This window comes from Microbacterium sp. 8M (assembly GCF_902506375.1).
Classification (GTDB): Bacteria; Actinomycetota; Actinomycetes; order Actinomycetales; family Microbacteriaceae; genus Microbacterium.
In genome coordinates this window covers 1418058-2173584 of the sequence record NZ_LR733284.1, presented here as the reverse complement: position 1 = coordinate 2173584, position 755527 = coordinate 1418058, and the positions used below count along the sequence as shown (strand labels likewise).

The 755527-nt window shown below is 70.6% G+C and carries 708 protein-coding genes, 13 tRNA genes, 3 rRNA genes, 4 pseudogenes and 3 riboswitches (1 of these 731 running past the window's edge); of the genes and pseudogenes, 288 read left to right on the top strand and 440 right to left on the bottom strand.

The window, feature by feature from the left end; all coding sequences use genetic code 11:
* Positions 1 to 650 (top strand): annotated as a pseudogene (locus AERO9AM_RS10330) (hypothetical protein); the annotation flags it as partial.
* Positions 650 to 1036 carry a ribosome silencing factor gene (gene rsfS, locus AERO9AM_RS10325; RefSeq protein WP_159576056.1) on the top strand — a complete coding sequence of 129 codons (387 nt, stop codon included), beginning with the start codon at positions 650 to 652 and terminating at the stop codon, positions 1034 to 1036. The pseudogene AERO9AM_RS10330 and the gene rsfS, both read left to right, overlap by 1 nt.
* Positions 1037 to 1072: 36 nt before the next feature.
* Here rsfS and AERO9AM_RS10320 read toward each other — a convergent pair whose 3' ends face one another.
* The 3 genes from AERO9AM_RS10320 to AERO9AM_RS10310 are packed head-to-tail and all read right to left on the bottom strand — an operon-like array spanning position 1073 to position 3891.
* Positions 1073 to 2725: an alpha-amylase family protein gene (locus tag AERO9AM_RS10320; protein WP_159576055.1), complete on the bottom strand. Its 1653-nt coding sequence runs from the start codon at positions 2723 to 2725 to the stop codon at positions 1073 to 1075.
* Positions 2722 to 3678 (bottom strand): TIGR03557 family F420-dependent LLM class oxidoreductase, encoded by a 957-nt coding sequence (locus AERO9AM_RS10315; RefSeq protein ID WP_159576054.1) that lies wholly within the window; start codon positions 3676 to 3678, stop codon positions 2722 to 2724. Before AERO9AM_RS10315 ends, AERO9AM_RS10320 begins: the two co-directional genes overlap by 4 nt.
* A 9-nt stretch (positions 3679 to 3687) precedes the next feature.
* Entirely contained in the window at positions 3688 to 3891 is a 204-nt protein-coding gene (locus tag AERO9AM_RS10310; protein WP_159576053.1) for a hypothetical protein, read from the bottom strand.
* 126 nt (positions 3892 to 4017) lie between these two features.
* On the opposite strand from AERO9AM_RS10310, the gene fdhD reads away from it, so the two are divergent.
* Positions 4018 to 4911: a formate dehydrogenase accessory sulfurtransferase FdhD gene (gene fdhD, locus AERO9AM_RS10305; protein ID WP_159576052.1), complete on the top strand. Its 894-nt coding sequence runs from the start codon at positions 4018 to 4020 to the stop codon at positions 4909 to 4911.
* Positions 4908 to 7286, top strand: a complete 2379-nt coding sequence (locus AERO9AM_RS10300; RefSeq protein ID WP_201298618.1) for an FdhF/YdeP family oxidoreductase — start codon at positions 4908 to 4910, stop codon at positions 7284 to 7286. Before fdhD ends, AERO9AM_RS10300 begins: the two co-directional genes overlap by 4 nt.
* A 63-nt stretch (positions 7287 to 7349) precedes the next feature.
* Here the strand turns inward: AERO9AM_RS10300 and lysA are convergent, their stop codons facing one another.
* From lysA to AERO9AM_RS10280, 4 genes are all read right to left on the bottom strand, one after another.
* On the bottom strand, positions 7350 to 8609 hold the full coding sequence (lysA, locus tag AERO9AM_RS10295; RefSeq protein WP_159576051.1) for a diaminopimelate decarboxylase: 1260 nt from the start codon (positions 8607 to 8609) through the stop codon (positions 7350 to 7352).
* Positions 8610 to 8671: 62 nt separating this feature from the next.
* Positions 8672 to 9571 (bottom strand): universal stress protein, encoded by a 900-nt coding sequence (locus AERO9AM_RS10290; protein WP_159576050.1) that lies wholly within the window; start codon positions 9569 to 9571, stop codon positions 8672 to 8674.
* The gene (locus tag AERO9AM_RS10285) at positions 9568 to 11070 is read right to left on the bottom strand and encodes an amino acid permease (protein ID WP_159576049.1); all 1503 of its coding nucleotides are present in this window, start codon (positions 11068 to 11070) and stop codon (positions 9568 to 9570) included. Before AERO9AM_RS10285 ends, AERO9AM_RS10290 begins: the two co-directional genes overlap by 4 nt.
* Positions 11071 to 11132: 62 nt before the next feature.
* A complete protein-coding gene (locus AERO9AM_RS10280) occupies positions 11133 to 12701 on the bottom strand; it encodes an aminotransferase class I/II-fold pyridoxal phosphate-dependent enzyme (protein ID WP_159576048.1) in 1569 nt (522 codons plus the stop codon).
* 120 nt (positions 12702 to 12821) lie between these two features.
* Between AERO9AM_RS10280 and AERO9AM_RS10275 the strand changes: the two genes are divergently transcribed.
* Positions 12822 to 13757, top strand: coding sequence for a LysR family transcriptional regulator (locus AERO9AM_RS10275; protein ID WP_159576047.1), 936 nt, complete (start codon positions 12822 to 12824; stop codon positions 13755 to 13757).
* 122 nt (positions 13758 to 13879) lie between these two features.
* Positions 13880 to 13955: transfer RNA gene (locus AERO9AM_RS10270), tRNA-Ala, on the top strand.
* Positions 13956 to 14050: 95 nt separating this feature from the next.
* Here AERO9AM_RS10270 and AERO9AM_RS10265 read toward each other — a convergent pair.
* The 6 genes from AERO9AM_RS10265 to AERO9AM_RS10240 all read right to left on the bottom strand — a co-directional run bounded on the left by AERO9AM_RS10265 (position 14051) and on the right by AERO9AM_RS10240 (position 19822).
* Complete coding sequence (locus tag AERO9AM_RS10265) at positions 14051 to 15220, bottom strand: Gfo/Idh/MocA family protein (protein ID WP_159576046.1); 1170 nt, start codon at positions 15218 to 15220, stop codon at positions 14051 to 14053.
* 53 nt (positions 15221 to 15273) lie between these two features.
* Positions 15274 to 16329 carry a LacI family DNA-binding transcriptional regulator gene (locus AERO9AM_RS10260; protein ID WP_159576045.1) on the bottom strand — a complete coding sequence of 352 codons (1056 nt, stop codon included), beginning with the start codon at positions 16327 to 16329 and terminating at the stop codon, positions 15274 to 15276.
* 3 nt (positions 16330 to 16332) lie between these two features.
* Positions 16333 to 17220 carry a carbohydrate ABC transporter permease gene (locus AERO9AM_RS10255; RefSeq protein WP_159576044.1) on the bottom strand — a complete coding sequence of 296 codons (888 nt, stop codon included), beginning with the start codon at positions 17218 to 17220 and terminating at the stop codon, positions 16333 to 16335.
* On the bottom strand, positions 17213 to 18181 hold the full coding sequence (locus AERO9AM_RS10250) for a carbohydrate ABC transporter permease (protein WP_159576043.1): 969 nt from the start codon (positions 18179 to 18181) through the stop codon (positions 17213 to 17215). Before AERO9AM_RS10250 ends, AERO9AM_RS10255 begins: the two co-directional genes overlap by 8 nt.
* A 1-nt stretch (position 18182) precedes the next feature.
* Positions 18183 to 19466 carry an ABC transporter substrate-binding protein gene (locus AERO9AM_RS10245; protein ID WP_159576042.1) on the bottom strand — a complete coding sequence of 428 codons (1284 nt, stop codon included), beginning with the start codon at positions 19464 to 19466 and terminating at the stop codon, positions 18183 to 18185.
* A 137-nt stretch (positions 19467 to 19603) separates the two neighbouring features.
* Positions 19604 to 19822, bottom strand: coding sequence for a hypothetical protein (locus AERO9AM_RS10240; protein WP_159576041.1), 219 nt, complete (start codon positions 19820 to 19822; stop codon positions 19604 to 19606).
* 85 nt (positions 19823 to 19907) lie between these two features.
* Here AERO9AM_RS10240 and AERO9AM_RS10235 point away from each other — a divergent pair, with 85 nt between their 5' ends.
* Complete coding sequence (locus AERO9AM_RS10235; protein ID WP_159576040.1) at positions 19908 to 20924, top strand: helix-turn-helix domain-containing protein; 1017 nt, start codon at positions 19908 to 19910, stop codon at positions 20922 to 20924.
* 66 nt (positions 20925 to 20990) lie between these two features.
* Positions 20991 to 22061, top strand: a complete 1071-nt coding sequence (locus AERO9AM_RS10230; protein ID WP_159576039.1) for a flavin-containing monooxygenase — start codon at positions 20991 to 20993, stop codon at positions 22059 to 22061.
* A gap of 16 nt (positions 22062 to 22077) precedes the next feature.
* Here the strand turns inward: AERO9AM_RS10230 and AERO9AM_RS10225 are convergent, their stop codons facing one another.
* Entirely contained in the window at positions 22078 to 23367 is a 1290-nt protein-coding gene (locus AERO9AM_RS10225) for a threonine/serine exporter family protein (RefSeq protein WP_159576038.1), read from the bottom strand.
* Between the two features lie 41 nt (positions 23368 to 23408).
* Here AERO9AM_RS10225 and AERO9AM_RS10220 point away from each other — a divergent pair, with 41 nt between their 5' ends.
* Positions 23409 to 24623 (top strand): glycoside hydrolase family 3 N-terminal domain-containing protein, encoded by a 1215-nt coding sequence (locus AERO9AM_RS10220; protein ID WP_236602572.1) that lies wholly within the window; start codon positions 23409 to 23411, stop codon positions 24621 to 24623.
* Positions 24624 to 24719: 96 nt separating this feature from the next.
* On the opposite strand, the gene AERO9AM_RS10215 is transcribed toward AERO9AM_RS10220, so the two are convergent.
* Complete coding sequence (locus AERO9AM_RS10215; RefSeq protein WP_159576037.1) at positions 24720 to 25658, bottom strand: 3-methyladenine DNA glycosylase; 939 nt, start codon at positions 25656 to 25658, stop codon at positions 24720 to 24722.
* A complete protein-coding gene (locus tag AERO9AM_RS10210; protein WP_159576036.1) occupies positions 25655 to 26701 on the bottom strand; it encodes an App1 family protein in 1047 nt (348 codons plus the stop codon). Before AERO9AM_RS10210 ends, AERO9AM_RS10215 begins: the two co-directional genes overlap by 4 nt.
* A 124-nt stretch (positions 26702 to 26825) precedes the next feature.
* On the opposite strand from AERO9AM_RS10210, the gene leuS reads away from it, so the two are divergent.
* Entirely contained in the window at positions 26826 to 29417 is a 2592-nt protein-coding gene (gene leuS, locus AERO9AM_RS10205; RefSeq protein ID WP_159576035.1) for a leucine--tRNA ligase, read from the top strand.
* A gap of 43 nt (positions 29418 to 29460) precedes the next feature.
* A complete protein-coding gene (locus AERO9AM_RS10200; RefSeq protein ID WP_236602700.1) occupies positions 29461 to 31200 on the top strand; it encodes a GDSL-type esterase/lipase family protein in 1740 nt (579 codons plus the stop codon).
* A gap of 30 nt (positions 31201 to 31230) precedes the next feature.
* Here the strand turns inward: AERO9AM_RS10200 and AERO9AM_RS10195 are convergent, their stop codons facing one another.
* The gene (locus AERO9AM_RS10195) at positions 31231 to 31833 is read right to left on the bottom strand and encodes an HD domain-containing protein (RefSeq protein WP_159576033.1); all 603 of its coding nucleotides are present in this window, start codon (positions 31831 to 31833) and stop codon (positions 31231 to 31233) included.
* 194 nt (positions 31834 to 32027) lie between these two features.
* Between AERO9AM_RS10195 and AERO9AM_RS10190 the strand changes: the two genes are divergently transcribed.
* Genes AERO9AM_RS10190 through holA form a run of 3 tightly spaced genes read left to right on the top strand, consistent with a single transcriptional unit; the run spans position 32028 to position 36303 of the window.
* Positions 32028 to 32675, top strand: a complete 648-nt coding sequence (locus AERO9AM_RS10190) for a ComEA family DNA-binding protein (RefSeq protein WP_236602571.1) — start codon at positions 32028 to 32030, stop codon at positions 32673 to 32675.
* On the top strand, positions 32672 to 35212 hold the full coding sequence (locus AERO9AM_RS10185; protein WP_236602570.1) for a ComEC/Rec2 family competence protein: 2541 nt from the start codon (positions 32672 to 32674) through the stop codon (positions 35210 to 35212). The genes AERO9AM_RS10190 and AERO9AM_RS10185 overlap by 4 nt, the downstream gene beginning before the upstream one ends.
* Before the next feature lie 29 nt (positions 35213 to 35241).
* Positions 35242 to 36303 carry a DNA polymerase III subunit delta gene (gene holA / locus AERO9AM_RS10180; RefSeq protein ID WP_159576032.1) on the top strand — a complete coding sequence of 354 codons (1062 nt, stop codon included), beginning with the start codon at positions 35242 to 35244 and terminating at the stop codon, positions 36301 to 36303.
* Positions 36304 to 36503: 200 nt separating this feature from the next.
* Here the strand turns inward: holA and rpsT are convergent, their stop codons facing one another.
* A complete protein-coding gene (gene rpsT, locus AERO9AM_RS10175) occupies positions 36504 to 36764 on the bottom strand; it encodes a 30S ribosomal protein S20 (RefSeq protein ID WP_159576031.1) in 261 nt (86 codons plus the stop codon).
* Between the two features lie 236 nt (positions 36765 to 37000).
* Here rpsT and AERO9AM_RS10170 point away from each other — a divergent pair, with 236 nt between their 5' ends.
* Both AERO9AM_RS10170 and AERO9AM_RS10165 read left to right on the top strand, forming a co-directional pair.
* Positions 37001 to 38344 carry a GH1 family beta-glucosidase gene (locus AERO9AM_RS10170; RefSeq protein WP_159576030.1) on the top strand — a complete coding sequence of 448 codons (1344 nt, stop codon included), beginning with the start codon at positions 37001 to 37003 and terminating at the stop codon, positions 38342 to 38344.
* Complete coding sequence (locus AERO9AM_RS10165; protein WP_236602569.1) at positions 38341 to 39630, top strand: MFS transporter; 1290 nt, start codon at positions 38341 to 38343, stop codon at positions 39628 to 39630. Before AERO9AM_RS10170 ends, AERO9AM_RS10165 begins: the two co-directional genes overlap by 4 nt.
* Here AERO9AM_RS10165 and AERO9AM_RS10160 read toward each other — a convergent pair.
* The 9 genes from AERO9AM_RS10160 to AERO9AM_RS10120 all read right to left on the bottom strand — a co-directional run bounded on the left by AERO9AM_RS10160 (position 39581) and on the right by AERO9AM_RS10120 (position 50543).
* Entirely contained in the window at positions 39581 to 40297 is a 717-nt protein-coding gene (locus AERO9AM_RS10160) for an alpha/beta fold hydrolase (protein WP_159576029.1), read from the bottom strand. The two genes, AERO9AM_RS10165 and AERO9AM_RS10160, sit on opposite strands and share 50 nt — an antisense overlap.
* A gap of 83 nt (positions 40298 to 40380) precedes the next feature.
* A complete protein-coding gene (locus AERO9AM_RS10155) occupies positions 40381 to 42087 on the bottom strand; it encodes an ABC transporter family substrate-binding protein (RefSeq protein WP_159576028.1) in 1707 nt (568 codons plus the stop codon).
* A gap of 122 nt (positions 42088 to 42209) precedes the next feature.
* Positions 42210 to 44264, bottom strand: a complete 2055-nt coding sequence (locus AERO9AM_RS10150) for an ABC transporter ATP-binding protein (protein WP_159576027.1) — start codon at positions 44262 to 44264, stop codon at positions 42210 to 42212.
* Positions 44261 to 45181: an ABC transporter permease gene (locus AERO9AM_RS10145; RefSeq protein ID WP_159576026.1), complete on the bottom strand. Its 921-nt coding sequence runs from the start codon at positions 45179 to 45181 to the stop codon at positions 44261 to 44263. The genes AERO9AM_RS10150 and AERO9AM_RS10145 overlap by 4 nt, the downstream gene beginning before the upstream one ends.
* A 1-nt stretch (position 45182) precedes the next feature.
* Complete coding sequence (locus AERO9AM_RS10140; RefSeq protein WP_159576025.1) at positions 45183 to 46166, bottom strand: ABC transporter permease; 984 nt, start codon at positions 46164 to 46166, stop codon at positions 45183 to 45185.
* Between the two features lie 273 nt (positions 46167 to 46439).
* Entirely contained in the window at positions 46440 to 47780 is a 1341-nt protein-coding gene (locus tag AERO9AM_RS10135) for a sensor histidine kinase (RefSeq protein ID WP_159576024.1), read from the bottom strand.
* Positions 47781 to 47787: 7 nt separating this feature from the next.
* Complete coding sequence (locus AERO9AM_RS10130; RefSeq protein ID WP_236602568.1) at positions 47788 to 48441, bottom strand: response regulator transcription factor; 654 nt, start codon at positions 48439 to 48441, stop codon at positions 47788 to 47790.
* 96 nt (positions 48442 to 48537) lie between these two features.
* Positions 48538 to 49353, bottom strand: a complete 816-nt coding sequence (locus AERO9AM_RS10125; protein WP_159576023.1) for a hypothetical protein — start codon at positions 49351 to 49353, stop codon at positions 48538 to 48540.
* A gap of 32 nt (positions 49354 to 49385) precedes the next feature.
* Positions 49386 to 50543 (bottom strand): hypothetical protein, encoded by a 1158-nt coding sequence (locus tag AERO9AM_RS10120; protein WP_159576022.1) that lies wholly within the window; start codon positions 50541 to 50543, stop codon positions 49386 to 49388.
* A 256-nt stretch (positions 50544 to 50799) separates the two neighbouring features.
* On the opposite strand from AERO9AM_RS10120, the gene lepA reads away from it, so the two are divergent.
* The 3 genes from lepA (at position 50800) to hemW (ending at position 54625) form a co-directional block, all read left to right on the top strand.
* Positions 50800 to 52653 (top strand): translation elongation factor 4, encoded by a 1854-nt coding sequence (lepA, locus tag AERO9AM_RS10115; protein WP_159576021.1) that lies wholly within the window; start codon positions 50800 to 50802, stop codon positions 52651 to 52653.
* A gap of 75 nt (positions 52654 to 52728) precedes the next feature.
* Positions 52729 to 53379 (top strand): DUF1990 family protein, encoded by a 651-nt coding sequence (locus AERO9AM_RS10110; protein WP_159576020.1) that lies wholly within the window; start codon positions 52729 to 52731, stop codon positions 53377 to 53379.
* Positions 53380 to 53392: 13 nt separating this feature from the next.
* Complete coding sequence (gene hemW, locus AERO9AM_RS10105; protein WP_159576019.1) at positions 53393 to 54625, top strand: radical SAM family heme chaperone HemW; 1233 nt, start codon at positions 53393 to 53395, stop codon at positions 54623 to 54625.
* A gap of 25 nt (positions 54626 to 54650) precedes the next feature.
* Here the strand turns inward: hemW and AERO9AM_RS10100 are convergent, their stop codons facing one another.
* Positions 54651 to 56090: a carboxylesterase/lipase family protein gene (locus AERO9AM_RS10100; RefSeq protein WP_159576018.1), complete on the bottom strand. Its 1440-nt coding sequence runs from the start codon at positions 56088 to 56090 to the stop codon at positions 54651 to 54653.
* 98 nt (positions 56091 to 56188) lie between these two features.
* Between AERO9AM_RS10100 and hrcA the strand changes: the two genes are divergently transcribed.
* The 9 genes from hrcA to AERO9AM_RS10055 are packed head-to-tail and all read left to right on the top strand — an operon-like array spanning position 56189 to position 64198.
* On the top strand, positions 56189 to 57223 hold the full coding sequence (gene hrcA, locus AERO9AM_RS10095; RefSeq protein ID WP_159576017.1) for a heat-inducible transcriptional repressor HrcA: 1035 nt from the start codon (positions 56189 to 56191) through the stop codon (positions 57221 to 57223).
* Positions 57224 to 57271: 48 nt separating this feature from the next.
* Complete coding sequence (gene dnaJ / locus AERO9AM_RS10090) at positions 57272 to 58378, top strand: molecular chaperone DnaJ (RefSeq protein WP_159577482.1); 1107 nt, start codon at positions 57272 to 57274, stop codon at positions 58376 to 58378.
* 5 nt (positions 58379 to 58383) lie between these two features.
* Positions 58384 to 59112: a 16S rRNA (uracil(1498)-N(3))-methyltransferase gene (locus AERO9AM_RS10085; protein ID WP_159576016.1), complete on the top strand. Its 729-nt coding sequence runs from the start codon at positions 58384 to 58386 to the stop codon at positions 59110 to 59112.
* A gap of 39 nt (positions 59113 to 59151) precedes the next feature.
* A complete protein-coding gene (locus AERO9AM_RS10080) occupies positions 59152 to 59499 on the top strand; it encodes an HIT domain-containing protein (protein ID WP_159576015.1) in 348 nt (115 codons plus the stop codon).
* Positions 59500 to 59548: 49 nt separating this feature from the next.
* On the top strand, positions 59549 to 60571 hold the full coding sequence (locus AERO9AM_RS10075; protein ID WP_236602699.1) for a PhoH family protein: 1023 nt from the start codon (positions 59549 to 59551) through the stop codon (positions 60569 to 60571).
* On the top strand, positions 60568 to 61032 hold the full coding sequence (gene ybeY / locus AERO9AM_RS10070; protein WP_159576013.1) for an rRNA maturation RNase YbeY: 465 nt from the start codon (positions 60568 to 60570) through the stop codon (positions 61030 to 61032). The genes AERO9AM_RS10075 and ybeY overlap by 4 nt, the downstream gene beginning before the upstream one ends.
* Complete coding sequence (locus tag AERO9AM_RS10065) at positions 61029 to 62345, top strand: hemolysin family protein (protein ID WP_159576012.1); 1317 nt, start codon at positions 61029 to 61031, stop codon at positions 62343 to 62345. The genes ybeY and AERO9AM_RS10065 overlap by 4 nt, the downstream gene beginning before the upstream one ends.
* A complete protein-coding gene (era, locus tag AERO9AM_RS10060) occupies positions 62335 to 63255 on the top strand; it encodes a GTPase Era (protein WP_159576011.1) in 921 nt (306 codons plus the stop codon). The genes AERO9AM_RS10065 and era overlap by 11 nt, the downstream gene beginning before the upstream one ends.
* Position 63256: 1 nt before the next feature.
* Positions 63257 to 64198, top strand: a complete 942-nt coding sequence (locus AERO9AM_RS10055; protein WP_159576010.1) for an NADP-dependent oxidoreductase — start codon at positions 63257 to 63259, stop codon at positions 64196 to 64198.
* 10 nt (positions 64199 to 64208) lie between these two features.
* On the opposite strand, the gene AERO9AM_RS10050 is transcribed toward AERO9AM_RS10055, so the two are convergent.
* Positions 64209 to 66002 (bottom strand): DUF2207 domain-containing protein, encoded by a 1794-nt coding sequence (locus AERO9AM_RS10050; protein ID WP_159576009.1) that lies wholly within the window; start codon positions 66000 to 66002, stop codon positions 64209 to 64211.
* Positions 66003 to 66054: 52 nt separating this feature from the next.
* Positions 66055 to 67476 carry a threonine synthase gene (thrC, locus tag AERO9AM_RS10045; RefSeq protein WP_159577481.1) on the bottom strand — a complete coding sequence of 474 codons (1422 nt, stop codon included), beginning with the start codon at positions 67474 to 67476 and terminating at the stop codon, positions 66055 to 66057.
* 268 nt (positions 67477 to 67744) lie between these two features.
* Between thrC and leuA the strand changes: the two genes are divergently transcribed.
* Positions 67745 to 69499 carry a 2-isopropylmalate synthase gene (gene leuA / locus AERO9AM_RS10040; protein ID WP_159576008.1) on the top strand — a complete coding sequence of 585 codons (1755 nt, stop codon included), beginning with the start codon at positions 67745 to 67747 and terminating at the stop codon, positions 69497 to 69499.
* 182 nt (positions 69500 to 69681) lie between these two features.
* Here leuA and AERO9AM_RS10035 read toward each other — a convergent pair whose 3' ends face one another.
* On the bottom strand, positions 69682 to 70380 hold the full coding sequence (locus AERO9AM_RS10035; RefSeq protein ID WP_159576007.1) for a trimeric intracellular cation channel family protein: 699 nt from the start codon (positions 70378 to 70380) through the stop codon (positions 69682 to 69684).
* Between the two features lie 35 nt (positions 70381 to 70415).
* Here AERO9AM_RS10035 and recO point away from each other — a divergent pair, with 35 nt between their 5' ends.
* Together recO and AERO9AM_RS10025 are read left to right on the top strand one after the other, a co-directional pair.
* A complete protein-coding gene (gene recO, locus AERO9AM_RS10030; RefSeq protein WP_159576006.1) occupies positions 70416 to 71144 on the top strand; it encodes a DNA repair protein RecO in 729 nt (242 codons plus the stop codon).
* Positions 71141 to 71950 carry an isoprenyl transferase gene (locus tag AERO9AM_RS10025; RefSeq protein ID WP_159576005.1) on the top strand — a complete coding sequence of 270 codons (810 nt, stop codon included), beginning with the start codon at positions 71141 to 71143 and terminating at the stop codon, positions 71948 to 71950. Before recO ends, AERO9AM_RS10025 begins: the two co-directional genes overlap by 4 nt.
* 35 nt (positions 71951 to 71985) lie before the next feature.
* On the opposite strand, the gene AERO9AM_RS10020 is transcribed toward AERO9AM_RS10025, so the two are convergent.
* Positions 71986 to 72231, bottom strand: coding sequence for a hypothetical protein (locus AERO9AM_RS10020; protein ID WP_159576004.1), 246 nt, complete (start codon positions 72229 to 72231; stop codon positions 71986 to 71988).
* Positions 72232 to 72518: 287 nt separating this feature from the next.
* Between AERO9AM_RS10020 and AERO9AM_RS10015 the strand changes: the two genes are divergently transcribed.
* Complete coding sequence (locus AERO9AM_RS10015) at positions 72519 to 73526, top strand: TerC/Alx family metal homeostasis membrane protein (protein ID WP_159576003.1); 1008 nt, start codon at positions 72519 to 72521, stop codon at positions 73524 to 73526.
* A gap of 44 nt (positions 73527 to 73570) precedes the next feature.
* Here the strand turns inward: AERO9AM_RS10015 and AERO9AM_RS10010 are convergent, their stop codons facing one another.
* Entirely contained in the window at positions 73571 to 74884 is a 1314-nt protein-coding gene (locus AERO9AM_RS10010; protein WP_159576002.1) for an LLM class flavin-dependent oxidoreductase, read from the bottom strand.
* Positions 74881 to 76176 (bottom strand): O-acetylhomoserine aminocarboxypropyltransferase/cysteine synthase family protein, encoded by a 1296-nt coding sequence (locus AERO9AM_RS10005; RefSeq protein ID WP_159576001.1) that lies wholly within the window; start codon positions 76174 to 76176, stop codon positions 74881 to 74883. Before AERO9AM_RS10005 ends, AERO9AM_RS10010 begins: the two co-directional genes overlap by 4 nt.
* A 267-nt stretch (positions 76177 to 76443) precedes the next feature.
* Here AERO9AM_RS10005 and leuC point away from each other — a divergent pair, with 267 nt between their 5' ends.
* The 10 genes from leuC to AERO9AM_RS09955 all read left to right on the top strand — a co-directional run bounded on the left by leuC (position 76444) and on the right by AERO9AM_RS09955 (position 86490).
* Positions 76444 to 77907 carry a 3-isopropylmalate dehydratase large subunit gene (gene leuC, locus AERO9AM_RS10000; RefSeq protein WP_159576000.1) on the top strand — a complete coding sequence of 488 codons (1464 nt, stop codon included), beginning with the start codon at positions 76444 to 76446 and terminating at the stop codon, positions 77905 to 77907.
* 2 nt (positions 77908 to 77909) lie between these two features.
* Positions 77910 to 78506: a 3-isopropylmalate dehydratase small subunit gene (gene leuD, locus AERO9AM_RS09995; RefSeq protein ID WP_159575999.1), complete on the top strand. Its 597-nt coding sequence runs from the start codon at positions 77910 to 77912 to the stop codon at positions 78504 to 78506.
* Between the two features lie 75 nt (positions 78507 to 78581).
* Positions 78582 to 79940: a UDP-N-acetylglucosamine 1-carboxyvinyltransferase gene (gene murA / locus AERO9AM_RS09990; protein WP_159575998.1), complete on the top strand. Its 1359-nt coding sequence runs from the start codon at positions 78582 to 78584 to the stop codon at positions 79938 to 79940.
* Positions 79937 to 80698, top strand: a complete 762-nt coding sequence (locus AERO9AM_RS09985) for a lysophospholipid acyltransferase family protein (protein WP_159577480.1) — start codon at positions 79937 to 79939, stop codon at positions 80696 to 80698. Before murA ends, AERO9AM_RS09985 begins: the two co-directional genes overlap by 4 nt.
* A gap of 4 nt (positions 80699 to 80702) precedes the next feature.
* Positions 80703 to 81839 carry an NAD(P)H-dependent glycerol-3-phosphate dehydrogenase gene (locus AERO9AM_RS09980; RefSeq protein ID WP_159575997.1) on the top strand — a complete coding sequence of 379 codons (1137 nt, stop codon included), beginning with the start codon at positions 80703 to 80705 and terminating at the stop codon, positions 81837 to 81839.
* Positions 81745 to 82830, top strand: a complete 1086-nt coding sequence (locus AERO9AM_RS09975; protein WP_159575996.1) for a D-alanine--D-alanine ligase family protein — start codon at positions 81745 to 81747, stop codon at positions 82828 to 82830. The genes AERO9AM_RS09980 and AERO9AM_RS09975 overlap by 95 nt, the downstream gene beginning before the upstream one ends.
* A 63-nt stretch (positions 82831 to 82893) precedes the next feature.
* The gene (locus AERO9AM_RS09970; protein WP_159575995.1) at positions 82894 to 83832 is read left to right on the top strand and encodes a LysR family transcriptional regulator; all 939 of its coding nucleotides are present in this window, start codon (positions 82894 to 82896) and stop codon (positions 83830 to 83832) included.
* Between the two features lie 104 nt (positions 83833 to 83936).
* A complete protein-coding gene (locus tag AERO9AM_RS09965) occupies positions 83937 to 84455 on the top strand; it encodes a hypothetical protein (protein WP_159575994.1) in 519 nt (172 codons plus the stop codon).
* A gap of 154 nt (positions 84456 to 84609) precedes the next feature.
* Complete coding sequence (locus AERO9AM_RS09960) at positions 84610 to 85893, top strand: multicopper oxidase family protein (protein ID WP_236602567.1); 1284 nt, start codon at positions 84610 to 84612, stop codon at positions 85891 to 85893.
* 33 nt (positions 85894 to 85926) lie between these two features.
* The gene (locus AERO9AM_RS09955) at positions 85927 to 86490 is read left to right on the top strand and encodes a hypothetical protein (protein ID WP_159575992.1); all 564 of its coding nucleotides are present in this window, start codon (positions 85927 to 85929) and stop codon (positions 86488 to 86490) included.
* Here AERO9AM_RS09955 and AERO9AM_RS09950 read toward each other — a convergent pair whose 3' ends face one another.
* Positions 86491 to 87015: a DUF3515 domain-containing protein gene (locus AERO9AM_RS09950; protein WP_159575991.1), complete on the bottom strand. Its 525-nt coding sequence runs from the start codon at positions 87013 to 87015 to the stop codon at positions 86491 to 86493. It lies immediately after the preceding gene.
* Positions 87016 to 87038: 23 nt separating this feature from the next.
* Here AERO9AM_RS09950 and thiL point away from each other — a divergent pair, with 23 nt between their 5' ends.
* Entirely contained in the window at positions 87039 to 88073 is a 1035-nt protein-coding gene (thiL, locus tag AERO9AM_RS09945; RefSeq protein ID WP_159575990.1) for a thiamine-phosphate kinase, read from the top strand.
* Between the two features lie 38 nt (positions 88074 to 88111).
* Here thiL and rsmD read toward each other — a convergent pair whose 3' ends face one another.
* Complete coding sequence (gene rsmD / locus AERO9AM_RS09940; RefSeq protein WP_159575989.1) at positions 88112 to 88702, bottom strand: 16S rRNA (guanine(966)-N(2))-methyltransferase RsmD; 591 nt, start codon at positions 88700 to 88702, stop codon at positions 88112 to 88114.
* 94 nt (positions 88703 to 88796) lie between these two features.
* Here rsmD and AERO9AM_RS09935 point away from each other — a divergent pair, with 94 nt between their 5' ends.
* The 8 genes from AERO9AM_RS09935 to AERO9AM_RS09900 all read left to right on the top strand — a co-directional run bounded on the left by AERO9AM_RS09935 (position 88797) and on the right by AERO9AM_RS09900 (position 95726).
* Entirely contained in the window at positions 88797 to 89567 is a 771-nt protein-coding gene (locus AERO9AM_RS09935; RefSeq protein ID WP_159577479.1) for an alpha/beta fold hydrolase, read from the top strand.
* Positions 89568 to 89631: 64 nt separating this feature from the next.
* A complete protein-coding gene (locus AERO9AM_RS09930; RefSeq protein WP_159575988.1) occupies positions 89632 to 91809 on the top strand; it encodes an ATP-dependent DNA helicase RecG in 2178 nt (725 codons plus the stop codon).
* Positions 91810 to 91932: 123 nt separating this feature from the next.
* Positions 91933 to 92430: a pantetheine-phosphate adenylyltransferase gene (gene coaD / locus AERO9AM_RS09925; RefSeq protein WP_159575987.1), complete on the top strand. Its 498-nt coding sequence runs from the start codon at positions 91933 to 91935 to the stop codon at positions 92428 to 92430.
* A gap of 197 nt (positions 92431 to 92627) precedes the next feature.
* Positions 92628 to 93095 carry a YceD family protein gene (locus AERO9AM_RS09920; protein ID WP_159577478.1) on the top strand — a complete coding sequence of 156 codons (468 nt, stop codon included), beginning with the start codon at positions 92628 to 92630 and terminating at the stop codon, positions 93093 to 93095.
* 32 nt (positions 93096 to 93127) lie between these two features.
* Positions 93128 to 93337 carry a 50S ribosomal protein L32 gene (rpmF, locus tag AERO9AM_RS09915; RefSeq protein ID WP_013586329.1) on the top strand — a complete coding sequence of 70 codons (210 nt, stop codon included), beginning with the start codon at positions 93128 to 93130 and terminating at the stop codon, positions 93335 to 93337.
* A gap of 14 nt (positions 93338 to 93351) precedes the next feature.
* The gene (gene rnc / locus AERO9AM_RS09910) at positions 93352 to 94068 is read left to right on the top strand and encodes a ribonuclease III (RefSeq protein WP_159575986.1); all 717 of its coding nucleotides are present in this window, start codon (positions 93352 to 93354) and stop codon (positions 94066 to 94068) included.
* Complete coding sequence (gene mutM / locus AERO9AM_RS09905; RefSeq protein ID WP_159575985.1) at positions 94061 to 94966, top strand: bifunctional DNA-formamidopyrimidine glycosylase/DNA-(apurinic or apyrimidinic site) lyase; 906 nt, start codon at positions 94061 to 94063, stop codon at positions 94964 to 94966. Before rnc ends, mutM begins: the two co-directional genes overlap by 8 nt.
* Before the next feature lie 91 nt (positions 94967 to 95057).
* Positions 95058 to 95726 (top strand): ScbR family autoregulator-binding transcription factor, encoded by a 669-nt coding sequence (locus tag AERO9AM_RS09900; protein ID WP_159575984.1) that lies wholly within the window; start codon positions 95058 to 95060, stop codon positions 95724 to 95726.
* A gap of 93 nt (positions 95727 to 95819) precedes the next feature.
* On the opposite strand, the gene AERO9AM_RS09895 is transcribed toward AERO9AM_RS09900, so the two are convergent.
* The 5 genes from AERO9AM_RS09895 to AERO9AM_RS09875 form a co-directional block, all read right to left on the bottom strand.
* Positions 95820 to 97136, bottom strand: a complete 1317-nt coding sequence (locus tag AERO9AM_RS09895; RefSeq protein ID WP_159575983.1) for a permease — start codon at positions 97134 to 97136, stop codon at positions 95820 to 95822.
* Entirely contained in the window at positions 97133 to 97828 is a 696-nt protein-coding gene (locus tag AERO9AM_RS09890) for an ABC transporter ATP-binding protein (RefSeq protein ID WP_159575982.1), read from the bottom strand. Before AERO9AM_RS09890 ends, AERO9AM_RS09895 begins: the two co-directional genes overlap by 4 nt.
* A gap of 107 nt (positions 97829 to 97935) precedes the next feature.
* On the bottom strand, positions 97936 to 99045 hold the full coding sequence (locus AERO9AM_RS09885; protein ID WP_159575981.1) for a GNAT family N-acetyltransferase: 1110 nt from the start codon (positions 99043 to 99045) through the stop codon (positions 97936 to 97938).
* Positions 99045 to 99323 carry a hypothetical protein gene (locus tag AERO9AM_RS09880; protein WP_159575980.1) on the bottom strand — a complete coding sequence of 93 codons (279 nt, stop codon included), beginning with the start codon at positions 99321 to 99323 and terminating at the stop codon, positions 99045 to 99047. The genes AERO9AM_RS09885 and AERO9AM_RS09880 overlap by 1 nt, the downstream gene beginning before the upstream one ends.
* A gap of 442 nt (positions 99324 to 99765) precedes the next feature.
* Positions 99766 to 100227, bottom strand: coding sequence for a phage tail protein (locus tag AERO9AM_RS09875; RefSeq protein ID WP_159575979.1), 462 nt, complete (start codon positions 100225 to 100227; stop codon positions 99766 to 99768).
* A gap of 306 nt (positions 100228 to 100533) precedes the next feature.
* Here AERO9AM_RS09875 and smc point away from each other — a divergent pair, with 306 nt between their 5' ends.
* From smc to AERO9AM_RS09860, 3 genes are all read left to right on the top strand, one after another.
* On the top strand, positions 100534 to 104118 hold the full coding sequence (smc, locus tag AERO9AM_RS09870; RefSeq protein WP_159577477.1) for a chromosome segregation protein SMC: 3585 nt from the start codon (positions 100534 to 100536) through the stop codon (positions 104116 to 104118).
* Between the two features lie 59 nt (positions 104119 to 104177).
* Positions 104178 to 105053 carry a signal recognition particle-docking protein FtsY gene (ftsY, locus tag AERO9AM_RS09865; protein WP_159575978.1) on the top strand — a complete coding sequence of 292 codons (876 nt, stop codon included), beginning with the start codon at positions 104178 to 104180 and terminating at the stop codon, positions 105051 to 105053.
* A gap of 68 nt (positions 105054 to 105121) precedes the next feature.
* Positions 105122 to 105622, top strand: a complete 501-nt coding sequence (locus AERO9AM_RS09860; protein ID WP_159575977.1) for a DUF2004 domain-containing protein — start codon at positions 105122 to 105124, stop codon at positions 105620 to 105622.
* Positions 105623 to 105697: 75 nt separating this feature from the next.
* Here AERO9AM_RS09860 and lipA read toward each other — a convergent pair whose 3' ends face one another.
* Complete coding sequence (gene lipA, locus AERO9AM_RS09855; RefSeq protein WP_159575976.1) at positions 105698 to 106687, bottom strand: lipoyl synthase; 990 nt, start codon at positions 106685 to 106687, stop codon at positions 105698 to 105700.
* The gene (gene lipB / locus AERO9AM_RS09850) at positions 106684 to 107325 is read right to left on the bottom strand and encodes a lipoyl(octanoyl) transferase LipB (protein ID WP_159575975.1); all 642 of its coding nucleotides are present in this window, start codon (positions 107323 to 107325) and stop codon (positions 106684 to 106686) included. Before lipB ends, lipA begins: the two co-directional genes overlap by 4 nt.
* An 84-nt stretch (positions 107326 to 107409) precedes the next feature.
* Here lipB and AERO9AM_RS09845 point away from each other — a divergent pair, with 84 nt between their 5' ends.
* Both AERO9AM_RS09845 and ffh read left to right on the top strand, forming a co-directional pair.
* Positions 107410 to 107997: a TetR/AcrR family transcriptional regulator gene (locus AERO9AM_RS09845; protein WP_159575974.1), complete on the top strand. Its 588-nt coding sequence runs from the start codon at positions 107410 to 107412 to the stop codon at positions 107995 to 107997.
* Between the two features lie 49 nt (positions 107998 to 108046).
* Positions 108047 to 109597: a signal recognition particle protein gene (gene ffh / locus AERO9AM_RS09840; protein WP_159575973.1), complete on the top strand. Its 1551-nt coding sequence runs from the start codon at positions 108047 to 108049 to the stop codon at positions 109595 to 109597.
* A 61-nt stretch (positions 109598 to 109658) separates the two neighbouring features.
* On the opposite strand, the gene AERO9AM_RS09835 is transcribed toward ffh, so the two are convergent.
* From AERO9AM_RS09835 to AERO9AM_RS09820, 4 genes are all read right to left on the bottom strand, one after another.
* The gene (locus tag AERO9AM_RS09835; protein ID WP_159575972.1) at positions 109659 to 110060 is read right to left on the bottom strand and encodes a hypothetical protein; all 402 of its coding nucleotides are present in this window, start codon (positions 110058 to 110060) and stop codon (positions 109659 to 109661) included.
* 172 nt (positions 110061 to 110232) lie between these two features.
* On the bottom strand, positions 110233 to 111747 hold the full coding sequence (gene glpK / locus AERO9AM_RS09830) for a glycerol kinase GlpK (RefSeq protein WP_159575971.1): 1515 nt from the start codon (positions 111745 to 111747) through the stop codon (positions 110233 to 110235).
* A 30-nt stretch (positions 111748 to 111777) separates the two neighbouring features.
* Entirely contained in the window at positions 111778 to 112533 is a 756-nt protein-coding gene (locus AERO9AM_RS09825; RefSeq protein ID WP_159575970.1) for an MIP/aquaporin family protein, read from the bottom strand.
* Positions 112534 to 112654: 121 nt separating this feature from the next.
* Positions 112655 to 114364 carry a glycerol-3-phosphate dehydrogenase/oxidase gene (locus AERO9AM_RS09820; RefSeq protein ID WP_159575969.1) on the bottom strand — a complete coding sequence of 570 codons (1710 nt, stop codon included), beginning with the start codon at positions 114362 to 114364 and terminating at the stop codon, positions 112655 to 112657.
* Positions 114365 to 114472: 108 nt separating this feature from the next.
* Here AERO9AM_RS09820 and AERO9AM_RS09815 point away from each other — a divergent pair, with 108 nt between their 5' ends.
* Positions 114473 to 115435: a sugar-binding transcriptional regulator gene (locus AERO9AM_RS09815; RefSeq protein WP_159575968.1), complete on the top strand. Its 963-nt coding sequence runs from the start codon at positions 114473 to 114475 to the stop codon at positions 115433 to 115435.
* Positions 115436 to 115479: 44 nt separating this feature from the next.
* Here the strand turns inward: AERO9AM_RS09815 and AERO9AM_RS09810 are convergent, their stop codons facing one another.
* The gene (locus AERO9AM_RS09810; RefSeq protein ID WP_159575967.1) at positions 115480 to 116619 is read right to left on the bottom strand and encodes a glutamate--cysteine ligase; all 1140 of its coding nucleotides are present in this window, start codon (positions 116617 to 116619) and stop codon (positions 115480 to 115482) included.
* A 263-nt stretch (positions 116620 to 116882) separates the two neighbouring features.
* On the opposite strand from AERO9AM_RS09810, the gene rpsP reads away from it, so the two are divergent.
* Genes rpsP through trmD form a run of 4 tightly spaced genes read left to right on the top strand, consistent with a single transcriptional unit; the run spans position 116883 to position 118850 of the window.
* Entirely contained in the window at positions 116883 to 117317 is a 435-nt protein-coding gene (gene rpsP / locus AERO9AM_RS09805) for a 30S ribosomal protein S16 (protein WP_159575966.1), read from the top strand.
* Positions 117318 to 117323: 6 nt separating this feature from the next.
* Complete coding sequence (locus tag AERO9AM_RS09800) at positions 117324 to 117554, top strand: RNA-binding protein (RefSeq protein ID WP_159575965.1); 231 nt, start codon at positions 117324 to 117326, stop codon at positions 117552 to 117554.
* A gap of 2 nt (positions 117555 to 117556) precedes the next feature.
* A complete protein-coding gene (rimM, locus tag AERO9AM_RS09795; protein ID WP_159575964.1) occupies positions 117557 to 118162 on the top strand; it encodes a ribosome maturation factor RimM in 606 nt (201 codons plus the stop codon).
* Positions 118152 to 118850 carry a tRNA (guanosine(37)-N1)-methyltransferase TrmD gene (gene trmD / locus AERO9AM_RS09790; protein ID WP_159575963.1) on the top strand — a complete coding sequence of 233 codons (699 nt, stop codon included), beginning with the start codon at positions 118152 to 118154 and terminating at the stop codon, positions 118848 to 118850. The genes rimM and trmD overlap by 11 nt, the downstream gene beginning before the upstream one ends.
* 43 nt (positions 118851 to 118893) lie before the next feature.
* Here the strand turns inward: trmD and AERO9AM_RS09785 are convergent, their stop codons facing one another.
* Positions 118894 to 119457: a DUF4190 domain-containing protein gene (locus AERO9AM_RS09785; RefSeq protein ID WP_159575962.1), complete on the bottom strand. Its 564-nt coding sequence runs from the start codon at positions 119455 to 119457 to the stop codon at positions 118894 to 118896.
* A gap of 80 nt (positions 119458 to 119537) precedes the next feature.
* Complete coding sequence (map, locus tag AERO9AM_RS09780) at positions 119538 to 120320, bottom strand: type I methionyl aminopeptidase (protein WP_159575961.1); 783 nt, start codon at positions 120318 to 120320, stop codon at positions 119538 to 119540.
* A gap of 103 nt (positions 120321 to 120423) precedes the next feature.
* Here map and AERO9AM_RS09775 point away from each other — a divergent pair, with 103 nt between their 5' ends.
* The 9 genes from AERO9AM_RS09775 to AERO9AM_RS09735 all read left to right on the top strand — a co-directional run bounded on the left by AERO9AM_RS09775 (position 120424) and on the right by AERO9AM_RS09735 (position 127790).
* Complete coding sequence (locus AERO9AM_RS09775; protein WP_159575960.1) at positions 120424 to 120951, top strand: MFS transporter permease; 528 nt, start codon at positions 120424 to 120426, stop codon at positions 120949 to 120951.
* Positions 120952 to 121137: 186 nt separating this feature from the next.
* Entirely contained in the window at positions 121138 to 121488 is a 351-nt protein-coding gene (gene rplS / locus AERO9AM_RS09770) for a 50S ribosomal protein L19 (protein ID WP_159575959.1), read from the top strand.
* Between the two features lie 119 nt (positions 121489 to 121607).
* Positions 121608 to 122390, top strand: a complete 783-nt coding sequence (gene lepB, locus AERO9AM_RS09765) for a signal peptidase I (RefSeq protein WP_159575958.1) — start codon at positions 121608 to 121610, stop codon at positions 122388 to 122390.
* Complete coding sequence (locus tag AERO9AM_RS09760; protein WP_159575957.1) at positions 122371 to 123030, top strand: ribonuclease HII; 660 nt, start codon at positions 122371 to 122373, stop codon at positions 123028 to 123030. Before lepB ends, AERO9AM_RS09760 begins: the two co-directional genes overlap by 20 nt.
* Before the next feature lie 83 nt (positions 123031 to 123113).
* On the top strand, positions 123114 to 123440 hold the full coding sequence (locus tag AERO9AM_RS09755) for a DUF2469 family protein (RefSeq protein ID WP_045252131.1): 327 nt from the start codon (positions 123114 to 123116) through the stop codon (positions 123438 to 123440).
* Between the two features lie 137 nt (positions 123441 to 123577).
* Positions 123578 to 123940, top strand: coding sequence for a YraN family protein (locus AERO9AM_RS09750; protein ID WP_159575956.1), 363 nt, complete (start codon positions 123578 to 123580; stop codon positions 123938 to 123940).
* Positions 123937 to 125466: a YifB family Mg chelatase-like AAA ATPase gene (locus AERO9AM_RS09745; protein WP_159575955.1), complete on the top strand. Its 1530-nt coding sequence runs from the start codon at positions 123937 to 123939 to the stop codon at positions 125464 to 125466. Before AERO9AM_RS09750 ends, AERO9AM_RS09745 begins: the two co-directional genes overlap by 4 nt.
* Positions 125463 to 126788 carry a DNA-processing protein DprA gene (dprA, locus tag AERO9AM_RS09740; RefSeq protein ID WP_236602566.1) on the top strand — a complete coding sequence of 442 codons (1326 nt, stop codon included), beginning with the start codon at positions 125463 to 125465 and terminating at the stop codon, positions 126786 to 126788. The genes AERO9AM_RS09745 and dprA overlap by 4 nt, the downstream gene beginning before the upstream one ends.
* 99 nt (positions 126789 to 126887) lie before the next feature.
* Complete coding sequence (locus AERO9AM_RS09735; RefSeq protein ID WP_159575954.1) at positions 126888 to 127790, top strand: tyrosine recombinase; 903 nt, start codon at positions 126888 to 126890, stop codon at positions 127788 to 127790.
* A gap of 106 nt (positions 127791 to 127896) precedes the next feature.
* Here AERO9AM_RS09735 and AERO9AM_RS09730 read toward each other — a convergent pair whose 3' ends face one another.
* On the bottom strand, positions 127897 to 128451 hold the full coding sequence (locus tag AERO9AM_RS09730; protein WP_236602565.1) for a murein hydrolase activator EnvC family protein: 555 nt from the start codon (positions 128449 to 128451) through the stop codon (positions 127897 to 127899).
* Positions 128452 to 128919: 468 nt separating this feature from the next.
* Between AERO9AM_RS09730 and rpsB the strand changes: the two genes are divergently transcribed.
* The 9 genes from rpsB to AERO9AM_RS09685 all read left to right on the top strand — a co-directional run bounded on the left by rpsB (position 128920) and on the right by AERO9AM_RS09685 (position 135581).
* Positions 128920 to 129801, top strand: coding sequence for a 30S ribosomal protein S2 (gene rpsB, locus AERO9AM_RS09725; protein WP_159575952.1), 882 nt, complete (start codon positions 128920 to 128922; stop codon positions 129799 to 129801).
* Between the two features lie 79 nt (positions 129802 to 129880).
* Entirely contained in the window at positions 129881 to 130708 is an 828-nt protein-coding gene (gene tsf / locus AERO9AM_RS09720; protein ID WP_159575951.1) for a translation elongation factor Ts, read from the top strand.
* A gap of 108 nt (positions 130709 to 130816) precedes the next feature.
* Positions 130817 to 131533 (top strand): UMP kinase, encoded by a 717-nt coding sequence (gene pyrH, locus AERO9AM_RS09715; protein WP_159575950.1) that lies wholly within the window; start codon positions 130817 to 130819, stop codon positions 131531 to 131533.
* Between the two features lie 99 nt (positions 131534 to 131632).
* A complete protein-coding gene (frr, locus tag AERO9AM_RS09710; RefSeq protein ID WP_091476199.1) occupies positions 131633 to 132187 on the top strand; it encodes a ribosome recycling factor in 555 nt (184 codons plus the stop codon).
* A gap of 8 nt (positions 132188 to 132195) precedes the next feature.
* Entirely contained in the window at positions 132196 to 133239 is a 1044-nt protein-coding gene (locus AERO9AM_RS09705) for a phosphatidate cytidylyltransferase (RefSeq protein WP_159575949.1), read from the top strand.
* Positions 133236 to 133817 carry a DivIVA domain-containing protein gene (locus tag AERO9AM_RS09700; RefSeq protein ID WP_159575948.1) on the top strand — a complete coding sequence of 194 codons (582 nt, stop codon included), beginning with the start codon at positions 133236 to 133238 and terminating at the stop codon, positions 133815 to 133817. The genes AERO9AM_RS09705 and AERO9AM_RS09700 overlap by 4 nt, the downstream gene beginning before the upstream one ends.
* 94 nt (positions 133818 to 133911) lie before the next feature.
* A complete protein-coding gene (locus AERO9AM_RS09695) occupies positions 133912 to 134568 on the top strand; it encodes a transglycosylase SLT domain-containing protein (RefSeq protein ID WP_236602564.1) in 657 nt (218 codons plus the stop codon).
* Between the two features lie 13 nt (positions 134569 to 134581).
* Complete coding sequence (locus tag AERO9AM_RS09690; RefSeq protein ID WP_159575947.1) at positions 134582 to 134866, top strand: hypothetical protein; 285 nt, start codon at positions 134582 to 134584, stop codon at positions 134864 to 134866.
* A gap of 1 nt (position 134867) precedes the next feature.
* Positions 134868 to 135581 carry an alpha/beta hydrolase gene (locus AERO9AM_RS09685; protein ID WP_159575946.1) on the top strand — a complete coding sequence of 238 codons (714 nt, stop codon included), beginning with the start codon at positions 134868 to 134870 and terminating at the stop codon, positions 135579 to 135581.
* 37 nt (positions 135582 to 135618) lie between these two features.
* Here AERO9AM_RS09685 and AERO9AM_RS09680 read toward each other — a convergent pair whose 3' ends face one another.
* Complete coding sequence (locus AERO9AM_RS09680; RefSeq protein WP_159575945.1) at positions 135619 to 136677, bottom strand: AI-2E family transporter; 1059 nt, start codon at positions 136675 to 136677, stop codon at positions 135619 to 135621.
* A gap of 186 nt (positions 136678 to 136863) precedes the next feature.
* Here AERO9AM_RS09680 and AERO9AM_RS09675 point away from each other — a divergent pair, with 186 nt between their 5' ends.
* Both AERO9AM_RS09675 and AERO9AM_RS09670 read left to right on the top strand, forming a co-directional pair.
* Positions 136864 to 138723: a glycosyl transferase gene (locus AERO9AM_RS09675; RefSeq protein ID WP_159575944.1), complete on the top strand. Its 1860-nt coding sequence runs from the start codon at positions 136864 to 136866 to the stop codon at positions 138721 to 138723.
* A complete protein-coding gene (locus AERO9AM_RS09670; protein WP_159575943.1) occupies positions 138720 to 139664 on the top strand; it encodes a tetratricopeptide repeat protein in 945 nt (314 codons plus the stop codon). The genes AERO9AM_RS09675 and AERO9AM_RS09670 overlap by 4 nt, the downstream gene beginning before the upstream one ends.
* 22 nt (positions 139665 to 139686) lie before the next feature.
* Here the strand turns inward: AERO9AM_RS09670 and AERO9AM_RS09665 are convergent, their stop codons facing one another.
* On the bottom strand, positions 139687 to 140256 hold the full coding sequence (locus tag AERO9AM_RS09665) for an AAA family ATPase (protein ID WP_159575942.1): 570 nt from the start codon (positions 140254 to 140256) through the stop codon (positions 139687 to 139689).
* A gap of 55 nt (positions 140257 to 140311) precedes the next feature.
* On the opposite strand from AERO9AM_RS09665, the gene AERO9AM_RS09660 reads away from it, so the two are divergent.
* Positions 140312 to 140995, top strand: a complete 684-nt coding sequence (locus AERO9AM_RS09660) for a DsbA family oxidoreductase (protein ID WP_159575941.1) — start codon at positions 140312 to 140314, stop codon at positions 140993 to 140995.
* A 13-nt stretch (positions 140996 to 141008) separates the two neighbouring features.
* Here the strand turns inward: AERO9AM_RS09660 and AERO9AM_RS09655 are convergent, their stop codons facing one another.
* Positions 141009 to 141500 (bottom strand): glutathione peroxidase, encoded by a 492-nt coding sequence (locus AERO9AM_RS09655; protein WP_159575940.1) that lies wholly within the window; start codon positions 141498 to 141500, stop codon positions 141009 to 141011.
* A gap of 59 nt (positions 141501 to 141559) precedes the next feature.
* On the opposite strand from AERO9AM_RS09655, the gene dusB reads away from it, so the two are divergent.
* The 5 genes from dusB (at position 141560) to AERO9AM_RS09630 (ending at position 147263) form a co-directional block, all read left to right on the top strand.
* Positions 141560 to 142714, top strand: a complete 1155-nt coding sequence (dusB, locus tag AERO9AM_RS09650; protein WP_159575939.1) for a tRNA dihydrouridine synthase DusB — start codon at positions 141560 to 141562, stop codon at positions 142712 to 142714.
* Entirely contained in the window at positions 142704 to 144104 is a 1401-nt protein-coding gene (locus tag AERO9AM_RS09645; protein WP_159575938.1) for a deoxyguanosinetriphosphate triphosphohydrolase, read from the top strand. The genes dusB and AERO9AM_RS09645 overlap by 11 nt, the downstream gene beginning before the upstream one ends.
* Positions 144104 to 145981, top strand: coding sequence for a DNA primase (gene dnaG / locus AERO9AM_RS09640; protein ID WP_159575937.1), 1878 nt, complete (start codon positions 144104 to 144106; stop codon positions 145979 to 145981). The genes AERO9AM_RS09645 and dnaG overlap by 1 nt, the downstream gene beginning before the upstream one ends.
* A 53-nt stretch (positions 145982 to 146034) precedes the next feature.
* Positions 146035 to 146805, top strand: coding sequence for an ATP-binding cassette domain-containing protein (locus AERO9AM_RS09635; RefSeq protein ID WP_159575936.1), 771 nt, complete (start codon positions 146035 to 146037; stop codon positions 146803 to 146805).
* An 80-nt stretch (positions 146806 to 146885) separates the two neighbouring features.
* Positions 146886 to 147263, top strand: a complete 378-nt coding sequence (locus tag AERO9AM_RS09630; RefSeq protein WP_159575935.1) for a VOC family protein — start codon at positions 146886 to 146888, stop codon at positions 147261 to 147263.
* Between the two features lie 140 nt (positions 147264 to 147403).
* Here the strand turns inward: AERO9AM_RS09630 and AERO9AM_RS09625 are convergent.
* Both AERO9AM_RS09625 and def read right to left on the bottom strand, forming a co-directional pair.
* Positions 147404 to 147476: transfer RNA gene (locus AERO9AM_RS09625), tRNA-Asn, on the bottom strand.
* 103 nt (positions 147477 to 147579) lie between these two features.
* Positions 147580 to 148146 carry a peptide deformylase gene (gene def / locus AERO9AM_RS09620; RefSeq protein WP_159575934.1) on the bottom strand — a complete coding sequence of 189 codons (567 nt, stop codon included), beginning with the start codon at positions 148144 to 148146 and terminating at the stop codon, positions 147580 to 147582.
* A 127-nt stretch (positions 148147 to 148273) separates the two neighbouring features.
* Between def and AERO9AM_RS09615 the strand changes: the two genes are divergently transcribed.
* Entirely contained in the window at positions 148274 to 149392 is a 1119-nt protein-coding gene (locus AERO9AM_RS09615; RefSeq protein ID WP_159577474.1) for a DMT family transporter, read from the top strand.
* Between the two features lie 31 nt (positions 149393 to 149423).
* On the opposite strand, the gene pgl is transcribed toward AERO9AM_RS09615, so the two are convergent.
* The 6 genes from pgl to tkt are packed head-to-tail and all read right to left on the bottom strand — an operon-like array spanning position 149424 to position 157571.
* A complete protein-coding gene (pgl, locus tag AERO9AM_RS09610) occupies positions 149424 to 150203 on the bottom strand; it encodes a 6-phosphogluconolactonase (protein WP_159575933.1) in 780 nt (259 codons plus the stop codon).
* Position 150204: 1 nt separating this feature from the next.
* Positions 150205 to 151140 carry a glucose-6-phosphate dehydrogenase assembly protein OpcA gene (locus tag AERO9AM_RS09605; RefSeq protein WP_159575932.1) on the bottom strand — a complete coding sequence of 312 codons (936 nt, stop codon included), beginning with the start codon at positions 151138 to 151140 and terminating at the stop codon, positions 150205 to 150207.
* Positions 151137 to 152684: a glucose-6-phosphate dehydrogenase gene (gene zwf / locus AERO9AM_RS09600; RefSeq protein ID WP_159575931.1), complete on the bottom strand. Its 1548-nt coding sequence runs from the start codon at positions 152682 to 152684 to the stop codon at positions 151137 to 151139. The genes AERO9AM_RS09605 and zwf overlap by 4 nt, the downstream gene beginning before the upstream one ends.
* A 33-nt stretch (positions 152685 to 152717) precedes the next feature.
* The gene (locus tag AERO9AM_RS09595; RefSeq protein ID WP_159575930.1) at positions 152718 to 154337 is read right to left on the bottom strand and encodes a glucose-6-phosphate isomerase; all 1620 of its coding nucleotides are present in this window, start codon (positions 154335 to 154337) and stop codon (positions 152718 to 152720) included.
* The gene (gene tal / locus AERO9AM_RS09590; RefSeq protein ID WP_159575929.1) at positions 154334 to 155446 is read right to left on the bottom strand and encodes a transaldolase; all 1113 of its coding nucleotides are present in this window, start codon (positions 155444 to 155446) and stop codon (positions 154334 to 154336) included. Before tal ends, AERO9AM_RS09595 begins: the two co-directional genes overlap by 4 nt.
* Before the next feature lie 22 nt (positions 155447 to 155468).
* The gene (gene tkt / locus AERO9AM_RS09585) at positions 155469 to 157571 is read right to left on the bottom strand and encodes a transketolase (RefSeq protein WP_159575928.1); all 2103 of its coding nucleotides are present in this window, start codon (positions 157569 to 157571) and stop codon (positions 155469 to 155471) included.
* Between the two features lie 261 nt (positions 157572 to 157832).
* Between tkt and AERO9AM_RS09580 the strand changes: the two genes are divergently transcribed.
* Positions 157833 to 158747, top strand: a complete 915-nt coding sequence (locus AERO9AM_RS09580; RefSeq protein WP_442923281.1) for a heme o synthase — start codon at positions 157833 to 157835, stop codon at positions 158745 to 158747.
* Between the two features lie 187 nt (positions 158748 to 158934).
* Here AERO9AM_RS09580 and AERO9AM_RS09575 read toward each other — a convergent pair whose 3' ends face one another.
* Complete coding sequence (locus tag AERO9AM_RS09575; RefSeq protein ID WP_236602563.1) at positions 158935 to 159795, bottom strand: COX15/CtaA family protein; 861 nt, start codon at positions 159793 to 159795, stop codon at positions 158935 to 158937.
* 330 nt (positions 159796 to 160125) lie between these two features.
* On the opposite strand from AERO9AM_RS09575, the gene sufB reads away from it, so the two are divergent.
* From sufB to AERO9AM_RS09540, 7 genes are all read left to right on the top strand, one after another.
* Complete coding sequence (gene sufB, locus AERO9AM_RS09570) at positions 160126 to 161544, top strand: Fe-S cluster assembly protein SufB (protein ID WP_159575925.1); 1419 nt, start codon at positions 160126 to 160128, stop codon at positions 161542 to 161544.
* A gap of 1 nt (position 161545) precedes the next feature.
* On the top strand, positions 161546 to 162751 hold the full coding sequence (gene sufD / locus AERO9AM_RS09565) for a Fe-S cluster assembly protein SufD (RefSeq protein ID WP_159575924.1): 1206 nt from the start codon (positions 161546 to 161548) through the stop codon (positions 162749 to 162751).
* Complete coding sequence (locus AERO9AM_RS09560; RefSeq protein WP_159575923.1) at positions 162748 to 163083, top strand: non-heme iron oxygenase ferredoxin subunit; 336 nt, start codon at positions 162748 to 162750, stop codon at positions 163081 to 163083. The genes sufD and AERO9AM_RS09560 overlap by 4 nt, the downstream gene beginning before the upstream one ends.
* Positions 163084 to 163154: 71 nt before the next feature.
* A complete protein-coding gene (sufC, locus tag AERO9AM_RS09555) occupies positions 163155 to 163925 on the top strand; it encodes a Fe-S cluster assembly ATPase SufC (RefSeq protein WP_159575922.1) in 771 nt (256 codons plus the stop codon).
* Between the two features lie 9 nt (positions 163926 to 163934).
* Positions 163935 to 164264, top strand: coding sequence for a metal-sulfur cluster assembly factor (locus AERO9AM_RS09550; RefSeq protein ID WP_159575921.1), 330 nt, complete (start codon positions 163935 to 163937; stop codon positions 164262 to 164264).
* Between the two features lie 164 nt (positions 164265 to 164428).
* On the top strand, positions 164429 to 165598 hold the full coding sequence (locus AERO9AM_RS09545; RefSeq protein ID WP_236602562.1) for a MalY/PatB family protein: 1170 nt from the start codon (positions 164429 to 164431) through the stop codon (positions 165596 to 165598).
* Positions 165595 to 167034 carry an MFS transporter gene (locus tag AERO9AM_RS09540; RefSeq protein ID WP_159575920.1) on the top strand — a complete coding sequence of 480 codons (1440 nt, stop codon included), beginning with the start codon at positions 165595 to 165597 and terminating at the stop codon, positions 167032 to 167034. Before AERO9AM_RS09545 ends, AERO9AM_RS09540 begins: the two co-directional genes overlap by 4 nt.
* On the opposite strand, the gene AERO9AM_RS09535 is transcribed toward AERO9AM_RS09540, so the two are convergent.
* On the bottom strand, positions 166997 to 167569 hold the full coding sequence (locus AERO9AM_RS09535) for a TetR family transcriptional regulator (protein ID WP_159575919.1): 573 nt from the start codon (positions 167567 to 167569) through the stop codon (positions 166997 to 166999). The genes AERO9AM_RS09540 and AERO9AM_RS09535 overlap by 38 nt on opposite strands.
* Positions 167570 to 167674: 105 nt before the next feature.
* Here AERO9AM_RS09535 and AERO9AM_RS09530 point away from each other — a divergent pair, with 105 nt between their 5' ends.
* The 4 genes from AERO9AM_RS09530 (at position 167675) to abc-f (ending at position 171257) form a co-directional block, all read left to right on the top strand.
* On the top strand, positions 167675 to 168244 hold the full coding sequence (locus tag AERO9AM_RS09530; RefSeq protein ID WP_159575918.1) for a biotin transporter BioY: 570 nt from the start codon (positions 167675 to 167677) through the stop codon (positions 168242 to 168244).
* Positions 168234 to 168914, top strand: coding sequence for an energy-coupling factor ABC transporter ATP-binding protein (locus AERO9AM_RS09525; protein WP_201298617.1), 681 nt, complete (start codon positions 168234 to 168236; stop codon positions 168912 to 168914). The genes AERO9AM_RS09530 and AERO9AM_RS09525 overlap by 11 nt, the downstream gene beginning before the upstream one ends.
* A 10-nt stretch (positions 168915 to 168924) precedes the next feature.
* Positions 168925 to 169530: a CbiQ family ECF transporter T component gene (locus tag AERO9AM_RS09520; protein WP_159575917.1), complete on the top strand. Its 606-nt coding sequence runs from the start codon at positions 168925 to 168927 to the stop codon at positions 169528 to 169530.
* A 128-nt stretch (positions 169531 to 169658) separates the two neighbouring features.
* The gene (abc-f, locus tag AERO9AM_RS09515; protein WP_159575916.1) at positions 169659 to 171257 is read left to right on the top strand and encodes a ribosomal protection-like ABC-F family protein; all 1599 of its coding nucleotides are present in this window, start codon (positions 169659 to 169661) and stop codon (positions 171255 to 171257) included.
* A gap of 27 nt (positions 171258 to 171284) precedes the next feature.
* On the opposite strand, the gene AERO9AM_RS09510 is transcribed toward abc-f, so the two are convergent.
* From AERO9AM_RS09510 to AERO9AM_RS09495, 4 genes are read right to left on the bottom strand one after another with little or no spacing between them, the layout of a single operon-like run.
* Positions 171285 to 172115 (bottom strand): SURF1 family cytochrome oxidase biogenesis protein, encoded by an 831-nt coding sequence (locus AERO9AM_RS09510; RefSeq protein WP_159575915.1) that lies wholly within the window; start codon positions 172113 to 172115, stop codon positions 171285 to 171287.
* Complete coding sequence (locus AERO9AM_RS09505) at positions 172112 to 172330, bottom strand: hypothetical protein (protein WP_159575914.1); 219 nt, start codon at positions 172328 to 172330, stop codon at positions 172112 to 172114. The genes AERO9AM_RS09510 and AERO9AM_RS09505 overlap by 4 nt, the downstream gene beginning before the upstream one ends.
* Positions 172327 to 172683 (bottom strand): DUF3099 domain-containing protein, encoded by a 357-nt coding sequence (locus AERO9AM_RS09500; RefSeq protein ID WP_236602561.1) that lies wholly within the window; start codon positions 172681 to 172683, stop codon positions 172327 to 172329. The genes AERO9AM_RS09505 and AERO9AM_RS09500 overlap by 4 nt, the downstream gene beginning before the upstream one ends.
* A 51-nt stretch (positions 172684 to 172734) precedes the next feature.
* Positions 172735 to 173313 (bottom strand): DUF4190 domain-containing protein, encoded by a 579-nt coding sequence (locus tag AERO9AM_RS09495; RefSeq protein ID WP_159575913.1) that lies wholly within the window; start codon positions 173311 to 173313, stop codon positions 172735 to 172737.
* A 135-nt stretch (positions 173314 to 173448) separates the two neighbouring features.
* Between AERO9AM_RS09495 and fabG the strand changes: the two genes are divergently transcribed.
* Positions 173449 to 174159 carry a 3-oxoacyl-ACP reductase FabG gene (gene fabG / locus AERO9AM_RS09490; RefSeq protein WP_159575912.1) on the top strand — a complete coding sequence of 237 codons (711 nt, stop codon included), beginning with the start codon at positions 173449 to 173451 and terminating at the stop codon, positions 174157 to 174159.
* An 84-nt stretch (positions 174160 to 174243) separates the two neighbouring features.
* Here fabG and AERO9AM_RS09485 read toward each other — a convergent pair whose 3' ends face one another.
* The 3 genes from AERO9AM_RS09485 to AERO9AM_RS09475 all read right to left on the bottom strand — a co-directional run bounded on the left by AERO9AM_RS09485 (position 174244) and on the right by AERO9AM_RS09475 (position 176959).
* Positions 174244 to 174936 carry an alpha/beta fold hydrolase gene (locus AERO9AM_RS09485; protein WP_159575911.1) on the bottom strand — a complete coding sequence of 231 codons (693 nt, stop codon included), beginning with the start codon at positions 174934 to 174936 and terminating at the stop codon, positions 174244 to 174246.
* Positions 174937 to 175015: 79 nt separating this feature from the next.
* Positions 175016 to 175651, bottom strand: a complete 636-nt coding sequence (gene serB, locus AERO9AM_RS09480) for a phosphoserine phosphatase SerB (RefSeq protein ID WP_159575910.1) — start codon at positions 175649 to 175651, stop codon at positions 175016 to 175018.
* Between the two features lie 63 nt (positions 175652 to 175714).
* On the bottom strand, positions 175715 to 176959 hold the full coding sequence (locus AERO9AM_RS09475; RefSeq protein WP_159575909.1) for a glucose-1-phosphate adenylyltransferase: 1245 nt from the start codon (positions 176957 to 176959) through the stop codon (positions 175715 to 175717).
* A 46-nt stretch (positions 176960 to 177005) separates the two neighbouring features.
* Here AERO9AM_RS09475 and glgA point away from each other — a divergent pair, with 46 nt between their 5' ends.
* The 3 genes from glgA to AERO9AM_RS09460 all read left to right on the top strand — a co-directional run bounded on the left by glgA (position 177006) and on the right by AERO9AM_RS09460 (position 179382).
* Positions 177006 to 178190 (top strand): glycogen synthase, encoded by a 1185-nt coding sequence (gene glgA / locus AERO9AM_RS09470; protein WP_159575908.1) that lies wholly within the window; start codon positions 177006 to 177008, stop codon positions 178188 to 178190.
* A gap of 16 nt (positions 178191 to 178206) precedes the next feature.
* On the top strand, positions 178207 to 178992 hold the full coding sequence (locus AERO9AM_RS09465) for an ABC transporter ATP-binding protein (RefSeq protein WP_159575907.1): 786 nt from the start codon (positions 178207 to 178209) through the stop codon (positions 178990 to 178992).
* Between the two features lie 132 nt (positions 178993 to 179124).
* Complete coding sequence (locus AERO9AM_RS09460; RefSeq protein WP_159575906.1) at positions 179125 to 179382, top strand: type B 50S ribosomal protein L31; 258 nt, start codon at positions 179125 to 179127, stop codon at positions 179380 to 179382.
* A gap of 198 nt (positions 179383 to 179580) precedes the next feature.
* Here the strand turns inward: AERO9AM_RS09460 and AERO9AM_RS09455 are convergent, their stop codons facing one another.
* On the bottom strand, positions 179581 to 180327 hold the full coding sequence (locus AERO9AM_RS09455) for an exonuclease domain-containing protein (protein WP_159575905.1): 747 nt from the start codon (positions 180325 to 180327) through the stop codon (positions 179581 to 179583).
* 157 nt (positions 180328 to 180484) lie between these two features.
* Between AERO9AM_RS09455 and AERO9AM_RS09450 the strand changes: the two genes are divergently transcribed.
* Positions 180485 to 181384 carry an alpha/beta fold hydrolase gene (locus tag AERO9AM_RS09450; protein ID WP_159575904.1) on the top strand — a complete coding sequence of 300 codons (900 nt, stop codon included), beginning with the start codon at positions 180485 to 180487 and terminating at the stop codon, positions 181382 to 181384.
* On the opposite strand, the gene AERO9AM_RS09445 is transcribed toward AERO9AM_RS09450, so the two are convergent.
* Positions 181344 to 181829, bottom strand: a complete 486-nt coding sequence (locus tag AERO9AM_RS09445; RefSeq protein WP_159575903.1) for an Lrp/AsnC family transcriptional regulator — start codon at positions 181827 to 181829, stop codon at positions 181344 to 181346. The genes AERO9AM_RS09450 and AERO9AM_RS09445 overlap by 41 nt on opposite strands.
* 159 nt (positions 181830 to 181988) lie before the next feature.
* Here AERO9AM_RS09445 and AERO9AM_RS09440 point away from each other — a divergent pair, with 159 nt between their 5' ends.
* The 3 genes from AERO9AM_RS09440 to AERO9AM_RS09430 are packed head-to-tail and all read left to right on the top strand — an operon-like array spanning position 181989 to position 185510.
* Positions 181989 to 183098, top strand: coding sequence for a thiamine pyrophosphate-dependent enzyme (locus tag AERO9AM_RS09440; protein ID WP_159575902.1), 1110 nt, complete (start codon positions 181989 to 181991; stop codon positions 183096 to 183098).
* 1 nt (position 183099) lies between these two features.
* Entirely contained in the window at positions 183100 to 184110 is a 1011-nt protein-coding gene (locus tag AERO9AM_RS09435; protein ID WP_159575901.1) for an alpha-ketoacid dehydrogenase subunit beta, read from the top strand.
* Entirely contained in the window at positions 184107 to 185510 is a 1404-nt protein-coding gene (locus AERO9AM_RS09430; RefSeq protein WP_159575900.1) for a dihydrolipoamide acetyltransferase family protein, read from the top strand. The genes AERO9AM_RS09435 and AERO9AM_RS09430 overlap by 4 nt, the downstream gene beginning before the upstream one ends.
* A 9-nt stretch (positions 185511 to 185519) precedes the next feature.
* On the opposite strand, the gene AERO9AM_RS09425 is transcribed toward AERO9AM_RS09430, so the two are convergent.
* The 3 genes from AERO9AM_RS09425 to AERO9AM_RS09415 form a co-directional block, all read right to left on the bottom strand.
* A complete protein-coding gene (locus AERO9AM_RS09425) occupies positions 185520 to 186803 on the bottom strand; it encodes an MFS transporter (protein WP_159577470.1) in 1284 nt (427 codons plus the stop codon).
* Positions 186804 to 186924: 121 nt separating this feature from the next.
* Positions 186925 to 187509, bottom strand: coding sequence for a histidine phosphatase family protein (locus tag AERO9AM_RS09420; protein WP_159575899.1), 585 nt, complete (start codon positions 187507 to 187509; stop codon positions 186925 to 186927).
* A complete protein-coding gene (locus AERO9AM_RS09415; RefSeq protein WP_159577469.1) occupies positions 187506 to 188330 on the bottom strand; it encodes a Sir2 family NAD-dependent protein deacetylase in 825 nt (274 codons plus the stop codon). The genes AERO9AM_RS09420 and AERO9AM_RS09415 overlap by 4 nt, the downstream gene beginning before the upstream one ends.
* A 113-nt stretch (positions 188331 to 188443) precedes the next feature.
* Here AERO9AM_RS09415 and AERO9AM_RS09410 point away from each other — a divergent pair, with 113 nt between their 5' ends.
* Complete coding sequence (locus tag AERO9AM_RS09410) at positions 188444 to 189262, top strand: TrmH family RNA methyltransferase (RefSeq protein ID WP_159575898.1); 819 nt, start codon at positions 188444 to 188446, stop codon at positions 189260 to 189262.
* A 56-nt stretch (positions 189263 to 189318) separates the two neighbouring features.
* Here AERO9AM_RS09410 and AERO9AM_RS09405 read toward each other — a convergent pair whose 3' ends face one another.
* On the bottom strand, positions 189319 to 190143 hold the full coding sequence (locus AERO9AM_RS09405; RefSeq protein WP_159575897.1) for an SGNH/GDSL hydrolase family protein: 825 nt from the start codon (positions 190141 to 190143) through the stop codon (positions 189319 to 189321).
* 135 nt (positions 190144 to 190278) lie between these two features.
* Here AERO9AM_RS09405 and AERO9AM_RS09400 point away from each other — a divergent pair, with 135 nt between their 5' ends.
* From AERO9AM_RS09400 to AERO9AM_RS09385, 4 genes are all read left to right on the top strand, one after another.
* Entirely contained in the window at positions 190279 to 192021 is a 1743-nt protein-coding gene (locus AERO9AM_RS09400; protein ID WP_159575896.1) for a DEAD/DEAH box helicase, read from the top strand.
* 160 nt (positions 192022 to 192181) lie between these two features.
* On the top strand, positions 192182 to 193291 hold the full coding sequence (locus tag AERO9AM_RS09395) for a VIT1/CCC1 transporter family protein (RefSeq protein ID WP_159575895.1): 1110 nt from the start codon (positions 192182 to 192184) through the stop codon (positions 193289 to 193291).
* Between the two features lie 138 nt (positions 193292 to 193429).
* Positions 193430 to 194644, top strand: a complete 1215-nt coding sequence (locus AERO9AM_RS09390; protein ID WP_159575894.1) for a S53 family peptidase — start codon at positions 193430 to 193432, stop codon at positions 194642 to 194644.
* A gap of 116 nt (positions 194645 to 194760) precedes the next feature.
* Positions 194761 to 194970, top strand: a complete 210-nt coding sequence (locus AERO9AM_RS09385; protein ID WP_159575893.1) for a hypothetical protein — start codon at positions 194761 to 194763, stop codon at positions 194968 to 194970.
* A gap of 87 nt (positions 194971 to 195057) precedes the next feature.
* On the opposite strand, the gene AERO9AM_RS09380 is transcribed toward AERO9AM_RS09385, so the two are convergent.
* A tRNA-Leu gene (locus AERO9AM_RS09380) sits at positions 195058 to 195142 on the bottom strand.
* Between the two features lie 109 nt (positions 195143 to 195251).
* On the opposite strand from AERO9AM_RS09380, the gene AERO9AM_RS09375 reads away from it, so the two are divergent.
* Positions 195252 to 196553, top strand: a complete 1302-nt coding sequence (locus AERO9AM_RS09375) for a M20/M25/M40 family metallo-hydrolase (protein ID WP_159575892.1) — start codon at positions 195252 to 195254, stop codon at positions 196551 to 196553.
* A gap of 59 nt (positions 196554 to 196612) precedes the next feature.
* Positions 196613 to 197437, top strand: a complete 825-nt coding sequence (locus tag AERO9AM_RS09370; RefSeq protein WP_159575891.1) for an undecaprenyl-diphosphate phosphatase — start codon at positions 196613 to 196615, stop codon at positions 197435 to 197437.
* Positions 197438 to 197495: 58 nt separating this feature from the next.
* On the opposite strand, the gene AERO9AM_RS09365 is transcribed toward AERO9AM_RS09370, so the two are convergent.
* Positions 197496 to 198347 (bottom strand): PAC2 family protein, encoded by an 852-nt coding sequence (locus AERO9AM_RS09365; protein WP_159575890.1) that lies wholly within the window; start codon positions 198345 to 198347, stop codon positions 197496 to 197498.
* 91 nt (positions 198348 to 198438) lie between these two features.
* Here AERO9AM_RS09365 and AERO9AM_RS09360 point away from each other — a divergent pair, with 91 nt between their 5' ends.
* From AERO9AM_RS09360 to lnt, 9 genes are read left to right on the top strand one after another with little or no spacing between them, the layout of a single operon-like run.
* Positions 198439 to 199125, top strand: a complete 687-nt coding sequence (locus AERO9AM_RS09360) for an HAD family hydrolase (RefSeq protein WP_268892359.1) — start codon at positions 198439 to 198441, stop codon at positions 199123 to 199125.
* Complete coding sequence (locus AERO9AM_RS09355; RefSeq protein ID WP_159575889.1) at positions 199122 to 200153, top strand: tRNA (adenine-N1)-methyltransferase; 1032 nt, start codon at positions 199122 to 199124, stop codon at positions 200151 to 200153. Before AERO9AM_RS09360 ends, AERO9AM_RS09355 begins: the two co-directional genes overlap by 4 nt.
* A 10-nt stretch (positions 200154 to 200163) precedes the next feature.
* Positions 200164 to 201075, top strand: a complete 912-nt coding sequence (locus AERO9AM_RS09350; protein ID WP_159575888.1) for a hypothetical protein — start codon at positions 200164 to 200166, stop codon at positions 201073 to 201075.
* A complete protein-coding gene (locus AERO9AM_RS09345; protein ID WP_159575887.1) occupies positions 201076 to 202062 on the top strand; it encodes a helix-turn-helix transcriptional regulator in 987 nt (328 codons plus the stop codon). It abuts the gene before it with no gap.
* Positions 202059 to 203051: a helix-turn-helix transcriptional regulator gene (locus tag AERO9AM_RS09340; protein WP_328821159.1), complete on the top strand. Its 993-nt coding sequence runs from the start codon at positions 202059 to 202061 to the stop codon at positions 203049 to 203051. The genes AERO9AM_RS09345 and AERO9AM_RS09340 overlap by 4 nt, the downstream gene beginning before the upstream one ends.
* Positions 203052 to 203088: 37 nt before the next feature.
* Entirely contained in the window at positions 203089 to 203376 is a 288-nt protein-coding gene (gene tatA, locus AERO9AM_RS09335; protein WP_159575886.1) for a Sec-independent protein translocase subunit TatA, read from the top strand.
* Between the two features lie 59 nt (positions 203377 to 203435).
* On the top strand, positions 203436 to 204191 hold the full coding sequence (gene tatC, locus AERO9AM_RS09330) for a twin-arginine translocase subunit TatC (protein WP_159577466.1): 756 nt from the start codon (positions 203436 to 203438) through the stop codon (positions 204189 to 204191).
* Entirely contained in the window at positions 204188 to 206662 is a 2475-nt protein-coding gene (locus tag AERO9AM_RS09325) for a DEAD/DEAH box helicase (RefSeq protein WP_159575885.1), read from the top strand. The genes tatC and AERO9AM_RS09325 overlap by 4 nt, the downstream gene beginning before the upstream one ends.
* Positions 206663 to 206664: 2 nt before the next feature.
* Positions 206665 to 208251: an apolipoprotein N-acyltransferase gene (gene lnt / locus AERO9AM_RS09320; RefSeq protein WP_236602560.1), complete on the top strand. Its 1587-nt coding sequence runs from the start codon at positions 206665 to 206667 to the stop codon at positions 208249 to 208251.
* Here the strand turns inward: lnt and AERO9AM_RS09315 are convergent.
* From AERO9AM_RS09315 to AERO9AM_RS09300, 4 genes are all read right to left on the bottom strand, one after another.
* A complete protein-coding gene (locus AERO9AM_RS09315; RefSeq protein ID WP_201298616.1) occupies positions 208248 to 208631 on the bottom strand; it encodes an RNA polymerase-binding protein RbpA in 384 nt (127 codons plus the stop codon). The two genes, lnt and AERO9AM_RS09315, sit on opposite strands and share 4 nt — an antisense overlap.
* Positions 208632 to 208785: 154 nt before the next feature.
* Positions 208786 to 209559 carry a glycerophosphodiester phosphodiesterase family protein gene (locus tag AERO9AM_RS09310; protein ID WP_159575884.1) on the bottom strand — a complete coding sequence of 258 codons (774 nt, stop codon included), beginning with the start codon at positions 209557 to 209559 and terminating at the stop codon, positions 208786 to 208788.
* Positions 209556 to 210560 carry an SPFH domain-containing protein gene (locus AERO9AM_RS09305; protein ID WP_159575883.1) on the bottom strand — a complete coding sequence of 335 codons (1005 nt, stop codon included), beginning with the start codon at positions 210558 to 210560 and terminating at the stop codon, positions 209556 to 209558. The genes AERO9AM_RS09310 and AERO9AM_RS09305 overlap by 4 nt, the downstream gene beginning before the upstream one ends.
* Positions 210561 to 210581: 21 nt before the next feature.
* Positions 210582 to 211058, bottom strand: coding sequence for an NfeD family protein (locus AERO9AM_RS09300; RefSeq protein WP_236602559.1), 477 nt, complete (start codon positions 211056 to 211058; stop codon positions 210582 to 210584).
* A gap of 134 nt (positions 211059 to 211192) precedes the next feature.
* Here AERO9AM_RS09300 and AERO9AM_RS09295 point away from each other — a divergent pair, with 134 nt between their 5' ends.
* Entirely contained in the window at positions 211193 to 211957 is a 765-nt protein-coding gene (locus AERO9AM_RS09295; RefSeq protein WP_159575882.1) for an SDR family oxidoreductase, read from the top strand.
* 58 nt (positions 211958 to 212015) lie between these two features.
* Here the strand turns inward: AERO9AM_RS09295 and AERO9AM_RS09290 are convergent, their stop codons facing one another.
* On the bottom strand, positions 212016 to 212600 hold the full coding sequence (locus tag AERO9AM_RS09290) for an HdeD family acid-resistance protein (RefSeq protein WP_159575881.1): 585 nt from the start codon (positions 212598 to 212600) through the stop codon (positions 212016 to 212018).
* Between the two features lie 116 nt (positions 212601 to 212716).
* On the opposite strand from AERO9AM_RS09290, the gene AERO9AM_RS09285 reads away from it, so the two are divergent.
* From AERO9AM_RS09285 to AERO9AM_RS09270, 4 genes are all read left to right on the top strand, one after another.
* Positions 212717 to 213151: a helix-turn-helix transcriptional regulator gene (locus AERO9AM_RS09285; protein WP_159575880.1), complete on the top strand. Its 435-nt coding sequence runs from the start codon at positions 212717 to 212719 to the stop codon at positions 213149 to 213151.
* Positions 213152 to 213161: 10 nt separating this feature from the next.
* On the top strand, positions 213162 to 213572 hold the full coding sequence (locus tag AERO9AM_RS09280) for a VOC family protein (RefSeq protein ID WP_159575879.1): 411 nt from the start codon (positions 213162 to 213164) through the stop codon (positions 213570 to 213572).
* A gap of 89 nt (positions 213573 to 213661) precedes the next feature.
* A complete protein-coding gene (locus tag AERO9AM_RS09275; protein ID WP_159575878.1) occupies positions 213662 to 216016 on the top strand; it encodes an ATP-binding cassette domain-containing protein in 2355 nt (784 codons plus the stop codon).
* A gap of 9 nt (positions 216017 to 216025) precedes the next feature.
* Complete coding sequence (locus tag AERO9AM_RS09270; protein WP_159575877.1) at positions 216026 to 216847, top strand: TrmH family RNA methyltransferase; 822 nt, start codon at positions 216026 to 216028, stop codon at positions 216845 to 216847.
* A 13-nt stretch (positions 216848 to 216860) separates the two neighbouring features.
* Here AERO9AM_RS09270 and AERO9AM_RS09265 read toward each other — a convergent pair whose 3' ends face one another.
* Positions 216861 to 217175, bottom strand: coding sequence for a hypothetical protein (locus AERO9AM_RS09265; RefSeq protein WP_159575876.1), 315 nt, complete (start codon positions 217173 to 217175; stop codon positions 216861 to 216863).
* 187 nt (positions 217176 to 217362) lie between these two features.
* Here AERO9AM_RS09265 and AERO9AM_RS09260 point away from each other — a divergent pair, with 187 nt between their 5' ends.
* The 4 genes from AERO9AM_RS09260 (at position 217363) to AERO9AM_RS09245 (ending at position 219845) form a co-directional block, all read left to right on the top strand.
* Positions 217363 to 217803 carry a MarR family winged helix-turn-helix transcriptional regulator gene (locus AERO9AM_RS09260; protein WP_328821158.1) on the top strand — a complete coding sequence of 147 codons (441 nt, stop codon included), beginning with the start codon at positions 217363 to 217365 and terminating at the stop codon, positions 217801 to 217803.
* Between the two features lie 163 nt (positions 217804 to 217966).
* The gene (locus tag AERO9AM_RS09255; protein WP_236602557.1) at positions 217967 to 218653 is read left to right on the top strand and encodes a GAF and ANTAR domain-containing protein; all 687 of its coding nucleotides are present in this window, start codon (positions 217967 to 217969) and stop codon (positions 218651 to 218653) included.
* Positions 218650 to 219378 (top strand): GAF and ANTAR domain-containing protein, encoded by a 729-nt coding sequence (locus tag AERO9AM_RS09250; RefSeq protein ID WP_159575873.1) that lies wholly within the window; start codon positions 218650 to 218652, stop codon positions 219376 to 219378. Before AERO9AM_RS09255 ends, AERO9AM_RS09250 begins: the two co-directional genes overlap by 4 nt.
* A 113-nt stretch (positions 219379 to 219491) precedes the next feature.
* The gene (locus tag AERO9AM_RS09245; RefSeq protein WP_159575872.1) at positions 219492 to 219845 is read left to right on the top strand and encodes a hypothetical protein; all 354 of its coding nucleotides are present in this window, start codon (positions 219492 to 219494) and stop codon (positions 219843 to 219845) included.
* 5 nt (positions 219846 to 219850) lie between these two features.
* On the opposite strand, the gene AERO9AM_RS09240 is transcribed toward AERO9AM_RS09245, so the two are convergent.
* The 5 genes from AERO9AM_RS09240 to AERO9AM_RS09220 form a co-directional block, all read right to left on the bottom strand.
* Positions 219851 to 220258 (bottom strand): DUF7882 family protein, encoded by a 408-nt coding sequence (locus AERO9AM_RS09240; RefSeq protein ID WP_236602556.1) that lies wholly within the window; start codon positions 220256 to 220258, stop codon positions 219851 to 219853.
* A 68-nt stretch (positions 220259 to 220326) separates the two neighbouring features.
* Positions 220327 to 221010: a response regulator transcription factor gene (locus AERO9AM_RS09235; protein WP_159575871.1), complete on the bottom strand. Its 684-nt coding sequence runs from the start codon at positions 221008 to 221010 to the stop codon at positions 220327 to 220329.
* Between the two features lie 112 nt (positions 221011 to 221122).
* Positions 221123 to 222541, bottom strand: coding sequence for a proline--tRNA ligase (proS, locus tag AERO9AM_RS09230; RefSeq protein WP_236602555.1), 1419 nt, complete (start codon positions 222539 to 222541; stop codon positions 221123 to 221125).
* An 88-nt stretch (positions 222542 to 222629) separates the two neighbouring features.
* Positions 222630 to 223319 (bottom strand): aspartate/glutamate racemase family protein, encoded by a 690-nt coding sequence (locus AERO9AM_RS09225; protein ID WP_159575870.1) that lies wholly within the window; start codon positions 223317 to 223319, stop codon positions 222630 to 222632.
* Positions 223320 to 223371: 52 nt separating this feature from the next.
* On the bottom strand, positions 223372 to 223641 hold the full coding sequence (locus AERO9AM_RS09220; protein ID WP_159575869.1) for a hypothetical protein: 270 nt from the start codon (positions 223639 to 223641) through the stop codon (positions 223372 to 223374).
* Between the two features lie 58 nt (positions 223642 to 223699).
* Here AERO9AM_RS09220 and AERO9AM_RS09215 point away from each other — a divergent pair, with 58 nt between their 5' ends.
* Positions 223700 to 224239: an SRPBCC domain-containing protein gene (locus AERO9AM_RS09215; RefSeq protein WP_159575868.1), complete on the top strand. Its 540-nt coding sequence runs from the start codon at positions 223700 to 223702 to the stop codon at positions 224237 to 224239.
* Here the strand turns inward: AERO9AM_RS09215 and AERO9AM_RS09210 are convergent, their stop codons facing one another.
* The 3 genes from AERO9AM_RS09210 to AERO9AM_RS09200 form a co-directional block, all read right to left on the bottom strand.
* On the bottom strand, positions 224240 to 224599 hold the full coding sequence (locus AERO9AM_RS09210; RefSeq protein WP_159575867.1) for a hypothetical protein: 360 nt from the start codon (positions 224597 to 224599) through the stop codon (positions 224240 to 224242).
* A 2-nt stretch (positions 224600 to 224601) separates the two neighbouring features.
* The gene (locus AERO9AM_RS09205; RefSeq protein ID WP_159575866.1) at positions 224602 to 225138 is read right to left on the bottom strand and encodes a GNAT family N-acetyltransferase; all 537 of its coding nucleotides are present in this window, start codon (positions 225136 to 225138) and stop codon (positions 224602 to 224604) included.
* 122 nt (positions 225139 to 225260) lie between these two features.
* Entirely contained in the window at positions 225261 to 226004 is a 744-nt protein-coding gene (locus AERO9AM_RS09200) for a formylglycine-generating enzyme family protein (protein ID WP_159575865.1), read from the bottom strand.
* A gap of 40 nt (positions 226005 to 226044) precedes the next feature.
* On the opposite strand from AERO9AM_RS09200, the gene AERO9AM_RS09195 reads away from it, so the two are divergent.
* The 8 genes from AERO9AM_RS09195 to AERO9AM_RS09160 all read left to right on the top strand — a co-directional run bounded on the left by AERO9AM_RS09195 (position 226045) and on the right by AERO9AM_RS09160 (position 232886).
* Complete coding sequence (locus AERO9AM_RS09195) at positions 226045 to 226551, top strand: DUF2127 domain-containing protein (RefSeq protein WP_159575864.1); 507 nt, start codon at positions 226045 to 226047, stop codon at positions 226549 to 226551.
* A 10-nt stretch (positions 226552 to 226561) separates the two neighbouring features.
* Complete coding sequence (locus AERO9AM_RS09190; RefSeq protein WP_159575863.1) at positions 226562 to 227134, top strand: dihydrofolate reductase family protein; 573 nt, start codon at positions 226562 to 226564, stop codon at positions 227132 to 227134.
* 54 nt (positions 227135 to 227188) lie between these two features.
* Entirely contained in the window at positions 227189 to 228631 is a 1443-nt protein-coding gene (locus tag AERO9AM_RS09185) for an adenosylhomocysteinase (protein ID WP_159575862.1), read from the top strand.
* Positions 228628 to 229935: an amidohydrolase family protein gene (locus AERO9AM_RS09180; protein WP_159575861.1), complete on the top strand. Its 1308-nt coding sequence runs from the start codon at positions 228628 to 228630 to the stop codon at positions 229933 to 229935. Before AERO9AM_RS09185 ends, AERO9AM_RS09180 begins: the two co-directional genes overlap by 4 nt.
* Positions 229932 to 230363, top strand: a complete 432-nt coding sequence (locus AERO9AM_RS09175; RefSeq protein WP_159575860.1) for a cupin domain-containing protein — start codon at positions 229932 to 229934, stop codon at positions 230361 to 230363. Before AERO9AM_RS09180 ends, AERO9AM_RS09175 begins: the two co-directional genes overlap by 4 nt.
* A 62-nt stretch (positions 230364 to 230425) precedes the next feature.
* A complete protein-coding gene (locus tag AERO9AM_RS09170) occupies positions 230426 to 231289 on the top strand; it encodes an ABC transporter substrate-binding protein (RefSeq protein WP_236602554.1) in 864 nt (287 codons plus the stop codon).
* Positions 231286 to 232152, top strand: coding sequence for an amino acid ABC transporter permease (locus AERO9AM_RS09165; RefSeq protein ID WP_159575858.1), 867 nt, complete (start codon positions 231286 to 231288; stop codon positions 232150 to 232152). Before AERO9AM_RS09170 ends, AERO9AM_RS09165 begins: the two co-directional genes overlap by 4 nt.
* Positions 232149 to 232886, top strand: coding sequence for an amino acid ABC transporter ATP-binding protein (locus tag AERO9AM_RS09160; protein WP_159575857.1), 738 nt, complete (start codon positions 232149 to 232151; stop codon positions 232884 to 232886). Before AERO9AM_RS09165 ends, AERO9AM_RS09160 begins: the two co-directional genes overlap by 4 nt.
* Positions 232887 to 232926: 40 nt before the next feature.
* On the opposite strand, the gene AERO9AM_RS09155 is transcribed toward AERO9AM_RS09160, so the two are convergent.
* The 4 genes from AERO9AM_RS09155 to polA form a co-directional block, all read right to left on the bottom strand.
* A complete protein-coding gene (locus AERO9AM_RS09155) occupies positions 232927 to 233694 on the bottom strand; it encodes an SGNH/GDSL hydrolase family protein (protein ID WP_159575856.1) in 768 nt (255 codons plus the stop codon).
* Positions 233695 to 233777: 83 nt separating this feature from the next.
* Positions 233778 to 234812: an LLM class flavin-dependent oxidoreductase gene (locus tag AERO9AM_RS09150; protein WP_159575855.1), complete on the bottom strand. Its 1035-nt coding sequence runs from the start codon at positions 234810 to 234812 to the stop codon at positions 233778 to 233780.
* Positions 234813 to 234894: 82 nt separating this feature from the next.
* Complete coding sequence (locus AERO9AM_RS09145) at positions 234895 to 236580, bottom strand: DUF885 domain-containing protein (RefSeq protein ID WP_159575854.1); 1686 nt, start codon at positions 236578 to 236580, stop codon at positions 234895 to 234897.
* Positions 236581 to 236691: 111 nt separating this feature from the next.
* Entirely contained in the window at positions 236692 to 239325 is a 2634-nt protein-coding gene (gene polA, locus AERO9AM_RS09140; RefSeq protein ID WP_201298615.1) for a DNA polymerase I, read from the bottom strand.
* 117 nt (positions 239326 to 239442) lie between these two features.
* Here polA and AERO9AM_RS09135 point away from each other — a divergent pair, with 117 nt between their 5' ends.
* Positions 239443 to 239820: a hotdog fold thioesterase gene (locus AERO9AM_RS09135; RefSeq protein WP_159577462.1), complete on the top strand. Its 378-nt coding sequence runs from the start codon at positions 239443 to 239445 to the stop codon at positions 239818 to 239820.
* Between the two features lie 9 nt (positions 239821 to 239829).
* Here the strand turns inward: AERO9AM_RS09135 and AERO9AM_RS09130 are convergent, their stop codons facing one another.
* The 46 genes from AERO9AM_RS09130 to AERO9AM_RS08905 form a co-directional block, all read right to left on the bottom strand.
* On the bottom strand, positions 239830 to 240381 hold the full coding sequence (locus tag AERO9AM_RS09130; protein WP_236602553.1) for a GNAT family N-acetyltransferase: 552 nt from the start codon (positions 240379 to 240381) through the stop codon (positions 239830 to 239832).
* Positions 240382 to 240385: 4 nt separating this feature from the next.
* Positions 240386 to 241003: an ANTAR domain-containing response regulator gene (locus AERO9AM_RS09125; protein ID WP_045252013.1), complete on the bottom strand. Its 618-nt coding sequence runs from the start codon at positions 241001 to 241003 to the stop codon at positions 240386 to 240388.
* 202 nt (positions 241004 to 241205) lie between these two features.
* Positions 241206 to 241291 (bottom strand) — tRNA-Leu (locus tag AERO9AM_RS09120).
* Positions 241292 to 241363: 72 nt separating this feature from the next.
* Complete coding sequence (gene pyk / locus AERO9AM_RS09115; protein WP_159575852.1) at positions 241364 to 242815, bottom strand: pyruvate kinase; 1452 nt, start codon at positions 242813 to 242815, stop codon at positions 241364 to 241366.
* 58 nt (positions 242816 to 242873) lie between these two features.
* Positions 242874 to 244337 (bottom strand): glutamate synthase subunit beta, encoded by a 1464-nt coding sequence (locus AERO9AM_RS09110; RefSeq protein ID WP_159575851.1) that lies wholly within the window; start codon positions 244335 to 244337, stop codon positions 242874 to 242876.
* Positions 244330 to 248847 carry a glutamate synthase large subunit gene (gene gltB, locus AERO9AM_RS09105; RefSeq protein ID WP_159577461.1) on the bottom strand — a complete coding sequence of 1506 codons (4518 nt, stop codon included), beginning with the start codon at positions 248845 to 248847 and terminating at the stop codon, positions 244330 to 244332. Before gltB ends, AERO9AM_RS09110 begins: the two co-directional genes overlap by 8 nt.
* 169 nt (positions 248848 to 249016) lie before the next feature.
* Positions 249017 to 250033 (bottom strand): prolipoprotein diacylglyceryl transferase, encoded by a 1017-nt coding sequence (gene lgt, locus AERO9AM_RS09100; RefSeq protein WP_159575850.1) that lies wholly within the window; start codon positions 250031 to 250033, stop codon positions 249017 to 249019.
* Between the two features lie 29 nt (positions 250034 to 250062).
* A complete protein-coding gene (gene trpA / locus AERO9AM_RS09095) occupies positions 250063 to 250851 on the bottom strand; it encodes a tryptophan synthase subunit alpha (RefSeq protein ID WP_159575849.1) in 789 nt (262 codons plus the stop codon).
* Positions 250848 to 252092 carry a tryptophan synthase subunit beta gene (gene trpB / locus AERO9AM_RS09090; RefSeq protein ID WP_159575848.1) on the bottom strand — a complete coding sequence of 415 codons (1245 nt, stop codon included), beginning with the start codon at positions 252090 to 252092 and terminating at the stop codon, positions 250848 to 250850. Before trpB ends, trpA begins: the two co-directional genes overlap by 4 nt.
* Positions 252089 to 252865 carry an indole-3-glycerol phosphate synthase TrpC gene (gene trpC, locus AERO9AM_RS09085; protein WP_201298706.1) on the bottom strand — a complete coding sequence of 259 codons (777 nt, stop codon included), beginning with the start codon at positions 252863 to 252865 and terminating at the stop codon, positions 252089 to 252091. Before trpC ends, trpB begins: the two co-directional genes overlap by 4 nt.
* A gap of 2 nt (positions 252866 to 252867) precedes the next feature.
* Entirely contained in the window at positions 252868 to 253098 is a 231-nt protein-coding gene (locus AERO9AM_RS09080; protein WP_159575846.1) for a DUF6704 family protein, read from the bottom strand.
* Positions 253099 to 253192: 94 nt separating this feature from the next.
* On the bottom strand, positions 253193 to 253771 hold the full coding sequence (locus AERO9AM_RS09075; protein ID WP_159575845.1) for a Trp biosynthesis-associated membrane protein: 579 nt from the start codon (positions 253769 to 253771) through the stop codon (positions 253193 to 253195).
* Positions 253771 to 254139, bottom strand: a complete 369-nt coding sequence (gene hisI, locus AERO9AM_RS09070; protein ID WP_159575844.1) for a phosphoribosyl-AMP cyclohydrolase — start codon at positions 254137 to 254139, stop codon at positions 253771 to 253773. Before hisI ends, AERO9AM_RS09075 begins: the two co-directional genes overlap by 1 nt.
* Positions 254136 to 254897 (bottom strand): imidazole glycerol phosphate synthase subunit HisF, encoded by a 762-nt coding sequence (gene hisF / locus AERO9AM_RS09065; protein ID WP_159575843.1) that lies wholly within the window; start codon positions 254895 to 254897, stop codon positions 254136 to 254138. Before hisF ends, hisI begins: the two co-directional genes overlap by 4 nt.
* Positions 254897 to 255739, bottom strand: coding sequence for an ATP phosphoribosyltransferase (gene hisG, locus AERO9AM_RS09060; RefSeq protein ID WP_159575842.1), 843 nt, complete (start codon positions 255737 to 255739; stop codon positions 254897 to 254899). The genes hisF and hisG overlap by 1 nt, the downstream gene beginning before the upstream one ends.
* Before the next feature lie 36 nt (positions 255740 to 255775).
* Complete coding sequence (locus AERO9AM_RS09055; RefSeq protein ID WP_045252002.1) at positions 255776 to 256039, bottom strand: phosphoribosyl-ATP diphosphatase; 264 nt, start codon at positions 256037 to 256039, stop codon at positions 255776 to 255778.
* Positions 256036 to 256731 carry a ribulose-phosphate 3-epimerase gene (rpe, locus tag AERO9AM_RS09050; RefSeq protein WP_159575841.1) on the bottom strand — a complete coding sequence of 232 codons (696 nt, stop codon included), beginning with the start codon at positions 256729 to 256731 and terminating at the stop codon, positions 256036 to 256038. Before rpe ends, AERO9AM_RS09055 begins: the two co-directional genes overlap by 4 nt.
* 73 nt (positions 256732 to 256804) lie before the next feature.
* Positions 256805 to 258283 carry an RsmB/NOP family class I SAM-dependent RNA methyltransferase gene (locus tag AERO9AM_RS09045; protein WP_159575840.1) on the bottom strand — a complete coding sequence of 493 codons (1479 nt, stop codon included), beginning with the start codon at positions 258281 to 258283 and terminating at the stop codon, positions 256805 to 256807.
* Positions 258280 to 259230: a methionyl-tRNA formyltransferase gene (gene fmt / locus AERO9AM_RS09040; protein WP_159575839.1), complete on the bottom strand. Its 951-nt coding sequence runs from the start codon at positions 259228 to 259230 to the stop codon at positions 258280 to 258282. The genes AERO9AM_RS09045 and fmt overlap by 4 nt, the downstream gene beginning before the upstream one ends.
* A 48-nt stretch (positions 259231 to 259278) precedes the next feature.
* Positions 259279 to 261291, bottom strand: coding sequence for a primosomal protein N' (locus AERO9AM_RS09035; protein WP_236602552.1), 2013 nt, complete (start codon positions 261289 to 261291; stop codon positions 259279 to 259281).
* 29 nt (positions 261292 to 261320) lie between these two features.
* On the bottom strand, positions 261321 to 262517 hold the full coding sequence (gene metK / locus AERO9AM_RS09030; RefSeq protein ID WP_159575838.1) for a methionine adenosyltransferase: 1197 nt from the start codon (positions 262515 to 262517) through the stop codon (positions 261321 to 261323).
* A gap of 133 nt (positions 262518 to 262650) precedes the next feature.
* The gene (gene rpoZ / locus AERO9AM_RS09025; RefSeq protein ID WP_159575837.1) at positions 262651 to 262905 is read right to left on the bottom strand and encodes a DNA-directed RNA polymerase subunit omega; all 255 of its coding nucleotides are present in this window, start codon (positions 262903 to 262905) and stop codon (positions 262651 to 262653) included.
* 79 nt (positions 262906 to 262984) lie between these two features.
* A complete protein-coding gene (gene gmk / locus AERO9AM_RS09020; protein WP_236602551.1) occupies positions 262985 to 263899 on the bottom strand; it encodes a guanylate kinase in 915 nt (304 codons plus the stop codon).
* Positions 263892 to 264779, bottom strand: a complete 888-nt coding sequence (gene pyrF / locus AERO9AM_RS09015; RefSeq protein WP_159575836.1) for an orotidine-5'-phosphate decarboxylase — start codon at positions 264777 to 264779, stop codon at positions 263892 to 263894. Before pyrF ends, gmk begins: the two co-directional genes overlap by 8 nt.
* A complete protein-coding gene (carB, locus tag AERO9AM_RS09010) occupies positions 264776 to 268063 on the bottom strand; it encodes a carbamoyl-phosphate synthase large subunit (protein WP_159575835.1) in 3288 nt (1095 codons plus the stop codon). The genes pyrF and carB overlap by 4 nt, the downstream gene beginning before the upstream one ends.
* Entirely contained in the window at positions 268063 to 269217 is a 1155-nt protein-coding gene (carA, locus tag AERO9AM_RS09005) for a glutamine-hydrolyzing carbamoyl-phosphate synthase small subunit (RefSeq protein ID WP_159575834.1), read from the bottom strand. The genes carB and carA overlap by 1 nt, the downstream gene beginning before the upstream one ends.
* A complete protein-coding gene (locus AERO9AM_RS09000; protein WP_159575833.1) occupies positions 269214 to 269735 on the bottom strand; it encodes a PH-like domain-containing protein in 522 nt (173 codons plus the stop codon). The genes carA and AERO9AM_RS09000 overlap by 4 nt, the downstream gene beginning before the upstream one ends.
* Complete coding sequence (locus AERO9AM_RS08995; protein ID WP_159577458.1) at positions 269732 to 271039, bottom strand: dihydroorotase; 1308 nt, start codon at positions 271037 to 271039, stop codon at positions 269732 to 269734. Before AERO9AM_RS08995 ends, AERO9AM_RS09000 begins: the two co-directional genes overlap by 4 nt.
* Complete coding sequence (locus AERO9AM_RS08990; protein ID WP_159575832.1) at positions 271039 to 272052, bottom strand: aspartate carbamoyltransferase catalytic subunit; 1014 nt, start codon at positions 272050 to 272052, stop codon at positions 271039 to 271041. Before AERO9AM_RS08990 ends, AERO9AM_RS08995 begins: the two co-directional genes overlap by 1 nt.
* Positions 272049 to 272588, bottom strand: a complete 540-nt coding sequence (gene pyrR, locus AERO9AM_RS08985; protein WP_159575831.1) for a bifunctional pyr operon transcriptional regulator/uracil phosphoribosyltransferase PyrR — start codon at positions 272586 to 272588, stop codon at positions 272049 to 272051. The genes AERO9AM_RS08990 and pyrR overlap by 4 nt, the downstream gene beginning before the upstream one ends.
* 108 nt (positions 272589 to 272696) lie before the next feature.
* Positions 272697 to 274286 carry a Rieske 2Fe-2S domain-containing protein gene (locus AERO9AM_RS08980; RefSeq protein WP_159575830.1) on the bottom strand — a complete coding sequence of 530 codons (1590 nt, stop codon included), beginning with the start codon at positions 274284 to 274286 and terminating at the stop codon, positions 272697 to 272699.
* 97 nt (positions 274287 to 274383) lie between these two features.
* Positions 274384 to 277350 carry a DEAD/DEAH box helicase gene (locus AERO9AM_RS08975; RefSeq protein WP_236602550.1) on the bottom strand — a complete coding sequence of 989 codons (2967 nt, stop codon included), beginning with the start codon at positions 277348 to 277350 and terminating at the stop codon, positions 274384 to 274386.
* 113 nt (positions 277351 to 277463) lie between these two features.
* A complete protein-coding gene (gene nusB, locus AERO9AM_RS08970; protein WP_159575828.1) occupies positions 277464 to 277874 on the bottom strand; it encodes a transcription antitermination factor NusB in 411 nt (136 codons plus the stop codon).
* 3 nt (positions 277875 to 277877) lie between these two features.
* Positions 277878 to 278441: an elongation factor P gene (gene efp, locus AERO9AM_RS08965; RefSeq protein WP_045251985.1), complete on the bottom strand. Its 564-nt coding sequence runs from the start codon at positions 278439 to 278441 to the stop codon at positions 277878 to 277880.
* A 106-nt stretch (positions 278442 to 278547) separates the two neighbouring features.
* Positions 278548 to 279006, bottom strand: coding sequence for a type II 3-dehydroquinate dehydratase (gene aroQ / locus AERO9AM_RS08960; RefSeq protein ID WP_159575827.1), 459 nt, complete (start codon positions 279004 to 279006; stop codon positions 278548 to 278550).
* Between the two features lie 12 nt (positions 279007 to 279018).
* Complete coding sequence (locus AERO9AM_RS08955; protein ID WP_159575826.1) at positions 279019 to 279540, bottom strand: GNAT family N-acetyltransferase; 522 nt, start codon at positions 279538 to 279540, stop codon at positions 279019 to 279021.
* On the bottom strand, positions 279537 to 280661 hold the full coding sequence (gene aroB, locus AERO9AM_RS08950; RefSeq protein ID WP_159575825.1) for a 3-dehydroquinate synthase: 1125 nt from the start codon (positions 280659 to 280661) through the stop codon (positions 279537 to 279539). Before aroB ends, AERO9AM_RS08955 begins: the two co-directional genes overlap by 4 nt.
* Positions 280658 to 281185 carry a shikimate kinase gene (locus AERO9AM_RS08945; protein ID WP_159575824.1) on the bottom strand — a complete coding sequence of 176 codons (528 nt, stop codon included), beginning with the start codon at positions 281183 to 281185 and terminating at the stop codon, positions 280658 to 280660. The genes aroB and AERO9AM_RS08945 overlap by 4 nt, the downstream gene beginning before the upstream one ends.
* Positions 281172 to 282401 (bottom strand): chorismate synthase, encoded by a 1230-nt coding sequence (aroC, locus tag AERO9AM_RS08940; protein ID WP_159575823.1) that lies wholly within the window; start codon positions 282399 to 282401, stop codon positions 281172 to 281174. Before aroC ends, AERO9AM_RS08945 begins: the two co-directional genes overlap by 14 nt.
* Positions 282402 to 282513: 112 nt before the next feature.
* Positions 282514 to 283341 carry a shikimate dehydrogenase gene (locus tag AERO9AM_RS08935; RefSeq protein ID WP_159575822.1) on the bottom strand — a complete coding sequence of 276 codons (828 nt, stop codon included), beginning with the start codon at positions 283339 to 283341 and terminating at the stop codon, positions 282514 to 282516.
* Position 283342: 1 nt separating this feature from the next.
* Positions 283343 to 284698, bottom strand: coding sequence for an endolytic transglycosylase MltG (mltG, locus tag AERO9AM_RS08930; RefSeq protein ID WP_159575821.1), 1356 nt, complete (start codon positions 284696 to 284698; stop codon positions 283343 to 283345).
* A gap of 1 nt (position 284699) precedes the next feature.
* Positions 284700 to 285173 (bottom strand): Holliday junction resolvase RuvX, encoded by a 474-nt coding sequence (gene ruvX / locus AERO9AM_RS08925; RefSeq protein ID WP_159575820.1) that lies wholly within the window; start codon positions 285171 to 285173, stop codon positions 284700 to 284702.
* The gene (gene alaS / locus AERO9AM_RS08920) at positions 285170 to 287830 is read right to left on the bottom strand and encodes an alanine--tRNA ligase (RefSeq protein WP_159575819.1); all 2661 of its coding nucleotides are present in this window, start codon (positions 287828 to 287830) and stop codon (positions 285170 to 285172) included. The genes ruvX and alaS overlap by 4 nt, the downstream gene beginning before the upstream one ends.
* Before the next feature lie 69 nt (positions 287831 to 287899).
* Positions 287900 to 288091 (bottom strand): hypothetical protein, encoded by a 192-nt coding sequence (locus AERO9AM_RS08915; protein WP_159575818.1) that lies wholly within the window; start codon positions 288089 to 288091, stop codon positions 287900 to 287902.
* 137 nt (positions 288092 to 288228) lie between these two features.
* A complete protein-coding gene (gene rpsD / locus AERO9AM_RS08910; protein ID WP_159575817.1) occupies positions 288229 to 288858 on the bottom strand; it encodes a 30S ribosomal protein S4 in 630 nt (209 codons plus the stop codon).
* Between the two features lie 182 nt (positions 288859 to 289040).
* On the bottom strand, positions 289041 to 290378 hold the full coding sequence (locus AERO9AM_RS08905; RefSeq protein WP_159575816.1) for a replication-associated recombination protein A: 1338 nt from the start codon (positions 290376 to 290378) through the stop codon (positions 289041 to 289043).
* A gap of 100 nt (positions 290379 to 290478) precedes the next feature.
* On the opposite strand from AERO9AM_RS08905, the gene AERO9AM_RS08900 reads away from it, so the two are divergent.
* The 3 genes from AERO9AM_RS08900 to AERO9AM_RS08890 all read left to right on the top strand — a co-directional run bounded on the left by AERO9AM_RS08900 (position 290479) and on the right by AERO9AM_RS08890 (position 293070).
* Entirely contained in the window at positions 290479 to 290778 is a 300-nt protein-coding gene (locus tag AERO9AM_RS08900) for a hypothetical protein (RefSeq protein ID WP_159575815.1), read from the top strand.
* An 87-nt stretch (positions 290779 to 290865) separates the two neighbouring features.
* Positions 290866 to 292422, top strand: a complete 1557-nt coding sequence (locus tag AERO9AM_RS08895) for a DUF349 domain-containing protein (RefSeq protein WP_328821156.1) — start codon at positions 290866 to 290868, stop codon at positions 292420 to 292422.
* Positions 292423 to 292512: 90 nt separating this feature from the next.
* Positions 292513 to 293070 carry a type IV toxin-antitoxin system AbiEi family antitoxin gene (locus tag AERO9AM_RS08890; RefSeq protein ID WP_159575814.1) on the top strand — a complete coding sequence of 186 codons (558 nt, stop codon included), beginning with the start codon at positions 292513 to 292515 and terminating at the stop codon, positions 293068 to 293070.
* Positions 293071 to 293109: 39 nt separating this feature from the next.
* Here AERO9AM_RS08890 and AERO9AM_RS08885 read toward each other — a convergent pair whose 3' ends face one another.
* From AERO9AM_RS08885 to ruvC, 7 genes are all read right to left on the bottom strand, one after another.
* Positions 293110 to 295371 carry a RelA/SpoT family protein gene (locus tag AERO9AM_RS08885; protein WP_159575813.1) on the bottom strand — a complete coding sequence of 754 codons (2262 nt, stop codon included), beginning with the start codon at positions 295369 to 295371 and terminating at the stop codon, positions 293110 to 293112.
* A gap of 89 nt (positions 295372 to 295460) precedes the next feature.
* The gene (gene secF / locus AERO9AM_RS08880; RefSeq protein WP_159575812.1) at positions 295461 to 296462 is read right to left on the bottom strand and encodes a protein translocase subunit SecF; all 1002 of its coding nucleotides are present in this window, start codon (positions 296460 to 296462) and stop codon (positions 295461 to 295463) included.
* On the bottom strand, positions 296462 to 298189 hold the full coding sequence (gene secD / locus AERO9AM_RS08875) for a protein translocase subunit SecD (RefSeq protein ID WP_159575811.1): 1728 nt from the start codon (positions 298187 to 298189) through the stop codon (positions 296462 to 296464). Before secD ends, secF begins: the two co-directional genes overlap by 1 nt.
* Positions 298190 to 298240: 51 nt before the next feature.
* On the bottom strand, positions 298241 to 298672 hold the full coding sequence (locus tag AERO9AM_RS08870; RefSeq protein WP_159575810.1) for a preprotein translocase subunit YajC: 432 nt from the start codon (positions 298670 to 298672) through the stop codon (positions 298241 to 298243).
* 74 nt (positions 298673 to 298746) lie between these two features.
* On the bottom strand, positions 298747 to 299775 hold the full coding sequence (ruvB, locus tag AERO9AM_RS08865; protein WP_236602549.1) for a Holliday junction branch migration DNA helicase RuvB: 1029 nt from the start codon (positions 299773 to 299775) through the stop codon (positions 298747 to 298749).
* A complete protein-coding gene (ruvA, locus tag AERO9AM_RS08860; RefSeq protein ID WP_159575808.1) occupies positions 299768 to 300385 on the bottom strand; it encodes a Holliday junction branch migration protein RuvA in 618 nt (205 codons plus the stop codon). Before ruvA ends, ruvB begins: the two co-directional genes overlap by 8 nt.
* 9 nt (positions 300386 to 300394) lie before the next feature.
* Positions 300395 to 300982: a crossover junction endodeoxyribonuclease RuvC gene (gene ruvC / locus AERO9AM_RS08855; protein ID WP_159575807.1), complete on the bottom strand. Its 588-nt coding sequence runs from the start codon at positions 300980 to 300982 to the stop codon at positions 300395 to 300397.
* A gap of 201 nt (positions 300983 to 301183) precedes the next feature.
* On the opposite strand from ruvC, the gene AERO9AM_RS08850 reads away from it, so the two are divergent.
* On the top strand, positions 301184 to 301552 hold the full coding sequence (locus tag AERO9AM_RS08850) for a GIY-YIG nuclease family protein (protein ID WP_159575806.1): 369 nt from the start codon (positions 301184 to 301186) through the stop codon (positions 301550 to 301552).
* A 165-nt stretch (positions 301553 to 301717) separates the two neighbouring features.
* Here AERO9AM_RS08850 and AERO9AM_RS08845 read toward each other — a convergent pair whose 3' ends face one another.
* The 3 genes from AERO9AM_RS08845 to pdxS form a co-directional block, all read right to left on the bottom strand.
* Positions 301718 to 302476 carry a YebC/PmpR family DNA-binding transcriptional regulator gene (locus tag AERO9AM_RS08845; protein ID WP_159575805.1) on the bottom strand — a complete coding sequence of 253 codons (759 nt, stop codon included), beginning with the start codon at positions 302474 to 302476 and terminating at the stop codon, positions 301718 to 301720.
* A gap of 232 nt (positions 302477 to 302708) precedes the next feature.
* Positions 302709 to 303320 (bottom strand): pyridoxal 5'-phosphate synthase glutaminase subunit PdxT, encoded by a 612-nt coding sequence (gene pdxT, locus AERO9AM_RS17490; RefSeq protein ID WP_236602697.1) that lies wholly within the window; start codon positions 303318 to 303320, stop codon positions 302709 to 302711.
* Positions 303314 to 304216: a pyridoxal 5'-phosphate synthase lyase subunit PdxS gene (pdxS, locus tag AERO9AM_RS17485; protein ID WP_236602548.1), complete on the bottom strand. Its 903-nt coding sequence runs from the start codon at positions 304214 to 304216 to the stop codon at positions 303314 to 303316. The genes pdxT and pdxS overlap by 7 nt, the downstream gene beginning before the upstream one ends.
* 87 nt (positions 304217 to 304303) lie before the next feature.
* On the opposite strand from pdxS, the gene pdxY reads away from it, so the two are divergent.
* Positions 304304 to 305158 (top strand): pyridoxal kinase PdxY, encoded by an 855-nt coding sequence (gene pdxY / locus AERO9AM_RS08835; RefSeq protein WP_159575804.1) that lies wholly within the window; start codon positions 304304 to 304306, stop codon positions 305156 to 305158.
* Positions 305159 to 305205: 47 nt separating this feature from the next.
* Here pdxY and AERO9AM_RS08830 read toward each other — a convergent pair whose 3' ends face one another.
* The 3 genes from AERO9AM_RS08830 to AERO9AM_RS08820 all read right to left on the bottom strand — a co-directional run bounded on the left by AERO9AM_RS08830 (position 305206) and on the right by AERO9AM_RS08820 (position 309194).
* Positions 305206 to 305763 (bottom strand): HIT family protein, encoded by a 558-nt coding sequence (locus AERO9AM_RS08830; protein WP_159575803.1) that lies wholly within the window; start codon positions 305761 to 305763, stop codon positions 305206 to 305208.
* On the bottom strand, positions 305760 to 307688 hold the full coding sequence (gene thrS / locus AERO9AM_RS08825) for a threonine--tRNA ligase (protein ID WP_236602696.1): 1929 nt from the start codon (positions 307686 to 307688) through the stop codon (positions 305760 to 305762). Before thrS ends, AERO9AM_RS08830 begins: the two co-directional genes overlap by 4 nt.
* Before the next feature lie 246 nt (positions 307689 to 307934).
* Positions 307935 to 309194 (bottom strand): low temperature requirement protein A, encoded by a 1260-nt coding sequence (locus AERO9AM_RS08820; protein WP_159575802.1) that lies wholly within the window; start codon positions 309192 to 309194, stop codon positions 307935 to 307937.
* A 277-nt stretch (positions 309195 to 309471) separates the two neighbouring features.
* On the opposite strand from AERO9AM_RS08820, the gene AERO9AM_RS08815 reads away from it, so the two are divergent.
* On the top strand, positions 309472 to 310758 hold the full coding sequence (locus tag AERO9AM_RS08815) for a serine/threonine-protein kinase (RefSeq protein WP_159575801.1): 1287 nt from the start codon (positions 309472 to 309474) through the stop codon (positions 310756 to 310758).
* A 371-nt stretch (positions 310759 to 311129) separates the two neighbouring features.
* On the top strand, positions 311130 to 312200 hold the full coding sequence (locus AERO9AM_RS08810) for a hypothetical protein (protein ID WP_159575800.1): 1071 nt from the start codon (positions 311130 to 311132) through the stop codon (positions 312198 to 312200).
* 428 nt (positions 312201 to 312628) lie between these two features.
* Here the strand turns inward: AERO9AM_RS08810 and AERO9AM_RS08805 are convergent, their stop codons facing one another.
* From AERO9AM_RS08805 to AERO9AM_RS08775, 7 genes are all read right to left on the bottom strand, one after another.
* The gene (locus tag AERO9AM_RS08805) at positions 312629 to 315031 is read right to left on the bottom strand and encodes a hypothetical protein (RefSeq protein ID WP_159575799.1); all 2403 of its coding nucleotides are present in this window, start codon (positions 315029 to 315031) and stop codon (positions 312629 to 312631) included.
* A gap of 334 nt (positions 315032 to 315365) precedes the next feature.
* Positions 315366 to 316121 (bottom strand): toll/interleukin-1 receptor domain-containing protein, encoded by a 756-nt coding sequence (locus tag AERO9AM_RS08800; RefSeq protein WP_159575798.1) that lies wholly within the window; start codon positions 316119 to 316121, stop codon positions 315366 to 315368.
* Positions 316122 to 316294: 173 nt separating this feature from the next.
* Positions 316295 to 316531: a hypothetical protein gene (locus AERO9AM_RS08795; RefSeq protein ID WP_159575797.1), complete on the bottom strand. Its 237-nt coding sequence runs from the start codon at positions 316529 to 316531 to the stop codon at positions 316295 to 316297.
* Between the two features lie 376 nt (positions 316532 to 316907).
* Positions 316908 to 316979: transfer RNA gene (locus tag AERO9AM_RS08790), tRNA-Val, on the bottom strand.
* Between the two features lie 30 nt (positions 316980 to 317009).
* Positions 317010 to 317080 (bottom strand) — tRNA-Cys (locus tag AERO9AM_RS08785).
* A 48-nt stretch (positions 317081 to 317128) separates the two neighbouring features.
* Positions 317129 to 317204, bottom strand: a tRNA-Gly gene (locus AERO9AM_RS08780).
* A gap of 297 nt (positions 317205 to 317501) precedes the next feature.
* Positions 317502 to 317577, bottom strand: a tRNA-Val gene (locus AERO9AM_RS08775).
* Between the two features lie 138 nt (positions 317578 to 317715).
* Between AERO9AM_RS08775 and AERO9AM_RS08770 the strand changes: the two genes are divergently transcribed.
* Positions 317716 to 319716 (top strand): ATP-dependent helicase, encoded by a 2001-nt coding sequence (locus tag AERO9AM_RS08770; RefSeq protein WP_159575796.1) that lies wholly within the window; start codon positions 317716 to 317718, stop codon positions 319714 to 319716.
* 17 nt (positions 319717 to 319733) lie between these two features.
* Here AERO9AM_RS08770 and AERO9AM_RS08765 read toward each other — a convergent pair whose 3' ends face one another.
* Positions 319734 to 320924, bottom strand: coding sequence for an acetate/propionate family kinase (locus AERO9AM_RS08765; protein WP_159575795.1), 1191 nt, complete (start codon positions 320922 to 320924; stop codon positions 319734 to 319736).
* Positions 320921 to 323056 carry a phosphate acetyltransferase gene (pta, locus tag AERO9AM_RS08760; protein ID WP_159575794.1) on the bottom strand — a complete coding sequence of 712 codons (2136 nt, stop codon included), beginning with the start codon at positions 323054 to 323056 and terminating at the stop codon, positions 320921 to 320923. The genes AERO9AM_RS08765 and pta overlap by 4 nt, the downstream gene beginning before the upstream one ends.
* Before the next feature lie 83 nt (positions 323057 to 323139).
* On the opposite strand from pta, the gene AERO9AM_RS08755 reads away from it, so the two are divergent.
* Both AERO9AM_RS08755 and AERO9AM_RS08750 read left to right on the top strand, forming a co-directional pair.
* Positions 323140 to 323754 (top strand): TetR/AcrR family transcriptional regulator, encoded by a 615-nt coding sequence (locus tag AERO9AM_RS08755; RefSeq protein ID WP_159575793.1) that lies wholly within the window; start codon positions 323140 to 323142, stop codon positions 323752 to 323754.
* Complete coding sequence (locus AERO9AM_RS08750) at positions 323751 to 324320, top strand: hypothetical protein (protein WP_159575792.1); 570 nt, start codon at positions 323751 to 323753, stop codon at positions 324318 to 324320. The genes AERO9AM_RS08755 and AERO9AM_RS08750 overlap by 4 nt, the downstream gene beginning before the upstream one ends.
* Positions 324321 to 324359: 39 nt before the next feature.
* Here AERO9AM_RS08750 and AERO9AM_RS08745 read toward each other — a convergent pair whose 3' ends face one another.
* From AERO9AM_RS08745 to zapE, 3 genes are all read right to left on the bottom strand, one after another.
* Positions 324360 to 324935, bottom strand: coding sequence for a type II toxin-antitoxin system PemK/MazF family toxin (locus AERO9AM_RS08745; RefSeq protein ID WP_236602547.1), 576 nt, complete (start codon positions 324933 to 324935; stop codon positions 324360 to 324362).
* Between the two features lie 39 nt (positions 324936 to 324974).
* The gene (locus tag AERO9AM_RS08740; protein WP_159575791.1) at positions 324975 to 326210 is read right to left on the bottom strand and encodes an ammonium transporter; all 1236 of its coding nucleotides are present in this window, start codon (positions 326208 to 326210) and stop codon (positions 324975 to 324977) included.
* A 132-nt stretch (positions 326211 to 326342) separates the two neighbouring features.
* On the bottom strand, positions 326343 to 327395 hold the full coding sequence (gene zapE, locus AERO9AM_RS08735; RefSeq protein WP_159575790.1) for a cell division protein ZapE: 1053 nt from the start codon (positions 327393 to 327395) through the stop codon (positions 326343 to 326345).
* A gap of 174 nt (positions 327396 to 327569) precedes the next feature.
* Between zapE and AERO9AM_RS08730 the strand changes: the two genes are divergently transcribed.
* Both AERO9AM_RS08730 and AERO9AM_RS08725 read left to right on the top strand, forming a co-directional pair.
* Positions 327570 to 328463 carry a sulfurtransferase gene (locus tag AERO9AM_RS08730; RefSeq protein WP_159575789.1) on the top strand — a complete coding sequence of 298 codons (894 nt, stop codon included), beginning with the start codon at positions 327570 to 327572 and terminating at the stop codon, positions 328461 to 328463.
* Positions 328464 to 328482: 19 nt separating this feature from the next.
* On the top strand, positions 328483 to 328929 hold the full coding sequence (locus AERO9AM_RS08725; RefSeq protein ID WP_159575788.1) for a SufE family protein: 447 nt from the start codon (positions 328483 to 328485) through the stop codon (positions 328927 to 328929).
* Between the two features lie 62 nt (positions 328930 to 328991).
* Here AERO9AM_RS08725 and AERO9AM_RS08720 read toward each other — a convergent pair whose 3' ends face one another.
* Positions 328992 to 330152, bottom strand: a complete 1161-nt coding sequence (locus tag AERO9AM_RS08720) for an alpha/beta hydrolase family protein (protein WP_159575787.1) — start codon at positions 330150 to 330152, stop codon at positions 328992 to 328994.
* A 25-nt stretch (positions 330153 to 330177) separates the two neighbouring features.
* Between AERO9AM_RS08720 and AERO9AM_RS08715 the strand changes: the two genes are divergently transcribed.
* The 4 genes from AERO9AM_RS08715 to AERO9AM_RS08700 all read left to right on the top strand — a co-directional run bounded on the left by AERO9AM_RS08715 (position 330178) and on the right by AERO9AM_RS08700 (position 335484).
* Positions 330178 to 330759 carry a DUF3000 domain-containing protein gene (locus AERO9AM_RS08715; RefSeq protein WP_159575786.1) on the top strand — a complete coding sequence of 194 codons (582 nt, stop codon included), beginning with the start codon at positions 330178 to 330180 and terminating at the stop codon, positions 330757 to 330759.
* Positions 330752 to 331948, top strand: coding sequence for an HRDC domain-containing protein (locus AERO9AM_RS08710; RefSeq protein ID WP_159575785.1), 1197 nt, complete (start codon positions 330752 to 330754; stop codon positions 331946 to 331948). Before AERO9AM_RS08715 ends, AERO9AM_RS08710 begins: the two co-directional genes overlap by 8 nt.
* A 177-nt stretch (positions 331949 to 332125) precedes the next feature.
* A complete protein-coding gene (locus AERO9AM_RS08705; protein ID WP_159575784.1) occupies positions 332126 to 333331 on the top strand; it encodes a thiolase family protein in 1206 nt (401 codons plus the stop codon).
* 8 nt (positions 333332 to 333339) lie between these two features.
* Entirely contained in the window at positions 333340 to 335484 is a 2145-nt protein-coding gene (locus AERO9AM_RS08700; protein ID WP_159577453.1) for a 3-hydroxyacyl-CoA dehydrogenase NAD-binding domain-containing protein, read from the top strand.
* Positions 335485 to 335619: 135 nt separating this feature from the next.
* Here the strand turns inward: AERO9AM_RS08700 and AERO9AM_RS08695 are convergent, their stop codons facing one another.
* Positions 335620 to 336561 carry a diacylglycerol/lipid kinase family protein gene (locus tag AERO9AM_RS08695; protein ID WP_159575783.1) on the bottom strand — a complete coding sequence of 314 codons (942 nt, stop codon included), beginning with the start codon at positions 336559 to 336561 and terminating at the stop codon, positions 335620 to 335622.
* Between the two features lie 105 nt (positions 336562 to 336666).
* Here AERO9AM_RS08695 and AERO9AM_RS08690 point away from each other — a divergent pair, with 105 nt between their 5' ends.
* Together AERO9AM_RS08690 and AERO9AM_RS08685 are read left to right on the top strand one after the other, a co-directional pair.
* Entirely contained in the window at positions 336667 to 337356 is a 690-nt protein-coding gene (locus tag AERO9AM_RS08690) for a TetR/AcrR family transcriptional regulator (RefSeq protein WP_159575782.1), read from the top strand.
* Between the two features lie 41 nt (positions 337357 to 337397).
* Entirely contained in the window at positions 337398 to 337937 is a 540-nt protein-coding gene (locus AERO9AM_RS08685; protein ID WP_159575781.1) for a hypothetical protein, read from the top strand.
* On the opposite strand, the gene dxs is transcribed toward AERO9AM_RS08685, so the two are convergent.
* Both dxs and AERO9AM_RS08675 read right to left on the bottom strand, forming a co-directional pair.
* Complete coding sequence (gene dxs / locus AERO9AM_RS08680; protein ID WP_159575780.1) at positions 337934 to 339916, bottom strand: 1-deoxy-D-xylulose-5-phosphate synthase; 1983 nt, start codon at positions 339914 to 339916, stop codon at positions 337934 to 337936. The two genes, AERO9AM_RS08685 and dxs, sit on opposite strands and share 4 nt — an antisense overlap.
* A gap of 61 nt (positions 339917 to 339977) precedes the next feature.
* Positions 339978 to 341288, bottom strand: a complete 1311-nt coding sequence (locus AERO9AM_RS08675; RefSeq protein ID WP_159575779.1) for a citrate/2-methylcitrate synthase — start codon at positions 341286 to 341288, stop codon at positions 339978 to 339980.
* Between the two features lie 125 nt (positions 341289 to 341413).
* Between AERO9AM_RS08675 and AERO9AM_RS08670 the strand changes: the two genes are divergently transcribed.
* Positions 341414 to 342577 carry a citrate synthase gene (locus tag AERO9AM_RS08670; protein ID WP_159575778.1) on the top strand — a complete coding sequence of 388 codons (1164 nt, stop codon included), beginning with the start codon at positions 341414 to 341416 and terminating at the stop codon, positions 342575 to 342577.
* 64 nt (positions 342578 to 342641) lie between these two features.
* On the opposite strand, the gene acnA is transcribed toward AERO9AM_RS08670, so the two are convergent.
* The 4 genes from acnA to dut form a co-directional block, all read right to left on the bottom strand.
* The gene (gene acnA / locus AERO9AM_RS08665; protein WP_201298612.1) at positions 342642 to 345509 is read right to left on the bottom strand and encodes an aconitate hydratase AcnA; all 2868 of its coding nucleotides are present in this window, start codon (positions 345507 to 345509) and stop codon (positions 342642 to 342644) included.
* A 127-nt stretch (positions 345510 to 345636) separates the two neighbouring features.
* Positions 345637 to 346410: a DUF3159 domain-containing protein gene (locus AERO9AM_RS08660; protein ID WP_159575776.1), complete on the bottom strand. Its 774-nt coding sequence runs from the start codon at positions 346408 to 346410 to the stop codon at positions 345637 to 345639.
* The gene (locus AERO9AM_RS08655) at positions 346407 to 347015 is read right to left on the bottom strand and encodes a DUF3710 domain-containing protein (RefSeq protein ID WP_159575775.1); all 609 of its coding nucleotides are present in this window, start codon (positions 347013 to 347015) and stop codon (positions 346407 to 346409) included. Before AERO9AM_RS08655 ends, AERO9AM_RS08660 begins: the two co-directional genes overlap by 4 nt.
* Complete coding sequence (gene dut / locus AERO9AM_RS08650; RefSeq protein ID WP_201298611.1) at positions 347012 to 347485, bottom strand: dUTP diphosphatase; 474 nt, start codon at positions 347483 to 347485, stop codon at positions 347012 to 347014. Before dut ends, AERO9AM_RS08655 begins: the two co-directional genes overlap by 4 nt.
* A gap of 12 nt (positions 347486 to 347497) precedes the next feature.
* On the opposite strand from dut, the gene AERO9AM_RS08645 reads away from it, so the two are divergent.
* Complete coding sequence (locus AERO9AM_RS08645; RefSeq protein ID WP_159575774.1) at positions 347498 to 347998, top strand: DUF3093 domain-containing protein; 501 nt, start codon at positions 347498 to 347500, stop codon at positions 347996 to 347998.
* Positions 347999 to 348087: 89 nt separating this feature from the next.
* Here AERO9AM_RS08645 and AERO9AM_RS08640 read toward each other — a convergent pair whose 3' ends face one another.
* Positions 348088 to 348381, bottom strand: a complete 294-nt coding sequence (locus tag AERO9AM_RS08640) for a DUF4193 domain-containing protein (RefSeq protein ID WP_159575773.1) — start codon at positions 348379 to 348381, stop codon at positions 348088 to 348090.
* Between the two features lie 193 nt (positions 348382 to 348574).
* Here AERO9AM_RS08640 and sepH point away from each other — a divergent pair, with 193 nt between their 5' ends.
* Positions 348575 to 349642, top strand: a complete 1068-nt coding sequence (gene sepH, locus AERO9AM_RS08635; RefSeq protein ID WP_159575772.1) for a septation protein SepH — start codon at positions 348575 to 348577, stop codon at positions 349640 to 349642.
* An 8-nt stretch (positions 349643 to 349650) separates the two neighbouring features.
* On the opposite strand, the gene AERO9AM_RS08630 is transcribed toward sepH, so the two are convergent.
* Positions 349651 to 350775 carry an alkaline phosphatase family protein gene (locus tag AERO9AM_RS08630; protein ID WP_159575771.1) on the bottom strand — a complete coding sequence of 375 codons (1125 nt, stop codon included), beginning with the start codon at positions 350773 to 350775 and terminating at the stop codon, positions 349651 to 349653.
* 80 nt (positions 350776 to 350855) lie between these two features.
* On the opposite strand from AERO9AM_RS08630, the gene AERO9AM_RS08625 reads away from it, so the two are divergent.
* Positions 350856 to 353303, top strand: a complete 2448-nt coding sequence (locus tag AERO9AM_RS08625) for a DNA gyrase/topoisomerase IV subunit A (protein WP_159575770.1) — start codon at positions 350856 to 350858, stop codon at positions 353301 to 353303.
* Positions 353300 to 353821: an AAA family ATPase gene (locus tag AERO9AM_RS08620; RefSeq protein ID WP_159575769.1), complete on the top strand. Its 522-nt coding sequence runs from the start codon at positions 353300 to 353302 to the stop codon at positions 353819 to 353821. Before AERO9AM_RS08625 ends, AERO9AM_RS08620 begins: the two co-directional genes overlap by 4 nt.
* Before the next feature lie 37 nt (positions 353822 to 353858).
* Here AERO9AM_RS08620 and AERO9AM_RS08615 read toward each other — a convergent pair whose 3' ends face one another.
* Genes AERO9AM_RS08615 through AERO9AM_RS08605 form a run of 3 tightly spaced genes read right to left on the bottom strand, consistent with a single transcriptional unit; the run spans position 353859 to position 357364 of the window.
* Complete coding sequence (locus tag AERO9AM_RS08615; protein ID WP_159575768.1) at positions 353859 to 354797, bottom strand: arginase family protein; 939 nt, start codon at positions 354795 to 354797, stop codon at positions 353859 to 353861.
* Positions 354798 to 354809: 12 nt separating this feature from the next.
* Entirely contained in the window at positions 354810 to 355286 is a 477-nt protein-coding gene (locus tag AERO9AM_RS08610) for a GNAT family N-acetyltransferase (RefSeq protein ID WP_236602546.1), read from the bottom strand.
* On the bottom strand, positions 355286 to 357364 hold the full coding sequence (locus AERO9AM_RS08605; protein WP_159575767.1) for a DNA gyrase/topoisomerase IV subunit B: 2079 nt from the start codon (positions 357362 to 357364) through the stop codon (positions 355286 to 355288). The genes AERO9AM_RS08610 and AERO9AM_RS08605 overlap by 1 nt, the downstream gene beginning before the upstream one ends.
* 183 nt (positions 357365 to 357547) lie before the next feature.
* Here AERO9AM_RS08605 and AERO9AM_RS08600 point away from each other — a divergent pair, with 183 nt between their 5' ends.
* Entirely contained in the window at positions 357548 to 357760 is a 213-nt protein-coding gene (locus AERO9AM_RS08600) for a DUF7455 domain-containing protein (protein WP_159575766.1), read from the top strand.
* Between the two features lie 144 nt (positions 357761 to 357904).
* On the opposite strand, the gene AERO9AM_RS08595 is transcribed toward AERO9AM_RS08600, so the two are convergent.
* Complete coding sequence (locus AERO9AM_RS08595; protein ID WP_159575765.1) at positions 357905 to 358954, bottom strand: alanine racemase; 1050 nt, start codon at positions 358952 to 358954, stop codon at positions 357905 to 357907.
* Positions 358942 to 359664 (bottom strand): alanine racemase C-terminal domain-containing protein, encoded by a 723-nt coding sequence (locus tag AERO9AM_RS08590; protein WP_236602545.1) that lies wholly within the window; start codon positions 359662 to 359664, stop codon positions 358942 to 358944. The genes AERO9AM_RS08595 and AERO9AM_RS08590 overlap by 13 nt, the downstream gene beginning before the upstream one ends.
* A gap of 111 nt (positions 359665 to 359775) precedes the next feature.
* Between AERO9AM_RS08590 and AERO9AM_RS08585 the strand changes: the two genes are divergently transcribed.
* A complete protein-coding gene (locus AERO9AM_RS08585; protein ID WP_159575764.1) occupies positions 359776 to 360798 on the top strand; it encodes a sugar-transfer associated ATP-grasp domain-containing protein in 1023 nt (340 codons plus the stop codon).
* A 64-nt stretch (positions 360799 to 360862) separates the two neighbouring features.
* On the opposite strand, the gene AERO9AM_RS08580 is transcribed toward AERO9AM_RS08585, so the two are convergent.
* The 3 genes from AERO9AM_RS08580 to AERO9AM_RS08570 form a co-directional block, all read right to left on the bottom strand.
* The gene (locus tag AERO9AM_RS08580; protein ID WP_159575763.1) at positions 360863 to 361567 is read right to left on the bottom strand and encodes a coenzyme F420-0:L-glutamate ligase; all 705 of its coding nucleotides are present in this window, start codon (positions 361565 to 361567) and stop codon (positions 360863 to 360865) included.
* Positions 361564 to 362853, bottom strand: a complete 1290-nt coding sequence (locus tag AERO9AM_RS08575) for an RNA polymerase sigma factor (RefSeq protein ID WP_159577449.1) — start codon at positions 362851 to 362853, stop codon at positions 361564 to 361566. Before AERO9AM_RS08575 ends, AERO9AM_RS08580 begins: the two co-directional genes overlap by 4 nt.
* Before the next feature lie 175 nt (positions 362854 to 363028).
* Positions 363029 to 363961: a proteasome assembly chaperone family protein gene (locus AERO9AM_RS08570; RefSeq protein ID WP_159575762.1), complete on the bottom strand. Its 933-nt coding sequence runs from the start codon at positions 363959 to 363961 to the stop codon at positions 363029 to 363031.
* A 110-nt stretch (positions 363962 to 364071) separates the two neighbouring features.
* On the opposite strand from AERO9AM_RS08570, the gene AERO9AM_RS08565 reads away from it, so the two are divergent.
* The 3 genes and pseudogenes from AERO9AM_RS08565 to AERO9AM_RS08555 all read left to right on the top strand — a co-directional run.
* Entirely contained in the window at positions 364072 to 365550 is a 1479-nt protein-coding gene (locus tag AERO9AM_RS08565; RefSeq protein ID WP_159575761.1) for a leucyl aminopeptidase, read from the top strand.
* A complete protein-coding gene (gene lpdA, locus AERO9AM_RS08560) occupies positions 365547 to 366920 on the top strand; it encodes a dihydrolipoyl dehydrogenase (protein WP_159575760.1) in 1374 nt (457 codons plus the stop codon). Before AERO9AM_RS08565 ends, lpdA (AERO9AM_RS08560) begins: the two co-directional genes overlap by 4 nt.
* A gap of 97 nt (positions 366921 to 367017) precedes the next feature.
* Positions 367018 to 367695, top strand: a pseudogene (locus AERO9AM_RS08555) (biotin/lipoyl-containing protein); the annotation flags it as partial.
* A 2-nt stretch (positions 367696 to 367697) separates the two neighbouring features.
* On the opposite strand, the gene AERO9AM_RS08550 reads toward AERO9AM_RS08555, so the two are convergent.
* The 8 genes from AERO9AM_RS08550 to rplU form a co-directional block, all read right to left on the bottom strand.
* Complete coding sequence (locus AERO9AM_RS08550) at positions 367698 to 368561, bottom strand: hypothetical protein (RefSeq protein ID WP_159575759.1); 864 nt, start codon at positions 368559 to 368561, stop codon at positions 367698 to 367700.
* The gene (gene nadD, locus AERO9AM_RS08545; protein ID WP_159575758.1) at positions 368558 to 369154 is read right to left on the bottom strand and encodes a nicotinate-nucleotide adenylyltransferase; all 597 of its coding nucleotides are present in this window, start codon (positions 369152 to 369154) and stop codon (positions 368558 to 368560) included. Before nadD ends, AERO9AM_RS08550 begins: the two co-directional genes overlap by 4 nt.
* 9 nt (positions 369155 to 369163) lie before the next feature.
* Positions 369164 to 369391: a hypothetical protein gene (locus AERO9AM_RS08540; RefSeq protein WP_159575757.1), complete on the bottom strand. Its 228-nt coding sequence runs from the start codon at positions 369389 to 369391 to the stop codon at positions 369164 to 369166.
* Positions 369392 to 369439: 48 nt separating this feature from the next.
* The gene (locus AERO9AM_RS08535; protein WP_159575756.1) at positions 369440 to 370738 is read right to left on the bottom strand and encodes a glutamate-5-semialdehyde dehydrogenase; all 1299 of its coding nucleotides are present in this window, start codon (positions 370736 to 370738) and stop codon (positions 369440 to 369442) included.
* A gap of 48 nt (positions 370739 to 370786) precedes the next feature.
* Positions 370787 to 371569 carry a glutamate 5-kinase gene (gene proB / locus AERO9AM_RS08530; RefSeq protein WP_159575755.1) on the bottom strand — a complete coding sequence of 261 codons (783 nt, stop codon included), beginning with the start codon at positions 371567 to 371569 and terminating at the stop codon, positions 370787 to 370789.
* Positions 371566 to 373098 (bottom strand): GTPase ObgE, encoded by a 1533-nt coding sequence (gene obgE / locus AERO9AM_RS08525; protein WP_159575754.1) that lies wholly within the window; start codon positions 373096 to 373098, stop codon positions 371566 to 371568. Before obgE ends, proB begins: the two co-directional genes overlap by 4 nt.
* A 126-nt stretch (positions 373099 to 373224) precedes the next feature.
* The gene (gene rpmA / locus AERO9AM_RS08520; protein ID WP_159575753.1) at positions 373225 to 373482 is read right to left on the bottom strand and encodes a 50S ribosomal protein L27; all 258 of its coding nucleotides are present in this window, start codon (positions 373480 to 373482) and stop codon (positions 373225 to 373227) included.
* Between the two features lie 20 nt (positions 373483 to 373502).
* Positions 373503 to 373811 (bottom strand): 50S ribosomal protein L21, encoded by a 309-nt coding sequence (rplU, locus tag AERO9AM_RS08515; protein WP_201298610.1) that lies wholly within the window; start codon positions 373809 to 373811, stop codon positions 373503 to 373505.
* Between the two features lie 268 nt (positions 373812 to 374079).
* Between rplU and AERO9AM_RS08510 the strand changes: the two genes are divergently transcribed.
* Together AERO9AM_RS08510 and AERO9AM_RS08505 are read left to right on the top strand one after the other, a co-directional pair.
* On the top strand, positions 374080 to 374376 hold the full coding sequence (locus AERO9AM_RS08510) for a DUF4031 domain-containing protein (RefSeq protein WP_159575752.1): 297 nt from the start codon (positions 374080 to 374082) through the stop codon (positions 374374 to 374376).
* Entirely contained in the window at positions 374373 to 374993 is a 621-nt protein-coding gene (locus tag AERO9AM_RS08505; protein ID WP_159575751.1) for a TMEM175 family protein, read from the top strand. Before AERO9AM_RS08510 ends, AERO9AM_RS08505 begins: the two co-directional genes overlap by 4 nt.
* A gap of 31 nt (positions 374994 to 375024) precedes the next feature.
* Here the strand turns inward: AERO9AM_RS08505 and AERO9AM_RS08500 are convergent, their stop codons facing one another.
* Positions 375025 to 377466 (bottom strand): Rne/Rng family ribonuclease, encoded by a 2442-nt coding sequence (locus AERO9AM_RS08500; RefSeq protein ID WP_159575750.1) that lies wholly within the window; start codon positions 377464 to 377466, stop codon positions 375025 to 375027.
* Between the two features lie 278 nt (positions 377467 to 377744).
* Here AERO9AM_RS08500 and AERO9AM_RS08495 point away from each other — a divergent pair, with 278 nt between their 5' ends.
* The gene (locus AERO9AM_RS08495; protein ID WP_159575749.1) at positions 377745 to 378371 is read left to right on the top strand and encodes a vitamin K epoxide reductase family protein; all 627 of its coding nucleotides are present in this window, start codon (positions 377745 to 377747) and stop codon (positions 378369 to 378371) included.
* A 107-nt stretch (positions 378372 to 378478) separates the two neighbouring features.
* Here the strand turns inward: AERO9AM_RS08495 and ndk are convergent, their stop codons facing one another.
* Genes ndk through ileS form a run of 4 tightly spaced genes read right to left on the bottom strand, consistent with a single transcriptional unit; the run spans position 378479 to position 384048 of the window.
* Complete coding sequence (ndk, locus tag AERO9AM_RS08490; protein WP_159575748.1) at positions 378479 to 378895, bottom strand: nucleoside-diphosphate kinase; 417 nt, start codon at positions 378893 to 378895, stop codon at positions 378479 to 378481.
* 1 nt (position 378896) lies between these two features.
* Positions 378897 to 379340, bottom strand: coding sequence for a DUF4233 domain-containing protein (locus AERO9AM_RS08485; protein ID WP_159575747.1), 444 nt, complete (start codon positions 379338 to 379340; stop codon positions 378897 to 378899).
* A complete protein-coding gene (locus tag AERO9AM_RS08480; RefSeq protein ID WP_159575746.1) occupies positions 379328 to 380683 on the bottom strand; it encodes a bifunctional folylpolyglutamate synthase/dihydrofolate synthase in 1356 nt (451 codons plus the stop codon). Before AERO9AM_RS08480 ends, AERO9AM_RS08485 begins: the two co-directional genes overlap by 13 nt.
* A complete protein-coding gene (gene ileS, locus AERO9AM_RS08475) occupies positions 380680 to 384048 on the bottom strand; it encodes an isoleucine--tRNA ligase (protein WP_159575745.1) in 3369 nt (1122 codons plus the stop codon). Before ileS ends, AERO9AM_RS08480 begins: the two co-directional genes overlap by 4 nt.
* Positions 384049 to 384359: 311 nt before the next feature.
* On the opposite strand from ileS, the gene AERO9AM_RS08470 reads away from it, so the two are divergent.
* On the top strand, positions 384360 to 385004 hold the full coding sequence (locus AERO9AM_RS08470; protein ID WP_159575744.1) for a pentapeptide repeat-containing protein: 645 nt from the start codon (positions 384360 to 384362) through the stop codon (positions 385002 to 385004).
* A gap of 121 nt (positions 385005 to 385125) precedes the next feature.
* Here the strand turns inward: AERO9AM_RS08470 and AERO9AM_RS08465 are convergent, their stop codons facing one another.
* From AERO9AM_RS08465 to AERO9AM_RS08445, 5 genes are all read right to left on the bottom strand, one after another.
* A complete protein-coding gene (locus AERO9AM_RS08465) occupies positions 385126 to 386655 on the bottom strand; it encodes an HNH endonuclease (RefSeq protein ID WP_236602543.1) in 1530 nt (509 codons plus the stop codon).
* Between the two features lie 392 nt (positions 386656 to 387047).
* Complete coding sequence (locus AERO9AM_RS08460) at positions 387048 to 388571, bottom strand: ATP-binding cassette domain-containing protein (RefSeq protein ID WP_159575743.1); 1524 nt, start codon at positions 388569 to 388571, stop codon at positions 387048 to 387050.
* Positions 388568 to 389380: an ABC transporter permease gene (locus tag AERO9AM_RS08455; protein ID WP_159575742.1), complete on the bottom strand. Its 813-nt coding sequence runs from the start codon at positions 389378 to 389380 to the stop codon at positions 388568 to 388570. Before AERO9AM_RS08455 ends, AERO9AM_RS08460 begins: the two co-directional genes overlap by 4 nt.
* Positions 389377 to 390351, bottom strand: coding sequence for an ABC transporter permease (locus AERO9AM_RS08450; protein WP_159575741.1), 975 nt, complete (start codon positions 390349 to 390351; stop codon positions 389377 to 389379). The genes AERO9AM_RS08455 and AERO9AM_RS08450 overlap by 4 nt, the downstream gene beginning before the upstream one ends.
* 4 nt (positions 390352 to 390355) lie before the next feature.
* Positions 390356 to 391969 (bottom strand): ABC transporter substrate-binding protein, encoded by a 1614-nt coding sequence (locus tag AERO9AM_RS08445; RefSeq protein WP_159575740.1) that lies wholly within the window; start codon positions 391967 to 391969, stop codon positions 390356 to 390358.
* 198 nt (positions 391970 to 392167) lie between these two features.
* Here AERO9AM_RS08445 and AERO9AM_RS08440 point away from each other — a divergent pair, with 198 nt between their 5' ends.
* From AERO9AM_RS08440 to AERO9AM_RS08410, 7 genes are all read left to right on the top strand, one after another.
* Positions 392168 to 392929, top strand: a complete 762-nt coding sequence (locus AERO9AM_RS08440; protein WP_159575739.1) for a DeoR/GlpR family DNA-binding transcription regulator — start codon at positions 392168 to 392170, stop codon at positions 392927 to 392929.
* A complete protein-coding gene (gene pfkB, locus AERO9AM_RS08435) occupies positions 392926 to 393873 on the top strand; it encodes a 1-phosphofructokinase (protein WP_159575738.1) in 948 nt (315 codons plus the stop codon). Before AERO9AM_RS08440 ends, pfkB begins: the two co-directional genes overlap by 4 nt.
* 25 nt (positions 393874 to 393898) lie before the next feature.
* Entirely contained in the window at positions 393899 to 395980 is a 2082-nt protein-coding gene (locus AERO9AM_RS08430; protein ID WP_159575737.1) for a PTS fructose transporter subunit IIABC, read from the top strand.
* A 27-nt stretch (positions 395981 to 396007) separates the two neighbouring features.
* Entirely contained in the window at positions 396008 to 396277 is a 270-nt protein-coding gene (locus tag AERO9AM_RS08425; protein WP_159575736.1) for an HPr family phosphocarrier protein, read from the top strand.
* 1 nt (position 396278) lies between these two features.
* Positions 396279 to 397970: a phosphoenolpyruvate--protein phosphotransferase gene (gene ptsP, locus AERO9AM_RS08420; protein ID WP_159575735.1), complete on the top strand. Its 1692-nt coding sequence runs from the start codon at positions 396279 to 396281 to the stop codon at positions 397968 to 397970.
* 183 nt (positions 397971 to 398153) lie between these two features.
* Positions 398154 to 400757, top strand: coding sequence for a valine--tRNA ligase (gene valS / locus AERO9AM_RS08415; protein ID WP_159575734.1), 2604 nt, complete (start codon positions 398154 to 398156; stop codon positions 400755 to 400757).
* A complete protein-coding gene (locus tag AERO9AM_RS08410) occupies positions 400754 to 401017 on the top strand; it encodes a hypothetical protein (protein WP_442923255.1) in 264 nt (87 codons plus the stop codon). The genes valS and AERO9AM_RS08410 overlap by 4 nt, the downstream gene beginning before the upstream one ends.
* A 29-nt stretch (positions 401018 to 401046) precedes the next feature.
* On the opposite strand, the gene AERO9AM_RS08405 is transcribed toward AERO9AM_RS08410, so the two are convergent.
* The 4 genes from AERO9AM_RS08405 to tdh form a co-directional block, all read right to left on the bottom strand.
* Entirely contained in the window at positions 401047 to 401265 is a 219-nt protein-coding gene (locus tag AERO9AM_RS08405; protein WP_159575733.1) for a hypothetical protein, read from the bottom strand.
* Positions 401262 to 401918 carry a winged helix-turn-helix domain-containing protein gene (locus AERO9AM_RS08400; RefSeq protein WP_159575732.1) on the bottom strand — a complete coding sequence of 219 codons (657 nt, stop codon included), beginning with the start codon at positions 401916 to 401918 and terminating at the stop codon, positions 401262 to 401264. Before AERO9AM_RS08400 ends, AERO9AM_RS08405 begins: the two co-directional genes overlap by 4 nt.
* Positions 401919 to 402074: 156 nt before the next feature.
* On the bottom strand, positions 402075 to 403253 hold the full coding sequence (locus AERO9AM_RS08395) for a glycine C-acetyltransferase (RefSeq protein WP_159575731.1): 1179 nt from the start codon (positions 403251 to 403253) through the stop codon (positions 402075 to 402077).
* Positions 403254 to 403261: 8 nt separating this feature from the next.
* Positions 403262 to 404305: an L-threonine 3-dehydrogenase gene (gene tdh / locus AERO9AM_RS08390; protein WP_159575730.1), complete on the bottom strand. Its 1044-nt coding sequence runs from the start codon at positions 404303 to 404305 to the stop codon at positions 403262 to 403264.
* A gap of 87 nt (positions 404306 to 404392) precedes the next feature.
* Between tdh and AERO9AM_RS08385 the strand changes: the two genes are divergently transcribed.
* The 4 genes from AERO9AM_RS08385 to AERO9AM_RS08370 all read left to right on the top strand — a co-directional run bounded on the left by AERO9AM_RS08385 (position 404393) and on the right by AERO9AM_RS08370 (position 408836).
* Positions 404393 to 405295, top strand: coding sequence for a LysR family transcriptional regulator (locus AERO9AM_RS08385; RefSeq protein WP_159575729.1), 903 nt, complete (start codon positions 404393 to 404395; stop codon positions 405293 to 405295).
* 64 nt (positions 405296 to 405359) lie between these two features.
* A complete protein-coding gene (locus AERO9AM_RS08380) occupies positions 405360 to 407411 on the top strand; it encodes a M3 family metallopeptidase (protein ID WP_159575728.1) in 2052 nt (683 codons plus the stop codon).
* A 76-nt stretch (positions 407412 to 407487) separates the two neighbouring features.
* The gene (locus AERO9AM_RS08375; RefSeq protein WP_159575727.1) at positions 407488 to 408354 is read left to right on the top strand and encodes an SDR family NAD(P)-dependent oxidoreductase; all 867 of its coding nucleotides are present in this window, start codon (positions 407488 to 407490) and stop codon (positions 408352 to 408354) included.
* An 11-nt stretch (positions 408355 to 408365) separates the two neighbouring features.
* Positions 408366 to 408836, top strand: coding sequence for a MerR family transcriptional regulator (locus AERO9AM_RS08370; protein ID WP_159575726.1), 471 nt, complete (start codon positions 408366 to 408368; stop codon positions 408834 to 408836).
* A 10-nt stretch (positions 408837 to 408846) separates the two neighbouring features.
* Here AERO9AM_RS08370 and clpX read toward each other — a convergent pair whose 3' ends face one another.
* From clpX to AERO9AM_RS08325, 9 genes are all read right to left on the bottom strand, one after another.
* The gene (gene clpX, locus AERO9AM_RS08365; protein ID WP_159575725.1) at positions 408847 to 410115 is read right to left on the bottom strand and encodes an ATP-dependent Clp protease ATP-binding subunit ClpX; all 1269 of its coding nucleotides are present in this window, start codon (positions 410113 to 410115) and stop codon (positions 408847 to 408849) included.
* Positions 410116 to 410360: 245 nt separating this feature from the next.
* The gene (locus AERO9AM_RS08360; protein WP_159575724.1) at positions 410361 to 411212 is read right to left on the bottom strand and encodes an aldehyde dehydrogenase family protein; all 852 of its coding nucleotides are present in this window, start codon (positions 411210 to 411212) and stop codon (positions 410361 to 410363) included.
* Complete coding sequence (locus tag AERO9AM_RS08355) at positions 411209 to 412696, bottom strand: aldehyde dehydrogenase family protein (RefSeq protein WP_159575723.1); 1488 nt, start codon at positions 412694 to 412696, stop codon at positions 411209 to 411211. Before AERO9AM_RS08355 ends, AERO9AM_RS08360 begins: the two co-directional genes overlap by 4 nt.
* A gap of 13 nt (positions 412697 to 412709) precedes the next feature.
* Complete coding sequence (gene deoC / locus AERO9AM_RS08350; protein WP_236602694.1) at positions 412710 to 413678, bottom strand: deoxyribose-phosphate aldolase; 969 nt, start codon at positions 413676 to 413678, stop codon at positions 412710 to 412712.
* Positions 413679 to 413719: 41 nt separating this feature from the next.
* On the bottom strand, positions 413720 to 414676 hold the full coding sequence (locus tag AERO9AM_RS08345) for a sugar-binding transcriptional regulator (protein ID WP_236602542.1): 957 nt from the start codon (positions 414674 to 414676) through the stop codon (positions 413720 to 413722).
* A 146-nt stretch (positions 414677 to 414822) separates the two neighbouring features.
* Entirely contained in the window at positions 414823 to 415473 is a 651-nt protein-coding gene (locus AERO9AM_RS08340) for an ATP-dependent Clp protease proteolytic subunit (protein WP_159575722.1), read from the bottom strand.
* A 17-nt stretch (positions 415474 to 415490) separates the two neighbouring features.
* Complete coding sequence (locus AERO9AM_RS08335) at positions 415491 to 416090, bottom strand: ATP-dependent Clp protease proteolytic subunit (protein WP_159575721.1); 600 nt, start codon at positions 416088 to 416090, stop codon at positions 415491 to 415493.
* A gap of 167 nt (positions 416091 to 416257) precedes the next feature.
* The gene (gene tig / locus AERO9AM_RS08330) at positions 416258 to 417745 is read right to left on the bottom strand and encodes a trigger factor (protein ID WP_159575720.1); all 1488 of its coding nucleotides are present in this window, start codon (positions 417743 to 417745) and stop codon (positions 416258 to 416260) included.
* Between the two features lie 259 nt (positions 417746 to 418004).
* Positions 418005 to 418078 (bottom strand) — tRNA-Pro (locus tag AERO9AM_RS08325).
* A 128-nt stretch (positions 418079 to 418206) separates the two neighbouring features.
* Between AERO9AM_RS08325 and AERO9AM_RS08320 the strand changes: the two genes are divergently transcribed.
* From AERO9AM_RS08320 to AERO9AM_RS08310, 3 genes are all read left to right on the top strand, one after another.
* Positions 418207 to 418280 (top strand) — tRNA-Gly (locus AERO9AM_RS08320).
* Between the two features lie 50 nt (positions 418281 to 418330).
* Positions 418331 to 418699, top strand: coding sequence for an A1S_2505 family phage non-structural protein (locus AERO9AM_RS08315; RefSeq protein ID WP_159575719.1), 369 nt, complete (start codon positions 418331 to 418333; stop codon positions 418697 to 418699).
* A gap of 107 nt (positions 418700 to 418806) precedes the next feature.
* Positions 418807 to 419991: a hypothetical protein gene (locus AERO9AM_RS08310; protein ID WP_159575718.1), complete on the top strand. Its 1185-nt coding sequence runs from the start codon at positions 418807 to 418809 to the stop codon at positions 419989 to 419991.
* A 107-nt stretch (positions 419992 to 420098) separates the two neighbouring features.
* On the opposite strand, the gene AERO9AM_RS08305 is transcribed toward AERO9AM_RS08310, so the two are convergent.
* From AERO9AM_RS08305 to AERO9AM_RS08255, 11 genes are all read right to left on the bottom strand, one after another.
* Positions 420099 to 420455, bottom strand: coding sequence for an RNA polymerase-binding protein RbpA (locus AERO9AM_RS08305; RefSeq protein ID WP_159575717.1), 357 nt, complete (start codon positions 420453 to 420455; stop codon positions 420099 to 420101).
* Entirely contained in the window at positions 420455 to 420703 is a 249-nt protein-coding gene (secG, locus tag AERO9AM_RS08300) for a preprotein translocase subunit SecG (protein WP_159575716.1), read from the bottom strand. Before secG ends, AERO9AM_RS08305 begins: the two co-directional genes overlap by 1 nt.
* A 99-nt stretch (positions 420704 to 420802) precedes the next feature.
* A complete protein-coding gene (gene tpiA / locus AERO9AM_RS08295; protein ID WP_159575715.1) occupies positions 420803 to 421627 on the bottom strand; it encodes a triose-phosphate isomerase in 825 nt (274 codons plus the stop codon).
* Positions 421618 to 422844 (bottom strand): phosphoglycerate kinase, encoded by a 1227-nt coding sequence (locus tag AERO9AM_RS08290; RefSeq protein ID WP_159575714.1) that lies wholly within the window; start codon positions 422842 to 422844, stop codon positions 421618 to 421620. The genes tpiA and AERO9AM_RS08290 overlap by 10 nt, the downstream gene beginning before the upstream one ends.
* 9 nt (positions 422845 to 422853) lie before the next feature.
* Positions 422854 to 423864 carry a type I glyceraldehyde-3-phosphate dehydrogenase gene (gap, locus tag AERO9AM_RS08285; protein ID WP_159575713.1) on the bottom strand — a complete coding sequence of 337 codons (1011 nt, stop codon included), beginning with the start codon at positions 423862 to 423864 and terminating at the stop codon, positions 422854 to 422856.
* 100 nt (positions 423865 to 423964) lie between these two features.
* A complete protein-coding gene (locus tag AERO9AM_RS08280; protein WP_159575712.1) occupies positions 423965 to 424591 on the bottom strand; it encodes a superoxide dismutase in 627 nt (208 codons plus the stop codon).
* A gap of 197 nt (positions 424592 to 424788) precedes the next feature.
* On the bottom strand, positions 424789 to 425766 hold the full coding sequence (gene whiA, locus AERO9AM_RS08275) for a DNA-binding protein WhiA (RefSeq protein WP_159575711.1): 978 nt from the start codon (positions 425764 to 425766) through the stop codon (positions 424789 to 424791).
* An 87-nt stretch (positions 425767 to 425853) separates the two neighbouring features.
* Positions 425854 to 426723: an RNase adapter RapZ gene (gene rapZ / locus AERO9AM_RS08270; RefSeq protein WP_159575710.1), complete on the bottom strand. Its 870-nt coding sequence runs from the start codon at positions 426721 to 426723 to the stop codon at positions 425854 to 425856.
* A gap of 30 nt (positions 426724 to 426753) precedes the next feature.
* Entirely contained in the window at positions 426754 to 428733 is a 1980-nt protein-coding gene (uvrC, locus tag AERO9AM_RS08265; protein ID WP_159575709.1) for an excinuclease ABC subunit UvrC, read from the bottom strand.
* Positions 428733 to 431651 carry an excinuclease ABC subunit UvrA gene (gene uvrA, locus AERO9AM_RS08260; RefSeq protein ID WP_159575708.1) on the bottom strand — a complete coding sequence of 973 codons (2919 nt, stop codon included), beginning with the start codon at positions 431649 to 431651 and terminating at the stop codon, positions 428733 to 428735. The genes uvrC and uvrA overlap by 1 nt, the downstream gene beginning before the upstream one ends.
* Positions 431652 to 431744: 93 nt before the next feature.
* Positions 431745 to 432188, bottom strand: coding sequence for a MarR family winged helix-turn-helix transcriptional regulator (locus tag AERO9AM_RS08255; RefSeq protein ID WP_236602541.1), 444 nt, complete (start codon positions 432186 to 432188; stop codon positions 431745 to 431747).
* A gap of 44 nt (positions 432189 to 432232) precedes the next feature.
* Between AERO9AM_RS08255 and AERO9AM_RS08250 the strand changes: the two genes are divergently transcribed.
* Positions 432233 to 432478 carry a hypothetical protein gene (locus AERO9AM_RS08250; protein ID WP_159575707.1) on the top strand — a complete coding sequence of 82 codons (246 nt, stop codon included), beginning with the start codon at positions 432233 to 432235 and terminating at the stop codon, positions 432476 to 432478.
* Positions 432479 to 432550: 72 nt separating this feature from the next.
* Here AERO9AM_RS08250 and AERO9AM_RS08245 read toward each other — a convergent pair whose 3' ends face one another.
* Together AERO9AM_RS08245 and uvrB are read right to left on the bottom strand one after the other, a co-directional pair.
* A complete protein-coding gene (locus AERO9AM_RS08245) occupies positions 432551 to 432883 on the bottom strand; it encodes a TfoX/Sxy family protein (protein WP_236602540.1) in 333 nt (110 codons plus the stop codon).
* Positions 432884 to 432923: 40 nt separating this feature from the next.
* Positions 432924 to 434993, bottom strand: a complete 2070-nt coding sequence (gene uvrB / locus AERO9AM_RS08240; RefSeq protein WP_159575706.1) for an excinuclease ABC subunit UvrB — start codon at positions 434991 to 434993, stop codon at positions 432924 to 432926.
* A gap of 99 nt (positions 434994 to 435092) precedes the next feature.
* Here uvrB and AERO9AM_RS08235 point away from each other — a divergent pair, with 99 nt between their 5' ends.
* Entirely contained in the window at positions 435093 to 435692 is a 600-nt protein-coding gene (locus tag AERO9AM_RS08235; protein WP_159575705.1) for a DUF4126 domain-containing protein, read from the top strand.
* Here AERO9AM_RS08235 and AERO9AM_RS08230 read toward each other — a convergent pair.
* The 4 genes from AERO9AM_RS08230 to rpsA form a co-directional block, all read right to left on the bottom strand.
* The gene (locus AERO9AM_RS08230; RefSeq protein WP_159575704.1) at positions 435689 to 436474 is read right to left on the bottom strand and encodes a GNAT family N-acetyltransferase; all 786 of its coding nucleotides are present in this window, start codon (positions 436472 to 436474) and stop codon (positions 435689 to 435691) included. The two genes, AERO9AM_RS08235 and AERO9AM_RS08230, sit on opposite strands and share 4 nt — an antisense overlap.
* Positions 436471 to 437079, bottom strand: a complete 609-nt coding sequence (gene coaE, locus AERO9AM_RS08225) for a dephospho-CoA kinase (RefSeq protein WP_159575703.1) — start codon at positions 437077 to 437079, stop codon at positions 436471 to 436473. The genes AERO9AM_RS08230 and coaE overlap by 4 nt, the downstream gene beginning before the upstream one ends.
* Before the next feature lie 58 nt (positions 437080 to 437137).
* Positions 437138 to 438349 (bottom strand): MFS transporter, encoded by a 1212-nt coding sequence (locus AERO9AM_RS08220; RefSeq protein ID WP_159575702.1) that lies wholly within the window; start codon positions 438347 to 438349, stop codon positions 437138 to 437140.
* A gap of 179 nt (positions 438350 to 438528) precedes the next feature.
* The gene (rpsA, locus tag AERO9AM_RS08215) at positions 438529 to 439986 is read right to left on the bottom strand and encodes a 30S ribosomal protein S1 (protein WP_159575701.1); all 1458 of its coding nucleotides are present in this window, start codon (positions 439984 to 439986) and stop codon (positions 438529 to 438531) included.
* A 324-nt stretch (positions 439987 to 440310) separates the two neighbouring features.
* On the opposite strand from rpsA, the gene AERO9AM_RS08210 reads away from it, so the two are divergent.
* Positions 440311 to 441246, top strand: a complete 936-nt coding sequence (locus tag AERO9AM_RS08210) for a 5'-3' exonuclease (protein WP_159575700.1) — start codon at positions 440311 to 440313, stop codon at positions 441244 to 441246.
* A 58-nt stretch (positions 441247 to 441304) separates the two neighbouring features.
* On the opposite strand, the gene AERO9AM_RS08205 is transcribed toward AERO9AM_RS08210, so the two are convergent.
* Both AERO9AM_RS08205 and trpD read right to left on the bottom strand, forming a co-directional pair.
* On the bottom strand, positions 441305 to 442291 hold the full coding sequence (locus AERO9AM_RS08205; protein ID WP_159575699.1) for a PHP domain-containing protein: 987 nt from the start codon (positions 442289 to 442291) through the stop codon (positions 441305 to 441307).
* A gap of 14 nt (positions 442292 to 442305) precedes the next feature.
* The gene (gene trpD, locus AERO9AM_RS08200) at positions 442306 to 443370 is read right to left on the bottom strand and encodes an anthranilate phosphoribosyltransferase (RefSeq protein WP_159575698.1); all 1065 of its coding nucleotides are present in this window, start codon (positions 443368 to 443370) and stop codon (positions 442306 to 442308) included.
* A gap of 181 nt (positions 443371 to 443551) precedes the next feature.
* Between trpD and ctaE the strand changes: the two genes are divergently transcribed.
* The 5 genes from ctaE to AERO9AM_RS08175 all read left to right on the top strand — a co-directional run bounded on the left by ctaE (position 443552) and on the right by AERO9AM_RS08175 (position 448423).
* The gene (ctaE, locus tag AERO9AM_RS08195; RefSeq protein WP_268892352.1) at positions 443552 to 444184 is read left to right on the top strand and encodes an aa3-type cytochrome oxidase subunit III; all 633 of its coding nucleotides are present in this window, start codon (positions 443552 to 443554) and stop codon (positions 444182 to 444184) included.
* A gap of 21 nt (positions 444185 to 444205) precedes the next feature.
* Positions 444206 to 445003, top strand: coding sequence for a cytochrome bc1 complex diheme cytochrome c subunit (gene qcrC / locus AERO9AM_RS08190; protein WP_159575697.1), 798 nt, complete (start codon positions 444206 to 444208; stop codon positions 445001 to 445003).
* 33 nt (positions 445004 to 445036) lie between these two features.
* Positions 445037 to 446110 (top strand): cytochrome bc1 complex Rieske iron-sulfur subunit, encoded by a 1074-nt coding sequence (gene qcrA / locus AERO9AM_RS08185; protein ID WP_159575696.1) that lies wholly within the window; start codon positions 445037 to 445039, stop codon positions 446108 to 446110.
* Positions 446107 to 447912: a cytochrome bc1 complex cytochrome b subunit gene (gene qcrB, locus AERO9AM_RS08180; protein WP_159575695.1), complete on the top strand. Its 1806-nt coding sequence runs from the start codon at positions 446107 to 446109 to the stop codon at positions 447910 to 447912. The genes qcrA and qcrB overlap by 4 nt, the downstream gene beginning before the upstream one ends.
* A 91-nt stretch (positions 447913 to 448003) precedes the next feature.
* Positions 448004 to 448423 carry a rhodanese-like domain-containing protein gene (locus AERO9AM_RS08175; protein WP_159575694.1) on the top strand — a complete coding sequence of 140 codons (420 nt, stop codon included), beginning with the start codon at positions 448004 to 448006 and terminating at the stop codon, positions 448421 to 448423.
* A gap of 420 nt (positions 448424 to 448843) precedes the next feature.
* Here the strand turns inward: AERO9AM_RS08175 and AERO9AM_RS08170 are convergent, their stop codons facing one another.
* The 5 genes from AERO9AM_RS08170 to AERO9AM_RS08150 form a co-directional block, all read right to left on the bottom strand.
* Positions 448844 to 449278 (bottom strand): cytochrome c oxidase subunit 4, encoded by a 435-nt coding sequence (locus tag AERO9AM_RS08170; RefSeq protein WP_159575693.1) that lies wholly within the window; start codon positions 449276 to 449278, stop codon positions 448844 to 448846.
* A 3-nt stretch (positions 449279 to 449281) separates the two neighbouring features.
* Positions 449282 to 451009: an aa3-type cytochrome oxidase subunit I gene (ctaD, locus tag AERO9AM_RS08165; protein ID WP_159575692.1), complete on the bottom strand. Its 1728-nt coding sequence runs from the start codon at positions 451007 to 451009 to the stop codon at positions 449282 to 449284.
* A 5-nt stretch (positions 451010 to 451014) separates the two neighbouring features.
* The gene (gene ctaC, locus AERO9AM_RS08160) at positions 451015 to 451911 is read right to left on the bottom strand and encodes an aa3-type cytochrome oxidase subunit II (protein WP_159575691.1); all 897 of its coding nucleotides are present in this window, start codon (positions 451909 to 451911) and stop codon (positions 451015 to 451017) included.
* A 122-nt stretch (positions 451912 to 452033) separates the two neighbouring features.
* Entirely contained in the window at positions 452034 to 452396 is a 363-nt protein-coding gene (erpA, locus tag AERO9AM_RS08155; RefSeq protein WP_159575690.1) for an iron-sulfur cluster insertion protein ErpA, read from the bottom strand.
* Between the two features lie 111 nt (positions 452397 to 452507).
* On the bottom strand, positions 452508 to 453923 hold the full coding sequence (locus tag AERO9AM_RS08150) for a dipeptidase (protein ID WP_159575689.1): 1416 nt from the start codon (positions 453921 to 453923) through the stop codon (positions 452508 to 452510).
* Between the two features lie 55 nt (positions 453924 to 453978).
* On the opposite strand from AERO9AM_RS08150, the gene AERO9AM_RS08145 reads away from it, so the two are divergent.
* On the top strand, positions 453979 to 454542 hold the full coding sequence (locus tag AERO9AM_RS08145) for a DUF3043 domain-containing protein (RefSeq protein WP_236602539.1): 564 nt from the start codon (positions 453979 to 453981) through the stop codon (positions 454540 to 454542).
* A 116-nt stretch (positions 454543 to 454658) separates the two neighbouring features.
* Here the strand turns inward: AERO9AM_RS08145 and AERO9AM_RS08140 are convergent, their stop codons facing one another.
* From AERO9AM_RS08140 to AERO9AM_RS08110, 7 genes are all read right to left on the bottom strand, one after another.
* Positions 454659 to 455681, bottom strand: a complete 1023-nt coding sequence (locus AERO9AM_RS08140; RefSeq protein WP_159575687.1) for a quinone-dependent dihydroorotate dehydrogenase — start codon at positions 455679 to 455681, stop codon at positions 454659 to 454661.
* Between the two features lie 62 nt (positions 455682 to 455743).
* Entirely contained in the window at positions 455744 to 456217 is a 474-nt protein-coding gene (gene nrdR, locus AERO9AM_RS08135; protein ID WP_159575686.1) for a transcriptional regulator NrdR, read from the bottom strand.
* Between the two features lie 10 nt (positions 456218 to 456227).
* On the bottom strand, positions 456228 to 457562 hold the full coding sequence (gene hisD / locus AERO9AM_RS08130; RefSeq protein ID WP_159575685.1) for a histidinol dehydrogenase: 1335 nt from the start codon (positions 457560 to 457562) through the stop codon (positions 456228 to 456230).
* Positions 457563 to 457568: 6 nt separating this feature from the next.
* Positions 457569 to 459062 carry a hypothetical protein gene (locus AERO9AM_RS08125; RefSeq protein WP_159575684.1) on the bottom strand — a complete coding sequence of 498 codons (1494 nt, stop codon included), beginning with the start codon at positions 459060 to 459062 and terminating at the stop codon, positions 457569 to 457571.
* Positions 459063 to 459197: 135 nt separating this feature from the next.
* The gene (gene dnaE / locus AERO9AM_RS08120) at positions 459198 to 462716 is read right to left on the bottom strand and encodes a DNA polymerase III subunit alpha (protein ID WP_159575683.1); all 3519 of its coding nucleotides are present in this window, start codon (positions 462714 to 462716) and stop codon (positions 459198 to 459200) included.
* A gap of 87 nt (positions 462717 to 462803) precedes the next feature.
* Entirely contained in the window at positions 462804 to 463904 is a 1101-nt protein-coding gene (locus AERO9AM_RS08115; protein WP_159575682.1) for a hypothetical protein, read from the bottom strand.
* Positions 463879 to 464481, bottom strand: coding sequence for an RNA polymerase sigma factor (locus AERO9AM_RS08110; protein WP_201298609.1), 603 nt, complete (start codon positions 464479 to 464481; stop codon positions 463879 to 463881). Before AERO9AM_RS08110 ends, AERO9AM_RS08115 begins: the two co-directional genes overlap by 26 nt.
* Positions 464482 to 464603: 122 nt before the next feature.
* Here AERO9AM_RS08110 and AERO9AM_RS08105 point away from each other — a divergent pair, with 122 nt between their 5' ends.
* On the top strand, positions 464604 to 465089 hold the full coding sequence (locus AERO9AM_RS08105) for an NUDIX hydrolase (protein WP_159575680.1): 486 nt from the start codon (positions 464604 to 464606) through the stop codon (positions 465087 to 465089).
* Positions 465090 to 465109: 20 nt separating this feature from the next.
* Here AERO9AM_RS08105 and AERO9AM_RS08100 read toward each other — a convergent pair whose 3' ends face one another.
* Genes AERO9AM_RS08100 through AERO9AM_RS08085 form a run of 4 tightly spaced genes read right to left on the bottom strand, consistent with a single transcriptional unit; the run spans position 465110 to position 467601 of the window.
* The gene (locus AERO9AM_RS08100) at positions 465110 to 465682 is read right to left on the bottom strand and encodes a GNAT family N-acetyltransferase (RefSeq protein WP_159575679.1); all 573 of its coding nucleotides are present in this window, start codon (positions 465680 to 465682) and stop codon (positions 465110 to 465112) included.
* Positions 465683 to 465710: 28 nt separating this feature from the next.
* A complete protein-coding gene (locus AERO9AM_RS08095; protein ID WP_159575678.1) occupies positions 465711 to 466436 on the bottom strand; it encodes a hypothetical protein in 726 nt (241 codons plus the stop codon).
* Positions 466433 to 466972, bottom strand: a complete 540-nt coding sequence (locus tag AERO9AM_RS08090) for a DUF6114 domain-containing protein (protein ID WP_236602538.1) — start codon at positions 466970 to 466972, stop codon at positions 466433 to 466435. Before AERO9AM_RS08090 ends, AERO9AM_RS08095 begins: the two co-directional genes overlap by 4 nt.
* 14 nt (positions 466973 to 466986) lie before the next feature.
* Positions 466987 to 467601 carry a DUF6230 family protein gene (locus AERO9AM_RS08085; RefSeq protein ID WP_159575677.1) on the bottom strand — a complete coding sequence of 205 codons (615 nt, stop codon included), beginning with the start codon at positions 467599 to 467601 and terminating at the stop codon, positions 466987 to 466989.
* Between the two features lie 117 nt (positions 467602 to 467718).
* Here AERO9AM_RS08085 and AERO9AM_RS08080 point away from each other — a divergent pair, with 117 nt between their 5' ends.
* The gene (locus AERO9AM_RS08080) at positions 467719 to 468318 is read left to right on the top strand and encodes a TetR/AcrR family transcriptional regulator (protein WP_159575676.1); all 600 of its coding nucleotides are present in this window, start codon (positions 467719 to 467721) and stop codon (positions 468316 to 468318) included.
* A gap of 37 nt (positions 468319 to 468355) precedes the next feature.
* Here AERO9AM_RS08080 and AERO9AM_RS08075 read toward each other — a convergent pair whose 3' ends face one another.
* From AERO9AM_RS08075 to AERO9AM_RS07985, 19 genes are all read right to left on the bottom strand, one after another.
* Positions 468356 to 469279 (bottom strand): RluA family pseudouridine synthase, encoded by a 924-nt coding sequence (locus tag AERO9AM_RS08075; RefSeq protein WP_159575675.1) that lies wholly within the window; start codon positions 469277 to 469279, stop codon positions 468356 to 468358.
* A 2-nt stretch (positions 469280 to 469281) separates the two neighbouring features.
* Complete coding sequence (lspA, locus tag AERO9AM_RS08070) at positions 469282 to 469914, bottom strand: signal peptidase II (RefSeq protein ID WP_159575674.1); 633 nt, start codon at positions 469912 to 469914, stop codon at positions 469282 to 469284.
* Positions 469915 to 469923: 9 nt separating this feature from the next.
* A complete protein-coding gene (locus tag AERO9AM_RS08065; protein WP_159575673.1) occupies positions 469924 to 470481 on the bottom strand; it encodes a DivIVA domain-containing protein in 558 nt (185 codons plus the stop codon).
* Positions 470482 to 470625: 144 nt separating this feature from the next.
* Positions 470626 to 470931 carry a YggT family protein gene (locus AERO9AM_RS08060; protein WP_236602537.1) on the bottom strand — a complete coding sequence of 102 codons (306 nt, stop codon included), beginning with the start codon at positions 470929 to 470931 and terminating at the stop codon, positions 470626 to 470628.
* Positions 470932 to 470934: 3 nt separating this feature from the next.
* Positions 470935 to 471423 (bottom strand): cell division protein SepF, encoded by a 489-nt coding sequence (locus tag AERO9AM_RS08055; RefSeq protein WP_159575672.1) that lies wholly within the window; start codon positions 471421 to 471423, stop codon positions 470935 to 470937.
* A gap of 39 nt (positions 471424 to 471462) precedes the next feature.
* Complete coding sequence (locus AERO9AM_RS08050; RefSeq protein ID WP_159577439.1) at positions 471463 to 472158, bottom strand: YggS family pyridoxal phosphate-dependent enzyme; 696 nt, start codon at positions 472156 to 472158, stop codon at positions 471463 to 471465.
* A gap of 36 nt (positions 472159 to 472194) precedes the next feature.
* The gene (gene ftsZ / locus AERO9AM_RS08045) at positions 472195 to 473355 is read right to left on the bottom strand and encodes a cell division protein FtsZ (RefSeq protein ID WP_159575671.1); all 1161 of its coding nucleotides are present in this window, start codon (positions 473353 to 473355) and stop codon (positions 472195 to 472197) included.
* A gap of 168 nt (positions 473356 to 473523) precedes the next feature.
* Complete coding sequence (locus AERO9AM_RS08040; RefSeq protein WP_159575670.1) at positions 473524 to 474531, bottom strand: FtsQ-type POTRA domain-containing protein; 1008 nt, start codon at positions 474529 to 474531, stop codon at positions 473524 to 473526.
* Positions 474532 to 474533: 2 nt separating this feature from the next.
* A complete protein-coding gene (murC, locus tag AERO9AM_RS08035) occupies positions 474534 to 475934 on the bottom strand; it encodes a UDP-N-acetylmuramate--L-alanine ligase (protein WP_159575669.1) in 1401 nt (466 codons plus the stop codon).
* A gap of 99 nt (positions 475935 to 476033) precedes the next feature.
* Complete coding sequence (locus tag AERO9AM_RS08030) at positions 476034 to 477107, bottom strand: UDP-N-acetylglucosamine--N-acetylmuramyl-(pentapeptide) pyrophosphoryl-undecaprenol N-acetylglucosamine transferase (RefSeq protein WP_159575668.1); 1074 nt, start codon at positions 477105 to 477107, stop codon at positions 476034 to 476036.
* A gap of 1 nt (position 477108) precedes the next feature.
* Positions 477109 to 478335: a peptidoglycan glycosyltransferase FtsW gene (locus AERO9AM_RS08025; RefSeq protein WP_236602536.1), complete on the bottom strand. Its 1227-nt coding sequence runs from the start codon at positions 478333 to 478335 to the stop codon at positions 477109 to 477111.
* Positions 478298 to 479836 carry a UDP-N-acetylmuramoyl-L-alanine--D-glutamate ligase gene (gene murD / locus AERO9AM_RS08020; RefSeq protein WP_159575667.1) on the bottom strand — a complete coding sequence of 513 codons (1539 nt, stop codon included), beginning with the start codon at positions 479834 to 479836 and terminating at the stop codon, positions 478298 to 478300. The genes AERO9AM_RS08025 and murD overlap by 38 nt, the downstream gene beginning before the upstream one ends.
* A complete protein-coding gene (mraY, locus tag AERO9AM_RS08015) occupies positions 479833 to 480948 on the bottom strand; it encodes a phospho-N-acetylmuramoyl-pentapeptide-transferase (protein WP_159575666.1) in 1116 nt (371 codons plus the stop codon). Before mraY ends, murD begins: the two co-directional genes overlap by 4 nt.
* Positions 480945 to 482357, bottom strand: a complete 1413-nt coding sequence (locus AERO9AM_RS08010; RefSeq protein ID WP_159575665.1) for a UDP-N-acetylmuramoyl-tripeptide--D-alanyl-D-alanine ligase — start codon at positions 482355 to 482357, stop codon at positions 480945 to 480947. The genes mraY and AERO9AM_RS08010 overlap by 4 nt, the downstream gene beginning before the upstream one ends.
* 54 nt (positions 482358 to 482411) lie before the next feature.
* On the bottom strand, positions 482412 to 484190 hold the full coding sequence (locus AERO9AM_RS08005) for a peptidoglycan D,D-transpeptidase FtsI family protein (RefSeq protein ID WP_159575664.1): 1779 nt from the start codon (positions 484188 to 484190) through the stop codon (positions 482412 to 482414).
* 62 nt (positions 484191 to 484252) lie between these two features.
* The gene (locus AERO9AM_RS08000; protein ID WP_159575663.1) at positions 484253 to 484825 is read right to left on the bottom strand and encodes a hypothetical protein; all 573 of its coding nucleotides are present in this window, start codon (positions 484823 to 484825) and stop codon (positions 484253 to 484255) included.
* Positions 484822 to 485775, bottom strand: coding sequence for a 16S rRNA (cytosine(1402)-N(4))-methyltransferase RsmH (gene rsmH, locus AERO9AM_RS07995; protein WP_159575662.1), 954 nt, complete (start codon positions 485773 to 485775; stop codon positions 484822 to 484824). Before rsmH ends, AERO9AM_RS08000 begins: the two co-directional genes overlap by 4 nt.
* Positions 485776 to 485882: 107 nt before the next feature.
* Positions 485883 to 486314 (bottom strand): division/cell wall cluster transcriptional repressor MraZ, encoded by a 432-nt coding sequence (gene mraZ, locus AERO9AM_RS07990; RefSeq protein ID WP_159575661.1) that lies wholly within the window; start codon positions 486312 to 486314, stop codon positions 485883 to 485885.
* A 263-nt stretch (positions 486315 to 486577) separates the two neighbouring features.
* The gene (locus AERO9AM_RS07985; RefSeq protein WP_159575660.1) at positions 486578 to 486949 is read right to left on the bottom strand and encodes a DUF3040 domain-containing protein; all 372 of its coding nucleotides are present in this window, start codon (positions 486947 to 486949) and stop codon (positions 486578 to 486580) included.
* A 139-nt stretch (positions 486950 to 487088) separates the two neighbouring features.
* Between AERO9AM_RS07985 and AERO9AM_RS07980 the strand changes: the two genes are divergently transcribed.
* Complete coding sequence (locus AERO9AM_RS07980) at positions 487089 to 488174, top strand: polyprenyl synthetase family protein (RefSeq protein WP_159575659.1); 1086 nt, start codon at positions 487089 to 487091, stop codon at positions 488172 to 488174.
* A gap of 18 nt (positions 488175 to 488192) precedes the next feature.
* On the opposite strand, the gene AERO9AM_RS07975 is transcribed toward AERO9AM_RS07980, so the two are convergent.
* The gene (locus AERO9AM_RS07975; RefSeq protein WP_159575658.1) at positions 488193 to 488543 is read right to left on the bottom strand and encodes an Rv2175c family DNA-binding protein; all 351 of its coding nucleotides are present in this window, start codon (positions 488541 to 488543) and stop codon (positions 488193 to 488195) included.
* A gap of 172 nt (positions 488544 to 488715) precedes the next feature.
* Here AERO9AM_RS07975 and AERO9AM_RS07970 point away from each other — a divergent pair, with 172 nt between their 5' ends.
* On the top strand, positions 488716 to 489735 hold the full coding sequence (locus AERO9AM_RS07970; RefSeq protein WP_159575657.1) for a LysM peptidoglycan-binding domain-containing protein: 1020 nt from the start codon (positions 488716 to 488718) through the stop codon (positions 489733 to 489735).
* 121 nt (positions 489736 to 489856) lie between these two features.
* A complete protein-coding gene (gene pknB, locus AERO9AM_RS07965; RefSeq protein ID WP_159575656.1) occupies positions 489857 to 491806 on the top strand; it encodes a Stk1 family PASTA domain-containing Ser/Thr kinase in 1950 nt (649 codons plus the stop codon).
* An 81-nt stretch (positions 491807 to 491887) separates the two neighbouring features.
* Here the strand turns inward: pknB and AERO9AM_RS07960 are convergent, their stop codons facing one another.
* Both AERO9AM_RS07960 and AERO9AM_RS07955 read right to left on the bottom strand, forming a co-directional pair.
* Positions 491888 to 493222 carry a class II 3-deoxy-7-phosphoheptulonate synthase gene (locus tag AERO9AM_RS07960; protein WP_159575655.1) on the bottom strand — a complete coding sequence of 445 codons (1335 nt, stop codon included), beginning with the start codon at positions 493220 to 493222 and terminating at the stop codon, positions 491888 to 491890.
* Between the two features lie 60 nt (positions 493223 to 493282).
* Positions 493283 to 493972, bottom strand: a complete 690-nt coding sequence (locus tag AERO9AM_RS07955; protein ID WP_159575654.1) for a lysophospholipid acyltransferase family protein — start codon at positions 493970 to 493972, stop codon at positions 493283 to 493285.
* A 168-nt stretch (positions 493973 to 494140) separates the two neighbouring features.
* On the opposite strand from AERO9AM_RS07955, the gene AERO9AM_RS07950 reads away from it, so the two are divergent.
* Complete coding sequence (locus AERO9AM_RS07950) at positions 494141 to 495967, top strand: AMP-dependent synthetase/ligase (RefSeq protein WP_201298608.1); 1827 nt, start codon at positions 494141 to 494143, stop codon at positions 495965 to 495967.
* Between the two features lie 150 nt (positions 495968 to 496117).
* On the opposite strand, the gene AERO9AM_RS07945 is transcribed toward AERO9AM_RS07950, so the two are convergent.
* The 3 genes from AERO9AM_RS07945 to AERO9AM_RS07935 form a co-directional block, all read right to left on the bottom strand.
* Complete coding sequence (locus AERO9AM_RS07945) at positions 496118 to 496609, bottom strand: peptide deformylase (protein WP_159575652.1); 492 nt, start codon at positions 496607 to 496609, stop codon at positions 496118 to 496120.
* The gene (locus AERO9AM_RS07940; protein WP_159575651.1) at positions 496609 to 498642 is read right to left on the bottom strand and encodes a MinD/ParA family ATP-binding protein; all 2034 of its coding nucleotides are present in this window, start codon (positions 498640 to 498642) and stop codon (positions 496609 to 496611) included. The genes AERO9AM_RS07945 and AERO9AM_RS07940 overlap by 1 nt, the downstream gene beginning before the upstream one ends.
* A gap of 129 nt (positions 498643 to 498771) precedes the next feature.
* Positions 498772 to 502185, bottom strand: a complete 3414-nt coding sequence (locus AERO9AM_RS07935) for a pyruvate carboxylase (protein WP_159575650.1) — start codon at positions 502183 to 502185, stop codon at positions 498772 to 498774.
* An 85-nt stretch (positions 502186 to 502270) separates the two neighbouring features.
* On the opposite strand from AERO9AM_RS07935, the gene AERO9AM_RS07930 reads away from it, so the two are divergent.
* Positions 502271 to 503080, top strand: coding sequence for a ParA family protein (locus AERO9AM_RS07930; protein WP_045252454.1), 810 nt, complete (start codon positions 502271 to 502273; stop codon positions 503078 to 503080).
* Positions 503081 to 503159: 79 nt separating this feature from the next.
* Here the strand turns inward: AERO9AM_RS07930 and AERO9AM_RS07925 are convergent, their stop codons facing one another.
* The 3 genes from AERO9AM_RS07925 to AERO9AM_RS07915 all read right to left on the bottom strand — a co-directional run bounded on the left by AERO9AM_RS07925 (position 503160) and on the right by AERO9AM_RS07915 (position 504991).
* Positions 503160 to 503705 (bottom strand): MerR family transcriptional regulator, encoded by a 546-nt coding sequence (locus AERO9AM_RS07925; RefSeq protein WP_159575649.1) that lies wholly within the window; start codon positions 503703 to 503705, stop codon positions 503160 to 503162.
* 132 nt (positions 503706 to 503837) lie between these two features.
* A complete protein-coding gene (ftsR, locus tag AERO9AM_RS07920) occupies positions 503838 to 504515 on the bottom strand; it encodes a transcriptional regulator FtsR (protein WP_159575648.1) in 678 nt (225 codons plus the stop codon).
* Positions 504515 to 504991 (bottom strand): FHA domain-containing protein, encoded by a 477-nt coding sequence (locus AERO9AM_RS07915; protein WP_159575647.1) that lies wholly within the window; start codon positions 504989 to 504991, stop codon positions 504515 to 504517. Before AERO9AM_RS07915 ends, ftsR begins: the two co-directional genes overlap by 1 nt.
* Positions 504992 to 505104: 113 nt before the next feature.
* Between AERO9AM_RS07915 and lpdA (AERO9AM_RS07910) the strand changes: the two genes are divergently transcribed.
* On the top strand, positions 505105 to 506502 hold the full coding sequence (lpdA, locus tag AERO9AM_RS07910; RefSeq protein ID WP_159575646.1) for a dihydrolipoyl dehydrogenase: 1398 nt from the start codon (positions 505105 to 505107) through the stop codon (positions 506500 to 506502).
* 81 nt (positions 506503 to 506583) lie between these two features.
* Here lpdA (AERO9AM_RS07910) and AERO9AM_RS07905 read toward each other — a convergent pair whose 3' ends face one another.
* The 6 genes from AERO9AM_RS07905 to AERO9AM_RS07880 form a co-directional block, all read right to left on the bottom strand.
* Complete coding sequence (locus AERO9AM_RS07905; protein WP_159575645.1) at positions 506584 to 507723, bottom strand: FAD-dependent oxidoreductase; 1140 nt, start codon at positions 507721 to 507723, stop codon at positions 506584 to 506586.
* Entirely contained in the window at positions 507710 to 508450 is a 741-nt protein-coding gene (locus AERO9AM_RS07900; protein WP_159575644.1) for a methyltransferase domain-containing protein, read from the bottom strand. Before AERO9AM_RS07900 ends, AERO9AM_RS07905 begins: the two co-directional genes overlap by 14 nt.
* The gene (locus AERO9AM_RS07895; RefSeq protein ID WP_201298607.1) at positions 508440 to 509594 is read right to left on the bottom strand and encodes a type III polyketide synthase; all 1155 of its coding nucleotides are present in this window, start codon (positions 509592 to 509594) and stop codon (positions 508440 to 508442) included. Before AERO9AM_RS07895 ends, AERO9AM_RS07900 begins: the two co-directional genes overlap by 11 nt.
* 84 nt (positions 509595 to 509678) lie before the next feature.
* Complete coding sequence (locus AERO9AM_RS07890) at positions 509679 to 510293, bottom strand: CYTH domain-containing protein (protein ID WP_159575643.1); 615 nt, start codon at positions 510291 to 510293, stop codon at positions 509679 to 509681.
* On the bottom strand, positions 510286 to 510498 hold the full coding sequence (locus tag AERO9AM_RS07885) for a response regulator (RefSeq protein WP_159575642.1): 213 nt from the start codon (positions 510496 to 510498) through the stop codon (positions 510286 to 510288). Before AERO9AM_RS07885 ends, AERO9AM_RS07890 begins: the two co-directional genes overlap by 8 nt.
* A gap of 40 nt (positions 510499 to 510538) precedes the next feature.
* A complete protein-coding gene (locus tag AERO9AM_RS07880) occupies positions 510539 to 511009 on the bottom strand; it encodes a prepilin peptidase (protein WP_159575641.1) in 471 nt (156 codons plus the stop codon).
* Positions 511010 to 511158: 149 nt separating this feature from the next.
* Here AERO9AM_RS07880 and AERO9AM_RS07875 point away from each other — a divergent pair, with 149 nt between their 5' ends.
* A complete protein-coding gene (locus AERO9AM_RS07875) occupies positions 511159 to 512052 on the top strand; it encodes a DUF72 domain-containing protein (RefSeq protein ID WP_159575640.1) in 894 nt (297 codons plus the stop codon).
* A 110-nt stretch (positions 512053 to 512162) separates the two neighbouring features.
* On the opposite strand, the gene AERO9AM_RS07870 is transcribed toward AERO9AM_RS07875, so the two are convergent.
* The 3 genes from AERO9AM_RS07870 to AERO9AM_RS07860 all read right to left on the bottom strand — a co-directional run bounded on the left by AERO9AM_RS07870 (position 512163) and on the right by AERO9AM_RS07860 (position 514061).
* A complete protein-coding gene (locus AERO9AM_RS07870; protein WP_159575639.1) occupies positions 512163 to 512795 on the bottom strand; it encodes a UdgX family uracil-DNA binding protein in 633 nt (210 codons plus the stop codon).
* Between the two features lie 7 nt (positions 512796 to 512802).
* The gene (locus AERO9AM_RS07865; protein ID WP_201298606.1) at positions 512803 to 513657 is read right to left on the bottom strand and encodes a Rieske 2Fe-2S domain-containing protein; all 855 of its coding nucleotides are present in this window, start codon (positions 513655 to 513657) and stop codon (positions 512803 to 512805) included.
* A 113-nt stretch (positions 513658 to 513770) separates the two neighbouring features.
* The gene (locus tag AERO9AM_RS07860; RefSeq protein ID WP_159575638.1) at positions 513771 to 514061 is read right to left on the bottom strand and encodes a DUF1905 domain-containing protein; all 291 of its coding nucleotides are present in this window, start codon (positions 514059 to 514061) and stop codon (positions 513771 to 513773) included.
* Positions 514062 to 514181: 120 nt separating this feature from the next.
* On the opposite strand from AERO9AM_RS07860, the gene AERO9AM_RS07855 reads away from it, so the two are divergent.
* The 3 genes from AERO9AM_RS07855 (at position 514182) to AERO9AM_RS07845 (ending at position 520155) form a co-directional block, all read left to right on the top strand.
* The gene (locus tag AERO9AM_RS07855; protein ID WP_236602535.1) at positions 514182 to 514973 is read left to right on the top strand and encodes a hypothetical protein; all 792 of its coding nucleotides are present in this window, start codon (positions 514182 to 514184) and stop codon (positions 514971 to 514973) included.
* Positions 514970 to 516553, top strand: a complete 1584-nt coding sequence (locus tag AERO9AM_RS07850; RefSeq protein WP_236602534.1) for a DNA polymerase Y family protein — start codon at positions 514970 to 514972, stop codon at positions 516551 to 516553. Before AERO9AM_RS07855 ends, AERO9AM_RS07850 begins: the two co-directional genes overlap by 4 nt.
* Before the next feature lie 101 nt (positions 516554 to 516654).
* On the top strand, positions 516655 to 520155 hold the full coding sequence (locus tag AERO9AM_RS07845; protein ID WP_442923280.1) for an error-prone DNA polymerase: 3501 nt from the start codon (positions 516655 to 516657) through the stop codon (positions 520153 to 520155).
* Between the two features lie 72 nt (positions 520156 to 520227).
* On the opposite strand, the gene AERO9AM_RS07840 is transcribed toward AERO9AM_RS07845, so the two are convergent.
* Together AERO9AM_RS07840 and AERO9AM_RS07835 are read right to left on the bottom strand one after the other, a co-directional pair.
* Positions 520228 to 520605, bottom strand: a complete 378-nt coding sequence (locus tag AERO9AM_RS07840) for a hypothetical protein (protein WP_159575635.1) — start codon at positions 520603 to 520605, stop codon at positions 520228 to 520230.
* Positions 520606 to 520659: 54 nt separating this feature from the next.
* A complete protein-coding gene (locus AERO9AM_RS07835; RefSeq protein WP_159575634.1) occupies positions 520660 to 521181 on the bottom strand; it encodes a flavin reductase family protein in 522 nt (173 codons plus the stop codon).
* 133 nt (positions 521182 to 521314) lie between these two features.
* On the opposite strand from AERO9AM_RS07835, the gene AERO9AM_RS07830 reads away from it, so the two are divergent.
* The 6 genes and pseudogenes from AERO9AM_RS07830 to AERO9AM_RS07810 all read left to right on the top strand — a co-directional run bounded on the left by AERO9AM_RS07830 (position 521315) and on the right by AERO9AM_RS07810 (position 524941).
* Complete coding sequence (locus tag AERO9AM_RS07830; RefSeq protein WP_159575633.1) at positions 521315 to 521662, top strand: hypothetical protein; 348 nt, start codon at positions 521315 to 521317, stop codon at positions 521660 to 521662.
* A 43-nt stretch (positions 521663 to 521705) separates the two neighbouring features.
* Positions 521706 to 521792 (top strand): annotated as a pseudogene (locus tag AERO9AM_RS17675) (GyrI-like domain-containing protein); the annotation flags it as partial.
* A gap of 105 nt (positions 521793 to 521897) precedes the next feature.
* On the top strand, positions 521898 to 523334 hold the full coding sequence (locus AERO9AM_RS07825; protein ID WP_159575632.1) for an amino acid permease: 1437 nt from the start codon (positions 521898 to 521900) through the stop codon (positions 523332 to 523334).
* A gap of 102 nt (positions 523335 to 523436) precedes the next feature.
* A complete protein-coding gene (locus AERO9AM_RS07820) occupies positions 523437 to 523985 on the top strand; it encodes a type 1 glutamine amidotransferase domain-containing protein (RefSeq protein ID WP_159575631.1) in 549 nt (182 codons plus the stop codon).
* Positions 523986 to 524075: 90 nt separating this feature from the next.
* Positions 524076 to 524549, top strand: a complete 474-nt coding sequence (locus AERO9AM_RS07815) for a carboxymuconolactone decarboxylase family protein (protein ID WP_159575630.1) — start codon at positions 524076 to 524078, stop codon at positions 524547 to 524549.
* 17 nt (positions 524550 to 524566) lie between these two features.
* Positions 524567 to 524941, top strand: coding sequence for a UBP-type zinc finger domain-containing protein (locus AERO9AM_RS07810; protein ID WP_442923254.1), 375 nt, complete (start codon positions 524567 to 524569; stop codon positions 524939 to 524941).
* Between the two features lie 103 nt (positions 524942 to 525044).
* On the opposite strand, the gene msrA is transcribed toward AERO9AM_RS07810, so the two are convergent.
* A complete protein-coding gene (msrA, locus tag AERO9AM_RS07805; protein ID WP_159575628.1) occupies positions 525045 to 525602 on the bottom strand; it encodes a peptide-methionine (S)-S-oxide reductase MsrA in 558 nt (185 codons plus the stop codon).
* On the bottom strand, positions 525599 to 526081 hold the full coding sequence (msrB, locus tag AERO9AM_RS07800) for a peptide-methionine (R)-S-oxide reductase MsrB (RefSeq protein ID WP_159575627.1): 483 nt from the start codon (positions 526079 to 526081) through the stop codon (positions 525599 to 525601). The genes msrA and msrB overlap by 4 nt, the downstream gene beginning before the upstream one ends.
* A 412-nt stretch (positions 526082 to 526493) precedes the next feature.
* On the opposite strand from msrB, the gene AERO9AM_RS07795 reads away from it, so the two are divergent.
* The 5 genes from AERO9AM_RS07795 (at position 526494) to AERO9AM_RS07775 (ending at position 531571) form a co-directional block, all read left to right on the top strand.
* Complete coding sequence (locus AERO9AM_RS07795; RefSeq protein ID WP_159575626.1) at positions 526494 to 527567, top strand: LacI family DNA-binding transcriptional regulator; 1074 nt, start codon at positions 526494 to 526496, stop codon at positions 527565 to 527567.
* Between the two features lie 175 nt (positions 527568 to 527742).
* Positions 527743 to 528987: an MFS transporter gene (locus AERO9AM_RS07790; protein WP_236602533.1), complete on the top strand. Its 1245-nt coding sequence runs from the start codon at positions 527743 to 527745 to the stop codon at positions 528985 to 528987.
* A 31-nt stretch (positions 528988 to 529018) separates the two neighbouring features.
* A complete protein-coding gene (locus tag AERO9AM_RS07785) occupies positions 529019 to 529804 on the top strand; it encodes an alpha/beta hydrolase (protein ID WP_159575624.1) in 786 nt (261 codons plus the stop codon).
* Complete coding sequence (locus AERO9AM_RS07780) at positions 529801 to 531003, top strand: GDSL-type esterase/lipase family protein (protein ID WP_159575623.1); 1203 nt, start codon at positions 529801 to 529803, stop codon at positions 531001 to 531003. The genes AERO9AM_RS07785 and AERO9AM_RS07780 overlap by 4 nt, the downstream gene beginning before the upstream one ends.
* A 103-nt stretch (positions 531004 to 531106) precedes the next feature.
* Entirely contained in the window at positions 531107 to 531571 is a 465-nt protein-coding gene (locus AERO9AM_RS07775) for a VOC family protein (RefSeq protein WP_236602532.1), read from the top strand.
* Positions 531572 to 531641: 70 nt separating this feature from the next.
* On the opposite strand, the gene AERO9AM_RS07770 is transcribed toward AERO9AM_RS07775, so the two are convergent.
* A tRNA-Pro gene (locus AERO9AM_RS07770) sits at positions 531642 to 531715 on the bottom strand.
* A 120-nt stretch (positions 531716 to 531835) separates the two neighbouring features.
* On the opposite strand from AERO9AM_RS07770, the gene AERO9AM_RS07765 reads away from it, so the two are divergent.
* The 4 genes from AERO9AM_RS07765 (at position 531836) to AERO9AM_RS07750 (ending at position 535191) form a co-directional block, all read left to right on the top strand.
* Positions 531836 to 532420: a GNAT family N-acetyltransferase gene (locus tag AERO9AM_RS07765; protein WP_159575622.1), complete on the top strand. Its 585-nt coding sequence runs from the start codon at positions 531836 to 531838 to the stop codon at positions 532418 to 532420.
* 60 nt (positions 532421 to 532480) lie between these two features.
* Positions 532481 to 533188, top strand: coding sequence for a lysoplasmalogenase family protein (locus AERO9AM_RS07760; RefSeq protein ID WP_159575621.1), 708 nt, complete (start codon positions 532481 to 532483; stop codon positions 533186 to 533188).
* A complete protein-coding gene (locus AERO9AM_RS07755) occupies positions 533185 to 533565 on the top strand; it encodes an RNA-binding S4 domain-containing protein (RefSeq protein WP_159575620.1) in 381 nt (126 codons plus the stop codon). Before AERO9AM_RS07760 ends, AERO9AM_RS07755 begins: the two co-directional genes overlap by 4 nt.
* Positions 533566 to 533628: 63 nt before the next feature.
* Positions 533629 to 535191, top strand: coding sequence for an HNH endonuclease signature motif containing protein (locus tag AERO9AM_RS07750; protein ID WP_159575619.1), 1563 nt, complete (start codon positions 533629 to 533631; stop codon positions 535189 to 535191).
* A gap of 93 nt (positions 535192 to 535284) precedes the next feature.
* On the opposite strand, the gene AERO9AM_RS07745 is transcribed toward AERO9AM_RS07750, so the two are convergent.
* The gene (locus AERO9AM_RS07745; protein ID WP_159575618.1) at positions 535285 to 536241 is read right to left on the bottom strand and encodes an NUDIX domain-containing protein; all 957 of its coding nucleotides are present in this window, start codon (positions 536239 to 536241) and stop codon (positions 535285 to 535287) included.
* Positions 536242 to 536345: 104 nt separating this feature from the next.
* On the opposite strand from AERO9AM_RS07745, the gene AERO9AM_RS07740 reads away from it, so the two are divergent.
* Positions 536346 to 536792 (top strand): GNAT family N-acetyltransferase, encoded by a 447-nt coding sequence (locus AERO9AM_RS07740; protein ID WP_159575617.1) that lies wholly within the window; start codon positions 536346 to 536348, stop codon positions 536790 to 536792.
* Positions 536793 to 536812: 20 nt separating this feature from the next.
* Here AERO9AM_RS07740 and der read toward each other — a convergent pair whose 3' ends face one another.
* The 22 genes from der to AERO9AM_RS07630 all read right to left on the bottom strand — a co-directional run bounded on the left by der (position 536813) and on the right by AERO9AM_RS07630 (position 560594).
* Positions 536813 to 538342 (bottom strand): ribosome biogenesis GTPase Der, encoded by a 1530-nt coding sequence (der, locus tag AERO9AM_RS07735; RefSeq protein ID WP_159575616.1) that lies wholly within the window; start codon positions 538340 to 538342, stop codon positions 536813 to 536815.
* Complete coding sequence (gene cmk, locus AERO9AM_RS07730; protein WP_159575615.1) at positions 538339 to 539037, bottom strand: (d)CMP kinase; 699 nt, start codon at positions 539035 to 539037, stop codon at positions 538339 to 538341. The genes der and cmk overlap by 4 nt, the downstream gene beginning before the upstream one ends.
* A complete protein-coding gene (locus AERO9AM_RS07725) occupies positions 539030 to 540151 on the bottom strand; it encodes a prephenate dehydrogenase (protein ID WP_159575614.1) in 1122 nt (373 codons plus the stop codon). Before AERO9AM_RS07725 ends, cmk begins: the two co-directional genes overlap by 8 nt.
* On the bottom strand, positions 540148 to 540966 hold the full coding sequence (locus AERO9AM_RS07720) for a pseudouridine synthase (RefSeq protein ID WP_442923279.1): 819 nt from the start codon (positions 540964 to 540966) through the stop codon (positions 540148 to 540150). Before AERO9AM_RS07720 ends, AERO9AM_RS07725 begins: the two co-directional genes overlap by 4 nt.
* Positions 540966 to 541577 carry an SMC-Scp complex subunit ScpB gene (gene scpB / locus AERO9AM_RS07715; RefSeq protein ID WP_159575612.1) on the bottom strand — a complete coding sequence of 204 codons (612 nt, stop codon included), beginning with the start codon at positions 541575 to 541577 and terminating at the stop codon, positions 540966 to 540968. Before scpB ends, AERO9AM_RS07720 begins: the two co-directional genes overlap by 1 nt.
* A complete protein-coding gene (locus AERO9AM_RS07710) occupies positions 541567 to 542430 on the bottom strand; it encodes a segregation and condensation protein A (RefSeq protein ID WP_159575611.1) in 864 nt (287 codons plus the stop codon). The genes scpB and AERO9AM_RS07710 overlap by 11 nt, the downstream gene beginning before the upstream one ends.
* A complete protein-coding gene (locus tag AERO9AM_RS07705; RefSeq protein ID WP_159575610.1) occupies positions 542414 to 543277 on the bottom strand; it encodes a ParA family protein in 864 nt (287 codons plus the stop codon). The genes AERO9AM_RS07710 and AERO9AM_RS07705 overlap by 17 nt, the downstream gene beginning before the upstream one ends.
* A gap of 31 nt (positions 543278 to 543308) precedes the next feature.
* Positions 543309 to 544055, bottom strand: a complete 747-nt coding sequence (locus AERO9AM_RS07700; protein ID WP_159575609.1) for a gamma-glutamyl-gamma-aminobutyrate hydrolase family protein — start codon at positions 544053 to 544055, stop codon at positions 543309 to 543311.
* Entirely contained in the window at positions 544048 to 544827 is a 780-nt protein-coding gene (locus tag AERO9AM_RS07695) for a 3-oxoacyl-ACP reductase (protein ID WP_159575608.1), read from the bottom strand. Before AERO9AM_RS07695 ends, AERO9AM_RS07700 begins: the two co-directional genes overlap by 8 nt.
* A 34-nt stretch (positions 544828 to 544861) precedes the next feature.
* Positions 544862 to 546265 (bottom strand): aldehyde dehydrogenase family protein, encoded by a 1404-nt coding sequence (locus AERO9AM_RS07690; RefSeq protein WP_159575607.1) that lies wholly within the window; start codon positions 546263 to 546265, stop codon positions 544862 to 544864.
* Between the two features lie 34 nt (positions 546266 to 546299).
* The gene (locus AERO9AM_RS07685) at positions 546300 to 547691 is read right to left on the bottom strand and encodes a glutamine synthetase family protein (protein ID WP_236602531.1); all 1392 of its coding nucleotides are present in this window, start codon (positions 547689 to 547691) and stop codon (positions 546300 to 546302) included.
* A gap of 14 nt (positions 547692 to 547705) precedes the next feature.
* Positions 547706 to 548428 carry a FadR/GntR family transcriptional regulator gene (locus AERO9AM_RS07680; RefSeq protein WP_159575606.1) on the bottom strand — a complete coding sequence of 241 codons (723 nt, stop codon included), beginning with the start codon at positions 548426 to 548428 and terminating at the stop codon, positions 547706 to 547708.
* A gap of 7 nt (positions 548429 to 548435) precedes the next feature.
* Positions 548436 to 549983, bottom strand: a complete 1548-nt coding sequence (locus AERO9AM_RS07675; protein WP_159575605.1) for an amino acid permease — start codon at positions 549981 to 549983, stop codon at positions 548436 to 548438.
* A 133-nt stretch (positions 549984 to 550116) separates the two neighbouring features.
* Complete coding sequence (gene xerD / locus AERO9AM_RS07670) at positions 550117 to 551019, bottom strand: site-specific tyrosine recombinase XerD (RefSeq protein ID WP_159575604.1); 903 nt, start codon at positions 551017 to 551019, stop codon at positions 550117 to 550119.
* Between the two features lie 17 nt (positions 551020 to 551036).
* Entirely contained in the window at positions 551037 to 551645 is a 609-nt protein-coding gene (locus AERO9AM_RS07665) for an NUDIX domain-containing protein (RefSeq protein WP_201298604.1), read from the bottom strand.
* Position 551646: 1 nt separating this feature from the next.
* Positions 551647 to 553332 (bottom strand): CTP synthase, encoded by a 1686-nt coding sequence (locus AERO9AM_RS07660; RefSeq protein WP_159577431.1) that lies wholly within the window; start codon positions 553330 to 553332, stop codon positions 551647 to 551649.
* 26 nt (positions 553333 to 553358) lie between these two features.
* Positions 553359 to 554297, bottom strand: coding sequence for a carbohydrate kinase family protein (locus tag AERO9AM_RS07655; protein WP_159575603.1), 939 nt, complete (start codon positions 554295 to 554297; stop codon positions 553359 to 553361).
* On the bottom strand, positions 554294 to 555793 hold the full coding sequence (locus tag AERO9AM_RS07650; RefSeq protein ID WP_159575602.1) for a glycoside hydrolase family 32 protein: 1500 nt from the start codon (positions 555791 to 555793) through the stop codon (positions 554294 to 554296). The genes AERO9AM_RS07655 and AERO9AM_RS07650 overlap by 4 nt, the downstream gene beginning before the upstream one ends.
* A gap of 71 nt (positions 555794 to 555864) precedes the next feature.
* Positions 555865 to 557280, bottom strand: coding sequence for a glycoside hydrolase (locus AERO9AM_RS07645; RefSeq protein ID WP_159575601.1), 1416 nt, complete (start codon positions 557278 to 557280; stop codon positions 555865 to 555867).
* A gap of 40 nt (positions 557281 to 557320) precedes the next feature.
* Positions 557321 to 558205, bottom strand: coding sequence for a carbohydrate ABC transporter permease (locus AERO9AM_RS07640; RefSeq protein WP_159575600.1), 885 nt, complete (start codon positions 558203 to 558205; stop codon positions 557321 to 557323).
* Complete coding sequence (locus AERO9AM_RS07635) at positions 558202 to 559173, bottom strand: carbohydrate ABC transporter permease (RefSeq protein WP_201298603.1); 972 nt, start codon at positions 559171 to 559173, stop codon at positions 558202 to 558204. The genes AERO9AM_RS07640 and AERO9AM_RS07635 overlap by 4 nt, the downstream gene beginning before the upstream one ends.
* Positions 559173 to 560594, bottom strand: coding sequence for an ABC transporter substrate-binding protein (locus tag AERO9AM_RS07630; RefSeq protein ID WP_159575599.1), 1422 nt, complete (start codon positions 560592 to 560594; stop codon positions 559173 to 559175). The genes AERO9AM_RS07635 and AERO9AM_RS07630 overlap by 1 nt, the downstream gene beginning before the upstream one ends.
* A gap of 175 nt (positions 560595 to 560769) precedes the next feature.
* Between AERO9AM_RS07630 and AERO9AM_RS07625 the strand changes: the two genes are divergently transcribed.
* A complete protein-coding gene (locus AERO9AM_RS07625) occupies positions 560770 to 561789 on the top strand; it encodes a LacI family DNA-binding transcriptional regulator (RefSeq protein ID WP_159575598.1) in 1020 nt (339 codons plus the stop codon).
* Positions 561790 to 561823: 34 nt separating this feature from the next.
* Here AERO9AM_RS07625 and recN read toward each other — a convergent pair whose 3' ends face one another.
* From recN to AERO9AM_RS07595, 6 genes are read right to left on the bottom strand one after another with little or no spacing between them, the layout of a single operon-like run.
* Positions 561824 to 563509 (bottom strand): DNA repair protein RecN, encoded by a 1686-nt coding sequence (gene recN, locus AERO9AM_RS07620; RefSeq protein ID WP_159575597.1) that lies wholly within the window; start codon positions 563507 to 563509, stop codon positions 561824 to 561826.
* Positions 563506 to 564429: an NAD kinase gene (locus tag AERO9AM_RS07615; RefSeq protein WP_159575596.1), complete on the bottom strand. Its 924-nt coding sequence runs from the start codon at positions 564427 to 564429 to the stop codon at positions 563506 to 563508. Before AERO9AM_RS07615 ends, recN begins: the two co-directional genes overlap by 4 nt.
* Positions 564426 to 565226 carry a TlyA family RNA methyltransferase gene (locus AERO9AM_RS07610; RefSeq protein ID WP_159575595.1) on the bottom strand — a complete coding sequence of 267 codons (801 nt, stop codon included), beginning with the start codon at positions 565224 to 565226 and terminating at the stop codon, positions 564426 to 564428. The genes AERO9AM_RS07615 and AERO9AM_RS07610 overlap by 4 nt, the downstream gene beginning before the upstream one ends.
* Entirely contained in the window at positions 565223 to 565387 is a 165-nt protein-coding gene (locus AERO9AM_RS07605; protein WP_201298602.1) for a hypothetical protein, read from the bottom strand. The genes AERO9AM_RS07610 and AERO9AM_RS07605 overlap by 4 nt, the downstream gene beginning before the upstream one ends.
* A 37-nt stretch (positions 565388 to 565424) precedes the next feature.
* Positions 565425 to 566456, bottom strand: coding sequence for an HAD-IIA family hydrolase (locus tag AERO9AM_RS07600; protein WP_159575594.1), 1032 nt, complete (start codon positions 566454 to 566456; stop codon positions 565425 to 565427).
* Positions 566453 to 567130, bottom strand: a complete 678-nt coding sequence (locus tag AERO9AM_RS07595) for a hypothetical protein (protein WP_236602528.1) — start codon at positions 567128 to 567130, stop codon at positions 566453 to 566455. Before AERO9AM_RS07595 ends, AERO9AM_RS07600 begins: the two co-directional genes overlap by 4 nt.
* A 51-nt stretch (positions 567131 to 567181) precedes the next feature.
* On the opposite strand from AERO9AM_RS07595, the gene AERO9AM_RS07590 reads away from it, so the two are divergent.
* Positions 567182 to 567925 (top strand): hypothetical protein, encoded by a 744-nt coding sequence (locus tag AERO9AM_RS07590; protein WP_236602527.1) that lies wholly within the window; start codon positions 567182 to 567184, stop codon positions 567923 to 567925.
* Between the two features lie 172 nt (positions 567926 to 568097).
* Here the strand turns inward: AERO9AM_RS07590 and rrf are convergent.
* The 3 genes from rrf to AERO9AM_RS07575 all read right to left on the bottom strand — a co-directional run bounded on the left by rrf (position 568098) and on the right by AERO9AM_RS07575 (position 573310).
* Positions 568098 to 568214, bottom strand: a 5S ribosomal RNA gene (rrf, locus tag AERO9AM_RS07585).
* A 105-nt stretch (positions 568215 to 568319) separates the two neighbouring features.
* A 23S ribosomal RNA gene (locus tag AERO9AM_RS07580) occupies positions 568320 to 571420 on the bottom strand.
* A 365-nt stretch (positions 571421 to 571785) separates the two neighbouring features.
* Positions 571786 to 573310, bottom strand: a 16S ribosomal RNA gene (locus tag AERO9AM_RS07575).
* Together the 16S, 23S and 5S rRNA genes form the textbook arrangement of a ribosomal RNA operon.
* A gap of 217 nt (positions 573311 to 573527) precedes the next feature.
* On the opposite strand from AERO9AM_RS07575, the gene AERO9AM_RS17480 reads away from it, so the two are divergent.
* Positions 573528 to 573731 (top strand): hypothetical protein (locus tag AERO9AM_RS17480; RefSeq protein ID WP_236602456.1); only part of this gene is annotated, 204 nt, incomplete at its 5' end.
* A 398-nt stretch (positions 573732 to 574129) separates the two neighbouring features.
* Here the strand turns inward: AERO9AM_RS17480 and argH are convergent.
* The 27 genes from argH to infC form a co-directional block, all read right to left on the bottom strand.
* Positions 574130 to 575560, bottom strand: coding sequence for an argininosuccinate lyase (gene argH, locus AERO9AM_RS07570; protein WP_159575592.1), 1431 nt, complete (start codon positions 575558 to 575560; stop codon positions 574130 to 574132).
* Entirely contained in the window at positions 575560 to 576495 is a 936-nt protein-coding gene (gene argF / locus AERO9AM_RS07565; RefSeq protein WP_159575591.1) for an ornithine carbamoyltransferase, read from the bottom strand. Before argF ends, argH begins: the two co-directional genes overlap by 1 nt.
* Positions 576492 to 577727, bottom strand: a complete 1236-nt coding sequence (locus AERO9AM_RS07560) for an acetylornithine transaminase (protein WP_159575590.1) — start codon at positions 577725 to 577727, stop codon at positions 576492 to 576494. Before AERO9AM_RS07560 ends, argF begins: the two co-directional genes overlap by 4 nt.
* The gene (argB, locus tag AERO9AM_RS07555; RefSeq protein ID WP_159575589.1) at positions 577724 to 578623 is read right to left on the bottom strand and encodes an acetylglutamate kinase; all 900 of its coding nucleotides are present in this window, start codon (positions 578621 to 578623) and stop codon (positions 577724 to 577726) included. The genes AERO9AM_RS07560 and argB overlap by 4 nt, the downstream gene beginning before the upstream one ends.
* Positions 578620 to 579777, bottom strand: coding sequence for a bifunctional glutamate N-acetyltransferase/amino-acid acetyltransferase ArgJ (argJ, locus tag AERO9AM_RS07550; RefSeq protein WP_159575588.1), 1158 nt, complete (start codon positions 579775 to 579777; stop codon positions 578620 to 578622). The genes argB and argJ overlap by 4 nt, the downstream gene beginning before the upstream one ends.
* On the bottom strand, positions 579774 to 580847 hold the full coding sequence (gene argC, locus AERO9AM_RS07545) for an N-acetyl-gamma-glutamyl-phosphate reductase (protein ID WP_159575587.1): 1074 nt from the start codon (positions 580845 to 580847) through the stop codon (positions 579774 to 579776). Before argC ends, argJ begins: the two co-directional genes overlap by 4 nt.
* 276 nt (positions 580848 to 581123) lie before the next feature.
* A complete protein-coding gene (locus AERO9AM_RS07540) occupies positions 581124 to 583310 on the bottom strand; it encodes a bifunctional hydroxymethylpyrimidine kinase/phosphomethylpyrimidine kinase (protein ID WP_159575586.1) in 2187 nt (728 codons plus the stop codon).
* Positions 583307 to 584203 (bottom strand): hydroxyethylthiazole kinase, encoded by an 897-nt coding sequence (gene thiM, locus AERO9AM_RS07535; protein WP_159575585.1) that lies wholly within the window; start codon positions 584201 to 584203, stop codon positions 583307 to 583309. Before thiM ends, AERO9AM_RS07540 begins: the two co-directional genes overlap by 4 nt.
* A riboswitch (TPP riboswitch) is annotated at positions 584194 to 584287 on the bottom strand. (Overlaps the previous gene by 10 nt.)
* 49 nt (positions 584288 to 584336) lie before the next feature.
* The gene (locus AERO9AM_RS07530) at positions 584337 to 585308 is read right to left on the bottom strand and encodes a HoxN/HupN/NixA family nickel/cobalt transporter (protein WP_159575584.1); all 972 of its coding nucleotides are present in this window, start codon (positions 585306 to 585308) and stop codon (positions 584337 to 584339) included.
* Positions 585298 to 586041 carry an urease accessory protein UreD gene (locus AERO9AM_RS07525; protein ID WP_159575583.1) on the bottom strand — a complete coding sequence of 248 codons (744 nt, stop codon included), beginning with the start codon at positions 586039 to 586041 and terminating at the stop codon, positions 585298 to 585300. The genes AERO9AM_RS07530 and AERO9AM_RS07525 overlap by 11 nt, the downstream gene beginning before the upstream one ends.
* Entirely contained in the window at positions 586038 to 586796 is a 759-nt protein-coding gene (gene ureG, locus AERO9AM_RS07520) for an urease accessory protein UreG (protein ID WP_236602526.1), read from the bottom strand. Before ureG ends, AERO9AM_RS07525 begins: the two co-directional genes overlap by 4 nt.
* Entirely contained in the window at positions 586789 to 587490 is a 702-nt protein-coding gene (locus AERO9AM_RS07515) for an urease accessory protein UreF (protein WP_159575581.1), read from the bottom strand. Before AERO9AM_RS07515 ends, ureG begins: the two co-directional genes overlap by 8 nt.
* A 2-nt stretch (positions 587491 to 587492) precedes the next feature.
* Positions 587493 to 589193, bottom strand: a complete 1701-nt coding sequence (locus AERO9AM_RS07510) for an urease subunit alpha (RefSeq protein WP_159575580.1) — start codon at positions 589191 to 589193, stop codon at positions 587493 to 587495.
* Positions 589193 to 589885 (bottom strand): urease subunit gamma, encoded by a 693-nt coding sequence (locus AERO9AM_RS07505; protein ID WP_159575579.1) that lies wholly within the window; start codon positions 589883 to 589885, stop codon positions 589193 to 589195. The genes AERO9AM_RS07510 and AERO9AM_RS07505 overlap by 1 nt, the downstream gene beginning before the upstream one ends.
* A gap of 104 nt (positions 589886 to 589989) precedes the next feature.
* Complete coding sequence (gene pheT, locus AERO9AM_RS07500; protein WP_159575578.1) at positions 589990 to 592512, bottom strand: phenylalanine--tRNA ligase subunit beta; 2523 nt, start codon at positions 592510 to 592512, stop codon at positions 589990 to 589992.
* Entirely contained in the window at positions 592512 to 593570 is a 1059-nt protein-coding gene (gene pheS, locus AERO9AM_RS07495) for a phenylalanine--tRNA ligase subunit alpha (RefSeq protein ID WP_442923278.1), read from the bottom strand. The genes pheT and pheS overlap by 1 nt, the downstream gene beginning before the upstream one ends.
* Positions 593571 to 593612: 42 nt before the next feature.
* The gene (locus tag AERO9AM_RS07490) at positions 593613 to 594539 is read right to left on the bottom strand and encodes an amino acid ABC transporter permease (protein ID WP_159575576.1); all 927 of its coding nucleotides are present in this window, start codon (positions 594537 to 594539) and stop codon (positions 593613 to 593615) included.
* Positions 594536 to 595192 carry an amino acid ABC transporter permease gene (locus tag AERO9AM_RS07485; RefSeq protein ID WP_159575575.1) on the bottom strand — a complete coding sequence of 219 codons (657 nt, stop codon included), beginning with the start codon at positions 595190 to 595192 and terminating at the stop codon, positions 594536 to 594538. The genes AERO9AM_RS07490 and AERO9AM_RS07485 overlap by 4 nt, the downstream gene beginning before the upstream one ends.
* 91 nt (positions 595193 to 595283) lie before the next feature.
* Positions 595284 to 596192: a glutamate ABC transporter substrate-binding protein gene (locus tag AERO9AM_RS07480; RefSeq protein WP_159575574.1), complete on the bottom strand. Its 909-nt coding sequence runs from the start codon at positions 596190 to 596192 to the stop codon at positions 595284 to 595286.
* Positions 596193 to 596234: 42 nt separating this feature from the next.
* On the bottom strand, positions 596235 to 596999 hold the full coding sequence (locus AERO9AM_RS07475; protein WP_159575573.1) for an amino acid ABC transporter ATP-binding protein: 765 nt from the start codon (positions 596997 to 596999) through the stop codon (positions 596235 to 596237).
* 174 nt (positions 597000 to 597173) lie between these two features.
* Positions 597174 to 598166 carry a TAXI family TRAP transporter solute-binding subunit gene (locus AERO9AM_RS07470; RefSeq protein WP_159575572.1) on the bottom strand — a complete coding sequence of 331 codons (993 nt, stop codon included), beginning with the start codon at positions 598164 to 598166 and terminating at the stop codon, positions 597174 to 597176.
* A complete protein-coding gene (locus AERO9AM_RS07465) occupies positions 598163 to 599557 on the bottom strand; it encodes a sensor histidine kinase (RefSeq protein WP_159575571.1) in 1395 nt (464 codons plus the stop codon). The genes AERO9AM_RS07470 and AERO9AM_RS07465 overlap by 4 nt, the downstream gene beginning before the upstream one ends.
* Before the next feature lie 3 nt (positions 599558 to 599560).
* Complete coding sequence (locus tag AERO9AM_RS07460) at positions 599561 to 600229, bottom strand: response regulator transcription factor (protein WP_159575570.1); 669 nt, start codon at positions 600227 to 600229, stop codon at positions 599561 to 599563.
* 22 nt (positions 600230 to 600251) lie between these two features.
* A complete protein-coding gene (locus AERO9AM_RS07455; protein WP_159575569.1) occupies positions 600252 to 601052 on the bottom strand; it encodes a TrmH family RNA methyltransferase in 801 nt (266 codons plus the stop codon).
* Between the two features lie 82 nt (positions 601053 to 601134).
* Complete coding sequence (gene rplT / locus AERO9AM_RS07450) at positions 601135 to 601521, bottom strand: 50S ribosomal protein L20 (protein ID WP_045249837.1); 387 nt, start codon at positions 601519 to 601521, stop codon at positions 601135 to 601137.
* Between the two features lie 31 nt (positions 601522 to 601552).
* Positions 601553 to 601747: a 50S ribosomal protein L35 gene (rpmI, locus tag AERO9AM_RS07445; protein WP_159575568.1), complete on the bottom strand. Its 195-nt coding sequence runs from the start codon at positions 601745 to 601747 to the stop codon at positions 601553 to 601555.
* 88 nt (positions 601748 to 601835) lie between these two features.
* Positions 601836 to 602417 carry a translation initiation factor IF-3 gene (gene infC / locus AERO9AM_RS07440; RefSeq protein WP_442923277.1) on the bottom strand — a complete coding sequence of 194 codons (582 nt, stop codon included), beginning with the start codon at positions 602415 to 602417 and terminating at the stop codon, positions 601836 to 601838.
* Positions 602418 to 602722: 305 nt separating this feature from the next.
* Between infC and AERO9AM_RS07435 the strand changes: the two genes are divergently transcribed.
* Entirely contained in the window at positions 602723 to 603109 is a 387-nt protein-coding gene (locus AERO9AM_RS07435; protein ID WP_201298601.1) for a DUF1844 domain-containing protein, read from the top strand.
* A 16-nt stretch (positions 603110 to 603125) separates the two neighbouring features.
* Here the strand turns inward: AERO9AM_RS07435 and AERO9AM_RS07430 are convergent, their stop codons facing one another.
* The 6 genes from AERO9AM_RS07430 to AERO9AM_RS07405 form a co-directional block, all read right to left on the bottom strand.
* Complete coding sequence (locus AERO9AM_RS07430; protein ID WP_159575567.1) at positions 603126 to 603932, bottom strand: SseB family protein; 807 nt, start codon at positions 603930 to 603932, stop codon at positions 603126 to 603128.
* A complete protein-coding gene (gene priA, locus AERO9AM_RS07425) occupies positions 603916 to 604662 on the bottom strand; it encodes a bifunctional 1-(5-phosphoribosyl)-5-((5-phosphoribosylamino)methylideneamino)imidazole-4-carboxamide isomerase/phosphoribosylanthranilate isomerase PriA (protein WP_159575566.1) in 747 nt (248 codons plus the stop codon). The genes AERO9AM_RS07430 and priA overlap by 17 nt, the downstream gene beginning before the upstream one ends.
* A gap of 112 nt (positions 604663 to 604774) precedes the next feature.
* Entirely contained in the window at positions 604775 to 605425 is a 651-nt protein-coding gene (hisH, locus tag AERO9AM_RS07420; RefSeq protein WP_159575565.1) for an imidazole glycerol phosphate synthase subunit HisH, read from the bottom strand.
* Positions 605422 to 606024, bottom strand: coding sequence for an imidazoleglycerol-phosphate dehydratase HisB (hisB, locus tag AERO9AM_RS07415; RefSeq protein WP_159575564.1), 603 nt, complete (start codon positions 606022 to 606024; stop codon positions 605422 to 605424). Before hisB ends, hisH begins: the two co-directional genes overlap by 4 nt.
* Positions 606021 to 607106: a histidinol-phosphate transaminase gene (locus AERO9AM_RS07410; RefSeq protein ID WP_159575563.1), complete on the bottom strand. Its 1086-nt coding sequence runs from the start codon at positions 607104 to 607106 to the stop codon at positions 606021 to 606023. The genes hisB and AERO9AM_RS07410 overlap by 4 nt, the downstream gene beginning before the upstream one ends.
* Positions 607107 to 607301: 195 nt before the next feature.
* The gene (locus AERO9AM_RS07405) at positions 607302 to 607658 is read right to left on the bottom strand and encodes a LysM peptidoglycan-binding domain-containing protein (protein WP_159575562.1); all 357 of its coding nucleotides are present in this window, start codon (positions 607656 to 607658) and stop codon (positions 607302 to 607304) included.
* Positions 607659 to 607981: 323 nt separating this feature from the next.
* On the opposite strand from AERO9AM_RS07405, the gene lexA reads away from it, so the two are divergent.
* Positions 607982 to 608668 carry a transcriptional repressor LexA gene (lexA, locus tag AERO9AM_RS07400; RefSeq protein ID WP_159575561.1) on the top strand — a complete coding sequence of 229 codons (687 nt, stop codon included), beginning with the start codon at positions 607982 to 607984 and terminating at the stop codon, positions 608666 to 608668.
* Between the two features lie 6 nt (positions 608669 to 608674).
* Here the strand turns inward: lexA and AERO9AM_RS07395 are convergent, their stop codons facing one another.
* Positions 608675 to 609856, bottom strand: a complete 1182-nt coding sequence (locus AERO9AM_RS07395; RefSeq protein ID WP_159575560.1) for a GAF domain-containing protein — start codon at positions 609854 to 609856, stop codon at positions 608675 to 608677.
* Between the two features lie 90 nt (positions 609857 to 609946).
* Here AERO9AM_RS07395 and AERO9AM_RS07390 point away from each other — a divergent pair, with 90 nt between their 5' ends.
* Entirely contained in the window at positions 609947 to 611788 is a 1842-nt protein-coding gene (locus AERO9AM_RS07390; RefSeq protein ID WP_159575559.1) for a flavin-containing monooxygenase, read from the top strand.
* 76 nt (positions 611789 to 611864) lie between these two features.
* Here the strand turns inward: AERO9AM_RS07390 and metE are convergent, their stop codons facing one another.
* Together metE and AERO9AM_RS07380 are read right to left on the bottom strand one after the other, a co-directional pair.
* Complete coding sequence (gene metE, locus AERO9AM_RS07385; protein ID WP_159575558.1) at positions 611865 to 614186, bottom strand: 5-methyltetrahydropteroyltriglutamate--homocysteine S-methyltransferase; 2322 nt, start codon at positions 614184 to 614186, stop codon at positions 611865 to 611867.
* 35 nt (positions 614187 to 614221) lie between these two features.
* The gene (locus AERO9AM_RS07380) at positions 614222 to 615226 is read right to left on the bottom strand and encodes a methylenetetrahydrofolate reductase (protein ID WP_159575557.1); all 1005 of its coding nucleotides are present in this window, start codon (positions 615224 to 615226) and stop codon (positions 614222 to 614224) included.
* 104 nt (positions 615227 to 615330) lie between these two features.
* Between AERO9AM_RS07380 and AERO9AM_RS07375 the strand changes: the two genes are divergently transcribed.
* The gene (locus tag AERO9AM_RS07375) at positions 615331 to 617229 is read left to right on the top strand and encodes a S9 family peptidase (RefSeq protein ID WP_159575556.1); all 1899 of its coding nucleotides are present in this window, start codon (positions 615331 to 615333) and stop codon (positions 617227 to 617229) included.
* Between the two features lie 15 nt (positions 617230 to 617244).
* Here AERO9AM_RS07375 and smpB read toward each other — a convergent pair whose 3' ends face one another.
* The 5 genes from smpB to prfB form a co-directional block, all read right to left on the bottom strand.
* A complete protein-coding gene (gene smpB / locus AERO9AM_RS07370; protein WP_159575555.1) occupies positions 617245 to 617721 on the bottom strand; it encodes an SsrA-binding protein SmpB in 477 nt (158 codons plus the stop codon).
* A 51-nt stretch (positions 617722 to 617772) separates the two neighbouring features.
* The gene (ftsX, locus tag AERO9AM_RS07365) at positions 617773 to 618687 is read right to left on the bottom strand and encodes a permease-like cell division protein FtsX (RefSeq protein ID WP_159575554.1); all 915 of its coding nucleotides are present in this window, start codon (positions 618685 to 618687) and stop codon (positions 617773 to 617775) included.
* A complete protein-coding gene (gene ftsE, locus AERO9AM_RS07360; RefSeq protein ID WP_159575553.1) occupies positions 618684 to 619664 on the bottom strand; it encodes a cell division ATP-binding protein FtsE in 981 nt (326 codons plus the stop codon). Before ftsE ends, ftsX begins: the two co-directional genes overlap by 4 nt.
* Before the next feature lie 91 nt (positions 619665 to 619755).
* A complete protein-coding gene (locus tag AERO9AM_RS07355; RefSeq protein ID WP_159575552.1) occupies positions 619756 to 620382 on the bottom strand; it encodes a C40 family peptidase in 627 nt (208 codons plus the stop codon).
* A gap of 98 nt (positions 620383 to 620480) precedes the next feature.
* Entirely contained in the window at positions 620481 to 621593 is a 1113-nt protein-coding gene (gene prfB, locus AERO9AM_RS07350) for a peptide chain release factor 2 (protein WP_159575551.1), read from the bottom strand.
* Between the two features lie 28 nt (positions 621594 to 621621).
* Here prfB and AERO9AM_RS07345 point away from each other — a divergent pair, with 28 nt between their 5' ends.
* Positions 621622 to 622872: an MFS transporter gene (locus AERO9AM_RS07345; RefSeq protein WP_159577427.1), complete on the top strand. Its 1251-nt coding sequence runs from the start codon at positions 621622 to 621624 to the stop codon at positions 622870 to 622872.
* A gap of 76 nt (positions 622873 to 622948) precedes the next feature.
* Positions 622949 to 624445 (top strand): diacylglycerol kinase family protein, encoded by a 1497-nt coding sequence (locus AERO9AM_RS07340; protein WP_159575550.1) that lies wholly within the window; start codon positions 622949 to 622951, stop codon positions 624443 to 624445.
* A 69-nt stretch (positions 624446 to 624514) separates the two neighbouring features.
* On the opposite strand, the gene AERO9AM_RS07335 is transcribed toward AERO9AM_RS07340, so the two are convergent.
* From AERO9AM_RS07335 to AERO9AM_RS07300, 8 genes are all read right to left on the bottom strand, one after another.
* On the bottom strand, positions 624515 to 624991 hold the full coding sequence (locus tag AERO9AM_RS07335; protein ID WP_236602525.1) for a pilus assembly protein TadG-related protein: 477 nt from the start codon (positions 624989 to 624991) through the stop codon (positions 624515 to 624517).
* Positions 624988 to 625452 (bottom strand): TadE family protein, encoded by a 465-nt coding sequence (locus AERO9AM_RS07330; RefSeq protein ID WP_159575549.1) that lies wholly within the window; start codon positions 625450 to 625452, stop codon positions 624988 to 624990. The genes AERO9AM_RS07335 and AERO9AM_RS07330 overlap by 4 nt, the downstream gene beginning before the upstream one ends.
* A 22-nt stretch (positions 625453 to 625474) precedes the next feature.
* A complete protein-coding gene (locus AERO9AM_RS07325; protein WP_159575548.1) occupies positions 625475 to 625891 on the bottom strand; it encodes a TadE/TadG family type IV pilus assembly protein in 417 nt (138 codons plus the stop codon).
* A 7-nt stretch (positions 625892 to 625898) separates the two neighbouring features.
* Entirely contained in the window at positions 625899 to 626105 is a 207-nt protein-coding gene (locus AERO9AM_RS07320; protein ID WP_159575547.1) for a hypothetical protein, read from the bottom strand.
* A 34-nt stretch (positions 626106 to 626139) separates the two neighbouring features.
* Complete coding sequence (locus AERO9AM_RS07315; protein ID WP_159575546.1) at positions 626140 to 627066, bottom strand: type II secretion system F family protein; 927 nt, start codon at positions 627064 to 627066, stop codon at positions 626140 to 626142.
* Positions 627063 to 627917, bottom strand: a complete 855-nt coding sequence (locus tag AERO9AM_RS07310; protein WP_159575545.1) for a type II secretion system F family protein — start codon at positions 627915 to 627917, stop codon at positions 627063 to 627065. The genes AERO9AM_RS07315 and AERO9AM_RS07310 overlap by 4 nt, the downstream gene beginning before the upstream one ends.
* Positions 627914 to 629065 (bottom strand): CpaF family protein, encoded by a 1152-nt coding sequence (locus AERO9AM_RS07305; RefSeq protein ID WP_159575544.1) that lies wholly within the window; start codon positions 629063 to 629065, stop codon positions 627914 to 627916. The genes AERO9AM_RS07310 and AERO9AM_RS07305 overlap by 4 nt, the downstream gene beginning before the upstream one ends.
* Positions 629066 to 629161: 96 nt before the next feature.
* On the bottom strand, positions 629162 to 629611 hold the full coding sequence (locus AERO9AM_RS07300) for a MarR family winged helix-turn-helix transcriptional regulator (protein WP_159575543.1): 450 nt from the start codon (positions 629609 to 629611) through the stop codon (positions 629162 to 629164).
* Between the two features lie 109 nt (positions 629612 to 629720).
* On the opposite strand from AERO9AM_RS07300, the gene AERO9AM_RS07295 reads away from it, so the two are divergent.
* The 4 genes from AERO9AM_RS07295 to AERO9AM_RS07280 all read left to right on the top strand — a co-directional run bounded on the left by AERO9AM_RS07295 (position 629721) and on the right by AERO9AM_RS07280 (position 632812).
* Positions 629721 to 630929 carry an MFS transporter gene (locus tag AERO9AM_RS07295; RefSeq protein WP_159575542.1) on the top strand — a complete coding sequence of 403 codons (1209 nt, stop codon included), beginning with the start codon at positions 629721 to 629723 and terminating at the stop codon, positions 630927 to 630929.
* A 41-nt stretch (positions 630930 to 630970) separates the two neighbouring features.
* Positions 630971 to 631795 (top strand): aldo/keto reductase, encoded by an 825-nt coding sequence (locus tag AERO9AM_RS07290; protein ID WP_159575541.1) that lies wholly within the window; start codon positions 630971 to 630973, stop codon positions 631793 to 631795.
* A gap of 48 nt (positions 631796 to 631843) precedes the next feature.
* Positions 631844 to 631925 (top strand) — tRNA-Leu (locus AERO9AM_RS07285).
* A 200-nt stretch (positions 631926 to 632125) separates the two neighbouring features.
* Positions 632126 to 632812 (top strand): DedA family protein, encoded by a 687-nt coding sequence (locus tag AERO9AM_RS07280; protein WP_159575540.1) that lies wholly within the window; start codon positions 632126 to 632128, stop codon positions 632810 to 632812.
* A gap of 22 nt (positions 632813 to 632834) precedes the next feature.
* Here AERO9AM_RS07280 and ku read toward each other — a convergent pair whose 3' ends face one another.
* A complete protein-coding gene (gene ku, locus AERO9AM_RS07275; protein WP_159575539.1) occupies positions 632835 to 633665 on the bottom strand; it encodes a non-homologous end joining protein Ku in 831 nt (276 codons plus the stop codon).
* 61 nt (positions 633666 to 633726) lie between these two features.
* Between ku and ligD the strand changes: the two genes are divergently transcribed.
* Complete coding sequence (gene ligD, locus AERO9AM_RS07270; RefSeq protein ID WP_159575538.1) at positions 633727 to 635778, top strand: non-homologous end-joining DNA ligase; 2052 nt, start codon at positions 633727 to 633729, stop codon at positions 635776 to 635778.
* Positions 635779 to 635803: 25 nt separating this feature from the next.
* On the opposite strand, the gene AERO9AM_RS07265 is transcribed toward ligD, so the two are convergent.
* Positions 635804 to 636736, bottom strand: coding sequence for a cation diffusion facilitator family transporter (locus tag AERO9AM_RS07265; protein WP_159575537.1), 933 nt, complete (start codon positions 636734 to 636736; stop codon positions 635804 to 635806).
* A 354-nt stretch (positions 636737 to 637090) separates the two neighbouring features.
* Here AERO9AM_RS07265 and AERO9AM_RS07260 point away from each other — a divergent pair, with 354 nt between their 5' ends.
* From AERO9AM_RS07260 to AERO9AM_RS07250, 3 genes are all read left to right on the top strand, one after another.
* Complete coding sequence (locus AERO9AM_RS07260) at positions 637091 to 637855, top strand: hypothetical protein (RefSeq protein ID WP_159575536.1); 765 nt, start codon at positions 637091 to 637093, stop codon at positions 637853 to 637855.
* A gap of 36 nt (positions 637856 to 637891) precedes the next feature.
* Positions 637892 to 638323, top strand: coding sequence for a hypothetical protein (locus AERO9AM_RS07255; protein ID WP_159575535.1), 432 nt, complete (start codon positions 637892 to 637894; stop codon positions 638321 to 638323).
* 76 nt (positions 638324 to 638399) lie between these two features.
* A complete protein-coding gene (locus AERO9AM_RS07250; protein WP_159575534.1) occupies positions 638400 to 639713 on the top strand; it encodes a hypothetical protein in 1314 nt (437 codons plus the stop codon).
* Positions 639714 to 640044: 331 nt separating this feature from the next.
* Here AERO9AM_RS07250 and rdgB read toward each other — a convergent pair whose 3' ends face one another.
* Genes rdgB through murI form a run of 3 tightly spaced genes read right to left on the bottom strand, consistent with a single transcriptional unit; the run spans position 640045 to position 642235 of the window.
* Positions 640045 to 640635 (bottom strand): RdgB/HAM1 family non-canonical purine NTP pyrophosphatase, encoded by a 591-nt coding sequence (gene rdgB / locus AERO9AM_RS07245; protein ID WP_159575532.1) that lies wholly within the window; start codon positions 640633 to 640635, stop codon positions 640045 to 640047.
* The gene (gene rph / locus AERO9AM_RS07240) at positions 640635 to 641405 is read right to left on the bottom strand and encodes a ribonuclease PH (RefSeq protein WP_159575531.1); all 771 of its coding nucleotides are present in this window, start codon (positions 641403 to 641405) and stop codon (positions 640635 to 640637) included. The genes rdgB and rph overlap by 1 nt, the downstream gene beginning before the upstream one ends.
* Positions 641402 to 642235 carry a glutamate racemase gene (gene murI, locus AERO9AM_RS07235; protein WP_159575530.1) on the bottom strand — a complete coding sequence of 278 codons (834 nt, stop codon included), beginning with the start codon at positions 642233 to 642235 and terminating at the stop codon, positions 641402 to 641404. The genes rph and murI overlap by 4 nt, the downstream gene beginning before the upstream one ends.
* A gap of 68 nt (positions 642236 to 642303) precedes the next feature.
* Between murI and AERO9AM_RS07230 the strand changes: the two genes are divergently transcribed.
* Positions 642304 to 643626: a nicotinate phosphoribosyltransferase gene (locus AERO9AM_RS07230; RefSeq protein WP_159575529.1), complete on the top strand. Its 1323-nt coding sequence runs from the start codon at positions 642304 to 642306 to the stop codon at positions 643624 to 643626.
* Between the two features lie 6 nt (positions 643627 to 643632).
* Here the strand turns inward: AERO9AM_RS07230 and AERO9AM_RS07225 are convergent, their stop codons facing one another.
* The 3 genes from AERO9AM_RS07225 to AERO9AM_RS07215 are packed head-to-tail and all read right to left on the bottom strand — an operon-like array spanning position 643633 to position 647322.
* Positions 643633 to 643899, bottom strand: a complete 267-nt coding sequence (locus tag AERO9AM_RS07225) for a DUF3039 domain-containing protein (RefSeq protein WP_045249880.1) — start codon at positions 643897 to 643899, stop codon at positions 643633 to 643635.
* A 55-nt stretch (positions 643900 to 643954) separates the two neighbouring features.
* Positions 643955 to 645493 (bottom strand): hypothetical protein, encoded by a 1539-nt coding sequence (locus tag AERO9AM_RS07220; protein WP_236602524.1) that lies wholly within the window; start codon positions 645491 to 645493, stop codon positions 643955 to 643957.
* A 5-nt stretch (positions 645494 to 645498) separates the two neighbouring features.
* A complete protein-coding gene (locus tag AERO9AM_RS07215; protein WP_236602523.1) occupies positions 645499 to 647322 on the bottom strand; it encodes an ABC transporter ATP-binding protein in 1824 nt (607 codons plus the stop codon).
* 350 nt (positions 647323 to 647672) lie between these two features.
* On the opposite strand from AERO9AM_RS07215, the gene AERO9AM_RS07210 reads away from it, so the two are divergent.
* The 4 genes from AERO9AM_RS07210 (at position 647673) to AERO9AM_RS07195 (ending at position 651065) form a co-directional block, all read left to right on the top strand.
* Positions 647673 to 648365, top strand: coding sequence for a phosphocholine cytidylyltransferase family protein (locus tag AERO9AM_RS07210; RefSeq protein WP_159575527.1), 693 nt, complete (start codon positions 647673 to 647675; stop codon positions 648363 to 648365).
* 88 nt (positions 648366 to 648453) lie between these two features.
* Positions 648454 to 649449, top strand: a complete 996-nt coding sequence (locus AERO9AM_RS07205; protein ID WP_236602522.1) for a hypothetical protein — start codon at positions 648454 to 648456, stop codon at positions 649447 to 649449.
* A 101-nt stretch (positions 649450 to 649550) separates the two neighbouring features.
* Complete coding sequence (locus tag AERO9AM_RS07200) at positions 649551 to 649856, top strand: hypothetical protein (RefSeq protein ID WP_159575526.1); 306 nt, start codon at positions 649551 to 649553, stop codon at positions 649854 to 649856.
* Between the two features lie 171 nt (positions 649857 to 650027).
* Positions 650028 to 651065, top strand: coding sequence for a glycosyltransferase family 2 protein (locus AERO9AM_RS07195; protein WP_159577424.1), 1038 nt, complete (start codon positions 650028 to 650030; stop codon positions 651063 to 651065).
* 42 nt (positions 651066 to 651107) lie between these two features.
* Here the strand turns inward: AERO9AM_RS07195 and AERO9AM_RS07190 are convergent, their stop codons facing one another.
* The 3 genes from AERO9AM_RS07190 to AERO9AM_RS07180 form a co-directional block, all read right to left on the bottom strand.
* Positions 651108 to 652562 (bottom strand): CDP-glycerol glycerophosphotransferase family protein, encoded by a 1455-nt coding sequence (locus AERO9AM_RS07190; protein ID WP_159575525.1) that lies wholly within the window; start codon positions 652560 to 652562, stop codon positions 651108 to 651110.
* Positions 652559 to 653860, bottom strand: a complete 1302-nt coding sequence (locus tag AERO9AM_RS07185; protein ID WP_159575524.1) for a CDP-glycerol glycerophosphotransferase family protein — start codon at positions 653858 to 653860, stop codon at positions 652559 to 652561. Before AERO9AM_RS07185 ends, AERO9AM_RS07190 begins: the two co-directional genes overlap by 4 nt.
* Positions 653861 to 653990: 130 nt before the next feature.
* Positions 653991 to 655448: a S1C family serine protease gene (locus AERO9AM_RS07180; protein ID WP_159575523.1), complete on the bottom strand. Its 1458-nt coding sequence runs from the start codon at positions 655446 to 655448 to the stop codon at positions 653991 to 653993.
* A 98-nt stretch (positions 655449 to 655546) separates the two neighbouring features.
* Here AERO9AM_RS07180 and AERO9AM_RS07175 point away from each other — a divergent pair, with 98 nt between their 5' ends.
* Positions 655547 to 656755 carry an aminotransferase class I/II-fold pyridoxal phosphate-dependent enzyme gene (locus AERO9AM_RS07175; protein WP_159575522.1) on the top strand — a complete coding sequence of 403 codons (1209 nt, stop codon included), beginning with the start codon at positions 655547 to 655549 and terminating at the stop codon, positions 656753 to 656755.
* A gap of 49 nt (positions 656756 to 656804) precedes the next feature.
* Here AERO9AM_RS07175 and AERO9AM_RS07170 read toward each other — a convergent pair whose 3' ends face one another.
* Entirely contained in the window at positions 656805 to 657608 is an 804-nt protein-coding gene (locus AERO9AM_RS07170; protein ID WP_159575521.1) for a carbon-nitrogen hydrolase family protein, read from the bottom strand.
* 89 nt (positions 657609 to 657697) lie between these two features.
* Positions 657698 to 659179 (bottom strand): FAD-dependent oxidoreductase, encoded by a 1482-nt coding sequence (locus AERO9AM_RS07165; protein ID WP_159575520.1) that lies wholly within the window; start codon positions 659177 to 659179, stop codon positions 657698 to 657700.
* A 208-nt stretch (positions 659180 to 659387) separates the two neighbouring features.
* Between AERO9AM_RS07165 and AERO9AM_RS07160 the strand changes: the two genes are divergently transcribed.
* From AERO9AM_RS07160 to AERO9AM_RS07150, 3 genes are all read left to right on the top strand, one after another.
* Positions 659388 to 660176 (top strand): slipin family protein, encoded by a 789-nt coding sequence (locus tag AERO9AM_RS07160; protein ID WP_159575519.1) that lies wholly within the window; start codon positions 659388 to 659390, stop codon positions 660174 to 660176.
* 122 nt (positions 660177 to 660298) lie between these two features.
* On the top strand, positions 660299 to 661576 hold the full coding sequence (locus AERO9AM_RS07155; protein ID WP_159575518.1) for an MFS transporter: 1278 nt from the start codon (positions 660299 to 660301) through the stop codon (positions 661574 to 661576).
* Positions 661577 to 661854: 278 nt separating this feature from the next.
* Positions 661855 to 663186 carry a hypothetical protein gene (locus AERO9AM_RS07150; protein WP_159575517.1) on the top strand — a complete coding sequence of 444 codons (1332 nt, stop codon included), beginning with the start codon at positions 661855 to 661857 and terminating at the stop codon, positions 663184 to 663186.
* 74 nt (positions 663187 to 663260) lie between these two features.
* On the opposite strand, the gene AERO9AM_RS07145 is transcribed toward AERO9AM_RS07150, so the two are convergent.
* The 4 genes from AERO9AM_RS07145 to AERO9AM_RS07130 all read right to left on the bottom strand — a co-directional run bounded on the left by AERO9AM_RS07145 (position 663261) and on the right by AERO9AM_RS07130 (position 668036).
* Positions 663261 to 663638 (bottom strand): histone-like nucleoid-structuring protein Lsr2, encoded by a 378-nt coding sequence (locus AERO9AM_RS07145; RefSeq protein WP_159575516.1) that lies wholly within the window; start codon positions 663636 to 663638, stop codon positions 663261 to 663263.
* 161 nt (positions 663639 to 663799) lie between these two features.
* A tRNA-Met gene (locus AERO9AM_RS07140) sits at positions 663800 to 663873 on the bottom strand.
* Between the two features lie 60 nt (positions 663874 to 663933).
* Positions 663934 to 666834, bottom strand: coding sequence for a UPF0182 family membrane protein (locus AERO9AM_RS07135; protein ID WP_268892346.1), 2901 nt, complete (start codon positions 666832 to 666834; stop codon positions 663934 to 663936).
* Positions 666835 to 666932: 98 nt separating this feature from the next.
* A complete protein-coding gene (locus AERO9AM_RS07130) occupies positions 666933 to 668036 on the bottom strand; it encodes a YlbL family protein (protein WP_159575515.1) in 1104 nt (367 codons plus the stop codon).
* A 130-nt stretch (positions 668037 to 668166) separates the two neighbouring features.
* On the opposite strand from AERO9AM_RS07130, the gene AERO9AM_RS07125 reads away from it, so the two are divergent.
* Positions 668167 to 669663, top strand: a complete 1497-nt coding sequence (locus AERO9AM_RS07125; RefSeq protein ID WP_159575514.1) for a zinc-dependent metalloprotease — start codon at positions 668167 to 668169, stop codon at positions 669661 to 669663.
* A gap of 750 nt (positions 669664 to 670413) precedes the next feature.
* On the opposite strand, the gene AERO9AM_RS07120 is transcribed toward AERO9AM_RS07125, so the two are convergent.
* Entirely contained in the window at positions 670414 to 672165 is a 1752-nt protein-coding gene (locus tag AERO9AM_RS07120; RefSeq protein WP_159575513.1) for an ATP-dependent helicase, read from the bottom strand.
* Entirely contained in the window at positions 672162 to 673124 is a 963-nt protein-coding gene (gene nudC, locus AERO9AM_RS07115) for an NAD(+) diphosphatase (protein ID WP_328821153.1), read from the bottom strand. Before nudC ends, AERO9AM_RS07120 begins: the two co-directional genes overlap by 4 nt.
* Before the next feature lie 62 nt (positions 673125 to 673186).
* Between nudC and AERO9AM_RS07110 the strand changes: the two genes are divergently transcribed.
* Positions 673187 to 674620, top strand: a complete 1434-nt coding sequence (locus tag AERO9AM_RS07110; protein ID WP_159575512.1) for a phosphotransferase — start codon at positions 673187 to 673189, stop codon at positions 674618 to 674620.
* Here the strand turns inward: AERO9AM_RS07110 and AERO9AM_RS07105 are convergent.
* Entirely contained in the window at positions 674566 to 678108 is a 3543-nt protein-coding gene (locus tag AERO9AM_RS07105) for an ATP-dependent DNA helicase (RefSeq protein ID WP_159575511.1), read from the bottom strand. The genes AERO9AM_RS07110 and AERO9AM_RS07105 overlap by 55 nt on opposite strands.
* The gene (locus AERO9AM_RS07100) at positions 678105 to 681350 is read right to left on the bottom strand and encodes an ATP-dependent helicase (protein ID WP_159575510.1); all 3246 of its coding nucleotides are present in this window, start codon (positions 681348 to 681350) and stop codon (positions 678105 to 678107) included. The genes AERO9AM_RS07105 and AERO9AM_RS07100 overlap by 4 nt, the downstream gene beginning before the upstream one ends.
* Positions 681351 to 681530: 180 nt before the next feature.
* On the opposite strand from AERO9AM_RS07100, the gene AERO9AM_RS07095 reads away from it, so the two are divergent.
* Positions 681531 to 681755 (top strand): DUF3107 domain-containing protein, encoded by a 225-nt coding sequence (locus AERO9AM_RS07095; RefSeq protein ID WP_159575509.1) that lies wholly within the window; start codon positions 681531 to 681533, stop codon positions 681753 to 681755.
* Positions 681756 to 681771: 16 nt separating this feature from the next.
* On the top strand, positions 681772 to 682059 hold the full coding sequence (locus AERO9AM_RS07090; RefSeq protein WP_159575508.1) for a hypothetical protein: 288 nt from the start codon (positions 681772 to 681774) through the stop codon (positions 682057 to 682059).
* 18 nt (positions 682060 to 682077) lie between these two features.
* Here AERO9AM_RS07090 and AERO9AM_RS07085 read toward each other — a convergent pair whose 3' ends face one another.
* On the bottom strand, positions 682078 to 682791 hold the full coding sequence (locus AERO9AM_RS07085) for a ferritin-like fold-containing protein (RefSeq protein WP_159575507.1): 714 nt from the start codon (positions 682789 to 682791) through the stop codon (positions 682078 to 682080).
* Between the two features lie 199 nt (positions 682792 to 682990).
* Here AERO9AM_RS07085 and AERO9AM_RS07080 point away from each other — a divergent pair, with 199 nt between their 5' ends.
* Positions 682991 to 684511: a DEAD/DEAH box helicase gene (locus AERO9AM_RS07080; protein WP_159575506.1), complete on the top strand. Its 1521-nt coding sequence runs from the start codon at positions 682991 to 682993 to the stop codon at positions 684509 to 684511.
* A gap of 36 nt (positions 684512 to 684547) precedes the next feature.
* On the opposite strand, the gene AERO9AM_RS07075 is transcribed toward AERO9AM_RS07080, so the two are convergent.
* Positions 684548 to 685438: a PHP domain-containing protein gene (locus AERO9AM_RS07075; protein WP_159575505.1), complete on the bottom strand. Its 891-nt coding sequence runs from the start codon at positions 685436 to 685438 to the stop codon at positions 684548 to 684550.
* 131 nt (positions 685439 to 685569) lie between these two features.
* Here AERO9AM_RS07075 and AERO9AM_RS07070 point away from each other — a divergent pair, with 131 nt between their 5' ends.
* On the top strand, positions 685570 to 686604 hold the full coding sequence (locus AERO9AM_RS07070) for an endonuclease/exonuclease/phosphatase family protein (RefSeq protein ID WP_159575504.1): 1035 nt from the start codon (positions 685570 to 685572) through the stop codon (positions 686602 to 686604).
* 49 nt (positions 686605 to 686653) lie between these two features.
* Here the strand turns inward: AERO9AM_RS07070 and AERO9AM_RS07065 are convergent, their stop codons facing one another.
* Entirely contained in the window at positions 686654 to 687049 is a 396-nt protein-coding gene (locus AERO9AM_RS07065) for a DUF3054 domain-containing protein (RefSeq protein WP_159575503.1), read from the bottom strand.
* Positions 687050 to 687240: 191 nt separating this feature from the next.
* Here AERO9AM_RS07065 and AERO9AM_RS07060 point away from each other — a divergent pair, with 191 nt between their 5' ends.
* The 3 genes from AERO9AM_RS07060 (at position 687241) to AERO9AM_RS07050 (ending at position 691224) form a co-directional block, all read left to right on the top strand.
* Complete coding sequence (locus AERO9AM_RS07060; protein ID WP_236602521.1) at positions 687241 to 688743, top strand: S8 family peptidase; 1503 nt, start codon at positions 687241 to 687243, stop codon at positions 688741 to 688743.
* A 133-nt stretch (positions 688744 to 688876) separates the two neighbouring features.
* Positions 688877 to 690310: an aminopeptidase P family protein gene (locus AERO9AM_RS07055; protein WP_159575501.1), complete on the top strand. Its 1434-nt coding sequence runs from the start codon at positions 688877 to 688879 to the stop codon at positions 690308 to 690310.
* A 44-nt stretch (positions 690311 to 690354) separates the two neighbouring features.
* Positions 690355 to 691224 (top strand): phosphotransferase, encoded by an 870-nt coding sequence (locus AERO9AM_RS07050; protein WP_236602520.1) that lies wholly within the window; start codon positions 690355 to 690357, stop codon positions 691222 to 691224.
* Between the two features lie 55 nt (positions 691225 to 691279).
* On the opposite strand, the gene AERO9AM_RS07045 is transcribed toward AERO9AM_RS07050, so the two are convergent.
* The 3 genes from AERO9AM_RS07045 to AERO9AM_RS07035 are packed head-to-tail and all read right to left on the bottom strand — an operon-like array spanning position 691280 to position 693929.
* Entirely contained in the window at positions 691280 to 692458 is a 1179-nt protein-coding gene (locus tag AERO9AM_RS07045) for a MalY/PatB family protein (protein WP_159575500.1), read from the bottom strand.
* A complete protein-coding gene (locus AERO9AM_RS07040; RefSeq protein ID WP_159575499.1) occupies positions 692455 to 693165 on the bottom strand; it encodes an alpha/beta hydrolase family protein in 711 nt (236 codons plus the stop codon). Before AERO9AM_RS07040 ends, AERO9AM_RS07045 begins: the two co-directional genes overlap by 4 nt.
* A complete protein-coding gene (locus tag AERO9AM_RS07035; RefSeq protein ID WP_159575498.1) occupies positions 693162 to 693929 on the bottom strand; it encodes a general stress protein in 768 nt (255 codons plus the stop codon). The genes AERO9AM_RS07040 and AERO9AM_RS07035 overlap by 4 nt, the downstream gene beginning before the upstream one ends.
* Before the next feature lie 88 nt (positions 693930 to 694017).
* On the opposite strand from AERO9AM_RS07035, the gene AERO9AM_RS07030 reads away from it, so the two are divergent.
* Genes AERO9AM_RS07030 through AERO9AM_RS07020 form a run of 3 tightly spaced genes read left to right on the top strand, consistent with a single transcriptional unit; the run spans position 694018 to position 696934 of the window.
* Positions 694018 to 695289, top strand: coding sequence for a magnesium transporter (locus AERO9AM_RS07030; RefSeq protein WP_159575497.1), 1272 nt, complete (start codon positions 694018 to 694020; stop codon positions 695287 to 695289).
* A complete protein-coding gene (locus AERO9AM_RS07025; RefSeq protein ID WP_159577420.1) occupies positions 695289 to 695810 on the top strand; it encodes a DUF1003 domain-containing protein in 522 nt (173 codons plus the stop codon). Before AERO9AM_RS07030 ends, AERO9AM_RS07025 begins: the two co-directional genes overlap by 1 nt.
* The gene (locus AERO9AM_RS07020) at positions 695807 to 696934 is read left to right on the top strand and encodes an Mrp/NBP35 family ATP-binding protein (protein ID WP_159575496.1); all 1128 of its coding nucleotides are present in this window, start codon (positions 695807 to 695809) and stop codon (positions 696932 to 696934) included. Before AERO9AM_RS07025 ends, AERO9AM_RS07020 begins: the two co-directional genes overlap by 4 nt.
* 45 nt (positions 696935 to 696979) lie before the next feature.
* Here the strand turns inward: AERO9AM_RS07020 and AERO9AM_RS07015 are convergent, their stop codons facing one another.
* Positions 696980 to 697450, bottom strand: a complete 471-nt coding sequence (locus AERO9AM_RS07015) for a Sec-independent protein translocase TatB (protein WP_159575495.1) — start codon at positions 697448 to 697450, stop codon at positions 696980 to 696982.
* Positions 697451 to 697547: 97 nt separating this feature from the next.
* Here AERO9AM_RS07015 and AERO9AM_RS07010 point away from each other — a divergent pair, with 97 nt between their 5' ends.
* Positions 697548 to 698183 carry an O-methyltransferase gene (locus tag AERO9AM_RS07010; protein WP_159575494.1) on the top strand — a complete coding sequence of 212 codons (636 nt, stop codon included), beginning with the start codon at positions 697548 to 697550 and terminating at the stop codon, positions 698181 to 698183.
* Between the two features lie 86 nt (positions 698184 to 698269).
* On the opposite strand, the gene AERO9AM_RS07005 is transcribed toward AERO9AM_RS07010, so the two are convergent.
* The 3 genes from AERO9AM_RS07005 to dapE all read right to left on the bottom strand — a co-directional run bounded on the left by AERO9AM_RS07005 (position 698270) and on the right by dapE (position 700827).
* A complete protein-coding gene (locus AERO9AM_RS07005) occupies positions 698270 to 698443 on the bottom strand; it encodes a DUF3117 domain-containing protein (RefSeq protein WP_159575493.1) in 174 nt (57 codons plus the stop codon).
* Positions 698444 to 698522: 79 nt separating this feature from the next.
* Positions 698523 to 699761, bottom strand: coding sequence for a hypothetical protein (locus tag AERO9AM_RS07000; protein ID WP_236602519.1), 1239 nt, complete (start codon positions 699759 to 699761; stop codon positions 698523 to 698525).
* Entirely contained in the window at positions 699754 to 700827 is a 1074-nt protein-coding gene (gene dapE, locus AERO9AM_RS06995) for a succinyl-diaminopimelate desuccinylase (RefSeq protein ID WP_159575492.1), read from the bottom strand. Before dapE ends, AERO9AM_RS07000 begins: the two co-directional genes overlap by 8 nt.
* A 65-nt stretch (positions 700828 to 700892) precedes the next feature.
* Between dapE and dapD the strand changes: the two genes are divergently transcribed.
* Positions 700893 to 701846 carry a 2,3,4,5-tetrahydropyridine-2,6-dicarboxylate N-succinyltransferase gene (dapD, locus tag AERO9AM_RS06990; protein WP_159575491.1) on the top strand — a complete coding sequence of 318 codons (954 nt, stop codon included), beginning with the start codon at positions 700893 to 700895 and terminating at the stop codon, positions 701844 to 701846.
* Positions 701847 to 701850: 4 nt separating this feature from the next.
* Here the strand turns inward: dapD and AERO9AM_RS06985 are convergent, their stop codons facing one another.
* Positions 701851 to 702420, bottom strand: coding sequence for a TetR/AcrR family transcriptional regulator (locus AERO9AM_RS06985; RefSeq protein WP_159575490.1), 570 nt, complete (start codon positions 702418 to 702420; stop codon positions 701851 to 701853).
* Between the two features lie 139 nt (positions 702421 to 702559).
* Here AERO9AM_RS06985 and AERO9AM_RS06980 point away from each other — a divergent pair, with 139 nt between their 5' ends.
* Positions 702560 to 703963, top strand: coding sequence for an MFS transporter (locus AERO9AM_RS06980; RefSeq protein WP_159575489.1), 1404 nt, complete (start codon positions 702560 to 702562; stop codon positions 703961 to 703963).
* A gap of 218 nt (positions 703964 to 704181) precedes the next feature.
* Positions 704182 to 705561, top strand: a complete 1380-nt coding sequence (locus AERO9AM_RS06975; protein ID WP_159575488.1) for a DEAD/DEAH box helicase — start codon at positions 704182 to 704184, stop codon at positions 705559 to 705561.
* 67 nt (positions 705562 to 705628) lie between these two features.
* Here AERO9AM_RS06975 and AERO9AM_RS06970 read toward each other — a convergent pair whose 3' ends face one another.
* From AERO9AM_RS06970 to AERO9AM_RS06940, 7 genes are all read right to left on the bottom strand, one after another.
* Complete coding sequence (locus AERO9AM_RS06970; RefSeq protein ID WP_159575487.1) at positions 705629 to 705982, bottom strand: cupin domain-containing protein; 354 nt, start codon at positions 705980 to 705982, stop codon at positions 705629 to 705631.
* A gap of 307 nt (positions 705983 to 706289) precedes the next feature.
* On the bottom strand, positions 706290 to 707585 hold the full coding sequence (locus AERO9AM_RS06965; protein WP_159575486.1) for a citrate synthase: 1296 nt from the start codon (positions 707583 to 707585) through the stop codon (positions 706290 to 706292).
* A 140-nt stretch (positions 707586 to 707725) separates the two neighbouring features.
* Positions 707726 to 708838, bottom strand: a complete 1113-nt coding sequence (dapC, locus tag AERO9AM_RS06960; RefSeq protein ID WP_159575485.1) for a succinyldiaminopimelate transaminase — start codon at positions 708836 to 708838, stop codon at positions 707726 to 707728.
* Between the two features lie 5 nt (positions 708839 to 708843).
* The gene (fdxA, locus tag AERO9AM_RS06955) at positions 708844 to 709164 is read right to left on the bottom strand and encodes a ferredoxin (protein ID WP_045251441.1); all 321 of its coding nucleotides are present in this window, start codon (positions 709162 to 709164) and stop codon (positions 708844 to 708846) included.
* A gap of 9 nt (positions 709165 to 709173) precedes the next feature.
* Positions 709174 to 709638 carry a histidinol dehydrogenase gene (locus tag AERO9AM_RS06950; RefSeq protein ID WP_201298599.1) on the bottom strand — a complete coding sequence of 155 codons (465 nt, stop codon included), beginning with the start codon at positions 709636 to 709638 and terminating at the stop codon, positions 709174 to 709176.
* Between the two features lie 9 nt (positions 709639 to 709647).
* On the bottom strand, positions 709648 to 709962 hold the full coding sequence (locus AERO9AM_RS06945; RefSeq protein ID WP_159575484.1) for an AzlD domain-containing protein: 315 nt from the start codon (positions 709960 to 709962) through the stop codon (positions 709648 to 709650).
* On the bottom strand, positions 709959 to 710699 hold the full coding sequence (locus AERO9AM_RS06940) for an AzlC family ABC transporter permease (RefSeq protein WP_159575483.1): 741 nt from the start codon (positions 710697 to 710699) through the stop codon (positions 709959 to 709961). The genes AERO9AM_RS06945 and AERO9AM_RS06940 overlap by 4 nt, the downstream gene beginning before the upstream one ends.
* 66 nt (positions 710700 to 710765) lie before the next feature.
* Here AERO9AM_RS06940 and AERO9AM_RS06935 point away from each other — a divergent pair, with 66 nt between their 5' ends.
* Positions 710766 to 711314, top strand: coding sequence for a helix-turn-helix domain-containing protein (locus tag AERO9AM_RS06935; protein ID WP_159575482.1), 549 nt, complete (start codon positions 710766 to 710768; stop codon positions 711312 to 711314).
* A gap of 108 nt (positions 711315 to 711422) precedes the next feature.
* Here AERO9AM_RS06935 and typA read toward each other — a convergent pair whose 3' ends face one another.
* Complete coding sequence (gene typA, locus AERO9AM_RS06930) at positions 711423 to 713333, bottom strand: translational GTPase TypA (protein ID WP_159575481.1); 1911 nt, start codon at positions 713331 to 713333, stop codon at positions 711423 to 711425.
* A gap of 117 nt (positions 713334 to 713450) precedes the next feature.
* On the opposite strand from typA, the gene AERO9AM_RS06925 reads away from it, so the two are divergent.
* Positions 713451 to 714248, top strand: a complete 798-nt coding sequence (locus AERO9AM_RS06925; protein WP_159575480.1) for a CPBP family intramembrane glutamic endopeptidase — start codon at positions 713451 to 713453, stop codon at positions 714246 to 714248.
* 22 nt (positions 714249 to 714270) lie between these two features.
* Here AERO9AM_RS06925 and AERO9AM_RS06920 read toward each other — a convergent pair whose 3' ends face one another.
* The 8 genes from AERO9AM_RS06920 to gcvT form a co-directional block, all read right to left on the bottom strand.
* On the bottom strand, positions 714271 to 714843 hold the full coding sequence (locus tag AERO9AM_RS06920) for a PH domain-containing protein (protein ID WP_159575479.1): 573 nt from the start codon (positions 714841 to 714843) through the stop codon (positions 714271 to 714273).
* A gap of 5 nt (positions 714844 to 714848) precedes the next feature.
* On the bottom strand, positions 714849 to 716522 hold the full coding sequence (locus tag AERO9AM_RS06915; RefSeq protein ID WP_159575478.1) for a dipeptide ABC transporter ATP-binding protein: 1674 nt from the start codon (positions 716520 to 716522) through the stop codon (positions 714849 to 714851).
* Positions 716519 to 717460, bottom strand: a complete 942-nt coding sequence (locus AERO9AM_RS06910) for an ABC transporter permease (protein WP_159575477.1) — start codon at positions 717458 to 717460, stop codon at positions 716519 to 716521. The genes AERO9AM_RS06915 and AERO9AM_RS06910 overlap by 4 nt, the downstream gene beginning before the upstream one ends.
* On the bottom strand, positions 717453 to 718379 hold the full coding sequence (locus AERO9AM_RS06905) for an ABC transporter permease (protein ID WP_159575476.1): 927 nt from the start codon (positions 718377 to 718379) through the stop codon (positions 717453 to 717455). The genes AERO9AM_RS06910 and AERO9AM_RS06905 overlap by 8 nt, the downstream gene beginning before the upstream one ends.
* A 172-nt stretch (positions 718380 to 718551) precedes the next feature.
* Complete coding sequence (locus AERO9AM_RS06900; protein WP_201298598.1) at positions 718552 to 720177, bottom strand: peptide ABC transporter substrate-binding protein; 1626 nt, start codon at positions 720175 to 720177, stop codon at positions 718552 to 718554.
* A gap of 218 nt (positions 720178 to 720395) precedes the next feature.
* Positions 720396 to 723212 carry an aminomethyl-transferring glycine dehydrogenase gene (gene gcvP, locus AERO9AM_RS06895; protein ID WP_236602690.1) on the bottom strand — a complete coding sequence of 939 codons (2817 nt, stop codon included), beginning with the start codon at positions 723210 to 723212 and terminating at the stop codon, positions 720396 to 720398.
* A gap of 56 nt (positions 723213 to 723268) precedes the next feature.
* Entirely contained in the window at positions 723269 to 723646 is a 378-nt protein-coding gene (gene gcvH, locus AERO9AM_RS06890; protein ID WP_159575473.1) for a glycine cleavage system protein GcvH, read from the bottom strand.
* Entirely contained in the window at positions 723643 to 724749 is a 1107-nt protein-coding gene (gene gcvT, locus AERO9AM_RS06885; RefSeq protein ID WP_159575472.1) for a glycine cleavage system aminomethyltransferase GcvT, read from the bottom strand. Before gcvT ends, gcvH begins: the two co-directional genes overlap by 4 nt.
* Positions 724750 to 724803: 54 nt before the next feature.
* Positions 724804 to 724908, bottom strand: a riboswitch (glycine riboswitch).
* Position 724909: 1 nt separating this feature from the next.
* A riboswitch (glycine riboswitch) is annotated at positions 724910 to 725003 on the bottom strand.
* A gap of 36 nt (positions 725004 to 725039) precedes the next feature.
* Between gcvT and AERO9AM_RS17630 the strand changes: the two genes are divergently transcribed.
* Entirely contained in the window at positions 725040 to 725180 is a 141-nt protein-coding gene (locus AERO9AM_RS17630) for a hypothetical protein (RefSeq protein ID WP_328821152.1), read from the top strand.
* Here the strand turns inward: AERO9AM_RS17630 and AERO9AM_RS06880 are convergent.
* Positions 725168 to 725914 (bottom strand): annotated as a pseudogene (locus AERO9AM_RS06880) (DUF817 domain-containing protein); the annotation flags it as partial. The gene AERO9AM_RS17630 and the pseudogene AERO9AM_RS06880 overlap by 13 nt on opposite strands.
* Before the next feature lie 107 nt (positions 725915 to 726021).
* Between AERO9AM_RS06880 and AERO9AM_RS06875 the strand changes: the two are divergent.
* The 7 genes from AERO9AM_RS06875 to AERO9AM_RS06845 all read left to right on the top strand — a co-directional run bounded on the left by AERO9AM_RS06875 (position 726022) and on the right by AERO9AM_RS06845 (position 733721).
* Positions 726022 to 726783, top strand: coding sequence for an NUDIX hydrolase (locus tag AERO9AM_RS06875; RefSeq protein WP_159575471.1), 762 nt, complete (start codon positions 726022 to 726024; stop codon positions 726781 to 726783).
* Positions 726780 to 728099 (top strand): quinolinate synthase NadA, encoded by a 1320-nt coding sequence (gene nadA, locus AERO9AM_RS06870; protein WP_159575470.1) that lies wholly within the window; start codon positions 726780 to 726782, stop codon positions 728097 to 728099. The genes AERO9AM_RS06875 and nadA overlap by 4 nt, the downstream gene beginning before the upstream one ends.
* Complete coding sequence (gene nadB / locus AERO9AM_RS06865; RefSeq protein WP_159575469.1) at positions 728099 to 729706, top strand: L-aspartate oxidase; 1608 nt, start codon at positions 728099 to 728101, stop codon at positions 729704 to 729706. Before nadA ends, nadB begins: the two co-directional genes overlap by 1 nt.
* Entirely contained in the window at positions 729703 to 730575 is an 873-nt protein-coding gene (nadC, locus tag AERO9AM_RS06860) for a carboxylating nicotinate-nucleotide diphosphorylase (RefSeq protein WP_159575468.1), read from the top strand. The genes nadB and nadC overlap by 4 nt, the downstream gene beginning before the upstream one ends.
* Entirely contained in the window at positions 730572 to 731789 is a 1218-nt protein-coding gene (locus AERO9AM_RS06855; RefSeq protein WP_159575467.1) for a cysteine desulfurase family protein, read from the top strand. Before nadC ends, AERO9AM_RS06855 begins: the two co-directional genes overlap by 4 nt.
* Positions 731790 to 731941: 152 nt before the next feature.
* Positions 731942 to 732883 carry a glycosyltransferase family 2 protein gene (locus AERO9AM_RS06850; protein WP_159575466.1) on the top strand — a complete coding sequence of 314 codons (942 nt, stop codon included), beginning with the start codon at positions 731942 to 731944 and terminating at the stop codon, positions 732881 to 732883.
* Between the two features lie 64 nt (positions 732884 to 732947).
* Positions 732948 to 733721, top strand: coding sequence for an SDR family NAD(P)-dependent oxidoreductase (locus AERO9AM_RS06845; RefSeq protein WP_159575465.1), 774 nt, complete (start codon positions 732948 to 732950; stop codon positions 733719 to 733721).
* A gap of 110 nt (positions 733722 to 733831) precedes the next feature.
* On the opposite strand, the gene AERO9AM_RS06840 is transcribed toward AERO9AM_RS06845, so the two are convergent.
* A complete protein-coding gene (locus tag AERO9AM_RS06840) occupies positions 733832 to 735706 on the bottom strand; it encodes an ABC transporter ATP-binding protein (protein ID WP_159577418.1) in 1875 nt (624 codons plus the stop codon).
* A 276-nt stretch (positions 735707 to 735982) separates the two neighbouring features.
* On the opposite strand from AERO9AM_RS06840, the gene AERO9AM_RS06835 reads away from it, so the two are divergent.
* The gene (locus AERO9AM_RS06835) at positions 735983 to 737476 is read left to right on the top strand and encodes an MDR family MFS transporter (RefSeq protein WP_159575464.1); all 1494 of its coding nucleotides are present in this window, start codon (positions 735983 to 735985) and stop codon (positions 737474 to 737476) included.
* Positions 737477 to 737500: 24 nt separating this feature from the next.
* On the opposite strand, the gene AERO9AM_RS06830 is transcribed toward AERO9AM_RS06835, so the two are convergent.
* Positions 737501 to 737659, bottom strand: coding sequence for a hypothetical protein (locus tag AERO9AM_RS06830; RefSeq protein ID WP_159575463.1), 159 nt, complete (start codon positions 737657 to 737659; stop codon positions 737501 to 737503).
* Between the two features lie 192 nt (positions 737660 to 737851).
* On the opposite strand from AERO9AM_RS06830, the gene AERO9AM_RS06825 reads away from it, so the two are divergent.
* The gene (locus AERO9AM_RS06825) at positions 737852 to 738151 is read left to right on the top strand and encodes a Fe-S cluster assembly protein HesB (RefSeq protein WP_159575462.1); all 300 of its coding nucleotides are present in this window, start codon (positions 737852 to 737854) and stop codon (positions 738149 to 738151) included.
* Positions 738152 to 738285: 134 nt separating this feature from the next.
* Here AERO9AM_RS06825 and AERO9AM_RS06820 read toward each other — a convergent pair whose 3' ends face one another.
* Genes AERO9AM_RS06820 through AERO9AM_RS06805 form a run of 4 tightly spaced genes read right to left on the bottom strand, consistent with a single transcriptional unit; the run spans position 738286 to position 740948 of the window.
* Entirely contained in the window at positions 738286 to 738924 is a 639-nt protein-coding gene (locus tag AERO9AM_RS06820) for a DUF1345 domain-containing protein (protein WP_236602518.1), read from the bottom strand.
* A gap of 9 nt (positions 738925 to 738933) precedes the next feature.
* Complete coding sequence (locus tag AERO9AM_RS06815) at positions 738934 to 739776, bottom strand: Fpg/Nei family DNA glycosylase (RefSeq protein ID WP_159575461.1); 843 nt, start codon at positions 739774 to 739776, stop codon at positions 738934 to 738936.
* 33 nt (positions 739777 to 739809) lie between these two features.
* Positions 739810 to 740373, bottom strand: coding sequence for an isochorismatase family protein (locus AERO9AM_RS06810; RefSeq protein ID WP_159575460.1), 564 nt, complete (start codon positions 740371 to 740373; stop codon positions 739810 to 739812).
* Positions 740373 to 740948 carry an alpha/beta fold hydrolase gene (locus AERO9AM_RS06805; RefSeq protein WP_236602517.1) on the bottom strand — a complete coding sequence of 192 codons (576 nt, stop codon included), beginning with the start codon at positions 740946 to 740948 and terminating at the stop codon, positions 740373 to 740375. Before AERO9AM_RS06805 ends, AERO9AM_RS06810 begins: the two co-directional genes overlap by 1 nt.
* Before the next feature lie 94 nt (positions 740949 to 741042).
* Between AERO9AM_RS06805 and AERO9AM_RS06800 the strand changes: the two genes are divergently transcribed.
* Positions 741043 to 741414 (top strand): VOC family protein, encoded by a 372-nt coding sequence (locus tag AERO9AM_RS06800; protein WP_159577415.1) that lies wholly within the window; start codon positions 741043 to 741045, stop codon positions 741412 to 741414.
* Here AERO9AM_RS06800 and AERO9AM_RS06795 read toward each other — a convergent pair.
* Entirely contained in the window at positions 741402 to 741563 is a 162-nt protein-coding gene (locus AERO9AM_RS06795) for a hypothetical protein (RefSeq protein WP_201298597.1), read from the bottom strand. The two genes, AERO9AM_RS06800 and AERO9AM_RS06795, sit on opposite strands and share 13 nt — an antisense overlap.
* 63 nt (positions 741564 to 741626) lie before the next feature.
* Entirely contained in the window at positions 741627 to 743396 is a 1770-nt protein-coding gene (locus AERO9AM_RS06790; RefSeq protein WP_159575459.1) for a GNAT family N-acetyltransferase, read from the bottom strand.
* A gap of 84 nt (positions 743397 to 743480) precedes the next feature.
* Here AERO9AM_RS06790 and AERO9AM_RS06785 point away from each other — a divergent pair, with 84 nt between their 5' ends.
* Entirely contained in the window at positions 743481 to 744260 is a 780-nt protein-coding gene (locus tag AERO9AM_RS06785) for an alpha/beta fold hydrolase (RefSeq protein ID WP_159575458.1), read from the top strand.
* Positions 744261 to 744264: 4 nt separating this feature from the next.
* Here the strand turns inward: AERO9AM_RS06785 and AERO9AM_RS06780 are convergent, their stop codons facing one another.
* Positions 744265 to 745020 (bottom strand): alpha/beta fold hydrolase, encoded by a 756-nt coding sequence (locus AERO9AM_RS06780; protein ID WP_159577414.1) that lies wholly within the window; start codon positions 745018 to 745020, stop codon positions 744265 to 744267.
* A gap of 57 nt (positions 745021 to 745077) precedes the next feature.
* Here AERO9AM_RS06780 and AERO9AM_RS06775 point away from each other — a divergent pair, with 57 nt between their 5' ends.
* Together AERO9AM_RS06775 and AERO9AM_RS06770 are read left to right on the top strand one after the other, a co-directional pair.
* A complete protein-coding gene (locus tag AERO9AM_RS06775; RefSeq protein WP_236602516.1) occupies positions 745078 to 745758 on the top strand; it encodes a class I SAM-dependent methyltransferase in 681 nt (226 codons plus the stop codon).
* A 191-nt stretch (positions 745759 to 745949) separates the two neighbouring features.
* A complete protein-coding gene (locus AERO9AM_RS06770) occupies positions 745950 to 746099 on the top strand; it encodes a hypothetical protein (RefSeq protein WP_159575457.1) in 150 nt (49 codons plus the stop codon).
* A 102-nt stretch (positions 746100 to 746201) separates the two neighbouring features.
* Here AERO9AM_RS06770 and AERO9AM_RS06765 read toward each other — a convergent pair whose 3' ends face one another.
* The 3 genes from AERO9AM_RS06765 to AERO9AM_RS06755 all read right to left on the bottom strand — a co-directional run bounded on the left by AERO9AM_RS06765 (position 746202) and on the right by AERO9AM_RS06755 (position 748816).
* Entirely contained in the window at positions 746202 to 746900 is a 699-nt protein-coding gene (locus AERO9AM_RS06765) for a hypothetical protein (RefSeq protein ID WP_159575456.1), read from the bottom strand.
* Positions 746901 to 747156: 256 nt separating this feature from the next.
* Positions 747157 to 748143 carry an aldo/keto reductase gene (locus tag AERO9AM_RS06760; RefSeq protein ID WP_159575455.1) on the bottom strand — a complete coding sequence of 329 codons (987 nt, stop codon included), beginning with the start codon at positions 748141 to 748143 and terminating at the stop codon, positions 747157 to 747159.
* Between the two features lie 28 nt (positions 748144 to 748171).
* Positions 748172 to 748816 (bottom strand): NADPH-dependent F420 reductase, encoded by a 645-nt coding sequence (locus AERO9AM_RS06755; RefSeq protein ID WP_159575454.1) that lies wholly within the window; start codon positions 748814 to 748816, stop codon positions 748172 to 748174.
* A gap of 86 nt (positions 748817 to 748902) precedes the next feature.
* Between AERO9AM_RS06755 and AERO9AM_RS06750 the strand changes: the two genes are divergently transcribed.
* The gene (locus AERO9AM_RS06750) at positions 748903 to 749772 is read left to right on the top strand and encodes a helix-turn-helix transcriptional regulator (protein ID WP_159575453.1); all 870 of its coding nucleotides are present in this window, start codon (positions 748903 to 748905) and stop codon (positions 749770 to 749772) included.
* On the opposite strand, the gene AERO9AM_RS06745 is transcribed toward AERO9AM_RS06750, so the two are convergent.
* From AERO9AM_RS06745 to AERO9AM_RS06730, 4 genes are read right to left on the bottom strand one after another with little or no spacing between them, the layout of a single operon-like run.
* On the bottom strand, positions 749754 to 750101 hold the full coding sequence (locus AERO9AM_RS06745) for a carboxymuconolactone decarboxylase family protein (protein ID WP_159575452.1): 348 nt from the start codon (positions 750099 to 750101) through the stop codon (positions 749754 to 749756). The genes AERO9AM_RS06750 and AERO9AM_RS06745 overlap by 19 nt on opposite strands.
* The gene (locus AERO9AM_RS06740) at positions 750098 to 750505 is read right to left on the bottom strand and encodes a (R)-mandelonitrile lyase (RefSeq protein ID WP_159575451.1); all 408 of its coding nucleotides are present in this window, start codon (positions 750503 to 750505) and stop codon (positions 750098 to 750100) included. Before AERO9AM_RS06740 ends, AERO9AM_RS06745 begins: the two co-directional genes overlap by 4 nt.
* Complete coding sequence (locus AERO9AM_RS06735) at positions 750502 to 751533, bottom strand: zinc-dependent alcohol dehydrogenase family protein (protein ID WP_159575450.1); 1032 nt, start codon at positions 751531 to 751533, stop codon at positions 750502 to 750504. The genes AERO9AM_RS06740 and AERO9AM_RS06735 overlap by 4 nt, the downstream gene beginning before the upstream one ends.
* On the bottom strand, positions 751521 to 752786 hold the full coding sequence (locus AERO9AM_RS06730; protein WP_159575449.1) for a multidrug effflux MFS transporter: 1266 nt from the start codon (positions 752784 to 752786) through the stop codon (positions 751521 to 751523). Before AERO9AM_RS06730 ends, AERO9AM_RS06735 begins: the two co-directional genes overlap by 13 nt.
* A gap of 102 nt (positions 752787 to 752888) precedes the next feature.
* Here AERO9AM_RS06730 and AERO9AM_RS06725 point away from each other — a divergent pair, with 102 nt between their 5' ends.
* From AERO9AM_RS06725 to AERO9AM_RS06715, 3 genes are all read left to right on the top strand, one after another.
* On the top strand, positions 752889 to 753776 hold the full coding sequence (locus tag AERO9AM_RS06725) for a helix-turn-helix transcriptional regulator (RefSeq protein WP_201298596.1): 888 nt from the start codon (positions 752889 to 752891) through the stop codon (positions 753774 to 753776).
* Positions 753773 to 754147, top strand: a complete 375-nt coding sequence (locus tag AERO9AM_RS06720; protein ID WP_159575448.1) for a DUF2255 family protein — start codon at positions 753773 to 753775, stop codon at positions 754145 to 754147. The genes AERO9AM_RS06725 and AERO9AM_RS06720 overlap by 4 nt, the downstream gene beginning before the upstream one ends.
* A gap of 183 nt (positions 754148 to 754330) precedes the next feature.
* Positions 754331 to 755527, top strand: partial view of a beta-glucoside-specific PTS transporter subunit IIABC gene (locus AERO9AM_RS06715; RefSeq protein ID WP_159575447.1) — the 5' portion only. 741 nt of this gene lie beyond the right edge of the window; the window shows 1197 of its 1938 coding nt (coding positions 1–1197); the start codon lies at positions 754331 to 754333; its stop codon lies off the right edge, out of view.

The window sequence follows — 755527 nt, the reverse complement described above, 5'->3', positions numbered from 1 at the left end:
CCGCGCCCGCCCATGTCGAGGCGGCACCGGCGGTCGCCGACGCCCCCGACCCCGAGCCGGAGCCCACCCTGTGGTCCGCTCTCGCCGCCGAGTCCGATGCGGGCCGGAAGAGCCCGGACGCCGAGGCCGCCCCGGGGCCCGACGCGATCGCGGGATCCTCCCTCAACCCCGCCTTCGGGGAGCGGGTTCTCGCCGAGCAGCCGACGCCCCCCGCGGTCGAGTCGTTCGACGCGCTCATCGTCGACAGCACCGGATCGCATCACGCCGCTCCGAACGCGCTCATCTTCCAGAACGCGCCGACAGGACCCTCGCTGGCCGGCCCCATCGCCTCGACCGGGGAGATCCTGATCACCGGCAGCTACGAGCTGCCGGCAGGGCTCGGCTCACGCGGTCACGCCGACGGCGTGGCCGACGGCAAGGAGGTCGACGCTGTGCTCGTCGACGGCGAGCTCGCCCCGGCGTCCTCGCCCACCCCGATTGCGGCCAGCGCCGCCATCGGCACGATCAAGCCGGCAGGCGAGGTCATCCGTCCGCCGGAGCCCGAGAAGGGCAACAGGCTCATGCTCGCGCTCACCGTCACCGCCGGCGCCCTCGCCGTCGCCCTCGTCGGCGCACTCATCGTCGCCATCACCACTGGAGCGTTCTCTTGATGCAGTCGCCCTCCGCCGCAGACATGCTGCAGATCGCCGCCGATGCGGCCCGTTCCAAGGGCGGGGAGGATCTTCTGGCGCTGAACGTCTCGGAGCCGCTTCCGCTCGTCGACATCTTCCTCCTCGTCACGGGCAACAGCGAGCGCAACGTCGCCGCGATCGCCGACGAGGTCGAGGACAAGATGATCGAGGCCGGCTACAAGCGCGTCCGGCGCGAGGGCCGCAGCGAGGCACGGTGGGTGCTGCTGGACTTCGGCGACCTGATCGTGCACGTCTTCCACGAGGAGGAGCGCACCTACTACGGCCTGGAGCGGCTCTGGAAGGACTGCCCCGTCGTGCCGATCGCCGAGCCCGCGCCGCTGCGCGGCTCCACCGATCAGGACTGAGCAGTCCGGCCCAGGCGACCCGCGCGAGCGGGGAGGTCAGCGCGCCTCCTCCGCGGCCCGTCCGGCGCGCAGCCAGCGGCCCTCGTAGCCGTCGAGTTCGACGTCCACGCGCCCTGACGAGGCGTCGATGTCGTCGCGATCCGACGCGAGCAGGTCGCGCAGGGGCGCCCACCGTGTCAGTTCGTCCCATTCGATCCGCGCCTGTGCGGACTGATCCGCGAGGTTGTGCAGCGCAAGGAAAAGGTCGGTCTCACCGACCGCGGCGTGCGCGAGGATCCGCGGATCGCCCGCATCCAGGACGACCGTGCGTCCCCACACGATCTCCGGGGTGGCGCGATACCGGCTGATCAGGTGCCGGATCCAGCCGTGCAGGGACTCGGGGTCGTTCCGCTGGGAACGGACGTTGACGCGATCCGGACCGTAGTCTCCCTCCGGGAGAGGGCGCACCAGCCGGTCCGCCGCGGACGAGAACCCGGCGGCGGGGCCGACCTGCCACTGCATCGGCGTGCGCACATCGAGGCGCTGTCCGGTCGGCGCGGCTTCACCCATGCCGATCTCCTCGCCGTAGTACAGCATGGGTGCGCCGGGCAGGGAGAACAGCACTGCGTACGCGAGGCGGAGCCGGCGCATGTCTCCGTCGAGCATGGGCGCGAGCCGGCGGACGACGCCGCGCCCGTACACGCGCGTGCGTTCATCCGGCGCGAACGCCGCGAAGACGCTGTCCCGTTCTTCGGGGGTGGCGAGCTCGAGGTTCAGTTCGTCGTGGTTGCGCAGGAACGTGCACCATCCCTGGCTGGCGTCCACCGACGGACGGTGCGTCAGCGCCCGGGCCAGCGGCGCCGCCCTGTGGGTGGCGAGCGCAGCCATCGCGGCGCTCATCGTGCTGAAGTCGAACTGGAGGTCGAGCTCGGTGCCGGGGTCGCCGAAGTAGGGCAGCTGGCCGTCGTGGTCGAGCCCGACCTCGCCGAGCAGCACGACGCCGCCGCGGCGCCGCCCGATGAAGCGGCGCAGCTCGCGGAGGAACGCGTGCGGGTGCTTGTCGTCTGCGGCGCCGGGGGCCTGGGTGAGGAACGGCACCGCGTCGATCCGGAAACCGTCGATGCCCAGCGCCAGCCAGTAGCCGACGACGCGCGCGATCTCGCCGCGGACGTCCGGGTTGGCGAGGTTGAGGTCCGGCTGGTGCCGGTAGAACGAGTGCTGATAGTACTGGCCGGTCCGCTCGTCCCAGGTCCACGTCCCGTCCTCTTCGCCGGGGAAGACGGATCCCGGATCCGGAGAGGGCCGATCCGACCAGATGTAGTAGTCGCGGAACGGGTTGTCGCGGGATGACCTCGCCTCGCGGAACCAGCGATGCTCGTCGGAGGTGTGGTTGATCACCAGATCCGTGATCACGCGGATCCCTCGGTCGTGGGCGGTGCGCAGGAACTCGACGAAGTCGCCCGCGGTTCCCAGCCGCGGGTCGATGCCGAAGGGATCGATCACGTCATAGCCGTCGTCGCGGTTCGGCGTTGGCTGGAACGGCATCAGCCAGATGCAGGTCACCCCCAGCTCGGCGAGGTACTCCACGCGTTCGCTGAGCCCCTGGAAGTCGCCGATCCCGTCGCCGTCGGAGTCCTGGAACGTCTCCGCGTCCAGGCAGTAGATCACGGCCGTGCGCCACCACAGGTCGCTGAGGTCCGCGGCCCTCATGCCGTCTCCCTCAGGGCAGGGAGCAGCTCCTTCTCGGCGCGCTCGAGGAAGCGGTGCTGGTCCTTCCCGACGTGGTGCAGGAAGACGCCGTCGAACCCCTCGCCGAGCCGGCGGACGCCGGCGGCGAGTTCCTCGACGGAGCTGGATACCAGCACGGAACCGCGCAGCTGCGCGTCGTCGGGCGGCCCGAACTCGTCGAACTGGTCGGGCAGGGCCAGGTCCCAGACGCGGTCGGCGGGGACGCCCGCGTGCCACCACTGATCGCGCGCCGCGGCCATCGCCTCCGCTTCGTCGTCCTCCAGGCAGAGGTGCACCTGCAGGTATGCCGGCCCCCGGCCTCCGGCCTGCCGATAGGCGGTCTTGACCCGGCTCGGCTCGTCGCCCTGCGGAGCGACCGTGATCAGGCCGTCCGCCCACGACGTCGTCTCGGCCGCAGTGTGCGGGGACACTGCGGCGGCCAGCAGCGGCGGCGGCACCTTCGGCAGGCTCCAGATCCGCGCCTGATGCATCTGGACGGTGCCGGCGGCCGAGACCAGCTTGCCGCGCAGCAGGTCCTGCATGAGCGCGGCGCTGGCGTGCAGCCGCCGGTCGCGCTCCTCCTTCGGCGGCCAGGGCTTGGCGATGATGTGCTCGTTCAGGGCCTCTCCGCTGCCGAGCGCGGCCCAGAACCGGCCCGGGAACATCTCCGCCGCCGTGGCGATGGCCTGCGCGAGCACTGCAGGGTGGTAGCGGCCGGCCGGCGAGGTCACCACGCCGATCGGGAACGCGGTCGACGCGAGTGCCGCGCCCAGCCACGTCCAGGCATGCCCGGAGTGACCCTGCCGGGCGCCCCAGGGAGCGAAGTGGTCGGAGCACATCGCCGCGTCGAAACCCGCCTCCTCGGCGCGCGCGACCACTCCGAGCAGCTCCCCGGGGGAGTGCTGCTCGTGCGAAGCGTGGAATCCGATCCGCATGCGAACCCCTCAGGACGCGCCGCCGCGGCCATCGCCGACGTCCGCGCGCTCGTCGTCCTCGCCCTCCGCCTGGCTCGGGTGCCCGGGCAGGACCGGATCCCGTCCGGTCTCCGGGCGGTCCGGATCTTCGCCCTCGGCCTGGCTCGGGTGCCCGGGAAGCGGGATCTCCTCATCGGGTGCGTCGGGCCGCGCGTTCTCCTGTGGCTGGGACATGAGCCACCTCCTTCTCGGCAGGCCCCTCCTGCCCGGCGTCACGCTACGTGCGGAGTCCGGCTCGGCCCAGGGGGTTGCCGTGTCGGGACGCACGCGGTAAGGCCTGCACGCGAGTAGGGTCAAGGTGTGGGACGCATCACGACGCGGCGACCGGTGACCAGGATCGTGCTGGGCGAGGCCGGCGGCAGCGGCACCCGCCGGGTCGACACGCTCGCGGTGGAGGAGCCGCTGGAGATCCGCATCGGCGGCGTCCCCCTCGCGGTGACCATGCGCACGCCCGGGCACGACGTCGAGCTCGCGATCGGCTTCCTGGTGTCGGAGGGCGTGATCGCGAATCCGTCGGAGTTCCGCTCCGCCATCCACTGCGGCGGGCCCGGCACCGGCGGCGCGGAGAACACCTACAACGTGCTGGATGCGACCCTGGCGCCGGGCGTCCGCGCCCCGAGCGGCGACGAGGCGCGACGCTTCTACACGACCAGCTCGTGCGGCGTCTGCGGCAAGGCCAGCATCGACGCCGTCGAGACGATCTCTCGGTTCGACGTCTCCGGCGACGACACGACGGTCGAGGCGGAGTGGATCGCGGCGCTGCCCGACCGTCTGCGCGCCGAACAGGCGGTGTTCGACAAGACCGGCGGCCTGCACGCCGCCGCGCTGTTCGACGCGACCACGGGCGAGCTGCTCGTGCTGCGCGAGGACGTGGGCAGGCACAACGCCGTGGACAAGGTCGTCGGCTGGGCGCTGCAGCAGGGGCGACTGCCCCTGCGGAACGTGGTGCTGCAGGTGTCGGGACGCGCGAGCTTCGAATTGGTGCAGAAGGCGACGATGGCGGGGATCCCGGTGCTCGCCGCCGTCTCTGCGCCGTCCTCGCTCGCCGTCGAGCTGGCGGACAGGGCCGGTGTGACGCTCGTCGGATTCAGCCGGGGGCGGTCGATGAACGTGTACGCGCACGCACGCAGGATCCGGATCGAGGGCGAGCCGGCCGACCGCGCGCAGGACAGGGAAGGGCAGGTGCAGCGGTGAGCGAACGGGCACAGGGCGCGGGGGCGCAGGATCCGGTTGAGGAGACGACGACCGGTGGCGTGGCCTTCGGGCTGCTGCCGGCGCAGCCGCGCCAGGGCGGATACGGCCCGGTGGCGAAGGGGGAGTGGTCGCGTTCGCCCTACCGCCACCCGGCTGCCGGGTGGGGCGCGGCGATGTCGGTGGGACGCGTGCTGGTGCGCGAGCGAGAGCCCATCGCCGGATCCCAGGCCATGGTCACCATGAACCACGGCCGCACCGGCTTCGATTGCCCGGGATGCGCGTGGCCCGACGATCGCGGCAATCTGCTGCTGGACATCTGCGAGAACGGCATCAAGCACGTCACGTGGGAGATGACGCACAAGCGCGTCGACCGCCGGTTCTTCGCCGAGCACACGGTGACGGAGCTCGCGAGCTGGACCGACTTCGACCTCGAGGACCAGGGGCGCCTCACCGAGCCGATGAGCTACGACCCCGCGACGGACAGGTACGTGCCGATCAGCTGGGACGACGCGTTCGCTCTCGTCGGCGAAGAGCTGCGCGGGCTGGCCAGCCCCGACGAGGCGGCGTTCTACACCTCCGGACGCCTCAGCAACGAGGCGACCTTCCTGTACCAGCTCATGGTGCGCGAGTACGGCACGAACAACCTGCCGGACTGCTCCAACATGTGCCACGAGGCATCGGGGCGGGCTCTCACCGCGTCCATCGCGACCGGGAAGGGCACGGTGGACCTCGAGGACTGGGAGAAGTGCGACGCGCTGTTCGTGCTCGGCGTGAACGCCGCCTCGAACGCGCCCCGCATGCTGACCGCGCTCGCCGAGGCGGTGCGCCGCGGTGCGCAGGTGGTGCACGTCAATCCGCTGATCGAGGCGGGAGCGACCCGCACGATCGTTCCGCACGAGTTCGTGGACATGGCGCTGTTCAAGAGCACCGACACCAGCACCATGAACCTCCAGGTGCGCCCGGGCGGAGACTTCGCGCTCATCCGCGGCATGGCGAAAGTCGTGTTCGAGGCGGCGCAGACCGATCCCGACGTGCTCGATCACGCGTTCCTCGCCGAGTACACGAACGCGTTCGAGGAGTACCGCGCGGTCGTCGAGGCGACGCCCTGGGACGAGCTGGTGACGCAGGCGGGGCTGTCCGAGGATCAGATCCGCGCAGCCGCGGCGGTGTACCTCGCGTCGGAGCGCACCGTGATCAGCTGGTGCCTCGGCGTCAGCCAGCACGAGCACGGCGTGGATACGATCCGGGAGATCGTCAACCTGCTGCTCCTGCGCGGCAACATCGGACGCGAGGGCGCCGGCCCGTCTCCCGTGCGCGGCCACAGCAACGTGCAGGGCAACCGCACCTGCGGCATCGACCACCGGCCGCCGGCCTGGACCGATCGCCTGGCCGAGGTCTGCCGCATCGACCCGCCCCGCCGCCACGGACTCGACACCGTCGGCACGGTCGAGGGCATGCACGACGGATCCGTGAAGGTGTTCGTCGGCATGGGCGGCAACTTCGTCCTGGCTGCGCCCGACACCGTCTTCACCGCGGAGGGCCTGCGCCGGTGCCGGCTGACCGTGCAGGTGAGCACGAAGCTCAACCGCAGCCACCTGGTGCACGGGGAGAAGGCGCTGATCCTGCCCTGCCTCGGGCGCACCGAGCGCGACCAGCAGGCATCGGGTCCGCAGGGCGTCACCGTCGAGGACGCGATGAGCATGGTGCACCTGTCCACCGGGCGCAAGCGCCCCGCGTCGGCGTACCTGAAGTCGGAGCCGGCGATCATCGCGGGCATCGCGAAGGCCACGCTGCCCGAGTCGCAGACGCCGTGGGACGACTACGTCGCCGACTACGACCGCATCCGCGACGTCATGGCGCAGGTGCTGCCCGGGTTCGAGGGATTCAACCAGCTGATCCGCAATCGGCACGGCTTCCGGATCCCGCAGCCGGCTCGCGAGCGCGTGTTCCGCACTCCGTCCGGCAAGGCGGAGTTCTCCCTGGCGGAGCTGCCCGACGTCATCCCGGCCTCGGCGGACACCCTGGTGCTGCAGACGATGCGCTCTCACGACCAGTGGAACACCACGATCTACTCGAACAACGACCGCTACCGCGGCGTGAAGAACCTGCGCGAGCTGATCTTCATGCACGTCGACGACATGCGTGACAGGGGCATCGCCGAGGGCGACCTCGTCGACATCGTCTCCACGTCGAAGGACGGATCGAAGCGCTCCGTCCAGGCGTTCCGGGCGATCGCGTACGATCTGCCCCGCGGCAGCGCGGCCGGCTACATGCCGGAGCTGAACGTGCTGCTCGGCCCGAAGGACTTCAGCGCGCAGAGCGATCAGCCGCTCATGAAGAGCATCCAGGTCACGGTGGCGCCCACCGCGGCCTGAACGCGGCACAGCACGAAGGGCCGGTGCGCTTCACGTGCGACCGGCCCTTCGTGCTGCGCCGGCTCAGAGGTCGCGGGCGAAGAGGTCGTCCCAGGTCTCCCGGCGGATCACCGCACGGGCCTCGCCGTCGCGCACGAACACCACCGGGGGGCGGCGGTAGCCGTTGTAGTTGTTCGCCATGGTGTGCGTGTACGCACCGGTCGCCGCGACAACGAGGAGGTCGTCGACGCGCACCTCGGGCAACCGGAGCGGGTCGATGAGCACGTCGCCGGATTCGCAGTGCCTGCCGACCACGACGACGTCCTCCACGGCCTCGTCGTGCAGGCGCCCGGCGAGCGCGGCCTCGTAGCGCTGCTCGAACAGCGCCACTTCGAGGTTGTCGCCCATGCCGCCGTCGACCGCGACGAAAGTCCGGGCGTCGCGCTTTACCGTGGTCACGCTGTAGAGCGTCACCGCGGACCCGTTGACCATGCTGCGTCCCGGCTCGATGATGATCTCCGCGCCGGCGGGGAGGTGGGCGTCGGCCGCCGCGAGCAGAGCCTCGACGTACCCGTCCACGGACGCCGGGTGCTCGTCGTACGTGTAGCGGGCGCCGAGGCCGCCACCCAGGTCGTACACGTCGAAGGTGCCGAGCGCCGCAAGGGGTGCGACGGCGGCGGCGAGCTCGGACGGATCCATGATCTGGGATCCGACGTGAGCGTGCACGCCGCGCATCCGCAGCCGCGGGCTCGCTTGGATCCGCTCGATCAGCCGCGCCGCCGCGGGAGCCGTCAGCCCGAACTTCGAGCCGACCTGCCCGGTCTGCACGTGCGGGTGCGTCGACGACTCCACCTCGGGGATCACGCGCACCAGCACGTCCTGCCGCTTGTCGGCAGGCACGAGGCGCTCGAGACGGTCGACGTCGTCCGAGTTGTCGATGACGACGAGCCCTACGCCCGCGTCGACGGCGATCCGCAGTTCCTCCGTCGTCTTCGCGTTGCCGTGCACCACCATCAGCGCCGGGTCGACCCCCGCCCGCAGGGCGCTGAGGATCTCCCCGCCGCCCGCGACGTCCAGCCCGACGCCCTCCTCGACCATCACGCGCTGCACGGCCGTGGCGGGGAACGCCTTGGAAGCGAAGACGACCCGCGCGTTCGGGCGGCGCGACGTCAGCGCCGTGCGGTACTCCCGCGCGCGCGCCCGCAGCGCGGACTCGTCGACGATGATCGCCGGCGTGCCGAACTCGCGCGCCAGATCGTCGACCCGGCACCCCGCGATGCGCAGGGTGCCGTCGTCGTCGATCGACGCGCCGGTGGGCAGGATCTCGAGGATGGGGTGCGGCATGTTCCGGGTCCTTGGGGGTCGGGGCGATCGCCGTCGATGCGATCACGGCGGGGAGTGCGGTGTCAGCCGGCGTCCAGGGCACGGCGCGGGACGATGACGACCGGCACCGGGGAGTGGCGTACGACCTTCGTGGCGTTCGAGCCGAGGAAGACCCGCGCGACCGGGCCGAGACTGCTGGATCCGACGACCAGCACCTCGTCCACGTCCCACTCCACGTCGTCGACGGCCGCCTCCCAGGTGTCGCCGAGCCCGATCACCGTGCCGGCGAGCTGAGGCGCGTGCGGCAGCGTGGAGATCTCGGAGAGGAGCTGCGTGGCGTGGGCGTGGATGTCGTCGGCCCATTGCTCGGCGATGCTGCGCTCGGCGTCGAGGCCCGCACCGGCGGCGCCGGAGACGTTCGGCACGACGGCGAACGATGCGATGCGCAGCGCGGCGCCGACCGAGGCAGCCACGGTCGCCGCGCCGAACACGAGGTCCGCCGAAGAGTCCGTGCCGCGGTAGGCGGCGGTGACGCGACCCACCCTGGCGCCTCCGCGGGTGCGGAAGCCACGCGGTGCGATGGCGACCGGCACCGCGGAGGCGTGCAGCAGCGCGTCGCTCTCCGAGCCCAGCGCGATCCGGCCGAGCGGCGCGGCCGACGACGACCCGATCACGATCATGCCGGCGTCGTGCTGCTCCGCGAGCTCCAGGAGACCGCGGCGGGCGGACGGCGCCTCGTGCACCACGAACTGCGCGGGCACCGTGCCGCCCAGGACGGCGGCGGCGTGGTCCAGCACCGCGTTCGCGGCGTCGCGGGTGAAGGTGTGCCACTCCGCGTCGTCTCGGCCGACCGTGCGCGGCCACGTCTCCGGGATCACGGTCGTGACGATCAGGTCGGTGTCCGCCGACCGCGCGAGCATCGCCGCGAGGTGCAGCACCGATGCCGATCGGCTCGCGGGATTCAGGCCGACGAGCAGGCTCATCGTTCGCCGTCCTTCCGTCGTGCGGCTGCGGCCTGGCGCACCGCATCGGTGCTGGGCTGGGCGACCGTGGTCGTGTACGGCAGGTCGGCGGCTGCGACGACCGGGTGGCCGACCGCCAGGGCCGAGTGCGTGCGTCCGTAGAACCAGTAGAAGACGAGGAACACGGCGGCCCAGATGAGGAACACCACGATCGTGATGACACGCAGCTGCGTGATGATCGCGATGCAGCCGATGATCGACAGGATCGGGATCGTCCAGCCCAGCGGCAGGCGGAAGCCGCGTTCGAGCTCGGGCTCGCGGACGCGCAGGATGATCACGCCGATCGACACCACGAGGAAGGCCACGAGCGTGCCGATGCTGGTCATCTCGGCGAGGAAGTTGATCGGCACCACGGCGGCGAGGATGCTCGTCGCGATCATCACGATGACCGTGTTGTTCACGGGCGACAGCGTGCGCGGGTCGACCTTCGCGAAGACGGGCGGGATCATCCCGTCCCGGGACATCGCGAACAGGATGCGGGTCTGGCCGTAGAGGCAGACCAGCGTGACCGAGAAGATGGAGATGATCGCCCCGATCGCGACGACGGTGCCCGGCCAGCTGGATCCGATGATGTTCTGCAGGATCGCGGCCAGGCCCGCGTCCTGGTTCTCGAACTTCTCCGGAGCCTGGGCGCCGAGGGCGGCGAGGCAGGTGAGCACATACAGGGTGATGATGATGCCGAGGGCGAAGATGATCGCCAGCGGCAGGTTGCGCTTCGGGTTCTTCGCCTCGTCGCCCGCGGTCGAGACGGCGTCCAGACCGACGAACGAGAAGAAGATGATGCCGGCGCCGCCGACGATGCCGGCGAATCCCGCGGGCGCGAAGTTGTGGAAGTGGTCCGCGTTCCATCCGGTGAACGCGACCGCGCAGAAGAACAGCACGACGGAGATCTTGACGACGACCATGATGCTGTTGACCAGGGTGGACTCGCGGGCGCCCCGCATCAGCAGCAGGCCGCACAGCACGATGACGATGACCGCCGGCACGTTCACGATGCCGCCCTGCTCCGGGGCCTGGGACAGCTGCACGGGCAGCTGCCAGCCGAACAGGTTCAGCAGCAGCTGGTTGACGTACTGCGACCAGCCGACCGCGACTGCCGCGGTGGAGACGCCGTACTCGAGCAGCAGACACGCGCCGACCGCCATCGCGGTGCCTTCACCGAGCGTGGCGTAGGCGTAGGAGTAGGTCGATCCGGAGACGGGCACGGCTCCCGCCATCTCGGCGTAGCAGAGGGCGGTGAGGCCGGCGACGACGCCGCCGATCACGAACGACCAGATCACGGCGGGACCGGCGACCGGCACCGCCTGCGACAGGATGAAGAAGATTCCTGTGCCGAGGGTGCCGCCGACGCCGATCATGGTCAGCGAGAAGAGTCCGATGCTGCGTTTCAGATGCACCTCGCCGGCGCCGACGGGCGTGGTCGGCTTCCGGCGCAGCAGCTGCTGGGCGATGGTGGGCATTCCAGTCTCCTTTGATTGGATGGGTGATCCTGCGCGCTATCCGGGTTCGGCAGGATCGGGGCTCAGTCTTCTCTCGTCACCCGGAACCGCGCTACATCGGGATCGACCGCGCCGCGGACGTATCCGCTGGGAGACGCGGCGACCGCCTGAAGGAAGGCGACGGTCTGCGCCGTGATCTCCTCGCCGGGGATGACGTTCGGGATCCCCGGAGGGTAGGCGGCCAGGGTGTCGGCCGAGATGCGGCCGATCGCCTGCGCGGCGGGGACGAGCTCGGTGCCCGCGAAGTACGCGTCGCGGGGGAGCATGCGCAGTGCGCCCGAGGGGGGCAGCGCGGGGAAGCCGGCGGCGTCGGCCTGAGCGCGCTCGGCATGAGCCTCCTCGGAGTCGACCGCCGTCGACAGCGCGCGATGCACGTGCTCGAGGTCGGGGGTCTTGCCGGCACCGATCAAGGCGACGAGCGCGGTGGCGGTCGAGATCTCGAAGTAGATGCCCTCGACCTCCAGGAGGTGCTGACGCAGCCAGTGGCCGCTCACGCCCGTCGCCGAGACGTCGATGGGGACCCGCAGCGGGTCGGTCGCGACGATGTCGTCGAACGCGCCGAATCCGTCGCTGAGAACCGAGAAGCGCGGATCCTCGCGCAGCGCGGTGCGGAAGGCGTTCGCTCCGGCGATCGACCGGCCGATCTCGCCGGCACCCGTCATCAGCGAGTGCCGCGCGATGTCGAGGGAGGCGGTGAGCAGCGCCGAGGACGACGTCGATGACGTGGTGGAGACGGCGCGTTCGATGAGCGGCTCGAGACGGTCGGCGTAGGGGCCGTCGCCGAGATGAAGCATGGCCGACTGGGTGAGGGATCCAGCGAGCTTGTGCGTGCTCGAGACGACGAGGTCGGCGCCCAGTCGGGTGGGCGATTCCGGCAGGTCGGGGTGGAACCCGAAATGCGGTCCCCAGGCGCCGTCCACGATCAGCGGGGCGCCGTGCGCGTGCGCGACCTCGGCAAGACCGGCGACGTCCGCCACGGAGCCGAAGTAGCTCGGCGAGACGATGTAGACGGCGCTCGCGGGCTGCCCGCGCTGGGCTGCGGCGGTCAGCGCGTCGTCGAGGGCGGTGGGGGAGACGCCGTGGGCGATCCCGTAGCGGGTGTCGACGGAGGGCAGCACGAACGACGGCGTGAGCCCCGCGGTGAGCACGCCGTCGCTGAAGCTCGAGTGAGCACTGCGTTGGGAGAGGATGTTCGCGCCGAGGCCGCGCACTGCGAGCGCCGCGATCCGGTTGGCCTGCGAAGCCCCGCCGGCGAGGAACCAGGTGCGCCGTGCTCCCCAGGCGTCGGCGGCGAGCTCGAGGGCCTGCGCCAGCGGCGAGTTCTCGCCGAGGTCGATGTCGTCGAGCAGCATCGGGACGTCGAGCTGCAGCACGCGCTCGCCGAAGTACTCCGCGAGACGAGCGCTGATGCCCCGGCCGTTGCCGCTGTGGCCCGGCACCATCAGCTGGATCGGCGCGCGGCTCGCGTGACGCTCCAGCGCGTCGGCGTAGGGCGTCGCATGGTGGCGGTCGGTGGCGGCGCCGAGCGGGATGCCCGGCTCGGACGCGGCCGCGGGCGACGGCGCGACGAGGACGGACTCGGAAGCGTGCATTCCCCCATGGTGAGGCTGCAGCGCTCGACGAGGAATCCCCCGAAGTTCGCTCAGCCCCCATATTCTGTATGTGACTCAGTGCTTCTCTGAAGCCGGATCAACATAGGAGGTTGGTGTCTCGTGGTCGATCTCCGTCAGCTCGAGGCACTCAGAGCGGTCCACGCCGAAGGATCCGTCACGGCGGCCGCGCGCTGGCTCGGCTGGGGGCAGCCCACGGTCGACTATCACCTCAAGAATCTGGAGCGCCTGGTCGGCGCCGAGGTGCTGGTGCGCTCGCCGCGGGGGAGTCGGCTGACACCGGTGGGGATGCTTCTGCTGGAGCGGGCGCAGGAGATCCTCACCCTCAGTGAGCGCGCGATCACCGATGCCCGGGAGCTGACCCAGACCGGCCGGACGCGGCTGCGCTTCGGAACCTTCACCTCGGCGGCGCAGCTGCTGCCCCCCGTCGTGCTGCGGCTGAACGATCAGGGGATCGAGCTCGACGTGGTGCTCGAGGAGGTGCCCTCGCTCGTGGATCGCAGCAACCGCGGCGAGGTCGATGCCGCGCTGGTCTACACGGTTCCCGGGTACGCACTCTCGTTCCGCTCCACCGTGGCGGCGATCGAGGTGCACCGGGATCCGCTCCTTCTGACGCTCCCGGTGGGCCATCCGCTCGCATCGCGCACCTCGATCGACGTCCCCACGCTGCTGACGCTGCACGACGAGCGGTGGATGTTCGCCGCGGCGCCGGGCGACTCCATGGACACAATCGTGGTCGACACGTTCGCCGCCGCCGGTCACACGCTCGAGATCGCGATCCGCACGGACGACTTCCAGGTCATGCTGGCCATGACCGGCGCGCGCATGGGGATCGGCCTGGTGCCCCGCCTCGCCGCGGTCGGGGCGCACCCCGGGATCGTGCTGCGACCGATCGACGATCCGGCGTTCGTGCGATCGGTCCTCGTGGCCGTGCCGGCGGCAGGATCCGGCCGGCGTCCGTCAGCGGCGGTGCGTCAGCTCGTCGCCGCGGTCCGTGACGGCTTCACCGCGCTGCGCGCCGAGGCGGAGGCCGAATGAGGAGCGCGGACGAGTGGTCCTCGGACACGCCCGGCGTCACGGAAACGAGGGCCCGATTCGCATCGGGCTGAGGCCGTGTTGTAAGCTGAGTGAGTTGTCGCGGGAGGCCGCGAACAGCATCTGGGCCTGTGGCGCAGCTGGTAGCGCACCTGCATGGCATGCAGGGGGTCAGGGGTTCGAGTCCCCTCAGGTCCACCACGAACCCCCGTGATCCGAGTGATCCCGGGGGTCTTGCCGTATCCGTGGCACGTCGTCGCTCTCGACGTGCCACGGATGCGCGGACGGCCGGCCCGCTACGCCTGACCGCGCTCGAAGTACGCGACGAGGTCGGGGTCGAGCGGGGGGACCGCGATGGCCGATCCGTCGCCGCGCAGGGAGTCGGTCGCCAGGATCCCGGCGGCCACCGCCTCGCGTGCGGCGATGGGTGATGTCTCGGTGAGGCCGCCGTCGCGGACGAAGCGCAGGAACTCCGCGATGAGCAGCGCGTCAGCGCCGCCGTGGCCCGCATCGCCGACGTCGGGGATGGTGAAGGTCTCGTCGGGTGCCGCGGCACCGCGGTGCCGGGTGTTCCACAGCGCCACCGTGCCGCCGGGGGCGTCATCGAGGTTCTCAATGCGGCCCTCGGTGCCGATGACCGTGTAGTTGCGCCAGTAGTCCGGGGTGAAGTGGCACTGCTGGTACGAGGCGAGCACGCCGTTGGTGAGATGCAGGTTCACCATCGAGATGTCCTCGACGTCGACGACCGGGTGCAGGCCCGTGAGCGAGGTCGGGGGCCAGTTGTCCAGACTGAACCAGTCGGGCATGCGCTCGCCGGAGCGATCGCGGCGGTCGTCGATCCCGCCGTACACCGACAGGGATCCCATCGCCGCCACCCGGTCGGCGTACGCTCCCGCCAGCCAGTGGATCACGTCGATGTCGTGGGCGCCCTTCTGCAGCAGCAGGCCCGTCGTGCGCCTGCGGTCGGCGTGCCAGTCCTTGAAGTAGTAGTCGCCGCCGTGGCCGACGAAATGGCGGCACCAGATCGCCTTGACCTCGCCGATGCGTCCCTCCGCGATCAGCTCGCGCATGAGGGTGATCACCGGCATGTGCCGCATGTTGTGGCCGATGTACACGCGCGTCCCGGTGCGGCGGGCGGTGGCGAGCATCTCGTCCGCGTCGGCGAGGTCGATCGCCATCGGCTTCTCGCAGAACACGGCGACGCCGGCCTCCAGGGCGCGGATCGCGACGGCGGCGTGGGCGTCGTCCGGCGTCAGCACGAGCACGGCGTCCAGCCCGCTGGTCAGGAGCTCGTCGAGGGAGTCGGTGATGAGGGCGTCGGGAAGATCGGCTCGGGCGGTCTCCCGCGCGGAGGCGGCGCTGTCGCACACGGCCGCGATGTGCGATCCGCGCCCGGGGCGATGCGCCTCCTCACGCAGGCTGCGACTGCGCGCGCCGTATCCGACGATGCCGATTCTGAGGTCCATGAAAGCTCCTTGGAGTGGGTGAGAGGGCGCGCACGAGCGCGCGACGATGAGGGTCAGCGCCGGGGTGCGGAGAGGTCGGTCGACTCGCCGGGCAGAAGAGACCAGGGGAACTCGTGCAGCCGCGGGGGACCGGCGTCCGCGGACAGCGCCCGTCGCACGATGATCTCGGCCTGCCGGCGGTAGAAGTCGGTGGGGCCGACGGTCGTCAGCGTCGGCGCGATCTGACGGGCGTCCGGTGTGTTGCCGACGCCGATGACCGCGACGTCGTGCGGCACGCGCAGCCCCAGCCGATGGGCGGCGTTGATGGCCGCGATCGCGGCGAAGTCGGTGGTCGCGTAGATCGCGGTCGGCCGCTGCGGCCTCGAGAGCAGGTCGAGCGCCGCGGCGAACGCGCTGGCGCTGGAATCGCCGTAGGTCGCGGTCAGTCCGGGGTCGAGCGGGATGCCGCGCTCCTCGAGCGCGCGCACGTAGGGCGTGTATCGGGTCGTCGTGCGGGCGCTGTTCTCGACCGCGCCGGCGGCAGCGAGGCAGCCGATCACCGTGTGCTGCTCGAGCAGGTGCGCCATCGCCATCTCGCAGCCGGGGATCGCGTCGGAGCGGATGACGTCGAACCCGTCCGGCTCCAGCGTCTCCGAGAACACGACCAGCCGCTGTCCGCGGGCCGCGAGCGCACGCAGCTTCTGGTGCGACTCGGCCGTGCCGTTGGCGCCGTCGAGGTAGGCGACGTCGCACTCGATGCGCTCGAGAGCCGCCCCCCAGTCGCCGTCGGCCAGGATGAGGGTGGTCAGGCCGTGGCGGTTCGCCTCCACGTTGACGGCATCGGCGACGGCGAGCGACCACGGGTCGCTCAGCATGTGCAGGGACAGCTGCACCGTGCCGGTGCGTCCGGTGCGGATGGCGCGCGCCGCGGAGTTCGGGCGGTAGTTCAGCCGGTCGGCGGCTTCGAGGACTCGCCGTGCGGTGTCCTCGGCGACCCCGGCGCCGCCCGCCCTGCGTCCGGAGAACACGTACGACACCGTCGCCGTGGACACGCCGGCGGCGTCGGCCACCGTCCGCAGCGTCGGGCGGCGGGGCGCGCCGTCCGCGCGGTTCTGCTCGCGATGCGGCATCCGTCAGCCCTTCGATCCGGAGAACGCGATGCCCTGGATGAACTGCTTCTGCAGGAACATGAACGTCACGAGCATCGGGAGCGTCGCCAGCAGCGCGCCCGCCATGAGCACCGGATAGTCGGTTGTGTGCAGGCCGACGAGCTGGGAGAGCCCGACCGACAGGGGCATCTTCTCCGGATCCGTCGTGACCACGAGGGGCCACAGCAGGTCGTTCCACGACCACAGCACCGTGAACACCACGAGGGCAATGATGCCAGGCTTCGCCAGCGGGAGCATGACGCGCCAGAACGTCTGCCACGGGTTGGCGCCGTCGATGCGCGCGGCCTCCTCGAGCTCCGCCGGCATCGACATGAAGAACTGCCGCATGAGGAATGTGCCGAAGGCGCTGAAGATGCCGGGGACGACGAGCGCCTGCAGCGTGTTCAGCCAGCCCAGCGACTGGATGATCTCGTACTGCGGCAGCAGGTACAGCTGCGACGGCACCATCAGCACCGACAGGAACAGGACGAACACGATGTTGCGCCCGCGGAACGGGATGCGGGCGAAGCCGTAGCCCGCCATGGTGCACAGCGCGACCTGCCCGACGGTGCGGCCGATGGTGAGCAGCACCGAGTTCGCGAACATCTGCCCGAACGGCATCGACGCGAACACCTCCGGGAAGTTCGTCCACACCCACGGCTGCGGGAGGATCACCGGCGGTACCGCGACCGATTGGGTGAGCGTCTTGAACGCGGTGAGCGTCTGCCACACGAAGGGGAAGATCATCGCGACGGCGCCGACGATCAGGACGAGGTGGACGAGCCCGTGACCGCGGGCGCGGCGCCCGGCGGGTCGGCGGGGCGCAGGCGCGGCGTTCGTCACCGCGCGCGTGTCGAGCGTGAGATCACTCATAGTGCACCCACTTCTTCTGCAGCCGGAACTGGATGACGGTCAGGATGAGGATGATGACGAGCAACAGGAACGCGATCGCCGCCGCGTAGCCGCGCTCGTTGTCGATGAAGCCCGCCTGGTAGAAGAGGTAGACGATCGTCTCCGTGTTCGGCAGGGCGGGGTTGCTCTTGCCGAGCATCATGTAGATGAGGTCGAACACCTGGAGGGCGCCGATCACGCTCACGACGCTGACGAAGAAGATCGACGGGCTCAGCAGCGGGATGGTGATGGAGAAGAACTTGCGGATCGGGCCCGCACCGTCCAGATCCGCCGCCTCGAGGACGGTGTCCGGGATGCCCTGCAGGCCGGCGAGGAAGATCACGACGTTGGTACCCAGGCCGGCCCAGATCCCGACGACGGCGACGGCTACCAGGGCCGTCGACGGATCGGTGAGCCACGACTTCCCCTGGATCCCGAACAGGTGCAGGAACTGGTTCAGCACGCCGTAGTCGCCGTTGTAGATCATGCGCCAGACGAGCGCGATCGCCGCGGGCATCGTCACGACCGGGATGAAGTAGAGAGTGCGGTAGGCGCTGCGGCCCTTGAGGCCCGTGGTGTTGAGCAGCGCGGCGATCGCGATCGCGATCGGGATCCCGATGAGAGCGATGACCGTGTACTCGGCGGTGTTCAGCAGCGCATGGACCAGGGTCGGATCCTGGAAGAGCCGGACGTAGTTGTCGAGGCCGACGAAGGTCGACCCGCCGAACGGACCGGTCTGCGTGAACGACATCGCGAACGTGCGCACGGTCGGCCACAGGTAGAAGACGAGGAGGCCGAGCGCGGTCGGGCCGATGAACACGAGCGCCCACCATGCCGACTGCCCGGGGCCGCGCCCCCGCCGGCCGGAGCCGGGGACGCGCCTGCGTCCCCGGTCCAGCTCGGAGATCGGAGCGCTCTCGCGCTGTGCGATCAGATCCGACATGTCACTTCTTCTGCTCGGCGTCGAGGGCGGCCTGCATCTTGTCGGCCAGCTGCTTCATGCCCTCCTCGGCGGGCAGTGTGCCGGCCCACACCTGCGACAGGATGTCGGTCTCGAACTGCGTCCATGTGGAGGTGTTCTTCGACACCGGGTAGGGGACGGCGTCCTTCAGCCCGTCGATGTAGAAGTGCAGGTCGTACTGGGGCATGGCCTTGACCCACGCGTCCTGCGTGCCGTTGTAGGCCGGGATCACGGTGCCGGTCTCGGCCTGGATCTCGGAGGCCTGCTTGCCGCTCGCGAAGGCGGCGAACGCCTTCGCCTGGGCCACGTGCGGGCTCTTCGCGTTCGCGACGTTGGCGAGACCGTGGATGACGCTCTGGTTGCCGTCCGGGCCCTGGGGAAGGGGCGCGACATTGACCTTGTCGGCGATGTCGGGGTTCTGCGCGTAGCCGATCGCCGACCACGAGCCGGTCTGCAGCATCGCCACCTTGCCGGAGAGGAACATGTCCTCCGGGGCCGTGTCGGTCATCTGCTGCGCGGTCGGGGAGGAGCCCGCCTTGATGAAGTCGAGCCAGAACTGGACGCCCTTGAGCGCCTCGGGCGAGCCGTAGCCGGTCTTCTTGTGATCGGGGCTGATCACGTAGCCGCCGGCCTGGGGGATGGAGTCGTAGTAGTTCTCCTGGCTGTACTGCGGTGCCGCGATGCCGTAGACGCCCTTGGCCTTGTCGGTGAGCTTGGCCGCGGTGGCGGTCATGTCCTCCCAGGTCCAGCCCTCCTTGGGGTACGCCACGCCGGCGGCGTCGAAGAGCGCCTTGTTGTACCAGACGGCGACCGTGTCGAAGTCCTTCGGGGCGCCGTAGATCTTCCCGTCGTAGGTGTACAGGTCGACGAGGCTCTTCGGGTACTCCGCCGTGTCGATCTTCTGGTCGTCGAGCGGTGCGAGCACGCCGTTGGACGCGTACAGCTGGATGTGCGGGCCGTTCATCCAGAACACGTCGGGGCCCGATCCGCCCGACACGGCGGTCTGCAGCTTCGTCCAGTACTCCTTGTTCGGCGTCAGCTGGATCTTGATCGTGACGTTCGGGTGCTCCTTGTGGAACGCGTCGGCGATCTTCTGCATGGCCGGCTGCTGGTTCTGGTCCCAGATCGCGTAGGTCAGGGTGACCTTCTCGGACGAGTCGGCGCTGCCGCCGGCGCTGCCTCCCGAGCAGCCGGCCAGGGCGAGGGCCGCGACGGCCGCGGCGGAGACGGCGGCGATGCCGCGGACTCGAGAGGACAGATGTGGCATGGGTATCAGGTGCTCCTTCGAACGAGATAGTGGCCGCAGGCCGAACGATGTTAATCGTTTAGATGACCTTAGCCGGATCCAATTCTGAGCACAAGTGGCGTTTATGCGCGATTAACGCGCATAAACAATCATTGGCCTCACCAGTCGCTGCGGTCCCGCGCTGCTTCCAGATCGCGCAGGGCGCGGACGTCGTCGCGCGTCGCGACGCCGCCTCGCTGCAGGATCGAGCGGGGGAGCCAGGCGGGGAGCGTGAGCCGTACGCGAAGGGCGCGCGGGTGGTCCGAGGTGGAGCGCCGGGTCGTTCCGGCGGTGCGGGTGAGGCGGAAGGAGGGCTGGGAAGCGGTGGTCTCTGTCATGGCATTAAAGCTACGAACGTGCATTTACTGCCACCAGATGGCGGAAAGCCTTTCCTCATAAAGATTCAGCCATTACGCTGTGACCATGCTCCGCAGCATCGCCCTTCCCGTGATCGATGGCCTCGCCGTGTTCGAGTTCGGACTCCTGACCGAGGTGTTCGGGCTCGATCGCAGCGTCTATTCCGATGTCCCGGCGTTCGACTTCCGCGTCTGCGGCCTCGAGCCCGGCCGGCCCGTGACCACGCAGGTGGGCGCGCAGGTGGTGCCCGAGCACGGGTTCGAGGCGATGGAGACCGCGGACCTGATCGCGGTGCCCGCCGCCCGGGTCCGGCCTGCCGAGGAGTATCCGGCGGAGCTGCTCGACGCGATCAGGCGCGCATCCGACCGCGGCGCGATCCTGCTCAGCGCGTGCTCCGGCGCGTTCATCCTCGGAGCGGCGGGCTTGCTCGACGGCCGTCCGTGCACGACGCACTGGCGCTACGCCGAGGAGCTGCAGCGGCGCTATCCGACGGCACGCGTGGACCCCGATGTGCTGTTCATCGACGACGGCGAGCTCATCACCAGCGCCGGGACCGCCGCGGGCATCGATGCGAGCCTGCACCTCGTGCGCCGGGAACTGGGGAGCGCGACGGCGAACGTCATCGCCCGGAACATGGTCGTCCCGCCACAGCGCGACGGCGGACAGCGGCAGTACATCGAGCGCCCCGTGCCCCGGGTGTCCTCCGATGCCCTCGGCGACGTGCTCGCGCACATGAACGATCACCTCGCCGAGCCGCACTCGGTGGCGTCGCTCGCCCGGCGCGCGCACATGTCCAGTCGCACCTTCGCGCGGCGGTTCGTGGCCGAGACGGGCGTCACGCCGATGCAGTGGCTCGCGTCGCAGCGGGTGCTGCAGGCGCGGCTGGCGCTGGAGACGACCGATGCGACGATCGAGGAGATCGCGGTGTCCTGCGGCTTCGGCAGCGCCACCCTCTTCCGGCACCACTTCACTCGCGAGGTCGGCATCGCCCCGAGCGCCTATCGCCGGTCGTACGCCTGCGACGCACCGTTCCCGGACCCGGATCCGGCCGCGTCGCGCGGCGAGCTGCTTGCGACGCACTAGCGCCTGGGCTCGCGCCCGCACGCGCCCCGCGGGAACAGCGCGCGCGGTCGTGACGTTGCACTGGCGGTGGACATCCTCGACAGCATCGTGATCGGCGCCGGCCAGGCGGGGCTCTCGACCTCGTACCACCTGCGCCGGCTCGGCATCCCGCACGCGGTGCTGGACGCGGACGACGCACCGGGCGGCGCCTGGCGGCATCGCTGGGACGCGCTCACGATGCAGGACGTGCACGGCGTCGCGGAGCTTCCCGGGGCCGTGCCGCCTCCGCGCACCACGGAGCGGGCCAACCGCGCCGTGCCGGCGTACTTCTCCGCCTACGAGAGGGCGCACGACCTCCCGGTGCTGCGCCCCGTGCACGTGGACCGCGTGACCGATGACGACGGGATCCTGGTGGTGCACGCCGCGGAGGGCACGTGGCGGTCGCGCACGCTGGTGAACGCCACGGGCACCTGGACGCATCCGTTCCTGCCGCACTACCCGGGCATGGAGACGTTCCTCGGCGAGCAGTTCCACACCGTCGACTACCCCGGGCCGGAGCGCTTCCGGGGCAAGCGCGTGCTCGTCGTCGGCGGCGGCGCGTCGGCCGTGCAGTTCCTGGGAGCGCTCGCCCCGATCACGGACGTGCTGTGGGCGACCCGCCGGCCGCCGGTCTGGCGCACGGACGACTTCACCCCCGAGGCGGGCGCCGCCGCGGTGGCGCTTGTGGAGCAGCGCGTCGCCCAGGGGCTCGCGCCCCAGAGCGTGGTGAGCGTCACGGGCCTCATGCTGCGGCCGCAGGAGCAGGAGGCCGCCCGGCTCGGCGTCTACGACGCCCGGCGGCCGATGTTCCAGCGCATCGAGCCCGACGGCGTGCGCTGGGCGGACGGCTCCTTCGAGCATGTGGACGCGATCCTGTGGGCCACCGGCTTCCGTCCCGCGATCGCGCACCTCGCCCCGCTGCACCTGCGCAGCGAGCGCGGCGGGATCCAGCTCGATCACGGCGGTCGGGGCACTACCGCGGTGAAGGATCCGCGGATCCAGCTGGTCGGCTACGGTCCTTCCGCCAGCACGATCGGGGCGAATCGCGCCGGACGCACCGCAGCCCGCGGCGTGCGGCAGTTCCTCGCCCGCGCGCCGATCGCCGCCGACGTGCGGTGAGGGTGCGTCGGTCCGCTCAGCGGATGATGTGGATCGAGCCCGTCGCGGTCGAGGGCGCCACCGGGCGCGTGATCCGCAGCAGGTCGGCGAGGAGCGCGCCGACCTTCGTGCCGATGCACAGGCTGATGAAGATCATCGGCGCAGCGGCGAGCGCGGCCGCGTCGAAGGAGGCGAGCGCGACCAGACCGACCGTCCCGGGCACCAGCAGCAGGAACGCCGGCTGGAACGACACCGTCGCGGGCATCGCCAGCGTCATCCGCTCCAGCACGCGGGCGGCGAGGAAGAGCAGGCCCGCCGTGATCCCGGTGGCGACGGTGCTGCCGGTGAAGGGGCTCAGCAGCATGAGCGCCGCATAGGTGCAGATCATCACGATCACGGTGGCGATCGTGAGCCGGAAGCCGGATCCGAAACTCAGCCCGATCCCGATCGCGAGCACCACGACGCCGATCCAGCTCCAGGCGAGCGGCGGCACCGCCTCCCAGCCGCCGTGCCCGGTGACGAGCGAGGTCTCGCCGACGAGCGCGGCGGAGTGCGGATCGACGCGGAGCCCCGTCGCGGCGGCGCCGGTGAAGATCCCGGCCGCCATGAACGTGAGCATGATGAGGCCGTAGACGAGCCGCGAGGCCCCGGTCACGATATCGGCCGCGGTGAGCTCGAGCAGCGCGTTCGTGATGAGCGCCCCGGGCACCAGCAGCGCCACCGGCGCGCACACGGCGAACAGCGGCACCGCGCCGAAGTCGAGTCGGTCGGCCACCACCCCGACGACGAGGGTCGAGATCAGCGACGCCACGAACGGCACCACGGCGGCCGCTGCCCGGATCCGCTCGGTGATGAGCACGATCGACGCGACGAGCGCGCCCACGAGCATCGCGAGCAGGACGGCCCACCAGGGGCACCGGAACAGCACCGCGAGCCCTGCGGACAGCAGGGCGCCGCCGAGCGCCGTCTGCAGCACGGGGTGGCGGCGCTCGAGACCGCGGATGTGCGCCACGTGCCCTGGCACCTGGTCGAGGGTGACGCGTCCCGCCTCGAGCCGCCGGGCGAGCCGCGAGGCGTGCGCGGTCTGCCGGAACGTGAGCGCCGGGCCGCCGCCGGCTGCGATGGTGGTCGCCCGCGGCACGCCGGGGCGGCTCACGAAGACATGCTCGGGGAGCACGGCGAACGCCAGCTCGGTGCCCGGGACGACCGCGTCGCGGGCGCGTTCGAGGGTGCCGCGCACGTCGGTCACCGACACGCCGGCGTCGAGCAGCAGCGCGCCGAGATCGCCGAGGGCGACATCCGGCGAGACGGGATCGGAAGGGGACATCACAGAGATCGTAGAACCTGCGTCGACCTAGGCTGGAACGCATGCGGTCGCGAGCGAGCAGGGCGCACGACGCGCGCCGGGTGATCCGACGCGTGTCCGCGGCGACCGCGGCCCTCGCCGCGCTGCTCCTCGCCACGGCGTGCGCGCCCTCGGGAGACGCTGCGGGGAAGTCTCCCACCGGCCGGCCCAGCGCGTCACCGACTCCGACAGTGACGGCGACCGCGCCCCCGACGCTCGCGGAGCGGACCCGGCGGATCGTCGAGCGCATGGACGTCCCGCAGCAGGCGGCCTGCGTGGTGATGGGCAACGCTCCCGGTACGGATCCCGCGGCGCTGCACGCCATGATGACCGGCGGCTTCGGCGGGTTCATCCTGATGGCCGGGAACATCCCGCCCACGTCCGACGGTCTGCGCGCCGTGACCACCGCCCTGACCGTCGACCCCGAGCTGCCGCCGCTCATCGCGACCGACGAGGAGGGCGGCGATGTGACGCGTCTGCCCTGGGACACCGGGCCCGGCGCCGACGTGCTGAAGTCCGAGCCGCCGAGTGCCGCCGAGGCCGCGTTCGCCACCCGCGGGAAGCTGCTCGCCGATGCGGGCGTCACGGTGAACTTCGGGATCGTCGCCGACGTGGCGCAGGGGCCCGGCTCCTTCATCTACTCCCGCTCGTTCGGTACGGATCCGGCCGCGGCGGCCGAGCGCGTCGACGCGGCCGTGCGCGGGGAGGCGTCGGCGGTGCGCAGCACCCTCAAGCACTTCCCGGGCCACGGCGCCGCGGAGGGGGATTCGCACCACACCATTCCGGCGACGACGATGGATCTGGAGACCTGGCGTGCGCAGGTGGCGCCGCCGTTCCTGGCCGGGATCCGGGCCGGAGCGCCGCTCGTGATGATGGGGCACCTCGCCTACACCGCCGTCGACGCCCAGCCGGCGTCGCTCTCGCCTACGTGGCACCGGATTCTGCGCGAAGACCTGGGGTTCCGCGGCGTCATCGTCACCGACGACCTCGACATGCTCGTCGACTCCGGCGACCCCGCCTACGCGGACGAGGTGGCCGACGCCGTGCGTTCGGTCGCGGCGGGCAGTGATCTCGTGCTCGCGCTCGACGGCGCGGGACCCGGCACCGCGCAACGGATCGCGGACGGCCTCGCCGCCGCCGTGCAGAGCGGCACGCTGCCGAGGGATCGCCTCGCCGAGGCGGCTTCCCGGGTGGTCGCGCTGCGTCTGCAGATCGCCGATCAGCTCGCCGGGCGCTGAATCCGGGGTGCTGAGCGCGGCCGGGCGCTGAACGTCCTTCGTCTCGCCCGCGGCTCGCTCAGGAACCGGAGGATCGCTCAGCAGCCGGAGGGACGCTCAGGAACCGGAGGGTCGCTCAGGAACCGGGAGCCCTGCGGATCCCAGCCAGGCGTCGAGGATCCGCGCGCGCAGCGCGTTCCCGCGCTCGGCGAAATCGCGCTGCCGGCGCACGTACTCGGCCTTGCCCTCGGCGGTCTCGATCCGCACCGGCTCGACGCCCCAGTCCGACAGGTCGTAGGGCGCCGCCTCCATGTCCAGGACGCGGATGTCGCGCGCGAGCTCGAACGCGTCCAGCAGCAGCTCGCCCGGCACCAGCGGGCCGAGCTTCATCGCCCACTTGTACACATCCATCCCTGCGTGCAGGCACCCGGGCTGCTCCAGCTCGGGCTGGGTCTCACGGGTCGGGGCGAGGCGGTTGCGCGGCACCGCGTCCGGCGTGAAGAACCGGAACGCGTCGATGTGCGTGCAGCGCAGTTCGCCCTGCTCGACCACGGCATCCGTGCCGGCCTGGCCGAGTCGCAGCGGCACCTCGTGGCGGTGCTCCGGCGTGCGGTACACCATGGCCCACTCGTGCAGCCCGAAGCAGCCGAACTGCCCGGGGCGCGCCGCGGTGCGGGCGAGCATCGCGTGCACGAGCCGTGCGAGCTCGGGCTTGTCCGCCTGGTACCCGGCCGCATCGGGTGCGTAGGCGTCGCGACCCGGTGCAGGGGAGTACCAGCGCCATGCCGCCCGCTCCGGCGCGTCCTCGAGGACGACACCCGCTCCGGGGTGCCAGCGGCGCAGCTGACCCGGCTTGTACCCGTAGTAGGTGAAGAGGAAGTCGTGCACCGGATGCTTCTCCCGGCGGGCCTGCCTGGCACGGCGCTCCGCGGTCAGCGCGTCCGCGCGTGCGGCATGCGCTTCGGCGCGCGCCGTCCATGCGGCGCGGTCGAGGCGCGCAGGGGGAGGCCCCGCCACCGCGTCGGGGCGGACGGGCGCGTCGGCGGCCTGGATCATGGCTCGGCGCGGACGACGCCGACCTCGATGAGCTCGTCGAGGATGCCGGCGCCGTCCTCGGCGCTCACCCAGGGGGCGAGGTCATCGGCCTCGGGCTGCTCGCCGTCGGCGCGGGCGGCGGCGCGGCGGCCGGCGAGCACGCCCTCAGCGGGGAGCAGGCGACGGATCGCGACTGCGGCGACGTTGTCCGGGTGCTCGATGAGGAACTGCCCGTAGATCGCCTCGTCATGCTGGCCGTCGTCGCCGATGAGGAGCCAGCGCACATTCGGGAACTCCTCGGCGAGACGCTCGAGGTTCTGCAGCTTGTGCTCGCGACCGCTGCGGAACCAGCGCTCGTGGGTGGGCCCCCAGTCGGTGAGCAGCATGGACCCGGCGGGGAACAGATGCCGGGAGAGGAACCGGTTCAGCGTCGGCGCCACGTTCCAGGCGCCCGTGGAGAGGTAGATCATGGGGGAGCCCGGGTTGTCCCGCATGAGCCGCTCCAGCAGCACCGCCATGCCGGGCACCGGGGTGCGGGCGTGCTCGTCGACGACGAACGAGTTCCACGCGGCGATCAGCGGGCGCGGCAGTGCGGTCACCATGACGGTGTCGTCGACGTCGGAGACCACGCCGAAGCGCACGTCCTCCGCCACGACGAACACGCGGGCGGGGGTGGGCTCCTGGCCCTCGACGGTCATCGTCACCTGCTGCCACCCGGCGTCGAGCTCGGCCTCGATGCGGCAGTCGATGACGCCGCCGCGGTCGGCCGCGACCTCGTGCGTGCGCCCGGCGACGGTGATCGTCACCGTCGCGAAGCTCACCGGGATCCCGACGAAGCTGCGCCAGCCGCGCACGCTCGCGTCCTTGCCGCCGCGGCGGCTCTTGGGCAGGATCAGGACCCGTCCGACGACCCGGATCCACCCGGGGCCGCCGTAGCCGGGGAACGGCACGACCGTCGCGCTGCGGCCGCGCCGGCGGGCACGTCGTTCGCGCCAGGAGTGGAAGCGATGCTCCAGGCGGGCGAACCAGTGGATCCGCACGGGCGCGGACGAGGAGGAAGGCATAGGGACTCCAGTCTCCCATGTCCGGCCCGGATGCTCACCCCGGCCCGACCCGGGATGCGCCACGGCCTGGGATAATCTGTAGGTTGCCCTGTTTCCGGGCGTTCTTCTCCCCCTGCTGCAGAGAATGGTCGTCGCGTTGTCTGAGAACCCGTCCCACACCCCGTCGAATGAGGACTCGCCGTCGGTGCACGAGCTGCTCCAGGACAAGTGGCAGGCCTACTGGGCGGAGAACGAGACGTTCAAGGCCGGCGGCAGCGAGGATGTGCGGCCGCGCAAGTACGTGCTGGCGATGTTCCCGTATCCCTCGGGCGACCTGCACATGGGGCACGCCGAGAACTACCTGTACTCGGACATCGTCGCGCGCTTCTGGCGGCACCGGGGGCACAACGTGCTGAACCCGATCGGCTGGGACTCGTTCGGCCTGCCCGCGGAGAACGCCGCGATCCGCCGCGGGGCGGATCCGCGGGAGTGGACCTACCAGAACATCGCTCAGCAGAAGGCGAGCTTCAAGACCTACGGGGTGTCATTCGACTGGAGCCGCGAGCTGCACACCTCCGATGAGGAGTACTACCGCTGGAACCAGTGGCTGTTCCTGAAGCTCTACGAGCGTGGGCTGGCCTATCGCAAGAAGAGCCCGGTGAACTGGTGCCCGAACGACCAGACCGTGCTGGCGAACGAGCAGGTCGTCGACGGCCGCTGCGAGCGCTGCGGCGCCGAGGTCGTGAAGAAGAACCTGACGCAGTGGTACTTCCGGATCACCGACTACGCCGACCGGCTGCTGGACGATCTGAACCAGCTCGAGGGGTTCTGGCCGCACAAGGTGCTGCAGATGCAGCGCAACTGGATCGGCCGCTCTGTCGGCGCCGACGTCGACTTCGAGATCGAGGGCCGCGAGGGCGTCGTCACGGTGTTCTCGACGCGTCCGGACACGCTGCACGGCGCGACCTTCATGGTCGTGGCGCCGGACTCCGACCTGGCGGCCGAGCTGGCCGCGGGGGCGAGCGAGGACGTCCGCAGGCGGTTCGCGGAGTACCTGACCCAGGTGCAGAAGACGAGCGAGATCGACCGCCAGTCGGCCGATCGCCCGAAGACCGGCGTGTTCCTGGACCGGTACGCGATCAACCCCGTCAACGGCGAGCGCCTGCCGATCTGGGCCGCCGACTACGTGCTGGCCGACTACGGCCACGGCGCGGTCATGGCCGTGCCCGCGCACGATCAGCGCGACCTGGACTTCGCGCGCGCCTTCGACCTGCCGGTGAAGGTGGTCGTGGACACGACCGCTCCGATCACCGGCGCCCTGCCCGTGATCGAGGTGGACGAGGACGGCGTGCCGATCGAGCCCGCGGAGTCGCTGGACGACCAGCACCCGGCGAAGACCGGCATCGCCCTGACCGGTGACGGCCGCATGATCAACTCGGGCGAGCTGAACGGGCTGTCCAAGCGCAACGCGATCGCGCGCGCGATCGAGCAGCTGGAGGCGGCCGGCAAGGGCCGTGCGGCGAAGAACTACCGCCTGCGCGACTGGCTGATCTCCCGGCAGCGCTTCTGGGGCACGCCGATCCCGATGCTGCACACGCAGGACGGCGAGATCGTGCCGGTGCCGGAGGACCAGCTGCCGGTGCGCCTGCCCAGCGTCGAGGGCCTGGACCTGTCCCCGAAGGGGACCAGCCCGCTGGGTGCGGCCGAGTCGTGGGTGCGCACGGTCGACCCCGCCACGGGCGAGCCGGCTCTGCGCGACCCCGACACGATGGACACGTTCGTGGACAGCTCGTGGTACTTCCTGCGCTTCCTGTCGCCCGACAGCGACAGCGTCGCCTTCGACGTCGCCGAGGCGCGGCGCTGGGCGCCGATCGATTCGTACATCGGCGGCGTCGAGCACGCGATCCTGCACCTGCTGTATGCGCGGTTCATCACCAAGGTGCTGTTCGACATGGGCCTGATCGACTTCACCGAGCCGTTCTCCAGCCTGATCAACCAGGGCATGGTGATCCTCGACGGCGCCAAGATGTCCAAGAGCAAGGGCAACCTGGTGCTGTTCCAGGAGGAGCTGGACGCCTACGGCGCCGACGCGCTGCGCGTCGCCCTGGCGTTCGCCGGCCCGGTGGAGGACGACAAGGACTGGAAGGACGTCTCCACCACCGGTGCGCAGAAGTTCCTCGCCCGCGCGCTGCGCGTCGCGCACGACGTGGCGAGCCCGGTCGACGTGGTCTTCGACGGCGGCGACGCGGCCCTGCGCCGGGTCACGCACCACCTGCTGGCCGACGCGCCGGCGCTGGTCGAGCAGACGAAGTTCAACGTGCTGGTGGCGCGCCTGATGGAGCTGGTGAACGCGATCCGCAAGACGATCGACTCTGGATCCGGCGCTTCCGACCCCGCCGTGCGCGAGGCCGCCGAGACCGTCGCGGTGATGCTGGATCTCGTCGCACCGCACACGGCCGAGGAGATGTGGGAGGTGCTCGGGCATGAGCCGTCCGTCGGCCTCGTCACCTGGCGTCAGGCGGATCCGCTGCTGCTGGTCGAGGACACCGCCACCTGCGCCGTGCAGGTGAACGGCAAGGTGCGCGCCACCCTCGAGGTCCCCGCCAAGATCGGCGAGGCCGACCTGGAGGCGCTCGCCCGTGCCGACGAGAAGGTGCAGCGTGCGCTGGACGGCAAAGAGATCGTGCGGGTGATCGTGCGCGCTCCGAAGATCGTCAACTTCGCCGTCAAGGGCTGAGTCCGTGCGCTCCGGGGGGAAAGGAGCGCGCGCCCTCAGGGTGATGAGGCGCCTGCTCGGCACGGTCGCGGTGGTCGCGGCGCTGGCCGGCGCCGGCGTGCTGCTCGCGTGGCAGCTGCCGCGGCCGATCAGCGAGACCAGCGCGATCGGCGCGCTGTGGCATCGGCACAGCGACGAGCTGGGCGCTGCATGGAACCCGGAGGCCTGCGCGGGCGGCGTCTGCGTGCAGGACTACCGTCGCGGCTCGATCTACGCCGGCGACAGCGGCTCGGCGCACATCGTGCGCGACGACGCGGTGGGCGAGGCGTTCCGCGAGCGGGGCGGAGTCGCGGCGCTGGGGCTGCCGATCGCGGAGGAGAGCGGATCCGCCGACCGGCCCTGGCAGGCGTTCCAGCGGGCCGGGATCTTCTCGGACGGCGGTGGGACCGCGCTCGTGCGCGGCCCCTTCTGGCAGTCGTGGCTGCGGTACTCCCAGGAACGCGGGGGGCTCGGCTTCCCGAAGACCGCGGAGCACGCCGACCGGCGGGGCACGCGGGTGCAGGAGTTCGTGAACGGCGTCGTCTACCTGCGGGACGGGAAGGCCGTGCCCACGATCTCGGACATCGCGTCCGCGCACCGCCGCACCGGTGGGGCGTTCGGCCCCCTCGGCTATCCGAAGTCCACCCAGCGCGCCGTCGGCGATCGTCTGGTGCAGGCGTTCGACGGCGGCGAGGTGTGGTGGTCCGGCGGCACGGGGGCGGTCTCGGTGCAGTCGCCGTTCCTCACCGCCTATCGTGAGCGCGGCGGGGTGGGCGGCGCGCTCGGCCTGCCGACGGCCGAGGCGTCCCGGGTGGCGGGCGGCTCGATGCAGCCGTTCCAGGGCGGCGTGCTCTACCGGTCCGACAGCGACGGCGCGATCCGCGCGACCTCGTCGGGCGACATCCAGACCCGCTACGAGGAGCTCGGCGGCCCCGAGGGCGAGCTCGGCCTGCCCGCGGGGGAGAAGGTCGACGTGCCCGGCGGCCGCTATCAGAGCTTCGCCGGCGGGGTGCTGCTCTGGCACGAGGGAGCCGGGGTGTTCCGGATGGATGCCGGCAATTTCGCCGTGTGGGCGGCGGATCCGGGGCGGTTCGGGTGGCCGGTCAAGGACTCGTGGACCGACGACCGCGGCGCGCATCAGGACTGGCAGAAGGCGCAGACGGTGCTGCGCGAGGGACGCCTGCTCGCGGTTCCGCAGACCCCGGTCGACGCGTCCACGGCCGTGCTCCTGTGCGATTCGCAGTGCGACGGCGATTCGTGGATCGAGCAGGGGGCGCGCGGCGCGGGCTTCCCGAACATCGTGAAGCTCGGATTCGGCGGATCCGGGTACCTGGCTCCCATCCGCGGGCTCGGAGCCGGATTCGCGGAGAGCGTCGCGAGCAACCGTCTCCTGCTGCCGGACGGGGATCCTGGAGTCGTGATCGTCACGCTCGGCGGCAACGACGCCGCGCAGCAGCGCGCCACCGTCGAGGTCGCAGCCGCCGAGGAGCAGTTGATCGGGGCGCTGCGCACGATCTATCCGCACGCGGCGATCGTCGTGGACGGTGTGATGAGCCGCAACGATGCCGCCCACGCGGCCCGGCGTGCGATGGACGCCGCGGTGACCGAGCGGGCGCGGCGGCTCGGCGTCCACGCCATCTCGGTCGCCGGGTGGGTCAGCGACTACGCCGCGCCCCAGGCGGACAACGTGCACCTGACGCCCGCGGGCCACGACAGGATCGGGCCGCACTACGCCGACGCGCTGCGCGCCGCGCTGGGGCGCTGACCGGGCGACGTCGCAGGGCCTCGGATCCGGTCAGAGCCGCTCGAGGGGGTTGGCCGCGAGCTTGCCGATCAGCCCGCCGTCGACGAGGCGTCGGGCGTGGCTGTGCGGCTTGCGCTCGGACTGCGCCTGCACGCAGGTGCCGAACTCGTCAGCCAGATCGAGGCGAGGGAAAGCGGTGAGCACCTCCTGGCGGAAGGCGAGGGGGATCTCCTCGTCGCGCCGCCCCGAGATGTCGAGTCCGGTCGCGATCTCCAGCAGATAGCCCTCGACGTCCAGCGCCGGATCCACGGACGGCCAGTTGTGACGCACGATGACCTCGTTGACGCGCCGCCGACGCTCGGCCGGCCAGCCGGCGCCCGCGGCCAGCGCCTCGCCGACGAAGCCGCCGGCCTCCTCGTATCCGAGCACGTGGTTGTCGTACTCGGGAGCGAGCCCGATGTCGTGCAGGAGCGCGGCCGTGTAAAGGAGTTCGTGGTCGATGCCGGAGCGGCCCTCGATCAGCGCGAAGGCTTCGGCCCACAGCCAGCTGCGCTGCACGTGGTGGGCCAGCGCCGGGGAGTGGAACTGAGCGACCAGTTCACGGGCGCCGCGGGTGGCGGCGGTGTCGGGCGGGAGGAAGTCGTTCAGGCGCATGGTCGCTCCGGTCGGGAGTGGGGATCGAGATCAGGCTATCCGGTGCAGCGGGTCGTCCTGCGCGGGCGCAGGGCGTACGGTGCGTGCGGTCATCATGCAGGGGGTCGGCCTCCACACCGATCCGGCGCAGGACGTTGCGCACGGGTTCCGGGGGAGGCCCGGATCCGGCTGTCTGCGCCGCCTAACGTCGGCGTGTGAGCGAGCAGGTGGAGTCCGAGAGCCCGGCGCCGGTGGCGCGCCCACCGCGGCGGCTGCGCCTCGGGCTGGGCGCCGCGGTGGTGGTGGCGCTGGCCGCCGTGTCGGTGACGGTGGGCATCGGGCTGCTGACCCGTTCCACGGGCACGGCGGAGATCCCCGTGAGCCCGGAGCCGAGCGCCGGCGCGTCCCGGATCTCGGCGGGGAGCGTCTACGTGCACGTGCTCGGTGAGGTCGCCAAGCCCGGGTTGTACGTGCTCGACGACGGCGCGCGGGTCGCCGAGGCGCTGGCGGCCGCGGGAGGCACCTTGCCGTCGGCCGATCTGACCGCGGTGAACCTCGCGCGAGCCGTCACGGACGGCGAGCAGATCGCCGTGCCCGCCGCCGGCGCTGCCCCGGCAGCCGGTGCGGAGCCCGGAGGAGGGGCGGGAACGGCTACCGGGGGCACGGCTGAGGCGCTCATCGACCTGAACACAGCCGACGCAGCGACGCTCGAGGAGCTGCCGCGGGTCGGTCCGGCGCTCGCGCAGCGCATCATCGAGTGGCGTACGACGAACGGACGCTTCACCAGCGTCGACGATCTGCTCGGGGTATCCGGGATCGGGGAGAAGATGCTGGCCGGGATCCGCGACAAGGTGCGGGTGTGAGCGCCGCCCCGCAGAACGCCCGAGTGGCGGCCGAGCGCCGCCGTCAGACATCCGGCCTGCCTGCGCCCGCGCCGCGTCGACGGCTGCGCGACGTGCGGATGGTGCCGGTCGCGGTCACCGCGTGGGCGGTGGCGCTGGTCGTCTGCTTCGCACCGCAGGCGGCCCCTGCGGTGATCGCCGCGGCGGTGCTCGGCGCGGTTCTCGCGGTCGCCGTGCACGCGCGCGGTCTCGTCCACGGGCCGGGGATCCGCGGGGGCGTGACAGGCGGGCCGACCGCCGGCTCGCGCTCGCCGGATGGCATGGGGATCGCGGCCGTGGCCCGGGCCGCGCCCCTGCTGGTCGTCTGCCTCGCGGTTGCCACGGGCATCGCCCTGTCCGCGGCGTGGGCGGAGCCGTCGCGGGAGCGCGCCGGAGCGCTCGCGGACCATGTGGTGACGGCCGAGGTCGGGGTCCGCTCACTGCCTTCGATCGGCGCGGATGGGCGGCTCTGGGCCGACGCCGACGCCATCCGCCTGGGGCCGCGGGGCCACCCGGAAGCTCTCTCCGTGCCGGTGCGGATCGGCGTGCCGCCGGACGACCGCTCGGGAACCCTCGGCCCGGGGACCGTGCTCCGGTTCGCGGCGCAGGTGAAGGGCACCGACGCCGGCGAGCGCGCCGCGGTCGTGCTGTTCGCGCAGGGGAGCGTGACGCAGGTGTCCCGTGGCGGGCCGGTCGAGGCGATCGCCGGGGACGTCCGGGCGGCGTTCATCGCCCGTACTCAGCGCCTCCCGGAACCCGGATCGGAGCTGCTGCCCGGGCTCGCGGTGGGGGACGTCCGTGCCGTGAGCGACGAGCTCGACACGGCCATGAAGGCGAGCGGCCTGTCGCACCTGACCGCGGTGAGCGGCAGCAACCTGGCACTCGTCGCGGCGGCCGCGTTCGGGATCGTCGCACTCTGCAGCGGCGGCCGAGCCCTGCGCATCCTGGTCGCGGCGCTCGCGCTGGCCGGTTTCGTGGTGCTGGTGACGCCGCAGCCGAGCGTGATCCGGGCGGCGGCGATGGCGGGCGTCGCGATGGCGGCGCTGCTGCTCGGGCGCCCGCGCGCCGGGCTGTCGGTGCTGCTGCTCGCCGTGACGGTGCTGCTGCTCGCGGATCCGCACCTCGCGGCGGCGCCCGGGTTCGCGCTGTCCGCCGCGGCGACGGCGGGACTCATCGTGCTCGCGCCGCCGCTGGCCGCCGGACTCGTCCGGTGGCTGCCCGGTCCTGTCGCGCTCGCCGTCGCGGTGCCGTTGTCGGCCCAGCTCGCCTGCGGGCCGATCATCGCGCTGTTCGCCGCGCAGCAGTCCCTGGTGTCGGTCGTGGCGAACCTTCTGGCGGAGCCTGCGTCGCCGATCGCGACCGTGCTCGGACTGCTCGCCTGCCTCGCCATGCCGATCCCGCCGCTCGCCGACCTCTTCGCGGCAGCGGCCTGGCTGCCCTCCGCGTGGATCGCACAGACGGCCGTGGTCACCGCTGGGCTTCCGTTCGCGACGGTCGCGGCGCCGGCGGGGATCGTCACGGCGCTCGTCGTGGCGGTGCTCAGCGCGGCCGTGTTCTGGGCGATCGTGCCGCGCCCACCGCTGCGGAGTCCGTGGCGCGCGATCCTCGGCGGGTTGCTCGCGGCGCTGCTCGGCACCGGCGCGGGGTGGGGGATCGTCGCAGGCCCCGCGGCGCTCCTGCAGAGGCCGTCGGACTGGGGGATCGCGATGTGCGACGTCGGCCAGGGCGACGCCGTGGTGGTGCGCAGCGCGGGCCGCACCCTGCTGATCGACACGGGGCCCGAGCCCGAGCCGCTGCGGCGCTGTCTCGCCGAGCTCGGCATCGGCCGGCTGGACGTGCTCGTGCTCACGCACTTCGATCACGATCATGCCGGCGCGTCCGACGTGCTCGTGGGCCGTGCCGATGTGGTGTTGCACGGGCCGGTGGACACGGCCGCGCATCAGCATCAGCTCGACCGGCTCGCGCGCGGGGGAGCACACATCACGAGGGCGTCGGCGGGCATGACCGGCCGGCTGGGGGAAGCGGACTGGCGGGTGCTCTGGCCTCGCCGGGACGAGAAGGTGTTCCCACCCGGCAACGACGCCAGCGTCATCCTCGAGGTCGCCGGAGGGGGAGTGCCGCGGTCGCTGTTCCTCGCCGATCTGTCCGCCGCCTCGCAGGGGATGCTGCGGCGGATCGCGCATCCGCGGCACGTCGCGGTCGTGAAGGTCGCCCATCACGGCAGCGCGGACCAGGATGCGCAGCTGTACGCGGATCTGGATCCGGCGCTCGCCCTGATCTCCGTCGGCGCCGGCAACGACTACGGGCATCCGCGCGCGGTGACCCTGGACATGCTGCGGGCCCTTCGCGTGCCCGTCCTGCGCACCGACCAGCGCGGGACGATCCTGGTGTCGCTCGGCGAGGTGGGGCTGCGGGTGTGGGCCGCACGACCTCCTCCGGCTGAGGTCCCGGGACCCGCGCCCTCCGCGACGGTCGAGACCCCGGGACCGGCGCCCTCGGCGACGGCGAGAGCGCCGTGAACGTCCGCCGCCGCCGGTACGCTGGAGGCATGCCTGCACCGCGCTCGTCCTCCGCCGCACGACGCGGGGGCAAGGCGACGAACATCCCGCAGGTGTCCTGGCGCGAGCCCCGGCCGGCGCCGATCGTGCTCGTGTCCGGGCCGGAGGAGATCTGCGCCGAGCGGGCGATCGCTGGCGTGCGCGCCTATCTGCGCGCCGAGGATCCGGCGCTCGAGGTCAGCGACCTGCGGGCGGACGACTACGAGTCGGGGAGCCTGCTGGCCCTCGCGTCGCCCTCGCTGTTCGGCGAGCCGCGCCTGCTGCGCATCTCCGGCGTGGAGCGCTGCACCGACGCGTTCCTCGCCGAGGCCGTCGCCTACCTGGAGCACCCGCAGGAGGGGGCCACCGTCGTGCTGCGGCACACGGGGGCGACCGTGCGCGGCAAGAAGCTGCTCGACGCGGTCCGCGCCGGCACCGGCGGAGGGATCGAGATCGCCTGCCCGGCCATCAAGCGCGACGACGAGAAGGCCGACTTCGTGGCGGGCGAGTTCCGCGCTGCGGGACGGAGGGTCGCTCCGCAGGCCTTGCGCGCCCTGGTCTCCGCCTTCTCCGACGACATCACCGAGCTCGCCGCGGCGTGCCAGCAGCTCATCACCGACGTGCAGGGCGACGTCACCCCGGAGCTCGTGGAGCGCTACTACGGCGGCCGCGTCGAGGTGTCCGCCTTCGTCGTCGCCGACACCGCCATCGCCGGCCGCCTCGGGGAGGCGCTCGTGGCACTCCGGCACGCGCTCGCATCCGGGGCGGATCCGGTGCCGATGGTGGCCGCGTTCGCGATGAAGCTGCGGTCGATGGCGCGCGTCGCCGGATCCCGGGAATCGAACGCGGCCCTCGCCGCCCGGCTCGGCATGAAGGACTGGCAGGTCGACCGTGCCCGCCGCGACCTCAGAGGCTGGAACGAGCGCACGCTCGGCCTCGCCATCCAGGCCACCGCTCGCGCGGACGCCGACGTCAAGGGAGCCGCCCGCGACCCGATCTTCGCGCTGGAGCGCATGATCACCGTGATCGCGACGCGGGCCCCTTACGGCGAGGCGCCCGCCGGGGCGCGCTGAGCGCATCCGCCGACGCCGTCGCGTGAGCTGCGCCACACGGGGCGCTGAATGCTGCGCTGTCTGGGGCGCGAACGACCCCTCCGGGCGGGAACGACGCCGCCTCGCCGACGACGCGCCGCCTCGGTCATGAATCGCGCCGCCTGGGGCGGAAACGACGAAGGCCCGCCCCAGACGGGACGGGCCTTCGGAAGAGTTCCGGCTCAGAGAGCGGCGACCTGCTTCGCGATCGACGACTTGCGGTTCGCGGCCTGGTTCGCGTGGATGACACCCTTGCTGACAGCCTTGTCGAGCTTCTTCGACGCCGTCTTCAGGGCGGCCTCGGCGGCAGCCTTGTCGCCACCGGCGATCGCCTTGCGGGTGTTGCGGACGGCGGTCTTGAGCTCGCTCTTGACGGCCTTGTTGCGCTCGTGCGCCTTCTCGTTGGTCTTGTTGCGCTTGATCTGCGACTTGATGTTCGCCACGGATGGAAACCTTCGTTCGAGTGATGGATGGTTGTGCCGGCCTGGCGGTAGAGGGGCGCCTCCGGCGGCGTGCAAGGGTGGGACCTGACACGCAAGCCAATCACCGATCTTATCAGGGATCCGTCCGGACTCCGAACCGGCGGATCGCGGTCGGAGCGCGTGGATCCGTGGCGCGTCGCGTGCACCCCGGCGCACCGCGATGGTGCATGCTGGCGGAGGACCCGAAGGAGCCGTCCATGCCCGTATCCGCCGCCCCGCTGGACCGTGCGCTGCTGCGCCGGCTGGGATTCTCCGCCGCGACCGCGGCGTTCCAGATCGAGGGGGCGAGAGACGAGGACGGCAGGTCCCGATCCATCTGGGACGACTTCGTCGACGTACCGGGGCGCGTGCGCGACGGCGCGACGGCGGATCCCGGCCCCGACAGCTACCACCGCGCCGCCGAGGACGTCGCACTGCTCGCGCACCTCGGCGTCGACCAGTACCGGTTCTCGCTCTCCTGGGTGCGGGTGCTGCCGGAGGGGCGCCCCAACCCGCAGGGGCTCGCGTACTACGACCGTCTCGTCGACCGTCTCCTCGACGCGGGCATCACACCGACGCCGACGCTGTACCACTGGGATCTGCCGTCCCGCCTGGAGGCGACGGGCGGCTGGCTGAGCCGCGGCACGGCGGAGCGGTTCGCGGAGTACGTCGAGGTCGTGGCCGACGCGCTCGGCGACCGGGTGCGATCGTGGTACACGATCAACGAGCCCGTCTCCACGACGCTGCAGGGCTACGCGATCGGCGAGCTCGCGCCGGGACGCGCGCTGCTCTTCGACGCCCTGCCGACCGTGCACCATCAGCTGCTCGCCCACGGCTACGCGCTCCGGATCCTGCGCGGTCGCGGCGCGACCCAGGTCGGCATCGTCAACAACCACACGCAGGTGCTGCCGGCGTCCACGTCGGACGCCGATCTGCAGGCGGCGTATCTGTACGACCTGCTGCACAACCGGCTGTTCGCGGATCCCGTGCTGCTCGGCCGGTATCCGGACCTCGAACCGCTCGGCGTCACCCTCCCGGTGCAGGACGGCGACCTCGCCCTGATCGGCGCCCGGAGCGACCTCTACGGCGTCAACTACTACAACCCGACGACGGTGGCGTCCGCGGAGGGACCCGTGCCGTTCGAGGTGGTGCCCACGCCGGGAGCGCCGGTGACCGGGTTCGGTCCGCTGTGGCCGATCGTGCCCGAGGCGCTCACCGACTTCCTCGTCGACGCGAAGGAGCGCTACGCCGATGCGCTGCCGCCCGTGGTGATCGCGGAGAACGGGGCGTCCTTTCCCGAGCCGGACCACGTCGACGGTCCGCTCGACGACGCCGGTCGCATCGGCTACCTGCACGGGCACCTCGCCGCCGTGCTCGACGCGATGCGAGCCGGGGTGCGCGTCGACGCGTACACGGTGTGGTCGCTGCTGGACAACTTCGAGTGGGCGGAGGGATATACGCAGCGCTTCGGGCTCGTGCACGTCGACATGGCCACGGGACAGCGCACCCCCAAGGCCTCGTACTCCTGGTATCGCTCACTCATCGAGGAGGCCCGGTCGTGACCGCACCCGCAGGATCCGTCGCCGGCGCTCCGAGGCGGGTGGGCCCGCTCTGGATGACGCTGTTCACGCTCGCGTGGCTGGCGATCTGGACGGTCCAGCTCACCCCGATCCAGCTGCTGCTGCCCTTGCAGCTGGACACGAACAGTCAGGGGGAGGACTGGATCCAGGGTGTCGTCTGGGCGGGCGTCGTGCTCTCCGTCGGCGGGCTGGTCGGCATCATCGCCGCGCCCGTGTCCGGGCGCTGGTCGGACCGCACCCGTTCCCGATGGGGCCGCCGACGTCCCTGGGCGATCGCCGGCTCCCTGGTGGCGGCGGCGGGACTGGTGCTCACGGGATTCGCGACCGGTCCGGTCGCGGTGGGCGGAGCGTGGATCGTGGTGTCGGTCGGCGTGTCGGTGGCGATGGCGGCGCTCACGGCGATGATCGCGGATCAGCTCAGCAGTCAGCGCGGATCCGCTTCGGCCGCGGCGAGCTCCGCCCAGGCCGTGGGGATCGTCGTCGGCGTGGGCGCCGTCGTGCTGCTCGGCCTCGACATCTGGCCGGCGTACCTGCTGCTGGCCGCGGTCATCGCGATCATCGGAGTGGGCACCGCTGTACTGCTCCCGGACGCCCCCGCGCACGAGCTTCCGCCGGCGCCGCCGCATGCGGCTGCACGCCGTGCCTCCTGGCGCGACCGCGACTTCCTCTGGCTGCTGGTCAGCCGCCTCGTCGTGAACATCGGAAACGCCTTCGGCACTTCGCTGCTGCTGTTCTTCCTGCTGTACGGCGTGTCGGTGCCGTCAGCCGACGCGGAGAGCGATCTGCTGCTGCTCATCGTGATCTACACGGTGTTCGTCGTGGTCGCATCGATCGTGGCAGGCATGGTGTCCGACCGCGCGTCGGGAAACCCGCTGCGCCAGCGCCGCACGCTCACCGCGCTCTCGGCGGTCGTGCAGGCGGTCTCCGGCATCGTCATCCTGATCAGCCCATCCCTGCTGATGACCTCGATCGCGGCGGCGATCATGGGCGCGGGCTATGGCGCCTACATGGCGGTGAGTCTCGCGTTCGCGACCGATCTGCTCACGGATCCGGACGACCACGCTCGTGACCTCGGCCTCGTGAACGTGTCGGCGCAGCTCGGTCAGCTCCTCGGACCGCTGCTGGGGGCAGGGCTCGTCGCGCTCGTCGGCGGGTTCTGGCTGCTGTTCGGCGCGGCGGCGCTGCTGTCGGTGGTCGGCGCCGCGATGACCTATGCGGTCAGGACGCGGTCTCCAGGGTCGCCAGCGCCAGTTCCAGCACCGCGTTGAACACTTGCGGGCGCATCGCGGTGACGAGGTGCGTGGTCCGCGGCACGACGATGAACTCGGCGTCGGGCGCAAGCCGGCGGTAGAGGGTCTCGTGGGTGCGGAGCTGGTCGAACTGCCCGTTCACGAACCACGTCGGCACGGTGATGCGCGGCACCGCCGACAGCAGATCGAGCGCGGACAGCGCGCGCAGGGCCTCGTCCTGTGCGGCCATCGCGTATCCGCCGGCGCCGAAGTCGTCGCGCGTCGAGGCGGGCAGCGTGATGTCGAGCACCCGCCGGCTCAGCCACAGCCCCCGGTCCGGCATCGCGTTGAGCGCACCCGCGAGGACGCGATAGGCGGCGAGTCCGGCGCCGCGGGGGAGTGCGGTGCACGACGCGCCGATCAGACCGGCGATCGGGGGCGGCTCCTCAGCGCCGGCGTACGCGGTGCAGAGCAGGCCGCCCATCGAATGCCCCACCAGCAGCACCGTGCCGTCGGCGCTGCGCACCGCGTCGTCGATCGTGCGCATCGCCTCGGCGAGGGTGAACCGCTCGTCCATGCGCGTGCCGTGCCCGGGCAGATCCACTGCCACCGAGGAGGTTCCCCGTGTCGCCAGGTACTCCTGCTGCGCGCGCCACATTGTCGCCGAGGTGCGGATCCCGTGCACGAACACCACGGAGACGGTCATGCGTCGAGTCTAGGAAGCCGCTCCGCAGACGCGAAAGCGGGGCCGGTGGCGAACCACCGACCCCGCTCCGGAAACGCGTGAGCTTACTTCTCCCAGCCCACGTTCTCCACGGGCGTGACGCCGTAGAGGTCCAGACCCACGTAGGGCTCGGGGGTCAGGTTGGCCAGACCCTTCTTGGCCGTGTAGATCGAGGGACCGTTGTAGAGCGGGATGACACCCCAGGTCTCCTTGATGATCTCGGGCTCGAGCTTCATCGAGGCCTCGGTCCACTTCTCAGCGGTCGGCTGCGACTCGACGTCCTTCTTGATCTTCTCGTCGATCGCCGGCGTGCTCGTGCCGGAGAGGTTGAGCTGGCTGTCGGAGCAGTACAGCTGGCAGAACCAGGCGGGACCGAACGGGTCGGAGTCGGTGAAGCGCAGGCTCACCGCGTCCCAGTTCTTCGTGGTGAGGTCGGTCGAGAAGTTCGCCGGTGCGCGGGTGTCGATCTTGACGTCGATGCCGACGGCCTTCTCCTGCTGCTGCAGCGACTTGGCGAGCGCGGCCTGGATGGGGCTGTCGCTGAACACCGGGTAGGTGACGGTCAGCTTGACGCCGTCCTTCTCCCGGATGCCATCCGAGCCGGTCTTCCAGCCCGCGTCGTCGAGCATCTTCTTGGCGGCGGCCGCGTCGAACTTCAGACCGGCGGTCTTGAAGCTGTCCTTGTAGCCCTTCTGGAAGGAGTACAGGTTCAGCGACCCGGCGGCGGGCTCGGTGTAGTTGAGGCCGTTCCAGGCGACCTTCTCCTGCTGCTTGATGTCGATCGCCATGAAGAACGCCTGGCGGACCTTGATGTCCTTCAGCTGCGGCTTGTCGCTGTCGAGCATCAGCACCGTCTTCGCGGTCTGCTGGGCGCGGTAGACCACGGCGTCCTTGACGCCCTTGACCTGGTTGATCGCGTCGGCGGACGCGGTCTCGACCTGGTCGACCTCGCCGTTCTTGAACGCGTTGAGCGCGGCGGAGCGGTCCATGCCGGTGAAGGTCACCTTGTCCAGCAGGGGCTTGTCGCCCCACCACTTCTCGTTCGGCTCGAACGACATCTTCTGGCCGTTCGCGTCGTAGTTGGCGACCTTGTACGGTCCGGCGCCCCACTCGGGGTGCGGGTTGCCGTTGTAGGCGTCGTTGTAGGCCTCGGGCGTGTTCACCTTGGGGTGCAGGATCCCGGTCAGGAACGGCATCTGCGGCCAGGCGAACTCGCTCTTGAACGTCACGATGACGTCCTTGTCGGTCGCGCCCTTGGTGACGGACTCGATGTCCTTGTAGCCGTCGGTGGCGTTCGCCTTGAAGGCCTCGTTGGAGCCGTTGTTGTCCTTCCAGGTCGTCTCGAAGGCGGTCCAGTCGATCGGGGTCCCGTCGTTCCAGACGGCCTTGTCGTTCACCTTCATGGTGACGACGGTCTTGCCGTCCTTCGTGGCGATGTCGTACTTGTCGAGGTACGCCGGGTTGGGCTTGACAGTGCCGTCCGGGTCCATCAGGAACACCTGCGGCATGTACCACGAGGTCAGGCGCTGGGTGTCCGCGCTGCCGTCTCCGTTGAACGGGTTCATCATGGGCGGGACCTCGTTGATGGCGAAGTTGACCTCGCCGCCCTGCTTGAGGTTCTCACGCGGCTGCGGGTTGTAGTCCGCCGTCTTGGTCTCGGCGGGCTTGTCGGTGCCGCCGTTCGAGCCTCCGGTCGCCGAGCAACCGCTGATGGCGATTGCCAGCGCCCCCGTGAGGGCGATGACGCCCCACAGCTTGTGCTGCCTTCTCATGGTTCTCCTTCGATGCCTTTCGGCTTGTTGGGGATAGGGGACAGTTAACCGGCGTGAACCGAAGACGGCTGGTATATCAGGGCAAACCGTTACCGTTTCGAGTTCAACGGCTCAGCGTCGGCTCAGCGCCAGTGGCACGCGTTCTCGTGGGCGTCCGAGCCGTGCAGAGCCGGGACGACGGTCTCGCAGCGGGTGCGCTGATCTTCGGGAAGCAGCTTGTACAGCGGGCAGCGCGAGGTGAACGCGCACCCGTCCCTTCGGTCCGCCGGACTGGGGAGATCGCCCTGCAGCACGATCCGCTCGCGCGTGCGCTCGATGTCGGGATCCGGAACAGGGATCGCCGACAGGAGCGCCTGGGTGTACGGATGCTGGGGGTTGTCGAAGATCTCGTCCACGTCGCCGTGCTCCACGAACTCGCCGAGGTACATGACCCCGACGCGGTCGGCGATGTGGCGGACCACCGACAGATCGTGCGCGACGAACAAGTAGGACAGTCCGAGCTTGACCTTGAGCTCGTCGAGCAGGTTGATCACGCCCGCCTGGATCGAGACGTCGAGAGCCGAGACCGGCTCGTCGAGGACGACGATCTTCGGGTTCGTCGCGAGTGCGCGAGCGATGCCGATGCGCTGGCGCTGGCCGCCCGAGAAGGCGCCGGGGAAGCGGCTCGCGTGAGCCGGGTCGAGTCCCACGAGATCCATGAGCTCGTCCACCCGGAGGTCGGCTTCGTCGCGCGGCACGCCGATGGCGCGCAGCGGCTCGGCGATCACATCGGCGACCGTCAGACGCGGATCGAGCGCGCCCATCGGATCCTGGAACACGATCTGCAGGTCGCGGCGGACGGCACGCTCGGCCTTGCCGCCGTGCAGGGTCGAGACCGGCGTGCCGGCGATGGTGATCTCGCCGTCCGTCTGCTTCACCAGATCCATGATCTGCAGCAGCGTCGTGGTCTTGCCGCAGCCCGACTCTCCGACGATGGCCATGGTCTCGCCCTCGCGGATGTCGAAGGTGAGGCCCTTCACCGCGTGCACCTCGCCGACCTTGCGCTTGAGGAACGCGCCCTTGGTGAGGGGGAACGTCTTGCGCATGTTGCGGACGTCGAGCGTGATCGGACGCTCTTCGCGCGGCACGCGATCCAGAGCGCTCGTGGGGATCTCCGGAACCGGGTACACCGGGAGCCCGCCGATGAGTCCGTTCTCGATCTCGTCGGCGCGCACGCATGCCACGCGGTGGTCGCCGCCCTCGCTCGTCGCGATCGACCGCAGCTCCGGCTCGCGCACCCGGCATGCCTCGGTGGCGATGGGGCACCGGGCGACGAACGGGCACTCGTCGGGGAGGTTGATCAGCAGAGGCGGATTGCCCTTGATCGGCACCAGTGGCGTCTTCTCGGCCTTGTCCACGCGGGGGATCGCGCCGAGCAGTCCGATCGAGTACGGCATCCGGGTCTCGTGGAACAGCTCGCGCACCGGCGCCTGCTCCACCGGCTTGCCCGCGTACATCACGAGCACGTCGTCGGCGGTCTTCGCGACCACGCCCATGTCGTGCGTGATCATGATGACGGCGGCCCCGGTCTCGCGCTGCGCGGTGGCGATGAGGTCGAGGATCTGCGCCTGGATCGTGACGTCGAGCGCGGTGGTCGGCTCGTCCGCGATGATCAGCTTCGGGTTGTTGGCCATCGCGATCGCGATCACGACGCGCTGGCGCATGCCGCCCGAGAACTCGTGTGGGAACGACTTTAGGCGCCGCTCGGGACTCGGGATGCCGACGAGGCGCAACAGCTCGATCGCGCGCGCCGTCGCGTCGGCGTGCGACATGCTGCGGTGCACCGTGAGAGCCTCGATGAGCTGGTCGCCCACGGTGAACACCGGGGTCAGCGACGTCAGCGGGTCCTGGAAGATCATCGCGATCCCGTTGCCGCGCAGCGCCGAGAGCTCCTTGTCGCTCTTGCCGACGAGCTCGATGCCGTCGTACATGATCGATCCGGTGACCTTGGCGTTCTCGTCGAGCAGGCCCATGATCGCGAGCGACGTGACCGACTTCCCGGAGCCGGACTCGCCCACGATGCTGAGCGTGCGCCCTGCTTCGAGGTCGAAGGAGACGCCGCGGACGGCGTCGACGCGCCCGGATTCGGAGGCGAAGCTGACGTGCAGGTCGCGGACGGAGAGCAGAGGAGCGGTCATGCGCGGCCTCCCGCCGCCGAGGTGGGATCGAGGGCGTCGCGCAGGCCGTCGGCGACGAGCGCCATGGAGACGGTCAGCAGGGTCAGCGCGAGCGCGGGGAAGTAGAAGGTCCAGGGTGCGCTCGAGACCGAGTTCGCGCCGATCCCGATGAGGGATCCGAGCGAGACGTCGGGGATCTTCACGCCGAAGCCGATGAACGACAGGCCGGTCTCGGTGATCACGGCACCCACGACGCCCAGGGTGAAGTTGATCACCAGCAGCGAGCCGATGTTGGGCAGCAGGTGGCGCAGCACGATCTTCATGCCGGGGACGCCCATGTACCGGGCGGCCTGCACGTACTCGCGCTCGCGCAGCGACAGCGCCATCGTCCAGATGACGCGCGCGGGGAAGAACCAGCTGATGAAGATCATCGCGGCCGAGATCACCCGCCAGTCACCGCCGGCGTTGGACGAGACGAGCGCGAGGATCAGGAACGTCGGCACGACCATCAGGAAGTGAATGATCAGCAGGATGATGCGCTCCGTGGTGCCCCCGAAATAGGCCGCCGCGGTGCCGACGATCGCGGAGATGACGGTGGTGCCGATCGAGACCGTGAGCGCGATCATGAGGGAGCGCTGCAGGCCCACCGCGGTCTGGGCGAACAGGTCGCCGCCGTCGGCCGCGGTGCCGAACCAGTGGGTTCCGTCGGGCGGCGTGCCGAGCGCCAGGAAGTCGAGCTCGCTGAAGCTGAACCGCGCGATCAGCGGACCGACGACCGCGAACACCACCAGAAGGGCGAAGATGAACACGCCTGCGACGGCAGGGCGGTTGCGGACGAAGCGCCGGTAGTAGAGCCGGAACGTCCCGATCCGCTTGCGCGGGATCCGTGCGGCCGTGGTGTCGGGCCCGACCGGGGGCTGGACGGTTGCGGAAGTCATGTCAGCTCACCCTCACTCGCGGATCGAGGACCACCACGGCGATGTCGGCGAGGATGGCGCCGATGGCCGTGAGCACGGCGCTGAAGGCGGCGATGGCCACCACTCCGTGCACATCGTTCTTGCCGATCGTCTCGACGAAGTACCGGCCCATGCCGTTCCACGCGAAGATCGTCTCGGTCAGCACCGCGCCGGTGAACACGGTCGGGATGCTGAAGGCCAGCTGGGTCGCGACCGGGATCAGAGACGTCCGCAGCGCGTGCTTGCGGATCGCCTGCTGCTTGGTCAGGCCCTTCGCCCGCGCGGTGCGCACGTAGTCGGCCTTGATGTTGTCCAGCAGCAGCGAGCGCTGCAGGAAGTGGTAGCTGGAGTATCCGATGAACACCAGTGCCACGGTTGGCAGGATCAGGTGCTGCAGGCTGTCGACGAGCACTGGGAAGAAGCCCGTGACTCCGTCGCTGGAAGCACCCGTGACGTAGAAGAGGCGGAAGCCGACAGCGTCGTTGATCGCGATCGCTCCGAGGACGATCGCGAGAGAGGCGACGACGATTGGGATGTTCATCGTGACGATCGAGATGCCCTGCCACACGCGGTCGGCAAGCTTGTACTGGCGCGACGCCGTGTAGACGCCGATGCCGATGCCGAGCACCGCCGCGATGATCGTCGCACCGAGCACCAGCTCGCCGGACACCCACATGCGGTACGCGATCTGATCGTTCACCGACTGCCCGGTCGGGCTGACGCCCCAGTTCCAGTGCAGCAGGATGTCCGAGAACCAGCGCCACCAGCGCTGCAGGAGCGGCTCGGCGTCATTGAGGTTGCGGGGCTCGAGGAGGCGATTGATCTGGTCCTCGCTCAGCGGAGGGCGACGTCCAACGTAGTTGCTACGCGGATCCAGGAAGGCCCACGCGAGGAAGTACGTGACATTGGTCGCCACCACGATCATGAGGAGCCAGCCGAGAACTCGGCGCAGCAGGTACTTGATCAAGATGGTGTTCTTTCTCTGGTCGCACACGCCGTACGGGATCTCCGACACGGCGCTGGATCGGTGCCGCATCGAGCACCGCCGGCGAGACCGTCATGTGGTGCTCCGCTCGTGAACGCGCATGAGACGGAGTGCAGTGACCCCTGGGACCCGGTGTCGAGCTGGGGCAACTTCGCGAGACTATCACCGTCACCGCGGGGGTGGGAGTGAGGCGCGCCTGATCAGGAGGGGTGGCGCTGCGTCCGCGGGCGCTCCTTCCCTCACGACGTCGCCCCCTCACGACGTCGCCGCGCCGGGTGGCGTGTGCGCGCCGCCAGGATCCGGTCCCGAGCGGGTGGCAGGCATCCACGCGCGGGCGATCGTGCCGCCGCCGTCGCGGTCCTGCAGTTCCAGGCCGCCGCCGGCGGCGGCGAGGCGGACCCGCTGGGAGGCGATGCCGATGTGCCCGGCGGCGAGCTGGGCATCCACCCGCCCCGGCGGGATCCCGACGCCGTCGTCGGCGACGGTGAGCGTGGCGACGCCGTCGGAGAGGCCGATCGCGACCCGCACCCGCGTCGCGCTGGCGTGCTTGACCACGTTGGCGAGCAGTTCGCGCACCGTGCCGAACAGGAGCGCGTCGGCGCTGGTGCGCGCCTGTCCGTCCCAGCCGTCGAGGTCGAGATCGGCGTGGAACCGGCCGCGCGCCGCGCTGGCGCGGACCAGCTCTGCGATCGCGCGGGGCAGCCCGGAGCTCTCCAGCACCTGGGGGTGCAGTTCGGCCACTGTCGACCGCAGGAGCGCGACGGTGCGGCTCAGCGCGTGGTCTATGCGTGCCAGGGGCTGGCGTGTCTGCTCCTCGGTTTCCGCGGGCGTGGACGCTTCCAGCTCGTCGAGGTCCAGACGCGCGCCCAGCACGTACTGCAGAGCGCCGTCGTGCAGGCTCTCGGCGAGGTCGGTGCGTTCGCGTCGTTCGATGAACATCAGCTGCGAGAGCAGCTCGTCTCGCGTGGCAGCGAGCTCCGAGATCGCGGCCACGCGAGATGCCTGCACGCGTGCCAGCAGCACGCAGCCGGCGCTGAGGCCGGCGAGCACGGCACCGCGCAGCAGCACGGACGCGATCGGCTCCTCGTTGGCCTCGCGAGTGATCAGCGCGATCGCGAGATAGGTCGCGACAGCGGGGGCGCACACGACGAGGCAGATGCGCCAGCGCTGTTCGAGGGCGGCGATCACGGGGACCAGGAAGAACCCGCGCAGCAGGACGTCGGAGGTCCAGGTCGCCGACCCGGAGTCGATGCCTGTGATGAGCGCGAGGGCCGAGAGCGCGACGAGGTCGACGAACGTCGCAGGCCACACCCGCCGGTCGTGCCAGGGCCCCCTGGGACGGACCTGCCAGCCCAGCACGGCCAGCCAGACGGTGTAGGCCGCGACGATCCAGAAGCACGCGAGGTCGTCGCGGAGCGGCGGCACGAGCAGGCAGGTGAGCGCGAGGAAGACGACCAGCGCGAGCCGCAGGACCATCTGGACGACGACGCCCTGGAACGCGTGGTCAGCCGTGATGCGGGCCGGCCGGGACGGAATCGAGGAACCCTCCGCGCCCCCACCGGCGAGAGGACCGCGGAGGCGCGCCGCGTTGCTCATCCGGCGCTCATTCGACCAGTCCGCGCCGCATGCCCTCTGCCACGGCGGCGGCACGATCGGAGACGCCGAGCTTCTCGTAGAGCCGCTGGGCGTGCGTCTTCACGGTGCTCGCGCCGAGGAACAGCTCCGAGGCCAGCTGGGGCACCGAGAGACCGCGGGCGAAGCCGCGGAGCACCTGCAGCTCGCGCTCGCTGAACACCGGGCCGCGTGAGGCGGCGCGAAGCCGGATCTCGTCGGCGAGCCCTGCCGTCAGCTCGGCAGGGACCACGGTGTGTCCCTGCGCCACCTCGAGCACGGCGTCGACGATCTGCCCCCGCCGGCTGTCCTTGCTGAGGTAACCCGAGGCGCCGAGCTCGAGGGAGCGGAAGACGACCGCGCTGTCGGTGACGGCCGACAGGAGGAGCACCTTCGTGGAGAGCTTGTCGCGAGTCACGGCCTGCACCACCTCGAGGCCGTCGAGGTCCGGCATCTGGTAGTCGACGACGGCCACATCCGGTCGTTCGGCGGCGATCAGCCTCAGGCCCGTCCAGCCGTCCTCGGCCTCGCCGACGACCCGGATCCGTCCGCTCTGAGTCAAACCCCGAGTCAGGCCGTCACGGAAGAACGGATGATCGTCGATCACGACGACCCGCACCAGGTGCCCGTGCTGCAGCTCCGCCACGCGAGAAGACTACTCCGCCCCACGCACGCGGTTCCGGCCGTCCGAAGACGGATCCGGAACCGGCGCGTGGGGCGGAGTGCCCGCGGTCGGCGCCGATCAGTGTCCCTGGGCGATGTACTGCTGCAGCTTGGGGATGCTGCTGATCGGCATGATGCCGCCGGCGTTCGCAGGAAGGCCGAGGCTCGTCGACGGCTGCTCCATCACCCGGTAGGCCGCCGCCGCCTTGGTGCCCGTCGCCTCGGAGGCCGGCTGCGTGATGCTCACGTTGTCGACCTCGTAGTGGGTGCCGTCGACGTCGAAGGTGAAGTCGCCGGTGATCGTCGCCGTGCTCACGTTCTCCTCGAGCCACACCGTCTTGCCCGGCTCCGCGTTGACCGTGATCGACTGCCCGTCGCCGTCGGAGGCGCTCCAGGTGTGCTTCGCGGTGAAGGTGGCCGAGAGCTCGGAGTTCACCGCGTCGAGCACGCTGAAGCCCGCAGTGGTGGTGAGGGACGTCCCCAGCGACCAGCTGGTGTTGTGCGCGTGGCTGACCGTCACGGTCTCCTGCATGGGTTGGTCGGGCTTGCCGGTCACGGACGGGGCGAGCTCGCCCTTGTAGTCGTAGACCGGGCTCCAGCCGGTCTGCGCGTACACGGGGGCGGCGGTCGGGGTGAACCTGGAGTTCGAGGCGCCGCCGTAGAGCTTCATGGCGTCGGCGGCGCCGTTCGCGTCGGTCTTCGCATCGATGATGACGAGCGACCCGGCACCGGCGGTGGTCGCGGCGTTGGCCGCCGTGAGCCCGCCGGCGGCGATCAGCGCGATCGCGGCGGCCGAGCCGACGGCGAGAGCCAGGGGACGGCGGAGGCGCTCGCGGCGGGGCCGCGGGGACGTCTCGGCGGAGTCTGCGGTGGTCGGGGGGATCTGGGTGGTCATGTTCTTCTCCTTGTCCGTGGGGTGTGGCTTCATCAGTGGGCTGCGGTGAGCGGCGGTGCGGCCGTCTCCGTGGCGCTGACGTCCATGCCGGTGTGGCGGGTGCCGTGCGGGTCGACGATGTCGCCGCGTGAGATCGAGACGTTCTCGATCGTGAAGGTCGTGCCCTCCGGGGTCGTGAACTTCAGCGTGCCGGTCAGGGACGCGACCGTCAGATCGCGGTACACGTAGCCGGACTGGCCTGGCTTGATGGGCGCGGACTGCGAGATCTGCACGCTGTCCGTGTCGCCCCACGACTGGTCGCCCGTGACGGATGCGGCGAACTTGCCGACGAATCCGAACACATTCGAGCTCTCCGAGTAGGTGAGGGCCTCGCCGATGGTGGTGCTTTCACCGACCGAGGTGCTGCGGCTCACGCCCAGCGTCGCGGGGGCGCTGGAGTAGTTCTCCACCGTGCTCGAGATCTGCTGCTGGTCGATCTGCTGGAAGGTCGGCGTCGTCGACACCGGCGTCCAACTCACGCTCGACGCAGCGACGCGCGGCAGCTCGGAGTTCACGATCGCCGTGGCGTCGGCCGGGTCCTTGTTCGCGTCGATCGTGATCGACGTCGGCGAGTTCCAGATGGCGTCCGCGTGGTTCGGCAGGTGGTCCGGGTCGCCCTGCATGTGGTAACTCCCGGACTCGGTCCACGCGCCGTCCGAGGCGCGGTCGAGCGAGTACGACTTGTAATCGTTCGGCTTGTCCACGACGTACATGTCGTGCGTCTGTCCGCTCGCGTCGACGAACCGGTAGTCCGTGCCGCTCTGCCCATAGGGACTGTAGTTCGGCACCCACTGCGCGGTCTGCCCTGGGGCGAGCGTCTTCGGCGGCGCGACGATCCACGGGCCGGTCCAGTAGTACTCCGTGCTGAACTGCGTCAGCGTCCACGTGTACGGGGTGTCGTTCGTCACCTGCGACATGGTGTAGGCGCCGGGCGGCGTCGTCGAGAAGTCCTGTGCCTTCGCGTTCGCCGATCCGGCCGTCTTCGTCATCGCCGGCGGGACCCCTTTCCCGGCCGGTGTCACGGTTGCCGAGGATCCGGCCGGGGAAGGGCTCGGCGTCGCCGCCATCGCGGCACCCGTGCCCGCTCCGGCCAGCGCGACGCCGAGTGCGAGCGCCCCGCTCAGCTTCGAGATGAAGGTCTTGGTGGTCATCGACCTCCTCCTTTCTGTCGGCCGCCGGTGCGCGGCCTGGTGTGTCCTTTCCTCGAGCTTCCTTCGGCGCAGGGACGGTCACCATCGGCCTATCGGGCGATGCCCCGGGGGATCCCCGTGTCCCCCGATCGGGGGATCAGGCACGCCGCGTGCTCCCGTAGAATCGATCAGATCCCCGGACACGAGCGCGGCTGCTCGATCCGCACGCGCACACCGTTGCGCAGGACCTTCGCCACGGACCCACCCTCAGGACCACATGTCACCTCGCGCCCTCACTCCGCTGCAGCCGGCCGTCACGCCGCCGCAGCAGATCCGCAACTTCTGCATCATCGCCCACATCGACCACGGCAAGTCGACGCTGGCCGACCGGATGCTCCAGATCACCGGCGTGGTGGCAGACCGCGACATGCGCGCGCAGTACCTCGACCGCATGGACATCGAGCGCGAGCGCGGGATCACGATCAAGAGCCAGGCCGTGCGCATGCCGTGGGAGGTCGGCGGGCAGACGTTCGCCCTCAACATGATCGACACCCCGGGGCACGTCGACTTCACCTACGAGGTGTCGCGCTCGCTGGCGGCGTGCGAGGGCGCGATCCTGCTCGTGGACGCGGCGCAGGGCATCGAGGCTCAGACGCTGGCGAACCTGTACCTGGCGCTCGAGAACGACCTCACGATCATCCCCGTCCTGAACAAGATCGACCTCCCCGCGGCAGAGCCCGAGAAGTACGCCAAGGAGCTGGCCGATCTCATCGGCGGCAGCCCCGACGACGTGCTGCGGGTGTCCGGCAAGACGGGGGTCGGCGTGGAGGCGCTCCTCGACCGCCTCGTGCAGGAGATCCCGGCACCGGTCGGCGACGCCGAGGCGCCGGCTCGCGCCATGATCTTCGACTCCGTGTACGACGCGTACCGCGGCGTGGTGACCTACGTCCGCATGGTGGACGGCAAGCTGTCGCCGCGCGAGCGGATCCAGATGATGTCCACCGGCGCCAACCACGAGCTGCTCGAGATCGGCGTCTCCAGCCCTGAGCCGGTTCCCACCAAGGGCCTGGGCGTCGGCGAGGTCGGCTACCTCATCACCGGCGTGAAGGACGTGCGCCAGTCGAAGGTCGGCGACACCATCACGAACGCCCGCAAGCCCGCGGCCGAGGCGCTCGCCGGATACACCGATCCCAAGCCGATGGTCTTCAGCGGCATCTACCCGATCGACGGCAGCGACTACGCCGAACTCCGTGAGGCGCTCGACAAGCTCAAGCTCTCCGACGCGTCGCTGCAGTACGAGCCGGAGACGTCGGTCGCGCTCGGCTTCGGCTTCCGCTGCGGCTTCCTCGGCCTGCTGCACCTCGAGATCATCACCGAGCGCCTGTCGCGCGAGTTCGGGCTCGACCTCATCACGACCGCACCCAGCGTGATCTACGAGGTCGTCACCAGCGACACCGGCGAGACCGTGACGGTCACGAACCCCAGCGAGTACCCGGACGGGCGGATCGGATCCGTTTCCGAGCCCATGGTGAAGGCTGCGATCCTGCTGCCGAAGGACTACGTGGGCACGGTCATGGAGCTGTGCCAGTCCCGCCGCGGCTCGCTGCTGGGCATGGAGTACTTCTCCGAGGAGCGCGTCGAGCTGCGCTACAACATGCCGCTCGGCGAGATCGTTTTCGACTTCTTCGACCAGCTCAAGTCGAAGACCCAGGGCTACGCCTCGCTGGACTACGAGCCGAACGGATCCCAGGAGGCCGACCTCGTCAAGGTCGACATCCTGCTGCAGGGGGAGAAGGTCGACGCGTTCAGCTCGATCGTGCACCGTGACAAGGCCTACGCCTACGGCACGATGATGGCCGAGCGCCTGCGCAAGCTCATCCCTCGCCAGCAGTTCGAGGTGCCGATCCAGGCGGCGATCGGCGCCAGGATCATCGCCCGCGAGACCATCCGCGCGATCCGCAAGGACGTTCTCGCCAAGTGCTACGGCGGTGACATCACCCGCAAGCGCAAACTCCTCGAGAAGCAGAAGGAGGGCAAGAAGCGGATGAAGATGGTCGGCCGCGTCGAGGTCCCCCAGGAGGCGTTCATCGCCGCGCTCTCGGGCGACGTCGAAGGCAAGGACAAGAAGTAGCCGACGGCACGCGGAGCACGCCACCCTTGGGAGAACCTGGGTGAGGCGCCGGTGTCGGCAAGTAGGGTGGTTGTCATGCGTCGCGGGACATTCCGAGAAGGAACGGTGGACTATGCCGCCGTGGGGGCGACCCACGCGCCCGACCTGATGCAGTATCCGCCGGAGCAGAGCATCCCCGCGGAGGAGTCCTGGCGGCTCGGCAGCGGCGAGGAGCGGTTCCGCACCGCCGGCGACGCGCTGCTTTCCTGGACCGCGCAGCGGGCGGCCGGTCTGCAGCTCACGGATGTGCGCCCCGCCTCGAGCCCCGGCTACGCGGGCGTGAGCTTCGACGCCGAGGGAAAGCCCATCGCGCCGAGTCACACCGAGATCGAGCCGCGTTACGCGGAGGACGGCACGCCCTGGGCGGGCCCTGGGATGACGCTGAAGGTGCACGGCCGGGTCGGCGGCATGCGCGCGGACGCCGAGCTGCGCGTGATCTCGGTGACCGAGCAGACCCACCGCATCGGGTTCGTGCTCGGCACGGTCGCCGGATCCGTGGTCAGCGGCGAGGAGTCCTTCGACATCGAGTGGAACGACGCCGACGAGGTGTGGTTCACGGTGCGCGCCTTCGACCGCCCGAATAGCTTCCTCTACCGGAGCTTCCCGTTCCTCGTGAAGCGGCGCCGCCGCGAGCTTTTCGCGCGCTACCTGCGCGCGATCTCGCCGCTGTACGCGACACCGGTGTGATGGTGCGGCCCTGATGGCCGGACCGCTCCCGCTCGGGGATCCGGCGCCGGCGGACGGACGGCTGCCTGCCGACCTGCGGCTCGACCCTGATGCGGCGTTCTCCGCCTACCTTCATGTGCCGTTCTGCCGCGTGCGCTGCGGCTACTGCGACTTCAACACCTACACGGCCTCCGAGCTGCGCGGCGCACGCCAGGATGCGTACGCCGACACGCTCATCCAGGAGATCGCGCTCGCCCGCGAGGTGCTGGCGGAGCGCGGTCCGCTGCGCCCGCTGAGCACCGTGTTCTTCGGCGGGGGCACCCCGACGCTGCTGCCGGCCGGCGACCTGGGGCGCATGCTCGGCGCCGCGATCGACGCGTTCGGCATCGTCGACGGCGCCGAGGTCACCGTGGAGGCCAACCCCGACACCGTCACCCCGGCGGTCGCCCGGGAGCTCGCCGACGCCGGCGTCACCCGCATGTCGATCGGCATGCAGTCGGCGGTGCCGCACGTGCTGGCTGCTCTGGACCGCACCCACCGGCCGGAGAACGTGCGCACAGCGGTGGACGCCGCCCGCGCGGCAGGCCTCGCGGTGAGCGTCGACCTCATCTACGGCGCGCCGGGGGAGTCGCTCGACGACTGGCGCACGTCGCTGGAGACTGCGGTCGGACTGGATCCTGATCACCTCTCGGCGTACGCGCTGATCATCGAGGACGGCACCAAGCTCGCGCGGCAGATCCGCCGGGGCGAGGTGCCCGCGCCGGACGACGACCTGCAGGCGGACATGTACGAGCTCGCGGACTCCGTGCTGTCGGATGCGGGGTACGACTGGTACGAGGTGAGCAACTGGGCGCGCCGGCCGGAAGGCGGCGCGGCGGACCAGCGGTCCCGGCACAACATGGCGTACTGGCGGGGGACGGACTGGTGGGGGTTCGGCCCGGGCGCGCACAGCCATGTCGCCGGGCTGCGGTGGTGGAACGTGAAGCACCCGGCGGCGTATGCGCAGCGGCTCGCCGTGGGGGAGTCGCCGGCTGCCGGCACGGAGCGCCCCGATGCCGACGCCGCCGAGCTGGAGCGGATCCTGCTGCGCTCGCGGATGGCCGAGGGGCTCCCGCTCGCCGACCTCGGGCCGGATGCGCGCACGCGGGTCGCCGGGCTCATCGCCGACGGGCTCGTCGACGCGGCGGCCGCGCTGCGCGGCTCGCTCGTGCTCACCCTGCGCGGGCGCCTGCTCGCCGACGCCGTGGTCCGCGCCCTGACGGACTGACGCCGCGGACGCGCTGCGGCGTCCGTCAGCGCCGCTCGCCCGGCAGCAGATCCACCGCGGCCGTGCGGCGCTGCGGACCGACGACCGGGTCCTCGTCGGCACCGGCGAACAGCGCCGTCGTACGTCGCTCGTCGAACGCGGGCCACCCGGGGTCGCCGTCGCGGATGAACCGCACCCACGCCCCGTGCATGGCTGTGGCAAGGTGCTGTGGCGGCGTCGCCCCGGCGATCTTCGAGGTCTCAGGGTCGGCGAGCCCGTCGAACACGAACGGGATCTCCAGAGCGTGCGCCGCGCGGAGGTCGCGCACCGGGCTCGGCCAGGCGAACTCGTACACGAACGTGGGCGCGGTGCGCGATCGCGCGATCCGGGTCGCCGGCGCGCGCAGCAGCAGGTCCGTCGCGAGTTGGCCGAACACCTCGCCCGTGCTCGCTCCGGGATGATCCGCGCGTACGGCCCGCACGGCGGCAGCCCTGATGCGCAGCGCAAGGCGCGCGAGCAGCAGCTTCCACGGGCGGATCGCGTCCAGTGCTGCCGGCGGGAACCACAGCCGGTACTCGTCGGTGTTGGTGCCGATCAGCAGCGGCACCGCCGCGTCGACGAGGGCCTCATGCGGTGACCGCGGCAACGTGTGTTCATCGATGACGAGCTCGAAGCCGGGAGCACCGCCGAGCGGCGAGGAGCCCGCGGACTGCGCTCGTCGGGCCTCGAGCAGCGTGTCGGGGTCGAGGGCGGCGAATGCCGCGCGCGTCGGCTTCACACCGAGCCGCTTCGCGAGCTGATGGGTCACCCTGCCCCCGCGCTTCGGCGACCGGGCCTGCAGCGGGCCGGATTGCACGATCCCGCCGCGGACCAGTGCACGGGTGTCGTCCCGGGCGAGCAGCGCGGCGACGAGCGCCCCGCCCGCGGATTCGCCCATGAGGGTGATGCGGTGAGGATCCCCTCCGAAGGCCGAGATCTCCGCCCGCACCCATCGCAGTGCGGCGGCCGCGTCCTGCAGCCCCAGATTGCGTGGTGCGTCGTCGAGCACGGAGAAGCCCTCGGATCCCAGCCGGTAGTTGATGCTGACGAAGACGATGCCGTCCCGGGCGAAGGTCGAGCCGTCGTAGAGCGAGAGCGCCGCGGTTCCGCGTTCGAGCGCGCCCCCGTGGATCCACAGCACGACCGGTGCGGCGACGGCGCCCGCGGGTGCCCACACGTTGGCCGTGAGGATGCTCTCGCCGTCGATGCGGACGCTGTCCAGGATGTCCGCCGTCGCCCCCGTGTACGGCAGCTGCGGGGCGGTCGCGCCGAACGCGGTCGCTGTCAGCGGTGCCGGCCACCCCTCGGGCGGCTCCGGAGCGCGGAAGCGCCGGCTGCCGAAGGGCGCCGCAGCATAGGGAACGCCCAGGTAGCGATCGATGCCGGCGTCGCGGCTGCCGATGAGCTCTCCGGAGGAGATCCTGGTGCGGACGGGCTCGTGATCCATGGGCACATCCTAGGGAGTGTCGTTGCTCGGCCCGCTCTCGGCGCGACAGGATAGGATTGGCACTCAAGAGGTACGAGTGCCAGCCAGGAGGAGGAGCGATGGTCTCGGAACGCGGGCTCCAGGTGCTCCGCGCCATCGTCGAGGACTTCGTCGAGACGAACGAGCCGGTCGGGAGCAAGTCGATCGTGGAGCGGCATGCCTTCGGCGTGTCCGCCGCCACCATCCGCAACGACATGGCCCAGCTCGAGGACGAGGAGCTCATCGCGGCCCCGCACACCTCGTCCGGCCGCGTCCCCACCGACAAGGGCTACCGCGTCTTCGTCGACCACCTGGCGCAGGTGCGGCCCCTCACCGCCGCCCAGCGCAGCGCCATCACCACCTTCCTCGCGGATCCGGCCGACCTCGACGACCTGATGGTGCGCACGGTGCGGGTGCTCACCCGGCTCACCGGCCAGGTCGCGCTCGCGCAGTACCCGTCTTTCGCGCAGGCCCACGTGACCCACGTCGAGCTCGTCGCTCTCGCGCCCAACCGGCTGCTCGTGGTGCTGGTGACCGACGCGGGCGGGGTGTCGCAGCGGATCGTGCCCCTGCCGGTCGAGCTCGACGAGGGCGAGATCGCGGCGCTGCGCGCCACGATCACCGCGCTCATCACGGGCCACTCCGTGCGCCGTGGCGCCGAGCGGGTCGCCGCGGCGGACGAGGGCGCACTCGGCCCCCGGCTCGGCGCGGCGCAGACCGCGCTGCTGCGGGCGGTGGCGGAGGAGCTCGCCGAGTTCCGTCAGGAGCGCCTCGTGATGGCGGGCGCGGCGACCCTGGCGCGCCGCGAGCACGACTTCCGCGGCAGCATCCATCCCCTCCTCGAGGCGATCGAGGAGCAGGTGACGCTGCTGCGGCTGATGAGCGAGATGCGCGTCGACGAGCACGGGCTCGCGGCGAGCATCGGCACCGAGAACGCGGCGTTCGGCCTGGGCGAGGCCTCGATCGTGGCGAGCGACTATGTGACCCACGGCGGCACCGCCCGCGTGGGCGTCATGGGCCCGACCCGCATGGACTATCCGAGCAACCTCGCGGCGGCGCGGGCCGTGGCCCGCTACCTGTCGCGCCTGCTCGAAGAAGACGAGACCGGTCGCTGAGCGGCCGGATCCAGACACGCCGCCGCAGGGCGGCCCGGAAAGGCGATGGTGACGGATCACTACGAGGTCCTCGGCGTCTCGCGCGACGCCAGCGAGGACGAGATCAAGAAGGCGTACCGGCGGCTCGCACGTCAGCTGCACCCGGACGTGAACCCCAGCGAGGAGGCCGCGGAGCGGTTCAAGCTCGTGACGCACGCCTATGACGTGCTCAGCGACGCCGACTCGCGTCGCCGCTACGACATGGGCGGTGACCAGAACGGCAACGGCGGCTTCGGCGGGTTCGGCGGCTTCAGCGACATCTTCGAGACGTTCTTCGGCGGGGGAGGCGCGCGGGCCGCACGCCCACGTTCGCGTCGGGAGCGCGGGCAGGATGCCCTGGTGCGGGTCACCCTCGATCTCGCCGACGTCGTCTTCGGCGTGCACCGCGACATCGAGGTCGACACGGCGGTGCTCTGCGAGACCTGTCACGGATCCTGCTGCGCCGAGGGCACCTCACCGGTCACCTGCGACATCTGCGGCGGATCCGGTCACGTGCAGCAGCAGGTGCGGAGCCTGCTGGGCAACGTCATCACCACCGCTCCCTGCGGCTCCTGCGAGGGCTTCGGCACCACGATCCCGTTCCCGTGCCAGACGTGCAACGGCCAGGGCCGGGTGCGCTCGCGCCGCACAGTCGGGCTGGACATCCCGTCCGGCGTGGAGACGGGTCTGCGCCTGCAGCTGCCCGGATCCGGCGAGGTCGGCCGCGCCGGCGGCCCGAACGGCGATCTGTACGTCGAGGTGACCGTCGCCCCGCACCCGCGCTTCAGCCGCGACGGCGATGACCTGCTCGCCACACTCGAGGTCGCGATGAGCGACGCGATCCTCGGCACCACGACCACGATCGAGTCGCTGGACGGCCCCGTGGAGCTGGAGATCCGGCAGGGCCTGCAGTCGGGTGACGTGCTGACGATCAAGGGCCGCGGCATCACGCCACTGCGCGGCACCCAGCGCGGTGACCTGCGGGTCGGCGTGCAGGTCCTGACCCCGACGAAGCTCGACCACAAGCAGCGTCAGCTCATCGAGGACTTCGCCAAGCGCACCAAGGCGCCCGCGCCGAAGCTGGCCGAGTTCCATCAGGGCCTGTTCTCCAAGCTGCGCGACCGGTTCCGCGGCTGACGCTCATGGCGCTGCACTTCGTGACGCCCGACGCGACCGCGGCCTCCGCCGGATCCGTGGTCTCCCTCACCGGGCCGGAGGCCAAACACGCGGCCGTCGTGCGCCGGGTGCGCCTCGGCGAGCCCATCACACTGGGTGACGGCGCCGGTGTCTGGCTCGAGGGCGAGGTCGTCTCGGCCGCGCCGGCGCTGGTCGAGGTGCGCGTCCTGGAGCGCCGGGAGGACCCGCGCCCGGATCCGCGGATCCTGCTCGTGCAGGCGCTCGCGAAGGGCGACCGCGACGAGCTCGCGGTGCAGGCGGCCTGTGAGCTCGGTGTGGACGAGATCGTCCCGTGGCAGGCGGCGCGCAGCGTGTCCCGCTGGGAGGGTGCCAAGGCGGCCAAGGGGCGGGAGCGGTGGGCGACGATCGTGCGGGAGGCCGCGAAGCAGGCGCACCGGTCCTGGATCCCCGAGGTCGCCGCGGTGGAGAGCACCGCGGATCTGGTGCGCCGTGCTGGGTCCCAGCGGATCCTGATCCTGGATCCGACCGCCCCGGAGCGGCTCTCCGCGATCGCGCCGGATGAGCGGGACATCGTGCTCGTGGTGGGGCCGGAGGGCGGCATCGCGCCCGAGGAGATCGAGCGTCTTGTGGCGGCCGGTGCCGAGCGCGTGCTGCTCGGGGACACCGTGCTGCGCACCTCGACCGCCGGGCCCGCCGCGATCGCCGTGCTCAACGTGGCACGAGGGCGCTGGTAGGTCCGCCGCCGCCCCGCACCGCGCGGATAGACTGATCGCATGAGCGAACCCTCGATCTTCACGCGAATCCTGAACGGGGAGATCCCCGGCGAGATCCTGCTGGAGACCGAAGACGTCTTCGCGATCCGCGACATCAACCCGCAGGCGCCGCTGCACGTGCTCGTGATCCCCAAGTCGGAGCGGTACCGCGACGTCACCGAGCTCGCTGCGGGCGACCCCGGGCTGATGGCGAAGATGGTCGCCGCGGCGAAGCAGATCGCCGTCGACCACGCCAACGGGGAGTACCGCCTCATCTTCAACAACGGCGCCAGCGTCGCGCAGTCCGTCTTCCACGTGCACGCCCATGTGCTCGGCAATCTCGAGGAGAACAAGCTCGTTGGCTTCTGATGAAACGACCGAGTCCACGACGGCTCGGATCGAGGTGGACGGCATCGCCATGGTGCAGCTGCTCGGCCCGCAGGACCGCCTGCTGCGCATGCTCGAGAAGGAGCACCCCGAGGTCGACGTGCTGGTGCGCGGCAACGAGGTCACGCTGACGGGCGCCCCCGCCGCGGTCCGTGCCGCGCAGAAGCTCGTCGACGAGCTCATCACGCTGACGCGCACCGGGCATCCGCTGCACCCCAGCGACGTGGCGCAGTCCGCGCGCATGCTGGAGCGCGAGGGCGTGCGCCCGAGCGAGGTGCTCGGCGAGGCGATCCTGTCGACCCGCGGCCGGGTCATCCGCCCGAAGACGCTGGGCCAGAAGGAGTACGTCGACGCGATCGACCAGAACACCATCGTGTTCGGGATCGGCCCGGCCGGCACCGGGAAGACCTATCTCGCGATGGCGAAGGCCGTGCAGGCGCTGCAGCGCAAGGAGGTCGAGCGGATCATCCTGACCCGTCCCGCCGTCGAGGCGGGCGAGCGGCTCGGGTTCCTGCCCGGCACGCTGACCGACAAGATCGACCCGTATCTGCGCCCGCTCTACGACGCTCTCAACGAGATGATGGATCCGGAGATCGTGCCGAAGCTCATGGCGACCGGCACGATCGAGGTCGCTCCGCTGGCGTACATGCGCGGGCGCACGCTCAACGACTCCTTCGTCGTGCTGGACGAGGCCCAGAACACCACGCCGGAGCAGATGAAGATGTTCCTCACCCGCCTCGGCTTCGGCACGAAGATGGTGGTCACCGGCGACATCACCCAGGTGGACCTGCCCACCGGCGCCTCCGGTCTGCGCCTGGTCACCAGGGTGCTGAAGGACATCGACGACATCCATTTCTCCCGGCTCACGAGCGACGACGTGGTCCGTCACTCCCTGGTCGGCCGCATCGTGGACGCCTACACCGAGTACGACGAGCAGCGCACGGCCGCGCGCGCCGAGCGCGAGCAGGCCGCGGAGTTCGCCAACCGCGCCGAGCGCCGCGCCGGGCTCCGCCCCGGCCCCCGAGACCGCATGCCGAAACGAGGCCTGAAGTGATCGAGATCAACAACGAGTCGGCCATCGCGATCGACGAGACGGTGCTGCTGCGCCTCACCGAGCGCAATCTCGCGGAGCTGAACGTCAGTCCCGACGCGGACGTGGCGATCGTCCTCGTCGACGAGGGCGCCATGGAGGCGCTGCACGTGCAGTGGATGGACGAGCCGGGGCCGACCGACGTGCTGAGCTTCCCGATGGACGAGCTCCGTCCCGGCACCATGGACCGTCCCACGCCTCCCGGGCTGCTCGGCGACATCGTCCTGTGCCCGCAGGTCGCGGAGACGCAGGCGGCCGCGGCGAAGCACACCCTCATGGACGAGCTGATCCTGCTCACCACCCACGGTCTGCTCCACCTGCTCGGGTTCGATCATGCCGAGCCGGAGGACGAGAAGGAGATGTTCGGCCTGCAGCGCGAGCTCATCGCCGGCTTCGCGGCGGACGAGCACTCGCACGGTCGATGACCCCGTTCCTGCTGCTCGCCGCCGCCATCCTCCTCGTCGCCTTCGGCGGCCTCATGGCGGCGATCGACGCGGCGCTGGCGGTCACCTCGCGGGCGGATCTCGAGGAGATGGGATCCGAGGGCCGCAACGCGGCCGCTCTCGCGCGGATGGCCTCGGACCCTGAGCCGCACGCGAACGCGGTGGCGTTCATGCGCGTCTTCGTGGAGACGGCGGCCGCCGTGCTCGTCACCGTCGCCCTCGTGCTGCTGTTCGGGGGCCAGATCTGGTGGGCGATGCTCGTGGCCGTGGTCATCATGACGGGCACCACGTTCGTGCTCGTGGGGGCCAGCCCGCGCTCGTTCGGCCGGCTGCACGCGATGGCGCTGCTGCGCGTGTGCGCGCCGACGATCCGCGCGGTGCGGGTGCTCCTCGGTCCGATCGCGCAGGGCCTGGCCGTCTTCGGCAGGCGGGTCACGCCCGGGGCGGTGCGCAGCTCGTTCGCCACGGAGACCCAGCTGCTGAGCATGGTGGATGAGGCGGCGTCGCACGACCTCATCGAGGCCGACGATCGCGAGCTGATCCACTCGGTGTTCGATTTCACCGACCAGTTCGTGCGGGCCGTCATGGTGCCGCGCACCGACATGGTCACCGTCGACGCGACCGCGACGACCTCCGAGGCGATGGATCTGTTCCTGACCCGCGGGATCTCCCGGGTGCCGGTCGTGGACGACGAGGCCGACGACGTCGTGGGCGTGCTCTACCTCAAGGACCTCGTGCAGTTCGCCTACCGGGACGACCGCAGCTGGCGGACCGCGTCGGTGCGCCGGCTCGCCCGGCCGGCGGTGTTCGTCCCCGAATCCATGCGCGCCGAGACCCTGCTGCAGCAGATGAAGCGGGACTCCGTGCACGTGTGCATCGTGATCGACGAACATGGCGGGATCGCGGGGCTGGTCACGCTCGAGGATCTCATCGAGGAGCTCGTCGGCGAGATCTCCGATGAGTACGACCGGCCCGGATCCGAGGTCGTCGAGCTCGAGCCGGGACACTACCGCGTGAGCGGGCGGATGAGCCTCGAGGACGTCGGCGAGCTGTTCGGCGTGGAGCTCACCGACGACGACGTCGACTCGATCGGCGGACTCCTCGGCAAGGAGCTCGGCCGCATCCCGACGCCCGGCGCGACCGCCGTGGTGCGCGGGCTCCTCCTCACCGGCGGCGCCTCGCGGGGCCGCGGGCGCGGCATCGAATACGTCTTCGTGGAGCGGGCCGAGGAGCCGGTCGCGGAGGATCAGGACGGGCCAGAGCGGTCCAGCAAGGAGGACCACGATGAGCGATGAGCGCGAAGCGAAGAGCGAGGTCGTGCACCGCAGCGGTTTCGTGACGTTCGTCGGGCGCCCGAACGTCGGCAAGTCCACCCTCACCAACGCACTGGTGGGCGAGAAGATCGCGATCACGAGCGAGAAGCCGCAGACCACGCGGCGCGCGATCCGCGGTATCGTCAATCGGCCTGACGGACAGCTCGTGATCGTGGACACCCCGGGGATCCACCGTCCTCGCACGCTGCTCGGCGAGCGGCTCAACGACCTCGTCGAGCAGGTGCTCGGCGACGTGGACGTGATCGGGTTCTGCGTGCCGGCGACCGAGAAGGTCGGCCCCGGTGATCGTCGTATCGCCGCCTCCCTCGACGGGTACCCGCGGGCGAAGAAGGTCGCGATCGTGACGAAGGTCGACGTCGCCGACCGCGACGAGATCACCGAGCGTCTCATGGAGGTCGATTCCCTGCGCGAGGACTGGGCCGCGGTCATCCCGCTCTCCGCGCTCACCCGCGTGCAGCTCGACGTGCTCGCGGACGAGGTGCTCGCGCTCATGCCCGAGGGCCCGTCGCTCTACGAGGAGGACGTCGTCACGGATGAGTCCACGGAGGACCGCATCGCCGAGATGATCCGCGAGGCGGCGCTCGAGGGCGTGCGCGACGAGCTGCCGCACTCGATCGCCGTCGTCGTCGATGACATCGCGCCGCGCGAGGACTCGGATCTGACCGACGTGCATGCGTCGATCATCGTGGAGCGCGACAGCCAGAAGGCGATCATCATCGGGCGCAAGGGCGCGCGGCTCCGCGAGGTCGGCGCCACCGCCCGAGCGGGGATCGAGGAGCTGCTCGGCACCCGCGTGTTCCTCGGCCTGCACGTGAAGGTGGCGAAGGAATGGCAGCGCGACCCGAAGCAGCTCGGCCGGCTGGGGTTCTGACATGCCCCTCGCCGCGCAGCACTGGATCGCCCCGGCCTGGGGCGGGCCGGAGCAGTGGCGACTGGTCGGCACGACGGTGCCGGATCCGGGACCGGGGGAGATCACGGTCCGCGTCCGCGCCGCGGGAATGAACCCCGCGGACCGCAAGCACGTGGCGGCGCCCCGCCCCGGCGCGGCCCTGCCCGTGCCGATCGGCTACGAGGTCTCGGGTGAGATCGTCGCGATCGGGCCGGAGACGCGGATCGGATCCGGCGAAGCCAGGGTCGGCGACGAGGTGATCGCGTTCCGCGTGCAGGGCGGATACGCGAGCGCCCTCACGATGCCCGCGGAGAAGGCGTTCCGCAAGCCAGCGCCGCTCTCGCACGCGGAGGCGGCGAACCTGCTGCTGGCCGGCACCACGGCCGCGGAGATGCTGGAGCGCGTGCAGGCGCAGAGCGGCGACACGATCCTGCTGCACGGGGCGTCCGGCGCGGTCGGGGTCATGGTGCTGCAGCTGGCGGCCCTGCGCGGCGTCCGGGTCATCGGCACCGCGAGCGAGGCCGGGGCCGAGCGCGTGCGGCGCTTCGGCGGGATCCCGATCGCCTACGGGCCGGGCCTCCTCGACCGCGTGCGCGCGCTCGATCTGCCGGTGAACGCGGCGCTCGACGCCGTCGGCACCGATGAGGCCGTGGACGTATCGCTGGCGCTCGTCGACGACCTCGCGCGCATCGTCACGATCGCCGCGCCGGGTCGCGCCGCCGAGCACGGCTTCCTCAGCATCGCCGGCTCGCAGCCCGCCAGCGCGGAGTTCCGCGACGGCATCCGGGGCGAGCTCGCCCGCCTCGCCGACGAGGGACTGCTGGAGGTGCCCCTCGCGCGCACCTACCCGCTCGCCGACGCGGTCGAGGCGACCCTGTTCCTCGCCGAACAGCATCCCGGCGGGAAGCTCGCGCTCCTTCCGTAGCGCGTCCGCGTCACCAGCCGCCGGAGGATCCGCCGCCGCCCCCGCCGCCGGAGAATCCGCCGCCCGAGGAGCCGCTGAAGCTCGACCCCGAGGATGACGAGCTCGGCGTGGAGGTGCCGGTGAGGGAACTGCCCACGCCGGAGAGCGAACTCGAGAGGTTGCCCGCGGCGAACCCGGTGTACCAGTCCGGACCGGTCCCGGCCTCCTGGTAGTGCACGGTCAAGACGTCGCCCCACTCGCGTTCCATCCCGAAGAGCATCGCGTAGGGGAGCAGGCGCTCGTACAGCACGATGACGTCGACCGTGCCGTCCCTCCTCCGCTCCGCCCCCGTGTAGGACTGCAGCATCCGGATCCGGTCGGCCTCGGCCAGCCGGATGTACTCCTTCACTCCGAGCAGGTATTCGCGGGCCTCGGCGCCCGCGGGCGTCAGCACCGCGTACGGGATCAGCGCCGCGATGAACGCCACCACGGCGATCACGGTGAAGACGATCGCCAGCACGAACGCCGCGATCGCGGCGGGTCGCCCCACGGCCATCCCGGGCACCGCGAGCACGATCCCCGCGAGACCCAGCGCGAGACCGAGCGCACCGGCCACCACCGCGGCGAGCGACCGCCGCCGGGTGAGCAGACCGCGCTGGACCGCAGCGATCGCCGCCGTCCCCGGCAGCGCCCGCAGCTTCTTCACGAGCGCGTCGTCCGGCGAGCTGAGATCGCGGCTGCTGCCGATCGCCGCCGAGGGGAACAGCGCGCTGAGCGTCTGCGCGTCGAGCGGATCCGGGACGGCCGTGGCGTCCTGGAGGTGCAGCACAGGTTTGATGGTGCCCTCTTCGATGCGGATCGCCTTGCGCACGGCGAGATGGACGATCTCCGCCGAGGTGGACACCGCCTTCCGGCCCTCGATCACGGCGGCCAGCAGCGGCGGCAGGCTGGTCGGCACGTCGTACTGAGCGACGACGATGCCGCGCCCTCGGCGCCGCGCACGTCCGCGCATCGCAGCGACGCCGAAGATCGTGCCGAACAGGGCGAGCGCCGCGCCTCCGCCGGCCACGGGATACGGCACGGTGTCTGTGAGGGGCTCCGGCACGCGCGCCGGAGCTGGGGCGAACGTGCCTTTCTTCATCGCGAAGGCGACCGTCACTCCGGTGCCTGGGACGACGTTCTCCTGCGCGACGGAGAAGCGGTCCGGTCCGCCGGTGAGGTCGCATCGGGTGGTCGCGCCCACCTCGCCCGTGTAGCACGCGTGCGCCCCTGTCATCGCGGCCCGCACGTCGGGGGCGAACGCGATCTCCGCGCGGAAATGCTGGATGAACTGGGAGGAGTCGAGCGGCAGCAGGTTCCAGTACCACTCGTCGATCGCCTGATCGACCGGCCGGTGCACGACATCGCGCATCGTGTAGCGGATGACGTAGGTGGTCGGGCCGTGCTGGAAGACGTCCTCGTCGCCGATCTTGATCTGCCGCACGCCGTCCTCTGTGGTGCCGTCGTCGTACGGCAGCGCCTTGCCGGATCCGTCCGTGATGGAGACGAGGTGCAGCTGCAGCGGCGCGCCGTCGTAGTACGTCGGCAGGCCTCGGATGATGCCGTGGTTCTGATCGAAGTCGGGGAAGTCGGCGACGAGCGTCTCCGTCACCGCGAGGTCGGCCCGGCCGTCCGCTCCCCGGCTCAGCTCGAAGCGGCTGTCCCAGGACTGGTAGGAGAATGCGTTCGCGTCGGCCTGCGCCGGCGCGGCGAACGCCACCGGTGCGAGCGCGAGTGCGGCCGCGCAGAGCAGCGCCCGCAGGCGTGCGCGTGGTCGAGCCCTCATGCCAGTCAGGCTAGCCGTTCCGCCCCGCCGTAAGGGGAGACGGACTTCGCGATCAGTGCAGCGCGCTCGTCTCGATGATCTCGCGCAGCACGCTCTCGTCGTTGGGGATCTCCGTCACCCGCTGCGGCGCGGCGAGCAGCGCCTTCAGCTCGTCCGACAGCGGCAGCTCGACGCCGAGAGCCTCGGTGATCGTCTCGCCGAACTTCTCGGGCTTGGCGGTCTCCAGCACGAGCATGGGGACGCCGTCCTCGAGGAACTCCTCCGCGACCTTCACGCCGTCGGCCGTGTGCGGGTCGATGATCGTGCCGCTGCGCTCGTGGACGGCGCGGATCGTGGCGAGGCGGTCGGCGTGCGTGCTGGTGCCGCTCACGATCCCGAACTCGCTCGCGAAGCGCGGAAGGTCGGCGGTGAAGTCGAAGGCGCCCGTGAGGGTGAGCTCGTCCCAGGCGGCGACGACGCGCTGCGGATCCCGTCCGACCAGGTCGTAGATGAACCGCTCCAGGTTCGACGCCTTGGAGATGTCCATCGAGGGGCTCGAGGTGGCGAGGGTCTGCGCGGCGCTGCGCGGGCGGTACACGCCCGTGCGGAAGAACTCGTCGAGCACGTTGTTCTCGTTGGCGGCGAGCACCAGGCGGCGGATCGGCAGGCCCATCCCGCGGGCGAAGAAGCCGGAGAGGATGTTGCCGAAGTTGCCCGACGGCACCGCGAACGAGACCTCGAAGCCATCCCGCTCGGCCGGCGCGAGGGCGTCCGTCGCGCGCAGCCAGGCCCAGAAGTAGTAGACGACCTGCGCCGTGATGCGGGCGAGGTTGATCGAGTTGACGGCGCCGAGATACTGCGCGCGCTTGAACTCGAGGTCGCCGGCGAGATCCTTGACCAGGTTCTGGCAGTCGTCGAAGACGCCGTCGACCGCGATGTTGTGCACGTTCGCGTCCTGCAGCGAGTACATCTGCGCGCGCTGGAAGGCGCTCATCCGTCCCTGCGGCGAGAGCATGAACACGCTGATGCGCTCCTTGCCGCGAAGGGCGTGCTCGGCGGCGGAGCCGGTGTCGCCCGAGGTGGCCCCGACGATGTTCAGCACGCCGCCGGTGCGCTCCAGGGCGTACTCGAGAGCCTGCCCGAGGAACTGCATCGCCATGTCCTTGAACGCGAGCGTCGGGCCCTCGGACAGCCCCACGAGGGTGATGCCGCCGCCGATCGGGGTGAGCGGCACCGCCGACGAGAAGACGTCGGGGGAGTAGGCCGCCGCGCAGAGCGCCGCGAGGTCGTCGCGCGGGATGTCTGTGGCGAACAGCCCCAGCACCTCGGTGGCCAGCTCCGCGTAGCCGAGACCGCGCCAGGACTCGAGCGTCGTGGCGTCGACCTGCGGCAGACGCTCGGGCACGAGCAGACCGCCGTCGACGGCCAGTCCCTCCAGCAGCGCCTGGCTGTAGGTCTTCGGCTCCCCGCCGCCGCGGGTGGAGATGTACTGCACGGACTGCTCCTCGAAGGTCGGCGTCTCGGATCCTGGTTCGATGACGTGCGGATCCGCGTCCCTCGATTCTCGCAGGTTCTGCTGCGCCCCCTGGGCCGGATGACGCATCCGCGGACCGGTCGTGACGTCGTGCTAGCATGGCCGCATGCGCGCAGGCGGTCTGCTCCTTCTTAGCTGCCGCGACGAGTCCCGTATCTGAGGGCCCCACTCGTCGCGGTGTTCGTGTTGGCCCGCTCCCACACCTGAAGCGACGAGAAGAGCACCCCTCATGAAGAACAACCAGCGCCCCACGACGATGCCGGTCCACAAGTACCGGCCCTTCCACGAGCAGATCCAGGTCGATCTGCCCGACCGCACCTGGCCGTCGAAGCGGATCACCGAGGCGCCGCGCTGGTGCGCGGTCGATCTGCGCGACGGCAACCAGGCACTCATCGACCCGATGTCGCCCGAGCGCAAGCGCGTGATGTTCGAGCTGCTCGTCAGCATGGGCTACAAGGAGATCGAGGTCGGCTTCCCGTCCGCCAGCCAGACCGACTTCGACTTCGTGCGTCAGCTCATCGACGAGGACCTCATCCCCGACGACGTCACGATCCAGGTCCTGACGCAGTGCCGCGAGCACCTCATCGAGCGCACCTACGAGGCGATCGCCGGTGCGAAGCAGGCCATCGTGCACTTCTACAACTCCACGAGCGTCCTGCAGCGCGAGGTGGTCTTCCGCTCCGACCGCGAGGGCGTGAAGCAGATCGCGCTCGAAGGCGCGCGCCTGTGCCGCGAGTTCGAGAAGCGAATCCCCGACACCGAGGTCTACTACGAGTACTCGCCCGAGAGCTACACCGGCACCGAGCTGGAGTACGCCGTGGACGTGTGCAACGCGGTGCTGGAGGTGCTCGAGCCGACCCCCGGCCGCAAGGTGATCATCAACCTGCCCGCCACGGTCGAGATGGCCACGCCCAACGTCTACGCCGACTCGATCGAGTGGATGAGCCGGCACCTGAACCACCGCGAGAACGTCATCCTTTCGCTGCACCCGCACAACGACCGCGGCACCGCGATCGCCGCTGCCGAGCTCGGTTACATGGCCGGTGCCGACCGCATCGAGGGCTGCCTGTTCGGCAACGGCGAGCGCACCGGCAACGTCGACCTCGTCGCTCTGGGCGTCAACCTGTTCACGCAGGGCATCGACCCGCAGATCGACTTCAGCGACATCGACCAGGTCAAGCGCACCGTCGAGTACTGCAACCAGCTGCCGGTGCCGGAGCGCAGCCCCTGGGCCGGCGATCTGGTGTTCACCGCGTTCAGCGGATCGCACCAGGATGCGATCAAGAAGGGCTTCGAGGCGATGGCCGCGAAGGCCGAGGCGCAGGGCGTCTCGGTCGACGACATCGAGTGGGGCGTGCCCTACCTGCCCGTCGACCCGAAGGATCTGGGCCGCTCCTACGAGGCGGTCATCCGGGTCAACTCCCAGTCCGGCAAGGGCGGCGTCGCCTACCTGCTGAAGACCGACCACGCCCTCGACCTGCCGCGCAAGCTGCAGATCGAGTTCTCCGGCGTCGTGCAGGCGAAGACCGACGCGGAGGGCGGCGAGGTCACCAGCGAGCAGATCTGGGAGATCTTCACAGACGAGTACCTGCCGGCTTCCGCGGCCGACGCGAAGTGGGGGCGGTTCGAGCTGCTGGGCACCCGCACCAACAGCGACATGTCCGGCGAGGTCACCCTCGACGTGGTGCTGCGCGACGACGAGGAGCGCCTCGAGGCGCAGGGCCGGGGCAACGGTCCCGTCGCGGCGTTCATCGAGGTGCTGCGTGCGCGCGGCTTCGACATCTCGCTCTACGACTACGTCGAGCACACGCTGTCCACCGGGGGCGACGCCCAGGCCGCGGCCTACGTCGAGCTGCAGGTGGGCGACCAGCGGCTGTGGGGCGTCGGCATCGACGGCGACATCTCGACGGCGTCGCTCAAGGCGATCGTCTCGTGTGTGAACCGGTCCATCCGGGCGCGTCAGGCCGAGCTCGTGGAGGCTTGAGCGCCCGCCCCTGAACGTCTCCGCGCCACCACCCTGTGCGCGGAGCCCCCGTCTGCGGCGCATCCGTCCGCATGACCGCGACTGCTCCCCGACGCCGGCCGAACCGCTGCGCTCGGGGAGCAGTCGTGTCTGTCCGGGCGCTTGGCGCACGGGAAGACGCGCCACGCAGCGGACGGCGTCCTTCAGGGGCGCGGCTGAGGCTTGATGATCGGGACGATCCCGGTCTCGGCGGCCACCTTGCGGCGGTAGAGCCGGCGCTGCTCGGGCAGGGACACGTCGAACATGACGGCGAGCACGCGGATGATCGTGGTGAGCACGATGCCGATGATGGCCGCGAGCGTGATCGACATGCCGAACGCGTGCGCGGCGGCGATGAAGGTGCAGCCGGCGCCGGCAGCGACGGCGTAGAGGGATCCGACATGCATGATCGCGGTCGGCAGGCCCATGAGCATGTCGCGCAGCACGCCGCCGCCGACCGCGGCGCAGACGCCGATGAACACCGCGGGCACCGGCGGCACGCCGAAGCCGATGGCCTTGCTCGTGCCGAACGCGCCGAACATGCCGATCACGACGGCGTCGAGGAACACGATCACCTTGTTCAGGCGGTTGAACAGCCCCGCGAGCAGCATGCCCAGCAGGGCGGCTCCCGTGGCCGTCAGCAGGTACCAGTTGCTCTGCAGCGAGGCGGGGGACAGGCCGAGCAGGATGTCGCGGATGAGACCGCCGCCCATCCCGATCATGATCCCGATGATCGCGACGCCCAGCCAGTCGAGGCGGCGCTGTCCCTGGAAGCCGCTCGCGAACATGGCGCCCTGCACGCCGCCCAGGCCCACGCCCAGCAGATCGGCCCACAACGGGATGGTGAAGGTCGGTTCGGTCACAGCTCCATTGTCCCCGGGAGTGGGATGATCGAGGAATGCCCACCTACCGAGACGAAGCGGTGATCCTGCGCACCCACAAGCTCGGCGAGGCGGACCGGATCGTGACGATGCTGTCGCGCACGCACGGCAAGATCCGGGCGGTGGCGAAGGGGGTGCGCCGCACCTCGTCGAAGTTCGGCTCGCGCCTCGAGCCGTTCATGGTGGCCGACGTGCAGCTGTACCAGGGGCGTTCGCTCGACATCGTGCAGCAGGCGGAGTCGCTGGGCTCCTACGGCGCCGACATCGCGCTGCACTACGACCGCTACACGGCCGCCAACGCGATGGTGGAGACGGCGGACCGGCTCAACGACGCCGAGGCCACGCCCGAGCAGTACCTGCTGCTCGTCGGCGGGCTGCGGGCGCTGGCCCGGGGCGAGCACGCGGCCCGCAGCATCCTCGACTCGTACCTACTGCGCGTGATGGCCCTCTCCGGCTGGGCGCCGTCGTTCACGGACTGCGCCCGCTGTGCGAAGCCCGGCGCGCACACCGTCTTCGTCGCGCAGATGGGCGGCATCGTCTGCGACGACTGCGCCCCGGTCGGCAGCCCGCGCCTGCCCGCGTCCGCGTTCGAGGTGCTCCGCGCCCTCCTCGCGGGGGACTGGGAGCGCGTCGATTCGGCCCCGGACCGCGACGCCGCCGCGGCGTCCGGTGTCATCGCCGCCTACGCCCAGTGGCATCTCGAGCGGGGGATCCGCTCGCTCTCGCTCGTGGAAGGAAACCGTTGAGCCCCAAGCCGTACACCCACAAGGACGCGGTGCCCTACCGCCCGCTCGACTGGACCGGAGCGCAGCCGCCGGCGTTCCCCGCGGTGCCGAACCACGTCGCCATCGTCATGGACGGCAACGGGCGCTGGGCCAACCGCCGCGGGCTGAACCGCATCGAAGGGCACAAGGCGGGCGAGGAGGTGCTGCTCGACGTCGTCGCCGGCGCCATCCAGGCGGGCGTCAAGCATCTCAGCGTCTACGCGTTCTCCACCGAGAACTGGGCGCGCTCCCCCGAGGAGGTGCGTTTCCTCATGGGGTACAACCGCGACGTGCTGCACCGCCGCCGCGATCAGCTCAACGAGTGGGGCGTGCGGATCCGCTGGGCCGGGCGCAAACCCCGGCTGTGGGGATCCGTCATCAAGGAGCTGCAGTATGCCGAGCAGCTGACGCGCGGCAACGACACGCTCACCCTGACCATGTGCATCAACTACGGCGGCCGGGTCGAGCTCGTCGACGCGATGCGCGCGATCGCCGAGGACGTGAAGGCCGGACGTACGCGCCCGGGAGCGATCACGGAGAAGACGATCCGTCGCCACCTGTACATCCCGGACATGCCCGACGTGGATCTGTTCCTGCGCAGCTCGGGGGAGCAGCGCACCTCGAACTTCCTGCTCTGGCAGTCGGCCTATGCGGAGATGGTGTTCCTGGACACGTTGTGGCCGGACTTCTCCCGCGAGGAGCTGTGGCGCGCGATCGGGATCTACCTGTCCCGCGACCGCCGCTTCGGCGGGGCCGTGGACACGCCTGACGCGCTCGACGAAGCCTGAGTCGGGCTGCCTGACGTCGCCTCCACGAGGCGCGTTCAGGCGGCGGGGCGGAACCGTTTCAGCGGCGGATCGACGTCACCCCAGGCGTAGCGGAGCGGGAGCCGCGGGTGCAGCACGGTCTGCCCACCACCTCGATCGTGCAGCACAAACCCCTCCGTCCTGTGCCGCGTGATCCGCCACCCGCACGAATCGAGCGTCACGGGTACGGATCCGGCCTCGCAGATCCGCCGTTCGACGACCGCCACCGGCAGCACCGTCAGCCCGTCCTCCGTCATCGCCACCGGGGCGGGACACCGTGCCCGTCGACGGGAGGAGATCGATCCTCTCCGGAAGTGTGGTCCGTGCGCGGCCGCACGCTCCGCGCACGGCGGTCCAATCCACCCGCATCCCAACCGGCAGGCAGCACGAGCCCCCGACCCGGATCCGGTAGACTCTCTCGTGCGAAGGGGAGTATTCCGACTTCACGCGATCGTCATCACGAGGCCCGCCGGAGGGCCTCCGGGCGCGTGACCGCCATCGGCGGGGAAGAGACTTTCGGCCGTTGACCGACCCCTTCCGAAAGGCACCCGTGGACGTTCCCGTCTGGTTCGAAGCCGTCTCGCTCGCCGTCCTGCTGCTGATCCTGATCGGCGACCTGCTGATCGTGCGCTGGCGCCCGCACATCCCCTCCACGAAGGAGTCCACCCTCTGGGTGGTGTTCTACGTCGCGCTCGCTCTCGGGTTCGCCGGGCTCCTGCTCGCGGTCGCCGGCGGGCAGCACGCGGGGGAGTTCCTCACCGGGTGGGCGCTCGAGTACAGCCTCTCGATCGACAACCTCTTCGTGTTCGTGCTGATCATGGCCCAGTTCTCGGTGCCCCGGAAGCTGCAGCAGGAGGTGCTGATGGTGGGCATCATCATCGCCCTGGTGCTGCGCGGCATCTTCATCCTGCTCGGCGTCACGATCATCGAGAACTTCGCACCGGTGTTCTACCTCTTCGGCGCGTTCCTCATCTGGACGGCCATCCGTCAGGCGATGCCGGAGAAGGAGCAGGAGGACGAGACCGCCGCCAAGGAGAGCTTCGCCGTGCGCCTGGTGCGTCGCATCGTGCCGGTCAGCGACACGTTCGACGGTCCGAAGCTGCGCACGCTGGTCGACGGCAAGCGTGTCTGGACGCCGATGATCATCGTGTTCGTCACGATCGGCGTCACGGATCTGATGTTCGCGATCGACTCGATCCCGGCGATCTTCAGCATCACGCAGAACAGCTTCCTCGTGTTCACCGCGAACATCTTCGCGCTGATGGGCCTGCGCCAGCTGTACTTCCTGCTGGGCAACCTGCTCGACCGGCTGCGCTACCTGCACTACGGCATCGCCGTGATCCTCGGCTTCATCGGCGTCAAGCTCGTGCTGCACGCGATGCACGAGAACACGGTTCCGTTCATCAACGGCGGCAAGCCCATCGAGTGGGCCCCCGACGTGCCGATCTGGCTCTCGCTCACCGTGATCGTGGTCGCGATGCTCGGCGCGACCGGGGCGAGCCTCATCGCCTCGGGCCGCGAGAGGCGTCAGGAGCGGCAGGCGGTGGCCTCCGAGTGATGCGTGCTCTCCGCGCGTCCGCAGGACGCGCGGAGAGCCGGCGCTCAGAAGGCGTGCAGGTTGGCCTGGAGCCCCCCGTCGGCGTACTCACGGCGCAGGATTCCGCGTCGACGCAGCACCGGCACCAGTTCGTCCAGAGTGCGGTGCAGGGTCACCGGGTGGAAGTCGCCCCACAGCAGCACCCCGTCGTTGCCCCAGTCGCCGAGCTCCTCGACGAGATCCGCGAACTCCTCCGCGGTGCCGACGAAGCCGGAGCGATCCGAGATGCGGCCGGCGCGCGCGAGGGCGCTGAGGTGAGCGCGCAGCGGCGCGTCCTCGCCGCGGTCGCCGATCAGGCGCTGGATGCTCCCGCGCGAGACGTGCGGGCCGAAGACCGACAGGTCGATCGGCTGGTCGAGATCGAGGGAAGTGAGGTCGGTCTCCAAGTCGCTGGACTGCTTGCGCGCGATCTGCACCAGCGCCGCCTCATCGGGGTGCGCCGAGGCGGCGACGATGCGGTCCGCCTCCTCGGCCGAGGAGGTGATCACCGGCTGGATCGCGAAGAGGACCTTGATGTCGGACGGACGGCGGCCGGCCGCGACGGCGGCATCGTGGATCTTCGCGCGATACGCGCGCACGGATGCCTCGTGCAACGGCGCGAGAGCGAGCTGCACGTCCGAATTCGCACCGGCGAAGCCGAGGCCGCGCCCGGAGCCTCCGGGGGACACGATCGCCGGCTCGCCGTTCGGGAACGGGAGCGCGTTCAGCGGGCCGTCGAAGGCGTAGTACTCGCCGCGGTGGCGGATCGGGTTCATCCGCGAGCCGTCGGCGTACACCCCGGTGCTGCGGTCGGCGACGAGCGCGTCCGGCTCCCAGCTGTTCCAGAGCGAACGGATCCCGTCGAGCCATTCCTCCGCCCGGTCGTACGCCTCGTCGTGTCCGAGCTGCGCCGCGTCGGAGAAGTGGCGCGCGCTGCCCGTATCCGTCACGACGTTGAGGCCGAGCCGGTGGCCGCTCAGGTGCTGCAGCGTGGCGAATTGGCGTGCCGCGGTGTACGGAAGGTACGCCGCTGGATTGACGGTCGGCACCACGCCGAGGTGCCTCGTCGCCTGGAACAGATACGGGGCGAGCAGGAGCGGATCGTGCTTGGGTCCTCCGAAGGCGTGACGCACCCGCAGATCGATGGTGTCCGCCGAGCCGAGCGACGGCGCGTCCTCGATGATGACCAGGTCGAACCCGGCCTGCTCGAGGGTGCGGGCGGCCTCCTGATAGATCTCCGGCCGTGTCCAGTCGTAGTCCCAATCCAAGGACGGATAACCCCAGCCCTGCGGCCCGAAGCCGCGCGCGAGGAACCAGCCGAAGTGCTGCTGCCTGCTCATCGGACGGCCTCCCGCACGGGCGCGAGGACCTGGGCGAGATCCTCGATGAGGTCATCCACGTCCTCGATGCCGATCGACAGGCGCACCGTGCCGGGACGGATGCCGAGGCGCTCGCGCTCCTCGGCCGTGCGCAGCACGTGACTCGTGGATCCGGGATGCAGCACGAGAGAGCGCACGTCACCGATGTGGGTCATGTGCGTGAAAACCCGCACCCCCTCCACGAACGCTTTGGCGGCCGCGAGCCCTCCGCGCAGCGTGACGGTGAAGATCGAGCCGAAGCCGCCGCGCAGGTAGCGCACCCCGGTGTCGTGATCCGGGTGCGACGGCAGGCCGGCGTAGTCCACGCTCTCCACCGCGTCGTGCTCGGCGAGCCAGCGCGCGACGGCGAGCGCGTTGCGGGACTGCCGCTCCACGCGCAGCCCCAGCGTCTCCGCACCCTGGCCGATCAGGAACGCGTTCAGCGGTGAGGGCGAGGCACCGAACCGCGGAGCGATGGACTCCCTCGCGTACGCGATCCTCGCGAGCCCGCCGTGCCGTGCGGCGACGGCGGCGGTGCCGCCGCGACCGGGCAGCACGAGGTGCGGCGCGTTGTGTCCGGTTCTGGCGGCGTCGAAGCGTCCGTCGTCGACGATGACGCCGCCGAGCACCGACCCGTGACCTGCGAGGAACTTCGACGCGGAATGCACGACGATCGACGCGCCGTGCTCGAGCGGGCGGAGCAGGAACGGCGTCGCCAGTGTGTTGTCGACGATGAGCGGGATCGCCGCCGCATCCGCCACCGCGGCGACCGCCGACACGTCGAGGACGTCGTTGCGGGCGTTGGCGATCGATTCCGCGAAAAGCGCCCTCGTGGAGGGGCGGATCGCGGATCTCCACGCCTCGGGATCCGCGATGTCGTCGACGAACGTGGTCTCGATCCCGAGGCGTGCGAGGTTGTCGAGCAGGAGTCCGCGGCTGCCTTCGTAGATGTGCTCGGAGGCGACGATGTGGTCGCCCGCGCCGGCCACGGTGAGCAGCGCTGTCGCCACCGCGGCCTGCCCGCTGGCCACCAGCAGCGCATCGGCACCGGATTCGAGTGCGGCGAGCTGGCGTTCCACGGCTCGAACGGTGGGGTTGCCCGTGCGGCTGTAGCCGTATCCGTCTCCGCTGCCGAAGTGGTCGGCGGCGTGATCGAAGTCGTCGAACTCGAACCCGGCGGTCAGATAGATCGGCGTCGCTCGCGACGGTGCGGACGGGCGGATCCGCGCGGCATGCACCGCCTTGGTGGCGAAGCGGACGGTCTCGACGGACATGCGGCACCTCTCGAACAGATCGTGGACGTTCAGCGTGCCACGATGCGCCGGCAGGGCCCTCGCCGGGGGTAATCCGCCGTCATGCAGCCTGCGGGATCCGAGCCGCACGCGCGTCAGGGTGGGTGGGAAACACCCACCCTGGCCGGAGGTAAACTCGTGCGCATGCAGGCGGTGCTTCTCCTTAGCGGCCGCGGCGAGACCTCGATCTAGGCCTCTCTCGCCGCGGTGTCTCGCGTGGGCCGCACCCTTGACCCTCTGGAGAAGCACATGAACGACGCATCCCGACCCCGCACCCTGGCCGAGAAGGTCTGGGACGACCACCTCGTGGTGAAGGGCGAGAACGGCGAGCCCGATCTCATCTACATCGACCTGCACCTCGTGCACGAGGTCACCAGCCCGCAGGCGTTCGACGGCCTGCGTGCCGAGGGACGACCGCTGCGCCGGCTCGACCTGACCATCGCCACGGAGGACCACAACACTCCGACGCTGGCGATCGACAAGCCGATCGCCGACCTCACCAGCCGCACCCAGATCGAGACGCTGCGCCGCAACGCGGAGGAGTTCGGCGTGCGGCTGCACTCGCTGGGCGATGCCGAGCAGGGCATCGTGCACGTCGTCGGTCCTCAGCTGGGTCTGACGATGCCCGGCATCACGGTGGTCTGCGGCGATTCGCACACCTCCACCCACGGCGCGTTCGGCGCGATGGCCTTCGGCATCGGCACGAGCGAGGTCGAGCACGTCATGGCCACCCAGACGCTGCCGCTGAAGCCGTTCAAGACCATGGCCATCAACGTCGAGGGCACGCTGAAGCCCGGCGTGACGGCGAAGGACATCATCCTCGCGGTGATCGCCAAGATCGGCACCGGCGGCGGTCAGGGCTACGTGCTCGAGTACCGCGGCAGCGCGATCCGCGCCCTCTCCATGGAGGGCCGCATGACGATCTGCAACATGTCGATCGAGGCGGGCGCCCGCGCGGGCATGGTCGCCCCTGACGAGACCACGTTCGCGTACGTGCAGGGCAAGCCGCACGCGCCGCAGGGCCAGGACTGGGAGGACGCGGTCGCCTACTGGAAGACCCTCCCCACCGACGAGGGCGCGGTGTTCGACGCCGAGGTGTTCATCGACGCCGACGAGCTCGAGCCGTTCGTCACCTGGGGCACCAATCCGGGCCAGGGCAGCTCGCTGTCGTCCGCTGTGCCGGATCCGGCCGACATCGCCGACCCCAACGAGCGCAGCGCCGCCGAGCGGGCTCTGGAGTACATGGACCTGAAGCCGGGAACGCCCCTCAAGGAGGTGAAGGTCGACGCGGTCTTCATGGGATCCTGCACCAACAGCCGGATCGAGGATCTGCGTGCGTTCGCGTCGGTCATCAAGGGCAAGAAGAAGGCCGACGGCGTGCGCGTCATGGTGGTCCCCGGCTCTGCGCGGGTGCGCCTGGAGGCCGAGGCAGAGGGCCTGGACAAGGTCTTCACCGACTTCGGCGCGGAGTGGCGCTTCGCCGGCTGCTCGATGTGCCTGGGCATGAACCCCGACCAGCTCGCGCCGGGGGAGCGGTGCGCCTCGACCTCGAACCGCAACTTCGAGGGCCGGCAGGGCAAGGGCGGTCGCACCCACCTCGTCTCGCCGCTCGTCGCCGCGGCGACCGCCGTGCGCGGCACCCTGTCCAGCCCGAGCGACCTCGAGGTCGCGGAAGACGTCGACGCGCCCGTCGTGGCCGGATCGGAGGCCTGATCATGGAGAAGTTCACCACCCACACCGGCGTCGCGGCGGCCCTGAAGCGCTCCAACGTCGATACGGATCAGATCATCCCCGCGGTGTTCCTGAAGCGGGTCACCAAGACCGGGTTCGACGACGCGCTGTTCCACGCCTGGCGGCAGGACCCGGAGTTCGTCCTCAACCAGCCGGCGTTCCAGGGCGCGTCGGTGCTCGTGGCGGGGCCCGATTTCGGCACCGGATCCAGCCGCGAGCACGCGGTCTGGGCGCTGCGCGACTTCGGGTTCAAGGTCGTCCTCAGCCCTCGTTTCGCCGACATCTTCCGCGGCAACTCGGGCAAGCAGGGACTGCTCGCCGCGACGGTCGACGAGGGCGACATCGAGCGGATCTGGGCCCTGATCGACGAGGAGCCCGGCCGGCAGATCACGGTCGACCTCAAGGCCCGCACCGCCACGATCGGCGACTTCCAGACCTCCATCGGGATCGACGATTACACTAGATGGCGGCTCCTCGAAGGGCTCGACGACATCGGGCTCACCCTGCGCAACGAAGACAAGATCGCGCAGTTCGAGGCCCGCCGCGAGTCGTGGCGGCCACGTACGCTTCCTGTTCGCTGAATCGGACGCGGCCGTGGGCCGAGGGCTCCCGCCCGACGGCTCCGGCCGCGCCCGTTCCACAAGAAGAGGCCCTGAATGACGACACCGCTGCACGACACCACGCTCGCTCCGAAGCCTTCGGGCGATGTCCTGGCAATCCGCGGCGGACGTCCACTGCACGGCCGGGTGGACGTCAAGGGGGCGAAGAACCTCGCCACCAAGGCGATGGTCGCCACCCTCCTCGGTGAGACCGCGAGCACCCTGCGCGACGTCCCGGACCTCTCCGACGTCGCCGTGGTGCGCTCCCTGCTCGAGGTGCACGGCGTGCGGGTCACCGAGGGCGACGAGCCCGGTGCCCTGGTGTTCGACCCGAGCGACGTGGAGTCCGCGCACTTCGAGGAGATCGACGCCCACGCCGGCGCATCGCGGATCCCGATCCTGTTCTGCGGGCCGCTGCTGCACCGGCTCGGCCAGGCCTTCATCCCCGACCTCGGCGGCTGCCGCATCGGCGACCGCCCCATCGACTTCCACCTGGACGCTCTGCGCAAGTTCGGCGCGATCGTCGAGAAGCTGCCCAGTGGCATCCGCCTCTCGGCGCCGAACGGCCTGAAGGGCGCCAACATCCACCTGCCGTACCCGAGCGTCGGCGCGACCGAGCAGGTGCTGCTCACGGCGGTGCGTGCGAACGGCACGACCGAGCTGCGCAACGCGGCCATCGAGCCGGAGATCATGGATCTCATCGCCGTGCTGCAGAAGATGGGCGCGATCATCTCCTACGAGCCGAACCGCGTCATCCTCATCGAGGGCGTGCCGACGCTGCGCGGCTACGACCACCGGTCGATCTTCGACCGCAACGAGGCCGCCTCCTGGGCGTGCGCGGCCCTCGCGACCGACGGCGAGATCTTCGTCGGGGGCGCGAAGCAGCAGGAGATGCTGACCTTCCTCAACGTGTTCCGCAAGGCCGGCGGCTGGTTCGACGTGCACGAGGACGGGATCCTGTTCCGTCGCGACGGCGAGCTCAAGCCCGTGATCGTCGAGACCGACGTGCACCCCGGGTTCATGACCGACTGGCAGCAGCCGCTCGTGGTCGCCCTCACCCAGGCGCACGGCCGTTCCGTCGTGCACGAGACCGTGTACGAGAACCGGATGGGCTTCACGCAGGCGCTCGTGAAGATGGGCGCCGACATCGTGGTGCACCCGCACGGGCTGCAGGACGGCCCTCGTCGCGTCCCCCGCCGCGACCTGGAGCAGGCCGCCGTGATCACCGGACCGACGCCGCTGCACGGCGCCGACATCGTGGTGCCCGACCTGCGCGGCGGCTACAGCCACGTGATCGCGGCCCTCACGGCGACCGGCGAGTCGCGGGTCTCCGGTGTCGACATCCTGAGCCGCGGGTACGAGAAGTTCCTCGACAAGCTCACCGCGCTCGGTGCCGATTTCGACGTGATCGGCTGAGCGCCGTGCGCGCGTCGGCCGAGAAGACCCGCCCGAGCCTGTTCTGGCTGCTGGCGGTGTTCGTCGTCCCGTTCGTGTCGTACACCGCGAGGATCCGGTTCGTCGGGTCGCGCACGCTGCCGCGCGACGGAGCGTTCGTACTCGCGCCGAACCACTACTCCGAGTTCGATCCGCTGATCGTGGCCGTCGCCGTGTGGAAGCAGGGTCGCGCACCCCGCTTCATGGCGAAGGAGAGCCTCTTCCGCGTCCCCGTGCTGGGCTGGGCGCTGCGTCGCACGGGCATGATCCCGGTCGCACGAGCCGCCTCGCTCGCCGCGGCGAAGCAGACGCTCGCCCAGTCCAAGGAGCTGGTCGAGCACGGTCGCGGCGTCATCGTCTACCCCGAGGGCACCCTCACGCGCGACCCCGACCTGTGGCCGATGCGCGGCAAGTCCGGCGCGGTGCGGCTCGCGCTGGCCGGCGACATCCCGCTCATCCCGATGGTGCACTGGGGCACGCAGGAGATCATGGGCCGGTACCAGAAGGGCCTCAGCCTGTGGCCGCCGCGCAAGAAGGTCCAGGTGCTCATCGGGGATCCGGTGGACCTGTCCGATCTGAAGGCGCGGAAGGGCTCCCACTCGGCGATGGTGGAGGCGACGGACCGCCTCATGGCGGCGATGACCGCGCTCCTCGAGGAGGTCCGCGGTGAGAAGGCTCCGGCCGAGCGCTGGAACCCGGCCGAGCACGGCCAGAAGGAGACGGGCCGCCTTGACTCCTAGGAACGTGCATCCGCGCACCGCGTCGGTCCCGCTCGGTCCGCGTGTCACGGTGATCGGTGCGGGGAGCTGGGGCACGACGTTCGGCAAGATCCTCGCCGACGGCGGCGCCCAGGTGACCATGTGGGCGCGCCGGCAGGAGCTCGCCCACGAGATCGCCGAGGCCAAGCGCAACTCCCAGTACCTCTCCGGCATCAACCTGCCGCGCAACATGACCGCCACGCACCACCTGGCCGAGGCCGTCCGCGGCGCCGAGCAGGTGTACCTGTCGGTTCCGAGTCAGACCCTGCGCGAGAACCTCAAGGCCCTGCGTCCGCTGCTGCAGGACTCGGACATCCCCGTGGTCAGCCTCATGAAGGGCGTCGAGAAGAGCACGGGCCTGCGGATGAGTCAGGTGATCGAGCAGGAGCTCCGCTGCGATCCCGACCGGATCGCGGTCGCCAGCGGCCCCAACCTGGCCCTCGAGATCGCGCGCGAGCAGCCGACCGCCGCCGTCATCGCGTCAAACAGCCAGGAGACGGCCGACATGGTTGCGCGCACCGCGCGCAACCGCTACTTCCGCAGCTTCGTGAACACCGACGTGATCGGCACGGAGTTCGGCGGCGTGCTGAAGAACCTCATCGCCGTCGCCATCGGCATCGTCGACGGGGTCGGCTACGGCGAGAACACCAAGGCGTCGATCATCACGCGCGGCCTGGTCGAGATGACCGACTTCGCCGTGGCGAACGGCGCGCAGCCCGGGACCCTGCAGGGGCTCGCGGGTCTCGGCGACCTGATCGCGACGTGCCAGTCGCCGCTCAGCCGCAACAACACCGCCGGGCGTCTGCTCGGCCAGGGATACAGCTTCCAGGACGTGGTCAAGCAGATGCAGCAGACGGCCGAGGGACTCGCCTCCGTCGCGCCGGTCCTGCAGCTGGCCCGCGCCGCCGGCGTGGAGATGCCGATCGTCGAGCAGGTGAAGATGGTGCTGGACGGCGCCATGGATCCGCGCGACATCGCCCCCCATCTGACCACCGACGACGACACCCCTCAGGGGGAAGGGACGGGCAATGGACAAGCAGACGGTGGTGGTGCTCTTCGGCGGGCGCTCCAGCGAGCATTCGATCAGCTCCGCCACGGCGGGAGGGGTGCTGCGCGCCCTTGACCGGGAGCGCTACGACGTCATCCCCGTCGGCATCACCCGCGAAGGGGCGTTCGTCCTCGAGGACGACGACCCCGACAAGTTCCCGCTCGACGCCGCACACCTTCCCGAGGTGGTGGACAACGGCACCCGCATCCAGTGGCCCGAGCCCGGTGGCGTCCGCACCCTGCGGGTGACCCGCGCCGACGGCGCGGTGGACGACCTGGGCGCGATCGACGTGGTGCTGCCGCTGCTGCACGGTCCGCACGGCGAGGACGGCACCCTGCAGGGGTACTTCGACACGCTCGAGGTGCCCTACGCCGGCGGCGGCGTGCTGGACTCCGCGCTGTGCATGGACAAGCACTTCATGAAGGTCGCCCTGCAGGCGGCCGGCATCGCCGTGGCGCCGTGGATCACGGTGCGCGCGCGGCAGTGGGCGCAGGATCCCGAGGAGGTGCGCGCGGCGGTCGCCGAGCTCGGGCTTCCGCTGTTCGTCAAGCCCGCTCGTGCGGGATCGAGCGTCGGCGTGTCGAAGGTCGCGGATCCGGCGGAGTTCGACGAGGCGATGCGGATCGCCCTCGCCGAGGACGACAAGGTGCTCGTCGAGACCGGCGTCGTCGGTCGCGAGATCGAGGTGGCGATCCTCGAGGGCGCCGACGCGCCGCGCGCCTCGGTACCCGGCGAGATCGTGCTGACCTCGCGCGGCTTCTACGACTTCGAGGGCAAGTACCTCGGTGGCGACGGGGTGGACGTGGTGTGCCCCGCGGACCTGTCGGACGCGGAGGTCTCCGCGATCCAGGACACGGGGATCCGGGCCTTCGAGGCGGTCGACGGGCGGGGGCTGGCACGCGTGGACATGTTCCTCACGGGCGACGGCTCGCTCGTCGTCAACGAGCTGAACACGATGCCCGGGTTCACGCCGATCTCGATGTTCCCGAAGTGCTGGATCGCCTCGGGGCTGAGCTACCGCGACCTCATCACCGAGCTCATCGAGGCCGGTCTGCGCCGCGGGTAGCGATCCCGCCCCGCTCCTTGCGCCCCCGGCCGGACGGCGCCATCCTGAGTCTGACTCCCCGGGATGAAGGAGGAAGCGGTGGACGTCGTGGCGCTGATCGCGTTCCTCGCGGTCGTTCGACATCGGCACTACGGCCACGCCGCGGCGGAGCTCGGGGTGTCGATCTCCGCCGTCACCAAACGGGTGCAGCGGCTCGAGGTGGAGCTCGGGGTTCCCCTGATCGAGCGCGATTCCGGGGGAGTGATCGGACTCACCGCGGCGGGACGACGGTTCGTCCAGGTCGCGCCGCGGGTGCTCGAAGCGGCGCAGGCGGCGCGGCTGGCGGCACTCGCAGAACCGACCGAACGGCTGGCGGTCGCGATCCCGGCGGGAGTCGAGGCAGTGGCGCCGCTCATGCCTGCAGCGCTCGCGACGCTGGAGCTCTCCCTTTCTCATGCCTACCCCGGCGTGGGGGTGGCGCTCGTGCCCACGGTGTTCGACCGGCTCACGGCCGATCTGCTCGACGGTGTGGTGGACGCGGTGCTCTCTTTCGGCGCGTCGGAGGCGGAGGGCGTGACCTCGACGCGGCTGGGCGAACTGCGGCGCGTCGGCCTGGTGCCGACAGGACACCCCTACACCTATCGCCGCAGCGTGCCGGTCGCCGAGTTCGCCCGGCAGCGACTGCTGTACTCGCCGGACCTGCCCCGGAGCTACATGGATCCGTTCGTCCTTGCGGATGTCCGGCCGCGTGAGGGGGCCGCGCTAGTGGCCCTCACGGCGTCGAGGACGTCGGACGTCGCCGGACAGCTCCTCGCCGGGCACGGCATCACGGTGATTCCGGCTGCCCTGTCCGCCGCGCTGCCTCCCGCGCTGAAACGCGTGGAGCTCGAGGGCGTACCGCCGTGCTGGTACTACCTGCATCACCGCACGGCCGATCTCCGCCCCGAGCTGCTCGCGATGATCGCCCTCTTCGCCGATTTCACCGAGACGATCACACGCGCGGCCCAGCCGCGGAGACACTGAGACGCACTGTCCCGGGGTCCGTTTCCGCGATGGAAACAGGCCGACCCGCGCCCGTCGCAATTGGTACAACGGTCGCAGGGACGTCCGCGGAAGGAGCGGAAATCATGCGCTGGGTATATGTGGTTCTGGCTTGGCTGGTCGCGGCCGGCGTGTTCGTGCAGGCGGGTTCGCTCGCCTTCGCCCACGTCGGCCTGGACAATTACATCGACCACGGGGGATCGGTGGACAGCGCCTTCGTCGAGGCGTCGCAGGCGGGCAGCGTGTCGGTCATCGGCGACGCGGGCTTCGCGACGCACGCCGCCAACGGCATGATGGTGCTGCCCGTGCTCGCGCTGCTGCTGCTGATCTCGTCGTTCTTCGTGCGCGGGAAGTCGGCCAAACTGTGGGCGCTGCTCGTCGTCGCCCTCATCGCGCTGCAGATCACGGTCGCGTTCACGATGTTCGACATGCCGTATCTGGGTATCGTGCACGGGGTGAACGCCCTGGCGATCCTGCTCGTCGCGATCACGGCCGCGCTGCGGGCCCGCCGCGTCTCGCCGTCCGCGACGACGACGCAGGCCATGGCGCCGTCCGCGGTGGGCACCACGGCCGGAACCGAGCGCTCGGATGCCATCCAGGCGTAGCGTCCTGCGCGGCGTCGTGATCGGGGCGGCGTCGGTGGCGGTGGCCGGCGCGGGGACGGCGTTGTGGAGCCGAACGCTGCTGGGCGAGCACTCCGTGATGCGCCCGCCTGGGCATGGGGGCATGCCCGGGATGGACCACGGAGGGGGATCTGCGGTGAGCGTCGCTTCGCTCACCGCGGATCCGAGCCGTCCCGCCGACGTGCGGGCGCGGTTCGCGGTGCGCCGGGGGCGCGTCCCGATCTCCGGCGGCAGAGCGGTGCAGGGGTACACCGTGAACGGCGTCTCGCCGGGGCCGGTCGTCCACGCTCGGCCCGGTCAGCTGGTCGAGGTGGAGTTCGTGAACGAGTCGGTGCCCGACGGTGCGACGCTGCACTGGCACGGGATGGAGGTGCCGTGCGCGGCCGACGGCGTGGCCGGGGTCACGCAGAACGCGGTCCGGCTGGGCGAGAGCTTCACCTACCGCTTCCTCGCGGACCACGCGGGCACGTTCTGGTATCACTCGCATCAGGTGTCCCACGAACAGGTCGCGGGCGGTCTGCTCGGCGCCGTGGTGATCGACCCGGAGGTGGCGCCCGCGCCGACGACCGAGGCTGTGGCGCTGCTGCACCTCTACGAAGGACAGTCCACGCTCAACGGTGCGGCGGCGGATCTGCGGGTGGATGCGCAGCCCGCCACGGCGGTGCGGGTGCGCGTCATCAACACCGACAACGGCTCCGCGTCGGTGTGGTCGGCCGCACCGTTCCGCGTGCTCGCAGTCGACGGTCGGGATGTCCACCAGCCGGGCGAGGTGACGGGGCGCATGCTCGTGGTGCCGGCAGGCGGGCGCGCCGACGTCGCGCTGACGGTGCCGGACACCGGCGCAGTGCGCCTGCACACCGGCGGCGCCCGCAGCGTCATCGCGGGGGATCCGTCGTCCATCCCCGACCCCGCGCCGCAACCCGCGGAGGCCCTGGACCTCCTCGGATACGGGCGACCGGCGCCGCTCGGCTTCGATCCGCAGCGCGCCAACCGCACCTTCGACTACGTCATCGGCCGGACCGTGGGCTTCATCGACGGGCGGCCCGGATGGTTCTGGACGATCAACGGGCGGATGTACCCGGACGTGCCCGTCTTCGACGTTGCTCAGGGGGACGTCGTGCGGATGCGGATCCGCAACGACAGCTCGGAGGTGCATCCCATGCACCTGCACGGGCACCATGTCGTGGTGCTGTCCCGGAACGGACGCTCCGCCACGGGCGCGCCGTGGTGGGCGGACTCGATCGGCGTCCAGCCCGGCGAGTCGTACGAGATCGCCTTCCTCGCCGACAACCCCGGGATCTGGGCCGACCACTGCCACAACCTGCCGCACGCCGTGGACGGACTGATCGCCCACGTCGCCTACGCGGGCGTCACGACCCCCTTCCGGATGGACGGCTCGTCGGGGAACCGTCCCGAATGACGGCAGCACTCGGCGAGTGGAGAGGACGCGGACATGAACAGGGCACCGCACGCGACGGCGGCGATCGCGGCCGGTGCCGTCGCAGGTCTCGCCTGGGCGACGTCGATGCGAGGGATGATGGCGCAGCTCGCCGGTGACGCCTCCGCCTTCCACTGGTTCGCCACCTTCGGCTTCATCCTGGTCCCGGGCACCGCGATGGGTGCGCTGTTCGGCTGGGCGTTCGCCCGCCGTGCGGCAGGCGAGCACCGCGGCGCGGTCCTGCTCGCGCTGACCCCGTTCATGATGGCGGCGGACCCGTCGACGATCCCGCTGCTCGGCGCGTTCGTCGGCGCCGGATTCCTGTTCTCCGGCCGCAGCCGGCGGTGGGTGCGGCTCCTGGCCGGCATCCCGTCATTGCTGCTCCTCATCGCGGTGCCGATCGGTGCGGCGTTCTTCACGGACGTCACCGACCCCCGCGGCGCGTCGCTCGTCCTCCAGCTCGGCTCGCTGATCCTGGTGCCCGCGATCGCCGAGATCGCCCTGCAGCGGCCGCGGCATGAGGCGCCTCGCGAACCCGAGCGGGCGTCCGCGGATCGAGCGACGGCGACCGGCGTCTGATCAGCCCGCCGGGGTCGGCGACGGAGTCGGATCCGCGCCGGGGCGCTCGGTGCACGCGTGCGTCGCCGGGATCGTGGCGATCGCCGCGGCGAGGCTCTTGTTGCCGATGACGTCGTTGGCGCTCACGCCCTTGTTCGGCTCGTCGGGCTTGCTGTTGATGAACAGCTGCACGGCGGGCTTGCGCCCGTACGTGGTGAGCGTCAGGTACGGGCTCTTCGTGTCGTCGACGAGCCAGTCGATGCCCTGCAGCGAGATGCACTGCAGCCGGCTGGTCGGCTCGGCCTCGGGCAGACCGCAGGTGAGCAGCACCACCGAGGGGTCGCCCCAGGCCGCGGTGGCCTGCGCATCGGTCCAGCGGCGGTCGTGCCCGTCGATCGACGGCACGTTCTTCAGGCGCACGGTGACGTCGGCGCACTTCGGGTCGTTCGCGTCGTCCGCGGCATCCAGATGCACCGTGGAGCTGCAGCCCGCCAGCAGTCCCGCCGCGAGCACGAGGGTGGAGACGACGGCGAGACGACGGGGCATCCCTCCAGGCTACCGTTGAGACCATGGTGGACCTTTCAGCTCCGGGATCCGAGGCGACCGCGCAGGGATCCGGATCCAACGATCCGACGATCGGCGAGGTGAGCGAGGGCCGCGTGCTGCGGACCATCCTCGCGCGCACTCCCGCGGGCCGGGACGCGCTGCTCGGCCCGGGCGACGACGCCGCGGTGGTCGCGGCGCCGTCAGGATCGGTCGTCGCGACCACCGACACGCTGGTCGAGGGACCGGACTTCCGAGCCGCGTGGTCGAGCGGCTACGACCTGGGCTGGAAGGCCGCGGCGGTCAACCTCGCCGACATCGCGGCGATGGGCGCCCGGCCGACGGCGCTCCTCTTCGCCCTCGCGGTGCCGAAGGACCGCCGGCTGTCGTTCGTCGCCTCGCTGGCCGACGGGTTCCGCGACGCGTGCGCCGCCCTGGCGCCGGGCTGTGCGGTCGTCGGCGGCGACCTGACCGTTTCGGCGACGCTCATGATCGCGGTCACGGCCCTCGGCGACCTGGAGGGCCGTGCCGCCGTGACACGCGCCGGGGCGCGGATCGGCGACGACGTCGCGATCGCCGGCGAGATGGGGCACGCCGCGCACGGGCTGTCCGTGCTGTTCAGTCGTTTCCATCCCAGCGGCGCGGCCGTTCCCGTCGACCCGGCCGTGCTCGGCGAGGGTGAGGCCGACGCGATCGCCGCCCAGCTGCGCCCCGTGCCGCCGATCGGACTCGGGCCGGTGGCGGCCGTCGCCGGCGCCACGGCCATGATGGACGTGTCGGACGGCCTCGCCCTGGACGCCGGACGCATGGCGGAGGCCTCGCACGTCACGATCGCGCTCGAGCAGGCCGCCCTGGGCGAGCACCCGCGCCGGGCGCTGGCAGCCGGGGAGGACCACGCGCTGCTCGCGACGTTCCCCGCCGGGGTGCTGCCGCCGGGATTCCGCCGGATCGGATCCGTGGTGCCCGCGGTGGACGGTGCTCCGGTGCTGTACGACGGCGAGCCGGTCGGACCGCTCGGCTGGGACCCTTACCGCGACGCGGGGGCGGACGCCGCCGGCTGAGGGACGCAGGCCACCGCGGCGCCGAGCGGCGTTCGTGCTCAGCGCGGGGCCGGCTCCGCCCACCACAGCGCCGTGTCCCCGTAGGAGCGCTCGCGGAGCAGTCTCAGCCCGGCGGCGTCGAGATCCGGGGCGCTCGCCCGTCGCGCGCGCTCGATCACCACGACGGCGTCCGAGGACAGCAGCGGCGCGAGCGCGACGAGGTCGGAGGTCATCTCCGCGTCGGAGAGGTCGTACGGCGGGTCGGTGAAGACGAGGTCGAAGGGGCCCGACGCCCGGCCGAGGTAGGCGAGCACGGTGCTCTCGACGACGACCGCCTCGCGCTCCGGTGCATCAGGAACGGGTGCCGAGCCGAGCGCCTTCCGCACCGCGGCGGCGTTGCGGCGGATGATGGCGGCGGCCGGGCGTCCGCGCTCGACGAGCACGGCGCTCCGCGCGCCCCTGCTGAGTGCTTCGAGCCCGAGCGCTCCGGACCCCGCGTACAGGTCGAGCACGCGCGAGCCCTCGATCGCATCCATCGACTCGAGCGCGCCGAACAGCGACTCGCGCACCCGGTCGCTCGTGGGCCGCGTGCCCTGACCGGGGACGTCCAGGCGGGTGCCGCCCGCTGAGCCCGCGATGATTCTCGTCACCCGTTCACCCTATGCGCCGCGACTCATTCGCCGTGTGCGTGCGAAAGGGGAGCAGGATAGAACCGTGCCCGAGAGCCTCGCCGATCTGACCCGTATGCCGCAGCCGCAGTTCATCGAGGCGGGGGAGGGGGTCGCCCTCGCCACCTACGTGTGGGGAGATCTCGACGGCCCCGTCGTGCTGCTCGTGCACGGCTTCGCCTCCAGCACGCGCGACAACTGGGTGCTCACCGGGTGGATCCGGATGCTGCAGCAGGCCGGGTACGGCGTGCTCGGCGTCGACCAGCGCGGGCACGGGGCGAGCGAGAAGCCGCACGAGGCGACCGGCTACAACGTGCGCACCCTGGCGTCCGACGTCGAGCAGGTGCTCGACACCTACCTCGTCGACGACGCGTTCTACGTGGGCTACTCGCTCGGTGCCCGGGTGGGCTGGCAGGTGCTCCAAGACCTCGGCGACCGGATCCCGCGGGCGGTGCTCGGCGGCGTGCCCGACGGGATCCCGCTCGGCCGGCTCGACCTGGGCCAGGTGCGCCGCTTCATCGACGACGGCACGCCCGTCACCGACCGCGTCACGCAGAACTACATCGCCCTCACCGAGCGAGTGCCCGGCAACGACCTGCGGGCGCTGATCGCCCTCGCGCAGGGCATGCGGGAGTCCGGGTCGATGGATCCGGATCCCGCGAGCGCCCCGTCGCAGCCGGTGCTGTTCGCGACCGGATCCGAGGACGCCGTGATCGCCGGCTCCGTGCGGCTCGCGGAGGCCACCCCGCAGGGACGCTTCTTCGAGATCCCCGGCCGGCACCATTTCAACGCCCCGGGGGCGAAGGCGTTCCGCGAGGCGGCGCTGGCGTTCCTCCAGGAGGCCTGACTCGCCTTCTGCGCAGGCGGGCCGGCCGCGGAACGGTGTCCTCGCCCCGCTTTAGACTCTCAGCATGCCGCTCCGTCTCGACTCGCCGCTCGCCGTGGCGGTCGGCGACGGCAATGCGAAAACGCTGCAGAAGGCGTTCGGGATGACCACGGTCGCCGATCTGCTCACGCATTACCCGCGCCGATACGCCAACCGCGGCGAGCTCACCCCGATCCTGGACCTCCCGAAGGGGGAGACGGTCACGATCGTCGCCGAGGTGATGAAGGTCGACGTGCGCGACATGAAGAACCGCCGCGGCGCGATGATGACCGTCGACATCGGCGACGGCGTCGGCCGGATGGTGCTGACGTTCTTCGCCAAGTACCGCGGCCAATTGGAGTGGCGGGAGAAGGAGCTGCGGGTCGGACGGCGCGGCGTCTTCACCGGCAAGGTGGGCGACTACCGCGGCGTCACCCAGTTCGCGCATCCGCAGTACGAGATGTTCGACGACGAGCTGCGCGCGCGCACCCAGGCCGACGTCCTCGTCTCCACGCCGCTGCCGATCTACCCCGCCACCGCGGCGCTCACGACGTGGCAGATCGAGAAGATGGTCGGCACGGTGCTGGACGGCCTCGGACCCGTGCCGGATCCCGTGCCGGAGGACGTCCGCCGCAGCGAGGGGCTGCTCGACGCCCGCACGGCCCTGGAGCGGATCCACCGGCCCAGCAACAAGGACGAGATCCCGCCCGCCATCCGCACCCTGCGGATGCACGAGGCGCTGACCCTGCAGACGGCGCTCATGCAGCAGCGCTACCTCGTGCGCATGCTCGACGCGACAGCGCGCCCGGCGAAGCCCGGCGGCCTGCTCGCGCGCTTCGACGCGGCGCTTCCGTTCGAGCTCACCGCCGATCAGCGCGCCGTGGGCGAGACGATCGCGGCCGATCTCGTCGGCGGCGCGCCCATGAACCGTCTGGTCCAGGGCGAGGTCGGATCCGGGAAGACGCTCGTGGCGCTGCGTGCGATGCTGCAGGTCGCCGAGTCGGGCGGGCAGGCCGCCCTCATCGCGCCGACCGAGGTGCTCGCCGCTCAGCACCTGCGATCCATCACGAGGATGCTCGGCCCGCAGCTCGCCCCGCTGGTGATGCCGACCCTGCTCACCGGCCAGATGTCGGCGTCGGAGCGGCGCAAGGCCGCGCTCCGCGTCGCCGCGGGACAGGCGCTCATCGTCGTCGGGACGCACGCGCTGCTCAGCGACAAGACGACCTTCGCCGACCTCGGGCTCGTCGTGGTCGACGAGCAGCACCGTTTCGGCGTGGAGCAGCGCGAGGCGCTGCGGGCCAAGGGCACCAGCCCGCACGCGCTCGTGCTCACCGCGACGCCGATCCCGCGCACCGTGGCGATGACCGTGTTCGGCGACCTGGACACGTCGGTGATCCGCACGATGCCGAGCGGGCGCGCCGGCATCGAGACGTACGTCGCCCCGCTCGCCGATCACCCCGGCTGGTTCGCGCGGGTCTGGGAGCGCGCCGCGGAGGAGATCGAGAAGGGGCGCCAGGTGTTCGCCGTGTGCGCGGCGATCGACACCGAGAGCGGTGCAGAGGAGGCGGATCAGGAGCACTTCGCCGATGAGGAGGAGGAGAGCCGGGGCCCGCGCTGGGGCGTGGTGCAGCTGCTCGCCGCCCTCGCGACGCATCCGAAGCTCGGCACGATGCGGATCGCGGGACTGCACGGGCGCATGGCGGCGGATGAGAAGGACGCCATCATGCAGTCCTTCGCGCGCGGTGAGATCGACCTGCTCGTCGCCACGACGGTGATCGAGGTCGGCGTCGACGTGCCGAACGCGTCCACCATGATCGTGCTCGAGGCGGACCGCTTCGGCGTCTCCCAGCTGCACCAGCTCCGCGGTCGCATCGGCCGCGGCGGCGTGCCCGGGCTGTGTCTGCTGGTCACCGAGGCCGAGCAGGGCACGCCCGCGCGCGACCGCGTCGACGCCGTCGCCGCGACCCTCGACGGCTTCGTGCTGGCCGAGGTCGACCTCGACCTGCGCGGCGAGGGCGATGTGCTGGGTGCCCGGCAGTCGGGCGCGAAGTCGTCGCTGAAGCTGCTGCGCGTCATCAAGGACGCGGACCTCATCGCGCAGGCCAGGGCGATCGCCGAGGAGATCATCGAGGCGGACCCCGCGCTGGAGCGGCACGAGGGTCTCCGCGAGGCCATGGCGCAGCGGCTGAGCATCGAGGACCGCGCGGCCCTGGCCAAGAACTGAGCGTCTGGTCCCTGTTCCCGTCGAAGCCGGTCACTGAGCCTGTCGAAGAGCGGTCAGCTCGCTCTGGGATCCGCGCCGTTAGGCTGAAGGCATGCCCCGCACTGAGCGACGTGAGGAGACGAAGTGAGCGCTCGGGTCGCCGTCGTCCCCGGTTCCTTCGACCCGCCGACCCTCGGCCACCTCGACGTCATCCGCCGTGCCGCGGCGCTGTACGACGAACTGCACGTGCTCGTCGTGCACAACCCGGACAAGCAGGCCATGCTGCCCGTGGCTCAGCGTCTCGCGCTGCTCGAGGAGTCGATCGCCGAGGCGGGGGTGGCGGGGTCCGTCATCGTCGGATCCTGGAGCATGGGTCTGCTCGTCGACTATGCCCGTGACGTGAATGCGGGGGTGCTGGTCAAGGGCATCCGCTCGCAGGTGGACGTGGCGTACGAGTCGCCGATGGCGATCGTGAACCGGCACTTGGCGGACATCGAGACCGTGTTCCTGCTGCCGGATCCGGCGCACGCGCTCGTCTCCAGCTCTCTCGTCCGTCAGGTCGCGGCTCTCGGCGGCGATGTGTCGCCGTTCGTCCCGCCCGCCGTGGCCCGGTTCCTGGACACCGGCGCGCGCGGCATCTGACCCGGTCCCTGAGCCTGTCGAAGGGCACGGCCCCTGAGCCCGGTCCCGGTCCCAGTCCCTGTCGAAGGGCCCGGCCCGCGGCCGGATGCCCCGCCCGGCCCTGCCCGGCGTCCTCCCGGTAGAATGGATCCGTGAAGACCCGACGCAATGGACCGTTCGTGCTGCCCGTGCGCGACATCGTTCGGCGACCCGGCGAGATGCGCGAGCACCATCTCACGATCCCTCTGAGCGAGCGCTGGGGCGAGGGCCTCGTCTCCGTCGAGGAGGGCGAGGAGCTCGACATCGACGTCCGCCTGGAGTCGGTGCACGAGGGCATCCTCGTCACCGGAGAGGTCGATTCCACGTACCGCGGAGAGTGCGGGCGATGCCTGAATCCGATCGACGCGCCTGTCGAAGTCGAGTTTCAGGAGCTTTTCGCGTACCCTGGAGAGGAAGCGAACGACTTCGAGGTTCAAGACGACCACGTGGATCTTGAAACTCTGGTCAGGGACGCGGTCGTACTGTCGCTCCCGTTTCAGCCGGTGTGTCAGCCGGATTGCCCTGGTCTCGACCCCGAGACCGGCGAGCGGCTGACCGGAAGCGCCGGGAAAGAGCAGGTCGCTCCTGTCGATCCTCGATGGGCCGCGCTCCAGCAGATCAAAGACCACGGAAACGCAGCGGAATAGCTGCGCGCCCAGAACACAGAAGGTAAGCAACCATGGCCGGTAACCCCCCGAAGCGCAAGGTCTCCCGTTCCAACACCCGCTCGCGTCGCGCGCAGTGGAAGGCCGAGGCTCCCGCCCTCGTCAAGACCATCGAGAACGGCAAGGTCGTCTACAGCCGTCCGCACCAGGCGAAGGTCGTCACCGACTCGCAGGGCACCGAGCTGTTCCTCGAGTACAAGGGCCGCAAGGTCGCCGACGTCTGATCGATCCGTCGATCATGGCAGAAGTCCCCACGCCGGCCACTGGCGGGTTCAGGGAACGGACGCACCCACTTTCTGAGCAGCTCGGAGTCGACATCGACCCCGAGCTGCTTCAGCGTGCGCTCACGCATCGCTCGTACGCGTACGAGAACGGCGGGATCCCGCACAACGAGCGCTTGGAGTTCCTCGGCGACTCCGTGCTCGGGCAGGCCGTGACCGTCATGCTGTACACGACGCACCCGGACCTCGACGAGGGATCGCTGGCGAAGCGCCGTGCGAGCGTGGTGTCCACCGTCGCCCTCGCGGAGGTCGCCCGCGGCATCGGCCTGGGCGCGCACATCCTCCTCGGCAACGGCGAGGAGCGCACGGGTGGCCGCGACAAGGACTCGATCCTCGCGGACACCATGGAGGCCGTCTTCGGCGCCACCTACCTCTCCGCCGGGCCCGAGGCGGCCACGTCGCTCGTGCTGCGTCTCATCGAGCCGCTCCTCGCCGACCCCGAGCGGTACGGCGCCGCCATGGATCCCAAGACGGCGCTGCAGGAGCTCTCCGCACGCCACGGACTCAGCGCGCCGGTCTACCTGGTCGCCTCGACCGGCCCCGACCATGACCGGCGTTTCACCGCGACGGTGACCGTGGGCGACGTCGCCACGACCGGCACCGGCACGAGCAAGAAGACCGCCGAGATGGCCGCCGCCCTGGCGGCGTGGCAGGCGCTCAGCGACCGTGCCTGAGCTGCCCGAGGTCGAGGTCGTCCGCGCCGGCCTCGCTCCGGCGATGACCGGAGCGCGCATCGTCGCGGTCGACGTGCACGACGAGCGAGCACTCACCCGGCACGCCGCGGGCGCCGCCGACTTCGTCGCGCGCCTCGAGGGATCCGCGGTGACGACGGTGGCGCGCCGAGGGAAGTTCCTGTGGATGCCGATCGCTGCTGCCGGGGGCGATGCGCGCACTGCGGTCGTCGGGCACCTGGGCATGTCCGGCCAGCTGCTGCTGCGCCGGCCGGATGCCGAGGCGGAACGGCACGAGCGGATCCGGATCTTCATCGAGCACCCAGATCACGGGGAACTGGCCGTGGTGTTCGCCGATCAGCGCACCTTCGGCTCGCTCGCCGTGGACGAGCTCGTGCCGACGGCCGACGGACGGGCGGCGGGTTGGGGGAGCACCGAGCCCTTCCTCCCGTCACAGGTCGCGCACATCGCGCGGGACCCTATGGACGACGCCTTCCAGAGCCGGGTCTTCCGCGACGCGCTGCGCACTCGGTCCAGCGCGATCAAGCGCGTGCTGCTGGATCAGACCCTCATCAGCGGCGTCGGCAACATCTACGCCGATGAGTCCTTGTGGGCCGCCCGGATCCATCCCGAGACGCCCGCGTCCGCGCTGTCGACCGTGGCGGTGAACCGCCTCCTCGCCGAGGTGCGCGCCGTGCTGGCGAAGGCCCTCGCGGAAGGTGGGACGAGCTTCGACGCGCAGTACGTGAACGTGAACGGCGAGGCCGGCTATTTCGCGCACTCGCTGAACGCGTACGGGCGGACGGGGCTGCCGTGCCCGCGCTGCGGCGGCCCGATCGTGCGGGTCTCGTTCATGAACCGGTCCAGCCACTACTGCCCGAGGTGCCAGCGGAGGCGCTGAGCCGCGCGTCTGCATTCCCGGAAGCAGGCGACCGGGCGCGTCGCCGTAGGCTGGAACGCGCACGGGGGGACGAACCCAGAAGGAGATCGCCATGGTCGCAGCACAGGTGCCGTTGGCCGCGGATCACGGTCGCCCGGTGGTGCAGGCGCGGGCGATCGCCAAGCGCGAGCAGCTCCTTCGCGGAGCCGCCGCGCTGTTCGACGAGGTCGGCTACGCCGCCGCCAGCCTCTCGACGATCGAGCGTCGTTCCGGGGTGTCCCGCGGCGCCATGTACTTCCAGTTCGCGACGAAGCGGGAGATCGCGGACGCGGTCATCGCCGAGCAGCACCGCGCCTCGAGCGGCCTCGTGGAGGCGGCGCTCGGCACCGGGGCCGGGCCGCTCGAGCGCCTCGTCATGATGTGCCATGGCCTCGCCGGTCAGCTTGTGGAGGATCCGCTCGTGCGCGGCGGCATCCGGCTCACGATGGAGCTCGCCTTCGAAGACGGTCCGACCGACCCCTACGCAGGGTGGATCGCGGTCATGACCGACCTCATCGCCCGCGCTCGGCAGGCGGGTGATGTCCTTCCGGACGTCGTCGCGGATGACGCCGCGCGGGTCCTGGTGGCGTCGTTCACCGGCACCCAGCTGGTCTCGCACGTGCTCGCGAAGCGTGCGGATCTGTCGCACCGCGTCGACGATCTGCTGCGGATCTTCCTGCGCGGGATCATGACGCCGGCGGGGCGCGATGACCTGGAGCGCACGCTCGCCGCGCGCATCTGAGCTTCACCCGAGTCCGAGCCGTCCGCCGAGATCGCGGCGCCGCCGCGGCGAGCGTCGGTGACGACCGCATCCCGCGCGACCGCAACCCGCGGCTCAGCCGGCGAACGCCCGCATCAGCAGCGGACGCGTGACGCGCGTCGCAAGCCAGACGAGGGCGATGCCGGCTCCCAACACGGCCGCGATCGTCACGATCGACAGCGGGGCGGTGAGCAGGGTGATGCCGAGCAGCGGCAGGATGAGCACCGCGGCGCAGAGCGCGGAGCCGAGCGACACGATCAGCAGAGGCGACATGACCGCGCGGCGGCGGGCGGAATCCACGGTGTCGGCCGGCATGCCGAGCCAGTGCAGACTGCGGTGCAGGGGCCGCTGGTCGAGGATCTCCGAGGCCTGGGTCACGGCGACCGAGCACGCCACCATGAGGAACGAGCCCACCAGGGTGATGACGAGCCCGGTGCGCATGTCGGTCAGCAGCGCCAGGTCCTGCGCACCCGGGTCGCTCGCCGACAGCACGTCCATCAGCGCGACGCCGGTGCCGGCGAACACCGCCATGAAGCTCGACATCGCCACGCCGCTCACCTGGCGCCACGCGCCCTTCGGGTCGTCCTGCACGATGCGCGCCGCGAGCAGCCGGCTGGGGGTCTTCGCCCGGCGCAACTGCAGACCCGCGCCGAGCTTCAGCACCCACGGGCCGACGAGGTTCAGCACCAGCAGGCCTGCGCCGAAGATCGCGACGAGGCCCGTCGTCAGCGCGATCGCCCCGCCGATACCCGGCACGACCCGCCCCGCGAGGAAACCCACCGCGATCGTCGCGATCGCGATGACCGCCCGCAGCCAGTGCGGCGCCGGCGGGGTCGTCCTGGTGCGCACCCCGAGCGGCGAGATCACCACACGTCGCAGCCCCACCACGGCGCTGGCCGTGGCGAGCAGCACCGTCGCCAGGGCGATCCCCGCGATCGCGGCGGGCGGGAGCAGCACGGCCGAGCCGAGCGGCGCGCCGCGGAAGGGGATGAGGCCGACGAGCGGGGCGAGCCCGAGGTGGAGCACGACGCCGCCGGCGACCCCCGCCGCGGCGATCAGCGTGGACTCGACCACCGCGACCGTTCCCACCCCGACCCCGGTGACGCCCAGCAGCCGCAGCGTGGAGAGCCGTTCATCCCGCCGGCGCGCGGAGAGCCGGGCTGCGGCGCCGCCGAGCGCGGCCAGCGGCAGCACCAGGAGGACGAGGGCGACCGCGGCGAGCACCTGGTAGATCCCGGCGTACTCGTCGGTCCAGCGCCAGAACGCCTGTGCACCGCCGACCACCGTCAGCACGAGTGCCGAGACGACGGCGAACGCGATGGCCGGTATCACCACGACGCCGGCGGAGGCGCGGGTCGGGCGCAGCAGCAGCCGCAGGGTGGCGGCGTTCACGCGGTCACCCCCGCGCCCTGCACCCGGCCGTCGCGCACGGCGATCGTCCGGGAGCAGCGGGCGGCCACCTGCGGGTCGTGCGTCACGACGACGAGCGTGCGCCCCTGCCCGGTGGTCGACCAGAGCAGCGCATCCATGACCTCGGACGACGTGGTGGAATCGAGTGCGCCGGTGGGCTCGTCCGCGAAGACGACGCCGGCACCGGTGATCTGGGCGCGAGCGATCGCCACGCGCTGCGCCTGTCCGCCGGAGAGCTCTCCGATGCGGCGGTCCTCCATGCCCTGCAGGCCGAGAGCGGCCAGCCATCGGGCGGCGCGCTGCGTCGCCTCCGCACGGGAGACGCCCGTGATCATCGCGGCGAGGGCCACGTTCTCGATCGCGGTGAGCTCGGGGATCAGCAGCCCCTGCTGGAACACGAACCCGAACGACTCCCGGCGCAACCGCGAGCGCGCGCCCTCGCCCAGCGCGCTCACCTCGACGGGTGTGCCGACGGCCGGCGTGAAGATCACCCGGCCCGCATCGGGTCGGGTGATCCCCGCCAGCACATGCAGCAGCGTGGTCTTCCCGGATCCGGACGCGCCCATGATCGCGACCGACTCCCCGGAGGCGACCTCCAGGTCGATGCCGGCGAGGGCGCGGGTGGATCCGAACGACTTGACGAGACCGTGAGCGTGCAGGACGGGTGAGTTCATGCCTCCAGCCTGCGCGCCCCGAGCCCCGGGATCATCGGCCGCGGGAGTGAGGATCCGGACGCGCCGTCATCCTCCGGGATGATTCGCGGAGCCCGGCGCACGACGACTCAGGAGCTCAGCTCCTTCTTCCACGCCCCGCCATAGGCGATCGGTGCGAAGCCGATCTCCTCGTTGATCGAGAGCATCGGACGGTTCTCCTCGGCGTTGTAGGTCACGACGCGGGCCGATCGCGGGAACCGCTCGTGCCAGGCGAGCAGGCCCGCCGTCTTCACGAGCAGCCCGAGCCGGTGACCGCGGTGCGCGGCGAGCACGAAGGTGTCGTTCTGATGCGTGACGCTGTCGAGCGCGCCCTTGAGCGAGAGCTCGTTGTAGGCGCACAGCTCGCCCGTCGCGATGTGCTCGGCCGCGGTCACCTGGACCGTGCTGCCCATGGCGAGCCAGCGGGTGTCGTGCTCGCGCACCCGGTCGGCGTCCCAGGTCTCCTCGGGGGAGCCCATGCCCGCATCGGGCACATCGGTGGACATGCGCGATTTCATCCAGGCGTAGCCCTCGAGCCGTTCGTCCGGCGTCGGCAGCAGCCACTGCACCACGCGGTACCCGGATGCGGCCGCTGCGGCCTGCGCACGCAGTTCCTGCAGGCGCGCCTCGTCGCCCCAGCGGTACTCGCTGACGCGGTCGACCTGCTCCAGCGTCCACCCCTGCGCGAGCAGGAAGCGTGCGGTGTGGTCGTGAGGAACCGTCCCGAAGCCGGTGGGCGGGCTCAGTCTCGCGTCGTCGGAGGGCAGGTGCTCCGTCCACACCTGCAGGGTGCGCACGCCCTCGGAGCGCGCCAGGTTCTCGAGATGAGCGGCGACCGCGGTCGCCAGCCCTCTGCGCTGCCAGGCCCGCACGACGCTGATCGCGCTGACGGCGGTGGTCCCGCCGCTGTCGTGCAGCACGTTCAGCAGCGCCACGCCGACCGTCTCGTCTGCCGCGGTGATCCGCCATTGGCGGCGATGGGTGTGCTCATCGGACGTGAGGAGCGGCAGCAGCTCGTCCGGTGTGAAGTCGTCGTCGTCGCGACCGGACGCCTCGGCCAGGCAGCGGTTGCGGGTCTCGGCGTAGTCGCGGAACGCCCCCGGCGCCCCCGCGTCCGCCCGTGCGGGGAGCACGAGCGGACGCAGGGCGGCGCCGGAGGGCAGGGGGATGACCGGGTCCTGGGCGGGTGCCTGGATCATCAGAGCACCTGCCGCATCGCGGTCTGGGCGAGGCGGTTCGCCTCGTACTCCTCGAGCACGCGGAGGCGGTCGGCGTCGCGCCGGGCCTGCTGGGCCGGGGTGCGCGTGAGCGGGCGCGTCCGCACGATCAGGTGCAGGGCGACGCGCAGCGCCACGCGCTGGGCCAGCGACAGGTTGCGGAGCTCCTCCTCGCGGGGGAGCTGGATGGACAGGTCGCGCTCGGAGGGAACGCGGTGCGTCGACTCGGTGGGAGGCGAAGCGTGCAATGCGGTGTTCACGGTGATTCGCTTTCGTTGGTCGTGCCGGAAAGGCGGTTTCGCTCCACGACGCGGTCGCCCGGTAGGGCGCCGTGGCATGTCACGGGTGGGGGAGACGGATCCGGGACGGGATGTCCGGGATCGGGCAGGCGATCGACGATCGTCGCGGGAGCGCGGATCGGATCGCGGACGCCGAAGCGTCAGGCCGGCCTCAGGCCGGGGCGAGGGAGAGTGCGCCCGCTACGCGGCGAGACGCGCGCAGACGCCGACGGAAGTCGCCGGAGACGCATCGATCCCACGGAATGGGGTGAATGCAATGCGGTTGGTCATCATCTCGGCAACCTCCTTTCTCGGCTCGGAGTTGTCACGCTAGCCCAGGCTCATAGGAAGCGTCAAGCCGACACTCAGAAATCCCTGGACCCCGGGCGTTTCGCGCAAACCGCGCGCGGCGGCATCGATGCGATCAGTACTCGCCCTTGATGACGAAATAGGAACCCCGGATCTCGCCCGCGAGCTTCGAGCGCTGCCGCGCGAACCTGAACGCCGACAGCTCGTCGGGAACGTCCATGCCCTGGGAGAGCTTGAAGCCGACGGCGCGCTTGCCGCCTTCCGCCAGCGTGTACATGACGTTGATCGAGAGACCCGACTCGTAGAACACGTAGGTCATGCGGATCCCGTCGACCTCGAAGTCGCTGACCTCGAGGGGCTTGCTGGAGATCGCGATCCCGCGCTCCTCGTGGAGGATCCGGGTCACCCGCTCCAGGGCCGCAGGGTTCTCCTGTGCCGCCTCGACGGCGAACACGTGGTCGTACTTGTTCCTGAAGTAGCGCGCCTCGTTCGCACGCAGGCCCGCGAGCGCATCGGCGACGGGGGAGGATTCCAGGCCGGTGGTCTCGACGTTCACGAAGTCGACGACGTGCGTCATGGGCCCTCCTCGGCGTGGATGCGGTGCACCTCACAGCGTACTGGCGGGCCCTTCGGGTCGACGTGCGGATTCAAACCAAGCCGTATAGCTTGGTCATGCACGACGGAGGGCGACCACCCTGCGTTCCGCGGACCCGCGACGGAGTCCGGAACGCAGGGTGGCACCGTCGGTGCATCACTCGGGTCTTGGAACGTCGAGCACGTGGTTCCCGGGAAATCCCAGGGCTTCGCGCGTTTCCGGACGTTCCGCAGGCCTCAGGGGCGATAGCGTAGACGCCGTGATCCTCGTCGACCCTTGCGCGTGCCCATGCACCTGAAGAGCCTGACCCTCAAGGGGTTCAAGTCCTTCGCGCAGCCGACGACGTTCGCCTTCGAGCCCGGAGTCACCTGCATCGTCGGTCCGAACGGATCCGGAAAGTCCAACGTCGTGGATGCGCTGGCCTGGGTCATGGGCGAGCAGGGCGCGAAGACCCTCCGCGGCGGGAAGATGGAGGACGTCATCTTCGCGGGCACCTCGACGCGCGGACCGCTCGGTCGCGCGGAGGTGCAGCTCACGATCGACAACAGCGACGGCGCGCTGCCCATCGAGTACGCCGAGGTCACGATCAGCCGCACGCTGTTCCGGAACGGCTCGAGCGAGTACGCGATCAACGGCGAGAGCTGCCGACTGCTCGACGTCCAGGAGCTGCTGAGCGACTCCGGACTCGGGCGGGAGATGCACGTCATCGTGGGTCAGGGGCGCCTGGACACGGTGCTGCAGGCGTCTCCCGAGGACCGCCGCGGGTTCATCGAGGAGGCCGCGGGCATCCTCAAGCATCGGCGGCGCAAGGAGAAGACCCTCCGCAAGCTCGATGCCATGGAGACGAACCTCACCCGCCTCAGCGATCTGGCGGGGGAGATCCGGCGGCAGCTGAAACCGCTCGGGCGGCAGGCCGAGATCGCGCGCGAGGCGCAGACGATCGCGGCCGTCGTGCGCGACGCGAAGGCCCGGATCTTCGCGGACGACGTGGTCGCGCTGCGCGCGGCGCTGGCGGATCACACCCGCAACGAGCACGAAAGGCACGCCGAGCGCGTGGTGCTGAGCGAGCAGGGCGACCGCATCCGCGCCGAGATCGCCCGGCTCGAGGCGCTGCAGAACTCGGCTGCTGTCGACGAGGCGCGCCGCGTGGCGTTCGGGCTCGAGCAGGTGCAGGAGCGGATGCGCGGCCTGTTCACGCTCGCCAATCAGCGGCTCGCCCTCCTCGGATCCGAGGAAGAGGATGCCGCGGTCACGGCGGTCACCGTCACACAGGCGACGATCGACGAGGCCAAGGCCGAGGTGGAGGAGATCTCCTCGGGCATCGGGCGGGCCCAGGATGCCGCGCACGAGGCGACGCGCGAGGTCGCGAATGCCCGGGCCGAGCTCGACGCCCTCGACGTCGACATCGCGGAGCAGAGCGCCCTGGTCTCCGCGCACGACATGCGGCTGACCACTCTGCGCGGGCAGGCCGAGGCGGCTGCTTCCGCGCTGGCCGCGGTGCGCGGCGCCGTGCTGCGCCAGGAGAACGCGCTGGAGGCCGCGCATCAGCGTCGCCGCGAGGCAGCCGAGGCTCGTGAGCGCATCGAGGAGGGCGAGGCGCCCGAGGGCACCGCGGCGGAGCACGCCGAGGCGTACGAGCGCGCGCAGGCCCGCGCCGTCGCCGCGGAGACGGCCCTCGGCGAGCTGCGCGAGCGGCTGCACGCCGCGGAGCGCGAGGCCGAGGCGCTGACCGCCCGCGCTGCAGCGCTGGGCAGCGCCATCGCGGTGACCGGCGGGGCGGCGGAGATCGTCGCGGCGGGCGGGCCCGGGGTGCGCGGGCTCGTGGGCGACGCGGTGCAGGTCACGCCGGGCTACGAGGCGGCGATCGCCGCGGTGCTCGGTCCCCTCGCGGAAGGCGTCCTCGTCGAGGACGCGGCTGCCGCCTTCGCCCTCGCGGCGGACGACGCCGCGGCCGGCGCCTACGACATCGTGATCGCGGAGGGCGCGGCATCGGCCGTGGCAGACGCACGCATCCCCGGCGCGACGCCGGCGGCCGACGTGGTGACGGCGCCCCCGGGGATCCTCGGCGTCCTGTCCCACGTGGTGATCGTGGAGGACCTGACCGCGGCCCGCTCGGCGCACGCCGCCGCCGTCGCCGCGGCCGGAGTGCCGCTCACCGTCGTCACGCGCGCGGGCGAGGTGCTCACGGCGCACACTCTGCACACCGGCTCGGGCGGTGAGCGGTCGCGGCTCGAGCTCATCGCCGAGCGCGACGCCGCCGTCGACCGGCTCAGCGAGGTGCGCGTGGTCGTCGACTCCCTGCGCGAGGCCCGGGAGGACGCTGCGGAGACGCTCGAGACCGCGCGCCGCGCATCCCGGGATGCGCTGCGCACGCTGCGCGAGCACGACGCCGCGCTGGCTGCGCACACCGAGCAGGTCAACCGCGTCACGGTGCAGCACGAGTCGGCGGTGGCCGAATGCGAGCGCCTGGAGGCGGGGCTCGCCCAGGCGCAGTCCGCTGTCGCGGACGCCGAGACCAACGCCGACGCCGCGAAGCAGGCCCTGACCGAGGCGGAGGCCGCCCCGCGCCCCGTGCTCGACGCCTCTGCGCGCGACGGTCTGCTCGAGGCCCTGGAGGCCGCCCGCGAGGCCGAGGTCGAGGCGCGCCTGGGCGTGGAGACCATGCGCGAGCGCGTGCGCGCGGCTCAGGCGCGGGTCGCCTCGCTGGAGCGCCAGCGCGAGCGCGAGAAGGAGGCCGCGGCGGAGGCGGCCCGGCGCGCCGTCATCCGGCGCGCGCAGCGTGAGACCGCATCCGGCGTCGCGGCGGAGCTGCCGCGCATCCTGGACTCGCTCGACCGTTCGGTCGCGGAGGCGCGCCTGGCGCTGGCCGCCGCCGAGTCGGCGCGGTCCGCGCAGAACGAGGAGCTGAGCGCGCTGCGCCGCCAGGACGCGTCGATCCGCGAGCGCCTCGCCGGCCTCACCGAGAGCGTGCACGGTCTGGAGCTGCAGATCCACGAGAAGAAGCTCCACCTCACGAGCCTGCTCGAGCGCGTGCAGTCCGAACTCGCGCTCGACGAGGACATCCTCATCGCCGAGTACGGACCCGACCAGCTGGTGCCGCGCGACGTCGTGCCGCTGACGCCCGAGCCGGCGAACCTCGTCGAGGCCGCCGATGAGGCCGGATCCGAGGAGGATCCGACACCGACGGGCATCCCGTACGATCGCCGCATCCAGCAGCGCCGGCTGCAGGAGGCCGAGCGCAAGCTGGCTCAGCTGGGCCGGGTGAACCCGCTCGCGCTCGAGGAGTTCGCGGCGCTGGAGCAGCGGCATGCGTTCCTCACCGAGCAGCTCGCCGACCTGACCAAGACACGGCAGGATCTGCTGACGATCATCGCCGAGCTGGACGAGCGGATGCAGACGATCTTCGCGTCGGCGTTCGAGGACACCCGGCAGGCGTTCGGAGAGGTGTTCCCGCTGCTGTTCCCGGGCGGCGCGGGCAGCATCTCGCTCACGAACCCGGACGACCTGCTGAACACCGGCATCGAGGTCGCGGTCCGTCCGGTCGGCAAGAAGATCGAGCGGCTCTCCCTGCTCTCCGGCGGTGAGCGCTCGCTCGCGGCCGTCGCGCTGCTCGTGGCGATCTTCAAGGCACGCCCCAGCCCGTTCTACATCCTGGACGAGGTCGAGGCGGCCCTCGACGACGCGAACCTGGGACGCCTGCTCACGGTGTTCGAGCAGCTCCGCGCGAGCTCGCAGCTGCTCGTGATCACGCACCAGAAGCGCACCATGGAGATCGCCGACGCGCTCTACGGCGTCTCGATGCGCCAGGACGGCGTCTCCGCGGTCGTCGGCCAGCGCGTCGGCGATCGCGCCGCCGCCACGGCTGCGGTCTGAGCCTGCCGCCCTCGGCGAACACGACGGAACCGCGCGGTCCGGGCACGTAGGCTGGTGCCATGGCGGAGAAGTCCTGGTCCCTCGGCCGCGCGCTGCGCGGCATGTTCGTCAAGCCCACCATCGACGAGGACACCTGGGACGACCTCGAGACCGCCCTGATCACCGCCGACTTCGGCCCGGACATCACCGAGCGCCTGATCGACGAACTGCGCGCGAAGGTGGAGCGGTACCGCACGACGGATCCGAAGGATCTGCAGCGCATGCTCCGCGAGACGCTCGAGGAGCACTTCGCGAAGTTCGACACCACCCTGAAGCTCACCGAGCGGCCCGCCGTGGTGCTCGTCGTCGGCGTGAACGGCGTCGGGAAGACGACGACGATCGGCAAGTTCACCAAGTTCCTCCGCGGCTACGAGCGGTCTGTCGTGGTCGGCGCCGCCGACACGTTCCGTGCCGCCGCGGTCGAGCAGCTCGGCACCTGGGCGCAGCGGGCCGGAGCCGCGATCGTCCGCCCGCAGCAGCAGGGCCAGGATCCGGCGTCCGTGGCATTCCAGACCGTCGAGTACGCGAAGAACAACGGCACCGAGATCGTCATCATCGACACCGCGGGCCGGCTGCACACCAAGGGCGGGCTCATGGACGAGCTCTCCAAGATCCGCCGCGTCGTCGAGAAGCAGGCGCCGATCAGTGAGGTGCTGCTCGTGCTCGACGCGACGACGGGACAGAACGGGGTGCTGCAGGCCGAGGCGTTCCTCGAGCACGCCGGCGTCACGGGCCTCGTGCTCACCAAGCTGGACGGCTCCGCGAAGGGCGGATTCGTGCTCGCCGTGCAGGAGCGCACCGGCATTCCGGTGAAGCTCCTGGGCCAGGGAGAGGGCATCGACGACCTCACCGGCTTCACTCCGCACGTCTTCGTGCAGGCTCTCGTCGGCTCCTGATCCGGACCGATCTCCGGCGCGCGCGTCACGGACTACCGTCCCGCGCACAAGGCTGGTTTTATAGCCGTATGGCGATCGAACACGACTTCTTCGGACTGCTGTCCTCGGGACCGGACGGATCGATCTTCTGGTCCGAGACGGTGGAGTTCGGCGACCATGCCCTCACCGTCGACCTGACCGCGCCCGACCAGGAGGACGTCTCCCGGGAGTCCCTCGACATCGCCGCCGCCTTCGTCTCGGGACTCGAGGCGATCGACGCCAAGGCTCGCCGCGGAATGCTCTCCGAAGTCGACGACCGCACCAGCGAGGTCACCGAGTACATCTTGCAGCAGCAGGAGGAGTACGGCGACGAGCTGACCGACTACCTCGTCGACGTGAGCGGCGATGCCGCGGTCGACATCATCCGATCGCTCCGCCTGATGAGCATGACGCTGCTCGTGGACGAGCACGGCGGCAGTGAGCCGTTCGCCGTGCTCGAGTACGCGCTCGACGCGGACGGCGACGACGACGTGCTGCTGGTGAACTTCGGATCCGACGGCTCCGTGCTGTCGGTCATGAGCGCCGACTGACGACGGATCGGACGCCAGGGCAACGAACCGCCGGACGGGAGTGGCCCCCCTGCTTCCCGTCCGGCGATCCGGGTCTCAGACCGCCTGCGCGAAGCCGAGGTCGGCGCCCTCGGCGATGTGCGCCAGATGCGGCGGGATCTCCCGGCCCTTGGAGATCATCGACTGCGCCCACAGCCGGCCGGCACGATAGGACGAGCGCACCAGCGGACCGGCGAGCACCCCGAGGAAGCCGATCCGCTCGGCCTCCTGCTTGAACGCGACGAACTCATCGGGCTTGACCCAGCGCGAGACGGGCAGGTGCCGCGGCGTGGGCCGCAGGTACTGCGTGATCGTGATGATGTCGCAGCCGGCGTCGTGCAGGTCCTGCAGCGCCTGGATCACTTCTTCGGGCTGCTCACCCATGCCGAGGATCAGGTTCGACTTGGTGATCAGGCCCGCCTCGTGCCCCTGGGTGAGGACGTTGAGCGAGCGCTCATAGCGGAATGCGGGGCGGATCCGCTTGAAGATCCGGGGGACCGTCTCGACGTTGTGCGCGAACACCTCGGGGCGGGCGTCGAAGATCTGGCCGAGGAAGGCGGGATCGGCGTTGTGCTCGTTCGCGAGCAGTTCCACCCCCGTGTTCGGGTTGAGCTCGTGGATCTTGCGCACGGTCTCGGCGTTCAGCCATGCGCCCGTGTCCGGGAGGTCGTCGCGGGCGACGCTCGTCACGGTCGCGTAGCGCAGGCCCATCTGCTGCACGCTCTCGGCGACGCGACGCGGCTCGTCGGTGTCGTAGGCGTCGGGCTTTCCGGTGTCGATCTGGCAGAAGTCGCAGCGGCGCGTGCACTGGGAGCCGCCGATGAGGAACGTCGCCTCCTTGTCCTCCCAGCACTCGAAGATGTTCGGGCAGCCGGCTTCCTGGCACACCGTGTGCAGCCCCTCGTCCTTGACGAGCGAGTGCAGCGCCTTGTACTCCGGACCCATCTTGGCCTTGGTCTTGATCCACTCGGGCTTGCGCTCGATCGGCGTCTCCGCGTTGCGGACCTCCAGGCGCAGGAGCTTGCGTCCCTCGGGGGCGGCGCTCATGCGGCCACCTCCGCCGCGTACTCGGCCGTGAAGGCGGCGCTCACCGCATCGACGAGGTCGGCGGGGGAGACCTCGCGGCCGACGACCTCGCTCACGGTGGTGACGCCGGCGTCCGTGATCCCGCACGGGATGATGCCGCGGAAGCCCGCGAGGGTGTTGTCGCAGTTGATGGCGAAGCCGTGCATGGTGACGCCCTGCTGCACGCGCACGCCGATGGCGGCGACCTTGTCCTCGCTGAGCGGCCGGCGCACCCAGACGCCGCTGCGTCCCTCCACCTGATAGCCGTCGACCCCGAGCGGCCGCAGCACGTCGATCAGCAGGTGCTCCAGGCGACGCACGTGCGCCACCACGTCCATGGGTTCGGGCAGGCGCACGATCGGGTAGCCGACGAGCTGACCCGGCCCGTGCCAGGTGATCTTGCCGCCGCGGTCGACGTCGACCACGGGGGTGCCGTCCTGGGGGCGCTCCTGGGGCTCGGTGCGCTTCCCGGCCGTGTACACGGCTTCATGCTCGAGCAGCAGGAGCGTGTCGGGGCGGGTGCCCGCGACGACGTCGGCGTGGATCCGCCGCTGCAGGTCCCACCCCTCGAGGTACGGGACGAAGTCGGGGGCGAGCCCCACCGTCTGGATGTCGAGCATGACCGATCCTTTGATCGAGTTGTTGTATGCAGTTCAATAATAGGGGCGAGAGGGGACGGGCGCACCACGCGATACGGTGGCGTGGTGAGCACCTCCGCCCGCGGCGTCGGCCGCCCCCGCGTCTCCTCGCGCGAGACGATCGCCGAGGCCGCCTGCGAGCTGTTCCTCGAGCAGGGTTACGAGCGCACCTCGATCGCCGGCATCGCCCAGCGGGCGGGCGTGAGTCGCTCGAGCTTCTTCAACTACTTCTCCTCCAAGAGCGATGTGCTCTGGTCGGGCTTCGACGAGCGCCTGGACCGCGCCGTGGAGGCTCTCGCCCAGCCGGGTGCGGGCGCGGATCCGGACCGCGTCGAGGCCGTGCTGTCGGCGATCCTGGAGGGGCTCGAGCCGGATCCGCTGGCGCTGGCGTTCGGGAACACCCGGGCGATGGGCCTCGAGGAGGAGTTGCAGCGCGAGTCTGCGCTGCGTCAGGGACGGCTCGCGGCGGCGCTGTCCGAGGCTGCCCGCAACGCCGGGGTCGAGCGCATCCGTGCCGACGTGCTCGGCGCCGCATATGCCGTCGTCGTGCTGTCGTCGCTCCGGGTGTGGGCCGAGGGGGGCGCCGGTCACGGCTCGCCGCTCGCCCAGCTGCAGCACGCCCTGCCGCGCATCGCCGATCTGCACTGGGGCTGACCGCGCCCGACGACGTGCTCCTGGCCGGCTCGCGTAGAATTGCAGCACCATGGCTACTTTTGGCACGCTCTCCGATCGGCTCACCGAGACCTTCCGCAATCTGCGCACGAAGGGCAAGCTGTCCGCGTCCGATGTCGACGGCACCGTCCGCGAGATCCGGCGGGCGCTGCTGGACGCCGACGTCGCACTGCCGGTGGTCAAGGACTTCACGGCGAAGGTCCGCGAGCGCGCCCTGGGCGACGAGGTCAACAAGGCGCTGAACCCGGCGCAGCAGGTCGTGCAGATCGTCAACGAGGAGCTCATCGGGATCCTCGGCGGCGAGCAGCGCCGTCTCGAGTTCGCGAAGAACCCGCCGACGGTGATCATGCTCGCGGGCCTTCAGGGATCCGGTAAGACCACGTTCGCCGGCAAGCTGGCCAAGCAGCTCCAGAGCGAGGGGCACACTCCGCTGCTCGTCGCCGCCGACCTGCAGCGCCCCAACGCCGTGACCCAGCTGACGGTCGTCGCCGAGCAGGCCGGCGCGACCATCTTCGCCCCGGAGCCGGGCAACGGCGTCGGCGACCCCGTGCGCGTCGCTCGCGACGGCGTCGAGCACGCGCGCCGCCAGCAGCACGACATCGTCATCATCGACACGGCGGGCCGGCTCGGCGTCGACGCCGAGCTCATGAAGCAGGCCGCGGACATCCGCGCGGCTGTCGACCCGGACGAGGTGCTGTTCGTCATCGACGCGATGATCGGTCAGGACGCGGTCAACACCGCCAAAGCGTTCCAGGAGGGCGTGGACTTCACCGGCGTGGTGCTCTCCAAGCTCGACGGCGACGCGCGCGGCGGCGCAGCGCTGTCGGTCGCCTCGGTGACCGGGCGTCCGATCATGTACGCCTCGACCGGTGAGCGCCTCGAAGACCTCGAGCCGTTCCACCCCGACCGCATGGCGAGCCGGATCCTCGACCTCGGCGACATCCTCACCCTCATCGAGCAGGCCCAGCAGGCCTTCGACGAGGCCGAGGCGCTCAAGGTCGCCGAGAAGCTGGCCACGGAGACCTTCACGCTCGAGGACTTCCTCGAGCAGATGCAGCAGCTCAAGAAGATGGGCTCGATGAAGAAGATGCTCGGGATGCTCCCGGGCATGGGCCAGATGAAGCAGCAGCTCGAGCAGTTCGACGAGCGCGAGCTCGACCGCACCGAGGCGATCATCCGCTCGATGACGCCGGGGGAGCGGCGCAACCCGAAGGTGCTGAACGGCTCCCGTCGGCTGCGGATCGCGCGCGGCTCCGGCGTGACGGTGACCGACGTCAACCAGCTCGTGCAGCGCTTCGAGCAGGCCGCGAAGATGATGAAGACCGTCGCCCGCGGCGGCACCCCGAACATCCCCGGCATGGGGCCGGTGCCCGGCATGGGCCGCCCCGGCGCGTCGTCCAAGCGCGGCAAGAAGGGCAAGGGCGGCGGCTCCCGCTCCGGTAACCCGGCCAAGCGCGCCGCCGAGAACGCCGGCCTCGCCACGAGCCAGGCGCCGACCGGCACGGGATTCGGGCTCGGCGGGCAGAAGGCGCCGAGCGAGGCCGACATGGCCGAGATCCAGAAGCTCTTCGGCAAGAACTGACGTCGATCGGGTCCTGGTCCGACGTGCGATGAGCGGCGGAGTGCCGTCCCGTCGCCGCGGGTCAGCCCGGGGTGCCGGGCAGCACCAGGTTGCGCAGCGCGGCGCTCGCCCCGCTGAGGGGGTCGGCGCTCGCCCGCACGCTCTCACCGCGACGGAGCAGCCGGACGGTCGGCGTCGCGTGGTCGCCCGACCAACCGCGCGCGGCCAGCAGCGAGCGCTCCCAGAGCAGCACGCACTCCAGCGCGACCACGAGCGCGCGGTCGTCCTTCGGGCCGAAGACGCCGATGCGCTGCAGACCCGCCATCCGGGCGAGCGCCTCGTGCACCGTCCTCAGCTCGCGGTCGGGCCTCGAGCCCGCGCCCGGCCCGAACGTCGCGACGAACAGGCGGGCGGAGACGTCGAAGAGGTTCGCGCCCAGCAGCTGGTCGAGGGCGCGTACCTCGTCGGGGCTCGGCTGGCTCATCGGTATACCCCTGAGGTCGTGCGCCGCCGTCGCGGCGAGGTCTTGGGCCGCCACTCTATCGCCCTCCGAGAGGGCGTGCTTCTCCGAGGATACGGAGCGCCGTGGAGGACGCCGGACGAGAAAGGCGGACCCGGAGGAGATCCTCCGGGCCCGCCTTGTGTGCGAGGTCAGCTCACTTGACGTCCTCGTCGACCCAGTCCATCGACTTAGTGACGGCCTTGCGCCACAGGCGCAGCTGGCGGTCCCGCTCGGCGGCGTCCATGGTGGGCTCCCAGCGGCGGTCCTCCTGCCAGTTGGCGGAGAGGTCGTCCAGGCCGCTCCAGAACCCGACTGCGAGGCCGGCGGCGTACGCGGCACCGAGGGCGGTCGTCTCCGCGACCACGGGACGCACCACCGGCACGCCGAGCACGTCCGCCTGGAACTGCATGAGTGCGTCGTTCGCGACCATGCCGCCGTCGACCTTGAGCTCGGTGAGGTCGACGCCGGCGTCCGCGTTGACCGCGTCGAGCACGTCGCGGGTCTGGAACGCGACCGCCTCGAGCGCTGCGCGGGCGATGTGGTTCTTGTTCGCGTAGCGGGTGAGGCCGGCGATCACACCGCGGGCGTCGGGACGCCAGTACGGGGCGAACAGACCGGAGAACGCGGGCACGATGTAGACGCCGCCGTTGTCCTCGACCTGCTTGGCCAGCTCCTCGACCTGCGGGGCCGAGTCGATGATCCCGAGCTGGTCGCGCAGCCACTGGATCAGCGACCCGGTGACCGCGATCGAGCCCTCGAGCGCGTAGTGCGTCGGGCCGTCGCCGAGCTTGTAGCCGACGGTGGTGAGCAGTCCGTTCTTCGAGTGGACGATCTCCTCGCCCGTGTTGAAGATGAGGAAGCAGCCCGTGCCGTAGGTGTTCTTGCTCTCTCCGGCGTTGAACGCCGCCTGGCCGAACGTCGCCGCCTGCTGGTCGCCGAGGATGCCCGCGATCGGGGTCTCACGCAGCAGCGATGAGCTCTCCGCGGCGCCGTACACCTCCGAGGAGGAGCGGATCGACGGCATCATCGACTTCGGCACGCCGAAGGCCTCGAGGATGTCATCGCGCCACTGCAGCGTCTCCAGGTCCATGAACATGGTCCGCGAGGCGTTGGTCACGTCGGTCGCGTGCACGCCGCCGTTCACCCCGCCCGTGAGGTTCCAGAGCACCCAGCTGTCGGTGGTGCCGAACAGCAGGTCCCCGGCTTCGGCCTTCTCCCGGGCGCCCTCGACGTTCTCCAGGATCCACGCGATCTTGGTGCCCGAGAAGTAGGTCGCCAGCGGCAGGCCGACGATCTGCTTGAACCGGTCGACGCCGCCGTCCGCGGCGAGACGGTCGACGATCGGCTGGGTGCGGGTGTCCTGCCAGACGATCGCGTTGTAGACCGGCTTGCCCGTGGTCTTGTCCCAGACCACCGCGGTCTCGCGCTGGTTGGTGATGCCGACCGCGGCGATGTCGTGGCGGGTGATCCCGGCGCGGCTCAGAGCGAGGCCGATGACCTCCTGAACGTTCGCCCAGATCTCGGACGCGTCGTGCTCGACCCAGCCGGCCTGCGGCAGGATCTGCTCGTGCTCCTTCTGACCGGTGGCGATGATGCTGCCCTTGCGATCGAAGACGATGGCACGGCTCGAGGTCGTGCCCTGGTCGATGGCGATGACGTAGTCAGCCATGTGCAGTTCTCCTTTGAATAGCGGTTCGGGTTACTTGGCGAGGTGCAGCAGCACCGGAGCGAGCACGGCGGCCAGCGCGCCACCGATGAGCGGGCCGACGACGGGCACCCAGGAGTACGCCCAGTCGCTCGATCCCTTGCCCTTGATCGGCAGGATCGCGTGCGCGATGCGCGGGCCGAGGTCACGGGCGGGGTTGATCGCGTAGCCGGTCGGGCCACCGAGGGAGGCGCCGATGCCGACCACGAGGAGGGCGACGGGAAGCGCCGTCAGCGGGCCGAGGCCTCCGGGGGTGCCCACCTTGACGTCGCCGTAGTCGGCGAAGGCGAAGATCACGAACACCAGGACGAACGTGCCGATGATCTCGGTGATGAGGTTCCACGCGTAGGAGCGGATCGCCGGTCCGGTCGAGAAGACGCCGAGCTTGTTGGCCGGGTCGGGCTCCTCGTCGAAGTGCTGCTTGTAGGCGAGCCAGCACAGGACGGCGCCGATGATCGCGCCGAGCAGCTCAGCGCCCGCGGCGACCGCGAACTGGGCGAACGAGATCTTGTTCGCGATCAGCAGGCCGATGCCCACGGCCGGGTTCAGGATCGCCCCGGAGTACGCGGAGACGAGCACGCCGGCGAAGACCGCCAGGCCCCATCCCCAGTTGACCATCAGGAAGCCGCCGCCGTTGCCCTTGTTCTTCGCCAGGGCGACGTTCGCGACGACACCGCATCCGAGGAGGATCAGCATCGCCGTGCCGACGAGCTCGGACAGGAAATACAGCCCCATGTTCACTTCAGGCATGTCTCCATTGACCTTTCGCAGAGCATCGGCCCCTCTGCCGATGCGGTGTTTCGAGTGGACGCCGAGAAGGGCGGCGATCGCCCCTCGTCGCCCGCGGGTACAGGCGGCGAGGGATCCCTCGTCACCCGCGGGTGCGGGCGGCGAGGGAAAGTCCGTGGCGGGTGTTCAGCAGCTCCCGGGTGAGCTCGATCTCGCGGGCGGTGCGCGCGCGGTCCCAGCCCTTGAGCGGAGCCAGGGCCTCGGCGACCTCTTCGAGGATCTCCTCCGTGACGTCGCCGGTGAAGGCGAGGCTCGTGCGGCGCAGGATCACGTCCTCGAGGCGCACGATCAGCTCGTTCTGCACCATCCACTCGAGCTCTCGCGTGGACAGCTGGCCCGCGGCGAGCGGTGCGTCCGCACCGTCCTGGACGTACCGCCACACCTCGGCGGCGCGGGTGCCGTAGCGCTTGAGCAGCAGCTCCGCGCGCTCACCGGCGCCCGGGAGGTTCTGCGAGATCCACGCGACGCGCGCCGCGTCGGTCTGCGGGTAGTCCTTGCCGCCGCCGATCACGCGACCCAGGGTCGAGACGACGCGCGGACGGCCGAGGATCCCGAGGATCTTGTCGGAGAGGGACTCGCCGAGTGCGCGGAACGTCGTCCACTTCCCTCCGACGAGGCTGAGGTGCGGCACCGCGCGGCTGTTGTCGACCTCGACGCGGTAGTCGCGCGAGACGAAGCCGGGAGCGGTGTCCTCGTGGCGGGGGAGCGGGCGGATGCCGCTGAAGCGGTAGACGATCTGGTCGCGGTTCACGTCGATCGACGGGAAGACGTGGTGCACGAGGTCGAAGAAGTAGTCGACTTCCTCCTCGGTGCACAGCGGCACCTCGCGGGGGTCGGCGTCGATGTCGGTGGTGCCGACCATGACCTTGCCCTTGAGGGGGTAGATGAGGACGATCCGGCCGTCGGAGTGCTCGAAGAAGATCTCGCGGCCCTTGGTCGCGGCGAGCAGCTCCGGGTTGTCCAGCACGATGTGCGAGCCCTTGGTGCCGCCCATGAACCGGGTCAGTTCGCCGAGGGCCTCGTTCGTCAGGTCCGTCCAGGGGCCGGAGGTGTTCACGACGACGTCGGCGGCGATGGGGAACTCGGTGCCGGTCTCGCGGTCGCGGACGAGGACCGCGTCGCCATCATGGCCGATCGCCTCGACGTAGTTGAGCGCGTGGGCGCCGGGGTGGGCGGCACGCCCGTCCTGCATCACGTCCAGCGCGAGGCGCTCGGGGTCGTGCATCGAGGCGTCGTAGTACGTCGCGGTGTACTTGATCCGCGGATCCATCGCGGGCAGCTCGGCGAGCGACTTCTTGCGGCCGAGGAACTTGTGCCGCGGCACCGTGCCGCCGTCGCGGGAGAACGTGTCGTAGATGGTGAGACCCATCTTGATGAGGAACGCGCCGCGCTCCTGCGGCTTGCCGGACTTGTGCGTGAGGAAGCGCAGCGGGGCGGACAGGATCCCCGAGAAGGTGGAGTAGATCGGGATGGTCGTCTCGAGCGGCTTGACGTAGTGCGGAGCGATCTTGATGAGGCCGTTGCGCTCGGTCACCGACTCCTTGACGAGGCGGAACTCGCCGTTCTCGAGGTAGCGGATGCCGCCGTGGATCATGTGGCTGGAGGCCGACGAGGCGCCGGAGGCGAAGTCGCCGCGCTCGACGAGGACCACGTCGATGCCCTGCAGAGCCAGATCGCGGAAGGTGGAGATCCCGTTGATTCCCCCGCCGATCACCAGCACCGTGGTGCGTCCTGCCTCGCGGACCTGGGTCACCTCGGGGCGTTCCGCGGCGTTGTGGATGTGGTCGGTCATCATCGTCTCCTTCCCGATTTCTCACAGCATTCCCCCAGGCGCCCGTATGCGCAAGCAACCTGCACGAATGTGCAAGAATCGGGCGAATCGGTTTCCAGGAGGCCGCGAATGGATGAACGGAAGCGCCAGGCGAAGGTCGTCGCGGCTCTCACGGCGGCCCGGCTGTACTACCTCCAGGACAAGACGATGGACGTGATCGCGGAGGAGCTCGGCACCTCGCGATCCTCGGTGTCGCGGCTGCTGACGTACGCCCGCGAGGTGGGGCTCGTCGACATCCGCATCAACTCCCCGCTCGAGCACGCCGGCGAGCTGGAGCAGCAGCTGCACGACCGGCTGCACGTGGCCGCTCACGTCGTGCCGATGCCGGAGAGCGTCACCGAGGTCGAGCGGCTGGAGCGGGTGGCGCTGACCGCGGGGCGCCTGCTCACGCAGATCATCGACTCGAACATGGTGGTGGGGCTCGCCTGGGGATCGACCATCAGCGCCGTGAGCCGCGAGCTGGGGCAGAAGGAGACCCGCGGCACCACGATCGTGCAGCTGAACGGCGCGGGGAACACGCTGACCAGCGGTGTGGAGTACTCGAGCGAGATCCTGCAGCGCTTCGGATCCGCGTTCGGCGCGCAGGTGCAGCAGTTCCCGGTTCCCGCGTTCTTCGACGACCCGCGCACCCGCGAGGCGATGTGGCGCGAGCGCAGCACGCTGCGCGTGCTGGACCTTCAGGCGAAGATGGACCTCGCCGTGTTCAGCGTCGGCTCACCGAGCGCGGAGGTGCCCAGCCGCGTGTACGTCGGCGGCTACCTCGGCCGCGACGACTACCGGAGCCTGCGCGAGGATCGGGCGATCGGCGACGTGGCGACGGTGTTCTTCCGCGCCGACGGCACCTGGCGGGACATCGCGGTGAACGCGCGTGCCACCGGCCCGGGGCTGGACCGGCTGCGCCGGGTCGCGCGCCGGTTCTGCATCGTCGCGGGCGCGCAGAAGCTGCCCTCACTGCGAGCGGCGATCGGCGCGCGCCTGGTGACCGACGTCGTGCTGGATGAGGGCCTCGCGCGGCAGCTCGTGGAGGGGTGACCCCGTCGCCTCGTACGCCGCGGAGCCCGTCGTGCGCGGCGCGGTCAGAGCGTCGCCGGACCGGAGCGGAACTCCCGGATCAGGTGATCCACGACGGCGTGCAGGTCGCCGCCGGACGCATCGGCGACCGCGACCTGGCGCGCGTAGCTGGCGCCGCGGTCGAGGATGTCGGCCACCCCGGCGAACTGGTCGGAGCACTGCAGATCGGCGGCGATCGGGGCCAGCCGCTCGAGCTCCTCCGCGAGATGCGCGCGCACCGAGCGCTGTGCGCCGTCCGGGGTCACGATGACCTCGGCATCGAGCCCGTACCGCGCCGCGCGCCACTTGTTCTCGCGGTGGAACCACGGGGCGAGCACGGCGAGGGGCCGTCCCTCGTCGAGGTCGCGGGAAAACCCCTCCACCAGCACCTGGGTGAGGGCCGCCACGGCGGCGAGCTCGTGCAGTGTGGACATGCCGTCGCACGCGCGCACCTCGATGGTGCCCCAGCGAGGGGCCGGTCGGATGTCCCAGCGCACCTCGGTGGCGTCGAGCATCACGCCGGTGCGCACCATGTCGTCGAGGTATCCCTCATAGGCCGCCCAGTCGGCGAGCGGCCACGGCAGTCCCGCGGTCGGCAGCTGCTGGAACACGAGGGCGCGATTGGACGCGTATCCCGTCCGTTCGCCTGCCCAGAACGGACTCGAGGCGGCGAGCGCCTGCAGATGGGGGAGGTACGAGGTCAGCGCGCCGATGATCGGCAGCACCTTGTCGCGGTCTTCGACCCCGATGTGCACGTGGATGCCCCAGATCATCATGTTGCGACCCCACCACTGGGTCTTCTCGATGAGCGAGTGATACCGCGTCTTGTCGGTGACCTGCTGGTCGTACCACTGCGCGAACGGATGGCTTCCCGCCGACAGCAGCTCGATGCCGGCGGGATCCGTCGCGGTGCGCACGGCCGCGATCGCGGCGGCGATGTCGCCCACGGCGTCCGAGACGGTGGACCCGACTCCGCTGGTGACCTCGATCGTGTTCGTCAGCAGCTCGCCGGTGACCGTGTGCCGTTCGTCGGCGCTGGCGCGTTCCAGATCGTGCAGCAGCTCCGGGGCGCGCCCGACGAGATCCCCGGACACCGGGTCCGCGAGCATGAGCTCCCATTCCAGCCCCACGGTGGAGCGCCGCGATGAGGCGAACTCGATCGGCATGTGACCTCGATTCGGGACGGGAGATCGTCGGCCAATGATGGCACGCGCGTTGCGGATCCGCTGGGATCGATGACGTCTTGCGACACGGTCGGGACGCGACCTCGCTCCGTTTCGCGGGTTCGCGCGGGATCTGGCAGAATAGACAGCTGGATCGCCGCTCGACCCTCTATCCGGCCGTGATCCACCCGCAGAGCTTCCACCGGGTGTGCACCCCACGCTTCTGGTGATCAGTTCGTCTTCCTTCCACACCATTCAGGAGAATCGTGGCTGTCAAGATCCGTCTCAAGCGCCTGGGCAAGATCCGTGCGCCCTACTACCGCATCGTCGTCGCCGACTCGCGCACCAAGCGCGACGGTCGTGTGATCGAGGAGATCGGCAAGTACCACCCCACCGAGGAGCCCTCCTTCATCGAGGTCGACTCCGAGCGTGCCCAGTACTGGCTCTCCGTCGGCGCGCAGCCGACCGAGCAGGTCACCGCCCTCCTCAAGATCACGGGCGACTGGGGCAAGTTCAAGGGCGACAAGGACGCGAAGTCCACCCTCAAGGTCGCCGAGGCCAAGGCCGAGTTCCAGGCGGACACCGCCAAGAAGTCGGTCATCAAGCCCAAGGCCGAGAAGAAGGCGGAGGCTCCCGTCGAGGACGCCGCTGCCGAGGCCCCCGCTGAGGACGCAGCCGAGGCTGCGACCGACGCGGAGTAATCCGTCGTGCTGGCCGCCGCGCTCGAGCACATCGTCTCGGGGATCGTCGATCACCCGGAGGATGTCACCATCACCACCTCCTCGTCGCCGCGAGGCGAGGTCCTCGAGGTGCACGTGCACCCCGACGACCGGGGGCGCGTGATCGGGCGCGGCGGTCGCACCGCCAAGGCCCTGCGCACGCTGATCACCGCGCTCGCGGACGGGCGTCGCGTGCGCGTCGACGTCGCGGACGACTGAGCGTGGCCGGCACCGAACGTCCCACCGGCCGCAATCAGCTGCGCGTGGGGCGCCTCGTCAAGGCGCACGGCCTCAAGGGCGCGCTCAAGCTGGAGCTGTACACCGACGACCCCGCCGGACGCTTCACGCCCGGCGCCGAGTTCACGTTGCAGGTGCCCGAGGCGTCTCCGTGGCACGGCAAGACCATCACCGTCCGCGAGTACCGGGTGATGAACGGCAGTTCGGTCGTCTTCTTCGAGGGCGTCGAGGACCGCACCGCTGCGGAGAGCCTCGTGAAGGCGATCCTGTGGATCGATCAGGACGACGCCGAGGAGCCCGAGGACGACGCCTGGTACGACCACCAGCTCACGGGCCTCGAGGTGGTCCGCGACGACGTCGTCATCGGTCGCGTCATCCGCGTCGACCACCTGCCGGCACAGGACCTTCTCATCGTGCGGCCGTCGAACGGCGCCGCCGAGGTCATGGTGCCGTTCGTCTCCGCGATCGTGCCCACGGTCGACATCGCCGGGGGCCGGATCATCGTGACACCTCCCGCCGGGCTTTTCGAGGAGCTCGAGGAGGACGCCCCGAGCGGACCGGCGGAGCAGGACGCCCCCGGTGCGGATTGACGTCATCTCGATCTTCCCGTCGTACTTCGACGGACTGACGCTCTCGCTGCTCGGCAAGGCGCAGAGCACCGGAATCCTCGACCTGCAGATCCACGATCTGCGCGACTGGACCCACGACCGTCACCGCACGGTCGACGACACGCCGTACGGCGGCGGTGCGGGCATGGTCATGAAGCCGGAGCCGTGGGGCCTCGCGCTCGACGAGCTCGCACCCGCCGGCAGCGACTCGCCGCCGACGATCATCTTCCCCTCGCCTGCGGGCGAGGTGTTCCACCAGTCGACGGCGCGCGAGCTGGCACAGCGCGAGCACCTCGTCTTCGGCTGCGGCCGCTACGAGGGCATCGACGAGCGAGTCTTCGAGGAAGCCGCGACGCGCGGCGAAGTGCGCCTGATCAGCCTCGGCGACTACGTGCTGAACGGGGGAGAGGTCGCCGTGATGGCGATGATCGAGGCGATCGGCCGGCTCATCCCCGGCGTCGTCGGCAATCCCGAGAGTCTCGTCGAGGAGTCGCACGAGGACGGGCTGCTGGAGTACCCGTCGTACACCAAGCCCTCGGTGTGGCGTGAGCGCGAGGTGCCGCCGATCCTGCTGAGCGGCAACCATGGCGCGATCGCGGCCTGGCGCCGCGAGCAGCAGCTCGAGCGCACCCGTCGGCGCCGGCCCGATCTGCTCCGCGACGAGGACTGAGTCCCGCTCGCCGCCGCGCTGACGCCGCCGCGCGCGGTCAGGCTCAGCCGCAGGTGTACGTCGCGCCGCCGACCTGCCACGTGCCCGGGCCCAGCTGTGCGCACATCGACAGGACGTTCGCGAGCGCGATGCCGCCCACGACCACGCCGATGATCCCGAGCACGGTGAACACGAGACCGATGATGATGCCCGCGACGGCGATCCCGGTGGGCGCGTTCGCGTTCTTGAGCTTGACCCGTGCGACAAGGCTGAGGATGAAGCCGACCAGCGGAATCACGAAGGCGAGGATCAGTCCGGCGATGGCGAGGCCCTTGCCCGGCACCGGAGCGGCGTAGGGGCCCTGGGCGGCCGGATAGGCGGGCATGGGGGCGGAACCGTAGGGAACCGCCTGCGGCGCAGCGTATCCGCCGGGCTGCGGCGCCTCCGGCGCAGTGTATCCGCCCGGGCGCGGTGTGTCCGGCGCACCGTAGGACGGCGACGGCGGGACCGGCACGGGCGGCGCGCTGTATGCGGGTGCCGGGGCGACGGGCGGCGCGGGAGGCGCCGGGTACTGCGGCGGCTGCCCGCCCTGCGGAGCGGACGGGCCGGGCTGCTCGGGGTAGGTCATGCGCTCCTCCTGGGACCGTCGCGGGGCGGACAGCACCGAGTCTAGGGGCGCCGCCGCACCGCGGGCGAGCGCCGGACGGATCAGTCGACGCCGAGGAAGGAGCGGTCCGTGAGGATGATCGGGCCGTCCTCCGTGATCGCCACGGTGTGCTCCGAGTGGGCGCCGCGAGAGCCGTCGGCGCTGCGCAGCGTCCAGCCGTCGGGATCCGTCACGAGTTCATCCGTCGTGGCGAGGAACCAGGGCTCCAGGGCCATGACCAGTCCCGCGCGCAGCGGGAAGCCGCGTCCTGCGCGCCCGTCGTTCGGCACGTGCGGGTCGCCGTGCATGATCCGGCCGACGCCGTGTCCGCCGAAGTCGGTGTTGATCGAGTACCCTTCGCCGTGCGCCACGCCGGCGATGGCGGCGGAGATGTCGCCGATGCGGTTGCCGACGACGGCCGCGGCGATCGCGGCGTCGAGCGCGCGCTCGGTGGTCTCGATCAGGCGCAGATCCTCGTCGCGCGGCGTTCCCACGACGAAGGACACCGCGGAGTCCGCGACCCAGCCGTCCACCGAGACCGCGAAGTCGAGGGAGACGAGGTCGCCGTCGCGCAGCGTGTAGTCGTGCGGCAGCCCGTGCAGCACCGCGTCGTTCACCGATGTGCAGATGACCTTGCCGAACGGGCTCGCGCCGAAGGACGGGTGGTAGTCGATGTAGCAGGACTCGGCGCCGGCCTTGCGGATCATGTCGTGTGCGCGCCGGTCGATCGAGAGCAGGTTCGTGCCCACCTTCGTCTCCGCACGCAGCGTCGCGAGCGTCTCCGCCACGAAGCGTCCGGCCGCCCGCATCTCCTCGATCTCGGCGGGGGTGCGCAGTTCGATCATTCCCAGTCCTCTCGTCCTGTCCATTCTCTCCCACTCGGCAGGCGGCCCACGCTCACAGCGAACGTGCGGATCGCTGGGCTCCCTGGCGACGTAGCATCGCGATATGTGGATCCGGCGCGCGTTCTTCTCCTGGCTGTTCCCGGCCGCCCTCGTGCTGCCGCTGTGGCTCTTCATCGGCTGGGGGGTGTTCCAGGCCGGCGGGTGGGCGTTCCTCTGGGTGCTGTTCGTGGCACTGCCCTCGGTTCTCGTGGGCGAGGTGGTCCTGGCTCTTCTGGTGCGCGCACGTCCTGCAGTGCGCGAGCAGCGGGCGGTGTCCTGGCGCGACGTCATCGGATTCACCCTGTGGCATGCGCTGACCGTGGCGCTCGGCTTCTTCCCGGAGGCTGCGTTCGGGTGGATCCTCACCGCGACGATCGTCGCGTTCCTCGGCCTGTTCTGGTCCACACTGTGGCAGCTGTTCAAGGATGTCGCCGAGCGCGGACGGGCGGCACTCGTCATCGACGGCGACACGATGCGCGCTTCGAGCTACGGCGATCGCGAGGAAGCGGTGCGCGAGCGGGCGCGTCAGCACGGCGAGGTGATCGTGATCACCGAGACCGGTCGGGCGGGCGACGGGCGCTCCGAGCACTGAGACGACTGCCCGCCCGGCGCCGTCGTTTTGGTGCGGTTCCGGATCCGTGGCAGAATGGTTCCTTGTGCCGTGACCCGGTTCTGCCTCAGGGGAACCCGCGGACGCCTTGCGCGCCGTTCGGCACACACCATCCTTGTATCCCTTCCCCATGCATGCGACCTGAGGCGAGTGCAGAGAGAGACGATCATGCAGATCCTCGACGCCGTCGACGCGGCTTCGCTCCGCTCCGACATCCCCGAGTTCTTCCCCGGCGACACCGTCAAGGTGCACGTCAACATCGTCGAGGGCAGCCGCTCTCGTATCCAGGTCTTCCAGGGCGTCGTCCTCGGTCGCTCGGGCGATGGGGTCCGCGAGACCTTCACCGTCCGCAAGATCAGCTTCCAGGTGGGCGTCGAGCGCACCTTCCCGGTGCACTCCCCGGTGATCGACCACATCGAGGTCGTCACCCGCGGTGACGTGCGCCGCGCGAAGCTGTACTACCTGCGCAACCTGCGCGGCAAGAAGGCGAAGATCAAGGAGAAGCGCGACGCGCGCTGATCCATCACGGCTTTTCGAGAAGCGCCCCGGGACACGCCTCCCGGGGCGCTTCTTCGTGCCCGGGCATGAGAAGCTGGAAGACGCCGTCGACCGACGGCAGGAGCCGTGAAGGATGGCGCATGACGGAAGAGATCGCGGCCGGGCCCGTAGAGGCCGTGCAGGAGCCGGCGGTGCCGCGCAGACGCGGCTGGGTGATCTTCCTCCGCGACGTCGTGGTGATCCTGCTCATCGCCGTGCTCGTGTCGTTCCTCGTGAAGACCTTCGTCGTGCGCAGCTTCTACATCCCGTCCGGATCCATGGAGAACACGCTCCTGATCAAGGACCGGATCCTGGTCGACGAGATCACCCCGCATTGGAACGGCTACCACCGCGGTGACGTCGTGGTGTTCAAGGATCCGGGAGGCTGGCTCCCGCCCACGCCGGCTCCGGCGCCGCGCTCTCCGCTCTTCGAGGCGGGCGAGTGGTTCCTGACGCTGATCGGGATCGCCGCCCCCGACTCGGACGACCACCTCGTCAAGCGCCTGATCGGCCTGCCCGGGGACCACGTGGTGTGCTGCAACTCGCTGGGGCAGATCACCGTGAACGGCGCGCCGATCGACGAGTCCTCCTACCTCAAGCAGGGAGTGGGCGACAGCCGCGCCTCCAGCATCCCGTTCGACGTCACCGTGCCCGCGCACGCCGTGTGGGTGCTCGGCGACAACCGCACCCGCTCGGAGGACTCCCGCTACCACCAGGACCAGCCCGGAGGCGGATTCGTGCCGATGGACAACGTCGTCGGCCGTGCCTTCCTGGTCACCTGGCCGTTCGACCGGTTCGGTCTGGTCGACGGGCACTACGCCGTCTTCAACGGCGTGTCGAATCCGCAGCATCAGGGGCGCCGCCGTGGTGGTCGTCGAGCCTAGCCTGGTGCTCGAGCGGCGACTGCTGCGCGAGCACGCCCTCCTCATCGCGCTCGACGAGGTCGGCCGGGGCGCGCTGGCCGGTCCGGTCGCCGTGGGCGCCACCGTGGTCGACGCGGCTGCTGCGAGACGCCGCGTGCCGCACGGCCTGCGCGACTCCAAGCTCGTGCCCGAGAAGCGACGGCCCGAGGTCGCGGAGCGCGCCGGGGCGTGGGCACCCGCGAGCGCGGTGGGATGGGCGGCGAGCACGGAGATCGACGAGATCGGCATCATGCGGGCGCTCGGCCTCGCCGCGTCCCGTGCGATCACCGCGGCCTGCGGGGAGGTCTGGGACGCGTCTGCGGCGCTCGTCATCCTGGACGGCAACCACGACTACGTCTCCGCGGTGCATCCGGCACCGCTCACGGTGCGCTCGATCATCAAGGCCGACCGCGACTGCGCGTCCGTGGCGGCGGCGTCTGTGCTCGCCAAGGTCGCCCGGGACGCGCTCATGGTGGAGCTGTCGGGGGAGTACCCCGACTACCAGTGGGAGCGCAACAAGGGCTATGCGAGCCCGGAGCACCGGGAGGCCATCCGGCGCGGGGGTCTCACCAGGCATCACCGTTCGTCGTGGGCGATCATGGACGCGCCGACGCTCTTCTGACCGGCGCGCGTCGTGCCTGGGCCTTCGGAGCGACCGTCGCCCGGCCCTCGGCACCCGACCGCCTCTCGTAGGATGGAGAGACCATGGATGACGACGCCTTCGACGACTACGACCGTGAACTCGAACTCGCCCTGTACCGCGAGTACCGCGACGTGGTCCTGCAGTTCCAGTACGTGGTCGAGACCGAGCGTCGCTTCTACCTCGCCAACGAGGTGAATGTCGTCCGCCGAGACACCGAGCACGACTTCTACTTCGAGGTCGCGATGAACGACGTCTGGGTGTGGGACATCTACCGCGCCGACCGCTTCGTCAAGTCGGTGCGCGTGCTCACCTTCAAGGACGTCAACGTCGAGGAGCTGTCCCGACGCGAGTTCGAGCTCCCTCAGGAGTTGTCGCTCGACGGCGAGTGAGTCCGGTCGGCGGCGTCGCCGTCCTCGCGTCACGTGGATCGCGGTGACGGCCTCCACAGGCTGAGATCCCGGCGGACTCCGCACCGTTTGCGCGACCGCGCCGCCGCGGCCTCGCGACCGCGGCCAGGCTGTCGGTCATGGCAGCCAAGGACGAACTCGGACGCGCGGGCGAGGACCGCGCCGTCGCGCACCTGACCCGACTCGGCTATCGGATCCTCGACCGCAACTGGCGGTGCGACCTGGGGGAGCTCGACGTCGTGGCGCGGCGCGAGGAGACGCTCGCGTTCGTCGAGGTGAAGACCCGGCGCACCCTGGACTTCGGCCACCCGTTCGAAGCCATCGACGAGCGCAAGCGTCAGCGGCTCTGGCGGCTCGCTCACGCCTGGGTGCGGGAGCACCCCATGGCGAGCCGGGGCTGCGCGCTGCGGCTCGAGGCCATCGGCATCGTCGGCACGGATCCCGCGATCGGCTCCCTCGAGCACCTGCGGGATCTGCGATGACCGCGCGCACCTGGGCGGTCGCGCTGACCGGCCTCAACGGCCACATGGTCGATGTGGAGGCCGACCTGTCCCAGCAGACGCCGGGGTTCGACCTGATCGGGCTCGGCGACCGTGCGCTGGGCGAGGCGGTGCGGCGCGTGCACAACGCCTGCCGCAACAGCGGGCTGGATCTGCCGCGCCGCAAGCTCACGGTGAACCTCTCGCCGGCGAGCCTGCCGAAGCACGGATCCGCGTTCGACCTCGCGATCGCGATGGCGGCCTTCGGCACGGCGGGCGGCCTGGATCAGGCGTCCCTGGCGCGGACCGTGCACCTCGGGGAGCTCGGGCTGGACGGACGTCTGCGGCCGATCCCCGGGGTGCTCCCCGCACTGCACGCCGCACGTGAGGCCGGCTTCGAGCGGGCGGTGGTGCCGTTCGCGAACGAGGCGGAGGCGCGCCTCGTCCCCGGGCTGGAGGTGCACGCACCGGTCAGCCTGGCGCATGTGGCCCTGCTGCACGGCGCCGACGTGCCCGATCCGGGGGATCCCGAGCCGGTGCTGTCCGCCGCAGCCGCGCAGGCGAGCGAGCCCGCGCTGGAGCTGGCCGACGTGATCGGCCAGGACGACGCCGTCGCGGCGCTCGTCGTCGCCGCCGCGGGTGGACACCATCTCCTGCTGTCCGGACCGCCCGGCGCGGGCAAGACGATGCTGGCGCGGCGTCTGGCCGGGATCCTGCCCGACCTGGACGAGGAGCTCGCCCTCGAGGCCGCCTCGATCCGGTCGCTCGCCGGTGAGACGCTGACCAGGCTGGACCTGCGGCCGCCGTTCGTGGCCCCGCATCACAGCGCCTCGGTCGCGGCGATGATCGGAGGCGGTTCTCGGTCTGCGCGGCCCGGGGCGATCGCCCGTGCGCACGGCGGTCTGCTGTTCCTCGACGAGGCGGCGGAGGCGCCGGGCATCGTGCTCGAGGCGCTGCGGCAGCCGCTGGAATCCGGATCGATCGAGATCCACCGGGCCGAGTTCACCGCACGGTTCCCCGCCCGCTTCCAGCTCGTGCTGGCGACGAACCCGTGCCCGTGCGGTGCATTCGGGGTGGTCGGCGAGGACTGCATCTGCCCGCCCGCCGCGATCCGGCGGTACGCAGCGCGATTGTCGGGGCCGATCCGCGATCGGCTCGACATCGAGGTGCGCGTCGCGCGTGTGTCGACGGCGGAGGTGACGGGCCCTGCGCGCGGGGCACTGACCACGGCCGCGGCGCGAGGACGGGTCGAGGAAGCCCGCGAGCGGGCGGCGCAGCGCTGGCGGGGAACGCCGTGGCGCCTCAACGCGCATGTGCCCGGGACGTGGCTGCGACAGGGGGAGTTCCGCCTTCCCCCTGATGCCAGGGCGCCGCTCGACCGCGCGCTGCAGCGAGGCGCTCTGACGCTGCGCGGATACGACCGGGTGCTGCGGCTGGCGTGGTCGGTTGCCGATCTGGACGGTGCTGCAGCCCCGGGCCTCGCCCACGTGGGACGCGCGCTGTATCTCAAGAAGGGAGCCGTTGCATGAGCGAGGCAGCACAGAGCCGGCGACCCGCCGGGGACGAGCCCGCCCGCGCGGAGGTTCTGGGAGCGCGGGACATGCGGCGGAGCCTGAAGGCGCTGCGTGCGGATGCGCGGTTCCTCCGGGAGGCGGACCGGATCCGGCCCGACGGAGGCGATCCCGCCGTGCGCGATGCCCTGATCTGGAGCCTGCTGTGCGAACCCGGGGACGGAGTCGCCGGAGCCCTGATCGAAGCGCTCGGACCGACGGACGCACTCGACGCCGTGTTCGGCGGCACGGAATTCGGTGGCGCGGTGTTCGGCGGCACGGGCGAGGACCGACGCTCGACGCAAGGCGCCGGCGACGCCGGTGATCGAGCAGTGGTGGATCGCGACCGTCCGGCGGCGGCTGCGCTGCGGGATGCGCGGCGGCGCTGGGCGCCCCGGCTCGCCGCCGAACCGCACCTCGCCGCGCTGCGGACGGCGGTGCGCATCGGAGCCCGACTGCTGCTCCCCACGGATCGGGAATGGCCGGTGGCGCTGGCGGATCTCGGCGCGCACGCGCCGCGCGGGCTCTGGCTCCGGGGCGACGCCACGGCGCTCGGTGATCCGGGCGTCGCCATCGTGGGAGCCCGGGCATCGTCGAGCTACGGCGAGCACGTCGCCGGGGATCTCGCAGGCGAGCTCGCCGCGGAGGGGCTCGTCGTGTTCTCCGGCGGGGCGTACGGAATCGACGGCACGGCGCATCGCGCCGCGCTCCGGGCAGGCGGGCGCACGATCGCGCTGCTCGCGGGCGGCGTGGACCGGCCGTATCCGAGCGGGCATGCGCAGCTGTTCGAGCGGATCGCAGCGAGCGGCGCACTGGTGAGCGAGGTCGCGTGCACCGTGGCGCCGACCAAGTGGCGGTTCCTCGCACGGAATCGCGTGATCAGTGCCCTGGCGGGCGCCACGGTCGTGGTCGAGGCCGGCGCGCGGAGCGGGTCGCTGAACACGGCCGGCCACGCCGCCGAACTCGGACGGCCGCTCGGTGCGGTGCCCGGGCCGATCACGTCCACGACGTCTGCGGGCTGCCACCGGCTGCTCCGCGATTACGACGCGCGCTGCATCACCTCGGCCGCGGACGTGCGCGAGCTTCTCGGCATCGGTCGCAACGGGCGGCGGCCGGCGCAGGAGGATCCGGACATGATCCGGCTCGCCGATGCCCTGAACGCGCGCACGGCCAGGAACAGCCTCGACCTGGCGCGGAGCAGCGGGCTGAGCGAGGACCGGGTCGAGGCGCTCCTCGGGATCCTCGAGCTGGATGGCAGTGCGATTCGCGACGAGCGCGGCTGGCGCAGCGTCCTTCGATGATCGGTCGAGAATGCTCGTCCCTCAGCACCGGTGCCGGCGAACCCTCGTGCGCCCGCGCGTGCTGCCGCGCTCCGCCCGCCGGAAGAGCATGCTGGATCCATGCGCGTTTCCGAAGCGGCGGCGGAGTTCCTGGCGCACCTGACGCAGGTGCGCCGGCTGTCGCCCGCGACCGTGCGCGCCTACCGATCGGACCTGGCCGACCTCGCGGCCGCCACCGGGGACGCCGAGCTCGCCGCCGTGGACCTCGAGGCGCTGCGGGACTGGCTCTGGCGCGCGACGCAGCGCGGTGACGCCCGCTCGACGCTCGCGCGGCGCACCGCAGCGGTGCGCTCGTTCTTCGCCTGGGCCGTTGAAGCCGGGTTCGCCCCTGTCGACCCCGCATTGCGCCTGGTGACGCCGAAACGCGGACGCACGCTGCCGGCGGTCGCCTCGGCGGACGCGATGCGAGTGCTGTTGGACGAGGCGCGCGACGCGGCGCTCGACGGGGATCCGATCCGGTTGCGCGACAGTGCGATCCTCGAACTGCTCTACGGTTCCGGCATGCGCGTCTCCGAGCTGTGCGGACTCGCCGTCGACGACATCGACCTCGACCGGGGGACGGCACGTGTGGTCGGAAAGGGCGACAAGGAGCGCGTGGTGCCGTTCGGGGCTCCGGCACGGGATGCCGTCGCCGCGTACCTGCGGCGTGCGCGGCCGGTGCTGGTCGCGCGGGCGCAGCGCTCCGGGCCTTCGCTGTTCCTCGGCGCACGCGGAGGCGCCCTGGGCCCCCGCGCCGTGTACGAGCTCGTCGCCCGCGTTCTGGCGCCGGTGATCGGGGCCGAGACGGTCGGCCCGCACGCCCTGCGCCACTCCGCCGCGACGCATCTCCTCGACGGCGGCGCCGACCTGCGCGCCGTGCAGGAGATCCTCGGTCATGCGAGCCTCGGCACGACGCAGATCTACACGCACGTCTCGGCGGAGCGGCTCGCCGCGAGCTACCGTCTTGCGCACCCGCGGGCCTGACGCGGCCATCGTCTTCGCCGCGGCGACCGTCTTGCCCGCTCGGGACTGGCGTCGTCTCGGGGCTGGCGTCGTCACGCCCTCGCGACGGGCGCAACGCAGCGACCTCTCAGCACGCCCCGGCTCCGCACGGCAGCAGCACGGCGCGGGGCACTCCGCCGAACAGCAGCATCGGATTGATGTACACGCCGTTCCAGCGGACGCCGAGGTGCACCGTGCCCGGACGGGCATGACCGCCGACTGAGGTCGTCGCCACGACGTCACCTCGCTGGACGGGGGCTCCCGGGGCCAGCGTCGTGGTGGCGGGCTCGAAGGTGGTGACGAGGCCGTTGCCGTGATCGATCGTGAGCAGCGGCCGGTCCACGACCGTGCCGACGAACGCCACCACGCCGTCGGCAGGCGCGCGCAGGTCTCCGGCCGCGGCGATGTCGATCCCACGATGCCCCGGGCCGTACGCGTGGGCGGGCGCACGGAACGGCTCGACCACGGACCGGGGACCGTCCACCGGCCAGAGCCAGTCCGCGTCGGGCGGCGCGGGCGCGTCGGCTCTCGCGCCGGAAGAGCCGGTCGCCGGTGTGCCGCGGTCTGCTGCGGCGACGCCATCCGCCGCAGTTGCAGCCGCAGACTCCGAGCCGAGCAGCAGCACGTGTGCGCCGAGAAGCACGCCGAGGACCGCGACGATCCTGAGCGGTCGCGCCCCGCGTCGCGGGGACGGTTCGCGAGAGGCATCGGGGGAGCGGAGACGGCGCGACATGCGTCGAGCCTGCGCCGTTCCGGCCGTGCGTGGGGAGGCCTCCCGGAACCCGTGGAGAACCCGCGCGAGGACGGCGAGGTGCGGACCGGTCGCGGTGCCGGGTACGGACGGGCCGCGGTGACGCGTGCGGATCGCGCCCCGCCCGCCGCCGGCCGCACCGGGCGGACGATGACGACGTTCCCGGCGGCATGGCTCGGCCCCGCGATCCTGATATGCTTGCAGGGCATCCCGTATGTCGGGGTGACTACGCGTGCCCACAGCGTTCAACGTGGCGAACATTCCACAGGTCCCTCGGAAGAGGGCGGAGTGCGCGCCGGGCACCAGGATCGCCGGTCGGCCGACCGGCAGCACAACCTCAACCAAGCAAGGAGCACGACCATGGCCGTCGTCACCATCCGCCAGCTGCTCGACAGCGGCGTTCACTTCGGACACCAGACCCGTCGGTGGAACCCGAAGGTGAAGCGCTTCATCCTCACGGAGCGCAGCGGGATCCACATCATCGACCTCCAGCAGTCGCTCGGCTACATCGACAAGGCCTACGACTTCGTCAAGGAGACCGTCGCGCACGGCGGCACCATCCTCTTCGTGGGCACCAAGAAGCAGGCGCAGGAGATCCTCGCCGAGCAGGCCACCCGCGTCGGCCAGCCCTACGTCAACCAGCGCTGGCTCGGCGGCCTCCTCACCAACTTCTCCACCATCGCGAAGCGCCTCGCCCGCATGAAGGAGCTCGAGGAGCTCGACTACGAGAACCCGGCCGCTTCGGGCTTCACGAAGAAGGAGCTGCTGCTCAAGAAGCGCGAGCTCGACAAGCTGCACAAGTCGCTCGGCGGCATCCGCAACCTCGCCAAGACGCCGTCGGCCCTGTGGGTCGTCGACGCCAAGCGCGAGCACCTCGCGATCGACGAGGCCAAGAAGCTCGGCATCCCCGTGATCGGCATCCTCGACACCAACGCCGACCCGGACGACTTCCAGTACCCGATCCCCGGCAACGACGACGCCATCCGCTCGGTCTCGCTGCTGACTCGCATCATCGCCGACGCCGCGGCCGAGGGCCTGCAGCAGAAGCACAACCCCGAGGCCGGCGACGCCGAGCCGCTCGCCGAGTGGGAGCAGGAGCTCCTCGAGGGCGCCGAGGCTCAGACCGCCGCGACCGAGTCGGCCGCCGACGAGGCCGGCGCCGCCGCGCACGACGAGTCGATCGCCGCTGCCGCCGGTGAGACGGTGGCCGAGGTCGCCGGCGCCGAGTCCGCCGACAAGTAATCACCGTACGGGTCGGCCGGCCGAGGCCGGCCGACCCGCGCTCACCACGCACACACACCAAGCAAGGAGCCAGCACAACATGGCCAACTTCACCATCGCCGACATCAAGGCGCTGCGTGAGCAGCTCGGCACGGGAATGGTCGACACGAAGAAGGCGCTCGAGGAGGCCGACGGCGACGTCGACAAGGCCGTCGAGATCCTGCGCCTGAAGGGTGCGAAGGGCAACGCCAAGCGCGCTGACCGTTCCACCAGCGAGGGCCTGGTCGTCGCCCGCGAGCAGGACGGCGCCGTGACGCTCGTCGAGCTCGCCTGCGAGACCGACTTCGTCGCCAAGAACGAGCGCTTCATCGCGCTGGCCGACAAGGTCGCCGACGCGGTCGCCGCCGTCAAGGCGAACACCGTCGAGGAGGGCCTCGCGGCCGACGCCGGCGGCCAGACCGTCGAGCAGCTGATCTCGGACGAGGCAGCCATCATCGGCGAGAAGGTCGAGCTGCGCCGCGTGCGCACGCTGACCGGCGACGCGTTCCAGGTGTACCTGCACCGCACCAGCAAGGACCTCCCGCCGCAGGTCGGCGTGGTCGTGGCCTACACCGGTGACGACGCAGAGACCGCGCGCAGCATCGCGCAGCACATCTCGTTCGCGAACCCCTCCTACCTGACGCGTGAGGACGTCCCGGCTGCGGACGTGGAGAAGGAGCGCGAGATCGTCACCGAGATCTCCCGCAACGAGGGCAAGCCCGAGGCCGCCCTGCCGAAGATCGTCGAGGGCCGCGTCACCGCGTTCTTCAAGCAGGTCGCCCTGCTCGAGCAGGACTACGCCAAGGACAACAAGCTGTCCGTGGGCCAGGTCGCGAAGGACGCCGGCATCACCGTGACCGGCTTCGCGCGCTTCAAGGTCGGCGCGTAACAGCATCGAAGGGGTTCGGATCCACCAGGATCCGGACCCCTTCGTCATGCCCGCACCCGACCCGGGTGCTCGGCACGATATCTTTTCCCAGACGAGAGGAAGAACTCCATGACCGAACGACAGGGTCGACGCCGCGTCGTCCTCAAGCTCTCCGGTGAGGCCTTCGGCGGCGGCCAGCTCGGGGTCAACCCCGACGTCGTCAGCCAGATCGCCCGCGAGATCGCGGCGGCCACCGACCGCGTCGAGATCGCCGTGGTCGTCGGCGGCGGGAACTTCTTCCGCGGCGCCGAGCTCAGCCAGCGCGGTATGGACCGCGCCCGCGCCGACTACATGGGCATGCTCGGAACGGTCATGAACGCGCTCGCGCTGCAGGACTTCCTCGAACAGGCGGGCGCCTCGCCGCGCGTGCAGTCCGCCATCGCCATGACCCAGGTCGCGGAGCCGTATCTGCCGCTGCGCGCCGAGCGCCACATGGAGAAGAGCCGCGTCGTGATCTTCGGCGCCGGCGCCGGCCTGCCCTACTTCTCCACCGACACCGTGGCCGCGCAGCGTGCGCTGGAGATCGGCGCCGATGAGGTGCTCGTCGCCAAGAACGGCGTCGACGCGATCTACACCGCCGACCCCCGGACCGACGCCTCCGCCGAGCGCATCGAGGAGATCACCTTCCAGGACGCGCTGGTGCGCGGCCTCAAGGTGGTGGACTCGACGGCCTTCAGCCTGTGCATGGACAACGGCATGGACATGCGCGTGTTCGGCATGGAGCCCGCAGGCAACATCACCCGGGCGCTGCTGGGCGAGCCGATCGGCACGCGCGTCATCGCCTGACGCCGCCGGGATCCCGGGTCGCGCACGCAGCATCGGCCCGGGATCCGGGTCGCGCCCCCGATAGACTTTGAGACGAAACCCCTGACGATAGGAGTCACCGTGATCGCGGATGTCCTCGCCGACACCACCTCCCGTATGCAGCGCGCCGTCGAGGCCGCCAAGGAGGACTTCAGCACGGTGCGCACCGGCCGCGCCAACCCGCAGATGTTCCAGAAGGTCCTGGTGGACTACTACGGTACGCCGACCCCCCTCGCGCAGCTCGCGTCGCTCGCGAACCCCGAGGCCCGCTCGCTGATCGTCACGCCTTACGACAAGTCGGCCCTCAAGGCGATCGAGCAGGCGATCCGCGACATGCCCAACCTGGGTGCGAACCCGTCCAACGACGGCAACATCGTCCGCGTGACCATGCCCGAGCTGACCGCCGAGCGGCGCAAGGAGTACGTCAAGCTCGTCAAGAGCAAGGGCGAGGACGCGAAGGTGCACGTCCGCGGAATCCGTCGCAAGGCGAAGGACGAGCTGGACGCGCTCAAGAGCGAGCTCGGCGAGGACGAGATCGCACGCGGCGAGAAGGAGCTCGACGCTCTCACGCGCCAGCACGTCGACCTCATCGACGAGGCCGTGAAGCGCAAAGAGGCCGAGCTGCTCGAGGTCTGAGAGCGCCGATGAGCAACCCGTCCGGCGACGACGACGCGTCGAGGATCCCGCCACGACCGCCGCTTCCGCAGCGTCATGGCGAGGCTGCGCCGGCGCGTACCGGCGACAACCTGCAGTCGCAGTGGCAGGCGAAGAAGGCCGAGCTCGAGACGCATGTCTCGCATGCCCGTGACCAGCTGGATCAGGCGAACGAGCGCATCAAGGAGCGCACCGGCCGCGACCTCGTGGTCGCGATCGGCGTCGGCCTGCTGATCGGGGGAGTGATCCTCGCGTCGCTGCTGTTCGCGAAGTGGTCGTTCGTCGTGATCGGTCTCGCGATCATCCTGCTCGCCGTCTGGGAGCTGGTGCTGGCCCTGCGCGCCGGCGGGCGCAAGGTCGATCTCTGGCCACACCTGGTGCTCGGTGCGGGACTCGCGGCGAGCGGCTACTTCGCCGACCCGTGGCTGTGCTGGGTGATGCTGTTCGTGGCCGTCTTCGGCGTGATCGTGTGGCGGCTGCTCTCCCAGATGATCGTGAAGGACGGGCGCACCTACGGCGACGTGCTCACCGACGCCCTCGCCGCCGGATTCGTGCAGGTCTACGTGCCGTTCCTCGGCGCGATCGTCCTGATGCTGCTGCATCAGCCGCGCGGCGAGTGGTGGGTGCTCGCCCTGATCGTCGTCGTGGTCGTCGCCGACACCTGCGCCTACGCCTCGGGGCTGCTGTTCGGTCGTGGCGGACGCCACCCGATGGCCCCGCGGGTCAGTCCGAAGAAGACGTGGGAGGGCTTCGCGGGTGCCGTGCTCGGCTCGCTCGTCGCCGGTGTCCTCGTCGGCGTATACATGCTCGGCGTGCCTTGGTGGGCCGGCCTCATCCTCGGCGCGGCGCTCGTCGCGTCCGCCACGATCGGCGACCTCGGGGAGTCGCTGCTCAAGCGCGACCTCGGCATCAAGGACATGAGCTCCTGGCTGCCCGGCCACGGCGGTCTGCTGGACCGTCTGGACAGCGTCCTGCCCTCCGCGGTGGTGGCGCTCTCCCTGTACATCCTCTTCACCCCACTGGTGGCAGCATGACCGATTCCGCACGATCCGACGGCGCAGCCCGCGCGGCAGCCCCGAGCTTCCCCGTGGCGTCCCGCCGGGAGAAGGGCTACCAGCGCGCCGCCGTCGACACGTTCCTCGGGCGTGCGCGTCGTGCCTTCGAGGAGGAGGCGGAGGGCATCGGTTCGGCCGACATCCGCGCGGCCTCATTCCCCCTCGTACGCGGCGGCTACGACATCGCTGCCGTGGATGCGGCGCTGGCCCGCGTCGAGGAGGCCTTCGCACAGCGCGAGCGCGCGGTCGTGGTCGCCGCGGACGGCGCCTCGGCATGGGTCGGACGCGCGCGCACCGAGGCGCAGGTCATCCTCGACCACCTCAACCGGCCCGCGGGGCACCGCTTCGCGCGCACCGGACTGCTCACCTTCGGCTACCGGGTGGACGAGGTCGACCACGTGGCGAAGCGGATCGTGCGCTTCCTCCGCGACGGAGACGCGCTGACCGCCGAGCAGGTGCGGCAGACCGCGTTCCGGATGCAGCGTCGGGGATACCGCGAGGAGCAGGTCGACGCGCTGCTGGACGCGACGATCGACGTGCTGCTGGCGATCCGCTGAGCGATTCCCATGGTGGATTCAGGTTCGGCTGGCTAGAATCAGTGCCATTGTGACTCCCGATAACGATTCGATAGCGGCGCGCACCCGAGGCGCCGTGCAGAACGCAGCAGCCACAGCGGCCCGTGTCGGCGCGAAGACGTCGAAGGGCCGGAGCGCGACGTCGGCCGTGTTCGCAGGCCTCGCCGTGGTGGGATTCTCCGTCGCGATCCTCGCGCCCGCCGGTCTCGCGATGTCCGCGCCCGAACCCGCTCACGCGTCGGTGACGACCGCATACGCCCTCGCCGCGCGCGATGCGCAGAACATCACGGTCTCGGTGCACGGGGTGACGTCGAAGCCGCAGACGCGGGATGCCTTCGACGTGTACGTCACGCCGAAGCCGACGCCGACGCCCGAGCCCGTCGTCGCCTCCACCAGCGACAGCTCCTCGTCGGACTCCGGCTCCAGCGACCCCGCCCCGCTGTTCTACAGCGGCGGCGGCGCTCCCGCCGAGTGGATGGCGGCCGCCGGCATCGCCTCGAGCGACTGGGGCTACGTGGACTACATCGTGAGCCGCGAGAGCGGCTGGAACCCGAACGCCACGAACAGCAGCTCGGGAGCGTGCGGTCTTGTCCAGGCGCTGCCGTGCAGCAAGGTGCCGGGCAACGGCTACGACCCGGTCGACAACCTGCGCTGGGGCAACGGCTACGCCGTGGGACGCTACGGGAGCTGGGCGGCCGCTCAGGCGTTCTGGGCCGCCAACAACTGGTGGTGAGCAGCGCTCACCCATGCCACGCTCGCACAGACGACGTCCGGAGCGCCCGCGCGACGATTCCCTCGACCGCCTCATCGCAGGCTGGAAGCGCACCGAGGTGCGCGCAGGCTCCGAGTGGTACGTCCAGCCGCTGACGGCGGCGCAGGCGCAGAAGGAGTACGTGTGCCCCGGCTGTTCGGGGCTGATCACGATCGGCACGGCGCACGTCGTCGTCTGGCGGGCTGACGGCGTTCTCGGCGACGCTGCGGATCTCGCCGCGCGCCGGCACTGGCACAACGGCTGCTGGCGGAGGGGCTGAGTTGGAGATCCGCGGACCCCGGCTGCTGCCTGCGCGGCGCGAGGACATCGAGCTGCTCACGCGGGACGGGCTGCGCCTGGTGGGGGAGCTCGCACTGCCGGAGACAGCTGATCCGGTCGCGACGCTCGTCACGCTGCACCCGCTGCCCACCGCAGGCGGCTTCATGGACTCTCACGTCCTCCGCAAGGCGGCCGCGCGCCTGCCCGCCCTCGCCGACCTCGCCGTGCTGCGCTTCAACACCCGCGGCACCTCCTCTCCACGCGGGACGAGCGAGGGGGCCTTCGACGCCGGTCACGGCGAGCGGCACGACGTGGCCGCCGCGATGGCGTTCGTGCAGGAGCGCGCGCTGCCGCGCCCGTGGCTCGTGGGATGGTCCTTCGGCACCGAGCTCGCGCTCAAGTACGGGCGAGACCACGACATCGAGGGCGTCATCCTGCTCTCGCCACCGCTGCACCGGGCCACCGAGGAGGAGGTCGCCGCGTGGGCGCAGGATGATCGGGAGGTCGTCGTGCTGGTGCCCGAGCTCGACGATTATCTGCGGCCCACCGAGGCGATGGCCCGGTTCGCATCCATCCCGCACGCGCGTCTCATCGCCGTCGAGGGCGGCCGGCACCTCTGGGTGGGGGAGACCCAGACCCGCCGCGTGCTGGACGAGATCGTCTCCGCGGTCAACCCCGGCGCCCTTCCGCTGCACCGGGAATGGCCGCCGTCCTGACCCGGCGCCGTCCGCACCCGCCGACCCGGGGAGTCGGTCACCGCTCGTTCATGCGCGGGATGAGCACCTGGCGGTAGATGATCAGGATGCTCGCGGCGACGGGGATCGCGATGAGCGCGCCCAGCAGGCCGAGCAGCGCACCGCCGGACAGCGCGGCGATCACGACGACGGCGCCGGGCACCGACACGGCGCGGTTCATCACGCGCGGCGAGATCACGTAGGCCTCGATCTGCATGTAGATGAGGTAGTAGATCGCCGCGACCAGCGCCGTGATCGGCGTGGAGCTGAGGCCCAGGCACACCAGCACGATGATCGTGGATCCCGTCAGCGTCCCGACCAGCGGGATCAGGGAGAAGAAGAAGGCGATCACCGCGAGCACGATCGAGAACGGCGCCTGGATGATCGACAGGAAGAACAGGCTCAGCACGCCGTTGATCAGCCCCATCGTCACCTGCCCCATGACGTAGTAACCCACGGAGGCGGTGATCTGCTCGGCGAGGTCGATGAAGCGGTCCCGCTTCGAGGCGGGGACGACCTGGTAGACCGCGCCCTTGAGCGAGGGGATCGCCGCGGTGAAGTAGATCGTGAGGATCAGGATGATGAACGTGCCGCTGATGCCGGCGAACAGCGCACCGCCGACGACGATCACACCCTGGCCGATGGAGCTCGAGATGTCGCCGAGGTTCTTGTTCAGCCAGTCGTTCACATAGCCGAACACGGTGTCGACGTCGAGGTTGGGGAACAGCCCCTCGAGCCAGTTCTTGAAGTCGGCCATGGCCGTGCCGCTGTTGACGATCTGGGTGATCTGCTGCACGAGCAGCGAGATCTGGTTCACGAGGATCGGGATGATCATGAGCACGATGCCCACGAAGGCGCCGAGGACCACCACCACCGTGATCAGCACGGCCGCCCAGCGCGGCAGGCGGCGACGCGTAAGCCAGCTCACCATCGGGTCCAGACCGAGGCTCAGGAACAGCGCAGTGCCCACATACAGCAGGATGGTGGACAGGTTCTGCAGGCTCTGGATGAGCAGGATGCCGAGGCCGACGCCCAGCGTCGCCACCAGTGCGGTGCGGAAGGGATTGTGCAGCTTCATGGGATCCTCTGTGCTCGGTCCACCAGCGTAACCGCCGCGGGCGGGGGAGCGCGGGAGCACCACGGGCGAACGGGTGCGGAGCCTGCGGAGGGCGCCCTCGTGGCATCCATACAGGTCGTTTCGCTAGTCTGAAACGTCGAGCGGAGATCGCGGGTGACCGCCCGTGGATCGCGGAGGAGACTTTTCGTGCGTTTTGTATGGGCCGTCCTGGCCTTCGTCCTGGCGGCCGTCCTGATCGGGACGGGCATCGCGCAGCGGACCATCTTCCTCGGCCCGAAGGACGTCTCGGCCGAGCTGACCGTCAAGACGCCGCAGGCCTATACGGTCATCGACTCCGCGGTGCTGCGCGCGCATCCCGGTGAGCAGACGCTCATCGCGCACGGCGACGGCACCATCTTCGTCGCCCAGGCGCGTACGGCTGATCTCGAAGCCTGGCTCAGCGACACCAGCTACAACAGGATCACGCTCGGCAAGGAGGGCAAGACCTCCGCGAAGGTCGTCGAACCGACGGTGGCGAACGAGGACAACGAGCGCAATCCCGCAGGCTCGGACCTCTGGCTGGACAGCTTCTCCGACAAGAACGCCCTGATCGACCGGATGCAGGTGCCGGAGGGCGTGAGCGTCCTCGTGGCCTCGGACGGCAAGGCCGACGCGCCCGCCGATGTGACCCTGAAGTGGCCGCTCGACACCGCGACCCCGTGGGCGGGCCCGCTCATGGTCGCCGGCGGAATCTTCCTGCTGGCGGGTCTCGTCCTCTATGTGCTGGCGATCCGGCACGCCCGCCGAGGGCGCGGCCCGCGCCGCAAGGCTCCGCCGCCCCTGCCCGTCACCGAGCCGATCGACGTCGGCGAACGCGAAGCGGTGGAAGCAGCGGACGCCGAGGCGCCGAGCGGAGAGGGCACGGAGGCCGCCCCACCGGCGGACCGGGGCGACTCCGCGCCCACCGCGGGGGGCACCGTGCGCGAGCGCCGCGCCGTGCGTCCGCGACGCCGCGCCCTGCTGCTGATTCCTGCGGTCGGTGTGACCGCCGCCCTCCTCACCGGGTGCACGCCGGACATCTGGCCGCACGCTGCGACCTCTCCCACCCCGTCGCCGACGGAGACGCAGGTCGCCGAAGCCGGTCAGCAGGCACCTGCCGTCACCCAGGCTCAGGCATCGCGGATCCTGGAGAGCATCTCTGCGACGCTCGCGGACGCCGACAAGAACCTGGACGCCGCGAAGGCGGAGACCCGTCTGGAGGGGGCCGCGCTCGAGGCGCGCAAGACCGCCTACGCCGTGCGAAAGAGCGTGGCCGACTTCACCCTTCCTCCGGCGATCCCCGCCGACAAGATCAAGATCCTCGTGCCGCAGGCGTACGACTCGTGGCCGCGCACGGTGCTCATGCTGGTCGAGCACGGAAACGACGAGAAGGTCGCGCCGCTGATCATGACCATGACGCAGCCGGACCCCTGGTCGAACTACAAGATCTCCTCTGTCGCCGAGATGCAGGCCGCGGCACGGCTGCCGAACATGGCACCCGCGTGGCTGGGCGCCAAGCTCACCCCGCCGGACTCGCCGTTCCTCGCTGCCGAGCCGAACCAGCTCGCCAAGGAGTTCGCGAACGTCATCGACCAAGGCGACAAGAGCGAGTTCCACGACAAGTTCGACAAGACCGCACTCGCCTTCGCGAAGTCGGTCCAGGACAGCCGTGCCGCGCTGCAGCAGGCGCTCAAGGACGCCAACGCGGACACGACGTCGAGCCTCACATTCGCCGCGAGCGCCGGACCGGAGGAGCCCGTGTCGATGTCCAGCATCGACAGCGGTGCGATCGTGGCCGTCACCGTCCAGGACTCGCAGACGATCAAGCCCACGTCGGCGGACGCCGTCATCAAGCTCGACAAGAACCCCTCTGCGAAGGCGCTGACCGGTGTCGACCAGTCCGCCACCGGCTTCGTCTCGGTGTACGGCGTGCAGCTCTTCTTCGCCGTCCCGGCGCAGGGATCCGATGACAAGATCACGCTGCTGGCCGCATCCCAGCAGCTGCAGAGCGTTACGGAGATCAAATGACCGAGTTGTCCGCAGCCGCGCTCCGCGGCGCCGTCGACCTGTCCCCGCTGCGCAACCGGCCGCCGGCACCCGCTCCCGGCGAGCCCGCGCCCGCGGCGCCCGAGGGCGGTTCCTTCCCGCTCATCGTCGACGTGACCGATGCCACGTTCGGCCAGGTGCTGGAACTCTCCCAGAGTGTCCCAGTGGTCGTGGACCTGTGGGCGGAGTGGTGCGGCCCCTGCAAGCAGCTGAGCCCCGTGCTCGAGAAGGTCGTCACGGAGCTCGCCGGCCGTCTCGTGCTGGCGAAGGTGGACGTCGACGCCAACCCGCAGCTCGCCCAGGGATTCCGCGCGCAGTCGATCCCGATGGTCGTCGCGCTCGTCGCCGGTCAGCCGGTGCCGCTGTTCAACGGCGCCGTGCCGGAGGAGCAGGTGCGCGAGGTGTTCGCGCAGCTGCTTCAGCTCGCCGCTCAGCACGGCGTCACCGGCACGATCCCCGTCGGCGACGCGGGTGCGGCCGCAGACGCGCCGGAGCCCGAGGCGCCGCCGCTGCCCCCGCTGCACCAGGCGGCGTTCGACGCGATCGAGCAGGGCGACTACGCCGCCGCGATCGACGCGTACGAGAAGGCGCTGGCCGAGAACCCCCGGGACGAGGACGCGCGGGCCGGGCTGGCGCAGGTGCGCCTGCTGCACCGCACCCAGGGCCTGGACCTGAACGAGGTGCGGGCCGCGGCCGCTGCGGCGCCCGCGGACATCGACGCGCAGTTCGCCGTGGCGGACCTCGACGTCGCGGGCGGGCACGTCGCGGACGCGTTCGACCGTCTGCTCGACCTGTTCACGGCGGTCCCCGCCGACGAGCAGGGACGGGTGCGCGAGCGCCTGGTGGAGCTGTTCGGTCTCGTCGGCGATGCGGACCCCCGGGTGACCGCCGCGCGTCGCCGGCTCGCGACGCTGCTCTTCTGAACGCAGGCCGCTCCGAGGCGCGTCACGCCACCTGCGACAAGGACCGCAACCACCGTTCCGTCTCGCGCGGGTGACGGAAGCGGAGGACCGTGAGCCGAGGGTAGGCGACGCGGATGGCGGGCATACGCTCATCCCATTTACGGCGGGTGAGGGTCTGCCAGCGGAGGATGTTCTGCTCCGGGTCCTGGCGGAGGATCGCCCAGATCGGCTTCTCACGGTTTCCGTTCCACAGCTCTGTGCGGAGCAGGCTGCGGGAGAGGGTGCGCCGCAGCAGCCGTGCGCGCGCGAGGCCGTACGGGTAGTCCAGCCAGATGACCAGCTCCGCCCTCGGGGCGAGGATGGGATCCGTGCCCTGGCCGCTGTACTGCCATTCCGTCACCCAGCGCTCGGTCTCCGCGAAGGTGCGCACATCGTCGAGGAACGTATCCCGCGGTGTCCAGCCGGGGCCGTGGAACAGGGCGTCCAATTCCACATGAGGCAACCCCCGCAGCGCCGCCAGACGCCGGGCCAGGGTGGTCTTGCCGCTGCCGGTTATGCCGGCGATGAGGATCCGCTTCGCCGAGAACGGCGACGATGCGGGCTCCTCGGACACCGGATGAGGCTAACAGTCCGGAATACCGCTCAGGAACATGCGGTTGAATCGAACCGTGAGCGAACCCATCTCGATCGACATCTGGTCCGACATCGCCTGCCCGTGGTGCTACATCGGCAAGCGCAATCTCGAGGCGGGGCTTGCAGCCACCGCTGAGGACGACGATGCCCCCGAGGTGAACGTCACATTCCACTCCTTCGAGCTGTCGCCGGATACGCCCGTCGACTTCGAAGGCGACGAGGCGGACTTCCTCATGGGCCACAAGGGCATGCCGCGTGCCCAGGTCGAGCAGATGCTCGACCGCGTCACCGGCATCGCGAAGCAGGCCGGTCTGGACTACCGGTTCGACCTCCTCCAGCACACCAACACGGTCAAGGCGCACGAGCTCCTGCACCACGCGAAGGCGCGGGGCCGCCAGCACGACATGGAGGAGCGGCTCATGTCGGCGTACTTCACCGAGGGTCGCCACGTCGGGCGCATCGACGACCTCGCCGACCTCGCAGAGGAGATCGGGCTGGACCGCGAGGAGGCGCTCGAGGCGCTGCGCACCGACCGTCATCTCGCGGATGTGCGGGCGGACCAGGCGCAGGCGCGCGCATACGGCATCCAGGGCGTGCCGTTCTTCGTGATCGACGGCCAGTACGGCGTCAGCGGCGCGCAGCCGCCGGAGGCGTTCGCCGGGGTGCTGCGTGAGCTGTGGGCCAAGCGCCGGGAGAGCGCCGAGGTCGTTGAGAGCTGATCCGCGGCGGGCGTCAGGCGAGGGCGTCCTCGATCGCGGCGACGATCTCGGGGGCGTCCGGCACCTGCCGTGGCCGGAACCGGCGGACGGATCCGTCGGGCGCGACGAGGAACTTCTCGAAGTTCCACTCGACCCGCCCGGCCTTGCCGGCCGCATCCGCCGTCTGCTTGAGCTCCTTGTACAGGTCGGCGGCGTTGCGGCCGTTCACCTTGACCTTGTCGTTGATCGGGAACGAGATGCCGTAGGTCGTCAAGCAGAACTCGAGGATCTGGTCCATGGATCCCGGCTCCTGACCGAAGAACTGATTGCACGGGAAGCCGACCACAGTGAGCCCGCGGTCGCCGAAGCGGCGCTGCAGCTCTTCGAGCTGGGCGTACTGCGGCGTGAGACCGCACTTCGAGGCGACATTGACCACGAGCACGGGTCCCGGGCCGTAGTCGTCGAGAGTGCGGACGGTGCCGTCGGCGTCGGCGAACGGGATCTGGCGCAGCGGGGTGGAGGACATATGCACAAGCCTAGGCGGGCGGGGATCCTGCGGTCCGGATCTGGGACAATGGAGGGGATATGACTCTCGCCCCTGCCTCCGTCCGGCCCCTGCAGATCGGCCCGCTGCGCATCGACGTCCCCGTGGTGCTCGCGCCGATGGCGGGGATCACCAACACCGCGTTCCGCAGGCTGTGCCGCGAATACGGCGCCGGCCTCTATGTCAGCGAGATGATCACCTCCCGCGCGCTCGTGGAGCGCAACGCGATCACGATGCGCCTCATCCAGCACCACGAGAGCGAGACGCCGCGCTCCATCCAGCTCTACGGAGTGGATCCGGCCACGATCGCCGAGGCCGTCCGGATCATCGTCGCGGAGGATCGCGCCGATCACATCGACCTCAACTTCGGCTGTCCCGTGCCCAAGGTCACCCGGAAGGGCGGCGGAGCCGCGCTGCCGTGGAAGATCGGCCTGTTCTCCGAGATCGTCCAGCGCGCCGTGAAGGCGGCCGGCGACGTGCCGCTCACGGTGAAGATGCGCAAGGGGATCAGCCGGGACCACCTGACGTTCCTCGACGCGGGCCGTGCGGCCGAGGACGCGGGCGCCGCCGCCGTCGCGCTGCATGCGCGGACAGCGGGGGAGTACTACTCGGGTCACGCCGACTGGTCCGCGATCGGCGAGCTGAAGGAAGCCGTCACCTCGATCCCGGTGCTCGGCAACGGCGACATCTGGAGCGCGGACGACGCCGTGCGGATGATGGCGGAGACGGGCTGCGACGGCGTCGTCGTCGGTCGCGGGTGCCTCGGCCGGCCGTGGCTCTTCGGCGAGCTCGCCGCGGCGTTCGGCGATGACAACGCCGTGCAGGTGGATGCGACGCTCGGCTTCGTCAAGGACGCCTTCCGTCGTCACGCGGAGCTCCTGGTCGAGTTCTTCGAGGACGAGGACCGCGGCTGCAAGGACATCCGCAAGCACGTCGCCTGGTACTTCAAGGGCTATCCCGTGGGTGGCGACATCCGCTCCGCGCTCGCGCGGGTGTCGACGCTGCAGGAGATCGACGACATCCTGGGCACGCTGGGGGATGCGCCCTATCCCGGTGCTCCTGCCGAGGGACAGCGCGGGCGGGCGGGCACGCCGAAGCGCACGGCGCTGCCTGACGGCTGGCTCGACTCGCGTGAGGTCGAGGCCTCCGTCACCGACATGATGCGCGGCGCCGAGGTCGAGAACAGTGGCGGCTGACGCGGCGGCAGGAGGCCTGCCGCTCGCGCCCGGCTACGACGCGCACGACGCCGCACGCTTCTTCGCCGAGACGCACCGTTCCGAGCGGGACGACTTCGCCCGCGACCGCGCCCGCGTCCTGCACTCCGCGGGACTGCGGCGGCTGGCCGCGAAGACCCAGGTGCTGAGCCCGGCCTCGACCGCCGACTTCGCGCGCAACCGGCTGACCCACTCGCTCGAGGTCGCTCAGGTGGGCCGCGAGCTCGCCGTCGCGCTGGGAGTCTCCGCCGACGTCGTCGACACCGCCTGCCTCAGCCACGACCTGGGCCATCCGCCGTTCGGGCACAACGGCGAACGTGCGCTCAACGAGTGGGCGGAGGACATCGGCGGCTTCGAGGGCAACGCGCAGTCCCTGCGGATCCTGACCCGGCTCGAGGCCAAGGTGCTCGACGATCAGGAGCGCTCCGTCGGACTCAACCTGACCCGCGCCAGCCTCGACGCCACGTGCAAGTATCCGTGGACCGCGGACAGCCCGCTGCCGGATCCCGGCGGCCGGCTCAAGTTCGGCGTCTACCCCGAGGACGAGGACGTGTTCCGGTGGATGCGGGAGGGTGCTCCGGGGCGCCTGCGCTGCATCGAGGCCGAGATCATGGACCTGTCGGATGACATCGCCTACTCGGTGCACGACTTCGAGGACGCGATCGTGAACGGCTACCTCGACGTGGCTCAGCTGGCGGATCCGGCGGAGCATCACGCGCTCGTCTCCCGGATCCAGCAGTGGGTCGGCTACGACTACACCCGCGAGGATCTCGCCGATGCGCTGTACCGGCTGACGCGTCAGCCGATGTGGCTCACCTCGTTCGACCGCTCCCGGCGCGACCTCGCCCGCCTGAAGAACCTCACGAGCGACATGATCGGCCGCTTCGCGCGGGCCGCCGTCTCGGCGACCCGGGAGGCCTACCCGGGTGCCAATCTCGCCCGCTACAACGCGCACGTCGTGGTGCCGAAGGTGATCGACGCGGAGATCGCGGTGCTCAAGGGCATCATGGGGCAGGCCATCGTGACGATCGACGCACGCCGCGGCGTCTACAAGGAGCAGCGCCGCGTGCTGAAGCGCCTGGCGGACGCGCTCTGGTCGACGGACGCCCTGTGGACGGCCGGGGCCGATGTGCTGGAGCCCGCGTTCGCCGCGGACTTCCACGACGCCGCGACCGACGCGGAGCGCCGCCGGGTCGTGGTCGACCAGGTGGCGAGCCTGACGGACCAGACCGCGGTGGACTGGCACAACCGCCTCGTCGGCGACATCGACCCCGCCGAGGTCGGGATCTGGACGCCCCGGCACGCCCGGCCGCGCGCGGCGCATGCCCGCCCTGCGGCGGTGCACGCGCTCTCGAGCGACGGCGGCCGCTGATGCCGCGGATCCTGCAGGCCGACGTCGATGAGGTGAAGGCGCGCACGAACATCGCCGACATCGTGGGGGAGCGGGTCTCCTTGAAGTCCGCCGGCGTGGGATCCCTGAAGGGCCTGTGCCCGTTCCACGACGAGAAGAGCCCCAGCTTCCACGTGCGCCCTCAGGTCGGCTACTACCACTGCTTCGGCTGCGGTGCGTCGGGGGACGTGTACTCGTTCCTGCGCGAGATGGACCACGTCAGCTTCACCGAGGCCGTGGAGCGCCTCGCCGCGCGCGTCGGATACACCCTGCACTACGAAGACGGCGGCCCCGCGCCGGAGTCGAGCGGGCGCAGCCGGCTGTACGCCGCGAACACCGCCGCCGCCGAGTTCTTCCGCGGCCAGCTGCTCAGCCCCGAGGCTGAGTCCGCCCGCGCGTTCCTGGGTCAGCGCGGGTTCGACGCCGGTGCTGCGGCGCACTTCGGCGTCGGCTACGCGCCCCGCGGTTGGGACGGCATGCTCAAGGCGCTGAGCGCACAGGGCTTCACCCGCGACGAGCTCACCGCGGCCGGCCTCGTGTCAGCCGGCCAGCGCGGCGTCTACGACCGGTTCCGCGGACGCGTGGTGTGGCCGATCCGCGACGTCACCGGCCAGACCATCGGCTTCGGCGCCCGCAAGCTGTACGACGACGATCAGGGCCCCAAGTACCTGAACACGCCCGAGACGCCGATCTACAAGAAGGCGCAGGTGCTCTACGGGCTGGATCTCGCCAAGCGCGACATCTCCCGCGGGGATCCGAAGCGCGTCGTCGTGGTGGAGGGGTACACCGACGTGATGGCGTGCCACCTGGCGGGCGTCACGACGGCGATCGCGACCTGCGGCACGGCGTTCGGCGCCGAGCACATCAAGCTGCTGCGCCGGGTCATGGGCGACGACTCCGCATCCGGTGAGGTCGTGTTCACCTTCGACGGCGACGAGGCCGGTCAGAAGGCGGCGCTGCGCGCGTTCGCCGAGGACGACAGATTCAACGCGCAGACATTCGTCGCGGTGGCCCCGGACGGGCTGGATCCGTGCGATCTGCGCCTGCAGCGCGGCGACCAGGCGGTGCGCGGGCTCATGTCCACCAAGGTGCCGATGTTTGAGTTCGTGATCGACCGCAAGATCGCCTCCTTCGATCTGGGCACCGCCGAGGGCCGGGTGGGAGCGCTGCGCGCGGCCGCGCCGATCGTCGCCGAGATCCGCGATCCGCTGCTGCGCCCCGAGTACGAGCGCATCCTCGCCCGCCGGCTCGGGATGGATCCGACCGACGTGCACGCCGAGGTGCGCCGCCACGAGCGCCGTCGGCGGGAGGGGGGCGCTTCGGGGCGCGAGCAGGCTCCGGCCCAGGCGGCTGCGCCGCAGCTCGCGGGCGAGGCACCCGCGGCGGGGCCCGTCGTGACGCTGGCCTCACTGCCGCGCACCGGAGATGCGCCCCTCGAGCGCGACGCCCTGATGGGCGTCCTGCAGTACGGTCACCAGCTCGACGCCGATCTGCTGCAGCGCGCCGTCGGCATGCCGTTCGCCGTCCCCGCGCTGGATGCGGTGCGCGAGGCGATCGCGCAGGTGCCCGATCGGCGACGCCCCGGATGGGCGCTGCAGGCCGTGGACGCCGTGCGGGAGCCGTACCGGGCCCTCGCCGGGGAGCTGCTCATGGCGGCCTTCCCCGCCCGCAACGAGGAGGGCGCCAGGGCGTCCGCCACGGATCTGTGCCGGCGGCTCATCGTGCGCGGCCTGGAGCGGGAGAAGAGCGAACTGCTGGGCGCGATCCAGCGCCTGCCCGCCGACTCGGACGGCGCCAGGGCGATCGCCCGCCGCCTCGTCGAGATCGACGCCGAGCGGCAGCGGCACCTCGAGTCCTGAGGCACGGCGGTTCCGCACCGCCGCTGCACACCGGGTTGGGGCAGGATGGAGGGATGGCGCGTTCGAGCGGGGAACCAGCGGCGGCGATCGTCTGCGAGGACATCGTGATCGACCGGATCGGCCATTCCGCGCCGACGCGCGCCATCGACGGCGTGACGTTCGCGCTGCCGCCCGGGGAGCTGATGTGCATCGCCGGCGCAACCGGATCCGGCAAGTCGACGCTCGTCGCCGCGCTGGCGGGAGCGTCGGACCCTTCCATCCGGGTGGTCGGCGGCTCCGCGACCGTGTGCGGCGTGTCGGTGCGTCACCCTGGGCGGCGCCTGCGCGAGCTCACGTACCGCGCCGGCTACCTGCCGCAGAACGCCGGCGCGCTGCTGACGCCGCAGCTGACGGTGCAGGAGATCATCGCCGAGCCCATCCTGCAGCGCGAGCGGCGGGTGAACGTGAAGGCGCTGTCCATCCGGGTGGCGACGCTGCTGGACGAGCTGCATCTGCCGCTCGGACTCGCGGCGTCGTTCCCGTACGAGCTCAGCGCCGGGATGCGCCAGCGCGTCGCGATCGCGCGCTCCCTGGTGCTCGACCCGAAGGTGTTGATCGCCGACGAGCCGCTCGCGAACCTCGACCTGGAGGTGCGTCCTGTCGTGTTCGCCGCGATCACGCGGCGTCGTACGGAGCGGGGCATGGCCGCGCTGCTGGTGAGCAACGACGCGGCCTTCGCCCGTGAGCTGGGAGCCGAGACGCTGATGATCCGGGAAGGGCACGTGATCGCGCGCGGAGCCGGGGCCGACCTGCTGTGGACTCCTGGAGCAGATCACACCGTCTGACGCCCGCGACGGCCGCGACGCGGGAGCCTGCAGCGTCGGGGACCCTTGTCGCCGCCGAGGGGCGGTGCGAGACTCGGCACATGAGTTCAGACGCAGTCATCGCCGTGGCGATGTTCACCATCGCCGACCAGGATTCCGCGGTCGGCTTCTACACCGGCACCCTCGGCTGGGAGGTCCGCATGGACGTGACCTGGGGCGAGGGCGAGAACGCCGGACGCTGGGTCGAGGTAGCGCCCGCCGGGTCGACCGCGCGCCTCGCGCTGAACCCGCCCATGGGCGGTCAGCCCGGAGGCGGGTCGATCGGCATCGAGGTCGCCGATCTCGATGCGGAGAAGGCGCGCCTGCAGGGTGCGGGGCTGGAGATCGCGAACGAGATGCCGGCCGGTGGGCCCGTGCCGGCGATGTTCTCGATCAACGATCCCGACGGCAACTGGATCTGGGTGGTGCAGGCCGGCTGACCATGCACAGTTCGAGGCGGGGCGGCCGGGGCGCCCCGCCTCAGTTCGCGTGCCCACGAGGATCCGTGCGGGCGGCATGTTCACCGCCTTTGCGGGTGAACGACGAAACCCCGTCGCGAGGACGGGGTTTCGGGGGATTGCTCCCCGGCTTGGACTCGAACCAAGAACCTGCCGGTTAACAGCCGGCTGCTCTGCCAATTGAGCTACCGAGGAATGCTTCCCGCTGGGCGGGCAACTCGTCAACTATAGCAAAGGTTGACCGTGCATCCCGCTTCGGGGCGCCGCCCGGGCGCGTCGCACACCGGCGCGGGAGCGCTCACCCCTCGAGGTGATCGACGCCGGGCAGCCAGCTCGCGCCGGGGCGTCCCCAGCCGCGCTTGCGGGCGATCTTCTGGACCGTCTTCCAGTCGCCGTCGTCCAGGCGGTCGACGTACAGGATCCCGTCCAGGTGGTCGAACTCGTGCTGCATGATGCGCGCCCGCCAGCCGTCGACCTCGATGCGCACCTCGTCGCCGTCGAGGTTCGTGCCGGTGACGAGCACGCGCTCGGAGCGACGCAGCGGGAACCGCTCGCCGGGGAAGGACAGGCATCCCTCCGACTCCAGATCCGGGTCGGGCGAGCCCGGCTCCAGGGGGGCCATCCACAGCACGGGGTTGATGATCTCGCCGCGCCAGGGGTTCTCATCGTCGTCCACGTACGAGTACACGTAGATGCGCAGGCCGACGCCCACCTGCGGTGCGGCGAGGCCCACGCCGGGGGCGACGTCCATGGTCTCGTACATGTCCGCGACCAGCGTGCGGATCTCGTCGGTGATCTCACCGACCGGTTCGGCGGGGGAATGCAGGACGGGGTCGCCCATGATGCGAATCGGAAGCACTGCCACGCGTCAACCCTAGTCTGCGCACGACGGCGGGTAGGCTCGAAGGGTGCTTGAGGACCTGACGCGGTACGTGGGGGCGGCGAACGTCGGCGACCACCTCGTCGGCGTGTTCCAGAACCCGGGCCTGCTGATGGGCATCCCACTGGCCCTCGCCGGTGCCGTCTTCATGTCGCTCGGCGCCCAGTACCAGCACCGCGGCGTCGAGAAGGTGGAGCGGCTCAGCGGCTCCGACGCGGCAACCGGTCTCAGCTGGGCGCAGGTCAAGGGGCTCTTGAGCCGCCCCTCCTGGATCATCGGCACGCTCATGCTGGTCCTCGCGATCGTCTGTCAGCTCGCCGCTCTCACCAAGGCGCCGCTGATCGTGGTGCAGCCCCTCGGCGCGATCGCGCTGGTGATCACCACGCTGCTGAACGCGCGTGTGAGCGGCATGGCGCCGACCCGGCGCTCGCTGGTGTCGATCTTCGCGTGCGTGGGCGGCATCTTCATCTTCGTGCTGTTCGCCGCACTGTTCGCCGCCGAGCGTCGGATCAGCGAGATCCAGCTCTTCACCATCCTGACGATCCTGCTGCTCGTGATCATCCTGCTGGGCACGTGCTGGCTGATCCTGCGGCATCGCATGCGCGCGCTCTTCTACGTCACCGGCGCCGGCATCCTGTACGGCTTCGTCGCGACGCTGGCGAAGGCCGTGCTCATCCGGATCCAGTTCGGGCAGTTCGACTGGCTCACGGCGGTCTGCGTGATCGCACTGATCGCGGCCGGTGCCGCGGGTGCGTACTTCGTGCAGACCGCGTATGGATCCGGTCCCCCCGACCTGGTGATCGCGGGCCTCACGGTGATCGACCCCATGGTGGCGGTGCTGATCGGCCTGCTGGTGCTCGAGGAGGGCGCGGCCGCGCCGGCCTGGGTGTTCGTCGCCTTCGGCATCTCCGGCCTCATCGCGGGATGGGGTGTGGTCACGCTCGCCCGGTACCACCCGCAGGTGGTCAGCGAGAGCCAGGAGCTGCCGATCACCCGCGGCAGCAGCGGGAGCGCGGCCCCGTCGTCGTCCGTGGAGCCTTCCGATCGTGCTGCGTCCGGGCAGGCGGCGCCGACCGGGTCCGCGGCACCGCCGGAGGGCACCGAGCCGGGCGACGATGAGCGCCCGGAGGCCCCCGAATGGCCGTCGAACGTGGCGCCGCTACGACGAGAGGACCCGTCCCGCTCCGGCGGCGATGCCGACGAGCGCGGGAACGGATCCTCCTGGAGCTGACCGGCGCGGGGACGGGTCGTCGCCCGGGCGCTCAGTAGTCCACGTCGATGAGGTCGGGGGCGACCTCGGATGCCGCTGCCTCGTCCACGAAGAACACGGTGCGCTTGCGCCCCTTGGCGCCTGCCGCCGGCACGTTCTCGTAGTTCGCGCCCGCGAGCGCCAGTCCTAGGGCGGAGGCCTTGTCGGCGCCGGTGAGCACCAGCCACACCCGCTTGGACGTGTTGATGACCGGGCGGGTGAGCGTGATCCGCTCCGGCGGCGGCTTCGGCGAGTTCCGCACGGGCAGGACGGGCCTGTCCGTGACGGTGATCTCAGGGCGGTCGGGGAACAGCGACGCGATGTGACCGTCCGGCCCGACGCCGAGGAAGCAGACGGCGAACGAGGGCCAGGCCTGCTCCGCGTCGCCGAACCGGGCGAGCTCGGCGGCATAGGCCTCCGCGCCCTCGTCGAGGGTGAGCCCCGCGTCGCTCGCAGCCATCTCGTGCACGTTCTCGGCGGGGACCGGGATCCGGTCCAGCAGCGCGGCGCGCGCCTGCCCCGCGTTGCGGTCGGGATCGTCCCGCGGGACGAAGCGCTCGTCGCCCCACCAGAAGTGCACGAGCGACCAGTCCACCTCCGCGGTGCGCGGATCCTCCGCGACAGCGCGCAGCACGGCTGCTCCCATGCCGCCCCCCGTCAGGGCGATGTGCGCCAGGCGGCCGTCCCGGATCCGCGCGCGCACGCGCACGAGGAACCGGTCGGCGACCAGACGGGCGAGAGCGGCCGGCTCCGCGCCGATGACGACGCGCTTCGCGGGGGAATCGGCGGCCATGTCAGGCCACCGCCTCCGGAGCCTCGAGCAGCTCCCAGCCCTCGGTGATCACGCGGCCGTACAGCAGATCGGGGTCGAGCCGGCGCAGCTCCTCCGCGAGGCACTCGCGCAGCGTGCGGCGCGGCAGGTGCAGCTCGTGGTCCGGCTGACCCGGCTGGGTGAGCACAGCGGATCCGGGCACCGGACGCTCGAGCAGGATGTCGCCGTTCGACCGGGTGAGCCGGACCGACTTGATGCCGTGCGCCCACTCGTCGACGGGCTCGTACGCCCAGCGCACCGGCACGTCGAGGGCGAGCCGCAGCCAGCCCGCCAGCAGCGCCGTGGACGGCGACGCGGCGGAGCCGCGCACCTCGACGCCGGTGACGTCCTCGTACGGGGGCTGGTCCAGCACCGCGGCGAGCTGCTCGCGCCAGTGGGTGAGCCGGGTCCAGGCGAGGTCGGTGTCTCCGGGCACATAGGTGCGCCCCAGGACCTCGAGCTGCGCCCGCACATCGTCCGCGGTCGCCGCGTCCGTGATGCGACGCTGCGCGATGCGGCCCAGGGGAGAGGCCGCCGGCGCCTCCGGCGCCTCGCGCGGCCACCACACCACCACGGGGGCGTCGGGCAGCAGCAGTCCCGTGACCAGGCTCTCCTCGTTGCTCGCGGCGTCGCCGTAGGCACGGAGCACGACGACCTCGCTCGCACCGGCGTCGCCGCCGACGCGGATCTGCGCGTCGAGGCGCGCCTCGCCGTCGCTCGTGGTCAGCACGATCACGCGCATCGGATGCTCGCGGGAGGCGTCGTTCGCGGCGTCGATCGCCGACTCGGCGACATCGTCGTTCGCAGCGATGATCAGCGTGAGCACGCGTCCGAGCGCGACCACGCCGCCCTCCTCGCGGGCCTTGACCAGGTTCTTGGCGACCTGGCTGGTGGTGGTGTCGGGCAGATCGATGATCACGGGCGCCTCCAGACACGTCCGTCGCGGGCGAGCAGGGCGTCGGCGGAAGCCGGGCCCCAGGAACCGGGGGCGTACTGCTCCAGCGGGCCGCCCTCCGCGGCCCAGTACTGCTCCACGGGGTCGAGGATCTTCCAGCTGAGCTCGACCTCCTCGTGCCGCGGGAACAGCGGCGGGTCGCCCAGCAGGACGTCCAGGATGAGACGCTCGTACGCCTCAGGGCTCGCCTCGGTGAAGGCGTGCCCGTAGCCAAAGTCCATGGTCACGTCGCGCACGTTGCTGCCGTTGCCCGGCACCTTGGAGCCGAAGCGGAGTGTGACCCCCTCGTCCGGCTGCACGCGGATGACGAGCGCGTTCTGACCCAGCTCCGAGGTCTGCGCGCCGCCGAACAGGTGCTCCGGGGCGCGCTTGAACACGACCGCGATCTCGGTGACCCGGCGGCCGAGGCGCTTGCCCGTGCGCAGGTAGAACGGCACGTCCGCCCAGCGCCGGGTGTTGATCTCGAGCTTGACGGCGGCGTACGTCTCGGTGGTGGAGGCCGGATCCATTCCGTCCTCGTCCAGGAATCCGGTGACCTGCTCGCCGCCCTGCCAGCCGCCCGCGTACTGTCCGCGAGCTGTGGCGAGGGAGAGATCGTCGGGGAGGGACACCGCGGCGAGAACCTTCTCCTTCTCCGCGCGCAGGTGCTCGGCGGAGAGGCTGATCGGCTCCTCCATCGCGGTGAGCGCGAGCAGCTGCAGCAGGTGGTTCTGGATGACGTCGCGCGCGGCGCCGATGCCGTCGTAATAGCCGGCGCGGCCGCCCACGCCGATGTCCTCGGCCATCGTGATCTGCACGTGGTCGACGTAGTTGCGGTTCCAGATCGGCTCGTACAGCTCGTTGGCGAAGCGCAGCGCAAGGATGTTCTGCACCGTCTCCTTGCCGAGGTAATGGTCGATCCGGAAGATCGAGTCGGGCGGGAAGGTGCCCTCGAGCGCGTCGTTGAGCGCCCGCGCCGAGGCCAGGTCGTGCCCGAACGGCTTCTCGATCACCACGCGGCGCCAGTGGTCGGCGTCCTGGTGCCCTTCGACGAGGCCCGAGTCGCGCAGCTGCTGCGCCACCAGCGGGAACTGGTTCGGCGGGATGGACAGGTAGTACGCGTGGTTTCCCATGGTGCCGCGTTCGACGTCGAGCTTCTCGACGGTCTCGCGCAGCCGACGGAACGCGTCCGGATCGCCGAACTCGCCGGATACGAAGCGGATGCCCTGCAGCAGTTGCGCCCAGGTCTCCTCGCGGAACGGGGTTCGCGCGTGCTGCTTCACGGCGTCGTAGACGACCTGGGCGAAGTCCTGGTCCTCCCAGTCGCGGCGGGCGAAGCCGACCAGGGCGAAGCCGGGAGGCAGCAGACCGCGGTTGGCGAGGTCGTAGACGGCGGGCATGAGCTTCTTGCGCGACAGGTCGCCGGTGACGCCGAAGATCACGAGGGCGCTGGGCCCTGCGATCCGGTTCAGTCGGCGATCGTCGGGATCGCGCAGCGGATTGTGGCCGCGGGTGACGTGGACAGTCATCGGTGGGGGATTCTCCTGAGGGGGATTGCGGGCCTACTGAGCGGCCTCGAACAGGTCGAGCACGTCGTCCTGCGGTTCGGTGATCGTGAGAGTCACGACCGGTCGGCCGTGCGCGGCGAGTACGCCGGCGTCGCCGGCGGCCTGGGCCTCGATGAGCTGGCCGAACGTGAACGGACGGTCCGGGATCTCCAGATCCACATCCGTGCGCTCGAGGATCTGCAGGTACACGCCCTGGTCCGGTCCGCCCTTGTGGTACTGACCGGTCGAGTGCAGGAAGCGCGGACCCCAGCCGAACGTCGTCGGACGTGCGGAGTCTGCAGCGACGAGCTCGCGCAGGCCCTGCAGCTGCGGCATCTCCAGGCGGTTCACGTAGGCCTGGATCGAGACGTAGCCGTCCTCCGGCAGCCGCGCCCACAGGGCGTCGAGCACGCCGGCGATGGAGCCGGAGGAGAGCAGCGCCGGATCGGAGGCGCGCACCTCGACCCCGTCCTGCACGAAGGCAGCCGGGGTCGGCTCCGGGCGGGCGTCCAGCAGGCCGCGGGCGGCGACCTTCGCCGACTCCACGTCCGGCTGGTCGAACGGGTTGATGCCGAGCAGGTATCCCGCGATCGCGGTCGCGTACTCCCACACCAGGAACTGCGCGCCGAGGGTGCCGCTGACGAGGATCTCCCCGGGATGACGTTCCCGCAGGTGGAACTCGTCCGCGTCGTCGACGAGACGGACCAGCTGCAGATCCGCCGGTCGGCTGTCGACCTCGGGGGAGACCGGGAGCAGCACGACGGGCAGGATCCCGGTGCCGTCCTTGCCGGTCGACTCCGCCACGAGCTGCTCGATCCAGTCGGGCAGGCCGACGATGTGCGTGCCGTCGGTGATCAGCCCGAGCTTGTCGCGCCGAGGACCGCCCGGACTCTGCCGGCTGGCGGCGATCGCCGCACCGAGCAGCAGCGCCGGGTTCTCCGGCGAGTCGATGGCGACCTGCAGCAGCGTGGCCTCGGCCTCGTCGAGCAATTCGGCGATGTCGACGCCGGCGAGTCCGGACGGCACCAGGCCGAACGCGGTGAGCGCGGAGTACCGGCCGCCCACGTTCGGGTCGGCGTTGAACACCCGGTAACCCGCCTCGCGCGCAGCCGCGTCGAGCGGGGATCCCGGATCCGTGACCACGACGATGCGCTCCACGGGCTCGATCCCGACATCGCGGAACGCGGTCTCGAAGGTCCGCCGCTGAGCGTCGGTCTCCACGGTCGAGCCGGACTTCGACGACACCACGAGCACGACGTCCGACAGCCCTGCGTCGATGGCGGCGAGCACCTGTCCGGGAGACGTCGAGTCGAGGATCGTCACGTCGATGCCGGCGGTCTGCGCGATGACCTCGGGGGCGAGCGAGGAGCCGCCCATCCCGGCCAGGACCACGCGGGAGACGCCCTTCGCCGCGAGCTCGTCGCGGAGAGCCAGGATCTCGGGCACGAGCGGACGCGACACGGAGACCGCGTCGACCCACCCGAGACGGATCGACGCCTCGGCCTCGGCTGCCTCGCCCCACACCGTCGGGTCGCCGTTGGTGATCCGGGAGGCGACGAGTTCGCCCACCAGGCGCGGGACGACCTCGTCGATCGCCGCCTTCGGCGCCCCCGACGTGTGGATCTCGAAGCTCACCGCTGCGCTTCCAGTCCTTCGCGGACCTGGCCCAGCAGATCGTGCCAGGAGTCGATGAACTTCGCGACGCCCTCGTCCTCGAGCACCTGGGTCACGTCGGCGAAGTCGACCCCGACGGCGGCGAGATCCGCGAACACCGCGCGGGACTCCTCGTAGGTGCCGGTGATCGTGTCCCCGGTCACGACGCCGTGGTCGAAGGTCGCCTCGAGGGTCTTCTCCGGCATCGTGTTGACGACGTCGGCCGCGACCAGCTCGGTCACGTACAGCGTGTCGGGCAGCGACGGGTCCTTGACCCCGGTGGACGCCCAGAGCGGGCGCTGACGGTTGGCGCCCGCGGCCAGCAGCGCCGCAGCGCGCTCGCCCGCGAACGTCTTCTGGTACAGCTCGTAGGCGAGGCGGGCGTTGGCGAGCCCTGCCTTGCTCTTGAGCGCCGAGGCCTCGTCGGTGCCGATCGCGGCGAGACGCTTGTCGGTCTCGGTGTCGACGCGCGACACGAAGAACGACGCGACCGAGTGGATCGTCGACAGGTCGATGCCCGCGGCCTTCGCCTGCTCGAGCCCGGCCAGGTACGCGTCGATGACCTCGGCGTAGCGCTCCAGGCTGAAGATCAGCGTGACGTTGACGCTGATACCGGCGGCGATCGCCGCCGTGATGGCGGGCAGACCCGCCTTCGTGGCGGGGATCTTCACCAGAAGGTTGGGGCGGTCGACCTTGGCCCACAGCTCCTTCGCCTGAGCGACGGTGCCTTCCGTGTCGTGCGCGAGGTCGGGGGAGACCTCGATCGAGACGCGGCCGTCGACGTGCTTCGACTCCTCCCACACGGGGCGGAAGATGTCCAGGGCCTCGCGCACGTCCTGCGTCGTCGCCTCGAAGATCGCCTCCTCGGCGGTGGCGCCGGAAGCGGCGAGCTGGGCCACCTGGCCGTCGTACGAGGTGTCGTTCGGGTTCGTGATCGCGTTGGCGAAGATCGTGGGGTTGGTGGTCACGCCGACGACGTTGCGGGAGGCGATGAGGTCGGCGAGGTTGCCGGAGGTGATGCGGTAGCGGGACAGGTCGTCCAGCCAGATGCTGACGCCGGCGGCGGAGAGGGCTGCGGTGGGGGTGGTCATGCGGATCTCCTCTGGATGGTGCTCAAGCGGCCGCGGAAGCGGCGATGGTCTCGTGGGCGGCCGCGACGACGGCCTCCGTGGTGATGCCGAACTTCTGGAACAGGGTCTTGTAGTCGGCGGACGCACCGAAGTGGTCGATGCCGACGGAGCGACCGGTCGATCCGACGATCCCGTGCCAGCTCAGCGTGGATCCGGCCTCGACCGAGACGCGCGCCTTGATGGACGACGGCAGGACCGACTCGCGGTAGGCCTCGTCCTGCTCCGCGAACCACTCGAGCGACGGCGCCGAGATCACGCGGGCGTTCACGCCCTCGGCCGCGAGGGTCTCGCGGGCCGCGACGGCCAGCTGGACCTCGGAACCGGTCGCGATGAGGAGGACGTCGGGGGTGCCGTTCGGCGCCTCCGCGAGGACGTACGCGCCCTTGGCGGTGTTCGAGGCGGCAGCGAAGGTCTCACCGGACGCCTCGCCGGTGCCGCGCGCGAAGTTCGGCACGTTCTGGCGGGTCAGGGCGATGCCCGTCGGCCCGCCGTGGCGGCGCAGGATCTCCAGCCACGCGGCGGCGGTCTCGTTGCCGTCGGCGGGGCGCACGACCGCGAGGTTGGGGATGGCGCGCAGCGAGGCGAGCTGCTCGATCGGCTGGTGCGTCGGGCCGTCCTCGCCGAGCGCGACGGAGTCGTGCGTCCACACGAAGATGCTCGGCACGTTCATCAGCGCGGCCAGGCGCACCGGCGGGCGCATGTAGTCGCTGAAGATCAGGAACGTGCCGCCGAACGGGCGCGTGGGCCCGTGCAGGACGATGCCGTTGAGGATCGAGCCCATCGCGTGCTCGCGGATGCCGAAGTGCAGCACGCGGCCGTAGGGGCTGCCGTTCCAGTCGTGGGTCGACCACTCGGCCGGGATGAACGACGCAGCACCGGCGATCGTGGTGTTGTTGGATCCGGCCAGGTCCGCGGATCCGCCCCACAGCTCGGGGAGCTCGGGCGCGAGGGCGTTGATGACCTTGCCGGAGGCGGCCCGGGTCGCGAGTTCCGTGCCCGCCTCGAACACGGGCAGCACGTCCTCGATGCCCTCGGGCAGCTCGTGCGCCTCGAGGCGGTCCAGCAGCGCCTTGCGCTCCGGGTTGGCCGCGGCCCACGCGTCGAACGCCTCCTGCCACGTCGCCCGCTCCGCGGCGGCGCGCGCACCGAGCTCGCGGGTGTGCGCGATGACCTCGTCCTCGACGACGAAGCTCTTCTCCGGGTCGAAGCCCAGCACGACCTTGGTCTCCGCGACCTCGTCCGCGCCCAGCGCGTTGCCGTGCACCGACTCGGTGCCCTTCTTGTTCGGCGCCGGCCAGCCGATGATCGTGTTCAGGATGATCAGCGAGGGCTTCGAGGTCTCGCCCTTGGCCTGCTCGATCGCGTCGAAGAGCTCCTTGACATCCTCGACGTACGTGCCGGTGCGCACCCAGTCCACGTGCAGGACCTGCCAGCCGTAGGACTCGTAGCGCTCGCGGACCTTCTCGGTGAACGCGACGTTCGTGTCGCCCTCGATCGAGATGCGGTTGGAGTCGTAGATGGCGATGAGGTTGCCAAGCTGCTGGTGGCCGGCGAGCGACGACGCCTCGCTGGTCACGCCCTCCTGCAGGTCGCCGTCGCCGGCGATCACGTACACGTAGTGGTCGAAGGGGCTGGTGCCGGCAGGAGCCTCCGGGTCGAACAGGCCGCGCTCGTAGCGCGACGCGTAGGCGAAGCCGACGGCGGAGGCCAGGCCCTGCCCGAGCGGGCCGGTGGTGATCTCGACGCCCTTGGTGTGTCCGTACTCCGGGTGGCCCGGAGTCAGCGAACCCCAGGTGCGCAGCGACTCGAGGTCGTTCAGCTCGAGGCCGAATCCGCCCAGGTACAGCTGGATGTACTGCGTGAGAGAGGAGTGTCCCACGGAGAGGATGAACCGGTCGCGCCCGATCCAGTGGGTGTCTGCCGGATCGTGACGCATCACGCGCTGGTAGAGCAGATAGGCGACGGGCGCCAGGCTCATCGCGGTTCCCGGATGGCCGTTGCCGACCTTCTGAACGGCGTCGGCCGCCAGAACCCGGGCGGTGTCCACCGCGCGCCGATCGATCTCATCCCACAGCAGTTCCGACACTCCAGAGCCCTTTCAAGACAGTGAGTGCGCCCCGGACTGCGCGGCAACCGCGACTTCACGGATGGCGTAGCACGAACGGGCGCGCGAGTGTTTTCAGCATAGTGCGGTCGTGAAACGCCGTGCCCGGTCACGCCGAAGTGTTTCAGCGTGTTCCCAGTCGTGTTTCCGGGGTGTTTCGGGCGACGGCCTGCGGCCCGGAGCGGCGCGGTCTGTGACATAGAATGTTTCCGTTCCCGTGTGCGCATGAAGGAGGCGGTCAGCATCGCGACCACCATCGAGTCCGTAGCCCCCGAGCGCACCCTGAAGCGGACCATCAAGGCGTATATCGCGCTGACCAAGCCGCGCGTGCTGGAGCTGCTGCTCGTCTCCACCGTGCCGGTCATGTTCCTCGCCCAGCACGGCCTGCCGAACTTCTGGCTCGTGGTGGCCACCGTGATCGGCGGCTCGATGAGCGCCGGGTCGGCCGCGGCGTTCAACATGTACATCGACCGCGACATCGATGCGCACATGCACCGCACCGAGAAGCGTCCGCTGGTGACCGGGGAGGTCACGCCGCGCGGGGCGCTGGTGTTCTCCTGGGTGCTCGCAATCGCCTCGACCGTCTGGCTCTGGCTCACCACGAACTGGGTCGCCGCCGTGCTCTCGGCCGCCGCGATCTTCTTCTACGTCGTCATCTACACGATGATCCTCAAGCGCCGCACCGAGCAGAACATCATCTGGGGCGGGATCGCGGGATGCTTCCCCGTGCTGATCGGCTGGTCGGCGGTCACCGGATCCCTGGACTGGCCTGCGTTCGTGCTCTTCGTGCTCGTGTTCCTGTGGACCCCGGCGCACTACTGGCCGCTGTCGATGAAGTACAAGGACGACTACGAGGACGTCGACGTGCCCATGCTGGGCGTCACGCGCTCGGCCTCGCAGGTCGGTCTGCAGGTCATCCTGTACGCCTGGGCGACGCTGGCCTGCTCGTTGCTGCTCATCCCCGTCGCAGGCATGGGACTCGTCTACACGGTCTCCGCGCTGGTGTTCGGCGGGTGGTTCGTCTACGAGTCGCACCGCCTCTACGCGCAGGCGGTGAAGGGCGCGGCTGCGCGGCCGATGCGCGTCTTCCACGCGTCGATCACGTACCTGACGCTGATCTTCGTCGCCGTCGCGTTGGATCCGCTGCTGCCGTTCTGAGAAGCGGCGCCGCACGCGCGTCGTCGCGACCTGGTCGTCCCCGGCGTCGCCCGTGCTCTGTTGACCTGGCGGGTCGCCTGTGCTGTGCCGTCCTGGGCCGGCCCTGCCGCCCTGGGCGGAGAGAGCCGCCGCCGAGAGCAGCTGGCTTCCGCGCCCCAGATCTGGCGGCGGTGGCCGTTGCAGTGGGTTACGCCGAGTACCCCGCGGGGCGCTTCACCCGCAGGACGAGCACCGTGCACGCCGCGACGAGCACGGCGGCGAGGACCATGTGCACGCCGACCGCGAGCGGGGGAAGGGCGTTGCGGGCCTGATACAGGCCGACCGCGATCTGCACGAGCTCGATCGCGAGCAGGCCGATCACCGCGCTGCGGATCACGGCGAGATCGTTCGCAAGGGCGATCACGAGCAGCGTGAGCGTGAGCGCGAACAGCGCATATGCGGGCCAGGAGTGCACGTGCTCCAGCAGCGTCGCATCGAAGCCGTTGCGGAGCGTCACCTCGGGGTCCCCGGAGTGCGGACCGGCGCCCGTCGTCAGCACGCCGAAGAGCACGGTGAGCGCCAGCACGAACGACGTGATGTGCACCAGGATCGCCACACCCTTCGGGACGGCGCGCTCGCGCGGTCCGCGCGGCTGTCCCATGCGAACGAGGAATGCCGCGGCCACGGCCACGAGCACGAGCGACACGATGTAGTGGAACGCCACCATGTTCGGATGCAGGTGGAAGATCACCAGGATGCCGCCCACGGCGGCCTGCACGAGCACCCCGGCGAAGACGATCCATGCCATGGTCCACAGGTCGCGTCGTTCGGCACGGAAGCGGGAGACCAGAACGATCACCGCGATCGCGGCGAGACCCACGAAGAAACTCAGTCCCCGGTTGCCGAACTCGATGAGCGAGTGATAGCTCTGCTCCGCGGTGGGGAACAGCGAGTCCGGGGTGCACAGGGGCCACTCGCAGCCCAGGCCTGAGTCGGTGAGGCGCACCGCCCCGCCGGTGCCGACGATCGCGACCTCGAGCACGAACGACACCCAGGCGGCGATCCGCACGCGCAGATCCACCCGATCCGGGAGCCAATCATGGACTCGGCCCAGAAATCCGGGGCGAGTGCGGGGAGCGGGCGAGGGTGCGATCTCGGGCATGGGTCCTCCGGAACCCTGCGCGGGTGGCCATGACGGCCCGGACGTCGGAGGGAACCTGTAGAATCGGGGGTGTGCGGAGATGACCGCGGAACTCGCGGACAGCATCCTGCACAAGTTTAGGCGCGATTGCTCGTGTCCATGATGAGGGCCCAGAAGCGGCACCCGTTCCCTGCAGACTCGACAGGATCGACGGTGTGCCGGGGCGGATGAACCGTTACGGCCCAAGAGGAGAGTGTGATGTCGGATGTGCTGATCGACCGCCCGGAGCTGGATGGGCTGGGGGTGTACGAGTTCGGCTGGCACGACCCGGATGCGGCCGGCGCGAGCGCACGTCGCGGGCTCAGTGAAGCCGTTGTGCGCGACATCTCGGCGCTCAAGAACGAGCCCGAGTGGATGCTGAAGACCCGTCTGAAGGGTCTGCAGCTGTTCGGACGCAAGCCGATGCCGACCTGGGGCGCCGACCTCAGCGAGATCGACTTCGACAACATCAAGTACTTCGTGCGCTCCACGGAGAAGCAGGCGCAGAGCTGGGAGGACCTGCCGGAGGACATCCGGGAGACCTACGAGCGCCTCGGCATCCCCGAGGCCGAGCGCCAGCGCCTCGTCGCCGGCGTCGCTGCCCAGTACGAGTCCGAGGTCGTCTACCACCAGATCCGTGAGGACCTGGAGGCGCAGGGCGTCATCTTCATGGACACCGACACGGCGCTGCGCGAGCACCCCGAGTTCTTCGAGGAGTACTTCGGCACGGTGATCCCCGCCGGCGACAACAAGTTCGCGGCGCTGAACACCGCCGTGTGGTCCGGAGGATCCTTCGTGTACGTGCCGAAGGGCGTGCATGTGGAGATCCCGCTGCAGGCCTACTTCCGGATCAACACGGAGAACATGGGCCAGTTCGAGCGCACGCTGATCATCGCCGACGAGGACAGCTACGTGCACTACATCGAGGGCTGCACCGCCCCGATCTACAAGAGCGACTCGCTGCACTCAGCCGTCGTCGAGATCATCGTCAAGAAGAACGCCCGGGTGCGCTACACGACGATCCAGAACTGGTCGAGCAACGTCTACAACCTGGTCACCAAGCGCGCCGTGGCGCACGAGGGCGCGACCATGGAGTGGGTCGACGGCAACATTGGCTCCAAGGTGACGATGAAGTACCCGTCGATCTACCTGATGGGCGAGCACGCCAAGGGCGAGACGCTCTCCGTCGCCTTCGCCGGCCCCGGCCAGCACCAGGACGCCGGCGCGAAGATGATCCACATGGCGCCGTACACGCAGTCGTCGATCGTCTCGAAGTCGATCGCCCGCGGCGGCGGCCGCGCCGGGTACCGCGGCGAGGTGCGGGTGGACGCGAACGCTCACCACTCGGCGAACACCGTGCGCTGCGACGCCCTGCTCGTGGACACCAAGTCCCGCAGCGACACCTACCCGGCGATCGACATCCGGGTGGACGACGTGCAGCTCGGCCATGAGGCGACGGTCTCCAAGGTCAGCGAGGAGCAGCTCTTCTACCTCCAGTCCCGCGGCATGCCCGAGGACGAGGCGATGGCGATGATCGTGCGCGGCTTCATCGAGCCGATCGCGCGCGAGCTGCCCATGGAGTACGCGATGGAACTGAACAAGCTCATCGAGATGGGCATGGAAGGATCGGTCGGCTGAGATGACGGCCCCCACTGCCGCGCCCGCGGAGGCGCAGGACACTCACGCCCACATCGACCCCGCGGCACAGCTCGTGGCCGCCGGCAAGGTCGTTCCCGTGCAGACCCGTTCGGAGCGTCCGCACTCGTTCGACCCCGCCGACTTCGGCGCGCCCACCGGCCGCGAGGTCAACTGGAAGCACACCCCGGTCGCGCAGCTCGCGCCGCTGTTCGAGCCGGCCGGGTCCGGCTCCGGCATCGCGGTCGAGGTGAGCGACGAGGCGTACGTGCGCCCCGCGCTGCGCTTCGGCGATGCCCCCCGCGGCGAGATCTTCCGCCCGGAGGACGTCGTCTCGGCCGTCGCCTGGCAGGGTGCGGCCGAGGCGCTGCACCTGGCCATCCCGGCGGACGAGGAGGTCGCCGAGCCGATCTTCGTGCAGCTGACCGGTCAGGGCGCCGCGCTCCGGGCCGACCAGCACCTCGTGATCGAGGCGGGCACGAACAGCTCTGCCACGGTGGTGCTGCGGCACACCGGTTCCGCGCAGCTCGCGCAGAACGTGGAGATCCTCGTCCGGGACGGAGCCCGGCTGACGCTCGTCACGGTGCAGCAGTGGCAGGACGACGCCCTGCACTCCGCGTCGCACCAGGCCCGTATCGACCGGGACGCGCACCTCACCCACATCGTCGTCAGCTTCGGCGGCGGCGTCGTCCGCGTGAACCCGAACGTCGAGCTGGCCGGATCCGGGTCCGAGGCGCGCCTGTACGGGCTGTCCTACGCCGACGCGGGCCAGCACCTGGAGAGCCAGGTCTACCTGCACCACAAGGGCGCGCACACGGTCGGCGACGTCCTGTACAAGGGCGCGCTGCAGGGCGAGGGCGCGCACAGCGTCTGGATCGGCGACGTGCTGATCGGCCCTGGCGCCACCGGCACCGACTCCTACGAGGCCAACCGCAACCTGGTGCTCACCGAGGGCGCGCGTGCCGACTCGATCCCCAACCTGGAGATCGAGACCGGCGACATCCTCGGCGCCGGCCACGCGAGCGCGACCGGCCGTTTCGACGACGAGCAGCTGTTCTACCTGCAGGCGCGGGGGATCACCGAGGAGGAGGCCCGCCGCCTCGTCGTCCTCGGCTTCCTCAGCGACATCGTGCAGCGACTGGGCGTGCCCTCCCTGGAGGAGGAGCTGCTCGCCGCGATCGAGCTCGAGCTGCAGGCGGTGAACGCGTGACCGCGCAGCGGGCGTGCTCGGTGAGCGAGCTGCAGGAGGACACGCCGCTGCGCGTCGAGCTCGACGGCGTTCCGATCGCGGTCGTGCTCGACTCCGAGGGCGAGATCCACGCGATCGGCGACACCTGCACGCACGGCGACATCTCGCTGGCGGAGGGCTTCGTCGAGGGCAAGACGCTCGAGTGCTGGGCCCACGGCTCAGCCTTCTCGCTGTGCACCGGCAAGCCGCTGAACCTCCCCGCCTATGAGCCGGTCCCCGTCTACACCGTCGAGATCGACGGCGACGACGTGCTGATCGACCCCGCCGTCACGAAGGACGTCAGCGCTCTCTGAGCGTGTGCCGCGCGCGGATCCGCGTGCCGCGTCCCCCACGAAGCTTTCACGAAACCACGAAGGAATCATCCATGTCTGTCCTGGAGATCACCGATCTGCACGTCACCGTCGAGACCGAGGCGGGCACCACGCCGATCCTCAACGGCATCAGCCTCACGATCCGCACGGGCGAGACCCACGCGATCATGGGCCCGAACGGATCCGGCAAGTCGACCCTCGCCTACACGATCGCGGGTCACCCGAAGTACACCGTCACGGGCGGCTCGATCACGCTCGACGGCGAGGACGTCCTCGCGATGAGCGTGGACGAGCGGGCGCGTGCCGGCCTGTTCCTGGCCATGCAGTACCCGGTCGAGATCCCGGGCGTGACCGTCACGAACTTCCTGCGCACGGCCAAGACCGCGCTCGACGGCGAGGCGCCCTCGATCCGGCAGTGGACGAAGGACGTCAAGGAAGCCATGGCCAACCTGCGCATGGATCCGAAGTTCGCGCAGCGCAATGTCAACGAGGGCTTCTCCGGCGGTGAGAAGAAGCGTCACGAGATCCTTCAGCTCGAGGTGCTTAAGCCGAAGGTCGCCGTGCTCGACGAGACGGACTCCGGCCTCGACGTCGACGCGCTGCGGATCGTCTCCGAGGGCGTCAACCGCGCCAAGGAGCACACCGACCTGGGCGTGCTGCTGATCACGCACTACACCCGCATCCTGCGGTACATCCGTCCGGATTACGTGCACGTCGTCGTCGCGGGGAAGATCGTCGAGGAGGGCGGCCCGGAGCTGGCCGACCGCCTCGAGGAGGAGGGTTACGACCGCTTCCTCGACCCCAGTGCTCCCATCGAAGCGTAGGCTGAAACCATGACCGCAACGCTGACCGGAGAGAAGTACGACGAGGTCACCGAGGCGCTCAAGGACGTCGTCGACCCGGAGCTCGGGATCAACGTCGTCGACCTCGGTCTCATCTACGACCTCTCGTGGGACGAGGAGAACGACGCCCTCGTGATCCACATGACGCTCACGAGCGCCGGGTGCCCGCTGACCGACGTGCTCGAGGAGCAGACCGGCCAGGCGCTGGACAACGTGGTCGACCGCTTCCGCATCAACTGGGTCTGGATGCCGCCGTGGGGTCCGGAGCGGATCACGGACGACGGACGCGACCAGATGCGCGCCCTCGGCTTCGCGATTTGATACGCAACGCCTCAATGCTGCGCAGCAGCGTTGAGGCGTTGTCGTATCAAGGTTGAGCGAGCACCGCGAAGCGGAGCGAGACGAAACCCTCTCAAAAGGCAAGGGTCTGACGCCGTATGACGGCGCCGGACCCTTCGTCGCATCGGCGTCGGTAGGGTCGAAGAGTGACCACCGCTGCCCGCACCGCACTGCATGCACTGCCGCTCGAACAGCTTCGTCGCCGCTCCAGCACCAAGTGGCGGACCTACCCCGAGGACGTCCTGCCGCTGTTCGTCGCCGAGACCGACTTCCCGCTCGCCGAAGCGATCACGGCGCGGCTGCGCGAGGCCCTCGAGCTGGGTGACACCGGGTACACCCCGCCGGATCCCGGCCTCCGCACCGCGTTCGCCGCCTACGCGCAGCGCCATTTCGGCTGGACGGTGCAGCCGGACCGCATCCGTTCGACCTGCGACGTCATGATGGGCGTCGTCGAGATCCTGCGTGCTGTGATCGCGCCCGGGGACCGCGTGATCGTGGCGCCGCCCGTGTACCCGCCGTTCTTCGACTGCGTGGAGGAAGCAGGCGGCGTCGTTGAGCGCGTCCCGCTCATCGACGTCGACGGATCCTGGATCCTGGATCTGGCCGGCATCGAGCGCGCGCTGGCGGGGGGAGCCCGCGCCGTTCTGCTGTGCAACCCGCACAACCCCACCGGCACCGTGCACAGCCGCTCCGTGCTGGCGCAGCTGGCGGAGATCGCCGCCGACCACGGCGCGGTCGTGGTGAGCGATGAGATCCACGCGCCCCTGGTGCATCCCGGCGTCGAGTACACCCCGTTCCTCGCGGCGTCGCCGCGGGCGACGGAGGTCGGCTACACCGTGACCAGTGCGAGCAAGGCGTACAACCTCGCAGGCCTCAAGTGCGCGGTCATGGTGACGGCGAGTGAGGAGACGGCCGCGGTGGTCCGCACGCTCCCTCCGGAGGTGGAGTGGCGCACCGGCCTGTTCGGCGCGCTGGCGGCCGTAGCGGCGTGGAACCCTGCGAGCGACCCCTGGCTGGAGGCGCTCCGGGTGGCGCTGGACGACAACCGGCGGCTGCTCGGGCGGCTGCTCGCGGAGCAGCTGCCCGAGGCGCGCTATCGACTGCCCGATGCGGGATACCTCGCATGGGTCGACCTGCGCGACCTCGGCTGGGGAGACGACCCCGCGAGCAGGATCCTGCGCGAGGCGCGCGTCGCCCTGAACCGCGGGCCCACCTTCGGCGACGAGGGCAGGGGCCACGTGCGCATCAACCTGGGCTGCTCGCCGGACGTGCTCACCGAGGCGGTGCTCCGCATCGCCGCGCTGGTGCGCCGGTGACCTCCCCGGCCGCCGCTGCGACGATCTGGGACCGGCACCGGCTCGGCATCACGGTCGGCTCCGTGGTGCTCATCCTCCTCGGCGCCATCGAGGCGCTCGCGGTGACGACGGTCATGCCGCTCGTCGCCGCGGATCTGCACGGAGAGGCGCTGTACGCCGTGGCGTTCGCCGGAACGCTCGCGACCGGGGTCATCGGCATGGTGGCGAGCGGCGCGTGGAGCGACCGTGCCGGCCCGCGGGCGCCGCTGTACACGGCTGTGGCGCTGTTCATCGCCGGGCTCGTGATCGCGGGGGCCGCGACCGACATGTACGCGCTGGTGATCGGCAGGCTGATCCAGGGGCTGGGCGCAGGTGCGCAGACCGTGGCACTGTATGTCGTCGTGGCGCGGGTCTATCCGCCCGCACTGCACGGGCGGATCTTCGCGGCGTTCGCGGCGGCCTGGGTCGTCCCGTCGATGATCGGGCCGTTCCTCGCCGGAGCGGTCGCGCAGTACCTGCACTGGCGCTGGACGTTCCTCGGCGTCGCGGCGCTGAACGTATTCGCGTTCCTGCTGGTCGTCGTGCGGTTGCGCGACGTCGACCTGCGCGCTCACCCCGAGGGCGGCACCGCCGCGGAGGCTGACTCGTCCGGCGGCCGGCTCGGCATGCGGATCCTGCTCTCCGTCGTCGTCGCGATCGCCGCCGTCGCGGTGGGATTCGCCTCCGATGCCGCTCCCGTGATCGGCTGGCCGATAGCGATCGCGGCGACCGTGGCGATCGCTCTCGCCATCCGTCCGCTGTTCCCCGTCGGCGCGCTGCGCGCCGCTCCGGGTCTGCCGAGCGTCGTGCTGCTGCGCGGGCTCCTCGCCGGCGGCTTCTTCGCCGCGGAGGCGTACGTGCCGCGCATGCTCATGGAGCGGTTCGAGTTCAGCCCCACGGTCGCGGGGCTTGCGCTCACCGCCGCAGCCCTCGCCTGGTCGGGCGCCTCCGCCGTGCAGGGCCGTTACGGCGAGCGGCTGGGCAGCCGCCGGATGGTCGTGATCAGCTCGACGCTGCTGCTCGTCGCGTTCCTCGGCCTCATCGCCGTCGTGGTGACGCGCTCGGCCCCTTGGAGCGTGGTCGTGCTGTGGGGGATTGCCGGAAGCGGGATCGGGCTGCTCTACCCGCGGCTGAACGTGCTCACGCTCGCGTACTCGACGCCGGCGGACGAGGGCTTCAACTCCTCGGCGCTCTCGATCGCGGATTCGACCGGATCCGCGGTCACGATCGCCTTCGCGGGACTGTTGTTCGTGAGTGCGCCGATCGCCGGATCCGGGTTCCCGGCGGTGTTCGCCGTCGCGGCGGCGGCGGTCGTGATCGGGCTGGTTCCCGGGGCGCGCATCGGCGACGGCCCCCGGGGAGACGCCGCGAGTCCCGCCGTCAGCGGCCGGCCGTCGCCCGAGCAGCCCCGCGGCTGATCAGGGCGATCCCCGTCTCGAACACGGCGGCATCCCGCGCGGTGTCATCCAGCGTGGCGGCCGTGCTGGCGGCGCCGTAGCTCTCGCCGTGCATGCGCTGCTGCATCAGCGTGGTGTGGCCGAGCACGAACTGGAGCACGGCGGCGGCCGCGAGCTCGCCGTCTTCCCGGTGCGACGGCATCGCCTGCCGGAGCACGTCGAGCGCGCGGGACGGGCCGGGGCGCAGCGCGGCCGAGCTCATCACGACCTCCGCTCCGTCGCGGTGGGCGAGGAGCGCATCGCGGACGGCCCGGGCGGCATCGATCAGTTCGGCGCTGTCGACGGGATCGGGGATGCGGGCCATGATGCGGTCCGAGACGGCGGCGATCAGGTCCTGCTTGCTGTCGAAGTGCCAGTAGAGGGCGCTCGCCTGCACGTCGAGCTCGGCCGCCAGGCGGCGCATCGTCAGGTCGGGCAGGCCGTAACGGTCCAGCAGATCGAGGGCGACGCCGATGATGTGCTCGCGGTCGTGTCTCCCCGTGCGCGCAGGTGTCATGGTCTGACTATACTGAACGGCGTTCAGGTGAACAGTGTTCAGGTGAACGATTCCGCGGCGCGACTGCCGCGACACGAGCCGACAGAAGAACCCGAGGAGACCTCCATGACGACGACCGGCCGCCCCTGGGGTTCCGACGCCGCCCGCATCGCCGTTTTCGCGGCGCTGATCATCGCGCTGGGGTTGGTGATCGTTCCCCTGCCCGGGGGAGTGCCGATCACCGGGCAGACCCTCGGCGTGATGCTGGCCGGGCTCGTCCTCGGTCCGCGCCTGGCGCCGCTGTCGGTCCTCGCCGTGCTCGCTCTGGCCGCGGCCGGCCTTCCGGTGCTCGCCGGGGGACGCGGGGGATTGGGCGTGTTCGTCGGTCCCAGTGCGGGCTACCTGATCGGCTGGGTCGCGGGCGTGATCGTGATCGGGCTGATCGCCGGCGTGCAGCGGCTCACCTGGTGGCGCGCCGGGCTCGCGGTGGCGCTCGGGGGCATCGCCACGGTGTACCTCTTCGGCATCCCGGTGCAGTCGCTGGTGACCGGGGTGCCCCTGGGTCCCACTGCCCTGTCGAGCCTGGTCTTCTTGCCGGGAGACCTGATCAAGGCGGTCGCGGCGACCGCGCTCTGCGTGGCGCTGCAGCGCGCCTACCCGCGTGCGTTCCCGCGGACGGGGCTCCGTGTCGCCTGACGTCGAGCTGCGCTCGGTCACCCTTCGGGCGGAGGGGCGCACGATCCTCGACGACGTGTCGCTGCGGCTCACGGCCCGCAGGACCGCGGTGATCGGCGCGAACGGGTCCGGCAAGTCGAGCCTGGTCCGCCTGCTCAACGGGCTCCGCGTCGCGACCTCCGGCACCGTGCGGGTGGGCGGGCTGGATCCGGCTCGTGATGTGCGGGAGGTGCGACGGCGCGTGGGCTTCGTGTTCGCGGATCCGGAGGCCCAGATCCTGATGCCGACGCCGGCCGAGGATCTCGCCCTCTCCCTGCGCGGCCTGTCGAAGCCCGAGCGCGCCGCGCGGGTGCACGAGGCACTTGCGCTGTGCGGGCTCGACGCGCTCGGCGACGCACCCACGGCCGAGCTGTCCGGGGGTGAGAAGCAGTTGCTCGCGCTCGCCTCGGTGCTGATCGGCCGGCCGCAGCTGATCGTCGCCGACGAGCCGACCACGCGTCTCGACCTGCGCAACAGCCGGCGCATCGGAGACGCCCTGGTGGAGGAGCTCGAGGTCCCGCTCGTGCTGGTGACCCACGATCTCGACCTGGCGCGGCGCTGCGACGAGGCGGTGCTCGTCGACGGCGGACGGGTGCGTGCGCAGGGGGCGCCGGACGATGTGATCGCCTCCTATCTGCAGCTGTGCGCATGAGGCGGTTCGCGTGATCTCGCTGTACCGCCCCGGCTCCGGCTTCCTGCACCGCACGCCCGCCGGTGTGAAGCTCGCGGTGCTGGCGGCGGTCGCGCTCGCCCTGTCGTTCGTGCCGGCGCGCACTGCCATGATCGTGCCGGTTCTCACCGGCGTCGTCGTGGCGAGCCTGCTCTTCCCGCTCGCGGGGTTCGGCGTGCGGGAGCTGGGCGCCGCGTGGTGGCGCTTGCGCTGGCTGATCCTCGTGCTCGGCGTCGCGCTGGGTGTCTTCGTCGGCGTCGCGGCGGCGGTCGTGAACACTGGCCGTCTCGTGGTGCTCCTGCTGCTGGCGGAGCTGCTCACCCGGACGACGGCGACCAGCGCACTGATGGCGCTGATCGTGCGGCTGCTGCGGCCGTTGCGGCGCGTCGGCGTCGATGCCGACGCGGTCGGGCTGGTGCTTTCGCTCACCCTGACGATGGTCCCCGTGATCGGCGGGTTCGTGCGGGCCGTCCGGGAGGCGCAGGACGCGCGGGGCGTGCGGCTGGGCCTGCGCGCGGCCCTGCCCGTCCTGGTGCGCACGATGCGCCACGCGGACGCCGTGGGGGAGGCGCTGGCCGCCCGCGGCCTCGCCCGCTGACCGCACCTCGTCCCCGGTCGCACCCCGGCGCCTGCACCCGCCGGGTCGGCACCCTCTCGGGCTCGCCGCCTATACTGGGAGGCTGGCCATCCGGCCGCTCACCCCCTTCTGAAGAACGGACGTCCGCTGTGCTCGCCGTGCACGACCTCGAGATCCGCGTGGGAGCGCGTCTCCTCATGGAGAACGTGTCCTTCCGCGTCGCCGACGGCGACAAGATCGGGCTGGTCGGCCGCAACGGCGCCGGCAAGACGACGCTGACGAAGGTGCTGGCCGGCGACCTCATCCCCTCCGACGGCAAGGTGGAGCGCAGCGGTGAGCTCGGCTACCTCCCGCAGGACCCCCGGTCGGGCGACCCCGAGATGCTGGCGCGCACGCGCATCCTCGACGCGCGCGGACTCGGATCCCTCACTCTGCGCATCCGCGAGGCCTCGGAGGCCATGGGATCCGACGACCCGGCGGTCGCGGAGAAGGCCATGCGTCAGTTCGGCAACCTCACCGAGCGCTTCGAGACGCTCGGCGGCTACGCGGCCGAGGCCGAGGCGGCATCGATCGCGCACAACCTCTCGCTGCCGGACCGCATCCTCGACCAGCCGCTGAAGACGCTGTCGGGCGGACAGCGCCGCCGCATCGAGCTCGCCCGGATCCTGTTCTCCGATGCCGAGACGATGATCCTGGACGAGCCCACCAACCACCTCGACGCCGACAGCGTGGTGTGGCTGCGCGAGTTCCTCAAGGGGTACAAGGGCGGCCTCATCGTGATCAGCCACGACGTGGAGCTGGTGGGGGAGACCGTCAACCGGGTCTTCTACCTCGACGCGAACCGCCAGGTTATCGACATCTACAACATGAACTGGAAGAACTACCTGCGCCAGCGGGTGGCGGACGAGGAGCGGCGCAAGAAGGAGCGCGCGAACGCCGAGAAGAAGGCGACGACGCTGCAGCAGCAGGCCGCTCGCTTCGGCGCCAAGGCGACCAAGGCCGCGGCCGCGCACCAGATGATGGCGCGCGCCGAGAAGCTCCTCTCCGGGCTCGAGGAGGTGCGCCAGGTCGACCGGGTCGCCAAGCTGCGGTTCCCGAAGCCGGCGCCCTGCGGCAAGACGCCGCTCATGGCATCCGGTCTGTCGAAGTCCTACGGCTCGCTGGAGATCTTCACCGACGTGGACCTGGCCATCGACCGCGGATCCAAGGTGGTCGTGCTCGGCCTGAACGGCGCGGGCAAGACGACGCTGCTGCGCATCCTCGCCGGCGTCGACCAGCCCGACACCGGACAGCTCGAACCGGGGCACGGCCTCAAGGTCGGCTACTACGCCCAGGAGCACGAGAACCTCGACGTGAGCCGGTCGGTGCTGGAGAACATGATGTCCTCCGCGCCCGATCTCAACGAGACCGAGGCGCGCAAGGTGCTCGGATCCTTCCTCTTCACGGGGGATGACGTGCACAAGCCTGCGGGCGTGCTCTCGGGCGGAGAGAAGACGCGTCTGTCGCTCGCGACGCTCGTGGTGTCCTCTGCGAACATGCTGCTGCTGGACGAGCCCACGAACAACCTCGATCCCGCCTCGCGCGAGGAGATCCTCGGTGCGCTCGCGCACTACGAGGGCGCGGTCGTGCTCGTCTCGCACGACCCTGGCGCCGTGGAGTCGCTGAACCCGGAGCGGGTGCTGATCCTGCCCGACGGCGTCGAGGACATCTGGTCGAAGGAGTACCAGGAGCTCATCGAGCTCGCCTGAGCCGGTTCGGAGCCGATCGCGTCGTGCTCAGCGCTGCTCGACGGCGTCGAGCAGCGCATCCTCGTCGTCCATGTCGCGATCGCGGCGACGCCGCGGCCCTCGGGGTGCGCGGCCGGCGGCCTCGTCGCGGTGCTTCACGATCTCGGTGCGGATGACGTACCCGATGAAGATGAAGCCCATGATCGCGAACAGGATCCACTGGATCGCGTAGGACAGGAACGGCCCGGGATCGTCCGAGGGCGCCTCGAACGGGTGCGGCCGCGAGGACGGTGCGGGGGACTCGCTCACCAGCTCGCCGTACGCCCCGGTGTCGACGGCCGGTCCGTCGCCGGTCTTCTCGGCGACGAGGGGGAGGTTGATGCTCGGCACCTGGGCCTCGGGGGCGCCGCGTCCGGAGGGTGGCAGCGGCTCGCCGGGCCGCAGCCGGGCGACCACCGTGGCGTCGCCGGCCGGCGGGGCGGGGATCGAGGTCGGTACGTCGGAGCCGTCGCCGGCCACGACCCAGCCGCGGTTCACGACGAAGACGCGGCCGTCGTCGGTGCGGAAGGGCACGAGCACCTCGAAGGCGCTCGTGCCGCCGTGCGGCCGGTTGCGCACCAGGAGCTGCCCGCCCACCTCGTAGCGCCCGTGCAGGATCACCGGATGCCACTGCGCCGATGCCGGGAGCTTCTCGCCTCGGGCCAGAAGATCGTCGAGCGGCAGCGGCTTCGCGTCGTAGTTGCGCTGCACGAGCTCGAGCTGCGTCTGCCGTCCCTCGTTGCGGGAGAACTGCCAGTTCGACAGGTACGCGCACACGACCGCGAACACGATCGCCACGGCGAGATAGGCGCTCCAGCGGAGCAGACGCTGTCGCATCATTCCCGCTCGCCCTCGCCGACGGCGGCGTCGATCCTCGCCGGGAAGTCGCGGGCGCGCAGATAGTCGTACAGGAACCGCAGATGCTCAGCGCAGGCGAGCCAGACCTTCTCCCGGTCGGGTCCGTGGATGCGCGGATTGCGCCAGACGATCCGGTTCGTGGCCGCCGCACGGCAACCCGCTCGGGAGCATTTCAGCTCCGGTTCGGACGCGTTCATGATCGCGGCTCTGCGGGACGCGCGGGCGTCTCGGCCACCGTGATCACCTGGGGGTCTCGCGGTGTCTCTTCCTGCTGCTCGGAGGGAGACTCGAGTTCGATGAGCGGCGACTCGACCCCCGTGGAGACGGAGTCGTCACCTGCATTGGCGAAGACCACGGCGATGTAGGGCAGGACGGCGGCGGCGATCGCGAACACCCACGTCCACCAGCCCATCGGCTGCACGGTGAAGACGAGGATGAAGCAGATCGTGCGGATCCCCATGGTGATCGCGTAATGACGCACGCGGTCGCGTGCCTCGTCGCGCGGGGCGCGCGGCAGAGAGGTCACGGCGGCGTCGGGAGTCCTTTTCACGATGACTCAAGCCTACGCCGCCGTGACCCGGCGATCGTCGCAGTGGACGACTCAGTAGCCGCTTCCCTGCGAGATGCCGTAGACGATGAGCATCAGGAAGCCGATGCCGATGACGAGGTTCAGGACCGCGCCCACGTAGCCCAGGATGACGCCGGTCAGCGCGAGGCCCTTCCCGCCGAGCGCCGGATCCCGCTTGACCTTCCCCAGAGCCAGGTGACCCGTGATGATCGCCGTCACCGCGGCGAGGAACGGCAGCACGATGTAGGCGAGCCAGAACAGCACCACTCCCGCGATTCCGCAGATGAGGGCCGTGATGGCGAGGCCGTTCGACTTGAGCGGTCCCGGGTACGGCGGGGCGTAGGGCTGTCCGTACGAGGGTGCGCCGTACGCCGGCGCGGCGCCGGGGTAGCCCTGGGACTGGGGCACGGAACCGGGGTAGCCGGGCTGGTGAGGCGCGGCGTCCGGGTAAGAGGGCGCAGGCGGCTGCTGCGGCGCGGCGCCGGGATAGGAGGGCTGCGGTGGCACGGCGGCTCCCGGGTACGCGGGTGGCTGCTGCGGGGGCACCGGGGCGCCCGGGTAGGCGGGCGGCTGCTGTCCCTGGGACGGGATCCCGCCGTTGTCGTTGCTCATGCGCTTCCTCGGGGTCGTTTCTGAAGATCGTGGTCATCACCCAGATTTCCGTGCGGTCAGGGCCGTGTCAATTCCTGAGGCTCCTTCCGCTCGCTAGGCTTGCGTGCCGTACACCTCGATTCTTGGGAGCCCTGCATGAGCACTGATCGCGTCGTCCTGGTCACCGGCGGAAACCGCGGCATCGGCCGCGCCATCGCCGAGCGCTTCGTGCGGGACGGCTACCGGGTCGCGGTCACCGCACGCAGCGGCGAAGGACCGGAGGGCACGCTGACGGTCCGTGCCGACGTCACCGACGCCGCCGCCGTGGACGCGGCGTTCACCGAGGTCGAGCAGAAGCTCGGCCCCGTCGAGATCGTGGTCGCGAACGCGGGCATCACCAAGGACACGCTCCTGCTGCGGATGTCGGAGGACGACTTCGACAGCGTCGTGTCCACCAACCTCGGCGGCTCCTTCCGGGTCGTCAAGCGCGCCTCCAAGGGCATGCTCAAGGCGCGCTTCGGCCGGGTGATCCTCATCTCGAGCGTCGTCGGCCTGTACGGCTCCGCCGGGCAGATCAACTACGCGGCCTCCAAGAGCGCGCTCGTCGGCTTCGCGCGCTCGCTCACCCGCGAGCTGGGCGCGCGCGGGATCACGGCGAACGTCGTCGCGCCCGGCTTCATCGAGACCGACATGACGGCGGAGCTCTCCGAGGATACTCAGAAGCAGTACAAGGCGAGCATCCCCGCGGGCCGCTTCGCCTCGCCCGACGAGGTCGCGGGTGTCGTCACCTGGCTCGCTTCCGATGACGCCGCGTACATCTCCGGCGCCGTCATCCCCGTCGACGGCGGGCTCGGCATGGGGCACTGACCCTTCCACCCATCGTGGCGGGGCAGAGGGCCGCGCAGGGCCGCCGGTTCCGGTGACCCGGCAGGGCGGCCCTGCGCGGACCCTTCAGCGCACCGCGGCGACGAGCAGCTCCGCGAGGCGACCGGGCACGGAGAACTGCGGCCAGTGCCCCGAGCCGATGCGGATCACCTCGACGTCGCTGAGGCGCTCGTACTCGTCCTTGTACGGGCCCCAGTGGGCGAGCGCCTCTTCGAACTCCGGGCGCTCCACCGATCCCATCAACAGGGTCACCGGCACCGCATGGCGCCGCTCGTCCCGCAGTGAGATCGGATCCGTCGGCACGTGCGCAGGCACGCTCTTCGCGGCGCCCGCCGCGGAGGCGCGGGTCGCAGCGTCGAGATCGCGCACCTCGTCCTCCGGGAAGAAGTCCCATCCCGGGAACGGGACGACTCCGTCGACGACCTCGAACTCGCTGATGCCGACGCCATCCGCCGGAGGTGCGGAATCGACGAAGATCGCGCGGTGCACGCGATCGGGGCGTGCGTCGACGGCACCCCAGATGACGTTGCCGCCGCCTGAGTGCCCGACGAGGACCACGTCTCCCTCTGCATCGTCGATGGCGTCGGCGACCGCGTCGACCCAGTCCTGCAGACGGATGTCGGAGGAGTCCGACGCGGGAACGCCGACCCCGGGCATGGTGAGGGGCAGCGGATCATGGCCGGCGGCACGGAGCGGTTCGAGCACGGGGGCCCAGGAATCGGCGTCGAGCCACAGTCCGGGAACAAGGATGATCTTCATGGGACCACGCTAAGCCGGGCCACCGACGTACGACGCCGGAGCGGATTCCTCGCCGGGCCGCGCGGTCCGGCCGAGGGCGTCAGGGCAGGAGCGGGATGACCTGCGCGAGATCGACCGGGCCCACCACCAGCGACGCCGCGGCGCGTACGGCGGGTTTGGCGTTGAACGCGATGCCGAGACCGGCCGCGGCCATCATCTGCAGGTCGTTGGCCCCGTCGCCGATCGCGATCGTGGCGTGCGGAGGCACTCCGAGCTCCGCCGCCCAGAGCTGGAGGGATGCCGCCTTGGCCGCCGCGTCCACGATCTCACCGTCGACACGGCCGCTGAGCGCGCCGTCCGCCATCTCGAGGCGATTCGCGCGCCAGCGGTCGACGCCCAGCGCTGGCGCCACGGCGTCGAGGATCTCGTGGAACCCGCCGGAGACGACGCCGACGACACCGCCGCGCTCGTGCACCGCGGCCGTCAGCTCCTGCACGCCAGGGGTGGGCTCGATGCGGCTGCGCACCCGCGCGAAGGCCGTGATGGGAACGCCCGCGAGCGCCGCGACCCGGGAGCGCAGGCTCGTGGCGAAGTCGACCTCGCCGCGCATGGCCGCTTCGGTGGCCGCCTGCACCTCCGCCCGCCGGCCGGCCTCGTCGGCGAGGAGCTCGATCACCTCGTTGCGGATGAGCGTGGAATCGGCATCGAGGACGACGAGGAAGCGCGCGGAGGTCACCCGATGAGCGTAGCGGCCGGGACCGTCGATCCCCGCCGGTGTGACAGCGGCGGGGAGGCGGAGTCAGCGTTCGATGCGCACGCCCTTGCCGACCACCGTCAGGCCGGTCTCCGTGATCGTGAAGCCGCGCTCCAGGTCGCGTTCGCGGTCCACACCGACGGTCGCGCCGTCGAGCAGCACCACGTTCTTGTCGAGGATCGCGCGATGCACGCGGGCGCCCTGCCCCACCCGCACCCCGTCGAACAGCACGGAGTCGGTGATCGTCGAGCCCCCGGCGGCGAGCGTCCACGGGCCGACGACGCTGCGTTCCAGATGCGTGCCGGAGAGCACGGATCCCAGCGACACGATCGAATCGATCGCATTGCCGATCCGTCCCACCGAGTCGCGCACGAACTTCGCGGGCGGCGAGTTGACCGCCTGCGAGTGGATCGGCCATTCCATGTTGTAGAGGTTGAAGATCGGCAGGGTCGAGATGAGATCCATGTGCGCGTCGAAGAACGACTCGATCGTGCCCACGTCGCGCCAGTACGAGCGGTCGCGGGGCGAGGAACCCGGCACCTCGTTCTGCTTCATGTCGTAGAAGCCCGCCTCGCCGCGCTCCACGAAGTAGGGCACGATGTCGCCGCCCATGTCGTGGTTGGAACCGGCGAGCTCGCCGTCCGCCTCCACCGCCTCGATGAGGGCGTCGGCGTCGAAGACGTAGTTGCCCATGGACGCGAGCACCTCGTGCGGCGAGTCCGGCAGGCCCGTCGGATCCGAGGGCTTCTCCAGGAACTGGTGGATGCGGCCGGAGTCTCCCTCGGCGACGTCGATGACGCCGAACTGCGAGGCGAGGGCGAGCGGCTGACGGATGCCGGCGACGGTGGCGCGGGCGCCCGAGGCGATGTGCGCGTCGATCATCTGGCGGAAGTCCATGCGGTAGACGTGGTCCGCGCCGATAACGACCACGATGTCCGGCTTCTCGTCGTTGATGAGGTTCAGGCTCTGCAGGATCGCGTCCGCGGATCCGGAGAACCACCGCTTTCCGAGGCGCTGCTGGGCGGGGACCGAGGTGACGTAGGAGTCGAGCAGGGCCGACATCCGCCACGTCTGTGAGATGTGGCGGTCCAGGCTGTGCGACTTGTACTGCGTCAGCACCACGATCTGTCTGAGACCGGAGTTGATGAGGTTGGAGATGGCGAAATCGATCAGGCGGTACTGGCCGCCGAAGGGCACCGCGGGCTTTGCCCGGTCGGCCGTCAGGGGCATGAGTCGCTTCCCCTCGCCGCCGGCGAGGATGATCCCGAAAACCTTCTTTGGTGCGGACATGCGTCCACCATAGAGGCAGGCGGTCGCCGTGTACTACCTTCATGACATGCGCGTCGACGTCATCACGAAGGAATACCCGCCGGAGATCTACGGAGGGGCCGGCGTGCACGTCGCGGAGCTCGTGAAGGCGTTGCGCGAGAGCGTCGATGTGCAGGTGCGCGCCTTCGGCGCGGACCGGGACGAACCGGGAGTGGCGGCGTATCGGACGCCTGCCGAACTCGCCGACGCGAACCCCGCGCTGCAGACCCTCGGCACGGATCTCGACATGGTCCCGGACGTCGCCGGGGCCGACGTGGTGCACAGCCACACCTGGTACGCGAACTTCGCGGGGCACATCGCCGCGCAGCTGCACGGCATCCCGCATGTGCTGACGGCGCACAGCCTCGAGCCGCTGCGTCCGTGGAAGGCCGAGCAGCTCGGCGGCGGGTACGCCGTCTCCAGCGGCATCGAGCGGCTCGCCTATGAGAACGCGGCGGCGATCATCGCCGTGAGCGGCGGCATGCGCAACGACATCCTGCGCGCCTACCCCCAAGTGGATCCCGCCAAGGTGCGGGTGATCTACAACGGCATCGACGTCGACGCCTGGCATCCCGTCGACGACCCGGAGGTTCTCGCGAAGCACGGCATCGATCCGTCGCGCCCCTCCGTCGTGTTCGTCGGCCGGATCACCCGGCAGAAGGGGCTGCCGTACTTCCTGCGGGCCGCCGAGAAGCTGCCGCCCGAGGTGCAGCTCGTGCTGTGCGCCGGGGCGCCGGACACCCCGGAGATCATGGACGAGGTGCGCGGCCTGGTGTCCGATCTGACCGCGACCCGCACGGGCGTCGTCTGGATCGAGGAGTTCCTCCCGCGCCACGAGCTCTCCGCGATCCTGACCGCAGCGACCACCTTCGTCTGCCCCTCCGTCTACGAGCCCCTGGGGATCGTGAACCTGGAAGCCATGGCCTGCGGCGCCGCCGTCGTCGGCACGGCGACGGGCGGCATCCCCGAGGTCGTCGTCGACGGGGTCACCGGCCGGCTGGTGCCGATCGAGCAGGTGCAGGACGGCACGGGCACCCCCGTGGACCCGGAGCGCTTCGTGTCGGATCTGGCTGCGGTGCTCACCGAGGTCGTCTCGGATCCGGAGCGCGCGAAGGCGTACGGCGAGGCCGGGCGTCAGCGCGCGGCCGACGAGTTCAGCTGGGCCGCGATCGCCGACACGACCCGGGCGCTCTACGAGGAGCTCACGGCCTGACCGATAGGCTGAAGGCATGTCTGCCGTCCTCGAATTCTCGGATGTCGTGGTGCGCCGCGACGGCCGCAACATCGTCGATCACCTCTCCTGGACCGTCGAGGACGACCAGCGCTGGGTCGTGCTCGGACCGAACGGCGCAGGCAAGACGACGCTGCTGCAGCTCGCCGACACGCTGATGCACCCGACGCAGGGCCGCGTCGACGTGCTGGGGGAGACCCTCGGCCGGACGGACGTCTTCGAGATCCGGCCGCGCATCGGCTTCGCCTCCTCTGCGATGGCCCGTCGGATCCCGGCGGACGAGACCGTGCTGAACACCGTGATGACGGCGGCGTACTCGGTGATGGGGCGCTGGAACGAGTCGTACGAGTCCCTCGACGAGCGGCGCGCGATGCGGGTGCTGGAGCAGTGGCACTTGGAGCACCTGTCCGAGCGCCACTTCGGCACGCTCAGCGACGGCGAGCAGAAGCGCGTGCAGATCGCCCGTGCGGTGATGACGGATCCGGAGCTCCTGCTGCTGGACGAACCGAGCGCGAGCCTCGACCTCGGCGCCAGGGAGGAGCTGCTGGGCCTGCTCAGCGGGTTCGCACAGTCGCCGACGACGCCCGCGATGGTCATGGTGACGCACCACGTGGAGGAGATCCCCGTGGGCTTCACCCACGTGCTGCTGCTGCGCGAGGGACGGATCGTTGCCGCCGGCCCGATCGAGCAGACCCTCACCGCGGAGGCGCTGAGCGAGGCGTTCGCCATGCCGATCGCGCTGGACCGGGCCGACGGCCGTTACGCGGCACGCGCCGCGTCCTGACCCCCGGCACCCTCGCCCCCGCTGCGAGCACGGGATCAGGGCCGAGGAGTGCTAGAATCGACCCTTGGTGCGTTCTGCACCGCAGACTTCCCTCGCCCCTGGCACAATCCAGGGCACCACGTAAGGAATCCCATGAAGACTGACATCCACCCCGAGTACCAGGCCGTCGTGTTCCGCGACCTCGGCACCGGAGACACGTTCCTGACCCGCTCGACGGTGACCAGCGACAAGACGATCGAGCTCGACGGCGTGGAGTACCCCGTCATCGACGTCGAGATCTCCTCCGCCTCGCACCCGTTCTACACGGGCAAGCAGCGCATCATGGACTCGGCCGGTCGCGTCGAGAAGTTCAACCAGCGCTTCAAGAACTTCGGCGGTTCCTCCAAGTAATCGCTTCCTCGAAGGCCCCGCTCCGGCGGGGCCTTCGTCGTGTCCGGGCCTCGCGCCTGGAAGCGGCGCCGTTCACCGAGGCCCCCTCGCAGCGTCGGGACCCCCTCGGAGATGCGCCGCCCTGTGGGGGCGTCGACGTGCCGAGGGGGCCTCGACGCGAGGGGGCGCTTGAGATCGATCCGCGCGCAGGATCCGCCGTCAGAGGGACCCGGCGGGAGAGTGCTGCCAGGTGGGATCCCCGTCGCGCACCGGCCAGCGGCCGTCGAGGCGATCGGTCGGATCGATCCGGCCGATCCGCACGAAGTAGTCGGTGAGGCTCGCCGCCTGCGCCCTCGCCCAGGCGATCTGACGCGTGTGCAGCTCCGCAGCGCTCGGCGGCAGCGGGAAGCGCTGCGCGAGAGCCTGTGCCACGCGCCCTGCCGCGACGGCGTCGGCGGAGGCGTCGTGCGCACCGACGAGATCGACGCGGTAGTGTGCCGCGACGATCTCCAGGGTGCGCTTGCCGGGACGGTAGCGGTCGTACGCCTTGTCGATGACGAGCGGATCGATCACGGGTGCCGGGTTCTCCAGAGGGGCGATGCGGTGGCGCCGCGCCTCGTGGGCGAGCAGGGAGAAGTCGAACGCGGCGTTGTACGCGACGACCGGCACACCCTGGTCGAGCAGCGACCGCAGTGCAGTCACGACGCCGGCGACCACCTGCGCCGCTGGCGCGCCGTCGCGACGCGCGCGCTCGGACGTGATGCCGTGGATCGCGGTGGCGCCGGCCGGGATCGGCACGCCGGGGTCGGCAAGCCACGTGCGCGCGGCGATCTCGGTCCCGTGGTGATCGAGGACGCCGACGTGCGCGGTGACGATGCGGTCGCGGGTGACGTCGACCCCGGTGGTCTCCAGATCGAAGACTCCGACGCGGGTCAGCCAGGGCGGCAGCGGCGTCGGCGGGGTCATGACGCCCACCGTAGGGCGAGCCCCGGACATCCCCGCGGCGGCGCGCGGCGGTGCGGCGACCCCGGGGTGACGGGCACCGGGCGGGCACGGAGCGGGCACCGCGGTGTCGGCGCGCCCGCGGCGACGGACGGCCCGCCGTCGCCCGTAGACTCGAGGCATGCCCGTTCCCTCGCCCTACGCCGCACGCCTGGATCGCATCCCCGTGCAGCGCTTCGAGGTCGAGGCGCTCGGCGGGCGCACCGCGTACTGGGCGTACGGCCCGGAGGACGCTGAGACCACCGTCCTCGCCGTGCACGGCTTCCGGGGGGAGCACCACGGACTGGAGCCCGTGGTCGCGCATCTCCCGGGCGTCCGCGTGATCATGCCGGACCTGCCGGGATTCGGCGAGACCGCTCCGCTGCCCGGCCGCGTGCACGACATCGAGGCGTACGCCGCGTGGCTCACGGACTTCGCGGCGGCGGTCGCACCCGGGGCCGTCATCCTGGGGCACTCGTTCGGATCCATCGTCGCCTCGGCAGCGGTCGCGCGCGGTCTGCAGACGCCGCGGCTGATCCTGGTGAACCCGATCGGCGCGCCCGCGCTCGAGGGGCCGAAGGCGGTGCTGACCCGCCTCGCGATCCTGTACTACACCCTGGGTGCGCGGCTGCCGGAGCAGATCGGCACCGAACTCCTGCGCAACCGCATCATCGTGCGCGCCATGAGCATCGCGATGGCGAAGACCACCGATCCCGCGCTGCGCCGCTTCGTGCACGATCAGCACGACACCTACTTCTCACGGTTCGCCGACCGCGAGGTGCTCAGCCAGGCGTTCCGCACCAGCGTGTCGCACGACGTGCGCGAGTTCGCGCCCCGCATCGCGGTGCCGACCCTGCTCATCGCCGCGCAGCGCGACGACATCACCCCGATCGAGGCCGAGCGCCGTCTGGTCACGCTGTTCCCGGATGCCGAGCTCGTCGAGATCGCCCACGTCGGGCACCTGATCCACTACGAGACACCGGCCGAGGCGGCGGGAGCGATCAGGCGGTTCCTCCGGCCTCTCGCCGTGCCAGCCCCATGAGACCGCCGACGCGGAACGGGATCACCTCGCCCATCGCGAGCGATGTCTCGGTCCGCTCGACCCCGTCGATCGAAAGGATCCGGGCGTCCGTGTCGAACAGGTGACGGGCGTCGCGGCAGGCGACCAGGGCGAGCAGGTCGATGGATCCGCTGAGCCCGTGCGCCTGCACGACCTCCGGCACCCTGGCGAGCTCCGCGATGATCCGGGGCAGCTCGGTCTGCCGCAGCCCGATGCTGATGAACGCCTGCAGCGGGTAGCCCAGCACGGCCGGTGAGAAGGCGCGCTCGTACGGCAGGAAGACGCCGGTCTTCTCCAAGCGCGCCATGCGCGCCTGGATCGTGTTGCGGGAGAGCCGGAGCTTCTCCGCCATCGCGACCACCGTGGTGCGGGGGTCGGCCGAGAGCATCTCGAGGATGTCGAGATCGGTGCGATCGAGGGTTGCCATGTTGCCAAAGGGTAGCAGGGGTGACAGAACGATAATTGGGCAACATGCTCAGGGCATGCCGGAATGCTTGAGCGACGTGTCAAGCGGACGTACCCTCAAGGCACAGCGAAGACGCATCGGTTCCGCTTCACGAGGGCGGATCCACTGAGGAGGACGAAGATGTCTACCCACCTTGATCCCATCACGGTCACCGGCATCGGGCTGGACGAGCCCGCCACCCTGATCGATGCGCGCGGCCGTCGCCACGCCGACGCGCGCCTGGCGCCCTTCGCCGCGGATGTCACCTCCGAGCAGCTCCTGGCCCTGCTGCGCGACATGGTGGTGCTGCGCCGCCTCGATGCCGAGGGCGTGGCGCTGCAGCGTCAGGGCCAGCTCGGCCTGTGGGCGCCTTGCCAGGGCCAGGAGGCCGCGCAGATCGGATCGGCGCGCGCGCTGAAGGACGACGACGTCGTGTTCCCCAGCTACCGCGAGACCGGCGTGATGCTGGTGCGCGGCGCGCAGCCCGGCGACTACGTGCGGATGTGGCGCGGGGAAGAGGGCGCCGCCTACGACCCGGCCGTGATGCACATGGCTCCGCTGCAGATCATCATCGGCGCGCAGACCCTGCACGCCGTAGGCTACGCGCTGGGCATCCTGCACGACGGTTCGGACCAGGTCGCCGTGACATACTTCGGCGACGGCGCCACGAGCCAGGGCGACGTGAACGAGGCCATGGTGTTCGCCTCCTCCTACCGCGCACCGGTGGTCTTCATCTGCCAGAACAACCACTGGGCGATCTCCGAGCCGGTCGCGGTGCAGTCGCAGTACCCGATCGCCGGGCGTGCGCCGGGGTTCGGGATCCCCAGCATGCGCGTGGACGGCAACGACGTGCTCGCCGTGTTCGCGGCGACGCGCTGGGCTCTCGAGCAGGCGCGCGGCGGCTCCCCGGCGTTCCTCGAGCTCGTCACCTACCGGATGGGCCCGCACACCACGGCCGACGACCCGACCCGCTACCGCGACCCGGCCGAGCTCGAGTACTGGCGCGGCAAGGATCCGCTCGCACGGCTGGAGACGCTGCTGCGCAACGAGGGCGCGCTCACCGACGAGGTCGCCGCCGGCTTCGCCGCGGAGGCGGAAGAGGCCGCCATGCAGATGCGCAGCGCGTGCCTGAGCATGACCACCCGCGAGCCGCTCGCGGTCTTCGACGGCGTGTACGCCGAGCCGCACACCGGACTCGCGGAGGAGCGCGCCGACTACGCGCGCTACCTCGCGACCCTCGCGGAGGCGTGACATGGTGCAGATGACGATGGGCAAGGCGCTCGGCGCCGCCCTGAAGCAATCGCTGGCGGACGACCCGAAGGTGGTGCTGCTGGGCGAGGACATCGGCAAGCTCGGGGGAGTGTTCCGGATCACCGACGGCCTGCTGGACGAGTTCGGCGCCGAGCGGATCATCGACACCCCGCTCGCCGAGTCGGGCATCGTCGGCACCGCCGTCGGACTCGCGATGCGCGGGTACCGGCCGGTGGTGGAGATCCAGTTCGACGGCTTCGTCTATCCCGCGTTCGACCAGATCGTCTCCCAGGTGGCCAAGCTGCACTACCGCATGCAGGGCACGGTGCCGATGCCGATCACCATCCGGATCCCCTGGGGCGGCGGCATCGGCGCTGCCGAGCACCACTCCGAGTCGCCCGAGGCGTACTTCGTGCACACGGCGGGCCTCCGCGTCGTCGCGGTGTCCAACCCGCAGGACGCGTACACCTGCCTGCGTCAGGCCATCGCGAGCGACGATCCCGTGATCTTCTTCGAGCCCAAGCGCCTGTACCACGCCAAGGGGGAGGTCGATCTGGACACCCCGCTCGCGGACGCGGCGCCGATGGGCCTCGCCCGTGTCGTGCGGGAGGGCAGCGACGTCACGATCGTCACGTACGGCGCGATGGTGCGCACCGCTCTCGACGCCGCAGAGGCCGCCGAGGCCGAGGGGCGCTCGCTCGAGGTCATCGATCTGCGCTCGCTCTCCCCGGTCGATTACGGAACGGTGTGCGCATCGGTGCGGCGCACGGGCCGCGTCGTGGTCGTGCACGAGGCTGCACGTGAGGCGGGCGTGGCCGCCGAGGTGATCGCGAGCATCACCGAGAAGTGCTTCACCTGGCTGGAGGCGGCGCCTCTCCGGGTCACCGGCCACGACATCCCGTACCCGCCGGCCAAGCTCGAGAAGTTCCACCTGCCCGACCTGGACCGGATCCTGGATGCGGTCGACCGGGTGTGCGATGACGAGCAGCTGCTGGAGGGGGCCGACCGATGAAGCAGGAGTTCCTCCTCCCGGATCTCGGCGAGGGTCTCACCGAGGCCGAGATCGTGCAGTGGCTGGTCTCCGAGGGCGACACCGTCGCCTTGAACCAGACCCTCGCCGAGGTCGAGACCGCCAAGGCGGTCGTCGAGCTGCCCTCGCCGCACGCCGGTGTGATCACGGCGCTGCACGCCGCCGCCGGCGACGTGGTTCCGGTCGGCGCCCCCCTGGTGGGCTTCGAGATCGAGGGCGCGGAGCCGACCCCCGCGCCGGCCGCCCCCGCACAGGCCGTCGAGGAGGGATCCGGTCCGAACCTCGTCGGCTACGGCGCCGCGCCCTCCGCCGGGCGTCCCCAGCGCAGGGCCCGTCGCGCGGCCGCGGGAACCACGACCGCCGTGGCCGCCGACGCCGAGGTGCGCGTCGCGGCGCCGCATGACGCGATCGAGGTCCACCCCGCTCCGCCGGTGCGCGGGGAGCGGCCGCGTTCCACGCCCCCGGTGCGCGCCTACGCGAAAGGGCTCGGCGTGGACCTCGCGCTGGTCGCGGCCGAGCTCGGCGACCGCGTGATCACGCGGGCCGATGTGGACGCGTACCGGGAGCGGATCGCCCAGCGCGCCGGCGGGACGACCTCCGAGTCCGCTGCCGTCGCGTCCGCGTCCGCGCCCGCGTCCGCGTCGACCGTGCCGGCCCGCATCCGTCCGTCGGCGGGGGAGCGCGCCACCACGCGCGTCCCGATCCGCGGCGTCCGCAAGCACACGGCGGAGGCCATGGTGCAGAGCGCCTTCACCGCGCCGCATGTGACCACGTTCCACACGGTCGACGTGACCGCGACGAGCGAGCTCATCGCGTCGCTGCGCAAGACCGCCGCGCCCGATGCCCCGCGCATCGGGGTGCTGACGGTGGTCGCGAAGGCGGTGTGCCTGGCGCTCGGACACTTCCCGGGTCTGAACTCCCGCTGGGACGGCGAGGCGGGCGAGATCGTGCAGCAGCACTTCGTCGACCTCGGCATCGCGGCGGCCACGGACCGCGGGCTCATCGTGCCGATCATCCGCGACGCCGACCGCATGACGCTGGGCGAGCTCGCCGCAGCCATCGCGGAGCTGACCCGCACGGCGCGCAGCGGGAAGACCCCGCCGGCCGATCTCGCGGGCGGCACGTTCTCGCTCACCAACATCGGGGTCTTCGGCATCGATGCCGGCACGCCGATCCTGCCCCCGGGACAGACCGGCATCCTCGCCCTCGGCGCAGTGCGGCGCATGCCCTGGGAGCACGACGGCGGGATCGCGCTGCGCGACGTCATGACGCTCAGCCTCTCGTTCGACCACCGCATCGTGGACGGTGCCGAAGGCGCCCAGTTCCTGAAGGCCGTCGCCGACGTCCTGGAGGAGCCGGGCCGGGCGATGCTGCTCGGCTGACCGGCGCGGTCAGCCCTCCCGGGAGCGGCGGTCCAGACCCAGCACGCGCCGGGTCAGCCGTCGCTCCCGCACGATGAAGGCCGTGCCCAGCAGCCACAGCGGCACCTGGGTGAGGAACGCCCAGCGGAACGCGTCGAGCGAATACGTCGCCGGCGTGCCGGCGCCCTGCAGGTCGAGGGCGAGTCCGATGAGGAAGATCGCGATGAGCGCGGCGAGGAAGCCTCCGCCGTTGACGACCCCGGTCGCCGTGCTGAGCCGGTGCTGCGGGTTGTGCGTGCGGGCGTGGTCGAACGCGACCATGGATGCGGGTCCGCCGGAGGCGAGCGCGATCGCGAGGACGATCAGCAGCCAGAGCGGTGCCGGGCCGGGCCACAGCACCACGGCGAGCCAGACGACGACCTGCACCGCGATCGTCGGCAGCACGAGCATGAGCGAGCGGCTGGTGGGGTGGCGTGCCGACAGGGTTCCCAGCACCGGGCCGAACAGGATCCCGAACAGCACGTAGACGGTCGTCACGAGCGCTGCCGTGCCGGTGGACAGACCCTCGCCGCTGGTGAGGAACGGGATCCCCCAGAGCATCATGAACGCGGTGCCCGCGAACGGCGTGGTGAAGTGGGTCCAGAAGCCGAGGCGCGTGCCGGGGTGGGCGAGTGCTTCGCGCAGCGAGACGCGCAGATCCACCTGCGACGTGACGACGCGGATGGCGCCGGTGTCCGTGTTCACCGACACGTCCTGGCTGAGCTCGGGCGGGCGGTTGCGGATCACCGCGAACACGAGCACGGTGAACAGCACGCCCAGCCCCGCCAAGCTCCCGAAGGCCACCGACCACGTGGTCGAGTGCAGCAGCAGCGGAAGCGGGATCAGCGCCACGAGCTGGCCGAGCTGACCCACGATTCCGGTCAGCTGCGCCATCAGCGGTCCGCGCTGCGCGGGGAACCAGATCGCGACCAGGCGCAGCACGCCGGGGAAGATCGCAGCGTCGCCGGCGCCGAGGATCATGCGCGCCACGATCGCGACACCGACGTTGGGCGCGAACGCCATGACCAGCTGGCCGATCGCCATGAGCAGCATTCCCGCGACCATGATCGGACGGGATCCGAACCGGTCCAGCAGGAGGCCGACCGGGATCTGCATGAGCCCGTACACGGCGAGCTGGAGCACCGCGAACAGCGAGAGCGTGGACGCATCGGCCTGGAACAGGTGCGCCGCGTCCACGCCGACGGCGGACAGCGAAGTGCGGTTCGTGATCGACAGCACGTACGCCGCGACCCCCACCGTCCAGATGAGCCACATCCGCCAGGTCGGTGCAGGGGCGGGATTCACAGCTCTCCTCGGGGTCGGCGGCTCCTTCGATCCTACGCCCGCCCCCGAGACGCGCCGGGACGGCAGCGGGCCCGTCCCGTGCGCGACGCGCTCACACCGCGGCCGTGTCGAGCAGCCGCAGACCGCCGCCGTCCATAGCGAAGCGGTGCACGGAGCCGTTGCCCAGCCGCTCGCCCGGCGCGGGAAGGGTGCCGCCGGAAACGTGCTCGAGCAGGGCGCGGATGACGCCGCCATGGGTGCAGATCAGCACCGACTCGACGCGGGGTGCGGAGCGACGGCGGGCGGCGAGCGCGATCCGGTCGAGCGAGGCCAGGGCGCGGGCCGTGAGCGCCGGGACCGTCTCAGCGCCCGGCACCTCCTCACGGCGCGCGCGGAACCGCTCCACGTACTGGTCCCAGAGCATCCCTTCGGCGTCGCCGAACTCGTGCTCGCGCATGCCGACGGTGATCAGCGGCGCCGGCAATCCGAGCTCGGAGGCGATGATCTCCGCGGTCTCCCGGGCGCGGCTGAGCGGACTCGCGTAGACGTGGTCGAAGGGCGTGCCGGCGAGGCGCCGCGCCGCATCGCGAGCCTGTGCGCGTCCGGTGTCGTTCAGGGGGATGTCGGTGGATCCCTGGATCCGGCCCTCCAGGTTCCAGTCGGTCTGACCGTGGCGGACGAGGGTGATGAGGGTCACGACAGCAGCTCCTGAAGGGCGGGGAGGACGACGCTGGTGGAAGCCGCGATGGTCACGGAGGCCCAGGCGTCGGCACGGGTCGGTTCGAGGTTGACGATGACGATGGGAAGGCCCCGACGGCGCGCCCGCTCGATGATCCGGATCCCGGAGTTCACCACGAGGGACGACCCGGCGACGACCAGCGCATCACCCGAGCGCAATAGGGCCTCGGCGGTGGCGAACCGGTCGGCGGGGATGAACTCGCCGAAGAAGACCACGTCCGGCTTGAGCGGGCCCCGGCACACCGTGCAGATCGGGAGGACGAACCCGGCCGTGCTCTCGGGGCGCACGTCGCCGTCCGGGGCGAGCAGCACCTCGTCCGGCACGTCCAGCCAGGGGTTGCTGTGCTCGATCTGAGCGGCCACGGCGTCGCGGGAGAACGCCTGCCCGCACCGCAGACACAGCACGGTGCGCATCGTGCCGTGCAGTTCGACCACGCGCGCGGACCCGGCAGCGAGATGCAGCCCGTCGACGTTCTGCGTGATCACACCGACGGCTCGTGCGTCGGACTCGAGGGCGGCGATCGCGCGGTGACCGGGGTTCGGATCGGCGGCGCCGAAGGAACGCCATCCGAGATGACTGCCGAGCCAGTACCGGCGCTGCGCGTCCTCGGATCCGAGGAACGTCTGCACGGTCATGGGGGTGCGTCGCGGTGCGGAACCGGCGCCGCGATAGGCGGGGATGCCGGAATCCGTGGAGAGACCGGCACCGGTGAGGAAGGCGATGCGGCGGCCGGCCAGCAATTCGGCGACCGGCTCGAGCTGCGCGTGCAACGACGGCATGCTGCTGTTCACGGAACCTCCCCGCCCGAGTCTACGGTGGCGTGTCGTCGGGGCGGCCACGGGTTCGCGAGTGCCGGGGACGCCACCGGCTATCGACCTGGAAGAGTGGATCCGTGCACGAACTCCGCATCGACGACCCCGGTGATCCTCGTCTCGACGACTTCCGGGGTCTGACCGACACCGCGCTGCGTGCGCGCCGGGACGTCGAGGGCGGCCTGTACATCGCCGAGTCGCTCAAGGTGATCGAGCGCGCCGTGCGGGCGGGGCATCGGCCGCGGTCGATCCTGACCCAGGAGCGCTGGCTCACCGGGATCCGCGACCTCGCCCTCGCCGATTCTGTGCCGGTGTACGTCTGCCCGGATGTCGTGGTCGAGGCGGTCGCAGGGTTCCCCGTGCACCGCGGCGCTCTGGCCGCGATGCACCGGCCGCCGCTCCCGGCGCTGTCCGCGGTCCTGGCCGGAGCGCGCACGATCCTCGTGCTGGAGGATCTCATCGAGCATGCGAACGTCGGGTCCGCGTTCCGGGCGGCTGCCGCCCTCGGCGCCGACGCGGTGCTCGTCTCGGCGCGCTGCGCGGACCCGCTGTACCGCCGCAGCGTCAAGGTCAGCACCGGCACCGTGTTCCAGGTGCCCTGGACGCGGTTCCGCGATTGGGAAGAGCTCGCCCCGCTGCTGCGTGCGGAGGGGATCCGGCTCGCCGCCCTGGCGCTGCGCGAGGACGCGGTGCCGCTGGAGGCGTATGCGGCCACCCGTCCGGAGCGCCTGGCGCTCGCGTTCGGATCCGAGGGGCCCGGTCTCACCGCGGATGCCCTGGCGGCGGCCGACGCGGTCGTGACGATCCCGATGGCCGGTGGCGTGGACTCGCTCAACGTCGCCTCCACGGCGGCGGTCGCCCTGTGGGCACTGCAGCATCCGCCCTCCGCGCGCCCCTGAGATCGCGCCGGGCGGGTGGCGTTCGGCCGCCGAGCCGTGCGACCGCGGTGAGGTGCTCAGTCCTCGCGCGGCAGCAGCACGGGCATCGGCTCCGGGCGCTTCGCCTCGATGTCGTCACCGGAGGACTGGTGGCGCAGACGTCGCAGCACCCACGGCACGAGGTGCGTGCGGGCCCACACCAGGTCCTCGTTGCGGGCCTCGCGCCAGGTGCGCTCCGGGAGCGGGTCGGCCACCATCGGCTGCAGATCGTTCGGGACGTTGAGCGCGCGCAGCACCAGCCGGGCGACCTCGTGATGCCCGAGCGGGTTCATGTGCAGCCGGTCGTCGGCGAAGAACCGGGGATCCTGGATGGTCTTCAGACCCCACTGGTCCGCGACGATGCAGTCGTGACGCTCGGCGATGGCGCGCACGTTCTCGTTGTAGATCGCGACCTTGCCGCGGAACGGCCGGAACACCGGCGTGAAGTCCGTGTCGATGCCGGTGATGAGCACGATCGCTGCGCCGGTGCGGTCCAGGCGCGTGACCATGTCGTCCAGCTGCACGGCGATCTCGTCGGGATCGGTTCCCGGGCGGATGACGTCGTTGCCACCCGCGCACAGCGTGACGAGGTCGGGGTTGAGCGCGATCGCGGGGGCGATCTGCTCATCGGCGATCTGCGCGATGAGCTTGCCCCGCACGGCCAGATTGGCGTACGCGAAATCCTCGCTCTGCGCGCTGAGCACCTCCGCGACGCGATCGGCCCAGCCGCGGTGGCCGCCGGGCGCGCTCGGCTCTGGGTCGCCGATGCCCTCGGTGAACGAGTCGCCCAGCGCGACATAGCGATGCCATGGGTGCGGGGTGTCGTTGGGGACATACGGGGTGCGCGGCTCGTGACCGGACATGATCCTCCTCCTGCATGCCGCGCGGTCGGCGCGGCGCCGGATCCGAGACTACTCGCGCCGGACGCCGTGCGCCCCGCCGGAGGAGCCCCGCCGTATGGTCCGGGATGTCGGCGGGCTCGTCTATCGTGGAATCCCATGCTCTCCCCGTCCTTCCCCCAGCGCGCACCCTGGGGAACCGCAGATCGGCTGAGGGCCTGGCAGCGCGAGGCGCTCGAGGAGTACTTCCGGATCCCCGATCGCCGGGACTTCCTGGTCGCCGCGACGCCTGGCGCCGGCAAGACCACGTTCGCGCTGACCCTGGCCGTGGAACTGCTGCGCACGAACGAGATCGACCGCGTGATCGTGGTCGCGCCGACCGAGCACCTCAAGACGCAGTGGGCCGACGCCGCCGCGCGCGTGCACATCCGGCTCGATCCGCGGTTCCGCAACAGTCACTGGGCGCCGTCGCGCCAGTACCACGGCGTCGTGGTGACGTACGCCCAGGTTGCCGCGAAGTCGTCCGTGCACAAGCACCTCACCGAGGGGGCGCGCACGCTCGTGATCCTGGACGAGGTGCACCACGGCGGCGACGCTCTGAGCTGGGGCGACGCCATCCGCGATGCCTACACACCGGCGCGCCGGCGCCTGCTCCTCAGCGGCACGCCGTTCCGCAGCGACACCGCGCCGATCCCGTTCGTGGAGTACCTGCCCGACGAGTCGGGGGCGCGTGTCTCCAGCACCGACTACGCGTACGGCTACGGCCGCGCGCTCCAGGACGGCGTGGTGCGGCCGGTGCTGTTCCACATGTACGCGGGGAAGATGCGGTGGCGCACGAGTGCCGGCGACGAGCTCGAGGCGCATCTCGGCCAGGACAACACGAAGGATGTGACCTCTCAGGCCTGGCGCACCGCGCTGGATCCCGAGGGGGAGTGGATGCCGGCCGTGCTCTCGGCCGCCGATCGCCGGCTCACGGAGATCCGCCATCACGTGCCCGACGCCGGCGGGCTGGTGCTCGCGACGGATCAGACGGTGGCTCGTGCGTACGCGAAGATCCTGCACTCCATGACCGGGCAGCGACCCACCGTGGTGCTCTCCGACGACGCCACGGCCTCCGAGCGCATCGAGAAGTTCAGCGCATCACAGGATCGCTGGATGGTCGCCGTGCGCATGGTGTCGGAAGGAGTCGACGTACCGCGGCTGGCGGTGGGCGTGTACGCGACCTCGTCGTCGACGCCGCTGTTCTTCGCGCAGGCGATCGGCCGTTTCGTGCGGGCCCGTCGTCGTGGTGAGGCTGCGAGCGTGTTCCTGCCGAACGTGCCGGTGCTGATGAAGCTCGCGAACGAGCTGGAGAAGCAGCGCGATCACGCGCTCGACCGGCAGTCGAAGGACGCCGACGGCCTCGACGACTCGCTGCTGGAGAGCGCGAACCGCGAGGAGGAGGCCTCCGATGCGCTCACCCAGGAGTTCAGCTACCAGGCGATCTCGTCGCTTGCGCACTTCGACCGGGTCGTGTTCGACGGCAAGGAGTTCGGCCAGCTCGCCGAACCCGGGACGCCCGAGGAGGAGGAGTTCATCGGGCTCCCCGGGCTCCTCGAACCCGAGCACGTGCACGAGCTGCTCATGCAGCGCCAGTCCCGGCAGTCGCGACTCCGCGAGGCCCGCGAGGCGCAGGCGCCCACGGCCACCACGACGCTTCCCGAGCCGCTGCACCGCACGCTCCGCGAGCAGCGGCAGCTCCTGAACAGCCTCGTCGGCCTGTACGCGCGGCAGACGGGGGAGCCGCACGGCGCAGTGCACGCCGAGCTGCGGCGGCTGTGCGGTGGTCCGGCGGTGGCGCAGGCGACGGTCGCCCAGCTGCAGTCCCGGATCGACGTCCTGCGGCGGCGCGTCCGTTCCTGAGCCCTAGCCGGCCCCGGACGGCGGGGCTCGAGCCGGTCGAAGGGACGCGCCCGGGGGCCGGCGGTTCGGATCCCCGAAATGCTGTCAATCCCCGCCTCCGTGCGGATCGCGGCGCAGCGGATGGATAGCGTGGAACGGCCCCCGATCCCGAAGGACGCCGATGAACACCCCTGCCCCCGTGCCCGCCGCGCCCACGGCAGCCGACCGCCGGCGCTGGTCGCGCTACCTCGTCGAGGAGCGTGCGGAGGCTCACGTGTACGAGCAGCTCGCGGCACGGCGCGAGGGCGAGGAGCGGGAGATCCTGCTCGAGCTCGCCGCCGCGGAGGGCCGCCACGAGGCGCACTGGCTGGAACTTCTCGGCGGGGAGCCGGCGCGGCTGCCCCGGCCGGGCCTGCGCACGCGGGTGCTCGGCTGGATGGCGGGTCGCTTCGGATCCATCTTCGTGCTGGCGCTCGCCCAGAGCGCCGAGGCGCGCTCCCCGTACGACTCCGAGGCGTACGCCACGCCCGCGATGCGCGCCGATGAGAAGGTGCACTTCGAGGTCGTGCGCGGACTCGCCGCGCGCGGACGCCGGCAGCTGTCCGGATCCTTCCGTGCCGCCGTGTTCGGCGCGAACGACGGGCTCGTGAGCAACCTCGCCCTCGTGCTCGGCATCGGGGCGACCGGCGCGGGCAGCGGGTTCGTGCTCTTCAGCGGTCTCGCCGGGCTTCTCGCGGGGGCGCTCTCGATGGGCGCGGGTGAGTTCGTGTCGGTGCGTTCGCAACGCGAGCTGCTGGAGGCGACCCAGGAGAACGGGCACGGCGCCGCGACGGCGAGCGACCTGGATCTGGACGAGAACGAGCTCGCACTGGTCTACCGTGCGCGCGGCATGGATTCCGAGGAGGCGCTGGAACGCGCGCGCCGTGTCGTCAGCGCGGCGAAGGCGGGGCTCGCCCAGCGCGCCACCGGGCCGCTGCGGGTCGCGGCGGACGACGGAGACGAGCACGAGATCGTCGGGAACGCCTGGCCGGCCGCGATCTCGAGCTTCCTGCTCTTCGCCTCGGGCGCCATCGTGCCCGTGCTGCCGTGGATCTTCGGCATGCAGGGCACCCCGGCGATCGTCGTGGCCCTCGTGCTCGTCGGCATCGCGCTGCTGAGCACGGGTGCCACGGTCGGCGTGCTCTCCGGGGGTCCGCCGCTGCGCCGCGGACTGCGCCAGCTCGCGATCGGCTTCGGGGCGGCGGCGGTCACCTACGCGCTGGGCCTTCTGTTCGGAGTCAGCGCCGGCTGATCGAGGTCTGCGGTCGGCCGAGGACGTCGATGCGACGACACCCCGTTCTCCGTAGTCGGAATACCGGCATGATGGCGATGCGGCTCATATATTGGTGCGCGTCCAGATATCGACGTCGTATCGAAGGAGATACCGATCGTGAAACTCCGTACGTCCCTGCGTCTCGCCGTCGTGGCGAGCCTCGTCCTCGGCGGTGCCGCCGTCGTCGCCGCTCCTGCACAGGCGAGTCCTCATACGGGCGAGCACGGGAAGCGTGTCTGCGCGACCGCGGCCCCCGGGTCGGCTTCGTGCCTGGCGGAACTGCTCGTCGACGCGCAGGATGCTCCGGTGGACCCGTTCCGCGCCGACGGCGGAGCCGGCGCCGCGGCGAGCGTGAGCGGCAAGACCCCCGCGGACATCCAGTCGGCGTATGGACTTTCAGGACTGTCGGCGCAGGGCCGCACCGTGGCCATCGTCGATGCGTACGGCTATCCGAACGCGGAGCGGGACCTCGCCGCCTACCGGTCCACGTTCCACCTGCCGGCGTGCACCGTGGCGTCGGGATGCCTCACGATCGTCGATCAGAACGGCGGCTCGCGCCTGCCCGCCTTCAACCTCGGCTGGGCCGATGAGCAGGCGCTGGATCTGGACGCCGTCTCCGCCGCATGTCCGGACTGCAGGATCCTCCTCGTCCAGGCCTCATCGAGTTCTCTGTCCGACCTCGGCACGGCGGTGAACACGGCTGCCCGGCTCGGTGCGACCGCCATCTCGAACTCCTACGGATCCTCCGGCGATCTCGCCGATTCGACCTACGGCGGGTACTACAACCACCCGGGCATCGCGGTGACCGCGTCGACGGGTGACAACGGCTTCACCGGGCCGTCCTACCCGGCGAGCTCGCGATACGTGACGGCCGTGGGAGGGACCTCGCTCACCACGACCGCGAACGCGCGCGGCTGGTCGGAGACGGCGTGGAGCGGCGCCGGCTCCGGATGCTCGACCCTGAACCTCGCACCCACCGGGCAGAATCCCGGTGCGACGGGCTGCGCGAAGCGGGCCATGGCAGACGTCTCCGCGGTGGCGGACCCGAACACGGGCCTCGCCGTGTACGCGCCGACGTCGCGCAAGAACTCGAGCTGGGCGCAGTACGGCGGCACCTCGCTGTCGTCGCCCCTGATCGCGTCGGTGTTCGCGTTGGCCGGGGCGCCGTCGGGCTACTCCAACGACGTGCTCTACGCGGCCGGATCCGCGGCGTTCAACGACGTCACGTCCGGAAGCAACGGCTCGTGCACCGTCACGGTGCTGTGCACCGCGGGTGCGGGCTGGGACGGCCCCACGGGCCTCGGCACCCCGAAGGGCACCACCGGCTTCTGAATCAGGGCGGCGAGTGATCCGTCGCCCAGGTGGGGGTGGGGCCCTTGTCAACCCGTTGGCCTCACCCCTTCTCCGCCCGCACCCTGGAACCGGACACCAGGATAGGAGGCCAGGGGATGAGCGATACGCACGACGAGAGCGGCGAGCGGGATCCGCAGACGCGCCCGGAAGAGGATCGGCCGGAGGAGCCGACCGCTTCGGAGCTGCAGGAGCCCAGCACCGAGAAGGACGTCGACGAGGAGCCGAAGGCGCCGCAGAGCGCACGGGAGGAGGAACCCGAGCCGAGCCACCGCGCCCAGGGCATCGGAGTGATCGCCCCGGAGTAGCCGGACTCGGACGAAGCCCCCATCTGAGCGGCGGATCACCGAAACGAAGAAGGCCCGGATCTTGCGATCCGAGCCTTCGTCGTTCTGTGCGCGAGGGGGGACTTGAACCCCCACGCCCTATGCGGGCACTAGCACCTCAAGCTAGCGCGTCTACCTATTCCGCCACCCGCGCTGGTGTTTTCGGCTGTTTCCAACCGAGGAATGACACTATCACGTTCCGAGGGCCCCCTCGAACCAGGATGCACGTCGGGCGCGTCGTACGGGTTCGATAGCCTTGTCGCATGCCCCAGCCGGATGCCGAACTTCCCGAGGTCGCGCGGATCGCCGCAGAGCTCATCCGTATCGACACTTCCAACTTCGGCGGCGGGGACGCGAAGGGCGAACGGGAGGCCGCGGAGTACGTCGGCGCCTACCTCGAATCCCTGGGACTGGCGCCCGAGTACTACGAGCCGATCGCCCGCCGCACGAACGTTACGGCCAGGGTGCCCGGCCGCAACCGCGACAAGCCGGCGCTCGTCGTGCACGGGCACCTCGACGTCGTGCCCGCCATGGCCGATGACTGGAGCGTCGACCCGTTCGCCGGCGTCGTGCGCGACGGCATGCTGTGGGGCCGGGGCGCGGTGGACATGAAGAACATGGACGCCTTGATCCTCACGTCCGTCGCCGAGATCCTGCGAGCGGGGGAGCAGCCCGAACGCGACCTCGTCCTGGCGTTCTTCGCCGACGAGGAGAACGGCGGTGTGGAGGGCTCCACCCTGGTCGTGCAGGACCGTCCCGAGTGGTTCGCCGGCGCCACCGAAGCGATCAGCGAGGTCGGCGGCTACTCCATCCCCGTGGGCGACCGTCGCGCCTATCTGCTCCAGGTGGGCGAGAAGGCGCTGATGTGGATCCGGCTGATCGCCAAGGGGCGCGCCGGACACGGCAGCCGCTTCCATCCCGAGAACGCCGTCACCAAGCTCGCCGCGGCGGTCGCGGCGATCGGACGCACATCGTGGCCGATCCAGCTCACGGACACCACGCGCGAGTTCCTCGACCGCATGAGCGCGCTCACGGGTCTGCCCGTGGACGACCCCGACGCGCTGGCCGCCACCGCAGGTCCTGCGGAGGCGTTCCTGCGCTCGACGCTGCGCACCACGACGAACCCCACCGTGCTGCAGGCCGGGTACAAGCACAACGTCATCCCCGAGCGCGCCGAAGCCCTCATCGACGTGCGCGTGGTGCCCGGCCAGGAGGACGACGTGCTGGCGCAGCTCCGCGACCTCGTCGGCGACGACATCGAGCTCGAGATGGTGGTGCAGGACATCGGGATGGAGACCCCCTTCGCCGGCGACCTCGTCGACGCCATGGTCGCTGCGCTCGGCCGGCACGACCCCGGGGTGCCGGTGATCCCGTACCTGCTCGGCGCGGGCACCGACAACAAGGCGCTCGCGTCCCTCGGCATCACCGGCTACGGCTTCGCACCGCTCAAGCTGCCCGCGGACCTCGATTTCACCGGCATGTTCCACGGGGTCGACGAGCGCGTGCCGATCGACTCGCTGGTGTTCGGTCAGCGCGTCCTGACCGATCTGCTGCGCACCTACTGAGCACGGCGCCCGCCCATCCGACTGACCGCGCGAGCACGCGCCCGAAGCGAAAGCGATCCATGCACCTTCTCGAAGCCATCTTCCTGGGCATCGTTCAGGGACTCACCGAGTTCCTGCCGATCTCCTCCAGCGCGCACCTGCGCATCGTCGGAGCATTCCTCCCGAGTGCTCAGGACCCCGGCGCCGCGTTCACCGCGATCACGCAGATCGGCACCGAGGCCGCCGTGGTCGTGTTCTTCTGGCGCGACATCGTGCGCATCGTCAGTCGCTGGTGGTCGGCGCTGCTCGGGCGGATCCCGAGGAACGACCCGGACGCGCGGATGGGCTGGCTGATCATCATCGGCAGCATCCCGATCGTGGTGCTGGGGCTGGTCTTCAAGGATCAGATCGAGACCGTGTTCCGGTCGCTGTGGCTCGTCGCGATCATGCTCATCGTGTTCGGCGTGCTGCTCGGCGTCGCCGACGCGATCGGGGCCCGCCGGCGCACCCTGAAGGACCTGACCGTGGGACACGGCGTGGTGTACGGCCTCGCGCAGTCGCTCGCGCTCATCCCCGGAGTGTCGCGTTCGGGCGGCACGATCACCGCGGGTCTCCTGCTCGGGTACGAACGCGAGGCCGCCGCCCGCTACGCGTTCCTGCTCGCGATCCCCGCGGTCTTCGGATCCGGCGTCTACCAGGCGGTGAAGAGCATCGGCGAGCCGAGCGTGTTCTCCGCGGGGGAGACCCTCGCCGCGACCGGCATCGCGTTCGTCGTCGGGCTGGGCGTCATCGCGTTCTTCATGCGCTGGATCTCGCAGCGCAGCTTCCTGCCGTTCGTGATCTACCGGATCCTGCTCGGCGTGGTGTTGATCGTGCTGCTGGCGATGGGCGTGATCAAGCCCTGACCCGGCCGGCAGGGGTCCCGGATCCTGTCGAAGGGCCGGACGGTCCGACGGCCGCAGCTCAGCGCTTGTGGTCGCCCGGGCCCTCGCCGTTGCGGCGGAAGAACCGCTCGAAGGCCTGCGCGATCGCCTCGCCCGAGGCGTCCGGCGAGTCCCAGGTGTCGCGCTTGGCCTCCAGCTGCGCGATGTAGGCGGCCATCTCCTCGTCCTCCGCGGCGGCGGCGTCGATGGTCGCCTCCCACATCGCGGCCTCGGTGGCCAACGTGCCGCGGGGGACGTCCACGCCGGTCACCTCGTGCAGGCGGTCCAGCAGGGCCAGCGTCGCCTTGGGCGATGCGCCGCCGGTCTGCACGTAGTGCGGCACGTTGGCCCAGAGCGAGAGTGCCGGGATGCCGGCCTGCTCGGCGGCGTGATCGAGGGCGGAGAGGATCCCGATCGGGCCCTCATAGGTCGAGCGCTCGATTCCCAGGGCTTCGCGCACCTCGGCGTTCTCGCTCGAGGCGAAGATCGAGATCGGGCGCGTGTGCGGCACGTCCGAGAGCATCGCGCCGAGGGTGACGAAGCCGGTGATGTCCTCGCTCAGGGCGGCGTCGATGAACTCGGCGCTGAAAGCCTGCCAGGCGCGCGCCGGCTCGGTGCCGGTCAGCAGCCAGAGGCGCGGCTCCGCGTCGTCCGGGACGCTCGTCGGCCGCTGCATCCGCGCCGAGGGCCAGCGCAGACGACGGTTTCCGTCCTGGTCGCGCTCCACGGTCGGACGTGCCCACTGATAGTCGAAGTACAGCTCGGGGTCCACCGTGTGCACGAGCTCGTAGCCGCCGTCGTCGATCTGCTCGGCGGCGCCGGACGCGGCCTCACCCGCGTCGTTCCAGCCGTCGAAGGCGGCGACGAGGATCCGGGATCCGAGTACCTGCACAGTGTTCCTTCCTGCGGCGGCCCGCGCCGCGTGTTCCGTCCAGGCTAGTCCTGCCACGGGGCGGGAGGCGGTACGCCGGTACGATGGGGGAGTGAATCAGCATCCTCGCGCGGTCCTCTGGGACATGGACGGAACCCTTGTCGACACCGAACCGTACTGGATGGACGCCGAGACCGATCTCGTCGAATCGTTCGGCGGCACCTGGACTCACGAGCAGGCGCTGCAGCTGGTCGGCAACGGCCTGATCGACAGCGCGATCATTCTGCAGGGCGCGGGCGTGCGGATGGGCGCCCAGGAGATCGTCGATGAGCTGACCGAGCGGGTCCGCGTGCGCCTGCAGCAGGACGGTGTGCCGTTCCGCCCCGGTGCGAAGGAGCTGCTGCGTGCGCTGCGCGCCGAGGGCGTGCCCACGGCGCTCGTGACCATGTCGCTGCGCCGGATGGCCGAGGACATCGTCTCCCTGATCGGCTTCGACGCCTTCGACGTGATCGTCGGCGGCGACGACGTCCAGCGCCCCAAGCCGTTCCCGGACCCGTACCTGCAGGCCGCCGACGCGCTCGGCGTCGACATCGCGCACGCCGTCGCGCTCGAGGACTCGCCCACGGGCCTGCAGGCCGCGCTGTCGGCGCGAGCCGTGACCATCGGCATCCCGCACATCGTCGACCTGGACGGCCTGGGCGCCGACGTCCTCTGGGACACGCTCTCGGGGCGCGGCGTCGATGACCTCATCGCCGAGTTCGCGCGTGTGCGCTCCGCCCGGGCGGAGGCCGCGCTGTGACCGCGCAGCGGCCGAGCGGGCCGTTCCGCGAGGGCGATCGCGTGCAGCTGACCGGTCCCAAGGGACGCATGCACACGGTCACGCTGCGTGCGGACGGCGAGCTGCACACGCACCACGGCGTGCTGCGGCACCGCGACCTGATCGGGCTGCCGGACGGATCCGTCGTGGCGAACAGCTCCGGCCACGAGTACCTGGCGCTGCGCCCGCTGCTGCGCGACTTCGTGATGTCGATGCCGCGGGGCGCGGCGATCGTGTACCCGAAGGATGCGGCCCAGATCGTGACGCAGGCCGACATCTTCCCCGGTGCGACCGTGGTCGAGGCCGGCGTGGGCTCCGGGGCGCTGTCGCTCTCGCTGCTGCGCGCGATCGGTCCCACCGGGCGTCTGGTCTCCTTCGAACGCCGGGAGGATTTCGCCGAGGTGGCCACCGCCAACGTGGAGACCTTCCTCGGCGAGCTGCCCGAGTCGTGGCGCGTCGTCGTGGGCGACCTGCAGGAGGCGCTGCCCGCCGAGTTCGGGGCGGGCACGGTCGACCGCGTCGTGCTCGACATGCTCGCGCCGTGGGAGTGCATCGACGTCGTCGCCGACGCGCTCGCACCGGGCGGCGTCGTGCTCTGTTACGTGGCGACCGCCACTCAGCTGTCGCGCGTCGCAGAGTACGTGCGCGGCACCGGGCTGTTCACCGAGCCCGAGGCGTCGGAGACCATGGTGCGCGGCTGGCACGTGGAGGGTCTGGCCGTGCGCCCCGACCACCGCATGGTCGCGCACACCGGGTTCCTCATCACCGCGCGCCGGCTCGCGCCGGGCGCGATCCCGCCCGACGTGAAGCGCCGCGCGGCGAAGAAGGCCACCTACGGCGACGAGGATGTGGAGCTGTGGACCCCGGGGGCGGTCGGCGACCGGGAGATCACGGACAAGAACCTGCGCAAGCGCGTCCGGGAGGCGCAGCGGGCTGCGGGAGGAGCACGGCTCGCCGCGTCGCGCGACGCGGACGCCGAAGGGACCGAGCCCGGGGATCCGTCCGCATAGACTGGAGCGCGTGCGTAAGACTGCCGCTGCTCTGATCACCCTCGGCCTCGCCGCCCTCGCCCTGGCCGGCTGCTCTGCCGGCCCCTCCTACGAGGGCCAGGCGTGCTCGGCGAAGCCGACCTCGTCCGCGCTCACGAACTCGGTCACGGTGAAGGGCGAATTCGGCTCGGCGCCGCGGGTGACGTTCGCGTCGCCCACCAAGGTGCCTGCGTCCAGCGTCGACGATCTCATCACCGGCAAGGGATCCGCGATCACCGCGAAGAACCAGCCGTTCGTCATCGATGTGGCGCTCTACGACGCCAAGACGGGCGAATCGCTCGGCAGCACCGGCTTCGACGGGTCCACCCAGGTCGCCGACATCACCATGTGGGACGGCCAGCTCAAGGGCATCGGCGACGCCCTGGGATGTGCCAAGGCGGGATCCCGCCTGCTGGTCGGGTTCCCGGCGCGCACCGTCGCCGAGGACGCGGCGGTCGCGGTCGTCGACGTGCAGAAGGTCTTCCTCCCGCACGCCGAGGGGTCGCTGGTCTACAACGATGCGCTCGGCCTGCCGACCGTGGTGCGCGCTCCTGACGGCCGTCCCGGCGTCATCATCCCCGACGCCAAGAAGCCCGCGAAGCAGGTGACGCAGACCCTCATCCGGGGCAACGGCGCGAAGGTGAAGAAGAGCGACGTGCTCCGGGTGCAGTTCACCAGCGTGGACTGGGACACCCGCAAGGTGCTGAAGTCTACCTGGGACTCGCAGTCCATGGCGATCTCCGGTTCGGAGCTCGAGGGTCAGACGGTCGGATCCCAGGTGCTCCTGGTGATCCCGCCCGCCGGCACGAGCCAGAGCACCGGCTCGGACGGCAACGGCACTCAGGCGATCGTCGTCGACATCCTCGGTGTGGACTCGGCCGCCTCCTTGTCCTCGGGGCAGTAGATGGCGGCACGGATCCCCGCGGAGGAGCGCCTGACGAATCTCGTCGTGGCGCTCATGGCGACGGAGATCGGCCTGACGAAGCAGCAGATCCTCGCCTCTGTCTCCGGGTACCGGCAGCGGTCCGAAGGCAAGGCGGACGCGCTCGACAAGATGTTCGAGCGGGACAAGGAGGAGCTCCGGGCCCTCGGCATCCCGATCGAGACCCTCGGCGACCACACGGATCCGAACGACCTCCGCGAGGCGCGCTATCGCATTCCGAAGGCGGAATACGACCTTCCGGTCGACATCGAGTTCACCCCCGCCGAGCTCGCCGTGCTGCGGCTCGCGGGCAGCGTGTGGAGCGAGGAGTCGCTGTCGGCGGATGCCCAGGCAGGAGTGCGCAAGATCCGCGCTCTCGGCATCGACGTGGACGAGCCGATCATCGGTTTCGCTCCGCGGATCACGGCGCGTGATGCGGCGTTCGCTCCGCTGCAGGGCGCGATCGAGCGCAGCGTCGTCGTCTCCTTCGACTACCTGAAGCCGGGGGAGGAGGCGCCTCGGCGACGCCGCGTGCAGCCGCTCGCCCTGGTCGAGTACGAGGCGCGCTGGCATGTGTTCGGACGCGACATCGACGCCGCGGGGGACCGGATGTTCCTGCTCACCCGCATCGTGGGCGATGTGACCGTGACCTCCGAGGCGTTCCCCGCCGAGCTGCGTGAGGGCGCCGGCGAGCGTGCGCTGGCGAGTCTGCAGGCGGTCGCGGCGGCGCATTCGGCACTGCTCGAGGTCACTCCGGGAACCGAGGCGGCGCTCCGGCTGGGGCGCCGCGCCGAGCCGGCCGTGCAGGGGATCCGCGTGCCGTACGTGGACCTGCACATCCTCGCCGACGAGCTCGCCTCATACGGCCCTGAGGTGCGCGTGGTCGAGCCCGCGCTGCTGCGTGAGGCCGTGATCGCGCGTCTGAAGGCGACGGCTTCCGCGCACGCCGAGTCGAAGGGCGGCGAATGATGGCCCCGCAGCGCAAGCCCCTGCTCAGCTCCGATCGTGTGCGTGCCTACCTGACGCTCGTCCCGTATCTGCTCGAGCGCGGTGAGGTGTCGCTGGCCGAGGCCGCGGCGGAGTTCGACATGTCCGAGGCGCAGATGCGGGCGATGGTCGAGAAGCTCACCGTGATCGGGCTGCCCGGCGACGAGGGGTACTGGCAGGCGCCGCAGGAGCTGTTCGACATCAACTGGGATCTGCTCGACGAGCAGGGCATCATCGAGATCACCAACGATGTGGGACTGCGCCGCGTGCCGAAGTTCACCGCACGCGAGGCAGCCGCCCTCGTGGCGGGCTTGCAGCTCGCCTCGGCGGTGCCCGGCGTCGCATCGTCGGCCGTGGTGCAGGGCCTCATCGCGAAGCTCTCACGCGGGGCAGCCGGCCTGCCGGCCGACGTCATCGTCGCCCCGGGCCCCGTCGACGAGGTGCGCACCGTGGTCGCGACGGCACTGAAGCAGCGCGTGGCCGTGGCGTTCACCTACCGCGCGCCGGATGCCGAGCCGACGACGCGCACCGTGGACCCGGTCACGGTCCTCATCACGAACGGGCAGTGGTACCTGCAGGGCTGGTGCCATCTGCGACGCGCGATGCGCACGTTCCACCTCGATCGCGTCAGCGAGCCCCACCTGACCGACATCCCGATCACGCACGGCGACGAGCCCGTGCCCGAGCTGTTCGCCGGCGACACGGAGAGCGACGAGGCCGTGATCCGCTTCCCGGAGCGCCTGGCCCCGCTGCTGCGGGACTATCTGAACCGGGCCGACGTGACGGTCGCGGACGCAGAGATGACGGCGACGCTGCATGTGGGCGACCCGCTCAGCCTGAAGCGGCTGGCGGCCCGGTTCGGCGGCGCCGTCGAGATCCTGGAGCCGTCCGCGGCGCGCTGCGCGGCGCGCGACTGGGCGAATGCTGCGCTTGCGCTGTACTCCGAACAAACCACTCCGCCGTCACGATAGACTGTGCGGAACACCCGAACCATCAAGGGAGATCATCATGTTCGCCGGGCTCAACGGATGGCACCTCGTCATCATCCTCGCCGTCATCCTGCTCCTGTTCGGCGCGGCCAAGCTTCCCGCACTCGCGAAGAGCATGGGCCAGTCCGCCCGCGTCTTCAAGGGTGAGATGAAGGCCATGAAGGAGGAGGACGCGGCAGCCTCCGCGAACGACGCCGCGGCATCCACCCAGGCGCCGGCCACGACCGCACTGCCGACGCAGACGCAGAACACCTCCGCTGACACCACGGCCGTCACCCCGCCGCACGACGCCGGTACCCAGCGCTGACAGGCGTGACCGACGTGTCACCCGCGACGAAGGGCCGCAAGCCGCGTCGCGACAGCACCATGCCCCTCGCGGGGCATCTCGTGGAGCTTCGCAAGCGGCTGGTCATCTCTGCCGCCGCGCTGCTCCTCGGGATGATCGTGGCGTTCCTCGTCACGGACCCGATCATCTCCTTCGTCACCGAGCCGATCCGGCAGGTGGCGGCGGAGCGCGGCGATGATTTCGCGGCGCTCAACTTCGGCACGGTGACGGCCGCCTTCGACATGCGGATGCGGATCGCGTTCTCGATCGGCATCTTCCTGTCCGCTCCGATCTGGCTGTGGCAGATCTGGGCGTTCATCATGCCCGGCCTCACGCGGAAGGAGATCCGGTACACGGTGGGCTTCGTGGCCTCCGCGGTGCCGCTCTTCTTCGCCGGCTGCTATGTGGGCGTGCTGGTCATGCCGCACATCGTGGAGCTGATGTGGGGCTTCACGCCGAAGGGCGCGGCGAACCTGTACAACGCCCAGGACTACTACGACTTCGTCTTCAAGCTGATGCTCGTCATCGGGATCTCGTTCATCATCCCGGTCTTCCTCGTGGCGCTGAACTTCGCCGGCATCATGTCCGGCCGGGCGATCCTGAAGGCATGGCGGATCGCGATCCTGATCGCCTGCCTATTCGCGGCCCTCGCCACGCCGGCCGCCGACGTGGTCAGCATGCTCATGCTCGCCGGGATCCTCATCGTGCTGTACTTCGCCGCGGCCGGGCTTTCGCTGCTGTTCGACCGGCGCAAGCACAAGCGGCAGCAGGAGTTCCTCGAGGAGTCCACGGTATGACGTCGCCGGCGGATCGCTACGCCGCCGCCCGCGCCGCTCAGGACTACCCCGCCACGACCGCGTTCGCGGCCATGCAGCGCTTCCAGCTGGATCCGTTCCAGATCGAGGGCTGTCATGCGCTCGAGCGCGGCAGCAGTGTGCTCGTCGCCGCGCCCACCGGGGCCGGCAAAACCATCGTCGGCGAGTTCGCCATCCACCTGGCGATGTCGACCGCGTCCGAGAAGGCGTTCTACACGACGCCGATGAAGGCGCTGTCCAACCAGAAGTTCCGCGAGCTCGTCGACGTGTACGGCGCGGACGAGGTGGGCCTGCTCACCGGAGACGTCAACATCAACGGCTCCGCCCGCATCGTGGTGATGACCACCGAGGTGCTGCGCAACATGATCTACGCGGACTCGCGGGCGCTCGACGACCTGCGCTACGTGATCATGGACGAGGTGCACTACCTCGCCGACCGCTTTCGCGGAGCCGTCTGGGAAGAGGTCATCATCCATCTGCCGCAGAGCGTGCGGCTCGTCGCGCTGAGCGCCACCGTCTCCAACGCGGAGGAGTTCGGCGACTGGCTGGATACCGTCCGCGGAGGCACCGAGGTCATCGTGTCGGAGACGCGGCCGGTGCCGCTCGAGCAGCACGTGCTGGTGCGCGACGACCTGCTCCCGCTGTTCGACGACCGCGCGGGCATCGCCACGGCGCAGGTCAACCAGGAGCTGCTGCGGATCCGCTCCTTCGGCGGGGCGAACTTCGAGCGCAACCGCGACGCCCAGCAGTACCGCAGCGCCCGGCACGCGGGCGCCCAGGGCCGGCGGCCGCAGCGGGGCGGCAAGCGACCCGTGCGCTCCGCCAACGTACGCCGGATAGAACGGCTGGACCGCCCCCAGGTCGTGGAGCTGCTCGACCGCGCGAATCTGCTGCCGGCGATCTTCTTCATCTTCAGCCGCGTCGGCTGCGACTCGGCGGTGACGCAGGTGCGCCGTTCGGGTCTGCGCCTGACCACCGCCGAGGAGCGGCAGGAGATCCGCGCGATCGTCGAGGACCGGGTGCGCACGCTGCGCGACGAGGATCTCGCGGTGCTCGGCTACTGGGACTGGCTGGACAACCTCGAGCGCGGCGTCGCGGCCCACCATGCCGGACTCCTGCCGGCGTTCAAGGAGATCGTCGAGGAGTTGTTCCAGCAGCGGCTGCTGAAGGTCGTCTTCGCCACCGAGACCCTCGCCCTGGGCATCAACATGCCGGCCCGCACCGTCGTGCTGGAGCGCATGGAGAAGTTCAACGGCGAGGCGCGCGTCGCGATCACCTCGGGCGAGTACACGCAGCTGACCGGCCGGGCGGGTCGCCGCGGCATCGACGTCGAGGGGCACGCGGTCGTGCAGTGGACCGAGGGGATGGATCCGCAGGCCGTCGCCGCGCTCGCCTCGCGCCGCACCTACCCGCTGAACTCGAGCTTCCGGCCGACGTACAACATGGCCGTGAACCTGCTGGACCGGTTCGGCCGCAACCGCTCCCGCGAGATCCTGGAGTCGTCGTTCGCGCAGTTCCAGGCCGACCGCGCCGTCGTGGGCCTCGCACGCAGCGTCCGCGAGGCCGAGACGTCGCTCGAGGGCTACCTCGCCTCCATGACCTGCGACCGAGGGGACTTCACGGAGTACTCCGGGATCCGGCGCGAGCTGAGCGACCTGGAGAAGAAGAACCGCTCCGATCAGCAGGCGCCGCGTACGGTGCGCGACAAGCGGCTGCGCCGGATCGAGTCCCTCCGGCGGGAGATGCAGCGCCACGCCTGCCACCGCTGCCCGGATCGCGAGGCGCATGCGCGCTGGGCGGAGCGCTACTGGAAGCTCAAGCGCGAGACCGACCGGATCCGGAAGCAGATCGAGAACCGCACCGGCACCGTGGCGCGCGTGTTCGACCGCGTCATCGACGTGCTCACCGAGGTCGGCTACGTGCAGGGGAGCGGAGACCACCTCACGCTCACCGACGCCGGCCGCACCATGCAGCGCATCTACGGGGAGCGCGACCTCCTCGTCGCCGAGTCCCTGCGGCGCGGACTGTGGCACGGGCTGGACGCGCCGTCCCTCGCGGCGATGGCCTGCGCGCTCGTGTACGAGCCGCGCCGCGACGACGGATCCGCGGACCCCCGTGATCTGCCGCGCGGGCGCTTCCGCATCGCGTGGGAGCGCACGCAGGAGCTCTGGGCCGAGCTCGACGACCTCGAGCACGACAACCGCCTTCCCGGATCCGACCGTCCGTCGGCCGCCCTGTCCGGTGCGATGCACGCCTGGGCCCGGGGGAGCTCGCTCGACGCCGTCCTGGAGGACGCGGACATGGCGGCCGGCGACTTCGTGCGCTGGGCGAAGCAGACCATCGACCTCCTGGACCAGCTCTCCATCGTGGCGCCCGATGCCGAAACCGCCCGCACCGCCCGTGCCGCGCTGGACGGCGTGCGCCGCGGCATCGTCGCCTACTCCTCGATGTGACCGTGACCGCCTCTGTCGCCGCACCCCGCGCCCGCGCCGGGTCAGAACCCTCGCGTCCACCGCTGCCGCTCTGGGCCGCCGTCGTCGCTGCGGCAGGTGCCGGCGGCCTCATGAACCTGGCCTTCCCCTCGCCGTCGGTGTGGATCGCGACGGTCCCCGGGGTGGCGCTGCTGCTGTTCGCCCTGATGGGGCGGCGGATCCGTTCCGCGCTGCTCGTCGGCTTCGTGTACGGCGCCGTGTTCTTCCTGATCCTGGTGTCATGGACGGCGCGCTATCTGGGGCCGATTCCGTGGCTCGCCCTGGCGTTGTTGGAGGGTCTGCTGACCGCGGTCGCTCTGATCCCGGTGACGCTGGCATACCGCTGGATCCCGCGGGTGATCCGCCCCGGCTTCGTGCGCTCGCTCATGCTCTCCCTCGTCGTCGCCGCACTGTGGGTGGGTCGGGAGCTGTTCCTCGGCAACTGGCCGTACGGCGGCTTCCCCTGGGCGAGGATCGCCTACACGCTGTCGAACACGGGCGCGGCGCGGGTCTCCAGCTGGATCGGGATCAGCGGGCTCGGGTTCGTTCTCGTGCTGCTGATCGCGCTCCTCGTGGAGCTCGCGCGGTCGGGCCGGCCTCTCCGCGTCGGCGGGCTCGTGCTTCCGGCAGCCCTCGCGGCGCTGCTCGTGTTCCTTCCGGCGTTCCCGACCGCCGCGCACGGCACGATGCGCATCGGCGCCGTGCAGGGGAACGGACCCACCGGGTACTTCGACCAGCGCGCACCCCTGTCCGTGCTGAACGCGCAGACCTCGGCCACCGAGTCCCTGTACGGCAAGCGCATGGACCTGCTGGTCTGGCCCGAGGGAGGGCTGGACGGGGATCCCTTCCAGGATCCGGCGCTCGCGGACGGCCTGGACGAGGTCGCGGCCAACGTGCGGGCGCCGATCCTGGCGAACGCCGCCACCCAGAAGGGCGAGGCGTATTTCAACACCTCGTTCCTGTGGCCGGCCACGGATCATGGTGCCCTCACCCGGAGCGACGTGCAGACACACGCGAAGCGCCATCCGGTGCCGTTCGGCGAGTACGTGCCCGACCGCGCGTTCTACTACGCGCTCGCTCCCGACCTGATCGGGCTCATCGGGCGGGGCTACACCCCGGGTGCGGACGCGCCGATCGTGCGGGTCGGGCAGACTCCCGTGGGCCTGGCGATCTGCTTCGACGTGATCTACGACGAGCTCATCGCCGAGGGCATCGGCGGGGGAGCGCAGGTGCTCGTGTTCCAGACCAACAACGCCGACTTCCGCGGCACGGTGGAGAACCTGCAGCAGCTCGGCATCGCCCGGATGCGCGCCATCGAGACCGGCCGCACCGTGGTCAACATCTCCACAGTGGGCACGAGTCAGGTGATCCGGCCCGATGGCTCGACGCAGGCCTCCCTGCACGCAGATCGCCCCGGTGCGCTGCTCGACGATGTCGAACTGCGCACCGGGGCGACGGCGGGGGTGATGCTCGGCCCGTGGATCGAGCAGGTCCTGCTCTGGGGCGGATTGCTCGCGCTCTGCGTGGCGGGCGGGCTGGCGCGCGTGCGTCGGGCCCGTTCCGGTGCTTAGGCGCCGATCCGCTCGCGAGTGGGGTCGTCGCCCGCACCGCGGCGCGCGCGGATGAAGGCGAGGCGCTCCTCCAGGAGCTCCTCCAGCTCGGCACGGGTGCGGCGCTCCAGCAGCATGTCCCAGTGGGTGCGGCCGCTCTTGTCGCCGTTGTCCTCGACCTCGACGGGCTTGCCGTCGATCTGCAGGCGCGCTTCCGCGCCGCACGCGCGGCACTCCCAGGTGGCCGGCGGCTCGGCGTCCGCCGCGAACATCAGGGTGGTCACGTGGCCGCAGGTGTCGCAGGTGTAAGCGGTCTGCGTGCGCTCCATGAACACGACGCCCTCTTCGCTCTGAAGGCTCTGGGCGCCGAGTCGGATTCCTCGAAGGCTGCGATCTGCCATTGTGTGGTCCTCTCGTCGCCCTCAGGTATAGCGGCCCGGGCTGTGCAGAAGGTGCGAAGGGAGCAAACCGTGAACGCTTTCACAGTCGATACCCAGCCCCGCCGGCCGGGGCGCTGGATCTGGGACCGAGTACGGCAGATCCCGCGACCGCGTCTCAGCGGGGGTGCAGTGCCGCGATCGCGAGATCGGCACGGTCGGTGACGATCCCGTCGGCGCCGGCGGCGACCAGCGCGCGCATCCGGTCGGGGTCGTTCACGGTCCACACGTGCACCTCGACGCCGGCGTCATGCGCGGCTCGGACGAGCGCCGGGGTGAACACCCGCAGGGCCCCGTATCGCTCCGGGATCTGCACCGCGTCGACGCCGCGCAGGATGCGCCGCGACCACCGGGTCAGGCGCAGCGCCGACGCCAGGAGCAGCAGCGCGATCGTGGTGCGGCCGCCGGACGAGGACGGGAGGACCTCGGCGCCGGCGTCGTGCGCCGCTTCCAGGGCGGCTCGGCGGTTGCGGTCGTCGAAGCTCGTGAGCAGCACGCGGTGTCCGTGCCGGGCGACCGCGCGCCCGACGTCCGCGGCGGCGGCCCGCGCCTTCACGTCGACGTTGAACCGCAGCGCGGGGAACGCCTCGAGCGCCTCGCCGAGGGTGAGCAGCCCGCCGTGGGCGGCGAACAGGTCCGCGAGCTCCTTCGTGCTGACCTCCGCGACGGGGCGCGGATCGCCGAGCAGCCGCTGCAGCGTCTCGTCGTGGAAGAGGACCGCGTCGCCGTCGGACGTGGCGCGGCAGTCGGTCTCCACGTACTCTGCGCCGGCGGCGTCCGCCGCCGCGAGGGCGAGCGCGGAGTTGTCGAACACGGACGAGTCCTCGCGCACCAGACCGCGGTGGGCGAGGACTCGCGGCGCTGCGGCGCCCTCGAAATACGGGTGCGTCACGCGGTGCCGTCGGCGCTCGGCGCCTGGGCGGCAGCCGCGGCCTCGGCGCGCGTCGACGGCACCGCCGGGCTCGCGGGTGCTTTCGGCGTGAACGGCGTGGATCCGCCGGCGCCCGGGGTGAAGGCGCCTCCGAAGTTCTTCAGCGCCTCGGTGAACTCGCTGGGGATGATCCACAGCTTGCTCGACGCGCTCTCGCTGATCTTGGGCAGCATCTGCAGATACTGGTACGCGAGCAGCTTGTCGTCCGGCTGGCCCTGATGGATGGCGTTGAAGACGTTCTGGATCGCCTCCGCCTCACCCTCGGCCCGCAGCACCGCCGCCTGCTTCTCGCCCTCGGCGCGCAGGATCTCCGCCTGGCGCTGGCCCTCGGCTTCGAGGATCTGGGACTGCTTGGTGCCCTCGGCGGTCAGGATGGCGGCGCGGCGATCGCGCTCCGCACGCATCTGCTTCTCCATCGAGTCCTGGATCGACACGGGCGGGTCGATCGCCTTGAGCTCGACGCGTGAGACGCGGATGCCCCACTTGCCGGTCGCCTCGTCGAGCACGATCCGCAGCTGGCCGTTGATGTTGTCGCGGCTGGTCAGCGCCTCCTCGAGGTTCAGGCCGCCCACGACGTTGCGCAGGGTGGTCGTGGTGAGCTGCTCCACGGCGCCGAGGTAGTTCGCGATCTCGTAGGTCGCGGCGCGCGCATCGGTCACCTGGAAGTACACGACCGTGTCGATGGACACGACGAGGTTGTCCTCCGTGATCACCGGCTGCGGCGGGAACGACACGACCTGCTCGCGCATGTCGATGAGCGGACGCAGGCGGTCGATGAACGGGACCAGCAGGTTCAGACCGGGGGAGAGGGTCTTGTGGTACCTGCCGAGACGCTCGACGATGCCGGCCGTGGCCTGCGGGATGATCCTGACCGATCGCGCGATCGTCACCAGCACGAAGATGATGACGGCGATCGCCAGGATCCACCCGATGGCGGTGGGGATGAAGGACGCACTGTCCATGAAGGGCTGCTCCTGTTTCTCCTAGTCGTGGGCGGAACGGACGTACGCGGTGGCGCCCTCGATCCGCTCCACGGTCACCGGCGCGCCGGGCGCCAGAGGAGCGACGACGGGTGCCTCCGAGGCGAGGCGGGCGGTCCAGGTGTCGCCGTTGCTGAGCTTGACCTGGCCGGTGAGCGAGGTGACCTCCAGCAGGACCGTGCCGTGCAGGCCGATCAGCGCGTCCACGTTGGAGCGGGTCTGATCCTCGCCGCGATGCAGACGCCGCAGCAGCGGCGGCCGCAGCAGGAAGATGAACAGCACCGCCGCGAGGGCGGCGATGATGACCTGGACCCAGACGGGCCAGCCGGTGAGCGTGGAGAGCAGGCCCACCGCCGAACCCAGGCCGAGCATGAGGAACGTCATGTCGAGAGTGAAGATCTCGATGACGAAGAACAGGACCATGAGGACCAGCCAGCCGATCCACGCCCAGTCCTGGAACATCTGCAGGATCGTGTCCATACCGCCCCTTCTTTTTGCCAACCTATCACGACGCTGGGAAAGCGATTCCACGCCGCGCACCGCGGAATCACGCGGGTTGGTAGGGTGATGTCGTCCCACCCGCGCGCCCCGGCGCATGCTCTCGAGGAGTCCTCGTGTCTCAGACCCTTCCCGCCGATTCGCTGACCGGCAAGATCGCCCTCGTCACCGGTTCCTCCCGCGGCATCGGCGCCGACACGATCCGCTACTTCGCTGAGGCCGGCGCCGACGTGGTCATCAACTTCCGCAACAAGGCTCCGCGTGCGGAGAAGCTCGCCGCCGAGGTCCGCGCGCTGGGACGCCGTGCGCTCGTCGTCGGCGCCGACCTCACCGACCCTGCGTCGGTCGCCGACATGTTCGACGCGGTGAAGTCGGAGTTCGGCGGGCTCGACATCCTCGTCCTCAACGCGTCCGGCGGCATGGAGGCGAACATGGGGGAGGACTACGCGCTCCGGCTCAACCGCGACGCGCAGGTCAACGTGCTCCAGACCGCTCTTCCGCTGCTGCGCGACGGCGGGCGCATCGTCTTCGTCACGAGCCATCAGGCGCACTTCATCCGGACCACGCCGACCATGCCGGAGTACGAGCCCGTCGCACTGTCCAAGCGCGCCGGCGAGGACGCGCTGCGCGAGCTGATCCCGACGATCGAGGCGCAGGGCGTCGAGTTCGTCGTCGTGTCGGGCGACATGATCGAGGGCACCATCACAGCGACCCTGCTCGAGCGGGCGAACCCGGGCGCGATCTCGCAGCGCCGCGAGTCGGCCGGACGCCTCTACAACGTCGCCGAGTTCGCCGCCGAGGTGGCGCAGGCCGCGGTCGAGCCCGTGCCCGCCGACCACACCCGGCTGATCGGCGACGTCAGCGGCTTCGTCGCCGAGTAGTCCGCACACGAGGAAGCGGTCCGGAGCGCTGCCGCCCCGGACCGCTTCCTCGTGCTGGTCAGAGTCCTGCAGCGTCCGCGACGGCCTTGGCGTCCTTCGCGATCGTGATCGCACGCACGATCTGCGCGACGCCGAGCACCACGAGCGAGACCGCGAGGAAGATCCAGAAGAACGGCACGGCCGCGAGGCCGAGGCTGATCACGGCGATGCCCGCGACGATGCTGAGCAGCGCGTAGAGCAGGGTCCAGGTCTTGGATCCGTCCTGACCGATGAGGCTCAGCGAGACGACGCCGTCGAAGATCCAGCTGACTCCGATGAAGATCACCGTCACGAGCGCGAAGGCGACCGCCGCCGCCTGGATGTTCGTGAAGGCGATGACGCCGGCGACGATGTAGAGGAGGCCGAGGACGATGTGCCCGAGGCGCGCCCAGCCCGACCGCCCGGCGCTGAAGATGCCGAGCCCGATGTAGACGATGCCGGCGACGATCAGGTAGGCGGCGACGATGCCGGTGAGGACGAAAGCCGTCTTCACCGGCCAGACCAGCATCACGATGCCGGCGATGAGCGCGATGACTCCGGAGACGGCGAGGAAAACGCGAAGCGACTTCACGAAGCTCTTCGCATCGGCAACTGCTTCGGACATGAGATGACCCTTTCTGAGGATTCTCTGGGAACGGGGATGTGCTCACTGTACCGCCGCGTACGGAAAAGGCCAGGTAGGCGGGCGTTCGCCCCCTCGCGACATGCGAGGATCGAGACATGAGTCCCGCCGCCGACGATCGCCTGCGCGATCTCGCGGCGCTGCGCTCGGTGCGTGATCGGATCGACCGGGAGTACGCGCAGCCGCTCGACGTCGAAGCGCTCGCGGCCGGTGTGCACATGTCGGCGGGGCATCTGAGCCGGCAGTTCAAGCTCGTCTACGGCGAGCCGCCGTACTCGTACCTCATGACGCGCCGGATCGAGCGCGCCATGGCGCTGCTGCGCCGAGGCGATGTGTCCGTGACCGAGGCGTGCTTCGCCGTCGGGTTCCAGTCTTTGGGCACGTTCAGCACGCGGTTCTCCGAGCTCGTCGGCGTCTCGCCGAGCCGCTACAGGGCCGATCCCGGCCTCGGACCGGGGATCCCGTCATGGATCGAGAAGCAGGCCACGAGACCGATCAGGAATCGAGAAGCCCCGGCGGATCCGCCCGCGTAGCGTGAGCGTCATGGACATCACGATCAACGCCAGTTTCCTCCCGCACACCGACGCCGAGGAGTCCCTCCGCTTCTATCGCGACGTGCTCGGCTGGGAGCTCCGCAAGGACGTCGGCTACCAGCAGATGCGGTGGCTCACGGTCGGGCCGGTGAACCAGCCCGACACCTCCATCGTGCTCACGCCGCCGGCGGTCGATCCCGGCATCAACGAGGATGAGCGCCGCACCATCCTGGAGCTCATGGCGAAGGGCAGCTACGGGGGCGTCGTGCTCGCCACGGCCAACGTGGACGCGGCTTTCGCGGAGATCGAGGCCCGGGGGGCCGATGTCGTGCAGGAGCCCATCGATCAGCCCTACGGGATCCGCGACTGCGCGTTCCGCGATCCTGCGGGCAACATGATCCGCCTGCAGCAGGTCGCCTGATCCGCCCCGCGGTGCCCGCCGGTGCGTCGGCGGGCACCGCTAGTCTGTGTCCCGCCCCTTCCGCGCCCACGAGACGGAGAAGACCGCGCATGACCGAGCCGCACATCGCCGACACCCATGACATCATCAGGGTGCAGGGCGCCCGCGAGAACAACCTCAAAGACGTCTCGATCGAGCTGCCGAAGCGGCGCCTGACCGTGTTCACCGGCGTCTCCGGATCCGGCAAGAGCTCGCTCGTGTTCGACACGATCGCGGCGGAGTCGCGCCGGCTGATCGACGAGACCTACAGCGCGTTCGTGCAGGGCTTCATGCCGTCCGTGCCGCGTCCCGACGTGGACGTGCTGGAGGGGCTCACCACGGCGATCCTCGTGGATCAGGAGCGACTGGGAGCGAACCCGCGCTCGACCGTCGGCACCGTGACCGACGCGAACGCGATGCTGCGGATCCTCTTCTCCAAGCTGGGCACCCCGTACATCGGCGGTCCCACGGCCTTCTCGTTCAACATCCCCACCCAGAAGGCCAGCGGCGTGATGACGGGCCCGGGCGGCGAGAAGAAGATCGTCAAGGACGCGATCTACCTCGGCGGGATGTGCCCGCGCTGTGAGGGCAGGGGAGCGGTGTCGGATCTGGATCTCACGCAGATCGTGGACGAGACGAAGTCGCTGAACGACGGCGCCATCATGGTGCCGGGCTACACCGCCGACGGCTGGATGGTGCGTCAGTTCGCGGAATCCGGCTTCTACCCGGCCGACAAGCCGATCTCCACGTTCACGGAGAAGCAGCGCCACCTGTTCCTTTATGGCGAGGTGACGAAGGTCAAGATCAACGGGATCAACATCACCTATGAAGGCCTGATCCCGAAGATCACCAAGTCGATGCTGTCGAAGGACATCGACGCGCTGCAGCCGCACATCCGCGCCTTCGTGGAGCGCGTCGCCACCTTCGCGGTGTGCCCGGAGTGCGACGGCACCCGACTCACGGAGGGCGCGCGCTCGTCGAAGATCGACGGGGTGAGCATCGCCGACGCGTGCCGCATGCAGGTCACCGACCTCGCGGCGTGGGTGCGCGGACTTGATCTGCCGGGCGCCGGGCCGCTGCTCGACGCCCTGCGGGCGAACCTCGACGCGTTCGTGACCCTGGGCCTGGGCTACCTCTCGCTCGAGCGGCCCAGCGGCACGCTGAGCGGGGGAGAGGCGCAGCGGATCAAGATGCTGCGCCACCTCGGATCGTCGCTCACCGACGTCACATACGTCTTCGACGAGCCGACGATCGGATTGCACCCGCACGACATCCAGCGCATGAACCGGCTGCTGGAGCAGCTGCGCGACAAGGGCAACACCGTGCTCGTGGTCGAGCACAAGCCGGAGACCATCGCGATCGCCGACCACGTGGTCGATCTCGGGCCCGGTGCGGGCAGCGCCGGGGGAGAGATCTGCTTCGAGGGCACCGTCGACGGTCTGCGCGCCAGCGGCACCCTGACGGGACGGCATCTCGACGATCGCGCCGCGCTGAAGCCCGAGGTGCGCGAACGCACCGGGGCCATCGAGGTGCGCGGTGCGACGACGAACAACCTCCAGAACGTCGACGTCGACGTGCCGCTGGCTGTGCTCACGGTCGTGACCGGCGTCGCCGGATCCGGGAAGAGCTCTTTGATCCACGGCTCGGTCGCTCCGCGCGAGGGCGTCGTCTCGATCGACCAGACCGCGATCAAGGGATCGCGACGCAGCAATCCGGCGACCTATACCGGGCTGCTCGAGCCGATCCGCAAGGCGTTCGCGAAGGCGAACGGCGTGAAGCCCGCGCTGTTCAGCGCGAACTCCGAGGGCGCGTGCCCCACGTGCAAGGGCGCTGGGGTGATCATCACCGAGCTCGGCTTCATGGACACGGTGGAGAGCCCGTGTGAGGACTGCGGCGGAAAGCGCTTCCAGGCGGCCGTGCTCGACTACAAGCTCGCCGGGAAGGACATCACCGAGGTCCTCGACATGCCGGTCGCAGAGGCGCACGAGTTCTTCCGCGGGGGAGAGGCGAAGATCCCCGCCGCGGTCACGATTCTGAGCCGGCTCGAGGACGTCGGGCTCGGATATCTGTCGCTCGGCCAACCGCTGTCGACGCTGTCGGGCGGTGAGCGCCAGCGCATCAAGCTCGCGACGCAGATGGGCGACGGTGCCGATGTCTATGTGCTGGACGAGCCGACGACCGGCCTGCATCTCGCCGACGTGGAGAATCTGCTCGCTCTGCTGGACCGCCTCGTCGATTCCGGCAAGTCGGTGATCGTGATCGAGCACCACCAGGCCGTGATGGCGCACGCCGACTGGATCATCGATGTCGGACCCGGGGCCGGGCACGACGGCGGGCGCATCGTGTACGAGGGCACGCCCGCGGATCTCGTCGCGGCGAAGTCGACCGTGACGGGTGAGCACCTCGCCGCCTACGTGGGCGCGTAAGGGGATGCGGTGGCGGATCTGAAGATCACGACGCGCAACTCGCGGTTCCAGCTGCTCGAGGCACTGACGCGCAATCGCACGCACCGCACGCGGGAGCACCGGTTCGTGGTGCAGGGGGTCCGGCCGATCACCCAGGCGATCGCGCACGGCTGGACGGTGCTCACCGCTGTCCACGACGCGGAGCGTTCTCTCTCGCCGTGGGCGCGCGATGTCCTGACCCACGCACGCGAGACGATCGCGATGAGCCCTGCGCTCCTCGCCGAGCTCGCGGACAAGGACGAGGGTGCGACGGAGGTGATCGCTGTCGTCGCCATGCCGGACGAGGACCTGACGCGGATCCCCGCGCCGCCGGATTTCCTCGGCATGGTCTTCGATCGCCCGACTCAGCCGGGGAACATCGGGGCGATCGTGCGGTCGATGGACGCGCTCGGCGGCCACGGGCTCATCGTCTCCGGGCACGCCGCCGATCCCTACGATCCGAAGTCGGTGCGCGCGTCGACCGGATCGCTGTTCGCCACGCCGGTCGTGCGAGCCACGTCGCCGGGACCGGTGCTGGACTGGGTTCAGGCCCGGCGCGCCGCGGGAACGGCGATCACGATCGTGGCGACCGACGAGCACGGCGACGTCGACGTGTGGGATCACGACTTCACACAGCCGTCCCTGGTGCTCATCGGGAATGAGACGGGCGGGCTTGCGCGGGCCTGGCGGGAGGCCGCCGACGTCATGGTCCGCGTGCCGATGAGCGGATCCGCGAGCTCTCTGAACGCGTCGAATGCGGCGACCCTCATGCTGTACGAGGCGGCGCGGCAGCGGGCGGCAGCGCGTACCTGAGCCGGCGCGCCGCTCATGGCCTGGAGGCTGTGGGTCCCGGAGTCGCCGCCTGTCTGGGCTGCCATCGCCAGATCCGCACGGTGGCAAGGACCGACAGCGTGATGACCACGGTGCCGAGCGGCACGTGCACGGCGGTGAGATGACGGAAGCCGGCGAACGCCTGGAGCGTCACGAGGAGGAGTATCCCGACGGAGGCGGAGACCGCTCGCGGAGGTCCGCCGGCCAGGGCTCGGGTCAGGATCGCGGCTGCGACCCAGATCATCACGACGACCCCCGCGAACGTGGCGTTCTCGCGATGCAGATCGAACGCGAGGCGCACCTTGCTCATGAAGATCCCTGCGAGGACTGCCTGTGTCAGCAAGAGGACCGAAGCGAGGAACGACGATACTCGGAGCAGGATCATCGGCCAGCGGCGGTCCTGCCGAGGCTGTTCGCGGGGGCTCATGACGCGAGCGTAGCAAATCAGTTCATCTGAATCTATTGCAAATGAATCTTTCTCGGGGGAGACTGGCACAGTGACAGACGTGGAGAAGCGGACGGCGATCGAGCTAGGAGTACTCCTGCACCGGGTCTACACCGCGGCGTCCCAACGACTGACCGGCAATCTGGAGCCCTTGGGCCTGACGACACGCCACGCGTCCGTCATGTTCATGATCCGCGACGGCGTGCGCACGCAGCGCGACCTCGTGGCGCGGCTCGCGATCGACAAGACGGCCATGGTGCGCACGGTCGACGATCTCGTCCGGCTCGGTCATCTCGTCAGGATCGTTTCCGCGGAAGATCGACGCGTCACGATCCTTGAGCTCACGGACGGCGGAACGCGTGCGCTGGCCGAGGTCCAGCAGCAGACGAGCATCGTCGCGGGAGAACTGTTCGACGCCGTCGCTCCCGAGGAGATCGAGGTCCTGGCGTCCGTCCTGACGCGGCTCGACGCGCGCCTCGGCCGCCCCCTGTGAATCGGACCACAAACTCCGATAATGCACATTATGTCAGCTCAGGCAGGGGGCCCCTCTCCCTGCGGTGCGCAGACCGGTCCGGGTGTGCGACGCGTATTACGCTCGTTAGGAGCAGACGTGAGAGACGCGAGGAGGCACCATGGACGATGCTTTCGCGGAAGCGATGGTGATCCTGGACCGCGCCGACGGATCTCCTCAGCTGTTCAGCACCACGTTCCTCGACGTCTTCCCCGTCGACGGCGCATCGGTCTCCACTCTCGGTGACGTCCTGGGCACGGATATCGTGTCCACGACCGGCCCCGATGCGCGGACGCTGGATGAGCTGCAGTTCGACCTGGGTGAAGGACCCTGCTGGGATGCCGTGCGACTGGGCACACCTGTGTCTGAAGCGGACCTCAACCAGGGCGGTGTCGGCCGATGGCCGGCGTTCGCCGCGGCAGCTGTGCAGAAGGGGCCGGCGGTGTCGATCTTCGCCTTCCCCGTAGCCGTCGGATCGCTGCGGTTCGGGGCGGTCGATCTGTTCACGACGACCCGGCTGACCCTGTCCCCCCATCAGACGCGGCAGGCCAGCGCGATGGCGCGCGTCATCGGCCGTCACCTGTTGCGCGATGCCGTCGAGCAGGTGAACGAGGAGGATGCCGCAAGAACGAGCGGGTCGAGCAGGAGGACGGTCCATCAGGCGACCGGAATGGTCCTGGCTCAGCTGCAGGTGGCTCCCGAGGAGGCGCTGCTCGTGATCCAGGGGCGCGCCTTCGCGCTTGGCAAGCCGGTTGCGGAAATCGCAGTCGACGTTGTAGAACGGCGTCTCCGGTTCCGGATGGTCGACGGTGAGATCGAGGCGGTGGAATGAACGGCACGAGCTTCGATTCTCGGCTCCTCACGACCTTCACCAGTCTCGCCGACACCCTCGTCGACGACTACGACGTGGTCGAGCTGCTGCAGACGTTGGTCGATGCGTGCCGGGACGTGCTCGGCGTGACGGCGGCCGGGATCCTGCTGGCCGATGAGACGGGCGAACTCGAGCTCGTCGCTTCCACCAGCGAGGCGAGCCATCTGGTCGAGGTGTTCCAGTTGTCGGCGCAGTCCGGTCCGTGCATCGACTGCTTCCGCACCGGCTCCCCCATCCTGGTGCCATCGCTCGCGACGGCGGCCGGGTGGGACTCCTTCCGCGTCGAGGCGCTTGCGCAGGGCTTCGCCTCGATCCACGCTCTCCCGCTCCGGCTCCGGGAGCAGACCATCGGCACGTTGAACCTGATGAGCTCACAGGAAGGCCCGCTGTCGGACGAGGTGCTGGTCGCAGCGCGCGCTCTCGCAGATGTGGCCACCATCGGGATCCTCCACGAGCGGTCGTTCCGTGAGTCCGAGCTGCTCGCCGAGCAGCTGCGTATCGCTCTCAGCAGCCGCGTCGTCATAGAGCAGGCTAAGGGCGTGGTGTCGTTCACCGCTGATCTGCCCATCGATCAGGCCTTCGAACGGATCCGCGCCTACGCCCGGCACCACCAGCTGCCACTGAGCCAGGTCGCAGGCAGGATCGTGCGGCGGGAGCTGCATTTCGACGCCGATTCCGAGCGATGATCTGAACCTCCTCGAGCCGGTTGCCCGGATCTTGGCGGATCTTAGACTGGAAGAGGAAAGCGGACGCCCCAGACCCCGGCGCGCGAGTTCGACGCTGCGCACGGGATTCTGACATGAAGCTGATCATCACTCCGCTGGGTTCGTACCTCACCGGCGACGAGATCGCCGACGCTCTCCTGGACTACGGTCACGCACTCGCCCGGAACCAGACCACGGACCTCGTGGACATCCCTGTCGTGGTGGAAAAGACCACGAGGCGGCTGCGACTCACGGTCGGATGGATGGTGCAACTGCAGAGCCTGGAGACCGAAGCCCGCGAAACCGAACTGGTCTCCCTCGCCACCACGAAGTCCCTGCGGGCCCGAACCGCCAAACTCGTCGACGGCGAGCCGAGCCTGGCGTGGCCGGTCCAAGCGGAGGCCGACGCCGGGACAGACGATGACGGCTTCTTCGAGTACGGCCTGTGAGCACCTCAGCGCATCTCGGTGCGGACCGGTCGTGGTCGACCGCTCGCGGATCCGTGGGGGAAATCCGGGGTGCGTCCGCGCTGGACTTCCGCAGGAGGCGTCGCGGCGGAGGGGGCGACATCCTCGGAGGTGAGCTGGATGCCGCCCGCCGAGTAGGCCGTCCTCGCCAGATTCGCGAGATGGCTCCGATCGATCTCGGGCGGCTCGGGATCGTCGAACACGAACGTGAGCTCGACAGCGGGGCTCAGCCAGATCGTGCTCCGCGCGGACGGCTGCCCTTCGGGGTGCGGCCACGACAGGGTGAAGCTCTCGCCCCGGCGCAGCTTCGTGGCGATCAGCACCTTGAGATGGGCGAGCGCACGGTCTTCGACGTGGATCGGGGTGGCGCAGCTGCCGTAGAAGATGGTTCCCAAGGTGCCTCCTCACCTGCGAGCTTCGTGAACGATGCGACGGTCGAGCCGGTCTGAGGGCGCAGCCGCGATCACGCCGCGCCCCCGTCGGCTGCCGCATCATCGTCAGGGACGCCCGCGGGCCGCACGCGCAGCCGGTCGGGGCGGAAACCGTGCTCGACACCCCACAGGACCGCCTCAGTGCGGGTGGATGCACCGATGCGCCGATAGGCGGACCGTATGTAGGTCTTGACGGAATTGATGGACAGGTGCGTGCGGCCGGCGATCTGCGTGTTTGTCAGCCCTTGCGTGATGAGAGCGAGGACCTCTGACTCCCGGGCCGTGAGCCCTTCCTCGCGGCCCGGCCAGTCACCGGTCCCGCTCGCAGGCCTGCCGTGTGAGTCGACCCAGACCCTCGGTCCCCCGGCGCAGATCTGCTGCAGCGCGATGACGAGCTGATGCGCGGGGATCCCCTTGGACACGTATCCCCCGGCGCCGTTTGCGATGGCGGCGCTGATCAGAGCCTGGTCGAGCGTCCACGAGTACACGACGACCCGCCTGACGCGCGGGTTCGCCGCAAGAGCGTGGACATCGGCCCGGTCCCCCTGGACCGATGCGAAGGTGTCGTACAGTGCGACGTCGACCATCTCGGCGACCGGCTGGTTCAGATCCAGTTCGACGACCTGAACCTGATCCTGATACGCGCGCAGCATCGCAACGAGCCCGCGCACGACGACCTCGTAATCGTTGACCAAGGCGATCCGCAGCACACTCACCGTCCCGTGCCCGCTGGACCGGGCGTCTCATGCGTCCACGCTAGGCGCATAGGGGAGGTGTGTCTTCACCCCCAGGGGTGAGAGGCGCTCCCCCGTCCCCTGCGGGAACCAGTCAGTATGCGCGGGCGACGACGGCGACGAGATCCTGCTCGGGGTGCATCGGATCCGGCATCCGTCCGTCGCGGGTCTGCAGGCAGCGCACGGTGATGGCGTGCTTGTTGAGCTCCCTCTCACCGGCTTCGCCGAGCTCGCTCCAACTGATCACCGCGAATCCGGTCGTCGCCGCCTCCCGTGCCTCGTCGATCGTCGACACGTGCGTGGTGCGGGCGGCGAGGCGCGCGCGGGCGTTCCCGAGCATGTCCTCCTGCATCCGGGCCAGGAGCCCCGGGATCGCGGAGGCCAGGTCCGCAAGGGGCAGTGCAGACTTGCCGTGGATGTCGCGGCGGGCGTACGTGACCTGCGCCGCGTCGAGATCGCGCGGGCCGACCTCTATCCGCAGCGGCACGCCCTTGAGCTCCCATTCCGTGGCACGACGGCCGAAGCCCGGGGTGCTGCGTGCGTCGAGCTTCGCGCGCACCCCCGCGGCCTCCAGATCGGCGACGATCCGCCGTGCGGCACCGACCGTGCGATCGTCGTCCTTCACGGCGATGACGACCACCTGGTGCGGCGCGATGCGCGGCGGGATGCGCAGTCCGGAATCGTCGCCGTGAGACATGAAAAGGCCGCCCATCATGCGCGTCGAGGAGCCCCATGAGGTCGTCCACGCGGTCTGCACCTGGCCTTGAGCATCCGTGTACGTGATGTCGAAGGCGGTGGCGAAGTTCTGGCCGAGCTCGTGACTCGTGGCCATCTGCAGCGCCTTGCCGTCCCCCATCATCGCCTCGCAGGTCATCGTGTTGATGGCGCCGGCGAAGCGCTCCGAGGGGCTCTTGAAGCCCGGCAGCACGGGGATCGCCAGAACGTTCTCCAGGAAGTCCCGGTACACCTCGAGATGGATGCGGGTGGCGTACGCCGCGGCGTCCTCCCGCGTGGCGTGAGCGGTGTGCCCCTCCTGCCACAGGAACTCGCTGGTGCGCAGGAACAACCGGGGACGCATCTCCCACCGCACGACGTTCGCCCACTGGTTCAGCAGCAGCGGCAGATCGCGGTGGGACTGGATCCACTTGGCCATGAGCTCGCCGAACACAGTCTCGGACGTCGGCCGGACGACCACCGGCTCGGTGAGCTCCTTTCCGCCGGCGTGCGTGACCACGGCGAGTTCCGGGCTGAAGCCCTCGACGTGCTCGGCTTCGCGCTCGAGGTACGACTGCGGGATGAACAGCGGCAGGTACACGTTCTCGGCGCCGGCCGCCTTGATGCGCGCATCCACCTCGGCCTGCATCCGCTCCCACATCGCGTAGGCATACGGTCGGATGACCATCGTTCCGCGCACGGGGCCGTTGTCGGCGAGCTCGGCCTTCTCCAGGACATCCTGGTACCAGCGGGGGAAGTCGGTGTCGACGGATGCGAGGATCCTCTGTCGTTCTGCCACGAGGCCAGGCTATTGCCCCGCGTCGATCTCGCCGCTACCGACGACCCGGTCTTCTCATCGGATAGGGCCGCTGCTCCCCTGCCGGGACTCAGAGGCCCGCGGCCTTGAGGGCTGCGGCGACGTGCAGCGCGGTGGTCGGGAACACCGGCACGTCGGCGTCCCGCTGCGTGATGAGGAGCTCGATCTCGGTGCAGCCGAGGATGATGCCCTCGGCACCCGCGTCGACCAGGCGCTCGATGACGTCTCCGTACGTCCGACGCGACTCCTCGGTGACGACTCCCTGCACCAGCTCCTCGTAGATGATCCGGTGCACCGCCGCCCGGTTCTCGGCATCGGGAATCAGCGCGGTGATGCCGTGCGATGCGAGCCGGTCGCGATAGAACTCCTGCTCCATCGTGAAGGCCGTGCCCAGCAGGCCGACCGTGCGCAGGCGCGCGGCGGTGATCGCCTCCGCGGTCGAGTCCGCGATGTGCAGGAAAGGGACGCTGATGGCCTCGGTGATCCTGTCCGCGACGAGGTGCATCGTATTCGTGCACAGCACCACGAGGCCCGCGCCGGCGGCCTCGAGCCCGCGCGCGTGGGACGCGAGCAGGTCGCCCGCGGCGTCCCACTCCCCTGATGCCTGCATCGCCTCGATCTCTGCGAAATCGAGCGAGTCGAGCAGGATCGGGGCCGAGTGGAAGCCGCCGAGCTCCTGCCTCACCTGCTCGTTCGCCATCCGGTACCAGTCCAGTGAGGACTCCCAGCTCATGCCGCCCAGGACGCCGATGGTCTTCATGCCTTCACGGTACCGGCGCGGCCGGCACGCATGATGCGGGAGCCCCTCGGGGCTATACCGACCCGCCGCTGTGGTGCCGGGCGGCGGCATCCCCGGTCCACGGAGGCGCGCCTTCGGTCGACCCCCACCCCTCTCGCCTCGCCGCCAAGACGGATGCAAGGCCGGCGAGCACCGTGACGATGACGCCGGAGATCACGCCCGCCCGCACATCCTGCGTAAGGAACCCGACACCGGTGCCGGCGACGACACCGAACAGCAGCGCGGTCGTCCAGGCAGCGACGAGATATCCCCGTGTCGGCCTCGGAATCGGGGTGTCGTTCATGTCTGAAGGATACGGAGAGCTCTGCGGTCGCACCAGCAGATGGTGCGCGCTGGGACGCGTGTCCTCAACCTGGAATGCCACGACCCGCGCGGCGGTTCACGAGGACATGATCACCGGGGAATTCTCCGCCGAGCGCGCGTTCGCACGGCCCCTGTCGGAAGTGTGGCGCGGATACAGCGATCCAGCCCTGCGCGCGCTATGGCGTTCGGTTCCCGGTTCGCGAAGCCGCTTCTCGGTCGACTTCCGGCCAGGCGGCAGGGAGGTCGCCGAGGGGATCTTCGCGCCATCGGGGGTCGACGAGACCATTGTGTCGACGGCGGACTTCCTCGACATCGTCGACCGCGACCGCATCGTCTTCGCCTCATCGCTGCGGCTCGACGGCGTCCTTCGCTGGGCCTCCCTCGTGACGGTCGCGTTCAGCGGCGGGGACTCGACCACCTCCGTGCGGCACACCGAGCAGTTCACGTTCCTGGTCTACGACGGTGACGGTGAGAACGACGTCGCCCATCTCCGCGGCGGTCTGAACTTGCAATGGAATCGCTTCGAGGTCGCGCTGGACTCTCTGCGCGCAAGCACGTCGCAAACCGTGAGGCTCTGATCAGGCTGGTCCCTCCGGGTGCGCGAGGTCGTAGGCGCGGGACAGCTTCTGCGGTACGACCATGCGCCACGCGTCCACCACGAACTCGCGCGCCTCCCCCGGCTCGAGGGCGGCGAGGGTCGAGCGGACCCAGTGGAACCGCATGTCGGACGGGGAGGGCAGCTGGAACTTCTCCGGCTGTCCCCCGATCAGGCCCTCGCGCAGCTCCTTCGGGAAGGCGAACTCCATGGCGCGTTCGTCGGCCGAGAACGCCACGTACACGAGCTGCCCCACGCGGAACTTCAGCCGGCCGCGGACGCGCACCTCGTAGGAGCGCTCCAGGGTGGATCCGAGCGCGCGGACGTCCTCGATCGTGGCCATGCTCACTCCGCTGTGTCACGCACTGTCAGCAGAGATCGTCCGTGTTCGTTCTCCTTCGTCACACGGCCGGTCTCGACGAACCCGAGCTTCTCGAGCACGCGACGGGAGGCGACGTTCCAGTCCCATACCGTCGCCCACAATCGCGGATGTCCGGCCTCACGAGCCCATTCGACCACGGCCCGACCGGCTTCGGTCGCGTACCCGCGGTTGTGCATGGCGAGGAGCAGTTCGAACGCCAGTTCCGGACCGGCGAGGCGCCGCGTGCTGTCGAAGACGAGGCCACAGTATCCGATGACCTCGCCCGTCGTCCGGCTCGTCACCGTCAGCAGGCCCGGGCGTTCGTCGTCGGCGGCCTCCCGGATCTGGCTGACGATGTCGGCCTCGGTCGGGCGCCCTTCCTGGTCGATACGCCGATGAGGCGGAACGCGGAGATCGCGTTCCGCCCACAGCTGCCGGAACACGGCTGCGTCCTCGACGCGTTGCGGACGGAGGATCAACCTCTCCGTCGTCAGGGTCGTGCGAGCCGCTTCACCGGGCATGACCTCATCCTCGCACTGCTTCGGGGAGATCCGGGTGGCGTCGATGTCGCAGCACGGCCATCTGCGGCGACTTCCTTCACAGGGCCGCACGCTGGTGCGCGCAACGCCCTGAGCTCGTCGTCTCAGCGCCGCGGCGTCCAGCCCGCCGGCAGCGGGCCGGTGAGAAGTGCGCGCTCCTCGTCGGCGGCACGGGACCAGCCCTGCGCCGCGTCCTCGGCGTCGAACCCGCCTCGCGCGACACGGAAGCCCAGATCGTCCTGCGCGGTACGCGGGTCCCCGCCGCGCCGCACCGAAGCCCGCACGCTCCACGCGTCGTCCGCGAACCCGCCGCCGCGGAACACCCGGTATTCGCCGTAGCGGGCGGGATCCAGCAGGTCCCAGCACCACTCCCACACATTTCCGAGGGTGTCGAAGAGCCCGTTCAGGTTGGGCATCCGCTCCCCCACGCGCTGCGCGTGGCGGACGCCGTCGGCGGCCGTCCACGCGACCTCGTGCAGGGGGCCGTAGTGCGGCGTCGTGGAGCCGGCACGGCACGCGTACTCCCACTCCGCCTCTGTGGGCAGGCGGTACCCATCGGCGGTGACATCCCAGCGCACCTCGGTGTCGTCGAACCGATATACCGGATCCAGGACCTCCCACTCCGATGCCGCGTTGCAGAAGCGAATAGCGCGCTGCCAGGAGATGCCGACTGCCGGACGGTCTGGATGCTGCGCCGCGATGCCGAGCAGCTCCGAAGCCTGTTCCTCGGTGACGGCGAACACGCCGATCTCGAAGGGCTTGAGCGCGACGGTCCAGCGCCGTCTGGTCCGCGCGTCGTGCAGCGCGACGGAACCGGCCGGCAAGGCACGCATCTCGATCTCACTCATCTCAGGGCAGTCTAAGAGCCGCGTCCGTAGCATCGGATCCATGACCGCCGCCCCGCATCGCACGCTCGATCGGGTCTTCGCGGTGAGCCTCGTGCTGAAGGGGCTGGACGGTGCCGCCGAGCTGATCGGCGGGCTCGCCCTGCTCTTCATCTCCCCGGCCCGGCTGCGGGAGTGGCTCGGCGATGTGGTGTCGTTCGTGCTGGTCGGGCACGAGCACTCCCCCGTCTTCCATTGGGCCGCACACCTCGGCGACGCCTGGGGCACCGGGACGACGCTGTTCGCGGCCGCGTACCTGCTGCTGCATGGCATCGTCAAGGTCGTGCTGGTCTGGGCGCTGCTGCGCGGGCAGCTCTGGGCCTATCCCTGGATGCTTGCTGCCCTCGCCATGTTCATCGTGCTGCAGTGCTGCGAACTGATCGTGCACTTCAGCGGGTGGATGCTCGCACTCACGCTCTTCGACGTGTTCATCGTGATCCTCACCGCGCGCGAATGGCAGCTGCATCGGCGGCGGGGCGCGGACGCCGCCGATGTCGGACCCGGCGTCTAGCGTCTCCTGCATGACACGCGCGATCTTCTACACCGCTTCGACGCTGAACGGATTCCTCGCCGATCCGCACGATTCGCTGGACTGGCTCCTCACGATCCCGCAGGACGAGGCCATGGCCGACATCGCCGCGTTCACCGAGCGGATCGGCGTGATGGTCGAGGGCTCCGCGACCTACGAATGGGTGCGCGAGCACGAGGATCTGCTCGCCCACCCGGAGCGGTGGCAGCAGTTCTACGGCGACCGACCGACCTTCGTCTTCACCCGGCGCCAGCCGGAGCGGGTGCCCGGCGCCGACATCCGTTTCGTGCAGGGAGCGGTGACAGAGCACTGGCCGGACATCGTCGCGGCCGCCGGGGGCAAGGACGTGTGGATCGTGGGCGGCGGGGATCTCGTCGGCCAGTTCGCCGACGCGGGCCTGCTCGACGAGATCGTCGTGACGTTCGCGCCGGTCACGCTCGCCGCCGGTAAGCCGCTGCTGCCCCGCGATCTCGATCACACCCGACTCGAACTGATGGGCGTACGTCGCGCGGGACCGTTCGCCGAACTCACGTATCGGGTGTCGGGGCGCGCCCACCACGCGTGACCGCTGCCCGTCGCACGGAGCGGACGGGTCGGATGGACCCTCTACGCTGAACACGTGCCGGACGCCCTCCTGACCGCCGAACGGCTCGTGCGCCGGTTCGCCCGAGAGACCAACCTGCTGATCGCGGGGCGGACCATCGACGTCATCGGCGAGAGCGAGGTCGCGGACGCGCTGCGCGTGCTCCTCTCGCGCCTCGGTGCCCGGTCGGGGCCTGGCGGCGTCGCGTTCGCGCCCGGTGCCGAGCGCGAGATCCTGCTGCACGGGGTTCCGCTCCCTCTGCGACAGAGCGCCGATGACCGCATCGACTTCGCCGGCGCACACATGCCGGTATCGCGAGGGATCGCCGAGACGCTCCGCGAATCCGGCGCGGTGCGCGGCATCCGCATCGGCATCGCGATGGTCCTCGAGCCGAAGACGGCGCAGCTCGCCCTGCTGCTGCGCGATGCAGGCGCCGAGGTCGCGGTGTACGCGCATCCCGACGAGATCGACGTCGAGGTCGCTGCGGCGCTGCGCGCCCGGGGCATCCCGGTGGACGGCAATCCCGCGCTCTCGGGTGCTGCGGAGCGGGCGGCCGCTGTCGCGTTCCTCCGCCGGGACCACGAGCTGCTGCTCGACGACGGCTCCCACCTGATCCGGCTCGCGCACGAGGAAGGCATCCTCGCAGGGCTGCGCGGTGCCGCCGAGGAGACGACGAGCGGCCTCGCGCCCCTGCGTCGGATGGCGGCGCAAGGAGCCCTGAGGATCCCGGTGATCGCCGTCAACGACGCGCCGATGAAGACCGCTTTCGACAACCGATACGGCACCGGGCAGTCCTGCGTGTTCGCCATCGCCGACGTGCTCGACACGGCGGGGATCGGTCTGCGGGACCAACCCGCGGTGGTGATCGGTTACGGGCCCGTGGGCGAGGGCGTGGCGGCGCATCTGCGCGCCCTCGGCGCCTCGGTCGCCGTCACGGAGACGGATCCGGTGCGAGCCCTGCGGGCGGCGCACGACGGCTACGTCACCGGACTGCTGCGGGATCTCGCGCCCGGCGCGCTCGTCGTCTCGGCCACGGGCGTGCCGCACTCGATCGACGCCGCCACCCTGCGCGCGGCACGGATCGCCGCGGTCGCCGGCGGCGTCCCGGGCGAGGCGGATGTCGATCTCGCCGCTCTGCAGCCGATGTCGGGCGCCTCGGCCGCGATCCCCCACCTGGACCGGACCGGCGAGGGCGCCCTTCTCCTCGCGCGGGGCGGCTGCGTCAACCTCGCGGCAGCCGAGGGCAACCCGATCGAGATCATGGACCTGTCCTTCGCCGTCCAGCTGTCGGCGGTCGCGCAGCTGCTCGGCTCGTCGCTGCCGGCCGGTGTGCACCCCTTCCCCGCCGACGCCGACGCGGCGGTCGCACGTGCAGCCCTGGCGGCGCGCGGCGAGCAGATCGACGTGCGCTCCGACGCGCAGCACCGCGCGCAGCGGGACTGGCGCTCTCCGCGGTACCGCGGGGAGGGCGCGGCATGACCGGTGTCATCCTCTATTCGGCCGGACTGGTCCTGCCGATCACGGCGCCGCCCATCGCCGAGGGCGCGGTGGCGGTGCGGAACGGGCGGATCCTGCACGTGGGCGAGCGCGCCTGGGTGCGTCGTTCACTCGCCGATCGTGGGATCGCGCCGACCGAGGTGCACTGGCCCGGGGTGTTGACCCCTGGCCTCGTCAACGCGCACTCCCACCTCCAGTACACCGGCATGGCAGAGGTCGGACGGGGCAGGTACCACGGTTTCGAAGACTGGGCGGGGGCGTTCGATCCGGTGTACGAACGCGGGCGGGACTGGGCCGCGGACGCCGCCGACGGCGCGGCCCAACTGATCCGCTCCGGGACCACCGCGGTCGCGGACGTCGTCACGGATGTCGAGGCGGCAGCGGCGCTGCACGACGCTCGACTGCACGGCATCACCTACTGGGAGGTGATGAGCTGGACCAACGCCGATTGGGCGCGTACCGGACGCCGCCAGGTGGAGGACGCCCTGGACGCGCTGCCCGCTCCCCCCGGCACCGGACTCTCGCCCCACGCGCCCTACTCGCTCGAGATCGAGCCGCTCCTGGAGATCCCGGACATCGTCAGAGAGCGCGGCGGCCGGATCCACATCCATCTCGGCGAGGCGGCGTTCGAGAGCGAGTTCGCGCACGAACAGGCGCACGCCTGGCACAAGGCCGGCCTCACGAGCTTCCAGGAGCTGCGGGATGCGGGCTTCGGCACCAGCGCGACGGAGTTCGTGGACCAGCTCGGGGTGCTCGGGCCGGACTGCCACATCGCTCATGGCGTCTACATGAGTGCCCGCGACCGCGCGATCCTGCGAGAGCGCCACACGAGCGTCGCACTGTGTCCGCGCTCCAACGCGGTGATCGGGCTCGAGGAGCCGCCGATCGCCGCATATCTGCGCGAGGGCAACCCCATCGCGGTGGGCACCGACTCCCTCTCGTCGAGCCCTTCCCTCGACCTGCTCGCGGACGTCGCAGAGCTGGCGCGCATCGCCCGCTCGCAGGGCTACACCGACCGCGACCTGCACGCGCGGCTCCTGAACGCGGCGACCCTCGGCGGTGCCCACGCCATGGGCATCGACGTGGGTCCGGATCGCACGGGGTACCTCGCGGTCGGCGCGCTCGCGGACCTCGCGTTCTTCGACGTGCCCTCCGGACCAGACGCCGTCGTGGAACTCGTCGAGGCCGGCGCCGGACGCGCCGCCGCGACCGTGATCGCCGGCGAATTGCGCCACGCGACACCGGCGTTCGATGCATCCCTTCCCGCGAACGGAGACACCGCGTGACAGACCCCATCCCCGCGACCGCCACCCGCCTCGGTCTGGAGCCGCACCCCGAGGGCGGCTGGTTCCGGCGCACCTGGACCAGCACGCATCCCGTGGAGACCGCGAACGGCACCCGCCCCGCCGCGACGTGCATCCACTACCTCCTCAGGGCTGACGAGTCCAGTGCCTGGCACGTGGTCTCCAGCGACGAGTTGTGGCTCTGGCACGGGCCGGGCCGTCTCGCGCTGCGCCTGGGCGGATCCGGGTCCGCGCCGGAGGAGGCCGAGACGATCGTGCTCGGACCGGACGACGCGGCGCAGGCCTTGGTCCCCGCAGGCGTATGGCAGGCCGCCCGGCCGCTGGACGACCTCGAAGTGCTCGTCTCCTGCTTCGTTTCGCCGGGTTTCGACTTCGCCGACTGGCGTCTCGCCGATTCCTCTACGGTATGAACGGGGCACCTGCGCCCGCCGTCGCACCCGCCCGCCCCCGCACCCGCACTCCAGGAGTCCTCGTGTCCCTCGCACCCGCCCTGCGCCGCACCGCCGTCATCGCGACGGTCGTCGCGTCCGCGCTCTCCCTCGCCGCCTGCAGCGGTGCCGCATCGTCTTCCGCGCCGTCCGCGGGCGCCGACGCCACCGGTGCTGCGCTGCAGACCGTCACCGCCGGCAAGCTCACGATCGCCACCGGAGACCCCGACTACGAGCCCTGGTTCGTCGACAACGACCCCGCCAACGGCAAGGGCTTCGAAGGCGCCGTCGCGAATGCGGTCGCCAAGGAGCTCGGCTTCTCCGACAAGCAGATCGTGTGGACGCGCACCGGGTTCGACGCCGCGATCGCACCCGGCCCCAAGGACTGGGACCTGAACATCCAGCAGTTCTCCATCTCCGAGGACCGCAAGAAGGCCGTCGACTTCTCGTCTTCCTACTACACGACCACCCAGGCCGTCGTCGCGGCGAAGGGCACCCCGGCGGCGACCGCCAAGACGGTCGCCGACCTCAAGAAGGCCAAGGTCGGCGTCGCCACGGGCACCACGAGCTACACCGTCGCGAAGGCGCAGCTCGGCACCGACAACCTCAGCGTCTTCAACTCGGTCGACGATGTCGTCCAGGCGCTCAAGGGCGGTCAGATCGATGCGATGATCACCGACCTGCCTGGCGCCTTCTACGTCACGGGCGCCCAGTTCGACAACGGCACGGTGATCGGGCAGTTCGCCGATGACAAGGGCGGCGACCAGTTCGCGTTCGTGCTTCCGAAGAACTCTGCGCTCACCCCGGCCGTCACCAAGGCCGTCGACGCGCTCAAGAAGAACGGCACGCTCGCGGAGCTGCAGAAGAAGTGGCTCAGCGAGGCCGTGAACGTCCCCGTCCTGAAGTGACCTCGCCTCTCGTCGACGCGGCGTGGCAGCCGAGCCCGCTCGAACTGTCCCGCCGCGCTCTGCGCCGTCGCGCCACGACGCGCTCCGTCCTGCTCGCGCTCCTGAGCACCCTCATCGTCACGGCGGTGCTCGTCGCCGTCGTCGCGAACACGCCGGGATGGACGGTCGTCCGGGAGACGTTCTTCGACCCGAAGATCGGGCTCGCCAGCGTGGGCCCGATCTTCCAGGGACTGCTGGTGAACCTGCTGGTGCTGGTGATCGCGGCGGTCTGCGTCGCGCTGCTCGGCACCCTGCTGGCGGTGCTGCGATCCTTGCGCGGGCCGGTGTTCTTCCCGCTCCGGCTGCTCGCGGCGGCGTACACCGACTTCTTCCGCGGAGTTCCGCTGCTCATCGTGCTGTACCTCGTCGGCTTCGGGATCCCCGCGCTCATGATCTTCCCGCGGATGCCCGCCATGTTCTGGGGCACGATCGCCCTCGTCATCAGCTACTCCGCCTACGTCGCGGAGGTGCTCCGCGCCGGCATGGAGGCGGTGCACCCCTCTCAGCGCGTCGCCGCGCGCTCGCTCGGTCTCACACACGGCCAGACCCTCCGGATCGTCGTGATCCCCCAGGGCGTGCGCAAGGTCGTCCCCGCCCTGATGAACGACTTCGTCTCGATGCAGAAGGACGTCGGACTCATTTCGGTGCTCGGCGCCGTGGACGCGGTCCGCGCTGCGCAGCTGCAGGTCGCCGAGACCTTCAACTTCACGCCGTACATCGTCGCCGGCCTGTTCTTCGTGATCCTGAGCTGGCCGATGATCCGGCTCACCGACATCGTCACCGCACGGCTCAACCGGCGCGAGCAGGCCGGAGGGATCGTATGACCGCCCCTGTGATCGAGGCGCTCGGCGTCCGGAAGCGCTTCGGAGATCACGACGTGCTGCGGGGCATCGATCTGGCCGTGGACGCGCACGAGGTCGTCGTGCTGATCGGCGCCTCCGGGTCCGGCAAGTCGACTCTGCTGCGCACGATGAACCTCATCGAGCGCGTCGACGACGGACAGATCCTGCTGTCCGGCACCGACATCACGGATCCGCGGATCGATGCAGATGCCGTCCGCGCCCGGATCGGCGTCGTCTTCCAGCACTTCAATCTGTTCCCGCACCTGACGGTGCTCGACAACATCACACTGGCCGCCCGCCGGGTGCACCGGATGGCGAAGGCGGACGCGGTCCGCCGCGGTCGGGAGCTTCTCACCGCGCTGGGCCTCGGGGACAAGGCCGACGCGTACCCGGACCGGCTCTCCGGCGGGCAGCAGCAGCGCGTGGCGATCGTGCGTGCGATCCTCACCGATCCTGAGCTCCTGCTTCTGGACGAGATCACGAGCGCCTTGGATCCGCAGCTCGTCGGAGAAGTGCTCGATCTCGTGCGCGAGCTCAAGCGGCGGGGCACGACCATCCTCATGGCCACCCACGAGATGTCGTTCGCGCGCGAGGTCGCCGACAGGGTCGTGTTCCTCAAGGACGGGGTCCTCGTGGAGCAGGGGCCGCCGACGCAGATCTTCGACGCGCCTCAGCATCCGGCGACGGCGGAGTTCCTGGCGCGCGTGACGCGCTGAGCGCGGCGCCGCGATCCCGGGGTGCGCGTCGTCCGGTCGCTCAGTCCGCAGACGATGGGCGGATCTCGGTCCACTCCGGGAACTTCGGGCGGCGACCGTCTCCTGAGGAGCGCCGGGTGACGCGCCGCTTGATCCACGGACCGACGTGCCGACGATAGTACGCGGGCGTGCTCAACGGCTCGGACTCCGCCGCCGCACGGGCATGCCACCAGTCCTCCGGAGCACCCGCCCCGACGGCGTCGAGTACCCGGGCCGCCACACGGTGGTGCCCGTTCGCGTTCATGTGCAGCCGGTCCTCTGACCAGTACTCCGGCCGGCTGAGTTCGCGGTCCGGCCAGTTCAGCGCCTGGACCACGTCCGGGCGGTCCTGGATCCGCCGCAGCACCGCCGCGGACAGCTCGTCGCCGCGCCGCTGGATGAGCGAGCTGAGCGGGAGTCGGGCCGAGGGGTTCGCGCCGCTCAGCACGATGAGCGTCGTGCCGGTCTCGTCGCATCGACGCAGGACGCGCGAGAACGCATCCGCGATGTGCTCGATGTCGGCGCGGGGACGCAGCATGTCGTTGCCGCCCGCGTTGAACGAGAGGTGCGTGGGCCGCAGCGCCAGGGCGGGCTCGAGCTGCTCCTCGACGACGGGCCAGGCCAGGCGGCCGCGGATCGCGAGGTTCGCGTACGAGATCGGCTCCCCGAGCGCGTCTGCCCAGCCCAGCGCCGCCAGGTCCGCCCAGCCGCGCACCGTTCCATCGGGCAGCTCGTCGCCGACGCCCTCGCTGAAGGAGTCGCCGATGGCGACGAATCGAACCGTTGTCACGTTCTCAGCCTACGACGGCCCCGTGTGCCCGGGTCGCTGCCGACCTGGGCTGAGCTGCACGGCCTCGGTGCGCCGCAGGTCGGTCAGTCGTCCGCCAGCAGGCGCCGCACGCGCGGGATCACCTCGGTGCCGTACAGCTCGATGCTGCGCATGAGCGCCGAATGCGCAGTGGTGCCGGTCGCGTACTTGAGGTCGAAGCGGCCGATGCCGAGGGTGCGCACGGTGTCCGCGATCTTGGCGGCCACCCGGTCCGGGGAACCCGCGTACACGGCGCCCTCCGGGCCGACCTCGTTCTGGAACTGCGCGCGGCTGTAGCCCGTGCCCCAGCCACGCTCCGCGCCGATCGTGTTGCGCATGGTCTCGAAGCCCGGATAGGCGGTGGACCACGCCTCCTCGTCGGTGTCGGCGATGTGTCCGGGCGAGTGCACGGCCACGGGGAGCGCCGGATTTCCGAAGGCGTCCACCGAGCGCTGGTACAGATCCACGAACGGACGGAACCGCGCGGCGGGCCCGCCGATGATCGCGAGCATGAGGCCGAGCCCGTGCCGGGCGACGCGCACGACGGATTCCGGCGAGCCGCCCACGCCCACCCAGGTGCGCATGCCCTTCTCCGTCTTGGGGAACACGTCCGCGTTCTCCAGGGGTGCGCGCACCGAGCCCTGCCAGCTCACCGGCTCCTCCTTGAGCAGCTCGACGAACAGCTCCAGCTTCTCCTCGAAGAGCCGGTCGTAGTCGCGCAGGTCGTAACCGAACAGCGGGAACGACTCGGTGAAGGATCCGCGCCCGAGCACGACCTCCGCCCGTCCGTTCGAGAGCGCATCCAGGGTTGCGAAGCGCTCGTACACCCGCACCGGGTCGTCCGAGCTCAGCACGGTGACGGCGGTGCCGAGGCGGAGACGTTCCGTGCGCGAGGCGATTGCGGCGAGCACCATCTCCGGGCTCGAGACGGCGAACTCGCGGCGGTGGTGCTCCCCCACCCCGAAGAAGTCGATGCCCACCTGGTCGGCCAGCGCGGCCTGCTCGACGATGTTGCGGATCGTCTGCGCCGCGGTGAGCGGCGTCCCGTCCTCGCCGACGGTGATGTCTCCGAAGGTGTCCAGCCCGAACTCGATGTCCATCCCGAGCCCCTTTCTATTCACCTGAATGAACTGAGGAGGGGTCGCGGGCATTCCCGCGACCCCTCCTCGGGTCTGCCGGGGCTCAGCCGACCTGGAAGACGGAGCGCAGCGTGTCGAGGCCGACGCCTCCCATGTCGAGTGCGCGCTTGTGGAACGCCTTGATGTCGAAGGCGTCGCCCTCGCGCTCCTTGACGGCATCACGCACCTGCTCCCAGATCCGCTGGCCGACCTTGTACGACGGCGCCTGGCCGGGCCAGCCCAGGTAGCGGTTCACCTCGAACTGACGGAACTCGTCCGACATGTTCACGTTGCGCCGCATCATGTCGAGCGCGTAGTCGTGGTCCCACACGCCGGATCCGTCCAGACGCGGCTTGCCGAGGTGCACGCCGATGTCGAGGACGACGCGCAGGGCGCGCATCCGCTGTCCGTCGAGCATGCCGAGCCGGTCCGCGGGGTCGTCGAGGTACCCGAGCTGCTCCATGAGGCGCTCGGCGTACAGCGCCCAGCCTTCGGCGTGGCCCGAGGTGCCGGCCAGCACGCGCCGCCAGGTGTTCAGCTCCGCGCGGTTGTACGTGGCCTGCGCGATCTGCAGATGGTGGCCCGGCACGCCCTCGTGGTACACCGTGGTGAGCTCGCGCCAGGTGTCGAACTCGGTGACGCCCTCCGGCACCGACCACCACATGCGGCCCGGGCGGGAGAAGTCGTCGGTCGGGCCGGTGTAGTAGATGCCGCCCTCCTGAGTCGGCGCGATCATGCACTCGAGGGTGCGGATCTGCTCGGGGATGTCGAAGTGGGTGGCGCCGAGCTCGGCGATCGCCCGGTCGCTCGTCTCCTGCATCCAGCGCTGCAGTGCATCCGTGCCGATGAGCTTGCGGGCCGGATCCGCCTCGAGGTGGGCGACGGCCTCCTCGACCGTGGCACCGGGGAGGATCTCGTTCGCGATGGCGGTCTGCTCCGCGACCATCCGGGCGAGCTCCTCACGTCCCCACTCGTAGGTCTCGTCCAGGTCGATCGTCGCGCCGAGGAAGCGCCGGGAAGCCAGCGCGTACAGGTCGCGGCCGACCGCGTCCTGCTCCCCTGCGACGGGGGCGAGCTCGGCACTGAGGAACGAGCGCAGCGCGTCGTATGCGACCCGCGCCGCCGCCGAGCGATCCGCGAGGTCGCGGGCCAGGCTCGCCGGCAGCTGCCCCTCCTCGGTCGCGGCCTCGGCGACGAACGCTGCGAAGAAACCGTCGTCGGCGGTGTAGCGGCCGATCTGCGTGGCGACCTCGACCACCTGGCGGCGTGCCGGGACGACGCCCTTCGCCATCCCCTCGCGCAGCGTCGCGACGTACCCCTCGAGGGCGGCCGGGATCGCGCCGAGCCGTTCGGCGATCACGCTCCAATCGTCGGCGGTGGCGGTCGGCATGAGGTCGAAGGCCTGGCGCACGTCCTGGGCCGGGGACGCGATCACGTTGAGGTCGCGCAGATGCCACTGGGCGTCGTGCTGCTCGATCGCGAGCCGGAGCTCCGCGGAGAGATCGGTCTTCGTGACGCGGTCGATCTCGTCGACCGGCTCCTGCGCGTCCAGCTCCGCGAGCACGCGCCGGGTCTCGGCGATCGCGTGCTCGTGGCCGGCGGGGCTGAAGTCGTCGAGACGACCGTTCACCTCGTTGCGGCCGATGTAGGTGCCGAGGATCGGCGAGAGCTCGGTCAGGGTGTCGACCCAGCGTTCGGCGATCTGATCGATGGCGGAGGGCGTGCGCGTCGTGGGCTGCTCTGCGGTCATCCCACGATGCTATCCGCGGATCCGGCCCCGTTCCATGGAACGACGCGTCCCTGCCGGGCGGGTCGCGAACCGGAGCCGGCCGCTCACCGCGCGGCTCTCACCGCGCGGCTCTCAGTGCGCCGCCTCGTTCCAGTCGGCGCCCCGGCCGACCTGCACATCCAGCGGCACCGACAGGTCCGCCGCGCCCGCCATGCGCTCGCGCACGATCCGCTCGGTCGCGTCCCACTCCCCCGGAGCCACTTCGACGACGAGTTCGTCGTGGATCTGCAGCAGCACCCGCGATGACATGCCCTGATCGAGCAGGTCGGCGTGGATGCGGAACAGCGCGATCTTCATGATGTCGGCCGCGCTGCCCTGGATGGGGGCGTTGAGCGCTGCTCGCTCGGCGTTCTCCCGGAGCACCCGGTTCGGGCTGACGAGGTCGGGGAACGGCCGCCGGCGGCCGAAGATCGTCTCGGTGTAGCCGACCTCCTTCGCCGCGAGCACCGAGGCGCGCAGGTAGTCGCGCACGGCGCCGAACCGCGCGAAGTACTCCATCATGAGCTGCTTCGCCTCGGACTGCTCGATGCGCAGCTGCTTGGACAGGCCGAAGGCGCTCAGCCCGTACACGAGCCCGTAGGACATCGCCTTGACCTTGGTCCGCATCGCGGGGGTCACGTCCTCCGGCTCCACGCCGAACACGCGCGCGCCCACGAAGCGGTGCAGGTCCTCACCCGAGTTGAAGGCCTCGATCAGACCCTCGTCTCCAGACAGGTGCGCCATGATCCGCATCTCGATCTGCGAATAGTCGGCGGTGAGGAGCGTCTCGTAGCCCTCCCCCACCTGGAAGGCGCTGCGGATGCGGCGGGACTCCTCGGTGCGGACGGGGATGTTCTGCAGGTTCGGGTCGGTGCTGCTGAGCCGGCCGGTCTGGCTGCCCGTCTGCACGTACGTGGTGTGGATGCGGTGATCGGCGCGGATCGCGGTGTCGAGCGACTCGATGATCTGCCGCAGTTTGGTCGCCTCACGGTGCTGCAGCAACAGGTCGAGGAACGGATGCGGATTGGTCTCCTGGAGATCCGCGAGAACGGCGGCGTCCGTGGAATAGCCGGTCTTGGTCTTGCGCGTCTTCGGCAGCTCGAGCTGGTCGAACAGCACCTCCTGGAGCTGCTTCGGCGAGCCCAGGTTCACCTCGCGGCCGATGATCTCGAACGCCGCCTGCGCGATGCCGCCGGCGCGTTCGCCCAGCTCGTGGGAGAAGCCGGAGAGGATCTCGTGCGACACGGCGACGCCGGCGAGCTCCATGTCTGCCAGCGTGATGAGCGTGGGGAGCTCGATCTCGCGGAGCACCCGGTCCACGCTCTCCGGGACGTCCGCCCGCAGCGCCGCGGCCACGCGGGCCGTGAACCAGGCGAGCTGCGCGGGAGACGCGCCCTCGGTCTCGGGCACGAGCTGGGTGGGATCCGCCTCGGGCAGCTTCTCGCCCAGGTAGCGGTCGACGAGGTCGGCGAGCGTCTTGTCCGGGTAGCTGGGCCGCAGCAGCCAGCCGGCGAGGTTCGTGTCATAGGCGAGGCCGCCGAGACGCACCCCTGCCGTGTGCAGCGCCTTCACCTGCGGCTTGGCGTCGTGAAACACCTTCGGCGCCGGGGAAGCCAGCCAATCGCCGAGCGCCGCCTGCACCGCCGGATCCCAGGACAGCTCGACCAGGTCGTCGCCGTGCGCGAGGCCGACGCGCCGCGGGAGCCCGCCGGACACGGTCACCTCGACGGCGACCTCGCCCGTGGCACCGGCGAGCCACGCCGAGGCGGCCTCCGCCGTGAGCTCGGAGGCGGCGGGAATCACGACGGCCGCGGACGGCTCCAGTGCAGGGGCGTCCTCGCCGACCGCCTCGAACACGCGCGGCAGCAGTGTGCGGAACTCCAGGCGCGCGAAGATGTCGCGCACCGCCTGTGCGTCGATCGGCCGGGTCGCCAGATCCGCGGGGCCGACCTCGAGCTCGACGTCCTGCAGCAGGCGGTTGAGCTTGCGGTTGCGGCGCACATCCTCGATGTGCTCGCGGAGATTGCCGCCGACGACGCCCTTGATCTCGTCGGCGCGCTCGAGCAGCGCGTCGAGCGACCCGAACTGGGTGAGCCACTTCACGGCCGTCTTCTCGCCCACCTTCGGCACGCCGGGCAGGTTGTCGCTGGTCTCCCCGACCAGCGCGGCGATGTCGGGATACTGCTCGGGGCGCACGCCGTAGCGCTCCTGCACCGCGATCGGGTCGTAGCGCTTCAGCTGAGACACGCCCTGCACGTTCGGGTAGAGCAGGGTCACGTCGTCGCTGACGAGCTGGATGGTGTCGCGGTCGCCGGAGACCACGAGAACGTCGTAGCCCTGCGCCGTGCCCTGAGCGGCGAGGGTCGCGAGGATGTCGTCGGCCTCGATCCCCTCCTTGGTGAGCACGGGGATCGACATCGCGGCGAGGCAGTCCTGCAGCAGCGGGATCTGACCGCGGAACTCGGAGGGCGTCTCCGAGCGGGTGGCCTTGTACTCCGGATACTCCTCGGTGCGGAACGAGTGGCGGGAGGTGTCGAACGCGATCGCCATGTGGGTCGGCCGCTCCGCCTTGATGAGGTTCACCAGCATCGACAGGAACCCGTAGATCGCGTTCGTGTGCTGGTTGTCCTTGGTGGTGAAGTTCTCCACCGGGAGGGCGAAGAACGCCCGGTATGCGAGCGAATGGCCGTCGACGACCATGAGAGTAGGCTTTGCGGAGTCCGTCACCACTTCAGCCTAACGACAGCGGCGGACATCGATTCGAGGAGGATCCGAGTGACCGACCCGGCCGACACGAGCACCGTACAGCGCAGCCCCGGCTTGGACTGGGCGGCGGAGCGCGGCATGGGAGCGCTGGCCGAGAAGATGGGCCTGCGCTGGGTCGAGTTCTCGGTCGACCGGTGCGTCGCGACCATGCCCGTCGAGGGGAACACCCAGCCGGTCGGGCTCATGCACGGCGGGGCATACGTCGTGCTCGGCGAGTCGCTGGGATCGATGGCCGCCAACCTGCACGCCGGTCCGGGACGTCTCGCCGTGGGCGTCGACATCAATGCGACGCACACCCGCTCCGCGACGAGCGGCGTGGTCACCGGCGTCTGCACGCCCGTCCATCTGGGGCGCAGCATCACGGTGCACGAGATCGTCGTGAGCGATGAGCAGGGCCGCCGCTGCTCGACGATCCGGATCACGAACATGATCAAGGACCTGCCCGACGCACGCTGACGGACGCGCTCAGGGGCTTCCGTCGACGGGATCCTCCAGGATCCGCTGGAACAGCAGATGGTCCTGCCACTCCCCTGCGATGCGCAGGTAGCGCGGAGCGAGGCCGATCTCGGTGAATCCGGCGGCGCGGAGCACCCGCTGCGATGCGACGTTGTGCACGAGCGTCGCCGCCTGCACCCGGTGCAGGCCGATCTCGTCGCGCGCCTGTGCGCACACCGCCTGCACGGCCCTGCGCATGATGCCCCGACCCGACGCGTCCTCGTCGATCCAGTAGCCGAGATGAGCGCTCCAGAACGCGCCGCGCACGATGTCTCCGAGGTTCACGCGGCCCACGATGCGGCCACCCGCATCGGAGAGCACGAACGCCGCGCTGCGGCCGTCCGCGACGCTGCGCAGAGACTCCTCCACGAGAGCGTGCTGGCGCTCTGTAGTGAAGAAGTCCTCAGACCGGAAGGGCTCCCACGGCGCGAGGCGCGCACGGTTGCGCGTGTAGGCCGCCGCGAGCTCAGCGCCGTCTCCCGGCAGAAGCGGGCGGAGCAGGATCCCGTCGCCGAGATCCACGCCCTTACTTCTTGGGGGCGAGCTGCTCGATGATCGCCTTCGCCACATCCTGCATGGTCAGGCGACGGTCCATCGACGCCTTCTGGATCCAGCGGAAGGCCTCGGGCTCACTCAGGCCCATCTTCTCGTTGAGCAGGCCCTTGGCGCGGTCGACGAGCTTGCGGGTCTCGAAGCGCTCGACCATGTCGGCGACCTCGGCCTCGAGCGTGATGATCTGCTCGTGACGGGCGAGGGCGATCTCGATCGCCGGCAGCAGGTCGTTCGGGGTGAACGGCTTCACCACGTAGGCGAGGGCTCCGGCCTCGCTCGCCCGCTCGACGAGCTCCTTCTGGCTGAACGCGGTGAGGAGCACGACCGGGGCGATGTTGCCCTTGTGCAGCTTCTCGGCGGCGCTGATGCCGTCCAGCTGCGGCATCTTCACGTCCATGATGACCAGGTCGGGACGCAGCTCGGTCGCGAGCTGCACGGCCGTCTCCCCGTCGCCGGCCTCGCCGACCACGTCGAAGCCGTTGTCACGGAGGATCTCGACGATGTCGAGGCGGATCAGCGACTCGTCCTCGGCGACGACGACGCGTCGCGGAGCGGACGAGGCGGGCTGCTCAGGCTGCTGCTCTTCAGTCACGGATCCATCCTATCGGACACGCGTTTCGGTTCACGCGAACCATGGTGCCGGCGGTGGGACTCGAGTCCCACCGGGCCCTCTCCGCACGTCGCATGCGCGACGCACGGAGCCTCTGGCCGGCGGGGCCCTGGGGATCGACGTGCCCCACGCCGAACCAAGGAGAGCGTTTCGCGGCGGCCATGCGGCCACCCCGAAACGCTCTTGGTGCCGGCGGTGGGACTCGAACCCACACGTCCTTTCGGACAAAGCATTTTGAGTGCTCCGCGTCTGCCATTCCGCCACGCCGGCCCGGATCGACCCTAGCGCATCCCGGAGACGACGAACGCCGGCCCCGTGAGGGGCCGGCGTTCTCGAGTGCGCTCAGCCGTTGTTCGCCTGATAGATCGGCGCCGCGCCGTGCACGGTGTCGCCGACCCGGTGGATGCGCAGGTCGTTCGTGGATCCGACGATCCCGGGAGGGGATCCGGAGATCACGACGACCTTGTCGCCCACCTCGGCCAGGCCGGAGCCGAGCAGGTGCTCGTCGACCTGGTGGAACATCATGTCGGTGTGCGGCACGAAGTTCACGAGGCTCGTGCGCACTCCCCAGGTGACGGCGAGACGACGGCGGATGCCGGGGTCGGGCGTGTACGCCAGCATCGGGATGCGAGAGCGCAGGCGTGCCAGGCGGCGGGCGGAGTCGCCCGACTGGGTGAACACGCAGAGGTACTTGGCCTCGACGAACTCCGCCACCTCGAGCGCCGCGAGGGTGATCGCGCCACCCTGTGTGCGCGGCTTGGTGGTCAGCGGCTGGATCCGCTCCAGGCCGTGGTCCTCGGTGGACTCGATGATGCGCGCCATGGTCTCCACGACGATGACCGGGTACTCGCCGACGCTGGTCTCACCGGAGAGCATCACCGCGTCGGCGCCGTCGAGCACCGCGTTGGCGACGTCGGAGGTCTCGGCACGGGTGGGGACCGGGCTGGAGATCATCGACTCGAGCATCTGCGTGGCGACGATGACCGGCTTGGCCATGCGGCGGGCGAGCTCGACCGCGCGCTTCTGCACGATCGGCACGGCCTCCAGCGGCAGCTCGACACCCAGGTCTCCACGGGCGACCATGATCCCGTCGAACGCGTCGACGATCTCCTCGAGGTTGTCGACGGCCTGCGGCTTCTCGATCTTCGCGATGACGGGCACCTTCACGCCCTCTTCGGCCATGATCTCGTGCACGCGGGTCACGTCCGCCGCGTCCCGGACGAACGACAGGGCGATGAGATCGGCGCCGGTGCGCAGACCCCAGCGCAGGTCGTCCTCGTCCTTCTCACTCAGGGCGGGGACGCTGACGGCGACGCCCGGCAGGTTGATGCCCTTGTTGTTCGACACCGCGCCCGCGACGACCACGCGCGTCGTGACGACGGTGCCGTCGGTGTCGACGACCTCGACGCGGACCTTGCCGTCGTCGATGAGGAGGAAGTCTCCGGGCTTGACGTCCTGCGGGAGGCCCTTGAACGTCGTGCCGCAGATCTCCTTGTTCCCGATGATGTCCTCGGTGGTGATCTTGAAAATGTCGCCGACCGCGAGCTCGTAGGGGCCCGCCTCGAACTTGCCGAGACGGATCTTCGGACCCTGCAGATCGACCAGCACGGCGACGGCGCGACCGGAGTCCTCGGCGGCGCGGCGCACGTTGGCGTAGTTGTTCTCGTGCACCGAGTAGTCGCCATGGCTCAGGTTCAGTCGGGCGACGTCGACGCCTGCATCGATGAGGGCCCGCACCGTCTCATATGTCGAGGTTGCTGGGCCAAGAGTGGCCACGATTTTGGCACGTCTCAATGCGTTCTCCGATAGCTGTCAGGGGGGATGGAAGTCAGGCCTCGCGGCCGGGCCAAGCCTACGCGGGCTGGAGCCCGATCGCGACATCGGTCGGGCGGACGGGCGCCGGCAGCACCGTGGACCCCATGAGATGACGGTCGACGGCGGCGGCCGCCGCGCGTCCCTCGGCGATGGCCCACACGATGAGGGACTGACCGCGCCCGGCATCGCCGGCGACGAACACGCCGGGGATCGTGGACGCGTAGTCCTCATCGCGGCGGAACGCGCCGCGCTCGGTGCGCTGCGGCGCCTCCTCGCCGAACGAGTCGTGCTCGGGACCGGTGAAGCCCATGGCGATGAGCACCAGATCCGCCGGGATCTCGCGCTCCGTGCCGCTCTTGGGCACGCGGCGGCCGTCGACGAACTCGGTCTCGGCGACGCGCAGCGCGCGCACCTCGCCGGCCTCGTTGCCGAGGAACTCCACGGTCGAGGCCAGGTACATCCGCTCGCCGCCCTCCTCGTGGGCGGACTGCACCTCGAACACGGTCGGCATCATCGGCCACGGCTGGTGGTCCGGCCGGTGTGCGGAGGGCTGGCGTCCGATCGCGAGGTTCGTGACGCTCAGCGCGCCCTGGCGGTGCGCGGTGCCGATGCAGTCGGCGCCGGTGTCGCCGCCGCCGATCACGATGACGTGCTTGCCCTCGGCCGAGATCTGGTTCGGCACCGGGTCGCCGGCGACGGCCTTGTTCGACTCCACGAGGTATTCCATCGCGAAGTGCACGCCGTCGAGGTCGCGGCCCGGAATGGCGAGGTCGCGCGGCAGCGTGGCGCCGGTGGCGATGAGCACGGCGTCGTACCGGGCGCGCAGGTCGTCCCAGCTGATGTCGGTGCCGATGTTGACCCCCGCACGGAACCGGGTGCCCTCCTCGGACATCTGGCGCAGGCGTGCGTCCAGGTGGGACTTCTCCATCTTGAAGTCGGGGATGCCGTAGCGCAGCAGGCCGCCGATGCGGTCGTCCCGCTCGAACACGGCCACGGTGTGACCGGCGCGCGTGAGCTGCTGCGCCGCCGCGAGTCCGGCGGGACCGGATCCGACGACGGCGACGGTCTTGCCCGTCAGGCGTGCCGGCGGCTGCGCCTCGACCCATCCGGAGGCGAACGCCTCGTCGATGATCGAGACCTCGATCTGCTTGATCGTCACCGCGGGCTGGTTGATGCCGAGCACGCAGGCGCTCTCACAGGGCGCCGGGCACAGCCGCCCGGTGAACTCCGGGAAGTTGTTCGTCGCGTGCAGGCGCTCGATCGCCGCCCGGCCCTCGCCGCGCCAGGTGAGGTCGTTCCACTCCGGGATGAGGTTGCCCAGCGGGCAGCCCTGGTGGCAGAACGGCACACCGCAGTCCATGCAGCGGCTGGCCTGGCGGCGGAGCACGGCCGAATCACCCGGCTCGTACACCTCCTTCCAGTCCATGATGCGGACCGGGACGGGCCGGCGTGCGGGGAGCTCGCGCTCCGTGACTTTCAGGAAGCCCTTGGGATCAGCCACCGGTCACCTCCAGGATGCGGTTCCAGACGATGGAGCCGTCGGGGTCGATCCCCTCGGCCTCTGCTTCTGCCCTCGTGCGCAGCACGGCCGCGTAGTCGCGGGGCAGGATCTTCGTGAAGGAGGCGGCGAAATCGTCGTCCTCCAGGATCTCCGCGGCGAGCGGGGATCCGGTGCGCTCCAGGTGCTGCGCGAGCAGTTCGCGCAGCTCCTGCGCGTCCACCTCGTCGAGCGCGAGCAGCTCCAGCTCGCCGGAGTTCAGCGACAGCGGGTTCACGCGCTCGGTGTGCAGGCCGCGCACGTAGGCGATGCCGCCGGACATGCCGGCGCCGAGGTTGCGGCCCGTGCTGCCGAGGATCACCGCGACGCCACCGGTCATGTACTCGAGCGCGTGGTCGCCCACGCCCTCGGCGACCGCCGTCGCGCCCGAGTTGCGGACCAGGAATCGCTCTCCGACCACACCGGAGATATGGATCGTGCCGCTCGTCGCGCCGTAGCCGATCACGTTGCCCGCGATCACGTTGCGGTGCGGCTCGAATGTTGCATCGCGGTGCGGGCGGATCGTGATCTCGCCGCCGGAGAGGCCCTTGCCGACGTAGTCGTTGGCGTCGCCCTCGAGCGTGATCGAGATGCCGCGGGGCAGGAACGCGCCCAGCGACTGGCCGGCGGTGCCGTGCAGGGAGATGCTGATCGTGCCGGCAGGCAGACCCTCTCCTCCGTGGCGCACGGTCACCTCGTGGCCGAGCATGGTGCCCACGGCCCGCTCGGTGTTGCGGATGGGCAGGTCGAACGTCACGGGCGTGCCGTGCTCGATCGCGTCGCGCGCCGCCGTGAGCAGGGGCGCGTCGAAGTGCTTCTCCAGCTCGTGGTCCTGCGTGCGGGCGCTGCGACGCGGCTCGTGCGCCGGGAACGCGGGGCCCTCCAGCACGGGCTCGAGGTCGAGGCCGTCCGCCTTCCAGTGCCGGATGGCGGCGTCGGTGCGGAGCAGGTCGGTGCGCCCGATGATCTCGTCGAGGCTGCGGAAGCCGAGTGCGGCCAGGTGCTCGCGCACCTCCTCCGCGATGAACTCCATGAAGTTCACGACGAACTCGGGCTTGCCGGTGAAGCGCTCGCGCAGCACCGGGTTCTGCGTGGCCACGCCCACCGGGCAGGTGTCCAGGTGGCAGACCCGCATCATGATGCAGCCGCTGACCACCAGCGGGGCGGTGGCGAAGCCGAACTCCTCGGCGCCCAGGAGCGCGCCGATGATGACGTCGCGCCCGGTCTTGAGCTGGCCGTCCACCTGCACCACGACGCGGTCGCGCATGCCGTTGAGCATGAGCGTCTGCTGGGTCTCCGCCAGGCCCAGCTCCCACGGGGTGCCGGCGTGCTTGAGCGAGTTCAGCGGGCTCGCGCCCGTGCCGCCGTCGTGGCCGGACACGAGCACCACGTCGCTGAGCGCCTTGGCGACACCCGCCGCGACCGCGCCGATGCCGGACTGGCTCACCAGCTTGGTGTGGATCCGGGCGTCCGGGTTGGCCCGCTTCAGGTCGAAGATGAGCTGCTTCAGATCCTCGATCGAGTAGATGTCGTGGTGCGGCGGCGGGGAGATGAGGCCCACGCCCGGCGTCGCGTGCCGGGTGCGCGCGATCCACGGGTACACCTTCTGCGGCGGTAGCTGACCGCCCTCACCGGGCTTGGCGCCCTGGGCGAGCTTGATCTGGATGTCGTCGGCCTCGGTGAGGTACTGGCTGGTCACGCCGAACCGGCCGGACGCGACCTGCTTGATCGCACTGCGGCGCTCCGGGTCGACGAGACGCTCCGGATCCTCACCGCCCTCGCCGGTGTTCGACTTCGCACCGAGCCGGTTCATCGCGATCGCGAGCGTCTCGTGCGCCTCCTGCGAGATGGAGCCGTAGCTCATCGCGCCGGTGGAGAAGCGCTTCACGATCGCCGACACCGGCTCGACCTCGTCGATCGGAACCGGCGGGCGCTCCCCCGTGCGCAGCTCGAACAGCCCGCGCAGGGTCTTCAGCTCCCTGGCCTGGTCGTCCACGAGCCGTGTGTACTCGCGGAAGATGTCGTATCGCCGCGTGCGCGTGGAGTGCTGCAGCCGGAACACCGTCTCCGGGTTGAAGAGGTGGGGCGAGCCGTCACGGCGCCACTGGTACTCGCCGCCGGTCCAGAGCCGCTCGTGCGCGCGCGCCGCGGCGTCCTCAGGATAGGCGAAGTCGTGCCTGGCCTGGTTCTCGGCGTAGATGTCCTGGATGCCGATGCCGCCGAGCTTCGTCTCGGTGCCGGTGAAGTACGCGTCGACCAGCTCCTGGCTCAGGCCCACGGCCTCGAACACCTGCGCGCCGGCGTAGGAGCTGACCGTGGAGATGCCCATCTTGGACATGATCTTCAGCACGCCCTTGCCGAGCGCGTAGATGAGGTTGCGGACCGCCTTCTCCGGCGTGATGCCGGTGATGTAGCCCGTGCGCACGAGGTGCTCGACGGTCTCCATCGCGAGGTACGGGTTGACGGCCGAGGCGCCGTAGCCGATGAGCGTGGCCACGTGGTGCACCTCGCGCACGTCGCCGGCCTCGACGATCAGGCCGACCTTCATCCGGTTCTCGCGCCGGATGAGGTGGTGGTGGACGGCGGAGAGCATGAGCAGCGACGGGATCGGCGCGAGGTCCTTGTTGGAGTCGCGGTCGCTGAGGATGATCAGCTCCGCGCCCCGCTCGATGGCCTCGTCGACCTCGGCGCACATCTCGTCGAGGCGCCGCGCGAGCGACTCCGGACCGGCGTCCACGTGGTACAGGCCCTTGATCGTCGCGCTGGAGCGCTCCGGACGCGCCTTGTCGATGTGACGGAGCTTGGCGAGCTCGTCGTTGTCGATGACGGGGAAGTCCAGCACGATCGTGCGGGCGTGCTCGGGGCCCCAGTCGAGCAGGTTGCGCTCCGGGCCGAGCCCCAAGGACAGGTTGGTGACGACCTCTTCGCGGATCGCGTCCAGCGGCGGGTTCGTCACCTGCGCGAACTGCTGCACGAAGTAGTCGAAGAGCAGTCGGGGCCGCTCCGACAGCACCGCGATGGGGGTGTCGCTGCCCATGGCGCCGAGCGGCTCGACGCCGGTCTGCCCCATCGGCGTGAGCAGGATCCGCACCTCCTCCTCCGTGTAGCCGAAGGTGCGCTGGCGGCGCGTGATGGACGCGACGGGGTGCACGATGTGCTCGCGCTCGGGGAGGTCGGCGAGACGCACGCGCCCCTCGTCCAGCCACTCCTGCCAGGGGTGCAGCTCGGCGAGCTCGCGCTTGACCTCTTCATCCTCGACGATGCGGCGCTGCGCGGTGTCCACGACGAACATCGTGCCGGGCTGCAGGCGTCCGCGGCGCTTGATGCGCTCGGGAGCGAACTCCAGCACACCGGTCTCGCTGCCGATGACGACAAGGCCGTCGGTGGTCTCGGTCCAGCGCCCGGGGCGCAGACCGTTGCGGTCGAGGGTGGCGCCCACCACGGTGCCGTCGGTGAAGATGAGGGCGGCAGGGCCGTCCCACGGCTCCATCTGGTTCGAGTGGTACTCGTAGAAGGCGCGCAGACCCGGATCCAGATCCGTCTGGCGCTCCCAGGCGGCGGGAACCATCATCATCACGGCGTGCGGCAGGCTGCGCCCGGTGAGCGTGAGCAGCTCGAGCACCTCATCGAAGGAGGCCGAGTCGCTGGCACCCGGGGTGCAGATCGGCAGCAGGGGGCGGATGTCGCCGAGCAGCTCGGACTCGAGCTGGGACTGGCGCGCGCGCATCCAGTTGCGGTTGCCGCCGACCGTGTTGATCTCGCCGTTGTGGGCGAGCATGCGCAGCGGCTGCGCGAGGGGCCACGACGGGAACGTGTTGGTCGAATAGCGCGAATGCACGACGGCGAGCTCGGAGGCGAAGCGCTCGTCCTGCAGATCCGGGTAGAACGGCTCCAGCTGCAGCGTGGTGACCATGCCCTTGTAGCCGAGCGTGCGCGCCGACAGCGACACGAAGTACGCGTCGAGCTCGTGGCCGGCGCGCTTGCGCAGACGGTATGCGACGCGGTCCAGGGCGATGCCGGACAGCGCCTCGGCGGATCCGGTCGCGGGGCGCGAGACGAAGAGCTGTTCGAACGCCGGGCGCGCCTCGTCGGCGAGCTTGCCGAGGTGCTGGTTGGCCGTGGGCACCTCGCGCCAGCCGAGGACGGTCAGGCCCTCTTCTGCGGCGATCCGCTCGATGCCCGCCTTCTGCTCGCGGCGTGCGCGGGAGTCGAGCGGGAGGAACGCGAGCCCGGCGGCGTACTCCCCCACCGGGGGCAGGGCGAAGGGGACGACCGCCCGCAGGAAGGCGTCCGGCATCTGGGTCAGGATCCCGGCGCCGTCACCGGTTCCCGCGTCGGATCCGATCGCGCCGCGGTGCTCGAGGTTGCGCAGCGCCTCGAGGGCGAGCGCGATGATGTCGTGTCCCGGCTCCCCGCGAAGCGTTGCGACCATGGCCAGGCCGCAGGCGTCCTTCTCGAACGCGGGGTTGTACATCCCCTGTTTCGGGGGGTAGGCGCCGGAAGCGCCGGTGGGAGGCTGGAAGTGCACCAGTCACCGTCCTCAGAATTCGGATGAAACCGGGGACGTCATCGGCCCGCTCGTTCAGTGCGTGTTTCCCGGCGGACGTGCGTCCGCCGCAGCGAGGCTCCTGTCGGTGCCGTTCTCAGGGGCGGGAGGCGGCGCTCGTGGCGTTCGCCTCCTCGCGATTCCCGTCGGACTGAGGCTCGCTCAGGTCGACGAAATCATCGGGGTTTTGCGATTCTACCGCAGGGTCACGCGGCTCCCGACCGGGCTGGTACGGCGAGGGCTCGAAGCCGGGGTGGCGGCGCGTCTGCACGAAGAGGATCACGATGCCCAGCACGACGCCGAGCAGCGCCGCCCAGACGTTGGTGCGCAGGCCGAGGTAGATCTCGCTGGGATCGATGCGGATCGATTCCCACACCATGCGCCCCGCGCCGTACCAGATCAGGTAGACGGCGAACAGCTTGCCCCACTGCAGGTGCAGCTTGTGGCCGATCCAGAGTAGGAAGATGCAGCCGAGCGTGTTCCAGATCACCTCGTACAGGAAGGTCGGGTGGAACAGGGTCCCCGGGGCGAGCCCAGGAGGGAACGCCGCGTTGGTGGACTCGATCTCGAGCCCCCACGGCAGGTCGGTGGGAAGGCCGAACAGCTCGTGGTTGAACCAGTTGCCGAAGCGTCCGAACGCCTGCGCGAGGATCAGCCCGGGCGCGAGGGCGTCGGCGAAGGCCGAGAAGCGCACGCCGGTCCACTTGCAGCCCAGCCACGCGCCGATCGCACCTCCGATGAGGGCGCCGAAGATGGCGATGCCGCCCTCCCAGATCGCCCACACCGACCCCGGCTCGAACGGGTTCCAGGTGTTCTTCCCCGGGCCGAAGTAGAACCCGGGGTGGGTCAGCACGTGGAAGATCCGCGCGCCGATGATCGCGAGCGGCACGGCGATGATGCAGATGTCCACCACGACCCAGCGCTCCGCCCCGCGCTTGGTGAGGCGGTGGTTGGTCATCAGCGTGGCCACGATGATGCCGGCGATGATGCACAGGGCGTAGTAGTGGATCGTCAGCGGTCCGACGGAGAACGACCCGCTCGGCGGGCTCGGGATGCTGGCGGGCACGCCGATGACGGCAGCGTCGGAGAGGGCACTGTGGAGCGCGAAGGGCATGATCACGAGTCTACGTCGTCAGCGCGCGCTCACCGTGCGCGCGACGTGCCCGTGGCGAGCTCCCGGGTCACCTCGGCGAGGCGCTCCACTCCCCCGTCCCTGAGCGCGCGCACGAGCGCGGTGCCCACGATCGCGCCGTCGGCGTACTCCAGCACTCCGGCGATCTGATCGGCCGTGGAGATGCCGATGCCGACGCAGGCGCGGGAAGCGCCGTGCTCGCGCAGGCGGCCGACGAGGGTGCGTGCTGCCTTGTCGAGCTCCGCGCGCTCCCCCGTGATGCCCATCGTGGACACCGTGTACACGAAGCCCGTCGAGCTGGATGCGACCAGGTCGAGGCGCTCGTCCGTGGACGTGGGCGCGGCGAGGAAGATCCGGTCGAGCCCGGTGCGCTCGCTCGCGGCGATCCACTCCGGGGCGGCCTCGGGCGTGATGTCGGGCGTGATGAGGCCGGCACCGCCCGCGGCCAGAAGGTCGTCGGCGTAGCGGTCGACGCCGTACTGCAGGACGGGGTTCCAGTACGTCATCACGACGACCGGCGCGTCCACGGCATCGGTGATCGCCTTCACCGCGGTGAACAGGTCGCGCATCCGGAAGCCGGCGGCGAGGGCCGCCTGGGTGGCTTCCTGGATGATCGCACCGTCCATCACCGGGTCGCTGTAGGGCGGACCGAGTTCGATGATGTCGACGCCGTTGCGGGCGAGCGCGATGGCCGCGTCGATGCTCGTCTGAAGGTCCGGGAACCCCACCGGCAGGTAGCCGATGAAGGCGCCGCGGCCGGCGTCGTGCGCACGCTGGATCGCGTCTTCGACGCGGCTCATCCCTGGGCTCCGTTCTCGGCGGCGGCGCCGTCATACAGCCCGAAGTAGCGGGCGGCGGTGTCCATGTCCTTGTCGCCGCGTCCGGAGAGGCACACGGCGAGGATCGCGTCCTGGCCGAGCTCGCGGCCGATCCGGATCGCCCCGGCGAGGGCGTGCGCGGATTCGATCGCGGGGATGATGCCCTCGGTGCGGCTGAGCAGGCGCAGCGCCTGCATCGCCTCGTCGTCGGTCGCCGGGATGTACTCGGCGCGGCCGATCGCGGCGAGCCAGGAGTGCTCCGGCCCCACGCCCGGGTAGTCGAGGCCGGCCGAGATCGAATGCGACTCGATGGTCTGGCCGTCCTCGTCCTGCAGCACGTAGGTGCGGGCGCCGTGCAGCACCCCGGGGCGACCGCGCTCGATGGACGCGGCGTGCTTCGGGGTGTCGACGCCGTCGCCGGCAGCCTCCACGCCGTACAGGCGAACCTCGGCGTCGTCGAGGAACGCATCGAACATGCCGATCGCGTTGGATCCGCCGCCCACGCATGCCAGCACGGCGTCCGGCAGGCGTCCTGCCTCCTCCAGCAGCTGCCGGCGAGCCTCCTCGCCGATGATCTTCTGGAAGTCGCGGACCATCGCCGGGAACGGGTGCGGCCCCGCCGCGGTACCGAAGATGTAGTTGGTCGTCTCGACGCTCGCGACCCAGTCGCGGTACGCGTCGTTGATCGCGTCCTTGAGCGTGCGGGAGCCGGTCGTGACCGGCACGACCTCCGCACCCAGCAGTCGCATCCGCGCGACGTTCAGCGCCTGGCGCTCGGTGTCGACCTCGCCCATGTAGATCGTGCAGTCCAGGCCGAACAGCGCGGCGGCAGTGGCGGTCGCCACACCGTGCTGGCCTGCGCCGGTCTCCGCGATCACGCGGGTCTTTCCCAGGCGCTTGGTGAGCAGCGCCTGTCCGAGCACGTTGTTGATCTTGTGGGATCCGGTGTGGTTGAGGTCCTCGCGCTTGAGGAAGATCCGCGCACCACCGGCGTGCTCGGCGAACCGCGGCACCTCGGTGATCGGCGAGGGACGCCCCGCATAGGAGTGCAGGAGCGCCGCGAGCTCCGCCTGGAAGGCCGGGTCGGCGATCGCCTCCTGGTACGCCACGGTGAGCTCGTCGATCGCGGCGATGAGCGACTCGGGCATGAACCGCCCGCCGAAGTCGCCGAAGAACGGGCCCGGCTGGTCGCGCAGACTCTGGGACGTGTCGCTGTCGGTCATGATCCGGCCTCCAGGAAGGCGTGCAGGGTGGCGACCGGATCGCCGGTGACGAGCGCCTCGCCGATGAGCACCGCGTCGGCGCCGGCCGCGCGGTAGTGCGCGACGTCGGCCGGCGTGAGCACGGCGGACTCCGCGATCTTCACGGAGGTCGAGGGGATCCGGTCGACGAGACGGCCGAACAGGTCGCGGTCGAGCTCGAGGGTCTTCAGGTCGCGGGCGTTCACGCCGATCAGGTGCGCACCGAGGTCGATGGCGACCTCGAGCTCCTCGGCCGAGTGGGTCTCCACCAGCGGCATCATGCCCAGCTCGACGATCAGGGTGTACAGCTGCTCCAGGTTCGCGCGTTCCAGCCCCGCCACGATCAGCAGCGCGAGCGACGCGCCCGCCGCGCGGGCCTCGAACACCTGGTACGGGGTGGCGATGAAGTCCTTGCGGAGCACCGGCACATCGACCGCCGCCGTGACGGCCTCCAGGTCGGCGAGGCTGCCGCCGAAACGGCGCTCCTCGGTCAGCACGCTGATCGCGGACGCGCCGCCCTGCTGGTACAGGGAGGCCTGCAGGGCCGGATCCGGGATCTCGGCGAGGGCACCGCGCGAGGGGCTCGCGCGCTTGACCTCGGCGATGATCCTCACGCGGTCGGCGGGCGCCAGCGCGGCGCGGACATCCAGGGCCGGGGCGCGATCGAGGGCGGCGCGCTCCACGATCGCGAGCGGACGTTCCCGCTCGCGACGGGCGGCGTCCTCGACTGCGCCGGCCGTGAGGTCGGCGAGCACCATTAGTGCGCCTTCGGCTGGTACTTCGGACCCTTCGCGCCGTAGCCGGCCTTGGAGAGCACCCAGCCCGCGATCGCGCCGATGACGATGAGCGCGACGCCCACCCACACCACGACCGGGATGTCCAGGAAGAAGGCGGCGGTGCCGACGCTGAAGCCGAGCAGCATGATCACCACGGCGGTCCAAGCCGCAGGCGAGTGTCCGTGGCCGGGATCTGCGATGGGGTTGCTCATGTTCTCCTCCGAGCGTTCGGGTGGTCGGTGCAAGTCTATCGGGATCGTGCTTCCCGCCGCGGACGCCGTCCGGCATCCGTCGGCAGGAGACAGGTCAGCGGGTCGGGTCGGTGCCGCGGCTGAGCTCGTCCCAGCTCTCCACGGCGTCCACCGGGCCGTCGTGCGGCGCCGGGGCGGTGCGGTAGCGCCGGCCCCCGCTGCGCCAGCGTCCTGCGGTGAGCAGCGCCCACGCGCCGCCGAACAGCAGCAGCACCCAGGCGACCAGGGCGACCCACGGCCAGGCCGTCACCGTGATGCCGTCGACGAGGGCGGTGAGTGCGGGATCGCCGGCGAGACCGGTGGCCTTCGTGAGCGCGGGGGCGACCGCGTCGAGCGGGTGCTGCAGCAGGATCCGGGCCGTCAGCACCAGCAGCAGGCCGCCGACCAGGACGGCGATCGCCGCGAAGACGCGGCGCAGCACCGGGCCGACGAGCGCCAGCGCGGCGCCGACCGCGAGGGCGGTGAGGCTGAGCGGTGCGAGCACCGGAAGCGCGGCGTTGCCCGCCACATCGAGGGCCTCTCCCCCGTCGGCGCGGCCGACGGCGAGCCAGGTCTGCGTCGAGGACAGGATCCCCAGGGCGCCGGCGAGCAGGATCAGCAGCAGGCTCGTGGACTTCGCACGGCGGGCGAGCATCAGGGCGTCGGCTCCGTGTCGGACGACACGACCGCGTCCAGGTCCCGCCCGTCGAAGCAGGTGCGCGTGCCGGTGTGGCAGGCCACGCCCACCTGGTCCACGAGGAGCAGCACGACATCGCCGTCGCAGTCCAGGCGTGCGCCGCGGACGTGCTGGACGTGACCCGAGGTGTCGCCCTTGCGCCAGTACTCCTGGCGCGAGCGCGACCAGTAAGTGGCGCGGCCCGTGGTGAGGGTGCGCCGCAGCGCCTCCTCGTCGGCCCAGGCCATCATGAGCACCTCGCGGGTGTCCCACTGCTGCACGATCACGGGCACGAGGCCCTGGTCGTTGTACGCGACCCGCGCGAGTTGTTCGTCGGTCGTGCTCATCTCACCGGCACCCCCGCTTCGCGCAGCGCGGCCTTGACGTCCCCGACCGTGAGCTGACCGGAGTGGAAGACGCTCGCGGCGAGCACCGCGTCCGCACCGGCGGCGATGGCGGGCGCGAAGTCCTCCGCCCTGCCCGCACCGCCCGAGGCGATCACGGGCACGCTGGAGACCTCGCGCATGAGGCCCACGAGCTCCAGGTCGAAGCCGTCCTTGGTGCCGTCCGCATCGATCGAGTTCACGAGCAGTTCGCCCGCTCCGCGCTCGATGGCCTCCCGCGCCCAATCCAGGGCGTCCAGGTCGGTCTCGGTGCGGCCGCCGTGCGTGGTGACGACGAAGCCGGACGCGGTGCGCGGGCTGCGCTTGACGTCGAGCGAGAGCACCAGCACCTGCGCGCCGAAGCGGTCGGCGATCTCGCCGATGAGCGCCGGCCGCGCGATCGCGGCGGAGTTCACGCCGACCTTGTCCGCGCCCACGCCCTGGAGGCGGGCGACGTCCTCGACCGAGCGCACCCCTCCCCCGACCGTGAGCGGGACGAAGACCTCTTCGGCTGTGCGGCGGACCACGTCGTACGTGGTGGCGCGCTCGTCGACGGTCGCGGTCACGTCCAGGAAGGTGATCTCGTCGGCGCCCTGCGCGGCGTAGTGCCGCGCGAGCTCGACGGGGTCGCCCATGTCGCGCAGGTTCTCGAAGTTCACGCCCTTGACGACGCGGCCCGCAGCCACGTCAAGGCACGGGATGACCCGGGCGGTGAGCGACATCAGAGCCTCGCGGCGTGGATCGCGGTGACGAGGATCGCCCGCGCGCCGAGCGCGTAGAGCTGGTCCATCACCTGGTTCATGCCGCGGCGCGGGATCATCACGCGCACGGCGACCCACGCGGGGTCGCGCAGCGGGGACACCGTGGGCGACTCGCGGCCGGGGGCGATCGCCGCTGCCTCCTCCACGAGGTCGGCGGGCAGGTCGTAGTCGAGCAGGACGAAGCGGTGCGCGACCATGACGCCGCGCAGGCGCCGCAGCAGCGTCTCGGTGCCCTCGGCGTCGCCCGGGCGGCTGATCAGCACGGCCTCGGACTCGATGATCACCGGGCCGAAGATCTCCAGGCCCGCCTGGCGCAGCGTCGTCCCGGTCTCCACGACGTCGGCGATGGCGTCCGCCACACCGAGGCGCACCGCGGACTCGACCGCGCCGTCGAGCGGCACCAGTTCGGCCTCCACTCCGTGCTCACGGAGGTAGTCGTCGACGAGGCCCGGGTAGGCGGACGCGACGCGGACGCCGTTCAGATCCTCGAGCGTCCGGAAGCGTCCCGGCGGGGCGGCGAAGCGGAACGTGGAGCGGGCGAAGCCCAGCTGCTCGATCTCGCGCGCGCCGGGGCGGCGGATGTCGCGCAGCAGGTCGCGGCCGGTGATGCCGACGTCGAGCGCGCCGGACGCGACGTACGTGGCGATGTCACGCGGACGGAGGAAGAAGAACTCGACGTCGTTGTCGGCGTCGATGACGTGCAGGGTCTTGGTGTCGCGGCGGCCGGCGTATCCGGCTTCGGCGAGCATCTCGGCGGCGGTCTCGGACAGCGATCCCTTGTTCGGGACGGCAATGCGCAGCATGGGAGGTCTTTCGGTTCGAAGCGGTCGGGGACGGCTTCACAGATGTCGGTAGACGTTCTCCAGCGTCAGGCCCTTGGCCAGCATCAGCACCTGCAGGTGGTACAGCAGCTGGGAGATCTCCTCGGCTGCGGCCTCGTCGCTCTCGTACTCGGCGGCCATCCAGACCTCGGCGGCCTCCTCCACGATCTTCTTGCCGATCGTGTGCACGCCCGCGTCGAGCTCGCGCACGGTCCCGGAGCCCTCCGGGCGCTCGGCCGCCTTGCGGCTCAGCTCGGCGAACAGTTCGTCGAAGGTCTTCACCCTCCCAGGCTACCGGCTCGGGCGAGCCCCCGGAGCCGCGTGACGGCGGCCTCGATGTCCCGGGAGCCGTAGACGGCGGACCCGGCGACGAAGGTGTCCGCTCCGGCGGCGGCGGCCTGGGCGATGGTGGCGTCCGAGATGCCGCCGTCGACCTGCAGCCACACATCGGATCCGCGGCGCTTCGCCTCGTCGGCGAGAGCGCGCAGCTTCGGCATGGTCTCGGGCATGAACCCCTGCCCGCCGAACCCCGGCTCCACGGTCATCACCAGGATCTGGTCGAACTCGTCGAGGATGTCGTAGAGCGCCTCCCCCGCCGTTCCGGGCTTGATCGCGACGCCGGCACGCGCGCCGATGTCGCGCAGCGTGCGCGCGAGACCGACCGGATCCGTCGCGGCCTCGAAATGGAAGGTGACGCTGGCGGCGCCCAGTTCGGCGTATCCCGGCGCCCAGCGCTCCGGATCCGTGATCATCAGGTGCACGTCGAGCGGGATCGGGCTGGTCGCCTGGATGCGCTCGACCATCTGCGGCCCGAACGTGAGATTGGGCACGAAGTGGTTGTCCATCACGTCGACGTGCACGAAGTCGGCCGTCGCGATGCGGGCGAGCTCCGCCTGCATGTTCACGAAGTCGGCGGCGAGGATCGACGGGTTGATCCGAGGAGCGGCGGGGAGGTGGACGTGAGATGCGGGCATGCGCCCCATTATCCCGGTGCGCCCACCGCGGCATGTCCATGCGACGCGGACGGGGACGAGCGCTGCCGCCCGATCAGCCGTCCTTGCGCAGCAGGGACAGGAACATCGCGTCGGTGCCGTGGCGGTGCGGCCACAGCTGGACGTGCCCGGATCCGCCCGCCGGCGTGGGGAGGTCGATCTCGCTGCGCGAGACTGTGCGCAGGACCTCGCGGGCGTCCAGTTCATGCACGTCATCGCGCTCGCGCAGGACGGTCTGCACCACGGCCGCGGTCTCCGCCAGGTGCGGCGAGCAGGTGACGTAAGCGAGGAGGCCGCCGGGTTTCAGCGCGCCCAGAGCCGCGGCGAGCAGCTCCTCCTGGAGCGTGGCGAGCTCCGGGACGTCGGCGGCGGTCTTGCGCCAGCGCGCCTCCGGACGCCGGCGCAGTGCACCGAGCCCGGTGCACGGGGCATCGAGCAGGATCCGGTCGTAGGCCTCGGGGCGCTCGGCGGCGAGGACGCGTCCGTCCTCCTCGGCGACGGCGACGTCGAGCGGCACCGGGGCGACGGCCTTGCGCACCAGGCCGGCGCGCGCCGGCACCACTTCGTTCGCGTCCAGGGTCGCACCGGAGCGCAGCGCCTCTGCGGCGAGCAGCGCGGTCTTCCCTCCCGGGCCCGCACACAGATCCAGCCAGCGCTCCCCCGGCGCGACCGGCCGGGCGCCGACCAGGGCCAGCGCGACGAGCTGGGATCCCTCGTCCTGCACCCGCACGCGCCCCTTCTCCGCCGCGACGACGGCGCCGGGGTCTCCGCCCGCGGATCCGAAGGCCGTCGGAGCGTACGGACGCCGTGGCTCCCGCGTCTCGGCGAGACCGGGCAGCGCCGCGAGCGTCACCTCGGGAGCCGCGTTGTCCGCGACGAGGAGCGCGGTCAGCTCGTCCTCCCTGCCCTCCGCAGCGAGGGCGCGCCGGAGCGCCCGGATGATCCACACCGGGTGGGCGAACCGCAGGCCCAGGCGCTCGTCGTCCGAGCGCGCGGCCGCCGTCACCACGTCCAGCCACTCCTCCTGTGTACGCGCCGCGATCGCGCGGAGCACGGCGTTCGCGAAGCCTGCGGCCCCGCGCCCGGCGTGAACGGCGACGAGGTTCACCGTCTCGTTCACCGCGGCGTGGGCCGCGACGCGCGTGGCGAGCAGCTGGTGCGCGCCGAGGCGCAGCGCATCGAGCACGGGCGGATCGATGCTCGCCACCTCGCGCCCCGCCGCATGCGCGATGATCGCGTCGTACGTGCCGAGCTGCCGGAGCGTCCCGTACGCCAGCTCCGTCGCCAGTGCGGCGTCCGCGCCGCTCAGCCCGGCCTCACGGATCGCGCCGGGCAGCAGCAGGTTCGCGTAGGCGTCGGACGTGCTCACCGCTCGGATCACGTCGTAGGCCACGCGGCGCGCCGGCTGCACCTCCCGGCTGCGCGCGCGCTGTCCGCCCCCGCGGGTGCCGGCCCGTCCGCGGGGGCCTCCGTGATCGGGACGCCCCTGCGGGGCCCGGCGATCGTCGCGGTTCTGCCGCCCCTCGGCGCTCATCGGGCCACGCTCGGCTCGTCGCCCGCCCCGAGGCGTACAGTCTCCCCGTCGGCGACGCGCAGCCCCCGGAACCAGTCCGCCGCCGCCATCGCCGCCTTGCCCGCGGGCTGCACCCGCACGAGCAGCAGCGGCTCGCTGCCGGTCCCGACGAGCACACCGCCCTTCACGCCCCGCAGTGCGCCCGGGGGCAGCGGATCCGCGCCGGCCGCCCGGGCGAGCTCACGCACCTTCAGTGGAGCGCCGTCGATCGTCGTGTGCGCGCCGGGTTCGCTCGTGACCCCGCGGTAGCGGGCGAACACGGCTTCGGCGGGCTCATCCCAGTGCAGCACGCCGTCGGCGAGGTCGAGCTTCGCCGCATGCGTGGGCTCCCCCTGCTGCGGCACAGGCCGGGCGGTGCCGTCGGCGATCGCGGCGACCGCCTCCGCGGTGAGCTGCGCGCCGTCCTCCGCGAGCGAGGCGAGCGCCTCGTCGGCCGTCGCGTCCTCCGGCACGGGGAACACCCGCGCAGCGTGCACGTCGCCCGCGTCGAGGGCCGGCACGAGCTGGAACACGGTGGCGCCGAGCTCCTCGTCGCCGGCGATGAGGGCACGCTGCACCGGTGCCGCGCCGCGCCAGGCCGGCAGCAGCGAGAAGTGCAGGTTGATCCAGCCGTGCACGGGCGTGCTGAGCAGCGGCTCGCGCACGAGCCCGCCGTAAGCGACGATGACGCCCAGTTCAGGGCGGAGGTCGGCGATCCAGGCCGTCGCGTCGTCGTCCAGGCGTGCGGCCTTGATCACCGGGATGCCGAGGGCGTCGGCCTCCTGAGCGACCGGGGAGGGCGTGAGCACGCGCTTGCGGCCCAGGGGCGCGTCCGGACGGGTCACCACGGCGACGATCTCGTGCTGAGCGGCGAGCAGGCGGAGGGTGGGCACGGCGGCCGCCGGGGTGCCGGCGAAGACGAGGCGCATGGAAGGTCCTTCGGAAGGTGCTGCGGGCGCTCCTGACGAGCGGCCGGGTCAGAGGTCGGGTTCGGTGATGTCGAGCCTCACGGAGAGCGTAGTCCGTGCAGTGCGGCCGCGGCCCCGCCGACGGCCCATGGCCTCGGCGACCACGGCGGCGCGCAGGGTGGCGGCGACCCGCGCTCCTTCGGCATAGGGGAAGCGCACCAGGGCGCGCTCGCGGGCGTCGGGATCGCCCTCGATGGGCACAGGGCCCAGCACCGCGTCCGGGGGCAGGTGCAGGGCGCCGAGGTCGTCGAGGGCGCGCCGGACGCCGGCGGCGGTGCCCTCCAGCTGTGCGACGCGCACCGTCGGAGGCATCCGCAGCGGTGCGCGCTCGGCGAGCTCGGCCCGGGCGTAGCCGGCCTGCGACCAGGTGGCGAGGGCGCGGGCGACGGGGCCGTCGACGCCCACGAGGTGCACCGGCGCACCCGGCGCCGCCAGGGCTGCGGCGTTCGACCACCAACGCAGGCAGGACTCGCCGATGCGCAGCTCCGGCGCCTGCAGCATCCGGGAGCCGTCGAGCAGCACGACCGCGCGATAGCCGCCCTCCGCGAGCGGCTCCGCTCCGCGGGTCGCGACGACCAGCGCCGGCTTCGCGCTCACCCGGTCCACCGGGTGGGCGCCGTCCGCGACGATCACCCGGATGCCGGGGAACGCGCGCCCGAGCTCCTCCGCGGTGCGCTCGCTGCCCGATGCCGCCAGCCGCACGGTCTCCCCGCCGCAGGAGCCGCACGCCCACGCCCGTGCGTCGCGGCCGCACCATCCGCACACGGGGGTCGCGCCACGGTGAGCGGCGCCGAGCGGGCCACCGCAGGAGCGGCAGCGGGCCGGTGCGCGGCACGATGCGCAGACGAGGGTCGGTGAGAAGCCGGGGCGGGCGACCTGCAGCAGCACCGGACCGGTCGCCGCGGCCTCGCGCGCGGTGAGGAACGCGCGCGACGGCAGCCGCTGGCCGCGCCGATCCAGATCCTCGGCGGAGTCGAGCACGATCCGCGGCAACAGCCGGCGCTCGGCCGCGATCGCGCGGCACCACCCCGTCTCGACGAGCCGCTCGACGTCGGTCGTACGGCTGTGCCCGGCGAACAGCAGCGCGGATCCCTCCTGCTCCTGCCGCAGCAGCGCCACATCCCGCGCGTGCACGCCGGGAGCCAGCGGCTCGGCGAGCAGTCCGTCTCCGTCGTCCCACACCACGACGAGACCGGCCCGCACGGGGGCGTAGGCGGCCGAGCGGTTGCCCACCACGATGCACGGCGCGTCCTCGAGCGTGCGCAGGTAGGCGCGGTAGCGGTCGGGCCCGCTCTGGCGCGAGTCGAGCCGGGCGACGGGAGCACCCGGCGCCAGCGCGTCCAGGGCGGCGAGCAGCAGATCCAGGTCGCGGTAGTCGGGCACCACGAGGATCGCCGACTCCCCCGCGGCGAACGTCCGCGCGCCGGCCGCGGCCAGCAGTCGCGTCCATTCCGGCAGCCCGTCGGCGGCGAGCCGCGGGATCGCCTCGACCGCCGCACGTCCCTTCTCGGCGAGGACTTCGGCGAGGCCGGCGTACTGGGCGATCGTCGCGCCCACCTCCGCCGAAGCCGCGACCGGTGCGTCGACGGGCGGGGCGTCGGCGGGCGCGGCGCCGTGCGGCTCCCCCGAGTCGTCGAGCTGCCCGGGCCTCTCCGCCCCGGCGGCGAGCCACGCCTTCTCCACGCGCACCTGGCGCTTGGGCACGATCAGCCGCAGCACGTCGGATGCGCCGCCCGCGGCCCGGTCGGCGACGCGGCGGGCGAGGGTGTAGAGCCGTTCCGGCAAGACCTGCGCCAGGGAGACGACGGCTTCGATCTCGGCGAGCGAGCGGGCGTCGTCGTCCTCCACGGCCAGTTCGACGACGAACGCGTCGACCATGCGTCCCGCGGAGCGCAGCGGCACCCGCACGCGCACGCCGGGCAGCGTCTGGCCGGAAAGCTCCTCCGGGATCGCGTAGTCGAACAGGCGATCCAGCTGCGGGACCGGCGAGTCCAGCAGCACCCGGGCGATCGGTCGGGGCACGAGCGGGTCCTGCCGTTCCGAACGCGGGTTCAGAGGCCGGCGGCCCGGCGCAGGTCCTCCGCGCGGTTCGTCCGCTCCCAGGTGAACTCCGGCAGCTCGCGCCCGAAGTGCCCGTAGGCGGCTGTCGCGGCGTAGATCGGGCGCAGCAGATCCAGCTCCTCGATGATCGCCTGCGGGCGCAGGTCGAACACCTCGCGGATCGCCCGCGTGATGATCTCGTCGTCGACCTTCCCGGTGCCGAACGTCTCCACGTACAATCCCACCGGCTGAGCGACGCCGATCGCGTACGCGACCTGCACCTCGAGACGGTCGGCGAGCCCCGCGGCCACCGCGTTCTTGGCGACCCACCGCATCGCGTACGCGCCGGAGCGGTCGACCTTGGACGGATCCTTGCCGCTGAACGCGCCGCCGCCGTGGCGCGCCGCGCCGCCGTACGTGTCGATGATGATCTTGCGCCCGGTGAGGCCGGCGTCGCCCTTGGGCCCGCCCGTCACGAAGGGGCCGGCCGGGTTGATGTACGGGGCCTTCATGCCGTCCAGATCGAGCCCGGTCGTGGCGAGCACCGGGTCGATCACGTGCTCGCGGACCAGGGCCTGCAGCTCCTCCTGGGAGATGTCGGGGTTGTGCTGGGTGGAGAGCACCACGGTGTCCACGGTCTTCGGCGTGAAGCCGTCATAGCCGAGGGTCACCTGGGTCTTGCCGTCGGGGCGCAGGAACGGCAGCGTGCCGTCGCGGCGCACCTGGGTGAGCCGCTCCGCGAGACGGTGCGCGGTCCACGCCGCCATCGGCATCAGCTGCGGCGTCTCGGTGGTCGCGAACCCGAACATGATGCCCTGGTCGCCCGCACCGAGGAGATCGCGGGGATCGGACGAGCCGCCCTGGCGGTGCTCCTGCGCCTGGTCGACGCCGCTCGCGATGTCGGCGGACTGCTCCCCGACCGACACGCTGACGCCGCAGGACGAGCCGTCGAAGCCCGTGTCGCTGGAGGTGTAGCCGATCCCGTTGACCACGTCCCGCACGATCGTGGGGATGTCGACGTACCCGGAGGTGCGGATCTCGCCGGCGACGTGCACCAGGCCGGTCGTCACCAGCGTCTCCACCGCGACCCGCGCGCCGGTGTCCACCGCGAGCAGTCCGTCCAGGATCGAGTCGGAGATCTGGTCGCAGATCTTGTCCGGGTGTCCCTCGGTGACGGACTCGGAGGTGAACAGACGCAGCGCGCTCATCGGTGCTCCCTAGGTGTGCAGGGCGGGTGGCGGGGCGGGATCGGCCCCGGGTGCGGGGCGGACGTCCGACCCCAGTATGGACGGAGCCGCCGACATCCTGGAAAAGGATGACGGCGGCTCCGAAACAGTCGGCTCAGTCCGCGTGGCGGATGCGGAGCTTGTCCTCGTTGATCTCGTGCAGCGCGATGGTCAGCGGCTTGTCCTCGACGGAGGAGTCGACCAGCGGACCCACGTTGTCGAACAGGTTGCCCTCGTGCAGATCCGAGTAGTAGTCGTTGATCTGACGCGCGCGCTTGGCGGCGTAGATCACGAGCTCGTACTTCGACGAGACGCGCTCGAGGAGGTTGTCGATCGGCGGGTCGATGATGCCCTGGTTGTTTCCGGCCATGGTGGACCTCCTGAGTCTGGCGACGTGCGTCGCGGTGAAGAATGCGGGCGCGCCGGCCCTTCGACAAGCTCAGGGACCGCTAGCGCGCAGAGTCTGAGGTCAATTCTACGACCTCGCGGGCGGCGGTGGCGACGTCCTCGTTGACCACGCGGTGATCGAACTCGCTCTGCGACGCCAGCTCGACCTTCGCGGTGCGTAGTCGGCGCGCCCGCTCCTCGGCGTCCTCGGTGCCCCGGCCCACGAGCCGCTGCACGAGTTCATCCCAGGACGGGGGCAGCAGGAAAACGAGGTTCGCGGACGGATCCGCGGCACGCACCTGTCGTGCGCCCTGCAGGTCGATCTCGAGCAGCACGGTCCTGCCGTCGGCGAGGGCCTGCTCGATCGGCTTGCGCGGCGTGCCGTAACGGAATTTGTTGTGCACGGTCGCGTACTCGAGCAGCTCCCCCTCGGCGATCATCCGGTCGAACTCGGCGTCGTCCACGAAGAAGTAGTGCACGCCGTCCTGCTCGCCCGGCCGGGGAGCGCGGGTGGTCGCCGACACGGAGAGGTGGATCTCGGGATAGTGCTCCCGGATGTACGCGGCCACGGTGCCCTTGCCCACGGCGGTGGGGCCGGCGAGCACCAGCAGCCGGCTGCGGCCCGCACGCGGCTTCGGCAGAGGGAAGCGCGCGTCGACCCAGGCTCGCAGCGCCTGCTGCTGCCGCACGCCGAGCCCGCCGAGCCGCTTGACCGGCGAGATGTGCAGGTCGGCGAGGATCCGGTCGCGCTTGCCGGCGCCGATCGCGGGCAGGGCGGTGAGGAAGTCCGGCACGCGCAGCGTGCCCGCGGTCGAGTTCGGATCGGCCGCTGCCGCCTCCAGCACGTCCTGCGGCGCGACGACGCGCATGGTCAGATCCCGCTTCAACGACGCCCGCGCCCGCCGGCGCTCGACCGCTCGGCGAGCGGCGGCGACGCGATCGACCTCGGGCACCACGCGCCCTGCCGGTTCAACCACCCATGACCTCCTGGTAGCGCGCGGCGCGCTCTTCGATCGTCGCTGCGATCCGGTCCGGACCGGCGGACAGGATGCTCCGGCTCTCGGAAGCCAGGACGTTACCTGCCAGCGTACCGAATCTCGACCGCAGATCCCCAGGCGCGGCGCCCTGCGCGCCGAAACCCGGCGCGAGCAGCGGCACCGTGCGCAGCGTGTCGTCGTCGAGCGCGAAAGCGGCGCGGTCGATCGTTGCGCCGACGACCAGACCCACCGACCCGAGAGCGCGGACCGAGGGGTCCATCGCGCGAAGCGCCGGCCCCGCCGCGTCGAGGGCGGTCACATCGCGGGTCACCCGCAGCGCGACGGTCTCGTCAGCCGGACCCGCAGGTTCCGCCGCGACTCGCGCCTGCTGCACGGCGGCGCCCTCCGGGTTACTCGTCGCGGCGAGGACGAACACGCCCTTGCCCACGGGCAGTGCGCGCGTGATCGCCTCGGTCAGCGAGCCGCCGCCCAGGTAGGGGCTGATCGTGAGCGCGTCCGCCTCGAGTGGCGCACCCGGCTCCAGCCACGCCTGTGCGTACCCGGCCATGGTGGTGCCGATGTCGCCGCGCTTGGCGTCCGCGACCACGAGCAGGCCTGCGCTGCGCGCGGCGGACATCACGTCCTCCAGGGCCGCGAAGCCGCGGGATCCGAACCGTTCGAAGAACGACACCTGCGGCTTGACCACGCCCGCGCGGCCGGCGGCGGCCTCCACCACCGTCAGCCCGAACGCGCGGACGCCCTCGGCGCTCTGCGGCAGGTCCCAGGCGTCCAGGAGCGCCTCGTGCGGGTCGATGCCCACGCAGAGCGGCCCGTGCTCGTCGAGCGCGGATCGGAGCCGGGAGCCGAAGCTGGGGTTCATACCCGGGCCAGACGGTCGTGAGCGTACTCCTGGAGGCTGCGCACCGCGAAGCCCTTGTCCGCCGCATCCATCCCGCTCACCGCGGCGCCGAGCGTCGCGATGGTCGTGAACAGCGCCTTGTCCGCGGCGACCGCGGCAGCGCGGATCTCGTAGCCGTCCGCGCGCGCCGCGCCTCCCGAGGGCGTGTTCACGATGATGTCGATCGCGCCCTGATCGATGAGGTCGACGATGTTCGTCTCCCCCGAGGCCTGCGTCTCGCTGTACTTCTCGACGACGGTCACCGGGATGCCGTTGCGGGACAGGATCTCGGCCGTGCCCGCCGTGGCGACGATCGTGAAGCCGAGCTGGTGCAGCCGGTGCGCGGGCAGGATCACGGCGCGCTTGTCGGCGTCGGCGACCGAGATGAACACGGTGCCCGAGGTGGGCGTGCCGCCGTAGGCCGCCGCCTGGCTCTTCGCGAACGCGGTCGGGAAGTCGCGGTCGATGCCCATCACCTCACCGGTCGAGCGCATCTCCGGGCCCAGCACCGAGTCGACGATGCGGCCGTCGGCGGTGCGGAACCGCTTGAACGGCAGCACGGCCTCCTTGACCGACACCGGGGAGCCGAGCGGCACCCGGGATCCATCGTTCTCCGGCAGCAGGCCTTCGGACTTGAGCTCGTCGATCGTGGCGCCGGCCATGATGCGGCTCGCGGCCTTGGCCAGCGGGATGCCCAGCGCCTTGGACACGAACGGCACGGTGCGGCTCGCCCGGGGGTTCGCCTCGATGACGTACAGGACACCGGCGCTGATCGCGAACTGCACGTTCAAGAGGCCCCGCACGCCCACGCCCTCGGCGATCGCGAGGGTCGCCTCGCGCACCCGGTCGATGTCGGTCCGTCCGAGCGAGACCGGGGGCAGCGTGCAGCTCGAGTCGCCGGAGTGGATGCCGGCCTCCTCGAGGTGCTCCATGACGCCGCCGATGTAGAGCTCGGATCCGTCGTACAGGGCGTCCACGTCGATCTCGATCGCGTCATCGAGGAAGCGGTCCACGAGCAGGGGCTTGCCCTCCTCGATGACGACCTCGCCCGCGGTGCGCACGAAGTAGTCGCGCAGCGCCTCGGTCGAGTACACGATCTCCATGCCGCGGCCGCCGAGCACGAAGCTCGGGCGCACCAGCACGGGGTAGCCGATCTCCTCGGCCACCGCGACGGCGCCCTCGACGTCGATCGCGGTGCCGTTGCGGGGCGCCACGAGTCCGGCGTCATCGAGCAGACGCGAGAACAGCTCCCGCTCCTCGGCGAGGTCGATGGCTTCGGGGCTGGTGCCGAGCACCGTGTACCCGGCGGCCTCGATGCCCTTCGCGAGCCCCAGCGGCGTCTGACCGCCGAGCTGGCAGACGACCCCGAGGATCTGTCCGCTCTGCGCCTCGGCGTGCAGAACCTCCAGCACGTCCTCGAGGGTCAGCGGCTCGAAGTACAGCCGGTCCGAGGTGTCGTAGTCCGTGGAGACGGTCTCCGGGTTGCAGTTGACCATGACGGTCTCGAAGCCGGCCTCCGACAGGGCGAACGACGCATGCACGCAGGAGTAGTCGAACTCGACGCCCTGTCCGATGCGGTTCGGGCCGGATCCGATGATGACCACCTTGGAGCGGTCGGAGGGCGTGACCTCGGTCTCGCTGTCGTAGCTCGAGTAGTGGTACGGCGTGAGGGCAGGGAACTCCCCCGCGCACGTGTCGACGGTCTTGTAGACCGGGCGCACCCCGAGCGCGTGCCGGACGCCGCGCACCTCGTCCTCCGTGAGCCCGCGCAGCTGCGCGAACTGCGCATCCGAGAAGCCGTGATCCTTGCCGAGGCGGAGGATCTCCGCGTCGAGTTCCGGCGCGGTGCGGATCTGCTCGGCGACCTCGTTGATGAGGACGATCTGGTCGAGGAACCAGGGGTCGATCGCGGTGGCCGCGAACGCCTGCTCGATCGTCGCGCCCTTGCGCAGCGCCTGCTGCACGACGACGATGCGGCCGTCGGTCGGCGTCTTCGAGACCTCGAGGAGCTCCTCGACCGAGCGGGGCTCCTCGCCCCAGTGGAACGAGGACCCGCGCTTCTCCAGCGACCGCAGCGCCTTCTGCAGCGCCGTGGTGTAGTTCCGTCCGATCGCCATCGCCTCGCCGACCGACTTCATGGTGGTCGTGAGCGTGGCGTCTGCAGCGGGGAACTTCTCGAAGGCGAACCGGGGCGCCTTGACGACCACGTAGTCGAGCGTGGGCTCGAAGCTCGCCGGGGTCACGCCGGTGATGTCGTTGGGGATCTCGTCGAGGCGGTAGCCGAGCGCGAGCTTGGCGGCGAGCTTGGCGATCGGGAAGCCGGTCGCCTTCGACGCCAGCGCCGAGGAGCGCGACACACGCGGGTTCATCTCGATCACGATGACGCGGCCGTTCTCCGGGTTCACGGCGAACTGGATGTTGCAGCCGCCGGTGTCGACGCCCACGGCGCGGATGATGTCGATGCCGATGTTGCGGAGGTTCTGGTACTCGCGGTCGGTCAGCGTGAGCGCCGGAGCGACCGTGATCGAGTCGCCGGTGTGCACGCCGACGGGGTCGACGTTCTCGATCGAGCACACGACGACCGTGTTATCGGCGGTGTCGCGCATGAGCTCGAGCTCGTACTCCTTCCAGCCGAGGATCGACTCCTCGAGGAGCACCTCGGTGGTGGGCGAGTCGTGCAGGCCCGCCCCGCCGATGCGGCGCAGGTCCTCCTCGTCGAAAGCGAAGCCGGATCCGAGTCCGCCCATCGTGAACGAGGGGCGCACGACCAGCGGGTAGCCGAGCTTCTCGGCGCCGGCGAGCAGCTCGTCCATGGTGTGGCAGATCACGGATGCCGCGACGTCGGCGCCGGCGTCCAACACGAGCTGCTTGAAGATCTGCCGGTCCTCGCCCTTCTGGATGGCGTCGACCTTGGCGCCGATGAGCTCGACGCCGTACTTCTCCAGGATGCCGCGCTCGTGGAGGGCCATCGCGGCGTTCAGCGCGGTCTGCCCGCCGAGGGTCGGCAGGATCGCGTCCGGCTTCTCCTTGGCGATGATCGTCTCGATGACCTCGGGGGTGATCGGCTCGATGTAGGTGGCGTCGGCGAAGTCGGGGTCGGTCATGATCGTGGCCGGGTTGGAGTTCACGAGGATGACGCGGACGCCCTCCTCGCGGAGCACCCGGCAGGCCTGGGTGCCGGAGTAGTCGAACTCGCAGGCCTGACCGATGACGATCGGACCGGATCCGATGACGAGGACGGAGTGGATATCGTCGCGCTTGGGCATTACTTGCTGTCCTTCTTTGCGAGGTGGGCGACGACGACGTCGCGGAAACGGTCGAAGAGGTAGTTGGCGTCGTGCGGGCCGGCGGCGGCCTCGGGGTGGTACTGCACCGAGAAGGCCGGGATGTCAAGGGCGCGCAGACCCTCGACCACCTGGTCGTTGAGGCCGACGTGGCTGACCTCGACCTTGCCGTAGCCGTGCGGGCTGTCGAAGGAGCCCTCGACGGGCGCCTCGACCGCGAAGCCGTGGTTGTGCGCGGTGATCTCGACGCGGCCGGTGGCCTTGTCCAGCACCGGCTGGTTGATGCCGCGGTGTCCGAAGGTGAGCTTGTAGGTGCCGAGTCCGAGCGCGCGCCCGAACAGCTGGTTGCCGAAGCAGATGCCGAAGTACGGCAGGCCCGCGTCGAGCACCTCGCGGAGCACCGCCACCTGCGCGTCCGACGCCGAGGGGTCCCCCGGGCCGTTCGAGTAGAACACCGCGACCGGCTCGACCGCCATGATGTCCTCGAAGGTCGAGGACTGCGGCAGCACGTGCACGTCGAAGCCGCGTGCGGCCAGGTTGTCGAGCGTGGACTGCTTGACGCCGAGGTCGAGCACCGCCAGGTTGCCGATCCGCTCTGCGGCGGTGGAGGGCGTGACCTCGGCGACGGAGACCGAGACCTGCGCGGACAGGTTCTGGCCGGCCATCTCGGGCGCCTCGGTGACGAGGCGCAGCTGCTCGTCGGCGTCCAGCGCGGCGTCGGCTCCCGAGAAGATTCCGCCGCGCATGGATCCGGCGGAGCGGATGTGCCGGGTGACAGCGCGGGTGTCGATGCCGCTGATGCCGACGATCCCGTCGCGCACCAGGGTGTCGTCGAGGGAGCTGTTCGCCCGCCAGTTCGACACGACGCGCGAGGGGTCGCGCACGATGTATCCGGCGACCCAGATACGGCGGGACTCGGGATCCTCGTCGTTCATCCCGGTGTTGCCGATGTGCGGCGCGGTCTGCAGGACGATCTGCCCTGCGTAGGACGGGTCGGTGAGCGTCTCCTGGTACCCGGACATGCCGGTGGCGAAGACGACCTCGCCGAGGGTGGTGCCGCGGGCGCCGTAGGCGCGCCCGACGTGGCGCGTGCCGTCCTCGAGGACGAGCACGGCGGAGTCGTGGGAAAGGGTCATTCGGAGTCTCCCGTCTCGGAGCCAGCGCACAGGCGCTGCAGGTCGGTGAGCGCGGCGCCCTGGGCGTCAGCGTGGCCCAGGTCGCCGGTGATACGGAGGTAGCTGTCGACGAGCGTGCCGTCGTCGGTGCGCCAGACCAGGCGGATCAGCCCGCCCGGTTCGACGGCGCGGTCGATGGTGACCGTGGCCCGGTCCGCGGCGACGAGGCGCGCCGTCGCGAGGAACACGGTCGGCGAGCCGTCCAGACTCAGGACCGCGCCGCGGTCGGTGATCGCGAGTTCGCCGCGGGCACGGTAGACGAGGGGGCGCACCGCGAGGCGCTCGAGGGAGTGGTCGTGCTTCGTCGTCGCCACGTACAGCGTCTCGTAGCGGGCGAGGACCTCGGCGTGCTCGGGCACCCCGATCGGCGCGGTGAGGCCCGAGTCCCGGCGCAGCCGCGCCCGCCACGCCAGCACGCCGGCGAGGATGAGCAGCACGGCCACCCCGAGCACGATCGCACCCGCGAGCTGCTGGTTCACGAGCGACCCTCGAGCGTCGCGAGCACGCCGTCCTCGAGCGTCACGTAGCCGCGGTGCACGGTCCAGCGCACGCTTCCCGGCAGTTCGCGCCCCAGGTAGGGCGAGTTCGTGCTCTGGCCGTGCAGGTCCGCCTCGGCGAACACGCCCTCGGCGTCCGCGTCGTAGAGCGTGAACTCCGCGGGCTGCCCTGCCGCGATCGGCGTGCCGTGCCCGGCGAGCGAACCGATGCGCGCGGGCGCGGCGCTCATGACGCGAGCGACGTCCGCCCAGTCCAGCAGCCCGGTCTGGACCATGGCCTGGTGCACCACGCGCAGTGCGGACTCCAGTCCGACCATGCCGTTCGCGGCGGCCTGCCACTCGCAGGCCTTCGCCTCGCTCGGGTGCGGGGCGTGGTCGGTCGCGACGATGTCGATCGTGCCGTCGGCGAGGCCCTCGCGCACCGCGAGGACGTCCTCCTGGGTGCGCAGCGGCGGGTTGACCTTGAACCGCGCGTCGTACCCGCGGGCCAGCTCGTCGGTCAGCAGCAGGTGGTGCGGCGTGACCTCGGCGGTCACGGCGACCCCGCGCTTCTTCGCCCAGCGGATCAGCTCGACGGATCCGGCGGTGGAGAGGTGGCAGACGTGCAGGCGGGACCCGACGTGCTCGGCGAGCAGGATGTCGCGCGCGATGATCGACTCCTCGGCCACCGCGGGCCAGCCCGCCAGACCCAGTTCCGCCGACACGGCGCCCTCGTTCAGCTGGGCGCCCTCGGTGAGCCGCGGATCCTGGGCGTGCTGCGCGATGACGCCGTCGAACGCCTTCACGTACTCGAGCGCGCGGCGCATGATGAGCGGATCCCACACGCAGAAGCCGTCGTCGCTGAACACGCGCACGTTCGCGCGGGAGGAGGCCATCGCGCCGAGCTCGGCGAGCCGCTCCCCCTTCTGCCCGACGGTGACCGCGCCGATCGGCTGGACCGTCGCGTAGCCGGCGGCCTCGCCGAGGGCGAGCTCCTGCTCGACGACGCCGGCCGAGTCCGCCACGGGAGAGGTGTTGGGCATCGCGAAGACGGCCGTGAAACCGCCCGAAGCCGCGGCCCGGGTGCCGGAGAGCACGGTCTCGCTCGCTTCGTAGCCGGGCTCGCGCAGGTGGGTGTGCAGGTCGACGAGGCCCGGCAGGGCGACGAGCCCGTCGGCGTCGATGACCCGGGCTCCGGTGGCGGAGAGGCCGGAGCCGACCTCGGCGATCAGGCCGTCCTGCACGAGGATGTCGGCGGATTCGGATCCGAGGATCTTCGCGCCGCGGAACAGCAGGCTCTCGGTCATCATCGGTCTCCCCTGTTCGCTTCGGCCCTAATCGCCTCAACCTTGTTCATGTCGATCTCCTCGCTCGCCGCGGGGCGCTCCCCGGCCAGCAGCACGTAGAGCACCGCCATCCGCACGGACACGCCGTTCGCGACCTGCTCCAGCACGGTGGAGCGGGCGGAGTCAGCGGCATCGGAGGAGATCTCCAGGCCGCGGTTCATCGGACCGGGGTGCATCACGATCGTATCGTCGGGCAGCAGCCGGAGGCGGGCCGCGTCCAGGCCCCAGCGCCGGGTGTACTCGCGCTCGGACGGGAAGAACGCCGCCTGCATGCGCTCGAGCTGGATCCGCAGCATCATCACCGCGTCCGGCCCCTCGGCCAGCGCCGCGTCCAGGTCGTAGAGCACCCGGGCGGGCCAGGCGGTGACATCCTGCGGGATCAGCGTCGGCGGGGTGACCAGCGTGACGTCCGCACCGAGCGTCGACAGCAGCCAGACGTTGGAGCGGGCGACGCGCGAGTGCAGCACGTCGCCGACGATCACGACGCGCACGCCGGACAGGTCGCGGCCCCGGCTGTCCGCGCCGAAGCGGCGTTTGCGGATGGTGTACGCGTCGAGCAGCGCCTGCGTGGGGTGCTCGTGCGTGCCGTCGCCGGCGTTGACGACGCCGGCGGAGATCCAGCCGCTGGTGGCGAGGGTGCGCGGCGCGCCGGAGGCCGAGTGACGCACCACGACGGCGTCGGCGCCGATCGCCTCCAGGGTCTGGGCGGTGTCCTTCAGGCTTTCGCCCTTGGACACGCTGGATCCCTTCGCCGCGAAGTTGATCACGTCGGCGGAGAGGCGCTTGGCGGCGGCCTCGAACGAGATGCGGGTGCGCGTGGAGTCCTCGAAGAACAGGTTCACCACGGTCTTGCCGCGCAGGGTCGGCAGCTTCTTCACCTCGCGGGACTGGGTGTCGGCCATGTCCTCGGCGATGTCGAGGATCCGCAGCGCGTCCTCGCGGGCGAGTGTGCGGGTGTCGAGCAGATGCCTCATGCGTCGCTCCCCTCGATCGACACGTACTCCTCGCCGTCGTCCTCGCGCAGGCGGACGTTCACGCGCTCGGCGCGCGAGGACGGGATGTTCTTGCCGACGAAGTCGGGACGGATCGGCAGCTCGCGGTGGCCGCGGTCGACGAGGATCGCGAGCCGCACCACGGCGGGCCGTCCGATCGACTGCAGCGCGTCGAGCGCGGCGCGGATGCTGCGGCCGGAGAACAGCACGTCGTCGACGAGGACGACGGTCTTGCCGTCGATGCCGCCGGCCGGGATGTCCGTGCGGTGCGGCGACCGGGTGGGGTGCTTGGCGAGATCGTCGCGGAACAGCGTCACATCCAGTGCTCCCACCGGAACGGCGACCTGTGCGATCTCGCTGATCAGCTGCGCGAGGCGCTCGGCGAGCGGGACCCCGCGGGTCGGGATGCCCAGGAGGACCAGATCCGCAGCTCCCCGGTTGGATTCGAGGATCTCGTGGGCGATGCGCGTCAAGGCGCGCCTGATGTCGGCTTCGTGCAGCACGATGCGTGCGCTCATTCGCCGGCTCCCTTCTCCGCCTCACGGGACGGTGTTAAAGGTTGCTTCTGTCGGTGCGTCCAGTCTACCGGAGCGGCCCCGGCCGCCCGAACCGCGTGTCGGGATCGCTCAGCCCGCGGACTGCAGCGCCTCGCGGGCGGCGCGGCCGGTCTCGATGATGCGCGAGGCGCGGATCGGGTGCCCGCTCGTGGACAGGCACCGGCCGGTCTTCAGATCCCACTTCCAGTCGTGCATGCTGCAGGTCAGCACGCCGTCCTCATCCACGGAGCCCGTGCGGGTGAGGTCCGCGCGCAGATGCGGGCAGCGTCGCTGCACGACCCACTCGCCGATCTCCGCATCCTCGGTCTGATCGGTCTGCTCCTGGTACCAGTTCTCGACGTACTCGATGCGGTCGACCGAGAGGCACTTCAGGAACGTGGTGAGGAACTCGTTGAACTTGCCGCTGCGGCCAACCGAGAACTGCATGGACAGGAAGATCGAGTTGGACCAGTCGATCTCATGGTCGGCGATGTTCGTGGAGACGAGGTCCGCCGGGATCGTGTACCAGTAGATGCACTCCTCCCCCGCATACTCGCGCACCTTCGCCTTGGGGAAGTCGACGACCATGTCCAGCTCGCCGATGCGGAAGCGGACGTTGCCGCCCACGCCCAGGCGGATCGTGCGGGACTTCTTCAGCAGCGGCTCCCACCACGCCTTGATCGCGGCGAGCATCTCCTCGGGCGGCAGGATCGGCGCACGGCGCGCCTCCTCGTCACGCAGCTCCTGCTGACGGGCGGCGCGCTGCTCCTCGAGGTAGTCCCACTTCTCCTCGAAGATGTGGTGCAGCTCCTCCTCGGAGTACAGCGTCTGCTCCACGGAGACGAGAGCGCGGTCCTCGAGGGTGACGACGGTGCCGGGAACGAACAGGTGCCCGTCGTACTGGGGGGCGAGCTCGTTCATGTGGGCGAGGAACTGCTTCTGGTCGGTGAAGATCGACTCGCCGTTGCGGCCGGTGCCGTTGAAGTCGAACAGCTCGTCGCGCAGGAACATCGGCGGTCCCGCCATCGGGAAGACGTGCGGCGCGTCGACCTTCTCGATGTAGTACATCGCGCGCTTGTTCTGCGCTTCGCGCTTGAGACGCGCGAAGTTCTGCTTGGCATCGAGGGGCAGGTCGTAGACCATGGGCCACCAGATCGCGCCGGAGACCTGGGTGAAGTACGCGTCCGGCTTGCCGAAGGCCATCAGCTTCTCGAGGTCCAGGGGGTGCGAGTCGTTCTGGTTCAGCACGGATCCGGTGCCGTCGTCGACGCTGAGGGAGGAGTCGCCGATGGGTCCGTCGCTGGGTGCGCGCAGCGGCGTGATCATGACCTTGAGCACGCCGCGCTCGATGACCTCGCCGGCCGGTGCGTACGTGATGTTGTCGTAGCCGAGGGCGCGGAGGTCCTGCTCGAGGTCGTCCGTCGGGTACTCCGGCAGCAGCACCTCGATGTCCTTGCGGATGTAGCGCTCGAGCAGGCGCGGGTCGAAGTGGTCGCGGTGCCGGTGCGAGATGTACAGGAAGTCGGCGTCCCGGCCCAGGCGCTCCCAGTCCAGCCCGCGGTTGTCGGGGAACGGGAACCAGGAGCCGTAGAACGACGGGCCGAGCACGGGGTCGCAGATGATGTTCCCGCCGGCTGTCTCGATGAACATCCCGGCGTGTCCGAGTCCCGTGATCCGCATGCTTCTCCTCCTGTGTGGACCTGTCGATCCTACCGGGGCGATGTCGCGGCGGCCTGGAGACGGCCCGTGCATAACCAGGATCCCGCGGCGCGCGGCCTCAGCTCAGGAGCTCGCGGATGTCGTCCGCGGTGAGGGCCTGCGCGAAGAGGTCCTCGTCGTCCAGGACCGCGGAGAACAGCCGGGCCTTGCGCTGCTGCAGTGCGAGCACCTTCTCCTCGATCGTGCCTGCGGCGATCATGCGGTAGACGAACACCGGGTTCTCCTGGCCGATCCGATGGGCGCGGTCGGCTGCCTGCGTCTCGGCCGCCGGGTTCCACCACGGATCGAGCAGGAAGACGTAGTCGGCCTCGGTGAGCGTGAGCCCGGTGCCGCCGGCCTTCAGGCTCAGCAGGAACGCGTCCTGGTCGCCCTCGCGGAACTCCTGCACCACCCGGTCCCGGTCGCGCGTCGAGCCGTCCAGGTACGACACACGCAGGCCGGCACGGCGGAGACGTTCGGCGGCGAGGCCCAGGAATGAGGTGAACTGGCTGAACACGAGCGTCCGATGGCCCTCCGCGCGCAGCTCGAGCAGACGCTCGGCCAGCTCCTCCAGCTTGCGGGAGGCGATCCCGGCGTCCTCCCCGTCGATGAGACCCGGTGCGAGGCTCAGCATCCGCAGCATCGTGAGGGAGCGGAAGACGATGAAGCGCTGCCGGTCGAGGTCGGGCAGCAGCCCGAGGATCTTCTGGCGCTCGCGCTGCAGCACGGTGTCGTAGCGGTGCCGGTGGGCGGGGCCCAGCTCGACGCTCAGCACCTGCTCCTGGCGCTCCGGCAGCTCGGGCGCGACGAGCTCCTTGGTGCGGCGGATGAGGAACGGGCGGATCCGCCGGCGCAGCAGCTCGATCCGCGACCGCCGGTACGGCGCGCCCTCGGCGTTCTCGGGCACCTTGCCCTGCTCGATCGGCTGGATGAAGTCCTCGCGGAACTTCCGCGCCGACGCGAACAGGCCAGGAGAGGTGAGGCTCAGGATGGCCCACAGCTCGGCCAGTCCGTTCTCCAGGGGCGTGCCGGTGGCGGCGTACACGGCCCGGGCGTCGAGCGCCGCAACCGCCTGGTGCTGGCGGGTGGCCGGGTTCTTCACGTGCTGCGCCTCGTCCAGCACCACGCCGGCCCAGCGCTGGCGTGCGAAGTCCTCCGCGTCGAGGCGGAGCAGCGTGTAGGAGGTGATCACGAGATCGGCGCCGGCGATGTGCGGCGCTAGCTCCACCCCGTGCGCGTGACGCGTGCGGTCGACGACCGCGACCCGGAGGCTCGGCGCGAACCGCTCCGCCTCGCGCTGCCACACCGGCAGCACCGAGGTCGGGGCGACGACGAGCCAGGGGGCGCGGTCGTGCTCCGCTGTGACGTCCGGCGTCGGCTCCTGAGCGGCGTGTGCGATCAGGGCGAGCAGCTGCAGCGTCTTGCCGAGTCCCATGTCGTCGGCGAGGATGCCGCCCAGCCGGTGCTGCCACAGGCGTGCGAGGCGCGTGAAGCCCTCGTGCTGGTACGGGCGCAGCTGTGCGGTGATCGCCGCGGGCACGGCGACCGGGTCCAGCCCGGGATCGGCGCGCAGGCTCTGCACCGCGGCTCGCCAGGTCTGCGCCGGGACGGTCTCGTCGGCGAGGTCCTCGAAGTCCTCCCACAGGGCGAGATGCGTCCGCGGGATCCGCGGACCGGCCTCCCATTCTTCGAGGTCGGCGGCCTCGTCGAGCAGCTCCTTGAGCCGGTCGAACGCCGGATGCCGGAGGGAGAACCAGGTGTTGTCGGGGAGCTTGAGCTTGCCCTGGCGCAGCGCGAGTGCGCGGAACAGCGGTTCGAACGGAATGCTGCGCCCGTCGATGCGCACGATGAATCCGAGGTCGAACCAGTCCGGATCCGTGCTCTCCACGACGTTCACCGTGATCGCCGGGTCCCCGGTGAGCTCGGGGTACGCGCGGGGCGCCCCGGTGCGCTCGACGACGATCCCGCGCTCCTCCAGGGCCGGGACGAAGACCGCGACGAACTCGGCGGCGTCGGCGTCGCGGAGCGTTCCCCCGAGCGTGAAGGGCAGCCCGGTGACCGAGGTCCACTCGGACATGACCTGGTCCCGCCGCGCGGCCTCGGCCTCGGCGTCGCGGACCGCGGAGGCGGCCGCATGCTCGTCCATCGGGAAGCGCCGGTATCCGGGGTAGTCCCAGCAGAGCTCGTAGGCCACGACGTCGGCGGGGCGGAAGTCCAGCACGAGCGTCGGCACCGGTCGCGGAGGCTCCGGCAGGGTAACGCCCTTGCCCGGCCGGATGTCGGCGGACCGCCGCAGCAGCGGGTAGGCCTCGCGGAAGAACGCGGCACGGTCCACGGGCGCCACCGAGAGGCCGCCGGGCGCTTCCAGCAGCGCCCGAGCACTGTCGGAGAGCACGACGGGGCCCAGCACGAGCTGGATGTCGGCGCCGAGCACGCGGTGCGCGTAGACGCCCCCGGATCCGATCGGCCGCACGGCGGCCCCCTCGAGCGGCTCGCCGTCCAGATCGACCGCCGCGGCGACGGTCAGGCCGCCCCCGCGTGTCCCGTCAAGATCCACGCGGACGCGCAGCCGGTCGGTCCACTGCAGCAGGGTGCTGCGCTCCGTCGGCACCAGCGCGACACCGACGTCCGCGGCCGTGGCCAGATGCGGCCACAGCAGCGGCGAGGCCACGGGATCCAGCAGCAGCCAGTCCCCCGCCGTTCCGGACAGCAGCGAGTCGCGGGAGATGCTGAGCAGGTCGGCGAACCAGCGCGACTGGGCCGGCGGGAAACGCGTTCCCGGACGGCGCACCGCGTCCCAGTCCGCGTCGGACTGCACCCAGGAGTCGCCGGCGTCGTTGCGCCGCAGCGGACGCACGGCGAGGAAGAGCTCTCCGGGGTCCTTCACGAGATCGCGGGCGGTCGCCGTGCGCAGCGGGCGCGCGCCCCAGTGGCGGGCGTCCGCGACGTCGCGGCGGCGCAGCTCCACGCCGAGCGCGAGCGGCGTGCCGCCGGTGATGGCGGAAGGCAGCAGGATGCGCCAGTCGTCGGGCTCAGCGGTGGTCATCGGTTCCATCCTCGCCCCGGCCGCCGACACGGCCACCGGCCCCTGAGCTCGTCGAAGGGTCCGAGACGGCGCCCGGGCGCTTCGACGGGCTCAGCGACCGTGGCGCGGCCGGGTCAGGCCGACCGGGCCACGCGCGCCAGCACGCCGTGCACGAAGGCGCCGGACTCGTCGGTGGAGAACTCCTTGGCGAGCTCCACGGCCTCGTCGATCGCGACGGCGGTCGGCACCTCGTCGTTGTGCAGGATCTCCCACACGCCGATGCGCAGCAGCGCCCGGTCCACGGCCGGCATCCGGTCCAGCTTCCAGTCGCGGCTGTGCGTGGTGATCTGCTCGTCGATCTCGTCGCGCTGATCGATGATCCCGTCGACGATCTCGCGCGCATACAGCCAGGAGGCCTCACGGGCGGGCTCCGCAGCGGCGCGCTTGGCCTCGGCGGCGAGCGTCACCGCGAGGTCGTCGCCGCGCACGTCGGCGGAGAAGAGGATGTCGAGGGCGCGCTTGCGCGCCTTGGTCCTGGCGCCCACGCGTCAGTCGTTGATGCGGCCGAGGTAGCCGCCGGTGCGCGTGTCGACCTTGACCTTGGTGCCGGTCTCGAGGAACAGCGGGACCTGGATCTCGTAGCCGGTCTCGAGGGTCGCGGGCTTGGTGCCGGCCGAGGAGCGGTCGCCCTGCAGGCCGGGCTCGGTGTAGGTCACCTCGAGCACGACCGAGGCCGGCAGCTCGATGTACAGCGGGTTGCCGTTGTTCAGCGCGATCTGGACCGACTGGTTCTCCAGCATGAAGTTCTTGGCGTCGCCGACGGTGGCCGCGGGGACGTTGATCTGGTCGTAGTCCTCCTGGTCCATGAACACGAAGTTGTCGCCGTCCGTGTACAGGTAGGTGAAGTCGCGACGGTCCACGTTCTCGATGTCGACCTTGGCGCCGGCGTTGTAGGTGCGGTCGACGACCTTGCCGCTGACGACGTTCTTCAGCTTGGTGCGGACGAACGCGCCGCCCTTGCCGGGCTTGACGTGCTGGAACTCGATGACGTTCCAGAGCTGCCCGTCGATGGAGAGGACGACGCCGTTCTTGATGTCTGCAGTGGATGCCATGGGTCTGAGAAGTCCGTTCTGAAGTCTGCGCGGTCGATCGACCGACGTCCCATCTTACGCGATGCCCGCCGGACGGCCGGTGGGAGCAGTCCGTCCCGGACCGCGATCAGCCGTCGGCCTGACCGGTGATCACGAGGATCAGCCGGCGCGTCGCTGTCGCATAGCCGTGCACGCCCTCCCCGACCACGTGCACGGCGGCGACGTCGGTCAGGTAGGAGTGATGGCGGAACTCCTCGCGGGCGTACACGTCGGAGATGTGCACCTCGGCGAACGGGAGCGCCACCCCGGTGAGCGCATCGCGCAGCGCGACCGAGGTGTGCGTGTAGGCGCCCGCGTTGATCACGATGCCGGCGCAGTCCTCGCGGGCGGCGTGGATCGCATCCAGAAGCACGCCCTCGTGGTTGCTCTGCACGGCGCGGATCTCGAAGCCGTACGCGGCGGCCGCATCGGCGGTGATCCGCTCCACGTCGGCGAGCGTCGCGGATCCGTAGATCCCGGGCTCGCGCGTGCCCAGGAGGTTGAGGTTGGGGCCGTTGACGAGCAGGAGGCGGCGGGGCGTGGTCACGTGCTCACGGTATCAGCGCAGGACGGGCACGACCGGGCGTGCCATCACGTATTCGCGTCCGTTCGCGAGCTCGGTGATCTCACCGGTGCGGGTGAAGCCGCAGCGCTCGTAGGCGGCCTGCGCGCGGTGGTTGTCCACGTGCACCTCGAGGGTGAGCTCGGTGTATCCGTGATCCGCGGCCCACGCCGCGCACTCGTCGAACAGCACCTCGATGACTCCGGCCCCGCGGTGCCCGTCGGCGACGTACACGCCCACGACCAGAGCCGTCGCGCGGCCTGCGCTGGTCTGCGACGGGATCACCGTCGCGGATCCGAACCACTCGCCGTCCTCCGCGATCGCGACGTACTGCGCGTTCGGCCCGCCGGGTGCCGCGTTCGCCGTGCGCTGCCGCCAGAACTCGTCCGGCTGCGCGGAGGCGTTCTCGAACGTGTCGAGGAACGCCAGCGCCGCGACCGGGTCCTGCAGGGATCGCAGACGCAGCTCGCGCACGCGCTCCCACTCGCCCGCCTCGACCCGCCGCACGGTGAAGCTCACTCCGCGACCTCCTGGTAGGCCGCGAACAGGAGCGACTCGTCCGGGGCCTGCAGCACGGTCGGTCTGGCGATGCCGTCCAGCACGATGAAGCGCAGCATGCCGCCGCGGCTCTTCTTGTCGCGCTGCATCGTGGACAGCAGAGTGGGCCAGGCCCCGCCGCGGTAGGACGTGGGCAGGCCGAGCGACTCCAGCACCGTGCGGTGCCGGTTCGCGTCGTCGTCGGACAGCCGGCCGGCCAGCCGCGACAGCTCGGCCGCGAACAGCATGCCCACGGAGATCGCCGCGCCGTGGCGCCAGCGGTAGCGCTCGGCGTGCTCGATCGCGTGGCCGAGGGTGTGCCCGTAGTTGAGGATCTCGCGCTGGCCGGCCTCGCGGAAGTCGTCGGAGACCACGGCCGCCTTCATGCCGATCGCGAGCTCGACCGCCCGGCGGAACTCCGGGGTGAGCGGATCGACGGCGCGCTCAGGATCGGCCTCGACGATGTCGAGGATCTCCGGAGCCCAGATGAAGCCCGCCTTGACCACCTCCGCGAAGCCCGCGGTCGCCTCGTTCCGGCTCAGGCTGGAGAGCTGGTCGAGATCGCCGATCACGGCCTGCGGCGCCCAGAACGCGCCCACGAGGTTCTTGCCCTCGTTGGTGTTGATGCCGGTCTTGCCGCCGACCGCGGCGTCGACCAGTCCGAGCACCGTGGTGGGGACCTGGACCACCTGCACGCCGCGCAGCCAGGTCGCGGCGACGAAGCCCGCCAGATCCGTGACAGCGCCTCCGCCGTAGCCGACGACGGCATCGGTGCGGGTGAAGTCGGCCTGTCCCATGATCTGCCAGAGGAACTGGGCGACCTCGATGCGCTTTGCCTGCTCCGCATCGGGGATCTCCGCCAGGAGCACCTCCCGCGGGCCGTTCGCCGTGTCGGCGAGCATGCGATCGCGCAGCTCGGCCGCGCGGTCCGCCAGCGTCGGGGGATGCACGACCAGCGCCTTGCGCACCGTGGGTGCGAGCGCCGCGGACACGCGGTCCAGGATGTCCCTGCCGATCGTGATGTCGTACGGCGTGGTCCCCGTGACCGCGATGGTGGTGACGGCGTCGTCCGCCGCCGCCGTGTCGTTCTGGTCGGCGCTCATCCTCGTCCTCTCATCCATTCCACGATCCGGTTCGCCACGCGCGACATGGGCACCCGGGACGTGTCGAAGGTCGCGTCGGCGACCTCCTCGTACAGTGCGCGCCGCTCGGCGAAGATCCGCTGCCAGCGCTGCACCGGATCCTCCTCTCCGTGCAGCAGCGGGCGGTCGCTGCCCGTGATCCGCTCGGCCACCGCCTCGGGAGTCACCGTGAGCAGGACCACCGGCACGGTGCGCAGGAGCTCCCGGGTCGCCGCGGTGAGCACCGCTCCCCCGCCGAGCGAGATCACGCCGCCGTTCGCGACGGCCGAGGCCACCTGCTCCTGCTCCCAGGCGCGGAACTGCGCCTCGCCGTGCTCGGCGAAGATCGCCGGGATCGGCCCGTGCGCCCGGGCGATCTCCTTGTCCGTGTCGACGAAGCGGAGCCCCGCGGATCGGGCGACCCTGCGGCCGACGCTCGTCTTGCCCGCGCCCATGGGGCCCACGAGCACGAGCGTCTGCGGCGACGCGGACTCAGCCGAGCTCATCGTGCAGGATCAGTGCGGCCTCCGACGCCGGCGTGGTGCGCAGCTCCTCGGGGATCGCCGCGAGGTACGCCTCGAGGTTGCGCCGGGTCTCGGCGACGTTGTCGCCGCCGAACTTCTCCAGAACGGAGTTCGCCAACTCGATCGAGACCATGGCCTCCGCCACGACGCCCGCGGCCGGCACCGCGCACACATCGGAGCGCTGGTGGTGCGCGGTCGCCTGCTCCCCCGACGCGACGTCGACGGTGCGCAGTGCGTGCGGCACGGTGGCGATCGGCTTCATGCCGGCGCGCACACGGAGCACGGTGCCCGTGGACATCCCGCCTTCGGTGCCGCCGGCGCGGTCGGACCCGCGGGTGATGCCGTCATCCGTCGCGAACAGCTCGTCGTGGGCGGACGACCCGCGACGGCGGGTGGTCTCGAAGCCGTCGCCGACCTCCACGCCCTTGATCGCCTGGATCCCCATGAGTGCATAAGCGAGCCGCGCGTCCAGCCGGCGGTCCCAGTGCACGTGCGAGCCGAGCCCCGGCGGGAGCCCGTACGCGAGCACCTCGACGATGCCGCCGAGAGTGTCGCCGTCCTTGCGGGCCGCGTCCACTTCGGCCACCATGCGGGCCGAGGTCGCGGGATCGAAGCACCGCAGCGGGTCCGCGTCCAGCGCGTCGACGTCATCCGGGGTCGGCAGCGCGGACCCCTCGGGGACCTGCACGGGGCCGATCGAGAGAGTGTGGCTGACCAGACGGATCCCGAGCTCGCCGAGGAACGCGCGGGCGACGGCGCCCAGCGCGACACGAGCCGCGGTCTCGCGCGCGCTCGCGCGCTCCAGGATCGGGCGGGCCTCGTCGAAGCCGTACTTCTGCATGCCGACGAGGTCGGCGTGCCCCGGGCGCGGACGGGTCAGCGCCGCGCTGCGGCCACGCGACTTCTCTGTCATCTCCACCGGATCCGCGCTCATCACCTCGACCCACTTCGGCCACTCGGTGTTGCCGATGCGCATCGCGATCGGGCTGCCCAGGGAGAACCCGTGGCGCACGCCCCCGGAGATCGTCAGCTCGTCCTGCTCGAACTTCATCCGGGATCCGCGTCCGTAGCCGAGCTTGCGGCGCTGCAGGTCGGACTGGATCGCCTCGCGGGACAGGGGCACGCCTGCCGGCAGGCCCTCCATGACGGCAATGAGTTCGGGGCCGTGCGATTCGCCGGCCGTGAGCACGCGGAGCATTGTCCTAGTCTCCCATGTCGGAACGGGCGCTCCGCGCGGATGACTTCACGCTCCGGCTCGGAATGCCGCACCCATCAGCGAACCGTCGCGCCTCCAGCGAACCGCCGCGCCTTCAGCGCAGTGCGGCGCGCATGGCGTCGAGCACCGCGGGCTCGTCCGGCAGCGCCTCCTCGGGCGTCCCGTGCAGGAAGATGCGGATCTGCGCGACCGCCTGATGCAGCAGCATCTCCAGGCCGGTCAGCACCGGGGCGTCGCTCCACGCCTGCGCCAGTCGCGTCGGCCATGGGGCGTACGCGGCCGAGAACAGTGCACCGCCGTGCGCGGCCAGGGTCGCGGCCACCGCATCCGGAAGATCGGCGTCGCCGGGCAGCGTCGACACCGTCAGATCCACCGCGGCGAGAGGCGCCGGGTCGTCCAGAGCGCGCGCGGACGCGACCAGGCCGATCCGCGTGCCGAACGCCGCGAGCTCGCGCGCCTGCTCGATGCGCCGGGTGCGCAGCTCCACCTCGGTCACCCCGAGGCGCAGCAGCGACACCAGTGCCGACCGTGCCGTGGCGCCGCCGCCGAGCACGCGCGCGGTGCGGCTGGAGCCCAATCCGCCGGACTGCAGCGCCTCGGTGAGACCGCGCACGTCGGTGTTGAAGCCGCGGATCCGCTCCCCCAGCAGCAGCGTGTTCACCGCGCCGGTGAGGCGGGCGTCGTCGTCGCGCTCGTCGGCGCGGGCGAAGGCGCGCTCCTTGAGCGGCATCGTCAGAGAGAGCCCGCGCCATGTGGCGTCCAGGCCGTCCAGGGCGTCGTCGAAGCCGGAGACGTCGACCTGGCGCCGGCCGTACTCCCAGTTCAGCCCGAGCAGGCGGTAGGCGGCGCCGTGCAGATCGGGCGATCGGCTGTGGTCGATCGGATCCCCCCACACGGCGAGCCGTGTCCGCACGCCGCTCACGTCAGCAGCCCGAGTCCGGGTTCGCCTTGCACCAGTCCTGCCACTGCTTGACCGCGGCCTCGTGCTCCTCGTAGGTGGCGGAGAACACGGTCTCTCCGGTGTCGAGGTTGACCGTCACGAAGTACAGCCAGGAGCCCGTCGCGGGGTGCATCGCCGCGTCGATCGCCTTGTCGCCGGGGTTCGCGATCGGGGTCTTCGGCAGACCGTCGATGACGTAGGTGTTCCACGGGTTGTCGTCGTTCTGCGCGGCGTCCGAGGTGCTCGCCGAACCGCTGTGCAGTTCGCCGTAGCCGTACTGCGCCGTCGAGTCCATCTGGAGCTTCATGCCCTGATCCAGGCGGTTCTGGATCACCCGGGAGACCTTATAGAAGTCGGCCTCGGCACGCGCCTCGCGCTGGATGATCGACGCGATCGTGAGCACGCGCTGCTCGTCGCCCGCCGGCACGGAGGCCGCGGCCAGGGAGTCCCTCGTGCGCTTGACCATGGTGGCCACGATGTCCTTGGCCGTCGCGCCCGGCGCGAACTCGTAGAGGGCCGGAAAGAGCCAGCCCTCCAGCGACGGGGCGGTCACGCCGTAGTCGGCGGGATTCTGCACGGCGGCTTGAAGATCGGCCAGCGGCACGTCCACGCTCTTCGCGATCCGCTCCACGGTCTGGGCGACGGTGTACCCCTCGGGGATCACCGCCGAGTTCTGCATCTTGTTCTTCGGGTCGTTGAGCGCCTTGAGCGCGGCCGCCGCCGTCATCTTCTGCTGCAGCTTGTAGACACCCGGGTAGAACGTGTTGACGATGTTCTCCTTCACCATCATGGTGTAGAACACGTCAGAGGTCTTCGTCACGCCGGCGTCGTAGAGCGCCTCGGACACCTGCTGTCCGCCGTCCCCCTTGTTGATCGTGACGAGCGCCGTGCCGGTGGCCTGCCCGGCCTCGTAGTCCTTGGACGGGCCCCAGCCCATGGTCTCGCTGATCTTGTCGCCGTACGTGTTCCACACCCAGAGGCCGCCCGCGGCAGCGCCGCCCACGAGCACGAACACGATGAGCAGGGCGATCAGGCAGCCACGGCGCCTCTTGTGCTTCGGCACGGCGGGCGGCTCGGCTTCGTGGCGGAACAGCGCCTCGAGGGTCGCGTCCGTCCCCTGGTGCACCTCGGCCGACGGTGCCGCCGGCGTCTCGGTGCGCGCCGCATCCGGAGTGCTCGTGACTTTGGCGGCTTCCCGCGCGGCGCGCCGGGATCCGGGGACCGCCGGCTGCTCGGCCGGGCGCGGCATCTGCACCTGGGGATCCGGGAGCGCCCCGAACAGGTCGCGCAGTTCGGGCTCCTGCCCGGAGGGCGCGGCCGATTCCGATCGGTCGGACATGTCAGCGATTCTCCTCGTCGGGCGTCAGGGCGGTGCCGGCGGGCCGGCCGGTCCCCTTCTCCGTGTCGATGGCGTGCTGCAGCAGGACGACGGCCGCGGCCTGGTCCACCACGCCGCGGGACGTGCGCTGGCTGCGACCTGACGCTCGCAGCGCCTGATGCGCGGTGACCGTGCTCAGCCGTTCGTCGATCAGCCGCACCGCGCACCCGCTGGCCTGCCCGAGCGCGGCAGCGAACTCGCGGGCGTCGGCGGTGGACGCGGTGTCCTCGCCGCGCAGGTTGATCGGCAGCCCGACGACGAGCTCGAGCGGCTCGTACTCCGCGACGAGCTGCGCGATCCGCGTCACGGACGCGTCGTCGCGCGGCACCGTCTCCACCGGCACGGCCAGCAGTCCATCGGGATCGCTGCGGGCGACGCCGATCCGGGCCCGCCCGACGTCGATCCCGAGCCGCACACCACGTCGGAAGCCGGTCACGCGCGCCGCAGCTCCTGCTCGATCGCGGCGAAGGCGGCGGGCAGGGCGGTCACGTCCGAGCCGCCGCCCTGGGCGACGTCGTCGCGGCCTCCTCCTCCGCCGCCGAGCACGCCGGCGGCGATCTTGGCGAGGGCGCCGGCCTTCACGCCGGTTGAGCGCGCGGCGTCGTTGACCGCGACGACGACCATGGGACGCCCGTTCGCGACGCCCGCGATCGCCACGACCGCGGCGGCGGATCCGAAGGTGTCCCGCACGCCCGTCGCGATCTCGCGGACGTCGTCCGCTCCCCCGACGGCGCCGAGGTCGTGCGCGACGAACTGCAGAGCGCCGACCGACGTTGCCGTCTGGGCGATCGCCGGCACGCGGCCCGCGCGCTCGGCGGCCTCGAACTGGGCGATCCGCTTCTCGGCGGCCTTGAGCTGCGCCGCGAGGTCGCTGACGCGCTCGGCGAGCTGCTCCCGCGGGGTCTTCAGGGCCGACGTGAGCTGGGAGACGAGCGCGCGCTCGGCGGCGAACTCCCGGAACGCGTCCTGTCCGACGAGCGCCTCGACGCGGCGGTTCGACGCGCCCACGGAGGACTCGCCGACGAGATTGATGATCCCGATCTCGGAGCTCGTCGACACGTGCGTGCCGGCGCAGAGCTCACGCGACCACGGGCCGCCGATGTCGACCATGCGCACGGTGGCGCCGTACTTCTCGCCGAACAGGGCCATGGCCCCCGCGGCCTTCGCGTCGTCGAGCGACATGATCCGCGTGGTGACCTCGAGGCCCTCCTGCACGGCGCGGTTGGCGATCTCCTCGATCTCGGTCTTCGTCTCAGCGGACAGCGCCTGCCCCCAGGAGAAGTCGAACCGCAGGTAGCCGGCGCGGTTCAGCGAGCCCGCCTGGGTGGCGGTCTTGCCCAGCGTGTCGCGCAGGGCGGCGTGCACGAGGTGCGTCGCGGAGTGCGCCTGACGGGCGGCGCGGCGGTTGGCGGCGTCGACCGTGGTGGTCGCCGGCGCGTCGACCGAGACGACGCCGCTGGTCACCTCGACGGTGTGGCTGATCAGGCCCGGCACCGGGCGCTGCACGTCCAGCACCTCGAGCGAATAGCCGGGACCGGTGATGACGCCCTTGTCGGCGACCTGGCCGCCCGACTCGGCGTAGAGGGTGGTCTCGGCCAGCACGACCTCGGCGACCTGGCCCTCGGAGGCGCTGGTGACGGAGGCGCCGTCGACGAGGATGCCGAGCACCGTCGTGCCGGTCTCCAGCTCGTCGTAGCCGAGGAACGCGGTCTCGCCCTTGGCGCGCAGGTCGCCGTACACCGACACGTCGGCGATCTGGCGCTTGCGGCTGCGGGCGTCGGCCTTGGCGCGGGCCCGCTGCTCCTGCATCAGGGTGTCGAACGCGGCACGGTCGACCTTCAGTCCGGCCTCCTCGGCGATCTCGAGGGTGAGGTCGATCGGGAAGCCGTAGGTGTCGTGCAGCAGGAACGCCTCAGAGCCCTTCAGCGTCTCGGATCCGGACTTCTTCGTGTCGGCGAGTGCCAGGTCGAGGATCGTGGATCCGGCGTCGAGCGTGCGGCGGAAGGTCTCCTCCTCCGCGTTCGCGGCGGTGCGGAGCTGCGCCCAGTCCTGCTCGAGGACCGGGTACGCGGACTTCATCGCGTCCTTGGAGGCGGCGAAGAGCTCGTCGAAGACCGGCTCGTCGACGCCGAGCAGTCGCATGGACCGGACCGTGCGACGCATCAGGCGGCGGAGGATGTAGCCTCGGCCCTCGTTCGAGGGGCGCACGCCGTCGGAGAGCAGCATGAGCGAGGACCGCACGTGGTCGGCCACGACGCGGAAGCGCACGTCGTCGGCGTGGTCGGCGCCATAGCGCCGTCCGGACAGCTCGACGGCGCGGTCGAGGACCGGACGCACCTGGTCGGTCTCGTACATGTTCTCGACGCCCTGCTTGAGGAACGCGACGCGCTCGAGACCCATGCCGGTGTCGATGTTCTTCATCGGCAGCTCGCCGACGATGTCGAACTCCGTCTTGCCCTGGATGTTCTCGATGAAGTCCTGCATGAACACGAGGTTCCAGATCTCCAGGAACCGGGTGTCGTCGGCGGCGGGACCGCCGTCCTTGCCGTATGCCGGTCCGCGATCGAAGAAGATCTCGCTGTCGGGTCCACCGGGCCCGGGCTGACCGGTGTTCCAGTAGTTGTCGGCGCGGCCGAGGCGCTGGATGCGCTCGGGCTTCAGCCCGATGACGTCGCGCCAGATCGCCTCCGCCTCGTCGTCGGTCTCGAAGACCGTGACCCAGAGGTCCTTCTCGTCGAAGCCGAGACCGCCGTCGCTCTCGGAGCTGGTGAGAAGCTCCCAGGCGTAGCGGATCGCGCCCTCCTTGAAGTAGTCGCCGAACGACCAGTTGCCGAGCATCTGGAAGAACGTGCCGTGGCGGGCCGTGCGCCCGACCTCCTCGATGTCGTTGGTGCGGATGCACTTCTGCAGGTCGGCGACGCGCGGGTACGGCGCGGGGACCACTCCGGTGAGGTACGGGATCATCGGCACCATGCCGGCCACGGTGAACAGCAGCGAGGGGTCGTCGCTGACGAGCGACGCCGAGGGAACGATCAGGTGGTCGTTCTTCTCGAAGTAGCTCAGGTAGCGCTGCGCGATCTCCGCGGTCTTCATGCTCGTCGGGTGGTCCTTGCTGTCAGGGCGCGCCGGAGCGCGGATTCGGGAGAGTGAGGGGGATCCGCGTCAGTCCGCGGTGCTGTCCTGGGCGAGGCGGGACTCCTGCGCGCGGAAGGCGTCGGCGAGGATCCCGGTGAACTCGTTGATCCGATCGTCCACCGCCGCCAGCACCTCGTGCCCGCGGGGATCCTTGTTCAGGAAGTGCGCGGCGACGAAGCCGCCGATCACGCCGATGAGGAACCACAGCAGACTCTTCATGTCACCACCTCCGGGAGCACCGCTCATCACAACGGTCTCCATCGTATGCGTAAACGCGAAGGAGGCGCCGGGGATGCCCCCGACGCCTCCTCGGCGTGTTCGCAGAGTTCGCTGAACTCAGCGAGTGCGCGTCTCGCTCAGCGAGCCGCGTAGTACTCGACGACCAGCTGCACGTCGCAGGTCACGGGGACCTCGGCGCGCTTCGGGCGACGGACCAGACGGGCCTGCAGCTTGTCGAGCTCGACCTCGAGGTAACCCGGAACCGGGGGCAGCACCTCGGCGTGACCGCCGGCGGCCGCCACCTGGAAGGGCTCGAGGCCCTCGCTCTTGGGCTTGACGTGGATGAGCTGGCCCGGCTTCACGCGGAACGACGGGCGGTCGACGAGCTGGCCGTCGACGAGGATGTGACGGTGCACGACGAGCTGGCGGGCCTGCGCGGTGGTACGCGCGAAGCCGGCGCGGAGCACGAGCGCGTCCAGACGCATCTCGAGCTGCTCGACGAGGTTCTCACCGGTCAGGCCGTCCTTGCGACGGGCCTCGTTGAACTGGATGACCAGCTGCTTCTCGCGGATGCCGTACTGCTCGCGGAGACGCTGCTTCTCGCGCAGACGGACGGCGTAGTCGCTGTCGGCCTTGCGCTTGGTGCGGCCGTGCTCACCCGGAGCGTAGGGACGCTTCTCGAGGTAGCGGGCGGCCTTCGGGGTGAGCGCGACGCCGAGGGCGCGCGACAGACGCACCTTGCGGCGGTCCTGGGACTTCGTGACCACGAAGTGTTCCTTTCGAAACGCGGCCGTGTCCGTCACGGCTCGCGGACGTATCGTCTCGATTCCGCCCCTCACGAACGCACGCCGGGGCGGACGAGAGGGTGGTACAGGAGTGGAGAGATGCCCGAAAACTCGGTTTCGAGCCGATCCATGCTATCAGATCCGCCCTGAGCGGCCCGGCCGCGTCACCTCTCCCCCAGGATCCTCCGGATCCGCTCCAGGCGTGCCTGCACCTCGCGCTCCCCGCCGAGCGCCTTGGGCTGGTAGTAGCGGCGCCCGCGCAGTTCATCGGGAAGGTACTGCTGCGGCACGATGCCGGCGTCGCTGTCGTGCGGATAGCGGTAGCCCTTGCCGTGTCCGAGCCGCTTGGCGCCCGGGTAGTGCGCGTCGCGCAGATGCACCGGCACCCGCCCGAACCCGCCGGCGCGCACGTCCGCGATGGCGGCGTCGATCGCCAGGTACGCGGCGTTGGACTTCGCCGTCGTCGCGAGATAGACCGTCGCCTCCGCGAGCGGGATCCGCCCCTCGGGCATGCCGATGAACGCGACGGCATCAGCGGCGGCGGTGGCGATGACGAGCGCCTGCGGATCGGCGAGGCCGATGTCCTCCGCGGCGGAGATGACCAGCCGTCGGGCGATGAAGCGCGGGTCCTCCCCCGCCTCGATCATCCGGGCGAGGTAGTGCACCGCCGCGTCCACGTCGGACCCGCGGATCGACTTGATGAACGCGCTGATCACGTCGTAGTGCTCGTCGCCCTGGCGGTCGTACCGCAGCAGCGCCCGGTCCACGGCCTGCGCCACGTCGTCGTCGGTGACGAGGGGCGTCTCGTCCTCGGTCAGCCGGTCGGGCGCGGCGGCGACGGCCGCGGCGGCCTCGAGGCCGGTCAGTGCGCGGCGGGCGTCCCCGGAGGCGAGACGGACGAGCGCGGCACGTGCGGCGTCGTCGAGGGCGACACCGCCGTTCAGCCCGCGCGGATCCGCCACCGCTCGATCGATGAGGAGGCCGATGTCGTCGTCGGTCAGCGGTTGCAGCGTGAGCAGCAGGGAACGGGAGAGCAGCGGCGAGATCACGGAGAAGGACGGATTCTCCGTGGTCGCCGCGATGAGGATGACCCAGCCGTTCTCCACGCCGGGCAGCAGCGCGTCCTGCTGCGCCTTGGTGAAGCGGTGGATCTCGTCGAGGAACAGGATCGTGGACTGGCCGTACAGATCGCGCTGGGTCAGCGCCTCCTGCATCACCTCGCGCACATCCTTCACTCCGGCGGTGATCGCGGAGAGCTCGACGAAGCGGCGCCCGGACGAGCGGGCGATCGCCTGGGCGAGGGTGGTCTTGCCGGTGCCGGGCGGACCCCAGAGGATCATCGACACGCTGGACGCCGTCTTCGCGGACGGATCCGCGAGCGTCACGATCGGCGAACCCGGGCGCAGCAGGTGCTGCTGCCCCGCGACCTCGTCGAGCGAGACCGGGCGCATCCGCACGGCGAGCGGCGTCTGGCCGCTCATCAGCGGGGCTGCAGGAGTCATCCACCCAGGCTATCGGCGGCGACCGACATGCGCCTCGCTCCGCCGTGCGGTGCACAGGGGCGGGGGCGATAGGCTCTGTGCTCGACATCAGGGAGGATCCATGGCCGGTCGCCGTCCGACGAACGCCCGCACGCAGCGCGCACGCGTGGAGCAGGAGCGGGCGCGCCTGCACGCGGCACGCCAGGAGCTGCACGCTCGCAGCGTGCGCCGCCGGGTGCGCGACAACACCGTCGCCGTGGTGGCCGGAGCGCTCATCGTCGTCGGCGCCATCGTGAGCCAGGTGCTGCACGCGGAGGCGACCGCGCCGGCGCCGAAGCCCTCCCCTACGGCCAGTCCGACGGCGACGCCGCAGGCTCCCACGACGCCCGCGCCGACCGTCTCGGAGACGCCCGCGGGCTGAGCACGGGCACTCTCGCAGGACGGCCCGTCGTACTAGGCTGGCCGTGTCCTTTCCGCCTCCCGCGGTCCGCCGCGCAAGGAGTTCACCGTGTCCACCGAAGAGCACACCCCCGAAGACCCCACCGCCGCAGAGAAGGCCGCGTCGGGCGCAGCCGAGAGCGCCGCAGCCGGTGCCGAGCAGGCCGCCGACGCGCCCGCCGCGAGCAGCGACGCGCCGGCCGAGACCGCATCCGCCGCTGAGGCGACGGACTCACCCGAGGCATCCGAGTCCGAGACCGTGACGCCTGCGGCTCCCGCCGTGCCTGCGCCGCGTCCGCCGGCCACACCGCGCCCGCCGGCCATGCCGCGCCCGCCTGCCACGGCGATCCGCCCCGTCGTGCCCGCAGCCCCCGCCGCACCGGCGGCGGTCAGCACGTCGGACGCCGCCGAGTGGGGTCGGGTGACCGAGGACGGCACCGTCTCCGTGCGCGAGGCCGACACGTGGCGCGAGGTCGGGCAGTACCCCGACGGCACGCCGGCCGAGGCGCTCGCCTACTTCGTCCGCAAGTTCGAGGACCTCGCCTTCAAGGTGAACACGCTCGAGCAGCGTGTGCAGGCCGGCGGCACCGGCGCCGGCGACCTCGCCAAGCAGGCGCAGCACCTCGTCGACGAGGTGACCGACGCGGCCGCCGTCGGCGACCTCGCGGGGCTCCGCGCCCGCCTCGACGCGCTCACCAGCTCCCTCGCAGAGGCGTCCGCCGCAGAGGCGCAGGAGGCCAAGGCCGCCGTCGACGCCGCCATCGCGGAGCGCACCGCCATCGTCGAGCGCTCCGAGGCCATCGCCGCGCAGGACCTCTCCTCCGTGCAGTGGAAGAAGGTCACCGAGGAGATGGGCGCCCTGTTCGACGCCTGGCAGAACCACCAGCAGAACGGCCCCCGTCTGCCCAAGGGCGTGGCGAACCAGCTCTGGAAGCGCTTCCGCGACGCGCGCGCGACGGTCGACCGTCAGCGCCGTGCGTTCTACGCCGAGCTCGACGAGACCCACAAGGCGGCGCGCGAGCGCAAGACGCGCCTGGTCGAGCGTGCTGAGGCCCTCGCCCCCAAGGGCGTCGACGGCATCCCCGCCTACCGGGGCCTGCTCGACGAGTGGAAGGCCGCCGGCCGCGCCGGGCGCAAGGCAGACGACGCCCTGTGGGCGCGTTTCAAGGCCGCCGGCGATGCGCTGTACGCCGCACGCGCGGAGCAGGCCGCGGCGACCGAGGCGGAGTCCGCGCCCCGCATCGAGGCCCGTACTGCGCTCCTGGAGGAGGCCAAGGCCGTGGCGGACGAGCCCGACCTCGCCAAGGCCCGTGCCCTGCTCACCCGGATCCAGCGTCAGTGGGACGAGGTCGGACGCATCTTCCCGCGTGAGAAGGAGCGTGCGCTCGATGACCGTCTGCGCGTCATCGAACAGGAGCTGAAGGCCCGCGAGGACGTCGACTGGAAGCGCAACAACCCGGAGACGAAGGCCCGTGCCGGCGCGATGAGCGAGCAGCTCCAGCAGGCGATCGCCAAGCTGGAGGCCGAGCGCGATGCGGCGCAGAAGTCCGGGAACGCCAAGGCGCTGAAGGAGGCGACCGAGGCGCTCGAGGCGCGCCGGGCCTGGCTCAAGGCGCTCGGCGGCTGATCACGGCGCCGCGGTGCGTCCGCGGCAGGTTGTCCACAGGGCGGGGATCCTCGGATCCCCGCCCTGTGCCGTCTGCCCCACACTGGACGCATGCGCGGCGTCTTCCTGCATCTCCCCGGCGAACGGCTCTCGCTGTCCGAGCTCTCCGCGGCACGGCTCGACGGAGACGTGGTGGAGCTCGGCGAGGCCTACACACCCGCCGACCTCGTGGAGACCGCGGTGCTGCGCGCGATGTCGCTCCTGCCGTTGATCGGGAGCATCCCCGGCGCCGCCTTCGCCGGGATGAGCGCGGCATGGATCCATGGCGCCGGCGACGCGCCGCCGCAGCTGCACGAGGTGCAGAGCGCCACCGGACGCCGCTTGCGCGCCGCTCCGAGCCGTCGCCTCCTCGTGCACGATCCGGTGCCGGACGCGGAAGACGTCCAGCACCTCGGCGGCGTCGCCGTCACGACCGCGGAGCGCACGCTCATCGACCTGCTGCGTTGGCCGCCGACGCACCCGGCGCGTCAGGACTGGGCGCGCCTTCTCGCCGAGAGCGACCCTGCGCTGCCCGAACGTGCCGCGGTGCGGCTGTCGCGTCTGCCCCACGGCCCCGGCCGCCATCGCGTCGTGGAGTTCCTCACCGCACACGGTGCGGAGGCGGCGTGACCGCGGGAACGGATCCGATCCGATCCGCGCGGTGCGGGATCAGGACGACGTGACGCGGTAGACGTCGTAGACGGCGTCGATGCGGCGCACGGCGTTCAGGACCCGGTCGAGGTGCACGGTGTCGCCCATCTCGAACACGAAGCGGCTGAGCGCCAGCCGGTCGTTCGTGGTCTGCACGGTGGCCGACAGGATGTTCACGTGGTGCTCGCTGAGCACGCGGGTGACGTCGGAGAGCAGGCCGGAGCGGTCCAGCGCCTCCACCTGGATCTGCACCAGGAAGACGCTGCGCGTGGTCGGCGCCCACTCCACGTCGACCATCCGGTCCTTCTCGACCGACAGCGCCTTCACGTTCACGCAGTCCGAGCGGTGCACGGACACGCCGCTGCCCCGGGTCACGAAGCCCACGATGTCGTCACCGGGAACGGGCGTGCAGCACTTCGCGAGCTTGACGAGGATGTCGGCGGCGCCGCGGACGAGCACGCCCGAGTCGCCCTCGCGCGGGATCCGGCTGCGCCCGTGCGAAGGGATGTCGATCGCACCGGTCGTCGTGTCGTCGCCCGTCGAGATGAGCGCGGTGACCTTCTCCAGCACCGACTGGGTGGAGACGTGTCCCTCGCCGACCGCGGCGTACAGGGCGGAGACGTCCTCGTAGCGCAGCTGGTGCGCGACCTCGGTGAACGACTCCTGGCTCATCAGGCGCTGCAGCGGGAGGTTCTGGCGGCGCATCGCGCGGGCGATGGCCTCCTTGCCCTGCTCGATCGCCTCCTCGCGACGTTCCTTCGTGAACCAGCCGCGGATCTTGTTCCGCGCCCGGGTGCTCTTCACGAACGTCAGCCAGTCCTGGCTGGGGCCGGCGTCGGGGTTCTTCGAGGTGAAGACCTCCACGACGTCGCCGCTGTTGAGCGCGGTCTCCAGGGGGACCAGGCGCCCGTTGACCTTGGCACCCATCGTGCGGTGCCCGATCTCGGTGTGCACCGCGTACGCGAAGTCGACCGGGGTCGCACCGGACGGCAGGCCGATGACCCGTCCCTTCGGTGTGAAGACGTAGACCTCCTTCGCGCCGATCTCGAAGCGCAGCGAGTCGAGGAACTCGCTGGGGTCGGCGGTCTCCGCCTGCCAGTCCGAGATGTGCGCGAGCCAGGTCATGTCGGCGTCGGCGGTGGACGCCTTGCCGCCGCCGTTCATCCGCTCCTTGTACATCCAGTGCGCCGCGACGCCGAACTCGGCCTGCTGGTGCATCTCGTGCGTGCGGATCTGGATCTCCACGGTGCGGCCGCCGGGGCCGATCACGGTGGTGTGCAGCGACTGGTAGAGGTTGAACTTCGGAGTGGCGATGTAGTCCTTGAACCGGCCGGGCAGCGGCGTCCAGCGGGCGTGGATCGCGCCGAGGACGGCATAGCAGTCGCGCACCGTGCTGACCAGCACGCGGATGCCGATGAGGTCGTAGATGTCGTCGAACTCCCGGCCGCGCACCACCATCTTCTGGTACACGGAGTAGAGCTGCTTGGGGCGGCCTGCGACCTTGCCGCGCACGCGCAGGTCACGCAGGTCGCTCTCGACCGCGTCGACGACCTCGCGGATGTACTTCTCGCGCTGCGGGGTGCGCTGCTTGATGAGGCTGTCGATCTCGGCGTAGATCTTCGGGTGCAGCACCGCGAAGGAGAGATCCTCGAGCTCCGACTTGATCGCCTGGATGCCGAGCCGGTGCGCCAGCGGCGCGTAGATCTCGAGAGTCTCCGTGGCCTTCTTCGCCGCCTTCTCCGGGGGCACGAAGCCCCAGGTGCGCGCGTTGTGCAGACGGTCGGCGAGCTTGATGATCAGGACGCGGATGTCCTTCGACATCGCGACGATCATCTTGCGGACGGTCTCGGCCTGCGCGCTGTCGCCATACTTGACCTTGTCGAGCTTGGTCACGCCGTCCACGAGCATCGCGACCTCGTCGCCGAACGTGGCCGTCAGGTCGGTGAGCGCGTAGCCGGTGTCCTCGACCGTGTCGTGCAGGAGCGCCGCGGCGATGGCGCGCGGGCCCAGTCCGAGGTCGGCGAGGATCTGCGCCACAGCGAGCGGATGCGTGATGTAGGGCTCGCCGCTCTGGCGCTTCTGTCCCCGGTGCTTCTCGGCCGCGACGGCATAGGCGCGCTCGATGATCGCGAGGTCGCCGCGCGGGTGGTTCTGCCGCACGGTGCGGATGAGGTTGTCGAGGTCGTTGATCCGCGGCGCGCGCGAGAAGATCCGGGGCACGAGCCTGCGCAGGCTCGAGCCCTGTGCCGGCGCCCCAGGCGTCGTGCCGACCTCGCTCATCCGACCTCCAGGCAGATCATCCTACAAGCGCCCGGAAGGGCGGGATCCATCCACGGCCGAGGGCGCCGGGCCGCCGGCCTGACAGGGCATCAGACCTCGACCGCGCTGACGGTCGCGCGCTGGCGCGCCGCCAGGACCCGCTTGTCGTGCTCGCGGATCGCCGGCTCGTTCTCACGGAACAGCGAGTACAGCGGCGCCGCGACGAACAGCGTCGAGTACGCGGCGACGATGATGCCGACGAAGATCGACAGCGAGATGTCCGTCAGCGTCTGCGCGCCGAGCCAGAACGCTCCGATGAACAGGATCGCGCCGACCGGGAGGGCCGCGATGACCGCGGTGTTGATCGAGCGGACCAGCGTCTGGTTCACCGCCAGGTTCACCGACTCCCCGAAGGTGCGGGACGACTTCGCCCCCTCCTCCGTGGTGTTCTCGCGGATCTTGTCGAACACGACCGTGGTGTCGTACAGCGAGTACGCGAGGATCGTTAGGAAGCCGATCACGGCCGCCGGAGAGATCTCGAAGCCCGCCAGCGCGTAGACCCCGATCGTGATGATCAGCACGTCGAGCAGGCCCAGGATGGACGCCGCCGACATCTTCCACGTGCGGAAGTAGATCGCCAGGATAAGGAAGGTCAGCGCGAGGAAGATCGCCAGGCCCCAGAGCGACTGCCGGGTCACACCCTCGCCCCAGCTCGGGCCGATGAACGACGTGTTCACCTTGTCCTCGGAGACGTCGTACGCCTTCGCGAGGGCGGCGGCGACGTCGTGCGACTGCTGCTCGCTCTTGAGCTGCGCCGTCTGCACTCGGATGTCGCGGTTGTTGACCGTGGTCACCTTCGTCGTGACGTTCGGCAGCACCGATCGCACAGCGGTCGTCGCGATTCCCTGATCGCGGTTCGACGGCGCTTCGACGGTGAACTGCGAGCCGCCGGTGAACTCGATGGAGAACTGCACGGGGCGGAACAGCGGCACGAGCGCCGAGCCCACCACGAGCAGGATCGCGACGATGAACCAGATCCGCCGCTTCCCGACGAACGGGAAGGAGGTCTTGCCGGAGTAGAGGTCGTTACCGAGCTCGTTCATGGAGCGCATCAGTCGTTCTCCCCGTTCCGGCTCGCGCCCTGGGACGCGTCGGCCAGTGCCTCCGCGCGCTTTCGTTCGGCGATGGTCTGCCGGCGCTCCGCCTCACCGCGCGAGCGGCTGACGCGGGCGGCCCGTCCCTGCGACCCGGTGACCACCTCGCGGTACTCGCTGCGACCGCGGTAGACCGCGCCGAGCGCCTCCGGATCCATGCCGGACAGCGGGTGACCGTTTCCGAAGAACCGGGTGCGCGCGAGGAGCTGCATGACCGGGTGCGTGAAGACCACGAAGATCAGCACGTCGATGAGCGTCGTGAGGCCCAGCGTGAAGGCGAAGCCCTTCACCGTGGCGTCGGCCAGGATGTACAGCACGACCGCGGCCAGGATGTTGATCGACTTGGAGATGTAGATCGTGCGCTTGGCGCGGCTCCAGCCGTCCTCGACCGCACCGGTGATCGACTTGCCGTCGCGCAGCTCGTCTCGGATGCGTTCGAAGTACACGATGAACGAGTCCGCCGTGAACCCGATCGAGACGATCAGGCCGGCCACACCGGCGAGCGACAGGCGGAAGCCCATGCGCCACCCCAGGATGCAGATCAGCACGTACGTGATGACCGCCATCACCGCGATGGACGCGATGATCACGAACCCGAGCGCGCGGTAGCTGAGCAGCGAGTAGATCGCGACGAGACCGAGTCCGATCAGGCCGGCGAGCAGGCCGATCTGCAGCTGCTGGGATCCGAGCGTGGCCGAGATCGTGTCGGAGCTCTGCACCGTGAAGCTCAGCGGGAGTGCACCGAACTTGAGCTGGTCGGCGAGGCTCTTCGCGGTCTCCTGCGTGAACGAGCCGCTGATGGACGGGCGACCGTCCAGGATGACGCCGTTCATGGAGGGCGCAGAGATGACGGATCCGTCGAGCACGAACGCGAACTGGTTGCGCGGCGTCTGGTTCTGCTGGGTGAACGCGTACAGGCGCTGGCTGACCTTGCCGAAGGCGTCGGTGCCCTTGCCGTCGAAGGTCAGGTTGACCTCCCACTGGCCGTTCTGCTGGTTGAGACCCGCGGTGGCGTCCTTGATCGATGTGCCGTCCAGCTCGACCGGGCCGAGCAGGTACTTGGCCTGGCCGCTGCTGTCGCAGGCGATGAGAGGCTGATCGGCGGGCTGCTTCGCCGCCTCGCGCTTGGTCTTGCAGTCATAGGCGAGGAACTCGGCCTGCAGCTTCGGCGTCACCCACGACATGTCGCTGCCGTCGGTCGGCTTCGGCGAGGGCGTGGAGGCGAGGTCCGGCGCCGGCGTGGGGTACGGCGTGGACTTGCCGTCATCCCCCACGAACGAGGTCGCCGGGCTCGTCGCCGCGAGCACCGCGCGCAGCTCCATCTTCGCGCTCGCCTGGATGCGGTTGCGCGTCGCCTCGTCCGCCTTGCCGGCGATCTGCACGACGATGTTGCGGCCGCCCTCGGTCGTGATGTCGGACTCGCCGACGCCCGAGGCGTCGACGCGCTGACGGATGATCTGCGCCGCCTGGGTGAGCTGTTCGGCGTTCGGATCCTTGCCGTCCGCGGTCTGCGCGCTGAGGATGATCTGCGTGCCGCCCTGCAGATCGAGGGCGAGCTGCGGTGTCCAGGAGCTCTTGCCGAAGCCGTACACGCCGAGCGCATTCAGGCCGAAGAGCACGCCGATGGCGATGAGCAGGCCGAGCAGGACCCGCCAGGCGTGCTTGACCGGAGAAGACGATGCCACGAAGGTTCTTCGCTTTCTGAGGGGTGGGAGTGCGACGGCGCGGGGCGCGCGTCAGTTCTTGTCGTCGGCCTCGCGCTGCAGACGCGCGCGCGTCTCCTCGGCAGACTCGATGCGGATGTCCTCAGGACGCTCGTCGAGCGGCGTGTGCTCGTCCAGCGGCGTCTGCGCGGCCTCGTCGGCCGGCGCCGCCTGCTCCTCGTCCACGATGCGCAGGATCGCCTGCGAGTGCACCTCGATGACGACGCCCGGGGCGACCTCCACCTTCGCGGGGCGGTCCAGGTTCTCCGGATCGAACTCGACGATCGTGCCGTAGATGCCGCCCTGGAGCAGCACCTTGGCGCCGGGGACCGTCTCCTGCGCCTTCTTCTCCTGCTCCTCCTTCATCCGCTTGTTGCGGCGACGGGTCGAGAGCACCATGAAGACGAGCAGGATGGCCAGGACGAAGAACAGGCCGTACTGCGAGAAGAAGGTCGCGAAGTTCATGCGGAGAGAGAGCCTTTCGGGCGCGCGCCGGCGGTGGGGCGCAGAAGGGTGGAGACGGTGGAAGTCTTCAGCGATTATAGGTCATCGAACAACGCGGCCCCCTCGGGGTGCGCGACCCCGAGGTGCGCGTAGGCCTCCGGCATGGCGATGCGCCCGCGCGGAGTGCGGCCGAGGAAGCCGATCCGCACGAGGTACGGCTCCACGACGCTCTCGATGGTGTCCGCCTCCTCGCCGACCGACACCGCCAGGGTGCTGAGGCCCACCGGTCCCCCGCGGAAACGGCGCACGATCGCGTCCAGCACCGCCCGGTCCAGGCGGTCCAGCCCGATCCGGTCGACGTCGTACAGCTCCAGCGCGGCACGGACGTCCTCGACGGCCGCGGAGGACCCGCCGCCGTGCACGAGCGCGTAGTCCCGCACGCGGCGCAGGAGCCGGTTGGCGATGCGCGGGGTCCCGCGGGATCGGCGGGCGATCTCCTCGCGCGCGATCGCGGGCACGTCGACGCCCAGGACGATCGCGGAGCGTCCGACGACGCGCTCCAGCTCGGCCGGATCGTAGTACTCGAGGTGCGCGGTGAACCCGAATCGGTCGCGCAGGGGGTTCGGCAGCAGTCCGGAGCGCGTCGTGGCGCCGACGAGGGTGAACGGCGCGAGCTCGAGCGGGATGCTGGTGGCGCCCGCGCCCTTGCCGACCATGATGTCGATGCGGAAGTCCTCCATCGCGAGGTACAGCATCTCCTCGGCGGAGCGCGCCATGCGATGGATCTCGTCGATGAACAGCACCTCGCCGGGAGTCAGGCTGCTCAGTAGCGCCGCGAGATCGCCCGCGTGCTGGATCGCGGGGCCGCTGGACATGCGCAGCGGGCGCCCGCTCTCGTGCGCGACGATCATCGCGAGCGTGGTCTTGCCGAGTCCCGGCGGGCCGGAGAGAAGGATGTGATCGGCCGGCCGGTCCTGGATCCGGGCCGCCTCCAGGAGCAGCTTCATCTGCCCGCGCACCTTGTGCTGGCCGACGAACTCGTCCAGGCTCGACGGGCGCAGCGCGCCCTCGATCGCGAGCTCCGCCTCGTCGACCGCTTCGCTCGAGTCGCGGAACTCAGCCACGGGCGCCGCCGCCCTGTGCAGGTCCGAGCGTCGCGAGCGTGCGTCGCAGCAGCAGGGCGACGGACCCGCGCTCGGTCTCGCTGGCATCTGCCGTGCTGCGCTCGGCGGCGTCGGCGGCGACTCGCTCGGACCAGCCCAGCCCGATGAGCGCGGCGATCAGCTGCGTGCTGATCTCGTCGGGAATCGATGCCGCCACCGGAGCGGCCGCGGGAGGCTGCAGCTTGCCGGTGAGCTGCACGACGATGAGTTTCGCGGTCTTCGGCCCGATACCCGAGACCCGTCGGAACGGCGCGTCGTCGTCCGCCGCCACCGCCGAGGCGATCTGATCGACGGACAGGTGCGAGAGCACGCCGAGCGCCGACTTCGGCCCCACCCCCGTCACGGACAGGAGATGACCGAACACCTCCAGTTCGGCGGGATCCGCGAATCCGTAGAGCGACAGGGCGTCCTCGCGCACGATCAGCGCGGTGTGCAGGCGCAGCTCCTGTCCGACGCGCGCCGTGTGCGCCACATCGCCGGGGACCGCGACCGAGAAGCCGACTCCCCCGACCTCGATCACGACGGAATCCGTGGTGGTGGACAGCACGGTGCCGCGCAACGAGGAGATCATGTCAGCAGTCTACGCACGTGCTCGTAGGTATGTTCGAGCGACACGCTCCGCGTCGGCCCACGCCTTCTGGGCCGGCGTCTGCCCTCCGGCATCTGCTGCCGTAGTCACGAGCCCCGGGCCGCGCCACGCGTGGCAGAGCGCGATGGCCAGCGCATCAGCGGCGTCCGCAGGCTGCGGCGGAGCATCCAACCGCAGGATCCGGGCGATCATCGCCTGCACCTGCTTCTTGTCCGCGGAACCGTATCCGGTGACCGCCGCCTTGACCTCGCTCGGCGTGTGCGTGGCCGCGGGCAGCCCGTGCTCGGCCGCGATGAGCAGCGCCACCCCGCTCGCCTGCGCCGTGCCCATCACGGTGTGGCTGTTCTGCTGTGCGAAGACGCGCTCCACGGCGACCGCCTGCGGCGTGTGCTCGGCGATGACCGCGCGGATCCCCGCAGCCACCGCGGCGAGCCGCTCGCCGATCGGCGCGTCCACGGGCGTGCGGATGACTCCCACGTGCACGAGGGTGCCGCGGCGCATCGGGTCGACGTCGACGACGCCGACGCCGCAGCGCGTGAGCCCCGGGTCGATGCCCAGCACGCGACGGGTTCCGGTCATCCCCCCAGGCTAGGCGCTGGCCGCCTTGCCACGGCCGAGGCGCTCCGCGTACCCGGTCCCTGAGCCCGTCGAAGGGACACACCCCACCCGGTCCCTGAGCCCGTCGAAGGGACACGCCCCACCCGGTCCCTGAGCCCGTCGAAGGGACACGAGTTCTCCACAGCCCGGTTCCGGCCCTCGCGAGGAGGGAAGGATCGACGAATGGCATGGACATACATCGTCGAATGCGCGGACGGCTCGTTCTACACCGGCAGCACGGACCTCATCGACGTCGAGGCGCGGATCTGGCAGCACAACAACGACCGAGATATGAGTGCGAAATTCACCCGCAGACGTCGCCCGGTGCGCTTGGTCTATGCCGAGGCGTTCGACCGCGTCGAGGATGCGTTCGCCCGGGAGAAGCAGATCCAAGGATGGTCCCGAGCGAAGAAGCTCGCACTCATCGAGCTCCGCGGGGCGGATCTGCCTGATCTCTCGCGTCCACATCGACGCGACGTCGCTTCGACAAGCTCTGCGACTGGCTCTGCACCCGACTGTGGCGAGGCGAGGTCACTTCGACAGGCTCAGTGACCGACTGTGGCGAGGCGAGGTCGCTTCGACAGGCTCAGTGACCGACTGTGGCGACGCGAGGTCGCTTCGACAGGCTCAGCGGCCGGCGGTGGCGACGCCGGGCAAGAACGACGAAGGGGCCGACGGCGCCGCAGCGCACATCGACCCCTTCGGAGGCTCGGAGGCTTATTCGTCGTTCTCGAGCTCGGCCTGCACGTCGGGGGTCAAGTCGAAGTTCGCGTACACGTTCTGCACGTCGTCGCTGTCCTCGAGCGCGTCGATGAGGCGGAACACCTTGCGGGCGGCCTCCGCGTCGATCTCGACCTTGAGGTTCGGAACGAACTCGACGTCGGCCGACTCGTACTCGATCCCCGCCTCCTGCAGGGCGGTGCGCACCGCGACCAGGTCGGAGGCGTCGGTGATGACCTCGAAGCCCTGGGCGTGCGGCTCGATCTCCTCGGCCCCCGCCTCGAGTGCCGCCATCATGACGTCGTCCTCGGTCGTGCCCTCGGAGGAGACGACGATGACGCCCTTGCGGGTGAAGTTGTACGCGACGCTGCCCGGGTCGGCCAGAGTGCCGTTGTTGCGGCTGAGCGCCGTGCGCACCTCGGCGGCGGCGCGGTTCTTGTTGTCGGTCAGACACTCGATCATGAGGGCGACGCCGCTCGGGCCGTAGCCCTCGTACATGATGGAGCTGTACTCGACGGATTCGCCGCCGATACCTGCGCCGCGCTTGATCGCGCGGTCGATGTTGTCCTTGGGGACCGAGGTCTTCTTCGCCTTCAGCACCGCGTCGAACAGCGTCGGGTTGCCCGCCTGGTCGGGTCCGCCGAGCTTCGCGGCGACCTCGATGTTCTTGATGAGCTTGGCCCACGACTTGGCACGGCGTGCGTCGATGACCGCCTTCTTGTGCTTGGTCGTGGCCCACTTGGAATGCCCGGACATATGTCTCCTGCTCGTATCCGCCCCGGGGTCGCTCCCGCCAGGGCATCGTCCATTCTAACGAACCGGGATGCGCGGCTCTGCGATCCGATTCGCCCGCGCTCCTGTGCCGCCACCTCAATCCATGAGACTGCAACTGCGCGACGACACCGCAACTCTGTGCGGCAGTCTCGTCGCGCAATTGCAGTCTCGCGGTACCGCGCCCGAACTCAGGGGCTCGGCGGATCCGGATCCGTCAGGCTGCGAGAGCCGCGCGCCGAGCCTCTGCCACTTCGAGCAGGCGGGCGTGCAGGCGGGTCTCGCCGTTCATCTCCGGGTGGAAGCTGGTGCCGAGCAGGTTGCCCTGCTCCACCGCCACCACGCCGCCATCCGCAAGCGCGGCGATCGCTCTGGCTTTGGGCCCAACGCGCGTGATGAGCGGGGCACGGATGAAGGTCGCCGCGACCGGATCCTCGATGCCCTCCACCTGGAGCTCCGTCTCGAACGACTCGACCTGTCCTCCGAACGCGTTGCGCGCGACGGTCACGTCCAAGCCGCCGAAAGTGAGCTGCCCATCGATCGCGCCCTCGATCTCGTCGGCGAGCAGGATCAGACCGGCGCAGGTGCCGTAGACGGGCAGACCCTCTGCGATGAGCGCGCGCAGCGGATCCCGCAGCCCGAAGATCCTGGACAGCTTGTCGATCACACTCGACTCGCCGCCCGGGATCACGAGTCCATCGAGCTCCGCCAGCTGCTCGGGGCGGCGGACGGCGACCGCCTCCGCCCCGAGCGAGGTGAGGATCGCAGCGTGCTCGCGGACATCGCCCTGCAGGGCGAGCACGCCGATCCGGAGGGCGGATGTCACCAGCCGCGCTCCGCGAGACGGTGCGGCGCGGGCAGGTCCGACACGTTGATGCCGACCATGGCCTCGCCGAGGCCGCGCGAGACCTGCGCGATCACCGCGGGATCGTCGTAGGCGGCCGTCGCCTTCACGATCGCGGCGGCACGCGCCGCCGGGTCGCCCGACTTGAAGATGCCGGATCCGACGAAGACGCCGTCGGCGCCGAGCTGCATCATCATGGCGGCGTCGGCCGGGGTCGCGACTCCGCCGGCGACGAACATGACGACCGGGAGCGCGCCCTTCTCCGCCACCTCGGCGACGAGCTCGTACGGCGCCTGCAGCTCCTTCGCGGCGACGTACAGCTCGTCCTTGCTGAGCGAGGTCAGCCGGGCGATCTCGCCGCGGATCGTTCGGATGTGCTTCATCGCCTCGGAGACGTCGCCGGTGCCCGCCTCGCCCTTGGAGCGGATCATCGCCGCGCCCTCGGTGATACGGCGCAGCGCCTCGCCGAGGTTGGTGGCACCGCAGACGAAGGGCACCGTGAAGCCCCACTTGTCGATGTGGTTCACGTAGTCGGCGGGCGAGAGCACCTCGGACTCGTCGATGTAGTCGACCCCGAGCTCCTGCAGCACCTGCGCCTCCACGAAGTGGCCGATGCGCGCCTTCGCCATCACCGGGATCGAGACGGCCGAGATGATGCCGTCGATCATGTCCGGGTCGCTCATGCGCGAGACGCCGCCCTGGGCGCGGATGTCCGCGGGCACCCGCTCGAGAGCCATCACGGCGACGGCGCCGGCGTCCTCGGCGATCTTCGCCTGCTCGGGCGTGACGACGTCCATGATGACGCCGCCCTTGAGCATCTCCGCGAGGCCGCGCTTGACGCGGGCGGTGCCGGTGGTGGATTCGGGTGCCAGTTCTGTCATAGGACATATCTTACGCTGTCTGCGACGGTACCCCGACACCATCCCGCCGGTGATCGGATCCGCCGGAGCAGGTGAGAGGATCGAGGAATGCTCACCGTGCTCTCGATCCAGTCGGCCGTCGCGTACGGCCACGTCGGCAACTCCGCGGCGGTCTTCCCGCTCCAACGCATCGGCGTCGAGGTGCTGCCCGTCTACACCGTGAACTTCTCCAACCACACCGGATACGGCGCATGGCGCGGTCCGCTGATCGCCCCGGAGGACGTCCGCGAGGTCATCACCGGCATCGAGGAGCGCGGCGTTCTCGGCGAGATCGACGCCGTGCTCAGCGGCTACCAGGGCGGCGAGGGCATCGGCGACGTCATCATCGACGCCGTCGCGCGCGTCAAGGCCGCCAACCCGAACGCCGTGTACGCCTGCGACCCGGTGATGGGCAACGCGAAGTCCGGCTGCTTCGTCGCGCCGGCGATCCCCGTCCTGCTGCGCGACCGCGTCGTGCCGGTCGCCGACATCATCACCCCGAACCAGTTCGAGCTCGGCTTCCTCACCGGCACCGAGCCCGACACGCTCGAATCGACGCTCGCCTCCGTCGACGCCGCCCGCGCGATGGGCCCGAACACCGTGCTCGTGACGAGCGTGGAGCGCCCCGATCGCGAGGAGGGCACGATCGAGATGCTCGCCGTCGACGACAAGGGCGCCTGGCTCGTCGCGACCCCGCATCTGCCGATGAAGGCGAACGGATCCGGCGACGTAACCGCGGCCCTGTTCACGGCGCACTACGTCGAGACGGGCGACGCGAAGGTCGCCCTCGAGCGCACGGTGTCGAGCGTGTACGAGCTGCTGCGACTCACCCTCGAGTCGGGCGCGCGCGAACTGCAGCTCATCCCGGCTCAGGAGTTCTACGCGAACCCGCCTCTGCAGTTCACCGCACGTCAGGTGCGCTGAGGACCGCTGGCTGAGTCACCGGCTGCGCCGTGATCGGCGCCCGGGACTCAGGCGGGCCAGGCCGCCGCGACCGTGTTGCGCACGTCGCCCAGCAGCTGGGGCAGCGCCTTGGTCTTGGCGATGATCGGGAAGAAGTTCGCGTCGCTGTTCCAGCGCGGGACGACATGCTGGTGCAGGTGCGCATCCACGCCGGCGCCGGCGACGGCGCCCTGGTTCATGCCGATGTTGAAGCCGTCGCATCGCGAGGTGGCCTTGAGCACCCGCATGGCGGTCTGGGTGAGCGATCCGATCTCGGCGACCTCCTCGGTGGTCGCCTCGTCATAGGTCGCGATGTGGCGGTACGGGCAGACCAGGAGGTGCCCGGAGTTGTATGGGAACAGGTTCAGCAGCACGTACGCCGTCCGTCCGCGAGCGACGATCAACCGCTCCTCGTCCGGGTGCTTCGGCGCCTCGCAGAACGGGCACTCCTCGCGCAGCGGCTCGGGGCCCGCCTGGATGTAGGTCATCCGGTGCGGCACCCACAGGCGCTGGAACTCGTCGGGGACGCCGGCCAGATGTGCGGCGTCTTCGAGCCGCGCGTCGGCGGCGCCCCCGTCGACGGTCATGCCAGGTCGCCCGCCGTCTGGATCAGCGCGTGGCTCTCGACCGCGCGGCGCACACGCTCCACGGCATCGGCGAGAGGGACGCCGTTCTCCTGGGTTCCATCGCGGAACCGGAACGAGACCGTTCCCGCGGCACGGTCCTGCTCCCCCGCGATCAGGATCAGCGGCACCTTGCCGGTGGTGTGGTTGCGGATCTTCTTCTGCATGCGCTCGTCGGAGTGGTCGACCTCGGCGCGCACACCGGCCTCGCGGAACGCGGCGACGGCGTCGTCCAGGTAGTCCGCGAACTCCTCGGCCACGGGGATCCCCATGATCTGGACCGGGGAGAGCCAGAGCGGGAAATCGCCGGCGTAGTGCTCGAGCAGGATCGCGAAGAACCGCTCGATCGATCCGAACAGGGCGCGGTGGATCATGATCGGGCGCTTCTTCTGCCCGTCCCGGTCCGTGAACTCCAGATCGAAGCGCTCCGGGAGGTTGGGGTCGACCTGCACGGTCGACAGCTGCCACACCCGCCCGATCGCGTCGGTGGTCTTCAGGTCGATCTTCGGACCGTAGAAGGCCGCCTCACCGGGCACCTCGGTCAGTTTGAGGCCGGATGCCAGGGCCACGTTGCGCAGCGCGTTCGTCGAGTACTCCCAGAACTCGTCGGATCCGATCCACTTGTCCTTTTCGTCGTCGCGCATCGACAGCTCGAGCTCGAAGTCGCTGAGCCCGAAGTCGCGCAGCATCGAGAGGATGAACTCGAGGACCTTCGTGACCTCGGACTCGAGCTGGTCCGGCGTGACGAAGAGATGCGAATCGTCCTGGGTGAAGCCGCGCACGCGCGTGAGGCCGTGCAGGGCGCCGGAGAGCTCGTTGCGGTAGACGGTGCCGTTCTCTGCGAGCCGCAGCGGCAGGTCCCGGTAGCTGCGTGCACGCTCCCGGTAGATGAGGATGTGCATCGGGCAGTTCATCGGCTTCAGGTAGTAGTCCTGGCCCTGCTTGGTGATGTGCCCCTCCTCGTCGCGCTCCTCGTCCATCCGGATCGGCGGGAACATGCCGTCGCGGTAGGTGACGAGGTGGTTGGACGTGAGGAACAGGTCCTCCTTGGAGATGTGCGGCGTGTACACGTAGTTGTAGCCGGCGGCGATGTGCCGGCGGCGGGCGTGCTGCTCCATCTCGCCGCGGATGATGCCGCCTCGCGGGTGCCAGACCGAGAGACCGGATCCGATCTCGTCGGGGAAGGAGAAGAGATCGAGCTCCTTGCCCAGGCGACGGTGGTCGCGCTTGGCAGCCTCCTCCAGACGCTGCTGGTAGGCGCGCAGTTCGTCCTTGGTCGGCCACGCCGTGCCGTAGATGCGCTGCAGCTGCGGGTTCTTCTCAGATCCGCGCCAGTAGGCCGCGGCGATGCGGGTGAGGTCCCAGCCGTTGCCGATCATGCGGGTGTTCGGCAGGTGCGGGCCGCGGCAGAGGTCCTTCCAGACCACCTCGCCGTCCTTGGAGACGTTGTCGTAGATGGTCAGCTCGCCCTCGCCGACCTCGACCGAGGCGCCCTCGGTCTTGTCGGCGCCACCACCCTTGAGCCCGATGAGTTCGAGCTTGAACGGCTCGTCCGCGAGCTCCGCCCGCGCCTCCTCGTCCGTGACGACACGGCGGACGAAGCGCTGGCCCTCGCGCTGGATCCGCTGCATCTCCTTGGAGATGGCCTTGACGTCCTCGGGAGTGAACGGGGTGTCCACGCCGAAGTCGTAGTAGAAGCCGTCGGTGATGGGCGGCCCGATGCCGAGGTTCGCCTGCGGCTTGATGCGCTGCACGGCCTGGGCGAGCACGTGCGCCGTCGAGTGGCGCAGGATCGCGAGGCCCTCGGGGCTGTCGATCGTGATCGGCTGCACGTCGTCGCCCTCGTTGACGACGGCGGCGAGGTCCTTCTGCTGCCCGTTGACGAGCATGGCGACGACGGAGCGGTCGCTGTACGGTCCGTTCGCGCCGTAGAGCGCGAAGCCGTCGCAGGGGTAGGACGGCAGTTCAGGGGCGGACACGGGGTTCTCAGACAAAGGAAGTTCTCCAGTTTGGCGACGGTCTCGGCTCAGCTTCGGGCGCGTCGGCGCCCTGCCCGCTCAGGCCCTGAGAGTTCGCGTGCCGGTGACCGCGACGACGGTCGCGTGCGTCTGCCGGGCGAAGTCCATAGGAGAATCCTACGCCGCGGCGGCCAGAGCCTGGTCCAGGTGCCGCTGTGCGAGCCGCCAGGCCCCTGCCTCATAGGCGACCACGACCAGGACCGGCCCGGCCAGCACCACGAGCAGGCATACTCCGAGCGGCATGCCGGCGAACGCCACCACGATGCCGAGCACTGGCAGCACCATCGCGAGTGCGTGCAGCGGCAGCCCCTTGGGCGAGTGCACGAGATACGCATGCAGCAGCGACGTCGAGGCCATGAAGACGATCACCGGGACCGCGATCATGAGGATCACGACGGGCGTCGCGACAGGGTCCTCGTGTCGATACGCGTAGCCGATGGCGTGCAGGCCCGCGCCGACGGCAGCGACGCTCGCGAAGATGAACGCATGCCCGTAGCCCCACACGAACGATCGCTTGCGGTGCACGGCGAGGATCGGACCGGACGGCATGATCGTGTACGACCACCACAGCCCGAAGGTCATCGCGACACCCGCTGCGATCACGACGATCGCGTCTGCCGACCAGCCCTTCTCGTGCGAGACCTCCTGGGCGGCGGCGAGCGTGCCGATGACGGTCTCGCCGAGGGCGATGATCGTCAGGAGCGAGTACCGCTCCGCGATGTGATGCGCGTGCCAGGGCGTACCGCGGCGTTCGCCCTCGCCCTTGCGCTCCGCGACGACCGGGCCGCCGAGCTCGACAAGCCAGCACAGCGCGGCGCCGATCATCGCGGTGCCGAACGGCAGCGGCGCCCAGGCGACGATGATCCAGCCGAGCTGCGCGACGGCGACGAACACCACGTAGGTGAGCGCGTGGGTGCGGTACGCGGGATCCCGGGCTGCCCGAAGCCACTGTGCGAGCAGCCCGACCCGCATGACGATGTAGCCGGAGACCATGATGCGGTTGTCGAAGACGCCGTGGGCCTCGACAGACTCGAACATCGTCGGCAGCCCGATCGCGAGCACGATCACGCCGGCCATCTGCACCATCGTGAACAGACGGAACAGCCAGTCGTCCGTGTCGAACGCGGATGCGAACCAGGAGAAGTTGATCCATGCCCAGATGACGGCGGCGATCGCGAAGGCGAACGCACCCACGGCTGCTCCCCCGTGCCCGGCGGCGATGCCCGCCGCCAGCTGGGTCCCCGCCACACCGAACGCCGCGGCGAAGACGAGGTCGTAAAGCGCCTCGAGCGGTGTCGCCGCCCGGTGCGGCTCGTGCCGGGCGCGCCCGCGCATCGGCCGCAGACCGTGCCGGTACCGTTCCACCGCGTTCGTCATGCTGCTCCCCCTTGTCCCCGGATCCCGCCTGATCTCGGGGAGTCGCCTCGAATCCTGCAGCGTCCAACCTAGCGCGAGCGGGGATCCGCCGACGTCGGCGACGTCCGAGGAGTGCAAGCCCCGGAACCCGAGCGGAGGCATGCATTGCACGCCGGCGGCGAGAGCACCGCGGAGCCCGCCTTGCAGGCGCTTCGCCCCGCGTCAAGCCACGTGCGCAGGGTCCCCACACGGGCTAGCTTCGACCCTGCTCCGCGGGAAGCACCCTGATGGGAGGCCCATGCACACCTCGACCCTCACCCCGACCGATCTCCTCCTCGACGGGCGATACCGGCTGTGCGAGCACCTCGGCAGCGGCGCCAGCGCCGACGTGTACCGGGCGGAGGATCTGCATCTGGATCGCATCGTCGCCGTGAAGCTCCTGCGCGAGACCACGCCCGGTGAGCGACCGCACCGCGAGACGGCGCTGCTGGCGTCTCTCGACCATCCCTCCCTCGTGACGCTTCTCGATGCCCAGCTCTCCCCCGGCCGACAGCGCTACCTGGTGATGGAGTACATCGACGGTCCGCCCCTCTCCGCCGTGATCGCCCGCGGCGCCCTCGACCGCGCCCACGCCGCCGTTGTGGGCAGGGACCTCGCCGATGCGCTGGCCCTCGTGCACGCCTCCGGGGCGGTGCATCGGGATGTGAAGCCGTCCAACGTTCTGATGCGCCCGTCGGCCGGTCCGGGGTGGCCGTGGCGGGCCGTCCTCGCCGACTTCGGGATCGCGCGGGGCACGAAAGACATGTCCGTGACCGCGCCAGGAATCACGGTCGGCACCGCGGCCTACATGGCGACCGAGCTCTTTCGGGGCAACCGTGCCACCCCGGCTTCGGATGTGTACGCATTGGGCGTGCTGCTGCTCGAGGCGCTCACCGGTGTTCCAGCGGCGCCTGCGGAGGCTTATGCCGCTTCGGCGGAACGAAGGGCGCCGATCGCGATCCCTGAGGCGCTGGGATCCGGATGGGTGCTGCTGTTGCAGCGCATGACCTCCGCGGACCCGGAGGAGCGGCCGTCCGCTGCGCAGGTGTCGGCGGCCGCCGCGGATCTGGCTGCCGTGGAGGCACACGAGCCGGTCCCCACGGCGCGCATCTCCACGTCGCCGAGGGCGCGCAGCTCCGTCCCGGCGCAGCACCGCGCATCACGCGGTTCGCCACCAGGGCGCGTCCATCTGGTCGTCGCGGCGTGCGTGGGGGCGCTCATCGCGGTCGGGCTCGCCGTGGCGGGGATCGGCGGGCTCGCGCATCCCGATGCTCCTCAGGCGGAACCTTCGAACGCCCCGCGCGCCTCTACGCCGACGCCCGCACCGCAGATCCCGTCGGAGGCGGTCCAGCCCGCTGTGGTACCGGCCGGGTCGGTCGTGCCGGCCGGCGACATCACGACGCGCGAGGATCCGGGCAAGAGCGCTGCCGCGCACGCGAAGCACGAGGAGAATGCCGAGCGAAACGGCGATGCGGGAAGGGGCGGCAATCCCCACGACGACAGCGAGAAGGGAAACCCGCACGATCAAGCCGACTCGAACGGGTGAAACCACAAAACCCCCGGGGTGACCGGGGGTTTCTCTTGTGCGCGATACTGGGATCGAACCATGAACTTTGCCTATTCGGGATAGGCGTGAATACGGCGACGCCAGTGTCTTCTAAGCATCATACGATTTTCGAGCGGCGCAAGAATCGTCAAGAAGTGGAATGAACTCCCGATCACAGTCCCACGCAGGGCCCACGGAAATTCGTATCCTCAGGTATTCACGGATACGCCGTGGATCAATCCGTAGGTATGGATTCAACACGTTTGAACAGCGTCGGGAATGACGTCGGACATAGTCGCTAGGGTCGTGAGCATGGACCATGAGTGCTTCGATGTCCCTGGCGTGATCTCGGATGCGGGCGTACTCCCGTGATGCTCACGGCGACACCCACTCCCCTGCCGGTTGCGACGGCATCGGGCCCCGAGTTCCTCGGCGTCCCGTTGGCTGTTTGGGCGTTTGGAGTCTCGCTGCTGAGCTTCCTGATTGCTCTGAGCGCTCTGTGCTGGCAGGTGACGAAACACTTCCTCGACGGTGGCCGCGTGAAGGTGTACCTCAACACCGCGATTCTGTACCCGGAGTACATGATCGCAACGAATCGATCCGGCAAGCACGCGTTGAAGAACGAGCATCCGGCAGAAGAGGTGACTCGTCGAGGGAAGGCGTTGGAGCTTGCCCAGCTCGTCGTCGAGAACCCTGGACGCACGGCCGTCACGATCTACTCACCGGGACTCCAGTTCAGCGGACACGGCAAGAAGAACCACACGGTAGTGCCGCGCATGTTCGAGACCGACGGGACGTTCGGCCCGGACGAGGCCATCACCGACACAGTCGTAAGGCTCGAGCCCTATGCACGCGTCACCTTTCTGCTCGACTACTGGAGCTCGGTGCCGGGCCTCATGAAGAAGGCCCCGAAAGGCTACGTGGATATCCGAGGACGCGTGAGTGTCGCTGGCCGCACCAACAGGCCGCAGAGGTCGAGCTATCGGAAGCGGTGGCGCATCCGCCGCGGCATGTACACCGCGATCGAGGGATCTCCGGACTTCACTCCTCTCGCGGTGCTGTGGCGGGAGATGTACATCCGCCTCCCGAAGCACGACGACGAACTGGATGTTCATCCGTCGCACGAAAGCCTCCCGACTCGTCGGTACGCTGCGGGCTTCCTGCTCGACCGCGCGATGTCGAGATTCGAGGAACGCCCTGAGCGCGAGGAGCTGACTGAGGTGCTCCACGAGCTCGCGAAGGCCGACGGCGACAAGTTCCCGCACTTTGGCCTGCATCTCTGGGAGGGATACGCGGCGCTCGACCGCATGGAGGGGCACTTGACACCGTGGACCGACGGGCTGTTCACGGCGGCGCACTCGAAGAAGACATCTGTGCAGGGGAACGCAACTGATGGTGACGACAAGAGCAGGCCCAAGGTTGAGTCGTCGGACGAGTCCTAGATGCTCGGAGGACATCGGGGCAAGCATCGACCACGCGGAGTACGAGCACATAAAAAGTCCGGGCAGTCTCTCCACCCGCGTACCACGAGCGATGGGTGCCGCACGTGCTCCGCGTGCGGTGGCGACTGCGAGCCGGATCCGTAGCTGAGTGAGGACGGCGCGAGGCGCGTATCGCGGCCGTGTGTCAGAAGCACGGCTTCCGGAGCATAGTTGATCCATTCGACGGGGCTGCGCTGATCGTTCGGGACCGCATCGGTGATGCCGTGTCGGCATGTTGCGGCGATAGCTCGACCCAGTGACCAACCGTTAGCCCCTGAAGTGCCATGGCTGTGATGAGAGATTCGTCGCCGAACGGGTCTGTGGTCATGGCAGACAGACTTTCGATCGCACACGCGGGTCATGAAGTGACGCCGTGTGTCACTTCGTGACTAGCGACGCTGTCTTCGCTCCGCGGCACGCGCTGCTCCCCGGCGAACGTTCTCCATTGCGTGCCCCCAATCAGAAACGATGGTCGGCCATGTAAAAGCCAGGGCATCATCGCCGAAAGGCCAGCACTCGGAGAGGTAGTTCATGAACGACTCGGTGCGCGCAATTCTGTCCTCGATGTCGAACACATCTCGGATATTCGCCCTCGCCGAGGGATCGAGGATTGGCGTGTCCACCACGACCGCATCTAGGTAGGGGAAGCTACTGGCCAGCTTCTTGTGCAGATATCCGCCTGCTGCCATGACCCTGACTAGGGTCCCAGCGTCCCCTTGGTCGTTGAGCTCAACCAGTGAGCTATCGATCGCGCGAGCAAGGTGAAATTCGGTCTGGTCGGGGCTGTATCCGAGCGTTTGTAGTTCCTGGGTAACAGATTTCAAGTCTGCAAACCCGCCGGTCTCACGCTCGCCCATCGCTTGAATGGAAGCGAGCATCAGGGGGAGCAGGAAGTGTTCTCGAGGGTCGTTGGTTGATACTGAGAACAGGTTCGGCACGGGCGAGGTGCTTGGGTCATAATATTTGTGGTCGCCGTAAAGGATTGCGCGCACAAACTCATGTAGCGGAATAACGTAGGGCCGGCCGGTTCGCTGAGCGTCAAGGATGCGGGACGTCTGAACGTAGCCGCTACCAACGAACGTCGAGACGAAGTCCAGAGCTCTTCGAGTGTTACCTGAACTCAGATTGTCAACAAGCTCGACGAGCGGACCATTGCTCGAAAACGCGTCGAGTAGTACGTCGATGTAGACAACTAGGCTATCGGAGTCGAGCGTGAGTCCTGCGGGGAATCCAGGCAACCGTCCCGCCCGCAGTAGTTCTTTTCGGGCAAACTCGAGGCGCTTCGTGATGACGAGATCGCTGCGCGGAGGAGAGACGGTGAATACTCGGGGCTGATAAGCCGCCAGCGCTCCCGTCCGTCGAGATTGGTGAAACGTATCCGGTCGAAGGGAGATGAAGACAGCTACCGGCCAGGTGTCAGCCAAGGATTGGCCAGCGACGAAGATCTGCTCCTGGAACGAGGGCTGATGCTGATCAACATTGTCGAGGACGACAACGAAGTTCATCCGGCGAGTTGCTTGGAGATGAGCAAGTGCGCGCTGAGTGTGCGTAAGAGCGTCGGCGAGGTGACGCTCGAGCATTTCTATCTGCTTGAGTGCATAAACATCGGGATTCGCTTCTTCCAGGTCTCCGTAGATGCCCTGTTTGAAATCGGCAATCTCCCTCTTGTAGACAGCACGTACGAACGACCGCTCACGAATGTCAAGGTCTAGCGATTCGAGCAGACCGCTCGCGACTGCACTGACTATGTAGTCGGATACGTCCTCCACGAGCCCCGAGTGCTTCAGGAAGTCGACGTAAAACACCACCGTGCGATCGAGAATGTCCTTGACGTCGACCCTGAAGAGGTGCTTGAGGAAGATGCTCTTCCCCACACCGACATCCCCAACCAGAACGATTGGACGACGGGCGATGGCTCCTGCAATGACTCCATCTGTCAGGTTCGGGTTTGGGCCGCGTCGGTCGCGTGCTGATTCGGTGTTCACCGCAGCATCAAGTACTTCGTAGCGGGTTCGCAGAATTTCTTTGCTTACCACCGCATACTGCGATAGCGCTCCGCTCGAGCAGTAACAATCGATGAGGAACTCGTCGGTGATGCTTTCCTCGCGGACAACGTCTTGGATGAACAGATCTCCGAGGATTCGCAGATCTGTTTCCATCTCACTTCCGATGCGAAAACCGGGGTATGAGGTAATACGACTCGACAGTGGGGAAGGTGGAGGAGCGGTTGTGGCACGCGTCGAAAGCGATCTCATGAGGTCTCCGCGAGAGACGCCTGCAAATGACAGATAGTCCCAAAGCTCGTTTACGCCAGCCAGCATGTCGCCGAGGCTGGAGTAGAACACAGCCTTTCCGTCTCGTGGCTTCAGCCCATCGGAGCGGCTCCCGAGGAAGAGTAACAGTTGGTGACCGTTGGACAGCGCTGCGAGACCCACGCCGCGCTCCTGGCAGTAGCGCAGTACCTGGTCTACCGCCGCGCGGTTCTTTTCAGAATGATCGCGAACAGAGCTGAGAGCGATCCGACCACTAGCGGTCCCAGCAGGCACTTCGAATGTGTATCCGCTTCGCTTCGCCTCGAGAACCACCCGTGCGTGAGGCGCTCCGAGCGTGTAGTCGAGATAGTCACCGTCGACATGCTCCTCGCAAACGACCTGATCAGACGACCAACCGAGCACATCGCGTAGCAGTGCGTCGATGAAATGTCGGCGCGTTGTGGCTTCGTTCATGGCCGCATCGACCGGGTTCGCAGCCAGCGCTCGTAGAGCCTCGACTCCACGCTCGAATTCGGTCATGATGCTCCTTGTCTGAAGTCACCGTATAGCCTTCGACTCCACATGCTGAGGATCTCAACCCGCGGCGTGCTGATTTGTCTGGTGCCGGCATCGTAGGAGAATTGGGCTCGTCGTCATGCCCATCGTGCGCGGCCAGGCGGGGCGCAGCTGATCCCGCTGAGCGACATGTGCCGGTGACGGCGAGGAGTCGGTGCGCTGTGGGACCGTCGGCAAGACGAAGGGTCGAACCCACGCCGTGGCGAGCAACGTCAGTCTGATGATTGGCGCGCGGCCGTGTAGAGGCTGGAGTGCACACGGACTCGACTGGTGTCTCGATCTGAAGTACTTTCGCGGCTCAACCAGCAAGCTCTGATTCCGGCATGACAGCACCCGCGATCTTCTCCGCGATGACGGCGACCGAGTCGCGTGAGGTCTCGAAGCCCGCGAGGTCGGGAAGAAAGCCGCTGTACTCAGCAACGTCAGCGAAGGTCACTCCGTTGAGCACGGGGATCAGCGTCGACTTTCCGAGAAGCACCCCAAGCTCGCGCTCGGTCCAGAAGCGACCAGTGAGGTAGGCAGGTGTGAGGAGCACCACACCGGCGCGGGCCTTGCGTAGGCCCCTGTCCATCTGCAGCGCCTGGCTCTGACCGGGAATGATTGCGACCTCGTCGAACCAAACGCGGACGCCAAGGCTCTCTAGCTCATCCTTCAGTTCAGCCGCGACGGCCGAGCCATCGATGCGTGCGTAGCTCAGGAAGATGTCCCATTCGCGATCGTCGCGCCCCGCGAGCTCATGCTGGACGCGTTCTGTAAGCTCCTGCTCCGCCGGGGTGTAGACAACACGCGTGCTCGTCGTAGCCGACCGGAGCTTGCGATTCAGCTCGCGAGCAGCGCGGTCAGCCTGGGCGCCAACCTGCTGATTGTGCGCGTTGGCCTGGCGGATCTGTTGGTTCACCCGCTGATTATGTTGATTGACGCGGTTCACCTCGCGGTTGTACGCGTCGACCCGCCGCTTGTTCTCCCGGTTCACGCGATCGACCTCTCGTTGCAGTTTCTGCTGAGCCGCCCTCATCTTCGCCTGCAGCTGCGCAGTGTTGATGCTTCTCACCATGACGATGCCCTCTCATGTCCTTGTCAAGAAGAGTAAGCGCGACCACCGACATCGCTGCTCCAGGGCTGGCTGGCAGTTTGTGCGCTACTTGGCGAGCCAGCGGCTCAGCTCAACAAAGGAACCCCGTGACCGAGTGGTCACGGGGTTCTTCGCAGCCGACCCGGTGATCGAGGTCAACCGGCGTTCGAAGGCTCGAATCCGCCCTCGTGCACGTGCCGACGCCAAAAGCGACGAACGTCGTCCTCGTAGCGGATCACGCCGTGCACAGCATCGCAGCTCGGCGCACCCACGCAGCGCCCTCGGGTCTTGCCGGCAGCCCAGCGCCGATACCCCGTGACACCTGAGGCCAGAATCGTCTCAAGCTGTTGCTCGGTAAAGCCGAGGGCGCAGGCGGGCTCGGGGAAGGTCACAATCACATCCTCGCAGGTGGAGTCGGACACACCGACCGCAGTCGCCCGCGCCGAGCGCCGGGCCCCATGAGCGCAGAAGCTCCGGACTGGTATCCATCAATACCTGAATCCATAAGCCATTCGATCCGCTTTCCCGCAGCATCCAGACGCCGCGGAGCGGGCAGTGTCATCGCTGGATAGCGCTCGGAAGCGTCAGCGGCATTCCCCAGTGACGTCCTCGTCCCCAGAGGCCGATGAGCAGTGCCGGCGTCGCCCTCAGACAGATCACGATCGGGTCACGAAAACGGGCAAATATGGCCCACGTGGGGCCCACGCGTAGCGACTGACGCACGCTCGAATGCACGAAAACCCCCGAATGATCAGGGGTTTTCTGGTGTGCGCGATACTGGGATCGAACCAGTGACCTCTTCCGTGTCAGGGAAGCGCGCTACCGCTGCGCCAATCGCGCCTGTTCAGGCTATTCAGTTGAGGAGAAGCGAGGTGGCGACGGGATTCGAACCCGTGTAAACGGCTTTGCAGGCCGGTGCCTAGCCTCTCGGCCACACCACCATGTGGATTCGAACCCACATGCCGAAGCCCCCGAAGGGGCTCCTGCACTGGAGCGGATGACGAGACTCGAACTCGCGACCCTCACCTTGGCAAGGTGATGCGCTACCAACTGCGCTACATCCGCGTTTTGTGTTTTCCCCGGTGTCCCGGGCACTTGAAATACATTAGCCGAGGATCCGGCATGTGCCAAACCGGGACCCGTTCTCGGGCGTGTCCAGCCTCACACGCGGGGACTCTCCTGCGATCCGGCGCCGCCGCGCTACGCCGCCCCTGCGCCACACGCGCACCCGTTCGGGCATCCAGGACCGAGCCTGGTCGGCGATCGCACCGGCGGCTGCGACGACTCGCTCGGGCGGTGGCCACCTCGGCTCGCACCGGCGTCAGCACAGACGACGACGCCGCCACGACGGAGAAGAAGATGTGGTGGGCGATGCCGGACTCGAACCGACGACCTCTTCCGTGTGAAGGAAGCGCGCTACCAACTGCGCCAATCGCCCTTGCGGGTTTGCGTGCCCTGAGGCACAGGTAAAGAGCATACCCGATGCGGCGCTCCCCCTCCGACCACGCCGTCCGCCGGGCGTGGCGCGTGCTCGTGTCGAGGCCCGATGTCGGCGGGCACGGATACCGTCACCCGCATGAGCACCGCAGAGCTGGTCGAAGAGTTGGACGAGGCCCAGCGACGAGCCGTCGAGCACGGCGAGGGTCCGCTCGTCGTCGCCACGGGCGCCGGCACAGGGAAGACACGCGTGCTCACCAGTCGCGTGGCTCGGCTGATCGACGCCGGCGTCGCGCCAGAGCGAATCCTGCTGCTCACCTTCACCCGACGCGCCGCTGCCGCCATGACCTCCCGAGCGGCGGCGATGGTCGGCGACACCGGAGTCGCGCAGCGGATCGCAGGCGGGACCTTCCACGCCGTGGCGCATCGCGTGGTGGCCGAGTATGCGCAGCATCTGGGGCTGGCCGATGTCAGCGTGCTCGCGCCCGATGACATCATCGACCTGATCGACCTGCTCCGCAGCGAGCACGGCCTGGACGGCACGGATCGCCGGATGCCGACGAGCCGGGCGATCGCCGACATCGCCTCGCGAGCGATGAGCCTGGAACGCCCCGGCCGCGAGGTCATCTCCGAGCAGTTCCCGTGGGCGCTCGGCCAGGCCGACCAGATCATGGCGCTGCTGCGCGCCTATGCTCAGCGCAAGCGGGCACGCGGTCTGCTCGACCTCGACGATCTCCTGCTCGCCTGGCGCGCGCTCGTCCGCGATCCCGACGTCGGCGCGCGCCTCAGGGCACGCTGGGACTGGGTGCTCGTGGACGAGTACCAGGATGTCAACCGCGTGCAGGCGGACATCGTTCAGGGGCTCTGCCCCGACGGTCGCGGTCTGACCGTGGTCGGCGATGATGCACAGGCGATCTACGGCTTCCGCGGCGCCGGCGCCGGCCAGCTCCAGGAGGTGCTCGACCGTCTCCCCCACGCCGAACTCGTTCCTCTCGAGCGCAACTTCCGCTCCACGCAGCCGATCCTCGATCTGGCGAACGCGGCTCGGCCGCAGGATTTCCCGATCCGCCTCGTCGCCGACCGCTCGGGCCCCGCCGCACGCCCGGAGCTGGTGAGCTGCGAGAACGCGGACGATGAGGCGCGTGCCGTCGCCGATCGGATCCTGGCCGCTCACGCCGACGGGCTGCCGTTGCGGGAGCAGGCGGTGCTGATGCGCACCGGATCCCACAGCGCCCTGCTCGAGGTCGAGCTCACGGTGCGAGACATCCCGTTCATGAAGTTCGGCGGCATCGGCTACCTCGAGACCGCGCACGTGCGGGACCTGCTGGCAGCGTTCCGGGTCGTGCTCAATCCGCACGACGAGATCGCGTGGTACCGCCTGCTGACGCGCCACCGCGGCCTCGGCAAGGTCAGCGCCCGTCGCCTGTCCGGTGTGCTCGCCGATCAGGGCATCGCGGGAGGGCCGGAGGCGATCGCCGCCGCGCCGGCGACGGCGCGAGTGGGGCTCGCGACCACGCTGTCGCTCCTCGGCGTCGTGGACGGCGACTCCCCCGTGTCCGAGGTGACCCAGGCCTGTCACGACGCCGTCGCAGCGCTGCTCGAGCAGCACTACCCCGACTGGCAGCGTCGCGCGGCCGACGTGGCCGCGGTCGCCGAGGCCGCCGGCCGGCACAGCGACCTCCGCGCGTTCGTCGGCGAGCAGGCCATCGATCCCGTCACGGTCGCCGGCGACTGGGCGGCGCAGCCGCATCTCGATGAGGACTGGCTGACGCTGTCGACCATCCATTCGGCCAAGGGGCTGGAATGGTCTGCCGTCCACCTCCTGCGCGCCACCGACGGCGCCATGCCCTCCGACATGGCGCTCACCTCACGGGCGGGCCTCGAGGAGGAGCGGCGCCTGTTCTACGTCGCACTCACCAGAGCCCGCGACACCTTGAGCATCTACGCGCCCCTCGCGCTTCCCACGCACCCGACCGCGTTCACGGCGCGTCACGTGCAGGCGAAACCGAGCAGGTTCCTGACGGGCGCCGCGCGATCGTGCCTCACCGCCGTCGACACCAGACCCTCGTCCTCGGCGCCCACGGCGGCTCCTCCCGGCCCGCGCGTGCGCATGGACGACCTCGACGCGCTGTTCGCGTGACATCCCGCGGGCCGCACTCAGCCCAGGATCTCCGCGGTCTGCCTCGCGATCTCCAGCTCCTCGTTGGTCGGCACGACCAGCACCGTGACGCGTGAGGAATCGCTCGAGATCACCCGGATCCCCCGCTCAGGAGCCTCATTGCGCTGCGCGTCGATCTCGACACCGGCGAACCCGAGCGTCGCCATCGCCTCCCGGCGGACCAGGGCGTTGTTCTCGCCCACCCCCGCGGTGAACGAGATCACATCGACGCCGCCGAGCTGGGCGATGTACGCCCCGGCGTAGCCGCGCAGGCGGTGGATGTACACCGCGAACGCGAGTTCGGCGGCCTCATCCCCCGCCGCGGCCCGGGCGAGCACGTCCCGCATGTCGGAGACGCCGGCCAGCCCCTTCAGGCCGCTGCGGGTGTTCAGCAGCTCATCCAGTTCCGCGATCGTGAGTCCGGCGCGCCGAGCGAGGGCGAACAGCACCGCCGGGTCGATGTCGCCCGACCGCGTCCCCATGACGAGGCCCTCCAGCGGCGTCATGCCCATCGACGTCTCGACCGAACGCCCACCGCGGACGGCTGTCACCGAGGCGCCGTTGCCGAGGTGGAACACGAGCTGGCGCAGATCCTCGCGCTCGCCGCCCACGAACGCCGCCGCGGTCTCGGACACGTATTTGTGCGAGGTTCCGTGGAACCCGTACCGGCGGATCCGATGGGTCGCGGCGAGGTCGCGGTCGATCGCATAGGTGTATGCGGCCGGGGCGAGCGTCTGATGGAACGCGGTGTCGAACACCGCCACGTGCGGCACGTCCGGGAACGCGCGCTCGGCGGCCCGGATCCCCTGCAGCGCGCCCGGATTGTGCAGCGGGGCGAGCGCGGAGAGCTCCTCGATGTCGGTCTCCACCTGCGGCGTGACCACCGTCGGCGCGAAGAAGCGCGCACCGCCGTGGACCACGCGGTGCCCGACAGCGACGGGCGGCACCTCCGCGAGCGACGGACCGTGGGCGTCGAAGGCGTCCAGCATCACCTGGAACCCCGCGGTGTGGTCCGGGATCGGCAGCGTCCGCTCGCTCTCCGCGCCCGACGCGTCGACGTGCACCGCCCGCCCCTCGTCCTGGCCGATGCGCTCGACGAGACCCGACGACAGCGCGGACCCCGAGTCCGTGTCGACGAGCTGGTACTTGAACGACGAGGATCCGCTGTTGATCACCAGCACGACGCTCATGCGCGCTCCTCCTGCGCCTGGATCGCGGTGATCGCGATCGTGTTGACGATGTCCTCGACGAGCGCCCCGCGGGAGAGGTCGTTGATCGGCTTGTTCAGGCCCTGCAGCACCGGGCCCATGGCGACCGCTCCGGCCGAGCGCTGCACCGCCTTGTAGGTGTTGTTGCCGGTGTTCAGATCGGGGAAGACGAACACCGTGGCCCGGCCGGCCACAGACGACCCGGGCAGCTTCGCCCGCGCGACCGCTGCATCCGCCGCGGCGTCGTACTGGATCGGTCCCTCCACCGGCAGCTCCGGCGCCCGGGTGCGCACCAGCTCCGTCGCCGCCCGCACCTTCTCGACCTCGGCGCCCGCACCCGAGTCGCCGGTCGAGTACGACAGCATCGCCACGCGCGGCTCGATCCCGAACGCCCGCGCCGTGGCGGCCGAGGAGATCGCGATGTCGGCGAGCTGCTCGCTCGTGGGGTCGGGGATCACCGCGCAGTCGCCGTAGACGAGCACGCGATCGGCGAGAGCCATCAGGAACACCGAGGACACCACGGAGACGCCGGGGCGGGTCTTGATGACCTCGAAGGCGGGCCGGATCGTGTGCGCGGTGGTGTGCGCGGCGCCCGAGACCATGCCGTCGGCGAGCCCGAGGTGCACCATCATCGTCCCGAAGTAGGAGACGTCGGTGACGGTGTCGGCAGCCTGGGCGAGAGTGACGCCCTTGTGTGCGCGCAGGCGCGCGTACTCCGCGGCGAACCGCGGCACGAGCTCGGGATCCGTCGGCGAGACGATGCGGGCGGCGTCGAGGTCCACCCCGAGTTCGCGTGCCCGTGCGCGGACGGCCGTCTCGTCGCCGAGGATGACGAGATCGGCGATGCCGCCGCTCAGCACCGCACCCGCGGCGCGCAGCACGCGATCATCGTCCCCCTCGGGCAGCACGATCGTGCGGCGCTGGATGCGCGCCCGGTCGAACAACTCGTACTGGAACATCAGCGGCGTCACCACGTCGGATCGCGCGACGCCGAGCAGGGCGATGAGCGCGGGCACATCGACGTGCTGCTCGAACAGCGCCAGTGCGCGCCCCACGCGGTGCGGGGCGTCGACGGAGAGGCGCCCTGGCGCGTTCATGACCCGCACGGTGGTCTCGTAGGTGCCGTGATCCGTGGCGATGATCGGGACGCGCGGCCCCAGACCGTCGAGGAGCCGCTCGATCGGCTCCGGGAGCGCGAACGGCCCGTTCAGCACGATCGCGGCGATCGACGGGAAGGTGCCGGCGGCCTGGGCGAGAAGGGTCGCCAGCAGCACCTCCTCGCGATCGGCGGGGATGACCACCACCGCCGACTCGATGAGCCGCGGCAGCACGTTCACCATCGACATGCCGGCGATGACCACGTCCAGCACCTCGCGGTCGAGCAGTTCCTCGTCGCCGCGCAGCATCCGCCCGCCGAGCGCCTCCAGCACGCCGCGCACGGACGGCGCGACGAGGGGCGGGTCCTCAGGGATCACCCACACGGGCACGGCGGCGGAGGCGCTACCCGCGCGGTCGTCGAGCGCCGCCGCGACGGCCGCACGGATCTCGTCCCCGCGCTCCGGGTCGGCCCTGTTCACGATGATCGCCGAGAGCACCGCCCGCTCCTGAGCGAGCTCGGCGACCCCGAGCCGGGCGAGCTGCCCGAGCTGCGCCGCCGTGCGCGCCTCCGTCGCCCCGAGCCGTTCGCCGTGCCCGGCGGTGTCGCGGCCGCCCAGCACGAGCAGGACGGTCGCGCCCAGGTTCGCGGCGATCCGCGCGTTGACCCCGAGCTCGGCGGGCCCGGCCACGTCGGTGTAGTCGCTGCCGAGGATCACCACGGCGTCGCACTGCGCCTCCACGGCGTGGAACCGCTCCAGGATCCGCGCGAGCGCCGCGTCGGGATCCGCGTGGAGCTCGTCGTAGCCGACGCCGATGCACTCCTGTGCGGACAGTCCGATACGGGTGCGCGAGAGCAGCATCTCGAGCACGTCGTCCGTGCCGTCGCTGGACCGCGTGACGGGTCGGAACACCCCGACCCGTGCGGTCGCCCGGCTCAGTGCATCGATCACTCCCAGCGCGATCAGCGACTTGCCGGAATGGCCTTCGATGGACGTGATGAGGATGCTCTTCGCCACGGGCTCAGCCTACGGGCCGGGCGGGTGCTCGGGTGCATCGATCCGGCTCTCCCAAACTGGCACAGCTGTGCTAGTTTCGGACCATGGTCAACAGGATCGACGCCGCGCAGCGCCGCAGGCTGCTTGCCGAAGCGACATGGCGCATCATCCTCCGAGACGGTCTCCCCGCCGTCTCCGTGCGGGCCGTGGCAGCCGAGGCAGGACTCGCCGCCGGGTCGGTGCGGCACTTCTTCCCGTCGCAGAGCGAGCTGCTCAACTTCGCGATGACCGCGCTCGTGGAGACGGTCGCGGCGCGGATCGGGGCCGCCGCCGAGGTTTCCGACGCACGTTCCCGCGTCGTGGCGATGCTCACCGAGCTCCTGCCGGTCACCGACCGCACCCACGCGGAGTTCGCGGCCTATCTGGAGTTCCTCCACCGATCGCGCACCGACGCATCGCTGCGGACGGTCGCCTGGGAGAGCGTCAGGGCCGTGCGGGATCTGATCGGCCGCGTGCTCGCCGACCTGCACGCCCTCGGCATGATCCGCGCCGAGCTGGATCTCGGACAGGAGGCGATGCGGTTGCACGCCTTCGTGGACGGCCTGACGCTGCAGCTGATCGTCGCCCCGGAGCTGAACTCCCGCGAAGCGGCACGCCACTCCATCCGGGGGTGGCTGGAAGACCTCGCACCACACCACGAGGAGGACGAGAAGCAATGATCATCGCAGGAATCGCGGGCGCGGAAGCCGGCTTCTGGATCGCGCTCGGCCTGGCCTTGGTCGCGCGCTATCTGCTCCGACAGCGCACGCTCAGCACCGTCCTGCTGTGGTCGCTGCCGGTCATCGATCTCGCGCTGCTCGCCCTCGTGGTCATCGACCTCGCCGGCGGGTCGGCCCCCACCGCATCCCATGCGCTCGCCGCCTCCTATCTCGGCTTCACGATCGCGTTCGGCCATCCCCTGATCCGCTGGGCGGACGCGGCGTTCGCGCATCGCTTCGCCGGGGCCGCGCGACCTCCGAAGCCGGCCAAGGGCAGCGCAGCCCAGGTGCGCGCCCTGTGGACCGAGTGGCTGCGCGTGGTTCTCGCGGCCGTGATCGCCTCCGTGATCCTCGCGGTCTTGGCGCTCGCCGTCCGGCGGGATCCGATCCCGCGCACGCTCGAGGAGGCGGGCGCGAATCCGCTGTGGGCGCAGATGATCACCCTCGGCGTGGTCGTGGTGATCTGGTTCCTCGCCGGGCCCGCCTTCGCTCGGAGGACGGAGGCGACGCCGCACGCCTCGTCTTGAGCGGACGCCTCCAGTGCACGACGGGTCGGCGGCGCGCGCTCAGCCCTTCGTCCAGCCGAACCGCCGCTCCAGCACCCCGGCGACGCTCTCAAAGCGGTATCGATCGAGGGCCGCCGCCTCGCGGCGCACTCCGGCCACGTGCACGCTGTAGAGCTGGTCGATGTCGACCCAGCTCTCGCGGCCCTGACCGTCCCACGGACCGGATCCGAGTGACAGGAAGTCGCGATCGCCGTCGTGCGACTTGCTGGTGAGCTTCACCGCGTACACCCGGTCGGCGGACTGCGTCGCGATCACCAGCACCGGACGGTCCTTGCCGCGGCCGTCGCGCTCCGCGTACGGCACCCAGGTCCACACGATCTCCCCGCCGTCCGGAGCACCATCGCGGTGCGGTGCGTAACGGACGCGCAGTCCGCGCACCGAGTGGGGATCGAGCTCGACGGTCTCGGTGGCGCCGCCGCGTGCGGGCTCGAGGACCGCGGTGCCGGCGCCGCCAGCCCCGCGGGGCTCCGACCGAGGCGCGGCAGCGTCCCGGCGAGAGCCGCTCGCGAGGGAGCGGACGAACGCCGCCGCGGCATTCGCGAGCGCGGACAGGATGCCGTTGCCAGTGGTGGTCACAGCGACACCCTATCCGCGCCGAACGCGCATCTCGCGGGCTCAGGAGGTGAGCGCGTAGCCCTCCTCGCCGTGCACGACCAGGTCGACACCGGCGATCTCGTCCTCGCTGGTCACCCGGAAGCCGATGGTCTTGTCGATGGCGAGCCCGATGATCAGCGCCACGACGAAGGAGTAGATCAGCACGCCGCCCGAGGCCAGCACCTGCACCACGAGCAGGCGGAGGTCGCCACCCGTGAACAGGCCCTGCCCGGTGGCGAAGAAGCCGAGGTAGATCGTGCCGATGAAACCGCCGACCAGGTGCAGGCCCACGACGTCGAGCGAGTCGTCGAAGCCGAGGTGGAACTTGAGCTCGACGGCCAGCGCGCACACCGCGCCCGTCACCGCGCCGAGCAGCAGGGCCCAGCCGGGGGTGAGGTTCGCGCAGGCGGGCGTGATCGCCACGAGGCCCGCCACGGCGCCGCTGGCGGCCCCGATGGAGGTCGCCTTCCCGCCGCGGATCCGCTCGACGAGGATCCAGCCCAGGATGCCCGCCGCCGCCGCGCCGAACGTGTTGACGGTGATGAGCCCGACGCCGTCCATCCCCTTGGTGGTCCACTGCGCACCTGCGTTGAAGCCCACCCAGCCGAACCACAGGAGAGCGGCGCCGAGGAGCGTGAGAGGGACGTTGTGCGGCTTCTGGATGCCCTTCTGGAAGCCGATGCGCTTGCCCAGCACCAGGGCGAGGGCGAACGCCGCAGCACCCGCGTTGATGTGCACGGCCGTCCCGCCTGCGTAGTCGATGAACTCGATGCCGCTCTTCTCACCGAAGAGCATCGTGCCGAGATGCATGATCCAGCCGCCGCCCCACACCCAGGCCGCGATCGGGAAGTAGCCGACCGTGGCGAACACGCCGACGAAGATGAGCCAGGGGCCGAACTTCGCACGGTCTGCGATCGCGCCGGAGATGAGCGCCACGGTGATGATGGCGAAGGTCGCGCCGTAGCCCACCGTGAGCAGCGCGATGTTGGAGCCTTCACCGCTCGCGATCGATGCGAGCCCGAAGTCGGCGAAAGGGTCGCCGGCGAACTGTGTGGGAGCCTTGACACTCGCCATCGACGAGCCGTACAGGATCCACAGCACGGCGACGAGTCCGATCGCGCCGAAGCTCATCATCATCATGCTGATGACGCTCTTGGCCTTGACCAGGCCGCCGTAGAAGAACGCCACTCCGGGGGTCATGAGCAGCACGAGTGCCGTCGCCGTGACTCCCCAGGAGATGTTCCCTGTCGATTCCATGCCGTACGCCTCCACCTGATCGCGTTGTGCGTTTCAGTGTGGCGACGCTGTGTTTCGCGGGGAGGCGGGGGATGTTGCGGGCGTGTTACAGCACGCGCCGCTGTGTGAACAACGTGTTTCGTGGATGCGCGCTCAGGCGGCAGCGGGTCGCTCGGCGTGCGAGAGGGCGTTGAGGCGGGAGATCGCCCGCAGGTACTTCTTCCGGTAGCCGCCGCCCAGCATCTCCTCACTGAACACCTCGTCCAGAGGCCGGCCCGTCGCCAGGATCGGGATCTGCGCGTCATAGGCCCGATCCACGAAGGCGACGAAGCGCAGCGCCTCGGACTGATCGGTGAGCTGACGCACCTCGCGGATGCCGAGAGCGTCGAGCCCCGCGATGAGCCGGATGTACCGGGACGGGTGCACCTGTGCGAGGTGCTTCACGATGTCGTCGAACGCATCGTCGGAAACGCGATGCGTGGTGCTCAGCGCGGCGAGTTCCTGCGCGTACTCGTCCGGGCTGAGTGTGACGGCGTGCCCGTCCAGGGCGCGCTGACGGAAGTCGACGCCGTCGATCCGGATCGTCTCGAAGCTGTCCGACATCGCGTGGATCTCGCGCAGGAAGTCCTGTGCCGCGAACCGGCCCTCCCCCAGTGCGTTCGGGGGCGTGTTCGAGGTCGCCGCCAGCCGCGTGCCGGATCCGACGAGCTCGCCGAGCAGGCGCGTCATCACCATGGTGTCGCCGGGATCGTCGAGCTCGAACTCATCGATGCAGAGCAGATCGGATCCGCGCAGCAGGTCGACGGTGTTGCGGTATCCGAGCGCTCCGACGAGCGCGGTGTACTCGATGAAGGATCCGAAGTACTTCCGCCGGGCCGGCATCGCGTGATAGATCGACGCGAGCAGGTGCGTCTTGCCCACGCCGAACCCGCCGTCGAGGTACACCCCGGGCTTCGACTCCGCGATCTTCGGCGCACGGCGGAAAAGGCCCCCGCGCTTGACGGGCTGCGCCCCCGTGGCGAACGCGACGAGGCGCTGCTTGGCCTCCTCCTGGGACGGGTAGGCAGGATCGGAGCGGTAGCTCTCGAAGGTCGCGCCGTCGAACTGCGGCGGTGGGACGAGCCCTCCGAGCATCTCGGTGCCGGTCATCTGCGGCTGGCGGTCGATGAGGTGGACGACGCCGGCGGGGGCGGCCTGATCGGTCATGCGGATCCTGTGTCGAAGTCTTACCCCTCGGGTGCACGAAGGCGTGGAGGGTTCTAGGGTCGAGGGGGACGGATCAACACTACGCCGTCGCCACCTCACCCCCGGCGCACATCCGGCGCCGCCACCCGTGACGCTTCTTCCATCCAGCGCCGTCTTCTCACCCAGGGAGCCACCGTGACCGTCGAGCTCGACACCTCATCCGCATCGTTCGCCGACTACGCCGAGCCCGGGCGCCTGGTCACCACCGAATGGCTGGCGCAGCACCTCGGCGATGAAGGGCTCGTCGTCGTCGAGTCCGACGAGGACGTGCTCCTCTACGAGACCGGGCACATCCCCGGCGCGGTCAAGGTCGACTGGCACACGGAGCTCAACGACCCGGTCGTGCGCGACTACGTCGACGGTGCAGGGTTCGCCGAGCTGCTGAGCCGCAAGGGCATCGCGCGCGACGACACCGTCGTCATCTACGGAGACAAGAACAACTGGTGGGCCGCGTACGCCCTGTGGGTGTTCTCCCTCTTCGGCCACGAGGACGTGCGCCTGCTCGACGGCGGCCGGGACCGCTGGATCGCGGAGGGCCGCGAGATCACCACCGACCTCCCCGACCGCGCGCCGACCGAGTACCCGGTGGTGGAGCGCGACGACACCGTCTTGCGCGCCTACAAGGACGACGTGCTCGCACACCTCGGCAAGCCGCTCATCGACGTGCGCTCCCCGGAGGAGTACAACGGCTCGCGCACCTCGGCCCCCGCATACCCGGAGGAGGGCGCGCTGCGCGCCGGCCACATCCCCACTGCGCAGAACGTGCCCTGGGCCAAGGCGGTCGCCGAGGACGGCGGCTTCAAGCCGCGCGCCGAGCTCGAGGCGATCTACCTCGACGGCGCAGGTCTTCGGCCCGCCGACGACGTCGTGGCGTACTGCCGCATCGGCGAGCGTTCCGCACACACGTGGTTCGTCCTGAAGCACCTGCTCGGGTTCGAGAACGTGCGCAACTACGACGGATCCTGGACCGAGTGGGGCAGCGCGGTGCGCGTGCCGATCGTCACCGGCGAGGAGCCCGGCTCCATCTGAGCGTGGGAGAATGGCGGGGATGACCGACACCCCCGCCCACGCCCTTCCGGATTCTCTCGCCGACATCCGGGACGAGTTCCTCGAGCTCCCCGAGTCCGACCGGCTGCAGCTGCTGCTGGAGTTCTCGAACGAGCTGCCGCCGGTGTCGGACGAGGTCGCCGCGCACCCGGAGATGACGGAGCGGGTCGCCGAATGCCAGTCCCCGGTCTACATCTACCTCGAGGTCGCCGACGGAGCGGTGACGATGCACGCCACCGCTCCGGCCGAGGCGCCGACGACGCGCGGCTTCGCGAGCATCCTGGCCCAGGGCATCGCCGGGCTCACTCCGCAGGAGGTGCTGGCGATCCCGGACGACTTCCCGCAGTCGATCGGGCTCACTCGGGTGGTCTCGCCGCTGCGCATCTCCGGCATGACGGGCATGCTCATGCGCGCCAAGCGCCAGGTGCGCGAGCGCCTCGCCGCCTGAGTCACGTCGACGCAGCCGGTCGTTGAGCCTGTCGAAGCGTCCGGCTCCGGGACCCGGCAGCCTCAGTCCGCGAAGCCGTGCTCGTCGAGCCAGTCCGTGATCGCGTCGCTCCACCGGTTCTGGTCGTAGTTCCACAGCTTCGTGTGGCGGGCGCCTGTGAACACCGGCATCGTCACCAGGTCGGGCCGAGCCGTCGCCAGCGCGTGCGACGCGTCGGACGGGACGAATCCGTCGTCGTCACTGTGCAGCAGCAGGATCGGGACATCGAGCTCGGCGGAGCGGGCGACCATGTCGAGCGCATCGAACGCGATCGCCTGATCCGCGCCGCTGAGACGGGCCGACCACGGCCTCTGCAGCGCGTCCATCGCGAGCTGCGGCAGCGGATCCGGAAGGTTCATCTCCCTCGCCTGGTACCGCAGCACGGTGCGCCAATCCACGACGGGCGAGTCCAGGATCATCCCGACGACCGCGCCGCCGTGGTCCGACGACACGAGCGTCTGCAGGGCGATCGCGCCGCCCATCGACCATCCCATGAGCAGGATCCGCTCCGCGCCGTGCCGTAGCGCGTAGGCGATGGCGGCGTCGACGTCGCGCCATTCGGTCGCTCCGAGACCGTAGGATCCGGGGCGCGTGCGAGGCCCCTCGCCGTCGTTGCGATACGACGTCACGAGCACGGGCAGCCCGGCCCCGTGCAGGACCGGCACCGCGCGTAGGCACTCCGAGCGCGTCGCACCCCGGCCGTGCACCTGGATCACCCAGGTCGTCGACTCCGCCGGGAACAGCCAGGCCGGGCAGGGACCGGCCGGCGTGCCGATGAGCACGGACTCGTAAGGCAGGTGCAGCTCACCCGGGGCGAGGTAGTAGTAACCGCTGAAGGCGGCCCACCGGCCGATCTCGGCGCCGGGCTCGATCTGGGTCAGCAGTTTGCGGCGCACCGAGCGGCTGTCGGCGTGCAGCACGGCCCCGAGCTTGACGTAGCCCGGCGTCCCGTCCACATACAGGCCGTAGCTGCCGGGCAGCTCGGTGTCGGGGGTCCGTGCGAGTTCGATCGTCTGGGCGGCGGTGTCCACCGCCAGCACCTCGGTGTCGTTCTTCCGCGGTGCCGGCGTGACCACCTCGCGCGCGATGCGCAGCACGAGGGCTCCCCCGATCGCGGCGCCGAGAGCCGCGGCCCCGGCCAGTGCGATCGCGCCGAACGTCGCGGCGTGCCTGAGACTCTTCATCGCCTCCTGACTCTAGTCTGTCCGCGTGAGCGCTCATCCAGGATCCGACGGGGCTTTCGCGCACGCCGCCGAGCAGCTTCGGGCGCTGCGATTCCGCACCGACATCGTGGTGCGCGAGATCCCCGCGCCATCGGGCCTGGCCCCCGACGCACTGGCGTTCGCCGCTGACGTGCGCCCCGACGCGAACGGCGACTCGATCTACGGCACCGGCAGGTTCGTGCTGCTGCACGATCCGGCCGAGCCGGACGCGTGGGGCGGCCCATGGCGCATCGTGGCGTTCGCGCAGGCTCCATTGGAACCGGAGATCGGCACCGACCCGCTGCTCGCCGATGTAGCGTGGTCATGGCTGATCGACGCGCTGGCCTCCCGAGGCGCGTCGCACCACTCCGCGTCCGGCACCTCCACGAAGACCCTGTCCAAGGGCTTCGGCGGGCTGGCCGCGGAGGGTGACGGCGCGCAGATCGAACTCCGTGCGTCGTGGTCGCCGACCGGTGCGCTCGCGCCCCACGCCGAGGCGTGGGCCGAGCTCGTCGGAATGCTGGCGGGACTGCCGCCCGGCTCAGAGGACATCGCCGTGTTCGGCGCCAGGAGAACCATTCGTGACTGACTACGTCGTCATCGACAGCGATGAGGCCTTCGCCGCCGCGGCGCAGGCGCTCGCCGCAGGACAGGGCCCCGTCGCCGTCGATGTGGAGCGCGCCTCAGGCTTCCGCTACTCGCAGCGCGCCTACCTCGTGCAGGTGTTCCGCCGGGAGGCCGGCGCTTTCCTGTTCGATCCGATCGCGATCTCCTCGTTCGCGCCTCTGCAGGACGCGATCGGCGCCGAGGAATGGGTGTTTCACGCCGCCAGCCAGGATCTGCCCTCGCTGCACGAGCTGGGCCTCGAGCCCGCCCGCGTGTTCGACACGGAGCTGGCTGCACGCCTGCTCGGATACGAGCGGGTAGGCCTGGCCGCCGTCGTGGAACGCGCGCTCGGGATCGTGCTGGCCAAGGAGCATTCTGCCGCGGACTGGTCGACCAGACCGCTGCCGAACGCGTGGCTGGAGTACGCCGAGCTCGACGTGCTGCATCTCGTGGATGTGCGCGATTTCATCGCCGCCGAGCTCGAGGCGGCGGGCAAGACCGCATTCGCGGCGCAGGAGTTCGAGGCCACGCGACTGCGCCGGCCCAAGCCGCCGCGCGACGAGCCGTGGCGCCGCCTCAGCGGGCTGCATCAGGTGCGCGGTGCGAAGAACCTCGCCGTCGCCCGTGAGCTCTGGGAAGCGCGCGAGGAACTCGCCCGCGAGTCCGATGTCTCCCCCGGCCGCCTCGTGCCCGACCGCGCCCTCATCGCCGCCGTCCAGGCGAATCCTCAGAGCAAGGGCGCCCTCGCCGCGGTGTCGGCGTTCACCGGCCGCGCGAGCCGCAGCCAGCTCGACCGCTGGTGGGCCGCGATCGAGCGCGGCCGGGAGCGCACGGATCTGCCGCGCGAGCGCGTGCCCAGCGACGCGCCTCCGCCTCCGCGGGCCTGGGCGGACCGCAACCCCGAGGCCGACGCCCGCCTGAAGGCCGCACGCGCAGCCGTCGAGGCGCGCGCGGAGGAACTGGGGATGCCGACGGAGAACCTCCTCACCCCGGACACCCTGCGTCGTATCGCGTGGGAGCCGCCCGCGGAGATCGACGCCGCGGCGATCGGTCAGGCGTTGGCGGAACGCGAGGCTCGACCATGGCAGATTGAGGAAACCGCACAGCGGATCGCGGATGCTTTTGTCGAAGCTGCGCAAACGCCGGACGAGGCGTCCGGAACGTCTTCGTAGGTTCAGCCCAACCGATTCGCCACCGGATCCCCCACCGCTCCTAGGCTGAGGGAACACCCCCTGGATGCGCCGATCGAGCTGAAACTCGGTCTCACGAATTCAGGAACCGCGTTCCTCAGGACGTGCGAAAATGTAAGTCCGGCTCGCACAGGCGGCCGGCGGAACTATGGAGGCAGAGTGGCCGAGATCTCGGACGTCTTCTTCGTCGATGGAGTGCGCACCCCGTTCGGGCGCGCCGGCGAGAAGGGCATGTACTGGAACACGCGCGCGGACGACCTGGCGGTGAAGGCCACGATCGGCCTCATGGAGCGCAACGCGAACGTCCCCCTCGATCGGATCGACGACGTGGCGATCGCTGCGACGTCGCAGACCGGTGACCAGGGACTCACCCTCGGCCGGTCCGTCGCGATCCTCGCCGGCCTCCCCCAGACCGTGCCCGGTCTCGCCGTCGAGCGCATGTGCGCCGGCGCGATGACCAGCGTCACCACGATGGGCGCCTCGATCGGCGTCGGCATGTACGACCTCGCCCTCGCCGGTGGCGTCGAGCACATGGGCCACCACCCGATCGGCGGCAACGCCGACCCGAACCCTCGCTTCGTGGCCGAGAAGATGGTCGACCCGGGCGCCTTGAACATGGGCGTGACCGCGGAGCGCATCTTCGACCGCTTCCCGCACCTCACCAAGGAGCGCTCGGACCGCTACGGCATGCTCAGCCAGCACAAGGTGCAGGCGGCGTACGACGCCGGCAAGATCCAGCCCGACCTGGTGCCCGTCGCGATCAAGGGCGCCGATGGCGCCTGGGGCCTGGCCACCGAGGACGAGGGCCGCCGCCCGCAGACCACGATGGAGGACCTGGCCGGCCTGAAGACCCCGTTCCGCCCGCACGGCCGCGTGACCGCCGGCACCTCCTCGCCGCTCACGGACGGCGCGACGATGTCGCTCCTCGCCGGCAAGAGCGCCGTGAAGGAGCTCGGCCTCACCCCGAAGATGCGCATGGTGTCGTTCGCCTTCGCCGGCGTGCAGCCCGAGATCATGGGCATCGGCCCCATCCCCTCCACCGAGAAGGCGCTCAAGAAGGCCGGCCTCACGATCGACGACATCGGCCTGTTCGAGCTGAACGAGGCATTCGCGATCCAGGTGATCTCCCTGCTCGACCACTTCGGCATCGCCGACGATGACCCCCGCGTGAACCCGTGGGGCGGCGCGATCGCGATCGGTCACCCCCTCGCCGCCTCCGGTGTGCGCCTGATGATCCAGCTCGCGGCGCAGTTCGCGGAGCGCCCTGACGTGCGCTACGGCCTCACCGCGATGTGCGTGGGCCTCGGCCAGGGCGGCTCGGTCATCTGGGAGAACCCCTACTTCGACGGCAAGAAGCGGAAGTGAGCGCAGGAATGACGAACTACGACGCCATCGATTTCTCGCCCATCCAGGCCCTCACCGAGGGCGAGGTCGTCACGCACTCCCCCGTGCGCGACGTCCGTCTGCCCTCGGGCAAGGTCCTCGCCCTCATCACGCTGGACAACGGACGCGACCACACGCGCCCGAACACGCTGGGTCCCGCCACGCTCACCGAGCTCGGTGAGACGCTCGCCTCCCTGAAGGCGCGGGCGGCGTCGGGCGAGATCCAGGCCGTCGGCATCACCGGCAAGCAGTACATCCTCGCCGCCGGCGCCGACCTCTCCGACATCAGCCGGGTGGGCTCGCGGGACAACGCGCGCCTCATCGCGCAGCTCGGCCACAAGGTGCTCGGCTCGCTCAGCGATCTGGGCGTGCCCTCGTTCGCTTTCGTGAACGGCCTCGCCCTGGGCGGCGGCGTCGAGATCGCACTGAACTCCACGTACCGCACCGTCGACGCCTCCGCGGCCGCCATCGCACTGCCCGAGGTCTTCCTCGGGATCATCCCCGGCTGGGGCGGCGCCTACCTGCTGCCGAACCTCATCGGCATCGAGAACGCGCTCGAGGTGGTCATCTCGAACCCGCTCAAGCAGAACCGCATGCTCAAGCCGCAGCAGGCGTTCGAGCTCGGCATGATGGATGCGATCTTCCCCGCGGCGAACTTCCTCGAGGACTCGCTGCGCTGGGCCGACGCCGTCCTCGGCGGCAAGAAGGTGGAGCGCAAGAACGAGCCGGGCAAGATCGAGCGGCTCACCAAGTGGCCGATCGCGATCAAGATGGCGCGCGGCATGCTCGAGTCGAAGATCGGCACCGTGCCGCGCTCGCCGTACGTCGCCCTCGACCTGCTCGACAAGGCGAGGAGCGGCACCCGCGAAGAGGGCTTCGCACGGGAGGACGAGGCGCTCGCGGATCTCGTCACCGGCGACCAGTTCGCCGCGTCCATGTACGCGTTCGACCTCGTGCAGAAGCGCGCCAAGCGCCCGGTCGGCGCTCCGGACAAGGAGCTCGCGAAGAAGGTCACCAAGGTCGGCATCATCGGTGCCGGGCTCATGGCGAGCCAGTTCGCGCTGTTGTTCGTGCGCAAGCTCCAGGTGCCGGTGCTGATCACCGACCTCGACCAGGCCCGCGTCGACAAGGGCGTCGCCTACATCCACGACGAGATCGGCAAGCTCGAGGCGAAGGGGCGTCTGGACGCCGACACCGCGAACAAGCTGCGCGGTCTCATCACCGGCACCACCGACAAGAGCCTCTACGCCGACTGCGACTTCGTGATCGAAGCGGTGTTCGAGGAGGTCGGCGTCAAGCAGGCCGTGTTCGGCGAGATCGAGAAGATCGTGGCGGAGGACGCGATCCTCGCGACGAACACCTCGTCGCTGTCCGTCGAGGAGATCGGATCCAAGCTCGCCCACCCCGAGCGCCTGGTCGGCTTCCACTTCTTCAACCCGGTGGCGGTCATGCCGCTCATCGAGATCGTGAAGACGCCGACGACCGCCGAGGCAGCGCTGTCCACGGCTTTCGTGGTCGCCAAGGGTCTCGGCAAGAACGCCGTGCTCACGGCCGACGCCCCCGGATTCGTCGTGAACCGCCTCCTCGCCAAGGTCATGGGCGAGGCGGCACGGGCCGTCTACGAGGGTACCCCCGTCGCCGACGTGGAGAAGGCGTTCGCGCCGCTCGGACTGCCCATGGGGCCGTTCCAGCTCATCGACCTGGTCGGCTGGAAGGTCGCCGCGCACGTGCAGGACACCATGGTGCACGCGTTCCCCGACCGCTTCTACGCCAACGAGAACTTCCACGCCCTCGCGGATCTGCCCGAGGTCGTCGAGAAGGACAAGGGCGGCCGGGTGACCGGCTTCACGAAGGCGGCCGAGAAGCTCGTCAAGCAGGTGGCCGGATCCACCCCGACTCCCGCGGCGGAGATCCTCCGGCGTGTGCAGGACGGCCTGGCCCAGGAGATCAAGCTCATGCTGGACGAGGGCGTCGTGCCCGAGGTCGAGGACATCGACCTGTGCCTCATCCTCGGTGCGGGCTGGCCGTTCATCGACGGCGGCGCGTCGCCCTACCTCGACCGGGAGGGCGCCTCGGAACGCGTGTTCGGCGCGACGTTCCACACCCCGGCGATCCGGGGCATCACGCACAGCTGACGGTTCTCAGGGCCGCCCGACGGCTGGCTCGAGACGAAACGCCGCTTCCCGACGGAGGCGGCGTTTCGTCGTCTCGCGGAGGACGGCCTACCGAGCACGCGGCGCGGCGCAGCCCCCACGGCGGCCCAGGCTTCTTCAGCGCCGGAACACCGGGACGAGCACCGTCAGCGCGCCGCGCCGCACCGCCACGGTGCAGGAGCCCTGCGCGACGCGCTCCCCGTCGGCGTACACGACCAGCGCCGGCGCGCTCACGGTGATCTCCCGGGTGTCCCAGGCCGTCACTTCGGGCAGCATCATGTGCGTGCCGTGCAGCAGCTGCGGGAAGAGCCGCAGCAGGCGGATCCGCCCGAGGGGCGCGACGTGCACGACTTCGAGGCGTCCGTCGTCAGGGATGGCCTTCGGGGCGATGGGCATCCCGCCGCCGTAGCAGCGCGTGTTGCAGAGGGCGAGCAGAGTGCCCGGCGCCTCCCGATCGCCCTGTTCGTCGGTCACGCGATAGCGCTGCGGGGCGAGCCGAATCAGCTCCAGGGCAAGCGCCAGGTAATAGCGCAGTGCGCCGCGGGGCCAGCGCAGCCGGTTCGTCCGAGCCGCGACCTTCGCGTCGAACCCGCATGCGGCGACCGTGAGGAACAGCCGGCTCCCCCGGTCGCTGCGCACCACACCCAGATCCACGGCGCGCGGCAGACCGCGCAGGATCGTGTCGGCAAGGCGCTCCGGATCCTGCGGCAGCTCGAGCGCCGCTGCGAAGTCGTTGCCCGTACCGCCGGGGACGACCGCGAGCGGCACCGGAGCATCGGCGAGGAGATCGAGCACCGCCGAGATCGTGCCGTCTCCGCCGGCGATCACGAGCACATCCGGGCGCTCGGCGACGGCCTGCTCGACCAGCCGTCGCGTGTCCGCAGCGGTATCGCCCTGCCGGACGTCGATCTCCGCGCCACGCCTGCGGAGCGCTCGCTCGACCGCCCCTGCCTTCGCCTCGGCGCGACCGCGTCCGGCCGCAGGGTTGACGATCATGATCGCGGTGCGGTCCGCACCCTCGGAGGGATCGCCTGCGAGTCCCCTCGGCGACGCTGCCATGCGGTCAGTCTAGGGGTGCCGCCGAGGAGCGACGCGCACACGGCTGCGCGGAACACGTCACGGCCCACGTACCCCTTGGACGGCCCGCGATGCTATTCTTTGAACATGTTCAGTTCTGTGGAGGGCCCCCAGAAGCCGCTCACTCCCAAGGCCGAGGCGACCAAGGCCCGGATCCGGGAGGCGGCGATGGCGTCGTTCATCGAGCGCGGATACCCCGACACCACGATCCGCCTGATCGCGAAGGAGGCGGGCGTCTCGGTCGGGAACGCGTACTACTACTTCCCCTCCAAGGAACACCTGGTGCAGGAGCTCTACGAGCAGGTGCAGCACGATCACGCACGGGCGGCGCGTCCTCGCCTCGATGGCATCACCGGGCTCACCGAGCGTCTGCGCGTGTTCTTCGAGACCGGTCTCGCGACGATCGGCTCCTATCGCCGGGTGGCTCCCGGGTTCCTCAGCGCGATGGTCTCGCCCGACTCCCCGATCAACCCGCTGTCCGCGGAGTCCTCGTCGGCACGGGAGCTCACCGTGGGCCTTCTCCGCGAGACGGTGCACGGAGCGACGCACCGGTTGCCGGCCGACATCGCGGAGCGCCTCCCGGACGCCCTCTTCCCCGCGTACCTGGCCCTCATCCTGCGCTGGACGTACGACGAATCCCCCGAGCAGGCGAAGACCACGCGCCTCCTCGACACCGGCCTCAAGCTGTTCGCCGTCGCGCTGCCGTTCCTTCGCATGCCGGGCGTCCGGGGCGTCACCCGCGACCTGCTCGACCAGATCGCGGACGTGCAGCCGTGAACGGCGTGACGGTGAGCTCGCCCCGCACTCCCGAGAGGCCGATGGCGTTCACCCGGCGGGAACTGGCCCGCGGCGCGTTGTCGACTTGGCTATCGTTCCTGAGTTTGTTGTCGCTGGCGTTCCTCATCCCCGCAGTCGTCCTGCTCTTCGCACCGGGATCGACAGGAGGCATATCAGGATCCGATGTCGGCGCGGACTGGTCTGTACGCATCGGGGGCTTCGTCGTGTGGCTGTGCTATCTGATTCCGGCCCTGATCGTGGGAGGGGCCGTGTCGGCTCTGGTGACGCTCGCTGCGGCCCCGCTCGCCGGGCTGATCGGCCGTTCCCTCGTACGCGTACGGACCAGATGGATCCATGCGTGTGCCTACTTCGCGCTCGGCGGAGTCGTCGGCGCCCTCGTGGGCCTCGTCGGCAATGCATGGGCGCTGGGACCGAGCCATATGAGCGGCGATGCCACCATCCTGCTGGTGATCGCCGCCGGTGCAACGGGGGCGTCCGCCACGGCCGGCTGGACAATCACAGCGCGTCGCGCGCTGCGTGACGACGCGGCCGTCGCCGAACTCTGGCCTGACCGGGCCTAGCGGCGGCGGCGCTCCTCGGCGTCCGCATCGGCGCTGCGGCCCGTCACGATCTCCACGGTGCCGGTGTGCAGGGGGATCTCTCCGGTTGGGCGGGCGATCGGCACGCGCGTGCCGAGCACCTGGGCGACGACGTCCTGGGCGATCTTCCCTGCGGTGAGACCCGCGTCTTCGAGGATCTGCTCGCGGCTCGCGTGGTCGATGTACGCGTCGGGCAGCCCCAGCTCGTCGACCGCCGTGTCGATGCCCGCCTCGCGCAGCACCTGCCGCACTCGGGTGCCGACGCCGCCGACGCGGATCCCGTCCTCCAGCGTGATGACGAGGCGGTGCCGGGCGGCCAGCTCGACGACCGACGGCTGCACCGGGATCGCCCAGCGCGGGTCGATCACCGTCGCACCGATGCCCTGAGCCTTGAGCCGCTCCGCCACGTCGAGCGCGAGCGTCGCGAACGGCCCGATTCCGACGAGCAGGACGTCCTCCCCCTCGCCGCGGGACAGCACGTCCACGCCGTCGTGCAGGCGCTCGAGCGCCGGGATCTCGGGGGTGACCGCGCCCTTCGGGAACCGGATGACCGTGGGCGCGTCGTCGATCGCGACGGCCTCCTCGAGCTCCTCGCGCAACCGGGCGGCATCCCGCGGTGCCGCGATCCGGATCCCCGGGACGATCTGCAGCATCGACAGATCCCAGAGGCCGTGGTGGCTGGGACCGTCGGGCCCGGTCACGCCGGCACGATCCAGCACGAACGTGACGCCGGCGCGGTGCAGGCCCACGTCCATGAGCACCTGATCGAACGCGCGCCCCATGAAGGTGGCGTAGAGCGCCACGACCGGATGCAGACCGCCGTAGGCGAGCCCGGCGGCGGCCGTGACCGCGTGCTGCTCGGCGATGCCGACGTCGTAGACCCGGTCCGGGTAGCGCTCGGCGAACGGGGCGAGCCCGGTGGGACGCAGCATCGCCGCCGTCATCGCGATGACGTTCGGGGTGCGCGCGCCGACCTCGACCAGCGCGTCCGCGAACACGTCGGTCCAGCCCGTGCCGGACGCGGCGAGCGGCATCCCGGTCTTGGGGTCGATCTTGTTCACGGCGTGGAACTGGTCGGCCTCGTCGTCGAGCGCCGGCTGATAGCCGCGTCCCTTCTCGGTGATCACGTGCACGATGACGGGCGCGCCGAAGTCCTTGGCCAGCTGCAGAGTCTCGGTGAGCGCCTGGATGTCATGCCCGTCGATGGGACCCAGGTACTTGATGTCGAGATTCGAGTACAGCTCCTCGTTGTTGGAGAAGCGGGAGAGGAAGCCGTGCGTGCCCCCGCGCACACCGCGGTAGAACGCGCGCCCCAGCGGGCCGAACGCCCGGAAGAACCGGTCCGACTTCCGGTGCAGATCGCGGTACACGGCGGCCGTGCGCACCCGGTTCATGTAGCGGGCCATGCCGCCGATCGTCGGCGCGTACGAGCGCCCGTTGTCGTTCACAACGATCACGAGGTTGCGGTCGTTGTCGTCGGAGATGTTGTTGAGCGCCTCCCAGGTCATACCGCCGGTGAGAGCGCCGTCACCGACCACGGCGACGACATGCCGATCGGCCCGCCCGGTCGCCGTGAACGCCCGCGAGATGCCGTCCGCCCAGCTCAGGGAGCTGGACGCGTGCGAGGACTCGACGACGTCATGGGCGCTCTCCGACCGCTGCGGGTATCCCGCAAGGCCGCCCCGGGAGCGCAGCGCCGAGAAGTCCTGGCGCCCGGTGAGCAGCTTGTGCACGTACGACTGGTGACCGGTGTCGAAGATGATCGGATCGTCCGGCGAGGAGAACACGCGGTGCAGCGCGATCGTCAGCTCCGCGACGCCGAGGTTCGGCCCCAGGTGCCCACCGGTGCGCGCCACGTTCTCGATCAGGAAGGAGCGGATCTCGGCAGCGAGCTCGGAGAGCTGTCCGGGGGTCAGCCGATCGAGGTCGCGGGGACCGGAGATGCCGGGAAGGATCGCCACCGTGTCTGCCTCCTGAAACGAATCGGATGCGCCGGGCCGGGGTCCACCGCACCGATCCAGCCTATCGAGCAATGTTCCCGGGGCGCTGAGGATCCGCCGGATCCGGTCCGACGTAGTGGCCGATCGGCCGCAGACGCAGCGGTGCGCGGCCGTACTCGTCGAGGGCGTGCGCGCACCATCCCGCCGACCTCGCGACGGCGAACACGATCTCGCCGGCGTCTGCGGGCATGTCCCATGCCAGCGCGATCGTCGCCAGCGCCAGATCGACCGTGGGATGCAGCCCGGTGCGTGCGCGCACGACCGCGACGACCTCGTCGGCGACCTGCAGCGCGGCATCGGCTGCCGGATCCGCCGTCCCCCGCAGCGCATCGAGCAGCAGCCGCCCTCGCGGATCGCCGTCCGGGTACAGCGGCTGCCCGAACCCGGGCACCCCGGCCCCGCCGAGTCGGGTGGCGGTCGCCACGGCTGCCGCCGGGTCCGCGCCCGCGCGCACCGCGCTCAGCAGCGCGTGCACGGATGCGCTCGCGGCGCCGTGCAGAGCGGAGTCGAGGGCGCCGAAGCCGGCGGCCACCACCGCGTAGGGGTGGGCCCGCGCCGAGGCTGCGGCGCGCGCCGCGAGCGTCGACACCGCCATGTCGTGGTCCACGAGGAGCACGAGCGCCGCGTCCAGCACGCGCACCCGGTCCGCGGTCGCCGGCGCCGCAGTCAGCCGCGACCACAGCCGGGCGGCCAGCGGCGCCGCGGCCGCGGTGGGCGCAGCGCTCTCCCCTGCACCGCCTCCCGTCGTGACATGTGGGGGCAACGCATCGACGAGTCCCGCCACGAGCCGCAGCGTCACCCGCGCCACCGTCTCCGGCCGCAGGTCGTAGCGCTCCGGATCGACCGCGGCGAGGGCTGCGACCACGGCGAGCAGACGGCTGAATGCGGGCGACTCCGGCGGGAGGCCGGCGAGCATCGCTCCTGCGGCATCGCTGCCCGTGGACGCGAGGGGGCTCGCATCGGGTTGCGGGAGCTCGGTGTGCTCGAACAGCCAGCGCACCACGCCGTCGAACCGGGGCGGCTCCCCCGGCCCGGCGATCAGCTCGTCGATCGGCACGCCGCGGATCCACAGCCCGCCGTCCTCGATCAGCGCGATGTCCGTATCGATCACGGCGAGCGGGCTCCCGTCCGCGCCCGCGGGTCGTGCACCGCCGTGCGAGGGCGAGGTCCTCCGACGGCGGGTGCGCGCGAACCGCTCGACCTCGAGCGGATCGAACACCGATCCGTGCGGTCCACGCTCCCGGGAGATGAGCCCGCGCGACACGTAGGCGTACAGGGTCTCGGTCCGCACACCGAGACGGGCGGCGGCCTGGGCCGCGGTGAGTGCCTCCATCGCGAGCCTCCTCATTGATCCGATCAACATTGACGATAGACGGATCCATGTCGCATCGTGAACGCAGAGCCGCGATCCGCAGCAGCCTCGAGCTCTGAACCGCGGCGCGACAGAGAGGAGCCGATATGGCCATCACGATCGATCGCAACGACACGCAGCTCATCGACGTCCCGCGAGGTCTCACCAACGTCGTCGTCGCGGAGACGCGCATCGGCGACGTGCGCGGCGCCGAGGGCTTCTTCCACTACCGCGGAGTCTCCGGCGTGGAGCTCGCCGCCGATGCCCGCTTCGAGGACGCCTGGCGCCTGGTCGCACTCGGCGCCCTGCCCGCCGACGACTCGGACGCAGGCCGGTGGCGCACCCGCACGGCCGAGGCCCGCCGGATCCCCGCGCCCGTGTCGGAGACCCTGCCGTCGATCGCTCGCTCGGGCCTGGATCCCATGGCACAGCTGCGCACGGCGCTCGCGCTCGTCTCCGCGGCCGACGGGCGGCGCCCGCTCTACGACGAGGACGAGCCCGAGCGCGTCGACGACGCCGTCCGCCTTGCAGCTGTGGCGCCGGCGCTCATCGCGGCGCTGCACCGCCTGAGCCGGGGAATGGATCCGCTCGCCCCCGATCCCGTGCTCGATCCCATCAGCGATTATCTGCGGATGCTCCTCGGCAGCACGCCCGACGCACGTCTGGTGGCCGCACTCGGCACCTACCTGACGGCGGCGATCGACCACGGCTTCAACGCCTCCACGTTCACCGCGCGGGTGATCGCCTCCACCGGCGCCGACCTCGCCGCCTGCGTGGGCGGCGCGCTCGGTGCGCTCGCCGGCCCCCTCCACGGCGGCGCGCCCGCCCGCACGCTCGACATGCTCGACGAGATCGGCACGCCCGAGCGCGCCGAGGAGTGGGTGCGCGACCGCGTGCAGCACGGCGGCCGCATCATGGGCTTCGGCCATGCCGTGTACCGCACGGAGGACCCGCGGTCGCGCCTGCTCCGGGGCGTCGCGCAGCGGCTGCGCACGGACGGGCTCGCCTCGGATCGCGTCGACCTCGCCGTGACCGTCGAGCAGACCGTGCTCCGGGTGCTCGACGAGCTCAAGCCGGGCCGCTCGCTGCGCACGAACGTCGAGCTGTACGCGGCGGTCGTGATGGAGGCGTGCGGGATCCCGCGGGAGCTGTTCACGTCGACGTTCGCCTCGGCGCGCCTCATCGGCTGGGGCGCGCACGCCTGCGAACAGGTGCAGGACGGCAAGATCCTGCGCCCCTCCTCTCGGTACGTGGGGCCGACGGCCGGCTGAAGCCCTCGAGCACGACGACGGGGCCGGCTCCCGAAGGAACCGGCCCCGTCGTCGTGCTCGTGGATCAGACCAGCGAGCGCAGCACGTACTGCAGGATGCCGCCGTTGCGGTAGTAGTCGGCCTCACCGGGGGTGTCGATGCGCACGACTGCGTCGAACTCGATCGTCTGCTTGCCCTCGGGCGAGAACTCGCTCGGCGTCGCGGTGACCTTGACCGTCTTGGGCGTGGTGCCGTTGTTCAGCTCCTCCAGACCCGTGATCGAGACGATCTCGGTGCCGTCCAGGCCCAGCGACTCCCAGCTCTCGCCGGCAGGGAACTGCAGCGGCACGACGCCCATGCCGATGAGGTTCGAGCGGTGGATGCGCTCGAAGCTCTCCGTGATGACGGCCTTGACGCCGAGCAGGTTGGTGCCCTTCGCCGCCCAGTCGCGGGAGGATCCGGATCCGTACTCCTTGCCGCCGAAGATCACCAGCGGGGTGCCCTGCGCCTGGTAGTTCTGCGAAGCGTCGAAGATGTACGCCTGCGGGCCACCGGGCTGGGTGAAGTCGCGAGTGTAACCGCCCTCGATCTGCTGCCCGTCGTTGACCGCCTTGACCAGCGCGTTCTTCAGGCGGATGTTCGCGAACGTGCCGCGGATCATCACCTCGTGGTTGCCGCGGCGCGAGCCGTAGGAGTTGAAGTCCTTCTGCGCGACGCCGTGCTCCGTGAGGTACTGCGCAGCGGGCGTGCCCGCCTTGATGTTGCCGGCCGGCGAGATGTGGTCGGTGGTGACCGAATCGCCGAGGGTCGCCAGCACACGGGCGCCGGTGATGTCGGTGACGGGCGCCGGGGTGCGCTCCATGCCGTCGAAGTACGGCGCCTTGCGCACGTAGGTGGAGTCCTCGTCCCACTCGAACACGGGGCCGGTCGGGGTGGGCAGGTTCTTCCAGCGCTCGTCGCCGTCGAACACGGTGGCGTACTGCTTAATGAACTGGTCGCGCGAGATCGAGGAGTCGATGATCTCCTGCACCTCGGCGGGGTCGGGCCAGACGTCCTTGAGGAAGACGTCGTTGCCCTCGGTGTCCTGCCCGAGGGGCTGGGTCTCGAAGTCGAAGTTCATCGACCCGGCCAGGGCGTAGGCCACCACCAGCGGCGGGCTGGCGAGGTAGTTCATCTTCACGTCCGGGCTGATCCGGCCCTCGAAGTTGCGGTTGCCGGAGAGCACCGCGGTGACTGCGAGGTCGTTCTCGTTGATCGCGGCGGAGACCTCCTCGATCAGCGGACCGGAGTTGCCGATGCAGATCGTGCAGCCGTAGCCGACGGTGTAGAAGCCGAGGCCCTCGAGGTCCTTGTCGAGGCCGGACTTCTCGTAGTAGTCGGTGACGACCTTGGATCCCGGGCCGAGCGTGGTCTTGACCCACGGCTTCTGCTTCAGGCCCTTCTCACGCGCCTTGCGGGCGAGAAGGCCGGCGGCGATCATGACCGACGGGTTCGAGGTGTTCGTGCACGACGTGATCGCCGCGAGGGTGACCGCGCCGTTGTCGAGGATGTACTTCGTCCCGTCCGCGGCCTTCACCTTGACGGGCTTGGACGCCTCCGCGGGGGCGCCGGAGTTCAGCACGACCGGGATCTCGGTCGTCTCGACCTCCTCGCCCGGCACGGAGCCCGGGTCGGACGCGGGGAAGGATCCGGCATCCGCGACGTCGACCGGAGCGGTCGCGTAGCCGACGATGTCCTTCTCGAACTGCGCCTTGGCCTCGGAGAGCAGGATCCGGTCCTGAGGACGCTTCGGGCCCGCGATCGAGGGCACCACGGTCGAGAGGTCGAGCTCGAGGTACTCGCTGAAGCTCGGCTCGTTCGCGGCGTCGTGCCAGAGCGACTGCTCCTTCGCGTACGCCTCGACGAGGGCGACCGCCTGCTCGTCGCGACCGGTGAGGCGCAGGTAGTCGAGCGTCACGTCGTCGATCGGGAAGATCGCGGCGGTGGAGCCGAACTCCGGCGACATGTTGCCGATGGTGGCGCGGTTGGCGAGCGGCACCGAGGCGACGCCGGCACCGTAGAACTCGACGAACTTGCCGACCACGCCGTGCTTGCGCAGCATGTCGGTGATCGTGAGCACGACGTCGGTGGCGGTGACGCCGGCGGGGATCTCGCCGGTGAGCTTGAAGCCGACGACGCGCGGGATGAGCATGGAGACCGGCTGGCCGAGCATGGCCGCCTCGGCTTCGATGCCGCCGACGCCCCACCCCAGCACGCCGAGGCCGTTGACCATGGTGGTGTGCGAGTCGGTGCCGACGCAGGTGTCGGGGTACGCACGGAGCACGCCGTTCACGGTGCGGTCGTAGACGACCTTGGCCAGGTGCTCGATGTTCACCTGGTGCACGATGCCGGTGCCCGGCGGGACGACCTTGAAGTCGTCGAACGCGGTCTGACCCCAGCGGAGGAACTGGTAGCGCTCGCCATTGCGCTCATACTCGATCTCGACGTTGCGCTCGATCGCGTCCGGGCGGCCGAACAGGTCGGCGATGACCGAGTGGTCGATGACCATCTCGGCGGGCGAGAGCGGGTTGATCTTGTTCGGGTCACCACCGAGGGCCGTGACGGCCTCGCGCATGGTGGCGAGGTCGACGATGCAGGGCACGCCGGTGAAGTCCTGCATGACCACACGCGCCGGCGTGAACTGGATCTCGGTGTCGGGCTCGGCGGAAGGGTCCCAGGAGCCGAGAGCCTCGATCTGCGCCTTCGTGACGTTCGCGCCATCCTCGGTGCGAAGCAGGTTCTCCAGGAGGACCTTGAGGCTGAACGGGAGCTTCTCGTATCCGGGGACCGTGTCGATCCGGAAGATCTCATAGTCGGTGCTGCCGACCGTCAGGGTGCTCTGAGCACCGAAGCTGTTCACCGTGGACACGGATCCGTCTCCTTCTGTTCGGATGGAAGCGACAGGCGACTCCATCTTGCTCGTCCGCTCCCCCGCGCACCAGCAAGGCGGGCCTTACAAGTGTGCGCTTCGGCCGGGGCGAGCGAAAGGTGTCGATTTATCTTGACGTCGAGATAAATCTAACACGTCTCGAAGGGACGGATCAGCGTTCTCCGGTGGCCGTGTCGTCGTCGGGCACCGGCGGGTAAAGTGCGCGGACGACCAGCCAGGTCAGCGCCACCATCGGCGCGAACAGGGGCAGCCCCATCACCAGCTTCAGCGTGCCCAGCGCCTGCACATTTCCCGCGAAATAGAGAGGAAGCTGCACGGCGAGGCGCGCGAAGAACAGCGCCGCCCACGCCACCGTGAGCCAGAAGAAGGCGCGGCGCTTGCGCGCGTCCTGGCGCCAGCCCCGCACGTCGCCCATGAGGAAGCCCGCGGCGACGCCGATGAGCGCCCACCCCGCCAGCGCCGAGATCAGCAGGACTGTGCCGTACGCCGCATTGGTGAAGAAGCCGGGCACGAAGTTGTCCTGCCCGCGCCCGGTCCACAGCGCCAGCCCCGCGGCCGCGGCCACCGCGACGAGCCCGCCCAGCGCGGACGCCGCGGGCGAGCGCTGCAGCAGCCGGATGACGGAGAACACGGCGGCGAGCCCCACCGAGACGACCAGGGAGACCCAGAGCGGATCCGGGCGCAGCGTGTAGATGATGAGGAACGCGGCGCTGGGCAGCACCGACTCGAGCACCCCGCGCCAGCCGCCCATCGCGCGCCACACCACATGGCCGGTGCCGGCTCCCGAGTTCGGGTCGATGCCCAGGCGCTGCGCGGCGCCGCCGAGTGCAGCGCCCAGGCTCTGCACCGCGTCCGGCGCCGGCGGAGGCGCGTAGCGCTCAGCCGCGGGCTCGCGCGACGCCTCCGTCTCGTCCGGCGTGCTCACGCCGTGCCGGGCGCCGCGGGCATCCGCAGCGGGATGAGATCGCGCGGCGGCATCGGGGCTCCCCCGCGCACCACGACGATCGAGCGGAACAGGTCCTCCACGGCCGCGGCCGCGGTCTCGTCGGTCGCCGCAGCGCCTCCGATCACGCCGCGCAGGAACCAGCGCGGGCCGTCGACGCCCACGAAACGGGCGAGCCGGGTGACGGCGGTGTCGCCGGCCACGGCGGGGATCTCGGCCAGCAGCTCGGCGCCCAGAGCCCCTTCGCGCTCGGTGACCTTCCCACCCTGCTGCGAGATCTGCTCCTGGATCTGGGCGCGGGTCTCGTCCCACAGGCCGCTGGAGCGCGGCGCGGCGAACGGCTGCACCTGCAGGGTCGAGTCGGCGTAGTCGAGCCCGACCGCCACGATGCGCTGCGTCTGCTCCTCCACTTCGAGGCGGAGGTTCAGGCCCTCCCGGGGCAGGATCTTGATCGCGCCGAGGTCGATGTACGGGCGGACCGGGTTCGCCTCGCTCTCGTCGAACGGGCCGTCGACCGCGCGGTCGCGCAGCGGCGCCTTCGCGGCCCCCTCGACGGGTTCGATCCCGGACGTGCTGTCGTCAGTCATGCGTTCTCCTCCGCGCCGACAGGGGCGGCGCTCTGGGTCTGATAGCCGGTGGATCCGAATCCGCCCGCGCCACGAACCGACTCGTCGAGCGTGGAGACCGGGATGAACCGGGCCCGGGTGACGGGCATGACGATCAGCTGGGCGATGCGATCACCGACCGCGACATCGTACGCCGCGTCGCTGTCGGTGTTCAGAAGACTCACTTTGATCTCGCCGCGGTAGCCCGCATCGACGGTGCCGGGTGCGTTCACCACGGTGATGCCGTGCTTCGCCGCCAGCCCGCTGCGCGGCACCACGAACGCCGCGAAGCCCTCCGGCAGGGCGATGCGCACGCCGGTGCCGATGAGCGCGCGCTGCCCCGGTTCCAGTCGCACCGCCTCGGTCGAGACGAGGTCGGCCCCGGCGTCGCCCGGGTGCGCGTACACGGGGAGCTCGGGCGCGATAATGGGAACGTCCACGGATTCGGTCACGGAAAGAGGCTAATGCAGAACGCACCGGACGACGGCCGCCCCGCATCCGCCCGGGTCCGCTATCGCGAGCGCCTCGCACCGAGCCTGTGGCTGTTCCTCGCCGCGGCGCTCGGCGGCCCCATGCTCACGCTGGTCTTCGTGCCGGCCGGATCCGCGCTCGCGCTGGGGATCGGCGTCGTGGCCACGCTCGCCATCATCGCGCTCATGATCCTCGCCTCCCCCACCGTGGAGGTCGATCAGCGGGTGCTGCGCGCCGGACGCGCCTGGATCGACGCATCCTGGCTCGGCGAGCCGGAGATCCGCACCGGAGAGGACGCGCGGCAGGCCCGTGGGCCGGGTCTCCCCGCCCGAGGATGGCATCTCATCCGCGGAGGCATCGACGGCGTGGTCGTCGTGCCGAACACGGATCCCGCCGATCCCGCGCCGAGCTGGACGATCTCCACCCGCACGCCGGATCGGCTCGCCGCGGCGATCGACGCCGCGCGCGCCGCCGCGACCGCATCCGCTCGCTAGGACGACATCCGCCCGCGAGGACGACCAGGTCCGGAAACGCAGAACGCGCCCGGAACCGATCAGGTCCGGGCGCGAGCAGCGTCGAGGGGTCAGGCCGCGCATTCCTTGCAGATGGGGCCCGCAGCGTCCTCGTGGTCGAGCTGCGAACGGTGCTTCACGAGGAAGCAGTTGACACAGGTGAACTCGTCCTCCTGCGGGGGCAGCACCACGACGTCGAGCTCGACGTCGGAGAGGTCCGCACCGGGGAGGTCGAAGCCACCGGGGTTGTCCGAGTCCTCGACATCGATCGATCCCGACAGCTTGTCGGGGACGCGCTCCTTGAGAGCCTCGATGGACTCGCTCTCGTCTTCGCTCTTGCGCGGGGCGTCGTAATCGGTTGCCATGGATCTCCACTTTCATCCTGCGAGTGGCGGGAGCCGGGGGTGTTCGGCGGCCCATAGTTTGCATGACGCGCGTGCAAATCGCAAATGCCACTCAGTCCTCCCGATCCGAACTGACGGCGCGCCCACGATATTCCCTGGACGGGACCCGCCGCGTGACACCATGAATCGACACTCATCCTGAGGGGCTGAAGCCATGGAACACGTCACGATCGTCGGCGCAGAGGACGATGTCCTCGTCCTCGCCACCGAGTCGGGAGAGCGATTCGCCCTGCCCATCGACGAGGTGCTGCGCACCGAGCTGCGCCGGGCCAGGGCCGGGCGCGAGGAGAAGCCTGCGCCACTTGCGGCGAGTCCGCGCGAGATCCAGGCGCACATCCGCGGGGGCATGTCGGCCGCCGAGGTCGCCGAGCTGCTCGGGGTCGACCTCGAGGTCGTGCAGCGGTTCGAGAGCCCGGTGCTCGCCGAGCGCGAGCACATCGTCGGCCAGGCGCTCGCGGTGCCCGTGCTGATCGGGAGCGAGGTCGAGCCCGATGCGCAGCCGACGTTCGGCGTCGCGATCCGGGCCAAGCTGGCCGAGCTGTCGGCGACCGACGAGCGCTGGGCGAGCTGGAAGGACGACACCGGCTGGGTCGTGAAGCTCGAGTTCACCGCGAACGACGTCGAACACGACGCGCGCTGGAGCTTCGATCCGCGGCGCAGCGCACTCGCGCCGCTCAACGCCGACGCGACCCAGCTCTCCCGGCAGGGCTCACTGCCCGAGGGGCTGATCCCCCGGCTGCGCGCCCTGGACAAGGAGCGCCCATCGCCGTACAAGGATGAGACCCGGTTCGACTCCGGCGCGTTCGGTCCTCGTCTCGTGCCGGCTCCTGCTGAGCCGGCCGACACCGCAGAGCCGGCTGATTCGTCCCCGACGCCGGAGCCGCGCTCCGCACGCCACCCGCAGTCGTCATCGAATGCGCAGGAGGCGGCCACCCGCAGCGCGTCGTTCGCTCCGGCCACCCCTGCGGACACGGCGGACCTGCTCGAGGCGCTGCGCCGCCGCCGCGGGCAGCGCGAGGCGCGCCCCACGGTCGAGGAGGAGTCGGACGACGCACGCCCGCTCGCGCTGTTCGACGCCCTGGAGCCGGGGTACGAACCGGAGCCGGAGCCCGTTCAGCCGGCGCCGCCGGTGTCGCTGGACAGCGACTCGGGTTCCCGCAAGCGCCGTCGCGGGATGCCGTCCTGGGACGAAATCGTCTTCGGCGCGCGCAGCGAGGACTGACCGCCGGGTCAGCGGGCGAACGCCCCGAACCGGATCAGCGGCACCCGCAGCTCCTCGGGGCTGACTGAGCCGTGCTGACCGACCATGCCCTGGGAACGCGGATCCGCAGCGCCGTCGTACAGTGCCCACAACCCCCGCGCGGGAACGACGAGGTCGCCGATCCGCGACAGCGCCTCCGCGGTGGGGGCGACGCCGAACAGACCGCCCTGCACCGCCTGCGCCCGGGTGAGCACGTCCGCAGCACCCTCGACGCCGGCGGCCCAGCGCGCCGCCAGTTCGTCGACGCGCGACGGATCCTCGAGGTACACGTGCAGCATGCGCGGCTCTCCGGCAATCGCCGCGACGCCCTCCTGCAGCGGGCTGCGCTCCTCGATGACCAGGTGCCGGGTGCGGGGAACGTCGACCATGCCGTGGTCGGCCGTGACGAGCACGCCGACGCCCTCCGGCATCGATGCGGGGATCGCCGCGTCGAGCTCCTCGAGGGCCGCGATCCAGGCGGGAGAGGCCATCCCGTGCTTGTGCCCGGCCTTGTCGGCCTCGGGCAGATAGCAGTACACCAGAGCGCCCTCGTTCTCGTCCGCGAGGGTCAGCGCCAGCGCGACGCGCTCGGCGGCGCTCTTCGCCGCGCGGAACTCGGCGCCGCGGAGCGTGGCCGCGGAGAAACCGCTGCCGGCGTACGCCGCGAGGCCGACGGCGAACGCCGGGCGCCCCGCCGCCGCCGCGGTCTCGAAGACCGTCGGCGTGCGCTGCCACTGCCGTGGGTCGACGTGCGCCTTCTCCCAGCCGGCGAGCTGATTGACGATCGCTCCCGTGCCGGGATCCCGGACCTCGTACCCCACCAGCCCGTGCTGCCCCGGGTCCACCCCGGTGAGCAGGCTCGTGAGCGCCGCGGCCGTCGTGGACGGGAAGACGCTGGAGAGCACGTCCTTCTTCGCCATCGCACCGGCCAGACGTCGCGCGTGCCCGGCATGGGCGCGCAGCGGGATCGCGCCGAGGCCGTCCATCACGACGAGGACTGCGGAGCGCGCGGCCGGCAGCGACTCCCCGGTGCCGTCGAGCGCGCCGAACAGGTCGCCCGCCACCCCGGTGATGCTCCGGGGAGACGGCGGGATCGCCGGTAGCATGAGGGTCATCCGAGCCAGTCTCGCACAGAGGCCGGCCCGGCCCCGGCGTCGAGAACCGCTCCGCCGCCTCCCGAAACCGCAGGAAGCCCATGCCCCGCACGACCACCCCGCCCGAGCCGATCGAAGAGCGCATCCAGGACATCGATCTGTCGAGCGAGATGCAGGGCTCCTTCCTGGAGTACGCGTATTCCGTCATCTACTCCCGCGCACTGCCCGACGCCCGCGACGGCCTCAAGCCCGTGCAGCGCCGGATCCTCTTCCAGATGGCCGAGATGGGCCTCGTGCCCACCAAGGGCCACGTGAAGAGCGCCCGCGTCGTCGGAGATGTGATGGGAAAGCTGCACCCGCACGGCGACTCCGCCATCTACGACGCCCTGGTTCGCCTGGCCCAGCCGTTCGCGCTGCGCCTGCCGCTCGTCGACGGGCACGGCAACTTCGGCTCCCTGGACGACGGTCCCGCCGCCTCGCGCTACACCGAGGCGCGCCTGGCGCCGGCGGCGCTCGCGCTCACCGAGAGCCTGGACGAGGACGTCGTCGACTTCGTGCCGAACTACGACGGCCAGTTCCAGCAGCCGTCGGTGCTGCCGGCCGCGTTCCCCAACCTGCTCGTGAACGGCGCGAGCGGCATCGCCGTGGGCATGGCGACCAACATGGCGCCGCACAACCTCATCGAGGTCGTCGCCGCGGCCACCCACCTGCTCGAGCACCCCGAGGCCACCACCGAGGAGCTTATGGAGTTCGTGCCGGGCCCCGACTTCCCGTCGGGCGGCATCGTGATGGGCCTGGACGGGGTGCGCGACGCGTACGCGACCGGCCGCGGCGCGTTCAAGGTGCGCGGCAAGGCCTCGGTCGAGCCGCTGGGCCCGCGCCGGACCGGCATCGTGGTCACCGAGCTCCCCTATATGGTGGGGCCGGAGCGCGTGATCGAGAAGATCCGCGACGCGGTGCAGGCCAAGAAGCTGCAGGGCATCAGCGACGTCAACGACCTCACCGACCGCAATCACGGCCTGCGGATCCAGATCGGCGTGAAGAACGGCTTCGACCCGAACGCCGTGCTGGAGCAGCTGTACCGGCTCACGCCGCTCGAGGACTCCTTCAGCATCAACAACGTCGCCCTGGTCGACGGCCAGCCGCGCACGCTCGGGCTCAAGGAGCTGCTCAGCGTCTACGTGCAGCATCGTCTCGAGGTCGTCACGCGTCGCAGCCGGTTCCGGCTCGCCCGCCGCGAGGAGCGCCTGCACCTCGTCGAGGGCCTGCTCATCGCGATCCTCGACATCGACGAGGTCATCCAGGTCATCCGCTCCTCGGACGACTCGGAGCAGGCGCGCACGCGTCTACAGAGCGTCTTCGACCTCAGCGAGCGGCAGGCGGAGTACATCCTCGAGCTGCGGCTGCGCCGCCTCACCAAGTTCTCCCGCATCGAGCTCGAGACCGAGCGCGACCAGCTGCTCGCCGAGATCGCGAAGCTGCAGGAGCTGCTCGCCAGCGAGGCGCTCCTGCGCGCGCAGGTCGCGACAGAGCTGGACGCCGCAGCCGAGGCCTACGGGACGCCGCGGCGCACCCTGCTGCTGAACGCCGCCCCGCCCAAGGCGCGTGCGGCGAAGGGACCGGTCGACACCCAGATCGCCGACGCGCCGACGGTCGTGGTGCTCTCCACCACCGGCCGCGCGGTGCGCGTGGATCTGGAGCCCGGGCAGGACCTCTCCCCCGCCACCCGGCGCAGCAAGCACGACGCGATCCTCGCGACGCTTCCGACCACCACGCGCACGGAGATCGGCGCGGTGACCTCGGCGGGACGAGTGCTGCGCTTCACGGCGATGGACCTTCCCTCTGTCCCGTCCGCCTCGGTGCACCTCGCCGCGGGCGTGCCGCTGCGCGACTACATCGGCCTGCTCGACAAGAGCGAGCGGATCCTGGCGCTCGTCCGCTTCGACGACGACACCCCGCTCGCGCTCGGCACCCGCTCGGGCGTGGTCAAGCGCGTCGTCCCGTCGGCGCTGGCGGTCAAGCCCGAGCTCGAGGTCATCGGGATGAAGCCCGGCGACGCCGTCGTCGGCGCCGGGTCCGCCCCCGACGACGCGGAGCTCGTGTTCGTGACCAGCGACGCGCAGCTGCTGCATTTCCCTGCCTCCGGGGTCCGCCCCCAGGGCGCACCTGCCGGCGGGATGGCGGGCATCAAGCTCGGTGCCAAGGCGGAGGTCATCTCCTTCTCGGTCGTCGCCCCTGACGCGGACGCGATCGTGGTGACGGTCTCCGGCGCCACCGGCATGATCCCCGGCACCGACCCCGGGCGCGCCAAGTCCTCGCGCTTCGCGGAGTTCCCCGGCAAGGGCCGTGCGACCGGCGGCGTGCGCGCACACGCCTTCCTGAAGGGCGAGGATCGTCTCACGCTCGCCTGGGTCGGCGTCGAGCCGGCGCTCGCGGTCGGCCCGGACGGCTCGGCGCGGACGCTGCCGGAGACCGGGGCCAAGCGCGATGCGTCGGGTCAGCCGATCGACGGCGTGATCGGCTCGATCGGTGGCACACTGGGCGCATGACCGGCTCGATCGTGCTCGTCTCCGGCCTTCCCGGCGTCGGCAAGACGACGGTGGCCCGGGAGCTGGCCGCGCGGGCCACCCGCGGCGTGCACCTGGACACGGATGTGATCGGCGAGTCCCTGGTGCTGTCCGGCCTCGTCGCGCCGGGCCAGGAGCCCGCGGAGGAGGCGGAGCGTCAGCTCGCGCTGCGCCGGCGGAACATCGCGGACCTGGCCCGCAACTTCGCCGGCGCGGACTTCGACGTCTCGATCTCCGACGTGGTGCTGTGGACGGAGCTGCTGGACGAATACCGCGCCGCGATCGGGCTGCCGCTCCGCTTCGTGCTGCTGACCGCCACCGAGGACACCGTGAGCCAGCGCGACGCACGACGCGAGAAGCACGTCGCCGACCAGTGGACGCACCTGCGAGACGATCAGGACCGGTTCCGCGCACCGGGGCTTCGGCTCGACACCACCGGCCTGTCCCTCGAGGAGACACTCGACGCGATCCGCGCACGCTGGGATGACGCACTGATCTGAGCGGCGCGAGCCGCCGTCGCCCTCGACGCAGCGGCGCTCACGGTTCGCCGGGTGAGCCCGACATCGCGTCTCCACCGAGCGCCGTGCCGAGATCGCAGAGCCCCTCTGCGACGATCGCCGCCACCGTGCGGGCGTGAACGCCGTCCGGGTCCAGGTCCGGATCGAACACGGTGACCGAGGCGCCCCAGGCGTGCGGCGCGAGAGCGCCGAGCAGTGCGACGAGCTCCTCCGGGGCGAGGCCTCCCGGATCCGGGCTGTCCACCGCCGGCATGTGCACGGGATCCAGCACGTCGACGTCGACCTGGATCCAGTACCCGCGGTCGAGGCCGTCCAGCGCGCGCACCCGGTTCGCCGCCCTGGTGCCGCCGTGCAGGATGACCTCGTCGGCCGGCACGACGAGGCCGATCGTGCGGCGCAGCTCGTCCGCATGCGGATCGGCGTAGCGGCACCCGATGTGCGCCGTGCGCGCGGGGTCGAAGTACGGCGACAGTCCGTCGATGTCGCTGAGCGCGGGCAGGTGCATCCCCACCGCCGCCGCGAGGTCCTCCCCCGCCACGCTCGCGACGCCGTCGCTGTTGCCCGGGTGGCGGAAGTCCGTGTGTCCGTCGATGTGCACGAGGCCACCGCCGCCGGTCACGCGGGACGCCAGCCCCGCTGCGATCGCCAGGCTGCAGTCGCCGCCCAGCACGAGGGGCGCCTGGCCCGACTCGCGGATCTCGAACAGGCGATGCGCCAGCCGGCGGGCGTGGTCGATGATCGCCGCCTGATTGCGCACGGTTGCCGCGGGCCGGCGTCCGTCGTCGTCCACATAGCGGCCGGGCAGCACGACGCCGCCGTCGACGGCGCCTCGGGCGAACAGGAGGCGGTGCAGTCCGGCCTCGCGGAGCGCCTCGGGAGCCTTCGCGGTTCCCGGCACGCCGCCGCGCACGGGCGGCCGGAGTCCGAGGTTCGTGGGGGCGGAGACGACGGCGACCATCACCTCAGTCTGTCAAGCCGCCGATCCCGTCGGCTCCGACCCGCCCGGGACCCGGCGCATCCACACGTCGACGCCGTCCTCGTGCTCGGCGACGAACCCGTGCCGCTCGTACAGCCGCTGCGCCGCGGATCCGGCGAGCACCTGCAGCCTGAGCTCGCGCTCGGGCGGCGTCTCGGCGAGCACCGTCCGGAGCACGGCCGTCCCGATGCCCCTGCCCTGGTGGGCGGCATCGAGGTAGAACATCTCCAGCCAGAGCGCGTCCTCGTCCGGCCGCAGGGTGATCGTTCCCGCGACCGCGCCGTCGACGAGGATCATGCGGGTGTGCGCCGTAGAGAAGTGCTCGACGACGCGCGCGCGGGAGCGCGCCGGATCCCAGCCGACGAGCCGCTCGAGGTCCTGCCGCAGCACCCGCTCCTTGAGCGCGGCGACGAGGTCGACGTCCGCCGGCACGGCGGCACGCATCCAGACGTCGTCCGACACCGCCTTCATCAGGCGTCGATGGCCTCGCGAGCCAGCCGGTCCGAGGAGTCGATGATGAACTCCCGACGCGGCGCGACCTCGTTGCCCATGAGCAGTTCGAACACGCGCCCCGCGGCCTCGGCGTCCTCCATGCGCACCCGGCGCAGCAGACGGCCGGACCGGTCCATCGTGGTCGACGCCAGCTGCTCCGCATCCATCTCGCCGAGACCCTTGTAGCGCTGGATCGGCTCGTGCCAGCGCTTGTTCTGCTTGCGCAGCTTCGCCAGCAGCGAGTGCAGCTCCGCCTCGCTGTAGGTGTAGATCGTCTCGTTCGGCTTGGATCCCGGGTTGATCACGATCACGCGGTGCAGCGGGGGGACGGCGGCGAACACGCGGCCGTCCTCGATCAGGGGGCGCATGTAGCGGTAGAACAGCGTGAGCAGCAGCGTGCGGATGTGCGCACCGTCGACGTCGGCGTCGCTCATCAGGATGATCTTCCCGTAGCGCGCCGTGGACAGATCGAAGGAACGACCGGATCCGGCGCCGATCACCTGGATGATCGAGGCGCATTCGGCGTTCGAGAGCATGTCGCTGACGGAGGCCTTCTGCACGTTCAGGATCTTGCCGCGGATCGGCAGCAGCGCCTGGTACTCGCTCGTGCGGGCGTGCTTCGCCGTGCCGAGCGCGGAGTCGCCCTCGACGATGAACAGCTCCGTCTGCGACACGTCCGTGGAGCGGCAGTCGACGAGCTTCGCCGGCAGCGACGACGACTCCAGCGCGTTCTTGCGACGCTGGGTCTCCTTGTGGGCCCGCGCCGAGACGCGCGCCTTCATCTCGGCGACGATCTTGTCCAGCAACATCGACGCCTGGTTCTTGTCGTCTCGCTTCGTCGACGAGAACCGCTCGCCCAGCGCCTTGCGGACCACCTGGGCCACGATCGTCCGCACCGCCGGGGTGCCGAGGACCTCCTTGGTCTGCCCCTCGAACTGAGGTTCGGGCACGTTGACGGTGAGCACCGCGGTGAGGCCCGCGAGCACGTCGTCCTTCTCGAGCTTGTCGTTGCCGACCTTCAGGCGTCGTGCGTTCTGCTCCACCTGGGCGCGCAGCACCTTGAGCAGCTCCTGCTCGAAGCCCTGCTGATGGGTGCCGCCCTTGGGCGTCGCGATGATGTTCACGAACGACCGGATGGTCGTGTCGTAGCCGGTGCCCCAGCGCAGCGCGATGTCGACGGCGCACAGGCGCTCCACCTCGGTGGCCAGCATGTGCCCGTCGGGCTGCAGCACCGGGACGGTCTCCTTGAACGTGCCCTCGCCCTGCACCCGCCAGGTGTCGGTGACCGGCGCGTCGGTCGCGAGGTACTCGACGAACTCGGAGATGCCGCCCTCGTAGTGGTACGAGGTCTCGTTCTTCTCCTCCGTGCGCTCGTCGTGGACGACGAGTTCGAGGCCGGGCACGAGGAACGCGGTCTGCCGGGCCCGGGTCTCGAGGTCGGCGAGCTGGAACGTCGCATCCTTGGTGAAGATCTGCCGGTCGGCCCAGTAGCGGATGCGCGTACCGGTCGCGCCGCGGGCGGCCTTGCCGACCACGCGCAGCTCGCTCTTGTCCTGGAACGGGGTGAACGGCGCATCGGGGCGCTTCTCGCCGTCGTCGGCGAACAGCCCGGGCTCTCCGCGGTGGAACGACATCGCGTACACCTTGCCGCCGCGGTCGACCTCCACGTCGAGCCGCTCGGAGAGCGCGTTGACGACGGAGGCGCCGACGCCGTGCAGACCGCCGGAGGCCGCGTACGAGCCGCCCCCGAACTTCCCGCCCGCGTGCAGCTTGGTGAAGACCACCTCGACACCGGTGAGCCCTGTGCGGGGTTCCACGTCCACGGGGATGCCGCGTCCGCGGTCGTGCACCTCGACGCTGCCGTCGGCGTGCAGGATGATGTCGATCTTGTTGCCGTTGCCGGCCACCGCCTCGTCGACGGCGTTGTCGATGATCTCCCACAGGCAGTGCATCAGGCCCGGCGAGCCGTTCGAGCCGATGTACATCCCGGGACGCTTGCGGACCGCTTCGAGCCCCTCGAGGACCTGGAGATGGTGGGCGGAGTACTCGGCTGTCACAATCCCCCATCGTATCGAGCGGAGGCCGCCCGGATCCGGCGACACTCCTGGCCGAGGCCGCCTTGCCGCCCGCCGCGTACGCTCCGAGCGAAACACGCCGCCTCACGGGCATTACTCCCAGGTCTGCGTGGTTGTATTGAGGACACCTCACAGCGGCACCCGAATCACCAAGGAGGCATCGAGATGAACGCGACGACCGAACGGGATACCACCGTCATCCCCCGCCTCACGGCGATGGACCGATGCGACGCGTGCGGAGCTCAGGCCTACATCGCTGCAGAGGTCAACGGGCACGAACTCCTCTACTGCGCCCACCACGGACGCAAGTACGAGGAGAAGCTGCGGGCCGTGGCGACCAGCTGGCACGACGAGACGTCGCGCCTCAACGAGTCCTGAGGCCCCCGACGGTCGCCGGCGCGCAGCCGCCGACCGTCCCCCTGACAGAAGCGCCCGGTGTCCTGCGACACCGGGCGTTCTTCGTCAGTCCCGCATGCACCGCCACCGGGAGCAGAGCGGACCGCCGCAGCGTCGGGAGCGGCGTCAGCGGTACTCGCGGCGCACGGAGGGCGTGAGCCGGCAGAGGATCTCCTCGCCGACCGTGCCGATCGCCTCCGCGAGCGTCGTGGGCGTCTCCTCGCCGCACCGGCCGCGCCCGAACACGACGACTTCGTCGCCGACGGCGGCGCGGTCCCACGCGGCGACCCGGATCTCATCCGGGCCGATGGACCGCAGCGGCCGCGCACCGGCGGGAGTGCCGACCCGGATCCGGCCTGCGAGAGTGCTGGGCAGGCCGTCGAACGAGCCGACCCCCACCACGACGTCGTCCCCGTCGATGCGTCGCACTCCGGCGACGAGTTCTGCGGCGGGGGCGATGCCGGGAAGATCCGGGCCGTCCGCGGAGCGCACGCCGAAGCAGAATGCGCCCACGCGCACGAGCGTGCCGCGCAGCTCCGGACGCGCCCAGGTGGCGGCCGACGCCGTCAGGTGCTGATGAGGAAGCTCCGCGCCGAGCTCCTCGGCACGCGCCACAGCCGCCAGGAAGCGCGCCTGCGCCGCGTCGTCCTCCGCGTCGCTGGCTTCCGCGAGGTGGCTCCAGGCGCCGACGAGGTCGATGATCCCGCGGTGCTGCGCATCGAGCGCGATGCGGACGCCGTCCTCCCAGTCGGCGGCGATCAGGCCGTTGCGGTGCAGCCCCGTGTCGATCTTGAGGTGGACCCGCGCGCGGAAGCCGGTGGCGTCCGCCTGCACGATCACGCGCTCGAGGTAGTCCAGGCTGCCGACGCCCAGATCGACGTGCGCGTGCAGCGCCGCCGCGATCTCGTCGTCGGTCGAGGTCACCCAGGCGAACAGCCGGGGTTCCGTCCCGATCGCCGCGCGCAGCTGAACCGCGGTGGGGATGTCGTAGCTGCCGATCCAGCGGACCCCCGCGTCGACCGCGATCCGTGCCGCCCACTCGGCGCCGAGGCCGTAGCCGTCGTCCTTGACGACCATCATCAGCTCGGCCGGCGTCACCCGCGCGATCACCGCGGCGATGTTCGCCCGCAACACGGCCTCGTCCGCACGCAGCACCGGGCCCCTCACGCCACCCATGCGCGCTCCGTCCGCTGACCGACCACCGCGACCAGTTCGCCCACGGTCATGCCGGTGACGCGCGCCCACTCGGCGAGCCCCGCGGCGAGCGGCCCCGTTCCGCCGAAGTAGGTGGCCTCCGCGCCCGGCTCCACCTCAGCCTCGCCGATGTCCGCCACGCACACGTCCATCGCGATGCGGCCGACGATCGGGTGCACCAGGCCGTCGATCTCCACCGACGCTCTGCTTCCCAGCGCCCGTACGATCCCCTGCGCGTAGCCGCCGGTGACGAGCGCGAGCCGCGAGTCCGCGGGGGCGCGGTGGATGTAGCCGTACGACACGCCCGATCCGGCGGCGATGGGCTTGGTCGAGAGCACGCGTCCGACGACCCGCATGGCCGGCTCGCCCGGCAGCGTGCCCTCGGCATCCGGCAGGCCGTAGAGGAGCCGCGGATCCAGATCGGGCTGTTCCTCGTAGGTCGCGGCGATGCCCTCCGCGGCGAGCAGCGCGACCTGGTCCGCCCCGTCCACGCGCATGGCGCGCGCACCGGCGCCTGCGGCGATCCGGGCGGTCTCCGCCAGGCCGTGCCCCCATGCGTCGCGACGCAGATCGGCGACACCCGGGCCCGCGGCGGCGACGGCCCTCGCCGCCCCGGAGGCGAGCGCCGAGCGCGAGACCAGCGCTCGCAGCATCGCGCTCCGCGTTTCGGGGGCAGAAGGCAGCGCGGTCATTGTCCCAGCCTAGCGGCGCCGCACCCGGTCGCCCGGCGACCGTCGTCCCGGGGCTCTCGGAGCATCGCCGCCTAGAATGGACCGGTCCCCCATCCTCGACCCGGAGTACGCATGCCCTCGAACGGCCTCGGCCTCAAGTCCCGTCTCGGCTACCTCGCCGAGCGCGCCCGCCGCATCAACATCGGTTCGGTGATCGAGCGCGCCAAGGAGGCCTCGGCCCAGCACGGCAAGGCCGTCCCGGCCGTCGTGGTCGACATGCTCTGGTCTGCGGGGCGGCACAACGTCGGCTTCCAGGACTACATCGACTACGACTTCGCGATCCTGAACCGCGCCGAGCGCGCGACCTACATGACGCATCCGGTCTCGAACCAGATCTCCGAGCGGTACGCCCACCCCGACTTCCGGCACCTCTTCCACGACAAGATCGAGTTCGACACGAAGTTCAGCGAGTTCCTGCGCCGCGAGTGGATGGTCGTCAAGCCCGGCAACGCCGACGAGCTCCGCGACTTCGTGCAGCGTCAGGGCACGGTCATCGTGAAGACCCCGATGGGCCAGGCAGGGTCCGGCGTGTTCCGCTACCACGCGGCGGACGTCACCGACTGGGACGCGTTCCACGCCGAGCTGCTCGGCCAGGGCCGCCTGCTCGTGGAGGAGGTCATCCGCCAGCACCCCGACCTCGCGGCGGTCTGCCCGGGCACCGTCAACACCACCCGGGTGACGGCCTTCTTCGACGGCGAGAAGACGCACATCCTCGCGATGGCGCAGAAGTTCGGCCGCGGCGAGGTCAGCGACCAGATGTCGTTCGGCGGCTTCTACACCATGCTCGACGACGACGGCCACGCCGTCAGCGCCGGCTACGACTCGCACGGCCACGTGCACGAGCTGCACCCCGACTCCGGCTTCCGCATCGCGGACTTCCAGCTGCCGATGATCGACGAGGTCAAGGCGTTCGTCGACCAGGTGGCGCGCGTCGTGCCGCAGGTGCAGTACGTCGGCTGGGACATCGTCGTCGGCCCCGACGGCCCCGTGCTCGTCGAGGGCAACTGGGGTGCCGGCGTCTACGAGAACAAGCCCAGCGTGTCGGGCATCCGCACCGGTCACAAGCCGCGCTATCAGGCCGCGATCAAGTTCTGAACGGACGAAGAAGGCCGCCCCGTCGCGCGGTGACGGGGCGGCTTTCTTTCCTGCCTCACGGCGATCAGGCCGGCCGGATGATGCCCATCGGCGTCGATTCGGTGCCCTGACCGAGCGGGTTGTCCTTCAGGATCGCGACGAGGCGCTTCTCGGCCGCCTTGTCGAGGGTGGATCCGAGGATGTTGCCGCCGAGGTCGTTGATGTCGACGACGGCCACATCGCACACACCGCCGAGCACCTGCTGCATCTCGTGCGCGACCTCGCGCGGGCGCGCGGGGCCCAGCACGACGGAACGGTCGTACGGGGGCATCGTGCCCTCGGTCGGCCCGTCGATCGCGCGCGCCTTCTCCCCGGCGATCCGGTAGAAGTCGCCGCGGCGGCCGAACGCCTTGGTCACGGCGGACACGGCGGCGGCGAGCAGGATCCGCGGGGTGCCGCATTCGCGCAACGCCATCTCCATCGTCTCGGGCATGCCGAGACCGATGCCGTACGGCGTGCGGGTGACGTACTTCGACAGGAAGTGCGCCAGCTTGCGCGGCCGGATGTCCTCGAGCAGGAACGAGCGCCCCTGGGTGATGCCGACGATCTTCTCGGTGATGAAGAGCAGGTCGCCCTGCGTCACCTCGCCGGCGGCGTACTCGGAGACGATGTCTGCGAGCACGTCGCCCGGCATGACGACCTTGGTGCGGATGGGGATCCGCAGCCAGCGCGTGCCCTCGACGGAGATGTCGAGGTTCTTGCCGTCGTTCGGCTTCGGCTCCGCGCTCACTCGAGGTAGTCCCGCAGCGACTGCGAGCGGCTCGGGTGGCGCAGCTTCGCCATGGTCTTCGACTCGATCTGGCGGATCCGCTCACGGGTCACGCCGAACGTGTCGCCGATCTGGTCCAGCGTCTTGGGCTGGCCGTCGCCGAGACCGAAGCGCATGCGGATCACGCCCGCCTCGCGCTCCGACAGCGAGTCGAGCAGCTGCTCGAGCTGGCGCTGCAGCATGGTGAAGCCGACCGCGTCCGCGGGGACCACGGCCTCGGTGTCCTCGATGAGGTCGCCGAACTCGCTGTCGCCGTCCTCGCCGAGCGGGGTGTGCAGCGAGATCGGCTCGCGGCCGTACTTCTGCACCTCGATGACCTTCTCCGGGGTCATGTCGAGCTCGCGGCTCAGCTCCTCGGGCGTGGGCTCGCGGCCCAGATCCTGCAGCATCTGGCGCTGCACCCGGGCGAGCTTGTTGATGACCTCGACCATGTGCACGGGGATGCGGATGGTGCGGGCCTGGTCCGCCATGGCGCGGGTGATCGCCTGGCGGATCCACCACGTCGCGTAAGTCGAGAACTTGAAGCCCTTGGTGTAGTCGAACTTCTCCACCGCGCGGATGAGACCGAGGTTGCCCTCCTGGATGAGGTCCAGGAACTGCATGCCGCGGCCGGTATAGCGCTTGGCGAGGGAGACCACGAGTCGCAGGTTGGCGCCGAGCAGGTGGCTCTTCGCGCGCTGGCCGTCGCGGGCCACCCACTGCAGGTCGAGGCCCAGCTGGCTGGCCTTCTCCGCGGCCGACATGGTCGACAGCTTCTCCTCGGCGAACAGACCGGCCTCGATCCGCATCGCGAGCTCGACCTCTTCCGCCGCGTTCAGCAGCGCGACCTTTCCGATCTGCTTCAGGTAGTCCTTGACCGGGTCGGCGGTGGCGCCGGTGATCTGGGTCGAGTAGACGGGGACGTCGTCCTCATCGGTCGAGCTGATCCGGATCGCGCCGGTGGGCAGCGGCTCGGTGAACGCGGGCTTCGCGCCCTCCTCGTCGTCTGCGTCGTCGACCAGGTCGACGGGCGCCTCCTCGGGCGCGACCTCCTCGACGGCGTCCTTCTTCGCCTTGGCGGACTTCTTCGCGGCCGGCTTCTTCGCCGCCGCCTTGGTCGCGGCAGCCTGTTCCGCGGCGTCGTCGGCGGCAGCCGTGACCTCCTCGGGCTCGACAGCCTCGGTCTTCGTACGGGTGTTCTTCTTCGTGGCAGTCGTCACGTCTCGCCTCTCAACGGGGCGCTGCGCGGGCGCCCTGTGTTCATTCAGCCTTTCGGCTTGATCGGCCTGCGCCCTTTCGGGCACTAGTAAGACCCTTGTCAAGTCCCCGACGGTGCGGAGGGTCTTGACAACGGGTCGTCAGATAAGTATCGCACACTCTGCCGTGGACGAGGCCGGATCCGGCGATCGACGACGAACCTCTCGGGATCCTCCCGGGGTCGGGTCAGATCCGGCCGTTCTTGTCCTCGTCCCCGGGGCGGGACGCCAGGAATCGCTCCAGCTCGGCGGCGAGCTCATCGGCACTGGGCAGAGAGCGCTCATCGAACTCCGCGGGGCCGTCCTCTTCGAAGTCCAGGCCCGCCATGTACGCGTCGTACCGGTGCTCCAGCGTGCTGACCATCTGGCCGAGCTCCTCGTTGTCGCGCACCTGCTCGTCCACCCGCTCCAGGTACGAGACGCGCTTCTCCCGCAGGTCGTCGGTGAGCAGCACCAGCCCGGTGGCCGCCATGACCTTCTCCGCCGCCGTCAGCACCGCGTCGGGGTACTCGGTGTCGGCGAGATAGTGCGGCACCAGAAGCACGAAGCTCGCGACGCTGCGCTCGGCGCGCACGAACCGGTGCTCGAGGAGGTGACCGGCGGTGCCGGGCACCTGGGTGCGCGGACGCCACACCGAATGCGCGGCGATGAGCTCGGCCCGGTTGCCGCTGACCGTCACGCCGATCGGGCGCGTGTGCGGCACCGGCATCGCGATCGCGTGCACCCACGTTACGGTGGACACCTCGTACTCCGCGGCGAAGTCCAGCACGACCTCGGCGAAGGCGTTCCAGGCGAAGTCCGGCTCGTACCCCGCCAGCAGCAGGAACGGGCGGCCGAGCGCGTCATGCGCCAGCGACAGCTCGAGGCGGGCCGGCTTCAGATCCGCGATGTGATCCTGATCGAAGGTCAGCACCGGGCGCCGTGCGCGGTAGTCCAGCAGCGCGTCGTTGTCGAAGACGAGCACCGGCTCCGGAGCCGTCGTCTCGCCGAGGTGCTCGATGAGACCGGACACCGCGGAGCCCGCGTCAGTGAAGCCGGTCAGCAGGATGACCAGAGGCAGGCCGGACGGCACGCCGCCGGGCCGGGCGACGCGTTCGTGGATCTCACCGGATAGGGGCATGACTCCATGCTACGAGCCGCCCCGGGCCGCGGATCCGCAGAGCGCTGAGAGCGAACACGCGCGCACCGCATCCGCTCCGGGCCGCACGGTCCGAACCTAGGATGGACGCCATGACGTCACCTGCGCTCGAGCTCTCCACAGGCGCTCCGGCGGACGCGAACGCAGATGCGGTCGTGCTCGTCGTCGCCGGTCTCACGGACACCCCGGAAGACCTGTCCCCCTTCTCCTCCACGCACGCGGCGCTGACCGCGGTGGGCTTCACCGGCAAGGCGGGCGCGTATGCGCGGATCCCCGCCGCCGAGATCGCAGACGTCCCGGTCGCGGTGGTCAGCGCCGGTCCCGCGCCTGACGCGAACAGCGTCCGCGAGGCCGCCGGTGCGGCGCTGCGCACGCTGACCGGGTTCGAGCGGGTCTCCGTTCTGCTGAGCGATGCTGTCGCGGGCTTCGCCATCGCCGCCGCCGAGGGGGCGCTGCTCGGCGGCTACCGCTTCGACGACTACCGTTCCGGCGAGCAGCAGAAGCGCGCGGGCACCGTGGTGCTGCACGCAGACCTCTCCGCGGAGGAGGCCGCGCACGCGACCGCCCTCGCGGAAGCCGTCGCGCTCACTCGTGATCTGGTGACCACGCCGGCCGAGTGGCTGGGCCCCGCGGATCTCGCCGCGCGCGCCGTCGACGCCGTCGACGGCCTCGACGTCACCGTCGAGGTGCTGGACAAGGCCGCGCTCGCCGCCGGCGGATATGGCGGCATCCTCGGCGTCGGGCAGGGATCCGCGCGGCCGCCGCGCCTCGTCCACCTCGACTACTCCCCCGCGGGCGCCGTCGGGCACATCGCCCTCGTCGGCAAGGGCATCACTTTCGACACCGGCGGTCTCTCCCTCAAGCCTCCGGCCAGCATGGTCGGTATGAAGACCGATATGGCCGGCGCCGCGAGCATCCTGGCTGCGACCAAGGCGATCGCCACGCTCGGTCTGCCGATCCGGGTCAGCGCGTGGCTGTGCATCGCCGACAACATGCCGTCGGGCACGGCGATCCGGCCGGGTGACGTGCTGCGCTTCGCTGACGGCCAGACCGTGGAGGTGCTCAACACCGACGCCGAGGGGCGTCTGGTGCTCGCGGACGGCCTGGTCGCTGCGAGCCGCGAGCATCCGGACGTGATCCTCGACGTGGCGACTCTCACGGGCGCGATCATCGTCGCGCTCGGCATGCGCCATACCGGCGTCTTCGGCGACGACGAAACCGTGCAGGAGGTGCTGGCCGCCGCCTCCACCTCGGGCGAGGCCGCGTGGCCGATGCCGCTCCCCGACCACATGGAGGAGGAGCTCAAATCGCCGATCGCCGACCTCGTGAACGCCAAGATCGGCGACACGGCCGGTGGCGCGTTGTTCGCCGGTCTCTTCCTGCGACGCATGGTCGGGCGCACCTCGGATGACGAGGACGCCCCGCGCATCCCCTGGGCGCATCTGGACATCGCCGGATCGTCCGAGCACAAGGGTGCGCCGTACGGCTTCACCGACAAGGGCGCGACCGGCGCCATCGTCCGCACGCTGATCGCCTTCGCCGAAGGCCGCGCGAAGGAGGCCCGCGCATGACCGCGCACAGCTTCGACGTCGTGATCCTCGGCGGCGGCAGCGGCGGCTACGCGGCAGCCCTGCGCTCGGCAGAACTCGGCAAGTCCGTCGCGCTGATCGAGAAGGACAAGGTCGGCGGCACGTGCCTGCACCGCGGCTGCATCCCCACCAAGGCTCTGCTGCACTCCGCGGAGATCGCCGAGAACGTCCGCGACGCCGCGAAGTACGGCGTCGGCGCGTCCTTCGACGGCATCGACCCGTCGGGTGTCCGCGCGTACCGCGAGGGCATCGTCGCGAAGAAGTACAAGGGCCTGGAGGGTCTCATCAAGGCCCGCGGCATCACCGTGGTCGCCGGCGAGGGGACTCTGCGCCCCGACCGCTCCATCGCTGTCGGCGACGACGTCTACACCGGCACCGACGTGATCCTGGCGACCGGCTCCTACAGCCGCAGCCTGCCCGGGCTCGAGATCGGCGGACGGATCCTCACCAGCGAGCAGGCGCTCGCGCTCGAAGAAGTGCCGCAGCGCGTGGTCATCCTCGGCGGCGGCGTGATCGGCGTCGAGTTCGCGAGCGTGTGGCGCTCCTTCGGCGCCGAGGTCACCATCGTGGAGGCGCTCGACCACCTCGCCCCGAACGAGGACATCGCCCTCAGCAAGGGGCTGGAGCGCGCCTTCCGCCGGCGCGGCATCGCGTACTCGCTCGGCGTGCGGTTCGCGAGCGCCTCCCAGACCGCCGACGGCGTCACCGTCGCTCTCGAGAACGGCACCACCTACGAAGCCGACTACCTGCTGGTGGCGGTGGGCCGGGGCCCCGCGACAGCGGGCCTCGGTTTCGAAGAGGCGGGCGTGCGGCTGGATCGCGGATTCGTTCTGACGGATCCAGAGCTGCGCACGAACGTCGAGCATGTCTGGGCCGTGGGCGACATCGTCCCCGGTCTGCAGCTCGCCCACCGCGGATTCCTGCAGGGCATCGCCGTCGCGGAGCGCATCGCCGGGCTCACGCCGGCGGTCGTGCTGGACGCCCAGGTCCCCCGCGTGACGTACTGCAGCCCGGAGGTGGCGTCGGTGGGCGTCACCGAAGCGGCGGCGATCGAAGAGCACGGCGCCGATCGCGTCGTGTCCTACGAGTACAACCTCGCGGGCAACGGCAAGAGCGAGATCATCGGCACCGGAGGGCTCGTGAAGGTCGTCCGCCTCAAGGACGGCCCGGTCCTCGGCGTGCATCTGCTCGGCGACCGAGTCGGCGAGCTCATCACCGAGGGCCAGCTCGCGGTGAGCTGGGAGGCGCATCCCGAGGACATCGCGCCGCTGATCCATGCGCACCCGACGCAGAGCGAGGCCCTCGGTGAGGCCTTCCTCGCGTTGTCCGGCAAGCCCCTTCATGCGATGTGAAACTTTTCTTGCGCATCGTGGAAATCAAAACTGGGCTGAACACCGGGTTGCCCACTAAGCTGAACACCATCACGAACTTCCCTAAGGAGACTCCGTCATGAGCACACCTGTGGTCCTTCCCGCCCTCGGCGAGAGCGTCACCGAGGGCACTGTGACCCGTTGGCTCAAGCAGGTCGGCGACACCGTCCAGGCCGACGAGGGCCTGCTCGAGATCTCGACCGACAAGGTCGACACCGAGATCCCCTCGCCGGTCAGCGGCGTGGTCGAGGAGATCCTCGTCGCCGAGGACGACACGGTCGAGATCGGCGCGATCCTCGCCCGCATCGGCGACGGCTCGGGCGCGTCCGCCCCGTCCGCCCCCGCGGAGGAGGCTGCAGCACCGGCCGCCGAGGCACCTGCGGCGGAGGCACCCGCTGCCGCGGCTCCCGCCGCCGAGCAGCCGGCACCGCAGGCCGCCCCCGCTGCGGCGTCCTCCGACGCGACTGATGTGCGCCTCCCCGAACTGGGCGAGAGCGTCACCGAGGGCACGGTCACCCGCTGGCTGAAGCAGGTCGGTGACGAGGTCGCGGTCGATGAGCCGCTGCTGGAAATCTCCACCGACAAGGTGGACACCGAGATCCCGTCGCCCGTCGCAGGCACCCTGCAGGAGATCCTCGCCGCGGAGGACGACACGATCGCGGTCGGCGCCGTGCTCGCGCGCATCGGCAGCGGCGCACCCGCTGCCGCCCCGGCCGCGCCCGAGGCCCCGGCTCCTGCGACTGAGGCTCCCGCCGCTGCCTAGATGACCTTAGCCGGATCCAATTCTGAGCACAAGTGGCGTTTATGCGCGATTAACGCGCATAAACAATCATTGGCCTCACCAGTCGCTGCGGTCCCGCGCTGCTTCCAGATCGCGCAGGGCGCGGGAACGACCTCGGCCTCGGTGGTCTCCGGCGCCGGGGTGGCGTGCCAGCTGCGGCCGGTCTCCTCCTCCGCGCGCATGACGGCGGACGCCGACACCGGGGCGACCCCCTGTTCGGCGTCGTCGACACCGTCCTGCTCTTCGGCGGAGCGCGACGGCGCGGGCGCGACGGGCGCGGCGGGCTCGTAGGACCGGCGGCGGCTCGGGTAGACCGGACGCGGGACATCGGTGATCATCCCGTCCGCCGGCTGCGCGGCTTCCGGTGCCGGCTGCGCGGGAGCGGCCTCGGGCGCCGGCTGCGCGGGAGCGGCCTCGGGCGCCGGGACCGTCGGAGCGGGGGCCGAAGCCGGCGTCGCCGGTCGCTCCGGGATGGCCGACGGCAGCACCACGGGAGCGGCGGAAGCGGCGGGCGCAGCCGCGTCGTGCACCGGAACGGATCCGGTGCGGATCCGCTCCTGCTCGCGGAGCTGGCGGCGGGTGAGCGGCTCCTCGGCGTCGTGACCGGGCTCGGCGACCGGTTCAGCCGCGACCGGCTCGGGCGCGACGGGAGCGTGAGACGCGTCCGGCCCCGCGACGCGCTGGGCGTTCGCGGCGTCCTGGAGACGCGCGGCCTCGGCCTCCTCCGGGGTGACTATCGGGGTGGATCCGGTGAGGCGTGCCTCACGTAGCTGCTTGCGGGTCAGCTGGCCGCCGCCAGATGACAGATCAGCAACGCGCTGGGGCTGATCCGATGTGCTCATGACGTGCTCCGATAAAGATGATGCTTCGCGATGTACTGGACCACTCCATCCGGCACGAGGTACCAGACGGGATCACCCTCGCGGACGCGGGCTCGGCAGTCGGTCGACGAGATCGCGAGGGCCGGGACCTCCAGCTGGCTGACGTCGTCAGTGGGCAGACCGTCCGTGCTCAGCACGTGACCGGGTCGGGAGACTGCGACGAAATGTGCCAGATCCCACAGTTCATCATGATCCCTCCAGCTGAGAATCTGCGCCACGGCGTCCGCGCCCGTGATGAAGAAGAACTCCGCATCCGGCCGCTGCGCCTTCAGATCCCGAAGGGTGTCGATGGTATAGGTCGGTCCCTCGCGGTCGATGTCCACACGACTGACCGTGAACGACGGGTTCGACGCTGTGGCGATCACCGTCATCAGGTAGCGGTGCTCGCTGGGCGACACCCCGCTCTTCTGCCACGGCTGCCCCGTCGGCACGAAGATCACCTCGTCGAGGCCGAAGGAATGCGCGACCTCGCTGGCGGCCACCAGGTGGCCGTGATGGATGGGGTCGAACGTCCCGCCCATCACGCCGATGCGCGGCGCCGGAGTGGTCGTCATCGGCTCAGCTCAGTGACCGTGGCCGGCCCCGTGTCCTTCGTGACCGTGCTCCGCAGCCCACGCCTCCGCCTTGGCGGCGTGGCGATTGGCGACGTTGCGGTAGGAGAGCGCGACCAGGCCGAGCAGCGTGAACACGCCGGCAGCGATGAAGAAGAACGGGAGCGTCTCCAGCGTCACGTTGCCGTTCTGCTCAGTGTTCTCTGCGGCGGCCTGCACGAGCTGTGCGACGAGGTTCATCGATTCTCCAGAGTGATCAGGGTGGATCTCAACTCCCCAGTCTAGCCCTCAGCCGCGCGTCTGCCCCGCGCCTCGCGCGAGCCACTTCGTGCTGGTCAGCTCAGCCAGACCCATCGGACCCCGCGCGTGCAGCTTCTGCGTCGAGATGCCCACCTCGGCGCCGAAGCCGAACTCGCCGCCGTCGGTGAAGCGCGTCGACGCGTTCGCCATCACCACGGCGGAGTCGACCTCGGCCAGGAAACGCTCGATGGCGAGCGCGTCGGTGCTGATGATCGACTCGGTGTGGCCGGTGCTGTACTGCCGGATGTGCGCGAGCGCGGCATCGAGGTCGTCCACCACACGCATCGAGAGATCGAGGCTCAGGTGCTCGAGGGCCCAGTCCTCGTCGGTCGCCGGGACGGCCGAGGGCACCAGGCGCTGGATCTCGGCGTCGCCGTGGATGGTGACGCCCTGCCCGATGAGCGCATCCGCGACGGCGGGTACGATCCGGTCGGCGGCGCCGCGCAGCACGAGCACGGTCTCCACCGCGTTGCACACGCTCGGACGCTGCACCTTGGCGTTGACGACGATGTCCCTCGCCCAGTCCAGCGGCGCCGACTCGTCCAGCACGATGTGCACGACACCCGCCCCGGTCTCGATCACGGGGACGGTTGATTCGGTCACGACCGTCTCGATGAGCCCGGCGCTGCCGCGCGGGACGAGCACGTCGATGAGTCCTCGCCCGTGCATCATCGCGGTGGCGCCGGCGCGCCCGAAGTCGTCGACGGTCTGGATCGCCTCGGGGGTGACCCCGGCCGACGCGAGCGCATCGCGCATGACCTGAACGAGCACGGTGTTGCTCTCCCGGGCTGCGCTGCCGCCGCGCAGCACCGCCGCGTTGCCCGAGCGGAGGGCGAGCGCGGCGATGTCCACGGTGACGTTGGGGCGCGCCTCGTAGATCGCGCCGACCACGCCGAACGGCACACGCACCTGCTCGAGAGCCACCCCGTTGGGCATGCGATGACCGCCGACCACCCGCCCGACCGGATCGGGCAGCGCGGCCACCTCGCGCACCGCGGAGGCCAGCGCCTGGATCCGCTTGTCGTCGAGGCGCAGCCGGTCCAGCAGTGCTTCGCCGATCCCCTCCTCGGCGCCGCGGGCCAGATCCCGGGCGTTGGCCGCGATGATGTCTCCGGACGCGCCGGCGAGCGCGGCGGCGATCGCCTCGAGGGCCGCCGCTTTGGCGTCGCTCGTCAGGCGCGCGGTCTCCCGGGCGGCCTCCTTGGCGGCACGCATCCGCGCCTCCGGGGAGTCCGCTGCGGCAGAGGCGTCGGCGGGCACGGCGAAGTCGGCGATCACGGTGGACATGCGGTCAGTGTACCCACGCGGCGCACCGGCCGGATCCGGATGACGGATTCAGACCGTGGGCTCGAACCAGGTCCCGACCTCCGCGCCGTCCAGCGCCTCCGCGACCAGATCCGCGCTGGTCACGAGCACGCCGATGCCGCTCGCGGCGGCGAGGCGCGCGGCCGACACCTTGGTGGCCGCTCCCCCGGTGCCGACACCGTTCACCACCGTCGCGCCGAATTCGAGTCCGGACAGGTCGGCCCCGGCGGCGACGACGTCGAGCGGCTCCGCGGCGGGGTCGGACGGCGGACGGGTGTACAGGGATTCGACGTCGCTGAGCAGCACCAGGGCGTCGGCGCCGATGAGCTGGGCGACGAGGGCGCCGAGCCGGTCGTTGTCGCCGAACCGGATCTCCTGCGTCGCGACGGTGTCGTTCTCGTTGACGATCGGCAGCACGCGAAGTCCCAGCAGCCGCTCCATGGCGCGCTGCGCGTTGCTGCGCGAGGTGGGGTGCTCCAGGTCGCCCGTGGTCAGCAGCACCTGGCCCGCGACGATGCCGTGCGGGCGCAGCGCCTCCTGGTAGCGGTAGATGAGCAGGTTCTGCCCCACCGCGGCCGCTGCCTGCTGCGTCGCGAGGTCGGTCGGGCGCGCGTCCAGCTGCAGGAACGGGATGCCGGTGGCGATCGCTCCCGAGGAGACCAGGACGATCTCGGCGCCGCGGGCGTGCGCTGCGGCCAGCGCCTCGACCAGCACGGGGATGCGCCAGGCGGCGTCGCCGCTGATCGATGAGGATCCGACCTTGACGACGATGCGCGCGGCTCCGGGCAGGTCCGCGCGGGTCAGCGCCGTCACAGCGCCTCCTCGCCGGAGTCCTCGACGTCCTCCGCCCCGGCTCGGCTCGCGAGGCGCTGCTCCTCGAGCTCCGCGCGGGCCGCAGCCTTCGCGTCCATGCGCTCGTGGTACTGCTCCCGGCGCTCGCTCGTCGTGCGCCGGGTGTTCGGGTCGAAGCGCGAGTCCAGGCCGCGTGGCGAGGTGATCAGCTCGGCTGCGGAGCTCAGCTGCGGCTCCCAGTCGAACACGATGCTCTCGCCCGGGCCGATCACGACGGTGGATCCGCGCACCGCGCCGAGGCGGAACAGCTCGTCCTCGACGCCCAGCTTCTCCAGGCGGTCGGCGAGGTAGCCCACGGCCTCCTCGTTCTGGAAGTCGGTCTGCTGCACCCAGCGCACCGGCTTGTCGCCCAGGATCCGGTAGACGTTGCCGTAGCTGCCGCCCTCCACGCGGATCTCGAAGTCGCGCTGCGCGCCCTTCGGCCGGATGACGACGCGCTCCTTGGGCGCCTGCGCGGCCGCGGCGAGCTCGGCACGGTGCGCGTCGACGATCTCGCCGAGCGCGAAGGTCAGCGGGCGCAGGCCCTCGTGCGAGACCGTGGAGATCTCGAACACCCGGAAGCCGCGCTCCTCGAGCTCCGGCCGCACGAAGTCGGCCAGCTCGCGCGCCTCCGGCACGTCGATCTTGTTCAGGGCGATCAGCTGCGGGCGCTCCAGCAGCGGGACCTGCCCCTCCGGCACCTCGTAGGCGGCCAGCTCGGCGAGGATGACATCGAGGTCGCTGATCGGATCGCGACCGGGCTCCAGGGTCGCGCAGTCCAGCACGTGCAGCAGGGCGGAGCACCGCTCCACGTGCCGCAGGAACTGCAGGCCGAGACCGCGGCCCTCGCTCGCGCCCTCGATGAGACCCGGCACGTCGGCGACGGTGTAGCGCGAGTCCCCGGCCTGCACGACGCCGAGGTTCGGATGCAGCGTGGTGAACGGATAGTCCGCGATCTTCGGGCGGGCCGCGGAGATGGCCGCGATCAGGCTCGACTTGCCGGCCGACGGATAGCCGACCAGGGCGACATCCGCGACCGTCTTGAGCTCGAGCACGACGTCGCCCTCGAAGCCGGGGGTGCCCAGCAGCGCGAAGCCCGGCGCCTTGCGCTTGGGGGTCGCGAGTGCGGCGTTGCCGAGGCCGCCCTGACCGCCGGCCGCGACCACATAGCGCTCCCCCGGCGTGACCAGGTCGGCGAGGATCTCGCCGTCGGTCGTCTTCACGACGGTCCCGACCGGCACCGGCAGCTCGAGGTCCTCGCCGTCGTAGCCGGAGCGGTGGTCGCCCATGCCGAAACCGCCGTTCTGCGACGTGCGGTGCGGCGAGTGGTGGTACGAGAGCAGGGTGCCGGTCTGCGGGTCGGCGACGAGCACGATGTCGCCGCCGTCACCGCCGTTGCCGCCGTCCGGGCCGCCGAGGGGCTTGAACTTCTCCCGGTGCACGGAGACGCAGCCGTTGCCGCCCTTGCCCGCGCGCAGGTGCAGCGTCACCCTGTCGACGAACGTGACCATGGGGGGATCCTCCTGGGTTGCGGAACGGTGGTTTTACGGAGATCGTGCCGGGATATGGAAACGGGGCGAGCCGAAGCCCGCCCCGTTGCCGAAGCCTGCCCAGCCGTGGCCGGGCCCGCCGAAGCCTTACTCGGCGGCCGCGACGATGTTGACGACCTTGCGGCCGCCCTTCGCGCCGAACTCGACCGCACCGGCGGCGAGGGCGAACAGCGTGTCGTCGCCGCCACGGCCGACGTTGACGCCGGGGTGGAAGTGCGTGCCGCGCTGACGGACCAGGATCTCGCCGGCGCTGACGGTCTGGCCGCCGAAGCGCTTCACGCCGAGTCGCTGTGCGTTGGAGTCACGACCGTTGCGGGTCGAGCTCGCACCCTTTTTGTGTGCCATTTCTCAGCTCCTCTTCGTGCTTACTTGATGCCGGTGATCTTGACGCGCGTGAGGTCCTGACGGTGGCCCTGGCGCTTCTTGTAGCCGGTCTTGTTCTTGTACTTCTGGATGACGATCTTCGGGCCGCGGAGGTGGCTGACGACCTCGGCCGTCACCTTGACCTTCGCGAGCTTGTCGGCGTCGGTGGTGATCTTGTCACCGTCGACGAGGAGCACCGCGGAGAGCTCGACCTTGTCGCCCTGGGCCGCCTTCAGACGGTCGAGCTGAACGATCGTGCCGACCTCGACCTTCTCCTGGCGTCCACCGGCGCGCACTACTGCGTAAACCACTTCATACCTGTTTCGTTGGGGAGCGGGATCGCTCCGTAATCTCACGGGAAGATTGTGCTTGCATCGCGCCACAGCAGAGGGATCCGCAGTGGCGGGCGCGAGTTGCATGAACCCGCGGCGGCCGAGTGGGGCGTCCGGCGCGGTGCACCAAGGAGCTACTTTACCGGAAGCCCGGCCCCGTCGCAAAGCGAGCACGGCCGTGTCCGGCTCGTCCTCCGCTGCCGGCGGAATGCCGCCCGCGGCCGGAACCGCGTCCTAGGATCGCCGCATGGCGATACTCGTGGACGACCCCATCTGGCCGGCGCACGGCCGGCTCTGGGCGCATCTGGTCAGCGACTCCGACGTGGCCGAGCTGCATGCCTTCGCCGCCGCGCACGGGATCCCGCCGCGCGCCTTCGACCTCGACCACTACGACGTCCCCGCCGACGCGCTGGAGAGGCTGGTCGCGGGCGGCGCGGAGCACGTCGGCGGCAAGGAGCTCACCCGCCGCCTCATCGCCTCGGGATTGCGCATCCCGGCCCGCGACCGCACCGGCGGGCACGACACCACCAGGATCGCGCGATGACCTCGAGCCGGCTGGAGGCGTTCAGCGACGGCGTCCTCGCTATCATCATCACGGTCATGGTGCTCGGCCTCGCCGTGCCCAAGGGCGACTCCTGGACCGACCTGGTGCACACCTCAGGCCTCGGCCTGCTCACGTATCTGCTGAGCTTCGTCTACGTCGGCATCTACTGGAGCAACCACCACCATCTGTTCCAGCTGCGTCCCACCGTGGACGGCGTCGTGCTGTGGGCCAACCTGCACCTGCTGCTGTGGCTCTCGCTGTACCCGTTCACGACGGCCTGGATCACGGAGTCGCATGTCGCCCAGGTGCCGACGATCGTGTACGGCCTGAATCTGCTCGGCGCCGCCCTCGCCTACTCGATCCTGCAGCGCACGATCGAGCGCGGGCCCGACGGGTCCCGGATCCGGGAGGCGTTCGGGCGCGATCTGAAGGGCATCGTCTCCCCGCTGCTGTATCTGACCGGCCTCGGGCTGTCGTTCGTGGTGCCGTGGCTCGCGCTGGTCCCCTACGTGATCGTCGCGGTGATCTGGCTCGTGCCGGACCGCCGCGTGGAGCGCTACCTGCGGACGCACGCGGACGCCGGCGCATCCGAAGACGAGGAGGGCCCGACGCCGTAGCGTCGGGCCCTCCTCGGACGGTCTGCGAGCGTCAGCCCTGCTCGCCCTGCGGCGCGGGCTCGCTCGTGTGCACCACCGCGGTGCCTGCGGAGAGCGCCGCGGTCGTCACCCGGCGCCGGTTGCGCCCCTGGCCCGGCGCCTTGGGCTCGGGCAGCGCGTCCAGCACGGAGTCGAGCAGCTGCTCGGCCTCGGTCCGCGGCGCCTTGGCACGGTCCGAGCCGCGCTTCTTGCGCTGCTTCTTGGGGCGGTCGACGGCGGGCGCCTCCACCACGACCTCCGCGGGGACGTCCGCCGGCGCCGGGGTCTCGCCCGCGACGCGGGTCGAGGCCGCGATCTGTGCGAGGGCGGTCTTCGCACCCTCGGGGATGCCGTGCGTGACGCCGTTCACCGGGGCGGGGGCCGGAGCGGACGACCCGCCGTTGCCGCCGTTGCCGTTCCCGCCGCGGCGGCGGCCGGAACCCTGCTGCGGAGCGGCGGCACGGTGCTTGACCACGGGATCGTGGTGCACGATCACACCGCGGCCGGCGCACACCTCGCAGGGCTCGCTGAAGGTCTCCAGCAGGCCGAGGCCGAGCTTCTTGCGCGTCATCTGCACGAGCCCGAGCGAGGTGACCTCGGCGACCTGGTGCTTGGTGCGGTCGCGGCTCAGACACTCGACCAGGCGCCGCAGCACGAGATCCCGGTTGGACTCCAGCACCATGTCGATGAAGTCGACGACGATGATGCCGCCGATGTCGCGCAGGCGCAGCTGGCGGACGATCTCCTCCGCGGCCTCGAGGTTGTTCTTGGTGACGGTCTCCTCGAGGTTTCCGCCCGACCCGACGAACTTGCCGGTGTTGACGTCGACGACGGTCATAGCCTCGGTGCGGTCGATCACGAGGGATCCGCCCGACGGCAGCCAGACCTTGCGGTCCAGGGCCTTCTCGATCTGCTCGGTGACGCGGTACACGTCGAACGGGTCGCGCTCGTCCTCATACGCCTCGACCCGGTCCAGCAGGTCGGGCGCGACGGACTCGAGGTAGGAGCGGATCGTCCGGCTCGCATCGGCGCCCTGGATCCGCATCCGGGTGAAGTCCTCGTTGAACACGTCGCGGACGATCTTCACGAGCAGATCCGGCTCGGCGTGCAGGAGCGCAGGAGCCTGCTGCGTCTCGACCTGCTTCTGGATGTAGCTCCACTGCGCGGTGAGGCGCTGCACGTCGTTGGTGAGCTGCTCCTCGGTCGCGCCCTCGGCCGCGGTGCGCACGATGACGCCGCTCGACTCGGGGAGCACCTCCTTGAGGATGCGCTTCAGGCGCGCGCGCTCGGTGTCGGGGAGCTTGCGCGAGATGCCGTTCATGGATCCGTTCGGCACGTACACGAGGTAGCGGCCCGGAAGCGAGATCTGGCTGGTCAGCCGGGCGCCCTTGTGGCCGACCGGGTCCTTCGTCACCTGGACGAGAACGCGGTCGCCGGGCTTGAGGGCCAGTTCGATCCGACGTGGCTGGTTGCCGGTCTCGACGCCGTCCCAGTCGACCTCGCCGGAGTACAGCACGGCGTTGCGGCCGCGCCCGATGTCGACGAACGCCGCCTCCATGCTGGGCAGCACGTTCTGCACGCGGCCGAGGTACACGTTGCCGATGAGCGACGCATCCTGGTTGCGGGCGACGTAGTGCTCGACGAGCACGTTGTCCTCGAGCACGGCGATCTGGGTGCGGCCGTTCTTGGAGCGCACGATCATCTCGCGGTCGACGGCCTCGCGGCGGGCGAGGAACTCGGCCTCGGTGACCACCGGACGACGGCGGCCGGCATCGCGGCCGTCACGGCGTCGCTGCTTCTTGGCCTCGAGGCGGGTGGATCCCTTGATCGCCTTGGGCTCGGTGATGTACTCGACCACGCGCTGGCGCTGACGCGGCTCGGAGCCCTCGCCGCGACCGCGGGTGCGGCGGTTGTCGTCGCCGTCGCGGCTCTCCCGCGTGCGCGCCGGCAGCGGGACGATCGTGGGCGCATAGAAGTGCAGCTGGGTGGACACCCGCGACACGAAGACCTCGGGCAGCAGGCCCAGGCTCACCGCGGTGACGGGCTCCGGCTCGGCCGGCTCCTCCGGGGCGGACGTGGGCTGGGCGGCGGCGTCTTCTGCAGCGGCGGCGGCATCGTCGGCGGCGCCGTTCGCCGCGTCTGCGTCGACCTCCGCCTGATCGGGATCCGATCCCGTCGAGGCGCGCTCAACAGGCTCGTCCACCGCGTCGACGGACTCACCGGCGCTGGATGCGGGCTCCTCGCCCTCCGGGGCCTCGGCGACCGGCTCCGTGGAGGCGTTCTGCCCGTCGTCGACGACCTCGGCCGTCTCCACGGCGTCGTCGGTCGTCTCGGCGACGTCCTCGACCTTGTCTGCGGCGCCGTCGGCCTCGGTCCGCTCTGCGGGGTCGGACGCTACCGGCAGCAGCGCGTCGAGGTCGAGGGTAGGGGCGTTGTCATTGTTCTCGTCGGCCATCTCTGGCGTACTCCCTGCACGACGGCCGGGCCGTCGTGAATTCTCTCGTGCGGTGCGCTCGGCGCCGCGAACTCAATCGGTCTGCGATCGGCGTGTGCTCTGATCGCTGAGGGCCGGAGCCCTCGAAGTCTGTATCCGTCGTCCGCCGCCGTGGCGGTCCGACCCGTCCATTATCGCACCATCCGCGCAGGATCCCCGCCGTGACGCGATCCGATGCGCACGCATGCGTTCCGCACCGCATGCATTCGGCACAGAAGGACGACTGCGATAATCGCGGCATGTCTGCACAGAGCGCCCTCCCCCGCCATCGCCCCGTCGGCTACGCCGTCTGGCTCATCGTGGCGAGCGTCGTCGGATGGTGGGCGGCGTTCCAGCTCACCCTCGACAAGTTCGAGGTGCTGGAGCACCCCAAGGCCGCGCTGGGCTGCGACATCAGCGCGTTCGTGCAGTGCGGGGCGAACCTGGAGTCCTGGCAGGGCTCGGTGTTCGGCTTCCCGAACCCGATCATCGGACTCACCGGCTGGATGGCCCCGCTGGTGGTCGGTGTCGCGATCCTGGCCGGCGCCCGCTTCCCGCGCTGGTTCTGGGCGCTGTTCGGCCTCGGGATCACCGGCGCGTTCGTGTTCATCTGCTGGCTGATCGGGCAGAGCTTCTTCGATCTGCACACGCTGTGCCCGTGGTGCGCGCTCACCTACGTGGTGGTCATCCCGACCTTCTTCGCGACCATGCTCCAGCTGTTCGCGAACGGCACCTTCCCCATCAGCCGCAGCGCGCAGCAGCGCGCCCAGGGCATGGGCGTCTGGGTGCCGCTCGCATCGATCCTCGCCTTCGCCGTGATCGTGCTGCTCGCACAGTCCGCCGGCGTCGACCTCATCGGCGAGGTCATTCGGCTCGTCCGCGGCTGAACGGAACCCGTCCGCGGCTGAACGGACCCGTCCGCGGCTGAACGGCCCCGCGGAGACGACGAACGCCCCGACCCTCTCGACGAGGATCGGGGCGTTCGCGTCAGGGCTCAGCCGAACCAGATGCCGAGCTCGCGGGCCGCGGACTCGGGCGAGTCGGAGCCGTGCACGAGGTTCTGCTGCACCTTCAGGCCCCAGTCGCGGCCGAAGTCACCACGGATCGTGCCGGGTGCGGCGGTGGTGGGGTCGGTCGTGCCGGCAAGCGAGCGGAAGCCCTCGATGACGCGGTTGCCGGCGAGACGGATCGCGACCGAGGGGCCGGAGAGCATGAACTCGAGCAGCGGCTCGTAGAACGGCTTGCCCTCGTGCTCGGCGTAGTGCGCGGCGAGGAGGTCGCGGTCCGGCTCGACGAGGCGGATGTCGACGAGCGCGTAGCCCTTGGCCTCGATGCGGGCCAGGATCGCGCCGGTGAGGCCGCGCGCGACGCCGTCGGGCTTGACCAGGACGAGGGTCTCTTCGGTGGACATGTCAGTCACTCTCTGTCGGATGAGCGGGGTCGGAGGAGTGCGCGGCCGCGGCGCGCGCAGCGCGGTCGGCGCGGCCGCCGACGATCATCGCATAGGTCCACATGCCGCCGAAGACGATCGCGACCAGTCCGATCGCGGGCACCAGGAAGGCGGACAGCAGGACGATGACCTGCAGGATCCATCCCATCACGATTCCGGTGCGGCTGCCCATGAGCCCGGCGGCGACGAGCATCGCCACAGCGACGACGCCGCCGCCCACGATCCCCCACCACGGGGCGATGTCGGGTCCGAGGGCCTTCAGCCCGAACACGGTGAGCCCGGCGAGCCCGACGACGATCGCCTCGAACGCGAGCACGATGGATCCGAGCTTCTGCGCGAGCCCGCGCGGAGCCCGCGCACGGCGCGCCCGTGGACGACTGCTCTCGGCGGCGGTCACGCGCGCCATCCGCTCTTCCAGTCCTCCTCGGCGGCGAGCGCGATCGCCTCTCCGGCGAGGACCACGGATCCGGCGATGATCACCGCGCGGCGGTCGGTCGAGGCCGCCCACTCCCGTGCCGCGTCGGCGGCGTCCGCGAGGGCCGGGTGCACCGTGACCCGGCCGCCCGCCGCCTCCACGAGGTCGGCGAGGGCGTCGGGGTCGCCGGCGCGGTCGGAGTCGGGTGCGGTGGCGAACACGTGCTCCACCGACGGCAGCAGGGTCGCGACGATGCCCGCGGCGTCCTTGTCGCCGAGGACGCCGAGAACGAGACCCCACTCGTCGAAGTCGAAGCTGTCCTTCAGCGCCGCCGCGAGGGCCCTGGCGCCGTGCGGATTGTGCGCCGCGTCCACGACGACCGTCGGTGCGATGCCGAGCAGCTGCAGCCGGCCGGGCGAAGTCGCCCCCTGCAGGCCCTCGGCGAGCACATCGCCGACGATCGCGCGCCCGGCGCCGCCGATGAGCGACTCCACCGCCGCGATCGCGAGCGCCGCGTTGAAGCCCTGGTGCTCGCCGTACAGCGGCAGGTACTCCTCGACGTACTCGCCGGCGAGGCCGCGCACGGTCACCTGCTGGCCGCCTACGGCGAGGCGCTGCTCCACCAGGGCGAAGTCCTGTCCCTCGAACGCGATGGTCGCGCCGTGCTCCGCGGCGACCCGGCGCAGCACCGCCTCCGCCTCGGGCGTCTGGCGGGAGGACACCGCGGCCGCGCCGTCCTTGATGATGCCTGCCTTGACCTCCGCGATCTTCTCGATCGTGTCGCCGAGGCGATCCGCGTGGTCGAGGTCGATCGGGGTGAACACCGCCACGTCGCCGTCGGCGGTGTTCGTGGAGTCCCAGGATCCGCCCATGCCGACCTCGAGCACGAGGACGTCGACCGGGGCGTCCGCGCAGGCCACGAACGCGAGCACGGTGAGCAGCTCGAAGAAGGTCAGCGGAGCGTCGCCCGCGGCCTCGAGCTCGGCGTCCACGATCGCTGCGAACGGCTCGATCTCCTCCCACGCGTCGGCGACGGCCGCATCGGCGATCGGCTCGCCGTCGATCATGATCCGCTCGGTGAAGCGCTCCAGGTGCGGGCTCGTGAACAGCCCCGTGCGCAGACCGTGCGCGCGCAGCAGGCTTTCGATCATGCGCGCGGTCGACGTCTTGCCGTTCGTGCCCGTGAGGTGCACGACGCGGTACGTCTTCTGCGGATCGTCCATGAGCTCGAGCAGGCGCGCCGTGCGCTCCTTGCGGGGCTGCACCCAGCGCTCCCCCGCCCGCTCCAGCAGGGCGGAGTACACGGCGTCAGCGCGTTCGCGGTCATCCGTCATGCTGCATCTCCGATCCGGCTCACGGCGACGGCGAATCCGCCGCGGTTGGCGTAGGTTCCCGCGGCGATGTCCGCCACGAACTCCGAGACGGCGAACTCCGTCCCCGCATCGAGGACGTCCGCCTCTACGGCGAGCGTCTCCTGCGCGACGCCTGCCGTGTCGAACGCGCTGCGGACCGCCGACGCGTCCTCCGCGTCGTCGAAGCGCAGCTGCAGGCGGATGCGGTCGCTCACGTCGAAGCCGGCGTTCTTGCGGGTGTCCTGGACGGCGCGGATGACGTCGCGCGCCAGGCCCTCCGCCTCCAGCTCGGGGGTCGTGGCGGTATCGAGGAGCACGAACCCGCCGGAGGGCACCACGGCGAGCGCCTCGCCCTCGGGCCGCCCCGAGGTCTCCAGCGCGAGCTCGTACTCGTGCGGCTCCAGGGCGATGCCGTCGGCCGTCACCACCCCGTCCTGCTCGGTCCAGAAGCCGTCCTTCGCGGCGCGGATCACGCGCTGCACGTCCTTGCCGAGGCGGGGGCCCGCGGCGCGCGCGTTGACGCTGAGACGGTGGCTGATGCCGTACTCCGCGGCGGTGCCCTCGCCCTGGGCGACGAGTTCGACGCTCTTCACGTTCAGCTCGTCGCGGAGGATGTCCTCGAAGGGCGCGAGCGCCGCAGCCTGCGGCGAGACGACGGTGAAGCGCGCGAGCGGCAGGCGCACACGCAGCTTCTCCTTCTTGCGCAGTGCGTTGCCGACGCTGGAAAGCTCGCGCACCGCGTCCATCGCGTCCCGCACGTCGTCCGCGCGAGGGAACAGCTCAGCGTCGGGCCAGTCGGTCAGGTGCACGCTGCGGCCGCCGGTGAGGCCCTGCCACACGCGCTCGCCGATCAGCGGCACGAGCGGCGCCGCCACGCGGCACAGCGTCTCGAGCACGGTGTAGAGCGTGTCGAACGCCTCCGTGGTCGCCGGGTCGGAGGGGTCGACACCCACCCAGAAGCGGTCGCGGGAGCGGCGGATGTACCAGTTCGTGAGCACCTCTGCGAAGTCCCGCAGGCGTGCCGCCGCCGTGGTCGAGTCGAGGCCCTCGAGATCCTCCTGCACGCCGCGGACGAGGTCGCCGGTGCGCGCCAGGATGTACCGGTCCAGCACGTCGGCGGAGTCGGTGCGCCAGCGCGCCTCGTAGCCGGAGCCGTCGGTCCCTGAGCCGGTCGAAGGCCCGCCCGCTGCGTTCGCGTAGGTGGCGAAGAAGTACCACGAGTTCCACAGCGGCAGGATGAACTCGCGCACGCCGGCGCGGATCCCCTCCTCCGTGACCGACAGGTTGCCGCCGCGCAGCACCGAGCTCGACATGAGGAACCAGCGCATCGCGTCGGAGCCGTCCCGGTCGAGCACCTCGGAGACGTCCGGGTAGTTGCGCAGCGACTTCGACATCTTGTTGCCGTCCGAGCCGAGCACGATGCCGTGGCAGCTCACGCCCGTGAACGCGGGACGGCCGAACAGACCCGTCGAGAGCGCGTGCATGACGTAGAACCAGCCGCGGGTCTGCCCGATGTACTCGACGATGAAGTCGGCCGGCGAGTGCGAGTCGAACCACTCCTGGTTCTCGAACGGGTAGTGCACCTGCGCGAACGGCATGGATCCGGAGTCGAACCACACGTCGAAGACGTCCTCGATGCGCCGCATCGTGCTCTTGCCGGTCGGGTCGTCGGGGTTCGGCCGGGTCAGCTCGTCGATGTACGGGCGGTGCAGGTCGACCTCGCCCTCGGCGTTGCGCGGGAGGCGCCCGAAGTCGCGCTCGAGTTCCTCGAGCGAGCCGTAGGCGTCCACGCGGGGGTGCTCGGGGTCGTCGCTCTTCCAGATCGGGATCGGGGATCCCCAGTACCGGTTGCGGCTGATCGACCAGTCGCGGGCGCCCTCGAGCCACTTGCCGAACTGGCCGTGCTTGACGTTCTCGGGCACCCAGGTGATCTGCTCGTTGCCTGCGAGCATCTCGTCCTTGAAGTCGGTGACGCGCACGAACCAGCTGGAGACCGCCTTGTAGATGAGGGGGTTCCGGCAGCGCCAGCAGTGCGGGTAGGAGTGCAGGTAGCTCTGCAGGCGCAGCAGGCGGCCGTTCCCGCGCAGCAGGCGCACGAGCGGCGTGTTGGCGTCCATCCACAGCTCGCCGGCGACGTCGGTCACCTGCGGCAGGAAGCGCCCGCCCTCGTCGAGGGAGAGGATGGTCGGGATGCCCGCCGCGCCGGCGACGCGCTGGTCGTCCTCACCGTAGGCGGGCGCCTGGTGCACGATGCCGGTGCCGTCGCTCGTGGTGACGTAGTCGTCGACGAGGATCTGCCAGGCGTTCTCGGTGCCCCAGGTCTCGACGTCGGCGTAGTAGTCGAACAGGCGCTCGTAGGTCACGCCACCCAGCTCGGCGCCGGTCACCGTCGCCGACACCGCGGCGAGCACGTCGTCGGCGCTGTCGTAGCCGAGATCCTTGGCGTAGCCGCCGAGGAGATCCTTCGCGAGCAGGAAGCGGTCGCCCTGCGCGCCCTCCGAAGTGCCGTTCGGCCCGACGGGGACGACGACGTAGACGATCTCCGGTCCCACGGCGAGCGCGAGGTTGGTGGGCAGGGTCCACGGCGTGGTGGTCCAGGCGAGCGCACGCACGCCCTCGAGCCCCAGGGCGGCCGCCTTCTCCCCGGTGAGCGGGAAGCTCACCGTGACGGACGGATCCTGGCGCTCCTTGTAGACATCGTCATCCATGCGCAACTCGTGGGCGCTGAGCGGCGTCTCGTCGCGCCAGCAGTACGGCAGGACACGGTAGCCCTCGTAGGCCAGCCCCTTGTCGTACAGGGTCTTGAACGCCCAGAGCACGCTCTCCATGTAGCTGAGGTCGAGCGTCTTGTAGCCGCGTTCGAAGTCGACCCAGCGCGCCTGGCGGGTGACGTAGTCCTGCCACTCGTGCGTGTACGTGAGCACGGACTCGCGCGCCTTCGCGTTGAAGACGTCGATCCCCATCTGCTCGATCTCGTCCTTCTCGGTGATGCCGAGCTGCTTCATCGCCTCGAGTTCGGCGGGCAGGCCGTGCGTGTCCCACCCGAACACGCGGTCGACCTTCTTGCCGAGCATCGTCTGGAAGCGCGGGAACAGGTCCTTCGCGTAACCGGTGAGCAGATGGCCGTAGTGCGGCAGCCCGTTCGCGAACGGCGGGCCGTCGTAGAACACCCACTCCTCGGCGCCGTCGCGCTGCGCGATGGACGCGCGGAAGGTGTCGTCGGCCTCCCAGAACGCGAGCACCTCGCGCTCGATCTCGGGGAAGCGCGGGCTCGGGGTGACGGCGGCCGGGCCGAAGGAGGATCCGGTCGCTGAACTCGTCGAGGCGGAGGTACGCGGGTAGGTCATCGTGTCTCGCAGTGTCGGTGATGGATGCTGCTCGCCGGGACGATCCTGTGCTGGTTCAAGCGAAGGGACCGCGGTACCACCCTGCGTTGCGCTCCGGTCCTGTGCTTCGACAGGCTCAGCAACCGCTGGACCGGAACACCACTCTCACTGCGGCTGTGACGGGCCTGCCCCGCTCGGTTCTACTGACCTCGGCCGTGGACCGAGGCGTTCTTCCGAGAGCTCCCCGGTGATGGCCGGATCTGTGCTCGTGCGATCCAGTCTAGCGCCGCCTCGGCGTCGGTCGGAGCCCGCGCGGCGCATAGGCTGACCGCATGGCCCGCAGCACCGAACACCCTCAGCCGCCCCGGGTCTCGCCGCCCGACCTGCCGGAGGCGCTCGACGACGGCACCGGACGTCATCACGGAGACCATATCGCCCTGCGGATCCCGCTCGCGGAGGATCTGTCGCACGCGCAGTTCGAGCAGTGCTCGCTGTCCGGCACCGTCGACCGTGCCGATCTCACCGGCGCGACGCTGCTCGACGTGGAGATCGTGGACGCGCGCACTCCCGTGCTGTCTCTCAAGGACGCGACGATCCGCAGACTGCGCATCGCGGGCGGCCGCATCGGCACTCTGGATCTGTCCGGCGCGCACATCGCCGAGCTGATGCTGGAACACGCCCGGATCGACTACCTCTCCCTGGCGGCTGCGAAGATCCAGGACTCGCTCATCGCGGACTGCACCCTCGCCACCGTGGATCTGCCGGCCGCGACCGCCACCCGAGTGCGGTTCGAGCGCAGCAGAGCCGATGAGGTCGACACGCGCGGCATGCGCGCGGACTCCCTCGATCTCCGCGGTCTGGACGCTCTGGCTTTCCTGGACGTGACTTCGCTGCGCGGCGCCACTCTCACCGGGCGCCAGATCGAGCTGCTCGCCCCGGTCCTCGCGCGCGCCGCCGGGATCGACGTGCAGGACTGAACCGTCCCGCGGCACATCGTCACGGCGGCGACCGACGTGCTCGGTCGCCGGGCTCGGGCGTCGAGTCCTGGAAGTCGGGATCGCGGCGCCGGGATCGGGCGGCGGATCCTGGAAGTCGCGGTCAGAACGGTGGCGGCTGGTCGGGTGACGTGTCTGGATCCGGTCCCGGCATATCGGATTGGTGGATGGTGAAGGTGACGGGTGGGGGTGGTTTGTCGATGTAGCTCGCGCCGGTGGGGCTGGTCCATTCCAGGATCCCGGCGCCGAGTTGTTTCACTTTCCACGCGGTCTGGTGTTTCAGGACGTGGTGTCTGCGGCAGAGTCCGCCGAGGTTTCCTTCCTCGGTCGGCCCGCCGTAGGCGGCGTCCACTGTGTGGTCGAGGTCTTGGGTTCGGGGTGGGAGTCCGCAGGTGAGGAACCGGCATCGTGAGTCGCGGGCGTGCAGGAGTCGGCGGAGGTCGGCGTTGGGCCGGTAGTGGTCGACGGCGAGGATCGCCCCGGTGACCGGGTGGGTGAGCACCCGTTCCCATGCGGTGGCGCCGCCGGCGAGGATCCGGGCGGTGTCCGTGTCGATGGGCTGCCCGCCAGCGAGCTCGGCCGGCTGCTCCGCGCGGACACCGAATGCGGCCCACAGGCCGGCACGCTCGCCCGGACGCTCGGTGCGGATCCCGAACGCCGCGCCGACTTCTGGGTGAGAGTCGCAACCGGTCGCCGTGTCGGGACGCATGGCCGTGAACGCCGGGATGGTGACCTCCACCCGCGCCCGGATCGCCGCGAGCAGTCCGGCCGTCGTGTCATGCCCGGACGGGGTGCCGGTGAGGAGCGTGTCTGCGCAGAGGTCGGCGCGGAGCTGGTCGAGGGTGCGGTCATCGGCAGGGTCGCCGAGCCCGTCCGAGTCGCCGAGCCCGTCCGAGTTGCCGAGCCCGTCCGGATCCGGGGCGATTCCCGAGGCCGCTTCTTTCACGGCCTTCGCGTTCGCTGTCTTGATGAGGTGGGCTTGTTGGGTGAGTCGGTCGAAGATCCCGTCGATGATCGCGGCGGAGTGGATGAGGCCGAGCTGTTTCTGCCCGTCGGGGAGTTCTTCCCGCCACACGGTCCGCTTCTCCTGCGCGGTGCGGTGCCGCTCCGTCAACGACCGTGGGGCCAACCGTTCCGCGATGCGTTCCACGATCCGCTTCGCCCGATGCGGCGTCTCACCCTCGCACGCCGCCACGGCGACCTGCTCGTACTCGGCCCGCACCTCATCATCCAAACGCGCCCCGGTGTCTTGGATCAGCCGCACGTGGGCGGTGTTGATCCGCGCCTCGGTGAACGCCTGCATGGTGATCGGGTACCGGGTCATCAACTCCGCCGCCCGGGCCATCCGCCCCTGCACCACCCGGTCCGACATGTGCAGCACCGCGGCCAGTTCTGCCGCGACGCTGCGCGCGGCCAGGTCCACCGCCTCACCCCGCGTGGATGAAGCCTCGGACGCGGTGGCGAGGTGTTCGGCGAGGCGTTGGGCGACGGCCAGGTGCGCGTCCCGCACCGCCTGCAACCGGATGATCGACGCTTCCGTCACCGCCACACCCGACGTGACCATGGCCAGCACGGCGACCGGATCCACCGGGTCCACCCCGGGATCCTGAACCGCGCCGACCGTGTTCGTCATACCCCTATCCAACCCGGGGCCACCGACATTCCCGGGCCGGAAAGGGCCTGATCGGATCCGGAAAAGAACACAACCAGGTCACAAGATCCGCGCCACAGATCTAGAGCGTGCGCGGCGCCCTTCGTCTCGCCTCCGGCTCGCTCAGGGACCGGAGGGGCGCGGGTCCGGACCCTTCGACAAGCTCAGGGACCGGAGGCATGCCCCGCTCAGGGACCGGAGGAGAGCCCGTGTTCGACGAGCTCAGGGGCCAGCCGTCGGTCGCTGAGCCTGTCGAAGCGTCCGACCACGGATCAGGGCCCTTCGACAAGCTCAGGGACCGAAGGGGCGCGGATCCGGTCCCTTCGACAAGCTCAGGGAACGGAGGCATGCCCCGCTCAGGGGGCGGGGTGCGTTCAGCCGGCGGACGCGGCGACCAGCTCCCGCGTGAACGGGTGCTGCGGGTCCCCGAGCACCGACGCGGTCGGTCCCTGCTCGACGATCGCGCCGTCCTGCATCACGAGGACGTCGTCGGCCACCGCCGCGACGACGGCGAGATCGTGCGAGACCAGCACCATCGTGAGCCCGCGGTCGTGCTGGAGCCGGTCCAGGAGCGCGAGGATCCGCATCCGCACCGTGGCGTCGAGGGCGGAGACCGGTTCGTCGAGCACCAGCACCTCGGGGTCCGCAGCGAGCGCGCGGGCGATCGCTGCGCGCTGGCGCTGACCGCCGGACAGCTCGGCCGGACGCCGCGCGGCGAGCGCCGGGTCGAGGTCGACCTCGCGCAGCAGCGCCGCCGCGCGCTCTCGGCGCCCGGCGCGGGGCACGCCGCCGGCCGCGAGCGCCTCACGCAGCGAGCGGCCGATCGTCCAGCGCGGATCGAAGGCGCCGAGGGGGTTCTGGTGCACCAACTGGATCCGGGGGCGGATGCCGCGCTCCCAGGAGACGGTTCCCGCGTCCGCCCGCTCGACTCCCAGAAGGATCCGCGCGAGCGTGGTCTTCCCGGACCCGGACTCCCCCACGACACCCAGGGTGCGCCCTCGCCTCAGCACGAACGACACGTCGCGCAGCACCGGCCGGTCGAAGCTCTTGTCCACGCCTGTGACGGTGGCGAGCACGGGCACGTCGCCGTCGCCCGCGACCCGGGGCTCCGGCACGGAGGCGCGCACGAGCTCGCGGGTGTAGTCGTCCTGTGGCGCGCTGAGCACCTCGGCCGCCGAGCCCTGCTCCACGACGCGGCCGTCCCGCAGCACGACGACCCGGTCGGCGATCCGGCGCACCGCGGCCATGTCATGGCTCACCAGCACGATCGCCGTGCCCGCATCCGCGATCCGGCGCAGCAGCGCGAGCACCCGGGCCTGCACCGTGGCGTCGAGCGCCGTGGTGGGCTCGTCGGCGATGAGCACCGCGGGACGGCCCGCGAGGGCGCTCGCGATCAGGGCGCGCTGGCGCAGACCGCCGGAGAGCTCATGGGGACGCTGCCGCGCCCGCCGCTGGGGATCCGGCATCGCGACATCGGCGAGCAGCTCCTGCACGCGCGCGCCGCGCTCAGCACGCGGGAGCGACTCGTGGATCTCCAGGGGCTCGGCGACCTCGGCGCCGATCCGGCGCAGCGGATCCAGGGACACCAGCGCATCCTGCGAGACGAGAGCGACCCGCGCGCCGCGCAGCGTCCGCCACGCGCCCTCGGACAGGGCCCGCGCATCGACGCCGTCCACCTCGAGCATCGCCGCGGACACCGACGCGCGGGCCGGGCTGAGTCCGAGCAGCGCCCGCACGGTGAGCGATTTACCCGCGCCCGACTCGCCGACGAGTGCAAGGCACTCCCCCGGCGCCACCGCGAGGGACACCCCGTCGACGAGGGTGCGACCGCCGATCGCGATGCGCAGCCCCTGCACGCGCAGCGCGGATCGGGCTCCCTCGGGCTCGGCCCCGCTCATGCCCGCCTCCCTTCCGCCCGGGCGCGCAGCGTGCGACCCAGGAAGGTCGCCGCGAGCACGGTGAGCGTGATCGCGGCCCCGGGGAACACGGCGATCCACCACGCCTGCCCGATCACGTTGCGGCCGCCGGCGAGCATGAGTCCCCACTCCGGCGTCGGCTCTGCCGGCCCGAGTCCGAGGAAGCTGAGCCCCGCCGCCGCGAGGATGCTGGATCCGAGACCGATCGTGGCGAGCACGCTGAGTGAGCCCAGCACCCCGGGCACGACGTGCCGCCGGAACGCCGTGAACGCGCCCACCCCGAGGATCCGCGCCGCCTCGACGTGCTCCGCGCGGCGCAGCACCTGCGTCTGGGCGCGCGCGAGCCGCACGTACACGGGGATCGCCGCGAGGGTGACGCCGATCGCGACGTTTCCCGTGCCGGGCCCCAGGATCGCCACCACCACCAGCGCCAGCAGGAACTCGGGGAACGCCATGAGCACGTCGTTGGCCCGCATGAGCACGGCGTCCACGGGCCGCGGGGCGACGCCCGCGAGCGATCCCACCAGCAGCCCCACGACCAGCGCGAGCGCCGTCGCCTGCACGCCGATGCCGAGCGACCGCGCGGCGCCGTACACCACGCGCGCATACACGTCGCGGCCGCTCTGATCGGTGCCGAACGGGCGCCCGGGTCCCGGCGGGAGGAGCGCGTCGCGGACGTGGGTCTGCACAGGGTCGGCGGGGGCGAGCAGGCCGGGCACCACGGCGGCCAGCACGACCGTCGCCAGCACGAGCAGCGCGAGCGCGAGCAGGATCCGGCGAAGGGCCGTCATGGGGCGTCCTCCGGCCGCGCCGGCGCCGGGGCGGCGCTCCGCCCACCCGTGACCCGCAGGCGCGGATCCAGGAACGGCGCGGCGAGCTCCACGAGCGTGTTCACGATGACGAAGACGAGAGCGCTGAACAGGATGATCCCGGTCACGACGGGCAGGTCGCGGCCGGTGATCGCCGCGAGGGTGACCCGTCCCAGCCCGGGTCGGGCGAAGACGGTCTCCACGAGCACGGCCCCGCCCAGCAGAGACCCGACGAGATACGCGCTCAGCGTCAGCGCTCCGATCGCGCCGTGACGGAGCGTGTGCCGGAGGGTGAGCCGCGCGTGGTCGGCGCCGCGGGCGCGGACGGTGAGCGCCCACGGCTGACGCTCGGCGGCCTCGACGCCGTCGCGGAGCACCTGTCCGAGCAGCGCGGCGACGGGCAGGGCGAGGGTCACCGCCGGCAGCACCAGGCTGGCGCCCGTGCGGGAGCCGGCGACGGGGAACCATCCCAGCCCGAACGCGAACACCGTGAGCAGCAGCAGCCCGATCCAGAACACCGGCGAGGACAGCACGATCAGCTCGCCCGTCGCAAGGATCCCCCGGGCGAGCGGACGCCGCGCGAGCAGCACACCGGCGAGCGCGAGCAGCACCGCCATGGCCAGCGCCAACGCCGTCAGCTGCAGCGTCGCGCCCAGCTGACGACCGATCACCTCACTCACCGGCATCCGGAGCTGATACGAGGTGCCCAGGTCGCCGCGCAGCAGATCCCCCAGCATCGAGAGGTACTGCTGCCACAGCGGGCGGTCGAGACCGAGGTCCGCTCGGATCCGGTCCTTCACCGCCTCGCTCACCTGCGCCTGCGGCCCGAGCATCACGCTCACCGGGTCGCCGGGCAGCACCCGGAAGGCCAGGAACGAAAGGGTCGCGGCCCCCCAGAGCACCAGCACGATCGACAGCGCGATGCCGCCGAGCCGGCGCAGCAGGGGCCGCATGCGACTACTTGACGCCGGTGCCGAAGAACAGCGGACGGCCGTAGATGTCGAAGCTCAGCCCGGCCACCTTCTCCCCCACCGCGGTGATCGCCGAGGTGACGTAGAGCGGAACGATCACGTCCTGCTCGGCGTTCCATTCCTGGATCTGCGCGTAGACCTTCGCCCGTGCTGCGGCATCGGTCGTCGCGATTCCGTCCTTGAGCAGCTGGTCGAGCTTCGGGTCGCTCACCGAGGAGGCGTTCTGGAAGCCGTCCGTGGCGAGGTGGCTGCGCAGCAGATCCGGATCCACGCCAGAGAAGTCCCAGTCGGTGATGTCGAACGTCTTCGGACCGTACTTCTGGTTGTAGGCGCCCGGCTCGAGCGTCTCGCGGGTGATCTCGAAGCCGACGGCCTTGAGGTCGGACTGGATCGCGTTCGCCAGCGCCGCATGGTCGTCGGAGACCGGGGTCCAGGCGATCCAGTTCGCGGTGAGGCGCTTGCCGTCCTTGGTGCGGATGCCGTCGGCGCCGCGCTGGGTCCAGCCGGCCTCGTCGAGCAGCTTGTTCGCGAGGTCCTTGTCGAAGGGCCAGCTCTTCTCCAGGCTCTTGTCGTAGCCGGGCGTGGTGGGTCCGAGGATGCTCCACGCGCGCGGGAACTGGCCGAAGAAGATCTTGTCGACCGCCGTGTCGACGTCGATCGCGCGGGTGAACGCCTCACGCACCTTCTGGTCGGCGAACACGCCGTTGCGCTCGTTCAGGAAGAGCGAGTACGGCAGGCCGGGCACCTGCACCGACTTCACGGTCGCGGATCCCTTGACCTGCGACACCAGGTTCGGCGGAAGCTGGGAGGCGAGATCGATCTCCCCCGACGTCACGGACCCGCTGCGCACCGAGGCCTCGGGCAGGATCTGCACGCGCAGCGTCTGGAACGCCGGCGCCTTCAGCCCCTCCGGCGCCCAGGCGTACTTCGCGTTGCGCGTGTAGACGATCTCCTGATCGGGCGTGTAGGACGAGATCTCGAACGGGCCGGTGCCCACTGTGACTCCCTTGCCGCCGGCGGCGAGATCCGCCGCGTGCTCCTTGAGCACCTTGGGCGCGTAGAAGCCGAGCTGCGCGGTGCTCGCGGCCTGCAGGAACGGGGCGTACGGCTGCGCGAACGTGACCTTGACGGTCGTCGGGTCGATGACCTCGGCGCCCTTGTACAGCTCGCCGCCGAGCATGCTCGCCGCCTGCGCCGACTTGGTCGCGGGATCGGCGATGCGGTCGAAGTTCGCCTTGACAGCCGCCGCGTCGAACTTCTCACCGTCGGTGAAGGTGACGTCATCGCGCAGATGGAACGTGTACGCGGTCCCGTCCTCGGAGACCTCCCACTTCTTCGCCAGCCACGGCACGAAGGATCCGTCGGGCTTCTGGAACACCAGCGAGTCGAGCACGGCGCGCTGCACCATCGCCGTGACGTCGAGCTGGCTGGTCTGCGGGTCCATCTTCCCCGCCGACAGCAGGCTGCCGTCGACGCCCCAGACGAGCTCGCCGCTTGCGTCGCCGGAACCGGAGGATCCGGAGCAGGCCGTGAGCGCGAGGGCGGCGGCCGCGGCGAGCGCGGCGAGGGGAAGGATTCGGCGCCGGAGCGGAGAAGGCATGGAGGTTCCTCGGAGTGCTGTGTGCAGGACAATCCAGGCTATCGGTTTGTGGACGGGGTGGATCTTTCACCTCCGCACCGCGGCATCGCCGCGTCCCACCGAAGGCCAATTTCTGTTTTTGTGTTGTTTCTTGTTGGATTGTGTGGGAAAGTAGCTCAACGCCCGAAGCGGGCGACCCGAGAACGGCAAGGGAGCCCGATGTACGCAGCGGAGCGGCAGCAGCGCATCCACGAACGTGCGCAACGGGATGGGCGCGTCGATGTGGCGGGCCTCGCAGAACTCCTGGACGTGACCACGGAGACCGTCCGCCGCGACCTCGCGGTCCTGGAGCAGCAGGGGCTGGTCCGCCGCGTACACGGCGGCGCACTGCCCGCCGAGAGGTCCGTGCCGGAACTCACCCTCACCGCGCGCATCGGCCAGTACGCGGACGCGAAGCTGCAGATCGCGACGCGCGCCCTGCAGGAGCTGCCGGACGGCGGCACCATCCTCCTCGACTCCGGATCCACCACCCTCGCGATCGCCGAGCTCATCCCCGCCGACGCACAGCTCACCGTGGTGACGAACAACGCGATCATCGCGGGAGCCCTCGCGGGGCAGAGCAACCTCACGCTGCTGTTGATCGGCGGCCGCGTGCGGACCGTCACCGGCGCCGCGGTCGGGCCGTGGGCCATCGGCGCCCTCTCCGACCTCGCCGTCGACGTCGCCTTCCTCGGCACGAACGGCTTCGACGCCGACCACGGCCTGTCGACCCCCGATCAGGACGAGGCCGCCGTGAAGCGCGCGATGCTCGACGCCGCGCGCACCCGGATCCTGGTCGCCGACTCCAGCAAGCTCGGCGCGGTGCACCTCCAGCGCTTCGCACGAGCCGACGACGTCCACACCATCATCACCGACGCCGCAGCGGACCCCGACTCCGTGGAGGCGCTGCGCGCCGCGGGGCCCAAGGTCGTGATCGCATGATCGTCACGCTCACCCCCAACCCGAGCATCGACCGCGCCGTCACCATCGACGCACTCTCCCGCGGCGCGGTGCAGCGGGCCACCTCCAGTCGCGTGGATCCGGGCGGCAAAGGACTCAACGTCTCGCGAGCGGTCGCCGCGATGGGCGGGGACACCCTCGCGGTGCTGCCCTCGGGCGGGCTCGAGGGCGGGATGCTCGAAGCGCTCTGCCGTGCGGCGTCCGTGCCGGTCGTCGTCGTGCCGATCGCGGGCAGCGTGCGCATGAACATCAGCGTGCTCGAGCCCGACGGCACCACCACGAAGATCAACGAGCCAGGGCCCGTGCTCGACGCCGCCGAAGTCGACGCGCTCATCGAGCACGCCCTGGCGAACGTCCCGGCCGGCGCCTGGCTCTCCGGCGGCGGCAGCCTTCCCCCCGGCGCGCCGACGGACTTCTACGGGCGGCTCGTCCGCGGCGCCCGCGAGCACGGCGTCCGCGTCGCGGTCGACACCTCCGGCGCTCCCCTCGCCCCGGCCGTCGACGCCAGGCCGGCCCTGATCAAGCCGAACCGCGAGGAGCTCGGGGAGCTGGTCGGCCGCGACCTGCCCACCATGGGCGCCGTGCTCGACGCGGCTCAGGCGCTTCAGCGCGGCGGCGTCGGCATGGTCGCGGTGAGCCTCGGCCGCGATGGCGCAGTGCTCGTCACGGGCGAGGGCGCCTGGCACGCGAACGCCGTCGCCTCCGAGGTCGTGTCGACCGTCGCCGCGGGCGACTGCATGCTCGCCGGGTTCTTGTCCGCGCTGAGCGCGGACCGCCCGGCCGCCGACGCGCTCGCCGAGGGCGTGCGCTGGGGAACCGCCGCCGTCGCCCTGCCCGGCAGCCAGGTGCCCACGCCGGCCGACCTTCGAGACATCCACGTGGCCGTCACCTCCGCCCCCGACCGCGAACTCGCCCTCGCGGACTGACCCTCCCCCCGGAAAGGAATTCCTCATGGCACTGATCAACGAAGAACAGGTCGTGCTCGACCTCACGGGCGACGACCGGCACGAGGCGACCGCTGCCCTCGCCGCGCGGCTCGTCGCCAGCGGCCGCTGCACCGACCTCGACCAGTTCCTGGCCGACGTCCGCGAGCGCGAATCGAAGATGGCGACCGGGCTTCCCGGCGGCATCGGGATCCCGCATGCCCGCAGCGCCGCCATCACGGAGCCGTCTCTGGTCTTCGGCCGCACGCTCGATGGGATCGACTGGGGCGCCAAGGACGGCCCGGCCCGGCTGGTCTTCCTCATCGCCGCGCCGGAGGCCGGCGGCGAGGCCCACATGCAGATGCTGCCGAAGCTCGCCCGCGCCCTGATGCGCTCGGAGTTCCGGGATGCACTGCTCTCCGCGAAGACGGAGGCCGAGGTGGTCGCGATCGTCGGCGAGCACGTGCAGCTCGACGAGGCGGCTGCCGCCCCGGCCGAGACCGCCGCCGCTTCCGCCGAGGTGGACGCGCCCTCCGCCTCCCCCGCACCGGCAGCCGCGACCGCCCGCCCGCTCAAGCTCGTCGGCGTCACCTCCTGCCCCACCGGCATCGCGCACACCTACATGGCTGCCGAAGCGCTGGAGCGAGCGGCGAAGGCGGCCGGCCACTCGATCAAGGTGGAGACCCAGGGCTCAGCCGGATCCACCCCGCTCACCCCCGCCGAGATCGCGGAGGCCGATGCGGTCGTGTTCGCGCATGACCTCGCGGTGAAGGATGTCGGGCGCTTCGCCGGCAAGCCCACCGTCGACGTTCCGGTGAAGAAGGCGATCTCCGACGGCCCGGAGCTCATCGAGCGGGCCGAGGCTCTTGCGGCCGAATGGGCCGCCGACCCGACCAAGGCCGCCGCCGCAGCCGCAGCCGGCCCTGCGGGCGGCCTCACCACGAAGGTGGAGGCCGACGCCAACCTCGGCACGAAGATCCGCCAGTGGCTGATGACGGGCGTGTCGTACATGATCCCGTTCGTCGCAGCGGGCGGGATCCTCATCGCGCTCTCGTTCATGGTCGCGCAGATCGCCGTCGGCGAGTCCGGCGCGCTCAAGGTCGTGAAGTACAACCTCACGGCCCCGGACGCGACCAACATCGCCCAGCACTTCGATCCGCTGAGCCTGATGTCGTGGGGCGGCCTGCTGTTCGTGATGGGAGCCGCCTCGTTCGGATTCCTCGTCCCGATCCTCTCCGGCTTCATCGCCTTCGCCATCGCGGACCGGCCCGGACTCGTCCCCGGAATCGTCGCCGGTGCGATCGCCGCCACCATGAACGCCGGCTTCCTCGGCGGACTCGTCACCGGCTTCCTCGCCGGCTTCGTCGCCCGCTGGATCTCGCGCTGGCGCGTGCACAAGGGCGTCCGCGGTGTCATGCCGGTGGTCGTGATCCCCCTTCTGTCGACCCTGATCACGGCGGGGCTGTTCATCACGATCCTCGGCCGGCCGATCGTCTGGCTGATGACGCAGCTCAACGGCTGGCTGAACGGGATGACCGGCGCGGGCGCGCTCGTGCTCGGCATCGTCCTCGGCGCGATGATGGGCTTCGACCTCGGCGGTCCCGTCAACAAGACGGCGTACGCGTTCGCGACGACGGGCCTCGCCGCCGCGGGCGCGGCGACCGACGCCCCGCAGCTCAAGATCATGGCCGCGGTCATGGCCGCCGGCATGGTCGCCCCGCTCGCGATGGCGCTCTCCACGGCCGTGCGACCCAAGCTCTTCACGGAGCCGGAGCGGGAGAACGGCAAGGCGGCCTGGCTGCTCGGGCTGTCCTTCATCTCGGAGGGCGCGATCCCGTTCGCCGCCGCCGACCCGATCCGGGTGATCGCGTCGTCCGTCATCGGATCCGCCGTGACCGGCGGCCTGTGCATGGTGTTCGGCGTCACCCTGCGTGCGCCGCACGGCGGCATCTGGGTGCTCCCGCTGATCGGCGCGCCCCTGCTGTTCTTGCTCGCGCTCATCGTCGGGGTCGTGGTGATGGCGCTCATCATCACCGTGTTGAAGACTGTGTCGCAGAACAAGCGCGTCGAGCAGATCGAGGCGTCGGCCGCCGAGTCCGTCGCCGTCTGAACCACCATCCATTCGAAGGAGAACATCATGGCCACTCGCACCGTCACCATCGCCTCGTCCGTCGGCCTGCACGCCCGTCCCGCCTCGCTGTTCGTCGAGGCGGCCGCGGATTCCGGGCTCGACGTGGAGATCGGCCGTCCCGGTGAGGACGCCGTCGATGCGACCAGCATCCTCGGGGTCATCGCCCTCGGCGCGAAGCACGGCGAGGAGGTCGTCCTGACCGCCGACGGCCCCGATGCGGACGCGGTGCTCGATCGCCTCGTGACGCTGCTGTCCACCGACCTGGACGCGCAGTGAGATGACGACCGCAACCCCCGGCGAGGTCCGACAGGGGATCGGCGTCAGCCCGGGAACGGCGTACGGGCCGGTGGTGCAGGTCGCGCCGCCAGTCCGCCCGCCGCAGAACGAGCCGTCCGCCGCCGATGCCGAGCAGGCCGCAGCAGACGTCGCCCAGGCCTTCGCCGACGTCGCGGCGGCCCTCGACGCCAAGGCGGAGCACGTCGTGGACACCGCCCAGGCGATCCTGAAGGCGACCGCGATGATGGCGCGCGACAAGTCGCTGCTCAAGGCGGCCCAGGCCGGCGTGCGTGCCGGCGTCGGGCCCGCGACCGCGATCGCCGCGGCCGTCGAGGAATTCGTGGTGAAGTTCGAGGCGCTCGGCGGCTACTTCGCCGAGCGCGTCGCCGACCTCCGCGACGTCGGCTCCCGCGCCGTCGCCGCCGTCCTCGGCGTGCCGGCGCCTGGGGTCCCCGACTTCACCGAGCCGAGCATCGTCGTGGCCGAGGACCTGGCGCCCGCGGAGACCGCCACGCTGGATCGGGCGCTCGTCGCCGGCATCGTCACGAGAGCGGGCGGACGCACGAGCCACACCGCGATCCTGGCGGCGCAGATGGGGATCCCGGCCGTGGTGCAGCTCGCCGGTGCCACGGAGATCGCCCCTGGCACGTTCATCGCCGTGGACGGCGACACCGGCGAGGTCGTGGTCGCGCCGGATCCGGCCCTCGTCGAGGAGCAGCGGATCCGCCGCGAGCGGCGGGCGGCAGCGCTGGCGGGGTCGTCCGGTCCGGGCCGGACCAGGGACGGCCTCGGGATCGCCCTGCTCGCCAACATCGGCGGCGTCGAGGATGCCGAGCTCGCGGGCGCGCAGGACCTCGAGGGCGTCGGCCTGTTCCGCACCGAGTTCGTGTTCCTGTCGGCCGAGACCGCACCCACGGTGGCCGAGCAGACCGAGATCTACCGGCGTGTGTTCGAGCCGTTCGGCGGGCGCCGCGTCGTCGTGCGCACACTCGACGCCGGGGCGGACAAGGCGCTGAAGTTCGCCGATCTCGGCCCGGAGGAGAACCCCGCACTCGGACGGCGGGGTCTGCGCCTCTCGGCGGAGCGTCCCGACCTGCTCGACGCCCAGCTGGAGGCGCTCGCGGCCGCCGCGAAGCAGACCGGCGCAGACGTGCGGGTCATGGCGCCCATGGTCGCGACCGTCGAGGAGGCCGCATGGTTCGCGCGGCGCGTATACGAGAACGGCCTGCCCAAGGCGGGCGTGATGATCGAGATCCCCGCGGCGGCCCTGCGCGCGTCGCACGTGCTCGGCGCCGTCGACTTCGGCAGCCTCGGCACCAACGACCTCGCGCAGTACACGATGGCGGCGGACCGGATGCAGGGTGAGCTCGCGGATCTGCTCGACCCCTGGCAGCCGGCGGTGCTCGACGTGATCGCTGCCGCGGCCGCCGGCGCCCGCGCCGCCGGAAAGCCGATCGGCGTGTGCGGTGAGTCGGCCGGCGACCCGCTGCTGGCGCTCGTGCTCGTCGGCCTCGGCGTCACCAGCCTGTCGATGGCACCGGGCAAGGTCCCGGCCGTCCGGGTGGCGCTCGCCGCTCACACCCAGCTCGACTGCCAGCGGCTCGCCGCGGCGGCGCGGGAGGCGGCTACGGCGGTCGAGGCCCGCGACGCGGTGCGCGCGGCCGCATCCCCCGAGCTGCTCGCGATCCTCTGAGGCGCGGCAGAAGAGCCCGACCAGCGCAGGGGCCGGAGACCGATCTCCGGCCCCTTTCCCGCGTGCATCGATGCCCGGCCGTCCGCTGCGCGCCGGCCGCTCCGGACCGCGCGAGTAGACTCGGAGCACCACCTACACTCAGGCACGCTCACACGGTGCCGCACACATCGCACGAGGAGATCCATGTCGTCGTTGAACGCCATCCCCGACAAGCCCGCACTGGAAGGCCTCGAAGCGAAGTGGGGTGAGCGCTGGTCGGCGGACGGCACCTTCCTGTTCGACCGGATCCGCGCGGCGCAGACGGGTCGCGACGGCGTCTACTCGATCGACACTCCGCCGCCCACCGCGAGCGGCAGCCTCCACATCGGCCACGTGTTCAGCTACACCCACACCGACATCAAGGCGCGGTTCGAGCGGATGCGCGGCAAGAACGTGTTCTACCCGATGGGCTGGGATGACAACGGTCTGCCCACGGAGCGCCGGGTGCAGAACTACTACGGCGTGCGCTGCGATCCCTCGCTCCCCTACGACCCCGACTTCACTCCGCCCTTCGAGGGCGGCGACAACAAGTCGTCCCGTGCCGCCGACCAGCAGCCGATCAGCCGCCGCAACTTCATCGAGCTCTGCGAGAAGCTCACCGTCGAGGACGAGAAGCAGTTCGAGGCGCTGTTCCGCCAGCTCGGGCTGAGCGTCGACTGGACCCAGACCTACCGCACCATCTCCGACGACTCGATCCGGCAGAGCCAGCTGGCGTTCCTGCGCAACCTCGAGCGCGGCGAGGCCTACCAGTCGCTCGCGCCGACGCTGTGGGACGTGGACTTCCGCTCCGCGATCGCCCAGGCCGAGCTCGAGGACCGCGACCAGCAGGCCTCCTACCACACCATCGACTTCCCGTTCGCGGACGGATCCGGTCACATCACGATCGAGACCACGCGACCCGAGCTGCTGCCCGCGTGCGTGGCGATCGTCACCCACCCGGAGGGCCCGCACAAGCACCTCATCGGCACGAAGGTGCGCACGCCGTTCTTCGGCGCCGACATCGAGATCCACGGGCACCACCTCGCGCAGCCCGACAAGGGCACCGGCGCCGCCATGGTCTGCACCTTCGGCGACGTCACCGACATCGTCTGGTGGCGCGAGCTGCGCACGACCGACGGCCGCGACCTGCCGAACATGACCACGATCGGCCTCGACGGCCGCTTCCTGCCGGACGCTCCGGCCTCCGTGGCCGATGCGGATGCCGCCGCATGGTACGTGGAGAACATGGCGGGCAAGACGGTGTTCTCCGCCCGCAAGGCGCTCGTGGAGAAGCTGCAGGAGACCGGCGCCATGACCGCCGTCGGCAAGCCGTTCAACCACGCCGTGAAGTTCTTCGAGAAGGGCGACCGCCCGCTCGAGATCGTGTCCACCCGCCAGTGGTACATCCGCAACGGCGCCCGCGACACCGCCCTGCGCGACCAGCTGCTCGCCAACGGCGCGGAGCTGAAGTGGCACCCCGAGTTCATGCGCGTCCGCTACGAGAACTGGGTCGGCGGCCTCACCGGCGACTGGCTGGTCTCCCGGCAGCGCTTCTTCGGCGTGCCGATCCCGCTCTGGTACGCCCTCGACGAGAACGGCGAGCGCGACTACGACCGCGTGCTCACTCCCGATCTGGCCAGCCTGCCGATCGATCCCACCACCGACGTCCCGCCCGGCTACACCGCCGAGCAGCGTGGCGTGCCCGGGGGCTTCGACGCCGAGGCGGACATCCTCGACACCTGGGCGACCTCGTCGCTCACCCCGCAGCTGGCCGGCGGCTGGGAGCGCGACGCCGAGCTGTGGGATCTGGTCTCGCCGATGGACCTGCGCCCGCAGGGTCAGGACATCATCCGCACCTGGCTGTTCTCCACCATGCTGCGCTCGACTCTCGAGGACGGGCGCACGCCGTGGCGCAACGCCGCCATCAGCGGCTTCATCGTCGACCCCGACCGCAAGAAGATGTCGAAGTCGAAGGGGAACGTGGTCACTCCCGCCGACATCCTCGACGCGCACGGATCCGATGCCGTGCGGTACTGGTCGGCTTCCAGCCGTCTCGGCGCAGACGCGGCGTTCGACCCGCAGAACCCCACGCAGGTGAAGATCGGCCGGCGCCTCGCGATCAAGATCCTCAACGCGGCCAAGTTCGTGCTCTCCTTCCCCGTGCCCGAGGGCGCCGAGATCACCCACGCCCTGGATGCGTCCATGCTCGCCACGCTCGACGAGGTGGTGCGCGACGCGACCGTGGCGTTCGAGAACTACGACCAGGCGCGTGCACTGGAGATCACCGAGGCGTTCTTCTGGACCTTCTGCGACGACTACCTGGAGCTCGTCAAGGAGCGCGCCTACGACCGCACGAACGTCGGACAGGCCTCCGCCGCACTCGCCCTGCGTCTCGCGCTGTCCACGCTGCTGCGCCTGCTCGCGCCGATCGTGTCCTTCGCGACCGAGGAGGCGTGGAGCTGGTTCGAGGAGGGCTCGGTGCACACGGCGGCGTGGCCGGAGCCGCGCGGCGGCGAGGGAGACCCCGCGATCCTGGCGACCGCGAGCAAGGCCCTGATCGGCATCCGCCGTGCCAAGACGGAGGCCAAGGCGTCGCAGAAGACCCCGGTGTCCTCGGCGACGATCGCCGCGCCCGTCGCCGACATCGCAGCCCTGCAGGCAGCGGCCGACGATCTGCGCGCCGTGGGACGCATCGCCGAGCTCGCGTTCGTCGAGGCGGATGACCTCGCCGTCACCGCGATCGAGCTCGCGCCGACCGTGGAGGCATGATGCAGCTCGGCACGCGCTGGGCCGCCGGATCCGAGCCGCCGGCTTCGGTGCCCGCGGCTCTGCGCCCCGCGATCGCGGAGGCCGAGGCGCGCAGTGTGGAGAACGGCACGCTGAGCCTGCAGACCGGAGTGCTGAACCTGCCCCGCGGCACGTGGACCCTCACCTGGCTGGAGGGCCGGCCCATCGCCGAGCTCGACACCGGGTGGGAGGTGCTGCGCACCGCATCCGGCGAAGTGATCGTCCGCCCGTTCCAGGACTGATCTCGCGTCGGCTTCGACCGGGCAGGCCGTCAGCGCGAGCGCGATCCGATCATCTGCAGCGCGTGCTCGAGCAGGTACGGGTCCGACCGCCGCGACTGCTGCTCGCGCAGCAGGTCGAGGGCGAGCGCCCGGCGCTCGGCGCGGCGCTCGATCCGCCGACCGACCCGGGTGGTGATCGCGTCGGCGAGGCGAAGTACCGTCCGCTCGACGAAGGTGGGCGCAGCGACCTGCAGCGCGGCGGCGGTCATGACGGCTCCTCGGTCTCGATGGTGCGGCGGGCGGCGGCGCCTTCGGGGCGGCCGTCGGGAAGATCGAACAGGTCTGCGCGGACGGTGACCCGGCGCACCCCGGGACCGGTCTGCCCCCGGTAGCGCTGCACGGCCGCCTCGATGACGGCGTCGATCTGCTGCGCCAGCTCCTGCAGCTGCGGCGCGGTCATGTCGAGCATCGTCGTCAGGTGATGTGCTGCGTCGCGCCACTCCTGCGGCACCTCCGACTGCGGGCGGTGCAGGTGATCCATGAGGCGCTGGTGCCGGTTGCGGAAGAACTCGTCCTCGACGATCTGCGCAGCCGCTCTGCCCGAAGGCGTCATCTCGTCGTTGGGTCCGGAGAAGGACATCCGGCCCCGAGGACGCTCCCACCAGCGCTCGCGCGCGGTACCGCGGCCCGCGACCTCGCGGATGAGATCGCGTGCGGCGAGCGCGCGCAGGTGATAGCTGGTGACGCCCGAGCTCTCCCCGATCAGCGCGGCGAGCGAGCTCGCGGTCTGCGGCCCGCGTTCGGCGAGCAGGTCCAGGATCCGCACGCGCAGCGGATGTGCGAGCGCCTTCAGCGCGCTCGCGTCGAGCGTGCGCGTCTCATCTTTCGCGGCTTCCCGGACGGGGTTCTCGTTCGAGGTCATGATGCAAAGATATCTTTGCAAGCGAATCTTTGCAACAATCTCTTTGCAACATCGCGGTGGCCCTCGGCTCCCGCTCGTCGATGAGAGCGCAGAGCAAGCGCCCCTCCGATCGCCGGCGCCGTGGGACGCGATCGGAGGGGCGCGGTGAACAGACGATCAGGCGGCCGCGGCCCGTGCCGCGACGAACGCGGCGACGCAGCGCTCCACCTGCTCGGCGGTGTGCGCCGCCGACAGCTGCACCCGGATGCGTGCCAGCCCCCGCGGCACCACGGGGAAGCTGAACGCCGTCACGTAGACGCCCTGCTTCTGCATCTCCGCCGCGATCCGGGCGGTGAGTGCCGCGTCGCCGAACATGACCGGCACGATCGGGTGCTCGCCCGGGAGCAGCTCGAAGCCCTCCTCGGTCATGCGGCGGCGGAACAGCGCCGCGTTCTCCTGCAGCTGCGCGCGCAGGGATCCGGATCCCTCGACGAGGTCCAGAGCCTGCAGCGTGCCCGCCACGATCGACGGGGCGAGCGTGTTCGAGAAGAGGTACGGGCGTGCCCGCTGACGCAGCAGCGCCACGATGTCGCGGTGGCCCGCGACATAGCCGCCGCTCGCGCCGCCCAGGGCCTTGCCGAACGTGCCGGTGTAGATGTCGACGCGCCCCTCGACACCGCAGAGCTCCGGCGTGCCGCGGCCGTGCTCGCCGATGAAGCCGACCGCGTGCGAGTCGTCCACGAAGACGAGGGCGTCGTAGCGCTCGGCGAGATCGCAGATGTCCGCGAGCGGCGCGATGTACCCGTCCATCGAGAACACGCCGTCGGTCACGATGACACGGAACCGTGCGTCCGCCGCGGCCTGGAGCTGCTCCTCCAGATCCGCCATGTCGCGGTTGCCGTAGCGCAGCCGGCGCGCCTTGGAGAGCCGGATCCCATCGATGATGGACGCGTGGTTCAGCTCGTCGGAGATGATCGCGTCCTCCGCCGTGAACAGCGTCTCGAACACGCCGCCGTTCGCATCGAAACACGATGAGAACAGGATCGCGTCGTCCGTGCCCAGGAAGGCCGAGAGCCGACGCTCGAGCTCGAAGTGCTGCTCCTGGGTGCCGCAGATGAACCGCACGCTGGCGAGGCCGTAGCCCCACTCGTCGAGGGCTCCCTTCGCCGCCTCGACCAGGCGGGGGTCGTCGGCCAGGCCCAGGTAGTTGTTCGCGCAGAAGTTCAGCACCTCGGCGCCGTCGGCGACGATCTCCGTGCGCTGGGGGCCGCGGATCCCCCGCTCGTGCTTGGTGAGACCCGCCTGCTCGATCCCCGCGAGCTCGTCGGCCAGGTGCTGCTGGAATGCTCCGTACATCGTGTCTCCTACAGTTCGGTCCAGTCGAGGATGATCTTGCCCGTGCCCGCAGAGGCCGCAGCGGCGAACCCCTTCTCCCAGTCGCGGGCGGGCAGCACCTCGGCGATGATGCGGGTGATCGACTCGCGCAGCACGGTGCTCGTCTGCAGCATCGCCCCCATCGCGTTCCAGGTCTCGAACATCTCGCGCCCGTAGATGCCCTTCACGGTGAGCATGTGCGTGACGATCTTGCCCCAGTCGACGCTGAAAGGCCCGGTCGGCAGGCCGAGCATCGCGATCCGCCCGCCGTGGTTCATGTTGTCGATCATCGCGGGCAGGGCGCTGGGCGCCCCGCTCATCTCGAAGCCGATGTCGAAGCCCTCGCGCATGCCGAGCGCGCGCTGCGCATCGCGGATGTCCTCCCGCGAGACGTCCACGACCGCGTCGGCGCCCATCTGCCGGGCGAGCTCCAGGCGGGGCGCGCTCACATCGGTCGCGGTGATGAAGCGCGCGCCGACGTGGCGGGCGATCGCGATGGCCATGAGCCCGATCGGCCCGCAGCCGGTGACCAGGACGTCCTCGCCGACCAGCGGGAACGCCAGTGCGGTGTGCACGGCGTTGCCGAGCGGGTCGAAGATCGCCCCGAGCTCCGGCGTCACGCCGGCGTGGTGCACCCACACGTTGGTGGCCGGCAGCGTCAGGTACTCGGCGAATGCGCCGTCGCGCTGCACGCCGAGACCGATCGTGCGGATGCACATCTGACGGCGGCCGGCACGGCAGTTGCGGCACATGCCGCAGACGATGTGTCCTTCCCCGGAGACCCGATCGCCGACGGCGATGTCGTGCACGAGCGGACCGATCTCGACCACCTCGCCGTAGAACTCGTGTCCCGGGGTCAGCGGCGTCTTCACCGCGGAGGCGGCCCAGTCGTCCCAGCGCTGGATGTGCAGGTCGGTTCCGCAGATGCCGGTGCGCAGCACACGGATGACCACCTCATCGGGTCCGGCCACGGGATCCGGCCGGTCGACGAGCTCGAGGCCCGCGTGCGGGCCGTCCTTGTAGAGAGCCTTCATGCTTCGATCCCACCGCGAACGACACTGTAGATCAATCCTGACTGTCTGGAGAGATCTTTAAGCATCACTACATGCTTGAATAGCCATATGCAGTTGCAGCAGCTCCAGATCCTGCGCGAGCTCGGCGCGCTCGGCAGCGTGACCGCGGTCGCGGAGGCGCTGCGCGTCACGCCTTCCGCGGTGTCGCAGCAGCTCGCCGCGCTGCAGCGCGGCGTGCGCGCGCCGCTGACCCGGAAACAGGGGCGCACGCTGGTGCTGACGCCCGCCGGCGAAGCCCTCGCCGAAGCCGGCGCCGCCGCGCTCGATGCCATGGCGGCGGCTCGCTCCGCCGTGGACGAGTTCGAGGCGGCCGGGGGCGGCGTCGTCACGATCAGCGGCTTCCTCAGCGCGGCACAGGCGCTGTTCGGGCCCCTGATCCGCGAGCTCGGCTCCGGCCCCGACGTCCCCGCGATCCGGTTCACCGACGAGGACGTCGCGCAGAGCGACTTCCCCGCCCTGACGGCCCGCTACGACCTCGTGCTCGCGCATCGCATGGAGCACAGCCCGCCGTGGCCGAAGACCGGCATCCGCGTTCTCACGCTCGCGACCGAGCCGCTGGACGTGGCCCTCGCTCCGGAGCACCCGCTCGCCCAGCGCACGTCGCTGCGCCCCGCGGACGTGGTCGGCGAGCGCTGGGTGACCAGCCGCGCCGGCTACTCCCCCGACGACGTTCTGCGCACGATCTCCGCCATCACGAACCGCCCGGCGGACATCGTGCACCGGATCAACGACTACGGCGTCGCCGCGTCGGTGATCGCGACCGGCGACGTGATCGGCGTGCTGCCCCGCTACACGTCGCCAGGAACCGACGCCGTCGTCCGGCGCCCGCTGCAGTACGTCAGCACCAACCGGATGATCGACGTCCTCGCCCGCCCGGAGAACCTGCGGCGCCGATCCGTCCGTCTGGCCGCCGATGCGCTCGCGCGGGTGATGGCCCGGCTCGCCGGATGACGACGCGGCGCCGGATCCGCCTGGTCTCCTCTCCCGGATCGGGCCCGTCTCCTAGGCTCGGAGCATGACGGTCGAGACGAACCCCCTCCTCACGCCCTCCGCGCTTCCGTATGCGCTGCCCGACTACGGCCGCATCCGCGCGGAGCACTATCTGCCCGCGTTCCGGCAGGGTTTCGAGGAGCAGCTGGCGGAGATCCGCCGGATCACGATGGCGCGCTCGATGCCCACGTTCGAGAACACGATGGAGCCTCTGGAACGCAGCGGCGAACTGCTGCAGCGGGTGTCGCACGCGTTCTACACGGTGAGCTCGGCGGATGCCACCGCCGAGATCCAGGCCATCGACGAGGAGCTCGCGCCGCTCATGGCCGCCCACCAGGACGCGATCCTGCTGAACGCGGCGCTGTACTGGCGGATCTCCCAGCTGCAGGCGCAGCAGGACGATCTGCCTCTGGATCCGGAGCAGCACCGCCTCATCGAGCGCTGGCATCGCGAGATGACCCTCGCCGGCGCGGCGCTCGACGACGAGGCGAAGGCCCGGCTCACCGAGCTCAACCAGCGTCTCTCCGCGCTCAGTGCGACGTTCGAGAAGAATCTGCTCGCCGACACGAACGAACTGGCCGTCGTGTTCGACGACGCCGCGGAGCTGGACGGGCTGAGCTCGGGCGAGCTGTCCGCCGCGGCACGTGCCGCCGCCGACCGCGGCCTCGAGGGCGGCTATCTCATCACGCTGCCGTTGTTCACCGGTCATCCCGTCCTGGCCGTGCTGACGAACCGCGAGAGCCGCCGGCGCATCATGGAGGCGTCGCGTTCCCGCGGCGCGCGCGGCGGGAGTCACGACAATCGCGCCGTCCTCACCGAGATCGTCGCGCTCCGCGCCCAGCGCGCCGCCCTGCTGGGCTACCCTACGCACGCGGCCGCCGTGACGGCCGATGAGACGGCCGGCACGCCCCAGGCCGTGGAGCGCATGCTGCGCGACCTCGCCGCGCCCGCCGCGCGCAACGCGGCTGCGGAGCGCGCGGCGTTGCAGCAGCTCATCGACGACACCGAGGCCGAGCCGTTCCCGCTCGAAGCGCACGACTGGGCGTTCTACACGGAGAAGCTCCGCGCCGCGCGCTACGACCTCGACACCGCGGCCCTGCGTGCCTGGTTCGAGGCGGAGCGCGTGCTGCAGGACGGCGTGTTCGCCGCGGCCGGCCGCCTGTACGGCCTGTCCTTCGCGGAGCGCCGCGATCTGCCCGTCTACCACCCCGGTGCGCGCGTCTTCGAGGTCTTCCAGGAGGACGGATCGCCCCTGGGCCTGTACGTGCTCGATCTCTACACGCGCGACAGCAAGCGCGGCGGCGCCTGGATGAACGAGATCGTGAGCCAGTCCGCACTGCGCGGCACGCTGCCGGTCGTGGCGAACAATCTGAACGTCGCGCGGCCCGCCGACGGCGAGCCGACCCTGCTGACATTGGATGAGGTCAACACGCTGTTCCATGAGTTCGGGCACGCACTGCACGGCCTGTTCTCGGACGTGACGTATCCGCACTTCGCCGGCACGAACGTCTTCCGCGATTTCGTGGAGTTCCCCAGTCAGGTCAACGAGATGTGGATGCTCTGGCCCGAGATCGTGAGCGCCTACGCCCGCCATCACGAGACCGGCGAGCCGCTCCCCGACGACGTGATCGCACGCCTGCAAGCGACGGAGACCTTCAACCAGGGCTTCGCGACCAGCGAGTACCTCGCCGCCGCGTGGTTGGACCAGGCTCTCCATTCGCTGGCAGCCGGCGAGACCGTCGACGACGTCGCCGCGTTCGAAGCCGCGGCCCTCGCCGCCATCGGGCTGGACGACCCCGCCGTGCCCACGCGCTACTCCTCGGCGTACTTCGCGCACATCTTCTCCGGCGGCTACAGCGCGGGCTACTACTCCTACATCTGGAGCGAGGTGCTCGACGCCGACACCGTGGAGTGGTTCCGTGAGAACGGCGGACTCACGCGCGCCAACGGCGAGCGCTTCCGGCGCCGGCTGCTCGGCGTAGGCGGTTCCCGGGACCCGCTCGAGGCGTACCGCGACTTCCGCGGCCGTGACGCCGAGATCGGTCCGCTGCTGACGAGGCGCGGGCTGGACCGCTGACGGGAAACGGCGGCTCCGCACGGGCGGGACACACGCGTTTGCGTTCGAGAGCGCTCGAACCCCTACTGTCGCGTTCATGAGAATCGACGAAGACACGACCTGGCTCATCACCGGCGGCACCTCCGGACTCGGCCGGGCTCTGGTGGAAGCAGCGCTGACCGCGGGAGAACGCGTGGTGACCACCGCCCGGCGACCGGAACGGCTCGGCGATCTCGAAGCCCGGCACGGCGATCGGCTGCTCGCCCTCCCGCACGACGTTCGCGACGTCGATCACGCGTCCGGCATCGTCGAGCGTGCGGTGCAGAGGTTCGGTCGCATCGACGTCCTCGTGAACAACGCCGGGGTCGGTCACGTCGGCGCCGCGGAGGAGGTGACCGATGCAGAGCTGCGCGACATGATCGACCAGCACCTCTTCGGTCCGGCCGCGTTCGTGCGCGCCGTGCTGCCGTCGATGCGCGCCGCCGGCCGTGGTGCGATCGTGCAGATGAGCTCACAGGGAGGGCGCCGCTCTTTCCCCGCCGTCGGCAGCTACTCGGCCGGGAAGTTCGCTCTCGAGGGATGGTCGGAAGCACTGGCCGGGGAGGTCGCGCCCTTCGGCATCCGCGTCATGATCGTGGAGCCCAGTCGCTTCCGCACCGGCTTCAACGACGCGGATGTGCTCGCGGTCGCGGCGCAGAGCCCGGCGTACGACGACGTGCTGGCGGGAGTCCGGGCCGACATGACAGGCTCGGTGGGGCTGCAGGAGGGCGATCCTCGCCGTGCCGCCTCCGTGATCCGCCGCGTGCTGCAGGAGGCGGACGCGCCGCTGCGCCTGCCGCTCGGCGCCGAGGCCGTGACGAGCATCGCAGCCGCCTACCGCACAGCCCTCGCCGACCTCGAGCGGTGGGCGACGCTGTCCGCCTCCGCGGATTTCCCCGACGCGCGCAGCGTCCGCACGATCTGAGAGCATGGAGCATGTCCACCGAACAGCTCATGGAGCGCCTTCTTGCCGATGCCCCGGAGGATCGGGATGTGATCGCCGCGCTTCATGAGCTGCTCGATGACCGCACGATCGAAGCCGATGCGGCGGCGCGCGGCATCGCCGACGCCGCCGCTCTCACCGGTCTCAGTGCCCACACCCTGCGCTACTACGAACGGCTGGGTCTGGTGCGCCCGGAACGGAATCCGGCTGGACATCGCGAGTACGCGCCGGCAGACCTGCGCAGGCTCGTGTTCCTGGCGCGGATGCGCGCATCCGGGATGTCGATGCGGGATCTCGTGCGGTACGTCGAGCTCGTCGACGACGGAGAGGCGACCGTGCCGGAGCGGAGGGAGATGATGCTCCTGCAGCGTGATCGCATTCGCCGGGAACTGCGTGTCCTCACGCTCGCGCTCGAGACGACCGAATACAAGATCCGCGTCTACGGCGGCGCTCCCGGGGACTGATCTCCGCGGGTCAGGCGCTCTTGCGCTTGCGCGCCAGCACCAGCGTGGGCGGCGCCCCCTCGTCGACGGCGGCGCGGGTCACGACGACCTTCTGTACGTCCTCCGTGGACGGGATCTCGAACATGATCGGACCGAGCACATCCTCGAGGATCGCGCGAAGTCCCCGCGCACCGGTCTTGCGCTCGACGGCGAGATCGGCGATCGACTGCAGTGCGTCGTCCTCGAACTCCAGTTCGACCCCGTCGAGCTGGAACATCCGCTGGTACTGCTTGACCAGGGCGTTGCGCGGGCCGGTGAGGATGTCGATGAGCGCGGCCTGATCCAGCGGCGTCACCGAGGCGACGACGGGAAGGCGGCCGATGAACTCGGGGATGAGCCCGAACTTGTGCAGGTCCTCGGGCAGCACCTCGCTGAACAGATCCAGGTCCTTGCCCTTGTCATGCAGGGGGGCGCCGAAGCCGACGCCGTGCTTGCCCACGCGCGCGGAGATGATGTCCTCGAGACCGGCGAAGGCGCCTGCCACGATGAACAGGACGTTCGTGGTGTCGATCTGGAGGAACTCCTGGTGGGGATGCTTGCGTCCGCCCTGCGGCGGGACCGAGGCCACCGTGCCCTCGAGGATCTTCAGCAGTGCCTGCTGCACGCCCTCGCCTGAGACGTCGCGCGTGATCGAGGGGTTCTCCGCCTTGCGCGCGATCTTGTCGACCTCGTCGATGTAGATGATGCCCGTCTCGGCGCGCTTGACGTCGTAGTCGGCGGCCTGGATCAGCTTGAGGAGGATGTTCTCCACGTCCTCGCCGACATAGCCGGCCTCGGTGAGGGCGGTGGCGTCGGCCACGGCGAACGGCACGTTGAGGCGCTTGGCGAGGGTCTGCGCGAGATACGTCTTGCCGCACCCCGTCGGACCGATCATGAGGATGTTGCTCTTCGCGATCTCGATCTCGTCGGCCTTCTGCTCTGCCGGCTGCAGGGTGCCGCGTGCGCGCACGCGCTTGTAGTGGTTGTAGACCGCCACCGAAAGCGCGCGCTTGGCCTGCTCCTGACCGACGACGTACTCCTCGAGGAAGGAGAAGATCTCCCGCGGCTTCGGGAGGTCGAACTCGGCGACCTCGCCGTTCGCGGACTCCGCCATCCGCTCTTCGATGATCTCGTTGCAGAGCTCCACGCACTCGTCGCAGATGTAGACGCCGGGGCCCGCGATGAGCTGCTGCACTTGCTTCTGGCTCTTGCCGCAGAACGAGCACTTGAACAGGTCGGCGCTCTCACCGATGCGTGCCATGTGCGTCCTCCTTCGAGACCTGATCCGTGGTCGCCGCGAGTGCGATCCCTCGCGGAAACCGTGCGGCGATGCCGCTGTTCGAGCCTAACCGCTGCACCCGACATCGGGCCGCATCGCCACGGATCGCCGCCGCTGCACGCTCCGCGCAGGGCGAACACGCGCCAGGGCCGCCCATCCATGACGAAGGACCCGCCCTGCCGCACGGCGGGACGGGTCCTCCGATCGAGTGAACGGGATCCGGAGCCTCAGACCATGCTCTTCGGGTGCCACACGGTCTTCACCTCGGTGAAGGCGGCGATGCGCTGCGGAGAGGCGACGACCTCGCCGGGCGTCAGCACGCGCTTCAGCGTGTCGGCCGCCGTGATCTGAAGGTCGACCCAGTCGATCCCGCCGGCGCCCGCAAGATCGAGGGCGTTAACGTCGGCGTGCGCGGCGAGCCATGGCGCCAGCTCCGCGGGCGATCCGGTCAGCACGTTCACCACGCCGCCGGGCACATCGCTCGTCGCGAGCACCTCGGCGAGGCTGATCGCCGACAGCGGGTACGCTTCGCTGGCCACGACGACCACCGTGTTGCCTGCGACGAGGGCGGGGGCGACGACCGAGACGAGGCCGAGCAGAGCGTTCTCCTGCGGCGCGATGATCGCGACGACCCCCGTCGGCTCCGGGGCGGAGATGTTGAAGTAGGCACCGGCGACCGGGTTCAGGTTGCCGGCGACCTGCGCGTACTTGTCGCACCAGCCCGCGTACCAGACCCAGAGGTCGGTCGCCTCGTCGACCTGCGCGGCCGCGGCGGCCGCGGAGACACCCTGCTGGGCCACGATCTCGTCGACGAACTGGGCGCGGCGCCCCTCGAGCACCTCCGCCACGCGGTACAGGACCTGACCGCGGTTGTAGGCCGTGGCCTTCGCCCAGCCGGACTGCGCCGCTCGCGCCGCCTTGACAGCATCGCGCGCGTCCTTGCGCGACGCCTTGGCCGCGTTCGCCAGGAACGCACCCTTCGGGGTGGTGACCTCGTAGGTGCGGCCGGACTCGCTGCGCGGGAAGGCCCCGCCGATCGCGAGCTTGTAGGTCTTGGGAACGGTCAGTCGTGCGCTCATGCCACGGCTCCCTTCTTCGACGCCGGGGCTTCCACGGCGCGCGGCGCCGCACCCGAGCGCAGGTAGGCGGCCAGACCCTGCTTGCCGCCCTCGCGGCCGTAGCCGGACTCCTTGTACCCGCCGAACGGGCTCGACGGGTCGAAGCGGTTGAACGTGTTGGCCCACACGACACCGGCGCGCAGCTGATCGGCGACGGCCAGGATCCGGGATCCCTTGTCGCTCCAGATGCCGGCGGAGAGGCCGTACGGCGTGTTGTTCGCCTTGGCGATCGCCTCGGCCGGGGTGCGGAAGGTCAGCACCGACAGGACGGGTCCGAACACCTCCTCGCGGGCGATGCGGTGCGAGGCCTCGACTCCGGTGAAGATCGTCGGAGCGAACCAGAAGCCCTTGTCCGGGATGACGCAGTCAGCGGTCCAGCGCTCCGCCCCCTCGTCCTCGCCGACCTGGCTGAGCTCGCGGATGCGCGCCAGCTGCTCGGCGGAGTTGATCGCGCCGATGTCGGTGTTCTTGTCGAGCGGGTCCCCGAGGCGCAGGGTCGACAGCCGGTCCTTGAGGCGGTCGATCACCTCGTCGTGGATCGACTCCTGCACGAGCAGGCGACTGCCCGCGCAGCACACGTGGCCCTGGTTGAAGAAGATGCCGTTGACGATGCCCTCGATCGCCTGGTCGATCGGCGCGTCGTCGAACACGATGTTCGCCGCCTTGCCGCCGAGTTCCAGCGTCAGCGCCTTGCCCGTGCCCGCGACCGTGCGCGCGATCTCGCGCCCCACGGCGGTGGAGCCGGTGAAGGCCACCTTGTCGACGTCGGGGTGGCGGACGACCGCCGCACCCGTCGCACCGGCTCCCGTGACGATGTTCACGACGCCCGCCGGCAGGTCGGCCTGCTGCAGGATCTCGGCGAAGATCAGGGCGGTGAGCGGGGTCGTCTCGGCGGGCTTCAGCACCACCGTGTTGCCGGCGGCGAGCGCCGGGGCGACCTTCCACGCCAGCATGAGCAGCGGGAAGTTCCACGGGATGACCTGCCCTGCCACGCCGTGCGCACGCGGATCCGGGCCGGCGCCGGCGTAGTCGAGCTTGTCCGCCCACCCGGCGTAGTAGAAGAACCACGAGGCGACGAGCGGCACATCGACGTCGCGCGACTCCTTGATCGGCTTGCCGTTGTCGAGGCTCTCCGCCACGGCGAGCTCACGAGCCCGCTCCTGCACCAGGCGTGCGATGCGGAACAGGTATTTGCCGCGGTCGCGCCCGCTCATCTTCGACCACACCTTGGTGTAGGCGCGGCGGGCGGCGGCGACGGCCAGGTCGACGTCCTCATCGGAAGCGTGCGCGATCGTGGCGATGCGCGACTCGTCCGCGGGCGAGATGGTGGCGAACGACGCACCGCGTCCCTCGACGAACTCGCCGTCGATGAACAGCCCGTACTCGTCCTTCAGGTTGAGGATGCTCCGCGACTCGGGCGCGGGCGCGTATTCCAGGAATCCCATGCGTGGTCCTCCGTCAGTCGATCGTGACGTAGTCGGGGCCGGAGTAGTGGCCGGTGGTCAGCTTCTGCCTCTGCAGCAGCACGTCGTTCAGCAGGCTCGATGCGCCGAAGCGGAACAGGTGCGGCTGCAGCCACTCCTCCCCCACGGTCTCGGCGACGTGCACGAGGTACTTCACCGCGTCCTTCGACGATCGGATGCCGCCGGCGGGCTTCACGCCGACCTTCTCACCGGTGAGCCGGTGCCAGTCGCGCACCACCTCGAGCATGAGCAGGGTGACCGGCAGCGTGGCCGCCGGAGCGACCTTGCCGGTGGAGGTCTTGATGAAGTCGCCACCCGCGAGGATGCCGAGCCACGAGGCGCGCTTGATGTTGTCGTAGGTGTTCAGCTCGCCCGTCTCGAGGATGACCTTGAGCGAGGCGGAGGTGCCGTCCGCCCGACGGCAGGCCTCCTTCACGGCGACGATCTGCTCGAACACCTGGCCGTACCGTCCGGCGAGGAAGGCTCCTCGATCGATGACCATGTCGATCTCGTCGGCGCCGGCCGCCACCGCGTCCCGGGTGTCGGCGAGCTTGATCTCGAGGGAGGCCCGGCCGCTCGGGAATGCGGTCGCGACGGCCGCGACCGAGATGCCGCCGTCATCGGGGTCGCCGTGACGCGCACCGAGCGCCTCGACGGCGAAGGGCACCATGTCGCCGTAGACGCACACCGCCGCCACGGACGGGCAGGACGGATCCGACGCGTCCGGCAGCTTCGCCTTCGAGACGAGCGAGCGCACCTTGCCCGGGGTGTCGGCGCCCTCGAGCGTGGTGAGGTCGATGAGGCGCACGATCGTGTCCAGCGCCCAGGCCTTGGACGTGGTCTTGATGGAGCGGGTGCCCAGCGCCGCGGAGCGCTGCTCGAGCCCGACGGCGTCCACCCCGGGCAGGCCGTGCAGGAAGCGGCGCAGCGTGAGGTCGTCGGGCTCGCCGCCCAGCACCTCCAGCGCGGAGCGCCGCGCGAGTTCGGTCGTGGTCACAGTTCCGGTCACTTGTCCAGCTCCAGGAGAGTCAGGGCGGTCGCCTCGTCGGTGACCACCATCGTGCACAGTTTCGCGGTCACGACGGTGCGGGCGATGTCGTGCTTCGCCTCTCCTGCCGTGACGAAGACGGTCGTGCGCGCCTCGCGCAGCCGTTCGAGGCTCAGTCCGACGGTCCGGGCGTCGAGCTCGGGATCGACGATGTTGCCGTCGGCGTCGATGTAGCGGCCCAGCACATCCCCCACCGCGCCCCGGCGGGCGAGCTCATCGATGTCGCGCACGGTCAGGTAGCCGTTCTCGACATGAGCGGATCCGGCGTCGCAGACACCCGCGGTGAACAGATAGGCGTCGGCCTGCGCGGCCTGCTCGAGCACGCCGGCGACGGTGCGATCGCGCTCGATCGCCTGCTTGGTCTCCAGGCGCTCCAGGATGGCGGGGCTCGGCAGCAGCGCGACGTGCCCGGAGGCGCGCTGCGCGATCGTCGCCGCGAGTGATGCGGCACCGCCGGGCCGGCGGTTCACGCTCACGCCGCCGTTCATCTGCACGACCGTGACGCCGCGCGCCCAGCCCTCGGCCATCCGTTCCGCGATCGCGGTGAGCGTGCGCCCCCAGCTGACGGCGAGCGTCTTCGGCACGGGGCGGAGTGCGGCGAGGTGGTCCGCAGCGCCCTGCGCCACGCGCCCGAGCGTCTCGGCGTCGCCGGATCCGTTCGGCACCACGACGGCGTCCGCGAGACCGAAGCGCTCGCGCAGCTCCCGCTCGATGCCGAGCTTGCGCGCCCGCGGGTGGACGATCTCGATGCGGACGATGCCCTCGGCCCGCGCCTGCTGCAGCAGACGCCCGACCTTCCAGCGCGAGATGCCGAGGAGCCCGCCGATCTCGTCCTGCGTCTTGTCCTCGTCGTAGTAGAGCTCCGCGACGCGGACGGCGAGCAGTTCGTCGTCGTCGATGGCGGATCGGGGCATGCTCCGAGAATACCCTCCGCCACACGCACGCGCACAGATCTGCTCATATGAGCAACACGCCGCGCTCACCCGCGCAAACCGGAGCGGGACGCAGAAGGGCGGCCCGGATCGGGATCCGGACCGCCCTACGTCAGCAGCTCAGCGCGTCAGCTCAGCGCCTGGCGCTTGCGGCTGGACAGCACCTGGTCGACGATGCCGTACTCCTTCGCCTCCTCGGCCGAGAGGATCTTGTCGCGGTCGATGTCGCGGTTGACCTGCTCCACCGACTTGCCGGTGTGCTTGGCCATCGTCTCCTCGAGCCACGTGCGCATGCGGAGGATCTCCGCCGCCTGGATCTCGATGTCCGAGGCCTGACCGTGACCAGCCTCGCCCATCGCCGGCTGGTGCATCAGGACGCGCGCGTTCGGCAGCGCGAGGCGCTTGCCGGGCGCGCCGGCCGCCAGCAGCACGGATGCGGCGGAAGCAGCCTGGCCGAGCACCACGGTCTGGATCTGCGGCGCCACGTACTGCATGGTGTCGTAGATCGCCGTCATGGCCGTGAACGAACCACCGGGCGAGTTGATGTACATCGTGATGTCGCGCTCGGAGTCCTGGCTCTCCAGGACGAGGAGCTGCGCCATCACGTCGTCGGCGGACGCGTCGTCCACCTGCACGCCGAGGAAGATCACGCGATCCTCGAACAGCTTGTTGTACGGATCCTGGCGCTTGAAGCCGTAGGCCGTGCGCTCCTCGAACTGAGGAAGGACGTAGCGGCTCGAGGGCAGGTTGCCGGCGGAGCGGAACGTGGGTGTGTACATGGGTGTCCTCTCCAGCCTTACTTGTCCGAGCCGTCGGCGCCCGTGCCGCCACCGCCGTGCACGTCGCTGGCGTGCTCGCGCATGTGGTCGACGAAGCCGTACTCCAGTGCCTCCTGCGCCGAGAACCAGCGGTCCCGGTCGCCGTCCGCGTTGATCTGCTCCACGGTCTTGCCGGTCTGCGCCGCGGTGATCTCGGCGAGGCGCTTCTTCATGTCGAGGATGAGCTGCGCCTGCGTCTGGATGTCGCTCGCGGTGCCGCCGAAGCCGCCGTGCGGCTGGTGCAGCAGCACCCGGGCGTTCGGGGTGATGTAGCGCTTGCCCTTGGTACCGCTGGTCAGCAGCAGCTGGCCCATCGAGGCGGCCATGCCGATGCCGACGGTGACGATGTCGTTCGGCACGAACTGCATCGTGTCGTAGATCGCCATGCCGGCCGTGATGGATCCACCGGGCGAGTTGATGTAGAGGTAGATGTCCTTCTCGGGGTCCTCGGCGGCGAGAAGGAGGATCTTGGCACAGATCTCGTTGGCGTTCTCGTCCCGCACCTCGGATCCCAGCCAGATGATGCGATCCTTGAGCAGCCTGTCGAAGACGCTCGTCGCGACCAGGGGTTCAGCCATTTCCGCTCCTGTTTCCGTGTTCGGTGATTCGAATCTACCGGCGACAACGCACGCGCCCGGCCGTGTTCGCCGTCGGCATATCAGGCGTCGCAGCGGGCGCGGCCAGGGACGCGAAGGGGGCGAGCACGCGCGGCGCTCGCCCCCTTCCGGATCCTCGGATCCTGTGCTTACTCGGCGTCCGCCGCCTTCTTGGCCGGAGCCTTGCGCGCGGCCGGCTTCTTGGCGGCCGGCTTCTCCTCAGCCGGAGCCTCAGCGGCGTCCTCGGCCTTCGCCGCGGCCTTCTTGGCGGGAGCCTTCTTGGCCGGAGCCTTCTTGGCAGGGGCCTTCTTGGCCGGAGCCTCCTCCGCCTCGCCGGCCTGGTCGTCGCCTGCCTCGTCCTCGACGGCCACGAAGCCGGTCAGATCGACCGGCTTGCCGTTCGAGTCCACGACGGTGACCTTGCCCAGGGCGACCGCGAGGGCCTTGTTGCGGGCGACCTCGCCGACGAGCACCGGCAGCTGGTTGGCCGACTGCAGCGCCTCGACGAACTCCTGCGGAGCCATGCCGTACTGCGCAGCGGACTGGATCAGGTACTGGCTGAGCTCGTCCTGCGACACCTGGACGTTCGCGTCCTCGGCGATCGCGTCGAGCAGCACCTGCGTCTTGAACTGCTTGGTGCTCGCCTCGGTGACCTCGGCGCGGTGCTCGTCGTCCTCGAGGCGACCCTCGCCCTCGAGGTGGTTGTGCACCTCGTCCTCGATGAGCTGCGGCGGCACCGGGATGTCGATCTGCTCGAGCAGCGTCTCGACGAGCTTGTCGCGCGCGGCGGAAGCCTGCGTGAAGACGCCCTGCTGCGAGACGGACTCGCGGAGGCTGTCGCGCAGCTCGCCGATGGTGTCGAACTCGCTGGCGATCTGCGCGAAGTCGTCATCGGCCTCGGGCAGCTCGCGCTCCTTGACGGCCTTGACGGTCACCGAGACCTCGGCCTCCTCACCGGCGTGGTCGCCGCCGACGAGCTTCGAGCGGAAGGTGGTGTCCTCACCGGCGGTCAGGGACTCGATCGCGTCGTCGATGCCCTCGAGCAGCTCACCCGAGCCGACCTCGTACGACACGCCCTCGGCGCGGTCGATCTCGGCGCCGTCGATGGCGGCGACCAGATCGAGCTCCACGAAGTCGCCGGCCTTGACCGGGCGGTCGACCGGGACCAGCGTGCCGAAGCGGGCGCGCAGGCGGTCGAGCTCAGCGTCGAGGGCGGCGTCATCGGCCTCGACGGCGTCGACGGTCAGCGTGATGCCGTCAAGCGAGGGCACCTCGATCTCGGGACGGACATCGACCTCGACCTCGACCTTGAGGTCGCCGGAGAAGTCCTTCTCGCTCGGCCACTCGACCACCTCGGCCGACGGGCGGCCGACGATGCGGAGGTTGTGCTCGAGGGTCGCCTCACGGAAGAAGGCGTCCAGGCCCTCGTTGACGGCGTGCTCGATGACGGCACCCCGGCCGACACGCTGGTCGATGATCGGCGCGGGCACCTTGCCCTTCCGGAAACCGGGGATCTGCACGTCCTGCGCGATGTGCTCGTACGCGTGCGCGATGCTGGGCTTGAGGTCTTCGGGGGTGACCGTGATGTGCAGCTTGACCCGAGTCGGGGCAAGCTTCTCGACGGTGCTGTTCGCCATGCTGGTGTGTTCTCCTTGTGAATGTCCCGCGCGGTGGTCATCGTGCGAGTGTGAAGTCGTGGGTTCTGTCGCTGCGAGCTCCGGCTTGCGACCCCGTGGGCTCGTCCGGCCCTTCGGGTCGAACGTCGCACAAGGGCGCATCTCCAGACGCTTCTCCACACGTCGCATGCGCAACGCGTGGAGCCTCTGCGCTGGAGCCTCGCCTGTCGACCTCGTGCAGTGACGCGAACGATCCTGCGGATCGTTCTCGTCACTGCAGTCGGGGCGACAGGATTTGAACCTGCGACCTCCCGCTCCCAAAGCGGGCGCTCTACCAAGCTGAGCTACGCCCCGGGGTAGGAACCCGCGCGCGCGGGAACGGCCTTGAAGAGTCTAACGGAACCGAGCACCCCCGACAGTCAGGTATGCTCATGGATGCACCGAGACGTTCCGTCACGGCCGGCCTCGCTCGACGAGGGCCCGGGGGTGTAGCTCAATGGTAGAGTCTCAGTCTTCCAAACTGATTGCGCGGGTTCGATTCCCGTCACCCCCTCCAGCACTTCCTCCCATCCCGGCGTAGAGTTCGCTCCGTCGGGAGGAGCACGCATGGAGATCACGCCGGGCCGCATCACGGCTCTCGCTCCGGGCGAGGTGTTCGTCTTCGGGTCGAACGCCGCGGGACATCACGGAGGCGGGGCCGCGCTCATCGCACACCGCGATTTCGGCGCGGTGTGGGGCGAGGGCCACGGCCACCACGGCAGCACCTACGCCATCGACACGATGAGCGGCCTCGACGTCCTGGCCGCGGAGGCGCGGACGTTCACGGAGTACGCCGCCGCCCACCCCGAGCTCAGGTTCCTGCTCACACCCGTCGGCTGCGGGATCGCCGGATACCGGCCGGAGCAGGTCGCGCCGCTGTTCACGGGCCTGCCGGACAACGTGACCGTTCCGCGGAGTTTCCTCCCCTACCTCTGAGCGAGCGCGCGCTCTCGCCCGGATGGCAGGCCTGTCCGTGAGAGCATGTCCCGGGGGCGGATCGCCCCCCGGCGCGACGGGCGCCGGCACCGACCGACGGGACCGCGATGCACGAGCCGCAGACGGCGGCGGGCGATGAGACCCCGCCCGCGACGCCATCAGTCGGGCGGACGCGGCGGCGCGTCCTCCCCTGGGTGCTCTCGGCTGCGGCGGTCGTCCTCCTGCTCGCGGGCCTGGCAGCGCTTCAGCTGACCGCGTGGCAGCGCTTCGACCAGGCGAGCACGGGCCTGCGCCACACCCTCGAACGGCAGGACGACGCGTCGCGCGATCTGCAATCCGCGCTCACCGGCGTGAACAGCGTGCGCGACGCCGCGACCGCGGTGCTCGCCGTGCCCGACGACGGGCTGCTGCCCCCGGATGCCAGGGCGGCGCTCAGTGCTGCCGGAGACACGGCGACGCAGCAGGCGAAGGCGGCCACCGCGCTCCTCCCCGGCGCGCATCCGCACGTCGGCGCGCGGGAGTTCTGGTTCTGGGACGTGAACGCCGAGACAGCACGGCTCGAGCGGCTCGTCGCCCGCGCTCGTGCCAGCACGAAGTCGCTCTCCGATGCCGAGCGCCCGCTCCGCGCGAGCACGGACGCTCTGCGCACCGCTGCGTCGACGGCTGTTAGCACCGCGGCCGACCGCGCCGCAGCCGCCGAGGGCGCGAACGTCCCGGCGGACAACGAGGCGGTCCTCGACGTCCGCGCGGCTGTCGATCAGGTCAAGCAGCGCGCATCCCCGTTCCAGCCCCGGGTATCCGGCGACTACGCGGCGCTCGTTCAGGCTGTCCAGAAGCTGGAGCAGTCGCACGCGACCACCCTCGCCGCCGAGTCCGGGCCGCTGGAGCAGTCCCGGCTCGACCTCGAGGCCTTCGCGCGCTCGCTCGCACCAGGGATCCTGATGGACTTCGAGTGGTCGGATCTCGTGAACGGCAAGGGCGAGTCGAACGGATACCTCTCTGCGGAGACGTCCTGGTGGTACGACCGCGGCGGCTACGCCACGATCCGGCTCTCCAACTCGATCGCCCAGGACTGGCCGAGCGACTCCGCGCACGCGATCGTCGCCCACGAGGTCGGGCATGCGATCACGATCCGCTGCCGCACGATGTACGACACGACCGATGCGACCACGGCCGAGGCCTGGGCCACCGCGTGGGCGATCAGCATGGGATTCACCGACGACGCCAACGGCACGTCCGCCTACGGCTCTCCCCCGGATTCTCTGGTCCAGACAGCCGCCGGTTGCCGCTGACCCGCGCGTGCGCCGAGGCCGCCGCATCGGACGGCCCTCGGCATCGGTCGCCCCGGACATGACGAGAGCCCCTGCGTGTGCAGGGGCTCTCGTGGGCGCGGAAGGGCTCAGGCCTGGCCGCGACGCTCCCGAAGCTGGGCGAGGGCGTCACCGAGCAGCTGCTCGGCCTCCTCGTCCGTGCGACGCTCCTTCACGTAGGCGAGGTGCGTCTTGTAGGGCTCCGCCTTCGCGATCTCCGGCGGGTTGTTCTTGTCCCGCCCCGCCGGCAGACCGGAGTGCGGGTGGTCGATGATGTCCGGGATCTCCTCCTCGGGCAGGCCCGCCGCGAAGTACCGGACGGTCTCGTTGCCGAGCCCGTCCCAGTACGACACCGCGATGCGGTCGGCGTGGTAGCCGTGGTCCTGCTCGCCCATCGGGCCGGAGCCGACCCTCGTCCCTCGAATCGCGTTGCCGCCGGTAGCCATCAGATCGCCTCGAACTTCGTGATGAGGCCGAGTCCGACGATCGCGACGAACCAGACCAGGGCCAGGACCACCGTGAACCGGTTGAGGTTGCGCTCGGCGAGTCCGCTGGAGCCGACGGCCGACGACATTCCGCCGCCGAACATGTCGGACAGGCCTCCGCCGCGTCCCTTGTGAAGCAGGATCAGGAGGGTCAGCAGGACGCTGGTGATGCCCAGCAGCACCTGCAGGATGAACTGGAGAATATCCACGGATCGGCCTTTCGCTCGGGCCCGCACGGGCGTGCGGGATCCCGGGTAACGGTCAATTATACGTCGAGACGTCCCCGCCCCTTCGGGCGGGGACGCGTGTCACACCCCGACGTGCTTCTGGTAGCGCACGATCGCGGCGAACTCGTCGACCACGAGGCTCGCGCCGCCGACCAGGGCACCGTCCACATCGGGCTCGCGCATGAACCCGGCGATGTTCGCCGACTTCACCGAGCCGCCGTAGAGGATCCGGGTGCGTGCGGCGGCCTCGTCGCCCAGGGCCTTCGCGATCACGCCGCGCAGCACGGCGCAGACGTCCTGCGCCTGCTGCGGCGTGGCCGCCTGGCCGGAGCCGATGGCCCAGACCGGCTCGTATGCGACGACGATGTCCGCCTTCGCGTCGAGCCCCTGCAGCGCGACCTCGAGCTGACCGGCAGGTACGGCGCTGGCGCCGTGCTTCTCCAGGTCCTCGGCGGTCTCGCCGACGCAGATCACCGGCACCAGTCCGTGCTTGATCGCGGCCTTCGTCTTCGCCGCGACGATCTCATCGCTCTCAGCGTGGTACTCGCGACGCTCGGAGTGGCCGATGATGACGTACTTCGCGTCGAGCTTGGCGAGGAACGCACCGGAGATCTCCCCGGTGTACGCACCCGCGTCGTGCTGCGACAGGTCCTGGGCGCCGAAGGCGAACGGGATCTTGTCGGCGTCGATGAGGGTCTGGACGCTGCGCAGATCGGTGAACGGCGGGAAGACGGCCACCTCGACCGTTCCGTCCTCGTGCTTGGCGTCCTTGAGCGTCCAGTGCAGCTTCTGCACGAACGCGACCGCCTGCAGGTGGTCGAGGTTCATCTTCCAGTTGCCCGCGATCAGCGGGGTACGGCTCCTGTTCGGCGTAGCCGACGACCCGGAACCAACACTCACTGCCATCCGAGGACCTCCAGTCCGGGGAGCTTCTTGCCTTCCAGGAACTCGAGGCTCGCGCCTCCGCCCGTCGAGATGTGGCCGAACTGGTCGTCCGCGAAGCCGAGCTGGCGCACGGCCGCGGCGGAGTCGCCCCCGCCGACCACGCTCAGTCCGTCGGTCTGGGTCAGCGCCTCGGCGACCGCGCGGGTTCCGGCGGCGAACGCCGGGAACTCGAACACGCCCATCGGACCGTTCCAGAAGACCGTCTTGGATCCGCGGATCGCCTCCGCGAAGCGCGCTGCGGTCTCCGGGCCGATGTCCAGGCCGATGCCCGCGGCGCCGAAAGCGGTGTCCTCGATGGCGTCGGCCGCCGTCGTCTCGTGCGCAGCGTCTGCGGAGAAGGAGGCGGCGACGACGACGTCCGTGGGGAGCACGAGTTCGACGCCGCGCTCCGCAGCCTCCGCGATGTAGCCGCGGACGGTGTCCAGCTGGTCCTCCTCGAGCAGGCTCGAGGCGACCGGGTGGCCCTGTGCCTTGAGGAAGGTGAACAGCATGCCGCCACCGATCAGCAGGCGGTCGACGCGCGGCAGCAGGTGGGAGATCACGCCCAGCTTGTCGGAGACCTTGGATCCGCCGAGCACGACCGTGTACGGACGCTCGGGGTTCTCCGTGAGCCGGTCCAGCACGTCCAGCTCGGCCTCGATGAGGAGGCCGGCCGCGGACGGCAGGATCTGGGCGAGCTCGTACACACTGGCCTGCTTGCGGTGCACGACGCCGAAGCCGTCCGACACCATCGCATCGCCCAGTGCGGCGAGCAGCTCCGCGAACGCGCGGCGCTCGGCGTCGTCCTTCGCGGTCTCCCCCGGGTTGAAGCGGAGGTTCTCGAGCACGAGGACGCCGCCCGGCTGCAGGTCGGCGACCGCCTCCTGCGCCGAGGCGCCGACGGTGTCGGTCGCGAACGCGACGGGCTGCTCGAGCAGCTCACCGAGGCGCGTGGCGACCGGAGCCAGGCTGTACTGCGGATCGGGCGCCCCATCGGGGCGGCCCAGGTGCGAGCAGACGATCACACGGGCGCCCTGCTCGATGAGGGCTTTGAGGGTCGGCACCGACGCGCGAACGCGGCCATCGTCCGTGATGACCCCGTCCCGAAGGGGGACGTTGAGGTCACAACGGACGATGACGCGCGTTCCGTCGAGCGAACCGACCGAATCGGCGAGGGATTCGAGGGTGCGCAGAGTCATATGTCGAGCTTAGAGACGCTCGGCGACGTACTCGGTCAGGTCGACGAGGCGGTTCGAGTAGCCCCACTCGTTGTCGTACCAGCTGGAGACCTTGACCAGGTTGCCCGACACGTTGGTGAGCGTGGAGTCGAAGATCGACGAGAACGGGTTGCCCTGGATGTCGCTCGAGACGATCTCGTCGTCGTTGTACTGCAGGTAGCCGTTCAGACGGCCCTCGGCGGCGGCCTTCGCGTACGCGGCGTTGACCTCGTCGACCGTGAGGTCGTCACGGTCCGTGATGAGGGTCAGGTCGACGATCGAGCCGGTGGGCACCGGCACGCGGTACGACGAGCCGCTGAGCTTGCCGTTCAGCTCCGGGAGGACCAGGCCGATGGCCTTGGCGGCACCGGTCGAGGCCGGAACGATGTTGATCGCGGCGGCGCGGGCGCGACGCAGGTCCTTGTGCGGGCCGTCCTGCAGGTTCTGGTCGGCGGTGTAGGCGTGCGCGGTCATCATGAAGCCGCGGACGATGCCGAACTCGTCGTTGAAGACCTTCGCGAGCGGCGCGAGGCAGTTCGTCGTGCAGGAGGCGTTGGAGATGATGTGGTCGGTCTCCGGGTTGTAGGTCTCCTCGTTGACGCCCATGACGATGGTGGCGTCGTCGCCGGTGGCGGGAGCGGAGATCAGCACCTTCTTGGCGCCGGCCTCGATGTGCTTGCGCGCCAGGTCGGCATTGGTGAAGAAGCCGGTCGACTCGATGACGATGTCGACGCCCAGCTCGCCCCAGGGCAGGTTCGCGGGATCGCGCTCGGCGAAGGCCTTGATGTGGTGGCCGTCGACCGTGATGCTCTCCTCGTCGTAGCTCACGTCCGCGTTGAGCACGCCGCCCACCGAGTCGTACTTCAGCAGATGCGCGAGAGTCTTGTTGTCGGTGAGGTCGTTGACCGCGACGATCTCGAGGTCCGCGCCCTGCTCCAGCGCTGCGCGGAAGTAATTGCGTCCGATGCGGCCGAAGCCGTTGATACCGATCTTGACAGACACGAAAGTCTCCTGGTTCTTACTCAAGGAAGTGCGTGATTCTTGCAGATAACGCGGACAACGGCGTCCTGATGGGCTTTTCGCCCATCAGGACGCCCATCTTTTACGACAGTACCAGCAGTCCGTCCGTCTTTTCGCGCGCTGCAGCGAAGCGCTGAGCCACGTTCTCCCAGTTCGCGATGTTCCAGGCGGCCTTGACGTAGTCGGCCTTGACGTTCAGGTAGTCGAGGTAGAACGCGTGCTCCCACATGTCCAGCTGGAACAGCGGCACGGTGCCCTGCGCGGTGTTGCCCTGCTGGTCGAAGAGCTGCTGGATGATCAGGCGGGCGCCGATCGGATCCCAGCTCAGCACCGACCAGCCCGATCCCTGGATGCCCAGGGCGTTGGCGGTGAAGTGCGCCTGGAACTTCTCGAAGGAGCCGAAGAACTCGTCGATGGCCGCCTTCAGCTCGCCCTCGGGCTGGCCGCCGCCGTTCGGCGACAGGTTGGTCCAGAAGATCGAGTGGTTCACGTGGCCGCCGAGGTTGAACGCGAGGTCCTTCTCGAGCTTGTTCACGTTGGCGAGGTTGCCGGATTCACGGGCCTCGGCGAGCGCCTCGAGCGCCGCGTTCGCTCCGGCGACGTAGGTGGCATGGTGCTTGTCATGGTGCAGCTCCATGATCTTGCCGCTGATGTGCGGCTCGAGCGCCGCGTAGTCGTAGGGAAGGTCGGGCAGCGTGTAGATCGCCATGTCGATGTCATCCAATCCGCGCCGCGCTCGCGGCGCTTGCCGGTCCCCCGAGGCTCGGTGGTGCACACGGGGCGGACGTCATTCATCCTAGTGACGGCAACGCGCGGATCGTCCGGATCCTTCCGGATATGACGGCTTCGCGGGCCCCGCCCCGGCGTGTTTCCACGTGCTGGAACGAAAGCCCGCGAAGAAGGGGATCAGACGTCGAGACCGGCGGGAACGGCCGCCTCGGTGCCGGGGATTCCCTCCGCCTGGGCGCGCTTGTCGGCCATCGCGAGCAGGCGCCGGATCCGGCCGGCCACGGCGTCCTTGGTGAGGGGCGGGTCGGCGTGGTGCCCGAGTTCGTCGAGGCTCGCATCGCGGTGCGCGAGCCGGAGAGCTCCGGCCGTGCGCAGGTGCTCGGGGACGTCGTCGCCGAGGATCTCCAGCGCCCGCTCGACGCGCGCGCAGGCGGCGACCGCGGCCTGCGCAGAGCGGCGCAGGTTCGCGTCGTCGAAGTTGACCAGGCGGTTCACGCCGGCGCGCACCTCGCGGCGCTGGCGCATCTCCTCCCAGGCGGCGGCCGTCTTCGTCGCGCCCATGAGGCTGAGCACGGCGCGGATGCCCTCGGGCTCGCGGATGACCACGCGGGGCATGCCGCGCACCTCGCGGGCCTTCGCGGCGATGCCGATCCGGTGCGCCGCTCCGACGAGGGCCATGGCGGCCTCGGACGACGGGCACGCGACTTCGAGCACGGCGGAGCGGCCCGGCTCGCTCAGCGATCCGGCGGCGAGGAACGCACCGCGCCAGAGGCCGGCGAGCTCCTCGCGGGAGCCCGTGGTGAGTCGGTTCGGCAGGCCGCGCACGGGACGCCGGCGCTGGTCGAGCAGGCCGGTCTGACGCGCGAGCGTCTCCCCCGCGGCGATCACGCGGACCGCGTACTTGGCGCCGTCGTGGCTGGACGCGCCCTGGATCGGCGCGATCTCCGGACGGACGCCGAACAGTTCGGCGAGATCGCGCGCCACCCGGCGCGCGAGGAGCTCCGCGTCGACCTCCGCCTCGACCGCGATGCGGTTGGCGATCTGGTGCAGCCCCCCGGCGAACCTCAGCACCGCCGTCACCTCCGCGACGCGCACCGAGGGCGGTGCGTTCCGGATGCTGACGAGCTCGGCCTTGACGTCGGTGGTGAGTGCCACGGGTCTCCTTCTCACGGGCGGCGCCGGATCTCGGCGCAAGGGATCAGCTTACCCGGCCGATGCGCTGTGCACCCGCCGGGGAGCGTCTCACTCGCGGCCGAGGTCGCGGTGCCGCACGGTCACGGCGACGCCGGGGATCTGGCCGAGACGTGCCGCGAGCTCCTCCACCATCGCGACGGAGCGGTGCTTGCCGCCGGTGCAGCCGATCGCGACCGTGGAGTGGCTCTTGTTCTCGCGCTGGTACCCCTCCAGCACGGGCCGGAGCGCCGTGGTGTACGCGTCCAGGAATTCCTGCGCGCCCTCCCTGGTGAGCACGTAGTCGCGCACCTCCGCGTCCAGGCCGGTGGATCCGCGCAGCTCGTCGATCCAGAACGGGTTGGGCAGGAAGCGCATGTCCGCCACGAGATCGGCGTCCGAGGGCAGCCCGTACTTGAAGCCGAAGCTCATCACGGTGACCTTGTGCCGCGCCGCGCCCTCCTCGGCGAACACCTCGTTGACCTTCGTGGCGAGCTGGTGCACGTTGAAGCTCGAGGTGTCGATGACGATGTCGGCCGCCTCGCGCAGCGGCGCGACCCTGGTGCGCTCGGTGCGGATGCCGTCGAGCAGGGTGCCGTCACCCTGCAGCGGGTGCGGACGCCGGACCGACTCGAAGCGGCGCACGAGCACGTCGTCGGAGGCGTCGAGGAACACGACCTGCACGGATCCGTGTTCGCGCAGCGCTCGAGCCACGCCGGGGAAGCCGTCGAACAGGTCACGACCGCGCACGTCGACCACGGCGGCCACCTTCGGCAGCGCCGCCCCGCCGAGATTGGCGAGATCGAGCAGCGGCCGGAGCATCTGCGGGGGCAGGTTGTCCACGACGTACCAGCCCAGATCCTCGAGCGCGTTCGCGACGGTCGAGCGACCCGCGCCCGACATTCCGGTGACGATCAGGAACTCACCCTGGTCGGCGCTCATGTCTGCTCTCCTCCTCGCTCGCGTCCCAGCCTAGCCAGAAGGCGGGGACGCCGAAGCACCGGAATCGGATCCGGCACCGACCGCGACCGGCGTCGGGGCGGTCTCCCCGGCAGCACCGGCGAGATGGACCCGGATGGCTTCGGCGAGCGCGGGTCCGATCCCCTGCACCTCCTGGATCTCCTCCGCGGTGGCGCGCCGCAGCGCGGCGACGGATCCGAAGTGCCGCAGCAGCGCCTTGATGCGCGCCGCGCCGAGGCCAGGAACCTCACCCAGGATGGACGCGATGTCGCGCTTGCGCCGCTTGCGCTGGTGCGTGATCGCGAATCGGTGCGCCTCGTCGCGCAGCCGTTGCACGAGGTACAGGGCCTCGCTCGTCCGCGGGAGGATGACGGGGTACTCCTCGCCCGGGAGCCACAGCTCCTCGAGTCGCTTCGCGATGCCGCACAGCGCGATGTCCGACCGCCCCGCGTCGCGGAGAGCGCGCGCCGCCGCCTCGACCTGCGGCTTGCCGCCATCGACGATCAGCAGCTGCGGCGGGTAGGCGAAGCGCGGCCTGCGCCGCTCGGTCACGACCAGCTCCTCGCCGTCCTCGCCGATCAGGACGTCTTCGCGCTCCTCCTCTGGTGCGTCGAGGTGTGCGAGGCGCCGCCGCAGCACCTGGTACATCGAGTCGGTGTCATCGGTGGTCTCGGCGATGTTGAAGGAGCGGTACTGATCCTTCCGCGGCAGGCCGTCCTCGAAGACGACCATCGAGGCGACCACGTTCGTGCCGCCCAGATGCGAGATGTCGTAGCACTCGATCCGCAGCGGCGCCTCGTCGAGGCCGAGCGCGTCCTGCAGGTCGGTGAGCGCCTGCGTGCGCGTGGCGTAGTCGCTCGACCGCCGCGTCTTGTGCCGGATGAGCGCCTGCTGGGCGTTGAGCGTCGCGGTGCGCATGAGCTCGGCCCGCTGCCCGCGCTGGGCGACCGCGATCTCGACCTTCTTGCCGCGGCGGTCCCGCAGCCACTGCTCCAGTTCGGCGGAGTCCTCGGGCAGGGACGGCACGAGCACGCGGCGCGGCACCTGATCGCCGCTCGCCTCGCCGTAGACGCGCTGCAGGATCTGGTCGACCAGGTCTGCGCCGGAGATGTCGATCTCCTTGTCGAGCGTGGATGCTCGGACGCCCCGCACCCGGCCGCCCCGGATCACGAAGTGCTGGATCGCCGCCGAGAGCTCGTCCTCGGCGATGCCGAACAGGTCCGCGTCCTCGTCCTGCGGGAGCACCAGGGCGCTGCGGCCCAGCACGGCGTCGATCGAGGCCAGCCGGTCGCGGTACTTGGCGGCGCTCTCGTAATCCATCGCCGCCGAGGCCTCGTGCATCCGCCGGGTCAGCTCGCGGGTGAACCGCTCGTCGCCGCCCTCCATGAACGCGATGAAGTCGTCGACGATGGCGCGATGCTCGGCGATGGTCACCGTCATCGAGCAGGGTCCGCCGCATTTGCCGATCTGGCCCGGGAAGCACGGCCGGCCGGTCGCCATCGCCTTGCGATAGCTCGCGTCGCTGCACGTGCGGATCGGGAACACCTTGATCATCTGGTCGATCGTGTCGTGGACCGTCCACACCTTCGGGTACGGGCCGAAGTACTTGGCGCCGGGGATCCGCCGGTTGCGCGTGACGATCACCCGCGGCGCCTCGTCGGCCAGCGTGATCGCCATGAACGGGTAGGACTTGTCGTCCTTGTAGCGCACGTTGAACGGCGGATCGAACTCCTTGATCCACATGTACTCGAGCTGCAGCGAGTCGACATCGGTCGGCACCACGGTCCACTCCACGGACGCGGCCGTGGTCACCATCCGACGGGTGCGCTCGTGCAGCGTGCGCAAGGGGGCGAAGTAGTTCGAGAGACGCTGACGCAGGTTCTTCGCCTTGCCCACGTAGAGCACCCGGCCCTGCGCATCGCGGAACCGGTACACCCCGGGGTCGGTGGGGATCTCCCCCGGCCTCGGCTTGTACGGAAGTTCTTCGGCCATCAACCCGCCTTGCGTTCGAGCACCCGCCGCGCACCGGGCCGCGCCCCAGCGGGGGCGGTGCCCAGGATCTCCGCCAGGAACGCCCCGGTGTGGCTGTCGGCGTTGCGCGCGACCTGCTCGGGCGTGCCGGTGGCGATGATCTGGCCTCCGCCGGATCCGCCCTCGGGACCGAGGTCGATCACCCAGTCGGCGGACTTGATGACGTCGAGGTTGTGCTCGATCACGATCACGGTGTTGCCCTTGTCGACGAGCCCGTTGAGCACTTCGAGGAGCTTGCGGACGTCCTCGAAGTGCAGGCCGGTGGTCGGCTCGTCGAGCACGTAGATGGAACGGCCGTTGCTGCGGCGCTGGAGCTCGGTGGCGAGCTTGACGCGCTGCGCCTCGCCGCCGGACAGGGTGGTCGCCGACTGTCCGAGCCGGACGTAGCCGAGACCGACGTCGACCAGCGTCTTCATGTAGCGGTGGATCGCCTGGATCGGCTCGAAGAACTCCGCGGCCTCCTCGATCGGCATCTCCAGCACCTCGGCGATGTTCTTGCCCTTGTAGTGCACGGCGAGGGTGTCGCGGTTGTAGCGCTTGCCGTGGCAGACCTCGCAGTCCACGTACACGTCGGGCAGGAAGTTCATCTCGATCTTGATCGTGCCGTCTCCGGAGCACGCCTCGCAGCGTCCGCCCTTGACGTTGAAGCTGAAGCGCCCGGGCTGGTAACCGCGGACCTTCGCCTCGGGGGTCTCGCTGAACAGCGTGCGGATGCGGTCGAACACGCCCGTATACGTCGCCGGGTTCGACCGCGGCGTGCGGCCGATCGGCGCCTGGTCGACGTGAACGACCTTGTCGAGGTTGTCCAGCCCGGTGACCCGCGTGTGCTTGCCGGGAACGGTGCGCGCGCCGTTGAGCCGCTGCGCGAGCACCCGGTACAGGATGTCGTTCACGAGCGACGACTTGCCGGATCCGCTCACGCCGGTGACGGCGGTGAGCACTCCGAGCGGGAACTCGGCGGTGACGTTGCGGAGGTTGTTCTCCTTCGCCCCGACGACGCTGAGCATGCGCTTGCGGTCGATCCGCCGGCGCTTCTTCGGCGTGACGATCTCGCGGCGGCCGGCGAGATAGTCGCCCGTCATCGAGCCCTTCTCACGCAGCAGGGCGTCATAGGGACCGGAGTGCACCACGAGACCGCCGTTGACGCCGGCGCCGGGGCCGATGTCGACCACCCAGTCCGCCGCCTCGATGGTCTCCTCGTCGTGCTCCACGACGATCAGGGTGTTGCCGAGGTCGCGCAGCGTGAGCAGCGTCTCGATGAGCCGGCGGTTGTCGCGCTGGTGAAGGCCGATGGAGGGCTCGTCGAGCACGTACAGCACGCCGGTGAGCCCGGATCCGATCTGGGTCGCGAGGCGGATGCGCTGCGCCTCGCCGCCGGAGAGCGAGCCGGCGGAGCGGCTGAGGTTCAGATAGGACAGGCCGACCTGCAGCAGGAATTCGAGGCGCAGCCGGATCTCGCGGAGCACCTGCGCCGCGATCTTGGCCTCGCGCGGGCTGAGCTCGAGGCGCTGCATGAAGTCCTGCGCCTCGGCGAGGCTCAGGTGCGAGACCTCGGCGATCGAATGCCCGTGCACGCGCACCGCGAGCACCTCGGGCTTCAGGCGGTCGCCGTTGCACACGGGGCACGGCACCTCGCGCAGGTACTCGCCCCAGCGGCTGCGCTGGGTGTCGCTCTCGGCCTGCTGGTACTGGCGCTCGATGTAGGGCACGACGCCCTCGAAGCCGGACGAGTACCGCATCTCGCGGCCGTACCGGTTCTTCCACTTGACGGTGACCTTGTAGTTCTCCCCGTGCAGCACCGCCTGCTTCACGTCGGAGTGCAGGTCCTGCCACGGGGTGTCGAGGGAGAAGTCGAGGTCTGCCGCGAGCCCCTCGAGCAGGCGCTCATAGTACTGGAAGAGCCCCTTGCCCTGGGTGGTCCACGGGATGATCGCGCCCTCGCGGATCGACAGCGTCTCATCGCCCAGCATGAGATCCACATCCACCGACATCCGGGTGCCGAGGCCGGAGCAGGCGGGACAGGCGCCGAACGGCGCGTTGAACGAGAAGGTGCGGGGCTCGATCTCGGTGAGCGTGATGGGATGCCCGTTGGGGCACGCCAGCTTCTCCGAGAACGACTGCCAGGCGTCGTCGCCCTCCTCGTCCACGAAGTTCACCTGCACGACCCCGCCGGCCAGGCCCAGGGCGGTCTCGACGGAATCGGTGACGCGGCCGAGGATGTCGGGCGCGGCCACGAGGCGGTCCACCACCACGCCGATATCGTGCTTGTAGCTCTTCTTGAGAACCGGCGGCTCGGCGAGCTGGATCAGCTCGCCGTCCACGATCGCGCGCGCATAGCCCTTCGCGCCGAGCTCGCGGAAGAGGTCGACGAACTCGCCCTTCTTCTGGGTGACGACCGGTGCGACGATCTGGTACCGCGTGCGCTCGGGCAGCTCCATGAGCTGATCCGCGATCTGCTGCACCGTCTGGCGCTGGATCCGCTCCCCGCACTGCGGGCAGTGCGGCACGCCGATGCGCGCCCAGAGCAGGCGCATGTAGTCGTAGATCTCGGTGATCGTGCCCACGGTGGAGCGCGGGTTGCGGTTCGTCGACTTCTGGTCGATCGAGACCGCGGGGCTCAGCCCCTCGATGAAATCGACGTCCGGGCGGTCGACCTGTCCGAGGAACTGACGCGCGTAGGCGCTCAGCGATTCGACGTAGCGGCGCTGTCCCTCGGCGAAGATCGTGTCGAACGCGAGGCTGGACTTGCCGGAGCCGGAGAGGCCCGTGAAGACGACGAGGGAGTCGCGCGGGATCTCGAGGTCGACGTTGCGGAGGTTGTGGACACGAGCGCCTCGGACGCTGAGTCTTCCGGGGCTGGTTACGGGTACGATCGGCACCCGTCAAGTCTAGAAGCGGCCTCGGACATTGGCTCCGGACCCCGGGTCCGCAGCGCTCTGCCACGCCCGCCGTCGGTGTTCGATCCGGGTGCGTCAGAGTTCGACGGCGCCGGCGAACCGGGTCAGGGCGTCCCGGACGGCCTCCACCTCCGGCACGCTCATGCCGAGGCGCGCCATCACCTGCCGGGGCACGTCCAGCGCCGCCTGGCGCAGGTCGGCGCCCTTCGCGGTGAGCGCGATGTCGAGCCGGCGCTCGTCCGCGCTGCTGCGGCGCCGCTCGATCAGCCCGTCCCCCTCCAGCCGCTTGACCAGGGGCGACGCGGTCGCCGGCTCCATGGCCAGGGCGGCGGCGAGATCGCCGAGCGAGCGCGGCGACTGCTCCCACAGCGCCAGCATGGCGAGGTACTGCGGATGCGTGAGCCCGAGCGGTTCGAGGATCGGGCGGTAGACGGCCACGACGTTGCGCGCGGCCGTCACCAGTGCGAAGCACAGCTGCTTGTCCAAGCGGAGCAGGTCGTCGGCGGAGGTCTCACTCACATCCTGATGTTATCAACGGCCTAATCGTTAGTACACTAAGCATCATGGTGAACGCATCCACTGAGCGCCCGTCGCTCCGTCAGCGCATCCGCGAGGCCGGCGGCCTCTACGCCTGGATCAACACGACCCTCATCCGGTTCGCGGGCCCGGCATCGGTCGGCCCATACGAGTCGACGCCCCCGCCGTCCGCCGCCGAGCGGGCTCAGCGCGGCTGCCCCCTGTGCGGCGCCCCGATGACGGCGCACGAGATCGACCGCAGCGGGCCGAAGCCGCTCGTGCACTGCCCCTGAGGGCTCGCGTCCCGTCGCACACACACGGCGCACCCGGGTACACCCTGACGGCGACCGGCGCGACCGGTGCGGTCAGACGGTCTCCGCGTCCTCCCGGGCGAGGTCGATCCACCCCATGAGGGCTGCGTCATCGGCGACGGCGTCTGCGGAGACGTCGAGCCAGTTCTCGCTCATGGTCCGCGCGCCCATCACCGCGCGGGACACCCCTGGCTCCGTGAGCAGCGCCGCCGCGCGTTCCGCCGTGACACGCACGAGGAGCGTTCCGCCCTTGCGCGCGCCGACGAGGATCCGCCCGTCGGCGAGGAATGCCCGGCTGCCGAACATGGCGCGCTCCTCGATCTCGCCGTCGCCGCCGAGCAGCGCACGGATCCGGTCCGCAAGCTCCACCACCGATGCGTCCGCCATGTCCTCTTCCGCTCCCTCGGCCGCAGCTCAGACGCACGCCTCAGGCGTGTCCGGCGCGCTCCATGGCCCGCAGCTCCTTCTTCAGGTCCTGCACCTCATCCCGCAGTCTCGCCGCCAGCTCGAACTTCAGCTCCCCGGCGGCCGCGAGCATCTGCGCCGACAGGTCCGCGATCGTCTCCTCGAGCTGCACGGCGCCCTCCGCGGCGATGCCCTCACGGCGCAGGTTCGGCGTCGGCGACTTGCCGCGACCCGACTTCGTGCGCTTGGCCAGCAGCTCCGCGGTGTCGGCGCCCTCGCGAGCGAGCACGTCGGTGATGTCCGCGATCCTCTTGCGCAGCGGCTGCGGATCGATCCCGTTCGCGGTGTTGTACGCGATCTGCTTCTCGCGGCGCCGCTCGGTCTCCTCGATCGCCTTCGCCATAGAGTCGGTGACCGTGTCGGCGTACATGTGCACCTGACCCGAGACGTTGCGGGCCGCGCGCCCGATCGTCTGGATCAGGGACGTGCCGCTGCGCAGGAAGCCCTCCTTGTCGGCGTCGAGGATCGCGACCAGCGAGACCTCCGGCAGGTCGAGACCCTCACGGAGCAGGTTGATGCCGACGAGGACGTCGTAGACACCGGCCCGGAGCTCGGTCAGCAGTTCGACGCGGCGCAGGGTGTCGACGTCCGAGTGCAGATAGCGCACCTTGACGCCGTGCTCCCCGAGGAAGTCGGTGAGCTCTTCGGCCATCTTCTTCGTGAGCGTGGTGACCAGCACGCGCTCATCGCGCGCGACGCGGATCCGGATCTCCTCGAGCAGGTCGTCGATCTGCCCCTTCGACGGCTTCACGACGATCTCGGGATCCACCAGGCCCGTCGGGCGGATGATCTGCTCCACGACCCCGTCCGCGATGCCCATCTCGTACTTGCCCGGGGTGGCGGACAGATAGACGGTCTGACCGATCCGCTTGGTGAACTCGTCCCAGCGCAGCGGCCGGTTGTCGAGAGCGCTCGGCAGTCGGAATCCGTGATCGACGAGCGTGCGCTTGCGCGAGGCGTCGCCCTCGTACATGGCGCCGATCTGCGGCACCGTCACGTGCGACTCGTCGATGACCAGCAGGAAGTCGTCGGGGAAGAAGTCCAGCAGCGTGTGAGGGGGCTCCCCGGCCTGGCGGCCGTCCATGTGCCGCGAGTAGTTCTCGATGCCCGAGCAGAACCCGAGCTGCTGCAGCATCTCGAGGTCGAACGTCGTGCGCATCCGCAGCCGCTGCGCCTCCAGCAGCTTGCCCTGGCGCTCGAGCTCGGCGAGCCGCTCCGCGAGCTCCTCCTCGATCTGGCCGATCGCCCGCTGCACGACATCGGTGCCGGCGACGTAGTGCGAGGCCGGGAAGATCGGAACGGAGTCGAGCTTCGCGATCACCTCGCCCGTGAGCGGGTGCAGCGAGTACAGCGCCTCGATCTCGTCGCCGAACAGCTCGATGCGGATCGCGTGCTCCTCGTAGACCGGGATGATCTCGATCGTGTCGCCGCGCACCCGGAAGTTGCCGCGCGAGAAGTCGACGTCGTTGCGGTTGTACTGCATGGCGATGAACTGCCGGATGAGTGCGTCGCGGTCGTAGCGCTCCCCCACCTGCAGTGCGACCATCGCGCGCAGGTACTCCTCGGGGGCGCCGAGGCCGTAGATGCAGGACACCGTCGAGACCACGACCACGTCGCGACGGCTGAGCAGCGAGTTGGTCGTGGAGTGGCGCAGGCGCTCGACCTCGGCGTTGACCGAGGAGTCCTTCTCGATGAAGGTGTCCGTCTGCGGCACGTACGCCTCGGGCTGGTAGTAGTCGTAGTACGAGACGAAGTACTCGACCGCGTTGTGCGGCAGGAGCTCGCGGAACTCGTTCGCGAGCTGCGCGGCGAGCGTCTTGTTGTGGGCGAGCACGAGCGTGGGCCGCTGCACCTGCTCGATGAGCCAGGCCGTGGTGGCGGACTTCCCGGTTCCGGTGGCGCCGAGCAGCACCACGTCGGTCTCGCCCGCGTTGATGCGGGCGGCGAGTTCGGCGATCGCCTGCGGCTGATCACCGGCGGGCGCGTACTCCGAGACGACTTCGAACGGCCGGACCGAACGTGTGGGTTGCATGCCTACCAGCGTAGGCGGGGGCACGGACATCGGGCTCGGATCCCGCTGGGCGCGGACGACCGAGGCCGGCCTCCTCCTCCGGCGCCCTACAGTGGTGCCGTGATCGAGTTCGTGATCGGATCCAGCCTCGCCGCCGCCGCGGGGCTGAACGCGTGGATCCCGCTGTTCCTGCTCGGCCTCGCCGCCCGGCTGCTGCCGGCCGTCGCCCTCCTCGCGGGATGGACCTGGCTGAGCAGCGACCTCGCGCTCTGGGTCATCGGCATCCTGCTGGTGCTGGAGATCGTCGCCGACAAGATCCCCGCTCTCGATTCGCTGAACGACATCGTGCACAGCGTGGTGCGGCCGGCCGCCGGGGGCATCGCGTTCGGCGCGGGTGCGAGCGCCCGGACGGTCGCCGTCGACGATCCGGGGACCTTCTTCTCGACGCACACCTGGATCCCCATCGCGGCGGGGATCCTGATCGCGTTGGCCGTTCACGTCGTCAAGGCGACCGGCCGGGTCGCCGCGAACACGGCGACCGCCGGAATGGCAGCGCCGGCCTTGAGCACCGCCGAGGACGTGGCCTCGTTCGTGCTCGCTGCGACGGCGATCGTGGTGCCGATCGTCGCCGGGGCGCTCCTGCTCGGACTGATCCTCGCCGTGGTCGCGCTGGTGCGTCGGCGCGCCCGACGCCGGCGGGCAGCGTCGGCCGGGGACTAGGCCTTCGCGGTCCAGACGTACGGCGTGGTCGTGGTGGCCCGCAGCATGCCCGCGCGCTCCAGGATCGGCCGGGAGAACTCCGTCGAGTCGGAGTGCAGATAGCGCAGCCCCCGGGCCAGTGCAGCCTGAGCACGCTTTGCGGTGAGCGCGCGGTAGACGCCGCGCCCTCGCCACTGCGGAACAGTGGCACCGCCCCAGATCCCCGCGAACTCCGTGCCCGCGACGGGTTCCAGGCGCCCTGCGCTGATCACGCGCCCTTCCGCCTCGGCCACCCAGAGCAGCACGTCCTCGCCCGCCGCCAGACGCGCGATCGTGTGCTCGGCTCTGGCGTCGCCGTCGTCGTGGCCGAACACCGCGGCCTGCATCCGCTCCATCGCCCGGATGTCCTGCGCGTCTCGGATCTCACGCAGCACGACGCCGTCGGGCAACGGCACGTCGGACGCCAGGAGCGCGGCGTCGCCGAGCATCACGGACTCCCTCTCCTCCGGCTCGAACCCCGCGTCGCGCAGCGCGGCCTCGAGTCCCGGCGCGATGTCGTGCCCGCGGGTCTTCCACTCCGCGGTGCGCACGTCCGGGATCGCCGCGAAATGCGCCCGCACCTGATTCACGAGCGAGCGGACCCGCCGCTCGCCGAGACCGGCGAGATCGCGGTAACTCGCGAAGCCCTCACCGCCGGGGAACACGCCCACCGCAACCGGGCCGATCTCGCGCACGTCCCGCGCACCCCGTAGCTCGGCCACCCCGCGCAGCTGTGCGTCGTACGCGGCCAGCAGACCGGTCATCGCGCTCCCCCGGACCGCAGCCGCCGCCAGAGGTCGTCCGTCTGCCTGAGGGTGTCGTCGAGGCTCCCGGAGGTGTCGATGACCACGTCGGCGATGGCGCGGCGCTGCTCATCGGGCACCTGGGAGGCGATGCGCTTGCGCGCCTCCTCCCGGTCCAGGCCGCGCTCCCGCACCAGCCGCTCTTCCCGGACGGCGACGGGGGCGTCCGCCACCACGACGAGATCCCAGGGGTCGTCCACTCTCGCCTCCACCAGCAGCGGGACGTCGTAGACGACCACGGCCGTCGGGTCTGCATCGAGCGCAGCCACGAAGCGACGCTGGGACTCGGCCTTGACCGCAGGGTGCACGATCGCGTTCAGCCGGCCGAGCGCCTCGGGATCGCCGAAAACCCGCCCGGCGAGAGCGGCACGATCCAGCTCCCCGTCGGGGCGGAGCACCTCGGGCCCGAACTCCGCGGCGATGCGATCGAGCACGGGCGAGCCGGCCGCTTGCACGTCCCGCACGATCCTGTCCGCGTCGATGATGACGGCGCCGTGCTCGGCGAGCCGGGCCGCGATCGTGGATTTGCCCGACGCGATTCCGCCGGTCAGTGCGATGAGGGGCATGGTGTCAGTCTTGCATGTACCGTGAGGGTGCCCGCGCCGGCCGACACGGCTCCCGGCCTCAGGCGCGGGACGGATCCGCTGCGCGCAGCGCGATCCCGGCCGCCAGCGCGGCCAGGGCGCACATCCCGACCACGATCAGTGCGAACCAGGTCCAGCCCCCGACGCCGAAGACCACCCCCAGCGCCCACCCGAACAGGCTGGAGCCGGCGTAGTACGCGAAGTAGTAGAGCGATGAGGCCTGGGCCCTGCTCTCCGGCTCGGACGCGACCGGCGTCCACCCCGACGCGACGGCGTGCGCCCCGAAGAAGCCCGCCGTGAACAGCAGCAGGCCCGCGAGCACGGCGATGGTGTCAGCCGTCAGCAGGAGCAGCGCACCCGCGGCCATCACGGCGATCGCCGCCAGCAGCACCGGATACCGCCCGGCGCGGGAGGCGAGCACCCCCGCCCACGGCGACGACACGGTGCCCGCGAGATACGCGAGGAACAGCAGCGTCACCAGCCACGTCGGCAGGGCGAACGGCGGTGCGGCGAGGTGGAAGCCCAGGTAGTTGTAGACCGCGACGAAGGCGCCCATCAAGAGGAACGCCTGCGCGTAGAGCGCGAGCTGGCGAGGCGACCGCAGCAGTCCGAGCAGACGCGCCAGGACGCCGGCGCCCTGCCTGCCTCGAGCGCGCAGCGGCACGAAGCCGTGCGACCGCGGTGCGAGCCACAGGAACAGCGCCGCCGCCACGGCGCAGAGCGCGGTCGCTGTCCACATGCCGGCGCGCCAGCCCGCACCCTCGGCCACGAGCCCCGCCACGATCCGGCCGGCGAGCCCGCCGACCGTCGTCCCGGCGATGTAGCTGCCGGCCGCCGCAGCGGCGTGGCGCGGCCCCACCTCCTCGGCGAGGTACGCGAGCGCCACGGCGGGGACCGCGCCGAGTGCCACACCCTCCGCTCCCCGGAGCGCGAGCAGCGGGACGACGCCGCCGGCGAACGGGGCGAGCAACCCCAGGACGGTCGCCGCGATCACGCCGACAGCCATCGCCGGCACCCGTCCGACGCGGTCGGCGACCACCGACCAGCCGATGACCGAGGCCGCGAGGCCGAGCGTCGCCGCCGAGACGCTCAGAGCCGCCATCGCCGGAGAGACCGCCAGGTCGCGGGCCAGCAGGGGCAGCACGGCCTGCGGCGCATACAGCTGCGCGAACGTCGCGACCCCGGCGAAGAACAGGCCGAGGATGAGCCGCCGGTACTCCGCGGAACCGGGCACGTGGCCGCTGAAGCTCACCGCACCGGGATCCGTGCGCGCCTGCCGGGACGGGGACGCAGGCGGAGCGGATCCATGCCCCCATCCTCACATGTCCGCACACGTCCGCGGCCCCGGCCGGCGCGCCAGGGCGGCGCAGACGCGGAACGGGCCGCCACCCGCCCGAAGGCGAGGTGACGGCCCGTTCTGTGAAGCGCTACTTACGCGTTGCCGCCCGAGAGCTTCTCGCGCAGAGCGGCGAGAGCCTCGTCGTCGGCCAGCGTGCCGGCACCGGCGGAGTCGCTCGAGAACGACTGCGCACCCGCGAAGTCGTCGCCCGCGGCGGCCTCGGCCTCGGCGGCCTTGAGCACCTGAGCCTTGTGCGCCTCCCAGCGTGCCTGGGCAGCCGCGTACTCCTGCTCCCATGCCTCGCGCTGGGCGTCGAAGCCTTCCTTCCACGCACCGGTCTCGGCGTCGAAGCCCTCCGGGTACTTGTACTCGCCGTTCTCGTCGTACTCGGCGAGCATGCCGTACAGGGCCGGGTCGAACTCGGTGCCGTACGGGTCGACCGACTCGTTGGCCTGCTTCAGCGAGAGCGAGATGCGGCGACGCTCGAGGTCGATGTCGATGACCTTGACGAAGACCTCCTCGCCCACCGAGACGACCTGCTCGGCCAGCTCGACGTGCTTGCTCGACAGCTCGGAGATGTGCACGAGGCCCTCGATGCCGTCCGCGACACGCACGAACGCACCGAACGGAACGAGCTTGGTGACCTTGCCCGGGGTGACCTGGCCGATGGCGTGGGTGCGGGCGAAGACCTGCCACGGGTCCTCCTGCGTCGCCTTCAGCGACAGGGAGACGCGCTCGCGGTCGAGGTCGACCTCGAGGATCTCGACGGTGACCTCCTGGCCCACCTCGACGACCTCGGAGGCGTGCTCGATGTGCTTCCAAGACAGCTCGGAGACGTGCACGAGGCCGTCCACGCCGCCGAGGTCGACGAACGCACCGAAGTTGACGATCGAGGACACGACGCCCTTGCGGACCTGGCCCTTGTGCAGGTTGTTGAGGAACGTGGTGCGCGACTCGGACTGCGTCTGCTCGAGCAGGGCGCGGCGCGAGAGGACCACGTTGTTGCGGTTCTTGTCGAGCTCGAGGATCTTGGCCTCGAGCTCCTGGCCGAGGTACGGCGTGAGGTCGCGGACGCGGCGCAGCTCGATGAGCGAGGCCGGCAGGAAGCCGCGGAGGCCGATGTCGACGATGAGTCCACCCTTGACGACCTCGATGACCTGACCGGTGACGACGCCGTCGTTCTCCTTGATCTTCTCCACGTCGCCCCAGGCGCGCTCGTACTGGGCGCGCTTCTTGGACAGGATCAGACGGCCTTCCTTGTCCTCCTTCTGGAGAACGAGGGCCTCGACCTGGTCGCCGACGGAGACGACCTCGTTGGGGTCGACGTCGTGCTTGATGCTCAGCTCGCGCGAGGGGATGACGCCCTCGGTCTTGTAGCCGACGTCGAGCAGCACCTCGTCGCGGTCGATCTTGACGATCGTGCCCTCGATGATGTCGCCGTCGTTGAAGAACTTCAGGGTCTTCTCGACCGCAGCCAGGAAGTCCTCGGCAGATCCGATGTCGTTGATCGCGACCTGCTTGGTGGCCGGGGCGGCCGTTGCGGTAGTCATGTAGTGGGTTGTCCTTGTTGATGGATACTCGGGCCGCGACGCGCGCTCCTCGCGGAGCACAGGATCGCATCGCGGCGAAATGGATGTGTGTTGTTCGTCACGCACGCGCGAGGGAGCCCCCACGGGTGACACTTCATGCTATCAGGTCGCCGAGAGCGCCGGAAACCGCACTGCACGGTGATGCATTGCACGGTGATGCGGGCGCTCCCGATGCCGGCAGCACCCTGACTGCAACATCGGCGCCCCGTCCGATGTTCCCGCTGCGGACGCCGCCCTGCGGCCCTGCTCGCCTGCCGCGCCGCTCCCGCCTGGCAGACTGAGGGCATGACCGACGCCGCGCCGAAGCTGCTCCTGCTCGACACCGCCAGCCTGTACTTCCGCGCGTTCTACGGAGTGCCCGACACCGTGAAGGCGCCGGACGGCACCTCGGTGAACGCGGCCCGCGGCCTGCTCGACATGATCGCGAAGCTCGTCGGCGCGTATCGCCCGACGCATCTCGTGGCGTGCTGGGACGACGACTGGCGCCCCCAGTGGCGCGTCGACCTCATCCCCAGCTACAAGGCGCACCGCGTCGTCGAGGTCGTGCCGGGCGGGGCGGACATCGAGGAGGTCCCGGATCCGCTCGAGGAGCAGATCCCGATCATCCGCGAGGCGCTCGGTGCGCTGCGGATCCCGATCATCGGCGTCGCCGAGCACGAGGCCGACGACGTGATCGGCACGCTCGCCACCATCGCCGAGATGCCGGTCGACATCGTCACCGGCGACCGCGACCTCTTCCAGCTCGTCGATGACAGCCGCGGCGTCCGCGTCATCTACACGGCGCGCGGGATGAGCAACCTCGAGACCGTCACCGACGAGACGGTCGTCGCCAAGTACGGCGTGCTGCCGAGCCAGTACGCCGACTTCGCGACCATGCGCGGTGATGCATCGGACGGCCTGCCGGGCGTCGCCGGTGTGGGTGAGAAGACGGCCGCGAACCTGCTCGCGGTGCACGGCGACCTCCCCGCGATCCGCGCCGCCGCCGCGACGGCCACCGGCATGTCGGGCGGCGTCGCGAACAAGATCCTCGCGGCGTCCGACTACCTCGATGTGGCACCGACGGTGGTGCGCGTCGCGACGGCCCTGCCCATCGCCGTCCCCGAGCAGCGCCTGCGCCCTCTCGACGCCGCGGAGACGGCCACGGCGGTGGCCGTCTCCGAGCGCTGGAACCTCGGCACCTCCATGGCCCGCGCCCTCGAGGCGCTGAGCCGCACGGCCTGAGCAGCCCCGGTGGCTGCAGCCGTCGAGCGCGCCGCTCCGGTGCGACGGCAGCGGCGGGTCAGCCCGCCCAGCGCCGCAGCCGCTCCAGGCCCCAGGTCGTGACGATCCGCTCGGCCGGCACGCCGGCCCGCTCCGCACGCAGCGCCCCGTGGTCCAGCAGCGACAGCTGTCCCGGCGCGTGCGCGTCTGAGTCGATCGAGAAGAGGCAACCCGCCTCGAGCGCGACCGCGATGAGCTCGTCGGGCGGATCCTGGCGCTCCGGCCGGGAATTGATCTCGACCGCGACGGCGTGCTCGGCGCAGGCGTCGAACACCGCGCGCGCGTCGAACCTCGACGGAGGCCGCGTGCCCCGCTCCCCCTGCACCAGCCGTCCGGTCACGTGACCGAGCACGCTCACACGCGGATCCGAGACGGCCCTGATCATGCGCTTCGTCATCGGCCCCGGCTCCATGCTCAGCTTCGAATGCACGGAGGCGACCACCACATCGAGCTCCGCGAGCAGTTCGTCCTCCTGATCGAGGCGCCCGTCTTCGAGGATGTCCACCTCGATCCCCGCGAGCAGCGTCAGTCCGTCCCCGCTGAGCGCGCGCACCTCGGGGATCTGGGTGCGCAGCCGCTCCGGGCTCAGCCCGCGCGCGACCCGCAGCCGCGGCGAGTGGTCGGTGATGGCGAGGTACTCGTGCCCCAGGGCGCGCGCCGCATCCGCCATCGCCGCGATCGGGGTCGTCCCGTCCGACCACTCCGTGTGGGCGTGCAGATCGCCGCGCAGCCGCGGACGCAGCTCGGACACGATCTCGGGCTCGACCTCGCCACGGAGCTCGACCAGATACGACGGCGTCTCACCCGCCAGCGCCTGTCGGATCACCTCGAACGTCGAGGCGCCGATCCCCTTCGCCTGCTGGATGCGCCCCAGATCCCTCTGCGCGTCCTCCGGAAGGCCCTCGTACGCGGCTGCCGCCGTGCGGAACGCCTTGGCCCGATACCTCGACGCGCGCTCGCGCTCGAGCAGCCGCGCGATCTCGAGCAGCGCCTCCTGCGGGTCCATGCCGGCCTCCGACCTCAGCTCGCCGCGAGCTCCCGGGACGCCGCCACCCAGGCATCCAGCTTCGCCAGGGCGCTGCCGTCGTCCACGACGGCCTCGGCGCGCGCGAGCGCCTCGCGCAGGCGCTGCACGATCGGCACCTGAGCCTGCGCCGCATCGTGCGAGAGCTCGTAGGCGACGATGCCCGCCGCCGCGTTGAGCAGCACGATGTCGCGCACCGCTCCCCGCTCGCCCTCGAGCGTGCGCCGCAGCACTCCGGCGTTGTGCTCGGGCGAGCCGCCGATGAGGTCGCCGAGGTCCGCGAGCGGGATGCCGAGGTCGCGCGGATCCAGATCGTGCTCGTGGATGTCGCCGCGGGTGACCTCCCAGATGCGGCTGTGACCGGTGGTGGTCAGCTCGTCGAGCCCGTCGTCCCCGCGGAACACGAGCGCCGTGGCGCCCCGGGTGCGGAACACGCCCGTGATGAGGGGCACGCGGTCGAGCTGGGCGACGCCGACGGCGTTCGCCTCGGCGCGCGCGGGATTGCAGAGGGGCCCGAGCATGTTGAACACCGTCGGCACGCCGAGCTCGCCCCGGACCGCGGCTGCGTTCTTGAAGCCGGGGTGGAACGCGCCCGCCCAGGCGAACGTGATGCCCGTGCGGTCGAGGATCTCCGCGACGGCCTGCGGATCCAGCGTCAGCTGCAGCCCCAGCGCGCCGAGCACGTCCGAGGAGCCTGACGAGGAGCTCGCCGCGCGGTTGCCGTGCTTGACGACGGGGACCCCGGTCGCGCCGATGATGATCGCGGCGGTCGTCGACACGTTCACCGTGCCGACCCGGTCGCCGCCGGTCCCGACGATGTCGAGCACGTCCGTGGAGACGGGCAGCGGCACCGCGGCTTCGAGGATCGCGTCGCGGAATCCGACGACCTCGTCGATGGTCTCGCCCTTCGCGCGCAGGCCGACGAGGAACCCGGCCAGCTGGGCGTCCGTCGCCTGGCCGCGCATCACCTGACGCATCGCCCACGTGGACTCGTAGACGCTCAGATCGCGTCCGGCGAGCAGGGTGGAGAGGACATCGGGCCAGGTCAGAGCTTCCGCCATGCCAGCGATCCTATCGATGTGATGCAGTCGTGACCGCCGCACCCAGGTGCGGTCCCTGCCGCGCAACCCCGCGGCTCTCAGGGGATTCGCGGCGGGTTCCGAGGTCGCACCGAGCCTGAGACGAGCTGAACCGCCGTGGCCGGTGCGACAATCGCCGTCGCGGATCGGCCATAATGGACGGGTGACGACCTCAGCGACGTATGCCCCGGCGGCGAGAACGATCAAGCGCCCCAACCCGGTGGCTGTGGGAACCATTGTCTGGCTCGGCAGTGAGGTGATGTTCTTCGCGGGACTCTTCGCGATCTACTTCACCCTGCGCAGCACCTCTCCGGAGCTCTGGGCCGCGCGCACCGAGCACCTGAACGTGCCGTTCGCCGCGATCAACACCCTGGTCCTGGTGGCGTCCTCGTTCACCTGCCAGATGGGCGTGTTCGCCGCGGAGCGCATGCAGCCGTACACCGCCGTGAACGACAAGGGCCGCAAGCGCTGGGGCATGGTCCCGTGGTTCTGGCTGACCTTCATCATGGGCGCGTTCTTCGTGTCCGGCCAGGTGTGGGAGTACTCGCAGCTCGTCGCGGAGGGCATGCCGATCTCGGCCGACTCGTACGCGTCGGCGTTCTACATCACCACCGGCTTCCACGCGCTGCACGTCACCGGCGGCCTGGTCGCGTTCCTGCTGACCCTCGGCCGCGCCTTCGCCGTCAAGAACTTCACGCACAAGGAGGCGACGACCGCGATCGTGGTGTCCTACTACTGGCACTTCGTCGACGTCGTCTGGATCGTGCTGTTCTTCGTCATCTATTTCCTCAAGTAAGAAGCGGAGCGGATTCCCGACATGGCACGTGAGAAGAAGCGCCGTACCGGCCGTCGCAGCCCCCTGGCCGCGGCCGCACTGATCGGCGCAGGCCTGATGATCACCGGCGGCGTGTACGCGGGTGCGAGCGCGGCGTTCGCCGCCACCCAGCCGGCGTCCGTCACCGCCGAGGTCTCGACCGAGGACGGCCAGAAGCTGTTCCAGGCGAACTGCGCGACGTGCCACGGCATGAACCTGCAGGGCACCTCGACCGGCCCGAGCCTCTACGGCGTCGGCGAGCTGGCCGTGGAGTTCCAGATGTCCACGGGCCGCATGCCGCTGCAGATGCAGGGTCCGCAGGCCCCGCAGAAGCACCCTCAATTCACCGAGGAGCAGATCAAGAACGTCGCGGCGTGGGTGCAGTCGGTGGCTCCCGGCCCGACCTACCCCGAGGAGAAGATCCTCGACGGCAAGGGCGACGTGGCGCACGGCGCCGAGCTCTTCCGGATCAACTGCGCGATGTGCCACAACGTCGCCGGCGCCGGTGGCGCCCTGACCGAGGGCAAGTACGCCCCCGGCCTGATGAAGACCAGCGCCCTGCACATGTATGCGGCCATGGTCACCGGTCCTCAGAACATGCCGGTCTTCGGCAACATGAACCTGACGCCCGAGGACAAGCGCGACATCATCTCCGCGCTGCTCTTCCAGCAGAAGGCGACGCAGGTGGGCGGTATGGATCTCGGATCCCTCGGCCCCGTCTCGGAGGGCCTGTTCATCTGGATCTTCGGCATCGGCGCACTCGTCGCCATCACCGTGTGGATCACGGCGAAGTCCAACTGACGCCGGCATATCGAAGAACGTACGAGGAGAACCATGGCACACGACGACCCGCACGCTCTTGACCGGACCTATCAGGCACCGGCCGGGCTGAGCGTCGACGTCAGCGACCCCGCGCAGAACCCGGGGCTGCCCCCGCACCGCGAGCGCATCACCGATCAGGACCCGAAGGCCATGAAGGCCGCGGTCCGCACGGTCTACACGCTCTTCTACCTCTCCCTCGCGGGCAGCATCTGGGCGGTCGCCGCCTACATGCTCTTCCCGATCGAGAGCGGCTCGCTCGTCGATGTGCGATACAACAACCTGTTCATCGGCCTCGGCATCGCCCTCGCCCTGCTCGCCCTCGGCCTCGGTGGCATCCACTGGTCGAAGGCTGTCATGGCCGACCACGAGCACGTCGAGTACCGCCACCCCACCCGCGGCCGGGACTCGACCCGCGAGGCCGCCATCAAGGCGTTCGCCGACGCGAACGAGGAGTCCGGGTTCGGTCGTCGCGTGATGATCCGCAACTCCCTCATCGCCGCCGTCGTGGCCTCTGTGGTCCCCGGACTCGCGCTGTTCCGCGGGCTCGCCCCGCAGGACACCCCCGAGGACCCCATCGCCGGTCAGCCGGTCAAGCTGCTCCAGCACACCATGTGGAAGAAGGGCATGCGCCTGGCGCACGACCCCGACGGCACTCCGATCCGCGCCGCGGACATCACCATCGGCTCCGCCGTTCACGTGATCCCGGAGGAGCTCAGCAAGCTGGGGCACGAGGAGGGCTACCTCGAGCAGAAGGCCAAGGCCATCGTCCTGCTCATGCGCCTGCTCCCCGAGCAGCTCATCGAGAGCGAGGAGCGCAAGAGCTGGTCGTACGACGGCATCGTCGCGTACTCCAAGGTCTGCACCCACGTCGGCTGCCCGGTCGCGCTCTACGAGCAGCAGACCCACCACCTGCTCTGCCCGTGCCACCAGTCGCAGTTCGACGTCACGGAGCACGCCAAGGTCATCTTCGGCCCGGCCGCCCGCCCGCTGCCGCAGCTGCCGATCACGGTCGACGATGAGGGCTACCTCATCGCGCAGAGCGATTTCCACGAACCCGTCGGTCCGAGCTTCTGGGAGCGTCATTGAGCACCGCAACTGTTACCGAGCCGAAGTCCTCGGAGAAGCCCTCGGAGGCGCCTCTGGGCGGCCGATTCGTCGGCGGCCTCTCCAACTACATCGATGAGCGGACGAGCCTCTCCGGCTTCGTCAAGGAGCTCGGCCGGAAGATCTTCCCGGATCACTGGTCGTTCATGCTCGGCGAGATCGCGCTGTGGAGCTTCGTGGTCGTGCTGCTCTCCGGCACGTTCCTCACGTTCTTCTTCCAGGCATCGATGGTTCCGACGCACTACACCGGTGCCTACCCCCCGATGCGCGGCGTGGAGATGTCCGCGGCCCTCGACTCCACCCTGCGGATCTCCTTCGACATCCGCGGCGGCCTGCTCGTCCGTCAGATCCACCACTGGGCGGCGCTGACGTTCGTGGCCGGCATCGGCGTGCACATGCTCCGGGTGTTCTTCACCGGCGCGTTCCGCAAGCCGCGCGAGCTGAATTGGGTCATCGGATTCGTCCTCTTCATCCTGGCCATGGCGGAGGGCTTCACCGGCTACTCGCTCCCCGACGACCTGCTCTCGGGCAACGGTCTGCGCATCATCGACGGCATGATCAAGGGCCTCCCCCTGATCGGCACCTGGACCTCGTTCATGCTCTTCGGCGGCGAGTTCCCGGGCGACCAGATCGTGGGGCGCCTGTACACGCTGCACATCCTCATCCTGCCGCTGCTGGTCATCGGCCTGGTGGTGCTGCACCTGATGCTCATGGTCATCAACAAGCACACCCAGTTCGCCGGCCCCGGCCGCGAGGAGGACAACGTCGTCGGCTACCCGATGATGCCGATCTACATGTCGAAGATGGGCGGCTTCCTGTTCATCACCTTCGGCGTGGTGGTCCTCATCGCCTCGCTGTTCCAGATCAACCCGATCTGGAACTACGGACCGTACGACCCCTCCCCCGTGTCGGCGGGTACGCAGCCCGACTGGTACATCGGCTTCGCGGACGGCGCGCTGCGTCTGGCTCCGTCGAACCTCGACGTGGTCTTCCTCGACCACACCTGGTCGTTCGGGATCATCATCCCTGTGCTGGTCCTGGGCCTGTTCATCGTGCTCGTCGCGGTGTACCCGTTCATCGAGGCGTGGATCACCGGAGACAAGCGCGAGCACCACATCGCTCAGCGCCCGCGCACCTCGGCGACCCGCACCGCGATCGGCGTCGCCGGCGTGATCTTCTACGCCACGCTGTGGGCAGCGGCATCGTCCGACCTCATCGCGACGCACTTCTCGCTCACGATGGAGGGTGTCATCCACACGCTCCAGGTGACGCTCTTCCTCGGCCCGGTGCTCGGCTACTTCGTCACGAAGCGGATCTGCATCGCCCTGCAGAAGAAGGACCGCGAGATCGTCCTGCACGGCTACGAGTCCGGCCGCATCGTCCGCCTCCCCGGAGGCGAGTACATCGAGGTGCACAAGCCGGTGGACGTGTACGACCGCTGGAAGCTCATCGACACCGAGGTGTACGAGCCGCTGGTCGTGCGTCCCAACGCCAAGGGCCGCATCCCGTGGACGGAGAACCTGCGCTCGTCCCTGTCGCGCTGGTTCTTCGAGGACCGCCTCTCCCCGCTCACCCAGGCAGAGATCGTCGCCGCCGATGCGCACCAGCGCCACGTGCTGCATGACACGGATGAGGCCGCGCACGAGGAGATCGTGGCGTCGCACACCCGCGCGGGTGTGAGCGAGGACCAGATCGCCCCTGTCGACACCGCCCATGTCAGCGAGACCCCGAACACGCCGAGCTCCGCGCTCGCGCCGGAGTCGCTGCCGAAGAAGGGCGAGTAGCACCTCGCCACTCCCCCGAATCCGCTCGAAGGCCCCGTCATACGACGGGGCCTTCGTCGTACCCCCTCGCGTCGCGCGGTAGCCTGGCATCATGACCTCCGCTACCGAGCACTTCGCCGCCAAGCTCGCCTTCGAGACCGACGCCAGCGACGTGCACGCTGCGCGCAAGGCCGGCGAGCGGATCGCCGTCGTCGACGTCCGCAGCGCCGAGGCGTGGGCGCAGGGGCGCATCGTCGACGCGATCCACATGCACTACAGCGAGATCGCGACGCGGGCGCCGCAGGAGATCCCCCTGGAGACACCGGTCGTCGTGTACTGCTGGAGCCCCGGCTGCAACGCCGGCGACAAGGGCGCCCTCGAGTTCGCCAAGCTCGGCTACGACGTGCGGCTCATGATCGGCGGCTTCGAGTACTGGGTGCGCGAAGGATATCCCGTCGAGGACGCCGATGGCGTGCACCGGCGTCCCATCGATCCGCTCACCGGCATCCCTCGGATCCGATCGCGCGCCTGACGCCGCGGCGCTGCCTCACGCAGAGGTATCGGTCGAGGAGAAAGGGCTCCCGCGACCGTTGCGACGACCTGTCACGGGATCGATCCAGTCGCCGGACCCGGTCATCCGATGCCAGCGCTTGTGGAATGCGAGGTCGGTGCCCTCGGCCTCCGCGACAGCCGCGCCGCACAGGTCGCAGATCCGCAGGATCACCGCGTCACCATCCGCCGTCGTGATCGAGATGACTCCCTCAGGGAAAACCACGCCCATCGTTCTCCTCCTCGCGCAGGGGTGACCGTGCACGGGCCGCACCTGAGTGCCCTCAGAGTACGCCATGGGGAACGCGCGACGCCGCCCACTCGCCGACGGCAGGCCGGAACGTCGCAGAGTCGAAGAAGGCCCTGGAGCAGCGCTCCAGGGCCTTCTCTCGCGGAACTCCGCTCAGCGGGCGAAGTGACCGCGGTAGTACTCGTAGACCCAGCCGACGATCGCCACGACGAAGATGGCCAGCGCGATCGGGAAGAGGAACACTCCCACCGCCAGGGCGATCATGCCCACGGCAGCGGCTCCGGCCAGCACGATGGGCCACCAGGACCAGGGGCTGAACTCGCCGAGCTCGGGGTCGCCGTCATCGATGTCGCTCGTCAGGATGTCTTCCGGAAGCGTCCCGCCCTGCGCCTTGTGCGTGCGGTCGAGGTAGAACGCGATCATCGCGGCCATGAAGGCCGAGAAGAACAGGGCGACGGTGCCGACCCACTCGATCGCCTTCACGGGCGGCTCGCCGGCGTGAGCGAGGAGGTTCCAGATCGTGTACGTCACGCCCATGAGGGCGAAGAACCCGGTCAGGATCCACCAGAGGACGATGTTGTCGCGCATGGGTCAGTGGGCCTTTCCATCGACGGTCACGGCAATCGGGTGCTCCGCGGCCTCCGGGTGGTTGAGGTCGAACGCCGGGCGCTCACTGCGGATCCGCGGGATCGACGTGAAGTTGTGACGCGGCGGCGGGCAGGAGGTCGCCCACTCGAGCGAAGCTCCGTAGCCCCACGGGTCGTTCACGGTCACCTTCGGCGCCTTGCGCGCGGTCAGCCACACGTTCAGGAAGAAGGGCAGCATCGAGGCGCCGAGGATGATGGCACCGATCGAGGACACCTGGTTCTCCCACGTCCAGTTGTCGTAGGCCGAGTAGTCGGCGTAACGACGCGGCATGCCGTCGACGCCCAGCCAGTGCTGGATGAGGAACGTCATGTGGAAGCCGATGAACAGCATCCAGAAGTGCACGTAGCCGAGGCGCTCATTGAGCATCCGTCCGGTCCACTTCGGCCACCAGAAGTAGAAGCCCGCGAACATGGCGAACACCACGGTGCCGAACACGACGTAGTGGAAGTGCGCCACCACGAAGTACGAGTCGGACAGGAAGAAGTCCAGCGGCGGGGAGGCCAGGATGACGCCGGTCAGACCGCCGAAGACGAACGACACCAGGAAGCCGAGCGCGAACACCATGGGCGTCTCGAAGGTCACCGATCCGCGCCACAGGGTGCCGATCCAGTTGAAGATCTTCACACCAGTGGGGACGGCGATGAGCATCGTCATGAGCGCGAAGAACGGCAGCAGCACACCGCCGGTGACGTACATGTGGTGCGCCCACACGGCGACGGACAGGGCCGCGATCGCGATCGTCGCGTAGACGAGGGTCTTGTATCCGAAGATCGGCTTGCGGCTGAACACCGGGAAGATCTCCGAGACGATGCCGAAGAACGGCAGCGCGATGATGTACACCTCGGGGTGACCGAAGAACCAGAACAGGTGCTGCCAGAGGAGCACGCCGCCGTTGGCCGGATCGTAGATGTGCGCGCCGAGCACGCGGTCTGCTGCTGCGGCGAGCATGGCCGCGGCGAGCACCGGGAAGGCCATCAGGATCAGCAGGCTCGTGATGAGCGTGTTCCACGAGAAGATCGGCATGCGCCACATGGTCATGCCGGGGGCGCGCATGGTAATGACGGTGGTGATGAAGTTCACCGCACCGAGGATCGTGCCGAAACCGGACATGCCGAGGCCGAGCATCCAGAGGTTGCCGCCTGCACCCGGAGTGAAGGACGCGCTAGCGAGCGGCTGGTACGCGAACCAGCCGAACGAGGCGGCGCCCTGCGGGGTGAGGAAGCCGGCGACCGCGATGGTGGAGCCGAACAGGAAGAGCCAGAACGCGAAGGCGTTCAGACGCGGGAACGCGACGTCCGGAGCGCCGATCTGCAGCGGCAGCACCGCGTTCGCGAAGCCCGCGAAGAGCGGAGTCGCGAACATCAGCAGCATGATCGTGCCGTGCATCGTGAACAGCTGGTTGTACTGCTCCTTCGTCGGGATGACCTGCATGCCCGGGGCGAACAGCTCGGCGCGGATGATGAGGGCCATCACGCCGCCGAGGAGGAAGAACAGCACCGAGGCGATCAGGTACATGTACCCGATCGTCTTGTGATCGGTGGAGGTGATCCACTTGACGACGATGTTGCCCTTCTGCTCGACGCGGGTCGAGCTGAGCAGCGCCGCCTGGCGCGGCGGGATCGTCGTCGGACGCGCGCCGACCTCAGACGTGTCGGGAAGAGTGCTCGTCATTCTGCTTACTTCGCTTCCGAGTCGGTCGTGGGCTTCCCGGTGCCGGGGAAGTTGGTGAGGCGGTCATAGGCGTCGGTGATGTCGCCCGTGTTGCCCTCGTCCTTCAGCTTGGTCAGGTAGGCCTGGTACTCCGCGTCGCTGACGACCTTCACGTTGAAGAGCATCATCGAGTGGTACTCGCCGCAGAGCTCGGCGCACTTGCCCTGGTAGGTGCCCTCGCGGGTCGGCGTGAAGGACCAGGAGTTGTCCTTGCCGATGTACATGTCCTTCTTGTAGAGGAAATCGATGATCCAGAAGGAGTGGATCACGTCACGCGACTGCAGCGTGATGTGCACCTTCTTGTTCACCGGCAGGTACAGCGTCGGGAGGGCGGACTGGTCGACGTTGCCGGCCTTGTCGGGCTGAGCCTGGACTCCCATGGTCCACACGGCGTCCGAGTTGTCCTTCTCGGTACCGTCGTACTGGAAGTCCCAGGCCCACTGCTTGCCGATCGCGGTGATCGACACATCGGGCTTGTCGTACTGGGTCTCGATGATCGTCTGGTCGCGCGCCGTGAAGGCGAACATCCCGAAGATGAGGATCAGCGGCACGATCGTGTAGAAGATCTCGATCGGCATGTTGTAGCGCAGTTGCACCGGGAGGCCGGTCTGGCCCTTGCGACGGCGGTACGCGATCGCAGCCCAGCCCATGAGGCCCCATGTGATGAGGCCGACGGCGAGGAGCACGATCCACGAGTTGACCCAGAGGGAGGTGACACGCTCGGTCTGATTCGTCGCGTGCGAGCCGTCATCGAAGCCGGGCAGGAAACCGCGCTCCATGAGCGGGGTACATCCCGAGAGGGCCACGGCTGCCGCGACTCCCAAGGGGAGTGCGGCCCAACGAAGGCGGCGTTTCGAGGGCACGATGCACCTTTCAGATCACGGACGTGGGCTACCTCAGTCTAGGGCAACCTCACACCCGATTCACGCCATCCACGCAGGTTCGGCGTGGATGGCGCAGGGGTGGGAGAGGGTGATTCCGCGGGTCAGTGGAAGCTGTCGCCGCAGGCGCAGGAGCCCTGCGCGTTGGGGTTGTCGATGGTGAATCCCTGCTCCGAGATGGTGTCCTTGAAGTCGATCGAGGCGCCGTCGAGATACGGCACGCTCATGTTGTCGACGATCACCTCGACGCCGTCGAAATCGACGGTGGCGTCGCCTTCGAGATAGCGCTCGTCGAAGTAGAGCTGGTAGATCAGGCCGGAGCAGCCGCCGGGCTGCACAGCGACGCGCAGGCGAAGGTCGTCGCGGCCCTCCTGCTCCAGCAGGCTCTTCACCTTGGCCGCAGCGGCGTCGGTGAGCTTCACACCGTGGGCGGTGGTGGTCTCGGGGGTGAGGGTGATGTCGCTCATGTCGCTCCTTGGATCGGCCGTGCGTCGGCACGGTTTCCGTCCCTCGATTCTACCGCCGCGGACGCAGGGGGCAGCGAGCGCGGCCGTGGCGACCGCACTCGATGCCGCGGGTCAGAGCGTGATCTCGTTCATCCGCGTCAGCAGCAGCGCCTCGGTCGCCACCGCGTGCCGGAACGTCTCCAGATGCAGCGACTCATTCGGGCTGTGCGCACGGGCGTGCGGGTCCTCGACGCCGGTGACCAGGATCTCCGCCCCGGGGAAGCGCTCGACGAGATCGGCGATGAACGGGATGGATCCGCCCACGCCGAGGTCGACGGGCTCCTTGCCGTAGCCGTCCGCCATCGCCCCGCGCGCCAGGCCCACGGCCCAGCCGGTGGTGTCGACGAGGAAGGGGTTGCCGAGGTCCAGGTCGGAGAAGGCCAGCTCGGCGCCGAACGGCGCGTGCGCCCGAAGGTGCGCCTCGAGCGCCGCGTAGGCCTCCTCGGCGCTCTGGCCCGGAGCGATGCGGCAGCTGAGCACGACGGTGGTCTCCGGGGCCAGCGTGTTGGACGCGGCCGCGACCGGGGTCGCGTCGATGCCGATGACCGTCACGGACGGCTTGTTCCAGATGCGGCTGAGGATCGTGCCGTCCCCGATCGGCGAGACGCCGGGGAGCAGTCCGGTCTCCTCGCGCAGCGTGGCCTCGCTGTACTCCGGGGTCTCCGCGTCGCGCACCGCGAGCCCCTCGACCGCGACCGAGCCGTTCTCGTCCCAGAGCGTGTCGAGCAGGCGGATCGTGGCGAGCATGGCGTCGGGCACCGCTCCCCCGAACATGCCCGAGTGCGAGGCGTGGTCGAGGGTGCGCACGGTCAGGGTGAAGCGCACCGCACCGCGCAGCGAGACGGTGAGTCCCGGCGTCGACGAGTCCCAGTTGCCCGAATCGGCGACGACGATCGCGTCGGCGCGGAGGGCGTCCTCGTTGTCGGTGAGGAACTGTGCGAAGGAGCGGGAGCCGTACTCCTCCTCCCCCTCGATGAACATCGCGATCCCCAGATCCAGGTCGTCGCCGAGCGCCTCCGCGACCGCGCGGATCGACGCGATGTGCGCCATGATCCCGGCCTTGTCGTCGGCGGCACCGCGCCCGTAGAGCCGGCCGTCGCGCACCGTCGGCTCGAACGGCGGCGTCTCCCACAGCTCCTCGGCTCCCGGCGGCTGCACGTCGTGGTGCGCGTACAGCAGGATCGTCGGCTTGCCGTTGCGGGCCGCGCGGCGCGCGAGCACGGCGGGCTGGCCGACCTCGTCGGTCCCCGGGATCGCGGCGCGCAGAACCCGCACGCTGTCGAAGACGCCCGTCGCCTCGGCGAGCTCGGCGACCGCGGCCGCGCTGCGCACGAGCTGGGTCTGATCGAAAGCCGGCCAGGCGATGCCGGGGATGCGGACGAGGTCTCCGAGGTCGCTCAGCGCGGCCGGGATCCCGGTGGAGACAGCGGCGGCGACGGCGGCTTCGACGTCACCGGGTGCGGTGACCGAGGAGGAGGGAGAAGTCATGCAGGTAATCTTAGAGAACACCCGTTTTCGCCTTCCCCGACATCCAGGAGCCTTCGTGCCCAGCACTCCCACCCCCGCACCCGACGACTCCTCCGCCGAGGCGACGAGCGGCAAGGGACGCCGTACCCCGACGCGCGCGGAGCAGGAAGCCGCGCGGCGCCGTCCGCTGGTGCCGGACACCAAGGAGGCCAAGGCGCAGGCGCGCGCGGAGATGCGGCAGCGTCAGGAGCGCCAGCGCATCGGCATGGCGAACGGCGAGGAGAAGTATCTGCCCGTCCGCGATCGCGGCCCGCAGCGCCGCTGGGTGCGCGACTACGTCGACGCCGGCTGGCACGTCAGCGAGTGGATCATGGCGCTCATGGTCGTCGTGATCATCGTGTCGCTGATCCCGAACACCCTCGTGGCCTACTGGGCGTTCATCGGACTCTGGGGCTTCATCGCGATCGCCATCATCGACATGGTCTTCCTCGGGATCCGGGTGAACCGCCGGATCGCCGAGAAGTTCGGCAAGGACAAGCGTGAGCGCGGCCTCGCGTGGTACGCCGCCATGCGCTCCCTGCAGATGCGCTTCATGCGCCTGCCTAAGCCGCAGGTCAAGCGCGGCGAGTACCCGGCCTGATCCCGCATCCCCGACGAACGAGAAGATCCTAGTGCGCGCGAAGCGCCCGGGATCTTCTTCGTGCGGGAGGCGTTCAGGCCCCGTGTCTGCGCGCGCGTGCCAGCCCGCGCGGAGTCTCAGTGCGCGTGCAGGCCCGCGCGGATCTGCCGCGCCCACAACGGTCCGCGGTACAGGAACGCGGTGTACCCCTGTACGAGCGTGGCGCCGGCGTCGAGGCGCTCCCGCACCTCGGCGCCCGTCTCGACACCGCCGACCGAGATGACGCAGAAGTCGGCCGGGACGGCGGCGCGCACGAGGCTCAGCACGGCGAGCGAGCGCTCCTTGAGCGGCGCGCCGGAGAGGCCGCCCTCGCCGGCCGCGGCCACCTTCGCGGGATCGGTGATCAGGCCCTCGCGCGAAATCGTGGTGTTGGTGGCGATCAGCCCGTCCAGGCCCTCGGCGACCGCCAGCTCGGCGATCGCAGTGACCTCGCCGTCGGCCAGGTCGGGGGCGATCTTGACCAGCAGCGGTGTGGCGCCGGCGGCGGCCTTCACGGCCCGCAGCAGGGGTGCGAGGGTCTCCACGGCCTGCAGTCCGCGCAGCCCTGGCGTGTTCGGGGATGACACGTTGATCGCCAGATAGTCGGCGAGCGGGGCGAGGCGCACCGCCGAGGCGACGTAGTCGGCGGTCGCGTCCTCGACGGCCACGACGCGGCTCTTGCCGATGTTGACGCCGATCACCGCCGCGGGGCGACGGCGACGCAGCTTCCAGAGTCGCTTCTCGGCGGCCTCGGCACCGGCGTTGTTGAATCCCATGCGGTTGACGACGGCGCGGTCCGGGATGAGCCGGAACAGGCGCGGCTTGGGGTTGCCCGACTGCGGGATCGCGGTGATGGTGCCCACCTCGACGTGCCCGAAGCCGAGGGCGGACAGGCCGCGCACGCCGACCGCGTTCTTGTCGAAGCCTGCCGCGATGCCGAACGGCGTGGGGAAGGTGAGGCCGAGCGTCCTCACCTCGTCCTCCGGCGAGGGACGCGTCAACGCGCGCGCGAGCCAGGAGAACGGAGGCACGCCGAGGATGCGCACCACGACCATGCCGGCGTGGTGTGCGAACTCCGGATCGAAGCGCGCGAGGACGAGGCGGAAGAGCAGCGCATACATCCCTGCCAGGCTACCGGTCGGCGGCCGCCGCTCCGGACCGTGTTCCGCCGCTCGGACCCCGGTCAGAGCGCGGGTTGCTCGGGAGTGGCGTGGTGATCGGCGCGCAGCTCGGCGATCGACGCCTCGAAGTCCTCCAGGGAGTCGAACGCCTGGTAGACGCTGGCGAAGCGGAGGTAGGCGACCTCATCCAGATCCCGCAGCGGTCCCAGGATCGCCAGGCCGATCTCGTTCGTGTCGAGCTGTGAGACACCGGTCTGACGCACCGCCTCCTCGACCCGCTGTGCGAGGATCGCCAGATCCGCCTCGGTCACCGGTCGTCCCTGGCACGCCTTGCGCACGCCGGCGATCACCTTCTCACGGCTGAACGGCTCCATCACGCCGCTTCGCTTGATCACGTTCAGGCTGGCGGTCTCGGTGGTGGTGAACCGCCCGCCGCACTCCGGGCACTGACGACGTCGGCGGATCGACAGCCCGTCATCGCTCGTGCGGGAGTCGATGACGCGGGAGTCCGGATGACGGCAGAACGGGCAATGCATTGCAGAAAGCCTACGCCCCGGCGGACGCTGCCGGCTCCGCCACCGCGGCGAAGCGCGCCTCGATGGCCTCGCCGTGCGCGGGGAGCGCCTCGGACTCGGCCAGAGCGACGATGCTGCGCCGTACCTCGGCGAGAGCGGCACGGTCGTACTCGATGACCTGCTGCGGACGCAGGAACGTGTATGCGCCGAGCCCCGGCGCATAGCGCGCCTGACCCCCGGTGGGCAGCACGTGATTGCTCCCGGCGAGGTAGTCGCCGAGGCTCACCGGGCTGTCCTCGCCGACGAAGACGGCGCCTGCGCTCGTGAACAGGTCGGCCGCCTCCGCCGCGTCCCGCAGGTGCAGCTCGAGGTGCTCCGGCGCGTAGGCGTTGCTGAACGCGACCGCCGCCTCGCGGTCGTCGACGAGCACCACCGCCGACTGCGGGCCCGCCAGCGCCGTCTGCACGCGGTCGCGGTGACGGGTCGTCTCGGCGCGCGCGGCCACACGCGCCTGCACGGCCTCCGCAAGCGCGGCGGAGTCGGTGACGAGCACGGCGGAGGCCTGCTCGTCGTGCTCGGCCTGGCTGATGAGGTCGGCGGCCAGGAGCTCCGGATCCGCCGTCTCGTCCGCGACGACGAGGATCTCGGTCGCACCCGCCTCGGAGTCGGTGCCCACGACGCCTGCGACCGCGCGCTTGGCCGAGGCGACGAAGTTGTTGCCGGGGCCTGTGACCACGTCGACGGGCTCGAGGCCGAGAGACTCGACGCCCCATGCGAAGGCGCCGATCGCGCCCGCGCCACCCATCGCGTACACCTCGTCCACGCCGAGCAGGGCCGCCGCGGCCAGGATCGTCGGGTGCACCCGGTCGCCGTCCTGCTGCTGAGGCGGGGAGGCCAGCGCGATGCTGCCGACTCCGGCGACCTGCGCGGGCACGACGTTCATGATGACGCTCGACGGGTATACCGCCTTGCCGCCCGGGATGTACACGCCCGCCCGTCCGACCGGCTGCCACCGCTGCCGGATGCGCGCGCCCGGACCGATCTCCGTGACGGCGGGGGCAGGGACCTGCGCTTCGGACGCGCGGCGCACGCGCGCGATGGCCTTCTCGATCGCCTCGCGGATCACCGGGTCGAGGTTCGAGAGCGCCTCATCGAGGTGCTCCCGCGGGACACGGATCGCGTGCCCGGTGACGCGGTCGAAGCGCTCCGCCTGCTCGCGCAGGGCCTCCTCGCCGCGGACACGGACGTCCTCGACGATCGCGGTCGCGGTCGCCAGCGCCTCGGCACGCGCGGCCGTGGCGCGCGGAACCGCCGCCAGCATCTCGGCGGTGGAGAGGGAGCGTCCCCTCAGGTCGATCGTCTGCATGCGTCCTCAGCCTCGGGTCATGTTGTCGGTGTCGTGCAGGTAGCCGACGCGGCCGTCGTCGTGTCGCACGACGAAGGCGCCGCCGCGATCCTCGAGAACAAGGATCCACGCATCGGGCCCGATCGTGAAAATCTCGTCACCTCGTGCGTCATGAACGGGCCGGATGTCGGGCGCCAGCGCCCAGAACGGCTGCGCCTGACCGGAAGGCGGCGCGGCTGCCTCCTCATCCTTCCCCTCGACGACGTCGACGGCGTGGGTGGCGACATCGTCCACCGGTGACGGCACGAGCAGGTCGCCGAGCACCTCGGTCATGGTGTCCGACAGGTCGCGCGGCGCCGAGGGCGCGGTGCTCGACGCCGCATCCGCATCACCCGACGGGGCGGTCCCGTCCTCCGCCGGGTGGCCGGCGGCGGCGCCGTCATCCTCCGACGGGGCGGCGGACTCGATCGTGGGCACGGGTCCCGACGACGTCGCGCTGCGCCGGGCCTCGGCGCGCGTGGTCGGTTCGTCCTCGGACGACGCCGGCGGCACGGCCTCGTCGTCGGGCAGCGACGCCGCAGGTTCGGGGATCGCGATGGTCGGGGCGTCCGCGGCGGCCGGCGCCTCGGCTTCGGCCGCGGCAGGCGAACCGGACGCGGGGGCCGCAGCGGTGTCGGGCGCACCGCCGGCCATGACACCGGAACCGCCGAGGTTCTCCCCCGCCGCGAGGAACGACTCGCGGTGGTGGTCGGGCACGTACCCGGCCCCGCCGGGGACCGCCGCACCCGTCGCACCCGCGGAGAGGTGCGCGTCCGCAGCGACCTCGTTCTGGTGCAGCAGCCCGGGATCGACGTCGTCGTCGTTCTGCGGATCGGAGACGCTCCCCCGCGCCCGCACCGGGCGGGGGCGGGTGAACACGGGACGCACGGGATTCGCGTTGCGGTGCGCCAGAGTCTCCGTGCGGTCCTCGAAGTCGTCGCGGATCCCAGGGACGAGCGCGGCGAACACGGTGACCACGACCAGGCCCAGCAGGCACAGGATCTCCAGCCACAGAGGCCAGGTCGCAAGCGCGCTGCGGTGCAGCACGGCGAGGAGGTCGAGCTGCTGCCACAGCAGCACCGTCCAGCTGACCAGGGCGACGGTGAACGCGACGGATGCGAACTGATCGATGCCGAGGGATCCGACCCGGCGGATGCCCTCGGGCGACAGCCGGCGCAGCACGACGAGGAACACGGCGGCCGTGGGCACGCCGATCGTGAGGATCCAGGCCCCGTTCATGGTCCAGACGGTCGCGGAGCCGTCGCGGACGACGGCAGCACAGGGCACGAACGACACCACGAACGCGACCAGCCACAGTCCGACGATGATCAGCTCGCGCAGCGTGAAGCCGAAGTAGCCCTCCTGGGGCGCGGGCGCCGGGAGGGAGTCCTCCTGTGCCGTCTCGGCGGCGCTGGCCTCGGGGGTCGATGTCGGGTTCTCATCGCCCTGCATCATCGCAGCGAAGGGGACGTCGCCGGTCATCAGTGCTTCCTTTCGTCGTGCGGCCGTCTGAGGGGCGGCCGTCGAACGGGACCCGATACTACCCGGCGGGTTTGCAGACCTCCTGAGCGGACTCCGTGCGGGGACACGTCCGCCCGACGGCCCGGCCGGTCCGACTCAGCCCAGGCACTGCGGGCCGAGCAGCGACTTCAGATCGCCGAACAGGTCAGCGGTGACCGTCACCGGCAGCGGCACCTCGAACACCTTCGCGCGGCCGCCCCGGTGCATCTTCAGCATGACCTCGGTCTCGCCCGCGTGCCGGCGCAGCACGTCGGCCAGATCCTCGATCACGCGCTCGGTCGCGCGCTGCTCCGGCACCAGCAGCGACAGCGGTCCCGCTGCGTCGAACGCCCCCACGTCCGGCGTGAACGCCGACTGCGCATGCAGGTTCATGCCGTCATCGCGCCGCGAGATCCGCCCGCGCACGGCGAGGATCGCGTCCTGCTGGAGCATGCTCTGGAACTCCAGATACGTCTTGCCCATGAACATGATCGTGATCTCGCCGTGGAAGTCCTCGACCGTGATCATGCCGTAGGGGTTGCCGCTGGCTTTGGCGACGCGGTGCTGCACGCTGGTCACGAGGCCCGCGACCGTGACCTGGTCGCCGTCCTGCAGGTCCTCCGACTCGAGCAGGTTGTTGATCGCGATCGAGGCGTGCTTGGCCAGCGGCACCTCGAGACCGGCTAGAGGATGATCCGACACGTACAGGCCGAGCATGTCGCGTTCGAAGGCGAGCTTGTCCTTCTTCGTCCACTCGGGCCGGTTCGGCACCTTCGGCGGCGCGACCTCCTCCACCTCGTCGTAGAGGCTGTCGAAGTCGAATCCGATCGCCCCCTGCGCCTCGTTGCGCTTCTGGTCGACGGCGGCCTCGACGGCGTCCTCGTGGATCTCCACGAGCGCGCGCCGGGTGTCGCCCATCGAGTCGAAGGCACCGGCCTTGATCAGCGATTCGACGGTGCGCTTGTTCGCGACATGCAGCGGCACCTTCTTGAGGAAGTCGTGGAAGGAGGTGAAGTTCTCCTTCTGCCGCGCCTGCACGATGCCCTCGACGACGTTGGTTCCCACGTTGCGCACGGCGCCGAGACCGAAGCGGATGTCCTCCCCGACGGCCGCGAAGAAGTTGATCGACTCGCGCACGTCGGGCGGGAGCACCTTGATGCCCATGCGACGGCACTCGTTGAGGTACAGCGCCATCTTGTCCTTGGAATCGCCGACGCTGGTCAGCAGCGCCGCCATGTACTCCGCGGGATAGTGCGCCTTGAGGTAGGCCGTCCAGTACGAGATCACCCCGTAGGCCGCCGAGTGGGCTTTGTTGAAGGCGTAGTCGGAGAACGGCAGCAGGATCTCCCACAGCGCGTTCACCGCACCGTCGGAATAGCCGTTCGCATGCATGCCGGCCTGGAAGCCCTCGAACTGCTTGTCCAGCTCGGACTTCTTCTTCTTGCCCATCGCACGGCGGAGGATGTCTGCCTGGCCGAGCGAGAATCCCGCTACACGCTGCGCGATCGCCATCACCTGCTCCTGGTAGATGATGAGGCCGTAGCTCTCCTCCAGGATGTCCTTGAGCGATTCCTCGAACTCGGGGTGGATCGGCGTGATCTCCTGCAGGCCGTTCTTGCGCAGCGCGTAGTTCGTGTGCGAGTTCGCCCCCATGGGGCCGGGACGGTACAGCGCGATGAGCGCCGAGATGTCGCCGAAGTTGTCCGGCTTCATGAGGCGCATGAGCGCGCGCATGGGCCCGCCGTCGAGCTGGAACACGCCCAGAGAGTCGCCGCGCGCGAGGAGCTCGTACGAGGCGCGGTCGTCGAGGGACAGGTCCTCGAGGACGAGCTCCTCGCCGCGGTTCATCCGGATGTTGGCGAGCGCGTCCGAGATGATCGTGAGGTTGCGCAGCCCCAGGAAGTCCATCTTGATGAGGCCGAGCGACTCGCACGAGGGGTAGTCGAACTGCGTGACGATCTGGCCGTCCTGCTCGCGCTTCATGATCGGGATGATGTCGATCAGCGGATGCGACGACATGATCACGCCCGCCGCGTGCACACCCCACTGGCGCTTCAGGTTCTCCAGACCGAGCGCGGTGTCGAAGACCGTCTTCGCCTCCGGATCCGACTCGATCACGGCGCGGAACTCGCTGGCCTCCTTGTACCGCGGGTGCTCCGGGTTGAACATCCCGTCCAGAGGCATGTCCTTGCCCATCACGGCGGGCGGCATGGCCTTGGTGAGCTTCTCCCCCATGCTGAACGGGAAGCCGAGCACGCGTCCGGCGTCCTTCAGCGCCTGCTTGGCCTTGATGGTGCCGTAGGTGACGATCTGGGCGACTCGCTCGTCGCCGTACTTCTCGGTGACGTACTGGATCACCTCGCCACGGCGGCGGTCGTCGAAGTCGACATCGAAGTCGGGCATCGAGACGCGGTCCGGGTTGAGGAAGCGCTCGAAGATGAGACCGTGCTCGAGCGGATCCAGGTCGGTGATCCTCATGGCGTAGGCCGCCATGGAACCGGCGCCGGAGCCACGGCCCGGACCGACGCGCACGCCGTTGTCCTTGGCCCAGTTGATGAAGTCGGCGACGACGAGGAAGTAGCCGGGGAAGCCCATGGACGAGATGACCTCGACCTCGTAGTCGGCCTGCTTGCGCACGGCATCCGGGATCCCGTTCGGGTACCGGAAGTGCAGGCCCTTCTCGACCTCCTTGATGAACCAGCTCTCCTCGGTCTCCCCGGGCGGCACCGGGAACCGCGGCATGAAGTTCGCACTGGTGTTGAACGACACGTCGCAGCGCTCCGCGATGAGCAGCGTGTTGTCGCACGCCTCCGGGTGGTCACGGAAGATCTGGCGCATCTCCGCCGCCGACTTCACGTAGTAGCCGTCGCCGTCGAACTTGAACCGGTTCGGGTCGGCGAGCGTGGATCCGGACTGCACGCAGAGCAGCGCCTCATGGCTCTTGGCGTCGTGCTGATGCGTGTAGTGAAGGTCGTTCGTGCCGACGAGCGGGATCCCCAGGTCCTTCGCGATCCGCAGCAGGTCGCCGGTGACCCGCCTCTCGATCTCGAGTCCGTGGTCCATGATCTCGGCGAAGTAATTCTCCTTGCCGAAGATGTCCTGGAATTCGGCGGCCGCCGCCCGCGCCGCGTCGTACTGCCCGAGCCGCAGGCGGGTCTGGATCTCGCCGGAGGGACAGCCGGTCGTCGCGATCAGCCCCTTGGAGTACTTCTGCAGGATCTCGCGGTCCATGCGCGGCTTGAAGTAGTAGCCTTCGAGGCTCGAGATCGACGAGAGGCGGAAGAGGTTGTGCATGCCCTCCGTGGTCTCGGACAGCAGCGTCATGTGCGTGTAGGCACCGGATCCGGAGACGTCATCGCTGCGCTGCTCGGGCGTTCCCCACTGCACGCGGGACTTGTCGCTGCGGTGGGTCCCCGGGGTGACGTACGCCTCGATGCCGATGATCGGCTTGATGCCCGCGGCCTGCGCCGCCTTGTAGAACTCGAAGGCCGCGAACGTGTTGCCGTGGTCGGTGACGGCGACGGCGGGCATGCCCTGAGCCACGGCCTCCTGCACGAGCGGCTGGATGCGCGCAGCCCCGTCCAGCATCGAGTACTCGCTGTGCACGTGCAGGTGGACGAAGGAGTCTGATGCCATGCCTCGAGTCTACTTTCGGGCACTGACGCTGAGCGTCGAAGTGTTCGGCCCGGACCCCGAGGGGTCCGGGCCGAAACTCTGAGCCGGCTACGGAGCCGAGTCGACGATCGACACCGTCGACGTGATCCGAAGATCAGGTATCGACGTCGGGACGAGCCCACCGTCATTCCGGCTTGTGGTCTCCGTGTATTGGACGACCCACCCCGTGGTGGCGTCGATCGACACCGTCTCGCGATGTGGATTGACCGTCGTGATGTCTATGCCGTACGTCGTCACCGAACCGTCGACGGACTCGACCGTTGCGAGGCCCGAAATCGCGAGCGCGTCGATGAAAGTCCGCCGCACTTCCGGCGGGGCCAGGTTTGACCTGAGCAGTGCGACGATGGCGGTCGCCACAGAGTCCTCCCTGCTGCTGCCAGTGGGCGCGAAGAAGTCACGAAGGTAACCGAGCAAAGCCTGGGGATCGCGCGGGTAGATGGTGTAATCCCGGTTCCAGAGGTAGTTGCCTACCAGCGCTTCTCCTGTGTCGCGTACGGTTTTTCTCCCGCCGTCCTCGGGGAGCATCGTGGCCCATGCTTGTCCGTCCTCAGCTGTCTGCGGATCCGGAAAAGACCGGATCCGTTCGTTCTGCGGTCCATCAACGCTTATCCACTCGGCCGTTCTGTCGGCAGGGACGAACATCGATCGCTGCCCCTGGACCAGCAGCGCAGAAATCGGCGGCTGGGACGTGTAATTGTCCCGGAAGAGCCATTCGTATGGTTGCGCCGTGTCGGGGCCACGGTAGCGAAGCATCGCCACGGTCGAACTGATCTCAAGATACTGTCCCGCCTGCGGCGTCGTGCCGGGGAAAGGCTCGACGATGCCCGTGCCCGCTCCCGTGCCCGGAGACGGGGACGGTGACGGTGTGGGCTCCGGCGTCGGCACCGGACTCGCGGTCGGAGCCGGCACCGCCTCCACCTGCGGCGCGGGCGCAGCGTGCTGGTTGACGACGAGAACCGCTGTCGTGATCGCGGCGACACCGACGGCGCCTCCGGCGATCAGATACATCGGGCGCCGCGACGCGCGCTTGCGCGCCACGGCAGCACGATCGTCGATCCCGCCGAGGATGCGCGACCGAGCCGTCGCGATCTGCTCCGCCGTGAGGCCCGCCCCCGCATTCACCTCACGCACGCGCTCGAAAACGTCCATCGACCTCTCCTTCCTTCGTCATGACCCGTGCGGGCGTCGTCACCCGGGCGGGATCCAGCTTCGTGCGCACGCGGTTCATCCTCGATCGGACGGTCCCTACCGGGACGCCGAGCGCCTGCGCGACCTCCTCGTACGTCAGGTCGCCCCAGGCGTAGAGGAGCAGCGTCTCGCGCTCCTTTCCGGACAGCGCGGCGATGCGAGGAGCGAGTTCCCTCGTCGAGAGTTCGGCGTCGAGGCGTGCGATCGTCGAATCGAGGCCGCCGTGCGAGATGATCTCCTCGCGACGCGCGAACTCCGCACTCGAGCGAAGGTGCTTCGCCTCGGTCGCACGATGCTTCCGGATCAGCCGGGAGGCGATCCCGTACAACCACGGAAGTGCCGAATCCCAGGCCGTGTCGAATGAGGCTCTTCGTGCGAACGCGACCAGGAACGTCTCGCTCAGGATGTCCTGGCCGGCGTCCGCGCCGAGGCGCCGGGCGGCGTAGCCGCCGAGCGCCCCTGCGTGCCGGTCGAACAATTCCGCGAACGCACGGGGCTGCCCGAGCGACCGCTGAATGATCTCGCTGTCTGTGCTCACACTATGTATTGCCTGAAAGAAGGATGACGGTTCCAAGTTCGCCGAAACGGCTTTCCCGACGGTGCTCGTATTCTCCGGCATCGACGCGTCGGTCCCCTGCAGGACGCCGATAGCCTGGTTCTATGAGCACCCCCGACTTCGTCGTCGCCCTGCGCGAGCACATCGGCCAAGCCCCGCTGAACCTCGTCGGCGTGACCGCGATCGTGTTCCGCGATGAGAAGGTGCTGCTCGGCAAGCGCGCCGACAACGGCGCTTGGCAGGCGATCTCGGGCATCGTCGAGCCCGGCGAGGAGCCGGCGGACACCGCCGTGCGGGAGTGCCTGGAGGAGGCCGGCGTGACCGTGAAGGTCGAGCGACTCGCGCTGGTGCAGCAGCTGCCTCGCACCACCTACGCGAACGGCGACCAGGTGGATTACCTGGATCTGGTGTTCCGTTGCAGCTGGGTGTCCGGCGAACCGCACCCGGCGGACGGCGAGCTCACCGAGGTCGGCTTCTACGACCTCGCCGCCATGGGCGACGTGGATGACGCCGACGTGCGCAAGATCGCTCTCGCGGTTGCCGAGGACGATCCCGCGCATTTCCGCGGCGGACGACCGCCGAAGAGCTGAGAGCTGAGCAGTCGCAGCGCCTAGCGCAGATCCCGCCGCATCAGCACGCGGGGGAATCCGTTGATCACGGATCCGGTGTCCGCGGCCTTCGTGAATCCGGCGGCCTCGAACAGTGCCCGGGTGCCGACGTACGCCATCGTCAAGTCCACCTTCGCGCCGCGGTTGTCGACCGGATACGCCTCGATGGCGGGCGCGCCGTACTCGCGGGCGAAGGCGACCGCACCGTCGATGAGCGTGTGCGTGATGCCCTGCTTGCGATACCCCGGCCGCACGCGCAGGCACCACAGCGACCACACGTCGAGGTCATCGACCTCCGGGATCAGCCGGTTGCGGGCGAAGGACGTGTCGCGCCGCGGATGCACCGCGGCCCAGCCGACCGGCTCGTCGTCGAGGTACGCGAGCACTCCCGGAGGCGGATCCTCGGCGCAGAGACCTCGCACGCGCTCCGCCCTCGCCTCCCCGCGCAGCGCCTGGCTCTCCTTGCTCGGGATGCGGTAGCTCAGGCAGAAGCACGACTGCGATGTCGGATTCTTCGGCCCCACCAGCGTCGCGACATCCTCGAAGACCGTCGCCGGCCGCACTTCGATGCTCATGCGCCCAGTCTGCCCCGAGGGACGGACATCACGGTTCGACGATGCGCTGATCGGTGTTCGTGTAGCTGATCGAGTCGGCGACCGTTCCGACGAGCCCCATCGTGACGCGGAGCAGCCCCGGCGCGACGTCGTCCAGCGGCGGGGGCGTGTCGGTCCCGAGCGTGAGCGCTCGGCCGTCCTGCGTGGTGGCGGTGATCGAGCCGAGGTACACGCTCACGTGCCCCTTCAGCGTCATCGTGTCGGCGTTCGTCACCAGACCGGCCTTGTCCGGCGGGCGCACGGTGAGCGAGAAGCCGCTGATGGTGATCGAGTCCGCGGAGATCTTCAGGGTGCGCACCGTGCCGCCGTCGACCGTGGGCACATCCACGATCGCGATGCCGCTCAGACCCGTGAACGACAGCCCCTGGGAGCCCATCGACGCGGGCGTCTTGGTGAAGATCGGAGCACCGTCGTCCTTCGCGGCCGCCACCGGGGTCGGCGCCGGCGTCGGCGACCCGGGTGCCGCGGGCGTCGTCGAACCCGGAGCCGAGGGCGCGCCCGGCACGGCGGGGAGCCCCGGCGTGGCGGTGCCGGGAGTGCCCGGCGCCGGGGTGGGCGTGGGAGTCGGCGTCGGACTCGGGGAAGGGCACCACAGCAACGGGATGCACAGGGCTGCCGGTCGCGACGCCGGTGCCGCAGCAGCGCCCAGTGTCATCGGAGCGAGCAGCGCGAGGACCGCGAGGACCACGGCTCCCGAACGGCGCGATCCGATCACGACACGCCCTCTTCCGCCACGGAGTCCGCCTCAGGGGAGTCCGCCGCAGAGGTCCGCGGCCCCATCCAGGCCACCACGAGCACCGCGCCGGTGCCAGCGAGCAGCATTCCGACGATGAACCCCCCGAGGTTCACGCCGATCAGCGAGTAGATCGCCACGACGAGGGCCAGGATCCCGTAGAACACGTGATGCGCGGGCATCAGGACGGCGAGGATCCCGAGCAGCAGCAGAGCGATCGGGATGATCGTCGCCTGCAGCCCCTCGATGCCGAGCTGCACGTGCAGGTGCCCGATGTCGAGCTGACCCGAGAAGAACATCTCCACGCCCCCGAGCGCGACGAGGACGCCACCCGCGAACGGGCGTTGTCTGCGCCAGCGGCGGAAGCCTCGCACTCTCGGCTCCGGCGCGCGCGCCTCTTCGGACCGCTCCGCGACGACGGAAGGCTCGACTGCGGGCCGGACGGGTCGCAGCGCGCCGGGCCCGGCGTCGCGTCCCCGGCGTCGCGCGGATCCCCGCCCGTCCGTCTCGTCGGTCATCGCGGCGTCGTTCCTCAGAAGCATCCTTGCGAACCGTCCGTCAGCTCCAGCGTCATGCCCGTGAGCGTGAACACCGAGGCCTGGGTGCTCCAGGCCGTCTGCTGCAGGTTCTTGATGGAGACCGAGTCGGCGTCCTGGGCGAAGTCGCCCGCGCTGCCCTTCGCCTCGGTGTTGACCGTCGACGCGTCGACACCGATGCGGATGGCGCCGAATGAGGCGTCGCCCTTGAGGCCGGTCATGCCGATCTGCAGGTCGCTCGCGGACGCGGGGTTCCCGTTGCCGCCGGCCTTGATGAGCACGCCGACTTTGCCGAGCGGGGTGTCGGTGATGACGGACTGGCACAGATCCGCCAGCGTCGCGCTCTTGATGTTCGCGATAGCGACCGTGTGCTCCTTGCCCTCCGTGTCCTTCGCGACACCCGCGTACTGCGAGAAGCCGGAGCCCTCCAGCTGCGACGCGCTGATCTGGAACTGGCTCCCCGATACCGCGAACGACACCGGGACGGCGCCCTGGGCGACGCCGCCCATGAGCGCGGCGGCCACGACTCCCGCGGGGATCGCGACGAGCGCGATGCGGCCGGCGTGCGATGCGCCGAGCTTGCGGACACGGTCGGTCTTCGGGAACTTCATCGATCCTCCTCCAGTGCGCCGACTGCTGCGGCGGCGCTCACCTTTTCGAGTATATTGCTCGTTGACTCAGAGTCAACACGGCGTTCCCGCCTGGGCAGCGCCGCTAGGCTCGGAAGCATGCCCGAGGAGCGACGTGCCCGCCTGACACCGGAAGAGCGCCGCGCGCAGTTGATCGCGACCGGCGTCAACTTCCTCGCGGACCACTCGCTCGACGAGCTGACGATGGATGTGCTGGCGCAGCGCGCGGGCGTCTCCCGCCCGCTGCTGTTCCACTACTTCGACACGCGCCAGGGGATGCAGCTCGCCGTCGTCACCATGGCGCGGGACAGCCTGCTGCGCGCCTCCGAGCCGCGTGACGATCTCGAACCGCGGGCGCGGATCCGCGACACGCTGCTGCGCATCACGGAGTTCGTGAGCCAGCACCAGGGAACCTTCCACTCCCTGGTCCGCGGCATCGCGAGCGGCGACCCCGCGGTGCGCCGCGTCGTCGACGAGTCCAGGGATCTGAACGCCCAGCGACTCATCGACGCGTTCACCGAGCTCGGCACCCCCGACACCCCGGCCCTGCGCGTCGCAATGCGGGCGTGGGTCTCGTTCACCGAGGAGACGCTGATCAGCCTCGTCATCGACCGGGATGAGGATCCCGAGCGCGTCGTGCGATTCCTCGAGGCGACTCTGGACGGCGTCGTCGCCGCCACCGCCGAACTGCCTCTCTGACGGTTGAGCACTCCTGACCGCCCCGCCCGGGGTCCGGTCAGACCTCCCCGCGGAGCACGTCGAGCGCGTGCTGGAAGTCGGCGGGATACGGTGACTCGGTCTGCACCCACTCACCCGTGATCGGGTGCGCGAATCCCAGCCGGTGGGCGTGCAGCCACTGCCGGGTGAGACCGAGCCGTGCGGAGAGCCTGGGGTCGGCGCCGTACAGGGGATCTCCGACGCACGGGTGTCGATGAGCGGCCATGTGCACGCGGATCTGGTGCGTGCGTCCCGTCTCCAGATGGATCTCGAGCAGAGATGCCCCGGGGAACGCCTCGAGGGTCTCGTAGTGGGTGACCGACGGCTTGCCGTCCGGGATCACCGCGAACTTCCAGGGGTGGTTCGGGTGGCGCCCGATGGGCGCATCGATCGTTCCGGCGAGCGGATCCGGATGGCCCTGCACGACGGCGTGGTACACCTTGTCGACGGTGCGCTCCTTGAAGGCGCGCTTGAGCGCGGAGTACGCGGCCTCGGTCTTGGCGACCACCATCAGTCCGCTCGTCCCGACGTCGAGCCGGTGCACGACGCCCTGGCGCTCGGGAGCGCCGCTCGTCGCGATGCGGAAGCCCGCCGCGGCGAGAGCGCCGACGACCGTGGGCCCGTCCCACCCGAGCGAGGGGTGCGCGGCGACTCCTGTGGGCTTGTCGACCACGACGATGTCGTCATCGTCGTACACGATGCCCAGTTCGGGCACGGCGATCGGCTCGATGCGCGGCTCCTGCTTGGGCGCCCATTCGACGTCCAGCCACCCGCCAGCGCGCAGCCGGTCGGACTTGCCGAGAGTGACCCCGTCGAGCGTCACTCCCCCGGCTTCGGCGACCTCGGCGGCGAACGTCCGCGAGAAGCCGAGCATCTTGGCCAGGGCCGCGTCGACGCGGACACCGTCCAGTCCGTCCGGGACCGGAAGGGCACGGGACTCCACCGTCAGATCCCCGTCTCGGTGGGGTGCGGGCGGGCGGACTCCGGGGCGTCGGCCTCCTCGGTCGACCCGTGCGTCTCGTCCGCCGCCTCAGACCGCTCGTGCTCCTCGTCCGACTTCGCGTGGTCGCGCTCACGGGATCCGTCCAGGCGCAGGCCCGTGATGATCAGCAACGCGATGGAGATCATCCCCGTGACGATGAAGATGTCGGCCACGTTGAAGATGGCCGGGAGCATCCACGGCATGGAGATCATGTCGACGACGTGACCGACGGGGAAGCCGGGTTCGCGGAAGACGCGATCCGTGAGGTTCCCGAGCACCCCGCCCAGGAGCGCACCGAGCACGACGGCCCAGAGCCGGGAGCGGACGGAGAACGCCTTCCAGACGATCACGCCGGCGACGACGGCCAGCGCGATCGTGAAGATCCAGGTGAAGCCCGCGCCGATCGAGAACGCCGCTCCGGAGTTGCGGATGGAGAACAGCTGCAGGAACTCCCCGAGGACCGGGACGACCTTCTGCTCCGGAAGACGCGTGATAGTGAGGTACTTCACAAACTGGTCGGCGGCCAGCACGAGCACTGCGAGGATCGCAATGATCGCGCCGGCCGCCGAACCAGGAAGCGGTTGACGCCGGGCCAACGGGGCTCCTTACTGAGCGGAGGCGTCCCCTGCGGGGCCGCCCTTCTCGTCGAGGTCGCGGAGCTGACCCTCGATGTAGCTGCGCAGCTGGGTGCGGTAGGAGCGCTCGAAGTCGTGCAGCTCGGCGATCTTGCTCTCGAGCACGTTGCGCTCGCGCTCCAGGCGCGCGGTCTCCTCGCGCGACTTCTGCTCGGCGTCGGCGAGGATCTTCGAGGCCTGAGCCTTGGCGTCGGCGATGAGCTGGTCGCGCTGCGACTTGCCCTCGGCGACGTGCTCGTCGTGAAGGCGCTGCGCGAGCTCGATGATGCCTGCGGTCGCCGCAGCGGGAGCCCCGCCCTCAGCGGCCGGCGCGGCAGCGGCAGGAGCCTCGGCGACCGGAGCGGCGACCTTCTCCCCCGACTCGTAGGCGGCCAGCTTGGCCTTCAGCTCGGCGTTCTCGTCGAGCGCCTTGCGCCACTCGAGCACGACCTCGTCGAGGAAGTCGTCGACCTCGTCCGGGTCGAAGCCGTCCTTGAAACGGACGTGCTGGAACTGCTTGGTGACGACGTCATCCGGGGTCAGTGCCATTGGTGGCTCCTCTTTCGATGAGTTCTCGGTGGCCGGTGGACACGAGGCACCCGCCTTGCGGCGGGCACCTTCTGAAAAGCATAGCCGTCTGAAACCTGCGCCGCGAAGGCGGGCCGACGCGCAGACGGACGCGCGAGCGGCAGGTCAGAGGAAGGATCGCGTGATCGACAGCAGGATCAGCACGACGATCATCGTGAGCGTGAGTCCCATGTCGAATGCGACAGGTCCGATCCTCAGCGGAGGAATGAGGCGTCGGAACATCCTGACGGGCGGATCCGTGATGGTGTAGACGATCTCGGCCGCGATCAACCCCGCGCCGCGAGGGCGCCATGAGCGGTCGAAGATGGGGATCCACTCCAGGATCACGCGCGCGAACAGCGTGAGCAGGTACAGCAGCAGCAGGATGTTGAGGATCGCTGCGATCACGGAGATCGCGGGCGCCACCACCACGTGTCAGGAGTGCGCGAGCGCGGGCTCGTCGCCCCCGGCGATACCACCCTGGCCCGAGACCGCGATGCTCTCCGGCGACAGCAGGAAGACCTTGCTCGTCACGCGCTCGATCCGGCCGTAGAGGCCGAGGGAGAGGCCGCTCGCGAAGTCGATCAGCCGACGGGCGTCGGCGTCGCTCATCTGCGACAGGTTGATGATCACCGGGATGCCGTCACGGAAGCTCTCGGCGATGACCTGAGCGTCACGGTACTGCTTGGGGTGGACCGTGAGGATCTCGTTCACTGCGCCTGCGGAGGGCTGACGGACCGCGGTCGGGCGGCGCAGCGGCGTGACCGGTGCGGCCTTGACCTCCTCGCGCTCACGACGGACCTCTTCCCGACGGGCGGGCTCGTGCTCCTGGCGAGCGCCGTGCGAGGCGGGAACGTCCTCGTAGACCTCTTCCTCATCGGCGAGGCCGAGGTACACCATGGTCTTCTTCAGCGGGTTCCCCATCGTGTCCTCCGAACGTGTAGGGGTGGTTCTGATTCGAGGCTAACCCTGGGCGGGTCGCGGCCCTGTGATTGCGGTGCCGATGCGAAGGTGTGTCGCGCCTGCCGCGATCGCCTCGACGAAATCCCCGGTCATCCCGGCGGAGATCCAATCGGCATCCGGGGCGATCGCCCGCAGCCGGGAGGCGTAGTCGTGCACGCGGGCGAACGCCGCAGCAGGCTCCTCGCCCAGCGGTGCGACCGCCATCAGGCCGCGCAGGCGCAGCGTCGGCAGTGCCAGAACGTGCTCGGCGAGCATCTCCAGCTCCTTCGGTGCCACTCCGCCGCGGCCGGGGTCGTCGGTGAGGTTGACCTGGAGCAGCACGTCGAGCGGTCCGTCGTCAGCGGCGGCGCGGTCGAACGCATCGGCGATTCGGGCACGGTCGATCGAGTGCACGGCCTGGGCCGCTCGGCGGATCTGCGCGGCCTTGTTCGTCTGCGCCTGCCCGATGAAGTGCCAGCGCAGGCCTTCCGTGCCGGGAGCCGGAGCCTGACGAAGCGCGTCCACCTTGGCGGAGAGCTCCTGCTGCCGGTTCTCGCCGACATCCCGGACGCCGAGGTCGTACAGCTCCTGCACCAGCGACGCCGGATGGAACTTGGTCACGACGATGCGGGTGATGTCGCCCGCGTCGCGTCCCGCCTGCCGCGCGGCGTCCGCGATCGCTGCATCGATCGCGGACAGCCGCTCGGCGACGCTCAGCTCATGCTGAGAGTTCACCCTGGGCCCCTCGAAAGGTCACTTGAGGAACTCGGGGATGTCGAGGTCGCTCTCGTCGAAGGCGGGCTCGATGCTCGTGTGCACCGGCGGGATCGACGGCACGGTCACCGGGGCGGTCTCGCGCGGCGCCTCATCGGCGGCCTTCTCCTCGGCCTCCTCGGTCGCGGTCTTCTCCACAGCCGCCGGAGCGGAGGTGCGCGAGAAGATCTGCGGGTCCAGGCGCAGCGTCGGCTCGCCGCTGTCGAAACCCGCCGCGATCACGGTGACGCGCACCTCGTCGCCGAGGGTGTCGTCGATCACCGTTCCGAAGATGATGTTCGCCTCGGGGTGCGCCGCCTCCTTGACGAGGTCGGCGGCGTCGTGGATCTCGAAGATGCCGAGGTTCGATCCGCCCTGGATCGAAAGCAGCACGCCGTGCGCGCCCTCGATGGACGCCTCCAGGAGGGGCGACTCGACGGCGAGCTCGGCCGCCTTGATCGCACGATCCGCACCGCGGGCGGATCCGATGCCCATGAGCGCGGAGCCCGCGCCCTGCATGACCGACTTGACGTCGTTGAAGTCGAGGTTGATCAGACCGGGGGTGGTGATCAGATCGGTGATGCCCTGCACACCGGCGAGGAGGACCTGGTCGGCGGTCGCGAAAGCCTCGATCATGGAGATGCCGCGATCGCTGATCTCGAGGAGACGGTCGTTGGGCACCACGATGAGGGTGTCGACCTCTTCCTTCAGCTTCGCCACGCCGGCGTCGGCCTGGCTCTGACGGCGGCGCCCCTCGAAGGAGAACGGCTTGGTCACCACGCCGATGGTCAGCGCCCCGATCGACTTCGCGATCCGGGCGACGATGGGGGCGCCGCCGGTTCCGGTGCCACCGCCCTCGCCCGCGGTCACGAAGACCATGTCCGCGCCGGTCAGCGCCTGCTCGATCTCCTCCGCGTGATCCTCGGCGGCACGACGGCCGACCTCGGGATCGGCTCCGGCGCCGAGGCCGCGGGTCAGGTCGCGGCCGACGTCGAGCTTGACGTCGGCGTCGCTCATGAGCAGCGCCTGTGCATCGGTGTTGATGGCGATGAACTCGACGCCTCGCAGGCCGAGCTCGATCATGCGGTTGACAGCGTTGACGCCACCACCGCCGACACCGACGACCTTGATCACGGCGAGGTAGTTCTGGTTCTGGCTCATCCCGTCCTCCGATGTATTTCGAGCCTCGAGCCGAGGGCAACCTTAAACCTCAAGCGGAAGGTTAAAGTATTTCCCGGTATTGCTTTCTCTGGATCGAAGGTAAGCGGCGCGGGGCGCGCAGACACCAAGCGACACGCGGCTCCGCGCGATCGCTTCGGATATTCGTGCTCAGCCGACGACGCCGACGCCCGGCGAGGACACGTCGTAGCTCGACGCCCCCGGGTTCGCCTTCATCAGGGCCTGCAGGGCGAGGGTCTTCTCGGCCGACTGGTCCGCACTCCCCCAGACGATCTTCGCGCCGCCGGCCAGCTGCAGGACGATGTCGTCCGGGGTGGATGCGGCCGCGCTGTCCACCTGCGCCCTGAGCTCCGCCGGGAGCGTGCGCAGCGCGGTGCCGACGGCGGAGAACGCGGGCGTGCCGGTGCCGCCGTCGATCTCGATCAGGGCGTATCCCGCCGGCCGTTCCTCCGAAGTGGACAGCACGACGCCCGCCGCGTCGACGACCGTGAAGCGCCCGTCGCTCTGCTGCAGGACGCCGACCGGCGTGCGCTCCACGATGCGCACCACGAGATCGTGCGGCGGATGCGCCTCGAGGCGATAGGTCTCGATGAGCGGGAACCGCACGAGGGCGGCCTTGACGGCGCTCGGATCCACCAGCGCGAGCGGACGGCCGAGCTGTCCGGCCAGGGCCTTCTGCACGTCCGCGGGCTTGAGGGCGCCGGTGCCCTCGACCGTGATCGTCTGCACGGCGAACAGCGGGCTGTACGCCGCGCCGACGCTGCCGCCCACGACGAGCAGCGCCAGCGCCGCGCCGACGATCCAGCCGATCCGGCGGCGGCGGGATCGCTGCGTGAATCGCCGGATCTCGCTGCGCAGGGCCCGGCGGCGCGCGCGCGTGGCCCGCCACAGGTCGAGCGCGGTCAGCGGCCCCTCGTGCGGAGCCCCCGCGTGCGCGTCGTCCTCTCCGGCACCGGCGCGCGCCGCGCCCGGCGTCGCACCGCGGCCGAGCGGGATCGGCCCTGCACCCCCCTGCCGGCCGGCCTCCTCGGCCGTCCCTGCACCGCGCTCCTCGAACGCGGACGTCGCGCCCCGGCCGACGCGATCCGGCTCGTCGGCACGGAGGTCGCCGTGCTCGGCGGGCGGCGCGGAGACGGGGATCGCGGACGGCCGGCGCACGGTCAGCCCTCGGCGGTGGTGCGCAGCGCGTCCAGCACCTGCGGGATGATCTGGTACACGTTGCCGCAGCCGAGCGTGATCACGTAATCGCCGTCGCGCGCCACGGTCGCCGTGTAGTCGGCCGCCTGCTGCCAGTCTGCGACGTAGTGCACGTTGCGCGGGTCGGCGAACGCTCCGCTGACCAGTTCGCCGGTCACGCCGGGCACCGGGTCCTCGCGGGCGCCGTAGACGTCGAGCATCACGGTGTGGTCGGCGTAGGTCTCCAGCACCTCGGCGAACTCGCGGTACATGTGCTGGGTGCGCGAGTAGGTGTGCGGCTGCTGGATCGCGATGATGCGGCCGTCGCCCACGATCGTGCGCATGGCCTCGAGCGCCGCGCGCACCTCGGTCGGGTGGTGCGAGTAGTCGTCGTAGACGCTCACGCCGCGCTCCACCCCGTGCAGCTCGAGGCGGCGCACGGTGCCGGCGAAGGCCTGCACGGCCCGGGTGGCGTCGGCGAGCGGGTACCCGAGGGTCGTGAGCACGGCGACGGCGCCCGCGGCGTTGATCGCGTTGTGCACGCCCGGCACCCGCAGCTGCATGCGTGCGGACTCGCCGTGCATGGTCAGCGTCGCGGCGACCGGTCCGTCCGTAAGCACGTCGGTGATCCGCAGATCCGCGTCGTCCGCGAACCCGAAGGAGATCACGTTCGGGTGGGTGATCCCGGCCCGGACGCGCAGGGCGCCGGGGTCGTCGCTGGAGATCACGACGGCATCGCGGGCGCCGTTCCCGAAGGTGACGAACGCGTCGTGGAAGGCCTCGTCGGATCCGTAGTGGTCCAGGTGATCGGGGTCGACGTTCGTGATCAGCGCGACCGAGGTGTCGTACAGCAGGAAGGTGCCGTCGGACTCGTCGGCCTCGATGACGAAGAGGTCGTCGGCGCCGGAGGAGCTGGACGTGCCGAGCTGCTCGATCACGCCGCCGTTGACGAAGTTGGGGTCCGCGCCGAGCTCGCGCAGGGCGACGACGATCATGCCGGTCGAGCTCGTCTTGCCGTGCGCGCCCGCGACGGAGACGAGGCGACGCCCGCCGATGAGCCAGTGCAGCGCCTGCGAGCGGTGGATGACGTGCAGCCCGCGCTGCTTCGCCAGCACGAACTCCGGGTTCTCGGGCCAGATCGCACCGGTGTGCACGACCGTGTCCGCATCGCCCAGGTGGGCCGCATCGTGTCCGACGTGCACATCGGCGCCGAGGGCGGCGAGGGCCTGCAGGTTCGCGCTGTCCGCGCGGTCGCTGCCGGAGACGCGGATGCCCGCATCGAGGAACATGCGGGCCAGACCCGACATGCCGGAGCCGCCGATGCCGATGAAATGCGCGGCGGTGATGTCTTCGGGGATCGGCAGGGAGAGGTCGGGTCTGATCATGGCTCTTTCGTCCTTACGGGCTGAATCATCCTAAGTCGGGGTGGGCGGCAGCGGGCCCTGGCTCGCCGCCTCGCGGTGTCCGCGGCCGGCGGACCGGCGTCAGCGCGACAGCGCGCGGTCGGCGAGGGCGATGAGATCCTCGGTCCCGGTGCGGGAGCCGACGTGTTCCGCGGCCGCACGCATGGCAGCGCGCCGCGGAGCGTCCTGCAGCAGCGGCACGATCTCGCCGCGGACGCTGTCCGGGGTGAGCCGGGCGTCGTCGATGAGGAGCGCTGCGCCGGCGTCGACGGCCGCTGCGGCGTTGAGACGCTGCTCGCCGTTGCCGACCGCGTAGGGCACGTAGACCGCCGGGATCCCGAGGGCGCTGATCTCGCTGACGGTGGCCGAGCCGGAGCGGCACAGCACGAGATCCGCCAGGGCGAACGCCAGGTCCATGCGGTCCAAGTAGCGGCGCAGGGTGTAACCCGGGACGCCGGGGTCGGGCATGTCGGAGCGGTCGCCGGTCGCGTGCAGGAGCTGCCACCCCGCGTCGAGGATGTCCTGCCAGGATCCGGCGATCGCTTCGTTGAGCCGCTGCGCGCCCAGCGAGCCGCCGAACACCAGCAGCACGGGACGCGCCGGATCCAGCCCGAACTCCGCGGCCGCCTCCGCGCGCGTCTCCGCCCGGTCCAGGTCGACGATCTCGCGGCGCAGCGGCATGCCGACGACCTCCGCACCGCGCAGCGGCGTGCCCGGGAACGCGACGCCGACGGCCGCCGCCGTGCGGGCGCCGAGCACGTTGGCCATGCCTGGACGCGCGTTGGCCTCGTGCACGACGAACGGCACGCCCTCCCGGCGAGCGGCGACGTACGCGGGCGCCGAGGCGTACCCGCCGAAGCCGATGACCTCGTCGACGCCGTGCTCGCGGATGTAGGCGCGCACCTGTTTCACAGCGCGGGCGAAGCGCGCGGGGAAGGCGAGCGCGGCCCCGTTCGGGCGGCGCGGGAACGGCACCTTGTCGACGATGAGCAGCTCGTAGCCGCGCTGCGGGACGAGCCGCGACTCGAGGCCCTCCCGGGTGCCGAGCACGAGCACGCCGGTCTCGGGGTCACGGGCGCGCAGGCCGTCGGCGACGGCGAGCAGCGGGTTGACGTGACCGGCGGTCCCGCCGCCGGCCAGAAGGTACGTGGTCACTTCAGGAGCGTACCGGACCGGCCTGGACGGAGCGCGGCGCGGGCGCGGGAAGCGTGCGCGCGAACGACAGCAGCACGCCGCAGGCCAGCAGCACCGACAGCAGCGACGTGCCACCCTGGGACATGAACGGCAGGGGCACGCCCAGGACCGGGAAGACGCGGAGGACGACGCCGATGTTGATCAGCGCCTGGGAGAGGATCCACACCACGATGCCGCCGGAGGTCACGCGCACGAAGAGGTCGTCGGTCCTGCGGATCATCCGGAACACGGCCACGGCGAACAGCACGAACAGGGCGAGCACGAGCGCACAGCCGATCAGGCCGAGCTCCTCCCCCACGATCGCGAAGATGTAGTCGTTGGATGCGGCAGGGAGCCACCCGTACTTCTCCCGCGAGTTGCCCAGGCCGAGCCCGAAGATGCCGCCGTTCGCCATGCCCCAGATCGCGTGCACCTGCTGATAGCACGTGGTGAGGTAGCAGCTGGTGTCGTTGGAGTGGTCGAACACGCCGAGGATGAGGGCGCGTCGCCGCTCGTCGGCGAAGGCGAACCCGAGCACCGCCGTCAGCGAGGTCAGCAGCGGGAGGATGAAGATCCGCAGCCGCACCCCGGAGAAGAACAGCGCGCCGAGGATGACGAGGAAGAGGATCATCGACGTGCCGAGGTCCTTGCCGCCGAGCACCGCGGCGATGGCGAGGAAGCCGACCGGGATGAGCGGGATGAACACGTGCTTCCAGCGCCCCAGCAGCTCCTGCTTGCGCCACAGGATGAAGCCCGCCCACACCGCGAGGGCGAGCTTGATGAACTCGGAGGGCTGGACCACCTGTCCGGCGATCCGCAGCCAGTTCGTGTTTCCGTCGTTCTCGTACCCGAGCGGGGTGAACACGAGCATCTGCAGGCCGACGGCGCCGATCAGGACGAGCCACGCGGTGCGCTTCCAGAACATCACGGGGAACCGGCTCATCAGGAACATGAGCGGGATCCCGATCGCCGCGACGAGAGCCTGGGTCATCACGATCGCGAACGGATCCTGACCGCCCTCCACCGCGTTCGCGCTGGACGCCGACAGGATCATCACGAGCCCGAACACCGTCAGCAGCAGCGACGTTGACGCGATCAGGGCGAACTCCGTGGACACGGGGCGCAACACGCGGCCGAGCCTCACCCGGGCGGCGAGCCCGTCGACGCGCGGCTCAGGCACCGGCGTCGGGCGTGCTCCCACCTGCGTCACCGGCGCTCCCCTGCTCGATCCACTGCCGCACCGCCTCGGCGAAGCGGTGGCCGCGATCCGCGTAGCTGGCGAACTGGTCGAAGGACGCCGCCGCGGGAGCGAGGAGCACGGTGTCCCCGTCCTGGGCGATGCCCGCCGCCAGTTCGACCACGCGGGTCATGACCTCTTCAGTGTCGCCGGGGACGACCTCCACCACCTGCACCGCGGGCGCGTGTCGTGCGAACGCCTCGAGCAGGTGGCTGCGGTCGGCGCCGATCACGAGCGCCGCGCGGGCCGTGGCGCCGGCGCCCGCCACGAGCTCGGACAGGTCGACGCCCTTCAGATCCCCGCCGACGATCCAGATCGCGCCGGGGAACGCCCGCAGCGACGACTGGGCGGCGTGCGGGTTGGTGGCCTTCGAGTCGTCCACCCAGGTGATGCCCGCGGCACGGGCGACGACCTGGATGCGGTGCGCGTCCAGGCGGAAGTCGTCGAGCGCGCGGGCGATGGCGGCAGGCTCGACGCCGAGCGATCGCGACAGCGCCGCCGCGGCGAGGATGTTCTGCACGATGTGCGGGGCGTTCAGACCGTGCGCCGCGAGGTCGGCCACGGTCGTGAGCTCGAGCGCGCTGTGACGCCGGTCGTCGAGGAAGGCGCGGTCCGCGAGGATCCCCTCGACGATCCCGAGATCGCTCGGACCGGGCACGCCGAGTCCGAATCCGATGGCGCGGGCGCCCTCGATCACGTCCGCGTCCTCGACCATGCGCTGGGTCGCGGCATCGGCCTTGTTGTAGACGCAGGCCACCCGGGTGTTGCGGTACACCAGCGCCTTCGCCTCGCGGTAGGCCTCTGCGCTGCCGTGCCAGACCAGGTGGTCGTCGGCGAGGTTGAGGCAGGTCGCGGCCCACGGCACGGGCTGCGCTGCGGGGTCGGTGAGCCCCAGGTACCAGAGCTGATGGCTGGACAACTCGACCACGAGCACGTCGAAGCCGCCCGGGTCGCGCACCGCGTCGAGCACCGGCACGCCGATGTTGCCGCACGGCGCGGCGCGCAGCCCCCCGGCGACGAGCATGGTCGCCGTCAGCTGCGTGGTGGTGGTCTTGCCGTTCGTGCCGGTGATGAACACCCACTCGGCGGCGGTGCCGTCGGCGCGGAGCACCTTGTCGCGCACGCGCCAGGCGAGCTCCACGTCACCCCAGAGCGGGATCGACTGCGCACGGGTCCACGCGATCACCGGATGCGACGGGGAGAATCCGGGCGAGGCGATGACCACCTCGGGCGCGAACTCCTCGAGCGGTGCCGGCACGGATCCGAGATCCCCGATCCACAGCCGGGCGCCGATCAGCGGCACGAGCCGTTCGTACTCCTCGGTCGCGCTCTCGGAGAGCACGAGCACCTCGGCGCCGAGCTCGGTGAGGGTGTCGGCGACGGAGAAGCCGGTCACCGACAGTCCGAGCACGGCGACCCGCAGGCCCCGCCAGTCGGCGTGCCAGCTGGTCAGGGAGTCGAGATCGCGGGTCATGAGCTGGTCAGCCTCAGCCACTCGACGTAGAACAGCCCGAACGCCGAGACCGAGAGCAGGCCCGCGATGATCCACATCCGCACCACGATCGTCGCCTCGGGCCACCCGCGCATCTCCAGGTGGTGGTGGAACGGGCTCTGCAGGAACAGCCGCTTGCCGCGGGTGAGCTTGAAGTACGTCAGCTGCACGATCACGGATCCGGACGCGATGATGAACACGCCCGCCAGCAGCACCAGCAGCAGCTCGGTGCGGGTGAGGATCGCGAGCGCCGTGATCACGCCGCCGATGGACATGGACCCGACGTCGCCCATGAAGACCTTGGCCTTGGGCGCGTTCCACCAGAGGAACCCGATGAGCGCCCCCACGAAGGACGCCGAGATGACGGCGAGGTCGAACGGGTGCGCCACGTCGTAGCACCCGGCGAGCGACGAGGGCGACAGCGACTCGGCCGCGCAGGACTGCTTGAACTGCCAGAACGAGATGAGGCTGTATGCGCCGATCACGAAGACGGCGCACCCGGCGGCGAGGCCGTCGAGCCCGTCGGTGAGGTTCACGCTGTTGGAGGTCGCGATGCCGATCACCGAGATCCAGAGCAGGTACAGCAGCCAGCCGATGATCGGGCCGAGGGCGAACAGGGACAGCACGGGGATGTCGCGGAAGAGCGAGATGAATCCGCTCGCCGGCGTGTTGCCCGCGGGGCTGCGCACCAGGAGGGCGACCACGCCGAACGGCACCATGACGAGCACCTGTCCGAGGATCTTGCGCCACCCGGAGAGACCGGCGCTCTGCTGCTGGCGCAGCTTCATGTGGTCGTCGATGAACCCGACGACGCCGAAGCCGACCATCAGCCAGATCACCAGCAGGCCGGAGGCCGTCGGGTAGCTGCCGCCGGTGAACGTGCCGATGCCGTAGCCGATGATCGTGCCGAGGATGAAGATGACGCCGCCCATGGTGGGCGTGCCGCGCTTGGCCTGGTGGCTCGGGTTGGCGATCGACTCCGGCGTGCGGATGACCTGTCCCCAGCCCCATTTCCGGAACAGCCGGAGGAACACCGGCGTGAGCAGGAGAGTGAACGCGAGGGAGATCGCGGCGGCGGTCAGCAGAGATCTCACGAGAACGATTCTCCCAGACGATCTCCGAGGAACCGGAGCCCCGCGGAATTGGACGACTTCACGAGCACCCTGTCGCCGGGACGCAGCTCGGTCTTCAGGTACTCGAAGGCGGCATCGGCGTCGGGCAGATGCACGGCCTCGCCGTCCCAGGAGCCCTCCCCCACGGCGGCGAGGTACAGACGGCGCGCCTCGGCGCCGACGACGACGATGCGCTGGATGTTGAGGCGCACGGCGAGCAGGCCGATGCGGTCGTGCTCGTCGCCCGCCGTCTCGCCGAGCTCGCTCATCGCCCCCAGCACCGCCACGGTGCGCTCACCGGGACCGGTGATCTGCGCCAGGGTGCGCAGGGCGGCGGCCATCGAGTCGGGGCTCGCGTTGTACGCGTCGTTGATGATGCGCACATCGGCGCCGCCCATGGGCTGCATCCGCCACCGCTCGGCGAGCTGCACGGTCTCCAGGCGGGCGATCGCCTCGGCCGGCGCGACGCCCAGGGCGCGCGTCGCGGCGATGGCGGCGAGGGCGTTGTTCACGTGGTGCGCACCGAGCACCTGCAGCCGCAGCGGCAGCGCCTGGCCGTCCACGTGCACGGTGCACGAGGTGCCCGACGCCGTGACGTCGATGCCGGCGGCGCGGACCTCGGCCGCGGGGCCCTGTCCGAACCCGACGATCCGCAGGCCCCGCTGCTCGGCGAGGGGCGCCATGCCCGCCACGCGCGCGTCGTCCAGGTTGAGCACGGCCGTTCCGCCGGGCGCCGCAGCCTCGACGAGCTCCGCCTTGGCCCGGGCCGTCTCCTCGATGCCGCCGAATCCCCCGGCATGGGCGAGGCCGACCATGAGCTCGATCACGACGTCGGGGTTCACGAGACCGGCGAGGCGCGCGATCTCCCCCGGCGCGCTCGCGCCGAACTCGCACACCAGGAAGCGCGTGCGGTCGGTGATGCGCAGCATCGTGAGCGGCGCGCCGACCTCGTTGTTGTAGGACGCGATCGGCGCGATCGTCTCGCCCTCGTCCTGCAGGATGCGGGCGAGGAAGTTCTTCGTCGTGGTCTTGCCGTTCGAGCCGGTCACGCCGACGATGCGCAGCTCTCCCGCGGCGCGGACCCGTGCGACCACGGCCCGCGCGAGCTCGGCGATCGCGTCGATCACATCGGCCACGACGATCTGGGAGATCTCCTCGTCGACGGGGTGCTCGACGATCGCCAGGACGGCGCCGTTCTCGATCGCGGCACCGACGAATCGGTGCCCGTCGGTGTGCTCTCCGGGCTTGGCGACGAAGATGCCGCCGGTGGACATCTGCCGCGAGTCGGTGTCGACGACACCGGAGACGATCGATGCGGGATCGTGACCTGCGGCGGGGCGCAGGTCACCTCCGACGATCTCGGCGATCTCCGCGAGGGACAGAGCGATCATGGGATGGGATCCTCCGGGGGCGATGCCGCCGCTTCGGGGCGACGGCGGCCATCACTAGTACTTGGGCAGCAGCGGTTCCATCGGAGTGGTGGAGGGCTGCACGCGGTAGGTCTTCAACACCTGCGTCATGGCCTTCTGGAAGGCGGGCGCGGTGGCCGCAGACGAGGTTACCCTAGTGGGCTCGTCGAGGGTGACCACGACGACGTACTCGGGGTGGTCCACGGGGGCGAACCCGACCATGCTCGTGAAGTAGATGCCCTCCTTGTACGCCCCGGTGTTCGGATCCGGCTTCTGCGCCGTTCCGGTCTTCGCCGCGATGCGGTAGCCGGGCACCTTGATCATGTCCGAGACGCTGCCCTGTTCCGCCACGTTCTCGATCATGCGGGTGAGCTCGGCGTCCTTGGATGCGTCGAAGATGCGCTGCGGCTTGGGCGCCGGCGCCTCCGAGACCTTGCCGTCGGAGCCCGTGCACGACTCCACGAGCGAGAGCGGGATCTTGACGCCGCCGTTCGCGATGGCCTGGTAGGCGCTGGCGACCTGGGGGGCGGTCACCGTGTAGTACTGGCCGAAGGTGGTCGTGTAGTGCGACTGGTAGTCCCAGTCCTTGACCGGGTGGATGACGCCCGAGGCCTCCCCGGGGAAGTCGATCGCGGTCTTGCTGCCGACCCCGAACTTGACCAGCTCGTCGTAGCGCTGCTGGTCGGTGACCATGTCGCCGAACTTCGACAACGCCACGTTCGAGGAGTCGATGAGGGCGCCCGCGAGCGTGTAGTCGTAGGCCGGGTGCTCGAACGCGTCGTTGATGACGGCGCCGTTCGGGAACTCCTCGTGACTGGAGGCTCCGGTGATCCGGGTCGAGGCGTTCGCGTTCGCGTACTCCATGACGGATGCCGCCGTGATCGCCTTGAACGTGGATCCCGGCTCGAAGCTGGTGCTGAAGATCCGCGACCCGCGATCCTCCGGGTCGGAGGCGCCGGGGTCGTTGGGATCCACGCTCGGGTACTCCGCCGCGGCACGGATCTTGCCCGTCCCGACCTCGACGACCGTGACCGTGCCGGCCTTCGCGCCCTGCGCCTTGACCTCCTCGGAGATCATCTGCTGCAGGTACCACTGCAGCTCGGTGTTGATGGTCAGCGTGACGGTCCCGCCGTCGACGGCGGGCGTCTCACTCTGACTGCCCGGGATGACGACGCCGTCCAGGCCCTTCAGATAGCTCTCCTTGCCCTTCTTGGCGCTCAGGCACTGGTTCTGCGCCTCCTCGAGCCCTTCCTTGTCCCCGTTGCCGGCGATGAAGCCGAGGAGGTTCCCGGCGACAGCGCCGTTCGGGTAGACCCGGACGGAGCGCGGCAGCGGCCAGAGGTATGCGAGACCGAGGGCGCGCAGCTTGAGGAACTGGTCGGTGCTGACGCCCTTCTTGAGCATCACGTACTGCGAGGCGGGGTCGGCCTTCAGCGCATCCGCGACCTCCTTGCGCACGGCATCGCCGCTCTCGCCGATGATCGCTGCGATCTTCTCGGAGGCCTCCGCCCACGGCAGCTTCGGCTTGGTCTTGGCGTCTTCGAGACCCTTCATCGCGGAGGGGTCCATCGTGATGTCGTAGACCAGCTGGCTCTCGGCGAGCACGGTGCCGTTGGAGTCGACGATCTTCCCCCGCGCGCCGTCGATCTCGCGGGTGTAGCCGAGGCTGAGGTCCTGCGACTGCTTCACGTTCGCGGATGCGCTGAGCACCTGCACGTCGACGAGGCGCACCAGGAAGCCGCACATCACGGCGAGGATCACGGCGAGGGCGAGGACGGTCCGCCGACGCGGCGTCCGGCTGGCTCGGGACTTCATCGGATCTCCGTCCGGGACTCGCGGTCGGTCATCGTGTCGGTGTCGTGCGTCGGAAGCTCATGTCAGCGGATGGTCGGCGTCGGCAGGCCTTCGGCCGTCGGCGGGGCGACCGTCTGCACGGGCGCCTGCTGTGTCTTCGGTTCTACGCCCCCGCCGCCGGCGGCGTGCGCGGCGGCCGGCGGTGTGTCGCGAATGAGCGCGTTCGGCACGCCGTTGGCGCCGGCAGGGTTCACGGTGGACGCCCACGGCGCGGATCCCTGTGCGCCGATCACGCTGCCGTCGCTGAGGCGCAGGTAGCTCGCGCTGCCGCCCACGACCAGGCCCAGCTTCGAGGCCGCGGTGGCGAGCGCCTGCGGCGAGCTGATGCCGTCCAGATCCTGCGCCGCGGCCTGTGCCTGCCAGGTCAGCTGCTTGTTCTGCTGCGTGAGCTTGGCGACGACGAAGGAGTCCTGAGTGGTCGCGATCGTGAGCGCGATCTGCGCGCCGGCGATGAGGGCGGCACCCGCCAGGGCGACCACGGCGTACATCATCCGCGGACGGCGACGACGTGCCGGCCGTTCCACCGCGCGCAGGTGACGGGAGGGCAGCGCCTCCTCGATGCGGGGCTGCTGCAGGGCGTTCTGTGCCAGGCTCATCGCGCGGCGCTCCTCTGATCGTCTCTCACACGTTCGGCTGCACGCAGGCGCACCGGGATGGCGCGCGGGTTGGCGGCGCGTTCGGCCTCGTCGGCCATCTCTGCGCCCTTGGTCAGGGTCCGGAAGCGCGGCGCGTGCTCCGGCAGCTCGACCGGAAGCCCCGCCGGCGCCGTGGAGGCGGAAGCCGCGGCGAAGGCCTGCTTGACGAGCCGGTCCTCGAGCGACTGGTACGACATCACGACGATGCGCCCGCCGACCGTGAGCGCCCCCATCGCGGCGGGGATGGCGTCGGCGAGTACGTTCAGCTCGCGGTTCACCTCGATCCGCAGCGCCTGGAACACCCGCTTGGCGGGATGACCGGCCCGCTGCACCGCGGCCGGTGTGGCCTCCTGCAGCACCTCGACCAGCCGGCCGGAGCGCTCCAGCGGCGCCTGCGCCCTCGCCTGCACGATCGCACGGGCATAGCGTCCGGCGAGCTTCTCCTCGCCGTAGCGCTCGAAGATGCGGCGCAGCTGACCCTCGCTGTACGTCGCCAGGACCTCGGCGGCGGTGACGCCGCTCGACTGGTCCATGCGCATGTCCAGCGGGGCGTCCTTGGCGTACGCGAATCCGCGCTCCGCCTCGTCCAGCTGCAGCGACGAGACCCCGAGGTCGAACAGGATCCCCGAGGCCCCCTTGGCATGCTCGCCGATCGCGTCGTAGACGGTGTGCACGAGCGTCACGCGGTCGCCGAAGCGGGCGAGCCGCTCCCCCGCGATGCGCAGGGCGTCGGTGTCGCGGTCGAGCCCCACGAGCCGGATGTTCGGCAGACGCTCGAGGAACGCCTCGGCGTGCCCGCCCATGCCGAGCGTGGCGTCGACGAGGACCGCGCCGTCGTTCTGAAGCGCGGGTGCGAGCAGCTCGACACAGCGGTCGAGCATCACGGGGGTGTGGATGCGGCGGATGTCCATGGTTCCTTCGGCCTTGCGGTCCCTGGCCCTGATCCCCATCCGCTCGACCCGGCACCGGGGAAGGTGCGCCGGGGCGGGAGCGGCTGGGAGTCACAGCCAGGGCCCGTTCAGAACAGGCCGGGGATCACCTCCTCCTCGAGCTCGGCGAAGGCGTCTTCGTGTCCTTCGGCGTACGCGTTCCACGCCGCCGCGTCCCAGATCTCGGCGTGCGCGCCGACACCCGTGACGATGAGCTCCTTGCCCAGGCCCGCGTAGGCACGCAGATGGGCGGGGATGGTGATGCGGTTCTGGCTGTCCGGCATCTCGGCGCTCGCGCCGGACAGGAACATGCGCAGGAAGGCCCTGGCCTCCTTGTTCGCCAGGGGCGCCTGGCGGATGCGCTCATGCACGCTCTCGAACTCGGAGGTGCTGAACACGTAGAGGCAGCGGTCCTGGCCGCGGGTGACGACGACGCCGCCGGCCAGATCCTCGCGGAACTTGGCGGGGAGGATGACGCGGCCCTTGTCGTCGAGCTTGGGGGAATGCGTGCCGAGCAACATGCGCCTCTCCCCCTTTCGCCGCCGTTTCCTCCACTTTACTCCACTTCCCTCCATTTCGATACACATTTGTGCTCCGAGGAGGCCTTTCGCGGGCACGAAGAAGGCCCCTGTCCCGCGGAATGCCGCGGGACAGGGGCCGGTGGAGGAAGGTGGAGGACGGTGTGGAGGGAAAGGGGGTACCGGGGAGGCTCGGGCGTCCGAGAACAGACCGAGGGCCCGGTCGCCGAAGCGGTCCGGGCCCTCAGAAGGTCATGCCGAGGCGGTCAGTGCTCCTCGTGGCGGCGATCCCAGCGGTCGTTCATGCGATCCATGAACGACGGCGACGGCTCTTTCGAGTTCGTCCGGCTCGTGGTCTCGCGGTCTCCCCCGCGCCGCACGGGCGTGAGCGCGAGCATCAGGCCGCCGAGCATCGCCGCGAACGCGACGACCCCGATGATGATGCCTGCGATGTTGCCGACCACGACGCCCACGATCAGGCCGCCGACGCCGGCCAGCAGCAGCACGGCTCCGTAGATGAGATTGCGATAGCTGAGCGCGCGGTCCCCGGCGTGCGCGGAAACGACATCGGCGTCGTTCTGCATGAGATGGCGTTCCATCTCGTCGAGCAGGCGCTGCTCCTGTTCGGAGAGTGGCATTTCGTCCCCCTCGGGTGGTCTTGCTCCCAAGTCTACGCGCGTGAGGATGCACGAGGGTAGGGATTCGCCTGGGAGTTGCGCATCATGTCGCCCGACGGCTGCCCTGCCCCGCCGGGATGCCGCTCGGTAGGCTGATCGCGTGGCATCCTCCTCCGCTGTGATCGACCAGGTCTCCGCCCGACTCGAGGCATTCGTCCTCCGGATGCGTGCGGAGATCGCGGATTACGGACCGGATGCCTCCGCCTTCGTCTCGTCCGCCGAGGAGACGCTGCGCGGCGGCAAGCGGCTGCGCGCACGGTTCTGCCACGCCGGATGGTCGTCCGTCGCCGGACTCGCCGGCGTCGAGACGGAGCCTACGGCCCTGTGGGACGCGTGCGCCGCGCTCGAGGTGTTCCAGTCCGCCGCGCTCGTGCACGACGACCTCATCGACAACTCCGACACCCGGCGCGGCCGCCCCTCCGCGCATCGCGCCCTCGAGGCGTCGCACGTCGAGCAGGGCTGGAGCGGCAGCGCGGTCGACTTCGGCCGCGCGGCGGCGGTTCTCCTCGGGGATCTCCTCGTGGCGTGGAGCGACGACCTGCTCGAGGCCGGGATCGCCGCCAGCCCGCACGCGGACGCGGTGCGCAGCGAGTACGCGCGGATGCGTCGGGACGTGACGATCGGGCAGTTCCTCGACATCGCCGAGGAGTCGGCGTGGAGCGTGAACGACGACGACGGCCACGCCGAGCGCGCGCTGCGCGTGGCCTCCCTGAAAGCCGCGCGCTACAGCGTCGAGCAGCCCCTGCTGATCGGTGCGGCGATCGCCGGCGCGGATGAGGCTCAGCAGGCGGCCCTGCGCGCGTTCGGGCATCCCCTCGGCATGGCCTTCCAGCTGCGCGATGACGTACTCGGCGTCTTCGGCGACGAGCGGCTCACCGGCAAGCCCGCCGGAGACGACCTGCGGGAGGGTAAGCGCACGCTGCTCATCGCCTGGACGCGCCAGGCCCTGGCGCCGCAGGGACGGCGCGTCGTCGACGAGCTGCTGGGCGACCCGCTGCTCACCGCGGATCAGATCGCGAGCCTGCAGGCGATCATCGTCGAGTCGGGCGCGCTGCACCGCATGGAGGGGCTCATCTCCGAGTACGCCGCCGCCGGGGAGGCTGCCCTGGCGGGTGCGCCCCTCGACGCCGGAGCGCTCGACCTCCTGCGCGGGCTCGCCCGCGATGCGACGCAGCGCACGGCCTGAGCCGCACCGGACCGACGGTCAGGCGAGGGTGCGCGCGATGCGCCGGACCTCGCTCTTGTGACCCTCGCGCAGAGCGGCGATCGGCGCGCGGCCGATCGACTCCTCGTCGGCGAGCAGCCAGTCGATGACCTCGTCGTCGCTGAACCCGGCGTCCTTGAGCACGATGATGGTGCCGCGCAGCGACCCGAGCGGGTGGCCGTCCTTGAGGAAGAGCGCCGGGACGGCGAGGGCCCCGTTGCGCCGGGACCCGACCAGGTGCTGCTCGTCGAAGAGCCGATGCACGCGACCGAGCGGCTCTCCGAGGATCTCGACGAGGTCGGGGAGGGTCAGCCATTCGACCTCGGGGGTCGGGGATTCGGTTTCAGACACCCTGCAATGTTCTCATCCCCTTCACGGCCGGGCCCGGCCATGCGTCCTCGTCGCGAGTTATCACTTCTGTCACATTCATCACTCCTGTTGACTTGCGATCACTTCCGTGCCAGCGTCGAAGGGCCGACGCGCACCGCTGCACACCGGCGTAGACGTCTGAATCGGGGGATCCATGACGACAGCAACCACCGCGCGCCGGGCGATCGGCGTCACCGCACCGACCGTGCTGCTGACCGCCGTGGCGAGTGCGCTCGTCGCGGCACCCGCACAGGCGCACACGCCCGCGCATGGCGCGCTCCCGCCGCTCACGGCACTGCCGACGGGTGCAGCACTGGCGGCGCTCGTCGCGAGAAGCGTTCCGGCAGAGGTCGCGCCGCCCGTCGAGTACACGGTGCAGGCCGGCGACACCCTCTGGGACATCGCGCGGGCGCACGGGACGACCGTCGCCGCGCTCTACGCCGCGAACGGCCTGGGCTCGGACTCGATCATCCATCCGGGGCAGGTCCTCTCCCTGGGCGGACCGGCACCGGCCGCTGCGCCGGCGCAGGCAGCGGCACCCGCCGCAGACACGGCCGGCGGATACGAGGTGGTCGCGGGGGACACGCTCTGGTCGATCGCGCAGCAGCACGGCCTGACCCTGGCCGAGCTCTTCGCGGCGAACGGCCTCTCCCCCGACTCGATCATCTACCCGGGCCAGACGCTGCGGCTCTGGGCGCCGGCCCCGGCTCCTGCTCCGGCGCCGGCTCCCGCTGCCGTCGCCCCGGCGCCTGTCGTCGACACCTACACCGCCCCGCAGGTCGTGCTCACGGACGAGCAGACCGGGAATGCGCGTCTGATCATCCAGATCGGGCGCGAGCTGGGCGTCCCCGATCACGGGATCGCGATCGCCCTGGCGACCGCCATGGTCGAATCCGGCCTCACCAACGCACCGGCGGGGGACCGCGACTCGATCGGGCTCTTCCAGCAGCGTCCGAGCACCGGCTGGGGCGCACCCGAGCAGATCGCCGATCCGTCGTACGCGGCCCGGGCCTTCTTCGCCGGCACCGCCCACACCAACGGGCTGCTGGACATCCCCGGCTGGCAGGACATGGGTTTCGGCGACGCTGCGCAGGAGGTGCAGATCTCTGCCTTCCCCGCCCGCTACGCCCTGTGGCAGTCGCAGGCCGAGGCCTGGCTCGCCGCTCTGGGCTGAGCAGACCGCCGCAACCGGCCGAGCCGTTCGCGGTGCAGCGCGCCCCGATCGGGATGACGGATACGGGCGCCCACGCGAGCCGTTGCCCGGGCTCTCAGCCAGTTCTCCCTAGACTCTTGTCGTGACGACCAGCCAACAAGCCGACCCCCTCATCGGGCGGCTCGTCGACGGTCGCTACCGTGTCCGCGCCCGCATCGCACGCGGCGGCATGGCCACCGTGTACGTCGCAACCGACCTGCGCCTGGAGCGCCGGATCGCGCTGAAGGTCATGCACGGGCACCTCAGCGACGACTCCGTGTTCCAGAGCCGCTTCATCCAGGAAGCGCGGGCCGCCGCACGCCTCGCCGACCCGCACGTCGTGAACGTGTTCGACCAGGGCCAGGACGGCGAGCTGGCGTATCTCGTCATGGAGTACCTGCCCGGGATCACGCTGCGCGAGCTCATGCGCGAGCAGCGCCGGCTGACGATCCCGCAGACGATCACGATCATGGATGCGGTGCTGTCGGGGCTCGCCGCGGCGCATCGCGCCGGGATCGTGCACCGCGACGTCAAGCCCGAGAACGTGCTGCTGGCGGAGGACGGCCGGATCAAGATCGGGGACTTCGGCCTCGCCCGCGCGACCACCGCGAACACCGCGTCCGGAGCGCAGCTGATGGGCACCATCGCCTATCTGGCACCCGAGCTCGTCACCCGCGGTACGGCCGACGCCCGCAGCGACATCTACGCGCTCGGCATCATGCTCTACGAGATGCTCACCGGCGAGCAGCCGTACAAGGGCGAGCAGCCGATGCAGATCGCGTTCCAGCACGCCACCGACTCGGTGCCCCGTCCCAGCGTGCGCAACCCCGCTGTGCCGGAGCAGCTCGACGAGCTCGTGCTGTGGGCCACCGAGAAGACGCCGGACGAGCGCCCGAACGATGCTCAGGAGATGCTCGACCGGCTGCGCGAGATCGAACGCGAGCTGGGCGTCTCCCCCGCTCCCGCCACGACGACGGCCAAGACCACGGTCCTGCCCCTGCGAGACACCGCGGATCAGACCATGGTGCTGCCAGGCGCCACGGCCCCGACCGCGCCGACGGCCGTCGCCGAGACGCCGCTGGACAACGCGACGCTGCTGCGCCGCCGCACCGCGCAGCGGCGTTCCCGCGGCGCCCTGCTGCTCGTGCTCGTGCTGCTGCTGGCCGTGCTCGCCGGAGGTGCGGGCTGGTGGTTCGGATCCGGTCCCGGCTCCAAGCTCTCCGTGCCCGACGTCGCGGGCAAGACCTGGGATGTCGCCTCCGCGATGATCACGAAGGACGGGATGACCCCCGTTCAGGGCAGCGAGAACTCGTTGAAGGTCCCGGCGGGACAGGCCATCCGCACGGATCCGGCGGCGGGCACCCGCGTCGACAAGAAGGCCCGTGTCACGGTGATGATCTCCGCCGGGCCCGCGAAGCACGACGTCCCCAAGCTGGATGAGCTGACCGAGGCGGCGGCGAAGAAGGCCCTGGAGCCGTTCCATCTGACGCTGCAGGACTCCGTCCCGCTGTTCTCCCGTGCCGACCACGGCATCGTGATCAATGCCGAGGTCACCCCGCGTTCCGGTGCGGCCGGATACGAATGCGGCGAAGGCTGCAGCATCTTCGAGGGCGACAAGATCCGTCTCCTCGTCTCCCTCGGCCCCGTCCCCGATGTGTCCGGCATGACCGTGAGCGACGCCACGGGCAAGCTCACCGCGGTGGGGCTCAACGTCAATCCGCAATCCAACGAGGAGTTCAGCGACTCGGTGCCGAAGGATCGCGTGATCGGCTACGCCGACCGCGAGGGCGGAGGCAACTGGCGTCCCGGCGACACCATCACGCTGACGGTCTCCAAAGGTCCGGAGATGATCGACATCCCCGACGTCAAGGACATGACCGTCCGCGACGCGGTCGCCGCGCTCCAGGCCAAGGGGTTCGACGTCAACGCGGGAATCGACGACAACCCCCTGCCGCTCGGCGGCGGCTACTGGGACATCTACCACGTGAAGAGCTACAAGCCCAAGGGCAGCGCGCCCAAGGGATCGACCATCACCCTCACGCCGGGTCTCTGAACTCCGGCGCGCCGAGAGCCTGGGCGCGATACGACGGAGGCCCGGAGCCGCGTCGCGGCCCGGGCCTCCAAGGGTGGTGCGTCAGCGCTTCTCGAGCTCCTCCGCCACGAGGAAGGCCAGCTCGAGCGACTGCATGTGGTTCAGGCGCGGGTCGCACAGCGACTCGTACCGGGTCGCGAGCGCCGCCTCGTCGATCTGCTCGGATCCGCCGAGGCACTCGGTGACGTCGTCACCGGTGAGTTCGACGTGGATCCCGCCCGGGAAGGTGCCGACCGCGCGGTGCGCCTCGAAGAAGCCGCGCACCTCCTCCACGACGTCGTCGAACCGACGGGTCTTGTACCCGGTGGGCGTCGTGATGCCGTTGCCGTGCATGGGGTCGGTGACCCACAGCGGCTGGGCCCCCGAGTCCTTCACGGCCTGCAGCAGCGGCGGCAGCGCGTCGCGGATCTTGCCGGCGCCCATGCGCGTGATGAACGTCAGGCGTCCCGGCTCGCGGTTCGGGTCGAGCTTGTCGATCAGCGCGAGCGCGGTGTCCGGGCTGGTGGTCGGGCCGAGCTTGACGCCGATGGGATTGCGGATCTTCGCGAAGTAGTCGACGTGCGCGCCGTCGAGTTCGCGCGTGCGCTCACCGATCCACAGGAAGTGCGCCGACGTGTTGTACGGCGTGAGCGTGCGGGAGTCGATGCGGGTCATCGGGCGCTCGTAGTCCATGAGCAGGCCCTCGTGCCCAGTGAAGAACTCCACGCGCCGCAGCTCGTCGAAGTCGGCGCCTGCGGCCTCCATGAACTTGATCGCCCGGTCGATCTCGGCGGCCATGCGCTCGTAGCGCTGGTTCGCCGGGTTCTGCGCGAAGCCCTTGTTCCAGGAGTGCACCTCGCGGAGGTCGGCGAAGCCGCCCTGGGTGAACGCGCGGATGAGGTTCAGGGTCGAGGCGGCCGTGTGGTAGCCCTGCAGCAGACGCGAGGGGTTGGCCTCACGGGAGCCCTCGGTGAAGTCGTAGCCGTTCACGATGTCGCCGCGGTACGCGGGCAGCGTGACCTCGCCGCGCGTCTCCGTGTCGCTCGATCGGGGCTTGGCGAACTGGCCCGCCATGCGCCCCATCTTCACGACGGGCATCGACGCGCCGTAGGTGAGCACGACGGCCATCTGCAGCACGGTCTTGATGCGGTTGCGGATCTGGTCGGCCGTGGCGCCCGCGAAGGTCTCGGCGCAGTCGCCGCCCTGCAGCAGGAACGCCTTGCCGCTCGCGGCCCGGGCGAGGCGCTCGCGGAGGATGTCCACCTCACCGGCGAACACGAGGGGCGGGAGTGCCGCGATCTGCGCGGAGACCTCGGCGACGCGCTCGGCGTCGGGCCACTGCGGCTGCTGCTTGATCGGGAGGGCACGCCACGAGTCGAGATCGAGAGGCTGAGGCATCCCCCCATCCTAGGGTGCCGCGGGGGGTGCCGATCGCTCTGTGAAGCGTGCGCGGCTCGCCTAGGACGCCTGTGCGGCGAGGCGCTCCTTGACGGTGGACGCGTACACATCCTCGTAGTGCTGCTCCCCCAGGCGCTGGATGGCGATCATGATCTCGTCGGTCACCGATCGGAGGATGTAGCGGTCGTTCTCCATGCCGGCGTAACGGGAGAAGTCCAGGGGCTCACCGATGACCATCCCCACGCGCATGATGCGCGGGATGCGCTGGCCCGTGGGCATCGCGATGTCCGTGTCGACCATGACCACCGGGATCACCGGCACCTTCGCCTCCAGCGCCATCCGCGCGATGCCGGTGCGGCCCCGGTACAGCTTGCCGTCGGGGCTGCGCGTGCCCTCGGGGTAGATGCCGAGCAGGTCTCCGCGCCCGAGCACCTGCAACCCGGTGTTCAGCGAGGCCTCGGAGGCCTTGCCGCCGGAGCGGTCGATGGGCAGCTGCCCCGTGCCCTTCATGAACATGCGGGTGGCCCAGCCCTTGAGACCCTTGCCCGTGAAGTAGTCGCTCTTGGCCAGGAACGACATCCGCCGATCCAGCATGAGAGGCAGGAAGATCGAGTCCGAGAAGGACAGATGGTTGCTCGCCATGATGGCCGCACCCGTCGCGGGCACGTGCTGGCGGCCCACGATCCATGGGCGGAAGATCGCCTTCACCAGGGGCCCGATGGCGATGTACTTCATGAACCAGTAGATCATCGCCCGCAGTCTATCCCTCCGCCGCGGCGAGGACGAGATCCCCTCCGGTCGTGCGACGGAGTTTCACCATTCATGCGACTGAATCTCACGCTCATGGCCTCCTCCCCAGGCGCCGCGTGGCATAGACTCCTGAGAAGCACGTACCCGTCCGGCCCCGAAGGAGTTGCCGTGGTCCAGTTCGAAGTCCCCGCGATCGTGAAAGCCGCACCCGAGGACAACATCACCGACCTCCTGGAGCAGCGGGTGCAGAAGACCCCGAATCTCGTGCTGTTCTCGGTGCCGGACGGCGGAGGCTGGCGGGACATCACGGGGACGGAGTTCCGCGCGCAGGTGACGGCGCTCGCCAAGGGATTCGTCGCGGCAGGCATCCAGCCTGGGGAGAAGGTGGGCTTCCTCGCCCGCACCACGTACGAGTGGACCCTCGTGGATTTCGCCCTGTTCTACGCCGGCGCGGTCATGGTGCCCATCTACGAGACGAGCTCGCCGTCGCAGATCCAGTGGATCCTGGAGGACTCGGGCGCGATCGCCCTCATGGTCGAGTCGCCCGAGCACTTCACGCGCTTCGACGAGGTGCGCGGCGACCTGCCGCTCATCCGCGAGGTCTGGCAGATGCACCTGGGCGCCATCGACCAGCTCACCGCGCAGGGCGCCGAGGTGCCCGACGAGGAGATCGAGCGCCGGCGGAACATCGCCAACGGCGCGGACATCGCCACGCTCATCTACACCTCCGGCTCGACCGGCCGGCCCAAGGGCTGCGTGCTCACCCACAGCAACTTCGTGGAGCTCGCCCGCAACGCCGCGAAGTCGCTCGACGACGTCGTGTCCGTCCCGGGCGCCTCGACCGTGCTGTTCATCACGACGGCGCACGTGTTCGCGCGGTTCATCTCGATCCTCACCATCCACGCCGGTGTGCGCACCGGGCACCAGCCCGACACGAAGCAGCTGCTCCCGGCGCTCGGGTCCTTCAAGCCCACCTTCCTGCTCGCCGTACCGCGCGTGTTCGAGAAGGTGTACAACTCCGCCGAGCAGAAGGCCGAGGCCGGCGGCAAGGGCAAGATCTTCCGCGCCGCCGCGGCGGCCGCGATCGAGCACTCGCGTCTCCTCGAGGAGGGCGCCAGGATCCCGCTCGGTCTGCGGATCAAGTTCGCGCTGTTCGACAAGCTCGTCTACGCCAAGCTGCGCGAGGCCATGGGCGGCAACGTGCGCTACGCGATCTCCGGATCCGCCCCTCTCGGGGCCCGACTGGGGCACTTCTTCCACAGCCTGGGGATCACCATCCTGGAGGGCTACGGACTCACCGAGACCACCGCCCCGGCGACCGTGAACACCGCGCGAAAGTCGAAGATCGGCACCGTCGGGCCCGCGCTTCCCGGTGTCGGGATCCGCCTCGCCGACGACGGCGAGATCGAGGTGCGCGGCATCAACGTGTTCAAGGAGTACTGGAACAACCCCGAGGCGACCGCGGCGGCGTTCGACGACGGGTGGTTCCGCACCGGCGATCTCGGCTCCTTCGATGACGACGGCTTCCTCACCATCACCGGGCGCAAGAAGGAGATCATCGTCACCGCAGGCGGCAAGAACGTCTCGCCCGCGGCGCTGGAGGATCCGATCCGCGCCAACCCGATCGTCGGGCAGGTGGTCGTCGTGGGCGACCAGAAGCCGTTCATCGCCGCTCTCGTCACCCTGGATCCGGAGATGCTGCCCGCGTGGCTCGCCAACAACGGTCTCCCCGCCGACATGTCGCTGAAGGACGCGGCGACGAACGACGCCGTGCGCGCCGAGGTGCAGCGCGCGATCGACATCGCGAACACGCGGGTGTCGCGCGCGGAGTCGATCCGCAAGTTCACGATCCTGCCGACGGAGTGGACCGAGGCCAGCGGACACCTCACTCCGAAGATGTCGATCAAGCGCAACGTCATCCTGAAGGACTTCGCTCCGCAGATCGCCGAGATCTACAACGAGACGACGGCCACCACGACCATCCCGATGGGCTGAGCCACCGCGACGGGAGAAGGCCCGAGGATCCGGATCGGGTCCTCGGGCCTTCGTGTCGTGCGGGTTTCGACTCGGTCGCCTCCGGCGTCCTCGCTCAACCTTGATACGGCGCCGCATCAACGCCGCTTCGCGGCATTGACCCGTCGCGTATCAGAACCAGGAGCTCTCGCGCACCTCGCGCATGGCGATCTTGCGCGTCTCGGGGTCGAGCCGGGACAGGTAGACCCGGCCGTCGAGATGGTCGGTCTCGTGCTGCAGCGCCTGTGCGAGCAGCCCCTCCCCCTCCAGCACCACGGGCTCCCCGTCGAGGTCGATGCCCTCCACCCGGGCCCACGGATAGCGCAGCGCATCGTGCCAGAGCCCCGGCACCGAGAGGCAGCCCTCACCGGTGGGCACGGGCTCGCCGCGCACCTCGGTGAGAACGGGGTTCAGCACATAGCCGATGTCGCCGTCGATGTTGTAGCTGAACGCCCGCAGCGCCACGCCGATCTGCGGCGCGGCGACGCCGGCCCGTCCGGGCAGCTCGACGGTGTCGACGAGGTCGGCGACGAGGGCGCGCACGCCGTCGTCGATGGTCTCGATCTCGGCGCACACCGTGCGCAGCACCGGGTCGCCGAACAGTCGGATCTCGCGAACCGTCATCAGGCCGCCTGCGCCCTCAGGCCCTCGACCACGACGGCCGCCAGCTCGCGCGCCGCCTGCCGGGTCTGCGGCTGGAGCGCGGAGAACGAGATCGCGCTCCCCGCGGCGATGCTCTGGTCGTAGGGGATGCGCAGCACGTGCGCGACGCGGGTGCGGAAGTGCGCCTCGAGCTCGCTCAGGCGGACCATCGGCGCGCCCGGCGTGGACTGGTTGAGCACCACGACGGCCTCGCGCACCTTGTCGGCGTAGCCGTTGGTCTCGAGCCACGTGAGCGTCTCGGACGCGAGCCGCGCCTCGTCGACGCTGAGACCGGCGACGACGACGAGCGTGTCGGCGCGATCCAGCGTCGCTCCCATGACCGCGTGCACGATGCCGGTGCCGGTGTCGGTGAGCACGAGCGAGTAGTAGTGCGCGGCGACCGACGCGACCTGGTCGTAGTCCTCGTCGTTGAACGCTTCGGACACGCGCGGGTCGGTGTCAGAGGCGAGCACGTCGAGGCGCGTGGCGTCCCGCGACACCACGGCGGAGATGTCGTGGTAGCCCGTGACCTGATCGTGGATGCGCACGAGATCGCGCACGGTCTTGCTGTTCGTGCGTGCGATGCGGTCGGCCAGCGTGCCGCGGTCCGGATTCGCGTCCACGGCGATGACCCGGTCCTCACGGGCGTCCGCGAGAGCCATGCCGAGCAGCGCCGTGACAGTGGTCTTGCCCACCCCGCCCTTGCGGCTCAGCACCGGCACGAAGCGGGCGCTGCCGGGCAGGGGCGCGGCGATGCGGGCGCTCAGCGCCTTGCGCTGCTGGGCGCGCTTGCCGTCGCCGAGGTTGATGCGGCGCCCGGAGATCGTGTAGAGCAGGTGACTCCACAGCCCTTCCGGTTCGGGCGCGGCGAGCCGGGACGTGTCCAGCAGCCGGTCCGCGGTGAGCAGATCGGCGCTCTCGCGCTCCCGGTCGCCCAGCTGATCCAGCCGGCGCGAGGCCAGCTCGGGCTCGGGTGCGCGGACGTGATGGTCGTCGGTCATGGTCTCCTCCTGCAGCGGGGCGACGGGTGCGCTGAGCGCCACTGACGCCGGCGCGGGGCGCGGCTCCACGGCGCGGAGCACGATGGCCTCGCGCGGAGCTGCCGCGGTGTCCTGGGTCACCGTCTCGGCGACGGTGACCGCGGCGGTGTCGCGCGGCGCGGCGTCGGCGCCCTGGTCGCGCACGGCTCCGGCGTCGATCCGGCCGGCGCCCGTCTCGCCTTCGGCATCCGCCCGATCGTCGGGCGACGGCTCGACCGCCGGCTCCTGCTCCGCCCCGTGATCCTGCTCGACGACGGGCTCTCGCTCGGCCACGGGCTCGTCCACTGGCTCCGGCTCGTCCACCGGCTCCGGCTCGGCAACCGGCTCTCGCTCGTCCACGAGCTCGGGCTCGGGCTCGGGCTCGACGACAGGCGGCAGCTCGTCGACGGGCTCGTGCTCGTCGACGGGCTCGGACTCGTCAACGGGCTCGTGCTCATCGGCGGGCTCGGACTCGGTGGCCGGTTCCCGCTCGACGACAGCTTCCTGCTCGACGACGGGCTGCGGCTCGTGCGCGAGGTCCCGCGCGTCGACGGTCGCCCGCCCGTCCACGGGCTCCGTCGTGACCGGCTCCGCCTTCTCGCCCGCGGCATCGGCCGGCGCATCGACGTGCGCGGTGTCCTCGACGGTGTCCTCGTTCTCGACGAGCTCCGCGACGACGGTCTCCTCCGCGGCGACCGCGGGGATCTCGATGACTATGTCCGCGCTCCCCGGTCCCTCGTGGATCCGGCCGATGCCGTCGTCGCGCACGAATGCGGCCGGGTCGGCCTCGAGCACGAGATCCGTGAACGCCTCGCCCTCGGTGACGTCGTCGTCGACGAGATCGTCCTCGTCGGCGACGGGCAGCGCGACAGGGACCTGCGCGGTGGTCTCGCCGAGCAGGCCGAGGTCGGCCGTGCCGATGGCGCCGGCGCTGTCGAGGACCCCGAGCGAATCCTCGGCGTCCTCGCTCGGCGTGTTTCTGCGTTCTGTGTTCATGATGATCTGCTTCTCCCCCGCGACGCGTTCTGAGGAGCGCATCGCCCGCACAAGATTAGTGCACGTGCGTGCACGCGCACCGGACGCGGGATCCGGGCGGACGACTGATCCTGACGCCCGCCCGGATCGTCACGCCGTCTGCGTCGGGCGGATGACGACGAGCAGATCCCCGGCGTCGACCTGCTGCGTCGCGGCGATGGCGAACCGCTCGACGACGCCGTCGACGGGTGCCGTGATCGCCGCCTCCATCTTCATCGCCTCGATCGAGGCGACGGGCTCGCCGGCGCGCACCGTCGCGCCGATCTCGGTCTTGAGGGTCACCACTCCGGAGAACGGCGCGGCGACCTGGCCGGGCTTCGAGGTGTCGGCCTTCTCCACCTCGCGCGCATCCACCGCGATCGAGCGGTCCCGCACGAACACGGGCCGCAGCTGCCCGTTCAGGGTGGTCATGACCGTGCGGATGCCCTTCTCATCTGCCTCGCCGATGGCTTCCAGGCCCACGTAGAGCTGGACGCCCGGATCGATCTCCGCGACGTGCTCCTCGCCGGGCACGAGGCCGTACAGGTAGTCGGGCGTGCCGAGGGCGGACAGATCGCCGAACGCCGCGCGGTTGCGCTCGAACTCCGCGGCCGGTCCGGGGAACAGGAGGTGGTTCAGCGCCCGCCGGCGTTCGAGGCTCTCCCCTTCCAGCGCCTGCTGCTCCTCCGCCGAGATCGGCACGACGTCGACCGACACCGTGCGTCCGGCCAGCGCCTTGCTGCGGAAGGGCTCCGGCCATCCCCCGGGCAGGTCTCCCAGCTCGCCGGCCATGAAGCCGATCACGGAATCGGGCACGTCGTAGTTCTGCGGGTTCTCTTCGAAGTCGGCGGGATCCGCTCCCGCCGCCACCAGCGCCAGGGCGAGGTCGCCGACGACCTTCGACGACGGCGTCACCTTGGGGATCCGGCCGAGGATCCGGTCCGCCGCGGCGTACATGTCCTCGATGCGCTCGAAGTCGTCGGCCATGCCGAGTGCGATCGCCTGCTGCCGGAGGTTCGACAGCTGCCCGCCCGGGATCTCGTGGTGATACACGCGTCCGGTGGGCGCGGTCAGTCCGGACTCGAACGGGCGGTAGAGCTGGCGCACCCCCTCCCAGTAGGGCTCCAGGTCGGTGACCGCTTGCAGGTCCAGCCCGGTGTCGCGCTCCGTGTGCGCGAGCGCGGCCACGAGCGCGGACAGCGACGGCTGACTGGTCGTGCCCGACATGGGCGCCGCGGCCGCGTCGACCGCGTCGGCCCCGGCCGCGCTGGCGGCCAGCAGGGTCGCGAGCTGCCCGCCCGCGGTGTCGTGCGTGTGCACGTGGACGGGCTGGTCGAACCGCTCGCGCAGCGCGCCCACGAGCCGCGCCGCCGCGGCCGGCCGGAGCAGGCCCGCCATGTCCTTGATCGCGATGATGTGTGCGCCGGACTCCACGATCTGCTCCGCGAGCCGCAGGTAGTAGTCGAGTGTGTACAGGTCTTCGGCGGGATCCAGCAGGTCGCCGGTGTAGCAGAGCGCGACCTCGGCGACGGCCGTGCCGGTCTCCAGGACCGCGTCGATCGCGGGACGCATCTGCGACACGTCGTTGAGCGCGTCGAAGATCCGGAAGATGTCCACCCCGGTGGTCGCGGCCTCGTGCACGAAGGCGTTCGTCACCTCGACCGGGCGCGGGGTGTACCCCACCGTATTGCGCCCGCGCAGCAGCATCTGCAGCGGGATGTTCGGGATCGCCTTGCGCAGCGCCTCGAGCCGCTCCCATGGGTCCTCGGCGAGGAAGCGGAGCGCGACGTCGTAGGTCGCGCCGCCCCAGGCCTCGATCGAGAGCAGCTGCGGCGTCATCCGCGCCACATGCGGGCCCACGCGCACCAGGTCGCGCGTGCGCACCCGGGTGGCGAGCAGGGACTGATGCGCGTCGCGGAACGTCGTCTCGGTCACCGCGAGCGCGGTCTGCTCGCGCAGCGCCCGGGCGAAGCCCCCCGGTCCGAGCTGGAGAAGCCGATCCCGGGCACCGGCCGGCGGCTCGGCGCTCAGGTCGATCTTCGGCAGCTTGCTGCCGGGCGACGGCGACAGCGGCTTGTCGCCGTACGGGCGGTTCACCGTGACGTCGCCGAGCCAGTTCAGCAGCCGGGTCGCGCGGTCCCGCGACGGGTTGGTCGTGAGCAGCTGCGGCCGCTCCTCGATGAACAGAGTGGACAGGTCGCCGGCGACGAACGCCGGGTCGTCCAGCACGGCGCGCAGGAACGGGATGTTGGTGGCGACGCCGCGGATGCGGAACTCCGCCAGCGCACGCTTGGCGCGGGCCACCGCGGCGGGGAAGTCGCGGCCGCGGCAGGTGAGCTTGGCGAGCATCGAGTCGAAGTGCGGGCTGATCTGCGATCCGGCCGCCGTGGTGCCTCCGTCCAGGCGGATGCCGGCGCCGCCCGGCGAGCGGTAGGTGGTGATCCGTCCGGTGTCGGGGCGGAAGCCCTGCGCCGGGTCCTCGGTCGTGATGCGGCACTGCAGCGCGGCACCGCGGAGCTGGATGTCGTCCTGCTCCAGGCCGAGGTCGGCGAGCGTCTCGCCGGCCGCGATCCGGATCTGCGACTGCACGAGGTCGACGTCGGTCACCTCCTCGGTGACCGTGTGCTCGACCTGGATCCGCGGATTCATCTCGATGAAGACGACCTCGCCGGCGCGCTCGCCCTCCGTCTCCAGCAGGAACTCGACCGTGCCCGCGTTCTCGTACCCGATCGAGCGGGCGAAGGCGACCGCGTAGCCGTGCAGGGCCGTCCGGATCGCGTCGTCCAGGTTCGGCGCCGGGGCGATCTCCACCACCTTCTGGTGGCGGCGCTGCACCGAGCAGTCGCGCTCGTACAGGTGCACCGTGTTCCCGGTGGCGTCGGCGAGCACCTGCACCTCGATGTGGCGTGGGCGCTGCACGGCCTGCTCGAGGAAGACCCGCGGGTCGCCGAAGGCGCTCCCCGCCTCGCGCATCGCCTCGGCCAGCGCCGGGGCGAGATCGCCGAGGGTCTCCACGCGCCGCATGCCGCGGCCCCCGCCGCCGGCGACCGCCTTGACGAAGATCGGGAAGCCGATGTCCGGGGCCTGCGCGACCAGCGCATCGACGTCGTCGGACGCCTCGGTCGAGCGCAGCACCGGGACGCCGGCCGCCACGGCGTGCTGCTTGGCGGTCACCTTGTTGCCGGCCATCTCCAGCACCTTCGCCGGCGGGCCGATGAACGCGATCCCGTTCTCCGCAGCCCGGGCGGCGAGCTCCGGGTTCTCGGAGAGGAAGCCGTAGCCCGGGTAGATCGCGTCCGCACCGCTCTCCTTCGCCACGCGGATGATCTCGTCCACGTCGAGGTAGGCCCGCACCGGGTGGCCGACCTCGCCGATCTGGTAGGACTCGTCCGCTTTCTGGCGATGGAGGGATCCGCGATCCTCCCAGGGGAAGACGGCGACGGTCTTCGCTCCCACTTCGAACGCCGCTCGGAACGCGCGAATGGCGATCTCACCGCGGTTGGCCACAAGGATCTTCTGAAACATGGGCACCTCGAACACTGTTCTGCGCGGCGACGCGCATCGGGGGGCTGAGTGTGTCCTCAGCCTAGAGGAAGGTAACGTGGTCTCCGTGCACGTACTCAGCGTCAGTTCCCTCAAGGGCGGTGTCGGCAAGACGACCGTGACCCTCGGCCTCGCCTCTGCGGCGTTCGCCCGCGGTGTCCGGACCCTCGTGGTCGACCTCGACCCGCAGTCCGACGTGTCCACCGGCATGGACATCCAGGTCGCCGGGCGGCTCAACATCGCCGATGTCCTGGCCAACCCCAAGGAGAAGGTGGTCCGCCAGGCCATCACCTCCTCCGGCTGGGCGAAGGTGCACCCCGGGACCATCGACGTGCTCATCGGCAGCCCGTCCGCGATCAACTTCGACGGTCCGCACCCGAGCGTGCGCGACGTCTGGAAGCTCGAGGAGGCGCTCGCCGCCGTCGAGGCCGACTACGACCTCGTGCTCATCGACTGCGCGCCCTCGCTGAACGCGCTCACCCGCACCGCCTGGGCGGCGAGCGACCGCGTCATGGTCGTCACCGAGCCGGGGCTGTTCTCCGTCGCCGCCGCCGACCGCGCCCTGCGCGCGATCGAGGAGATCCGCCGGGGCCTCTCCCCCCGCCTGCAGCCGCTCGGCATCGTCGTCAACCGGGTGCGCCCGCAGTCGATCGAGCACCAGTTCCGCATCAAGGAGCTGCGCGACATGTTCGGACCGCTGGTGCTGAGCCCGCAGCTGCCCGAGCGCACGTCGCTGCAGCAGGCGCAGGGCGCCGCGAAGCCGCTGCACATCTGGCCCGGCGACTCCGCCCAGGAGCTCGCGGCCGACTTCGACACGCTGCTGGACCGGGTGATCCGCACCGGACGCATCGCGCTGCCCGACGACACCCGCGTCTGAGACCGCCGGGTCTCGACGGTCACGCGCACGGAAAGAGCCGGCCCCCTCGGGGACCGGCTCTTCTTCGTCGTGGGACCGCTCAGGCGGAGCGGCGGGCGCGGCGCGCGGCGAGGTCGTCCATCGGCTCGGGGACCAGCGCGTCGAACTCGACGAGCGTGGCCTCGACCTCGTGGAACACCTTGCCCACGGCGATGCCGAAGACGCCCTGACCGCGGCTGAGCAGGTCGATGACCTCGTCGTTCGAGGTGCACAGGTAGACGGAGGCGCCGTCACTCATCAGCGTGGTGCCGGCGAGGTCGCGGATCCCCGCGGCGCGGAGCTGATCGACGGCGGTGCGGATCTGCTGCAGCGAGATGCCGGTGTTCAGCAGCTCCTTGACGAGCTTGAGCACGAGGATGTCGCGGAAGCCGTAGAGGCGCTGGGATCCGGATCCGCTCGCCCCGCGCACGGTCGGGACGACCAGCTCGGTGCGGGCCCAGTAGTCCAGCTGGCGGTAGGTGATGCCGGCGGCACGAGCGGCCACCGCACCGCGGTAGCCCACCTCGTCGTCCATCGCCGGGAGGCCGTCGGTGAAGAGGAGATCGTCTCCGAACGACGGCCCGTCGCCACGTTCCTCGGCGCTCATGGCATCCTCCTCATCCTGAAGGCACGAAATCCTTCAACCACAACCTGAAAGTCGATGACTCCACGCTAGAACAGCGGGGCACCGGCGACAATGACATCCGGCTGCTGCGGAGGGTGTGTCGCAATCAGTTCGTTACGACAGCAGCCGGCCGATGCCGTCCTTCACCAGCAGCATGCGCACCTCGTCCAGCCGGGCGGCCAGTTCCGGGGCCATCTCGCTGGCGCGCGCCCGCGACGGCGTGTCGGTGCGCCGCAGCAGCGCCGACAGCGCGGACTGCACCAGGGCGACGTCACGCTCGGCGCTCTGCCGCAGCGGCCGCAGGTGGCGCGGTCCGATGCCGTGCCCGTCCAGGGCGACCAGGGCGCGCAGCAGGGCGACCGCGGACTCGGGGTACGCCTCGGCGGCCGGCAGCATGCCGCTGGAGACGGCGTCGCCGAGCAGAGCGTGCGTGGCCCCCGCGGCGGTGACGAGCTCGTCGCGGCGGTAGCGGCGCGGGCCGTGCACGATCGACGCCGGCAGCTCGGGCGCGCCGCCCGAGGCCTCGAGCGCGTCGAGGTGCTCGCGGATCACCTTGAGCGGCAGGTACTGGTCGCGCTGCAGCGTGAGGGCGATGCGGATCCGCTCGAGATCGGCCGCGGAGAACTTGCGATATCCGGATGCGGTGCGCACCGGATTCACGATCCCCTTCTCCTCGAGGAAGCGGAGCTTCGAGGCCCGCACGTCGGGGAACTCCGGCGTCAGGCGCGCGAGAACCTGGCCGATGCTCAGCAGCCCGGTCGGGGCGGCGCGCTCGGCGGCTGACGCCGCCATCAGTCGTTCGCCTGCGCGAGGTCCACGGGCGAGGCGAAGAAGTTCAGCCGGAACTTCCCGACCCGCACCTCGTAGCCGTTGCGCAGCTCGCTGCGGTCGACGCGCTCGCCGTTGACGTAGGTGCCGTTCAACGAGCGCTGATCGATGATCTCGAACGCGGTGCCGGTGCGGATGACCTCGGCATGACGACGGGAGACGGTCACGTCATCGAAGAAGATGTCGGCTTCCGGGTGCCGCCCGACCGTGGTGACGGCGCTGTCGAGCAGATAGCGGGCCCCGGCGAGGGCGCCGGAGCGGACCAGCAGCAGCGCCGAGCCCGAAGGGAGTGCGGCGATGGCCGCCTGCTCGACCTGCGTCAGCTCGGCGCCGAACGGGACGAAGGACAGATCGGAGTCGTGTCCGAACGTCTGCGTGGTGTCATGCGCGGGCTCTCCGCCGCGTCGGACGGCGCCTTCGGGAACGTCGTTCTCAGTCACTGTGCACCCCTCCTCTGGCGTTCCAGCCTATCGGAAGGCCGCCGCCATCGGGAGCCGGATCCGGCCTGCGGACGCCCGCCCGGGGCTGGGCCGCCGAACGGTAGGCTGAGGGTATGCCACACTACGACGTCGTCATCCTCGGCGCTGGCCCCGGCGGCTACGTCGCCGCCGTCCGCAGCGCCCAGCTCGGCCTGTCCACCGCGATCATCGAGGAGAAGTACTGGGGCGGCATCTGCCTCAACGTGGGGTGCATCCCCTCGAAGTCGCTTCTCAAGAACGCCGAGATCGCCCACACGTTCACCCACAAGGCCGACTTCTTCGGCATCTCCGGTGACGTGCACTTCGACTTCGGTGCGGCGTTCGACCGCAGCCGCAAGGTCGCGGAGACCCACGTCAAGGGCATCCACTTCCTGATGAAGAAGAACAAGGTCACCGAGTACGAGGGTCGCGGCACCTTCACCGGCCCGAAGTCGATCTCCGTCGCCAAGGCGGACGGGTCGACCGAGGAGGTCACCTTCGACAACGTCATCATCGCGACCGGGTCCACGGTCCGCCTGCTGCCGGGCGTCCAGCTCAGCGACAACGTCGTCACCTTCGAGGAGCAGATCCTCACCCGTGAGCTGCCCGAGTCGATCGTCATCGTCGGCGCCGGCGCGATCGGCATGGAGTTCGGCTACGTGCTGGCCAACTACGGCGTCAAGGTCACCATCATCGAGTTCCTCGACCGCGCCCTCCCCAACGAGGACGTCGAGGTCTCCAAGGAGATCCAGAAGCAGTACAAGAAGCTCGGCATCGACATCCTCACGTCGACCGCGGTCAAGACCGTGACCGACAACGGCGACTCCGTGCACGTCACCTACGAGACCCGCGACGGTCAGCCCGGCGAGATCACCGCCGGCAAGGTCCTGATGTCGGTCGGCTTCGCTCCCCGCGTCGACGGCTACGGCCTGGAGAACACCGGCGTGAAGCTCACCGAGCGCGGCGCCATCGACATCGACGACCACATGCGCACGAACGTCGAGGGCATCTACGCCATCGGCGACGTGACCGCCAAGCTGCAGCTCGCCCACGTGGCCGAGGCTCAGGCCGTCGTCGCCGCCGAGACCATCGGCAAGGCCGAGACGATGACGCTGGGCGACTACCGCATGATGCCGCGCGCGACGTTCTGCCAGCCGCAGGTCGCCAGCTTCGGCCTCACCGAGGAGCAGGCGCGCGCCGAGGGGCGCGAGATCAAGGTCGCCAAGTTCCCGTTCAGCGCGAACGGCAAGGCGAACGGCCTGGGCGAGCCGGTCGGCTTCGTCAAGCTGATCGCCGACGCCGAGCACCTCGAGCTCATCGGCGGCCACCTGATCGGGCCCGACGTGTCCGAGCTGCTTCCCGAGCTGACCCTGGCCCAGAAGTGGGACCTCACGGCGCTCGAGGCCGCCCGCAACGTGCACACGCACCCGACGCTGTCGGAGGCGCTGCAGGAGGCGTTCCACGGCCTGGCGGGCCACATGATCAACCTCTGACCGGATCCGGTCGGACCAGGGGCCGGTCACGCATCGCGCGTGGCCGGCCCTCGTCGTCCGCGCTCAGAGGGTCATCCGCGCTCAGAGGCCGCGCATCGTGACCAGGCCCGCAGCCCAGGGACGCAGCGGCGCCGTGCCGAGGGCGCGGATGAGGGTCTCCCGTGCGCGCGCCGCCGGCACCGGCGCCGGGGCGCCCATCGACATGTAGAACGCACTGCGCCGCTGGGCGGCACGAGCCGCGCGCACCGTCGCGCGCGCGTAGTCGCCGAGCTCGGCGTCCCGGCGCGCCAGGGCCGTGCCCAGCGCCCTCGCCAGGCGGCCGGCGTCCATCCAGCCGAGGTTCATGCCCTGGCCCCCGATCGGGCTGATCTCGTGCGCGGCGTCGCCGAGCACGGCGATCCTGCCCCGCACCGGGGTGCGGACGAGATGCTGCGCCGCAAGGAAGGACACCGGCACGACGTCGGGCCCGAGCGCCGTGTCCGTCCCCGTGCGCGCGCGGATCGCGGCGCCGAATCCGTCCGCCGTGGTGAGGTCCTCCCCCTCGACGGTGCGCACGACCCAGCGCCGCAGACCGCCCGGAAGCGGGAACGACTCGACCAGTCCCCCCGGACCGCAGTGCAGCAGCGCCCTGGACCCGGCCGTGGGATCCGGCACGTCCGCCATCGCGTACCGGGCCCTGCCGGCGCGGCGCCGCCACCCCAGACCGAGCTCGGCGCGCAACCCGCTGCGCACGCCGTCCGCGAGCACGGCGAAGGCGGCCGTGAGCTCGCGGCGCCGGGCGCCGACGTCGACCCGCAAGCGCACGAAACCGCCCTCGTCGCGCACCCCGTGCACCGTGCAGCCGGCCCGCAGGGCCGTCGGCGACACCTCGTCGAGCCGCCCCCGCAGCAGGGCGTGCGTGCGCTGCTGCGGCAGCACCAGCACCGGCCGCTCGGCGGGGAACGAGAGCGAGGCGAGCACCCTCCCGCGGCTGAGCACGTCGCCACCGGCCAGCGCCAGCGCCCCGGCGCGGACGGCGGATCCGATCCCCGCACGGTCGAGCACGGCGAGGCCCGGCGGGTGGATCCCGATCGCCCGGCTGCGGGGATCCTCCCCCTCCCGCTTCTCGCAGACCACCACGTCGACGCCGTCCTGGGCGAGCAGGCAGGCCAGCAGCAGCCCCACGGGACCTGCCCCGACGATGACGACCTCGTGGTCGAGCACCGGGTCAGGAGGCGCCATCGTCCTGTTCCCAGCGCAGCTGCAGCCGGGACGGGAAGCCGCCCCGGACCACCCAGCCCGGCGGGGCGATCATCGCGAGCTCCGTGACGGTGTACGAGCGGCGGATGCTCGTCAGCCCGTCCTCCCGGATAAAGGATCCGGAGAGCAGAGTGCGGGCGAACGGCCACGTCCCCGCCGCGAACGCCACATAGCCGAACCGGCTGCGGGCGATGTCGTGATGCGCGACGAGGCCGTGCGGCGCGACCAGCGCGCGCGTGGTCGCGAGCATCTCCGCGAGGCCCTCGTCGTCCAGGTGGTGCAGCACGTGGTTCGACAGCACGATGTCGAACCTCTCTCCGCGCTCCGCCAGATCCGCCGCCGAGGCGCAGCGGTACGCGACGCCGGCGCCGCCGTCGTGCGCGCGGGCCCATGCCACCGCGCGCGGGTCGATGTCGAGCGCCGTGATCCCCGCATCGAGGCGGTCCCGGCGCAGACGCGCGGCGAGCGCCCGGCACAGATCGCCGCCGCCCGCGCCGACGTCGAGGATGCGCAGAGGCGCCCCTGCCGCCGACCGGCGGCGCCGGGCACGCGGTCGCACGTCCGCACGGTAGAGCGCCCCCGGACGCGAGACGACGGCGTTGACCGCGCCGAAGCGCCGGTACGTGCGCTCCAGCGTCTGCGGATCCGCGTCGGGGTCGTCCATGAGTTCGCGGACGTCCGCCGCGCGCGCGGAGAGGTCAGCGCCCATCGCCCTCTGCGCCGACCACGGTCATCAGCGCGCTCTCCGCCGTCAGGCCGGGACCGAACGCCATCGCCGAGACGCGGTCGCCGTCGCGCGCGCCCTCCTCCTCGAGGATGCGCCGCAGCACGAACAGCACCGTGGCGCTGGACATGTTGCCGTTGCGCCGCAGCGTCTCCCGCGCGGGGTGCAGCTGCGCATCGCTGAGTGACAGCCGCTCCTGGACCCGGTCGAGGATGCTGCGCCCTCCGGGATGGATCGCCCAGTGCCGCACCCGCTCGCCGATCGCGCCGTCCTGGTACGGGGTGCTGAGCTCCCCGGCGTACAGCGGGCGCAGCGCCTCGACGATCGTCTCGCCGATGATCTGCGGGACGCCCGTGGACAGGATCATCTCGAAGCCGCGGTCGCCGATCGTCCACGCCATGTCCTTCTCCCCCTCGGGGGCGATCGCGGTGTGGAAGCGGTCCAGCTGCAGGCCCGGCTTCGCGGACGGACGTGCCGTGACGATGCCGGCGGCCGCCCCGTCGGCGAAGAGCGAGGAGGCGACGATCACGTCCGGGTCGTCCGAGGAGCGCAGGTGCAGCGTGCAGAGCTCGACGCTGACGACCAGCACGACGGCATCCGGATCCGCGGCGCAGAACTGGCTCGCCGCGCGCAGCGCGGGCATCGAGGCGTAGCACCCCATGAAGCCGAGGTGATAGCGCTGCACCGCGTCGGAGAGGCCCAGGGCGCGCACGATCTCGTACTCCGGGCCCGGGGCGTGGAAGCCGGTGCAGGACACCGTGATCACATGGGTGACGTCGGCCGGGCCGATCTCGGGGTCGGCGTCGAGGGCGGCACGCGCGGCGGCGACGAACAGGCGGCGCGCCTCGCGCACGTAGATCTCGTTGCGGACGCCGGTGGCGGGCGACAGCAGCCTGCCGCTGGACCGGTCGAAGAAGACGGGATCCGCCCCGGTGTCGGCGAGGGTGAGCTCTTCGAGCACGGTGCGGCGCGTGTCGATGCCGGATCCGTCGAAGGATGCGGTCACGATGCGCCGCGCGAGCCGGGACAGCTCCGGCTGCGCCGCGAACACATCGCGCACCTCGTTCTGGTGCAGGACCGTGTCCGGCACGACCGTCTGCAGGGACCTCAGCACCGCGGGGCTGCTCATGGTGCCCACTCAAGCACGCCCCTGGCACCGTCGGAAGGGTCTTGCGGATCCTCGTCCGCCTCTGGCAGGCCCGCCGGATCCGGCTCAGAATCCGAGCGCGCGGCCCAGCTTCGAGCCCGACGGCGACGGACGCCCTCCTGCGGCGGCCACCGCCCGCTCCACCGCCTGGAAGAACACGCTCCGGCCGGCCGCGTCCGAGGGCGCCGCAGGGCCGAGCTCCATCTCCCATTCGCGCCACTCGCGCTGCACGCCCTGACGCAGGTCGGTCGCCCGGACGCGGTCGTCGACGAACTCGGCGACCACACCGCCGGGGCCGGTGAGCAGATACGCGGTGCGGTCGTTCTCGATGCGGGCGAGCGGCAACAGCGGCTCCGTCGTCCACTGCGCGACGACCTCGGCGACCTGCGGCGGCATCTCCTCGGACGGTCCCAGCGGCCAGCCCAGCTCGACCCGCCCGTCCCCCGTGCGAGGGCCCTTCACGTGCCAGCCCTCGTCCGGCCCGCCGGTGCGGCGCCGCAGCGCCACGCCTGCACGGGCGAGGTCTCCGGCCGCGGTGTCGAAGTAGCGCGCGTCCAGAGCGCGGGCCTCGCCCGCCGTCACCGCCTCGACGCCCGGGACCCCGTCCCACGACGGCAGCAGGGTGCTGCCGTCGACGTCGTACTTGCGCTCGATCTCGAGGGTGCGCGACGGTTCAGACATCCGCGGGGTTGAGGTCGTCCTGGGAGCCCTGGTACCAGTAGTCGGTCTGGGTGGGGCCGTCGTGCTCACCCGTGTGGGTCGGCTCGCCGCGCTTGTTGTACACGAGCAGCGTCTCGCTATAGGGGATCGCGATCTCGTCGTCCGCCGATCCGATGGGGATGATCTGCCCGTCCAGCGGGCCGCCGTGAAGCCGTGCGAGTGCCATGGGATCACCCTAATCCCCCGGCGTCGCCCCCGGCGCGCGGTCACGCCGCGGCGACCCCGAGCGCGCCGCCGAGGATCATCCACGGTCCGAACGCGATGGGGGTCGAGCCCGTTGCGCGGCGCAGGAGGATGAGGGCGAGCGCGTACCCGGCGCCGAGCACGAACGCGGCCGCCGCGCCGACGGCGAGCGCCTGCCACCCGTGCCAGCCGAGCACCACTCCGATGAGGGCGGCGAGCTTCACGTCGCCGCCGCCCATCCCGCCGCGGCCGAGGGCTCGCAGCAGCGCGTAGAAGCCGCCGAGCAGCAGCATGCCCCACAGCGCGCCGAGCATCCGCGAGCCCATCTCCGCGAACAGCGCCCCGGCGAGCGCGAGCAGCAGCGCACCCGCGAGGGCCGGCAGCACGATCCGGTCGGGAAGCCGGTGCGTGCCGATGTCGAGGACGATGAGCCAGGCGCCGATCCCGAGCAGGGCGACATGCGCCAGCACGACGACGATGCCCGCGAGATCCATGCAGGCCACCCTCCCAGATCCGCCGAACGTGCATGGCGGGCCTGTGGATAAGGGCGCGGTGCCGGGCCGGCGTCGACGCCGGACCCGCCGCCGTCAAGGGGCTCGGACGTCCGGCCTCCCCGCAGTACCGTCGCAGCGAGGGGGTCGGCATGCCTGCAGAGCACACCCGCGCGGAGGAGCGACGGGATCCGCACCGCACCGGTCGCGTGCGTGTGGGCGTGTCGGGCTGGCGCTACGCGCGCTGGCGCGGCGACTTCTACCCGAAGGGGCTGCCGCAGCGGCGTGAGCTGGCGTACATCGGCGAGCACTTCTCCACTCTCGAGCTGAACGGGACGTTCTACTCGCTGCAGCGGCCGTCCAGCTTCCGCGCGTGGGCAGACAGCGTGCCCGAGGACTTCCTCTTCGCGGTCAAGGGCTCGCGCTACGTCACGCACATGCTCCGGCTGCGCGACGCGGACACCGCGCTGGCCAACTTCTTCGGATCCGGGGTGCTCGCCCTCGGCGCCCGTCTCGGACCGATCCTGTGGCAGCTCCCCGAGCGCCTCTCCTTCGACCGCGCCCTGCTGGCCTCCTTCCTGGCGGCGCTGCCGCGCTCGACCGGGGAAGCGCTCGCACTCGCGCGCCGTCACGATGAGCGCCTGTCCGGCAGGGAGTGGCTCGCCATCGACGCCGACGCACCCCTGCGGCACGCGTTCGAGCCGCGCTCCGCGTCCTTCGCCGCGCCCGAGAGCGTCGAGCTCCTGCGGCAGCACGGGGTCGCGCTCGTCGTCGCCGACACCGCCGGCCGATGGCCGCGGTTCCACGATCTCACCGCCGATTTCGTCTACGTCCGCCTGCACGGCGCGGAGGATCTCTACCGCAGCGGCTACCGTCCGGCCGAGCTGCGGGGCTGGGCCGACGACATCCGCGGTTGGGCGGACGGCACGGGCGACGGCCGGCCTCGCGATGTGTACGCGTACTTCGACAACGACGCGCTCGGGCATGCACCCCACGACGCCGAGGCGCTGGCCGCGCTGGTCGGCGACGCGCCCGCCCGGCGTTGAGCGCCGGTCCTCGACGGCTCCGCGTCGGCACGTCACGAGATCCCGCCGGATCCCGCCTTCGGCCACCGGTCCCGCCGATCCCGCCGGCTTCCCGACGACCGGCGGACGGATCAGGCGACGACGTCGTGCGCCCGGCGCAGATCGTCCGCGAGGCCGCGCCGGCCGCGCGCGCGATCCTCCGCCTCGCGCAGCCGCAGCAGGCTGGACGGATGCACCGTCACGAGCACGGGAGAGGCCGAAGGGCCGGCGGATTCCTGGATCCGTCCGCGTTCCTCGCCGATCCTCACGGTCCGGTTCAGCAGCGCGCGGGCGGCGGTGGCGCCCAGCGCGACGATCACCCCGGGCCGCACCGCGGCGATCTCCGCCTCCAGCCAGGGCCGGCACGCGACGATGTGCGCGACGGCGGGCTTCTCGTGGATCCGCCGCTTGCCCCGGTGCTCGAAGCGGAAGTGCTTGACGGCGTTCGTGAGATACACCTCGTCCTCGGCGATCCCGGCCTCGTCGAGCACCTCGGTGAGCAGCCGCCCCGCGGGCCCGACGAACGGCTCGCCGCTCAGGTCCTCACGGTCCCCCGGCTGCTCGCCGACGAGCATCATCCGGGCCGACGCGGATCCGCGCGAGAACACGACCTGCGTCGCGTCGCGCCACAGCTCGCAGCCGTGACAGCCCGTCGCCGCCGCGCGCAGATCCTCGATCCCGCCGTCGGGCGGGACCCAGGGGCGCGCATCCTCGGTCTCCGGCATGATGCGCTCAGGCGGAGCGGAGCAGGATCCGCCCGTCCTCGACCTTCGCCTCCCAGCGCGGCTGCGGCACGCTGGCGGGCCCGCGACGGACCGCGCCGTCCTCGACGCGGAACCTGCTGCCGTGCCACGGGCAGGTGATGCACCCGTCCGCCCCCAGCTCGCCCTCGTCCAGCGGTCCACCGGCATGCGTGCAGACGGCGGAGATCGCGTGCAGCCGGGCGCTGATGCGCATGAGCAGCACCGGGACGTCGTCCACCATGACCCGCGTCCGCGCCCCCTCGGCCAGCTCGGCGTCGGCGCCGACGTCGGTCCAGCGCCGCACCGTCGGCTGGAAGGCGGTGTGGTTGACGCCGGTGCCGCGCACGAGCGACAGGTGGCCGCCGAGATACGACGAGCCGAGGGTGAGCCCGAGCCCCAGCAGGCTGAGCACCGCACCCGCTCCGTGGTGTCCGCGGCGCCGCACGAACCAGGACGTGATCTGCAGGGTGGAGGCGGTCGCGTTCGCGGCAGCGTGGATGAGCCCGACCCGCTTGGCCGGTCCGTACATCGCCGACCAGTCGGAGGCGCCCGCGGCGGCCGTCGGCGCGGAGGCGAGGATGCCGAGCCCGACGAGGCGGCGCGAGGCGGCCGGATCCGCACCGGTGAGATCCAGCACGGTGGCCGCGCCCCAGGCGCCGATCGGCAGGTCGGTGAGCATCGGATGCGCCTGGTGGCCGAGCCAGGATCCGGAGAGCGCGTTCTTCACGGCCGGGGAACGGGTCGCGGCGTCCACCCAGCCGCTGAGCTTCTCCGCCGCGGGATCGAGCCCTCTCGTCTTCCCGATCTTGCGGATCAGGGACTGCATCGCCGCTGTCACTCGCATGGGATCCCTCCTGTGCACCGTGTCTCGGAGTCTCCTGTCTACCCGCGAGGTCGACGAGGATCAACGGCTTGACAGACGGCACCGCAGGAGGCAGTCGCCCCGCGCCGCGGCGGTCAGAGATCGAGGATCTCGAGGTCGACGAGGATGGTGTCGCCCTCGCCGAAGCCCTCGGCCTCGCGCACCGCCCGCTTGAGCGGCAGGACGTAGACGCTGCCGTTGTAGAAGATCGAGGTGCGCCAGCGGGTCAGGCCGATCCGCGCCTGCACGCGCAGCGAGGAGAAGCCGCGCGGCGGCGCGGGCAGCTCGTGGATCTCGGCCGACAGCTCCTCCGGAACGGAGGCGAAGAACCAGGAATCGGTGCGCGCGGCCCACCGCCACACGTCGCTGTCGAACTCGATCCGCATGGGTTCACCGTAGCCCGCGTCCCGGGATCCGCGTCGATTCGGCCATGTCGGATGTACGGATTATCGTCATCCATGCCGTTGCAGTATTCGAAGAGATATTCGAGAATGGAGTGCATGGGGATGGCTCTCGGTTCCATGATCGCCCCCGCCGCCGACACCGACGACCGGGTCGCGGATGTGCTGCGCCTGCGCCGGGAGATCACCCGGATGCAGCGCCGGCGCAGCGATCTGCCGCTGATCCCGGTGCCCTCGGCGCTCGAGCCGATCCTCCCCGAAGGCGGACTGCAGGTCGGGACCGCGTACTCCCTCTCGCCCTCCCCCGGGCTCATCGGCGCGCTGCTCGCCGGCGCCTCCCGCACCGGCGCCTGGTGCGCCGCCATCGGGATGCCCACCCTGGGCGTGGAGGCGCTGGCCGGGCACGGCGTGGAGCTGGACCGGCTCCTCCTCGTCCCCGCCCCGGGCGCCCGCTGGCTCGCGGTCGTCTCGGCGCTGAGCGAGGTGATCCCGCTCATCGCGGTCCGCCCCTCATCCGCGGTCCGTGAGGCGGAGCTGAGCCGGCTACACGCCCGGCTGCGCGACCGCGGCTGCACGCTGCTCGTGGTCTCCCCTGCGGCCTGGCCGCAGAGCGAGGGGTCGATCCGCGTGCACGACCCGCACTGGCAGGGACTCGGCGACGGCTGGGGCGCGCTGGAGGAGTGCGAGGTGACGGTCACCGCGCACACCCGGCGCTCCCCCATGCCGCAGAGCGTGCGCGTGCGGCTGCCGGGAGCCCACGGCACGATCGAGCCGGTCTCCCCGGCCGCGCCCCGGCTCGTCCCGCTCCCCTCGGTGCGCGAGGACCGGCGCCCGTCCTCGCCGCCCGAGGCCCGCCGGTCCGCCGAGGCGCGCCAGCTCCTGGCGGTGGCCGGATGAGCGCCCCGATGCAGAAGCCGGTGCGGGTGATCGTGCTGTGGTTCCCCGACTGGCCGCTGCACGCGGCACTGGGAGCCGAGGCTGCGGCGCCCGCGGCGATCCTGCACGCCAACCGCGTCGTCGCCTGCAGCGCTGCGGCGCGCGCACAAGGGGTGCGGATCGGGCAGCGTCGCCGCGAGGCGCAGGGGCTGGTGCCGAGCCTGCGGATCGTGCCCGCGGATCCGGCACGGGACGAACGCGCGTTCCTCCCCGTGCTGCGGCTGATCGAGGCGCAGGCCCCCGGCGTGCAGCTGCTCCGCCCCGGACTCGCCCTGCTCCGCGCCCGCGGGGTCGCCCGCTTCCACGGCGGCGAGGAGGAGGCGGCCCGCGCCCTGCACGCCCTGCTCGCCGCGTCGGGGCACCCCGATGTGCGGATCGGGATCGCGGACGGCCCGTTCACCGCGGAGCTCGCCGCACGCGGGGCGGATCCGGTGCTCGTGGTCGGCGCGGGGGCGTCCGCGGCGTTCCTCGCCCCGCTGCCCGTGCAGGCGCTGCAGGATCCGGAGGTGACCGGGCTGCTGCTCCGCCTCGGCGTGCGCACCCTGGGTGAGCTCGTCACCCTGGGTGCGGCCCGCCTGCGGGAGCGCTTCGGCGAGCACGGGGCGCGTCTGCACGCGCTGGCGGCGGGAGCGGATTCCCGTCCGGTCGTGCCGCGGCCTCCGGATCCGGAGCTCGCCGCGGAGGTCGAGTTCGAGGCGCCTCTGAGCCAGTCCGACCAGATCGCCTTCGCCGTGCGGCAGAGCGCGGACGCCGTGATCCTCGCGCTCGCCAAGGCCTCGCTGGTGTGCACGGAGGTGCGGATCGACCTCACGGACGACGACGACGGCGTGACCTCGCGCACCTGGCTGCATCCGACCTGCTTCGAGGCCACCGACCTCGTCGACCGGGTGCGCTGGCAGCTGGAGTCGCTGGCCTCCGCCGCAGCCGGCGACGACGACGAGGCGCACCGCTTCCGCGGCATCGTGCGGGTGCGGATCGCCCCGGTCGCCGTCGACGACGCCGCCCACCATCAGCCGGGCCTTTTCGGCTCCGGCACCGACGAACGGCTGCACCACGCCGTCTCCCGGGTGCAGACCCTGCTCGGGCACGAGGGTGTGGTCACCGCGGTCGTCGCCGGAGGGCGCCTCATCGCCGACCGGCAGCAGCTCACCCCCTGGGGCGAGCGGGCGGTTCCGGCACGTCCCGCCGACCAGCCCTGGCCGGGGCAGCTGCCGGATCCGCTGCCCGCGGAGGTGTTCACCCCGCCCCGGCCGATCTCGGTGACCGCGGCCGACGGCACCCCGGTCACCGTCGACGCACGCGGACTGCTCAGCGCGCCGCCGGCGGCGGTGGACTCCTGCGCGGTGCGGTCCTGGGCGGGGCCCTGGCCGGTGCGGGACCGGCGTGGGGATCCGGCCGGCGCGCTCCGCGGCGAGCGCCTGCAGCTCGTCGACGAGCAGGACAGGGCGTGGCTCGTGCTGCATGTGGACGACCGCAGAGGCGGGGCCGGTGCCGGTGCCGCCTCGGACGGATGCTGGCTGGCGGAGGGGAGGTATCACTGATGGGCTTCCACAACCCGGACATGTCCTGGTCGGCGCTCGAGCGCACTCTCAGCGGCAAGGAGCCGCTGCATCAGCAGATCGCCGTGGACGCCCCGTCCCGGATGCACAAGCGTCCGCCGATCCGGCTGGGCCCGATCCGACGCCCCGCCGACGCCGTGCCCTACGCCGAGCTGCATGCGCACTCCTCGTACTCGTTCCTCGACGGGGCGTCCTCCCCCGAGGACCTCATCGCCGAGGCGCAGCGGCTGGGGCTCACCGCCCTCGCGATCACCGACCACGACGGCTTCTACGGCGCCGCGGCCTTCGCCGAGGCCGCCGAATCCCTTCTCGCCGCGGAGAAGAACGCCGAGACCGGCGGAGCGGGGGCCGGTGAGACCGGCGGAGCGGACACGGGAAGGACCGGCGGAGCGGGGGCCGGCGAGTCCGGCGGAGCGGGCACGGGGGCGGCGGACGCAGAGCCCTCCGGTCCGCCGCTGCAGACGGTGTTCGGCGCGGAGCTGTCGCTCCCCGGTCCCGGCCAGGACGCCCCGGGCCCTCGCGGAAGACGGCGACCGCCCCCGGAGCGCCGCGGCCTGCCGGATCCGCTCGGCGAGCACCTGCTCGTGCTCGCCCGTGGCGAGGAGGGCTATCACCGTCTGTCGGCCGCGATCACCGAGGCGCAGCTGCGCGGCGGCGAGAAGGGGCGGCCGTTCTACGACATCGAGTCCCTCGCGAACCGTGCCGAGGGGCACTGGACCATCCTCACCGGCTGCCGCAAGGGCGCCGTCCGCTCCGCACTCGAACGGGAGGGCCCCGAGGGTGCGGAGCGGGCACTGCGCACCCTCGTCGACCTGTTCGGCACGGACCGGGTCGCCGTCGAGCTCATCGACCACGGCGACCCGCGGGACACCCGCCGCAACGACGTCCTCGCCGATCTCGCCGCCCGGTACCGGCTGCCCGTGGTCGCCACGAACAACGTGCACTACGCCACGCCCGACCGGGCCGAGCTCGCCGAGGCGATCGCCGCGGTGCGCGCCACCCGCAGCATGCGCGAGCTCGAGGGCTGGCTGCCGGCGCACGGCTCGGCGCACCTGCGCTCCGGCGCGGAGATGACGGCGCGCTTCGCCCGTTACCCGGGAGCCATCGCGCACGGCCTGGAGATCGCCGAGGCGTGCGCCTTTCCGCTGCGGCGCGCCAAGCCGGCTCTGCCCACGATGGTCGTGCCCACCGGCGAGACCCCGATGAGCCATCTGCGCGCGCTGGTCTGGGCGGCGGTGCCTTCGGTCTATCCGGACGGCACCCCCAAGCAGCTCAGCGCCGAGGGCCGCGCCCGCATCGCCCGCGAGCTGGATGTGATCGAGGAGAAGGACTTCCCCGGCTACTTCCTCATCGTGCACGGGATCGTAGACGAGGCGAAGCGTCGCGGGATCCTCTGCCAGGGCCGGGGATCCGCCGCCGCGAGCGTCGTGTGCTACCTGCTCGGCATCACCGCGGTGGATCCGATCCTGTACGGGCTGCCCTTCGAGCGCTTCCTCGCCACCACCCGCACCGAGGAGCCCGACATCGACGTCGACTTCGACTCGGGCCGGCGCGAGGAGATCATCCAGTGGGTGTACGACACCTACGGCCGGGAGAACGCGGCGCAGGTCGCGAACGTGATCCAGTACCGCCCGAAGAACGCGGTGCGGGACATGGCGCGGGCTCTCGGGCACTCCCCCGGCCAGCAGGACGCCTGGTCGCGCCAGGTGGAGCGCTGGGGGCTGGACCTCAGCCCCGTCCCCGATCACGACATCCCGGAGCAGGTGGTCGCCTACGCCGACGAGCTGCTGCGCGCACCCCGCCATCTGGGGATCCACTCCGGCGGCATGGTGCTGACCCGCCGGCCGGTCGGCGAAGTCGTGCCCGTGGAGCACGCCCGCATGGACAAGCGCACCGTCATCCAGTGGGACAAGGATGCGGCGGCGTGGATGGGGCTGGTGAAGTTCGACCTGCTCGGGCTCGGGATGCTCTCCGCGCTGCGGCACTGCTTCGACCTGGTCCGCGAGGCCACCGGCGAGGAGTGGACGCTGGACTCCCTGCCGAAGGAGGAGCCGGCGGTCTACGACATGCTCTGCCGCGCCGACACGATCGGGGTGTTCCAGGTCGAGTCCCGCGCGCAGATGGGGCTGCTCCCCCGCCTGCAGCCGCGGGAGTTCTACGAGCTCGCGATCCAGATCGCCCTCATCCGCCCCGGCCCCATCCAGGGAGGCGCCGTGCACCCGTTCGTGCGCCGCAAGCTCGGTCAGGAGACGGTCACCTACGCGCACCCGAAGCTGAAGCCGGTGCTCGAGCGCACCCTGGGCATCCCGGTGTTCCAGGAGCAGCTCATCCAGATGGCGACCACCCTCGGCGACTGCACCGCCGACGAGGCCGACACGCTGCGCCGCGCGATGGGATCCAAGCGCGGCCTGGAGAAGATCGAGAAGATCCGCGACAGCCTCTACGCCGGCATGCGCCGGCACGGGCTGGACGAGGAGACCTCCGACCGCATCTACGCGCAGATCCAGGCGTTCTCCGACTTCGGCTTCGCGGAGTCGCACTCGCTCTCCTTCGCGCTGCTCGTGTACGCGAGCTCCTGGCTCAAGCTGCACTACCCCGCGGCGTTCCTCGCGGGCCTGCTCCGCTCCCAGCCCATGGGCTTCTACTCCGCCGCGACCCTCACCGGCGACGCCCGGCGGCACGGAGTCGAAGTGAAGCGTCCGGACATCCGGCTGTCGGGCGCGACCGAGACCCTCGAGCCGGTGGACCCCGCGATGACCGGGCTCACGGGCCTGGACGCCTGCGCCCATCAGCTTCCGGCCCGGCCCCCGGGTGTGAAGCCGGATCCCTTCGACCCGAAGGCTCCGGACGAGACCCTGGCGCACCGGCGGGACGGCCGCTTCGCCGTGCGCCTGGGCCTCGCGGGCGTCACCGGTATCGGCGAGAAGACGGCGGAGCGGATCGTGGCCGAGCGCGACGCTCGGGGGCCGTACCGCGACCTGAACGACCTCGTGCGGCGCACCGATCTCACCGCGACCCAGGTGGAGTCCCTCGCCACCGCCGGGGCCTTCGACTCCCTCGGACTGCAGCGGCGCGAGGCGATCTGGCTGGCCGGATCCGCTGCGGAGGACCGCGCCCGCTACCTGCCGGACACGGTCGTCGCCGTGCAGCCGCCGCTGTTCGGCGATCAGACCAGCTACGAGCTCCTCACCGCCGACCTCTGGGCCACCGGGGTGTCCACCGACGACCATCCGCTCGCGCATTTCCGGCCGGAGCTGGATGCGCGGGGCGTGCTCACCTCCTCCGCGCTGCGCACCCACGAGAACGGCCGCCGGGTGGAGACGGCGGGCCTGGTGACGCACCGGCAGCGTCCGTCCACGGCGGGCGGAGTCACCTTCCTCAACCTGGAGGACGAGCACGGACTGGTGAACGTCATCTGCACCCAGGGGGTGTGGCTGCGCTATCGCCGGATCGCGCGGGAGTCACCCGCGCTGATCGTGCGCGGCATCCTGGAGCGCTCCCCGGAAGGGGTCACCAACCTGCTCGCCGACGCGTTCGAAGCGCTGCAGGTGGGCGTGCCGCACCACTCCCGGGACTTCCAGTGACGGCCGATCCGGCTGCCCCCACGGCCCTCGACGCGAATGCGGCCCGCCGCGGGAATCCGCGCCCACCCGCGCTCACCAGAAGCGCGGCGCCTCCTCCTGCGGCGGACGGTCCGTGCCGCCCCAGATCGCGGCCTGCGCCTTCGCCGCGGCCGCCGCCTCCTCGGCGCCTTCGAGCGCGACGGCCGATCCGCGCAGGTCGACCGCCCCGCCGGGGACCGCATCGAGCGCGAGCTCGGTGACCGTGCCTTCCTCGGTCGCCAGCACCGTGCACGCCTCCACACGCCCGCGCCAGGGCAGGGTGCCGAGCTCGGGCAGCACCGAGCCGGGCACCCGGTAGACGACACCCGTGGTCAGGTCGCGGATCCGCACGGCACCGGCGTCCTCGTCGACCGCCACGACGCGCCCCACGCCGAGCGGCGCGGGCAGCGGCAGGATCAGGGTCACGGCCATGGCTCCACCTTCGTTCAGAACGGCCCTGCGGGCAAGCGCCGCCGGAAACCGCCGTCAGCCCTGCGCGGCTTCGGCGCTGGACGGGGCGAGGCTGGCGTAATGCCGGTCGACGTAGAGCAGGGGCGCGCCGGGGGTGCCCTCGATGACGTCGAGCACGTCGAGCAGCACGAGCGACGACGGACCGACGCGGTGCGTCTCCCGGATCGTGCCGCGCACGGCGACCCGGGCGGAGGGCAGGAACGGCTCTCCGGTGGGGAGGGTGCGGAACCCCTGCTCAGGCGTGAAGCGCGGCTGACCGGAGCGGGCGAACGCGTCCGCGATCGGCTCCTGCCCCGCCACGAGGAAGTGCACCAGTGCGCTGGGCGCGGCGAGGATCCCGCCCGCGCTGCCGGTGGCACGGGTGACCGAGAAGACGAGCACGGCGGGGTCGGCGCTCACCGATGCGACGCTCGAGAGCGTGAGACCGACGGGACCGTCCGGGGCGACCCCCGTCACAAGCGCCACGCCGGCGGGGTGGTGACGGAATGCCCCTTTGAACTTCTCGGTGACGTCCTCTTCCAGGCCGGAACTGCTCATCCTGCTTCTCTCTGTCGTTGCCACGGGCGCAGCATTCGCGCTCACCCTCCACGCTATGCCTGTTCCGGGGTCCTCGGCTCCGCTCCCGTCTCACTCGGTCATCGGCCGCGCAGCCTCGTGGCAGGCTGAGCCCATGGATGCTTTCGACGACGACGCGGTGATCCGCGAGCACGGCATGCCCTACAAGCTCGTCTACATCGCCGCCGTCCTGCTGCACACGCCTCTCCTCACACTCGGCGGCATCCTCGCGGGGATCAACATCTTCGTGCAGGCCGCCTGGCTGCTGCTGGCCTGGATGGGATCGGCGGCGCTCGGGATCTTCCTCTTCGGACTCGCCAAGGTCATGGACCACGACGACCTGCGCGGACTGCCCGGATCCGGAAAGGCCTTGATGTGGGGCGTGTTCGCCATGGTCGTGGGAGCGGCGATGGGCGTCGGTGCAGTCGTGTTGTTCGAGCTCGGTCGCCCGAGCGGGGCGTGAGGTCTCCCGAGAACCGATGAGCCGGCCATGTCGGCACCCCGTGCATCATGAGATCTACCTCAGCGACGCCCGCCGAGTGGCCCCCGAGAAGCGCCGCACGATCCTCCGTCAGCCCGTCCTGCGCGGCTGATCCGTCAGGAGGCGGAACGGCCGCGACGCGCTGCACCACCTCTCCCCTTCCCTCACGACCCGCGGTACCGTGACGAAGGGGGAGCCCAGCGAAGGGCGGTACGAGATGAGCACGAACAGCACCGGCCCCCGGGGGATCTTCCGCCGGAAGCCGATCGAGCAGATCGAGGACGAGAACGAGGGCGGAGGCCTCACGCGGGCCCTGGGCCTGTGGCAGCTGACGGCGATCGGCGTCGGCGGCATCATCGGCGCCGGCATCTTCACGCTGGCCGGCGAGGTCGCGCACCAGACGGCGGGCCCTGCCGTGCTGATCTCGTTCCTCATCGCGGGCGTCGCGAGCGCGGCGGCGGCGCTGTCCTACGCGGAGTTCGCCGGGATGATCCCGAAGGCCGGGTCCGCGTACACCTACGGCTACGCCGTACTCGGCGAGTTCGCCGGGTGGTTCATCGGGTGGGATCTGCTGCTGGAGTACACCGCCATCGTCGCCGTGGTGGCGATCGGCATCTCGGGCTACATCGGGTTCCTGGTCACCCAGCTCGGCGTGCAGCTGCCGCAGTGGATGCTCGGGGCCGCGGGCACGGGGCCGGGCCGCGTGATCGACGTCTTCGCGGTGCTGCTCTGCCTGCTCACCGCCTTCGTGCTGACCCGCGGCATCCGCAGCGCCGCCCGATTCGAGTTCGTCGCGGTCGGCGTCAAGGTGCTGATCGTGGTGCTGATCATCGTGCTCGGCGTGTTCCACATCGACGCGGCGAACTATCACCCCTACTTCCCGTTCGGGTTCGGCGGCGTGATGACGGGCGCCGCGACGGTCTTCTTCGCGGTGTTCGGCTACGACGCGATGAGCACGGCCGCCGAGGAGTCCAAGGACGCACGTCGGCACATGCCGAAGGCGATCCTGCTCTCGCTCGCCATCGCGATGGTGCTCTACGTGCTCGCGACCCTGGTGCTGACCGGCATGCAGAACTATCGCGACATCGATCCGAAGAGCGGCTTCGCGAACGCCTTCGCGGCAGCGGGCCTCGGCGGAGCCGCGAACATCATCGCCGTCGGTGCGATCGTCGGCATCATCACGGTGCTGTTGACGTTCATGCTCGGAGTCACCCGGGTGTGGTTCTCGATGAGCCGCGACGGACTGCTGCCCGCGTGGTTCGCGAAGACCAGCCCGAAGCACCACGTGCCCACGCGGGTGACGTGGATCGTCGGCATCGCCTCGGCCATCCTGGCCGGCGTCGTGCCGATCTCCACGGTCGCCGAGCTCACCAACATCGGGATCCTGCTTGCGTTCGTGGTGGTCTGCGCGTCGGTGATCGTGCTCCGTTACCGGCACCCCGAGATCCCCCGGCGGTTCCGCCTGCCGCTGATGCCTGTGGTTCCGGCGATCGGGGTCGTGGCATCCCTGTGGCTGATCTCGTATCTGCACTGGGAGACCTGGGTGCGCTTCGCCGCATGGTTCCTGATCGGCCTGGTGGTCTACTTCGCGTATTCGAAGCGGCACTCTCTGCTCGCTCCCGACAGCCCTCGGCACCGGAACGACGCGCCCTAGCATCCGCGTCCGCGTCTGGCCAGCCCCTGGCGACGGCGCTCGTCGCCGGGGAGCTTCGTGATGCGGCCGGTCCCGGCCGCACCCCGGACGAAAGGACAGATGATGCCCCAGCTCGACGACAAGCGCGTGGCCTTCCTCGCAACGGACGGGTTCGAGGACAGTGAGCTCGTGAGCCCCTGGGAGGCGGTGACCTCGGCGGGTGCGAGCGCGACGATGGTCGCTCCTCGCGGCACCGAGATCACCGGCAAGCACGGTCATGTGCAGCCGGTCGACCGCTCGGCCGCCGACGCCTCGGCCGACGATTTCGACGCCCTGGTGCTTCCCGGTGGCGTCGTCAATGCGGATCATCTCCGCCTCGACGAAGCCTCGATCGCATTCGCCCGCTCGTTCTTCGAGCAGCACAAGCCGGTCGGCGTGATCTGCCACGGCCCCTGGATCCTGATCGAAGCGGGCGTCGTGGACGGGAGGAGGCTGACGAGCTATCCCAGCCTGGCCACCGACCTCCGCAACGCCGGAGCCGACTGGGTCGACGAGGAGGTCGTGGTGGATCAGGGCCTGGTCTCCAGCCGCACTCCGGATGATCTCCCCGCCTTCGACGCGAAGATCGTCGAGGAGTTCGGTGAGGGCCCGCACGAGGGCCAGACGGCCTGACCGCAGGGCCGCTGGACGCGCGTCGGGAACATCGCGAAGCGCGGTACGTTGATCTCGTCGAGCCAGATCGACTCGCACGAGAGGAACAGCATGCGCCCCTACCTGGACAAGGCGATCCCTGACGCGTGGAAGGCCGCGTCCGCGTACTCGGACGTCGTCGCCAGGGCGACGGCGGAGCTCGGTCTGACCACGGCCGAGGCGGAGTTCATCAAGGTGCGGGCATCGCAGCTCAACGCCTGCGCGTTCTGCCTCGACCTGCACGCGCGAGAATCCCGAGCCGCGGGCATCACGCAGCAGAAGCTCGACGTGCTGCCGGCCTGGCGGGAGTCCTCACTGTTCTCGGAGCGGGAGAAGGCGGTGCTCGCCATCGCCGAGGCCGCGACGCGGATGCCGCTCAGCGAGGACGCGGAAGCCGACCTCGCCGCTGCGCGCAGCGTGCTCGGCGACGAGGTCTTCGCCGCCGCGGAGTGGGTCGCCCTGACGATCAACATGTTCAACAGGGTGTCGATCCTGAGCAATCATCCGGTGCGTCCCCGCGACGCCGAAGGCAACCTCGTCCGCTGAGTGGCACGGAGATGACGATGATCCAGGGAATCGACCCGCAGCGACCGCCTTCCGGGCCTGGCTGCGTGGAATGCGAGCGTGACGGGGGCTGGTGGTTCCACCTGCGCCGCTGCGCGGAGTGCGGGCATGTCGGCTGCTGCGACGACTCCCTCGGCCAGCACGCCACCGCGCATGCCGGCCAGACCGGGCATCCGATCATCCAGAGCTATGAGCCGGGCGAGGACTGGTTCTGGGACTACCGGACCGAGCAGATGATCGACGGGCCCGAACTGGCACCGCCGCGCAGTCATCCCGCGGAGCAGTCGACCCCGGGACCGGAGGCCCGTGTTCCCGCGGACTGGCGGGAGCAGCTCCAGCGGGCCCGGGCTTCTCGCGACGGCCGTTCCGGCTGAGCGGATCCGCCCCCGCCACGTTCTCCGTCCGGGCGCCGGCGCGATCAGAGGACGACATCGGGCCCGCCGGATATCCGACGGGCCCGATGCCTGGACGATGCGGTTACGAGGCCGCGACCTCGTCCCGGCGCGGCAGCACCCAGCCTGCCCGCGGGAAGTGGCAGGTGTAGCCGTCCGGGTAGCGCACCAGGTAGTCCTGGTGCTCGGGCTCGGCCTCCCAGAACGGGCCGGCCGGCTCGATCGTGGTGACCGCTTTGCCGGGCCAAAGGCCCGAGGCGTCCACGTCGGCGATCGTGTCGCGCGCGACCTGCTCCTGCTCGGGGCTGAGCGGGAAGATCGCGGAGCGATAGCTGGTGCCGATGTCGTTGCCCTGGCGGTTGAGCGTGGACGGATCGTGGATCTGGAAGAAGAACGCGAGGATGTCGCGGTACGTCGTCTTCGACGGGTCGAAGACGATCTCGACGGCCTCGGCGTGCCCGGGGTGGTTCCGGTACGTGGCGTGGTCGTTGCTGCCGCCCGTGTATCCGACGCGGGTGCTGAGCACGCCGGGCTGGCGGCGGATCAGATCCTCGACGCCCCAGAAGCAGCCGCCCGCGAGGACGGCGGTCTCAGCGCCGGGGACCTGGGTGATGGATCCGGTGTCGGCGGGTCCGCTGGTCATGATGCGTTCTCCTCTGTGGTCTGGGGCGTGGCGGTCTCGAACAGTCCACGGTACGCGCCGTAGCCCTGCTCCTCGAGCTCGGCAGCCGGCACGAAGCGCAGCGCCGCCGAGTTCATGCAGTATCTCAGGCCTCCGGCGTCGCGCGGACCGTCGTCGAACACGTGCCCGAGGTGGCTTCCGGCGCCTGCCGAGATCGCCTCGGTCCGCACCATGCCGAACGTGCGGTCGGTCTTCGTCGTGACGGCATCCGGATCGATCGGCCGCGTGAAGCTCGGCCACCCGGTGCCGCTGTCGAACTTGTCCGTCGACGAGAACAGCGGCTGGCCCGAGACCACGTCGACGTAGATGCCGGGAGCGTGGTTGTTCCAGTACTCGTTGCGGAACGGCGGCTCGGTGCCGCCCTCCTGCGTCACCCGGTACTGATGCTCGGTCAGGGCGCTCAGCGCCTCGTCCGTGCGTCGGTAGTCGGTGGGGTTCATCGTGATGCTCCTCCTCTGGCGCCGCTGGCTGCGGCGTCATCAGGAAGAACGAGCGGGTGGCCCGTTTTGGTCCCGCGAAGCTGTGCGCGGACTGTGAGTTTGGGAGCCAGCACGAGCACGCGCATCAGGGGGCTGCGCGTGACGGAAGGCTCGCCTCGCCGCCCGTGCCGGCGCAGAGCCGTGTGCTCCTAGCGGCCGCCCCGGTTCCGGGTTGCGAGCGCGACGCGTACGAACGGCAGATCGGTGCGCGGGATCACCACGGTGACTGCGATCTCCGGTGTCAGCTGCGCCGTCCGGAGATCCACATGCCCTGAGCCTGGTTCATGGGGCCCGGGTGAGCAAGCCCCCCCTTCCTCTGGGCGCCGGGGAACTCGCCGCGCCGCCCCTATCCTGAAGAGGCGAGGAGGAGCGGATGGTCTCGAGTGATCCCGGCCCGGGTGGCACGCGGCGTGTGACGCTGACCGAGGTCGCGCGGCGTGCCGGCGTCTCCCGTTCTGCGGCGTCGTTCGCATTGAACGGCCGCACAGACCTGCGCATCTCCGAGGAGACCGCTGCGCGTGTCCGGCTCGCCGCGGAAGAGCTCGGCTACAGCCCCAACACCACGGCGAAGACCCTTCGCACCGGCAAGTCCGGCACCGTGGCGCTCGTCTCCGACTTCATCGGGACGACGTCGTTCGCGAACGCGATGGTGCGCGGCGCGTTGCAGACGCTTCGGGCCGAGAACACCCTTCTCTACACCGTCGACACGCAAGGCGACCCGGAGGTCGAGGCGACACTCCTGCAGAACCTGCGGGACCGGGACGTCGACGGCTTCCTGTACGCGTCGATGTTCACGCGCGAGGTCGAGATCCCTCCCCTGGCTCGGAACACATCACTGGTGCTGCTCAACTGCGTGTCCTCCGACGTGCCCGCGGTGATACCGGATGAGCGCTCGGCCGGTCAGACGGCCGCCTCGGCGCTCCTGGAAGCCGGCCATCGTGACGACATCTGGTTCATCGGCTCGTTCCCCCCGGGGTTCACGGGTGCCGCCGCGTGGAACGAGTGGAGCCCGCTCGCGCTCACCGAGCGGCTGGACGGGATCGAGGCGGCACTGCGCGCGGCAGGGGCCGCCCTCGCCGGAACGGTGCCGATCGACACCGACTGGGATGTCGAGAACGGCCGTGCCGCGGTGGCGCGCCTCCTCACGTCGGGCACCCGGCCCTCCGCGCTCATCTGCGCGAATGATGCGCTCGCCATCGGCGCCTATCACGCGCTTGCGGAGGCGGGGCTGAAGGTTCCGGACGACGTCTCGGTGATCGGGTTCGACGGCAGCCCCCTGATCCACGCCGTGCTGCCGCGGCTCACGTCTGTGGCGCTGCCCTATGAAGAGCTCGGCAGGGTCGCTGCTCGGATGCTCCTCGAGGGCGCATCGTCCTCTGCTCCCCACCGCATTCCGATGCCCCTCGTCCATGGTGGCTCCATCGCCGCTCCCGCCGACCGCCGCTGACCGGAGCGAGCCGGAGAAGGCCCGAATTGACAGGTGCTATACCCGTATAGCACCATGACTTGACGCGGATCCTCGAGGAGCGGGACCGCCACGGCTACGAAGGAGTAATCGCATGTTCACATCACCGTCCGGCAGAGGCTCTCTCAGTGCATGGTGGGTCGGATTCGTCTGCGGTATGGCCACGTTCGTCGACACGGGTGTGACGACGGGCATCCCGATCGCGCTGGTCCTCTTCCAGGCCTCTGCGCCGGGTCAGCCGGGGCTCACTCCGAACGACGTGGGCCTGCTCACCGGCATCCTCACCGCGGGCGTCGCCATCGGCTCGCTGCTCGGCGGCCGGCTCGGCGACCGCTGGGGGCGCCGCACGGTGTTCCTGCTGACCATGGCGGTCATCGTGCTCGGTGCAGCTGCTCCCCTTCTGGGTCTCGGCCTGCCCCTCCTCGTGATCGGGATCGCTCTGATCGGGATCGGCGTGGGCGCCGATCTGCCCGTGGCGCTCGCGACGATCGCGGAAGCCGCCGAGGATCGCAATCGCGGCAAGATCCTGGTGTTCTCCAATCTGCTCGGCGGTTTCGGCATCCTCCTCGCCGTCCTGCTGGCGATCAACGTCGGTGCCGCCGGCCCTCGCGGCGGGCTGATCATCTTCGGCGTGTTCGCTGCCATCGCCCTCGCCGTGCTGGTCCTGAGGCTCACCATCCCCGAGTCGGCCGCCTGGCGCATCGCGCGGGAGGAGCGTCGCGCGGGGATCCACACCGTGCGGGCCGAGCGCGGACGTCTCCGCGACTTCGGTCGTGCGGCCTACCGTCGCCCGTTCCTGACCCTCATCGGCTACTACACGCTCGCCGCGATGGCCACGAGCGTCGCAGGCAGCTTCGGCACGTTCGTCGCCGTCAACGTCTCCCACGCCTCGATCGCGGAGTACAACTCCTGGACGATCCTCGCGATGCCTGCAGCCGTCGTCGGCGCACTGTGGTTCATGGCAGTCGTCGACACCCGGCTGCGCATGTCGTACTACGTCGTCGGGGCCATCGGGGTCGTCCTGGCGAACCTGCTCCCCGTCGTCCTGAACTTCACGCTCCCGTCCATCATCATCGCCACCGTCGCCACGGTGTTCTTCGGCGCGTTCTGCTTCGAGACGATCATGAAGGTCTGGACGCAGGAGTCGTTCCCGACGATGCTGCGCGCCACGGCCCAGGGCACGATCTACGCCGTCTCCCGCTTCGCGACAGCCGCTCTCAACGTCGTCACTCCGAGCCTCGTGCTGCTCAACCCGAGCATGCTGTACATCGGCGTGTCCGTGCTCGCCGGAGCGGGGTTCCTCGTGGGTTGGCTCGGATTCCGTCGGCACACGCGCAACGAGTTCGATCTCGAGGCGGAACTCGTCACGTCCGCGGTCAAGACCGAGTCGGCGGCTGCATGATGCGCCCGCTCACGAGGAAGGCCGCCCTCCGATGAGGGTCGTCCCGTTCCAGACCCACGCGGACGGCTGCTGTCTGCGCGGCGCGCAGTACCTGCCGGACGGATCCGGGCCGTTCCCCACCGCGGTCCTCTTCCACGGCTTCGGAGCGACCCACGTCGAGTTCTCCTCCCTGTTCGTCGCGCTCGCGAGACGCCTCGCAAGCGCCGGCATCGCCGCCATCGCCTATGACCGGGCGGGGCACGGAGACAGCGACGGCGACTTCTACGACACCTCGGTGTCGCGGGATGTCCGTCATGCGCACGACGCTCTCGCCACGATCGCCGAACTGGATGCCGTCGACGCAGAGAACCTCCATCTCGTGGGGATGAGCCTCGGCGCCGTCATCGCCTCCGCGGTGGCTGCGGAGACCGACCTGCCGCTGCGTTCCCTCACGATGTGGTCCACCGCGGCGGTGTTCGCGGACGAGATCCGCGGGGGCACTCTGCAGGGCCGGTCGCTGGAACCGCTCGACACCCAGGGCTACTTCGACTTCCTCGGCATGCGTCTCGGACCGGCGATGCGCGACGACGCCCTGACCTTCGACGTCTACGGGCGAGCCGCGCGCTACCCCGGACCCGTGCGGCTGCTCCACGGAACGGACGACTTCGTCCCGGTGAGCTACGCCGAGCGCTACCTCGAGATCTACGGCGACCGCGCGGGCCTCATCGTCGTCGACGGAGCGGATCATGGCTGGGCGCAGGTGCCCCAGCGAGACATCCTGCTCTCGCGCACGACCGAGTTCATCGATGACCACACCCGGCGAACGGAGACAGAATGACCAGCACGGGCCACGGCAGCATCGTGTCGCTTCCGAGCGGCAGCGTCCGCGTGGAGGGCCACCTCGACCTGATCGAGACGGCGGACGGCGTCCGCCCGGTGCGCGTCCCCGTGCGCCACTGGGCGCACTTTCCTCCGAACGGGGAGATCCTGCGCGCCATGGCGTCGAACGCGAGCGGAGTGCGTCTGCGCGTCGACACCGAGGCCACGCGCCTGACCCTTCGCGCACGCTGCACGCGGATCCGGATCGGCGAGGCGGTGCGGCCGGGAGACAAGTTCGTCGTCCGGGTCGACGGGGTCACGGTCGCCGTCGCGGACGCACCTGACACGCAGACTCTCCGGATCTCGCCCACGGGTGACGACGCCACCGTCGATGTGCACACCGACATCTCCACGATCGAGTTCTCCCCGCTCCCCGCAGGCCGGAAGATCGTCACCGTCTTCCTGCCCCAGGGCATGACCGTCGACCTCGTCGACGTCGCCGGCGACGCGCCCGTGCTGGCCGCGCCCGCGAGCGACCGACCCGTCTGGCTGCACCACGGCAGCTCGATCAGCCACTGCGCCGAGGCCGAGCTGCCCACGAGCGTCTGGCCGGTGTTCGCCGCGGAGCTCGCCGACCTCGACGTCGTCAACCTCGGCTTCGGCGGCCAGTGCATGCTCGACCCGTTCGTCGCCGGTGCGATCGCCGCCGCGCCCGCGGACCTCATCTCGGTGAAGGTGGGCGTCAACATCGTCGGCGCACGGTCGATGGACCAGCGGACGTTCGTGCCCGCGCTGCACGGGTTCCTCGACCGGATCCGTTCCGGCCATCCCGACACCCCGATCGTGCTGTGCTCGTCGATCCTGTGGCCCGGCAGCGACGAGAGGCCCGGCCCCGCCGATGTGGAGTTCTTCGACGACGGCGGCATCCGCTGCTTCACCGCGGGAGATCCCGCCGACGTCGACCGGGGTGCCCTGACGCTCGCGGAGTCGCGCCGGCACATCGAGCACGTGGTCGAGGTCCGCCGCGCCGCGGGCGAGAACATCTCGTACCTGGACGGGCTCACGCTCTACGGTCCGGGTGACGTCGACCGGCACCCTCTTCCCGACTCGCTGCACCCCGACACGGCCCTGTACGAGGAGATCGCTCAGCGGTTCGCGCGCAGCGTGTTCGGGCAGGACGGCCTCTACCCGCGGACGGCGATCGGCCGCACGGCGTAGGGACCGATGCGGAAACGAGCGGGGAGCCTGCGGAGCGGGTCCGCGCGTATCCCGGCGCGTTTCCCGGCGCCGGGAGCGGAAGGCGAGCATGCAGGATGAGGGCATGACATCGCTCACTCCCCCTCCCCGGCAGCTGCGCCTGATCATCGAGACCGACGACTTCGACAACGCCCTGCGGTTCTATCGCGACGTGCTGGGCATGCCGGAGCAGCTCGCCTTCGCCACCGAGGGCGACGACCGCGTGGCGATCCTGCACGCCGGCATCGCCACGATCGAGCTGGCGACCCCGACGCACGCGGCGAACATCGACGAGGTCGAGGGTGCGCCGCAGGTTCCCGGCGCGCTGCGGATCGCGCTGGAGGTCGACGACACAGAGCAGGCCGTTGCGGCCGCTCGCGACGGCGGAGCCGAGCTGATCGCCTCTCCGGTGAAGACGCCTTTCCAGAGCCTCAACGCGCGGGTGCAGGGCCCCGCCGGCTGGCAGGTGACCTTCTTCCAGGAGCTCGAGACGCTCGAAGAACGCGCCGCCCGGGACGGCTTCACCACCGACGATGTGCGTGCGCGCTGAGGCCGCACACCTGAGCCGGCCCGGAGACGACGAGAGGCCCGATCCTTCGGATCGAGCCTCTCGTGTTCGGTCGGGCTGACAGGATTTGAACCTGCGACCCCTTGACCCCCAGTCAAGTGCGCTACCAAGCTGCGCCACAGCCCGTGGACGACCGCGCCGGAGCGCGGGCAACTCCCCTATCGTAGCCGACTCGCGAGGGCTCCGCGAAACTGGCGCGGTCCGGGCGCGGCGCGGATGTCGGCGACCGCGCATAGGGTCGAGACCATGACCACCATCACCACGAAGGCAGCGACGCCCACCGAGTGGGAGGACGTGCAGCGAACGCTCACCGGAGGCGGCGACGGAGCGTCCTGTCAGTGCGTCTGGCCGGTGCTGCGCAACAAGGACTGGAACGCCACGACGAAGGACGAGCGGGTCGGGATCCTGCGGGACGAGATCACGACCGGTCCCCCGCCGGGCATCGTCGCGTACGTGGACGGCGAGGCAGCGGGGTGGATCCGCATCGGCCCGCGTCCCGCCCAGAAGCGGCTCGGCTACACGCGCAACATCGTGGCCGCCACGCACGAGCCGCTCGACGACGGCGGCGTGTGGGCCGTCACCTGCTTCTCCGTGCGCCGTGAACACCGGGGTCAGGGGCTCAACGCGGCACTGCTGGCCGCCGCCGTCGACTACGCTCGCGAGTCCGGAGCCCGCGTCATCGAGGGCTACCCGGTCGACACCTCAGCCGTCACCGTGTCGCCGAACGACCTGTTCCACGGGGCGTTGTCGACGTTCCTGAACGCCGGGTTCTCGGTGGTGGGCGAGCTGCGGTCCGGACGCCCGCTCGTGGCTCTGGAGCTCGCTGCCTGACGGGCTCCTCGTCGCCTGATGCGGGCGGGTGATCGCCCGCCGGCCTCCTACGATGGAGGGATGCAGAGCCGCAGTCGATACCGCGCCCTGTGGCCGTTCGTCCCGTACGTCCTGATGTCGCTGATCCACGTGATCTCGAATGCCGTGCACAGTCCGCTGACCACGCCCACCAAGGCGCTGCTCATGCCCCTGCTCGCGCTGCCCCTGGCTCTGGGGTGGAAGACCCTCGCGACACGAGGGGCGGCGGTGCTGCTCGCCGCCGCCCTCTTCTTCTCGTGGCTCGGCGATGAGGCTGGCCTGTTCTTCCCGCTCGCCCCCGAGCTGCCGCTCATGCTCGGCTTCTTCGGCGTGGCGCACGTCGCCTACATCGTGCTGTTCCTGCGTCGGCTTCGGGTGCGCCGGCTGCCGCTGTGGACCGTGGCCTACGTGCTCTGGTGGCTGCTGATGATGATGGTGCTCGGGCCGCACACCGGATCCCTGCTCGTCGCGGTCGGCGCGTATGGCGTCGTGCTCGCCGGCACCGCCGCCACCTCTGCCGGCTGCCGGGCGACGATCGCCTGGGGTGGCGCCTTCTTCCTGGCCAGTGACTCGATCCTCGCCTTCCGCCTGTTCCTCCCTGACGCCATGCCGGATTGGACGAGCCCGGCCGTGATGGTCACCTACACGATCGGTCAGGGTCTGATCGTCGCTGGAGCCCTCCGCGCCCTCCACCGCGACGATGCCTCCTTGCCCGCGGCGGTCGCCGGCTCCCGGAGGTCGCTCGCATGAACGAGCCCTGGGCGAGCGGACCGGTCCGCGTCGACAGCTGGTTGTGGGCGGTGCGCGTGTTCAAGACCCGCTCCGCGGCGACCACCGCCTGCCGCGCGGGGCACGTACGAGTCAACGGCGAACGGGTGAAGGCTGCGCAGACGGTGAAGATCGGCGACGAACTGCGGATCCGGATCAGCGGCTTCGACCGGATCCTCGTCGTGCGTCACACTCTGGTGAAGCGGGTCGGCGCGCCGCTCGCCGCCCTCGCCGCCGAGGACCGCACGCCGCCCCGCGAGCCGATCGCCGCCGCCGGTGTGCGCGACCGCGGCGCGGGCCGGCCGACCAAGCGCGAGCGCCGCGACATCGACCGCCTTCGCGGCCGCGATCAGGGCTGACACCGCCCTGGATTTCTTTCCACAGGCCTTCCTTCTTTCGTAGTTATGTTCTAAACTGAGGGCATGACCAGCTTCACCCGCCCACCGCTCGCAGACCGCGAGGTGCTGCTCGACGCATGGGTGGCGAAGCGCGCCGAGATCGCGCGACTCGAGGCGGAAGCAGTCGACCTGCTCGCCACCAGAGCGGCGCTCTTCGATCAGGATGTCGCGGCGCACCCGGTGCATCGGGATATGGCCCGGCGATCGATGGTCGCGGAGTACACGGCGGCGGGTCGCGCCGGATCCGGCAGTGTGGAGAACTCCTTCGCGGATGCCGAGGCCCTGACCATGTACTTCCCCGGGCTGCACGAAGCGCTCCGCCGCGGAACGATCTCGGTGCAGCACGTGCGCGCGATCATCTCTGCTGCGGATCCGGTCCGAGACGCCGTACGCAACCTGCGCATCGGCGAGGAGTCGTTTGCGATGTACGAGCAGGCGTGCATCGCCGTGGCGGAGCAGGACTCCCCCACCCGCACCCGCGTCACCGCTCGCCAGATCGCGGCCGTCATCGCCGGCGAGTCATTGAAGGAACGGCATCGTCGTGCCGCCGACGAGCGCTGCGTGACCGTGCGTTCGCTGGATGAGGGCATGGCGCTGCTCACCGCGGTCCTCCCCGAGGTGTACGCGGTCGCGATCAAGGATCGTCTGCGTCGCCTCGCGAAGACGATCGCGCAGACGTCGCGCGCCGCCGCGCAGAGCCCCGGCGATGCGGCCTCTCGCGCCGCCTCCGCACCTGCTTCCGCGTCGCCGCCCGCCGCCGGCTCCGCAGATCCGGGTGCCGCTGCGAGCCCAGCGCGCGCCGCTGCCGCCAGCGTGATCCCCGAGGGCGCCGATCTCGACGATTGGCCGGAGGCTGCGAATCTCTTCCCCGACGCCCCTCGGCTCGACGCCTACGACCTCATCATCGCGAGCGAGACGTACGCCGTCGACCCCGACATCGACCGCTCGCCAGACCGCGAAGACTCCGACGACGACGGCCCTGGCCCCGAGGAGGTCACCGCGGACGGTCGCACCCGGGCGCAGATCGAGGCGGACGCCCTGGTCGACCTCCTCCTCGCCGCGCGTCTCTCCGACGTCCTCGGCACCGGCCTGGACAACGTCCAGGCCACCGTGCAGGTCACCGTCGCTGCGACGACCCTCGCCGGCGAAGACGACCGTCTGGCTGAACTCGACGGATACGGACCACTGGATCCGGCCATCGCCCGGGATCTCGCCGGGCGGGCGACCGGCTGGAACAGGCTCTTCCTCGACTCCGCCGGCATGGTCACGAAGGTCGACCGCTACACGCCGACCGGCGCGATGAAGCGCTTCCTCCGGGCCAGGGATCAGCGCTGCCGTTTCCCCGGCTGCCACACTCCCGCGCATCGATGCGAGATCGACCACAACCACGACTACGCCAAGGGCGGTCTGACCGAACTCACGAACCTCGCCGACTTCTGCCCCGGACACCATCCGCTCAAGCATCCCGACCTCGACGACATCGTTCGCTGGACCGCGCATCAGCTCGCGGATGGCGTCGTGCGCTGGATCAGCCCGCTGGGCCGCACCTACGACGACCGTCCCCCGCGCCGGATCATGTTCGTCTGACCGTTTCGAGGGAGCAGTCTGCCCCGAGGCCGGCATCCACGCCAGGCGGTCGCGTTGCGGAGGAAGCTCGGGCCCAACGCCCGAGCGCCTCGTTCAGACCGTGGTCCGCGCATCCTCGTCGAGCTGGTCCAGCAGCCAGCGCACCGGCCGGACTTCGGCGGAACGCCCGTCCCCGGTCAGCGCCTCGATCCGCTCGGCCAGACCGCGATCGCTCGTGACGACGAACACGCGGTCGCCGGCGGCGACGTGCTCCGCCGCCACCGCGACGATGGTGTCGTCGCCGGCCGCCGGCGCGCGCACGATCTCCACGGCGCACGCGACATCGGGGGTCTCGTCCGGATCGTCGACCGAGCGGGCGGCGCCCTCGGCGACCAGCGCCACGCGCGGGTGCCATCGGGTGGAGTCGAGCGCGACCCGCCCGGCTTCCACTCCCCTCCGCGCCCAGTCCTCGAGGCGGTCGCGCAGGCGCGCCGTCGCGCCCGCCCTGTCCTTCCACCAGCCGTCGGGCACGGATCCGACCACGTTCGCGGCGTCCACGATCACGACCGGCCGCACGTCCAGCAGCGCCCGCAGCTCCGGCCACGCCGCCGCGAAGCCCGGATGCAGCGGACGGGCATCCACCTCGTCGACCGGCACCCACTCCAGCGCCAGGCTCTCCGGGTCGCTGATCACCGGCTCGAACGGCACCACGACGTCGGCCACGACCGTGGCGTAGCTCCAGATCCCGAGATCCAGCACACTCTCGAACCGCGCGCGCACGGCCCCGTCGGGGACGCCGGCCTCCTCCTGCGCCTCGCGGATCGCGCCCTCCCGAGCGGACTCTCCGGCATGCCGTGCACCGCCCGGCAGCGCCCAGGTGTCGCCGTGGTGCGACCATGCGACGCGGTGCTGCAGCAGCACCCCGCGGGCAGGGTCGAACGCCAGCAGCCCGGCCGCCCCGTACCGCCCCCAGTAGCGCTCGCCGGTCGGCGACACCACCCACGCGTCGCCCGAATCGAGCGGCCCGTGCGGACGCCGGGGCTCGCCGGGAGCGGGAGGAACGATCGTCACCCGTCCAGCCTTTCACACGCGACCGTGACGCGGCCCTGTGCGACGGAACGTTGCAGGTGACGGATGGCGGAGCGCGACCGCGACCCCTTGCAAGAATGGTCTGCATGACCGCCCAAGGACCCGACGCCCACGAACTCGACGCCTATGAACTCGACGACGATCCGGCCCGGATCCAGACCGACGCGGTGTGGGACTGGCTGTCCACCGAGGCGTACTGGGCGCGCTGGCGCTCCCGCGCCGATGTGGAGGCGCAGATCGCCGGGGCGTGGCGCGTCGTCGGCGCTTACCGCAGGGACACCGGGGAGCAGGTGGGCTTCGCCCGCGCGATCTCGGACGGCATCGCCTTCGCGTACCTCGCCGACGTCTACGTGCTCGCCGAGCACCGCGGCCACGGCCTCGGCAAGCGCCTGGTCCGGCTCATGGTCGACGAGGGCCCGGGCGCGGACATGCGGTGGACGCTCTTCACGAGCGACGCGCACGGCCTGTACCGCCAGTTCGGCTTCACCGAGCCCGACCGCACCGCGATGGTGCGCGCGGCCCGCACCGCCTGAGCAGCGCGGACCGCGCCGGCTCAGCGCTGCCGGCGCTCGCGCACCCGCATGTTGATCACGATCGGCGTGCCCTCGAAGTCGTACAGCTCGCGCAGGCGCCGCTGGATGAACCGGCGGTAACCGGGATCCAGGAATCCCGTCGTGAACAGCACGAATGTCGGCGGGCGCGTCGACGCCTGCGTCCCGAACAGGATCCTCGGCTGCTTGCCGCCCCGCAGCGGATGCGGGTGGGCGGCGACGAGCTCGGTGAGGAAGGCGTTGAACTTGCCGGTCGGGATGCGGCGGTCCCAGTTCTCCAGCGCGGTCTCCAGCGCGGGGACGAGCTTGTCCAGGTGCCGGCCCGTCTTGGCGGAGATGTTCACGCGCGGCGCCCAGGCCACGTGCGCGAGATCCTGCTCGATCTCCCGCTCGAGGTACCGCCGGCGGTCCTGGTTCTCCATGTCGTCGTCGGAGAGGCGATCCCACTTGTTGAAGGCGAGCACGAGCGCCCGCCCCGACTCCAGCACCAGGTCGATGATGTTGAGGTCCTGAACGCTGATCGGCTGGCTGACGTCGAGCACGACCACCGCGACCTCCGCCTTCTCCAGTGCGGCCGAGGTGCGCAGCGAGGCGTAGAAGTCCGCACCCTGCTGCAGGTGGACGCGACGGCGGATGCCGGCGGTGTCGACGAAGCGCCACATCCTGCCGCCGAGCTCGACGATCTCGTCCACCGGGTCGCGGGTGGTGCCGGCGAGGTCGTTGACGACCACGCGCTCCTCCCCCGCGGCCTTGTTCAGCAGCGAGGACTTGCCCACGTTCGGGCGGCCCAGGATCGCGACGCGGCGCGGGCCGCCGATCTCGGCCTTGGCCACGGCGGACACCTCGGGGAGCTTCGCCATGATGGCGTCGAGAAGATCGGCGACACCACGGCCGTGGATCGCGGACACGGGGTACGGCTCACCGAGACCGAGATTCCACAGCGCCGCCGCCTCGGGCTCCTGGCGGGCGTCGTCGATCTTGTTGGCGACGAGGAACACCGGCTTGCCGCTCTTGCGCAGCAGCTTCACGACGTGCTCGTCGGTCGAGGTGGCGCCGACCATGGCGTCGACGACGAAGAGCACCACGTCGCTGAGGTCGATGGCGACCTCGGCCTGCGCGGCGACGGAGCGGTCGATGCCCTTCGCGTCCGGCTCCCAGCCGCCGGTGTCGACCAGCGTGAAGCGCCGGTCCATCCACTCGGCCTTGTACGTGACGCGGTCGCGGGTGACGCCGGGAGTGTCCTCGACGACCGCCTCGCGGCGACCCAGGATCCGGTTCACGAGCGCCGACTTGCCGACGTTCGGCCGACCCACGATCGCGACCACGGGCAGCGCCGGAAGGTACTCGATCCCGTCCTCGCCGGAGACGAGGCCCGCGAGCAGCTCGGCGTCCTCGTCATCCAGCTCGTAGTCCTCGAGGCCCGCGCGCAGGGTCGCGGCGCGCGCCTCGACGAGTTCCTCGTCCATCGCCTCCAGCTTCTCGGCGAGGCGGTCGTCGCCGGCACCTGTGGAGGGGTCGTACTCGTCTGTCATGCGTTCATTCCTTGGCGTCGCTCGATCACCGCGATCACGGCGTCGATGGTCTGGTCGAAGTCGAGGTCGGTCGAATCCACGACCTCGACTCCTTCTGCGGCGGTGAGGAAGTCCACCACCGCACTGTCCTTGGCGTCGCGGCTGTGCAGCGCCGCCGCCACGGCTCCCGCATCCTCGGCGCCGAGCTCCGCGGCCCGACGGGCAGCGCGCACCTCGGGCGCCGCCGTGAGCAGGATCCGCACCGGTGCGTCCGGGGCGACGACGGTCGTGATGTCGCGCCCCTCCACCACCACCGCGGGGTACGCCGACTCGCGCACGATGCGGCGGAACGCGTCGTTCACCTGCACGCGGACGGCGGGCACGCGCGCCACGCCGCTCACCGCACCGGACACCCGCGGCTCGCGGATCGCCGCAGTGACGTCGACGTCGCCGACGTGCACCACGCGGTCGTCCGGATCGAGCCCCTGTCGGAACGGGAAGTCGGCGGCGGCGGCGAGCACCGCGGCCTCGTCGGCGGTGTCGTCGCCGCGATCCAGGACGTGCCACGCCAGCGCGCGGTAGGCGGCACCCGTGTCGAGGAAGCCGTAGCCGAGGCGGCGGGCCACGGCCTTGGACACACTGGACTTGCCGGATCCGGCAGGGCCGTCCACCGCGACGATGAACGGCACGGTCTCCGAGGTCGAAGGGTCAGTCATCCGGCATGCTCGCAATCCGCCATCCTCTGGCCTCCAGTCCCTCTACGGCACCGCGCAGGGCGGCCGGCACGACGCTGATCTCGGCGAGGCCGAACTGCGCGCCGGGAGAGTGCTCCAGACGCAGGTCCTCGACGTTCACCTCGAGCTCGCCGAGTTCGCCGAAGAGGCGCCCGAGCTGGCCCGCGGTGTCGTCGATCATGACCACGAACGACTCGAACCGGCGGTTCTGGCCGTGCTTGCCCGGCAGCCGCTCGACGCCCTCGTTGCCGTGCCGGATGGCCTCCGCGACCGTCCGCCGTGATCCGGCGCGATCGGGGTCGCGCAGGGCGTCGGCCACCTCGGCCAGGTCCGCGGCGAGCGCGTCCAGCACGGAGACCACGGGAGCGGCGTTCGCGCCGAGGATCTGCACCCACAGTTCGGGGGCGGAGGCGGCGATGCGCGTGGTGTCGCGCACGCCCTGTCCGGCGAGGCGGAGGGATCCGTCGTCCGCGTCGGCGAGGCGCGCGGCGAGCAGGCTCGCGACCACCTGCGGCACATGCGAGGTGAGCGCGACCGCGCGGTCGTGCTCCTCCGGGGTCATCTCGAGCGGCATGGCCTCGAGGTCGAGCGCGAGTCCCTCGACGAGCGCGAGATCCGCAGGCCGGGTCTCCTCGTCGCGGCAGACCACCCAGGGGCGCCCGATGAAGATATCCGCGCGCGCCGAGATGGCTCCGCCCCGCTCGCGTCCGGCCAGCGGATGGGATCCGATGTAGCGCGTCAGGTCGACGCCGCGCTCGCGCAGCGCCCGCAGCGGTTCGAGCTTGACGCTCGCGACGTCCGTCACCACGGCCTCCGGGAACCGCGAGAGCTCGGCTTCGATGACGTCGGCGGTCACATCCGGCGGCACGGCGACGACCACGAGCACGGGGGCGTCGTCGTCGCGTGCCGCGCGGCCCGCGCCGTAGTCGATCGCGAGGCGCAGCTGCGCGGGAGACGTGTCGGCGAGGGCGACGTCGACCCCCTTCGCGGTGAGGGCGTGCCCGATGCTCGCGCCGAGAAGCCCCGCGCCGACGATCCGGACGGTCCCGGACAGTCTCGCGGCGCGCTCGATCGGCGTCCTGCTCGTGTCGCTCACTCGTTCTCCTGCGCGTCTGAACGCGCCTGCTCGGTCCCTGAGGCTGTCGAAGGGTCCGAAGCGCCGCCCGTGGGGGATTCCTGGCGCGACAGGGTCAGAAGCGCGCCGAGTTCGATTTTAGTCAGTTCGCGGCTCTTCCCCGCCGGGAGCGTTCCCAGGTGCAGGGGTCCGAACTGTCGGCGCACGAGTTCGGTGACCGGGTGGCCGACCGCGGCGAGCATCCGGCGCACGATCCGGTTGCGCCCGGAGTGCAGCGTGAGCTCGACGAGGCTGGATCCCGCGGAGGAATCCAGCAGGCGCGCTTTGTCGGCGGCGATCGGACCGTCCTCGAGGTCGATGCCGCGGGTGAGCTTCGCGATGGTCTGCGCGGTCACACGACCGGAGACCTTGGCGATGTAGACCTTCGTCACCCCGAAGGAAGGATGCGCGAGCACGTGCGCGAGGTCGCCGTCGTTGGTGAGGATGAGCAGCCCGCTGGTGTCGGCGTCCAGGCGCCCCACGTTGTAGAGGCGCTCCTCGTACTGCTGCGTGAACCGGCGCAGATCCGGTCGCCCCTTCTCGTCCTTCATCGACGAGACGACGCCGGTCGGCTTGTTCAGCATGACGTAGCGCTTGCCGGTGTCCAGCTGGACAGCGGTGCCGTCGACGTCGACGAGGTCGGTCGACGGATCGATCCGGGTGCCGAGCTCGGTGACGACGGATCCGTTGACGCGGATCCGCCCCTCCACGATGTACTGCTCGATCACGCGTCGAGAAGCGACACCGGCGTTCGCGAGCACCTTCTGCAGGCGCACGCCCTCAGGTTCGGTCGACATCATGCCCTTTCACTGAATCCTTCGGAGCCGTCGTCGAGCAGCGGCGAGATCGGCGGCAGCTCGTCCAGCGAGTTGATGCCGAGGTTCTGCAGCAGCAGGTCGGTCGTGCCGTAGTTGATCGCGCCGGTCTCCGCGTCCTGGAAGAGCTCGGTGATGAGTCCCCGCCCCACCAGGGTGCGCACCACGGAGTCGACGTTCACCGCGCGGATCGAAGCGACCTGACTGCGCGTCACCGGTTGCTTGTACGCGATCACGGCGAGCGTCTCCAGCGCGGCCTGCGACAGCCGCGCCGGCGCCTGCCCGCCCACGAAGTCGGCCACCAGGTCGTCGTACTCCTCGCGCACGTAGAGCCGCCAGCCTCCGCCGACCTCGCGCAGCTCGAAGCCGCGTCGCGGACCCTTCCCGCGCCCGTCGTACTCGTCGACCAGTGTCGCGATCGCCTGGCGCACGGCGGGCACCGGCGCCCCGACCGCGGCAGCGAGCGAGACCAGGCTGTGCGGCTCCTCGATGATGAGCAGGATCGCCTCGAGCTTCTCGGTGAGCGGCAGCTCGGCGCCGGTCGCCGAGTCCGTCGAAGCACTCGGCGCGGCATCGGTGATGTCATCGGTCATAATCGGCTCCCAACGTCGCCAGCATCTCGTCGGACCAGTGCTCCGCCGACCAGCGCAGGGTCAGCTCGCCGAGCGGCTCCAGCTGCTCGAACGACAGCGCCGCATGCCGGTACAGCTCGAGCACGGACAGGAAGCGCGCCACCACGATCCCGGGCTCCGTGGCACCCGCCACGAGCTCGCGGAACGTCACCGATTCAGCGGTGCGCAGCAGCGTGACCACGATCGCGGCCTGCTCCCGGATGCTCACGAGCGGCGCATGCAGGTGGTCGAGGCCGACCGTGGGGATCTCCTTCGGCGCGAACGCCATGAGCGCGAGAGTGGCGAAGTCGTCGGCGCTGAGGGTCCACACGAGCTCGGGGGTGCGGGCGCGGTGCTTCTCGTCGAGCCGCACGGCGCGCGGGTGCCGCCGGTCCTCGTACTGCAGGCTGCGGGCGAACCAGGCCGAGACCTCCTTGAACGCGCGGTACTGCAGCAGCCGCGCGAACAGCAGATCCCGTGCCTCGAGCAGGGCCACCGACTCGGCGTCGACGAGCTCGCCCTGCGGCAGCAGGCCCGCCACCTTCATGTCGAGCAGCGTCGCGGCAACGACGAGGAACTCGCTGGTCTCATCGAGATCCTCGTCCGGCCCGAGCTCGCGGAGGTAGGCGATGAACTCGTCGGTCACCTTGCTCAGCGACACCTCGGTGATGTCCATCTCGTGCTTCGAGATGAGACTCAGCAGCAGATCGAACGGCCCGTCGAAGTTCGACAGGGACACCCGGAAGCCGCTCTCGGGCTCAGCGCCCGCTGCGGGCCCTTCGACGGGCTCAGGGACCGGCGCGCTCCCCGGGTCCTCGTCAGGCGACGGCGCCACGCGCGACCAGCTCCCGGGCCAGTCGCAGGTACGCCTGTGCGGCGGGATGCTCCGGCGCGAACTCGGTGATCGGAACGCCCGAGACCGAGGCGTCGGGGAACTTCACGGTGCGCCCGATCACGGTCTCCAGCACGTCGTCGCCGAACGCCTCGACGACCCGTTCCAGCACCTCTCGCGAGTGCAGCGTGCGGGCGTCGTACATCGTGGCGAGGAGGCCGTCGAGCGTGATCGACGGGTTGAGCCGGTCGCGCACCTTGTCGATGGTCTCGATGAGCAGCGCCACACCGCGCAGCGCGAAGAACTCGCACTCCAGCGGGATCAGCACACCGTGCGCGGCGGTGAGCGCGTTCACGGTGAGCAGGCCGAGCGACGGCTGGCAGTCGATGAGGATGACGTCGTACTCCCCCGCCACCTGGCGCAGCACGCGGGAGAGGATCGTCTCCCGCGCCACCTCGTTCACGAGGTGCACCTCGGCCGCGGAGAGGTCGATGTTCGCCGGGATCAGGTCGAGGCCCTCCACGCCGGTGTGCACGATCGCGTCGTGCGCGTCTCGCTTGGTGTCCAGCAGCAGGTCGTACACCGTGGGGATGTCGTGCGTGGGGATCCCGAGACCGGCCGACAGCGCGCCCTGCGGGTCGAAGTCGACCGCGAGCACCTTGCGGCCGTACTCGGCGAGAGCCGCCGCGAGGTTGATCGAGGTCGTCGTCTTGCCGACGCCGCCCTTCTGGTTGCACAGCGCGATGATGCGCGCGGGGCCGTGCGCCTTCAGCGGAGCGGGGATGGGGAATCCCTGGTAGGGACGGCCGGTGGGCCCGATCGGGGTGTCGTCCTTCGTCTTCTTCGCCACGTCTCTCCTGCTCGGTCGTGCTCGATCGAGTCTAGCCGCGACCCCCGTTCCGCAAGCGCTCCCGCGCCGCGGCGACCAAACCCTCGAAGAGCGCGGGATCGTCGTCGGTCTCCGGGTGCCACTGCACGCCGACCGCGAACCGATCGCCCTCCTCCTCCATCGCCTGCAGCACGCCGTCCGCGTCGTGCGCCACCGCACGGTAGCCGGGGTGATCCGCCACCGCCTGGTGGTGGTGCACGGGCACGGTGAGCTGAGGCGCCACGAGCTGCGCGACCCGCCCTGCGGCATCGACGCCGACCTGCGCCTCGCCGTAGGAGGTCGGTCCACCGGCGTGCCGGTCGTGTCCGACCACGTCGGGCAGGTGCTGCACGAGGGAGCCGCCGGCTGCGACTGCCATGAGCTGCATGCCCCGGCAGATGCCCAGCAGCGGCAGCCGGATCCGCTCGGCCTCGGCAAGCAGTGCCAGTTCCCAGGCGTCGCGGTCGTCGTACCAGCGCACCACGGCCGGATCCGGTTCCTGCCCGTAACGGGCGGGGTTCACATCCGCCCCGCCCGCGACGAGGATGCCGTCCAGCCGCGCGAGCACGTCGGTCGCCGCCCCGCCCGCGGCCACCGGCGGCAGCAGCACGGGGATGCCGCCGGCCCGCTCGATCGAGCGCGCGTAGTCGCTCGGGACGAGGTCGGCCTCGACCCGCCGCCAGGTGCCCCAGTCGGCAGCCTGGCGGTAGGTCGTGATCCCGATGACGGGGCGCGGCTCCGAGAAGACGGGCTCAGTCAAAGTCCGAGTCCAGCGGGGTCACGTAGGCGTTGGACAGGCCGCCGTCGACGAGGAAGTCCATCGCGGTGATGAAGCTGGACTCGTCGCTGCCGAGGAAGGCGACCGCGTTCGCGATCTCCTCCGGCTCGGCGAAGCGCCCCATCGGCACGTGCACGAGCCGACGCGCGGCGCGCTCCGGGTCCTTCGCGAAGAGCTCCTGCAGCAGCGGCGTGTTCACCGGGCCGGGGCACAGCGCGTTCACGCGGATCCCCTTGCGGGCGAACTGGACGCCGAGCTCGCGGGTCATCGCGAGCACGCCGCCCTTGGACGCGGTGTACGAGATCTGCGAGGTCGCCGCTCCCATGATCGCGACGAACGACGCCGTGTTGATGATGGATCCGCTGCCCTGCTCCAGCATGTACGGCAGCACGGCCTTGCAGCAGTAGTAGACGCTGGTGAGATTGACATCCTGCACGAGGTTCCACGCCTCGATGCCGGTCTTCAGGATCGAGTCATCCGACGCCGGCGAGATGCCCGCGTTGTTGAAGGCGATGTCGATTCGGCCATAGGTGTCGTGCGCGACCTTGAAGAGGTTCTCGACCTCGGCCTGGTTCGTGACGTTCACCTTCACGAACGTGCCGCCCAGCTCCTCGGCGATGCGGGGGCCGTTCGCCTCGTCCAGGTCGCCGATGACGACCGTCGCGCCCTCCGCGATGAACTTCTTCGCCGTCGCCAGTCCGATGCCGCTGCAGCCGCCGGTGATGACGCCGACCTTGCCTTCGAGCTTTCCCATTCCCGTGTGTGCCTTTCGCTGTGTGTGGAGGAGATCAGTAGGTCGTCGAGATGAAGACGTTCTTCACCTCGGAGAAGGAGTCCGGCGCGTCGGGTCCGAGCTCGCGTCCGAGTCCCGACTGCTTGAACCCGCCGAACGGGGTCCAGTACCGCACCGAGGAGTGCGAGTTGATCGAGAGGTTGCCGCTCTCCACGCCGCGCGCCACCCGCAGCGCGCGGCCGATGTCGCGGCTGAAGATGGATCCGCTCAGTCCGTATGCGGTGTCGTTGGCCTTGGCGATCGCGTCGGCCTCGTCGCGGAACGGCATCACGGCGAGCACCGGGCCGAACAGCTCCTGCGACCACACGGGGTCGGCGGCGTCACGCGGGAGCACGACCGCGGGCGCGAGCCAGAAGCCGCCGTCCCGGTCCGCCCCGTCGGCGATCTGCCCGCGGAACGCGATGTCGGCGCCCTCCAGATGCGCGGCGACGGAGTCGCGCTGCTTCGCCGAGACGAGCGGACCCATCTCCGCATCCTCGACGTTCGGGTCCTTGACGCGGAAGGCCTCGACCGCGGGCTGCAGCAGCTCCAGGAACCGCTCGTACACGGTGTCCTGCACCAGGATCCGGGAACGGGCGCAGCAGTCCTGCCCAGCGTTGTCGAGCCCGCCGCCGGGCGCGGCCGCGGCGGCCGCCTCCAGGTCCGCGTCGTCGAACACGATGTTCGCGTTCTTGCCGCCGAGCTCGAGGGTGACCCGCTTGATCTGGTCGGCGCAGCCCCGCATGATGCCCTTGCCGACGTCCGTGGATCCGGTGAAGCACACCTTGCGCACGAGGGGGTTCGTCACGAAGCGATCCCCGACGACGCTGCCCTTGCCGGTGATGACCGTGAACACGCCCTCGGGCAGCCCCGCCTCGAGCGCGAGCTCGCCCAGGCGCATCGCGGTGAGCGGCGTGAGTTCGGCGGGCTTGAGCACGACGGTGTTGCCCGCGGCGAGCGCGGGGGCGAACCCCCAGCCGGCGATCGGCATCGGGAAGTTCCACGGCACGATGATGCCGACCACGCCGAGCGGCTCGTGGAAAGTCACATCCACGCCGCCGGGCACCGGGATCTGCTTGCCGAAGTGCCGCTCCGGGCTCGCGCTGTAGTAGTTCAGCACGTCGCGGACGTTGCCGGCCTCCCAGCGCGCGTTGCCGATCGTGTGGCCGGCGTTCGCCACCTCGAGGGCCGCGAGCTCGTCGATGTGCGCCTCCACGACGCTCGCGAAGGAGCGCAGCAGGCGCGCCCGCTCCCCCGGCGCGATCGCGCGCCAGGCGGGGTAGACACGGTGCGCGCGGTCGATCGCCGCGTCGGTCTCGCCGAGGTCGGCCAGGCCCACGTCCGTCACCGCCCGGCCCGTCGCCGGATTGAGCACCGTGAAGACGCCGCCGGCGCCGTATCGGGAAGAAGGGATCCTCATGCCCACAGCCTTTCGAACTCTCCGATGAACCCGTTCACAGCCGCTCGAAGCCGCGGCGCAGCTCCCAGTCGGTGACCGCCGCATCGAAGGCGGCGATCTCCACGTCGGCGTAGTTCACGTAGTGCCGCACGACGTCCTCGCCGAACACCTCGTTCGCGATCGCGGACTGGGCCAGGGCCTCGCGCGCCTCGTGCATGGTCGACGGCACGGTCGGCGCCCCGGACTCGTACGCGTTGCCCTTCGTCTCCGGCTCGAGCGGCAGCTCGTGCTCGATGCCGTACAGCCCGCCCGCGAGCATCGCGGCGAGGCCCAGGTACGGGTTCATGTCGCCGCCGGGCAGGCGGTTCTCCATGCGTGCGCCCGCGCCCCGGCCGACCAGGCGCACCGAGCTCGTGCGGTTGTCGATGCCCCAGGCGATCGCCGTGGGGGCGAACGAGCCCTTCACGAACCGCTTGTAGGAGTTGATGTTCGGCGCGTAGAAGAGCGTGAAGTCGCGCATCGTCGCCAGCACGCCGGCGATGAAGTGGTCGTAGAGCGCCGATCGGGTGCCGCGCTCCGCGTCCCAGAACACCAGGGCATCATCATCCTTGCCGCGCAGCGACATGTGCACATGGCAGGAGTTGCCCTCGCGCTGGTTCGGCTTCGCCATGAACGTGATCGCCTGCCCGTGCTGGCGGGCGATGTCCTTGGACGCGGTCTTGTAGTAGGCGTGGTTGTCCGCCGTGGTGATGACCTCGTCGTAGAGGAACGCGATCTCGTGCTGCCCGAAGTTGCACTCGCCCTTGGCCGACTCGACGTTCAGGCCGGACGCGTACATCGTGTTGCGGATCTCACGCAGCAGCGGCTCGACGAGCGTGGATCCCAGGATCGAGTAGTCGACGTTGTAGCGGTTCGCGGGCTCGAGGTCGCGATAGCCGCTGTCCCATGCCCGGTCGTAGGGAGTGTTGAAGATCACGAACTCGAGCTCGGTGCCGGCGAGCGCCTTCCAGCCGTGCGCGGCGGCGCGATGGGTCTGGGCGCGCAGGATCTCGCGCGGCGACACCCGCACCGGGTCGCCGTTCGTGCCGGCGAGGTCGCACTGGATCATCACGGTGCCGGGTCGGTGCGGCATGAGGCGGATGGTCGCGAGGTCGAGCTCGAACTCCATGTCGCCGTAGCCGTCGGCCCATGACGCGTGCGCGTACCCGTCGACGGTGTTCATGTCGACGTCGACCGCGAGGAGGTAGTTGCATCCCTCGGTGCCGTGCCCGAGCACCGAGTCCAGGAAGAACCGGGCGTGCAGGAGCTTGCCCTGCAGGCGCCCCTGCATGTCGGTGAACGCGAGGATCACGGTGTCGACGGATCCGTCCAGGATGCGCCCGCGCAGCTGCTCGACGCTGAGCATGCGGTCGTTGCGGACGGGGGTGTTCAGATCGGAGGAGGTCATTGCGGCGGTGTCCTTTACTTCAGAAGGCCCTTGAGGAGTGCGGCGGTGGCGTCGCAGTGCGCGGTCATGATGTCCCGCGCCCGGTCGGCGTCGCCGTCCAGGATCGCGGCGACGATCTCCCGGTGCTCCGCCTCGGCGTGGTCGATGTTGGTCTTGAGGAAGGGGATCTCGGCGAGCAGCTGGTGGATCCGCACCTGCACCTCGCTGCAGCTGCGGGAGAGCTCGTCGGATCCGCAGACGGTCGCGATCGCGAGGTGCAGCCGGGCGTCCGCCTGCCGGTAGTCGGCAGGCGTCTCGGCCGCCGCGAGGTCGGCGAGGCTGTCGGCGAGCAGCGTGCGCTGCCCCTCGTCGAGCGGCGTCAGCGCCGCCCGGTATGCGGCACCGGGCTCGATGACGGAGCGGAACACGATCACGTCGTCGATCTCGGCGCGGCGAGGCGGCGTCTGATCCGCCGGCCACTGCTCCGCGGCCGGCTGGACGACGGTGCCCCCTCCGCGCCCCCGGGTCGTGGCGACGAGCCCGGCGGCGCGGAGGGCGCTGATGGCCTCCCTCAGGGTGGCGCGGGAGACGTTGAGCTTCTCGGCGAGTTCGCGCTCGCCCGGGAGCTTCGTCCCCACCCGGAAGATCCCGAGCCGGATGGCCGATCCGAGCTGCTCCACGCAGCTCTCGAAGGCCATGTGGCCGCGGACCGGGTGCAGCGCCGCATCCACCAAAGGGGAGTCCATCGCGTCCGTCATGCGCCCACTATTCCTCAAGCAGCTTGTCGGGAGCCATCGTGAGGTGCTCGGCCTCGACGCTCGAGGCCATGAAGTCGCGCTTGCCGTATGCGAACCATAGGGCCGCTGCCAGGAGCGCCACCACGACGACCGCGATGGGCGCGTAATTGAACGTGTCGATCGTGACGGGGTTCACCGGCGGGAGCACGAAGAGGACGATGATGATGACCACCCACACGACGGCGATCCAGCCGACGACCGCGCTCCACCGCCCGAGATTCCACGGGCCCGGCACGAAGTTCCGATCCAGGCGGCGCAGGAACACCGGCGTGACGTACGCGATGTACAGGCCGATGACCGCGATCGAGGTGACCGCGAGGTACGCCGTCAGGTTCCACATCGCCGGGACCGTCAGCACGATCGACAGTGCGACGCAGAGCCAGATCGAGTTCGTCGGCGTCCCGGTCCGCGGGTTCACCTTGGCCCACAGGCGCGAGCCGGGGATCGCGTTGTCGCGCGAGAACGCGTAGCTCATGCGCGAGTTCGCCGTCACCGAGGCCATGCCGCAGAAGAACTGGGCGCCGCAGACGATGAACAGCAGGAACTTCGCCATGGTGGGGTTGTTCAGCGCGTCGAGGAAGATCTGGGCGGGCGGCAGCCCGGTGGCGCTGCCGAGCAGCTTGCCGATGCCCTCGTCCGAGGAGTCCTGGATCGCCGCGGTGATCGAGTAGAGCAGGATCCAGCCGCCGATGATCGAGATCACGACGCTCATCACGATGCCCTTGGGGGCGGCGATCGAGGCGTTTTTGGTCTCCTCCGCGACGTGCGCCGAGGCATCGTATCCGGTGTAGGTGTACTGGGCCATCAGCAGACCCATGAGGAACACGTACGGCGCGAACGACCAGCCGGTGCCGTTGTAGAAGCCGGTGAAGGTCCAGCCGACCGACTGGTGCTGCGTGGGCAGGATCCACAGCGCGGCGACGATGATGAGCACGCCGACGATGTGCCACCAGGCCGACACGTTGGACAGGATGCTCACGAGATTGACGCCGAACGTGTTGAGCAGGCCGTGGACCACGATCAGGACGACGAACAGGCCGAAGGTGTTGAAGGGGTTCACCTCCACGCCCCACACGAGGTTGGCGAAGGCCATCATCGTGGTCGCGGCGCCGAAGTCGATCGCCGCGGTGACGGCGACTTCGCCGAGGAAGTTGAACCAGCCGACGGTCCACGCCCACTGGCGCTTGTTCCGCTTCGCGAGGCGACCGGCCCAGAAGTAGAGGCCGCCGGCGGTCGGGTACTTCGAGCACACCTCGGCCATCGCCAGCGCGACCATGAGCACGAAGACGCCGACCAGGGGCCAGCCGATGTTGATGGCGGAGGGTCCGCCGGACTTGAGGGCGATCGCGTACGAGGTGATGCATCCCGCGAGGATCGAGATGATCGAGAAGGAGACGGCGAAGTTGCTGAACCCCGACATCCCCCGGTGCAGTTCCTGCTTGTAGCCCAGGGCGGCCAGGGCCGCGGCGTCGTCGTCGATCGGGTGTGAGTCGGGCGCCTTTGTCGATTCGCTCATGGAGTGCTGCCTGCTTTCAGTGGAGGGAGCGTGTGCAGCGATTCTGGCCAGTCGGATCCGCGACTGTCAATGGTCTGACTTCAAACCATTAAAAAAGTCACACGCCGGAATCATGGGCGCGGCTTCCGGGACCTCAGCGCGCGCGGGGATGCGCGGTCACGTAGACGTCGCGGAGCGTGTCCACCGAGACGTGCGTGTAGATCTGGGTGGTCGCCACGGACGCGTGTCCGAGCAGCTCCTGCACCACGCGCACGTCCGCGCCGCCCTGCAGCAGGTGCGTGGCGAAGGAGTGCCGCAGCGTGTGCGGGGAGATCTCGGCCGTGATCTGGGCATGCTCCGCCGCGGCACGGATGATCAGCCAGGCGCTCTGCCGGCTGAGCGGACCGCCCCTGGCGCCGAGGAACAGCTTCGCGGACGCGCGACCCTTGGCGGCGAGCGCGGGACGGACACGCGTGAGGTAGGCGTCGACGGCCGCTCGCGCGTAGGAGCCGACCGGCACGATGCGCTCCTTGGAGCCCTTCCCGCGCAGGCGCAGCACGTCGCCGTGCGCCAGGTCGTCGACGTCGAGCGACACGGCTTCGGAGACGCGCGCTCCGGTCGCGTAGAGCAGCTCGAGCAGGGCGCGGTCGCGGATCCCGATCGGCTCGTCCGCCGAGGGAGCCGCGAGGAGCCGCTCGACCTGGTCGATCGTCAGCGCCTTGGGCAGGCGTCGCGGCTGCTTGGGCGGACGCAGCCGGGCGCTCGGATCGGCCTCGGCGATGCCCTCGCGGGCCAGGAAGCGATGCCAGCCCCGCACCGAGGACTGCAGGCGCGCCAGACTCGAGGCCGCGGGCGGCGGTTCGGCGCTCGCCCGCGCTGCGGCGAACGCGGCGACGACCTCGGGCGTGATCGCCGTGGTGTCTGCGATGCCCTGCTCGCCGAGCCACGCGAGGTAACCGCCGAGGTCACGGCGGTAGGCGGCGAGGGTGTGCTCGGCGAGCCCGCGCTCGATCGTCACATGCCGCAGATACGCGTCCAGCGCGCGATCGAGCTGCACCTCAGGCCTGCCGCACGTCAGGCCCCGGCGCTCCGCCGCCCCGACGCGAGGTGGCGCTCCGCGGCGAGGATGCCGACGGCGAGGATGCCGTTGCGCAGCCGCCCGTCCAGCACGGCGTCCGCGGCTTCGGCGAGCGGGACCCAGGCGAGGCGGATGTCCGCCTCCTCCTCGGTGCGCGCGAAGACCTCCTCCGCCGGTGCCAGGCCGGTCGCGAGGTAGATGTGGATGAGCTCGGAGTTGCTGCCCGGCGTGGTGTACGTCGAGACGAGCGGCTCCCAGCCGGACGCGGTGAGGTCCGCCTCCTCCGCGAGCTCCCGCCGCGCCGCCGCCATCGGATCCTCGCCGACGACGTCGAGCAGCCCCGCAGGCAGCTCCCAGTCGCGCTCCCGGATCGGGTGCCGGTACTGCTGGATCAGCAGCACCCGCCCGTCCTCGTCCATCGCGACGACGGCGACCGCGCCGGTGTGATCGATGTACTGCCGCACCATCTCGCCGTCGCCGTAGCGGACGCGATCCTCGCGAACGCTCCACACGGCGCCCCGGTAGACCTCGCGGCTGTCGAGCACCTCGGGCTCGAACGGCTCGTCGGACAGCGCGCCCCCTGACCCCGTCGAAGCGTCCGTCACGTCAGTCCTCGTCGTCGAACAGCTCGCTGGAGCGGTGGCGCTCGATGGCGGCGCCCACGAGACCGCGGAACAGCGGGTGCGGCTCGGTCGGCCGCGAGCGCAGCTCCGGGTGCGCCTGCGTCGCGATGTAGAACGGGTGCACGTCGCGCGGCAGCTCCACGTACTCGACGAGGTCGAGCTCCGGGTTCAGGCCCGAGAACGACAGCCCGGCGTCGGACAGGCGGCCGCGGTAGGCGTTGTTCACCTCGTAGCGGTGACGGTGCCGCTCCGAGGCCTCGGACGCGCCGTACAGCTCCGCCGCGAGCGAGCCCTCGGCGAGCGCTGCCTGGTACAGCCCGAGGCGCATGGTGCCGCCGAGGTCGCCGCCGTCGAGGATCTCCACCTGCTCGGCCATGGTCGCGATGACCGGCTCCGCGGTGTCCGGGTCGAACTCGCTGGAGGACGCGCCCTCGATGCCGGCGACGTTGCGCGCGTACTCGATGACCATGCACTGCAGCCCCAGGCACAGCCCCAGCGCGGGGATGCCCTGCTCGCGCGCGAAGCGGAGTGCGCCGAGCTTGCCCTCGATGCCGCGGATGCCGAAGCCGCCGGGCACGCAGATGCCGTCGACGTCGGCGAGGGCCTTGGCGGCACCCTCGGGCGTCTCGCAGGAGTCGGACGGGATCCAGCGGATCTTCACCGCGACCTCGTGCGCGAAACCGCCGGCCTTGAGCGCCTCGGTGACCGAGAGGTACGCGTCGGGCAGGTCGATGTACTTGCCGACGAGGCCGATCGTGACCTCGTGCTTCGGGTTGTGCACGGCCTGCAGCACCTTCTGCCAGCGCGACCAGTCCACGTCGTCCGCCTTGGTCAGCCCGAGGGCGTCCACGATGTAGTCGTCCAGGCCCTGGTCGTGCAGCATCGTCGGGATGTCGTAGATGCTGGGCACGTCGACCGCGTTCACGACCGCGTCCTCGTCGACGTCGCACATGAGCGCGATCTTGCGCTTGTTGGAGTCGGTGACGGGCCGGTCGCTGCGCAGCACGAGCGCATCCGGCTGGATGCCGATCGAGCGGAGGGCGGCGACGGAGTGCTGGGTCGGCTTGGTCTTCTGCTCGCCGGATGCGCCCATGAACGGCACGAGCGAGACGTGCACGAAGAACACGTTCTTGCGGCCGAGCTCGTGGCGGATCTGGCGCGCCGACTCGATGAACGGCTGCGACTCGATGTCGCCGACGGTGCCGCCGATCTCGGTGATGATGACGTCGGGCTTCGGGGTCTCATCCGCCTGCAGGCGCATGCGGCGCTTGATCTCGTCTGTGATGTGCGGGATGACCTGCACGGTGTCGCCGAGGTACTCCCCGCGGCGCTCCTTGGCGATGACCTGCGAGTAGATCTGCCCGGTCGTGACGTTCGCCGCCTGGCTCAGCTCGATGTCGAGGAAGCGCTCATAGTGGCCGATGTCGAGGTCGGTCTCCGCACCGTCGTCGGTGACGAACACCTCACCGTGCTGGAACGGGTTCATCGTGCCGGGATCCACGTTCAGATAGGGATCCAGCTTCTGCATGACCACGCGCAGTCCGCGGGCGGTGAGCAGGTTGCCGAGGCTGGCGGCCGTCAGACCCTTGCCCAAAGAGGAAACGACACCGCCCGTCACGAAGATGTGCTTGGTGGTGTCGTTGTCTGCCCGCGCGGCTGAAGTCTGCATCACGGGCTTTTATCCTATCAGCCGGATCAGCGGTCGTCACCGCTAGACACGGCGCGCGCCGCGGCGAGGCGCTCCTCCAGTTCGGCCGGCCGCGGCGGATTCGCGCCCGCGCGGGACACCGTGATCGCTCCCGAGGCGAGGGCCGTGTCGAGGGCTGCGAGGACGTTCTCCGGCGGGATCGGCGCCCCCTCGACGAGGAGCCGGTCGGTGCCGTCGCGCAGCAGACCGAACAGCAGACCCGACATGAACGCGTCGCCGGCGCCGATCGTGTCGACGACGTCGACGGGCAGGGCGGGGCGCTCGTACCGCTCGCCGTCGACGAGCGCGACAGCGCCCTGCGCGCCGCGGGTGATCGCCACGAAGCGGGTGCCGCCCGCGGCGAACTCGTCGAGGATCTCGTCCAGGCTCGTTCCGGGCCGCATCCATGCCGCATCCTCGTCGCTGAGCTTGACGACGTGCGCGGCGGCGGCGAGCTCGAACACCCTCTTGCGCGCGGCGTCGGCGGGGCCGATGACGTCGGCGCGGATGTTCGGATCGAACGAGCGCAGCGTCTCCGCAGGAGCGTGGCGATAGGCCGCGAGCAGCGCGCTCGAGCCGGGCTCGCGCAGCGCGCCGATGGATCCGGCGTGCACGAGGGCGAGGTCGTGCAGCTCGGGCACCGCGATCTCGCCGGCCAGCGCGAAGGAGTACTCCGCGCTGCCGTCCTCGGCCAGCGCCGCCGTCGCGGTCCACGACGGCCCGTCGACGAGAGTGTGTGCGCCGATCCCGACGCGGTCCGCCGCGAGATGGGCGCGGATCGTGCTGCCGTACGCGTCGTCGCCGATCCGGGCGTGCAGCACGGGAGGCCGGCCAAGTCGCGCGAGCCCCACGGCCACGTTCATCGGCGAGCCGCCCGCATGGGCCGAGCCACCGACCACGATGTCGACGAGAGCCTCGCCGATCACGGCGATCCGCGATGCGTTCATGCCTGTACCTCCGTCCGGGCAGCGTCCGCGACGGGTGCGACGGTGAGCTGATCCACTCGTACGGTACCGCCGACGGCGTGCAGCGAGAGAGAAGATGACGTGCGTGCGGGGATCCGGTCCGTGAGGACGGCCGTACCGTCCTCGCAGAAGACCTCCACCGAGCCGTCGTCCAGCCACAGTTCGGCGTCCACCACCCCGCCGCCGTCGAGCGGGAGCCGCTCCACGCTGCCGAAGGACGCCGGCAGCTCCCCCTCCGCTCCGCCGCGGCGATCCAGGGTCAGCTCGGCGGCGGTGCAGCGGATCACGGCGACGGGAGCGTCGTCGTCGCCGATGCGCAGCTCCGCGACCGCGCCGTCCTCGAGCCGCATCCGCACGCGCATCCGTCCTGCGCGCGGCGCGTGCAGCTCACGGGGTGCGCCGGGGCGGATCCAGACCGGGCCGGCCTCGAGTTCGTCCACGGCGTCGCCGATGACGGCGATCGGCGTCTGCACGAGCCGGATCCGTCCGCCCCTCCGGGTCAGGGAGAGCCGGCGCGGCAGCGTCATCGCACCGCGCTGCGTTCCGTCCTCCCCTTCCGCCGGCATGTCGCCCGCGTAGTCCCAGTTGCTCATCCATGCGATGAGGATCCGCTGATCGTCGGCGAGCCCGGAGAACGTCACGCCGGCGTAGCAGTCCCGCCCGTAGTCGATCCAGTCGAACGCCTCGAGGTCGGCGCGGCTCTGCCGCTCCGCGGCCGGCGCGGACACGGCCGGCGCCGGATCGTCGGGCGTGAACCGTTCTCCGTCGAAGGACCCGATCACGTACTGCGTGCCGGAACCTCCGGCGATCCCGCCGGGGTTGAGGCTGATCAGGAGCACCCAGCGCACATCGTCCGGGTCGCCGTCCACGGCGAGCGGGAACAGGTCGGGGCACTCCCAGACACCGCCGACCGCGCCGCGCGGACCGTACTCGGAAAGATGCGTCCACGTGATCAGGTCGTCGGAGCGGTACAGCACGACGCGCCGTTCGACCGCCTCGACCGCCACCATGACCCAGTGCTCCCCCGCCTCGCCCCGGTAGCGGAACACCTTCGGGTCCCGGAAGTCCGCAGAAGCGCGGTCCAGCACCGGGTTCCCCGGATACGGGGTCCACGTCAGTCCGCCGTCCGTGCTCGACGCGATGCCCTGCGCCTGCCGTGCCCGCAGCCGCGAGGCGAGCGTGTAGACGGCGATGAGAGGAGCGACTCCGTCCACGCCGAGGCCGCTCGTGTCGTGCTCGTCGTACACGACGGATCCGGAGAAGATCTCGTCCTCGTCGGTGTAGCGCAGGGCCACGGGAAGCTCCTGCCAGTGCGTGAGGTCGGGGCTGGTCGCATGCCCCCAGCTCATGAAGCCGTGCGTCGAGCCCTCGGGGTTGTACTGGTAGAAGAGGTGAAAGCTGCCGTCGTGGAACACGAGCCCGTTCGGGTCGTTCATCCAGTTGCGTGCGGGCCGGAAGTGCATGAGCGGCCTGGTCATGTGCGGGGGCTCCTTCGAAGAGGGGTCGACGACGTCAGCGAGCGCGGCGGGGATCACGAGCGCGGCGGGGATCACGAGCGCGTGCGGATGTCGAGGCTGACGAGCTCGGCCACGCCGCCGTCGACGGCGAATCCGATCCGCTCCCCCGCTCGTCGATAGAGCCGGGTGCTCAGGGCGACGCGCCGGTCGACGACCGCCACGACGATGTCCCGTTCGACGGCGATCTCGACGCGATGCCGGCCCGGCGGCAGCGGGCACGGCCGCTCGAACACGAAGGGGACGTCTCCCGAGATCTGCCACTGCTCATCGCCGGTGAGCGTGCGCGGCCACCGGTCGAACACCACGCGGTCCCGCCGGGGCTCGAGGCGGATCATCCCCGCCTCGCCGCCGTCCGCGGTGGCCCGAAGCAGCACGGCGACCTCCTCGAGATCGGCAGCGATCTCGATCTCCGCCGTCAACAGGAAGGCGTCCGGCAGGTCTGCCGTCCCGACCACCTGCGCGAGCCGATCGGTGGCGTCCAGCCGGAGGGGCGGCTGCGGCACACCCGCGGCGATCGGCTCGGTGAACGACGCGACGAACTCGTCCGGGAACCGGAACGCGAGCGTGCCGTCGGTGCGCTGCTCGGCCTCCAGCACCGACATGGCGCCGGCCCACTGCCATGCTCCGTCGTCGGTGTCGCCCTCTCGTGTGGCGATCCAGCCGACGAAGAACCGCCGCCCCTCCCGCTCCACGGTCTTGGCCGCGTAGAAGGCGCGCGAATCCACGGCGTCGTCCTCCGGCACGATCCACGGCCCCTCGATGGAGCGCGCCATGCGGTAGCGGGTGCAGAACGCGTCCGAGAACTCGGAGTACACGAGGTACCACCAGTCGCCCCATCGGAACACGTCCGGGCACTCGTGCGCGATGTAGCGCCGGGGGTCCCAGAACGGCTCGACGGGCGTCCAGGTGACGAGGTCCGTCGAGGTGAGCTGCGCGACCGTGCCGCGGCGCCGATCCGGTCCCTCCGCGTGCCGCGCCGCGACGAGCATCCGCCAGATGTCGCCGTCCCGGAACACGAACGGGTCCCGCCAGTCACCGGGCTCGAAGCCTTCCGGCGCGCCGAACGTGAGCTCGGGGTGCTTGACCCAGTCGCGCAGGCCGTCGGCGCTGGTGGCGTGCGCCACGAGCTGCAGCGGGCGCCCGTCCGGCCCGAGACGCCCGGGGTTCTGCGCGGTGGAGAACAGATGCGCCGTGCCCTCGTCGTCGACGACGACGGAGCCCGTGTACACGTTGAAGTCCTCCGCGTCCGGCCCTCCGCTGGGCACCGCCAGCCCGCGATCCTCGAAGTGCACGAGATCGCTCGTCGTGACGAGGTGCCAGGGCATGCCGGTGCGCGGCACGACCCGGTCGTCGAACAGGTACCAGAGGTGGAGCACCCCATCCTGTTCGAACGGGATCGCGTCGCCCACCCAGCCGCCCTCGGGCTGGAAGAACAGGGGCTCGGTCATCGGGTGTGATCCTTCGTGATCGCCATGGACGAACCGCGCATCAGCGGGAGGACCCCGCGGTGACGCCCGCGATGAAGTAGCGCTGCGCGAAGATGAACAGCAGCACGCTCGGGATCATCGACAGCACGACGCCGGCCAGCACGACCGAGATCGAGCCCGTGCCCAGGTTCCCCTGCAGCCCGACCAGGCCGAGCGGAAGGGTGAAGGTGCTCTGATCCTGCAGGAAGATCAGCGGCCGGTAGAACTCCGCCCAGAACCCGGAGAAGTTCAGGATCGCGAGCGTCGAGATCGCCGGTGCGGCCATGCGCGCATACACATAGAAGAACACGCCGAACTGCGTCGCGCCGTCGATGCGCGCGGCCTCGCCGAGCTCCCTCGGCATCTGCATGAAGTACTGCCGCATGAGGAACGTGCCGAACGCGCTGCCCAGGGCCGGGATGATCAGGGATCCGAGTCCGTCCTGGAGCCCCAGCGATTTCACGATGAGGAACACCGGGATGATGATCGTCTGCAGCGGCACCATCATGGTCGCCAGGAACGCGCTGAAGATGACGTTCTTGCCGGGGAACGACACCATCGCGAACGCGTACCCGCTCAGGGTGCAGGTGATGGTCTGCCCGACCACGATCAGCAGGGTCACGATCGTGCTGTTCAGGAAGAACTGCCCGATCGGGATCTGGTCGAACACGGCGGCGTAGTTGCTGAAATCCGCGTTGAACGGGATCCACTGCGGCGGGTTGTTGAACGCGTGCGACGGGGACCGCAGTGACGTCGTCACGGTCCACAGCAGAGGGCCGAGGGCGAACACGGCGGCCACGAACAGGGCGACCAGGCCTGCGACCTTGCCGACGGTCCATGACCGTGCACCGGCACGGCGCTGACGGGAGGGCCTGCGACCCGTCACGATCAAAGAGGTCGTGCTCATTGGTAGAACACCAGCTTCCGTGAGGCGAGGAACTGGATCCCGGTGATCGCGAGGATCAGCAGGAGGAGGATGATCGCGATCGCCGACGAGTATCCGAACTGCAGGTTCTGGAACCCGGTCTGGTACATCGAGATGGTCGCGGTGGTGGTGGCCGTGCCCGGTCCGCCCTTCGTCATGATGAACGGCTGGTCGAACAGCTGCATCGCGTTGATGAACGCGATCACCGCGGCGAACAGGATCGTCGGGCTGATCAGCGGGATCTTGATGCGGAACAGCGTGCGCAGGGGGCCTGCGCCGTCGATGGATGACGCCTCGAGCACATCCGTGGGCACCGCCATGAGCGCCGACACGAAGAGCACGAAGGTGAAGCCGACCTGCTGCCAGACCACGATCAGCACGATCGTCACCTGCGCCCCGAACGGGCTGGTCAGCCAGGGCACACCCGACATCCCGAGCAGGCCGAGGTAGTAGTTGATCGCCCCGAACTTCGCGTCGAACAGGTACCCCATGAAGATCGCGACGGCAGCCGTCGATGCGAGCAGCGGGAGGTAGAACGCCGTGCGGAAGAACGTCCGGCCGAACTTGGAAGTCCGCTGGTTGACCAGCACGGCCAGGAACAGACCGAGTGAGAGCTGCAGCGCGACGATCGCGATCGCCATGACGATCGTGACGCCGAACGACTGCAGCACCGGGCCGTCGGTGAAGAAGCGCTGGTAGTTCGCAAGGCCGGCCCAGGTAGGCGGCGAGATGACGTCCCAGTCGAAGAACGACAGCCCGAGCGAAGCCAGGATCGGGATGAACGTGAACACGGTGACGAAGAGCATCGACAGCGCGATCATCGCGTAGCCGAACATCCCCTCCCGCCGGGCCGTCCGCCGCGCACCGGGGCGGCGGACGGGCCGGGGAGGCTTCACCTCGCGCGTCGACACCCGCAGCACTGCATGCGGAGTGGAGGTGGGTGCGGACATCAGCTGGCCTTCGCCACCTTCTCGAGGTCGCTCTGCATGGCGTCGAGCGCCGCCTTGGCGTTGCCGGAGGAGATCGCCTCAGTCGTGCGCTGGTTGAGCGAGGTCGCCAGGGCGTTGTAGTACGACGGGGCCGAGATCGGCACGGAGCCGTCCAGCTGGTCGTAGAAGACCTGCCAGTTCTTCGGTCCGGTGGTCGCGTAGCGCTCGGCTGTCATCAGGGACTTGCGTCCGGAGGTGGTGATGTTTCCCGGGAACATGATGTCGAAGCTCTCCGCCTCGATCATCATCTTGATGACCTCCCAGGCCGCGTCCTTCTTCTTCGAGGACTGGAAGATGGAGTATCCGCCGGTGCCGAACAGCGACTTGTTGCTCTTCCAGGTCGGGAACGTCTGCACGTCGAAGCTGCCGTCCTTCATGCCGGCGTTGTGCAGGCCGCCGGCCCAGAAACCGCCGCCGATCGTCATGCCGATGCGTCCGGACGAGAACAGGCCCTGGAGGGTGGCGCCGCCGCCCACGTCGGGAGAGGGCGAGTAGCCGGCCTTCTGCAGGTCGATCACGTACTGCAGCGCCTCGATCGCGGCGTCGGAGTTCGCCGTCGGCGCTCCCCACTTCCAGCCGCCCTTGCGCCCCTCGATGCTCTTGTCGCCGGCCTCGTATGCCTTGCTCCAGAGCCAGTCACCGCCGCCGTACTTGCCCTCCTCGATGAGGTTGCCGTCGTTGGCGTACAGGAACGAGGTCCAGCTGCCCCAGAGGCGCACCACCCAGTCGAACGGCAGGATGTCGCCGCCGACCTTCGAGATCTTCTCCGCCGTGGAGTGGAAGTCGTCGATGGTCCAGCCGGCGGCCGGTGCCGGAGCGCCGGCCTTCTGCAGCACGTCGTTGTTGAAGAACATGCTGCCGGCGTTGAAGCTGTCGGGCATGTTGTACAGGTGACCGTCCACCATCATGGCCTCGATCAGCGCCGGGTGGATGTCGTTGAAGTAGCTGGACTTCAGCGTGGACATGTCCTTCGTGACGTACTCGTCCAGCGGGACGATGAGCTTCTTGCCCACCATGAGCTGGAGACCCTCGGTCGCGACGCTCACGATGTCGGGTGCCTGGCCGGAGGCGATGAGCGTGAGCACCTTGGCGAGGAAGTCGTTCCAGTCCTTGCCGTTGATCGCGCTGACCTTGATGTCCAGGCCCTTGTCGATCTTCTTGACCTTGGGCTGGAGCGCGTTCTGCAGCGTCGTTGCCGACTTCTGATCGCCGAAGTACAGCATGTTCAGGGTGCCGGTGGTGCTGCCGCCTCCGCCGGAACCGCTGGGCGCGCAGCCGGTGAGGCTCGCCCCCGCCCCGAGCAGGGCCGCGCTGGCGAGGCCGTAGCCTCCGAGACGCAGCAGGTCGCGTCGTCCCATGACGGGTCCGAATTCACGTGCCATCAACTTCTCCTCTCTGAGAGTGAATCGGCCTGCGCATTCTCGCGCAACGGGTGGTGAACCGATTTATCTGACGCTAACACCCTCCAGCACCGCCACGCAAGCCAGGCCGCTAAATTAATTCACCAAACTGAGCGGATCCGCTAGATTGGAAGGATCCGAAGAGAGGGGTCCGACGATGTCGACGGCACCGAGACCGACGCTTGCAGACGTCGCGCGGCTTTCCGGATTGTCCAAGACCGCCGTCAGCCTCATCCTCAACGACCGCCCGTCCCGGCTGTCGGAGGATGCGGCGGAGCGCGTTCGCACCGCAGCCGCGCAGCTCGGGTACAAGCCGAACCCGGCCGCACAGAGCCTGCGCTCAGGCAAGACCCGCACGATCGGCTTCATCTCGGACCAGGTGACGATCACGCGCTTCGCGTCGGCGATGGTGCGGGGCACTCTGCGGGCCGCCAAGGAGCTGGATCACACCGTGCTGATCGCCGAGACCGGCGACGACCCCACGCAGCTCGCGGCCGCGTTCGACGAGCTCATCGATCGCCGCGTCGACGGAGTCATCGTCGGCCTGATGGCCGCGCGCATGGTCGACGTCCCCGCGGCCCCCCGCGGGACCCCTGTCGTGATCGTGAACGGACGCACGCCGGACGATCTGCCCAGCGTGCTTCCCGACGAATACACCGCGGGCCACACCATGGCCTCGGTGCTCCTGGATGCCGGCCACACGCGCGTCGCCTTCATCGGCGACATCCCCCACGTCGCCGGCGACCCGCGCCGGTCCGTCACCATCGCACGGCGCCTCGCCGGCATCCGCGATGCCTTCGCCGAGCGCGGCATCGTCGGCCCGGCCGAGGTCGTCGTCGAGAATTGGACGACACCCATCGGCTTCGCGCACACGCTGCAGATGCTGGATGCGCACCCGGATCTGACCGGCGTCATCGCCGCCACCGACGGCGTCGCGTTCGGTATCTATCAGGCGCTCAACGAGCGCGGTCTGCGCATCCCCGCCGACATCTCCATCGTGTCGTTCGACGACGAGGATCTCGCCTCCCTGGTGCGCCCCGGCCTCACCACGGCACGCCTGCCGTACGAGCAGATGGCGCGCGTCGGCGTGGAGATGCTGCTCGGTGAGCGGGACCTCGCCCACGAGCTGCTGCCGATGCCGCTGATCCGGCGGGACTCCGTGCGCGACCTGCGCTGACGCCTCTCCGCGGCGAGCGGCCGCCAGGAACGGTTCAGTCCTCGCGGAGGGCGAGCAGTTCGCGGGCGTGCTCGAGCGCCGCCCCGGAGTCGGTCAGCCCGGACAGCAGCCGCGCCATCTCCGCCTCGCGGTCCTCGCCGTCCAGCCGGCGCACGCTCGAGGCGGTGACCTGGCCGTCGCTCTGCTTCACGACGCTGAGGTGGTTGTTCGCGAACGCGGCCACCTGGGCGAGGTGGGTGACGGCGATGACCTGCGACGTGCGCGCCAGCCGAGCCAGACGACGGCCGACCTCGATCGCGGCAGCGCCGCCGATACCGGCGTCGACCTCGTCGAACACGAAGGTCGGGACGGGATCCGTGCCGGCGATCACGACCTCGATCGCGAGCATCACGCGGGAGAGCTCGCCTCCGGACGCACTCTTCGCCACCGGACGGGGCTCGGCGCCGGGGTGCGGTGCGAGGAGGATGGCGACGTCGTCGCGTCCGTGCGTGCTCTCGGCACCCTCGGTGACGGCGACGACGAGCCGCGCGTCCGGCATGGCGAGGGCGTGCAGCTCCTCCGTGACGGCCGCGCCGAGCCTGCCGGCCGCCTCGGTGCGCGTCGCCGTGAGCGCCGCGGCCGCCTCGTCCAGGGCGGCGCGCGCGGCATCGCGTTCGACCGTGAGTCGCTCGATGTGTTCGGAGTCGTCGTCGAGCTCGGCGAGGCGGGCGGACCCGGTGTTCCAGAGCTCGATGGCCGCGTCGAGGCTGCCGTGCGCGCGCACCAGCGCCGCGAGGGCCGCACGCCGCTCCTCGACCGCGGCGAGCTCGTGCGGTCCCGACTCGTCGAGGTCGGCGAGGTAGCCGCTCAGCTGCACCGCGATGTCCGTCGCCCGGTAGCCGATCTCGGCGATGCTCTCGGCCATGGCGGCCAGCGCGGGATCACTCGCGCGTTCGAGTGCGCGCCGCGCCTCGGCAGCGAGGGTCGAGACGTCGTTGCCGCCGTCCTCGTCCGAGAGCGCCGAGCGCGCGATCGCCGCCGCCTGGCGCAGCTCCTCCGCGTTCGCGAGGCGTTCGGCGCGCTCGGCGAGCGCCTCGTCCTCGCCCGGCTCCGGATCCGTCGCCTCGATCAGCGCGAGGGCCTCGCGCAGATCCTCGGCCTCCGCCTGGCGGCGCTCCCGGTTCCCCGCTATCTCGTCGAGCTGCGCGGACAGAGCGCGCCAGCGCTCCCATGCCCGCTCGTATTCACTCTTCACGACGGCGATGGCGGATCCGCCAAAGCGATCCAGCGCATCGCGCTGCGCGGCGGCGGACCGCAGCCGCAGCTGCTCGGACTGCCCATGCACGACCACGAGGTCGTCGGCGAGGTCCGCCAGCACGCCCGCCGGCGCAGCGCGGCCTCCGACGCTTGCGCGGCTGCGCCCCTCCGCGGTGAGCGTGCGGGAGATGTAGAGCTCACCGCGGGCGTCGTCGTAGGGCTCGAGCTCGCCGCCGGCGTCGGCGACCGTGTCGGCCACGGAGCCGCTGCTCGGCACGATCCACACGCCGTCGACCGAGGCCTGCGCGGCGCCGGCGCGCACCGCTCCGGAATCGGCGCGGGCGCCGAGCAACAGCCCGAGGCCCGTGACGACCATGGTCTTGCCCGCGCCGGTCTCCCCCGTGATGGCGGTGAACCCCGGTCCGATCGGCAGCACGGCCTCGGCGATGACGCCGAGATCCCGCAGGCGCATCTCCTCGATCATGCCTCGGCTCCTCGCCACCCCGAGACCGGGAGGTGGAATTTGCGTACGAGCCGATCCGTGAAGACGCTCGGATGCAGACGCGCGAGGCGCACGGGGCGCGAGGAGCGGCGCACGACCACCCGGGCTCCCCGCGGCAACTCGTGGGAGCGCCGTCCGTCGCACCACAGGATCGCGTTCCCGTCGTTGCGGTCCAGCAGCTCGATCGCCACCGGTGCGCCCGGTGCGACGACGAGCGGACGGGCGAACAGTGCGTGCGCGGACAGCGGCACCACCGCGATGGCCTCGACGCCAGGCCAGATGACGGGTCCTCCGGCGGAGAAGTTGTAGGCGGTCGCACCGGTCGGCGTGGACACGACCATGCCGTCGCAGCCGAAGCTGGTGAGGGGGCGACCGTCGATCTCGACCATCACCTCGATCATGCGCTCGCGACTGGCCTTCTCCACAGTCACCTCGTTCAGGGCCCAGGTGCTGTACACGACGGCTCCGGCGGCGTCCTTCACCCGCACCGCGAGCGCCATCCGCTCCTCGACGGAGTAGTCGCGATCGATGACGCGAGCGACGGCGGCGTCCATGTCGTCGCGCTCGATCTCGGCCAGGAAGCCGACGTGCCCCATGTTGATGCCGAGGATGGGCGCGGTGCCCTCGCGGACGAGCTCCGCAGCGCGCAGGATGGTGCCGTCGCCTCCGAGCACGATGGCCAGTTCGATGTCGTCGACGGAGACCCCGTCGTCGTGCGAGCGATCCGCCAGCACGTCGACGTCGGCGAAGAGCGAATCGGCCGCAGCGAGCTCGGCGCGGTCCTCGGCCGCCATGACCGGGGTCGCTCCCGCGGTGCGCAGGGCGGTGACGACGCGGTGAGCCGCGTGCACGGTGTCGTTGCGGCGCGCATGTGCGACGACGAGGATCCTGCGCTCGTTCATCGGCCTCCTGCCATCTGGTCGATCGTGCTCAACCATTCTGTCGGATTGCTCCCCCGCCCGCGGGCGAGGTGCACAAGGTACTCCGCGTTGCCGTGGGTGCCGAGGATCGGCGACGGCACAAGCCCGAGCACGCCGAAGCCCTGATCCCACGCGACCCACAGCACGCGTGCGACCGCGTCGGCGCGGATCGTCGGGTTGGTGACGAGGCCGCCGCGCACGGCGGTCCGTCCGACTTCGAACTGCGGCTTGATCAGCAGAACGACGTCGGCGTCCTCTGCGACGGTGGCGGCGATGGCCGGCAGCACGAGGCTGAGCGAGATGAAGGAGAGATCGCCCACCGCCAGACCCGGTCGCTGCTGCTCCCCCGTGGCGTCGGCCAGGAACCGCGCATCCATGTGCCTGACGTTGAAGCCCTCCACGACCACGACGCCGGGATCCGCGCGGACGGATGCGGCGAGCTGATCGTGCCCGACATCGACGGCGAGCACCCGCCGCGCTCCCCGCTCCCGCAGGACCTGGGTGAACCCGCCGGTGGACGCCCCCATGTCGAGCGCGATCACCCCGTCGACGGTGATGTCGAACGCGTCCAGGGCGGCGATGAGCTTGTGCGCTCCCCTGCTGACGTAGTGGTCGGCGCCCGCCACGTCGAGCACGTCATCCTCGTCCACCTTGGTCGAGGCCTTCACCACGGGCCTGCCGTTGACCGTCACCAGCCCGCCGTCGATGAGCGCGGCTGCGTGGGTGCGCGACCGGGCGAGGCCGCGTTCCGCGAGGGCAGCGTCGAGACGGGACGTCATCCGCGGTCTGCGGCGGGTCTCGGGGCGCTCTCCAGGCGCCGGGCGAGATCGTCGTGCAGCGCCTGATAGGCGGCGGCGCGGGACTCCAGGGGCTGTCCTTCGATGAGGCGCAACCGGCTCCAGAGCCCGTCGGCCGGGTCCGGTTCGGTGTTCTCGCTCACCCCTCCAGCCTACGGGCGATCCCGCGGATCCGGCGGATTACGGGCGGTGGAACGGATCCGCGTACAGCCGCTCGGGCACGCGGAAACCGAAGATCTGCCGCCCTGTGCGCCAGATCGCCTCCGCTCCGGCGCGCACGAGATCGATCGGCCGATCGCCCTCGCGGAGGATCGTGACGTCCACGCCGTCCACGCGCACGACGGCGTCGCGGACGGTCACCGTGTCGCCGGACACCTTCGGCTGCGGATACGGCTCGTGCAGCTCGCGCAGGTCTCCGAGGATGTAGGTCGGCCGCTGCCCCTCGGCTGCCGCGAGCACGTGCTTCGGACGGTCGATCCCGGTCAGGACGAGCGCCGATTCGATGCCTGCTCGCGACGCCCCGGCGATGTCGGTGTCGAGTCGGTCGCCGATGAAGAGAGGATGCTTCGCGTCGAACCGCGCGACCGCCTCCTCGAAGATCGGCGTCTCGGGCTTGCCGGCGACCGTCGCGAGGCGGCCGATCGCCGTATGCACGGCGGACACGAGCGTGCCGTTACCGGGAGCGACGCCGCGGGACTGCGGAATCGTCCAGTCGGTGTTGGTCGCGATCCAGGGGATGCCGCCCTCGTCCTCGGGCACCTTCAGGGCGAACGCCGCCTCCGCCAGGTCGGACCAGCCGACTTCGGGCGCGAACCCTTGCACCACGGCGGCGGGGGAATCGTCGGCGCTGCGCGTCACTTCGAAGCCGGCCTTGCGCACCTCGTGCACGAGGCCTTCGCCGCCGACGACGAGGATCGTGGATCCCGCCGGGATGAGGCCGCTGACGAGACGCATCGCCGCCTGCGGGCTGGTGACCACCTCGTCCGGCGCGACCGTGAGGCCGAGCTCGCCGAGGTGCGCGGCCACGGAGGCGTCCGTCCGCGACGCGTTGTTCGTGATGTAGCCGAGACGACGCGTCGCCTCGACCTTCTTCAGGCTCTCGATGGCGTGCGGGATCGCCCCGGCGCCGGCGTATACGACTCCGTCGAGGTCGGCGAGGACGACATCGACGCCGGACAGGGGCGTACGGCGGTCGCGGGAGAACAGGCTCACTCGGCCTGCTCCTCATCCTCCGGCTGCTCGGACGCCTCCGGCCGCTCGGACGGAGAAGCCACGGCGTCCACGTCGGCCGCGGCTTCGTCCTCACCGGGGAGATCCTCGTAGGCGTCCTCGATGATGACCTCGTCATCGTCGCCGTGTCCCAGCGCCGCAGACGCGACCTCGGCGCGTTCGTGCCAGAAGGCCGCCTCGTCGGCGCGACCGAGGTCCTCGAGCACCGCCGCGCGCGCGTCGAAGAGCGCCGGGCTCCACTCGAAGGCGAGATCGGGGTTGAGCTCGGGGATCTCGAGTTCGCCGAGCGCCAGCTCGAGTTCGCCGCGGTCGAGACGCGCGCCGGACATCGCGATCGCCAGGGCCACCCGGGTCGCAGTCGGCAGAGCGGCGCGGTCGACCGACCGTCCCTCCTCGAGGGCGCGGTCGGGGCGTCCCATCCCCCGCTCGCTGTCGACGATCAGCGCGATCTGGTCGTCCCGGCCCGAGATGCGGCGGTACGTACGCAGCTCGCGCAGCGCCAGCGCGAAATCGCCCATCGCATATGCGGTGATCGCGACCGACTCGCGGACCACGGCCACACGGCCGGCACGGCGAGAGGCGGCCAGCGCGTGCAGGTGGGCACGCTCCGGATCCTCGTCGATGAGCTGCGCCGCCATGGCGAGGTGGCGGGCCACCTGCTCGGCGTTCTCCTTGCTCAGGGTCTTCAGCTCGTTGCGCGCGGACGGGTGCAGATCACGGGCCGTGATCTCATCCGGAAGCTCCGGGTCACGGGGGCGATCGCTCGCCCGAATGTCCCGACGGGGACGGTCGTCCTTGGGCCGGAACGGGCGATCACCGTCGCGGCGCGGACGGTCATCCCGCGGGCGGTAGGGACGATCGCCATCGCGACGCGGGCGATCGTCGTTGCTGCGGAGCGGGCGGTCACCATCGCGACGCGGGCGGTCGCCCTCACGACGGGGACGGTCATCGTTGCCGCGGAAGGGGCGGTCGCCATCGCGACGCGGACGGTCCCCCTCACGACGGGGACGGTCGCCCTCACGACGGGGACGGTCGCCCTCACGACGGGGACGGTCATCGTTCCCCCGGAACGGACGGTCACCCTCACGACGCGGACGCTCATCGCTGCTGCGGAAGGGGCGGTCCCCATCGCGACGGGGACGGTCACCTTCCCGGCGAGGCCGCTCGTCGTTGCTGCGGTAGGGGCGATCGCCATCGCGACGTGGACGATCGTCACCACTGCGGAACGGGCGGTCATTGCCGCCGCCGAACGCACGGTCGCCCTCACGTCGAGGGCGCGTGTCACCATCTCGGCGCGAACGGTCATCGCGCGAGGCCTCACGGCGGAACGGACGCCCGGAACGGTCGCCATCGACATAGCGACGAGGACGCCCCGCGCCGTCATCCTTGCGGTCGCGCGAGGGCTTGCCGTCATCGGCCATGTCGTGACTCCTTTCGTTCGAGCATGTTAACGCAGAAAGGCCACCCTGCGTTGGGTGGCCTTTCTGTTAAAGGAAGTCCGGCGGTGTCCTACTCTCCCACAGGGTCCCCCCTGCAGTACCATCGGCGCTGTGAGGCTTAGCTTCCGGGTTCGGAATGTGCAGAAAGGCCACCCTGCGTTGGGTGGCCTTTCTGTTAAAGGAAGTCCGGCGGTGTCCTACTCTCCCACAGGGTCCCCCCTGCAGTACCATCGGCGCTGTGAGGCTTAGCTTCCGGGTTCGGAATGTGACCGGGCGTTTCCCTCACGCTATGGCCGCCGAAACACTATTGACGTGTCTCAAACAAACCCACGTGCGTGGTGTTGTTGTTTGGTTTTCGACCGTACGTCGAGAACCACAAAGTGGACGCAAGCACCAAGAACGGTGTGTTATCAAGTCATCGGCTTATTAGTACCAGTCAGCTGCACACGTTGCCGTGCTTCCACATCTGGCCTATCAACCCAGTAGTCTGGCTGGGAGCCTCTCGCCCCGAAGGGCATGGAAGTCTCATCTTGAGGCCGGCTTCCCGCTTAGATGCTTTCAGCGGTTATCCATCCCGAACGTAGCTAACCAGCGGTGCTCCTGGCGGAACAACTGGCACACCAGAGGTTCGTCCAACCCGGTCCTCTCGTACTAGGGTCAGATCCTCTCAAACTTCCTACGCGCGCAGCGGATAGGGACCGAACTGTCTCACGACGTTCTAAACCCAGCTCGCGTACCGCTTTAATGGGCGAACAGCCCAACCCTTGGGACCTACTCCAGCCCCAGGATGCGACGAGCCGACATCGAGGTGCCAAACCATGCCGTCGATATGGACTCTTGGGCAAGATCAGCCTGTTATCCCCGAGGTACCTTTTATCCGTTGAGCGACAGCGCTTCCACAAGCCACTGCCGGATCACTAGTCCCGACTTTCGTCCCTGCTCGACCTGTCAGTCTCACAGTCAAGCTCCCTTGTGCACTTACACTCGACACCTGATTGCCAACCAGGTTGAGGGAACCTTTGGGCGCCTCCGTTACTTTTTGGGAGGCAACCGCCCCAGTTAAACTACCCACCAGGCACTGTCCCTGAACCGGATCACGGTTCGAAGTTAGATATCCAGAGTGACCAGAGTGGTATTTCAACAATGACTCCACATGAACTGGCGTCCATGCTTCACAGTCTCCCACCTATCCTACACAAGCCACACCGAACACCAATACCAAGCTGTAGTAAAGGTCACGGGGTCTTTCCGTCCTGCTGCGCGTAACGAGCATCTTTACTCGTAATGCAATTTCGCCGAGTTCGCGGTTGAGACAGTTGGGAAGTCGTTACGCCATTCGTGCAGGTCGGAACTTACCCGACAAGGAATTTCGCTACCTTAGGATGGTTATAGTTACCACCGCCGTTTACTGGGGCTTAAATTCTGAGCTTCGCCGAAGCTAACCCGTCCTCTTAACCTTCCAGCACCGGGCAGGCGTCAGTCCGTATACATCGTCTTGCGACTTGGCACGGACCTGTGTTTTTAGTAAACAGTCGCTACCCACTAGTCTCTGCGGCCACCACACCCTTTCCGGAGCAAGTCCGTATAAGCGGGTGGCCCCCCTTCTCCCGAAGTTACGGGGGCATTTTGCCGAGTTCCTTAACCACGATTCTCTCGATCTCCTTGGTATTCTCTACCTGACCACCTGAGTCGGTTTGGGGTACGGGCGGCTAGAACCTCGCGTCGATGCTTTTCTCGGCAGCATAGGATCACCCACTTTTCATCCGCATCGTGTCTCAGCCTTGATGAGAGACGGATTTGCCTATCTCTCGGCCTACGCACTTGCACCAGGACAACCATCGCCTGGCTTGGGCTACCTTCCTGCGTCACACCTGTTAATACGCTCACTCCACCAGATGGGGTCGCATGCCGCCACACGATCGTCCCCGAAGGGATCCCCGTGTCTTGGGATGCTTAGCACTCCTGATTTCATGTGGGCGGTTCTTCGCCGGTACGGGAATATCAACCCGTTGTCCATCGACTACGCCTGTCGGCCTCGCCTTAGGTCCCGACTTACCCAGGGAAGATTAGCTTGACCCTGGAACCCTTGGTCTTCCGGAGGACGTGTTTCTCACACGTCTTTCGCTACTCATGCCTGCATTCTCACTCGTGTAGCGTCCACGGCTGGATCACTCCGCCGCTTCACTCGCCACACGACGCTCTCCTACCCATCAACACGGCTGGACCACGAAGGCCTACCATTAATGTCAATGCCACAACTTCGGTGGCGTGCTTGAGCCCCGTTACATTGTCGGCGCGGAATCACTTGACCAGTGAGCTATTACGCACTCTTTCAAGGGTGGCTGCTTCTAAGCCAACCTCCTGGTTGTCACAGCAACTCCACATCCTTTCCCACTTAGCACGCGCTTAGGGACCTTAGTTGGTGGTCTGGGTTGTTTCCCTCTCGACTATGAAGCTTATCCCCCACAGTCTCACTGCTGCGCTCTCACTTACCGGCATTCGGAGTTTGGCTGACGTCAGTAACCTTGTAGGGCCCATCGGCCATCCAGTAGCTCTACCTCCGGCAAGAAACACGCAACGCTGCACCTAAATGCATTTCGGAGAGAACCAGCTATCACGAAGTTTGATTGGCCTTTCACCCCTATCCACAGCTCATCCCCTCAGTTTTCAACCTAAGTGGGTTCGGCCCTCCACGACGTCTTACCGTCGCTTCAGCCTGGCCATGGATAGATCACTTCGCTTCGGGTCTAGGACACGCGACTGAATCGCCCTATTCAGACTCGCTTTCGCTACGGCTACCCCACACGGGTTAACCTCGCCACGTATCACTAACTCGCAGGCTCATTCTTCAAAAGGCACGCTGTCACCCCTGCTAAGGAGGCTCCAACGGTTTGTAAGCAAACGGTTTCAGGTACTATTTCACTCCCCTCCCGGGGTACTTTTCACCTTTCCCTCACGGTACTTGTCCGCTATCGGTCATCTGGGAGTATTTAGGCTTATCAGGTGGTCCTGACAGATTCACACGGGATTTCTCGGGCCCCGTGCTACTTGGGATACTCTCCACGCCAAGACCTGGCATTTCGGCTACGGGGTTGGCACCCTCTATGACCCGCCTTTCAATGCGGTTCGCCTATACCAGCTTGTCACGCTCGTCACTCGGCAGAATGACACGGAAAGTCCCACAACCCCGGGCATGCAACGCCTGCCGGCTATCACACACACCCGGTTTAGCCTCATCCGCTTTCGCTCGCCACTACTCACGGAATCACATGTTGTTTTCTCTTCCTGTGGGTACTGAGATGTTTCACTTCCCCACGTTCCCTCTACCCGCCCTATATATTCAGGCGGGAGTCACTAGGTCGGCACGCCGCCCAGCGGGGTTTCCCCATTCGGACACCCTCGGATCAAAACTCGCTTATCAGTTCCCCGAGGCTTATCGCAGATTGCTACGTCCTTCTTCGGCTCCAGATGCCAAGGCATCCACCGTTTGCTCTTAAAGACTTGAAATCACATGAGCCGACCCCGACAGGAAAATCGGGGCCGTATCTATCGTTTCGAAACGATCCCGAAGGATCATCTCTTTAAGATGCTCGCGTCCACTGTGTAGTTCTCAAAGTACGGGCGGTGCTCAACCCCACCGACACACAGCCGGCGACGAAGAGCCCGAGGTACGAATGTCTCCATCCGGTCCCTCAGGACCCAACAGCGTGCAGGCCCCCACCTCATCCCCCAGTCCGTTCCCACCGCAAGCGGCGTACTAAAACCAGAAGACTCAACGAGAGCCATGTCAAATGTTCCACCCATGAGCTCCCAGCGAAGAACGTGTGCCTTCGATCTGGGTTCTGGACTCCGAAGAGTCAGATGCTCCTTAGAAAGGAGGTGATCCAGCCGCACCTTCCGGTACGGCTACCTTGTTACGACTTAGTCCTAATTACCGATCCCACCTTCGACGGCTCCCTCCACAAGGGTTAGGCCACCGGCTTCAGGTGTTACCGACTTTCATGACTTGACGGGCGGTGTGTACAAGACCCGGGAACGTATTCACCGCAGCGTTGCTGATCTGCGATTACTAGCGACTCCGACTTCATGAGGTCGAGTTGCAGACCTCAATCCGAACTGGGACCGGCTTTTTGGGATTCGCTCCACCTCACGGTATTGCAGCCCTTTGTACCGGCCATTGTAGCATGCGTGAAGCCCAAGACATAAGGGGCATGATGATTTGACGTCATCCCCACCTTCCTCCGAGTTGACCCCGGCAGTATCCCATGAGTTCCCACCATTACGTGCTGGCAACATAGAACGAGGGTTGCGCTCGTTGCGGGACTTAACCCAACATCTCACGACACGAGCTGACGACAACCATGCACCACCTGTTCACCAGTGTCCAAAGAGTCCCGTATTTCTACGGTGTTCTGGTGTATGTCAAGCCTTGGTAAGGTTCTTCGCGTTGCATCGAATTAATCCGCATGCTCCGCCGCTTGTGCGGGTCCCCGTCAATTCCTTTGAGTTTTAGCCTTGCGGCCGTACTCCCCAGGCGGGGAACTTAATGCGTTAGCTGCGTCACGGAATCCGTGGAAAGGACCCCACAACTAGTTCCCAACGTTTACGGGGTGGACTACCAGGGTATCTAAGCCTGTTTGCTCCCCACCCTTTCGCTCCTCAGCGTCAGTTACGGCCCAGAGATCTGCCTTCGCCATCGGTGTTCCTCCTGATATCTGCGCATTCCACCGCTACACCAGGAATTCCAATCTCCCCTACCGCACTCTAGTCTGCCCGTACCCACTGCAGGCCCGAGGTTGAGCCTCGGGATTTCACAGCAGACGCGACAAACCGCCTACGAGCTCTTTACGCCCAATAATTCCGGATAACGCTTGCACCCTACGTATTACCGCGGCTGCTGGCACGTAGTTAGCCGGTGCTTTTTCTGCAGGTACCGTCACTTTCGCTTCTTCCCTGCTAAAAGAGGTTTACAACCCGAAGGCCGTCATCCCTCACGCGGCGTTGCTGCATCAGGCTTCCGCCCATTGTGCAATATTCCCCACTGCTGCCTCCCGTAGGAGTCTGGGCCGTGTCTCAGTCCCAGTGTGGCCGGTCACCCTCTCAGGCCGGCTACCCGTCGACGCCTTGGTGAGCCATTACCTCACCAACAAGCTGATAGGCCGCGAGCCCATCCCCCACCAAAAAATCTTTCCAGTTGGTAACCATGCGGCTCCAACTCGTATCCAGTATTAGACGCCGTTTCCAGCGCTTATCCCAGAGTGAGGGGCAGGTTGCTCACGTGTTACTCACCCGTTCGCCACTAATCCCCCAGAGCAAGCTCCAGGTTCATCGTTCGACTTGCATGTGTTAAGCACGCCGCCAGCGTTCATCCTGAGCCAGGATCAAACTCTCCGTAAAAAAGAAATGCATACACACCGGGGAAAAACCGGCACGCAGCGAGTTTGAAACTGACCAAAGAGATGACATCATTGCTGACTTCATCCGAATGCCAACCCCAAAAAGAGGCTGGTCTTTGATCCAAAGGAATTTCTCAACCAGCCCTAAGACTGGACGAGGAATAAATTGGCATTTGACAAGTGCACGCTGTTGAGTTCTCAAGGATCGGATGCTCCTNCTCTCCGTAAAAAAGAAATGCATACACACCGGGGAAAAACCGGCACGCAGCGAGTTTGAAACTGACCAAAGAGATGACATCATTGCTGACTTCATCCGAATGCCAACCCCAAAAAGAGGCTGGTCTTTGATCCAAAGGAATTTCTCAACCAGCCCTAAGACTGGACGAGGAATAAATTGGCATTTGACAAGTGCACGCTGTTGAGTTCTCAAGGATCGGATGCTCCTACAGCTCAGCCTCGCGGCATCACAAATAGGGCTTGATCTCACTCCCGCTCGCTGCGCCTTGCGGCGAACCTGAGCCCGGGAGTTACCCATCATAGCTGAAGTTCTTCCGCTTGGGAAGTTCTTCATCGAGATGGGGTTCGTTCGCCGCTTGGGGAGTCAGGCCTTCCGGCCCTTCGCTCTACCGCTTGGGGCGAACAGGTAATAACTTACGCGGATCCCCGGGTCCCGGCAAATCGGGCTCTCATCCCGGGCGTGTCGCGTGAGTCGGGATCGAGCCGCTCGGGGACCAAACACCTGATGAACGACGAATCCCCCGCCGCGGCGACGCCGGGAGGGGGATTCGGGGGCTCTGGCACGCGTCCGGGGACGCGTCGATCACAGTCCGAGCGCGTGCGCCGCGGACTGCGCGCGCGCGATGAGCTCGGCGCGCTGCTCGGCGACCCGGACGGGCGACGTGCCACCGGCGCCCGTGCGCGACGCGACGGATCCTTCGATCGTGAGGACCTCGCGCACCGCGGGAGTCAGATGCGGGGAGACCTCCGCGAGGAGCGCATCATCGGCGTCCTCGAGGCCGATCCCCCGCTGCTCGCAGGCGCGGACGAGCGCGCCGGAGATCTCGTGCGCGTCGCGGAACGGCACGTGACGCTTCACGAGCCACTCGGCGACATCGGTCGCGAGGGAGAAGCCCTGGGGGGCGAGCGCCGCCATCCGGTCCGTGTCGAACCGCAGGGTCGCCACCATGCCGGCGAAGGCGGGGAGCACGACCTCGAGTGTCTGCACCGAGTCGAAGACGGGCTCCTTGTCCTCCTGCAGGTCGCGGTTGTAGGCGAGCGGCAGGCCCTTGAGCGTCGCCAGCAGGCCCGACAGGTTGCCGATGAGGCGCCCGGACTTGCCGCGCGCGAGTTCGGCGATGTCGGGGTTCTTCTTCTGCGGCATGATGCTCGACCCGGTCGAGTAGCTGTCGTGCAGGGTGACGAAGCCGAACTCGCGCGTGTTCCAGAGGATGATCTCCTCCGCCAGGCGCGACAGATCCACGCCCGTCATCGCGGCGATGAACGCGAACTCCGCGACGACGTCGCGGGCCGAGGTGCCGTCGAGCGAGTTCTCCGCGGGGCGGTCGAGGCCCAGCTCGGCGGCCACGAGCGCCGGGTCGAGTCCGAGCGTCGAGCCGGCGAGCGCTCCCCCGCCGTACGGACTCACCCGTGCGCGCGCCATCCAGTCGCGCAGCCGCTCCAGCTCGCGCACCAGGGGCCAGGCGTGAGCGAGCAGGTGGTGCGCCAGCAGCACCGGCTGCGCGTGCTGCAGGTGCGTGCGCCCGGGCATGATCGCGTCCGGGTGGGCCTCGGCCTGAGCCACGAGGGCGTCGATGACCCGCAGGAGATCACGGCCGATCACCCGGGTGTGATCGAGGAGGAACATCCGCACGAGTGTCGCGATCTGATCGTTGCGGCTGCGTCCGGCGCGGAGCTTGCCCCCCAGCTCGGCGCCGACCTCGGCGATGAGGGCCTGTTCGAGCGCGCCGTGGACGTCCTCGTCGGACGCCGAGGGCACCAGCGTGCCGTCGGTGATCGCGCGTGCCAGCACGTCGAGACCGTCATGCATCGCCTGCTCTTCATCGGCGGTCAGATACCCCGCCGCGGCGAGCGCCTTCGCGTGCGCGTGGGATCCGGCGATGTCGTAGAGCGCGAGGATCCAGTCGAAATGCGTCGAGCGGCTGAGTGCCGCGAGCTCGGCCGATGGCCCGCTCGCGAACCGGGCACCCCACAGCGCACCCTCGTTCGTGCCCTCATGCTTCGCCCCGACCATCAGGCGGCCCCTTCGTTCTTGCCGATGAGCCACACGAGCAGCGCCTTCTGGGCGTGCAGGCGGTTCTCCGCCTCGTCCCAGACGACGCTCTGCGGACCGTCGATCACCTCGGAGTCGACCTCGTAGCCGCGATCGGCCGGCAGGCAGTGGATGAAGATCGCCTCGGGATCTGCGAGCGCCATGGTCGCGGCGGTCACCTTGTAACCGCCGAGGTCGCGCAGGCGCTGGGCCTTCTCCTCCTCCTTGCCCATCGACACCCAGGTGTCGGTGACGATCACGTCGGCCCCGCGTGCGGCCTCCTCCGGATCCGTGAGCAGCGTCAGCGAGCCTCCGGTCTCGGCAGCGCGTCGGTGCGCGTCGGCGACGACATCGGGACGCGGCGCATACGCGTCGGGCGACGCCACCCGCACATGCATGCCCGCGGTGACGCCGGCCAGCACGTAGGAGTGCGCCATGTTGCTGCGTCCGTCGCCGAAGAACGAGAGCGTGAGGCCCTTCAGGTCGCCCTTGTGCTCGCGGATCGTGAGCAGATCGGCGAGCAGCTGGCAGGGGTGGAAGTCGTCGGAAAGCGCGTTGATGACCGGCACGCGCGTGCCGGCGGCCATCTCCTCCAGGCCCTGCTGCGCGTAGGTGCGCCACACGATCGCGGCGACCTGGCGCTCCAGCACGCGAGCGGTGTCGGCGGGGGTCTCCTTGCCGCCGAGCTGGCTGTTCGCCGTCGAGATGATCAGCGGGGATCCGCCCAGATCCGCGATCCCGACCGCGAACGAGACGCGGGTGCGGGTGGAGGACTTGTCGAAGATCACGGCGACGGTCTGGGGACCCGCGAGGGTCTTGTCGGCCCAGCGGTCCTTCTTGAGCTCGAGCGCGAGATCGAGGATCTCGGTCTGCTCGGCGGTGGTCAGATCGTCGTCGCGCAGCAGGTGGCGGGTCATGCCGTGGTCTCCGTGAGAGCGGTGGCCGCGACCTCGGCGAGGGCGGCGGTGAACAGGTCGGTGAACTCGGCGATCTCGGCGTCGCCGATGGTGAGCGCGGGCGCGATCCGCACCGAGGACGGGTTCGCGGCGTTGACGATGAGGCCGAGACGCTGCGCCGCGGCGACCACGTCGCCGGCGACCGGGGCGGCGAGGGCGACGCCGATGAGCAGGCCGCGTCCGCGCACGCCGGTGACCAGCGGGGAGCCGATCCCCTCGATCGCCGCGCGCACCTGGGCGCCGCGCTCCCGCGCGTTCTGCACGAGGCCGGCGTGCTCGATCTCCTCGAGCACGGCGTTGCTCACGGCCGTCGCGAGCGGGTTGCCGCCGAACGTGGAGCCGTGCGAGCCCGGCTGCAGCAGCGCCGCGGCCTCGCCGAAGGCGACGAGCGCCCCGATCGGGAAGCCGCCGCCGATGCCCTTGGCCAGCGTGATCGCGTCGGGCAGGATCCCGTCGTGCTGGAACGCGAACCAGTCGCCGGTGCGGCCGGCTCCGGTCTGGATCTCGTCCACGATGAGCAGCGCGCCGTGCTTCGTGGTGAGTTCCCGGGCCGCCCGGAGGTACCCCTCCGGCAGCTCGAGCACGCCGGCCTCGCCCTGGATGGGCTCTACGAACAGGGCCGCGACGCGGTCGTCCATCGCCGCCTCCAGCGCCTCGATGGTCGCGGGGATATGCTCCACGCCCCCGGGCAGCGGCTGGAACGGGTCCCGCATCGACGCCTTCGCGGTCAGCGCGAGCGCACCGATCGTGCGGCCGTGGAACGCGTTGTCGAGCGACAGGATCCGCGGGCGCTCGGATCCGCCGTGCAGGCGCGCCAGCTTGAACGCGGCCTCGTTGGCCTCGGTCCCGGAGTTGCCGAAGAAGACCCGGCCCGGCTCGCCCGTGCCGGCGAGACGCTTCAGGCGCGCGGCGAGCTCCAGCTGGGGCGGCGTGGCGAAGTAGTTCGAGACGTGCGCGAGCGTGCCGGCCTGGCGGGTCACGGCCTCGACGAACACCGGGTGCGCGTGACCGAGCGCGGTGACGGCGATCCCCGCGAGGAAGTCGAGGTAGCGTCGCCCCTCGCCGTCCCACAGGTGGGATCCCTCGCCGCGGACGAGCAGCTCGAACCGCGGGCCCGCGTTCAAGATCAGGTCGCGATCGGCGCTCAGCTGCCAGGCCTGCGCAGCCGCTGACGTGTCGTGGGGCGACGTCATCCCGCCACCACCTCCGTTCCGATTCCCTTGCTGGTGAAAAGCTCGACGAGCACCGAGTGCGGCACCCGTCCGTCGATGATGGCCGCCGCGTGCACGCCCGATTCCACGGCCTCCAGGCACGCGGTCATCTTCGGGATCATCCCCGATTCGAGGGACGGCAGCAGCTGTCGCAGCTCGCCGGTGGTGAGGTGCGAGACCAGCGAGTCGCGATTCGGCCAGTCCGCGTACAGGCCCGCGACGTCGGTGAGGATCACGAGCTTGACCGCCCCGAGCGCCGTCGCCAGCGCCGCGGCCGCGGCGTCCGCGTTCACGTTGAGGGACTGACCGGGGTGGTCGAGGTCCGGCGCGATGCTCGACACGACGGGGATCCGGCCCGCGGAGAGGTGATCGAGCACTGGTGTCGGGTCGACCTGGACCACATCGCCGACGCGCCCCAGATCCACCTCCTCGCCGTCGACGACGATGCCGCGACGGCGGCCGCCGAACAGGCCCGCGTCCTCGCCGCTGAGCCCGGTGGCGATCGGTCCGTGGCTGTTGATCTTCGCGACGAGCTGCGGGTTGATGTGCCCGGTGAGCACCATCCGCACGACGCTGATCGCCTCGGTGGACGTGACGCGGTAGCCGCCCTTGAACTCGCTCGGGATCGCCAGGCGGTCGAGCATGTTCGAGATCTGCGGACCGCCGCCGTGCACGACGACCGGCTGCACGCCGACGTACCGCAGGTAGGCGATGTCCTGGGCGAAGGCCTCCTGCAGCTCGTCCGAGATCATGGCGTTGCCGCCGTACTTGACCACGACGATCTGATCCCGGAACTTCTTCAGCCAGGGCAGGGATTCGATGAGGGTCTGCGCCTTGAGCGCAGCCTCCTCCGGGGCGGTGTCCTGAAGGTCGCTCATGAGGAATAGGCGCTGTTCTCGTGCACGTAGTCGTGGGTCAGGTCGTTGGTGCGGATCGTCGCCGCCGCGTCGCCGACCTTCAGGTCGATCAGCACGTGGGTGGTGCGCGGGGTCAGGTCGACCTCCTCGCGGGGGCGGTCGGGGCCGCCGGCGGTGCACACGCGCACGCCGTTCATCCACACGTCGACGTCGTACGGGTCGAACGCGGCCTGGGTGGTGCCGATCGCGGCGAGCACGCGGCCCCAGTTCGGGTCGTTCCCGAAGATGGCGGCCTTGAACAGGTTGTTTCGTGCGACGGAGCGGCCGACCTCGACGGCGTCCTGATCGCTCTGCGCGTGCACCACCTCGATCGAGATGGCGTGGCTCGCGCCCTCGGCGTCGTCCTGGAGCTGGCGAGCCAGGTCGTCGCAGACCTCGCGCAGCGCCGCGGCGAACGTGTCGGGATCCGGGCGGATCCCGCTCGCGCCGTTGGCCAGCAGCGTGACCTGGTCGTTCGTCGACATGCAGCCGTCGGAGTCGAGCCGATCGAAGGTCGTGCCGGTCGCCCCCTTCAGCAGGGCGTGCGCCTCCGGCGCGTCCAGGTCGGCGTCGGTCGTGAGCACGACCAGCATCGTGGCCAGGCCCGGGGCGAGCATGCCCGCGCCCTTCGCCATGCCGCCGATCGTCCAGCCGTCGCGGCTGACGACCGCGGTCTTGGCGACCGTGTCGGTGGTCATGATCGCCTCGGCGGCGGACGGGCCGCCGTCGGCGCTGAGCTGCGCCACACCGGCCTCCACCCCGGCGAGCACCTTGCTGCGGAACACCTCGTCACCGCTGCCGATGAGCCCGGTCGAGCAGACCACCACGTCGCCGGCGCTCACACCGAGCAGCTCTGCCGCGCGCTCGGCCGTGAGGTGGCTGGTCTGGAAGCCGAACGCGCCGGTGAAGCAGTTCGCACCGCCGGAGTTCAGCACGACCGCCTCGACGAAGCCGTCCTTGACGACCTCCTGCGACCAGATGATCGGATTCGCCTTGGCGCGGTTGCTGGTGAACACCGCCGTGCCCACCTTGCGCGGACCGCGGTTCACCACCACGGCGACGTCGGGCTTTCCGGTGGACTTGAGGCCCGCAGCGACGCCGGCCGCCTCGAATCCCTGGGGTGCGGTCACGCTCATGGGGCGACTCCGTTGATGCTGAGCGCCGTGGTCTCGGCGAGACCGAGCGCGATGTTCATGGACTGGATGGCCGCTCCCGCGGTGCCCTTCACGAGGTTGTCGACGGCGGTCACCACGACGACGCGGTTCGCCGCGCGGTCGATCGCGAGCCCCATCAGGGCGGTGTTGGCTCCGAGCACGTCGGCGGTGCGCGGCACGGATCCCTCCGGCAGCAGCTGCACGAACGTCTCGTCGCCGTACGCGCTCTCCCACGCCTGCCGGATCTGCGCATCGCTGACGCCGGGTGCGATCGGCGCGGTCGAGGTGGCGAGGATGCCGCGCGCCATCGGCACGATGACCGGGGTGAACGAGATCCGGATCCCGTCCGCCTCCACGGTCCCTGAGCTTGTCGAAGGGCCCGACGCGGCCGCGAGCGCCTGTCGGATCTCCGGGATGTGCCGATGCGTGCCGCCGACCGCGTACGGGTTGGCGGATCCGAGGATCTCGCTGCCCAGCAGATGCGTCTTCAGGCTCTTGCCCGCGCCCGAGGGGCCGACGGCGAGCACCGTCACGATGTCGGACGGGTCGATCACGCCGGCCGCGACGCCCGGTGCGAGGCTCAGGCTCACCGTCGACGCGTTGCATCCGGGGGCTGCGATGCGGGTGGCGCCGCGGAGGTGCTCGCGCTGCTTGACGCCGTCCACGAGAAGCTCCGGAACGCCGTAGGCCCACGGCTCGTGGAACGCACCGCCGTAGAAGGCGTCCCAGGCGGCCTGCGACGTGAGCCGGTGGTCGGCGCCCGCGTCGATGACGAGCGGGACGTCGCCGAGCGCGTCGGTGTACTGCCCGGACTGGCCGTGCGGCAGGGCGAGGAAGACGATGTCGTGACCGGCGAGGATCTCGGGGGTCGTCTCCTGCAGAGTGAGGTGCGCCAGGGAGCGCAGGTGCGGCTGGTGCTCGGAGAGCTTCTGTCCGGCGTTCGAGTGCGCGGTGACGGTGCGGATCTCGATGTCGGGATGGTTCGCGAGCAGGCGAAGGATCTCGCCGCCCGCATAACCGGATGCGCCGGAGACGGCGACGGAATACGTCATGCTTCCACCTTAACGGTCGGGTCTGCCGGTGACGCGCTTGAAGACGGCGCGCGGCAGGAGTGCGATGCAGGGCCGGAGGCGGCGACACCGGCACTCGACCGCGTGCGACGCGGGAGCGCGGGGTCGCCTAGAGTCGGCGGTCGCCCGAACGGCGTCGACGCACCACGACAGCACCCTGGCGGGTGGTCGCGAGCGGAGCCGGAAGCATGCCGCGACGATATCGCGGGGTGACGCTCCCGACCAAATCGAGGGCGTCACCCCGCCTGACATCGTCGCTCAGAGCGCAGCCGCGGCGAAGAACGCCCTCTCGTGCTCCGCCGAGCGCGCGAACGCGATCCGCATCCGCTCGCGGGTGGCGGGATCCGCGCCCGCCGCGCGCGCGGTCACGAAGCGGATCGCGTCCTCGGTGGCCGCCGCGAATCCGGGATCCGCGTACTCCTCGATCCAGCGAGCGAACGGATGCGACGGATCCCCGCCGGCCGCCGCGTGCAGCCGCGCACCCACGTCGGCGTAGATCCAGTAGCACGGCAGCAGCGCCGCGATGAGCACCCCGTAGTCCCCGTCGAAGGCGGCGCCGCGCAGATGATCGAGGTAGGCGACGGTGGCCGGCGCCGGGTCGGGCGGCGCGGCCGCCGCGCTCGTCGCGAGCCGGTGGTCGTGCAGCTGCAGCTCGACGACGATGCACTGCTGCGCGGACCGCGCCCAGAACGCCTGCTCGGCGGCCGTCGGCGCGAGCCGCGACGCCTCGGCGAGCGTCCGTGCGTACTCATGCAGGTAGAGCGCGTCCTGCGCCAGGTACCAGCGGAAGGCGTCCTCGGGCAGCGAGCCGTCGGCGAGCCGTCGCAGGAACGGCAGCTCGTCGATGGCGCGGCGCACCGGGGCGATCGACTCCCACCAGTCCTGGGCGATGGTCTCGGGCTCTGGCGCCGTGCGGAGCCCGCCGCGGGCCCACATCCCGGCGAAGTGGTGCGCCGGGCCGTGGCCGGAGCCGACCTGCAGTGCGTCGCCGGCGGCGATCGACTCGCGCAGCCACGCCCGGGCCTCGGCGACCGCGTCGCGCCAGTCCGCATCCGCGGCGCGGCGCGTGGCCAGGGCGGCGGACAGCGAGCACCCGGTGCCGTGGGTGGCTGTGGTCCGGATGCGCGCGCCGGAGAAGCTGCGCACGACGCCGGATCCATCCACGAGCGCGTCCGGCGTCTCCTCGCCGCCGAGATGCCCGCCTTTGGCGAGCACGAGCGCCCCGGTCGCCGCGGAGAGCCGCTGCGCCTGCCTCAGCGCCGAGTCCCAGTCCGTCGCCGTGGGCTCGCCGAGGAGCGCGGCGAGCTCCGGGAGGTTCGGCGTGAGCAGGTCGGCGAGCGGGAGCAGTGCCCGCAGCGCCCGCTCCGCGTCGGCGTCCAGCAGGCGGTCACCGCTCGTCGCGACCATGACGGGATCGAGGACGACGGTCGGCGGGCGGTGCGCGCGCAACCACGAGCCGACCTCGGCGATGACCTCCGTTCCGGCGAGCATGCCGATCTTGACCGCGTCCACGCGCACATCCGCGACGATCGCGTCCAGCTGGGCGCGGAGGAACTCGGCCGGCGGCACGTGCACGCCGGTGACCCCGCGGGTGTTCTGCGCGGTCAGCGCCGTGATCGCCGCCATGCCGTAGCCGCCGTTCGCAGCGATGGCCTTGAGGTCGGCCTGGATCCCCGCACCGCCGGAGGGATCGCTGCCGGCGATGGAGAGCACCCGCGGCACCCCGCCCGCGCCCCAGGCCCGCAGGAAGGCGCGCGCCGCGGCCTGCGGATCCGGCGCCGCGCACAACGCGGACACCACGGCGACGCCCGCAGCGCCGGCGGCGCGGAGCGCGGGCACGTCCTCGGCGACGATCCCGCCGATCGCGACGCAGGGCAGCGGGCTCTGCGCCGCGAACGCCGCGAACCCGGACACGCCCAGCGGCGCGGGGTGGTCGGCCTTGGTGGTGGTCGGGCGGATCACGCCCACACCGAGGTAGTCCACGGTGCCGGGCGGGAGCGCGCGCACGGCGTCGAGGTGCTCCGGGCGGTTCGCGGTGAGACCCACGATCGCGTCGGGTCCGAGCACCGCCCGCGCCACCAGGGGCGAGGCATCGGACTGGCCGAGGTGGACGCCGTCCACGCGGGCGCCGCGGCGGCGCGCCTCGACGACCGCATCCAGACGGTCGTCGACCACCAGGAGCGCCCGTCCGGCGATCACCGCGGACAGCTCCACGAGCTGAGCCACGGTGGACGCATCGTCGGCGTCCTTGTCGCGCAGCTGCACGATCCTGACACCGCCGGACACCGCCGCATCCACGACCGCGGCGACACTCCGTGGGCCGCTCAGCCGCGCATCCGTGACGAGGTACAGGGCGAGGTCGTCCGTCGTCAGCCGCGCCCGGCCGGCAGACGTGCCCGAAGGGGTCGCGGTGCGGTCGGCCGGGACCACGTCCGCGAGGGTCATGCCACCGCCTCCGTAGCCGGGACGGAGCCAGCCGGGACGGAGCCGGCCGGGACGGGGCGGGCTTCCACGCGGGCGCGCGCGGCGATGCGACCCGGATCGAGCGCCGCGAGCGCATCGAGCAGCTCGACGGCGAAGGATCCGGGGCCCGCGGCCCGCGCTGCCGCGTCCTCCGCGGCGAGGGTGTACACGAGCGTGGCGGCCGCGGACGCCACCAGGGGGCGGTCGCCGGTGCGCCGAGCGGCGCCGAGGAACGCCGCCATCACCGCGCCGAGGGCGCACCCCCCTCCGGTGACGCGGGTGAGCAGCGCATCGCCGTGGGCGACGCGGATCTCGGTGCCGGCGTCGACGACCAGGTCCACGGGGCCGGAGACGGCGACCGCTCCCCCGGTCGTCCGGGCGAGTTCCCGGGCGGCGTCGGCCGCCTCCTCCGTGCCGTCCAGCGCGTCCACCCCGCGGCCGCCGGCCGAGCGGCCGGCGAGGGCGAGGATCTCCGAGGCGTTGCCGCGGATGACGGTCGGACGCAGCGCGAGCAGGTCCTGCGCCAGCGCGGTGCGCACGGGCAGCGCGCCGACGGCCACGGGGTCGAGCACCCAGGGCGTCCCTGCCGTGCGCGCTCCCCCGACGGCCTCGAGGCTCGCCGAGCGCTGCTCGGGTGTCGGCGTGCCGAGGTTCACCAGGAGTCCCGACGCGATGCCCGCGAACATGCCGGCCTCGCCGGTGATGTCCACCATGGCCGGCGCTGCGCCGAGCGCGAGCAGCACGTTCGCGGTGAAGCCCGTCACCACCGCGTTCGTGATGCACTGCACGAGCGGCGGCTCCGCGCGCAGCTCCTCGAGAAGCCCCGCAGCGGACTCCGCCACGGATTCGGACGACGATTCCAGACGCGCGTTCATCGCGACATCCCTTCGCTAGTACGACCTAGATCAGGTTCGACGGGTGTGATCTCAGCCGCGGATGCGGCACCCCGTGTCACTGCCGGCCAGTCTAGCCAGACGCTGGGCCACGGGCGCCCGGCCCGCGACCGGCTCAGTCGAGCGAGGACCGCCGCACGGGCGGACGGCCACGGAGTGCGCCGGACCAGAGCGCGGCGGCCGCCCAGCACGCGATCAGCACGGCGGTCAGGACGACGCCGAGCGCGTTCAGGTCCAGGTCGGCGAGCGCTCGCGCGAGGCCCTGCTGCGGCAGGCTCCGCACCGCGACGCCCGCGAGCTCGGCGACGCCGATCACGAGCGCCACGACGATCGACGCCCCCGTGACCAGCACGTCGTAGCGCCGCCCGGCGCCCTCGCGTCCCGTGGCGCGCCAGGAGTACGCGCGCCGCGACATCGCGCCCTGCGCCGAGTCCAGCAGCGACATGCCCGCGGCGAACAGCACCGGCAGGAGGAGGACCGTCCACCACGGCACGGCGCGCGAGGCGGCGGTCCCCGCGAGCGCGAGCAGGCCGATCTCCGTGGCCGTGTCGAAGCCCAGTCCGAACAGCAGGCCGACGACGTACATCCGCGACGGCCGGTCGATCACGGCGCTGAGCCGGCCCAGCAGCGCCCAGGCCGGACCACCGTGCGGGTGCCCGCTGCCCGCCCTGCGGCGGTGGCGCAGCGCGAGGAGGTTCGCCACCGCGATGACGACCAGGAACACGCCCGACACCACCGGCCCGATGACGCCCGTCCAGACCTGCAGCGGCGAATCCGGATCCTCCAGGCTCGTCGTGAGCGCGCCCACCCCGAGCGCCAGCAGCACGCAGAGGGCGGCGACGACCGTGGCGTGACCGAGGGAGAACCACAGCCCGACGCCACGCGCGGGGCGGTTCCGTGCGAGCAGCTGGCGCGTCGTGTTGTCGATCGCGGCGATGTGGTCGGCGTCGAAGGCGTGACGGAGCCCGAGCAGGTACGCCGTGACGCCGAGCCCGGCGATGAGCGGCGACGGTGCGGACAGCAGCAGCCCACCCCATCCGAGGACGTGCAGCGCGCCCACGATGTACCCGGTCGCGCTATGCCTCATGGAGCAACTCCTCCCGCAGCGCCGCCCATCCGGGGGTGAGATCGCCGAGATGCGCGGCGTCGACGATCGCCCGGACGACGATCCCCCCTCGCTCGGGATGGAGGACGGTCATCCCGTCCGTGCGCCACGCGCTCGTGTCGCCCGCGGGCTCGCGGCCGATCAGCACCACGCTGTCGAGCACGCGATCGGATCCGAGGACGCCGGGGATCGGCTCCCGACCCTCCAGGTCGAGGTGCTCGATCAGGGCGGGGGCGCCGTCGACCGCGATCCGCGTGCGCGCTCTGATCGCACCGCCCTGCTCCCCCGACCTTCCCAGGACGAGTGTCTCGCGCAGCAGCAGCGCCGCGTCCTCGCCGAGTTCCGCTACCGTGCTTCGGTCGACATCGGCGCCGTCCGCGACCACGAACGGCAGGCCGTGCCACGTGCAGATCCCGCGGTCGCCGACGTCGATGCGCGACGACCACCAGGCGCGCTCGCCGTGGCCGTCGTAGGCAACGGTGCCGCCGATGTCCTCCAGCTCGAGGGTGCAGTCCGCGTCGACGGAGATGCGCAGATCGACGGCGTCGCCGCCGAGCAGGAGCGCGCCCGCCGCGATCAGCCCGACGCGGGCGTACCGCGGCCGGCGTTCCAGGATGCGCGCGGCGATCGCGCCGGAGCGCAGCAGCACACGGGCGCGATCGGCGCCCGCCGCGACCTGGACGACCGTGGTCGATGGACCGGCAGGATCCGTCACCGCGATTCCGCGTGCGCGTGGACGTGCTCCGCGCCGCCGTCGTCGTGGCTGTGCAGGTAGCCGCCGGCCTCGCTGTCGTCCGCATGGAAGTGCGGCGCCATCGGGCCCGGATCCTGCGGCTCGTGCTCGCCGGAGCGATGGGCGGCGAGCATGTCCAGGATCCAGCTCTTCAGGCGCGCCACGGAGTCGGGGTCGGTGCGGGACAGGGCGAGCACCTCCCGGCCGTCCCGGGCATCCGAGGCGTCCTGCACCATCTGCGCCACGTCGACGCCGACGTAGGGGGCGAGATCGGTCTTGTTCACCACGAGCAGGTCCGCGCGCGCGATCCCCGGCCCTCCCTTGCGCGCGACGTCCCCTCCGCCGGCGACGTCGAGCACGAAGATCTGGGCGTCCACGAGCGCCGGCGAGAAGGTCGCCGTCAGGTTGTCGCCGCCGGACTCGATGATGACGACGTCGAGGGGTGCGAAGTCGCGCTCGACGTCCTCGACCGCGAGCAGATTCGCGGTCACGTCGTCGCGGATCGCCGTGTGCGGGCAGGCACCCGTCTCCACGGCGCGGATCCGCTCCGGATCCAGCACGCCGGCGGAGCGGAGGAAACGAGCGTCCTCGTCCGTGTAGATGTCGTTCGTGATCACACCGAGCGCGATCTCGCCGGCGAGGGCGCGGCACGCCGTCGCGATGAGGGTCGACTTGCCGACCCCGACGGGGCCGGCGATGCCGAGGCGGAGGGCGCGGGGAGCGGGAGAATCAGGCACGGAACAACCTCCGGTTCGTGAGGGCATGGGCTTCGGCCCACCCCTCGGAGTGAGGGGCGCTGCCGGCGGGGATGCCGGCGGGATCGGTCAGTGCGGCGATCTCGTCGACGAGCTCCTCGACGGCGGCGCACGCGGCGAGGACCCAGCCGACGGGTACGGCGGGATCAGCGGGGGCGAGTTTCAGCAGGGCGGCCGCGGCGGTCTGGGCGTCCTCGTAGACGAAGACGCGGACCAGGTCCTCCGGATCCATGTCCGTCACGGCGGCGATCGCGCCGATGACCACCGGCCGCGGCGGAGCCGCCAGCGCGGAGCAGGCCTGCACTGCCTGGGCATCGGGCCAGAGCCGCCCGGCCAGGCGGAGGACGCCGCGCCCGAGGAGCCGGGACGCCTCGCGCTGTGCGGCGCTCGGGGTGCGCGCCGCCCAGTGCGCGACCACGTCGTCGAGCGCGGCCGACGACGGCGCTTCGCGCAGCCGGTACCGCGCGACCACCGCGGTGCCCGCTTCGACGAGGCTCGTGGTCCGCGCGCGCCCGACGAGGTACGCCGGCACGTCGGCCGCAGGCATGCCCGCCAGGAGCGCGGGCTCGAGACCGGCCGAGTGCGCGTGGCCGCCGGACGGCAGCCGGCCGTCGGCGAGCAGCATCGCCACGGTCAGCGACGCGGGTCGCGTCGAGGTGAATGCTGGAGCGGTCATGATCAGAACATCGTGTACAGCTGGGCGAGCGGGAGCCGGTCCGCGGGGGCCGGGACCACGTTCTCGCCGTCGATCGAGATCGCGAAGGTGTCGGGGCGGATGTCGATGCGCGGCAGGGCGTCGTTGTTCTTCAGGTCCGCCTTCGTGACGGCCCGCGTGCTGCGCACGGCCGCGAGCCGGCGGCGCAGGCCGAGCCGCTCCGGGAGGCCGTCGGCGAGCGCGGCGGGCGAGACGAACGTCAGCGAGAGGTCGGCGCCGATCGCATCGAGGAACGCCGGGCGCATCAGCACGGGCTGCGGCGTCGGAATCGACGCGTTCGGGTCGCCGAGTGCACCCCACACCAGGCCGCCGCCCTTGATCACGACCTCCGGACGCACGCCGAAGAACCGCGGATCCCACAGCACCAGGTCGGCGAGCTTGCCGGGCTCGACGGATCCGACCTCATGATCGATGCCCTGGCCGATGGCCGGGTTGATCGTGTACTTGGCGACGTACCGCCTGGCGCGCTCGTTGTCGGCCGGCAGGTCCTCGCTGAGCCGGCCGCGACGGTGCTTCATGACGTGGGCGACCTGCCAGGTGCGGGTGATCACCTCGCCGATCCGCCCCATCGCCTGCGCATCGGAGGAGGTCACCGAGAGCGCCCCCATGTCGTGCAGGATGTCCTCGGCGGCGATCGTGGTGGCCCGGATCCGGGACTCCGCGAAAGCCAGATCCTCCGGCACGGCCGGGTTGAGGTGGTGGCAGACCATGAGCATGTCGAGGTGCTCGGCCACGGTGTTCACGGTGTGCGGCAGCGTCGGATTGGTCGAGCCCGGGATGACGTTCGGCAGCGAGGCGATCGCGAGGATGTCCGGGGCGTGGCCGCCGCCGGCGCCCTCGACGTGGAACGCGTGGATGCCGCGCCCGCCGATCGCCTCGATGGTGGACTGCACGTAGCCGGTCTCGTTGAGCGAGTCGGAGTGCAGCGCCACTTGCAGGCCCCACTCCTCCGCGGCCGTCAGTGCGGCGTCGATGGCCGCGGGCGTCGCACCCCAGTCCTCGTGGATCTTGTAGCCCGCGGCGCCGGCGAGCGCCTGCTCGCGCAGCGCGCCCTGCGAGATCGTGCTGCCCTTGCCGAGCAGCAGCACGTTGACCGGGAAGCGGTCCAGAGCTCGGTGCATCGTCTCGAGGTGCCACGCGCCGGGTGTCACGGTGGTCGCCTTGGACCCCTCGGAGGGGCCGGTGCCGCCGCCGACGATCGTGGTGATCCCGGCCGCCAGCGCTTCGTGGATCTGCGAGGGCGAGAGCAGGTGCACGTGCGAGTCGATCCCGCCGGCGGTGAGGATCCGGCCCTCACCGGAGATCACGTCGGTGGACGGGCCGATCACCAGTTCCGGGTGCACGCCGTCGGCGATGTCCGGGTTGCCGGCGCGCCCCAGGGCGACGATCCGGCCGTCGCGCAGTCCGACGTCGGCGCGCACGACGCCCCACCAGTCGAACACGATCGCGTTCGTGATGACGGTGTCCAGCGCGCCCTCGGCCCTGGTCGCGGCCGACTGCGCCATGGACTCGCGGATCGACTTGCCGCCGCCGAACACGGCCTCCTCGCCGCCGACGGTGAGATCCCGCTCGATCTCGATCCACAGATCCGTGTCGCCGAGGCGCACCTGATCGCCGGCGGTGGGGCCGTAGATCGACGCGTAGCGCTCCCTGTCCAGACGCATCAGGCGCCCCTCTCCGGCTCGGCGACGAGCACGCCGCGCTGCGTGTTGCCGCGCTGCAGCCCCGGCACCCGGCGCGCTCCGGCGATCGAGACGACGGGCAGCTCTCGGGAGGCCCCCGGCTCGAACCGCTGCGACGTGCCGGACGGGATGCCCAGCCGGAAGCCGTAGGCCGCTGCGCGGTCGAAGGAGAGCGCGGTGTTGACGTCGGGCAGGTGCACGTGGGAGCCGACCTGGATCGGTCGGTCGCCGGTGTTCAGGAACACCAGGGTGCGCGTCTCGTCGGCGGAGTCGCGCACGTTGAGCTCGACGGATCCCGGGCGGATCCGGTACGCCCCCGGTGCCTCGCCCTGCCCGGCCGGCGCGTCCGCCGCGGCGTCGGCCCCAGGCGCCTCCTGGATCGGGTGGTGCACCGTCACGAGCTTGCGCCCGTCCGGGAACGTGGCCTCGACCTGCACGTCGTGCAGCATCGCGGCGACCCCGGGCAGCACGTCGTCGACGGTCAGCACCTCGCGCCCCTGCTGCATGAGGTCCTCGACGAGCGCGCCCTCGCGTGCCCGCTCGATCACCCAGGTGCTGAGCAGCGCCACCGTCTCCGGGTGGTTCAGCCGCACCCCGCGCGCGTGGCGGTCTCGTGCCACCATGCCCGCGACGGCCAGCAGGAGCTTCTCGGTCTCGGCCGGACTGACGTGCATGCAGGGCCTCCGATGTCAGGGAACATCGAGACTCTAAGCCCCCCAGGGTGTCCGATCGAGGTCGAATGTGTTTCGGCCGCGTTACGGATCCCTGGAGGCTGCGCTCAGTCGCGGATGTGCGCCCCGAACCTCTCGGCCGCCACGGCGACACCGGCGAGCTTCGCCTCCGTCGCCTCCGCGGCGGTGAGGGTGCGGTCGTCGGCCCGGAAGCGGAGCGCGAAGGTGAGGCTCTTGGATCCGGCGGGCACGCCGTCGCCGCGGTAGTCGTCGACGAGCCGGACGGATTCCAGCAGCGCACCGGCGCCCTCGGCCAGGGCGGAGCGGACGTCGGCCGCGGCGACGCCTGCGTCGAGCACGAGCGACACGTCCTGGGTGGCGGCGGGATAGGTCGACAGCGAGGCCGCGACCACGCGCTCCCCGGACATGCCGAGGACGCCGTCGAGGTCGAGCTCGAGGACGACCGCACGGCCCGGCAGATCCGCATCGGCGGACACCTGCGGGTGCAGCTCGCCGACGTAGCCGACCTCGGTCGTCGAGCCCGTCGAGGCGTCGCGCACCTGCAGCACGCCGGTGCGACCCGGGTGCAGCGCGGCGCGGGTGCCCTGCACCACGTCGATCTCGACGCCCGCGGCGTCGGCGATCACGCGCACCGCGTCGAGCGCCTCGCTGAGGCCGTACTCCTCGGCCGCGCGGCCGGGCTGGCGGGGCGTGACGTGACCGGTGAACAGCGCGGCCACGTGACGGGCCTGCGGCGGGATCGACGCGTTGAGCGCGGCGAGCGTCTCGTCCGACGGACGGATTCCGAGCGGCGGGACCTCGTCGGTGCCGTAGACGACGCCCGGCTCGGGCAGGAACACCACGCCGGTCTCGAAGATCGCGAGATCCACCAGCCCGCGCGCGATGTTGCGGTGCGCGATCTGGAGCAGGCCCGGGATCAGCGAGCGGCGCAGGTAGGGAGCCTGCCCGTCGAGCGGGTTCGCCAGGCGCACGCCGGGAAGGCTCTCCCCGGAGGCGGAGCCGTGCAGGTCGTTCTGGTCCTGCGTGGTGAACGGGAACGACGGGGTCTCCACGAGACCCGCCGCCGCGAGCGCGTTCGCGACGCGCCGGCGTCCCTGCTGCAGCTCGGTGAGGCCGCGCCCGGAGGGCGGGGTCGGCAGCACGGACGGGATGCGGTCCAGCCCGTGGATGCGGGCGACCTCCTCGGCGAGCGTCCACTTGTCGCTGAGATCGGGGCGCCAGCTCGGGCGGATCACGTTCCAGCCACCGTCGACGGCGGTGACCTCGGCGCCGATGGTCTCGAGCGCACCCGTGACCTCGTCGTCGGTGTAGTCCACGCCGATGAGGCCCTGCACGAAGCCGGCGGGGAGGTCGATGCCCTCGAGGAGCACCTCGGCGTAGAGCGCGCCGCCCTCGTCGGTGAGCGTGCCCCCGGCGAGCTCCACCATCAGGTCGGCGACACGGCGCGCCGCGGCGAACGGGATGAGCGGATCCACCCCGCGCTCGAAGCGCTTGGACGCCTCGCTGGGCAGCTTGTGCCGGCGGGCGGTGCGCGCGATCGTGATCGGATCGAACGTCGCCGCCTCGATGAGCACGTTGCGCGTGGTGCCGCTCATCTCGGTGGTGCCGCCGCCCATGACGCCGGCGAGGCCGATCGGACCCGAGCCGTCGGTGATGAGCAGGTCCTCAGGGTCGAGCGTGCGCTTCTGCCCGTCGAGGGTGACCATGCTCTCCCCCGGGGCGGCACGGCGCACCACGATGCCGCCGTCGAGCTTGTCGAGGTCGTAGCCGTGGATCGGGTTGCCGAGCTCGAGCATCACGTAGTTCGTGATGTCGATGAGGATGCCGAGCGAGCGCATGCCCGCGAGCGTGAGGCGCGCGACCATCCACGGCGGCGTCGGGCGGGACGGGTCCACGCCGCGCACCACGCGCGTGACGAACTCGCTCGCGCCCACCACGCCGCGGATGGGCGCCGTGTCCTCGACGACGGCCGTGAAGCCGGTGCCGGGCTGCAGGTCGGCGAAGTCGCGCTCTGCCGGGTCGCGGAAGGCCGCGCCTGTCGCGTGTGCGTACTCGCGGGCCACGCCGCGGATCGAGAACGCGTAGCCGCGGTCGGGCGTGACGTTGATGTCGACCGCGACGTCGTCGAGGCCGAGCAGCGCGATCGCGTCGGCGCCGACGGGGGCGTCGATGCCGAGCTCGGCGAGGATCAGGATCCCGTTGTGCTCGTCGCCGAGGCCCAGCTCGCGAGCCGAGGCGATCATGCCGTCCGAGACGTGCCCGTAGGTCTTGCGCGCGGCGATCGGGAACGGCCCGGGCAGCACGGCGCCGGGGAGGGTCACGACGACCTTGTCCCCCACGGCGAAGTTGTGCGCGCCGCAGACGATGCCGCGCACGCCGCCGTTGGCCTCACCCACGTCGACCTGGCACCAGCGGATGGTCTTGCCGTTGGACTGCGGCTCCTCCTCGAAGGAGACCACCTGACCGACCACGACCGGCCCCGAGATGTCGAAGCCGATGAGCTCCTCCTCCTCGAAGCCGACCGAGACGAGCGCCGCGAAGACGTCGTCCGGCGTCACCGCATCGGCGACATCCACATACTCACGCAGCCACGAAAGCGGGACGCGCATCACACCACCATCCCGAACTGCTCGCTGAAACGGACATCGCCCTCGGCCATGTCGCGCATGTCCTGCACGTCGCTGCGGAACATGAGCGCGCGCTCGACGCCCATGCCGAACGCGAAGCCGCTGTACACGTCGGGGTCGATCCCGGCCGCGCGCAGCACGTTCGGGTTGACCATGCCGCAGCCGCCCCACTCGATCCAGCGCGCACCGCCCTTGAAGGTCGGGTGCCACAGGTCGAGCTCGGCGGACGGCTCGGTGAACGGGAAGTAGTTCGTGCGGAAGCGGGTCTTCGCCTCCGGGCCGAAGAGCTGGCGCGCGACATGATCGAGCGTGCCCTTGAGGTGGGCCATCGAGATGCCCTTGTCGACGACGAGGCCTTCGAACTGGGTGAACACCGGCAGGTGCGTGGCGTCGAACTCGTCGGTGCGGTACACGCGTCCCGGGCACAGCACGTAGATCGGCACCTCCCGGTCGAGCATCGAGCGCACCTGCACCGGACTGGTGTGCGTGCGCATGACGAGGTGACGCGAGGCCGGATCCACGTAGAACGTGTCCTGCTCCTGGCGCGCGGGATGGTCGACGTCGAAGTTCAGGGCGTCGAAGTTGAACCACTCGTGCTCGAGCTCCGGGCCCTCCGCGATCTCCCAGCCCATGCCGACGAAGACGTCGCTGATCTGCTCCTGCAGCAGGGTGAGCGGGTGCCGCGCGCCGACGGGGGTGCGCGAGGCGACCGCGGTGATGTCGACGCGCTCCGCCTCGAGCCGCGCGGCGGTCTCGGCCTCGGCGAGCTCCGCCTCCTTCGCGGCGAGAGCCTGGGTGACGCGACCGCGTCCCTGACCGATGAGCTTGCCGAACGCGGCCTTGTGCTCGGGCGCGACCTGGCGCATCGAGGCGTTCAGGACCGCCAGCGGCGACCCCTCGGCGACGTGCGCGGCGCGTGCGGCCTTGAGCTGGGCGGTGTCGGCCGCGGATCCGAGCGCGGCGAGCGCGGCCGCGACGGCGGATTCCACCGCCTCCGGAGTGATGTCAGGGGAAGTCTGTGCGTTGTCGGACACGAGAATCGAGTCTACCGGCGCGCTCAGCCCCCTCTGAGCGCGCCGGAGTCAGTGCAGGCCGCCGGCGTCGGGATGACCGGAGCGCCCCTGCAGGGCGATGACCTCGGTGAGCGTCGACTCGTCGTCCGCCGCGGCGTTGCCACCGTGCCCGTGCTGCACCTTCGGCGAGCGGCGGGTGCGCACCTCGAGCCACTTCGCGACCCCGGAGAGGATCAGGCACATCGAGATGTAGATGACGGCGACGATGAGCCCGGCCTGCAGCAGCGGCCGGCCCGGCTGCGAGCTGAGGTACTTCGCGTAGTAGATGAGCTCGGGGTAGGTGATGATGAACCCGAGCGCGGTGTCCTTGAGCGTCACCACGAGCTGCGCGACGATGACCGGCAGCATCGCCCGGATCGCCTGCGGGAGCAGGATGAACGCCATCACGCCGGACTTGCGCAGGCCGATCGCGTAGCCCGCCTCCTTCTGCCCCTTCGGCAGCGCCTCGACACCGGCGCGCAGCGCCTCGGCGAGCACGGAGCCGTTGTAGAGCACGAGACCGATCACGACCGCGGCATACGCCGACATGCGGAACGTGGATCCGGGGATCGAGTTCACCCCGTAGAAGAAGATCATCATCATGACCAGCACGGGGACCGCGCGCAGCAGCTCGATCACCACGGTGACCGGCACGCGCACCCAGGCATGGTCGGAGAGCCGGCCGATCGCCAGCACAAAGCCGAGCACGATGCTGCCCACGCCCGCCGCGAGGAACGCGCTGACGGTGGCCCACAGGGCCTGCGCCATCCCCTGCCACACGAGCGTGTAGGTGAAGAGGTTCCAGCGGGAGGCGTCGAACTGCCCCGTCACCGCGAAGCGGTACACGATGAAGCCGACGATCGCGAGGACGACCAGCACCGTGACCACGCCGAGGATCCGGTTGCGCAGCACGGCCTTCGGGCCGGGGACGTCGTAGAGAACGGATGCGCCGCTCATCGGACGATCCTCCACTTCTTCTCGAAGTGCCGCTGCACGAGACTCAGCAGCGTCACCAGGATGACGAACACGACGGCCACCCAGAGCAGGATCTCCATCACGGTGCCGGGGCGGTTCGCCGAGTCGGCGACCGTGGCGCGGAGGGCCGCGAGCTCCGCGATGGAGAAGCCGGCGGCCACCGTGGTGTTCTTCAGCAGCGCGATGAACACGCTCATCATCGGCGGCACCACGGAGCGGAACGCCTGCGGCATGACCACGAGCGTCATCACCTGCCCGAACGTGAGGCCGATCGCGCGGGCGGCCTCGGCCTGCCCCACCGGCACCGTGTTGATGCCCGCTCGCAGCACCTCGGCCACATAGGTCGCGGTGTAGATGCCGAGGGCGAGGATGCCCAGCGGCATGAACGGGATCTCCGGGAGGTCGAGCTTCGGGTATCCGAAGACGAAGAAGAAGAACACCAGCGTGAGCGGGGTGTTGCGCACCAGGTTCACGTACACCGTGCCGACGGCGCGAGCGATCGGCACCGGCGACACGCGCATCGCTCCGACGATGGTGCCGAGCACCAGGGCCAGCGCGCCGCCGCCGAGGAACAGCAGGACCGTGTTGAGCGTCGCCTGCCCCCACAGGTCGAGATTGCCCAGGAGTGCGTCCACGCGATCTCTCTTTCGGGTTCGGGTCGGGACGTCCGAGGACGTCGGGAGGGAGGACGCGGCCGGCGGGATCAGTCCCGCCGGCCGCCTTGGATCACTTCTCGACCGCGGGCTGATCGACCTTCATGCCGCTCGCGCCCAGGTTCTTCTCGAAGATCGCCTTCCAGGTGTCCCCTCCGTCGGTGAACATCGTGTCGATGAACGTCTGCAGTGCCGTGTCGCCCTTGGCCAGGCCCACGCCGTACTTCTCCGTCGTGAACGGCTCGCCGACGACCTTGAGCTCGTCCGGATCCTGCGAGGCGTAGCCGATCAGGATGGCCTGGTCCGTGGTGACCGCGTCGACCTGCTTGTTGATGAGCTGCTCCACGCACGCGGAGTACAGGTCGAGGCCGACCGTCTTGGTGTCGGGGAAGTTCGCCTGGATGTTCTGCAGCGGGGTGGACCCGGTCGCCGAGCAGACGGTCTTGCCCTTGAGGTCCTTCTCGCTCTTGATGGTGTCGTCGCTCTTGCGGACGAGCAGGCCCTGGCCGGTGACGAAGTAGGGGCCGGCGAAGTCGATCACGGCCTTGCGCTTGTCGGTGATCGAGTAGGTGCCGACGTAGTAGTCGACGTCGCCGTTGACGATCGCCTGCTCGCGGTTGGCGGACGGGATCGCCTTGAACTCGATCTTGTCCTCGCTGTAGCCGAGCGAGGCGGCGATCCAGCGCGCGATGTCGATGTCGAAGCCGCTGCGCTCGCCCGTGGTCGCGTCCTTGTAGCCGAGGCCCGGCTGGTCCTCCTTGACGCCGACCGTGATCTTGCCGTTCTTGGTGATCCGGTCGAAGGTGGGGCTGCCCTCCAGCTTGACGTCCTTGGCGACCTCGAAGAGCGGCTTGTCACTCGTCGGGGTGACGCCTTCCCCGGTCGCACCGGGGCTGGTGGGGCTGCCGCTGTTGCAGCCGGTGAGGGCGATCAGGGCGACGGCCGCGATGCCGATGCCGGTGAGGATCCGTGACTTTCGCATGTGCTTCTCCTTCAGTGCAGGTGCTGTGGTGCGGGGATCAGGTCAGTGGGTGAGGAGCTTCGACAGGAAGTCCTTCGCGCGGTCCGACTTCGGGTTCGTGAAGAACTCCTCCGGCTCGGCCTCCTCGAGGATCCGCCCGTCCGCCATGAACACGACGCGGTTCGCGGCCTTGCGGGCGAAGCCCATCTCGTGGGTGACGACGATCATCGTCATGCCGCTGGCGGCGAGCTCGACCATGACGTCGAGGACCTCGTTGATCATCTCCGGATCCAGGGCGCTGGTGGGCTCGTCGAAGAGCATCACCTTGGGGTGCATCGCCAGGGCGCGGGCGATCGCCACGCGCTGCTGCTGGCCGCCCGAGAGCTGCGCCGGGAGCTTCGAGGCCTGCTTGGCCACGCCGACGCGCTCGAGCAGCTGCATGGCTTCCTTCTCGGCATCCGCCTTCTTCACGCCGCGCACCTTGATGGGGCCCAGGGTCACGTTCTCGAGGATCGTGAGGTGGGCGAACAGGTTGAAGGACTGGAACACCATGCCCACGTCCGCGCGGAGCTGGGCCAGTCCCTTGCCCTCCGCGGGGAGCTCCTTGCCGTCGATCGTGATCGAGCCGCTGGTGATGGTCTCCAGGCGGTTGATCGTGCGGCAGAGGGTCGACTTGCCGGATCCGGACGGGCCGATGATCACGACCACCTCGCCCTTGTGCACGGTGAGGTCGATGTCGGTCAGGGCCTGGAAGTCGCCGTAGTGCTTCTGCACGTGGTCCACGACGACCAGCGGGGCGCCGACGGAGGCGGAGCGGGATTCGGGCATGTCGGATCTCCGTGAGGACGGGCGGTGCGGATGACACCGCGGGGTGCCGATGACGTTATTGGCTCCGCGGCACCGGGACCAGTGCGCTTGAGGAATCCTTGAGGGTTTCGTCCCCCGGGTTTCCGGGCTGTTTCCGGCAGGCGACGGCGACGTTCCGCCGAGGGTGTGAGCGCGTCAGTCGTGGGTCTCGCGGTAGTACCGCACCGCGCCGGTGTGCAGGGCGATCGGATCGGTGAAGATCGCCTGCCGGCGGTCCAGCAGGGCCGCTGCGGGAGCATCGCGCGCGATGGTGGCGCGCTCGTCGAACAGCACCGCGGTGGCGTCGTGGACGAGTCCCTCCGGGGCGTCTGCGCGGGTGACCAGGTAGTTGGGCACGGTCATGGTCACCGTGGAAGTGCCGGTCCCGTAGGCGCCGATCGGGAAGTCCGCTTGCCGGTAGGCGCCGGCATGGGCGGCGTTGACCGCGTCGACGACGGCCGGCGGGATCGACAGCAGGCGGATCGGCGTGTCCGCGGCGAGCGTGGCGATGCCCGGCGTCGGCAGGCCGCCCACCCAGAAGAAGCCGTCGATCTCCCCCCGGCGCAGGGCCCCGATCGAGGCCTCGAGCCCGAGCTCGGGGTTGCGAATGGACGCCGCATCCACGTCGGCAGCGCCGAGGACGCGCCGCGCGACGAGATCCACGCCGGACCCGCGCGCGCCGAGCGAGACCGCGCGCCCGGCGAGATCCCGGAGGTCGCGCACATCGGATCCCTCCCTGACCACGATGTGCACGTATTCGTCGTACAGCCGCGCGACGGCGACGATCGGGATGGGCTCGGGGAAGGCGCCCGTTCCCGCGACGGCGTCCGCCACGGCGTCGCCCTGGGCGAACCCGAGCACGGCCGTGCCGTCGCCGATGCGCTCGAGGTTGTCGACGGATCCGTTCGTGCGCTGCGCCGTGAACCTCGCTCCGAGGTGAGTGCTCAGCACCTGGGCGAACCGCTGCCCGTAGGCGTAGTACACGCCCGTCGCTCCCCCGCCTGCGATCACCTGCGGCTTGTCCGCCCAGCTGCGGTCGGCGGGCGCGCACGCAGCCAGACCCACCGCGCTCAGCAGGCACAGCAGCAGCGCGAGCAGACGCACCGCTCCGCTGCGCGCCGGCCGGACCCGGCCCGCCAGGGCCCTCATCGCGCCCCCACTGCCGGGAGCTCGAGCACGACGCGGAGACCGCCGCCCTCGGCCGCCTCGAGCCGCACACCGGCGTCGACCGTCGCGAGAAGGTCGGTGGCGATCGCGAGCCCCAGCCCCGAACCGGGGACCGAGCGGGTGCGGTCGCTGCGCCAGTACCGGTCGGCGGCGTGTGCGAGCTCCTCCTCGGAGAGACCGGGACCGTGGTCCCGCACGGTCAGCTCGCACCGATCCGCGGCGCGCGCGACGGTCACGTCGATCCGGGTGCCTCGGGGCGAGAACTTCACGGCGTTGTCGATCACCGCGTCCAGCGCGCTCTCGGCGATGGTCTCGTCCGTGGCCGAGAGCACCTGACCGTCGAGACCTGCGCCGTCGACGTGCAGCGCCAGGGCGACGTCGTTCGCCGCGGCGGCGTCGCGCCAGGCCGCGACCCGGCGCTCGGCGAGCGCGACCAGATCGACCGGTGCGCGGGACGGCGCCGGATCCTCGCCGCGCGCGAAGGAGAGCAGGGTGTCCAGGATCCGGGTCATCCGCCGCCCCTCCTCCCTGGTCGCCTCCACCTCGTGCGTCCAGCTGCGGTCCAGGCCCGTGGCGAGCGACTCCACGCGCAGCAGCAGGGCGTTCAAGGGGTTGCGCAGCTCGTGCGAGGCGTTCAGCGCGAACTCCTGCTGGCGTGAGACCACGCGCTCGATCTCCTCCGCCATCCGGTTGAAGAGCAGGATCATGCGGTGCAGCTCGGGCGGGCCGGTGTCGTCGGCGATCCGCGCCTCCATGTCGCCGCGTTCGATCGCCTCCATCGCCTCGTCGACGCGGTGCACGGGTCGCAGCACCCAGCCGGCCAGGCGCACCACCACGAGAAGGCCGATGCCGATCGCCAGCACGCTGACGATCCCGAGCAGGATCCACTGCCGCACGATCTCCGCGCGGGGCGCATCCACGCTCGCCGACATGACCACCGCGCCGATCACGTCGCCGCCGTCGAAGATCGGCTCCACGAGCGACTGCTCGGCGAACTGCCAGGGCAGCAGCACGGGTTCGGGCAGGTCGCTGCGGCGCCCGGAGAGCGCCAACTGCACCTTGTCGGCGGTGTCCTGATCCCACACCTGCGCGTCCGCATCCTGCGGCGACCACGGGCGGCCGGTGCGGTCCACCACGACCACCTGGGTGCCGTACAGCTCGCGGTAGCGGCGGAGCTCGCCGTCCAGCACCTCGGCACTGCCCGACAGCAGCGCCTGGCGCGCGCTGGTCACGAACGTGCCGATGTCGCCGACCTGCTGCGTGTAGAAGGATTGCTGCACGCTGCGCGACGCCGCCCAGCCGTATGCGCCGCCGAGCAGCAGCAGCACGGCGGCGAGCGGCACCAGGAAGACGATGAACAGGCGCTGGCGCACGGTTCAGAGTCCCGTCAGGCGGTATCCGACGCCGCGCACCGTCTCGATGAGCGCGGGGCGACCGATCTTGCGGCGGATCGAGGCGACGTGCACCTCGAGCGAGCGCGCGAAGCTCTGCCAGTCCGTGTTCCACACCTCGCGGATGAGCCGGTCCCGAGGCACCGCCACCCCGGGGTATCGCGCCAGCACGGCGACGATGTCGAACTCCTTGCGCGTAAGCTCCACCGGTTCGCCGTCGACCAGCACCCTGCGCGCGACGAGGTCGATGCGCACTCCGTCGATGTCGATGCCGACCGGGCCGACCTCGCCCGGGATCGCCTGGGCGCGGCGGGTCACCGCCTCGATCCGGGCGAGCAGCTCCTGCACGTCGTACGGCTTCACCAGGAAGTCGTCCGCACCGGCGCGGAGACCGCGGATCCGCTCGTGCACCTGGCTGCGGGCGGTGGCGATGAGGATGGGCACGCCGCTGATCGCTCGGATCCGCCGGCACAGCTCGATCCCGTCGATGTCCGGAAGGCCGAGGTCCAGGATCACCGCCTCGGTGTCGCTGCCCAGCATCTCGAGCGCGGCACGTCCGTCGCCGGCTCTCTCGACCGCGTACCCGGCGCGCCCGAGGAACCCGGAGAGGGCGTCGGCCACGCGTTCGTCGTCTTCGACGATGAGGATCTTCATACCGGCCGCGGGTCTCCTGCCGCTAGGCGCGCTGCGCGAACGCGCTCTCGTACAGGCACACGCTGGCGGCGGTCGCCAGGTTCAGCGACTCGGCCCGCCCGAAGATGGGCAGCCGCAGCGCGCGGTCTGCGAGGCCCAGCGCCTCGTCCTCGAGCCCCCGCGCTTCGTTGCCGAACAGCCAGGCGGTGGGCTGGGCGAGCACGCCCTCCGCCCGTGCCGCCAGCAGATCATCGCCCTTCACATCGGCGGCGACCACCTGCAGTCCCGCCTCGTGGGCGCGCGCGACGACGTCGGCCAGATCGCCCCCGACCGACACGGGCAGGTGGAACAGGGATCCGGTGGTGGAGCGCACGACCTTCGGGTTGTACAGGTCGACGGTGCGACCGGTGAGCACGACGGCGTCGGCCCCGGTGGCGTCGGCGGCGCGGATGATCGTGCCGAGGTTGCCCGGGTCGCGCACCTCCTCGCAGATCGCGACGAGCCGCGGCGAGGCGGCGAAGATGTCGCGCACCGAGGTGGGCGTCTGCCGGGCGACGGCAACGACCCCCTGCGGAGTGACCGTGTCGGCCATCGCGGCGAGCACGAACTCGGTGACGTACTCCAGGTGCACGTCGGCGTCGGCAGCGGCGTGGCGCAGGTCGGTGTGCTTGTCCCAGGCGGTGGGCGTCGCGAACAGCTCGACGATCGCGTCGGGCCGGTAGGACAGCGCCTCACGGACGGCCTGCGGTCCCTCCAGGAGGAACAGGCCGGTCTCGGTGCGGGCACTGCGCTTGGTGAGCTTGGCGACGGCGCGCACGCGCGGGGATCGGGGGTTCTCCAGCACGCTCACAGTCTAGGGAACGCGAAGGGGCGCCGTCCGCAAGGACGACGCCCCTTCGCAGCCCTCGACGGGCTCGGGAACCTGCTTACGCAGCCGACTTGGGCGCGTTGACGTCCGCCGGCAGAGCCTTGCGGGCCGTCTCGACCAGCGCGGCGAAGGTCGCCGGCTCGTTCACCGCGAGCTCGGCGAGCATGCGGCGGTCGACCTGGACGCCGGCGAGACCGAGGCCCTGGATGAAGCGGTTGTACGTGATGCCGTTCTGGCGGGCAGCGGCGTTGATGCGCTGGATCCACAGACGACGGAAGTCGCCCTTGCGCTTGCGGCGGTCGCGGTACGCGTAGACGAGGGAGTGGGTGACCTGCTCCTTCGCCTTGCGGTACAGACGCGAGCGCTGGCCACGGTAACCCGAGGCGCGCTCGAGGATGACGCGGCGCTTCTTCTGAGCGTTGACGGCGCGCTTGACTCTAGCCATTTTCGTGTGTTCCTATCGTGCGTTCGGCGCGTCAGCGACCGAGGAGCTTCTTGGCGACCTTGGTGTCTGCCTTCGACAGCACCTGGTCCTCGTTGAGACGGCGGGTGCGACGGCTCGACTTCAGCTCGAGGTTGTGGCGCATCCCGGCCTGCTGCTTCTTCAGCTTGCCGCTGCCGGTGATCTTGAAGCGCTTCTTGGCACCCGAGTGGGTCTTCTGCTTCGGCATCTTCTCTTCCTTCGTATGGCGCCCAGCTGGGCGACAGGGTTCTGCCCGCATGCTGCGGGAGGTCTGTGTGGGCTTCGGGATCCGGGGATCACTCAGCCGGTTCGGCCGGCGCGCTGGGCGCCTTCGCGTCGCGTGCGGCCTGCTTGTTCGCCGCACGGACCGCGTTCTGCTCGGCCTTCGCCTCGGACTTGTTCTTCAGCGGGGCGATCACCATGACCATGTTGCGTCCGTCGATGGTGGGGTTCGACTCCACCGTGCCGAACTCGGCGACGTCCTCGGCGAACTTGCGGAGGAGCCGCACGCCCTGCTCGGGACGGGACTGCTCGCGGCCGCGGAACAGGATCATGGCCTTCACCTTGTCGCCGGACTTGAGGAAGCCCTCGGCGCGCTTGAGCTTGGTCGTGTAGTCGTGCGCCTCGATCTTCAGACGGAAGCGCACCTCCTTCAGGACGGTGTTCGCCTGGTTGCGGCGAGCTTCCTTCGCCTTCTGCGCGGCCTCGTACTTGAACTTGCCGTAGTCCATGATCTTGACCACGGGAGGCTTCGAGTTCGGGGCGACCTCGACGAGATCGAGGTCGGCTTCCTGCGCAAGACGCAGCGCCGCCTCGATGCGGACGACGCCGATCTGCTCACCCGCGGGACCGACGAGGCGGACCTCGGGGACGCGGATGCGCTCATTGGTGCGGGGATCGCTGATGCGGACTCCTTAGACGATGGTTTCGGCCACCGTGATCCGGACGGATCACGGGCGAAATCGGAATCGTCCCACCCGCCGACACTCAGACGTCGGCGGCACCCTGACCGTCGCACGGCTCGCGCTGCATGACGGCTACCGATGTGAATCGGCGGAGTGCTGGACCCGGTAGCCTTGAGCGGCAAGCGCGGGTGGGAAGTGAATCCTCTTTCGTGCCGGGACATAAGCCCCGGAGCCCGCAAGAGTCTATCAGAAGGCAAGACCTTCGGAAAGCCGGCACAGTGAGCACTCCCGCACCCGACGGCCACGAGCACGTCTCCCCCACCTCCGCGACCTCCCCCGACGTCTCCGGCGCCGCCCGCGACATCGCCGACGTCGCGGCCGTCGAGGTCATCACGACCGCGGCGGTGCACCTGCTCAGCGCGGCCGCCGTCAAGGTGGGCCTCGCCGACGACCCGGAGACGCAGAAGGACCTCGACGAGGCGCGCAAGCTCATCAACGCCCTCGCAGGCCTGATCACCGCCGCCGCCCCCGAGATCAGCGACATGCACGCGCGCTCCCTGCGCGACGGCCTGCGCTCGGTGCAGTTGGCGTTCCGCGAGGCGTCCGTCATCCCCGACCCGATCGGCCAGGGCCCGGGCGAGAAGTGGACCGGTCCGGTCAGCTGACCCCGAGCCGACGTCGTCAGGCGCTGGCGCGCAGGCGCACCGTGAGCGAGTCGACCAGCACGGCGATGCGGTCGTCGCCCGCCCAGCGCTGGGCCAGTCGCCCCAGCACGGCGTCGAGCGTCTCGCGGTCCATGCCCTGCACGAGTTCGAGGGTGACGACCAGCTCGGGGCCGCGCAGACGCGCGTCCGGATCACCCGCAGAGACCTCCACGTCGATGACGGCGAGCTCGCTGCCGACGCTCTCCTGAAGGCCGGCGTAGACCTCGGGCGAGAGGAAGCTGGGCTCCCAGCGCTGGCCCTGCGCGACGGCCCAGACCGCGGGACGGCGCAGCACGAACTCGGTGTCGGATCCGGGATCCAGCACGATCAGCTCGGCGTCTCCTGCAGAGGCCGACAGGGCGACCCGCGCCGCCTCGACGGGGATGGGACGGGCGACGGGATCCCAGGCCCGCATGGTGTCCACGCTCGTGAACGCCGGCTGCACGGTGCGCCCGTCGGGCGCGGCGACCGTCACCAGCGAGAGCTCCTGGGTCTTGTCCACGGCAAGCCCGGACGGGGCGACGCCCTCCTCGCCCTTCTCGGCGACGAGCGGCACGAGCACGCGGGCGGCGCGGAACGCGTCGACCACCTCGACCTGCGAGCCCTGACCTGCGCGGAAGCGCGTCAGCGCATCCCAGAGCGCCGGGTCTGCGGATCCGTCGTCCCCGGCACGGGTGTTCTCCTGGAACGAGCGCCCGGCCCAGGGGACGCCGGCGGAGTCCGCGGTGTTCGCGGCTCCGCCGTGATCGCAGGCCTCGGGCGAGTGGTCAGGATCCGGCGACATCCAGCGCCTCGGCCAGGGTGAACGCGCCCGCGTACAGCGCCTTGCCGACGATCGCACCCTCGACGCCCAGCGGCACGAGCTCGCGGAGAGCCGCGATGTCGTCGAGGCTGGCGATGCCGCCCGACGCGACCACGGGCTTCGGCGTGCGCGCCGTGATCCCGCGGAGCAGGTCGAGGTTCGGTCCCTTGAGGGTGCCGTCCTTGGTGACGTCGGTGACCACGTAGCGGCTGCAGCCGGCGTCCTCGAGGCGGTCCAGCACCGTCCAGAGGTCGCCGCCGTCCTTGGTCCAGCCGCGGGCGGCGAGCGTCGTGCCGCGCACGTCGAGCCCCACCGCCACGGCGTCGCCGTAGCGGGCGATGACGTCGGCGGCCCACTCGGGGTTCTCCAGCGCCGCGGTGCCGAGGTTGATCCGGGCCGCGCCCGACTCCATCGCCGCCTCGAGGCTCGCGTCGTCCCGGATCCCGCCGCTCAGCTCGACGTTGACGCTGCGGAACTGCTTGATGACGCGCCGCAGGATGGGCGCGTTGCTGCCGCGTCCGAAGGCGGCGTCGAGGTCGACCAGGTGGATCCACTCGGCGCCCTGGTCCACCCACTCGGCGGCGGCGTCGATCGGGTCGCCGTAGCTGGTCTCGCTGCCGGCCTCGCCCTGGGTCAGGCGCACGGCCTGTCCGCCGGCCACGTCGACGGCCGGGAGCAGGGTGAGGGAGGGGGACTGCGCGAACTCGTTCATGTCGTCCTTCGGGTCACGATGCGCCGGCCCGCTGCGGGCGCGGCACGAGAGAAGAGAGTAGTCCGGGCGTCGGCGGGGCACCAATCCCCCGCCGACGCTCGGCACGGGCGTTTCAGAGCGTGGAGATCCAGTTGCGCAGCAGCTGGATGCCGGCGTCCCCGGACTTCTCCGGGTGGAACTGGGTGGCCGAGAGCGGGCCGTTCTCGACCGCCGCGAGGAAGCGGGAGCCGTGCTCGGCCCAGGTCAGCTTCGGCTGCGGGAACGGAGGGATGACGTCGAGCTCCCATGACTGCGCCGCGAACGAGTGCACGAAGTAGAACCGCTCCCGCTCGATGCCGCGGAACAGCACGCTGCCCTCGTCGGGCTCGACGGTGTTCCATCCCATGTGCGGCAGCACGGGGGCGTCCAGCTCGGTGACGATGCCCGGCCACTCGCCGAGTCCGTCGACCTCGGCACCGCGCTCCACCCCGCCCGCGAACAGCACCTGCATGCCGACGCAGATGCCCAGCACAGGACGACCGCCGGCGAGGCGGCGCTCGATGATCTCGTCGCCGCCGTGCGCGGCGAGGGCCTCGCGGACGGCGGCGAACGCCCCCACGCCGGGCACGACGAGACCGTCCGCCTCGAGCGCGGCGGTGCGGTCGCCGGTGAGCTCCGCATCGGCGCCCGCACGGATCAGCGCCTTCACGGCCGAGTGCACGTTGCCGGAGCCGTAGTCGAAGACGGCGACGGTGGGGCGGCGCCCCTCGGCGGGCGCGGTCACAGCGCCCCCTTGGTCGACGGCACCCCGACCACCAGCGGGTCGAGCGCCTTCGCCTGGCGGAACGCGCGCGCGAACGCCTTGAACTCGGCCTCGGCGATGTGGTGCGGGTCGCGGCCACTGATCACGCGCACGTGCACCGTGAGCGCGGCGTTGTAGGCGATCGCCTCGAACACGTGCCGCACCAGGGATCCGGTGAAGTGGCCGCCGATGAGGTGATGCTCGTAGCCGGCCGGCTCCCCCTCGTGCACGAGGTACGGGCGCCCGGAGATGTCGACGACGGCCTGCACGAGAGCCTCGTCCAGCGGAACCAGGGCGTCGCCGTACCGGGAGATGCCGCTCTTGTCGCCGAGGGCCTCGCGGATCGCCTGACCCAGCACGATCGCGACGTCCTCCACGGTGTGGTGGGCGTCGATGTGGGTGTCGCCGGAGGCGCGCACGGTGAGGTCCGTCAGCGAGTGCTTCGCGAACGCCGTGAGGAGGTGGTCGAAGAACGGCACCGAGGTGTCGATGTGGCTCTGACCGGTCCCGTCGAGGTTCAGCTCGAGCTCGATCGTCGACTCGGACGTCGAGCGGGTGCGGCGGGAGGTGCGAGCGGTCATGAGGGCGATCCTATCGAGGCGAGCGCGTCCAGGAATGCAGTGGTCTCCGCCTCTGTGCCGGCCGTGACGCGGAGGTGGTTCGGAATGCCGACGTCGCGGATCAGCACGCCCTTGTCGTAGAGGGCGCGCCAGGTGGCTGCCGGGTCGGCGACCCCGCCGAACAGCACGAAGTTCGACCAGGAGCGGTGCGGCGTGTAGCCGAGCGCCTCGAGCGTCGCGGTGATGCGGTCCCGCTGCGCCACGATCTCGTCGACCATCGCCAGCATCATCGGCGCGTTGCGCAGCGCCGCGAGGGCCGCAGCCTGCGTGAGCGCGCTGAGGTGGTACGGCAGGCGCACCAGGCGGAGCGCGTCGATGAACGCGGGATCCGCCGCGAGATAGCCGACCCGCGCGCCGGCGAAGGCGAACGCCTTGCTCATCGTGCGCGACACGGCGAGCCGCGGACGTCCATCGAGCAGCGTGAGCGCCGACGGGGAGTCCTTCGGAGCGAACTCCTGGTACGCCTCGTCGACGATGACGATCCCCCTCGCGGCGTCGTACACCGCTTCGATCACCTCGAGCGGGAGCGGCGTGCCGGTGGGGTTGTTCGGCGCGCACAGCAGGATCACGTCGGGGTCGTGCTGCCGCACCTGGGCGACCGCCTCCTCGACGGTGATCTCGTAATCCGGGTGCCGGGTGCCCGCGATCCAGGTCGCGCCCGTCCCCTGCGCGAGCAGCGGATACATCGAGTACGTCGGGGCGAACCCGAAGACGGTGCGCCCCGGCCCGGCGAACGCCTGCAGGATGTGCTGCAGAACCTCGTTGGAGCCGTTGCCCGCCCAGATGTTCGCCGCCTGCAGGTCGTGGCCGAGATACTCGGCGAACGCCGTGCGGAGCTCCGTGAACTCCCGGTCCGGGTAGCGGTTCACATCGCGCAGCGCGACGGCGACCTCGTCGAGGATGTCGCTCGCCACCTGCTCGGGCACCGGATGGGTGTTCTCGTTCACGTTGAGCGCGACCGGCAGCGGCGCCTGCGGGGCACCGTACGGGCGCAGCCCGCGGAGATCGTCGCGAAGGGGTAAGTCATCGAGCGAGACAGTCACCCTGCCATGCTAGGCGGCGCGGCTGTGAGGCCCGGCACAGTTGTCGGCGGTTGCTGAGCTCCGTCGAAGCACGGTTGCTGAGCTCCGTCGAAGCACGGTTGCTGAGCTCCGTCGAAGCACGGTTGCTGAGCTCCGTCGAAGCACGGTTGCTGAGCTCCGTCGAAGCACGGTTGCTGAGCTCCGTCGAAGCACCGATCAGCGTCCGGTTGCGCCATACTGCGCCGGGATCGCGAGGTGCTGGCCGACCTCGATCACGCCGCCGTCGATCAGGTTGAGCTTCGAGATCTCGGCGACGACGTCGCGCGGATCCGCGTCCGGCGCGACCTCACCCGCGATCGACCACAGCGTGTCGCCGGGCTGCACCGTGACGGTCGCGAAGGACGCGCCGGCGGTGTGCTGCCCCGATGCGAGAGCCGAGCCGCCGCTGAGGACCGCGAAGGCGATGGCGGCGGCCACCGGCAGCGCGACCAGCGCCGCCAGCACGCGCCGTCCGCGCGCGGTGATCCGCAGTCGCGTGGCGGGGACCGGACCGGCGAAGGTGATGCTGCTCATGGTGCTTCTCCTCTGTGTGGTGCGGGTCCGCCTCTCCCCGGATCCCCGGCCCTCTGTGTGAGGATCCGAGGCTCCGGGCCTCTGGAGAGGCGAACCTACGTTCCGAAACTACTTTCGAGTTCGAACATCTGTCAAGCATTCTTCGAAATTGGCTTCGCCGACTTCGCCGACACGCTCGAACAGATCTACCGATTCCGCCCCGATCTCGGATACGGTTTCGATACCGAGACCCCATCACGGACCACCGACATTCGAACCGCCGCCCGCGGAACGGGCGGGATCGAACGGATCCGAGACGGCACGACGCACACGAAGGAGATGGCATGAGCGACGGCGCGACCCCCGGCTCCGAGGCCCCGCGGACGCGGCGCCGCAAGAGCCTCAGTGCGAAGCAGATGGCGATCCTCGAGGTCATCCAGACCTCGATCGCCCGGCACGGCTATCCGCCGAGCATGCGCGAGATCGGCGACGCCGTCGGCCTGAAGTCCCTGAGCAGCGTGACCCACCAGCTCGGCCAGCTCGAGCTGAGCGGCTACCTGCGCCGCGACCCGGGCAAGACCCGCGCCATGGAGGTGCTGATCGACCTGCCCGGCATGTCCGCGGAGAACCCGGCCGATGCCGCACCCGCCGTCGGCGACGCGGCGCTGGTGCCGCTGGTCGGTCGCATCGCCGCGGGAGTGCCGATCACGGCCGAGCAGCAGGTCGAGGAGATCTTCCCGCTGCCCCGCCAGCTGGTGGGCAAGGGCGACCTGTTCATGCTCAAGGTCTCCGGCGAGTCGATGATCGACGCAGCCATCTGCGACGGCGACTGGGTCGTCGTCCGCTCGCAGGGCACGGCCGAGAACGGCGAGATCGTCGCGGCGATGCTCGACGGCGAGGCGACCGTGAAGACGTTCCGCCGTCGCGACGGCCACGTCTGGCTGCTCCCCCGCAACAGCGCGTTCGAGCCCATCCTCGGCGACGACGCCACGGTGCTCGGCAAGGTCGTCGCGGTCCTGCGCGCCGTCTGAGCGCGCCTACGCGGGCCCGGGACGCGACACGGTGAGGACGACCCCGTCGGCGATCGCGTAGGGGCTCGCCGTGATCAGCGCGCCGAGGGATCGCTTCATCCGCGAGATCTCGGCCCGCACCGTGACCTGGTGCCCCGCGTCGCCGTACACGATCCGGCTGAGCCGTTCCGCCGACACCCCGGCCCGACCGTGCTCGGCGATCGCCGCCAGCACGGCAGCCGGGCGCGCGCCGAGGGCGGTCCGCCAGGACGACTGCGCCGACCACACCTCCAGTACGGGCTGCGGCGCCGTGAGGTCCAGGGTCGCACGGACGGTCCCTGAGGCGCCGCGCGGCCGCACGATCCACCCTCCGTTCACCGGCTCCGGCACGCACAGGCCGAGACCCGGCAGAGCGATCGCGCGGTCGGCCCGCGGCGCGTCGATCCGAGACCCGACGCTCACCCCGCGCTGCACGGCGACCCAGCCGTGGTCGTCGACGACGAGCACGGGCTCGTTCGCCGCGGCCAGCAGCGGCTGCACCGCGGTGCGCAGCCGCTCCAGGTGCTCGCCGTGCCGGCGCCACAGGCGTGCCTCCGCCAGGGACGCCGAAGCGCTCACGAGGGCCCGGATCGCGGGATGCAGGGTCAGCGCAGGGCCGCTCACGTCGACGACGCCGAGCAGGCGGCCGTCGATCGGGTCGTGGATCGGCGCCGCCGAGCAGTACCACGGCACCTGCGCGTTCTCGAAGTGCTCGGCCGAGAACAGCTGCACGGGAGCCGCCTCGGCCAGCGCCGTGCCGATGGCGTTCGTCCCCACGGCGTCCTCGGTCCACACCGCGCCCTCGGTGAAGCCCAGCGCGTCCGCCTGGTGCTTCACCCGGGCCGAGCCGCTGCGCCAGAGCACGACGCCATCGGCGTCCGTGACGACCACGAGGTACGAGGAGGCATCCGCGGCCGCCAGCAGCGGGGCGCGGAGATCGTCCAGCACGAGCGCGAGCCGAGAGTCCCGCCGGCGCGCCTCGACCTCGGCCGGACCGAGCGGGTCGCGCCGCCCCCGCCCTTCCGGGTCGACGCCGAACTCGAGCGCACGCCGCCATGAGCGCGCCACCAGCTCCCGCGGGCGCTCCGGCGGGGCCGCACCCGACAGCACCGCGTCGTGCACGCGCACGAGACTGCGCGCCAGGTCGGCCAGGTCGGGCGTCATCGCCATGACCGGGAGCGTAGCGCGCCGAACGCTGCGTCCGATTGCAACATCGTGCAACGCTTCACCACCGGGTTCCAGCGGGCGTGTGCTGTCACCATGACTCAGCTCGATGAACGGCCCGCAGTGTCGCCGGCCGCCCCTGCCCTCACGGATCTGGATCCCGCCGCCGCCTGGTTCGCCGCGTTCGAGGAGGCGCTCGCCGCGCGTGACATCGCCGCGGCCGCCGACCTCTTCGCGACGACCAGCTTCTGGCGGGATCTGGTGTCCTTCACCTGGAACATCACGACCACCGAGAACCGCGACGGCGTCACAGAACTCCTCACGGCGACGCTGGATCGCACGGACCCCCATGACTTCCGCCTGACGGAGCCCGCGGAGACGGCGGACGGCGTCACCACCGCGTGGTTCGAGTTCTCCACCGCGGTCGGACGGGGCCGCGGCCTGGTGCGCCTCATCGACGAAGACGGTCCCAAGGCGTGGACGCTGCTCACCACTCTCTTCGAGCTGACCGGGCACGAGGAGCCGCTGCGCGAGCGCCGCCCGATGGGGGCCGAGCACGGCGCCCGGCGGGATCGCGTCACCTGGCTGGAACGGCGCCAGGCGGAGGAGGCGTCCCTCGGCGTCGACACCCAGCCCTACGTGCTCGTGATCGGCGGCGGGCAGGGCGGCATCGCGCTCGGCGCCCGGCTGCGTCAGCTCGGCGTCCCGGCGCTCGTCGTGGACAAGCACCCGCGCCCGGGCGATCAGTGGCGGGGCCGGTACAAGTCGCTGTGCCTGCACGACCCGGTCTGGTACGACCACCTCCCCTACATCAAGTTCCCCGAGAACTGGCCCGTCTTCGCTCCGAAGGACAAGGTGGGCGACTGGCTGGAGGCGTACGTGAAGACGATGGAGGTGCCGTACTGGTCGAAGACCGTCGCGACCCGCGCGGCCTTCGATGACGCGTCGGACACCTGGACCGTGGAGGTGGAGCGCGACGGGCAGTCGCTCACGCTGCACCCTACCCAGCTCGTGCTCGCCACCGGCATGTCCGGCAAGCCGAACATCCCCCGGTTCGAGGGACAGGACGTGTTCCGCGGCGAGCAGCAGCACTCCTCGCAGCATCCCGGACCCGACGCGTACGCGGGCAAGCGCTGCGTGATCATCGGCAGCAACAACTCCGCGTTCGACATCTGCGGCGCCCTGTGGGAGCACGGCGCCGACGTCACCATGGTGCAGCGCTCCTCCACGCACATCGTGAAGAGCGACACGCTCATGGACATCGGCCTCGGCGACCTGTACTCGGAGCGTGCACTCGCCGCGGGGGTCACGACCGAGAAGGCCGACCTCATCTTCGCCTCGCTCCCCTACCGCATCATGCACGAGTTCCAGATCCCGCTCTACGAGCGCATGAAGGAGCGCGACCGCGACTTCTACGACCGGCTCGAGGCGGCGGGCTTCGACCTTGACTGGGGAGACGACGGATCCGGTCTGTTCATGAAGTACCTGCGCCGCGGCTCCGGCTACTACATCGACGTGGGCGCGGCCGAGCTCGTCGCGGACGGCGAGGTCAAACTCGCCAAAGGCGACGTCGACCACCTCACCGAGGACGCGGTGGTCCTGAAGGACGGCACGGTGCTGCCCGCCGACCTGGTCGTGTACGCGACCGGCTACGGATCCATGAACGGCTGGGCGGCGGATCTGATCAGCCAGGAGGTGGCCGATCGCGTCGGCAAGTGCTGGGGCCTCGGATCCGACACGACAAAGGATCCCGGCCCGTGGGAGGGAGAGCAGCGCAACATGTGGAAGCCGACGCAGCAGCCCAACCTGTGGTTCCACGGCGGAAACCTGCACCAGTCTCGGCATTACTCGCTGTATCTGGCGCTGCAGCTCAAGGCGCGCCAGGTGGGCCTGGACACGCCCGTGCACGCCCTGCAGGAGGTGCACCACCGCGGGTGACGCCCGTACGAACGAGAGACGCCCTCCCGGATGCGGGAGGGCGTCTCTCGTGCCCTTCGACGGGCTCAGGGACCGGTCAGACCGCGACCGACACGTCCTCGCGGACGCGGCGGGTGGCCTCGACGATGTTGCGCAGCGAGGCGTTCGTCTCCTCGTAGCCGCGGGTCTTCAGACCGCAGTCGGGGTTGACCCAGAGCTGGCGCGTGGGGATCTCCTCGACGGCGCGGCGCAGGAGCGCCTCGACCTCGGCGACATCGGGCACGCGCGGCGAGTGGATGTCGTAGACGCCAGGGCCGATCCCGTGGTCGAACCCGGCCGCGGCGATGTCGGCGACGACCTCCATGCGGCTGCGCGCGGCCTCGATCGAGGTCACGTCGGCGTCCAGCGCACGGATCGCATCGATGACCACGCCGAACTCCGAGTAGCAGAGGTGGGTGTGCACCTGGGTGGCGGTCTCGGCCCCGGCCGTGGACAGGCGGAACGAGGCCACGGACCAGTCCAGGTACGCCGGCTGGTCGGCCTTCTTCAGCGGGAGCAGCTCGCGCAGCGCGGGCTCGTCCACCTGGATGACGCCGATGCCCGCGGCCTCGAGATCAGCGATCTCGTCGCGCAGCGCCAGCGCCACCTGGTTCGCGGTCTCCGCCAGCGGCTGGTCGTCGCGCACGAACGACCAGGCGAGGATCGTGACCGGGCCGGTCAGCATGCCCTTCATCGGCTTCGCGGTGAGCGACTGCGCATACTGCGACCAGGCGACCGTGATCGGCGCCGGACGGGAGACGTCGCCCCAGAGGATGGACGGACGCGTGGCGCGGGATCCGTAGGACTGCACCCAGCCGTTCTCCGTGACGTCGAAGCCGTCGAGGTTCTCGGCGAAGTACTGCACCATGTCGTTGCGCTCGGGCTCGCCGTGCACCAGGACGTCGAGGCCCAGCTCCTCCTGGAGCGCGACGACGCGGCCGATCTCGTCGCGGAGGAAGCCGTCGTACTCGTCCGCCGTGATCTCGCCCTTCGTGAACTGCGCGCGGGCGCGGCGGATCTCGCCGGTCTGAGGGAAGGATCCGATCGTCGTGAGCGGCAGCGCCGGCAGGTCCAGCGCGATGGACTGGGCCGCCACGCGGGCGTCGTAGTCGCCGCGCTGGAAGTCGGCCTCGGTGAGCGCCGCGGTGCGCGCGCGCACGGCGTCGACGCGCACGCCGGGTGCGCTGAGGCGGTCGGCGAGCGCAGCGGAGGCCGCGTCGAGCTCGGCGGCGATGGCGGCGCGCCCCTCGGCGAGTCCGCGGGCCAGGGTGGTGACCTGGGCGACCTTCTGGTCGGCGAACGCGAGCCAGCTCACCAGGCGTGCGTCGAGCTTCGACTCGTCCTCGACGTCGTGCGGCACGTGCTGCAGCGAGGTCGAGGTCGCGGCGGACACGCCGGCGGCGCCCAGGCCACGCAGCGCCTCGAGCGTGTCGAAGGCTGCGGACAGGTCGCCGCGCCAGATGTTGTGGCCGTCGATCACGCCGCCCACGAGCACCTTGTCCGCGAGTCCGGGCACCGCGGCGGGCACCGCGCCGCGGACGAGGTCGAGGCCGATCGCCTCGATCGGAGCGGCGGCGAGCACGGCGAGGTTGGCGTCGAGAGCCGCGTAGGGAGCGGCGACGAAGATCGCGGGACGCTCGGTCAGACCGCCGAGGACGGCGTAGGCGCGCGTCGCGGCATCGCCGAGCTCGGCCACCGACGCCGGCAGGGACTCGCTCACGAGCGCGGGCTCGTCCAGCTGCACCCACTCGGCGCCCGCGGCCTTCAGCGCGCCGAGCAGCTCCGTGTACACCGGGAGGAGGTCGTCCAGGCGGGACAGCGGGTCGAAGCCCTCCGGCGCCTCGTCGGCGGCCTTCGCGAGGGCGAGGAAGGTGACCGGACCGACGATCACGGGGCGGGTGCGGAAGCCGGCCTCAGCCGCCTCCTGCACCTGACGCACGATGCGGTCGCTGGACAGCGAGAAGACCGTGTCGGGACCGATCTCGGGAACGAGGTAGTGGTAGTTCGTGTCGAACCACTTGGTCATCTCGAGCGGAGCGCGCTCGCCCTCACCGCGCGCGATCGTGAAGTACGCGGGCAGGCCGATCGTGCCGTCCTCGGCGCGGAGGTCCTCGAACCGGGCCGGGATCGCACCCACCGTGACGGCTGCGTCGAGCACCTGGTCGTAGTAGGAGAACGACTCGGGGATGGCGGAGTCGTCGCGGCCCAGACCCTGGGCGGCGAGGCGCTCGCGCGTGGTCGCACGCAGCTCGGCGGCGGTGCGCTCCAGCTCCGCCTCGTCGATCCGGCCTGCCCAGAACGCCTCGACGGCCTTCTTCAGCTCGCGGCGGCGGCCGATGCGGGGGTAGCCCAGGACGGTGCCCTCGGGGAATGCGGTCATGACGGTCCTCTCTGACAGAAGGGGGAAGTTGCGGCTCAGCGCCGGACAGTGGGCATCGCGGAAGGCCGGTCGATGCGGGAGGAGGCGGACGGTGCGAGCACCCCTGCCTCGTCGAGTACGTCGAGCACGGTGCGGTGCTGGTTGAACGCGTACAGGTGCACGCCGGGTGCGCCGCCCTCGACGAGCTCGCGGACGAGCGCTGCGGCGTGCGCGACGCCGATCTCGGTGCGTCCCTCCGCCGTGGGCTCGACCTCGAGGGCGATGGACAGCTCGGCGGGCAGCTCCTCACCGCTGAGCTCCAGCACGCGGCGCAGTCGCGCGGGCGAGGTGATCGGCATGATGCCGGGCAGGATCGGGATCGTCACCCCGGCACGGCGCGCCCGCTCGACGAACGCGAAGTAGTCGTCGGGGTGGAAGAAGAGCTGGGTGATCGCGAGCGTCGCCCCGGCCGCTTGCTTGGCCAGCAGCGCGTCGATGTCCTGGTTGCGGTAGGTCGAGCGCGGATGCCCGTTCGGGTACGCGGCGACGGCGATGTTCACCTTGCGGCGCGGCGTCACCTGCACCGCTCCGGGGACGCCCGGGATGGGCCGCTCCTGATAGGGCGCCCGCTCGGCCTGCGCCCGGTCGATGAGCTGCACCAGCTGCGCCGAGCTCTCCAGATCCCCGAGGAACGGCTCGGTCTCCCCCAGCGGCGGATCGCCGCGCAGGGCGAGGAAGCTCAGGATCCCGGCGTCGAGGAACTCCCGGATCAGCCGGGACGCGCCCGCGTAGGTGCTGCCGACGCACGTGAGGTGCGCGAGCGGCTCGACCGCGGTGTGCTCGCGGATGTAGCGCAGCACCTCCAGCGACCGGCCGCCTACGGATCCGCCGGCTCCGTAGGTCACGGAGATGAACCGCGGCGACACGGACGCGAGCTGCTGGATCGTCTCGTGCAGCGCCTCGACGGGTGCGGGCGTGCGCGGCGGGTACAGCTCGAAGGAGATCGGCACGCGCGGCGCGACAGCCCCGTGCGGGGCGAACGGCGGCACGTCGAAGGACATCTCTCTCCTGCATCGGGGGCGGTCCCCCCACGCTAGGCGGCACCGGCAGGCGGCGCATGCTGTGTTTCACCATGTGTCGGCATGCGCTCTTCTAGGCTCGAAGCATGAGCGCTGCATACGGTTCCTGGCCCTCGCCGCTGTCCGCCGCCGACCTGGCCACCGCCGGCATCCGGATCGACGGCGCCCGCTATGCGGCGGACGGGATCCGGTGGAGCGAGTCGGTGCCGCACGAGCGCGGCCGCATGCGCGTGCTCCGGCTGGACCCGGACGACAGCGTGCAGGAGGTGCTGCCGGCGCCGTGGAGCGCACGCTCCCGGGTGCACGAGTACGGCGGCGGCGCGTGGACGGTCGCGGACGACGGCACGCTCTACTTCGTCGACGGCGAGGATCAGCGCGTCCGCCGGTGGGAACAGGGCGCCGACGCGCCCGTGCCGCTCACCGCTCCGGGGCCGCAGTACGGCGGGCTCCGCCTGCAGCAGGGGCGGCTGTTCGCCGTGCGGGAGGATCTGCGCCCGGATCCGCACGAGCGCGCCATCGTAGAGATCCCGGTCGACGGCACCGCCGCCGAGGACGACGGCGCGATCCGCAGGATCCTCTCCGGCAGCGGGTTCTTCGCGCACCCTGCGCTCTCGCCGGACGGATCGCGCCTCGCATTCGTGGAATGGACCGCGAACCGCATGCCGTGGGACGACGCGACGGGCGTCATCGCCGACCTCGACGGGGGGCATCGCCTCATCCCGTCCCGGGCCGCGCTGCAGCCGGAGTGGCTCTCCGACGAGGAGCTGCTGTTCGCGGACGACGCGACCGGCCGCTGGAACCTGCACCGCGCGCGCCTCGATCATCGTCCCGCGCCCTCGAACCAGATCCGTCCGGCGATCCGCGACGAGTTCGCGCCGGCCGACGCCGACACCGGCGGCGGGCTGTGGGTGCTCGGCCAGCGCTGGTTCCGGATCCTCGACGACGGCCGGATCCTCGCCGTCCGCACGAACGGCTCGGATTCCCTCGCGCTGCTGGATCGCGACGGCACGGTCATCCGCGAGCTCGAGGTGCCCTTCGACGCGGATCTCAGTCTGGAGGACTCCCGGGGATCCCGGGTCCTGATCACGGGTCAGGGACGACGCGTCACCCCCGGCCTCTGGGAGCTGGACATCGACGCGGGCACCGCGCGGGCGATCCGCGGAGGGGACCCCGTGGATCCGGCCTGGGTGCCGGGCGCGCGCCCGGTGACGTTCGACGGCCCGCATGGCCCCGTGCACGCGTTCGACCACGCGCCGGCGAACCCCGACGTCACCCCCGACGCGGGCGCTCTGCCGCCGTACATCGTGCAGGTGCACGGCGGTCCTACCGCGCACGCGGCGGGCGCGCAGGCGGGCTGGATCACCTACTTCACCAGCCGCGGCATCGGCGTGCTCGAGGTGAATTACGGCGGATCCACCGGCTACGGCCGCGCCTACCGCAAGCGCCTGGACGGCGAGTGGGGCGTCGTCGACGTGGACGACGTCCTGGCCGCGGCGCAGGGCCTCGCCGACGCCGGCATCGCCGACCCCCGCCGCATCGCGATCCGCGGCGGCTCGGCCGGCGGCTGGACCGTGCTGTCCGCGCTCGTGCGCGGCGGGGTGTTCGCGGCGGGCATCGACCGGTACGGCGTCGCGGATCTGCGCCTGCTCGCTGCCGAGACCCACGACTTCGAGCGCCACTACCTCGACGGTCTCGTGGGGCCGCTGCCCGAGGCCGAGCAGACCTACATCGACCGCTCGCCGCTCACCCACGCCGATCGCATCGACGTCCCCGTGCTCATCCTGCAGGGCGCCGACGACGCCGTCGTCCCGCCGTCGCAGTCCGAGGCCATCCGTGACGCGCTCGCCGCACGAGGCGTGCGGCACGACTACCTGCTGTTCCCCGGGGAGGGCCACGGGTTCCGGCAGGCGGAGACGATCATCGCGGCCGCGGAGGCGGAGCTGCGCTTCCTGGGCGAGGTGTTCGGGTTCGAGCCGACGCCCTAGTCACCCGCCGGAGAGTCACTCCCCGAGGCGGTTGCGGGTGCGCATGGCGCGCTCCGCCTCGCGGGAGTCCTGGCGCTCGCGCAGGGCCTGCCGCTTGTCGTACTCGCGCTTGCCCTTGGCCAGGGCGATCTCGACCTTGGCGCGGCCGTCGGAGAAGTACAGCTTGAGCGGGATCAGCGTGTAGCCGCCGGCGGAGACGGCGTGCGAGAGCTTCGCGATCTCCTCCTTGTGCAGCAGGAGCTTGCGGATCCGCTTGGCCGAGTGGTTCGTCCAGTGCCCCTGGGAGTACTCCGGGATATGCACGGCGTCGAGGAACGCCTCGCCGCCCTTGATGTACGCGTATCCGTCGGTCAGGTTCGCGCGCCCCTGGCGCAGCGACTTCACCTCCGTGCCCGTGAGCACGAGTCCCGCCTCGTACGACTTCTCGAGGTTGTAGTCGTGACGTGCGCGACGATTGGTCGCGACGACCTTCTCCCCGCGTTCCCTGGGCATGGCGATCTCCTGATTCTGCGCCGTGCGGGCGCACGACAGCCTGTCAGCCTATCAGGCACGCAGCCAGCGGCGGATCGCGAACCCGGCGCTGAGCGCGGCGAGGACCACGCCGATGCCGATGAGCACGGGCACCACGAGCAGCGCGTCGTCCAGGCCCACCCACGTGGTGATGAACCCCACCCGCTTGGTCAGGTACTCCTGCACGCCGAAATGCACGCCGAGCAGCACGGCGGCGCTGGCGAGCACGGATCCGATCACCGCTGCGAACACGCCCTCGAGCACGAACGGCGTCTGGATGAAGCGGTTCGAGGCGCCGACCAGGCGCATGATCCCGATCTCCCGCCGTCGCGCGTACGCGGAGAGCCGGATCGTGGTGCCGATCAGCAGCACTGCGGCGATGAGCATGAGCACGGCGATGCCGACCGCGATGTAGGTGGCGACGGTGAGCGCGTTGAAGAGGGGATCCAGGTATTCGAGCTGATCCTTCACCTCGTCCACGCCCTTGACGTCGTGGAAGGCCTCCGCGATGACGGCGGACTGCGTCTGATCCTTCAGGTTGACCTTGAAGACGGCGTTGACCTGGTCGGGCGTGAGCACGCCCGCGTAGTCCTTGCCGACGAGCTTCAGCGTCTCCTGGTACGCCTCGTCGGCCGTCTGGAAGGTGCTCTTGCTGATCAGCGGCTTGAGGGTGGCTCCGTCGAGCTCGGCCTGCACGGCCTTGATCTGGTCGTCCGTCGCGACGCCGCCGACGCAGCCCGGCGAGGTGGAGACCGAGGAGCACATGTAGATCGCGACCTGCGCGCGGTCCTGCCAGTAGGCGCGCATCGTGCCGATCTGCGCCTGCATGAGGATCGCTGCGCCCACGAACGTCAGCGACACGAACGTCACGAGCACGACCGAGATGACCATGGAGGCGTTGCGGCGCAGGCCCGTCAGCGCCTCGCCGAGGATGAGTCCGAACCTCATGACGTCGGCCCCACTTCCTCGTCGTCGCGTTCTGCCAGCCCCAGCCGGTCGGCCACTCCGAGCTCGGCCACATCGATCGCGGGGACCGTGATCTGATGCGTCGGCGGACGCGGGTCGTCGGCGGGCTTGACGGTCGGCGGCGCCGGGGTGCGCTGCTCCTCGACGGGAGCGGGCGCCGGGATCGGCTCCGCGATGGCGGCCTCGGTCTCGCGGTGCACCTCACGCACGGTCTGCAGTGCGGCGGTGGCGGCGGCGCCGCGGATGGCCTCGGGCTCGAGGCGCGGAACGTTCGACGTGTCGCCGTAGCCGCCGCCGACCTCGTCGCGCACCATCTCGCCGTCGCGCAACTCGATCACCCGGCGCTGCATCTGGTCGACGAACGCGGCCTCGTGGGTGGCCATGACCACGGTGGTCCCGCCGGCGTTGATGCGTGCCAGCAGCTGCATGATGTCCACCGAGGTTCCCGGGTCGAGGTTTCCGGTGGGCTCGTCGGCGAGCACGATCTGCGGGCGGTTCACGATCGCCCGAGCGATCGCCACGCGCTGCTGCTCACCGCCGGAGAGCTCGTGCGGGAGACGCTTCTCCTTGCCGCTGAGGCCGACGAGTGCCAGAGCCTCCGGCACCGCCTGCTGGATGAACCCGCGCGAGGCGCCGGTGACCTGCAGGGTGAAGGCGACGTTCTGGTAGACGGTCTTCGAGGGCAGCAGACGGAAGTCCTGGAAGACGGATCCGATGCTGCGACGGAAGTAGGGGACCTTGCGGTTCGCGATGGACTTCAGGTCACGCCCGAGCACGGCGACGCGGCCGGACGTGGGCGACTCCTCCCGGAGGATGAGCTGGAGGCAGGAGCTCTTCCCGGATCCCGACGCGCCGACGAGGAAGACGAACTCGCCTCGCTGCACCTCGAAATCGACCCCGGAGAGCGCGGGACGCTTGGTGCCGCGATAGCGCTTGGTGACGTTCTCGAATCGGATCATGGCGTGTCGAGCCTAAGCGGGCGCTGCCCGCTGCGGGCGAGCGACACCCCACCGCGGCGGGTTCCCGGCTATGAGGTCGCTGGGACGGCTCTCAGAGCCGGACGAAGATCGGCGGGCCCGAGCTCGCCCAGGGAGCGTGGTGCTCGACGTAGCGCCCCCAGTCGGGAGAGTCGATGATGCCTCCGGCGCCGTCCCAGATGCCGATGTGCCGTCCGGGCCACCACACGAGATCCCCGGCGCGAGCCTCGTCCGCCGAGATCACGGTGCCGAGCGCGGCCTGGTTGTCCGCGCCCCGGGGCAGGCTGATGCCGAAGTGGCCGAACACGTACTGGGTCAGACCGTCACAGCCGAACGAGTCACTGGGGTCGTTCCCCCAGCCGTAGGGCACCACGCCGACGAAGGTCTCCGCGAACGCGACGACGGCCTCCCCCGAGTAGGACTGCGGGCCGGCGGCCGGCACGGTGGCTGCCGCGGCGGGCGCCGGATCCGCCACCGGCGCGGGGGCCGGCGGTGTGTACACCTCGAAGGCTGCGCGAGCGGTGACGGGCTCCTGCGCGGCCGATGCGACCGTGTAGCTCTGCGGGTCCACGACGAGAGACACCGCCCGGCGGGGAGCCGCCGCGTCCACCGACGGGAAGGCGAACGCCGCCGTCGCCGCGAGCGGCACGATCAGGGCCGCGATGGCGCAGCCGGCCGCCGTCTTCCGTGTCACAGTCATCGGGAATCTCCGTGTCACAGTCATCGGGAGACCACCTTACGGGCAATCCCGCCCGAGCTCACTGGGAAGCCCCTGAGCGGCGGCGCGCCCGAGCTCACTCAGTCGTCGTCATCCTTGCGCTTGCGCCAGCGGATCCCCGCCGAGATGAAGCCGTCGAGATCGCCGTCGAAGACGGTCGACGGGTTGCCGGACTCGTAGCCGGTGCGCAGGTCCTTCACGAGCTGCTGGCCGTAGAGGAAGTAGGAGCGCATCTGGTCGCCCCAGCTCGCGGTGATGTTCCCGGCGAGCTCCTTCTTCTTGGCGGCCTCCTCCTCCTTCTGCAGCAGCAGCAGGCGGGTCTGCAGGACGCGCATGGCGGCGGCGCGGTTCTGGATCTGCGACTTCTCGTTCTGCATCGAGACGACGATGCCGGTCGGCAGGTGGGTGATGCGCACCGCGGAGTCGGTCGTGTTGACCGACTGGCCACCGGGGCCCGAGGAGCGGAAGACGTCGACGCGGATGTCGCCCTCGGGGATGTCGACCTCGGTCGCCTCCTCCATGAGCGGGATGACCTCGACCGCGGCGAAGGACGTCTGGCGCTTGTCGGCCGAGCCGAACGGGCTGATCCGGGCGAGGCGGTGGGTGCCTGCCTCGACCGAGAGCGTGCCGAAGGCGTACGGGGCGTCGACCTCGAACGTGGTGGACTTGATGCCCGCGCCCTCGGCGTAGGACGTGTCCATGACCTTGACCGGGTACTTGTGCCGCTCGGCCCAGCGCAGGTACATGCGCAGCAGCATCTCGGCGAAGTCGGTCGCGTCGTCCCCGCCCGCGCCGGAGCGGATCGTGACGATCGCGGCGCGCTCGTCGTACTCGCCGTCGAGCAGGGTCTGCACCTCGAGCTGGTTGATGGTCTCGGTGAGCGAGGCGAGCTCGGCGCGCGCCTCTGCCGCCGAATCCTCGTCCTCCATCTCGTTGGCGAGATCGACGAGCACCTCGAGATCGTCGAGACGCTGCTCCACCTCGGTGACGCGCTTGAGCTCGGCCTGGCGGTGGCTGAGCGCACTGGTCACCTTCTGCGCCTTCTCGGGGTCGTCCCAGAGGTCCGGCGCACCGGCCTCCTCGCTGAGGCGTTCGATGTCGGCACGGAGGGAGGCGACGTCGACGACCTCGCGGATGTCGCCGAAGGTCTGACGGAGGGCCGCGATTTCGGCGGAGAGATCAAGTTCGAGCATGGCGCTACCAGACTAGCGTGGAGCCGTGATGGTTCGAGCGTCGGCGGTGCTGTGGAAGTTCGGTCCGATGGTGTACCTGCCCACGCTGCTGTTCTCGCTCGGCGAGGGCGCGGTGGTGCCGCTGATCCCGGTGATCGCGGCGAACCGCGGGGCGACGCTCGCCTCGGCCGGCCTCATCGCCTCTGCGCTCGTGGTGGGGCAGCTGTGCGGCAACATCCCCGCGGGCTGGCTCGTCTCTCGGGTCGGTGAACGGCACACGATGGTGATCGCCGGCGTGCTCTCGCTGGTCGGAGTCGCGGCGGGAGCGCTCGCCCCGAGCCTCGTGGTGTTCACGATCGCCGTGTTCGTGGTCGGCATGTCGGCGGCGGCGTTCGGACTCGCCCGGCACGCGTTCATGACGACCCGTGTGCCCCTCGAGTTCCGCGCCCGTGCGCTGTCCCTCCTCGGCGGATCCTTCCGCGCGGGCATGTTCGTGGGGCCGTTCCTCGCGGCGGCGCTGCTCGGCCTGTTCCACACCGAGAACGCCGCGCTGTGGTTCTTCGCGGTGTGCCTGGTCGCGCTGGTCCTGCTCGTGCTGTTCGGCCCGGATCCGGAGGCGCAGGCCGCCGCTGCGGACCGTGAGCCCGCGGAGCCCGAGGACACCGGCGAGGCGGTGAGCGGCTCGATCCCCACGGTCGAGCGCGCGGGCGTCTTCCGCACCATGTGGCGCAACCGCGGGGTGCTCTCGCGCCTGGGGCTCGCCGCAGCAAGCCTCTCGGCCGTGCGCTCGGCGCGGCAGGTGGTGCTGCCGCTGTGGGGTGTGTCGATCGGGCTGGACGCCTCGTCGATCGCGCTCGTGGTGGGTGTGTCCGGGGCGATCGACTTCGCCCTGTTCTATGCGAGCGGCCAGGTGATGGACCGGTTCGGGCGGCTGTGGGCGGCGCTGCCCGCGATGGTGCTCATGGGCCTGGGCTTCCTCACGCTGTCACTCACGCACGACGCCGACACCAAGGTGCTGTGGTTCGGCATGATCGCCGCCGTGCTCGGCGTCGGCAACGGGCTGTCCAGCGGCATCCTGCTCACGCTCGGTGCGGACGTCGCGCCGCAGTCGGAGCCGGCGGCGTTCCTCGGGTCCTGGCGCACCCTGACCGATGCGGGCGGCGCCGTCGCTCCCCTGCTCTTCTCCGGCATCGCAGCTCTGAGCTCGCTCGCGATCGGTGCGGCCGTCATGGGAGCGATCGGGATCCTGGGCGCGATCGGGTTCCTGCGCTTCATCCCACGGTTCGTGCCGCGGCGTTAGCGGTCGTGGCTCCTCGCCGCAAGGGCGGTCTGTGCTCTGCGGCGCCTTCGCTAGCGTGAGAGGGAGGAGGTACTCGATGGCACCCAGGAGGAACCCGCGGCGGATCCGCGCCGGCGCGGCGAGCGCCCGCGAGCAGATCCACGCGCTGGACGCGGCGGTGTTCTCGGCGGTCGCGTCGACGCCGAGCCCGATTCTGGACCGGTGGATGCCGAGGCTGACCAATGCCGCGGACCACTCGGTGCTCTGGCTCGTCATCGCCGGCGGGATGTACCTCACCGGCCGCAGCCGCGCCCGCCGCGGCGCCCTGCGCGGCGTGGTCACGCTCGGCGCGACCAGCCTCATCGCGAACCAGCTCGCCAAGCGCCTGCACCACCGCCAGCGGCCGATCCGAGACCTCATCCCGCTGCTCAGACTCTCCCGCCGCGCCCCGCTGTCCTCCTCCTTCCCGAGCGGGCACTCCGCGAGTGCGGCGGCCTTCGCGGCAGCGGTCTCCGCGGAGCTGCCCGCCGCCGCGGTGCCGCTGGGCGTGCTCGCGGGGCTCGTCGGGTTCTCCCGGGTCGCGACCGGGGCGCACTATCCGTCCGACGTCGCGGCCGGCTTCGTCCTCGGCGGCACCGTGGCGGCGATCGGCCGGCGGCTCGTGCCGCCCGTCCCGCCCCCGGCCGCGCCCGCACCGCGGGAACTGGACCAGCTGTCCCCGCGTCCTCGCGGCGAGGGCGTCGTGCTCGTGGTCAACCCGGCGGCGCACAGCGGTCGGGGTGCGGCCCTCACCCGGAGCCTGCGCCGGGCCCTGCCCAGGATGAGGATCCTCGAGCTGCAGGGGTCGGACGATGTGCACGCCGTGATGCGACGCGCCGCCGCCGGGGCCGAGGTCCTCGCGGTCGCCGGCGGCGACGGCACCATCGCGGCGGCCGCCGAGGCGGCCATCGACCGCGGTATCCCGCTCGCGGTGTTCCCGGCCGGAACGTTCAACCACTTCGCCCGCGCCGTCGGCGCCGAGCGCGCGAGTCGCACCGTGCGGGCGATCCAGCGCGGCAGCGCGACGACGGTGGATGTCGCCTACCTGAACGACAGGATCTTCCTCAACACCGCGAGCGTCGGCGCTTACACCGATTTCGTGCGCATCCGGGAGCGCCTCGAGAAGCGGATCGGCAAGCCGCTCGCCGCACTCGTCGCCGGGTGGCGCACCATGCACAAGGATCGCGCGATCACGGTGACCGTCGATGGCAGGACCCGCGAGTCGAGCCTGCTCTTCATCGGGAACGGCCAGTACCAGCCGCGCGGCTTCGCGCCGAGCGTGCGCGAAGACCTTCAGGACGGGCTCCTGGACCTGAGGATCCTGGACGTGTCCACCCGGTGGTCGCGCTTCGTCGTGCTGCTGGCGACGCTCACCGGGCAGCTGGCCAGGGTGAAGCAGTACCACGAGGTCTCCGCCCCGGAGCTCGAGATCACCCTCCCCCAGGGCCCGGAGCGCGTTACGCGCGACGGCGAGGTCGGCGAGCCGAGCGATCGGCTGCGGATCCGCGCCGTCCGACGGGCGCTGACCGTCTACCGGACGCCCCACGGCGGGTGAACGCGCATCACGGACGCAGGGGCGGGCCCTGTCAGCACCGGCGTGCCGCGAGCACCGGCGCGGGCGCCGTCACTCCAGTGCGGTGCGGCTCGTGCCGGTCGACTGGATCGTCACCATCGGCGGCAGCAGCTCGCTGAGCAGCGGAGGCGTCCACGTCGTCCGCACGGTCACGCGGGCGGAGAGACCGTCGGGGCTGCCCGCGGACACCAGTTCCGTGCCGTCGGCGAGCACGCCGATCACCGCTGTCGCCTGCTCGGCGATCGCGGCGTCCTCGAGCTCCGCACGGATCGCCGCACCGTCGACCTGCAGCCGGAAGCCGTCCGCTCCGGCGAGCGCCGCCGCATCGGCCACCGAGTCGAGGCGCTTCTGGGCGATGTACAGGTCGGTGGCGCAGACGCACACGTAGATGAGGGCGATCGCGAGCACGAGGTATCCGAGGATCAGCGGCATCGTGCTCCCCCGCTCGTCGCCGAACGGGCCTCCGCCGGAGTCGGGTCGCCCGAGACAGAGCCGGGACTCCGGCCGGCGCAGGCCCGCGGCGCTCATCCGCCCGTCCACGTGCGCGAGACCTTGTACGCCGACGCCGCCTGCACGGGGACCGTCCCGATCCGGTCCAGGCCGAGCACGGGAGGGACGAGCGGCAGTGCGACCCTCGCCGTGACGGTGACGACCACCGTCGCCCCCGCGGAGGGGCACGCGACCGCGGCCGGCGCGCACCGGATGTCGACGTCGACGGCGGCCGCATCCATGCCGTATTCCTCGATCGCCGACCGCACCGCCGCATCGGCGCGGGCCATGGCCTCCGCGCCGTCCGAGGCGGCGCTCATGGTGCGAGCCGCGTGCCGAGCCGCGGACTCCGCGCCGAGCAGCTGCCCTTGGATCGCCCCGAGCGCGAGCACGAGGTACACCAGCGGGACCAGGAGGATCACCCCGAGCCCGATGAACTCCAGGGCGGCGGATCCGTCCTCGTCGGCGAGCAGGCGCGCCCGCGGCGGGCCGCTTGGCACTCCGCCCTCCGCGCCTGGCGCATCAGCCGGCTTCGGTGAACGACTCCACAGGAGCACGGCCGGTCACCTCCAGCCCCGACGGCACCCCGAGCAGGCCGATGAGCGGGAGCGTCGTGCGCACCGTCACCTCCATGGTGGGCACACCCAGCGCCGCCGTCTCGCGCACGCTGACATCGCGCGCGTACTCCGCGCCGATGGCACGACCGATGACGAGGGCGGTGCGCTGCACGCCCTCACCCGGGTCGGTATCGGCGAGCGCTGCGACGTGCGCACCTTCGACGGCGGCGTCGTGCACCACGTTGCGCACGTACACGGCGAGCGCGAACTGCAGCACGGCCAGGGTGAGCGCAGTCAGCAGCGCACCGACGAGCACGAACTCGACGGGGCTGGATCCCCGGTCGTCGCCGAGCACGTCGACACCTCGCCTTCCGACGCTCATGGTGCGGTCAGAGTCCGCTCACGCGTGCGATCGCCTGCTCGAACAGGTTCGTGAGCGCAGGACCGGCCACGGCCCAGATCAGCACGACAAGCCCTGCCGTCATCAACGTGATCAGCACCCAGCCGGGAACGTCACCCCGCTCCGGATCATCGGATGGGGCGACGGTCAGCGGATCCGGGCGAGTGAAGTGCACGGATGCGCGATCTGCAGACATGGGATTCCTTTCGTGGATGCGGTCCGGTGAGACGTCAGCCGATTCCGAGCCTCAGGATGAACACGCCGGGGAAGACGGCGAACAGAACGGACAACGGGAGGATGAGGAAGACGAGCGGGAGGAGCATCAGGATCTCCTTGCGGCCGGCCTGCTCGATCAGACTGCGCTTCGTCTCCTCACGTGCGTCCGACGCCTGCGCCTGCAGCACCGCGGCCAGCGGCGCGCCGCGCTCGAGAGCCGCGATGATCTGATCGACCGCGCGCGTCAGCGGCGGGGTCTGCAGCCGGTGGGCGCAGTCGCCGAGCGCATCCGCGAGGGAGGACCCGGTGTTCACCGCGAGCGTCACCGCGCGCAGTTCGCCGCTGAGCTCGCCGGATCCCGCGGCGCCGACCCGGCGCAGCGCGTCCGGCAGCCCCTCGCCCGCGGACAGGCACAGCGCGAGGAACTCCAGCACCGTCGGGAGCTCCTCGGTGAGCCGGCCGACGCGTGCCTTCGCGCGGGCGCTCAGCAGGGCGTCACAGGCGACGCCGGCGATGACCGCCGTCAGCACGGGCAGCAGCACGGCGGGCGCGGAGAGGCGGCCCGCGAGGACGAGCGCGACCGTCGTGGCGGCCCCTGCTCCGAGCCCGACCAGCACCCACACGAGCTGGCGGCTGCGGAACGCGCCCGGACCGCCGGGCAGTCCCGCCTGGGTCAGCCGCAGCGCGACGCCGGCGTCGCCTCCGCCGAAGAGACCGAGGGCGCCCTTGATCCGCGCGGCCCAGGAGCCCCCGGCGGGCATCCGCCACGGCAGCCGCGCCGTCGGATCGGCGAGGTCGGCGACGTCGCGCAGGTGCGGCGCGATCCGGGAGCTGAGGTCGGCCCAGCGCCACCGCGGGAAGGCGGCCAGCACGAGGAGGACCCCCGCGGCGAGCGCCCCGCCGAGCAGCACGGCGATCGCGAGATCGGACAGCGCGTTCACTGGAACCACCTCCGCGGCTCGGGCAGCCGGCCGATGCGCAGCATGATTCGGAACGCGACGAACGACACGGCAGCTCCGCCGAAGATCAGGGCGACGCCCTCGGGACTGGTGTAGGCCTCCGCTCCCTCCGGCCGCAGCAGGAGCAGCGCCAGGATCACCCACGGCGCGATCGCTCCCAGCACCGCGGCGCCACGGATCCACGATTGCCGCGCCTCGACTTCCGACCGCAGCGCCGCCTCCGCCCGCACCGAGCTCGACAGCGCCCGCAGCACCGTGCTCAGCTCCGTGCCGCCGACCTCGCGTGCCATGCGCAGTGTCTCGAGGATGCGGTCGCCGACAGGATCCGCGAGCGCCTCTTTGAGCTTCACGGCCGCGGCGTCGAACAGTCCCGTTGCGTGCAGGTCGCGGGCGAACGCCGCGAAGGCCGGCCGCAGCGGTGCCGGGGCGGCCTCCTCCAGCGCCGCGACGGCGTCCGGCAGCGGCATGCCCACCCGGATCGACGCGATGAGCAGGTCGCACACGTCGGGCCACAGCCCGCGCCGCAGCCGGAGCAGGCGCTGCCGCCGAGAGCGCAGGAACACCACGGGCGCGGCGGCTCCCGCCACGGCCAGCACGAGCGCGAACGCCGCCGTCCCGGTGAGGAGCCACGCCACCGCCGCGGTGACGAGGCCGCCGGCGACGACCGCGACGACGAGCACGCGCGCATCGGCGCGGAACCCCGCCTCGCGCAGCAGCCGGGTCGCCGCACCGGTCCGCGGCGCACGGGTCCGGCGCGCGCCGGCCGGCCACAGCCACGGCGACACCGCAAGCACGACGCCCGCCGCGAGCAGCGCGCCCAGCAGCAGCGTCATGCGATGCCCTCCCCCGGACGAGCGTCGGCGAACAGCACGCCGTGACGGATCCGCCCGTCGGCGTCGGCCGTCGTGGGCGCGATCACCTCGGCGACCCGCCGGGTGCCGTCGGCATCCCGCCGGCAGTGCACGACGAGGTCCACCGACACGGCGAGAGCGGGCGCGATGAACGCGCGGTCGATGTTGCGGCCGGCGAGCAGCGGCAGCATGCTGAGCTTCTCCAGCGCCTCCGCCGCCGAGTTCGCGTGCACCGTCGCCGCTCCAGGAACGCCGGTGTTCAGGGCGAGCACGAGGTCGAGCGCTTCGGCATCGCGCACCTCGCCGACGACGAGCCGGTCGGGCCGCATCCGCAGCGCCTCCTTCACGAGCCGTCGCAGCGTGATCTCGCCCGTGCCCTCCAGACTGGCCTGGCGCCCCTGCAGGGCGACGAGGTCGGGGGCCTGCACGCCGAGCTCGAACGTCTCCTCCACCGTGATCACGCGCTGATCCACGCACTCGGCGACGAGCGCCGCCAGCAGCGTGGTCTTGCCCGCGTGCGTAGGGCCGGACACGATCACGCTGCGCCCCGCGCGCATCGCGTCGGCCAGCGTCGCCGCGACGTGCGGCGGTACCATGCCCTGCGCCACGAGCGACTCCAGGCTCCGGTACCGCGGCAGGAACTTCCGGATGTTCACCGCCCATGATCCCCGCACCACATCGGCGATCGCGACGTGCAGGCGGGAGCCGTCGGGCAGGGATGCGTCGACGAAAGGCTGGCCGAGATCGACGCGGCGCCCGGTGGCGTGCAGCATGCGCTCGACGACATCGCGCAGCTGCGCCTCGGTCAGCGCGATCGGCGCGCGCTCACTGCGCCCCTCGCGCGCGATGAACACGTGCGAGGGTCCGTTCAGCCAGATCTCCTCGATCGTGTCGTCGTCGAGCAGCGGCTGCAGCGGGCCGTACCCCGCGACCCCGGCGAGGATGTCGCGCACGCAGGCCGCCTCGTCGTCTATCGTCGCCGTGCCTCGGGCAAGGGCCTGATCGTTGTGCCGGCGCACCTCGAACTGGGCGATCCGGCGCGCCTCATCGGGGTGGACGGACGGGTCGGTCCGCTCGGCGCGCAGTCGTGCGCGCACCCTCTCGGTGACGGCGGCGGTGCTGAGGCTCACCCCCGCATCGTCGCAGGATCCGCGCTTCGACCCCGGAAGTTATCCACAGCCCACGCCGCAGGGCTGGGCCCACCCGACCGCGACCGCCAACCGCTGTCAGCCGACGCGCGCCACGTCGTGCAGTGCGTCGACCATCGGCAGCAGCTCGGGCTGCTCGGCGGCGTCAGCGAGCACGCGCTCCAGGGTCTCGTCGTGCACCGGACGGGCGCGCTCGTACAGCTCCTGCCCGCTCGGGGTGAGCTCGGTGTAGATCCCGCGCCGGTCGTCGACGCACAGGATCCGGGTCAGCAGCCCGCGATCCTCGAGCCTGTTCACCAGCCGCGTGGTCGCGCTCGGGCTGAGGGCGGCGGCACGGGCGAGCTGCTGCATGCGCATGTGCCAGCCGTCCTGCCGGCTCAGCGCCTCCAGCACGGTGTACTCGACGACCGAGAGCCCCGCCTCCGCGGACAGGGCCCGCTCCAGCTCCGCCTCGATCATGGCGTGCAGCGCGGCCATCGTGCGCCATCCGCGTGCGCGGATCTCGACGGCGTCATCGGCGATGCCCATGGATCCTCCAAAGTAGTTGCTTGCGCTATCTATTTGCGTGTGCAAGTATTGTGATCACCGACGCAAAATCCCGCGTCTGCAACTATCCCACTGTACCAGGAGTTTCCCCATGCCTCTCGGCCTGATCGCCCTCGCCCTCGGCGCCTTCGGAATCGGCCTCACCGAGTTCGTCATCATGGGCCTGCTGCCCGAGGTGGCCGCCGACTTCGGTGTCACCGAGGCCGCCGCCGGCTGGCTCATCTCCGGCTATGCGCTGAGCGTCGTCGTCGGCGCGCTTTTCCTCACCGCCGCCACGACGCGCCTGCCCCGCAAGCCCGTCCTGCTCGGCCTCATCGTCCTCTTCATCATCGGCAACGCGCTCACCGCACTCGCTCCCGGCTACGGCCTCGCGATGGTGGGGCGGATCATCGCCGCCCTCACGCACGGGGCGTTCTTCGGGATCGGATCCGTCCTCGCCGCCTCGCTCGTGCCCGCCGCCAAGAAGGCCGGCGCGATCGCGATCATGTTCACCGGCCTCACGGCGGCGAACGTTCTCGGCGTGCCGTTCGGCACCTTCCTCGGCCAGCAGCTCGGCTGGCGCGCCACGTTCTGGGCCATCGCGATCATCGGCGTGCTGGCGTTCGTCGGGATCGCCCTGCTCGTGCCGGCGACGCACGACATCACGCCGACCCGCCTGCGCGACGAGCTCGGCGCGTTCCGCTCCGGTCAGGTGTGGCTGTCGCTCATCGTGACCGTGCTCGCCTACGGCGGCATGTTCGGCGCCTTCACCTACATCGCGTACACGCTCACCGAGATCAGCGGCTTCGCATCGGGCATGGTGCCGTGGCTGCTCGTGCTGTTCGGCGTCGGCCTGTTCCTCGGGAACTGGGCCGGCGGCAAGGCCGCCGACCGCTCGATCGATGCGACCTTGATCGTCTTCATCGCCGCGCTCGTCGTCGTGCTCGCGGGCTTCGCCCTCGTCGCATCCAGCGGGCCGGCGACCGTCGTCGCGCTCTTCCTCATGGGCGGTTTCGGATTCGGCACGGTGCCCGGCCTGCAGTCGCGGATCATGGGATACGCGTCGTCCGCCCCGACGCTGGCCTCGGGCGCGAACATCGGCGCCTTCAACGTCGGCAACGCCCTCGGAGCCTGGGCCGGAGGCGTCGGCATCGCCGCGGGCCTCGGCTACACCTCCCCCATCTGGATCGGCGCCGGCATCACGGCGCTGGCGCTGGTCGTGATGATCGCCGCCGCAGCCGCGGCGCGCGGAGCGAACGCTCGCCGCGGCACCGCCACGGTGCGCACGATCACCGCGACCACGCCCGTCATCGCGGACTGAACCACGACCCCTCCTCCACACCCCACAGAAGGACGAACGACATGACCGTTCCCACCATCACGCTGAACAACGGCGTGACCATGCCCCAGCTCGGCTTCGGCGTCTTCCAGGTCCCTGATGACGAGACCACCGCCGCCGTCACCGCCGCACTGCAGGCGGGCTACCGCAGCATCGACACCGCCGCGATCTACGGCAACGAGCGCGGCGTCGGCCGCGCGATCGCCGAGTCCGGCATCGCCCGGGACGAGCTCTTCGTGACCTCGAAGGCGTGGAACACCGACCAGGGCTACGACGCCACCCTGCGCGCCTACGACGCGAGCCTCGAGAAGCTGGGACTGGACGCCCTCGACCTCTACCTCATCCATTGGCCCGAGCTCGGCGACGGCGATTACGCCGGCACCTGGCGGGGCCTCGAAGCCCTCTACGAGCAGGGCCGCGTCCGCGCGATCGGCGTCTCGAACTTCGAGCCCGTGCATCTCACGCGGATCCTCGAGACCGGATCCGTCGTTCCCGCGATCAACCAGGTCGAGTTGCACCCCGCCTTCCAGAACCGCGCGGTCGTCGCGGCGGACGCCGCGGCGGGCGTGGTGACGGAGGCATGGAGCCCGCTCGCGCAGGGCGCGGTGCTGCAGGATCCGGCGATCACGTCGATCGCCACCCGACACGGCCGCACCCCGGCCCAGGTGGTGCTGCGCTGGCACCTGCAGCAGGGACGCGTCGTGATCCCCAAGTCCGTCACGCCGAGCCGCATCGCAGAGAACTTCGACGTGTTCGGCTTCGACCTCGACGCCGCCGAGCTCGCCGCGATCGACGCGCTCGACCGCGACGGCCGCACCGGCCCGCACCCGCACGAGTTCCACGGCTGAGCATGGAGGGGCAGGGGCGGATCCGGCCTCACTAGACTGGATCCGCCCGCGGGAGTGGTGAAATTGGCAGACACGCAGGATTTAGGTTCCTGTGCCTCCGGGCGTGTGGGTTCAAGTCCCACCTTCCGCACGTGAGCGTTCTGGGGCGGCCGCAGGGCCGCCCCAGAACGCTTCTTCGTTCGAAGAGGGGCCTCCTTTTGAACCCCAGGGGCCTCGGCCAGAGGCTCCGCGCGTCGCTTCTCCCAGCCGCGCGTGACCGGCCCGCTCTAGACTTCAGGGAAGCCGGCATCTCGGCCCGCTTCCCGCGACGACCCACGGACGGACCCACCTGTGCACCACGCCGCCCTCATCCCCTGGCTCGACCCCAACGTCATCATCAACGGCGCCGGCCCCTGGGCGCTCGCCGTGGTGCTGTTCATCATCTTCGCCGAGACGGGGCTGCTCGTCGGCTTCCTCCTCCCCGGCGACACGCTCCTGATCATCTCCGGCCTCCTCACTCACACGAACCGGGTCTTCGGTGTCGACATCTGGATCGTGGGCCTGCTGATCGCCCTGGCCGCCTTCCTCGGCGGCGAGGTCGGCTACCTCATCGGCCACAAGGGCGGCCCCGCGGTGTTCGAGCGCAAGGAATCCGGCCTGTTCAGCCGCAAGAACGTCGAGCGGACCAATCAGTTCTTCGAGCGCTTCGGCGGTCTCACCGTGATCCTCGCGCGCTTCGTGCCGATCGTGCGCACCTTCGCGCCGGTCGCCGCAGGCGTCGGTCACATGCCGTGGCGGCGCTACAGCCTGTACAACCTCATCGGCGCGCTGATCTGGGGCTTCGGGCTCACCATGGTCGGCTACCTCATCGCGTTCATCCCGTGGGTCGCCGACCTCGTCACGAAGTACATCGACGTGATTCTGCTGGGCGTCGTGGCGCTGACCCTCGCGGTGACCGCCTGGCACTACTTCAACGAGCGCCGCAAGGCGAAGAAGGAGACCGCAGCCGGGATCCCGGCCGTCGACCCCGAGGTCTGAGCCGGTCTCGGACCGCCCGGTCTCAGCCTGCGTCGCGCTTGGCGTCGCCGCTCTCGTCGCCCGCCGCGGCGCGGGCAGCGCGCGACTTCTCGACGCTGGCCCGCAACGCCTCCATGAGGTCGATGACCTCGCCGCCCTTCTCGGCGGGCGCGAACGTCTCCTCGGTCTCGAAGGCCTCGCCCTTCTCGATCTTGGCGTCGATGAGAGTGCGCAGCTCCGCCTGGTACTCGTCCACGAACGCGTTCGGGTCGAAGTCGGCCGAGAACCCTTCGACCAGGGACGCCGAGAGCTCGAGCTCCTTGTCCGACACCGTGACGTCCTCATGCAGCGAGGGGAAGTCGGCCTCGCGCACCTCATCCGCCCACAGCAGGGTCTGCAGCACGAGCACGTCGCCGCGCACCCGCAGCGCGGCGAGCCGGGTCTTCTGGCGCAGGGTGAACCGCACGATCGCCGTGCGATCGGTGGCCTCGAGGGTCTTGCGCAGCAGCACGTAAGCCTTGGGCGACTTCGAGTCCGGCTCCAGGTAGTACGCCTTGTCGAGCGTGAGCAGGTCGACCTGGTCCGAGGGCACGAACTCCACCACATCGATCTCACGGCTGCGTTCGGCCGGGAGCGACTCCAGGTCCTCCTTCGTCAGCACGACGGTCTGCGACTCGTCCTGATAGGCGCGATCGATCTCGGAGTAGGCCACGGTCTGCCCGCACACTTCGCACACGCGCTTGTACCGGATGCGTCCGCCGTCGGCGTCGTGCACCTGGTGCAGCGGCACGTCGTGGTCCTCCGTCGCGGAGTACACCTTCACCGGCACGTTGACCAGCCCGAAGGTGAGCGAGCCCTTCCAGATCGACCTCATGGCACCAGTACACACCACAGGCGCGCACGACGTATACCGTCTTGCGCATTAGTGTGACCACATGGCAGACGCCCCGCAGTTCGTGCGCATCGGAGAGCGGCGGCTGCGCGTGACCAACCTCGACAAGGTCGTGTACCCCGAGACGGGCACCACGAAGGGCGAGGTGATCGACTATTACGTGCGGATCGCGCCGCTGCTGCTGCCCGTGCTCGCGGGCCGCCCCGTGACGCGCAAGCGCTGGGTCGAGGGCGTGGGCACCGCGGCGGATCCCGAGGGGTCGTTCTTCGCGAAGCAGCTGGAGCCGGGAGCACCGTCGTGGATCCCCCGTCAGGAGATCCCGCACTCGGGCGGAGCCAAGGACTATCCGCTCGTGGACGAGGTCGCGACGCTCGTGTGGATGGCGCAGGTCGCCGCGATCGAGCTGCACATCCCGCAGTGGCGCTTCGCCCCCGACGGCGGCCGAGGCAACCCGGACCGCCTCGTGCTCGACCTGGATCCCGGCCCCGGCGTGCCCCTGTCGCAGTGCGCCGAAGTGGCGCGGCTGGCGCGCGGCATCCTCACCGGCATGGGTCTGGATCCGGTTCCGGTGACGAGCGGGAGCAAGGGGATCCACCTCTACGCGCGTCTGACGGGTGAGAGCACGAGCGATGAGATCTCGGCGCTGGCGCACGCCCTCGCCCGCGCGATCGAGGCCGACCACCCCGACCTGGCGACGAGCGTCATGACGAAGACCCTCCGCACCGGGAAGGTGTTCCTCGACTGGAGCCAGAACAACGGCAAGAAGACCACGATCGCGCCGTACTCCCTGCGCGGACGCCCGCAGCCCTGGGTCGCCGCTCCTCGCACCTGGGAGGAGCTGGAGGATCCGGAGCTGCGCCACCTGCGGTTCGATGAGGTGCTCGAGCGAGCGGAGCGCGGGATGGATCCGTTCGCGGCGATCTCCGCCGACGATCGGCCGCTCGCGCCGGCACCCGCCGCCGAAGCGCGCCCCGTGATGCGGGCCGCCGAGCCCGCGACGCCTCCTGCGACGCCCCGCCGGCCGCGCGCACCGCGCACCGCTCCAGCTCGCACCGAACCGCGCCGCATCGAGGCGTCGGCTGCGCCCCGCGCCTCCCACGGCGGCGCCTCGGAGGCCGGCGCGTCCGCCGTGCCCGCCTACTCCCCCATGCTCGCGGAGCACGGCACGCCGGGAACCGCCCGCGCGATGGGCTGGGCCGAGATCAAGTGGGATGGGATCCGCGCGATCGGCACCTGGTCGGACGGCCGGTTCCGGCTGCACGCGCGCAGCGGCACCGACATCACCGACCGCTATCCGGAGCTCACCGCCGACGGCGCCCCCGGGTTCCCCGTGGACGAGGCCGTCGTCGACGGGGAGATCGTCGCCTTCGACGCCGCGGGGCGTCCGAGCTTCCACCGGCTGCAGGACCGGATCCACCTCACCCGCGCGCGGGAGATCGAGCGCGAAGTCGTCCGCAACCCCGTGCGCTACCACCTGTTCGACCTGCTGCACCTGGAGGGGCACGACCTCACTGCGCTGCCGCTGCGCGACCGCCGCGAACTGCTCGAGCAGATCACCGCCGATCTGCCGGAGACGGTCGTGGTCCCGCCCGTGTTCGACGACGTGGATGCCGCGCTGACGACGAGCGCCGCGCTCGACCTCGAGGGCGTCGTCGTCAAGGATCCGGCATCGTCCTACGCCCCGGGCCGGCGCTCCCCGCACTGGCTCAAGATCAAGCTCACCCGCACCCAGGAGGTGGTGATCGTCGGCATCAGGCCCGGCAAGGGCGACCGCACCGGACGCATCGGATCCCTGCTGCTCGCGATCCCCGAGCCGTCGCTGCCGTCGGGGCTGCGCTATGTGGGCCGGGTCGGCACGGGCTTCACCGAGCGGGCGTTGCACGACCTCGGAGCCCGGCTCGAAGCCTTGCGGACGCCGCGGGCCGCCGTGGACGGAGTCCCGGTCGCCGACGCCTCCGACGCGCTGTGGGTGCGCCCGGAGCTCGTCGGCGAGGTGGAGTTCGCGAACTGGACCGACGACGGGGTGCTGCGCCACGCGCGCTGGCGCGGCCTGCGCCCGGACAAGACCCCCGCCGAGGTCGTGGTCGAGGCCTGAGCCGCACGGAGAGCCGGGATCGACCTCAGGCGTGCACGGCCTCGCAGTCCGCCGCCCCGCCGGATCCGGTCCTGTCGGCCTCGATCTGGAACGTCGAGTGCTCCACGTCGAAGTGCTCGGCGAGGCACGACTGCATCTGCGTGAGGAGCGCCTGCGCTCCCCCGCCGGCGAGCACGGCGGCACGAACCGACACGTGCGCCGTGAACACCGGGGCGCCACGCGTGAGCTGCCACACGTGGACGTCGTGCACGCCGGTGACTCCCGGGTACTCGAGCAGGTGCTCGCGGATCTCGCTCACGGCCGTGCCCTTCGGCGCGGATTCCGCGAGCACGGAGAACACCTCGCGCAGCAGCGCGATCGCCCGCGGGATGATCATCGCCGCGATCACCAGGGAGGCGATCGCGTCGGCGGGCATCCATCCCGTCGTGATGATGACGATGGCCGCGACGATCACCAGGGCGGATCCGATCAGATCGCCCATGACCTCCAGGTAGGCGCCGCGCACGTTGATGCTCTCCCGCTGCGCGGCGCTGAGCAGCCACATCGAGACCGCGTTGGCGACGAGCCCCACGGCGGCGACGATGAGCATGAGCGGTCCGGCGACCTCCGCCTCCGCAGGGTTCAGGAGCCGGCCGATGCCCTCGAACGCGACCCAGCCGGACAGCAGGATGAGGATGATGGCGTTGATGAGCGCCCCGAACACCTCGGCGCGCTGATAGCCGAACGTACGCCGGTCGTCGGCAGGCCGCGCGGCGACCGCACTCGCGATGAGCGCGATCACCAGCGCGGAGGCATCGGTGAACATGTGCGCCGCGTCGGCGAGCAGGGCGAGGGATCCGCTGAGGATCGCTCCGACCACCTGCACGAGCATCACGACGCACGTGAGCGTCAGCGAGATCGCGAGCAGGCGACGGTGGCCTGCGGAGCGGATCCCGGCGGAGGGTGCGTGGTCGTGCATGTATCCAGGGTAGAGCCGGGATCCCCCGGTCGGAGCCTGTTTCGCCTAGTCGGGAATGGGGATGATTCTCAGTAGTCCCAACGGTGGCGAGGGACCGGTCTTCCGTAACGCCCGAGGAGAGCGACTCGCCATCGACAGCGCAGAGCGTCGATTCCGTACCGTCCGGGCCAAGCCGGGCTTGGAGGAGATGCACCTTCATGGTCCACGGGCGAGGCGGGAGTCTGATTCTGCCCAAGTCAGCGCGCGACTACCGCAAGGTCCAGGCACAACGCTCCAGAGGCTAGGCACGATTCACAGATCGCACACGTCCAGGATGTCAAGGCGATGATTCCAGGGCCGCTACGCTCATGCGTCATGACCGCTGTTGAGCCGACCGTGAACGCGCCCGGGAAACGAGGCCGGGGGCGTGCGCTCGATGTCGCGTTGTGGATTGCCGCCGTGCCGGTGGTGATCGCTGGCGTACGGCTGCTCATGTTCTCGAAAGGTGACCCCGTCGTGCTCCGGGTGCTGTTCGAGAACTTCCAGATCCTCCCGCTGCTGACTGCATCAACGCTATTGGTGCTGCCATGGGCAACGCTCATGGCCGCCATCCTCCTGCTCTTGAATCGTTCAGCGCGAGTCGTGGTCTCGAAGTGGACTCGGGACGTCCCCACTGCGGCCACGCTGGGGATTCTCGCCATCACGGTCGTGGTGATGACCTCGCCGTTCCCTATGGCGTACTGGATTGCAGGGGCATGGTTTGCAGTGCTGGCAGTCTCGATCATCAGTCGAGTCCCGAAGGGTTGGACAGGGCGCGTGACCCGCATCGTCAACATCGCGGACAACAACACCCCTGGATCGATGTTCTACTCCGCCCTGATCGTTCCATTGGTGCTCACAATTCTCCCGGCATCGTCATCGTTTTGGCTTCCTCTCGAAGACGTCGTCACTTCGAGCGAGACGCACAGCGCATACGTGCTGGGGGCCACAGATGGGTGGACGACACTTCTCACGGTTGACCGCGTGGTTCTGCGCGTGCCCTCTGACGAGGTCACGGAACGGATCGTGTGCGACCAAGGCGAGGCGGTCACTGTTCAACTTCTCGGCGAGGACGCAGACGCGCCGAAGTGCGCCGGGTAACGTCCGCTTTCGGTACGATCCGAGCATGGACGTTGGATGGTGGGCGCTGACAATCGCCGGCGCGAGCCTCGTCATCAGTGGTGGTACCTTCTGGCGCAATCGCACCCCGGCTCCGCGCTGGTGCCCGCGGCTTCCATCAAGACTGACAGTGACGGGGAGATGCGTGTCACCCGCTCTTTCAGCAATCGAGGGCGCGGCGTAGGCCGTGATGTGCGCTTCGGTCCGGACAACGTCGGGAGCTTGGCTGTCTTCGCCACGAGGAAGGTGGAGCGGGCAAAGTTCGGCGAGAGCTTCTCGTCTACGCTCGTATATCCGGCTGGCACCACGGGCTCAGGGGCGTTCATGCTGACATGGGGCCAGGAGCTAGACCTCCACCGTCGTCGCACGATGCTAACCAAGTACAAACTGGGCGACGGTCGCGGAGATCTTCCGGAGCCGGAGCGCGACGACGTGGGCATCGTCTTCTGATCAATCCCGATGTCCTGGCCCCTGGCTACTCCGGAGCGCTGTCCTAGCATCTCGATCACGCAGGCCTGGGGGGAACATGCTGAACAACCGCGAACTAGCGTCTGTGATCCTGATCGGGCTGCTCATCCTGATCGGCCTGGCGCTACCTAAGTGGCGGGAGATCCTGCTGCCCGCGTTCCGAACGGTCGCGGGCGCGTTCTTCCAATGGGTGATCCTCCGCATATTCGGGCTCTTCGTCGTCTGGGTAGCGCTGTGGGTGTGGCTTGCGTGGATCATCGGCGCGTGGGACCTGGGGCTGTTGAAGGACACAATCATCACCTTGTTTGGTGTCGGTTTTCCCCTCCTGTTCAGCTCGATACGAGCCAAGTCTGGCGTGGAGATCATCGGTCACATCCGCCGCGAGACGCTGACGCTGTCCACCCTGTTCTTGTTCTATCTGAACTTGGAATCCCTGCCGTTGTGGGGTGAGTTGATCGCGCAGCCCGTGATCGTCGTCTTGTCGGCCATGACGGCCTTCGCTCAGCGCGACGCGAAAGGGCGGCGGGTTGTCGGATGTTTCTCGATCCCTCTCTTTCTGATCGGTATCGGCATGATCGTCTGGACCACTCTCCAGACCGTGAACAACTGGGACAAGATCAACTGGCCAGAGCTGCTCGGGCAACTTGCGCTCTCCGTGTGGCTCCCGTTCGCGATGTTCCCTTACCTGTATGTGGTCGCCTTCTACGCGGCCACGGAGTCGATCTTGAAGCGGCTGCTCTGGATGAATAAGGACATGCCCCTCCGTGCTCGCCTCGGCGTGCTCGTGGGGCTGCGCGGGTCTGTCCGGTGGACGAAGGAACTCACGGGACGGTACAACCACGTAGCGCAGGCCAGGACGTTCCGGGGTGCACTGGCAGAGGTGCGCGACTTCCGCGAGGACGTACACCGTCGCCATAGACGCGAGGCGGATCGGCTCGCCAACTTGGAGGGGTTCGCGGGCCAAGTTGGGGTGGATGGAACCGGGGCACAACTCGACCGGCGAGAGTTCGACGGAACCAAGCGTGCGCTGGACTTCATCCATACCGCCCAGGCTCTGCGCTACGAGCGCCTTGGAGGAACGTTCTGGGACGACCTTACCGACATGGTCATCAGTCCCGCGTCCAAGTGGGGCCTGCCCGACGAGCACGGAATTGTCGTAGAGACGACTGGTGACAAGAAGAAGTGGCGCGCGTGGCGACGTTTGCCGTCTGGCTGGGTGCTCGGGATTGGCGCTACCGGACGCTTCGGAGAGTATCGCTACGCCGGTGCAGAGCCCCCCACGACGTGGCCAGGATCGTCCGACGAATGGGTCGACGCCACGGTCGCCCTCGGTCCACCCGACTGGGAGCGCAATGACGAGTCGCGCTTATAGCTCGCGCCGGACAAGTTCGCGCCGATCTTGTCGAACAAACCTCAGGCGAGGGCGCCGTATGCGCCCGCGCGCGAGATCTCTTCCTTCTTCACGATGCGGTCGATCGTCCATCCCTGTGCTCGGAGAGCCCGCACAGCGGCCACCTTTTCGGAGCGTAGGGCGGTCTTGGGGCGGGTCTCCCGGTCGCCCTTCCTCGGGGATGCCCTCATCGCGCAGTGCTTTGCGGGATCAGCGCTCCCAGTTCGACTCGATCGTGGATCCGCCGCCATGCACGAGCAGCAGCGGCGGTCCGTCGCCTTCCGGCCCGTGCCACTGATAGTAGAGGCGGGGCTCAGAGCTCGGCGAGCAGCGGAACGAGGGCGACGAAGGCACGGGCCCGGTGCGACTGGGCCTGCTTCTCCTCGGCAGAGAACTCGCCCACCGTGCGCTCCGGACCGGTCTGCCCGTCCGGGATGAACACGGGGTCGTAGCCGAAGCCGCCGTCACCCGCCGCCGCGTGGGCGAGACGCCCCGGCCAGTCGCCGCGCACCGTCCACTCGCGACCGTCCGGGGTCACCAGGGCGATGACGCTGACGTAGTGCGCGGCGCGATGCGGATCCGCGATGTCGCGGAGCTGATCCAGCAGCAGCTCGCGGTTCGCGACGTCGTCCTTCCGCTGCCCCGCCCAGTAGGCGGAGAAGACGCCGGGCGAGCCGCCGAGCACGTCCACCGCGATGCCCGAGTCGTCGGCGAGCGCGGGCACACCGGAGTGCGCCGCGGCCGCACGGGCCTTGAGCAGCGCGTTCTGCTCGAACGTCACGCCGTCCTCGACAGGTTCCGGGCCGTCGTAGCCGACGACCTCGAGGTCGGGCCGGGTGGCGGCCACGATCTGGCCGAACTCGGCCACCTTGTGCGCGTTGTGCGTGGCGAGGACGATCCTCATCACTCGGTCCCTGAGCCCGCCGAAGCGGCGAGCGCGGCGAGCTGGTGGTCGCGGAGCTCAGCGCAGCCGTTCACGCCGAGGTCGAGGAGGGCGTCGAGCTCGCGCTTGTCGAAGGGCGCGCCCTCCGCGGTGCCCTGCACCTCGACGAACAGCCCGCGGCCGGTGACCACCACGTTCATGTCGGTCTCGGCGCGCACGTCCTCGACATATGCCAGGTCGAGCATGGGCTCGCCGTCGATGATCCCCACGGAGACGGCGGCGACGGAGTCGAGCAGCACCTGCGCCTTCTGCCCGATGAACTTCTTCTTCCGGCCCCACTCGATCGCGTCGGCGAGCGCGACGTAGGCGCCGGTGATGCCGGCCGTGCGCGTGCCGCCGTCGGCCTGCAGCACGTCGCAGTCGATCACGATCGTGTTCTCGCCGAGCGCCTTGGTGTCGACCACCGCACGCAGCGCCCGCCCGATCAGCCGCGAGATCTCGTGGGTGCGTCCGCCGATGCGCCCCTTCACGCTCTCCCGGTCGTTGCGCTCGTTGGTGGCGCGCGGCAGCATCGCGTACTCCGCCGTCACCCAGCCCTTGCCCTTGCCCGTCAGCCAGCGCGGCACGCCGTTCGTGAACGACGCGGTGCAGAGCACCTTCGTGTTGCCGAAGCTGATCAGCGCGGAGCCCTCCGCCTGGGCGCTCCAGCCGCGCTCGATCGTGATCGGGCGGAGCTGATCGACGGTGCGGCCGTCCTTGCGCACGGTCGGGGTCGCGGTGGACTCGGTCATGGGATCTCCTTGAGGTGGGGAAGGTCGATGACGCCGGTCTGCACGAGCCGGACGCCCCGCACCTCCTGGCCCATCAGGCGGTTGGCGAGGGCGGTGAAATCATCGGCGGAGGCGCCGGTGGCCTCGTACACGTAGCGGGGCTGCGCATCGGCGGGCGCGAGCAGGTCGCCCCGCACGAGCTGGCGGTACACGTCCCCGGCGGTCTCGTCGTCGCTGGAGACGAGGGAGACGCCCTCCCCCATCACGTAGCCGATCGCGCCACGCAGGAAGGGGTAGTGCGTGCAGCCCAGCACGAGCGTGTCGACCTCGGCCTCCCGCAGCGGCGCCAGATACTCCTCGGCCGTCTGCAGCACCTCAGGGGTGTCGGTGATGCCGGCCTCGACGAACTCGACGAACCGCGGGCACGCGGCCGTGAACACCCGCAGGTTCTCGTTCACCTCGAGCATGTCCTGATAGGCGCGGGATCCGATCGTGCCGACCGTGCCGATCACGCCGATCCGGCCGTTGCGCGTCGTCGAGATCGCCCGGCGCACGGCGGGACCGATCACCTCGACGACGGGCACGTCGTAGCGCTCACGGGCGTCGCGCAGCATCGCCGAGGACGCCGTGTTGCACGCGATCACGAGCATCTTCACGCCCTGGTCGACGAGGGTGTCGAGAACCTCGAGCGCGTAGCGGCGCACATCGGCGATCGGCTTCGGTCCGTACGGCGAGTGGGCGGTGTCGCCGATGTAGACGAAGGACTCCCGCGGCAGCTGCGCTCGGATCGCGCGGGCGACGGTGAGACCGCCGACCCCGGAGTCGAAGATCCCGATCGGCGCGTCGTTCATGATGCTCCAGCCTAGTCGGCCGACGCGTCCGCGCGCTCCTGAGCGGCTCCGCCCGTAAGCTGATCGCCATGACCGCGTCCAGCGCCCTGAAGACCGATCGGTACGAGCTCACGATGCTGGAGGCCGCACTGCGCGACGGCACCGCGGCGCGGCGCAGCGTGTTCGAGCTGTTCTCCCGGCGCCTGTCGGGCGGGCGGCGCTTCGGCGTCGTGGCGGGCACCGGGCGGCTGCTGTCGCTGCTGCGGGACTTCCGCTTCGGCGATGACGAGCTGCGCTATCTCCGCGATGAGAAGGTGGTCGACGCCGCGACTCTCCGCTACCTCGAGGACTACCGGTTCACCGGCACGATCCGCGGCTACCGCGAGGGCGAGCTGTATTTCCCGGGATCCCCGGTGCTCACCGTGGAGGGCACGTTCGGCGACGCCGTGATCCTGGAGACGCTGGCGCTCAGCGTGCTCAACCACGACTCTGCGGTCGCCACGGCCGCGTCCCGCATGAGCATCGCCGCCGGTGAGCGGCCGCTCGCGGAGATGGGCTCGCGCCGCGCCGCCGAGGACTCCGCGGTCGCCGCGGCCCGCGCCGCGTTCATCGCCGGCTTCGGCGCCACGAGCAACCTCGAGGCAGGACGCACCTGGGGGATCCCCACGATGGGCACGGCCGCGCACTCCTGGACGCTGCTCCACGACAGCGAGGAGGACGCGTTCCGCGCGCAGATCGACGCGCTCGGGGCAGGCACCACGCTCCTCGTCGACACCTACGACATCCGCCGTGGCGTCGAGACGGCGATCCGCGTGGCCGGGACCGGCCTGGGCGGGGTGCGCATCGACTCCGGCGACCTGCCGATCATGGCCGCCGAGGTGCGCGCCCAGCTCGACGAGCTCGGCGCGACGGGCACGAAGATCACCGTGACCAGCGACCTCGACGAGTACGCGATCGCCGCCCTCGCCGCCTCCCCCGTGGATGCCTACGGCGTGGGCACCTCGGTCGTGACCGGATCCGGGTATCCCACGGCCGGCATGGTCTACAAGCTCGTGGCGCGGCAGGGTGCCGACGGCGGCTGGGTCGCGGTCGCGAAGGCCTCGGCCGACAAGGGATCCAAGGGCGGCCGCAAGGCGGCGTTCCGGATCCTCGCGGACGGCGTGGCGCAGTCGGAGCGGGTGCTGGTCGCCGACGGCTTCGAGGAGCTCGGGGTGCAGGAGCACCCGGACGGGCGCCCCCTGCAGGTGACGCTGGTGGACGACGGCGAGATCGACACCGCCTACGAGGGCGCGGCAGGCACGCTGGCCGCGCGAGAGCACCACCACCGCGTGCGGGAGGAACTGCCGGTGCGCGCCCTCGCGCTCAGCAAGTCGGATCCGGCGATCCCGACGGAGTTCGTCGACGTCGCCTGAGCTCCGTCAGCGGGCCATCGACTCGTAGATCTCCTTGCACGTGGGGCAGACCGGGAACTTCTCCGGGTCGCGTCCCGGCGTCCACTTCTTGCCGCACAGCGCCCGGACGGGCTTGCCGGTGAGAGCGGACTCGAGGATCTTCTCCTTCTTCACGTAGTGGGAGAACCGCTCGTGGTCTCCCGGCTCCTGGAGCTCCTCGTTGAGGAGCTGCTCGAGTTCGCGATCGAGGGTGGCGACACCACCCTGATCCGGGGCATCCAGCGGGGTACTCATGACCGCGAGTCTAATCGCGCGGGACCGCTCCGGCGCCGTACCGGAGCGGATCCGCTCAGACCGTCTCGACGAACTCCATAAGCTCGGCGCCGCGCCGCTCGAACACCCGGTCGCCGACGTACACGCCCGCGACGAGGACCGCACCCCCGACGAGCAGGCCCGTCCACAGCGCGGGCGCGGTCGACGCCTCGGGATCCACGAGGGGCGGCCACGCCAGCAGCAGCGCCGGAACGCTCAGCACGACCGCGCCGACCAGGGCGCTCGCCTGCCCGAGCGCGCCGCCGCGCGAGCGCTGCGGCTGCTGGAACGGACTGTCGCCAGGTCGGGAGACCCCATACGGGGCGAGCACCGACATCACGCTCGACAGGCCGAGGCCGGACAGCAGCAGACTGGCGATCACCCCGATGAACGCCGGAAGAAGCGACCAGCGCCCGATCACGGCGAGCGTGACCGAGACGACGACGGCGAGGGTGGGAACGGCGATGAGCACCACCGGGACGAGCCGGCCCAGCCGATCGGGCAGCCCGCGCACGCCGCTGGCGACATGGATCCAGAACGCCGTCGAGTCGTAGGCGACGTCGTTGTGCGGCAGCCACCCGAAGAACAGGGCCATCACGGCGACGGGCAGCGCCGCCGCGATCGAGAGCGGCACCCCCGCGACCAGCAGCGGCACGACGGTGAGCACCCCGGCGATGGGGACGACCACCACGTTGGTGATGTAGCGACGGTCCCGCAGCCAGTACACGAGGCTCCGCGCCGCCACCGCGCCGAACGGGCTCGCCGGCAGCAGCGCGAACCAGCCGAGTCCCGGACGCTCGCGCACCGCAGTGGGCCGCTCCGTGGTGGTGAGCGCCCGCCGCGCGAGCGCGAACCAGCCGGCGGTGACGCCCGCAGCGGTGAGCACGGCGATGACCACGGCGCCCCAGGCGGCACCGGGCTGATCCGTGACGACGAGGAACGGGAACGCGGCGGAAGCGCCGAGGGGCGTCATCCCGAGCACGCCGGCGACGGAATGCAGGCCGGGCGGCACGGCCCCCGCCCACCCGAGCGAGGCCACGAAAACGCCGACTGGCACGGCGATGACGATCACGGCGAGCGCGAACAGCGAGGTGAGCTCGCGCGAGCGGCGCTCCGGAAGCAGGCGCGCGCTCAGCGCCATCCCGACCCGGGCCGCCAGCACCGCGGTGATCAGGGTCAGCAGCCCGGACAGCACGGCGAGCACCCACGGCGCGCCGAAGGAGATCGCCACGCCGACCACGGCGAGCTCGACGAGCAGCAGTGCGAGGCTCGGCACGCTGACGAACGCGGCGAGCGCGAGGATCGCGGGGAGCCTCCGCTCGTCGACGCCGAACACCGCGAACCGGCGCGGATCCAGCTGATCCACCGAGCCGGCGAGGATGGGCGCCACGAAGTAGCCCAGCACCACGGCGGAGCTGCCCAGCACGATGACCGCGTGCGCCGCGGCCTCGGAGGTCTGGGACAGGCTCCTGATCGCGAGGAACGCGACGGTCGTGGCGACGGCGGTGAGCAGCAGCGCCACCGCCGTCCGCGTCACCCGGCTGCGGTCGCCCCGGAGGGCGCCGAGCGCCAGCATCAGCCTCAGTCGGAGAACGTGTGCAACCACTCCAGTCCCTCCACCTCGGAGCCCGAGCCGGACAGTTCCACGAACCGCTGCTCCAGCGTCTGCCCCGCGCGCACCTCGTCGACGGTGCCCTCGGCGAGCACCTCGCCGCCGACGATGATCGCGATGCGCTCGCACACCTGCTCGATCAGATCCATTCCGTGACTGGACAGGATCACCGTTCCGCCGTGCGCGACATAGGCGCGCAGGATGTCCAGGATGACCCCGGACGACACCGGATCGACCGATTCGAACGGCTCGTCGAGGACGAGCACGCGCGGCGAGTGGATCATCGCGCCGGCGAGCATGATCTTCTTGGTCATGCCGGCTGAGTAGTCCGACACGACGCGGCTCAGCGCGCCGGCGAGGTCGAACGCCCTGGCCAGGTCCGCGACGCGCTTCTCCACCACGTCGGCGGGAAGGCCGCGCAGCAGCCCGTAGTAGTGCAGCAGCTGGCGACCGGTGAGCCGGTCGAAGGTGCGCAGACGGTCCGGCAGCACGCCGAGCGCCTTCTTCGCCGCCGCGGGGTCGGCACGCTGATCGATGCCGCTGATCCGCACGGTGCCGGCGTCGGCGCGCAGGAGCCCCGCGATGATCGACAGGGTCGTGGTCTTGCCCGCGCCGTTGGGGCCGACGATGCCGTAGAAGGATCCGGCGGGCACGGTGAGGTCGATGCCGCCGACGGCGACAGTGTCGCCGAAGCGCTTGACCAGGCCGCGCACGACGAGAGCCTGCCCCTCGGTCGGCACGGGTGCGGACGGCGCCTGCTGCGGGGCGGTCTGCGACGCTGCGGGCTCCGGCGCGGCTGTTCCCTGAGCGCCGTCGTCCGCCGCTGCCGGCTCGGCGGTGGCGGGCTCCGGGGCGGCCGGTTCCGCGGTGGCGGGCTCCGGGTCTATCGCCTCCGGCTCGGCCGGCTCCGGCGTGGCGGATTCCTCAGTGGCGGGCTCCGGCGCTGTCGCCTCGGGCGGAGCGGCTTCCGCGGCCGCGCGCTCGGGCGCGCCCGGCGCGTCCGCCTCCGGCGCGCTCGGCGCGGATTCGGTCGTCAGCGCTGCCGCCCGAGGATCGCTGTCCACAGGAGCATCATCCCGCGTGACCGCCTCCTCTGGCGAGGGGCTCTGCGCAGACTCCTCCGCCGGAGGATCCTGAACCGATCCGCCCCGTGCCGGCGCGGTCGGCTCGAGCGGCTTCACGACCTCCGTCGCCACGGGCGCGGCGGCGTCGGCGGCGGTCGCCGGCGCCTTGCGCGGCGTTCGCTTCGTCGTGGTCCCGGCGGAGGCCTTCTTGGCCGCCGCGGTACCGGTGCTGCGGGGCCGCTTCGCCGGAGCGCTCCCGGCCGCAGCATCCTTCACGGCGGCGGACTTCGCGGCGGCGAACTTCGCGGCGGCGGGCTTGGCTGCCGCGGCCTTCGCGGCCGTGGTCTTCCCGGCGGCGGGCTTGGCTGCGGTCGCCTTCGCTGCCGTGGACCTCGCGGCGGCCGGTCGTCCCGGTCGTCTCGGCGCGGCCGTCGAAGCCTCGTCGGCGACGTCCCCCGGCGTCGCAGCGGAGGCGGGCGTCGTGCGCTTTGCAGCGGGCGTCTTCTTCGCGGTGCTGCGCGGTGCGCGCGTGGTGGCCGGGGCGGCCGCCTTGACGGCCGCGACCTTGGCCGCCTCTTCCTTCGCGCTCTCCGCGGCTGCCGCGGCCTTGGCGGCGGCAGCCTTCTCGGTCGCCGCCTTCGCGGCCGCCGTGCGTGCGGCGGTCGTGCGCGCCGCCGTGCGCTTCGCGGCCGCCGAACGCGCCGCCGCGGCCTGGGTCTCGGCCTTCACGCGCGCCGTCTGCGCGGCGGTACTGCGAGAGCTGCCGGACGCAGGACGGCGTGGCTTCACGGGAGGCGAGGAATCCTTGGGCGCGCGGGGGTCATGGGATGCTCCGGTCATGCCTTTCACGGTAGCAACCGGCACGGTGAAGACCCGGTGGACGACCGGAGATGACGCGATCCGGCGCACAGGATGTCGCCCATGACGAACCTGGGAATGCACCGAGCAGTCGATAACGGAATGGCATCGCGTCCGTCCTCCACATGCCGCGCTCAGGCCGCATCGATAGCATGACTCGTGGCACGAAGAAGTGTCCCATCGGTGACAAGACCGTGAACACACGTGACAGGAGCAGTTCTGTGACTCTTCAGACCATCATTCTCGCTGCGGGCATGGGCTCGCGCCTCGGGCGCTCCCTCCCGAAGCCGCTGACTGAGCTCAACGACGGACGCTCCATCATGCAGCAGCAGCACGACAACATCCACGCGGCCTTCGGCGATGACGTCCGCATCACCACGATCGTCGGCTACCGCGCGGAGACGATCATCGAGGCCTTCCCCGATGTGAACTACGTGCACAACGAGCGCTACGACCAGACCAACACCTCCAAGAGCCTGCTGCGCGGCCTCGCCGCCACCGGGCGCAGCGGCGTGCTCTGGATGAACGGCGACGTCGTGTTCGACCCGCGCATCCTGGGCCGCGCGATCGCCCTCATCGAGCGCGACCAGTCCTTCGTGACCGTCAACACCGCCAAGGTGAGCGACGAGGAGGTCAAGTACACCGTCGACGCCGAGGGGTACATCAAGGAGCTCTCCAAGACGGTCAAGGGCGGCATCGGCGAGGCCGTCGGGATCAACTACATCTCCTCGCGCGACAAGCAGGCCTTCATGCGCCAGCTGCAGCGCGTCGACGACCAGGACTACTTCGAGCGCGGCCTCGAGCTCGCGATCCTGGAGAACGGCCTGCTGCTCGAGCCCATGGACATCTCGGACCTGTACGCGGTCGAGGTCGACTTCGCGGAGGACCTGGAGCGGGCGAACCTGTTCGTCTGATCCGCCGATCCCGGAGAGCCCGTGCCCTGTGCACGGGCTCTCCGCGTCTGCGGGGATCTTGCAGGCAGCACGGACGTAGGCTCGGGACATGGGGAGAAAAGAACGCAGCAGCCACGAGCGGACCGTGCACCGGATCCACTCGCTTCCCGACGACGCACCGTGGGCGGGCGGCCTGCCGCCGGCCGGGTCCTCCGAGCATCCGATGCACATCCGCGGCCTCGATCGCGTGCTCGCCGTGCAGCGCCCGCTCGTGCTCGCGCACATCCGCAGCATCCGGCTGCGTCATCCGGACGCCACCCCCGCGCAGATCATCACGCTGCTGGAGCGGCGCTACCTCGCCGCGGTGACGACCGGCGGTGCCGCGGTCGGCGCGACGGCAGTGATCCCGGGCATCGGCACCGGGGTCACCCTCGCGCTCTCGGGCGTGGAGACGGCGGGCTTCGTCGAGGCGACGGCGCTGTTCGCCCAGTCGATCGCCGAGGTGCACGGCATCACCGTCGAGAACCCCGACCGCGCCAGGGCGCTTGTCATGACGCTCATGCTCGGCAAGGAGGGGGTGGATCTGATCCGCCAGCTCGCCGGCCAGGCCGCGGGCACCGGAGCGGGACGCTCGGCCTACTGGGGTGAGCTGGTGACGAAGTCCCTCCCCCGCGCCGCGGTGGGGCCCCTCGCCGACCGGCTCAAGAGCCTGCTGATCAAGCAGCTCGCCGGCGCAGGCGGCGCCTCGTTCGTCGGCAAGGCGCTGCCGTTCGGCGTGGGGGCCGTGATCGGCGGTGCGGGGAACCACCTGCTCGGGCGGCGCGTGCTGAACAGCTCGCGCCGGGCGTTCGGGCTTCCGCCGCAGGTGCTGCCCGCCGAGCTCGAGCCGCAGGAGGGGGCCGAGCGCATCGAGCGCCGGATCGCCCGGGGTGCGCAGCTCGCGGGGGCCGCCGTGGTCGGCGCCGCCGGGACCGCGGCGCGCGGCGCGGGCGCGGTGGGGCGGCGCGCCGTGGAGGCGGTGCGCCGCAAGCCCGCCCCCGTGTCCGCTCCCGAGGCGCCGGGGCCCGACCTGCACCCGTCGCCGCAGCCGCATCAAGAGCTCTGACCGGTCCGCACAGGCCGGCCGTCCGGGCGGTTCTGCACCGTTGCCGTCGGAGAGCGTCCTCGTCGAATCGGATCGTCGGGAGCCGTTCCTAACGTGGCGGCATGACCCGCTCCTCCGACCCGCCGTCGCCGCGGTTCCCCGACGCCTCCTACCCCGTGCCGTGGCTCATCGACCGCCGTGATCGCACGCATCCCGTCGTCACCAACGCCGGCGGCGAGGTCGATTTCGTGCGCGTGTTCGCCCGCACCTCGGCGGATCCCGGTCGCACCCTGCTCTGGGGCCGGGTACGGCCGGGCGAGCAGATGGAGATCTGCCTGTGCGACACCGACGTCGACGACGTCGTGATCACCCTGGCGTGGTTCCGCCCCGACGACGGCCTGGAGTACGTGTGGCGTTTCGTGGTGTGATCCCGGCCGGCGCTGCCGGCGACCGCAGAGGACCGCTGCCGGCCGACGCGCCCGGACCCCTCTCCCGCGGGTCTCGCAGGCCCGACGTGCGAGGATCGACGGGTGAACCGTTCCGGCCCGTCCTCCCCCGACGCGGGCGCCCCGCTGTCCGGCGCAGGCGTGTCGTTCGTGATGCCCGTGCTGAACGAGCGCGCCTACCTGGAGCACGCGGTCGAATCGGTGCTGGCGCAGGACGTGGACGGCCCCACCGAGCTCGTCCTCGCCCTCGGCCCCTCCTCCGACGGCACCACCGCGCTCGCGGAGCGCCTCGCTTCCGCAGAGCCCCGGCTGCGGATCGTGCGCAACCCGGCCGCCGACATCCCGGTCGGCCTCAATGCGGCGATCCGGGCGAGCAGCCACCCCACGATCATCCGCGTCGACGCGCACTCCGAGCTCTCCCCCGGATACGCCAAGCGCGCGATCGCGACCCTCGAACGCACGGGCGCCGCGAACGTCGGCGGGGTCATGCGCGCGGACGGCCGGACGCCGTTCCAGGCCGCGGTCGCGCGCGCGTACAACTCGCCCGTCGGACTCGGTGGCGGGAGCTACCACGGAAGCACGCGGGAGGGCCGTGCGGAGTCCGCCTACCTCGGCGTCATGCGCAGGGCCGTGCTCGACGAAGTCGGCCTGTTCGACGAGTCCATCCGCCGCGGCGAGGACTGGGAGCTGAACCTGCGGATCCGTCAGGCCGGCTACACGGTGTGGTTCGACCCGCAGCTGGCCGTGACCTACTGGCCGCGGGAGAGCTGGATCCGCCTGGCGCGGCAGTTCCGCTCGACCGGCGCATGGCGCGGCGAGCTGGTGCGCCGCTACGGGCGCAGCAACGGCCTGCGTTTCTTCGCACCGCCCGCGCTGCTGGTGATCCTCGTCCTCGCCGTCGTCGTCGGCATCCTGCAGCTGACCGGCGTGCTCTCCGGCATCGCAGGTCTGCTCGCCTCCGTGGTCTACCTGCCGCTGATCGCCTACGCGCTGCTCGTGGTCGCGATGGCGCTCGCCCCGGGCCGCCCCACGGATCCGCCGCGCAGCCCCCGAGAGCGCATCTGGACCCTGGCCGTGCTGCCGACCATGCACCTGGCGTGGGGTCTCGGGTTCCTCATGGGCGTGCTGCGCGGCGCGCACGACACCGTGGACACGTCGCGCCTCGGAACGCGCAACACGCCGCTCCCCTGAACCGCCCGCGCCGGCCCTTCGACGGGCGCACGGAACGGGTGCTCAGGCGTCCAGCCAGCCCAGGTCCAGGATCCGGTCGACGACGCGCGCCGACGCGGATCCGTCGTCGCGTCCGTTGAACTGCGCCTGCCAGGCGACGTACTTCGGCGCATGCTCGGCGAGGGCCGAGACGTCCGCGAGGGCCGCCACGAGCTCTTCCTGCGTGCGAACCAGTGGCCCCGGTGCCCGGGCGGCGAGGTCGAAGTAGAACCCGCGCAGCTTGCCGCGGTAGTGCTCGAGGTCCGGCACCAGGAAGTACATCGGCTTGCCCGTCGCGCTGAAGTCGAACATCACCGAGGAGTAGTCGGTGACGAGGGCGTCGGCGGCGAGCAGCAGCTCCGCGGTGTCCGGATAGCCGGTGACGTCGATCACGCGGGATCCGGCCTGGTCGCGCCCGGGACGGATCGTTCGCGAATGTCCTCGCACGAGCACCACCGCGTCGGCCGCTTCCGCGAGCGACCGGGGATCCACGAAGTCGACGATCTCGGACCGATCGTCGCGCCAGGTCGGGGCGTACAGGAGCACCCTGGCGTCCGGATCGATGCCGAGCGCGGCGCGGATCCTGGTCGCGTCGCCCGTGGTCAGCACGTCGTTGCGCGGGTAGCCCTCCACCCACACGGGCCGGCGCAGGAAGGCGTACGCCTTGCGCAGCACGCGCTCGGCGTACGGGTTCTGCGCGAGCAGCACGTCCCAGCGCCGCGACTCGCGGACGACGGCGAGCCAGCGCCGGGGGTGCAGGCCCGGACGATGCAGGGCGAGACGCTTGAGCGGCGTGCCGTGCCAGGTCTGCAGGACGCGCTGCCCGGGCTTGCGGTCGAAGCGGCGGCGCAGCCAGTCGTTCACGATGAGCAGTCGCGCGTCAGCCCGGGCCCGCCACCACTCCGGAGAGCCCTCGACCACGGGGACGGCGCCGTCCGGCACCGCGACGGAGAGGTCGACGACGCTCCAGTACCGGGTCACACCGGGGGCGCGCGCGGCGAGCTCCCGGTCGATCGCGCCGGGGTTGCAGCCGGTCGACTGCCCGTAGAACGACTCGAAGAACACGGCGTTCTCGTGCGCACCCGGCAGCGCGGCATAGCGTCCTTCGAGCGCGAGGCGGCCTTCCGCGGTCTCGTACGCCGGGTCGATCGGCGGGTCGATGCGCACCTCTCCCCCGGCGGAGCCGACGCGGAGTCCGGGCAGCACCACGGTCGCGACCACGGGGACGGCGGCCGTGCGGCCGTCGAGGACGAGCGCGTAGTCGCCGGACGGCAGCGGCAGGTCCGCTCCGCCCCAGCGCGAGGCGTGCAGCGGCAGCACCGCACGCCAGGGGCCGTCCTCACCCGCGACGACCTCCGACGCCGCGGCGACGGCACGGCGCCCGCTCAGTTCGACCTCGCCGGGCGTCGACCCGTTCCCCTCGATCAGCAGCGCCTGCTGCTCCTCGTCGACGCGGACGGTCGTGACGCGGCTCGTCATGGGGTTCCCTTCGATGCGGGGGCCGGCTGCTCCGAGGCGGGAGCCGGTGCGGCGACGTCCGGTGCGTCGCCGGTGCGGGCGAGGATCGCGGCGAGCACGCGGGCGGTGTTGCGTCCGTCGCGGTGCGCGTGCATGCGGGCGCTGAGCGCCCGGGAGAGCTCGGCGCGCCGGGCGTGCTCGGCCTCGTCGGTGAGCACCGCCTCCAGCTGCGCGGCCGCGGACGTCCAGTCGGCTGCGGGGTCGTCGCCGGCGACCTCCGCGTACCTGCCGTAGAAGCCGCGCGAGCGCGCGTACTCCTCGGGGTCCGGGGCGAGATACACGACGGGCATGGCCAGCAGCCCCACGTCGTACGCGAGCGACGAGTAGTCGGTGACCAGCACATCGACCGCCGGGAGCACCGGAGTGATGTCCGCGACCACGGCGGAGCCGATCGAGCGCACCCGGTCGGTCGCCACGGGCGGACGGTACTCCCCCTCGCCGAGGGGGTGGGAGCGCACGAGCAGCACGCTGTCGGTACGCTCGAGCACGTCGACGATGCGCGCCCACTCGGCGCCCGTGGGGACGGCCGGATCGGGTGCGCCATCGCGCCAGGTGGGGGCGTACAGCACCACCCGCGCGCCCTCGGGGATCGGCCCGACGGCCGAGTCACGGCGCCTGACGGCTTCGGCGCGGCGCGTGACCGGATCCCCGGCGGAGAGCACGTCGACGCGCGGCTCGCCCGTCACCCGCACCTGCTGCACGCCGAGCCCGAACGCGGACTCCAGGCGCCCGCGGGAGCGGTCGGAGGCGGCCGGGAGCAGGTCGATGCGCCGCGTCTGCCCACGGTAGAGCAGTCCGAGCAGGCGCTGCAGCGGCGTGAAGCGGGGAAGGAAGGCGCTCTGCACGGTGGCCGGGGAGTCGAGCCCGATGCGCTTGAGCGGAATGCCGTGCCAGAGCTGGACGAGGAAGGCCCCCGAGGTCGCATATCGGTTGACGTCGCCGAATCCGTGCGTCACGACGATCACGCCGGCCCGGGCCGTGGCCCACCAGCCGCGCAGGCTGCTCTTGGGGATCGCCGGGATGCCGAGCTCCGCGGCGTCGCGCCGCTCGCGATCGGATCCGGTCAGCCAGAGCGGCTCGAGCCCCGCCGCCACCGCCGCGCGCCACAGCGCGAGCGCGCCGTCGCCGATGCCGGCGCCGCAGCCGATCACCCAGCCCCGGCCGCGCGGGACGATGAGGGTGCCCAGGCGGCCGAGAAGATACAGCGGGATCCTCAGCAGCTTGCCGGCGTTGCCCGCACGGAAGGAGAAGGACGCCACCCCGCGAGCCTATCGCGCCTGTCGGCGCAGCCGACGAAGCCGATCCCGAAGGGATCCAGAGATGGAAGGACGCCACCCGCGACGGAGTCGCGAAGGTGGCGTCCTTCCTGAGGCAAGGTTCAGGCGCCGGTCACTGGGCGAGCGTGCCCAGCGTGACCTTGATGTCCTGGCTCTTGCCGTCGCGGACGATGGTCAGCGTGGCGGAGCTGCCGCCTGCGACCGAGCGGACCTGCGCGGTGAGGTCGCTGGCATCCGTGATCGGGTTGCCGTTGAAGCCGGTGACCACGTCGCCGGCCTGGATGCCGGCGTTCGCCGCCGCCCCGCCGCTGGTGACCGACGCGATCGCGGCGCCGACGACCGTGGCGCCCTTCTGCCCGCTCGCGTCCTGCACGGTCGCCCCGAGCAGGCCGTGCGTGGCCTTGCCGTCGGAGATGATGTCGTTCGCGATGCGCTTGGCGATGTTCGACGGGATGGCGAAGCCGACGCCGATGTTGCCGGACTGGCCGGACGACGAGGATCCGGCGCTGGCGATCGCGACGTTCACGCCGATGAGCTTGCCGTCGCTGTTGACCAGCGCGCCGCCCGAGTTTCCGGGGTTGATCGCCGCGTCGGTCTGGATCACCGAGATCGAGATCGTGGACGCCGCTCCCTGCGACCCGGATCCGCGACCCGGGATGTCGAACTGGAACGGCTGCTGCGAGCCGTCCTCGTTCGGCTTCTGCTGCTGATCGCCGTTGCCGGGTGCGGGAGCCGCCGACGACTGGATCTGGATGCTGCGGTTGAGGGCGCTGACGATGCCCGTGGTCACCGAATTGGACAGCCCCAGCGGAGCGCCGACGGCGACCGTCATCGATCCCACGTTGAGCTTGGACGAGTCGGCGAACTCCATCGGAGTGAGGTCCGAGCCGTCCTTGACCTTGATGACGGCGAGGTCGTAGGTCGCGTCGATCCCGACGACGGTGGCGTCGAGGATGCGGCCGTCCGAGGTGGTCACGCGGATCGCCGGGTCGGAGACCTCGCCATCCAGGGTCACCACGTGCGCGTTGGTGAGGATGTGCCCTTCCTTGTCGAGCACGATGCCGGATCCGGAGCCCGCGGCGCTGGATCCGGAGACCTCGATCGTGACGACCGAAGGCACGGCCTTCGCGGCGATCGCGGTGGCCTCGGAGACGGACTCGGGGTTGTTCACCGTGACCGTGCTGGGGCCCGTCGCCGTCTTGGACGACGAGGGGCTCGAGGCGGTCAGGGAGCCGTAGCCCACCGCGCCGCCGACACCGGCGATGCCGCCGACGAGGGCCGCGGCGATGATGATGGCGGCGATCTTGCCGCCGCCGACGCCGGACTTCGCCTTGGGCTCGGCCGTGGACGTGGGCGCGGCCGCCGCACCGAAGGCGGCGCCGGGGTGCGCTCCCGGCTGTCCCGGGTTTCCGGGCTGCGCCGGCTGTGCCTGCGGCGCGTACGCGCCCGTGGGCGGGAGCGGGGTCGTGGGGGCCGTCGCGCCGGCCGCGGCGGCATTGTCTGCGGGGGTGGACGAGAACGCCGGGGGCACGGAGTGTCCGGCGTCGGGGTGAGGCGTCTGCTCGTTCATGTCTGCTCCTTCGAACCTTGCCCTTACAGACTGACGGCCGTTTCTGTGTTTTTCTTATGCCCGATGGGAGATTCCGCTATGGCGTTACCCTGGGCGCCATGGGAATCGTTCCTGGCGCCTGGCGCCGCACTGCGGCCGGCGCCGGCCTGCTCTCCGCGGCCGGAGAGGTCGCCCCTACCATCTTCGCCGAGATCTCGGCGCTCGCGGCCCGCACCGGGGCGATCAACCTGGGACAGGGCTTCCCGGACGAGGACGGTCCCGCGGAGGTGCTCGAGGCGGCGCGGTCGGCGATCCTCGACGGCGCCAACCAGTACCCGCCGGGGCGCGGCGTGCCCGACCTGCTGCACGCCGTCGCCGAGCACCAGCGCCGCTTCTACGGCCTCGACCTGGATCCCGACCGCGAGATCCTGGTGACCGCGGGCGCCACCGAGGCGATCGCCGCGGCGCTGCTCGCCCTCGTGGACGGCCCGGACGACGAGATCGTCGTGTTCGAGCCCTACTACGACTCCTACGCCGCCATCGCCGCGCTGAGCGGGGCGACCCTGCGCACCGTCCCGCTGCGGCTGCCCGGCTTCCAGCCGGATCCGGAGGAGCTCGCGCGCGCAGTGACGGACCGCTGCCGGGTCATCCTGGTCAACGATCCGCACAATCCCACGGGTGCGGTACTGAGCGACGAGCTGCGCGCCGAGATCGTGCGCCTCGCCCACCAGCACGACGCGGTCATCGTCACCGACGAGGTGTACGAGCACCTGTCCTTCACCGCGCCGCACGTGCCGATCGCGACGCTGCCGGGCGCCGCCGAGCGGACCCTGACGATCTCCTCCGCGGGCAAGACGTTCTCCGTGACCGGCTGGAAGATCGGGTGGATCCACGGTCCCGCCGAGCTCATCACCGCCGTGCTCAGCGTGAAGCAGTTCCTCACCTACGTCAACGGAGGGCCGTTCCAGCCGGCGATCGCAGCGGGGCTGCGCCTCTCCGACGCGTTCTTCGCGGACGCGGCGGAGCGACTGCGCGCCAAGCACGACCTGCTCGCGGAGGGGCTCGCCGCGGCCGGGTTCGAGGTGCACCGCCCCGACGGCGGCTACTTCACGGTCGCCGACGCCACGGCGATCGGCGGCGCCGACGCGGATGCGTTCTGCCGCGCGCTGCCGGCGCGGATCGGCGTGGCGGCGATCCCGCTGACCGCGTTCGTGCGGCCGGAGCACCGCGACGCCTACCGCGGCCTGGTGCGCTTCGCCGCCTGCAAGCGCCCCGAGGTGATCGCCGAGGCCGCCGAGCGCCTGGCGGGCCTGCGCGGCGGGCGCTGACGCCGAGACGAGCCGGTCGTGCCGTCGTCCGCGGGGGCGGTCGATGCGGTCAGCGCGGCACGACGCGGTAGCGGCGCAGCCGCAGCACGGGGTTGACCTCGCGCACGCGCGCCACGGCAGCGGCGTCCAGCTCGGCGACCGCGATCCCCTCCCCCGTGCCGACCCCGGCGATGAGCACGCCCTGCGGATCGACCACCGCGGAATGGCCGACGCCCACCGGCGCGGGATGGTCGGCCGCGACGACGTAGCTCGTGCTCTCGATCGCCCGCGCTGCGAGGAGGGTGGTCCAGTGGTGCTCCTTGAGCGGACCGCGCACCCACTCCGCCGGAACGACGAGCGCGTCCGCGCCGGCGTCGACGAGGGTGCGCGCGACCTCCGGGAACCGCAGGTCGTAGCAGGTCATCAGCCCGAACGTCAGGCCGTCGACGACGAACGTGGCCGCGTCCCCGAGGTCGCCCGGCTCGATCCAGGTCGACTCGGTCTGCCCGAACGCGTCGTACAGGTGCTGCTTGCGGTAGACCGCCAGGATCCCTGTGGCATCGACGGCGACGACGGCGTTGCGGATGCGTCCGGCGTCCGCGCGCTCCACGAGCCCGGCGACGACAACGGCGTCGTGCCAGGCGGCGAGACGGCGCAGCTCCGCCGTGAAGACGTCGTCCAGCTGCTCGGCGTTCGCGGCCAGGGTCTCGTCCAGAGGATCCACGAAGTAGCTCGAGTACTCGGGCAGCACGACCAGCCGCGCCCCGCGGCCCGCCGCACGCGCGACCAGCTCGCCGATGCGTGCGCGGTTCGCCGCGCGATCGGCGACGGGCGCGAACTGGCAGACGGCGACGGTGACGGATCCGGCGGTCATGGATCCATCATCGCGTACGCGCACGGCGGCGGCATCCGCACGCGGTGATCACGCGCACACCCCGAGGGCACCCGCGCCCGCGCCCGTCATCATCCGGGCTCTGCGGCGAGGTCCTCCGTGGCCGGGCCCTCGATCCGCGCGCCGTCCGGGCGGAAGCGCGAACCGTGCAGCGGGCAGTCCCACGTGCGCTCCGCGTCGTTCCACGTCACGATCCCGCCGAGGTGCGTGCACACGGCCGAGACCGCGCGGCAGGCGCCGTCGACGCGGGACACGGCGACCGGCCCGGTGCTCCGGCGGCGGATCGTCCCCTGGCCCTCCGCCGGTTCCTCGGGCCGCGCCGTCTCCGCATGCACCCAGCCCTTGAGGTCCTCGCGCACCACGCCGGCGTTGAAGCGGGCGCCGGCGCCGACCGTCGCCGGATGCGTGACCCGGTGGTGGAGCGTGTCCGCCCAGGGCAGCTGGCCGCCGAGGATCTCCGCGGAGAGGGTGAGCGCCGCGGCCACGGCGTTCGTCATGCCCCACTTCCCGTAGCCCGTGGCCACGAAGATCCTGCCGCGGCCTCGCGGCAGGGATCCCACGAACGGCACCCTGTTCACCGACCGGTAGTCCTGAGCCGACCACCAGTGCGTCCGCTCCGCTCCGGGGAAGCTCTCCCGCGTCCAGGCATCGAGCTCGTCGAGCCGGGCCTTCGCCGACTCGGCCCTGCCCACGATGTGCCCGTTGCCACCGACGAGCAGGCAGGTGCGCCCGTCGGCCTCCGCCGTGCGCAGCGAGCGGGTGGGCGCGTCGATCGACAGGTACATGCCGCGCGGGACGGCGTCTCCGGGCACCCGGTAGGCGGCCGCGTAGGAGCGCAGCGGCACGAGCTTGGCGAAGTACAGGCCCCGATCGAGGATCGGGGTGCCGGTCGCGAGCACGATCTGATCCGCCGTCATCTCTCCCCGGTCAGTGACGACGGTAGCGGGCGCCTCGTCGTTCACATCGCGCACCCGGGTGCGCTCCACGATCCGGACCCCGCGTGCCCGCAGATCGGCGGTGAGGGCCAGCACCACGCCGATCGGGTCGAGCTGGGCCTGGTCCGCCAGGCGCAGGGCGCCGTGGGTGCGGAACGGAAGACCCGGTTCGTCGGTGCGCTCCACGTCCAGGCCCGCGGCGCGCGCGACCTCGAACTCCCGGTCCAGGTCGGCGACGCCCTCCGCGGTGCGCGCGAACGTGAACGCGTCCCTCCGCTGCACCGGCACGTCGTTCTCGGCGAGGTAGCGCAGCATCCATGCCTGCCCCTCGCGGTTGGCCGCCACATAGGCATCCGCCACGCGTGCGGAGAAGTGCCGGCGGATGCTGGAGAGGACTCCGCCCTGAAGCAGGCTGAGCTTGGCGGTGCTGCGGCCCGTGGTCAGCGCCCCGACGTGGTGCGCCTCGAGCACCGTCACGCTCATGCCCGCACGCGCGAGCAGGAGCGCGGTGACGAGGCCCGTGAGACCCGCTCCCACCACCACGGAATCGGCGTGCGCGCCCGATTCCCAGCGATCGAGGGCCGGGAACGTGCGGCCGTCCATCCAGAGAGAGTCCATGAGCAGCCCGGCCTTCCTCCCCCGTCGACGAGGGACACCGGAACGCTACGTGCGAGCGGAGCCGCCCGACACGGCATTGACTTCCTCCGGCGAGCCGACTAGCGGCGGGGTCCACGATTCCCGCGGTTTCTGCGACGGCCGGGGCGGCGAGGAGGACAATGGAGGCACGGCCCGCGGCACGTCACCGGAGCCGGAGGAGGCGGTCCCCATGACCCCGCTCATCATCCTCAGCGTCGTGGTGGTCCTCGCGATCATCGTGTTCTTCCTGTCGGCGCGGATCGTGCGGCAGTACGAGCGGGGCGTGGTGCTGCGCTTCGGCCGCCTGCACAACGTGCGCGAGCCGGGGATCCGGTTCATCTTCCCGGTCGTCGACGTGCTCATCCCGGTCTCGCTGCGGATCGTGACGATGCCGATCCAGTCACAGGGCATCATCACGAAGGACAACGTCACCGTCGGGGTCTCGGCCGTGGCGTACTACCGGATCCAGGATCCGGTGAAGTCGGTGATCGCGATCGAGAACGTGCGCGCCGCGATCGACCAGATCGCGCAGACGACCCTGCGCCGGGTCGTGGGCCAGCACCACCTCGACGAGATCCTGTCCGATACCGCGGCGCTGAACGCGAACATCCGGGAGATCCTCGACGTCATCACGGTCGACTGGGGCGTGGAGGTGACGCTCGTCGAGCTCAAGGACATCCTGCTGCCGGACACCATGAAGCGCGCCATGGCGAAGCAGGCCGAGGCGGAGCGCGAGAAGAGGGCGAAGATCATCGCCGCGGAGGGCGAGGCGCTCGCCGCAGCCCAGCTGGGCTCGGCGTCCGACACGATGATGTCCCATCCGCTCGCGCTGCAGCTGCGCACCCTGCAGACGCTCGTGGAGATCGGCGTGGACAAGAACACCCTCGTGATCGCCCCGGCGCCGCTGGTCAGCTCGATCGGCGACGTGGTGAACCTGATCGACCGGGAGGCGGCGGTCGCGCAGATGCGCGCCCACTGACCGCCGGCTCGCGCCGGCCGGCCCGCCACCGGCGTGAACCGGTGCGTTCCCGTGCGCCGGTTGGCGCCTCGATGCGGTCCGGTGGATGATCGATCCGACGATCCCCGACCGACAGGCGAGGCATGAACGCACCCACCCCCTCCGCGCAGCCCGGCGTCGCGCGGCAGCTGCGCCCCTGGCACTTCATCCTCGCGTTCGGCATCGTGAGCCTGCTCGCCGACATGGTGTACGAGGGGGCGCGCAGCATCATCGGCCCCTATCTCGCCACGCTGGGCGCCTCGGCGACGGTCGTCGGCATCGTGGCCGGCGCCGGCGAGTTCATCGGCTACGGCCTGCGCGTCGTCACCGGGTACGCGGTGGTGCGCACCCGCCACTACTGGACCTGGACGATCCTCGGCTACGCGCTCACCGTGCTGAGCGTGCCGCTCATCGGCGTCACCGGGGTGCTCGCGCCCGCGCTCCTGCTCTACGGCACCGAGCGCCTCGGCAAGGCGGTGCGCTCCCCCGCGAAGGACACGCTGCTCTCGTACGCCTCGGCGCGCACGGGGCGCGGCAGCGCCTTCGGCGTGCACCAGGCGCTCGACCAGACCGGCGCCGTGCTCGGTCCGCTGCTGCTGGCGGCGGTGCTGGGCTGGCGCGACGGCGACTACGCCCTCGCCTTCGGTGTGCTCATCGTGCCGGGGATCCTGGTGCTCGGCCTGCTGTTCTGGCTGCGCCACCGGGTGCCGGATCCGCTCGTCTACGAGGAACCGGCCGCGCTCCCGGCGGAACCTGCGGCAGGCATCACCGCCAGCGCTGCGAGCGCCGCCGCGGACGCCGCCGATGACACCGCCTCGGCGCCCGCACGCACGCACCGTCGGCTTCCCGGGCGGTTCTGGCTCTACGCCGCGGCGATCGCCGTGCTGTCCGCCGGCGTGGCGTCGTTCCCGCTGCTCGCGTTCCACGCGCAGACCCGCTCGCTGCTCACCGACGCCCAGATCCCGATCCTGTTCGCGGTGGCGATGCTGGTGGACGGCGCGAGCGGACTCGTGATGGGGCGCGCCTACGACCGCTTCGGCCCGCGAACCCTGCTGCTCGTGCCCGTCGCCGCGTCGGCATCGGTGATCGCGTTCTCCGAGAGCGCGGCGCTGATCTGGGCCGGCGTCGCGATCTGGGGCATCGTGAACGGGATCCTCGACTCCACGGTCAAGGCGGTGGTCACCGAGCTGGTGCCGGCCGCCTCCCGCGCCATCGCCTTCGGGTGGCTCGCGTTCGTGCGCGGCGTGGGGCTCCTCGTCGCGGGCGGCGTGCTCGGCGCCGCCTACGATCAGGGCACCGGCGTCGTGGTCGCCGCCGTGCTGATCGCCAACGTGCTCGCGCTCGCCGGGTTGATCACCGTGCTGCGGCTGATGAGGTCCTGACCCGCTCGACGCGCCCCGAGACCCCCTGCGGAAACCGCGGGGGGTCTCTTCGTGTCGAAAGGATCTATTCAGCAGTCTTTCGATACGGATAGGCTCGGCCCATTCGATACAACTGTCTCGATGACGTTTCGTCGCAGACCCGAGGACGTGTCTGCAGAACCGAGGATCTGTGACAAGACGTCGACCGGGCCTTTCAGAGAGCTTTCGGCTCTGCAAGGCCCGCTCACTCCCATCCCCAGTTCCCCAGAACTCCAGATCCATAAGGAGACGGAATCCCCATGAAGTCATCGAAGCCCGGCAAGCGCGTCTGGATCGCGCTCTCGGCTCTGTCTGCCAGTGCGGCTCTCGCCGTCGCGGTCGCAGCGCCTGCCTCGGCCGGCGTCCCCAGCGCCGTCATCACCGGCAAGTCCGCCCCCAGCGGAGTGAAGGTGTCCCTGTTCGCGACCAACACCGATGCGCAGAACGTCCCCGCGTCCGCCGGTGCGAACTCGTTCCACTCCAGCATCCACGACCTCGCCATCGTCGACGGCAAGCTGTTCGCGGGCTACGGCGACTACAACGCCAACACCGGACCGGTGAACCTGAACTCGTACTCGATCGCGACGGGCGCGGAGAAGCACGAGGTCACGGGCATCCCCGCTGAGGAGCTCGGCAAGCTGAAGCTCCTGGACGGCACCCTGTACGCGCCGAACGTCGATCCCCGCGTCAGCTGGACGTCGGCGGCGAACTACGGCAGCTACGACTCGGCCACCCACGCGGGCAGCTACATCGCCAACACGCCTTTCATCCACGTGTTCGACGTCGCCAAGCTCGGCGACGAACTGTTCATGGCGGGTTCCATCGTCAACCCGGACAAGACGGCGTACGGTCCGACGAACACGCTGGCGGCGATCAAGAAGTCCGTCGACGGGGGTGCGACCTGGACGATCGATCGCACGGCGGCGGACGACCCCGTGGTCCTGTCGACCTATCCCGGCGACGGCGAGTACGCACGCTACTACTGGCTCGCCGTGGCCGGCGGGAAACTGTACACCCGGGCCAGCACGATGAGTTCGACGGGCGACCCGTCACTCGCGTTCACCTACCCGGGCAAGGACGGCGTGGAGCACACGGCGTACAACACCCCCGGGCTGGACGTCTACACGCCGGGAAGCGGCTGGAGCGCGATCGACGCGGGTCCGACCATCGCCACCCTGCCCCACCCCTATCACGTGGATGCGGTCGGCTCGAAGATCATCTTCGCGATGAGCGGCTTCCGCGGTGTCACCGGATCGGTGACGGTGAACGGCCAGACCACGGCGGTGCCGGTCTTCGACACCACGACGAACACCTACGGTTCGCTGAACGCACCCGGCGTGTACTCGGTCCTCGACACCTATCAGGACGGCCCGACCAGCTACATCCTCGCCAACAACCCGGTCGCGCCGAGCATCTACTCGTCGACCGACGGCAGCACCTGGACGAAGCTCGCCGATGCGATCATGCCCGCCTATTACGACGCCAAGAGCATCGCGGTCTCCAACGGCATCGCCTACATCGGATCGTCGAAGGCGAACATCTACAAGCTGACCCTGCCCGGCAGCAGCACCTCCACCGGCGGCAAGCGCTGACGGTTCGCCCACGGGACAGGCGTGCCTGACAGCATCCCCGCCCCGAGCACACGCCCGGGGCGGGGATGCCTCGCTCAACGCCGACTGCGCGGCTCGGCGGGTCGGGTCGGCCTCGTCAGGCCGTGCGCCTGATCGTACGCCTCGATGATGCCCTTGGGGATCTGACCGAACTCCGGCACTGCTCCCCCGTAGTGCGCTTTGGCCCACTCCCGGATCTGCACCCGCTCTGCCGCCGTGGTCACCGGAACCTGGCGTCGACCGACGCCGTCGTCGAGACCGAAGCGCTCGGACTCGCGCCCCGCCTCCAGGTAGGGAGCCAACGTCGCCTCGAACTCCTGCTGCTCTTCGGCGGTCAGATCGATGTCGTACCAGGCACCACCCCAGCCGAACGTGACCGTGTCGGCATCGGGCTTGCCGCTGAGGTCGGATTCGATGATGCTTCGCTTCGCCATGCTATAGAAGCTATCCGACGCTGCAACAGACAGTGAAAGATTTGTGAAGGTCGACAGAAAGATCTGTCGAATAGCGGTATTTCGCCGCCTGCCGTGCCCGGAGGAGCAGATGACGAAGGCCCCCTGATCTGGATTTCTCCTGATCAGGGGGCCTTCTCTTGTTGCGGGGACAGGATTTGAACCTGCGACCTCCGGGTTATGAGCCCGGCGAGCTACCGAACTGCTCCACCCCGCGGCACAAGAAATGAGCTTAGCACGGGATTCGGCGAAGCGCCAATCGGGGTGGAGATCGGCGCTACTTCGTGGCGCTGCCGCTCCCCTCGAGCGCGATCAGCCGGTTCACGGCGTCGGTCAGCTTCTTGTCCTGCACCGCGAACTCCGAGAGGTCTCCGGCCTTCAGGGCCGCGTCCCGGGCCAGCATCGCCGCCTTCGCATCGGACAGCGCCGCCTGGAAGGCCGCGTCGCCGGTCGGGGGCGTGGTGCCGCCATCTCCCGGGGTCGGGGTGGGCGTGGGGTTCACGTTGTTGTCGCCGCCCGCCGCGCCGGAGTTGCCTCCGAAGAGCTGGTCGAGCGCCTCCGTGAGCGTGTCCGCGAAGGCGATCTTGTCGCCGAACGCGACGAGGATCTTCTGCAGGCGCGGCACCTGCGTGCCACCCGAGGACTGCACGAACACGGGCTGCACGTACAGGAAGCCGCCGCCGACCGGCAGCGTCAGCAGGTTGCCGTGGGTGACCTTGGACTGCCCCTGCTTCAGCAGGTTGAGCTGCTGACCGACGGTTGGATCCGAGTCGAACGAGTTCTGCACCTGACCGGGGCCGGGCACGGTCGTGTCGGCGTCGATCTCCAGCATGCGCAGCTTGCCGTACGAGTCGGACTTCTTGCCCGCCGTCGAGCCCGCATCCGCATCCACCGCCAGGTACCCGAACAGCACGTTGCGGCTGTTCGAGCCCTGCGACGCGGGGATGAAGGTGGTGTACATCGAGAACTGCGACTGGTCCTGGCCCGGCATCTTCATGCTCAGGTAGTAGGGCGGCTGCAGCTCCGGGTTGGCGGAGTCGCTCTGCGGATCGTTCGGGGTCTCCCAGAGGTTGTCCTGGCGGGCGAACGAGGCGGCGTCGGACACGTGGTACGTGCCGAGCATGGCGCGCTGCACCTTGAACAGATCGGTCGGGTAGCGCACATGGCTCATCAGCTGCGACGACATGTCGCTGATCGGCTTGAGCGTGCCAGGGTAGATCTTCTGCCACGTCTTCAGCACCGGGTCCGTCGGATCCCAGGCGTACAGCGTGACCTTGCCGTCGTAGGCGTCGACGGTCGCCTTGACCGAGTTGCGGATGTAGTTGATGTCATCCGTGACGAACCCGGGCTGGGTGTTCACCGAGTCGCTGATCGCCTTCGGCAGGTTCACCGTCGTCGAGTACGGGTAGTTCGAGCTCGTGGTGTAGCCGTCCACGATCCACACGATCCGTCCGTCGACGATGCTCGGGTACGGGTCGCTGTCGAGGGTCAGGTACGGCGCGGCCTTCTGCACGCGATCCGCCGGGTCGCGGTCGTACAGGATCTGGGAGTCCTGGTTCACGCTGTCGGAGAAGAGGATCTGCTCGGACTGGAACTTCAGCGCGTACAGAAGCTTCGTGAAGAAATTGCCGATGCGCGGGCCGCCGTCACCCGTGAACGTGGTCTTGGTCTGGTTCTCGCTCGAGTCCTTGCCGCGCGGGTAGTCGATCTCGACGGGTGCGGTGCCCTTGGGCGCGCCCACGATCGAGTAGGCCGGCGAGTTCTCTCCGAAGTACACGCGCGGCTCGAACTTCTGGCTGTCGGTCAGGGTGCCCGACGTCGGGATGCCCCGCTCGAGGAACACCGGCTCGCCGTCGTCGGTGCGCTGGTTTCCCGCCGCGGCGACGAGGCCGTAGCCGTGGGTGTACACCAGGGTGCTGTTGTTCCAGGTCTGACTGGGGATCCGGCTGGTGTCGATCTCGCGGACGGCGACCAGTGCGTCCTGGTTCTTGCCGTCGATCTTGTAACGGTCGACGTCGAGCTTCTGCGGGAACTTGTAGTAGCTGCGGTACTGCTCGAGCTGCTGGAACGTCGGGCCGATGACGTTCGGATCCATGATCCGGATAGAGGCCGTGGTGTCGGCGTCGCTGCGGAGCTGACCGGACTCGGCCGTGGTCTGCGCCTTGAACGGCGTGGTGTCGACGTCGTCGATGCCGTAGGCGGCCTTGGTCGCCTTGAGATTGCGCTCGTAGTACTGGGCCTGCAGCTGGTTCTGGTTCGGCTTCACCTGGAAGGTGTTCACCGCCCAGGGGTAGCCGATGCCGAGCACGAGCGCGGCGACGATGAGCAGCGCGGTGGCCGCGAGCGGGAAGCGCCAGTGCCCGATCACCGCGGTGACGAAGAACAACACGGCCACCAGCGCCGCGATGATCGCGAGGATGGACAGACCGGGGATCGTCGCGTTCACACCGGTGAAGGCGGCACCCGTGATCTTGTCCTCGGTCGCGGTCAGGGTCTTGTAGCGATCCACCCACAGGCTCGCCGCCTGGACGAGGAGGTACACGCCGGCGATCACGGCCAGCTGCACGCGCGCAGCCTTGGAGATGCGGAGCTCGCCCTGTCCCACGCGCACCGAGCCGTAGAGGTACAGCACGAGCGCCGAAACCAGCAGGCTCAGGATCAGCACGGCGGAGACGAATCCGAGCAGCGCCTCGTAGAACGGCAGGTCGAACAGGTAGAACCCGGTGTCGAGGTGGAACTGCGCATCGGTCTTGCCGGTGGCGGTGCCGTTGGCCCACTGCCACACGGTCTCCCACTGCCCCGCCGCGGCGAAGCCCGCGAACAGGCCGAAGAACACCGGCATCCCCCACATCGCCAGGCGGCGCAGGGGCTCCACGACCTCCTGGTAGCGGTCCAGCTGCGAGCTCAGCCGCACGTACACGGGGCGCAGGCGGTACGCGAGCTGGATCGCGATGAACATCGGCACAGCCATGCCGAGGAAGCCGACCACGAACATCGTGGCTGTGGCGATCCATCGCGTGGTGAGCACCTGGGCGAACCTCAGCTGGTCGTACCAGAGGAAGTCGGTGTACATCGTCGCGAACACGAAGAACGCGGCGATGAGCACAGCGAGGATCACCACCGTCGCGAGGACGATGCGTCGGGCAGTTCGGGGCGCGGCCGGTGCGGGTGAGGTCACGGTCCCATCCTAGGTCGGCGGAATCCCGGGATCCTGAGGCGCGGGAGCCTCGGCTTCGCCCGTCGCGAACGCGCGCGCCCCGCTACTGCTTCTTGACGTCACTGCTTCTTGACGTCGGCGGCGGTGCACGTGGGCAGCTCAGCCACGTCTCCCCCGTCGGCGATGACCTTCAGCGCGTCCAGCGACTGCTCCAGGCTGTCGGTGCGGACCACCGTGAGCCCCGCGGGGACATGCCCGTACACCTCGTCGCAGTTCGATCCGGGGGCCAGGAAGTAGCGCGCCCCGGCGGAGCGCGCCCCGTACAGCTTCTGCCGGATGCCGCCGATCGGCCCGACCGTGCCGTCGGCGGTGATCGTGCCGGTGCCGGCCACCTGCTTGCCGCCGTTGAGTGCGCCCGGCGTCAGCGTGTCGATGATGCCCAGCGCGAACATCATGCCGGCGCTCGGCCCGCCCACGTTGTCCAGCTGCAGCTTCACGTCGACCGGGAAGGTGTACTTCTGCTGCAGGGTGATCCCGAGCAGCCACCGGCTCGCGCCGTCGACGGTCTGCCGACGCGGCGTGACCGAGACGTCCTGGCGCTGCCCGCCGCGCTCGATCGTGAGGGTCACCGGCGCTCCCTGCGAGTCCTGGATCTCCGCACGAAGGGCGTCGGAGTCGGCCGGATTGGTGCCGTTCACGGCGATGACCGTGTCGCCCTTCCGCAGGATGCCGTGCGCCGCGCCGTCATCCGTGACCGAGGCCACCTGGATCGTGACGGGGACGGTGTGCCCGAGTTCGCGCAGCGCCGCGGCGGTCGCCTCCTGCTGCGAATCGACCATCATCAGCTGGTTCGCCTGGTCCCGCTGCGTGGGGCTGACGCCCTGCGGGAACACCGCGTCGACCGGCACCACGGCCTTGGCCGGATCGAACCAGGCCAGCACGATCTGCATCCACGACGGCGGCGCCTCCCGATTGCCGACGACCTGCACGGTGGTGAGGTCCAGCGCGCCCTTGGTGGGATGCGTCTCGGCGCCGGTGACGGAGATCAGCGGAACGCTCTCGCCCTTCGCGTCCTTCACCTCGCCGAGCGTGTTGAACACGGGTCCCGGCTGCTCGATCACGTACGGCAGCGGCAGGAACGTGAGCACCAGCAGCGCCGCGAGCGAGGCGATGAACGCGATGAGACCGATCCGGGTGCCGCGGCCGGAGCGGATGCTCGTCATGTGTCTCCCAGGGATGCTCGATGCTCGTTCGCGAGCGGCGTACAGCGGAGCGGCCGGGTTCGGAGCACTCGCACTGGTCGTGTGACTAGCGTAGTCAGCACGGGCTTTACACGTGCTGAGAGGGCTTCCGATGGCTGAGAACGACCCGAACTCCGAGGACTTCCTGCAGTTCCTGCGCCGCATGCTCGGCGGATCCGCCGAGGACTTCGACCTGAGCGCGCTGCAGGGCATGGAGGGGCTCAACCTCGATCCCGCGATGATGCAGCAGATCATGCAGCAGATGCAGCACGCGATGAGCGGCGACCCGTGGGAGACCGCACTGCGCCAGGCGCTGCACATCGCGAACCGCGACGGTCTCGGCATCGACTCCGGGGCGCGCTCCTCGATCGCCGATGCCTTCGCCCTCGCTGACCTGTGGGTCGGCGAGGCGACCACGATCTCCGAACTCGGATCCGCCCCGCGCGCGCTCACCCGCGGCGAGTGGGTGGAGCAGACGCTCCCGGTGTGGAAGGAGGTCGCCACGCCGGTCTCCACCAGCATCGCCGATGCGCTCACCAGCGCGCTCGAGGGGCAGGTGCCCGAGGAGATGCAGGGCGCGGTGCAGGGTGCCGGCCGCCTCATGCGCGGCATCGGCGGCTCGGTCTTCGCCATGCAGTTCGGCCAGGTGCTCGGCAACCTGTCACTCGAGGTGGTCTCCGGCGGCGATGTCGGGATCCCCGTGCTGCCCCCGGGCACCGCGGCCGTCGTCCCGCAGAATCTGGCCGCGTTCGGTGAGGGTCTGGAGATCCCCGAGGACCAGATCGCGCTGTACCTCGCGGCACGGGAGATCGCGTATGCGCGGCTGTACCGGCACGCCCGGTGGCTGCACCTGCACGTGATGACGCAGATCACCGAGTTCGCGAAGGGCGTGACGGTCGACGTCGCCAAGCTGGAAGACGTGGCGGGGCGCCTCGACCCCTCGAACCCCGAGGAGCTGCGTGCCGCGATCGAGGGCGGTGCCCTCCTGCCGGAGCTCTCCGACGTGCAGCGCGAGGCCCTCGAGCGCCTGGAGAACCTCATCGCGACGATCGACGGGTGGGTCGACGTGGTCACCGAGCAGGCGACCTCCCGGCTGCCCGACAGCGTGCGCATCGCCGAGGCCGCGCGCCGGCGCCGCGCCGCGGGCGGACCCGCGGAGGACGCCCTCGGCGCCCTCGTCGGGCTGAAGCTCCGTCCCCGCCGGCTGCGCGAGGCCGCCGCGATGTGGCGCGCGGTCACCGACGCGGTCGGCATCGAGGCCCGCGACGCGCTCTGGGACTACCCGGACCTGATGCCCGACGCCTCGGACATCGACGACCCCGCGGCCCTGGTGGCGCGGCTCCAGGCGCGCGCCCGCGGCGAGGAGCCGGCACCGGACGAGATGGACGAGGCGCTGGAGCGGCTGCTCCGCGGCGAGGACTTCGGCCGGCCCGGCGCCGGTGCGGACGGACCGGACTCCGGCACCGACCGGGCGGAGTCGAGTGCGGACGGGCCGGCCGCGGGAACGGACTCGGGCTCGGACGGGCCGGCCACGGGAACGGACCAGCCGAACTCCGGCACCGAGCGGCCGGATCCGGGCCAGGATGGATCCGGCGAGAAGCCGGTCTGACCGAGTTCTCCACCGATTCCGGATCCCGCCTCCGGCGGCGACGCGGGTGCGGTCATGATCGGGGCATGCCCAGGATCCGGCTCGACCCCGCCCACCCCGTGCTCTGGCGCGACGCCGACACGGTGCAGCTCGGCGTGGACGCCGCCCTGACCCTCCCGGTCGACGGGCCCTGGATCCCGCGTCTGCTGCACGAGCTGGCGCAGGGGATCGACGAGCGGGCGTTCGAGGTCGTCGCGCACAGCGCCGGCGCGCCGCTGTCCGACGCGCGGCGGCTCCGCGCGCTGCTCGGCCCCGTGCTGCGCGACGACGTCCCCCGCCCTGCCGTGGCGCTCGCGGCCGCCCCTGCGGTCGGCGTCCGTACGATGCTGCGCCTGGAGGAGGCGCTCGCCGACGCCGGCGTCGATCTCACCGAGTCGCCCGGCGCGGTGACCCTGCTCGTCCGTCACGGCGCGGTGCCCGCGCGCGAGGCCGCGCATCTCCTGGCCGAGGACCGGGCGCACCTCGCCCTCGCGTTCGACGCCGGCGGAGCCACGATCGGGCCCTTGGTCGTGCCGGGGCGCACGCCGTGCCTGTCGTGCCGCGACTCGCACGACCGCGATCGGGATCCCGCGTGGGCGGCCCTGCACGTGCAGCTGCTGGAGCGCGATCCCGGCCCGGTGCCGCTCGCCCTCATCGCCTCCGCTGCGGACGCCGTGGCCGATCTGCTCGCCGGGCAGGAGGAGGCGGAGCGGAGCGGATCCGGTCGCCGGATCAGGATCCGCCGCGGCGGCGTCCGATCATCTCAGACGGCCGGATTTCACGCAGACTGCCTCTGCCGATCTCCGCAAGGAAGCGCGACGGCCGCCGTCCTGCCCGATCCGCGTCGCGGGACCAGGTCAGCGTCAGCGCTCGCGCGGCCCGCGTGACGCCGACATAGGCGAGGCGACGCTCCTCGTCGATCGCCTCGAACCCGGTCGCGTACGAGATGGGCAGCAGCCCCTCCGAGCAGCCCACGAGGTACACCTCGGGCCACTCCAGGCCCTTCGCCGCATGCAGTGTGGACAGGGTCACCGTGCGCATGACCGGGTCGTGCTGGTCCTTGGCGCGCGCGAACAGATCGTCGGCGAACTCGCGCATCGTGGTGCCGGCCGGAGCGTCCTCAGCGAGGCGCAGCACGGCGCGGCGCGCCTCCCAGGCATCGCGCAGCGCACCGCCCGCCTCGGGCGGATCGTCGCTGAAACCGAGACCGCGCAGCACGTCGCGCACCGCGGCCAGGAAGGAGTGCTGCTGCGGCGCCACCGCCGCCGCCCGCAGCGCCTGCACGGCTTGGCGCACCTCGGGCAGGTCGAAGAAGCGCTTGCCGCCCAGCACGGTCGCCGCCACGCCCGCGGCGGCCAGCGCCTGCAGCAGGATCGCAGACTGGGAGTGCGCGCGGTACAGCACGGCGATCTCCTCGGGCGGCACGCCGGCCGCGATGCGCGCGGCGATCGCGGCCGCCACGCCGCGGGCCTCCTCTGCGTCGTCGTCGAACGCGACCACGACGGCGCTGTCCGCCACGGCGGGCGCGGTGGCTTGCGCTGACGCGGCGGTGGCCGTCCGCCGCTCCGGCGCCGGGACGAGCTCGAGCGCGCCAGGGCGACCCTTCATGAGCGCGTTCGCGACATCGAGCACGCTGCCGGCGGACCGGTAATTGGTCTCGAGCCGCACGACCGTGGCGTCGGCGTGGCGTCGGGCGAAGTCGAGGAGGTAGTTCTGATCGGCGCCGGCGAACGAGTAGATGGTCTGCGATGCATCGCCCACGACGCACAGATCCCCGCGGTCGCCGAGCCACAGCTCCAGCAGCCGCTGCTGCAGCGGGGACACGTCCTGATACTCGTCGACGGTGAAGTGCCGGTACTGCTCGTGCACCGCGGCGGCGACGCGCGGCTCCGCCTCGAGCATCCCGGCGCACGCGAGCAGCACATCCTCGAAGTCGAGCTGGTGACGATCGTCCTTGAGGGTCTCGTACGCGCGCGACAGGTCGGCGACCTGCTGTGCGTCGAACCGTCCGATCGAGCGGCCGCGCGCGGCGACCTCGTCGATGGAGAGCATCGAGACCTTGCGCCATTCGATCGCCGAGGCCAGATCCCGCAGGGTCGCCGTGTCGGGGCGCAGCCGCAGCATGTCCGCGGCCTGGGCCAGCAGGCGCACCTTGTTGTCCACGATCGCCGGTGCCGGCGCCCCGGCCAGCTGCGGCCAGAAGAAGCCGAGCTGGGCGAGCGCCGCGGCATGGAACGTCCGGGCGGCGACTCCCTGTACGCCCAGAGCCCGCAGCCGGCCGCGGAGCTCTCCCGCTGCCTTCGCGGTGAACGTCACCGCCATCACGCGCGCCGGCGAGTACGCGCCGGTCTCCACCCCGTGCGCGATGCGGTGCGTGATCACCCGCGTCTTGCCGGTGCCGGCGCCTGCCAGCACCGCGACCGGTCCGCGCAGCACGGATGCGGCCTCCCGCTGGCGTTCGTCGAGACCGTCGAGCGCACTCACCGCCGATACCAGTCCGCGATGAGACGGTGCGCGATCGACGCCGCGCCGGGAAGCCCCACAGGACCGGAGCCGGCGAGCGCGGATCCGATCTCCTCTCGCGTCAGCCAGCGCACGTCGATGATCTCCTCGCCGTCGCCGTGGGCCGTCTGCTCGTCGATCGCGGTGGCGTGGAATCCCACCATGAGCGAGCGCGGGAACGGCCACGGCTGCGAGGAGAAGTAGCGCACGTCGCGCACACGTACCCCGGACTCCTCGAACAGCTCCCGGTGCACCGTGGTCTCCAGCGACTCACCCGCCTCCACGAATCCGGCGAAGCAGGAGTAGAAGCGCCCCTTCCACTGCGCGTTCGCGCCGAGCAGGAGCCGCTCGCCGTCTGCGCTCTGCACCGCGACGATGACCGCGGGGTCGGTGCGCGGGAAGTGCTCGCGACCGCAGGAGGGGCAGTGGCGCGACCATCCGTTCTGACGCAGTTCGGCGGCATGCCCGCAGGCCGGGCAGAAGGCCGCGTCGCGCAGCCATCCGGCCAGCGCGATCGCGGCGACCACGAGCTCGCCGTCGGCGGCGCCGACCACCGGGAGCGCTTCACGCAGGTCGCTCCACTGCGGCGCCCAGGAGCCGTCGGCATCGGTGTCGTCGTCCGGATCCTGCAGCGCGAGCAGGAGGCCGGAGCCGTCCGGGCGGCGCCCCAGCAGCGCCCACTCCCGCGTGCGCGCCAGCACGGCATCGCCCGCGGGCACGAGGATGAGGCCGTCGTCGCCGAGAGGCACGCGACGCTCGCGGACGACCAGCACGCCGGTGCGCGGATCCGCGCGCAGACGCGGGATCACGCCGGGGTCGTCGCGCCATTCGCCGGCCCTGTCGAGGGACGCACCCTCCGGCACGACCCCGTCGAGCACGGCCGTGTCGAGCGCGGTGGCGTCATCGGCGAGTGGTTCGGGAACGGTCTCCGGCACGGTCACGACTCCCCTTCTCACAGGCGTGGCGGGCCCTGTGCGGACGAGGCTCGACCTACCCTGGTGACATGGCTCGCTCACCCTTCACTCTAGCCGCGGCGGTCACGGCGGCGGTGCCCGGAGCCGATGTCGTCGGCGCCCGCGCCCTGTCGTCGGACGGCGACGCCCGCTTCGACTCGGCCGTGGCGACGCTCGCCGACGGCACGGAGGTCGCGATCCGCGCGTCGAGCGACGACGACACGGCGGCCGAGCTCGCGAAGGAGAGCCTGGCGCTGCGCGCACTCACCCCCGGCGCCCGCTCGATGCTCCGCTTCGACGCGCCCCAGCACCTCGGCGACGGTCGCGTGGGCGACGCCCGCACCCTGGTCACCACGCTGCTGCCGGGATTCCAGATCGACGCCGCCGACATCCCGCCCGGACCCGGCGCGGCGGTCGCGATCGGCAAGGCGATCGCCGGGGTGCACGCGCTGCCCGCCTCCGTCGTGCGCGGAGCGGGGCTCGCCGAGCGCACCCCGGCGGAGGCGCGCGACGACGTGCGCGTGCTCATCGATCGCGCGGCGGCGACCGGGCGCGTATCGGCGCGGCTCACCGTGCGCTGGCGCGAGGCCGCGGAGGCGGACGAGCTCTGGCGCTTCGAGTCGGCCGTCACGCTCGGCGGCGCCCACGCGGAGTCGTTCCTGTTCTCCGACGACGACGAGCGCGGTCCCCGGGTGACCGGCGTGCTGGGCTGGCACGGGCTGTCGATCGGCGACCCCGCCGTCGACCTGGCGTGGCTGACGATGGCGGCGGAGGCCCGCGACGACGTGCTGGACGCCTACGCGTCCGCCACGCTGCGCGCGCCCGACGCCGGACTGGGGATCCGCGCCCGGCTGCTCGCCGAGCTGGAGCTCGCGCGCTGGCTGCTGCACGGCCACGACACCCACCGCCCCGACATCGTCGACGACGCGGCCCAGCTGCTGGATGCGCTGGCGGACGGCATCCACGACGATCTCGCCCCGCGCGCGAGTGCCGGAGCGGGCGTGGACGAGGCGATGTCCGCTCTGGAGCGGGTGCCGGCGACCGGCGCGAACCGCATCGACACCTCCATGCGGACCGACACGTACGACGCGAGCGAGTTCGCGGGGATCGCCATGGACGACACCTCCGCGTTCGGCCCGCGAGGCGGTGCCGCGCAGCTCGCGACGACGACCGACGCCCCGGACGAGGACGCACAGGAGCAGGGCCCGGGCATCGGGGACGCCGCGCACGCACAGGACCTCACCGCGACCGGCGCCCTCGAGGACCTGGATCCGAACGCCACGCAGGACCTCGGCGACCTGCGCGACCCCGCGGCGGACGACGGGGAGCCGGGAACGGGCGCCGAGGGCGACGAGCGCCCAGGGCGGCCCGGCACGCTGCTGCCCAGCGAAGGCGGGATCGCGGGCTCCGAAGCCGACGTCGCCGACGCTCACCGCGCGGCGCGTGCCGCGTTCCAGCGCTGGACCAGCGCCTCCTCCGAGTAGACCGTGTCGCCCCGCAGCACCAGATCGTCGGCGACGTAGAACAGCGCCACGTCGATCTCGTCCAGCGGAACCCCGTACCGGCGGTGGTAGGCGAGCCGGTACAGCGCGAGCTGCAGCATGCGCTCCTCGCGTTCGGCCGCGGTCGCCGGCGGGCGGCCGGTCTTCCAGTCCACGATCTCGATCCGGCCGCCGCGGTCCTCGCGACGGTACACCGCGTCCAGCTTGCAGATGACGATGCGCGCGGGCTCGCCCTCCCCCACGGGCAGGGCGAAGTCGATCTCGGTCTCCACCGCGATGGGCTTGAGCGGCGCCCACTCGCTGCGCTCGAAGATCTCCCGCAGGCGCGCGAGGTCCTCGGCGTCGGCGCGCGCGATCTCGTCCGCCGCCGAGCCGTCTCCGGGCGAACCCGCCGTGCCGGGGCCTTCCGGTGCGGCGAGGTCGTCGTCGAGGTCCCAGAGCGCGTCGTCGAGCGAGGTGCCCACGCCGACGGACCCGGAGCGGTGCTCCACCCAGGCGTGGAACAGCGTGCCCAGGCGGGTCTGCCGGTAGGGCCGCTCCGGCATCGGTCGGGTGAGCGTGCGGATCGTGCCGCGGTAGTCGGCGACGTAGTCCTTGAACCGCGACGCGGGCACGCGGGTGGGCGCGTCGGCGACCGTCCCGCGCTGCCGGGCCGCGCGCTCGGCGAGCAGGCGCGCGAGCTCCTCGGTGGGCTGAGCGGGCTGCGGATCCGCCATCGCCCGGCGCACGTCCTCGGCCGCCGCCGTCACGCGGGCACGGCGCCCGCCGAGGGGATCCATGGGCCACACGCTCGTGCGCGCCGTGCCCTCGTAGGGGTTCTCCTCGCTCGCCGCCGCGGGCACGGGGTCGAGCCCGAGCTCGTCGATCGCCTCGAGCAGGTAGGGGCTGGGCTTGCGCATGTTCTTCTGCCCCGACCAGTGCGAGCCGGTCAACAGCAGGTCGGTCCGGGCGCGGGTCACCGCGACGTAGGCGAGGCGGCGCTCCTCGGCGCGCTGGTACTCGCGGTACTCGTCCTTGAACCGCCGCAGTGCGCCACCGTGCGGATACGCCTTCGTGATGCCCGCGGCCAGCGAGTCCAGGGCGGCCTTCTCGCGCTTGCGCGGGTCGTCACCTGCCGCATCCTTCGCCGCCTCCGGATCCCACCGGAACCGCGGCAGGGCGTCGCTGTCACCGCGCAGCGCGAAGGGCACCACCCCGAACCCGAACCAGCCCTGCGCGTCGGCGATCCGGCCTGGCAGCTCGTCCTCGACCAGCCGCACCACGGCGACCGCGTCCCACTCCAGCCCCTTCGAGCCGTGGATCGTGAGCAGCTGCACCACGCCGGGCTCGGGCGGCTCGGTGCGCGGCATCAGCTCGTCCGTCATCTCCGCCTTGTCCAGCCATGCCAGCAGGCTGGAGATCGTCCCGCGGTCGTCCGCGGTGAGGAACGCGCGCACCTCATCGCCGAATGCACGCAGCTGGGTCGCGGCGACGCGGGCGGGGCCGCGGGTCTCGTTCACCGCGAGCTCGATGTCCAGGCGCAGCTCGGTCTCGATCGTGCGGATGAGCTCGAGGATCGGCTGCCCGGCGGCGCGCCGCAGCCGCTCCAGCATCTCCCCCGCTTCGCGCAGACGCGCCCGGCCGGCGGGGCTGATGCCCTCGAGCAGCCGGTAGTCGTCCCGCGCGGTGCGGACGAAGTCGACCGCGTCGACGATCGAGACCGCCTCGTCGGCTCCGCGGGAGGAGCGCAGACGCTGCTTCAGCTCGTCGGTGAGCGGGGCGAGCGAGCCGTCGCGCACGGCGAGCTCGCGAGCGAGGTCGTACAGCGCCGCCATGTCGGCCACGCCGACCGCGAACCGCGGCCCGACCAGCAGCCGGATCAGCGCCGAACCGGCGGTGGGGTCGTGGATCACCCGCAGCGCCGAGACCACGTCGACCACCTCGGGGGTGGCGAGCAGTCCGCCGAGCCCCAGGATCCGGTGCGGGATCCCCCGGGCGGCAAGCGCACCGGCGAACGTCTGCATGTGCCGCTTGGAGCGGAACAGGATCGCCCCCGTGTGCGGGCGCCCCGCCGCCTGCTCGTCGTGCGCGGCACGGCGCTCCGCGAACCACGCGGCGACCTCCGCGGCCTCGTCGTCGACGGTGTCGGTGTAGCGCACCTGCACCGATCCCCGCCCCGATCCCGGCCGCGGCTCCAGCGCGGGCACGTCCAGCCCGGGTCGCTGCAGCGGCTGCAGCACTCGATTCGCGACGTCGAGGATGCGCTCGTCGTTGCGCCAGCTCGTCATCAGGCTGTAGGTGCGCGCCGTCTGCTCCTCGGCGAACGTGCGCCCGAACGCGTAGAGGTTGTCGGCGCTGGCGCCGCGCCAGCCGTAGATGGACTGGTGCGGATCGCCCACCGCCATCACCGCGCCGTCGCGGAACAGCGCCGCGAGGAACCGGGTCTGGATCACGGACGTGTCCTGGTACTCGTCGAGCAGCACGACCCGGTGCTGGGCGCGCAGCTCTGCGCGGACCTCGGGCGACGCCTGCACGATGTCGAAGGCACCGCCGACCTGGTCGGCGAAGTCGAGCACGCCGCGGCGCGACTTCTCCGCGATGTACTCGCGCACGAGGTCCGCGAGGATCGGCATCGCGCGGAGGTTCTCCACGGCCTTCGCCACGTCGGCGTTGCCGCGGTAGGGCTCGAACTCGTCGGCCTGCCGTACGGCGATGCGGACCATCGCGTCGAGGTCCACGCGGTGGTCCAGGACGTCGCCGGCGAGGCGCTGCACGGCGTCGATCACGCCGTTGACCGAGCGGTCGACCTCCTCCAGCCCCGGGATCTCCGCCCGCAGCACGACCGCACGGGCGATGAGCCAGGAGGCCGACTGGCTGAGCATGGCGGCGTCCGGATCGCGGCCGATGTGCGCGGCGTGCTCGCGCACGATGCCGTCCGCGAACGCGTTGTACGTCGATACCCGCGGTCGGATGATCAGATCCGCGGCATCCCGCGGAGCCGTCGGATCCCAGCCCGTCCCGTACCGCTCCGCGAGACCGTCCAGCACCTCGCGCTGCACCGCAGCCCGCTGCGCGGCGGATCCGGCTGCGCCGATGCGCTCCAGGGCGCCGCTGCGCACGATCTCCGGCAGGTGCGGCAGCAGCCCGCGCCGGCCGTACTCGTCGATGCGGTCGAGGCGCAGAGAGATCCGCTCGGCGAGCTCCCCTGCGGCCTTGCGGGTGAACGTGAGGCCGAGGATCTCGTCGCGCTCGACGAAGCCGTTGGCGACGAGCCAGACCACACGTCCGGACATGGTCTCGGTCTTGCCGCTGCCGGCACCGGCGACCACGAGCGCGGGCCCGGGAGGGGCCTCGATGACGCGCTGCTGCGCCTCCGTCGGGGTGGGCAGCCCGAGCGCGGCGGAGATGTCGGTCGCCGCGATGCCGTGGCCGCCCTCCCAGGCGCCCCCGCTCGCGACGGCCGCCGGAGCCAGGTCGGTCGTGACGCTCATGCGCTCACCGCCGGGATGGAGTGGATCCGGCAGGGACTGATCCGCACCTGGGTGTCTGCGCAGTGCGCCTCCACCTGGGCGGTGAAGCTGGAGGCGGCCATGCCGCGCCCGGCCTCGGCCACGCGTGCGAGGAACGCGGCGCGCGCCTCGTCGCCCAGGCGGTGCTGGTGCGCCACCCGGTAGGGGCTCTGCCCGATGGTCTGGGCGACGAGCACCAGCCGGGCCCCCGCGAGAGCCGCGGGATCCGCGCCGGGCACCTGCCCCTGCTCGACGGCGAGCTGGTAGGCGGCGAGCTGCGCGTGCTCCACCACCTTCGCCTCCGTCTCTGGCTCGTACTTGCCCGTCTTCAGGTCGACCACGACCACGCGCTCCCCCTCCGCAGCGGCCGTCATCGCGTTCCAGGTGCGGCCGCGCGCGGCCTCGTGCTCTCCGGAGCCGGCCGGATACGCCTCGACCCGGTCGATGTAGCCGCTCACGACCGCCTGCTGGGCCGGATTGTCCGGATCGATCGGGTGCGCCGCAGGCTCCGGCCCGAGATCCACGGCGAACCGGAAGCCGCCCTCCGCGGCGACCACGCGGCCGCCCTGCCGGCGCACCTCGGCGAGGTAGCCGTGCAGGCGCTGCAGGTAGAGATCCGCACGACGTCGCTCCTTGGCGTCGATCCACGGGGTCTCGAAGTCGAGCTCGCCCCAGCGCTCGTCGAGGATGCGGCGCATCTCCTCGAGGTCGCCGTCGGGCACGAGCTCCATGGCGGCGTGCACGATCGTGCCGATGCCCGCCGAGGGCGGCGCGACCGTGTCGCCGCCGAGCGCGGCGACCGCCCAGTTCACCCCGCACTCCTCGAACGCCTCCAGGCGCGACGGCGACACCGGCACGGATCCGATCCCGAGGTCGCGCAGAGGGCGGTCGTCGGAGGGCGGACGCACGCCGAACCAGCCGTCCGGATCCGCCCCGGGAACCTCCGCCTCGGCCAGCAGGCGCAGCTGCCCTGCGGCCTCCGCCCGCGCCGCGGGATCCGCCGACGTGGTGAGCACCCGGCGGTGCCGGGCCACCAGGCCGCGCAGGGTGAGCGGGTGCGCGTGACGCTCGTCGACCGGAAGCGGATCCGGCAGGAAGCCGAAGAACGCGCTCGGGCTCTGGTCGTCGTCGTCCACGGCCGTGACGAGCAGCCGGTGACGGGCGCGCGAGATCGCCCGCACGAACAGGCGCAGCTCGTCGTGGAGCGCGGCGCGGCGCCGGTCGAGCGTGGAGTGCACGTGCTCGGGCTCGCCGGAACGCGCCGCCGCCACCGCCTCGCCGAGGCGCCAGGTCTCCAGCAGGCCCCCGCGGAGACGCACGTTCGGCCAGACGCCGTCCTGCACGCCCGCGATCACGACGGCGTCGAACTCCGTGCCGAGCGCGGTCGCCGGCGTCATCAGGGTGACGGTGCCGGGGCGCTCCGGGGCGGACAGCGAATCCTCGGGGACCTCGGTGTCGAGGATGTCGTGGATGAACGCCTCCGGCCCCTTCTCCGGCGCGCGTTCGACCGAGCGCTTGGCCGCATCGAAGAGCGCCACGAGGGCGTCCAGCGCGCGGGCGATCTCCGTCCCGGTCGCCCTCGCCCCGCCCGGCCCTGAGGCCTCGGCGATCTCCTGCCAGGCGACGGCGAGACGGCGTCCGTCCGGGGCGCGCGAGGCGTCCCACACCCGCCACAGCAGCTCGTGGATCGTCTCGCCCCGCAGCCACGCCTCGCGCACCTCGCGGAGCATGGTGCCGAACCGGTCCGCGGTGCGGGCCTCGGCGGTGTCGACCCGGGCGAGCAGCGCCGGCTCGGCGATGCCGTCGCGCAGCAGCAGCCGCGCAGGGGCGGATCCGCCCGCTTCGAGCTCCAGGTGCCGCAGCCGTGCGCGCAGGCGGCGCAGGCCCACCCCGTCCAGCCCGCCGAACGGCGTGCGCAGCGCCTCGGCGAGCAGCTGCGGATCCCGCTCCGCCGGTTCGGTGAGCGCGAGCCGCACGATGCCCACGATGTCGCGCACCACGGGCTCGCTGCCGAGCGGGCGCTGCACGCCGGCGGCCCGCGTGGGCACCTCCCGGGCCGCCAGCTCGGCCTCGAGCGCGGCCACCTGCCGGGTGTCGTGCGCGATCACAGCCATGCGCTCCCACGGGACGCCGTGCAGCAGATGCCACTCCCGGAGGGTGCGGGCGATGATGTCGTGCTCCTCGTGCGGCGACGGGGCGATGAAGGCCTGCACGGCCTCCGGATCCGTCGGAGCGTCGGCGGTGACCGGCGCGCGCCGGTGCTCCACCCGGCCTGAGGCGCCGATGGTCTGCACCACGGTGCGGGTGAGCGCGGTCAGCGGCGGATCCTGGCGGTGCGGCTCGTCGAGCACGTGCACGTCGCCGAGCAGGCGCACCACGTCGGCGAACAGCTCCGGGCCCGCCCCGCGGAACGCGCCGGACGAGATGTCCGGATCCCCGAACGCCAGCACGGCGATGCCGCGGTCGCGAAGCGCGGCGACCAGGGCCACGCCGCCGGCGGTCAGCTCCTGCGCGTCGTCGATGAGCACCACGGCCAGCCGGCTGAGCGCACCCAGCATCTCCGGCTCGGCGGTGCGCAGGATCGTCGCGGCCTCGGCGAGCAGGTCGGCGGCGTCGCGGTGCGCCGAGCGGGCGCGGTCCAGCACCCGCCGGTACGACCGGGCGAAGGATCCCACCGCGCGCCACGCCGGACGCTCCGAGGCCTCGAGTTCGCCCGGCGTCACCCCGAGCTCGGTGCATTCGGCGAGGAAGGCGCGCAGCTCCGACCGGAACGCCCGAGAGGACCGCACCGTGGCGCCGAGGTGCTCGGGCCAGCGGCTCGGCATCCCCTCGCGCTCGTCCTCGGCGTCGCCGTCGAGCAGGTCGGCGATGATCCGGTCCTGGTCGGCGCCCGTCAGCAGCGCCGGAGGCTCGAGCCCGGCGTGCACCATCGTGCCGCGCACGAGCTGGAATGCGAACGAGCCGAGAGAGCGCGCCAGCGGGCCCGGCGTGGCGACCCGGACGCGCACGCCGATCCGGTCGCGCAGGGCGGTGGCGGCCTGCCGGCTGGGCGTGAGCGCGAGCACCTGCTCAGGGCCGAGCCCGCCGGCGAGCAGGGCGGCGGTGCGCTCCACGAGCGTGTGCGTCTTGCCGGTGCCCGGGCCGCCGATCACCGTGCCGACGGCGGTGACCGGTGCGTCGATCACTGCCGCCTGCGCAGGCGGCGGGGCGGGGGCGTCGGGCATGCTTCCACGCTATCGGCCGCGGCGGACATCGGTCCCGGCGCCGGGACCCGTTCCCGCGCCCTGGCCGCCGCGAATCGCCCTCGGCGAACACCGCCCCGCGCGCGATCCCGGCCCGCCGGGCCCGCGATAGAGTGACCGGACACCCCGCTTTCGCAGAGCATGACTTTCAAGGAGCATTCCGTGGAGATCCGCATCGGCATCATCAACACCGGCCGCGAGCTCAGCTTCGAGACGTCGGCATCCGCCGACGAGGTGCGGACGCAGATCGCCGGCGCCCTGGATCAGGGTGCGAGCCACGTGTCCCTCTCCGACACCAAGGGCAACTCCTACATCGTTCCGACCGCCAACCTCGGCTACGTCGAGCTCGGGACCGAGGAGTCCCGTCGCGTCGGCTTCGTGGCCTGACGCCGGAGGCCCGGGCATGTACATCCTGCTCGCGCTCATCGCCGCCTGCGCACTGGGCGTGATCGTGCACTTCGCGCTCCCGCATCGCCCGGTGCGCGGCGTCGCCCTCGTCCCCGCGATCGCGACCGCTGTCGCCGCTGCCTCCTACACGCTCGGGCAGTGGGCGGGCCTGCCCGAGTCCAACGTCTGGCTGTGGCTGATCGCCCTCGGCGGAGCGGTCGTCGTCTCGGCCGTCGCGGGCGTCGTCGTCACCCGCGTGCGGGTGCGGCACGACTCCGCGCGCCGCACCGCCCTCGGCATCTGACCGGGCGAGGCTGTTCGGCTAGGAGGCGAGCCCCATCGCGTCCATGCGCCGGGCGTGCGCGGCCATGAGCTCGGTGAACACCGGCTCGAGCTTGTCGTCCTCGGCCCCCGGCAGGTGCGGACGCAGCGCCGCGCGCGCCACGAGGATCGTGTCGCCGACGAGGCGCCGTCCCCACATCGACAGCAGGGAGCGCCACTGCTCATCGCTCGCGATGGTGGCGGCGATGATCCCGATGATCTCGCCGCGGTCGTCGGCCTCGGACAGGATCTTCGCGACCTTCGTGCCGGTCTCGCCGTAGCTCGACGCCAGCGCGACGTAGAAGTCGTCGAGCATGCCGGCGGTGAGGTACACGGCGAGCATCGTCTCGGCGATGCGCGGCCCCAGTGTCTTGCGGCGGAAGGCGTCGAGCTGCTCGCGGAACGGCAGCATGACCTCCGTCGGGTCGTCGCCGTGCGCGGTGATGATGTCGACGATGCCGCGATGCTTGGCGAGCGCTGCGCCGGCGGCGCGGGAGAGGATCTCCTTCTCCGACAGGTCGCTGGTGGCGCGGATGAGACGGGTCAGAGTCTCGAAATAGCCCAACTGCAGGTACGCCGCCTGACCCAAGAAGGTGTTCAGCTCGGGCGCCAGCTCGGCGAAGTCGACGCGGGTCGCATCGCCCGCCTCGCCCCGGGAGCGCAGCACGAGGGTGCGTCGGGGCGCCTTGTCGCGCTGCCAGAACCACCTCACCACGCGGCCAGCCTAGTGGAGCGACGGCATCCGGACCGGGATCCAAGATCGGCGCTCCGGCGGATCGGGGTCGCTCCGGTAGGCTGGATCCCGCTCCGGCGACGGATCGGAGCCCCGCGCCTGTGCATATCGGATTCGGCGTGGACCCATCAACGAGGCGGCGCCGCGATCGCAGGGCCCGCCGGACAGGCAACACAAGACAGTGACGACTTTCGCCGATCTCGGTATCGATCAGGACATCGTGGACGCGCTCGCGGCCAAGGGCATCGTGGACGCGTTCCCCATCCAGGAGCAGACGATCCCGCTGGGCCTTCCCGGCCAGGACATCATCGGCCAGGCCAAGACGGGCACCGGCAAGACCTTCGGCTTCGGCATCCCCGTGGTGCAGCGCCTCGGCCTGGACCCGGAGCCGGGCGTCAAGGCGCTCATCGTGGTGCCGACGCGCGAGCTCGCGGTGCAGGTCTACGAGGACATCGACCTGCTCACCTCGGGGCGCTCGACGAGCGTCGTGGCGATCTACGGCGGCAAGGCCTACGAGGGCCAGATCGAGCAGCTCAAGGCGGGCGCGCAGATCGTGGTGGGCACGCCCGGCCGCCTCATCGACCTCGCCAACCAGCGCCTGCTCGACCTCTCGCACGCGACCGAGGTGGTGCTCGACGAGGCGGACAAGATGCTGGACCTCGGCTTCCTCGCCGACATCGAGAAGATCTTCCAGAAGGTGCCGCCGGTGCGGCACACCCAGCTGTTCTCGGCGACCATGCCCGGCCCGATCGTCGCCCTCGCCCGGCGGTTCATGTCGAACCCGATCCACATCCGCGCGAACGACCCCGACGAGGGCCTCACCCAGGCGAACATCCGCCACCTCGTCTACCGCGCGCACTCGCTGGACAAGGACGAGGTGATCGCGCGCATCCTGCAGGCCGAGGGCCGCGGCAAGACCGTCATCTTCACGCGCACCAAGCGCGCCGCCCAGCGCCTCGTCGACGAGCTCAGCGACCGCGGCTTCAACGTCGGCGGCGTGCACGGCGACATGGGCCAGGACCAGCGCGAGCGCTCGATGGCCGCGTTCAAGGCCGGCAAGAAGGACGTGCTCGTCGCGACCGACGTCGCCGCCCGCGGGATCGACGTGGACGACGTCACCCACGTGATCAACCACACCATCCCGGACGAGGACAAGACGTACCTGCACCGCGCCGGACGCACCGGTCGTGCCGGGCGCACCGGCATCGCGGTCACGTTCGTGGACTGGGAGGACCTGCACAAGTGGGCCCTGATCAACCGCGCCCTCGAGTTCGGCCAGCCGGAGCCGATCGAGACCTACTCCTCCAGCCCCCACCTGTACGAGGACCTCAACATCCCCGCGGGCACGAAGGGCCGCCTGGTCACCGCCCCCGTGTCGGAGAAGCCGGCGCGCAAGCAGCGCGAGCCGCAGCGCGCGACCGAGGCCGCCGCCGAGGGCACGAGCGAGGGCACCACCCGCCGTCGCCGGCGTCGCCGTCGTGCCGCGGAGGGCGTGGGATCCACCTTCACCGAGGGCGCCGAGGCCCGGGCCGCCAAGGACGCGCCGGCCGGCGACGCCGACCGTGGCGCCGAGGGCTCCGGCACGCACGACGGCCAGGGTCCCGAGCACCACGACGGCAAGCCAGCGCCGCAGCGTCGTCGCCGTCGTCGCCGTCCGTCCGGCGGTGCCGCGGCGGGCAGCGCCCCGCAGACCGGCGCCTGAAGCGCCCTCTCGGCCACGCCGAGGCCCGGGACGGGCTCAGTGAGCCTTCACGGGGTACACCGGGGCTGAGCCCGAACCGCGGTCGATGATGCGCTGCAGCATCGCCGGAGTCGTGGTGTTCTCCCCCGGCACGTTGGGCTTGCCCGCTCCGTGGTAGTCGCTGGATCCGGTGATGATGAGGTCGTGCTCGGCCGCGATCCGGTGCAGCCAGGCGCGGCCCTCCGGCGTGTTCTCGCGGTGGTCGATCTCCAGGCCGCCGAGGCCCGCGTCGATGAGGCGCCGCAGCGTGGCGTCGGACATCCGCTCCCGGCCCGCGGGGTGCGCGATCACGGCCACCCCGCCGGCGGCGGTGATCAGCTCGATCGCGGTGAGCGGATCCGGTGCGTAGTGCCCCTCGTAGTAGCCCTCGCGCGGATGAAGGATCCCGTCGAACGCCTCGCCGCGATCGCGCACGATCCCCCGGGCCACGAGCGCATCCGCGATGTGCGGGCGCCCCACCGTGGCATCGGGGTCGGTCTGCGCCAGCACGTCCTCCCAGCGCAGCGGGTAGTCGCGGGCGATGTTCCGCGCGATCCGCTCGGCGCGCCCGATCCTGTCGTCGCGGATCCGCGCGGTCTCCGCCACGAGATCCGGGTCCTCCGGATCGAACAGGTACGCGAGCACGTGCACGCTGCGCCAGCCGTCCTTCGAGGACAGCTCCATCCCGGGGATGAAGGTCATCCCGTGCTCCGCCGCGGCGCCTGCCGCCTCCGCCCACCCGGCCGTGGTGTCGTGATCGGTGAGCGCGATCGTTCCCAGGCCCTGCTCCGCGGCGCGGCCCACGAGCACGGCGGGATCCTCCGTGCCGTCCGAGCGGTTGGAATGCAGATGCAGATCGATCGGGCCTGCGAAGAGGGCGGGTCGCGGCGTCGGATCGGCATCGGTCATCCTCCGAGCGTAGCGATCCCACGGGCCTCCGGCCGTCGCCCCCGTCCTCCGACACCGCAGCAGCTGCGCACGGCGGATCCTGCGGCGTGCACCAGACGGCTCACAGATCGGCTCGCCTAGGCTCGAAGACGATGCTTCGACTGATCGGGATCCTGCTCACCGTCCTCTTCGCGATCGCCACCGCGATCGTGACCTGGCCGCAGTTCTTCCACCTCGAGCGGACGTTCCCCCTCACGCAGATCGTCGCCTCCCGGGCGGTGCTCGTGCTCGCGTTCGCCGGGATCCTGGTGCTCGCCCTGCTGCTGATGCTGGCCCGGCCGCTGCGCGGCTTCGCCGCCTCGATCGCGATCGTCGCCCTGCTCGGCGGCGGCGCCTCTGCGGCCGTGCTCGCCCTGCGCGGGATCGACACCGCCGACGCCCTGCCGGCGAAGACCGCATCGAGCGTACGGGTGCTCGCCTGGAACACGGCCGGAGAGGCCGTCTCCGCGGACGAGATCGCGCGGACCGTCGTCGCCCAGCAGGCCGACATCGTCGCGCTGCCGGAGACCACCGAGACGGTGGGCGAGGAGATCGCGCTGAAGCTGCGCGACGCCGGGCATCCGATGTGGGTGCACCACGTGCAGTACCGGCCCGAGGTGACCCAGGGCCCGGACTCCTGGCAGACGACCGTGCTCATCTCGCCCGCGCTGGGCGACTATTCCGTGATCCCGTCGTCGGCGGACGGCACGAGCAACACGTCCTCCGTGCCCAGCGCCGTGGTCATGCCCGTGAGCGGTGACGGGCCGATCGTCGTCGCCGTCCACACCGTGGCCCCGCGCCAGGACGAGATGGAGGGTTGGGCGCAGGATCTGCGCTGGGTCGCCGATCAGTGCCCGGCCGGGAAGAACGTCATCCTCGCCGGCGACTTCAACGCCACGCTCGACCACATGGCGGCGCTGGGCACCGCCGGGGGAGATCTCGGCGCCTGCCGCGATGCGGCGTCACGCGCGGGTTCCGGCGCCGTCGGCACCTGGCCGACGTCGGTGCCCGCGCTGCTGGGCGCACCGATCGACCACGTCATGGCGACCGAGCAGTGGCGTCCCGCGGGGGCTGCCGTGCTGCCGGCGGGATCCGAGGGCAGCGATCACCGTGCCCTCATCGCGCAGCTGGAGCGCGTGGCGCCGTAGCTCCGCTCCGGACCGAGGTCCGGTCCGGGCCGAGGGGTGGGCGCGCAGCTCAGCGGCGAGCGCGCAGGCGCGCCACGAGCACCGCGATCCCGCGCCAGCCGACGAGGAACGCCAGCAGGGTGACCGTGGCGACGATGATGAAGGCGACCGCGGTCGTGCCGCCGCTGACCACGCGCAGGACCATCCCCAGTGCCACGGTGACCACGACGAGCAGCGCCCCGGTGCGCAGCGGCGCGGTCGGCGCCTTCCACGCCCGCAGCAGCATCCAGCCCGCGACGAGCCCCGCGAGGAACGGCCACGCCGTCTCCAGCACGCCGAGGACGCTCAGGGAGTGCTCGTGGCTTGCCCGCCCGATCGCGGCGAAGACCACGACGAGCACCGCGTCGATGCCCACCGCCCACGGCCAGGACAGGACACGGCGGCGGACGGCTGCGGAATCGGTCATGCCTCCACGCTAGACGCCGAACCTGTGGCGCCCCGCCCGCCTGGAGTCTCGCCCCCCCATACCCTGAGCGCGGTCTATCAGCAAGCGTTGAAATGGCTGGGAGCGCCCGCTAGAAACGTTGGCAGGGCCATCCGCCCCCGCCGGTCGCCGAACCGGCATCCACCCCCACGAGAGGACCCTCACCGATGAGGATGTCGAAATCCCCGCGCTCGTTCCGCACCATCGCCTGCACCGTCGCAGCGATGGGCCTGGTTCTGGCCGGATCCGTCAGCGCCACCGCGGCGACGAGCGAAGCCTCCACCCCCGTCCCGATCAACCCGCCGGACGGCACCGTGATGAGCTACGTCGTCAACACCGGCCAGGCCAACCCGGGCCAGACCCGCAAGGCGGAGAAAGCGGTGACCGACGCCGGCGGCGTCGTCGTGCAGAGCTGGCCCGAGATCGGCGTGGTGATCGCTCAGTCCGACCGGGCCGCTTTCCGCGACACCGTGAAGGCCAAGGGCCGGGGCGCCGTGGCGTCGGTGGGCGCGACCCGCACGGTCGAGGTGAAGGACAAGGTCACCGGTCCGCAGGCGCCCTGGGGTCCCGGCTCCTCCGGCTGGAACCAGGGCAAGAACAAGCCGCTGAACGGCGACGAGCCCACCGAGCCGGTGCCCGCGACCGGATCCGACTCCCTCGAGGGCCAGCAGTGGGACCTGACGATGATCCAGGCGGATCAGGCGCACCAGGTCACGGACGGCAGCCGCAACGTGCTCGTCGGCGTGCTCGACTCGGGCATCGACCCGACCCACCCGGATCTGCAGGCGAACATCGACGTCGCCGATTCGGTGAACTGCACGGCCGGCGGACGCCCGGACCAGAGCGAGGGCGGCTGGTACCCGACCACCTCCGATCACGGCACCCACGTCGCCGGAACGATCGCCGGCGTGCGCAACGGCGTCGGCGTGGTCGGCGTCGCCCCCAACGTGCGACTGGCCTCGGTCAAGGTCGTGAACGACGACGGCTTCATCTACCCCGAGTACGCCGTCTGCGGCTTCATGTGGGCCGCGCAGCGCGGAATGGATGTGACCAACAACAGCTACTACATCGACCCGTTCGAGTTCTGGTGCGACGACCAGCCCGACCAGGCCGCCGTCCGCGAGGCGGTCGCCCGCGCGGTGAACTGGTCGTCCGAGAAGGGCGTCGTGAGCGCGGCCGCTGCCGGCAACTCGCACGTCGACCTCACGGTGAACACCGAGGACCTGGGCAGCCCCGACGATGCGGCGACCCCGACCCCGCGCACGATCAACGCCGGCTGCAAGGACATCCCGGCGCAGGTGCCCGGCGTCGTGACGGTCTCCTCGATCCGCCAGACGGGCGATCTGTCCTACTTCTCCAACCGTGGTCTCGGCGAGATCGACGTCGCCGCGCCCGGATCCCGGATCCTCTCCACGATCCCCGGCGGCTACGGGCTCAAGAGCGGCACCTCGATGGCGTCCCCGCACGTCGCCGGCGTGCTCGCGCTGATGAAGTCCGCCCATCCTGAGCTGACCCCGGCGCAGCTGGTGCAGAAGCTCGAGGACGACGCGACCCCGACCCCGTGCTCGGCGCCGCAGGTGGTGCCGGGGATCCCCGCGCCCGCGTGCGTCGGAACGCCCGAGTTGAACAGCTACTACGGCCACGGCATCGTGAACGCGCTCAAGGCCGTGCAGTGAGCTGAGGCGGAGCGTGCAGGGGTCCGGTCCGCCGATCGTGGCGGGCCGGGCCCCTTTTCTGCGTTCCCGGCGCGGATCCTTCTGCGTTCCACGCGCGGATCCGGGCTTCATCGCACGGTGAGAGGATGGATCCATGACCTCCGAGCACGACACGATCGAGCAGCAGTCAGGCGACGCCGCCACCGCGACCCCCTCGACGAGCAACAACCGCCGCCAGCCTTTCCCGCAGGGCTTCCTCGACACGATCTCCACGGGCTGGGCCGAACGGCCCGAGGCCCTTCCCGCCCCGCGCGCACAGGCCCCCTACGCCGCCGCACGACGGGCCGCGGTGTCCGCGGCGTTCCCCGGCAAGCGCCTGGTGATCCCCGCCGGATCCCTCAAGCAGCGCAGCAACGACACGGACTACCCGTTCCGGGCCCACTCGGCGTTCGCCCATCTCACCGGCTGGGCCGCCGACGCCGAGCCCGACTCGCTGCTCGTCTTCGAGCCCACCGCCGACGGCCACGACGTCACCCTGTACTTCCGCGAGCGCGCCGACCGCACGACGAGCGAGTTCTATTCGGACGCGACGATCGGCGAGTTCTGGATCGGCCCCCGCCCGGCGCTCGCCGGCGTCGCCGCCGACCTGGGGCTCGCCACGGCGCACCTCGACGACTTCGCCGCGGGCGACGACGACCTCGTCGTCGACGAGGATCCCGAGCTCACCCGGTTCGTCTCCGAGCTGCGTCTGGTCAAGGACGAATACGAGATCGCCGAGATGCGCCGCGCCGTGGAGATCACCGCGAACGGCTTCGACGACATCATCCGCGACCTGCCGCGCGCGATCGCGCACCCCCGCGGAGAGCGCATCGTCGAGGGCGTGTTCCACCAGCGCGCCCGCAGCGACGGCAATTGGGAGGGCTACGACACCATCGCCGCGTCCGGCCCGCACGCCTGCTACCTGCACTGGACCCGCAACGACGGCGCGGTGCTGCCGGGCGACCTCATCCTCATCGACGCAGGGGCGGAGGCCGACAGCCTCTACACCGCCGACATCACGCGCACCCTGCCGGTGAGCGGCACCTTCACCGACGTGCAGCGCCGCATCTACGACACCGTCGTGGAGGCCGCCGACGCCGCCTTCGCCGCGGCGAAGATCGGCGTGCCGTTCCGCGAGGTGCACGCGGCGGCGATGGACGTGATCGCGCGCCGCACCGCCGAGTGGGGTCTGCTCCCCGTCACCGCGGAGGAGGCGCTCGATGCCGACAAGGGCGGGCAGCACCGCCGCTACATGGTGCACGGCACGAGCCACCATCTCGGCATCGACGTGCACGACTGCGCCCAGGCGCGTCGAGAGATGTACTACGACGGTCTGATCCAGGAGGGCATGGTGTTCACCATCGAGCCCGGCCTGTACTTCCAGATCGACGACGTCACCGTTCCCGAGGAATACCGCGGCATCGGCGTGCGCATCGAGGACGACATCCTCATGACCGCCGACGGCCCGGTGAACCTGTCGGCGGGGATCCCGCGCACCTCCGCCGAGGTCGAGGCTTGGATCGCCCGCGTACAGGGATCCGCGTCCTGACCGAGGACATGCACCCCGGGCAGCTCCGGGTGGACGAGGCCGCCGTGGCCAGCAGGATCGCGGCGGCCTTTCCCGGCCTGGCCGGGCTCCCGGTGCGCGCGGTGGAGACACCGGGCACGGTGAATGCGCTGTTCCGGATCGGGGATGCGCACGTCGCGCGCTTCCCGCTCCAGCGCGCCGCGTTCACCGAGGTCGCCGCTGAAGCGGCCGCACTGGACGAGTTCGCCGCGGTCTCGCCGTTCCCCGCTCCCACGGTGCTCGGGGTGGCCGACGGCGATGACCGGTACCCCTCGGCGTGGGCGGTGCAGACCTGGCTCCCTGGCCGGACCGCGGCGGAGGCGTTCCCGGATGAGGGCGCTGCCGCCCCGCCCTCGGGACTCGCGGACGACCTGGCGCGCCTGATCCTCGCCCTCCGGGCCGCCCCGCTGCGCGGGCGCAGCTTCGACGGACGAGGCAGGGGCGGCGATCTCCGCGCGCATGAGACGTGGATGACGCTCTGCTTCGAGAAGAGCGCGCATCTGCTCGACGTCGACGCTGCGCGCGCACTCTGGGAGCGGCTGTCGCATATTCCCCATCCCGGCGCGGACGTCATGTCTCACCGGGATCTGATCCCGCCGAACCTGCTGCTCTCGGAGGGCGGCCGGCTGGCGGGCGTGCTCGACGGCGGTTCCTTCGGCCCTGCGGACCCCTCGCTCGACCTCGTGGTGGCGTGGCACCTGCTCGATCTGGACGCCCGGCGACGGCTCCGGACCGCGCTCGGCGCCGACGAAGCGGAATGGCGGCGTGGGGCGGCATGGGCGTTGCAGCAGGCGATGGGGCTCGGCTGGTACTACGAGAGCTCCAACCCCGTCATGGCCGCCCTCGGCGTGCGCACCGTGCGCCGGCTGCTGGCGGATCCGGATCTGGCCGGCTGACCGTCCCGCAGCGGCAGGACATGAACGCCACGCGCCGCCGTCGGCGTGCTCGCGGTCAGCCGGCGGCGTGCTCGCGCAGCGCCGCGGCCATCTGCCGGACCGCCTGCTCGATGATCGGGCGCGGCGTGGCGAGGATGAAGCGCAGGAAGCCCTCCCCCGCCGCGCCGCAGGCGATCCCGTCCGTCATGGCGACACCGGCATGCTCGCGGAAGAAGTCGGCGGGCGATCCGTCGATGCCCAAGTCGCGCGCGTCCAGCCAGGCGATGTACGTGCCCTCCGGGGCGCGATAGCCCATCGCGGGGATGTGCTCGGCGAGGAGTTCGCCGAGCAGCCGGCGGTTGCCGTCGAGGTAGTCGAGGGTCCCGGCGAGCCACTCGCGTCCCTCGTCGAACGCGGCCGTCGTGGCGACCACTCCGAGGTTCGCGGTGCCGTGCTCCGCCCAGGCGACCTCCGGTCGCGCCCACGTCTGCACATCGGCGTCGTTCGTCAGGATCACCAGAGCCGCCTTGAGCCCGGGCAGGTTCCACGCCTTGGATGCGCTGGCCGCGGTGATGGTGTGGGCGGCGGTCGCGGGGCTGATGCTCGCGTAGGGCACGTGCCGGTGCGGTGCGAAGACCAGCGGCGCGTGGATCTCGTCCGAGAACACCCGCGCGCCGTGCCGTTCCACGACCTCGGCGACCGCCTCCAGCTCGGCGCGCTCGAACACGCGGCCGAGCGGGTTGTACGGGTTGCACAGGATCAGGAGGCCGCCGCCGTCGGCGAGCGCCCGGTCGATGCCGTCCAGGTCGTAGACGTGGCGGCCGTCCTTGACGAGCATCGGGACTTCGACGATCTCGCGGTCGTGCATCGCCGGGATGGTCAGGAACGGCATGTACGCCGGAGTGGGCAGCACGATCTTCGAGCCGGGGGCGGTGAAGAAGTCGATCGTGGCGCGCAGAGCGGTCAGCACGTCCGGCACGGGGCGGATCTGATCCGCGGTGACGTCCCAGCCGTAGCGGTCCCGCTGCCAGCGCGCCGCGGCCTCCGACATCCGCTCGCGCACCGCGGACGGCAGATAGCCGGTCAGACCCCGGTCGACCGCGCCCTTCACCGCGTCGGCGACCGCGGGCGCGAGCGGGAAGTCCATCTCGGCGACGAACGCGCCGATAGCATCGGGGAACACCGACCACTTCAGGCTTCCGGCCGCACGCAGCCGGTCGACCCCGATCGCGTCCAGCTCCTCCGCGGTGCTCATGCGCCTGCTCCTGCCTCTCTCTTGCTGACGAACTCGCTCACGACCGGCGCCAGAGCCGCGCCGACGGCCGCCGGCGGGCGCTTCAGCCCCTTCACCTCGAAGGAATGGCCGCCGCCCTCGACCCAGGCGATGGTCGCGTGCCGGCACGACGCGACGGCCTCCTCTAGCTGCGCGAGCGGCTGGACGAAGGGGTCGTTCGTGCCCTCCACGAACAGCTGGTGCTGCCGCACCGCCGGCAGGTGCTCGACGCGGGGCTTGTCCGGGCGGCCCGGCGGATGCAGCGGGTAGCCGAGGTAGACGAGCCCTTCGACATCGAGCCCCGGCTCCTCCGCCGCGGCCATCGACGCCATCCGCCCGCCGTAGGACTTGCCGCAGGCGTACACGGATCCGCTCCCGCGCTGCCGCGCAGCGGCGACCACGGCGCGCCAGGTCAGCATCGCGTGCGCAGCCGGGCCCGGCATGCGGCGGCCGGCCTCGAGGTACGGGAAGGTGAAGCGCAGGGTCCTCAGCCCGGCGACCCGCAGCTCCGCGGCGAGTCCGAGCAGGAACGGGTGGTCCATGCCGGCGCCGGCGCCGTGCGCGATGACGACGGTCGGAGCGCCGTCCGACGACTCCGCGGGCGGAACGCCGTAGGCTGCGGACACCTCGACGGATCCGGCGGGCAGCGGCACCGGAACCCGGAACCGCTCCTCGGCCGCGACAGTCATCGGGACGAGCCGTCGCCCGCCGCGTTCTCGCCGTCGGCGGGCTTCTCGCCGTCGGCCGGCCCGGCGGGGGCGTCCGGAGCCGCCTCCTCCGCGCCGCGCGCCTCCGGGGCCGCTTCGGGCGTCGCCTCCTGAGGGGGCGCGGCGGGCGCGGCCGTCTCCTCGGCGGGCATCCGGGCCGCGGGCGGCATCGGCGGGCGCTCGGGGATCACGCGCTCCCCGTAGCGCGGCGGCTCCTCGATGCGCTCGCCGTACTGCGGAGGCTCGGCGGCGGTGCCGGGAGCAGGGCGCGGGATCGGGGTCACCGAGCGGCCGAGCACCTGTCGCGCCTTGCCGACCGAGGCCGGGAGCACCGTCACCTCGTAGTGGTCGGCCCGCAGCTGCATCACGCTCGCGTAGTCGCGGCGGCGGCGCACGATCGAGTAAGTGATGAGGCTGAGGATCATGCCGATCGCGACGCCGACGAACAGGATCCCGATGAAGGCCTGCATGGGGACCGCAGGGTTGCCGAGCACGAAGATCGCGGACAGGAACAGGCCGATGAGCAGGCCGTTGACAGCGCCGGAGCGCGCCGCGTTCGCGTAGCCCAGGCGCCCGGTGACCCGTTCGACGGTCTGCACGCCGACGCCGACGATCGCGATCGCCCGTGCGGGGATCTCCCCGGCGATCAGCTGCGAGACGAGCTTCTGCGCCGCCTCGTACTCGGTCACGGTGGCGACCGTCTCCCCGATCTCGCCCGCGGGGCCCGACGCGTTCAGCATGCTCATCCGACCATTGTTCCACGCGGCCGCTCCGACTCCACCGGATGCCGTCACCCGCCCCGGATCCCAAGGTGCAGGACAGTACGCTGGAAGCATGAGCACACAGCGGGTTTTCGTCGCGCGCCTGGCCGGGTGCGCCGTGTTCGACCCCGCCGGCGACCGGATCGGCAAAGTCCGAGATGTCGTCGTCGTGTACCGAAGTAGCGCGGCCCCGCGGGTGATCGGGCTGGTGTGCGAGATCCCCGGCCGCCGGCAGGTCTTCCTCTCCATCGGACGCGTCGGCTCGATCAGCACGGGGCAGGTCATCACCTCGGGGCTGATGAACGTGCGCCGCTTCAAGCCGCGCAACGGAGAGGTGCGCATCATGGCCGAGCTGATCGGCCGCCGGGTCGACTTCGCGGACGCCTCCGGCACGGCCGTGATCGAGGACGTCGCGATCGAGCCGAACCGGCTCGGCGAGTGGTCGGTGAGCCAGCTGTTCCTGCGCAAGCCGAAGACGAGCGCTTCCCCGTTCGCGAAGGGTCCCACCACGTTCGCGACTTGGAACGAGGTGCGTGAGCACCACCACCCCGGCGAGGCGCAGTCGGCCGAGCAGCTCGTCGCGACCTACGCGGAGATGCATCCCGCCGATCTGGCGAACACCCTGCTGGATCTGCCGCAGCAGCGCCGCATCGAGGTCGCCGAGGAGCTGCCCGACGAGCGCCTCGCCGACGCCCTCGAGGAGATGCCCGAGGACGATCAGATGGACATCCTGGACCGCCTCGGCGACGAGCGCGCGGCGGATATCCTCGACCAGATGGAGCCGGACGACGCGGCCGACCTCCTCGCGCAGCTCCCCCAGGGCCGGCTGGAGCACCTCCTCGAGCTCATGGAGCCGGAGGAAGCGGAGGACGTGCGCATGCTGCTGCGCTACAGCCCCGACACCGCCGGCGGTCTGATGACCCCCGAGCCGATCATCCTGTCCGCCGACGCCACGGTGGCGGAGGCGCTGGCGCTGATCCGCCGGCACGAGCTGCACCCCGCCCTCGCGGCGGCCGTGTTCATCACGCTCCCGCCGTTCGAGACCCCCACCGGACGCCTGCTGGGGGTCGTGCACTTCCAGCGCATGCTGCGCTATCCCCCGCACGAACGGCTCGGCGCGATCGTCGACGACACCCTCGAACCGGTGCCCGCGACGGCGTCCGCGGCGGAGGTGGCGCGCATGCTCGCCAGCTACGACCTCGTGTCGCTGCCGGTCGTGGATCAGGCGCACCGTCTCGTCGGCGCGATCAGCGTCGACGACGTGCTCGACTACCTGCTGCCGGACGACTGGCGCTCGCACGACGCGGATGAGCAGCCGGCTCGCGCGCAGGGAGCGGCAGGATGATGGCGCGCGCGCGCCGTCAGGGTCTGGACGCACCGCGCGGGCGCAGCGGCATGCTCGGCCGCGGCGGTGCACAGCAGTCGAGCGATCGGTTCGGGCGCTTCTCCGAGGCCTTCGCACGTGCGATGGGCACTTCCGGGTTCCTCATCGGGATGACCGCGTTCGTCGCGGTGTGGCTGTGGTGGAACATCGCCATGCCGAAGGAGCTGCAGTTCGACCCTGCCGCCACGAACTTCACCCTGCTCACGCTGATCCTGTCGCTGCAGGCGTCCTACGCCGCTCCCCTGATCCTGCTCGCGCAGAACCGGCAGGACGACCGTGACCGGGTGCAGATCGAGCAGGATCGCCAGCGTGCGGAGCGCAACCTCGCGGACACCGAGTACCTGGCGCGCGAGATCGTCGCGCTGCGGATGGCGCTCGAGGAGCGGTCGTCGCAGGGCGTCACCCGTGAGGTGCTGCGCGCCGAGCTCAAGGCGATGCTGGCAGAGCTGCGCGACGAGGATCCGGCGGAGCAGACACCGTGACGGATGCGCTCGCCGATGCGGTTCGCCGTGCCGTCGGAGCAGTGACCGATCCGGAGCTGCGTCGTCCCCTCGCGGACCTCGACATGCTCCGCGAGATCACGGTGACCGACGGCGTGGCGCATGTCGGCATCGCGCTGACGATCGTGGGCTGCCCCGCGGCGACCCGGATCGAAGCGGACGTGCACGCGGCCGCAGCGGCGGTGGCCGGCGTCGACGCCGTCCAGGTCGCGGTGGGGGTGATGACGCCGGAGGAACGGCGCGCCCTCACCGAGCGGCTGCGCGACGGCCGGGCGCCGCGGCAGATGCCGTTCGGCCCGGACGCGCTCACGCGCGTGATCGCCGTCACCAGCGGCAAGGGCGGCGTCGGCAAGTCGTCGCTGACCGCCAACCTCGCGGTGGCGCTCGCCGCGCGCGGGCGCCGGGTCGGGCTGATCGACGCCGACGTGCACGGCTTCTCCATCCCGGGGCTGCTCGGCATCGCACCGGGCACCCAGCCCACCCGCATCGACGACCTGATGCTGCCCCCGGTCGCGCACGACGTGAAGACGATCTCGATCGGCATGTTCCTGCGCGAGGGCGAGTCGGTCGTGGCCTGGCGAGGGCCCATGCTGCACCGCACCGTGCAGCAGTTCCTCACCGATGTGTTCTTCGGGGATCTCGACGTGCTCCTCATCGACATGCCGCCCGGCACCGGTGACATCGCGATCACTCTGGGCCAGCTGCTGCCGCACGCCGAAGTGCTCGTGGTCACCACCCCGCAGGAGGCGGCCGCCGAGGTGGCGATCCGCAGCGGTCTGGTGGCGCGGCAGACCGGGCAGCGCGTGATCGGCGTCGTGGAGAACATGTCCGCGCTCACGCTGCCCGACGGCACGGCGCTCGACCTGTTCGGCGCGGGCGGCGGGCAGGCGGTGGCCGATGCGCTGTCGCAGGACGCGGATCCGGTTCCGCTGATCGCTTCGGTGCCGCTGAGCCCCGCGCTGCGCACGGGCGGGGACGCGGGCGTTCCCGTGGTTCTGTCCGACCCGGCCGACCCCGCGGCACGAGCGATCCTGGCCGTCGCCGACGCCGTGGACCGCGCCGGCCGCGGGCTGTCCGGCCGCCCGCTGCCCTTCAGCCCCCGCTGAGGCGTCCCCTCGGGTACTCGAGCGAGACGACGACGCGGCGGAGGGTCAGGTGGCTTCGCTGTCGTACGGCGGCAGCTCTTCGGCGGAGAAGACCTTCGGCGCCCGGGATGCGGGAGCGGCCGCTGCCGGCTCGGCACCTGCCGATGCGGCGTTCATGGCGGTGGCGGTCGCCAGCAGGGAGGCCGCCGAACCGGTGGCCGCAGCGGCGGGACCCGGCTCCGCAGGCGTCGCCGGGGCTGCCGGCCGGGGGGCGACCGGGGTGTCGTCCAGCAGGGCGTCGCGGATGATGCGCCGCGGGTCGTACTGGCGCGGGTCGAGCTTGCGCCAGTCCAGCTCGTCGATCTCCGGGCCGACCTCTTCGCGCATGCGCTCCTTCGCGCCGCGCAGATAGTCGCCCGCCTTCTTGACCAGGCGCGCGAACGACTCCGCGTACCGCGGGAGCCGCTCGGGACCCACGATCAGCGCCGCGATCACGCCGATCACGAGCAGCTTCTCGATGGTGATGCCGAAGAACATGTCACAAGGGTACCGCCGTGCCTGGCCGCATCGCGCACGCTCTGCGCCTACGCTGAGAAAGCATGCGGCGCATCCATCGGGCCGCCAGGGAGTCGAAGTGAGCGAGCAGGACGCGAACGCGCGGTACGTCCGCGAAGCCATCGTCGAACCGGACGAGATCGCCCGTGCCAGGGCGCACGCGATCGAGCTCGGCGCGCAGCCGATCAGCGCGGCCGTGGGCGCGCAGATCGCGGTGCTGACCGCCGCCACCGGAGCTCGCTCGATCGTCGAGATCGGGACCGGGGCGGGCGTCTCCGGGCTGTGGCTGATGCGCGGCGCGCCGAAGGCCGTGCTCACCTCCATCGACAACGAGCCGGAGCACCTCGCGGCGGCGCGCGCCGCCTTCCAGGACGCGCGGATCGCCCCCACCCGGGCGCGCTTCATCGCCGGCCGGGCCGCCGACGTCCTGCCGCGCATGAACGAGGCCGCCTACGACATCGTGCTGGTCGATGCGGATCCGGAGAACGTGATCGAGTACGTCGAGCACGGTCTGCGCCTGGTCCGCGCGGGCGGATCGGTTCTGGTGCCGCGGGTGCTCGCCGGCGGACGGGTCGCGGATCCGGTGCAGCGCGACGACGTGACGGTCGCCTACCGCTCGCTCATCCAGGAGACCCAGCAGTCCCCCGCCGTGCTGGCCGCGCTGAGCACCGTGGGCGAGGGCCTGCTGCAGCTGACCAGCGTGGCGGAGAGCTGACGCGCGGGCGCGCGGAGCGAAGACACGAGAAGAGGGACCGCCGAGATCGGCGGTCCCTCTTCTGATTCGTGGAATCGTGCGAGTCGTCAGGCTGCTGAGACGACGCTGCTGAGCACGTCGTGAAGCTCCTTCGCCTCGGCGTCGTTGACGGAGACGACCAGACGTCCGCCGCCCTCGAGCGGGACGCGCACGATGATCAGCCGGCCCTCCTTCACGGCCTCCATCGGTCCGTCGCCGGTCCTCGGCTTCATCGCTGCCATCGCGGTGCTCCCTTTCCTCGGTGGTCTACAGCTTCCATATTAGTGGGTGCCCGGACACCGCTTACCGCGCCGACGCCGGTCAGGGCACGCGCCAGAAGGTGTCGGCGTATCCGTACACGTTCGCGATCCACACCCATTGCAGCCACAGGCACAGCACGAGCACCGTCCCCCGCAGCCACCACGAACGACGCCAGCCCACCGCGCCCCACAGCGGCGCGAGCGGGAACAGCAGCCGCAGCGTGCTGGACTGCGGGAAGAACACCGCGAGCAGGTACAGCGTGTAACTGGCCGCATAGAGACGGATCTCCGGGCCCAGCCGCCGCACGCCGGGTCCCGCGATCAGTGCCGCCGCGAAGAGCACGACGAGCAGGCCGAGCACGGCCAGGCCGACCCATCCGGGCAGCCCGAGGAGCTTCGCCCAGTACGGCATCGCCGACAGCCAGCCCTCGAACGGCGCGAACGACGGCTTCCCGGTCTGCGGCATCCAGAACCCGCGCCAGCTGAGCTCTGTCTCCAGATACGCATTCGGCACGCCGGTGGCGATCCCCGCGATCACCTGCCACGCGAAGCCGACCACGACCCCGAGGGCGCCGAGCCCGAGGTAGTGCGCGATCTCGCGCCCGGCCAGCGGATCCGTGCGACGGCGGAACCAGCGCAGCACGAGCATGAGTCCGAGCATGAGAGCGAACGCCAGCACGCCCGGGCGGGTGAATCCCATGAGAACCATGAGGGGATAGAGCCGCACGTAGCGGCGGCGCATCAGCCCGTCCAGCGCGAGCAGCAGGAACAGCATGTTCAGCACCTCGGCGTAGCCGACCTGGAACAGGGCGCCGAGGGGGCCTGCCGCGAAGAACACCACGGTCCAGACGGCCGCCATCCGCCCGATCCTGCCCCGCATCATGCGGAACAGCACGAGGCAGGCGAGGTAGCCCGCCACGAGCGAGACGATCGCGGCGCCGATGGGCCAGCCGCCCGCGCCGAACGGCAGCCCGACGACCTGGGACACCCATGCGTACAGCGGCAGGAACGCCCAGGAGTTCTGCGTGACGTGCCCGTCCGGGCCGAGCGGCAGCGTGGTCGGATAGCCGTACACCGCGATGTACCAGTACCACTGCGCGTCCCAGCCGCTCACGAACGAGGCGATCGTGGCGTGGGGCCCGAACCGGGATCCGGGAGCGCCGGAGAGCCCGGTCGCGATCAGCAGCAGGACCGTGGTGATCAGCCGCGCGCCCAGGTAGATCCCGAGGATGCCGGCCCAGGCAGGGGTGCGGGCGTAGAGCCGTGCCGCGCCGCGCGGCAGGGCGGCGCGCTCAGACACCGCGGAGCCAGGAGCGCAGCCCCTGCTCGGTGGCCGTGATCTGCGCGACCGGGACCCTCTCCTCGTCATGGTGTGCGAGATGCGGATCCCCCGGTCCGTAGTTGACGGCGGGGATGCCGAGCGCGGAGAAGCGCGCCACGTCCGTCCAGCCGTACTTCGGCTTCGGCGTCGCACCGACCGCCGCGACGAACTGCTGCGCGATCGGCGCGTCCAGCCCGGGGCGCGCCCCCTCCGCGACATCGGTGATCTCGACCGCGAACCCGGCGAACACGTTGCGCACGTGCGCCTCGGCGTCGGCGGCGGACTTGCTCGGCGCGAACCGGTAGTTCACCTCGATCTCGCACAGGTCGGGGATGACGTTGCCGGCGATGCCGCCGCTGATCCGCACGGCGTTGAGCCCTTCGCGGTACACCAGGCCGTCCACCGCGATCTCCCGCGGCCGGTACTCGGCCAGGCGGGCGAGGATCGGCGCTGCGCGGTGGATCGCGTTCTCGCCGATCCATGCACGCGCGGAGTGCGCGCGGACGCCCGTGGTGCGCACCACGGCGCGCAGGGTGCCGTTGCACCCGCCCTCGACCTCGCCGTTGGACGGCTCGCCGAGGATCGCGAAGTCGGCCTGGAACAGATCGGGACGGCTCTCGGCGAGGAGCCTCAGCCCGTTGCGTGCGGCCTCGACCTCCTCGTTGTCGTACCACATCCAGGTGATGTCCACCGCGGGCTCCGTGAGCTCGGCGGCGAGCTTGAGCTGCACCGCCACCCCGGCCTTCATGTCGACCGTCCCGCGGCCCCAGATCATCGGCTCGCCGTCGATCTCGACGTCGCGCGTCGGCACGTTGCCGTTGATGGGAACCGTGTCGATGTGGCCCGCGATCGCGACGCGCTGCGCCCGCCCGAGGTTCGTGCGGGCGACGATCGTGTTGCCCTCGCGGATCACCTCGAGATGGCCCAGGTCGCGGATCGCGTCCTCGATCAGGTCGGCGAGGTGTGCCTCGGATCCCGATTCGCTGGGGATGTCGCAGATCGCGCGGGTGATGTCCGCCGCGGAGGCGGTGAGATCGAGCGGCATGCCTCCCACCCTAGCGCCGCGTCATGAAGGCCAAGCTGGACGGCAGGTTTCGGTAGCGTGGACGCATGACCGACGCGCGCACGATCCACGGCTCCGGACTGACCACCATCGCCGGAGACGGCACCGTCCTGGACGCCTGGTTCGCCGAGATCGGCACCGGTGCGCCTTCGGCCGGCGACCGCGCCGCCTCTGCCGCGACCTTCGAGGCGCTGGCCGGCCCCGACGAGCGCCGCAACGTCACGGTCGAGGCCGTGCAGCTGACGATCGATCTGGACCAGGCGCCGGCATCCACCGCCGACGCCTACCTGCGCCTGCACGCGCTCTCGCACCTGCTGGTGCGCCCGAACGAGCTGAACCTCGACGGCATCTTCGCCCACCTGCCGAACGTCGCCTGGACGAACGCAGGCCCGATGCTGCCGGCCGACGCCGCCCGCCTGCGCCCGCTGCTGCAGCGCGCCGGGATCCAGATCTCCGGCGTGGACAAGTTCCCCCGGCTCACCGACTACGTCCTCCCCCAGGGCGTTCGCATCGCCGATGCCTCGCGCGTGCGGCTGGGCGCGCACCTCGCCCCGGGCACCACCGTCATGCACGAGGGGTTCGTGAACTTCAACGCGGGCACGCTCGGCGCCTCGATGGTCGAGGGCCGGATCTCGCAGGGCGTCGTGGTGGGAGACGGATCCGACATCGGCGGCGGCTCCTCGATCATGGGCACGCTGTCCGGCGGCGGCACCCACCGCGTCTCGATCGGCGCACGCACCCTGCTCGGCGCGAACGCCGGCATCGGCATCTCGCTCGGCGACGACTGCATCGTCGAGGCCGGCCTCTACGTCACCGCCGGCACGAAGATCGTGCTCGCCGACGCCGCTCCGACGGCCGACGGCGCACGCCCGGTCGTCAAGGGCGCCGAGCTCAGCGGCGAGAACGGGATCCTGTTCCGCCGCAACTCTCTCTCGGGCGCGGTCGAGGCGGTCCGCCGCGCCGGCGTCGGGGTGACGCTGAACGAGGCGCTGCACGCCTGAGCCGTCAGGCCCGGAGCGACCCGATCGCGAGTGACAGCACGCGGCGGCGCTGCTCCTCGTCGTCGTACGCGACCGCGCTCACGCCCGCGATGAGCTTGACGACGTCGGCGATCGCGACGTCCTTCTTGGCGGCACCCGCCGCCTGAGCGCGGACCAGCAGGGGCTCCCCCGCGCCGAGCATCACGCCACGGCATTCCGCGAACACCGACGACTCGCGATTGAGTCCGTCCAGCAGCACGTGCTTGGTGCCCACGTACTCGACGAACCGGCTCAGCCACGCCTCCAGCGCGGCCCAGGGCTCGAGGTCCGCCACCTCGTCGGCGGCATCCGCGAGCGCGGCGACCTCGCGCAGGTACAGCGTCTCGATGAGGTCGTCCCGCGTCGGGAAGTTGCGGTACAGCGTTCCGATGCCGACGCCGGCGCGACGGGCGATGTCCTCCAGGGATGCCCCGGATCCGTCCTCGGCGAACGCCTCCCGGCCCGCGGCGACGAGGGCGTCGAAGTTCCGCGCCGCGTCGGCACGGCGCGGCCGCCGCTCCTCCAGCGTGGTCGTCGCGCGGTTCTGACCGCCCATCGTGCCGTCCCTTCCAGAAAAGTCTCGGGAACCTCTTGCGAAGCGGAGGCACCCTCCGTTAATCTCAATCCGGAGGCACCCTCCGTTCGGAGGTCTCCTCCCACTTTACCCCTCTTCTCCAGGCTCCGGAAGGGAACTCATGTCCCGCTCATCCACTTCGATCCTGGTCGCCATCGCCGTGGCGGTCTCCTCCATCGCACTTCTGCAGAACCTCGTCATCCCCCTCGTCCCCCTGGTGCAGGCCGAGTTCGGCGTCACCGCCGACGCGGCCAGCTGGACGATGACCGCCTGGCTCATCGCCGCCGCCGTCGCCACTCCCACCCTCGGCCGCGTCGGGGACCTGCGCGGCCGCCGCACCACGTTCCTGGCCACGCTCGGCGTCACCGCGGCCGGCGACGTGCTCGCCGCCGTCGCGCCGTCCCTCGAGGTGCTCATCGCCGCCCGCGTGCTGCAGGGCATCGGCGGCGCCCTGTTCCCGCTGGCCTACGGGCTGCTCCGCGACGCCCTCCCCCGCGAGCGCGTGACCGGGGCGATCGGCATCGTGAGCGCCGTCATCGGCATCGGCGGAGCCGCGGGCACCGTGCTCGCGGGCCCGCTCGCCGACCTCGTGGGCTGGCGCGGCACGTTCGCGGTGCCGTTCCTGGTCGCCGCGCTCGGCGCATTCCTCACCCTCACCGCGGTCCGCGACACCGGGGTGCGCGCGCAGGGCCGCGTCAACACGCGCTCCTCCGTGCTGCTGTCGCTGTGGCTGGTGGCGCTGCTCGTGCCGCTCAGCACCGGCGCACGCTGGGGCTGGACCTCGCCTGCCGTGCTCGGACTCTTCGTGGTCGCCGCCCTCGCCTTCGCGGGCTGGATCGTGTCCGAGCTGCGCGCCGCAGAGCCTCTCGTCGACCTGCGGCTGCTCGCCTCTCCGGCGATCTGGCCGGTGAACGCCGCCTCGCTGCTGATCGGCGCCGGGGTGTTCGCGTTCTGGGGCTACCTGCCGCAGTTCCTCGAGCTCGCCTCCGCGGCGGGCGGCACCGGGCTCTCCGTCCGGGATGCCGGCCTCATGCTGGTGCCCATGCTCATCGGCATGAGCGGGATCGGCTTCGCGACGGGCGCCCTGAACCGAGTGCTCTCCCTGCGCACGCTGCTCGTGATCGGCGCGGGCCTGATGGCCGCGTCCGGGGCCGCCGCCGCGCTCGCGCACTCCGCACCATGGCAGCTCGCCCTCGCCGGCGCCGGCTTCGGCATCGGCTGCGGGCTCGCCTACGCGGCCTCGGCGGGGATCGTCGTGCAGAGCGTGCCGGCCCAGGTCACCGGGGTCGCGACGGGCGTGAACGCGAACCTGCGCACGATCGGATCCGCGATCGGATCCGCCGCGACCGGCGCCATCGTGTTCGGCTCCTCCGCGCACGGCACGGCCTCCGGCTTCGCCGCCGCCTGGGCGCTGGTCGCGGTCAGCACGCTGCTGGCCGGCGTGATCGTGTGGGCCGTGCGCACGCGCAGGGTTCCGGAGACCACTGGCTCCATGGCCGTCCCGGTGCTCGCCGACGCGGCCTGAACCGCGGGGCCCGGGATCCGGGATAGGATGGATGGGATGTCGGATCATCCGGCTTCTCGTCGCCTTCCCGGATCCTCCCGTTCCCCCTCGGAACGGACAGAGTTCTTCTCCACGGCAGCGGAGCACCGCTCCCCCTCGTGATCCGGTTCTCGAGCGGCGACCTTTCGCGTCACGCAGACGCCCGTATGCGACCGGCACACCCGGTCCAGGAGATATCCATGCCTTCCTTCCTCGATCTCGGCGTGCCCGCGCCTCTGGCCGCGGTGCTCGCCGGCGACGGCAAGACCGAAGCCTTCCCCATCCAGCAGGGCACCCTGCCCGACTCGCTCGCCGGCCGTGACCTGCTCGGTCGCGGCCGCACGGGAAGCGGCAAGACTCTCGCGTTCTCGATCCCGCTCGTCGCGCGCCTCACCGGGGCGACGTCGCGGCCGCAGCACCCGCGCGGCCTCGTGCTCGCACCGACGCGCGAGCTCGCCACGCAGATCGCGGCGACCATCGCTCCCCTCGCCAAGGCCGCAGGGCTGCGCGTCACGACCGTGTTCGGCGGCGTCAGCCAGCGCCCCCAGGAGGAGGCGCTGCGCCGCGGCGTCGACATCGTCGTGGCCTGCCCCGGCCGCCTCGAGGACCTCATGAAGCAGGGCGTGGTGCGCCTCGACGAGGTGCGCATCACGGTGCTCGACGAGGCCGACCACATGGCCGACCTCGGCTTCCTGCCCGGGGTCACCCGCATCCTCGCCGCCACGCCGCAGGGCGGTCAGCGCCTGCTGTTCAGCGCGACGCTGGACAACGGCATCGACGTCCTGGCCCGCCGCTTCCTGTCGAACGCGGTCAGCCACGAGGTCGACGAGGCCAGCGTGCCTGTGGGCGAGATGACGCACCGCGTGCTCGAGGTCGCCGACGCCGACGCGAAGAAGACGCTCGTCAGCGCGCTCGCCTCGGGCAGCGGACGCCGGATCCTGTTCACGCGCACCAAGCACCAGGCGAAGAAGCTCGCCAAGGTGCTGACGACGGCCGGGATCCCCGCCGTCGACCTGCACGGCAACCTCGGCCAGAACGCCCGCGAGCGCAACCTCGCCGCGTTCTCCGCGGATCCCGCGGACGGCGGCGTGCGCGTCCTCGTCGCGACCGACGTGGCAGCGCGCGGCGTGCACGTGGACGACGTCGACCTGGTCGTGCACGTCGACCCGCCCGCCGAGCACAAGGCGTACCTGCACCGCTCCGGCCGCACCGCACGCGCGGGCGCCGCCGGCACGGTGGTGACCGTGCTGCTGCCGGAGCAGCGGCGCGACGTGAAGGACCTGCTCCGCAAGGCGCAGATCAGCGCGGGCATCGAGCAGGTGTCCGCAGCCTCCCCCGCCGTCATCGAGCTCATCGGCGAGAAGGCCGCGTACGTCAAGCCGGCGCCCAAGCCCGTGCAGCAGCAGCCGGCCAAGAAGAAGCCGGCCGCGAACGCCGGGGCGCCGCGGCAGAACCAGCAGCGCCAGGGACAGGGCTCCCCGCACCGCGCGAACGCGTCCGGGGACGTCGCCGCTCCTGCACCCGCTCGGCGGCGCCGTCGCCGGTCGTCGCGCCCGCAGGGGACGCCGACCGCGCGCTGACGACCCTCTGAGCGCACGACGGCCGCGGGACCTCAGGTCTCGCGGCCGTCGTCTTGCATCGTCGGGCTCAGGCCGGCTTCGCGTAGCCCTTCACGCCGGTGTCGAGGAACACGCAGGCCGTGTCGCCGACGGTCCACGCATCGTGGCCCGGGCTGAGGTCGACCACGTCGCCCGGTCCCATATCCAGCTCCGTGCCGTCATCGAACCGCACGGTCATCCGCCCCTCGAGGCAGATCCCGGTGTGGTGGGTCTGGCACGACTCGGTGCCGGCGATCGGCTTGACGTCGTTCGACCAGCGCCAGCCGGGCTCGAACACACCCCGTCCCATCGTGAAGTCGCCCAGGGTGACGACGTCCATGTGACCGTGGTCCTGGAAGGGGCGCCGCTCGTGCGGCGTCTCGATGTTGTGCTTGTCAGACATGAGAACCTCCCGCGGGTGATCGGGTGGACGGCACCGGCAGCGCTCACCCGGGACGCTCATGATGCCGCGACGGACGCGGCCGAGCGCGCCCGTGCCGCCCGGCGATGATCGTCGTGTGCGGAGTCGCGGATCGTGGCGCCGCCACGTCCTGCCCCGCCCTGCGGCGTCGTCAGATCGAGCTCGACCGTCCCTTGCCGCCCCCAGTCACCTGTGTCCTACACCCGCCGCCGAACGGCGTCAAGAGGCGGCGGATGCGCGACGTGGCGCGCGGTGGATGTGCCCCGGCCGCCCGTCACCCGCGCCGGGCTCAGTTCCGGCGGAACTCGCGCTCCGGCGAGCCCGTGTAGAGCTGCTGCGGGCGGCCGATCTTGGTCTGCGGGTCGAGGTTGAGCTCGCGCCACTGCGCCAGCCAGCCGGGCAGGCGGCCGATCGCGAACAGCACGGTGAACATCCGGGTGGGGAAGCCCATGGCCTTGTAGATCACGCCGGTGTAGAAGTCGACGTTCGGGTAGAGGCGGCGCTCCCGGAAGTAGTCGTCGGCGAGCGCGATCTCCTCGAGCTCCTTCGCCAGGTCGAGGAGCGGATCGGTGACGCCGAGCTCGGCGAGCACCTGGTCCGCGGCGGCCTTGACGAGCTTGGCGCGCGGGTCGTAGTTCTTGTAGACCCGGTGCCCGAAGCCCATGAGCTTCACGCCGTCTTCCTTGTTCTTCACGCGCTCCACGAAGCGCTGCATGCTCTGGCCCGAGTCGCGGATCTGCCCGAGCATCGTGAGCACGGCCTCGTTCGCGCCGCCGTGCAGCGGGCCGGAGAGCGCCTGGATGCCCGCGGAGACGGAGGCGAACTGGTTCGCCCCCGTGGAGCCGACGAGGCGCACGGTCGACGTGGACGCGTTCTGCTCGTGGTCCTCGTGCAGGATGAGCAGCAGCTCGAGCGCCTTCGACATCACCGGGTTGATCTCGTACGGCTCGCTGTGCACGCCGAAGTTCAGCTTGAGGAAGTTGTCCACGAAGCTCAGCGAGTTGTCCGGGTACAGGAACGCCTGACCGATGCTCTTCTTGTGCGCGTAGGCCGCGATCACCGGGAGCTTGGCGAGCATGCGGATCGTGTTCAGTTCGACGTGCTCGGGGTTGTGCGGATCCGACTCGTTCTCGTAATAGGTCGAGAGAGCCGCGACCGCCGAGGAGAGCACGGCCATCGGGTGCGCGTTGTCGGGCAGCGCCTGGAAGAAGTGCTTCAGGTCCTCGTGCAGCAGCGTGTGCCGGCGGATCTTCTCGTCGAACTCGGCCAGCTCGGCGGGCGTGGGAAGCTCGCCGTAGATGAGCAGCCAGGCGACCTCGAGGTAGCTGCAGGCGTTCGCGATCTGCTCGATCGGATACCCCCGGTAGCGCAGGATCCCCTGGTCTCCGTCGATGAAGGTGATCGCCGACTTCGTCGACGCCGTGTTCACGAACCCGTAGTCCAGACCGGTGTGGCCCGTCTGCCGGGTGAGGGTGGAGAAGTCGATGCTGGCGTGCCCGTCCGTGCCGTGCAGGACCGGGAACTCCGCGGTCGTCTCGCCTACTGTCAGCGTCGCCTTCGTAGGCCGCTCGCCCGCTGCGCTCACGCAGACCTCCTCATGCGTCTGTCAATTGGGGGATGTGCGATCGTGCCGGTGGGCGCGGATCGCGACGCTGGTACAGCCTATCCCCCGTCTGCACCTACTGTGAAAACGACCAAGACTGCGGCCGGAACGGGTTCGGAAACCTACGAAACGCTGGCGCGGAGCCGGCCCGCCGCCGCCTGGATGCGCTCCAGCGGCGCCGTGAGCGACAGCCGCACGTGCTCGTCCGAATGCTCGCCGTAGAACGGTCCGGGGCCGGCCAGGATCCCGAGGTCGGCGAGCCGCCCCATGGACTCCCAGGCGTCGCGCCCCTCGGTCGCCCACAGGTACAGACCCGCCTCGGAGCCGTCGATGCGGAAGCCCGCCTCGACGAGCGCCGGGCGCAGCACCTCTCGGCGCCGGCGGTAGAGCTCCTTCTGCGCGGCCACGTGCTCGTCGTCGCGCAGCGCCACCTCCATCGCGTGCTGGACCGGGGCAGGCGGCATCAGCCCGAGGTGCTTGCGCGCCGTGAGGATCTCGCCGACCACACGGGCGCACCCGGCGACGAACGCGGCGCGGTACCCGGCGAGATTCGACTGCTTGCTCAGCGAGTAGACGCTCAGCAGGTTCGCACGGGTGCCGCCGGTGACGCGCGGATCCAGCACGCTGGGCACCGGTTCCGTGGCCCACGGCCCGTCCCACCCGAGCTCGGCGTAGCACTCGTCGCTCGCCAGGATCGCGCCGAGCTCGCGCGCGCGATGCACGGCCGCAGCCAGCTCGTCGACCGTCCAGGTGCGTCCGTCCGGGTTGCCCGGGGTGTTGATCCAGATGAGCTTCGCACCCTCAGGCCAGCGCGCCGGGTCATCCTCGCTGACCACGGTCGCGCCGGAGACCTGGGCGCCCACGGCGTACGTCGGATAGGCGACCCGGGGCTGCACCACGATGTCGCCCTGGCCGAGACCGAGCAGCGTCGGCAGCAGCGCGACGAGCTCCTTAGAGCCGATCGTCGGCATCACGTTGTCCACGCGCAGGTCGGGCACGCCGCGACGCCGCGCGTACCACTCCACGATCGCCTCGCGCAGTGCCGGAGTGCCGACCGTCTGCGGGTAGGAGTGCGCGTCGGTCGCCTCGGAGAGCGCCCGGCGGATGATCTCGGGCGTCGGATCCACCGGGGATCCGATGGCGAGGTCCACGATGCCGTCCGGGTGGGCGGCGGCGCGCTCGCGGAACGGGGTGACCGCGTCCCAGGGGTAGTCGGCGAGGTCGCGGACGGACATGCCGGTTATTCGCCCTGCGGCGGCAGCGCGGCGATGATCGCGTGGTCGTGGTGGATCACGCCCACCTTGGCGGCACCGCCAGGAGAGCCGATCTCGTCGAAGAACTCGACGTTGGCCTTGTAGTAGTCGGCCCACTCCTCGGGGAGATCGTCCTCGTAGTAGATCGCCTCGACCGGGCAGACCGGCTCGCAGGCGCCGCAGTCCACGCACTCGTCCGGGTGGATGTACAAGGAGCGCTCACCCTCGTAGATGCAGTCCACGGGGCACTCGTCGACGCAGGCGCGGTCCTTCACGTCGACACAGGGAAGAGCGATCACGTAGGTCACGGATCCAGTCTACGACCCGTCGGCGGAGCCCTCTCGCGCGCGTTGCGGCTGCGGCGCGGCATCGGCCGCATGCTGCTGCGCGGCGCGGGCGGCCTGCTCCTGCTGGATGCGGCGGATACGGCCGAAATCAGGCCAGGCGGCCACGAGCAGCACCATCCCGGCGACCGTCCAGGTCCAGACCACGCCCAGCACGTCGTTCGGCACGATGACGGATCCGCCGGGACCGCGCCCGGAGATCACGACCATGCCGGCCAGCATGCCGAGCCCGGTGAGCAGGGCCCCCCAGCGGTCATGCAGCAGCAGGCGCACCGCGAGCAGCATCCCGCCGCACGCGACGACGCCGAGCGCGAGACCGGCCCAGCCCGCGCCCCAGAGGGAGGAGGCGTGGGTCACCGTCGTGGCCAGGCCGAAGACGGCGCCCACGATGAACAGCGCCACCCAGGAGAGCACTCGGTTGAGCCATGTTCCGCGCACGTCTCGAGCTTACGCGGCCCATCCCAGCAGCCGGAGGAGAGCGGCGACGACGGCCGCGGCGATCACGACGACGAGGAACGACTGCCGCAGCCACAGCAGCCCTGCCGCGACCAGCACCGCCGGCACCCGCGCGTCCACGACGATGTGCTGGCCGGAGGCGAGGCTCTGCACCGCCACGAGCGCGGCGAGCAGGGCGACGGTGAGCAGGTCGGTGATGCGCGCAGGGCGCGGCGCCTCCAGCACCGAGGCGGGCACGAGGTAGCCTGCGCCCTTGAGCGCGAGGCAGCCGATCGCGGCGAGCAGCACGGCGTTCCACAGCGTCACGCCGGCACCTCCCCCACGGGCGCATCCTTCCGCCCCAGCCAGTTGAACCACCCGACGATGATCGCGACGAGCGCGGCGACGAGCACCGGGAGCCCCGGGATGAGCACCGGGGTCAGCACGGTGGCGACGGCTGCGGCGGCGATCCCCACGGCGATGGCCTGGCGCCGGCGCAGCCGCGGCCACAGCAGGGCGAGGAACGCGGCGGCTGCGGCGGCGTCGAGGCCGTAGGTCTTCGGATCCCCGAGGACGTCGCCGACCAGCGCCCCGAGCAGGGTCGTGAGGTTCCAGCCGGCGTAGATGCCGAGGCCGGTGACCCAGAAGCCGACGGTGCGCGCCCGCGGCGATGCCTGCGCGAGCGACACCGCGGTCGACTCGTCGATCGTGAACGGCGCCGCCGCCGCGCGCCGCAGCGCACCGCGTCCGATCACCGGCGACATCCTCATCCCGTACGCCACGTTGCGCACGCCGAGGAGGAGCGCGGACGCGATCGCGGCCGGTGCGGCGGCGAGCCCGCCCGCGCCGATGACGCCCACGAAGGCGAACTGGGATCCGCCGGTGAACATGAGCAGGCTCAGCACGCAGGTCTGCCAGACGTCGAAGCCGCTGGCCACGGCGAGTGCACCGAAGGAGATCCCGTAGGCGCTGGTCGCGAGCGCGACGCCGAGTGCTTCCTTGCGGGCGGTGCGGACCTGCGCGGCGACGTCGTCCGCACCGATCGTTCGTTCCTCTGAACGCATGACGATCATTCTGAACAGAAGGGCAGTGTTTGTCAAGGTGAACGATCGTTTGGGATACTGACCCGCATGGACGATCTCCGCGAGCGCATCTCCCGGTCCCTGCGGCGCGAGCGCGAGGCGGCGGGCATCTCGGTCTCCGAGCTCGCGCGCCGCGCCGGCGTCTCCAAGGCGACCGTCTCGCAGCTGGAGAGCGGATCCACCGGCCCGAGCGTGGAGACGCTGTGGGCGATCGCTGACGCCCTGGGGCTCCCCTTCGCGGCGTTCGTCGAGGAGCGCACCACGGCGCCGACCCTGATCCGCGCCGGTGAGCACGCCGGCGTCCCGTCCGCCGCCGCGCCCTACGTGGCGACGCTCGTCGCCGCCTGTCCTCCGGGCGCCCGCCGCGACATCTACATCATCCAGGCGGAGCCCGGGGAGCCGCGCCGCTCGCAGCCGCACCACGTCGGCACTACAGAGCATGTGGTGCTCATCGGCGGGCGCGCCCTGGTCGGCCCCGCGGAGGAGGCCGTGGAGCTGCACCCCGGCGACTACCTCTCCTACCCCGGCGATGCGGGCCACGTCTTCGAGGCCCTCGAGGCCGGCACCTCGGCGGTACTCATCTCGGAACTGCGCTGACCCGCATACGTCGACGCCCCCTCCGCGCATCCGCGCCCCCTCTCAGATCCGCGGATCAGAGGGGGCACCGATGTTCAGAGGGGGCGTCGACGAGTCCTACGGATGCGATCAGGCGTTCGCGTCCTGGCGCTTCAGGCGCGACGCCTCGCGACCGCGGATCGTCGCGTCCAGGATGACCTTGCGGATGCGGACCTTCTCGGGCGTGACCTCGACGCATTCGTCGTCGCGCGCGAACTCGAGGCTCTCCTCGAGCGTCAGCACGCGCGGCGGCGTCATCGACTCGAAGTTGTCGGCCGTCGAGGAGCGCATGTTGGTGAGCTTCTTCTCCTTGGTGATGTTCACGTCCATGTCGTCGGCGCGCGAGTTCTCACCGATGACCATGCCCTCGTAGACCTCTTCGGTGGGCTGCACGAAGAACGACATGCGCTCCTGCAGGGCGATCATCGCGAACGGCGTCACGACACCCGCGCGGTCGGCCACGATGGAGCCGTTCTGGCGGGTCGTGATCTGGCCGGCCCACGGCTCGTAGCCGTGCGAGATGGCGTTCGCGATGCCGGTGCCGCGGGTCGTGGTGAGGAACTCGCTGCGGAAGCCGATGAGGCCGCGCGACGGGACGATGAACTCCATGCGCACCCAGCCGGTGCCGTGGTTGGTCATGTTCTCCATGCGGCCCTTGCGGTTCGCGAGGAGCTGGGTGATCGCGCCGAGGTACTCCTCCGGCGTGTCGATCGTGAGGTGCTCGAACGGCTCGTAGGTCTTGCCGTCGATCTTCTTCGTCACCACCTGGGGCTTGCCCACGGTGAGCTCGAAGCCCTCGCGGCGCATGTTCTCGACCAGGATCGCGAGCGCGAGCTCGCCGCGGCCCTGGACCTCCCAGGCGTCCGGGCGGCCGATGTCGACGACCTTGATCGACACGTTTCCGATGAGCTCGCGGTCGAGGCGGTCCTTCACCATGCGCGCGGTGAGCTTGTGGCCCTTGACCTTGCCCATGAGCGGCGAGGTGTTGGTGCCGATGGTCATGGAGATGGCCGGGTCGTCGACGGTGATGGCGGGCAGCGGACGCACGTCCTCCGGATCCGCGATCGTCTCGCCGATCGTGATGTTCTCGATGCCGGCGATGGCGACGATGTCGCCCGGACCGGCCGACTCCGCCGGGAAGCGATCGAGCGCCTTCGTCTTGAGCAGCTCCGTGATGCGCGCGTTGCTGGTCGAGCCGTCGCCGCGCACCCACGCCACGGTCTGGCCCTTCTTCAGCGTGCCGTTGAAGACGCGCAGCAGCGCGAGGCGGCCCAGGAACGGCGAGGAGTCGAGGTTGGTGACCCATGCCTGCAGCGGAGCCTCGTCGTCGTACGCCGGCGCCGGAACGTGCTCGAGGATGGCCTCGAACAGGGGCTCCAGGTCGTCGTTGTCGGGCAGCGCGCCGTTGTCGGGACGGTTGCGCGAGGCGGCGCCGGCGCGGCCCGAGGCGTACACCACGGGGACGTCGAGCAGCGCGTCCACGTCGAGATCGGGCACGTCGTCGACCAGGTCGGACGCGAGGCCCAGCAGCAGGTCGTGCGCCTCCTCCTCGACCTCGGCGATGCGCGCGTCGGGACGGTCGGTCTTGTTCACCAGCAGGATGACCGGCAGCTTCGCCTCGAGCGCCTTGCGCAGCACGAAGCGGGTCTGCGGAAGCGGACCCTCGGACGCGTCCACGAGGAGCACGACGCCGTCGACCATGGACAGACCGCGCTCCACCTCGCCGCCGAAGTCGGCGTGACCCGGGGTGTCGATCACGTTGATCGTGATGGGGGTGCCGGTGTGCTTGCCGTTGTAGGTGATCGCCGTGTTCTTGGCGAGGATCGTGATGCCCTTCTCACGCTCCAGGTCGTTGGAGTCCATGGCGCGCTCCTCGACGTGCGCGTGCTCGCCGAAGGATCCGGTCTGGCGGAGCATGGCGTCGACGAGCGTGGTCTTGCCGTGGTCGACGTGCGCGACGATGGCGACGTTGCGGAGATCGGAACGGAGGGCGTGCGCCATGAAGGAGTCCAATGCAGATGGGGTTTCGCCCGGGATTCCGGACTCTTCAGGATACAACACCGCACCTGGACGGCCTCTGCGCGGCGGATCCATACGGCGCCGCCGTACGCTCGACGCATGAGGATCGCCCTGCCCCCGTCCCCGCCGGATGCGCCGTCGCGGACGCGGCTCTGGTGGGAGATCGCGATCGTGCTCGCGCTCGGGCTCGGGCAGTCGGCGGTCTACTCCGTGGTGCAGCTGCTGGACCGGTTCTCCCGCTCGACGCCGCTCGCGCAGCAGACCGCGACGCTCAATCCCGCGCTCTCCGACCGGCAGGCGTTCGACCTGGTGTACCAGCTGCTCGGGATCGGCTTCTCCGTGGTTCCGGTGCTGCTGGTGTGCTTCCTGCTGTGGCTGCCGGCGCGGCCGCACCTGGGCGCACTCGGCCTGGACGGACGACGCGTCGGCCGCGACACCGGGTGGGGCGCCGTGCTGGTGCTCGCCATCGGCGTCCCCGGGCTGGGGCTCTACATCGCGGGCCGGCTGGCGGGCCTCTTCGTCGCCGTGGATCCCGGTGCCCAGAGCGCGTACTGGTGGACGATCCCGGTGCTCCTGCTGTCGGCCGCCCGCGCCGCCGTGGAGGAGGAGTTCGTGGTGCTCGGCTACCTGTTCGCGCGGCTGCGGCAGCTCGGCTGGGGACCGTGGGCCATCGTGCTGGCCACGTCTGTGCTGCGCGCGACCTACCACCTCTACCAGGGGCCGGGAGCGTTCATCGGCAACCTCGGGATGGGGCTGCTGTTCGGCGCCCTGTACCTGCGCTCCGGGCGGCTGCTGCCCTTCCTCGTCGCGCACTTCCTGATCGACGCCTCCGCGTTCGTCGGCTACCCGTGGGCGGCGACCACGTGGCCGGCGCTCTTCGGCCTCCCCGCCCACTGAGGCGCCACCGCAGGCACCCGGGTCAGCGCGTGACGGCGACCGCGATGGCCGCCCAGACCACGATCACGAGCAGCGCGCCGAGGGCCGGCCAGTCCCAGCTGCGCCGGATCGGGGCGTCCGCGCCCTCACCGGCCGCGCCCGCCGGGCGCTCCACGGCGTTCTCCCACCGGACACGGACGTCCGTGAGCGCCTGCAGGCTCTGCGGCACGGTGACCTCGCCGGAGCGCTTCATGCGCGGCGACTGGATGCGCCCGGGGCCGCCCCAGCAGCGCAGGGTGCGGCCGTCGTCCAGCGTGAAGTCCAGCTGCCAGCGCAGATCCAGTTCGGTGACCCTGCGCCAGCCGAACCGGGTGCGACGCAGGAGGTTCTGCACCTTCGCGCCCTCCTCGTCGACGTGCACCATCGATGCCACGCTGATCACGTAGATGAGCCACAGCACGAGCAGCACCCACGGGGCGAACAGGAGCATGAGACCCCAGCTGCCGCGCACCACGGCGTCGCCGAGCAGGAACACCGACAGCGCCGCGCAGACCACGAGAACGGCGATGCCCGTGGAGGCGCGGTACGTCCGCGCCCCCACGGGCATCTGATCCATCGAGCTCACGCGCTGCGACCACCCAGGGTGATCGACACGCCCGGGATGGCCTGGAGCAGCCGCTCCGTGTACTCCTGCTGCGGGTTGGCGAAGATCTCGTCCACCGTGCCCTGCTCGACCAGCTTGCCCTTCTCCATCACGCAGACCAGGTCGGCCGCGACGCGCACGACCGCGAGGTCGTGCGTGATGAACAGGTAGGTCAGGTCGAGCTCGCTCTGCAGCTCGGCGAGCAGCTTCAGGATCTGATCCTGCACCAGCACGTCGAGAGCGGAGACCGCCTCGTCGAGGACGACGATGTCGGGCTTGAGCGCCAGGGCGCGGGCGATCGCCACGCGCTGACGCTGTCCGCCGGACAGCTCGTTCGGATACCGCGTGGCCAGCTCGCGCGGCAGCGAGACCTGATCCAGCAGCTCGAGCACGCGCTCGCGCCGCGAGGTCTTGTCCCCCACGCCGTGGATGTCCAGCGGCTCCGAGATCGTGTTGCCGATGTTGCGCAGCGGATCCATGGATCCGTAGGGATCCTGGAACACCGGCTGCATCCGGCGCCGCAGCGCGAGCGTCTCGCGGCTCGACAGGCCGGCGGTGTCGACGCCGTCGATCTTGATCGAGCCGCTCGTCACGTCCTCGAGCTTGAGCACCATCTTCGCGACGGTCGACTTGCCCGAGCCGGACTCGCCGACCAGCGCCAGCGTCTTGCCCTTCGGGATGTCGAACGACACGTTGTCGACGGCGCGGAACGGGATGCTGCGGAACTGACCCTGACGGATCTTGTAGTCCTTGGTCAGGTCGCGCACGGAGACCGTCGGCGGGATGCCGGCGATGTCGTCGCTGGTCTCGATGCCCTGCCGCTCGTGGACGGCCTGGATGCGCTGCGACGCGATGCTGGGGGCCGCGGCCACCAGCTTCTTCGTGTACGGGTGCAGCGGGTTCTCCAGGATCTCCCGGCTGGGACCTGCCTCGACGATCTCGCCGTTCTGCATGACGATGATCTTCTCGGCGCGCTCGGCCGCGAGGCCCAGGTCATGCGTGATCAGGAGCACCGAGGTGCCCTTCCCGCGCGTCAGCGAGGCGAGGTGATCCAGGATCACGCGCTGCACGGTCACGTCCAGCGCCGAGGTCGGCTCGTCCGCGATGAGCAGCTTCGGGTCGGCGGCGAGGCCGATCCCGATCAGCGCACGCTGGCGCATGCCTCCCGAGAACTGGTGCGGGTACTGGTGCAGACGCTTGGCGGCGTCGGCCAGACCCGCCTGCTGCAACACCTCGATGGTCCGCGCCTCGATCTCCTTGCGGCCCTGGGCGAGTCCGTTGGCACGGATCGCCTCCTTGACCTGGAAGCCGATCGACCACACCGGGTTGAGGTTCGACATCGGGTCCTGCGGGACGTAGCCGATCTCGCGACCGCGGATCTTCTCCATCTGACCCTCGGTGAGATCCGTCAGCTCCTGACCGTCGAGCATGATGCTGCCGCCGGTCACGTGGCCGGTGCCGGGCAAGAGGTTGATGATCGCCGAGGCGGTCGTGGACTTGCCGGATCCGGACTCGCCCACGATGGCCAGGGTCTCGCCGGCGTACAGGTCGAAGCTGACGCCGTGCACGACCTCCTTCGAGCTCTTCTGCGTGTCGAACGCGATCCGCAGGTCACGGATCCGCAGCAGCGGGGTGTCGGCGTTCGCGCTCATCGGCGGGCCCTCGCTCTCGGGTCGAGGGCGTCTCGCACGAGCTCGCCCAGCATGATGAACGCGAGCACCGTGACGGTCAGCGCGATCGACGGGTAGATCAGGGCCATCGGGGCCACGCGCAGGGAGGCCTGCGCCTGGCTGATGTCATTGCCCCAGCTCATGGTGTCGCTGCCGAGCCCGACACCGAGGAACGACAGCGTCGCCTCGGCGACGATCGCTGCGGCGAGGCTCAGCGTGGTGACGACGAGCAGCGGCGCGATCGCGTTCGGGATGACGTGCGACACCAGGGTGCCGAACTTCGACTTGCCCAGTGCGCGCGAGGCCATCACGAAGTCCGCCTGCCGCACCCTCAGCACCTCCGCGCGGACCACGCGGGCGGTGGACGCCCACGCGAACCCGCCGATGGCGAACGCGAGGGTGAACACGTTGCGGAACTGCGCGAACACGCTCATCACCACGACCGCGGCGAGGATGTAGGGGATCGAGAAGAAGATGTCGCCGACACGGGACAGCACACCATCCAGCCAGCCGCCGTAGAAGCCGGCCAGTGCACCCATGATCAGGCCGATGACGGATCCGATCAGCGTCGCCAGCAGACCGACGGACACCGAGGTGCGCGCGCCCCAGACGGTGCGGGCGTAGATGTCGCAGCCCTGGAAGGTGAAGCCGAGCGGATGACCCGCCGTGGGTCCTCCGTTGGAGTTGGACAGCTGGCAGTCGCTGTTCGGCGGCGTCTGCGTGAACAGGGTGGGCCAGATCGCCATGAGCAGCACGACCAGGACGATGACCATCGAGAGCCAGAACATCGGGCGCTTGCGGATGTCCGCCCAGGCGTCGCGCCAGAGGTTGGACGGCTTCTCGGCGATCTTGACCGCGTCGACCGCGACGGTGCCCTCGGGGATGGGAGCGACGTAGTGCGTCGCGCTGGAGTCAGACATAGCGGATCCTCGGGTCGAGCAGGCCGTACAGCAGGTCGACGACCAGGTTGACGAGCACGTAGATGATCACGAACACCGTCACGAACGAGACGATCGTCGGTCCCTCGTGCTGCAGCGTCGCGTGGAACAGCGTGTTGCCGACGCCGGGGACGTTGAAGATGCCCTCAGTGACGGTCGCGCCGACCAGCAGGACGCCGAAGTTCGTCGCCGAATTGGTGATCACGGGGATCAGCGAGTTGCGCAGCACGTGCACGGGGATGACGCGCCGTCGCGGCAGTCCCTTGCTGTACGCGGTGCGCACCCAGTCCTGGTTGAGCGTGTCGATGACGGAGCCGCGCATCAGGCGCATGCTCGTGGCGTAGAGGCTGACGCCCAGCACCAGAGCCGGCAGCCAGAGGTCGCCCCAGTCGTTGTCCGCGCCCACGGTCGGGCTGAACCACTGCAGCTTCACGGCGAGGAAGTACTGCGCCAGGAAGGCGATCACGAAGATCGGCAGCGAGATGAAGATCAGCGACAGGACGAGCATCGAGTTGTCGAAGATCTTGCCCTTGCGCAGCGCCGAGAACGTTCCGATGATGATCGCGAGGACGAACTCGATCGCGATCGCCATCACCGCGAGGCGGCCGGTGACCGGCAGCGTGCGGGCGAGCACGTCGTTGACCGACTGTCCGGAGAACGTGGTGCCCATGTTCCCCTGGAAGATGCCGATGAGGTAGTACCAGTACTGCACGATGAACGGCTGGTCCAGGTGATACTGCTTCACCAGCGCGTCGTGCAGCTGCGGGCTCGGCTGCTTGTCGCCGAAGAGCGCCGCGATGGGGTCGCCAGGCATGGCGAACACCAGGAAATAGATGAGCAGGGTGGCCCCGACGAAGACGGGGATCACCTGCAAGAGGCGTTTGAGGATGTAACCGACCATTCGCCCTCCCTCCAGATGAGGAGGCGTCCCGGGTGCCCGTCACGGTCTGTGCGGGAGCGACGCCTCGCTGAGAGCATCGTGCCACGTGTTCGACGCGCACGACACTGTTTCGACAGGCCGCGAGGCGGTGACGTGGTCGTCACCGCCTCGCGGGTGTGATCGTACGGGGCGGTCAGCCCTTGGTGATCTCGTAGTACAGCGGAACCGAGTTCCAACCGAACTGGACGTTGTTCACGCCCTTGGCGTAGCCGCCGTTCACGTTGGAGTACCACAGCGGGATCGCCGGGAGGTCCTCGAACAGGATCTCCTGCGCCTGCTCGTACTCCTTGGTGGCCGCGGACTGGTCCGTCGCCGAGGCGCCCTTCGCGAGAAGCTCATCGAACTTCGGGTTCGAGTAGTCGGTGTCGTTCGAGGAGGCCTTGGTGCCGTAGAGCGGCTGCAGGAAGTTGTACTGCGCCGGGTAGTCGGCCTGCCAACCGGTGCGGAAGGCGGTCGTGATGGTGCGGTCGTTGACGGCCTTGCGCAGACCCGCGAAGTCGACGAACGGGTTGCCCGAGGCGTCGATGCCGAGGTTGTTCTTCAGCTGGTTCGCGACAGCGTCGACCCATGCCTGGTGCGAGGAGTCGGAGTTGTACGCGATCTGGAACTTGCCCTCCCACGGCGAGAGCTTGTCGGCCTCGGCCCACAGCTCCTTCGCCTTCTTGGCGTCGAACTTCAGCACGTCCGAGCCCTTGATGGAGTCGGACCAGCCCGCGATGACCGGCGAGGTGAAGTCCTTGGCCGGGGTGCGGGTGTTGTTGAAGATCGTCTTCGTGATCGCGGCGCGGTCGATCGCCATCGAGATGGCCTGACGACGCAGCTTGCCCTCCTCGCCGGTGAAGTGCGCGAGGTTGCCCGGGAGCGAGAACGACTGGAAGATCGCGGCCGGCTGGTTGACCGCACGGTCGCCCAGGTCGGACTCGAACGTCTGCTGGGCGGACGCCGGGATCAGGTCGATGACGTCGACCTTGTCGCTCTGCAGGTCGGCGTACGCGGCGTCTGCCGTGGCGTAGAAGATGAAGTTCACGCCGCCGTTCTTGGCCTGACGCGCGCCCTTGTAGGTGTCGTTCTTGACCAGGTCGAGCTCGACGGAGTGCTGCCAGGCGCCCTGCTTGGCGAGCTTGTAGGGGCCGTTGCCGATCGGGTTCTCACCGAACGTGGCCATGTCCTTGAGAGCGGCCTCGGGCAGCGGGTAGTAGGCCGAGTAGCCGAGGCGCTGCGACCAGTCGGCCGCGACCGGGCTGGACAGCGTGACCTTGAACGTGTAGTCGTCCACCTTCTTCAGGCCGGTCAGCTCGGAGTCGGCGTCGGCGTTGAAGCCCTCGATGTCAGCGAACCACGACGAGTTCAGCTGCTTGTTCGAGAACTTGGCGCCGTACTGCCAGGCGTTGATGAAGCTGTCCGCGGTGACCTTCTCGCCGTTGGAGAAGGTGTTGCCCTGCTTGACCTTGATGGTCAGCTCGGAGTCGCTGTCGACCTTGATTGACTCGGCCATGTCGTTGACGAGCTTGCCCTTGGCGTCGTAGTAGGCGAGACCCGCGAAGATCGAGTCGAGGATCTTGCCGCCGCCGACCTCGTTGGTGTTGGTCGGGATCAGCGGGTTCTCCGGCTCGGAGCCGCTGACCTTGATGATGGCCTTGGAGTCGCCGCCCTTGGTGGGGGTGGCGTCTCCACCGGTCTTGCTCGAGCAGCCGGCGAGGGCGAGTGCGCCCGCCGCAAGCAGCCCGATGCCCGCGAGGGCGATCTTGTTGCGCTTCACGTTGTGTCCTCCTGTGGACAGTTGACAGCAATCTGCACGCTCATCGTCGAGCATGTAGGGATATCTGAGGGTAACCGCAGCGACGCGGATCGGGCGAATCGCCGACGTTAACCGTTATTCACCGGTGACCTGACACCGGGTCTCAGGTCCGCTGGAACGCCGAAGCGCCCCGGGACAGCTTCCCCGGGGCGCTTCGTCGGCGGCGGATCGCGCCTCGCTTACAGCGCGAACGCCTCCACCGGCGGGCAGGCGCACACGAGGTTGCGGTCGCCGTACGCGTTGTCGATCCGGCGCACCGGCGGCCAGTACTTGCCCGCGATGAGGGCGCGCACCGGATAGGCCGCCTTCTCGCGGGTGTAGGCGTGCTGCCACTCCCCCTCGATGAGCGACGCCGCGGTGTGCGGCGCGTGCACGAGCGGGTTGTCGTCCGCGGGCCAGACGCCGGCGGCGACCTCGTCGGCCTCCGCCTTGATCTGGATCATCGCCTCCACGAAGCGCTCCAGCTCGCCGAGGTCCTCCGACTCCGTCGGCTCCACCATGAGCGTGCCCGCGACCGGGAACGACATGGTGGGCGCGTGGAAGCCGTAGTCGATGAGGCGCTTGGCGACGTCGTCGACCGTGATGCCGGTCGCCTCCTTGAGGGGACGCAGGTCGAGGATGCACTCGTGGGCGACGCGGCCCTGCTCGCCGGTGTACAGCACCGGGTAGTGCTCGCCGAGGCGCGCTGCGACGTAGTTCGCCGCGAGCACGGCAGCGGCGGTGGCGTCGCGCAGGCCGTCCGCGCCCATCATCCGGACGTACGCCCAGGAGATCGGCAGGACGCCGGCGGATCCGTAGGGCGCGGCCGAGACCGGCCCGCCCTCGAACACGTACCCGCCCGCGTGCGCGGCACGCTGCGCCTGCGGGTGCCCGGGCAGGTACGGCGCCAGGTGCGCCTTCGCCGCCACCGGCCCCACGCCGGGGCCGCCGCCGCCGTGCGGGATCGCGAACGTCTTGTGCAGGTTGAGGTGCGAGACGTCGCCGCCCAGGTCGCCGAACCGGGAGTAGCCCAGGAGGGCGTTCAGGTTCGCGCCGTCGATGTACACCTGGCCGCCGGCGTCGTGCACGGCTGCCGTGATGTCGAGCACGTCGTGCTCGTACACGCCGTGCGTCGACGGATAGGTGATCATCAGCGCCGCGATCTCGTCGGCGTGCTGCGCGATCTTCGCACGCAGGTCGTCGAGGTCCACATTGCCGAGCTCGTCGGTGGCCACGACGACCACCTTCATGCCCGCGAGCACCGCGCTGGCGGCGTTGGTGCCGTGCGCGGACGACGGGATCAGGCACACCGTGCGGTGATCGTCGCCGTTGGCGAGGTGGTAGCCGCGGATCGCCAGCAGGCCCGCGAGCTCGCCCTGCGACCCCGCATTCGGCTGCAGCGAGACCGCGTCGTAGCCGGTGACGTCGGCGAGCCACGCCTCGAGCTGGTCGATCAGCTCGAGGGAGCCCCGCACGTCGGCCTCGGGGGCGAACGGGTGCAGCTGAGCGAACTCCGGCCAGGTGATCGCCGCCATCTCGGTCGCCGCGTTGAGCTTCATCGTGCAGGATCCGAGCGGGATCATGCCGCGGTCGAGCGCGTAGTCGCGGTCGGCGAGGCTCTTCAGGTACCGCATCATGGCGGTCTCCGAGCGGTGCGCGTGGAACACCGGGTGCGTGAGGAACTCGTCCTGTCGCGCGAGGGCCGCGGGCACGCTGGTGACCGGGATGTAGGCGAAGGATCCCTCCCCCGCGCCGAACACCGTCGCCACGGCGAGGATGTCCTCGTAGGTCGTGGTCTCGTCGGTGGCGATGCTGACGGTGTCCGCATCGACCGGGTTCAGCAGGATCCCGGCGGCGTGCGCCTCGGCCACGATCGCGTCGGCCCGCCCCGGCACCCGCACCGTGAGGGTGTCGAAGTAGTCGGCGTGCACGATCTCGGCACCGGCCTTCTCGAGCTGCGTGGCCAGGAAGCGCGCCTTCGAGGCGACTCCGGTGGCGATCTCCTTCAGCCCGTCCGGGCCGTGATAGACCGCGTACATCGACGCCATCACGGCGAGCAGCACCTGCGCGGTGCAGATGTTCGACGTGGCCTTCTCGCGGCGGATGTGCTGCTCGCGGGTCTGCAGGGCGAGGCGGTAGGCCGGGTGGCCGTCCGCATCCTGCGAGACGCCGACCAGGCGGCCCGGCAGCTGACGCTCCAGCCCGCTGCGCACGGCCATGTAGCCCGCGTGCGGACCTCCGAAGCCCATCGGCACGCCGAAGCGCTGCGTGGTGCCCACCGCGACGTCGGCGCCGAGCGAGCCCGGCGAGGCGATGAGGGTGAGCGCGAGCAGGTCGGCGGCGACGACCGCGAGGCCGCCGGCGAGGTGCGCGGCGTCGATGACCGCGGACGGATCCCAGATCCGCCCGGACGCGCCGGGGTACTGCACGAACACGCCGAACAGCTCGTCCGGCAGGGTCTCACCGCCGGCGAGGTCGCGCTCGAGGAGCTCGATGCCCACGGCGTCGGCCCGCGTCGCGAGCAGGGCCTTGGTCTGCGGCAGCGCGTCCGCGTCGACCACGAAGACGTTCGATGCGGACTTGGATCCGCGGCGCGCGAGCAGCATGCCCTCGGCCACCGCGGAGGACTCGTCGAGCATGGACGCGTTGGCGGTGTCCAGGCCGGTCAGCTCCGAGACCATGGTCTGGAAGTTGATCAGCGCCTCGAGCCGCCCCTGCGAGATCTCCGGCTGGTACGGGGTGTAGGCCGTGTACCAGGACGGGTTCTCCAGCACGTTGCGCTGGATCACGCTCGGGGTGATGGTGCCGTAGTAGCCCAGGCCGATCATCGGTCGGTTCACGGTGTTGCGGTCCGCCAGGGCGCGCAGCTCGGCGAGGGCCTCCGCTTCGCTCGCCGCGGCCGGCAGCACGCTGACGCGGTCGGCGGCGGAGCGGATCGACGCGGGGACGGCCTCGCACATGAGCGCGTCGACCGGACGCTCGTCGGCAGCGGAGGCGATGCCGATCGCGTCGAGCATCGTGCGCTGGGCGTCGGCGGTGGTGCCGATGTGGCGGTCGAGGAACGCAGTCACTCTCACTTCTCCGTGTGGGCGACGTAGGCGTCGCGGTCGAGGAGGCCGTCCGTGGCGCCCTCGCCCACCTGGACCCGGATGAGCCAGCCGTCCTCGAACGGCGAGGAGTTCAGCAGGGCCGGGTCGTCGACCACGGCGTCGTTGACCTCGGTGACCGTGCCGTCGACGGGCGCGTAGAGCTCGGAGACCGACTTGGTCGACTCGGCCTCGCCGAAGACGTCGCCGCGGCTCAGCGTGGTGCCGACGGCGGGCAGCTCGACGAAGACGATGTCGCCGAGGGCGTCAGCGGCGAAGTCGGTGATCCCGACGGTGGCGGTGGCGCCGTCAACGGCGACCCACTCGTGCTCTTCGCTGTAACGCAGGGTGTTCAGATCGGTCATTTCTTCCTCCGGTAGAAAGGCAGGGCGGTGACGGTGGCGGGGATCTTCGTGCCGCGCACGTCGAGGAACAGGGGGACGGAGCCTTCGGCGACCGCGGGGTCGACGAAGGCCATGGCGATGGGGTGGCCGAGCGTGGGGCTGAGGGCACCGCTGGTGATCTCGCCGACCGCCGCGCCGTCCTCGGTGACGACCGGGTAGCCGGCACGACCGGCCCGGCGCCCCTCGGCGGTGAGCCCGACGAGCACGCGTGCGCCCTCGGCGGGAGTCACGCCGTCCTTGCCGACGAAGCTCTCCTTGTCGGCGACCACGACCCGGCCGAGGCCCGCCTGCGCGGGCTTGGTCTCGAGGTTCAGCTCGTGGCCGTACAGCGGCATGCCCGCCTCGAGGCGCAGCGTGTCGCGGGCGGCGAGGCCGGCGGGAACCAGCCCGTGTGCGGCACCGGCGGCGAGGACCTCGTCCCAGAGCGCCGTGGCATCGGCGGCGTCGACGAGGAGCTCGAAGCCGTCCTCGCCGGTGTAGCCGGTGCGGGCGAGCAGCAGCGGCCTGCCGCGGTAGCTCGCCGAGGCCCACGCGTAGTACTTCTGCTCGTCCCACGGGATGGAGACGTCGGCGATGCCGGCGGTCGCCGCGAGGATCGCCTCGGCGTTCGGACCCTGCACGGCGATGAGCGCGTAGTCGTCGGAGACATCGGCGACCGCGACGCCGCGGTCCGCGGTCCGGGTCTGCAGCGCCTCGCGGACCGCATCCCGGTTGCCGGCGTTGCTGATGATGAGGAAATCGTCTTCGCCGAGGCGGTACACGATCACGTCGTCGATGATGCCGCCGTCCTCGGCGAGCAGCAGCGAGTACTTCGCCTTGCCGACCGGCAGCGCGGAGAGGCGGCCGGCGAGCGCGTAGTCGAGGAACTCGGCCGCGCCCGCACCCTTGATCGTGAACTCGGCCATGTGCGAGATGTCGAAGATGCCCGCGGCCTGACGCACCGCGTGGTGCTCGGCCAGGTCGGACGTGTAGCGGACCGGCATCTGCCAGCCGCCGAAGTCGGTGAACGAGGCCCCGAGCGCCTCATGGCGCTCTCGGAGGGGCGTGTAGCGGGCGTCTGTCATGGAGCTCTCCCGTGCGGATCGGTGAGGATCCGTGCGGCGCGCGGATCCGAGAACTCCCCCTCTGTCATGAGCCTGAGAGCTTCGCCTGCGCGCGTGCGCGAGGGCTTTCACCGTCGGCGGATCCCGAGTCGTTTCACTCGGGATCGCTTTTCAGAGCGGCCGGATCTGCGCGGTGCGGTTACCTGAGAGATTGGCGGGGAGGCTTGCTCCTTCGGTGCCCGGCTGCGATCACCGGACTCTCCCGCGCGGACCATGCGGCCACGTGTTCAGTTTTCCTGCGCCATCCTACCGTGCGCGGCCCTCCTCGCGCGGTCGTCTTCCCGGGCGGACGCGGCGGGAACACCAGGGTCACCAGCACGACCGAGATGATCATCAGCAGGAACCAGCTGGACACCTTCGACAGCGACACGGGCTGCCAGCCGGCGACCTGATCCGGGTACAGCCACGCGCCACTCGCGGTGCCGATGTTCTCGGCCAGCCAGATGAACACCGCGACCCCGGCGAAGGGAAGCAGCAGCGGGATCCGCAGCGTGCGCCGCCATACCCGCGCGTGCATGACGGCGGGCAGCCAGAGCGCGACCACGAGGGCCGTGAGCACCCAGCGGAGATCCCAGATCCAGTGGTGGGTGAAGAAGTTCGCGTAGATCAGCACCGCGAGCACGACCGTCGCCCAGCGCGGCGGGTAGCGCAGGAAGGTCAGATCGAACAGGCGGTGGACGCGCACCATGTAGGAGCCGACGGCGGCGTACATGAAGCCGCTGAACAGCGGGACGGCCCCGATCCTCAGGACGCCGTCCGCTTCATAGGCCCAGGATCCGACGTCGGTCTTGAACAGCTCCATCGCCGTCCCGGTCACGTGGAACAGCATGATCACCCACAGCTCGCGGCCCGACTCCAGGCGCGTGGCGAGCATCGCCACCTGGATGAGCACCGCGATGAGCGTGAGCAGATCGTTTCGGGTGAGGGCGAGATCGCCCGGGTAGAGGGTGCGCACCAGCACGATCGCCACCAGCAGCGCCGCCCCGAACGCGCACGCCCAGGCCTGCTTGACGGGGAAGACCCCGGCCTCCACGAGAAGGCCGCGCACCCCGGTGGAGGGAGCGCTCGCGAGGATCCGGCGAGCGCGCGCGTCGATCCGCGCTTCGAGCCGTGTCGGCTGCTGCATGGCCCGACGCTATCGGCCGCTGCTCCCGGCCGCCTGGGAGTGCGCCGTAATGAGGTGGAGTTCGTGTCACTGCGACTATAAGATGGCGATCGGAGGTTAGAGTCAGCATGACCAGAAGCACCATCCCCGAGGACGGGATCCGCGTCGCGGTGTCGACCGTGATCCTGACCCTGCGCCGCGACGGCGGCCAGGCGCCTCGGCTCGCGCTGCCTCTCGTGCGCCGCACCCGCGACCCGCACGAAGGCGCCTGGGCCCTGCCCGGCGGCTGGCTCGATGCGCAGGAGAGCCTGGCGGTGGCAGCCGCACGCACGCTGGCCGAGACCACGGGACTGGCGCCGAGCTATCTGGAGCAGCTGTACGCCTTCGGCGCGGTGGACCGCTCGCCGAGCCGCGTGATCTCGGTGGTGTACTGGGCGCTCGTGCGCGAGGAGGAGGCGACCCGCGCGGTCGGCTCCGACCCCGAGAACGTGGCCTGGTTCGATGCGCAGGATCTGCCCGCGCTCGCCTTCGACCACGCGGACATCATCGAGTACGCGCTGTGGCGGCTGCGCAACAAGGCCGGCTACAGCCGCGTCGCCCAGGGCTTCCTTCCGCCGGAGTTCACCCTGGCCGACCTGCGGGAGGCGTACGAGACCATCCTCGGCCGCCGGCTCGACCCCGCGAACTTCCGCCGGCAGGTGGACGCGACGCGGACCCTCATCCCCACCAACGCGTTCCGGACGGGCAGCCATCGCCCCGCCCGGCTCTACCGCGACGCCGGCGACGCCGAGCTCGCGGACCGCGGGCCGCTCTCCCCGGAGGAGATCAGCACCGCGGGCCCTACCCGATCCCTCCCCGACCCGACCATCACCGAGACGAGCCCGTCATGACCCTCATCGATCCCTCCGTCGACCACGCGCTGCGCCTGATCGTCACCGGCGCCTCCACGGAGTCCACCTGCACGACCGACCTCGCCGCGGGTCCGTGGAACTTCGACGCGATCCCCGGCTACGGACCGGGATCCTCCATGGGCGACGTGATCCCGACCGGCGCCCCGCGCCAGGGCGAGTTGCCCGCCGCATATCGCGAGGCCGACGAGGCGGAGCTGCACGAGCGGATCCGCGCCGCCAAGGCGGCCCTCGGCGAGCGCGTCGTCGTGCTCGGCCACTTCTACCAGCGCGAGGAGGTCGTGCAGCACGCGGACTACGTCGGCGACTCGTTCCAGCTCGCGACCGCCGCGAAGGAGCACCAGGACGCCGAGGCCATCGTGTTCTGCGGCGTGCACTTCATGGCGGAGACCGCGGATCTGCTCTCCGGCGCCGACCAGGCCGTGATCCTGCCGAACCTCGCCGCCGGCTGCTCTATGGCGGACATGGCCGACATCGACCAGGTCGAGGAGTGCTGGGAGCAGCTCGCCGAGGTGTACGGGCCGCTCGACGTCGCCGACGAGGACGGACTCGTCCCGGTGATCCCGGTGACGTACATGAACTCCTCCGCCGCGATCAAGGGGTTCGTGGGCCGGCACGGCGGCATCGTGTGCACCTCGTCGAACGCGCGCACGGTGCTCGAGTGGGCGTTCGCCCGCGGTCGGCGGGTGCTCTTCTTCCCCGACCAGCACCTGGGGCGCAACACCGCCAAGGCGATGGGCGTGCCTCTGGAGCAGATGCCCATGTGGAACCCGCGCCGCCCGTTCGGCGGCTCGTCCGCGGTCCAGCTGCAGGAGGCGCGGGTGATCCTGTGGCACGGGTTCTGCTCGGTGCACCGCCGCTTCACGGTCGCCCAGATCGAGCAGGCCCGCGCCGAGCACCCCGGCGTGCGCGTGATCGTGCACCCGGAGTGCCCGATGGAGGTCGTGGACGCCGCCGACGAGGCCGGATCCACCGACTACATCCGCAAGGCCATCGCCGCCGCCACGGAGCCCACGACCTTCGCCGTCGGCACCGAGATCAACCTCGTCCGCCGGCTCGCCGCGCAGTATCCGCAGCACGAGATCTTCTGCCTGGATCCGGTGGTCTGCCCCTGTTCGACGATGTACCGGATCCACCCGGGCTACCTGGCCTGGGTGCTCGAGGAGCTCGTCGCGGGCCGCACCCCGAACCGCATCACGGTGCCGGCCGATGTCGCAGACCCCGCACGGGTCGCGCTGGAGCGGATGCTCGCAGCGAAGCCTCCGGTGGCGGCCGCCGAGCCCGTCGAAGGGGCCTGATGAGCGCCCGTGGCGGGCTCCGCGTGCTGGTGATCGGCGGCGGGATCGCCGGTCTCACCGCGGCGCTGCACGCGCACGAGGCGGGCCACCGCGTCGAGGTGGTCGTCAAGGACGCGCTCGGCGACGGCGCGACCGCGCTCGCCCAGGGCGGGATCGCGGGCGCGTACGGGGCGGGCGACTCCCCCGCCGCGCATGCCGAGGACACCCTCACCGCGGGCGCCGGCCTCTCCGACCCGGCCGCCGTGGACGTGCTCGTCGGCGACGCAGCGGCGCGGGTCGCCGAGCTCGTCGCGCGCGGCGTGCCCTTCGACCGCGACGCGGCCGGGGCGCTGCGGCTGGGGCTCGAGGCGGCGCACTCCGCGGCGCGCATCGCGCACGCCGGCGGCGACGCCACCGGGGCCGCGATCTCCGCGGCGCTGTGCGCGCGCGTGCGGGAGGCGGGGATCCGGGTCCGCGAGCACGCGGTGCTCGTCGACCTCGTGGTCTCCGACGGCGCCGTGCGCGGCGCGCGGATCCTCGTGGGCGGGCGCATCGAGGAGGTCGCCGCGGACGCGGTGATCCTCGCGACGGGCGGCGCCGGGCAGCTGTTCCAGCACACGACCGCTCCCGCGGTCTGCACGGGCGACGGGATCGCCGCGGCGCTGCGCGCCGGAGCGGCCGTCGCGGATCTGGAGTTCGTGCAGTTCCATCCGACGATCCTGGCGTCGGCCGGGCCGGCGTTCCTGATCTCCGAGGCCGTGCGCGGCGAGGGCGCGATCCTCATCGACGACGAGGGCCGCCGGTTCGTCTTCGACGCGCACCCCGACGGCGAGCTCGCGCCCCGCGACGTCGTGGCCCGGGCCATCGTGCGCCGCGCCGCCGAGCAGGGCGGGCCGGTGCGCCTGGACGCCACGGCGCTCGGCGCCGACCGGCTGGCAGCGCGCTTCCCGACGATCGACCGGGTCACCCGCGAGCGCGGCTTCGACTGGGCGCACGAGCCGATCCCGGTGACCCCGGCTGCGCACTACCTCATGGGCGGCGTCGTCACCGACACCGCAGGGCGCACCACCCTGCCAGGCCTGTTCGCCGTAGGTGAGTGCGCTCGCACCGGTGTGCACGGCGCGAACCGCCTGGCGTCGAACTCGCTGCTCGAGGGCGCCGTGTTCGGTGCCAGGGCCGCCGCAGCGCTCGGGAAGCCCTGGCCGACGCCGGCTGCCGGGATCCTGAACGCGCTCGCCGAGCCTCACCCGGTCTCTGAGCCTCACCCGGCCCCTGAGTTCGTGCACTCGGCCCCTGAGCTCGTGCACTCGGCCCCTGAGCTCGTCGAAGGGGCGCCGCGCCCCGGCGACACGCGCAGCGACCGGGAGACCCCGGATCCCTTCTCCCGTGCAGCGCTCCAGGCCCTGATGTGGGACCACGTCGGCCCCCTGCGCACCGCCGAGGGGCTCAGCGAGGCCCTCGGCACGATCCGCGGCTGGCGCGCCTCCGCCGCACCGACGAGGACCGGCGTGGAAGACCGCAACCTGCTCCTCGTCGCCGAGGCGATGACCGCGGCCGCCCTCGCTCGACCGGTGTCGGTCGGCGCCCACCACCTCGAACCCTCCCCCGCCCTGATCGGAGCCCGATGATCACCCCCGCCGTCCTGAACCGCGTCGTCGGCGCCGCCCTCGAAGAGGACGCCCCCTGGGGCGACCTCACCAGCACCGCGCTGCTGCCCGCCGACGCCACGGCGACCGCCGACCTGGTCGCGCGAGAGCCGGGCGTGCTGGCCGGCGGCGACGTGTTCGCCACGGCCTTCCGTCTCACGGATCCCGCGACGGTCGTCGATCTGCACTTCGCCGACGGCGACGCCTTCGAGGCCGGCGACGTGCTCGCGACCGTCACCGGATCCGCGCGGAGCGTGCTCACCGCCGAGCGGGTGGCGCTCAACTTCACCCAGCGCCTCAGCGGCATCGCGACGCTCACCGCCGCGTACGTCGCCGCGGTCGACGGCGCGGGGCCGGACGGGAAGCAGGTGCGCATCGCCGACACCCGCAAGACCACGCCGGGGCTGCGCGCGTTCGAACGGCACGCCGTGGTCGCCGGCGGCGGGCGCAACCACCGCTTCTCGCTCTCGGACGCCGTGATGGCCAAGGACAACCACCTCGCCGTCCTGACGCGCGGGGGCCGCGACGTCGCGACGGCGCTCCGTGAGGCCATCGCGACGCTCCCGCACACCACGCACGTCGTCGTGGAGGTCGACCGGCTCGACCAGATCCCCGCGGTCCTGGAGGGCGGGGCCGACACGGTGCTCCTGGACAACTTCTCCCTGGACGACCTGCGCGCCGGCGTCGCCCTCATCGACGGCCGCGCCACCGCGGAGGCGTCAGGCGGCGTGAACCTCGACACCGTGCGCGCGATCGCCGGCACCGGGGTCGACGTCATCTCGGTGGGCGCGCTCACGCATTCCGCGCGTGCTCTCGACCTCGGGCTCGACGTCCGGATCGACGGGCCATGACCGCTCCCCTGTATCTCGACCACGCGGCGACCTCGCCCGTGCGCGGCGAGGTGCTCGAGGCGATGGCGCCGTACCTCACCCGGGACTTCGGCAACCCGTCCAGCCACCATACCGTCGGCGAGTCCGCGGCCGCCGCGCTGGAGGATGCCCGCGCCCGCGTCGCGCGCCTGATCGGCATGCGCACGGGGGACATCGTCTTCACCGCCGGCGGCACCGAGGCGAACAACCTCGCGGTGAAGGGGATCGTGCTCGCCGCGCTCGCCGGGAAGGTGCGGCCGGACGCCGCGAGCGGCGCGACCGGCGCGACCGGAGGCGCGCGGCCGCCCGAGACCGACCACGCGCCGACGCACGTCATCACGACGCCGATCGAGCACGAGTCGATCCTGGAGTCGGTGCACTACCTCGAGCGCTTCCACGGCGTCGCCACGACGTTCGTCGCCGTGGACGGCGCCGGGCGGGTGGATCCCGCGGCCGTCGCCGCCGCGATCCGCCCCGGAACAGCCCTGATCTCGGTCGGGCACGCCAACAACGAGATCGGCACGATCCAGGACGTCGCGGGGATCGTCGCCGCGGCGGCGCCGACGCGCGTGCCCGTGCACGTCGACGCCGTGCAGTCCGCGGGGTGGCTCCCGCTGGCCGGCATCGGGGCCGACGCGATCACGATCGCCGGGCACAAGCTCGGCGCGCCCAAGGGCATCGGCGTCCTCGGCGTGCGCGGCCGGGTGCCGCTCGAGCCCCTCGTGCACGGCGGCGGGCAGGAGCGCGGCCGGCGCTCGGGCACCGAGAACGTCGCGGGCGCCGTGGCGCTGGCCACCGCGCTCGAGCTCGCCGAGGCGGAGCGCGCGGAGGCCGCCGCCCGGGTCGGCGCCGAGTCCGCGCGGTTCATCGCGGGGGTGCTGGCCGCGGTGCCTTCCGCACGGCTCACCGGCGATCCCGTGCGACGGCTGCCGGGCACCGCGAGCTTCGTGTTCCCCGAGGTCTCCGGCGAGTCCGTGCTGCTGGAGCTGGAGCGCCGCGGGGTCGTCTCCTCCAGCGGATCGGCGTGCGCGGCCGGCAGCGACGAGCCCTCGCATGTGCTGCTGGCGTGCGGCCTCCCGCCCGCGGTCGCCCAGACCTCGGTCCGGTTCACGCTCGGTCGCGCGGGCCTTCCCGGCGACGCTCCGGAGCGGCTGGCGGCTCTCGTCGCCGACGCCGTGTCGGCGGTGCGCGCGTAGCGGGAGCGCTTTGCGCGCGGTCGGAAATCGGCGGAGGGATCGCGTGTCGCGACAGGATCCGTCCGGATCCACCCCCGACCCGCCCACATCCCTCCGGGCTTTCCGACCCGGACCCCGCCCTCGTACCCGTGCTCCGCTCCTAGACTGGCGAGGTGCCCGCCCCGCTCGTGACCGTGATCGTGCCCGGTCGCGACATCGCCGCCTTCGCGCCGGCCGCGCTCGACTCGCTGCGCGCGCAGACGCTGCCCTCCTGGCGCGCGATCCTCGTCGACGACGGATCCGTCGATGACACCGGGCGGATCTTCGACGCCGCGGCGAGCGCCGATGCGCGCTTCACGGTCCTGCGCCACACCGAGGCACGCGGTCTCGGCGGTGCCCGCAACGCCGCGCTCGACCTCGTCGACACCGAATACCTCGGCTTCCTCGACGGCGACGACGAGCTCGCCCCCACCGCCCTGGAGCGGATGACCGGAACGCTCGCGGCGACCGGCAGCGACTTCGTGGCGGGCGCCTACGTGCGCTCCCGCTGGGACGGCGAGCGCTACGTGCCCGGGCGGGTGCAGCCGTGGGTCGCGGCGGCGACGGATCCGGAGCGCCTCGGCACGACGATCTTCGCGCATCCGGCCGCCTCTGCGAACATCGTGGCCTGGTCCAAGCTCAGCCGCACCGCGTTCTGGCACGGGCTGCGCTTCCCCGAGGGCGTCGCATACGAGGACCAGATCGTGGCGCAGCGCATGTACACCACCGCGCGCGCCTTCGACGTGATCCCCGACGTGATCGTGCAATGGCGGCTCAGAGCCGACGGCTCGTCGATCACCCAGGGCAAGGACCGCCTGCCGGTGCTCCGTGACTACCTCGCAGCGCTGCGCGGCGGAATCGCCGTGCTGCACGAGGCGGGCGCGCACGCCGCGGTGACCGCTAGGCTCGAGCTCATCCTCGCGATGGACGTGCCGCCGCTCCAGGAGATCGCCGGCACCCACTCCGACCCCGCCTATCCTGCGGCGGTCCGGGCGTTCCTGGACGAACTCGAGGCACTCCCCGAGTTCGCGGACGCCCGTGTCGATCCCGCACTCGCCGCCGCACTGCGCTGGTAGCCCGGGGGCCCGCTCCCGCATGCCGGCGCGGGCGTGCGCGGCGTCTCCCAGAATCAGGACCACCATGAACGCCTACCTCTCCGAACTCTTCTCGCTCGACGGCCGCACCGCCGTCGTGACCGGCGGAAGCTCCGGCATCGGCCGCGGCATCGCGACCGCGCTCGCCCGCGCCGGAGCCGCCACCGTGATCGTGGCCCGAGGCGCCGACCGCATCGACGACACGGTGCGCGAGCTCACGGATGCCGGATGCCGCACCGCCGGCGTCGTCGGCGACCTCGGCACCCGCGACGGCATCCGCGCGGCCGCGGAGGCCGCGGCCGCGCCGTTCGGCGAACCGGACATCCTCGTGAACTCCGCCGGCATCAACATCCGGCCCGCCTTCGGCGACATCACCGAGGACGACTGGGACGCCACGATGACGGTGAACGCCCTGGCGCCGTTCCTGCTCGGCCAGCGGTACGCGCCCGGGATGGCGGAGCGCGGCTACGGGCGGCTCATCCACATCAGCTCGCAGCAGGCGCACCGCGCCTTCGTCGGCAGCGGGATCTACGGCGTCTCGAAGGGCGCGGTCGAATCGCTCATGCGCTCGGAGGCGGAGGCCTGGGGCGGCACCGGGGTCACCAGCAATACGCTCGTGCCCGGCTTCGTGCTCACCCCGCTCAACGCGCGCCTGCAGGAGGATCCGGAGCGCATCGCCGCCCTCGCGGCGCGGACGATGATCGGCCGCAACGGCCTGCCCTCCGACTTCGCCGGCGCAGCGGTGTTCCTCGCCGGCGCCGGATCCGCGTACGTCACCGGGCATTCGCTCTTCGTCGACGGCGGGATGAGCGCGCACTGAGCACTCCCCGAGTCCGGAACTCCGTCGGGGGCCGCCTGTTCGCGGTGCCCCGGCGGAGTCTCGGACCGGGACGCGGTGTTCCCGATCCCCGGCGAACCCCGCCGGACCGGTCAGGCGGAGCGGACGTCCGTGTCGATCCGCGCCGCGGCGACCTGCTGGGCGGCGAGGTCGGCGTACAGCCCGCCCTGGGCGAGCAGCTCCGCGTGGGTGCCCGATTCGACGATCCGCCCGTCCTGGACGACGTGGATGACGTCGGCGCCGATCACGGTGGACAGCCGATGCGCGATCGTGAGCGTGGTGCGGCCCTTCGCCGCCTCGTCCAGCGCCTCCTGCACGACCCGCTCCGAGACCGTGTCCAGCGCCGAGGTCGCCTCGTCCAGCAGCAGCACCGGCGGATCCTTCAGCAGCACGCGCGCGATCGCGATCCGCTGCTTCTCACCGCCGGACAGGCGATAGCCGCGCTCCCCCACGACCGTGTCGTAGCCGTTCTCGAACCCTGCGATGACGTGGTGGATGTTGGCCGCCGTGCACGCCGCGACGAGCTCCTCGTCCGTGGCGTCGGGCTTCGCGTAGAGCAGGTTCTCCCGGATGGTCGCGTGGAACAGGTACGTCTCCTGCGACACGATGCCGATCTCGTCGATGATCGACTCCTGGGTGAGGGTGCGCACGTCGGCGCCGTCGAACAGCACCTGACCCCCGGTCGCCTCGTACAGGCGCGGCGCGAGGTACAGGATCGTCGTCTTGCCCGCGCCGGACGGCCCCACGAAGGCGACGTGCTGCCCCGGCTCCGCCGTGAACGAGATCCCCTGCAGCGTGTCGCGCGCCGCCGGAGACGCATCGGGGTAGCGGAAGCGCACGTCGCGGAACTCGAGCTGGCCGCGCGGGCCGGGAGCCGCGGTCGCCGGCAGGGCGTCGGGCGCATCCTGGATCTGGGGCACGAGGTCGAGGTACTCGAAGATGCGGGCGAACAGGGCGCGAGAGGTCTGCACCTCGAGCGCGACGCGCATGAGCCCGATGAGCGGCATGAGCAGGCGCGCCTGCACGGTCGTGAAGGCGACGATGGCGCCCGCGGTGATGGATCCGGTGCCGCCCGCGACGAGGAATCCTGCCACCAAGTAGATGATGGCCGGCACGCTGGACATCAGCACCGACACGACGGCGAAGAAGCCTTGACCGCTCATCGCCTGTCGCACCTGCAGCCGGATCTGCGTGCGGTTCTGCGCCTGATAGCGGGCCGACTCGGAGCGCTGGCGGTTGAACGACTTGGAGAGCAGGATCCCCGAGACGCTCAGAGTCTCCTGCGTGATCGCCGTCAGCTCCGACAGCGACTCCTGGGTCTGGCCGGCGATGCGCGCGCGCACCTGCCCGACGCGGCGCTGCACGAGCACCAGGATCGGCATGACGCACACGGCGATGATGGTCAGCCGCCAGTCCAGCAGGATCATCGCGACGAGCGATGCGATCACCGTCACGGTGTTGCCCAGGATGCTCGTCACGGTGCTGGTGAGCACGCCGGAGACGCCGCCGACGTCGTTCTGCAGCCGGGACTGGATGACGCCCGTCTTGGTGCGGGTGAAGAAGCCCAGCTCCATGGCCTGCAGGTGCTCGAACAGGCGCACCCGGAGATCCCCGGTGACGCTGTTGCCGACCGTGGAGGTCAGCCAGGTCTGCACCACGCCGAGCCCCGAGGACAGCAGGTAGAGCCCGATCATCGCGACCACGAGCAGGACGAGCAGATCCAGTCGCGGCGCGCTCGCGCCATACGGGAACAGCGCGTCGTCGAACACGCGCTGCACGAGCAGGGGCGGGATGACGCCCAGAGCGGCGCCGAGGATCACGAGCAGGCCGGTGACCAGGATCCGCCCCTGATAGGGACGGAACAGGGCGACGACGCGGCGCCCGAGGTCGGGGATGCGCGGGGCCTCCGCGTTCTGCCGGCGCTGCGCCTCCTCGTCGACCGGTCGTGCACCGCGCATGCCGCCCATCCTCACCATCATGCTCATGAGCTCACCCCTGCCCGCCGCGGGTCGCCTGCACCCTCGGCACCTCGCAAGCGTATGTCCCCGCAGCGATGCCCTGGCTGTGGCGACCGTCCCGTCCGCTCACGGCGCAACGCGCCGAGGTCGTGTCTCGCGCTGCCGAGAGCAGCGCCGAGCGCCCGCCGGGAATGGAATGTCCGACCCTGTGGTTACGCTGAGAGTCGCCGGCGTCGCCGCCGCACCACATCCCCCCTTTTCGCCCCCGCAGAGCCGGAGGAACACATGTCCGCCATCGAAACCGGATCCGTGCCGACCAGCGCCGGGTCCTCCCTCATCCCCCGCCGAGACATGGCGGTCATCTGGGTGCTGCTCGCCGCGGCGTTCGTCGCCATCCTCAACGAGACGACGATGAGCATGGCGATCCCGCACCTCATCGACGACCTGCACATCACGCCGCTCGACGCGCAGTGGGTGACGAGCGCGTTCATGCTCACCATGGCCGTCGTGATCCCCACCACGGGCTTCCTGCTGCGGCGGTTCAGCACGCGGCAGATGTTCCTCGGCGCACTCGTGCTGTTCTCCGCGGGAACGCTCCTCGCGGCGGTGGCGATCGGGTTCCCGATGCTGCTGCTGGCCCGCGTGGTGCAGGCCTCGGGCACGGCGATCATGATGCCGCTGCTCATGACCACGCTGATGAACCTGGTGCCCGCGCAGAGCCGCGGCCGGATGATGGGTCGCGTCAGCACCGTCATCTCCCTCGCGCCCGCGATCGGGCCGACGCTCTCCGGCTTCCTGCTCGACCACTTCAGCTGGCGTGCGATCTTCGTGGTCGTGCTGCCCATCGCCCTCGTCGCGATGTTCATCGGGTGGCGCTGGCTGACGAACGTGGGCGAGCGCACCGACGCCCCTCTCGATGTGTTCTCCGTCGTGCTGAGCGCGTTCGGCTTCGGCGGGCTCGTGTTCGGCCTCAGCCAGGTCGGCGCGCTCGCGGGCGGCGGCGGGTCGCCGGCGCCGCTGGTGATCTCGCTCGTCGTCGGCGTGCTGGGGCTGGTGGCGTTCCTGTGGCGTCAGGTGGTGCTGCAGCGCAAGGACGATGCACTGCTCGACCTCCGCGTCTTCGCCTCGCGCGACTTCACCCTCTCGATGCTGCAGATGTTCCTGCTGTCGCTCGCGTTCTTCGGCACGATCACGGTGATCCCGCTGTTCCTGCAGAAGGCGCTGGGACTGGAGAGCACCGAGGCCGGGCTCGTGGTGCTGCCGGGCGCCCTCGCGATGGGTCTGCTGGGTCCGGTCATCGGTCGCATCTACGACGCCCGCGGCACCAAGATCCTGCTCATCCCCGGATCGATCCTCGCGGCCGCGACGCTGTGGTTCTACACGACGCTCACTCCCACGACGCCGGTCTGGATCGTGCTGATCGCGCAGACCCTGCTGTCGGTGGGGCTGGCGCTGTCGTTCACGCCGCTGTTCACGGCCTCTCTGGCCTCGCTGTCGCCGAAGTTCTACTCCTACGGCAGCGCGGTCATCGGTACCGTGCAGCAGGTGGCGGGCGCGGCGGGCATCGCCGTGATGATGGCCGTCTTCACCCTCATCGTGAACGGACAGGGCGGCACCACGGTGCCGACGGCGGTCGCCGCCGGCTCGCGGGCGACGTTCATCATCGGCGCGGTCATCGCGACCGTGACCATCGTCGGCGCGTTCATCATCCGCAAGCCGGAGGACCAGCCGCACGGCGAGTTCGCTCCCGAGGAGAGCGCCGCGCCCGCCGCGCACTGACCGCAGGCACTCCCCGGCGCGGGATCAATCCTTCGCGCCGGGGAGGCGGCAGGCGCCGTCGACGCAGAGGCCGACGTCGAGCGCGTCGAGGCCGGGAAGCAGGGTCAGGCTCGGAGCATTCCCCGGCCCCGGACGCTCTGCGTCCGCGGGGCCCTGCTGCTCGGATCCGGCTGCGGTGGTCATCCTTCGATGGTACGCCTGCCTGCGCGGACCGGCGCCGCCCGGGCCGCCTGAGCCGACGGACCGCGCCCAGGTGGGAAGAACCTCCGAATCCGGCCGAAACGCCGCAGCGCGGTTGAGAGCTCGGCCCGGACGAGGAATCGTGGCCCGGACATGCCGTGACCGCGGTATGACCGAAACCGGAAGGAGTGCCTCGTGCTCACCTTGACCGACAACGCCACCGCGCTGGTCACCACGCTCGTCCGTCGTCGCACCGACACGGAGGGCGCGGGCCTGCGCATCCACACGGCCGACGCACCGGCGCAGACGGGCGAGCCCCGTCTGGCCGCCGACGTGGTCGTCGCGCCGGAGCCGGATGATCAGATCCTGGATCTGCCCGGCGCCCCGGTCTTCCTGGAAGGGGAGGCCGCCATCGTCCTGGACGACAAGGTCCTGGATGCGAACGTGAACGAGGAGGGCGCCGTGTCGTTCTCCCTTCTGCCGCAGGCCGTCTGACGGTCCTGCGCCCGGGCTCGGGTGGTCGGCTCCTCGCCGTCCGCCCGAGCCTTTCTTCATGCCAGGGCCGTGCTCATCCGAGCAGGTGCGGCGATCACGTGGCGCGGTCCCGCCGGCGCGTCACTCCAGCGCGGTCACCCCAGTCCGGTGACGAGGTTGATGATCGTGCCGAGGATCAGCGCACCGAACACGTAGGCGATCGTGGTCTGCGCGATGACCAGCCGTCGGATCGCATTGCGGGTGACGTTCGTGTCGGCGACCTGATACGTCATCCCGAGCCCGACCGAGAAGTACACGAAGTCGGTGTACTGCGGATCCTCGGACTGGTTGAACATGATCCCGCGGGATCCGTCGTAGTAGAGCTTCGCGTACCGCAGCATGTAGTCGGTCTGGATGAGCGCCCAGGAGGCTGCGACACTCAGCACCGCGATCCCGGCGAGCGCGAACTGCGTCCACCCCGCCGCGTGCCGTGCCTCGAGCACCACCACCAGGACCGCGGCGATGCTCACGAAGCTGCCGGTGACGGCGATCAGTCGCGCGATCCGACGCCCCGGGTCCTCCTCGGTGGCGTGCGCGCGGGTCTGCTCTGCGTCCATGCGCCAGGTGACGAGCAGGATCCACACCGTGCTGACGAGCGCCAGCGCGCCCCACGCCGCGAGCAGCCCGGCCGCGAGGCCCAGAAGCGGCGTGACGATGAACCCCACGACGATGCCGACCAGGACCGCGACGGGCGTGCGCACGCGCCACCCATGGCTCAGAGGAAGCGAACTCACTTCGGCATGCTATCCCGGGCGTCGCCTCAGGGCCGGGGAGGGCTCGGACTGGCAGTGAGGGCAGAGCTGCGCCGAGGCGCCTCCGAACACGCGGTCCACGATCGTGGTGCCGCACACCGGGCAGGCCTCTCCGCCGCGGCCGTGCACGGCCATCGCCGCCACCTTGGCCTGCTTCAGCCGATCCGGCGGCAGGCCCCGCCGATCCGCCGCGGCGCCGCGCAGCACGTCGACCGTCGCCTCGAACAGCCGCTGGCGCTCGTCGCCGTCGAGCACCGCCGCGTGCCGGGTGGGCGCGATCCGAGCGCGATGCAGGATCTCGTCGGAGTACGCGTTCCCGATGCCCGCGAGCGACGTCTGTTCCTGGAGCAGCGCCTTGATCTGCTTGCGCCGCGTGCCCAGCGCACGTTCGAACTCGTCCTGGCTGAAGTCTTCGTCCAGCGGATCCGGCCCCAGCCCGGCGATACCGGAGAGGTCGGCGGGAGCGTCGACGACGGACGTGGTGACGGCGAGGAAGTCCCCCGTGTCGACGATCTGCATCGCCGCGCCGTCGTCCAGCCCGATCCGCGCGACCTCCGGCACGGCTTCGTCACCGGGCGGTTCATCGGGCGCATGCCACCGGATCCACCCGTTGCGCCCGAACCCGAGCATCAGCCAGCCCGCCGTGGTGTCGAATCCGACGTGCTTGCCGAACCGCTGCAGGCCGTCGATGCGCGCACCGACGAGCGAACCCGGCGGCCGGCCCCGCGTCTTCACGATGCGGAACTCCGCGACGTCGATCTCGGCGATCTCACGGCCGACCACCCGCTCATCGAGGAACTCGACGAGCGCCTGCACCTCCGGCGACTCAGGCATGAGCCCATCCTCGCACCGGGTGCGGACATCCGCTCAGCGGGTTCGGACCAGTGCGACCTCGTCGTGGCGTGCGACGGCGAACTCCTGCCCCGGGTAGCGGAGCCCGGCGAAATACATGTTCGTGTGCGCGACGATCTGCGCGCCGGAGATCGTCACGCCGTCCGCCGTGGCGTCCACGGTCGTGTGCGCGTCTCGCACGAGCGTCACGTCGTACCCCTCCGCCGCCGCGCGCTGCGTGGTGGTGCGGACGCAGAAGTCGGACTGCGCCCCGGCGACGACCAGCCGCGTCGCACCGAGGTCGTCGAGCACCGTGCGCAGGTCCGTCTCGGCGAACGCGTCGCGGTAGCTCTTGCGGACGAGAGGCTCGCCCTCGGCGCGCTCGAGCGGCGCGGCGAGCTCCCAGTCCGCGGTGCCCACGCCGACCGGGTCGTGGTGCACCCAGACCACGGGAACGCCTTCGCGGCGGGCCCGCCGCACGAGCGCGTCGGTCCGCGACAGCACGCCCTCCTCGTCGAAGCATCCGGGCAGCACGCCCGCCTGCATGTCGATCACGAGAACGACAGTGCCCGCGTCCGGCTGTGCGGCCTCCACGCGCATCAGTCCCAGGCCAGGTAGTCCTCGATGGCGAACGCGGTGTCGACCGGGTCGCTCACCGGGAACAGGTGGCCGCCGCCTTCGATGGTCACGACACTGGTCCGCTCCGGAGCGGCCTTGCGCAGCTTCTCGCCGTTCGCCGGCGGCATCACGTCGTCCTCGGATCCCTGGATGATGAGGACCGGCACCGACGGGGCGAGCGGAACGTCGACGTCCTCGACGCCGAGCAGCAGCACGCCGAGAGCGCGGTCCGTGCGCTTCGCCGACAGGACGCGCGCGACCGTGCCGCCGACGCCGTGGCCGCCGATCCAGGTCGCCCCGATCCCGACGTGGTCCATGACGTCGCTCGCGTCCTGCACGCGCTCCTCGAGGGTCGCCTCGTCATCGGCGCGGCTTCCGATCCGCAGCACGCGGATCCCCTCGCCGGCGAGGATGTGCGCGACCGAGCCGAGCGCGCCGCCCTCCAGCCCGCGTCCGGGGATCAGCACCAGAACCGGACCGTCGCCCTCGGACATCTCGTCGACATAGGGGATCGCGCGGCCATCGGGTTCGAAGATGCTGTGGTTCTCGGTAGTCACCGAGCCATCGTATCGAGTGTCACCAGAGCCTTCACCGCTCGCGCCGTCCCGTCTACGGCAGACAGGTGCTCACCCTCCGGGTATCGTGGCGACCATGCTGATCGTGGGATCCGTCGTCATCCGCGTCGATGATCTCGAGCGGCAGAAGGCGTTCTGGACGGCCGCGCTGGACTACGTGGTCCGCGAGCCGCACGACGACGACTTCGTGGTGCTGCAGTCGCGCGACGGGCGCGGGCCGAACCTGTCCCTGGACACGATGCCGAGCGAGCGGATCCTTCCGCCGCGCATCCATCTCGACCTCTACGCCGAAGATCAGGCCGCGGAGGTCGCCCGGCTCTCCGGCCTCGGCGCCCGCGAAGTGCACTGGTCCGGCAGGCCGGCGGATGCGGATTACGTGATCATGGAGGATCCGGAGGGCAACCGCTTCTGCGTCATCGATGCCGGCGAGCGGGCTCAGCCGACGTGATCGTCCGCGTCGGGCTCGGCGCGCAGCAGATCGGCGATCTCCTCCTCCGGTCGCGGAGCGACGTTCTCGTCCGCCTCGAGCTCGGGGATGCTCGGCTCCCCCGGCCCTGGAACATGTGCGGGTACGGACCGCTCATCGGTGTCGGTCATGGGCGCGCCTCCTCGGGAAGACACAGCCAGAGTACGCCTGCGCGCAGCGCGCCGGCACGCGGGTCAGTCGAGCGGACGCTTCAGGCCTACGTGCGCCGTCCGATAGCCGAGCCCGGTGTAGAAGGCGCGCGCCCGGTCCCGGGCCTCGTCGGTGGTCACCTGGGCGAGCGTCGCCCCACGGGACCGCCCGAAGTCGTGCGCCCACTCCAGAATCGCCGTGCCGAGTCCCCGCGAACGCTCGGCGGGCGCGACGCGCAGACCCTCGATCTGCAGCCGCGTGGATCCTCCGCGCGAGAGCCCGGGGATCACGGTCAGCTGCACGGTGGCCACGATGCGACCGGCGTCGTCGCGCACCACCCCGAGGAAGTTCGAGCGGTCGCGCATGACCGCGTTGTACGCGGACTCGTACCGGCCGAGCTCGGCGTCTTCGCGCTCCGCGCCGAAGGGGTCGTCGGCCAGCAACGCGGCGATCGCCTCGATGTCCGCCCTCTCCGCCCGCTCCATCCGGTACGTGCGGCCCGCCACGTGCAGGAGGCCCCTCACCGACGTCTTCGCCTCCGCCTGCAGCCGAGCCACGAGCAGGTCGAGCCACCGGCCGACATTGGCCCGCGCCTCTGCCGTGTCCGGATACCGGCACCGCAGGTGCAGACCGGACTCGTCGAGGATGAACCAGAGCATGACGCCGTCGGTGTCGATCGCCGCCCCGACGTATTGCGCGTCGAGTCCGACGGAGTCGATGCGCACCGGGAGCCGGCGCAGATCGAGCCAGGAGATCGCGAACATCCCCGGCGCGACCGGCATCCCGCCCCAGGGGGCGAGCACGTCGGCCAGCGGCCAGGACCCGAGCTGCACGGCCTCCTTGACGGCAGCGGCCGCTTCACGCGGCTCGGCGACCGCCGACTCCAGCACGGAGTTGGTGATGAACCAGCCCACGGAGTCGTGCCAGGTGTCCTCGTAGCGGCTGTGCACGGGGAAGATCGCCCGCAAGGGGGTGCCCGCGAGTTCTCGCGTGACCGCCGTCATGGCGACGACGGCCAGGGCCAGCGTCGAGACGCCGCTCTCCCGTGCCTGCGCCGCGAACGCCGCGCTGTCGTCGGGGTCCAGCACATCGCGCACCTCGACCCTCTCGCGATGCGCCTCGGGTGCGCCGAGCGGCAGCGGGAACCGCGGCATCGCCCCGCCGCTGTCGCGGATGATGTCGGCCCATCGTCGCCGCACCTCATCCGGCGCCGGATCGCGTTCGAGCAGCGAGCGGGTGTGGTCCACGAACGCGGCGACCGGCGCCGCCCAGGGATCCCGGCCGTCGCGCGCCGCGTCCAGCGCTGACAGGAGATCGCGGGCGATGACGAGCATCGACCACATGTCGACATGGGCATGATCGGATCCGATCACGACCGTGACGCCCGTCGCGTTCTCGAGGACGCACAGCCGATAGGACGGCCTGCGGTAGGGAGAACACGCCTCATCGAGCACGTCGCGTACGGCGTCGTTCACCGCCTGCCCGGGCAGGATCTCGTGCTCGACCCAGGATCCGGGACCGATCGCGATCTCATGCAGCCGGGGTCGACCTTCCTCGCCGGGAGCGAACGCGGTGCGCAGGGTGCCGTGACGTGCGATGACCGCCAGCCATGCGTCCGCGAGTTCATCCTTCGTCGCGCGATGCGGCAGCCGGAACGAGATCGCCATCCACGATCCCGGTCTGTCTCCGAGGCCGACGTGGATCCCCTGGTCGAAGGAGACCGGCAGGCGCGCGCCGAGCTCGGCGGCGCTGACGTCGTACTCCCAGAGCCGGCCGAACGGGAGGCGCAACTGCGTGACGTGGGTCAGACGCATGGGAGTACCCTAGCGTCCCGCTAGCCTGGCATCAGCGTCGGCTCTGCGGATCCGATAGGGACACCCGGTAGCGGAAGGAACGCGATGCCCACCTTCGAAGTCACCGGCGCCGAGCTCGCCGTCGCGCTCAGCGACGAAGGCGGACATCCCGTCGTGCAGCTGCACGGCCTGACCTCGAGCAGGGCCAGGGATCGCGTGCTGAATCTCGACCTCGGCCGAGGGCTGAGCGGAACGCGGCTGCTGCGGTACGACGCCCGCGGGCACGGCAGGTCGACCGGTCGCAAGGTCGCGGAGGACTACACCTGGCCCAACCTTGCCGACGACCTGCTGCGGCTGCTCGATCACTGGTTCCCCGGGGAACAGGTGCACGGCGTCGGGCCCTCCATGGGCGCGGCGACGCTGCTGCATGCCGCAGCCCGCGAACCCGGCCGCTTCGCCGGCCTCACGCTCATGGTGCCGCCCACGGCGTGGGAGACCCGCGCCGCGCAGGCGCAGAACTACCGGAACGACGCAGCCCTGGTCGAGTCCGAGGGCGTCGACGCCCTGGTCGCCGCGCACCGCGGCGGGACGACTCCGCCCGCCACCGCGGGAGCCCCCGAGACCGTGCCCGACGTGGCCGACGCGCTGCTTCCGTCGCTGCTGCGCGGCGCCGCGATGAGCGACCTTCCCGCCCACGACGCCATCGCCCGGATCGACGTGCCGACCACGATCCTGGCGTGGATCGAGGATCCGGGACACCCGCTCGCGACGGCGCAGACGCTGGCGTCCCTGCTCCCCCGTGCCACCCTTTCGGTGGCGAGTGACCCCGTCGACGTGGACACCTGGCCGCAGGTGCTGAAGCACGACGTGGCCCGACACGGCTGAGCCCTTACCGGATCCTTCCCACCCAGTCCTCGATCAGCGCGCGCAGCAGATCGGGCTTCTCGTGTGGCAGCGCGTGCCCGGTGTCGTCGAGCACGGCCGCCGTGGCGCGGAACCAGCGATCCGCGAGGTCCAGAGCGGCCGCAGATCCGACCGTCGCGTCGAGCCGGCCCGCCACGAGCAGCGCCGGCGCGTCGAATGGCGCCCCCGGCGCGAGCTCCCAGCGTGAGCCGATCCGCTCCATGGCGGCCTCGTCCGCGAGCTCCGCACCCGGGACGACGAACTCCTCGTACCGCTTGAGCATCTCGGGCGTCTGCACCACGAAGTACTCCCGGAACGTCTCGTCGCCCAGGTTCCCCGGCCCTGCGACCACCCGGTGCGCCGGCACGTCTCGGATACCGGGCAGAAGCGGGCAGATCAGCGCGAGCCCGGCCACGCGCGCCGGTTGTCGCGCGGCCATCCCGAGGGCGAAATGCGCGCCGGCCGAATGAGCCGCCACGAGGTACGGCACGTCGCCGGCGACCCGCTCGGCGAATTCGAGCAGCACCCCGACGACGTCGTCGGCGCTGTCGATGCCTTCGGCCGCGGTACGCCCCATCCCCGGCAGGTCGGGGTAGATCCGCCGGATGCCCTCCATCCCCGCGAACGCCGGTTCGAAGCACGCTTCCGCCTCGCGGTGGTCGACCCCGGCTCCGTGCAGGATCAGCGCAGGGCGACCGCTCCCGTGCTCGACGAAATGCACGATGGTAGGGCCCGCGCGCATGTCCACGACTCCACGGTAGGCCGTCGGCCCCGGTCAGGCCATGGCACACTGGGGCGGGTGCAGGTGAGGAATGCGCTGCGCGCCGGGGTGGGCGCCCGGGCCGCCGCCGCGATGCGCGCTCTGAACGCCCGGCACTCGTGGAGCCACAACGACGCGTTCCATTCCTGGATCATCGCGCGACTGCCGGCGAGGCGCGACGAGGCACTCGACGTGGGGTGCGGTCGCGGCGAGCTCCTCGCCCGGTTGGCTCAGCACTTCGACCACGTCCACGGCATCGACATCGACGCCCGCATGCGAGAGGCGAGCGCCGCTCGGTGCGCGGGCCTTCCGAACGTCACCGTGGACGCCACCCCGCTGGAGCGGGTGTCCGAGGGCAAGGACGTGGTCACGATGATCGCCGTGCTGCATCACCTCGACCTCACGCCGGCACTCCGCCAGGTCCGCGCGATCCTGAAGCCCGGCGGGCGCTTCCTGTGCGTCGGCCTGGCCCGGCCCGACTCCGCCGCGGACCAGTTGTGGGACGTGGCCTCCATGCTCACGAACCCGGTCATCGGTTTCGTGATGCACCCCTGGGTGGCGCAACCAGCCGACGCGGCCCCGCCCTTCCCCGTCAAGGATCCGGAGTACACGTTCGCCCAGATCCGGGACGCGGTGCGGCAGATCATGCCCGGCGCGGTGATCCGCCGGCAGCTGGGCTTCCGCCACACGATCGAGTGGACGAAGCCCGCGGCCGCCTGAGGGTGATCGCACGTGGAAAGGGAACGCACGGTTGCCGGCGCCAGAGCGCATCGTGTGGTTCCGGATCCGAGAAGTCGGCCACGTTCTCCGGCACCATCGATCGCGTCCTGTTCGGTCGATGAAGACGCGCGAAACCTCTCGGCAACAGCTTCCCCACCCGGCGCAAAGGCTGGGCTGGGAGTCTGACCGGCATGAAATGGCGCCGCAGCCGCGGCGTCAGCCGCGGATACAACGACACACCCTGGCTCCTGCGGGAGTACTACGGTGCCCCGGTCTGGGGAATGATCGTGTCCGCCCTGGTCCTGGGCGGTGTGACGGTCCTCGCGATGTTCCACCGTTGATGCCTGCAGCGCCGCGCCGACCGTCCCTCCCGCAGGCGTGGCATGAGTTGTGCTCGGTTGCGCCCGACCCGACTCCGGACCACGAACTGCGTGGATTGCCGATCAACCCCAGCCCGGTGGCACGCTGACGATCTCCGTGTTCACCGTGGCGTCGGCCCGGTTGTCCGTGCTGACGGCATCGGTCACCTGCGACAGCACCGCGAAGGACAGCGATCCGAGAGGGCTGGAGCTTCCGGGGTACCACAGGTCCGGTGACCAGGGGGCGTCGAATCCGTAGGCCAGGGGAAGCTCGATGACATCACCGGGCAGGATCGTCTCCTGCCACGCGTGGTAGTACGACGATTCTTCGGGGTAGAGGAGCTTGAGCAGAGAGCTCCGGACGATCCCGTTGACCTTGACGTTGGCCGTGTCGACGTGTGTCTGCGGCCATCCGTCCGGCGACGTGCCCGTCCGTGCCGCGCCGGATCCGCCCCACAGTGTGAGGAGGTACGGCGCATCCTTCTGCGCTGCCGGCACGAACGGATCAGGCCCGGTGTACGTCACCACGGCGCGCCTCGGAAGAGTGCCGTCGCTCGTGACCCCGAACCCACTCCACGACGTCGGCACGACCACGCTGAAGTCCTCGAACACGACCGTGAAGTTGAACTCAGGCGTGGGTGGACCACTCGTAACCGCCAGCGGGAGAGCAACCGCCTTCTGCACGACAGGCGTGCTCCACGCAAGCGCAGCCGCGACCGGTGTCGCCGCGACGCCGACCAGAACTGCACGACGCCCTACCTGACGCCCCCCGGTGTCCGACATGCCCACACCCTAGCGGTCGACGCTCCCGGCCCTCAAAGGAAGAACCGCTCTAGGAGGTCCCCTCTCCTTGGAGCTCCTTGGAGGCAAGAGCCGCGAGAGGAGATACGGCGGGGTGGAACTGTTGCCTACAAGCAGCACCACGATCTTCCGTCTCGCTCTGGAACTCGGCGCTCACCGGCCTCGAACATCGTGGGGATTTGACGCGGGGAGGAAAGCCTGTCGGTCTTAGGCGGCCCGAGCGGTGGATGCCGCCGCCTCAGCGGTCGAGGTAGCTTCTGTGTTCGTCGTTGTAACGTTCGCCCGACACGCCAATCCGCGCGGCCAGCGCGTCGAGGTCTGCGACCTCGTCAGCGGAGAGGCCGACCATTGTCGCCGCACAGTTCTCCTCAATGCGCGAGAGGCGGCGCGTTCCGGGGATCGGCACGATCCACGGCTGCTGGGCGAGCAGCCAGGCCAGGGCGACCTGGCCGGGGGTGGCGCCGACGCGCTCCGCGAGCCCGGCGATGTGATCGACCAGCGCCTGATTGCGGGCGAGGTTCTCGTCCTCGAAGCGCGGAACGCGACGGCGGATGTCGTTCTCCGAGAAGGCCGTCGAGGTATCCACCGTCCCGGTGAGGAAGCCCTTGCCGAGAGGGCTGAACGGCACGAAACCGATGCCCAACTCGGCGAGGGTCGGCAGGACCTCCGACTCCGGGTCTCGCGTCCAGAGCGAGTACTCGCTCTGGACGGCGGTCACCGGGAAGACCGCGTGCGCAGCGCGGATGGTCGATGCCGACGCCTCGGAGAGCCCGAAGTGACGCACCTTCCCTTCCGCGACCAGTTCCCCAACGGTGCCTGCGACGTCCTCGATGGGCACGGCCGGGTCCACGCGATGCTGGTAGAACAGGTCGAGCGCGTCGACGCGCAGTCGACGCAGCGACGCCTCTGCGACGCGACGTATCTGCTCGGGGCGGCTGTCGAGGCCGACGCTCTTGCCGTCCCGGATGTCCCAGCCGAACTTCGTGGCGATGACGACGCGACCGCGGAACGGCTCGAGCGCCTCCCCGACCAGTTCCTCGTTCTCGTACGGCCCGTACACTTCGGCCGTGTCGAAGAAGGTGATGCCGCGGTCGACTGCGCCGCGGAGGACGGCGATCATCTCGTTCCTGTCCCCGGGGTTTGGCCCGTAGCTTTGAGACATGCCCATGGCGCCCAGACCGATTGCCGAGACTTCCAGTCCCTGTCCGAGTCGGCGTGTGTGCATTGATCCGATCCTTCCGTGTTGCGTGTGGTCAGCGTGGGCGGACCACGTTGATGTTGAAGTCGAAGGTGCCGAACGCCTGGTAGAGCTCGAAGAAGAGGCGTGAGTACATCTCGACACCCCTGGCGCCGGCGATGCCGCCCAGGTCGATGACCGAATTCTCCGGCCAGCCGAACTGTGCCAACAGGCTCCTGACGACCGCCTTGGCGTCTGCATCGTCTCCTGCGACGAAGATGCTGTGCTCGCCGGGGATCCGGCTCGGGTCGATCATGACCTCGAAGTAGACGGTGGTGAGCGATTTGACGACGCGTGCGGAGGGGAAGTCGCGCTGCACCTGCTCGCCGAGGCTGTCCGTGTTCGCCACGGTCAGGGTCGGCGGGAGCCCGGACGACAGGTCGAGCGGGAGCGTGAGGTCGAGTACGACCTTGCCCGCCAGGTTCTTCTCGCCTACGGCGTTCAGCGCGGAAAGCGCGTTGGCGCCGTTGGTGGCGTTGATGATGACGTCGCCGAAAGCACCTGCGTCGGCGAAGGTCAGGAGGCGGAGGTCGCCTGCGTCGCCGCGAGAGTGTGACTTCTCCACGTCGCGGGTTCCGACGACGACCTCGTGGCCGAGGCCGGACAGACGGGAGGCGATGGCGCGACCGACCATGCCTGTTCCGAGTACTGCGATTCTCATGTCCGCCATGTTCTGTTCGCCGGGCGGGATCTGGGAGTCCCTGACAAGACCCCCCACGCCTTGGGCGGCGAAGCTAGCGTTGTCGTATGGAGATCGAGCAGGAGGTTCGCGATTTCCTCACCAGTCGCCGAGCACGGATCACTCCGCAGCGTGCCGGGCTCAGACACGTCGGCGGATCGCGACGGGTACCCGGCCTCCGCCGAGAAGAACTGGCGATGCTCGCGGGCGTGAGTGTCGAGTACTACACACGGATGGAGCGGGGCCGGATCGGTGGCGCGTCCGACGGCGTTCTGGATGCCATCTCCCGTGTCCTGGAGCTGAGCGACGACGAGCGGGCCCACCTATACGACCTCGCCCGCAACGCGAATGGCGCCCCCCTCCGTGTGCGCGCACAGCCGAGTACTCCGATCACCGCCTCCGTGCAGCAGGTCATCGACTCGATGAGTGTTCCCGCCGTCATCATCAGCGAGCGGCTCGACCTGCTGGCAGCGAATCACCTCGGACGCATGTTGTACGCGATGGTGCTCGACTCCGCGGAGCAGCCAGCCAACTTTTCGCGGTTTGTCTTCCTCGACCCGCGGGCGGCAGGGTTCTACGTCGACCACGACGACGCGAAGGACTTCGTGGTCGCCGTGCTGCGGGCGGCCTCCGGCCGGGACCCGCTCGATCGCGCCACATCCGCGCTCGTAGGCGAGCTCTCCGCGCGGAGCGCGGATTTCCGGGGCCGGTGGGCCCGTCATGAGGTGCGGCGGCACTCGAGCGGCCGCAAGTCGATCATGCATCCGGTCGTCGGCCGGCTCGATCTCGCCTACGACGACTTCACGCTGCCCGGCGACCCGCACACGTCCATCACGACCTACACAGCGGACCCCGGGTCGCCGACGGCCGACGGCCTGGTCCTGCTGGCTTCGTGGGAGCACTCTGCGCAGTCCGCGCGTCACGAAGACGTCTCCTGACCTTCCCCGAACAGCTCCTTGGCGATGGTCATCGCCGACATAGCCTTGGGCCAGCCTGCGTAGAAGGCCAGGTGAGTGATCGCCTCGATCAACTCCTCCTGGGTGACGCCGTTCTGCACGGCGAAGGGGAGGTGGAAGCGGAGTTGGTCGACGTTGCCGCCGACGAGAAGCGCAGTCACGGTGATGAGGCTGCGGTCGCGCTTGGAGAGGCCGGGGCGCTCCCACACCTCGTCGAAGAGCACCTGGTCGGTGTAGTGCACGAGGCCGGGGGCGAAGTCGCCGAAGGCGCGCTGCCCTCCGGTCCAGCCGTCGCGGGTGTTGTCGGTCATGCGTTTCGTCCTTCGTAATCGGCGTCGGTGATGTGTTCTTTCCAGGTGGTGGTTTCCGCGGGGTCGTCAGCGGACTCCAACATGGCGATGTGCTCCATGAAGCAGCCGGGGGCCGCGGCATGCCAGTGGTCCTGGCCGGGAGGCGTGTAGAGCGTCTGCCCCGGGTGAACCTCGACGATGTTGCCGTCGCGGTCGCCGAATCGGGCGACCCCGGCGGTGACGCGGAGGTACTGCCCGCGCGCATGGCTGTGCCAGGCGGTGCGGGCGCCGGGGGCGAAGCGGACGAGCGCAACGGTCATCCTCTGGTCGCCGTCGTGCGGGGCGGCGATGGGGTCGACCCAGACGTCGCCAGCAAACTGCTCCGTCGGGTTCTTCACCGTGGATACGGCCGGTTCGATGTTCATGCGTTCTCCGTCTCCAACAGCACCTTGATGGCGCGGCGCTCGTCCATGGCCCGGTAGCCTTCCGCCGCCTCCGACAGAGGCAGGGTGAGGTCGAATACCGCACCGGCGTCGAGCTCGCCACGCGTGATCGACTCGATCAGCTCGGGGAGGAAGCGGCGAACGGGGGCGGGACCGCCGTGCAGGTGCACCCCGGAGAAGAACAGCTCCTCCCCCGGCAGCTCGACGCCGTGCGAGACTCCGACGTAGCCGACGTGTCCTCCAGGACGCGTGGCGCGGATCGCCTGCATCATCGACTCCTGGGTCCCGACGGCTTCGATGACGGAGTGGGCGCCGAGTCCGTCGGTCAGTTCTTTGATGGCTGCGACGCCGGCATCCCCGCGCTCCTCGACGATGTCGGTCGCTCCGTACCGGCGGGCGAGCGCCTGGCGGTCGGCGTGGCGGCTCATCGCGATGATCCGCTCGGCTCCGAGCTGCTTTGCTGCGAGCACTCCGAGCAGTCCCACTGCGCCGTCGCCGACGACGGCGACGGTCTTACCCGGGCCCGCCTCCGCGGCGACGGCTGCGAACCAGCCCGTGCCGAGCACGTCGGAGGCGGCGAGGAGGCTGCGCATCTGCGCCGGCGTCGGGGTGCAGGGAACGACGACGAGGGTGCCGTCGGCGAGCGGGACGCGCAGCTTCTCGGCCTGAGTGCCGAGCGCACCCATCGGGAACGCGTGCATGCAACGCGACTGGTAGCCGGCGCGGCAGATCTCGCAGGTGTTGTCGGAGGCGAAGAACGAGCCGACGACGTAGTCGCCGACCTTCACGTTCGACACCTCCTCGCCGACCTGCTCGACGACGCCGACGTACTCGTGCCCCATCGGCGTGGGCGCGGTGACGGCGTCCGTCCCGCGGTAGGGCCAGAGGTCGGAGCCGCAGATGCACGCTGCGGTGACCCGGATCACGGCGTCGGTGGGTACCTCGATGACCGGGTCGGCGCGCTCCTCGACGCGCACATCCCGGGGTGCGTACATGACTACTCCACGCATGTGAGGGGTCCTTTCGTTGCGGAGTGGGTGGTCCCGGCGGCGGTGACCCGGGCCGGACGTCGAAGCAGAAGAGCGGCGGTGACCCCAGCGGCCGCGACGGCGACCGTGGTGACCAGGCCGAGCGGGAGGATGCTGAGGGCACCCGCAACGCCGACCAGCGGCGCTGCGATGCCCCCGAAGGCGAAGCGGGCAGCGCCGAGCACGGAGGATGCGGTGCCCGCGATCTGCGGGTAGTCGGCCAGCGCCAGCGTCGTCGAGGGCGGGCTGGTGACGGCCGTCCCGGCGGCGAGGAGGAAGAGCGCGACGATGACGACGGCCAGGGGAACGGATGCGAGGCCTGCGATCAGCAGCCCGACGGCACCGAGCGCGGCGATCACGAGACCGACGATCAGGGTGCCGACCACGCTCCACTTCTCGCTGAAACGTCCCGCGAGGTAGCCGAACACCATGAAGCCGGCAGAGTTGAGTCCGAAGGCGAGTGCATAGGCTTGCGGCGAGAGGCCGTAGACGCCCTGCAGCACGTAGGTCGCACCGCTGAGGTAGGCGAACAGCGCGGCATAGACGAAGCCCTGCGCGACGACCGCGCCGACGAAGAGCCGGTCAGAGAACAACGTCCGCATATCCCGCCGGATCACGGCGAACCCTGCCGCCGTGCGCCCGCCAGGGGCGAGCGTCTCGCGGAGACCGAGAACCACCCACCCCAGGATGAGCGCACCGACCGCCGCGAGAACGAGGAACAGCCCACGCCAGTCCATGATCGCCGTGAGCGCGCCGCCGACGAGCGGGCCGACGACTGCCGCCAGGCCACCGACGACGGTGAGGCGCCCGTAGAACCGGATGAGCCTCCCGCCCTCGTACACGTCGCGACCGGCCGCCTGCGCGATGACGATGCCGACGCCTCCGGCCAGCCCCTGCACCAACCGGGCCGCGATGAGCAGCTCGACGGTCGGGCTCGCTGCGCACAACGCCGAAACCAGCACATACGCGGTCACACCGATCAGTGCGGGACCGCGGCGGCCGAATCGGTCGGACAGCGCCCCGGCGATCAGCTGCCCGGCCGCGAGACCGATCAAGCAGGCGGTCACGGTCAGTTGCGCCGTCGAGGTCGCCGCACCCAGCTCGGTCGTCAGAGCCGGGAGCGCAGGCAGGTAGAGATCCATCGAGATCGGACCGAACACGGTCAGCACGAGCAGCAGGGTCGCCAGCGGACCGCTGGCGCGCACACGGGATACGGAAGTGAGGGATGCTGTCACGTCATCCAGGACACCGCGTACGAACGGCCCGAGGGAGTCCCTGATGAGAGGTGTACTGGCAGGGCATCCCTCATGGACCGGGCCCGGCCTAGCCTATGAGGCATGGACAACCGAGCCGACGTCCGCGAGTTCCTCATGTCACGGCGTGCCAAGCTGACCCCGGAGATGGCGGGCTTGCCCGCGGGCACGGGCCGCCGGGTGGCCGGGCTGCGCCGCTCTGAGGTTGCCATGCTCGCCGACGTCAGCGTCGAGTACTACGCCAAGCTCGAGCGCGGGGCGATCGCCGGAGTCTCCGCCGGTGTCCTGGAGGCGGTTGCCCGGGCGCTGCAGCTCGACGATACCGAGCGCGCGCACCTCTTCGACCTCGCCAGGGCCGCCGATGGCATCCCTGCCTCCGGTCGGCCGCGACGCCGCGCAACCCGCAGCCACGCCGCCCGGCCGAGCCTGCACTGGGCGCTGGAGGCGTTCACCGAGGGCGTCGCCGTCGTCCGCAATGCCCACTCGGACGTGATCGCGCTCAACGCGCTGGGCCGCGCCTTCTATTCACCGCTGATCGGAGACGGCGGCCGCACGCCGAACTTCGCGCGCTTCCAGTTCCTCGACCCGGCCTCACGCGACTTCTACCCCGACTGGGACCTCTTCGCCGACATGTGCGTGGCCATGATGCGCACCGAAGCCGGACGCGACCCCCACAACCGGGCGCTGCAGGACCTCGTCGGCGAGCTGTCCACGCAGAGCGACACCTTCCGGCGGCTGTGGGGCGCCCACGACGTACGAACCCACGGCGCAGGGACCAAGCGATTCCAACATCCCGTCGTCGGCGAGTTGACGCTCGCGTACGAAGAGTTCGCGATCACCGCCGAACCCGGTCACGTCATGCTCGTCTACACCGCGGAGCCCGGCTCGCCATCGGCAGAACGGCTGCGGCTGCTCGCATCCTGGGCCGCCGACCGGCCCGCCCCACGTCAGACCATCACGGAGGACTCATGACCGCCTGGAGCACCGACGAACTGCACGCCATCGCGACCACGGACGACTTCCACATCGCCCCGTTCCGAGCGGACGGTAGCACGCTCGGAACACTCACCTGGATCTGGTCGGTCGTCGTCGACGGCGGCGTCTACGTGCGCGCCTACAACGGCACGAGCTCACGCTGGTACCAGTCCGCGCGCGCCCAGGGTGCCGGGCGCATCACCGCCGGCGGCATCGAGAAGGACGTGACATTCACCCCCATCGACGACCCAGAGCTGAACGATCTCATCGACGCCGCGTACGAGGCGAAGTACGGCACGAGTCCGTACTATCCGCCAATGGTCACCGCGAAGACCCGCGCGGCCACCGTCCGCGTCGATCCGCGCTGACGGCGTCCTGGTTGGCGCGCCACCACGCAGATGGTATGTTGTCCCAAGCGATTCGTCGCTGTGAGACCCAGGATGTTATTCGTCTGACGCGAAGCAGGACCTGAGCTCTGATACCTGGACCCGGGTATCGATGCTCGGGTCCTTTTTCTATGCGCTCAAAGAAGAGAGTGGGGTCAGACGAGCATGAGTACGAAGTATGCAACGCTCGCATCGGAAATCGTAGAGCTGATCGGCGGACCGCAGAACGTGAGGTCGGCGTATCACTGCCAGACCAGGCTGCGATTCGAGCTGCGAGACGAGGCGAAGGTCCGGTCGAGCGAGTTGAACGCGACAGACGGCGTCGCCACGACCCGTAGCGCAGGCGGCACCTTCCAGGTCGTCATCGGAACGCACGTCAAGGATGTGTTCGAGGAGATCGACCGGGAGCTGCGCTCAGCGAGAGTCGAAACGGGCGCACCCACGCCGGACGACGGGACAAAGAGAAAGAAGGGCGTATTCGGGTCGATCATCGACTTCATCGCCGGCACCTTCCAGCCGATCGTCCCGGCGTTGTCCGGGGCCGGCATGATCATGGCGCTGCTCGCGGTGCTGGTGGTGACGAACGTGATCTCCCGTGAATCTCAGACTTACGTGGTGCTGTCGTTCATGGCGAATGCCGTGTTCTACTTCCTGCCGGTCTTCGTGGCGATCTCCGCGGCGGACAAGCTGAAGACGAACCGGTTCCTCGCGGGTGTCGTCGCGGCGATGATGCTGCACCCGAGTTGGACCGCGCTGGTGACCGCGGGCGAGCCGGTGAGCCTGTTCGGCATCATCCCCGTCACTCTCGCTTCCTACGGCTCAACGGTGATCCCAATCCTGTTGATCATCTTCGTCCAGTCGTTCTTCGAGCGATGGCTGAATCGGGTGATCCCGAACGCGATCAAGCTGGTCGTCGTCCCGATGGTGGTGTTCCTGGTCATGGGCACGCTCGCGCTGACAGTCCTCGGCCCGATCGGGACCGTCATGGGTGGATGGCTGGCCACGTTCTTCACCTTCCTCACCGAGAACGCCCCCTGGCTTCCGCCGGTGATCATCGGTGCGCTGCTGCCGATCATGGTGATGTTCGGCGTGCACAACGCGATCGCTCCGCTCGGGTTCGCGCAGTTGGCCCAGATGGGATACGACAGCATCTTCGGCCCGGGAGCCATCGTCTCCAACATCGCCATGGGGGTCGCCAGCCTCGTGGTCGCGGTGCGCACCGAGGAGAGGAAGCTGCGGCAGATCGCAACGGCCGGCGGAATCACCGGCCTGATGGGCATCACCGAACCGGCGCTGTACGGCGTCGCACTGCCGAAGAAGTACCCGCTCATCGCGGCCATGGTCGGCGGCGGCGCCGGCGGT

What these genes read in the sequence shown, in the direction of transcription:
- rsfS (WP_159576056.1), top strand. Translation starts at nt 650, where the DNA reads ATGCAGTCGCCCTCCGCCGCAGACATGCTGCAGATCGCCGCCGATGCG.
- AERO9AM_RS10320 (WP_159576055.1), bottom strand. Translation starts at nt 2,725, where the DNA reads ATGAGGGCCGCGGACCTCAGCGACCTGTGGTGGCGCACGGCCGTGATC.
- AERO9AM_RS10315 (WP_159576054.1), bottom strand. Translation starts at nt 3,678, where the DNA reads ATGCGGATCGGATTCCACGCTTCGCACGAGCAGCACTCCCCCGGGGAG.
- AERO9AM_RS10310 (WP_159576053.1), bottom strand. Translation starts at nt 3,891, where the DNA reads ATGTCCCAGCCACAGGAGAACGCGCGGCCCGACGCACCCGATGAGGAG.
- lysA (WP_159576051.1), bottom strand. Translation starts at nt 8,609, where the DNA reads ATGCCGCACCCCATCCTCGAGATCCTGCCCACCGGCGCGTCGATCGAC.
- AERO9AM_RS10290 (WP_159576050.1), bottom strand. Translation starts at nt 9,571, where the DNA reads ATGAGCCTGCTCGTCGGCCTGAATCCCGCGAGCCGATCGGCATCGGTG.
- AERO9AM_RS10285 (WP_159576049.1), bottom strand. Translation starts at nt 11,070, where the DNA reads ATGCCCACCATCGCCCAGCAGCTGCTGCGCCGGAAGCCGACCACGCCC.
- AERO9AM_RS10280 (WP_159576048.1), bottom strand. Translation starts at nt 12,701, where the DNA reads ATGCACGCTTCCGAGTCCGTCCTCGTCGCGCCGTCGCCCGCGGCCGCG.
- AERO9AM_RS10265 (WP_159576046.1), bottom strand. Translation starts at nt 15,220, where the DNA reads ATGGACCTCAGAATCGGCATCGTCGGATACGGCGCGCGCAGTCGCAGC.
- AERO9AM_RS10260 (WP_159576045.1), bottom strand. Translation starts at nt 16,329, where the DNA reads ATGCCGCATCGCGAGCAGAACCGCGCGGACGGCGCGCCCCGCCGCCCG.
- AERO9AM_RS10255 (WP_159576044.1), bottom strand. Translation starts at nt 17,220, where the DNA reads ATGAGTGATCTCACGCTCGACACGCGCGCGGTGACGAACGCCGCGCCT.
- AERO9AM_RS10250 (WP_159576043.1), bottom strand. Translation starts at nt 18,181, where the DNA reads ATGTCGGATCTGATCGCACAGCGCGAGAGCGCTCCGATCTCCGAGCTG.
- AERO9AM_RS10245 (WP_159576042.1), bottom strand. Translation starts at nt 19,466, where the DNA reads ATGCCACATCTGTCCTCTCGAGTCCGCGGCATCGCCGCCGTCTCCGCC.
- AERO9AM_RS10240 (WP_159576041.1), bottom strand. Translation starts at nt 19,822, where the DNA reads ATGACAGAGACCACCGCTTCCCAGCCCTCCTTCCGCCTCACCCGCACC.
- AERO9AM_RS10235 (WP_159576040.1), top strand. Translation starts at nt 19,908, where the DNA reads ATGCTCCGCAGCATCGCCCTTCCCGTGATCGATGGCCTCGCCGTGTTC.
- AERO9AM_RS10225 (WP_159576038.1), bottom strand. Translation starts at nt 23,367, where the DNA reads ATGTCCCCTTCCGATCCCGTCTCGCCGGATGTCGCCCTCGGCGATCTC.
- AERO9AM_RS10220 (WP_236602572.1), top strand. Translation starts at nt 23,409, where the DNA reads ATGCGGTCGCGAGCGAGCAGGGCGCACGACGCGCGCCGGGTGATCCGA.
- AERO9AM_RS10215 (WP_159576037.1), bottom strand. Translation starts at nt 25,658, where the DNA reads ATGATCCAGGCCGCCGACGCGCCCGTCCGCCCCGACGCGGTGGCGGGG.
- AERO9AM_RS10210 (WP_159576036.1), bottom strand. Translation starts at nt 26,701, where the DNA reads ATGCCTTCCTCCTCGTCCGCGCCCGTGCGGATCCACTGGTTCGCCCGC.
- leuS (WP_159576035.1), top strand. Translation starts at nt 26,826, where the DNA reads ATGGTCGTCGCGTTGTCTGAGAACCCGTCCCACACCCCGTCGAATGAG.
- AERO9AM_RS10200 (WP_236602700.1), top strand. Translation starts at nt 29,461, where the DNA reads ATGAGGCGCCTGCTCGGCACGGTCGCGGTGGTCGCGGCGCTGGCCGGC.
- AERO9AM_RS10195 (WP_159576033.1), bottom strand. Translation starts at nt 31,833, where the DNA reads ATGCGCCTGAACGACTTCCTCCCGCCCGACACCGCCGCCACCCGCGGC.
- holA (WP_159576032.1), top strand. Translation starts at nt 35,242, where the DNA reads ATGCCTGCACCGCGCTCGTCCTCCGCCGCACGACGCGGGGGCAAGGCG.
- AERO9AM_RS10170 (WP_159576030.1), top strand. Translation starts at nt 37,001, where the DNA reads ATGCCCGTATCCGCCGCCCCGCTGGACCGTGCGCTGCTGCGCCGGCTG.
- AERO9AM_RS10160 (WP_159576029.1), bottom strand. Translation starts at nt 40,297, where the DNA reads ATGACCGTCTCCGTGGTGTTCGTGCACGGGATCCGCACCTCGGCGACA.
- AERO9AM_RS10155 (WP_159576028.1), bottom strand. Translation starts at nt 42,087, where the DNA reads ATGAGAAGGCAGCACAAGCTGTGGGGCGTCATCGCCCTCACGGGGGCG.
- AERO9AM_RS10150 (WP_159576027.1), bottom strand. Translation starts at nt 44,264, where the DNA reads ATGACCGCTCCTCTGCTCTCCGTCCGCGACCTGCACGTCAGCTTCGCC.
- AERO9AM_RS10145 (WP_159576026.1), bottom strand. Translation starts at nt 45,181, where the DNA reads ATGACTTCCGCAACCGTCCAGCCCCCGGTCGGGCCCGACACCACGGCC.
- AERO9AM_RS10135 (WP_159576024.1), bottom strand. Translation starts at nt 47,780, where the DNA reads ATGAGCAACGCGGCGCGCCTCCGCGGTCCTCTCGCCGGTGGGGGCGCG.
- AERO9AM_RS10125 (WP_159576023.1), bottom strand. Translation starts at nt 49,353, where the DNA reads ATGACCACCCAGATCCCCCCGACCACCGCAGACTCCGCCGAGACGTCC.
- AERO9AM_RS10120 (WP_159576022.1), bottom strand. Translation starts at nt 50,543, where the DNA reads ATGACCACCAAGACCTTCATCTCGAAGCTGAGCGGGGCGCTCGCACTC.
- lepA (WP_159576021.1), top strand. Translation starts at nt 50,800, where the DNA reads ATGTCACCTCGCGCCCTCACTCCGCTGCAGCCGGCCGTCACGCCGCCG.
- AERO9AM_RS10110 (WP_159576020.1), top strand. Translation starts at nt 52,729, where the DNA reads ATGCGTCGCGGGACATTCCGAGAAGGAACGGTGGACTATGCCGCCGTG.
- hemW (WP_159576019.1), top strand. Translation starts at nt 53,393, where the DNA reads ATGGCCGGACCGCTCCCGCTCGGGGATCCGGCGCCGGCGGACGGACGG.
- AERO9AM_RS10100 (WP_159576018.1), bottom strand. Translation starts at nt 56,090, where the DNA reads ATGGATCACGAGCCCGTCCGCACCAGGATCTCCTCCGGAGAGCTCATC.
- hrcA (WP_159576017.1), top strand. Translation starts at nt 56,189, where the DNA reads ATGGTCTCGGAACGCGGGCTCCAGGTGCTCCGCGCCATCGTCGAGGAC.
- AERO9AM_RS10085 (WP_159576016.1), top strand. Translation starts at nt 58,384, where the DNA reads ATGGCGCTGCACTTCGTGACGCCCGACGCGACCGCGGCCTCCGCCGGA.
- AERO9AM_RS10080 (WP_159576015.1), top strand. Translation starts at nt 59,152, where the DNA reads ATGAGCGAACCCTCGATCTTCACGCGAATCCTGAACGGGGAGATCCCC.
- AERO9AM_RS10075 (WP_236602699.1), top strand. Translation starts at nt 59,549, where the DNA reads ATGGTGCAGCTGCTCGGCCCGCAGGACCGCCTGCTGCGCATGCTCGAG.
- AERO9AM_RS10065 (WP_159576012.1), top strand. Translation starts at nt 61,029, where the DNA reads ATGACCCCGTTCCTGCTGCTCGCCGCCGCCATCCTCCTCGTCGCCTTC.
- era (WP_159576011.1), top strand. Translation starts at nt 62,335, where the DNA reads ATGAGCGATGAGCGCGAAGCGAAGAGCGAGGTCGTGCACCGCAGCGGT.
- AERO9AM_RS10055 (WP_159576010.1), top strand. Translation starts at nt 63,257, where the DNA reads ATGCCCCTCGCCGCGCAGCACTGGATCGCCCCGGCCTGGGGCGGGCCG.
- AERO9AM_RS10050 (WP_159576009.1), bottom strand. Translation starts at nt 66,002, where the DNA reads ATGAGGGCTCGACCACGCGCACGCCTGCGGGCGCTGCTCTGCGCGGCC.
- leuA (WP_159576008.1), top strand. Translation starts at nt 67,745, where the DNA reads ATGAAGAACAACCAGCGCCCCACGACGATGCCGGTCCACAAGTACCGG.
- recO (WP_159576006.1), top strand. Translation starts at nt 70,416, where the DNA reads ATGCCCACCTACCGAGACGAAGCGGTGATCCTGCGCACCCACAAGCTC.
- AERO9AM_RS10010 (WP_159576002.1), bottom strand. Translation starts at nt 74,884, where the DNA reads ATGAGCAGGCAGCAGCACTTCGGCTGGTTCCTCGCGCGCGGCTTCGGG.
- AERO9AM_RS10005 (WP_159576001.1), bottom strand. Translation starts at nt 76,176, where the DNA reads ATGTCCGTCGAGACCGTCCGCTTCGCCACCAAGGCGGTGCATGCCGCG.
- leuC (WP_159576000.1), top strand. Translation starts at nt 76,444, where the DNA reads ATGAACGACGCATCCCGACCCCGCACCCTGGCCGAGAAGGTCTGGGAC.
- leuD (WP_159575999.1), top strand. Translation starts at nt 77,910, where the DNA reads ATGGAGAAGTTCACCACCCACACCGGCGTCGCGGCGGCCCTGAAGCGC.
- murA (WP_159575998.1), top strand. Translation starts at nt 78,582, where the DNA reads ATGACGACACCGCTGCACGACACCACGCTCGCTCCGAAGCCTTCGGGC.
- AERO9AM_RS09975 (WP_159575996.1), top strand. Translation starts at nt 81,745, where the DNA reads ATGGACAAGCAGACGGTGGTGGTGCTCTTCGGCGGGCGCTCCAGCGAG.
- AERO9AM_RS09970 (WP_159575995.1), top strand. Translation starts at nt 82,894, where the DNA reads ATGAAGGAGGAAGCGGTGGACGTCGTGGCGCTGATCGCGTTCCTCGCG.
- AERO9AM_RS09965 (WP_159575994.1), top strand. Translation starts at nt 83,937, where the DNA reads ATGCGCTGGGTATATGTGGTTCTGGCTTGGCTGGTCGCGGCCGGCGTG.
- AERO9AM_RS09955 (WP_159575992.1), top strand. Translation starts at nt 85,927, where the DNA reads ATGAACAGGGCACCGCACGCGACGGCGGCGATCGCGGCCGGTGCCGTC.
- AERO9AM_RS09950 (WP_159575991.1), bottom strand. Translation starts at nt 87,015, where the DNA reads ATGCCCCGTCGTCTCGCCGTCGTCTCCACCCTCGTGCTCGCGGCGGGA.
- thiL (WP_159575990.1), top strand. Translation starts at nt 87,039, where the DNA reads ATGGTGGACCTTTCAGCTCCGGGATCCGAGGCGACCGCGCAGGGATCC.
- AERO9AM_RS09935 (WP_159577479.1), top strand. Translation starts at nt 88,797, where the DNA reads ATGCCGCAGCCGCAGTTCATCGAGGCGGGGGAGGGGGTCGCCCTCGCC.
- AERO9AM_RS09930 (WP_159575988.1), top strand. Translation starts at nt 89,632, where the DNA reads ATGCCGCTCCGTCTCGACTCGCCGCTCGCCGTGGCGGTCGGCGACGGC.
- AERO9AM_RS09920 (WP_159577478.1), top strand. Translation starts at nt 92,628, where the DNA reads ATGCGCGAGCACCATCTCACGATCCCTCTGAGCGAGCGCTGGGGCGAG.
- rpmF (WP_013586329.1), top strand. Translation starts at nt 93,128, where the DNA reads ATGGCCGGTAACCCCCCGAAGCGCAAGGTCTCCCGTTCCAACACCCGC.
- rnc (WP_159575986.1), top strand. Translation starts at nt 93,352, where the DNA reads ATGGCAGAAGTCCCCACGCCGGCCACTGGCGGGTTCAGGGAACGGACG.
- AERO9AM_RS09900 (WP_159575984.1), top strand. Translation starts at nt 95,058, where the DNA reads ATGGTCGCAGCACAGGTGCCGTTGGCCGCGGATCACGGTCGCCCGGTG.
- AERO9AM_RS09890 (WP_159575982.1), bottom strand. Translation starts at nt 97,828, where the DNA reads ATGAACTCACCCGTCCTGCACGCTCACGGTCTCGTCAAGTCGTTCGGA.
- AERO9AM_RS09885 (WP_159575981.1), bottom strand. Translation starts at nt 99,045, where the DNA reads ATGATCCAGGCACCCGCCCAGGACCCGGTCATCCCCCTGCCCTCCGGC.
- AERO9AM_RS09875 (WP_159575979.1), bottom strand. Translation starts at nt 100,227, where the DNA reads ATGACGCACGTCGTCGACTTCGTGAACGTCGAGACCACCGGCCTGGAA.
- smc (WP_159577477.1), top strand. Translation starts at nt 100,534, where the DNA reads ATGCACCTGAAGAGCCTGACCCTCAAGGGGTTCAAGTCCTTCGCGCAG.
- ftsY (WP_159575978.1), top strand. Translation starts at nt 104,178, where the DNA reads ATGGCGGAGAAGTCCTGGTCCCTCGGCCGCGCGCTGCGCGGCATGTTC.
- AERO9AM_RS09860 (WP_159575977.1), top strand. Translation starts at nt 105,122, where the DNA reads ATGGCGATCGAACACGACTTCTTCGGACTGCTGTCCTCGGGACCGGAC.
- lipA (WP_159575976.1), bottom strand. Translation starts at nt 106,687, where the DNA reads ATGAGCGCCGCCCCCGAGGGACGCAAGCTCCTGCGCCTGGAGGTCCGC.
- lipB (WP_159575975.1), bottom strand. Translation starts at nt 107,325, where the DNA reads ATGCTCGACATCCAGACGGTGGGGCTCGCCCCCGACTTCGTCCCGTAC.
- ffh (WP_159575973.1), top strand. Translation starts at nt 108,047, where the DNA reads ATGGCTACTTTTGGCACGCTCTCCGATCGGCTCACCGAGACCTTCCGC.
- AERO9AM_RS09835 (WP_159575972.1), bottom strand. Translation starts at nt 110,060, where the DNA reads ATGAGCCAGCCGAGCCCCGACGAGGTACGCGCCCTCGACCAGCTGCTG.
- glpK (WP_159575971.1), bottom strand. Translation starts at nt 111,747, where the DNA reads ATGGCTGACTACGTCATCGCCATCGACCAGGGCACGACCTCGAGCCGT.
- AERO9AM_RS09825 (WP_159575970.1), bottom strand. Translation starts at nt 112,533, where the DNA reads ATGCCTGAAGTGAACATGGGGCTGTATTTCCTGTCCGAGCTCGTCGGC.
- AERO9AM_RS09820 (WP_159575969.1), bottom strand. Translation starts at nt 114,364, where the DNA reads ATGACCGACCACATCCACAACGCCGCGGAACGCCCCGAGGTGACCCAG.
- AERO9AM_RS09815 (WP_159575968.1), top strand. Translation starts at nt 114,473, where the DNA reads ATGGATGAACGGAAGCGCCAGGCGAAGGTCGTCGCGGCTCTCACGGCG.
- AERO9AM_RS09810 (WP_159575967.1), bottom strand. Translation starts at nt 116,619, where the DNA reads ATGCCGATCGAGTTCGCCTCATCGCGGCGCTCCACCGTGGGGCTGGAA.
- AERO9AM_RS09785 (WP_159575962.1), bottom strand. Translation starts at nt 119,457, where the DNA reads ATGACCTACCCCGAGCAGCCCGGCCCGTCCGCTCCGCAGGGCGGGCAG.
- map (WP_159575961.1), bottom strand. Translation starts at nt 120,320, where the DNA reads ATGATCGAACTGCGCACCCCCGCCGAGATCGAGGAGATGCGGGCGGCC.
- AERO9AM_RS09775 (WP_159575960.1), top strand. Translation starts at nt 120,424, where the DNA reads ATGTGGATCCGGCGCGCGTTCTTCTCCTGGCTGTTCCCGGCCGCCCTC.
- rplS (WP_159575959.1), top strand. Translation starts at nt 121,138, where the DNA reads ATGCAGATCCTCGACGCCGTCGACGCGGCTTCGCTCCGCTCCGACATC.
- lepB (WP_159575958.1), top strand. Translation starts at nt 121,608, where the DNA reads ATGACGGAAGAGATCGCGGCCGGGCCCGTAGAGGCCGTGCAGGAGCCG.
- AERO9AM_RS09755 (WP_045252131.1), top strand. Translation starts at nt 123,114, where the DNA reads ATGGATGACGACGCCTTCGACGACTACGACCGTGAACTCGAACTCGCC.
- AERO9AM_RS09750 (WP_159575956.1), top strand. Translation starts at nt 123,578, where the DNA reads ATGGCAGCCAAGGACGAACTCGGACGCGCGGGCGAGGACCGCGCCGTC.
- AERO9AM_RS09745 (WP_159575955.1), top strand. Translation starts at nt 123,937, where the DNA reads ATGACCGCGCGCACCTGGGCGGTCGCGCTGACCGGCCTCAACGGCCAC.
- dprA (WP_236602566.1), top strand. Translation starts at nt 125,463, where the DNA reads ATGAGCGAGGCAGCACAGAGCCGGCGACCCGCCGGGGACGAGCCCGCC.
- AERO9AM_RS09735 (WP_159575954.1), top strand. Translation starts at nt 126,888, where the DNA reads ATGCGCGTTTCCGAAGCGGCGGCGGAGTTCCTGGCGCACCTGACGCAG.
- rpsB (WP_159575952.1), top strand. Translation starts at nt 128,920, where the DNA reads ATGGCCGTCGTCACCATCCGCCAGCTGCTCGACAGCGGCGTTCACTTC.
- tsf (WP_159575951.1), top strand. Translation starts at nt 129,881, where the DNA reads ATGGCCAACTTCACCATCGCCGACATCAAGGCGCTGCGTGAGCAGCTC.
- pyrH (WP_159575950.1), top strand. Translation starts at nt 130,817, where the DNA reads ATGACCGAACGACAGGGTCGACGCCGCGTCGTCCTCAAGCTCTCCGGT.
- AERO9AM_RS09705 (WP_159575949.1), top strand. Translation starts at nt 132,196, where the DNA reads ATGAGCAACCCGTCCGGCGACGACGACGCGTCGAGGATCCCGCCACGA.
- AERO9AM_RS09700 (WP_159575948.1), top strand. Translation starts at nt 133,236, where the DNA reads ATGACCGATTCCGCACGATCCGACGGCGCAGCCCGCGCGGCAGCCCCG.
- AERO9AM_RS09690 (WP_159575947.1), top strand. Translation starts at nt 134,582, where the DNA reads ATGCCACGCTCGCACAGACGACGTCCGGAGCGCCCGCGCGACGATTCC.
- AERO9AM_RS09680 (WP_159575945.1), bottom strand. Translation starts at nt 136,677, where the DNA reads ATGAAGCTGCACAATCCCTTCCGCACCGCACTGGTGGCGACGCTGGGC.
- AERO9AM_RS09670 (WP_159575943.1), top strand. Translation starts at nt 138,720, where the DNA reads ATGACCGAGTTGTCCGCAGCCGCGCTCCGCGGCGCCGTCGACCTGTCC.
- AERO9AM_RS09655 (WP_159575940.1), bottom strand. Translation starts at nt 141,500, where the DNA reads ATGTCCTCCACCCCGCTGCGCCAGATCCCGTTCGCCGACGCCGACGGC.
- dusB (WP_159575939.1), top strand. Translation starts at nt 141,560, where the DNA reads ATGACTCTCGCCCCTGCCTCCGTCCGGCCCCTGCAGATCGGCCCGCTG.
- dnaG (WP_159575937.1), top strand. Translation starts at nt 144,104, where the DNA reads ATGCCGCGGATCCTGCAGGCCGACGTCGATGAGGTGAAGGCGCGCACG.
- AERO9AM_RS09635 (WP_159575936.1), top strand. Translation starts at nt 146,035, where the DNA reads ATGGCGCGTTCGAGCGGGGAACCAGCGGCGGCGATCGTCTGCGAGGAC.
- AERO9AM_RS09630 (WP_159575935.1), top strand. Translation starts at nt 146,886, where the DNA reads ATGAGTTCAGACGCAGTCATCGCCGTGGCGATGTTCACCATCGCCGAC.
- AERO9AM_RS09615 (WP_159577474.1), top strand. Translation starts at nt 148,274, where the DNA reads ATGGGCATCCCACTGGCCCTCGCCGGTGCCGTCTTCATGTCGCTCGGC.
- pgl (WP_159575933.1), bottom strand. Translation starts at nt 150,203, where the DNA reads ATGGCCGCCGATTCCCCCGCGAAGCGCGTCGTCATCGGCGCGGAGCCG.
- zwf (WP_159575931.1), bottom strand. Translation starts at nt 152,684, where the DNA reads ATGACTGTCCACGTCACCCGCGGCCACAATCCGCTGCGCGATCCCGAC.
- tal (WP_159575929.1), bottom strand. Translation starts at nt 155,446, where the DNA reads ATGACCACCCCCACCGCAGCCCTCTCCGCCGCCGGCGTCAGCATCTGG.
- sufB (WP_159575925.1), top strand. Translation starts at nt 160,126, where the DNA reads ATGTCGGATGTGCTGATCGACCGCCCGGAGCTGGATGGGCTGGGGGTG.
- sufD (WP_159575924.1), top strand. Translation starts at nt 161,546, where the DNA reads ATGACGGCCCCCACTGCCGCGCCCGCGGAGGCGCAGGACACTCACGCC.
- sufC (WP_159575922.1), top strand. Translation starts at nt 163,155, where the DNA reads ATGTCTGTCCTGGAGATCACCGATCTGCACGTCACCGTCGAGACCGAG.
- AERO9AM_RS09550 (WP_159575921.1), top strand. Translation starts at nt 163,935, where the DNA reads ATGACCGCAACGCTGACCGGAGAGAAGTACGACGAGGTCACCGAGGCG.
- AERO9AM_RS09535 (WP_159575919.1), bottom strand. Translation starts at nt 167,569, where the DNA reads ATGACACCTGCGCGCACGGGGAGACACGACCGCGAGCACATCATCGGC.
- AERO9AM_RS09530 (WP_159575918.1), top strand. Translation starts at nt 167,675, where the DNA reads ATGACGACGACCGGCCGCCCCTGGGGTTCCGACGCCGCCCGCATCGCC.
- AERO9AM_RS09510 (WP_159575915.1), bottom strand. Translation starts at nt 172,115, where the DNA reads ATGATGCGACAGCGTCTGCTCCGCTGGAGCGCCTATCTCGCCGTGGCG.
- AERO9AM_RS09505 (WP_159575914.1), bottom strand. Translation starts at nt 172,330, where the DNA reads ATGAACGCGTCCGAACCGGAGCTGAAATGCTCCCGAGCGGGTTGCCGT.
- AERO9AM_RS09495 (WP_159575913.1), bottom strand. Translation starts at nt 173,313, where the DNA reads ATGAGCAACGACAACGGCGGGATCCCGTCCCAGGGACAGCAGCCGCCC.
- fabG (WP_159575912.1), top strand. Translation starts at nt 173,449, where the DNA reads ATGAGCACTGATCGCGTCGTCCTGGTCACCGGCGGAAACCGCGGCATC.
- AERO9AM_RS09485 (WP_159575911.1), bottom strand. Translation starts at nt 174,936, where the DNA reads ATGAAGATCATCCTTGTTCCCGGACTGTGGCTCGACGCCGATTCCTGG.
- AERO9AM_RS09475 (WP_159575909.1), bottom strand. Translation starts at nt 176,959, where the DNA reads ATGTCCGCACCAAAGAAGGTTTTCGGGATCATCCTCGCCGGCGGCGAG.
- glgA (WP_159575908.1), top strand. Translation starts at nt 177,006, where the DNA reads ATGCGCGTCGACGTCATCACGAAGGAATACCCGCCGGAGATCTACGGA.
- AERO9AM_RS09465 (WP_159575907.1), top strand. Translation starts at nt 178,207, where the DNA reads ATGTCTGCCGTCCTCGAATTCTCGGATGTCGTGGTGCGCCGCGACGGC.
- AERO9AM_RS09460 (WP_159575906.1), top strand. Translation starts at nt 179,125, where the DNA reads ATGAAGACTGACATCCACCCCGAGTACCAGGCCGTCGTGTTCCGCGAC.
- AERO9AM_RS09455 (WP_159575905.1), bottom strand. Translation starts at nt 180,327, where the DNA reads ATGACCCCGCCGACGCCGCTGCCGCCCTGGCTGACCCGCGTCGGAGTC.
- AERO9AM_RS09450 (WP_159575904.1), top strand. Translation starts at nt 180,485, where the DNA reads ATGCCCGTTCCCTCGCCCTACGCCGCACGCCTGGATCGCATCCCCGTG.
- AERO9AM_RS09445 (WP_159575903.1), bottom strand. Translation starts at nt 181,829, where the DNA reads ATGGCAACCCTCGATCGCACCGATCTCGACATCCTCGAGATGCTCTCG.
- AERO9AM_RS09440 (WP_159575902.1), top strand. Translation starts at nt 181,989, where the DNA reads ATGTCTACCCACCTTGATCCCATCACGGTCACCGGCATCGGGCTGGAC.
- AERO9AM_RS09435 (WP_159575901.1), top strand. Translation starts at nt 183,100, where the DNA reads ATGGTGCAGATGACGATGGGCAAGGCGCTCGGCGCCGCCCTGAAGCAA.
- AERO9AM_RS09430 (WP_159575900.1), top strand. Translation starts at nt 184,107, where the DNA reads ATGAAGCAGGAGTTCCTCCTCCCGGATCTCGGCGAGGGTCTCACCGAG.
- AERO9AM_RS09425 (WP_159577470.1), bottom strand. Translation starts at nt 186,803, where the DNA reads ATGTGGCTCATCTGGACGGTGGGGGTCGCGGCGTACGTGCTGTCGATC.
- AERO9AM_RS09415 (WP_159577469.1), bottom strand. Translation starts at nt 188,330, where the DNA reads ATGCCGTCGTTGCACGCGCAGCTCGAGCCGGTCGCCGAATTGCTGGCC.
- AERO9AM_RS09405 (WP_159575897.1), bottom strand. Translation starts at nt 190,143, where the DNA reads ATGTCCGGTCACGAGCCGCGCACCCCGTATGTCCCCAACGACACCCCG.
- AERO9AM_RS09400 (WP_159575896.1), top strand. Translation starts at nt 190,279, where the DNA reads ATGCTCTCCCCGTCCTTCCCCCAGCGCGCACCCTGGGGAACCGCAGAT.
- AERO9AM_RS09395 (WP_159575895.1), top strand. Translation starts at nt 192,182, where the DNA reads ATGAACACCCCTGCCCCCGTGCCCGCCGCGCCCACGGCAGCCGACCGC.
- AERO9AM_RS09385 (WP_159575893.1), top strand. Translation starts at nt 194,761, where the DNA reads ATGAGCGATACGCACGACGAGAGCGGCGAGCGGGATCCGCAGACGCGC.
- AERO9AM_RS09375 (WP_159575892.1), top strand. Translation starts at nt 195,252, where the DNA reads ATGCCCCAGCCGGATGCCGAACTTCCCGAGGTCGCGCGGATCGCCGCA.
- AERO9AM_RS09370 (WP_159575891.1), top strand. Translation starts at nt 196,613, where the DNA reads ATGCACCTTCTCGAAGCCATCTTCCTGGGCATCGTTCAGGGACTCACC.
- AERO9AM_RS09345 (WP_159575887.1), top strand. Translation starts at nt 201,076, where the DNA reads ATGGCGGCACGGATCCCCGCGGAGGAGCGCCTGACGAATCTCGTCGTG.
- AERO9AM_RS09340 (WP_328821159.1), top strand. Translation starts at nt 202,059, where the DNA reads ATGATGGCCCCGCAGCGCAAGCCCCTGCTCAGCTCCGATCGTGTGCGT.
- tatA (WP_159575886.1), top strand. Translation starts at nt 203,089, where the DNA reads ATGTTCGCCGGGCTCAACGGATGGCACCTCGTCATCATCCTCGCCGTC.
- tatC (WP_159577466.1), top strand. Translation starts at nt 203,436, where the DNA reads ATGCCCCTCGCGGGGCATCTCGTGGAGCTTCGCAAGCGGCTGGTCATC.
- AERO9AM_RS09325 (WP_159575885.1), top strand. Translation starts at nt 204,188, where the DNA reads ATGACGTCGCCGGCGGATCGCTACGCCGCCGCCCGCGCCGCTCAGGAC.
- AERO9AM_RS09315 (WP_201298616.1), bottom strand. Translation starts at nt 208,631, where the DNA reads ATGGCAGATCGCAGCCTTCGAGGAATCCGACTCGGCGCCCAGAGCCTT.
- AERO9AM_RS09305 (WP_159575883.1), bottom strand. Translation starts at nt 210,560, where the DNA reads ATGGACAGTGCGTCCTTCATCCCCACCGCCATCGGGTGGATCCTGGCG.
- AERO9AM_RS09300 (WP_236602559.1), bottom strand. Translation starts at nt 211,058, where the DNA reads ATGGACACGATCCTGCAGATGTTCCAGGACTGGGCGTGGATCGGCTGG.
- AERO9AM_RS09290 (WP_159575881.1), bottom strand. Translation starts at nt 212,600, where the DNA reads ATGTCCGAAGCAGTTGCCGATGCGAAGAGCTTCGTGAAGTCGCTTCGC.
- AERO9AM_RS09285 (WP_159575880.1), top strand. Translation starts at nt 212,717, where the DNA reads ATGAGTCCCGCCGCCGACGATCGCCTGCGCGATCTCGCGGCGCTGCGC.
- AERO9AM_RS09280 (WP_159575879.1), top strand. Translation starts at nt 213,162, where the DNA reads ATGGACATCACGATCAACGCCAGTTTCCTCCCGCACACCGACGCCGAG.
- AERO9AM_RS09275 (WP_159575878.1), top strand. Translation starts at nt 213,662, where the DNA reads ATGACCGAGCCGCACATCGCCGACACCCATGACATCATCAGGGTGCAG.
- AERO9AM_RS09265 (WP_159575876.1), bottom strand. Translation starts at nt 217,175, where the DNA reads ATGAGCAAGGTGCGCCTCGCGTTCGATCTGCATCGCGAGAACGCCACG.
- AERO9AM_RS09255 (WP_236602557.1), top strand. Translation starts at nt 217,967, where the DNA reads ATGGTGATCCTGGACCGCGCCGACGGATCTCCTCAGCTGTTCAGCACC.
- AERO9AM_RS09250 (WP_159575873.1), top strand. Translation starts at nt 218,650, where the DNA reads ATGAACGGCACGAGCTTCGATTCTCGGCTCCTCACGACCTTCACCAGT.
- AERO9AM_RS09245 (WP_159575872.1), top strand. Translation starts at nt 219,492, where the DNA reads ATGAAGCTGATCATCACTCCGCTGGGTTCGTACCTCACCGGCGACGAG.
- AERO9AM_RS09225 (WP_159575870.1), bottom strand. Translation starts at nt 223,319, where the DNA reads ATGAAGACCATCGGCGTCCTGGGCGGCATGAGCTGGGAGTCCTCACTG.
- AERO9AM_RS09220 (WP_159575869.1), bottom strand. Translation starts at nt 223,641, where the DNA reads ATGAACGACACCCCGATTCCGAGGCCGACACGGGGATATCTCGTCGCT.
- AERO9AM_RS09210 (WP_159575867.1), bottom strand. Translation starts at nt 224,599, where the DNA reads ATGGCCACGATCGAGGACGTCCGCGCGCTCGGATCCACCCTGGAGCGC.
- AERO9AM_RS09205 (WP_159575866.1), bottom strand. Translation starts at nt 225,138, where the DNA reads ATGCCCGGTGAAGCGGCTCGCACGACCCTGACGACGGAGAGGTTGATC.
- AERO9AM_RS09200 (WP_159575865.1), bottom strand. Translation starts at nt 226,004, where the DNA reads ATGAGTGAGATCGAGATGCGTGCCTTGCCGGCCGGTTCCGTCGCGCTG.
- AERO9AM_RS09195 (WP_159575864.1), top strand. Translation starts at nt 226,045, where the DNA reads ATGACCGCCGCCCCGCATCGCACGCTCGATCGGGTCTTCGCGGTGAGC.
- AERO9AM_RS09190 (WP_159575863.1), top strand. Translation starts at nt 226,562, where the DNA reads ATGACACGCGCGATCTTCTACACCGCTTCGACGCTGAACGGATTCCTC.
- AERO9AM_RS09180 (WP_159575861.1), top strand. Translation starts at nt 228,628, where the DNA reads ATGACCGGTGTCATCCTCTATTCGGCCGGACTGGTCCTGCCGATCACG.
- AERO9AM_RS09160 (WP_159575857.1), top strand. Translation starts at nt 232,149, where the DNA reads ATGACCGCCCCTGTGATCGAGGCGCTCGGCGTCCGGAAGCGCTTCGGA.
- AERO9AM_RS09150 (WP_159575855.1), bottom strand. Translation starts at nt 234,812, where the DNA reads ATGGACATCGAGTTCGGGCTGGACACCTTCGGAGACATCACCGTCGGC.
- AERO9AM_RS09145 (WP_159575854.1), bottom strand. Translation starts at nt 236,580, where the DNA reads ATGACCGCAGAGCAGCCCACGACGCGCACGCCCTCCGCCATCGATCAG.
- AERO9AM_RS09135 (WP_159577462.1), top strand. Translation starts at nt 239,443, where the DNA reads ATGGGAGCGCTGGCCGAGAAGATGGGCCTGCGCTGGGTCGAGTTCTCG.
- gltB (WP_159577461.1), bottom strand. Translation starts at nt 248,847, where the DNA reads ATGTACAACCCCGCGTTCGAGAAGGACGCCTGCGGCCTGGCCATGGTC.
- lgt (WP_159575850.1), bottom strand. Translation starts at nt 250,033, where the DNA reads ATGCCCTTCGCGCTCCACAGTGCCCTCTCCGACGCTGCCGTCATCGGC.
- trpA (WP_159575849.1), bottom strand. Translation starts at nt 250,851, where the DNA reads ATGAGCCGCGTCGAAGACGCGATCCAGCGTGCGCACGACGCCGGCCGC.
- trpB (WP_159575848.1), bottom strand. Translation starts at nt 252,092, where the DNA reads ATGACCGACAGCGACACGTCCCAGAGTCTGCGCGACCAGCCGGGCCCG.
- AERO9AM_RS09080 (WP_159575846.1), bottom strand. Translation starts at nt 253,098, where the DNA reads ATGAGCAACCCCATCGCAGATCCCGGCCACGGACACTCGCCTGCGGCT.
- AERO9AM_RS09075 (WP_159575845.1), bottom strand. Translation starts at nt 253,771, where the DNA reads ATGCTCGCCCGCCGTGCGAAGTCCACGAGCCTGCTGCTGATCCTGCTC.
- hisI (WP_159575844.1), bottom strand. Translation starts at nt 254,139, where the DNA reads ATGAGCACGACCGACGAACAACTCGCGCGGGTCGCGTACAACGACCAG.
- hisF (WP_159575843.1), bottom strand. Translation starts at nt 254,897, where the DNA reads ATGTCGCTCACCGCCCGGGTCATCCCGTGCCTTGACGTGGCTGCGGGC.
- hisG (WP_159575842.1), bottom strand. Translation starts at nt 255,739, where the DNA reads ATGCTGCGCATTGCCGTCCCGAACAAGGGATCGCTGTCCGAGACCGCC.
- rpe (WP_159575841.1), bottom strand. Translation starts at nt 256,731, where the DNA reads ATGCCCGCATCTCACGTCCACCTCCCCGCCGCTCCTCGGATCAACCCG.
- AERO9AM_RS09045 (WP_159575840.1), bottom strand. Translation starts at nt 258,283, where the DNA reads ATGAGCGCCGAGGGGCGGCAGAACCGCGACGATCGCCGGGCCCCGCAG.
- fmt (WP_159575839.1), bottom strand. Translation starts at nt 259,230, where the DNA reads ATGCGCCTCGTCTTCGCCGGCACCCCGGCGGCCGCCGTGCCCACCCTC.
- metK (WP_159575838.1), bottom strand. Translation starts at nt 262,517, where the DNA reads ATGAGCGCGCTGCGTCTGTTCACCTCCGAGTCCGTCACCGAGGGACAC.
- rpoZ (WP_159575837.1), bottom strand. Translation starts at nt 262,905, where the DNA reads ATGGCCGGAAACAACCAGGGCATCATCGACCCGCCGATCGACAACCTC.
- pyrF (WP_159575836.1), bottom strand. Translation starts at nt 264,779, where the DNA reads ATGAACCCCAGCTTCGGCTCCCGGCTCCGATCCGCGCTCGACGAGCAC.
- carB (WP_159575835.1), bottom strand. Translation starts at nt 268,063, where the DNA reads ATGCCCAAGCGCGACGATATCCACTCCGTCCTCGTCATCGGATCCGGT.
- carA (WP_159575834.1), bottom strand. Translation starts at nt 269,217, where the DNA reads ATGACCCTTTCCCACGACTCCGCCGTGCTCGTCCTCGAGGACGGCACG.
- AERO9AM_RS08995 (WP_159577458.1), bottom strand. Translation starts at nt 271,039, where the DNA reads ATGACCGAGAGCCTGCTGTTCCGCGGCGCGAAGATCCTCGGATCCGAA.
- AERO9AM_RS08990 (WP_159575832.1), bottom strand. Translation starts at nt 272,052, where the DNA reads ATGAGGCATCTGCTCGACACCCGCACACTCGCCCGCGAGGACGCGCTG.
- pyrR (WP_159575831.1), bottom strand. Translation starts at nt 272,588, where the DNA reads ATGAGCGCACGCATCGTGCTGCACGAAGCCGACATCAGGCGCGCCTTG.
- AERO9AM_RS08980 (WP_159575830.1), bottom strand. Translation starts at nt 274,286, where the DNA reads ATGCGGATCACGGGACTCGGACACGCCGGGATGTTCATCGAGACAGCC.
- AERO9AM_RS08975 (WP_236602550.1), bottom strand. Translation starts at nt 277,350, where the DNA reads ATGACCACCGCTGAGCCCGACGACTGGCGCATCCTGCTGCCTTCCGCC.
- efp (WP_045251985.1), bottom strand. Translation starts at nt 278,441, where the DNA reads ATGGCATCCACTGCAGACATCAAGAACGGCGTCGTCCTCTCCATCGAC.
- aroB (WP_159575825.1), bottom strand. Translation starts at nt 280,661, where the DNA reads ATGAGCGCCGACCAGAACGACACGGCGGCGGCGGACGACGCCGTCACC.
- AERO9AM_RS08945 (WP_159575824.1), bottom strand. Translation starts at nt 281,185, where the DNA reads ATGAGCTCGGCTGAGTCCGCGTCGCCGCAGACGCTCGTGCTCGTGGGC.
- aroC (WP_159575823.1), bottom strand. Translation starts at nt 282,401, where the DNA reads ATGCTCCGCGTGCTCACGGCCGGCGAATCGCACGGCCCCGAACTCATT.
- mltG (WP_159575821.1), bottom strand. Translation starts at nt 284,698, where the DNA reads ATGTCCGACCGATCGGAATCGGCCGCGCCCTCCGGGCAGGAGCCCGAA.
- alaS (WP_159575819.1), bottom strand. Translation starts at nt 287,830, where the DNA reads ATGAAGACCGCGGAGATCGCGCAGCGCTACCTGAGCTACTTCGAGAAG.
- AERO9AM_RS08915 (WP_159575818.1), bottom strand. Translation starts at nt 288,091, where the DNA reads ATGAAGAGTCTGCTGTGGTTCCTCATCGGCGTGATCGGCGGCTTCGTC.
- AERO9AM_RS08905 (WP_159575816.1), bottom strand. Translation starts at nt 290,378, where the DNA reads ATGACTCCTGCAGCCCCGCTGATGAGCGGCCAGACGCCGCTCGCCGTG.
- AERO9AM_RS08900 (WP_159575815.1), top strand. Translation starts at nt 290,479, where the DNA reads ATGGCCGGTCGCCGTCCGACGAACGCCCGCACGCAGCGCGCACGCGTG.
- AERO9AM_RS08890 (WP_159575814.1), top strand. Translation starts at nt 292,513, where the DNA reads ATGCGCGGCGTCTTCCTGCATCTCCCCGGCGAACGGCTCTCGCTGTCC.
- AERO9AM_RS08885 (WP_159575813.1), bottom strand. Translation starts at nt 295,371, where the DNA reads ATGAGCGAGGTCGGCACGACGCCTGGGGCGCCGGCACAGGGCTCGAGC.
- secF (WP_159575812.1), bottom strand. Translation starts at nt 296,462, where the DNA reads ATGCGCTCCATGAACGAGCTCGGTAACGACCTCTACTCCGGCAAGACC.
- AERO9AM_RS08870 (WP_159575810.1), bottom strand. Translation starts at nt 298,672, where the DNA reads ATGAACTTCGCGACCTTCTTCTCGCAGTACGGCCTGTTCTTCGTCCTG.
- ruvA (WP_159575808.1), bottom strand. Translation starts at nt 300,385, where the DNA reads ATGATCTCCTCGTTGCGCGGCACCGTGCTGTCCACCACCACGGATTCC.
- ruvC (WP_159575807.1), bottom strand. Translation starts at nt 300,982, where the DNA reads ATGACCGGAACCCGTCGCGTGCTGGGCATCGACCCGGGGCTCACGCGC.
- AERO9AM_RS08850 (WP_159575806.1), top strand. Translation starts at nt 301,184, where the DNA reads ATGGCATGGACATACATCGTCGAATGCGCGGACGGCTCGTTCTACACC.
- AERO9AM_RS08845 (WP_159575805.1), bottom strand. Translation starts at nt 302,476, where the DNA reads ATGTCCGGGCATTCCAAGTGGGCCACGACCAAGCACAAGAAGGCGGTC.
- pdxS (WP_236602548.1), bottom strand. Translation starts at nt 304,216, where the DNA reads ATGACAGAACTGGCACCCGAATCCACCACCGGCACCGCCCGCGTCAAG.
- pdxY (WP_159575804.1), top strand. Translation starts at nt 304,304, where the DNA reads ATGCTCACCGTGCTCTCGATCCAGTCGGCCGTCGCGTACGGCCACGTC.
- AERO9AM_RS08830 (WP_159575803.1), bottom strand. Translation starts at nt 305,763, where the DNA reads ATGACCGTCGACGGGGGCGCCGCCGACGCGCGGCTCGAAGACGCCGCA.
- thrS (WP_236602696.1), bottom strand. Translation starts at nt 307,688, where the DNA reads ATGCTCGTCAACGGGCAGCAGAAGGACCTCGCCGCCGTCGTCAACGAG.
- AERO9AM_RS08820 (WP_159575802.1), bottom strand. Translation starts at nt 309,194, where the DNA reads ATGACGAACGCGGTGGAACGGTACCGGCACGGTCTGCGGCCGATGCGC.
- AERO9AM_RS08815 (WP_159575801.1), top strand. Translation starts at nt 309,472, where the DNA reads ATGCACACCTCGACCCTCACCCCGACCGATCTCCTCCTCGACGGGCGA.
- AERO9AM_RS08810 (WP_159575800.1), top strand. Translation starts at nt 311,130, where the DNA reads ATGCTCACGGCGACACCCACTCCCCTGCCGGTTGCGACGGCATCGGGC.
- AERO9AM_RS08805 (WP_159575799.1), bottom strand. Translation starts at nt 315,031, where the DNA reads ATGACCGAATTCGAGCGTGGAGTCGAGGCTCTACGAGCGCTGGCTGCG.
- AERO9AM_RS08800 (WP_159575798.1), bottom strand. Translation starts at nt 316,121, where the DNA reads ATGGTGAGAAGCATCAACACTGCGCAGCTGCAGGCGAAGATGAGGGCG.
- AERO9AM_RS08770 (WP_159575796.1), top strand. Translation starts at nt 317,716, where the DNA reads ATGAGCACCGCAGAGCTGGTCGAAGAGTTGGACGAGGCCCAGCGACGA.
- AERO9AM_RS08765 (WP_159575795.1), bottom strand. Translation starts at nt 320,924, where the DNA reads ATGAGCGTCGTGCTGGTGATCAACAGCGGATCCTCGTCGTTCAAGTAC.
- AERO9AM_RS08755 (WP_159575793.1), top strand. Translation starts at nt 323,140, where the DNA reads ATGGTCAACAGGATCGACGCCGCGCAGCGCCGCAGGCTGCTTGCCGAA.
- AERO9AM_RS08750 (WP_159575792.1), top strand. Translation starts at nt 323,751, where the DNA reads ATGATCATCGCAGGAATCGCGGGCGCGGAAGCCGGCTTCTGGATCGCG.
- AERO9AM_RS08740 (WP_159575791.1), bottom strand. Translation starts at nt 326,210, where the DNA reads ATGGAATCGACAGGGAACATCTCCTGGGGAGTCACGGCGACGGCACTC.
- zapE (WP_159575790.1), bottom strand. Translation starts at nt 327,395, where the DNA reads ATGACCGATCAGGCCGCCCCCGCCGGCGTCGTCCACCTCATCGACCGC.
- AERO9AM_RS08725 (WP_159575788.1), top strand. Translation starts at nt 328,483, where the DNA reads ATGACCGACACCCCCGCCCACGCCCTTCCGGATTCTCTCGCCGACATC.
- AERO9AM_RS08720 (WP_159575787.1), bottom strand. Translation starts at nt 330,152, where the DNA reads ATGAAGAGTCTCAGGCACGCCGCGACGTTCGGCGCGATCGCACTGGCC.
- AERO9AM_RS08700 (WP_159577453.1), top strand. Translation starts at nt 333,340, where the DNA reads ATGACGAACTACGACGCCATCGATTTCTCGCCCATCCAGGCCCTCACC.
- AERO9AM_RS08695 (WP_159575783.1), bottom strand. Translation starts at nt 336,561, where the DNA reads ATGGCAGCGTCGCCGAGGGGACTCGCAGGCGATCCCTCCGAGGGTGCG.
- AERO9AM_RS08690 (WP_159575782.1), top strand. Translation starts at nt 336,667, where the DNA reads ATGTTCAGTTCTGTGGAGGGCCCCCAGAAGCCGCTCACTCCCAAGGCC.
- AERO9AM_RS08685 (WP_159575781.1), top strand. Translation starts at nt 337,398, where the DNA reads ATGGCGTTCACCCGGCGGGAACTGGCCCGCGGCGCGTTGTCGACTTGG.
- AERO9AM_RS08675 (WP_159575779.1), bottom strand. Translation starts at nt 341,288, where the DNA reads ATGGAGGCACTCACCGCGGCCCAGGCCGCCGCCCGTCTCGGTGTGCGG.
- AERO9AM_RS08670 (WP_159575778.1), top strand. Translation starts at nt 341,414, where the DNA reads ATGGCCATCACGATCGATCGCAACGACACGCAGCTCATCGACGTCCCG.
- acnA (WP_201298612.1), bottom strand. Translation starts at nt 345,509, where the DNA reads ATGGAGTCGCCTGTCGCTTCCATCCGAACAGAAGGAGACGGATCCGTG.
- AERO9AM_RS08655 (WP_159575775.1), bottom strand. Translation starts at nt 347,015, where the DNA reads ATGACTGACGACAGCACGTCCGGGATCGAACCCGTCGAGGGGGCCGCG.
- AERO9AM_RS08645 (WP_159575774.1), top strand. Translation starts at nt 347,498, where the DNA reads ATGCAGAACGCACCGGACGACGGCCGCCCCGCATCCGCCCGGGTCCGC.
- AERO9AM_RS08640 (WP_159575773.1), bottom strand. Translation starts at nt 348,381, where the DNA reads ATGGCAACCGATTACGACGCCCCGCGCAAGAGCGAAGACGAGAGCGAG.
- sepH (WP_159575772.1), top strand. Translation starts at nt 348,575, where the DNA reads ATGGAACACGTCACGATCGTCGGCGCAGAGGACGATGTCCTCGTCCTC.
- AERO9AM_RS08630 (WP_159575771.1), bottom strand. Translation starts at nt 350,775, where the DNA reads ATGACCCTCATGCTACCGGCGATCCCGCCGTCTCCCCGGAGCATCACC.
- AERO9AM_RS08625 (WP_159575770.1), top strand. Translation starts at nt 350,856, where the DNA reads ATGCCCCGCACGACCACCCCGCCCGAGCCGATCGAAGAGCGCATCCAG.
- AERO9AM_RS08620 (WP_159575769.1), top strand. Translation starts at nt 353,300, where the DNA reads ATGACCGGCTCGATCGTGCTCGTCTCCGGCCTTCCCGGCGTCGGCAAG.
- AERO9AM_RS08615 (WP_159575768.1), bottom strand. Translation starts at nt 354,797, where the DNA reads ATGGTCGCCGTCGTCTCCGCCCCCACGAACCTCGGACTCCGGCCGCCC.
- AERO9AM_RS08610 (WP_236602546.1), bottom strand. Translation starts at nt 355,286, where the DNA reads ATGAAGGCGGTGTCGGACGACGTCTGGATGCGTGCCGCCGTGCCGGCG.
- AERO9AM_RS08600 (WP_159575766.1), top strand. Translation starts at nt 357,548, where the DNA reads ATGAACGCGACGACCGAACGGGATACCACCGTCATCCCCCGCCTCACG.
- AERO9AM_RS08595 (WP_159575765.1), bottom strand. Translation starts at nt 358,954, where the DNA reads ATGGGTGGCGTGAGGGGCCCGGTGCTGCGTGCGGACGAGGCCGTGTTG.
- AERO9AM_RS08590 (WP_236602545.1), bottom strand. Translation starts at nt 359,664, where the DNA reads ATGACCGCGCTGCCTTCTGCCCCCGAAACGCGGAGCGCGATGCTGCGA.
- AERO9AM_RS08585 (WP_159575764.1), top strand. Translation starts at nt 359,776, where the DNA reads ATGCCCTCGAACGGCCTCGGCCTCAAGTCCCGTCTCGGCTACCTCGCC.
- AERO9AM_RS08570 (WP_159575762.1), bottom strand. Translation starts at nt 363,961, where the DNA reads ATGCCCCTATCCGGTGAGATCCACGAACGCGTCGCCCGGCCCGGCGGC.
- AERO9AM_RS08565 (WP_159575761.1), top strand. Translation starts at nt 364,072, where the DNA reads ATGACGTCACCTGCGCTCGAGCTCTCCACAGGCGCTCCGGCGGACGCG.
- lpdA (WP_159575760.1), top strand. Translation starts at nt 365,547, where the DNA reads ATGACCGCGCACAGCTTCGACGTCGTGATCCTCGGCGGCGGCAGCGGC.
- AERO9AM_RS08550 (WP_159575759.1), bottom strand. Translation starts at nt 368,561, where the DNA reads ATGAGCACATCGGATCAGCCCCAGCGCGTTGCTGATCTGTCATCTGGC.
- nadD (WP_159575758.1), bottom strand. Translation starts at nt 369,154, where the DNA reads ATGACGACCACTCCGGCGCCGCGCATCGGCGTGATGGGCGGGACGTTC.
- AERO9AM_RS08540 (WP_159575757.1), bottom strand. Translation starts at nt 369,391, where the DNA reads ATGAACCTCGTCGCACAGCTCGTGCAGGCCGCCGCAGAGAACACTGAG.
- AERO9AM_RS08535 (WP_159575756.1), bottom strand. Translation starts at nt 370,738, where the DNA reads ATGTCCACCGTGATCGCCGACTTCGCCGTGCCCGCCGACGCCTCTGCC.
- obgE (WP_159575754.1), bottom strand. Translation starts at nt 373,098, where the DNA reads ATGGTCACGTTCGTCGACAGGGTGACGCTGCACCTGCGCGCGGGCAAG.
- rpmA (WP_159575753.1), bottom strand. Translation starts at nt 373,482, where the DNA reads ATGGCACACAAAAAGGGTGCGAGCTCGACCCGCAACGGTCGTGACTCC.
- AERO9AM_RS08510 (WP_159575752.1), top strand. Translation starts at nt 374,080, where the DNA reads ATGGCGATACTCGTGGACGACCCCATCTGGCCGGCGCACGGCCGGCTC.
- AERO9AM_RS08505 (WP_159575751.1), top strand. Translation starts at nt 374,373, where the DNA reads ATGACCTCGAGCCGGCTGGAGGCGTTCAGCGACGGCGTCCTCGCTATC.
- AERO9AM_RS08500 (WP_159575750.1), bottom strand. Translation starts at nt 377,466, where the DNA reads ATGGCCGACGAGAACAATGACAACGCCCCTACCCTCGACCTCGACGCG.
- AERO9AM_RS08495 (WP_159575749.1), top strand. Translation starts at nt 377,745, where the DNA reads ATGTCTGCACAGAGCGCCCTCCCCCGCCATCGCCCCGTCGGCTACGCC.
- ndk (WP_159575748.1), bottom strand. Translation starts at nt 378,895, where the DNA reads ATGTCCACCGAAGAGACCCTCGTCCTGGTCAAGCCCGACGGCGTCGCG.
- AERO9AM_RS08485 (WP_159575747.1), bottom strand. Translation starts at nt 379,340, where the DNA reads ATGGCGCGCGTGACCGCCGCCGAGAGCAGTCGTCCACGGGCGCGCCGT.
- AERO9AM_RS08480 (WP_159575746.1), bottom strand. Translation starts at nt 380,683, where the DNA reads ATGACGGATGACCGCGAACGCGCTGACGCCGTGTACTCCGCCCTGCTG.
- ileS (WP_159575745.1), bottom strand. Translation starts at nt 384,048, where the DNA reads ATGACCTACCCGCGTACCTCCGCCTCGACGAGTTCAGCGACCGGATCC.
- AERO9AM_RS08470 (WP_159575744.1), top strand. Translation starts at nt 384,360, where the DNA reads ATGGCCCGCAGCACCGAACACCCTCAGCCGCCCCGGGTCTCGCCGCCC.
- AERO9AM_RS08465 (WP_236602543.1), bottom strand. Translation starts at nt 386,655, where the DNA reads ATGACGAACACGGTCGGCGCGGTTCAGGATCCCGGGGTGGACCCGGTG.
- AERO9AM_RS08460 (WP_159575743.1), bottom strand. Translation starts at nt 388,571, where the DNA reads ATGAGCGGGGCCGAGCCCGAGGGAGCCCGATCCGCGCTGCGCGTGCAG.
- AERO9AM_RS08455 (WP_159575742.1), bottom strand. Translation starts at nt 389,380, where the DNA reads ATGACGGCCCTTCGCCGGATCCTGCTCGCGCTCGCGCTGCTCGTGCTG.
- AERO9AM_RS08450 (WP_159575741.1), bottom strand. Translation starts at nt 390,351, where the DNA reads ATGCGGCCCCTGCTGCGCCGGCTCGGCGGCATCGCGCTGTCGATCGTG.
- AERO9AM_RS08445 (WP_159575740.1), bottom strand. Translation starts at nt 391,969, where the DNA reads ATGCCTTCTCCGCTCCGGCGCCGAATCCTTCCCCTCGCCGCGCTCGCC.
- AERO9AM_RS08440 (WP_159575739.1), top strand. Translation starts at nt 392,168, where the DNA reads ATGTACGCAGCGGAGCGGCAGCAGCGCATCCACGAACGTGCGCAACGG.
- pfkB (WP_159575738.1), top strand. Translation starts at nt 392,926, where the DNA reads ATGATCGTCACGCTCACCCCCAACCCGAGCATCGACCGCGCCGTCACC.
- AERO9AM_RS08430 (WP_159575737.1), top strand. Translation starts at nt 393,899, where the DNA reads ATGGCACTGATCAACGAAGAACAGGTCGTGCTCGACCTCACGGGCGAC.
- AERO9AM_RS08425 (WP_159575736.1), top strand. Translation starts at nt 396,008, where the DNA reads ATGGCCACTCGCACCGTCACCATCGCCTCGTCCGTCGGCCTGCACGCC.
- ptsP (WP_159575735.1), top strand. Translation starts at nt 396,279, where the DNA reads ATGACGACCGCAACCCCCGGCGAGGTCCGACAGGGGATCGGCGTCAGC.
- valS (WP_159575734.1), top strand. Translation starts at nt 398,154, where the DNA reads ATGTCGTCGTTGAACGCCATCCCCGACAAGCCCGCACTGGAAGGCCTC.
- AERO9AM_RS08410 (WP_442923255.1), top strand. Translation starts at nt 400,754, where the DNA reads ATGATGCAGCTCGGCACGCGCTGGGCCGCCGGATCCGAGCCGCCGGCT.
- AERO9AM_RS08405 (WP_159575733.1), bottom strand. Translation starts at nt 401,265, where the DNA reads ATGACCGCCGCCGCGCTGCAGGTCGCTGCGCCCACCTTCGTCGAGCGG.
- AERO9AM_RS08400 (WP_159575732.1), bottom strand. Translation starts at nt 401,918, where the DNA reads ATGACCTCGAACGAGAACCCCGTCCGGGAAGCCGCGAAAGATGAGACG.
- AERO9AM_RS08395 (WP_159575731.1), bottom strand. Translation starts at nt 403,253, where the DNA reads ATGTACGGAGCATTCCAGCAGCACCTGGCCGACGAGCTCGCGGGGATC.
- tdh (WP_159575730.1), bottom strand. Translation starts at nt 404,305, where the DNA reads ATGAAGGCTCTCTACAAGGACGGCCCGCACGCGGGCCTCGAGCTCGTC.
- AERO9AM_RS08385 (WP_159575729.1), top strand. Translation starts at nt 404,393, where the DNA reads ATGCAGTTGCAGCAGCTCCAGATCCTGCGCGAGCTCGGCGCGCTCGGC.
- AERO9AM_RS08380 (WP_159575728.1), top strand. Translation starts at nt 405,360, where the DNA reads ATGACGGTCGAGACGAACCCCCTCCTCACGCCCTCCGCGCTTCCGTAT.
- AERO9AM_RS08375 (WP_159575727.1), top strand. Translation starts at nt 407,488, where the DNA reads ATGAGAATCGACGAAGACACGACCTGGCTCATCACCGGCGGCACCTCC.
- AERO9AM_RS08370 (WP_159575726.1), top strand. Translation starts at nt 408,366, where the DNA reads ATGTCCACCGAACAGCTCATGGAGCGCCTTCTTGCCGATGCCCCGGAG.
- clpX (WP_159575725.1), bottom strand. Translation starts at nt 410,115, where the DNA reads ATGGCACGCATCGGTGAGAGCGCCGACCTGTTCAAGTGCTCGTTCTGC.
- AERO9AM_RS08360 (WP_159575724.1), bottom strand. Translation starts at nt 411,212, where the DNA reads ATGAGCGCACGACTGACCGTTCCCAAGACCTACAAGCTCGCGATCGGC.
- AERO9AM_RS08355 (WP_159575723.1), bottom strand. Translation starts at nt 412,696, where the DNA reads ATGGGATTCCTGGAATACGCGCCCGCGCCCGAGTCGCGGAGCATCCTC.
- AERO9AM_RS08345 (WP_236602542.1), bottom strand. Translation starts at nt 414,676, where the DNA reads ATGCCCCGATCCGCCATCGACGACGACGAACTGCTCGCCGTCCGCGTC.
- AERO9AM_RS08340 (WP_159575722.1), bottom strand. Translation starts at nt 415,473, where the DNA reads ATGTACACACCCACGTTCCGCTCCGCCGGCAACCTGCCCTCGAGCCGC.
- AERO9AM_RS08335 (WP_159575721.1), bottom strand. Translation starts at nt 416,090, where the DNA reads ATGGCTGAACCCCTGGTCGCGACGAGCGTCTTCGACAGGCTGCTCAAG.
- tig (WP_159575720.1), bottom strand. Translation starts at nt 417,745, where the DNA reads ATGGCGAACAGCACCGTCGAGAAGCTTGCCCCGACTCGGGTCAAGCTG.
- AERO9AM_RS08315 (WP_159575719.1), top strand. Translation starts at nt 418,331, where the DNA reads ATGGAGATCACGCCGGGCCGCATCACGGCTCTCGCTCCGGGCGAGGTG.
- AERO9AM_RS08310 (WP_159575718.1), top strand. Translation starts at nt 418,807, where the DNA reads ATGCACGAGCCGCAGACGGCGGCGGGCGATGAGACCCCGCCCGCGACG.
- AERO9AM_RS08305 (WP_159575717.1), bottom strand. Translation starts at nt 420,455, where the DNA reads ATGGCTACCGGCGGCAACGCGATTCGAGGGACGAGGGTCGGCTCCGGC.
- tpiA (WP_159575715.1), bottom strand. Translation starts at nt 421,627, where the DNA reads ATGGCAGTGAGTGTTGGTTCCGGGTCGTCGGCTACGCCGAACAGGAGC.
- AERO9AM_RS08290 (WP_159575714.1), bottom strand. Translation starts at nt 422,844, where the DNA reads ATGACTCTGCGCACCCTCGAATCCCTCGCCGATTCGGTCGGTTCGCTC.
- AERO9AM_RS08280 (WP_159575712.1), bottom strand. Translation starts at nt 424,591, where the DNA reads ATGGCGATCTACACGCTGCCCGACCTTCCCTACGACTACGCGGCGCTC.
- rapZ (WP_159575710.1), bottom strand. Translation starts at nt 426,723, where the DNA reads ATGAGCGCCGACCAGGGTGAGTTCCTGATCGTCACCGGAATGTCGGGC.
- uvrC (WP_159575709.1), bottom strand. Translation starts at nt 428,733, where the DNA reads ATGGCCGAAGAACTTCCGTACAAGCCGAGGCCGGGGGAGATCCCCACC.
- AERO9AM_RS08250 (WP_159575707.1), top strand. Translation starts at nt 432,233, where the DNA reads ATGGTGAACGCATCCACTGAGCGCCCGTCGCTCCGTCAGCGCATCCGC.
- AERO9AM_RS08245 (WP_236602540.1), bottom strand. Translation starts at nt 432,883, where the DNA reads ATGGCGGACGCATCGGTGGTGGAGCTTGCGGACCGGATCCGTGCGCTG.
- uvrB (WP_159575706.1), bottom strand. Translation starts at nt 434,993, where the DNA reads ATGCAACCCACACGTTCGGTCCGGCCGTTCGAAGTCGTCTCGGAGTAC.
- AERO9AM_RS08230 (WP_159575704.1), bottom strand. Translation starts at nt 436,474, where the DNA reads ATGACCGGTCTGCTGGCCGCGTACGACGCACAGCTGCGCGGGGTGGCC.
- coaE (WP_159575703.1), bottom strand. Translation starts at nt 437,079, where the DNA reads ATGCCCCTCATCGCACTGACCGGCGGAATCGCGTCGGGCAAATCCACG.
- rpsA (WP_159575701.1), bottom strand. Translation starts at nt 439,986, where the DNA reads ATGACTACCGCAACGGCCGCCCCGGCCACCAAGCAGGTCGCGATCAAC.
- AERO9AM_RS08210 (WP_159575700.1), top strand. Translation starts at nt 440,311, where the DNA reads ATGACCGACGCCGCGCCGAAGCTGCTCCTGCTCGACACCGCCAGCCTG.
- AERO9AM_RS08205 (WP_159575699.1), bottom strand. Translation starts at nt 442,291, where the DNA reads ATGGACCCGCAGGAGGCGCTGCTCGAGATCGCGCGGCTGCTCGAGCGC.
- trpD (WP_159575698.1), bottom strand. Translation starts at nt 443,370, where the DNA reads ATGGCGGAAGCTCTGACCTGGCCCGATGTCCTCTCCACCCTGCTCGCC.
- qcrC (WP_159575697.1), top strand. Translation starts at nt 444,206, where the DNA reads ATGGCACGTGAGAAGAAGCGCCGTACCGGCCGTCGCAGCCCCCTGGCC.
- qcrA (WP_159575696.1), top strand. Translation starts at nt 445,037, where the DNA reads ATGGCACACGACGACCCGCACGCTCTTGACCGGACCTATCAGGCACCG.
- AERO9AM_RS08175 (WP_159575694.1), top strand. Translation starts at nt 448,004, where the DNA reads ATGACCTCCGCTACCGAGCACTTCGCCGCCAAGCTCGCCTTCGAGACC.
- AERO9AM_RS08170 (WP_159575693.1), bottom strand. Translation starts at nt 449,278, where the DNA reads ATGCGCGACAACATCGTCCTCTGGTGGATCCTGACCGGGTTCTTCGCC.
- ctaD (WP_159575692.1), bottom strand. Translation starts at nt 451,009, where the DNA reads ATGACGAGCACTCTTCCCGACACGTCTGAGGTCGGCGCGCGTCCGACG.
- erpA (WP_159575690.1), bottom strand. Translation starts at nt 452,396, where the DNA reads ATGAGCGACATCACCCTCACCCCCGAGACCACCACCGCCCACGGTGTG.
- AERO9AM_RS08150 (WP_159575689.1), bottom strand. Translation starts at nt 453,923, where the DNA reads ATGACTTCTCCCTCCTCCTCGGTCACCGCACCCGGTGACGTCGAAGCC.
- AERO9AM_RS08140 (WP_159575687.1), bottom strand. Translation starts at nt 455,681, where the DNA reads ATGTATGCGCTGCTCTTCCGCCTCGTCCTCGCGCGCTTCGATCCGGAG.
- nrdR (WP_159575686.1), bottom strand. Translation starts at nt 456,217, where the DNA reads ATGCATTGCCCGTTCTGCCGTCATCCGGACTCCCGCGTCATCGACTCC.
- hisD (WP_159575685.1), bottom strand. Translation starts at nt 457,562, where the DNA reads ATGCAGACGATCGACCTGAGGGGACGCTCCCTCTCCACCGCCGAGATG.
- AERO9AM_RS08125 (WP_159575684.1), bottom strand. Translation starts at nt 459,062, where the DNA reads ATGACCGGCGACGTCCCCTTCGCTGCGATGATGCAGGGCGATGAGAAC.
- dnaE (WP_159575683.1), bottom strand. Translation starts at nt 462,716, where the DNA reads ATGGCATCAGACTCCTTCGTCCACCTGCACGTGCACAGCGAGTACTCG.
- AERO9AM_RS08115 (WP_159575682.1), bottom strand. Translation starts at nt 463,904, where the DNA reads ATGGACGTTTTCGAGCGCGTGCGTGAGGTGAATGCGGGGGCGGGCCTC.
- AERO9AM_RS08105 (WP_159575680.1), top strand. Translation starts at nt 464,604, where the DNA reads ATGAGCACCCCCGACTTCGTCGTCGCCCTGCGCGAGCACATCGGCCAA.
- AERO9AM_RS08100 (WP_159575679.1), bottom strand. Translation starts at nt 465,682, where the DNA reads ATGAGCATCGAAGTGCGGCCGGCGACGGTCTTCGAGGATGTCGCGACG.
- AERO9AM_RS08090 (WP_236602538.1), bottom strand. Translation starts at nt 466,972, where the DNA reads ATGACCGACGAGACGGACGGGCGGGGATCCGCGCGACGCCGGGGACGC.
- AERO9AM_RS08085 (WP_159575677.1), bottom strand. Translation starts at nt 467,601, where the DNA reads ATGAAGTTCCCGAAGACCGACCGTGTCCGCAAGCTCGGCGCATCGCAC.
- AERO9AM_RS08080 (WP_159575676.1), top strand. Translation starts at nt 467,719, where the DNA reads ATGCCCGAGGAGCGACGTGCCCGCCTGACACCGGAAGAGCGCCGCGCG.
- AERO9AM_RS08065 (WP_159575673.1), bottom strand. Translation starts at nt 470,481, where the DNA reads ATGGCACTGACCCCGGATGACGTCGTCACCAAGCAGTTCCAGCACGTC.
- AERO9AM_RS08055 (WP_159575672.1), bottom strand. Translation starts at nt 471,423, where the DNA reads ATGGGGAACCCGCTGAAGAAGACCATGGTGTACCTCGGCCTCGCCGAT.
- ftsZ (WP_159575671.1), bottom strand. Translation starts at nt 473,355, where the DNA reads ATGAGCCAGAACCAGAACTACCTCGCCGTGATCAAGGTCGTCGGTGTC.
- murC (WP_159575669.1), bottom strand. Translation starts at nt 475,934, where the DNA reads ATGATCAGACCCGACCTCTCCCTGCCGATCCCCGAAGACATCACCGCC.
- murD (WP_159575667.1), bottom strand. Translation starts at nt 479,836, where the DNA reads ATGACCCGCGATCTCGACTCCCTGACCAGCTGGCACGCCGACTGGCGG.
- AERO9AM_RS08010 (WP_159575665.1), bottom strand. Translation starts at nt 482,357, where the DNA reads ATGATCGCTCTGTCCCTCGCGGAGATCGCCGAGATCGTCGGAGGTGAC.
- AERO9AM_RS08005 (WP_159575664.1), bottom strand. Translation starts at nt 484,190, where the DNA reads ATGAAGTCCCGAGCCAGCCGGACGCCGCGTCGGCGGACCGTCCTCGCC.
- AERO9AM_RS08000 (WP_159575663.1), bottom strand. Translation starts at nt 484,825, where the DNA reads ATGAGCCTGGCACAGAACGCCCTGCAGCAGCCCCGCATCGAGGAGGCG.
- rsmH (WP_159575662.1), bottom strand. Translation starts at nt 485,775, where the DNA reads ATGGACATCCGCCGCATCCACACCCCCGTGATGCTCGACCGCTGTGTC.
- mraZ (WP_159575661.1), bottom strand. Translation starts at nt 486,314, where the DNA reads ATGTTGCTCGGCACGCATTCCCCCAAGCTCGACGACAAGGGCCGCGTC.
- AERO9AM_RS07985 (WP_159575660.1), bottom strand. Translation starts at nt 486,949, where the DNA reads ATGCCACTCTCCGAACAGGAGCAGCGCCTGCTCGACGAGATGGAACGC.
- AERO9AM_RS07970 (WP_159575657.1), top strand. Translation starts at nt 488,716, where the DNA reads ATGACGACAGCAACCACCGCGCGCCGGGCGATCGGCGTCACCGCACCG.
- AERO9AM_RS07960 (WP_159575655.1), bottom strand. Translation starts at nt 493,222, where the DNA reads ATGCCTCAGCCTCTCGATCTCGACTCGTGGCGTGCCCTCCCGATCAAG.
- AERO9AM_RS07955 (WP_159575654.1), bottom strand. Translation starts at nt 493,972, where the DNA reads ATGATCTACTGGTTCATGAAGTACATCGCCATCGGGCCCCTGGTGAAG.
- AERO9AM_RS07945 (WP_159575652.1), bottom strand. Translation starts at nt 496,609, where the DNA reads ATGACGGTTCGCGAGATCCGACTGTTCGGCGACCCGGTGCTGCGCACG.
- AERO9AM_RS07940 (WP_159575651.1), bottom strand. Translation starts at nt 498,642, where the DNA reads ATGAACACAGAACGCAGAAACACGCCGAGCGAGGACGCCGAGGATTCG.
- AERO9AM_RS07935 (WP_159575650.1), bottom strand. Translation starts at nt 502,185, where the DNA reads ATGTTTCAGAAGATCCTTGTGGCCAACCGCGGTGAGATCGCCATTCGC.
- AERO9AM_RS07925 (WP_159575649.1), bottom strand. Translation starts at nt 503,705, where the DNA reads ATGAGCGCCGAGGAACGTGGCGACGGGCCGTCGTTCGGAGACGATCTC.
- ftsR (WP_159575648.1), bottom strand. Translation starts at nt 504,515, where the DNA reads ATGGCGGCGTCAGCCGCCGAGCGCGCCGCCCCGACCGGGCTGCTGAGC.
- lpdA (WP_159575646.1), top strand. Translation starts at nt 505,105, where the DNA reads ATGCCACACTACGACGTCGTCATCCTCGGCGCTGGCCCCGGCGGCTAC.
- AERO9AM_RS07905 (WP_159575645.1), bottom strand. Translation starts at nt 507,723, where the DNA reads ATGGCGCCTCCTGACCCGGTGCTCGACCACGAGGTCGTCATCGTCGGG.
- AERO9AM_RS07900 (WP_159575644.1), bottom strand. Translation starts at nt 508,450, where the DNA reads ATGGGCGCTGACCTCTCCGCGCGCGCGGCGGACGTCCGCGAACTCATG.
- AERO9AM_RS07895 (WP_201298607.1), bottom strand. Translation starts at nt 509,594, where the DNA reads ATGAGCAGCCCCGCGGTGCTGAGGTCCCTGCAGACGGTCGTGCCGGAC.
- AERO9AM_RS07890 (WP_159575643.1), bottom strand. Translation starts at nt 510,293, where the DNA reads ATGTCTGAACCGTCGCGCACCCTCGAGATCGAGCGCAAGTACGACGTC.
- AERO9AM_RS07885 (WP_159575642.1), bottom strand. Translation starts at nt 510,498, where the DNA reads ATGGCACTCGCACGGCTTCACGGCGGCCCGCTGGACGGGCAGATCATC.
- AERO9AM_RS07880 (WP_159575641.1), bottom strand. Translation starts at nt 511,009, where the DNA reads ATGGATCTCGCGGGCATCGTCGTCGTGCTGGCGCATGTCGCCCTGCTC.
- AERO9AM_RS07875 (WP_159575640.1), top strand. Translation starts at nt 511,159, where the DNA reads ATGCCTGCAGAGCACACCCGCGCGGAGGAGCGACGGGATCCGCACCGC.
- AERO9AM_RS07870 (WP_159575639.1), bottom strand. Translation starts at nt 512,795, where the DNA reads ATGCCGGAGACCGAGGATGCGCGCCCCTGGGTCCCGCCCGACGGCGGG.
- AERO9AM_RS07865 (WP_201298606.1), bottom strand. Translation starts at nt 513,657, where the DNA reads ATGCGAGTGACAGCGGCGATGCAGTCCCTGATCCGCAAGATCGGGAAG.
- AERO9AM_RS07860 (WP_159575638.1), bottom strand. Translation starts at nt 514,061, where the DNA reads ATGCGGATCGAGTTCGACAGCGACGTGTGGCGGTGGGCCGCGCGCACC.
- AERO9AM_RS07855 (WP_236602535.1), top strand. Translation starts at nt 514,182, where the DNA reads ATGGCTCTCGGTTCCATGATCGCCCCCGCCGCCGACACCGACGACCGG.
- AERO9AM_RS07850 (WP_236602534.1), top strand. Translation starts at nt 514,970, where the DNA reads ATGAGCGCCCCGATGCAGAAGCCGGTGCGGGTGATCGTGCTGTGGTTC.
- AERO9AM_RS07845 (WP_442923280.1), top strand. Translation starts at nt 516,655, where the DNA reads ATGCACAAGCGTCCGCCGATCCGGCTGGGCCCGATCCGACGCCCCGCC.
- AERO9AM_RS07840 (WP_159575635.1), bottom strand. Translation starts at nt 520,605, where the DNA reads ATGGCCGTGACCCTGATCCTGCCGCTGCCCGCGCCGCTCGGCGTGGGG.
- AERO9AM_RS07835 (WP_159575634.1), bottom strand. Translation starts at nt 521,181, where the DNA reads ATGAGCAGTTCCGGCCTGGAAGAGGACGTCACCGAGAAGTTCAAAGGG.
- AERO9AM_RS07830 (WP_159575633.1), top strand. Translation starts at nt 521,315, where the DNA reads ATGGATGCTTTCGACGACGACGCGGTGATCCGCGAGCACGGCATGCCC.
- AERO9AM_RS07825 (WP_159575632.1), top strand. Translation starts at nt 521,898, where the DNA reads ATGAGCACGAACAGCACCGGCCCCCGGGGGATCTTCCGCCGGAAGCCG.
- AERO9AM_RS07820 (WP_159575631.1), top strand. Translation starts at nt 523,437, where the DNA reads ATGCCCCAGCTCGACGACAAGCGCGTGGCCTTCCTCGCAACGGACGGG.
- AERO9AM_RS07815 (WP_159575630.1), top strand. Translation starts at nt 524,076, where the DNA reads ATGCGCCCCTACCTGGACAAGGCGATCCCTGACGCGTGGAAGGCCGCG.
- AERO9AM_RS07810 (WP_442923254.1), top strand. Translation starts at nt 524,567, where the DNA reads ATGATCCAGGGAATCGACCCGCAGCGACCGCCTTCCGGGCCTGGCTGC.
- msrA (WP_159575628.1), bottom strand. Translation starts at nt 525,602, where the DNA reads ATGACCAGCGGACCCGCCGACACCGGATCCATCACCCAGGTCCCCGGC.
- msrB (WP_159575627.1), bottom strand. Translation starts at nt 526,081, where the DNA reads ATGAACCCCACCGACTACCGACGCACGGACGAGGCGCTGAGCGCCCTG.
- AERO9AM_RS07795 (WP_159575626.1), top strand. Translation starts at nt 526,494, where the DNA reads ATGGTCTCGAGTGATCCCGGCCCGGGTGGCACGCGGCGTGTGACGCTG.
- AERO9AM_RS07790 (WP_236602533.1), top strand. Translation starts at nt 527,743, where the DNA reads ATGGCCACGTTCGTCGACACGGGTGTGACGACGGGCATCCCGATCGCG.
- AERO9AM_RS07785 (WP_159575624.1), top strand. Translation starts at nt 529,019, where the DNA reads ATGAGGGTCGTCCCGTTCCAGACCCACGCGGACGGCTGCTGTCTGCGC.
- AERO9AM_RS07780 (WP_159575623.1), top strand. Translation starts at nt 529,801, where the DNA reads ATGACCAGCACGGGCCACGGCAGCATCGTGTCGCTTCCGAGCGGCAGC.
- AERO9AM_RS07775 (WP_236602532.1), top strand. Translation starts at nt 531,107, where the DNA reads ATGACATCGCTCACTCCCCCTCCCCGGCAGCTGCGCCTGATCATCGAG.
- AERO9AM_RS07765 (WP_159575622.1), top strand. Translation starts at nt 531,836, where the DNA reads ATGACCACCATCACCACGAAGGCAGCGACGCCCACCGAGTGGGAGGAC.
- AERO9AM_RS07760 (WP_159575621.1), top strand. Translation starts at nt 532,481, where the DNA reads ATGCAGAGCCGCAGTCGATACCGCGCCCTGTGGCCGTTCGTCCCGTAC.
- AERO9AM_RS07755 (WP_159575620.1), top strand. Translation starts at nt 533,185, where the DNA reads ATGAACGAGCCCTGGGCGAGCGGACCGGTCCGCGTCGACAGCTGGTTG.
- AERO9AM_RS07750 (WP_159575619.1), top strand. Translation starts at nt 533,629, where the DNA reads ATGACCAGCTTCACCCGCCCACCGCTCGCAGACCGCGAGGTGCTGCTC.
- AERO9AM_RS07740 (WP_159575617.1), top strand. Translation starts at nt 536,346, where the DNA reads ATGACCGCCCAAGGACCCGACGCCCACGAACTCGACGCCTATGAACTC.
- der (WP_159575616.1), bottom strand. Translation starts at nt 538,342, where the DNA reads ATGACAGACGAGTACGACCCCTCCACAGGTGCCGGCGACGACCGCCTC.
- cmk (WP_159575615.1), bottom strand. Translation starts at nt 539,037, where the DNA reads ATGACTGACCCTTCGACCTCGGAGACCGTGCCGTTCATCGTCGCGGTG.
- AERO9AM_RS07720 (WP_442923279.1), bottom strand. Translation starts at nt 540,966, where the DNA reads ATGTCGACCGAACCTGAGGGCGTGCGCCTGCAGAAGGTGCTCGCGAAC.
- scpB (WP_159575612.1), bottom strand. Translation starts at nt 541,577, where the DNA reads ATGACCGATGACATCACCGATGCCGCGCCGAGTGCTTCGACGGACTCG.
- AERO9AM_RS07695 (WP_159575608.1), bottom strand. Translation starts at nt 544,827, where the DNA reads ATGGGAAAGCTCGAAGGCAAGGTCGGCGTCATCACCGGCGGCTGCAGC.
- AERO9AM_RS07690 (WP_159575607.1), bottom strand. Translation starts at nt 546,265, where the DNA reads ATGAGGATCCCTTCTTCCCGATACGGCGCCGGCGGCGTCTTCACGGTG.
- AERO9AM_RS07685 (WP_236602531.1), bottom strand. Translation starts at nt 547,691, where the DNA reads ATGACCTCCTCCGATCTGAACACCCCCGTCCGCAACGACCGCATGCTC.
- AERO9AM_RS07680 (WP_159575606.1), bottom strand. Translation starts at nt 548,428, where the DNA reads ATGACGGACGCGATGGACTCCCCTTTGGTGGATGCGGCGCTGCACCCG.
- AERO9AM_RS07675 (WP_159575605.1), bottom strand. Translation starts at nt 549,983, where the DNA reads ATGAGCGAATCGACAAAGGCGCCCGACTCACACCCGATCGACGACGAC.
- AERO9AM_RS07660 (WP_159577431.1), bottom strand. Translation starts at nt 553,332, where the DNA reads ATGCAGACTTCAGCCGCGCGGGCAGACAACGACACCACCAAGCACATC.
- AERO9AM_RS07655 (WP_159575603.1), bottom strand. Translation starts at nt 554,297, where the DNA reads ATGAACGCATCGCGGATCGCCGTGATCGGCGAGGCTCTCGTCGACATC.
- AERO9AM_RS07650 (WP_159575602.1), bottom strand. Translation starts at nt 555,793, where the DNA reads ATGACCAGGCCGCTCATGCACTTCCGGCCCGCACGCAACTGGATGAAC.
- AERO9AM_RS07645 (WP_159575601.1), bottom strand. Translation starts at nt 557,280, where the DNA reads ATGACCGAGCCCCTGTTCTTCCAGCCCGAGGGCGGCTGGGTGGGCGAC.
- AERO9AM_RS07640 (WP_159575600.1), bottom strand. Translation starts at nt 558,205, where the DNA reads ATGAGCACGACCTCTTTGATCGTGACGGGTCGCAGGCCCTCCCGTCAG.
- AERO9AM_RS07635 (WP_201298603.1), bottom strand. Translation starts at nt 559,173, where the DNA reads ATGTCCGCACCCACCTCCACTCCGCATGCAGTGCTGCGGGTGTCGACG.
- AERO9AM_RS07630 (WP_159575599.1), bottom strand. Translation starts at nt 560,594, where the DNA reads ATGGCACGTGAATTCGGACCCGTCATGGGACGACGCGACCTGCTGCGT.
- AERO9AM_RS07625 (WP_159575598.1), top strand. Translation starts at nt 560,770, where the DNA reads ATGTCGACGGCACCGAGACCGACGCTTGCAGACGTCGCGCGGCTTTCC.
- recN (WP_159575597.1), bottom strand. Translation starts at nt 563,509, where the DNA reads ATGATCGAGGAGATGCGCCTGCGGGATCTCGGCGTCATCGCCGAGGCC.
- AERO9AM_RS07615 (WP_159575596.1), bottom strand. Translation starts at nt 564,429, where the DNA reads ATGAACGAGCGCAGGATCCTCGTCGTCGCACATGCGCGCCGCAACGAC.
- AERO9AM_RS07610 (WP_159575595.1), bottom strand. Translation starts at nt 565,226, where the DNA reads ATGACGTCCCGTCTCGACGCTGCCCTCGCGGAACGCGGCCTCGCCCGG.
- argH (WP_159575592.1), bottom strand. Translation starts at nt 575,560, where the DNA reads ATGGTCGGGGCGAAGCATGAGGGCACGAACGAGGGTGCGCTGTGGGGT.
- argF (WP_159575591.1), bottom strand. Translation starts at nt 576,495, where the DNA reads ATGACCCGCCACCTGCTGCGCGACGACGATCTGACCACCGCCGAGCAG.
- AERO9AM_RS07560 (WP_159575590.1), bottom strand. Translation starts at nt 577,727, where the DNA reads ATGACGTCGCCCCACGACACGTCAGCGGCTGCGCAGGCCTGGCAGCTG.
- argB (WP_159575589.1), bottom strand. Translation starts at nt 578,623, where the DNA reads ATGAGCGACCTTCAGGACACCGCCCCGGAGGAGGCTGCGCTCAAGGCG.
- argJ (WP_159575588.1), bottom strand. Translation starts at nt 579,777, where the DNA reads ATGAGCGTGACCGCACCCCAGGGATTCGAGGCGGCCGGCGTCGCTGCG.
- argC (WP_159575587.1), bottom strand. Translation starts at nt 580,847, where the DNA reads ATGACGTATTCCGTCGCCGTCTCCGGCGCATCCGGTTATGCGGGCGGC.
- AERO9AM_RS07540 (WP_159575586.1), bottom strand. Translation starts at nt 583,310, where the DNA reads ATGACCCTCGCGGACGTGGTCCCGGCCGACCGCACCGCGACCCCTTCG.
- thiM (WP_159575585.1), bottom strand. Translation starts at nt 584,203, where the DNA reads ATGAACGCGCGTCTGGAATCGTCGTCCGAATCCGTGGCGGAGTCCGCT.
- AERO9AM_RS07530 (WP_159575584.1), bottom strand. Translation starts at nt 585,308, where the DNA reads ATGAGGCATAGCGCGACCGGGTACATCGTGGGCGCGCTGCACGTCCTC.
- AERO9AM_RS07515 (WP_159575581.1), bottom strand. Translation starts at nt 587,490, where the DNA reads ATGACCGCTCCAGCATTCACCTCGACGCGACCCGCGTCGCTGACCGTG.
- AERO9AM_RS07510 (WP_159575580.1), bottom strand. Translation starts at nt 589,193, where the DNA reads ATGCGTCTGGACAGGGAGCGCTACGCGTCGATCTACGGCCCCACCGCC.
- AERO9AM_RS07505 (WP_159575579.1), bottom strand. Translation starts at nt 589,885, where the DNA reads ATGCACGTCAGTCCGGCCGAGACCGAGAAGCTCCTGCTGGCCGTCGCG.
- pheT (WP_159575578.1), bottom strand. Translation starts at nt 592,512, where the DNA reads ATGCGCGTCCCGCTTTCGTGGCTGCGTGAGTATGTGGATGTCGCCGAT.
- AERO9AM_RS07490 (WP_159575576.1), bottom strand. Translation starts at nt 594,539, where the DNA reads ATGAGCGGCGCATCCGTTCTCTACGACGTCCCCGGCCCGAAGGCCGTG.
- AERO9AM_RS07480 (WP_159575574.1), bottom strand. Translation starts at nt 596,192, where the DNA reads ATGCGAAAGTCACGGATCCTCACCGGCATCGGCATCGCGGCCGTCGCC.
- AERO9AM_RS07475 (WP_159575573.1), bottom strand. Translation starts at nt 596,999, where the DNA reads ATGCCCGAATCCCGCTCCGCCTCCGTCGGCGCCCCGCTGGTCGTCGTG.
- AERO9AM_RS07470 (WP_159575572.1), bottom strand. Translation starts at nt 598,166, where the DNA reads ATGAGGGCCCTGGCGGGCCGGGTCCGGCCGGCGCGCAGCGGAGCGGTG.
- AERO9AM_RS07460 (WP_159575570.1), bottom strand. Translation starts at nt 600,229, where the DNA reads ATGAAGATCCTCATCGTCGAAGACGACGAACGCGTGGCCGACGCCCTC.
- rplT (WP_045249837.1), bottom strand. Translation starts at nt 601,521, where the DNA reads ATGGCTAGAGTCAAGCGCGCCGTCAACGCTCAGAAGAAGCGCCGCGTC.
- rpmI (WP_159575568.1), bottom strand. Translation starts at nt 601,747, where the DNA reads ATGCCGAAGCAGAAGACCCACTCGGGTGCCAAGAAGCGCTTCAAGATC.
- AERO9AM_RS07430 (WP_159575567.1), bottom strand. Translation starts at nt 603,932, where the DNA reads ATGTCGCCGGATCCTGACCACTCGCCCGAGGCCTGCGATCACGGCGGA.
- priA (WP_159575566.1), bottom strand. Translation starts at nt 604,662, where the DNA reads ATGAACGAGTTCGCGCAGTCCCCCTCCCTCACCCTGCTCCCGGCCGTC.
- hisB (WP_159575564.1), bottom strand. Translation starts at nt 606,024, where the DNA reads ATGACCGCTCGCACCTCCCGCCGCACCCGCTCGACGTCCGAGTCGACG.
- AERO9AM_RS07405 (WP_159575562.1), bottom strand. Translation starts at nt 607,658, where the DNA reads ATGAGCAGCATCACCTTCGCCGGTCCGGTCCCCGCCACGCGACTGCGG.
- lexA (WP_159575561.1), top strand. Translation starts at nt 607,982, where the DNA reads ATGAGCGACGGCGCGACCCCCGGCTCCGAGGCCCCGCGGACGCGGCGC.
- AERO9AM_RS07395 (WP_159575560.1), bottom strand. Translation starts at nt 609,856, where the DNA reads ATGGCGATGACGCCCGACCTGGCCGACCTGGCGCGCAGTCTCGTGCGC.
- AERO9AM_RS07390 (WP_159575559.1), top strand. Translation starts at nt 609,947, where the DNA reads ATGACTCAGCTCGATGAACGGCCCGCAGTGTCGCCGGCCGCCCCTGCC.
- metE (WP_159575558.1), bottom strand. Translation starts at nt 614,186, where the DNA reads ATGACCGCATTCCCCGAGGGCACCGTCCTGGGCTACCCCCGCATCGGC.
- AERO9AM_RS07380 (WP_159575557.1), bottom strand. Translation starts at nt 615,226, where the DNA reads ATGTCCTTCGACGTGCCGCCGTTCGCCCCGCACGGGGCTGTCGCGCCG.
- AERO9AM_RS07375 (WP_159575556.1), top strand. Translation starts at nt 615,331, where the DNA reads ATGAGCGCTGCATACGGTTCCTGGCCCTCGCCGCTGTCCGCCGCCGAC.
- smpB (WP_159575555.1), bottom strand. Translation starts at nt 617,721, where the DNA reads ATGCCCAGGGAACGCGGGGAGAAGGTCGTCGCGACCAATCGTCGCGCA.
- ftsX (WP_159575554.1), bottom strand. Translation starts at nt 618,687, where the DNA reads ATGAGGTTCGGACTCATCCTCGGCGAGGCGCTGACGGGCCTGCGCCGC.
- ftsE (WP_159575553.1), bottom strand. Translation starts at nt 619,664, where the DNA reads ATGATCCGATTCGAGAACGTCACCAAGCGCTATCGCGGCACCAAGCGT.
- AERO9AM_RS07355 (WP_159575552.1), bottom strand. Translation starts at nt 620,382, where the DNA reads ATGACTGTGACACGGAAGACGGCGGCCGGCTGCGCCATCGCGGCCCTG.
- prfB (WP_159575551.1), bottom strand. Translation starts at nt 621,593, where the DNA reads ATGCTCGAACTTGATCTCTCCGCCGAAATCGCGGCCCTCCGTCAGACC.
- AERO9AM_RS07345 (WP_159577427.1), top strand. Translation starts at nt 621,622, where the DNA reads ATGGTTCGAGCGTCGGCGGTGCTGTGGAAGTTCGGTCCGATGGTGTAC.
- AERO9AM_RS07340 (WP_159575550.1), top strand. Translation starts at nt 622,949, where the DNA reads ATGGCACCCAGGAGGAACCCGCGGCGGATCCGCGCCGGCGCGGCGAGC.
- AERO9AM_RS07335 (WP_236602525.1), bottom strand. Translation starts at nt 624,991, where the DNA reads ATGAGCGCCGCGGGCCTGCGCCGGCCGGAGTCCCGGCTCTGTCTCGGG.
- AERO9AM_RS07325 (WP_159575548.1), bottom strand. Translation starts at nt 625,891, where the DNA reads ATGAGCGTCGGAAGGCGAGGTGTCGACGTGCTCGGCGACGACCGGGGA.
- AERO9AM_RS07320 (WP_159575547.1), bottom strand. Translation starts at nt 626,105, where the DNA reads ATGTCTGCAGATCGCGCATCCGTGCACTTCACTCGCCCGGATCCGCTG.
- AERO9AM_RS07310 (WP_159575545.1), bottom strand. Translation starts at nt 627,917, where the DNA reads ATGACGCTGCTGCTGGGCGCGCTGCTCGCGGCGGGCGTCGTGCTTGCG.
- AERO9AM_RS07300 (WP_159575543.1), bottom strand. Translation starts at nt 629,611, where the DNA reads ATGGGCATCGCCGATGACGCCGTCGAGATCCGCGCACGCGGATGGCGC.
- AERO9AM_RS07295 (WP_159575542.1), top strand. Translation starts at nt 629,721, where the DNA reads ATGCCTCTCGGCCTGATCGCCCTCGCCCTCGGCGCCTTCGGAATCGGC.
- AERO9AM_RS07290 (WP_159575541.1), top strand. Translation starts at nt 630,971, where the DNA reads ATGACCGTTCCCACCATCACGCTGAACAACGGCGTGACCATGCCCCAG.
- ku (WP_159575539.1), bottom strand. Translation starts at nt 633,665, where the DNA reads ATGAGGTCGATCTGGAAGGGCTCGCTCACCTTCGGGCTGGTCAACGTG.
- ligD (WP_159575538.1), top strand. Translation starts at nt 633,727, where the DNA reads ATGGCAGACGCCCCGCAGTTCGTGCGCATCGGAGAGCGGCGGCTGCGC.
- AERO9AM_RS07265 (WP_159575537.1), bottom strand. Translation starts at nt 636,736, where the DNA reads ATGCACGACCACGCACCCTCCGCCGGGATCCGCTCCGCAGGCCACCGT.
- AERO9AM_RS07260 (WP_159575536.1), top strand. Translation starts at nt 637,091, where the DNA reads ATGACCGCTGTTGAGCCGACCGTGAACGCGCCCGGGAAACGAGGCCGG.
- AERO9AM_RS07255 (WP_159575535.1), top strand. Translation starts at nt 637,892, where the DNA reads ATGGTGGGCGCTGACAATCGCCGGCGCGAGCCTCGTCATCAGTGGTGG.
- AERO9AM_RS07250 (WP_159575534.1), top strand. Translation starts at nt 638,400, where the DNA reads ATGCTGAACAACCGCGAACTAGCGTCTGTGATCCTGATCGGGCTGCTC.
- rdgB (WP_159575532.1), bottom strand. Translation starts at nt 640,635, where the DNA reads ATGAGGATCGTCCTCGCCACGCACAACGCGCACAAGGTGGCCGAGTTC.
- rph (WP_159575531.1), bottom strand. Translation starts at nt 641,405, where the DNA reads ATGACCGAGTCCACCGCGACCCCGACCGTGCGCAAGGACGGCCGCACC.
- murI (WP_159575530.1), bottom strand. Translation starts at nt 642,235, where the DNA reads ATGAACGACGCGCCGATCGGGATCTTCGACTCCGGGGTCGGCGGTCTC.
- AERO9AM_RS07230 (WP_159575529.1), top strand. Translation starts at nt 642,304, where the DNA reads ATGACCGCGTCCAGCGCCCTGAAGACCGATCGGTACGAGCTCACGATG.
- AERO9AM_RS07225 (WP_045249880.1), bottom strand. Translation starts at nt 643,899, where the DNA reads ATGAGTACCCCGCTGGATGCCCCGGATCAGGGTGGTGTCGCCACCCTC.
- AERO9AM_RS07220 (WP_236602524.1), bottom strand. Translation starts at nt 645,493, where the DNA reads ATGCTGGCGCTCGGCGCCCTCCGGGGCGACCGCAGCCGGGTGACGCGG.
- AERO9AM_RS07205 (WP_236602522.1), top strand. Translation starts at nt 648,454, where the DNA reads ATGGGGAGAAAAGAACGCAGCAGCCACGAGCGGACCGTGCACCGGATC.
- AERO9AM_RS07200 (WP_159575526.1), top strand. Translation starts at nt 649,551, where the DNA reads ATGACCCGCTCCTCCGACCCGCCGTCGCCGCGGTTCCCCGACGCCTCC.
- AERO9AM_RS07195 (WP_159577424.1), top strand. Translation starts at nt 650,028, where the DNA reads ATGCCCGTGCTGAACGAGCGCGCCTACCTGGAGCACGCGGTCGAATCG.
- AERO9AM_RS07190 (WP_159575525.1), bottom strand. Translation starts at nt 652,562, where the DNA reads ATGACGAGCCGCGTCACGACCGTCCGCGTCGACGAGGAGCAGCAGGCG.
- AERO9AM_RS07180 (WP_159575523.1), bottom strand. Translation starts at nt 655,448, where the DNA reads ATGAACGAGCAGACGCCTCACCCCGACGCCGGACACTCCGTGCCCCCG.
- AERO9AM_RS07175 (WP_159575522.1), top strand. Translation starts at nt 655,547, where the DNA reads ATGGGAATCGTTCCTGGCGCCTGGCGCCGCACTGCGGCCGGCGCCGGC.
- AERO9AM_RS07170 (WP_159575521.1), bottom strand. Translation starts at nt 657,608, where the DNA reads ATGACCGCCGGATCCGTCACCGTCGCCGTCTGCCAGTTCGCGCCCGTC.
- AERO9AM_RS07165 (WP_159575520.1), bottom strand. Translation starts at nt 659,179, where the DNA reads ATGGACTCTCTCTGGATGGACGGCCGCACGTTCCCGGCCCTCGATCGC.
- AERO9AM_RS07160 (WP_159575519.1), top strand. Translation starts at nt 659,388, where the DNA reads ATGACCCCGCTCATCATCCTCAGCGTCGTGGTGGTCCTCGCGATCATC.
- AERO9AM_RS07155 (WP_159575518.1), top strand. Translation starts at nt 660,299, where the DNA reads ATGAACGCACCCACCCCCTCCGCGCAGCCCGGCGTCGCGCGGCAGCTG.
- AERO9AM_RS07150 (WP_159575517.1), top strand. Translation starts at nt 661,855, where the DNA reads ATGAAGTCATCGAAGCCCGGCAAGCGCGTCTGGATCGCGCTCTCGGCT.
- AERO9AM_RS07145 (WP_159575516.1), bottom strand. Translation starts at nt 663,638, where the DNA reads ATGGCGAAGCGAAGCATCATCGAATCCGACCTCAGCGGCAAGCCCGAT.
- AERO9AM_RS07130 (WP_159575515.1), bottom strand. Translation starts at nt 668,036, where the DNA reads ATGACGAGCATCCGCTCCGGCCGCGGCACCCGGATCGGTCTCATCGCG.
- AERO9AM_RS07125 (WP_159575514.1), top strand. Translation starts at nt 668,167, where the DNA reads ATGGCTGAGAACGACCCGAACTCCGAGGACTTCCTGCAGTTCCTGCGC.
- AERO9AM_RS07110 (WP_159575512.1), top strand. Translation starts at nt 673,187, where the DNA reads ATGGCTCGCTCACCCTTCACTCTAGCCGCGGCGGTCACGGCGGCGGTG.
- AERO9AM_RS07105 (WP_159575511.1), bottom strand. Translation starts at nt 678,108, where the DNA reads ATGAGCGTCACGACCGACCTGGCTCCGGCGGCCGTCGCGAGCGGGGGC.
- AERO9AM_RS07100 (WP_159575510.1), bottom strand. Translation starts at nt 681,350, where the DNA reads ATGCCCGACGCCCCCGCCCCGCCGCCTGCGCAGGCGGCAGTGATCGAC.
- AERO9AM_RS07090 (WP_159575508.1), top strand. Translation starts at nt 681,772, where the DNA reads ATGTACATCCTGCTCGCGCTCATCGCCGCCTGCGCACTGGGCGTGATC.
- AERO9AM_RS07075 (WP_159575505.1), bottom strand. Translation starts at nt 685,438, where the DNA reads ATGACCGATGCCGATCCGACGCCGCGACCCGCCCTCTTCGCAGGCCCG.
- AERO9AM_RS07070 (WP_159575504.1), top strand. Translation starts at nt 685,570, where the DNA reads ATGCTTCGACTGATCGGGATCCTGCTCACCGTCCTCTTCGCGATCGCC.
- AERO9AM_RS07065 (WP_159575503.1), bottom strand. Translation starts at nt 687,049, where the DNA reads ATGACCGATTCCGCAGCCGTCCGCCGCCGTGTCCTGTCCTGGCCGTGG.
- AERO9AM_RS07060 (WP_236602521.1), top strand. Translation starts at nt 687,241, where the DNA reads ATGTCGAAATCCCCGCGCTCGTTCCGCACCATCGCCTGCACCGTCGCA.
- AERO9AM_RS07055 (WP_159575501.1), top strand. Translation starts at nt 688,877, where the DNA reads ATGACCTCCGAGCACGACACGATCGAGCAGCAGTCAGGCGACGCCGCC.
- AERO9AM_RS07045 (WP_159575500.1), bottom strand. Translation starts at nt 692,458, where the DNA reads ATGAGCACCGCGGAGGAGCTGGACGCGATCGGGGTCGACCGGCTGCGT.
- AERO9AM_RS07040 (WP_159575499.1), bottom strand. Translation starts at nt 693,165, where the DNA reads ATGACTGTCGCGGCCGAGGAGCGGTTCCGGGTTCCGGTGCCGCTGCCC.
- AERO9AM_RS07035 (WP_159575498.1), bottom strand. Translation starts at nt 693,929, where the DNA reads ATGAGCATGCTGAACGCGTCGGGCCCCGCGGGCGAGATCGGGGAGACG.
- AERO9AM_RS07030 (WP_159575497.1), top strand. Translation starts at nt 694,018, where the DNA reads ATGAGCACACAGCGGGTTTTCGTCGCGCGCCTGGCCGGGTGCGCCGTG.
- AERO9AM_RS07025 (WP_159577420.1), top strand. Translation starts at nt 695,289, where the DNA reads ATGGCGCGCGCGCGCCGTCAGGGTCTGGACGCACCGCGCGGGCGCAGC.
- AERO9AM_RS07015 (WP_159575495.1), bottom strand. Translation starts at nt 697,450, where the DNA reads ATGTTCTTCGGCATCACCATCGAGAAGCTGCTCGTGATCGGCGTGATC.
- AERO9AM_RS07005 (WP_159575493.1), bottom strand. Translation starts at nt 698,443, where the DNA reads ATGGCAGCGATGAAGCCGAGGACCGGCGACGGACCGATGGAGGCCGTG.
- dapE (WP_159575492.1), bottom strand. Translation starts at nt 700,827, where the DNA reads ATGCCGCTCGATCTCACCGCCTCCGCGGCGGACATCACCCGCGCGATC.
- dapD (WP_159575491.1), top strand. Translation starts at nt 700,893, where the DNA reads ATGACCGACGCGCGCACGATCCACGGCTCCGGACTGACCACCATCGCC.
- AERO9AM_RS06985 (WP_159575490.1), bottom strand. Translation starts at nt 702,420, where the DNA reads ATGGGCGGTCAGAACCGCGCGACGACCACGCTGGAGGAGCGGCGGCCG.
- AERO9AM_RS06980 (WP_159575489.1), top strand. Translation starts at nt 702,560, where the DNA reads ATGTCCCGCTCATCCACTTCGATCCTGGTCGCCATCGCCGTGGCGGTC.
- AERO9AM_RS06975 (WP_159575488.1), top strand. Translation starts at nt 704,182, where the DNA reads ATGCCTTCCTTCCTCGATCTCGGCGTGCCCGCGCCTCTGGCCGCGGTG.
- AERO9AM_RS06970 (WP_159575487.1), bottom strand. Translation starts at nt 705,982, where the DNA reads ATGTCTGACAAGCACAACATCGAGACGCCGCACGAGCGGCGCCCCTTC.
- dapC (WP_159575485.1), bottom strand. Translation starts at nt 708,838, where the DNA reads ATGTCCGTCCGCGACCTCGCCGACTACCCCTGGGACGCGGTCACCCCG.
- AERO9AM_RS06940 (WP_159575483.1), bottom strand. Translation starts at nt 710,699, where the DNA reads ATGCGTTCAGAGGAACGAACGATCGGTGCGGACGACGTCGCCGCGCAG.
- AERO9AM_RS06935 (WP_159575482.1), top strand. Translation starts at nt 710,766, where the DNA reads ATGGACGATCTCCGCGAGCGCATCTCCCGGTCCCTGCGGCGCGAGCGC.
- typA (WP_159575481.1), bottom strand. Translation starts at nt 713,333, where the DNA reads ATGGCGCACGCCCTCCGTTCCGATCTCCGCAACGTCGCCATCGTCGCG.
- AERO9AM_RS06925 (WP_159575480.1), top strand. Translation starts at nt 713,451, where the DNA reads ATGAGGATCGCCCTGCCCCCGTCCCCGCCGGATGCGCCGTCGCGGACG.
- AERO9AM_RS06920 (WP_159575479.1), bottom strand. Translation starts at nt 714,843, where the DNA reads ATGGATCAGATGCCCGTGGGGGCGCGGACGTACCGCGCCTCCACGGGC.
- AERO9AM_RS06915 (WP_159575478.1), bottom strand. Translation starts at nt 716,522, where the DNA reads ATGAGCGCGAACGCCGACACCCCGCTGCTGCGGATCCGTGACCTGCGG.
- AERO9AM_RS06910 (WP_159575477.1), bottom strand. Translation starts at nt 717,460, where the DNA reads ATGTCTGACTCCAGCGCGACGCACTACGTCGCTCCCATCCCCGAGGGC.
- AERO9AM_RS06905 (WP_159575476.1), bottom strand. Translation starts at nt 718,379, where the DNA reads ATGGTCGGTTACATCCTCAAACGCCTCTTGCAGGTGATCCCCGTCTTC.
- gcvP (WP_236602690.1), bottom strand. Translation starts at nt 723,212, where the DNA reads ATGCTCGACGCGATCGGCATCGCCTCCGCTGCCGACGAGCGTCCGGTC.
- gcvH (WP_159575473.1), bottom strand. Translation starts at nt 723,646, where the DNA reads ATGACCGATCTGAACACCCTGCGTTACAGCGAAGAGCACGAGTGGGTC.
- gcvT (WP_159575472.1), bottom strand. Translation starts at nt 724,749, where the DNA reads ATGACAGACGCCCGCTACACGCCCCTCCGAGAGCGCCATGAGGCGCTC.
- AERO9AM_RS06875 (WP_159575471.1), top strand. Translation starts at nt 726,022, where the DNA reads ATGACCAGAAGCACCATCCCCGAGGACGGGATCCGCGTCGCGGTGTCG.
- nadA (WP_159575470.1), top strand. Translation starts at nt 726,780, where the DNA reads ATGACCCTCATCGATCCCTCCGTCGACCACGCGCTGCGCCTGATCGTC.
- nadB (WP_159575469.1), top strand. Translation starts at nt 728,099, where the DNA reads ATGAGCGCCCGTGGCGGGCTCCGCGTGCTGGTGATCGGCGGCGGGATC.
- nadC (WP_159575468.1), top strand. Translation starts at nt 729,703, where the DNA reads ATGATCACCCCCGCCGTCCTGAACCGCGTCGTCGGCGCCGCCCTCGAA.
- AERO9AM_RS06855 (WP_159575467.1), top strand. Translation starts at nt 730,572, where the DNA reads ATGACCGCTCCCCTGTATCTCGACCACGCGGCGACCTCGCCCGTGCGC.
- AERO9AM_RS06845 (WP_159575465.1), top strand. Translation starts at nt 732,948, where the DNA reads ATGAACGCCTACCTCTCCGAACTCTTCTCGCTCGACGGCCGCACCGCC.
- AERO9AM_RS06840 (WP_159577418.1), bottom strand. Translation starts at nt 735,706, where the DNA reads ATGGGCGGCATGCGCGGTGCACGACCGGTCGACGAGGAGGCGCAGCGC.
- AERO9AM_RS06835 (WP_159575464.1), top strand. Translation starts at nt 735,983, where the DNA reads ATGTCCGCCATCGAAACCGGATCCGTGCCGACCAGCGCCGGGTCCTCC.
- AERO9AM_RS06830 (WP_159575463.1), bottom strand. Translation starts at nt 737,659, where the DNA reads ATGACCACCGCAGCCGGATCCGAGCAGCAGGGCCCCGCGGACGCAGAG.
- AERO9AM_RS06815 (WP_159575461.1), bottom strand. Translation starts at nt 739,776, where the DNA reads ATGCCTGAGTCGCCGGAGGTGCAGGCGCTCGTCGAGTTCCTCGATGAG.
- AERO9AM_RS06810 (WP_159575460.1), bottom strand. Translation starts at nt 740,373, where the DNA reads ATGCGCGTGGAGGCCGCACAGCCGGACGCGGGCACTGTCGTTCTCGTG.
- AERO9AM_RS06800 (WP_159577415.1), top strand. Translation starts at nt 741,043, where the DNA reads ATGCTGATCGTGGGATCCGTCGTCATCCGCGTCGATGATCTCGAGCGG.
- AERO9AM_RS06795 (WP_201298597.1), bottom strand. Translation starts at nt 741,563, where the DNA reads ATGACCGACACCGATGAGCGGTCCGTACCCGCACATGTTCCAGGGCCG.
- AERO9AM_RS06790 (WP_159575459.1), bottom strand. Translation starts at nt 743,396, where the DNA reads ATGCGTCTGACCCACGTCACGCAGTTGCGCCTCCCGTTCGGCCGGCTC.
- AERO9AM_RS06785 (WP_159575458.1), top strand. Translation starts at nt 743,481, where the DNA reads ATGCCCACCTTCGAAGTCACCGGCGCCGAGCTCGCCGTCGCGCTCAGC.
- AERO9AM_RS06780 (WP_159577414.1), bottom strand. Translation starts at nt 745,020, where the DNA reads ATGCGCGCGGGCCCTACCATCGTGCATTTCGTCGAGCACGGGAGCGGT.
- AERO9AM_RS06770 (WP_159575457.1), top strand. Translation starts at nt 745,950, where the DNA reads ATGAAATGGCGCCGCAGCCGCGGCGTCAGCCGCGGATACAACGACACA.
- AERO9AM_RS06765 (WP_159575456.1), bottom strand. Translation starts at nt 746,900, where the DNA reads ATGTCGGACACCGGGGGGCGTCAGGTAGGGCGTCGTGCAGTTCTGGTC.
- AERO9AM_RS06760 (WP_159575455.1), bottom strand. Translation starts at nt 748,143, where the DNA reads ATGCACACACGCCGACTCGGACAGGGACTGGAAGTCTCGGCAATCGGT.
- AERO9AM_RS06755 (WP_159575454.1), bottom strand. Translation starts at nt 748,816, where the DNA reads ATGAGAATCGCAGTACTCGGAACAGGCATGGTCGGTCGCGCCATCGCC.
- AERO9AM_RS06750 (WP_159575453.1), top strand. Translation starts at nt 748,903, where the DNA reads ATGGAGATCGAGCAGGAGGTTCGCGATTTCCTCACCAGTCGCCGAGCA.
- AERO9AM_RS06745 (WP_159575452.1), bottom strand. Translation starts at nt 750,101, where the DNA reads ATGACCGACAACACCCGCGACGGCTGGACCGGAGGGCAGCGCGCCTTC.
- AERO9AM_RS06740 (WP_159575451.1), bottom strand. Translation starts at nt 750,505, where the DNA reads ATGAACATCGAACCGGCCGTATCCACGGTGAAGAACCCGACGGAGCAG.
- AERO9AM_RS06735 (WP_159575450.1), bottom strand. Translation starts at nt 751,533, where the DNA reads ATGCGTGGAGTAGTCATGTACGCACCCCGGGATGTGCGCGTCGAGGAG.
- AERO9AM_RS06725 (WP_201298596.1), top strand. Translation starts at nt 752,889, where the DNA reads ATGGACAACCGAGCCGACGTCCGCGAGTTCCTCATGTCACGGCGTGCC.
- AERO9AM_RS06720 (WP_159575448.1), top strand. Translation starts at nt 753,773, where the DNA reads ATGACCGCCTGGAGCACCGACGAACTGCACGCCATCGCGACCACGGAC.